Source organism: Serratia sp. BNK-12, from assembly GCF_047456085.1.
GTDB classification, from domain to species: domain Bacteria; phylum Pseudomonadota; class Gammaproteobacteria; order Enterobacterales; family Enterobacteriaceae; genus Serratia; species Serratia liquefaciens.
Genome location: NZ_CP179896.1, coordinates 2,525,660 through 3,438,472, shown reverse-complemented (window position 1 = coordinate 3,438,472; position 912,813 = coordinate 2,525,660). Strand labels below are relative to the sequence as shown.

Below are 912,813 nucleotides of genomic sequence, written 5' to 3'. Positions count from 1 at the left end.
CGTTGGAGTAAGACGACAGCGCACGCTTGAAGGCAAAGGGCAGCAGGATACGCAACGACTGGGCACGCGACATGCCAAGCGCTTCGCAAGATTGCCACTGACCGGCGGGGATCGCCCGCACCGCACCGTAAAACAGCTGGGTAGTGTAGGCCGCGCTGTTCAACGCCAATGCGATCATCGCACACAGCCACGGCTGCGACAGCAGATCCCACAACCACGGATATTCGCGGATCGCCGGGAACTGGCCGGGGCCGTAGTAGATCAGGAAGATCTGCACCAGCAGCGGCGTACCGGTGAACAGGGTGATATAGATTTTCACCAGCGGCGTCAGGATCGGCGTTTTCAGCGTCAGGATCACCGTCAGCACCAATGACAGCAGCAGTGCCACGATCAGCGCGGTAACGGTCAGCGTCAGACTGGTGTGCAGCCCTTTGATAATTTCCGGCAAGAACTCAAACATCAGGCTGGCCCCCGCTCAAAACGCGTGGTGCGCAGTTCAATGCGTTTGATGATGTACTGGCTGAACAGGGTCACCACCAAATAGATGGCCGCCGCGATCACATACCAGGTAAAAGGCTCCTGGGTGCGAGTGGCGATGCTCTTGGTCTGCAGCATCAGATCGTTAACGCTGATCAGCGACACCAGCGCGGTATCCTTCAGTAAAACCAGCCACTGGTTGCCCAGCCCTGGCAGGGCGTGGCGCCACATCTGCGGCATGATCAGGCGAAAGAAAATCGCTGCGGTACTCATCCCCAGTGCCTGGCCGGATTCCCATTGCCCCTGTGGCACCGCTTTGAGCGCCCCGCGCAATGTTTGTGACGCATAGGCGGAATAGAGCAGGGCGAGGGCAATTACGCCACACAGGAACGGGCTGACTTCAAAATTATCAATCGCCAGCTGGACGGGCAGCTGGAACAGGCCAAAGTTCAGGGTGAAGCCGTCGGACAGCATCAACAGCAGCTGCGATGAGCCGAAATAGATGAACAGCACCACCAGAATTTCCGGCAGGCCGCGCAACAGCGTAACCCAGGCGGTGCCTAGCCAGCTGACCACTTTCCAGCGCGATGACTCCCAGACGGCAAACAGCATCGCCAGGATCAACCCGAGGATAAGGGCACAAACGGCAAGGCCGACGGTCATCCCGGCGGCGCTTGCTAGAGGTTGAATTTCATTCATGGGGATAGATTACTGCTGGAACCATTTTTTGTAGATGGTTTCGTAAGTCCCATCCTGTTTGATCTTGTCGAGGGCGGCATTGAACTTGCCCTGCAGATCGGTATTTTTCTGGCGAACGGCAATGCCCAGCCCGGTACCGAAGTAGTCTTTGTCGGTCACCTTATCGCCTACCGCGGCCAGAGCGGCATTCTGTTTCAGCCATTCGTTGACCACTGCGGTGTCACCAAATACCGCGTCAACGCGACCATTCTTCAGATCCAAAATGGCGTTCTGATAGCTGTCGTAAGGCACGGTGGTGATTTCAGGGTGCTTATCGGTCAGGTATTTCTGGTGTGTCGTACCGTTCTGCACGCCCACTTTTTTGCCTTTCAGCGCCGCTACGTCGGCAACTTTGCCCTTCTGGGCGACAAACAGCGCGGAGTTGTCGTAATACGGTTTGGTAAACAGCACCTGTTTTTCACGTTCAGGCGTGATGTCCATACCGGCCATGACCGCGTCAAAACGCTTGAACTTCAGGCTTGGGATCAGGCTGTCAAAAGCCTGATTGGTGAAGCTGCACTCGGCCTGCATCTCTTTACACAGGGCATTGGCCAGATCGACGTCAAACCCCTGGATCTTGTTGCCGGCGTCAATAAATTCAAACGGAGGATAAGAAGCTTCGGTAGCGAAACGGATCGTTTCGGCTGCAGAGGCGGAAACGCTGATGCCAGCCAGAACGGCGGCGATTATTAGTTTTTTCATCGCAAACTCCCCAAATTACAGCAAGTAAAATTGTTAGTGTGATAAGTAATTGGCAAACTCGGTGGTCTGCGGCTGCGCAAAGTGGCTGGCATCGCCTTGTTCCACTACGTGGCCGTTTTCCATGTAGACCACGCGGCTGGCGGTTTTGCGCGCCACTTCCACTTCGTGGGTGACGATCACCTGGGTGATCCCGGTGCCGGCCAGCTCGCGAATGATGCTGACGATTTGGGCGGTGATTTCAGGATCCAGCGCGGCGGTCGGTTCGTCGAACAGCAGCACCTGCGGCTCCATCATCAGCGCACGGGCAATGGCCACGCGTTGCTGCTGGCCGCCGGAAAGGTGCAGCGGGAAACGGTCGGCAAAATCGGTCAGGCGCAAACGCTTCAGCAACTTGTCGGCACGCTCCATCGCCTGAGCCTTGGTCAGGCCAAGCACGCGACACGGCGCTTCGATCAGGTTTTGCACCACGGTAAGGTGAGGCCAGAGATTATATTGTTGGAATACCATGCCGACGTTCTGACGCAGCTCACGAATGGCTTTCTCGCCGGGGGCCTGCTTGAAGTCGAATTGATTGCCGGCGATCTGCAACTGACCCGAGCGCGGCATTTCCAGCAGGTTCAACACCCGCAGCAATGAACTTTTCCCCGCGCCGCTTGGACCCAGCAGCACTAAAGTTTCCCCTGCTGGGCAATCCAGCGTGATGTCAAACAGCGCCTGATGTGCGCCGTAATAGCAGTTGATACCGTTAAGTTGAATGCTCATGCGCCAGAATTGAATAGATATTGATGCCGCGAATGTTAACTTCCACAGAATACTTATGCAATCTTTGTGCGTTAAAATTTATTACTGCGCGGCAGGATAGTAAAAGAATAGCACAAGATACCGCGAGTCAGGTTCGAAGGGGGGATTTGTCGTGCACGCTGTGAGGTATGTAGCGAAAATTCTCAAAGTGAACGAATGTTGAGCGGAATCAAGGCATTTTTTTACCCACCGGCATCAAGCAGATGACGGTGGGGCGTGTGAGCTTACTGGTTTTCCAATACCTGACGCAGCGTCCCGCTGGCGGCATGCGGAGGCACGTTCAGATAGCGGATATCATCCACCACCCAACAGGTGCCTTCACGCACCATCAGCACCTCATCCTGCCAGTTGACCGCGCTGCCGCCGTCCTTCTGGTAGCTGAGCTGTACGCGCAATGGAATATTTTTTGCGTCGGTATTCGGGATGGTAGAAGCGCTGGCGACGGTGGCGCTGGTCGGTCCCTGCGCGTTGCCGGTAAACAGATCGCCAGTGACCTGATGTTTGCCCGGGTTCTGGTTGGCGGTCACCAGATCCTGATACAGCACTTTACTCAGGTAAGGTTGCAACTGCGCCAGACGGTTGCTGTCGGGCAGGGTGGTAGCGGCGCCCTGTTGCAGGCGCAGATCGTAAAATTTCTGTGCGACCGTATCCGGGCCGCCTTCCACACAACCGCCGGTACGGGAGCCGATATCCTTGAATGCCGGTTCGACGGTGGTGCAGGCACTCAGTAACAGCGCTAAGGGCAAAACAGCCGCAATCGTTTTTGTTTTCATCTCATTACCTTATGTGAAAGTCTCTACCATGAAGACCATTAGCCTACAGTATAAATGCGATTTCTGGCCTTGCATTCGTACTGCGTGCCATTTCAATACAGAACATAATGCCAAATCAATGGTCAGATAAGTGCGATGAATCAATCAAGCAAGGAGTTTTCATGCAGCTTTCCACTACCCCGACCCTGGAAGGGTTTACTATTACCGAGTACTGCGGCGTTGTCACCGGCGAGGCCATTTTGGGCGCGAATATTTTCCGCGATTTTTTTGCCGGCGTGCGCGACATCGTGGGCGGCCGTTCGGGCGCTTATGAGAAAGAGCTGCGTAAAGCGCGCCTGATTGCCTTCCGGGAGTTGGAGGAGCAGGCGAAAGAATTGGGCGCCAATGCGGTGGTAGGCATTGATATCGATTACGAAACCGTGGGTAAAGACAGCAGCATGTTAATGGTGACCGTCAGCGGTACCGCGGTGAAAGTCAGCCGCTAATCCTTTCTTTGCCCCCGGCCAAGGCCGGGGGCATTCGTTTATCCTACTTTGTGTTCTTCCACTTTTAGCGGGCGATGTTCCTGCGGTTTGGCCGCTGGGGCAGGGTGATGCTGTGCCTGTTGAATCTGTGGCTGATGGAACGGCGTTGGTGCGTTATGCGGCATCATGGCATTTGGCCGTGGTTGAACCGGCTGCGGGCGAAGAACGTTAGCCTTGGGCGCGACGTGTTCGACAGGTTTAACGGCCGGCAGCTGCGCCCTTTGCTGTACGCTGACAGGAGTCGGTAGATGTTGTTCACGCGTACGAGCCGGTCGGATCTCGGCCTGATGAACGGGGGCCGTGACTGTCGCTGGGTGCGGGCGCACGGCTGCCGGTGTTGAATGAGCGAAACTCGGCAGGGTCATTGGCTGCTGAACATGGGCGACCGGTGTCATCGCATGGGGCGCTGGCGTAGCTGCATGGGCAAAGTTCGGCGCCGTCATCGGCTGGCGTTCATTGGCTGCGACGGGCGGCGTAAAATGTGGCTGTTGCAGGTTGGCAACCTTAGGGGCTGCATAAGGCGTTGGTGCGGCAAAATGCGGCACCTGATTGACTGGCGCATTGTGATAGTTATTCACCGTGGTGCTGCGATTCACATTATTGTATTGGTTGATATTGGTGACACGGTTAATCACCGTGGTGGAGTGCGAGATATAAGGCGTATTGTTATAGACCACCGGTTGACGCCGATCATTCCAGCGCACGTCCCAGCTATGCCAGTTGTCATGATGCTGATTGATCAATGCCCCGACCGCGACACCCACGCCAAAACTGATCACGCCTGCCGCCAGCATATCGCCACTGCTATAGCCTGAGGCACTCTGATAGTGATAGCTCGGGTAGGCCGGGACAGGTTCGCCATAGGCCACCCAGGGATCGTAACGCGGCACGTAAACCACATCCGGTTGGCTGGGCTCGATGACAATGGTTTGCGCCGGCGCAACCACGACGCTTTGCGGATAGGGTTGCGGTTCAACGTAACGGGTTGCAGGCGTGATGACCACCCTTTGCTGCGGCGACGTTTTCAGCGTGCCTTTGGCGGCGGCACGTTGGCGCATGACCTGAATGGCGTTCATCACGTCGGTAGGGTCGTTGAGATAAGCGCTGCCCAGCGCGGTGGTCCAGGGAATATTTTTAGCCATCTGATCCAGCACGTCAGGAAATTGTACCAAACCGCGTACGCTGGGGTCCCAGGGTTGAGCGCCAGCGGCTGCGGTGAGCGCGGCCGGTTGCAGCCCCCGGTTTTGCGCCAGCCAGTTATCCGCCGCGCTGATTTGATCGGGATAACCCGCACCGGCCAGTACCTGCGCCAACAGTTTGTCAGGAAAAAGCGCCACCGGGCTGACCAGTTGATACAATTGATCGGCACTCAGTGGCGTATAGGTTGATGCTGCCGCGGGCGTGGCCACAGCAGGCGCGGTTCCCCCCATGGTATTGGCTACCGTTTTTTGGTCACAGCCGCTGAGCGGCAGCATGGCGATGCAGATCAGCCAGGCGACAGGGTTGAGCTTGAACATGAGCGACTCACTTTTATCAGCGCAGGTAATACTATGAAGCTATCATCTGCCATGGAGTCCGCCAGCGCGGCGCAACACTCACTTGCACATCTGGCCTCTCTGTCATCATTTATTGATTAACTTGATTATTGGATACAGATTAATCAATTTGAGTTACAAATTTGAGCCGCTCGACGGCAGGAGGGATTCGTGAAAATTTGGCCAGGGATATTTGTTGCCGCATTGCTTGCCGGCTGCCAAAGCGCACCGCAAAGCACCACCATAGACCGGGGCGACTATCAGTTGGAAACCCTGCATCAGGCGCAGGGAGCAGACCAGCGCATTCGTTTTCTGGTGATGCATTACACCGCAGAAGATTTCCATTCCTCGCTTAAAACCCTGACGGATGAACACGTCAGCGCGCACTATCTGCTGCCCGCGCACCCGCCATTGGTACAGGGCAAACCGGTGGCGTTTCAACTGGTGCCTGAAGCCCTGCGCGCATGGCATGCCGGGGCCAGCACCTGGCGCGGCAGAACCAACCTGAACGATACCTCGATAGGGATTGAAATAGTCAATCGCGGATTCAACCGCACCCTGCTGTTTACCCATTGGCAGCCCTTCACGCCACAGCAAATAGCCCTGTTGATCCCGCTGAGCCGCGATATCATTCAACGCTATGGCATTCAGCCGACGGACGTAGTGGGGCACAGCGACATCGCGCCCCAACGCAAGCAGGACCCGGGTCCGTTATTCCCCTGGCGGCAACTGGCGCAGGCCGGTATTGGCGCCTGGCCGGACGAGCAGCAGGTGCAGAGGCTACTGGCCGGCCGCGACAAGCAGGCGGCCGTGCCCCTGGCCCCCTTGATCGAAAAGCTGGCGCGTTACGGTTATGGTATTGACGCTCGGTGGGATGTCAGGCAGCAGAAGAACGTGCTGGCGGCGTTTCAGATGCATTTCCGGCCCAGCGATTATCGCGGTGAGCCGGATGCGGAGACGGAGGCGATCGTTGATGCCTTGCTGTTGAAGTACGGGGCAGCTCGCTAATTAAAGGCCGTGCAGTTTACCGTGTTCTTTTAGCCAGCGAGCGGTGCGGGAAATGCCTTCATCGAGCGAAACTATCGGCCGGTAATCCAACTCCTGCTGGGCACGAGTGGTGTCCAGCGTCAGATCAAAATTGAGCTTGGCGACCCCATAGTGGGTCAGTACCGGCTCTTTCTCGCTTTTGCTGCCGAGTTTCTCCATACCGCGCGCCATCATATCGAGCATGGGATAGGGCACAGAGCGGATCCGGCACTTCATCCCCAACTCGTCAATTAACTGCTGCACCACGCTGTGCAACTGACGTGGCTGCTGATTGGTGATGTTATAAGCGCGGCCGGATGGGGTATTTTCTTTCTGGGTGGCCAGCCACATGGCGTGCACCGCGTTTTCCAGATAGGTCATGTCCACCAGTGCCGCGCCGCCGCGTGGCAGCAGCAGGTTGCCGTAGCGTTTGATCATCTGCAACAGGCGCGGCAGCATCACTTTGTCATGCGGCCCGAACAACCCCTGAGGGCGCAGGATGGTGAAGTGGGTTTGCGGGTTGGACATCGCCAACTGCTGGATCACCTGTTCACCGGCGGCTTTGCTGCGCGCAAACTCGTTGGCATAGCGCGCGGGGCGGAAGTCTTCGGTAATGTTGCGATGGTGATGGTAATCGAAGTAGATCGCCGGCGAAGAGATATGGATAAACTGCGAAACGCCGTAGGCCGCTGCCCACTCGCCCAAGCGACGGGTAGCGCGCACGTTGGCCAGTTCGAAGGCTTCTTCGGTGCCCCATGGCGAGGTGAAGCTGGAACAGTGCCACAGCACGTCCACGTCGGCCAGCATGGCTTTGGCCTGCGATGAGATCAGGTTGGTGAGATCGGCATGAATGAATTCCGCGCCCATTTTTTCCAGCAGACTGCCCATGGCCTGGTTGCGGCCGGTGGCACGCACTTTAATGCCCTGGCGGCGGAGATATTCAACGGCGTTACGGCCTAACCCACTGGTTGCACCGGTGACCAATACCTTCATAACGAACTCTATTCTCACCAAAAATCAGAATGCTGACGGCCTTCAGCGGCGTTCCAGCAAATAAGATGCCATTCTTCCGTTATTTCGTGCGCTATGCAATCGGAAAGGCCCTAACCGCAGCAGTAAACTGTGCGGTTGATCGACAAATAAGCGATGGTCAGGACATATTGCGCGGGTTCTCTTCGGCCAGCCTGGCGATACGGCGCGCCATACCGCGAAAAATGAACAGGTGAGCGGGCATCATGGCGAACCAATACAGCAGTCCGCTAAAACCGGCAGGGTGCCACCAGGCACGCACATCCAGGGTGCGGTGGTCGCCATGATCTTTGATGGTGAACACCAGCCGGCCCAACCCCGGTGCTTTCATGCCGAACAGCAACGCCAACTGCCGCAGTGGTTTAATGGTGATGACCTTCCAGCCATCGACCAGGTCGCCAATGGCCAACGTCTCACGCTGGGGGCGGCCATAAACCACGCGATTGCCGATCATGTCGTCCATGCGGGCACGGATTTTCCACAGGATATTGGCGTAAAAATAGCCCTCTTTCCCGCCCAGTTGCTGCACCGTATGCCACAGCGCCTGGCTGGAGGCCTGGGTTTCCAGCGAACAGCCCGCCTGTTTCGGGTAGAAGCCATAGCCTGGTCGCCAGCGGGCTCGCGCTTCCGGATCGTAGCCCCAGTCGGCGGAGTCGACCACTTCTTCCTCGCGCCGCAGGGTAGCTGTCACCGCCTGATCGAAGGTTTGCAGCGTCTGCGGGATCAGAGCCTGTAGCGGTTTACCGTCGGCGGGAAGATCGTGGTTCAACCCCTGGATCAACGCATTGGCGATCGAGGTGGGCACCGAGGTGATCATGCTGATGAACCATACCGAGATAAACCGGGTGGGCAAGGGTATGGGGATCAGCCAGCGTTTTTTGCCGCTGATGGCAATGAAGCGTTCAAACATTGTTTGATAACTGATGTACTCCGGGCCGGCGACGTCAAAAATGCGGTTTTCTTCCGCCGGGTGCGCCAGCAGATCGGCCAGATACACCAGCAGATTTTCCAACGCGACCGGCGAAGATTTGGAACGCACCCAGCGCGGCGGGGTTAGCACCGGCAGGTTGTAGACCATATCGCGCATAATTTCGAAGGCCGCAGAACCGGGGCCGACAATGATGCTGGCGCGCAGTTCGGTGACCGGTACGCCGCTCTGGCGCAAGATCTCCCCGGTCAGCTTGCGTGCCACCAGGTGCGGTGAACTCTCGCCTTCCGGTTGCAGCGCACCGAGAAAAAAGACCTGTTTTACGCTGGCGTTGCGTAGCGCATCGCGCAGATTCTCCGCCGCCTGGCGTTCTTTTTCGATAAAGTCATCACCGTCGCCCATACCGTGGATCAGATAATAAACGGCGTCGATCTCCCACAGCGCGGCGGTCAGGGTTTCTGGTTGGTAGACATCCACGTACTGGCAGTTGACCTGCGGCCAATGCTGCTCCTGAAGCCATTCAAGGCGGCGCGCGGCGGCGGTAATGCTGTGTCCCTGTTCGATCAGGTGGGGGATCAGGTTCTGGCCAATATAGCCGCTGGCTCCAAGAACCAATACGCGTTGAGGTGTCATTAGCGCTGCCTTATGCAGTGGAAGTCGATGACAGCATGCCAAACTCAGGGTTTAAATGCACTTTTTGTGTGGTTATGCAGGCATTGCATCCACCTTAAGGCAGCGTCACACTACGCACCGTTTGTCTGTGCTAAGCCGAAAAAATATGAAACTCAATGCCGTTTGTTATGCCCTGTTAGGTCTGGCGCTGATCGCCAGTTTATTTTTCCTGCATCCGATTTGGATGTGGTGGCTGTTGGCTAACCTGCTGACGTTATTGGTGTACGGTGTCGATAAACTGGCCGCGCGCAAGGGTTGGCGTCGGGTGCCTGAAATCACGCTATGGGTGTTCGGGCTGGTGGGTGGCTGGATTGGGGCGATCGTTGCGCAGCAATTGTTCCGTCACAAAACCCAAAAACAGCCGTTCAAAAGTTGGTTTATCTTCAGCGTGGTGTTGAACGTCGTGGCAACGTTGGCGATCTGGTATTGGGTTTACGGCCGCTGGATCCTCTAAAACACGGGGCGTGTTAGCGCCCCGTTGAGGCATGCATCAGGCATGCTGCTTGAGGAATTGTTGCCACAAATCGACCACGTGCTGTAAATCCTGACGGCTGACGTCGAGGTGGGTCAAAATACGCGTCAGCGGACCGCTGCTGATCAGCACGCCGCGCTCGCGCATCCAGGGGCCCAGTTTTGCCGCCAATTCAGGGGACTGACGCAGGTACAGTACGTTGGTTTGCGCGCCCGGCTCGGCGATCTCCACGCCAATGTTTTGCAACTGCTGCTCCAGCCACTTGGCGTTATCGTGATCTTCCCGCAACCGTTCGACATTATGCTCCAGCGCATAGAGTCCCGCGGTGGCCAGAATACCGGCCTGACGCAGGCCGCCGCCGGTCATTTTGCGCCAGCGTATCGCCTGCTGAATAAAGGCTTCGCTGCCGCACAGCAACGAGCCTACCGGCGCGCCCAGCCCTTTCGACAGGCAAATGGTGAAGGTGTCGCAATACTGCACGATCTCTTTCAGCGGCACATTCAGCGCAACTGCGGCGTTGAAGATGCGCGCCCCGTCGATATGCAGTGCCAGCTTGTGTTCACGGCTGAATTGCCAGGCCTGTTGCAGGTACGCCAGCGGTAACACGCGGCCGCTGATGGTGTTTTCCAGGCTCAGCAGACGGGTTCTGGCAAAGTGGATATCATCGGGTTTAATTGCCGCCGCGACCTTGTCCAGCGGCAGGGTACCGTCCGGGTTGGCTTCAATCGGCTGCGGTTGGATGCTACCCAGTACCGCGGCACCGCCGGCTTCGTATTTATAGTTATGCGCCTGCTGGCCGACGATGTATTCGTCACCGCGCTGGCAATGGCTCAGCAGCGCTACCAGGTTTGCCTGGGTGCCGCTTGGCAAGAACAGCGCCGCCTCTTTACCGGACAGGCGAACCGCTTCCGCCTCCAGTGCGTTGACCGTAGGGTCATCGCCATAAACGTCATCACCGACTTCGGCCTGGGCCATGGCTTCACGCATAGCGGCGCTGGGGCGGGTTACTGTGTCGCTGCGTAGATCAATAAGCATAAAAATTCCTTATCCCCTTCATCTTTCAAGCCGCAGCGTTGTTGGTTGCAACTTGAAATCTATTGGGGATAGCTAATGTGAAAGAGAATGCGGTTTTCATCATAGCCAGATTTTCTGATGACAAAAGAGAAAAAATACCGGGAACAGCGATCGTTGTTCCCGGGGTGGGTCATTAACGCAACCAGTTGGTTTTTGCCAGTTCGACCACTTCGTCGCCGCGGCCGTTGATGATCGCCCGCAGCATATACAGGCTAAAGCCCTTGGCCTGCTCGAATTTGATCTGCGGCGGCATCGCCAGTTCCTGCTTGGCGGTGACGACATCGAGCAATGCCGGGCCGGGGTGCGCCAGCATTTCCTGCAGTGCGCCGTCCAGATCCGACGCTTTCTCCACGCGAATGCCCTTAATGCCGGCGGCATTGGCTATCGCCGCAAAGTCAGGGTTATGCAGGTCAGTGCCGTCAGTCAGGTAGCCCCCGGCCTTCATTTCCATGGCCACGAAGCCCAAAACGCTGTTGTTGAAGATCACAATCTTGACCGGCAGTTTTAGCTGGGCCAACGACAGGAAGTCGCCCATCAGCATAGTGAAACCGCCGTCGCCGCACATGGCTATCACCTGCTTGTTCGGTTCGGTTGCCTGTGCGCCAATCGCCTGCGGCATGGCGTTGGCCATCGAACCGTGGTTGAACGAACCGAGCAGGCGGCGCTTGCCGTTCATTTTCAGATAGCGGGCCGCCCATACCGTCGGCGTGCCGACGTCACAGGTGAAGATGGCGTCGTCGCTGGCGTACTGGCTGAGCTGTTGCGCCAGATACTGCGGGTGAATAGGCTGATCGTCATTGGCGGTGGCCAGGCCGTCCAGATCTTTGCGCGCGTTGCGGTAATGCTCCAGGGCCTTGTCGAGAAAGGCACTGTCGCTCTTGGGTTCCAACTGCGGCAGCAGGGCGGTCAGGGTGGTGTTGATGTCGCCCACCAGCGCCATATTGACCGGGCAGTGCGCCCCGATACTGCCTGGGTTGATGTCGATCTGAATGATATTGGCGTTGGTAGGATAGAAGGCGCGGTACGGGAACTGGGTACCGAGCAGCACCAGGGTATCGGCGTTCATCATGGCGTGATAGCCGGAAGAGAAACCGATCAGACCGGTCATGCCGACGCTATAGGGGTTGTCCCACTCGATATGCTCTTTACCGCGCAAAGCATGCACCACCGGTGCCTGCAACAGTTCGGCCAGCTTGACCACTTCATCATGAGAACCGGCACAGCCGCTGCCGCACATCAGCGTAATATTTTTTGCCTTGTTAAGGGTTGCGGCCAGCTTGTTCAACTCGCTCATGGGCGGCTGCACCAGCGGCAATGCCGGAGTGTGCCACACCATGCTGGCGTCTTCCGGTGCCATGCGCAGCGCCACGTCCCCCGGCAGCACAATCACCGACACCCCGCGATTGAGGATCGCTTTGCGCATGGCAATCTCCAGCACCCGCGGCAGCTGTTCCGGGTTGGAAACCAGCTCGCAGTAGTGGCTGCATTCGCGGAACAGTTCTTGTGGGTGAGTTTCCTGGAAATAACCGCTGCCAATCTCGCTGGAGGGAATATGGGCAGCAATGGCCAGTACCGGTACGTGGTTGCGGTGACAGTCGAACAGACCGTTGATCAGATGCAGGTTACCTGGCCCACAAGATCCGGCGCAGACCGCCAGTTGGCCGGTAAGCTGGGCTTCCGCACCGGCGGCAAAGGCAGCGACTTCTTCGTGGCGCGTACCCAGCCATTCGATGGTGCCCATACGGTGCAGGCTGTCGCTGAGGCCGTTAAGTGAATCGCCGGTGACGCCCCAAATGCGTTTCACACCGGCCTGTTCCAGAGTTTTGGCGATCAGCGTGGCTACGGTTTGCTTCATACTTCCCCCAAACATGATAGAAATACCCTTGATTTTCAATCGTCTGAATTCCTCGGGTATGGCTTATTGATTATTGAGCAGATGAACGTAATAAAAGCGCGCAACCGGGAAAGTGTAGAAGGGGAGTGCCAAGCCTGCTTGCCGATAAATGCCCCATCATTGGCGATGGGGCGGTAAGCGTCAGGCGAGGGTAACGTCGCCCTGCAGTTGGCAACTGCAGGCCAGCACATAGCCCTGGGCGATTTCAGCCGGTGTGAGCGTCATGCTGCTGGTGGTGGTGTAGTCGCCTTCGAGTATGCGCGTTTTGCACGAGCCGCATACCCCGGCGCGACAGGCCGCATTGACCGGCAATGCGTTGGCTTCCATCGCTGCCAGCAGCGTGCTGCCTACCGGGACGTGGTATTCACCCAACGGCCGGGCGGAGCGCAGCATTAAAGTTGCACCTTGCCCGCTATCGGTTTCCGCCGGGGTATGAAACTGTTCTTTGTGAAAGCGGGAAGCCGGCACGCCAAGCTGCAGGCACAGTTGCTCCGCCTGGGTCATATAAGGCGCAGGACCGCAGGTCATCACCCTGCGTTCGGTGATATCCGGCGCGACCTGGCGCAGCACTTCGGCACTGATCCGCCCGCTGAGATACCCTGGCTGGATATCTTGTTCGGCCACCAGCGTCAGCCGCAGTTGCGGATGAGCGGCACAAAGCTCGCGCCACTGCTCGGCGAAAATGGTATCGGCAGGGGTGCGTACGTTAAAGATTACGGCGACATCACAGGTCGGACGATTGGCCACCAGCCAGCGACACATGGAGATGATTGGCGTGACGCCACAGCCGGCAGCCAACATCAGGTAGCTGTCGGCCGGGTGTTGTTCACAGCTGAACTCGCCTTGGGCGTCAGACAGCCACAGGGTGTTGCCGGGTTTAACCTCACGCGTCAGCCAACGGGAGCCGATGCCGTCCGGCAGGCAACGTACGCTGATGCTGAGAAAACGGCTTTGGCCGGGGGAAGAAGACAAGGTATAGGCGCGCAGCGTCTCTTCGCTATTGCGAATGCTGACCAGCGCAAACTGGCCGGCTTGATAAGGGTAAAAAACGTCGCAGATCAGGTTTAACGTCCAGACGTCGGCGGTTTCCTGTCGGATCGAATGGACCTGCATACGGTTAGGACAAAGTGGGCTGGGTTGGGTCATAGGGCACCTCAAAAGCAAAGGGGCCGGCATCTGCGGCCCCAAAAAACGGGATCAACCAAGCAGGGCGTGCAGGTCCTGCTCAACGGTAGTAATCGGACGCATGCCGAACTTGTCGTTGAGGATCGCCATCAGGTTCTCGGTCAGGAAACCCGGTGCCGTCGGGCCGGTGACAATATTTTTCACCCCTAACGACAGCAGCGTCAGCAGGATGACGATCGCTTTCTGCTCAAACCAAGACAGGACCAGGCTGAGTGGCAGTTCGTTGACGGTACAACCGAGCGTATCGGCGAGTTTGACCGCCAGCATGATGGCAGAATAGGCGTCGTTGCACTGGCCGACATCCAGCAGGCGTGGCAAGCCTTCCAGGGTGCCGAAATCCAGCTTGTTGAAGCGGTATTTGCCGCAGGCCAACGTCATGATCAGGCAGTCTTGCGGGACGCTGCGGGCAAAATCGGTGAAATAGCTGCGTTCATCGCGGCTGCCGTCACAGCCACCCACCAGGAAGACGTGACGCAGTTTCTTTTGCGCCACCAAATCGATCACCGTATCGGCAGCGTTGAGCAGCGTCTGACGGCCAAAGCCGACGGTGATCATATGTTCGATTTCGGTATACTGGAACCCCTTCATGCCTTGTGCCTGGGCGATCACCTGGGTGAAGTCATCTCCTTCCAGATGGTTGACGCCCGGCCAGCCGACGATGCTGCGCGTCCAGATGCGATCGCCGTAGTTGCCGACGTTAGGATCGATAATGCAGTTGGAGGTCATCACGATAGGACCGGGGAATTTGGCAAACTCGGTCTGCTGGTTCTGCCAGCCGCTGCCGTAGTTCCCCACCAGATGTTTGAATTTTTTCAGCTCCGGGTAGCCGTGTGCCGGCAACATTTCGCCGTGGGTATAGACATTCACGTCCTGCCCTTCGGTTTGCTCGAGCAGCATGCGCAGATCTTTCAGATCGTGACCGGAGATCAAAATGGCTTTACCCGCCACCGGACGGACGTTAACCGCGCTGGGCAGCGGATCGCCATAGGCCTGTGTCTCGCCGTGATCGAGAATGGCCATCACGTTGAAGTTCATCTTGCCGATGCCCATCGCGTTGTTGAGCAGGGTATCCACATCACGCGGCTGGGTGCCGAGCCAGGCCATAAAGGCGTGATAGTCGGCGTAAATCTGGTCGTCATATTGACCCAATACGTGGGCGTGCTCCATATAGGCCGCCGCGCCTTTCAGGCCGTACAGGCAGAGCATGCGCAGGCCGTGCACGTCGTCGCCGACCTCGGCTTTATCGGTATTCAGAGCGAACTGAGCCGCCTGTTGCAGCAGTGTAGGCATATCGTCACCGGCCAACTGCAACGTAGCTAGTGGATGATCGACGCGTACGCCGGCATCCAGCAGGCGGCAACGTGCCGCCAGTGATTCGCGCAGGGTGATAGTTTCGCGTGCATAACCGATGATGCGGTCAGAATCGAAGTTGACGTTGGTCAGGGTGGAGAAGAAGGCGCGCGGGGCAAAACTGTCGATATCATGATCGACGATCCCGAGAGCCCGTGCCTGCAGCGCCCAGGCTGACAGCCCTTGTAATGCCGCTACCAGCAGATCCTGCAGGTCCGAAGTTTCCGCCGTTTTACCACACATGCCCTGGGCATAAGAGCAGCCGTTGCCTGCTGGGGTACGAATGGTTTGTTCACATTGCACACAGAACATAATCGCTTCCTTTTTTAAAGTTGCATTTTAAATGCTTGTTTAAGAGCATAGATCGGCAACCGAGGCTTAAAAAGGTTTTTATGGCGTAACCAAAGGGAAGTTTGATTTAGCGCAATTTCGCTGTGCGGATGGGAATTATTACGCTTTCCGGGGGCGGAGCCCCCGGAAAAGAGGTCAGGAGAACAGGGCGATCAGTACCGGTGCCAGCAGGCTTAGCAGGAAGCCATGCACAATCGCCGGTGGCACCATTTCCAACCCACCGCTGCGCTGCAACACCGGCAGGGTAAAGTCCATGGAGGTGGCACCGCACAGGCCCAGCGCAGAGGAACGGCTGCGTCGTACCAGGCTTGGGATCAGCATAATTGCCACCAGCTCGCGTGCCAGATCGTTAAAGAAGGCTGCGCTGCCCAATACCGGACCGTAGGCATCGGTGATCAGAATGCCGGAAAGCGAATACCAGCCAAAACCGGAGGCCATGGCCAGCCCGGCTTTGATCGGCAACCCCAGCAGCTGCGCTGCCAGCGCCCCGCCGGCCAGTGCACTGACCGTCACCACCACGGCCACCATCATGCCGCGTCGGTTAAGTACGATTTGGCGCAGGGTCATGCCGCTGTTGCGCAATTGGATGCCGACCAGCAACAGCAGGAAAATTAACGCGTATTCGCTGCCTTTATTGGCAAACTGCAACCATTGCCACTGGGTCAGGCCGAGCAGGAAGCCGCCGAGTACCACACCGCAGAGTTTGAGCGATTCCAGCGCCATATGCAGGCGCGAGGGCAGCTTTTCCTGTTTATGGCTGTTCCGCCACGGCATTTTATGTTCCAGCAGCGCCAGCATCAGCAGGCTGGCAGCGAGAATGCACAGGAAGAACACCGAGGCATACTGAAAAATCAGCACCAGATTACTGCTCAGATCTTCCAAAAACGCCAGGCTGATACCCATGAAAAACAGGATCACGTAAACCATCCAGCTCAGCAGACGGTTAATGGTTTGCAGTAACATTCTGCTGCGTAATGGAACCAGGTAACCGGCAATCAGCGGTAAGAGAATAATCAGCAGTCCTGAATACATGGTGAAGCTTACGTCCTTTGTTCGGCAGATGGCGCCAGGATGACCGGCGAGGCACCACACGCTAACCAAAACGGCGACCGGAGTAAAGCGGCAGATTTGACGTCGTCCTCTTGACCTGCAAGGGGTTTTTTGACCATGCTCAGAGAAGGTCACCCCATTAAGGACGGTGGCAGCGCGCACGGGAGGCGACAGATGTTCTTAGAGCGTATCGAGATTGCAGGTTTTCGCGGCATTAACCGGCTGTCGCTGATGTTGGACGACAACACGCTGCTGCTGGGTGAAAACGCCTGGGGTAAATCCAGCTTGTTGGACGCCTTGACCCTGCTGCTGGCGCCGGAGCAAAAGCTGTACCGTTTTGAAGGGCATGACTTTCATTTCCCTCCTGGCGAGGAAGAGGCCAAAGAACGGCATTTACAGGTGGTCTTTACCTTCTGTGAGAAAGACATCGGCCATGCTCATCTCCCCCGTTACCGCCACCTTTCGCCGCTGTGGGTCAAAGGCGAAGATAACCTCAACCGAATTTATTACCGCTGTGAAGGCGAACTGGCCGATGACGGCACGGTTTGTACCTGGCGCGGCTTCCTGAATGCCGACGGTAACGCGATGCAGTTGCATCATATTGAGCAACTGGCACATGCCATTATTCGCATCCATCCGGTATTGCGCCTGCGCGATGCGCGTTTCATCCGCCGTCTGCGGCCCAGCACGTTGAACGATGAAAACCCGGCTGACAATAAGGCCCTGTCCCAGCAGTTGGATCAGTTGACGCGAGAGTTGGTACGCAACCCGCAAAAGCTGACTAACGCCGAGCTGCGGCAGGGGTTGGCAGCAATGCAGCAACTGCTGGAGCATTACTTTGCCGAGCAGGGTTCGCAGGTCTCCCGGCCGCGTCGGCAACGGTTGGATCAAGATCAGGATCAGCAGGCATGGCGCTCCCTGGACAGCATCAACCGTATGGTGGCAGAACCTAACAGCCGTAGCATGCGGCTTATCTTGCTGGGAATGTTTTCTACGCTGCTGCAGGCCAAGGGCAGCATCAAGCTGGATCCGCACGCCCGGCCGCTGCTGCTGGTGGAAGACCCGGAAACCCGTCTGCATCCGATTATGCTGTCGGTGGCCTGGGGGCTGCTTAACCAGTTGCCGTTGCAACGGATCACCACCACCAACTCCAGTGAACTGGTGTCGCTGGTGCCGGTAGAGCATGTTTGTCGGTTGGTGCGTGAGTCCGGGCGCGTCGCCACTTACCGCCTGGGACCGCGTGGGCTGAGTCCGGAGGATGGGCGCCGCATTGCTTTTCATATTCGTTTTAATCGGCCATCTTCGCTGTTTGCCCGCTGCTGGTTGCTGGTGGAAGGCGAGACCGAGGTCTGGCTGTTGAGCGAGCTGGCGCGCCAGTGCGGATATCACTTTGAGGCAGAGGGCGTACGCGTGATCGAGTTCGCCCAATGCGGATTAAAACCTTTGCTGAAGTTCGCCCGTCGCATGGGCATTGAATGGCATGCTTTGGTGGACGGTGATGAAGCGGGGAAAAAGTACGCCAATACCGTACGCAGCATGTTGGATAACCACGACGATAACGAGCGTGACCGACTGACCGCTTTACCTGCACCGGATATGGAGCATTTTATGTTCCGCGAAGGCTTCAGCCCGGTCTACTACCGGGTGGCCTCGGTGCCGAAGAATACGCAGATGCCGGTGCGTAAGGTGATCCTCAAGGCGGTGCATCACTCCTCGAAACCCGATTTGGCGATCGAAGTAGCGATGCAAGCCGGCCAGTGGGGCACGGACTCGGTGCCGCCACTGCTGAAGAAAATGTTTTCGCGTGTGACCTGGCTGGCGCGTGGCCGCGCCGATTAGACCGAAGTAAAACGGGGCTGGGCACGAAAGTGCTCTGCCATTCCCAGTTCCAACTCGTCCAGCAGTTGATAGCGACGGCGGTATTCAGCGCGTTTCTTGCTGGCCACTTCTTCTATCGGTTTGCGGGTGATGCTCTTCGGCAATAAAAAATAGCCGCTTTCAAGCATCTGGCCGCCCATGGATACCCAAAACTGATCGTAGTCGGCATGCAGCTTGTCTTTCTTTTTACTGTGATAACGCCAGTTCTGGTAGATATGGGTGGCGTTGCCGACCGCCACGATTTGCTGAATGCCCAAATGGTGGGCCAGAGCGCAAATCCCTTCCAGTGCCAGGCGTTTGGGGAACAATCCGTGACACTCCTTGGTGGCCTGCTGGATTTCAGCATGCGGTACCTGATGATTAGCTCCCTGTAACCCGCCGATAAACAGCGTCGGTTTCTGCTGATAGTGCATCAGCGAAAAAGTGATTTCCGCCAACATAATACCGTTGGCGTTACGCAGCAGCAGGGTGGCTTCGCCTTCCTTGTTCAGGTTGTCGATGGCCGCCAGTTCGAGTGACACCGCGGCGCCACTCTTGCCTTCGGCGCTGGCGAGCACAAAAGGCTTTTTCAGATGACCGAGCAGCATTTTCATTGGCATGCGTTGGGTGCTGAGATCGTAATGGTCGCGCAGGGCAAATAAGCACTCGATTTTACTCATGTTGGCTGCCAGATACGGACGATGCAGTTTGCACGGCAGATTGGGTTGCGCGTTCAGGATCTCATCCAGCAGGGGATTGGACGCCAGCGTGCTGAGCAGGCCGCTGGTGGTGCGCCAGCAAAATAACGAACGGCCGATAAACTTCAAGCGGAATGACGTTTTTTTCCAGGCTTTACTCGGCGTCTTTTCGCCATTGATCAGCGCCGTCATCAGTTGCCAGCCGTTAAGCGGACGTGCAGATACGAGTGGGTAGCTGAGCTGTGACATGATGAAATCCTTGACTGTATTGAATGGTGCTATTTCATCAAGGCTTCACTAAACGAGAGGTCAATGCCCAACTGTAACCAAGCGTGTCTCCACATTGTGTTGAGCTAAGGTTTAGTTATTCCGCACCGTGCGTGATAATTTAGCCCCGCTGCCGCTATTGGCAGTATGAATTGCAACAGGCAGGAACCTATTTTGACGTGGTTTAAAGGACACAAACGACGCTGGATAATCGCGCTGATCGTAGCGGCGGTAATCGCTGTGCCGGCGGTCTGGCACTTTGGGCACCCGACGCCAACCCAGTTTAAAACGGTGAAGGTCACCCAGGGCAGTCTGCAGCAAAACGTACTGGCGACCGGTCAGCTCGACGCGGTTCGCAAGGTGGACGTGGGTGCACAGGTCAGCGGGCAGTTGGAAAGCCTGTACGTCGAAATTGGCGACCGGGTGAAGAAAGGTCAGTTGCTCGGGGTGATTGATCCGCAGCAGGCGAAAAACAGCATCCGCGAGGGCGAGGCGACGCTGCGCGAGCTGCATGCCCAGTTACAGCAGGCGCAAGCGGAACAACAGCTGGCGGCGGTTACGCTGCAGCGCAATCAGGCTTTGGCCAAACTGCAGGCCGTCTCGCGTCAGGATCTGGATCAGGCCGCCACACAGCTGGCAGTGAAGAAGGCGCAGGTAGGCACCATTCATGCGCAAATCGCCAAAAACCAGGCCAGCCTGGACACGGCAAAAATCAATCTGGCGTTTACCCGCATTGAAGCGCCGATGGATGGCGACGTGGTGCAAATCACCACGCTTCAAGGCCAGACGGTGATCGCGGCGCAACAGGCGCCGAATATTTTGACGCTGGCAGATCTCAGCACCATGTTGGTAAAAGCCCAGGTGTCGGAAGCGGACGTTATCAGCCTGAAGCCGGGGCAAAAAGCCTGGTTTACCGTACTGGGCGATCCTAATCGACGCTTTGATGGCGTGCTGAAAGATATCCAACCAACGCCGGAAAAGGTCAATAACGCTATCTTCTACTACGCGCGCTTTGAAGTGCCGAACCCCGAGGGGTTACTGCGTTTGCAAATGACGGCGCAGGTGCATATTCAACTGGCGGGGGTCAATCAGGCGCAAATTATCCCTTTGGCGGCCCTGGGCGATCAAATTGCGGATAACCGCTATCAGGTTTCGATCCTCAAGCAGGGCAAGGAGGAAAAGCGCGAAGTGGCGATTGGCCTGCGTAATAATATTGACGTGCAAATCCTCAGCGGACTGAATATCGGCGACGAAGTGATCGTCAGCCGCGGCGGCGCGGAGCCTCTCTGATGGCCGCATTGTTGGAACTGAGCGGCATCAGCCGTAGCTATCAGTCGGGCGATCAGACGGTGGCGGTGCTGAAGAACGTGAGCCTGAGCATCGAGGCCGGCGAAATGGTGGCCATTATGGGCGCCTCCGGCTCCGGTAAATCGACGCTGATGAATATTCTCGGCTGCCTGGATAAGCCCAGCGCCGGCGTGTATCGGGTGGCCGGGCAGGACGTGGCGACGCTCGATAGCGACGCATTGGCTCGGCTGCGGCGTGAACATTTCGGCTTTATTTTCCAGCGGTATCATTTGTTGCCGCATTTGAGCGCGGCGCATAACGTCGAAGTGCCTGCGGTATATGCCGGGCTGGGCAAGGCGGCACGACGTGAGCGTGCGGTGGCGCTGTTACAGCGCCTGGGGCTAAGCGAGCGCGTCAGTTACCGACCTAGCCAGCTTTCCGGCGGTCAGCAGCAGCGGGTCAGTATCGCTCGTGCGCTGATGAATGGCGGTCAGGTGATCCTGGCGGATGAACCGACAGGTGCCCTCGACAGCCATTCCGGTGAAGAGGTGATGACCATCCTCAAGCAGCTGCGCGAGCAGGGGCATACGGTGATTATCGTGACCCACGATCCGGCCGTGGCCAAGCAGGCTGAGCGGATCATTGAAATCCGCGACGGCGAAATCATTGCCGATTCACGCCCTGATGGGCAGAGCAACCCGAACGCCAAACCGCTGGAGATGGTTACGCCGGCGCCGTCCTGGCAGCAGACTATCGGACGTTTCCGCGAAGCCTTGGTGATGGCCTGGCGGGCAATGGCGGCAAGTAAAATGCGCACTGCGCTGACCATGCTCGGTATTATTATCGGCATCGCCTCGGTGGTTTCGATCCTGGTGATCGGCGATGCAGCCAAACAGATGGTGCTGGCAGATATCAAATCCATCGGCACCAATACGGTAGATATCTATCCCGGCAAGGACTTTGGTGACGACGATCCGACTTTCCGCCAGGCATTGAAGTACGACGATCTTGCCGCGTTGCGCGAGCAGCCTTACGTCAGCGCATTGTCGCCCAGCATCGCCAGCAGTATGCGGCTGCGGCTGGGTAACGTTGATGTTGCAGCCAACGTTAACGGCGTCAGCGAACAGTTTTTCCGCGTGTACGGCATGACCTTTACTGAGGGCGTCGGCATTGATCAACTGCAGGTGCAATCACAGTCGCAGACGGTGGTGATCGACGCCAATACCCAGCGCCGCCTGTTCCCGAATCAGAAAGAGGTGGTAGGCCGGGTGATCCTGGTGGGCAATATGCCGGCGACGGTAGTGGGGGTAGCGAAGGAAAAGCAATCTATGTTCGGCAGCAGCAAGACGCTGAACGTCTGGGTACCCTATAGCACCATGGCCAATCGGCTGATGGGGAACGCCTATTTTGATTCGATTACCGTGCGCATTCGTGATGGTTACAACAGCCAGGAGGCGGAGCAACAGCTGACGCGCTTGCTGACGCTGCTCCACGGCAAGAAAGACGTCTTCACCTATAACATGGACAGCCTGGTGCAGACCGCAGAGAAAACCACGCGTACGCTGCAGCTGTTTTTGACGCTGGTGGCGGTGATATCACTGGTGGTCGGCGGTATCGGCGTGATGAACATCATGTTGGTATCGGTGACGGAGCGCACGCGTGAGATAGGCATCCGCATGGCGGTGGGGGCACGCTCCGGCGACGTACTACAGCAGTTTCTGATTGAAGCGGTGCTGGTGTGTCTGGTCGGCGGTGCTTTGGGGATTACGCTGTCCTTTGCCATCGGCCTGTTGGTGCAGTTGGTGTTGCCGGGTTGGCAAATCAGCTTCCCTCCGGCGGCCCTGTTGAGTGCGTTTGTCTGTTCCACCGCTATCGGCGTGGTGTTCGGTTATCTTCCGGCCCGCAGCGCGGCGCGGCTTAACCCGATTGACGCGCTGGCACGCGAATAATCAGCGAATAAAAAATGCCAGTCACACGGCGGCTGGCATTTTTTAGCGGGGTGTTTCAAACTGACTCTGTAGAAGCGCGTTAGGCCAGGGCCTCGCTTTCCAGTGGCACAATAAGACTCGCATGGTTCCCTTTTGGCCCTTGGTGCACATCAAAACTGACCTGCTGGCCGGCTTTGAGTGTCCGGTACCCATCCATCTTAATCGTAGAATAATGGGCGAATATGTCTTCGCCGCCGCCTTCAGGACAGATAAACCCAAACCCTTTGGCGTTGTTGAACCATTTAACAGTACCCGTCTCCATGCTTTTACATCCCTCGCAACGCTATTTTTAGGTGAGATGAATAACTGAATTCGCACCCGCCAGAAGCAGGTAGCAGATGAGCCTGAAAGTGGTTAAAACACCACCAGCTCACGAATTTACACTCTAGAGCAAATGATCATCACGTCAAGGGATCGGCTTTTGTCGGCAGGGAGCAGTTCATCAAAGTTTGAAGCAGGTAACGATCTTGACATTGTTTGGTAACAATTCGTCAGAGATTTTTGCGCACGTTCCAGTGCGGCGGGATGATGGCGAAGATGATAAAATAGTAATGATACCCCACTTTGAATAACCGGAACCTGTCCCCATATTAAAGGACAGAGCAGAGAAGATGAGCAGCGATGGGCAATAACAACGGTTGGCTAAATTTCGAACATTTGGCCGAGGAAAAACAAATCGATGCGGTAAAACCGCCGTCTATGTATAAAGTTATACTTAACAACGACGATTACACACCGATGGAATTTGTGATTGACGTTCTGCAAAAGTTCTTTTCTTATGATATTGAACGCGCAACGCAACTGATGCTCACGGTCCACTATCAAGGCAAGGCGATCTGCGGTGTCTTTACCGCCGAGGTGGCGGAAACCAAGGTCGTCCATGTGAACCGTTATGCGAGGGAGAACGAGCATCCGTTGCTTTGTACGCTAGAAAAAGCCTAGATTTAGGCAACTATTGGGGAGGTGCTTATGCTCAATCAAGAACTGGAACTCAGTCTCAACATGGCTTTCGCCAGAGCGCGTGAGCACAGACACGAGTTTATGACCGTGGAGCACCTGTTGCTGGCGTTACTCAGCAACCCTGCCGCGCGAGAAGCGCTAGAGGCATGTACGGTGGATCTGGCCGCGTTACGCCAGGAGCTGGAAGCCTTTATTGAACAAACCACGCCGACGCTGCCCGCCAGCGAAGAAGAGCGCGACACTCAGCCGACGCTCAGCTTCCAGCGCGTACTGCAGCGTGCGGTATTCCATGTGCAATCTTCCGGCCGCAGCGAAGTCAGCGGCGCCAACGTGCTGGTGGCGATTTTCAGCGAGCAGGAGTCGCAGGCGGCTTACCTGCTGCGCAAACACGACGTCAGCCGTCTCGACGTAGTGAACTTCATTTCACATGGCACACGTAAAGACGAACCGGGCCAAGCGCCGAATGCGGAAAACCCGGTGAATGAAGAGCAGTCCGGAGGGGAAGACCGTATGGAAAACTTCACCACCAACCTCAACCAGTTGGCACGGGTAGGCGGCATCGATCCTTTGATTGGCCGTGACCCTGAACTGGAGCGTGCTATTCAGGTACTGTGCCGTCGTCGCAAAAACAACCCGCTGCTGGTGGGGGAATCCGGCGTCGGTAAAACGGCGATTGCCGAAGGCCTGGCCTGGCGCATTGTGCAGGGCGACGTTCCGGAAGTGATGGCGGACTGCACGCTGTATTCATTGGATATCGGTTCATTGCTGGCCGGTACCAAATACCGTGGCGACTTCGAAAAACGTTTTAAAGCGCTGCTGAAACAGTTGGAACAGGATAAGAACAGCATTCTGTTTATCGATGAGATCCACACCATCATCGGCGCCGGTGCGGCTTCCGGTGGGCAGGTGGATGCCGCCAACCTGATTAAACCGCTGCTCTCCAGCGGCAAGATCCGGGTTATCGGTTCCACTACTTACCAGGAATTCAGCAACATTTTTGAAAAAGACCGTGCGCTGGCCCGTCGCTTCCAGAAAATCGACATTACCGAGCCGACGCCGGAAGAGACCATTCAGATCATCAACGGCCTGAAGACCAAGTACGAAGCGCACCACGACGTGCGTTATACCGCCAAAGCGGTGCGTGCGGCGGTCGAGCTGTCGGTGAAATACATCAACGACCGTCATTTGCCGGACAAGGCTATCGACGTGATTGACGAGGCGGGCGCCCGCAGCCGGTTAATGCCGGTAAGCAAACGCAAGAAAACCGTCAACGTGGCCGACATCGAATCTGTGGTGGCGCGTATTGCGCGTATCCCGGAGAAAACCGTGTCGGCGAGCGATCGCGACGTACTGAGAAGTCTGGGCGATCGTCTGAAAATGCTGGTATTCGGGCAGGATCAGGCGATTGAAGCGCTGACTGAAGCGATCAAGATGAGCCGTGCTGGTTTGGGGCACGATCGCAAGCCGGTCGGTTCCTTCCTGTTTGCCGGGCCAACCGGCGTCGGGAAAACCGAAGTGACGGTGCAGTTGGCGAAGGCGATGGATATTCAGCTGCTGCGTTTTGATATGTCCGAGTATATGGAACGTCATACCGTCAGCCGTCTGATTGGCGCGCCTCCGGGCTACGTCGGTTACGATCAGGGCGGTCTGCTGACCGACGCGGTGCTCAAGCATCCGCACTCGGTGGTGCTGCTGGATGAAATCGAGAAGGCGCATCCGGACGTGTTCAACCTGTTGTTGCAGGTTATGGACAACGGTACCCTGACCGATAACAACGGCCGCAAAGCGGACTTCCGCAACGTGATCCTGGTGATGACTACTAACGCCGGGGTACGTGAAACCGAACGTAAATCGATTGGTCTGGTGCAGCAGGACAACAGCACCGATGCGATGGAAGAGATCAAGAAAGTGTTCACGCCGGAATTCCGTAACCGTCTGGACAACATTCTTTGGTTCAACCATCTGTCGACCGAGGTGATCCAGCAGGTTGTCGATAAGTTTATCGTCGAACTGCAGGCGCAGCTGGATGCGAAGGGCGTGTCGTTGGAAGTGAGCGATGAAGCGCGTGACTGGCTGTCGGTGAAAGGCTATGACCGTGCAATGGGCGCTCGTCCGATGGCGCGTGTGATGCAGGAAAACCTGAAGAAACCGCTGGCCAACGAATTGCTGTTTGGTTCACTGGTGGACGGCGGTTCGGTGAAAGTCGAGCTGGACAAGGACAATCAGAAACTGACTTACCACTTCCTCAGCGCCTCGATGCGTAAAGCGGATGAAGGTGCGGTGCACTAAGGCCGGGTCAGATAAAGAAAAAGCGATGCTTCGGCATCGCTTTTTTTATGGGTGAATTTCACCACAACAGAAATGATTGAGCCCTCTCAGTTTACCTGCGCTCTCGCAACTCGATGTTGAACGTTGCTACGGGGGTAAACGGAAAGGGCTCCGGAGGCATTACATCCTCGGTGCCGCCATCGGCTGGCGACGAGTGAGCCGATTAACGGCTACGGAAGACAATGCGGCCTTTGCTCAGGTCGTACGGGGTCAGCTCTACAGTGACTTTGTCGCCCGTCAGGATGCGGATGTAGTTCTTACGCATTTTACCGGAGATATGTGCGGTTACCACGTGCCCGTTTTCCAATTCAACGCGGAACATGGTGTTCGGCAGCGTATCAAGAACGGTGCCCTGCATTTCAATATTGTCTTCTTTGGCCATCGAATCCTCTAGGTCTAACTACCTTAGTTTTTAACCGGCAAGATAATGCCGAAAAACCCACATTATGTAAAGAAGTGTCGGCGAACATTGCACCGTTTCCGCAAAATTAGTTTGTTGGGGAGGGTGGTTCAACCTGCTGTGGGGGTAACACTTGCGGTGCCCAACACTCTGGCGCTAATGGCTTGCGCTGAAGTTGGCTGAGCTGCTGCAAAAATTGTCTTCGGGGGATCTCTTTCGCTCCCAGCGTGGCAGTGTGAGCGTTAAGCACCTGACAGTCAATCAATTCTCCGCCATAAGCGGCAAAATGACGGCAAAAAGCCATCAAAGCGCATTTGGACGCGTTGGGGGTACGGCTAAACATGGATTCGCCGCAGAACAGGGCGCCCTGGGCCACGCCGTACATGCCCCCCACCAGCTTGTCATCCTGCCACACCTCTATCGAATGAGCGAAACCGAGGCGGTGCAGGTGCAGATAAGCGCGCTGCACCTCCGGGCCAATCCAGGTGCCTTCCTCCGGCCGATCGGCACAGGCGGCGATCACCGCCGCAAAGTCGTGATTTAGCGTGACGCGGAAGGGGTTGCTGCGCAAAAAGCGTTTCAGACTGCGGCTGATATGGCGTTCGGCAGGAAACAGCACCGCCCGCGGATCGGGCGACCACCACAAAATGGCCTCCCCGGGGAAAACCAGGGAAAAATGCCGCGCTCATAGGCAGCCAATAGACGAGGCGCTGTCAAATCACCGCCGATAGCCAGCAAACCGTTAGGATCGCGCAGTGCGCCCTCAGGAGAGGGGAACACCAGCGACTGCGATGACAGCTTAACAATGCGCATATAAGGTCTCAGCGTCCTCTACAGGCCCTTTTACAGCGGTATACCGCTGATACGTTGACGGAACTGGGCATAACGCCCCTGCTGACGCATCAGGCTGAGGTGATCGCCTTGCTCAACGATGCGCCCACCGTCCATCACGCAAATTCGGTCAAGGTGTTCCAATCCATACAGGCGGTGGGTCACCAGGATCAGCGTTTTTCCCTGGCAATGTCGGCGCAGCAGCGCCAGGATCTGCTGTTCGGTTTCGGCATCCAGACCTTCGGTCGGCTCATCGAGCAACAACAGCGGCGCCTGATGCAGCAATGCGCGAGCAATGCCCAGACGGCGCTGCTCGCCGCCGGAAAGCTGTCGGCCACCGTCTCCCAGCCAGGCGTTGAGCCCCTCGTTTTCCAGCAGCTTGTCCAACCCGACCTGCTGCAACACTTCGCGCAATTGTTCATCGGTCGCCGTTGGGGCGGCGATGCGCAAGTTTTCGCGCAGCGTATCGCTAAAGATGTGTACTCGCTGACTGACGACGGTGGTCATCTGACGCAGCGTGGTTTCATCGTAAGCGGCCAAGGGATGGCCGTTGAGCAGCATCTGCCCGCTGTCGGCGTTCCAGGCGCGGGTGAGCAACTGCAGCAGGGTCGATTTACCGCACCCGGTGCGGCCGAGCAATGCAATATGTTCACCGGCGGTAATCTTCAGCGTGACGTCCTGCAACACCGGCTGCGGCTGGCCGGGATAGGTAAAGGTAACCTGTTGCAGACTTAGCATGGCGCCGTTTTCGGCAGTTGGACCATCGGCAGGGAAGGTCACTTCCGGTTGTCGATCGATGACCTGCTTCACCCGCGTGGCGGAAGCTATCACCTGTCCCAGGTGCTGGAAGGCGCCGGCTACCGGCATCAAGGCTTCAAACGAAGCCAGGGCGGCAAACACGAACAACGCAATCAGCGCGCCGGGTTGGCTGTCGCCACCGATACCGGCAGCGGTGAGCCACAACATCAACGTCACGGTCAGGCCGCTGGCCAGGATCATCAAAGCCTGTGCCATGCCGCCCAACGAAGCTTGCTGCCACTGACGGCGCTGCCACTGTTTTTCAGTGGCATCCAGAGCCGCGCGGAACTGATCCACGGCACCGAATACCACCAGCTCAGCCTGGCCCTGAAGCCAGGCAGTCAGATCGGTACGGTACTGGCCGCGCAGGGCGGTCAACTGGCCGCCAATCGGCTTGCCGGCACCGTAAAATACCGGCGGCACCAGCAGCAACAGCAACAGCAGGATGCCGCCCAGCGTCAGGGCCAGTGAAACGTCCAGCCAGCTCAGGCCGTAAGTCACCACGACAATCACCACGGCGGCGCTGACCAGCGGTGAAATTACCCGCAGATACAGATGATCCAGCGTATCGACATCCGCCACCAGTCGATTCAGCAAATCGGCCTGTCGGAAGCGGGCAATGCCTCCCGGCGACAGCGGCAGGATCTTTTTAAAGGTGAAGACCCGCAGATGAGACAGCACGCGGAAGGTGGCGTCGTGGCTGACGACCCGTTCGGCATAGCGCCCGGCGGTGCGGAAAATGGCGGCACCACGCACGCCGGCCGCCGGCAGCATGTAGTTGAAGGTAAACAGGCCCGCCAGCCCGGCCAGGGCGGAGGCGGCGAGGAACCAACCGGACAGAGCCAGCAGGCCGATACTGGCCAGCAGCGTGATGATGGCCAGCAGAATGCCCAGACAAATCAGCAGGCTGTGACGACGGTACAGCGCCAGGAACGGCAGCAAAACGCGCATGATTATAGATCCCCGCGGCGGTGAGCGATCAGGTTGGCAAACAGGCCCGGTTGGGCGCTCAGCGTGACGTAATCACCTTGCTGGACGATGTGTCCGCCTTCCATTACCAAAATCTGGTCGTAATCTTCGGTATCTTCCAACTGGTGAGTCACCAGCAGCGTGGTTTGTTGATGCGAAGCCGCATTCAGCGCCTGCATGACTTGCCGCTCGCTGTGGGCGTCGAGACTTGCGGTCGGTTCATCCAACAGCAACAAACGGCGCGGGCTGATTAACGCCCGGGCGACTGCCACACGTTGCGCTTGCCCGACGGACAGGCGCGCGGCGTTATCGCCGACTTCGGTATCCAGACCCAGCGGCAGATACGGCAGGATCTCGCCGACATAGGCGTCCTCCACGGCCTGTTGCAGTTGGGCTTCGCTGGCCTGCGGATTGCCCAACAGTATGTTGGCGCGCAGCGTTTGCGCCGGTAGGTGCGGATTTTGTCCTACCCAGCCGAGTTGCTGGCGCCAGCCTTCGGCGGCCAGTTCGCGCAGTTCGATACCATTAATCCGCAGAGAACCGCGATAGGGTAAAAACCCGAGCAGCAGGTTCAGCAACGAACTTTTCCCGGCACCACTTAACCCGACCAAGGCAATGCGCTGGTTGGCGGGCAGAGTGAAGCTCAGCGGCCCGGCCAGCAGCACGCCATTGGGCGACAGGATCTCCAGATCCTGCGCTTGCAGCTCAAGCGGCGCATCGGCATCCAGGATTTGTGTGCCATTGCCCATTTGTTCGCCCTCGGCGCTGAGAAAGGTTTCCAGCGCTTCGGCGGCACCCACGGCTTGCGCCTTGGCGTGGTAGAAAGTCCCCAGATCGCGCAACGGCTGGAAGAACTCCGGTGACAGGATCAGCACCAGGAAGCCGGCAAACAGCGTGACGCCGGTGCCATAACTGCCGAAATTAAGTTCGCCAAGGAACGAGAAGCCAAAATAGACCGCCACCACGGCGATAGAAATGGAGGCAAAGAACTCCAGCACCGCCGATGACAGGAAAGCCAGACGGAGCACCTCCATGGTGCGGCTACGGAAGTCTTCAGACGATTTGGCAATCTGCTCGGTTTCCGCCTGCGCCCGATTGAATAAGCGCAGCGTGTCTAACCCACGCAGGCGGTCGAGGAAGTTACCACTCAGGCGTGCCAGCGCCACGAAGTTGCGTCGGTTGGCATCGGCGGCACCCATGCCGACCAGCGCCATAAACATGGGGATCAGCGGCGCGGTGGTCAACAGAATCAGACCGGCGGCCCAGTTGATCGGGAATACGGTGATCAGGATCAGCAGCGGGATAAACACCGCCAGATACATCTGCGGTAAATAACGGGAATAGTAGTCCTGCATATCCTCGATCTGTTCGACGATGATGCTGGCCCAAGTGCCGGCCGGTTTTCCCTGGATCCAGGCGGGGCCGAGTTGTTGCAGTTTATCCAGCACCTGCTGACGCATGCGCTGGCGGATCACTTGTCCGCAGATAAAGCCGACGCGTTCACGCAGCCAACTCAGCACGGCCCGCAGTGCGAAGGTAGCTGCCAACCAGATAAACGACGCAATCAACTGTTCACGTGGCGCCTGTTCGATAATCAGGGCGTGGAGCAGGGCGGCCAACAGCCATGCCTGAGCGACAATAAGCATGCCGCTGATTAGCCCCAACAACATGGAAAGGCGCAACCAACGCTGCGCCAGGGTGCTCTGAGTTTTGAGCCAACGGGTTAATTGCTGCTGTCTGGTTTTTTTCATCAGATATGAGTCTGCGTCGCCGGTGCCTATTGTTACAGGCAAGGTTAACGTACTGTTAAAAAAAGTGTTTGCCCCAACCTGAAGCGAACAAGTGAAGGCCAATGTTACCTCTTCACCCGGCAGACTGAAAATAATAAAGCGGTCAAATATCGCTATAACAGACCGCGACAGCAGGATTAGGGCACCGCTTGACTGGCTGCTTCCGCCGCCAGGGCGGTTTGCACGGATCTGCGCTGGCTAATCAGCGACATATAACGGGTTATCGATGGCCAGTATTTTAGGTCGATGGAAAACTGATCCATCCAGCGCAGTACGGTAAACAGATAGGCATCCGCGACGCTGAAAGTTTCTCCCAATAGAAACGCCGGTTCGTCCAGCGTCTGAGCAACAAAATCGAGGCGGCGTCGCAGCTTGTCGCGAAACAGCATTTTGACCTCTTCCGGCAGGGTTGAGTTGAACAGCGGGCTGGATCCCGCGTGGATCTCGCAGGTAATGAAGTTCAGCCACTCCTGCAAGCGCACCCGTTCGAAGGTCGAGTTTGGTGGGGCCAGACCGGCTTCAGGGCGCAAATCCGCCAGATACTGCACGATGGCAGTGCCTTCGGTGATCACCTGTCCGTCGTCCAGCATCAGCGCGGCGACGTAACCTTTGGGATTAACCCGATAGAAGTCTCTGCCGTCGGCGCTGCGCTTGGTGCGGTTATTGACGCGGATCAGTTCGAACGGCAAATCCAATTCCCGCAGCACGATATGTGGCGAGAGGGAGCAGGTATCGGGCGCAAAATAGAGTTTCATCGACATATTCCTGAGGCAAAAAGCGACATCGCTTGGCCGTCAGAATGCCGTCGGCGCCGCCGGCAGAAAAATTAGAATCTCAGAAACCCGGTATCAGCTCAGCTACTGACGGGCAACGGCAAATGATCCTGTAGAAAGTGCAACAGAGTTTGCACTGGCGCGGAGCTTGCACCGGCGAATGAACAAACCAGGCCAAAATGGCGATAAAGTGGCGCGCTCAGCGGCAGGGTGCAAATGCCTGGCGTATCGGCCGGTATCACCGATGCGGGCACCAGCGATACGCCGATCCCTTCACGTACCAGCGTCAGCGCGGTGTTCCAGTCACTGACGGTGACGCGGACATCCGTCAGCGCCAAACCTGCCTGCTGCGCCAGCAACTGAGCATTGAGCTGGCAACCTCCGGTAGCCAAGACAAACGGCTGTTTGACCAGTTCATTGAAATCTATCGGCTGGCGGTTTCTGGCAAGCTTATGATCAGTGGCCGTCACGGCAAGCCATAGGTCTTTTCCCTGCGGGTGGCTTTGCCGTTCCGGTTTCGGATTCAACACTATGCCCACGTCGGCAGCTTCCAATGCCAGCCAGTTTTCGACCTCCAGATCGGTACCTTCCAACTGCACCAGTTCAATGGCGGGAAAGCGGCGGTGAAATTTGCGTAGCAACGGGGGTAACAACAGCGCAAATGCTGAAGGGAAACTGGCCAGGCGTATTTTGCCGGCGTGTGAACTTTGCGCCTGCTGCGCGCAGTGTTGGATTGCATTGAGTTCGGCCAGCATGGTGCGGGCATGGCTGACAATCTGTTCACCACTTTGCGTTAGCGTAACGCTGTGCGGTAGCCGAACCAACAACGAAGTGTTCAACGCCTCTTCCAACTGAGCGATAGCCTGACTGGCGCCAGATTGTGTCATGCCGCATTGACTTGCCGCCAGGGTGATCTTGCCGCTGTCGGCTACGGCAACCAACAGACGCCAGTGGAGAAGATTCTGCATCGAAGACCCGCCTGATGATGTTTGAGATACAAAAAAAGCGGCTAATAAATAGCCGCTTTTCAGGGTAACAGTCTGTGCCGTTACAGAACTTCTGCGTCGGCAATACCGTCCAGATAACGCTCTGCGTCCAGCGCAGCCATACAACCGGTCCCGGCGGAAGTGATCGCCTGGCGGTAGATGTGGTCCATCACGTCGCCGGCGGCGAATACGCCCGGAATGGTGGTTTGGGTGGCATTGCCGTGAATGCCGGACTGCACCTTGATATAGCCGTTTTCCAGCTCCAACTGGCCACCGAAAATGCTGGTGTTCGGGCTGTGGCCGATGGCGATAAACACGCCGGCCAGCGCCAGTTCACGCGTTTCATTTTCCGCTTTGGTGCTGCGAATGCGTACGCCGGTAACGCCCATTTCGTCACCCAGTACTTCGTCCAGGGTGTGGTCGGTATGCAGCACGATATTGCCGTTTTTCACTTTCTCCATCAGCCGGTTGATCAGGATCTTCTCTGAACGGAAGCTGTCGCGACGGTGGATCAGGTGAACTTCGGCCGCGATGTTGGACAGATACAGCGCTTCTTCTACCGCCGTATTGCCACCACCTACAACGGCGACTTTCTGATTACGGTAGAAGAAACCGTCGCAGGTAGCGCAGGCGGAAACGCCTTTGCCTTTGAAGGCTTCTTCTGTCGGCAGGCCAAGATAGCGGGCTGATGCACCGGTGGCGATAATCAGCGCATCACAGGTGTATTCGCCACTGTCGCCAAACAGACGGAATGGACGGTTCTGCAGATCAACGCTGGTGATATGGTCAAACACGATCTCGGTCTGGAATTTTTCTGCATGCTCACGCATACGCTCCATCAGCGCCGGACCGGTCAGGTCTTCGGCATCACCCGGCCAGTTCTCCACTTCGGTGGTGGTGGTCAGCTGACCCCCTTGTTCCATACCGGTAATCAGCACCGGGCTCAGGTTGGCGCGCGCTGCGTAAACCGCGGCGGTGTAGCCAGCCGGGCCGGAGCCCAGAATCAATAATTTGCTGTGTTTAGCCGTGCCCATGAATAACCTCTTTTCCCACAATGGCGGACAATGGATTCGATTGTAGGGAAAATGCGGCATTAAAAAAAGCGTCAGGGGATGTTGTTAACGATTTGTTTGATAGTCATTGCCTATTAATTATTGTTTTGCTGCTTAAGCGAGCGCAAAACGCAGCAATTTAACTTATGGAAGCCGCTTGCGGGCGTTTGGCACTCAAACGGCCGGAAACAGCACATTAAGCGGGTTTAAGTGCCTTGCCCACGGCGTTTTTAAGCCAGCGATTCATAACTAAAAACGGGGTGCTAACTTTTCATGACGGTACGTTCTTCTGATTTTGCTTCTTTTACTTTGACAATCCGCTGCGCATTTGCGAAAACATCATAGGAAGAAGAAATTATCCTCCCACCTGCAGTAAATCGTACGTATTTGCGGCGTTGGCGCAGGATTTTGCGCCGTTGCCGGATCTGCGTACGGCAGGGGAGGAACATCGCGCAAGCGAATGGCACCTTTCTTCTTGCTTAAAACACCTTGTGCAGAGTTTGACAGACAGGCTGCACAGCGGTGAATGATGGTAGTGAAGCATATGACAGGCATCGGGTCTTCGCTTGGAACGAGCCCTTACACATTGACGTTGGCTAGGGTGTGGCAAGTGCAGGGAAGAAAATAAGAGAGACAATAATAATGGCAGACAATAAGAAACGCCCGGGTAAAGATCTCGATCGTATCGACCGCAACATCCTCAACGAACTGCAAAAGGATGGGCGTATTTCGAACGTTGAACTTTCGAAGCGCGTGGGGTTATCCCCAACCCCATGTTTAGAACGCGTGCGCCGCCTCGAGCGCCAGGGTTTTATTCATGGTTATACCGCGTTGCTCAACCCGCATTATCTGGATGCGTCCCTGTTGGTCTTCGTGGAAATCACGCTGAACCGCGGTGCGCCGGATGTGTTTGAGCAATTCAACTCAGCAGTTCAGAAGCTTGAAGAAATTCAGGAGTGTCATCTGGTGTCCGGTGATTTCGACTATCTGTTGAAAACCCGCGTGCCGGATATGTCCGCTTACCGTAAGTTGCTTGGCGAAACCTTGCTGCGTCTGCCGGGGGTTAACGACACCCGCACGTACGTGGTAATGGAAGAAGTGAAACAGAGCAACCGTCTGGTTATCAAAACACGGTAGGGTGCAGGTGCAAAACCTGATTAAATTGGTTACACTCCTGTTTATCCATACAGTTTCAGCGCCGGGGAAGCTTCTCGGCGCTGTTGCTATGTCAGCTAACAGGAACCTGGAGAGCCTTTCTTGAGCCAGGAATATACAGAAGATAAAGAAGTTACCTTGAGAAAACTCAGCAGCGGTCGCCGTTTGCTCGAAGCTGTGTTGATTGTGGTAGCCATATTTGCCATTTACCTCATGGCTGCCTTGGTCAGTTTCAATCCCTCTGACCCAAGCTGGTCGCAGACCGCGTGGCATGAGCCTATTCATAATCTGGGCGGTGGCGTCGGGGCCTGGTTGGCCGACACGCTGTTCTTCACCTTCGGGGTACTCGCCTATGCGATACCGCCGATCATGCTGGTGTTGTGCTGGGCGGCTTATCGTCAGCGCGGCAGCGGCGAATACATCGATTACTTTGCGCTTTCACTGCGCCTGATCGGCACATTGGCGCTGGTGCTCACTTCGTGTGGCCTGGCGGCACTGAACGTCGACGATCTCTATTACTTTGCCTCCGGCGGCGTTATCGGCAGTTTGCTGAGCAACGCCATGCTCCCCTGGTTCAACGGCATTGGCGCAACCTTGGCGCTGCTTTGCGTTTGGGCGGCGGGCCTTACGCTGTTTACCGGCTGGTCATGGCTGGTGATTGCCGAGAGGATCGGTGGCGTGGTGCTGGGGACGGCCACCTTTATGACCAACCGTTCGCGCCGTGACGATCGTTATCACGACGATGACGACCGTTACGTCGAAGATCAGCCAGAATCGGCAGAGAAAGGAGCAGCGCTTGCTGCGGCCTCGACGGCGGCTGTGGCCAACGCGGCGGAAGACGACGTCTTGTTCTCAGCGCCTTCGGTGACGGAAACCGCCAAAATGGCGGCGGAAGAGGCTGAGGATCCGTTGCTCAGCGGCCTGCGGGCGAATGACGACGAAGATGCCGATGTCGCGCCTGTCGCGCCAGCGGTGGCTCGTGAACCTGTTACCGCAGCCCCGGTTGTGGCACAGGCGCCGTCGGTTACGGTAGCTCCAACGGCTCCGGCCTCGGTGAACCAGAGTCCGATGAGTACGCCAGCGGAAAACAGTGCTCCACCGCTGTATTCATTTGAAATTCCTGAAGAGACGCCGACGCCGAAGGTAACGCGTCCGGCCGATCCTTACCAGGATGATGACGAACCGCGTATGGGGAACTGGGACGCGCCAGCAGCATCACCGTCGCACGATCGTTCTCCGTTTGATTTCTCCGCCGCTCAACGCGATAGCGCTGACATCACTGCTCCGGCCGGTTTCAGTGCCGGTGAGCCTGCAGTGCCATCGTTCGGCAGCGTGAACCCTCAGGCGCAGGCTGCAGCAACGGCAGCTGCCGGCGCTGTTGCCGCCAATACCTTTATGCCGGCCTTTACGGCCACCAGCGACGCTAACTCGCAGGTCAAACAAGGCCTGGGGCCTGAGTTGCCGCGTCCGAATCCGGTGCGCATCCCAACCCGGCGTGAACTGGCTTCTTACGGCATCAAGCTGCCTTCGCAGCGCATGGCCGAACAGGAACAGCGTAACCGTGGGGACGACGAGCCATTGCCGAATGCCAATGCTCTTCCGTCAGATCAAGACGATGAAGCTTTGCAGGAAGCGGCGCTGCGTCAGGCGTTTGCCGAGCAGCAAAACCAACGTTATGGCGAGGAGTACGCGCAGGATAACCAGGATGATGAGGCTGCTCTGCAAGAGGCCGAACTGCGTCAGGCGTTTGCCGAACAGCAGAATCAGCGCTATGGGCAGCAAGAGGCTGCGCCTTCGGTACAGCCAACTACGCCAGTAGATACTCGTAATGCGTTCGGCTTCTCGCCGATGGATGATTTGGTTGACGATGGCCCGGTTGAGCCATTGTTCACCCTGTCGCCACAGCTTGAAGATCGCATTGAGCAACAAAGCGAACGCGAGGATGATGTGCCTTTCGGCCAGTTTGAGCCAGCCGCGCCGGCTTATGTGCCGCCAACGCAACCTCAGACTCCGCCGGCACAAGCATATCAGCCTGCTCAACCTGCTTATCAGCAACCGGCAGCGCAACAGCAACCACCGGCCTATCAGCAGCCTGTAGCGCAACCGGTGCCGACGGCCCCGCAGCAGCCGGCAATGGACAGCCTGATCCACCCGTTCCTGATGCGCAACGATATGCCGTTGCAAAAACCGACCACGCCTCTACCGACGCTTGATCTGCTGACCGAAGCGCCGAAAGAGGTTGAGCCGGTGGATTCCTTCGCGTTGGAACAGAAGGCGCGTTTGGTCGAAGCCAGCCTGGCCGATTATCGGGTGAAAGCCGATGTGGTAGACATTTTGCCAGGCCCGGTCATTACCCGTTTCGAACTGGATCTGGCGCCGGGCGTTAAAGCAGCGCGTATTTCCAACCTGTCGCGTGACCTGGCGCGTTCACTGTCAACTTCCGCGGTGCGTGTGGTTGAGGTGATCCCCGGCAAGCCCTACGTCGGCCTGGAGTTGCCTAACGTTAAACGTCAGACGGTCTATCTGCGAGAAGTGCTGGATTGCCCGGCATTCCGCGATAATCCATCGCCGTTGGCGATCGTTCTGGGTAAAGACATCTCCGGCGAGCCGGTGGTGGCCGACTTGGCGAAAATGCCACACCTGCTGGTGGCGGGGACCACCGGTTCCGGTAAATCGGTTGGGGTCAATGCCATGATCCTGAGCATTCTGTATAAGGCCACGCCGAAAGAAGTGCGCTTTATCATGATTGACCCGAAAATGCTGGAGCTGTCGGTCTATGAAGGTATTCCGCACCTGCTGACGGACGTGGTTACCGACATGAAAGACGCCGCCAATGCCTTGCGTTGGTGCGTCGCCGAGATGGAGCGTCGCTACAAGCTGATGTCTGCGCTCGGCGTGCGTAACCTGGCAGGTTACAACGAACGTGTCGATCAGGCCGAGGCGATGGGACGTCCAATCCCGGATCCGTTCTGGAAACCGACCGACAGCATGGACATCACGCCGCCGGTTCTGGAGAAAGAGCCTTACATCGTGGTGATGGTCGACGAGTTCGCTGACCTGATCATGACGGTTGGTAAAAAGGTTGAGGAGCTGATTGCTCGTCTGGCGCAGAAAGCGCGTGCGGCGGGTATCCACCTGGTGCTGGCAACACAGCGTCCTTCGGTGGATGTGATCACCGGCCTGATCAAGGCCAACATCCCGACCCGTATCGCCTTTACCGTGTCGAGCAAGATTGACTCGCGCACTATCCTCGATCAGGGCGGTGCTGAATCGCTGCTGGGGATGGGCGACATGTTGTATCTGGCCCCTAACTCCTCCATTCCGGTCCGTGTACATGGTGCATTTGTGCGCGATCAGGAAGTGCATGCGGTAGTTAAGGATTGGAAAGCGCGTGAGCGACCTCAATATAAAGAGGGTATCCTCAACGGTGGTGACGACGGTGAGGGTGGTGCTGGCGGCGGTCTGGAAGGTGATGAAGAGCTGGATCCGCTGTTTGACCAGGCGGTGGAGTTTGTGGTGGATAAACGCCGCGCCTCCATTTCCGGCGTACAGCGTCAGTTCCGTATCGGCTATAACCGTGCCGCGCGCATCATCGAACAGATGGAAGCGCAGGGCATTGTCAGCGAGCAGGGGCACAACGGCAACCGCGAGGTGCTGGCACCGCCACGGCATGACTGATGAATCTTTAGTCGTTGTTATTTAATAATAAAGGGCCGCTTAGCGGCCCTTTAGACTGATGACAAACACCCGAAAAACGTGGTTTTCGGATGTTTGGGATAAACCTGAAGACATAATCCTTTGTTTTATTAGTGCATAAAACCTAACTTTTGAGTACAGAGGACTTTGTCAGCACTCTGAAGGGCCGCTTGGCGGCCCTTGTGCAAAGAAGCGTAAACCCTCGGCTTCTCAGAACATTGGCCTATCTGCCTGCGGATAGCTTCGGGTAGAGTAAGGGTGTTAAGGGTTAATTTGACCCGCACGGCACCGCCTTGCGGTAAACGCATTTCATAAGGTATCTGGAATAATGAAAAAACTGTTAGTTGCCTGTTGTCTGCTTTCGGGATTCGCTTCCACCTCTGTGCTGGCCGACGCTGCGCAGGATTTGCAAAGTCGCCTGGCGAAAGTGAACAGTTTCCACGCCAGCTTCGCCCAGACCGTGACCAGCAGCGATGGTGCTGCGGTACAGCAGGGGGAAGGTGAACTCTGGGTGAAACGTCCGAACCTGTTTAATTGGCATATGACCTCGCCGGACGAGAGCGTGCTGGTGTCGGATGGCCAAACCTTATGGTTCTACAATCCTTTTGTTGAGCAAGTCACCGCGACCTGGTTGAAAAATGCGACCGGCAATACGCCATTTATGCTGATTACCCGCAATAACGCCAACGACTGGAAACAGTACAACGTTAAGCAGAAAGGCGATGATTTTGAGCTGACGCCAAAATCCAGCAGCGGCAACCTGAAGCAGTTCGCCATTACCGTGACCAACAGCGGCACCATCCGCAGTTTTGCTGCGGTTGAGCAGGATGGTCAGCGCAGTTCTTACGCGCTGAAAAGTCAGCAGAACGTTGCTGCTGATGCCAGCAAATTCAAATTTACCCCGCCGAAGGGGGTGACGCTGGACGACCAGCGCCAGTGAGGTCTGCGTGAGTAACATGTCGCTCGATTTTTCCCAGAATGAATTCCAGCCATTGGCCGCGCGGATGCGGCCAACCACGCTGTCGCAATACATCGGCCAGCAACACCTGCTGGCTGCCGGTAAGCCTTTGCCGCGCGCCATCGAGGCGGGGCAACTGCATTCGATGATTCTATGGGGGCCGCCGGGCACCGGGAAAACGACGCTGGCGGAGCTGATCGGCCGCTACGGCCAGGCGGACGTCGAGCGAATTTCCGCCGTGACATCGGGCATCAAAGAAATCCGTGAGGCGATTGAGCGGGCACGACAGAATCGTGACGCCGGTCGTCGCACCATTTTGTTTGTCGATGAGGTACACCGTTTCAACAAAAGCCAGCAGGATGCCTTTCTGCCGCACATTGAAGACGGCACCATTACCTTTATCGGCGCGACAACCGAAAACCCGTCCTTTGAGCTTAACTCGGCGCTGTTGTCCCGCGCCCGCGTGTATTTGCTGAAAGCGTTGACGGCAGAAGATATCAGCCAGGTGCTTGATCAGGCGATGCAGGACAACAGCCGGGGGTTTGGCGGCCAGAATATCGAGCTGCCGGAAGAGACCCGCCGCATGCTGTCGGAACTGGTGGGCGGCGATGCGCGCCGGGCGTTGAACAGCCTGGAGATGATGGCGGACATGGCGGAGATCGACGCCAAAGGCATTCGCGTGCTGACGCCGGAATTACTGAAAGAAGTCTCCGGCGAACGCAGCGCGCGCTTCGACAATAAAGGCGATCGTTTTTACGATCTTATTTCGGCGCTGCATAAATCGGTGCGAGGTTCCGCCCCGGATGCTGCGCTGTACTGGTATGCGCGTATTATTACCGCCGGAGGCGATCCGCTGTATGTGGCGCGCCGGCTGCTGGCCATTGCTTCGGAAGATGTCGGCAATGCCGATCCGCGCGGTATGCAGGTGGCGATCGCTGCCTGGGACTGCTTTACCCGCGTTGGTCCGGCCGAAGGTGAACGTGCGATTGCTCAAGCGATCGTTTACCTGGCCTGCGCGCCAAAAAGTAATGCCGTTTATACCGCCTTCAAAGCGGCGATGCGCGATGCTAAAGAGCGGGCGGATTATGATGTGCCCGAACATCTGCGCAATGCGCCAACCAAGCTGATGAAGGAAATGGGGCTGGGTGCAGAGTATCGTTACGCTCACGACGAACCCAATGCCTATGCCGCCGGCGAGGACTATTTCCCGGCCGAAATGGCCAAGACGCGTTACTATCATCCAACCTCACGCGGGCTGGAAGGTAAAATCGGCGAAAAGCTGGCATGGCTGGCTGAGCAGGATCAAAATAGCCAGACAAAACGCTACCGCTAGCGTTGCCGTTGCGGTAAGGTTAGCGGGTACCACTCTTCCTTTATGCGGCTTTTAAACAGCCGCATAAAACAACAAATTTTCTTTCAATAACAATAAGCACAGGATTAGCATGCTCGATCCCAATCTGCTGCGTAATGAGCTAGACGCAGTCGCCGTCAAACTGGCTCGCCGAGGCTTTAAACTCGATCTGGATCTGCTGCGTTCTCAAGAAGAGCGTCGCAAAGTTCTGCAGGTAGAAACTGAAATGCTGCAGGCAGAACGTAACTCCCGATCGAAATCCATCGGCGCGGCTAAAGCGCGCGGGGAAGACATTGAGCCGCTGCGTCGCGAAGTCAACGAGCTGGGTGACAAGCTGGATATTGCCAAGGCCGCTCTGGATCAGTTGCAGACTGAAATCCGCGATTATGCGTTGGCGATCCCGAACCTGCCGGATGATGCAGTGCCGGATGGCAAAGACGATAGCGATAACCAGGAAGTCAGCCGCTGGGGCGAGCCGCGCCAGTATGATTTTCAGGTACGCGATCATGTGGATCTGGGCGAAATGGCCGGTGGTCTGGACTTCGCCGCCGCCGTAAAACTGACCGGTTCACGCTTTGTGGTGATGAAAGGGCAAATCGCCCGCATGCACCGTGCGTTATCCCAGTTCATGCTGGATCTGCATACCGAACAGCACGGCTACCAGGAAACCTACGTGCCTTACCTGGTTAACCACGCCACGTTGTACGGTACCGGCCAGTTGCCGAAGTTTGGTGAAGATCTGTTCCACACCAAACCGCTGGAAGAGGAATCCGACAGCAGCAACTACGCGCTGATCCCAACTGCAGAAGTGCCGTTGACCAACCTGGTACGCGACGAGATCCTGGAAGAAGAATCACTGCCGCTGAAGATGACCGCGCATACGCCATGTTTCCGTGCCGAAGCCGGTTCTTATGGTCGCGATACCCGCGGTCTGATCCGCATGCACCAGTTCGACAAGGTCGAGATGGTGCAAATCGTCCGTCCGGAAGACTCCATGGCTACGCTGGAAGAGCTGACCGGTCATGCGGAGAAAGTGCTGCAGCTGCTGAACCTGCCGTACCGTAAAATGTTGCTGTGTACCGGCGACATGGGGGCAGGCTCATGCAAAACCTACGATCTTGAAGTGTGGCTGCCGGCGCAGAACACTTACCGTGAAATCTCATCTTGTTCCAACATGTGGGATTACCAGGCACGCCGCATGCAGGCTCGCTGCCGTAGCAAAACCGAGAAGAAGCCGCGCCTGGTGCATACGCTGAACGGTTCTGGTCTGGCAGTCGGTCGTACGCTGGTTGCCGTGCTGGAAAACTACCAGCTGGCCGATGGCCGTGTTCAGGTGCCGGAAGTATTACGTCCGTATATGGGCGGCCTGGAATATATCGGCTAACTTATTGCCAGTTCTATGAAAAGCGCCTGCGGGCGCTTTTTTTATAAGAAAATTATTATCCTTTTGTTCGAAAGGTCTTTTTCTTTCATCTCCTTCCCCCGCTTTATTGATAGCAGACAAAGTTCACTACCCACTTCTGAGTAATATCCCTTTATAGAGGAGGGTTTTTACTCAAGCTCATCAGCAGACATCAGTTCTGTCTCCTCTGCTCGCCGCCTTGAGTCAAAGGCATGACGTTTATCAATACCAGGGTAAAACGTGGAGTGAGTTATGTCGGAAAACAAAGAAAACAGCCAAGTGTCTGCAGGCGTTAGCCGTCGCACCTTGGTAAAGTCCGGCGGTATCGTCGGGCTGGCTATGGCCGTGGGGGGTATAGCCTTACCGTTTAGTCGCCGCGCATTGGCAGATTCAATCAGCGAAGGTGTGCAAAAAACCGCGCAGGATAAAGTGGTTTGGGGGGCTTGCTCGGTCAACTGCGGCAGCCGCTGCGCCTTGCGTTTGCACGTGCGTGATAACGAAGTCTATTGGGTCGAAACCGATAACACCGGACTGGACGTATATGGCGACCACCAGGTTCGGGCCTGTTTGCGTGGCCGTTCTATTCGCCGCCGCATGAATCATCCCGATCGTCTGAATTACCCGATGAAACGCGTTGGCAAGCGGGGTGAAGGCAAGTTCAAACGCATCAGTTGGGAAGAAGCTTTTGATAGCATTGCCGACAACCTAAAACGCATCGTCGAACAGTACGGTAACGAAGCAGTATATATCAATTACACCTCGGGAATCGTCGGCGGCAACATTACCCGTTCGTCACCGAATGCGTCGCTGGTCGCTCGGCTGATGAACTGCTATGGCGGTTACCTCAGCCAGTATGGCACCTACAGCACAGCGCAAATCGCCTGCGCCATGCCCTATACCTATGGCAGCAACGAAGGCAACAGCACGTCTGACATCGAAAACAGCAAGCTGGTGGTGATGTTCGGTAACAACCCGGCGGAAACGCGGATGAGCGGCGGCGGCATTACCTATTATCTGGAGCAGGCGCGTGAACGTTCTCATGCGCGCATGATCGTTATCGATCCGCGTTACACCGATACGGCCGCCGGACGTGAGGACGAATGGATCCCTATTCGTCCCGGCACGGATGCGGCATTGGTTGCCGGGCTGGCGCATGTATTGATCAGCGAACAGTTGGTCGACCAACCGTTTCTGGATCGGTATTGCATCGGCTATGACGAAAAAACCTTGCCAGCCGATGCGCCGGTAAATGGGCATTATAAGGCTTACATTCTTGGGCAAGGTGAAGACGGCGTTGAAAAAACGCCGCAGTGGGCGGCGAAAATTACCGGCATTCCGGCCGAACGTATTATCAAACTGGCGCGGGAAATAGGCACGGCGAAACCAGCCTACATCTGCCAGGGCTGGGGGCCACAGCGACAGGCCAATGGCGAACTGACCTCGCGTGCAATCGCCATGCTGCCTATCCTGACCGGCAATGTTGGTATCAATGGCGGCAACAGCGGGGCGCGTGAATCAACCTACACCATTACCATTGAGCGGATGCCGGTATTGGCAAACCCGGTCAAAGCGCAAATCTCCTGTTTTAGCTGGACCGATGCCATAGTGCGCGGTCCGGAGATGACCGCCAAACGCGACGGGGTACGTGGGCAGGACAAACTGAATGTGCCGATCAAGTTCATCTGGAACTATGCCGGTAACACCATCACCAACCAGCATTCCGACATCAACAAAACCCACGATATTTTGCAGGACGAATCCCAGTGCGAAATGATCGTGGTGCTCGAAAACTTTATGACCTCGTCGGCCAAATATGCCGACATTTTACTGCCGGATCTGATGACCGTCGAACAGGAAGACATTATTCCCAACGACTATGCCGGCAACATGGGGTACCTGATCTTTATCCAGCCTGCAACCCCCGCCAAATTTGAACGCAAGGGCATCTATGAGGTGCTGAGTGAAGTGGCGCGTCGGCTGGGGCCAGAGGTGCATCAGAAGTTCACCGAAGGGCGTACCCAGGCGCAATGGCTGCAACATTTGTACGCCAAAATGCAGGACAGGGATCCGCTGCTGCCGGGTTATGAAGAGTTGCGCAGTATGGGGATTTATAAGCGCAAAGATCCCAATGGGCATTTTGTCGCCTATAAAAAATTCCGCCAGGATCCCGAAGCGAATCCATTAAAAACGCCGTCCGGCAAGATAGAAATCTATTCCTCCAGGCTGGCTGAGATCGCCGACAGCTGGCAGTTGGAAAAAGATGAAACCATCAGCCCGTTGCCAATTTACGCCTCTACTTTTGAAGGTTGGGACGATCCTCTGCGCAACACTTACCCATTGCAAATGTTTGGCTTCCATTACAAGGCCCGTACCCACTCGACCTACGGCAACATCGATGTGTTGCAGGCGGCCTGTCGTCAGGAGGTGTGGATCAACCCACTGGACGCCCAGTCGCGCGGCATTATCGGCGGCGACAAGGTGCGGGTATTTAATGGGCGTGGCGAAGTGCGTGTCGAAGCCAAAGTGACGCCGCGGATCATGCCTGGCGTTGTCGCGATGGGGCAGGGAGCCTGGCATCAGGCCGATATGCGCGGTGACCGTGTCGACCATGGTGCCTGTATGAATACCCTGACCACCCACCGGCCTTCGCCGTTGGCCAAGGGTAATCCGCAGCATACCAACCTGATTCAAATCGAAAAGGTATAACCCTGCGTACTTGAAGCCGCATCTTTGTTGGCCGCCTGCGCTTACCCCAGTCACGTACTACCTGTACGCATCCTGGGGATGCGCTTAGTTGCCGCCGCGATGCAACTCCAACTACCTCGGGTGTAAGGGAGGACCAAATGACTCAGCAATATGGATTCTTTATCGATTCAAGTCGTTGCACTGGCTGCAAAACCTGCGAACTGGCCTGCAAAGACTATAAAAATTTGACGCCGGACGTCAGTTTCCGCCGCATCTATGAATATGCCGGAGGAGATTGGTTCCAGGATGGCGACGGCTGGCAACAAAATGTATTCGCTTATTATTTGTCGATTGCCTGCAACCACTGTGAAGATCCCGCCTGCACCAAAGTGTGTCCGACCGGCGCGATGCACAAGCGGGAAGACGGCTTTGTGGTGGTGAATGAAGAGGTGTGTATCGGCTGTCGCTACTGCCATATGGCCTGCCCATACGGCGCACCGCAGTACAATTCGACCAAGGGCCACATGACCAAGTGCGATGGCTGTTATAAACGGGTAGCCGAAGGCCATAAACCTATCTGCGTGGAATCTTGTCCACTGCGGGCCCTGGACTTTGGCCCGATTGAGCAACTGCGGCAGCAGCATGGTTCTCTGGCACAGGTGGCCCCCTTGCCGGCGGCGCATTTTACCCGACCGTGCCTGGTGGTAAAACCCAATGCCAACAGCCGCCCAAGTGGCGACACCACTGGCTATTTGGCCAATCCAAAGGAGGTTTGATATGGGCATGGGATGGCAAGAATGGCCGCTGATGTTGTTTACCGTATTGGGACAATGTGTGGTAGGGGGGGTTATCGTCATGGGGCTCGCCATAATTGGCGGTAACCTGAACGAACAGCAGCGCAGGGCAGTTCATCGCGCGATGTTCTTCCTGTGGTTGTTGATGGGCATCGCTTTCATGGCTTCCACGCTGCACCTCGGTTCGCCGTGGCGGGCGTTTAACTCGTTGAACCGCATTGGCGCTTCGGCATTGAGTAACGAAATAGCCGCTGGCGCCTTGTTCTTCGCCGTCGGCGGTTGTTATTGGCTGTTGGCGGTATTGGGCAAAATACCGCCGTTATTGGGGCGCGTGTGGTTGTGGGTGACCATGGCACTGGGCCTGGTCTTTGTTTACATGATGACGCGGGTATATCAAATCGATACGGTGCCAACCTGGCATAACGGTTACACTACGCTGAGCTTTTTCCTGACGGTACCGATCGGGGGGCCAATGCTGGGCGTTTTGTTGCTGCGTTTTGCGGGGCTGGATGTTACAACCCGGCATTCACTGGCTACTCTGAGCGTGGTGGCGCTGTTGGTCAGTCTGGGGACCGTTATGATGCAAGGCTACGAACTGGCCAGCATCAGCAGTTCGGTACAGCAGGCATCAGCGCTGATACCACAGTACGGCCAATTAATGGTTGGGCGTTTGGTGCTGGTGGTGCTGGGGTTGGGCTGCTGGATCTGCCCGCTGTTGCGCCGTGGTAACGCTAGCGTGATGGGAATGGCTTTAGGTTTGATTCTGGTTATCGCCGGTGAGCTGGTCGGGCGGGGCGTGTTCTACGGCCTGCATATGACCGTCGGCATGGCGGTGGCCGGTTAATATTGTAGTGAGGCGCAGTGATAAACTGCGCCCTTAAAAGGATCCTTGATTTATGACGCTTGAGAATATCGCTTTAACGGGGCGGGTGCTGGGTGTGTTGCTGTACGCGCCGCCAGAAAGTGAAGACGGCCAACAGCTCTTGGCAACCCTGTCTGAATCTGAGTGGGTCAAAGAGTGGCCGTACGGCGATGCTGATCGGTTACAGAAGGCGGCTGCGCTGATTGCGACCGGTATTGAAGATCAACAGGATGAATCCCTGGCGGAAGCTTATCAACGTCTGTTTGTGGGGCCTGATACCTTACCGGCGCCATTATGGGGTTCGGTGTATCTGGACAAAGAGAACGTGCTGTTTGGTCATTCGACCCTGCGGTTGCGCAAGTGGTTACGGGCCAACGGCATAGAAGCTCAGCACGATCGCAATGAGCCGGAAGATCATATTGGCACTTTGCTGATGATGGTGGCGTGGCTGGCCGAAGAACGTCAGGGCGGGTTGGTCGAGCAACTGCTGACGAAACATTTGTTGCCATGGGCACCACGCTATCTGGAACTGCTGGAAGCCAATGCGCAGCATCCTTTCTATCAGGGACTGGCCCAATTAGCGCAAATCACCCTGGGTGCCTGGGGTGCGGAATGCACGGCTGAAGTTGAATCTTTAGAACTGTATTTCTGATAAAAAATGAATGGCCGTCAGGTGCCTAAAATTGCAGGCGCCGGCGGCCACTCCGCCGTTAAATAGGCCGCGTAATACAAATTGTGCGGTATACATATAAGAGCTGATTGACTTTTTTATCGCCAGTGGCATGATGCGCGCACTCTCATTGCGCGTTCGGTTTCAATCTCACTATGTCCGCATACTCCCGCCCAGTGCTCCTGCTGCTCTGTGGCTTGTTGCTGCTCACGGTCTCTATCGCCGTATTGAATACGCTAGTCCCTCTTTGGTTGACTCATGCTCAGTTGTCAACCTGGCAGGTAGGAATGGTAAGTTCCTCTTACTTTACCGGCAATCTGGTCGGCACGCTGATTGCGGGCAAACTCATCCAGCGCATTGGTTTTACCCGCAGCTATCATCTTGCCTGTGTGGTATTCGCCGTGGCGACTGCCGGTATGGCATTGTCGCTCGATTTTTGGAGTTGGATGGGCTGGCGTTTCTTTGCTGGCATCGGCTGCGCCTGGATCTGGGTGATCGTCGAAAGCGCCTTGCTGCGGAGCGGTAATCTGTCTAACCGTGGGCAATTGCTGGCGGCTTATATGATGGTTTATTACCTGGGTACGGTTGTCGGCCAACTGCTGTTAAGTATGGTATCGACCGAACTGTTGAATGTGGTGCCATGGGTCACGGCCATCGTGCTCAGTGCCACGCTGCCGATGCTGTTTGCCCGGGTTAACAGTCGGCACGACGAACCCCAACAGGCTGCGGTTTGGCCAATGTTGAAGCGCCGTAGCGCGCGGTTGGGGATTAATGGCTGTGTCATTTCCGGCATTGTACTCGGCTCGCTATACGGCCTGATGCCGCTGTACCTGTCCCATCAGGGCATGAGTGATGCCAACGTGGGTTACTGGATGGCATTGCTGGTCAGCTCAGGCATTGTCGGGCAATGGCCGGTTGGGCGTCTGGCAGACCGCTATGGTCGTTTGCTGGTGCTGCGCATTCAGGTGTTTGTGGTGATCCTTGCCAGCATCGCCATGCTTGGTAACTATGCGATGGCACCGGCGTTGTTTATTCTCGGTTGTGCCGGGTTCACCTTATATCCGGTGGCGATGTCCTGGGCTTGTGAAAAGGCGTTGCCGCATGAGCTGGTGGCGATGAACCAGGCATTGTTGATGAGCTATACCATCGGCAGTCTGCTTGGCCCGTCGATGACGGCGCTGCTGATGCAAAATTATTCCGACCGCCTGTTGTTTGTGATGATTGCCGCCGTTGCCCTGGTCTATCTGATGATGCTGCTGAGAAAGCCGGATCGTCACCACACTCCGTTGGCTGCCGCCTGAGCATAAAAAACCCGGCCATCGTGTGCCGGGTTTTTTTGTTGTAGCTAACGGGCTCAGTAAATGACTTTGTGGCCGTAGCTTTCCAGAATGCTTTTCACGCGATCCATGGTTTCCGCTTTCGGCGGATGGACGCCGTCCAGCTTGTACTCTTCACCCATCGCCACCCATTTGTGCTTACCCAGTTCGTGATAGGGCAGCAGTTCGATTTTCTCGATGTTGGTCATGTCTTTGGTGAACTCACCCAGCATATGCGTCGACTTGTCATCGTCTGACCAGCCCGGCACTACCACATAACGGATCCAGGTGCGTTGATTACGTTTCGCCAGATAGCGGGCGAAATCCAGCGTGCGGTGGTTGGAAACGCCGACCAGGTTCTGGTGAATGTCGTCGTTCATCTGTTTGAGATCCAGCATCACCAAGTCGGTGGCATCCAGCAGCTCATCGATCACCGGATCGTAGCGGCGCACAAAACCGTTGGTGTCCAGACAGGTATTGATCCCTTCTTCATGGCAGGCGCGGAACCAATCGCGGACGAATTCTGCCTGCAGTATGGCTTCACCACCGGAGGCCGTTACGCCACCGCCGGAGGCATTCATAAAGTGACGATAAGAGACGGCATCTTTCATCAACTCTTCAACGGTCACTTCTTTCCCGCCGTGGGTATCCCAGGTGTCACGGTTATGGCAATACAGGCAGCGCATCAGGCAGCCCTGGAAGAAGACGATAAAGCGGATCCCCGGACCGTCTACGGTGCCACAGGATTCGAAGGAGTGGATGCGACCTTTCACTGACATTGCGGGGTTTTCTCCAATATTGACTGTCAAACGCAGTCTAAAAGTAGGCTCATAACCGCCAGCCAGGGATCAGCGATGCAGCAACCGGGCTAGGCCCGACGACTGGGGTGAAACGATGCCTGTTGGCCGGTTATTACGCCGGATAACTGTTTTGCCGGATATCCACCAATTCCATTCAGTATAGCTATCTGGCAAAACAGACTCTGAGTGAGTCAGGGTAGTGCATTTGCTAAAAAGGCCGGAAAGATCCGGCCCCGAATTTCAGCTTGACTACCGGGCGGGGTTTCCCGCCCGGATGGGGCAATTACATCGACTGAGTGAAAGTACGAGTAATGACGTCTTGCTGTTGTTCTTTGGTCAGCGAGTTGAAGCGAACAGCATAACCAGATACGCGGATGGTCAGCTGAGGGTATTTCTCAGGGTTTTCCATCGCGTCCAGCAGCATTTCACGGTTCATCACGTTAACGTTCAGGTGTTGACCACCTTCGATAGACGCTTCGTGGTGGAAGTAACCGTCCATCAGACCCGCCAGGTTGGCTTTACGCACGTCGTCGTCTTTACCCAGCGCGTTTGGCACGATGGAGAAGGTGTAGGAGATCCCGTCTTTCGCGTAAGCAAACGGCAGTTTGGCTACGGAGGTCAGGGAGGCTACAGCACCTTTCTGGTCGCGACCGTGCATTGGGTTAGCACCTGGACCGAATGGCGCGCCAGCGCGGCGACCGTCTGGAGTGTTACCGGTTTTCTTGCCGTAGACCACGTTAGAAGTGATGGTCAGTACGGACTGAGTCGGAACCGCATTACGGTAGGTACGCAGTTTCTGAATTTTCTTCATGAAACGTTCTACCAGGTCACAGGCGATGTCATCAACGCGAGCATCGTTGTTACCGAACTGCGGATATTCACCTTCGATTTTGAAGTCGATAGCCAGGCCGTCTTCGTCACGGATGGTGGACACTTTAGCGTACTTGATGGCGGACAGGGAGTCAGCCGCAACCGACAGACCGGCGATGCCGCAGGCCATGGTGCGATAAACGTCACGGTCGTGCAGTGCCATCAGCGCAGCTTCATAGCTGTACTTGTCGTGCATGTAGTGAATGATGTTCAGCGCGGTCACGTACTGTTTGGCCAGCCAATCCATAAAGTGGTCCATGCGTTCCATGACTTTGTCATAGTCCAGCACGGTGTCCATCATTGGCGCTTCTTTCGGGCCTACCTGCATTTTCAGTTTTTCATCAACGCCGCCGTTGATTGCGTACAACATGGTTTTCGCCAGGTTGGCACGGGCACCGAAGAACTGCATTTGTTTACCGACAATCATCGGGCTGACGCAACAGGCGATGGCATAGTCATCGTTGTTGAAGTCTGGGCGCATCAGGTCGTCATTTTCATACTGTACGGAAGAGGTGTCGATAGACACTTTCGCCGCGTATTTTTTGAAGTTCAGAGGCAGTTTTTCAGACCACAGGATGGTCATGTTCGGTTCCGGAGACGGCCCCATGGTGTACAGGGTGTTCAGGAAGCGGAAGCTGTTTTTGGTTACCAGAGTACGGCCGTCAACGCCCATACCTGCCAGGGACTCGGTCGCCCAGATTGGGTCACCGGAGAACAGCTCATCATACTCAGGGGTACGCAGGAAGCGCACCATACGCAGTTTCATTACCAGGTGGTCAATCAGTTCCTGCGCTTGTTCTTCAGTCAGTTTGCCTGCATCGATGTCGCGTTGAATGAACACGTCAAGGAAGGTAGACACGCGGCCGAAGGACATTGCTGCGCCGTTCTGAGATTTCACCGCGGCCAGGTAGCCGAAGTAAGTCCACTGTACAGCTTCTTGTGCGGTGGTAGCAGGACCAGAGATATCGCAGCCGTATTTGGCAGCCATTTCTTTGATCTGACCCAGAGCGCGATGCTGTTCAGCAATTTCTTCACGCAGCTGGATGGTCATTTCCAGATCTTCGCCGTTTTCCAGCTTGGTCTGCAGTGACTTGAACTGGTTCAGTTTGTCGGCCATCAGGAAATCGATGCCGTACAGGGCTACGCGGCGGTAGTCACCGATGATACGACCACGGCCGTATGCATCTGGCAGACCAGTCAGCACGCCGGATTTACGGCAGTTCAGGATGTCTTTGGTGTAAACATCGAATACGCCCTGGTTGTGGGTTTTGCGGTATTCGGTGAACACTTTTTTCAGCTGTGGATCCAGTTCGCGGCCATAGACCTTACAAGAACCTTCGACCATTTTGATGCCGCCGAATGGGATCAGCGCGCGTTTCAGAGGGGCGTCAGTCTGCAGACCTACGATGGTTTCCAGCTCTTTAGCGATGTAGCCAGCGTCATGGGAAGTGATGGTCGCGGCAACGTTGGTGTCGAAATCAACTGGCGCATGGGTGCGGTTTTCCAGTTTGATCCCTTCCATAACCTTTTCCCACAGGGTGGAGGTGGCCTGAGTTGCGCCAGCCAGGAAGGATTCATCACCCTCGTAAGGAGTGTAGTTTTTCTGGATGAAGTCACGAACGTTGACTTCGTTCTGCCAGTCACCTTTGCTGAAACCTTCCCAAGCTTTGGCTAACTTCTCGTTAAGTTCGGTCATTATACACCTACCTTTAATTGTGGAGTTCTAACTCGGCGCGCGATAACTAACAGCTTAGTGCTGTTGTTCACCACCGCGCAGATAAATTACCCAGTAAGTCAACCCAACCAGTAAACCGCCGCCAATGATGTTGCCAATGGTGACTGGGATCAGATTGTCGATGATAAAGTTGCTTACGGTCAGATGAGCAAACTGCTCGGGTGCTGCCCCTATGGCTTGCCAGAATTCCGGCGTGGCGAAGTTTTTAACCACGATACCCATAGGGATCATAAACATGTTGGCGATGCTGTGTTCGAAACCGCTGGCGACGAACATGCCGACCGGCAGGATCATGGCGAACATTTTGTCCATCAGGCTGCGGCCTGAGTAACTCATCCACACGGCCAGGCAAACCATCAGGTTAGCCAGGATGCCGAGGCAGACGGCCTCAACAAAGGTGTGATGCAGCTTGTGGTCAGCGGTTTGCAGGACGTTCAGTCCCCATTGGCCGTTGGCCACCATGTGTTCGCCGGAGAACCAGATGAGCGCGACGAAGAACAGGGCGCCGATCAGGTTGCCGATATAGACATTTAGCCAGTTGGCAGCCAACTGGTACCAGCTGATGCGGCCGCTGGCCTTGGCGATGACAATCAGCACGGTGGAAGTGAACAGGTCGGCGCCTGAAACCACGACCAGCATTAACCCCAGAGAGAAGCAGATGCCGCCGACCAGTTTTGCCAGGCCGAAAGGCACACCGGCAGTGCCGGTAGTCGCAGTGATATAAAATACGAATGCGATTGAAATAAAGACGCCGGCAGTGATCGCCAAATAAAACGTTTTCAGCGGGTGCTTGGTGGCTTTATACACACCTGCATCTTCAGCGATTTTCGCCGTTGCTGCAGGTAATATCAGATCGAAGGGGTTGTCAGCTTTCACACTAACTCTCGCTTTTAAGGGTTAAAACAACGCAATGAGATACTAGCAAAGCAGTATAGGGTAAAAATTGATTTGGATCATAAGGCGGGAAACTAAAACGGCCAAAAACCAGATAAATCGCAAGGTTTATTTGGTTAATTTATTGATTTTTAAATAAAAACAATTTTTTAATGTTTGCAAATAATTTTGAATTTGCGACCGTGTCAACCTTGAATAGGTTAAATTTTAGCGCATTTTGTCACTTTCAGAGCGGCAAGGTTTAATTATCGGTTAATTATTATTTTACCGGTCCGTAACAACTGCTGTTTTATTTATCTTGTTTACCGTTAAGTGCGTAATTAGGCAAAAAAATAAAACAAAAAAACGGCTATTTAACCGTCAAATAATTCTTTGTTATTTTTCTATCTTGGTGTTGCGCCGGCAGAAGGCCGCCGGCGCACAGATACTGAGATTATGCCTGCGCCCAATGGCGACGCTTGGCGGTCTGCAGTTTTTCATAGGCCGCTAGCAGCGCCTGATGTGCCGGTAAGGCTTTCAGATCGCTATCGACAGCGAACAGGCCGTTAAAGCGTTCTTCACCGCTGATGGCCGCAGAGGCGGCATCCACCGTTTCCTGGCCGTACATCTTCACGAAGGCGGAATAGTATTGCGCCGGATCGCGTTCAGGCTCCTGTGTCAGCAGCAGCAGGGTTTGCAAACAACGGTAGTAGTTGCTGCGCGCCGGGCTCAATACGGAAGAGTTGAAGTCCTGTGTCCATTCGGCCCAGATCAGCGCCTGATCCAGATCGCCGCCGGCCAGCGCCAGCATTGACTTCAACTCGCCTATACGCAGGGTAGACCAGGCGTTGTCTTTGCCGGAAGCAATCCCCAGCAGCTCGCGCACGCGGGTGAAGTCGTCCAGGCCTTCGTCGTCCAGGCGCTCTAACAGCGCCAGATACTCTTGCGGCTCCCACTCGCTGCCCGGCAGCGCCAGCAACGTATCGCGCAGGTGCGCCCCCATGCTGTTGTTGGCCAGCAGCAGGTCTTCCGCCGGGTAGATGTCGGACATGCCCGGTACGATGATGCGGCAGGCGTAGACATCCAAATGTTCATAGTCGGCGATATACACTTCAGCGCCTTCTTTGTCGAAGATGCTCATCAGCGTCGCGAATTCTTCCTGCGTGCTGCCGCTGAAGCTCCAGTCGACAAACGGGTAATCTGCGTCCTGTTTGAACATATCCCAGGAGATCAAACCGCTGGAGTCGATAAAGTGGGTTTCCAGGTTAGTGTGCTCCGCCACTTCTTCGTCGTCGAAGGTCGGTGCGGTGAACACGTCCAGATCTTTCAGGCTACGGCCCTGCAGCAGCTCAGTGACGGTACGCTCAAGCGCCACGCCGAAATCAGGATGGGCACCGAACGAGGCAAAACAGGTGCCGTTAGCCGGGTTAAACAGCACCACGCAGATCACCGGATAATTACCGCCCAGCGACGCGTCGTAAGACAGGATCGGGAAGCCTTCTTCTTCAAGCTTGGCGATGGCTTCTACCACGCCAGGATAGCGGTTCAGCACCTCGGCCGGGATCTCTGGCAGGCTGATGGATTCGGCGATGATGCGATTTTTCACATAACGCTCAAACACTTCGGACAGGCCTTGTACGCGCGCTTCGTTGGCGGTATTACCCGCGGACATGCCGTTGGAAACGTACAGGTTACCGATGATGTTCATCGGAATGTAAACGGTCTGCTGGTCAGACTGGCGAGAGAACGGCAGGGCGCAAATGCCGCGATCGCCATTACCGGACTGCAGATCGATCAGATCGCTTGCGTTGACTTCCTGATCCGGATTGTAGAAAGCATGCAGACGCTCATCGAGAATACCGGCCGGCAGCGAGTCATCGGCTGGGATCGGGAACCACTTCTCGTTCGGGTAATGCACGAAGTCACCTTCGGCAATCTGTTTCCCCAGATAGAAGTCGGCAAAGAAGTAGTTGGTGGAAAGGCGTTCGAAGTATTCGCCCAAAGCGGAGGCCAGAGCAGCTTTTTTGCTGGCGCCTTTGCCGTTGGTGAAGCACAGCGGGCAATCGCGATCGCGGATATGAACCGACCATACATGAGGTACCGGATTCAGCCAGGAGGCCTCTTCGATATTAAAACCCAGGTCGCTTAATTTCTGTTGGAAACGGGCGATAGAGTCTTCCAGCGCGGCGTCTTTGCCAGGGATAAAAGTTTGCGTCATTGTCTTCACTTTTTGAGCGTACTAAAAACGCGCAATGATACGGGGTTTTACGCTCAAGCTCCATGTATTCCTAAAGCGGTGGCAAAGTCACAGTTTTTTTAGGGATAAGGGCCATAATTCAGCGGGTTATCTATCATGGAGAAACGCAATGAAATCAGTGAAACTGAGCGCCGTGGCGCTACTGTTGGCGGGGGCGAGCGGTTCGGCGTTGGCTTTGCCTACCATTACCTTGTTGGCGACCGGCGGCACCATTGCCGGCGGTGGCGAATCGGCGACGAAATCCAACTATACGGCGGGGAAACTGGGCGTTGACGCTTTAGTGAGTGCTGTGCCTGAGCTAAAAAACCTCGCCAACGTGCAGGGCGAGCAGGTGGTGAACATCGGGTCGCAGGACATGAACGATGAGGTGTGGCTGAAGCTGGCGAAGAAAATCAACGCCGACTGCGCCAAAACTGACGGCTTTGTCGTTACCCACGGCACAGATACGCTGGAAGAGACCGCCTATTTTCTGGATCTCACGGTCAAATGTGACAAACCGGTGGTGATCGTCGGGGCAATGCGCCCGGCAACGGCGATGAGCGCTGATGGTCCGTTCAATCTGTATAACGCAGTGGTGACGGCGGCAGATCCGCAATCGGCGAAACGCGGGGTGTTGGTGGCGATGAACGACAGCGTGTTGGATGCACGCGATGTGACAAAAACCAATACTACGTCGGTGCAGACTTTCCAGTCGCCTAACTTCGGCCCGCTTGGTTACATCCACAACGGCAAGGTTGATTACCAGCGTGCGCCGCAGCGCAAGCACACCACCGAGACCCCGTTTGACGTGTCTAACCTGACAGCGTTGCCGAAGGTAGGCATTATCTACAATTACGCCAATGCTTCCGATGCCCCTGCGAAGGCTTTGATCGCCGAAGGGTATCAAGGCATCGTCAGTGCCGGGGTCGGTAACGGCAACCTGTATAAAACGGTGTTCGATACGCTGGCGACGGCCGCACATAACGGTGTCGCCGTGGTGCGTTCTTCCAGAGTGTCCACTGGCTCCACCACCGAAGACGCTGAAGTGGATGACGCGAAGTTCGGCTTTGTCGCCTCCGGTACGCTGAACCCGCAGAAGGCGCGGATCCTGCTTCAACTGGCGTTGACGCAGACCAAGGACGCCAAACAGATCCAGCAGATGTTCAATCAATACTGAGTGCATTTTCCTCATTCGGGGGCCCTGGAGCCCCCTAGCCATGTTGGCTGAATACAGCATAAAAAACCGCGTTAACCCACTGAATTGGCCACCTTCACAGCGTTTTATTGCAGAAAATACCGGTGATTTGGCAGAGCCTGTTATCGTCACGTTCAAGGCTTTCCCGGCATCGGGCGAATAACCATTGCAGGCGGGGGGCGTGAGTGATAAAACCGATGGGTTACTTCGGGCGTATTTCGGTAGGCCAGTATCATTGGCGAATAGTGAATGTGGTGAGGGGAAATGACTCAGGTTTATAATTTTAGCTCTGGCCCGGCAATGCTGCCGGTTGAAGTGTTGCGTCGTGCAGAACAGGAGCTGTGCAACTGGCACGGCCTCGGTACCTCGGTGATGGAAATTAGCCATCGCAGTAAAGAGTTCATCGAAGTTGCCCAGCAGTCCGAGCAGGATCTGCGCGATCTGCTGAAGATCCCCTCCAATTATAAAGTGCTGTTCTGCCACGGTGGCGCTCGCGCACAGTTTGCTGCGTTGCCGTTGAACCTGCTGGGTGACAAAACCACCGCGGACTATATCGACGGCGGTTATTGGGCGCACAGCGCCATCACCGAAGCGCAAAAATACTGTTCGCCAAACACCATTGACGTGAAAACCAACGTCGACGGCCTGCTCGGCATCAAACCGATGAAAGAGTGGCAGTTAAGCGATGACGCGGCCTATGTCCACTATTGCCCGAATGAAACCATCGACGGCGTAGCTATCGATGAGTTACCTGACTTTGGCGATAAAGTGGTGATTGGCGATTACTCCTCCACCATTCTGTCGGGTCCGCTGGACGTCAGCCGTTTCGGCGTAATTTACGCCGGTGCGCAGAAAAACATTGGGCCGGCCGGCCTGACCCTGGTGATCGTACGTGAAGATCTGCTGGGCAAAGCGCGTCGCGAAGTCCCGTCCATCCTCGATTACACCGTGCTGGCCGAAAACGATTCCATGTTCAACACACCGCCGACCTTTGCCTGGTACCTGTCCGGCCTGGTGTTCAAATGGCTGAAAGAGCAGGGCGGCCTGGTAGAGATGCACAAACGCAATCAGGCCAAGGCCGAATTGCTGTACGCGACCATCGACAGCTCTGACTTCTACCGTAGCCGGGTGGCGCATGCCAACCGCTCCTGGATGAACGTGCCGTTCCAACTGGCGGATTCTGCGCTGGATAAAGTCTTCCTCAGCGAAGCAGAAGCCATTGGCCTGCAGGCGTTAAAAGGTCACCGGGTGGTTGGCGGCATGCGTGCTTCTATTTACAATGCAATGCCGTTGGCCGGGGTGAAGACCTTAACCGACTTTATGGTCGACTTCGAACGTCGTCACGGTTAAGTCCGGCGCCTGCCGTGAGCAGGTAGCCTTCGCTGTTGTCCTTTTGCGTTAAAGCGGCTCCGGCATTATCCCGGGGCCGTTTCGTTTATCAGATTTTGGAGATTTTTGTTCACATGGTGGATTCCCTGACGTTACAACCGGTTGCCTTGGTCAATGGCACCGTCAACTTACCTGGCTCCAAGAGCGTGTCCAACCGTGCTCTGCTGCTGGCTGCGCTGGCGGAGGGGACGACGACGCTGACCAATCTGCTGGACAGCGATGACGTGCGCCATATGCTGAATGCGCTACAGGCATTAGGGGTGAGTTACCAACTGTCAGACGATCGTACCACCTGTACAGTCGAAGGTGTTGCCGGCCCGCTGGTGGCTAATCAACCGCTTGAGCTGTTCCTCGGCAATGCCGGCACCGCGATGCGCCCTTTGGCGGCTGCGCTGTGCCTGGGCAGCAATGATGTGGTGTTGACCGGCGAACCACGGATGAAAGAGCGCCCAATCGGTCATCTGGTGGATGCCCTGCGTCAGGGTGGCGCGCAGATTGATTATCTGGAGCAGACCGATTACCCGCCATTGCGCCTGCGCGGTGGCTTCCAGGGCGGTGATGTGACCGTGGACGGCAGCGTATCCAGTCAGTTTCTTACCGCATTGCTGATGACGGCACCGCTGGCCAAACAGGACACCCATATCCATATCAAGGGCGAGCTGGTTTCCAAGCCGTACATTGATATCACCCTGCATCTGATGCGCACTTTCGGCGTTGAAGTCAGCCACGACAACTATCGCGTGTTCCACATTAGCGGTGGCCAAACCTATCGCTCACCGGGTGATTATCTGGTGGAAGGGGATGCCTCTTCCGCGTCTTATTTCCTGGCGGCAGCGGCAATTAAAGGCGGTACTGTCCGCGTTACCGGCATTGGTAGAAAAAGCGTTCAGGGCGACACCAAGTTTGCCGACGTGCTGGAAAAAATGGGCGCACGTATTACCTGGGGCGATGACTATATTGAATGCAGCCGCGGTGAACTGCGCGGTATCGACATGGACATGAACCATATTCCTGATGCGGCAATGACCATCGCAACCGCAGCCCTGTTTGCCGAAGGCCCGACCACCATCCGCAATATCTACAACTGGCGGGTTAAAGAGACCGATCGCCTGGCGGCGATGGCGACGGAGCTGCGTAAAGTGGGGGCTGAGGTGGATGAAGGGGAAGACTACATTCACGTGGTGCCACCGGCCAAGCTGAAATTTGCCGATATCGGCACCTATAATGACCACCGCATGGCGATGTGCTTCTCGCTGGTGGCGTTATCGGACACCCCAGTGACCATTCTCGATCCGAAATGTACCGCGAAAACCTTCCCGGATTACTTCGAACAGCTGGCGCGCATCAGTCAATTGGCATAACTCCACAGTCAGATGCTTTTTTTTAAGGCCCTTAATTGGGCCTTTATCGTTTTTAACGCCCGCAGGCTGCGGGCGTCCACTATACTTTTGCGCGGACGTACGCTTATTTTCAACAACCAGACAGTTCCAGGGTAACAGTTAGTCGTTTGGCAGCGTATAATACGCCACCGTGACTGCCCCGACTGGGCAGGCTGCAGGGACGCTTTTAATTATGCTTTCGCATTGTGCTGACGGCAGGTTATGTCCCTGTGAGGTTTTCTACCTGAAGGAGAGAGAAATGACGGCTACAGCTCCGGTGATAACCGTTGATGGACCAAGTGGCGCAGGCAAAGGTACTTTGTGTAAGGCGCTGGCCGAATCCCTTGGTTGGCGTTTGCTGGATTCCGGTGCGATCTATCGCGTACTGGCACTGGCGGCACTGCATCATCAGGTTGATATCACTTCTGAGGAGGCGCTGGTTCCCCTGGCCGCACATCTCGATGTTCGCTTTGTTGCCGAAGGTGGCAAACTGCAGGTGATTTTGGAAGGTGAGGATGTCAGCAATGAGATCCGCACTGAAACCGTCGGCAATACCGCTTCGCAGGCAGCGGCTTTTCCGCGCGTGCGTGAAGCCTTGTTGCGGCGCCAGCGTGCATTCCGCGAGGCCCCGGGCCTGATTGCCGATGGACGCGACATGGGCACCGTGGTATTCCCCGATGCGCCGGTAAAAATTTTCCTGGATGCCAGTTCTGAAGAGCGTGCGCACCGCCGCATGCTACAGTTGCAGGAAAAGGGCTTTAATGTTAACTTTGAACGTCTTTTAGCCGAGATAAAGGAACGGGATGACCGTGACCGTAATCGGCCTATCGCGCCACTGGTGCCGGCCTCCGACGCCCTCGTGCTGGATTCAACCAGCATGTCGATCGACGAAGTCATCCAGCGTGCGCTGACATATGCACATGAAGTTTTAGCGTTGCCGCAGCAGTAAGCGCGGCGGCGTTATTGGCTTTTTGTCATATTTGTCATGGCAGTATCGAACTATATCGGGTAAAATTTTACCCCTGTAACCTAAACCCTGTCGGCATGGAGCCAATGGCGGGGTATGTGAAACAACCCCATTCGGCGGGATGCTAAATGGACGTTAAACTATAGAACCCTGAAGATTAAACATGACTGAATCTTTCGCTCAACTCTTTGAAGAATCCCTGAAAACAATCGAAACCCGTCCGGGTTCCATCGTTCGTGGCGTTGTAGTTGCTATCGACAAAGACGTAGTACTGGTTGACGCCGGTCTGAAATCTGAGTCTGCCATCCCGGCTGAGCAATTCAAAAACGCACAGGGCGAGCTGGAAATCCAGGTAGGCGACGAAGTTGATGTTGCGCTGGACGCTGTTGAAGATGGCTTCGGTGAAACTCTGCTGTCCCGTGAGAAAGCTAAGCGTCACGAAGCTTGGATCACGCTGGAAAAAGCTTACGAAGAAGCTGAAACTGTCGTCGGTGTTATCAACGGCAAAGTTAAGGGTGGCTTCACTGTAGAGCTGAACGGTATTCGTGCGTTCCTGCCAGGTTCCCTGGTTGACGTGCGTCCAGTACGTGACACTCTGCACCTGGAAGGCAAAGAGCTTGAGTTCAAAGTCATCAAGCTGGACCAGAAACGCAACAACGTTGTAGTTTCTCGCCGTGCGGTTATCGAATCAGAGAACAGCGCAGAACGTGATCAACTGCTGGAAAACCTGCAGGAAGGCATGGAAGTTAAAGGTATCGTTAAGAACCTCACTGACTACGGTGCATTCGTTGATCTGGGCGGCGTAGACGGCCTGCTGCACATCACTGATATGGCTTGGAAACGCGTTAAGCATCCGAGCGAAATCGTCAACGTTGGCGACGAAATCACTGTTAAAGTGCTGAAGTTCGACCGCGAGCGTACTCGTGTTTCCCTGGGCCTGAAGCAACTGGGCGAAGATCCATGGGTCGCTATCGCGAAACGTTACCCAGAAGGCACCAAGCTGACTGGTCGTGTAACCAACCTGACTGATTACGGCTGCTTCGTAGAAATCGAAGAAGGCGTTGAAGGCCTGGTACACGTTTCTGAAATGGATTGGACCAACAAAAACATCCATCCGTCCAAAGTTGTTAACGTGGGCGATGTAGTGGAAGTTATGGTTCTGGACATCGATGAAGAGCGTCGTCGTATCTCCCTGGGTCTGAAGCAGTGCAAAAACAACCCATGGCAGCAGTTTGCAGAAACCCACAACAAGGGCGACCGCGTTGAAGGTAAAATCAAGTCTATCACTGACTTCGGTATCTTCATCGGCCTGGACGGCGGCATCGACGGCCTGGTTCACCTGTCTGACATCTCCTGGAACGTTGCAGGTGAAGAAGCAGTTCGTGAATACAAGAAAGGCGACGAAATCGCAGCGGTTGTTCTGCAAGTTGATGCAGAGCGCGAGCGTATCTCCCTGGGCGTGAAGCAACTGGCTGAAGACCCGTTCAATAACTACCTGTCTATGAACAAGAAAGGTACTATTGTTACTGGTAAAGTCACTGCAGTTGACGCCAAAGGTGCTACAGTTGAATTAGCAGGCGGCGTAGAAGGTTACCTGCGTGCATCTGAAGCCTCTCGCGACCGCATTGAAGATGCAACTCTGGTTCTGAATGTGGGTGACGACGTTGAAGCTAAATTCACCGGCGTTGACCGTAAGAACCGCGTAGTAAGCCTGTCCGTACGTGCTAAGGACGAAGCTGACGAGAAAGACGCAATCGCTACTGTTAACAACAAACAGGAAGAGAGCAACTTCTCTAACGCTATGGCTGAAGCTTTCAAAGCGGCTAAAGGCGAGTAATGACGGGGGGCGGTTTTTTAATCGCCCCGATACGGTAGTTTAGCTGCAAAGCTTGGAGGAACTATGACCAAGTCTGAACTTATTGAAAGACTTGCTGGCCAGCAATCTCATGTACCGGCGAAAGCCGTTGAGGATGCAGTGAAAGAGATGCTAGAACATATGGCTGCTACGTTAGCCGATGGTGAACGCATTGAGATCCGCGGATTCGGCAGTTTTTCTCTTCACTACCGTGCTCCGCGTGTGGGTCGCAACCCGAAAACTGGTGATAAAGTTGAGTTGGACGGCAAGTACGTTCCTCACTTCAAGCCAGGCAAAGAGCTGCGTGACCGCGCCAATATCTATGGTTAGTCACTGACTTCCATAGAGTTGTTGCTTGTACTGAAATATAAAACGGCGCCCCCAGGGCGCCGTTTTTTTTGGCCTGAACGCTGAGATTGACCGGTTGATTCTGCACTTTTCTGCTTACCACGTCGCAACATGTTGCCCCTGAAGGTAACGGTCATTGTTATTGTGCGGCGCCTCGCGCACGTCTTTAGATTATGGCTGGTGGAACCTGGTCTTGATGTGAACAATCCCGTGATGTTGGCGGCTTGAATAGCTGCCCCAAACAGGGAGAAACCCTATCAAGACCTCGCTGGATTTGGCGATCATCGCGATTATCTGCGGCACTCTGCCCCTGCTTTTCATGCCGCATCTGCCTGACGCACGAATAATGCTATGCGTCACTCTGCCCATCTGTTGTTACCTGTGGCGCAGGGGCTCCCTATGCCGATTTATGGCATGGGGGGCGTTGGGTTTTCTGTGGGCGGTATTCACTGCCGGAAACCTGGTCGACCAAATCAACCGCCTGAGCCAGGGGCCTGTAGTGCATGCCGTGGTCAAGGTTAGCGGCATTGCGCTTGCGGCTACAGCACGCAAGCAGACGGTAATGCATATAGAACAGATTAATGGCAGGTGGTTGGTGCCATCCATTGCGTTTTCCACACTGTGGCAACCCAAAGAGCAACCTTTGTGCGCCGGACAGCGTTGGCAGATGCAACTGCGCCTGCGACCGATGCATGGCAATTTAAATGAAGGGGGCTTCGACAGCCAACGTTGGGCTATCTCGCAGCGTCAACCATTAACGGCGCAGGTAAAGAGCGCCACACTTTTGGATCCCGCCTGTAGCTGGCGACAGCGTATTATCCGCCATGCCGAAAACAATATTGGTACGGTTCGTTATCAGGCCGTTTTACTGGCTTTGGCATTTGGTGAACGCGGGGCACTAGAGCCTTCACTGCGTTCGCTAATGTTAAAAACCGGTATTGCTCACCTGATGGCCATTTCAGGGCTGCATGTGGCGATGGTGGCCATTCTGATTTGGTCTTTGCTGCGGGTAATCCAGTTTTGGTTACCTGCCCACCGAATCGGCTACCGTTTCCCTCTGATTGCCAGTTGGCTCGGGGCGCTAGGTTATATCTGGTTGGCTGGCGCGCACCCGCCGGCGGTAAGAACCGGCCTGGCGTTGACGCTCTGGATGCTGTTGCGCATACGGGGTATTCATTGTTCTTCTTGGCAAGTTTGGTTGTGGTGTATCGGCTTGATACTGATTTGCGATCCGCTGGCGGTGTTGTCCGACAGCTTTTGGCTCTCGGCGACGGCGGTGTTGTGCCTGATATTTTGGTTTGAATGGGTCCCCCTTAGTCCCCGTTTTCGCGTGGGATGGTATTGGGCACCGCTGCGTTGGCTGCATATCCAGTTTGGTATCACATTGTTGCTGGTGCCGATGCAAGCAGGTTTGTTTCTTGGCCTCAGTATGACCTCAATACCGGCCAATCTTTGGGCCGTACCCTTGGTTTCCCTGGTGACGGTTCCGCTGATCCTTCTCGCCGTGGTACTGGGGATTTTCCCTCCGTTGAGTACCGGGTTGTGGTGGGCAGCAGACCTCACGCTGGCGTGGGTCTTCACCCCATTACACTACCTGCAGAATGGGTGGCTTGACCTTGGCGCAGCATCGCTGGTTGTCAGTATTATGGGCTGGTTGATGGTGATTTTCTGGCGCTTTCATTGGTGGCTGCGCTATGTCTCGGTGCTGGTAACGCTGGCAGTGTGCTGCCTGCTGTGGCGGGAGAAAGCCCCGTCATATCGCTGGCGCGTAGATATGCTCGATATTGGTCATGGCTTGGCCATGGTGGTTGAAAAGAATGGCCGCGCGATATTGTACGATACTGGACCCCGTTGGGGGACGGGCAGCGCGGCCACGCGCAATATCGTCCCCTTTCTTAACTGGCGTGGGCTGCCGGTGGATCAAATCGTCATTAGCCACGATCATTTGGACCATATCGGTGGTCTTGAGGAATTGCAGCAGGCATTCCCGCTGGCGACGGTGAGAAGTCCGCGGCTTGGCGCTGGCCACTTACCCTGCGTCGCGGGGGAAAGTTGGCAATGGCAATCGCTGCAATTCCAGGTGCTGTGGCCACCGAAAGCAGTAAAGACCGCGGGAAATGACGACTCGTGCGTCATCCGTATCGATGATGGAAAATACAGCCTGTTGCTGACCGGTGATGCAGAGAAAAGGTCGGAAGCACAGCTGGTACGGCATCAGCGCCATTTGTTGCGCGCGACGATATTACAGGTTCCCCATCATGGCAGTAAAACGTCATCCACTCCGCCATTTTTACGTGCTGTAGCGCCGGAGGCGGCAATAGCTTCCGCATCGCGTTACAATAAATGGCGATTACCTGCGGTTAAAGTCGTCGCCAGATATCGGGAAAATGGCATCATATGGCGCGATACATCGTGCTCCGGTCAGTTATCCGTACTTTTTTTCGACAACGATTGGCAAATTAAAGGCTTTCGTGAACAAATAATGCCCCGTTGGTACCATCAGCGGTTTGGCGTAGAGGGTGATAATGAGTAAAATGGGCCGCTATTTCTTCCGATGCTGGTATTTGCATGATGAATGATAAAGATCTCTCCACCTGGCAGACTTTCCGTCGCCTCTGGCCGATGATCACACCTTTTAAGACCGGGCTGATCGTGGCCGCCATTGCGTTGGTAATGAACGCAGCCAGCGACGCCTTTATGCTGTCTTTGCTTAAACCTTTATTGGATGACGGTTTTGGGAAAACGGAAAGCACTATCCTGCTGTGGATGCCATTGGCCGTTATTGGCCTGATGGTGGTGCGCGGGGCGACGGGCTTTGTTTCCAGCTATTGCATTTCATGGGTTTCCGGCATGGTGGTGATGCACATGCGTCGTCGTCTGTTTGGCCACATGATGAGAATGCCGGTGTCCTTCTTCGACCAGCAATCTACCGGTACATTACTGTCTCGCATCACTTATGATTCCGAGCAGGTCGCTTCATCCTCGTCCAGTGCACTGGTGACCGTGGTGCGTGAAGGGGCGTCGATCATCGCGCTGTTCACCATGATGTTCTATTACAGCTGGCAGCTTTCGGTGATCCTGATCGTCCTGGCCCCGATTGTCTCTATTGCGATCCGCATCGTTTCCAAGCGCTTCCGTAATATCAGTAAAAACATGCAGAACACCATGGGGCAGGTGACTACCAGCGCCGAGCAGATGCTGAAAGGCCACAAGGAAGTTCTGATTTTCGGCGGCCAGCAGGTTGAAACCGATCGCTTCAATTCGGTCAGCAACCGCATGCGTCAACAGGGCATGAAGTTAGTTTCCGCTTCCTCTATCTCTGACCCTATCATTCAGTTGATCGCTTCACTGGCTCTGGCCTTTGTGCTGTATGCCGCCAGCTTCCCAAGCGTGATGGAAACCCTGACTGCCGGTACCATCACCGTGGTGTTCTCTTCGATGATCGCTCTGATGCGTCCGCTGAAGTCACTGACTAACGTCAACGCGCAGTTCCAGCGTGGGATGGCCGCGTGCCAGACCCTGTTCTCGATTCTGGACATGGAGCAGGAAAAAGACACCGGTACCCGCGAAGTGACTCGTGCGAAAGGCGACATCGAATTCCGCAATGTTACTTTCTACTATCCAGGCAAAGAAACCCCAGCGCTGCGTGATATCAATCTGAGCATTTCAGAAGGTAAAACGGTGGCGTTGGTGGGCCGTTCAGGATCGGGCAAGTCGACCATCGCCAATTTGCTGACCCGGTTCTATGACGTTCAGGAAGGCGAGATCCTGATGGATGGTCACGATCTGCGCGAATACACGCTTGCGTCGTTGCGCGATCAGGTAGCCCTGGTTTCGCAAAATGTGCATTTGTTCAATGACACCATCGCCAACAACATCGCTTACGCGCGTGAGGAACGCTATACCCGCGAAGAGATAGAGAAGGCCGCGCGCATGGCTTACGCCATGGATTTCATAGAGAAAATGGAAAATGGTCTGGATACGGTAATTGGCGAGAATGGCGTAATGCTTTCCGGTGGTCAGCGCCAGCGTATCGCCATCGCCCGTGCCTTGCTGCGCGATTGCCCGATTCTGATCCTCGATGAAGCCACCTCGGCACTGGACACCGAATCAGAGCGTGCTATTCAGGCCGCGTTGGATGAATTGCAGAAAAACCGTACTTCATTAGTGATTGCGCACCGTCTGTCGACGATTGAGAAAGCCGATGAAATCCTGGTGGTTGAGGATGGCCGTATCGTCGAGCGTGGCGAGCATGCCGTATTGATCGAAAAGCAGGGCGCCTATGCCCAGCTGCACCGTATGCAGTTTGGTCAATAATGATCGAACGCATCTGGTCAGGCAGTTCGCTGGTTTATTTGCTGTTGTTACCGCTGTCCTGGCTGTATGGCCTGGTCAGCGGACTGATTCGGCTCAGCTACCGTTGCGGCCTGCGTAAAAGCTGGCGTGCGCCGGTACCGGTAGTGGTGGTGGGAAATCTCACCGCTGGCGGCAATGGCAAAACCCCGATGGTGATCTGGCTGGTGGAGCAGTTGCAGCAGCGTGGTTACCGGGTGGGTGTCGTTTCGCGCGGTTATGGCGGTAAAGCAAAGGCGTATCCGCTGTTACTCAATGCGAGTACTACTACCCGGCAGGCCGGGGATGAGCCGGTTCTGATATATCAACGTACCGCCGCGCCAGTCGCCATCTCGCCGAACCGTGCGGAAGCGGTTCAGGCGCTGCTTAAGCAGCACCGACTTGATGTCGTGATTACCGATGACGGTTTGCAGCATTACGCCTTACAGCGCGATTTTGAATTGGTCGTGATTGATGGTGTACGCCGCTTCGGGAACGGTTGGTGGTTGCCTGCGGGCCCGATGCGCGAACGCGTTTCACGTTTGAACAGCGTTGATGCATTGATTACCAACGGTGGCGTGGCGCAACCGGGTGAAATTGCCATGCGATTGCAGGCGCGCGAAGCGGTGAATGTTGCCACTGGCGAACGCCGGCCCGCGGTTGAATTGCCGCATGTGGTGGCGATGGCCGGCATTGGCCATCCGCCGCGCTTCTTCGCCACGCTGGAAAAGCTGGGTGTGGATGTTGAAAGAGAAGTGGCGTTTGCCGATCATCAGGAATACCAACATGACCCGCTGGCGGCGCTGGTAACCTCAGGACAAACGCTGCTGATGACTGAAAAAGATGCGGTCAAATGCCGGGCTTTTGCCCAGTCTAACTGGTGGTATTTACCGGTTGATGCGGTACTTCCCTCCGAGCAGGCTGAGCAACTGCTGCAAAACATCGAAGCCCTGCTGAAGCAATAATTCAAACCGCTAGCGCGTGCAGCCCCAAGGCTTGCGCGCAGGCGTCTATCGAGCGTTGCTGTGTTTGCTGATACAGCGATAGCTCATCGATCACCTCGGCTCCCAAAGCCAGTTCAAACGCCGCTTTGCTGGACGTTGCGTTGTACTGCGCATGGCTGGTATCGCCGAGATTCGACTGGAAAATACCCGCGGCACTGACCGGCAAGAAATCTTCATACACTAATGGCTGGAAGCGGATATATTCCTTGGCAATCAACTGTTCCAGCGTGCTGTGCTGATCCAATGAGTCTTTGGCTGCCAGCCCGCATTCGGTCGGGAAATAGCGGAACCAGGCCAACTGCTGCTCTCGCAGGGTGGCATAATCATCCGGAAACGCCTGAAAATTTTGCGCCAGCAGTTGATTGTAGCGATCTGCGTTTTTCTCGTTGGGTGGTGCCTGCAGTGCATCGTTGGTAGCCTGCAGCAGACGATCGTAGAGTGCGCGGCCTTTCGTCGTCAACGCAACGCCGCGCTGTTCTATTTCACCGAAGCGGGCAGTATGGTGCCCGTGAACGGCGCTGCCGTCATGCTCAACGAAATCGACGTTTTCCTCCAGCGCTTTAAAGCTGGTTTGGCGCAGCAGGATAGGGCGGCGACGCGGCGGTGGCCCTTCAATCACCGCTTTGGGAGTGATGCCTCGGCCAGGCATTGCCTGTTGAACCAGGTCGATATTAAGGGTGCGCGGCGTCAGGTGGTTAATGTGCGGGCCTTTGAACGCGACCACGTCAGCAATCAAACGGTGTTGGTCGTGCAACTGCTGATATTCGGCTGCGCTGACCGTCGCCCGGCTGTGCCAACGGAAGGTTTCCAGCGCTTGCTCGACAAATTCGTCGGCCTGGTTCTCGTCCAACCCACCCTGGGCTTCCTGCAAGGCGATCAGCTCCAGTGCGCGCTCGGTAAATATTCTACGACGCGCCAACAGTTGTTGCGCCAGTTGACGTAGTTCCGGATTATCAATCAGCTCTAGTCGCAAGAGCGAAGTGAACACGCGAAAGGGGCTGATTTGCAGCGCGTCTTCATGCACCGCACGAAATGCGGTGGAGTGGACCGGAACGCCTGCCACGGCCAGATCGTAATAACCGACCGGGGACATGCCCATAACGTTAAACAGCCGCCGCAGGGTCGCCAGTTCTTGCTCAGTTCCCACCCGGATAGCGCCGTGACGCTCCATGGCCAGCCGTTCGATTTCGCCGGTAATTTGTAGTTGATGAGCCAATGCGGCATCTTCGCGCAGGACCTGTCTGTTAGTTTCCGCTACCAGTTCGAGCAAATCGCCGTACAGAGGTACCTCTTTTTGGTACATCTCTGACATGGCGTGGGAGAATCTGGCGCGGATTTCATTCGGTGAGACGAACTGCTGGGCGGTCATGCGCATAGCTCCTTGATTCAGTATAATCTGAAAAATTATATTTTTGACGGCATAAGTGCTGGCTGAAAGGCCATCTGCCTTGTTTTCACCTCAAGTTTAGCCATGTCGATTGGGTTTTGTTATAGCTTGGGCAAGCATATTAGATTTTTATGCGTTAGCTCTCATTTGAACAGCACAGGGCGGTAACATTGGCCGTCCAGAAGGCAATAACGCCAAGGTTTTTACATAAAAAAAGATAAATTAACTCATGCACAATCATAGACATAAAAACAAATTCGAAGTAATGATAAAAATAAGGCAATAAACCTCTTGTGCAAAGAATAGATTTATGAGTAAATGCAAGTCGGCCTGTGATACAGACCTATTTATGTTCGAGTATAGAGTTAAGTAGTTCCTCCAAAAACGTTATCATCTGATTCCGCTTCAAAGACGAACCTTCTAAGTACCTCCCATAAGTAATGTTTCTAAAAACGGCCTAAATTGCCTTATGGCAGGTTTTGTATATATATTTAAAAGGTAAATGTGTAATGTCTAAGAAGACTGGTCAGGTGAAGTGGTTCAACGAAAGCAAAGGTTTTGGTTTTATTGAACAGAACGACGGTGGAAAAGATGTATTCGTACATTTCTCTGCAATCGCGACCGACGGTTTCAAAACTCTGGCTGAAGGCCAGCGTGTTGAGTATACCATCCAGGACAGCCCGCGCGGGCCGGCTGCCGCCAACGTTGTTGCTCTGTAAGAAAACAGGGAATAGCGTAAAACGATCTTAATACAACCATGATGATGCGTTAATGCTGATTCATTGCGGAAGATATTAAGTTCAACAAGCCCGCCGTAGTGCGGGTTTTTTATTTTTTGCTCACGAGAGGTTTGTTACGAAAAACTTTAGGATGGGCTGGTAGCGTCCAACAATAATAAAAAAGACGTTGTTATGGATGCTCAAGTAAAAGGATATAAGTTATGTTTAAAAATACTGTGTTACAAATGGGCCGTGTGAAATGGTTTGATCAAGCCGCAGGCTATGGTTTTATTTCACCGGTAGACGGTAGCGACGAAATTTATGTAAGCCGTCGTTCTATCGCCAATACTAAAAATAAATCATTGAACGAAGGTCAGAACGTTGAGTTCTCGATCTATCGCAGCTCTCATGGGCTGTCAGCGGCAGACGTTATCGCGTTCTGACCCATCCCTTCCTCGCCAGTGCCGGTGCCGCCACCCCAAGCACTGGCGAAGATAAATTCCCCGATATCCACTATTATCAAGCGATTGCTCAATCACTTCGGATATCAGGATGAACACCCCCGTTATTTCTCTTACTGCCGCCCGTGCGCTCCACCTTGCCGCACAGGGGTTGTTAACCCCGATAAAACGTAAAGCCAAGCCCGACGATGTGGTTGCCGCCATTCAGCGTATGGGCCTCCTGCAAATCGATACCATCAGCGTTGTCGCTCGCAGCCCCTATTTGGTGCTGTTCAGCCGCTTGGGTGATTATCAGCCCGAATGGCTGGAACAGGCGCTGGCCGGTAGACAGTTGTTCGAGTACTGGGCACATGAAGCCTGCTTTTTACCCATTGAAGATTTTGGCCTGCTGCGACATCGTATGCTGCAGCCTCAGGAGATGGGCTGGAAGTATTCCGAAGAGTGGGTGCAGGAACACCGCACGGCCATTGACGCACTGCTGCAACATATAGAAGCCTGCGGGCCGGTACGTTCGGCTGATTTTAGCGCCGAGAAGAAAGGGAATAGCGGTTGGTGGGATTGGAAACCGGAAAAGCGGCATCTTGAGATCCTGTTTACCGCCGGCAAACTTATGGTGGCCGAGCGACGCAACTTCCACCGCGTTTATGATCTTACTGAAAGGTTAATGCCCCATTGGGATGATGACAGGCACGTATTGGCGGCCGATCATGCGCGGCATGAGATGCTGAAGCGTACCTGTCGCTTCCTTGGGATATTCAAGGCTGAATGGCTGGCAGATTACTACCGACTGAAGCGAGTGGCGCCGAAGGCACTCCTGGCCGGGTTACAGCAGCAGGGGGAAGTGCTGCCGGTGTTGATCGACGGATTGGACGGGGAATTTTACGTACACCATTCGCTGGCCGCAGAACTGCACCTGGCGGAGCAAGGAAAGCTGAAATCAAGCGTAACCACTCTGCTTTCTCCCTTCGATCCAGTGGTTTGGGATCGCCGCCGCGCCCTGGAGTTGTTCGATTTCGATTACCGGTTGGAGTGTTACACGCCAAAAGAAAAACGGCAGTATGGCTATTTCACCCTTCCCGTGTTGCAACGTGGAGAACTGATTGGTCGCATTGATGCAAAAATGCATCGTCGGCAGGGTATATTTGAAATCATCAGTTTCCATCCGCAGACCAAGGTTCGTTTTGGCAAACAGCGTATGCAGGATATTCGGCAAGCCATCACCCGCAGTGCAAAATGGCACGGTGCAAATCAGGTTATTTTGGGTGATATTCCGGCACCGCTGGCGACCGAATGGCGCGAGGGTTGGGAAGTGGAATAACGAACGGCGTTGTCGGCGTGGGTAAAACGAATTCCAGCGCCGCTCGTTACAAGGGGGTGGCCTCAGTTGCTGAAGTTGGCAAACATGGCGATGATCTTATGAATACGTTTGATCATGAGAAATATCTTTTTGTGATATGAATCACAAAATTCTACGCCTGCGCCATTGCCAGTTCAATCCCTGCAGCAGATTAAAACGCAACAGCAAGGCAGCCGGTGATTAACCTGACGTATAGCGTTGTGCTATCCTCATCCACTTTCCTTACGTAAGATCTCCACCCTGGAGGAAGCATGGACCACCGTTTACTCGAAATCGTTGCCTGTCCGGTCTGCAACGGCAAGCTCTATTTCAACAAAGAAAACCAGGAACTGGTGTGTAAAGTGGATGGCTTGGCCTACCCGCTGCGTGATGGCATTCCGGTTCTGCTGGAAAATGAGGCGCGGGCGCTGTCATTGGATGAGAAACACGCATGAGTTTCATCGCTATTATTCCAGCTCGTTATGCTTCAACCCGTTTGCCTGGGAAACCACTGGCCGATATTCACGGTAAGCCGATGGTGGTGCACGTCATGGAACGTGCGCGCGAGTCCGGTGCCAGCCGCGTTATTGTGGCGACCGACCACCCAGCCGTCGCCGAAGCGGTGAAAGCGGCCGGTGGTGAAGTTTGCATGACCCGGGCCGATCACAATTCGGGCACCGAACGTTTGGCTGAAGTGATCGAGCATTATGGCTTTAATGATGACGAAATCATCGTTAACGTTCAGGGTGACGAACCTCTTATCCCTCCGGTCATAGTACGGCAGGTGGCTGAAAACCTGGCGGGCAGCCAGGCTGGTATGGCTACCTTGGCAGTGCCGATCGACAGTGCGGAAGAAGCCTTCAACCCCAATGCAGTTAAGGTGGTTATGGATGCGAAGGGCTATGCGCTCTACTTTTCACGCGCCACCATTCCGTGGGATCGTGAACGTTTCGCCCAATCCAAAGAGAGCATCGGCGACAGCCTGTTGCGGCATATCGGCATTTACGCCTATCGCGCCGGCTTTGTGCGCCGTTATGTCACCTGGGCGCCAAGCCAACTGGAACAAATTGAGCTGCTGGAGCAGTTGCGGGTGCTGTGGTACGGCGAAAAAATCCACGTGGCGGTTGCCAAGGCAATGCCGAGTGTGGGGGTTGATACGCCGGAAGACTTGCAGCGTGTCCGTGACAGCATGAAAAGCTGATCATTGAACGCCGGTGCGCCACACGGCGCACCGGCGGCATTATCATTTCCCTTCTTATATCCCCATTTTGTTGATCTGCGTTGAAGAATTTATCTGCTTAGCGTTCGATGATAGCTGCGTCTCTTCCTATCTCTTGAGGCTATTTCCTTATGGAGCAGTTACGCGCTGAACTGAGTATTGTGCTGGGTGAGTCTATCAGCCGACTGGAACGCGTCAGCGAGCAGCCTTATGCACACATGTATTCACTGTACGACCAACAGGGGCACGCTATTCCGCTGATGGCGAAAAGCTTTGTCTGCCAAGGGATTGCCCAGCAGGAGGCCTATAAGCTGTCGATGCTGGCGCGCGAAGGCGATATTCGTTTGCCGACGGTGTATGGCGTGGTCTATACCCAGCAATCACCCTATAAAGAGATCTTGCTGATAGAACGTTTGCGGGGCGTATCCGCAGAAGCGCCGACGCGCACACCGGATCGCTGGAATTCGTTGATGGAACAGGTGGTCGACGGCATATTAGCCTGGCACCGCATCGACAGCCACGGCTGCGTCGGCACGGTCGACAGCACTCAGGAAAACGACTGGTTCTGCTGGTATCAACAGCGGGTGGAAGTGCTGTGGTCAACGGTCAGCAACCTTAATTCGCCGCAGCTGACGATGGCAGACCGTCGCTTGCTGTATCGCACACGTGAAGCATTGACCCATTTTTTTGTCGGATTCGACGATCCCTGCGTGCTGGTGCACGGCAACTTGTCGCTACGCAGTATGTTAAAAGACCCCAAAAGCGATCAATTACTGGCGATGTTGAACCCTGGAATGATGCTGTGGGCGCCACGGGAATATGAGCTTTTCAGGCTGTGTGAGGCAGGAATGCCCAGTCAGTTGCTGTTTTATTATTTGCAACGTGCGCCGGTGGCGGAATCTTTCCTGGTGCGGCGCTGGTTGTATGTGGTGTGGGAGGCGGTGGGGCGGTTGATTCATACCGGCAAGCTGGATAGGCAACCGTTTGATTATGCTTCCAAACAGCTGCTGCCCTGGCTTGCCGGTTAAGCTTGTTTAGTCGACAGAAACCTCATCGGCCCCTTTAAGCCATTGCCACAGGCTGCCGAGCGTTTCATACCAGGCGCGTTCGCTGTGGCCAAGGAACATAGCCGATGGCACCACGCGATCCCAGATATTCAAACGTGAGCTGATGGCCAATTGGTTGGCCGGTGCCGGGATAGGGTGCAGCCCCTTGGCTTCAAAGAAGCGCATCGCCCTTGGCAAATGGTTAGCCGAGGTCACCAGAATAAAGGGCTGTTGCCCGACCAGCTTCGACACCTGCAACGCCTCTTGCTCGGTATCCATCGGGCGATCCAACAGCACCATGTCGCTGCCTGGCACTCCCAGGCTTTCCGCTACCTTCGCCGCCGTCGCCGCGTTACTCAGAGTATTGGGCCCCCCGGCTCCGGTGAATACCATTTTTGCCCCGGGATGCGCGAGATACAGGCGCACGCCTTCCGTGACGCGTGGCAGGCTGTTACCGATCAGGTTGGAACTGGGGGCCCAATCGGGATTAAAGGTATAACCGCCTCCCAGCACCACGATATACTTTACCGGGTCAGTGCCGCGATAGGTGACATACTCCGATTCGATTGGGCGTAGCAGCCTGTCGGCCACCGGCTGCAGGCTGAAAAGCAGTAAAAACAGCCAGCTCAACGTCAAAATGACCCTGCCGCTTTTTTGCCAACGGGTGAACCACAGCAGCAACAGCGCCAGTCCCATCAACAGCAGCAGTGCAGGTAACGGCATTAAAATGGCGCCAATGAACTTTTTCAGGTTAAACAGCATCAAAAATCAGGTCCTTTTGGGCGAAAAAACGACATCCGGGCACATTCAGGCCGCAAGAAGATTCATTCTAAGCCAGTCTGTGCCAAAATAGCAGGTTTGAATGGGCTGGCGCTTTGCCCCCAACAGAATAAGATCAGCGGAGCCGTTGTCCATGCAGGATCGCAATTTTGACGATATTGCTGAAAAGTTTGCGCGTAATATTTACGGCACCACCAAAGGGAAAATCCGTCAGGCGGTAGTCTGGCAGGATCTGACCACGCTGTTGGCCCAGTTGCCGCAGCGGCCGCTGCGCATTCTGGATGCCGGCGGCGGCGAAGGCCATATGGCCTGCCAATTGGCAGAATTAGGACATCAGGTGTTGTTGTGCGATCTTTCTGGTGAGATGATCCAACGCGCCGCATTACTGGCTGAGCAGAAAGGTGTGAGCCAGAACATGCAATTCATACAAAGTTCAGCACAGGATATTGGCCAACATTTGGAACAGCCGGTTGATCTGGTATTGTTTCATGCTGTGCTTGAATGGATTGCCGAACCTGAAGCGGCACTGCGGGCGTTGTTCGACTGCCTGCTGCCAGGTGGCGCACTGTCATTGATGTTCTTTAATGCCAATGGCCTCTTGATGCGTAACGTGGTGTTGGGTAATTTCCAACTGGTGAACCCCGAGGTCAGAAGACGCAGAAAGCGTTCGTTGTCACCGCAAAATCCACATAGTCCGCCGCAGGTATACGGCTGGCTGGAACAATTGGGCATGCGCATCAGCGGGAAAACCGGCGTGCGGGTGTTCCACGATTACCTGCAAAGCAGGCAGTTACAGACGCAAAAATTTGAAGAGTTACTGGCGCTTGAACAGCACTATTGCCGGCAGGAGCCGTACGTGAGTTTGGGGCGCTATATTCACGTCATGGCGCATAAACCAAACCTGAAGGACGAACTATGAGTGAATTTTCCCAGACAGTACCCGAACTGGTCGCCTGGGCACGGAAAAATGATTTCTCTATTTCGCTCCCTACGGAGCGTCTCGCGTTTTTGCTTGCTATCGCCACATTGAACGGCGAGCGGCTGGACGGCGAGATGAGCGAAGGTGAGCTGGTTGATGCATTTCGCCATGTCAGCAAGGGTTTCGAACAGACGCATGAAACGGTGGCGGTCCGCGCCAACAATGCGATTAACGACATGGTGCGCCAGCGCCTGTTAAACCGCTTCACCAGCGAACTGGCGGACGGTAACGCAATTTACCGTTTGACGCCGCTGGGGATCGGCATTACCGATTACTATATTCGTCAGCGCGAATTCTCCACGCTGCGTCTGTCGATGCAGCTGTCGATCGTGGCGCAGGAGCTGAAACGCGCCGCCGACGCCGCCGAAGAGGGCGGTGACGATTTCCACTGGCACCGCAACGTGTTTGCCCCGCTGAAATATTCGGTAGCGGAAATCTTCGACAGCATCGACATGACCCAACGGGTGATGGATGAACAGCAGCAGGGCGTAAAAGATGATATCGCCGCGCTGCTGAACCAGGACTGGCGGGCGGCCATTTCCAGCTGTGAGATGCTGCTGTCCGAAACCTCAGGCACCCTGCGTGAACTGCAGGATACTCTGGAGGCGGCAGGCGACAAGCTGCAGGCCAACCTGCTGCGCATTCAGGATGCTACACTGGGTGGCGCGGAGCTGGGCTTCGTCGATAAGCTGGTGTTCGACTTGCAAAGCAAGCTCGACCGCATCATCAGTTGGGGCCAGCAGGCGATCGACCTGTGGATTGGCTACGACCGCCACGTGCACAAATTTATCCGTACCGCGATCGACATGGACAAGAACCGGGTGTTCGCCCAGCGTTTGCGCCAGTCGGTGCAGAACTATTTCGACAACCCATGGACACTGACCCATGCCAACGCCGATCGCCTGCTGGATATGCGTGACGAAGAGCTGGCCTTGCGCAGCGAGGAAGTGACCGGGGAATTGCCGCCGGATCTGGAATTCGAGGAGTTCAGCGAAATTCGCGAGCAGCTGGCGGCCATGATCGAACAGGCGTTGAAGATTTATCAGGAACAACAGATGCCGCTCAATTTAGGGGCGGTGATGCGCGATTATCTGGCGCAATATCCGCGTGCCCGTCATTTCGATGTGGCACGTATAGTGGTCGACCAGGCAGTGCGCCTTGGTGTGGCTGAAGCAGATTTTTCAGGGTTGCCGGCACAATGGCAGGCAATCAATGATTACGGAGCCAAGGTCCAGGCCCATGTCATCGACAAATATTGAACAAGTAATGCCAGTCAAGCTGGCCAAGGCATTGTCTAACGCGCTGTTTCCTGCGCTGGACAGCCATCTGCGCGCAGGTCGTCACATCGGTATCGATGAGCTGGACAACCACGCCTTCTTAATGGATTTCCAGGATGAACTGGAAGAGTTTTACGCCCGCTACAGCGTGGAGTTGATCCGCGCGCCGGAAGGGTTCTTCTATCTGCGTCCGCGCTCCACTACCCTGATCCCGCGTTCGGTTTTATCCGAGCTGGACATGATGGTGGGGAAAATCCTGTGCTATCTCTACCTCAGCCCGGAGCGTCTGGCGCATGAGGGGATCTTCAGCCACCAGGAGCTGTACGACGAGTTGTTGAGCCTGGCAGACGAAACCAAATTGCTGAAGTTCGTTAATCAGCGCTCTACCGGTTCGGATCTCGATCGCCAGAAGCTGCACGAAAAAGTGCGCACTTCACTGAACCGCCTGCGTCGTCTGGGCATGATCTACTTCATGGGCAATGACAGCAGCAAGTTCCGCATCACCGAAGCGGTGTTCCGCTTTGGCGCCGATGTGCGCAGCGGTGACGATCCGCGTGAAGCACAGTTACGTATGATCCGTGACGGCGAAGCGATGCCGGTTGAAAACAGCCTGTCGCTGACTGATGAAAGCGATGCTGAAGATTCGCAGCTTGATACCACACCGGAAAGTGCAGAGGATGAACAGGAATGATTGAACGCGGTAAATTTCGCTCGCTGACGCTGGTCAACTGGAACGGCTTCTTCGCCCGCACCTTTGATCTCGATGAGTTGGTGACCACGCTGTCCGGCGGTAACGGGGCAGGGAAATCCACCACCATGGCGGCTTTCGTCACTGCGCTTATCCCCGACTTGACGCTGTTGCACTTTCGTAACACCACAGAAGCCGGCGCCACCAGCGGCTCGCGCGACAAAGGTCTTCACGGTAAGCTGCGTGCCGGGGTGTGTTATTCCACTCTCGACGTGATCAACTCACGCCACCAGCGTGTGGTGGTGGGCGTGCGCCTGCAACAGGTGGCCGGCCGTGACCGTAAAGTGGACATCAAGCCATTCACCATTCAGGGCCTGCCAACGGCAGTACAGCCGACCGAACTTTTGACCCAAACGGTGGGCGAGCGCCAGGCGCGCGTGCTGACACTGCAGGAGTTGAAAGAGCGCGTTGAAGAGATGGAAGGCGTGCAGTTCAAGCAATTCAACTCCATCACCGACTACCACTCATTAATGTTCGATCTGGGCGTGATCCCGAAACGCTTGCGTTCATCGTCCGATCGCAGCAAGTTCTATCGCCTGATCGAAGCTTCACTGTACGGCGGTATTTCCAGCGCCATCACCCGCTCATTGCGCGACTATCTGTTGCCGGAAAACAGCGGCGTGCGCAAGGCCTTCCAGGACATGGAAGCGGCGCTGCGTGAAAACCGCATGACGCTGGAAGCGATCCGCGTGACCCAAAGCGATCGCGATCTGTTCAAGCACCTGATTTCAGAAGCCACCTCCTACGTGGCGGCGGACTATATGCGCCATGCCAATGAGCGGCGTATTCATCTGGACGGCGCGCTGGCATTGCGCAGCGATCTGTTGGGCAGCCGCAAACAGCTGGCTGCTGAGCAGTATCGCCATGTGGAAATGGCGCGCGAACTGGCGGAGCAGAGTGGCGCAGAATCCGATCTGGAAACGGATTATCAGGCCGCCAGCGATCACCTTAACCTGGTGCAGACGGCGATGCGTCAGCAGGAAAAGATCGAGCGCTATGAAGGCGATCTGGAAGAGCTGACCTACCGTCTGGAAGAACAGAACGAAGTGGTGGCGGAGGCCAGCGAACAGCAGGCCGAAAACGAAGCGCGCGCCGAGGCGGCCGAACTGGAAGTGGATGAGCTGAAAAGCCAACTCGCCGACTACCAGCAGGCGCTGGACGTGCAGCAGACCCGCGCCATTCAATATCAGCAAGCGTTGCAGGCGTTGGAACGTGCGCGAGCACTGTGCCAACTGCCGGAGCTGACCGCCGAAAATGCCGAACAGTGGCTGGATACCTTCCAGGCGCGCGAGCAAGAGGCGACGGAAGCCTTGCTGATGCTCGAGCAGAAACTGAGCGTGGCCGATGCCGCGCACGGTCAGTTTGAACAGGCTTATCAGCTGGTGGGGAAAATCGCCGGCCAGGTCAGCCGCAGCGAAGCCTGGCAGTGCGCGCGCGAATTGCTGCGCGACTGGCCATCGCAACAACACCTTGCCGAACGCGTACAGCCATTGCGCATGCGCCTGAGCGAGCTGGAACAACGTCTGCGCTCCCAGCAGGATGCCGAACGCCTGCTGCAGGAATTCTGCAAGCGCCATGGTCAGCAGTATCAGCCGGATGAACTCGATGCTCTGCAACAAGAGCTGGAAGAGCGTCTGGAGTCGCTGTCGCAAAGCGTCAGCGAGGCCGGCGAACGCCGGATGGAAATGCGCCAGGAACTGGAGCAAATTCAGCAACGCATTCGTGAGCTCACCACCCGCGCCCCTGTCTGGTTAGCGGCGCAGGATGCCCTGAGCCAGCTCAGCGAGCAGAGCGGCGAACCGCTGGAAAGCAGCCAGCAGGTGACTGAGTACATGCAGCAACTGCTGGAGCGCGAACGTGAAACCACCGTTGAGCGTGACGAAGTGGCTGCCAGCAAGCGTGCGGTTGAAGCGCAGATCGAACGTCTCAGCCAGCCGGGCGGGGCCGAAGACCAACGCCTGGTTACGCTGGCCGAACGTTTTGGCGGCGTGCTGCTCTCCGAAATTTACGACGATGTCACTATCGACGATGCGCCTTACTTCTCCGCATTGTATGGCCCGTCGCGTCACGCGATCGTGGTGCCGGATCTGTCGCTGGTTCGCGAAATGCTGGAAGGGTTGGAAGATTGCCCGGAAGATCTCTATCTGATCGAAGGGGATCCGCAGTCATTCGATGACAGCGTGTTCGCCGTTGAAGAGCAGGACCGCGCGGTGTTGGTGAAAACCGCCGATCGTCAATGGCGTTACTCCCGTTATCCGGAAGTGCCGCTGTTTGGTCGCGCTGCCCGCGAAAACCGCCTTGAAGTGCTGCACGCCGAGCGTGAAACGCTGGCCGAGCGTTACGCCACGCTGTCATTCGACGTGCAAAAGACCCAGCGTTCGCATCAGGCCTTCAGCCGCTTCATCGGCTCTCATCTGGCGGTGGCGTTTGACGCCGATCCGGAAGCGGAAATCCGCAGCCTCACATCCCGTCGCGGTGAAGTAGAGCGTGCGCTGAACAACCATGAAGCGCAGAACCAGCAGCAACGCCAGCAATATGAGCAGGCGAAAGAAGGCATCTCCGCGCTGAACCGCCTGATGCCGTTGGTCTCATTGTTAAACGATGAAACCCTGCAGGATCGCGTAGAAGAAATCCGTGAAGAGCTGGAAGAGGCGCAGGATGCCGCGCGTCATATTCAGCAGCACGGCGTTTCCCTGACCAAGCTGGAGCCGTTGCTGTCGGTGCTGCAGAGCGATCCGCAGCAACATGAGCAGTTACAGCAGGATTACATCCAGGCGCAAAGCGTACAGCGTCAGGCTAAACAGCAGGCGTTTGCCTTGATCGAAGTGGTGCAGCGCCGCGCGCACTTCGGTTATACCGACTCTGCCGGTATGCAAAACGCCAACAACGATTTGAACGACAAGCTGCGCCAACGTCTTGAACACGCGGAAGCGGAACGTACCCGTGCCCGCGAGCAGTTACGTCAGTACCAGACCCAGTTTACTCAGTACAGCCAAGTGTTGGCGTCGCTGAAAAGCTCCTATGACGCCAAGCGCGACATGCTGAAAGAACTGAGCCAGGAGCTGGTCGACATTGGCGTACAGGCGGATGCCAATGCTGAAGCCCGTGCCCGCGCACGTCGTGATGAACTGCACGCCGGCCTGAGCAACAACCGCGCGCGCCGCAACCAGTTGGAAAAACAGCTGACCTTCTGCGAAGCGGAAATGGACGGTCTGCAGAAGAAACTGCGTAAGCTTGAGCGTGATTACCATCAGTTGCGTGAGCAGGTGGTGACCGCCAAGGCGGGCTGGTGCGCAGTGATGCGCATGGTGAAAGACAACGGGGTTGAACGTCGTCTGCACCGTCGCGAATTGGCCTATATGGACGGCGACGAACTGCGCTCGATGTCGGATAAGGCGCTCGGTGCGCTGCGTCTGGCGGTATCGGATAACGAACATCTGCGCGACGTGCTGCGTCTGTCGGAAGATCCTAAGCGTCCTGAACGCAAGATCCAGTTCTATATCGCGGTGTACCAGCATTTGCGCGAGCGTATTCGTCAGGACATCATTCGTACTGATGACCCGGTTGAGGCTATCGAGCAGATGGAAATCGAGCTGGGCCGTCTGACCGAAGAACTGACCGCCCGTGAGCAGAAGTTGGCGATCAGTTCCAAGAGCGTGGCGAACATCATTCGCAAAACCATCCAGCGCGAACAGAACCGTATCCGCATGCTCAACCAGGGCTTGCAGGCGGTTTCCTTCGGTCAGGTGAAAAGCGTGCGATTGAACGTCAACGTGCGTGAAGCGCATGCGACCCTGTTGGACGTGCTCTCTGAGCAGCAGGAACAGCATCAGGATCTGTTTAACAGCAACCGCCTGACCTTCTCAGAAGCGCTGGCCAAGCTGTACCAGCGCCTGAATCCGCAGATTGATATGGGCCAGCGCACGCCGCAGACCATCGGTGAAGAGCTGCTGGATTACCGTAACTACCTCGAGCTGGAAGTAGAAGTATTCCGCGGCTCCGACGGCTGGTTGCGTGCCGAGAGCGGCGCGTTGTCTACCGGTGAAGCGATCGGTACCGGGATGTCGATTCTGGTGATGGTGGTACAGAGTTGGGAAGAGGAATCTCGCCGCCTGCGCGGTAAAGATATCTCCCCATGCCGTCTGCTGTTCCTCGATGAAGCGGCTCGACTGGATGCCAAATCCATCGCGACCCTGTTTGAGCTGTGCGACCGCCTGGAAATGCAGCTGATCATCGCCGCACCGGAAAACATCAGCCCGGAAAAAGGGACCACGTATAAGCTGGTGCGTAAGGTGTTCCAGAACCATGAACACGTACACGTTGTGGGGCTGCGCGGTTTCGCTAACGAACCGCCTGCGGCACTGGGTGTCACCGCGGCTGAAACGCCGTAAGCGCAAAAAAGCCCGCTAATAATCTGAAAATAGCCGCCCTGGGGTGGCTATTTTTTTGTACGCATGGATGATAGTCCTGCTTTTTTATCCGCTTTTAAACGGGTAGCTTAATGAATTACAGTTATTCATTAGTGCCAAAGGGCAAAATGGCTTTTCTGTTCGTATACTGAAACTAATAAGCTGTCTTGGTTGTATTTTTTGTGAGCATACAGGGGGCAATGGATGTTGCTTAGAAATGGAAACAAGGTACGACGTTTGGCGTTGAGTTGCGCAATGGCATGTGGTCTTGCGTCGTCGCTACCCGTATGGGCAACCGTTCCTGCATTCCCGGTGGCGTCTTCCGGCATGTCAGTTGCGCAAAGTCGTTCGGAATTGCTTGCGGCATTGCCTAAAGGTATCACACCGCATTATCTTTCAACGCTTGCTCCTTTGTACGCAGCGAACCGGATGCAACTGATGTGGCAGGATCGCGAATCGGTACAGCAATTTCAGCAGCAGTTGGCCGAGTTGGCGATGTCTGGCGTGCAGCCGCAGTTTACGCAATGGGTAAAATTGCTGACCAATCCAGCCATTACCGGTGTGGCCCGCGATATCGTACTGTCTGATGCGATGTTGGGGTATTTGCAGTTCGTTTCATCGATCGGCGCCAATGGCAACAGCTGGCTGTACAGCAACATTCCCTACAAGCTCGGTTTGCCGCCGAATACGGTGATTAACCAGTGGCAGTTAGCGGTGCGTCAGGGTAAAACGGTGCCGTATGTCAACTCGCTGGCACCGCAGCACCCGCAATACGCCAAGATGCATCAGGCATTACGCGACATGCTGGCTGATGGACGCCCATGGCCGCAGATGGCCAATGGCCCGAGTTTGCGCCCCGATCAACTGAGCGATGATATTCCTGCCTTGCGCGAGATCCTGGCGCGCAACGGTATGCTGACCACTTCTGCCGCGCCGGCAGAGGCGCAGGAGCCGCCTGCGGTATTGACCGGTTCGCGCAATGAGCCAGACGATGGTGGCTTATCGGTAGATGAAGAGAAAAATCGCGAGGCCCAGAGTGCGGTAGTCAGCCCGGCCGCCGCGCCGGTAAAAGACTTGGCGCCGTCACCGCAATCGCCGTTCAGTCAGCAGCAGGAGAGTCCGGTCACGGTCACGGACAATCGCTATACTGCCGATTTGGTTGAGGGCGTTAAACGCTTCCAGAAATGGCAAGGGTTGAGCGCTGATGGCGTGATTGGCGTACGCACCCGCGAATGGCTTAACGTAACGCCACAAATGCGAGCTTCGCTGCTGGCCCTGAACATCCAGCGTTTACGCATTCTTCCCGGCCGCGTTGACACCGGAATTATGGTCAACATTCCTAACTACTCGTTGACCTATTACCTGAACGGCAATGAGGTACTTTCGTCACGGGTGATCGTAGGGCGGCCCAGCCGCAAGACGCCGTTGATGAACAGTGCACTGAACAATGTGGTAGTTAACCCGCCGTGGAACGTGCCGACCACGCTGGTGCGCGAAGACATTGTGCCGAAGGCGATGCGTGACGGCAGCTACTTCCAAAAACACGGTTATACCGTGCTTTCCGGCTGGAGCAACGATGCTGAGGTGATCAACCCGGCAATGATCGACTGGAATATGGTGTCGGCCCGTAACTTCCCGTACCGGATCCGCCAGGCTCCGGGAGCGACCAACTCGCTGGGGCGTTTTAAATTCAACATGCCGAGTTCGGACGCCATCTATTTGCACGACACGCCGAACCATAACCTGTTCCAGAAAGACATTCGTGCCCTGAGCTCGGGTTGCGTGCGGGTCAACAAGGCTTCGGATTTGGCGAATATGCTGTTGCAGGATGCGGGCTGGAACAATACCCGTGTTTCCTCCACCCTAAAACAGGGAAATACCACCTACGTAAATATCCGCCAGCATATTCCGGTTAAATTGTATTATTTAACCGCCTGGGTCTCTGATGATGGAAAGCCACAATTCCGTACAGATATTTACAATTACGATGATACGGTGAGATCGGGTGCACAAATTTTGGCTCAGGCCGAAAAATTAATGCAATAAATGCAGTAATTATAAATAAATAACGGTCAGAATATCGGGCCATGGTGCAGGCACTCATTCCGTGAGTGCCTGCAAACCGCGGGATATCACGGGTTGACTCAATCAGTGCGGGCGGTTATGGTTCAGGCAGTGCGCTGTTTTGTGCATATATTTTGATATTCTTGCCGGGTTTAACAGAAACATGGACAAAATTGATCATCATCGCCGTAAGTGGCTGGCGTTAGGTAGCGCCGCTGTGGGCATAGCGCTGCTCCCTGGGCAAGCCTTTGCCAGTCTTTCTACTTCGCGCCCGCGTATTCTTGTCGTTAATAATATGCATACGGGCGAATCCTTGAAAGCCGAATTCTTCGACGGCAAGGGATATAATAAAGACGAATTAGTTCGTCTTAATCATCTCTTCCGTGATTATCGAGCCAATAAAGTCAAGTCGATCGATCCTCGTCTATTTGATCACCTCTATCGCCTGCAGGGTCTGTTGGGCACCAACAAACCGGTACAGTTGGTTTCAGGTTATCGTTCCCTGGATACCAACAATGAGCTGCGTGAGCGCAGCCGCGGTGTGGCCAAGCACAGCTATCATACCAAGGGCCAGGCGATGGACTTCCATATCGAAGGCATCCAGTTGAGCAATATCCGCAAAGCGGCGTTAAAAATGAGCGCCGGTGGTGTAGGATATTACCCACGTAGCAACTTTGTACACATCGATACCGGCCCGGTGCGGACCTGGTAATCGCTGTGCACCATAAGTGAGTAGCGCCAGCCCGTCAGGGTATGGCGCTGTTGTCGTTGGAGCCTTATGAAATACCAAATTATTCCCGTTACCGCTTTTAGTCAGAATTGCAGCCTGATCTGGTGTGAGAGTACCCAACAGGCGGCGTTGGTCGATCCCGGCGGCGAAGCGGAGAAATTAAAGGCCGAAATTGCCAGGCAGGGCGTGACGGTCACGCAGATCCTGCTGACGCACGGCCATCTCGATCACGTAGGGGCAGCGGCTGAGCTGGCGGAACACTATCAGGTACCGATCTACGGTCCGGACAAGGAAGATGCTTTCTGGTTGGATGGTTTGCCTGCACAGAGCCGGATGTTTGGTCTGGAAGAGTGTGCGCCTCTGACGCCAACTCGCTGGCTGGAAGAAGGGGACAGCGTGCAGGTGGGTGAAATGACGCTCAAGGTGCTGCATTGCCCGGGTCATACTCCTGGCCATATCGTGTTTATTAATGAGCAGGCGCGGTTGGCGCTGGTGGGTGACGTATTGTTTAACGGTGGCGTGGGTCGCAGCGACTTCCCACGCGGCGATCACCAGGCATTAATCAACTCGATCCGCACCAAGCTCCTGCCACAGGGGGATGACATGGCGTTTATCCCGGGGCACGGACCGATGTCTACCTTCGGTCAAGAGCGTGAAACCAATCCGTTCCTGCGAGAAGAACCGGCCATCTGGTAAGGTTATTTCCCGGCAGAAATAACTAAGGGGCGCATTGAGCGCCCCTTTTGCTTATTTGAAACCGTAACCTTTACAGCACGGCGACGATGGCTTCACACAGAGGCGCCATATTGTCTGGCGTCATGCCGGCGACGTTAACCCGGCCGGAGTTAACGGCGTAAACGCCAAATTCGTCACGCAGGCGCAGCACCTGTTCTTTGGTCAATCCGCTGAACGAGAACATGCCGTTCTGATTAATGATAAAGCTGAAGTCCTGCTCTGCGCCTTTCTCCTGCAGAGTATTCACGAACAGCTGACGCATGCGGTGAATGCGTTGACGCATATCGGTCAGCTCCTGCTCCCACAGGGCGCGCAGCGCATCATCACCCAGGATGGTCGCAACCACCGCAGCACCGTGAGACGGCGGGTTGGAGTAGTTGGCGCGAATGGCGGCTTTCACCTGGCTGAAGGCGCGGTCAGCGGTATCCGCATCTGCAGCCACCAGAGTACAGGCGCCGACGCGTTCGTTGTATAGGCCGAAATTCTTCGAGTACGAGCTGGCTACGATCAGTTCCTGATGCTTGGCGGCGAAAATACGCAGGCCCTGCGCATCTTCTTCCAGGCCTTTTGCGAAGCCCTGATAAGCAAAGTCGAACAGCGGCAGCCAGCCGTTAGCCACAGACAGCTCGGCTAACTGAGCCCACTGCTCAGGCGTAGGGTCAATGCCGGTTGGGTTATGGCAGCAACCATGGAACAGGACCACATCGCCTGCCTGAGCCTGTTTCAGGCTGTTCAGCAGGCCATCGAAGTCCAGCGCATGATTGGCCGCATCGTAGTAGGCATATTCCAGCACTTCCAGGCCGACGGCGCCAAACACATTTTTATGGTTCGGCCAGCTTGGGTTGCTGATCCAGATGCGTTTAGCGCTGGTCTGGTTGGCGATGAAGTCAGCTGCCACACGCAGGCCGCCGGTGCCACCAGGCGTTTGCGCGGTGCGCGCACGCTTGTCGGCAATGATTGGGCTTTGTTTGCCGAACAGCAGCTCTTGCGTGCAGTTGGCGAAAGCGGGGATGCCCTCAATGCCGAGATAGTTTTTGGTGGCTTCATTTTCCAGCAGATACTGCTCAGCTTTTTTCACGCTGGTCAGCACCGGCGTTTTGCCGGTTTCGTCTTTGTAGACGCCAATGCCCAAATTGATTTTGTTCGGGCGCGCGTCGGCACGGAAAATGTCGGTCAGACCCAGAATCGGATCGGCAGGTGCAGCAGTGATTTTTTCAAACATGTCAGGTGCTTCCATGGCTCGGAGTTAAGCAGACAGAAGCATCAGGGTAGCGCCAGTTATGCGCTTTGCCAACCGTTTGCGAGAAAAACACAGCGATCTTGTGAAGGGCGCAGATTCAGCATAAAAAATGAGGAAGAAGGGGACATTGGCAGGATAAAAATTTACGCGTAGCGCAAAAACAAAAACAGGGCCGAAGCCCTGTTTTTTAACTTAGCCGACGGTGAACCGCCGTTAAGTGAGACAACTTAGAACTGGTAAACCAGACCAACACCTACGATATCATCGGTAGCGGTGCCAGTGGCTTTAGTGAACTCGTTGTCGTCCAGCAGGTTGATTTTGTAATCAACGTAGGTAGACATGTTTTTGTTGAAGTAGTAAGTGGTACCAACAGAAACATATTTAACCAGGTCGGCATCGCCGCCGCTGAAGCTAGAACCGTGGTTGGTGTGGCCAGCCAGGTTTTTACCTTTAGACTGCAGGTAAGAAACTTCTGGACGCAGACCGAAGTCGAACTGGTATTGAGCAGTCACTTCGAAGTTCTGAGTTTTGTTAGCGATACCTGCATCGAAATCACCGTATGGAGTCATGTTACGGGTTTCAGAGTACATGGCTGCCAGGTAGACGTTGTTCGCGTCATATTTCGCACCAACGGTCCATGCGTCAGCTTTGTCGCCGCCAGCAGTGGAGTTGTTGGTTTGCTTGTCAGTACGGTCAGAAGATGCGTATGCAGCACCGAAGCTTACGCCTTCGCCGATGTCATAAGTAGAAGACAGGCCCCAACCGTCGCCATTCTGTTTCTTCAGAGCGCGACCGTCGTTTTCGTTCTTACCTTGGTACTGAACAGCGAAGTTCAGACCGTCAACCAGACCGAAGAAGTTGTTGTTACGGTAAGTCGCAACGCCGTTGGTACGGCCAGTCATGAAGTTGTCGGTGTAGGTATAAGTATCGCCACCGAACTCTGGCAGCATATCTGTCCAACCTTCTACGTCGTACAGTACGCCGTAGTTACGACCGTAGTCGAATGAACCGTAGTCAGCAAATTTCAGACCTGCGAAGCCCAGACGAGTCTTGGTGCCTTCAGTGCCTTGTGCTTCGTCGTGGTTAGCCTGAACGTTGTATTCCCACTGGCCGTAACCGGTCAGTTGGTCAGTAATCTGGGTTTCACCTTTGAAGCCGAAACGAACATAGGTCTGATCGCCATCATTACCTTTGTCGTCTGAGAAGTAGTGCAGACCGTCAACTTTACCGTACAGATCCAGTTTGTTGCCGTCTTTGTTGTAGATTTCAGCAGCGTTAGCTGCGCCAGCGGCTAACAGAGCTGGGATTACCACTGCAAGAATATTGCGCTTCATCATTATATTACCCTCATTGGTGTTATTCGGACACCTTTGCCACTGCCGCCAATAATTCTTTTGGAACTATTGTTGATAGATTGGTGTCGTCCTGTGTCTGCACGCAGTGTTCCATTCACGGGCAGGTTAATCTAGAACGAAAATGCTACCAATGTCCTAATGAGGTTTCAAAAAGAAAGTATTTGTAACCAAATGTAATATTCACGGAACTTTGTGACGCTCGTCAATATTAAAAAATGCGAAAGGCCAGCTAAGCTGGCCTTGGTTTTGTAACTAAATTAATTAGAAAATGTATTATCTGATTAATTAAAAGGTTGCATTACGTGGTGTGCGAGGGAACGGAATTACGTCGCGCACGTTTTGCACACCGGTGACATAGGCGATTAAACGCTCAAAACCTAAACCGAAGCCGGCGTGTGGCACGGTGCCGTAACGACGCAGGTCACGATACCACCAATAATCTTCTTTATTCAGGCCCATGGCATCCAGACGCTGATCCAGCACGTCCAGACGTTCTTCACGCTGAGCACCGCCGATGATCTCGCCGATGCCCGGAGCCAACACGTCCATCGCCGCAACGGTTTTGCCGTCGTCGTTCATACGCATATAGAAAGCTTTGATGTCTTTCGGGTAGTTTTTCACCACCACCGGCGCTTTGAAGTGTTTCTCGGCCAGATAACGCTCATGCTCGGAAGACAGATCGATACCCCAGGAAACCGGGTTCTCGAAAGTCTGGCCAGAGGCGATCAGAATTTCCACCGCTTCGGTGTAATCAACCTGAGCGAAGTCGGAAGAAACAAAACGCTTCAGGCGGTCAATCGCATCTTTGTCTACGCGTTCTGCGAAGAACTGCATGTCATCCATACGCTCGTTCAAGACGGCCTGGAACACATACTTCAGCATTTTCTCTGCCAGTTCCGCGATATCCTCGAGGTCAGCAAAGGCGACTTCCGGTTCGATCATCCAAAACTCGGCCAGGTGACGGCTGGTGTTGGAGTTTTCGGCGCGGAAAGTCGGGCCGAAGGTGTAAATTTTCGACAACGCACAGGCATAGGTTTCGCCGTTCAACTGGCCGGAAACGGTCAGGAACGCTTCTTTACCGAAAAAGTCCTGACTGAAATCGACAGCGCCTTTATCGGTGCGCGGCAGGTTTTCCAGATCCAGCGTGGAAACGCGGAACATTTCGCCGGCGCCTTCGGTATCGGAAGCGGTGATCAGCGGGGTGGAAACCCAGAAGAAACCATTCTCGTGATAGAAGCGGTGAATAGCCTGCGCCAGGGTATGGCGAACACGGGCAACGGCACCGATCAGGTTGGTACGTGGGCGCAGGTGCGCCACTTCGCGCAGGTATTCGATGCTGTGGCGTTTGGCCGCCATCGGGTACGTGTCCGGATCGTCAACCCAACCGACCACTTTAATCTCGGTCGCCTGCAGTTCGAAACTCTGACCTTCGCCTGGAGAGGCGACCACTTTGCCTGTCACTTCAATCGAGCAACCGGTGGTCAGATGCAGCACTTCATCCTGATAATTCGGCAGAGAATTATTAACGACGGCCTGTAACGGATCAAAGCAGGAACCGTCATAGACGGCCAGGAAGGAGATACCAGCTTTAGAATCTCTCCGGGTACGCACCCAACCGCGCACGGTGACTTCACTGTCAACCGCAGCACGGCCTTGCAGTACGTCGACTACAGGCACTACGCTCATAGATTTCTCTCTTAATAATTTGGTTTAGAAATAGCTTACAACCCAAGAATATGGGGATGTTGCTATGTTACTTGCCGCGGTGCAGAGCACAAGCAGAAATCGCCGGATTGGTGCAACATTTCTTGGCTCTGGGCGAAAAGGGAGCACGGCGAAGTCTCTTATAAAGAAGAAAAAAGCCGGCGTGAGGTCTTCAGCCGGCTTTTTCGCGTTGGCAGGGCGGTGTGGCTTAGCTGGCTTTCTTCACCAGCGGTAAATCGAAGGCCTTGCGTAACGCTTTCACAAAGGCCTGATCCTGGCATATGGTCTTGCCCGGGCTGTCGGACAGTTTAGCCACCGGCTTGCCTTTGCATTCGACCAGCTTGATCACGATATTCAGCGGTTTAACCCCCGGGATATCGCAGGTCAGACGCGTACCTATGCCGAACACCAGATTGACGCGTTGGTAGAAACGGCGATACAGCGCCATCGCCTTGTCCAGATCCAGATTGTCGGAGAACACCAGCGTTTTGCTCATCGGGTCGATGCCCAGCTTCTGATAATGCGCAATGGCTTTCTCGCCCCATTCGAACGGATCCCCCGAATCATGGCGCAGGCCCTGATAACGCTGGGCGAACTGCGGACCGAAATCACGCAGGAAGGCGTCCATGGTGATGCAGTCGGTCAGCGCGATGCCGAGCTGGTCCGGATATTCATCCAGCCAGGCTTGCAAAGCTGCACGTTGGCTGTTGGCCAACACCGGGCTGATTTGCTGGTGCGCCTGGAACCATTCATGAGCCTGAGTACCCACGGGCGCCAGAGCAAGCTGGTGGGCCAGATCGTAGTTGCTGGTGCCGACCAGATAAGGAAATTCGTCTTTCAAGGTGCTGACAATTGCCTGCTGCACACTCTGCGAGAAACGACGGCGGGTGCCAAAGTCCATCAGTTTGAAGCGAGAAATGTCCACGTCAGCGCTCATGGCTTTAAAATGCTCGAGTTTGCTGCGCAGATGAGCGACGGCCATCTCAGGCGTGACTTCCGGGGAGCGGTGACGGTGCACCACCTCACTGATCACTGCCAGCAGTGGGACTTCCCACATGATCACTTCACGCCAGGGACCGGCAATGCGAATGTGCAACTTGCCCGCATGATCTTCGATCTGGACCTGTTGCGGATCGTAACGAAACTCGCGCAGCCAGTTCAGGTAATCCTCGCGGAAGAAAGGCAGCCCGGAGAGATAGTTGAACTCAGCGTCTGTTAGCGCCAGTTGGCTCATCAGTGCGATCTGGGCACGGATCTCGTCGGCATATTCGCCAAGCAGCTCGTCACCGCGGCAGCGGAATTCCGCCGCCACGCTGATAGCAGGATAGCGATGGAACACTGCTTGCTGCATATGAAGCTTATAAGCATCAGTATCAAGCAGTGATGTCAAAATCGGGGAGGCGTATTGAGTCATATCGCGTTACTGCATCCTCGTCAGGCGCGTGTCCAAATCCGGATAATCATAAAAAAGTGGGGGGAGTATACCCGGATTATCCTGTTATTGAAGCTGCATCACACCACAATTCATCGGAGCCGGTCGAGGATTAAACGTGCCTTTATCTCTGCTTGCCATCAGGATACCGACAGAAAAGTCAGATAAGTCTGTAAGGTGAATGACTTAGCCTAATTAGTCATAAAAATTATAATGTTAATTATTTTAAACAACAATTCAGATAAAACCGTTCTGGGTGTGAATGCCTATCCGGTCTTTGCCGTTTTTCTTGCAAAAATAGAGCGCTTCATCCGCCTGTTTGATTGCTGCCGGCAACAAGCGGATATCGCGAACCTGGGCAATGCCGCAACTGGTGGTGAAGCGGACGTTTTGCCCATCGGTTAGTGTCAGGCTGAACTGGTGCGTACGCTCGCGTAGCTTGGACATCACTTCCTGCGCATTTTCCAGCGTACAGTTACCGAGGATCACGGCAAATTCTTCACCACCGTAGCGACAGAAAATGTCGCTGGAGCGGAAGGTGCTTTGCAGCAGCTTGCCAAATGCCACCAGCACCAGGTCGCCTACGTGATGGCCGTAGGTGTCATTGAGGCTTTTGAAATTATCAATGTCGATCAGACAAAAAGCGAGTGGGTAGCTGCCGGCAGCCAGCGATTCGCACTCCAGGAAGAATTTGCGCCGGTTATAGATATTGGTGAGAGGATCGAGATAGGAGGAGGCTTCCAACTCTTTAATCAGCAGGTGTTTCTCATTTTCCAGCGTTACCTTTTCCAACTGGTACTGTTTTAGCTGTTTGATAGCGTCGCTGATGGCTATCAACTCCTGGCCGTAGAACACTTCGTTGCGAGCGATATTCATATCGCCGTAAGACAAGCGCAAAATATTATTATGCGTTTTCGTCAGCCAGCGGCTGATATTTGAACAGTAAACCAGCGTAGGCAGGAAGATAAATAGCGCAATCAGACCCGCCAGCGAAATCATGCCGTCAATGGCGGTTTGGCTGTCATAAATCTTGCTCTGCGAGGCGGCGGTCTCCATTTCGAAACTGCGCTGATAGAGCCGTTGTGACAGCTCACTCAGGTTTTTAACATAGGGATAAATAGCGTCTGTAGGGTAGGCGGTATGCGTGTTTACGGCGGTATATAATCCCTCGGTAATGATCTTGATCTGCTGAGCTGACAGCTGCCCCAGGATCTCATTCACCAGTGCAGTAGTTTTCACGTCGTTATAGGTAAGTTTCATAAAAATCAGCCGAGTACTCAACGCATTCAATACGCCGGTGAGCTGAATTGCTTTCAGATAAGCGTCTTTGCGCGCCAGTCGATTGGTATTGACGTCAATAATCTGATCGATGAGTTCGGTCACCGACATGTTCAGCCGGTTATTTAATCGCACTGCCTCAAGAAACATAAATGAATCGCCATCGACCATGCGGTTATCGTAGCTATAGCGGTAGTAACTTTTACTGGCCTGGGAAATATAGTAAGCGCTATTGATATTGAACAGATTGGCATTGGCTTCGGTCACCTGCGAAAGCTGCAGGTTGTCATTATTGAGCAATTGTTCCATCAGACTGAGCATGGAAAGCGCGGCAATTTTTTGCCTGATGCCGAGCCGTTGCGAGATTTCGCTGTCGATGTGCGGTCGAAAGTGGGCGATTTTCTCCCGCGCTACGCGATCGGCGTCTTGCCACTGATGTGGAGTGATACGTGGGTCGATCAGGCTTAAACGTTTAAGGCGATGTGCCAATAGTGTGGCCTGAAAAGCCTCTGAAATCTCTTTGGCTCGGGTAATTTTGTATAGATTGAGTTGGTTGTCGCGATACTCGGTGTCAGCTTCCGACAACTCATCGGAAATAAACAGGGCAAATGAGGACATCAGGGCAAAGGTAAAAAAATAGATCAGATATTTTACTTTCATATGCACTACGCGTCCTTGAGCCCGATCCGCTAATTATATCACTGAGTCTCCCGGCCTGTCTTGGCTATACCCAATAAGGGAAGATTGCCTGCAAAGTGCCGTTGAGCCGGGAAGGCTGCCCCGTGAGATAGGGTAAGTTCGCACTTTTGACGCCGATGTTCTCATCTGGAAAACGTGCAGCCTCGCTGGGCATCTTTAGCATTTAATGCTGATTTTGATGCCGCATCAGGTGAAGGAGCCTGATGGCGTGGGCAATTCTTCGACAGGATTACGATCCACCTCCGATTTCTCCGCTCCTGTGTCCTGGTCTCTCTGGGTTTTTTTTGTAGCTGTGATACAGTTTATTTACAATCAGGCTCATCGAAATTTCTGCTCTTTTCCGACGGCGAAATAGGCGAATGATGAAAGCCTGGCACCTGTAACTCACTGAGACGTCAAAGGGTTTTTATGACACAACAGCCACAGGCGAAGTATCGCCACGATTATCGCGCGCCAGATTACACCATCACTGATATTGACCTGAATTTTGAGTTGGATGCAGAGAGCACTCGCGTCACTGCCGTCAGCAAAATCAAACGCCAGGGCGCTGCCAATGCGGCGCTGGTGCTGAACGGTGAAGACCTGACGCTGGTGAGTATTGAGATCGACGGTCAGCCGTGGACAGCCTATCAGTTGCAGGATAACAAACTGGTTATCGAGCAATTGCCAGCACAATTTACCATGACTATTGTCAATGATATCCACCCGGCCAAAAACACCGCGCTGGAAGGACTGTATCTGTCCGGCGAAGCGCTGTGTACCCAATGTGAAGCTGAAGGCTTCCGCCACATTACTTATTATCTCGACCGCCCGGACGTGCTGGCGCGGTTTACCACTCGCATCGTGGCCGACAAGGCGCGTTACCCGTTCCTGTTGTCAAACGGCAACCGCGTGGGGCAGGGCGAACTGGAAGATGGGCGTCACTGGGTGCAGTGGCAAGATCCTTTCCCAAAACCCTGTTATCTGTTTGCGCTGGTGGCGGGTGATTTCGACGTGCTGCGCGACAGCTTTACCACCCGTTCCGGTCGCGAAGTGGCGCTGGAGCTGTTCGTTGACCGCGGCAACCTGGATCGCGCCGATTGGGCAATGACCTCGCTGAAGAACTCGATGAAATGGGACGAAACCCGTTTTGGCCTGGAGTACGATCTCGACATTTATATGATCGTCGCGGTCGACTTCTTCAATATGGGCGCGATGGAGAACAAAGGGTTAAATATTTTTAACTCCAAATACGTGCTGGCGAAAGCCGAAACCGCCACCGACAAGGATTACCTGAATATCGAGGCGGTGATCGGCCACGAATATTTCCACAACTGGACCGGCAACCGCGTGACCTGTCGTGACTGGTTCCAGCTCAGCCTGAAGGAAGGGCTGACGGTATTCCGCGATCAGGAGTTCAGCTCCGATTTGGGCTCACGTCCGGTCAACCGTATCGATAACGTGCGCGTTATGCGCGGTGCGCAGTTCGCCGAAGATGCCAGCCCAATGGCGCATGCTATTCGTCCGGACAAAGTGATCGAAATGAACAACTTTTACACCCTGACGGTGTACGAGAAAGGTTCTGAAGTGATCCGCATGATGCATACGCTGCTGGGAGAAGAACAGTTCCAGAAGGGGATTCAGCTGTACTTCGAGCGTCATGACGGCAGTGCGGCGACCTGTGACGATTTCGTTCAGGCGATGGAAGATGCGTCCAACGTTGACCTGTCGCTGTTCCGCCGCTGGTACAGCCAGTCTGGTACGCCGTTACTGACGGTTCGTGATGAATACGACGCCGAGCACCACCAGTACCGTCTGCACGTCAGCCAGAAAACCGCGCCGACCGCCGATCAGCCGGAAAAACTGCCGCTGCACATCCCGCTGGATATTGAACTGTACGATGCACAAGGTAACGTGATTGCCCTGCAGAGAAACGGCTCGCCGATCAATAACGTGCTTAACGTCACCGAAGCGGAACAGACCTTCGTGTTTGATGGCGTGGCGCACAAGCCGGTACCGTCCCTGCTACGTGAGTTCTCTGCACCGGTTAAACTGGATTATCCGTACAGCGATCAGCAATTGACCTTCCTGATGCAGCATGCTCGCAATGAGTTTGCCCGTTGGGATGCGGCACAGAGCCTGCTGGCGACCTACATCAAACTGAACGTGGCCAAACATCAGCAACAACAGCCGTTGTCGCTGCCGCTGCACGTTGTTGATGCGTTCCGCGCCGTATTGTTGGACGAGAAGTTGGATCCGGCGTTGGCTGCACAGATCCTGACGTTGCCTTCAGAAAGTGAAATTGCCGAGCTGTTTGCCACTATCGATCCTGAAGCGATCGCCGTGGTGCACGAAGCGATCGTCCGCTGTCTGGCGAAGGAAATGGCCGATGAGTGGCTGGCGGTTTATCACGCTAACAAGACCGACGGCTACCGGGTTGAACATGCTGACATCGCGAAACGTGCGCTGCGCAACGTGTGCCTGGGTTACCTGGCCTTTGGCGATGAAGCGCTGGCCGACCGATTGGTGACGGAGCAGTATCGCCAGGCGGATAATATGACCGATTCGCTGGCGGCACTGGCCGCTGCGGTGGCGGCGCAATTGCCTTGCCGCGACGCGCTGCTGGCGGCCTTTGACGAACGCTGGCACCAGGATGGTCTGGTGATGGACAAGTGGTTTGTGCTGCAGGCGACCAGCCCGGCGGCGGACGTGCTGACCAAAGTGCGTGGGTTGCTGAAACACCGTTCATTCAGCCTGAGCAATCCAAACCGCACACGCTCATTGATTGGAGGCTTTGCTTCTGCCAACCCGGCGGCGTTCCATGCGGCGGACGGCAGTGGCTATCAGTTCCTGGTGGAAATCCTCAGCGATTTGAATCAGCGCAACCCGCAGATTGCTGCTCGCCTGATCGAACCTTTGATCCGCTTGAAACGCTACGATGCTTCACGTCAGGCATTAATGCGCAAAGCGCTTGAACAGTTGAAAGGACTGGAGAATTTGTCCGGCGACCTGTTCGAGAAAATCACCAAGGCGCTCGACGCGTAAGTCTAGGAAGGGACGGCATGCCGTCCCTTTTTTAATTTGCTGCGCGGCGTGTGGCCTGACTTAAGGGGGAGGGCGGAGACAATACTCTGTCCAGCACCTCGGCTTCCAGCTCTGCCAGTTTGACCGACCCTTTGCGCCGTGGGCGCGGCAGGTCGACGGTCAGATCCAAACCGATACGGCCTTCTTCAATCAAAATCACGCGATCCGCCAGCGCAATGGCTTCACTGACGTCATGCGTCACCAGCAATACGGTGAAACCGTGCTGTTGCCACAACCCTTCAATCAATCCCTGCATTTCAATCCGCGTCAAGGCGTCGAGCGCCCCCAAAGGTTCGTCCAACAGCAACAGGCGTGGACGGTGGATCAGCGCACGTGCCAGAGCCACTCGTTGTTTTTGTCCTCCGGACAAGGCCGCTGGCCACTCGTTGGCGCGGTCGGCCAGCCCGACGGCTTCCAGCGCTTGCAACGCATCGGCACGCCAGTTACCGCGCAGGCCAAGGCCCACATTGTCGATCACCTTTTTCCACGGTAGCAGGCGGGCGTCCTGAAACATTAAGCGGGTATCGTCTCTGGCGCTGGCAAGGGGCGCATTCCCGCTCAGCAAAGCGCCGCTGGTGGCTTTTTCCAGTCCTGCCATCAGACGCAGCAGCGTGCTTTTACCGCAGCCACTGCGGCCGACCACGGCGACAAACTGTCCCGCGCTGATGCGCAATTGAATATTGTCCAGCACGGTGCGGTTACCGTAGCGCTTGGCAATGGACTCGAGCGTGACCGGCGTCCCTTGGGGAATTCGAGCGGGAGTCGTCATAGCGCTTCTCCTTGTTTCAGTTGATAGGCCGGGTGCCAGCGCAACCAGACGCGTTCCAGCAACTGTGCGCTGACGTCCGCCAGCTTGCCGAGCAGGGCATAAAGCACAATCGCCACCACCACCACGTCGGTCTGCAAGAATTCACGTGCGTTCATCGCCAGATAACCGATACCCGAATTGGCGGAAATGGTTTCGGCCACGATCAGCGTCAGCCACATAAAGCCCAACGCGAAACGCACGCCGACCATAATCGACGGCAGAGCGCCCGGCAAAACCACCTGAGCAAAGAGCTGGAAACCGCTCAAGCCGTAGCTGCGCGCCATTTCAAGCAGGCCGTGATCGATATTCTTGATACCGTGATAGGTATTCAAATAAATGGGGAACAGCGTGCCTAACGCCACCAGAAAAATCTTGGCGGATTCATCGATGCCGAACCACAGGATCACCAGCGGGATCAGCGCCAGATGCGGCACGTTGCGGATCATCTGCACGGAGCTGTCCAACAGGCGCTCGCCCCAACGCGACAGACCGGTGATAAAGCCCAGCACCAGTCCAATGCTGCCGCCGATGCTAAAACCGATCAGTGCGCGCCAACTGCTGATCGTCAGGTGTTGCCACAATTCGCCGCTTTTGGTTAGCGTCCAGAAGGCGGTGACGACCGCGCTCGGCGCCGGCAGAATACGGTTCGACAGCCACCCCGCCTCGACGGAGATTTGCCAGATAACCACCAGCGATACCGGCAATGCCCAGGGGGCCAGCCGGTGCAATATGCGTTGTGTACCCTTCGCCATAAGGGGGCTCCTCAGCTTTGCGACGCTTTTTGCGGAATATAGATATTGGCCACCACTTCTCCCTGGGCCTTGACCGGTTTGCGCTGCGTGGGGATTTGGTTTTCCACCAGGTCAAGATGGGGGAACAGCAGTTCGCCGACGCGATAGGCCTCTTCCAGATGCGGGTAGCCGGACAGGATAAAGGTATCGATGCCCAGATCGGCATATTCCTGCATGCGCGCCGCCACCGTCGGGCCGTCGCCGACCAGGGCAGTACCGGCCCCGCCACGGACCAAGCCCACCCCGGCCCACAGATTGGGGCTGATCTCCAGATTGTCTTTTTTGCCGCCGTGCAGCGCTGCCATGCGTCGTTGCCCTACAGAGTCAAAGCGGGCAAATGCCTTTTGTGCATCGGCGATGGTTTTTTCATCCAGATTGGCAATCAGTCGGTCTGCTGCACGCCAGGCTTCTTCGGTAGTTTCACGCACGATCACGTGCAGGCGAATGCCGAAGCGCACCTTGCGACCTTTAGCCGCCGCTTTGGCGCGGACCTCGGCAATTTTTTCTTTCACCTGCGCCGGGGGTTCTCCCCAGGTGAGGTACATTTCAACCTGTTCGGCGGCCAGATCCTGCGCAGCGGCAGAGGATCCGCCGAAATACAGCGGCGGACGTGGTTGTTGCACCGGCGGGTACAGCAGCTTTGCCCCCTTTACCTGAATATGCTTGCCATCGAAATCGACGGTTTCCCCTTCCAGCACCTTTCGCCAAACGTGGGTGAACTCTGCCGAAGCCTCGTAACGTTCTTCGTGATTCAGATGCAGCCCTTCCGCCGCCAGCTCCTCGGGATCGCCGCCGGTAACCAGGTTGAACAACGCTCGACCATTGGAAAGACGATCCAGCGTCGCCGCCTGGCGAGCCGCCAGGGTGGGCGAAATTATGCCGGGGCGCAAAGCCACCAGGAACTTCAGCCGCTGAGTGACCGGGATCAGCGAGGCGGCCACGAGCCAGGAGTCTTCACAAGAACGGCCGGTGGGGATCAACACGCCGCCGAACCCCAGCCGATCGGCCGCTTGGGCAATTTGCTGCAAATAGCCGTAATCGACGCTGCGCGCGCCTTCGGTGCTGCCGAGATAGTGGCCGTCGCCATGGGTTGGTAAAAACCAGAATACGTTCAGGCTCATCGTCTATTCTCCAAAATTATTGTGCGCTCGGGCGCCAGATGCGTTGCGAGATATCGACCTTCACGGGCACCAGACGGTTGGCGTAAAACAGATCGGCGGTTTGCTGCTGGGCGGCAATGGTGCGTGCGTCCAGCGGTTTGATGGCGGTCGGTGGGCGGTGATCCAAATAAGACGAGATCACTTTTTCCGGCAGCCCCATGGCGTTCGCCAGCAGCGTGACGCTTTGCGCCCGGTCGCTTTGGGTCAGCGCATCCGCTTTGGTCAACTCATCGAGCACCTGTTGAATAAACGGCCCGTTAGCTTCGGTATAAGTGCGCACCGCCAGATAGAAGGAGCCGGTTTGATTCAAATCGGTGCCATCACCCAGCACCCGCACGCCGCCCTGCAACAAGGCTGCGGAATAGTACGGGTCCCAGATGGTCCAGGCATCGACGTTGCCCTGCTGGAATGCGGCGCGGGCATCTGCCGGCGTCAGGTAAACCGGTTGGATATCGGTGAATTTCAGTCCGGCTTTTTGCAGCGAACGCAGCAGCAGGTTGTGGGAACTGGAGCCTTTCTGGAAGGCGACTTTGTGGCCTTTCAAATCAGCGACGGTTTTGATCGGGCTATTTTCCGGCACCAGGATCACTTCCGCCTTGGGTTTAGGTGGCTCTACGCCGACATACAGCAGATCCGCCCCGGCGGCCTGGGCAAAGATCGGCGGAATATCGCCGGTGCTGCCCAGATCGATACTGCCGACGTTCAACGCCTCAAGCATCTGCGGGCCTGCAGGGAATTCGATCCAACTGATTTTGGTAGTGGGGAAACGCTGTTCCAGCAGGCGGTGGGATTTTGCCAATACCAGACTGACCGATCCTTTTTGATAACCGATACGAAACTGCGCCGGATCCTGTGCGCTGGCGGAATTGATCCACGCCAGTGAGATGATGCCGGCCAAAGCGCCAGTGCCAAGCCAACGGCCAAGTGATGAAAGTCGCGTCATTCTCTTTCCTTATATAGAGCGTGCTGTCAGGCAGTTTGACGTGCAAACAGAGACGGGGAGAGTTTTACCTGGGGCGGTTTACGGCGACCGAGTGCCAGGTAGAAGCTTTCCAGAGCTTCTTCCAACCGCGATGCCAGCCCGTCGGACAGCGTGATATCTTCACCGCTCAACACCACCTGGCTGTCGTCGGCGAACACCCCGTGCAGCACTTCCTGAGCTTTCAATGCCGCCAACACCGGTTTGAGGGCATAGTCCACTGCCAACATATGACCAATAGAACCGCCGGTAGCCAGGGGTAACACCACCTTATGGTCAAGCGCTCGCTCAGGCAGCAGATCCAGCAGGGTTTTCAGCGCACCGGAAAACGAGGCCTTATACACCGGCGTAGAGACCAACAGGCCGTCGGCCAAAGCCAGTTGCTCGGTAAAGGCTTTTATCGCCGGGCTATTGAAATTGGCGTACAGCAAGTCTTCTGCGTCAAAGTCGTGCAGGGTGTAGGAGATCACTTCTACGCCTTGCTGCTGCAACCAATTCTTACTCAAGGAAAGCAGGGCCGCTGAACGTGATGGGATGCGAGGGCTGCCGGACAGTGATATAACGCGCATTACCACTCCTTATAACTAAAAGTTAGGTTTAATTAAAAAATCGTCGAGAAGTGTTTTAAACCTATCAGCAAAGGGGCGGGTTACTTAAATCTCATTTTTTGATTTTGATATGCGTAAATGCGGATTGGCGGGGCATTGGCTCCCCGTCAGGGGAAACGATTGCGTTAAAAACGCTTTTTTTGCTTTTAATCAATTCCAATTGGCCAAGGGATACCGGATAATACGCCCCCGGTTTGCAACCGGGAAATCAGGAGAGTACATGTACTACCCCCTCATCAGAAAAGCGTTGTTCCAGCTCGATCCCGAGCGTGCGCATGAATTGACTTTTCATCAGCTCCGCCGCGTCACCGGCACCCCGTTAGAATTTGTTATTCGCCAGTCTGTGCCGACCAAGCCAGTAAGCTGCATGGGGCTCTCTTTTAAAAATCCTTTGGGTTTGGCCGCCGGCCTGGATAAAGACGGCGAGTGCATCGACGCATTTGGTGCCATGGGCTTTGGCTTTGTCGAAGTTGGCACCGTGACGCCACGCCCGCAGTCGGGCAATGATAAACCGCGTCTGTTCCGCATCGTGGAAGCGGAAGGCCTGATCAACCGAATGGGCTTTAATAACCAGGGCGTGGATAATCTGGTTGAAAACGTTAAGAAATCCCATTTCGGCGGTATTCTGGGGATTAATATCGGTAAGAATAAAGATACCCCGGTCGAGCAAGGAAAAGACGATTATCTGATCTGTATGGATAAAGTTTATCCGTATGCCGGTTATATCGCGATTAACATTTCGTCACCCAATACGCCGGGGTTACGATCCTTACAGTACGGCGAAGCGTTAGACGATCTTTTGGCCGCCATTAAAAATAAGCAGCAGGAATTGCATGCGCGCCATCACAAATATGTGCCGGTGGCGGTAAAGATCGCGCCGGATCTTTCAGAAGAAGAATTGATCCAAATAGCCGACAGTTTGGTGCGCCATAATATTGATGGTGTGATCGCGACCAATACCACGCTGGATCGTAAATTGATCCAGGGGCTGAATTATTGCGAGCAAATGGGGGGCCTGAGTGGTCGTCCGCTGCAGGCGAGCAGCACCGAAGTGATCCGTCGTTTGTCGCAAGAGCTGCAAGGGCGTTTACCGATTATCGGCGTTGGCGGAATTGATTCCCTGATGGCCGCACGTGAAAAAATGGCGGCCGGTGCTTCGCTGGTACAAATTTATTCCGGATTTATCTTCAAAGGTCCGCGCCTGATTAAAGATATCGTTAACTACATCTAATATTTTTCCTTTCATTTTCAGCCGGGGGTTTATTTCTTCCCCCGGCTCGTCTATATTTTGTCCACTAGCATAAATATCGTTCGCGGAATTATCCGATGTTTAAGCGACTTGAGTGGTGATAAAATCACCTTTTAGGGTAAATACGGCGTGGCATGGGCAGCGAGAAGGATAAGACATGAAGATAAAACCTGACGATAATTGGCGTTGGTATTTTGACGCCGAACACGATCGGCTAATGCTGGATTTAGCCAATGGGATGATCTTCCGCTCGCGTTTTCCTGCCAAAATGTTAACGCCGGATGCCTTTGATGAGTGTTCTTTCTGTGTGGATGACGCGGCGCTTTATTTTAATTATGAAGAGCAGTGCAAACAGATAAAGCTCAGCCATGAACAACGCGCCGAACTGGTATTAAATGCCCTGGTGGCCTATCGCTTCCTGAAACCGCTGATGCCGAAAAGCTGGCATTTCTCGCAGCAGCATTACCCGTTGCAGCCGAAAAATGGCGAATTAGCGGCGGTGAAGGTGATGGAGAGCGGCGTTGAAGCGCGTCTGCTGGTGGTGGAAGCCGGTGATAACGCCAGCCTGTGCCTGCTGGCGCAAAACCAACTCTCCGTCGCTGGTCGCACTATGGTTCTGGGTGACGCCATCAAAGTGATGCACGATCGCCTTAAACCCTGCACGCAAGATGAAACTTCCGCCCCGGCTTACGACAGGGCGGTATAACGGCGATTACGCCAGCGTCAAATCGCTTTTTGGAATACAGCTGCAGCAAAGGATGGTGCCATTGTTGGCTACCGCACTTTTCTTCAGCGGCGCCACTTCGCCACTGACCAAAGTGATGCGACAACTTCCACAAATTCCCGCACGGCATGAATAAGGCACGCGGAGCCCTTGCTGTTCCAACTGCTCCAGTAAGATCTGCTGATTATTGCCGGTAAACACCGTTCCCGCGTATTCGATAGTGACGCTATGTTCACTGTCCTGCGGTGCCTGCACGCTCTCAACCACTTTTCCTGCGCTATAAGGGCGTGGCGGCTTGGTGGATAACACTTCTACTCTATCGCCGACGCGGATAATACCGCTGCTGCGCGCCACCATATTCTGGCCAAAATCGATATCGCCGTTATCAGCCGTGCGGAATTTCTGCAGAGTGCTCAGCGGTTCGCCGCTTGGGTGCTTGCGCCCCCGCTCGGTGCTGACGGTGGTCAACACGCAGCGGCTACAGGGCTTGACCAGATCAAACATCACGTCACCGACGCGGATCACCTGCCAACCATCCTCGGCCCAGGCATTTGCGCCAGTGACCACCAGATTGGGGCGGAACTGCTCAAGCTTGATGCTGCCGGGGCAACGCTGCTGCAAATCGTTGAATGAGGCTTCGTTGATCAGCAAATAAGGATAGCCGTCGGCGAAAGAAAGGGGGATTTCCGGGTGTTTTTTCACGCGGCGGGTCAGCTCGGGGCCAAGCCAACGCAGCTGCACTTCACGCTGGAAATAACCGCTCAGCCAGCTGTTAATCGCTGCCGGCGCAATCAGGGCGGTGAAATGATTGCCCCAAACTTCGGTCGGTTGCGCCTCAGGGGCGAAATCGCTGTAGCGGATGGCCGCGCTTTCTCCGTCCGGCGCGGTCAGGAATAGCCCATCGGGCAGCAGAGCCGGGGTGAACATCACCATTTGCGGATATTGGCGCGCGGTAATAAAGGTGCCATCCGGTTCGGTGATCATAAAGGTACGGTCGAAAGCCAATCCACTGCTGGAAGCCTGCGCGTGCGAAAGCTGCAAACCACGAAGCGATTTCACCGGATGAACGTAAATTTTCGAAAGCGTAATCACCCTTATCCCCGTGCGATTATTAAATAGAAGGGAGCAACTTTATGACAAGCGGTCTGGATTAGCTATAATGCGCAACAATTTTCTTTTTGGTGATAAGTACGATATGAACTCTCTGTTTGCCAGCACGGCGCGTGGACTGGAAGAACTGTTAAAAAGCGAACTGGAAGCGCTGGGCGCTCACGCCTGTAAAGTAGTGCAGGGTGGGGTACATTTTCAGGGTGACGATCGTCTTCTGTACCAAAGCTTGCTGTGGAGCCGTCTGGCCTCACGTATTTTGCTGCCGCTGAATGAATTCCGCGTGCACAGCGATCTGGATCTGTATCTGGGCGTGCAGGCGATCGACTGGACCAACATTTTCGGCGTGGATAAAACCTTCGCCGTGCATTTCAGCGGCGTGAACGAAGAGATCCGCAACAGCCAATATGGTGCGCTGAAGGTTAAGGACGCCATCGTCGACAGCTTTACTCGCAAACTCGACCAGCGTCCGACGGTTGCGAAGCAGCAGCCGGATATTCGCGTCAATGTGTTCCTGCAGCGCGATATGGCCAGCGTAGCGCTCGATCTGAGCGGTGAAGGCCTGCATCAACGTGGTTACCGTGATCTGACCGGCCAGGCACCGCTGAAAGAGAGCCTGGCGGCGGCGATTGTGCAACGCTCCGGCTGGCAGCCGGGGACTCCGATGCTTGATCCTATGTGTGGCTCGGGGACGCTATTGATCGAGGCGGCGATGATAGCTTCCGATCGCGCTCCGGGTCTGCACCGTCAACATTGGGGCTTTACCGCCTGGAATGGCCATAACGTCGATCTGTGGCGCGAAGTGATCACCGAAGCGCAGGTGCGTGCACGCCGTGGCTTGCAAGAAACCACCTCACGCTTCTTCGGTTCTGATATCGATCGTCGGGTGATTGAAATGGCGCGCGGCAATGCCCGTCGTGCAGGCGTTGCCGAACTGATTACCTTTAACGTCAACGACGTCGCCAAACTGACCAATCCACTGCCGGAAGGCCCGACGGGCACCGTAGTGTGCAACCCGCCGTACGGCGAGCGTCTGGAAAGTGAACCGGCGCTGATCGCCTTGCACAATATGCTGGGCCGCATCATGAAGAGCGCATTCGGCGGTTGGCAGTTGTCATTGTTTAGCGCATCGCCGGAACTGCTGAGCTGCCTGCAGCTGCGTGCCGAACGCCAGTTCAAGGCCAAAAATGGCCCGTTGGACTGCGTGCAGAAAAATTACCAACTGGCGGAGAACCCACAGGGCTCCGGCGGCATTCAGGTCGCGGAAGATTTTGCCAACCGCCTGCGCAAGAACCTGAAGAAGCTCGACAAGTGGGCCAAACAGCAGGGCATTGAATGCTATCGCCTGTATGATGCTGACCTGCCGGAATACAACGTGGCGGTAGACCGCTACGGCAGCAAGGTGGTGGTACAAGAGTACGCGCCGCCGAAAACCATCGATGCGCAGAAAGCGCGTCAACGTCTGTTCGATGTGATCAATGCCACGCTGGCGGTGCTGGAATTGCCGTCCAATCAGCTGATCCTGAAAACCCGTGAGCGCCAGAAAGGCAAAAACCAGTATGAAAAACTGGCACAGAAGGGCGAGTTCCTGCTGGTGGAAGAGTTTAACGCCAAGCTGTGGGTTAACCTGACTGACTATCTCGATACCGGCCTGTTCCTCGACCACCGCATTGCTCGCCGTATGCTGGGTGAGATGAGCAAGGGCAAAGACTTCCTCAACCTGTTCGCCTATACCGGCACCGCCAGCGTACACGCCGGGTTGGGTGGCGCGCGCAGTACCACCACGGTGGATATGTCGCGTACCTATCTCGAATGGGCAGAGAAAAACCTGCGCGTTAACGGCCTGACCGGCAAACAGCACAGATTGATCCATGCGGATTGCCTGTCATGGCTGCAAAATGCCGACGAACAATTCGATGTGATCTTTATCGATCCGCCGACCTTCTCCAACTCCAAGCGGATGGAGAACACTTTTGACGTTCAGCGTGATCACCTGGTGCTGATGCAAGATTTGAAACGGTTGCTGCGTCGTAACGGGACCATCATGTTCTCGAACAACAAGCGCGGTTTCCAGATGGATATGGCCGGCCTGAGCGCCCTGGGTCTGGAGGCGAAAGAAATTACCGCCCAGACGCAGTCGCAGGACTTTGCCCGTAACCGTCAAATTCATAACTGCTGGCTGGTTACCCACGCCGGCGAAGGAAAATAATTACTATGTCGTTAATCAGCATGTCCGGTGCCTGGCTGTCCTTCAGCGATGCGCCGCTTTTAGATAACACCGAAATTCATATTGAAGACAACGAACGCGTTTGTCTGGTTGGGCGCAACGGCGCAGGTAAATCCACGCTGTTGAAGATCCTCGGTAAAGAAATTCCGCTGGACGATGGCCGGGTGATTTACGAGCAAGATCTGATCGTTGCGCGTCTGCAACAGGATCCCCCGCGCAATATCGGCGGGACAGTATTCGATTTCGTGGCCGAAGGCGTGGCCGAACAGGCGGAACACCTGAAGGCCTATCACGCGATTTCGCACCTGGTGGAAACCGATCCGAGCGAAAAAAACCTGACGCGTATGGCGCAGATTATGGAAATCCTCGATCACCAGGGGCTTTGGCAACTCGACAGCCGCATCAGCGAAGTGCTGTTGCAGCTGGGTCTGAACGGGGACGCGGAGCTTTCCTCGCTGTCCGGCGGTTGGCTGCGTAAAGCGGCGCTGGGGCGTGCGCTGGTCAGCTCTCCACGCGTATTGCTGCTGGACGAACCGACCAACCACCTGGACATTACCACCATCGACTGGCTGGAAGGCTTCCTGAAAGAGTTCCAGGGCAGCATCGTGTTCATTTCCCACGACCGTTCCTTTATCCGCAACATGGCGACGCGCATTGTCGATCTCGACCGTGGCAAGCTGGTGTCCTGGCCGGGCAATTATGATCTGTATCTGCTGAGCAAAGAAGAAGCGCTGCGGGTAGAAGAGCTGCAAAACGCCGAATTCGACCGCAAGCTGGCGCAGGAAGAAGTGTGGATCCGTCAGGGCATCAAGGCGCGTCGTACCCGTAACGAAGGCCGCGTACGTGCGCTGAAGGCGTTACGTAACGAGCGTTCAGAACGTCGTGAAGTGATGGGCACCGCCAAAATGCAGGTTGAAGAAGCGGTACGCTCCGGCAAGATCGTGTTCGAGATGGAAGACGTCAACTATCAGGTCGGCGGCAAAGTGCTGGTGCGCAATTTCTCCGCTCAGGTGCAGCGCGGCGACAAGATTGCCCTGGTCGGTCCGAACGGCTGTGGCAAGACGACCTTGCTGAAGCTGATGCTTGGCCAGTTGAAGGCCGACAGCGGTCGCGTACACTGCGGCACCAAGCTTGAAGTAGCCTATTTCGACCAGCACCGCGCCGAACTGGATCCGGAACGCACGGTGATGGACAACCTGGCAGAAGGCAAGCAGGAAGTGATGGTCAATGGCCGTTCCCGTCACGTACTGGGCTATCTGCAGGACTTCCTGTTCCATCCGAAACGCGCCATGACGCCGGTGAAAGCATTGTCAGGCGGCGAGCGCAACCGTCTGTTGCTGGCCAAGCTGTTCCTGAAGCCAAGTAACTTATTGATTCTCGATGAACCAACCAACGATCTTGACGTCGAAACGCTGGAGCTGCTGGAAGAGTTGATCGATGGCTATCAGGGCACCGTGCTGCTGGTGAGCCACGATCGTCAATTCGTCGACAACTCCGTGACCGAGTGCTGGATCTTTGAAGGCAACGGCGAGATCAGCACCTTTGTCGGCGGTTATTACGATGCGCACCACCAGCGCGCAACGGCAAAACCTATTCGCCAGGTCGCGGCTGAACAGAATAAACCGGCGGCGGAGAAAAAGGCTGAACAGCCCAAGAAACCGGCGGCTAAACTGAGCTATAACTTGTTACGCGAACTGGAACAGTTGCCGCAACGCCTTGAACAGCTGGAAGCGGAAATTGAAGCACTGCAGGCGCAAATGAGCGATGCTGATTTCTTCACGCGCCCTCACAGCGAAACACAACAGGTGTTGACGGCGCTGGCCGCCGCCGAAGGAGCGTTGGAAGAAGCCTTCGCCCGTTGGGAAGAGTTGGAAGCGATGAAAAACGGCTAACCGTTGAGAATACCGTCCGCGCGCTGCTGCGGACGGTATTGCCGTACCGGTGAGCGACGTTGTTAAGGAGGATTATGGTGTGTTCCCACGAGAATCACGAGCAGCACAGTCACGCAACACACGCAAAACAGCAACAGGACAATCTGATGCTGTGTCCACAATGCGACATGTTGGTGGCCTTGCCGCCGCTGGCATATGGTTCAAAAGCGGTATGCCCGCGTTGTAAAACGACCCTCAGCTCCCGCTGGCAGGAACCGCGCAAGCGGCCAATCGGCTATGCACTCAGCGCATTGTTCATGCTGCTGCTGGCGAATATTTTCCCGTTTATCAATATGCGCGTTGCCGGCCTCGGTAACGAAATCAAACTGATCCAGATCCCGCAGGTGATGGTGGCGGAAGACTACGCCAGCATGGCCACGTTGTTTATGGTGTTCGTACAGTTGATCCCTGCATTCTGCATGGTGGCGATCATTGTGCTGTGTGCCCGAGTGCGTATCCCCCTTGGCCTGAAAGAGTGGATGGCCAAGATGCTGTTCCAGTTTAAAACCTGGTGCATGGTGGAGATTTTCCTCGCAGGGGTGTTGGTCAGCTTCGTCAAGCTGATGGCCTATGGCGATATCGGTATCGGCAGCAGCTTTGTGCCTTATTGCCTGTTCTGCCTGCTGCAGGTGCGCGCCTTCCAATGTGTCGATCGCCGCTGGTTATGGAATGACATTGAACCTGCACCGCGGCTCGATCGTCCAATGCAGGTTGGGCACATCGGGTTGCGCCAGGGCCTGCGCTCTTGCCAATGCTGTACGGCGATTCTGCCGGCCGAGATGACCCGTTGCCCACGCTGCCACACCAAAGGTTATGTCCGTCGCCGCCACAGTTTGCAATGGACATTGGCACTGCTTGTCACCTCTATCATGCTGTATATTCCGGCTAATCTGCTGCCTATTATGGTTACCGAAGCCCTGGGCAACAAAATCACCTCTACCATCATGGCCGGGGTGATCCTGCTGTGGGGCGAGGGATCTTATCCGGTGGCGATGGTGATCTTCATCGCCAGCATCATGGTGCCGTCGTTGAAAATGTTGGCGATTGGCTGGTTGTGCTGGGATGCTAACGGCAGGCATAAACCCCGGGCTGATAGCGAACGGATGCACCTGATTTATGAAGTGGTTGAATTCGTTGGCCGCTGGTCAATGATCGACGTGTTTGTGATTGCCGTGCTTTCGGCATTGGTACGGATGGGACAATTGATGAGTATTTATCCTGCTACTGGTGCACTGCTGTTCGCCATGGTGGTGATCCTCACTATGTTTGCTGCCATGACGTTTGACCCCCGGCTGACCTGGGATCGCGTAAATGAAACAATAAAAAAGGAGCCGCAAGGTGACGGAAAATAATCATAGCGTCGCGGACGTTGAAAAGATCAAGCGCTGGTCGCCGGTGTGGATTATCCCCATCGTCACTGCGCTGATCGGCGCCTGGATCCTGTTTTACCATTTCAGCCACCAGGGGCCTCAGGTGACGCTGGTCACCACAACCGCTGAAGGTTTGGAGGCGGGTAAAACCAAAATCACCAGCCGTAGCGTTGACGTCGGTGTAGTGGAAACCGTGACCCTGAGCGATGACCTGAGCAAGGTGGTGGTGCAGGCTCGGTTAAACTCCGGCATGGAGAAATTGCTGCGCGAGGATACCGCCTTCTGGGTGGTGAAACCGCAGATTGGCCGTGAAGGCATTTCCGGTCTGGGTACGTTGCTGTCTGGTGCTTACATCGAGCTGCAGCCGGGCAAAAAAGGTAAAGAGAAAAACGATTACCAACTGCTGGATGCACCACCGTTGGCTTCTCCGGACGCCAAAGGTTTGCGCATCATACTGGACAGTGAGAAATCGGGTCAGTTGAATGCCGGCGATCCGGTATTGTTCCGTGGCTACCGCGTTGGCTCGGTAGAGACCAGCTATTTTGATCCGAAAATGCGCGCCATGCGCTATCAGCTGTTCGTCTCCGCTCCTTACGACCAACTGGTGACCAGCAACGTTCGCTTCTGGAAAGACAGCGGCGTGGCCTTCGACATGTCCGCGCAGGGGATGCGGGTAGAAATGGGATCCCTGGCTACGCTGTTCAGCGGTGGCGTCAGCTTTGACGTGCCGGACGGTTGGGATCGCGGTGAGCAGGTAAAAGAGAAAACCGAATATCAGCTGTTCGATAACCAACGCAGCATCCAGGATTCGTTGTATACCGTACACAAAGATTACCTGATGTTCTTCTCCGACTCGATCCGTGGCCTGCAGCCGGGTGCGCCAGTTGAGTTCCGCGGTATCCGTTTGGGGACCGTGGCGCAAGTACCATTCTATAAAGAAGGTATGATGCAGCGTCTGGATAACGATTACCGGATCCCGGTGCTGATCCGCATCGAACCCGATCGTTTCCAAAAACAGTTGGGCGGCAATTTCGATATTGAAGGCCATCTGAAAGATGCTGAATCTCGCGGCATGCGTGCTGCGCTCAAATCTGCCAACCTGCTAACCGGTTCACTGTACATCGATCTGGATTTCTATCCGCAGGAGAAACCGTGGAAAGGGCCGCGTGAGCTGTTTGGTTATCCGTTGATGCCGACCACCAGCGGCGGTTTGGCGCAGATCCAACAGAAACTGATGCAGACCTTGGATAAGATCAACGCGATGCCATTGAATCCGATGATCAACGAAGCGACCAAGACCCTGGCGGAAAGTCAGAAAACCATGAAGTCGACGCAACAGACCATGAAATCGTTGAACGACATCATCGCCAGTAAAGAGATGAAGGCACTGCCGCAGGATATGCAAAAAACGCTGCAGGAGCTGAATCGCAGCATGAAAGGCTTCCAGCCAGGTTCACCGGCCTACAACAAGATGGTCGGCGATATGCAACGTCTCGATCAGGTGCTGCGTGAGTTGCAGCCAGTGCTGCGCACCCTGAATGAAAAGAGCAACGCGCTGGTATTTGAAGCCGCGGGCAGTAACGATCCTCAGCCGAAGAAGGCCAATAAATGATGAAATGGATTCCTATAGCCCTGGCGCTGGTACTCAGCGCCTGTAGCAGCACACCACAGAAAACCTATTACCAACTGCCGGCGCTGGGTGTGCCGACACAGGTGAGCGGCGGTGAGACTTCTCGCCAACTGTGGTTGGAACACGTTACTGTGGCGGATTATCTGGCGCAGAACGGTGTGGTTTATCAAACCAATGATGTGCAGTACGTTATTGCTCAGAATAACCTGTGGGCCAGCCCGCTCGACCAGCAGCTGCAGCAAACGCTGGTCACTAACCTGAGCAGCGCATTGCCGGGCTGGGTGGTCTCCTCCCAGCCGATGAGCAGCGATCAGGATGTGTTGAACGTGACGGTCAGCGGTTTCCATGGTCGTTTTGATGGCAAGGCGATTATTCGTGGCGAATGGGTGCTGAGTCATCAAGGCAAGCTGACCAAACGGCCATTCAGCCTGGAGCTGAAACAGGGCGAGGATGGTTACGATGCGTTAGTCCGTACCCTGGCGCAAGGCTGGCAGCAAGAGGCGCAGTCCATCGCCTCGCAGGCCGGTCGTTTTTAGTCATAATTTGGACTAAAAAGGTCTAATCCCTTCCGATGAAAAATATTAAAACTTTTCGTCGGGAGGGATTTTTATTTTATTTCAATCAGTTAACCTCTTCCTCGGCATATCAGCCACTTAGCCAATTCTGCGTGTGTAGCTCACAAATATGACATTGGCGTGAATTTTGCGCATTGATCTTCCCTTCATTTAGCGCTATTGCTTATACGTGGCTGCACAAAAAGCAGCCATTGTTTTCTTTCCACCAGACCAAATATGAGGGAAACGAGGCATGAAGAGACAGAAACGCGATCGTCTGGAAAGGGCGCATTCACGAGGTTATCAGGCAGGTATCTTAGGGCGTTCTAGGGAATATTGTCCCTACCAATCATCTGTGGACGCCCGGTCTCAATGGCTGGGAGGTTGGCGAGAAGCCATGGAAGACAGGGCTGTGACCGCTTAAGCGGCTCCCTGTCAAAAAAAAGGAATAACCTCCGCTCCGGGCGGAGGTTTTTGTTTAAACCGTCTTATTCCTGCCAGCGTTTCAGCAAGATACTCGCATTCACGCCGCCAAAGCCAAAGCCGTTCGACAGCGCGTAGTTGATGGTCATTGGTTGCGCTTTATTGGCCACCAAATGCAATCCCTCGGCCGCCGGGTCTGGATTATCCAGATTCAGCGTGGCTGGTGCGATCTGATCGCGCAGTGCCAGCGCCGTAAATATGGTTTCCAGCCCGCCTGCAGCCCCGAGTAAATGTCCCGTAGCAGATTTGGTCGAAGTGATGGCTATGCTGCCCCCGGTACCGAACAGGTGTTTAATGGCGTTGATCTCACCCAAATCACCGACGGGTGTTGAGGTCGCGTGGGCATTCAGGTGCTGAATTTGCTCCGGTGTGACACCGGCCTGTTTCAGCGCAATTTTCATTGCGCGATAGGCGCCGTCACCGTCTTCAGCACCGGAGGTCATGTGGTAGGCATCGGCACTGGTACCGTAGCCGACAATTTCTGCCAGTGGTGTGGCACCACGCGCCAGCGCATGTTCCAGCGTTTCAATAACCAACATGCCGGCACCTTCCCCCATGACAAAACCGTTGCGGGCACTGTCGAATGGCCGGGAGGCTTTTTCTGCCTCTTCAGGTGACGTTGTGGACATGGCGCGCGCTGCGGCAAAGCCCCCGAGGCTGACGGTGTCGATTGCGGCTTCTGTACCGCCACACAGCGCGATATCGGCCTCATCGTTACGAATCATGCGTACCGCGTCACCAATAGCCTGTACGCCTGCTGCACAAGCGGTAACGGGGGCGCCGATCGGGCCCTTGAACTGGTGTTTAATCGACACATGACCGGCCGCCAGATTGACCAGGAACGAAGGAATGGTAAATGGCGAAAGGCGTTTGGCTCCCCGGCTGTCGGTGGTGCGCACCGCGTGAGCAATCGCCGGAAAGCCACCGATACCGGAGGCAATCACGGTTGCGGTGCGCTCCTGCTTATCTTCCGTATCTGCTGTCCAGCCTGCCTGACGAATGGCCTCATCGGCCGCCGCCATCGCCAGCAGAATAAAGCGGTCCATTTTCTTTTGGTCTTTTGGCGGTACGGAGCTGTCGGGGTCAAAACCTGCCTCGGGATCCTGCTCCAGTGAAGGCACCTGCCCGCCGATTTTAACCTGCAGGTCGGCAACGATCTCTTCCGGGAGCGGACGAATACCGGACTGGCCATTCAGCAGACGCTGCCAGATAGCCTCTACGCCGCATCCCAGTGGCGAAACGGCGCCCATGCCGGTAATGACTATACGACGACTGTTCATAGTGACTCCTTGGATGATTCGGGGGGGAATGCAGAAAGGTTCTGCTGCATCAGGGCCGCGCGTTGGCGCATACCGTCGGTCGCTGCCGGCCCTGGCGCTAAGGTAATATTATGCAGCGCGATAGGCTGCCGGGTAATGCTGTCGATCAGTTCTACGCGTATTGGCTGCCCGGTACGGCGGTCGACCAGTTCCGCGCTAATGCCGTCATCGGCCAGATGGGTATTTCCCCAATGGAACAGGGCCGCGAGCACTGGGAAGAAATCTTTACCGCGTTCGGTGAGCAGATACTCATACCGTACTGGCCGGGTTTGATATCGCTGCTTATGCAGGATACCGCTTTCCACCAGGTATCTCAGGCGGCGGGTCAATATGGTGGGCGAAAGCCCCAGGCTTTGCTGGAATTCATCAAACCGCGATAGGCCATGGAACGCATCGCGAAGTATCAGGATGCTCCACCATTCTCCCACGCGGTCCAGTGAGCGGGCTACTGGGCATGGCATGTTGTCAAAACGGGTTTTCTGCATGGCATACCTCCTGGTAACTACAATAATTGTAGTTACTATTTAGCCGCCATGAACCTGAGGTTTAAAGCACAGGGCATAATAGCGGCGGGGAAATAAAACGGCGACCGGGAAGGGCCGCCGTGACTGCGATTAGAACGCAGCAGTGTCCTTGAACAGGCCCACTTTAAGATCGCTGGCGGTGTAAATCACCTGGCCGTCGACCAGAACTTCACCATCAGCCACACCCATAATCAGCTTACGGATGATCACGCGTTTGAAGTTGATGCGGTAGGTGACTTTCTTCGCGGTCGGCAATACCTGGCCGGTGAATTTAACTTCACCCACGCCCAGCGCACGACCTTTGCCTTCGCCACCCAGCCAGCCGAGGTAGAAGCCTACCAACTGCCACATGGCATCCAGACCCAGGCAGCCTGGCATCACTGGATCGCCGATAAAGTGGCAACCGAAGAACCATAGGTCAGGATTGATATCCAGTTCCGCTTCCACATAGCCTTTGTTGTGGGTACCACCGTCTTCGGTCATTTTGACCACGCGGTCCATCATCAACATATTACCTGCCGGCAACGGCGGGCCGCCGGCGCCAAACAGCTCGCCACGGCCGGATGCTTCGAGGTCTTCTTTCGTATAGGAGTCGCGTTTTTCTACCATGTTCTCAGTAAACCTTATTTTAATGAAGGGCGCAGATTAGCTTACACGTGTACGCTGAACAAGTCCGATCAGCCGTGGTTGAACCAGTTGAGCCAACGAAGTGGCCACGGCCAGCGCCGGCGTTCCTGCGGATTCACCTGTGCAATCCGTTCCTGAATCGCAGCCAACAGATTAGGTTGCTGTTCATCAGAGTAAGGATAACCGGTGAGTAATGGCAAGGCCTCTGCGGCGCTGTCGACGGCCCACAGATGGAATTGCCCCTCGCGCACCGCATCGACTACGTCCTGGCGTAGACACAGGTGGCGCACGTTGGTAGCGGGCATGATGATGCCCTGTTTGCCTGTCAAACCGCGACGTTGGCAAACTTCGAAAAAGCCTTCGATCTTCTCGTTGACGCCGCCAATAGGCTGAACATTGCCGAATTGGTCGACGGAGCCGGTTACCGCAATCTGCTGGGTAATTGGCTGCGACGAGAGTGCACTGATAAGCGCACATAACTCGGCCAGTGAGGCGCTGTCGCCATCCACTTCGCCGTAAGATTGCTCAAACACGATTGAAGCCGAGAAGGGCAGCGGCTGGTCCAGTTCCAGTTCGGAAATCAGGAACGCCTGCATAATCATCATGCCTTTAGCATGCAGATTACCGCCAAGTTCGGCCTTGCGCTCGACGTCGGTAAATTCGCCATCGCCAAGATGCACCACACAGCTGATGCGAGATGGTTCGCCAAAGCTGCGTGGGTGGCCAGGATATTCCAACACCGACAGGCCGTTGATCTGGCCGACGACTTCCCCCTCGGTTTCAATCAGGATTTGGCCCAGCTCAATTTCATCCTGCATCCGCTCTGCGAGGTAGCTTTCACGCCATTCGCGGGCATTCAATGCGGCTTCGAATGCTTTGGCGGTGATGCTCTCTTCCTCGGCATACAGCGCCGCTTCAGAAAGTTGTTGGCTGATCCACAGCGGGGAGAGCGGCAGATTGCCCTGATCGCCGCTGTGACGCACGGCTTGAACCATTAACGGATACCAGGCATCGGCGGCCAGCGGTGGTAACTGCTTCTCGTCGATAAGGGCATTGACGTAGCCACACCATTGCACCATGTCATCGATTTCGGTGAGTTGCAGATCTTCTTCGTATTCGCCGTAGACCGCCTGCTCGCTCAGCTCCGGCTCGATATCATGGAAATCGGCCAGGCCGTGGCGATCGCCCACAACGATTAGCCGTAATTCCAACGGCATCGGGGGAATGGCAATCGGCAGCGGTCGCGTTTCATCCGGGGAAACCCAATGGAATTGGCGCTGGGTGATCATTTGCTTCAAGCGCAGCCACAGTAACGGCTGAGCCAGCAGGGAACGTGCCGACAGGATCAGCACGCCACCGTTGGCTTTATGCACCAGACCAGGTTGCAAGCTGATTTCATTGTTGTGGATCCTGACGCAGCCAAACAGCTGCTCCGGCTCAATCCACTCCTGAAACACACAGGCGCCACCGGCCGCAAAGGCTTCATCACCCTGGCTTGCGGGTTCAACGCTGACTTTGCTGCCCTGGATCACATAGTGACTGCCCTTAAACGCGGTATTCTGCGGTTGCAGTTGCTCAACTGCCTGGGCTATCAATGCCAGATACTCACGCGTTTCCTGCGCTTTCAACAGCATGAAACGCGGTGGCGACTGTGGATGGCAAAACAGCGTCAGTGCATTTTCCAGCCGAGGCTGAATGGAAGCAAAGGACACGGGCGCCAACTGCGCGGCGGTATCAAATATCGCTTGATAAGGCGTAACGTCCGGCAACAGTGATTGCCATTCAAGTCGGTTATTGGTCAAAGTGTTAGATGCAATCGTCAAAAAGGGAAAGGGCGATTATACAAGAATAACGACAGCTTGATACATGCAGAGTCGTAGTTGGTGTCAGGGAGTTTGACATCGCGCGATGACTGTGCAAAAAACAGTCTAAAAGAGGGGTAATTGCCGGGGAAATTCGGCGTAAAGCTGTTATGCTTAATTAAAGTTACGCGGTCACTGAAGAGCTCATGATGAAATATCAGCAACTGGAAAATCTGGAGAGCGGTTGGAAATGGAAGTACCTGGTGAAGAAGCATCGGGAAGGGGAAGCTATTACCCGCCACATTGAAAACAGCCTTGCTCAGGAAGCCATTGAAGAGCTGCTGAAGCTGGAAAATGAGCCGGTAAAAGTGCTGACGTGGATTAGCCACCATATGAATCCGGAACTGGATAACCGGATGAAGCAGACGATCCGCGCACGGCGTAAACGTCATTTTAACGCAGAACACCAACATACGCGTAAAAAATCTATCGATCTGGAGTTTTTGGTTTGGCAGCGTTTGGCCGGCCTGGCTCGTCGCCGCGGCGTGACTTTGTCAGAAACCGTGGTCCAGCTGATTGAAGATGCGGAACGTAAAGAGAAGTATGCCAGTCAGATGTCATCGCTGAAACAGGATTTAAAAGCCATTCTCGGTAAAGACGAACAGTAAGTCCCGTTCCGTGATTCCTTGAAAGGGGGCACGTAGCCAGTTCCGCTGATTTTGAGCGAAAAAAAACCCCGCATAGCGGGGTTTTTTACTAAGAGTGGTAGCTTAGCCTTGTGGCTGAGTTACAACGTCTTTGATACCTTTAACTTCGATCTCTACGCGACGATCTGGTGCCAGGCAATCGATCTGTGCTTTGGTAGCACGACCAGCTTTGTAGCCACAGGTGTTACCAGTGACGGAATCAGCTTCGCCCATACCACGTGCAGAGATTTTGTCTGAAGGAATACCTTTAGATACCAGGTAGTCAACAACGCTTTGAGCGCGTTTTTCAGACAGTTTCTGGTTGTACTGGTCAGAACCAACGGCGTCGGTGTAACCCAGAACTACAACAGAACCATCTTTAGGATCCATGGAGCTCAGCTGAGTGTACAGCTGGTCCAGAGCCTGTTGGCCTTCTGCTTTCAGAGTGGATTTGTTGAAGTTGAACAGCACGTCAGACTTCAGAGTGAAACGCTTGGTTTCAACAACTGGAGCTGGAGCCGGAGCTGGTGCTGGAGCAACAACATCATCCTGACCGAAACGGTAAGAAACACCCAGGCTCAGCATGGTGTTGTCTGGACGTGCGCCGACAGTACCTGCATCACCGATGTTGCTAACGAATTGGTAGTCCAGGCGAGTAGCCCAGTTTTTGGTCAGTGCGTACTCAACACCCACTGCAGCCAGCGGAGAAACGCCAGTGTCGTGGTCGCTCAGACGAGTGCCATTGCCGTAGTTAGCTTTGGAATCAGCACGCCATACCATACCACCCAGACGAGTGTAGATGTCCAGATCGTCGATGATTGGGTAGCTCAGTTTAGCTGCCAGTTGAACGCCCTGTGCTTTGAAAGCACCGTTGTTCACGCTGCCTTTGTAAGGCATACGGCCAAGCCAGTCATAGCCCAGCTCGAAGCCCAGGTATTGGTTCGCCTGGTAACCCAGGAACGCGCCAGCACCCAGTTGATCTTTATGGGTCGGACCATTGCCGATACCATTCTGGTAACCGTTGCCGTAGAAACCAGTGTCATGGTACTGGGACCAGCCCAGTTTAGCACCGGTGTACCAGGTATTATCTTTTGGGGCGGCTTGCGCTACGGTAGCGAAACCAGCCAGTGCCACTGCTAATGCGATAGCTGTCTTTTTCATTTTGCGCCTCGTTATCATCCAAATAGGCAATGAGCTTTAAAGCTGTTTTAAGCCCTTGGTTAAATTCCTTCGCCAAGGTTTGAGCCCTCGTTTGTTACTCGGCCAGTTTATCTGGCGTTATAGAGCAACCTTGGCGATGTAAAGTCTACAACGTGGCGCGAAAGTTACAAGTGTGATGTGATAAAGCTCTAAAAAAAAACGCGGAATCGTACATATTTACTAACATTAACCGGCAAAAAAACGAGCAATTCAGCCTTCGTTTTGGGCCGCGGAACCGCAGCCGCACTCGCTTTTCCCCTGATCCCATAAAGGTTCCCTTGAAGAACGATGAAAATGATGGGAAAAATCCTAAATTTACTTAATGATACAAAGAAGAGTGAATTTTTAGGGTGGAACACTGTCCGTGAATCGGGTTTATGTCACGTTGAGGACGCATAATGAACCCATAAGCGTTACCTAATTCTGCCGCGCGTCTTAATTTTAGACGATCTTCTTCCGTAAGATCGGGTAACCAGCCGAGTACGACACTGTAATTTCCCGTCAGTAACGCTTTTTCCATCGCTTCGACCGTGTCCAGCGGACTGATTTGGCTCAGCTGCACCACTTTCCCAACCGGCAGGCCGGACTGCTGTAGCCACCTTTTACTCAGCTTTTGCTGTGGAGTCAGCCATAACAACCAGCGCGACTGCATGCCCAACTGCTGTAGCAAAGGCAGCAACAATTGCGCCACTGCGGGCTGATGCTCGTTGTAAACAAGTTCACTGATAAGGCCATTTTTGTTGCCGGCATCTGTGTTTTCTGCAGCATTGTTCACCGCAAAAGAGGTGTGGCTGAAATGGGTTTTGTAGAGTGATTGAGTACGCATAAAGTATCCCGCCCGTAGTGTCACTGTATGTTTATACAGTACATCCAGTTGTCAGTAAGATCAACCCAAATCTTCGTAGCACCTCGCATAATTGCGATCATTTTTTATACGGCAGAGTTTTGTGATTGGCATGCCCATGGATAGTGCGTATTTTTCTAATTACTTGTTCACGTTAGTTTTATTTCATTGATACGGGAAATGATAGAACGCTAACCCACACCAGGAGGACGTTATGAAAGGGAAATCAACGGGAAGGATCGCACAGGCCAAGGCCTGTTTTTGCGCATTGGGCACTATCACTACTCGCTCGCAGTTCGGGGGCTACGGGGTACTGGCCGACGGCATCATGTTCGCGGTTATCGCTGAAGGAGAGCTTTATCTTCGCGCTACGGAGGGGCTGGAATCGGTCTTTCGCTCACGCGGTATGGTCAATATGGTTTACTCCAAACGCGGTGTGCCTATCACTATGCGCTATTACTGGGTAGATGAGACCTTGTGGCGTGATAGGGATGAACTGGTTGGGTTAGCCTGGCAGGCCATTCGCGAAGCGCGTCGGGAGCAAGAGATTAAAGCGGACAACCAGAGTCGGTTAAAAACCTTACCGAATATCGACATCAATATGGAACGTTTGCTGTGGCGAGCCGGTATTCGTAATGTTTATGATTTGCGGTTAAACGGGGCCAAGCGCAGTTATCTTCGGCTACTGCAGCAGCAAAAAAATTTGGGGTTGCGGGTGCTGCTTTCATTAGGCGGGGCCATCGCCGGCTATCATCACGCCGCTTTGCCTTCGGAATTACGCAGCGAGCTGACGCACTGGTTTGACCGCACCATGATGTTGCTTAGCCACGGCCATAACCCAAGAGTCCAGGGCCTTATGAAAGGCCCTGAATGATTATGCCGATTTACCTATTTGCGCATTCAGCATCGTGAGTTCCGGCAAGAGCTCAATCACCAGCCCAATCTGCTGCAACACCAATTGATCTTTGCTTTCCGGTTCCGGCGCCGCGTGTTGAATTCGTTCAGCCAGGCTTTCCAACGCCTGAGTGATGTGCCCACTGTCCTGCTCTTCTTGATGCAGGGCGCCATCGACATAACAGACAGCATCACTCAGCAGATCCAGGGTCGCAGGATTATTCAGGCGTTCACGGTGTGCCCCCAACGCCGAGATATAACTCAATAAGGTGTGGTTCAAACACAGCAGACGGAAGGCCGCATCCTGAACGTCTTTATTGGCTTTGGGATCGGCAGACATATTTGAAATCACCGATGCCAGCTCCGCGTCACTGTTGTGCGCATCCCGCCGAGCGATACGGTAGGACAGGCCGTTGTCTTTTCCCTGATGGTATTGCACCAAAATGGCATCCAGATAACGGCAGTTGGCGTTCAGCGTCTTACTGACCACCGTGGGTAATTGCCGGAACTTCCAGTCAGGCCAGATAAAGCTGACTGCGGCCCAAGCGATGGCGCAACCCAGCAGCGTGTCGTAAACGCGCGGCGCGGCGACTTCGAAACCTTCGCCCAGCAGGTTAAAGCACAGCAATACTAACAGGGTGATAAACATGGTGGCATGTGCGTACTGCACGGTGCGAAAAGCAAAAAACAAAACGCCGCTAATCACAATCAGCACGAGTTGGCCTTCCACCGAGGGCACAAAATAGAGGATTGGCAGCCCGACAAGAATACCGGCCAGTGTGCCGATTATCCTCAATGCCAGCCTGCGGCGAGTGGCGTTGTAGTTGGGTTGGCAGACAAACAGGCTGGTTAACAGGATCCAATAGCCATGCTGCATCCCAGTAAATTGAATAAAGGCATAACCAATACACAGCACCACAGACATGCGGATGGCATGGCGGAACAAGGCCGATTGCGGCGTCAGATGGCGGCTGATGCGCAAGCGAATATCGCTCCAGCCGGTGAGCCGGTCATCCGACAGGCTGTTCTCTTCCACCTGGCCGTTGGCCAATGCCTGTTCGGATTCAATATTTGCCAGCTGTGCGTCAATCGCGCGCAAATTTTTCAACAGGTGCGACAGCGCCTTGGTCAACTCGCGATTTTCCGGGGTAAGGGTAACGCGCGCTAAAGCTTCATCAATGCGGGCAAAGGCCGGTTCGAAGCGAACGTTATGCTGATACTTTTGCCGCATCAAAATCGACTGGGCCAACTGCTGGCAGGCACGAGCCTGCATGCTGAGCAAGCGCTGAAAGCGGAACAGGATATCGCTATGACGGAATTGTCGGCTTAGCGCTTGGTATTGAACGTGCGCGGAGCTGGCGCGTTCATGGATGTCCTGCGCAACGAAGTAGTAATGCAGTGTGCGGCGGGTGCCTCGTTGGCCGCGATCGCCTTTTAACCGCGTCAGCAATGAAGCCTTGGTTTGGTTGAGGATAGTCACCAGCGTGCTGTTGGCCATGGCAACGTCCATCCAGGGCAGGTCTGCATCCTGTTCGGCGTCGGGATCAAACAGGTTGGCTTTGGCGTCCAGATAATTCGCCAACTGGTCGTAACAACGCGCCAGATTTTCCTGTAGAGGACGGATAGGGAAGATCAGATGACCTATCAGCGTCAGCAGGTTGTACCACAGAGCACCAATGATCAGCAGCATAGGCTGTTGATACCAGGCGTCATACATCGAAGTGCCGAGCATGGTGTAAACCGCAATCAACAAGGCACCAAATGCAATGGTGGCGTAACGTTGCCCCAGAGCACCTAACAGAATAAAGCCGCAGGTGGAGGTCGTCAGGCCAAGCGCGAACAGCCAGGGGTAGGGAAACAGCAGTTCAATGGAGGCGGAGGCAACAAAGAAACACACCAGCGTAATCAGCAAGTTGCGTAGTCTGCCGGTCAGGCGGTCGTCCAAATCGGTCAACGCCGCCGCCACCACCCCCAGAGTCAGGGGAATAGTGAGTTTCGGAATACCGAGCCACCAGGGGACGGCGGCTGCGCCGGCCAGCGCAATAAAAATACGCAGGTCATAAAGCAGGTTGCTGTTGTAGGCATAACGGCGTATTGCTGGTGCAAAAGAGAGCACAAAAAACTCCTCGGGCGGAGAAAAAATTAACGCTGCTGATACTGACGACGGGCATTTTCAGTTCTGGCCTGTTGCGCCATTTCTACTGAGACCACGCGACGCCCAACCGGCCACAGGGCAATGGCGGCGATTTTGAAATTGGCAATGCCCACCGGAATGCCAATAATAGTTACGCACTGCACAATACCGGCGGCGATATGCGACAGGCAGAGCCACCAGCCGAACAGGATCAGCCAGACAATATTCAGCAGCGAGCCGCTGGCGGAAAGCAGCGCATTACTTTTTTCCGGATAAAGCTCATTAACGTGAATAGCTTCATTACCGAACGGCAGTAACGACAGCTTGGTGATCTCCCAGCAGGAGCGAGTCAGTGGCAGGGTGATGATCAACAGCACGCTAAATACCGTGGCGATCAGCCAGCCCAGGGTAGTGACAAAACCGCCCAACACAAAATTAAGAATATTCAGTACAGTACGCATAGTCGTCATTCTGCTCTAATGATGGCCAAACCGCGATGCGGTTGCGTTTGCTATCAAAACGCAAAATCTATTCTACCCTTTTTTTAGCGCTAGAGTGCCACTGCTTATCGCAGGTAAACTGGCAGATATCCGTTATTTAATCTCAACATAGTCATGGCGCGAAGATATGGAACTTAAAGCGACATCGCTGGGGAAACACCTGGCTCAGCATCCTTATAACCGCGTGCGGTTGCTGCACGCCGGGGTCGAGGTGAGCGGTGAAAAGCATGAATACCTTATTCCTTTCAATCAGTTGATTCAGGTTAGATGCAAGCGCGGCATCGTCTGGGGCGAGCTGGAGTTTGAGCTGCCGGATGAAAAAGTGGTGCGCCTGCACGGGACTGAATGGCAGGAAACTCAGCGTTTCTATCATTACCTCCAGCAGGCCTGGCAGCAGTGGAGCGCTGAGATGAGCGAGGTCAGCGCCGGCGTTTTGCAGCAACAGGTCGAACATATTCAGCGAATTGAGCAGCAGGATAAGTGGTTTAAGAAATCCGAACTGGGCAAGTTGCAGCAACAGATTCGCCAGTCTTTCGGTGCTTTGCCCATGCCGGTTGCACGGCTGGAGGAATTTGACAACTGTCGGGAAGATTATCAAATCTGCCGCCAATGGCTGCAGCACGGGTTGCACAGCGTGGAGCAGCGTAACCGGCAGTGGACCGAACGGATGCTGGAGACGCACCAGGATTTCTTCCAGAGCATAGAAAGCTCACCGCTGAACGACTCGCAAAGTCGCGCCGTAGTTAACGGTGAAGACTCGGTATTGGTATTGGCCGGAGCAGGCAGCGGAAAAACCTCGGTATTGGTGGCGCGCGCGGGCTGGCTATTGCGCCGTCAGGAGGCCGAACCCGGGCAAATACTGCTGCTGGCATTCGGTCGCCAGGCGGCGGAAGAGATGAACGAACGCATTCAGGAACGGCTGGGCGGCGTGGCTATCCAGGCCAAAACCTTCCATGCACTGGCACTACAGATTATCCAACAGGGCAACCGCAAGGTGCCGGCGATCAGTAAGCTGGAAACCGACAGCAAGGCTCGCCGGGCTTTGCTGATTACCCATTGGCAGCAGCAGTGCGCAGAGAAAAAAGCCCAGGCTAAAGGCTGGCGTCAATGGTTGATTGAAGAGTTGGAATGGGAAGTGCCCGAAGGCGATTTTTGGCAGGACAAGCGCCTGGCGGAGCGGTTGGCCGGCAGACTCGAACGCTGGTTGGGCCTGATGCGCATGCACGGCGGTAGCCAGGCAGAAATGATCGAACAGGCGGATGAAGAAATCCGTGACCTGTTCTCAAAACGCATTCGCTTAATGGCCCCTTTGCTCAAGGCCTGGAAAGGGGCGTTGAAAGAGGAAGGGGCGGTGGACTTCTCAGGCCTGATCCACCAGGCGGTCAATATCTTGGAGAAAGGTCGGTTCGTCAGCCCGTGGAAACACATCCTGGTGGACGAGTTCCAGGACATTTCACCCCAGCGTGCGCAATTACTGGCAGCGTTGCGTAAACAAAATAAACAAACCTGTCTGTTTGCGGTAGGTGACGACTGGCAGGCCATTTACCGCTTCAGCGGGGCCGAGTTGACGTTGACCACCGCCTTTGCCGAGAACTTTGGCGAAGGTGCCCAGTGTGCGCTCGATACCACTTACCGTTTCAATGATCGTATCGGCGAGATCGCGAACCGTTTTGTGCAACAGAACCCACATCAGTTGAAAAAACCGTTGAACAGCCTGAGCAAGGGCAATAAGAAATCGGTGATTTTATTACCGAATGAGCAGCTTGAAAATCTGTTGGACAAGCTGAGCGGTTATGCCAAGCCGGATGAGCGAATTCTGGTGCTGGCACGCTATCACCATTTGAAACCGCAGGCGCTGGCAAAAGCGGCGACCCGTTGGCCAAAACTGACCCTCGAGTTTATGACCATTCACGCCAGTAAAGGGCAGCAGGCGGAGTACGTGATCATCGCCGGTTTGCACCAAGGCAGCGACGGTTTTCCGGCGGTCGCGCGTGAGTCGGTATTGGAGGATGTTTTGTTGCCGCAGCCGGAAGATTTCCCGGATGCCGAAGAGCGGCGACTGCTGTATGTAGCGCTGACTCGCGCCAAGCATCAGGTCTGGTTACTGCAGGATCGTGAACGTCCGTCGGTCTTCGTTGAACAACTGCAGGATCTCGGCGTTCCTGCTCAGAAGAAGCCTTAAAATTAAGGCCTGGCGGAAACCAGGCCGCGAGCGTTACTTCAGGCGATCCTGCAAATAGCGTTGATAATCAGGAATGGCAATTTCCACTTCACGTTTGAAGAGTGAAGAATCGATCAGGAAATCCGCCGTTGAGCGGTTGGTGGCGACGGGAATGTTCCATACCGTCGCCAGACGCAGCAGCGCTTTCACATCCGGATCGTGGGGAACCGCATTGAGGGGATCCCAGAAGAAGATCAGCATATCTATTTTGCCTTCGGCAATCAGCGCGCCGACCTGCTGATCGCCTCCCATCGGGCCGCTTAACATGCTTTGCACCGGAATGCCGCTGGCACGCTGGATCAGGTTACCGGTAGTGCCGGTGGCGTACAGTTGATGATGCTCAAGGACGGATTTGTTTTCTTCAACCCAGGCAAGCAGGGCTTGTTTGCGGTGATCGTGTGCCACCAGCGCAATGTGTTTACGCGCGGCGATAGTGCGGGTAGTAAATTCCATCTCGATGTCCTTCGCTAATCAGGGGATGTGCGACAGATTACTGAAACTGTTTTTCACTGCCTAGCGTTTACACCTGAAAATGCGAAGAAAGCGCGCCTTTAAATAAAGGCGCCGGTAATCTTAACGCACGGGCTGTTTATTCGCCCAATGGAGGAAACGCTTTTGCGTCTCTTTGTCCGCCTGCTGGAACCAGTATTGCAGCATCTGTTCGGAAACGTTTTCACCCTTCAAAGTGACCGTGGGGGAGTTCAGCGCGGCACTGGCGAGCGGAGAGGAAGGCGTAGTCGCGCGCACCTGGGTGAAAGCCGGCACCGAGGCCGGGCGGTTTTGACTGTTGTAGTCCGCCATGACTTTTTCCAAATCGACGCTGAGCGTGGCGCCATCGGCATGCAGCACGTCGTGTTTCATCGCCAGCGCGTTACCGTTCTTATCAATCACTTGATAGTTGAGCGTTTTATCGAATCTTTGGCCATCACGTACATTTTCAATACGCGGCAGCTCAATGGCAACGGAGCTGACATTCTGCGTACTGAAGGTCGCGATCAGCGGAGGGGAGGTATAGGCAGTTTGTTCGTGCTGTCCTGAACGTACAGACTTGGCCACTTTAAACAGCAACTGATGTTGCCCGCCATCCAGCTCCAGGCTGTCGGCACCTTTTAACAACGCTCCTGTCATTTTCTTGCCGTCGACCACCAGCAGATCGATGTCCGGGGAGAGTTTCAGGGTCGTAGCCACGGCAGGCATGCTGATACTGATGCTGAGCAGCCCCGCAACCATCAGACCAAATTTCATGGTTATCTCCTTATAAGTGGCATCGCTATTAGTGTTGAACACGCCATAGATTGTGTCAAAGTTTTTCAGCATTACGGTTTGGTTTACAAATGTACACATTTATTTTCATTTGGACATTTATTTGAGCCGGATATGCTGGCAGTGACAGCATCAGACCGCAAAAGTGGCCGGGAGTTTCCGCATGGTTGCGTTTAGCCGATTTAAAGCCGATAGAGTACACTCGGAACAGGGAAATCGCCCGTTGATGATTGGAGCCGAAGATGCAAGACCACGAGATTGCCGACCTGCTCAAGCAGGTGAAAACCATTGCGCTGGTGGGTGCCAGTGATAATCCATCCCGGCCCAGCTTTGGTGTCATGGCTTATTTGCTGTCACAGGGATATCAGGTAACGCCGGTCAGCCCCAAGCTGTCAGGGCAAACGTTGCTTGGCCAGCAGGCCTATGCCACGCTGAAAGATATTCCGCACCCGGTGGACATGGTTGATGTGTTCCGTAATTCGGAGGCGGCGTATGGCGTAGCGCAAGAGGCGATTGCGATTGGTGCCAAAGCGTTATGGCTGCAAATTGGCGTTATTAATGAACAGGCCGAGGCGTTGGCGCGTGAGGCAGGATTGAAGGTGGTAATGGATCGTTGCCCTAAAATCGAGCTTCCTCGCCTGGGTCTGGAGCGCTGAAAGCCGGTAAAAGAAAAGGCCTGACAAATGCCAGGCCCTTATTGGGTGTTTCTCAGGCCTGGCTAATCAGTTGCGCAGGCGCGGGGCTTGGAGCTGGTGACGGATAGATTCCGCCAACTCGTCCAGTGAAGGTTGTTCAGGATGGGCATCCTGGGCTTCGCCATCCAGCTGTGCTTCCGCCAGATAGGTATGCACCGGTTGGCCTTCTTCGTCCTCCATCACCACGTGGTACCAAGGGGCGAAACGTAGATCGGTATTCGCCGCTATTTCATCAGCTTTAGGCTGTTCCATGGAGTATTCAGGGTCGATATCAATTACCACCCCCAAGTACCCCAGCAGCTTATGCCGAACCTGTTGTCCGATACCGAATTTGCTGACAATCATGATGACCTCCTGAGAAACAGTGCCTTGCTCTCTATATGAGGGCAAAACAGCGTATTTCAAGTTACATCACCCGACACGCAAACCCTTTCAAATACAGCCCTTCAGGGTAAGTCGCAATTACCGGGTGATCGGCAGCTTGACGATACTGCTCTATAAATTGTACATCACGCCCGGCATCTACAGCGGCATCGGCCAAAATTTTCTGGAACAAATCGGTAGGCATCAGACCGGAGCAGGAGAAGCTCAGCAAAATACCGCCTGGATTCAACAACTGAAGCGCTAACATGTTGATATCTTTATAGCCGCGGCAGGCACTGGCCAGCTGGTTTTTATTCTCGACGAACTTCGGCGGATCCATAATGATCAGATCGAATTTTTCACCCTGCGTGCGGTAGTTGCGCAGCAGTTGGAACACGTCATCGCGCACAAACTCGGCCTTGCTCAGATCCAACCGGTTCAGTTCAACATTCTGTTTGGCGATATCCAACGCCGCTTGCGATGTATCTACGCTGATCACCTGTGAGCAACCGCCCATCAATGCAGATACCGCGAATGCGCCGGTATAAGAGAAGCAGTTAAGCACGCGGCGGCCGGCGGAATAGTTACGGGCAGCCAGGCGGCTGTCGCGCTGGTCGAGGTAAAAACCGGTCTTATGGCCCTGCTGAATGTCCACCAGCAGCTTCATGCCATGCTCGGTGATTGGCAACAGAGCAGGGGGCAGGTCACCTAATACCGGTCCTTGCGCCAACGGCAGGCCTTCTTTCTTACGCACCGCGACGTCTGAGCGATCGTAAATGGCGCATTCCGGGTAGCAATGCTGCAAGGCGGTAATCAGCGCAGCACGCTGATACTCGGCGCCGGCAGACAGCAATTGCAACACCAGGAAATTCTGGAAGCGATCGATGGTGATGCCCGGCATGCCGTCGGATTCACCGGCGATCAGACGGTATCCGTCCAACCCGTCGCGCTTCGCAACCCAATCACGCCAGCTTTGTGCCTGCTGTAAACGGCGGATGAAGAATTCGATGTTAACGTCTTCATCCTGCTGGAAAGTCCAGACACGGGCACGGATTTGCGATTCAGGCGAGTAGGCGCCGCGCGCCAGCCATTTTCCCTGCGCGTCGTGAATATCGATGGTTTCGCCGGACAGGGCTTTACCTTCAATACGTTGAACGGCACCGGAGAAGACCCATGGGTGGCGACGGAGTAAGGACTTTTCACGTCCTTTGGCGAGAAACAGGCGTACGGTCATAATTAAGAATGCTGCCAGCTAGGTAAAAAGAGTGACATTGCCGTGCGTACGCACAGAAAATGCCATAAACGAAATTCGATAAGGGGCCGATTATGACACAAGTTTGTATTGCTGCGTATGTCTATGGCGTGGTGCAAGGGGTAGGGTTTCGCTACAACACCCAGCACCAGGCGACGGCGTTGGGGTTAAGCGGATATGCGCGCAATCTTGATGACGGCAGCGTTGAGGTGGTGGCCTGCGGCGAGCAACCGCAGGTGGATAAGCTGGTGGAATGGCTGAAAAGCGGCGGTCCGCGTAGCGCACGTGTCGATCGCGTGCTGGTGGAACCGCGCGGTACGGCAGATTATCAAGGCTTCAGCATTCGCTATTAGCGTCTCAGATGCATTTTACCGGCTTCGGCAAACCGGCGATTTTTGTTGCCTGTTTGGCCGGGCCTTTGGGGAACAGGCGATAGAGGTAGCGGCTGTTGCCTTTCTCCTCTCCGTACTTCTGCGCCATAGCTTTGACCAGCATGCGGATCGCCGGTGAGGTATTAAATTCCAGGTAAAAGCTGCGTACGAAACGCACCACTTCCCAATGCGCCTCGGTTAGCGTGATTTCTTCCTGCTCGGCCAGCAGCGGCGCCAGGGCCTCGTGCCAGTCGGCGCTGTTTTTCAGGTAACCCTGTGCGTCAGTTTCAATAACCTGACCTTGATACTCCAACATACTGCCTCGGTAACGGGTAATTCAGAACGGCCGCCAGTTTAGCAAACTTTTACCGCCGCAAAAAATAAAGCCCCGCCGGAGCGGGGCTTTGGGTATGACTCAGACGCCGAATCAGTTGCTGCGCGCGAAGCCCAGAATGCTCAACAGGCTGATGAACATGTTGTACAACGATACGTACAGGCTGACGGTGGCGCGAATGTAGTTAGTCTCGCCGCCGTGAATAATGTTGCTGGTTTCCCACAGGATGGCGCCGGCGGAGAACAGGATAAACAGTGCGCTAATCGCCAGGTGCAGGGCAGGGATCTGCAGGAACAGATTGGCGATCACCGCCACCAGCAGTACTACAAAACCGGCCATCATCATTCCGGACAGGAACGACATATCCTTGCGGGTGGTCAGTACGTAGGCTGAACAGCAGAAGAACACCACTGCGGTGCCTCCCAGCGCCAGCATGATCAGGTCGCCGGCTCCGGTATTAATAAATGAACTGAGGATGGGGCCCAGGGCATAACCCATAAAACCGGTCAGGGCGAATGCCGCCAGGATGCCCGCAGGGCTGTTAGCCAGCTTGTGGGTCAGGAACATCAGCCCGTAGAAGCCGACCAGCATCAGCAGCAGGCCCGGTGCCGGCAGCCCCAGCATGGTGCTGGCGGTTGCGGTGAGTGCCGAGAAAGCCAGCGTCAGTGAAAGCAGAAAATAGGTGTTACGCAGAACCTTATGCGTACTCAGCAAAGAGTCGCGCGAGGAGGATGAGACGACAATACGGTCCATAATGATCTCTCTTAGTCAGGTCATCACAAAATTAGTGACGATGATAGGCAGCGCAAGCGTTTGATTAAAGTTTGTTTACCAATCTTTACCCTTAGTTATCATTGCTGCAACCTTGAGCTGGAGTTGGCGGTTTCTTCAACGCTCAAGCGTGAGGTGCTGGTTTTTCGTTCGGTTGAACGGCCTTGGGCTTTACAAGCGGATCAGCTCTGTTTATAGTTCGCCTCGTTGCGGAGGGGTGGCCGAGTGGCTGAAGGCAACGGTCTTGAAAACCGTCGACGGGAAACCGTTCCAGAGTTCGAATCTCTGCTCCTCCGCCATAAATTATGACCCCGTGCTCTCTGAGCGCGGGGTTTTTTATTGGGTTTGAAAAATGGCAATCGCCGCCGTGGACCCATAAAAAAACCGCCCCGGCTGGGACGGTTTGTCTGGCAAAGCAACCGCTAACGCACCAAATGCAGGAAGTGCAGGTGCTTCTCGTACTGGTCGAGAATATCGTGAATGATCTGTTCTTGCGTCCAGCCCATCACATCGTAATCCTGGCCCCCTTCCTTCAGATGAACCTCACCGCGATAGTATTTATGTTCCTCGTCGCGTTCCTCATCTTTCAACCCCGCCAGAGCAAAGGCCGGTTGAATGTAAGCGCGCAGACGAACTTCATAGACAAAGTTCAGATCTTCCCCTAAATCGACTTCGAAACGGATGCGATCGTCTTGCGAATCGTCAATCGAGGAGGTGGTATTTTGCTTGGCCAGTTCGGCTTCCACCAGCGCCATCGCCGGTTGAACCACTTCACCGACAAAGCGTTTTACCTGAGAACGTTTCGGGAAATAGGCAATATTACGCAAACGCCGCTGCCATGAGATCGGGTTGCGCGCGGCGGTCGGCGCAATCGTGGTCATCATCTGGCTGTCGCGTTTGTAGGCGTCGATACGTAAGGCTTTTAACAACCCGTAGATTGAGACCAGCAGGATCATCGAAAACGGCAGGGCGCTGGCGATAGTCACGGTTTGCAATGCGCTTAAACCGCCGGCAATCAACAACGCAATCGCCACCAGACCCATCAGGGAAGCCCAAAAGATCCGCTGCCATATGGGGGTTTGATCCGAACCGCCCGAAGCCAGCGTATCAACCACCATCGCCCCAGAGTCTGCCGACGTGACGAAGAACACCACGACCATCGCCATGGCGATAAACGACAGAATATTAGAGAACGGGAAGTGCTCCAGGAAGTTGAACAACGCCAGGGCTACGTCGTTTTGCACCGTATTGGCCAGATCGCGCGCCCCTTCGTTCATGATCAAATTAATGGCGCTGTTGCCGAAAACCGTCATCCACAGCAGCGTAAAGCCCGCCGGAACGAACAACACGCCGGTAACGAATTCACGGATGGTACGTCCGCGTGAAACGCGGGCGATAAACATGCCGACGAACGGCGACCAGGATAGCCACCAGCCCCAATACAGCAGTGTCCAGCCCCCCAGCCAGTTGCTGGACTTCGGCTCGTAGGCATACAGGTTAAAGGTTTTATTGACGATATCGGAAAGATAGCCGCCGGTGTTTTCAACAAAGGATTTCAGCAACAGCACGGTCGGGCCGAGCGTACCCACCAGGACCAGCAGCAGCACCGCCAGGCCGAGGTTCAGTTCGGACAGAATGCGGATGCCCTTATCCAACCCGGAAACCACCGACAGCGTTGCCAGCCCGGTGATCACCACGATCAGCACCACCTGCACCGTTGCATTGATCGGCAAGCCGAACAGGTGATTAAGCCCGGCGTTAACCTGCAACACGCCGTAGCCCAGGGAAGTCGCGACGCCGAACACGGTACCTATTACCGCAAAAATATCGACTGCGTGGCCAATCGGCCCGTATATGCGATCGCCGATGATGGGATAAAGCGCGGAACGCAGCGTCAAGGGCAGGCCATGACGGTAGCTGAAGAACGCCAGGATCAGCGCCACGATGGCATAAATCGCCCAGGCATGCAGGCCCCAGTGGAAGAAGGTTAGGCGCATGGCCTGTTTAGCCGCTTCCACTGTTTCCGGTGTCCCGGTCGGGGGAGAAAGGTAGTGCATCACCGGTTCGGCAACGCCAAAGAACATCAGACCAATGCCCATACCGGCAGAAAACAGCATGGCAAACCAGGAAACATAGCTGAAGTCCGGCTGGGCGTGATCCGGCCCGAGCTTGATATTGCCGTAACGCGATAAACCCAGATAGGTCACGCTCAGCAGGATCAGGGCGACCGCCAGAATGTAAAACCAGCTGGCGTTAGTGAAAATACCCTGTTGCAGCGCCTTGAACTTACGATCGGCTAACTCAGGATAGAAGGCGGCAAAGGCCACCAGGACGATGATTAAAGCGGCAGATATAAAAAATACCGGAGGATTGATATGGCTACGACGTGCCACAATTTCAGTGTCGTTTTGGCTCATAGAATACCTTCTTGCTAGTCCGTTAGGGAATGGGATAGTCCGTTAAAACAACTCCATAAAAAGAGGGGCAAACAGGCTGCCCAAGAAATTAAACTCCGCGAGTATATAGAAAAATCGGGGCAATTTACATTTTTATGGTCAAAAAGGCTGTTTTAAGTGGTTTGGTTAGACGTTTTAGCTATATAAAAACATTGCGATGAGAAAGGGTAATTCACTCTTTTTGCAGGGAAAAACCGGTGCAGAGGATCTTGCATGGCTTTCACTATGACAAAATGCGGGCAAAAACAGGATCAGGCTGCGGGCAGGGTTTCTGAGGTAGTTCAAGGGGGTTTTAGCGGCAGGTAGAGCAGATCATGATAGAAATCCCTATAACAGTGGCCTGAACCCGGAGGGATCTGCCGTTTACTATTGATCCGATCAAGCCAAGGGTTAAAATAGATCCATTCGCTCGCGTTTAACGTTTTCATGGAGATAAAGATGAGCTGGTATCAAATAGCGTTATGGACCATGATCTTTCTGAAGTCCGGTGCCTTTCTGGTGTTCGTTTGGTGGTGGATGTTCAAACGCGCAACCAAGCCTTATGTCCGCCCGCAGGATGTTGTGATTGACGAAACGCCGGATGATGACAATCTGACCATGGAAGAAGTGATGAAGAAACACGGTATTACCCGTGTGGAAAATCAAACGCAATAACCCCCGTTCTTTTCAGATTCGGTCTGCGAACTATCCCTGTGGAAATGCGGCAATGCCTGCAAGCCGGGGATAGCTCCCCAGCCTGCAGTCATCAATTCAGCGCCGTTTTCTCCCCAACAGCCATGCCATAAAGATCAACGCCACCACAGCAATGCCGATTGCCGGGGCCATATAAGGCTGCAGCATCGCCAGCAGCGGCACCGGGCCACCCAGGCGCAATACGGTCACGTCCGCAGCGCTGACCTTCACTGCGGGATTGCCGTACTGCTGCAGCACATAATTGCTGATAGCGGCGATCTGCTGGTCGTTCAACGGATTGACGTACGACAGCGGGCCAAAGTTCGGCATCAGCACGTGCTGATCGCCCACCTTTCGCTCGACCCCGAACAGTATGGCCGAGATCAGGTTGGCCGGATTGCTTGAACCGGTGGCGGTATTATTGAACAGCGAAGGATAAGCCTGGTTTTTGCTGCCGCTGCCGTCCGGTTGGTGGCAACTGGCGCAGTTGCCGCTGAATAACGCTGCGCCGTCGGTAACGGTGTTGTTGGCATTGGCAGGCTGCAACCCGCGCAGCTGAGGCTCAACGTTCAACGGCTTGCCGTAACTGTCGGCCGGCTGGCTATCCTTGGCATCTCTGACAGGCGCGGTGCTTTTCAGGTAAACGGCAATAGCCGCCAGATCGTCATCGGAAAAATATTGCAGGCTGTTTTCGATGGCTTCCGCCATGCCACCGGCGGCCTGGTTTTTGCCGACCACCCGACCGGTTTTCAGGTACTGCACCAGTTGCTGGTTGCTCCAGCCGCCGATACCGCTGATCGGGTCTGACGTGATATTGGGAGCGTACCAGCTGCCGACCATGCCACCCGCAAGAGCCTGACTGCTGTCTTCAGCCATCAGCAGGTTGCGCGGGGTATGGCAGGTGTCGCAGTGCCCAGGCCCGTTAACCAGATAAGCCCCCCGGTTCCATTGCTCGCTTTTGGCCGCATCGGGTGCAAATCGGCCGTCTTTGAGAAACAGCAGATTCCAGGCGGCCATGCTAAAGCGCAGGTTGAACGGGAAGGGCAGGTCGGTCAGCGTATTTTTCTGATCGACCGGCTTCACGCCGTGCATAAAGTAGGCATACAGCGCCTTGATGTCCTCATCGCTCAACCTGGTATAAGAGGTATAGGGCATGGCGGGATAGAGGTGGGTACCATCGGCACGGATCCCGTCCCTGACGGCACGAGCAAACTGCTCTTCGCTATAACTGCCAATGCCCTCCGCGTTTGATGGGGTGATGTTGGTTGCGTAAATCACGCCCATGGGGGAACTGATACCATATCCGCCGGCAAAGGGAGTACCGCCTTCGGGTTTGGTATGGCAGGCCTGGCAGTCTGAGGAGATAGCAATCTGTTCGCCTTTTTTAATCAACGCCGCACCGCTTAACTCTCCGTTATCCGCCGCCTGCACGGCGCTGCCGCCGAGCAACAACAGGGATAATAGCGTCAATTTCGCCTGTTTTTTCATGGTTTCACCGCCAGTGCCCGCGCAATGTCATCGGCGGCCTTGATGCCCAGAGCCGCCATAGTCAAGGTGCTGTTCACCACGCTGGCGGAAGGAATTGCGCCGCCGCCCGGCAACCAAAGGTTGGCATGGTCATGGGTGCGGCAGTTGCCATCGACCACCGAGTCTGCTGGGTTATCGCCCATGATGGTGCCGCCCATGATGTGGTTATTGGCATTCAGACTGGTGGTGATGTTGAACTCTTCGGCGTCGAACAGTTGGCCGATATGTTCCAATTGCTTATGTGCGGCCTCTGCGCCTTTACGCACGTAATCGCCGACATCGTAGTGGATGTCCGGGCAAGGCAAACCGTGGGCATCCTTGCGGGTTTTACTCAGCGTCAGGCGGTTATTGGGGTCTGGTAACGGTTCCAGGCTGATGGATAAATCGACGCCGTAAGCGGCGCGGCGGCGTATTTCGGCATCCAATTCTTTACCGACCAAGCCTTGTTCCAGCGCCTTCTGGGTGGCAGGCACGACCCGGTTGATGTTGTTGAGGATCATCTTATTGGCCGAGTAGTCTTTGCGGAACTCACCGTCACGTGGGCCGACCAGGCAACTGCTCTGCGCCGGGCCACGCCCGAGCCACAGCGGCTCTTTCGCCAGGAAAGTACAGTGAAAACCGGAGTGATCCATCATGTTGCGACCGACCTGGTCGGAAGCGTTGGCGATGCCGTTCGGGTTGCGATCGTTGGCCGCCATCAGCAGCAGGCGCGGCGTTTCTATGCCGTTACAGGCCAGAGCGAAAGCCTTGGCCGTGGCCTGGTGAGACTGCTTTTTGTTGTCAAGCCAATGCACCGCAGTGACCCGATTTTGTTCATCGGTATCTATCTTGTAGACCACCGCTTCCGCCAGCACCACCGCACCTTTCATTTCAGCACGTTCAACATGATGAATGCCGTTGTACATGGCGCCGATGGGGCAAATGGGCTGGCAGTTGTTGTTGCCGCAGCAGGTTGGACGGCCCTTCCACGGGTGGGTACTGCGCCCCTGTGGGATCGGGACTGAACGGTAGCCGTGCGGGTTAACCACTTCGGCAAAACGAATATCGCCATGCGCCCAGGGCACCATATCCATCGGGTAGGGTTTGCTGCGTTCAACCGGCGACTGCTGCTGCGGATCGTTAGGGCCAGCCACGCCAATTTCCTCTTCGGCCCGGCAATAGTACGGCTCAAGTTCATCATAGGAAATCGGCCAGTCGCGGCCAACGCCGTACAGGGTTTTCATTTGGAAATCGCTGGGCAGGTGGCGCCAGCAGGACGCGGCCCAGTGCCAGGTGGTGCCGCCGACGGTACGCAGATACCCTTGCTTGAAGCTGCCTGCGCTCGGGCCGCTCAGGGCGACATAGTTGTTTTCAGGAAAATAGAGCGGAGCGGTGGCGAACTCGGATTGCGGGTACAACCCTTGATAATCGGAGCCGGCGCGGTTATCAAAAGGCATATTGCGCCAGTTTTCTACGGCCTGGGCGCGTTCAATACGCAGGCCTGCTTCCAGCACCAGCACAGAATAACCCTGGCTGACTAATTGATCGGCCATCATGCCGCCCACAATGCCGGAGCCCACGATCACGATATCGGCCGAGGCGTTGCCATCGGCAGTAAATTCAGGTTTTTTCATCAGAAGATTCTCAGATCACAGGGAAGCGTTGACCGCTGGAGGGGGAGCGGTCCACCACAACGGGCCATTGCCGCAGTAGGTGGGAACGATCAGTGCGTCGCTGGCGGGGCGGTACATCAACGCGTCTTTATAGGCAATCAGCTCAGCCGTTTGGCCGTGGCCGACGGTGCCGGTATACCAGGCGGTGATAATGGCGGTCACCAGGGCCTGCAAGCCGGCCTGAATGGCCAGTTGTTGCAGCTGTTTTGCGCTTTGACCCGACTGTAACAGCCCACCAAGCTGCTCAACCTGCGTGGCGAACTGATCATTCTGATTATGTAAGGCTGTAAAAATACGCGCCGACATTCCCTGATCGATGTCCTCATGTTCGCTCAATGTCTGGGATATTTTGAAGAAACGAGCAAACTGCAGCGGGTTGGCCGCCGCGGTATGTTGTTCTGCCAGGCTGAGGAACGGGTAACTGAGCAATGACGTTGCCAGCAGGGTTGAGGCCAGCCCCAGCAGCACTTCCCGTCGACTGAAACCGGTTCCATTTTTGGTCGGTAACTCACCATCGTCTGATAACAAATTTTCCATGTGTTTTTCTCACAAAACAGGTGTTATTGCCAAAGCAGGCAAAAGAGAAGGAGTAAAGAGAGATAAAAAATAATCAACAATGGGATAAATGCATTGTTTACGGTTCTGTATCTAATAATTTGGCGGGATATTAACTTGCCGATAACTTTTCGGCAATAAACTTGCTCAAACGCCCTGATAAAAAAGCACAGAAAGAATAAAAAAGACCGGAGGTGTGGCCGCTTGGCGGGAGAGTGAACGGTGCCGTGGCGGGTATTCAAAGATAATTAATGACGGTAAATAACATTATTTCCGCTATTAGGACGGGTTTAAAACGGGGTATTAATAAGTAATGTTTATATTTAAATCACAGACGCCGTCATTATATTGACCAATAAAAACCCGCCGTAGCGGGTTATTGGTCATTATTTTAGCTCTTGCAACCCATCAGTTCTGGCAGCACGCCCGGTTTGGCTTTCAGCGAAGCCTGTACGTCGTCGGGCAGACCAGCCCAAATAATCAGCCCGGTGCGTTTCTCGATTTCATTCACCGTGACGCGATATTGGCAGAAATCGGCATTTTTCGGGGTGTTTTGGTCAAACAGAAACGCCGCATAGTGGTTCACTTCCGGGCTGTTATTGATAAAGATGACCTTCCAGTAAGCGCTGGGAATGGTGTGCGCTTTCTGGGTGCCCGGCAATTTTCCCATATTGCGTTCGTACAGTGGGCCAGTCACGGTATACACCGAACTGATGTCCGCCCGGTCAATCAGCTTGCGTTCCTGATCTTCCAGCCGTGCCCAGGAGCCCTGGTTAAGATCGGCCATCTGCGGGGTGATATTGGAAAGGTAGTTCAGTGATTCCCAGTCAGAGACGCCCGCCAGTGAGGCCAGCGGCGCTTGATGCCCGCGGTCAACTTTCAGCGCCGCGTTGGCACCGGTGTAATCTGCCGGTACCAATGTATCTGCCGGGTTCAGTGCCGGATCGGTCTTCCAGTTACGGGTTTTCCCGCTGGCCGGCGTGTCTTTGGTGATGTGATAAGCCACCCAGTTGGCGAACTTGGTGGTGCTGTTGTTGTTCAGCGTATAAGCATGGCGGACGATGGACACGTTACTGCTGCCACCGGTGGGGCAACCGACCGCGCAGTTGTCGATAGATTCCAATGCCTCGGCGGAAGCCTGGGCGGTAAACAGGACGGTTACCAGAGCTAACATCTTGTTAAAACGCATATTCATATCCTCAATAAGTTATAATAATACTGTATGTATTTACAGTGCTTGTAACTTATCGCAGTGAAACGAATACAACAATGCAACACATTCATGTTACGAATGTGTCAGCATTGGTACAGCAAGGTGGATTAAAACAGCCTGTAAATGGCGGGCTACAAAGCCTTAAAAACGCCAAAAGGCACGCGAGCACAATATCAGCATGGGGTAGATCTCAAGGCGGCCGAGCAGCATCGCCGCGCACATCAACCATTTCGCCGCATCGCTGAGCGTGCCAAACCCCGCGGCAGTTTCGCCGAAGCCCAACCCCATGTTATTGATGCAGGCGGCCACGGTGGCGAAAGAGGTCACCAGATCATAGCCCATCAGGTTCAGCAGCCAGATGAAGAAGCAGCTGAAAAAAACGTACAGAAAGAAAAAGCTCCAGACCGACCGTAACACCCGATCGTGAATCGGCGCGTTGCCGACCTTGATGGTGTAAACGGCATTGGGATGCACCAACTGGTTGATCTCATGCCGGCTTTGTTTGTACATGATCAGAAAACGCAGCGCCTTGATGCCGCCGCAGGTGGAGCCCACGCAGCCACCGAAAAAGCTCGCCGCCAATAACAACATAATGGTGTGAGAAGGCATTTTGGCATAGTCGGCGGTGGCCAAGCCGTTATCGGTCATCATCGAACTGGTGAGAAAGAAGCCATGCACGAAGGAGTCCTTGGCGCCGTACATGCCGGAACGGTAAAGCTCGAGGCAAACAATCGCCACGATAATCGACAGCACCAGCAGGAAGAAGCGCAGCTCCGGGTTTTTATACAATGGTTTCAGGCTGCGGCGGCCTACGGCAACGAAATACAGGGTGAAGTTTACCGCCGCCAGAATGGAGAAAATACCGCCGACCATTTCGACCGCCGAGCTGTCGTAATAGCCCAGACTCTCGTTGCGAGTGGAAAATCCCCCGAGCGATACGGTGGAAATCCCATGGCAAAGGGCATCGAACCACGGCATGCCGGCAATGCGGAAAGCCACCGTACAGGCCAGCCCCAGACCGAGATAGATCAGCCACAGGTTTTTCGAGGTATCGGCCAGCCGTGGCGTCAGTCGTTCTTCTTTGAATGGTCCGGGCATTTCCGACTGATAAAGCTTGGCACCACCGATACCCAGCAGCGGCAGCACGGCCACGGCTAACACAATGACGCCGAGGCCGCCGATAAAGTTGAGCTGGGAACGGTAGTAGAGAAAGGATTTAGGTATGCCCGAGACATCGTTAAGTACCGAAGCGCCGGTGGTGGTGATGCCGGACACGCCTTCGAACATCGCGTCCGTCAGGCTGACGTTCAGCGTGTCATCGAGCCACAGCGGCAGGGCGCTGATCATCGAAAACAGCAGCCAGAACATGACGATAATCAGAAAACCGTCCTGGGTACGCAATTGTACTTTGGCCTGACGGGTGCTGAACCAGCCTAACCCACCGAGCGATCCGGCAATCACCAGGGTATAGAAAAAGGAGAAAACGCTTTTTTCTTTATAGAGCAGCGCCACCAGCAGAGGCGGGATCATTGACAGGCTGTAAAGGAAAACTAAAAAACTGCAAAGATGAATAACGACCAATATCTGCTTATTCTTGACCATAATACTTGCGCCCGAGTTGCCTGACGGCAATGAGTCAATTTATTCTTTAAGCCTGAAAGAATAAGGCAGGCGATATAAAAATAACGTAAAAATTCATATCGCCTGAAAGGGTTGGCACGTTTTTTAATCGCAATGGCGATTATTCCAACAGGGTGTTTACGGTGCGACGCACGTATTGCGTCATTTGCGCCAGATCCTCGGGGGACACCGGCCCACCGCCGGCACGTACCACCTGCTGTTCTATTTGAGCAATTTCCTGCTCGACCTTATTGGCAATCTGTACCTTGACGATCTTATCCACCGACGAGAGCAGCACCTTCAACACCACTTTCAGCGCCACATTCTCGCAGAACGAATCGTAGTGATGAACCGCAGGCGGTGCTGCGGGGGGCTCGGGTGCGCGCGGGGCCATAGCCTTGAAACTGTCTACATTTTCAATAATAAGATCCATGTCTCTTATTAGTTCATCAAAATCTTTAGACACTGACTTATTTCCCTTCGCTATGCGCAAAAACAGAACGCCCGTCATCAGGGCAAAGGCCGGTGATTGGCGGGCAGAACGAATTTCGACCGTGACGTTCAGGTAGTGAATGGCAGGCTGAGCGGCATTTTAACCTTGCCGGGGGTTGGCAACAAGATGGGGCCGCAGGAATCCGCGGCCCCATCGGGCAGGTGATAGCTTAACTTTTCAGCTTGGCGGTGATTTTCGCTACGTGTTCACCCTGGAAGCGGGCAATGGCCAGCTCTTCCGCACTGGGCTGGCGCGAACCGTCGCCACCGGCAATGGTGGTTGCTCCGTAAGGGGTGCCGCCGCGGGTTTGTGAAACGTCAAACAGCTCGGGTGTTCCGTAACCGATAGGCACAATAATGAAACCGTGGTGCGCCAGCGTGGTCCAGGTTGAGCTGATGGTGTGCTCCTGACCACCGCCGGTACCGGTGGAAGAGAATACGCTGCCTACCTTGCCGTACAGCGCGCCGGAAGCCCAGAGCCCGCCGGTTTGATCGAGGAAGGTCCGCATTTGGCCCGCCATGTTGCCAAAGCGGGTTGGGGTACCGAAGATGATGCCGTCGTAATCGGCCAGTTCCTGCGGGCTGGCGACAGGGGCCTGTTGATCTTGCTTGCCTCCGGCTTTGGCAAAGGCTTCTGCCGGCATGGTTTCCGGCACGCGTTTCAGGGTGACTTCTACGCCACTGACCTTGCGTGCGCCTTCCGCTACCGCGTTCGCCAGGGTTTCAATATGTCCGTACATTGAGTAATACAGTACCAAAATTTTCGCCATGTTCCGTTCTCCGCTGTGGTGGATGAAAGAGATGCTTCCTAAGCATAGGAGTGAATGCGGAACTTGGCCTTGTGGCCTTATCTCATCCCGGCTATCGCCAGCAGCGCACCGAAGGCAATCAGCAGGCCACCAAATACCCTGTCTATGCCTTTACGCAGGCGCAGCAGTCGCGCATTGATGCCCGGCGCGGAAAACAGCAGCGCAACGGCGCTGAACCACAGGATATGGGCCAGGGCGATAAACAAGCCGTAGCCGATTTGCACCGCCAGCGACGTCTGCGGATTAACCACCTGCATAAACAGGCTGACGACAAAAATGGTGGTTTTCGGGTTCAGCGCATTGGTTAAGAAGCCGGTTTTCAGCGCGGCGAAATCGCTGGCGGCGGTGGGGGTCGCACCGGCAGAAACCGTGGCAGCACCGGCATTACGCAGCATGCTGACACCCAGGTAAATCAGGTAGGCAGCGCCAATCATCTTCAACAGGGTGAATAGCCACAGCGATTGCTGGATCACCACGCCGACGCCGATCAGGGTGTAGCTCACGTGGATCAACACCCCGGCGCCAATGCCGCAAGCGGTCACCACGCCGGCACGACGGGAAAGCAACAGGCTGTTGCGCGACACCATGGCGAAATCAGGCCCTGGGCTAATAACGGCAAGTAAAGTGATGGTGACGACAGCGATGAGTTCGGTCATAGTAATCCTGTAGATGAATCAGAAGAGAGTGGCTGATTTATAAAGGGAATAGCCGACGGTGACAAACGATGAAAACTGACGATTTCGGTGAGAAAAACTCACGCAAAATAAGCCGGCCACTGTCATTGGGCGGATTGCGATGCTTTGAAGCGGCGGCCAGGCTGGAAAGTTTCACCCAGGCGGCGAACAGTTTAAACCTGACGCACGGGGCGGTGAGTCGTGCGGTCAGGGCGCTGGAGGATGAGCTGGGTATTGCGTTGTTTGAACGTCGTCATCGGCGGGTGTATCTGACGGCCGCCGGGCGGACGTTGTTTCAGGCGTCACAGCAGGCATTCGGCATCCTGGAGCAGACTGCGCAACAACTGCGGCAGCAGGCACAGGACGCACCGCTGGTATTGTCCTGTGAGCCGACGCTATTGATGCGTTGGCTGATACCCCGCCTGCCTGCGTTTCAGTTGGCGCACCCGGACATCCATCTGCAGTTGGTCGCGGGCGGCGGGCCATTTTCGTTTCACGACGGCATCAGTGCCGCCCTACGGCGCAACGATTTTGACTGGGGCGATAAGCTGCACAGCCAGTGGCTGTTCAACGAGCAAGTCGGGCCGGTATGCAAGCCTGAAATGCTGCCGCGTTTTATCGCTCTCCACGCGGGTCAGCCGCAGTTGAGCCGCGATGCGGTGCTGTTACATTCGGCCACCCGGCCTGATGCCTGGCGGCATTGGGCTCAGCAGCAGAGTGTGTCGCTGGAAGGCTGTCCAGAGCAGCGTTTCGATCACTTTTACTTCAGTTTGCAGGCGGCGGTGGCGGGGATAGGCGTCGCTATCGGCCCTTGGCAGCAGGTGCGGGATGATGTGGCCGGTGGGCTACTGAGCGCCCCCTTTGGTTTTACGTCGGACGGTAGCGGTTATTGTCTGCTGACGCCGCAAGAAATCAGGCCGGGCAGCGCGCTGGCCCGGCTGGCTGACTGGCTGAAACTCAGTGCAGGCGCTTGAGCTTTTGCTCCAGGCGCTGGCGTTGCCAACGGCTGAAGAAGTCGCGTAACAGCAGGGGGCGCGTCGCGCGCATAATCACCGCGATACTCATGCCGGCCATGGCCCAAAGCGACCACAGATATTGCGGATGAGTAAACCAGTTAATGGCGAACAACAGCACTGCGATAAATGCGAACCTCACTATCATGCGCAGCAGCCTGCCTTCTTCCTCCACCTGTCGGCGAATCGCCTGCTCGGCCTGGCTGCTGTCGCTGTTTTCCTGTTGCGGCGGCTGGTTGAGATCGCCAATCTGTAACTCCAGCGCCGCGGCTATCGCGGTCAGGGTTTCCAGACTGGCCTGCTCGCCATTTTCAAGGCGCTGAACGGTACGGGTGCTGAGCCCGGCAATGCTGGCCAATTGTTCCTGAGACCAGCCTTTTTCCAGCCGTAATTGCCGGATGCGGTAAGTTTGCATTGCACGCTCCAAAAATGAACCTTCATTGAGGCCAAGTGTAGGAGTTGAGGCCGTTGACCGCCACGACAGGCGCATGACATCTGTACGACAGCCAGGTGACAACCCGCTGAGTATGCGGGTTAGAAGGTGACGTTGCGGATAAAGCGCAGCGGAAAATCGGTGCGGTTGGCGTAGGCATAGTGCTGATCGCTGTTGAACACCTGGGTTTGGCCGGCGTCCAGCGTCAGGGTTTGCTGTTCCAGCACCAGCGTCAGGCTGCCGGTAATCACGTAGATTATTTCACTCCAGCCTTCGGCATCCGGCACAGAATCGTAGTGCTCGCCGGGCATCAGCGTCCACTCCCAAAGCTCAACCCGCTGACGAGCAGGCACGCTGGCGGCAAACAAAGCCTGACTTGCCGGCTGTACGCCTTGCCATGCCAATTCGCCGACCAAATGGCTGCCGCGCGCTTCGGGAGCCTGGATCAGATCGGTGAAGGCGATATTTAATGCTTCGGCCAATTTGTCCAACACCGCCAGGCTGACGTTGCGGTCACCGGCCTCGATGCCGGCCAGCATGCGGCGGCTGACGCCGGATTTTTCCGCCAGCATCACCTGGCTTAGCCCCGCCTGCTGGCGATAGCCACGCAGGTTGCTGCTCAGGTATTGCAACACCTTGGGCGCTTCATGTTTACCGCTGTTCACTGTATTGCTCATCCCAGGGCTTTACCTCATACTGGCAGGATCTGTGCATTATATTGCACCCAGCAGGAAGGGCAAGCCGGTGTCTGCAGTAAAAAAATCCTCTATTTTCACTTTCATTCCCACGATAAAGCGGCAGGAAGCGGTGCTGATTTTCATCACCATGATCTGGGGCGGAACCTTTCTGGCGGTCCATCTTGCCATGCAGGTCAGCGGGCCGTTCTTCTTCGTGGGTTTGCGCTTCGCTGCGGCTACGCTGGTGCTGACATTGTTCTCCCTGCGCAGCTTACGCGGATTGACCTGGTATGAGCTGAAAGCGGGCGTGTTTATCGGTATCGCCATCATGTTCGGTTACGGCCTGCAAACCGTGGGGCTGCAAACCATCAGCAGCAGTCAGTCGGCGTTCATCACCGCCATGTATGTGCCGATGGTGCCGTTATTGCAGTGGTTGGTGCTCGGGCGTTTCCCCGGCGTTATGGCCTGGGTCGGCGTGTTATTGGCCTTCAGTGGCCTGATGCTCTTGGCCGCGCCAAGCAGTGCCGATATGGCGCTTAGCATCGGCGAGATCCTGACGTTGATTGGCACGCTGGGCATGGCTGCCGAGATCATTTTGATTGGTGCCTATGCGGGCAAGGTTAACGTTAAGCGGGTGACGGTGGTGCAATTGGCAACGGCCTCGCTGGCGGCGTTTCTGATGATGGTACCGACCGGCGAGTCGGTACCGCCTTACAGCAATTACCTGCTCTACAGCGCAGTCGGTCTGGGGCTGGCCAGCGCCATCATTCAAGTGACGATGAACTGGGCGCAACGAAGCGTTTCGCCGACGCGTGCCACGGTCATTTATGCCGGCGAGCCGGTGTGGGCCGGGCTGGTGGGGCGCATTGCAGGCGAGCGTTTGCCGGGCGTAGCGCTATTGGGCTGTGCGCTGATCGTATTGGGCGTGCTGGTCAGCGAAATGCGTATTCGACGTAAAGCAAAGGCGGCGTTGGTTGAATAAGGCCCGGCAAGCCGGGCCGCGGTGCTAACGGGTAGCGCTGTCTGCCAGTGGCAAGATTTTACGGTTGCGCAATAGCGCATTGAGGATAATGGCACCGAAAGTGGCGGTGCCAATGCCCCCCATGGTGAAGTTGCCGAGGGTCAGGGCAAAGTCCCCTGCACCCAACACCAGCGTTACCGCTACCATAATCAGGTTGCCGTTATCCCCCAGATCTACCTTGTTCTGCACCCAGATGCGCGCGCCGGCGACGGCAATCAAGCCGAACACCACGATCGAAGCACCACCCAGCACCGGCCCGGGAATAGTGTGGATCAATGCACCGAACTTGGGTGAAAACCCCAGCACAATCGCTACCGCTGCGGCGGCGACAAACACTAGCGTAGAGTAGATTTTGGTGACCGCCATCACCCCGATATTTTCGGCATAGGTCGTCACTCCGGTGCCCCCGACCGAGCCGGAAAGCATTGTCGCCAACCCGTCGCCGACGAAGGCGCGACCGATATAAGGGTCAAGATCCCGGCCGGTCATGCCCGCTACCGCTTTCACATGCCCGAGGTTTTCCGCCACCAAAATGATCGCTACCGGGGCAATCAGCAGCATGGCATGCAGGTTAAATACCGGTGCGGTGAATTGCGGCAGACCGAACCAAGGGGCCAGGCTCAGTGCGCTGTAATCTACCGGTTTGCCGAGGCCGAAACCGTTGGTCGCCACGACGTAAATCAAATAGGCGGCGATCAGGCCAACCAGGATCAGCAACCGCTGCATCAGCCCGCGGGTAAAAACCGCCACCGAACCGATACACAAGATAGTGACCACCGCCATCCAACTGTCAAAATGGGAGGCTGAAACGCTGCGCACCGCAATGGGCGCCAGGTTGAGGCCGATAGCCATGACCACCGCCCCTGTCACTACCGGCGGCATCAGCCGCTCTATCCAACGGGTGCCAACGCTCATCACCACAAAACCGATCAGCAGATACACCAGTCCGCAGACGATGATGCCACCGAGGGCCAGGGCAATATTGGGATTGGCGCCCTGGCCGCTGTAACCGGTCAGGGTGATGACCAGCCCGACAAATGCTGCGCTCGAGCCGAGATAGCTCGGTACCCGACCGCCGACCACCAGAAAAAACAGCAGCGTGCCGATACCGGACATCAGAATGGCCAGATTGGCGTCAAAGCCCATCAGCAAAGGCATCAGCACCGTAGCACCAAACATCGCCACCGCATGCTGCAAACCCATCACCAACGTCTGGGTCACTGGCAGCCGTTCATCGGGCGCAACAACCGCACCGTCCAGATTGCCTTGCTTCATCCGCCATTGGGGAAACCAGGTATTCGCCATCGTCATCTCCAAAATATTGAGGTGCAGGTTAGGGTTACAGATGCGAGCGTTGCGGCTACGCGCCGATCATTGTTTCAACAGCGAGTGATAACGCCGGTCAAAATAGGCCAGGCCGTGGCTGTGGTCATTACGCGCCAATGCCACCGCCTGACAGAACAGAATGTCGTGGGTGCCGACGCTGACAATCTGGCTGATTTGGCAATCGAAAGAAGCCAGCGCGCCGTGCAAAATGGGGGCGCCGGTCACCAGCGTAGACCAGCGAGCGGCGGAGAATCGCATGTCCATCGGCGTTTTGCCGCCGAACAGATTCGACAGCGATTCGTGCTCTGCCGCCAGCGTATTGACGCACAGCGTTTGGTTTTGCTTGAACACCGCATACACCGACGCCGAGCGGTTCAGGCACACCAGCAACGTGGGGGGCGTGTCGGTGACGCTGCATACCGCAGAGGCGGTAAAACCGGCGCGGCCTGCGGGACCGTCGGTGGTAATGATATTCACCGCCGATCCCAGGCGGGCCATGGCATCGCGGAAGTCTTGTTTTTCTACGTACGCTGGTTGCAGCGGTGCATCGGCAAACCCTGTTTGGCTTTGCATAAGGTGTCTCCGGGCTAGAGGGCGAGGCTGCTGTTGGCGTTCGGCGTTTTCAATAGCCAGTCCAGCAGGGTGCGGTTGAAAGTTTCGCTGTCGGTCATGCTCATCGCGTGGCCGCCGTAGGTCATCTGCGCCAGCTCGCCGTTGGGCAGGCTTTCCGCCAACTGATGCGAACAGAGATAGGGCACCAGCAGATCGTCGCGAGCGCACAAGGCCAGGGTTGGTGTGGTGATGTCCGCCAGGTGAGGGCGGAAATCGGTATTGATCAACGCATTCAGGCGGCGCAGCAGGTTTTCTGTGCCCTGAAAATGCGCGGTTTGGTGCTGCAATTCTTCACCTAGCAAGGCTTCGTGCTGCGATAGCCAGTCGGCGGGGAACAGAAACAGCGGTTGGGCGCGCACATAGGCTTCAACGCCGCTGTTAAGCAGCAGATCCTGTCGGACGTGGAAGCAGCGCCGGGTCTGGCTGTCCAGCGCCGGCCAGCCGTTGACCACCACCAGTTTTTCCAGCAACTGCGGCTGGGTGAGCGCCAGTTGCAGGCCAATCATGCCGCCCAGCGCGTGGCCGACGAAATAACAGCGTTCGATACTGAACGAACGCAGGAGTTGCGCTACTTCATCCGCCATATCTGCCATGCTATAGCCGTCCGGTACCACGCCTTTGCTGCGGCCGGTGCCATAGTGATCGTAAATGACCACCCGGAAATGCCGGGTTAGCGCGTCAATCTGCGGTTGCCAGAAGCTACCCGAGCCACCGAGGCCTGCGGACAGCACCAGCGTCGGCGCCAGTGGCGTATCTTTTCCCAAAATCTCAAAGTACATGCTCGATCCTCAATGGCTCAGCGGCCGATATGGGCCACTGTGGCGATTTCAATCAATGCGTCCGGCTTCACCAGCCCGCACTGAATGCAGTAGCGGGCCGGTTTATCGCCAGGAAAATACTCGGCATACACCTGATTGATGGCGGCATAGTTTTGCCAGTCGGTGAGAAAGATCGAGTTAAAGGTCACGTCGTCCATGCTTCCACCGGCGGTTTCGATCACGCTTTTGATGGTCTCCAGCACGTGGCGTGTTTGTGCCGCGGCGTCACCGACGTGGACGACGTTATTATCTTTATCGAAGGCCAGCGTACCCGAGACGTACACCACGCCGTCGGCCAGGGTGCCCGGAACAAAGGGAGCCAGCGGTTTGCCTGTGCCCGGTGGAGTGATCACTGTTTTTGGCATTGTCGCGCTCCTGGTGAAGGTTGTTTTGGGTTTAAACAGGCAAAATTCATGCCGTCTGGCTAAGCGGAGCGGCGAGAACGTCACAGAAACTGTCGACGTCCGACACCCAGCCGAAAAAGGTTTCGATGTTGTACAGCGCCGCCTGTTGGGCGAACGCCGGGCCGGCCTGATGGGTGGCGTCGGCCAGCACAATGCCGAAATACTCGAGGAAAAAGCCGTCGCGCAGCGTGGATTCCACACAAACGTTGGTGGCGATGCCGGTAAACACCAGATGGTGAATGCCGTAAGAGCGCAGCAGGCTGTCGAGCTGGGTGTTGAAAAAGCCGCTGTAGCGCGGTTTCGGCAGCACGATATCGCCCGGCTGTGGTTGCAGTTCATCCACCAGGTCGTAGTCCCAATCGCCTTTGGCCAGCAGCTTGCCCATCAATTCCGGGCGCTGGCGCATGGTTTTCAGCGCGTTGGACTTGTGCCAGTTAGGTGAACCTTCACCGCCGGCTTCGACGTACTGGTTGTCCCAGCCGTTCTGGAAAAAAATCACCTTAATGCCCGCGGCGCGCGCGGCAGTGATGGCACGCTTGATGTTGGCGATCACCGGCGCGGTGGTCGAAACGTCGAACCCGGCCAGATCCAAATATCCCCCCTGCGAGGCGTAGGCATTTTGCATATCGACCACGATTAATGCGGTTTCCTGCGGCGCAAAGGCGATGGCCTCAGGACGGGCGGGCAGGGTGACCGTCGCTCCGCCTTGCGGTGACTGGCGGCGTACCACAGGTTGGGTTTCAACAATTTTCATCATGCCACCTCACGGCTTGCTGCAGTTTGTGGGCAAACGTCTGCCCGGCTTTTCATCAGGGGTTGAATGCGTTCGCCGAAGTCTTCTACGCCTTGCACGAAGTCGTCGAAAGTCAGCAGCACGCCTTCGGTGCCGGGCACGGTGGCGATTTCATCCATCATTCGCGCCACGTTGGCGTAGGAGCCGACCAGCGTGCCCATGTTGATGTTGACGGCGGAAGTGGGGTCGGCCATTTGGCGCACATTGGTGTCGGCGCCGGATTTAGTGTCTTTGCCGCTCTGCTCGGTGAGCCAGGCCAGGGCTTCGGTATCGGCCCCGGCTTTATAGCTTTCCCATTTGGCGCGGGCAGCCTCGTCGGTTTCATCCGCAATGATCATAAACAGCACGTAGCAGGCCACGCTGCGGCCTTCGGCGTCGGCGGCAGTTTTCAACCGGGCAGCCGTCGGTGCGAAAGCGGTGGGGGTGTTGACGCCTTTGCCGAAGCAGAAGTTGTAGTCGGCGTATTTGGCCGAGAAAGCCATGCCCGCATCGCTTTGACCAGCGCAAATCACCTTGATGTCCGCTTGGGGTTGCGGGCTGACGCGACAGTCGTCCATCTGGAAAAACTCGCCCTTGAAATCGGATTTTCCGGTGCCCCACAGATCGCGCAGCACCCTGACGTATTCCGCCAGATAGTCGTAGCGACGACCAAAGTACTCGTCACCCGGCCACATGCCCATCTGCTCGTACTCCGGTTTCTGCCAGCCGGTCACCACGTTCAGGCCAAAGCGCCCACCGGAAATAGAATCAATGGTGGAAGCCATACGCGCGACGATGGCCGGCGGCATGGTAAGGGTGGCGGCGGTGGCGTAGATCTTGATGCGTGAGGTTACGGCAGCGAGCCCGGCCATCAGGGTGAAGGACTCCAGGTTATGATCCCAGAATTTGGTTTTGCCGCCGAAGCCGCGCAGTTTGATCATCGACAGGGCGAAATCAAAGTTGTAGTGCTCGGCCTTCTGCACGATGGTTTTATTGAGTTCAAACGTTGGTTTGTACTGTGGGGCATTGCTGGAAATCAGCCAGCCGTTGTTGCCGATCGGAATAAATACGCCAATTTTCATTTGAATACCTCGGGTCAGTGAAGGGGACAATCACAGGCTGCTTGCCTGAACCAAAGCAAACCCGATGCCATGTTTTAAAATTGTTTATTTATCAAATTATTATGGTTTATTTGGCGCCCAGTTATTGAGTGGATGGTCCAAAACAGACCATTTGGTCAAAATTATCTGCACAAAAAACAGGCGCGCATGCTCATTAAAGGTGCAAAAGATCCCCCGGAAGGGGTAGGTAAAAGCGTGGGTTTCATACCAGGGCTTTGCTATGCTGGCCGGAGTCAGATTGTGCCAAGGAGCCGCAGTGAAGCCACAAGCCGTTAAACCGCCCACGCGCCGCTCGCGTGCGGTAGCTGCAAAACGCAGTACCATCATGGATGCGGCGCTGGAGTTCTTCTCGCTGTACGGTATTCACGGCACCAGTCTGGATCAGGTGGCGGAGCGCGCCGACGTTTCCAAAACCAACCTGTTGTACTACTTCCCCTCCAAAGAAGAACTCTACGTAGCGGTGCTGAAAGGCATTCTCGATGTCTGGCTGGCGCCGCTGAAAGCGCTGCGCGCCGATCAGGAGCCGTTGCAGGCCATTCGTGAATATATACGGCTGAAGCTTGAGGTCTCGCGCCATCATCCGCAGGCTTCAAGGCTGTTTTGCCTGGAGATGATCCAGGGTGCGCCGTTGCTGAAACAGGAGTTGCAGGGTGGGTTGAAGATGCTGGTGGACGAGAAGTCCGCCATGATCGAGCGTTGGATTGACGAAGGTCATATCGCGCCGACAGAGCCGCATCACCTGATTTTTATGCTGTGGGCGACCACTCAGCACTACGCCGATTTTTGGGTCCAGATAGAAGCGGTAACCGGTAAAACGTTAGAAGATGAGGCGTTTTTTCAGCAGACGGTAGAGAACGTGCAGAGGGTGATTATCGACGGAATACGGCCGCGCTAGGCGCCAAAAGAGGGGATATTCAGGGGGATAGCGAACTATCCCCCTGTGGCGTTAGGCGGCTTTCTTCTTACGCAGGAATACGTAAGACAGACCCAGGATCACAAACCATAACGGCGTGACGATCAGCGCCTGGCGGGTGTCATCGCGCAGCGTCAACAGCACCAACACAAACACGAAGAACGCCATACAGACCCAGCACATCAGTTTGCCGGCCGGCATCTTGTAAATCGATTTCTGGTGCAGTGCCGGACGCTTCTTGCGATAAACCAGGTACGAACACAGGATGATGGTCCAGACAAACATGAACAGGATCGCCGAGACGGTGGTCACCAGCGTGAACACGGTCATGACGTTCGGGATCAGGTAAATCAACACCACACCGCCCAGCAGGCAGATACAGGAGAAGGTCAGCCCGTTAGCCGGCACTGCCCGCTTGGACAGATTGGCGAACGACTTGGGCGCATCGCCCTCCTGCGCCAGACCGAACAGCATGCGGCTGGTGGAAAACACCCCGCTGTTGGCGGAAGAGGCGGCGGAGGTCAGCACCACAAAGTTAATCACGCTGGCTGCCGCCGGCAGGCCAATCAGCACGAACAGTTCCACGAACGGGCTCTTGTCGGCAACCACAGAACTCCATGGCGTGACCGACATGATAACGATCAGGGCGAACACGTAGAACATGATGATGCGGATCGGAATGGAGTTGATGGCGCGGGGCAGCACTTTTTCCGGATCTTTGGTTTCAGCCGCGGTGGTACCAACCAGTTCGATACCGACAAAGGCGAACACCGCAATCTGGAAACCGGCGAAGAAACCGCTGATGCCTTTCGGGAACATGCCACCGTCATTCCACAGGTGTGAGAACGACGCGACGGTACCGGTAGGCGACTGGAACTGCATGGCGATCATGACCAGCCCGGCGACGATCAGCCCGACAATGGCAACGATTTTGATCATCGCAAACCAGAACTCCATTTCGCCAAACATCTTCACCGTCGCCAGGTTAAGGCCCAGCAACAGCAAGACGCACAGCAACGAGGCGATCCATTGCGACAATCCCGGGAACCAGAACTGGGCATAGGCGGTGATCGCCACCACGTCGGCAATGCCTGTGACCACCCAGCAAAACCAGTAGGTCCAGCCGGTAAAGAAACCGGCCCAGGGGCCGAGCAGGTCGGCGGCGAAATCGCTGAAAGATTTGTATTCCAGATTGGAAAGCAGCAGCTCGCCCATCGCGCGCATCACGAAGAACAGCATAAAGCCGATGATCATGTACACGAAGATGATGGAGGGGCCGGCCAGACTGATGGTTTTGCCGGACCCCATAAACAGACCCGTACCGATAGCGCCACCGATGGCGATCAGTTGAATATGTCGGTTAGTTAGGTTTCGCCGTAGATGATCTTCTGACGCAGGCGCGGCGTCTGTGGCTATTTTAGAGTGATCTACCATCTGATGATGTCCTGTTTTACCTGTCATGAGTGAAATAGCGAGCTCTGAAGTGGCTCTTTTTTATACGATTATCCGGTTGGCCCGGCTTTAGTAAGGTAGTGCAATAACGCCACCTTTGTGCAACATGTTTACAACATTTATGCGAGGGATAAAAGTCGATTGTTCTTTACACCGAGGAGGCAAATCGGACGTCTTGGGGGCGGAAGATTACTCCTCGTCGTAGCAGATTAACAGCCCTGATCTGACTTATCTTGTTGATATAACAGGGTCTTGGAAATATCGCATGAGAAAAACTAATGGGTGTAAGCGTTTGATGTCGAGGGGGCAAGGGAGAATAATTTACGCCGTTGGGTGGTGAGCTCCGTCGGTAGAGCCGTTGACTCTTAAGCAATGGGGCACTGGTTCGAAGCCTGTACGACCTGCCAACAAATCATGCGGTTAGCGAGGATTTTTATTTTTCGGTTTTTCTCAAACGCGCAGATTTGAGACGCGCTTCGCAAAATACGTATCAATTTAGCGTGAATGTTCAGTTGAGTGATCTGGCGCAAACTGGGTCCGTCCCCGCCTATTTTTTTCCGCTTCATCCCGTCGATTTCCCGCAAAATTGATAATGGGACTCTTGTTTGAATTAATCCGCTGCCCATGTGTGTCAGTAGTCATAAAAACAGAAATTCTTAGTATAGACACTACCGTTTGTACCAATGATAACCGTAATAATCGTGATGGTAGGACCCTAGTCATAGTACGTATCGATGCTTGGAGGAAGATGACGGCGCCTCATATTTCGGGATGTTGCCCAGGAAGGAACGGAGGAATGGAGGTCGTCCCTGGCCTTTGCGGGATGACTCTACTGCCTGTGGCGAGTACGGCATCCAATGGATACATGGATAGCAAGTCTTAACAAGGAGTCGGCTAGATGATCAAGGTGGTGCCACAATCATTTCCTTTGACGCTCTTGGGCATTTTGCTACCCAGTGGCCGAATAGAGGTACCGGGGAAGCTCTGGGATCTCACCGTATGGAGTAGGAAAAGGGTCTGGTGATTTTCGCGAAGTTTTCATGATGTGTAAAAACTATATGTCTATTCCTAATAAAAAATTTGATAGTGGAATTTTCGATAATTTAATATGTGCGAATATATTTTTAATGTAAAAGGATAATTGTTTTTTTTGCTAAATATTTAATTTAAAGCTGAACGAATTCCTGATGAGATATTGGTGTTGAGGTGAGGGAAAAGGTAATTTACTACAAGAAAATAGGGTAATGAAAATGGCGACATTAGAAATAGTCGTATACCCATCGCCCTCTTGCTAATTACGCGCCCTAACTATGGGCGCGACAAAGGTTGATTTTTTACAAATTCGTTTTTATATCTGTTGCAATCAGATTATGCACATTGCCTTTATTCGGAAGGGTTATTTCCTCCAGGCTATCGATGGCAGTTTGTTTTTTTTCTAAAGTTCCATTTTCAAATTTATTAACTATATTTTTAACGTCGATAAAATCCTTGGCGATATGACTGCAATTAACAGCAATTATACCGATTTCATTAAATTCAGCGTGATTTTTGTTTTCCAGAAAAATAATTGGCTTATGGAAGAGTGGATACTCAACCAAGAATGATATGCCATCAGTTACCATAATATCAGACCATTTGAATGAGTCTATGTAATCATGATTGTAGTCAATGCTAGTATTGTCTAATGAATTCCAGCGAGCAATGAATTCTTCAACCTTGTTTTTTGTCTCTTCTGATTTTGCTTTCATATAGTCAAAAAGCGCGGGATGGGGCCTCAACATAATGTTTATTTTTGGGTTTTCTTCTGCAAATGTTAAAAAGTCAAAATAGTTAACATCGAACGTCCCAAAAGATAGCCATCCATCATCAATACTATGATGTGGGGCCCAAAGAATATTTACTTCTTTATGATTTGTTTTTTCTTTAGAGTATTCAATCATTTGTGTGTGAATGAAGTCTAGTTTTGGGTGACCGAAATATCTTGCGTTAATCCCTTTCAGGAGCGAGTTTCGGCACAGCTCTTGATACGCATACTCGGTATCACAATAAATTCTCCAACTGTTATTGTGAAGCGCTTGGTTTGATTGAAAATCAAAATCAGTACCTGACGACATGTTTTTTACTATATTTATAGCATAGTAAGGAATATAGCATATTTTTGCGAAATTTATTTTTTCGGCGCTAAATCCATCAGGGATATCATTATCCCATGGTGATTGTCTAAAGATAACGTCGGGGGCTAGCGTCGTTAGTATTGTAGCTATATCTTTGTCATTACTGGTGCTTACTCTCATGTGGTTAACGCCAATTTTCGCTAACGAATTACTTGTTTCGGTTTCTCCGGTATAGCCATCTACCCCAGGAAATGAACGAGGAATGCTGGCTATTATCACATTTAGATCTGGATCAGCAGACAAGGCATAGTATATGTTCGCTACAGAATACCATGTATTCATGTTGTGAATTAAAAATAAAACAGTTGGCGTTTTATTTCTATGATTTTGTTTTTTTGATATTATATTTAAAGTTTTATTAATGTGTAGTATTTTTTTGTTGATGTTATCTTTCATTTCAAGTAATGAATGATTATTCTCTGGGATCGCGCTTTCTAGTTTTTCTGATAACCCAATTAATAATTCATTTATTTTGTTTAAGTTATCTGCGGTGTTTTTTGACTCATTACTTGAATTTTTTGTTTCATCAAACAACTGTGAAAGCAGTTCTCTGTTTTTTTTGTTTTCGCTAAGTATATCATTTTTTAAAGTGTGAATTTTCTCATCTAAATCCACTATCATATCGTTGCTGTGATGGAGAGCCGCGTCAAACCTTTTAAAAAAAGGAGCCAGTAGATAGGTCGCTATTTTATTCATTATTCATCCTTTCCATAATATCACTATCCAAAAGCTTGCAAAATTAGCATAAATTCAGCAATAAAAATACGGAAAAAATGTAAATGTAAGCGTAAATATTAATGCATGTCCATAATCAATTATTAGTTTTAAAATATATCGTAGAAATATCTTCCTTATCTGCGGAGGAGCCCGCTGATAACTTAGGTGCGTCTCTTTTTAGCTTGGGCAGTGGAATACAAAGTGAGCCAATGACGTGGCATAAAGCAGCTTGTCGGCAGACAGTTCAGCATTACAGCAGATGCTGTCTTCATGATTACCTCGTGAAGGCAAGGGGTTGGCATTAGCGCCAGTAGTCAGGCCGATTTTGAGCCGTGTTTCTTAAAAAACGCCTCAATTTAGCGTGAATGTTCAGTTGAATAATGTAGTACACGTTTAGTTTTCCCTCATTTATTTACCTCGATCTCTTACCACCCATTCCCTGCAAAATCGATATTGATAGTGAAATTGTGACGGGTTGAACCCGCTTACGCAGGGGTCAGGGCGTATCAATCAAGTGAATGCGCTCACGGCTTTCATGGAATAACCGCCGACAAAGAATACGGTAACAGTCTCGATCGAACTCATCGGCCGGGAAACTGAGTTTTTCGGCTGCATCCAGCGACGGTGCCGTACCGAGGTAGAACCAGTTGCTGATGACATGAAAAGCTTTAAGTGGCCCTTGTCGTTCCTCAATGGCGATCCTGCCGGGGAATGGCCAGTGCCGCACCTGGGCCTGCTCCAGGGCACCAAGCAACCTGCTCTGGTGCGCTTGCGGGGGCTCTTTGCCGCAGCATACTCCCGCGCATTTGCCTAATTGATGGCGAAAGCAGGGTTGTCCGGGGCGTCCTTTTTCAATATCCAGGTACGTCAGACAGAGCTGCTCCCGATCGGCAATGTCGATCAGAAAATCGACGGCCGTCGCACGCCGCAGAAACAGGCCGTACAAGTTAGGCGTCCGGGAAAAGTCTAGCGCATCGCTGTATACGATTCGCGTTTGGGAGTCCTGTACCTGCAGCGCGCATAGCCGGCGGATTTTACGCAGCCGCTTGTTGTAGAGCGGGCTTTGCTGTTTCACCAGGGAGGATTCAAGCAGCAGCGCACCAATCTCCCCCACGGTTTCGATGCAGGTTATGCGGCGGGTGGCGGCAAGCAACCGAGCTTCGCGCGGATTGCGTAGATGAGACTGAACGCGGCGGCGGATGTTGACGCTCTTGCCTATGTAGAGGGGATAGGTGCCGTTGTCGCCGTGAAAAAAATAAACCCCGCATCTCTGCGGCAGGTTGGCGACCTCACCGGTCAGATGTTCAGGGTATTGATACATGGGCTATCAGAAACTCACTGCTTATAGGGAAGTGGGGCATCACGCCAATGATAATATTTTCTTATTATAATTCACAGCCGGCTTTCAGCTAACGCTAAGAGTTGAGATTTGTTATCATTTGCGAAAATTTTTTCTATAGGGAGATAGAGATGCGTAAAGCGCTAATAATGGCTCTGGGTGTGATGGTACTGTCAGGCTGTGCGGGGCAACAGGACGACGACGAGTCGCGTAACAAGGCCTCTGCAGACCAGGCCGGTGGCAAAGAGTGGAAAGCGTTCGTCGCGCCTTTATCCGTCAAAACACAATCGCCGGGCGAGCGAGAAATGAAGCGCGTAACCCGGCAGAACTGATTTACGATAAAGCCCACTTGCGTGGGCTTTTTGCATTCTGAACAGGCCCCCGTCAACAGCGGATAGGGCGGTTTTAAAAGGAAGGGAATCATGAGAAAAGTTAATTCAGGATCGGAAACTCGCCTGTCGGCAGTATTGCTCGTTATCGCAACGCTGTTGTTAGCGGGCTGCTCGGGGACGGGCACTGCGGCTAAACCTGTGGTGTCAGGAGGCGAAGTCGATGACCTTTTCGCTGGATTGGAAGGTAAAACGGCGCCAGCACTTGGGCAAGAGATCAACCGATATATCGCGCAGATCGCAGCGGCTATTCAAAGTCATTTTCAATATGACAGCGTCTACGCCGGCAAGGAATGCTCATTACGACTCAAGTTGGCTCCGGATGGCATGCTGTTAGATGTCCGGGCTGAAGGCGGTGATCCCGCACTTTGCCGTGCGGCTGTAGTGGCAACCGCAAATGCCAGCTTTCCCAAACCCCCGACACCGACGGTTTACGCTGTGGTTAAGAATGCCGCGTTGGAATTCCGTCCTCAATAATCGAGAGCGGCCATTAAAACAGCTGACCGACAGACATCAGAGCCACGGCCCACACCCCGGCAGACAGCGCACTGGCGCAATAGACCTGCTTGCGCGGCAGGGCAATCATGCCGGCAACCAATGGCACGGTATAGCGCATCACGGCCAGAAAGCGCGATACAAACAGCAACGGGATCCCGTTGTTCTGTAACGCGGATTGCGCCTTGTTCAATGCGCCACGGTATCTGACCGGCAGCCAGTTCCCGCTTTGGCGCTTTTGAAGCCATGCGCCGCAATGGAAAGACAAAACGGAGCCGAGCAGGGCACCCAGGGTTATCGCCGCCCAGACATGAGCATCGGCCAGCACCGGCTTGCCGGCGACAATGCCTAACATCAACGTCACCGATGCGGGCGGCAGAACCGAAGAAATGAAAATGACTGACTTGCCCAATGCAAACAGAAAAATAAGCAGCAACAGGAGACCGGGCTCCGGGCCGTATTTGGTGATAATAGCGGTTAATGTCTCCATGGATGACCCCCAGAAAATGTAGGGTCAGTGTCTCATTCACCGCTTCAATATAAGCTAAATCGAATGGGCTTCAGCCCAGGCTTACCCACTCACCTGAGCCTGACGCTCGGTGCTCTGCGTAGCCCACCCTTTGAGTGCAAAAATCAGCGCGGCGCACAGCAAAGAGAAAATTGCCAGTACGATCAGACCGGCATGCGGGCTATCGAAGCGCAGTTCTGCCTCGGTGCGGATTAGCGGCGCCAGGAAACTGAACAGTGCACCCAGCGTGGTGCAAAAACCGATGCCGGCCGCCAGCGCCGGGCCTGAAAGTATCTGTGCCGGTAAGGTCCAGAATATCGGCTGCACCGCCAGGAAGCTGACGGCGCAAAAGCACAACGCAATAATGGCAACAGTCGGCCCGGCATAGGACGAAACAACCAATCCCAGTGCGGCAATCACCATGCAGCCGATGGCGATGGGCAAGCGGCGGGAGGTTTTGCGGTCGGCATAACGCGGGATGTAATAGACCCCAAATGCAGAAACGGCCCAGGGAATTGCCGCTACCAGCGATGCCTTAAACCCGATATTAGTGCCCATCAGCGAGGCCACCTGCGAGGGCAGGAAAAACAACAGGCCATACACGCCGACCTGAATGGTGCCGTAAATAAAAGCCAGGTGCCAAACCTTGGAATTTTTCAACGCCTCTTTCACGCTGCTGGCCTCGGTATTTGTTTGCTCCAGGGCCAACTGTGCCACCAACGCCTGCTTCTCTTCCGGGTTAAGAAATCGCGCCTTGCCCGGGCTGTCGTCAAGATAGAAATAGGCGAAGATCCCCAACACGACGGCCGGTAAACCTTCCAGAACAAACATCCAGAACCAACCTGGCTGCCCCAGCACGCCGTGCATTTCGAGCAACGCGCCAGAAATGGGCGAGCCCAGGGTCAAGGCCGCGGGAACCCCGAGGACAAAGATACCTATCACGGAGGCTCGAACCTTATTGGGAAAATAAAGGGAAGCCAGCAACAGGATACCCGGGTAGAAGCCAGCCTCGGCCAACCCCAACAGGAAGCGCAAGGCGATAAATTGATATTCGTTGCTGACGAAACCGGTGCAGGCGGACAAGGCCCCCCACACTGCCGTGGTGGCGCTAAGCCAGACTTTTGCCCCTAGTTTGTTCATCATCAGGTTGGCTGGAATGCCGAAGATGGCGTAAGCCGCGAAGAAAATCCCTGCACCCAATGCGAAGGCGGATTGCGACAGGCCAATATCCACCGACATTGCCTCCTTGGCAAAGCCTACGTTTACCCGATCGATAAAGGCGACGAAATACAGAGAGAACATCAGGGGGATTAATCTGCGCCACGTTTTTTTAATCGCTGAATTGAGCGCGGAACTGGTGTTGGTCGTATTACTCACGGGGCTACCCTCTCAAACAGGTTGAATGACTGGGGCCGGCGGTGTAACGCCGGCAGCTTGCCTGCACCTATTGCCACTGCGGAACATTCACCGTCGGTTTTCAGTTTTCACCCAAAGGTCTAAAGGACTAATGGTCAGGCCTTTATGGGCAAAAAAAATCAGCAATGAACGCTATCCTGGCCTGTGCAGCCACGGAAAATCTGTTAATAGAAACCAAAAATTGACAATTGGTTAACCTGAAATTCACACATGGCCGGTCGTGATTCAAGCCTGCTGATGAATATCTGTGCGCGTAATCACTGAATGACAAGCTTTGAATTATCACCGCGATTAATGAAGGTAAAGTCTGGTCTTCGAGGGTAGAGTGGCCACCCATGACAGATAAACTGAAAGAGAAAAGACGCCATGCTAAAGGTGATTGCTGAAGATTTTATCAAGCACGACCGTATTGAAACGGTGTTGCCGCTGTATCGCGAATTGGTAGAGAAAACCCGTCAGGAGGCGCTGTGCCTCTCCTATGAGTTGTTGATTGACCATCAGGATCCGGGGCATTTTATTTTCGTCGAGGAGTGGCCCGATCGGGCAGCGTTGGACACGCATTGCCAAACCGAGCATTTCAAGCGCCTGGTGCCTTTAATCAATCAGCATCAGAGCAAGCCTTGTACCTTTTTGTTTATGCAGCCTTTTCCCTCAGACGAGGGTTAACCAGGCAAAAAAATCCCCGCAGAGCGGGGTCAATGGCTTCTCAATTGCGGTCTTGTAGTGATTAAAAATTAGACTGCGAATGATTGCCATTCCCTCAGAATGCTCTTAAAAGACTTTTGCTGCCAACCGCACCTGATCTACCCAGCTTTGTTGGTAATCAAAGCTGGGGGCCTCATGTTGCGTCATCCCATGACGAACGATGGCTTTTACCGCCTGGGTAGCCAGCGGGTGCTTCTGGGCGATTTGCCCGGCGATCAGCCGTGCCTCTTCCAGAGCGCTTCCCTCGCTGATCCGTGAAATAACACCGTGCCGCCAGGCTTCCACCACGCCTATAACGCGACCGGTCAGTAACCAGTCGAGGGCGATATAGGGGGAGATGCGCGCCGGCAGGCGCGAACATCCGCCTTGTGCCGCAATCAGCCCCAGCCCGGTCTCCGGGAAACTGAATTGCGCATCTCGCCCGGCGACGATCAGGTCACAGGCCAGCGCTATCTCAAACCCTCCGCCGAAGGCGATACCGTCCACGGCGGCGATAATCACCTTGGTGAGTCGCGCATGCACCAGGCCGGCAAAGCCATTCGGATCGACCACCGGAAGTTCGCCCTGCTGAAAGGCTTTGACGTCCATCCCGGCCGAGAACACCTGTGGCTGACCGGTCAACAGGATCACCCGAACCTTTTCATCCTGCTCGGCCTGTTGCAGGTAGCGTTGGATCAGGTGAGCCATCGCCAAATTGATGGCGTTCTTTTTTTCCGGTCGGTTCAGGGTAATCACGGCGATGCCGTCCTGTTGTTCATACAGCACCGGTGGTGGCAGGTCAGTCATGGCTTTTTTCTCCCTGGAAGAACAGCAGCGTCAGCAGCAGGGCGATGGCGCCCAACGGCAACGAAAACAGCGGCAGGTAATAAGCAGGCAAGGTATACAGCGTCAGGCCGCCGAGCATGCCGCCTGCCGCAATGCCGGCATACAGTACCGAGCTGTTCAGCGACACGGTCAGCGCGCCAAAACGTTTGGACAGCGACAGCAAGTGGTGCTGAATAGGCACCAGATACATCCAGCCGGTAATCCCCCATACCAGAAATATTGCCAGCACCCACCAGGGTGAGGTGACGTAAAAGGCCAGCAGGAACAATGAAAGGGTTTGAATCGACACGGAAAACAGCAGGACAAATTTACTGCCGAAGGTATCGGTCAATAAACCGGAAACGAAATTGCCGATGACGGCCCCGATGCCGAACACCAGTAACGCGATGGGCAAAATCGCCTCCGGGCCTAACTGAGTATTCTTCAGCAATACGCTCACATAGCTGTAAACAATGTGTTCGGAGCAGACGGCGAAGAAGGTGATCAGCAGCGTGGTCAGCACTGCCTTTTGTCGCAGTGGGGCCAACCGTTCTTTCAGCGAATGTTTCCCCGGCGCGGCGATGGCGTTCAGCGCCAGCGAAAGCCCCAGCAGCGCAACGGCACCTAACAGGGCGATCAGCAGGAAGATCTCCCGCCAGCCGATCAGCTTGGCCAGGAAGGTGCCAAAGGGAATGCCCAGCGCGATAGCCAGCGTCATGCCGCCATACACAATTGATATCGCCAGCCCGCGGCGTTTTTCCGCCACCAGCCCGACTGCGGCGGCGGCGGCCTGCGGCGTGTAGCAAGCCGCCCCCAGCGCCGCCAGTACGCGGCCCGCGGAGATTTGCAAAAAGCTGTCGGCATAGGCGCAAACCAGATTACCGGCGATAAACAACACCAGAGCCAGCTGCAAGATATGTTTGCGGTTGAGGTTGCCCAGCAGCCAGGCGGTCAGCGGAGCGAACACCATATAGGCCAGGGCGAAGACCGAGATTAACTGCCCCGCTTGCGCAGGGCTGACGGCAAAGGTGCCGGAAATCTCGTCAAGAATGCCGGCGACGATAAACGCATCGGTACCGATGGCAAAGGTGCCGGTCGCCATCAGACACAGCGTAAGAAAATGGCCGTTGTAGTCCGTCAACTTCATCCCGCTCTCCGTAACGCATTGGCGGCCCAGATTTTGCTCAGCGCCGCCAGGAAATATTCCACGTCCTCATGAGTATGGGCCGAGGTCGGCGTAACCCGCAAACGTTCGCTGCCGACCGGCACCGTCGGGGCATTGACCGGTTGCACGTAAATATCGTACTCATCGAGCAGTTGTTTGCTGATGTGCTTGTTGCGGTGTGGATCGCCGACCAGCACCGGCAGAATATGGCTGTCCTCCGAGACCAGAGGAATACCGGCGGCGCGCAGGCCGGATTTCAGGTGATCGATTATCGCCAGCAGATGTTTGCGTTGGTTGTCATGTTCCAGGTTGTATTTGAAGCTGGCCAGCGCCGCCGCCACCACCGGCGCGGGGGAGGAGGTGCTGAAGACGAACGCCGGTGCCCAGCTGCGTACGGCTTCTACCACCGCGCGCGGTGCGGCGATATAGCCACCGGCAGCGCCGTAGGACTTACCAAAGCCCCCCTGAATAATGGTGATCTTGTCCAGCAGGCCCAGTTGCTCGGCATAACCCAAGCCCCGCTGGCCGTAAACGCCGGCGGAGTGGATTTCGTCCAGATAGGTCAGCGCCTGATGTTTCTCCGCCAGCGCGACAATCTGTGCCAGCGGGGCAAAGTCGCCGTCCATCGAATAGAGCGACTCGAAGGCGATCAGCTTGGGACGCTGCGGATCGGCTTCCTGCAGCAGCTCGGCCAGGTGCGCAACGTCATTGTGGCGAAAGATTTTCTTCTCCGCCTTGCTGTAGCGAATGCCGTAAATCATCGAAGCATGGTTCAGCTCATCAGAAAAGACGATCAGATTGGGAATGGCGTCGCACAGCGTCGAGAGCGTGGCGTCATTTGCCCCAAAGCCGGTGGTGAACAACAGCGCGGACTCCTTGCCGTAGGCTTTGGCCAGCAAGCTTTCCAACTCGCTGTGGTAGATCGAAGTGCCGGAAATACTGCGTGCCCCGCAGGTACCCAGCCCGACACGGTTTACCGCCTCGGTGGTGGCCAGAATCACCTTGGGGTGATGGCTCATCGCCAGATAGTCATTGGAGCACCAGACGTTCAGACGGCGCTCACCCTGTTGCCCGTGGCTGGTGGCCCAGGGTTTATCCAGCACGCTGCGTTCCAGGTTGAGGAACTCGCGGAACCGGCCCTGTTTTTTGGTTTCGGCCAGTTTTTCTTCAAGAATGTTCAATACGCTCATACGGAATTCCTTACATTAGAGGGCTTTAATCACCAATGAAACACCCTGGCCGACACCGACACACATCGTCACCAGCGCATTGCTTAATTGCCGGGTATGCAGCTCCAGCGCGCTGGAAAGCACCAGACGCGCGCCGGACATGCCCAGCGGATGCCCGAGGGCGATGGCACCACCGTTCGGATTGACTCGCGTATCGTCGAAGTCGATGCGCCAATTTTGCAGCGTCGCCAACACCTGCGCGGCAAATGCCTCATTAATTTCAATGACGTCGAAATCATTCAGCGTAAAACCGGTACGTGCTAACAGACGCTCGGTCGCGGCGATCGGCCCAATGCCCATCAACGCGGGGGCAACGCCGGCGCTGGCGCTGTCGCCAATTTCCGCCAGCGGCTGGAGTGACTTGCGCTTGACATAGCGACCGCTGGCCAGCAACAGCACGGCGGCACCGTCATTGATACCTGAGGCATTCCCGGCGGTGACCGAGCCTTCGGGGCTGAAGGCCGGCTTCAGCGCCTGCAGTTTTTGCAGCGTGGTCTGGCGCGGGAACTCATCCTGCGCGAAGGATTGGCGGGTTTTGCGATCGACCTGAACATCCAGCGCGGTGATCTCCCTGGCCAAGCGGCCATTTTCGATAGCCCGCCAGGCCTTTTGCTGCGACGCCAGGGCAAAATTATCCTGATCCTCGCGGGATATGCGGTATTGCTGCGCGACGTTTTCGGCCGTGATGCCCAACGGATCGCTGCCATAGCGTTGCGCCAGCTGCGGGTTGACAAAGCGCCAGCCCAGCGTGGTGTCGAACAGTTTGATCCCCTTATCGAATGGCGTTTCGCCTTTGCTCATCACATAGGGCGCGCGGCTCATGCTTTCGACACCGCCGGCCAACACCAGATCGCTAAGGCCGCTTTTGATTTTTGCGCCGGCATAAATCACGGCGTCCAGCCCGGAGGCGCACAGCCGGTTAAGGGTAATCGCCGGTACTCCCTGATCCAGACTGGACAACAACGCCGCCATGCGCGCAACGTTACGGTTGTCTTCACCGGCCTGATTGGCACAGCCCAGCACCACCTCATCGACATCCGCCTCGCTTTCCGGGTGTCGTTGCAGCAACGCCCGAATAATCGAGGCCGCCATATCGTCCGGGCGGGTTAATGCCAGACTACCGCCGTAGGCGCCGATCGCCGTGCGCGTACCGTCGATCAGATAGACCCCATCGTCTTTAATCGTCATCATTTTTCCTTAGGGCGCGACGGCCAGCTCGGGCCTTGTGGTGTGCAGCAACGAGTAATGCGGGTAATAGCGGGCGGAATGCAGCAGTTGCGCCATATTATCCAGCGTCGATTTCACGTTTTTCTGCCCGAGCTGAGCCAGCCAGGCAAAAATGCCGTCGGCATAGTTGACGCCGGCCACGGCGGCGATATCGATGTCTTCTCGGCTACAAACCCCGCTCTCTACCATGATCACCGACTCATTGATCAGGCTGCTCAGAACCCGCGCGACGATCAGGCCTGGGGAATCTTTAACAAACTCCACCTGCGGGATCACCGCTTGCAGCAGCGTGAGGAACAGCGCTTTATTCGTCTCGCTAGCCTGTTGGCTGTGGGCCGCCACCAGAAAAGCGGTGTTGGCGTAGTTCAGTGCAACGTCGATCACGAAGGTATCGAGGCCCGCTAAGTCGGCAAGCTGATTGGCCGTTCGCCCATCGGTGATTTTGACTGCCAGACTGTCATTCACCTGGATAAACCGTCCCAGCACCGGGTGTTCCGGCTGACGTGTTATTGGGAGGGGCGCCCAGCTCGCGAGGGCATGCTGTTGCAGCAGATCGAACAGCGGATGTTCGCCAAAAAAATGCAGCGAGCTCAGCGTACCGCCGCCGGCAGCCGGTGGGGGGGCTGTGTCAGCCGAGGGAGAAAAAAAGGAGCGGCCGTTTTTCTTCCCCAACAGCCCGGCATCCACCAGCGAACGTTGCAAATGGCCGGGGGTGTAGCGGGGGTCATACTGCATGTCCTGCCAAATCTGGCTGCTGACCTGATAATTAATGTCCTGACCGATAAAATCAGTCAGTTCCAAAGGCCCCATGCGAAAGTGGCCTCCGGCCTTGAGCGCACGGTCGATTTGCGGTGCCAGCGCCACGTTTTCTTCCAGCAGGCGAAAACCTTCCAGATAAAAAGGCCGCGCCATGCGATTGACGATAAAACCCGGCGTGGCTTTGCAGACCACAAACTGTTTGCCTATCGCCGTGACCAACTGCTGGCAGCGTAAGGTTGTGACCCGGGCGGTAAAATAGGACGGGATAATTTCGATCAGCTTCATCAGCGGTGCCGGGTTGAAGAAATGCAGGCCGATAAAGCGCGAGTTATTTTCTATGCCCGCGGCCAGTTTATTCAGCGACAGCGAAGAGGTATTGGTGGCGATAATCGCCTCTTTTTTTACCGTGGCGGCAATGGCCGCGAGGATCTCATGCTTGGTGGGTTCATGTTCCGCAATGGTTTCAATCACCAGGTCACTGTCGGCGATAGCGTCGAAAACAGGCGAGAAAACCAGGTTGGCCAAGATCTCGCCTTTTTTCTGTTGGCTTATTTTTCCGTTATCGATTTTTTTATTCAGGTCACCGACAATATAATCACGTGCCTGATTCAAAGAATGAGCGCTGCGATTATAAAGCAGGGTTCGTATGCCGTTCAGTGCCAAAAGATAGGCAATACCTCTGCCCATGGTTCCGGCGCCAATCACGGCGACCGAATTTATTACCGTATTATTCTCTGCCATAAAAATCCCCGTGAGTATTCTTCTGCTTTGCAAAATTCGCAAATGCTTATATTTTATTTGAATTTAAAAAGCACCAGGTGCCTTTGGCGAAGGTAATTGGCAGCGGAGTGACTGTCTAACGGTAGAAGTGACAGGTTTACAATAAACAGGCTTTATGTTATTCGCGAAATTCTTAGCGCCGGTGCAATATAAAGTCGTTATTTATTAATAATGGCAGGGGAATAGCTGTTTTTGTTATAGCCATGGTATTTTTTATTATATGAAACGGCTGTTGTCGCCCTGAGCCCTCCACTATAGTTAACCTCACTTAATGATTGCGGCGCTGTGCTCTGGAGAACCCGTGTTATGGACACTCACTTTCAGCCTTTGATGGATGATCTGCTTGGCAGCCTGTCTGACCGCGACCTTTTTTTAAACCGTCTGGCACCTTGCGCTCAGGCGTTGGGCTTCGAGTACTTCTCTTATACGGTCTTTTCCTGCTACCCGGCCAGCCGGCCCAAGATGCTGATAGAGGGCAATTATCCTGCGCAATATCTTGAGGACTATCGCAAATTGCGGATCTACCTGCAGGATCCGATGATCGAGCAGGCCCATCACTCTACGCTGCAATTCTATTGGGACGAGCCGTTCTACCGGGATAAACCGGAGCTGTGGTGGCGCATGGCGCAGTACGGCATTCGTGAAGGCTGGTCGCAGTCCGTCAAGGATTGCTACGGCCGGTTGGGCATCCTCACTTTTGCCGGTAAGAGTATCCCCACTCAGTCCCCGCAGGCCGGGGCACGTAACGAAACTTTCTTTCTGTGGCTGGCGCAGACCGCCCACAAGACGCTGCGCGAAGCATTAATATCGGTAAACGACGAGGCAATAAAGGATGTGCTGACGCTGCGTGAGAAAGATATTTTACGCTGGTGCAGCGAAGGCAAAACCTCGGAAGAAACGGCACTGTTAATGGGCTTGAGTGAGCGCACCGTAAATTTCCACATCGGTAACTCGATTAAAAAACTGTCGGTGGCCAATAAAACCGCCGCTACCGCAAAAGCGGTGTATTTACAGCTGATTTAGCCGCCTTTGAAATAATTATTCGGCTAGCCGTTAGACGGATTGTGTTTATATTTTGTTAAATAAGGAAATATCCCACTCAGTATTTACCGCCGATCACAAAAGCGCGACAAAGCGGTTCACCCTTATCCTCCCCGGCAGTACCCTGTGGGCACCACGGTTACATAGAAGGGATGTGATATGTATAAGACCATATTAGTGCCGATAGATATTGAAGAGGATCTGTTGACCGAGCATGCGCTGGAGCATGTGGTGTACCTGGCGAAAATGTCCGGTGCCAAAGTGCACTTTTTCCATGCGCTGCCGGACGCGTCGGCATTCGTTACCGCTTACTCGTTCGGCATCAAAGAGTTTGAGAACAAGGCGGAAGTGAAGGCGGTGGATAAGCTTAAGCAGATCATGGCGGAAATCGACCTTCCGCTGGAGCGGCTGGATTACACCGTCAGCTTTGGTTCGCCACGCGATCAGGTACTGGAACTGGCGGAGGAAATCGAAGCCGATCTGATCATCATCGGCTCGCGCCGACCGAGCGTGAAAACCTATCTGCTGGGTTCCAATGCGGCGGCCATTGTTCGCCATGCCAATATTTCGGTGATGGTTGTCCGGTAATCCTTTCAAATCAGGCCCGCAGTTTAACGCTGTGGGCCTGCCTCATTATTAAACGTTAGCGACAGAGAGCCGCAATCTCCTCATACAACGCCTGCGGGATGGTGACGCCGTGCTGTTCGCTGTATTGCCGTTGTTGAAAGCGCCGTTCTCCCGGAATGCGCGCCCCTTGCTCGCTCATATCAGCAAACAAGGCTTCCGCCCTGGCCAAATGCGCCACTTTATCCGGCCCCAGAAAACGATCGGGATCCATGGCGATGATCAGCTCGCCGCCGTAAGGGGAGGAGCCGGTCTGCCGATCGTAGGCCAGCGATTCCTTACTGGTCATATCGCCAATCAACGGCCCGGCAAGCAGTTCAACCATCGCCGCCAGCGCCGAGCCTTTATGACCGCCAAAGGTCAGCATCGCACCTTGCAACACGCTTTGGGCATCGGTAGAGGGTTTCCCCTGTTGATCTATGCCCCAGCCTGGCGGCAACGGGGTACCGGCACGACGATGCAGTTCAATCTCGCCGCGTGCGGCGGCGCTGGTGGCCATATCAAAAATAAAGGGGGGCCGCTGCGGCCGCGGCCAGCCGAAGGCGATAGGGTTGGTACCGAACAACGGCCGGCTTCCCCCTGCTGGCGTGACCCAGGCATGGCTGGGCGTGCAGGCCAACGCCACCAGGCCTTGATCGGTTAAAGGTTCGATATCGGCCCATAGTGCCGAGTAATGCACACAGTGGTTAATGGCCAGCGCGGCAATGCCGTTGGTGCGTACCTTTTCGACAAAAACCGGCAGCGCCGTGCGATAGGCCAGCAGCGAAAAAGCATCGTGGGCGTCGACCCGCAAGATCCCCGGGGCCTGATCAAGCAGCGTCGGACGGGCATCGGCGGAAACTTTGCCCGCCAATAGCGAACGCACGCAGCCAAGCACTCGGTACAAACCGTGCGAAGCGCAGCCGTCGCGTTCACCGGCCGTCACATTTTGGGCGACGGCATCGGCGTGTTCGGCGCTGAATCCGTTACTGCGCAATGCCTTCAGCGCCAGCTCATAGGCTTGCTCCAACGTCAGCCTCTGGGTTTGCGTCATCAGATATCTCCTCTGGATTTACTCTTCTTCATCACCGGCAAAATTCGCCCGAGGTAAACAGGTATAGGCGCCCCAGTAGTAGATCGCCAGCGCAATGACTGCGACGGTGATGGTGTCCCATGGGTGACCGATAGCGTTGATGCCGCCAAAACTGCCGAGATAAGAAGCGATGATAATCAGCGCATAGAAGGCGATCAGCCACAGCGAGGACCAAATCTGCTGCTTGAGGCTGACGGCGTGGGTCGGCACCTTATTTTTGAACAGGATATAGACCACAAACATCAGGATTTGCAGGCCGAGCAGCCAGGAGACGGTATTCCAACCGGACCAGTAGACGATCAGCGCCGAGATGATAAATGACACCGGACCGAGCACGCAGAAGCCGCGCACGAAAAATGGTCGCGGCAGCTCAGGGGCATTGCGGCGCAGGCCGGCGGCGGTGACGGGCGCAATCGCGTAACTCAGGACCAGCGCGGCGGAAACCACGCCGATCAGCTTCTCCCATGAAGGGAAGGGCAGCGTCCAGAAAATCGACAAGGCGAAAGTCAGCCAGAGAGCAGGACGCGGAATGCCGGACTCGCCGTCGACGCGAGTGAATATTTTAAAGAAGGTGCCGGCGCGCGCCCAACCGTATACCACGCGTGGTGTGGCGTTCATATAAATGTTACCGGTGCCGCTCGGCGAGATAATCGCATCGCTCACCACCAGAAAAGCCAGCCAGCCCATGCCCAGGGTGATGGCGATATCACGGTAGGGCAGCGAAAATTGCTGGCTGATCCCGGCCCAGCCGCCGCTCAGCATCTCGCTGGGAATACTGCCGAGGAAAGCCACCTGCAGCAGCACGTAAATGAGCGTGGACAACACCACCGACAGGATCAGCGCGATAGGAATGGTGCGCTGCGGGTTTTGCACCTCGCTGGCAACCGAGATAATCGGCGTCAGGCCCAGGTAGGCGAAAATAATCCCCCCGGCGGATATGGCGGCTTCGACGCCGGCGGAGCCAAAGGGGGCAAACCCCTGGCTGTGCAGGTTTTCGGGTTTGAAGAAACTGAACAACACGACGATCACCAACAGCGGCACCACAAATTTAATCACGCTGATCAGGTTGTTGGATTTGGCAAAGGTCTTGACGCTGTAGTAGTTCAGCGCGAAGAAAAAACACAGCAGCAACAGTTGGACCAGCCAGCCGATCAGCGTTGGATCGCCGGAGCCCGGTTGGCTCAAAAAAGGAAACCAGGCGGCGGCGTACTGACGGGCGGCCACGATCTCAATGGAGATCAGGCTGGAGAACGCGATCAGGGTGATAAAGCCCAGCAGATAGCCCATCAGTTCACCGTGGGAAAACACCGGATAGCGGATAATACCGCCGGCGCGCGGCAGCGCTGCGCCCAGCTCACAATAGACAATGCCGAGCAGCAACACCGCCAGGCCGCCGATCAGCCAGGAGTAAATACCGGCCGGGCCGGCAATGGAAGAGACGTGGCTGGCGGCGAACAGCCAGCCGGAACCAAAGATTGCGCCCAGGCCGATAAACGTCAGATCGGTGAGCGTAAGCTGCTTCTTGAATTTGCCTTGGGTTGTCATGGAATGACCCTTTTGTTATTAGGTGGCAGACAGATGCGATTTGGTTAGTCGTTGGCTGGTGAGCGGAGAGATTCACGGGTGTAAATCCCGTTAACCAGCCGCAGCAGGCCCAGTGGATTGCTGTCTTGCAGCTGTGGGGGCAGCAACGCTGGGGGGTAATTCTGCAGGCAGACCGGGCGCAGAAAACGTTCAATAGCCAGCGTACCCACCGACGTACCGCGTGCGTCGCTGGTGGCCGGATAAGGCCCGCCGTGCACCATGGCATCACAGACTTCTACCCCGGTCGGATAACCGTTAAACAATACCCGCCCCGCTTTTTGGGCCAGCCGTTGGGCCAGCGGTTCTGCGTCGGCCAGATCCTCGTTTTCTGTCAGCAGCGTGGCGGTCAGTTGCCCCTGCAGGCTGTCCAGTGCGGCGGTCAGCTGTCGACGATCTTCCACTTCCACCAGAATGGCTGCCGGGCCAAACACTTCCTCTTGCAGCAGCGGGTTTCCGCTGAGCAGCAAATCGAAATCGGCCTGATAGAGCTGTGCCGTTGCTAAATGCGGGCGCTCTTCGCGATGACCAGCCAGGTGACGGATGCCGTTTTGCTCATCAAGAGCAGCCAATCCGCGGCGGTAATTGGCCAGCGTGCCGGCATTGAGCATGGCTTGCGCAGGCGCGGCGTTGACCTGTGCGGACAGTTCGCGCACAAATTCGCTGAATGCTTCGCCGCGTTGCCCGATGATCAGCCCAGGCTTGGTGCAGAACTGGCCGCAGCCGAGGGTGAAGGATGCGACCAGCTCGCGGGCGATCTGCTGCCCACGGCGAGCTAAAGCCTGCGGCATAACGATCAGCGGGTTGATGCTCGACATCTCGGCAAATACCGGGATCGGTTGGGCGCGCCGCTGTGCCAAATCGAACAAGGCCCGCCCGCCCCGAAGCGATCCGGTGAAACCCACCGCCTGAATGGCCGGATGCTGCACCAGTTCCGCGCCAATGTGGTCCCCGTAAATCATGTTGAAAACTCCGGCCGGGATCTGCTGTTGTTCTCTTGCCCGTTCGATGGCCAGCGCGGTCAGTTCTGCGGTGATCATATGGCCGCTGTGCGCCTTGAACACCACCGGACAGCCTGCGGCCAACGCGGCCGCGGTGTCTCCGCCTGCGGTGGAGAATGCCAATGGGAAATTGCTGGCACCAAACACCGCCACTGGCCCGAGGGCAGTGCGATACTGCCGCAGATCCGGGCGGGGCACCGGCGTTCGTTGAGGCAATGCGCTGTCTATGCGCACGCCATGCACATCCCCACGGCGCAGCAGGGTGGCAAACAGTCGCATTTGGCCGCTGGTTCTGGCCCGTTCGCCGCTCAGTCGGGCTAACGGCAGGGCGGTTTCCTGCATGGCGAAGCCGAAGAAATCCTCATCCAGAGCGTCTAATTGGTCGGCAATGGCCTCAAGAAAGTCGGCTCGACGCTCGGCGCTGAGCTGAGAATAGGCCGTGAATGCTTGTGCGGCGGCATCGGCGGCGGCGGCGGCTTCTTCGTGACTGGCCGAGAAAAAAACGTGGCCGGTCGGCAGGCCGTTGTCGGCGCGCAGGCTGACAAGCTGGGCCTCACCGCTGGCACGGCGTTGACCGCCGATAAACTGTTGGCCGCTGATGGTATGGGCGTTGGACATGGGTTCCCCCGTTGGGTCAGTGACAGAGCCCGGCAGGCCGCCGGGCGTGGGAGGCGATCAGAGGCCGACATCCGGCAGCGCAGGGCGGTTGGCCAGCGCTTTTTTGACCACTGCGGTGACCTCGGCCAGGGTATCGCCCTGCAATGCCAGACGTGGCGGACGGGTAATGGCGCTGCCGCGACCCACCAACTCTTCACATAGCTTGATGCACTGCACCAGATCGGGACGCGCATCCAAATGCAGCAGCGGCATAAACCAGCTGTACAGCGCCAGCGCTTCCTCGAAGCGTTTTTGCTTCGCCAGACGGAACAAGGTTTCGCCTTCACGCGGGAAGGCGTTGGACATGCCGGAGATCCAGCCTTCGGCGCCGACGGCGATGCTTTCCAGCACCACGTCATCCAACCCGGCGAACAGCACAAAGCGATCGCCCACTTCGTTGCGCAGATCGATAAAGCGACGGGTGTCGCCAGAGGAATCCTTGAAGCAGACGATATTTTCGCAATCGACCAGTGACGTCAGGATGTCCGGCGTCACGTCGTTTTTATAAATCGGCGGGTTGTTGTAGACCATGATCGGCAGATCGGTGGCGGTAGCGACGCTGCGAAAATGCGTTGCGGTTTCATGGGGTTTGGCTGAATAGACTAACGCCGGCATTACCATAATGCCGTCGACGCCGACCTTCTGGGCTTCGCGCGCCATATTGCGCGCAAAGGCGGTGGTGAACTCGGCGATACCGGCAATCACCGGGACCTGACCCTGAGCTGCGTCGCGTGCCACTTCAATCACCGACAGTTTTTCCTGAACGGTCAGCGAGGTGTTCTCACCCACGGTGCCGCACACCACCAGGCCCGAAACGCCGTCTTTGACCAGGTTTTTGATCACCGTGTGGGTGGCGTCGAGATCCAGAGAAAAATCGCTGCGGAACTGGGTGCTGACCGCCGGGAATACGCCGCTCCAGCTAATGGCTTTATGGCTCATAGTGTTTTTCCTGTCGTCCAAGTTTGTTAATCAATGGTGAATTATTGGTAAAATCCAATCACAGATTGACCTGTATTGTTCGCAGGGGCTTGACGGTTTTCGCCGAATGCCATGACGAAATTGGCACAGTGAGGCGGGGTTTCAGACGAGAAGGAACCTGATGCACAAGGCACCATAGCGATTTTTTTACTAATATAAATCAGTGTATTAAAGGGTTATGGTGGTGCGGAAGTCGCGCGGCGTTGAACCGGTCATGGCTTTGAATTGACGGCTGAATGCGCTGTGATCGGTGTAGCCGCACTGCAAGGCGATGTCGGTAATCGGCATATCGCCGGCCAGCAGTTCGGTGGCTTTTTCCAGCCGCACCTTATGGATCATCTGGCGCGGCGTGAGATGAAAAATGCGTTTGCAGTAACGTTCAATCTGCGCCACGGAAAGTGCAGTGAGCGTCGTCAGTTCCTCAAGTGCGATCGGCCGGGCGTAATGCTGGCGAATGTAGACATCGATGGCCGCCAGCCGCTGATAGGCTGGGTGATTGGCCTTGGCTTCCTGCAGATCGTGCGAAATGCCGGCCATGCCGATAATTTTGCCCTGCGCGTCGTACAGCGCCAGCTTTTGCGTCAGGCACCAACCGGTCTCGCGTCCGTTATACAAATGCATTTCCAGCTGATCCTGGATCAGCTCCCCGTGACGCAGCACGCGGAGATCCTGCTCGGTATACCCCGATCCGAGCTGGGCGGGGAAAACGTCCGCCGAGGTTTTGCCCAGCAGCGGCGCGACGGTTTTAAACCCACAGCGTTTGGCCAGCGTCAGATTGGCGAACAGATAACGGGCTTGCACGTCTTTGATGAAGAACACCACGTTGGGCATGGCATTGAACAGCGGGGCGATCAACGCCAGGGAATTAAGCAGGTCGCGCAGAGTATTCGGCCGTTGCTGTGCCAAGCCGTCGCACCAGCGGGACAGTTGCTCAACGGCGAAAACGTCATCTTCCTGTTCATCGAAAGCGGGCCTGGTGTCAGTGATAACCTGGTGGCGTTGAGTTAATCGCATGGCAATACCTTTTCCCGCTGGATGGCACAGAATCTGGAGTGGCCGGGCCGGCCATTTTGACGCGCCTCATCAATATTAACTTTCTTGTAACTTTTCAAGCGCAGCCGTCAATTATGCGGATCACCGCAAACTTTTTCCCTCCGTGACACATTCCACGCAGAAAAAAATCGCCTCTTTCGCACAAGTCTGGAAATAACATAAAAGTAAAGATTTGATAAATAACTCATTCTTATGGCTCATCGCTTTTCTCTGTTCGGCGTTAACCGGATATCCAATTAAGGATTGTGCTGATTTCTGCATGTGCCGAGCCGAAATGTATCAAGCCGCCGCTGACATATTCGGTCAGTCTAACGCCAACGGTAACATTTCATTAACTCAGGAGGCTCCGATGGCACTTTCTTCGCATTTCACCGCGCTGCGAGCGATCGATTCCCATACTGCCGGTGAACCTACCCGGTTGATCATCGAAGGGTTTCCCGATTTGGGTAGCGGCAGTATGGCGGAGCGCAAAGCCCGATTTGCCCAAGATTATGATGATTGGCGCAGCGCCATCATTCTGGAGCCGCGCGGCAATGATGTCCTGGTCGGGGCTTTGCTCTGCCAGCCCTGTTCGCCGCAGGCCGCTGCCGGGGTGATTTTCTTCAACAACGCCGGCTATTTGGGCATGTGCGGCCACGGCACCATTGGTCTGGTGGCCTCATTGGCCTATTTGGGGCGAATTGGCGTGGGAGATCACCTGATTGAAACGCCTGTCGGCACGGTAAATGCCAGGCTACATGAGGATGGCAGCGTGACGGTGGAAAACGTACCGGCCTATCGCTACCGCCGCCAGGTAAGGGTGGAGGTGAGCGGCTATGGCCCGGTGGTGGGTGACATTGCCTGGGGTGGGAATTGGTTTTTCCTTATCGGTGAACATCACCTGGCGATCGATACGCAAAACCTGGATGCGCTCACCGCTTTTTGTTGGGCGGTGCGGGTGGCACTGGAGTCTGCGGGGATTTATGGCGAAGACGGCGGGGTTATCGATCATATCGAACTGTTTGCCGCCGACCCGCAGGCGGACAGCCGTAACTTCGTGCTTTGCCCGGGTAAAGCCTATGACCGCTCACCCTGCGGGACCGGCACCAGCGCCAAACTGGCCTGTCTGGCGGCCGACGGCAAACTGCAACCGGGTGAGATCTGGCGCCAGGCGAGCGTGATCGGCAGCCAGTTCAGCGGGTATTACCAACGCAACGGCGATCGGGTAACGCCGTTTATCCGTGGGCAAGCCTATGTGTGCGCTGACAGCCAACTGCTGTTGGATGAGCGCGATCCTTTCGTTTGGGGTATCCGCTGATGGCTGCCGACAGGCGTGCTGAAGCGATCGTGGTGGGGGCCGGCATTATTGGTGCAGCCTGCGCCTGGCGCCTGGCGCAACAAGGGCTGCAGGTGCTGCTGGTGGATAATCAGCGCGCCGGTGCGACCGCCGCAGGCATGGGGCACCTGGTGTGTATGGACGACAACCCTGCCGAGCTGGCCTTAAGCGCCTACTCACTGCAGCTGTGGCGCAGCCTGGTGGAACGACTGCCGGAAAACTGCGCCTGGCGTGGCTGCGGTACGCTGTGGCTGGCAGAGCGGGACGATGAAATGGCGATTGCCGAAGCCAAGTGCCAACGTATGGCGGAGTATGGCGTGGCCAGCGAAATGCAAAGTGCCGCACAGGTGGCAGGCCTGGAACCTATGCTACGCCCCGGTTTGGCGGGCGGGCTGCGAGTGCCGGGCGATGGCATTGTTTATGCACCTAACGTGGCCCGCTGGCTTGTGAACGACGTCGGATCGGCAATCAGAGTCATTACCGGAGAGGCTTGCGCGTTGGAAGATCGGGCCATCGTGCTGGCGAGTGGTGAGCGTCTCACGGCACCGGTTGTGGTTCTGGCCTGCGGTCTGCAGGCCAACAGGCTGCTGGAACAGCCCATGCTGCGGGCCAAAAAAGGGCAGTTGGCGATTACCGATCGCTATCCGCACAGGATCCATCATCAGTTGGTTGAATTGGGGTATGGCGCCAGCGCCCATGCCAGCGACGGGACTTCGGTGGCGTTTAACGTTCAGGCGCGCCCAACGGGCCAGTTGTTGATCGGCTCATCGCGCCAGTTTGACGCCCCAGGCAGAGATATCGATTTGCCGTTGCTGGCCGCAATGTTGGCGCGCGCCAACGCTTTCCTGCCTACGCTGGCACAGATGAACGTCATTCGCTGTTGGACCGGCCAGCGTGCCGCCTCCGCCGACGGTTTGCCGCTGTTGGGCCCGCATCCGCAACACCGTTGGCTGTGGCTGGCGCTGGGGCACGAAGGGTTAGGCGTCACCACCGCTTTGGGCAGTGCTGAGCTGATTTCCGCCCAGATCCATCATCATCGCCCGGCGATTGACGACACGCCTTATCTGGCTGCGCGCATGTTCAGTACGGAGGTGTTAGCGATATGAGTCAAAAACAGAATCAACTGAATGTGATCCTTAACGGTGAAAGCCTCTGGGTTCCGGAAGGGGTTAGCGTGGCGGCGGCGCTCAGTCTGAGTGGCGAGGACAGTTGTCGCGTTTCGGTCAGCGGGCAAGCGCGCACGCCGTTTTGTGGCATGGGGGTCTGCCAGGAGTGCCGGGTCACCGTGAACGGCCTGCGGCGGCTGGCGTGTCAGACCCTCTGCCAGCCGGGAATGCAGATTGAGAGGACGGAGAATGAGTGACCTCGTGTGCGATGTGTTGGTTATCGGTGCGGGCCCGGCCGGGCTTGCGGCGGCCCGGGCGGCGGCAGAAAGTGACCAGTCGGTGCTGGTGCTTGATGATAACCTGCGCCCGGGCGGGCAGATCTGGCGTGACGGACCCAACGTGGCGCTACCGGCGCTGGCGCAGCAGTATCGGCGGGCGGTGGAAGCGCTGAGCAACGTGACCCTGCTGAACGGGGTGAAAATCATCGCTTGTTGTGGGCCGCAGAAAATCCTCTACGAAGCTGCGACTGGCAGCGGAGTGGTGGACTATCAAACATTGATCTTGTGCTGTGGCGCACGTGAGTTGCTATTGCCGTTTCCCGGTTGGACGTTGCCTGGCGTCACCGGTGCCGGTGGGTTGCAGGCGCAGATTAAACAGGGAATGCCGATCAAAGGGGAGCGGGTGGCGATTGCCGGCAGTGGCCCGTTACTGATGGCGGTGGCCGACAGCGTGATCAAAGCAGGGGGAGAAGTGGTGAGGGTGGCAGAACAGGCGTCAGCCATGCGCCTGACGGCATTTGCTGGCGGGTTGTGGCGTTGGCCAGTCAAATTACGCCAGTCATTTACCCTGTTCAACCGCCATTATCGTCCTGACAGCTTTGTGCTGGAGGCAATAGGTGAGCAACGGCTGACGGCGATACGGCTGCAGACGGGCACTCGCGTGACGACGCTGGCCTGCGAACGCTTGGCCTGCGGTTTTGGCCTGGTGGCGAACGTCGAATTGGCGATGCTGCTGGGCTGCCGCCTTCGTGATGACGCCGTTGCCGTGGACGAGAACCAGCAAACCAGCCAGCCGAAAATTTATGCCGCCGGTGAATGTACCGGAATAGGGGGCAGCGAACTGGCGCTGACGGAAGGAGCCATTGCCGGGTATGTCGCCACCGGCAATCAACAACGGGCGAAGGGATTGATGCGGCAACGTGATAAATGGAGGCGATTCGCCGATGCTGTGGCACAGACTTTTGCCTTGAATCCCGCGCTGAAAGCGTTGGCAGAACCGCAAACTTTGGTGTGCCGTTGTGAAGATGTTTCCTTAGGCCAGCTAAACGGCTTTCCTGACTGGACGGCGGCCAAGCTGAGCAGCCGCTGTGGCATGGGGGCTTGTCAGGGGAAGATTTGCGCGACGGCGGCGCGTCATTTGCTTGGCTGGCCGCTACCGGCACCGCGGATACCATTGACGCCGGTAAGGGTCGAAACCTTGGCCCGATTGAACGACATCGAGGCTGACGAATAAGCCTGCTACACTCAGGCAGATGACCGGACAAATCGGGCGGAAAACGGATGACGAATGCACTGATTACGCTGGGGCTGTGCCTGCTGTTAATACCGCTTTTGTTGTGGTTGATTAGCCGGGCGCTATCGGCCGCAAAAGATAAAAAGCCGCAAGGGGGTAAACCTAAACCCAGGACCGGCATGCCGCACGGTGATGATGAGTGATCCTTACGGGCGCGTGGGGCAGTGTGCCGACCGCGCCGTTGGTATTACCTTCACTGTGGCCAGTAATAGGTTTTCTCATGCCAGCCTTTACCATACATGCAGGCTTCTATGGTCGCTGAGCGAGCATCTTCGTTACGATCGTTCTGCACTGTCTTGAACGAGGGCTGTTTTTCGTAGCGGTAACCTGCCGGGCAGTCTTTTTTGTCTTTCTTACAGCTTTGGTATTGGTTTTCGTAGCTAAACTCAAAATCTCTCACCACATCGGGAGGGAAACGTTCGTAACCGCGAGCTTTGCATTCAGCATATTCCATGTCGCGGGTGGCATTGCCGGCACCGGGTTTCTCCCACTGGGTGCAGGCGGTTAATGTCATTAATGGCAAAATAATCAAAAAGCTAAACGTCTTCATGGTATCCCTAACTCTTCCTTTCTTCCTGTATTCACACGCTAAGAATCTTCCTAAGCGAGATAGGGCATGAGTGTAATAAACTGATGTTAAAATTGGAAATGATAATAGTTATTGTTTAGGCGAGGTTGATGTAATACCGACGGTGCAGGGCTAAGAACGTTATTCCCAATCATGAAATAGTCCCGCTTGTTATAATGTACCTGCTAACTTTCATTGGATATATATGGGAAGTGATTTTTTAAGATATTTACCTAAAGATTAATTCTTATTATTGGTTACACAAAGGTATTTGAAGAACCGTGAATTAGAATAGAGACTTTTTTATTGCTTTTTATAAATTATCGAAATTAAAACTATTATTAAATTTGCCGGTAATACGATTGCAATTCATGCGCAAATTTTTTAGATTCAGGATCGAGAAGTGATTGTCATGATGATGAAGACGTTAAAGGGAGTTTTATTTTGGCGAATAAATCTGAAGTACCTAAAGACAGTGCTGATTTACCTTCATTATCAGAAGATTGTGACAGGTTAAGAAACCTTTCCGATGTTGGGGATTCATTGGGTTACGGTCGTACTCGTTTTTATCAATGGTGCCGGGGACGCGGTTTTCTCACGCTGATGAATGCGCCTTCAGCAGAGATGATAAGCGCGGGTTACATGGTGACGACGTTATCAGATAATGGTTACTCACGCGTTTATGTGACTGAGGATGGTTTTAATTTTGTGGGTGACGCCTTTCGCGAAGACATTCAAAAACGTATGGTCAAGCTTTAAGGGAATTATAAAAATCTTATTCATTTCAATATACTAACTACGGAATTTTCTTATGCTATCGACCGCGTTGTCTAACAAACATCGCGGTTGGCGAGGACCGATCCGTTGTGCTCCCGATGTTCTTCAGATCACTGGAAATTATCTTATTTTTGTATTGATGTTACCCCAGCGCTACAGCCGCAGCCTATTCTGTTGCTACTATAAAGACTGGTTTTTCCCAGGAGCTCAGGATGAAGCATTACGCCGCGTTATTTGTTACTACCTTGCTGTTGTCTGGCTGCGCTACGCAGTCCGTTCCGCTGCAGCAGGCCGAATTACCGCCTCCTAGCCGACTGTTGCTTTATCAAAATATGCCGCAGACGCCTTATGCGACCCTGGTGGTAGTACGTGACAGCGGAATGTTGGCAGGCAGTTGCCGAACCGGGGTTTATATCAACGGGGAGTTTGCTGCGTCGCTGGCGGCGAAAGAAAAGGCTGAGTTCCGGGTTCCGGTCGGCAATAATGAAATCAGCATTGGGCAGGATATGATCGAAAACAGTCTGTGTATCTGGCGCGATACCAGCGGCCGGCTACCGATGACGTTGCGTGCCGGTGAAAGTCGCTATTTCCGCGTGGCAGGAGATATGCAACGCGGATTTGTTCTGCAGGCCGGCAGGCCGTAATTCTGGCGGGGCAGTCAACGCCCCTGCCACCATCCCCACAGGGTAATCAAAAGCCAGGCCGCCGCGATCCAACATAATACCGCAGCGGCCAGCGCCCAAGACAATCTCATGCTGTTGATAAAGAAATACAGCGAGATCAGATACACCAGATAGGGTAAAACGGCCCACATGCCGAATATCAGCGTGGTTCTCAACGCTTCGATTGAGCGTTCGCTGCCGACGATGTAATGGGCAATCAGTGCGAAGGTAGGGAACAACGGTACCAGACCGGCGATATAGTAGCTGCGACTTTTGGCAAGCAGGCCAATGAGTACCACCACCAGTGCGCCAATCAGTGCTTTTACCACGATGCCCATAGGTTTCTCTGACGTAAATAAAAACACATTGCCTGAAAGTGTCAGGGTGATCAATCACAGGGGCAGGGGGAAAACGGGCCCGCGGTTACGGCAGGCCGGAAGGGGATAGCTTATTGGCGGTAGGCGTGCTTAATCTGCTGAATGCTGTTTTTAAAGATCTCGGCCTGGGTGGGATCTTCAATCTGTGCGATAAAGCGTTCCATGTTGATAATGACTTTCCCGGCGTCGGCCTGGCCGATCGATTTCAGGATCAGCGTTAGCGTGGCTTTAAGGCAGGCGACTTCCGTTGCCAGCGTTTCCGGGTTTGCAGACGTAGTGAAGTCAACGTTGCTCATTTTCTCTCCTGATTTTTGAGGCCGAAGCCTGAAACAATGTGCTTTGTGGTGCACACCCGCACCGATTTCATTCAATCAGACGTGCAGATGCGTATTTAACTGGGCGCGGAGTATAGCATAGCATGCAGATATCCATCTGCACCGATAGCGCGATATCCGTGTCGGTGCGGCTAATGCGGCATCGATCGTGGTTTTATCAACTTCCACTTTATAGTGCATAGTCACTAGTGATTATTGAATGGAGTGTTGGTAGTTTGGTAGCGGAGCCGCCGGGGAATAATAGCCAAGTTATTTTTTTCGAGTTAATAAGTATTTGTCCGTCGGGTTATTGTTAACTTGTTAGGGTTATTTAAATCATCAACCCTGGCTGCGAGCTGACGTCTGGGGTGAGTAATTTCTTTACGCAATGACTCTTGCGAGGGAAGATAAAAAGCAATCTGTCATATTGTTTTATTTCAATGGATTACAATCTTGTTGCATTGGTGTTAATATTATCCGTGTTGCGATTTCTTACACTGATTTTACCTTCGCTTCTGGATTATCGCAGTATCATGGGGCCCGGTTCACTCAGGGTAATATTTACATCGACGGCTTTTTATCTGCAGACAAGGGTTTTATCGGGCAACCTGAGTGACTAAAATTCGAAAATCAGGCCCACTGCGCAAAGTTAATCGGAAGTAAGTATTAATCTGTGTTCATTCTTGGCTAAAAAACAAGTAATATCTCAGGCTATAACAGAGGCTGATTGCGTTACTCCCTTCTTTTTGGAGATTTTTCCTTGATTAGCGTTCTTCTTGTTGATGACCACGAACTGGTGCGCGCAGGGATACGACGCATTCTTGAAGATATCAAAGGTATAAAAGTTGTCGGGGAGGCCCAGTGCGGTGAAGACGCCGTGAAATGGTGCCGTGGCAATGCTGTAGATATCGTTCTTATGGATATGAACATGCCGGGTATTGGCGGGCTGGAAGCCACGCGCAAAATTGTACGCTATGCGCCCGACGTTAAAGTCATCATGCTGACTATTCACACTGAAAATCCCTTGCCGGCAAAAGTGATGCAGGCCGGAGCCGCGGGTTATCTGAGCAAAGGTGCGGCACCGCAGGATGTGGTGAATGCCATTCGTACGGTGCAGGCCGGGCAGCGTTATATCGCGTCCGATATCGCACAACAGATGGCATTGAGCCAGTTGGAGCCGCAGACGGAAACCCCGTTTAGCTGCCTGTCTGAGCGTGAGCTGCAGATTATGCTGATGATCACCAAAGGCAAAAAAGTTAATGAGATCTCGGAACAGTTGAGTCTCAGCCCGAAAACGGTGAACAGTTACCGTTACCGTATGTTCAGCAAGCTGAATATCAGCGGTGATGTCGAACTGACACACCTGGCTATCCGACACGGATTGTTCAATGCGGAGACGTTGTTAAGCAGTGAGTGACCGTTTTGATGCCAAAGCATTTCTCAGTACCGTAACCAGCCAGCCTGGCGTCTACCGTATGTATGACGCTACTGGCACGGTTATCTACGTCGGTAAAGCCAAAGACCTGAAAAAACGCCTCGCCAGTTACTTCCGCCAACAGGTTGGCAGCAGGAAAACGGAGACGTTGGTTAAAAATATCGCTCAAATAGACGTAACTGTTACTCATACCGAAACAGAAGCGCTACTACTGGAACATAACTACATAAAGTTATACCAACCGCGATATAATGTTCTTTTGCGAGACGATAAATCTTACCCGTTGATCTTCCTGAGCGCGGACAGCCACCCACGTCTGGCGGTTCATCGCGGCGCCAAACACGCCAAGGGGGAATATTTCGGGCCTTTCCCCAATTCTTATGCCGTGCGTGAAACGCTGGCGCTGCTGCAGAAATTGTTCCCGATACGCCAGTGCGAGAACAGCGTGTATCGCAACCGCTCGCGTCCCTGCCTGCAATATCAGATTGGGCGTTGCCTGGGGCCTTGCGTCGCCGGATTGGTGAGTGAGGAAGAGTACCGGCAGCAGGTGGATTACGTGCGCCTGTTCCTGTCCGGCAAAGATCAGCAGGTGCTACACCAGTTGATCGAAAGGATGGAAAACGCCAGCAAGTCATTGAACTTTGAAGAAGCGGCACGCATCCGCGACCAGATCCAGGCGGTACGCAGGGTGACCGAACGTCAGTTCGTTTCCGGCAACAGCGACGATCTGGATGTGATTGGCGTGGCTTTCGAATCCGGTATGGCTTGCCTGCACGTGCTGTTTATCCGTCAGGGTAAGGTATTGGGTAGCCGCAGTTACTTCCCGAAAGTACCGGGCGGCACCGACATGAGCGAAGTGGTGCAAACCTTTGTCGGCCAGTTTTATTTACAGGGCAGCCAGATGCGCACCTTGCCGGCGGAAATTCTATTGGACTTTACTCTGCCGGAGAAAGACCTGCTGGCCGAGTCGCTTTCAGAACTTGCCGGCCGGAAAATTCAGATTCAGAGCAAACCGCGAGGGGATCGCGCACGCTACCTTAAACTGGCTCGTACCAACGCGGCGACGGCGCTAACCACCAAACTTTCCCAGCAGTCGACTATCCATCAGAGGTTGGCCGAATTGGCGAAGGTGCTCAACCTTGCCGAAATTAACCGCATGGAATGTTTCGACATCAGCCACACCATGGGTGAGCAAACCGTGGCTTCCTGTGTGGTATTTGACTCGAATGGTCCGCTACGTTCGGAATATCGGCGCTATAATATCACCGGCATAACGCCAGGGGATGATTATGCCGCGATGGCGCAGGTGTTGAAGCGCCGCTATGGCAAAGCCCTGGAAGAGAAAAAAATCCCCGACGTTATTTTTATCGACGGCGGCAAGGGGCAGCTAGGTATGGCGATTGACGTATTCAATTCGCTCAACGTGACCTGGGATAAAAACAAACCCTTGCTGATTGGCATCGCCAAAGGAGCCGACCGCAAAGCCGGGTTGGAAACACTGTTTTTTGTGCCGGAAGGCGAGGGTATTGCCTTACCGTCGGATTCGCCAGCGCTGCATGTGATCCAGCATATCCGCGATGATTCGCATAACCATGCGATCACCGGGCATCGGCAGAGAAGGGCAAAAGTAAGAAACACCAGCGCGTTGGAATTGATCGACGGCGTTGGGCCAAAACGGCGACAGGTGCTGTTGAAGTATATGGGCGGACTTCAACCATTATTGAACGCCAGCGTTGAGGAAATTGCAAAAGTGCCGGGTATTTCACAAGCATTGGCAGAAAAGATCTACAATGCATTGAAACACTGAGGGCAATGTAGCAACATACTCTTAATTCCCACTCCAGCCAGATAGTTACCGTAGCATTATGCAATTGAATATACCGACTTGGCTTACTCTGTTTCGCGTAGTTCTGATCCCATTCTTTGTTCTGGCATTTTACCTGCCGTTCACTTGGGCTCCGATGGTTTGCGCCGTCATCTTTGTGTTTGCTGCCATAACCGACTGGTTTGACGGTTTCCTGGCCCGTCGCTGGAAGCAAACGACCCGTTTCGGGGCGTTCCTTGACCCGGTGGCGGACAAAGTGATGGTGGCGGTAGCGCTGGTGCTGGTGGCGGAACACTATCACACCTGGTGGATTACCCTGCCTGCGGCAACCATGATTGCCCGTGAAATTATCATCTCGTCGCTGCGTGAGTGGATGGCGGAGATCGGCAAGCGCAGCAGCGTGGCGGTGTCCTGGATTGGCAAAGTCAAAACCATGGCGCAAATGATGTCGCTGGTCGGGTTGCTGTGGCGTCCCGATCGCACCGTCGAGTATGTGTCTTTTGGTTTGCTGTACATCGCGGCGGTGCTGACTTTCTGGTCAATGTTCCAATATTTGAACGCTGCGCGGAAAGATTTGCTGGAACCCTGATCAAAGCGATGCAAAAATCGTCAAACGAACGTAATGAGACAACAATTTTATTGACTCATTACGTCAGGTAAGTAGAATGCATCGCATCAGACGGCAGCGGTGATTTGCCGAAAGATAGCAAAAAAATCAGTAAGTTCTGATTAATGCGGGAATAGCTCAGTTGGTAGAGCACGACCTTGCCAAGGTCGGGGTCGCGAGTTCGAGTCTCGTTTCCCGCTCCAAATTTGATGAAGCTGGTGTTTCACGAGCTTTAGCCTGATAAAGGCAAACAAGAATTTAGGCGCGTTAACAAAGCGGTTATGTAGCGGATTGCAAATCCGTCTAGTCCGGTTCGACTCCGGAACGCGCCTCCAATTTTCCCGAGCCCGGGTGGTGAAATCGGTAGACACAAGGGATTTAAAATCCCTCGGCTTATGGCTGTGCGGGTTCAAGTCCCGCCCCGGGTACCAGGAAAATAAATTCCAGAATAATCAAAGCAATAAGTAGTAATGTCGTGACCGCCGGAAGGCGGTTTTTTTGTGCCTGAAATTCCATTTCGTCATATCACATTATAATATTCTTCTGCTATCACTGTTATCTTGTTGTCGGGCAAGGACCATTTTTCAAGACGCTTGGTAAGAAGTGATCTATAACCAGAGAGTGCAATAGATAAGGAGTGTTGGATGAAAGGGGGATTATTTTTATTGGCGATTGTCATGCTATCTGGCTGTTCAGGGTCTTTTGGATCGATTCTGGGCGTGATCCCGCAAAGCTCCGATGTTTGCCCACAAGGGAAAAATGCGATTACCGGCGAATGCCGTTAGCTCGCATTATCGGCTTTTTGTCGGCCTAAACCCTGCGGCCAGCCTGAAACTATGGCTGGCAAGCTAATCAAGACATATCCGGCTGTTTGATCGCTGTGCCGATCGCCGGATACTGCCTGTTACGGGCGTTAGAACCTAGCCTCCACTTCCCAGTAGCGGAAGCCTATCCGCACTGCAGTTTGCCACCCACATCACGGCCACGACGACGGCGATGGAAATGATCGCGCATAGATCCGATTTGCGCATGTTTCTCCTTAGCGAGCGTTGATCCCAATAACCTCAATTGCTGCTCTGTGCAGTTTCTGACAGTACTCGTCGGGTTGTCTTTCGATTTCAGCGATGAGATAGGCGAGAATGTTTTGCTTGCTGATGGGTTTGTTCGCGGAAAGCACCTGAATAACGCCTTTGCCGAGCAGGCTGTATATTTGTTCACGGTATGTCTCAATATCTCTATCGTGGAGACCGTAAAGGGAGTAATCGATCATAGAATTTTACCGCTGGTGAAATTTAAAGTGCCAGCCGAAGCTGGCAGAGAAGCCATTAAAAAAATAAAGTCGTGCAAATTTCACTTAGGGTGATATCTAAGTGGAATGTTAACGATAACGTAGTAAGAATATTCCCATCAATAGGCAGTTGTAACCCAAACCGCTAATTAGGAAAAACCTCAGGCCAGCGCCGCAGCGGTGATATTTACCGTTGAAGGCCCGGCAAACGGCGCTGTGGCAGAGACTCAATCTTCTGTCTGTGACCCCAGGCTTTCGGGCAATAACTGCGCCAGCAGCAGGTCGAGAGTCAGCATCAGTCCATAGCGTGCCGTACTGCCGCCGCTGAGCGGCAACACCTTATCCGCCAGCCCGGCCAGCGTAGTGCCCGCAGGGGTTAGGGCGATGCGATAGGCACCGGTCGCGCCGGCCAGTTTGGCCGCGTTCAGCAAATCGCTGTTTTCCCCACTCATAGACAGCAGGATCACGCACTGTTGCGTGCTGAGCGTGGAGGCCGTCATGCGCATCAGCGCCGCGTCCTGGCAGATAAATGCAGGGTAACCCAGGCCCACCAGGCGCTGTTGCAGCTCATTGGCATAAAGCGCCATGCTGTTTACGCCAAAAATATGCACGCTCTTGGATTGGCTCAGCTGCTGGCAAGCATCGATCAGCGCTGCATGTTCTACTTGCTGCAGCTGTTGATGCAAGGTGGTTTCCACGTCGTTGACGCGCTGTAGCCACAGCCGCGGTGGGCCATTAGGCGTGGCTTGGGCGGTCAAATAGCGTGAGCCGCTCACGCTGGCCTGAGCCAGTTTCATGCGCAGATCGCGAATATCGTCGCAGCCAATGGTTTTGGCAAATCGGGTGATGGTGGCCGGGCTGACTCCCGCCTGGCTGGCCAGCAATTCGATGGTGGCGGAGGAGGCGAAGGCAATATCGTCCAAAATGGTCTGTGCGACTTTGGCCTCCTGCTGACTGAACTGATTTTGTCGTGCGCGGATCTGATAGACGATGTCGCCAATATCTTCACAACCGATGGATTTAGCAAAACGGCTGAGGGTGGTGGAGCTGACGCCAGGCAGTTTGCCGATGCCGGCCGCGGAGGCAAAGGCGATATCCATGCTGCCGAGCACGGGTTGGGCTACCTCAGTAGGAGGGGGGGTTGCCGTCGACGGGGAGCGCATTAGCGCGATAAAGTCGTTAAGATCCTGACAGCCAAGGGATTGGGCAAAATGAGCGACGATCTCAGTGCTGACACCTGCTCGCTCTGCCAATTGCTCAATGGTTGCTGTTGATGTAAACCCCGGGTTGTCCAGTATGGCTCGGGCAACTTTTGCTTCCTGGCGGCTGAACGGATCCTGGCGAAACTGAATGTGGTAAACGAGATCCATGACTGCAGTGTCCCTTCTGTAATGCCAACCGGCGATCTGTGCTTCAAATTAGCCTGTTTTTCACACGGCATAAAGCGATAACCAGAAGAATAAGCTAATGAAAATAATTTTCAATCAGGACAGATTTGAAACGAGATGCTCTTCGCATTGTTTATCGGTCAGTGATTTATCACTTTGTTTTTAAACGTTAAAGACAGGTTTTAAATTTTGTGGTTATGAAAAATCAGATCGCCGATCACAGTGTTGAAAAAAATTTTCACGACGAAAAATCTCTAATACATTGTTTTTAAAGGATTAGCCAAAAGTCATAATCAAATCGTATGGAATCAAGGTATTTACAAGCGTGTTACGGAACTGTTTTATATTTGCATCGCCAAGTGGCTAACAACCGGGATACTAAAAATGCAAACCATCGTCTTATGTTGCGCAGCAGGCATGTCGACCAGCATGCTGGTACAAAAAATGAAAGCCGAGGCGCAAAAACGGGCGCTGGATATCGTGATTGAAGCCGTGCCGGTGGCGGATTTCGAGCGCATCGTCGAGCGTGCGGACATTGTACTGCTGGGGCCGCAGGTGAAATATGAACACGCACGTCTTTGCGAACTTGCTGCGCCCTTGGGTAAAACTGTCGCTGTGATCGACATGATGGATTACGGCACTATGCGTGGAGACAAGGTGCTGGATAAGGCACTGGGCTTGTTAGCCTGATAACACCCTGAGGGGCTTGGCCCCATTTATCCTTTATTTATTCATCGACCGCGGGTTATTTCATGACTCTCGGCGGGATCGCTGCGCCTGAAATAAGGCCGGGGAGGTGATGGTGGATTTGGAAACTAGCGTTATGGAGTTGCTGGTTCATGCCGGCAGCGCTCGCAGTTCGCTGCTTTCGGCGCTGCAACTGGCACGTCGCGGTCAGTTCGCAGCCGCAGAGGTTAAGTTGGAAGAGGCGAAGGCCGGCATCGGGAGGGCGCACGGCATGCAGACGGAGCTGATTGGCATGGATGAGGGAGTTGGGAAAATACCGGTCAGTCTGATTCTGGTGCATGCGCAGGATCATTTGATGAATGCCATGCTGATTCAAGATCTGGCCACCGACATGATCGAGCTTTATCGCCGTTTACCGCAGGGGCAAAGCAATGACTAAGATAACCGTAATTGGCGGGGGCAGCAGCTACACGCCGGAGTTGGTCGAGGGGCTGATCGCCCACTATCAGGACGTTCCGTTAACCGAACTGGCGTTGGTAGATGTAGAGTCCGGCCGCGAGAAAGTGGGCATCATTGCCGAACTGACCAAAAGAATGCTCAAGCGTAACGGGCTGGAGCAGGTGGTGGTGTCGGTACATTTCGAGCTGGAACCGGCCATTCGCGGTGCCAGCTTTGTACTGACTCAACTGCGGGTCGGGCAACTGGCCGCCCGTGCTGCCGATGAACGCCTGGGTTTGAAATACCAGCGCCTGGGTCAAGAGACCACCGGTGTCGGTGGTTTCGCCAAGGCATTGCGCACCATTCCTGTCATGCTGGAAGTGGCGCGTACCGTAGAAGCGGTAGCGCCGGACGCCTGGATCATCAATTTTACCAATCCGGCTGGTATTGTCACCGAAGCGGTCTCCCGTTACAGCAAGGCGAAGATTATCGGCTTGTGCAACGTACCGATCACCATGCACCACATGATCGCCGACATGCTGAAGGCACCTCATGATCAGGTCGATCTCCGTTTTGCTGGACTGAACCATATGGTGTGGGTACATCAGGTAACGCAAAGCGGCAGGGATGTGACCGCCCAGGTGTTGGAGATGCTGAGCAATGGCGAAACGCTGTCGATGAACAACATCAAGGATCTGCCTTGGCCGCCGGCGTTTTTGCAGGCGCTGGGTGCGATCCCTTGCCCATATCATCGCTATTTCTACCAAACCGCCGGCATGCTGGAAGAAGAGCTTGAAGCCGCTGCGGCCCAGGGAACCCGTGCTGAACAGGTGATGAAGGTAGAGGCAGAGCTATTTGCACTGTACGCCGACCCAACGCTGGATAAAAAACCAGAGCAGTTGAGCTTCCGTGGCGGTGCTTTCTATTCAGAAGTGGCGGTCGAGCTGATCCGTGCCATTCACAATAACAGCGGCAAGGTGCTGGTGGTGAACACCCGCAATAATGGTGCGATTCAGGGCCTGCCGGATGACGCAGTGATTGAAACCAACTGCGTGATCGACGCACAGGGCGCTCACCCGCTGAGCTTCGGGCCGCTGCCGCTGGCCATGAACGGGCTGACTCAGCAGGTGAAAGATTTCGAGCGTTTGACCATTGAGGCTGCGGTGCATGGCGATCGTCACAGTGCGCTGTTGGCGCTGGTGGTGAATCCGCTGATTGGTGGCGTCGGTATCGCAGAACCTTTGCTGGATGAGGTGCTGAACCTTAACCAAGCCTATTTGCCGCAGTTCAACTAAGTCGATATTCCATAATAATAATCACGATGCCGGCTTGGCCGGGCAGGGGGAATGATGGCGGGTTTAAATAGCATTCTGGAACGTTACGTATTGCCGACGGCGTTAAAAATCGCCGGGCAAAAACACATTTTATCGGTACGAGACGGCATAATTCTCAATATGCCGTTTATGTTGATCGGGTCATTTTTCCTGATCTTCGCCTACTTGCCGATCCCGAGCTATGCCAACCTGATGGGGGAGGTATTCGGTGCGGCCTGGCGCGACAAGCTGTTGTATCCGGTCAAAGCGACCTACGACATCATGGCGATTATCTCCAGCTTTGGCATTGCCTACCGGCTGGCGGAAAAATACCGTGGTATGGACCCGCTCAGTACCGGTGCGGTTTCGTTAGTGGCGTTCATCATGACCATTCCTCAACACACCCTTTTTGCCCCGGTGAAAGGTGCCGCGGAGCAGATTGTCAAAGGCGTGCTGCCGATGAACTTTATCGGCAGCCAGGGATTGTTTGTGGCAATCGTGGTGGCGCTGTTGTCGACGGAAATCTACCGGTTCGTGCATAACCGCAATCTGGTGATCAATATGCCTGAAGGGGTGCCGCCAGCGGTGGCGAAATCCTTCCTGGCGTTGATTCCGGGATTTTGCGTACTGGCAGTGATCCTTCTGCTGCGCCTGATCGTCGAAGCCACGCCGTTTGGCGATATCAACACCATGATCGCTACGCTGATCGGTATCCCGATGCATCACGTGGGCGGAACGCTGCCGGGAATGATTTTCTCGGTGATCCTGATTGGCCTGTTGTGGACGTTGGGGCTGCACGGTGATGCCATCGTATTGGTGTTCATTCAGCCGGTGTGGTTGGCGAATATGTCGGAAAACCTGGTGGCGTTTCAGAACAACCAGCCTATTCCACACATTATTACCCAGCAATTTTACGATTTATGGATAGCGCCCGGCGGAACCGGTGCCCTGTTGGGGTTGGTGATCTTCATGCTGGTGCGCAGCCGTAGCGCGCAGATGAAGCAGTTGGGGAAAATCGCCGCGCCGGGTTGCCTGTTTAATATCAGTGAGCCCATGGTGTTTGGCATCCCGTTGGTGATGAACCCCTACTTCTTCCTGCCGTTTATCCTGACACCAGTGGTGCTGGTGATCGTGACCTACAGTGCGATGGCAACCGGTTTGGTGACGCCGCCGGTTGGTATAGCCTTACCGTTTACCACGCCGATTTTCATTAGCGGCTATCTGGCAACCGGAGGCCATATTTCGGGAACGGTGATCCAGGTGGTCAATCTGCTGATTTCAATGGCAATTTACTACCCGTTCTTCCGTGCCTGGGATAAGCAGAAGTACCGCGAAGAAAATCAGGCCGCGGCATCGGCACCTAGCGCTGCGGTTGGTGAACAATCCCTGACGCCATAGCGGGATAAACCATCTTCCTGCGGCAGCGCACCTAACCGCTACCGCAGGAAGGATAAAAGCCGTTTTGCACACGAATTGTTACATCATAACAACGTTATTTTTCTCCGCGCTGGCAACGCCCGCCTAAATTACCTGTCAGATAACCACCCAGTAGCAGGGGGAGAGAAACTCTCACAACAACCTGTATCTGGCAGATGGCTATGAACTCACTTTGGCAGGAATGGTATCAATAATGCAGAAGTTCCGACGTTGGACCCAGTTGCAGGTCTCCTTTTTTATCGCTTTCTATCTCGGTGTATTACTCAATATCCCTATTTTTTATCGTCGTTATCAACAGCTTCATAACGATAACCTGTTGTCGATTGGCATTGAAATTGTCGCGGCCTTTTGCCTCGTATGCTTTATCACGCTGCTTATCTCCTTTTTGGGGCGCCGGTTGTTTCGTGTTTTGGCCACGCTGCTGGTCCTGAGCTCGGTTGCTGCCAGCTATTACATGGTGTTGTTCCACGTCGATATCGGCTACGGCATTCTGGCGGCGGTGATGACCACCGACGTTGATTTATCCAAAGAGTCGGTAGGCTGGCATTTTGGCGTATGGATGGTGCTGGTGAGCCTGTTGCCGCTGCTGTTGATTTGGCTGGCCCCGATGCACGAAGCCGCATTCAAACGCGGCAATCAGCTGGCATTGGTCAAAAAAGGCGGGATTATGCTGGCCTCTGGCCTGTTCTGCTGGCTACCGCTTCAGTTGATGGGCCAGGTGCAGGATCAACACGACCGTGAAAATAATCAGATGATGGCCAGCTATGGCGGGGTCGTTGCCGGCAGCTATTCACCGTCTAACTGGCTTTCGGCCCTGGGGCTGCTGACTTACAGTTCCTACAGCCAGGCGGAGGACAGCCGGAATCTGTTTGATCCGGCGGCGCATTTCACCTACCAGCCGCCAAAAGACGTGAATGATCTTTATGTGGTATTCGTGATTGGTGAAAGTGCCAGACGCGATCATATGGGGGTTTACGGTTACCAGCGCGACAATACGCCGAATCTAGATAAGGAAGCCAACCTGGCGGTGCTGCAAGGCTATTCTTGCGATACGTCAACCAAGCTCTCTCTGCGTTGCATGTTCGTCAGAGAAGGCGGGGCATCGGAAGAGCCGCAGCGCACACTGAAGGAAATGAACGTCTTCTCGGTGCTGAAGAAGCAGGGGTTTTCCTCCGAGCTATTCTCTATGCAAAGCGAAGCCTGGTTTTATAATAAGACCCAGGCGGACAGCTATGCTCTTCGAGAAAGCATTCAGGCGGAAAAACGCAATGCCGGTAAACCCGTGGATGATATTGCGTTGATCGATGAACTGCAGGATTCGCTGGACCGCCATCCTCAGGGAAAACACTTGGTGATTTTGCATACCAAAGGCTCACACTATATGTACACCGAACGCTATCCGCGGGCTTTTGCTCGCTATCAGCCGGAATGCCAGGGTATTGACGATACGTGTTCAACGGAATCGATGATCAACTCTTACGACAACAGCCTGTTGTACACCGACTATGTTCTTGAGCAGGTGTTCAATCAGTTGCGCAACCGTAACGCTATCGTGTTTTACGCCTCTGATCACGGTGAGTCGATCTCGGAAAATATGCATTTCCACGGCACGCCGCGCGATCACGCGCCGAAAGAACAGCGTACCGTGCCAATTATGGTCTGGGCATCCGACAAGTTTCTCAGTCAGCCCGATCACCAGGCGGCATTTAATCAGTTAAAGGCGCTGCAAAAGGCAAAAACGCCGGTGTTTCATGAAAAGCTGTTCGACAGCGTGCTGGGGTGTATCGGCTATACCTCGCCGGACGGCGGGATTGTGAAGCAGCGTAACTGGTGCCAGGTCAACTGAGTTGCCAGCCGTATGACTAACCGCCGAAAGGCGGTTTTTTTATGCATTAAGCTGGCGGAAAGCTCCCTTAACGAAGACTCTCAATCCAGTGGAAGATCCGCGCCAGGGCGTGCGTGATATCGCCAATGTTAAATAACGCGCCTATCCATATCGCAATCATGATGGCTACGGCAATAACGATCGGCATATCCATTCTACTCATTGGCTATCTTCTTCAATGGGTTAACTTGATTTCAAGCCTAGCATCAAACCTCGCCGGGATAAAATATCAGGCTAATAGTGCCAAAATCCGGTTTGCCGAAATCGCACTGTGGCCGCTTATACCCCGATGATTACTGCCGGTGAAAAACGGCGGTCGCGCATGGGGCGCAGAAGGAAGGTTGTGCAAATTTACGTTCGGACGTTGACCGGATTACGGCAATAAAAAAGCCACCCGAAGGTGGCTTGTCGTTAGAACGCTGTTTAGTCCAGTTTTGGATGCTGGTCGATCAACGTCTGTTTTTTCTTTTCCAACTCGGCAATCTGCTCATTGATGTCTTCGACTTTCTGTTCGATGTTGTCGTAGTTTTCTTGCAGCAGCTCTTTGGCTTCCGAACGATCCGAAGCCGCCGGGGTGGCACCGCGCAGCGGTTTATTGGCGGTTTCTTTCATGTACAGGCCGGTGATCAGACCGATGACGGCGACGACCATCAGATAATAAGCCGGCATATACAGGTTCCCGGTCGCTTCGACCAGCCAGGCGGCAACCGTCGGCGTCGCACCGGCAACCAGTACCGAGATGTTGAATGAAATCGCCAATGCGCTGTAACGAATATGCGTCGGGAACATCGCCGGCAGGGTGGAGGCCATCACACCGGTGAAGGAGTTCAGCAGCACCGCCAGCACCAACAGACCGACGAAGATCAGACCAATCACGTTACTGTTGATCAGAATAAAGCAGGGGATAGACAGAGCCAACAGACCGACGCTGCCGCCGATAATAAACGGCTTACGGCCGATGCGGTCACTGGCCAGGCCTATGACCGGCTGCACGAACAACATACCGATCATGATGGCGATAATGATCAGTACGCCGTGATCTTCCGAGTAGTGCAGGTTATGCGACAGGTAGCTCGGCATGTAAGTCAGCAACATGTAATAGGTCACGTTGGTTGAAATCACGATACCGACGCAGACCAGCAGGCTTCTCCAGTGCTTGGCCGCGATCTCTTTGAAAGAGGTCTTCGGCGGGTTTTCGATGGCGTTGCGGTCGTCTTTCTCCATCTTTTCCACGTGCTGCTGGAAGGCCGGTGTTTCTTCCAGCGCATGGCGCAGGTACAAACCGATCAGACCCAATGGCGCTGCGATAAAGAACGGAATACGCCAGCCCCAGTCGAGGAAGTTGGTTTCACCGACGATGCTGGAGATCAGTACCACCACGCCAGCACCCAGCACGAAACCGGCAATGGAGCCAAAATCAAGCCAGCTGCCCATAAAGCCGCGTTTTCTGTCCGGTGAGTATTCGGCTACGAAGATAGCCGCGCCGGAGTATTCGCCACCTACCGAGAAGCCCTGTGCCAATTTGGCCAGCAACAGCAGAACCGGTGCCCAGATGCCGATAGAGGCATAGGAAGGGATCAGGCCGATACAGAAGGTACTGACCGCCATGATAATAATGGTGATGGAGAGTACTTTCTGGCGACCGAATTTATCGCCCATCGCGCCAAAGAAGATACCGCCTAATGGACGTACCAGGAAGGGAACGGAAAAGGTCGCCAGTGCGGCAATCATCTGTACGCCAGGGGTGGCGCCAGGGAAAAAGACTTGCCCAAGGGCGTAGGCCACAAAGCCATATACACCGAAGTCGAACCATTCCATTGCGTTACCTAATGCGGCCGCGGTAATGGCTTTTTTCAGCTTGCTGTCATCGATGATGGTGATGTCATTAATATGCATCGGTTTATGTCGTTTTTTTCTTAACTTCATATAATCATCCCTTAATCAATTTTAGTCGTACGTGAATTCGCAATCCTCGTTCACTTCTTCTGCCCAGTTATCAGCGTGGCTAATCTTATTGCGATGTTGCCAGATTCGCCACTGCCTTTTTTGTGTGATGCGAGTCACGTAATAAGTCAATTTTCACCGGGAATATGTCATTTAGGTGACTAATTATTTTGCATCTATAGCTTAGCGTTATATCTTGCGGCGATCAAATTTAGCAGTTTATCTTATCAATTTGCACCGATTTAGCGCATAAATAGATTAATTATTGTTCATAATGGTGGTTTTTTGTCTGGGAAGGGATGAAACAAGTATAGAAAGAACTGCAGTAAAAACGGGCAAAATTAATGCATTCCAGATGAAAAAGCCTGGCGCGATCGCCAGGCTCAGCCTTACTGCGCAGAACCACCAAACTCCAGATAGAGTTGCGCCAGGTTTTGGTATTGAGCGAACCGGTTTTCATCCACGGCTAGCTCCGCCAACCGACGGCGATTTTGCGCATCCAGCCAGAAATTGATCGGCACCGAGCCTTGCCGGTAGCGGCTTTCATTCAATCGTTCAGATTTACGCGCCAGCGCCAATGCCGCTTGCAGGTGTTTCTCCTGTGCCATCAGTTGCGTACGTAACGACAGGGCATCATCAATGTCGGCCATGGCTTTATACAGCGCCTGCTTGAATTCCAGCACCTGCAGTTCATAGTCGCTGCGGGCGATTTTGATATCGACGTCCATTTGCCGCCATTCGAGGAACGGCAGCGACAGTCCGGCACCTACCGTTGCCAGCGGATTACGCAAAAACTCCAGCAATGCGGTGCTGCTGGCACCTAATGAGCCCGTCAGGCTGAAGGCCGGGTAGTACTGGGTGCGTTTGATGTCCACGTTAGCCAGAGTTTCACGCAGTCGCCACTCTTTGGCACTGATATCCGGGCGATGGCGCAGCACGCTGGCCGGGATGCCGGCATTGATTTGCGGCAATGGACCGGTCGGCAGGCTCTCGGGCTCAACCAACGTGTTTCCCGGCGGCGCACCCAGCAGTACCGTCTGTTCGTTCAGCGCCTGTTGACGCTCACGCAGCAGTGTCAGATGGCTGCTTTGCTGATTAATCAGGTTCTGTTCGGCATCCACCACGTCCAATGAAGAGACGCTGCCCGCGCGGTAGCGTGCCTTGACCAGCCCCAGGGTTTGTTGGGAATAGTCGATGCTTTGCTGACTGACGCGGATTCGCTGATTGATAAAGCCGATACGCCAGTAATTCTTGCTGGCGCTGGCGAGCAAAGCCAGACGCGCACTTTGCAAATCCTGTTGCGTGGCCTGGCTGGCCCATTCCGCGGCGTCACGTTGCCGCGCCAGTTTGCCCCATAGATCGACCTCATAGCTGACGCCGAGATTGGCGCTGCTGCTTTTATTCCAGGCTGAGGAGCCTGAAAGGGCGGTATTGGCTCCGCTGCTGAGCGTTGCGTTCACACTTGGCGCGGTGCCGATATCAGCTCGCTGCGCCGCCAGTTGGGCACGGTAGACGCGCAGTGCGGCGGCGGCCAAATCGTTATTGGCCGCCATCACCTGCTGCAGCCATAGGTCCAACTGGGGATCGCGGAAATCACGCCAGTTGAATGGTTCTGACGTGTCGGCTTCGGCGTTTTGCTGCCAGTCGGCCGGATACTGCACCTTTGGAGACTGATACTCGCTTTTCAGCGCATTCCCGCAGCCGGTACTGAGCAAGGCCGTGAGGCATAACGCGAGAGGGGATAAGGTTTTCATAAGTTACTCGCTGGCCAGAGAAATGACCGGATCCATCCGCGCCGCTTTGCGGGCAGGGAGATAACCGAAGATCATGCCAATCAGGGTGGAGCAGCAGAAGGCCACGGCGGCGGCCTGCCAGGAATAGATGGCGGTGAGCATGCCCCCCGCCAGCAGGGTAAACAGCGAGCCGGCAGCGAACGAAAGTAAAATGCCCAATGCGCCACCGATCAGGCAAACCAGTACGGCCTCGATCATAAACTGCTGCATGATATCGCTGCGACGTGCGCCAACGGCCATGCGCACGCCGATTTCGTGCGTGCGTTCGGTCACTGACACCAGCATGATATTCATCACGCCCAGGCTGCCAATAATCAGGGAGATCGAGGCGACCATCAGGATCAGCAAGGTCAGCGTCATCGAGGTGTGTTCAATCGATTTTCGGTATTTGTCGAGATTGAACAGCATAAAATCCTTCACGCCATGACGTTGAGTCAGCAACTGTTTAATCGCGGCGACGGCGGCTTCGTTGGATACGTCCTCTTTCAACCGGACATTAATGCTGCTCAGCGTCGATTTGCCCACCATGCGATACATCACGGTGGAGTAGGGCATCCATACTCTGATGCGGTTGGGGGCCGAATCCTGGTTACTTTGGACTATGCCGACTACCCGGGCCGGTACCGCACCGAGGAACACGATCTGGCCCAGAGGCTCAACGCCGAAATCGCCGAACAAAGCCTGCCGCGCGTTTTCGTCAATGATCACTTCCTGCAGCGCATTGCGGTCATCGAGGAAGTTTCGACCCTGTATCAGCTTGAGGCCGCTAACGCGCAGGTTATCGCGGCCCACGCCGCTGATCGACGCGTTGGCCGATTTGCTGCGAAAGCGAATGCTCTCTGAGGCGCTGACTTCAGGGCTGACGCTGTCGACAAAGCTCTGGCTGGCCAGCGCGTCGGCATCCGCCGGTACCAGGGTGCGGATGCTGTCGATGCTGTCGTCAAAGAAATCACGCCCGGGATAAATGCTGACGACGTTAGTGCCCAGATCTTTAATGCTCTCCAGCGTGCGCTGTTTTGCGCCTTCGCCCAGGGCGACCACCGTAACCACGGCGGCGATGCCGAAAATGATGCCGGTCATAGTCAGCGCTGTGCGCAAGCGGTGGGCGTTCATCGCTTTCAGCGCCATCTGCAGTGACTCCCGGGTGCGGTCGAGCAAGCTTTGCCAATAGCCTTGTGCAACTGGCACGCTCTTTTTCACCACCGGGGGAGGCACCGGCGATTTACGGCCGCTGTCGGCGACGATCTCGCCATCCTGCAGTTCGATAATACGCTGCGCGTGCTGGGCCACTTTCATGTCGTGGGTGACGATCACCACCGTGTGACCACGCTGGTTCAGTTCGCTGAGAATCGCCAATACTTCCTGACCGGATTTAGAGTCCAACGCGCCGGTCGGTTCGTCCGCCAGGATGATTTCCCCGCCGTTGATTAACGAACGAGCAATGCTGACGCGTTGCTGTTGGCCGCCGGACAGTTGACCGGGCTTATGGTGCTCGCGGCCCTCCAACCCCAGGCGCGCCAACAATTGTGCCGCGCGCAGGCGACGTTGGTCGCGCTTGCTGTTGGCGTAAATCGCCGGGATTTCGACGTTGCCCAATGCGCTGATATCCGGCATCAGGTGATAGCGCTGGAAGATAAAACCAATGTGTTCCCGACGAAGCCTGGCCAATTCGTCCGGCGACAGGTGTGCGGCATTATGGCCGCTGATGAAATAGTCCCCCTGATCCGGCACGTCCAGACAACCGATGATGTTCATCAGCGTTGATTTGCCCGAGCCTGAGGCACCGATAATGGCAACCAACTCACCGGCGGCGATCTTGAGGTTGATGTTTTTCAGTACGGTGAGCGGCTCGCTGCTGTTGGTATAGGTGCGGCCAATCCCTTTCAGTTCAATAATGGTGTTCACAGTAACAGGCCTTCTTCGCCCGGCTTGGCGCTTTCTTGCACCAGCACTACGTGTTCACCCGCCTTTAATCCAGAGAGGATTTGTATATCGACGTTATTGGTAATACCGGTTGTCACCTCACGTATTTCCACCCGGTTATCCCCGGTCAGCACTTGTACCTGCTGTTTTTTGTCCGCGTTTTTATGCACTGCCTGAATCGGAACCAACAGCGTGTTTTTTGCCTCACCCAGTAGCAATGAAACCTGAGCCGTCATGGCAATGCGCAGCCGGTTTTGCGGATTGGGCACGTCGAGCAGCGCGTTGTAATACACCGAAGCGTTGGCGCTGCCGGAGCCTGAGGCGGAACCGCCGCCGCTGAGCGAATCGTCTTTCATGATGGACTCAGGCGCCAATTCGACGGTGCGCAGCGTGGCATCGTACTTTTTGTCCGGTTCGGAGAAAATGGTGAAGTAGGCTTTTTGCCCTTGGGTAACGCGGGTAATGTCGGCTTCGGAAATCTGCGCCTTGATGGTCATCACATCCAACTGCGCCAGTTTGACGATGGTAGGGGCGCTCTGATTGGCGTTTACCGTTTGGCCTTGCTGGGTAATGACGGCAATGACAATGCCGTCCATCGGTGCCAGGATGCGGGTGTAGCTCAGATCGACCTTCTTCTTGTCCACCTCAATTTGCGCCTGCACAATACGTGCATTCAGCGCAATCAGTTCGGCGCGGGTAGCGGCAAGCGTGGCCTCGGCCGCTTCAAAATCCTCGCGCGAGCCGGCTTCGTCTTTCAACATGCGTTTCTGGCGTTTAAAACGGGACTCCGCCTGCTTCAACAGCGCCTGTTTGGCCTGTAAATCCGCTTTTGCCACGTTCAGCGCCGCTTCGGCATTACGCAGATCGTTACGTTGTGGCAGGTCGTCGATGTCGGCAATCGGCTGGCCTTTGGTCACCCGGTCGCCAAGTTTGACCTTCAGGGACTTCACCTGGCCTGAAACTTGAGCGCCGACGTTGACCCGTTCGAAAGCATCCAGCTTACCGGTGGCCAATACCGCGTTTTCGATATCGCCAAGCCGAACCGGCGCCGTGACATAGGGGGCCGGTGAGGGGCTTCGCAGTGAGATCAGTGTAACGACGGCAGTAATGACCAGCAGGACGCCGACCAGAGTAAACGCCAAACGGCGCGGAGTGACTTTCATAATGTTATCCGTAACAGCAACGTTGATCCCAGAAGCCGCTATAGTGGCATCCAGCGCTTTAACTAACAATAAACATGCCGCAGACGGCGAGGGAAAAGTGCCACTGATTAACTATCGCGGAATGAAAGTAATTGGCGGCTGAGGGAGGAATAGGCGAAAAAAACAAGATTTCTCTTAAAATTCAGTTGTTCATAGTTACTTGTGTTGAATCCATAGCATTAATATGGATAATAACGCCCCGAAGCAAAGGAATGCGCTATTAACTCAGTTGGCAGAGTGGTTGGTTTTATGATGCTTTTTTGGCTACAAAATTGATAGACGCGGGTTCGAGTCCTGCATAGCGCGCCAGCTTCCTTTACGGACCCGTTATTATAAAGCGCACCCGGGTTGATTTGCACTATCGGCTCCTTGTTGGGATTTTCGGGTGTGCTTTACCCTAACCGGTTCTTTTCTTAATCTTCCTCTGTTGTAATCGATCTTTGCTAGACTCTAATCAGGCAGGTTCGCTGCCCGGCAACAGGAGATCGCCATGTCTGAGTCCGATCAACTGCAGGAGTTATTGCAACGTGTGGTGGCGCTCGAAGCCAGAGAGAAGTCGCTTACCGCCGCCTCCAACGCCTATCAGGCAATTATCACCACCATGCTGGGCAACCTGGCTCAACAGGAGCGCGACAAGATTATTGCGATGATCGATCAGGCGCATGAACTGGCTTATGCGCGCGCTATTCAGCGCTGTAACGAACCGCAAAAGCAAAAAATCAAACAGGCCGACGATATCGCCCAGCGGATGTTTATGTTTGCGCAAGGCAAAAACTCGCTGCAGCGCTAGCCGCAGAGGGTATAACAGTTACCGATATTAAATTGCATAACTGATCTACCTGGGCAAACTGTACCTGTGTTAGTTTGAGGAATGATTATTGATAGCAATAATGTCCCCCCAAGGCATAAGGTTGTAGCTATGGACGCGATTAAAAGCATCTTGGTAAAAGAAATCGAACGGATCAATCGACAGGAAGGACGTGACGGCAAGTTGCGCTTCAATAGCGAATTTGCGCGCGATCACCGCTATCTGTGTCTCGCCATGTTTGCCGGTTATTTTGCCGTGATCGCCGTGATGTATCAGGTTCCTTACATGGGCTTCATCGCGTTTTTGGCTTTCACCGCCTTCGTTCTGTTCATGTTCGCCATGCTGTTGATTGAAATCAAACCGGTCTATCGCTTTGAAGATATTGGCGTGCTGGATCTGCGCGTTTGTTATAACGGCGAGTGGTATTTCACCCGGGCGCTGTCGCCGCAGTCGGTGAAGGCATTGCTGGATGAACCGACGATCGGTGCCGCGACGAAAAATCGCATGCAGGAAATCATCGCCAATAAAGGCGAGATCGATTTCTACGACGTCTACGATCTGGCGTACTCAAAGAAGTCGCAGGATGAACAGCCGCAGGTGGCCGTGCTTAACTGAGGGTTTCCGCTCGCGCGGTTGTCGATTATACTCACGCATTGAAGTCAGATAAGCCTGAGGAAGTTACGATGAGTGATGATATTTTCGATTTTGATATCGATGCCGAATTGGCGCAAGCAGAAGAAAAAGCGGCGCAGAAAGTGAAAGAACTCCCCGAGATCCTTGAGGACGAGGCGGACTGCGAAGGCTGTAAAATCTGATCGCCATCGCCTTTAAAGAACCGCTTCGGCGGTTTTTTTATGCTCCAAATTTGGGGTTGCGGGCAAAAAAAAAGCCCGTTTCAGGCGGGCCAACACTTAAGTCGTATGAGGGATTATTTTTATAACTCTCTGCGTCTAGCTTACGCGCAATGGCCGGTAAGTGATTTCGGTGTTTTGTAACAAAACGGTAGTTGTAGTGTTGCTATGTTACTGCGCCTGGCTGGGGATTAATCCAGTACAAATCCCCATATCAGCAATACCGCCACAATAATCACGCAGAGTGCGGAGACGGTAACCAGTATCTTTCCCAGAATGTCTTTTTCTTGCTGCTGTGCCACGTTAACGTTATCCAATTAAGAGTCTATGGACCAAATCGGCGACGCCCAGGTCCAGCACTATAACAGTCAGTGCGAGCCCCAACATGGCCGATAGAAATCGAATTTTACTGTTCAAATCGATACCCATCACCGCGATGCGATGTTCCCAGAGTAAAGGTTAAAACGCCGGAGCTGAATGCCCGGTTTGGGTTATTCCAGAGGTTAAGAACCTTCCCAGGCTTATAAGTTCCGTCTGTTTGAAAGGTCCGCTGCGGGCATGGCCGCGCAGCAGACCGGTTATGCGGAGGGATCAGTCAGTAACAATTCTTACGCCGACTTTACTGATCGCATTGCCATCCATTTCGGCGATGGTCCAGGTCAGGCCATCCCATTCGATCTGATCGCCCACTACCGGTTCGCCGCCAATCAGTTGAATGACGAATTGGCCGAGCGTTTGCTGTTCATCCACGCCTTCGTGCAGATTCAGGCCATAAACCTGTGAAATATCGCTCAGGCGCGCGTCCGACTGCAGGATAAAATCACCGAAGAAGCGTTCATCCAGCGTAACCACCGGCGCCTGGCTAAATAACTTACCCAGTACCGGCAGGTCGTGCTCGTGACCGATAACGCACAGAATGTCATCTTCGCGTAGTCGTGTGCTGCCGCTGGGGTGCAACAGCTCTTTGCCTCGGAACAATGCCGCAATGCGCGTACCCGGTGGCATTTTCAGCTCACGCAGCGCGGCACCGACGCACCAGTTTTCGGACGACAGCTGATAAACAAACTGCTCCCACTGGTTTTCAGGATGAACATCCAGCCCAACCCGTGAAATCGGCGCCAGCGCCGGCGGAACGATCACCTTGGCTTTCTTCGCGGCGAACGACAGGGTAGTCCCCTGCAGCAACAGGGAAACCAACACCACAAAGAAAGCCACGTTGAAGAACAGCTGGGCATTGGGCAGGCCGGCCATCATTGGGAAGACGGCCAGAATCACCGGTACGGCCCCGCGCAGGCCGACCCAGGAGATAAAGCTGCGTTCGCGTAAGGTAAAACTGCGGAACGGCAACAGCCCGATAAATACCGACAGCGGTCGGGCAAACAGGATCATCCACAGCGAAAGCAGCAGGGCAGGGATGGCGATCGGCAGCAGCTCATGCGGATTCAGCAATAATCCCAGCACCAGGAACATGCCGATCTGGCTCAGCCATGCCAGGCCGTCGAAGGTTTGCACGATGCCGTGCCGGTTGCGGATCGGGCGATTACCCAGCATCAGGCCGCACAGGTATACCGCCAGAATGCCGCTGCCGTCCAGTGCGGTGGTCAGGGCAAAAATCAGAATGCCGCCGCTGACGGCCAGCAGTGGATACAGCCCTTCTGCCAGTTTAATGTGGTTGATTAACGTCAGCAGCAGCCAACCGCCGCCAAGACCAAAGACAACCCCCATGCCGAACTGCTGCAGCAGATGGAGAGGGAACATCCAGCTCAGCGTGGTTTCGCCTGCGGAGATCATCGCAATCAGCGTAATGGTAAGGAACACCGCCATGGGATCGTTGCTGCCGGATTCGATTTCCAGCGTGGCGCTGACGCGTTCGTTCAGTCCTTTGCCGCCTAATAACGAGAAGACTGCCGCGGCGTCGGTGGAGCCGATAATGGCGCCAATCAGCATGCCCTGCAGCAGATCGAGGTTGAACAGCCAGGCGGCGGCCAGCCCGGTCAGCCCGGCGGTGATCACCACGCCGATAGTTGCCAGCGAAAGTGCCGGCCATAGCGCGACGCGGAATGAGCTGACTCGGGTACGCATCCCGCCGTCCAGCAGGATCACCGCCAGCGCCAGGTTACTGACCAGATAGGCCACCGGATAGTTGCTGAAAACGATACCGCCCGGACCATCGACCCCCGCCAACATGCCAATGGCCAGGAAGATCACCAGAATAGGAATACCCAGGCGTGACGAAAATGAACTGAGAAGAATACTTGCTCCCACCAACACGGCACCGATGATGAACAAACTGTTAATGGTGCTGGCATCCAAAATGACGTTCTCCTGCAGGCTGGGGGGAAGGGCGTTGCGCGCTAGCGCAGATACTCCCTGATGATAGCCTGTTTTTCAGGTAAAACGCCAAGCCTGATTCATAAAACAGTTTGACCTTTATTGTCATTTAAGCGGAGAACCATATGGAAGCGGGGAGAAACCGGTGAACTTCTTTCTTTTATCTATATTTATCAGCTTGCTGTGATCGTGCTTAGGCAATAAATGGTGGGTGTTGCCGTGCCTGGAGAAGGAAAAACCATTAAACCCCCTCCAGGAGGCTTAATGGTTTGCAGGCGAGGCGTTATAAATGGTCGAGTGACTGCAGGGCCCGTCTGATCAGCTCGGCAGCCAGTTTTCTTTCTGACTCTGAAATACCGTCAAGGTTAAGGCTGGAAAGTTCGGCGACCAGAATGCTGCGATCCTTGCCGCTGATCGACGAATCCAGTGCGGAAAGCAACCGGCCAAGAATTTTCAGTAGGGTGGCGTTCTCTGGTACGGCTTCCTGAGCCGAAGTGTCTTTATCAGTCATTAAAAATCCTCTCTGTCGTGACGGAAGGGAGATGCTGCAAGCCTTGTCGCGATGGTGACAAGGCCGTCCCTTAGGGTTCATTGAGCCCAATCGCTACCGTAAGGCAGGGATGTGGATTTCCACTTATGCATTGCCGTTATAACAACTCGCGGCAATATGCTCCAGCATAACTTTGCCTTAACTTTCGCCATAGGGGTGAGCAATCTGTGCTCAGTGCTTGAATCACCAGGCGCGTTGCCGGTGCGAAGGTAAATGATAAAGGTACTGGTAGACGAAGCGATGACAGTGAGCTACCCGGCAAGCCGAAACGGCTGCCGGGCAGTAGGATTATTGCGGTTTACCAGAGAACAGAAAACGGAACAGCGGGATACGCTTGTGCAGTTCATATAACAGGAAGGCGCAAGAGAAGACAAACACCAATCCGGCCAGAAAACCCAGCAGGTTATTGTTGATATGTGGCGTCACAAAAGCGCCATATATCAGGGTTAGCGGATGGTGCACCAGATATATAAACAGCGATGCATTCACCAGATAAGTGATACGCGGTGAGTGATAGTTCAGCAGATTATGTCCGAATGAGAAAATCACGTTGGCCATCAGGATCCCCAACAGGGTTTTGATCAGCACTTCCAGCTCAAACATATAGCTGCTGTGAGCCAGAAACTTCTGATTCAGCATATAGGCAATGAACAGCAACAGCGAACCGAGCAGCGCGCCGAGGGACGGTTTGAGGAAAATCTCTTTCAGCCACACGTACTTAAAGGCATAGGCGCCCAGGATGAAGAACGGCAGGTAGAACATCGTCTCCATCACCACAAAATTGAACAGGCCATTGGAGAGTAAAGCTGGCGCAAAAATTAAAATAATACGGTGCGCGGCCGAATAGCATAAAGCATAAATAAGAAAGAGCAGTGAGATGTTTCCTAATCCGGTCATTTTATTTATCGGGTAGGGAACGGTATTATTTTTAAGTGCCTTGATTTTTTTGAACAGATAAAAACATAGGGTGGTCAGCAATGACAGAGTTAATAAAAACCACAGGTGAGAAACCAGTTCCCAAACTGTTACATTTATTTTCTGATAGAGCGAAAAATTTTCCCAACCGTTTAATTTGTCCGTGAAGTATTTCAGCATGAAAAACTGCGGCACCGTTATTAACGGAATCGAACTCAGCAGGGGGATCGCCACTCGCTCAAGCCTGACCTTCAGCCACTGGTGGCGCTCGTAGCGCTCATAGAGCATGTAAGAGAAGTAGCCGGAAATCACGAAGAACACCTGCATGCGGAAAGCATGGATGAAGTCGTTCAGCACCGTCAGCGAGAAGGAGGGGCTGGCGCTGTTTACCGCCCAGCTATGGCTGGAATAAATCAGAGAAAGATGAAAAGGGATGCCGAGCAACATCAAATAAGCCCGGATCGAATCGAGGAAAAACTCGCGTTGGTTGCTGCCTTTAGTCATAGGTTACCGCTGGTGATTTTATCGAGTGGTCATTAACACGCTTAATAAGTCGGCAATGGTTAAATCGAATCACAAACCCTACTATACCGTTTCACATTTTTCCATAGCGTCTTGATGCGCGGCTTGCTACGCTGGTGTTTAGTCAGCTGCTTAAACTATGAGCCATAAACATGAACCATCCATTTATCATGTTGTCGGAAAGCTGAATAATCCATTAATATGGATTTAAATGATTTGAGCACACGAATAGGGGGGGATGTGCTAGTTAATATATTATCCAAAAAACCACGCGCCGCGAGCGTACGTTGGTTAGGTGCGACCGTATTGTTCACGCTGTTTACTTCGCCGGCATGGGCTTTTTCTATAGATGATGTGGCCAAGCAGGCGCAGGATCTGGCAGGAAAAGGCTTCGAAGCCCCGAAGAGCAACCTTCCTTCTCAATTCCGTGAGATGAAATTCGCGGATTACCAACAGATTCAGTTCAATCACGATAAAGCCTATTGGAGCAAACTGAAAACCCCTTTCAAGCTTGAGTTTTATCATCAGGGGATGTACTTCGATACGCCGGTGAAAATCAATGAAGTCACCGCGACCAGCGTAAAACAGATCAAGTACAGCCCGGACTACTTTAACTTCGGTTCGGTAAAACACGATCCGGAGTCGGTAAAAAACCTCGGTTTTGCCGGTTTCAAGGTGATTTATCCGATCAACAGTGCGGATAAGAACGACGAAATTATGAGCCTGCTGGGCGCGAGCTACTTCCGCGTGGTAGGTAAAGGGCAGGTTTACGGGCTTTCCGCACGTGGCCTGGCGATTGATACTGCGTTGCCTTCCGGCGAAGAATTCCCGCGTTTCCGCGAATTCTGGGTTGAACGTCCGAAGCAGGGCGACAAGCATCTGGTAATTTACGCGCTGCTGGATTCACCGCGTGCTACCGGGGCTTACCGTTTTGTGGTTTATCCGGGCCGCGACACCACCGTGGACGTTGAGTCCAAAGTGTTCCTGCGCGACAAAGTCGGCAAACTGGGCATGGCACCGTTGACCAGTATGTACCTGTTCGGGCCGAGTCAGCCATCGCCAACCCTGAACTACCGTCCGGCGCTGCATGACTCCAACGGTCTGTCTATCCATGCCGGTAACGGCGAGTGGATCTGGCGTCCGTTGAATAATCCGAAGCATCTGTCCGTCAGCACTTACCAGGTCGAAAACCCGAAAGGTTTCGGTCTGCTGCAGCGCGGCCGTAACTTCAAGGATTACGAAGATCTGGACGATCGCTACGATCTGCGCCCAAGCGCCTGGATCGAGCCACGCGGCGACTGGGGCAAGGGCAAGGTTGAGCTGGTGGAGATCCCGACAGCGGATGAAACCAATGACAACATCGTTGCTTTCTGGACGCCAGACGTTCTGCCGGACGCCAAAACTCCGCTGGCGCTGAGCTATCGCCTGCATTTCACCCGTGACGAAGACAAACTGCATTCGCAGGACATTGCCTACGTCAGCCAGACCATGCGTTCAACCGGTGACGTGAAGCAGTCCAACCTGATCCGCGAGCCAGACGGCAGCGTGGCATTCCTGGTTGACTTCGTTGGCCCGGTACTGAAAGGCTTGGACGGCGCTACGCCGGTTGCCTCTCAGGTGAGCATCGGCGACAACGGTGAAATGGTAGAAAACAATGTCCGCTATAATCCAGTGACCAAAGGCTGGCGCCTGACGCTGCGTCTGAAAGTGAAAGACGACAAGAAGCCGGTAGAAATGCGCGCAGCGCTGGTCAATGGTGATAAGACCCTGTCGGAAACCTGGAGCTATCAGCTACCTGCCAATGAATAAGCCTACTCAACTTGCCCAGGATTATCTTGCGGCAATGCCTCTGACCGCTGAGCGGTCAGAGGCGCTTAAACCACAGCCGGGGGCGGATGACGCCCAGGCTTTTGAGGCGCTGCATCGCAAGATGGGCGCTGATGATGCCAACGTCAATACGCTGTCTGCCGATGACGTCACGCTGGCCTCGGTCAAAACACGAATCGAAGACGCCTGGCCGGATGCGGTTAGCGACAAAGATTTCGATACCGACGTGGAAGGGCGCAGCATTCTCAAGGCTACGCCGCCAATCAAACGCACCAGCATGTTCCCGGAAGCCTGGCGAACCAACCCGGTAGCGCGCTTCTGGGATTCTCTGCTGGGACGCACGCCACACAACCGTCACGCCTCCAAAGAGGAAGCCGCGGCGGAAAACCGCTGGCGCGTGGTCGGCTCGATGCGTCGTTATGTGCTGTTGGTGCTGATGCTGGTGCAGACCGGCATCGCCACCTGGTACATGAAAACGATTCTGCCGTATCAGGGCTGGGCGCTGATCGACCCGATGGCCATGTGGGATCAGGATCTGATGCAGTCGGTGCTGCAACTGCTGCCTTATGTGTTGCAAACCGGCATTTTGATCCTGTTCGCGATCCTGTTCTGTTGGGTCTCGGCCGGTTTCTGGACTGCGCTGATGGGCTTCCTGCAGTTGCTGATCGGCAAAGACAAATACAGTATTTCTTCCACCATCAAAGGCGATGAGCCGATCGACCCGACGCATCGCACCGCGTTGATCATGCCAATCTGTAACGAAGACGTCGAGCGCGTGTTCGCCGGCCTGCGCGCGACCTATGAGTCCGTCGCGGCCACCGGCCAGCTCGAGCATTTCGATATCTACGTGCTGAGCGACAGCTACGACCCGGATATCTGCATGGCGGAACAGAAAGCCTGGATGGAACTGTGCCGCGACGTAGATGGCCATGGCCGTATCTTCTATCGCCGTCGCCGTCGCCGCATGAAACGCAAAAGCGGCAACATCGACGACTTCTGCCGTCGCTGGGGTGGCGAATACAGCTACATGGTGATCCTGGATGCCGACAGCGTGATGAGCGGTGAGTGTCTCACCGGTCTGGTGCGCCTGATGGAAGCCAACCCGAACGCCGGTATCATTCAGTCTGCGCCGAAAGCATCAGGCATGGATACGCTGTATGCCCGCGTGCAGCAGTTTGCCACCCGGGTTTACGGGCCGCTGTTTACTGCCGGTCTGCATTTCTGGCAGTTGGGTGAATCGCACTATTGGGGCCATAACGCCATTATCCGCGTGAAGCCGTTTATCGAACACTGTGCGCTGGCACCACTGCCTGGCGAAGGCTCTTTTGCCGGCTCCATCTTGTCGCATGACTTTGTGGAAGCCGCGTTGATGCGCCGTGCCGGTTGGGGCGTGTGGATTGCTTACGATCTGCCGGGCAGCTATGAAGAACTGCCGCCGAACCTGCTGGATGAGTTGAAGCGTGACCGTCGCTGGTGCCACGGTAACCTGATGAACTTTCGCCTGTTCCTGGTCAAGGGCATGCACCCGGTACACCGTGCGGTGTTCCTGACCGGTGTGATGTCCTACCTGTCGGCACCGCTGTGGTTTATGTTCCTGGCGCTGTCTACCGCGCTGCAGGTGGTGCATACCCTGATGGAGCCGCAGTACTTCCTGCAACCGCGCCAGCTGTTCCCGGTGTGGCCGCAGTGGCGTCCTGAACTGGCGATAGCGCTGTTCTCTACCACGCTGGTGCTGCTGTTCTTGCCTAAACTGTTGAGCATTGTGCTGATCTGGGCGAAGGGTGCCAGGGAGTACGGCGGCGGTATACGCCTGTTCCTGTCGATGCTGATGGAAATGCTGTTCTCGGTGCTGCTGGCGCCGGTGCGCATGCTGTTCCACACGGTATTCGTGGTCAGTGCCTTCCTGGGTTGGGAAGTGGTATGGAACTCGCCACAGCGTGACGATGATGACACCCCTTGGGGCGAAGCCTTTAAACGCCACGGTTCACAGATGCTGCTCGGTCTGGTCTGGGCTGGCGGTATGGCCTGGCTGGATCTGCGCTTCCTGTGGTGGCTGTCGCCAATCGTCTTCTCGCTGATCCTGTCGCCGTTCGTTTCGGTCTTGTCGAGCCGTGCGACGTTAGGTATCAAGAGCAAGCGCGCCAAGCTGTTCCTGATCCCGGAAGAGTACTCTCCTCCTCGCGAACTGGTGGCAACGGAAGAATATCTGCAGCTTAACCGTGAACGCGCACTGAGCAATGGCTTTATGCACGCGGTGGTCAATCCGTCATTCAACGCATTGGCGACGGCGCTGGCTACTGCGCGTCACCATCTGCGCGGTGCCATCGAGCGTAATCGTGAAGAGCGAGTGAACGAGGCGTTGGAGCTGGGGCCGGAGAAGCTGGTGAAAGGCAAACGTCTTGAGCTGCTGAGCGATCCTGTCGCGCTGTCGCGTTTGCATCAGCGGGTTTGGCTACTGCCGCAGGGCGCCGCCTGGCGCGAGTTTTATCAGCAACTGCCGCACAATGAGCGGGCTCATCCGGTGGGTCAGCGTTAAAGGCTGATCGGGTGACCTGAACGGGGAATACGCATAGCGTGTTCCCCGTTTTTTTTGGTATTTGGCTTACGCAACGCCGACAAACTCACGTGAAAAACTGTGTTAAAATTCGCGCCGGGCGTTGTGGCCCCACAAAACAAACCCGGGGCAAAAATCATTTTGGTGAATCTCTCTTCTCTTCTTCGTCTGGTATTGCTGGTGGCAGGAGTCACGGCGTTAACCGGCTGCGGCAGTATTATCAGTCGCACAGTGCCGGGGGCCGGGCACGGCCATCAATATTATCCGGGCGTTCAGTGGGATCTGCGCGATAGCCCCTGGCGGTATATCACGGTCATTGATGTGCCGCTGTCGATGGTGGTAGATACCTTTATGCTGCCGTTTGACGCCCAACACGGCCCCTACGAATAAGCTAATCCCCGGTGGCAAATACCACCAGTTGGTAACCCTGATCACCACAGCGGAACGGAGCCAGCGCCGTCATCTGCAAGCCCTGTACATGGGCCGCCAACGAATGCGGGTTACTGTCGTCAATAAAGAGCGCGCCAACGTCGAACTCCTTGCGGGTACGCGCCTTGACGGCGGCGTAGAGCTGCTTCAGCACGCCTTTGCCACGCCAGGCGCTGTCAAGGCACACCGGACCATATAGAAACACCCGCTGCTCACTCAGTGGCCGTCCCTTGAATGATTGGCCGGCCAGCGTGTCCAGCATTGCATCCACCACCGGCGGGTGCGGTTGCGCATTCGTCGGCATCAGGCAGACAAACCCGGCCAGGGCTTCACCTTCGACCGCCACCAGAATGCCCAGCCCCTGGTTAATGCTTGTGAGCTGCGCTTCATTCATGCGCGAGACGATAAATCCCTGGCGCTTTTGGCTGTCGCTCAAGTTTGCCGGGGTGTTTTGTGTTTGCAGTTGCAAAATCGCGGGGAAATCTTCGGGACGCGCCTGGCGGATAATCATGCAGCCTCTCAGAAAATCATAGGGTGAAGGGCGGGGGATTGTCTGCTCCCGCCCGTGATCATTCAACGCTCATCCCACTCGTCGGCGGCTGTTTGGCCCTCTTCGGTATCCAACGGCGGATCGAGCTGGAAGTCTCCTTCTTCCCACTCGTGCAGCGTATTTTCCTCAATCCATTCGGCGCTGATTTCGACTTCGTCATAATCCCCGTCGAAAATAGCCTGAGCGGCAGCGCCGCTGCGTAACGTCAGGCATTCGACCGATTCGCCTTCTTGTTCAAAGAATTCGGCCTGCCACATGATATCACCATCCAGCATCACGTATTTTTGCAGATTGAACTGTTGCGGCACCGGCGGTTCGTCGTCGTTACCGCCTTCGGCAGACTCGATAAACTCCTCGCGCGCCGCTTCAACGGCTTCTTCCAGGGTTGCATACAGGCTCATATTTTTCTCCAGTCAGGGTAAGCATTGCTCAGGGCTGGGTGCGCCGAAGCGCCATGACAAACGTCAGAAGTAATTGTTGCCGCACTGGCGCAGGATGCAAATTTTTTTGTTGTCCGTTTCGCGACGATAGTTGTCCGCTAAGCGGGAGCAGGAGGGATCACGGCAGGAAATAATAGGGCATTGCTTATTACCGCCAGGAGAGTGCCATGTTAACCGACCCTTCAATCAAATACCGTCCGTTCCCGCCCGTGACCTTGCCGGATCGCCAGTGGCCGGGCCGCACTTTGCAGCAGGCACCGCGCTGGTGCTCCAGCGATCTGCGTGACGGCAATCAGGCGCTGGCGGAACCTATGGATAACGCCCGCAAACACCAGTTCTACCAGATGCTTCTGGCGTGCGGGTTCAAAGAGATTGAGGTGGCGTTTCCTTCTGCCTCGCAAACGGACTTCGATTTTGTCCGCTCGCTGATTGATGAGCAGTTGATCCCGGATGACGTCAGTATTCAGGTGCTGACCCAATCGCGAGACGATTTGATCGACCGTACCTTCGACGCGTTGCGTGGTGCACCACGCGCCATCGTGCACCTGTATAACGCTACCGCACCGATGTTTCGTGAAATCGTCTTCAAACAGGACAAGGCGGCAACGGTAGCGCTGGCGGTTAACGGCGCGCTGCGCATTCGGCAGCAGTGCGAGCAGCAGCCGGAAACGGCATGGACCTTCGAATATTCACCGGAGACTTTCTGCTTTACCGAGCTGGAGTTTGCGCTGGAAATCTGTGAGGCCGTTGCCGATGTCTGGCAGCCTGGGCCGGGGCGGCCGATGATCATCAACCTGCCGGCCACGGTGGAGGTCAGTACGCCGAACGTCTACGCCGACCAGATTGAGTGGTTCTGCCGGCGTTTCAGTCAGCGCAACCGGGTGACCATCAGCGTGCATCCGCATAACGATCGTGGCACCGGAGTGGCCTGCGCCGAGCTGGCAATGCTGGCCGGTGCCGATCGGGTCGAAGGTTGTCTGTTCGGCAACGGTGAACGCACCGGCAATGTCGATCTGGTGACGCTGGCGCTCAACCTGTATACCCAGGGCGTTGCGCCGGGGCTGGATTTCAGCCAACTGAAGCAGGTGGTGGAGGTGGTTGAGCAGTGTAACCAACTGCCGGTTCATCCGCGCCATCCTTACGCCGGTGAGTTGGTGTTCACCGCCTTTTCCGGCTCTCATCAGGATGCGATTAAAAAAGGCTTTGCCGCCCAACAGCAGAGGCAGGACGGTCTGTGGCAAGTGCCTTATTTACCGCTCGATCCGGCGGACGTCGGCTGTAGCTATGAGGCGGTGATCCGGGTTAACAGCCAGTCGGGCAAAAGCGGCGCTGCCTGGTTGTTGGAGCAGAACCATGGGCTGTCGTTGCCGCGTGGATTGCAAATTGATTTCAGCAAGGTGGTGCAGCAGGCGACAGACGGCAGCGGCAAAGAGATGACCACCGCCGAGCTGTGGCGGCTGTTTAGAATCAGCTATGGATTGGTGGAACAACCGCGGCTGCAGTTGCTGAGCTATCAGACCGAAAGCCACAGCATCGAGGCTTATAGTTTCAGTGCCAGGGTGTTGTTCGAAGGGCAACAGCAACGGCTGCTGGGGGTAGGGAACGGTTTGTTGTCCAGCGCGGTGGATGCGCTGCGTCAGCGCTTTGGCTTGAATTTGGCGATAGAGGATTATCACGAACACACGCTGGGGCATCAGAGCCAAAGCCGTGCCGTGGCCTATATTCGCTGTACGCTGGCGCACGGAGAGGCGGCTTACGGGGTCGGCATCGACGTCGATTCTGCCAGCGCTTCCCTGCAGGCGTTGTTCAACGTGGCTGCGCGTTATTTAGCAAAATAAGTGCTGGGTGCAACGCCCAGCTGGCGGCGGAACATGGCGCTGAAAGCACTGGGGCTGTCATAGCCCAAGTCCAGCGCCACTTCCAGCACCGAATGTCCGGCGGCCAGGGCATTCAATGCCGCCAGCAAACGGGCGCGGCGCACCCAGTCGCCAAAACGCAGCCCGGTTTCTCGTTGAAAACGTCGTGACAGCGTGCGGCCGCTGACGTTGATGTAACCAGCGGCCTGTTCTAACTCCCAGGGGTGTGCCAGCGATTGCTGAATATGCCGGCACAACCTTAATAGGGCATCGCTGCGCGGTTCGGGCAAATTCAGCGGCAGGATTGGCAGCACACGCAGTTCATCCAGGATCAGCTCCATAATTCGTTCTTCACGACCTCCCGCCGGATAATCCGCCGTAATGTCCATCGCACAGATAATCAGCTCACGCAGCAACGGGGATATTTGCACCACTTCGCAGCTTGCCGGCAGGTCGGCTCGTGCCAGCGGATCCACCAGCAGCGCTCTTGCCGCCACTTTACCGGTGATTTGCAGACTGTGTTCTACCCGCGCAGGCAGCCAAACGCCACGCCCTGGGGGGACCACCCAACTGCCCAGACGAGTATTCACCTGCACTACGCCGCTCAGGCTATGAATCAACTGTGCACAGTCGTGGTAATGGAGCGGTTCGAACTCGCCGTGCTGATAATCTTTGGCGACCGGCACAATCGAGCGGTTCGCGGGCACAGCGTCATGAAAAAGCAGCATTTCTTGGGGCATCCCCGGTCCACGGAAAATCATAATGGCAGCATGCCACGCCGATACCTTTCATACCAGCCTCTGGTACGGTGAGGCGTTATAGTCTATAAATAAACAATATATAATTTAGTAAATTGTTTGGAGGGAAGATGGATATCGACAGTATGCGGCAGGCGGCAACGCAGGCCGGGGCATTGCTGCGGGCGCTGGGCAATGAAGATCGTTTACTGCTGCTGTGCCAACTCAGCCAGGGCGAGATGTCGGTGGGGGAGCTGTCACAGGCGCTGGAGATCCGCCAGCCGACGCTTTCGCAACAGCTTGGGGTATTGCGTCAGGAAGGGCTGGTATCAACGCGGCGCGACGGTAAACAAATCTACTATGCCGTTTGCGATCGGAAGGCGCTGACGCTGCTTAATACTTTATATCAACTCTTTTGCCCGGCACGGGAGGAGAGGCCATGACCGTCGACTGGTTGCATTTTACCCCGCTGTCCGCGCTGGTCGGCGGGGGGATAATCGGCAGTGCGGTGGCGCTGTTGTTGCTGTTTAACGGCCGCGTCGCCGGCATCAGTGGCATTACCGGTGGCTTGCTGACGCCGCAGGGTAAAGAGAAAGGCTGGCGGGCCGCATTTCTTGTCGGGTTGCTGATTTCGCCCTGGCTGTATCGTATCGCCAGGCCTTTACCGGACATGCCGGTTAACGGCAGCAGTTTATGGCTGATCGCCGCCGGGATATTGGTCGGGCTGGGTACTCGCCTGGGCGGCGGCTGTACCAGCGGTCACGGTGTTTGCGGCGTGGCGAGATTGTCTCCGCGTTCATTAGTGGCCACGGCGGTATTTATGCTGTTGGGGTTTATTACGGTATGGGCCGTCCGCCAGTGGGGAGGGTTAACGTGATGTACCGATCCGTGTTTGCCTTACTGAGTGGCGCCATCTTTGGCCTTGGTCTGATCGTCGCCGGAATGGCCAATCCCGCCAAGGTGCTGGCTTTTCTCGATGTCACCGGCCACTGGGATCCGTCACTGGCCCTGGTGATGGTGGGAGCGATTGCGGTGGCGGCACCGGCGTTCTTTTGGGTTCGCCGCCGACCACGTACCTTGTTAGGTGAAACAGTACAACTCCCATCTTCCCGCCGCATCGACCGCCGCTTATTGGCAGGCAGCGCGCTGTTTGGCATCGGGTGGGGAATGGCGGGCATCTGTCCCGGCCCGGCCTGGGTGCTGGCCGGAGCGGGCTCGTCAGCCGGCTGGCAGTTCGTTGCGGCAATGCTGGCAGGAATGGCGTTGTATGAAGTTATTCTGTTTTGGAGAAAATAATGCCGATAGCTAACGCGGTGTTGCGCATTGCCCGCCCGACCGACAGGTTACAGGAGATTGCGACCCTGTACTGCCAGGGCTTGGGCTTCGAACGGCTGGGTGAGTTCCGCGATCATCAGGGTTTTGATGGCGTAATGGTCGGGCACCCACAACGGGGTTATCACCTTGAGTTTACTCATCATCGGGGAGTGGCGGTGGGGCAGGCGCCGACGCAGGATCATCTGCTGGTGTTTTATCTGCCGGATGAACAGGAGTGGGTTACAGGATGCCAACGCATGCTGACCGCCGGTTTTCGGCGCGTTGCGGCCTACAATCCCTACTGGGATGCCCATGGGCAGACATTTGAAGATCCGGACGGTTACCGGGTGGTGTTGCAACAGCAGGCGTGGGGGCAATAAAAAAGCCAGCGCACCGGGCGCTGGCTGAAAGGGTCAAGCGAAAAGGCTATCAGGCGTTGGTTGCCGGTTTCTGCGCGCTTTTACCCTGAGTATTTTCCATCATGCGACGGATAGGGACGATCAACAGGGTCAATACCGCGGCACAAATCAGCAGCGCAATCGAGCAGCGTGCGAACAGGTTAGGCAGCATTTCCAGTTGGTCGGCCTTAACATGGCCACCGATCAGGCCGGCAGCCAGGTTACCCAGCGCGCTGGCACAGAACCACAGGCCCATCATCTGGCCGCGCATTCTTTCCGGGGCCAGCAGAGTCATGGTCGCCAACCCGATTGGGCTAAGGCAGAGTTCGCCCAGCGTCAGCATCAGGATACTGCCCACCAGCCACATCGGCGACACACCGGCACCGCCGTTGCTCAGCACGTTCTGCGCGGCCAGCATCATCAGGCCAAAGCCTGCTGCGGCGAACAGAATGCCGATAACGAACTTGGTGATGCTGCTCAGGCGTACCTTGTTACGTGCCAGCGCAGGCCATGCCCAGCTAAATACCGGTGCCAGCAGGATAATAAACAGGGCGTTGATTGACTGGAACCATACCGCCGGGATCTCGAAATCGCCGATCATACGGTTGGTGTAGTCGTTGGCGAACAGGTTGAACGAGGTCGGTTTCTGTTCGAATGCGGACCAGAAGAAGGCGGCTGACACCAGCAGGATAAAGCAGACCAGCAGGCGGGCACGCTCTTTGCGGCTCAGGCCGGCAAACACGAACAGATAAATAAAGTACAGGGTCACCGAGGCGGCAATCACGTAAACCAGCATGCTGGCTACTGCTACCGGGTTAATCACGATGATGCCTTGGGCAATCAGGGTGATAACCACCGCGACACCGACGGCTAACGCCAGCAGCCAGCGACCGACGCCGTTTTTCTTGGCGACCGGGCTGTTCCAGGTGGAGTCCAGGCCGACTTCGCTGTCATAGCGTTTCATCGCCGGTACCGCAAAGACGCGGAAGATTACCAGCGCCACCAGCATCCCGATCCCGCCGATGCCGAAGCCCCAATGCCAGCCGTGGGAACGGATCAACCAACCGGAGATCAGCGGGGCGATGAACGAGCCCATGTTGATGCCCATATAAAACAGCGAGAAACCTCCGTCGCGGCGGTTGTCGCCTTTCTTATACAGCGTGCCGACCATCACCGAGATACAGGTCTTGAACAGGCCAGATCCCAGCACGATAAACATCAGGCCGATGAAGAACAGGTTATTGCCCATGACGGCAGACAGCGCGATCGACAGGTGGCCCAGCGCGATCAGAATCGAGCCGTACCACACCGCTTTTTGCTGGCCAAGCCAGTTATCCGCCAACCAGCCGCCCGGCAGGGCAGCCAGGTACATGCTGCCGGCGAAAATGCCGACAATCGCCGAGGCGTTTTCACGTGCCAACCCCATACCGCCGTCGTAAACGGTGGCGGCCATGAACAGGATCAGTAATGGGCGAATGCCGTAAAACGAGAACCGCTCCCACATTTCGGTAAAGAACAGGGATCCGAGCGGATAAGGATGGCCGAAGAAGGTCCGGCTTTCTTGTTTATTAACAGAGGATTGCATAACGTCTTCCCAATAAAATGCGCCGCAATGATGCAGCTTATACTGTGGTATGTATGTGTATTTAAGGAAGGTGATCCACCCAATGTGGATTACCCGACAAAACCGTTGCTGCAGCGCCCGTTAACCGTGGAAAGCGCGTTAGCCTTTTTTCACTTGGCCAATGATTTACAACTGGCGTGATATTATTTAACCATTTGATAACTGGATGATGGTTTTGTCTAGTCCCTGTATCCCATTTTTTAGATGAAAAGTCGACAAACATCTCCTTTCCTGGTTTTTATGTTGGTTAAGGCGGGATTGTTATTGACAGCTGGTTTATTGCGCTAAAAGTTAATTATCTGTTTAAAAACATGGAATTACATTGGGATTGTTCTTATGGGAATAGGGTGGAGAGGCGCAGAGGGTATCAATACTAAAAGTAAGGTAAACAGGGACTCGGCTCTGTTTGAGCACAGAACTGGTGATAAATACGGCTATTGCTCTTCTTGCAGGGTGTCTTCACGCATTCGCGTCGGGCGTCGTTGCAAACACCACCAGGAATAAATTGCATTGAACAGCACCACCATTGCGGTCACGCAGAACACCGCCCGGAAGCCGTAACTGGCAGAAACCGCTGCGCCCATCAGCGGGCCGCTGACGTTGCCTATATCCCGGAATGACTGGTTATAGCTAAAGATCCGGCCGGCCACCTGATTGGTGCAGTTATAAATCAACAGTGTTTGTACGGCCGGCAGCAGTGCGCCATCGGCGGCACCAAGCAGGAAGCGCAACACGCCGAGCTGCCATGGGGTTTGCACAAAGGCCATGGGGATCAGCAACAGCACCGATACGATCAGCATAAACACCAGAATGCGCTCCGGACCTATCCGGTCGCCCAGCTTGCCTAACCGCGGTGCGCTCATCAGTGCGGCGACGCCGGGGACAGAAGCGATCAGGCCGCTGACGAAGGCCAGGTTATGAATATTGCCGGCCAGGTCGCGCACGTAGAGGGTCAGAATCGGCGCAATGGATCCTGTGGCAACCTGAATAATCATAGTGGTCACAAACAGACTGAGGATAAGCTTGGGGCTTTTCAGTGCTGCGAAAACCTGGCGAGCATGCAGCATGTCTTTCTTCTGTACCGGGGTGAATTGTTCTTTAACGTACAGCAGCGTTAAAACAAAGCAGGCCAACAGCACGCCGGCGGTGATGTAGAACACCGGTCGCAGGCCGTACTGGTCGGCCAGTAAACCGCCGATCAACGGGCCAATCAATGCCCCGCTGACGCCGCCGGTGGACAGGGTGCCCAGCGCCCAGCCGCTGCGATTGCGCGGTACCTGGGTGGCAATCAGCGCGTTGGCGTTGGGAATAAAGCCACCGAGCAGGCCCAACACCGCGCGCAACGCCAAGAACTGCCAGATATTCTGCGCCATACCCATTAAAAGCATCACAATCGACATGCCCAGCGCCGATCGCAACAGCATCAACTTACGCCCGCGGCGGTCGGCCAGACCGCCCCAGAAAGGGGAAGCAATTGCTGAAAACAGGAAGGTGATGCTGAATACCAGACCGGACCACATGTTCAAGGCTTCGTGACCGGTAACACCGAGGGTTTCTACATAGAGTGGCAGGAAGGGCATGATCAGGCTGAACGCGGCACCGGTCAGGAAGCACCCCAGCCAGGTGACGAAAAGGTTGCGTTTCCAGTTGATGGGTTCTGGTGCCGAAGCCATAAATTCCTGCTGCAAAAGGAGGAGCGCTTTGCGCGTGTGCACAGGCAATGGGGCAAAGCAAAAAAGTTAGCCTGGTAAGTATGCGCTTAATTATAGGCGGCATCAATCGATGTGGCAGGGGATATTCTGAAAATGAAATAAAGTTTTAAAAATTGAATATAGACAGTATTCCGCGCTGTGCGCGCGGAAAAAAGCTTACTTAAAGCCCGGCGAGCAGTTCAAAACCGCTGGAGGTTGTCGAGAGGGCTACGTCGGTTATCTCATAGTGAGCCACGGCATTGAAGGGATCTTGCGCCACGATGGTATCCAGCTGTGAACGATCTATCCCTTTCACCAGGATCACACCGCCAGTGCGCGGGTTTTTGCGACCGGAGGCGATAAAGGTGCCGTCCTGGAAGTATTTTTTCAACCAGGCGATGTGCCCCTCGAGGTGGCTGTCGACTTCTTCTATCGGGCGATGGTAGGTCAGGCTAACGATGTACATAACGGCTCCAGGATGAACGACGAAGGCTTTACCATCCCACCGTTGCCGTCGTTTCTCAAGATCTGCGGCATAAAAAACTAACCCGCCAAACGGCGGGTCAGGATGTTGATAAAGTTCTGTGTACTTAAACGTTATGTTTTGTTTGCTGGTAAAAACGAAGGATTATGTCTTCAGCTTTACCCCAAACATCCGAAAACCACGTTTTTCGGGTGTTTGTCATTAAACTAACCCGCCAAACGGCGGGTCAGAAGTCAGTAGAGTGAAGGCTCGCCTTCTGGGCGGGTCTTGAAGCGACGGTGTAGCCACATGTATTGATCCGGTGCCATCAGGATCTCTTTTTCGACCACTTTATTCATAAACGCAGCGGCCTCGAGCTCATTATCCAGCGGGAAGTTTTCCACCGCCGGCTGCATAATCAGCTCATACCCTTTAGCGTCCGGCAAGCGGCGTGGGGTAAAGGGAATAATGGCCGGTTTGCCCATTCGTACCAGCACGTAGCTGCCGGTGGTGGTGGCGGCTTTTTCAACGGCGAACAACGGGGCGAACACGCTGCTGCGCGGGCCGTAGTCGTGGTCCGGAGCGTACCAGATAATATCACCCTGTTTCAGGGCCCGGATCATGCCTTTCACGTCTTTGCGGTCCAGCATGGATTTGTTGGAGCGCATGCGGCCCCAGGTTTGCAGCCAGTCCATCAGCTTGTTGTCGTGCGGCCGATAAACGCCGATGCCCGGATTATGAATGCCAAAGATGCGGGCGCCCAGTTCCAGCGTCAGAAAGTGCAGACCGATCAACAAAACGCCCTGATGGTTGTCACGTGCTTTTTGAATATGCTCCAGCCCGCTGACCTTGAACCACCGTTCGATACGCCAGTTCGGCCAAAACCACGCCATGCCGGTTTCAAACAGCCCCATGCCGACGGATTCAAAATTCTGTACCACCAGCGCATCGCGCTCGGCCTGTGGCATATCCGGGAAGCACAACACCAGGTTACGTTGGGCAATCGCCACGCGGCGCTTGAGAAAACGCATGGAAAAACGGCCAAGTCGAGTGCCAAGACGATAAATAATCGGGTAAGGCAGCAAGACCAATAAGTAGAGCAAACCGATACCGAACCAGGTAAGCCAATAACGCGGATGCAGTAAAGAACGATTAAAAGAGGGAACTTGAGTCATGTGTTCTCAGCTTAGAAGCAGTCATTTAATGATAATAACAGAGTGATAGTATGGCTGACATCCAGAAGAGATTTGGCCGTCTATCCATTTTCTGCCGTTTATAACCGAGTATTGTGGCACTTTTATCACGCAACGTGAAAAAACACCGCATTAAAACATAATTTTTAGTGATGAATGGACATGATTTGGCGATTAATTGGGCTGATGCGCTCAAAAGGATAAAGTTGGCAGTCGTGGGCGGCGTATAATTTTGCCCAAATTTTTAGGGGGATGTATGTTGGCTTCATGGTTAAGTGCGGGTTTATTAGTCTCAGGAGCACTGTTGGGCAGCGTTGGCGCACACCTGCAGTTAAATCCGTTACTGCTGGTGGCAGGTGTCGCATTGCTGGCAGGTATCGTGATTTCCGGTTTTACCGAATGTCGGGGCAGAGGCTGAGCATCTACCCCAGAATCATCAGTCGTTTTTGAACAACCCTTTCAATACGTGCGGTTCAGAACGCCAATATTGCGGTGGCGCGCTGACCTTCTCGCCCAATTTGGCGGCGGCGTGCCATGGCCAACGTGGGTTGTAAAGGATACCGCGCGCCAGCGCCACCATATCCGCCTGCCCGGTGGCGACAATCGCTTCCGCCTGTTCCGGCTCGGTGATTAACCCCACGGCAATGGTCGGCAGCCCACTTTCCCGCTTGATGGTCTCGGCGAACGGCACCTGGTAATTCGGCCCCACCGGGATTTTCTGCAATGGCGAAAGGCCACCGCTGGAAACATGGATGTAGTCGCAACCCAGCTCCTTCAGCGCTTTTGCCAAGGCTACCGACTGCTGTTCATCCCAGCCGCCCTCGACCCAGTCGCTAGCGGAAATACGCACGCCAAGCGCTTTTTGTGCCGGGAATACGGCGCGCACTTCATTATAAATCTCCAGCAGCAGACGCATGCGGTTTTGCAATGAACCGCCGTACTGGTCGTTACGTTGGTTAGACAGCGGTGACAGGAACTGGTGTAGCAGATAACCGTGTGCGCCATGCAGTTCAATCAGTTCAAAACCTAGCCGTTCGGCGCGTTTCGCCGCAGTAACGAACTGCGCTTTCAATTGTTCAATTTGTTCCAGGCTCATTGCTGCCGGAGAGGCATCATGCTGGGCGAAGGGGATATCCGAGGCGGACAGCGTCTGCCAGCCGCCGTCTGCTCTGTTCAGTTGGCCCCCACCGGCCCAGGGAACGGCACAGGATGCTTTGCGCCCGGCGTGGCCGAGCTGAATGCCCAGTGGCAAAGTGGCGTGTTTTCTTACCGCTTGTACCACTTCTGCAAGCGCCTGTTCCGTCGCGTCGTCCCACAGGCCGAGATCGTTGGGGGTGATGCGTCCTTCGGGGGCGACCGACGTGGCCTCGACAATCAACAGGCCTGCGCCGGACAATGCCAGATGACCGAGATGCATCGTATGCCATTCGGTGGCCTTGCCGTTATCGGCGGAGTATTGGCACATCGGTGCGATAACTATACGGTTGGGCAAACTCAGTTTCCCCAGCGTAATCGGGGTAAATAGCTGACTCATGACGTCCTCCAGGTCCGTGGTAAAAATGGGATAAGCTCCCTTAAGGCTTATCGAGATTTGTGAGCGACGTCAAGCTTCCAGCCTTTGTTATCACCGGTGCGTTAATGCTGTTTTGAGCTACATTTTCGGGTATTATGTGCGCCGCGCGTGGGCCGGCGGCCGGCGCGCATCAAAATCAGTCACCTCCGAAAGACAGGAAAGTACACCATGCCAGTGTTACATAACCGAATTTCTAACGAGGAACTGAAGGCGCGCATGCTGGCGGAAACCGAGCCGCGCACCACAGTTTCTTTTTATAAATACTTCACCCTCGACGATCCCAAAGCGTTTCGCGACAGCCTCTATGTTCAGTTCGACAAGCTGAAGGTGTTTGGCCGCATTTATGTGGCGAAAGAGGGCATCAACGCGCAAATCAGCGTACCGCAGAACAAGTTCGAAGCGTTTAAAGCCGCGTTGTTTGCCTCGCATCCGGCGTTGGATCAGGTGCGTCTGAATATCGCACTGGAAGACGACGGCAAATCCTTCTGGGTGCTGCGCCTGAAGGTGCGCGATCGCATCGTCGCAGATGGCATTGATGATGAAAGCTTCAACCCAGCGAATGTCGGTGAGTATTTACAGGCCGATCGCGTAAACCAGATGATTGACGATCCGGATACGCTGTTTGTCGATATGCGTAACCACTACGAATATGAAGTCGGCCACTTCGAGAACGCCATCGAAGTGCCTTCAGATACTTTCCGCGACCAGTTGCCGATGGCGGTCGAGATGCTGCAGGACAATAAAGACAAAAATATTGTCATGTATTGCACCGGCGGTATTCGCTGTGAAAAAGCCAGTGCGTATATGCTGCATAACGGCTTCAAAAACGTCTATCACGTGGAAGGCGGCATTATTGAGTACGCGCGCAAGGCGAAAGAGCAGGGGCTGCCGCTGAAGTTCGTCGGCAAAAACTTTGTGTTCGACGAGCGCATGGGCGAGCGGATTTCTGACGATGTGATCGCCAATTGTCACCAGTGCGGCGCACCTTGCGATACCCATACCAACTGCAAGAATGACGGCTGTCACCTGCTGTTTATTCAGTGCCCGAGCTGTGCCGCCAAGTTTGAAGGTTGCTGCAGCGAGATCTGCCGCGAAGAGCTGAAGCTGCCGCGTGAAGAGCAGCGTGCACGCCGCGCCGGCCGTGAGAATGGCATCAAGATTTTCAATAAGTCGAAAGGGTTATTGCAGACCACGATGCATATTCCGGCACCGGAAGAAGATAAAGGCTCAGCCAACTGAGCCTGAAATAAGCGCGGCGTTCTTGCCGCGCTTTTGCATTACTTCGCGCGAACGCCTTCCACGGAAATAATCAGTTCAACGTCTTGAGACGCCGGGCCGAGATCGGTAGTGATGCCGAAGTCTTTAAGCTTGATTTTACCGTTGGCTTCGAAGCCGGCACGGTAGCCGCCCCAAGGGTCATTGCCTTGACCGATCAGTTTAGCGTCCAGCGTTACCGGTTTGGTCACGCCGTTCAGCGTCAGGTTACCGACAACCGCATAACCTTCACCGTTCTTTTTCACTTCGGTAGATTCAAACTTGGCTTGTTTGTTCTTTTCGACGTTCAGGAATTCTGCGCTGCGCAGGTGTTTGTCGCGCTCAGCGTGGTTGGTGTCGACGCTGGCGGTGTTGATGGTGACGCTAACCTTGTCCTTGGACGGATCTTTTTCGTCGAAGGTGAAGCCGCCGTCAAAGTCCTTAAAGGTGCCGTACAGCCAGCTGTAGCCCAGGTGCTGGATGCGGAATTCGATAAAGGCGTGCTGGCCCTGTTTGTCAATTTTGTAGTCGGCAGCCAGCGCGGAACCAGCGCTCAGCAGCAGGGCACCTGCGGTCAAGCCCAGTACGGTTTTCTTCAACATAGCAATCTCCATAAGTCCAAAGGTTAATCGGCGCTGCTACCCAGCATCCGTTTCAAAGTAACATCACGATCAACGAAGTGATGTTTAAGCGCAGCCAGACCGTGCAGTACTGACAGCACCACGACGGCCCAAGCCAGGTAAAGATGAATGGTACCGGCGGTATCGGCCTGCTCCGCCATGCCTGTGGCGGTCGCAGGGATATCGAACCAGCCGAATACGCTGATTGGTTGACCGTCGGCGGTCGAAATCAGGTAGCCGCTAATCAGGATACTGAACAGCACCACATACAGCGCCAGATGGGCCAGAATCGCACTGACGCGCGTAAAACGACCGTAGCTGGCCAGCGGTTTGGGCGGCGGCGAAACAAAACGCCAGATCACCCGGACCACCATCACGATGAACAGCAGCGTGCCGATACTTTTATGAATTTCCGGTGCCTGGTGATACCAGACATCGTAATAGCCCAACGTGACCATCCATAGGCCCAGGGCGAACATGCCGTACACCGTCAGCGCAACCAACCAGTGGATCAACACTGAAATATGACCAAAGCGGTTGGCGGTATTTTTCCAAAGCATGGTGTTTCCCTACTTTCAACATTTTCTGGCTGCAATAATTAAACTTTAAGAAACATAAAATCAATAATAAATTTAACTATGTTACTTCTTTAAAATATTAATCAGTGAATTTGGCTGAGATAGCGTCAGGTTAATCAGTGAAATCGTTGAAGGTAATAATTGTGATTGTGTATTGTTGGATTGTTATTGATTGAAAAATAATGGTTTTATTTATTATTGTCAGCTTTTGTCATTTTACGTAAATAGCGTGGATTGTTCTGGCTAATAAATCGCTAGTCAAGTTTGTCGATTATTTCCAGTCAATGTTCTGCAAAAGTGGGACGTTTATTCATACAGCAATACCTCTGCGGCAGGACAACAGAGTTTGCTAACATAAGACATATCGGATGGCCCGCAGGGTCACACCATTAACACAAAGGAAATGTCATGGGCCGAACCCTGTTGACCGATCGAAGCCTGCGTCTGGCTATCTTGCTGGCAATGTTGGTCATTATTCTCGCCGGCGTCAAAGCGGCTGCGGATATCGTGGTGCCATTCTTACTGGCGGTGTTTCTCGCTATGGTACTGAATCCGCTGGTAACGCAGCTAGAACGCTGGCGTATACCGCGCGTGCTCGGTGTGACTTTACTGGTGGTGCTGGTCGTGGTGGCGTTGATGTTGTTCATCGGCATATTGGGCGCATCGCTGAACGAATTTGCCCGTTCGCTCCCCCAGTACCGCGGCATGATGATGGAAAAACTGAGTGAGCTGCAGCATTACGCCGATCGCCTCAACATCACCATATCCCCCGAAGCGATGCTGCAGTATGTTGACCCCAGCTCGGCGATGAATTTGATCACCCGCCTGTTAAGTCGTTTCTCGGGGGCCATGACCAATATTTTCCTGCTGCTGATGACCGTGGTATTTATGCTGTTTGAAGTGCAGCTGTTGCCTTACAAACTGCAGCAGGCGCTGGATAAACCTAGCGAAGGCATCGCCAATATTCGGCGTGCGTTAGACGGCGTCACGCGTTATCTGGTGATCAAAACGGCGATCAGTCTGGCAACCGGCGTCATCGTCTGGGGATTTTTGGCTGCGGTCGACGTGCGCTTTGCCTTTATTTGGGGGCTGCTGGCGTTTTTGCTGAATTATATTCCCAACATCGGCTCGGTGATCGCCGCGGTTCCGCCACTGATCCAGGCGTTGCTGTTTAACGGCTTTGGTGATGCGCTGGTGGTAGCCGCAGGTTTTATCGCGATCAATCTGGTGATTGGCAATATGCTGGAGCCGCGCGTCATGGGGCGAGGACTTGGGTTATCGACGCTGGTGGTTTTCCTGTCGTTGATCTTCTGGGGCTGGCTGATGGGGCCGGTAGGGATGTTACTGTCGGTGCCGCTGACCATTATTACCCGCATTGCCCTGGAGACCACCGAAGGGGGACATAAATTGGCGGTTATTCTCGGCGATGGTCAGCCAGGCAAACCGGTTACTCCGGAGTAAAGAAGACTTTCCCCTGGGTTTTGCTGTCGGCGGCGTGTTGCAGTGCCAGTTTATAATGCCGCAACGGATAAATAGCCGCCGGACTTTGCAACACCAATTGGCCGCGTCTCACCAGATTGAACAGCTGTTGGAATGCCGCCTGCCACTGCACCGCAGTTGCCTGTGTGTTCCATTTGCGCAGGTGAAACAGGGAAGTGCGAAGCCGGAGTTGGCGAGAAATATACTGCCAGTCCACCTGCCGGTTGCCGAGCAACCCCAGGGCGACAAAATCGCCGGTCACGCTGACCGAAAATGCCAGATGCAAGCCATCTTCACCGCCGACGCAGTCGATCGCGGCACGCGCCGCATGGCCCGTGAGCTGTTGCAAACGATATTGTTGCAGTAATTGTCCTTCTACAACCCGCCAGGCACCGGCATTCAGCAGCGCCTGGCGATGGGTGGGATTACGCACCACAACCACCAATCTGATACCGCGCAAAGCCGCCAACTGGCAAAACAGCAGGCCGATCGCCGAACCGCCGCCGTTAATCATCAGGATGTCCCCCGCGTTTAGCTGCAACCATTGTGTCAGTAATACCCAGCAGGTCAGTGGATTAATGTAGATTTGTGCCGCAGTGGCGTCGTCGATGTCGTCCGGTACCCAAATGGCTTTGGCGCTATCGATCGTGACAAAGCTTTGCCAACTGCCATTGCCCATGACGGTGAGCGCGCGCCTGTCGGTAGGTTGACCGCGAGGATCAACCGCGACCCCAACCCCTTCGTAGCCAGGAACCTGAGGCAGGGGAGTACGGTGTGCATACTGTCCATAGATGGGAATCAAATCGGATGGATTTATTGGTGCGTAGCGCATCTGCACTAGCAGTTGATTGGGCTGCAGTGCAGGAATGACGGCATCTTCAAGGGCAATCACCTGTTCCGGTGAACCGAATCGGCTAAAGCGCAAACGGGGAAAAGTCTGCGGCATGGGGTTAAGGCATAAAGAAGAAATAGACATCCAGCGCCAACAGCACTAGCCACAGGCAGATATACAGCACAAGATGTTCGCGGACGTTGTTGACGATCGCCGACAGTATTTTGTTTAGCATTCTCAGCAGCCAAAAGATAAGGACGGGCTGATTATAGTATTTTTGCAGCCAGCGTTAATACTGCCGAGAAGGTAAAGTCGGGTATCAGGGGGAATCTTCGTGTGAAAACAGCCTGCTTTGCAGCAGGCTTCGGTTATACCGCCATCAACGAAGGTGACATAGCGCTGACGGGAACGCTCGGCGGATAAAAATAGCGCAGCACGTTATACAGCGAATAAAATTCTAGCCGATTACGGGCGTTGATTTTCTCTGTGATGTGGCGTTTGTGCACATAAACGGTGTGCGAGCTGATTTGCAGCTTTTTTGCGATGCGGTAATTGGGCATTTCCGCCATCCAGTGTTTCATCACCGTCAGCTCCTGCGGGCTGAACAGAGAGTGTTCCACGCTGCAATCCATCAGTGAGACCGGCTTTTCCCGCATCATGCGCAGGGTGACGGGTAATGTGGCTTTGTTGAACAGGAAAGCGTGGTCAGCGATGCGCATCGGTGTTTCGCTGTATGGGTACGGCGTGTCCAGATAAATAAACAACAGCGCGGATGGGGTGGCCTCGATAAAAGCCTGCAATTGAGCATCATCCTCACTGTAACGACAGTGTTTGGTAAGGTTGACCAGGATATGGCTTGGGCGGTAGTGATCCAGCAGCGGAGTTGCTTGTTCCAGGCTGTGGCAACATTTTACCTGGCTGAAAACATTGTCCGTAAAATAGTTATCGATACCGACCCGGGTGAAGCAGCATTCGTCCACGACAAGCAGTTTCATGGTGACGTCCTTGTTGAGCGAGAAATTACCAGGGGCATATCAGCTGTAAAATAGAACTTACACCACGGGGGATCAATTCGGAAATCCGGATACTTGCGCCAGAAATTTCCGTTGAAATATTATTCCCACTATATTTCAAATTGATACGCTAAATTCAGTGTGTAACTGCGGGGCATAACCGCCTCCGAACGTGTTGACGGGGGCGGTTGTGTCCATTGAGGAGGGTTATTTAAAGCGTTTGAGCGTAAAGGCAGAGATATCTATCGGTAAGGTTTTGTCCTCGGCAAACAGGGCGGCAATCTCGCCTAGCACGCTGGCAAATTTGAAGCCGTGGCCGCTCAGGCCGCTGATAACCATCAAGCGATCGCAGTCCGGCAGGGTATCAATAATGAAATCTTCATCCGGACTCATATCATAGCTGCATGCTTCACCGTGTAAACATACCCCTACACCCGGCAAGAATTGACGAAGGAAGTGGAAAACCTCGGTTCCGTCACTGGTGAAACTGCCAAAGGGCTTGCGCTGATCCGGCGTTTCCATCGGTTGCCCGCCATCGTGCTTGCCGATTTTCAGCCCGTCGTTATCGGCAGGGAAGCCGTAATAATGGCTGCCGTCTTGCGCTTCGACGGTGAACGCCGGGAAACGGTTGTTTATGCTGTAGCGGCCGTCGGCCTGATGCCAGGAAAATACTTTGCGCAGCGGCGAAATCGGCAATTGCGGCAGCAAAGCCTTGACCCAGGTACCGGTGGTGACCACGGCCTTACGGCCCTGAAAGCGACCTTCGGAGGTGACCACTTCGACACCGCCCTCGACAGGTTGCACCCCCGTGACCGGACAATTGAACAGCTGGCTGCAACCGGCTTCTTTGGCAAGCTTGATCAGGCTGGCAACCGCCTTTTCAGAACGCAGGAACCCGGCATCAGGTTCAAACACGCCGACGTAACCTTCCGGTGCATTGAATTCCGGCCAGCGTTGGTTAATCTGTTCTGCGCTCAGAAATTGTGTGTTAAGGCGGAATTTCTTCGCGCTGTTTTGCGCATTGTGGATGAATTCAGACTGCTCTGGACCCATATTCAGCACGCCGCAGTCCTGAAACAGTTCTTCGCCGGTTTGTTTTATCAACGCATTCCATAAGGCCTGGGCGCGGAGAATGAGCGGGACATATTTTTCGCCTTCGCCATAGGCATGGCGGATGATGCGGGTGTCACCGTGGTGGCTGCCGTTACGGTGTGGAGGCATGGCGCTGTCTATCATTAACACTTTCAAGCCGGCTCGAGTCGCATAGTAGCCTGCCGCCGCACCTACCGAACCGCTGCCCACAACAATTAAGTCATATTCCACGTGCCGTAACCTCTCTGTTATACGTTTCTTATTTCGTTATGATAAAAGGTTGAGCGCCGCAATGCACCCGTTGCGCTGCCTGTCGGCAAAGAAAAAGGCGCCAGAGAAAATCGCTGGCGCCTTAGGTTTTTTGGTGCGGTGAATTAGTGTTTTCTACGATCAAGGTCCTGGTAATCCGTTGCTTCAATCTTGGCGATGCCGGCTTCTAAGATATTGATTAATTGACGTGCGACATCTGTGGTGAGCCAAAGCGTTCTGTCTACTTGGGCGTCTTCGGGCGTCTGGTCTAGTGAAGACAGGTAATGAAGGCGTATCATCATGGCGTCATAAACGTCGACAGTACTGATATCCCAACCAACAAGCGGGTGCGTCTGAATTACTTCATCATTTCTGTCCATAAAGACCCCTTATTGAGTAGTAACTACCGTGAGTGACTAACGAGGATCAATGCGGCCCATCATCATGTGGGCCTTTACAGTATACGCATCTGATTTCGCGGGTGGAGCTTTTCCCTGCTTATTTTGTAAAATAAATATTTATTTGAGTGATTATTCTGCAGCACGCCATGAGAATACATACAGCATGGGGACGTCGCCGTCATTCAACAGCAGGAGGGGGCGGGGCGGCATGTAACCGTTTTTCCAGTTCTGCGGCCAGATGGGCAAAGTGATTCTGCGTTTCCGCATCACGATTTTGATTCTGCGATTCCAGCTTCAGGCTGTGAATCAATAGTTGATTGGCTTTGTCATCCAAACCAAAGGCCAGGTAGGAAAATGCCACTTCAAGTACGCTCAGCCGGCGTTTTTGATCGGCAATCAGCGCCAGCAGTTCGCCAAAGGTCATCGTTTCTTCGGTTTTAACCTTGTCCGGGGCCATGTCAAAGATCTCCTGTTAAAGCATTCAGTACAGACCAGATAAGGCTTTTCTTCCAGCAGAAATTTAACCGCGCGTTGCCAGGCTTCAAATACAAAAAAGCCGGAGAGCGACCCCCGGCAAAAACTACCTTGCAGTATTATTCTGCGCTAAACCAATCGTCGGCACTTTCCCAGGTTTCCTGGAGAATTTCCTCGATCAGGTCTTTATCTGTTTTCAGGCCGCCCAGTACTGAGAGCCCGTTGGAACCGGCATAACGCACCTGAACCACGGCATCTGGAAATTGGCGGTTTACCCGTTTGCCCAGCTCGCCGGTCAGCGCTTCAATGGCGCCTGCCGGTAGCGGTTTGGTTTTATCTATAGTGACTTCAACACGCATAATTGCCCCCGAAGCGATTTACTGGATATTTATACAGTTAACCGCGCGTGGGGGCAATAGGCTGCGTTAAAAAAAGAAGATTATGCTTTCACTGACCACTTCAGCGTCTCTCCGGCAAGGAAGGGCACCACCGTTTCGCTGCCCATGGCGATCTCTTCTGCTTGAGTGGTTGGCACGCGCTGCAGTTCGATGAAGTCGGCATTCACCGGCAGACCATAGAAGCCTGGCCCGTTCAGGGAACAGAAAGCTTCCAGGTGCTCTAATGCGCCCAGTTCTTCGAACACGCTGGCATAGGCCGGAATAGCGTTAGGCGCGTTGAATACGCCTGCACAACCGCAGCTCGATTCCTTACGGTGTTTGGCATGAGGGGCGGAGTCGGTACCGAGGAAGAAACGCTCCGAACCGCTGGCAACGGCTTTGCGCAGCGCATCCTGGTGAATATTACGCTTGAGGATCGGCAGGCAGAACAGGTGCGGACGAATGCCCCCCACCAGCATGTGGTTACGGTTAAACATCAGATGCTGCGGGGTGATAGTCGCGCCAAGGAATCGATTGCCTTCTTGCACGTACTGCGCCGCTTCTTTAGTAGTGATGTGCTCGAAGACAATTTTCAACTCCGGGAACTGGCGACGAATCGGCTCCATAACCTGTTCAATAAAGCGAGCCTCGCGATCGAAAATATCGACGGCGGCATCGGTCACTTCACCGTGAATCAGCAGTGGCATGCCGATTTTTTGCATTTGCTCAAACAGCGGGTAGATGGCCTTCACATCGCTGACGCCATGGCTGGAGTTGGTCGTGGCATTGGCAGGGTAGAGCTTAGCCGCAGTGAAAACGCCTTGCTCAAACCCATTAACCAGTTCTGCCGCGGCCAGTGAATTGGTCAGGTAGCAGGTCATCAGTGGGGTAAAGTTGTGCCCCTGAGGGACGGCTGCCTGAATGCGATCGCGATACGCTCGGGCGGCCTCTACGGTAGTAATTGGCGGAGCCAGGTTGGGCATCACAATCGCCCGGCCAAATACCTGACTGGTATAGGGCAAAACCGTTTTCAGCATATCGTCGTCACGCAAATGGATATGCCAGTCGTCAGGGCGGCGGATTTTCAGGGCTTGAGGCTGTGCGGTCATGTTACAAGGCTCCGGCGGTTAGATTCGGGTCTAAGTAAAAGCGAATAATGGGGCTTATTCACGCCGGGGCATAAGGATAAGCGGAAAGTGCCTGCGATGCATCTGTTTGTTCACGGCAAGTTGAAATCAATTGGTTATCGGGTGCATAGTGACAAGGATTCTAATGATCCCCGAGCCAAAACTTTCGGGTTATCAACATTAATCACATTGGAATGGGAGAATAAAATGGAAGTGCGAGTTATTGCCACCCTGCAGGCTAAACCCGAGTTTGTTTCGGCCGTCAGCGATGCGGTGCATGAGATTATCGATCCAAGCCGCCAGGAATTGGGCAACCTGCAATATGACCTGCACCGCGATCTCGAGAAGCCAGGAACTTTCGTGTTCTTTGAACGCTGGGCAAGCGCGGAGGCGCTGGAGAAACACAACGCCACCGAGCATTTTAAGCGGTTTGTCGCCAGCATTGACGGCAAGCTGGATTTGCTGGATATCAAACAATTGAAAAAAATTGCCTGAGTTTATTTCGGCAATAAAAAACCCGCCTGATGGCGGGTTTTTTTATCGAAGCAGATTACCTTATTCGTTAACCGGCTGCGGTTTGGTTGCCGGTGCGGTAGCTTGATTTACCGCCGCATGGCCACCGGCTGAGCCTTTACCTTCGAAGGCGAAGGAAGGACGCTGCCAATCGCTGTGTTGCTGCTGCTCAGGCACATAGTCCGGAGCAGGGGCCTTGGTCATTGGCGCCGTAGCGATATGCTTGTACAGCGTACCAGCCTGTACCGGTGCGGGTTGCTGTTGCACTGCCGGCGCTTGTTTTTCAACAACGGCCGGAGCTACAGTTTCCTGAACCGGGGCAGTTTCAACGACAGGTGCAGCCGGCTCGGTGACGACTTCTGCCACGGTTGCCGTTTCTTCCACCACCAAGACTGGTGTTGCTTCTGCCACTGGGGTTTCTTCAACCTCAGGAGCAGTTTCAACCGCTGGTGCCGCTTCAACGGCTGGGGTTTCTTCGGCCACAACGGCTGCTTCAACCACTGCAGTTTCTTCAACTGCTGGTGTTTCAGCTGCTACCGGAGTGTCTTCAGCCTGAGCAGCGATGATTGGCTCGGCGGTTTCAACAACCGGTTGGGCTTCTTCAACAACTGTTTCAACCGTATCTGCCACAGCTTCCTGCTGGTTAACCGGTGCGGTTTCCTGCTCTGCGACCGCGGCAACCACCGGAGCGGCCACGCTGACGGCTTCTGGTGCCATGACGTTGTCGGCAGCGATTTGGCTAGCTTCAGCCTGAACTTCAGCTTCATCAACCACTTGCGTAGCTTGTGTGACAGGGTAACTCACCCAGACCTTGCCTGACGCCATTTCTGGTGAGGCAAAAGCCCCCGCCAGTGGCATTGGCGACTGAGTTGGGTAACGCTCGTCACGGTAACGACGACGACGCTGACCGCTAACGCGCAGGTGGCGCGGTGAACGACGTGAGCGGCGTGGCATGCCGTTTTCGCCATTAGCGCGGTTGTCACCCTGTGCATCGTCTTCGGCCTGCGCTTCAACGGTTTCCGGCAGCAGTTTAACGCTGTCTTCGGCCTGAGCAGGTTTCGCGTCCTGAGCTTTCGCTACCGGCGTTTTAGGTGCCAGCAGCTCTTCCGCTGCGCGATGCAGCTCTTCTTCCGCGGACAGCACACGAACCTTCTGCGACAGAGGACGACGTTGACGACGCTGCATGTTCTGCATCTGACGTTCTTCGTGATCTTCATCGCTGGCGGTGTTGGCAGTGGCAGCTTCTGTACTTTCCAGTGCGGCCACTTCTTGCTGAGCCTGACGCTTTTCTTCCTGACGACGGCGTTGGCGTTCGGCGCGCTGCTCACGGCGCTGTTGCTGCTCTTCGCGCTGTGCCTTGGCGGCTTCTTCAGACTGTGGCTCATCGGTAACCGTGGCAGTGGTTTGCTGCGCATTGCGACGGTTGCGGCGCTGCTCGTCACGCACTTCACGTGTTTCACGGCCTTCGCGGTTATCGCGCGGTTCGCGATTTTCACGCGGCTCACGATTATCACGATCGCGGTTATCACGGCTTTCACCGCGCTCTTTGCGTTCACCACGTTCTGGACGATCGCTACGTTCACCGCGCTCACCACGGTCTTTACGACCGGTACCCTGGCGACGTTGACCGCGACGATCCTGGCGACGGTTTTCACCGTTGCTTTCGGTCTTAGGCGCTTCAACCACAGGTTTGGCTTCGACAACCGGCTGTTCTTCACCGGCAAACAGCGCTTTCAGACCACCAAACAGACGGCCCAACAGACCAGATTTGGCAGCGGCTGGTGCAGCTTGTTTGGTTGCTGTTGCCGCAACGGCGGGCTGAGTAGCAACGGCTTCTTCAGCCGGTGGTGGTGCATCGGCGGCCAGAGAGAACGAGGCCAGAGCCGGCTGTTCCGGGCGTTTGCGCTCCATCGGCGCATCTTCCAACGGCTGAGCCATCTCTTCTTCGTGCAGTTTCGGCAACAGGTAGCTCAGGGTTGGTGTTTCTTCACCCTTACGTACGCGCAGCACAGAGTAGTGTGGGGTTTGCATCTGATCGTTCGGCACGATGATCGCTTTCACGCCACCCTGACGTTTCTCGATCGCGCTCACCGATTCACGTTTTTCGTTCAACAGGTAAGAAGCCACCTGAACTGGCACGATAGCGTGAACTTCTTTGGTGTTTTCTTTCAGCGCTTCTTCTTCGATCAAACGAAGAATGGACAGCGCCAGAGATTCGTTATCACGGATGGTGCCGGTGCCGTTACAGCGTGGGCAAACGTGATGGCTGGATTCACCCAGTGACGGGCTGAGGCGCTGACGCGACATCTCAAGCAGACCGAAACGGGAAATGCGGCCGATCTGGATACGCGCACGGTCTTGACGCACGGCATCGCGCAGGCGGTTTTCAACTTCACGTTGGTGGCGAACCGGGGTCATATCGATAAAGTCGATAACGATCAGACCGCCGAGGTCACGCAGGCGCAGCTGGCGAGCGATCTCGTCTGCCGCTTCCAGGTTGGTGTTGAACGCGGTTTCTTCGATATCGCCGCCGCGGGTTGCACGCGCGGAGTTGATGTCGATAGCGGTCAGCGCTTCGGTAGAGTCGATAACGATCGAACCGCCGGAAGGCAGGCGAACTTCACGCTGGAAGGCGGATTCGATTTGAGATTCGATTTGGTAGTGGCTGAACAGAGGGATTTCACCGCTGTACAGTTTGATTTTGCTGCTGAAATCCGGACGGCCCAGGGCAGCGATGTGCTCTTTGGCCAGATCGAGAACTTTTGGATTGTCGATCAGGATTTCGCCGATGTCCGGGCGCAGATAGTCGCGGAATGCACGTACGATGACGTTGCTTTCCTGATGGATCAGGAAGGGCGCAGCGCGGCCTTCAGCGGCTTTTTTAATCGCTTCCCAGTGCTTCAGGCGGAAAGAGAGATCCCACTGCAATGCATCGGCCGATTTGCCAACGCCTGCGGTACGAACAATCAGGCCCATGCCATCCGGGAGTTGCAGAGAAGAAAGCGCTTCTTTCAATTCAGTGCGGTCATCACCTTCGATGCGGCGTGAAATACCACCGGCACGTGGGTTGTTCGGCATCAGAACCAAATAACTGCCGGCCAGGCTGATGAAGGTGGTCAAGGCGGCGCCTTTGTTGCCACGTTCTTCTTTATCAACCTGAACGATCACTTCCTGGCCTTCGCGCAGCACATCTTTGATGTTCGGGCGACCATGGGAGGAGTAGTTACTTGGGAAGTATTCGCGAGCGATTTCTTTAAGAGGGAGGAAACCATGTCGTTCGGCGCCGTAATCTACGAACGCTGCTTCAAGACTTGGTTCTATACGAGTGATTTTGCCTTTGTAAATATTCGCTTTTTTCTGTTCATGACCCGGACTTTCAATATCCAAATCATACAGCCGCTGTCCATCTACGAGGGCAACACGCAACTCTTCCTGCTGAGTTGCGTTAATCAACATTCTTTTCATCTTAACTTACTCGTTATTTTTACATTATCGACAAAGCTGCGGGCAAAATAACCTCATGGCCGGATTAAAACCGAAAACCCCGTGTCTTCTCGCAAAGCCGTCAACCTCACGGTTGTCGCCTGCATAGGGGCGCATTATCTCGGTAAGCCTGTATTTCTTTGTGAAAAACAGCACTTTTACTAGGGGAATAGCCTCTGATTTACGTCGACAGATCTGATTCCATTTGCCGGCCAAGCTGCAACCCGCAGCCCGCTAATTGTTTGATTTCACATTACGTCTTACGCCATTGCTGCGTTTTTGCGCCATCAGACAAATTTTATAATTCCACCGTTTTCCCTGTTTAACGAGAATCAACGTGGAAAGTAAATGCATTATTCCACTGCTGATACTGTTATAGCAAGGTGACTTTTCCTTAACTGCGGAAGAAATCGCAAACGTTCAAACCGGCTTGCTGCCTTATTGTCCGTCAGGGTTTCTCCTGCAGTCAGAGAGACAGTTAAGCACAGAAAAAGAAGTGGCGCTATTTACGCGCTCTATTTAGAATCCCGCTCCATGAAAACGAACATTCCTGCAGTACAATTAATCACGATTTCTGACGACGAAGCCGGTCAACGAATCGACAACTTTCTGCTTGCTCGCCTGAAAGGCGTGCCGAAGAGCATGATTTACCGCATCGTACGCAAAGGCGAGGTACGGGTTAATAAAGGACGCATCAAGGCTGAATACAAGCTGGCGGCTGGTGACGTGGTGCGAGTACCGCCGGTCCGCGTTGCCGAACGTGAAGACGCGCCGGTTTCCGCCAAGCTGGACAAAGTGGCGGCACTGGCCGATTGCATTTTGTATGAAGACGATCATTTGCTGCTGCTGAACAAGCCTTCGGGTACCGCGGTGCACGGTGGCAGCGGCCTGAGCTTTGGCGTGATTGAGGGCCTGCGCGCGCTGCGCCCGGAAGCCCGTTTCCTGGAGCTGGTGCACCGGCTGGATCGCGATACTTCCGGCGTGTTGCTGGTGGCGAAAAAACGTTCTGCACTGCGTTCGCTGCATGAGCAATTGCGGCTGAAAGGCATGCAGAAGGATTATCTGGCGCTGGTGCGCGGCCAATGGCAGTCGCATTGTAAAGCCGTGCAGGCACCGTTGCTGAAAAACATTCTGCAAAGCGGCGAACGTATCGTGCGCGTCAATAGCGAAGGCAAACCGTCGGAAACCCGCTTCAAGGTAGAGGAACGTTTTGAGCATGCCACGCTGGTCAAGGCGAGCCCGATTACCGGGCGCACCCACCAGATCCGCGTTCACACCTTGCACGCAGGGCACCCGATAGCCTTCGATGACCGCTATGGCGATCGTGAATTCGATCGCCAGTTGGCCGGTACCGGGCTCAAACGACTGTTCTTGCATGCTGCGGCACTGCGGTTCGAACATCCGGGCACTGGCGAAACGATGCGTATCGAAGCGCCGATGGACCAGGAGTTGCGCCACTGCCTGCAGGTATTGCGCAAGCAGGCCAAAGGCCAGTAAGTAAAAGTATTTTATATCAGCGGGTTGATGCCTTCAGCCCGCAGCATCTCCAGCAGGGCTATCAGCGGCAGACCGATCAACCCATTCGGATCTCGCCCCTCCAGTTTATCGAACAACGCAATACCCAGACCTTCACTTTTAAAACTGCCCGCACAGTTGAGCGGCTGTTCAAGGCGCACATAAGCGCTGATTTCTGCGTCGCTCAGCACACGGAAATGCACATGGAAGGGCTCGCAAAGCGCCTGCAGGTGATGGCTGCGGCTGTTGTACAGCGCCAGACCGGTATAAAACGTCACCCTTTGGCCGCTGGCCTGGCGCAATTGCGCGCAGGCGTTCTCTTCGGTATGCGGTTTCCCGGTTATTTTACCGTCGATCACGCAGACCTGGTCGGAACCGATAATCAAATGGTCAGGATAGGCGATGGCCAATGCCTGGGCTTTCGCCGTCGCCAGCCGTAAGACCAGCGCTTCGGCGGTTTCCCCGGCCAATGGGGTTTCATCGACCTGCGGCGCGTCACAGGTAAAAGGCAGATGCAGTTTTTCCAACAGCATCTTGCGGTAGGTCGAGGTGGAGGCGAGGAGTAGTCTCTGCATAATTTTTTTCGTAAACCATAGCGTAAATGGAGAGGTCATTTTAAACTGTCCGCCGCTGAGGAAGCGAATATTGGTGAAAGGTGCCGTTTTACGGCCTTTTTCTTTGACTCTAAGTCGTTACAAAGTTAATATGCGCGCCCTATGCAAAAGGTAAAATTACCCTTGACCATTGATGCGGTACGTACCGCTCAGAAACGCCTGGACTATGTTGGTTCCTATGCGCCTGAGCAGGTTACACGTGTTGCTGCCTCTGTGGTCAGTGTGGACAGTGATGTTGAGGTCTCGTTATCTTTCGATATTGATAACCAGCGCCTCGCGGTGATAACAGGGCATGCGGACGTCCAGGTAATGCTGATGTGCCAACGCTGCGGAGTCCCGTTCGAACACCATGTTCACACAACATATTGTTTTAGCCCGGTCGTCAATGATGAGCAGGCTGAGGCATTACCGGGGGCGTACGAGCCGATCGAAGTCGATGAGTTTGGCGAAGTTGATCTGCTGGCAATGATTGAAGACGAAATTATTCTTTCACTGCCTGTCGTCCCGGTACATGAATCTGAACACTGTGAAGTGTCCGAAGCGGACATGGTCTTTGGCAAACTGCCTCCAGAGGCGGAGAAACCAAACCCATTTGCCGTATTAGCCAGTTTAAAGCGTAAGTAATTAAGGAGTAAGGTCCATGGCCGTACAACAAAATAAACCAACCCGTTCCAAACGTGGCATGCGTCGTTCACACGATGCTCTGACCACCACCACTTTGTCTGTTGATGCGACTTCTGGTGAAACTCATCGTCGTCACCACATCACTGCCGACGGTTTCTACCGCGGTCGCAAGGTTATCGGCTAAGTAGCGGTACCTTGACTCGTCTAACCCTGGCGTTAGATGCAATGGGCGGGGACTTCGGTCCCTGCGTCACAGTGCCTGCTTCATTGCAGGCACTGGCCTCTAATTTACAGCTTCATCTTCTGCTGGTCGGCAATCCCGACACCCTCTCTCCTTTACTTGCCAAAGCCGATCCGGTTCTTCTGGAACGTTTGCAAGTCGTGCCCGCTGAATCTGTGATTGCCGGCGACGCCAAACCCTCACAAGCGATTCGTGCCAGCCGTGGCACTTCCATGCGCATTGCGCTGGAACTGACCAAAAACGGTGATGCACAGGGCTGTGTCAGCGCGGGTAATACCGGTGCGCTGATGGGGTTGGCGAAGATGCTGATTAAGCCGTTGGACGGTATTGAACGTCCGGCGCTGATGACGGTGATCCCGAATCAGCTGGGCGGTAAAACCGTGGTGCTGGATCTGGGCGCCAACGTCGAATGCGACAGCACCATGCTGGTGCAGTTTGCGGTGATGGGCGCGGTGATGGCCGAAGAGGTGGTGGGGATTGCGCAACCACGCGTGGCGCTGCTGAATATTGGTGAAGAAGAAACCAAAGGTCTGGATAATATCCGCGAAGCGGCCGCCGTGCTAAAAAATACTCCGGCAATCAACTATATTGGTTACCTGGAAGGCAACGATCTTCTCACCGGGAAAACCGATGTGATGGTCTGCGACGGCTTTGTGGGTAACGTCACCCTGAAAACCATGGAAGGGGTGGTAAGAGTATTTTTATCGCTGCTGAAATCATCCGGAGACGGTGGCAAGCAGGCGTGGTGGTTAAAATTGTTGGGCCGTTGGTTGCAAAAACGGGTGGTAAAGCGGTTCGGCCACCTGAACCCCGACCAGTATAATGGCGCATGTCTGTTAGGATTGCGCAGCACCGTAATCAAGAGCCACGGCGCTGCGAACCCGCACGCGTTTGCAGTTGCAATCGAACAGGCTGTGCAGGCGGTGCAGCGGCAAGTCCCTGACAGGATTGCTGCGCGCCTTGAAGCTGTATTACCTAAGAGTGACTGATCGTACATGTATACAAAGATTCTCGGTACGGGGAGTTATTTACCCGTACAAGTGCGCACCAACGCTGACCTTGAAAAAATGGTGGATACCTCTGACGAGTGGATCGTCACTCGCACCGGTATCCGTGAACGCCGCATTGCCGCCGCTGATGAAACCGTGGCGACGATGGGCTTCCATGCTGCTGAAAAAGCGCTGGAAATGGCAGGTGTGGCTAAAGAAGATATCGGGCTGATCGTTGTGGCGACCACCACTTCGAGCCACGCATTCCCAAGTTCTGCCTGCCAAGTGCAGCAGATGCTCGGGATTAAAGATTGTGCGGCTTTCGATCTGGCTGCAGCCTGCGCCGGTTTCACCTACGCGTTGAGCGTTGCCGATCAGTACGTTAAGAACGGCGCGGTGAAGCGTGCACTGGTGATTGGTGCAGACGTGCTTTCTCGCACGCTGGATCCTGACGATCGCGGTACCATCATCCTGTTTGGTGATGGCGCTGGCGCAGTGGTGCTGGGCGCTTCTGAAGAGCCGGGCATTCTGTCGACTCACCTGCATGCGGACGGCACCTACGGCGGCCTGCTGACGTTGCCATTCAAGGATCGTCAGGATCAGGAAAAGCCAGCCTATGTCACCATGGCAGGCAATGAAGTCTTCAAGGTTGCGGTTACCGAACTGGCTCACATCGTTGACGAAACGCTGCAGGCCAATGATCTGGACCGCAGCCAGCTGGATTGGCTGGTGCCGCACCAGGCCAACCTGCGCATTATCAGCGCAACGGCAAAAAAACTGGGTATGGGGATGGATAAAGTGGTGGTGACGCTTGATCGTCACGGTAACACCTCTGCCGCCTCGGTCCCCGCAGCGCTCGATGAAGCGGTGCGCGATGGGCGGATCCAGCGCGGGCAACTGGTGCTGCTGGAAGCCTTCGGCGGCGGCTTTACCTGGGGCTCGGCGCTGGTTCGTTTCTGATTAACAGGAAGAAAAAATGACGCAATTTGCTTTTGTTTTCCCAGGCCAGGGCTCACAGTCCCTGGGCATGCTGGCCGATTTGGCCGCTCAATATCCGATCGTTGAAGCGACTTTCAGCGAAGCCTCTTCCGTTCTGGGTTACGACCTGTGGCAACTGGTGCAGCAAGGGCCGGCGGAAGAACTGAACAAAACCTGGCAAACGCAGCCGGCATTGCTGGCCGCCTCAGTGGCGATTTTCCGCGTTTGGCAGCAGCAGGGCGGCAAAATGCCAGCCATCATGGCCGGCCACAGCCTGGGTGAATACTCGGCGCTGGTTTGTGCGGGCGTGCTGGATTTCCAGGCGGCAATCCGCCTGGTTGAGCTGCGCGGCAAACTGATGCAGGAAGCGGTGCCGGAAGGTACTGGCGCGATGTCCGCCATCATTGGTCTGGACAACGCGGCTATCGCCAAGGCTTGTGAAGAGTCTGCCCAAGGGCAGGTTGTTTCGCCGGTGAACTTCAATTCCCCGGGCCAGGTGGTGATCGCCGGCAATAAAGAGGCGGTTGAACGTGCAGGCTCAGCCTGTAAAGCGGCTGGCGCCAAGCGTGCGCTGCCGTTGCCGGTGAGCGTGCCTTCGCACTGTGCACTGATGAAGCCGGCTGCAGACAAACTGGCCGTGGCGTTGCAGGACATCACCTTCAGCGCTCCGCAGGTGCCGGTGGTAAATAACGTCGACGTGCGTGCTGAAAGCGATCCAGAAGCGATCCGCAGCGCCCTGGTGCGTCAGTTGTACAGCCCGGTACGTTGGACCGAGAGCGTTGAGTTTATGGCAGCACAGGGCGTTACGTCGCTGCTAGAGGTTGGTCCGGGCAAGGTTCTGACCGGTCTGACTAAACGTATTGTTGATACCCTGACGGCGGCGGCGGTGAATGACGCTGCCAGCCTGACAGCGGCGCTTGAACAATAAAGAGGAAAACAATGAGCTTCGAAGGTAAAGTTGTTCTGGTCACCGGCGCGAGCCGGGGTATTGGCCGGGCTATTGCAGAAACGTTTGTGGCACGCGGCGCTAAAGTGATCGGCACCGCCACCAGTGAAAGCGGCGCTGAGGCTATCAGCAGCTACCTGGGCGCGAACGGCAAAGGGTTTGCATTGAACGTGGTCGATGCTCAATCTATCGACAGCGTTCTGGCATCTATTCGTGCTGAATTTGGCGAAATCGACATTTTAGTGAATAATGCCGGCATTACGCGTGATAACCTCCTGATGCGTATGAAGGACGACGAGTGGCAGGATATCCTGAACACCAATCTGACTTCCGTATTCCGTCTGTCAAAAGCGGTAATGCGAGCTATGATGAAAAAGCGGTTTGGCCGGATCATCACCATCGGTTCCGTTGTCGGTACCATGGGGAACGCAGGGCAGGCTAATTACGCGGCGGCTAAAGCCGGTCTGATTGGCTTTAGTAAGTCTTTGGCACGTGAAGTTGCTTCGCGTGGCATTACGGTCAACGTCGTGGCACCTGGCTTTATTGAGACGGACATGACACGGGCGTTGACAGATGATCAACGCGCAGGCATTTTGTCATCAGTTCCAGCCAATCGGCTGGGGGATGCTAAAGAAATCGCCAGCGCTGTTGCATTTTTAGCCTCTGATGAGGCTGGCTACATCACCGGTGAAACGTTACATGTCAATGGCGGCATGTACATGATTTAAAAAATGCGAAAACTATTTGCGTTATTTGGGGTAAAAACCGCAAAATAGCGTAAAATCGTGGTTTGACCAGCCGGGATTTAGTTGCATCTTTTTCAACATTTTATACACTACGAAAACCATCGCGAAAGCGAGTTTTGATAGGAAATTTAAGAGTATGAGCACTATCGAAGAACGCGTTAAGAAAATCATTGTTGAGCAGTTGGGTGTTAAACAGGAAGAAGTTTTAAATAACGCTTCTTTCGTTGAAGATCTGGGTGCTGATTCTCTTGACACCGTTGAGCTGGTAATGGCTCTGGAAGAAGAGTTCGACACCGAGATTCCAGACGAAGAAGCTGAGAAAATCACTACTGTTCAGGCAGCTATTGATTTCATCAACGCCAGCCAGCAGTAAGAGAACATATCTAGGCGGTCACTCGACCGCCTAAGTTTTTTCTATCCCTAGTGTCATATTTTTCCCTCCTTGGAGGACAAACGTGTCTAAGCGTCGAGTAGTTGTGACCGGACTGGGCATGTTGTCTCCTGTCGGCAATACGGTAGAGTCCACATGGAACGCTCTTCTTGCCGGTCAGAGTGGCATCAGCCTGATCGACCATTTCGATACCTCTGCCTATGCGACCAAGTTTGCAGGCCTGGTAAAGAATTTTAATTCAGAAGATTTCATCTCCCGCAAAGATGCGCGCAAGATGGACGCCTTCATCCAGTACGGTATCGCAGCCGGCATGCAAGCCATGCAGGACGCACAACTGGATATCACCGAGGCTAACGCCAGCCGCATTGGCGCCGCTATCGGCTCCGGTATTGGCGGCCTGGGTTTGATTGAAGAGAACCACAGTTCACTGGTTAACGGTGGCCCACGGAAAATCAGTCCGTTCTTTGTGCCGTCAACCATAGTAAACATGATTGCAGGCCACCTGACTATCATGTACGGCATGCGTGGCCCGAGCATTTCGATCGCCACCGCCTGTACCTCAGGTGTGCACAACATCGGCCACGCCGCGCGTATCATTGCTTACAATGATGCTGACGTCATGCTGGCCGGTGGGGCAGAAAAAGCCAGTACCCCGTTGGGCGTCGGCGGCTTTGGCGCAGCACGCGCGTTGTCGACCCGCAACGAAGATCCGCAGGCAGCCAGCCGCCCTTGGGACAAGGACCGTGATGGTTTTGTTCTGGGTGACGGTGCCGGCATGATGGTGCTGGAAGAGTACGAGCACGCCAAAAAACGCGGCGCCAAGATTTATGCTGAAGTTGTCGGCTTTGGGATGAGCAGTGATGCTTATCACATGACGTCACCACCGGAAAACGGTGCGGGCGCTGCGCTGGCGATGGAAAATGCGTTGCTAGATGCCGGTGTGACCACGTCACAAATCGGCTATATCAATGCGCACGGCACCTCAACGCCGGCCGGCGACAAAGCCGAAACGCAGGCGGTGAAGTCGGTATTTAGCAGCGATGCGCAGCGCGTGATGGTCAGCTCGACCAAATCGATGACCGGCCACCTGTTAGGTGCGGCGGGTGCGATTGAGTCGATCTTCACCGTACTGGCATTGCGTGACCAGGCCGTTCCGCCAACCATCAACCTGGATAATCCGGATGAAGGTTGTGATCTGGACTTCGTTCCGCACGAAGCACGCCAGGTAAGCGATATGCAGTACACGCTGTGTAACTCCTTCGGTTTCGGCGGCACCAACGGTTCTCTGATCTTCCGCAAGGTGTAATAACCTCTGCTGGCGGACGGTAAAAAGCCCGGTTTTTTAAACCGGGCTTTTTTTATGGCGCTGACCCGCCGGGGCCCGGCTAGGCGATGCTTTTGTCGAGCGGCCAACTGCTGCTAATGGCGTCGGCGCCTGTTATTCTGTAGTGGAAACCAAAGCGGTCAGGGGAAGTCTATGTACTGGATAAACGGGCAGCAACACGATGCGCTGGCGCCAAGCGATCGCGGCTTGCAGTTTGGCGACGGCTGTTTCACTACCGCACGAGTGGTTGAGGGCAAGATTGATCTGCTGCCCTGGCATATCGAACGTCTGCAGCAGTCGGCACAGCGGCTGATGCTGCCTGCCTGTGACTGGGATGCGTTGGAATATGAAATGGTGCGCGCGGCAGAATCTATCCCGCAGGGCGTGGTCAAAGCGATACTGACGCGCGGCAGCGGTGGGCGAGGTTACAGTCCAAAAGGATGTGAGCATCCCACGCGGATTGTTTCTCGCAGCGCCTACCCGATGCACTATTTGCAATGGCGCGAGCAGGGCATCAGCCTGGCGCTTAGCCCGGTAACGCTGGCTCGTCATCCGCTGCTGGCGGGGTTGAAACACCTGAATCGTTTGGAGCAGGTGTTGATCCGCGCGCATCTTGACCAGACGGCCGCCGACGAGGCGCTGGTGCTTGACACTGCCGGTATGCTGGTGGAATGCTGTGCGGCTAATTTGTTCTGGCGAAAGGGAAAAGCGGTCTTCACGCCGGATCTGAGCCAGGCGGGCGTGGCTGGACTGATGCGTCGCCGGGTGATTGAGCTGCTCGCGGGCAGCCAGTACTCATTACATTACGTCAGTGAGCCACTGGAGACGCTGGCCGACGCCGAAGAAGTGCTGGTGAGCAATGCGCTAATGCCATTGCTGCCGGTGAACATCGCGCAATCCTGGCATTACTCTTCGCGCCAACTCTATGATTTTTTGCGCCCACACTGTTAACGATGGCTGATTGATGAAGAAAAGAAAGCTGAAGTTCGTTTCTATTATTGTTGTTCTGGTATTGGGCCTGCTGTTGTGGGGATATCAGAAGGTTGAACGCTTCGCGGATACGCCTCTGGCGATCCAGCAGGAAGCCATTTTTAAACTGCCGGCGGGTACCGGACGGATAGCGCTGGAAGGGCTGCTGGTTCGTGACAAGCTGATCCGCAACGGCATGTGGTTCCCGTGGCTGCTGCGTGTGGAGCCGCAGCTGGCGGAGTTTAAGGCCGGTACCTACCGCTTTACACCTGGCATGACGGTGCGCGAGATGCTCAAACTGCTGGCCAGCGGCAAAGAAGCCCAGTTCAGCGCGCGCTTTATCGAAGGCTCTCGCCTGCGTGACTGGCTGGCGGTGCTGCAACAGTCCAAATACCTCAAACATACGCTGGCGGGCAAAAGCGAAACGGAAATTGCCGTGGCGTTGGGCTTGCCGGAGGGGACTAATCCTGAAGGACGCCTGTACCCCGATACCTACCTGTACACGGCGGGCATGAGCGACATTGCGTTGCTAAAGCGTGCTCATTTGCGAATGACCAAGGCGCTGGAAGATGCCTGGCAAGGTCGCGACACCAGCCTGCCATACAAAACGCCCGAAGAGCTGCTGACCATGGCCTCGATCATTGAGAAAGAGACCGCCGTGCCGGAAGAACGCACCAAGGTGGCTTCCGTCTTTATTAACCGCCTGCGCATTGGCATGCGTTTGCAGACCGACCCAACGGTGATTTACGGCATGGGCGATAGTTATAATGGCGATATCACCCGCAAAGATTTGGAAACGCCGACGGCGTACAACACCTATGTGATCAACGGCCTACCGCCAACGCCGATTGCCATGCCTGGCAAGGCTTCGCTGGCCGCCGCCGCCAATCCGGCGAAAACCCCTTATCTGTACTTTGTTGCCGACGGCAAAGGTGGGCATCAATTTACCACTAACCTGGCCAGCCATAATCAGGCGGTGCGCGCCTATCGCCAGGCGCTGAAGGAAAAGAATGAAAAGTAAATTTGTGGTTATCGAAGGGCTTGAGGGCGCGGGCAAAACTACCGCTCGCGATACCGTGGTCGACGTACTGCGCCAGCACGGCATCAACGATATTGTCTTTACCCGTGAACCTGGTGGTACGCCGTTGGCAGAAAAGCTGCGCGACCTGTTCAAGCGCGGCGTGGACGGTGAGCTGCCGACCATCAAAGCCGAGGTGCTGATGCTGTACGCAGCCCGCGTGCAATTGGTGGAAACGGTGATCAAACCGGCGTTGGCGCGTGGTGCCTGGGTGGTTGGCGATCGTCACGATTTGTCTTCGCAGGCCTATCAGGGCGGCGGTCGCGGAGTCGATCAGCAACTGATGGCCTCGCTGCGTGACACCGTGCTGGGCGATTTTCACCCGGACCTGACGCTGTATCTGGATTTGCCGCCGTTAGTGGGGTTGCAACGTGCCCGCGCACGCGGCGAATTGGATCGCATCGAACAAGAGGCGCTGCCGTTCTTTGAACGCACCCGCGCGCGCTACCTGGAACTGGCGGCGCAGGACGAGTCCATTGTCACCGTTGACGCGGCCCAATCGCTGGAGCAGGTGACGGCAGCGATTCGTCACAGCGTCAGCCAATGGCTGCAGCAGGAAGGCGCGTAATGAACTGGTACCCGTGGCTGAATACCCCTTACCGGCAGTTGGTCGGGCAATATGCTGCCGATCGCGGTCATCATGCCTTGCTGCTGCACGCAGCGGCGGGCAATGGCGAAGAAGCGCTGGCCTATGGGCTGAGCCGTTGGCTGATTTGCCAGCGCCGTAACGGAGAGAAAAGCTGCGGTGAATGCCATAGCTGCCGGTTAATGCTGGCGGGCAATCACCCGGATTATCATGTGCTGACGCCGGAAAAGGGCAAAAGCAGTCTGGGCGTGGAGCCCATTCGTCAGGTGATTGAGATCCTTTACTCCCATGCCCAGCAGGGCGGAGCCAAGGTGATTTGGTTGCCGCAGGCGGAGCTGCTGACCGAGGCGGCCGCCAATGCGTTGTTGAAAACATTGGAAGAGCCGCCGGAAAAAACCTATTTCCTGCTGAGCTGCCGTGAGCCTTCCCGCCTGTTGGCGACGTTGCGCAGCCGCTGTTTGTACTGGCACCTCGCCAGCCCGGACGAACAGCTCAGCCTGCAGTGGTTAAACCGACAGACGTCGGGTAATCAGGTCGATCTGCTGACCGCATTGCGTCTGCATGATGGCGCTCCTCTGGCCGCCGAGCAGTTGTTGCAGCCGGAACGTTGGCAGCAGCGTAGCGCGCTGTGTGCCGCCCTGAGCGCTGCTTTGCCGCAGCATGACATGCTGTCCTTGCTGCCGGTGTTGAATCACGAAGACGTCGCCGAGCGGCTACACTGGTTATGCGCATTGCTGGTCGACGCCATGAAATGGCAGCAGGGGGCGGCGAGTTTTGCCCTCAACCAGGATCAGCAACCCTTGGTGCACCAACTGGCCAGCCGTTTGAGCAGCAGCTCGCTGCAGCAAGTGGTGCAACAATGGCTTAATTGCCGCCACCAGTTGCTCAGCGTGGTCGGCGTTAACCGTGAACTGCTGCTGACAGAACAGTTACTTGGCTGGGAGCAGATGCTCGGCGCTACCGGCTATTCTCACCCTCATTCGCTGTAAAAGAGTTAAATATTATGTTGTTAGTAGATTCTCATTGCCACCTCGATGGCCTGGATTACCAAACCCTGCACCAAAACGTGGATGACGCACTGGCCAAAGCCAAGGCGCGCGATGTCGGTTACGTGCTGGCGGTCGCTACCACCTTGCCGGGCTATCAGGCCATGACGCAGTTGATTGGCCAACGCGACGACGTGGCTTTCTCCTGCGGTGTGCATCCGCTCAATCTGGAAGGCGGCTACGACTATGCCGAACTGCGCCGTTTAGCGGCGGCAGAGCAGGTGGTGGCACTGGGGGAAACCGGTCTGGATTATTTCTATCAAAAAGACAATCTTGAACTGCAGCAAGCCTCGTTTCGTGAGCATATCCGCATCGGTCGCGATCTGAACAAACCGGTGATCGTGCATACCCGTGATGCGCGTGAAGACACGCTGGCGATCCTGCGGGAAGAAAATGCCCAGGACTGTGGCGGCGTACTGCATTGCTTCACCGAAGATCGCGCCACGGCCGAAGCCCTGTTGGACTTGGGGTTCTACATTTCCTTTTCCGGCATCCTGACCTTCCGCAACGCCGAGCAGCTGCGTGATGTGGCGCGCTATGTGCCGCTGGACCGCATTCTGGTGGAAACCGACTCGCCGTATCTGGCTCCGGTGCCGCACCGCGGCAAAGAAAACCAACCTGCCTACGTGCGCGATGTAGCTGAATACATGGCAGTATTGAAGGGCGTGAGCCTGGAAACGCTGGCCGAAGCCACCACCGCCAACTTTTCACGCTTATTTCACATCGAACTCTGATCTTTGGCCTAGGCTATAGCTGTAGTCATCGATTCTGGAATTTTTTTTAAGCTCGTAATTAATCGCCGAAACGGGTAATGTTCCCACCCGTTTTAGGGCGAGGCGCGGGCATTTTTTCCTCTTTTTTGACAAAAAATAGGCGATTTAAGAAAAATACCCGGTTTTGTTCATTGAAACGTGACTGCCATCAAACATTGCGCAGCCTATTTATTTTACTCTGCGTAAAAATTCAAGGGGTGCTCAGACACCCTGAATTGCAGGGGTTTTTTCTCCCCCCTTGCAACGCGAAGAATCGCGGAAAGTAGCAAAGCACTATTACTCAGGAGCACACTCAACTATGTTCAAGAACGCATTTGCAAACCTGCAAAAAGTAGGTAAGTCGCTAATGCTGCCGGTGTCCGTATTGCCTATCGCAGGTATCCTGCTGGGCGTCGGTTCCGCCAACTTTAGCTGGCTACCTGCGGTAGTCTCCCACGTGATGGCGGAAGCCGGCGGTTCCGTTTTCGCCAACATGCCGCTGATCTTCGCCATCGGTGTTGCCCTGGGCTTCACCAATAACGACGGTGTCTCCGCGTTAGCCGCAGTAGTGGCTTACGGCATCATGGTGAAAACCATGGCAGTAGTAGCGCCTTTGGTGCTGCACCTGCCAGCTGAAGAGATCGCGGCCAAACACCTGGCGGATACCGGTGTGCTCGGGGGGATTATCTCCGGCTCCATCGCGGCCTATATGTTTAACCGCTTCTTCCGCATTCAATTGCCGGAATACCTGGGCTTCTTTGCCGGTAAGCGCTTTGTGCCGATTATCTCCGGCCTGGCGGCAATCGTTCTGGGCGTAGTGCTGTCCTTCATCTGGCCTCCTATCGGTACGGCTATCCAGACCTTCTCACAGTGGGCTGCGTATCAGAACCCGGTAGTGGCATTTGGTATCTACGGCGTGGTTGAACGTGCGCTGGTGCCGTTTGGTCTGCACCACATCTGGAACGTACCTTTCCAGATGCAGATTGGTGAATACACCAACGCGGCGGGCCAGGTATTTCACGGCGACATCCCACGTTATATGGCAGGTGACCCGACTGCGGGTAAACTGTCCGGTGGCTTCCTGTTCAAAATGTACGGTCTGCCTGCTGCTGCGATTGCCATCTGGCACTCGGCCAAGCCGGAAAACCGCGCAAAAGTCGGCGGTATCATGATCTCCGCTGCGCTGACCTCGTTCCTGACCGGTATCACCGAACCGATCGAGTTCTCCTTCATGTTCGTTGCGCCGATCCTGTACGCAATCCACGCCATTCTGGCTGGCCTGGCGTTCCCGATCTGTATCCTGTTGGGGATGCGTGACGGCACCAGCTTCTCGCACGGTCTGATCGACTTTATCGTACTGAGCGGTAACAGCAGCAAAATCTGGCTGTTCCCAGTGGTCGGTATCATCTACGGTCTGGTGTACTACACCATCTTCCGCGTGCTGATTGCCAAACTGGATCTGAAAACACCAGGTCGCGAAGACACGGCTTCTGAGCAGGTTGCCCAGGGCGGTTCTGAAATGTCTGCAGCACTGGTTCAGGCTTTCGGTGGTAAAGAGAACATCACCAACCTGGATGCCTGTATCACTCGACTGCGCGTTAGCGTGGCGGACGTGAGCAAGGTTGACCAGGCTGGCTTGAAAAAACTGGGTGCTGCTGGCGTTGTCGTCGCAGGCTCGGGTGTTCAGGCTATCTTTGGCACCAAATCTGACAACCTGAAAACGGATATGGACGAGTACATCCGTAACCATTAATTCAGGTCAGGCAGGGGAGTTTTAAGGGAGGCGAAAGCCTCCCTTTTTTGTTGGTTTTTTGTCGGCTTTTAAATAAATCTCTGAAGGCCACTTTCTACTAACGTGGTGCAACCCGTCGGCATGATTGCATGTGGCAGTGCCAACAAAGATAATGGTTTTACTTCAATGAGTAGGTGATCTGCCAGAAGGATTTTGGAGCGTGAAAAAGTATTCTTATCCTTTTCTCTTTTCTGCGACCATCGCTTTTTTAGGGTTGGTGTATGGAGTGATGTGGTGGCATAGAGAGGTTTACCGCATTACTTTTCTCAGTGTCTCGACAACGCGCTATATGATCGTTGCAGCGATGATACTGGCTTTGTTTATTTCAATTTACGTTATTGGCCGTGGCGCCGTAAAAAGCAATAAGCACATTGATTATCTCAAGTTTTATGGCGGGGCCTGCATTGTTTTGTTCTTTGTCTTTGCTATGGCATTAATCACCATGACCTACCTGCTGCCAGGGCCGGTCGTGACCTACACGGCGGCTTACTCTTATGCTGAAGGCAGCAGGAAAAGTTGTTCTGGCGCCGATGTTGACGATCCGGACCTGGGGACGAACATAAGAATATGTCATCCAGCGGGTAACTATGCGTTCGATAACGAGATCTTTGTAGAGAAGAGAAACAATGCCCTTGGTTCGGTAGTCATGTATGCAATGACTTCCCCTTAGCACTGCTGGTCAAATGTAGAAGTTGAGTATTCCAGCCTCTGCATTTCACCCAGCGTTTTCTCACTGGGTGAAAGACCTATTGTATCTCAAGCCGCCGGCGCAGCCAGGGTTCTTTAAGCCTGAAGAGGCAGCAACAACCGGGAGGCGCTATTTTTCCGCGTGTTTTTGCAGGAACTGTTCAAACACCGCCAGGGTGTCGCTGGAAATGTGGTGCTCGATCCCTTCGCTGTCCAACTCCGCCGTTTCGTTCGGTACCCCGAGACACACCAGCAGGTCGACCACTATCCGATGACGACGGCGTACCTTCTGCGCCAGTTGTTCACCTTCCTCCGTCAGGAAAACCCCTCGATAAGGCCGTGACTCCACCAGACCTGCACTCTTCAGCCGGGCAATGTTCTTGATCGCGGTCGGGTGCGACACACCGAAACGTTTGGCGATATCGGTGGTTCTTGCTTCGCGGGTGGTGACCAGCAGGTCGGCTATCAGCTCGACATAATCTTCAATCAGCGCATTGGACTGCGCCTCTCGAGCGCGGGTGAAGCGCAGGGCATGTTCAGCCTCGTCTGGCATTTCGGCCACGACGGGGCGGTCGGCGTCATCTGGTGCGCTTGTTGCCATATTCTGAGACGTCCTTTAAACGTAAATCCAGTGAGTTGCAGATTAATGCAGTTCCGCCATACGTTAGTCCAAAGGCGACGCATTATCAATTCGCCAGACGCATTGGGTGGAAATTAGAAATATTTGTACACAAAGGTAGAGTATCTTCCATTTTGCATAAAGTGTAGCCGATGCTACATTGCTGAGAGTGTTGGGTGAAAAATAACCAGAAAAAGATTGAGGGTAAACCATGCGTGATGCGGCAACCACCACATCGTTAACCGAACGAACCAATACGGCAATAGGTAACGCGCTTGCCGGGCGCAAGCGTGGCGCATTCACGCCGCTGCTGTTCGCCGGGCCTGCGGTGATTGCCTCCATTGCTTATATGGACCCCGGTAACTTCGCCACCAATATTCAGGCCGGCTCGAAATACGGCTATAGCCTGCTATGGGTGGTGGTGATGGCCAACCTGATCGCCATGCTGTTCCAGGCGCTGTCGGCCAAGTTGGGTATCGTCACTCAACGCAATCTGGCAGAGATGTGCCGCGATCAATTTTCGCGCCCGGTGGTGATCGGCATGTGGCTGCTCAGTGAAGTGGCGGCGATGGCAACCGATCTGGCGGAGTTCCTCGGCGGGGCTATAGCGCTTGCCTTGCTGTTCCATATGCCGCTGTTGCCGGGAATGGGGGTGACCGCGGTCATTACCTACGCTTTGCTGATGGTGGAGAAAAAGGGGTTCCGCCCGGTAGAGCTGATGATCGGCGGCTTGGTCGCGATTATTGCCCTGTGTTACCTGGTCGAGATGTTCATTGTACCGGTGGACTGGGCTGCGGCGGGCATGGGTATGGTTACGCCGCAGTTGCCGGATGCACAGGCGTTGACCATCGCGGTGGGGATTATCGGTGCTACGGTGATGCCGCACGCCATCTTCCTGCACTCAGGGCTGACTCAGCACCGTGCGCCGGCCAGTGACAGTGGTGAAAGGCGTAAACTGCTGCGCTTTTCCAATATTGAGGTGGTGATTGCCTTATCTGTCGCCGGGCTGGTGAATATTGCCATGGTGATTATGGCCTCCAGCGCGTTCCATGCCGGTAACAGCGACGTGGCGGAGATTGGCACCGCCTACCATACGCTGACGCCGCTGTTTGGCGCTGCGGCGGCGGGTATCTTCCTGATGTCGCTGATTGCTTCCGGCATTTCCAGCTCGGTAGTGGGGACGATGGCAGGCCAGATGATCATGCAGGGCTTTGTCGGTTTCCGTATCCCGGTATGGGTACGCCGCATGGTCACCATGGTGCCGGCGTTCATCGTGGTAGCTCTGGGGGTTAATGCCACCGACGCGCTGGTTTACAGCCAGGTCGTATTGAGCCTGGCGCTGCCGGCGCCGATGATTGCCCTGGTGATGTTCACGCGTCGCCGCGACATCATGGGCGAGTTCGTGAATAGCCGCCTGACCAGCCTGGTATCGATCATCGGTACGGTGATTATTATTCTGCTCAACATGGTGCTGCTGCTGCAAACCTTCGGTGTCGCCATTCCCGGTCTGGGCTGATACCAAGCCGTGCAACCCAGTGTCACGGCCTGGCAACGGCGAGCTCCCGTTAAGGCGTCGTTTTTGGCGTTGGGTTTTGTCCCTGGGTCAGAGCCTTCTCATCGTCGGAGATGCTGCCGGTATTTGCCGCCCATACGCCTTCCTGAGTCTTGGTGACCCGTTGGTGAGCGGCATTCAGGTTTTGGCCAACGGCAGCAATATGATTAGACTCCACACCGCCGGTATTTTCCGCCCAGGGAATGGTTTGATCGTTGGCCCGCGCGAGCCCGCTTAACAACAGAGGCAGGATGACCAGTGTGGCATGAGTAACGACTTTCATTTTCATGATCTCAATGTCCTTTAATGCGTATGGCATACGGTGGCTTGACCATAGCGTTATCAGTGATAAACAATTGAGGGGGAGGGATAGCCTTAAGTCAGTCTACTAACGGCTGGCGGTTTGGGATCCGCAATACGCCCTGTTCATACAGTCTAGGCCTGGCTTCCAGCGGCTGCGGTGGCGTTGATGTAAACGGAATCATTCATTTCTAAGCGGACATGTAAAACTGTTTCATGAGAAATAATTCGCATGTTTATAATGTTCAAGATCCTGCAAGCGGTTTTATGGCCTAACCTTTCATTTAAGGTAGAAAAGGCAGGGTTGGCGTAGTTATCCGCCTCATCTCATTGAGTTTTTTACCTCAGATTACGCCGATCCCTTTTCTTGCTTCCCGGAAAAAAGCGTGCTGATAAAGTCGACGAATACGCGTATTTTATGGCTGCGGTCGCGCAACCGTGGGTAAAGGATATTGACGGGGGCGCCAATGAGAGCCCATTCCTGTAAGACCGGCTCCAGTGTCCCCGCCAGCAGGTAACTTTCTAACGTGCAATCCAGCAAATAGACCAGTCCGAGATGGTTTTTGGCCACTTCGCATAAAGACTGCGAATGATTAAAACTCAGCAGTGGGCTGGGGGGCAGTTGATAGACTTGCTCGTTACGAATAAATTGCCACGGATCTGCCATTGTTTCACCTGAGCGGATAAAACCAAGCCGCACATGTTGTTGCAACTGTTGTGGGTGTTCCGGCCGGCCATAACGGTCAAAATAGACACTTGAACCGCAACACAGGTAGTGCGGTTGGAATAGTTTGCGGCTGACCATATCCGGGACATCGTTGGCGCCGATTCGAATAAACACGTCTGCACGATCCTCTACCGGATTGACCAGCCGATCGCTTACCGACACGCTGAGCTGTATTTCCGGATACTGTGCCAGAAATGACGGCAGTACAGGGGCGATATGCATACTGCTGAGCATCGAGGCAATCTCAACGCGCAAGGGGCCGCGGGGTTGTTCAAATTCATCCGACATATCGTTCTTCAGTCGATCAAACTGCTGCAATATCTCTTGCGCCGAACGATAGCAGCGCTCACCGGCTGCAGTCAGCGAAAAACGGCGGGTTGAGCGTTTAAAAAGCGGCTGTTGAAACTGCTTCTCGAGCTGGTTAATGCTGTAAGTGATGCTGGCGGGTGATAAACCCAGTTTAGTTGCAGCCTGGCTGAACCCTTCCATTTCCACTACCTGACAGAAAACGCGCAGGGCGTGCAATTCATTCATTTTGGCTACGTCCATTATTTAAATTTTTAAAAGAATATTTTTAAATTTGCCCACTGTCAATCAGGGGCGAAGTTGATTAAATTATTTTCATCATCAGTCGTTTAATGATGACGTAATTTACCGCATGGTTAAATATAATGTGTTAAGGATATTCAATGAAAAAAATAATCGCTGCTTTATTGCTGGTGGGGCCAGGTTTGCTCACTCAAGCCTACGCGGCTGAAAATAATCTGGCGCATCAAAGTTATAAGGTTTCCGCTGATGCTGGTATAGCGGCGGAACAAAAAGCCGTTTACGATACGATAAATCGCTACCAGACTGCGCTTAATGCGGGTGATACCAACACTATTTTATCGTTGTTCGCGAGTGAGAGTTACTCACAATGGAATGAAAAGCCAACCGCGGACACTAGCGAAAAACGCCGCCAACAATATGACGAATTATTTAAGAAAGAGAAGTTTGAAACAGAATTCGCCTATGACAGCGTTCGGGTTAATGGCAATATGGCTTATGTGCGTACTCATCATCACCGTGGGGCGACGGTTAGTCGAATTAGCGATGGCGCAACGCTAATTGATTTGAATCGGGAAGTCTTTATTTTAGAAAAACAGCAGGTGCATTGGAAATTTGTAGTTTATACATTTAATACCAACCCTATTCAGGGAGTGGGCTGAGTAATTATTAAATAAAGACCGCGTGAGCGGTCTTTATTTTCAGATTATCAACACGACTAAAGATTCCCTACGCCACCGTCGATCAGCAACTCACTGCCCACCATAAAGGCGGACTCATCCGATGCCAGGAAGACTGCCGCCTTTGCCAGCTCCCATGCCGTACCCATGCGGCCGATAGGCACCAGAGCGCGGATCTCGTCGCGCAGGGCCTGTTCATCGGCATCATTTAAACCCAGCTTGCCCAGCGCCGGGGTTTCTGTCGGGCCGGGGCTGAGGCCGTTAACCCGGATGCCGCGCGGATGCAGTTCGCCGGAAAGCGTTCGGGCCAGCGACAACAGCCCGGCCTTGCTGGCGGCGTAAACGTTGCTTAACGGCAGCCCGATATGTGCACTGACCGAGCCGCACAAAATAATCGATGCCGGATTAGCCAGCTGTGGCAGTAGCGCCTGTATCAGGAAGAACGGCCCCTTCAGGTTGATGTCCATCAGTCGCTGATAACTTTGTTCATCCCACTCCTGCAAAGGATGGTGCGTGACGTCACCGGCGTTGATATACAGCACGTCGAGGCGCGGCCAGTGGTTGGCCAACTGCTGCGCCAATGTGCGTTGTTCAGCGATATCTCCGGCGTCGCTGCGTAACAGCAACACGTTACCCAGTTCTTTTCCCGCTGCCGCGAGGCCGCTTTGGCTGCGGCCGGTGATCGCCACGGTGGCCCCCTCGGCGATAAACTGACGCGCCGTTTCCAAACCAATGCCGCTGGTGCCGCCGGTGATCAGCGCGTATTTGCCTTGTAGTCGTGACATAGCCCACTCCTGTTTATTGTCGATACGGCCATTATTTGCGCTATAGTATCCTTTGCATAGTAGGCACCTTTTGGATACTAACGGGCGAAGAGGGATGAAATGAGCAAAGCTGGGCTTTCTGCTACGGAAAAAAATTTAGCCGGGTTGCCGACAGCGGGCGAACCTTGTCCGATGGTGGACTTCGTGAATCTGGTTGCAGGGAAGTGGGCGATTCCCATCCTTTACCGATTGATCTTGATCGACAGCCCGGTGCGTTTCAGTGAACTGCAACGTGCGGTAGCGCCGATTGCTCAGAAAGAGTTGACGCGCCAACTGCGACAGTTTGAGCAGCGCGGTCTGGTCACGCGGCAGGTGTTTCCGGAGGTCCCGCCGCGTGTTGAATATCAAATTACGTCGCTGGGCAAAACGCTGCGCCCGACGCTCGACTCTTTGGCTAACTGGATGCGGACACACGCACCCCAGTTAATTGAGGATTAGTCGCCGATACCCGGCGGATTGATGGCTGAGCGCGGGACCTTTTCATCGTGCTCACCCCAGCGATCCAGCACCTGGGCGTATTCGCCGCTGACGATCACCCCATTGATGGCGGCGTTGATGGCCGCCACCAGGCCATTGTCTTTTTTAGTGGTGACCGCCACATAGGCCACGTTAGGGCCGATGCCAACCATTTTGGTTTTGCCGGTCAGCGCCGCCTTGTAGGCTCCGGTGGAATGGGGACCGAAGTAGGCGTCGACGCGCCCGGACTGAATGCTCAGGTTGGCGGCAGCGTCGTCGGTGACATAAATCGGTTGCACCGGCGGCAGGCCGTTGGCGCGGTTCTGCTTGTCCCAGCCGAGCAGGATGTTTTCCTGATTGGTGCCGGAACCGACAATGATTCGCAGCCCGGCAACGTCTGCGGGTTGATTGATTGAATTGATTTTACTGGTGGATTTTACGTAAAAGCCCAGCGTATCCACCCGATAGGTAGCGAAATCAAACTTGGTTTTGCGCAGTTTGGTCACGGCAATATTGAAAATTGCGGCGTCATACTTGCCGGAACTGATCCCGAGTGGCCAATCCTCCCAGGAAGTGGGCACCAGATTTAATTCCAGCCCCAAGCTGTCTGCCACCAGTTGTGCAATATCCGGGTCGCTGCCAATCAGCGTTTTATTGTCTTCGGCAAACAGCGCCAGCGGCGGGGAATTTTCAGACGCCACTGCGACGGTTAACTTGCCCGGCACGGCAAAAGGGTAATTGGCTGGGATCAAGGCGATGGCAGCCGGGTTCTTCGCCGCTCGCACATGTTGTTGGTTGGCTTGCAGATCGATAATGCTTTGGGGTTCAGCCACGGCATGGCCGCACAGCAACAGCGCCCCCAGCGCCAGTGTTTTGAATTGCATGTTATTTCTATCCGTTGCTAATCATAGGGTTACTATTGGCGGCGGCCGCGGCCAAGTAAAGCAACAATAGTGAATAACCAAAGTGAAAAAATCGGATATGCGCAGCCCGGAACGGCGTAATTATTCTGGCTGGTTGCCTGATTCTGCATCACTCAACGCGGAAAGTGCGCAATCAGGTTGAAAGCAGTAGAATTTGTCACTCATACTGCGTACAGCTTTTTTCCCTCTACAAGGAACGCCAGATGGCCGAAGAAACGATTTTCAGTAAAATTATCCGCCGCGAAATCCCTGCTGATGTGGTCTACCAGGATGAACTGGTCACCGCTTTTCGCGACATTTCACCTCAGGCTCCGACCCATATTTTGATCGTCCCGAATGTGCTGATCCCTACGATTAACGACGTGACTGTCGAGCACGAAGCGGCTCTCGGTCGCATGATCACCGCCGCGGCAAAAATTGCCGAGCAGGAAGGCATTGCCGAAGATGGCTACCGTCTGATAGTCAATTGCAATCGCCATGCCGGCCAAGAGGTCTATCATATTCATATGCATCTGGTCGGTGGCCGTTCATTGGGGCCGCTGCTGTCACGCTAACCGAGGTCAATCATGCGCTATAGCAAATCCCTGCGTTGTCTGATGGCGCTGGCGTTACCCGCCGTTATTTTAATGGGCTGCAGCAGCCCGAAAGGCATCGCGGTCAACGACCGACAGACGGTAGTGATGGATTCGCCGGTGCTGACCGCGGGCATTCTGGCCGACAATCCGTCGATTTCGGACGCTTCCGGGCGCGTGATGGCTACCTCGGAACTCAGTAACAGCCAATCCACACCGGTAACGGTACACTATCGTTTTTACTGGTATGACGATCAGGGGCTGGATATCCGGCCTTTTGAGGCGCCGCGCACCATCACTATTGCGCCAAATTCAGACGCCACTATTTACTCGCTTAACGGCAACCTCGATGCCAAACGCGTGCGTCTGTATCTATTCTTGTAAACTCTTGGTTCAGTGGGAGAGGGATTAATGAAAAAGTATCTATTTGTGGCGCTGGCCGCGTTGACGTTAACCGGCTGTTTATCGCGTCCGCCGGAACCGGAGCAACCGCAGCCGCCGGTGACGGTTGAGCCGGTAACGCCGCCGATCGAGCAGCCACAACCGCCGGTTAGCGAGCCGGTACCGCAACCGCCGAAAATTCAGCAGCTCGATTGGCTTGGCAGCGTACAGCCGCTGGTGAACCAGATGCTGAAAGCCGATGGCGTCAATCCAGGCAGCGTGCTGTTGCTCGACAGCGTGAAGAACAACACCAACGGCGCATTGCAGACGGCGAAAGCGACCTCGGCACTGCACAAGGCGTTGGCATCCAATCAAACCTTCTCCATCGTGCCGGAAGCGCAGTTGGTCAGCGCCAAACAGACGCTGGGCCTGTCGGCGGATGACAGCCTGGGTTCACGCAGCAAAGCCATTGGTCTGGCGCGGATCGTCAGTGCACAGTACGTGTTGTACAGCGACGTCAGTGGCGACGTGAAGTCCCCAACGTTGGATATGCAACTGATGCTGGTGCAAACTGGTGAAATCGTCTGGTCAGGCAATGGCACCGTTAAACACTGAAGCCACGTTGCGAGCACTGATTGAGAACGAACTGCCGGCGGTGAAAACCGCCGGTTGTCGTTTCAGCCCGGTGCAGGGCCTGACCGGCGAAAGTTGGCGTATTGAAGGCGAAGGCGTGCAACTGTTGGCGCGTCAGCAAAGCCCAGAGAAAAGTGCGCTGGGCGTCAGCCGTCGGCGCGAGGCGCGGGTGCTGCATCGCCGTGGGAAGGACATTGGGCCACAGGTTTTAGTGCAAAATAATCAGTGGATTATCCTGCAGTGGCTTGATGGTGACGTTGTCACAGGTGCGGGTTTTTCTCGCTTCAATGAGCAGGGCGATTTGGCGGCGTTGCTGGCCGGTTTGCATCGGCAACCTCCCAGCGGCTACCCGTTGAACCTGCCTTGGCAATTTGCCCGTTATTGGCAGCAATTGGATGGTCGGCGTTTGACGCCGGCCTGGCTGCGGTTGCATCAACACTTTCAGCACCGCCGCACACCAACGCCGTTGAAACTGGCGCCGCTGCATATGGATGTTCATCCGGGTAATCTGATCGTTCAGGGCGAAAATCTGCGGCTGATTGACTGGGAGTATGCGGCAGACGGCGATATTGCGTTAGACATCGCCGCGCTGTTTTGCAGTAACGCCTGGTCACCCGCGCGCCGACAGCAATTTTTGCAGCATTATGCTCGCATCGGTTACCTTGATTTGCCCTTGCTGCGCAGGCAGGTTCAGCGCTGGCTCCCGTGGGTGGATTACCTGATGCTGCTCTGGTTTGAAGTGCGCTGGCAACAGACCGGCGATCCTGAATTTTTGCGCTGGGGCGCAGTGTTGCACCGGCGTTTTTGTTTAACATCCCATGTTCTATACCTAAAATAATTGGAGTTGCATTGAGGCGGCCAGTCTGTAAGTCCCCAGGAGCATAGATAACTATGTGACTGGGGCGTGCAGGCGCAGCCAACAAAGAGGCAGATTCAAGTAGACAGGTATAAATGAATAATGAAGTGAGGTGGCCGTGGGCCCAGTAATGTTAGATGTCGCCAGCTATGAGCTGGACGCAGAAGAACGTGAGATCTTAAAACACCCGCTGGTGGGTGGCCTGATCCTCTTCACCCGCAATTTCCACGATGCACAGCAGCTGCGTGAGCTGGTGCGGCAGATCCGCGAGGCTTCCCACGATCGGCTGGTGGTGGCGGTGGATCAGGAAGGCGGCCGCGTTCAGCGTTTCCGCGAAGGTTTTACCCGCCTGCCGGCGGCACAGTCATTTGCCGCCCTGAATTCTGCCCATGAGGGCAAGCGTCTGGCGCAGGAGGCCGGTTGGCTGATGGCAGCGGAAATGATCGCGCAGGATATCGACATCAGCTTCGCGCCGGTGCTGGATATTGGCCATGTCAGCGCCGCGATTGGTGAACGCTCGTTCCACAGCGATCCAACGCAGGCGTTGGTGATGGCTGAGCAGTTCATTTTGGGCATGCACAGCGCCGGTATGAAAACCACCGGCAAGCATTTCCCGGGGCACGGTGCCGTCAGCGCTGATTCGCACAAAGAAACGCCGCGCGATCCACGTCCACTGGCGCAGATCCGCGAACATGATATGGCGATCTTCCGCGAATTGATTAACCGTCAACTGCTGGACGCCGTAATGCCGGCGCACGTCATCTATACTGAAGCAGACCCGCGTCCGGCCAGCGGCTCCCCTTATTGGTTAAAGCAGATCCTGCGTCAGGAGTTGGGCTTTGACGGCGTCATTTTCTCGGACGACCTGTCAATGGAAGGGGCGGCGATCATGGGCAGTTATGCCGAACGTGGCCAGGCGGCGCTGGATGCCGGCTGTGACATGATCCTGGTGTGCAATAACCGCGCAGGGGCGGTCAGCGTGCTGGATAACCTGTCCCCGGTCAAAGCAGACAGGGTGAAGCAGTTATATCATCGCGGTCAGTTCACCCGTCAGGCGCTGCGTGATTCTGCGCGCTGGCAGCAGGCGCATAAGGAACTGAATGCGCTCAGCGAACGCTGGGAGGAGCACAAACAGCGTAATGCGGGGTGAACCCAGGGCGTCGTAATACGGCGTAAACGATGAGGGCTGCGGCGCGGCCCTCAGCTTGTTGCGAGGATCCACATGATTATCTATCTACATGGCTTCGATTCAACCAGTCCCGGCAATCATGAAAAGGTGTTACAGCTCCAGTTTATCGATCCGGACGTGCGCTTTATCAGCTACAGCACCTTGCATCCACGCCATGACATGCAGCATTTGTTGAAAGAGGTGGACAAGGCGGTTCAGCAGGAAGGGGATAAACATCCGCTGATCTGTGGGGTGGGTTTGGGGGGCTTTTGGGCCGAACGTATCGGCTTTCTGTGCGGCATCCGACAGGTGATCTTCAACCCCAATCTGTATCCTGAAGAGCATATGCAGGGCAAAATCGACCGGCCGGAAGAGTACCGTGACATCGCCACCAAGTGTGTCGAAGACTTCCGCGAGAAAAATCGCGATCGCTGCCTGGCGGTGCTTTCCCGCCACGACGAGGTGTTGGACAGCCAGCGCAGTGCGGAACTGCTGCACAAATACTATGAAATCGTCTGGGATGAACAGCAGACGCACAAGTTCAAAAATATCTCGCCTCACCTGCAACGTATCAAGGCGTTCAAGACCCTGCTTTAACAGTTTTATAACGCGCGATGTCGCCGCAATGCTTGCTTTTTACAGGCAGACATTGCGGTATTTTGCGGTCAAAAAGCACCGTTTGGCCCGTTGGACGGTAAAATTTGAAACTGTGACCCAGCGCTAACTATTTGAATCACAATCCTCAAAATTTCCCTTCGTCCAGCCTTTAACCAAAAAAGTTTGATGTACATCAATTTTGGTATTACCAAATAACCCCCCATGCTATTCTGGCTTTAGATAGCAGGTTTAATTTACGCGAACCCTATGTATTCTAAGGATATTATTTCTTTACCCTTGGGCAACAATTGGTTCACATTTAGGGGGTTATTTTGACAACGCCAAAGAAAAAAATCGTCATCGTGGGTGGTGGCGCCGGTGGTCTGGAACTGGCGACCAGCCTGGGCCATAAACTCGGTCGTAAGCATAAAGCTGAAATCACGCTGGTGGACCGTAACCACAGCCATCTGTGGAAACCTTTGCTGCATGAAGTCGCAACCGGTTCCCTTGATGATGGCGTTGACGCGCTGAGCTACCTGGCGCATGCGCGCAATCACTCTTTCAGCTTCCAACTGGGTTCGCTGACCAACATCAATCGTGAAACCAAAACGCTGCACCTGGCGCAAATCTGCGACGAGCAGGGTGGCGAATTGGTGCCTGAGCGCGAGTTGTCTTACGACATTCTGGTGATGGCGCTGGGCAGTACCTCGAACGACTTTGGCACTCCTGGCGTAAAAGATCACTGTATCTTCCTGGATAACCCGCACCAGGCGCGACGTTTTCACAACGAGATGCTGAACCTGTTCCTCAAGTTCTCGGCGCAGCCGGGGCAAAAAGAGCGGGTGAATATCGCTATCGTTGGGGGCGGTGCCACTGGCGTTGAGCTGTCCGCCGAGCTGCATAATGCGGTGAAACAGCTGCACAGCTATGGTTTTGAAGGCTTGGACAACAGTGCGTTGAACGTGACGCTGGTCGAAGCGGGCGAGCGTATTCTGCCTGCGCTGCCGCCGCGTATTTCGGCTGCTGCCCATCAGGAACTGAACAAATTGGGCGTGCGCGTGCTGACCAACACTATGGTCACCAGCGCGGATGCCAACGGCCTGAATACCAAAGGTGGCGAATTTATTGATGCCGATCTGATGGTGTGGGCGGCCGGTATCAAGGCGCCGGACTTTATGAAGGACATCGGCGGGCTGGAAACCAACCGCATCAACCAGCTGGTGGTAGAGCCAACGTTGCAAACCACGCGCGATCCGAACATTTTCGCCATCGGCGACTGCGCTTCCTGCCCGAAAGAGGGCGGTGGTTTTGTGCCGCCGCGCGCCCAGTCGGCGCACCAGATGGCATCACGCTGCTTTACCAACATTCTGGCGCTGATGAACGGCCAGACGCTGAAGCCGTACGTGTATAAAGACCACGGTTCGTTGGTGTCTCTGTCCCGCTTCAGCACCGTGGGCAGCCTGATGGGCAACCTGATGCGCGGCTCGATGATGGTGGAAGGCCGCATTGCGCGCTTTGTTTACATCTCGCTGTACCGTATGCACCAGGTCGCTTTGCACGGCTACATCAAAACCGGCCTGATGATGCTGGTTGGCGGCATTAACCGGGTGATCCGCCCGCGTTTGAAAATGCACTAACCGCCCCGTTATCGACCACCCACGCCGGTTCGCCCGCGTGGGTTTTTTTATGCCTACAGCCGCAAGAACGGGGAGGCAGCAGCTGATTATTCAGCACAATGTCCCGTCGTTATGGGTAAAAGTCTTAAGAATCCTCCTAAACACTGGGGGTAAGTGGGATTTCCGGCATTTTTGGTCACATTGTCTTATTGCGAGGTTCTGGAACATTGTGCAGACTTTCTCTCGTTTACAGACGGCGCGTCGCGCACGCCGTAAACCGGAATACCACGTGCCGCCAATGCGCAAAATAATAAGCGCGGTGCAATGTCGGTAAAGTCCCCGGTACAAATGCGTGGTAACACTTTCAGGAGGATTTCCTGTGAACAAGTCAATGTTAGCCGGTGTGGGTATTGGTATTGCAGCCGCTCTGGGTATTGCTGCGGTTGCCAGTCTTGACGTTTTCTCTTCCGGTCCGCAATACGCGCAGGTACTCGCTGCCACGCCGATCAAAGAAACCATCAAGACCCCGCGTCAGGAATGTCGCAATGTGACCGTCACTCACCGTGCGCCAGTACAGGACGAGAATCGTCTTGCCGGCTCCGTGCTGGGTGCGGTCGCCGGTGGCGTCATCGGTCATCAGTTCGGTGGGGGTCGTGGACGTGACGTCGCGACGGTCGTCGGCGCATTGGGCGGCGGCTATGCCGGTAACCAGGTGCAGGGGGCGATGCAAAATAACGACACCACCACCAGCACGCAGCAGCGTTGTAAAACGGTCTACGACAAATCACAGAAAATGCTGGGTTACGACGTGACCTACAAGATTGGCAATCAGCAGGGCAAGATCCGCATGGATCACGATCCCGGCACCCAGATCCCGCTGGATAAAAGCGGCCAGCTGGTGCTGAACAAAGCCTGATCGCCCGATAAGAATTAAACCCGCGAACAGTGTTAGTTCTGATCGTTTAACTCAGTTAAGCGAGCGGCATTAATATTGGCGCGGGTTTCTGTCTATTTACTCCCCGCCGTTTTGCCGTCAGGCCAGTACTGACGCTATTTCCCGCACTAATGTATCCGTGCGATTTATCCGGGCATAACTTCAATAGTGCAACAGTGTTTGTTATATTATTGTGCAATTGAGCGGGTGTTGTGGCGTGATGCCACCCCGGCCAAACCTGAGAATTGGGTCTCCCGGAGACAGAGATAAAAACATGTTAGATTTTCGCTTTCCGACAGCGTTGCAAATGGTACTTAGCGTAGCCGTGGCTGAAAAGCTGGGCGTGCGTTCGACCAGCGCGGTCCTTGCCGCCGGTCTGGAAGCCAATCCCAGTTTTATCCGCAAGCTGATGGTGCCCTTGACCAAAAATGGCATCATCGTTTCTACCCTCGGCCGTAATGGTTCGATTCACCTGGGGCGCCCGGTGGAGCAGATCACCCTGCGAGATATTTACCTGTCCGTGATTGACGATAAGCGCATCTGGGCCGCCCGGCCGGAAGTGCCGGCCCGCTGCCTGGTCAGCGCCAATGCCTGTTGGTATTTCAAGTCGGTGGTAAACGAAGCGGAAGAAGCGTCGCTGGAAGTACTGGCGCGCCATACGGTAGCCGACGCGTTGGCCGAGCTGGAGCGGGGCGACAAGCGTGCCTGTGCGGAATATATGGCGCGTGCCGGTCAGGATGCAGAGACAGCGGAAAAATAAATCACGCTAAACGCTAAAACAAAGAAAAAGCCCGGTGTTTAAACCGGGCTTTTTTATGGCTGACAAAGTCCTTTGCCGTTAAAAAATCTGCTCTTGGGACGAATAAAAACAAAGAATTATGTCTTCTGAACTACCTCAAACATCCGAAAATCCCATTTTTCGGGTGTTTGTCATCAGACTAAGCCCGGTGTTTAAACCGGGCTTTTTTATGGCTGATACAAACGGAAGATTAGGCCGTTTGCTGACGTGCCTTACGTGTGACCATACGACGCAGGGTCACGTAGAACACCGGGGTCAGGAACAACCCGAACAGCGTGACGCCCAGCATGCCGGCAAACACCGTAATACCGGTGACGCCGCGCACTTCGGCCCCGGCACCGTGCCCCAGGATCAGGGGAATGGTTCCGGCGATAAAGGCGATAGAGGTCATCACGATCGGCCGCAGTCGCAGACGGCAGGCTTCCAGCGCCGCTTCCATGATGCTTCTGCCCTGTAGCTCAAGTTCGCGGGCGAACTCGACAATCAAAATGGCGTTTTTACAGGCCAGCCCCATCAATACCACTAACCCTACCTGGACGAACACGTTGTTGTCGCCGCCGGTCAGCCAGACGCCGAACAGCGCCGACAGCATGGTCATCGGCACGATCAGGATCACCGCCAGCGGCAGCGTCCAGCTTTCGTACAGCGCCGCCAATGCCAGGAAGGCCAGCAGTACCGCCACCGGGAACACAATAATCGCCGCATTGCCCTGGGTTGACTGTTGGTAGCTCAGGTCGGTCCATTGGATGTTCATACCGTTCGGTAACAGCTTATTGGCCATGCTGGTCAGTTCACTCATTGCCTGTGACGATGACAACACCCGTGGATCGGCATCGCCAATCAGGTCCGCCGCCGGGAAACCGTTGTAGCGGATCACCGGGTCCGGGCCGTAGGTGGTGCTGATGCTGACCATGCTGCCAATCGGCACCATTTCACCCTTATCGTTACGGGTGCGCAGGTTGGCGATATCCTCCACGCTGTCGCGGAACTGACCATCAGCTTGGGCCATCACTTTCCAGGTGCGGCCGTAGCGGTTGAAGTCATTGATGTATGACGAACCAAGGTAAGTCTGCAGCGTGCTGAACAATGCGTTAAGCGGTACGCCTTGCGCCTTGGCCTTGTCACGGTCAATTTTTGCGTCCAACTGCGGCACGTTGGCCTGATAAGACGAAATAGGGAAGCCCATGCCCGGCGTTTGCATGATGGCACCCGACATCGTATTGATCGCAGTCTGCAGCGCGCCATACCCCAGACCGGCACGATCCTGAATATACAGTGAATACCCGGAGCCCTGACCGATGCCGAGAATGGGCGGTGGCATGATCGAGAAGGCGAAGCCTTCCTGGATCTGTGAAATCTTGGCGTTAATTTCGGCGTTAATCTGCGCCGCACTGCGGGTGCGGGTGCTTAACGATTCAAGCGCAAAGAACACGGTGCCGGTGTTGGGCGTATTGGTGAACTGCAACGCATTCAAACCGGGGAAGGAGACTGCATCGGTTACGCCGTCGACGCTCAGGCCGATAGCGCTCATCTTGCGGATCACCGCATCGGTACGCTCCAGTGACGAACCTTCCGGCATTTTCACCCCGCCAATCAGGTAAAGTTTGTCTTGAGTCGGGATAAATCCGCCCGGCACGGTTTTAAACATCACCCCGGCGGCACACAGCAACAGCACGTACACCACAAATACCGCGCCACGCTTGCCTAACGCACGTGAAACCCCACGCTGATAACGTTGCGAACTGTTGGCAAAGAAGCGGTTGAACGGGCGGAACAGCCAACCGAATAACCGATCAATCAGGCGTGACGGCATGTCCTTCGGCGCACCGTGCGGTTTGAGCAACAGCGCTGCCAATGCCGGTGACAGGGTCAGCGAGTTGATGGCGGAAATCACGGTCGAAATGGCGATAGTGACGGCAAACTGCTTATAAAACTGGCCGGTAACGCCGGAAAGAAACGCCATCGGGACGAACACGGCGCACAGCACCACGGCGATGGCAATAATCGGGCCGGAGACTTCGCGCATTGCCTGATGCGCTGCCGCCAGCGGCGACAGACCTTCTTCAATATTACGCTCGACGTTTTCCACCACCACTATGGCATCGTCGACCACGATACCGATGGCCAGCACCAGCCCGAACAAACTCAACGTATTGAGCGAGAAACCCAACAGATAGAGCGCAGCAAAGGTGCCGACAATGGAGATCGGAACCGCCAGCAGCGGGATGATCGACGCGCGCCAGGTCTGCAGGAACAGGATGACCACCAGAACCACCAGCAGCACCGCTTCAAGCAGGGTATCTATTACCGAGCGGATAGAATCGCGCACGAACACCGTAGGGTCGTACGGCGATTCCCAGCTCATGCCGTCCGGAAAGCGGGTCGACAGCTCGGCCATTTTGGCCCGCACCGCATTGGACAGTTCGATGGCATTGGCACCCGGTGCCTGGAAGATACCAATCCCGACCGCGTCTTTATTATTGAGCTGGGCACGCAACGCATAGCTGCCGGAACCCATTTCAATACGCGCCACGTCACGCAGGCGGACGATCTCGCCGTTGTCGCCGCTTTTAAGAATGATATTACCGAACTCTTCCTCAGTCTGCAGGCGGCCCTGCGCGTTGATCGACAGCAGGTAATCGCTGCGGGTCGGCATAGGTTCCGCCCCCAACTGGCCGGCGGAAACCTGCACGTTTTGCTCCTGCATGGCGGTAACCACGTCAGAGGCCGTCAGCCCGCGTGAAGCGACCTTGTTCGGATCCAACCAGATGCGCATCGCATATTCGCCCGCACCGAAGATCTGTACCTGACCGATCCCCGGCAGACGGGCCAGTTCATCCTTGACCTTCAGGGTGGCGTAATTGCGCAGGTACAGTGAATCGTATTTGCCGGAAGGGGAGACCAGATGCACCACCAGCGTCAGGGCCGGCGATTGCTTCTGGGTGGTTACCCCCTGGCGACGCACATCCTCCGGCAGGCGCGCTTCGGCCTGCGCCACGCGGTTTTGTACCTGCACCTGTGCCTGGTCAGGATCGGTTCCCGGGCGGAAGGTGACGGTGGTTACCAGGACACCGTCGGAACCGGCTACCGATTTCATGTACATCATATTTTCGACGCCGTTGATCGCTTCTTCCAGCGGCGTTGCTACCGTTTCGGCAATCTCTTTCGGGTTGGCGCCCGGGTATTCTGCGCGCACCTGCACGCTGGGCGGCACGACGTCAGGGTACTCGCTGATCGGCAACAGCGGGATGGCAATCACGCCGCCGACAAAAATCAGGATCGACAGCACCGCGGCAAAAATCGGTCGGTCGATGAAAAAACGGGAAAAGTCCATGGCTCAGAATTCCTGCTGGGGCTTAGTTAAGCGCGGAAGCATCGGCGTTGATCGCCACGGTTTTTGCTGCAACCGGCATGCCCGGCATAAACACTTTTTGCATACCGTCGACGATCACCCGATCGCCCGCAGACAGGCCTTTGCGGACAATGCGCAGTCCGTCAGCCACGCGGCCGACCTCGATGTCTCGGCGCTGCGCCTTGCCGTCTTTATCGACGATATAAACAAACTTGCGGTCCTGATCGGTCATTACCGACTTGTCGTCAATCAGCATGGCGTTGAACACGGCGCTGCCGGGCATCTGCACCCGTGCAAACAGCCCTGGCGTAAAGCGGCGCTCGGCGTTTTCCAGCAGGGCGCGCATACGAATGGTGCCGGTGCCGGCGTTCAGTTGGTTATCGGTGAAATCCACCACGCCCTGATGCGGATAGCCGTCTTCGCCCACCAGCCCGACCTTCACCGGCAGTTTTGCCGTGCGTCGGCCATCGTTTTGGTACCGCAGGAAGGTGGCTTCATCGACGTCGAAATAGACATACACCTTATCGAGCGAGACCAGCGTGGTGAGCACGCTGGCGCTGTCGCCGGCGGTGACCAGATTACCGGCAGTGATCATGGCGCGGCTGGCGCGACCGTCGATCGGGGCGATCACTCGGGTAAAGTCGAGATTTAGCTGTGCCATGTCGAGCTGGGCCTGGGCCGCTAAAACGTTGCTCTGTGCCTGTGCGGCGGAGGAGCGACGTTGTTCCCATACCTCGGTCGAAATCGCCTGGCTGCCAATCAGCTTCTCGGTACGGCTGGATTCGCTGCGCGCCAGCGCGGCCTGGTTGCGCGCCCGCACCAGTTCGGCCTGAGCCTGTTCGCGCGCGGCGCGGTAGGTACGATCGTCTATGGTAAACAGCACCTGACCTTTCTTGACTTCATCGCCTTCGGTGTAATTCACCTTGTCGATATAGCCGGAAACTCGCGGACGCAACTGCACGCTTTGCACCGCTTCGATTCGGCCATTAAAGGTATCCCATTGGCTGATGGGTTTGATTACCACGTCGGCGGCGCTGACGGCAGGCGGCGGGGGGGCCGCATTCTTGGCGGCGCTGTTATCACACCCGGCCAGCAACGTGACCAGCAGCGCAATCGCCGAGAGGCGTGCGCCGAAACCGATGGCGTTATGACGGCCTGGAGAGGGGAACAATGAGTTTGGCTGGCTTGGCATTCTTTTTATTTCCAGTGGGTAAGCACGATCAGGCCATACACCCGGCCCTGTTATCCGGGTAACGACTCTGGCCTGGGGCCGACGGCAGTGCGGTTGCACCGTCATCGGCGCAACGGTTAGGTTTTGAAACACATTGTTGTCACATTAATGTATCAATATCGGTTACATTAATTGGGTGGATTATAGAAGTGCCCCTCCGTTAAATGCAATAATAAAAATTGCATTTAGTGCGAAACTGCTGCAACGTAATGACATCGGGCAGCGGATTTACCTGCCAACGTCATGGGAGCGTCAGCATGAATAGCACGGGCTTTATTACTGATTTGATTGAGTGGATTGACAACAATCTGGAAGAGAAGCTGGATATCAACACCGTGGCGGGGCGCGCGGGGTATTCCAAATGGCATCTGCAGCGTATGTTCAAGCGCCAGACCGGCTACGCGCTGGGGGAGTATATCCGTATGCAGAAGCTGAGGCTTTCAGCCGAGCGCCTGGCCAACAGCGGCGAGCCGATCGTCAGCGTGGCGATCTCACTCGGCTTCGATTCGCAACAGTCCTTCAATCGCAGTTTTAAACGCCATTACGGCCAAACCCCGGGTGACTGGCGCCGAGGTGGAATGCAGCCGCACATGACGGCCAACCGACCGCACTGAGGCGGATTGCAGACAGCAAAAAAGCCTGAACTCGCGTTCAGGCTTTCTCGTCAAATAGGGCGGTGAGGGAGGGTTTGATTCGCTGCGTTCAGCCTCCCGGTCGGTATGAGATGCAAAAAAAAAGTCTGGAGGTTAATCCAGACTTTCTCTTTAAAATATGGCGGTGAGGGAGGGGTTCGAACCCTCGATACACTTTCGCGTATACACACTTTCCAGGCGTGCTCCTTCAGCCACTCAGACACCTCACCGTATTTTGTTGTTGCGTACTCACTGGTGCAACGGGGCGCTACTATAGGGAGAGAGGGCGATCCGGTCAAGCAGAATTTCTTGGTTTCGACGCGTCCGGTTAACCTGTGTTCGCTTTGCTGAAAACTACGGCGAACCGCACGCACAGGCAGTTTCGCCAGGGCGTTTCCTGCGCCGCAGGCAACAAAAAAGCCTGAACTTGCGTTCAGGCTTTCTCTTTAAAAGATGGCGGTGAGAGAGGGCTTGATTCGCTGCGCTCACCCTGCGGGCCGCCTTTGGCGGTCCAAAACACGTAGCGTTTTGTCAAACCCTGTCGAGGGTTCTTACCCTCTCGGATCCTGCTTTATAAAAGCAAAAAAGCCTGGACGCGAATCCAGGCTTTCTCTTTAAAATATGGCGGTGAGAGAGGGGTTCGAACCCTCGATACACTTTCGCGTATACACACTTTCCAGGCGTGCTCCTTCAGCCACTCAGACACCTCACCGTTTTACTTCATCGCCAACGCGTTGCGCTGTCGACGGGCGCTAATGTAGGAGAATCTGATCCCAGCGTCAACCCTCTTGTGACATAACCATGACTGTTTAGCTAAACTTGCAGCAATTTGCTGATTTCCCGAGCAATCGACCACCGCGGAACACACATCCGCTGGACCCTCATGGGGCTAAATTACCTTGCAGGCTAATATTTGTACATTTTGGTGTTGGTTAGCTCAATATATCAGCAGTGGGATTATCTATGGTGCAGTTATATGCATTAATACTGGATTATTAGTCATATGTGTCGCTAAATAGATTGGTGCAGGCACGGCGGTTTTGGCAAGGAATATCACACCGCCGCGCAGGTTGCCGGGCAAGACGCCGGCGATAACGCAGACAGGGACTGACCTATTAAATAATAATGCAGTAGAGGTTCATTTTGACTCCATCGGACTCCACAACGGCAGCGCCGCAGCGCCATGCCATCCCCCCGGGCGCCGGGGCACTGTTCTTTATCCAAATCTTTGCCACCCTGGGTTTTGCCGTGCTGTATTCCACGCTGGTGCTCTACGCCACCAAGCGCCTGGGCTTCAGCGAAGGCAGCGCCAACGCCATGATGGGCGTATTTGGTGCGTTCAACTACGGTTTGCATATGTTTGGCGGTTACCTGGGCGGGCGCTTCCTCAGCAACCGCAACCTGTTCGTGCTGGGCATGGTGCTGCAGGTGATCGGTTGTGCATTGATCGCCGTTGCGGGCGTTTGGGGGCTTTATTGGGGGCTGGCGATGTTCCTGACCGGCAGCGGGCTGAACGTCACCTGCATTAATATGATGCTGACCCAGCGCTTTAAACCGGATGACGATCGGCGTGAATCGGCCTTTTTGTGGAACTACGCCGGGATGAACCTGGGGTTCTTTGTCGGATTCACCGTGGCCGGCTATTTCCAACTGACCGAAAACTACCGCGCTCTGTTCCTGTTCGCCACGTTGGGCAATGCCGCGGCGATCATCGTCGCCGTCAGCCGCTGGCGCATTCTGGCCGATCTCAACACCCCGCTGCACGATGCCAGCCGTTCGCAATACCGCTGGCGCATGCTGGTCGGGCTGGCAGTGTTGGTGGCGCTGGTGCCCATTATCCGCGTGATGCTGACCCATGCCGAATTCAGCGGCCACTTCGTGATTGGCCTCGGAGTACTGATTTTCCTGATGTTATGCGTGGTGACGTTGCGCCACCACCCACGTGACGAACGTCGCCGGATGACGGCTTACCTGATCCTGGCATTAGGCTCTCTGGTGTTTTGGGCGCTGTATCAGCTGGCCCCAATGGGGCTGATGCTGTTCTCCGAGCACAATATCAATCTGAACGTTTATGGCATTCAGGTGGCGCCGCAGTGGATCCAGAACATCAATACGCTGGTGATCGTGGTGGGTGGCCCGCTGATGGCCTGGTGGTTCAATCACCTGCGCGCTCGCGGCTGCAATATCGATATTCCGATGCAGTTCTCTGGTTCGCTGTTTTGCATCGGGTTGGGCATGCTGGTGTTGCCGTTGGGCATTAGCCTGGCCGGCGGCGACGGGCTGGTGGCGTTCAAATGGATCGCGATCAGTTACGTGTTGCAGAGCATCGGCGAACTGATGATTTCCCCTATCGGTTACGCGATGATCGGCAAACTGGCGCCACCGCGTTATCAGGGCGTCATGATGGGCTGCTGGATGATGGTCACCGGCGTTGCTTCGGTGCTGGCAGGCTATGTCTCCGGCCTGATGCCGGAAAACAGCGGCAGTACCCCGTTGCAAACTAACCCTGGCTACAGCGAGGTGTTCAGCGTACTGGGCTGGGGCGCTGCGGGCGTTGGCGTGGTGATGCTGATTTTGATCCCGCTGTTGCGCAGGCTTATCCGGCATGACGCTCCTGCCGCAGCCTGAGATCCCACGGTCTAAAAACAGCCCCACTGGTCGGGGCTGTTTTCATTTTGAGCTTTAGCGCTTGCATCTGTTGGCGAATCGCGGAAGTCTGGATGCAAATGCATAAAAACAGACGGGAGCCGCACAGATGAACATCATTTTTTATCACCCTTTCTTTAACGCCCAGGACTGGCTGACAGGCCTGTCGCAGCGTCTGCCACAGGCGACGGTACGTGCCTGGCAACCTGGCGACGATCGTCCGGCGGATTATGCGCTGGTGTGGCGGCCGCCCTATGAGATGCTGGCGAATCGCGGCAAATTAAAAGGGGTTTTTGCCCTCGGTGCGGGCGTTGATGCCATCCTGGAACAAGAGCGCCAGCATCCCGGCACTCTGCCGGCAGGCGTTCCGCTGGTGCGCCTTGAGGACACCGGCATGGCGCAACAGATGCAGGAATATGCGCTTAGCTATGTGCTGCGTTATTTCCGCCGTTTTGATGAATATCAGTTGCTGCAACAGCAGCAGAAGTGGCAACCGCTCGATCCCCATCAGCAGGAGAATTTCACCATTGGCATTTTGGGGGCGGGGGTGTTGGGGAAAAGCGTGGCGCTGAAACTGGCGGAGTTTGGTTTCAACGTGCGTTGCTGGAGCCGCAGCCCTAAACAGATTGCCGGCGTGCAGAGTTTTGCCGATGTAGAGCAACGCGCCGCGTTTCTCGATGGCGTGCAATTGCTGATCAACCTGCTGCCCAATACGCCGGAAACCGCCGGGATCCTCAATCAGCAACTGTTTGCGCACCTGGCGCCTGGCGCTTACCTGATCAATCTGGCGCGTGGCGCGCATCTGGTTGAGGACGATTTACTGCAGGCGCTGGAGCAGGGGCAAATCGCCGCCGCTACGCTGGATGTGTTCGTTGAGGAACCGCTGCCACAGGCGCATCCGTTCTGGCGTCATCCGCGTGTCACCATTACCCCGCATATTGCTGCCATCACCTTGCCGGAAGCGGCGATGGATCAGATAGCGGCAAACATCCGTGCGCTTGAATCCGGCCAAACACCGGCCGGCGTGGTGGATGTGCAACTGGGTTACTGATCTTTCGGTGATGCACCTGCTAAGCTAATTGAATAATAAACCGCGCCTGCCGCCGTATTTACGGCAGGCCGCCAAGAAGGAGAAGTAATGTACCCCGTTGATTTACATATGCACACCGTCGCCAGCACCCACGCCTACAGTACGCTGCATGACTACATCGTCGAAGCCCGGCAAAAGGGCATCAAACTGTTCGCCATCACCGACCATGGCCCGGATATGGCCGATGCGCCGCATTATTGGCACTTTATGAACATGCACGTGTGGCCACGTCTGGTGGACGGCGTGGGCATATTGCGCGGCATCGAGGCCAACATCAAAAACCTGCAGGGCGATATCGACTGCACCGGCCCGATGCTGGATAAAATCGACGTAATTATTGCCGGTTTCCACGAGCCGGTATTTGCACCGCAGGATAAAGCGGCCAATACCGAAGCGATGATCGCCGCGATGGCGCAAGGTGACGTGCACATAATCAGCCACCCTGGCAACCCAAGATATCCGATCGATATTGCGGCGGTTGCTGCCGCCGCGGCCAAATACGACGTGGCATTGGAACTGAACAATTCGTCGTTCACCCATTCGCGCAAGGGCAGCGAGGATAACTGCCGGGCCATCGCCGCCGCGGTGCGTGATGCCGGTGGCTGGTTAGCGCTGGGCTCGGATTCACACATTGCTTTCTCGCTCGGCGGTTTCGAGCACTGCGAACGCATCATTGCCGAGGTGGAGTTCCCGCAGGAGCGTATTCTCAACGTGAGCCCACGACGCCTGCTCGATTTTCTCGAGCGTCGCGGCAAGCCGGCGATTGCGGAATTGGCCGATTTGTGACATCGTCCCGGCAAATTTTTCCGTATTGTATAAGGCATTATCATGAATGAGTTTTCCGTTGTTTGCCGCGTGCTGGGTACGCTGTTTTATCGCCAGCCGCAGGATCCGTTGCTGGTGCCGCTGTTTACGCTGATCAAAGAAGGCAAGCTGCAACAGCACTGGCCGCTGGAACAGGACGAACTCTTGGTACGCCTGCAGCAGGGTTGTGATGTGAACCTGCTGTCCAGCGACTTCAACGCCATGTTCGTCGGCAGCGAATGCAGCGTGTCACCTTTCCGTTCGGCCTATGTTGAAGGGGCAACCGAAGCGGAAGTGCGTACTTTCCTGCAGCAGCGCGGCATGCCGCTCGGAGAAGCGCCGGCCGATCATTTCGGTTCTTTGTTGCTGGCGGCCTCCTGGCTGGAAGACCAGTCTCAGGAAGACGAAGCGCAGGCGCAAATCACGCTGTTTGACGACTATCTGCTGCCATGGTGCGGCCGTTTTCTAGGCAAAGTAGAAGCTCACGCCACCACCGGTTTTTACCGCACTTTGGCGCTGTTGGCTCGCGAGTCGATTCAGGCAATGCGTGACGAACTGGCGGAATACGAACAGGAAGAAGACCAGCCGGGCGAAGAGGGCGAACAGCCTTAATCCGCGAGTGGCCGGCTGGCGCCTGATGGCGAAGTCGGCCTTTTCCCGCCATCAATGTTCCCCGCTACACAGGTTTTCATCCCCCATACGTAAACTGACAAAAAATCCCCTAATCTGACGCTTTACCGGCGGCCTGGCCTTTTTGTGCCTGCACGCCTTGTTTCCTCACGCAAAGGGTAAAGCATGAAAAATAACTGGATGCAGCAGATCCAATCGATGATTGGGCAAAAGGCCGGTTCAATCGGCGGTTCGGAAGGTATCGGCAAGCTGCTGGCCCCGACTGCGCTGGGTGGCCTGGTGGGCGTTTTGCTGGCGAATAAGTCTTCGCGCAAGCTGGTCGGCAAATTCGGTAAGAATGCGTTGATTATCGGCGGCAGCGCAGCGGTTGGTGCAGTGCTGTGGAATAAGTACAAACAACGGGTGAAAGAAACCCACCAGAACGAACCGCAGTTTGGCCTGCAGACCACGCCGGTGGACTTGCGTGCCAAACGTCTGGTGCAGGCGCTGGTGTTTGCCGCCAAAAGCGACGGGCATATCGATGCGGAAGAAAAGCTTGCCATCGACCACAGCCTGGAACAGCTGCAGGTGGGTGAAGAAGCGCAAAAATGGGTGCAAGAGGCGATCGACCAGCCGCTTAACCCGGATTTGATCGCCCAGAGCGTCAAGAATGAAGACGAAGCGCTGGAGGTATATTACCTGAGCTGCATGGTGATCGACGTGGATCACTTTATGGAGCGTGGCTATCTTGATGCTCTGGCGCAGTCGTTGAAGATCCCGGCGGACGTCAAGCAGGGCATAGAAAACGACGTGAACGAGAAAAAACGCGAGCTGGCATAGCGCCGCTTGGCAAGCCGGGGGGAATCGTGTCACTCTTGCCTTAATCAAGGTAAGCGGATGATTTAACAATGATGACCCCCCCTAAGGCAGAAAAACGTCCTTATCCCATTACGGTTCACGGCGACACGCGTGTGGACGACTACTATTGGCTGCGCGACGACGATCGCGCAGACCCGCAGGTATTGGACTACCTGCAGGCGGAAAACGCCTTCACCGATGCGGCGCTGAAACCGCAGCAGGCCCTGCGCGAAACGCTGTATGAAGAAATGGTAGCGCGCATTCCTCAGCAGGAACATTCAGTCCCCTATGTCAGAAACGGCTACCGCTATCAGACGCGCTTCGAACCGGGTAATGAATACGCGATTTATGTGCGTCAGCCGCAGGCGGAAAGCGAACATTGGGACACCCTGATCGACGGAAACCAGCGCGCCGAGCAGCGAGAGTTTTATACCCTTGGCGGGCTGGAAGTCAGCCCCGACAACCAGCGGCTGGCGGTAGCGGAGGATTTCCTCTCCCGTCGCCAATACGACATTCGTTTCAAAAACCTCAGCGACGACAGCTGGACCGACGAAGTGCTGGAAAACACCTCCGGCAACTTCGAGTGGGCCAATGATTCAGCCACCGTGTATTACGTGCGTAAACACGCTAAAACGCTGTTACCGTATCAGGTCTATCGCCATGTGGTAGGTACCGATCCGCAGCTTGATGAATTGATCTACGAAGAGCTGGATGACACCTTCTACGTCGGGTTGGAAAAAACCACCTCCGAACGTTTCATTCTGATCCACCTGAGCAGCACCACCACCTCGGAAATTCTGCTGCTGGACGCCGATCGCGCCGACAGCACGCCGCAGATGTTTGTGCCGCGCCGCAAGGATCATGAATACGGTATCGATCACTATCACCAGCACTTCTACATCCGTTCCAACAAGGACGGCAAAAACTTCGGCCTGTATCAGAGCGAGCAGGCAGACGAAGCGCAGTGGCAGACGTTGATTGCTCCCCGGGTGGAAGTGATGCTGGAAGGCTTTAGCCTGTTCCGCGACTGGCTGGTGGTAGAGGAGCGCAGCGAGGGGTTGACCCAGCTGCGACAAATCCACTGGCAGAGCGGCGAAGTGAAGCGTATCGCCTTTGACGATCCGACCTATACCACCTGGCTGGCATACAATCCGGAGCCGGAAACCGAGCTGCTGCGCTATGGTTACTCCTCGATGACCACACCCACTACGCTGTATGAGTTGAATCTCGACAGCGGCGAACGTGTGATGCTTAAACAGCAGGAAGTGAAAAACTTTACCCCGGAAAATTACCGCAGCGAGCGAGTCTGGGTGAAGGCGCGCGACGGTGTCGAGGTCCCGGTTTCGCTGGTTTATCGCCCGGATAGCTTCGTGCACGGCAGCAACCCGCTGATGGTGTATGGCTACGGCTCTTACGGCAGCAGCATGGATCCGGCCTTTAGCGCCAGCCGCTTGAGCCTGTTGGATCGTGGTTTTGTCTTTGCGCTGGCGCACATTCGCGGCGGCGGCGAATTGGGGCAGCTGTGGTACGAAGACGGCAAGCTGTTCAACAAGCAAAATACCTTCAACGACTTTATCGACGTGACGGAAACCTTGATTGATCAAGGCTACGGCGATGCCAAACGGGTATTCGCCATGGGTGGCAGCGCCGGCGGCTTGCTGATGGGTGCGGTGATTAACCAGGCACCACAGCTGTTCAACGGCATCGTGGCGCAAGTGCCGTTTGTCGACGTTGTCACCACCATGCTTGACGAGTCCATTCCACTGACCACCGGTGAATATGACGAGTGGGGCAACCCGAACGAACGAGCTTATTACGACTACATTTTGCAGTACAGCCCGTACGATCAGGTCAAGGCTCAGGATTACCCGCATATGCTGGTCACCACCGGCCTGCACGACTCGCAGGTACAGTATTGGGAACCGGCCAAGTGGGTAGCAAAATTGCGTGAGTTGAAAACTGACGACCGCCAACTGCTGCTGTATACCGATATGGATTCCGGCCACGGCGGCAAGTCCGGGCGTTTCAAAGCTTATGAAGATATCGCGCTGGAGTACGCCTTTATTCTGGCGCTGGCGAAGTAACCTTCAGGCGGGCGGCTGGCGCTGCCCGCTTTTTCAACCAATCAGATAGTATTTCAGCGTGTGCTTCATGTCCGGACTGAGGTCTTCGATAGATTTCAGCATCCAGCGCAAATAGCCGGGATCTTCCTGCGCTACGCGATCAATTTCCTGTCCACGGTATTTTCCGAACTTAAACTTCTTCAACAGCACCGGCTGCTCGGTGATTTGCGCCATTTGCTCCGGCGTCCAGCCTGAATCCTTGATGATGCGTTGCAGCAGCGCGGCGGTCACGTAGCAGTCATACAATGCGCGGTGCGGATACAGCGTCGTGTCCTGCGGCAATTGCACATCCAGATTGAGCGCGTAGCGCAGATATTGGTTGCCGTATTTGATGTCCGGGTACAGGTTACGGGCCAGCTTCATGGTGCAGATCCAGGCGCCGTTCATTTCAGGCAGTACGCCGCGATCGAAAGCCGCATTGTGAGCGACATAGTAGGGGCTGCCGAGATAACGCCCGATCGCCACCGCGATCCGCGGTTTCCCTTCGACCATCTGCTCGGTAATGTGGTGAATAGCCATGGCTTCAATGCCAATTGGCCGGTCGGGGCTGATTAAGTCGCTCATGGGATTGGTGATTTGCCCGTCAATCAGATCGACAGAGGCCACTTCGACCACGCCGCCTTCCAGCCCGCAGGTTTCAGTGTCTATTACGCGTAAATTCATGGTTTCCTCAGGATGGCTGTACAGGTTTAGCTTAACGGGCCGTTACGCCAATGCCAACCGTTGAAAGCGGGGACGTTATTTCAGGCAACAAAAAACCCGCCTTGGCGGGTTTAACTCTACGGTTAGAAGTTCGCTTACTCGCCGGACGTTTGCCCTTTCTTGGCGCGTTTGCCTGCGCGTTTTTCAGCAGGGGTTTTCAACGGCTTCTTCTTCGCATTTTTTTTGCTATCCATTCCCTTACTCATGATGGCCTCTCAGTTACCTATGGTTGGGTGGGTTGCTCAGCCATTAACCCCCTTACGCCTGTCGGATGCAAGCATGAAAGCAGGTGTTTTAGTTAATCGATTGTTTATAGGTTGAATTTTGTTTTTCAGGAAAGGCTGCTGAAAATATTTGATATGTTATAATATAACAATTAAATCCTAACCGGAGAGCGCCATGACAGTCGTTTCCATGTTAAACCAGCAACAGCTCCTGGCCATGCCGGAGTCTGACTACATGAACCCGGCGCAGCGGGCTTTTTTTCGCCAGCGCTTGCTGGAAGAGCAGCAAAAACTGCTGCAGCACATCGATGCGTTGAAGCGGGATATCGACAGCGGTGAAGTTTCAGGTGACGAAGCGGACAAGGCCGCGCGTGAAGAAGACTTGCGGTTGCTGTTTCGCCAGTTGGATCGCGAAAGCCGTTTGCTGCCGAAAATCAGCGCGGCGCTGACGCGTTTGTATAACGGCGACTATGGTTATTGCCGTGAAAGCGGAGAGCCTATTGGCCTGGCGCGCTTGCTGTTGCGGCCAACGGCGGAACTGAGCATTGAGGCCAAAACCGCGCAGGAAATGCGCGAACCGCATCTGCGTAAGCGGGGTTGATTCTACGGCTGGCTCCCAACGGCCAGCCGGTATTTTGCCGGCAAGTCGTATTCATTTTAAGCAAACGAACCTTAACTTGTTGGGGAGCGTAGGAGTTTTCAGGATTTACCGTTGACCAAATGAGTGGCTTCGGCTTTGATGAGGGTATGACCCACAGAGAGACGGAAGCGCCATGGAACAATTACGAGGTTTGTACCCGCCGTTAGCAGCATATGACAGCGGTTGGCTGGACACCGGGGATGGCCACCGGATCTACTGGGAACTGAGCGGTAACCCGAACGGTAAACCGGCAGTCTTTATTCACGGTGGGCCGGGGGGCGGTATTTCCCCTTACCACCGCCAACTGTTCGATCCGCAGCGTTACAAGGTATTGCTGTTCGATCAGCGTGGCTGTGGCCGTTCCAAGCCGCATGCCAGCCTGGACAACAACACCACCTGGCACCTGGTGCAGGACATCGAACGGCTGCGCGAAATGGCCGGTGTCGATCAGTGGCTGGTGTTTGGCGGCTCCTGGGGCTCAACGTTGGCGTTGGCCTACGCACAGACTCATCCGCAGCGCGTCAGTGAAATGGTGCTGCGCGGCATCTTTACCCTGCGCAAGCAGGAGCTGCATTGGTACTATCAGGACGGCGCTTCGCGCTTCTTCCCGGAGAAGTGGGAACGTGTGCTGTCGATTCTTTCAGAGGAAGAACGCAAGGACGTGATTGCTTCTTACCGCCAGCGCCTGACCTCAACGGATCCGCAGGTGCAGCTGGAAGCGGCCAAACTGTGGAGCGTGTGGGAAGGGGAGACGGTGACCTTGCTGCCCAGCAGCGAGTCGGCTTCTTTTGGCGAGGACGATTTCGCGCTGGCGTTCGCCCGTATCGAAAACCACTACTTTACTCATCTGGGCTTCCTGGACAGCGACGATCAACTGCTGCGCAACGTTCCGCTGATCCGTCATATTCCGGCGGTGATCATCCATGGCCGTTACGATATGGCTTGCCAGGTACAAAACGCCTGGGATCTGGCGAAGGCTTGGCCGGAGGCGGAGCTGCATATTGTCGAGGGGGCCGGACACTCATTCGATGAGCCCGGCATCCTGCACCAGTTAATGCTGGCGACCGACAAATTTGCCGGCAAATGACACCGAGCCCGCCACTACGGCGGGCTTTTATTATTTGGATTTCGGTTCGTACGGCAGGCGCGAATACTTGTGCGATTCGGCACGGTAGTGCGCCACGCGTTCGCGGAAATAATCACGCAGGTGTTCGGGCTGTTCACGCTCAACCATTTCGGGGATCACCGGCATGTTGTAGCGCTCTTTGAACGCCACGCCGGAAGCTGCGAGATCAACGTTCACTTTGTCCATCTCTTCTTTGGAAAGCTCTGCCAAATTGTAACCCACCGTATTCTCCTTACTGTTACCGCATTGGATCAGCGCAGAAGGTAATCCACCCGGCGGCGCTTGGCAAGCCTGAAGCGCGCAGGGGGGGACGGTCACCAATAATCGGTAACGGAAAAGGTTATTTATTATTCGTTCAGCAATGCAATTCATTTATTATTTTAAATAAGAATGATTCGCTTTTTGATTAAATTTACAGATGGAAATAGTTATCATAATTATTTAAATGAATAATTGGTGTTTTTTATAACTATTTGATTTTGTTTTAATTTAAAATTAAATCATCGATGATGTAAATCAGGTGTGTTTATTTTGTTTTCGTCAGGGCATAATGCGGAAAAATTAAGTTGATACCTGCAAAATAAAGGAATGATTATGCTGACGCCTGAAATGACCAAAAAGCTGAATGAGCAACTGAACCTGGAGTTCTACTCTGCCAACCTGTATCTGCAAATGAGTGCCTGGTGCAGCGATAAAGGCTTTGAAGGTGCCGCGGCATTCCTTAAAGAACACTCTCAGGAAGAGATGCAGCACATGCAGCGCCTGTTCGAATACCTCAGTGATACCGGTGCACTGCCGCTGCTGGGCACCATCGCCGCGCCGCCGGTTGAGTTTGGTTCCCTGGCAGAGGTGTTCCAACAGACGTACGAACATGAGCAACTGATCACCCGCCAGATTAATGAACTGGCGCACGCGGCAATGACCGCTCATGACTATTCAACCTTCAACTTCCTGCAGTGGTATGTTGCCGAGCAGCACGAAGAAGAGAAGCTGTTCAAATCCGTACTGGATAAACTGGCGCTGGTGGGCAACAGCGGCAATGCCCTGTTCTTCATTGATAAAGATCTGAAGAAAATGGGTGCGGCCGGCGAAAACGGTAACGGCCAGGCCTAATCCTTTTGTAGAAAACCGCGTGTCGGCGTTGGCCGGTGCGCGGTTTTTTTATGCCCTGCATTTATCGCGGTTTTACAGCGATATGTGCTACTGGATCGCAAAATGCCAGCGTTCTGCTCGACTTGCATAATGACACTCGTTATCATTTGACGCGATACGCTACAGGGAAGGTTGAGAGTCAAAACAGGGGGTTACTCCCATAATTCTGTTTACCCGTGGCGCAATCATCTGCGGTGGGTTGGGCTGCTGATACATCGCTCTGGCGGTTAGCCTGGCTCCTTATCACCCTCGATTATTGCTTTAAGGGATATCACTGTGATCGGTAAAATTCGGACTTCTTATCGCCTGCTTTCCACCATTTTCGTGCTGTTTGTCGGGCTGTCCTCACAGCAGGCACTGGCGCATGCCCATTTAAAAGTTGAAACGCCGGCGGCAGATGCCAGCGTGAGCCCGGCACCCAAGGTGCTGACGCTCAATTTCTCCGAGGGCATTGAGCCCAACTTCAGCGGCATTAAAATCACCGGCCCAGACAACGCCGAAGTGAAAACCGGCAAGCTGCAGCTCGATGCGAACAACAATACCCAGGTCAATCTGCCTATCGAAGGCGATCTGGCGGCAGGCAAATATAACGTCAGCTGGCATGTGGTGTCGGTCGACGGTCATAAAACCAAGGGCCAATACAGCTTCACCGTAAACTGACCCATGAGTCTGGCGACCCTGTTTGTCCTGTGTCGCTTTGTGCACTTTGCGGCGGTGATGCTGATGTTTGGCTCCAGCTTATTCACCGCCTTATTGTCGCCGCAGCGCCTTTCTCCGTATCTCACCCGTGATGTGCGTCCTTTGTTGGTCTCTTGCACCTGGCTTGCCGGGCTTTCCGCTATTGCGTTGCTGGCTATTCAGGCCGGGCAGATGGGGGACGGCTGGGCAGATACCTGGCGGCTGGACGTGTGGTGGGCGGTACTGGGCACCACCTTTGGCGAGGTTTGGCGCTGGCACCTGGGCATTTCAATGCTGGCGTTGCTGAGCCTGTGGCTCGCCGAGCCACGTCGTACACAACTGCTGGCGCTGCTTTCCACATTGCTGTTGGTCAGCATGGCGTTTATCGGCCATGCGGCGATGCATGGTGGGGGGCTTGGCGCACTGCATCGTTTCAATCATGCGCTGCACCTGCTGGCGGCCGGGTACTGGTTTGGCAGCCTGTTGCCGCTGCTGGTCTGTTTGCGCTATCTGACCCAACCGCAGTGGCGCAGCGACGCGGTGACCACATTGATACGCTTCTCGCGCTGGGGACACCTGGCTGTGGCGCTGGTGCTGCTGACCGGCGTAATCAACAGTTTGATCATTCTCGGCAGTTGGCCGTTGGACGTAGATTCTCCGTACCAACGCCTGCTGCTGTTTAAAACCGCGCTGGTGGCGCTGATGGTTATGGTGGCATTAGCCAACCGCTACGCCGTCGTCCCGGCGATGAGCAGCATGCCAAGGCTGGCGCAGCGCGGGCTGGTGCTTGCCTGCTGGGCGGAGTTGGGGTTAGGGGCGGTGGTGCTGCTGTTGGTCAGTTTATTTGCAACCTATGCGCCGGTATAACATTCCGGCTTGCCGGATGCCCCCAAACTGCGGGAAAATTGAATCAAATAGCAACCCTAAGGCCATAACATGAAATCGGTATTACTTGGCATGACGCTGCTGGCAACCGCGACCGGTGCTTTGGCAGCAGACCAACTGGTGAACATCACCAAGCTGGAATACGGCAAGCAGTGGGCGTTCACCAAAGAAGAAGTGACGCTGCAGTGCCGCAGCGGCGGTGCGTTGTTCGTGCTCAACAACAGCACGCTGATGCAGTACCCGCTTAACGCGGCCGCAGAAGCGCAGGTGAAAGCAGGGCAGCAACGCGCTCAACCGCTGGACGTGATCCTGCTCGATGACGCCGCCAATCCGGGCCATAAGATGAGTGTTGAGCCGTACCGCGAACGCGCCGAGAAGCTCTGCGCGAACTAATCGCTTATCCCCCAATGGCTTAGTGCGAGGTTAACCGGTGATGAATAATTGCACGAAATTAATTCCGTAATGAAACTATCACCGGCCGTGCGGCTGGCTGGCAAAAATAGCGCGGTAAGCTACTCTTAAAGTGCACGGCTGAACAAGCCTTGCACAAAATGCCAACTTTTAGCGCACGGCTCTCTCCCAAGAGCCATTTCCCTAGACCGAATATAGGAATCGTATTCGGTCTTTTTTTGTTTATCATTTATAAACAGTTACTTACAAGTAAAACAATCACTTGTCACGTCTCCTGTTCTACCGTATTGCATCCTTTTTCTACCTCTGTCGCCACTTTGCCGCCATTGAAATCAGCCGCGATTGTCTGCTGCAACCACATCGTTGATGTGCTTTAACAGTTTTTCTCCCTAGAAATGGTTTTTAATACGTTAAAATTGCATTGTTGTCATGATTTCTATAGCATCTGTAAAATTATTTACTGTTTTAATTACTAATTTTCTTGGAGGGGAAGGTGAGACAGGCATGGCGTTCATTGTATCCAACGAATTATATATTTTTAATATTCAGCGTAATTGTAGTATTGCTATCATTTGGTTGGGGATATTATAATAATAATCATTATCCTTATAGCTCTAACTCTTTTTATAATTTTGGTTTTTTTCAATACCTTTTAATAAATCTTAATTCTTCAATTGTAGATTTCTTAGTGTTAGGTGTTATTGTCATCTTTTTTGAAAGAAGAAGAGAACACACTAGTAAGCAAAATGCTCTGATTGACGACTTAAAAGATTATGCATCCTACTCTTCAGATGAGATTAATTTAAAAAAAGCAGGCTTGCTTAAAAGATTAAGTCAAGCTAAGGTGAGAGATCTTAGAATTCAAAGAATCATAATAACAAATATATCTATCAAGGAAATAAATTTTAGTTCTGGAGATATTTCCGGATTGAGTTTTGAAAAAACAAAAATGAGAAAGGTTTACTTAAATAATATGATGTTGAAATCGGTAAATTTCAACGGGGCGAACTTGGATGGGTGTCATTTTAAAAACTGTAATATGTACAATTTGAAAATGAAAGAAGCTAATGCTAGCGGGATACAGCTTAATGATTCTAGTTTGGTTAATGCTCAGTTTTATAACTCAGAATTGAATGGTTGTGATCTTAGAAATTGTGATTTGACAAATGTAAACTTCGAAGGGGCTAACCTTAATCGTGCAAATCTATTAGGTGCGAAAAATCTAAATATAGACGATCTGGTAAAGGCTAGAAGTCTTAATTACATTTCTGCAGATGAAAATATATTAGAACAGATAAAAAAGAGAAGGCCGGATAGTATTCACCAAAAGAAACGGCATTAGGGAATCGAACCCTATGGCTAAGGAACTTAATCCTCAGTTGACCCGCATCGTGCCCATCGATATGGAAAAAAATACAACGCTTTTACTGTAAAGTCAAGATCAGAAACAAATTAAAGGCGTATCATTATGAGAGATGGAATGCTGCTAGCGGATTTAATCTTAGAGTTTCCTCTAAATGGTCTGGCGCGAAATGGGCGTAGCGCATCGTTACCCTGATATCTGAGTGCCCAAGGATGCGCTGCAAGACTATGATATTCCCCCCACCCATCATGAAGTGGCTAGCAAAGGTATGGCGGAGCACATGCGTCATTTGTCCTTCTGGCAAGGTTATATTCGCCAGTCGCAGAACTCGATAAAATTGCTTGTAGCAAGGATCAAACTCCTTTTCATCCAGTATTGTGAGCTCGTCATATAATTCTTTCGAGATGGGGACCGTTCTGTTTTTCTTCCCTTTGGTGTTGGTATACGTGATTTTATATTTTGATATCTGCGATGGCCTTAGTTTTGCGGCCTCATTCCATCTGGCGCCAGTTGATAGGCATATCTTTACGATGAGTGTTAGCTCTGGGTTGCCATGAGTATGGCAGGCGTTTATCAGTGCTTTTATTTTCTCATTGTTCAGCCATGCCATTTCCTTTTCTGGCTGATCGAACTCCCTGATATTTTCCAGGGGGTTTGGCAAAGACCATTCCCCCAATCTTTTTAATTCGTTGAATACAGCCCGCAAAAAAGCTTGTTCACAGTTAACCGTTCCCGTGCTGACCTTCCTTGTTTCAAGACTGGTGCTATAGCCGTTATCGATTTCTCCGCGCAACCGCTGATCGCGATAATGGGCCCAGTCCTTTGGGGTGATCTCTGATGCTACTGGGTTCCCCATGCCGTTACAGATAATGATCAATTTGCCAAGTCGGCCTTTTTTGTCATTTAGCGAGCAGCCATGCAGCCTGTACCACAGATCGATCAACTCGCTAAGTTTTCGCTTGTCTTCCTTATCGCCCAGCCAAGGCTTGGCCTTTGCCTGGTCGAGCTGATAGCTCTCGAAGGCGAGCGCCTCCCCCTTGGTGGCGAATTGCTTACGGGTACGCTTGCCGCCCCTCCCGTTGTGATAGAACTCGCATAGCCACTTGCCGGTGCTCAATTTTCTTACGGTCATACTCGTAGATCCAGTGAACCAAATTACGTATTGAATACTGTATATAATAACAGTATTCAATGTTTGTGTGCGGCTGGTTTAAACATGGATCAAAAAACCCGCCGGCGGCGGGTTTGTGGTTAGAAGTGCAGGGCGGTTTGGCCAGACTTTGATGGGTGCGGTGGCGCAGGGTCAACCTGACCAGGTTTAACAATGGAGCGAACAAAAGTTTCCATCGTGATAAAGACATGACTGCAATTCACGTTTGTGCATTGGTTGTAACGCTCTTTTGTCGTTGCTGTCACTTCGTTACTACTGCGGGTGTGCGCCGCATGGCCACACAAAGGGCATCGCATCATGATATTAGCCTCTACTGTATCGATATACATACAATAGCACGATGTTTGAAAAAGCGAATATTAAACTTGCAAATCACTCCATATCGAGATCGGTTATCTTCACTTCAAGTTCCAACGCCGTGGTAAACCCGCCATCTGCCACTGTGTGCGTTACCGTGGTTATCGTCCAGTCTGCAGCGTCGATCTGGCGCTTGAAACCCTTTACTGATACCGGCACTTCCGGGTAAAGCTCTGCCCGGCCCTTGGCCAGTGTAATTGAGAATTGCGCGGCGCCGCGCTGTATTCGTTCCCAGTTTGCCTTTGCGGCCCGGCGAGCGTTGGACGCATTTGCGTAGGTCCGACTCAATACATAAACGTTATCGTCGGTGCCTACCAGGTATTCTCCCTGTTTATCCTGGGCTGGCACTTTTGCGGTGGTCGTCTTACGCTTGCGCTTCCTCTTTACCTTTACCGTTTGTGGTTTTGCCGTTTTTGTGTCGAGCCAGCTGGCAGAAACGCCGGTATAGGCATCTCTGTCGGCCAGGGTGAATTGGTGCTCATCACCGTCAGCGCGCACAATTGTCATTGCCGGTAGCGGCTTGCCGCTGGCGTTCACGCCTTGGCCCTGTTTGATGAATAGCAACCTCCCGTATTTTACTGCAGCAATCGCACCTACGCGGCGCGCCAGGCGCATCAGGAAGCTGCCATCTGATTCATTCGTTTGGTCGATGTGGTCGATAGTCATGGCGGCCATTTGCGGACTGATGGCCTGCTCCAGTCTATGGCGGGCTGCAAATTGTTTAACGATCTCGCCGATGGTGGTTTTTGAATATGACTTTTCACGCTTGATATTAAGCGTGTTCCTGAAGTCGGCGCTTCTGCCGCGCAGTGTCACCTTGTCAGGCGCGCCGGAATGGCCAATCTCGTCAATGGTGAATGCGCCTTTATTGATCATTGGTTCGCCTTTCCAGCCCAATTGCAGCTCCAATTGGACACCACGCGAAGGCAGATCAACAGCGCCATCGGCATCGTCAAGTTCGATATCAAGCTGATCCGCCTCGAATCCGCGGTTGTCTGTCAACGTGAGGGATATCAGCCGGCTTTCCAGTCTTGTGGTTATATCCTTGCCATTAAGAGTGATCTTGAACGCGGGCGTGCTATCCCGGCCGCTTAACCAGTCTGGCGTGTTCATGAAAGAAGCCCTCCAATAGCTGTTGCCGCCTGATCTTTCATGATGCTCAGTTGCTCCTGCAGGTCGCCGAGCATGGTGCCCAGGTCATCATCTACGCGCTTTAACTTAAGCGTGAACTCAATGCGCCTGGCGCCGCCATCTTTGAAGAATACGGACTTGTTAAGATCTAGCCCTTCAATGACAAACATCCCGTAAATGGTCCCACTGCCATCCAGCAAAGACCATGCCTTGCCGAGATCGGCGATTGTTTGCAGGGCTAGCAATGACAGTCGGCCGCCGGTGATTTCCGGTAGCAACACCCCGCTGAGTGTAATGGTGTCGTTTTCTGGACCAACATATTGCGCTGAAGGGCGCTTCCCAACGCGGTTGTTGGTTGGGTAGCGCCATGCCATTTGATGCTGCAGCTCCTGATAGGGGACTGTTTCAAGCATAAAGACGTATAACCCGAGTGCCATCATCATAATTCCCACCCCAGATCTCGATCAGAAAAATTACTGCGCGCTTTTGCCGCGTCTTTTTGCATGTGCTCCCGGAGCGCTTTCACCGCATCTGTCGCTACAGCTTTACCGTTCTGGTTATTCCTGGCGTCAACACTGAGATCGATCTTCGGCTGATAGTAGAAGTTACCGCCGCTTGGTGCCTTAACGGGTTTCATGCTGGAGCCGGTGAAACGAATGGCCATATCATTGGCCGTGTAACCTGTTGGCGCCGGCTCGCCCACGGAACCATATTTCTGGGCTATGGGGTTATTTTTTAGCAGCTCATTCGTCTGGGCTAATGCCTCGTTTTTTTGCGGCAACAGGTCCAGCTTTTCAAGCAGCCATTTAAAGCCATCCATGACTGCGCGCAGCGGGGCGGTGATAACGTCCAGCCCTCGCTTCAGACCAATGCCAATTTTTTCAGCAGCGCTACTAGCCGCCCGTTTTATTTCTTCCCAGGTTTCGCTGGCTTTAACGCTTATGCTGCTCCAGACGCCAGAAATGTAATCCTTGATGGCTTGCCATTTCTCGCTGGTATATGCACTGATGCTGTCCCACAGCCTTTTAAATTTCGGCCCCAAGGTGTCCCAATTCATCCAGATATAGATTGCGGCGGCGGCGATGGCGGCGACTACTGCAAGGATGGGGTTTGCGAGCATCATTCTGCCCATCCAAAGAATTGCTTTGCCTGCAACTCTGAAAGACTTGGCAAGCAACCCCAGTACTGATGGGCCTTTGATTCCGAGCATGCCCAACGATAGCCGTAGCAACGCGAATGGCCCTAGGATTGCCGCAACACCCAGCATAAGCCCACCTAACGCCACAGTGATCGCGGTAACTGCAGCGGCCGTTTTGATTAAAACTGCTGCCATTCTTGGGTGCGATTCAATAAAGCGTCGAGTCCAGCCGATAATGTTTTTAAACCAACCCATGATGTCCATTAACGCTGGGCGTAACTTTTCACCCATATCGCTAAACATATTCACGGCGCCAGTTTTTAAAAGAAGGAATTGGGATGATAGGGAATCTTTATCGATATTTGATTCCCTTTGCATCGATCCCTTTGCATTTCCGCCCTGTGTCAAATTTAGCTGCCTAATAAATTCATCAACCTGCAACCCAAGTTTCTGGGCATCATCACCAAATTCCTTACCGAACAACATTGTCATAACGCTGAGTTGGCGCTCTTTCGAGAGTCCCTTAATTCGGCCAAGCACATCTTTGATCGTATCTACAGCGTTATAAGCAATGCCTTTCTCAAGTTTGTTTGCGTTCAAGCCAAGAATTTTCATGCCCTGCAGGAATCTTTTACCCTGCATTGAAGCTATACCCAATTCACGGACCATAGCTTTACTTGCTGACGCTGCAATCTCTGGCTGGGCACCCAATGAAAGGAATGTAGATCCAAGGGCTGCAGCTTGTTTGTAATTCAACTTGTCTGCAGTATCCCCCATCCTTTGCAGCACATTTATAATGTCTGCTCCCTTTGCCTGAGTATTGTCATCCAGATAATTAAGCGTGTCTCCGAGCTCTTCTATTTTCTTAGTCGGCACACCATAAAGGAATGCTATTTTTCCCAGATCGTCAGCCAACTGGTCGGCAGGCAACTCAAATGCTTTCGCAGCTTTCGCTGCAGTCATTGCGAACCCAAGGAGATCAGCTTTCTGTTTTACCCAAGGATCTTTATCGCTGGCGACACCCATTCTGGCGCCACCCTCAACCAAAGCAGCAAAATCTAAGGCCCCATTTTCCATTGGTTGTAGTTCTGCCGCTGCCTTAATAGCCTTCTGGATTTCGTAATATTTTGCTGTTCTATTCCCCTTGTCATCCAGCAGGGGATTTACCTGCTTGGCTACACCCTTCATTGCATCTTCCAGGTTGCTGTAGCTTCTGATTGCCGCCACAACTGGTAATCCACCCGATACTCCAGCGGCCATTGTTGCTGCGCCAGCACCGGCTACACTATTTCTCAGCTCTCTGGTTTTGTCATATTGCGCTTTTGCGGTGTTCATTCTGCGCTGTTGCTCGCCAGCGCGCCTCAACTGGCGCTCCTGCTCCTGCAGCAGTCGATTATAGCGGGCGGTTTCGCTGGCAATTCTGTTTGTAGCGCCAGCGCCATCGGTCGCAGATACCCCCATGCGGTAAAGTTCGGATCGCACCCGGCCCATCTGCGCGACTTCGCTCTTTTGCCTTTGCTCCAGTCGGTCTACCGCGCGCCACTGATCTTCCAGGGCTTTGGTTTGTTTTTTGGTGGGATTTTCAAGCGCGCCCATTTCGCGCGTCATCATTTGGGCTTTAAGCTTGGCGCCAGCCAGCTCGTCAGCTGTTTTCTTAATGGACGCCTGCAGCGAATTGAAGGTGTTCACCTGGTCGCCGGCGGCGCTCAGTCGCTTCAGTTCATCACGGGAGTTTTTGACGGCAGCGGCCAGCGCTTTATTGCTGGCCTGCATGGTCTTAAAGGGGCGGGTGATTTTGTCCACCGCGTTCAGGATAACCTGCAGTCTTAGATTGCGGTCACTCATCACTTTCTCCGCTTCGAATCAGTGCCCGGTGCCGCCAGTCCCAAAGTTCGGTTAAGGTGAACGGGTACATTTCCGACGGCGGCCAGTGGAAGATGGCGGCGATATCCGCCATCAGGTCTTCAACGGTTAAACCGGCCGGGATTCCAGCGCCGATTTCGGCAACAAAAAACTGACGATGCCGCCGGCCAGTTGCGTAAAGTCAGCCGGATCCATTTCGCTGATTTCCTGCGGCGTCAGTGACGGTGTGGAAACGCGCGGCAAGACGGTTGCCACCGCGGAATAATCCATTTCCAGCAGGTCGGCAAGCTTCACACCGCGCAGCGCCCCAGACTGTGGCTTGGTTAGGGTGATCTCGGTGATTTCGGTCTTGCCGCGCTGGATTGGGGTGTCCAATGTTACTTTGGTCGGTTCGGTCATTTGGTTGTGCTCCACGATTTTCAGAAAGAAGAGGGCGCCGGCGTTCCGGCGCCGCAGGAATTACAGGCCGATGGCCCGGCGGTGTTCGGCCAGGCGGTCTACACCACCGAAGCTTTCAATCATGTTCACCGTGTCGATCTCGCAAATTTCTTCGCCTGCGATGGTCAACTTGAAGTAGGTCACCGCGGTAGAAATTTTGGTGGTCGAGTTTTCGCCCTGCTTGTGCTCGCCAAAATCCAACTCTTTATGGCGGCCGCGGATCACCGCTTCGACCGCCTGCACTTCGCCGGTGTCGTCGCGCTGAATTGAACCGGTATAACGCAGCATGACGCCGTCCAGTTTTGCGACGCCCATTTGCTTAATCGGCAAGGCTTCGATGCCGCCAATTGTCCATTCAATATCAAGCGCGTCGTCATCTAACCCCAGATCGACTTTGGCGCTACCGCTCATGCCGCCGCCGCGGTAGTTCTCAAGCTTGCGCGTCAGCTTTGGCAGCGTCAGTGATTCAACGATCCCCTGCCAGTTGTTCCCCTCATTGAAGAGGTTCAGGTATTTCAATTTGCGTGGTAATGCCATTGCGTGCCCCTTAGCTGTTCACGTTCTGGGTGAAGTTGACCAGGTACTGATCAGTGATGCGCTGGCGTAACAGCAGGTTTTCCAGCGGTGGGACCGGCGTATAGTCGTAATCAATGACCAGTTTCCCGGCTTTCAGCGTGTCCTTGTCGTTGGCTGCATCATCGATCCAGGCATTACCGTCAATGATGTAGCCGGCAGATTTCAGCTCACGGAATTTGGCCTTGATACCTTCCAGGATATCTTTGGCCAGTGACGGGTGCAGTGGCATGTCAACGGCCCACATGTGCGCCTCTGCCATTGTGTCCGCCAACACCTGCGCAGTGCGGGTGTAGTTTTCAAACTGGAACAATGGATCATCGGAACAGGTGCGGGAGCCCCAAAACTTAAAGCCATCTTTGCGGATTAGCGTGGTGACGTCGTTCTTGTTCAGCAGGTTGGCATCGGTTGCGCTGTCCTGCAGGTCCCAAAACACATCCGCACTGATGCCGGTCACGCCATTAACGCCGACGTTTGACAGCGTTTTGTGCCAACCGGTCTGCTGGTCAATTTTGGCGCGCAGGCCCAATGCGCGGGCGGTAGCGAAAGCCTTCGCGTCTGCATTGGTCACAGTGTCCCAACTCAGAAAATCTGGCCAGATCAGCATGGCCTCGCGCTGACTGAAGTTCTCGCGATACGCGATAGCTTCGGAAACCGTCTTGCAGCCATAGGCGCTCAGATAGGCGAAGGCGCGCAGGTTCTGCGCCACTGACAGCAATTCAGTGGCGACGGCCTTACTGTCGTGACCAGGTACACCCAAAATGCGCGGCTTCACACCTAACAGACTTTGCGCAGCCAGCAGGGCTTTCATGCCTGTTTTCTTGCCGGTGGTGGCGTCGACGCCGCCGATGATGTTGGTTGTGGTTTCCGCCTCGGTGTCGCCCTGTTCAACACGGACAACAACGGTAACTGGTTTTGCCTGGTCGGCGATGGCGTCCAGAGAGCGGGCGAGGGTGCCGGTTTCGCCGGCCTTGCCGCTGGCGGCCAGGACGTCGGTCAGCAATACGGGGGTGTTGAGTGGGAAAGCCGCAGCGTCGGCATCGTCGGCGGTGCAGACCATCCCCACAATTGCTGTGCTTACGGTTGTGATTGTGCGGGTGCCCTCGTTAATTTCGAGGACACGAACGCCATGATGATAATCTTCAGCCATCGGGCGGATCTCCGGTTCCGGTTAAGGTTTCTCCGCTATGGTGTTCGCTGATGGCGTTGAGTGCATGCGCTGGGCATTGTGTGATGGCTGGCACAATGGCCAGGCGTCTTGCTGTGGGGTTATGTTTGCCGGTATGGCCAACATAGTCAATGATGGCTGTGCTGCAGGAAAAAATGAAGCCCCGGAGTGGGGCTTATGCTACACGGTGCCACAACATTTGCAGCTTGTGGCGCTCGACAACGCTGATCTCCTGGCCCTGGCCAAGCGCATCAGTTTTCCCTGCAACGGGGTGGCTGTGTTGGCCTAATTCCATTTCGTGATCGTGTTCGCCGGCTTCGTCCGTGTCGCCTTCCTGATAAGGGTCGAAGAATACCCGATTGTTGCCGCCCAGCTCATAATCACTGTTGCGTTTAGGTACGCCATGATGAACGTGCTTTCCGCTAAGCTTGGTACGCTTAGTCCCAAGATCGGTATCTTGTGCCGTTCCTGATACGCTGATTTCTTCCGCTGGCAGGTTGGCGCGTGCAATTGTTACCGTGTCGCTACCACCAAGAGCGCCAACATCGGAGCCGTCTGCTTTCGCCGTTCTGATCGTCAGGTGTTCGCCGGCATATTCCCACGTTGACCACGGCCAACGCTCATTGGGATTTACGTTCTGGTTGAACAGACGAGAAGATCCGACCGGGTTATCCAACTCCCATGCCTGGCTCACCGCCGCGGCGACTGCGACTTTGATTGCCGCTTTGATTGCTGCTGGCGTTGCGGCTAAGTCTTCGCTATCACTGTCGGTGTCATTGCTCAACTGGGTAAAGCCTCTGGCTTTCAGCGTTGCGTCCGGGTGATTGCGCGATTGCTCATGGCTTGACAGTTGCTCATCGGTATAGTCTTTGACCTTTTCTTCCAGAGAATTGACGTCTTCGACCGTTGCCAAAATAACAGACGGATCAGCAATCAGTTCCACCGCCGCTGTGCTGGTGACTTTCAACTGCATCCTGATGATTTGGAAGCGCCCCGATCCCTCGGATAACAGAGGCTTGTAGGATTCTGGCATGTTGCCGACGGCGACGCATTCGCCATCGTCGGCATAAAGCGCCAACTCACGCAGCCAGAACCCTCCGATTTGAGGTGGCATAATCATTTCTGCTTCGATGATGCTGGCGTCACTATCAGCTATCACTAATTTATTCAGCTCACCGCGATACTGCTCACCGATCAGCCCGGCGTTTGCTGCGCTGGGCTGGGGTAAACGCCCGCCACCGTCGCCGACGGCCATTTCCTTGATGGCTACCGGCGTGCCAGTAACAGCGGCATTTGCCAGCTTTTCTGCGCCGGCAACTGTTATCATTGCGCTGTATTTTTTCTCACTCACGCTCAGCCCCCCTCATTCATGTTTCCCCAGGCTCATTAAATGGAGGCCCCGCGGCGGCTGTAATAGCCTTGGAAATACAAGTAAACCTGCATCAACTCGTCATCACTCAGCACGCGATCAAAGATTAAAGCGGCGTACTGGCGATGTTTGGCGCTACCCTCAACGCGGCTTTGTCCAATGAGATACGTCAGAGCTGGATTTACAAACGATGTGACCGGTGCGCCAGGTGAAACACTCTTCGCCTGGTTGTTGGTGAGATCGCCAATTTTTAATCCATTCCCCAGATCTCGCCCATGAAAGAACGCGGGGCTATGGTCAGTGCTCCGCGTATTCATCCCCAGGCTGTAAGCGCCGTTGTACGGGTTTCCATCTGCACCAGTACCTTTGTAATGCGAATACATGTAAAGGGCTGACGGCGTAGGTCCCTGTGTACATAGCGATTTACCGGCATCAGCGCTGCCTTTGTAACTGGAAATTAAAAAGCAGCGGCTAGCCTGGGTTGAATCCGTATTGTTTGCGATTGAAATTAACGTTGCTTCCTCGCTAGTCGGCACTCGCGTATCTAAGTAATTCCCCGTCGAAAACTCGAACGCTTCACCGTTTTTCGTTGGGTTACCGTAGGCCACCGCTGACGCGCCACCGGGGGCCAGGTTAGCCGTGAGGTTACCTCGACCGAAGATATTGGCGTATTGCAATCCTTCGGTACTGAAAGGGGGGTTCCAGCCGTCAGGCTTGGAAATAGATGCGCCGGCAACATTCGACTTAATGACCATGACCATAATAATTATTCTCCGCTCTCGATCGGTACACAGAATTGCACTGATGGGTTATTTAATGGGTAAGGTTTGCCGACCAGCTCAGCAATATTTTCATCCGCAGCCTGGTTCGAATCTGCGTGATATTCGTAGTTCGCCAGCGACGCGAAGCTGTCACTGTCAAAGACATTCCCATTGCCGTTATGGGTAGTTTTATCGCCATACCAGAGCTTCGCCGAGCCTACAGGCACCGTCGCCAAAGTGATTTTGATAATGGTATCAGCGGCTATTTCAACCGACTCGATAGGCACGGTTCCAACGCTGTCTTTGACAAGGAATCCCTTGTCTGCGTACATCGTCGGCACGCGCCCCACATAGGACGGGCGGAATTGCAGTGGAGGGCTGGGGACGTGATACAGCACATAGACCACCCGGCCAATACGAATGATGCGGATGGGGCCGAGCGCCTCCCAGCCTTGCCCCTCGTTCAGCACGCGGTGCATCACTTTGGCAAATTGCATATCCATCCAGCGGTAGCCGTTGGACGTCAAATGCCCGCCTTTATCCGGGAACGGGTACGCCGGGGTGACCAGGTACGCGTTTGGCGTCTCTTTGCAGAACTCCCACTGTGCCATCCCGATACCCAACTCGTAGGTATCAACGGTATACCCGCCACCGGTCTGGTACATAAAGATTGCTGGAGGTGATTTTTGACCGGCAATACCATAAGCCATGTCGTCGGTCATGTTCTTCGATAACAGCGCGTCCAGATATTTTCGATATCCCTCACGTGTCTGCACGCCGCCGCGTGTGCCGTTATAGTTCCACTCGCCCTGGATGAAGATGAAGGCTGCAATGGCATAGCTGACACCCATTTGGTCAGCTATGGCCTTGACCTGCCGCACTGCCTGGAGAGGGCGTTGGTACAACTCAGGATTTCTTCCCTTAGACAGTTCCTCGATGGTGCGACCATTCACGCCAGTGCTTGACACAACGAAGCGACGCGCAGGATCCCGCTCCAGGCAGTTCCTTTGCAGCCACAACTTGCGCAGGAAATTACCCAATGCGGCACCACCTTCACCTTCATTGCTCGCATTAAATGGCAATACGTTACTTTCTGCGGCTGTTAGAACTGCACTTCCATCCCCCGACTGCACCACAGCCTTCAGCGGCTTCAGTGTGGCGGCGCCGACCGGCACGAACTCGGCGGCGGTGCGACTTTTCGGGCGCACACTGTCACCCAGCATCAGATTATCGTAACCGTCGATAGGTTCATTACTGAGTGATGGGTGGCCTTCCTGTTGCGTGCCAAGGCTTTGGCTGTAGATCAGCAGGTGATTCAGTGCGGAAACCAGGCGCTGAATATCGGCGTTGTAGCGGTCACGCACAGATTGGGAATACGCCTTGTTCTGCGCATCGTGTGCCACTAAATCAAACTCGCTTACGCCACCACTGGAGCCGATAGGGTTGCCGTCGATATCGATGTAATCTCTGAAGAAACCGTCAGCGTCTTCAAGTCTCAGCCAGGCATCCGATGTGGTCAGAGTTGAGAATGCGCCGTGCCCCTGCAGGGCTTTTGGTGCCACGTCCCCCGAAGGGCTGACTAGCTCAACAATAAAATCATCGGCGTCTTGGAAAATAATGCCGGCACGTTCCCCTACGTGAGTTATTTTCAGGTCATCAAGAAAAATTCCTTGCGGTGAAAGCAGGCTTTTAATCGTGCCGAAAGCCCCATTATCAAATAGCCTCCATACCGAGAAATAATCATCATCAACCATATCAATCAGTAAATTGCTAATGGCTTCGCTGACGTGAAAATAATCTGTGACTTTTTTAACCAACTCGCCAGTTGGTAAAGTTCGGCCCGTTGGTGTGGCGACACCATCGATATTTTTAAATTCAGCAACCCATGCGTCGGCGTTCTCGATACGTACAGAAAAACGTGAGTTTAATGGAAGGCTGCCATCATTAATTCTTGCCTGCGCTTTCTCCCTGTTATCAAAAGGCTGCTCGCCAATGGAGTAACCCTCGATTGCCTGTTTTAAATATTGAGTACGGTTAGCCAGTTGCTGCGGCTGAATATTTGCAACGCCATCGCGTCCCCCGCGCACTTTGTCACCGCGTTGGATTTGATAAACGCTATCTTCCCAGCGTCCGCTTTCGGTAATTTTCGTCATATTATTTCCCGGAATAGTGATAATCGCCGCTGAAACCTACAGCGCCGTTATATTTGATGCTGTCGTCTGGTTCGTAATCGGCGGGATAAATAGTGACAATATTGCCGTCATGCATGATGGCGGCGGAATACACCAGCCCCCGTGTTCTGGCGCTCAAATTTAACTGCCAGATATGGCGGCTTACTGGCTTTGCGTCGCCAATTAGCCGCTCCAACTCGTTTACAATTTCTTCGGTGATCCCGATTTCCATCACGTCAATTGTTAAACGAAACGTGCCGGCAGGGTCGGCAACCTCCCACCATTCCTCGATCGTCATGGTGTACCCCATGTTCTCGATCACGCGATTAATTGCCGCAACCGTCCCTTTCCGTCGGTGAATGTAAAAGGCATCTTTAACGGCCTTGCGCTTTTCTGCTGCCAGCCATTTTTCATCCCACCGATCGACCGAAAACGCCCAGGCAAGGTAGGGCAGAAAAACAACCGGGCATTTGTCCGGGTTCCATAGGTCGCGTAGAGGCACATTCAGATCGCTAACCGCAGCGCATGCCTCCGCCGCTCTGCGCTCAAGCGCAGATGAGCCTGGCGGCAGGAGGCTATTCATCCGATCCACCGATTGCAATGCGGGCATCTGTGCAGTTAGCGGCCTGCGTTTTGTCCAACACCACATCGGCAGGCGGATTGCGTAGCTCTACACGCTGTACGCCCTGAGTGTGCAGCGCTGCATAGATTGCTGTTAGGCGGATATCGCGCCCAAGGCGCCGCTGCTCGTTGATATATGCATTCAGGCGCTTTTGTGCGTCGGCAAGGATTGGTTCTTGCGCTGGCCCCGGATAGACATAAAGCACGGCGTCAATCCAATAGTTGATGATGCTGGCAGATTGAACCGTGAGGCGATCAGCTACGGGCCGTACTGACTGATCGTTAAGTGCAGCGTCAACTTTCGCCAGCAATTCGGGGGAGGCCGTTCCATCCCCTTCGCGGGAAAGAATCGTGACAGTGACCAGTGCCGGCGCCGGGCTGATCGCCGATGCATCTGCAACTTTTCCATCTGCGCTTAGTGCGTGGAATTCATAGGCGCCGGTTGGTCCGGCGACGCTCATTCCCTCGAATGCTGCCGGGATGCGCTGGCGAAAATCTGCATCAGACTCCATCACAGCCTCAACTGGCGGGATGGCTTCGCTGTCTTCGGGGATAATTGTCAGGCGTGGCGTGTTGTTGTTAGCGCCAAGCTGGTCGAGGTCGCTACCGATGGCATACGCCACCATCACGGCTTGTGCAGCCTCGTTGATGCGCTGGCGTAACAGAATTTCCCGATAGGCATTTTCCTGCAGCAGCATCACGATCGGCTCAGATTCCAGCTCCAGAGTGCGTGCTATGGCCTCGCGCTGCTCTTCAGGATAGAGCTCAAGCAGGCGCGCCTTTCTTTCCTCAAGCAGGCCTTCAAAGCTCAGGGTTTCCACTACCTGGGGCGGCGGCAACTGCGAAAGGTCGATTACGCTCATGATGCGCTCCCGTACGGAATTGAAATATTGATGCTCGCCGTGGTGTCGTTCCTGCTGCCGGATACATCCACAATCATTTGGCCGTCAATCTGCGTGGTCACAGTGACGGCCGTCAGTGACACGCGCGGTTCCCAGCGATTGATAGCGCTGTATGCTGCGGCCATCAGCTGCAATCGGGTTGTGTCGTTTTGAGGCTGGTCGATCAGCTCGGACATCAGCGAGCCGAACGGGCGCCGGGTGATCCTGCTGCCGATTGGAGTCAGCAAAATTTTGCTGATTGATTGACGAATGTGATCGATATCTTCGACGGCGCGGCCGCTACTGGTGCTCATGCCCTGGTACATCATTTCACCGGCCCTCCCGATATTCCGCCGCCTGTCTCTACGCCATCGTGCGCATGCTCATCAACGACGACGCCATTAGATGTGAGGCGGCCTCCGCTGTGGGTGATGTTGCCTGTCATCGTCCCGCCATCAGTGACTGATAGTTGAGCCGTTTCCAGCAACTGAGTGCATGTGACTTTTGGTGTTTCCAACCTGATCCCTGTCTCCGCCTTAAACAGCGCTGTTTTCACACCCTCTATGGTCAGTGCGCCAGCTTCGGGGTCATAACTGAACCTGGCACCGTCGGGAAACTCCGCAACCAAGGCACTCTCTGAATCTGAAGGCGCTGGGTGGGCGTCAGAAAAAATGGCTGGCAGGACAAAAGCGGTTGTCAGCTCACCGGCCATGCTTAAGATCAGCACCTGCTCACCGAATGACGGCGCCCACCATGTGCGCGCGCTGCCTGCGCGCATGGTCAACCATTTGAGCGGCGCGGTTTCAAGTCCGCCGGTTTGCACGCGGCATAGGCCGTTCTCTGTATCGACCTCGGAAATGGTTCCGATTCGGATCAGATTGGTCAGCAGGCGCAGGAGTTCAGAAAGTTGTGTATTCATTGGCACAGCCTGCCATGCGCGCGGCGCGGGCTGCATGTCACGGGCATTGTGTGGTGTCTGGCACAAGTGGCCGATATCGAGTAAAGCGGTTCGTGTCTATGTTTGCCGGCATGGCCAGCACAGCCGAAAGCGACTGTGCTGCAGGTTATTTGCTGAGGTGGTCAATCAGGATGTCGCCGACGGCGGTGATGGCTGGATCATTCAGTCCAAATAATTGGCGGGCGTCGTATTTCACGGTTGGACCCCGTTTACTCACTTTGTCGCGCAGGCCGTAATGGTGCACGCGTGCAATGCGCATAACACTGCCGGCAAAGTAAACGGCGGCCTCGTCTGCTGTTGTTGCTGTTTTCATAAAGCGAGTGGTCTGCAACTTGCTGAACATTTTCCGGCGTATCCGCCCCTTTTTGTTTCGGCCTTGCGGCTTTCGCTCGGCATACGGGGTTCCGTCCGGGTTGCGCTGCTGGCTGATTTGCAGTCTCTGGCGGCGGCGCAATTCATTAGCCCACTGGCGAGTTAGCTTTTTCCTCGCTACTGGGCTTAGCTGTGAAGCGAGGGCGGCCAGCCAGTCTTCAATCTGAATAAAGTCACTCATTAGGCGCCCACTGATCGGCGTAAGGTGGTTCCGGCTCAGGGATGGCTTCTACAACCATTTGGCCGTTTGCCTCTTTCACGATCACGCGCTCTGTTAGCTTCAGGTTTATGCTGATGTCGCAGGTGGTGTTATTCAGAATATCCACCTCAAACGTGAAGCCCTTATCTCTGCTGTCTGGGTTCGCCATGATGTCCGGCTGGTTGCGGCGAAGCCAATACAAAATCACTGCGTTCAGCAGGTTTTGGTCTGCTGAAAAGTCGGTTATCACCAGGTTGAGGGTGTACTGGTATTCGAATGAAATGGTTGGCGCCAGGCTGGAAACAACAGCGCCCTCATCAACAAAGATGTGCAGTTTGTCTGGATTTTTCCCCAGATATTCGATCCCGTCAGAGAGGGCTTTTCTCAGTGATTCCGGCTTGTTCATCGCTCTTTTCCTGGCATTGAATGATGGTATCGACCTGATCGGCACATATAGCCCAGGCCGCCTCTACACGATTCTTTTGCTGCTCCAGATCCCCGTTGGTGAGCGGGTTACTGGCCGGCAGTTGGCAGGCGATCAACCTCGGACAGCCAGGCGCGATAAGCTGCACCTCCGGTAACTGCCGGGCGGGCGTGCAGGCGCACAACATCAGGAGGCAAGCGGCCGTCAGCCCAGGCTTTAAGCTCTGCATTTTCACGGTATAACCTCGCAATCAGATTTTCACGTTGTGACAGAAGGGCGGCCGTGTTGGTCATCTGCTGACGCAACTCGGCCTGTGCCCGGTTGTTATTACTGGCGATCAAGCCCAGGGTTATCAGCTCGGCATTTTTAGCTGATAGCTGCGTTTCCATTCCCTCAATGGTTTTTCCCTGCGCCTTGATGGTTGCTTGCTGGTCGCTGACGGCTTTTTCATAGGTGTTTAATCGCCAAGTTTTCCACCCTAACGCCGCGGCGAGAGCCAGGATGATGGCGGCCATGATCAACCAGCTGCGTGGAATGACGGCGGTCATGCCAGCACTCCACCATAACTGACGTATTTTTTCAGAAGGGTTTCAAGCTTGTGCTCAGGCTGGCCATATCCGGCACCCGGCAGGCTCGCCCAGATATTGCGGCACTTTTTCAAAGCCAACTCTATCCGGCCGGCGTTGATGTCAGCCAGGGCGCCGCGTTCGCGTATTAGCTGGATAGCCCACTTATCCTGTGATACCGGCCCAAAGTCTGGCAGTTTCAGTGCGGTGCGGTAATGCCCCCAATCCTTGATCAAAAACTGGTAGCCGCCTGATGCCGTGCTGCGCTGCCCGCGACTGTTAAACACCTTGCCGGGACGACCTCCAGCGAACGGATGATCTTGGTAGCTGGAAAAGGTTTCAGCCTTGCCGTCGATGCCGGTTACGATCACGTTGTAGCCGTCGTCCGATCTGGCCAAAAGCGTGGCGCCAATTTCACTGAATCGCAGCGTGTCCAGATAGGCGTTAAGGTTAGGAGTGGTGACGATGCGGGCCATTTTTCCCCCTGGTTTTTTGCTTGGTTGGCGCCCGCTCTTTTGTCGCGGGCGGGGACGGGATGATTGCCATGATGTTCCCGCGGGAACGGGTGACTGCCATCAGGATCATGAAACTGAAAAGGGCGGTCAGCGCCCCCGATTGTGGGAGGCGACCGAACGCGGAAAAAATTGGCACGGCGGCGCAAATCATGATCACGACGTAGGCGACACCGCTGGCCCACGGCTTATGTTTTGCTCCCCTGCGCTGGTAAGCCAACAGGCGGCCGGCAATGAGCAAGCAAATGATCGACGTTATCCAATGCATGGTTATTTCCCCCTGAATATGCGGAAAATCGGGCTATCCCCGTCCAGCTTCTGCAAGGCAACCAATAAGATTTTGATGGCCACACCTGCGGCGACAAACGCGCCGGCGCCCATCTTGACCTCAACATCCAGCCCGGTGGCTTTCTTCAGCAGTGCGGCCGCTATCGGGGCAAACAGGCAACCGGCAATAAAGCTGCTTATCCATAGCGCGCCGCGTCGCTTCAGCGTCAGCTCCTGCGACGCCAACACAAACAATGAGGCGCCACCAAAGGCACCGAGGACAATTGGCGCGGCGTCGCCAGACAAGACGGAAAGAAGCGTGATCCCGCCAAACGCGAATAAAGTGGTGCCGCTTGTTACTGGTTCGCCCATGACATCAATCCCAAAGTTGAATAATTTGCTGAGTGGGTGTTGGCGCAATATCCGGCATTTCTACCGGCGTGCCGTGCGGAATAAATGGCCCGATTTCTGCCAGGCCTGGATTGGCCAATAAGACGACTTCGGATAGCCCCGCGGTGCGGCCATAGTGGCGCCAGCACAGCTCATCAACGGTGTCGTTTTGGTGGGCTATCACTTTCATCAGATCAGCTCTACAGTCATGTGATTTTCACCCTGGATCAGCCGCATGGCCCAGCGAGCATCCCGCCAGAGCTCATCAATGGATTCGTCCATTTCGTCGGCTCGCTTCCCGCCGGCCCCGGTGGCATCAAAATCGCGATACCGTTCGTTTAAATTGGCCTTGGTGATGCAGTACACCGCGCGGCTGTAGTGCTGAAGCAAAACGCTTTCGCCGTCCAACTCCTCTGCCGGCACATTTTCCAGAGCGGTAAAGCCTGCGGCCTGCTGCGCCTGTCGCCATAGGGTCAATTCGCCATTCACTTCCGCAATGGCATTCAGCGCCGCATGGCGCAGACGTTGCGGGGTGATTGTTCCATCTGTCCTGATAGATTCCTGCAAATCGGACAGATCGACATCTGGCCAAAATTGCGTGTTTTTGATTACCTGCTTTTCCTCGCCGGGCTGGCCTGGCGCCACAAATTTCATGATCAAGGCTCTCAATGGGTGGGCGGTGGACGGGCGTATTGATGCGGTATAAAACCTGTCGCAACGCCCGTGCCGCCCCGCGCGTGGGCACGTTCGGTTTAGCCGTTTTCGGCCTTCTTCAACTCGCGTTCGAGTCGTTCAATGTCTTTTTTCACACCAACCCGCTCATGCAGCTGGAAGGCGCGGTTTAACTGGTTGAGCGCTAACTCAGGCTGTTCGTTATCCCGTAACCCGTAGCCCATGACTTTGTGCAACTTGGCGCGCACTTCGTCCGGCATATCGTGGTCTTCGATCAGGCTCATGAGGCGCGTCAGGATGGAGAGATTTACCGGCTGCTTGGCGTCGTAGGCCTTCAGGGCGCTATCCGCGATCTCTTCAGCTACTGCGCAGGCGGTTTGGCGTGCATATCGGCTTGGCATGACCAGGCCATGCTTGAGCGCGTACTCGGCGATGTCGATGGCGCCGTTGTAATCGCCGGCGTCGATGCGCCAGACCATCACATGCATGATTACGTCATCTTGCGCACCCATGCCGGTCTGCAGCACTCCGGCAACCCACGGGGAGTAATGGGGGAGAACTTCGCGCTTAACTTCGGCTTTTTTCTCCTGAGATTGAACCCGCTTCAGTCGTCGGCTGTCCTCTTCAATCTTCAGGAGCATCATTTCATAGCCATTGGCATGGCGGCTTAGAGCGCCGCCCTGACGGGCGGCCTCTTTTGCTTGCACATAGACCATATGGCGCTGCGCTGGGCTCAGGGCCATCAGTTAGCCCCTTATTCGCCCGCCGGCGCTTCCGGCGCTGGCGCCGCAAACTTGCCGAGTTTGATGTTTTCAATCAGGCAACCACAGCCGTAATCCTCAACCACATAGGCCTCGTTGACCGATTCGAAGTTTTCGATGCGGTCGCGTTTCGGGTTGTCGATGATAGTGCGGCGGCGCGTTTCTTCCTGCCAGTAGATGGACAGGTTATCCAGGCGGGTAATAAGCATGGCATTAGCCGGGAAGAAGGGCGCGCGAACAGCCTGCAGGCCGCCCATGCGTTTCTGGCTGATAATCAGATCAGCGGCCAGCGCTTCGGTGTTTGGCTGCGACTGGTTCACCAACGGGAAGTATTTATCTGCCAGCAGGCCGCGGCCGCAAATTACTACCAGATCTGTATCGTCCTGGAACCACGGATCGATCAGGTTGTCCACGGCGTCCATCACCACTGCATCCAAGTTGGCGAAGTCGCCGTTCTCACCCACACGGATCACAGGCGAAACCACGGCCCCTTCGTCATCCACGATTTTATCCATCACGCGAGCCGGGGCGTCAGTACGGTATTTCTGCAGCCAGCCGATGTTAACGTCTTGCAGCAATGGGTTAGCGGTTCGGTTCGATGTCTTTTCGCGCTTCATGCCGTTAAATCCGATCATGACACGGTCCAGTGCCTGGCGTAATACGATGGCGTTACGGATGCGCAGCTGGAAATCCTGGAACTTGGCCCACAGGTCCAATTTGTTATAGGCGATCGAGGTGTCGAAGTTGGTTTGTTCGCACTTGTACTCGATGGAGTCCAGGCCACTCGGATCCGTCGTCTCGCGTTCTTTGGTGGAAGTGTCCGTGGTACCGGCGATAGTGGAGCCGACGCTAAGGCCCAGACGCTGCCCGGATTGTTCGGTGACCGGGACGATATTGATATGCTGCAGGAATGCTGCGCTCTCCTGGATCTTGTCTTCCAGCTTTTGTGCTACGGACGGCTCTACCGCAAACTTGGTGCTGAGCTCGACGGCTACACCGTTCAGCTCGGCAAGCGTGGTCAGGTAGGCGTTAAATTTAAATCGCGTTTCATTGCGCATAATCGGTAACTCTCCGTAATCAGTTTTCTATGCCCTATGGGGTATGCCGTGGCACTGCGTTTAGCAGTCGGTTTTTTCTCCGTTGCTTTCACCGCCGCCGCCAGGTGTTAACGGGCGAAACTTCGGATTGCGGTCCTGCTTACTCAGGTTGGTCTGCAGGTCGTTAAGTTGCTTACTGAGTGCGGTGATCTGGGTCTCCAGCGCTGGCACTTTTTCAGCAGTGGTGTTGAGCTTGGCGACGCTATCGACGAGGTTTTGTACTTCTCCAGCGACCAGCTCCACAGCCTGATTCACGTCAGAAAAGCGGGCGTCGTCATTGGCGTTACGCTTGGCGAACATCGCAGTAATACGGGTCAGCAGGCCAGGCTTTTGGTCTTCCTGTTCCACAAATTCGATCAGGGCTTCTTCTGCTGCAGTAAAGAGGTTGTCTTTATGCTGCTTGCGGTTAGCCAGTGGGTTTGCTGATGCGGACGCGCTGAAGGCGAGGTATTCGGTCCCCAGGCTGGCCGGGTCGTCGGTTACAGCCAGTCCGATCAGGTAGGCCTCGCCGGTATCGGCAAATTTGGGGTTTACCTCGATCGAGGTGTAAACCTTTTGCGCTTGCTTAACCATTTCGACCAGGTCCGCGGTTGGTGCGATGTCGCCATAAAGCGCCATCTTCCCGGCCAGTGGACCTTCGGTAATTTCCTCCGCTGTCAGGCCGGTTACATCACCGAAACGACGGAAGGAGCTATCGGGGTGATATCCCTTGATGTGTTCCAGATTTACCCGCGCGCCATAAACGGATGGGTTGTAGTTCTTGGCCATCTGCGTCAGCCATTCGCGGCTAATGTTGCGGCCGTCGGTTGTCGCACCCTCTACGGCAATACGAAAACGCTTTGATTTAAGTGTCATTAGTCTGTTCCGGTCAGTGTCGGTAATCGGTCAGGCTTATGGTTGCGGCGAACAGGGAGGGGAGACAACGAAAGGGCATTGTGTGGTGTTTGGCACAATGGCCGGGAAGGGATGGCGACGCGGCCGGTCGGTAGTCTGGCGCCATGACAACGACGACGCTCAACACCGATCTCGATCCCCGCAGACAGGCGATGTTCCTGTACTTTCAGGGGTTACGTATATCCCGCATTGCTGAAATGCTGGGAGAGAAGGCCGCAACAGTACACAGCTGGAAGAAGCGCGACAAGTGGGGGAGCATTGGCCCGCTTGAGCAAATGCAACTTACCACAACAGCGCGCTATTGCCAGCTGGTGATGAAGGAGCACAAAGAAGGGAAAGACTTCAAGGAAATCGACCTGATCGCCCGCCAGGGTGAGCGACTTGCTCGGATCGGGAAATTCAATAGCGGCGGCAATGAGGCTGACTTAAACCCGAACGTGGCTAACCGCAACAGCGGCCCGCGCAAGGCGCCTGAGAAGAATGTTTTCAGCGACGAACAGACGGAAAAACTGACCGAAATTTTCCATGATTCCCTGTTCAAATATCAACGCAACTGGTTTGAAGCCGGCGCCAAACACCGCATTCGTAATCTGCTTAAGTCCCGCCAAATAGGCGCGACTTTCTACTTTGCACGAGAAGCCCTGATAGACGCCATCACTACAGGCCGAAACCAAATCTTCCTGTCAGCGAGTAAGGCTCAGGCGCACGTTTTCAAGCAGTACATCATCGAGTTTGCCCGCGAGGTGGATGTTGAGCTGAAGGGCGACCCGATGACCCTCGGCAACGGTGCGTGCCTCTATTTCCTCGGCACAAATGCTCGCACCGCGCAGAGTTATCACGGCAACCTATACCTGGATGAGTATTTTTGGATCCCTCGTTTCCAGGAACTGCGTAAAGTTGCCTCCGGCATGGCGCTGCATAAGAAATGGCGCCAGACGTACTTTTCAACACCGTCGAGCCTTACCCATAGCGCCTACCCATTCTGGTCCGGCACCCTATACAACAAGGGGCGCGCCAAGGCCGATCGGGTTGATATCGATCTCACCCATACAAACCTGGCGCGCGGCGTTCTCTGCCCTGATGGTCAATATCGCCAAATCATTACTGTAGAAGATGCAGTTAACGGCGGATGCAACCTGTTTGACTTGGATCAGCTGCGGCTTGAATACGGCCCAGAGGATTATCAGAACCTGCTGATGTGTGAGTTTATCGACGATATGGCGTCGGTGTTCCCGCTCACTGAAATGCAGGGGTGCATGGTTGATAGCTGGGAACAGTGGGACGATTTCGAAGCGCTGGCCATCAGGCCTTTCGGGTATCGGCCGGTGTGGATCGGTTATGACCCGGCCAAAGGCTCTGCGTCAGGTGACAGTGCCGGCTGTGTTGTTGTGGCTCCGCCAATGGTGCCGGGCGGAAAATTCCGCATTTTGGAGCGCCACCAGTGGCGCGGCATGGACTTTGCCGCCCAGGCGAAAAGCATCAAGCTTTTGACCGAGTGCTACAACGTTCAGTACATCGGCATCGACTCCACCGGCGTTGGCCACGGCGTTTACCAACTGGTGAAGCAGTTCTTCCCGGCGGTGCGGGAATTTGTCTATCGCCCGGAGGTGAAAAACGCCCTGGTGCTGAAAGCCAAAGACATCATCACACACCGGCGCCTGGAGTATGACGCCGGACACACCGACATCACCCAATCCTTTATGGCTATCCGCAAGGCGATGACCGCCAGCGGTAGCCGGCCAACGTATGAAGCCAGCCGCAGCGAAGAAGCCAGCCATGCAGATCTGGCGTGGGCAACTATGCATGCACTGTTCAATGAGCCGCTCGAAGGCGTCACGGCGGGCAACAGCAACATTGTGGAGATTTTTTAAATGAGCAAGCGTCATAACAAACGCGCATTTCCGCCAGTTAACACCAACAAACAAGCTGCTGGCGCTGCAGGGGTTGAAGCCTTTACCTTTGGCGATCCCGTTCCGGTGCTCGACCGTCGGGAGCTGCTTGATTACGTCGAGTGTGTGCGCATGGATAAATGGTATGAGCCGCCGATCAGTTTCGATGGTTTGGCCAGGACGTTCCGCGCGACGGTTCACCATAGCTCACCGCTGTATGTGAAGCGTAATATCTTGACCAGCACATTTAAGCCGCATCGTCTACTGAGTCAGCAAGCCTTCAGCCGTTTCGTGCAGGATTACTTGGTGTTTGGCAACGCCTATCTGGAACTTCGGACCAACCGCCTTGGTGGCCCGATGGAACTTAAGCCCTCGCTTGCGAAATACACGCGCCGCGGCGTAGATCTGGATACCTACTGGTTTGTGCAGTATGGCCTGGGCGTTGACCCTTACCAATTCGACGCCGATAGCGTGTTTCACCTGCTGGAGCCTGATATCAATCAGGAGATCTACGGCTTGCCAGAATATCTGTCGGCGCTTAACTCGGCATGGCTCAATGAATCGGCCACTCTGTTCCGCCGCAAGTATTACCAGAACGGCAGTCACGCTGGCTTCATCATGTACATGAGCGACGCTGCCGCTAGCCAGACTGATGTGGATAATATCCGCAACGCTATGAAAGGTGCGCGCGGACCTGGCAACTTCCGCAACCTGTTCATGTACTCGCCGAACGGGAAAAAGGATGGCATTCAGGTCATCCCGCTGAGTGAGGTGGCAGCGAAGGATGAGTTCTGGAATATCAAAAATGTCACCCGCGATGACCAGCTGCACGCGCATCGCGTGCCTCCTCAGTTGATGTGCATCGTACCAGAGAACACCGGAGGATTCGGCAACGTGAAGGAGGCGAGCGAGGTGTTTGTTCGTAATGAGCTAATACCGCTGCAGCGGAGGATGCAGGAGTTAAACAACTGGATAGGGGAAGAGGTGATTACCTTTGACCCCTATATTCTGAGTCGTGAGGGTTAATCACCAGGAATAAAGACCGCCGTCACCGGCGGTTTACAAGGTCACAATGGTGCTGCCGGAGCAAGGAAGTCGCCAGTTGAATCATCCTGCAGACTAATATATTCCACCCTCCATTGATCGAGCCGCCGAATATCCGCCAATGTTAATGCTGTGTCCGGTATTGCATCGCAGTACTGAAGATCGATATCAACGGCGTTTTGACCTTGCCCAAATAGATGGTGCACCAAAGTCTTTATTCCTTCCGCAACTTGTTCTGCGGCCTCTCGTGCTACTATTGCACCAATTTCTGAGTCGTAAATGACATGTATAGATAATTCGTAGGGCTCACCATCGGGGAGATCTACGCTTCGGTTATTATGTAGATCAAAGAAAATGCCTACTACATGCTCAACGCTTGGACTGACAATCTTAGATATCTCTTTTTCAAAGGTGAATCTTTTACTGTTGTGTTTTCTTATTCTTGTTTCAAATTCGTCCGGAAAAGCAGGGCGACCGTATCTTGCTGCAAGCCATTGTTTTAGAGCGCCTTTTTGCTCTTTTTCAAGTTTGTAGTCTCTATCGATGATAGCTAATTCACTAAAAGACTGATATGCGACAGCCTTCTTCTGATTATGTTCAAAGAGAAACGCCTCCTCGAGACCAGAGGTATTATTGTAAAACTTTAGATGGATTTTTCTTGGGTTTTTTGCGTTGCACAAATTCCCGTCCAACCTATCTACTGTTTCTCCAGCTATAACTTCAATATAAGGTTCAGTATTATTAGGTATATCGCAATCATGAGTTATGACGATGATCTTAGCCCTGGTCCCCAATATGGGGACCAGTCCTAATGCTAAAGCTGACTCATCAGTTAGTAAATGACCTTGTCTCCACTCAGTAGACCTTCCAAGCATGTCCTAACTCTCTTTCATTTCTCTGTTGAACCAGGTATTGACTCGGAAGAAAGCCAGTCGTCATTTTTTGCAGTTTTAGACTCTGCAATTTTAGACTTTGCATAAGCTTCACTCATTGCCTGATCTTCAGAAATAAGAACTTCAACAGCGGTTTCCCAGTTACCTTTCTGTCGAATGATGTCAATCAACGAGTTGCCCTCAAATGCTCTCATCTTGATCAACGAGCCTGGTTTAGCAACCCCTGAATCACTTAATTTGTCAGCAACCAAACTTAAATTTCTGATTAATGACATTTTATCCTGATCATCAGGTGTAGACTCCTCAGACAGCCATTTGTAGACAGCTTGTCTTGAGACACCAAAAATCACAGCTAACTCTGACATGGTTGGAGAAAGCACATTTCTGATGTTGGTCAGATGTACTGCAACCGAACGAACATCTGCTTTTGGTCCTGTTTGAGTTGGCTCATCAATAATCAAGGAAATCTTGGGTTTTACATACCCGAGCCAGTGCGCCATGTTTCCAGTACTAAAGTTACCACCCGTACTGGATAAAAAAAGAGTTGCCCCTAAGACAGCAACAGTTTTGAGCTCTGAAGCGTATGAGCTTGGTTTTCGGGTTGGTGCGAATGCTGTGTCATACATAAGCAGCCTCCATAAAATTTATTGCCACGTTTTTTCTGCGTGGTCTGTAACCATAGCATGGAATGTCTTTTTTATTTCTCCATGCAAGCTTTCCAATTGTTGAGAAATAGCTTCCATGTTGATATTTATATGACCATCCACATAATGATCTGTATCAATAATTGCATGTTGAACAGGTTTTTCTGTTCTAAAACACTCTTTCATAACAAGACCGGATGCTGATAAATCTGGAGGAAAACCAAGCTCAGCAAAGATCTTATGTATTCTAGTTACTAACACTCCCTGCATGATGACTGGGATCACAGCAGTTTCATACACTGATTCGTTCACTGTTTGTAGATGTTTCTTACCCAAGCTTACACCATGCAACTGATCAACAAGGTAATCGTTTGGTGTCTCATCTCCGACAGGTAAGACAGCATCTAAGTATCTTAAACCTAGTCGACTTAAATGCTCAAGTGTAACTACTTCGTGTACGACCTCAATGCCCTCGAGCAACCCTTTAAGAAACTCATGGTGTGTTAGGTAATGAGTTGTATGGAATGCTATCGACGTGTCATTCAGTATATACCCACATGTTCTATCTGACTTTATTATTTGCCAGTTAACAATATTGGCTATCCTAGGCTTTGGATTCTCCTCTCCTGGCAGCAAGTCAAAATATAATTGTGTCCCTTCATGCATTTCGAAAATCGTGAAGCCTTTTTTTCTAAAAACATCTTGTATATCATTTATATACTTTGCAATGGCTGCAATGGGATTGAATTTGGCCTGAGCCAACGCATAATAAACGGGTGCATTGGACATCACTGCATTGCTCACTTCACCCTCCTTCTCGTATTGATAGTTCACGATAAACTCCTCATGTCTAAGTCTAGTTTACATCTTAGTTGACACTCTTAACAATAGGTAGTTCACCTCGTAGTGCCTGGCATGGCACTACATGGCACAAAAGGATGGCCCACGCTGGCGCGCAATCGTAGCCCCGCCACGCCTGCCCGCTTTTTGTATGGGTTTTCATGCAGGCGCCCGAATAGCAGAAGGGCGCGCCATTACTGGTGCGCCCGGCTGTTTTAGATCCTTTTTTGATCGTGCGGATTCATGCAGCATAGACATGCACAAGCCCTGGCAGGTGAATCACTGGTTCATATAGTATTTGTAGTAGGTGTTAAGCCCATAATCGCCTTCAACCTGGAGGCGCCAGGTAGGCTGATAAAACTTGATGTATTCGTTCGCCTGGCTCGGTGACCAATCAAAGCCGACCCCTTGCAACTCCCTCAAAAAATCTGCAACCGTAATAATCCATCTGCCGGTTGGTTCTCTTTTTCTGGCCAGTTCAAAAGCCCAAGCCTCGTCGCCACGCCGCGCCATAATTTACCCCTCGTCTGCGTTGTAAAAAATTCCATCGTAGTTGTGATCCGGCAGTGCATCGCTGGTCAAATCGATAATCATCCCAAGCGCCAACTTAAGATCTGATGTGTGACGCGGAGCAATGAGGGCAAGCTCCGCAATGAATTTAACTCGAGTTAAAGTTTGTTTTTGTTTTTCAAGTGCTTCCATCACTGTCTCCAGATGATACTGTATGCATGTACAGTATTATATTGTTCTCTTTTGGTTGTATCGTCAAGCACACATCTCAATGAATATATTTCATTTGCATGTTTTTCAGTTAGTTGGCTATTTGTTGCCCTGAACTACTAATTTCAAAGAAACCGCCCGTAGGCGGCCTCAATTACTATGCGGGACGCAACTCAAGGGAGCGCACAAGGCATAACTTTTCGTTCGATCTGCAGTCGCAATCATTTTGTTTCGAGCATCCGAAGTCACGTGAGATAAAAGAACTCTCCCCAATGCCAATCATTCTATGGATTTGCATGGTAATAATTACCTTGCTATCAGTTGTACTGCAAAAATGTGAAAAAGTTTTCATAAAGCCTCCTTTTAAAGAGGTTCAATATTCCCATCACGACGCCCGATTGTGTGAATGTCGCAGTCATTTTTTACGTCGACCATACAACCTGCCGTCCGCTCCAGCCCGGAAATAGAACGCGCCGATCTTCACCGTTCCGCCAAGCAAAAGACGGTCAATCTCTTCAATGGCTGGCGTCTGTCTGCCAGCTGCACTCAGTTCCTGTGCTATTTTTTCTCGCTGCTTATTGCCTTCTTTTTCCATCCGCTTCAGTAGCTGTTCGCGCTCGTCATTTTGGCCGGTAACTTTTTGGCGCAATCTATTGAAACGTTGCATCAGGGCGCCTGCCGGAACTGGGACGCGTGCCGTAAATACATCACCGCTGGTATTGCCGTAGTAATGATTGCCGGCAATTTTCATCGTCATGCCTTTGGCCAGTAGTTGGCATTCAGAACCACTAATCTGAATACCGGCAATTTCTTCTACCCGGCCCCGGATTTTCTCCATAGCGCCAGCTGCGCCGGTTGGAACATTGGCGGCCTGTGGTCTGCTTATTCTTGTTTTTGGGTTTCCGTCCCTAATTCTTGCCAGCACCCTCCGCCGTTCCTTGGTAGATAACTCGCCAAAATCGACATCACAGTTGGCATAGTCGGCTTCGCCTATATCCGGTGGGGCCATACTCCCACCAGGATCCCCCGTACAGTTATTGACAGAACTCCGAGAGGGCGCAGGTGCGCCCTGAAGGTCAACACCCAAAACCGGTGCTTTCTTCGGCACAATTTTCCATTGGATTACACGGGTGATGATTGGCACGTCCTGGCCAACTGGCGGGGAGAAAACACCACGCACGCGGATCACGTCTTCGCCATATCCGTTGGTTTCCTCCGCGGCCTCGTAATAGGTACGGACAACCAGATCATCGCGCTTAACAAACGGCCCGCCTTGGGCGTTGATATATTCCGCCCAATTGCCGACGTCGGCGGCGTCGTGGACTGCGGCAAACTCTACGCTAAGGCCAATTGCGGCCTCATGGTCGGCCATCCGGCGCAACTCGCGGTATACGGTTACCGGAGCGCCACCAATGAATTGAAACTGACGAACACGCCAGCGAGCGGCCCAGGCAGACACTGCGGCGGCGGTTTCCTTGAGCGGCTTCCCGCTTTCGTCGTCCAGTTCACCATCCAACTGATAGCCGTCGATATTTTTCGAAATGTATTTCGCAACATACCCGGTGGCGCTGCCCTGGTCAGGATCGATCTCTTCAGCATGGAAGCGTGCCTTGCGTGCCTTAGCAGAACTCAATTCCCGAGCATCTTCCTGCGTTGCGTAATCGCGCATGATTTCACGTATCTGGCCAACATCTTCAGGCTGCATAAACATCAGCATGTGCCAGTGTGGCGTGCCGTCATGGTGAGGCTCGGCAACCCTGATCCCGAAAATGCGTAAATCTTCGCGGTGGAGTTTCGCGCGAATCTTTGACCATACCGACCTCAGATAACCCTGTGTCTCGGCCGGGCTGGCGCCGTTCCATTTCCGATTACGATGGCCGTGTTTGTTGGTGGCATGAAATTTTGATGGAGCTGTTATGGTGTAGAACTCGCCGATGTAACCCAGATCGTTACAGATATTCTCGAAGCCGCGGATGCGCACCATCAATTCACTGCGGCGGATCGCGGGATTCGCAACGCTGCCATCATATTTATCGATCAGGCTTATACGGTTGCCGGCTTCGTCTTCGAGCTCCATCCCCTTTAAAAACTCACGGGTGCGTCGCTTCTGCTCGCGCCACTCGGTGATCGCAGTCTTGCTGGCGTATGGGTTGGTTTTTTTACTGACGTTGGCCAGCGCAATATTCAAGTGCTCGCGCCATTCTGCAGAGGTGCGACGCAGACGGTTGAGCCACCATTGCGGCGACAACATCCGGGATACGGCGGGGCCGGCATCTTCTTCGCTGAAAAAGCGTTTATTCAGTTTTTCCCACAGCGGCGGCAGTTGGCGAAAGTCGCGAGTGATGATCCCGGCACGGCGGTATAGCAACCACATTGCTTTCAAATCACTGCAGGCGGAACATTGCTCTGCGACAAGTCCCAACTCCTGCGCGATAAACGCGGCGATACCCTCGGCCAGCGTCTCAACATCACTGCGGGACATATCCGCAAGGTGATTAAACCGCGCCATATACCTAGCGTTGTCCGCCGTCATTTTTGATATCCGGTACTGCTTATTGACCAGTTCCAGGCGTGGTAATGCGCGCTTAACAAAATTCAGCGTCAAGTACGCATGTGCTCGCTGGATCCCCTGAGATTGCTCAAGTTTGAAGAAGTGGGAGTTAACCTGTCGTTTTACCAGGCCAGGTTGGCTGTTCAGGTGTTCAAAGGCAGCGGCGAGATCGGCATTGATGCGATCCCGCTTTTTTTGTTCTTCCGCACTGACGAATGGCGAGCCGACACCTTTGCGCGGTGCGTTCCATGAGTATGCCCATTCAAAAGCGGGCTCGCCGCTACCCGGATAGGGCGGCGGCGGAGTGGGGGCTTGGCGGCCGCGGTGGCTATTGCTCATGCCTGCGACTTGAGAGCGCTGATTATTTGATACATCGCCTCTGGCGGAACTGCATTCCCCGCCATATGAACAGTCAACTTGTGTGACGGCGGTGTGATGTAGTCGGCAGGGAATGACATGGCCAGCATGTTTTCTTCCTTGGTCAGAATGCGCATGCGGTCGCCGTCAACTACTGCCCAGCGGTCACGCGTCGTGATAGTGCCGATCGGACGCTGCAGGGAGCGGCCTGATTTGGTGTTGCCGTAGTAGGACATCAGGAACCGGTCACCAAATTGGGCTCGTCCATTTGCAACCCTGCCGAGTGTTGCTGCCGCGCGACCTGGCTTATTGACCAGTGACCAGCGGCCAGAATCGAAATCAATGAATGACTCGGCAGAGACATGAGGCAGTTTGGGCAATTTCAGCACCAGCGGATTTTTGCTGCGGGTGCAGACGATGAACATGCGCTTCCGGTTCTGAGGTACGCCAAGGTCGGCGCAGTCAACGATGTGGGATGCCAGTGAATAACCCAGCCCCTGCATTGCATGCGCCCAGGCAGGGAACAGCAACCACTGCAGGAATTCCGGTACGTTCTCAACGATGATTTGCTCAGGCTTGAGCACCTCAGCCGCCGCCGTAACCGCCCAGGCAGTTGAGCGGCTCGCATCGTGCTGTGGGTTGCCGTTGGCTTTCCCGCGTGCCTTGCTATGGCCCTGACAGCACGGTGAGGCTAATAACAGATCGAGATTTGGAACCAAATCCCGTACTTCTCCCCAATCAGCTTGGTGTAAGTCTTGGCATGCGTGAACAGTGTTAGGGTGGTTCATCGTGTGTGCGCTAACAGCGGCTTGCCAGTGATTGGCCGCCCAAACGATGTCCAAACCCGCTTTGCGCGCGCCCGTTGATGAGCCGCCGAGTCCTGCGAACAAGTCAATTCCTTTCATCGACTTTACTCCCAGTGATGTGGCTATAAACCAGAATTGCCAGCCCGTAGACGAATCCACCGAGAACCAGCGCGGCGGTGACAGGCCAAATGACTGACAGGATTAGGACGCCGGCGGCCGTTGTGACGCGGTAGATGTGCCCGCTTTTAATGCCGAGGCAAAGCAGGCAGAAAGTGATACAGAAGCCGACAAGCCAGCAAAGAAAACCGATCAGCATGCGGCGGCCCCCATCGTTGCGATGATTTCGCCGACACGCCCGCGCCCATCACTTTTGCAACTCACAGAACGCGGGGCTGTGATGTGGTGGATCTCAAACTCGCCATAACACTGCAGCGCTTCGGCGACATCGCTGTTTGAGGCCACAACGTGACAACCGCGCGCGGCGGCGGCACGTAGCGAGTACATCAGGTTGTACTGATGCAGTTCGCCGAAGCCTTCCGTGTGGTAATCGGTAAAGCCGGTTGTTTTCGTCTTAGGCATGTATGGCGGATCGCAGTAAATGACATCGCCGGGCGCCGCCATTTCAATGCTTTCGGTGAAGTCACAGCACAGAAAAACGGCGGTTTTCGCTTTCTCTGCGAAGGCGCGGATCTCTTTCTCTGGGAAGTAAGGTGCATCCACCTTGCCGAATGGAATATTGAATTCCCCGCGGCGGTTGTAACGGCACATGCCGTTGTAGCCGTGGCGATTCAGATAGAGGAACTTCGCCGCGCGCATGATATTGCTGACTTCAATGCGGAGATTGAAACTGGCACGGACTGCTAAATAGCCCTCTTGGCCTTTGTGATTGGCAAACATCAATTGGCCAAGTCCAATCAATTCTTCCGGGTGCTCTTTGGCCACATTGTGGAAGTTGATCAGGTCGCCATTGATGTCGGCCAACAGGTAGGAATCGAAGTCGGTGTTCAGGAAAACGGTAGCGGAACCCACAAACGGCTCCACCAGGCGGCGGCCTGGTGCGGTTGGTAGGTGTTTGCGCAGGGTGTCCATTATGCGGCGCTTGCCGCCCACCCATTTCAACGCGGAATTCAGCATAACTACCCCCGGTAGTGGCGTGATTTTGTTTCGTGAAGTTCCTGGCAACTGGCGCAGCGGGCTGTACCCGGAACGGCAAGGCGGCGCGCCTCTGGGATCTGCGCGTCGCACTCTTCACAGAGAAAGGCGGAAGGGGCGACCGGTTTCCGGCGCGCCTGTTCGATTTGAGCGTCCAGGATCAGCTGCTGGCGTTCCTGTTCGATGTCCATTGCGTCGGCCATTAGTGCAGCTCCATCGCCTGGTTTTGGATGAATTCGGCCTCGTGGCGCAGCAGCTCCACGGCATCGCGCAGACTCAGATCTTTGGCGATGATGGAGTTGGCCAGATTCTCCAGCTTGGTGGATATCACCGCGGCCTGGTTCTTGCGCTCATCCATGCGGGCGCGCTTCAGCATTTCTTCCAACTGGTAGGCGGTCTGGTGCACAACAGAAACATCGTTCCCAGCGGCTGGTTCGATCCCGATGGTGATTGGCAGTTTTTGCATATTTCTCATGGTGATTTTCCTTTCTTCAGGTAATAAAAAGCCCGGCGGGTTTACGCCAATTAATTTCTGGTCAGGTTAAAAAGTTATTTCTTTCGGCATGCTTAAATGCTTCGGGAATAAACTCACGACTGCGCGGAATTTATTCATTGCATCGACCAATGCTTTTTTCTCCTCACTCGTCAGTTCATTGAAATCCAGCCCGTGGCGCTCTTTCTTAATACCAGCTAAAAAGAAAATGGCGCTCAGAGCCCGGATGTTGCCTTTGTTTCGTGGATCGCTTTCGTCGCGCACGTCTGCCAAAAATCGATTTATTTCAGCGGTGCTGTCGCACTTGAAAACATCCCGGCGCAATTCGGCGACGTGCTGTAAACCGTCGGCCCGCTGGCCTGGTGTCAGCGGCACAGTACGCGTAGTTTCAGTAAAAGCCATTTTGCCGCCTTACTGCCGATTGACTCCCGCGGGGCGGTGGTCAGTTGAGCCAGCAGTTCTTTCTGGTCTTGCGCCGGGCACCAACGCCGGCCGTTCTGCAGTTGGATCCAACCGTGGCCAAAGTGGCGAGATTGGCTTTGCTGCTTGAGCAGGGGAGCAATTGAAATTGGCATCATGTTCACCTCAGCTCATGCCCAGTGAGGCGCCAACGGCGGTGATGGCATCAACGGTGGAGGCCATTGTCGGGTTGGCATGGATGCGGGATTGAATCGCGAGGCCAGCCAGCGTCATGTAACGAATGCCGGCATTAACGCTTTCGCGTATCGCACCGCGGCGCGCAGCGGTCATGGCGCCATCTGCAACTGCTTCGGCAGCGACCTTGCCGATTTCTGAGGTGGCATTCAGCACATACGCCGCGACTTTGCCGCTGGAGAGCTCATTGATCGGCACGCACGGCTGGCAGTGCAGCTGCGCTAGCATCCCATCAACCAGCGTCGGATCTTCGGTGAGGTCGGTCAGCGACAGCAATTCCTCAACCGTCAGGCGGTGAGGCTGGTCTGGATTCAACTTGTTACGCAGTACCTGCGCCGACATGCCAGCATCAGCGCTCAACTGCTTGATGTTGTGCTTTGTCGCGAATCGGCGGCAGGCTTCTTCGTAGTGCGCCTGTTTAGAGACTTGATAATCAAACATGGTTTAGCCCTTCAAAATTCGAATAATCGAATTAACCGCGGATGTAGCGGCATTTGATCGCAACCTGGCGGTTTTTCTCGCGCCACGCTTCGAGGTTGATCAGGGCGTTACCGTGCTTGGTCATCGTGACCTCTTCGATCTCGCCGGTCTTCCGGTTCTTTCGGTTTTGCTTCACGGTGGTTGTAGGGGTTGGCGCCAGCAGCACAACGCCGTTAGCGATCCACTTCTCCAGCACGGATGCGCTGATGCCGTTAACGGCAATGAAGTCCTCTTTGGACATGGTCGGGGAGGTGTGCATAGCAACTGCGCGCTGCACTGCTTCCAGAATGGCGCCGCTCAGACCAGGCAGAAGCATGTTTGCAATCTGCGTAGGTGAAAAAGGCGTAGCGGGTGCGGCCTGAGGGTTTGCAATATCATGAGACATAACGCAATATCTCCGGTTAGTGGTTTGTGTTCTACGGTGTTACATGTGGTGTGTATCTATCGTAGATCCGTTTTTTGTATCTGTAAATACGAAAATCGAATTTAAGGTTGTCTTGATGCGTATAGAAAACGCTGTGGCGTCAGAGGTTTTAGAAAGAATCCTTTCTTCTTATGGGTTTACTATGCAGAAGGAGCTTGCTGAAAAACTGGAAATTTCCAGCAGTAACGTGGGCGGATGGCTATTGCGAGGGCAAGTTCCAGGCACGGTGATAGTGCGGTGCGCTCTGGATACAGGCGCGGATGTTACTTGGTTAGTAACCGGTAAATTTGCAAATTCGAATTTTGAAGTTGGCAAATCCACACTTCACGGTAAGGCCCTGTATGAAAAAATCCAAGCTGCAGGGGGTAAGCCTGTACTGCGAAGGATGTTAGATGCGTACGGGTTCCGAACTCAAAAAGAACTCGGAGACTTTTTGGACATTTCCACCGCAACAATCAGCACTTGGGTCAGACGTGAATATTTCCCCGGCGATGCGGTTGTGGCGTGTGCTTTAGATACTGGAGTATCGCTACTATGGCTGGCCACTGGGCAAGGTAATCCTGGTAATCTAGATGCTGTATCCTATGAGCTGACCTATACTTCAATTCCCCGAATGTCTATTGCCTCTGGTTTGTTAGTAGAAATCGGTTCTTGGGTATGTGATCCGTCCTTTATCCCTGAGAGTGCTAACACGATGCGGTTGGTTGAACGTTCGAACGAATCTTGGCTGGTTGATTTTGAAAAAAACACCATAGGTAACGGCAGCTGGCTACTTAATATTGATGGGGTGCATGATATTTACTTGGTTTCTCGTATACCCGGTAATAAGATAAAGGTTACAGGTATATCATCAAATTTTGAATGTTCCGTTGATGACGTTAAATGTATTGGTGAAGTGAGAAAAACCATTATATCAAGTTAACATTATTCTGGAGGAAACATGGGAAATAATAACTTCTATAACTATTCTAGAAACAGAGAAAAGTTACTGATAAATTTGATTAATATAATTGAAGGGCTTACTTGCGATAGCAAGATTGATGAGCGAGAATTGATCTATTTAGATACGTGGCTTTTGGAGTCTGAGGAAATTAAAGATAATTACTTCTCTCAATTGATTAGGGAAAAAATAGCACATATTCTATATGATGGAATAATAGAGAAGTCCGAACTTGATAATTTCAAAAGCGACTTAATTGAAATTCAAACAAAAATGCTAGATATTCCAGATATTAATCTATACTCAATAGAGTCTGATAAACACCTTCTCGAGGGATTGTGTAAAGGCGTTGTTGCTAATCAGTCATTAAATGATGCAGAAATAGGCTATCTTAATTGGTTCCTTACCTCTAATGGTGCATTGAAAAGTAATTACCCTGGAAAGGACTTATACAAACTGGTCAAAAATATACTAGAGGATGGAGTAATCACTGAAGAAGAACGATTGCAACTTATGCAGGCTTTATCTTCTTTTGCAGGTGTTGAAATGAATTCTGGTATTGTTGATGGTAATGCGACGCGGTTACCTGTTCAAGATCTTGATTCTTTAGATTTAAACGGCGCAACGGTATGTCTTACGGGGAAATTTCTTTGTGGTACTAGAGAAAAGTGCAGGGCTGGTATCGAGAGTGCAGGGGGAGTTGTTGTAGATCGAGTGACACAAAAACTTGATTATTTAATAATTGGCGCACTTAGCTCAAAAGATTGGCGCTTTCAAAGTTATGGCCGAAAAATAGAATTAGCGGTTGAATATCGGGATGAAAAAAAATCATCATTAAAGATAATCAGCGAAGAGTTATGGCGTTATTATTACCCAAGTTTATTTTAAACTACATACGAATCGAGATGGATATTGTTCATCATTCGATAAACCTATTTTATTATTTTTGGAGGTTTGATTTATGTCTGATAATTTCGAGTTGGAATTCACTGAATATGAGAATCAGAAAGAGAATGATGAAGATTTGAATATCACAAAAACTCAAGATTTCTCGTCAGCTATTGTTAGTGGGAGTGATTGGACAACAGAAACAATTATTAGTCAAATTAATAAGAATAATATAGAGCTTGACCCTAAATTTCAGAGAAGAGATGCATGGGATAAGAAAAGAAAAAGTAAATTTATAGAATCTTTAATTCTAGGATTCCCTATTCCACAGATCGTTTTAGCTGAAAAAAAAGATAAAAAAGGTTCTTTTATTGTACTTGATGGTAAACAGCGGCTTTTGTCCATCCGGCAGTTTGCCGCAAATAAAGATGATCAAGTATATAATCAATTGAAACTATCAGCTCTTGAAATTAGAAATGATTTAAATGGCAACACACTTAATTCTTTACAAAGCAATCCGTTACTCGATGAGGAGCTTTCCTCGTTTGAGAACCAAACAATAAGAACGATTGTTATACGCAATTGGCCAAGTGAAGATTTTTTATATCATGTTTTTCTTCGGTTGAATACTGGTAGTGTACCTCTTTCACCGCAAGAATTACGGCAAGCACTACATCCTGGTGATTTTATTAATTATCTTGATGATAAGTCCGCTGAAAGTGTTGCGCTGCAGAATATATTGAATTTGCAAAAGCCAGATTTCCGTATGCGAGACAATGAATTATTACTTCGATTTGTCGCTTATAGCAATTTCTTTGAAACTTATTCCGGCAATCTCAAGTTATTTCTTGATAACTGTTGTCAAACGATGAACCAAGAGTGGTCATCTCGAGTGCATGATGTGGATAAGCAAATTTCTAATTTTGAAATTGCACATAAACGTTTAAAAGAGATATTCCTTAAGAATGTTTATCGGAAATGGACTAGAGCTGGATACGAAACTCGTTTTAATAGGGCTATATTTGATATAATGATTCATTCTTTTTGTTTTGAGGAAGTTCGAGAGGCAACAAAGGGACGTGATGATATTGTCGAAAATGCGTTTAAAGATCTCTGCATTCAAAACCCAAGGTTTTTAGAGTCTTTAGAAACTACAACTAAAAGTTTAGGTTCTGTTGTAACTAGATTTACAACTTGGAATGAAAAGCTTAATGAAGTCTTTGGCACTAAAATACCGGAATATATATTGGAAGAAAATAAAATAATTAGAGTGAGGTGATCTATGCAACATTCTCAATTATTCAAAGATCTTCATTTACGGGTTCTTGAATTGAAAAAGAATATGTTGCCAGAGAACTTTTCACCAACTGGGACATATGATGAAAAACAGCTTGATCTAGCTAAGGGTTATATACTATTAGCGCATGCTGAGTTTGAATCTTATATTGAGGAAGTGTCTAAGGATATTATTATAAAAACAGTAAAAAAATGGAAGAGAAGTAATAAACCCTCGCATACATTACTTTCATTTTTATGTTGTTATCATAGTAGTTGGTCATTAAACGATGAAATGGCTAATGAAGAGATAGTTAAAATTTCTAAGAGCAGAGTTAATGTTAAAGAGTCAACTAATGAAATTATTGATATAGCCTTGAAACAGTATATACAGAAGGTTAAGGATAATCATGGAATAAAAGAAAATAACTTTAAATCACTTGTTCTTCCGATAGGAATTAATATCGACGACTTGGATGCATCTCTTATTGTTGCAATGGATACATTTGGTAGTGATCGGGGGGAGGTTGCACATCTGTCCAAAAAAAGAGTCAAGACATTGATCAACCCTGAGGATGAATATAATAAAGTCAATGCCATATTGGCGGGATTGAAGGATTTTGACCTAAAGATTCAGGAACTAATATCACCACATTATTATGGTGGTTTCCCAGTGGCATATGCGGGGCATTTTCATACTGATAAGCAGACCTGATTTGCTTTGTAAAATCTACGTAGCCAACATGTCGCCAAATTATAGTGTAACTTCTTGATTTTAAAGACCGAAAATAGTATTCGGTCTTTTTTTGTGTTTGATTTATCAGTTAATTTTCTGCAATTTGAAAAAATAAGCTGCAACCCCTGCTTTCCCCAGACTCAAATTCCGGTAACAAAACGCGCTACAGAGGAAGATCGTTTTTTTGCATGATTGCTACGAGGGGGACGTGAGGTGTTGGGGGGATAACGTGGTGATCTGTCAGCTTAACAGTGCAACAGATACATCAAGCCCTATTGGCTGAAATAGGGCTTGCGCGGGTGGCTAAACTTTCCTGTTAATGACTCAAAACCATCAGCGGTTTGCAGCTCCCGCCCGGAAGGGATAAGCGGCAAACAGCGCGGCTACCGCCTGTTGAAGCTGCGCCTGGCTGGCAGGTTGCGCGTCGGAGTTGAGCGTGTCGCTGGCGGTTCCGCGCCAGACCAGCTGTTTCTTCTTGCTGTCCACCAGATCCACCGTCAGAGTGCCTTCGGTGTAGGTCCACAGCGTTTGATTGTATCCGCCCCAGCCGGCGTAGCCCCAGCGGCCAATCGGCGCGGGGGAGTCATTCACCTGCACTTTGTTTTGTTTCATTGCGCTGCTGTAAACCAACAGGTCTGGGGATGCGCTCAGCTTATAGCCGCGCTGCTCCATCTGTTGCGCTATGGCGCTATGAATATATTTACCCGTCAGCGTTAAGTACTGCCCCTCGGCCTCTGTAGCAAAGCCGTAGGTATGGTATTGGCCAAAATTGGTGCTGTGGTCATAGTCGCTGGTCACCTGCGGCTGGTTGGCGCAGCCCGACAATAAAGCCAAGGAACTTGCGAGCAAAAGGCAAGAAAGCGAACGCATAGAAAACCCCTGTAGGATTATTAGTTTCATAAACTTAGCCCCAGACGGTGAGCTTGGCAAATCTGGTTGGCAGGGGCGGGTTGTGTGTACCGTATGAACTAGAAAAACCCGTAGTGGCTGCACCAGAAATAGCGGGCGTATTTTTGCTCTGTAGGGATGTGCCATCAGGCGATTCAGGTCGCGGATACCCAAACCCGTAGCGATACGCCGGAGTTTCGGCTCGTTCACTGAAAATTAAGAACATGCTGCTGGCCGCGGTGGCAGTGGCTTTGTTACTATCGGCTCACCTAAAGTCTCAATGGTGCATTACGTTGAAAATCAAAGCGTTGTTATTTATCGCCTTAGTCGGCCTCGCCGGCTGCAGCCAGGAGGGAGCGAAAGTGAGCCAACCCGTGAATAAAGACGGAGATCATACGGAAGTGTTGCTGGTTAACAGCGCGCTGGTAGATTGCATGGGCGTTGCCCCAATGAAATGCATGCAGGTTCGCCACTCTGTACAGGGGCAGTGGGAAATGTTTTACAGCCAGATCGAAGGTTTTACCTTCGAGCCCGGTTACCGCTACCGCCTGAAGGTTAAAGTGACCGAACTGGAAAACGTCCCGGCTGACGCTTCTTCACTGCGCTATACGCTGGTTGAGCAGTTGGAAAAGAACAAGGTCTGATAGCCGTATGCAGGTCAGGGCTGAATGTCCTGACCTGATAACCTCAAAGCGATAACCCAACGTCCGCCGCTACCTGCTCAATCTGATAGCGTGAAGTCCGCGCAAGCGCAGGCTCTTTTTCAACGTAATACGCATACGCAATCACGCCAATCGACAATGCCCAGGCCCGGCCACGCAGCCAGGTGGCTTTATCGGTATCCACGGCGCGTTTAAAATCCTCGCGGTTGTCCTGACTCAATAAATTCCACGCGACAATCAAATCCACCGCCGGATCGCCAATCGCCATACCGCCCCAGTCGATCACCGCTGCTAACTTACCTTCGTTAACCAGCAGGTTGCCCGGTTGGATATCGGTGTGGATCCAGCATGGGGCAGCGCTGTTCTCCTGTATCTGGCTAACGGTTTCCCATACGTGCAGCAGAATGTCCGTATCGAGATAGTCACCACATTGCGCTATCGCGTTGCGGGTGAGGGCGTCTCTGGCGCCAAGCGGGCCGCCACGATAGGAGGTCAGGCTCTTTTGCAACTCAGGCTCGGTAACAGGGATGGTATGCAGTGCGTGGACAAATTCCCCCAGCTGTTGCGCCAGCCCATGGCTGCCTTCGCCGCAAACCGGCATGTGCCCCTGGATCCAACGGCCTACGCACCAGTTGAAAGGGTAGCCTGCTTGCGGCTGACCTTGCGCCAGCGGAACGGGAACCGGGACCGGCAGATAACGGGATAGCAACGCCGGGTAACGGTTTTCCCGCTCAAGCGCCGCCGCTGCAGACGGCGTGCGCGGCAGACGAATATAGAGATCGTCGCCCAGCCGCAGCATCACGTTATCGGTACCGGCAATAGCGACCGGCGCTATCGCAAGCGTCGCCCACTGCGGAAACTGGTCGGCGAGCATGGAAGTCACCAGGTTGAGATCAATATCCACTTCGTCGGCGTGTAATTTGGCGATAAAACTCACGTGCGCACTTCCTTCAAGGTTGAGATTTAACGAGTGAGACTGGTCTGCTCACTGGGCTTGTTGCAAATCTGCCATGCACCCAGCTTAAGTATATTGATAAAATCAGGTATATTGTCCTTCGGTTTTTAGCTACCAAGAAAAAATTACTATGATTATCAAACCTAAAATTCGTGGTTTTATCTGCACTACCGCTCACCCGGCAGGTTGTGAAGCCAATGTCCGTGAGCAAATCGCCTATGTTAAATCACGTGGCGAACTGAAAAACGGGCCGAAAAAAGTGCTGGTGATCGGTGCTTCCACCGGTTACGGCCTGGCGTCACGTATCAATGCCGCCTTCGGCAGCGGTGCGGCCACTATCGGCGTATTTTTTGAAAAGCCGGGCAGCGAAGGCAAAACCGGTTCTGCCGGTTGGTATAACTCTGCCGGTTTTGACAAGGCAGCTAAAGAAGAAGGCCTGTACGCGAAAAGCGTTAACGGCGATGCGTTCTCCAACGAATGCCGCCAAACGGTCATTGACCTGATCAAACAGGATCTGGGCCAGATCGACATGGTGGTTTACTCACTGGCTTCGCCGGTGCGTAAAATGCCGGAAACCGGTGAAGTGGTGCGCTCTGCGCTGAAACCTATCGGCGAACCGTACAAATCCGTGGCGCTCGACACCAATAAAGACGTGCTGGTTGAAGCCGTGGTTGAACCGGCCAACGAGCAGGAAATTGCCGATACCGTCAAAGTGATGGGCGGCCAGGATTGGCAGCTGTGGATGGACGCACTGGAAGAAGCCGGCGTGCTGGCAGACAACGTGCAGGCAGTCGCTTACTCCTACATTGGTACCGATCTGACCTGGCCAATCTACTGGCACGGTACGCTGGGCAAAGCCAAAGAAGACCTGGATCGCGCGGCGCAGGCCATCGATCAGAAACTGAAGGCCAAAGGCGGCGCGGCTTACGTTGCCGTACTGAAGTCGGTAGTGACTCAGGCTTCCTCCGCTATCCCGGTCATGCCACTGTATATCTCTATCGTTTTCAAAATCATGAAAGCGCAGGGGATCCACGAAGGCTGTATCGAGCAGATCCAACGTCTGTTCGCCACCAAGCTGTACAGCGGCACCGCACCGGATACCGATGAGAAGCACCGTCTGCGTCTGGACGACTGGGAACTGCGCGACGACGTGCAGAATACCTGTCGTGAAATCTGGGCACAAATCGACGACAGCAACATCAACGAACTGACCGATTACCTGGGCTACAAGGCCGAGTTCCTGCGTCTGTTCGGTTTTGGTCTGCAAGGCGTTGATTACGAAGCCGACCTCAGCGGTGAAGTTAAGTTTGATGTGATTGAGCTGGTCTAAATCCATCGAGCATTGAGAAAAGGCCGGGTTTCCGGCCTTTTTTACGCCTGTCACCCAGCCGCTCATCAGTCCAGTTGATCGTTGACAGCAATAAGTTATCGTTTTACGATAACTTATTGCTGTTTTTAAGGATGAAATCGCTATGGGCGCTGCGCCACGGATCCACCTTCCGCTTTATGTACGTTGCTTGTGTTTGTTGATCATGACGATGCTGATTGTCAGCACCGGCGTGGAGATGTTTATGATTGTTCAGGGTTGGGTGCAGGGCGAGGCGTTCGACAGTATCGTGGCGTCCTACCGTGACTATTACCCAGAACTGAACGCCTATGCCGTTCCGCAGCAACGCTGGGCTTTAGTGGCCACCCTGTTGTTGGACATGTTCGCCTACGTGCCTTATTACAGCGCATTACTGTGCGGCGCCGGGTTGTTTTACCAGTTCTATCGCGGCAACGTTTGGCACCGCAACAATATGCTGCTGTTACAGATCATCGGTATCCTGCTGATTGTCGATGTGCTTTTCCCCTCGCTGGCCGGGATGTTGCAGGTGATGATACTGACGGCCAATGAAAAAATGCTGCTAATAATTTATTATGGTATCAACAGCGAATCGGTACGCTCGCTGATCGTAGGCTGCGCAATCCTGGTGTTTAGCCGGGTGTTCCTGGAAGCGTTGCGGCTGAATGAAGAACAGCTTTCTTTCGTGTGAGAATAGAGTGGCGATAATAGTAAGTCTTGATGTCATGTTGGCCAAAAGGAAGATGCGTTCAAAGGAACTGGCGGAACAGGTGGGGATCACCGAACAAAATCTGTCCCTGCTGAAGAACGGCAAGGTGAAGGGCGTCAGGCTGGAGACGTTAGATAAAATCTGCCGGATCCTCGATTGCCAGCCTGGCGATCTTCTGGCCTGGCAACCGGATAACCAAGGCTAGCGCGGTGGCGTGCTTTGCGCGCCATATCGTCAATATATTGATTAATTATTATCGTCGGTACTGTAAGCCTTTTTATTGTCAATTAAATCATTAGTCACCTTATTTAAAATTAATAAGGTCGTTTTGACGTTGCTCGCGTTTGAAGGGGGGTTATTAAACTAAAAAAAGTCATTTTTTATTTACCGTTGCTAATGATAGCGTTTATTTTAAAGGAGGATATATGAAATTTTACCAAGGGATCCCGGTATTGTTAATCATGCTAAGCGGTTGCAGCAATATTCAACCCGGTTTTTCGTCTTCAAGCCCTGGCTGGGAACAGCCAAAGCCGGCGACACGTGAGCAACGGCAGCGCATCAGCGCAGGAGAGTCGGCTTCTGCGGTGCTTAACGAGAGAGGGCCGAGTATCGGTGGAACCATCGATTGGTCAACATTGTGGGATCGCTAATTCACTAAATATATTTATCCTGCGAATTATAAACCCAATGGCACTCATTTAATTAAGGTTTACGCTTTGCCAGGTAATATGTTGTTCTTCTCGCGTTGTTTATCTTAACAGTAATAAGTGCTTTTCATTATTTAATGGGAATGAGCGCCATTATGGGCCTTATTACAGGAGTTTATTGTGGAAAAAGGCATCCCCGTTATTTTCATATGTCTATTGTTGCCCTGGTGCCAGCAGGCTGCCGCCGCGCGTTATGAGCGGGAGCATGAAGGCGTCTCTTCGGTGCTGTTTCGCAAGAAACTCAAAGAGGTGGCTCATGACTTCTGGGACGAGATGGGCAACGAGAAACAGCGACCTCTGATATCGACGCAAAGTGAAGACAATACGCTGGCTCAGCGTAAAGCCTGCAAAGGGCAGAGGGGCAAGGCTGCCGCCGCGAGTGAACCGCATCCATCAGCATTGCCGCGCGAAGAACAACTGCTGCTTATCAACGGTTGCTAGCCTCATGCACTAATGGAGTTTTTGCTTTTGAAATTGACCTCTTTGATGACAGCGGCACTCGCCCTGTTGGCGTCTTCTTGTTGCTATTCGTTTGTCGACAAGCACGCTCAGCGCGTCGGTTTCGAGACGGGGGAAAGCAGTGTGGATTACCGATTACGGTTTAACGGGCTGTTGCAACATCTGTGGTACGTAGAGCAAATACGTTCGGAACAGGCGCGTCTTGCCGTGATACGCCTTGAGCGCAAAACGCTGGAGTCCGCGATGTTGCCGCGTGTATGTCGGGCAACGCCTGTACCGCTGTTTTTAGTCGGGAAGAGCGCCATAGCCAGAAGATAGTTTTGTGAGTCAACAGGTGAATTTAATATCGGGAGTCTATCAGTGAAACGGATTTTTCTTGCCTGCGTGGCGCAGTGGTCTTGCTTCTCATTGCAGGCGTCGGTTGACTGGCAATACCATGCCGCACAGCCGCTGGATAACAAAATCTCTGAGGAGTACCAGCAAAAGCGCAGCGGGTTAAAACATAAAGTATGGAGTGCCGAGGGCGTGGCGTTGGCCAATGAGAAGGCGCTTGAATTGGAACGGCAACGCGCCGCCGCCGAGCAGGCGAACCGGCAGCAGCTTAAAACGCTGTATGGCGAGTACCACTACCCTTGTGGCAGGCGGAAACAAGAATACCGCAAATTGTGCAACCTGCCGCGCGGGATGACGGATTTTCCCGGGCACAAACGCCACCCTTAGTTCCCTGGCAACTGGCTTGGCATCTGCGCCAGCAGGATGTCGATCGCCGCCCGCGTTTTGGCCGGTAAATAACGGCTGTGAGGCCAGACGGCGTGGATTTCACTGGCAGCAGGCGAATTGCTGGTGTTACCGGTGGTGCATCTGTCCAACGTGGCGCGCCAAGAGGATTTTGTCGCCGCGCTGCGCACCTTTCTGCAAAGGTAGTGAGATTAAAAGAGTGGCCCCTGGACGCAATGATGCGTGATGAGCCCCCAGGGGGCATCGTCTAGCGGCAATACTCTTTCAGCATGGCGACCGCGTCCGGCTTTAACTGGTAAAGATAGACCGGTCTGCCGGTGGTGCCGTACAGGATGCGGGTGCCCAGAATGCCACTTTCCGCCAGATAGATAAGGTATTTACGGCAGGATACGCGCGAAATGCCGATAGCGTTGGCCAGGTTGTCGGTCGAAAACTCCCCATCGTGCTGCTGTTCGATCCATTCGCATACCGTACTCAGCGTAATGCTGGTTAACCCTTTCGGCAGTTTCTTGCCTTCGCTGCTGTTGGGCTGACGCCGCAGCAGGCTGTCGACATCGGCCTGTGAGAATTCGCGCTGTGCCAGGATCTGTGACTGCTGCTGGTAGTTGCTCAGCGCCTCTTTGAAACGGCCGAACTGGAAGGGTTTAATCAGATAATCCACCACGCCGTAGTGCAAGGCGCGTTGCACCGTGTCCACGTCGCTGGCGGAGGAAATGATAATGACGTCGGTTTTTTCACCCAATTCGCGCAGGCCAGGCAGCAGATCCAGACCATTCTCCTGCTGCATATAGATATCGAGCAGGACCAGATCGATACTGACATCGGTATCGGCCAGCAACTCGCGTGCCTGCGCCAGCGTAGCGACGGTGGCCTGACAGTGAAAGCCGCTTACCTGGCTGAGGTAGTATTTGTTCAACTCCGCTACCATCGGGTCGTCATCAATAATCAATACGTTAATCATGGGTCAGCCCTTGGCCTGATAGGGAATATGGACAAAGAACTGGGTCAGTACACCCGGTTCAGATTCAAAATCAATGCTGCCGCCCAGTTTTTCCAGGCTGCTGCGGATCAACGCCAGGCCGATACCGCGCCCCGGCCCTTTGGTGGACACACCCTGCTCAAAGATACGGGCGCCGAGAGCCGGATCGATGCCGGGGCCGTCGTCGCTGATTATACAGTGTAAGTGATTCTCATTGTGATGAAAGCTCAGGTTGATCTCGTGTCCCTCAACGCCGTCGATGGCGTCAATGGCGTTTTCAATCAGGTTGCCCAGCACGCTGATCAGCACATGGGTGGTTTCCGCGTCGTCGGTTTCCGGCAGCAGGCTGGTCTCATCGATGGTCAGCTCAATGCCGGCCTCATGGGCGCGGCTGATTTTGCCGATAAAGAAGCCGGCGACCTCTGGCGACTGTATTTTGCGTAGCAGCGCGCCGATCTCTTCCTGGTAGTTACTGGCAGTGTTGATGATGTAGTTTTCCAACTGCTGGTAAGCCTTCATATGCAGCATGCCGAGGATTACGTGCAGTTTGTTCATAAACTCGTGCGACTGTACGCGCAATGCGTCGGCGTAGTGGGCCATACCGCTCAGGCGCTGCACCAACTGGCTGATTTCGGTTTTATCGCGGAAGGTGGCGATGGCGCCAATCACCTGGCCCTTGACGATCACCGGCACGGTATTGGTCAAAAGCTCGCTGCCGTTAAAACTGATCTGCTGGTCGCGTAACGGTTTGCCGCTGGCCAAAACTTCCGCCAGATGCAGTTGGGCCGGCCAGTACTTACTGGCGGACTCCAGCAGCAGATTTTCGAAGGGGCCACTTTGGCGCAGCAGGCGTTTCGCCTCGTCGTTAACAATGGTGATACGTGACTGGTTATCGACCGCGATGACGCCTTCTTTAATCGATTGCAGCATGGCGTTGCGCTGTTCAAACAGGTTGGAGATTTCGTAGGGTTCAAAACCGAGCATGATGCGCTTAAGCGCTTTCACCAGGAAGAAGGTACCCAGCGTGCCGACCAGCGCGGCGAACGCGAGGGTTAAATAGATAATCCAGCGGCTTTCGGCCACCACCCGGTGGACGGTATCGAGAGCGATGCCCAGCGCCACTACCCCTATCTGTCGGCGCTCGCTGTCGTAGACCGGTGCAAAGACGCGCAGTGAAGGCGCCAGCGCGCCACGGTTGATGGCGCTGTTGGTTTTCCCGTGCAGGGCCGGTTCTAAATCGTCGCCGATAAAATGCTTGCCGATCAGCCAGGGTTTAGGGTGCGAGTAGCGGATGCCTTTCATGTCCACCACGGTGACGAACAGCAGCTCGTTTTGATGTCTCACCTGCTCGGCGAAGCGCTGGATCGCACCACTGTGATCTTCCCGCTGCAGGCCGTCAACGACGTTACCGGAAAGCGCCACCGTTTCGGCAATTGCCATCGCCTTCTGACGCTGCTGATCTTGCCCCTCGTGACTCATCTGCACAAAAAACAGCGCGTACACCACCAGCAGCACCGAAGCAATAATGGCAGACACCATCAGCGTGAGGGTGGTGCTGAGTTTCAGCGGTATCCGTTGTTTGGGCATGGCGGTTCTCCGAATGGGCGTATCAGGATTTTAGCGGGGAATGGGGCGCGGGGCAGCGACCGGCAGCAGGTTATAACATGCTGCCGCCGGGGGAGGGATTATTTTAATTACAAAAGCCGGGATCAGGGTTGATGATAGATTTCCAGCCCTTGTTGGCCGCTGGCTCCCTGATGGATGATCGCCATCAGCGCGCGCACCACTTTTGACGGATTATCGTGTTGATACACATTGCGGCCATACACCATGCCGGATGCGCCCTGTGCCATCAGCGCCGCAGATTTCTCCAGCACCGCGCCCAGTTCACCTTTACCGCCGCCGCGGACCAGCGTTGGGCAACGCGCCGCTTCAACAATGCGATGGAAGTCTTCCACCCGTTCGGTAGGGTCGGCTTTGATGATGTCGGCGCCCAGCTCACGCGCCAATCGCACCAGCGGCACCATTTTTTCGACGTCGCCCAATGAGCCGTAAGCCGACCCTTGACCGGCCGGCGCCATAACCAGCGGTTCGACCATCAGCGGCATGCCATAGCGATCGCAGGCATGGCGCAGGCGACCGATGTTTTCCACGCACTGGCGGAAAATGCCCGGTTCATCGGGGATCAGGTACAGATTCACCACCACGGCCGCGGCATCCATCTGCAGCGCGGCGAGGATCGGCGCTTCCGGATTATGCAACACCGCCCACATTTCACGGTGACGCGCGGCGTTATAAGCGTTGCCGACGTCGGTACGCATCACCAGGGCCGGTTTATCGCGTTGCGTCGAGCATTGCAGCAAATCCGCCTGGCCGTAGTTCACCTGAATGGCGTCGGGGCGGGCGACGATCAGGCTATTCATGACCCGTTCAATATCTTCCAGACCGATTAAAAAATCCGGTTCATTGGCAATGCCGTGATCAATCGCCACGTCGAGGCACTTGCCGTTATTGAATAGCCGGTTCATCCGTACCTTACTGCTGAGCTGCATGTCAGATCCTCCTGAAAACACATGTCCATTCAGTATTGTCGAGTAAACCGCGGGATGAAACCGTGGATCCACAAACTGCGCGCTCGCTCGCATATTTACTCAGAGAACCCCTCGCGTTTTTTCATCGCGGCAGATCGTTTCTCGTCGCTGAACGCACTAAAGGAACGCGTACGCTGATGGCTTTTGCGCCATTTGTTAGATCCGTGTCATGTTTTTGTTACTTGGTTATTCCAAAACGCATGTTTCGCTTGTTTGGGTTAAAAAGTTTCAATAATCTCAATTTTGAAATAAACATTTGAAAGTTACGATATGACGTAACGAGTTAGGCAAGAGTTTTATTTCAATTGATTGTTTTTAATCTGTTTTGAGACATTGATCAAAATTTCACACACTGCCAGAAGATGGAAGAAAAGCGGTAAATCTGCCGTATCAAAGGGATATCACCGACCGGATTGTTGTTTGAATGTAAAAAATATTTTTCATTAGCTGTCAAATCAACAGGCCTCTTCACTCTAACGATTAAAGGGTACAGAACATGAAGCTGAAGAAACTGATCGTCACCTCGGTATTGATGTGCATGCTGCCGGCCAGCGTATTGGCAAAAGACATCAAAATCGGCGTTTCAATGGCTTATTTCGATGACAATTTCCTCACCATCCTACGCCAGTCCATGCAGAGCAAAATGAAACAGGACGGCAACGTCAGCGGTCAATTTGAAGATGCCAAAGGGGACATCGCCCAGCAGATCCAACAGATTGAGAACTTCGTCAGCCAGGGCGTCGACGCCATTATCCTCAACCCGGTCGATACCCAGGGCGTGAAGCCGATGATCAAACTGGCGGAAAGCGCCAAGATCCCGCTGGTGTTCGTTAACCGCCGTCCGGAAGTGACGCTGCCTGCGGGCATGGCCTACGTAGGCTCAGATTCCAAACTGGCCGGTAAGCTGCAGATGGAAGAGTTGGCCAAGCTGATGAACGGCAAGGGCAACGTGATGATCCTGATGGGCGAACTGTCCAATGAAGCGACCCGCGACCGCACCCGCGGCGTGGAAGAGGTGGCGGCCAAGTATCCCGGCATCAAAATTCTCGACAAGCAAACTGCCAAGTGGGGCCGTAAAGAAGCCGTCGACATTACCACCGACTGGGTGCTGACCGGTCAGCAGATTGATGCCATCGCCTCCAACAATGACGAAATGGCCATTGGTGCGATCCTGGCGCTGAAACAGGCGAAGAAGAGCGGCGTGCTGGTGGCCGGCGTGGATGGGACTCCGGACGCGCTGGAATTCATCAAGAAGGGCGATCTGGCATTGAGCGTATTCCAGGATGCTAAAGGCCAGGGCGAAGGCGCGGTGCAAACTGCCATTCAGCTGGTTAAAGGCGAGAAGGTGGAAAGCAACGTCCTGATCCCTTATCAGCTGATCACCAAGGCCAATTATCAGGAATTTGCCGACAAGAACAGAAAATAAGCGTTAAAGCAGCGCGGTTATATCCATTGCCGTATTTATCCGACACTCGACGGTAAATACGGCAGGGATGCATTGACGAACGGCGGAGGTTATCAGTATGTATCCTTATGTTCTTGAGGCTGAAGGCATCAGTAAGCAGTTTCCCGGCGTGAAGGCGCTGGATAAGGTCTCAATTAAAATCAAACCAGGCAGCGTGCACGCTTTAATGGGCGAAAACGGCGCGGGAAAATCCACGCTGATGAAATGTTTAATCGGTATTTATCACCCCGATGAAGGCACCATTAAAATAAAAGGCCAACCGGTGACCTTCAGCGACACGTTGCAGGCGCTGCATTCGGGCATTTCCATGATTCACCAGGAACTCAACCTGGTGCCTTATATGACGGTGGCGGAAAATATCTGGCTGGGGCGTGAGCCGGCGAAGCTGGGCTTCGTAAACCATGACCAACTGAACAAGAAAACCCGCGAGCTGCTGGCGCGGCTGAACATCAAACTCAAGCCGGAAACGCTGGTGGGTGAACTGAGTATCGCCAGCCAACAAATGGTGGAGATCGCCAAGGCGGTGTCCTACAACGCGGACGTCCTGATCATGGACGAACCCACCTCGGCCCTGACCGAAGGCGAGGTGGTGCATCTGTTTGCCATCATTCGTGAGCTGCGTGAGCAGGGCAAAGGCATTATCTATATCAGCCACAAGATGGACGAGATTTTTGCCATCACCGACGAGGTGAGCATCTTCCGCGACGGCACCTTTATTGCCAGCGATAAAACCGAAAACCTGACCAAACAGTCGCTGATCACCATGATGGTAGGGCGCGAACTGACCCAGATGTTCCCTAAATTCAACAACAATATCGGCGAGGAAGTGCTGCGGGTGGAAGGACTGCGGCGTTCGGACTGGTTCCACGATGTCTCGTTCAGCGTGAAACGGGGCGAGATCCTCGGCGTCGCCGGGCTGGTGGGGGCCGGCCGCAGCGAAGTAATGGAAAGCCTGTTCGGCATGCACCCGGCGGACGGTGGCAGCATTTTTATCGAGGGCAAAGCGGCAAAGGTCGATTCACCCTCAAAAGCTATTGAACTCGGCCTGGCGTTCCTCACCGAAGATCGCAAAAAATCCGGGCTGTTTTTGGTGCTGTCGGTGGTTGAGAACATGAGCATCGTCAACCTGTCGGAGTACATCGGCAAGAACGGGTTTGTCAGCCATGTGCAAATGGCCAAAGACTGCATGGAGCAGATCAAAAAGCTCAACATCAAAACCCCGACCATGGACCAAATCATCAATAACCTCAGCGGCGGTAATCAGCAGAAGGTGCTTATTGCCCGCTGGCTGCTGGCCCAGCCCAAAATATTGATCCTCGATGAGCCAACGCGTGGCATCGACGTCGGGGCCAAGGCGGAGATCTATCGCCTGATCAGCGAGCTGGCGAACCGCGGCGTCGCCATTATTTTGGTGTCATCGGAATTACCGGAAATTCTCGGCATGAGCGACCGGGTGATGGTGATGCACGGCGGCCGTATTACCGGCATTTTGGATAAAGAAGAAGCGGATCAGGAAAAAATCCTGGCGCTGGCCTCTGAATAACGCAAAGGTGAACCACCATGAGTAATGTAAAAATTGAGAAGCCGCTTGCGGGTAAAGCGCCCCTGTTCTCTGGCCTGAGCGGCAAAATGCCGAAAGATACCGGCATCTTTATCGTGATGATCGGCATCGCGCTGGTCTTTGAAATCCTCGGCTGGTACATCCGCGATCAGTCATTCCTGATGAACCCTAACCGGCTGCTGCTGATCGTGTTGCAGGTAGCGATTATCGGCATCATCGCGGTGGGCGTGACCCAGGTCATTATCACCACCGGTATCGATCTCTCTTCCGGCTCGCTGATTGCGTTGACGGCGGTGGTGGCGGCCAGCCTGGCGCAAACTTCAGACAGCATTTCGCCGATGTATCCAGCGCTCCTCGATCTGCCGGCGGCGATCCCGATCGGCGCAGGGATCGGGGTAGGTATTGTTTGTGGGTTTATCAACGGCTTCCTGATCACCCGTACCGGCATTCCACCGTTTATCGCCACTCTGGGCATGATGGTGTCGGCACGTGGCCTGGCGCAGTATTACACCCAGGGTAACCCGGTCAGCTTCTTGTCCGACGGCTTCACCTCAATCGGCCAGGGCGCGATGCCGGTGATCATCTTCCTGGTGATTGCGGTGATCTTCCACATCGCGTTGAAGCATACCCGCTACGGCAAATACATCTACGCCATCGGCGGCAACATGACCTCCGCCAGAGTTTCCGGTATCAACGTCAATAAATACCTGGTGACGGTCTATACCATCGCCGGCGGTCTGGCCGGACTGGCGGGCGTGGTCCTGGCGGCGCGCGTCAGCAGCGGCCAGTCGAGCATGGGGATGTCCTACGAGCTGGATGCGATTGCTGCCGCGGTCATTGGTGGTAGCAGCCTGATGGGGGGCGTTGGGCGCATTACCGGCACGCTGATCGGTGCGGTGATCCTCGGGCTGATTAAAAGCGGATTCACCTTTATCGGCGTGGACTCCTATATTCAGGACATTATCAAAGGCGTGATTATCGTCGCCGCGGTGTCTATCGACATGCACCGTAACCGCAAAAAACACTGATTGCCGTAAATCTCCGCCGGTGCGACTTGCCCGGCGGTTTTTTTTACCTCAGGGGAATCACCATGAAATACCTAAAAAGAATCGTGCTGGTGGCGGCGCTTAGCTGTTCCACCTCGGTACTGGCGGAAACTATCGGCGTGTCGATGGCCTATTTTGACCAGAATTTCCTCACCATCATCCGCCATTCGATCGACAAAGAGGCCAAGGCGCGCGGTATTACCGTGCAGTTCGAAGATGCCCGTGGTGACGTTGGTCGCCAGACCGATCAGGTGCAGAGCTTTATCAGCGCCGGGGTGGACGCGATTATCGTCGACCCGGTCAACTCGGCGGGCACGCCTGCGATCACCAAGTTGGTGACCAGGGCGGGTATTCCGCTGGTGTATGTGAATCGTACGCCGGGCGACAGCACGCTGCCGTCCGGCGTGGTGTTTGTCGGCTCCGACGAGAAGCAGTCCGGCACCTTGCAGATGGAAGAGCTGGCGCGCCTGGCGAATTACCAGGGCAACGTAGCCATCATGATCGGTAACCTGACCGATGCCGGTGCACTGCAACGCACCAAAGACGTGGAGCAGGTGGTGGCGAAGTACCCGAAAATGAAAGTGGTGCAGAAGCAAAGTGCCAACTACTCACGCAGCGAGGGTATGGATCTGATGCTGAACTGGGTAACCAACGGCGAGTCCATTGATATCGTCGCGGCCAACAACGACGAGATGGCGATTGGCGCGATCATGGCATTGCAACAGGCCGGTAAAAAGGACAACAAAGTGCTAATCGGCGGAATCGACGCCACCCCGGACGGCCTGAAAGCATTATCTTCCGGCAAGATGCAGGTCACGGTCTTCCAGGACGCCGTCGGCCAGGGCAAGGCCTCGGTCGACGTGGCTCAGCGGATGATCAAGGGCGAAAAGCTGGAACCCTATTATTGGATCCCATTTGAACTGGTGACGCCGGCCAATATGCAAAAATACGCGGCAAAGTAACAGACTGTACCCACATTGAAAGGACACTGCTTAGGCAGTGTTTTTTTTGCAGTTCGGTTGTGTCAGCGCTTGGCAGATTTTGCAATTAACTGGATTTATATACAGTTAATTGGCGGCAATCATGCCGTCACCTGGAGATGTACCATGACTGACACCTGCATAGATATCGTTGCTCTGGCCCAAAAAACGGCACCGACTGGCACCTTGATGGAGGTTGCTGCCTTCGATGCCGCGCGATTGAATAAACAAATCCGTAGTACCCTCGGGGGCGGCATATTTGTTTCGATCCCGGCCAGTGGAATTACCCTTGATGGCTGTATCTACGTTACTCAACCTGCAAGTTCACCCTATTGTTGGATGCGGAAGCTTGACGCAGATTCAGTATTAAATCCGGAAATGTTCGGCGCAGTGGGAGATGGAACCAACAATGATTACCTGGCGGTAAAACGCATGTTCAGTTACGCCGCTAGCGTTGCCAGCGCGCAGACGCCGCAAAAAATGATCCTCGAGGGGCGTTACCGTTTGGCTGATGTCGATGCTAATACCCCCTTTGTGACACTAGATGCTCCGGGTTTTAGCACTATTGTCGGCGGTGGGCAGCTTTATCTGGATAGTGATAAAACCAACTTAACCATGGTGCAGTTTGTTAATAAGAGCGATTTCGTAATCAACGGTCTGACGTTAACCCGTAAAGGAAGTGATCCGACTCGCCTGTGGTCAAAACAGGCCACTGCGTTATTTATTGATGGTGGCCAGCGTTTCCGATTGTCCGAACTCGATCTGTTTATGCACACCGATGCCATCAGCATCAGGCAGTCGGAAAGTTTTGAGGTTTATCGCAATAAGTGCCATGAACTGGGTGAGGAAGGCATTGCGGTGCGTGGCAGTCGTCGCTGGGTATTGAGAGATAACGAAATTTATCACCATAACGGCGATGGCATTTTGCTGAAGACCTCTTCGACCCCGAGCTTTGACGGCAAGATCCTCAATAATCGGCTGTACGACGCTATTGGTGCGCCAGATACTGCCCAAGGGCACCGTGGCGGTGGGATTACCCTCAATGATGAGAATGGCGGTTCAACGACTTTCTTCCAGAATTTGCTGGTTCAGGGCAATTCGCTTACCAACCTCTCATACGGTATCGCATTCACAAATATTGAAGATTGGGAGGTGGCGGATAACTTTGTCGATGTTATCGATCGTTTCGGCATTATCGTCGACAGTGAGCTCAGTAATAACCCGCAAAAGAACCCGATCCAACGCAGTAAATGTATTGGAAACACGGTGCGAAACACGGTTCAGAATGGCATCAGCTTCACTACGCTGAATGACATTAAAGTTCAGTATGCGCTTATCGCCAACAATCAGGTGGACACTTGTGGCACCAGTCCAACGGCCGAGTTTCCTGGTATTTCCGCGACCAACGCTACAATTAGCGGTAATCGAGTACTCAACTGCAAGGTGGGGCTTTCTGCCAATGGGTGCGTGACCAGCGGTAACATCTTTGAAGGATCGACGTTCACCAATGCCGGTTCTGGCAGCAATTACATTAAATTAGGGTCGGGTGGTAGTTTTGTTGGAAACCGGGTAACCGACACCAACCAGGGGCACATCCGCCTGTCTAATCCTGGCTGCTTCGTGTTTGCGGATAATATTGTGCAACTTAACTCTTCTTTTGCCGGGTTGTATTTCATGGGGACTGATTTTGGACCCAACACCCTGATCGGTAAAAACGTGTTTGATACCGCTTTTGTTCCGGTAACCAAATTCGAAATTGGTGCCGCCAGCATTCGTCGTATTCAGATGGACTCATCGGCTTATGGACGTCGCGAATTTCGTTATGATGGTCAAACCCCGACGGATATTGACGCTCGAGCTGGAGACGAAGTGTATAACTTTAGAGCCGTGCCGGGACTGGCGCGTAAATACAGTTACGTTACGGTGGGGGAGAGTTCGGCTTGGGTAGCGGGGGATTTTGTCGATATTGTTGTCTCGTCGACGTCTCAGGATGTGACATTGGCACCGGGGGCGAGCATGGATATTGATGCGCAACTGGCGGCGGTACTGCCAACCTTTGTCGCTAATGGCGTGAAGTTCAACCAGAATCCAAAACGAGTGAAAAGTACGGTATGTGTCAGTGAGGCAGGTACGGTGACTTTTACGTTGATCAATCCGACGGCTACTGTGGTAACCCTCCCGGGCTTGATATTGACTACACGCTGCAATAACGCAGTCTAAACCTTTAGGCGCTGTTTGCCGCGTCATCATATAGCCAGCAGCGTATGAGTTGCTGCTGGCTATATTCGTCTGTCGCAAGGGGTTTGGTCTATCAAAGCGCAGCAAGATGTTGTCGCACGATCTCGCGGCCGATCTCCAGTGAGGCGGTCGCCGCCGGGGAGGGCGCATTGCAGACGTGCAGCGAGCGGCGGCCCTTCACAAAATGAAAATCATCCACCAGTTTGCCGTCGGCGGTCAGCGCCTGGGCACGAACCCCGGCCGGGCCGGGCCGGATATCTTCCGGTTGCAGCTCGGGGATAAGCTGGCGTGCGTTTTCGGTAAACAGTTTGCGTGACAGGGAGCGTCGAACTTCTGCCAGCCCTTCGCCAAGATAATTGCCGGCGATTTTCCAGAATCCTCGATAGCCAAGTACCTCGCTCAGATCCTGCAGGCTGAAATCGCATTTGCGGTAACCTTCACGTTTGAATGCCAGCACCGCATTGGGGCCAACGTCGCGCTTGCCGTTGTACATACGGGTAAAATGCACGCCGAGGAAAGGGAAATCCGGGTTCGGTACCGGGTAAATCAGGTGGTTCACCAGATAGTTTTTTTCGTCGTTCAGCACAAAGTATTCACCCCGGAACGGCACTATTTTCATCCCGGTCTGATAGCCGGCCAGGGCGGCGATGCGGTCACTGAACAGGCCGGCGCAGTTAACCAGCCACTTGCCCTGATATTCTGCGCGAGGGGTGTGCACGCTGACGCCGTCACTGCTTTCAATGATGCCCTCAACCTGTTGTCCATAGTGGATCTCGCCGCCGCGTTGCTGGATCACTTCCGCCAGCTTTGCCGCCACCTGGCTGTAGTTGACGATACCGGCATCGGGCACCAGCAGTGCCTCAATACCGTTGACGTGCGGCTCACGCTCCTTTAACTGTGCCTGCGACAATCGGCTGACCGCCAGCCCGTTCTGTCGCCCGCGCTGGTAGATATTCTCCAGTAAAGCCAGCTCCTTCAATTGGGTGGCCACAATCACTTTGCCGCATTGATCCTGATAGAGGTCATGCTCGCGGCAGAAGGCGAACATGCTTTGGTTGCCCAGTTTTGCCAGCCGCGCCTTCAGGCTGCCGGGTGTGTAGTAAATGCCGGAATGCACTACGTTGCTGTTATGGCCACTTTGGTGGGCCGCCGGGCCATTTTCTTTTTCCAGGATCAGGATGCGCAGCATGGGGTTCGTTTCCTGCAGCGCGTTGGCGACGCCCAACCCCACCAGACCTGCGCCGATAATGATCACGTCATGCATGGTTATCCTAACTCCTCATGGTCCAGGCGGCGCAATTTGCCGCGTACGTTGCTGAGATGGTTTTGCATCGCGGCAGTGGCTGCCGCCGGATCGCGAGCCTTGATTGCCATAAATACCCGTTGGTGCTCGTCGATCACCCGTTGGCGTTCGGCCTGACGGCCCAGGTTCTTGCTGAGTGAATACACCAGCACGCCGAGATACAATTCGTGCATGTTATCCAGGATCTGCACGAAAAACGGGTTGTGCGAGGCCTGCATAATGGCGCGGTGGAACAGGTAATCCTCTCGATGACCAATCAAACCTTCGTCGAGGGTGCAGTGTTTAAAGTGGTTAAGGGCCAATTCAATCGCCCGCAGTTCCTGCTCGGTATGGCGTTCGGCGGCCATACTCGCCGCCTGTTGCTCAATCACCTCACGCATTTCCAGCAGTGCTTCCACTTCACCCGGATCGGCTATTTCCAACACCAGCGGCTGGTATTTGCTCAGCAGGGAATGTTGTTCCACCCGATGGCCGCCCCCCTGCCGCGAGGAGATGATGCCGCTGACCTCCAGAATGCCGAGCGCCTCACGCACGGGCACCCGGCTGACGCCAAAGGCCTCCGCCAGCAGGTTCTCTGACGGCAGTTTTTCCCCGACGGGGAAGGTGCCGTTACTGATGCCTTCCTTCAACTGCGCCAGGACCTGATGAGAAGCTTTCTGGCGCGTAACCTTATTGATCATTTACAGCCCTCTGCGGATGACTCCGCCTGAAACGCAACAGATGCATGGACGCCGCAGTAACAATCAGCGCCGCGCCGCCCAAGTCGGTCAGCAGCCCCGGTTTAATCAGCAGGATAGCCGCAAAGGTAAACAATATCCGCTCCAGCCAGTGGGTTTTCATCATCCAGAAATTGGCGCTGGCGATCGACAGCGCATAAATCCCCACCAATGCGCTGATCACCATATGGATCACCGACAGCGCATTAAGGTCGTCGCCCTGCATCAGCAGCATCGGGTTATAGACCAGAATGAATGGGATGATAAAGCCCGGCAACGCCAGGCGTACGGCATCCCATGAGGTCTGCATCGGGTCGGCGCGAGCGATGCTGGCGGCGGTGTAACTGGCCAGCGCCACCGGCGGCGTGATGTTGGACAAGGCGCCAAACCAGAACACAAAGAAGTGCGCCGCCAGCGGCATCACGCCGGCTTTGATCAGGATCGGCGAAACGGTGACCGCCACCACGATGTACAGCGCGGTAGAGGGCAGGCCCATACTCAGTACGATACACACCAGCATCACCACCAGCAGGATCATCCACAGGGTATTGTTGGTCATCGCGACGATATTAAACGCCAGCGTGGAGCCGATACCGGTCATGGTGACCACGCAGATGATTACCCCGATGGCGGCGCAGGCTATCGTCACCTGAATAGAACCGCGAGCCGCTTCGTTCAGTGCTTCAGCGATTTTTTTCGGCGTCATGCGTACGGTGGTATCGGGGGTGAGCCAACTGGCGAGGATGATCGAAAGAATGCCGAGGAACCCGGCATAGATCGGCGTTTTGCCCAACAACAGGGTGCCGATAACGATGATCAACGGCAGCAGCAGCAGGCCGCGCGCCTTCAGCACCGCTTTCACTTTGGGAATATTTTCTTTGCTGATGCCTTTCAGACCCTGCTTTTTAGCCTCCAGATCGATGGCAATAATCAGCGCCGCGTAATAGAGCAATGCGGGAATAATGGCGGCGATCACGATGGTGGTATACGAAATGCCGAGGAAGCCGGCCATGATAAAGGCGGCGGCGCCCATGATCGGCGGCATGATCATTCCGCCGGTGGAGGCGGTGGCTTCAACCGCACCGGCAAAGCGGGACGACAGGCCGATGCTTTTCATCAGCGGGATGGTGAAGGTGCCGGTGGTGGCGACGTTAGCCACCGCGCTGCCGCTCAGGGAGCCGGTCAGCGCCGAGGAGATCACCGCGACCTGCGCCGGGCCGCCGCGACGCCGACCGGCCATCGCCAGCGCCAAATCGTTGAACAATGCCGTGGCCCCGCTGACGCTGAGGAACGCGCCAAACAGGATAAATACCACGATAGCGGTGGAGGCGGTGGACAGGGTGATGCCGAAGATCCCTTCGCTGGTCATAAACAGCCGGTACAGCAGGCGTTCGAACGAGAAGCCGCCGTGGCCGAAAATGCCCATAAAGTACTGGCCGAACAGTGCATAGACGATAGCGAAGGTCGCCAGCCCGGGAATGAAATACCCCGTGGTGCGGCGTGCGGCTTCAAACAGCACGCCGATGCCGATCACCGCCATCACGTAGTCGGTGGTATTGGGAATGCTTTTGCGCACCACGTGCAAGTCCAGATAGCTGGCGTAGAAATAGCCGTAGCTGACCAGCGTCAGGATAATGAACAGGTAGTCCCAGCGGTTGAATTTGCTGGTGGCGTGGCGGCGTGATACCGGAAACAGTATGAAGCCCAGGATTAAGATGCCGCTGAGAAACGTGGTATTGCGGTAAAACTCCTGGGTATTCGACAGCGCATTGGCATAAATGGCGTAAGCGGAAATCGCAATGGCCAGCACCGTGGCCAACTGCAAATAGATACCGCTTAGCGGGCGACTACCAGCCCCGGCTTCTTTATCCAGATCGACGGCATTTTGCGGCGACAGGTTGTTAGTGCTCATACGACCTCCTTATCGATTGACGGCAAGCGCTGCCGCTTCCGGTGGGATCAGATAGTCGGGCACGCTGACCCCGGCCTCGAGATAATATTTATAAGCGCCCATATGCAGCGGCACAGAGACGCCTTTCAGCGCATTCTCCAGCGAAATGTATTTGGCGGCGCTGTGGACCTGATGCACTTCCGGCAGGTTTTCAAACAGGGTTTTGGTCAGGTCATACACCAGCTTTTCATCAAGGCCATTGAGCGCGACCAAAATATTGGGCTGGGCGATAGTGGAAACCGCCTTACTCTGCCGTGGGTAGGTATCGGCTTTAATATCAAAACGGAACCAGGAATTGGCGATGGCGTTGATGTTGGCCAACTGTTCATCGGTGACGTTGAGGATGCGTGAGGGCACGCCGCTGGCGAACATGTCGGTTACCGCTGCCGCCGGTACCCCGGCAGGCAGGGCACCGCCGTCGAGTCGCCCGTCGCGCATGGCTGAAACGGTGTCGCCGTAACCCAGGTATTCCGGCGTCAGCGATTTCTTGCTCAGGTTAACCCCTTGCAAAATGATCAGCGTGGACTGCTCGGTGCCGCTGGCCTGTGGGCCAACTGAGAAACGGCTGCCGGCGATGTCATTCAAGGTGCCGTCCTTGACTTTGTTTTCCAGCATCACAAAGTGTTCTACGTTCGGCCACAGCATCGAGATGGAACGCAGATGGCCGTAGGCGCGGCCTTCAAAATTGCGTACGCCCTGGTAGGCTTCGACGGCGATCAGGCTTTGCAGGATCGCCAGCTGCGCCTCGTTTTTCTGCAGCAGATCGATATTCTCTATCGATCCCGCAGAGGATTGCCCGCTGACCTGGATGCCGTTCTGCTTCAGGCGGTTGCTCCAGACATTGGCCAGCCCGACGCCCATCGGGTAATAGGTACCGCCGGTGGAGGCGGTGGCTACGGAAAGAAAGGTCTTGTCGGCATTCTCCACCTTGCCGGCGACCGCCAGCGCCGCGACGGCAGCCAGAGCACCCGCAGCCAGCAACAGCTTGATTTTTCTATTTTTCATTATTTTCACCCGAGGTTTTTGAAACAAATAGAAAACATTTACGCAAACTTGTATACAACATTGCAGCTTTTATCACCTAACAAGCATTGTTTGATTTGTGATCAAGGTGGGTGAAAAGCGTTCAAAAAATGGCGGGAAATGTGAGGAAGGATGGGATAACCCCGTGACGGTTGCCACGGGGGAAATGCAGATTACCAACCTTTAACGGCATCGCCCTTGTAGATTTCGGCGGCGCTGGCGGCAACTTCATCGGTCTGATAGGCCTTGATCAGATCCTTCACGTTTTCGTTGTTTTGGTTATCCACCCGAGTGGCGAAAACATTGACGTAAGGCGAATCTTTGTCTTCGACAAACAGCCCGTTCTTGGCGGGCGACAGACCAATTTGGCTGGAGTAGTTGGTGTTGATGATCGCCAGGGCGATCTGTTTGTCGTCTAACGCACGCGGCAACTGAGGCGCTTCAATCTCGACGATTTTCAATTTCTTCGGATTACTGACGATATCCAATGAGGTAGGCAGCAGCCCGACGCCCTCTTTCAGCACAATCAGCCCCTGTTTTTGCAACAGCAGCAGCGAACGGCCGAGGTTGGTCGGGTCATTGGGCACCGCAACCTGGGCACCGTCAGGCAGTTGGCTGAGCGACGTGATTTTTTTGGAATAACCGGCGATGGGATAAACGAAAGTATTGCCTACCGCCACCAGTTTGTAGCCGCGCTCCTGGATCTGTTTTTCCAGATAAGGCTTGTGCTGGAAGGAGTTGATGTCGAGATCGCCATTATTCAGCGCTTCGTTGGGCAACACGTAATCATTGAAGGTCACCACTTCCACATCCAGATCGTATTTCTGTTTGGCGATTTTCTGTACGGTTGCCCACATAGCCTGATCGATGCCGGAGCTGATGCCGACTTTGATGTGGTGGTTGTCTTGTTCGGTCGGTCCACAGGCAGTCAGCAGCAGGCTGCTTGTTACCGCCAGCGCCGCGGCGAGTTTTTTCAGCGTAAATGTCATTTCCCAGAGTCCTTGTCAAAATAGCCTGCTGGTTATTGCAGGCTGAAGAGTGGCACTGACTCTAGATAATCGGCTGGCTAAAATAAAATACTGATTCTCTATGATTAATAGCGATTTGCTATGAGGGATTTCAGGCTCCGCGGCTGCGCCAAAACAGCGCAAACAGTTCGGACTGCGTGTTGATGCCCAGTTTCGAATACAGGTGCTTTTTATGCGCTCGTACCGTCTCGATAGAAATCTGCAGGCGGCGGGCGATCTCCTTGGTAGAACAGCCCGCCAGCATCAGTTGGCTGACCTGGTTTTCCCGTTCCGTCAATTGCGCGCCGCCGGGCAACGACGACAGTGAGAAGTTGCTGTCGCCATCATCGCTGGCGTTTTCGAAACGCATCCGCTGACGCATCAATGGCAGTAGCCAACTTTCGACCAGAGCCAGAATGCCGAGGTGACGATCGCTGTAGCGCCTCGAGGCGCCCAACGACAGGCAAAGCATGCGCTGCGGCTCCACCAGCAGGTTGAAATGCACCTCATCGCCGCCGACGTTATGGTTGAAATAGTGTTGATAGTATTCCGTCGCCGCAAAATTGGCGGGTGCGACGTCATCCAGGCGCAACAGCCCGGTGCGTTGGCGCGCCCAGGCGTCCAGGTAGAAAGGATCGAGCAGATAGAGGCCTTTCTGGTAATCGTGAAACAGCGCTTCGTCACTGCCGTCGCTTTCGTCGCTGGCAGCCAGGATCTGTGGTGGATGCTGGGGAGAAAACAGCAGCGCCACCCAGTTTTCCAACGGGATATGCCCCTTCAACAGGCGCGCACAACTCTGCCAGAAATCCGCCTCGTCGAGGTTATCGACCAGTTGGCCGAATGCCCGATGCCAGGCCAGCGTCTCGGGAGAAATAAGGCTGCTGTTACCCACTGATGTTACCCCTGTTATGGAATAGCCAGAACGGCTGTTTCGGGCATACTACCATTATTATTACTGTGTTCCGCGTGGAGGATAAAATGGAAATAACCCTGGCCCAATTGTCCTGTCGTGAAGGCTGCGTTGCCGACAACCTGGCGCAGGCCCTGGCATTCATTGAGCGTTACGCCAAGGGCGGCAACCTTATCCTGTTCCCGGAAACCCAGCTCACCGGTTTCGCTGCGGCGCAGGGTGACACCGATTATGCCCTGCAAAGCGACGGCGCGGAGTTGTTGCAACTGGTTCAGGCCAGCCGCCAATACGATGTCGCGCTGGTGATTGGCTTTCTTGAACGCACCGATAAGGGGGTGTTCAACAGTACGGTGCTGATCACGCCGGAGCAGGGGATTTATCTGCACTATCGCAAGACCCATTTGTGGCCGGATGAGCGTAATACCGTTCTTCGCGGCGATACGTTAGTGTGCGGCGTTTGGCGCGGAACGCGTATCGGGCTGCTGATTTGCTACGATCTTGAGTTCGCGGAAAATGCCCGGGCGTTAGCCGTTATGGGCTGCCAATTGCTGCTGGTGACGAATGGCAATATGGATCCCTATGGCCCGGTGCACCGCAATGCCGCGCTGGCCCGCGCGCAGGATAACCAGATGTTTGTCGCCATGACCAACCGCTGCGGTGAGGGTGATGGATTGCAGTTTGCCGGCGAAAGCCTGATTGTCGATCCGCTGGGGCGCGAAGTCGCCGGATTGGGCCGCGAAGCAGGGGCGCTGTCGGCCACATTGGATTTTACCCTGCTAGAGCAGGCTCGCCGCCACTACCGTTATCTGGACGATCGGCGCTTACCGTTAGCGCGAGAAGCGCAGTGGGTTGAAGGGGAAGAGGGGCGCCGGGGGTGGCCACTGGGGTAATCGGCCTGGCGTATCCTGTTTGTGCCCTGGTATACAGTTTGTTTTGACGGGGGATCCGCCTGCTTATTATGATGACGGAAAGCCCAACCGGGGCGCGAATAGCCAAAGGAAAAGACAATGCGATTTAACATGTGGCGCAAGGCGTTGCTGCCATTGGTGGTTTTGACTTGCGTATCAGCGGCTCAGGTTCAGGCGGCGGAGAGCGTGGCGGAACCGATCCCGAAAACGTTATTGGGCAACTGGCATATCAGCAAGATCCTGCCGACCCAAACCGTGGGTTGCTGGGATGAACAGCAGGCGAAAGGCCTGATCGGCGGCAAGATCGGTTATAAAGCAGGGAGTTTCACCTGGAACGGTACCGAGTTGAAAAGCGAGGGGGCAACCCTCAGCACGGTGGAAGCACAGGAGTTTGTTGAGGACAACTCCGGCAGCAGTTCTTATATCGACTTCCCGATGCTGGGCATCAGCACGCCAGCGGTTGAACGGGTGATGATCCAGCATGCCGATACCACAATCAAAGGCATTACCGATCAGGGTACCGACGGCGTACCGGGGGATAACGTGCTGGTAAAAGATGCCAACACGCTGATCCTGTCGGTGTGCAACGTGTGGTTCGAAGCCCAGCGCGTGCGGTGACCCCTGCCATCGGCTTATCTTGTCCTGCCCTCATTGCGTCAGCGCGATGCGACCGAAGAGGGCATGACTCCCTTGCGGGGTAATGGCCGAAAGCTGATCCAGGCGGCAAACCCGTTGATTATCGAAATAAATAAACTCTCCCTCATTCTCCAGCGTCTGGGTGGTTAACGCCGTTGCCTGGAAACACTGCCCGTTAACCAATTCAACGTTCAGCCGGTAACCGTAGAGGCAGGCAATTTCCAAATAATCATGCAATTCGCAGTCTATCGGCCGGTAAGCTGTCATGACATCCCCTGGCAACCCTGCATTTTAAAAATGTAATAGCCCGTTTGGCCAATAGCCTGCTCCACCTCAGGGCTGGAGGACTCGCTGTGGCAGAATGCACAGCTGCTTTGGCTGATATTGTCCTCCTCAATGTTGTTCTGTTTGAGGAACTGTTGCGCATAGTGTCTTGCCTGAGCCAGATCGTTGCTGTCGGTGAACACGTCGAAATGCAGATAGCGACCATCCCTGGTATGTACATGAGTGTCAAAAACATTGATATACATAGTTATTTATCCTTTTGCTTGTTTATCTGAATGTGATATTGGTATCGATTCGATACCATAATCCTCGCATTTGATGAAAATCCTGTCAACGGCGCTTTTAACCAAAATGACCGGTTGAGAGCAGAGCACAAGGAAAGGGGCATAAACCCTAAAGAAGCGTTTCAATATGAAAATGAGCGGGCAGAGCCGGTGATTTATTTCTGGCGTCACGTTTACCGAATTAATTTTTTATAAAATCAAAGCACTATCCGGGTTTGGAAAATAAAGGGGCGTTTGAAATCCTGGGGATATTTCAATGCCGGGATGCTTCAAGAAATTAGCCGCCGATTTTATATCGGCACGCTGATAGGCAAACACTATTACAGCTATAGGCGCAGGCTGGGTTATTCATTGATTGTTATCAATTATGCAGCGCATCTTCCTCTCTACTATTACCGGGCGACTGTCTATTGGATGGGCAATACCTTATAAGGATTGAAAATGAAAAAGGTCACCCGTATTGCGGCGATGTCCCTTACCGGCATTGTCTTATGTTATCTGGGGCTTTCGGGCTATGTTTGGTATCACGATACTCAGCGTACGGTGTACAGTCAGGCACCGCGATCTGCGCTGGAGAAGAATAACCAGATTCTCGGATTGCTGAGAGAAAAGGGCTGCGATTATTGCCATACACCTTCTGCCGATCTTCCCTTCTATGCCTCATTTCCCATTGCCAAACAGCTGATGGAATACGATATCCGCCTCGGGTATCAGTCTTTTAACCTGGAACCTGTACGTGCCAGCCTGATCGAAGATAAAGCGGTATCACAAAGCGATCTGAACAAGATTGAATGGGTAATGCAGCATAAGACCATGCCGCCGACACGGTATGTCGCCTTGCACTGGGCGGGGCAGGTGGATGAGCAAGAGCGCGAGACCTTGCTTGGCTGGATAGCGCAGCAGCGCGCGCGTTACTACGCCAGTAACGAGGCTGCCGCGGAACACCGTAATGAGCCGATTCAGCCGATCCCCAAGGCATTGCCTGTCGACGCACAGAAAGTGGCGCTGGGTTTCCGACTGTATCACGACCCGCGCCTTTCCGGAGACAGCACTCTCTCTTGTGCCCACTGCCATTCGCTCAATACCGGAGGCGTAGACGGCAGAAAAACGTCGATTGGCGTTGGCGGCGCGGTAGGGCCGATAAATGCGCCAACGGTATTCAACTCCGTGTTCAACAGCGAGCAGTTCTGGGATGGCCGTGCGCCAACGCTGCAGGTACAGGCCGGTGGACCGCCGCTCAACCCTATCGAAATGGCTTCCAAATCCTGGGAGGAGATCATCGGCAAGCTGGACAAGGATCCGGTACTAACCCGTGATTTTGTCGCCGCCTACCCGCAGGGCCTCAGCGGCGAGACCATTACGGATGCCATCGCCGAATTTGAAAAAACCTTAATCACGCCGGACTCACCTTTCGATAACTGGCTGCGCGGCGATGACAATGCCATGACGATGCAGCAGAAACACGGTTATCAACTGTTTAAGGACAACAAATGCGCCACTTGCCACGGGGGAACCATTCTTGGTGGGCGTTCCTTCGAGCCTTTGGGGCTGAAACGCGACTTCAATTTTGGGGAAATTACCGCCGCGGATATCGGGCGGATGAACGTCACCAGCGAAGCGCGCGACAGGCTACGGCAGAAGGTGCCCGGCCTGCGCAATGTGGCACTGACGGCGCCTTACTTCCATCGCGGGGATGTCGCCACGCTGGATGAGGCGGTCAAACTGATGCTGCGCTATCAGGTGGGTACCGAACTGCCGCAGCAGGATGTCGATGATATTGTTACCTTCCTCGAGAGCCTGACGGGCGTATATACCCCTTACCCCCAAAGCCAGAAATAACGCGCTGACGGCCCGCGTCATCATGGTATCTCCAGCCCCGGTAACGGGGCTGTTCCAACGGCAAGATGCCCGTTCGTCCCTCCGGTTTCTGAACTAAAATTATCCATAACGAGACAACAGAAATGTTGCCGTGCAAACCGGGGTCTCTATGAATCAATGACAGGAGGCGCTATGTGCTATCAACATATTATGATTGCCACCGACCTGAGTGATGACGGAAAACGGCTGGTGGAAAAAAGCGCGAGATTGGCCGCGGCGCTGCAGGCCAGGCTCTCTCTGATCTACGTGGATATCCACTACGATACCTACCATGCGGCGATTGGTTTTTCTGAGCGAAGCTACGACGGCGTACCTTTTGAAGAGAAGATCAAGAAAGAGCTGGAGCCGCTGACCCAGAATGTGAATTACCCGATCAATGAGGTGATCATCGGACACGGTGATTTTATCGAAGAGTTGAAGAATGCCGTGGTGGATAAAAGTGTCGACCTGGTGGTTTTTGGCCATCACCATGACCTGTGGAACAAGCTGTTTTCCTCAACCCAACATGCCATCAACCAATTGAATGTCGACGTACTGGTCATCCCGATCAAACAGTAGCCAGTTGATTAACCCTGCCAGTATTCACTCTGGCAGGGTGACGGACAGATTAGCGGGTGAAAAAGTCGTTATACAACATGTAAAGGTGCGCCGCGCTCCAGGAGAAATTCGGCGCGCCCTGTTGCATGCCGGTCAGCGGGTTGTAGTTCTCGCGGATGGGACCGTCGGTCATCAGCCCGTCGGCATGGTTGAAGAAAGCCTGGGCCATGGCGACAGCGTCGGCGCGATAGCCGTAGCTCTCCATGCCTTTAAGCCCGAAATACAACTGATCTACCCAGACCCGCCCCCGCCAGTAAATATCGGCACCGAACGCCGGATTGGTCAGCGCTGCCGTACCGAGAGGGACGTAGGTGTTGAATTCACGCGGATCCTTCATCACTTTAACCACTGCGTCGGCATGTTGTTGGCTGGCGGCGCCATTAAATAGTGGAGACCAACCTTCAGGCCCTTTACCTCGCTCTACGATGGGGTAACCGGCGCAGCCATTGGGCAGCGGTTTATCCTCGATGCGGATGTCGTAGAAGAAACCGCTGGTGCTATCGAACATGCAGTTATTAATGTAATTCGCCAGTTTATCGGCCTTGCTGCGGAAGGTAGCGGCCTCGGCATTGTGGCCCAGAATATCGGCCATCTCGGCCAGGTATCTGTTGTCGCTGTACATGTAGCTGGCCTGATCGACAGATTCCTGCAGCAACGAATAGCCGAGCAGAGTACCGTCCGCCGCACGATTTTCAGCAAACTTCACCTGCCAGTCCTGCCGTTTACCGCCCTGCGCCAGGTAACGGGCCAACTGATCCGGGTCGATAAAGCCAAAGGCGGCGGCGTCGTCACGGCCCGACTCCCAGGACGCGGCGACCTGAGCCGGGATTTCAATACTGTCGAAACGCCCGGAACGTACCACCCGATTATAGTTGTTCAACCCGGCAAGCTTTTGCTGATGCTGCCCGCGTTTAACGGTAAACAGCATCTGACCGTCCGGCGTGTTGTGTGCCTTGTCGCGCGTGGCGCCATACTCTGGCACCCCGTTGCCGTTATGGTCCCGGTTGCGCAACCACCAGTCGTGATAGGCGACCAGCTTCGGATACATCTCGGCCAGCCACTGTTTATCGCCGGTGGTGTTGTACACCTCCATCACCGCCCAGGCCGCCAGGCTGGGTTTGGTATTGCGTTCATTCCAGTTGCTGCCATCGCCGCCGCGTTCCGGGCTGGGGTTATAGGCGATCAAATCGGGAATAAAGCCGGCATCCCACGGGCGCAGCGGGTCGTCTGGCTGGATCTGGAAAGCGAACACCGCACGGATATTATCCTTGGCGACGTTAGGATTAAAATGCGCCATTGCGTACGCCTGCTTCCAGGTATCCCAGGGCCAGGTCTGGTTGCCGGAAAACCAACGCCCGGTGACAGAAGGCGTCACCGAATCAAATTTCATCGCACCGGCGGCCCCGCGCCAGTTGGCGTTTAAGGTTTCTATCGCTTTAACCGCCACGCGTTCCTGCGCCTGGGTGGCATGCGGATTCGACAGTCCCTGGTCGAGATAATTTTCCCAACGCTGCGCCGATGCGCTCATGTAGCGCTGGGGATCGGCGAGGATCGAAGCAATCTTGCTTTGTTCCTGCTGGACTTCGGCGGCGGTGAGCAGGTGAGAGTAGGTGGTATAGAAGGTGGTGGAGCCGGAAATCGTGGCTTTGGCGATAAACCTATGGCCATTGACCGTCGTTTGCTGCGGCAGCGATTTATGAATTTGGTATTCGGACTCGCCGGAGGTCATCAGTTGTGAAGCCGCGCGCACCCTGCCGAAGGTAACCCGCAGGCCGTCCCTGGTCGGCAACAGCTGCCGCGTATAGTCGGGGAATGCCTGCTCGATGGTTGGCGGGGACTGTGGTTTTTGTTGTTTGGCATAGTATTTTTCCAACAGTTCGCCATCCCACACCAGTTCCAGCGGCATATCGCTAGTGATTTGGGTTTCGAGCAGTGAAGTGCGGGCAGTAGCGAATCGCAGCGTCAGTTTAACCGTGATCCCTGGGGCGGTAAGCCGCTGGATCAGCGCGCCGGGGATGCTGTAGGCGGTCATGCTGAAGCGGACTTTCTCCCCGTTTTTATACAGGCTGAGCCGGTCGAAGTTATTGGCCATAAAGTTAATGTATTCTTCGGTGAGCAACGCCGGACCCGGGAAGCCGCCCATGCCTTCCGGGCCGTTTGGCAGTAAATGACCATGCCAGGCGCCAAGATCAAAAAACGGATTAAAGCGTTGGTGTTCATCGAAATCGTAATCGAGCATATAGTATGGGGCACCGCTGCGATTAATCACGTTTTTATAGGCTTCCGCCCGCAGGGGGCTTTCGTTACCCGGGTGAGAGATGCAGCCTGGTATCGTCAGGGCCGCGGAGATAACCAGGGCCAGAGACGGCAGTTTATTAATCATCTTCATTATGTTTGCCTTTATGCGTTACCAATAAAAATACTGCATCAGAAACACCGAGTTGCTGGCGTCGGTGCTGTCGTTGGTCATATAAAATTTGCTGTCCAACGCGGTGGCCAGCCTGCCGCCGGCATATTCGTACCAGATACCGGCCTGCGCGTAAGAGGTCGCGGTGTCCGGCGCATTGTCCAGCCGGTGGCGGGCGTAGCTGTAGGCCGTCGAGAAATACAGTCCCTTGGCGGCCTCAACCATGGCGCTCAGCATCAGGCCCGACTCCGAGCCCGGGTGATTGCCGTCCCCCTTGCCGGTGTGCTGCCAGACCCGGCCAGCCAAATTTTTCCCTTTCAGCCCCAGCAAATAGAGTTGCCCCATGCCGTCGGTGATTTCCAGACCGTTTAACAACGTCAGACCTTCCTGCAGATCGTATTGCGTATAGCCGTTGACCATAGCCCGGTAGCGGTACTTATCCGAATAGCGGTCATATTTGCCAAAGTGCAACAGTGCCTTGCTCTCGTCGATGCGGCTTTCTGGCGCGGCAGTCAGGCTGTAGCGGAATTTACCGGTCAGGTTCTGCAGCTTGGCTGCATAGGTGAGATCGCGGGTATTGGGGATCACATAACCGTATTCCGGGGTAAAGTCTGCCCACCATTGCAAATCGTCCAGCGAAGAATCATTACGCAGGCTAAGCATCATTTCGGTACCGTCATCGGTGCGGTATCCAGCGTAAAAGCGGTTGATGCCGCCCTCAAACCCGCCCCAACTGTGGTCCGGCGTCCAGGCATTACCCTGATGGTCGGCCTGTACCGTCCAGCCTTCGCCGTAGAGCAGGCCGAACCAGTGGCCGTGCTTGATCTCCAGTCCGCCTTCGATATAGGTGCCATCGCTGTATTTGTGTTGGTGCTCCCCGTTTAAATAGACGCTGCCGCCGATACCCAACTCGCCGTAAAAGCGCAGGGCGGTCGGGCCGATATTTGTCATTTCGGGGGGCGGCCGAACGTTATGTTCCGCCGGCACCACGGATTCCTGAGCTAACAGCGGCAGCGGCAATATCAGCAGTAACGTGGGCAATATTTTATTATTGGATTTAATTTTCATCTGGACACGCATTGGGTTTGGGTCAATGGCGAGCCTGCGGGGGGACCCGCCAACTCGAACCGTTAACGCCATGTGGGCCGGCCCCATTCCCTGGGAGGAGATAAAAATACCGTCGCATAGCGGCGGTAAACGGAGAATATATTAGTAAATGTTTTAGTAAAAAGTATCGCAAAATCAGTAAATCGTTAACTTGATCACAAAGGGTGAAATGGGTATCTTCGCTACGGGCGTTGCGAACCGCAGAGCTACGCATAGCACCAGCTACCGCCGCGCTGGAGGTAAAAGGACGTTTCTGGCGGTTTAAAGGGGGGAGAGTATCGAGGCGTATACCTCGTTGAGCTGTCCCGGTAAGCTAGCGTTTTTGTCTATTCGTTGAGACTCTATGGCCACACTGAAAGAAATCGCAGAAGCTGCAAACGTGTCTGTCGCTACCGTTTCGCGGGTGCTGAATGACGACCCCACGCTGAGCGTGAAGGCGCAAACCCGGCAAAAAATCCTGGAAGCGGCGGAGCGTCTCGAATACAAAGTCCAGCCCTCAAAACGTCACAGCGGGCATCGGCTGACTTTCGCCGCGCTTTTCACCTATAAACAAGCCATAGAGATTAACGATCCCTACTATTTGGCGATGCGCTATGGCATTGAAACTCAATGCGAAAAGTTGGATGTTTCGCTGGTGGCCTGCTACGACTTCAACGGTGAAAAACCCTTGCCTGCGGCTGACGCGCTGCTGGTCATTGGCCGGCCGCAGCCTGCGCTTTACGAACAGCTAAGCCAGCAGCGAGTGCCGGTGGTGTTCGTGGACGGTGTCATCGACGATCCGCAGTTCGACTGTGTCAATGTCGATCTGACCAAGATCAGCCAGAAGGTGATCGACTATTTCCTCGAATGCGGTTACTCGCGCATTGGGTTTATCGGCGGACGTGACGATCCGGCGCTGGCCGATCAGCGTGAGCAAGCCTTTGTGGAATACGGCCGCTTGAAAAACGTGGTGCGGCCGCAGGATATTTACACCGGCGACTTCAGCAGCCAGGCGGGCTACCAGTGTGCCAGGCAAATGCTGGAGAAGAAGGGCGGTTATCCGCCAGCTCTGTTGGTCGCGACCGACTCTATCGCCATCGGGGTACTGCGTGCCTTGCACGAGCATTCGGTTCAGGTTCCTGGCCAGATTGCGCTGATCAGCGTGAACGATATCCCCACAGCACGCTTTATTTTCCCCGCATTATCAACCGTTCGCATACCCTCCGAAACCATGGGCGCTCAGGCCGTTAATCTGTTGACTGAGCGTATTCGTGACGAACGGACCATTCCATTATCGATCTTTGTTCCCAGTTCGCTTCAGTTACGCGATACCACCGTTGCCTGAAAAGGTCCCCTGTGCCCTATGCCGATTGCGGCAGCACAGGGAGGCCGAACGGCCAAAAATTAACGTCATGATTAAAAAAGACATTTCATATTTATTGTGATCCCGTCGTCATTAGGTAAATATGATCTGTAGTTTTTACTAAATATTTACTATCGTTCTCCCATTGAAAGTTGTCGGGAGACGTGACGTGAATAATTGGGAAAACATAGAAAAACAGTCAGAGAATCGCTTACCGCCGCGAGCGAGCTTCTTCAGCTATCGTAATGCCACGCAGGCATTAAGCTTCGATCGCAACGCCAGTGCGGCATTTCAACTGCTGAGCGGCCGTTGGCAGTTTCGTTACTTCGAACACCCTGATCGGGTGCCGGCGGCGTTCTATAGCCAACTGATGGCGGACTGGGGCGACATCACCGTGCCGGGCATGTGGCAGATGGAAGGTCACGGCCAATTGCAGTATACCGATGAGGGCTATCCCTTCCCGATCGACGTGCCTTACGTGCCGACCAACAATCCGACCGGTGCCTATCAACGCCAGTTTACGCTGGACGGCGACTGGGAAAACCAGCAGGTCATCATCAAGTTTGACGGCGTGGAAACCTACTTTGAGGTGTATCTCAACGGCCGCTACGTCGGTTTCAGCAAAGGCAGCCGTTTGTCCGCCGAGTTTGATCTTAGCAACTATGTGAAAGCGGGCGAAAACCTGCTGTCCGTTCGCGTCATGCAGTGGGCTGACTCGACGTATATTGAAGATCAGGACATGTGGTGGATGGCCGGCATCTTCCGCGACGTTTACCTGATCGGTCAACAACGCACCCATATTCATGATCTCACGCTGGTCACGCGTTTCGATGAACAGTATTGCGACGCAGTGCTGGCACTGGATGTCGAGCTTGGCAACCTGAACCCGTCCGTGGCAAGCGGTTATCGCCTGCAGGCTCAGCTTTTTGACGGTGAAGCCTGCGTCGCCGAACGCTGGGAAAATGAGCTCAGTATCGGGGCCAGTGCCCGCTGCCGATTCGAGATCCCGGTCAGCCAGCCGCAGCAGTGGAATGCAGAAAACCCTTATCTGTATCAATTGCTGCTTAGCCTGTATGACCACGCCGGTAATCTGGTGTCGGTGGTGCCGCAGCGCGTCGGGTTCCGTGAGATCGGCGTGCGTGAGGGGCTATTTTATGTCAACGGACGCTATTTAAAGCTGCATGGCGTGAACCGCCACGATCACGATCATCGCAAAGGGCGCGCGGTGGACATGGCGCGGGTTGAGCGCGACATCGTGTTGATGAAGCAACACAACATCAACTCGGTGCGAACCGCCCACTACCCGAACGATCCGCGCTTTTACGAATTGTGTGATATCTACGGCCTGTTTGTGATGGCGGAAACCGACCTGGAAAGCCACGGTTTCGCTAACGTTGGCGATATTAGCCGCATCACCGACGATCCTCGCTGGGAAAATGCCTACGTCGAGCGCATTGAGCGCCATGTGATGGCGCAGAAAAATCATCCCTCAATCATTATCTGGTCCCTGGGCAACGAGTCCGGTTATGGCTGCAACATCCGCGCCATGGCTAAACGCTGCAAGGCGCTGGATCCCACTCGCCTGGTGCATTACGAAGAAGACCGCGATGCGGAAGTGGTCGATGTGATCAGCACCATGTATTCGCGCGTGGCGATGATGAATGCCTTTGGCGAGTATCCCCATGCCAAGCCGCGAATTTTGTGTGAATACGCCCATGCCATGGGCAATGGGCCGGGAGGCCTGTTCGAATATCAGTCGGTGTTTAACCGCCATGCCAGCCTTCAGGGGCATTACATCTGGGAGTGGTGCGATCACGGTTTGCTCAGCCATGACGCGCAGGGACGCGAACGCTATCAGTACGGCGGTGATTACGGCGATTACCCGAATAACTATAACTTCTGCATGGATGGTCTGATCTACCCGGATCAGCGCCCCGGTCCTGGCCTGCGTGAATATAAGCAGGTGCTGTGTCCGGTAGAGGTCAGCGGCGCAGGCGAGAGGACGCCGGTGCTGCGAGTTAAAAACCGCTATTGGTTCAGTTCGCTGGCCGATATTACGCTGGTCGTCAGCGTGAAGGCCGGGGGGCGTCAACTGGCCAGCTATGACATCAAACTGCCGCACCTGCAGCCGGGCGAGTCTGAAGAACTGCATTTTCCTGAGTTGGCGCTGGGCACGCAAGAAACCTTTATTGATGTTGCCGTGTATAAGGACAGCGCCACCCGTTACAGCGAAAGTGGTGATTTGCTTGGGCAGTATCAGCATCTGTTGCAACCCGCTGCGCCGCTACTCATTGCGCCGCCGGGAGATAAACGCGCTTCGTCGCTGCAATGCCATGAAGAAAACCACCGGTTGGTGGTCAGCGGCGACAATTTCAGCCTGGCCTTCTCACGTCTGAGCGGTGAACTGATCTCTTGGCAGGTGGCGGGGGACGAAGTGGTGGGGCGTGCGCCACACCTTTCCTTCTTCAAACCGGTGATCGACAACCATAAGCAAGAGTACGAAGGGATTTGGCATCCGCATCACCTGCAGATTATGCAGCATCACTTCCGCAGTCTGCACTGGGAGCGTCAGGGCGACGACCTGGTGATTGAGGTTTGCACCCTGATTGCACCGCCGGTGTTCGATTTCGGCATGCGCTGCCGTTACCGCTGGCAGATATCGCCGCAGGGGCATATCAGCCTGGATCTGTCGGGTGCACCTTATGGCGACTTCCAACAGGTCATTCCGAAGATTGGGCTGGATTTCGGCCTCAGCCGCCGCTTTGAACAGGTGGAATACTATGGCCGTGGGCCGGGTGAAAACTATCAGGACAGCTGCCAGGCCAACCTGATCGGCCATTATCAGCAGCGGGTGGGCGAGCTGTTTGAACACTACCCGTTCCCGCAGGATAACGGCAACCGCCAAGAAGTCCGTTGGCTGAGCCTGCAGGATGGCGAAGGCAAAGGGATATTTATTCAGCCGCGACGGCCGATCAACTTCAGCCTGTGGCCTTATAGCGCCGACATGCTGCATCAGGCTCAGCACATTAACGAGCTGCAAGAAAGTGATTACCTGACGTTAAACCTTGACGATCAAATTCTGGGCCTTGGTTCCAACTCCTGGGGATCGGAGGTGCTGGATTCTTATCGGGTTTATCTGTCGCCGTTCAGCTACGGCTTTACGCTGGTGCCTTTCAATCGGCAGGAAACCCAGGCAGAGAAGCTGGCCGAGTTTAATTACGCGCCGGTCAATAATAACGCTCAGTCAGAAAAGGCGAACTCATGATTATTGTCGAATCATTAGCGGAGTTTCAGCGCATTTACCGCTCAGGGAAAAAATGGCTACGCTGCATGGAGGCCATCAATAATATTAATAATATCGAGCCGAATGTCTTTCATTCTGTCGGCGACTCGCTGGTCTACCGACTGGCGTCCGGCCCTGGGCAGCAGCATGGTGGATTGGAGGGGAATCGCCGCTATTTTGATCTGCACTATTACCTGGCCGGCCAGGAGAACATTGAGGTTGCTGATAAAAGCGAACTGACTTCGGTAGTGGCCTATCAGGATGAAACCGACCGCGAAATTTTCAACGGGCAGGGGGAAATACACCGCGTAGGCGAGGGCAACGTGGTTATTTTTGAGAACCATCAGGCGCACCGATTCAAAGAGAGTCACCAGGTAAAAAAAGTCATTTTAAAAGTGACCGTCGAAGACAGCTATTTTATGAATAAATAGCGGCAATCTCTTATTCCAATATATACCCCAAATAATTCGAGTTGCTTGTAGGCGGCAACTGAGCGAAGCCCCAGGAGCTTACTCAAGATCGATCCTGGGGTGAGTGGCAAATCTGCCGGGAGCAGATTTGAACGTTGCTTGCAGCGGCCCCGTAAGGGGTGAGGCCCAAGGATGGGCCGAATAGTGCAGCCAACACCCAAGTAGCTTGAAGTATGACGGGTATAAGTACCCTACAAATTTCGGAGAGTGTCTATGGCTGTGTCGAATAGAAATACTATCGGCAAGTTTGGCCTGCTGGCGATGACGTTCGCGGCAGTGTTCAGCTTCAATAATGTGATAAATAATAATATCCAGCTTGGCATCGCATCCGCCCCGGTATTTTTGGTGGCGACCATTATCTATTTTATTCCTTTCTGCCTGATCATTGCCGAGTTCGTCTCGTTGAATAAAAACTCCGAGGCGGGCGTATACGCTTGGGTAAAAAGCGCGTTAGGCGGACGCTGGGCATTTATGACCGCCTATACCTACTGGTTCGTGAATTTATTCTTCTTCACCGCGCTGCTGCCGAGGGTCATCGCTTACGCCTCCTACGCGTTTTTGGGGTATGACTACGTCTTTACGCCATTAACTACCGCGATCATCAGTATTTTCCTGTTCGCATTTTCGACCTATATCTCAAACAGCGGTGCCAAACTGCTGGGCCCGATGACCTCTGTGACCTCATCGTTGATGCTGTTGCTGACGTTTTCCTACATCATTCTGGCCGGTGCAGCGGTAATTGGCGGTATAGAGCCGGCTAACCCGATTACCGTAGAAGCCATGACCCCAAGCTTTAGCTGGGCCTTCCTCGGCATTACCGCCTGGATTTTTCAGGCCGCGGGCGGGGCAGAGTCGGTTGCGGTGTACGTCAACGACGTCAAGGGCGGCAGCCGCTCTTTTGTTAAGGTGATTGTCATTTCCGGGCTGGTGATTGGCGTGCTGTATTCGGTAGCGTCCTTGCTGCTTAACGTGTTCGTTAGCCGTGCCGATTTGCACTTTACCGGTGGCACGGTGCAGGTATTCGAAGGCCTGTCGGCGCACTTTGGCCTGCCTGCGGTGCTGATGAACCGTTTCGTGGGGTTGGTTTCCTTTACCGCGATGTTTGGCTCATTGCTGATGTGGACCGCCGCACCGGTCAAAATCTTCTTCACCGAGATCCCCAAGGGCATCTTTGGCGAGAAGACCATTCGGTTGAATAAGCATGGCGTGCCAACCCGCGCCGCCTGGCTGCAGTTCTTTATCGTGATCCCGCTGATGCTGATCCCGACGTTGGGTTCGGACAGCGTGCAGGAGTTAATGAATACGCTGATAAACATGACCGCCGCCGCTTCGATGTTGCCGCCGTTGTTCATCATGCTGGCCTATCTGAACCTGCGTTTGAAGTACGACCGCGTGGAGCGTGATTTTAAAATGGGCTCCCGGCTGCAGGGGATTGCGATTGTCAGCACGCTGATTGTCATTTTCACCGTAGGCTTTATCGCGTCAACCTTCCCGACCGGCGCCAGTATCATGACCATTGTGTTTTATAATGTAGGGGGGCTGGTGGTGTTCCTCGGCTATGCCTGGTGGAAATACAATCGCTATTCGAAGAGCCTGGGCGCCCAAGCCCGCTATGATGAGGACACGCCATTAGCAAGGATTGCGCTGGAGTCGCAGGAGGGTAAAAAGGCCGCAAGTGGCGATCTGGGCTGTACCACTTTGTAAGCGCATTAGTGATTTATCCACGTCCCCTCGGCATCCGCTGAGGGGCACCAAGTTTCCAGAACGCGACTTCATTTCAATACAAATGTGAAAGGTATCTCTTTTCGGGGACAACACGGCTTGCCCAAGCTCCATCAGAAAAGGGTAAGGTTCGGTAAACCCAACAAATGTTAGGTTGCGTCACGGAAAACTCTATCCGGTTGTTTTGTTGAGATTATTATAAGAATAAAATGCTGTGTCTCGGCTAATGATTATTTTTGACTCTTTTTGAAGGATAAAACCGACTTTATTATTTGATGGGTATCACAGAATTAACGCTGAAACCCGGTTCATTCATCTTACGATCCTCTTCCCAAATCTTCGCTAAAGCCTTTAATCCCACTTTACTGTTTTTCATGCCCGATATAAAACAAACGTATGTTTAAAAACAAACAAGTGTCCAATATGACCAGCAGAGAAAAACAGATATTGCATCTTCTGAGACGTGATCCTTTGATCCCACAGCAGGAAATTGCCGATGTTTTAGGTATTAGCCGCTCTGGTGTCGCCGGGCACATTATGAATTTAATGAATAAAGGATATATAAAGGGTAAGGGTTATATATTGTCGGAGCACAGCTATGTGGTAACCGTAGGTTCTACCAATATGGATGTCTGCGGTTATGCTTCCTCTAAATTAGTGTATGAAGATTCCAACCCGGGAAAAATAAAATGCACGCCAGGTGGGGTCGGCAGAAATATTGCGCAGAATGTCGCCTTGTTAGGCCGGGAGTGTCACCTTATTTCCGTCGTCGGTGACGACTTCTATGGCGAAACCTTATTCGAACAGGCAAAGCTGGCGGGGGTACATGTCGACAGCTTCCATAAATTGCACGGTGAAAATACTTCGACCTATGTCTCCTTACTCGATAACAACGGCGAAATGCTGGTGGCGATTAACGACATGCGCATTCTCGAGAAACTCACACCGGCGTTATTGGCCACGTCTAAAGAGTTGATCCTGCATGCGGGCGTGCTGGTGGTTGACTGCAACCTGACCGAGGACGCACTGGCCTGGCTATTCGGGCACTCCGGCAGCGTGCCGGTGTTTGTTGACACCGTATCGGCATTTAAAGCGCCCAAAATCCGCCGTTGGCTCTCGCATATCCATACTCTCAAGCCCAATCGCCTCGAAGCCGAGATCCTCAGCGGCATGGCGATCCACGGGCCGCAGGATGCGCCAGCGGTGGCCCGCTGGTTCCATCAACAAGGGGTACAACGCCTGGCGCTCAGCATGGGGCCAGCCGGGGTTTATTACAGCGAAATTGATGGGCAAAACGGCTGGTCGCAGCCACTGGTCGTCGACATCGTCAATGTGACCGGGGCCGGCGACGCCATGATGGCGGGCCTGGCCCATTGCTGGCTGGAAGATATGACGCTGGCGGACAGCATTCGTTTTGCGCAGGGTTGCTCGGCATTGACGCTGGCATCCGAATTTACCAATAACCCGAACCTGTCGAATGGCAGCGTACAAAAACTGTTGGAGCTACAAGCATGAAAAATAACATGATTTCCCATGACTATCTGGACATTTCGCCGGAGGTTGCCGAGGCTTTGGCCCACAAACGCCCGGTTGTGGCTCTGGAATCCACCATCATTTCTCACGGCATGCCGTACCCACAGAACGCGCAGACGGCGCTGGAAGTGGAACAAAAAATCCGCGATCACGGCGCGGTGCCCGCGACCATCGCCATCATCAACGGCCGCATGAAGGCGGGATTGAGCCGTGAGGAAATAGAGCTGCTGGGTAAAGAGGGCCATAAGGTGGCGAAAGTGAGCCGTCGCGATCTGCCGTTCATCGTCGCCGCCGGTAAACACGGGGCGACCACCGTGGCCTCAACCATGATTATTGCCGAGATGGCGGGCATTCACGTCTTTGCCACCGGTGGCATCGGCGGTGTGCACCGCGGCGCAGAACACACGTTTGATATTTCGGCGGATCTGCAGGAGCTGGCACGCACCAATGTCGCGGTGATCTGCGCCGGTGCCAAGTCTATTTTGGATTTGGGGCTGACCACCGAATACCTCGAAACCCACGGCGTACCACTGATCGGCTACCAGACCCAAACGCTGCCGGCATTCTTTTGCCGTACCAGCCCCTTCAGGGTCAGCATTCAGTTGGATGCCCCGGCGGAGATCGCACGCGCCATGGCCACCAAGTGGCAGACCGGTCTGGAGGGCGGCATGGTGATTGCCAACCCGATCCCGGCGCAGTATGCGGTGCCGGAGGAAAAAATTAATGCCGCCATTGAGCGTGCCGTGCGGGAATCGGTTGAACAAGGCGTTCAGGGCAAGGACAGCACGCCATTTTTGCTGGCCAGAGTGGCTGAATTGACCGGGGGCGACAGCCTGACCGCCAATATTCAATTGGTGTTCAACAACGCCAAGCTGGCCGCGCAAATTGCCTGTTGTTATCAGGAGGCCGCCGCCTAAGACGACGCGTTATTCCTTAAGTTTTACCCTATAAACAACATTAAATAAAAACGCCAGCCTGAAAGGTGGAGGGGAGTGCTTTGCCCTTTTCACCTTTCAGGACAGGTACATTTACATACCCAATGACTTTTTCGCTACGGCTGAAATACGACGGGTATTAAGGGACGGATTTATGGACTTACTACGCAGCCTGTCAGGTATCTGTATTCTTCTCCTTATTGCTTTTATTTTTTCCAACAACCGTAAACGAATCAGCCTGAGAACAGTTTTCAGCGCATTAATACTGCAAGTGCTGTTGGGCGCAATTATGTTATATGTGCCCGCCGGTAAATGGGTGGTTAATGCCATTGCCGGTGGCGTCAATAAAGTCATTTCGTACAGCGATGCCGGTAGCTCATTTATTTTTGGCGGACTGGTCGGCCCTAAAATGAATGTCTTGTTTGACGGCGCAGGTTTTGTTTTCGCTTTTCATGTTCTGCCGGCCATTATTTTTATTACCGCACTGATTTCGATTCTCTATTACCTCGGCGTGATGGGGTGGGTGATTAATCTGTTGGGCTACGTATTCCAAAAGATGCTGAGCATCAGCAAGGTTGAGGCTTTTGCCGCGGTGACCACCATCTTTTTAGGGCAAAACGAGCTGCCCGCGGTGCTTAAGCCTTTTATTAACAAGATGAGCCGCAATGAGCTGTTTACCGTCATTTGCAGCGGAATGGCGTCGATCGCCGGCTCGATGTTGGTGGGGTATGCCGGCCTTGGCGTACCGATTGAATATCTGCTGGCGGCATCGTTGATGGCGATCCCCGGCGGTATTCTGTTCGCACGTATGCTGAGCCCGGCAACCGAGGCGTCGCAGGTCGAGTTCAGCCAGATGGCGTTCAGTGAAAAACGCCCTGCGAGCATTATCGAAGCCGCGGCCAGCGGTGCGATGCTCGGGCTGAAAATTGCCGTGGGCGTCGCTACCGTGGTAATGGCCTTTGTGGCATTAATTGCGCTGATTAATGGCCTGATTGGCGGCGTCGGCAGCCTGTTTGGCTGGCAACAGCTTAGCCTAGAAAGGTTGTTCGGTTATGTGTTCTCGCCTTTGGCTTATATCATGGGGGTTAGCTGGGATAACGCTGGGGTAGTAGGTGGGCTGATTGGCCAGAAGCTGGCGATAAACGAATTTGTCGCATACGTGAATTTTTCAGCCTATCTCAAAGACAGCGTCGCGGTGCTCGATCCTAAAACCATCGCCGTCATCTCTTTCGCACTGTGCGGGTTCGCCAACTTCGGCTCGATAGCCGTGGTGGTGGGGGCGTTCAGCGCGGTAGCACCGGAACGCGCTTCGGATATTGCCAGTCTGGGCTTGCGCGCGCTGCTGGCCGCTACCTTGTCTAATCTGATGAGCGCCACCATCGCCGGGCTGTTTATCGGTCTCGGTGCTTTGAGCGTGGCATTATGATCACGCCCTTTCTTTGGCGTGAGCGTGATTATTTTCCGCGCTAAACTTGCGCATTAGATAAGTGACTACTAATGTGTAGTCATGAATGAAAATGACCTCTTCAAAGCGCTGGCGGATCCCACCCGGCGCAGCATCTTCGAAAAACTGGCCGCTGGCGGCATGAATGCCAGCGCACTGCGTGAAGGCATGACGATCAGCCAATCTGCGATGTCTCAACACCTGGCCGTGTTGCGGCAGGCGGGGCTGGTGTGCGAGGCGCGCCAGGGCCGTTTCGTCAATTATCAGGTTGACCCGCAAGGGTTGGCGGTCATCGCGCAATGGCTGGACAAATACCGTGCCTTCTGGCCGGCACGCATCGACAGGCTGAACGTTTTGCTAAAGGACATGGATCAATGACCCCAACCGACGCCACGCAACCGCCGCTGGTGCTGGAGTATCAACTCGATGCGCCGCCAGAGAAAGTCTGGCGGGCTATCGGGATCCCGGCATTGCGCGAACAATGGTTACCGAATGCCGAACTGGCCGATACCGAACCGGTAGTGATAACGCCGGGCGAAGCAATCAGCTACCGGATGCGTGATGATCGACCGCCGTACCTCGAAAGTACCGTGACCTTGCAAATTCTGCCCGCCGCCGACGGCGGAAGCCTGTTACGCGTCATTCACCGACTCGACGACGATAGGTTGACGGCAGCGAACGACGGTGGATTGCAGCTGATGCGCGCTGCCTGACGCTCAACTCATTATTCCAATCTGAAAACAGGAGTTCACCGATGCGTGAATCGATGCTGCTCGTCCCGACGGTGGTAGAACAGACCAGCCAGGGAGAACGTTCGTTCGATATTTATTCGCGGCTGCTGCGCGACCGCATCGTTTTCCTGAACGGCGAGGTCAACGATCAGGTGGCAGAAATGCTCTGTGCTCAACTGCTGTTTCTCGAAGCGGAGAACCCGGAGAAACCCATAAATTTATATATCAATTCACCGGGCGGGGTGATCACCAGTGGCTTTGCCATCTACGACACTATGCAGTACATCAACGCACCGGTGCATACGCTGTGTATGGGCACAGCTCGCTCGATGGGGTCATTCCTGCTGATGGCGGGTGAGGCAGGCCACCGGATGGCGCTGCCCAATGCCAGCCTGCACGTGCACCAGCCACTGGGCGGTTTTCAGGGGCAAGCGTCAGATATCCTTATCCACGCCGAAGAGATGAAACGCACCAAGCACACCGTGATCCGCCTGTACGCCGAACACTGCGGTCGTAGCTACGAAGAGGTTGAGCGCGCACTCGATCGCGACCGCTTTATGAGCGCCGACCAAGCGGTAGAGTGGGGGCTGGTGGATAAGGTGCTACGGGCGCGATGATACGCTGCTCAGCAGACGATCAAGGGCCTGTAGATACTGTTCTTGCAGGCTCTGCGCCCGTAGAGAGTCTCCCCGCACCGCGACAAGGGCCAAACCGCTGCCATGGGCATGATCAACCAAAATATCGCGCCACTGTAGGGGCTCTGTCGTCATCTCAGCCAGTAAGGCCGTAAGGCGATCGGTAATCTGCCGGGTGACCCCGGCAAAGGCCTCAGGCGTGGCAAAGATTGCCAGCGTGAGCTGGGGGTGATAGCCGACTGCGCGATGATAGCGCGTGAGCAATGTTCGAATTTCTGTCCGCGGATCAGCCAATCCGTTCAATCCCTCCATGGCTTCGGCATAGACGCGATCGGATAAAGCGCGCAACAGTCCGGCCAGATCACCAATATGGTGATACAGGCTCATCGGCGTGACGCCCAGCCGAGTGGCGAGGGTGCGCATCGTCAGCCCTTGTCCGCCACTTTCATCCAGCAGGCCAAGAGCGGAATCCAGAATGTGATCCCGCGTTACTCCTTTTCCGTTGGTTGGACGCCCGCGTGGACGAGTCATTGGGGCAATACCTGATAGTGAGATTGCACCAGGCCCGAAGGGAAGCTCCGGCTCGACAGTAATTTTAAATCAATGTCCTGTTGCAGCGAGCCGAACAGAGGCCTGCCCGAACCAAGCAGTACGGGAACCTTGGTGATCACCATGTCGCTAACCAACCCCTCGCGCAGAAAGGACTGTATTAATTGCCCGCCATCCACATAGACACGGTGCACATTCTGCGCGGCCAACTGCTCAAGCGCATACTTTGGCGTGAGGTTGGCGAACCGAACTTTACCTGTCAGGGCAGGAGGGACCGGCTCATTGGCCAGTTGTTTGGACAGTACGAGTACCGGGAGGTCATAAGGCCAGATATCGAAGGTGAGTACCTTTTCATAAGTCCCTCTCCCCATCAGGATCATGTCTTTGTCAGCGATAAAGGTATCGAAGCCATGATCTTCGGCCGAGGCGTCGCGTTGCAATAACCAGTCGATGTCGCCATCTTGCCGAGCGATAAAACCATCCAGGCTGGTGGCGATGAAAACGTGTGTAGTGACCATTGAATGCTCCATATTTATACGCTGTATATTATTGCGTCGGTATGGCCCAAAATCAACGTCACCGGTTAAAACAAAAAATCCACGCCGGGGCGTGGATTTTGGAATTTGCTGCAGAGGCGGGAGTTAGACGTTAAACAAGAAGTTCATCACGTCGCCGTCTTTAACGATGTAGTCTTTACCTTCTGAACGCATCTTGCCGGCTTCTTTGGCACCTTGCTCACCCTTGTAGGTGATGAAGTCTTCAAAAGCGATGGTCTGGGCGCGGATAAAGCCTTTTTCGAAGTCGGTGTGGATCTTGCCGGCTGCCTGCGGGGCGGTAGCGCCGACCGGGATGGTCCAGGCGCGGACTTCTTTCACACCGGCGGTGAAGTAGGTCTGCAGGTTCAGCAACTCGTAACCGGCGCGGATCACGCGGTTCAGACCCGGCTCTTCCAGGCCCAGTTCCGCCATGAATTCTTCGCGGTCTTCGTCTTCCAGCTCGGCGATGTCGGATTCTACTGCGGCGCACACGGCAACCACAACCGAGCCTTCGCCCGCAGCGATTTCACGCACTTTGTCCAGGTACGGGTTGTTTTCGAAACCGTCTTCGTTGACGTTGGCGATGTACATGGTTGGTTTCAGCGTCAGGAAGCTCAGGTAGCGGATGGCCGCCTTGTCTTCTTCGGACAGATCCAGCGCACGCAGCATGCCGGCGTTTTCCAGCTGTGGCAGGCATTTTTCCAGGGCTGCCAGTTCCGCTTTCGCGTCTTTGTCGCCGCCTTTGGCTTTCTTCTGCACGCGGTGGATCGCGCGTTCGCAGGTGTCGAGATCCGACAAGGCCAGTTCGGTGTTGATGACGTCGATGTCGTCAGCCGGGTCAACTTTGTTGTTAACGTGGATGATGTTGTCGTTTTCGAAGCAGCGAACCACGTGGCCAATCGCTTCGGTTTCGCGGATGTTGGTCAGGAATTGGTTACCCAGGCCTTCACCTTTGGACGCGCCCTTAACCAGGCCGGCGATGTCGACGAATTCCATGGTGGTCGGCAGGATACGCTGTGGCTTGACGATCTCGGCCAGCTGGTCCAGACGCGGATCGGGCATCGGCACCACACCGGTGTTAGGTTCAATGGTGCAGAACGGGAAGTTGGCTGCTTCGATACCCGCTTTGGTCAACGCGTTGAACAGGGTGGATTTGCCTACGTTAGGCAGGCCGACGATACCGCATTTGAATCCCATGTTGTTATCACCTTAAATATCTTAACTATCAGCCGGTTAGGTTTAACCCACTGCATAAAGGACGAAATAATGGCGCCATTATACACGTAATGGCCGTTTTTCTCGATCTGGCTGTGTGTGATGGGTAAATGCCGAGGCAGTGCCGGTTTTTGATTGAGATTTGGATCACATTTACACATACTGACACTTCTGATTAACCTACAGGAAACGTGCCGGATGTCCTTCTTGCCCAGTCCACCCTAAGCTCTTTCCCTCCTGAGGTTTGCCGCGCCCTGCGGCCTTGGTTCCCGTGCTGCGGGAATGTGTTTTATCTGTCAGAAGTGAATAATCCATGTTTAACCTGAACAATTTCAGGCTGTCGGCCGTCAAGAACGAGGTGCTGGCGGGCTTTGTGGTGGCGGTTTCAATGATCCCGGAAGCGGTCGGCTTTTCGCTGGTCGCCGGGCTTTCTCCGATCGTCGGGTTGCACACCGCCTTTATTATCGGGCTGGTCACCGCGCTGTTTGGCGGCAAGCCGGGCATGGTCTCGGGTGCAGCCGGTTCAATCGTGGTGGTGCTGATGAGCCTGGCGGCGCAGTACGGCATGGGGTACGTACTGTGGGCGACGATTTTTGCCGGGGTTATCCAAATCCTGATCGGCATTTTCCGCCTGGGTAAGTTTATCCGGCTGGTGCCGCTGCCCGCGGTTCACGGCTTCGTGAACGGGCTGGCGATTGTCATTATGCTGGCGCAACTGCATATGATTGCCGGGCAGGGGCTGCTGATGTATGGGCTGGTGGCTCTGGCGATCCTGGTGGTGGTGTTCTTCCCACGGTTGACGCGCGTCATCCCCGCGTCACTGGCGGCGCTTATCGTGGTTTCTGCTCTGGCAATCGGGTTTAACCTGCAAACGCTGCGGGTCGGCGATTTGGCGGACATTTCCGGTGCATTACCGCACTTCAGCCTGCCGATGGCGCCTTTTACCCTCGAGATGCTGAAAGTGGTGTTGCCGTACGCAGTGGTAATCGCGCTGGTGGGGCTGATCGAATCGCTGCTTACCATGACGGTGCTGGATGAAATGGGCGGCAAGAAAGGCAACGGCAACCGCGAGAGCATCGCCCAGGGGGCAGGCAACGCGGTTTGTGGCCTGTTTGGTTGTTTCGCCGGTTGCGCAATGATTGGCCAGTCGATCATCAACTTCACTTCAGGCGGGCGTGGGCGCATCTCCGGCGTGGTTGGCGCGATACTGCTGATTCTGTTTGTGGTCAGCCTGTCGGGCTATATCGGCCTGTTGCCGGTGGCGGCGCTGGCCGGGGTAATGCTGGTGGTGTGTTACAACACCTTTGAGTGGAGCTCGCTGCGCCGTCTGCGCCGGATGCCGAAGGCGGATGCGCTGGTGATGCTGCTGGTGACCCTGATTACTATCTTTACCGATCTGGCGATGGCGGTGATCAGCGGGGTGATCATCTCGGCGCTGGTATTTGCCTGGCAGCAGGCACGTATTCGCGTGCGTCAGCATCGGGTGGAAGGCGAGGTGGCGGTGTATCAGCTGGACGGGCCGCTGTTCTTCGGCTCCACCACGGCCTTTGCCGAACTGTTCGAACCGAAAAACGATCCGCAAAATGTGGTGCTGGATTTTGCCGGTACCCGGGTGATGGATTCCAGCGGCGTGGAGGCGATTGATAAGCTGACGGCACGCTATCTGTCGGCGGGGAAAACCATTCGGCTACGTCATCTGAGCGGTGACTGTGTACGCCTGTTGAAACAGGCCGGCCCGTTTTGCAGCCATGAACTGGACGATCCGCAATATTACGTGGCGGAAGAGGGTTACCAAACCGATAATGCTAACGTCGGCGAAGAAACCTTTAAACTGCGCACCTAAGGCAGATTGCAGCGGGCGCGATGCCCGCTGCAACGATGATCAGGCCTGTGCCTTGAAGCTGTGCAGGCGACGAACGGTTTTTTCCAACCCGTCAGTCAGCAGCACTTCCGTACAGCGTGCGGCTTCATCGATCGCTTCATCAATCATTTTTTGTTCGCTGGCCGGCGGCTTGCCGAGCACGAAACCTACCACTTTGTTTTTATCGCCCGGGTGGCCGATGCCGATGCGCAAGCGATAGAAATTCGGGTTATTGCCAAATTTGTTCTGAATATCCTTCAGCCCGTTGTGGCCACCGTTGCCGCCGCCCAGTTTGATCTTGGCAACGCCGGGGGGAATATCCAGCTCGTCATGCGCCACCAGGATTTCGTCCGGCTCGATGCGGTAGAAATTGGCCATTGCCAATACCGCTTTGCCGCTGAGATTCATAAAGGTGGTAGGCACCAACAGCCGCACGTCGTTGCCGGCCAGGTTCAGCCGGGCGGTGTAGCCGAAGAACTTGCTCTCTTCTTTGAGCTGCTGGTTATGGCGCTGGGCCAGTAAATCGACGTACCAGGCGCCGGCGTTGTGCCGCGTCTGCGCGTATTCAGCGCCCGGATTCGCCAGGCCGACTATCAATTTAATACTGCTCACTGGGAGATTCGCTATGATCGATATAATGGAAAGGGCAATAGTCTACCTGTCGACGCCACGAATGACAAAATCCTGATATGCCCGGTCGCGCATTGACGAAACTATAGTCAGAAAAGAGAATAATTCATTAGCGGAATCATTCAATTTGATCGCTAATAGACTCATTCCGGTAAAGTTTTGTCATGTTTTCTTTACCATTTGTGATCCTCTCCGCAATCACCTTGTCCAACCAGGGTCTATACTTAACTTATCAAAGTGGGTTAACCAGTTAGAGAGTTATCCCGGTTGGCACATGGCACTATGGAGGTGGCATATGAAACGTAGAAACGCGGACAGAATGGGCAACTTTTTTATGGGGCTGGGCCTGGTCGTGATGATCGGCGGTGTCGGATACTCCATTGTTGCTGAAGTTTCGCAATTCAACCTGCCGCAGTTTTTCGCCCATGGCGCAATCATGAGTATCTTCGTGGGTGCGTTGTTGTGGCTGGTAGGTGCGCGTATTGGCGGTCGTGAGCAGGTAGCGGATCGTTACTGGTGGGTAAAACACTTTGATAAACGTTGCCGCAACGATCATCATCGTTCGTCACATTGATTAGAAAGAGAGAAGGGAACAGGCGTTACGGCAAAGGAAATCTGCCGCGCATTAAGGCTTAAGGTCATGTTTGACTACCCGTAGAAAACCCGTTGCTGCTATGCACCAACGGGTTTTTCTTTTTCTGCTTTCGGGCCATCAATCCCTTCGGTACGGCAGGGCGCCGCACCGAAAAGAGAACTGATTAATGCTCGAACATCGCAGAAATTGACTCTTCGTTGCTGATACGGCGGATGGCTTCAGCCAGCATGCCAGACAGCGTCAGAGTGCGTACGTTTTTCAGGGCCTTGATTTCTGGAGACAGCGGAATGGTGTCGCAGACAATCACTTCATCAATTACCGAGTTGCGGATGTTTTCCACGGCGTTACCGGAGAAGATCGGGTGCGTCGCGTAGGCAAATACGCGCTTGGCACCGCGTTCTTTCAACGCTTCAGCCGCTTTACATAAGGTACCGCCGGTATCGATCATATCGTCAACCAGTACACAGTCACGGCCTGCTACGTCACCAATGATGTGCATCACCTGAGAAACGTTCGCGCGCGGGCGGCGTTTATCGATGATAGCCATATCGGTGTCGTTCAGCAGTTTGGCGATTGCGCGGGCGCGCACTACGCCGCCGATGTCTGGGGAAACCACGATTGGGTTCTCCAGATTCTGTTGCAGCATGTCTTCCAGCAGGATCGGGCTACCGAACACGTTATCTACAGGAACATCGAAGAAGCCTTGGATCTGTTCAGCGTGCAGATCCACCGTCAAAACGCGGTCAACCCCTACACTGGAGAGGAAATCGGCTACAACTTTGGCCGTGATTGGCACACGAGCAGAACGCACGCGGCGATCCTGGCGGGCATAACCGAAGTAAGGGATAACAGCAGTAATACGACCTGCGGAGGCGCGACGCAGGGCATCTACCATAACGACCAGTTCCATCAGGTTGTCGTTGGTAGGGGCACAGGTGGACTGGATGATGAAAATATCACCGCCGCGTACATTTTCGTTGATTTGCACGCTCACTTCGCCGTCGCTAAAACGACCTACTGCGGCGTCACCAAGGCTGGTGTACAAACGGTTGGCAATACGTTGTGCTAGTTCCGGGGTGGCGTTACCAGCAAAAAGCTTCATATCAGGCACGAGAAGAACCTCAGGCATGCGTCCAGAGAAGATATTGTCATTCGGCCTTCGCTAAGGGCAGTTAGCGACGCCGGCGCAATATCATACGGGTGTGTAAAAAAACAACGTGAAACCGAAGCGGCGCAGGGATTACAGGGCCAGGTGTGAATGACCCTGCGCAGCGAAACGAGAACTACGGTTTCATCTGCCCGGAACGGATGCGATGTAGTGGAGAGACGTTAACGCCACGCGCTACAAAACCACGTATCCACTCCGGGGCTTGATTTAACACCTGACGGGCGGCGGTTTCTGTGTCGAATTCAGCAAACACACAAGCACCTGTGCCAGTCAGGCGTGACGGCGCGTATTCTAACAGCCAAGAAACAAGCTGTTCAACCTCGCGAAAACGTTTTCTTGCTATAGGTTCGCAATCATTTGCGTAAGTTGCCTGTAACAGCACACTTAACGGACGAACCGGGGTGTCTCTTTTTAATTCCGCATCGCCAAAAATTGCCGGGGTAGGGATGCTGACCCCCGGATGCGCCACCAGATACCATTTTTCCTGCGGGTTGGCCGGCTGCAAACGCTCACCGATGCCTTCGGCGAACGCTGCATGGCCACGCACGAAGACAGGGACGTCGGCACCGAGCGCCAGCCCCAGTTCTGCAAGCTGGTCGTCGCTCAAACCGCAGCGCCACAGTTCATTCAGCGCAACCAGCACCGTAGCGGCGTTGGAGGAGCCACCGCCAAGCCCGCCGCCCATCGGCAGCCGCTTTTCGATGCTGATGTCGGCACCCCGTGGCGCGGTATCCAGCTCATGGCGATCGCAATACTGTTGCAGCAGACGTGCGGCGCGGACAATCAGGTTTTCTTCATCCGGCACGCCCGCCACCGGGGTCAGCAGGTGAATACGGTCATCCTGTCGCACATCAATGGTCAGCGTGTCGCCGTAATCCAGAAACTGAAACAGCGTCTGCAACAGGTGATAGCCGTCTTCACGTTGGCCGGTAATGTATAAAAACAAATTAAGTTTTGCTGGCGATGGCCACTGACGGATCATTTGAGCGTCCAATTATCCATTTTCAGTTTGATGCGCTGGTCACCCTGTTTCAGCTCAAGTCGGCTTGGCAACTGCGGTTGCAGGCTGTTGTTGTAGTCCTGGTAGTCGACGGTCCAGGTCTGTTTGCCTTGCTGGTAGGTCAGCGAGTTCAGGCGATACTGGTCATCCAGCTTGAAGTCGTTGGCTTCACCCGGCAGGCCGAGCATCCATTGGCGCAGGTTATCCAGCGGGATTGCCATACCGGTCAGTTTGCGGATCATCTCTTCGGCATTGTCGCTGACATAGCGCTTGCCCTGATTGTCGGTCAATTGCACCACATTTTTCTGCACGTTGAGATCAAGCTCGGTGCTGCCAAGTGGGTTGGTCAACAGCAGGCGGTAACGATCAGACGAATACTGCTGCCAGAAGAAGCGCGCGTAGACTTTTTTCTGATCGGACAGGTAGGCGAAAGAGCCCCGGGTCTGATACTGCTCAAGCTGTTGCACCGCTTGCTCATGGGCGCGCCATTGCGGTGATGTCGGGCTGGTGGCCGGGCCGCTGGGTTTGGTGGTGGTACAGGCAGCCAGCACCAGGCTGGCCAGCGGGATCAGGCGTAGCAAACTAACTTTGCGGATTGGCATAACTTTCTCTTGTCCTTTTGTCCTTACGGGCACGCACAGCGAGACCTTGGTATTAGCGTTTACGCTAGCGGGGCAGCGCCGGCGCGTCAATTTTTTGCTGCATCGCTTTGAATCTGCCCGGCTTTGTCACCGCGGTTAGCCTCGGGGGTATGCGCTGCGTTTGCACATAAGATTAACACAATCGCCCAACCCTGCCGCTGTGGGCACAAGAATATCCCTCTGGTCGGGCGGAGGCCGTTGGCGTTTAGTTGAGGTTGCTAGCGGTATGCTGCAATAGTTTATCGCCGGAGGAGAATACAAGGTCATGAAGCTGTCAGTACGCATTGTTATTTCGCTGTTATGCTTCGCGGGCGCGGCATTTTTTTATCTTCAGGCAAAGCATGTTTTTTGCCAACAGGTCTCTTTTCTTTTGGATCCCACCTTTCGTTGCGGCACTTTAGGTTGGTAAACGCCGGATATTTGATCGCCGCCTGGCGGCTTAGGGGCTATCGTTATTGCTGAATACTGTGCGGAATATCGCATACTGCACTAAAATTCAGTATGTTATGTCGTCGAATTAATAGTCATCCCGCTGTATTTATTAGCGATTTATCGATTGATGCTGACTATTTCAGCGATTGAACGGAAGATGCGGTTGTTACTTTTATTGAGCCCGCGCATCAAGTAGAATGCCGTTCAACGAGAACCCGTACCAAAAGAAGTATTACTCGAAGCAATGACCCTGCTGGCGTTAGGTATAAATCACAAAACCGCTCCGGTTTCTCTGCGTGAAAGGGTGACCTTCTCCCCAGAGTCTATCGAACAGGCGCTAACCAGCTTGCTCCAACAACCGTTGGTGCAGGGCGGTGTCGTGTTGTCTACCTGTAACCGCACCGAACTTTATCTTAGCGTGGAACAACAGGAACATATTCATGAACAGCTGGTTGCCTGGCTGTGTGAATACCACCATCTGCGCCCGGAAGAAGTGAGCAAAAGCCTGTACTGGCACCACGGCAACGACGCCGTCAGCCATCTTATGCGCGTAGCCAGCGGGCTGGATTCGCTGGTGTTGGGTGAACCGCAGATCCTCGGCCAGGTGAAAAAAGCCTTTGCCGAATCGCAACGCGGCCAGTCGCTTTCCGGCGAGCTTGAACGGCTGTTCCAAAAATCCTTCTCTGTCGCCAAACGCGTACGTACCGAAACCGAAATCGGTGCCAGCGCGGTGTCCGTGGCCTTTGCAGCCTGTACGTTGGCGCGCCAAATCTTCGAATCACTTGCCGAATTGAACGTGCTGCTAGTGGGCGCCGGTGAAACCATTGAACTGGTGGCGCGCCATCTGCGCGAGCACAAGGTACGGCATATGATTATTGCCAACCGTACCCGCGAACGAGCGCAACTGCTGGCGGACGAAGTTGGCGCGGAAGTGATCACATTACCGGAAATCGACGAACGCCTGGCGGACGCCGATATCATCATCAGTTCTACCGCCAGCCCGCTGCCGATCATCGGTAAAGGGATGGTGGAGCGCGCGTTGAAAGCGCGTCGCAACCAGCCGATGCTGCTGGTGGATATCGCCGTACCGCGTGATATCGAACCGGAAGTAGGCAAGCTGGCCAACGCCTATCTGTACAGCGTGGACGATCTGCACGCCATCATTCAAAGCAACCTGGCGCAGCGCAAAGCCGCGGCGGTGCAGGCGGAATCGATCGTTCAGCAGGAAAGCACCAACTTTATGGCCTGGCTGCGCTCACAGGGCGCGGTGGAAACCATCCGCGACTACCGCTCGCAGGCCGATCAGATCCGTGCGGAAATGGAAGCCAAAGCCCTGGCCGCGATTGCGCAGGGCGCCGACGTGGAGCAGGTTATCCACGAGCTGGCCCATCGGCTGACCAATCGTCTTATTCATGCCCCTACCAAATCCCTCCAGCAGGCCGCCGGCGATGGCGACGTGGAGCGGTTGCAATTATTACGCGACAGCCTCGGGCTGGATCAGCATTAGTTTTCTCTTTTAACAGGGTTTAATACCACGCATGAAGCCTTCTATTGTTGCCAAACTGGAAGCGTTACAAGAGCGCCATGAAGAAGTGCAGGCGCTGCTCGGCGATGCCGGCGTTATTGCCGAGCAGGATCGGTTCCGTGCGCTGTCGCGCGAATATGCACAGTTGACCGATGTCAGCCGCTGTTTCCTGGAATGGCGTCAGGTGCAGGACGATCTGGCTACGGCGGAAATGATGCTGGACGATCCGGAAATGCGTGAAATGGCGCAGGAAGAGTTGAAACAGGCCAAGGCCGCGACGGAAGAGCTGGAACAGCAGCTGCAACTGCTGCTGTTGCCGAAAGATCCGGATGACGAGCGCGGTTGTTTCCTGGAAGTGCGCGCCGGGACCGGCGGCGACGAAGCGGCGATTTTCGCCGGCGACCTGTTCCGCATGTACAGCCGCTATGCCGAAATGCGCCGCTGGCGCGTCGAGATCATGAGCGCCAACGAAGGCGAGCATGGCGGTTATAAAGAAGTGATTGCCAAGGTTTCTGGCGACGGTGTTTACGGCCAGCTCAAATTTGAATCCGGCGGTCATCGCGTACAGCGCGTGCCGGAAACCGAGTCGCAGGGGCGTATTCATACCTCCGCGTGCACCGTGGCAGTGATGCCGGAAATACCGGAGGCTGAACTGCCGGAGATCAACGCGGGCGATCTGAAAATTGACACCTTCCGTTCCTCAGGCGCAGGTGGTCAGCACGTTAACACCACCGACTCGGCGATCCGTATTACCCACTTGCCGACCGGCATTGTGGTGGAGTGTCAGGACGAGCGCTCACAGCACAAGAACAAAGCCAAAGCGATGGCGGTGTTGGGGGCGCGTATCCGTGCAGCAGAAATGGCCAAGCGCCAGCAGGCGGAAGCTTCAACCCGTCGTAACCTGCTGGGCAGTGGCGATCGTTCAGACCGCAACCGCACCTATAACTTCCCGCAGGGGCGTGTCACTGACCACCGTATCAACCTGACGCTGTACCGTCTGGACGAGGTGATGGAAGGCAAGCTCGACATGCTGATCCAGCCGATTGTGCAGGAATACCAGGCCGACCAGCTTGCAGCGCTGTCCGCCGAGCAGGAGTAATGGACTATCAATCCTGGCTGAAGGCGGCGGTTGCCCACCTGACGCAGAGTGAAAGCGCCCGACGCGATGCGGAAATCCTGCTGGGTTTCGTGACCGGCCGGGCCAGAACTTTCCTGATGGCGTTTGGCGAAACCGTGCTGACGCCGCAAGAGCAAGATCAGTTGGAGAGATTGTTGGCGCGCCGTGAACGCGGTGAGCCGGTAGCTTATCTGATTGGCGAGCGCGAATTTTGGTCGTTGCCGCTGTCGGTATCGCCCGCCACCCTGATCCCGCGTCCGGACACTGAATGCCTGGTGGAGTTGGCGCTGGAGCTTTTGCCCTCATCCCCTTGCGCCATTCTCGATCTCGGTACCGGTACCGGCGCCATCGCCCTGGCGTTAGCCAGCGAACGCCCAGACTGCAAAGTGACCGGCGTGGATTTACAGCCGGATGCGGTGGCGTTGGCCCGGCACAATGCGCAGAAGCTGTCGATCGGCAACGCGCAGTTCCTTCAGGGCAGTTGGTTTGCCCCACTGGCTGGCGAAACTTTTGCTCTGATCGCCAGCAACCCTCCTTATATCGACGCCGCCGACCCGCATTTGGCACAGGGCGACGTTCGTTTTGAGCCCAGTAGCGCGCTGGTGGCGCCACAGCAGGGGCTGGCGGATTTGTCCGCTATCGTGCAGCAGGCGCCACACCACCTGCAATCACAGGGCTGGCTGCTGCTTGAACATGGCTGGCAGCAGGGAGAAAGCGTACGCGCACTGCTGCAGGCCGCCGGTTTTATTTCGATCGATACCCGACGCGATTATGGCGGTAACGATCGCGTCACCTTTGGCCAATGGCCGCAGCAATCACTGAAAATCAACAATAACGAAGCACACAGCGATTAAATAAGGAAGCGATATGGCAGTCTACTCGGCGTTAAAACATCTGCATTTGTTGACGGTCACCATCAGTATTGTCTTGTTTGTATTGCGTTTCTTCTGGAAATGGCGCAATTCGGCTATGATGAACAAACGTTGGGTGAAGATAACCCCGCATATAAATGATACGGTGTTGTTCGTCAGCGGCATCGCGCTGGTGGTGATGTTCAAGTTATATCCGCTGTTGGGTATGGACTCGTGGCTGACCGAGAAGCTGTTTGGCGTTATTATCTATATCCTGCTTGGCTACGTCGCATTGGGCAAGAAGACCAAAAACCAGAACCTGCGCACACTGGCGTTTGTGCTGGCATTGGGCTGTTTGTACCTGATAATTAAACTTGCCACGACGAAAATACCCTTTCTGATGGGATACTTATGAGTAGTATTGCTGATTTTGAATTTAACACCTCGCTGCTGAGCGAGGGCGTGATCCTGGTATCGCAGTCCGTGCGGCGTGATTTCCCCGCCGCTGAGGTCGAACGCAAGCTGCAACAGCTGGTCGACGAAGCGCGTGCGGCCGTGCCGCAGGATCTCAGCCAGGAACAGCAACTGGACGCACTCATTGAATTGTTCTTCAAAACCTGGGGTTTTGGCGGCGCCAGCGGCGTGTATCGCCTGTCCGACGCTATTTGGCTCGACAAGGTGCTGGAAGGTCGTCAGGGCACGCCGGTTTCGCTCGGCACCATTTTCCTTCATATCGCCGCTCATCTGGATTTACCGCTGCTGCCGGTTATTTTCCCCACTCAACTGATCCTGCGAGCAGACTGGCTGGATGAAGAGATGTGGTTGATCAATCCATTGAACGGCGAGACGCTGAACGAACACCAGTTGGAAGTGTGGATCAAGGGCAACCTGGGTCTGGGCGCCGAACTGGAAGACGACGATCTCGATGAGTCAGAAAACGTCATGGTGGTGCGTAAGATGTTGGATACGCTCAAAGCCGCCCTGATGGAAGAAAAACAGATGGAAATGGCGCTGCGCGCCAGCGAAACGGTGTTGTGCTTCGATCCGGAAGACCCTTACGAAATCCGTGACCGCGGGCTGATTTACGCCCAGTTGGAATGCAACCATATCGCGATTTCCGATCTTAACTATTTTGTCGAACAGTGTCCTGAAGACCCAGTCAGCGAAGTGATCAAGGTACAGATCCACTCGATTGAACCGAAACAGGTTACGCTGCATTAATTCATTTACTATGCCCTGAACGCGACAGGCCAAGGCTTGCGGCACGACGGGTAACTTCAATAAAGGCGAAAGCATGAAACAGAAAGTGGTTAGCATTGGTGACATCGACGTAGCGAACGATCTGCCGTTTGTGCTGTTTGGCGGTATGAACGTGCTGGAATCGCGCGATCTGGCGATGCGCATCTGTGAACACTACGTCACCGTGACGCAAAAACTGGGCATCCCTTACGTTTTCAAAGCCTCTTTTGATAAAGCCAACCGTTCTTCTATCCACTCCTACCGCGGCCCAGGCCTGGAAGAGGGGATGAAGATCTTCGAAGAAATCAAAAAAACCTTCGGCGTGAAAATCATTACCGACGTTCACGAAGCGTCACAGGCTCAGCCGGTGTCCGAAGTGGTTGACGTGATCCAACTGCCAGCATTCCTGGCGCGTCAGACCGATCTGGTGGAAGCGATGGCGAAAACCGGTGCGGTGATCAACGTCAAGAAGCCACAGTTCGTCAGCCCGGGCCAAATGGGCAATATCGTCGACAAATTCAAGGAAGGCGGTAACGATCAGGTGATCCTGTGCGATCGCGGCAGTAACTTTGGTTACGATAACCTGGTGGTCGACATGCTTGGCATCAACGTTATGAAAAACGTGACGGGTGGCCATCCGGTGATCTTTGACGTGACCCATGCTCTGCAGACTCGCGATCCCTTCGGCGCAGCTTCTGGCGGCCGTCGGGCGCAGGTTGCCGAACTGGCGCGTGCCGGTATGGCGGTTGGCCTGGCAGGTCTGTTCATCGAAGCACACCCAGAGCCAAACAGCGCCAAATGCGACGGCCCGTCCGCGCTGCCGCTGGACAAGCTGGAGCCGTTCCTGGTGCAGATGAAAGCCATCGACGACCTGGTGAAGAGCTTCCCAGAGCTGGACACCAGCAACTAAACATTTTCACAGCTGTTATTTGTAGGGGCGCAGTATACTGCGCCCGCTATGGTTTAAAGCCCGATTCGTCGGGCTTTTTGTTTTTCAGGCATCGAGCGCTGCAAGCGCTTCAGGCAGCGTCGCGTAGAAATGCAGTTTCCCCTCAATCGGCTGTATCCGTGCCCTTGCCAGCGTTTTCAACGGCTGGAAAGGCATGTCGGTGATTGCCAACTGTTTGCCGGCCGGCAGGGCTTCGATAAAGCGTTGCAAGGCATCCAGTCCCCCGGCATCCAATACCGGCACCGCATCCCACTGCAAGACGATCACGTCATAACTTTCGCTGCGCACCAGTAGCTCGTTAAAAATACGCTCGGCGGCGGCGAAGAACAGCGGGCCATTCACCCGCAGCACCAATCGGCCATTGTCGGCACTCAGTTCGCTCAGGCGCGTCATGCGCGCAATGCGGCGCATAAACAGCAGCGAGGCCAGCACAATGCCTACGGTAATGGCGATCACCATATCGAACAGCACCGTCAGCGACATGCACAGCAGCATCACCAGAATGTCGTCTTTCGGCGCTCGCCGCAGCAGATAAACCACCTTGTGCGCCTCGCTCATATTCCAGGCCACCATTAGCAACAGCGACGCCATTGCAGCCAGCGGCAGCCAGGACAACCACGGCGCCAGCACCAGTAACGCCAGCAGTACCAACAACGCATGGATGATGGCCGATACCGGGGAGGTGGCACCGGCGCGTACGTTGGCGGCAGAGCGCGCAATGGCCGCGGTGGCGGTAATGCCGCCGAAGAAAGGCGCAATGATGTTGCCCGCACCCTGGCCGATAAGTTCGGTATTGGAGTTGTGCTTCTTGCCGGTCATCCCGTCCAGCACTACCGCGCACAGCAGGGATTCTATGGCCCCGAGCATCGCCATGGAGAAGGCAGCCGGCAGCAGGGCGGAGAGTGTTTGCCAGCTCAGCGCCATCGGCTTGCCGTCACCGGCCGGTAAATCCCACGGCAGCATCAGCTGCGGCAGAATGGGCGGTATGCCCTGGCCGTGGGTGCCGTCGGCCAGCAGATAGCTGAATCGCGAGCCGATGGTCGCAACCGGGTGGTCAAACAGCGCCAGAATACCCATAACCGCGGTACCCGCCAGCAGTGCGGGTAAATGGCCCGGTACCCGCAGGCCGAGCTTGGGCCAGAAGATAAGGATCAATAGGGTCACTGCGCCGATCAGGGTGTCGCCGACGTCCAGCGTCGGCAGCGCCTGCAGCAGCGCGTAAACCTTACCCACATAGTGTTCCGGCACCACCGCCATTTGCAGGCCAAAGAAATCCTTCACCTGCATGGTAGCAATGGTGATGGCGATACCGGAGGTAAAGCCCAGCGTCACCGACAGGGGAATGTACTCAATCAGGCGGCCGAAACGCGCCAGTCCCATGATGACCAGAAACAGTCCGGAAAGCAGGGTGGCGATCAGCAGGCCCGAGAGGCCGAACTGCTGCGACACCGGATAGAGGATCACCACAAACGCGGCGGTAGGCCCGGAGACGCTGTAGCGCGAGCCGCCGCTGATGGCAATGACAATCCCGGCAACCGCCGACGTATAGAGTCCATATTGGGGGAACGCCGCTGGCAATTGCCAGTGCCATTGCCAACGGGATGGCGATAATACCGACGGTGACGCCGGCGATGGCATCTTTTAGCAGGCGTTGCAGGGAATAAGGATCTCGCCAACAGGCATCAATCAGCGCGCTGAACGGCCTGATGCCGTTAATTTCATGCGTTTTCATCTGAGGTGTAAACCAAGTCTATAAAAGAGAACGGAATGGCGGGCCGGATGCGGTCCGTCTCGAATAGCTGATAGACACCATACGCCTGTTGTGACGGCGATTCCTAGATATACATCAATGCACTTCGGAAAATCAGACTTATACTCTTTCAGGGACGGGATAAATGACAAGTTACAGACAGGCCGCGGGTCAGGCGGCCTGCGCAGAAAGAATAGGCCAGGTTATACCGCTTAGTGAACCGCCGGTAGGGATAATCCGAGAAAATGTGCCAGGGTGCCGACCAACAGATTGTGATCTTCCAACTGGGGTGAGCCGGAAATGCTGATGGTGCCGATGCAGCCCACGCCACCAAGATTGATCGGGAAGGCGCCACCGTGTGCCGAGTAATCGCTGACGCTCAGGCCATAGCGTTCTTCCAGGGTCGATTGTCGTTGCTGCAGGCGCAGGCCAATCGCGTAAGAGCTCTTGTGGAAGTGCTTCACCACATTGCGTTTGCGCCGTACCCAATCGGCGATATCGGGGGTAGTGCCGGGCATGGCGTAATAAAACAGCGTTTGCCCCGCGAGCTGGATCTCAATGGCGATCGACAGGCGGCGCTGTTCGGCCGCTGATTTCAATGCAGAGCCCAGCTCCCAGGCGGTGTTATGGTCAAAATGGCTGAAGGTCAACGCGGTTTCTTGTTCGCTAAGCACATGCAAGTCATCATCGATATTCATGGTCGCCCCCTTTATTGGTTGCCAACAGATTATCCTGAACAGAATTTATGGGATAGATACCTTGGAAATAACATAGAACTGCTAATCTATTATTAACCTGAGTAATAATATGTACGATGCCGAAATGGATGAGACAGGGAATACTCAAAATTCGTCGCTAAATCCCCCTGTCGATTCCGTGGAGCCTATCGAATATTTATGACTTACGTCGCGTCAATTCCCACCCTGTATAGTGACGCCTGCATTACCTATGCCACGCTGTCCGTCAGCTATTTTGCCCTCAGTAAAAATGCGCCTTTTTCTTATCAGTCCGAAGGATGGAGGCGTATAGTCTTTGGCCTGCTTGCCGGACTGGCGGTGCTGTTTCTCAATCAGGACCGGCTGGAGTTGAGCGGTAACCTGCATTTCAGCTTTGCCATGATCCCGATGATACTGGTGACCTTTTATGGCGGGGCGGTCAGTGGACTGGTCTGCTACCTGATGTCGCTGGCATTTACGGGAGGCTTGACCGTCGATAATCTGTTTATCGGCTCGATCATCATTCCATTGCTGTTGTCGCGTGTGTGGTTGAGAAAGTCGAATCGGGTGTTTTATCTCACCATTGGCATCATTGCGCTGTACCGTATCGGAGTGGTCTGGTTATTGGCAGATATACGCGCGCTATGGGGAGATGTGTTGTTGTATCAGGCGGTCTCGGCCCTGTGTCTGGCAATATGCTTCCACGGGCTGAATTTCAAAGAGCGCCATATCCACGCTTATTTCTCTATGCGTGATAAAGCCACCACCGACAGCCTCACCCATATCAATAATCGCGCTAGTGTAGACTATCGACTCATCCAGCAGCAGGCGGAGCGCAGCCCCTGCGGGTTGATGATCCTCGATCTGGATAATTTCAAACGAATCAACGACACCTACGGCCATTTGGCCGGCGACCTGCTGCTGGCTCGCGTCGGACAACTGTTGCAAAGCAGCGTGCGCAGTGAGGATTTCGTCGGTCGTTATGGCGGTGAGGAATTTATCGTGATCACTGCCAGTTATGATCCGACGGTGATTGGCGGTGTGGCGGAGCGCATACGACGCAGCGTGGAAACGACGTTATTTTTGCTGGATGAAGACGTCGAGGCACGTATCACGGTTTCTATCGGTGCGTCGTTATACCTGCCCGGCATGGCGTTGGACAAGGCAATAGAGGTCACGGATGAGGCGCTGTATGACGCCAAGCGGCAGGGGAAAAATCGGGTGGTCTGCAGCAGGCTGATGCAGCTTGCCCCGCTGGGTGCCGGTTTTCGGCAGGAATAACCCCTCCTGAAGGTTCAGGAGGGGGATAGGTCAGGCCGCCAGAGTATGTTCGCGGAATGCGGTCAGCAGTTCCTCGGTAAACTTAAGGCGTTTCTGGCGGTCGGTCAGGTCCAGCATAAACTTCAGCTTGGTCGGCCCATCCAGGCGATAGATCTGCGGGTTGCTTTGCAACAGGCCAATCAAATAGCCCGGATCGACCCGATTCTTCTCACCAAACTCGATAAAACCACCGCGCTCATTACCTTCGATGCGCTTGATCCCCAGCTTTTGTGCATGTTGACGCAGCGCCGCACTTTGCAGCAGGTTGCGCGCCGCATCAGGCAGCAGGCCGAAACGGTCGATCAACTCCACTTTCAACTCTTCCAGCTCGGCGTCGTTTTTCGCGCTGGCGATGCGTTTGTAGAACGACAGGCGCGTGTTGACGTCTGGGATATAGTCATCTGGCAGCAGGGCCGGCATGCGCAGCTCCACCTCGGTCTGGTTGCTGGTAAGATCTTCCAGCGAAGGTTCGCGCCCGTGTTTGAGTGCATCCACCGCGCTTTCCAACAGTTCCATGTACAGCGAAAAGCCGACGGTGGTCATCTGGCCGCTCTGATCTTCACCCAGCAATTCGCCCGCGCCGCGGATCTCCAGATCGTGGGTAGCCAGGGCAAAACCGGCGCCCAGGTCTTCCAGCGACGCGATGGCCTCCAGCCGCTTATGCGCGTCGGTGCTCATGGCTTTCGGATTTGGCGTCAGCAAATAAGCATAGGCCTGATGGTGAGAACGTCCGACACGACCGCGTAACTGATGCAGTTGCGCCAGCCCGAAACGATCGGCGCGTTCGATGATAATGGTATTGGCGCTGGGAATATCGATACCGGTTTCGATAATGGTGGTACAGACCAGTACGTTAAAGCGCTGGTGGTGGAAATCGTTCATCACCCGTTCCAAATCGCGTTCGCGCATCTGGCCGTGGCCAATTGCTATACGCGCTTCTGGCACCAGCTCAGCCAGTTTTTCCGCCGCCTTCTCGATATTTTCCACGTCGTTATACAGATAATAAACCTGACCGCCGCGCAGCACTTCACGCAGGATAGCCTCGCGCACCACCAGGCTGTCGTATTCGCGCACGAAGGTTTTCACCGCCAAACGACGCGCCGGTGGGGTAGCGATAATCGACAGGTCACGCATGCCGCTCATCGCCATATTCAACGTACGCGGGATTGGCGTCGCGGTGAGCGTCAGAATATCTACATCGGCACGCATCGCCTTGATGCGCTCTTTGTGACGAACGCCGAAGCGGTGTTCTTCATCGACGATCAGCAGCCCCAAATCTTTCCAGCGCAGATCGCTCTGCAGCAGTTTGTGGGTACCGATGATGATGTCTACCTTACCGTCGACGGCATCGTCCATCACCTGTTGCTGCTCTTTGGCGCTACGGAAACGCGACATCATCTCGATGCGGATCGGCCAGGTGGCGAAGCGGTCGCGGAAGTTGTCAAAATGCTGCTGCGCCAGCAGGGTGGTTGGCACCAACACCGCCACCTGCTTGCCGTTTTCTACCGCCAGGAAGGCGGCACGCATCGCCACTTCGGTTTTGCCGAAGCCGACGTCGCCACAGACCAGACGATCCATGGCCAGGGGTTGGCACATGTCGCTCAGCACGGCGTTGATTGCCTGCTCCTGATCTGGGGTGGTTTCAAACGGGAAACTTTGGCAGAACAGCTGATACTGCTCACGGTTATGTTTAAAGGCGAAGCCGGTTTTGGCCGCGCGCTGTGCGTAAATATCCAGCAGTTCCGCCGCAACGTCCCGCACCCGTTCGGCGGCTTTTTGCCGTGCGCGCGTCCAGGCGTCTCCACCCAACTTGTGCAGCGGGGCGTTTTCGTCCGCACCGCCGGCGTAGCGGCTGATCAGATGCAATGAAGAGACCGGCACGTAGAGTTTGTCTTCGCCGGCGTAGGCCAGGATCAGGTATTCGGCCTTGATGCCGCCGGCTTCCAGCGTGGTCAGGCCAACGTAACGCCCGACGCCGTGCTCCAGGTGCACCACAGGCTGGCCAGGGTGCAGCTCCGCCAGGTTGCGGATCAGCACATCGGTATTAATGGTGCGACGGTTGTCCTGGCGACGGCGGCTAACGCGCTCGCCGAGCAGATCGCTTTCGCAGATCAGCGCCCGGTTGCGCATGCCGTCGAGGAAGCCGCGTTCGGAGGCGCCGACCATCATGTAGCGACCAGCCGGCTCGGCCTGATCGAGATGCTGGATCAAGGCGGTGCTGAGCTTGATGCGGCCGAGCAAATCCTGCAGCGTTTCACGGCGGCCTTCGCTTTCCACCGAGAAAATGATGCTGCCGTCGAAGCTTTCGGTAAAACGACGCAGGTTGTCCAGCGGCGCTTTCTGTTGGGCTTGCACCGCCAGATCAGGCAGGGTGCGATAATCCAGATTGGTGTTGCCGGCTTTGGCGGGCAGCTCTTCGGTTTTCAGCGCCATACGTGGCCAGGCTTTCAATTCGCTAAACAGCTCGTCAACCCGCAGCCATAGGCTTGGCGGCGCCAGCAGTGGGCGCATAGGATCGACCCGGCGGCTCTCGTAGCGTTGGTTAACGTCCAGCCAGAAACGATCGGCTGCGTTTTCCAGATTGCCGGTATTGACGATCAGCGTGTTCTCCGGCAGGTAGCTGAACAGTGACGGCAGCGGTTGGCTGAAGAACAGCGGTTGCCAGTATTCGATACCGGCCGGCCAGGTGCCTTTGCTGACCTGCTGATAAATATGTTCGGCGTCGCGGCGCACCTCAAACTGCTCGCGCCACTGGCTGCGGAACAGTTCGATGGCGTTTTTGTCGGTAGGGAATTCATGGGCCGGCAGCAGATTGATGGCCTCGACTTCGTTCAGCGTACGCTGGTTGTCGACATCAAAGGTGCGCAGGCTGTCGATTTCATCGTCGAAGAAATCGATGCGGTAAGGTTCTTCGCTGCCCATGGGGAACAGGTCGAGCAGCGCGCCGCGGGTGGCAAACTCACCGTGCTCCATTACCTGATCGACGCTGCGGTAGCCGGCCTGTTCCAGTTGGGCGCGCAGTTTGTCGCGAGACAGACGCTGGCCTTTTTTCATCACCAGCGCGTGGCCGTGCAGAAATTCGTGCGGGCAAACGCGCTGCATTAAGGTATTGACCGGCAGAATAATTACGCCACGGGCCATGGTCGGCAGATGGTACAGGCTCGACAGACGGGCAGAGATGATTTCCTGATGCGGCGAGAAGCTGTCGTAAGGCAGGGTTTCCCAGTCGGACAGGGTGGTTACCATCTGGTCGGTAAACTGCTGAATTTCATCGCGCAGCCGCAGGGCATTTTGCATGTCCGGGGCGATCAGCATCACCGGCCCGTTATGACGTTCGACGATCTCGGCGCACTCCACGGCGCAGGCCGAGCCGGTCAGCTGCCCCAACTGGCGCAAATCGCCCGCGCGTTCAGGCAGGGAATAACGGGAGGATGACGATGAAGAACGGTTAGGGTTATCGGAGGTGCTCATTAAGGTATCTTTAATCAATGTGTTAAATTTCGCCCGGCACAGATTACAACGCGCCTTTACCCGGTAATACTAGCCCACTGAGCCATAAACTGACATAGGTAAAAGCGCGAAACCCGTCGCCTTTCAAGCGGCGACTTTCAAATGTACTGCAGGCAGATTAGTCGCTCCAGTAACGTTAGCGGGCGAATAAATTCGCCCCGATGACTCAGCCATAGACCAGAGATTGAAGGTTGTGGTGCCCGTAATGTGGCGTTATTCCTGCGCGCCCATGGCAAGATAGTCGGCGATTTTATCAACGTCGACGTTGCCGCCGCTGACGATCACCCCGACCTTTTTGCCCCGCAGGTCGAGCAGTGAATTCATCGCCGCCGCCGCGGCCAGGCAGCCTGTGGGCTCGACCACCATTTTCATCCGCTCCATAAAGAAACGCATCTGTCGGCACAGCTGCTGGTCGCTGACCGTTAAAATATCTTCTACATACTGTTGAATGATCGGGAACGTCAACGTGCCCACCTGCTGCGTTTGCGCACCGTCGGCGATGGTTTTTGGCACCGGGATCTGGACCGGCTGGCCGCTACGGAACGCCAGCTGAACGTCGTTACCGGCCTGTGGTTCAACGCCGAAAACGCGGCACCCGGGCGACCAGTGGTGTGCCGCCACCGCGCTGCCCGCCAGCAAACCACCGCCGCCGGTGCACACCAACAAAACGTCCAGCGGCCCGACTTCCTCAATCAACTCTTTGGTAGCGGTGCCTTGGCCGGCGATGACCTGCGGGTAATCATAAGGCGGCACTATCGTCAGCCCCTGTTCTGCTGCCAGCCGTTGAGTTATGGCAGCACGGTCTTCACTGTGACGCTGATAAATCACGACGTTGGCGCCGTAGCCGCGCGTTGCTGCCAGCTTGGTTGCCGGTGCGTCGTGCGGCATCACGATGGTCACCTTGACCCCCAGTTCCCGTGCCGCCAATGCCATTGCCTGCGCATGGTTGCCGGAAGAGAAGGCAATCACGCCAGCCTGGCGCTGCGCCGGGCTCAATTGAGCAATAGAATTGTACGCGCCACGAAACTTGAAGGCGCCTACACGCTGGAAGTTTTCGCACTTGAAGAACAGCTGCGCCCCGGCGATGTTGTCGGCCTGCTGCGAGGTCATGACCGGTGTGCGCAGGGCATGTCCTGCCAGGATTTCGGCGGCGGTAGAGATATCGGCGGCGGTGATGCAGTGGGGCGTTGAACTCATGGCGACCTCGTCTGGTGAAAGGTTGATTGATTACCCGATTATTTTAATTTACTCTTTGTAAAGTTATTGTCAAACGGTTAAGTTTATGAGCGATCTCAGGCAGGAAAATGCGCTGCTGTTGCGCGAAGCGGAAAAAATTGTTCAGGCACTGGGCGCGATGTTTGCGCCCAGCTGTGAAGTGGTATTGCACGATCTGACGCAACCGAATCATGCCATCGTCAGCATCGCCAATAACCTGTCGAACCGCAGTATCGGCGATGCCGCCAGTGAAATGGGGCTTGAGCGTATTGCCTCGCCGGATTTTCCGGACGTGGTGCAAAACTATGCCAATGCGTTCCCGGATGGGCGTCCGGCCAAGAGCACCTCCATTGGTCTGCGCAACAGCCAGGGGGTCTACGTGGCGGCAATCTGCCTTAACCTGGACGTTTCAATCTTCAACAGCGTCAACGCCATCCTGCAACAACTGACCGCGGTGGTACAGAGCACGCCGCAGGCGGCGGATGAAGGGGCTCGCTCACTGTCCGACATTGCTTCAGTGATCAACAACTTTGCCGCTTCGCATGCCACTGCACCGCGCGCGCTTACGTCTGAGCAGCGTGTTCAGGTGATCCAGCAACTAAAGCAGCAGGGCTATCTGCAACTGCGGGGGGCAGCCACCATGGCGGCGGAGGCGCTGGGGATTTCCCGGGTCTCGGTTTACAACCTGTTAAAGCGCGATGCCGGGTGACGTGCTGCCGCTGGCGCGATCGACGGAATAAAAGGCGTCAGGGTGGTTCCCTAAACGGGGTATAGCCTTTATTATCCTTGATTACTTTGCTTAAGCTACGGCAACAAAACGGATTTCATGTATCAACCTGTCGCGTTATTCATTGGCCTGCGCTACATGCGCGGGCGGGCATCAGACCGCTTCGGACGGTTTGTTTCCTGGCTTTCCACCATCGGCATTACGCTGGGGGTGATGGCGTTGGTCACCGTCTTGTCGGTGATGAACGGTTTTGAAAAGGATCTGGAAAACAACATACTCGGTCTGATGCCGCAGGCGTTGATCACCAGCCCACAGGGCTCGATCAACCCTCAGCAGATCCCGGCATCGGCGGTACAAAGCCTGCAGGGCGTTAGCCGCGTAGCGCCACTGACCACCGGTGACGTAGTGCTGCAAAGCGCTCGCAGCGTGGCGGTCGGCGTGATGTTGGGGGTCAATCCGGACGAAGCCGATCCTTTGACGCCGTTCCTGGTCAACGTCAAGCAGCAGCTGTTGCAGCCGGGCCAGTACAACATCATTATCGGCGAGCAGTTGGCCGGGCAACTTGGCGTTAAACGCGGCGATCCGCTGCGGGTGATGGTGCCCAGCGCCAGCCAGTTCACGCCGATGGGCCGCATCCCTATTCAACGCCTGTTTACCGTGGTCGGCACCTTCCATGCCAACAGCGAAGTGGACGGCACCCAGATGCTGGTCAATCAGCAGGATGCCTCACGTCTGCTACGCTACCCGGCGGGCAATATCACCGGATGGCGCCTGTTCCTGCAGCAGCCGCTGACGGTCGATACTCTCAGCCAACAGAAATTGCCGCAGGGCACCGAGTGGAAAGACTGGCGCGAGCGCAAGGGCGAGCTGTTCCAGGCAGTGCGTATGGAGAAAAACATGATGGGGCTGTTGCTTAGCCTGATCGTGGCCGTCGCGGCCTTTAACATCATCACTTCACTCGGCCTGCTGGTGATGGAGAAGCAGGGCGAAGTTGCCATTCTGCAGACCCAGGGCCTGACGCGTCGACAGATCATGTCGGTATTTATGGTGCAAGGCGCCAGCGCCGGCATTATCGGCTCGCTGCTCGGTACGCTGTTGGGCGTGTTGCTGGCCAGCAACCTGAATAACCTGATGCCGATCCTCGGCGCTTTGATTGACGGCGCATCGCTGCCGGTGGCGGTGGATCCGCTACAGGTGACGATTATCGCCGTAGCGGCGATGGCGGTGTCTCTGTTGTCCACGCTTTACCCTTCATGGCGCGCTGCCGCCGTACAACCCGCTGAGGCTTTACGTTATGAGTAACCATCTTTTGTTGCAGTGCGACAACCTGTGCAAGACCTATCAGGAAGGCAACCTGCATACCGACGTACTGCGCAATGTCAGCTTTGCCATGCAGCCGGGCGAGATGATGGCGATTGTCGGCAGCTCGGGTTCCGGTAAAAGTACCTTGCTGCATCTGCTGGGTGGGCTGGACTCACCAACCTCCGGCGAGGTGATTTACAAAGGGCAGTCTCTGAATACCCTGTCATCGGCCGCCAAGGCGGAGCTGCGTAACCGCCAGTTGGGCTTTATCTACCAGTTCCATCATCTGTTGCCTGACTTTACCGCGCTGGAAAACGCCGCGATGCCTTTGCTGATCGGCGGGATGAAACCGGCGCAGGCGCAGGAAAAGGCGCTGGAAATGCTGACGGCGGTCGGGCTGGCAAAGCGCAGCAAGCACCGGCCGTCAGAACTCTCCGGCGGTGAGCGTCAGCGCGTGGCGATTGCCCGTGCGCTGGTCAATAACCCGTCGCTGGTATTGGCGGACGAACCTACCGGTAACCTCGATAAACGCACTGCCGACAGCATTTTCGATCTGCTCGGCGAATTGAACGTGCGCCAGGGCACGGCGTTTCTGGTGGTCACTCATGACTTGCAGTTGGCCAAGCGCCTCAGCCGCCAGCTGGAAATGGCCGATGGCCATCTGCAGGCCCAGTTGACGCTGTTGGGGGCTGAGTAATGGCGGGAGCGTCACTTTCGTTTCTGACGGCCCTGCGCTTCAGCCGTGGGCGCAAGCGCGGCGGCATGGTGTCGCTGATCTCGGTGATTTCCACCATAGGTATCGCGCTGGGCGTGGCGGTGCTGATCGTCGGCCTGAGCGCCATGAACGGTTTTGAGCGCGAGCTGAAAAATCGCATTTTGGCGGTGGTGCCGCACGGTGAAATAGAGCCGGTTAAGCAGCCGTTCAAAGACTGGCCGTCAATTTTGCAACGGGTGGAGAAAGTACCCGGCATTTTGGCCGCCGCTCCCTATATCAACTTTACCGGCCTGATGGAAAACGGCGCACAGCTGCGGGCGGTCGGGGTGAAAGGGGTGGATCCTCAGCAGGAAAACCAGCTTAGCGCGCTGCCGAAATATGTGCAGGGCGACGCCTGGGCCAATTTCAAAAGCGGTGAGCAACAGGTGATCCTCGGCAAGGGCGTCGCCGACGCTTTGGGCGTCAAGCAGGGCAGCTATGTGACGGTGATGATCCCCAACAGCGACCCGCAGATGAAGCTGTTGCAACCGAAGCGCATTCGTTTACACGTCACCGGAATTTTGCAGCTCAGCGGTCAGCTCGATCACAGTTTGGCAATGGTGCCACTGGCCGATGCCCAACAGTATCTGGACATGGGTGACAGCGTCACAGGTATTGCCATCAAGGTTAACGACGTGTTTGCTGCCAACAAGCTGGTGCGCGACGCCGGTGAAGTCACCAATTCCTACGTGTATATCAAGAGTTGGATCGGCACCTACGGCTATATGTACCGCGATATCCAGATGATCCGCGCGATTATGTATTTGGCGATGGTGCTGGTGATCGGCGTGGCCTGTTTTAACATTGTCTCCACGCTGGTGATGGCGGTGAAGGACAAGAGTGGTGATATCGCCGTACTGCGCACCTTGGGGGCCAAAGACGGTTTTATCCGCGCCATATTTATCTGGTACGGCCTGCTGGCCGGGCTGGTGGGTAGCCTCAGCGGCGTGGTGGTCGGGGTTATCGCCTCACTGCAGCTGACCAATATCATCAAAGGATTGGAAAAGCTGATGGGGCATTCGTTCCTGTCGGGAGATATCTACTTCATCGACTTCCTGCCTTCTGAGCTGCACTGGCTGGACGTGGTGATTGTACTGGTGACCGCGCTAGTGCTCAGCCTGTTGGCCAGCTGGTATCCGGCCAGGCGCGCCAGCCGTATCGATCCGGCGCGAGTGTTGAGCGGACAATAATGAAAATCAGGGGAGGCAGAGATGCCGCCCCTTTTTTTAGCCTGAGGGTGGGTTATGTACTACGGTTTCGATATGGGCGGCACCAAGATTGAGCTGGGCGTGTTCGATGCAGATCTGCAGCGTATCTGGCAAAAAAGGGTGCCGACGCCACGTGAGGATTATCGACAACTGCTGACGACGCTGCGCGATCTGACGTTTGAAGCGGATGCGTTTTGTGGCCAGAAAGGCATGGTAGGTATCGGTATTCCCGGCCTGCCCAATGACGATGACGGTACGGTTTTCACCGCCAACGTCCCGGCGGCGATGGGCCAGCGCTTGCCGCATGACCTGGCCGAGTTGATTGGCCGTGACGTACGCATCGATAACGACGCCAACTGCTTTGCGCTGTCGGAGGCCTGGGACGAGGAGTTTCGTCGCTATCCGACGGTGCTGGGCATTATCCTCGGTACCGGGGTAGGCGGCGGGCTAATCGTCGACGGTAAGGTGCTCTCCGGGCGTAACTATATCGCCGGTGAATTTGGTCATTTCCGTCTGCCGGTGGATGCGCTGGAGGTGTTGGGACGTGATATACCTCGCGTTCCTTGCGGGTGCGGTCATCAGGGTTGCATCGAAAATTACATTTCTGGCCGCGGTTTTGAGTGGATGTACGGCCACTTTTACCAGCAGCACTTGCCTGCGCAGCAGATCATTGCGCATTATCAGGCAGGTGAGCCGCAGGCGGTGGCTCATGTCGAACGTTTCATGGACGTCCTGGCGATATGCCTGGGCAATCTGCTGACTATCATCGATCCGCATCTGGTGGTGATTGGCGGTGGCTTGTCGAATTTTGACGCTATTTACCAGGCGTTACCGCAGCGTTTGCCGGCGCATGTGTTGCGCGTGGCCAAGCTGCCACGAATTGAAAAAGCCCGTTACGGGGACGCCGGTGGCGTACGCGGGGCGGCGTTCCTCAATTTGGTTAACAGGGAAAAGTAAGGAGAGAGTTAATGCACACTCGTCATCGGCTGTGTCAGTTTCGCAAGAGTAAGCATGTGCTGCATCAGCGCTTTCGTTCGCGGATTTTTCATCGCGATACCATGGCGGCGGCCGAGCTGAAAAAGCCGTTTGTCGTGGTGTTGACCGGCGCCGGGATCTCGGCTGAGTCGGGTATTCGTACCTTCCGGGCGGCGGACGGGTTGTGGGAAGAGCATAGCGTGGAGGATGTTGCTACGCCGGAAGGTTATCAGCGCGATCCACAGCTGGTACAGGCGTTTTACAATGAACGCCGTCGTCAGCTGCAATCGTCGGACATTGCGCCTAACGCTGCGCATCGTGCCCTGGCGGATCTGGAAGCCTGGTTGGGGGATAACTTCCTGCTGGTAACGCAAAATATCGATAACCTGCATGAGCGCGCAGGCAGCTCACGGGTGTTGCATATGCACGGTGAGCTGTTGAAAGTACGCTGCACCAGCTCCGGGCAGGTCTTTGACTGGCCCGAAGACCTTAGCGTGGACGACCGCTGCCATTGTTGCCAATTCCCGGCCCCGTTGCGCCCACACGTGGTGTGGTTCGGCGAAATGCCGCTGGGCATGGATGAAATTTATCAGGCGCTGGCCAAGGCCGACTTCTTTGTCGCTATCGGCACCTCGGGCCACGTTTATCCGGCGGCGGGCTTTGTGCATGAAGCGCGGCTGGGTGGGGCGCATACCATGGAGCTCAACCTGGAGCCCAGCCAGGTGGAAAGTCAGTTTGATGAAAAACACTACGGCCAGGCCAGCGCGGTGGTACCACGTTTTGTGCACAAATTCCTGGTAGGGAAAGTTGAAAGGGCTGATAGGCCTTAAGCCCAGGTCAATGCGCTGTCTGACTCGGGTAACTGGCCGGCCGTTTGACGCCGGCCTTTCTTTGGTTAAATGAGCAGGGGCGACGGTGAATTTCAAGCAGGTATTCAGCAGGGCGGATCTGAGCAAAACGGATCTCACCATCCTCAACGCTATCTTCGACAACCCGGACGCCTGCATTGACGAGGGTATCCGTGCGGTTTCCGTTCGTTGCCACAGTTCACCCTCGACCCTGGTGCGGTTGGCGAAAAAGCTGGGCTTTCGCGGCTATCTGGAACTGGTGTATTTCATCAAGTTCAACCTGGTGATGGCACCGGCTTTTCAGGAGCAGCCGCAGCCGACGGCACCGGCCAGCTTAAAACAACAGACCCAATTCCTTGATCTGCTCGACAGCGGCAAAATCCTGATCCACGGCAGCGGTTTCTCGCAGCTGGTGGCGCAGTACATGTACAACAAATTTATGACGCTGGGCATCGACAGCTACCTGTCGCTGTGGCCGGATTTCGAGATCCTCGATCGAGAGATGCGTTTCCGGTTTGATATGGTGATTGTGATTTCAAAATCGGGCAACAGCAGCTCGGCGCTGAGTTGGAGCGACGCGGTGAAACGCAATAATATCCGGCTGGCGGCGTTTTGTGGCGACGGAAACAGCCCGCTGGCGCAGCAGGCCGATATGACCTTTATTTATGAGGATCGGCAAAAGTACGACCACGATATTTACTATCCCAACCCGTTTTTCGGCCACTGCCTGCTGGGGTTTGAGAACCTGATCAAAGCCTGGTTTGAACGGCGTAGCCGTTGAGGCCTGCGCCGTTTCAGCCCTGCTTAATGCCAATGCTTGGCATACTGGTGGTGAGCCTGCAGATATTCTTCAACCAGCGTTTTTGCCAGCGAGTAAGAGTTGACCAGCGGATGCACCATCAGCGCCTTAATGGCCTTCTGACGGTCCCCTTCCAGAATGGCGGCAACCGCCAGGCGTTCGTACTCTTTGACCTGGGAGATCAGGTTTTTCTGGGTGTCGGGAATATCATTCATTTTTACCGGGTGAATGCCCGCGTTGCTGAGTTCGCAGCTGATTTCAATCACGTCTTCCGGGTGCAGGAAGTCGAGCGTCCCGTTGTTCTGCATCGACACCACCACGCGTTTTTGCTGGCCGTTATTTACCGCTTCCAAAATGTCTATCGCCACCCCGGCATAACCGCCGCTGTCAGGCTGTTCGATAAACTGCTGGAGCGTCAGCATCTCACGCTCTTTGACTTTACCCTGGCTGGATTCGCGCTGCATGTAGGAGTTTTCCCGCGTCAGATAGTGAGCGAAATAGACGCTGAAAGCCTGATCCAGCTGCGTGGCAATATCCAGCCTGGCAAGGTCGGCCAGCATTTGCTGGTTTATCAGCGCAATCTGTTCGCCACGGGTTTCTCCGGCATCGACGATGGCGGCGATCGCCTGTTCCCGGTAATAGTAGTAATACAGATACTCATTGAGCATCAGGTTATCGGACAGCGCGACCAGCTCTGGCGAGAAATATTTCATGCAGGTATCACGGTATAGGCGTGGATCGGCCAGCAGTTGCTCGCTCACCTCCAGACCGTTGACCCGCACATTGCGGAACCATGACAGGTGATTTAGCCCAAAGCAGTCGACGCTAAGCTCGGACTCACGACAGCCCAGCAGTTCCGCCAACTCACGGATAAACTCGCTGGGGGCGTCGCATATACCGTACACCTTGCGTTTGAAGCCGGATTTGATGATGGCTTCGGTCACCATGCCGGAAGGGTTGGTAAAGTTGAACAGTACCGCGTCCGGTGATGACACCTGCTCTATGAGCCGACAATATTCCACTATGGCCGGAATAGAACGCATCGCCATGGCAAAACCGCCGGCACCGGTGGTTTCTTGCCCCAGGACCTGATGATTGAGTGCGATACGTTCGTCATGAATGCGGCCTTCTTCACCGCCGATACGCAGGGTGGTGATGATATAATCGGCTCCGCTCAGCGCCTGATGGGCGTCGCTGCTCAGGCTGAACCTGATGTCGCTGCGGATACGCTCGAAGACACCCTGTGCGATGGCGCCGTAGACCGCCAATTTCTCCCGATCGGTATCCATAAACACCACTTCGGTGACGCCGATGCGGTGGGCGTTATAGGCAATGGACTTGGCCAGGAACGGTGAGCGTACGCCACCGCCGCCCAGAACGGTTAATTTCATGAATTTTCTCCCAATAAATAAAGTTATAATGCTGCTAAATATTTTTCGACCTGACTCTTCACTTTTCCGACGGTGACACCATAAATCACCTGGACTTCACGCCGGCTTTTCACCACGCCTTTTGCTCCGGTACTTTTTAATGCGGCCTCATCAATTAATTGCATGTCTTTTAGTTCGACGCGTAATCGGGTGAAGCAGTTGTCGACGGAAATAATGTTTTCTTTGCCACCCAGGGCATGAATAATAATCCCGCTTAACTCATTGGGTGTATTTTTGCTGTTCTGATAATCCTGTTTGGAATAGAGCTTGACTGCGTCGTCATCCTCACGGCCCGGCGTTTTTAAATTAAGCTTCAGCACCAGGGTTTTGAACACCAGGTAATACACCGCGAACTGCACCAGACCAATCACCACGTACAGCGGCCAGCGGGTGAGGGCGACCGGTAACGGCAGGTTGTAAACCAGGAATTCGATCAGGCCGCTGGCACCCCAGGGTCGAACGTCGAACAGGTTACACGCAACTTGCGAAAGCGCGGTCAGCACTGCGTGTATCACCCACAGCAACGGTGAGATAAACAGGAAGGTGAACTCTATCGGTTCGGTTATGCCTACCAGAATGGAAGTGGTGATGGCCGGGATCAATATCGCCTTGGCCAGCACTTTTTTCTCCGGTTTGGCGGTGTGATAGAACGCCAACGCAGCGCCTGACAGGCCGAAAATGGTCACCATGCCCTGTTGCGAAAAGCGCAGTGCCTCGTTCATCAGCGGGGAGATGCTCGGGTCGCGCATATAAGCGAGGAAAATGGCCTGCGAGCCCGACACCGTATGGCCGTCTTGTACAATTGAACCGCCGATGCTGGTCAACTGAAACGGCGACCAGATAAAATGATGCAGACCGGTGGGGATCAGGAATTTTTCGAAAAAGCCATAGACGAAGACCCCGAGCGAGCCTGAGCTTTTCATAAAGCCGGTCAGGGAAATCAGCCCGTGTGAAATGGCCGGCCAAAGGTAGCTGAAACCGACGGCATACAGCATGATCACCGGCGTCATGGCGATTAGCACCAGCTTGGAACCGCCATAGACGGAAAGTACGCCGTTCAGCTCCACGTTACACAATCTGTTGTGCACCCAGGCGATAGTGACACCGAGGATCAGGCCGAGGAAAATGCCCATATCCACCACGGTAAAGCCCAGCAGTTCGGTTTGTCCGGTGCCGTAATATTCCCCATTGATTTTCTGCGCTATGTGACCGCTTAATTGCAGATAGGATGAGTTGGCGCCCAGGAACATAATAAAGCACATCACGGCAACCAGCGCCGCTTCGCTTTTTTTATCCTTCGCCAGGCCGTAGGTAATACCGATGCAAAAAATCAGCCCGAGATTACCAAACAGCGGCCAAAAGGTATCACCGATCATTTTGCCGATATGAAATACGCCGGAGTTTTCATTCACCAGCGTGGCATTGGTGAGAATAGAACTTAATGCCAGAATCAGACCAATTACCGGCAGAAAGAATATTGGCCCCATCATGGCTTTGGAGAAAATCTGCAGCTTGCTTAAGATATTATCAATAATATCTTTCATGGCAGTTCCTTTTTTATATTTTAGTGGATAACGACGTTGCTGGTAATACTCCCTGGTATGGCGAAATAAAAATGATTTTGAATGCGGCAACCCCTGCCTTAAACCAGTTATAGGTGGAATGATTTAGCGATGCAATCAGCCGCCGGAAAAAGGTACCGGTGGTCAATGACTGACAACCGGTACCAGGCGTGAAGAGGATCACATAAGGGGGGTAGTGAAAGGTAAGATGGACGGTACACCAAGGGAGGAGGCGACATATCAAACACCACAAGAATTAATGATTTCCGTTAAATCTGGTTAAAAATGACCTGTCTCAATATTTGATCTCGATCGGTTCCGCATAATGAAACGCGAAATTCTGAGGGCGGATACCATGGATAAACTACTTGATCGCTTTTTTAACTACGTCTCATTCGACACGCAATCTAAAGCGAACGTCAAACATGTGCCGAGCACCGACGGGCAATTGAAGCTGGCGCGTGCGTTGCAGCAGGAAATGATTGAACTGGGGTTTGAACGGGTGTCGCTCAGTGAGCATGGCTGTGTGATGGGCACCTTGCCGGGGAACGTTACCTGGCCCGTGCCGGCGATAGGCTTTATTGCCCACCTGGATACTTCACCGGATTTTACCGGTAAGCACGTCAACCCGCAGATCGTCGAAAATTACCGCGGCGGCGATATTGCCTTGGGCATTGGTGATGAAGTGCTGTCGCCAGTGATGTTCCCGATCCTGCACCAGATGTTGGGGCAGACGCTGATCACCACCGACGGTAAAACGCTGCTCGGTGCCGATGACAAGGCGGGCATCGCCGAAATCCTGACCGCCATGGTGCGACTGCAGCAGCGCAACATTCCACACGGCGATATCCGCGTAGCCTTTACACCGGATGAAGAGGTGGGGAAAGGGGCGCGGTTGTTTGACGTGGCGCAGTTCGATGCCGAATGGGCCTATACCGTGGACGGTGGCGGCGTGGGTGAGTTGGAGTGCGAAAACTTCAACGCAGCATCGGTGACGGTGAAAATTGTCGGTAACAATGTCCACCCGGGCAGCGCCAAAGGGGTGATGGTGAATGCCTTGTCGTTGGCGACGCGTATTCAGCAGGCGTTACCGGCGGATGAAACCCCGGAAACCACCAGCGGCTATCAGGGGTTCTACCACCTCAGCAGCTTTAAGGGGAGCGTTGAACGCGCCGAGATGCAGTACATCCTGCGTGATTTTGAGCGTGAGGGTTTTGAGGCACGTAAACGCCGGATGATAGAGGTCGCTCAACAGGTGGGCAAAGGTCTGCCGCGCGATTGTTATATTGAAGTTACGATTGAAGACAGCTATTACAACATGCGGGAACAGGTGGCAGAGCATCCGCATGTGATTGCATTGGCACAGCAGGCAATGCGCGATTGTGATATCGAACCGATCATGAAACCGATTCGCGGCGGTACCGATGGCGCTCAGCTGTCGTTTCGCGGCTTGCCTTGCCCAAATCTGTTCACCGGCGGATATAACTACCACTGCAAGCATGAGTTTGTGTCGCTGGAAGGGATGGAACAGGCGGTTTCGGTTATTATGCGCATCGCCGCGCTGACCGCCGAACGCGCCAAATAACCTCGATGAGATTGAGTATAATTGCTTGCCGTAACAATGATTTGCTCCTAGTGTAGGATATATTTCCAGCACAAGGAGCCGTATCATGAGCAGTACCGAGCACCGTATCGATCGCCAGTGTCTTGAGCAGTTTGTGCAGGCTATTTGGCGCCACGCCGGCAGTACCGAGCAGGAGGCCGCGCGGGTGGCGGATCACCTGGTTCAGGCGAATCTGGCCGGGCACGATTCCCACGGCGTAGGCATGATCCCCAGCTATATGTCGTCATTGGCACAGGGGCATTTGCAGCTTAACGTTCATGCCAAAGTGGTACGCGATGCCGGAGCGGTGCTGACGGTGGACGGCGGACAGGGTTTTGGCCAGGTCGTCGCCTGTGAGGCGATGGAAAAAGGCATAGAGCGCGCCCGGCAGTTGGGGCTGGCTGCGGTGGCGTTGCACAACTCACATCACATTGGCCGCATTGGCCACTGGGCCGAGCAGTGTGCGCGAGCCGGTTTTATCTCTATCCATTTCGTCAATGTGGTGGGCGATCCTATGGTGGCACCATTCGGCGGCAGTGACCGTCGTTTCGGCACCAACCCCTTCTGCGTTATTTTTCCCCGTAAGGATAAAAAACCGTTGCTGCTGGATTTTGCCACCAGCGGTATCGCGTTTGGTAAAACCCGCGTGGCCTACAACAAAGGTTTGAGCGTCGCGCCGGGTTATCTGATCGACCAACACGGCCAGCCAACGACGGAACCCAAGGTGATGCACGAACATCCGTATGGCTCGTTGCTGCCTTTCGGTGCCCATAAGGGTTATGCGTTAGCCACGTTATGCGAAATCCTCGGCGGTGCGCTGTCCGGTGGCCGCACTACTCATGCGGCGACGGTGAAATCCAACAGCGATGCTATTTTCAACTGCATGACCACCATCATCCTCAATCCGGAAGCCTTCGACGCGCCAGAGATGCAAACCGAGGCCGAGGCCTTTATCGATTGGGTGAAGGCTTCACCGCCAAGTGACGGCCAACCGATTGAAGTGCCGGGTGAGTGGGAAGATGCCAACCGTGAAGCGCGGTTGCGGCAGGGGATCCCGATAGACGACAACACCTGGCGGCAGATCTGTGCTGCGGCAATCCAGGCAGGCATGTCGGACGCCGAATTGGACGGTTATCAGACCAGGGCGTTGCGGGCATAAAAAAGCCACCCGCCGAAACGCGGGTGGCTCTGGTCGCTAAAGGCCATGCCTCAGTCTTTGAAGTACCAGTAACCGCTGTTGACCAACGAGGTCAGCAGTGCCAGGAACGAAGGATCTTCGATCGCGTCGCCCAGCTTGGCGGCATCCACGCTGAAATTCTGGCACATCGCATCGGCAGCCTGCTGATGCTCGGTATCCATCAGTTCACCGTTAGCAAAGCACTGGTCGCCAATGCGCAGTACGCGCAGGCCACCCAGGCGCTGCAAAGGCTCGCCCTGTTGCAGCAGTTCGTAGATTTCACCGGCCTGATAAGGCGGCTCCGGCGGCGCAGCATCCAGCTCATGACGGGTCTGGGAGATAAACTCGCCGAACCACTGCTGGAAGTGTTCAGGTTGCTGAACCAAATCCACCATCATCTGGCGCAGCGCATCGACTTCCTGCGGCAGCACTTCTGCCGGATGCTCACGCAACTGAATATCCGGATCGCTGTAGCGCTTACTGCCCAGTTCGCGGGCCAGCACGTAGTCGGCAAAGCCACTGACCAACTCGCGGCCGTTCGGGGCGCGGAAACCTACCGAGTAATTCAGCGCATTTTCCAGCGCGTAGCCTTCATGCGGGAAGCCCGGTGGGATATACAGAATATCGCCCGGTTCCATTTCTTCATCGATGATGGCGTCGAAAGGCTCAACTTGCAGCAGGTCCGGGTGCGGGCAGTGCTGTTTCATCGGCACTTTTTCACCCACGCGCCAGCGACGGCGGCCGGTACCCTGAATGATAAAGACGTCATACTGATCGAGGTGCGGGCCAACGCCGCCACCCGGGACCGAGAACGAGATCATCAGATCGTCCATCCGCCAGTCCGGCAGCTTACGGAACGGGAGCATCAGCGCACTGGAAGGTTCATGCCAGTGATTCACAGCCTGCACCAGCAGCGACCAGTTGTTTTCGCTCAGGTGATCAAAGCTCTCGAAAGGGCCGTGCGCAACCTGCCAGCGACCGTCCTGGTGGCTGACCAGACGGCTGTCCACTTCGTTCTCCATCGCCAGCCCGGCCAGCTCATCCGGGGAGATCGGATCGATAAAGTTTTTGAAGCCGCGCTTCAGAATAACCGGACGCTTTTGCCAATAGCGCTGCAAAAAGTCGTTCCAGTCCAGATCTAATTGATAATCCATGTTCTATTCCAGGATAGAGGAGTGAGCCTGAGTGCGATTATAACGGAAGTTTGGCCCCGTGGATCGGGGCCAGAGCGACAGAATTTACTCGTGATGATGGGAATCGTGCTGACGGGCGAAAGTGACCTGCATGCGAGCGCCGCCAAGCGGGCTGTCGCTGATGGTAATGGAACCGTCGTACTGTTCGATAATCTCCGCCGCCACCGACAATCCCAATCCTTGACCAGGGCGCAGCGTATCTACCCGCTGGCCGCGCTGGAAGATCAATTCACGCTTGCTTTCCGGAATGCCTGGCCCGTCGTCATCGATGACGATAGTAAGGTATTTGTCGGAGTGCAGGGAGGTGATCTCAACGAACTCCAGGCAGTATTTACAGGCATTTTCCAACACGTTGCCCATCACTTCCATAAAGTCGTTTTTCTCCCCCATAAAGGTCACTTCCGGCGAAATATCCAGCGTGATCACCACACCTTTGCGCTGATACACCTTGTTCAGTGCTACGTTCAGGCTGTCGAGCAGCGCCGGGACCGAGTGGATCTCGCGCGTCAGCACCGTTTGCCCCGAATTGATGCTGGCCCGGTGCAGGTAGTAACCGATTTGCTGAGAAATACGGCTGATCTGGTCCAACATGATCGGCTCGACTTCCTCGATGGTGGTCTGCTTACCGGTACGTAATGAACGCAGCGTCGTTTGCAACACCGCCAACGGCGTCTTCAGGCTGTGGGTCAGATCGGAAAGCGTGGTGCGGTATTTGGTGTAACGCTGGCGCTCGTTGCGCACCAGAATATTCAGGTTACGTACCAGCCCACGCAGCTCGCTGGGGGGATTTTCGTCGAGTTGTTCTCGCTCGCCGTTTTCCAACTCACCAACCTGATTCACCAGCGCCTTGATGGGACGCAAGCTCCAGTAGGCCGCCAGCCACAGCAAGGGGACTACCAACAGCAGGTTGGCCAGCAACACGTAGCTGAACCATTCCCATACCACGTCGGAGCGTTGTAATTCCTGCGGAATGGTATCGACAACCACGATGCTCAAAGCCGGCAGCCGCGCGGTGGCTGCGTAGGTGTTGACCGCGACGGAGTGGGTCAGGGCATTCTGATCGTTGTCGTCATAGTCTTTAAGCTGATCCTGCGCCTTGGGGTTGTTGCCCAACACTTCACTACTGATACGGGTATCGGTATCGATTTCGTAGAAGCCGGACTCTTCCAGCCACTCTTTATTGATGCGTTTTTCCAGCTCGGGTACTTTGCGCTGGCTCCACAGCAGATTGCCTTTATCGTCGTAAATAAACACCAGGGTAGGGAAGTTGAGATCGATATCGGGCGGAATGGCAATGGTGAGTTTGTTATCTTTCCACTGGGCCAGACTGAAAAACAGATTACTTTCACCGCGCAGTAGGCGGAAGGCAGTTTTGTCGAAGCTGACAATATAACCGACTACCGCCACCAGACCATAGGACAGCGAGAGCGCCAGGATCACCCCAGCGGTGGCCATCAAAAAGCGTGCGCGCAGTGAGAAAGGTTTTTTACCCTTGTTGAACATGGCGATCATTTCGCATCAAAACGATAGCCCTGACCACGAACCGTGGTGATCACTTCCTGAGGGTATTCGGCCTGCAATTTTTTGCGTAAACGGCCCATCAGTACGTCGATGGTATGGCTCTCGCGCAGTTCGGCATCCGGGTACAGCTGCAACATCAGCGAGTCTTTGCTGACCACCTTGCCGGCGTTGCGGATTAAGGTTTCGATGATGGTGTATTCGAACGCAGTCAGTTTGATCTGCTGTTCGTTAACGCTCAGTTCGCGACGCGAAAGGTCGATTTGGAACGGGGGCAATACGATCACCTGAGAGGCCAAACCGCTGTTACGGCGCATCAGCGCCTGCATACGGGCAATCACTTCTTCCAGATGGAACGGCTTGGTCACATAGTCGTCGGCACCGGCTTCCAGCACCGCCACTTTGTCCTGCCAGCTTTCACGCGCGGTCAGCACCAGGATTGGCAGCTTCATCTGGTGGGCGCGCCAGCGGCGGATCAGGCTCAGGCCGTCTTCACCCGGCAGGCCGAGATCGACAATGGCGATGTCAGGCGCATGCTCTTGCAGGAAATAATCGGCTTCCTTGGCATCCTCTGCCGCATCAACCTGATGGCCCATTTCACGCATCTGGACGGAGAGGTGGTGGCGTAATAAACCGTTATCTTCAACAACCAGTACTCGCATGGCGAACTCCTGTGGATCGGCGGGTGAACATCCTGTCACCCACGCAGTAAAGGTAACACGCTCAGCAGCGTGTGAGGGATAGCGTGCGACAACCTAAGCCATCCGATCGTGATCTTGACGTTATGGTAGGTATAACCGGCTCTTACCGCAAGGGACGCAGAACCTTGGCAGGAAATAAGCGCTATCGATATTTAGTTCGCTGTCATTATCGACAAGGTCAAATAAACGTTGGATAAACAATGGCGAGGGAAAGTTAAACCAAACTTAAACGGAAGAGGCTGCGATGAGAGAACCGGACCCGGATGCCGGGCCCGCAAATGTTAAGGATGGGTCGGTTTGCTGACGCTGTTTTTACGGATCTCCTGCACTTCGGCGGCGGTAACTGGCGGCGCATGGTTGCCCCAACTGCTGCGTACAAAGGTCGCGAGTTCGGCAATTTGCTGGTCGTTCAACCGCCAGCCAAAGTCCGGCATGGTCAACCCGGTAGGGGTACCAACGGTTATGGGGGTACGGGAACCATTGATAACAATGCTGATCAGTGAGGAAGGATCATCGCTTAACAGCGCCGGATTGTGTGCCAACTGCGGGAAGGTATCACGGTAGCCCTGCCCGTCGCTGCGATGGCAGGCGGCGCAATTATCCAGATAGGCTTGAGCGCCCGGGCGACTGACATCCCCTTTTGCCAGCAGAGCAGCCGTGCTGCCGTCTTGCGGCAATGGCTTCTCCTGATTATCTGCCTGTAATGATTGCAGATAGCCGGCGATAGCGCGTAGGTCCTCATCACTCAAGTATTGCGTGCTGTCCTGAACCACGTCAACCATCGAGCCAAAAGCGGCAAATCGGTTGTTGTGGCCGGTTTTCAGAAAGCGGGTGATATCTTCCGCGTTCCAACCGCCCAAACCGCTTACCGCGTCCGCCCGCAGGTTGGCGGCATGCCAGCCTTCCAGCGTACCGCCGCTCAGATAGGCGCTGTCGCTTTGGTTGAGCGCTTTCTCCTGGAAGCCAATACCGCGTGGCGTATGACAACTTCCGCAGTGGCCCAGCCCCTGCACCAGATAGGCTCCACGATTCCATTCGGCGCTTTGGGTGGCATCCGGCTGATAAGTTCCGTCCTCTCGGAACACCAGATCCCACATTGCCAGAGGCCAACGCATATTCAGTGGCCAGGGAATATCGCTGTCTTTATTCTGTTGCGCCACGGGGTGAACCTGATGGGTGAAATACAGGTACAGATCGCGCACATCCTCATCGCTGATTTTGGCAAAAGAGGGATAGGGCATCGCCGGGTAGAGTCGGGTGCCGTCGCGGGCGACACCTTTGCGCAATGCGTCGCTGAACTCCTGCAGGCTGTATTCGCCGATACCAGTCTGTTTGTCCGGGGTGATGTTAGTGGAGTAGATGGCCCCCACCGGCGTGGTCATTTTCAGGCCGCCGGCAAAGAGTGCACCGCCAGGGGCAGTATGGCAGGCGGCGCAGTCACCGGCACGCGCCAGATATTCGCCGTGCAGGAGCCGGGCGGCCAATTGCGGGTCATCAACCGCCTGTACCGTCGCGGTGCCCAGCATCAACAGCGCCAGCAGCGAGGGAGTAAATCCTTTCATATGAAGCTCCTTATGCTTTCAGACCTGAACCAGCGGACCGGGGTTTTTTAAATACTGCGTGCGGATCGCCTCGGCCGAATAATAGGCCAGCGCCCCGACGATGCCGGTGGGGTTGTAGGCCAGATTCTGCGGAAAGGCGCAGGCGCCGGTGACGAATACATTAGGTACATCCCAACACTGCAGGTATTTATTCACCACGCTGGTGGCAGGGTTGTCACCGGTAATGGCTCCGCCGGTGGTGTGAGTCGACTGGTAGGGGCGCACATCGTAATGATCGCCGGTTTTTTTCACCGAAACCGCTATCTGTTTGGGCTTCATGGCATTGGCGATATTCACCATTTTGCTGGTGATGTGCTGTGTCATTTTGATTTCATTGTCTTTCCAGTCAAACGTCATGCGTAACAGCGGCAGGCCGTAGCCGTCCTTATAGGTTGGGTCGAGATCCAGATAGCAGTCGCGGTAGGGCATCACCGAGCCTTCGGAGCCGATGCTCATTGAGTGTGGGTAGTTATCCTTGATGCCCTGTTTCCAGCCGCCGCCCCAGGCAGGCGTACCCGGTGGCAGCATCATTTGCTGGATAGGTCGGCCACCGGTGCGGGTGGCAGAGATGTAGGCACCGCCGATAAAACCCAAATCGGCATGATCGAAGTTCTCGCCGTTCAGATCGTCGATCACTGTGCCGGCCGCGCCTGCGCCGATAAACGGATTGAAGTGGGTATTCTGGTCGTAAAACAGCGATACACCGCTGTTCATCTGATAGGCGTAGTTCTTGCCGACCACGCCTTCACCGGTCACCGGATCGTAAGGTTTGCCAATGCCGGACAACAGCAGCAGGCGAACGTTATGCAGTTGGAAAGCACTGAGGATCACCAGATCGGCCGGTTGTTCCACCTCTTGCCCCTGGGCGTTGATGTAGGTGACGCCGGTGGCTTTCTTGCCGGTGCTGTCCAGATTCACTTTGATTACCTGCGACTGGGTGCGCAGCTCAAAGTTTTTGCGCTGGGTCAGTACCGGCAAAATGGTGGTTTGCGGCGAAGCCTTGGAGTACATAAAGCAGCCGAAGCGCTCGCAGTAGCCGCAAAAATTACAGGGACCTAGCTGCACGCCGTAGGGATTGGTATAGGGCTCGGAGCAGTTGGCGGCGGGGATGGCGAACGGGTGATAGCCCAGTGATTCCGCGGCCTTGCCGAACAGCGAGCCGGAATAGAGCTGTTTCAGCGCCGGCGTCGGGTATTCGCTGGCTCGTGGCCCTTCAAACGGATTGCCTCCCTTGATGATATTTCCCTGCAGATTGCCGGCTCGACCGGAAGTGCCGCACACTTTTTCGAACTTGTCGAAGTAAGGCTCCAGTTCCTGATAACTCAGCGGATAATCCTGTAGCGTCATGCCCTCCGGGATCCATTTGGCCCCGTACTTTTCATTGAGGGTGGTGTGCAGCTTTAAGTCGGAAGGCAAGGCACGCCAGTGCATGCCGTTCCAGTGCACGCCGGCACCGCCGACGCCGTTACCGGGCAGAAAAGACCCGAGCTGGCGGTAGGGCACGGCAAAATCTGCCGGGGTGTGGCGCACCGTGACCGTCTCATGCGCCATTTCCTGTGCCAGTTTCAGGCGAATGCCGTAGGTCAGTTCGTCGGCAATGCGCGGATAGGCAAAGTCCGGGTAGGTTTCTCGCTGCTCACCGCGTTCCAGCGCCAGCACGCTCAGGCCGCTTTCGGTCAATTCCATCCCCATTATGGCGCCGGTCCAGCCAAACCCGACGATAACCACGTCTACCGGTGGTTTTTTAATTGTGCTCATTTAGGCATTCCTTTTGCTTGAAATACTGACCGGGCCGAGGGGATAAGGCTGATTGGGGCGATTGACCCAATCGGTGTAATCCGCGCGCGCGCCGGGGAAACCAATCAGTTTCCAGGACGCTAACGTCTGGTTACCGCCATGCACCGGATCGGCCAGATAGCCTTCTTTGGTATTGGTCAGCAACTGGTCGAAAAACGCCTTGCCGGGCAGGGCTTCCGAGTCCAATTGGCCATGTTCCAGCGCCGTCAGCAGCTGTTCCTGCTCGGCGTGGCCCAGTTCGGCAAACACCTTTTGAAACTGCCGACGGCAGTGCGCATTCACTTCACGGATACCGATACGGTAAGTCTCGCGCGGCGTCAGCTTGGACTGATAACCCAGTTCCGGCGGAGAGGGAACGAAGGGCGGATGCATGTACCACAGTCCGCCGTGGCCGTAAGGCGTTTCCATTTGTCGGTCGATAAATATCGGTACGCCCTGATCCACCGCGCCGGGGCCGTTAGCGTCCGTCGGGATCAGCCGGTCGCAGGCGGCCAGCAGAAAACGCCATTCGTCACCGTTGAAATAGACCGGGACATAGTGGCTCGATACGCCGGGGGCGGGTGCCGCCTTGGCTTCCAGTGCCATAATGCTGCTGCCTGCGGCGGCGAGCGGGATTAACGCCAGTGTCTTTTTTAGAAAGTTACGCCTGGGCGGCGTAGCGTCGTGCTGTTGTGACATAATTCCACCTTGAACATGCTTCACAATTAATGCCTGCGCAGGCAATAGCGGCCTACGCCGCGGCTCTCCAGCAGCGGTAAACAGGCGGGGATGGGTAAACGAATAGTAAACAACCATATAAGTAGCAGGCTACTGGTATGGTTGTTTCAGTGTAGGACTGGCGAACTGAATGAAACAATCGATGATCTGTTTCAAAACATTTTGTTCACAACTAAGTTGATTCAGATCAACTTATCAACATACATACCGCAGGTTTGTCTTCGGCAGGCCTTCGACCCGGAGCAGCATGAAGCACAGCAGCAGTGACAGCCGGCCGGATATCATCCTGGCCACCTTTAGTCGGCATCTACGTCAAGGCATGACGCGCAAAGCCGCGCTGCATCTGACCATCAAGCAACTGGTGACGGCGGGGGAGCTGGACTATCTGGCAAAACTGCCGCCCAGCCGCGTACTGGCTGCGCGGCTGGTGGTTTCGCGCGATACGGTTGAACTGACTTATGCTCAACTGGAGGCCGAAGGCTATATTGCCCGCGCGGTGGGGCGCGGCAGTTTTGTCAGCTACCAGCAAAATACCCTGATTGGCCGCGAGCTGCTGACTGAAAACCCCGCCGAAAGCGCTCAACTGGCGGAGTCGGAACTGAGTGTGCATGGCCGCTCCTTGCTGCTGGCAGCCCACACTCCGCACACCAGTCGAAGCGACTCGCTGACCCCTTCCGTGCCCGATTTGCGGCTGTTTCCCATCGATAGCTGGTTGCAGCTGGAAAGGCTGGCGGTGCGACAAGGTGCCGAGCGCCTGCTGGGGTATGCCGATCCTCAGGGGCTGGTGGAACTGCGGGAGGAGATCATTGACTATTTGCGGCGCGAAAGGGGCGTGAAGGCCAGCGCGGAGCAGGTGATCGTGGTGACCAGTTCACAGCAGGCGCTATCGCTGTGTACGCAGGTGTTGTTTAATCCTGGCGACCGGGTGTTCGTGGAAGAGCCGGGCTACCAGGGGGCCAAAAAATTGGTTCAGTCGGCAGGGATACTCGCCCAACCGATTGGGGTAGATCAATCCGGTTTGGATATCGATGCATTGATACGGGCAGACGGGGGCGGGCGGGGCGTTTACATCACGCCCTCACATCATTATCCGTTGGGGCATTCGCTCAGCATCGACCGGAGGTTAAAGCTGTTGGCCTGGGCGCAACGTGAAAAAGCCTGGATTATTGAAGACGATTACGATTCCGAGTTCAATTACGACGGCCTGACCAGGGCATCGCTGCAGGGGCTGGATCAGTACCAGCGAACCTTGTATATCGGCACCTTTAGCAAGACGTTATTCCCGGGGTTACGCATCGGTTTTATTATCGTTCCGCCGCAGCTGATTAAACCCATGGTCGCCGCCAAGCAATTCCAGGATGGTTATACTTCCGCATTGCCACAAATGACGTTATTCAAATTTATCCATGAAGATTTCCATACCGAACATTTAAGGAACATGCGCAAAACCTATCAGGCGCGGCTGGAGATTTTGCATGCAGCGGTTCATCAGCATCTTGGCGCCTGGACTCAGCCACGTTTGCCGCAGGGCGGGTTGCAACTGGTTTGTCCGTTGGCGGACGCGGCAACTGAACGGCGCCTGATTCAGGCCGCCGCCGCGCAGGGGATAAAGGTCTATGGCCTGATAGATTTTTATACCGGGCAACCCACGGAAGGGGCGCTGGTATTGGGTTTTGCCGCTTATTCCCCAGACGAGATTGTAAGATTCATCAAAAAGTTAGCTGCTATTTTCAGCGAGTTGCCGGCTGAGATCTGACTGCGGTTGCACATCAAAATTGGTCTGTTCACTGTTATTAATTGGTCTGTATTCAGTTCGCGATGGCGCAGGTATCCTACTGGTATTACGTTATTTTTTCTCAGAAAAGCCCCGATGATGCTTTGATCGCCATCCCCCTTAGGGTGGCTTAAAGGTTGCGGGATCACTTACTTAATACCAGAGAGGCACCATGCTCCCAATAATTCATGAAGCAGCAGTACGTAAAATACAAAACGCCGATAAGCCGCAGTGGTTGGAACTGTGGCAGGGGTACCTCCATTTTTACCGTGCGGACGTCTCGGCGCAGGTTACCGATCATACCTTCGAGCGTTTATGCGAAGATCAACAGGTCTACGGCCTGGTGGCGGAAGATAGAAACGGCAACCTGCTGGGGTTCATGCATCTCATTTTCCATCCTTCAACCTGGAGCTCGGCTGGCTATTGTTATATTGAAGATCTTTACGTTTCACCGGCGGGCCGCGGCAAGAAAGTGTCCGAAAAACTCTTCGAACAGGCCTATCAGTTGGCGGATGAGAAAGGCAGCGACAGAGTTTATTGGATGACGCAGGAATATAACGCCCCGGCGCGGTCGCTGTACGACAAGATAGGCAAGAGAAGTTCGTTTATCGTCTATACCCGTTAACGACAGGCTGCGAGGAAGTGTATGGTGATCAATCAGTTTGGGCAGCCGGTGGGCGAGCCATTATCCGATTGGCGGGCGGCGAAGCGCCCTGGTGGCGAGACGCTTAACGGCCGTTTTTGCTGTCTGAAGCAACTCGATCCGCAGCGGGATTATGCGGCGTTGTTCAGCGCTTTCCAGCAGGCGGTTGATGGCCGGGACTGGACTTATTTATCGATAGAACGACCGGAGAGCCCTGCGGCGATGTTGCAACACCTGACCACCTTGCAGGCGAACGCTACGCTGGTGAATCTGACGGTGTTCGACGGTGCCAGCCAGGCACCGGTCGGGACGGTAGCTTATATGCGCATCGACGAAGGTAATGGCGTGGCTGAGATTGGACATGTCAGCTGGTCACCGGCGATGAAACAGCGCTCCAGTGCCACCGAGGCGATTTATCTGATGCTGCGGCACCTGTTTGAGGATTTGGGCTATCGCCGTTGCGAATGGAAGTGCGACAGTCACAACGCGCCCTCCAAACAGGCGGCGGCGAGATTTGGTTTTCTGCATGAGGGGACTTTCCGCTTTGCGGTGGTCACCAAGGGCCGCACTCGGGATACCGACTGGTTTGCCATAACCGCTGACCGTTGGCCGGCAATCAAGGCGGGATTCGAGCAGTGGTTGAGTCCCGATAATTTCAATGCGCAAGGGCAGCAGATAAAACGCCTGCAGGATTTTATGCCACGGAAATAAAAGAGGCGGCCAAAAGGCCGCCTCTTTGCTATCGGAACAAAACGCTTACTTCAGCTCATCGACCATGGTCGCCGCGCGGCCAATGTAGTTCGCCGGGGTCATGGCTTTCAGGCGGGTTTTTTCTTCTTCCGGCAGCGCCAGACCATCGATAAATGCCTGCATACCGGCGGCATCCACGCGTTTGCCGCGGGTCAGCTCTTTCAGCTTTTCATACGGCTTTTCGATGCCGTAACGACGCATCACGGTCTGGATCGGCTCGGCCAAAACTTCCCAGTTGTGATCCAGCTCGTCCAGCAGATGTGCCTGATTGACTTCGAGCTTGCTGATGCCTTTCATGGTCGCCTGATAGGCGATCAACGCATAGCCCAGACCCACGCCCAGGTTACGCAGCACGGTGGAGTCGGTCAGGTCGCGCTGCCAGCGAGACACCGGCAGTTTGCTGGCCAGGTGGCCCAGTACCGCGTTAGACAGGCCCAGGTTGCCTTCGGAGTTCTCGAAGTCGATCGGGTTGACCTTGTGCGGCATGGTGGAAGAGCCGATCTCACCGGCGATGGTCTTCTGCTTAAAGTGATTCAGGGCGATATAACCCCAGATATCACGGTCGAAGTCGATCAGAATGGTGTTGAAACGCGCCACGCAGTCAAACAGCTCGGCAATGTAGTCGTGCGGTTCGATTTGGGTGGTGTACGGGTTCCAGGTAATGCCCAGTGAAGTCACGAAGTCTTCGCTGAACGCATGCCAGTCCACTTCCGGGTAAGCCACGATGTGGGCGTTATAGTTGCCGACCGCACCGTTGATTTTACCCATGATCTCCACGCGCTCCAGCTGACGGAACTGACGTTCCATACGGTAGGCCACGTTGGCGAATTCTTTACCGACGGTTGACGGGGTTGCCGGCTGACCGTGGGTACGGGACAGCAGCGGAATATCGCGGTATTCCAGCGCCAGGCCCTTGATTGAATCGATGATTTTGCGCCAGTACGGCAGCACCACGTCCTGACGCGCAGTTTGCAGCATCAGTGCATGTGACAGGTTGTTGATGTCTTCTGAGGTACAGGCAAAGTGGATAAACTCGGACACCGCCTGCAGCGCAGGGATCGCGTCCACTTTTTCTTTCAGGAAATACTCAACCGCTTTGACGTCGTGGTTGGTGGTGCGTTCGATGGTCTTGATGCGCTGCGCGTCTTCTTCGCTGAATTCCGCGACGATCTTGTCGAGGAAAGCGTTTGCGTCGGCGTCAAAAGCCGGAACTTCTTTGATTTCTGCACAGGTGGCCAGTTTTTGCAGCCAACGTACTTCAACCTGCACGCGGAATTTCAGCAGACCGTATTCGCTGAAAATGGCGCGCAGTGCGCTGACTTTATCACCGTAGCGTCCATCAACGGGTGAGACGGCGGTCAGTGAGGATAATTCCATCGGTAGCAACTCCTGGGATCGATTAACAATGAGCAACGATATTTTGCGCCTGTTTAAACAGACGATTACGGGAAAACATTAACTGCAGGCGGCTGCCGCCAACCTGTTGCCACAGTACGGCGGCACGGATGCCGGCCAGCAGCGTGGCACGAACCTTGGCCTGCACCTGCGGATTCTGCAGAATGGCCGGCGAGCCGGTCACCTGGATGCGCGGCCCGAGCGGGCTGACCACGTCGACATAAATGCCGGCCAGCGCGCTGATAATAGTGTCTGATTCCAGATCAAAATGCGCCAGTTGGCGCTCAAGCTGGCCGAGACGTTCGCCAAGCTGGTTCATCGCCTGCTTATTGGCGTTGAGCTTGCGCTCCAGCACCATCAGGCTGATGGTGTAGCGGGTGAGTTCGGCACCCAACCCTTTATTGTTGGCGTTGAGCACGCTCATCAGCGTCTCGAGGCCGACTTTCAAATTGCGCTCTTCCCCGCCGAACACCGCCAGCGTGGAAGAGGGGTCCATCTGCAGCAGGCTGTTCAGCGAAGTATGGAAAGCTTCACGGTCGCATTGGCCTTCGTGCGCCAACTGCTGAACCATAAGCGCCGCCTGGCTGATTCCAGCCATGGCCAGCGTAATGTCATAATAATTCTTCGCCACGATTACTCCTGTAAACGCTGTTCGATAATGCCGCCACCGAGGCAGATTTCATCCTGATAGAACACGGCAGACTGGCCTGGGGTCACGGCAGCGACCGGCTCGTCGAAACGCACTTCAATACGCTCCTCGTCAAGCGGGGTAACGGTGCACGGAATGTCCTGCTGGCGATAACGGGTTTTCACCGTACAGCGGAAGGGACCGGTCAGCGGCAGGCGATCGACCCAATGCAACTGCTGCGCTACCAGACCGACGGACATCAGGCGCGGATGCTCATGCCCCTGGGCAACCACCAGCACGTTGTTGGCGACGTCTTTGTCCACCACGTACCACGGATCTTCACTACTGTCCTTCATACCACCGATGCCGAGCCCTTTACGCTGGCCCAGGGTGTGGTACATCAGGCCCTGATGTTCACCGACGGTCTGGCCGTCAACGCTGACAATCGGGCCCGGCTGTGCAGGCAGGTAGCGGCCAAGGAAGTCGCGGAACTTGCGTTCGCCGATAAAGCAGATGCCAGTGGAGTCTTTTTTCTTGGCGGTGACCAGATCCAGCTGTTCGGCGATGCGGCGCACCTCCGGTTTTTCCAGTTCACCGACCGGGAACAGGCTTTGCGCAACCTGCTCGTGGCTCAGGGTGTAGAGGAAATAGCTTTGGTCTTTATTGCCGTCGACGCCGCGCAGCAGGCGACTTTTGCCGTCAACGTCCTGGCGGCGCACGTAGTGGCCTGTGGCGATAAAATCGGCCCCCAGATCTTCGGCGGCGAATTCCAGGAAGGCTTTGAATTTGATTTCTTTATTGCACAGGATGTCCGGGTTCGGCGTACGGCCGGCCTTGTACTCTTCCAGGAACAGTTCAAAGACGTTGTCCCAGTACTCTGCCGCGAAGTTCACCGTGTGCAGTTCGATGCCGAGTTTGTCGCATACCGCCTGTGCATCGGCCAAATCGGTCGCTGCAGAGCAGTACTCTTCATCATCGTCTTCTTCCCAGTTCTTCATAAACAGCCCAGCGACCTGATAGCCCTGTTGCTGTAACAGATAGGCAGTAACGGAAGAGTCGACGCCGCCGGACATACCGACGATTACTTTTTTCTGGCTGTTGTCTGACATGGGGATCTCACGAACTTGAACACGAACCGTGCTGATAAAAAACAAGCGCAGGATTTTACCACGTTGCCTGCGCCGGCGCACGGCACTTATTCATCTCAGAACGGCCAGTTATAGCTGCTGACCAGCGATAGCGGGTAACGTTCCGGCTGTTGGTAACAACGAAGGCTTTCCGCGACCAGTGCGGATCGCAGGTTAGGGGCCTGCAAAATCTCGTCGGCGCTCAGCCACAGACAGCGGTCGATATCGCTGTCGTGCGGTTCGGTCGGCAACTGCTGTTCGAGCTCGATGACAAAGCAGAAGCGCAGAAACGGCGTATTGTCCGGTGCGATCCACTGGTGCAGCTTGAGGAATGACTGTGGCGTGGCGCGGATGCCGGTTTCTTCCCACAGCTCGCGCTCGGCGGCCTGCACCAGCGTTTCGTCGGCTTCAAGGTGCCCGGCCGGCTGATTCCAGAGCGCCTTGTTATTAATCGTCTCTTCGACGATCAAAAACTTGCCGGCGGCGTGAACCACGCAGGCAACGGTAACGTGCGGTTTAAACATAAAGGTCCCTTACAGCGGCTTATTGATATGCTGATAGATGTCATCCAGTTCGGTAATACGGGCCTGATAGCTGCCTGAGAGACAACTGACGTCGCTGCCGCACAATTTCCGCTGCGCCAGCCAGCGCTGTTGCTGGTCTTGCATCTCACCGCGCACTCCCATGGCGAACAGGCCATGTAAAAACTGGTACTTGGTCGCCATTTCGACGTCTTTGTCACTCAGCGTACGGCTGGCGCAGATGGCCTTTTCGTCGGCGCTGACGGCTTTGGCGCAATCAAAACTGGCGGCCTGAACGGCAGGAACCGAAAGCAGGGTGGTGAACAGTAGCGCGGTTAATGTTTTCATCGTTGCTGCTCCTCGGGCTGGTTACAGTGAGTCCAGGGTTTTCCATTCACCGGGCTGCAATTCGCCCAATGAAAGATTACCCATACTGTAGCGAATCAGCCGCAGGGTAGGAAAGCCGATGTGTGCAGTCATGCGACGCACCTGGCGATTTCGGCCTTCATAAAGGGTGACTTTCAGCCAGGCGGTGGGGATTGATTTGCGTTCGCGAATGGGCGGATTGCGCGGCCACAGCCATTGCGGTTCTGCGACCAGCTCAACGCCTGCCGGCAACGTTGGGCCGTCTTTGAGCGTGACGCCATTGCGCAAGGGGGCCAGATCGCTTTCCTGCGGGGCGCCTTCGACCTGCACGTAATAGACTTTTCCGGTACGTTTGCCCGGCTGGGTGAGTTGCGCCTGCAGCTTGCCGTCATTGGTTAGCACCAATAAACCTTCGCTGTCGCGATCCAAACGCCCAGCGGCGTAAACATCGGGAAATGGAATGAATTCTTTCAGGGTGGTGCGGCCGGCTTCATCGGTAAATTGCGGCAGCACATCGAACGGCTTATTGAATAACACCACGCGACGCGGCCCCTGTGCGACTGCGGGTTTGGCGGGGGCAGGCTTGCTGAATCGTTTAACTTTGTGATTTTTAACAGAGAATTTTTTCATAACAGTTGAGATTACGGATGATAGGCGCATTATAACCGAATCCGTTTCGGATTGGCGCGGACTGAAAATTCCAGTAGTATCTACACGCATCTTACAAAGCATTAACAAAAATTGCGCTTGAAGGAGAGGTTGATGGAAAGCAAAGTAGTTGTTCCGGCAGAAGGTAAAAAGATTACGGTCGATGCCCAGGGTAAACTGGTTGTTCCGAATAACCCGATCATTCCGTTTATCGAAGGCGACGGCATTGGCGTTGACGTTACCCCTGCTATGATTCACGTGGTTGATGCAGCAGTGAAAAAGGCCTACCACGGCGAACGTAAAATCTCCTGGATGGAAATCTATACCGGCGAAAAATCCACTCACGTTTACGGGAAAGACGTGTGGCTGCCGGAAGAAACCCTGGATCTGATCCGTGACTACCGCGTTGCCATCAAAGGCCCGCTGACTACCCCAGTCGGTGGCGGTATTCGCTCCCTGAACGTGGCCCTGCGCCAGCAACTGGACCTGTACGTGTGTCTGCGTCCGGTGCGTTACTACCAGGGCACTCCAAGCCCGGTTAAACAGCCAGAGCTGACCGACATGGTGATCTTCCGCGAAAACGCCGAAGACATCTACGCAGGTATCGAGTGGAAAGCCGGTTCTGCAGAAGCAGACAAAGTGATCAAGTTCCTGCGCGACGAAATGGGCGTGAAAAAAATCCGCTTCCCAGAGCAATGTGGTATCGGCGTGAAGCCATGTTCTGAAGAAGGGACTAAACGTCTGGTACGTGCGGCGATCGAATACGCGATCACCAACGACCGCGACTCTGTGACCCTGGTTCACAAAGGCAACATCATGAAGTTCACCGAAGGTGCCTTCAAGGATTGGGGCTACGAACTGGCGCGCGAAGAGTTTGGTGGCGAACTGATCGACGGCGGTCCATGGCTGAAAATCAAGAACCCGAACACCGGTAAAGAGATCGTGGTTAAAGACGTGATCGCCGACGCCTTCCTGCAGCAAATCCTGCTGCGTCCGGCTGAATACGACGTGATCGCCTGTATGAACCTGAACGGTGACTACATCTCCGACGCCCTGGCCGCGCAGGTTGGCGGTATCGGTATCGCACCTGGTGCCAACATCGGTTCCGATTGCGCGCTGTTCGAAGCCACCCACGGTACTGCACCTAAGTATGCCGGCCAGGACAAAGTGAACCCAGGTTCCATCATCCTGTCTGCAGAAATGATGCTGCGTCACATGGGCTGGTTCGAAGCGGCTGACCTGATCGTTAAGGGCATGGAAGGCGCAATCGCCGCCAAGACCGTTACCTATGACTTCGAACGCCTGATGGAAGGCGCTAAGCTGCTGAAATGTTCAGAGTTTGGCGACGCTATCGTTAAACACATGTAAGCGTATTTAAGCGTTAAATGATAACGGGAGCCTGATGGTTCCCGTTTTTTATTATTCAAACCGCAACGGTTATCAAAACGTTATCAAAATAAGTTATCAAAACTCGGCCATTTTGGCATTTTTGAGTGCATCAATCTAAAGAGTGAGTTCAGTCCAAACCATAGGAATGGGGTAGTCCCGTTCGCAAATTACTTGTTTGCTTTAAACAAAACCAGTAACTGCACAAGTCAAATCTGACGAGCATTTTAGCAAGTAACGGGCGCTAACCGGCCGACCATGTAAAGTCTATCAGTCATAATTAGGTTCTTCATAACCGCAGCGTATTAGTGTTTATTCTTGTCGCACATGACGTTAAGATTAGAAAAATCATTATATTATAGGGCTACAACGTGATTTGGGTTGTGTACATATCTGATAAACCGCATTCAAGAATTAACTTCCCCATTGGTATGAATCAAGGCATTTGGGGAGTTAAAGAGACGAAGAAAGCAACTGTTCAAGAGATAAGGAAAGATGATCTGATTGCCTTTGTTTACTCTATTTCTTGGCTAAAGGCTGAGGGAGCAGCTCCTCCAGGATTCTCGCGTGTGGGGAAAGAGCAGCTACAAAATTTCCGAGGGCTGGTGCAAAAAATCATAATTGGTCAAGTAACCGAGGGATTCTATACATCTTCCACTAAAGTTTGGCCTGATGATGAGATTTATCCGCATCGTTTTAACTTCAAAATTGTTCAGGATTTCGGTGAAAATATTTATTTTGGTACAGAGTTCTTCAATGAAGCATTCGTTGAGGCGGTGCGCTATTCGGCTTGTACCCAAGGTTCTATTACCCTAGCCAGTTCGATAGATTTACTGGAAGACATTACATATAACGCCAATGATCAGGCTGACGAAGAGTCATCTGTTGTCGAACTTGGTTATGAAGGTAAACCTATTATGAGGTTGCACCAGTCCCGGGAAAGAGATCCCAAAATTGTTAAACAGAAGAAAGATCTGATATTTAACGAGGCCGGAAAACTTGAGTGCGAAATCTGTTCAATGAATTTTGAGGAAATATACGGTGAGTTGGGCCGAGGTTTTGCTGAGTGTCACCACAAAGAGCCCTTAAGTCTACGGGATAAAAACGAAGAAACGTCTCTTCACGATCTTGCTATTGTCTGTGCAAATTGTCATCGGATGCTTCATAGGAAACGTCCATGGTTATCACTTGATGAATTGAAGAAAATTTATGAAAAACAAAAGTCTTGAAGACCTACAGAAGATAGTTGCTGACTTTGCTAAAGCCAGAGGCTGGGATAAATTCCATTCTCCAAAGAATCTATCGATAGCACTGTCTGTCGAAGCTAGCGAGTTAATAGAAATATTCCAATGGTTAACGGAGGAAGAGAGTAAGGACCTCAGTTCGGAACAATTAATTCAGGTTGAGGAAGAGATGTCTGACGTTCTGTTATACCTTCTTCAGCTTTCGGGGAAATTGAATATCAATATCCTGGAGGCTGCTTATAGAAAACTTGAAGTGAACAATAAGAAATATCCTGTTGAAGCCTGCTTTGGTTCTGCAAAAAAGTACACAGCGCTTTAATCTAAGGCAGCCCGAAAAGAAGCTCTGATGACAGGAGCTTCCTAGTATGACTCTGGCCTGTTATATTACCCGTTTACCATCGTATCTTTTCTGTGAGAATTAAACGAAAAACCACTATAACACCTTGAGCTGGATTCCATTAATTGGCATCACACCAACGGCATGAGGTCATATAAATGACTAGCCCTTTATCCTGAAAAATATAATTTTCCGTTTCTGGCACAAAAAATTTATCAGTAGCATCGGTATACTATGGGCGAAAAGTAGGAGTAATTAATTATCCTATTTTAGCTGAGGGAATTTATTTTATACAAAACCCATATGCAACATTAGCGATTACTTAATTGTTTAATGGTAAGGGTGTTTCTTATTTTATTTCCCATCACTGCCTTCCCATATCCCAAGAGGTTTCGTTGTCTGCTCATCTAAACAGAATGCACAAATGTAGCTATTTCGCTTTCGGTTGTACTGAACTGTTTCTAATACGTCATCTAGGTGCTTGCTATCAAAATTCCAGCCTCTCTCCATTACTGAAACACACTTTTTGCAATAAAAACTTTTCTTTTGGTTATTACCTTCTAAATCATTTTTAGTATAATCAAATAATTCCTTTACTGACTTTTTTGAGCATGCTGATATTACGGCTGAAAACTCATAATGTGTCTGAAGCATGGCCCAAACTACGCCTGAAAAACTTTCATCTTCTTCAATACCTACGTTAACACCACCAGAAGCATGGGCAGCTCTATATTGATATCTATGCCATATCCAGTGTACTGATCCAATATTGAGGTGTTTGTGGGCAAAGACTATTGAGGTAAATATCAGCTCGGGCATAATGTCAGTCTTTTTATCAACGGTATGCATAAACTTATTTCTCAGAGTACGCATTTTCTTAAACCAGTTGGAAAAGACTTCAGGTAATGGTATAGGTGAAAATGTGTCATGTACTTTAATTAAATCTTGAGCGTCTAGAGTGTGAAATTCTGAAAATGATATATTTCCTTCTCTGTCAGGCTTTGGTGGATTACGAGTTGCATTAGTGATAAGAAGGTAAGGGGATATTTCAACGATACACCCTTTTAATTTGAATTCTACTGATTGAAGTATCAATGTAAAAGCTGTGATTAATTTTGGGCGGGCAAACATCCAGTAATGCTCTAAACTTCTAAAATCTGATTCTGAAAAATGTTCAGAGTCTTTGTAAAAACCATTCCATATGTCTACATTATTATGTTCATAAGCTAAGTCAGCAATTTTTTCCCAAGCTTCGTTAACCATATGATCAGCCATTGTATAAAAATCAATTTTCGTAGGGATATCTGTTATCATTATAATTGAACCTCTGTTCTTTTAGCTAATTGTCTATAATGACATAATTTTAAAGTTAAAGTGTCACCATGATTCATCTTCATCAGGTTGGCTTTGCCAATCAGGTTCCACCTCACCAAAGTATGCACTAGTAAGGCTTTCAAGGATCTCAATGTTAACTATTTCAATCTTATCAAAGTCTTGCGAAAAATCACCACTAAGCGTTAGTAATATATCTGTATGAAAGCTCTCCGTAGTTGTGCAAGTATTCCCTCCCATCTGTACATAGTCATTGTCTATCGAGTCCCTTATTGAAAAGTCAAAGCTAGCTTCAACCTCCACCTCTACAGTGGCTCCGAGTTTGAGAACGATAGATTCATCTTCAATTCTTACAACACGAATTTTAACTAAATCATCTTTATCGCTATCTAATTCGTGAGAAATGTAAGTGGCCGACACGTCATCCCATTCAAATGACATCGAAGAGTCAGCCTCTACATAAATATCTGCTCCATCAAGTTGGTTAATGATGGCATTCTCTATTTCTTCAAGGATATGATTGTCTGCATCGAAGACAGAATCCTCTCTTATGTGAGCAATAATACTTGCTACTTTATTATGAGGTTGGAATTTCTCTAACGCTTCAGCCAGAGAGTTTACAACTGTAATTCTATCTGTTTGTTCCGAAAAGTCTTTCCAACCGTTATCTTGACTAACTGCAATTATATTTAAATCGTTTTCCTCAGCCCAAGCCTCTATCGATAATAACGCTATCGCATCTGGAAATTCACTTTTTTTATCTTTTCCTGTTTCAAAGGGGGCTAAAGTTGAGAAATACATATCCATTAATGTTGTTAAATCCGCATATTCCCCGGATTTTATTATATTCGCCCCGATATATTCATAATATTTAGTTAGCCTTTCGTATGCTATATCTTTCTCTGCCCCCTCTATGGAAAGGATTTTTTCAGCTTTTTCAATATCATTACTTTTTATTTTCAATTGCTTGTTTGCAGCTCTTAATGCTTGATTAATTGATGCTCTTGCCTTTGATATCTCTTGAGCAATATGCTTTATGGCTTCATTGTGGACTATATCTGTTTGTATTACTTGGACAGGGCTTTCTTTGAATTGCCTCATCTGTGCTAGTAGGCCTTCGTAGAATTTATACCCTTCTGACTTAAAAGTAGAGTTATCGATTGTGATGGCGCCAAAATCTAATTCAATCCCGCTCATTTTGATGATGAATCCTGTTCTCGTAATGTAATTTAAATGACTGAACAATAGTTATTAACACACTAAATGAATAGCTTTGTCCAGCTTTGGACGAGAAAATAGATTGAAAATCTTAAACTGCTTACTAGGTGTTAGTTGATTGTGATACTAACGACGTTCTCTTCTGGAACTGAGCTGGCGGTCAGAACTGATTGTGCCTAGAATGCAAAGGATATCAAATCAAGAAAGCAAAAAACCAATAAAAACATATAATTAAACTTCCATGTCAAGCTAATAACTCACTTTTATCCACTCCTTCCCTCTGTCATCGTGATAACGGTCAGTCTGAGACTGCGTTTTGTGTCCCAGAAGTATCTGTGTATTTACTCCCTGGGACTTATATAGTCTTTCAGCAAGTGAACGTTGTTCATGAAACGTTGCCGGTGCGCCGTTCCCCCAATCAATATCAGTTTTATTCCTAGCTTTGCTAAAGTTGGTTGTCAACGTATTTCCTGGCACTTTGGCACCACGTTGGGCCATTGATGTTGAACGGAAGTAATGTACAAGATGCTGGCTCACAGCATAATCCCGGCAGCGCGAGATGACCTCACGTAAGCTCGTGTTTAAAGCATCGCAACGAAGGGAAAGAGGTAATGCCAATTTTGCACCAGTTTTCTCCTGCACAACATGTAAGTGGTCATCCCAGATATCGCTGAATTTCATTGCTGAAATATCACCCAAACGCTGTCCTGTAACTACGGCCAATAGCATCGCATTGCCCATGTATCGATGCTTTTTATCAGCAATGTCGAAGATCTTCTGCCATTCCTCTAAATTCAAACGCTGCCTGGTAACCTTCCTGCGCGGTTGCTTTGTTGCGAGCGCGGGATTGTAGCCCGGAGGAACTTCACCAACATGCTGAGCCTCTTTGAATACATCGATCAGCACTGAGCGAACAACCTGGCCCATACGTGGCTGTCCGGCGTCGGTGTACTCATCCAACAACGAAGCGATATCTCTGGCATCAACCTCGGGCAAGGATTTCATTGCAAATTTTTGGCGTAGAAGGTTCACAGGCTTACGTTTTTGTTTAAACGTGTTGGGCTTGATATCACCGGTGCTCAGTCGTTCTTCCTGTATTTTCCAATACCGGTCGAGCCAAGTACTGACAGTTATATCTTTACCCTTAATTTGAGCAACTCGATCGCTTAGTGCCAGGATCTGCCGGCTACGTTGCTCCGCTAGTCGGCTATTGGCTTCGATCGCAATCTCACGAGCTTCCTGCTCATTGTCACCAAGAGCATGGTACTTCCCTGTAACCGGATGCCGGTATCGCCAGTAGACCTTATTGGCCTTACGACTAAATAGCGGATACAGGTTAGGAATATCAACATTGTTCTTACGTGGTCTAGCTGCCATCGTTCAATATCCTTCGGAGCTTCGGATTGTCATTGTGCTTAATGACCGGAGTAGTGAGTGGGCCAACTAGCTCAGCATCTTCTCGCACGCGCCATAACTTACCTTCCTTGCGTGCGGGCGGGGCGAAGTGGCCCTCTTTAGCGCAACGCCGCAAGGTATTTAGAGAGGGTGGTTTGCTGCGGTATCGCTCCGCAGCCCATTCTTCAAGCGTCAACATCTGTAGCATCAAGTACCTCCACACATCACCCGCCGCATACGGGCATTAATTCAATCGTGACATGTCACACACTGTTAATTTGGTTTCATGCCACCCGTAGGTTTGCCAGCACTCAGAATCACCAAGGAAATAACAACCTGCTGGGTCACCTGGTAGTTTGTCTTTGCACTTACCGCAGCACCGTTTATTCCGTGCCGCCAGCTGCTTTTTTAATTCGGCGTTATCCTTCCTGATCAGCATGGTGATGTATTCATCTAGGTCGTATGGCTCGCGTTGTGGCCGGCGAGCTGCACAATTCTCTCGTAACATCTCAGCCTCTTGCTGATCTAGCTTGATTTCGACAGGGACAATACCCGCCAGTCGCTGGCGCTCGCGTTGGGCTGCTTTACGCTCTGCATTAGTCTTCGCCATGGATGATCTCCATATATGCATTTATGAAGGTTTGCGCAGCTTCCGCATTGATAGCATTGCCGTAGGCGCGCAGTCGTCCCACTCTTGCGGTAGCCCCATTAACCAACGGGAATGAGCCGGGTCTAACTGGCCGCCACTTTCCATCCCTGCAGAAGAGCCAGTCAGCATCTCGCCAGAAACCATTAGTCTGGCTTGGGTTTCTGCTCCGGAGGCAGTCCTTGTTGCCTTTTCCCCATCTAATGCCTTCGCTGGCCATGCTGCCAACCACGCCACTCGTCCCAGCAATGAGTTCAGTGGAACATTCAGACATTCTTTTCCGTCCTTCCAGTCCCTCGTGGTGGGGGTTGGCCACCCAGTATGCGCGGTCACGGATGTGCGGAGAGCCGATGCCCGCAGACGGGAACGGGACAATCCCGAAGGCGTAACCCATAGCTTCCAGGTCAGCTTGTACAAGGTCGAACCAAGCATTTGCGTTGCCGCTTGCAACTTGCTCGCCAAAGACGTGCTCAGGGCGGCACTCGCTGATGAGCCAATGGAAATGTGGCCATAGGTGCCGCTCGTCATCAAATCCATCGCCTTTGCCCGCCGTGCTGAAAGGCTGGCACGGACAAGAACCTGTCCAGACTGGTTTATCGTCAGGCCATCCGGCGTTACGCAAGGCATATGACCAGACTCCGATTCCGGCGAAGAAATGGCATTGAGTGTAGTTTCGTAAGTCATCGGGTTTCACATCCTCGATTGAACGCTCATCAACATCCCCTGGCGCGATATGACCAGCATCTATCAAATTACGGAGCCACTGAGCGGCGTATGGATCAATTTCGTTGTAATACGCAGAAGCCACTACGATTTCCTCAGTTCGGCATCCATTTGGAAGCTATTTTGTTGATAGGCAATGGCCATTTGCTCGGCATCGTTCATCGCATCATGGAGCGAGTTATGCTTAACCACCGCAAAGCAGGGCTGGTGGGTTTTAGGTAGATAGCCACGGTTTCCCTTTGTCATTGCGTCGATATAAGTGCGTACGTCACGCTTGCCACCCCAATGCCAAGGGCATTCGATCCCGTTAGTTTTATAGGCATGCTCCAGGATAGAACCATCGAAGTCAGTGCCACGGAAGAATATCCGGGCATCTGGATGGGCTTTTATCCAATGAGAGAGCAGGGCGAGGCCTTGGCCAATTGGCTCTCGGTCTCCCGCAAGAGCTTCATGTGCATCTTCAGATTGTTCACGCCACCAAGCCTGAGTCTTGACGCTTACATTGCGGCCCTGCATTAACTGACCGAAAGTATCTACCAGACAGTAGAAGGCCGTATTTGAGTAATCAGCCAGCTCTGCATCACGGGCTACCTGGATAATGCTTTGCTGTGTCTGACGAATGTCAGAAATATCGAATGCAAACGCCCCAATGGAAAGGATTACTGCACTTGGCTTGGTATCCATCGTTTCGGTATCGATCGTAATGGTATTGATCATGTTAATTACTCCACACTGATTTTCGGCAAAGCGAAGCCCTGCCAGAATTGGCAACTTTTCGCAGAGAGAAAAATCGGGTTTTAAGAAGGGAGGCCAGACGCCCGCATAGCGCTGGCTCCCGGTTAATTACTCACACATCAGGTGGCGCACCGCGCCGGGGCTTTATACTGTGTAAAGGAATAAGGGAACCCAGAACAGTACGCCACCTGATATGCGAAAAAAATGCGGCTGACACCAACCCAAATCAGAGCAGCCGCAAAGACTTCACTACACACAGCAAAATTCTTGCCGGATATCTGCGCTTGCTTTCGCTGCAGTGCCGCCGGCGCGGCGCATTAGGTGTGGCGGCTGGTAAACAACGCCCCCGAAGTTTCCAGCCTTAAACCACATTGGGCTGCTCACTCATGAGTTTCAGGATTCTCCACCGCCCCCAGACTTAAGGAATCGGGCGAGTGAGCATTCCGATGTGCGCCGGTCACCCGGCGACTGCCACCACTACAACAAAACCAACAACCAACCAAAACGGGGCACAGAACACAACGCTATAGATCAATGCCTTCCAACCTTGTGAGCTCATGATTGCCTCGATGCGCCCCGTAGAGCGCTTGGTTAGTTCAACCGAACGCGACGACTGAGTAACACCCATATTTCATGTCGTTCGGTGACAGGGCGCTCGGGGTGTAGCGTTTAGCGCAGGTGATGTCGGTACTTGATAACCGGCGACCGATATGGAAGCGGCCATAACATCCAGCCTTATTGGTTGCGCCAGAAACTACCTTGCCGAAGATTGTTTTTGCCATCGTGTAACCCTCTGCTGTGAACCTGGTAAGCGAATCATCCCGATCTTCGTGTGCCTCGGGCGGCTACTTCGTGGGCGTCCTGCCTGTTCGCTGTTGATGGAGCTATAGTCACAAAATGTGTGTAAATAGTCAATCACTAAATGTGATTGGTTGGTCGTGTTTATTTTTGTGTTTGATTTTGAAATAAAAAAAGCCGCATGAGCGGCCTTTGTTTTAGGGGAATGGAGTTATTGGAAGGTTTCTTCTGGCCACTGAGCAGTTATAACTTTACCTATAAGCTTGCAGTTTTCATCAAATGGGATGATGTCATAGCGCTGGTTTAGCGGCTCAAGTTGTGGTTTACCACCATAAATCGAGAATTGCTTAAAAGTTACTTCGTCATTGTTCAGACCAGCTACGCAGAAATCCCCAGACTTGATATTTAGAACTTCGCTTGGGTCAACCAAGATTAACATGCCCTCAGGGAAACTTGGCTTTGCACCTTGAGGGGCTGTCATTGAGTGTCCATCGACGATTAGCCAGAAAGCGTCATCACTTGCTTTAACAGTTGTGGGAATGAGGCGAACTGAATCTCTTTCTGTATAGCTTCCAACGTCATTAAACCCGCCAGCAGAGATTTTTGCATATAGAGGGTATTGGAACTGAGATGCCAATTGGTGTGCTGAGTCACCAAACAACAACTCTGCAGGGCTAACGCCCAATGATGAAGCTAATATAATTGCATCATCCGCACTGATCTTACGAGCACCTAGCTCGTAATTTCCAATCCTGGAAGCAGAAGACCAACCGATAAGCTTCGCTAGATCGGCCTGGCTCAACTTCTTAGCTTCGCGCAGCGCCTTCAGGCGTTCGCCAATGATTTCAGACAATGTTTTCATCCATCCTTTTTACCACATACCGTGGTCACAATCCGCTCACGTATTGTCATTGACTGTTAATCACATATTGTGTCTAATGGGGCTTCGTAATTACAAAGGAGCTTACATGAACAATATCGCTGAACAGCGGAATAAGCTCGGCATAACTCAATCCCAACTTGCGGAAGCTTGCCGGATGGGTAAGTCCCGAATCGCCAATTATGAAATTGGCATTAGGACCCCTGGACTTAAGGACTGCCGAATCATCATTTCCGCACTGAACAACTTAGGGGCCGAGTGTTTTCTCGATGATGTATTTCCCCCCGAGAAAAATATTACCGCCCCAGCGGCATAACCAAAACCACAGAAGCGGAGAAGTCTCGTGGACAACAAAGACTTTCCTACCCAGGACGACATCAGCGAAGCGATACACAAGCTGATCACTCAGTTCCCAGGCAAGTACAGCACGATGGCGAAGGAGTTGGATCCGGTAGCCGGCACTGAAAACGCACTGCGTAACCGCGTCCGCCAAGTATCAGGGCAGGTGGTGCCTTTGGGTATGGCAGTAGAAATGGAATCAATCTCAGGCCGTAGCGATATCACCGAGGCGATGTGTAAGCACGCTGGTGGCGTATTCGTGAAGCTGCCGGAAATCGAACAGGTGGACAATGAAGAGTTGCTTATCAAGTTCAACGAACTGATGTCAGCGCTGGGTCTGTTCGCCAAGGCACATAACGAGTTCACAGCCGATGGAGTTCTCGACAACCACGAGAGTAAAAAGCTTAAAGCGAAGGGTTACCGGATCCAATCGCTGGTGGCGGAAATCTACGCCGTGACAGTGATGATGTTTGGAGAGGGTGACGCCCAGGATATGCGGTCCCGGGCGTCGAGTGCATCAATTAAACGTGTGGAGTAATTAACGCATGAACAGATTAACAGAATCTCGTTTGCGTGGGCAATTTCGTTGTGTGGCTTCAAGCTGCGCCAAACCGCTAATGCCGCTGCGTTATGTGATGAGAATACCGGGCGGTTGGTTACCTGTCACCCACAGCGCGCTACAGGAAGTTGTGGCCCGCTGCAAATATTTGGCACTGCCGGCGCCAGGAGCTGCCCTATGAGCGTGAAAGTCTCAAGTTACGTCTGGGACGGTTGCGCTGCACACGGTGTAAAGGGTACCAAACTGCTCGTAATGCTTCGTCTGGCTGATTTCTCGAACGATGAGGGGATCTGCTATCCGGGGATTGAGAAAATTGCCCGAGAGATCGGTGCTGGCCGGAGTACGGTCACCACTGCGATCGGCGAACTTGAAAGTGATGGATGGCTGACACGCAAGGAACGCCGCAGAGGGCAGCGCAACGACAGCAATATTTACACCCTGAATGTGCCAAAGCTGAAAGCAGCGGCTTTAAGCGTCGAGTCTCACCGTCCAGTTTCTGACACGTCAGAATCTGACCATTCAAAATCTGACATGTCAGAATCTGAACGTTCAGAATCCGACCGTTCAGAAAACACGAAAAAAGGCAGTTCTCACCCGCCAGAATCTGGGGGGATCCGTCAGTAAATTCAAAACAAGATCCATCAGTAATAAAACCTGTTGGTCAACCGGCTACGCCAGCCGACCCGCAACCCGCCGATTCGTTGAAAATCGATTATCAGGTTGTTCTCGAAGCATTCCACACCACGCTGCCGGAATTGCCCAAGGTTATCAAAATCACTGATAGCCGCCGTAAGGTGCTGCGCAAACTCTGGAAAGAATACGACCTGACCGAAGAGAAATGGGGCGCTTACCTCCGCTACATCGCTAAAAAATGCCGTTGGATGCTGGAAGACCGAGCAGACACCAACACAGGCAAGACCTGGCGCAAAAAGGACTTCGACTACCTGATCACCGAGGCGTGCTACCTGAGCGTGAAAGAGGAGCGGGCTAACGACCTGCCAAAAGTTCAGAAGTTTGACAACGCTGCGCGAGACAACGCTTACACCCGCCTGATCTCTCAGCGTCGTAAGCCACAAAACGAGGTAGAGCGCCTGGCGAAAGAAATGGCCGGGTCATTGGGCCGCATGAGTGATTACGACGCACGTCGGGCATTCGTAGGTATTTGGGCTCAAGCGGTCACCAAGGCAAGCGAGAACGACTTAGCGAGGTTGGCATCATGAAAAAATTAACGATTCCAGTGGACGTGTTCGAAAGCGATCGCGTTAACAGCGGCATCCGCCGATTAATCCTCGCAGGCATGCTGAAGGACAACCCAGAAAACCAGATGGGGCGAGTTATTCAGGCCGCGGCCGGCGCCAAGTGGATGACGTTACGCGATTTGGAAAGAACCGTTTTCATGATGTTTTTCGTAGCTGACACCCAGGCGGCGATTAGTGCCCGGCTGCGTGAAGTTGACCCCAAACTGCATGGGCTGGTGAAGGAAAAATGCACGTTGAAGGATCCGGACACGGGCAAGCTGGTTTATTTCTACCGCCTGGTAGCCGTAGAGGAGCAGCCAGAATGAAATTAACGTTGCCATTCCCACCAAGCGTCAACGGTTACTGGCGTTCACCGAACAAGGGATCATCCCGTGGACGTACTTTGGTCAGTGAGCGCGGCAGGGCATTTCAGGCAGAAGCGATCGCCCAGGTGATGGAACAACTGCGCCGCCGGCCGAAGCCAATCAGCGCTGAAATATCCGTAGTGGTGGTGTTCTACCCGCCAACAAATGCCCGTCGGGATTTGGATAACTTCTTCAAGGCATTGTTTGACGCTATGACGCAGGCTGGTGTGTGGCTCGATGACAGCCAAATTAAACATATCGATGCCAAGTGGGGGCCGGTAATCAAGGGCGGCAAGGTAGAAATACGGATCAGCGAGGTGCTGGCATGAGAGGGATACTGAAGCCGATCGTTGTCCGCGAACTGGGGCAGGTCATCTTAAAGCCAGGCAATGACTTGATGACGATGTTCGGCGATAGGGTGATGGTGGCCACGGTACCGGCTGAGTTTCGTGAAATGCCGTCAGGTGCGCTGCCGGCGGTTAAGCAGCAGTTAGCCAGTGATCCGCGTTTCCGCCCATTCTTTCAGCATGAGCATGTTCTTGCTGCCGCTGGTGGCATTAACAGCCTGGAGAGTTGGCTTGATCGCCGTAACGAATGCCAGTGGAAGTGTGCCGAGGACGATTATCACGACAAGAACATGGAGACCATGCGTTATGGCGCCGGTGCTATTCGTCTGTGCTGGCACCATTCGCATATGTACCGTGATAAGACTATGGATGAGCTATCAGCCATAGCAGAGCAAAATATTGCTGACTTCGTGGTGTACCGGGCCAGAATTCACTTCATGTTTGATGAGAGCCACCAACTGACCTTGCCGGAACTGTGCTGGTGGGCTTGGGTGAATGGGGTCATTGATCTGATCCCGGATGATGTAGCAGCCGCCTCGTTACGCATTAAGCCGCGCACCATCCCAACCGGGCACCGAAGAGAGGCTGACATTACCCCCAGTTTGTCACCTACCCAACAGATAGCGGAGATAGCCAAGAAGGCTGCAAAGGTGTTGGTAATCGATCCGGAGCCGCCAAAGGCATTATTCAAGGTCCCTAAGCGTGAACGATGGACGAGCGAAAAGTTTACTCGCTGGGTTAAGTCTCAGCCGTGCGCGTGCTGTGGCAACCCGTCCGACGACCCACACCACATCATCGGCCACGGGCAAGGCGGCATGGCCACCAAGGCACATGATTTTTTTACCATCCCACTATGCCGGAAGCATCACGATGAATTGCATCGTGACATGTCACGGTGGGAAGAAGAGTACGGCACTCAGATAGAGGTGTGGTTCAGGTTCATTGACCATTCGTTATCGATCGGTGCCATTTCATAAGTGTGGAGTATAGGCGAGCTGGCATGCGGGCCAGACGCCTGGAGATTAAAACATGAGAGACATTCAGGCAGTTTTAGAGCGGTGGGGCGGTTGGGCGTCAGGTGATAACAGCGGAGTGGATTACTCTCCAATCGCTGCAGGGTTTAAGGGGCTTATCCCGCAAACAGGTAAATCACGCCTGTCATGCTGCGATGATGACGGACTTGTCATTGAGGGTTGCATGGCTCAGTTAAAGCGCCGGCGGCCTGATGAGTATCAGCTGGTCGTGCTGCACTACATCTTCAACATACAGAAACGAGCGATAGCCAGGTCATTTAAGAAGGACGAGAAGCTGATCCGGATAGGGCTGCAGATGGGGGAAAACTTCATTGAAGGTTGCCTGTCCATGCTGGACATACGGCTTGAGATGGACCCGGAAACCGAGCGTGAAAATATTTATGAAAAACATCTAACGCGGTCCGCAAATTGTGTTTTAGTCTGATAAGAGTGGTTACGCAGTCACGTAGCTTATCAACTTTAATAAACCTCGTGTTTGCGAGGTTTTATTGAGTGATGAAAGTTTGAAAAAGTGTAAAATGACACCATATTACTAATATTGAAGATCACGGAACACAGCATGCTTTCTTTGGATGAGATCGGCCAATCGGTAAGGAACAATCTTCAACTGATTATCGATTCACAACAGTTGAAGTTAGCTGTTGGGCCGATTTCAGATCAAGACTACCGGATCCTAGCTGGTGGTTTTGGTGAGTTAGAGTGGGATGTTGGTTTGTGTGATTACGGAAACGACCCAAACCACTTTGAGTTCTGCATCAAGTTGGTTAAAGATGTGGTCGAAGCTGTTCCATCTGGTGTCGGTTTGTGTGTTTATGGAATAAACGATAAAATTTTCCGTATTCACATGATAGAAAGCTTTGTTCGGGATGATAATGGCCACCCGTTAAAAGGCCGGATGGTACTTTTGACATTAATGGCAGCATACCTGTTCTGTATGGCCGTCGAAGCTGAAGGGGTTCAGATTGTTGAACCAGTACGTGAACTTGTCGATTACTACAATAGCTTTGGTTTCACGATGACAGAATGTGGCTATGTCATGATTGCTGAAGTCGGTACGTTGGAGGGTGCTTTTGAAAAACTCACCGAAGGTGCTTAAATTTTTTAGCACGAAAACAGTAGACGCAAATTGTCAAAATGATAGGATGAGCCTCCCGACAGTAGAGCACTACTGAAAAACGCAGCGGTAGACGATTTTACGAAACTGCAAAGTTGGGGGTTTTTAGCAGAGATGCTAGAATGTTTCTTAATGAGAACCATGTTGGGACTCATAAGGGGTTTATATGAAAGAGCAAAAAGTAGCCAAAACTGAAGTTAAGTTCGACACAAAAAGCGCATTTGCGAGAATGGGCGCTGCTGTTGAAATTCTAATGAAGGCTGCCCCAAACGCTTTTGAGCACAAAGCTCAATGTAGCGAGCAACAGGGCCGTCCTCGTAGCAGAAAAGCAGTAGCTTAAGCTTTTCGCAGGCACTTTTTGTAACCCGCCATTCGGCGGGTTTCTTTTTTAATGAACGCCACAAATTTTCAGACACCGAAGCCCTGACTTAACCGTCGGGGCTTTTTCATTTCAGCCCCAGCCAACATCCGACACACACCTGGCACACCCCGTATCGCCGACTCGTTTACGGCTGGTGGCTGAACCACATAAAGCAAAAAGGCCCAGAAGGGCCTCTTGTTATGGTAATAGCGGACTGATTGTTGTAGGTGGGCCAATAAGAAGATTAAACAACAAGACGCTCCCTATGGCGATTGCTGCCGCCAAGTCATTGTTCATGGTCCGTTCCCCGATACAAAATTTGGTGTAAATGCGAACTCTATTGGTTCGATTTTCCTTGATAGCGCAGAATGACTTTTCGATTAAAAAGCCCGCGAGTGCGGGCATGAGAAGCCATTCCGGTGTTTTAAGTGTTACAAGGAGGTCATGAGGGATTGCTTACCCTTAATGACAATTTCAAATTAGGATTATTCTTGATTTGAGGCAAGTTTAAAAGAGACCTCTCATGCCACTTTGAGATAAACCTCATAAAAAAACCCGCACAGCGGCGGGTTGAAAGGATGATAGCTACAGGATTTTTATGTAGACGATGAGGTGCCGTGTGTGTCGTCTTTTGGCGACACTACAACAATGTTTTTAAGCGGGCAAACCAATTTCCCAAAAAGTAAGAAAATTCTGTAATTCGGCGTTATACCGAGTAGACAACGTAATTCCAGTGTGTTTTTAGTCAATCTTACGGGTGTTCATATGCACTAGTATGTGATTGAATAGAGTAATAATGTTGTCATATTTCTTATGAATGCTACTCATCAGACGGAGGTACTCATCTGATACTCGTTATCTAATCCCCCCGGATTATGAGAGTACCTCCCTCGATGAGACGCTGCACAAAACGGAGCGCAACGGAAAGAGTGCTTGAGTTCTTCAACGGGCCATTGGCATAGCAATAGTGCTCTTTTCGTTGTGGTGAATTGCAGTCCTCCGAGACAAGCCGAAGACAAGCACCGGCCGCCACAACCCCCAAAAAGCCCTGGCTAATCACCAGGGTTTTTACATTCCAACCCCAGTTAACATCGACACACACTTGGCATACCCATATTGCCTACGAGTTTACGGCTGATGGCTGAAACTTGTTTTCTATAATTACTATTCTGAGTTGTGCGACCTTTGAGACAACGGACACCATGTGATGCTTAGCTTCTAAATTGATAATGTTCATGTGCTGTATATGGATACAGTATCAATAACAAGGAGCCTCACATGGCACATCTGATTATTAGCGAAAACAACGACATTACTTTGACCCCAGAGCAAGCTAAGGCTCTTACTAAGGTTGAAGTCGCTGGCCAGTTTGAAAATGCTGTCCTGCTGAACAAATACCTTGGCCGCATGTCTGTGCCAATGGAACCAGGTACCGAATTCGATGAGGTACTGAACACCGTACCTGCATACTCGCTGGCAATCTCTGTCGAGGGGCGTTGTTTTTCTGGTGTAGGTGCTCCGACGGTATCAGCAGCAGGAGACTCGTGGGAATTCAAGTATCCATTTTACTTGCTAGAAAGTTACGCCGACCAAGTAATTACTCAACATATTCCGGTTTCGCAACCGGCATAACCAAAATAAATCAATCCCGGCTTATGTCGGGATTTTTTTCATCACCCGGTACCGGGACAGAACCCCGGAAGGGGGAGGTATGAAAATGCCCCACAATGACAATGCCCTCCTTAGTTGGTTGGCAAACCTCTATTCGAACAATGCCAACTGGATAAACGGCATGGTGATTACATCAGCCTTGGCATTTGGTCGCGTCCTTTTCTACGGCGGCAAAATCCGCACAGCCTTGGTGGATGCATTACTAACCGGCTTAATTGCAGTAACTACGGTCCCAGTCCTATCCCCGCTATTGGTTCGGTCCATTGAGATGTTACCGGGCATGGGTGACGTGCTATCCAAAACCGAGACGATGAAAATCGAACTGTTTGTGTTCTCAGTGCTGGGAGTTATCGGTGCCAGGGTAATCCGAGAGGCGGCTATTTCACTATTGCAGCGCATCAGCGGCTTGAATAGGAAGGGAGTTAGTGATGCAGATAAGTAAAACAGGTATTGAGCTGATTAAGCGCTTCGAGGGTTTAGAGCTGAAAGCTTATCAAGACTCGGTTGGTGTCTGGACAATTGGCTATGGCTGGACTCAGCCGGTAGATGGAAAGAAGATTGGTCCCGACATGGTGATTGACCAAGCAACTGCAAATCGGTTGTTGAAATGCGGCGTTGTTCAGTATGAGCAGGGCGTTAATCAATTAGTGAAGGTGAAAATCACTCAGGGCCAGTTCGATGCGCTGGTGAGCTTTGCTTATAACCTCGGATTACGTTCGTTGAGCACCTCGACGCTGCTTAGAAAACTAAATGCAAGTGACAAGCAGGGCGCTTCTAATGAGTTTGGTAAGTGGGTAAATGCCGGAGGCATACGGTTGAATGGTCTGGTTGAGCGTCGGGAAGCAGAGCGTGTGCTTTTCCTGTCATGAAGTGGCCACTACCACAATGGCAGATGGCTGTAATGTTGCTTGTGCTCGGCCTAATGGCTTATTTCGCATATGCAAACCAAGGGTTGCGCCATGAACGAGCCACCCTGCAATCAGCTAACAGCCAACTAACTCAAAGCCTCCGTATTCAATCCGACTTACAAATCCGCGCTAGTGCTATCGACACTCATCACACCAAGGAATTAGCAGATGCCAAAAGTAAAATTGTTGCTCTGCAGCATGATGTTGCCCATCGTACTAAGTGGCTGCAACTCAAAGCAATCTGTAAACCGGCCGACTCTTCCACCTCCGGCAGCATGGTTGATGCAACCTGGCCCAGACTTGCTGACTCCGCTGAACGGGATTATTTCACTCTCAGAGAGAGAATCGAAACCGCACGCAGCCAAATAGCCGGGCTACAGGACTACATCAACAACATCTGCGTGAAGTGACAAGTAAACCTACTGAATGCTATATTAAGCAGCTATATTTTAGTTATTCAGGTCTATGTTGTGTTTAAATTTATTAAGCGCGGTAAGGCTGCTGCTCAAGTGAGGCAGTACACTGCCCACTGGTGTGCTGCTATGAACACCTCCTTTAGGGCTGTAACGAAAGATTTTGACGTGAATGAAAAGCCTCTACAGCTAATGAGTTGTAGCATCATTATTGCATCTCTTCTTCATGCAGGGTTAAGTGGGCCTAGGTTGTTATCTGCAATAACAGATCAGGTTTCCAATTCATATGGGTTCACCGCAAAAGACTTCCAAACTAGCGCATTAATGGCGAAGGCTATACTCCATGGATTCGAAGGTGAGGAAGTATATGATTCTCAATTGTTTATTTTGAAAGAGGTTTGCCCAGAATATCCATTTACCATTATGGATACGGATTGGTTCAAGGAAAATATCAATATAATTATTGATGTCATGGATACGGCTTTGCGTGATTCGATAGCTATTTTAAGGTGCTGAACGCCACTTCAAACATTTATCGCAAGTGCAAAGAGAACCCCCGCTTCTGTGGTTTTTTTGCCCATCATACAGTTGCTTTCCGATTCTGTTTAGTGATGGTGTGTTATCCTCCTCGATGAGAGGATCTCATGTCACACAACCTACCGTGATGTGAGCAAAAGGCTACCTACCAGATCCGCGCCGGTATATCTGCAAATGGCTGAAACCAACGGTAAGAAGTAGATTTGAAATAGTTGTAATTCATATTGTTATTATTAGTGATTATTTAAATGATTCTTAAAAAATTTTCCAAGTATGTCATCCCTTCGTTCACTATGCTGCTCATAGCAAATACCAGTTTTGCGTCAAGTGATGATCCGGTTAATTACACAGAAAAGAGACGACTACACTGCAAGCTTCTTGAGAGAAATATCAACTTCTCAGATAGCAAACCAATCGGAAGCCTAAATTCAGGTTGGCTTCGCAAGATAGATGGCACATTTGCTTCTATCGAGATAGATGGTTGGAATGTGCAGCGTTATGGTAAAGAGGGGTTTACCGATAGAGGTGGAAAGATCTTTATCCATGAGGACTGGGGGGCGGAAGTCATAGCTGACCGTGACACTGGCTATGTATCAATGCAATTACCCACAAGAAGTGGCGAAATGTTGTATATGAAGTGGTTTTGCAGTGTTGGACCTAATTTATCAAAATAACAGAACCCGCTACGGCGGGTTTTTTATTGCCTATCACAGAGTGCCTAAACGGACGCTGCGTAATGCACGTTAACCAAGGCCATCATCCCCATTCCGGGAGCGATGGATTGAAAAGTGATAATGATTCCTATCATTGTGGGTCCTTCCTGGCGTTCAAAACACCGAGGGGCGGGAGACGCGCGAAAAGTCGCTATTTATGAGCTTTTTGGACGCGGATCCTACTTCCTTCTCACTTAACACCTAACGCATTGTTTTTACTTAATTCACCTATAGCCAGAGCGGGAAGTGATCCTATCGAGATCCTCTCGATTTTCGGGAAATCACTTCCCGGTTAAAGAAGTGTTAATAAAAAGGGGCGGGGGGGGATTTATGAATGTAACAAAGGCGCAACTGGCGGATCTCTTCGAAGTTTCAACGCGCACGATCACCACATGGCAATCGCAAGGAATGCCGGTAGTGGCCGGCGAGGGGAACGGCGGTAAAGGCGGGGAAAATACCTATTCGACAAAGGACGTTATTACCTGGTACGCCGACCGCGAGGCCTCGCTAGAAAACGAGATATTGCGTAAAGAGCTGGACGCCCTGCAGCAAAGCGGGGATGAGGCCTTGCAGCCCGGCACTATCGATTATGAGCGCTACCGTTTAACCCGCGCTCAGGCCGACGGCCAAGAATTAAAGAATGCTAAAGACTCCGCCGAGGTAGTGGAAACCGGCTTCTGCATGTTTGTCCTGTCAAAGGTTGCGGGGGAGATTGCCGGCATTCTTGACGGCATTCCTCTCTCAATGCAGCGGCGCTTTCCTGAACTGGAAAATCGGCATATCGAATTTTTAAAGCGGGATGTGGTGAAAGCCATGAATAAAGCGGCTGCGCTGGATGAAATTCTTCCGGGGTTGCTGAATGAGTATATCGAACAAACGGATTGATCGGCTGCGTTATTGGGTTGCCGCCGGGCTGCGTTCGCTATTCCGCCCCGTTCCTATGACGGCGGTCGAATGGGCTAACGAATTTTATTACCTCCCCAAAGAATCCTCCTATCAAGAGGGGCGCTGGGAAACGATGCCGTTTCAGGTTGCGATCATGAACGCAATGGGGAGCGATGACATCCGGGAGGTAAACCTGATTAAGTCGGCGCGCGTCGGCTATTCAAAAATGTTGCTGGCCGTCGTGGCGTATTTTATTCAGCACAAACAGCGAAACGGGTTGTTGTGGCAGCCGACGGATGGCGACGCTGAAAATTTTATGAAGTCGCACGTCGAACCGACGATCCGCGACGTTCCCAGTCTCTTAGCAATGGCGCCCTGGTACGGAAAAAAACACCGCGATAACACGCTCTCGATGAAGCGTTTTTCGAACGGTCGGGGTTTCTGGTGCCTGGGAGGTAAAGCGGCAAAAAACTACCGTGAAAAATCGGTCGATTATGTTGGCTATGACGAACTGGCCGCCTTTGATGAGGATGTGGAGAAAGAGGGTTCGCCGACGTTCCTGGGCGATAAGCGCATAGAAGGCTCAGTGTGGCCAAAGTCGATACGCGGATCTACACCGAAAATCCGGGGCATATGCCAGATAGAACGCGCTGCCAGTGAATCCGGGCATTTGATGCGTTTTCATGTGAAATGCCCACATTGCGGCGAGGAACAGTTTTTAAAGTTCGGCGATCGTGAAACGCCATACGGTTTTAAGTGGGAATCAGGGAAGCCGAAGACGGTTTTTTATCTCTGTGAGCATAACGCCTGCGTGATACGCCAGCAGGAACTTAATTTTAGTGATGCGCGTTATATCTGTGAAAACACGGGCCTTTACACGTCTGATGGCCTCCGCTGGTTCGAATCGACGGGGCAGGAGGTTGATCCACCTGAATCAGTATCCTTTCACATCTGGACCGCTTACAGCTCGTTTACCACCTGGGCGCAAATCGTTAAGGACTTTAGAAAGACGAAGGGCGACCCGGGCAAGCTGAAAACGTTCACCAACACGACGCTTGGCGAAACCTGGGCCGAGGAAGTGGGGGAGCGGCCGTTACCTGAATCCCTGCTCGAGCTGGCCGAACACTACCGGGCAGAAGTGCCTGAACGTGTGGTTTACCTCACTGCCGGCATTGACTCCCAGCTCGACCGTTACGAAATGCGTGTTTGGGGCTGGGCGCCGGAAGAAGAAGCCTTCCTGATCGACCGCGTGATTATCATGGGTCGGCACGATGAAGAGGAAACGTTGCTGCGTGTTGATGAGGCCATCAACAAACAGTATCAGCTGGCCGACGGCACGATCATGACCATTGGCCGCGTTTGCTGGGACTCTGGCGGTATCGATCCGGCGATTGTTTATAACCGTTCGAAAAAGCTGGGCCTCTTCCGGGTAATACCGATCAAGGGCGCCAGCGTTTATGGGAAGCCTGTGGCCAACATGCCGCGAAAGAAAAACAGTCATGGCGTTTTTCTGACAGAAATCGGCACAGACGTTGCCAAAGAAGTCATTTACAGCCGCTACAAACTAGAACGTTCCGCTGATGGCTCCCCCGTTCCTGGGCTTATCCACTACCCGAATAATCCGGCGGTTTTCTACCTGGCCGAAGCCGAGCAGATGACGGCAGAGGAACTCATAGAAAAATATGAGAAAGGGAAAATTAAATTGCTCTGGGACGCCAAAAAACGCCGAAACGAGGCCCTCGACTGTTTTGTTTATGCCCTGGCGGCTTTGCGTATCAGCGTTTCGCGCTGGCAGCTGGATTTGGATGTGTTACTGGCCAGCCGCCAACAATCACCGTCCGGCCAGCAGGCCAGAAATAATAATGACTTGGCCGCCCTGGCGGCTCAATTGGGAGGATAACGTGGCGACACTGGCACAATTGGAAGAAGCCCGAAAAGCCTTACACGAACTGCTAACGGGTAAACGTGTGGCATCGATTCAAAAAGACGGGCGCGCCGTGACATTCACCTCCGCCACGTTAAACGAGCTGCGCGCCTATATCGCTGATTTAGAGATTCAACTGGGGTTAGCCAGTCGTCGCCGAGGTCCGGCGGGGTTCGGGGTATGAATAAAAATCAAACTTTACTTGGCCCGGATGGCGCGACGCCGCTGCGTGAATACGCCGGTTATACCGGTGGCGGTGTGGGCTTTGGTGGCCAAATTGCCGGCTGGCAACCGTCTTCACAAAGCGTAGACGCCGCATTACTGCCGCAATTTGAACGGGGGAACGCCCGGGCGGATGACCTGGTACGAAATAACGGCTACGCAGCCAATGGTGTGCAGTTGCACCAGGATCATATCGTCGGTTCATTCTTTCGCCTTAGCTATCGGCCAAACTGGCGATATCTCGGCATCGCGGAGGAAGAATCCCGGGCGTTTTCTGACGAGATAGAGGCGGCCTGGCGAGAGTACGCAGAGGACCCTGATTGTTGCCTGGACGTGGAGCGCAAACGAACCTTTACGATGATGATCCGTGAAGGCGTGGCCATGCACGCTTTTAACGGGGAAGTCTTTACCCAGCCTTGCTGGGATCGTGCTCCGCATCGGCTGTTTCGCACACAGTTTAAAATGGTCAGCCCCAAACGTATCCGAAATGCGCCCGGAGTGCTCGACAGCAAAACGCAGCGCGCCGGTGTTTCGCTGGACAAATATGGTGCCGCCATTGGTTACAACGTGGTGGATGACAGCTATCCGAGCTGGGGCACCCGCCGCGTTTCCTACGTGCCCCGTGAGCTGGCAAATGGTCGGCCGGCGATGATCCACATTTTTGAACCCCTGGAGGATGGCCAGACGCGTGGGGCCAACCGGTTCTACAGCGTGATGGAGCAAATGAAGATGCTCGATACGCTGCAGAATACGCAGCTGCAGAGTGCGATTGTTAAGGCGATGTATGCCGCAACCATTGAATCTGAGCTGGATACAGAAAAGGCGTTTGATTACATCCTGGGGGCAGGGAACGTGAAAGGCCAGGAACCCCCGATGAATAAATTCCTGGAGCAATACCTGATTTATTACCAGGCCGCGCAAGTGAAGTTTGGCGGCGCGAAAGTCCCGCACCTGTTCCCAGGGGACAAACTGGAACTGAAAACCGCGCAGAACGCGGATAACGGCTATTCAGTCTTTGAACAGTCGTTACTGAGATACATCGCTGCCGGCCTGGGCGTGTCCTACGAGCAGCTTTCTCGTGATTATTCGCAGGTGAGTTATTCCAGTGCCCGGGCATCGGCTAACGAATCCTGGCGTTACTTCCTTGGTCGCCGCAAGTTTATTGCGTCACGCCAGGCGAGCATGATGTTTTCCTGCTGGTTGGAGGAAGCATTGATCCGTGGGGTGGTAAAAATGCCATCCCGCGCACGTTTCTCATTCAGTGAGGCGCGATGTGCCTGGAGTAATTCAGAATGGATCGGCGCCGGCCGCATGGCCATTGATGGCCTGAAAGAGGTGCAGGAGTCGGTCATGCTGATTGAGGCGGGGTTAAGTACCTTTGAAAAAGAATGCGGCAAGCTGGGCGAAGACTATCAGGAGATTTTCCGCCAGCAGGTGCGGGAGGCAGAAGAACGCAAGGCAGCTGGCTTAACACAGCCTGCGTGGGTGGCTGCAGCTTTTCAGGCTCAGCTGCAGAACTCAACACAAAACGAGGGAGGTCAGCGTGGATCAAGCGCGTAACTTACCCCATATCGCTAGCATGGCACTCAATGAGCCGCTTTTATTAGAACCCGCCTACGCGCGGGTTTTCTTTTGCGCGTTGGGTAACGAGCTGGGCGTGGGGCGCCTGATTGATGGCACAACAAACACGGTCTTATCACCGCCGCAAATGACCGAATTAGCCGCGTCCTATGGTCCCGAACGCGTGACTATCTCGGATAACGGCTATGACATCCAGGGTCGGATCGCCATTGTCCCGATATCGGGGACGTTGGTCAGTAAGTCCGCCGCTTTGCGTCCGTATTCTGGCATGACCGGCTACAACGGGATTGTTTCCAGGGTAACAGCGGCAATTAACGATCCCGACGTTGACGGGATTTTGCTCGATATGGACACCCCGGGAGGGATGGTCGCCGGCGGATTTGATGCGGCCGATATTATCGCCCGTCTGCGTAGTCAAAAGCCGATCTGGTCATTGGCCAACGATATGAACTGCAGCGCCGGCCAGTTGCTGGCCAGCGCGTGCTCTCGGCGCCTGGTCACGCAAACGGCCAAAGCCGGCTCTATCGGGGTGCTGATGGCCCACAGTAATTACGCCGGCAATCTGGAACAAGCCGGCGTCGATATCACCCTGATTTTTGCTGGTGCTCACAAGGTGGACGGGAACCCCTGGGAAGCCTTGCCAAAGGAGGTCCGGGCAACATTTCAGGCAAAAATGAACGCGATCCGACAATCCTTTGCGGAAAAAGTATCGGGCTATACCGGTATTTCCGTTCAGGCGGTGCTCGATACCGAAGCGGCCGTGTATACCGGCCAGGAATCGATAGACGCAGGTCTGTCTGATGAGTTGGTTATCAACACCGATGCGTTAGCGGTCATGCGTGAGGCTATCAGTCACTCAAAAGTAACCCGGTCTATAGGAGGCCAAATGTCAGTAAATCAAACCCAAACCGTAGCGGATACGCCAACCGGGTCGGAAGTGGCCACAGCACAAACGGCAGCGGATCCGGCAGCGGCTCAGCCCGCAGGAAGTGTAACAGCGGCCGTTAATGATGCCATTCAGGCCGAAAATGCCCGCATCATGGGGATTTTAGATTGTGATGAGGCCAAAGGCCGGGGCGTCTCTGCGCGTGCCCTGGCAGCTACGCCAGGCATGACGGTAGAAAATGCCCAGCGCATTCTTGCCAGTATGCCGGAAAGCGCTCAGGCCCGGACTGAAACGGGACTTGATCGCCTGATGGCTGATTCTCCCGAAGCGCTGGGCCAGGGGAGCGGTGAAAACAAGGCGCAAGACGGGGTATCGCGTTTAGCGTCATTCTTAACGCAAGGGGAAAATGCATGACCGTAGAACAGCGTAATGATCATCGAGTTTTTGCCGGCAGCGATACGGCACACACCGCAAAGGCCAGCAGTGGGCTGACCAAGGCAACTCTGGCACTGACGCCTCTGATGCTTGCGGCCGAAGGCGGTTTACTGGTGGCCTGGGATGGCGCAGCGGCAGGAACGGCTGTCGCCGTGTTGGCGCTAGCACATGATGGTATCGCACCCTTGCTGACCTATTACAAGTCGGGGACGTTTGCTATTGAGGCTATCGCCTGGCCTGACGGTGTGACCGAACAGTTAAAACAAAATGCGTTTATCGGTACCGCCATCAGCGTTGCTTAAGACGGTTTCCCCCTCATAACTAAAGGCTGCCAATTGGCGGCCTTTTTATTACCAGAAGGAGGGCCTATGGGCCTGTTTACCACGCGTCAACTGATTGGCGTAACCCAGGACAAACTCAAGTTTAATGCGTTGTTCCTGAATCTGTTTTTTAAGCGTGAAATCACTTTCGATACCAAAGAGGTGATGCTGGACAAAATTACCGGTCGGGCGCCGATAGCCATGTACGTTTCTCCTCAGGTAGAGGGCAAGGTTTTACGTAATTTGGGGGGGATGACACGCACGCTAAAGCCCGGGTATGTCAAACCGAAACACCAGGTTACACCGGATATGGTCGTTGACCGTTTGCCGGGCGAGGACCCTGCAATGTTGGCGGATCCGGCGTACAGGCGTGAACGTGTTATTGCGCAGAATCTGAAACAGGAAGAGGAATCCATTGTTCAGGTTGAAGAAATGCAGGCTGTTCAGGCGGTATTAAAGGGTAAATATCTGATGGAGGGGGAGCAATTCGAGAAAGTTGAAGTCGATTTTGGTCGGAACCCTGCAAACAACATTATTCAGAGCGGCGCGGCGGCCTGGTCAAAACAGGACCAGGACACCTTTGACCCAACGTTTGATCTGGATATGTACGCTGACCAAAGTAACGGGGCCATCAATATTGCCGTGATGGACGGGTTGTCCTGGCGCGTCTTGAACGGGTTCAAGTTGTTCCGTGAAAAGATGGATACCCGTCGCGGGTCTAATTCTCAGCTGGAAACGGCGTTGAAAGACCTGGGGGCGATTGTCTCCTTCAAAGGCTATTACGGCGACCTGGCTATTGTTGTGACAAAAGGCCAATACGCGAAAGAGGACGGCAAAACAGCGCGCTATATGCCGGATAACACCATTGTGCTGGGGAATACGTTGGCTGATGGTATCCGCTGTTACGGCATGATCCATGATGCGGAATTTGTCGCAGAAGGGATCACCGTCGCTAAACGTTATCCGAAAAACTGGATCACAAAAGGCGACGTGAGCAGCGAATACACGATGACTCAATCCGCCCCGCTCATGGTGCTGCCAGAGCCTGACAATTTCGTTGTCATCACAATCGCATAACGCCGATTAATCAGGCAGGGGCTACGGCCCCTTTTCCCCTGTTTTAGAGAGAGCACACAATGGCTAATAAAGACGAGTTGATCACCAAGTTGGACGAGCTGGGTAAGGTGCTGGGCCGTGAGCTGAGCACAGAAGGGACTATCGCAGATCTGCAACTGCGGATCCGTGAAGCCGAAGAGGAAATCGAGGCTCTGGAGGAAGACGGCGACGGTACAGACGGTGGCACCGGTGGGGCGTCTGGTTCCGGTCCGTTGCTGCAGACGACCACCGAACAACGCCAGCCAATGGCGCCAAAATCAGAAGGCGAAATCGAGTGGGTACCGGTTCGCGTGCTGACGACGTTGCATATCAATGCATTGCATGAAACGCGAAATCAACCGGTGAAAATGGCGTATGCCGGCGATACGGTCCGCGTTCTGGCCTCGGACGTGGACGAGCTGGAAGACGCTGGCCACGCGACAGAGCTTTAAGGGGGCGGCATGGATGGGTTCGATAACCTTTTTGATGAGGCCATTTTCGATGCTGACAGCCGAATTATTGAGGTGATGGGGCGGGAAATGGTGGTGTCTATCAATGGTGCGCCGACGCCTGTCCGTGCCGTTTTCGATGAGCCTGCCGCTGATACTTCCCTGCCTTATGGCGCCGCAACGGTTCAGGACGTCGCCCCTCGGCTATTTGTTAAAACGGCGCTGATTGCAGGCCTGAAACCGAAAGATCGGGTGGAGATTGGCGCAGAGTCCTTTTGGGTGGTGAAGGTCGGCCCGGACGACACAGGAACCTGTGTTGTTACATTGGCGCGCGGAGTGCCAGGGAAGCCCGCGCCGGCGATCGACAAATGGAGTAAATGATATGGCCCGAGCAAGCAGGTTAAGGCGAGATTTACCCTTTGATATCGATCTGCAGGTACTACAGCGGATCGCTATTTCTGCCGGCGCCAACCATACGCAATACATGCGCGCGTATAGCAGGGCCTTAAATCGCACCATGACAACGCTAAAAAAACGCGTTGTTGGGGATATGAAAGCCGGTATAGCGCCCCGTAACTTATCCCTTATTCGTAAGCGTCTGTTGTCGTTTCGCTTAACCCGTGGCGCGCAGCTGGACGAGGGGAAATTGTGGTTTGGTCTGAATGCAATCAAGGTTAAGGATCTCAAAGGCCGTGTTAAGGGCCGGCTCCGTCCCCACCATGACCGCAGGGACCCCCAGACAGGGCGATTTATTGCCGCCAGGCGTAGGGCATCGGCGGAAGTCGGTTTTGAGCCTAAAGGTGAATTGCTGACGGCCAAAAACTTCCCTGATGGCGAGGTGGGCCGAACGCGCGCCGGTCGGCGAACGATATTAATTCGGGATCCGCAGACCCGCCGCGCGAAAGAGGCCGAGGTCGATATTTACGCCCCGATGCTGGACTACATCGAGGACAACGCCTTTTCAGATGTTTCGCGAATTTTCTTCCATCACTTTGAAACGGATTTAAAAGGCCGCGTGAAGATGCGGATCAACGTGTGAGGGACGTATGCCAACACCGATTTTAATGGCCAGCTATCACGATGCGATATTGTCTGCGCTGCGCGAAATTGCGTGGGTGATCAATGCTGACGATTACCCGGAAGTGGTCACGCAGTTGGAAACGCCGGCGGTGTATTTGTCTATCGCCGGCTGGGAGAATTCTCCCGGCTCTGATGGTCAGTTGCGCGTTGAATTTGAGCACGATCTCTTTGTTGTTGTGGACCGCTCAGCGACGGCCGACATTTCAAAACCTCAGATTTATATTCGCACGGCTGCAGCTGACCTTAGCCAATGGATAGAGGGTAAAACGTTTGGGCTTGAAGGGCTGGAGCCGGCGGAGTTTGTCAGAGCCGGGCCCGATGATTTTGATGTGGCGATGGATGATTACATCGTCTGGCGGATCACCTTCACCCAGGTGGCCGCGATGGGTGAAGATCCGTTTGAATCGAAAGCTGGCCCACTGAAAAAGGTATTTTTGGGCAAGGCTCCGAATATCGGCAGCGCGCACATTGACGGCTATCGGCTGATCTACGAGAAAAAAGAGGGCCCCGGCGATGAGTGATGACGCGTTATCAGACCTGCAGCGCCGGGTTGCCAATATGGTCCGCCGAGGGGTTATTCATTCGGTAAAGCATGGCAAGCAGCCGTTTTGCCGGGTGGATATAGGCGATAACATCACAACCTGGCTCCCGATGTGCCAGGGTTTCGCTGGCGCCCATCGCAGCGACTCCAACCCCTGCGCAGTTGGGGACCCTGTGACCGTGTTATCTGAGGCTGGCGAACTGAATAACGGCCGGGTTTTCCCTGGCTGGAATACGGGCGCCATGCCGGCGCCAGAAGGCAGCGAGGCGGAGCACATCACCCGATACAGCGACGGCGCCGAGCTTCGCTACAACCGCGAAGACCACGCCTTTACGCTGGCACTGCCGGAGGGCGGCACCTATGAAATTATCGGTAAAGGGACGTTGCGCGGGCCGGTAGAGATAACGGACACGTTGACGGTTAAAGGAAAAACGGAGCTGCAGGCGGATACTGCAGTCACCGGGGACCTGTCCGCCACGGGAGAAATTTCCGACGGCAAAAGCACGCTGGCCCGGATCCGGGAAATTTTCAACGACCACACACATCCCGATCCGCATGGCGGGGACACCGACAAACCGAACAACGAAATGTAACCCGCTCCGGCGGGTTTTTTTATGGGGGCACTATGCAGGGAGTTAATGCAGCCACCGGTAAACGCTTGGCGGGAACCGCTCACTTGCGCCAGTCCGTCTTTGACATCCTGACCACGCCGATCGGTAGCCGCGTTCTGGTCCGGGATTACGGCAGCGATTTACTGGACCTGGTGGACAATCCTCAGGACGAAAGCACGCGGGTGCATATCATCGCCGCCACGGCCAGCGCCCTGGCGAAGTGGGAGCCGCGTCTGCAGGTGAAAACGGTGGCGGTACAGTTTGACGGTGCCGGGCAATTTGATTTGACGATTTACGGCATTAACACAGAAACGGGCTACCCGATCACTTTGGAGGAGTTAACGATAAATGGCGACCAATTCCGCGACGATTAACCTTTCAGAATTGCCCGTTCCTGACGCGGTGAAAGTCCCTGACCCCGCGCTGATTTTTGCCGGCTGGCTGGCGCGACTCCGCGAGCTGGACCCGGATTATGATGCCTTGCTGGAGTCTGACCCGGTGTTTAAACAAGGGGAGGTCCTGGCGTATCACTCAACACTGATCCGCCAGGGCATGAATGACTCTATTCGTGCGGTGCTGTTGGCCAGCGCCCAAGGGAACGACCTGGATCAGTTGGGCGCTAATTTTGATGTGTTGCGCTTGCTGATAACACCGGGCGACCCGAACGCCGTCCCGCCAGTGGCACCAGTCTATGAAGACGACGAGGCGTTTAGAACCCGGATACAACTGGCTTGGTCCCGGTTAAGTACCGCCGGCGCCGAAAACACCTACACCTTTTTTGCCGCGTCTGCAGACCCTGACGTTTTAGATGTTCGGGCATACGGCCCCGAAGATCATCAACGGCTTGGAGAGGTGTATCTCTATGTGCTGTCCCGGACCAATGGGGGGATCCCGTCGGCGGAGGTGCTGAAAAAGGTTGCCGAAGCGGTCAATAAAAAAGAGGTCCGGCCGCTGACCGATTTTGTCACGGTGAAGCCGGCGGAAATGGTGGATTTTGAAGTCACCGCAGATATCCAGATCCCCTACGGCCCGGACACTGACACGGTGATGAAAGCGGCAGAGGATGAGCTGGTCAAGTACCTGGCCATTGTTAACCGTCTCGGCCGGCTGGTGTCGCGCTCGGCCATTGACCGCGCATTGCATCAAGCCGGAATAGTGACGGTAAAACTCACTTCACCCGCTGCAGATATCAGCATGGCAATGGGGCAAGCGCCGCGATGTTCAAAAGTCACGCTGCGTAAGGTGATCATTAATGCCGAATAAATTTAAAACCCTCCTCCCGCCCAATGCCATCCCGCCAGAGCGCGCCCTGGAACAGGCGACAATTGAGGAGGTGCTCTCTATCCCTGACCTGATCCGGATAGTGAAAAATCCGGCGTTGTGCCCTGTTGAGCTGCTGCCGTGGCTGGCGTGGGAGTACAGCGTGGACACCTGGAACACGGATTGGACAGAGGCGGAGAAACGGGCGGCAATCGCCCGGGCGGCGTATATCCATCGACACAGGGGGACCCGGGCGGCGATCGAAATGTCGTTATCCTCTTCACCGTTCGCCAGTGATGTAGTCGAGTGGTTCGAAAAAACGCCCCGGGGAGAGCCTTACACGTTCTCTCTCGATGTGACCCAGGACGACCGGCCGATCACCTTAACGGACGTGCAGGACCTGAAAAGCGCGGTAATGAAAGGTAAAAACCTGCGCTCCTGGTTCGATGTGTCGTTTAAAGGCAGCCTGGACGGTAAGGCGATTTTAGCCGGCTACATGATTGCATCTGAGTCATTCTCAATCATCCCTGTGTTTGAGTTTATCGGCGTACATATCAACGGCTGGATGACGTCGGAGTTTGCGCCTACGTCGTCGTTTGATGGGGCTGTTTACACGCTGGTAACGCAAGGCAACTTTGGCGCGATCACCTGGCACGTAACAGGCCCGGCGACGGTGGCCAGTGACGGAACGGTAACAATCACCGGTCCCGGGGCAGTCGCTATCACGGGGACAGATGCTCGTAACCGCTCGATCAGCCACGCAATCAACCCTGTTCGTTACCTTGTTCCCACGCCGGCAGATATTCAGCTTAGCCAGTCTGAGATGCCCGCGTTTATTGAAAAACAGGGCGGCAGAATGTGCCTGGTTGAGGATTTAATTCGCTGGCCGCAAGCCGGCGGAACAAAGGTCCGCGAAATGGGGCATCTGTGGGGGGAGTGGGGAAACATGGTTGCCTACGGTTGGCGCAAGTTTTGGATGGGTTCAACCTCGGAGGAAGCTCGCTGGGTCACTGCCTCCCCGGGGAGTCCCTCAAATTTCAGCCGGTTTGTGCGGTTAACCTCTGCGACAACCGGCAGCGTTTCGCCGTGGGACCCTAACGATTATTCGACGGCTGCAGTGATTGAAGTGGAGAAAAAATAATGGCCTCAGGATTAATTTTAACCGCTGTCGGCGCCGAGGCGATAGAGACGGCTTATCAGGCCGGCGAGGTGGTCACTATCCCGATCGTCGCATTCGGTGATGGTGGTGGGGTATCTGTGACCCCTGACCCTGCAGTAACCAAACTGGTCAATAAATTTGGGGATGTGCCCTTTACGCAGGGGGAATCGGGTAGCGGCATGATTGCCGGCCAGGCAGTTATAAACGCCCGCGATTATCCAGGGAAAGTGGTCCGGGAGTTTGGGCTGATGAGTAGCGCCGGCGTTCTGATTGCCTATGGCGCCTATCCCGATACCTATCTACCGGAGCAGAACGACTCAATAGTAAAAGAGCTGGTGGTGAGCTTTGCTATGCCGTTGGTACACGCGGAAAGCGTGGTACTGGAGATTGATCCGAATGTATCGGTGCTGACGATTGAAGAAGCGGACGCCCGTTATCTTTTCAGGAAGGGCGACACGGCGACGGGCGATCTGGGCGCGCCAATGTTCCAGGCAAATGGCACAAGCGGCGTGCCGGAAGGTTCTGGCATGTATAAGGACCAGTTAAACAACCACGCCCCATTTTATTCGCCTGATTATCAATGGCCCGTTAATTCTGGGGGGGCGTATGTTCCCCTGGTGAAGGGGCGCGGAACAAGAAAGGCTAAGGGATGGCCAACGGCCGTTAGCTTTGGCTATCTCATGCCCGGCGTTGATATGCACGCCCATCCGGTTATCCATGCAATTGGCGACAGTGGCCAGGAATGCATATGGGAGTTTGATACCCAAACCGGAGGCCTAAGAAGTAAAGCCGGGACGTTTGCGATAGAAGAACAGCAACCGATTGTGCCTCTGCCGTTTTCGGGTGATTCCCCGCCGCCTGGCCATGCCTTAATGCTGGGACAGGCCTTTGATAAAAACGCCTATCCGCGCACGGCGCAGGCGTTCCCGTCGGGTGTTTTTCCCGACATGCGAGGCCGGACCATTTTGGGGAAACCGGATGATCGCGGCCCGTTATCGTTGGCTGATGGTGAGGTTAAAAGCCACGGGCATGGCGGTGAGGTGGTCGGAACGGACCTGGGTTCACCAGAAACAACAGAGAGCGGAGGATATAGCCCGAAACTGCGCTCTTACCCTTCCAATACCTCATTGGATGGTGGGACAAGTAGCCGTCACACCATTGACCAGGATCGCGGGTTTACTGATTACGGGCTGATTGAAGGTGTTCCCCCGCATAAACACAACCTCCCGTTAGGGTGGCACGGTCACGGTTTACGTATTGATGCCTTTGGCGCCGCGAAAAACACCGTTGATAACATAGCATTTAACTACATTGTGAGGCTGGCATGACAGAGAGCTTTGAATTTTCGGATATTCCCCGTTGGGTATGGGTTTATCGCTTTGATGATGCCGGCATTTTTACCGGCTCCCTCAATTTTTACGTGGCACCACACACGGGATTGCCGGCGAATTGCACCCCGTTGAAGTGCAATCCGAAGGCAGGCCAGGCGGGGGTATGGGACGGCTCGAACTGGGCGTATATTCCCGATGTGCGCGGATCCACCTATTGGGATCAGCGTGGAAATCAGTTTGTCATGATGGAGCTGGCCGCGCTGCCTGAATGGGCTGTGACCGTCGCGCCGCCGGCTGCAGAACCTGGCCATGCTGTTTTGTATACGGGCGACGCCTGGCAGCAAATTGAAGACCGGACCGGGCAGACTTATTACACCGCCGACGGTCGCCCTCAGGCTGTGCCCGACGCCTATTTTATCTTGCCCCCTGACTGTACCTTTACGCCGCCGGTAACGCCCTGGGACCAGTGGGACGGTGAGCAGTGGGTAACAGATACCGCCGCCAAACAGCTGGCCGCTGTAGAGCAAGCCGCGCAAACCCGGCAGCAGTTGCGGCAGCAGGCAGATCAGCAGATTGAATTGCTTAACGACGCTGCAGAGACAGGAATGAGCGAAGAGGGCGACGATCAACGCCTGGCCAACTGGAAAAAATACCGCGTGCTGTTAAGCCGTGTTGATATCGGCCAGGCCCCTGATATCCCCTGGCCCGCGTTGCCAGCCTGATAAAACAATCCCCTGACCGCCGCCGGCGGTTTTTTTATGCCTGGAGATAACAATGGCAGATTTACATGGTGTGGAAACAATAGAGCTGAATATCGGCTCGGTAGCCGTGACAACCATTCAGACCGCGATTATCGGGCTGGTGGGTACGGCGCCAAACGCGTCTAAAGGGACGGTAGCAAGCCGGACCACGGGCACCCCGTTGCTGGATAATGAACTGACGTTTAACGCCTCAGAGCCGGGGCGCCTGGGCAATCAGTACAGTGTTAAGGCAGTCGCCGGCGCTGCAGGGGCGAAAACCTCGGCCAGCTATGCAGCCGGGGTGCTGTCGATCATCCTGGGCTCAGATACTGAGGGCGTGATAACAGCGACAGCGGCCGAGGTGACTGCAGCGGTGAAAGCCGTGGCCGATAGCAAAATCATTGCCGTTGAAACCACGTCACCGGGGATTGTGGCGCCATTCACGGCCCTGTTAGCCGGCGGGACCGATGAGCCGTTTCCGCTGAATACGCCGGTGGCCGTGATTGGCGGCACCCAATTAAGCGCCCTCGGCGCCGTTGGCACCCTGGGTGAGGCGATCACGGACATCACCGACCAAACGAACGCGCTGATCATCGTCGTGCGTGCGGCGGATAAAGCGGAAGGTAAAGCCGCTGCCGTACTCAGTACGGAGAAGGGGGTGAAGTTAACGACCGAAGGGGGGGCGAAGTTGCTCACAGAGCAGACGTTTTCGGTGGAGCCAGACGTGCGGGCCAGTCTTATCGCCGCTATGGCTGCCTGGTCATTAAGCGAATCGATCACCGGTTACCGGCCGCGCATTTTGATTGCCCCGGGTTTCAGTGAAGACGACGCGATCGGGAAGGCGCTGGAAACGGCCGCAAACAAATTGCGCGCGGTGACTTATGTTGATTGTGAATCGATGGCCACGGCTCAGGAGGTTGTGACCCGCCGCCAAATGTATGGCGCCCGGGTGGAGCTGTTACGCCCGCGAGTCTCGAAAGTGAAAGCCAACGGTGAAATCACCTTTCGCCCTTACTCCGCGTCGGCTGCGGGCCTGCGCGCGCGGATTGATTTAGAAAAGGGCTGGTGGTGGAGCAAGTCCAATCAGGCGATCGCGAACATCCTCGGCGTTGAACAAGTGGACGAGTTTATCCTCGGCGATCGTAACTGCCAGGCCAACTTATTGAACATGGAAAACGTCACAACCATTATTCGCCGTGATGGTTTCCGGCATTGGGGCAACCGCCTGTGTATCCAGGATCCGCAATGGCAGTTTGAATCGGTGCGCCGTACTGCAGACGTTATCGAGGACAGCATTCAGGAGACGGCCTTGCTGTACGTCGATCGGCCGCTCGACCTAGAGAATGTCGATGACATTCTGGGCACGATTAACTCCTATATGCGCACGCTGACCAAGCTCAAAGCCATCTTTGGCGGCCGGGCCTGGCTGGATGAGGAGCTGAACACCGCCGAAACCTTGGCGGCCGGTGAGGTCTATATCGATTATGACTTTGGGCCAAAATCACCGACAGAACGGATCACGATGCGGGTTCGCATTAACAACCAATATGCAGTAGAGGAGCTGGGGACGGTATGAGCGATAAAGCAACGGTAAGAGCCTGGACATTTTTCGCCGGCGGTTTTCGTATCCAGGGCGCACATGAGTACACGCCGCCGGAGCTGTCGATCGTCAAAACAGACCTGCGCACCGGCGCGCAGGATGCCCCCACGCCGATGGATGACGGGATGGAGGCGCTAACCTGTCAGATCAAGTTTTACGGCATCGATACGGACATACTGACCCGCTTTGGTTTTGTGACGGGTAATCGCAATCGCTTTGCGGCCTACGAGGGCTATCTCAGTAACGGCCGTGCCCTGGGGGCGATTGACGAGATAGAGGGATTTGTTTCGAAAATTACGCCTGACGCCCGGGATAACCAGGCGCTGTCAGAAAAGGCCACCACGGTCGAAATCGCGATCAATTACTACAAACAAACGTTTGAAGGCCGCGAGCTGTTCGAAATCGACACGGAGCGCTTTATTCGCCGTGTGAATGGTGTGGATCAGTTGCGCGGTATCGCCGCCAAAATCCGCCTTTAATCCTTAATCATCCTCGTTATCAAGCGGCCCCCGGGCCGCTTTTTTATTGGAGTTATTTATGAGTTACCCCGCGAACAAAAAAGAGATCACTTTCTATTCCCCGTTGACCCTCGAAGACGGCAGCGCGCTTACCCGTGTTTTCATGCGGGAGCCGCTGGTGCGGGACCGTATCGAGTTCTCCCGGATGAAAGGGAATGACCTGGAGAACGAGGTGGCCATGATCGCCAACCTTTGCGATATGAACGTAAGAGACGTAGAGAACCTAACCTCGGCGGACTTCTCCCAGTTGGAGGATATGTTTAACGATTTTTTGCTACCGCCCGAAAAGCGGGAGAAATCGACATCCAGCGAGGCCTAAGGCTGCTAGGGCGCCGGCTGCATTACACGCTGGGCGACTGGCTGAACATGCCTTTCAGCGTGTTTAGTGATTTTCTGGTGCTTGAAGTGGAGATAATCAATCGTGGCCGGACTTAGCCAAAAATTAAAGGCCGTTATCAGTTTCGGCGGCAATATCGACTCCTCCTGGGGCCGGTCTACGGACGGTCTGAAAAAGGGGCTGAGTTCTGTTGAAAAACAGTCTGAGAAGCTGACCAAACAACAGAAGGCCCTGGCTTTAGAGATGAAGCAGGCCAAATTAGCCGGCAAGGATATTGCCGGCTTAAAACGAGATTATGCCGGCGTCACGCGTGAGATAAAAAAAGCGGATGCTGCTCAGGTGGCCTTAAATCGTGACCTGCAACGATCCGAACGTCTGCGCCGATTTGGCGCCGGAGCTAAAACGGCGGTTGGCCGAACGTTGAAAGCGGGGATCGGGATGACCCTCGGCGGTGGGGCGCTGGCGGCAGCGGCCGGCGCCATACTTTCCCCCGTGAACATGAACGCCCAGACCGCTGAATCCGTCGGCAAGGCGAGAACCTACGGCGTGGGCATCGAGACGTATAACGCCTGGGACAGTTTCGGGAAACAGATGGGGCTGAATGGGGAGAACTTTGGGGATCTCCTGGAGGAGCTGAAAAACAAGGTCGGCGAATACAAGGCGACCGGGGAGCAATCCTCGCTTAACGATGCTTTCAAGATGCTGAAATTTGGCGCAGGCGATTTTGCCGGCCTGACCAATGAGCAGCAGTTTGAAAAAATCATGGAGCGCGCCCTAACGCACAAAGACGAGCAGGAGGCGGCGTCCGCGGTCGATATGCTGATGGGGGGCGAGGCCAATAAAATCCTGACGTACATGCGCCTGACCGGCAAAAGCTACAAGGAGATGATGGATCAGCAGAAGCGTTACAACCTGGTCACGAAGGAGGGCGCTGATGGCGCCATTCGCGGCAATATTGCTTTTAGTAATCTGCGCAGCGTGTGGGGATCGGCCGTGGAGGAAATCGCCGGCAAACTGGGCGGCTCGTTGGCGCCGAAAGTGACGCAGCTAGCGGATGAGCTTTCCGCTTGGTTCAAAAATGGCGGCATTGACATTATTTCCACCACGATAAGGAACAAATGGATCCCGAACCTGGTGGAGTTCGCCAACGGCATCATGACTGTCACAAAGCTGTTTCTGGCCATCGCCAGAAAATTAGCCTGGCTGTTGCCCGATGAGCAGAGCGACAAAAAAGCCATTGTGCGCTCTCTCGGCAAAGGGGACGTCGAGGGCGCGCGTGATTTTGCCCAAACGCGGGGCCAGTCTGCCTGGCTGGAATCCCTTTTGAAGGACCCGGAGAAGCAGAAGGCACTGCAGGGCATTTACAGCGATGCGCAATATTCATTGTCCAGCGAGCGGATTATGAGTCCTGGTGCGTATTGGGATAAGGCCGACGATCGGATGCTGGCCGCTATCGGGGAAACTGACAAAGGTGATGATCCGTTAGAAGGGGCCTTTTCTTTCCTGTCTTCACTGACCAATCAAGGCGCCGCTGGCGACAAGCCTGCGATGACAGATAATCGCCGGCAAGAGGTCAATATGACGGTGATCGCTCAACCTGGCCAGGATGCGCAAGCGGTGGCGGATAGCGCGGTGTCGTCAATGAAAAATATGGATGTATTCAACGGCAACAATGCGATGCATGACCCAGCGGAGGCCTGGTAATGGTGGACATTATTGGCACGATCACGGGCGCCTATGATGCACGGCGGCCGGCGGACAGCGCCAGCATTATGATGATGATCGGCACCTTTGAATTTTCTATCGACACGACGACCTATAACCAGTTGACGCGGGAAGCCCGTTGGCGCTGGAGTGAGCAGGAGCGGATCGGCAAACAGGACTTGCTGCAGTACACAGGGAAATCCGCCCGGACGGTCAAAATGGACGGGGAGGCGCATTCCCAGTTTCGAAACGGTGTGGCCAGCATTGATACGCTTTATGACCTGGCTGACAAGGCCGAACCTCAACAACTGGTGAGCAGCGCCGGCGATGTGTTGGGCTGGTGGGTTATTACCGATTTTACCGACACGACGCCGGCGTTTTTGCCTGGCGGCGCTCCTCGCAAGAAAACCTACTCGATCACGATAAAACACTATGCCGACGAATTATCTAACCCGTGAGGGTGACGTACTGGATGCCGTCTGTGCGGCCCACTACGGCACAGAGAACCTTTCGCAGACCGTTGTAACGGTTTTAGACGCTAATCGCGAACTGGCGGCGCTGGGGGCTGTTTATCCGGCAGGGTTAATCATTACCCTGCCGGACATAGAGACACCAACGCCCGAATCACCGATCCAGCTATGGGATTAACCGATGCAACAAAAACAGCCGGCCGAATTCCGGCCAGAATTCCGCATTATTGCGGAGGGGCAGGATATAACCGCGATCATTCGTGAAAACCTGGTGGATATCAGCTTAACGGACAACGGCGGCGCCACGGGCAAAACTGACGAGCTGCAAATTACCCTCCTGTCGGAAACGCTAAAACTCCCGCCCAAAGGCGCCCGCCTGAGTGTTGCCCTGGGCTTTAATGGTCAATTGGTCGATAAGGGCTGGTTTGTGGTGTCTGGCCGCGCCAGTAGCGGGCCACCGCGCAAGATCCAGCTTTACGCCACATCGGCCCCAATGAACGCGCAAAAACAGCCTGGCGATGTGCAGAGCCAGAAAAGCCGCAGCTGGGACGGCGTGACGCTGGGGGACATTGTGAAAACGGTGGCAACTGATAATGGCCTCATCCCCAAAATAGCCACGCAGTTGGCCAGCATCGCGATAGAACACATTGACCAGGTGAGAGAGTCCGACGCGGCGCTGATGACCCGCCTGGCACGTGCGCATAACGCGGTGAGCAAGGCCGCCGGCGGTTATTGGTTGTTTCTGGAGCAGGGGGAAGCAACTACCGCCAGCGGTGGCGCCCTCAGTAACGTAAAGATAACCCGGGAGGCGCTTTCCTCCTGGAGCTATTCAGATGGCCAGCGCGGGGCCACAACGGGAAAGCCGGCGAAGACGGCAGACGGTAAAGGCAAAAAGGGCAAAGTGAGCGTGTCCTATTTCGATCCCGCTGATGGTCGAACGAAAACTCAATCGCTGGAGCATGACGGACCCGACCAGGCCAACCCCTTCACGCAGTCGAGCAAAGCCCAGGCGGACAGCAGCGCCAAGTCAAAAATGACGCAGGCCAACCGGAACGAAAGGAGAATGACGCTAAGCGGGCCGGGCCGGCCGCAGTATGTGCCGTTGACTGCCGAAAGTCGGATAACAACGGCGGGATTTGGTGAGGAGGAGGATCGCACCTGGTTAATCGAGTCCCTAGCGTTTTCTTTGAGCAGCTCAGGCCTGGCGATGGCGTTTAACCTGGTCACTGATATTAAACCGCCTGCAGAGAGCAAAGCGAAAGCTGCGAAGAAAGAAAAGAAATCCGATGGCATTGGCTATTTCGATTAACGCTATTCAAGTAAGGTAAAATGATGGAAAAGTTAAGGCTTGTCCGTACTGCCCAACAATTAAAATCAGGTGGCCAAAACATTCAAGATAATGAATTATCATTGTCAATATCCAAGCTGCCACCTACTGATAAATTAAACCTCACTGCTTTAGTTCCCGTTGTTAATGAAGGAGTGACTGAGGCGGCGACAATACAAGATATCGTTGACTTACTCGATGGGGGATCGCCTGGTGATATCAAGTTAGACCCCAGCGCAAATAATCTGCTAAGTAAGAGTGACGCGGGACTTCTGTTAGACCGTTACAAGACCCCTTGCGTGGGTATTACCGGCACGTATGTGAGTACCAGTGCGGGGCCTGACTTCACTAAGGATAACGCTTTTAGTGAAACGGGCGGCATTTGGAGAGTGAAAAATACCCTTATGCTTAGCCGAGTACCAAGTACGGCTAATGGTGCGGTCATTGTTGATATCACGCTGGGGAAAATACCCTGTGATAGCTCGGGGATCCCTTTGCAGTATACGTTAAGTGTCGGGACGACAAGTAAAAAGGTCGGTGGAGTCTGGCGTCAGCATTCTGTCATGATATTGGCCATTGTTGGCGCCCCCATTAAATTAATGGATGTTGTTTCCGGAGTTTTAGAAGATTACAAAGAGGGAGTAGCGTGGGGGGTAAGCGTTAAATATACGTTTGGGGATATGGCCCCATCGGTACCATAATTACATTGAAGTTTATAAAGAAAAAGAGGCAGATAATCTGCCTCTTTTAGTATCCCTGGTGCTGGTGGATTTTTTATCTTTTAATCATACCAATAAATATCGTTCGGATAATGTTTCCGAATCTTGTCGCAGCACGTCTTAAAATTGATGGTGGCTTGCACTTCTCACAGTAGCTCGGTTCGCCGTTTGCCCAACCGGTGGTTTCAGCTATCCATAACCCGCACGTTCTGCAAAACGTCATGTTGTGTGCAGACATGATACACCTCCATATGAAAATCATTATTAATGGTGCGTGTATTATCTTGGAGTTGCAAATGGGTATTGCCGATCAATTAGTTGCAGATTGATCGTTGAAAACGATCGCTTACGATTAGCCAAGTGACTACCAGGCTTGTCTGTACATTGAAATGTCTCGGTAGGGGCTACAGAACTGCAGTTGTGTTGGGGGAACGTATAATGGCTTAAGTTTTTATCGTGCTTGTGTACTTATTCACGTAGGCCAGATACTGGTAGAACTTCATCTTCATTCATCAGAACTATCTTTCTTTACCGATCAATATCCTACCTTTCTGAGAGATTTCCGAACTTTCCCCCGCTAAAAACTTGCGCTTATACTGTATAAAAAAACAGTATCAGGGCAACATTATGACTTTCTTTTATCCAACACCAAACCCCACCAAACTAGAGATCCCGCTGTTTTCCGATAAAGTACCAGCGGGCTTTCCCAGTCCTGCGGCTGATTACGTCAGTTCACGTATCGACTTGAACGAATACTGCATCAGCCACCCTAACGCGACCTATTTCCTCTATGCGACCGGCGACTCGATGCTGGAGGCGGGCATCACGGAGGGCTCTATGCTCGTTGTCGATCGCAGTATCAACCCAGCTCATGGTGATATAGTTATTGCCAGCATCGCCGGCGAGTTCACTGTGAAACGTCTCTGCTTGCATCCGCGCGCGCAGCTGGAGCCAATGAATCCAAAGTATGAGCCGATCCTACTCCATGACAGCGGTGACGATTTGGAGGTGATAGGCGTCGTGGTGTCATCGATAACGAGGCTTAAGTAATGTATGCGCTTGCTGATGTGAATAGCTTTTATGCGAGCTGCGAAACTTTGTGGCGTCCAGACCTGCGCGGCCGGCCCATTGTCGTTCTTTCGAATAATGATGGGTGCGTGGTTGCCAGGAGCAAAGAGGCGAAGGCTCTGGGCCTGAAAATGGGCGAACCCTACTTCAAAGTTAAGCGCGAATTTGAGAGCGTCGGGGGCATAGCGTTCAGCAGTAATTACGAGCTTTATGCTGACATGTCACAGCGAGTGATGGCCGTTTTAGAAGAGATGGCACCGCGCGTAGAAATTTACTCCATCGATGAGAGTTTCATGGATCTGACCGGCGTGCGTAACTGTATCGACCTTGAAACCTTTGGCCGCCAGGTGAGGGCTAAAGTGTTACGCAATACCGGCCTAACAGTCGGGGTTGGCATTGCCCAAACCAAGACACTGGCGAAGCTGGCCAACTTTGCGGCGAAGACGTGGGACAAGACTGGCGGGGTTGTGGACCTGTCCAACGAAGGGCGCCAGCGCAAACTTATGGACTTACTGCCGGTGAATGAGGTCTGGGGTATCGGCCGACGGATATCGAAAAGACTCAACATGATGGGTATCGAAACCGCGCTGCAGTTGGCCGATGCCAGCACGACGATGATCCGCAAACACTTTAGCGTTGTGATAGAGCGGACTGTGCGTGAACTACGTGGTCAACCATGCCTTGAGCTTGAAGAATTCGCGCCGACGAAGCAGCAGATCATTTGCAGCCGCAGCTTTGGAGATCGCATCACTGAATATGACCAGATGCATCAGGCAATCTGCATGTATGCGACACGTGCAGCGGAGAAATTACGAGAAGAACGTCAGTATTGCCGGCATGTTAGTGCCTGGCTTAAAACCAGTCCATTCTCTATCAATGAGGAATACTACGGCAATACGGCCAGTATAAAACTGAGCACGCCGACGCAGGATACGCGGGACATTATCGCCGCCGCGATGCGCTGCCTTGACGCGATTTGGCAACCTGGTCATCGGTATCAGAAAGGCGGGGTGATGCTGCAGGATTTCTTCAGCCAGGGCGTTGCCCAATTGGGTTTGTTCGATGAGCACCAACCGAGGCATAACAGCGAAAAGCTGATGGGGGTACTAGACCACATCAATAACTCCGGTAAGGGGAAGCTGTTTTTTGCCGGACAAGGAGCACAACAGATGTGGTCGATGAAGCGTGAGCTACTATCACCAGCTTATACAACTCGCATAACTGATCTCCCTATGGCTAAAGTATATTGAGAAAATAATTTATAACTGTATCATTATCATTTATTTTGAAGATTTCAAAATGGACATCGGTGATGAATTTTATGGATATAATGAACAATATTAAATCGTATTTAAATGGTTTAACCTCAAGGGGTTTAGTGAAAATCCGGGGTTTAAGGATATGGCAACTAGTTATCCTTTTTTCCGCCATGTTGCTAATTATTAATACTTTGAACTTGTCATTTTTAAAAGTCGATGTCATATCAGTATTCTTATTGCTAGTGATTCTGTCATCTCCATATGTGAAAGAAATAAAAAAAATAAAATATGGTGATTTTGAAGTTGAAAAAATAGATAGTCAAGAAATTGATGAATTAGTATTTAAAGTGGAGGAGTCGTTGCCTCAAGAAAGGAATCCAAACGAAAGAATATATAAGCTAGAGAAAGATATTGAGATAATAAATGAGTTGAAGGGGCGTGATCCAACATTAGCTTTCGCGAAGCTTAGAATTGAGATTGAAAAAAGAATTTATATGTATGTAAAATACCTGGGTGAATCTGATGGCATTAAAATTCCACCACTAAAACAATCAATCATGTCTTTGATTGAAAAAGGTGTTATAGCCGAAAGTTTGGGGTGGCCATTACTCGATGTTATATCAATATCAAATAGAGCAATCCATGGTGCTGACATAGATGAAGAGGACCAAGAACGGGTTATTAGCTCAGGAATGATTTTGCTTGAAGAGTTGAGTTATGACATTGAGTTTAATTATGCTAGTGGAGAAATAATAAGTGAGTGCGAGATTTCAAATGAAGAATGTGAAAATGAGTCTTATAATAGGCAGTATCTTTTAACAACAATAACACCATTGGTTAATGGGCCAAGAAAAACCGTAAGAAAAGTTACTCAAGAACAATTAAATAACTATTTTGAGTACTATAACGAATTCGCTGAGTTTATTGTTGAGTTAAAACCAGTGGATTAGCATTGGTAAAAAGGTAGTTCTATAAGGTAATCGGTTCGAGTCTGTATCGTCGCAAAGCGACGACACATGTTTAGCTACCTTGGCTATAGGTTAGAAGAGGGTAATGTACGCTGGAATTCGGGAAAAACAAGTTATCAAAACCTAACATTAAGGTTTTCAATTCAATAAGTTACGATAATGACAAGACAACCGATAATGGCAAGTTTTTTGTTTTATTCTCTATAATAATCAATATATTGCTAATATACTATCAATCTAATGCTGCGCCACATGGGCTGGTTCGAAGCGGCTGACCTGATTGTTAAAGGCATGGAAGGCGCTATCGCTGCCAAGACCGTGACCTATGACTTCGAACGCCTGATGGAAGGCGCTAAACTGCTGAAATGTTCAGAGTTTGGCGACGCTATCGTTAAACATATGTAAGTGTGTTTTAGCGTTAAATGATAACGGGAGCCTGATGGTTCCCGTTTTTTATGGATGGTAATTTAAAGGGATAACACCCGGCCAAGCGGATCCTGATAACACCAACGGTCTTTATAACCCGCGGTCGGTTTGCCAAACGAGTAACGCATGGTTTTTCCCACGGCTTCGCACAGCTCATAAGCGGATTTGACATTTAGCCAGGTGACGATGGTCCCTGGGCAAAATGAGTCATGACGCTGGTCATATCCGCCATTAACATAATCAAAATTAATCCATTTAGGGCTTTCTGCTTTGGTTATGAGCTGAAATGCGCACGGCTCTCCGGCTAGAAATAAAATATGGCCAAAGAGAAATTGCCGCAAGGATGTAAACATATCTACGGTTTCTAGAAAATGGCTCGGCCGGTGCCCCCAGCGTTTTTCAAACAGATCGAAGTATATTGTGATGAGCTCCTGTGGGGGAAAATGACTTTGGTCGAAAATTTCACCACCGGCCTTGATAAATTTGTTTAGCTCTCTTTTTCTGCTGTTTTTCGTCGATGAAGAGAATCCGTCTTTACCACAACCTTTTGCCAGGCAAACAGCGCGATGACTGTTTAGCTTGAAGCTTGAGTTTAGAACATTTCTTCTATTTAAAGAGGAGAGTATTTTCGTTTTAAAGGGCAATGCAATTCTGAGCTTAGGATGAAATGGGAGCGTTATTTCATCTTTGTTGAACTGATAATGCCCGAGCTTTATCGCTTTCGCCGTCTTGCCATCACAGGCAAAGTTGCTGTTTCGCCAAGAGCAAAATGCACCCAGTAAAGTACCATTGCTATTTCTCTTGATAGAGTAGTGCGGGCGGCAATCGAGCCTGCTATGCAGGAAGGCCAATACTTCGGGGTGAGTGATAAAATTCCCGCCATATAAATCAAAACATTTCTTGTAGTCGGCTGCCGTGCCTGGCTTCCACCCAGAAGCTAAATTTGTTAATTTTTTTATCATAATGTTGTGAATTTTTATTTTTCAGGAAATAGAGTATAAATGAATTACCCACTCAAAATGAAGGGTTAATGCATTGGTTGCTGGGTATGAATATTTAATCGCAGGCAACGGCCTAACGGATTCTGTAAATGACAGAATAGAAAGTTGCATCGTTTATGACTTATTAATTAATGCTAAGGTAAACGGAGCGATCGCCCAGGGAAGGGATATGAAGAGATAAAAAACGGGAACCCCATGGTTCCCGTTTTGCGTTGCAGTTTCTAATGCCCTTTAACAGAGAATACTTTTTCACTCCGCCTTGGTGGCGTCTGGGTGATTCTTGCCTTCCTCGATAAAATCTTCGTCGATCTCATCGGTGGTTTCTGCACTGTCGCGGCCGGAAAGAATATTCCAGCAGGCGATGAACAGGGCGGCGATCAATGGGCCGATAACGAAGCCGTTGATACCGTAAATCTCCATGCCGCCCAGGGTTGAAATCAGGATCAGGTAGTCCGGCATTTTGGTGTCTTTGCCGACCAACAGCGGGCGAAGAATATTGTCGACCAATCCGATGATCACCACGAAGAAACCGACCAGGAACAGGCCTTTCCACAGCATGCCGGTGGCGAAGAAATAGATGGCTGCCGGTACCCAGATAATGGCGGAACCCACCGCAGGGATGATGGACAGGAATGCCATCAACGCGCCCCACAGCAGGCTGCCGTCGATCCCGGTGAAGTAAAATGCCAGACCGCCAAGCGCACCTTGCACCACGGCCACGACCACCGTGCCTTTCACCGTCGCGCGCGACACGGCAGCGAATTTCACAAACAAATGGTGTTTAACGTGCTGGGATAACGGCAGGGCTTCGAGCGTCAGATTGACCAGGTATGGGCCGTCTTTGAGCAGGAAGAACAGCAGATACAGCATGACGCCAAAACCCACGGCGAAGTTGAAGGTGCCTTTACCAATCAAAAAGACGCTGCCGGCCAGGTATTGGCCGCCCTTGAGTGCCACTTCGGAAAGCTGTTTCTGTATTTCCGCGGCGCTATCCAGATTATGTTCCGCCAGAAAATGCCGTGCCCATCCGGGGAGCAATTTCAGGGTGTCGGCAACAATAACCGGGAACTGCGTGTTATTGGTCTGCAGCTTGGTGTAAACGACGTTCAGTTCAATCGCCAATGAAGAAGCGATGATCGCCAACGGCGTAAAGACGATCAAACAGATCACCGCGAGCGTTATCAAAGAAACCAGGCCGTTTCGGTCGCCCAGATACTGTTTAAGTTTTTGTTTCACAGGGTGGAAAATCACCGCCAGGATGATAGCCCACAGCACAGATGAGTAGTAGGGACCCAAGACGTCCATAAAAGCAGCGGTAACGATAAAAAGGATCAGAAGAAAGAATCCCTTTGAAATACCTTTAGACATCATACCCGTCCCTCAGATGATAGATTTTGCCGGTGGATCTCGGTATTCACCGGCATTGACACTTCTTGAAGAATAAACCCTATCATCACAAACGGTTAACAGGTAGCGGATTTTATCGGTGAACAGTTAATAGAATTTACTAATAGTGCCTCATGTTATGAGGACATTAAGCTGATGAGGTGGTGGCAGGGCATGCATTGCCTAGGCTCTGGTTTTCGATGCGAGCGCCAGTGCCAGGATACTGCCCAACAGCGCGGCGGCCAGCACCATACCCGCGGGAGCGGACCAACCGGCATAGGCGACAAGCGCACTCAGTACGATGGGGCCGATCACCTGACCGAGATAAATGCCTTGCATCACCAGCCCCAGGCTCAACGGGATCAAACCCGGTTCTGGCGCCGCCGCCGGAGTGGCGGCCAGAATGGTGGCGGGCATCATGCCGCCAATGGCGCTAAACACTAAGCACAGTGGGATCAGTAAAGCGTTTGGTGTAACGGACAGGAAAACGCCGGTACCGGCAAGCCCCATCAGCAGGCTGACAACGGCCAGCAGATTTCGAGCCCGCAGGCCGCGCGAAAGCAGTACCCCAGCGGCAAGATTGCCGAGGATATTGACGGCTATCACCGCCGCGCTGATCCCACCGGCGACAGCCAGCGTCAGCCCTATACGCTGCATCAGGAAAATCGGCAGAAAGGCCATCACGGCGAAGAACTGCAGGTTATAGGTAGTAAATATCAAGGCCAGCAGCAGGGGCTGCCGTGCGCGCAGGATGCTGACCAACGCCTGACGCAGTTTCAAGGCAACAGCGGAAGACGTGGTGACAGCGGCTCGCGGAGTGGTGAATGGCAGCAGCAGCGCGGCCAGCAGGGTGAGGATACCGCCGGCGATCCAGCTTTGTTGCCAGTTGCTAAAATGCGGGCCGAAAAACAGCGAAATGGCCATGCCCGCCGGCATAAAGGTGCTCCAAATACTGAAGACCAGATTACGTTTTTGCGCTGAAACCACGCGTGTGAGCACGGTTGGCGCTGAGACCACGACGATAACGAAGCCTATCCCTTCAATCGCGCGGGTGACGATCAAACCGATGAAGTTGTGTTGAGCCGCGCCAACGAAGCTGGCTATGCTGACGATCACCAATCCCAGCCCCAACAAACGCCGGTCGCCCCAACGGCGCACCAGCAGGCCGGCGGCGATGCCACCAAACACGCCGATAAAGGGAAAGGCCGAAATGATCCAGCTCAGCGACTCCAGCGAACGGCCGAATTCGCGTTGCAGCTCAGGTAAGGCAATAGTCGCTTTACCCACGTGCAGGGCAACGGCAATACCGGCGAGCACCACATTGGCGATAGCCGGCCAGTGAGTGGTCGGGGTATCGAGGGTTGCGTTCAGCGTTTCAGGTTTGATGGCGGACATGGCGGTCTCCAGCGACGACAAAGACCAGACTATGCGCCTGGGCGCGACTAGTAGCAGTTCAATTATTGCTCTGTTTTTTGGCGCAACCGCATATTTCGAGCTTAATTGCGCAATCGCACTGGAAACGTTGGTACACCATCGCAGAGCCGCTGTTTATCGGGGCACGTCTTTAAGCCGGGGAATGGCCTTGGCTTAGGTACTGCGTATAAGAAGATGCCGATAGTATTTCCGCATCAGATGGATTGATATCTGGCTCCATATAAAGACGGGGATCGTGACTGTGACCAGGATCTGCAGCAAACGCCCCATTTCGCCCTCGACATGTGGGTAAATAAAATGGGATACGTGAAGAAATAGCCAAATCAACGCGATGTAGATCATCAAACCAGCCCAGCCCTCCCAATGGCGAAAAGTTCTAAAATAGGCATCGCGGTAATTACGATTGCGTATCCTGCGGGGTAGTGTCTGCAGCTCTGGGATTTGGCGTCGCGACCAATATATTTTCATGGCAACCTCCTGTTGCTAAGATGCATATGATATTCATTCGCAACAATGTCTGCAATCTGCCTGGCTACGACTTGGCCGCTCGGGAAGTAGCTTGCCAATGATCAATATCATTGAAGGCGATTGCGCGTCTGAATAACACTGGAGCCCCTATTCAAGGAGAAAAAGATGTACAGCGACAACGAGAAAAAGTTCTATATCATCCTGAACCGCAACCACGAACCGGCCACCTTATTTAACGCTTCCTGCCATTTAACCGCTGGCATTGCCGATCTGATCGAACAGCGTGAATTCGACCATTATCCCAGCGCTATTGAAGGCGTAAGCGCCAATATGAGTCATTATCCGATCGTGATCCTGCAGGCGAAAAACAGCAGCCAGCTCAGCAATCTGATGCTCAAATGCAAGGAGGAAGGGGTGTTAGCCAACTTCTTTACCACCACCATGCTGTCCCATTCCGCAGAGCAACAAATTGCCGATACCGCCAATACCGAGTATGACAAGCTGGAGTTCGTTGGGGTGGCGCTGTACGGGGATAGCGAACAACTTAAGCCGCTGACGAAGAAATTCTCCGTTTACCGTTGAGGCTTCCCTCCGCGCTGGGTGATTAACGCGCCCGATCACACAAATCCCGCATCGGCTTTCTTTTAACCTGCCTGCCATGATAGTTTCTATCAAAACAGTGATGGGAATGATTATGGCGGGCAAAAAAACGACGCTGGCAGCTATCGCCAGAGAGGCGCACGTCGGTGTCGCTACGGTCGATCGAGTGATCAACCAACGCGCGCCGGTGCGGCCGGAAACCGAGCGTAAAGTCATAGCCGCGGCACAAAAGCTGGGGTTTGCGCTGGAGAAATCCCACCGGCTGTTTGAAGCCGCCAGACAGCCTGCCGTGCGCCTCAAAATGGGTTTTATCCTGCTGAAAAAGGAGCATTCATTCTACTCGCAGCTGGCGGAAAGCTTGCTGGAGCAGGCTATGCCTTATCACGATCGCGAGAGTCCGCCGCAATTTATTTTTCATGATATTAGCGCGGTCAGCGACACCGCCGCCGCCATTACGCAGTTAAGCCAGAGCGTGGATGTTATCGGGGTGTTGGCGCTGGATAATCCGATGATCCGCTATGCGGTTGAAGAAGCCACTCGCCAGGGCGTGAAGGTGTTCACGCTGCTGTCCGATCTGTCGGTACACTGCCGCGCCGGTTATATCGGGCTGGATAATCAGCAGGCCGGCCGTACGGCCGCCTGGGCAGTGGAGCGCCTGTGCCGGCGGCAGGGCGAAGTGGGGGTGATCATCGGTGACAACCGCTTTCAGTGTCAGGAAACCTGTGAAAGCAGCTTCCGTTCTTATCTGCGTGAGCATTTAAGTACGCAGCGGGTGCTTGAGCCGGTCCGCAGTCATGAACAGGCCGAAAGTGCCAGGCAAGTGACTCATACTCTGCTGGAGCAGCATCCGAACCTGGTCGCTCTGTATGCCCCCTGCGGCGGCGTGGAGGGAATCATTGCCGCATTGCGCGAGAGCGGCAGGCAGCATGAGGTCATGCTGATTTGCCATGGCCCGGTTGAGGGGGGCGAGATGGCGTTGATTGACGGCACTTTGGACCTGATGTTGAGGCACAGGATCCAGGAATTCGCCGCCTCGATCGTCAACACCTTTATTTCTGCCGCCAGCGGCGACGCTTCCGGGTTTACCCACTGCATCAACCGTTTTGATCTGATCACCAAAGAAAATATCTGATTATCGGCTCCCGGCATGGGAGCCAATTCCCTCGCTAAAAATACCGTGCTCCCGTGAAGTCACGGCCTGTCTATGTTTGATAGAAAAACATCATTTGATCTATCAAAAATAACGCGATCGCCATCAAAAAATGAAAATTCCATCATTGTCCGTTTCGAAATTTTCGTTTGATACTGGCGCTACACAACACCAAGAGACGGACTGAAAAATGACTTTGCCTATTGCCAACGCTCCCTGCAGCTGGGGAGTGGATGATCCTAAAAATCCTGACCTACCGCCTTATAGCAAAGTGCTGCAGGAAGCGAGCGCAGCAGGTTATCACAGCATTGAATTGGGGCCCTGGAGCTATCTGCCCACCGATGCCGCAACTCTGACCGCAGAGTTGCAACGGCATTCGTTGTCGCTGGTGGGGGGCACCATTTTTGATGATTTGGTCAGCGAGCATAACTTCGAGCACATACTGGCACTGACCCACAACATATGCCGCAACCTCTCGCAGGCGCCCCAGGCGCAACCCATTTGCGAGGGCCATTTTTCACCGCCGTATCTGGTGATTATCGACTTCGGCAATCCGCAACGGGCCAGGTTTGCCGGGCAATCAATGCAGGCACCGCGGCTGGATACAGCCGATTGGAACAGGATGATCGGCCACATTATTGCCGTTAGCGAGATTGCCTGGCAGGAATATGGGGTACGACCGGTGGTACACCCGCACGCCGGAGGTTGTATTGAGTTCGCTGATGAAATCGAACTGCTGGCCGCGCAGATCCCGCACCACACTGCGGGGTTGTGTCTGGATACCGGACATCTGTACTACTCCGGCATGGATCCGCTCACCTGGCTCGAGCGCTACTTCTCCCGGATTGATTATCTGCATTTCAAAGACGTTAACCCGCAGGTGTTCCGCAATGTGTTGGCGCGTGGTTTGGATTTCTTTACCGCCTGCGCGCAAGGGGTTATGTGCCCGCTGGGGAAGGGAGCGATTGATTACCCTGCCGTGCGCGACTTATTGTCTGCGCGCGGCTATCAGGGGTGGATCACCATTGAGCAGGAACGGGATCCGCGTCAGGCGCAAGGCAGCCTGCGCGACGTAACGGATAGCCTTACTTATTTACGCAGCGTCGGTTTTTAATCAGGAGCAACGAGATGATTAACGGTATTAAACCTCTGGAAAGATCTCTGCGGTGGGGCATGGTCGGCGGCGGGGGTACCAGTCAGATCGGTTATATCCATCGTTCTGCGGCATTGCGCGACGGCACTTTCACCCTACTGGCCGGCGCGTTTGACATTGACGCATCGCGCGGGCGCAGCTTTGGGCAAAGCCTGGGCGTGGCAGCGGAGCGCTGTTATCCGGATTACGCCACGTTATTCCGTGAAGAAGCCGCCAGGGCGGACGGCATAGAGGCGGTTTCCATCGCTACGCCAAACAATACCCATTTCGCTATTTGCCAGGCAGCGCTGGAAGCCGGCCTGCACGTGGTGTGCGAAAAACCCCTGTGTTTCACCACGCAGGAGGCGCAAGCACTGGTGGAACTGAGCCAAAGGCAGCATAAAATTATCGGTGTTACCTACGGCTATGCCGGGCATCAACTGATCCTTCAGGCGCGTCAGATGATTGCCGATGGCCAACTGGGTGAGATCCGTATCATCAACATGCAGTTCTCTCACGGGTTCCATGCCGCGCCGGTGGAACTGGACAATCCCAGCACGCGTTGGCGGGTGGACCCGCGTTTTGTCGGCCCCAGCTATGTATTGGGTGATTTAGCCACCCACCCGTTATTCCTGGCGGAAACCATGGTGCCGCAGTTGAAGATCAAACGGTTGATGTGCAGCCGCCAGAGCTTTGTCAAAACTCGTGCGCCGCTGGAAGACAATGCCTATGTACTGATGGAGTACGATAATGGCGCTGTCGGTTCAATGTGGTGTTCGGCAGTTAACAGCGGTTCTATGCATGGCCAAAAGGTGCGTATTGTGGGGGAAAAGGCCAGCCTGGAATGGTGGGACGAACAGCCTAACCAACTGCGCTTTGAAGTGCAGGGCGAGCCGGTGCGTATTCTGGAGCGTGGTATGTCCTACCTCGATCCTATGGCATTGGCGGAGGATCGCATCGGCGGCGGTCATTCCGAAGGGCTGTTCGAAGCCTGGTCGAATCTTTACCGGCGCTTTGCGTTGGCGATGGACGCCACCGACCGGCGAGACGAGGCGTTTCTGGCTGGTTTTTGGTACCCCGACGTGCATGCCGGCGCGATGGGGGTACGCTGGGTGGAAAACTGCGTGCGCTCCGCAGATGCCGATGCCAGTTGGGTGGCGTTCCGCTAATCATCTCGACTGGCGTATTTTTCTGCCATATCGATGTACCGGCAACTTATCCTCAGCGGCAATGGGGGATTCTGTGGTTCGCTTCATTAGATAAAACTTTAAATTCTGTTAAGTTACTTGTTAGCGTAATCACAAGGAGAGAACGATGTTAGAGCAATATTACCCGGCCACCATGAGTTCCAAACCTATCACGGACGAACAGCATAAAAGGCTGGTGGCAGTGCAAGCGGCACTGGAGTTGATCAAGGCGACGCTGTCTGACACTAACGACGGCAACGGTGTAGACTTCCAGCTTAAGGCCGCTGAAAAGCACGTTGGCCCGTTGGCCGATGCCATTCAGGAAGCGCTGAAGTAAATCTTCATGCTTATCATCAACCGCCCAAGGGCGGTTTTTTTATGTCGCTTAAACGCAAAAAATCAGATTATTTGCCTGGTGATGCAGGGGGAAAGGGGGCAAAATTCAGCCCAGGATTGACTTAAGCAATAGCGAAGGAGAAGCATTGATGAAGGATGTGCATATCGCACTGTCGGGTGGCTGCGTGCGGTTGGCCTACCCGGGAGAAAACGTACTGGATTTTGCCGATAGCCTATCGTTTGGGCCGCTGTATGGGCTGGATGATGATCTGGCCCTGCAAGCCCGATGCCGCTGGTTGCGCGATCTGCACCAATCTGTTCATGCTCCCGAGTGGGATACCTCTGAAGCGCTGCCGCTGGCGATGACCACGTTAAAAACGCAACTCGCTGCTGTAAGCGGGCAAGTGACGTTGTGGGCTGGTGCTAATCCCGACGAGCAACTGATGCTGCGCGCACTGTTGCCGTTGCTGGGGGAACGTCGCGTTTTCGTGGTTAACGTAACCGAACACACCGGGCGGGTTGCCACCAACTGGTGCCCGGCAGAAATGCTGGAACCACTGTGGATCTTGCGGCGCGAGCTGTCTCCGAAAGATAAAGCCAGGCTGATTGCCGATTGGCATCGCCTGTTGGCGGAAAACTCACTGGTACGGATTTTTGCGGAAAACCGCGTGCAGGGGCAAGCGCTCGATTTCCATGACCGTCCGTTGTTAGATGCTTGCCCGAATGACTATACCCAGGGTTCCCGGGTGGTCGGTGATGCGATGGTAAATTCACCTTATCCGGTGGGGGATACCTTTTTGAATTTCCGATTGTATGCCCTGATTGAACAAGGAGTGGTGCAGGCGCAGAACGCCGGTTTGAATATGAACCGGATCCAGGTCAAACAGGCTTAAAACTCACCTATTCCACGGATTATTTTTTCGTGCTCAGAGGCAGATAAACCCCGTTAAAGCGGTTTAATCTGTCATGTAAATAGGATTATACTGCGCCATTGACTGTACGAATAAACAGGTGAATGGAATGGTGCTGGCTCTGAAGGGTGAAAAGATTGCTCGTAACCGGTTTACCGGTGAGAAAGTCGAAAATGGCAGCTTTATTCACTGCGATTTCTCTGGCGCCGACCTGACCGGCACCGAATTTATCGACTGCCAGTTTTACGACCGCGAGAGTCAACAGGGCGGTAACTTCAGCCGCGCCGTGCTCAAGGACGCCAGCTTCAAGAATTGCGATCTGTCGATGGCTGATTTTAGACATGCCAATGCTTTAGGCATCGAAATTCGTGAGTGCCGGGCTCAGGGCGCAGACTTCCGCGGTGCCAGCTTTATGAACATGATTACCTCGCGCACCTGGTTTTGCAGTGCCTACATCACCAAAAGCAACCTGAGTTACGCCAACTTTTCCAAAGTGGTGCTGGAAAAGTGTGAGCTGTGGGAAAATCGCTGGAACAGCGCGCAAATTCTCGGTGCGACCTTTAGCGGTTCAGATCTGTCCGGCGGCGAGTTTTCCTCCTTCGACTGGCGTGCTGCCAACTTTACCCATTGTGATCTGACCAACTCTGAACTGGGTGAGTTGGATCTGCGCGGAACCGATCTGCAGGGCGTGAAGTTGGACAGTTACCAGGTGTTCCAGCTAATGGAACGCCTGGGCATTGCCATTATCGGCTAAGGCGACGATCCCGCAAAGGGCAATCAGGCCTTGCTGGGCGGGGGTGGGGCTGCAGAATCTGGGAAATAATAAGCAGGGCGTATAAATATAATGTTAAATATTCCTTGCTTAAATAATCTAGCTATGTGTAAATAGCGTCATCGGTTTGTAGTACAGACCTTATGAAAGCAGTTTTAGTAAAGCAGTTCTCAGTATTAGTGATATCCCATAGATAGCTCTTCTCCCGCGAATTTCCTTCTCTAGTGCCCAATAAGTTTCCAATAAAAACAGACCTCTATCGCCTTATGGCGTCTCAAAAATATAAAGGAAATATCTATGTCTAATAAAATGACTGGTTTGGTAAAATGGTTTGATGCAGGTAAAGGTTTTGGTTTTATCTCTCCGGAAGACGGTAGCAAAGACGTGTTCGTACACTTCTCCGCTATCCAAAGCAATGATTTCAAAACGCTTGATGAAGGTCAGCGCGTTGAGTTCACTGTCGAAAACGGTATGAAAGGCCCGTCTGCAGGCAACGTAGTCGTTTTATAATTTCAAGGTAGTGCTTTATTTCTTGCGATAGCGATGATGGTTTAAGCCGGAGCAGATGAGAAATAAAATAATTGCCTGAATAAACTCCGGGATTACCCGGAGTTTATCTAAAATAATTAGCTTCACCATTTTCAATAACCGAAGTTATTGGCAACAGAAAAGAAGATTGGCCCATAAAGTTATAAGTCCGATCCAGTCTATTTTTCTGTTGTGAAAAAGTTGTGCTTAGGCTGCGTAAGGTTGGAGTGTTCGATGGACGCTTACGCCATAACATGACGGTCGGGAAAGTAACCGACAAACATTGATGACCTGGCCGAAAGCCGGGTTTTTTTATGCCTGTTGCCCCGGTAAACAGGCTGGCCCAGAATGAAGCAGGCCAGCCTGACGTGACCGTTAGCTGCGCTGGGAATCCAGCACTTCGTTATTCTTCACCACGTCCTGAGCTTTAACATAGCTTTCAATCAGCAACTGATATGCCGGGAAGATTTTGGTGTAAACCTCAGCCCATTGCTGTGCATCCTCGCGGTTCCAACTGCCCTGCAGTTCAGAGGCCACGCCAGCGGTATCGATCGGTACCACTCCGGCCTGCACCACTCGCGCCATAGTAATCTCCTGCGCCATTTTAGAGTAGGTGCCGGAGGCGTCGATAACGGCAAAGACCTTATAACCCTCTGCCACGGCGCTGATCGACGGGAAGGCCATGCAAACGCTGGTGATGGTTCCGGCGATAATCAGGGTTTTACGCCCGGTCGCTTTTACGGCCGCAACAAAATCTGGATTATCCCAGGCGTTGATTTCGCCTTTGCGCGCCACATATTGCGCATGCGGTGCATTTTGGTGGATTTCTGGGATCAAGGGGCCGTTAGGACCCTGTGGAACGGAAGCCGTGGTAATGACCGGCAATTTGCTTAGCGTAGCGATACTGGCCAGTGCGCCAGCGCGAGCGCGCAGTTCAGTCATCGGCATATCGCCGACGGTTTGGAACAGGCCGCTCTGGTGGTCAATCAACAACATCACCGCGTCATTGGCATCAATAACAGGACGCTGGCCATTAAAGTTTGCTGGAGAGCTCATCTTTCTTTCCTCTGTGGTCGGGACGTAGACAACAATTAACTTTGTTTAACCAAGGGTTAATCTCAGTGCTTGTTAACAGTGTAGGGCCAGAGGAAAATTCCACTAGAGGGCTAACTCAGGATGCATCGTTCTATAAAAAGAACAATAAGGCCAGGGGCAGGCGATTATTTCAGCGCTGAACTAAACTTAAACAGCATAACAAACATGCGGAAAGGCCCTGGCAGGGAGCGCCACTTTGTTCACCAGCGCAATGCGGAGGGCTGTAATCATGGCTTATCATCATATCGTTGTGGCAACCGATCTCAGCGAAGACGCTGAATTTTTGCTCGGCAAAGGCGCCAAGTTAGCAAGCGCACTGAATGCCAGGCTATCCCTGATTTATATCGATATCCACCGTGGCGGCTATTACGCTGAGCTGGGCGTGGGTGAATACAACTACACCGACAGAACTTTTTCGGAGCGTGTCAAAAACATGCTGAATGCGATCAAGGATCAGTCGTCTTACCCGGTTGAAGAGGTGATTATCAGCCGCGGCGAACTGACGGAAGAATTGAACCGGGCGGCGAAAGAGAAAGGCATTGATCTGATTATCTTTGGCCATCATCACGATATCTGGAGCAGATGGATATCTTCGGCCCGGCAGGCGATCAATAACCTTAACGTTGACCTGTTGGTGATCCCCATTGCGAAGTAATGAACCTCGCCAACTGCACTAACGCGACGGTACGGGACTTATTGATAGGTGATAATGCGCGTTGGCAATAGTCACTGATATGAATTTTATTAACCCTATCAAATGCTTGGCTTAATTCCGATAATGCCTGACCTAGCGCATTGAATTCGCACTGAATACCTCTTTGTGATTAATAAACCGCACATTTTGACTGTCACTCGTCGTCCATGAGTTTTATCCTCGAACCATTAGGATTTGTATGATTTATAGAAATACATTCACATGGAGGAGGTCTCATGCGTTTTGACAATAAAGTGGTAGTGATCACCGGTGCAGGCAATGGGATGGGAGAGGCGGCAGCGCGTCGTTTTTCTGCCGAAGGGGCTACCGTGGTATTGGCTGACTGGGCGAAGGAGGCGGTGGACAAAGTTGCCGCTTCGCTGCCTAAAGGCAAGGCACTGGCGGTACATATTGACGTTTCCGACCACGTTGCGGTTGAAAGAATGATGAATGAGGTGGCCGAAAAATTAGGCCGCATCGACGTGCTGCTCAATAACGCAGGCGTGCACGTGGCCGGCAGCGTATTGGAAACCAGCGTTGCCGACTGGCGACGCATTGCCGGGGTGGATATCGATGGCGTGGTGTTCTGTTCCAAATTCGCCATGCCGTATCTGCTGAAAACCAAAGGCTGCATCGTTAACACCGCGTCGGTTTCCGGGCTGGGTGGTGACTGGGGCGCGGCGTACTACTGCGCGGCGAAAGGGGCGGTGGTTAACCTGACGCGTGCCATGGCGTTGGATCATGGCGGTGACGGTGTGCGGGTCAACTCGGTATGTCCGAGCCTGGTGAAAACCAATATGACCAACGGCTGGCCACAGGAGATCCGCGACAAGTTTAACGAGCGTATTGCGTTAGGCCGAGCGGCGGAGCCGGAAGAGGTGGCGGCAGTAATGGCGTTCCTGGCCAGTGACGACGCCAGTTTTATCAATGGTGCCAACATCCCGGTAGACGGCGGGGCGACCGCCTCTGACGGCCAGCCGAAGATTGTTTAAGCGGTAATTTCGGGCCCGGTGGTATACCGGGCCCGATAGCGTTACACCCCAATCCGATCCCGCAGCTGGTAGTAAGCTGCACCAATCGCGGTGAAAGGAATTTGCAGGTTGCGACCGCCGAAGAACGGCAGGTGCGGCAGCTTGGCAAACGCATCGAACCTTTCCGCATCGCCGCGCATCAGCTCGGCAATCAGTTTGCCCGCCAAATGAGTACAGGTCACCCCGTGGCCGCTGTAGCCCTGCATGTAATACACGTTATTTTCCAGCCGACCAAACTGCGGCATGCGCGACAGCGTCAGCAGGAAATTACCGGTCCAGCGATAGTCGAGACGCACGCCTTTGAGCTGCGGGAAGGTTTTCAGCAGTTTTGGCCGGATCAGATTGTCGATATCGTCCGGATCGCGGGCGCCATACACTACGCCGCCGCCGTACAACAGGCGGTTATCGCCGGTGATACGGTAATAATCGAGCAGGTAGTTACAGTCTTCGACGCAGTAATTTTGTGGGATCAGCGATCGCGCCACTTCCGGCGCCAGTGGTTCGGTAGCCACCACCTGGGTGCCGCACGGCATGCTACGTTTCGCCAGCCGCGGTTCCAGCTTATCACCCAGATAAGCGTTGCCGGCGACAATCACATAACGTGCTGTCACCTGGCCGTTGGCGGTGCTGACGATTGCCGGTTCGCCATGACGGATGTGGGTGACTGCAGACTGTTCGAAGATCCGTCCACCCTGCAGGCGAATGGCTTCGGCTTCACCGAGCGCCAGATTCAGTGGGTGAATATGGCCGCCGCTGTGATCCAGCAGCGCGCCGACGTAGCGCTCGCTATCGACCTCCTGGCGGATACGCTCGGCGTCCAGCAATTCAAGCTGGGTATTGCCGTAGCGCTCCCAGTGCTGTTTTTGTTCGATCAACGCATGATATTGCCGGTTGTTCAGCGCGGCGAAGATGCCGCCAGGGCGATAGTCACATTCGATGGCGTACCTTTGGATACGGCTGCGAATGATCTCTGCGCCTTCAAACATCATGCTGCCGAGCAGACGGGCGCTTTCGGCGCCATAACGCTGTTCAATGACGTCGATATCGCGGCTGTAGGAGTTCACCAATTGCCCGCCGTTACGTCCGCTGGCACCGAAACCGATGCGGGCAGACTCCAGCACCACCACGTTGTACCCCGCCTCTACCAGAAACAGCGCCGATGACAAACCGGTGTAGCCGCCGCCGACGATACAGACGTCGCATTCAATGGATTCATTCAGCTGCGGGTAGGGCGCGTGGTTGTTGGCCGAAGCCGCATAATAGCTTTTTACGTGTTCAGTCATGATCTCTGCCCTTATTCCAATGAAATCCAGGTGGTTTTCAGCTCGGTGAATTTGTCCAGTGCGTGCAGCGACTTGTCGCGGCCGTTACCGCTTTGTTTGTAACCACCGAAAGGAACGGTCATGTCCCCGTCGTTGTAGTTATTGACGAACACCGTGCCGGCTTTTAGCTGACGCGCCAAACGATGGGCACGGGACAGGTCGCGGGTCCAGATTGCAGCCCCCAGGCCGTAGTCGCTGTCGTTAGCCAACTGCATGGCCTGCTGCTCGCCGCTAAACGAAGTGACCGCCAATACCGGGCCGAAGATTTCGTCGCGCGCCACGCTCATGGCGTTGTCTACCTGGGTGAGAATGGTTGGGCCGAGATAACCGCCGTGTTCGCCTTGCGGATGATCGCGACCGTCGAGGAACAGCGCAGCGCCCTGAGTCAAACCCTGTTCGATATAGTCGGCCACTTTCTCGCAGTGGCCCTGATCAATCAGCGTGCCCATCACCGTTGCCGGATCGAGCGGATTGCCTGGTGCAAAGGCTGCTGCATGGCGGCGCAACGCCTGTAAAAATTCTTGCTGTATGCTCTCTTCCACCAACAGCCGAGTACCGGCGATGCACACTTGCCCCTGGTTATAAAAAATCCCGGCGGCGGCGCTTTGTGCGGCCTTATCCAGATCCGGGCAGTCGGCAAAGATGATATTGGCGCTTTTGCCGCCGGCTTCCAGCCAGACCCGTTTCATATTGGATTGGCCGGCATAGATCATCAGTTGTTTGGCAACCTCGGTTGAACCGGTGAAGGTCAGCGCGTCGACGTCGTTATGCAGCGCCAGCGCTTTACCGGCATCGTGACCATAACCGGGAACGATATTCAGCACGCCGTCCGGCAGCCCGGCCTGCTGCGCCAGTTGCCCCAGATAGATCGCGCTCAGTGGCGATTTCTCTGAAGGTTTGAGGATCACGCTGTTGCCGGTGGCCAGCGCCGGGCCGAGCTTCCAGCAGGCGAGCAATAACGGGAAATTCCACGGCACGATGGCGCCAACCACGCCAATGGGTTCGCGTTCGATTAACGCCAGCGCATCGCTGCCGGTAGGGGCGATTTCGCCATAAACCTTATCGATCGCTTCGGCATACCAACGCAGGCAACGAATAGCGCCAGGCACATCATCGCGCAGGCTATGACGAATCGGTTTGCCGGTGTCCAGCGTTTCCAGCAGCGCCAGCTCTTCGTGGTGTTGTTCCATCAATGTCGCCAGCTTGAGCAGCGTCGCCTTGCGTTGCGCCGGAGCCGCGCGCGACCAGTCGCCCCGCTCAAACACCTCGCGGGCGGCGCTGACCGCCAGGTCAATATCTACGCTGCTTCCCCGGGCCACCTGAGTCAGCTCTCGCTGACCGGCAGGATCCTCCACGGCAAAGGTTTCGCCTTCGGCCGCCTGCTGATAGCGGCCATTGATAAACAGTCGGTTCTCAATATTCAGGGCTTGCGCCCGGTGTTGCCAATACTGCAAGTGGTGGAAGTCCATACCTTGCTCCGTTGATCAGAATGTCGTCGGCGTATGGGCGCTGATAATCCGGCAAATCCGCGCCGACGTGTTGCTGAAACTGTGGGGAATGCCGGTGTTGATGGCGTAGCTCTGGCCGGCCAGCAGGGGATAAGCCTGCCCGTTGACCTGCAGCACGACTTCGCCTTCCAGCAGGGTGCCAATCTCTTCCCCCTGATGCTTGATGCGTTCACCGGTGGTGGTACCCGGCTCATAGGTTTCGATCATCATCGCCAGGGTGCGATTAGGATCGCCGTTGTGGATCAGTTTCATAGAAACCCCCTGGCTGCCAATCTCGATCAGATCCTGGTAGTCGATAACAATCCGTGGCTCGGCCGGCTTCTCCGGTTCGGCGAAAAATGCCGACAGGGACAGCCCGTACACCGTCAGCAGCTTTTGTAAGGTGCTGATGGCCGGACTGACCTTGTCCTGTTCGATGGTGCTGATGGCGCTGTGAGTTAACCCAGACAGTTCGGCCGCGCGGCGCTGCGATAATCCCAATTGCTGGCGGATTTGCGACAGACGTTTGCCCGGTGCCAAGCTGACATCGCTCATGGGCGTTTTTCCTTTTGATAGTTCCGGCAGGCGCTAATGAAACCTTCAAACAGCAGGCGTGACAGGGCATATTCCTCGCTGTTCCATTCCGGGTGCCATTGCACGCCCAGCGCAAAGGGCTGATCGCGCAGGCTGATGGCTTCTACCAACCCGTCGGCGGCGTGTGCTTCGATACGTACGCTGGATCCCAGCGTCTTCGCGCCCTGGCCATGCAGTGAGTTCACCCAGAATCTGTTGCAATCCGGTATCAGTTGCGAGAGTAGGCCCCCTTCCTGAACGATGACTTCGTGGGCAGGGGCATATTGCTGTTCGAGCGGCAGGTCGTGATCTTCACGGTGTTCCAGCAGTTCGGGCAGTTCATACAGCCGGCGGTGCAGGGCACCCTGGGTGGCGACCACCATTTCCTGCATGCCACGGCAAATGGCGAAAAGGGGAATGCGCCTGTCGAGCGAGTGGCGGATCAGCGCCAGGCTCAATTCGTCTCGCCCGGGATCGGCGTCAGGCTCATCGCCGTTTTCACCATAAAGGTGCGGCTGCACATTACTGGGGCTACCTGGCAAAAGAATGCCGTCGAGTTGCGGCAGTAACTCTTCGAGCAGTTTCGGTTCTGCCAGCGCGTGTGGCAGTGCTATCGGCAACCCGCCCGCAGCGATAACGGCATTTAGGTACTTTTCTTGCAAGGTCTGAGTGAGGTGCCCGTTTAACCTATACCTGCACATCACTACGCCGACCACTGGTCTGTTAAATATATTGCCCATACTGTCCCCTTGGTATGTTCGAAATTATGAACGATAAGCTTCTCCACTGCCGTTTCCGTTCAATATTTTATAAATCTAGCAGTGAGATGGGCAATATTCAAACTAAAAGTAACACTTGCAAAACAATTTTGTTGCATCTATGTTTCATTGGTGGACATTATATTGAGCAAGATGGTCAAAAAACATCGACGGCAATAAGTGTGAGAACCACAGACAAAAACATACATGGCGGGTGAATCATGCAGACCAACATAGTAGAAGTGGAAAACTTTGTTCAGCACCACGAAGAAAAGCGAAGTAGCGCGTTCCAACGTGAAGTGAAGAAGTATCTGGAACGTTATCCATTAACTCAGCACGTTGACGTTCTGTTGACCGACCTTAACGGCAGCTTCCGCGGCAAACGGATACCGGTTGGCGGGCTGAGCAAACTGGAGAAGGGCTGTTACTTCCCGGCGTCGGTGTTTGCGATGGATATTCTTGGTAACGTGGTTGAAGAGGCCGGATTGGGGCAAGAGCTCGGTGAGCCGGACCACATCTGTGTACCGGTATTGGGCACGCTGACGCCGTCGGCGGCGGATCCACAATATATCGGCCAGGTACTGCTCACCATGCTGGATGAAGATGGTACTCCCTTTGACGTTGAACCGCGCAATGTGCTGAACCGAGTGTGGCAGCGTTTGCGTCAGCGCGGGCTATCCCCCGTAGTAGCGGTAGAGTTGGAGTTCTATCTCATCGATCGTCAGCGTGATTCGGAAGGGTATCTGCAGCCGCCGTGTGCGCCGGGTACGCAGGAGCGTAACACCCAAAGCCAGGTCTATTCGGTAGACAACCTTAACAACTTTGCCGACGTGTTAAGTGAGATCGACGAACTGGCACGCCTGCAGGGGCTGCCGGCAGACGGTGCGGTGGCCGAAGCCTCGCCCGGTCAGTTTGAAGTCAATCTGCACCATACCGACAACGTGCTGCAGGCCTGCGACCATGCGCTGGCGTTGAAACGCCTGATCCGCATGGTGGCAGAAAAACACAACATGCAGGCCACCTTCATGGCCAAGCCGTATGAAGAGCACGCCGGCAGTGGCATGCACGTGTATATCAGCATGCTGGACCGCCAGGGCAACAACGTTCTGGCCGATGATGACGGCGAAGACTCTGCATTGTTGAAACAGGCTCTGGCGGGAATGATCGCCCTGATGCCTTCTTCTATTGCGCTGTTGGCGCCGAACGTTAACGCCTACCGCCGCTTCCAACCGGGCATGTACGTGCCGACTCAGGCATCCTGGGGCCATAACAACCGCACAGTGGCACTGCGTATCCCTTGCGGCGACCGCGATAGCCACCGCGTGGAATACCGTGTGGCCGGTGCCGATGCCAACCCTTATCTGGTGATGGCGACCATCCTGGCGGGCATCGTCTACGGGCTGGAAACACCGCTGCCGCTGCAAGAGCCGGTAACCGGCAACGGGCTGGAGCAGGACGGACTGCCATTCCCTATCCGCCAGAGCGATGCGCTGTATGAATTCGAGCATCAGCCGGTGTTGAATGCGCTGCTGGGTGAAAGGTTCAGCCATGTTTATCTGGCCTGTAAAACGGATGAGCTGGTGCAGTTTGAGCGCCTGATCACCGATACCGAAATCGAGTGGATGCTGAAAAACGCCTGAACCCGCTCATCCTCGATGATACCGCGCGCGTCTGGCGCATTCCGCCGGCTATCCTGTGGCCTGCGAAGCTGCGCGCAGCGGTAAAGCATTTCTTCTACTTGGCGTACAGGACGCCGGCGAGGAAAGAACCATGACAGCCATAACTGTTCCATCAACCTGCGCGGGCGTTTGCCTGTGCCGCAGTAAATATGGGCCTTCCGCTGGCCGCGTTTTTTTGTCTTTGCATCGTCCCTTCCGCCGCCTGAGCAGCAGTTTCCCCGCGGCCTCTCTGAATGACGTTAAACGGTTACCAGCAGAGGACAAAGGGGGGAAACGCCATGGCGATTAATGCGATCGAGGTTAATGAGGCGGCCAAGCCGCAACTGCGTAAAAGCCTGAAGCTGTGGCAAGTGGTGATGATGGGGTTGGCTTACCTGACGCCCATGACGGTGTTTGACACCTTCGGCATTGTCTCCGGCCTGACCGACGGCCACGTCCCGGCCGCTTATCTGTTGGCGCTGGCCGGCGTGTTGTTTACCGCCATCAGCTACGGCAAGTTGGTTCGCAAGTTTCCGACCGCCGGTTCCGCCTATACCTATGCGCAAAAGGCCATTAACCCGCACGTCGGTTTTTTGGTGGGGTGGTCCTCGCTGCTCGACTACCTGTTCCTGCCGATGATCAACACCCTGTTGGCAAAGATTTATTTGACCGCGCTGTTCCCCGAGGTGCCGCCGTGGGTGTGGGTGGTAGGCTTTGTGATCATCATTACCGCCATCAACCTGAAAAGCGTCAATTTGGTGGCTAACTTTAACACCCTGTTTGTTTTGGCCCAGATAGCGATCATCGTGGTGTTTATCTTCCTGGTCGTGCGCGGCCTGCATAACGGTGAAGGACTGGGGACGGTGTGGAGTCTGCAACCCTTCATCAATGAGAATGCGCATTTGCTGCCGATCATCACCGGCGCCACTATTTTGTGCTTTTCGTTTCTCGGCTTTGACGCGGTCACCACCCTGTGCGAGGAAACGCCCGATGCCGCCAAGGTGATCCCGAAGGCCATCTTCCTGACTGCGCTGTACGGTGGGGTAATCTTCATCAGCGTTTCCTTCTTTATTCAGCTGTTTTTCCCATCTATTCAGCGCTTCCATCAACCGGACGCGGCGCTGCCGGAAATCGCGCTGTACGTGGGCGGCAAGCTGTTCCAGTCAATTTTCCTCTGTATTACCTTTATCAATACCCTGGCGTCAGGTCTGGCCTCGCACGCCAGCGTTTCGCGACTGCTGTACGTGATGGGGCGCGACAACGTGTTTCCGGAAAAGTATTTCGGCTATATCCACCCGAAATGGCGCACCCCCTCATTGAACGTGTTGCTGGTTGGGCTGGTGGCGCTGTCCGCGCTGTCTTTCGATCTGGTCACCGCGACCGCGCTGATCAACTTCGGTGCGCTGGTGGCCTTCACCTTCGTTAACCTGTCGGTGATCAGCCATTTCTACATTCGCGAGGGGCGCAACAAAAGCTGGAAGGACCGATTTAACTACCTGTTCCTGCCGTTGGTGGGGGCGTTAACGGTTGGCGTGCTGTGGCTGAACCTGGAAAAAAGCTCGCTGACCATGGGGCTGATCTGGGCCGGGCTGGGTTTTGCCTACCTGGTATATCTCACCCGGCGTTTCCGTCAGCCGCCGCCGCAGTTTGAACGGCAGCCGCAGCAATAAGGCCAAGGCTGTTGATGAACCCATCCAGGGGTAAATCGGTGGGGGGCAGCCATCTTCGCCCCGATTCAACTCATTGATTATGCAATAGGGCGCAGCATGCAGCGCCCCCACCAGGAAACGATAGGCACTCCGAGGCGGGCTTTCCCGCCTTTCTTTTTTTATCACCGGGCAGTAGAGTGAAAATCCTGATAAAAAATAACTGATTGGAACGCTTTCATGTCTTCTCTGCCCGCCCAATATAAAGCCACCTTGCTCGGTCTGTTGGCGATCCTGCTGTGGAGCAGCGTGGTTGGCCTGATACGCAGCGTCAGCGAAGGACTGGGGCCGATTGGCGGGGCAGCAATGATCTACAGCGTCAGCGCGGTATTTTTGCTGTTGGCGCTGCGCATGCCGAATTTACGCCTGTTCCCACGCCCCTACCTGCTCCTCGGCAGCCTGCTGTTTGTCAGCTATGAAATCTGCCTGTCGTTGTCTTTGGGCTATGCCAATACCCGTCTGCAAGCGATTGAAGTGGGAATGATCAACTACCTGTGGCCCTGTTTCACCGTGCTGATGGCCCTGGTGTTTAATGGGCAAAAAGCCAAGTGGTGGCTGCTGCCGGGGCTGTTGCTGTCCTTGTTCGGCATTGGCTGGATCATGAGCGGCGAGGGCGGCTGGTCGCCGGCGCAAATGCTGGAAAACGTGCGCAGCAATCCGCTGAGTTATTTGTTGGCTTTTGGCGGTGCAGTTATTTGGGCGCTGTATTGCAATCTGACCAAGAAAATTGCCCAGGGTCATAACGGCGTGGTGTTGTTCATTACGCTGACCGCCCTGGCACTGTGGTTGAAATATGCATTCAGCAGCGAAAACGGTATGCAATTCACGTTGCCGGTAACCCTGACGTTGCTGTGCGCGGGCATGGCAATGGGAGCAGGCTATGCGGCGTGGAACGTGGGTATATTGCGCGGCAATATGACGCTATTGGCGACGGCGTCTTACTTTACGCCGGTGCTGTCGGCGGTGTTTGCCGCGCTGGTGCTGAATACTGCACTGACCGCCAATTTTTGGCAGGGTGTGGTGATGGTCACGGCAGGTTCGTTGATCTGTTGGCGGGCAACCCGAGGAAATTAACGGAAATTATCTGCCTGTCGCCCAATGTTGAACTAGAATTTAACTAGCGATTCTGCCTGAAGGAACATAAAAAATGAGAGACGATATTCAATTCATTCAGCAGCCAGTGATTGACGACGAACGTTTTATGCGCGGTGATACCGTGCGCCTGACCACCGCAAATTTACGTCACGAATACCAGCTTGATGTCAGTATTTTACGCCGGGAAGGCAAACTGATTTTTGGCTCGGTCATCGCCGCTGCACCGAAAGTGGATATCCCGCCCAAAGAGTGGGAGATAGCTCCGGGGCAGGAGGTGGTTTTCCGCCAGGAAAATATTGCCAAAGCACTGCCTTCGGTGAGTTGAGCTCCCCCATGTGAGGTGTTTTCACGTCCATTGACCGCAGTAGATTTCCAAGAAATGCCGGCGTCTTTTAGCGCCGGCATTTTCATTTCAGCGACAGAGACGGTTACTTTATTTATTGATTACAATTGGCACAAAAAATGCTTTAAAAATCACCGGGCATGACAAAAATCACAGCGATCGTGAATTTGCATGAAACATAATTTGACAAATGTGAACGCAATCGATTACCTATTCGCGAAATGCATAACTGGATCACAGATTCTTACACCCAGTGATTTCTATAATGCGCGCGTCGCCCGAGAGTTTGTAAGCGGAGGCAACGCCAGGTGTCGTCAGACTGATTGTCATCTTTTCTAACGGGCAGGAAATGGCCCTTTAAGCATGTGGTAATAAAATGAAAAAAATAGCTCTCGCAGCAGGTGTACTGCTCGCAGCGTCTTACAGTGCATCTTCAATGGCTGATAGCAAAGACAGCCAATACGTCTCGGATTGGTGGCACCAAAGCGTTAACGTGGTGGGCAGTTACCACACCCGTTTCGGACCTCAGTTGAACAACGATCTGTACCTGGAATATGAAGCTTTCGCCAAAAAAGATTGGTTCGACTTCTATGGCTACATCGACGTGCCTAAATTCTTCGGCGTGGGCAACACCCCTGACCGTGGTATCTGGGACAAAGGTTCTCCGATGTTTATGGAAATTGAACCTCGCTTCTCCATCGACAAACTGACCGGCACCGATCTGAGCTTTGGCCCGTTCAAAGAATGGTACTTCGCCAACAACTACATCTATGACCTGGGCCACAACGCCGACGGTCGCCAGAACACCTGGTATATGGGTCTGGGTACCGACATCGACACCGGTTTGCCAATGAGCCTGTCGATGAACATCTATGCCAAATACCAGTGGGAAAACTACCAGGCTGCCAACGAAAACAGCTGGGACGGTTACCGCTTCAAAGTGAAATACTTTGTGCCGTTGACCCAGGTGTGGGGCGGCAATCTGAGCTACATCGGTTTCACCAACTTTGACTTTGGTTCCGATCTGGGCAAAGACGACTTCACCGTGAACGGTCGTCAGGCGCGTACCAGCAACTCTATCGCTTCCAGCCATATTCTGGCGTTGAACTACGATCACTGGCACTACTCGTTCGTGGCTCGTTATTTCCATAACGGCGGCCAGTGGCAGGACGGCGTGGATATTGGCACCCCACAGGGCCCAATCAAATCCACTGGCTGGGGTTACTACATCGTGGCCGGTTATAACTTCTGATTTTCCGTGGTATCAGAAACAGAAAACCCCGCTTTGGCGGGGTTTTTTTTCGTCATCACTGCGCTTGTTCACCGGGCAGATGCCGCACCGGCATAAATAATCGTCCTTTGATTACGTGGCATTCATTATCGATCCAATTGATGATTTGTTCACGGCTAACGCCTTCGGATTGTGCGTAGCGGTGAAGATCGCCATTAAAGTGCTGTGTGATGTATTCCATGAGGGTCATTTGCATGTCTTTTGCTCCTGAACGCCCACCCGTTGCCAACTGGCCACCGCGGGAGGTTAAGGTTTCTCAGACGCCGAATTTAAAGTATTGGCAACCAAATCTCAACAAAAAGCACCGCGGTGGTGCATCGAATGTCGATTCAGCTGCAAAAAAGAATCCCGCACGGAGAGGCGGGAAGGGTTCAGTATTATCACTTTGGGTGATAAAAAGATGATTTGAGGTGCGACGAAAAAGAGCGGGCTAACTCTTTTTTGTGACAATTCCAAACTACTGCATGGCTTATTTCGCTGCAAGAAAAATCTTAGGCCGGAATTCGGTTTTTTCGAATAGTTTTGCGCTGGGATAATCTTCTGTCATTTGGCCTGATGCAGATTTCTATATGGCATCTAACTCTCAGAGTTTTCCTCATGCTTTGTGCGGAGAATTGCGCCTATAGTGAAGGTAATAACCCATGCAGGAAGTAACAAAATGAGCAAACGTCGTACTACTTTCACCGTATTGGCGCTGATTGTTTCTCTGGGGCTGTCATCCGCACCGGCGCTGGCCGATAAAGGCGGCAACGGTAACGGCGGGGGTAACGGCCATGGTAACAGCGGCAATCACGGTAATAACGGCAACAATGGCAAGCATGGCAATAAAGCCAAAGATAACGATGGCGACCGTGGGCTGGTTTCCGTCAGTTTTTCCCATGAGCGGGCACGTTCTCTGGCCTTGAACTACGGTCTGACCGGCTACCGTTCTTTGCCACCGGGGATCGCCAAAAATCTGGCGCGCGGCAAGCCTCTCCCTCCGGGCATCGCCAAAAAAATGGTGCCATCCTCCATGCTGCACGATCTGCCTTATTATCCAGGCTATGAGTGGCGCATTGCCGGTAACGATCTGGTGCTGGTGGCGTTGAGTACCGCACTGGTTGCCTCGGTGATCAACGGCGTGTTTGATTGATTCCCGCTGACTCTGCTTTAAGGCCCCGCTTCGGTGGGGTTTTTTATTTGCCTGCAACGGGGGATCGTGGTGAACTCTTTTCCTGTAATTTTGGTGCATAAGGAAATTGTGATGTTCAGGATGTTATTGATTGCCTGCTGCCTGGTCAGTTTTTCCGCTTTGGCCAACGGAGGGACGGCACTGGGTGAACTGGTCAATCAGCGTCTGGGTTATATGAAAGACGTTGCTGGCTATAAGGCGCAGCAGCATTTGCCGATCGAGGATTTGGCGCAGGAGGCGAAGGTACTGGCAAGCACGCAGGCAGAGGCGGGGCGCTTAGGGCTGGATCCGCTTTCGGTTCGACCGTTTATCATCGCGCAAATGGACGCCGCCAAGGCGATTCAATACCGTTACCGCGCGGACTGGCTGGCGCAGCCGGAAAGCGGCTGGCAGCCACGGCCGTTGGAACAGGTGCGGCCGCAAATTGCCGAGCTCAGCAGCCGAATTTTGCAGCGACTGGCTCAGGAATTAAAAGCCGGAGCGCTGACGGAGAGTGCGCGCAGTCATTTTATTCAGGCTATTGATCAGAACAACCTCAGTGAGGCCGACAAGCAGCGGCTGTTCACCGCCTTATTGGCCGTCAGGGCCGCCAAGGCGGGATGATCCCGGCGTCCGCTAATCGCGGTCGACGCTGCTGCGCTGGAAGGTCAGCACCCGGCTGCGATTGGCAATCAAATCTACGCTGTAGCCGCGGAAATAGAGGCAAAAGCGTTTCAACCACGGGCCGTCGCTGCTTTCGACCAGCATGCGGCCCTGGCCCAGCGAACTGATCTTCCCGGTTTGCGATGATGGGCCCACGCCAATGTGAACCCGATCGCCGCAGATCTCGAAGGCGGTGCGGTACTGCGGGTGGTACCACAAGCCCTGCACGTGCTTCAGACAATCGCGGTTTGGCGTGACGGGCAGAAAGCTGCGCGGCACGTGGCACACTTCACCTTCTACCGCTTCACCGGTCCATTTCAGCCGCATCGGCATATGAGCGGAAAGCGACACCGCATAGCCGTCATCGGCCTGATACAGCGCCTCTTCACTGCCCAGATAAGCGACGTTGCCGTCTTTCACTTCCAGCCAGTAAGGATCTGCCACCGTGGTGTAAATGCCATCAGGAATGGCGGTGCTGCGTTTCGGCAGGGCTTCACCCAGCAAGGCGGCCATCACCTGCAGTGCCATGTCGAAACTGTCGCAGTCCTCCCGGTTAGCCACCACAACGACACCGGCCTGCCGGTCGGGTGCCAGCAGGAAATAAGTTTTGTAGCCAGCATGCGAACCGCCGTGGCCCAGCAGACGGTGTTCGCCGAGCGGCGTTTGCGCCAGCCCCAGCCCGTAAGCGCTGACCTGCCCTTGGTTGAGATGGCGTGGGGCACTCAGTTGCGCCAGTACGCCACGGCCAGGGCCTTGATTGGCCAGCAGCGTTTGCAGCCAGCGAGTGAGGGCATTGGCGCTGCCGGTCAGGCTGCCGGAGGCGGAAAGGTGCAGACCGGCGCAGGCCAACTGCCAGCCCTGTTCGGAACGCCAGTAACCGGGGGCAAGCCCAGGCACCACGTCATACCAGCTTTCCGGTGCCCGCAGTTGCACCTGCAGCGGCTGGGCAATGTGCTGCTGAACCAGTTGGTCGAAGTCATAGCCTTTGGCCTGTAGGGCCGCTTCAACCAACCGGTAGCCAGTATTGGTATAGGTGATTTCGCTGCCGGCCGGGTAGTTCAGCCCCTCTAGTCCCTGCAGAAACTGCATGACTGGTTGCGCTTCGCTGCGGGTATGCACCGAAATACCGAGCAGCCCCAGTGTTTCACGTACGTCAGGCAGCCCGCTGGTCATATCCAGCGCCTGGCCGACGGTCACATTTGCCAGCGGCTTTCGCAGCTCAGGCAGCAAGTCACCCAGGCGGTCGTTCAGGCTCAGGGCCTGATCCGTAGCGTTGAGCGCCAATGTGGCGAAAATATGTTTGGTGACGGAAGCGTAGCGCACCACGGTGTCTGCGTTAAAAGGGGTATTTTGCGCCATATCGGCTCGCCCGGCATAGGCAGTTGCGCGTACTTGTGCGGCATCGAACAGGGTAATAGCGCCACCGGGTTGGTTGTCGGACTGCCAATCAGCCAGCAGTCTATTGGCGACGGCCTGCGCGGCGCGCCAGTTCAGCGGGATTTCGGACATAGAGGGCCTCCAGAGTATTTTTTATTTATTTGTGCCTTGATGGGCTTTTCGCCAGATTGTGGCGTACCGCGCAAACGGCGGGCCGCTGTTTTGTGCGCTGTTCCGACCAGATTCACTGATTTTCAGTCAAAATTGCGATGCAGTACGCAAATTGAAACGGAAGCAACAAGGAGGCAAATTGTGTGCCGCAACGTCAGGGCACTAAAGCGGGAGAGTGCTTGCTTTAAGGCTTGATTATCGCAGGGCAATTAGCGTTGCCCTACGACAGGAGGAGAAAAGGATCAACGCAGTTGACCGCCACCGGAAAGCAGGCTGTCGATCATCTGTTTTAGCAGGCGTTGCAGAGAGGCGGCACGCTCGGGCTCAAACGCATAGGGATACTGTTCGGACATGTAGTTCACCTGCGCCAGCTCCAGTTGAATGGCATGCTGCTGCTCTTGCGGACGGCCATAAGCCCGAGTGATGTAACCGCCTTTGAAGCGGCCATTAAGTACATGCGTGAACTGCTGTTGCTGTTCGCAGCAGGCGACCAGACGATCGCTCAGCGCCGGGGCGCAGCTTTCGCCCCCGTTGGTGCCCAGGTTGAGGTCTGGCAGCTTACCGTCGAACAGACGTGGGATAACGGAGGCAATGGAATGGGCGTCGAACAGCAGCGCGTAACCGTGCTTGGCTTTCAGGCGCGTCAGTTCGTCTTGCAACTGTTGGTGGTAAGGTTGCCAGATCTGTTCCAGATAGCCGGTGCGCTCCTGGTCAGAGGGGGCTTTACCCGGCAGGAAGCTCGGTCGGCCGTCAAACAATACGTCAGGATACAGACCGGTGGTGGCGGTAGTATAAAGCGGTTTGTCGTCGGCTGGACGGTTCAAGTCGATAACAAAGCGCGAATAATTGCCGACCAATATGCTGGCACCCATGGCTCGAGCGAAATCGTACAGCTGTGGGATATGCCAGTCGGTATCGGGCAGTGGCCGTGCATCGTCGGTCAAGCCGGCTTCGACGGCCGGTGTCAATCGGGTACCGGCATGGGGAATACTGATCAGCAGCGGCAGGCTGCCGGGGTGGAACTCTAAAGCATCGCGAATGGTCATTGACGTACTTCTCCTCGGAAAATCACCGTACAGGGCAGTTGACCGCCCAACCAGTAAGCCAGTTCAGCCGGACGGGACAGCGGCCAGTGCACAAAATCCGCCAGCTTGCCGGTTTCCAGCGTCCCCTGATTTGCCTGCAGGCCCAGCGCCTTGGCCGCATGCACCGTGACGCCCGCCAACGCCTCTTCCGGCGTCAGGCGGAACAGCGTGCAGGCCATGTTGATCATCAAACGCAAGGACAACGCCGGTGAGGTGCCCGGGTTCGCATCGCTGGCGATCGCCATGGCGACGCCGTGTTTGCGGAACAGCTCTACCGGTGGGCATTGGGTTTCACGCAGCAGGTAATAAGCGCCCGGCAGCAGCACCGCAACGGTGCCCGCATCGCCCATTGCGCGCGCATCCTGTTCGGTAGCATATTCAAGATGGTCGGCGGAAAGGGCATGGTGCTGCGCTGCCAATTCACTTCCGCCGAGGGCAGAAAGTTGTTCCGCGTGCAGCTTAACGGGCAGACCGGCTTTTTCCGCTGCGGCGAACACTCGCGCCACCTGCGCCGGTGAGAACGCCAGATGCTCGCAAAAGGCGTCAACCGCATCGGCCAATCCGGCAGCGGCAGCCTGAGGAATAATGGTGTTGCACACCAGATCGATATAGTCGTCGGCGCGATGAGCATATTCCGGTGGCAGCGCGTGCGCCGCCAGGCAGGTGGTTTTCACTTCAACCGGCAACAGTTCGCCCAGCTTGCGCGCCACGCGCAGCATTTTCAGCTCGCTTTCCGGCGTCAGCCCGTAGCCGGATTTGATCTCCACGCAGGTCACGCCTTCCGCCAGCAGCGGTCGCAGCCGGAACAGCGCCTGCTCCAGCAGCAGTTCTTCGTCGGCGTCACGGGTGGCCTTGACGGTGGAAATGATGCCACCGCCCTGGGCGGCGATATCGGCGTAGCTTACGCCGTTGAGGCGCTGCTCGAATTCGCCGCTACGGTTGCCACCGAACACCAGATGGGTATGGCAGTCGACAAAGCCCGGCGTGATGATACCGCCGTCGAATTTCACGGTTTCATCCGCTATCAAGTTTGCCGGTAACGCCGCATGTTCACCCAGCCAGACAATCTTGCCGTCACGCACGGCGATCGCGCCGTTGGTGATGGTGTGATATTTACCGTCGCGCATGGTGACGACGTCGGCCCCGTGCCACAGGCTGTCGCAGTGAATCTCAGAGGTCATGGCTTTTCTCCGCCGGAGCCGTGGCTCCCACATGGTTGTATATACAATTAAAAACAACCTAGCGCATTCATCGGGTTGTCACAAGGGGCGGGATAAAAATTTGTTATCGGGATGTGATCGTTGTGGAAGAGCGGGTACCAAAACGGCACCCGCAGGGGATCATACTTCGCTGGTGAAACGGCCGAACAGTTGATAACGGCTGCCCGGGTACAGCAGGCGTGCCGACGTGACCACGGTTTTACCGGACCAGGTGCGGCGGTGGATCAACAGGCCGGGTTCGTGGTCTTCCAACTGCAGCAGTTCGCGCTCCTGGCGGGTCGGCACTACCGCTTCGACAATGTGTTCGCCTGCGGTCAGCGGCGCGGCCTGCGTCAGATAGATATAGGGCGTAACGCGGTCGAAATCCTGTTTCATGTAGTCGGGGGCGATCAGGGGATTCACGCAGCGGTCTTCCACCTGTACCGGCAGATCGTTTTCGTAATGCACAATCTGCGAATAGAAAAGTTGCTGGCCCGGTTGAATGCCCAGCGCCAGTGCCTCTTCTTCGCTGGCCGGTCGCGCTTTCAACTGCAGGATTTTGCTGCTGTGGCGATGACCCCGGGCGGCGATTTCGTCAGCGATGTTATGCACTTCCAGCAGCGCGGTGTGCGCTTTAGCTTCGGCGACGAAGGTGCCGACACCCTGCATGCGGATTAAATAACCTTCGGTGGTCAGTTCGCGCAAGGCGCGATTAATGGTCATCCGGCTGACGCCCAATTCGGCGACCAGCTCACTTTCCGAGGGGACGCGTTGGTGCGGCAACCAATGACCTGCACGGATTTGGTTCACGATCGCCTGCTTGACCCGTTGATATATTGGGGCGGGGGTATCGCTCATTGCAGCAGCCAGTTGCAGCACGGTCTGTTGATCAACCACGACGTTAACCTCGTCAAATAAAAAAATAATAACATCAGTTTACTGTTGATGTCGGCGTATGTATATGTATATACAACTAAGGGCCGGTCCGCCACAGCAATGCGCTGGGCCCGTGTATTTTCGGATGCGCGATTATCGCGCGTTATTAGCCGTTACACTAACAGTGGAATACTGCCATGCCTGCATATTTTGCCTCACGCGCTCTGCTTCCTGAAGGTTGGGCGCATAACGTCCGGTTGGACGTGGATGCGCAAGGTTACCTGACTCAGGTGACTGCCGACGCCGATCCCGAAGGTTGCACCCGTCTGCACGGCGATGCGGTGCCGGGCATGCCAAACCTTCACTCCCACGCCTTCCAGCGTGCGATGGCCGGGCTGGCGGAGGTGGCGGGCAATCCGCAGGACAGTTTCTGGACCTGGCGCGATCTGATGTACCGCCTGGTACAGCGCTTAACGCCGGAGCAGGTGGAGGTGATCGCCCGCCAACTCTATATCGAAATGCTGAAAGGGGGCTATACCCAGGTCGCCGAGTTCCACTATCTGCATCACGGCGCCGACGGTCTCCCTTATGCCGATCGCGGCGAAATGACCGGCCGACTCAGTCAGGCGGCGGCCCAGGCGGGGATCGGCATGACCCTGCTCCCGGTGCTGTATAGCTATGCGGGATTTGGCGGCCAGCCCGCTCAGCCGGGGCAAAAGCGTTTTATTCAGAATGCGGACAGTTATCTGGAGCAACAGCAGACGATCGCGCGTCAGTTGGCAGAGCAACCGTTGCAGAATCAGGGCCTGTGCTTCCACTCGCTGCGTGCGGTGGAACTGGGCCAGATGCAGCAGATCCTGGCGGCGTCGGACAGTTCGCTGCCGGTACATATTCATATTGCCGAGCAGCAGAAAGAGGTCAACGACTGTCTGACCTGGAGCGGACGTCGCCCGGTAGCCTGGCTGTACGAGCATCTGCCGGTGGATCAGCGCTGGTGTCTGGTACACGCCACCCACCTCGATCGTGACGAGCTAGAGCAGCTGGCACGCAGCCAAGCGGTAGCTGGCCTTTGCCTGACTACCGAGGCTAACCTGGGCGACGGCATCTTCCCCGGCGACGCCTATCTGCAACATCAGGGGCGTTGGGGCATTGGTTCTGACAGCCACGTATCGCTCAATGTGGTGGAGGAGCTGCGCTGGTTCGAATACGGTCAACGCCTGCGCGATCAGCGCCGTAACCGGCTGACCACGCCGGAGCAACCGGCCGTGGCTGACGTCCTTTACCAACAGGCGTTGCAGGGTGGGGCACAGGCCTGCGGTGCACCGATCGGTCGGCTGCAAAGCGGCTACCGTGCCGACTGGCTGGTGCTGGACGGCGACGATCCGTACCTGGCAGCGGCGCCGGACGCCTCCATCCTCAACCGCTGGCTGTTCGCCGGGGGTAAAGAGCAGATCCGCGATGTGTTCGTCGGTGGACGACAGGTGATCGAGCAAGGGCGTCATGCACTGCAGCAACGCAGCAGTGCCGAGTTCTTGCAGGTGTTGAAAACCTTCCAGCAGGAGGCGTGATGAACCTGACGCGTTTTGATTTTGCTTCACTGTCGGTCACGCCGTGGCGCAACGGTGGTGGGGAAACCCGAGAGATCGCCAGTTGGCCTGTGGGCACCCAGGATTTCGACTGGCGTGCCAGTATCGCCACCATCGCGCAAGACGGCCCGTTCTCGGCCTTCAACGGCATAGATCGTTCGATCACGCTGTTGGAAGGCGATGGCGTGCATTTGTTCAGCGCCGGGCACGTTGACCATCATTTATCGCAGGTTGGCGAACCGTTCTCCTTCTCCGGCGATGTGGCGTTGGGCGCGACCTTGTTGGGCGGCAGTAGCCTGGACTTCAATATCATGACCCGTCGCGGCCGTTGGGCAGCCGACGTGCAGCGAGTGACGAAGGCAATCGAGCTGCCGACACCGCATGCCGGTGTGCTGTACGTGCTGCAGGGACGCTGGTTGCTGGCGGATGGCGTTACCCTGACAGCACGCCAGGGCGGTTGGTGGCCGGCGGGCGAGTTTAGCGGGACGCTGGCCCCTCTGGAGGAAGATAGCGTCATTCTGTGGGCCGACATCACAGCCTGCTAAACCGGGCTAGAGTCCAGCGCTAAGTTGTGGGATGATCTGCACTTCTATCCCACACTTATCCCAGATTGAGAAGGGCGCATGGCCTCGCTGAAAGACGTTGCAAAACTTGCCGGGGTATCCTTGATGACGGTATCCCGCGCCATCAACGAGCCCGATAAGCTGCGGCCGGAAACCTACCAACGCGTCAAACTGGCGATCGACCAACTGGAATACGTGCCCGATCTTGCGGCGCGACGCATTCGCGGCGACAGCAGTCGGGTTCAGACCCTCGGCGTGCTGGCGCTGGATACCGCGACAACCCCCTTCTCGGTAGAGATGATCCTGTCGATTGAAAAAACGGCGCGTGAACACGGTTGGAACAGCTTCGTGGTCAACCTGTTTGCCGACGACAGCGCGGAACATACCGTAGATTTGCTGCTGGCACACCGGCCGGACGGGGTGATATTCACTACCATGGGGCTACGCCAGGTAGATATACCGGCCAAGTTACTGGATAAAAAACTGGTGCTGGCCAACTGCATCAGCCCGGAACACCCGGTAGCCAGTTACATTCCCGATGACGAGCAGGGCCAGTATGACGCCATGCGCGCGTTGATCGCCAAAGGCTATCGCGCACCGCTGTGTATTCATCTGCCGGAAACGACCCTGGCGGCCGGTTTGCGCCGTCGCGGGCTGGAACGTGCCTGGCGTGAAGCGGGCGGAGACGTCGATCAATTACGGCAATATCATCTCGATCTGACCGAGGGCGACGAGCATTACCGCGACAGCGTGGCATTGCTGGAACGGCACTTCTCGCCGGGGCGGCGCGACTGCGATGTGGTGGTGTGCGGCAACGATCGGGTGGCGTTTTTGGTGTATCAGGTGTTGCTGGCGCAGGGCTGGGAAATCCCGCAACAGGTCGGGGTGCTGGGCTACGACAATATGGTTGGTATTGGCCAGCTGTTCCTTCCGCCGCTGACCACGGTGCAGTTACCGCATTATGAGCTGGGCCGACAGGCGGCACTGCATCTGATTAATCAATTGGATCACAGCGACAGGGTGAAGGTGGCCTGCCCGTTATTACTGCGTGGGTCGCTGTAACCTAACAGGGCGCAGTTTATTCACCGCCGCGCCCTGCACATTGAGTTGGTCTCAGATCACTCCCAGATGCTTTCCAGTTCCCAGGCCTGTGCCGCGCCAAACTGCGCCAGTCCGCCTTCGGCGAACAGGGTGACGCTGCGTTGCCCGTCGGTCGGGTAGATACGGCTGGTCAGGCAGGCCTCGCCATGATTAACGAACACTTCCAGCGATGAGCGGTCGATAAAGACGCGCAGCGACAAAATGTCCGCCTCAGGCAACGGCACGCTGCGGCAGCCGCACAGGCCCGGATCTTCACTGAAACGTTCCAATACCAGTCGATGCGTTTGATTATCGACGTACAGCCGTGCGGCGGTGCCTATAACGATGCCGTAGCGCTCTGCATCGCTGGCGGCGACGTTTAGCGTCAATGCCAGTTCTTGCACCCCGTCAGTCAACACCTGCCGCTGGTTACGTACAGACACGGCGTCAAATGACTGTTGCTCGCCGCGCAACGCTGTCAGCTCGCGCGCCGGATTCATCAGTACGTTGCCTTCACATGACAGCGTCAATTCACGGGGCAGGGTGAGTGCACCGGCCCAACCGTGGGGTTTGCTCGGCATAGGCGATTCCCACATGTCCATCCAGGCGAACAGCATGCGGCGGCCGTCGGCGGCGGTGAAGGTTTGCGGTGCGTAGAAATCGTGCCCGCCATCCAGCTCGCAGAATGACTGGGTGACGCTGAAATCCTCATCGGGCCGCCAGTGGCCGAGCAGGTAGCCGCTCTGGAAGCGGTTACGATTGCGATAACCCTGCGCTGTCAGTCCCTGCGGCGAGAACAGCAGAACCTGCTTTTCACCGAGCGGGAAGAAATCCGGACATTCCCACATATAGCCCTGGTGCGGCGATTGAGCACCCGCCAGGACGCGATCGAACTGCCAGTCGCGCAGGTCATTCGAACGGTAAAGTCGAGCCTGGCCTAACCCGTTTTCTTTGGCGCCGACCACCATCCACCAGCGGTCAGCTGCACGCCAGACTTTCGGATCGCGAAAGTGCTGAATGCCTTCCGGCGGCAGCAACACCGGCCCGTGTTTGACGAAATTTACGCCATCTTCGCTGGTGGCCAGGCACTGCACTTCGCGTACCTGGTCGTCATCGCCTTCTTTGCCCAGCCAGACGTGGCCGGTGTAGAGCAGCGTCAATACGCCGTTGTCATTCACCGCACAGCCGGAAAAACAGCCGTCTTTGTCGTAGCTTTCGCCGGGAGCCAGGGCGATCGGCTGATGCTGCCAATGCGCCAGATCCCGGCTGGTGGCGTGGCCCCAATGCATGGGGCCCCAGTTTTGGTCATAGGGATGATGTTGATAGAACGCATGGTAGACGCCGTTAATGTACACCAGACCGTTGGGATCGTTGATCCAACCGGCGGCCGCCGCCAGATGAAATTGCGGATAGTAATCGTCCTGACGTTGCGCGCGCAGCGCTTCGACCGCGTGATCGGCTTGAGCTAAAGCATTTTTCATTGGGTTGGCTCACTTGATTTTATCGTTGATTGAAATTGGGGCGTGCGGGCGACGGTTTCGCCGCGCAGCAGGAAGCAGGAAATCAGCGTGGTACCTGCTACTGCGCAGCCCATCAGCAAATAGGTGTCGGCAAAGCCGATACGGTCGTAGCCGTAACCGGCGAGCGGCGCCAGGATGCCGGCGACGATCTGGCTGATAAACTGGAAGCCCACCAGATACAGCGTCGAGGACAGGCGGCTGTCAAAGCGGGTGGTGATGTATTTGAACATTGCCACCAGCAGGATAGGCAACTCCACGGCGTGCAGCAGTTTCATGGCGGAAATCATCAATGCGCCGCTGGCAAAGCCGGAACCGAACATGCGCAGTGCCATCACGCTGCTGGCCAGCAGCAAGCTCTGTTTGATGCCGATGCGATTGACCAGCAGGGGGGCCAGGAACATGCCGCCAGCCTCCAGAAACACCTGCAGCGAATTGAGGAAACCGTACATGCGGTTGCCTTCTTCGTGCGTTGCGAACTGCGAAGCAAAATACACCGGGAATTGCTGGTCAAATACGCCGTAGATGCTGGTACCGAGCACGAACACCACCAGTGCCCAGAAACCCGGCAGGCGCAGCAGCGCCAGCGCGTCCTGCAGCTTCAGATTTTCCGGTTTACCGTATTCCAGACCGGCCATGGCGTTGGGTTTCAGTTCGCGCACCTGCCACAGCAACAGCAGAAATACCGCCGCCGAGGCCGAGGCGATCCAGAAGTTGATATTGGGATTGATGTTGTAGATGAAGCCGGCGAAGAAGGTCGCGCTGGCCCAGCCCAGTGAACCCCACATGCGAGCCCGGCCAAATTCAAAACCGACGATCCGGCTGACCCTTTCGGTATAGGACTCCAGCGCGCCAATGCCGGCATTGAACGCCAGGCTGACGAACACGCCGCCCACCAGCGCACCGGCCACCAGGTTGGTTTGCAGCAGCGGGGCGTAGACGTAGATAAAGAACGGGCCGGTCAGCAGCAGCAGCACGCCGACAAACAGCAGCAGATGCTTACGCAGCCCGAGCTTGTCCTGAATAAAACCGTACAGGGGCTGTGCGCACAGCGCCATGATTGACATCGCCGAGAAGATCAGGCCGGTTTCCGTGCCTTTCAGGCCGATCTTTTGGTTCAGCCAGATGGAGATCAGAGAAAAACTGGATGACCAGGTGAAGAAGAAGAAAAACAACAGGCCGCTGAGAAGCACATAATATTTTTTTGTTTCGCGGTTCATGGGGAATGCCCTGATGGATGAAATTGGCTCTATTGTTAACGTTAACTTTAAATCAAATAAAGCCACGATGGCCAGGGATTGCGATGTTAATCACAAAAGTTAACGTTAACATTTTGCTGGTGTGATCCAAATCACCTGTCAATAAAACAGGGGCGCAGTGCGCCCCGCAGGGTTAACGTTCGTTGAGTGAACGGAGATGGTCGTCGCGCCGCAGGGTCATCAGCGCGAACAGGCTGACTACCGAGGTGGCGACCACATAGTAAGCCGGGATATCGAGGTTGCCGGTCTGTTTGATCAGGCCGGTGATGATTAGCCCGGCAGAGCCGGAAAACACCGCGTTGGAAAGCGAATAGGCCAGTCCCAGACCGGTATAACGCACCTGGGTCGGGAACATCTCCGCCAACATTGCCGGACCGGGGCCGGCCAGTAAACCGACGACAGCACCGGCGATCATCACCGCGATGCCTTTGGCCAGCAGCGAACTTTGAGAGTCCTGCAGCAGGTGCAGCAGTGGGAAGGTGAACAGGATCACCGCCACTACCGCCGTCAGCATCACCGTTTTGCGCCCCAGCTTATCGCTGAGGATGCCGGCGGGCAGAATGGTCAGGGCGAAACCGACGTTAGCCAGTACCGTCGCCACCAGCGCCTGCTGGAAGGTGGCGTGCAGCGAGGTTTGCAGGTAAGACGGCATCACCACCAGAAAGGTGTAACCGGCAGCGGACCAGCCCATCATGCGCCCAATGCCAATCGCGATGGTTTTCACCACGCCGCTTAACTTCAGCTCGGGGGCATGCACCTTGGTGCCGAGGTTTTGTTGCGCCTGGGTAAAGGTCGGCGTCTCTTGCAGTTTTAAGCGTAGCCACAGTGCTACCGCGCCCATTGGCAACGCCAGTAGGAAGGGGATACGCCAGCCCCAGTCATGTAACTGCTCAGGGGTTAAAAGCGCAGCCAACAGCGCTACCAGTCCGGCCCCGGCCAACAGCCCGAAGGCCACGGTCAGCGACTGCCAGGCCCCGAACAGGCCACGTTTTCCCTTCGGTGCGAACTCGGTCATCAGCGAAACCGCACCGCCGAATTCGCCGCCGGCGAACAGCCCCTGGAACATGCGCAACAGGGTCAGCAACAGCGGGGCGGCAACGCCGATGGAGGCATAGGTCGGCATCACGCCGATCAGGGCGGTGGCCACCGTCATCAGCAACAAGACTGCGATCAGCGTCGGTCGGCGGCCAATGCGATCGCCGATGCGGCCGAAAATCACGGCACCTATCGGGCGACAGAAAAAGGCCAGCGCGAAGGCGGCATAGGTGAGGATCAGGCTGGTAATTTCACTTTCACCCTGCAGGGTGAAAAAATTGGCGGCGATCACGGTAGCGAGAAAACCGTAAACGCCGAATTCGTACCATTCGATAAAGTTGCCGACCGATCCGGCCAGCAAGGCCTGACGCGACTGGCGTGCGTCGATAACCGTGGTTTGTGTGTCCATCCCCATTCCCGTGCGTTTGAATTATTGTCATTCAGTTCTAAATTCTTATGACAAAACAATCAATTATTTTAGGCGGGAAGTGTGAAGGCCTCAGACGATGTCGTCGATTTTCCACCAGTCGGGGCAGCCATCGGAAAAGGAATGCGCAGTGGGGCGCAGCGCCGCTAGCTCACCGCGATCAAAACTGCCGGTGACCAACGCGACGGTCGGTTCGTCATCGACAGCGCCCAGAGTACTGCCGCAACGTGGGCAAAAAGCGCGGCTGGAATAGTCGGAAGAACGGTACAGGGCAGGCATGCCGCCGGTACCGATCCAACTGACGGCTTCACGCGGAAACTCAACCCAGCACAACGTCGGCGCGCCGGAGTGGCGCTGACAGAACTCGCATGAGCAACTGTGGGGATTACCGGGCTGCCCAACGGCCTGAAAACGGATATGCCCGCAAAGACAGCCACCTGAATATCGCCGTTTTTCCATCGCTTCACCTGTCGTTTATCGTTGTAGCCTGTAGGTTGAGCTTACTATAACGGCCCCGGTGAAAAATAAAACGCCGGGGCGAATGATTACCAGGGTAAGGGGGCAGCCTCATGGCCGTTTTCGGCGTAGTACAGCGAAGGCAGGAATTGCGCCAGATAGCTGAATTCATTGTAGCAATGGCGCATCAGATTAAAGCCAACCTCGTCCGGCAGTTCTTCATGTGCGTTGGCACAGGATTTCCCCAACAGAAAACGGCTGCGTAGCACGCAACCATAGGAGGTGTCGCGTGCCAGATGCAGCATTTCACCGTCGAGTGGATCGCCGTTATCGTCCAGCGCCACCTGTTCACCAAAGCCGATCCGTGCGCATACGGCGGCGGATAACGCCTGACCGTCTCGCGCCTGTTGCAAAGGTTGTGGGGCAAAAAAGTCTTCTGCCGCGTGGAATTTGAGGCGGGCCGGAACCGGTGGCAATTCGGCTAACCATTCCACCGCGTTGATGCTGGCACCCACGTAGCTTTGGCCTTTTCTCCAGTGCTGGTCCCAGCCGCGGTGTTCGACATGATCGTGCGGATGCCACCAACGGATGTGCTGGGTGGTTTCGAAAAAGGTAAACCACCAATCCAGCATGCGGCCCTTGCAGCCGTGCAGATCGGTACGGATTGCCACGGTCAACCACCCGTCGCTATTGCGCGTCAGCCCCATCTCCAGCCGCAGCGGTTCAGGTTTGAGCAACTCGTTGATATCATTTACGCCCCAGGGCAGCATCAGTGATTGATGTGTCATCACGCTCATCCTTTTTTATTTGGAAACGATATTTGTTTCCTAAATAAGGCTATGCCGGTATGATGACTCTGTCAACAATTTCGAGGAACTGTGATGGCAAATAAAGTGGAAGCCGAACCGCGTTCGCGTGGAAGGCCCTCGGCTCCGGAAGGGGAGTTACGCGCGGCGGCAGTGGAGGCCACACTGGCGTTGTTGCTGACGCAGGGCTATGCCGCCACCACCGTGGACGCGGTGGCGAAGCGGGCGGGCATGGCGAAGAAAACCCTGTATCGCTTTGCCGAGAACCGCGATGCGCTGGTGACGCAGGCGATCGCTAGCTGGACCGACGCTTTTGCGCCGGTGTTTGAACAGGACGCCCAGCGGGCGACAGAGTTGCCGACGCTGTTGTCGCAGGGCTTGCAGGCCATTGCGCGACAGGTGCTGAGCGAGCAGGCGGTAGGGATGTTTCGCCTGCTGCAGAGTGAATTTCCGGGGCGTGAAGATTTGCTGGCGGCTTATCAGCGCAACGGCATTGAACGGGGCAGGACGATTGTGGCTGACTGGCTGCAGCGCCAGCAACGGCGTGGTTGGCTGCGTGAACTGGATTGCGCGCAAACCAGCGATCTGCTGCTGGCGATGGTGATAGCAGAACCCTTACGCCAGATGGCGCTTGGCCTGTTGCCGCCGGGCAGCGATATCGACACTCGCATAGCGGCGGCGTTGGCACTGGTGTTGCCGGGGTTGATCAGGGCGCCGTCGTCCGCGCCCTGAGGCTGAGCGTGGTCAAGTCACTCTTTACCGTACTGGCGCAGCACCTGTTCTGCCGCGGCGAAGTCTGGCGCCAGCGGGCGGTCAACCTCGATAAACGGCACCTGCTTGCGCACCGCGGTATAGAGTGCTGCGGTAGGGGCGGATAGCGTAAAGCCGTTGTGTCGCTGCTGGCGCAAATCCACTGCCTGAGCGTCGTGCACCAACAAGATCCCCAGCAATTGATAGCCGTTGTCCACCTGCTGCTGAACGCGAGCCACCACCGATGGTGCATTGGTGGCGATGTCTTCAATATCGCCGGCGACCGGGAAATAATCGAGCGACACCGGCATGGCGAGTTCTTTGCTCCGCATCGCCAGCATCATGACCGGCTTTTCCATCGCGCCAAAGGCGTGCACGGTGTGGTCGGTGCCGAGAAAACGACTCAGGCCGGTAAACGCCGGGTTATTCAGTTTGATCACCTGTTGAGCGCTGGCCAGCGAATTATGCGCCAGCGCCAATCCCAATTGCTCAAAGGCCAGTACCCAGGGCAGCGGTTCAAAGTTGGCGCTTGGCAGCACGGCACCTTGCAGGCTGCCTTTGCTGACGTAGCCTACCGCCTCCTGCGGCCGCTGCGACGGTGCCGTAACGTCGAGTGCCACTCCTGGGTTGTCGTCGGAGCTGTTTAACTGCACCAGCAACTGGTAGTAAGCCTGCTGATAGCTGCGCTGGAGCTCCGCCAGCAGATAGACGCCGGAGCGAAAACTCAGCGGATCCTGCAAGGGACGGCTGTCATCGTGCTGCCACAGGCTGGAGCCGATCAGCAACTCGCGCAGGTTTTTCCCCATGGCCGCCACTTCCGGGTAAGGGCGTAGCGCCAGAGTATTGGCGAGAAACGGAGAAAGGTTACCGTTCAGCGCCTGCAGGCTGAGCGCATAGGTCAAGGTATTAACCTGCATCAGGTGGGACAGCGAATCCAGAGCCAGAGCACCGCTAGCTGCGGAATAGGCATTGGAACTGAGGATCGCCAGCGCGTCTTTGGCATAAGGGGCAATGGCCGGTGTCTGACTGCTTTGCAGCACCGCTTTGGCCGCCACTTTTTTACCTTGATAATAAACTTCACCTTCGCCGAGCATCGCCAGCCCAATGTGGCTGATCACCGTGATATCTCCTTCGCCCACCGAACCGTCCGCCGGGATCACCGGGGTGATGCCTTTGTTGAGAAAAGCGACATAGGCGTCGACAATCGCCGGTTGGACACCGCCGCCACCGCTCAACAGGGCATTGAGACGGGTGACCATGGTGGCCCGCGCGACGCGGACGCTCATGGCTTCGCCAATGCCGCCAGAGTGGGCATGCAGCAGGCCGACGTTGAATTTTTTCGATGCGTCGATCACCTCCTGCGTCAGCTTTCCGTGGACGTCGACCATCGGCCGGTCCTTGTTTAATCCGACGCCCACCGTCAGCCCATAGATTTTCAGCCCGCTCTGCGCAGCTTCGATCAGCACCTGATGTGACCGTGTCACGCGCTCCATGGCGACGGGCGTGACGCTCACCGTTTCACCGTCGGCGACCTGAGCAATCAGGTGCGGGGTAATAGAGTGTCCATCGAGCGTGACGGTGGCCAAGCCAAACGGGTTGTAACCGAGCGTCAGCGCGGCCAACAGCGATAAAGCGAATTTTCCTGGCATGATAAGTAAACCCTTATTATTGATTTTTATGTTGTTGTAGCGTTATTCGTTTCAGGGCTGCTGCGCCGGACGGCGGGCGATAAAATACAGGGTGATCAGCGCCAGTAAGCTGGCGATCATCACGTACCAGGCCGGCGCAAAGCGGGTGCCGGTATTCTGGGTCAACCAGGTCAGGATCGCCGGCGCAAAGCCGCCGAACACCGTCACCGCCAGGTTATAGGACACCGACATTCCGCTGGCCCGTACCTGGGTGGGAAACAGATCGGACAGTGCCGCAGGGGCCACGCCGACGAACAGCGACACCAGCACGCAAAACAGTGTCTGTACCAGGATCAGCATTGCGGTGGTGTGGTAAGCGTCAAGCAGCAATAACAAGGGGTAGCTGGCAACCAGTAAAAAGGCGGCACCGGCCTGCAGGATTTTCAGGGTACCGATGCGATCGGACCAGGCACCTGCCGCTACGCAGCAAACCACCATAAAGCAGTTACCGATCAGTGCCGCCAAAAACGCCTGATGGCTCTCGAAATGCAGCACGCGTTGAACGTAAATCGGCATATAGATAACCAGCGCGTAGACGCTGACCGCCCACAGAATAGACAACCCGGTGCCCAGCAGCAGGGCCTGACGATGGGTACGGAACAGCTGTCTCAGTGGCTTTTCCGGAGCGCATTGCTCCCGCTGACGCCGGGCCTGCTCTTCGGCAAACAGCGGCGTTTCCTCCAGGGTTTTACGCATCCACAGGCCAATCGGGGCGATCGACAAGCCGATGATGAACGGAATACGCCATCCCCAGTCACCTACCTGTTCGTGACTGAGCGTCAGGGTGACCGCGGTGGCGACCAATGCGCCCAGGATATTGGAGATCCCCATGCTGGCCTGCAGCCAGGAAGCGTATTGGCCTTTCTGGTGTGCGGGGGCGTGCTCGATTAAAAATGCGGCCGCGCCGCCCACCTCTCCCCCGGCGGAAAATCCTTGCAGCACCCGGCCACACAGGATCAATAAAGGTGCGCCTATGCCAATAGCGCTGTACGGCGGTGCAAAGGCAATGATTGCCGTGCCGACGGCCATGGTCATGATGGTCAGCGTCAGGGCGGCCTTGCGGCCAACCCTATCACCATAAGCGCCGATCACCAGGGCGCCGAGTGGGCGAATGACGAAACCGAGACCGAAGGCCAGAAAGGCCTCAAACAGTTGGGTGCCGGGATCGTTGGGGTGGAAGAAGTTCTGCGCGATGTACACGGCGAAAAAGGCGTACACCGAGAAGTCATACCATTCCAGCGCATTGCCGATGGATGCGGCAGCAATCGCTTTACGCCCACGGCTTTTGCGCGGCGTATCGGCGGCGTTGGCAACCAACAGGGGGGAGATGGTCGGAACCGTGCTTTTATTCATCGTTGTTCTCCGCGAGGCAGTGAGATATAGGGCAGGGATTTTTCAGCTATCTCGTCGAGCGACTCCTGATAACCGGCGTCGGCGTATCGCATCACGCCGGTACTGGTGTCGTTGGTCATCGACAATTGCAGGCGTTGCTCCGCAGCGGCGCTGCCATCGGCGATGGTGGTGACGCCTGAACTGGTCATATAGCCGCTGTAACCGCCGCCGCCGGAGTGGATTGCCACCAAATCCGCCATGGAGGCGCAGTTGACCAACGCATTGAGCAGCGGCCAGTCGGCGATGGCATCGGAGCCGTCCTTCATCTTTTCGGTCATGATATTCGGGTGAGCCATTGCCCCGGCGTCGAGATGATCGCGGGTGAAGGCGATAGGACCGGAAAGACGGCCGGCCGCTACCATGCGGTTCACTTCCAGCGCCAGCTCGGTGCGTTCCCCGTGACCGAGCCAGGCGATGCGTGCCGGCAGGCCTTCAAAGGGCACATGTTGGCGCGCCAGGGTGATCCAGTTGCTGACGATGCGGTTATCGGCAAAGCGCTCCAGCAGGTAGTCGTCGATCACCCGAATATCGTTGCTGTCGTTGGACAGCGCAATCCAGCGGAACGGACCGATGGCGCGACAAAACAGCGGCCGCAGGAAGGCCTCGGTGAATATGGGGATCTCGAATGCGCGTGCAACGCCGCCCTGGTGGGCGTGGGTGCGGATAAGATTCCCGTTATCGAACACCACCGCGCCGCGGTCCATAAAGCCGATCATGGCTTCTACGTGTTGCACGATAGAGCGGCGGCTGGCATCCATCAGCGCATTGATATCCGCTTCGCGTTGCGCCGCCACTTGCTCAAGGCTGTAACCGGCGGGGACGTAGCCGTACACCAGGTCGTGCGCTGCCGTTTGGTCGGTAACGATGTCCGGAACTACGCCGCGGGACAAAATCGCCGGGTAGACTTCGGCGGCATTGCCCAGCAGCGCAACTGACAAGGCCTCTTTGCGTTGCTGAGCAGCGGCGATCATCGCCAGTGCCTGATTGAGATCTTTCGCCTGGTGCTGTAAAAAGCCGTTTTTCAGCCGTTTGTCGATACTGGCCTGATTGACCTCGACGGTCAGAATCGCAGCGTTGGCCAGGGTGCCCGCCAGCGGTTGCGCACCGCCCATGCCGCCCAGCCCGGCGGTGAGGATAAAGCGGCCGCGTAGATCGTTAGCGAAATGCCGTTCGGCGATACGCGAGAAGATTTCATAAGTCCCCTGGATCACCCCCTGCGAACCGATATATTGCCAGTCGCCGGCGGTCAGTCCGCCCCAGCAGATCAGGTTTTCTTTTTCCCAGCGGTAGAAGTTTTCCGCCTTCGCCCATTGGCCGACCATATTGCAGTTGGCCATGATCACCAGCGGGGCATTAGCGTGGGTCTGCAGCACGCCGATTGGCTTGCCGGATTGCACCAGCAGGGTTTGGTCTTCACGCATGGTTTTTAACGCATGAACAATGGCATCGTGTGACGGCCAGTCGCGCGCCGCACGTCCCAATGCCGCATATACCACCAGTTCGTCGGGATTTTCGCCAACGGCCAGCACATTTTCCAATAGACGCAACAGCGCTTCTTGCCGCCAGCCCAGGCAGCGCAGCTCGGTGCCCGAGGTCACTTTAAAGGCTCTTTTCATGCGGCATCTCCCGTTGGCAGGTAGCTGCGTAAGTCAATCCCGAGGGTTTTCTCTACCGGCGGATAAACCGCCGGATCGGTGACCGATGTGGAAAGCGGGAACTGAGAATGATGCATATGGAAAATTACCACTTCCATGCCTGGTTTTAACTGCCCGGCGCTTACCGGGTTGCCGGCCTTGTCGAGGGTAGTGATCACGTCTGGATAACTGGCGAGACGCTCACCGTGGGCGTCTTCCACCGCCATATGTTCATTCATGATATGGATACGGCGCAGGTCCTTGCCCTGGCCGACAGTCACGATGCCGACGTCGAACGCCTCTTCGGTATAACGCAGGCTGTTGGCGGCAACCTTGCCGCTGCCGATAATATTGCCGCCGGTGTGGCGACAGATGGTCTCGACGATGCCGTTGCCGTTTGCCGCCAGAATGCTTTCGCCCAAGGCAATCGCCTGGCTGATGCCCCCCAGCGCAGCGTGTTGGCGCACGTAGCCGGCTGGTATCGGGTTGCGGCAGCTGGCGATAAAGCCGCCGGACATGTCTGCCGCTTTGCGCAGCACCGGCGACACCTTGGCCGTGGCGCCTTTCACCACCAGTTCGATATAGGCGTTATTGGCCCGATTGCCGCCGACGGCAGCCTGGATCATCGGTTCAGGGCTGGAGGCCAGGCCGATGGAGCCCATGTCGCCAGTCGGGTGGGCACGCAGATCGCCGACCGCATCGACGACCTTGCAACCGAGGATCGCGGCAGGCAACCAGCCGTTGAGGGTGCTGGACATGCCGTTCTGCCCAACCATCAATCCGGCGATAGGGGCGCCCAGTGCCTGCTGCACCAACTGCACGGCCTTAACGTAGTCGACGCCGAGCATTTGCCAGTCGGTCAGGCCGCCGGGGGCGCCAATCGCTGCCGCGGTAGCAATCCAGTCGTTATCGTTCAATTCCTCAAGGCTGACCAGTTCCGGTCGGCCAATGGTCACCGCCAGTCGCCCAAGCTCCAGGCCGTGGGCAACCCAACCGCCACCGCCGCAGGCAAATACCGAACCGCCTTTTACCGCGGCCTCCACATCGTTAAGTGTTAAAACACGCCCCATGGTCTGTGCTCCTGAAAGTATCGGTGAGATTGCGCTTGAGTGAATAATCTGTGAATAGTTGCGCTACCGGAATTCGATACTAGGGGGCGGTTAACCAAAATGTCGCATTACTTTTTATCACCTGCGTATAACACAATGTTAACCCATGCTTCAGGCGCAATAATGAGCCGCCATCACCCAGGGGAGTGGTGATGAAATGCGTTAGCGCGACCAGTGGATCTGCACTGATTCGAGGGTGGCAATAAACGCCTGAGCCAGTCGTGAAAGGGGCTCGTACATGCCGTGTACGATGCTGATGGGGGTTTTGGCAGTGGGTTCGATGGGCCGGAAAACCACCTTGGTCCACACCGGGCCATTGGCGGTAATTTCATCGATCAGCGCAATGCCAACCCCGGCTTGCACCAGTGCGCAGGCGACGTGGATCTGCTGCACTTCGACGGTAGGGCGCAGAATGATATCAGCATCACTTAACAGTTTGCGCACCAGTTGGCCGATCGGGATCTCGGCGCCATAGCCAATAAAAGGCTGGTCGATCAGATCCTCGATACCTATCACATTTTTGGCGGTTAATGGGTGTGAGGCAGGCAACGCCACCACCAGCCGGTTTTCATACAGCTGGCGCGAATACACGTTGGGATGACCTTCGTGCAGAAAAGCGACCCCCAGTTCAACCTGTTGCGTCAGCACCGCCTGCAGCAGCACGTCCGGGATCATGGTGTGCAAAATCACCCGCGCTTCGGGCAATTGCGCGTGGAATTTTGCGATGGCGCTGGGGATCAAGCCTTGCCCCAGACTTGGGCTGCAGGCGATACGCAGGTGGCCCATACGGTTTTGGATCAGGTCCTCAGCCACTTCGTTAACCCGCTGGACGCCCTGATAGACCGAATTGACCTCGACAAACAGGTGACGAGCCTCCGGGGTCGGGTACAGTCGCCCCTTGATGCGTTCAAACAGCGTCAGACCCAACCGCTGTTCGGTGTAGCCGATCAGCCGTGAGACCGCCGGTTGTGAAACGTGCAGCAGCTTGGCGGCACCGCTGATCGAGCCGGTCAGCATGATGGCGCGGAACACTTCGATTTGCTTGAGGTTTAAACGCACAGCCCCTCCACTATGGTTAACATTTTGTTATGCATGAGTGATAAACAAGCATAAGACAGAATAGACAGCCTCACCCTACACTGGCCTGACTATCGGCACAATCGACCGATTGATAACCTGAGATATATGCATTTTTATGCATTTATTGTATGCAATGGAATTAGGGGAGGGGCGCTATGAATCTGAGTCAACGGCCAGAGCTGGTGGTCAAGGGCAATCTGGTGGATGCCGAGCGGGTGACTCCGGACGGCTGGCTGGCCATCGCAGGCGGTAAAATCATCGGCAGCGGCAGCGGTCAGGCACCGGAGGCCCCACAGGTGATCGACGCTGGCGGCAAGTGGATCCTGCCGGGGGTGATTGACGGTCAGGTGCATTCCGGCAGTCAGGCGAATCAGGAAGGATTGGGCTGGGCGTCGCGGGCGGCGGCGGCGGGGGGGATCACCGTGATGGTCGATATGCCTTATGACGATCCGCAGCCGGTGGCGTGCCGCGCTCTGCTGGAAGCAAAAATTGCCGAGGTGGAGCGTGACTGTCATGTCGACGTGGCGTTGTTTGGTACCCTGAACGCAACCTACGGGTTCGATGCCGCTGCCGGACTGATCGAAGGTGGGGTATGTGCCTTTAAATTTTCCACCTTTGAAGCTACGCCGGGCCGGTTTCCTCGGGTGGACGAAGACGACCTGATGCATGCTTTTGAGCTTATTGCGCCGACCGGGCTGGCCTGTGCGGTACACAACCAGATGCAGGAGCTGACGCGTAAAAATATCCAGCGAATGGTCGAGGCCGGCGACACTGGCTGGGATGCATTTATGCGTGCTCACACGCCGCTGATTGAAAATCTGGCTACGGCGCTAATTTATGAAATGGGGGCGGAAAGCGGGGCTCGCGCCCATGCGGTGCATGTTTCCACTTCACGCGGTTTCGAACTTTATCGGATGTATCGGCAGGCTGGCTACCCGGTCAGCATTGAAACCTGCGTACAGTATTTGATGCTCAACCATGAACAACATACGCGCCAGTTTGGTGCCAGGACCAAACACTACCCGCCGATCCGTCCTAAAGCGGAAACCGAACTGTTGTGGAGCCATATTGCGCAGGGCGACTGCACCTTCGTTTCTTCCGATCACGTCAGTTGGGGTCTGGAGCGTAAAGGGGACGACAACGTGTTCAAAAACGCCTCCGGTGGCCCCGGGCTGGAGACGCTGTTACCGGCGTTGTGGACCGGCTGCGAGCAGCACGGCATTGCGCCGACCACCGTCGCGCAGCTGCTGTGTCGCAATCCCGCGCGGCATTTTCTGCTCGACGATCGCAAAGGGGGGTTTGACACAGGTATGGACGCCGACTTTGTGGTATTGCGGCCCGAGCGCTACCGATTCGATCCCGCGAACAGTTTGTCGGCGGTGAAATGGAGCGCCTTCGAAGGCATGGAGTTCAGCGTACGGGTGGAAGCCACCTATTGTCGCGGCCAGGCAGTCTTTGCCGAGGGCCGTATTCTTAATTCGCCGGGGTCGGGACAGTTTCTGCGCCCGCGCGTTGCCAACGGAGCAGGCCAATGATCGCGTTAATCAACAGTGAACGTTTGTGGGCGCGGGTCAATCATCTGGCACAAATGACGTTGCCGGATGTGCCCTGGACACGACGGGCCTTTACGCCATTGTTCAGCGAGGCACGAGCCTGGCTGGCGGAACAAATGAAGCGGGCTGGGCTAACGGTAACGCTGGACGAAGGCGGCAATCTGATCGGTCGGCGCGCCGGGGTGCGCAACGATCTGACGCCGATAGTGATCGGTTCGCATTGCGATACCGTGGTGGGCGGCGGCCGCTATGACGGGATTATCGGCGTGCTGGCGGGGATTGAAATCGCCCATTGTCTGCATCAACAGGGGATAGTTTTGCAGCATCCGTTTGAGGTTATCGACTTTCTGTCCGAAGAACCCAGCGATTACGGTATTTCCTGCGTGGGCAGCCGGGCGATGAGCGGTGAATTGGACGGCGGTATGCTGGCTTCCCGGAACGCGCAAGGCGAAACGCTGGCGGAGGCGATGACGCGTATTGGCGCTCAGCCGGAAAAACTGAACCGGCCGCTGCGCCTGCCGGGCGGTACCGCCGCTTACGTTGAGCTGCACATTGAACAGGGGCCAGTACTGGAGCGCCAGCACCTGCCGATTGGCGTGGTGACGCACATCGTCGGCATCCGCCGGGTGTTGGTGACGGTGCTTGGGCAGCCGGATCACTCCGGTACCACGCCGATGGATATTCGTCGCGATGCTTTGGTCGGGGCAGCGCATGTGATTGAGCAGGCGCACGCGATGGCGTTACAGCAAAGCGGCAATCCACATTATGTGGTGGCGACCGTAGGGCGCATCGCCATGACGCCAAATGTCCCCAATGCGGTGCCAGGGCAGGTAGAACTGATGCTGGAGGTGCGCAGTGACAGTCAGGCGCTGTTGGAGACTTTCCCGGAAGCGCTGTTGGAAAACTGTCGGCCACGTTTGCAGAGTCTGGATTTACAGACGCAATTGCAGCATGTCAGCCGTGCACGGCCCACCGCCTGCGCGGAAACGGTGATGCAGGCGATCGAGGGGGCAGCTCATTCGCTGGGGTTGGCCGGACGCCGGCTGCCGAGCGGTGCCGGGCATGATGCGGTTTATATGGCGTCGACCGGGCCGGTGGGGATGGTGTTTATTCCCTGTCTGAATGGGCGCAGCCATTGTCCCGAGGAGTCGATTACCGAGCAACAGTTGGCGGACGGGGCCAGGGTGCTGGCGCAGGCGTTGATCAATCTGGATAAGCAATTGGCATAAAAAAGGGGCCTGCTGGCCCCTGTAAGGATGATAACGCGCGCTGTGGCTTAAAGTTTAGGCCCGGCGCTCACCAGTTTTTCCCCTGCGGGGGTGACGGTGTATTTGGCAAAGTTATCGATAAAGCGCTGGGCCAGATCCTGGGCTTTTTCCTGCCACAGAGATTCGTCGGCGTAGGTTTTACGCGGATCGAGGATCGAAGGGTCTACCCCCGGCAATGCCTTCGGTACCGCCAAGCCAAAGATTGGCAGGTTGAAGGTGTCGGCGTGCTCGATCTCCCCGTTTAAAATGGCGTCGATGATGCCGCGGGTGTCCTTAATGGAAATACGCTTGCCGCTGCCGTTCCAGCCGGTATTCACCAGATAGGCCTGTGCACCGGCCGCTTCCATGCGTTTTACCAGCACTTCTGCGTACTGCGTCGGGTGCAGCGTCAGGAACGCCGCGCCGAAACAAGCGGAGAAGGTCGGGGTTGGGGTGGTAATGCCGCGCTCAGTGCCGGCCAGCTTGGCAGTGAAGCCGGACAGGAAGTGATATTGGGTTTGTTCCGGTGTCAGGCGTGATACCGGCGGCAATACGCCGAAGGCATCCGCCGTCAGGAAGATTATTTTCTTGGCATGTCCCGCCTTGGACACGGGTTTGACGATGTTTTCGATGTGGTTGATCGGGTAAGAGACTCGGGTATTTTCGGTCTTGCCGGCGTCATCGAAATCGATGCTGCCGTCGGCCAGCACCTGCACGTTTTCCAACAGCGCGTCCCGGCGGATAGCCTGATAAATCTCTGGCTCAGCCTGAGGAGACAACTTGATGGTCTTGGCATAACAGCCGCCTTCGAAGTTGAATACGCCGTCGTCGTCCCAGCCGTGCTCGTCATCGCCGATCAGTTGGCGTTTAGGATCGGTGGAGAGGGTAGTTTTGCCGGTGCCGGACAGGCCGAAGAAGACCGCCACGTCACCCTGTTCGCCCACGTTGGCTGAGCAGTGCATCGAGGCAATACCCTGCAGCGGCAGCAGGTAGTTCATGATCGAGAACAGGCCCTTTTTCATTTCGCCGCCGTACCAGGTCCCGCCGATCAGCTGTATGCGTTCGGTCAGGTTAAAGGCGACGAAGTTTTCCGAATGCAGCCCCTGCTGTTTCCAGTCAGGATTGGTGCATTTGGCACCGTTCATCACCACAAAGTCCGGCTCGAAATTCTGCAGCTCTTCATCCGACGGGCGGATAAACATGTTTTTGACAAAGTGCGCCTGCCAGGCCACCTCGGTGATGAAACGCACTTTCAGGCGGGTGTCTGCGTTGGCGCCACAGAAGGCATCCACCACAAACAGACGCTTGCCGGAAAGTTGGTTACCCACCAGCGTTTTCAGATGTTGCCACACTTCCGGCGACAGCGGCTGGTTGTCGTTTTTGCCTGTGCCGCTGTCGGACCACCAAACGGTATCGCGCGTGGTGTCGTCACGCACGATGTATTTGTCTTTCGGAGAACGGCCAGTGAATTCGCCGGTATCGACGTTGACCGCGCCCAACGTCGTTAACGTACCGCGCTCCAGCGCCGGCAGGTCGGCGCGGGTTTCCTCGATAAACAGTTGTTCATAGCTGGGATTATGGACGATCTCGGTAGCCTGGTGGATACCGTAGCGGGCCAGCGTTTGTGGGGTAATCGCGATTGAAGACATATCCTACTTCCTTATTAGTTCTATGCCCTTCGCCTTTCTGACCACGGCCTTTGAAAGCGATAGGGCATATATTATGTGCCTGCTTTCCGCACGGTGCCGCGTGCAGAGCAAGGCTCGGGTACAAGCTGACCGGATTCAGCTATTTACCGCTCCGGTTCTCATTAATAAACGCACGGATTTTTACTTCCATCTATAGCATAGCAGTGAATTAGCGCCTGATTAATTTAATTACAAAACGCTGACGATAATTAATTAAAGCCAACATTGGCGGGGGCTCACAATATTGAGTTAATAAGAGGTAATTTGGTTTTGTATTTTTATTTTTTATCATATTGTCAGTGCTGTCCACTATTTTATTTATTATAAATAAGCCCATTCCGAAACGTACCTTTTAAAGCTTATAAATTATTTTATATGCCATTAGTCGATCCGCTCCACACTGAACGCTTGTCAGCAGGGTGAATAATGAAACAGATAAATGCAGAAATGACCTGTGAGAAAGAAATACCGCAACCTGATTCATCAGGATTGATTAACCACCTGCGGAAAATGGATATCGGTGCCGTACCGGTTGCGCTGTTTATCACTATTTGCGCGATTGTCGCCGTATCGGCCTACGCCAACTTCCTGCCAAAGAATATGATCGGCGGCCTGGCGGTGATCATGACGCTGGGCTTTGCGCTGGCGCATTTAGGTAAAAGCATTCCGGTACTGCGTGATATTGGCGGCCCGGCCATTCTGTGCCTGATGGTGCCTTCGGTGCTGGTGTACTTTAATTTTTTCCAGCCGAACGTGATGGGTACCGTCCATCTGCTGATGAAAGACGCCAATCTGCTGTACTTTGTGATCGCCAGCCTGGTGGTCGGCAGTATTCTTGGCATGAACCGGGTGATTCTGATCCAGGGCATGATCCGTATGTTCGTCCCGCTGGTGGTGGGCACGGTGACGGCGGTGGCAACCGGATTGCTGGTGGGTAAGCTGTTTGGTTTTACCTTCTATCACACCTTTTTCTTTATCATCGTGCCGATCATCGGTGGCGGTATCGGCGAGGGCATTTTGCCGCTGTCGCTGGCGTATTCCGCCATTCTGGGGTCGACACCCGACGTGTATGTGGCGCAACTGGCGCCGGCGGCGGTGCTGGGCAATATCTTTGCCATTGTCGCGGCCGGAGTGTTGGCGCGACTGGGCATGAAACGCAAGGCGTTGAGCGGTGACGGCATGCTGATCCGTTCGGCGGAGGAAAACGCGGTATTCGATATCAAGGAAACCAGCGGCAACGTCGATTTCCAGCTGATGGGCGGTGGCCTGCTGGTGATTTGTGCCTTCTTTATCGTCGGTGGCCTGTTCGAACATATCGTGCATATTCCCGGTCCGGTGCTGATGATTCTGTTTGCGGTGCTGTGCAAATATTGCCGGGTGATCCCAACCTCAATGGAAACCGGTGCGCACAGTTTTTATAAGTTCGTCTCCACCGCGCTGGTGTGGCCGCTGATGATTGGCCTCGGCATGCTGTATGTTCCGCTGGAAAGTGTCGTGGCGGTGTTCTCGGTCGGTTATGTGGTGGTATGCGGTTCGGTGGTGTTGTCGATGGGGCTGGTGAGTTTCCTGATTGCGCCTTACCTGAAAATGTTCCCGGTTGAAGCGGCGATTGTTACCTGCTGCCACAGTGGCTTAGGCGGTACCGGCGATGTCGCCATTCTCTCCGCATCTAACCGGATGGGGCTGATGCCGTTCGCGCAAATCGCCACGCGCATCGGCGGTGCCTCTACCGTTATCGGCGCCACGCTGTTATTGGGTTGGTTAATTTGAATCCGGGCTAAATTAAGGATTGCCGGGGTGGATTGCCCCGGTTTTTTTATTTTCGCCTGCCGCTAATAATAAGCACTCAAACGGAGTCGGAGTTGAAGGTAATATTTTAATCAGATAGTTCTGTATTTTAATAAAAAGTGTCTATCCTGTTCTTTAAGGGATTATCGTTCTCATTAAGAGTGCTCATGGAGGGCGCCAACCGCATTAGCGAGATCCCCGTATTTATTCAGCACCGGAACACGGCCATTAAGGCCATCCGACAGTGATCGTAGCGACTCACTGAAATGACGAATATGGAGATACTCTAATGTCATCAAGCAATCAACGCGTTAACCCATCGGCAGAAGCTACAAGCGTATTGGCCCTTCAAGGAGCCTATAAGGCTGACAGCGATCCTGAATTGAACGTCATTCACCCTTCGAAAAGTTTTGAAGATGCCGGGTTGGCATTGATCCGCGGCGACCGCAGTTGGCACGACAAAGGTGTGACCGATACCGCGGTTAACCTGAGTTACAGCTTCTGGGAACAGGCGCCAGGCAACATGTCTAGCATGGGGATCGGCGGCTTCAGCAGTTTCAATGAACAGCAGCGCGAACAGGCGAAACTTTCGCTGCAATCCTGGTCGGATGTGGCCAATATCACGTTTACCGAAACCAGCGATACCCAAAGTGCCAATATCAAATTTGGCCTGTTCGATGTCAGTTCACGCGGCTCCTATGCCTTCGCCTATAACCCCGATACCTCCCCATCGGTGGCTGGGCAAACCTGGTACAACGCCACAAGCAATGTGTTCGCCAATAACCTGATCCATGAAAACGAATATGGCCGTCAGACGTTGACGCATGAAATTGGCCATGCGCTGGGGCTCCAGCACCCTGGGGATTACAACGCTGCCCCGGGTGTGAGCATCACTTACAACAATGACGCGACCTATTTTGAAGACAGCCGCGCCCACAGTGTGATGAGCTACTTTGGTGAAAGCAGCACCGGCCAAGATTTCAAAGGCGCTTACTCTTCGGCTCCGCTGTTAAATGACATTACGGCGATCCAGCAGTTCTATGGCGCCAATATGTCTACCCGCAGCGGCGACACGGTTTACGGCTTTAATTCCAATACCGATCGTGATTTTCTCACCGCCACCCACGCGCAGGATAAAATCGTGTTCAGCGCCTGGGATGCAGGCGGTACGGACACCTTTGATTTCTCCGGTTTTAGCCAGAATCAACGTATTAACCTCAACGAGAAGTCCTTCTCCGACGTGGGCGGCCTGGAAGGTAACGTGTCTATTGCCGCCGGCGTGACCATCGAAAATGCGTTTGGGGGATCCGGCAACGATGTGATCATCGGCAACGCCACCAATAACATTTTAATCGGCGGCGCGGGGGACGACATTCTGTACGGCGGCGGTGAATCGGATCATCTGTTTGGTAATGAGGGTAAGGACACCTTCGTTTATTTCGCCGCCAACGAATCACGTGCTGATGCGCCGGATTGGATCGTGGATTTTGTCAGCGGTGAAGACAAAATCGATCTGACGCTGTTCAACACCGGCAGCAGCAATGGCATCGAGTTCGTTAGTCAGTTCAGCGGTAAGGCCGGTGAAGCCTTGTTAACTTACGATGAGCTCAATCACGTCAACGATGTGGCAATCAATCTGGGAGGTGGGTTCGACAGCAGTGACTTCCTGGTGAAAGTGATTGGCCAGCCGCTGGTGGAGAGCGATTTCGTGCTGGTTTGACGGTTGCAGGCAACAAAAATAGTGCTTTATTGGGAAAAACACGACAATTCCTATTAATTTCGTCATGTTAGCCTGACATAGTAGCGCACAGAAGGCCGGGCTTGCATACCTCGGGCTTCTGCCGAATCGCCAACCAATCCGGTTGGCGATTCATTTTCCATCTTTCAGCATGTTGATCGCCGCGCTTATCAGGATCCGGCGTTCAATGTCGTTGCTTTCGGCCAGTTGCTGCGCCAGGTGTTTTGCCAGCGTTTCGACCGATAAAACCTCGCCGCGATGACGCAACTGCATCACGCTGTCGCCGATCAAACGCGCCACTTCATCCCACACGGTTTTTATCTCCTGCTCCGAGAACATCATGGGTTACCTCGGCTGGGTGATTTTTGGTCAATGTAGCAGTTGAGGTCAGGGGGCGCCACCGTACCGATCGCACAATGCCAAAACCGGATGCATAAAAAACAAGCCATCAGTATTTCTTCTGGTTTTTTCGTCCAATACTAACAGTGTCGAATATCTGGAGGGTGAATGATGAGACTGGTCGATAAACTGGCTGAGTACCATCGCCGGAGCCGGCGGGCTGAAGCGCAACATTGGCTGTACCGTTTATGGCTGCCGCAAGGGGAGGCGAGAATTACCTATTTACGCGAGTTGTTGGAGCCTGAGGCTAAGCAACCCGCGAAGCGGGAACACTGAAAGAAGGCGTGTCAGTATCCGGCCGGACTGCGTTACTCGAGAATATCTTCGATCTCTTCAAGCACCTGGTGACCCAGGTCGGTGGTGATCATCAAAATACCGCAGACCAAAATAACCAGCGCCAGCAGCAGTAAGGCGATTTGTACGCCGTTGCCATTTCGTTTTGCCATGGGGCCTGCTCCTTGCCGTTAGCCGAAAACTATTGCCGCCCAGCGCAATAACAGTAGGGCGAGACAGATCAGCAATAATATTAAAAACATCTTCCAGTGCTTGCTGCGCATGCGTTTGGTGGCCAATGTGACCTCCTGTTTTAGTGATCAGCTGAAATACCAGCCGCCGATAACAAAGATAACAATCACGGCGACCGCCAGAACTTTTAACAGGTCGCTGAAGGTGTCATCGGGGTCTTTGTCGTCATTCTTCATTTTACCGCCTGGCCGAGAGCCATTGAGTGAATTGCGTTCACAGTATGCCTGTTGTCCCGGCATAGGCACAGGGGTTTACCCCAAACAGCCGTTAAAAGAGCCCAATAAGGCGGCTGCGGGCTGAATTCGGCAGTGCAGGCAGCGCTGGATACGTTGTACTATTCTGTCTGCACAATGATTTATTTAAAAAGGTATGGCAATGGCGAGCGAAATTCCGAAGAAATATGAAAACACCGAGCGTTGGGCGTTCGGCAAGACCGAGCAGCAGGCCGACGACGTGGCCAAGCTGATCCTGGACGGCACCAAGACGGCAACCTGCTCCAATCTGGACGGCGAAGGCATCCCGCTGGCCGGTGACGTATTTGTGGTGGTGGATGGTAAAGGTCAGCCGGTTTGCGCGGTGGAACTGACGTCGGTAGAGATGAAAACCTACGATCAGGTTGATGAGGCCCATGCTTTTGCCGAAGGGGAAGGTGACCGTTCGTTGGCCTATTGGCGTAAAGAGCTGCAGAGCTTCTTTGAAGAATATGAGCTGTTCTCACCGGACATGACGCTGGTGCTGATGAATTTCAAAGTCACAGAGACTTTCTGATTTGACGTCCCCCGTGCCTTACGTCTGCCAATGGGCGACGCCTGAGCTGGCGGCCGACCTGATTGCCGGGCGCGTGACGCTGGCGGATGACGCTAACTGGGCGCTCAGCGGCGCGCGCGACCGGGCTGAATATATCGAATGGGCGAATCACGTTTGCGGTATGGCCTGCCTGAAAATGGTGTTGAGCCACCGCGACGGCGATGCGCCGCCGCTGTTGGAGCTGGCGCGCCGCAGTTTGCCTTATGGGGCTTACGTGCGTGAGGGGGAGCGCATCAAGGGGCTGATTTATGCGCCCTTTGTCGACTTTGTGCGTGAGCAGTTCGCCCTGGAGGCGGAGGTTCAGGTGGGTATTGAGGCGCAAGCGCTGCCACAGCTGTTGGCGCAGCGACGCTATTTTATGGCCTCGGTGCACCCTGGCATCCGCTGGCCCGAACAGACACCGCCACAGCGGGGCGGCCATCTGGTGTTGATTACCGCCGCTGAGGCACAGAGCGTGACATTCCACAATCCGTCTGGCGATCGGCCGCAATCGCGCCAACAGGTCACCTTACCGTTGGGCAGCTTTGCCCGCTTTTTCGCCGGGCGCGGTATCGCAATAGCATAAAAAAACGCGCGTTGTTCCCAGCGAAACAGCGCGCGTTCTCAGATATTCCATCATTCAATCCAACCGCATTACCCAGGCATCGGTCTGGCGATCGTAATGCTGCTTATACAGCAGCGATTGCTTGCCATCGAGTATTGCCGGGATGCTGGTGTGCTCATCCCAACCGTCTAACTGCATGCACAAATCGGGATCCGACTTGCAAGGGATCGCCAGTGTACTGACCTGCTCGGGCGAGGAGGACAAATGTGCGTCATCAACCTCGAAACTGCCTATTTTCACCACGGTTTTGCCCATTGGAACTCCTTGCTTGCTGCGCTGGTATGAGGTGTGACCAGTTGGGTCATCTTAATCAGCATAGCTAAATGAGCAAAAAATGCCACATAAAAAATACAAACTGGCAACATGAGCATTCAGCGGCTAGCGCAGGGGCTTAATACTCCACGACAAAACTCAGGTTGTCCTGGTAGGTGCCCACCGGCACTTCGGTTTGCGCCTGGTTGATTTGCGCCAGGTAGGGAATGCTTTGCGCCAGCCCTGTGCCAGAGCCTGCTTGCTTGTTAGCGCTGTTCCACACCGTGGTGGTGTTGGGCAGGTAAATTTGATACTGCAGATAGTTGCTGGTGCCACTTTTCATTCGCCGCCATCCGGTGACAGGGTTATTACCATCGGTAAAGTAGGTATTGTACCCCTCGGTTTTAGTGCAGGTGAGGGTGATGCTTTGGTTCACCGCATTAAACTGACCCACCAATGCCATGCTGCCGAAATTGACGTTTTGTGCAGTACCCAGCAAACAATCTTTAGTGATCGTCAGGCTGATGTTAACGGTGCTGGGCTTATTGGTGCCGTCCCACCAGATGCAAAGCCCAATCAGACCCAGGCCGCAGATATGGTAATTCCACACCAGGTTGACGGTATCGGTATAGGTACCTGCGCGCACGTTAGCCCCGGCGGTAGTTTTGATATACAGCGGGAAATTGACGTTGGGCGAGATCAGGATCAGCGTTAACAGGTTCAATGAACTGTAATCAATGGTTTGTCCGACGCTGTAGGGATATTGGTAATTCGCATCGGGGTAAATCAAATAAGGAATCTGATCGCCGGAACCGTCGGTATTAGCCAGCGCCATATTGTGGGTGGTCGAGTTGATTTTAACCGTCACGGTGTTTTGCGTCAGCAGCGACAGGCCAAGGCCGCTGCAGTTGAGCCCGGCGGTACCTTGAGCGCTGAGCGAACCGTTGTAGACGGCAAAAGAGCTGCTGCCGGGCAGCGTCACGGCACCGTTGGTGGTGGTACAGTCGGCGAGCGCCTGGCGGGCTGTGAGCAAGAGCAGCGCCAGCAATAACGCCTTGGTTCCACGGATCATATTTGTCTCCATAATGAGTTACTGGCAAACGATCGGCCCGATACTTTGGATACCCTGGGTTTTGGTCAGGTTGAATTGCGCCTGGCAAGGGGCACTGCCGTCTGCCGGGATAACGCTCAGCCGGTTTTGCAATTGCACCGGATCCACATAGACCATGCCATCCCAACCGACGTAGCTTTGCTGTTTGCTGCCGATAACGGCCACTTCACTGCCATTAGCCAGTGGTTTGCCCTGGGCGTCGACCAGTTTGACGTCGGCGGCGGAAATGTGCTGGATGGGAAAATCGACCAGAAAACCGCTGTGATCGCGGATTGCCACGGTTTTCTCTACGGTGGGAACCGCCACGTCTGCAGGCAGGTTGAGCGGATCGATTTGGAATTTGGCGTGGTAGTAGGAAGTGACGGTTGGCACCAGCAAATAGCCTTTGGCGTTGGTCACCCCGATTAACTGATTTTCATAGCGGACCGGGATGTCCGGGTAGCCCTCGGTAGAGATCAGGGCGAAGGCGTCATTGATGGTGTTAGTGGCATACAGATCGCCTTTCATTGCCACCAGCGAGCCGCTCACTTCGCCCCAGCGGGTATAATCATTGCTGTTGCCGTACATCCCGCCGCGGGCTTCGAGCAGGCGGGTACGCCAGGTGATATCGGCCTGGCTATAGCTGTCGCTGCTCTGTCCGTCCGCATAGGCCAGGTTCCAGCCCAAACCACCGTCGGTCGGCGCGGCACGGCTGTAGCTGACGCGTTGGTTCCAGCGATTGTTGTTGTCACGAGAGGCGCTGACGCTGGCGGTACCCCAACTGTCGAAGGGAATGGACAGTTGCAGTTGGGCGCTATAGCCGCTGCTGCCGATTTCACGGTTCACTGACGCATACAGACTGGTATTGCGCCACAGCGAGATGCTGTAGGAGAAGTTGGCCAGACGAGTGCGTTGGCCAATGGCGTCACGGACATCGAAATAGCCGGCGCCAATGCTACCGAATCGGTTCAGACCGATACTGCCGGTCAGTTGATCGGTACGGCGGCTCAGACGATAGTCACTTTTATACACCGAAATATCACCGAAGCCGGCGCTGCGCAGGATGCGCTGAGCATTCAGACTGTAATAGCGGTTGCTGTAGGTGTAGCCGATGCTGCTTTGATCGCCATGATTGGAGCTGTATTGATAGACCGGCTGCGGATCGGGCTGCGGGATAGGTTGACCGGTCAGGGGATCGTAGTAGTTGGGTTGTTGCGAAGGTTGATAATCGTTAAAGGCATTATCGCTGGCCTGGCTGTAGCTGTACGAGGCATTGAAAACGCCCCATTGACCAAGGCGAATATTCGCACCTGCGCCACCCACCGCCAATTCCGCTGCGCCTTCGGCGCGGCCTTCCAGAGTCAACCAGTCAGTGACGCCGTAACGTCCGCTGCCGCTGGTCACCCACTGGCCATAATCGGCAGAGCTCATGCCATAATTGCGTCGCAGGGCACCGGCGGACAGGCTGAAATCGCTCATGCCGGTCTGCAACAGGTTACTGGCGACATAAAACGGCACCACGGTACTGACTTGTCGGCCTAGTGCATCGGTGGTGACCACGGTGGCTTGGCCCGCGCCGTTAATGTAGGGCACGGTATCCAGGGTGAAAGGACCGGGGTTAACGCTGGTACTGCTGTTTTTATAGCTGTTGATATACAGATCGACGCTGCTGGGCAGAGCCGCCTGGCCCGAGAACTGCGGTAGCGGATAGGTGATCAGGTCTGGCCGGGAAGCAAAATTACGCGCCAGCTGGACGCCGCCGATACGCACCGAACTGCTCCAGGTCAGGGCGCCGGTGGTGAGATCGCCGGCGGTATAGCTAAGCAGGCGGTCATCATCATTGTAGCGCCACTGACTGTCGTAGCGGATATAACGGTTGTCCTGCTCACTGTTGGCGGAGGTGTTAAAGCTGCCGCGGAAAATACCGGTGTTCGACACCACGCCAAAGCCATCGAACAGCCGTTGTTCTGTCCAGGCAGAAAGAGAGCCCGGCTGGCCGTTGGCGCTGCTTTGGCTGGCGTACAAATCGTAATTGAACAGCAGGCCGAGACTGCTCTGCGCCGGCAGGCGATCCAGTGGGTTCTGAGCGTTGAATTTTTGATTGGGTAGCCAGTCGTTGGGGACGTTGATCATCAACTGTTGGGTTTCACCGCTGTAGGTGACGTCCACTTTCTCTAATTGGTCGACGGCAATTTCTTTCGCCTGTTTATCCGCTACCGGCAGGCCGGCGTCGAGCAACTGCTGTGGTGTGAGGTAATAGTGGCCGCCGCGATAGGTCACTGGCACCACTTTCCCGGTCTGACGACCATTGACCACCGGCTCCAGATACAGGGTGGTATCCGGCATGCTGATGGCGCTGGGCGGCGGCGGCAAATCGTCGGCGCAAGCGTACGGTAGCCACGGCGTGGCCACTGCGCACAGTACGGCGAATGCTAACGGCTTCAGCCCGAACCCGTTACGCCTGGGGGACGGTATCCTGGTTAACGGCACATCAAGCTCAATAAGCGGTTAAGGTTATCGGCTGTTTGTTATCGTTGACCGTGGCTTGCAACTGACCGCTGCTGAAACTGCCCGATGCCGGCAGGGCAAAGCGCATCTGCGAACCGGGCAACACATACCCCATCAGACCGGCATTAAGCGTTTTTCCCTGCATCGTCACTTTGGAGATACGCGCATGTACGATGCCCTGGTTGCGCACCTCCAGCCAACGTTGGCTACTCTGTTGCAACAGACGGTAGCTGAGCTGCGGCTGGTTGGCGGTGGCGTAATCGCGCGGTTTTTCTGAGTCTTGCTTGGTCCAGACCCCTTTACCGCTGACAAACAACGGGACTGAATAGCGCATCTGGAATTTCAGCCCCATCTGCGCCCCTTCTGGCGCGGATTGACTGCCTGAATCTTTTACCGGGACTTCATCAATCAGAATACGGTAGGCGCGCTCCTGCCCGGCGGGCGGCGGGGTTTGTTTAACCAGCCGGATCAGTTGGCGTTTTCCTGGTGCAATTGAGGCAACCGGCGGGCTGGCGATGACTTCGCTTTGGTTGCTGTAGTCGTCTTTACCGGCGGTCTGTTTCCAGCCGAGCACCCGCACTTGCATATAGACCGGCTTGCTGTCCCGATTTTCCAACCATAGCGCCGTCGCGGGTTGTTGATCTTCAATCACTGGATCGATGGGCCAAATCAGGATTGACGCGGCGGCCAGAGCCTGTTGTTGGCCGACAATCAGCAGCGCTGCCGTCAGTGGCAGTCGGAAGGGTATGCGCATGGCTAAATCCTTATTCAAAATACTAATAAGTGACCGTCAGTAAGACCGTATCGCTGTATGTGCCACTGGTGGGCAGGGTACTGGTCGAGAACAAACGGGCATAAACTTTTATTTCCTGGGTGCTACCGGTCGCGGCGACGACCTCTGTGGTGCCGCCGTTACTGCCATCGCCCCAAATGGTGGAATAATTACTGTCCTGGTAAAGCTGATAAATCAGGGTCTCGGGGGTCAGGGTATTTTTCAATTTGCGTCCGGCGGAGATAGAACCGGTGACATTGTTGCCGATGCCAAGCGCCAGCGTGACGCTCAGACCTGGGTTGCAGCGAAACAGCACGGAACCGGCCCCCGAACTGGAAACTATGCTGATATTGCTGGCTAACGAGGAGATCTGTCCAAAGTTGAGGTTGCCGAAGGTGGTGACATCGCTGCTGCCGCTGCCCAAAATACAGCCTTTCACTACCGTCGCGTTGACGGTAAGCGCCTGGGTTTTTTGCTGATCGTTGACACCCGTGTCGCCCAGTACCGGCGGCGTTATCATCCAGAGCAGTAAACCACCGCTTAAAATACGCATTACCCTTACCAATTGATGGTGACCTGCACGGTGTCGGTGTAGCTGCCGATCGGAGGAGTGGATTGCACCGGGATCATGCCATACACCGGTAACCAGTTATCCTGACCGTTGGCGGTTTGCGATACTCCGGTCAAATTATCCCAAATGGTGCTGTGGGCGCTGGTGGTATACAGGTTGTAGTTCACCTGTTGGCCAGCGGCATTTTTCAGGTAACGGGCCGCGGTGTTACCGCTTTGCCCGCCGCCCAGCAGCACGTTGTAACTGGTGCCGTTGTTGCATTTGACACGAATGGCGCCCGCGTTTTGTTGCCCGGCAATACTGACGTTGGTAGTGAGGAAATAGACCGTACCAAAGTCCAGCGAACCAAAGCTGACATTGCCGCCCGAGTTGCTGCCTGCTTCACAGGCCTTCAACAAGGTGGCACTGACGCCGATGGTGGCGGTTTTGCTATCCGCGTTCACCGCCAGGCTCAGCGTCAGCAACCCAAAAACAAAAAGGGCTTGCCGCACTGTTACCAGGTTACCGTCATCGTCACGGTATCGTTGTAGGTATCAGGATCTGGCGTAGTGGCCGCCGCCGGGACACGACCATAGACAATTAATGGAACCGCTGAGCCGGTACCGGTGCCGGTCAGGGCATTGGCGCCGCTAGACCAGGCGGTAGCACGTGCCGAATCCTGATAGAGGTTGTATTTGATTAACGCGCCGGCCGTACTGGCCATTTGGCGTTGGTTACCGGCACCCACGTGCAGACCGTTATTCAACGCCACGGTATAGGCGGTGCCTGTGGTACAGGTCAGCGACAGGGTACCTGCACCGCCGGAACCGGTTGCGCTGGCGTCAATAATGTTGGACAGGGAAGAGTAAGTCCCGAAGCTAATGGCGCCAAAGTCGTTGGCGCTACCCGCGCTGTTTCCACCGCCGACCACGCAACCCGCGCCGATGGTTAAGGTTACGCCCAGGTTGCCCTGAATAGTGCCTGCTGCGTTAGCTGCGCCGTTTGCGCACAGCAGGGTGGCTACCGAGGTCAATGCCATCAGAGTTTTTTTCATATTAGTTTCCTTGCTGTGTAAGGGAGAACCCCACAAAAGCGCCGCCCGGAACCGGGTTAAACGCATTAATTTATTTACAGTTTAATTAATAGAATAAGAATGCTGAATTGTCTTGGTCAGGAGCCAAAAATTATCTTTATTTTTGAAAGGCGTCGGTATATTTGGCAAGTCGGGAGGATAATGCCGAAAAGGGTAAATGATTAGAATAATAATATTCCCCTATCGGAATATTATTAGCGCCATTAACTGGCCGGCATTTTCCGGCCAGTTTCAGCGCATCTACTGATGAAAATCCAACGCACCGTCGCGAACCAGTTCGCGGGGCAGATTGTTTTTTATCCGGCTGCCGATGCGTTTGGCGATCCCCAGCGGCTGTTGCTGATAGGTCACGATGCATTCATCGGTCAGCGGCGGTGAGTCCGGGTACAGGTCGCGGCCGTGATACCACTCCTGCGCCAGTGTTGCATCCAGCTCAAAGCGCTGCTTACCGTCAGCCGCCGCCAGCGCGATCACCGCTTCGTGCTGCCAGCGATAGCCCTTGGTGAAGCGTTCGGCCAGTTTCAGCCCAATGCGGGAAAAACGTACTTTGTTGACGAACGTTTCCAGCTCGGCGGGGAACAGCCAAATCTCTTTATCGCGCGCCCACAGGCGGCTGGTTTCATCCCAGACCAACCCGGAAGCAGCGGCGGCCTGGGCGATTTCAGCAGAGTCCTTGGCGGAAAGCGGCGCGAACGGGAATTTGCCCAGCTTATAGCTTGGTTTCGCCAACGCGGGCACGGAGTGATGTTTGCGCAGGCGGGCCACGAAAAAGCCTTCGCTGTCGTAGATCTGCGGGAACACGTGGAGGAAGCCTTCAGCGGTCAGGGCCTGTTTGGCGCCTGGGAACAGTTCGCCCAATGGCTCGACGCTGACCGCGTCGCCATAGGTCGCCAGCAACCCGTTGACGATCTGCTGATTTTCCTGCGCGTTGAGCGTGCAGGTGGAGTAGACCATGACGCCACCCGGTGCCAGGGCATGGAAGGCGCTGTCGATTAACTCGCGCTGAGTCTCGGCGATGGAGGCAACGCTTTCCGGCGACCAGTTGCTCATAGCGTCCGGATCTTTGCGTACTACGCCTTCACCGGAGCAGGGTGCATCCAGCAGAATGGCGTCGAAGCTTTCCGGTAGTGCGGCGCCGAATACCCGCCCGTCAAAGTGGGTGAGCGCCGTGTTTTTAACCCCGCAGCGGCTGATGTTGGCATGCAGCACCTTGACCCGGCTGGCGGAATATTCGTTCGCCACAATGCCACCCTGGTTGTTCATCAAGGCCGCAATCTGAGTGGTTTTGGAACCCGGCGCGGCGGCGACGTCCAGCACCCGACGTGGCGTTTCCCCTGCGGCGAACAGTGCACTGACCGGCAGCATCGAGCTGGCTTCCTGAATGTAAAACAGGCCGCTCAAGTGCTCCGCCGCGCTACCCAGCCGCAGTTCCTCGTCTTTGCGTTCGATCCAAAAGCCTTCCGTACACCAGGGGATTGGCTCCAACTGCCAGTCGTAATCCTGCACCAGCGTCAAAAAGTCGGCAACGCTGATCTTCAGCGTATTCACTCGCAGGCTGCGGCGCAGCGGGCGTTGGCAGGCGGCAATAAAATCGTCCATCGACAGGTCGGCGGGCATGATGGCACGCGTCGCGTCGAGAAAGGCGGGCGGCAAATAAACGGAGGCAGGTTTGGCCACGGGGTGAGCTCTCTGGCAGCTGTCAAAATAAGGGCGGAAGTTTACCACAAAGCTGGAAACAGTAGGGGCCCAGCATTGCTGAGCCCCTGAGAAGGTGACTTATTTACTCTTTAGGGATGGCGGTGCCCCAGTCTCTCCAGTCCTTAGGTTCCTCCGCATTCAGCATAAAGTGCTTGTGCGGCGTGGCCTTAGGCGCCAGCGGAATACTTGGCGGGGTGGCGAAAGCAATGCCGCCGCGAATGAACTGCTGGAAGGTGCCGCTCTTGATCACGCCGCCGGTCAGGCCAAACTGCAGGTTATAGCCGGAGGCTTGCCAGAACACGCTGTTGTTGCGAACCAGATATTGGTATTTCTTGCTGATGCGCAGCGCCACGTGGATGCGATCGGACATGGCCCCCAGATAGAAACCGGTGACGGTGCCCACTTCCACGCCGCGGAACAGCACCGGGGTCCCAATCTGCAGCGAGCCGGTTTCGGCTGCGTCAAGGATCACGCTCAGACCGTCCAGATAGCGCGAGTCGGTGATGCTGGCTTCCTGCAGCTCAAAGCTGCGCAGCTCGCGCCCGCGACCCGGTTCCACGTTGATATAAGGTTGCAGCAGGGTATCGAGGTTGCTGACTCCGGCGGCGGAAATCTCCGGCGAGACAATCGAGAATCGGCTGCCCAGGCGTGCGAAGGTCTGGACGTATTCCGGATACAGCACCGCCTTGGCCAACACTTCATTTCGCTCTGGCGCCAGCTTCAACGAATCCACCTGGCCGATATCGATGCCGAGATAGCGCAGCGGCATACCCGGCGACAGTTTGCTGGCGTCGTAGGTTTTCAGGATGATCTGGCTACCCACCGCGCGGGCTGCGGTTTCCGTGGCGTACAGTACGCGTTTGGCGCCTTTGTCCAGCGTCACGCCCTGCAGGTTGTCGAAACTTATGGCGCCTTTCAACGCGCGGTTAAGCGGGGATGCCTGTACCGTCAGACCGTTGCCGTTCAACTGCACCTTGGCACCGCCCTCGGCCCAGAAGATGCTTTCACTGGTCAGCAGCTTGCGGTATTCCGGGCTGATATAAACATCGACTTCAAACTCGTTGGCCTTGGGGCGCACGTTAACAATTTCGCCCACCTGGAATTTGCGGTACAGCACCACCGAACCGGCCTGAACGTCAGGCAGGCTGACGGCGTTCAGCGTCAGGGTCGGCGTTGGGCTGTTACCGACGATGCCGGCTTCGGCCTTTTCGCTGTTGCCGTACAGAGGATACTGGCCGACTGGATCGCCTTTGCTGCCGGGGATGATGCGCACGCCGCCGTCCAGCCATTCCTGCGCGCTGGCACCCAGCACTTCCATGCCATCGAGCCCCAGCTTGACGTCGACGCGGCTGTTGACCACGAACTTGCTGTCTTTATGCAGCAGGCGGCGATATTGGGCTTCCACGGCGGCGGTGAATACCACGCCGCTGTCGGTTAGCGCGCGGCTCATTATTTGGCCGACCTTGACGCCATGAACCACTAGCGGCTGGCCAACGTCGATGCCATAGCTTTGCGGCGCGTTAAGCGTTACGGTCAGCACGCCCGGCTGTTGCAGTAGGGTTTCGCTGCTGTCCAGCACGTTGAAGTGCTGCTGCGGCTCGCCTTCGCCCGGCACCAGCTCCAGCGTATTGCCGGTCAGCAGCTGGCTGAGTTTAGCGTCGTTAAGGCTCAAGCGCGGGCTGCGCATGACGATCCGCGTACCGCTGCGCATTAAATCCACCACCGACGGATCGATGGTCAGCTCGCCGGTGACCTTACTGTCTTGTTCCAGCGTCAGTTTGGTCAAAGTACCTACCTGCAGCCCCTGATAAATCAGCGGCGTGTGATTTTCACTCAGGCTGTTACCGCTGGGCAAATCAAGCGTAATGTTAACGCCACGCTGGCTGTGCGCCAGATCCGGGTAGAGGGTGTAACTTTGATCGGCCTTGGCCTGTTGACCGTCGAGCGGTGAATCAAAAGCGATGGCGCCGTTAACCAGCGCGGCCAGGCTTTCCATCTGCACCGAGGCGCCCGACAGGCTGAAATCGCCCTTAAAGCCGGAAACGTTCCAAAAACGGCTGTTGCCCTTCACCAGATTGGCAAAGCGGCGATCGATCAGCACATCGATAGTGACGCCTTTATTCCCTTCGGAGATGGTGTAGTCATACACCTTGCCGACCGGAATTTTGCGGTAATAGACCAGCGAGCCGGTATTGAGCGACCCCAGATCGTCGGCATGCAGGTGAATCATCAGCTCGCCGGTGTTCAGCCGGTATTTGGGCTGAGTATCGAGGGCGGTGAAGTGGGTTTGCGGCTGCCCGCTGCCCGGCATCATGCCAATGTAGTTGCCGCCGACCAGCGCATCCAGGCCTGACACACCCGCCAATGAGGCTTTTGGCGTAACCAGCCAAAATTGGGTGCCGTCGCGCAACGAGTCTTCCAGATCGCTCTTGATGCTGGCTTCGACCACGATGCTGCGCAGATCCTTGCTTAGGCTGATGCTCTGTACGGTGCCGACTTCTACCCCTTGATAGCGCACCGGGGTACGGCCAGCGACGATGCCTGCCGCAGACTGAAAATCAATGGTCACCGTGGTGCCGCGTTCCTGGAAATTGCTGTAGACCAGCCACCCCGCAATCAGCAGGGCAATAAACGGCAGTAACCAGAATGGCGAAATGCGGCGCTTGTTTTTGACCCGCGCTTCAGTCGGTGTATTCGGCGTTTCCTGTTGCATGTGCATCCCAAATCAATCGGCTATCCAGCCACTCTACGGCAAGAATAGTTAAAATAACCGCAGACCCAAAGTAAAAGGCTGCCGGTCCCATAGTAAAAGATAACAACTGGTCGCGGTTCACCAGCGACATCATCAGTGCAATAACGAATAAATCGAGCATTGACCAGCGGCCGATCCAGGTCACCAGCCGCAGCAAGCGAATGCGCGTTTTCAGGCTGTGCGAGGTTTTGAAATGAATACTGAACAATATCGTGATCAGCACAATGACCTTGGTAAAGGGCACCAGCACGCTGGCGATGAAGACGATGGCGGCGATCGGCACATTGCCGGAGCTTGCCAGTGACACCACCCCGGAGAATATAGTGTCTTCCATCCGGGCGCCATTGGCGTAAATGATAGATATCGGCAACAGGTTGGCCGGGATCAGTAAAATCATTGCCGCAATCAGCGCCGCCCAGGTTTTTTGCAGGCTGTAGGGCTGACGGTGACACATGGGCACATGGCAGCGCGGGCAGCGTCCGCGCTCATCGGGATAACCGGTGAAATGGCACGACAGACAAATATGCAGTGCCGTCGGCGGGCCCTCTGGTTGCTCTTGCGGGTAGTAGCGTTCCCACAGCTGTTCCAGATTGACGTGGATCAGCGTCAGAATACTGAGCAGGGTGAGTGACAGGTAGGCGATCAGGGCGCTGCCGGCCTGGATATCGGCATACTCTTTGACCTTGATGGTTGCCACGGCCATACCAATCAAATAAATATCGAGCATCACCCACTCTTTTAACCGTTCCAGCATCAGCAGCACCGGGCGCAGGTTCATGCCCAGCGCATGGCCGAAACGCAGGTACAGAAGTGACAGCGCCAACGTCAGTGGAGCACCTATGGTGCAGAACGCCACCATGCTGGCGGTGATAGGATCACCCTGGCGGCTCATCTGCCAGATGCCTTCCAGCAGGCTGGCGTCGATACGTACGCCCAGCAAGCGGATGCTGATCAGCGGTTCGCTGAAGGCGAAGGGCATCAGCAGCAACATGGTGACCGCCATGGCGGTCAGTCGGGTCATCGACCAGTCGCGTCCGCTGACCACCTTCGCATCACAACGCGGGCAGTAGGCTGCCTGTTTGCCGCTGAGCGGCGGCAACACAAACAGCAGGTCGCATTCGCAACAGCGCTGGTGGCGTGCTTTGGAAAGTGGGCCGGTGATAGCGTGTATTTTCATCATGAGAAAAGCTGCCCTAAAGCTCGCCGCAACAGTTAGCGTAGCTGAAAAATAAATCTGTCCGTGCTCATCGGTTCAAGCGCCGGGCGGCAAAACAGGGTTTCAGACCGGCAAACATACCTTGCCCGGTAGGGTTTTGTGAAGCAACAGATGATTAACCTTGTGGCTATAGGCATTTAATGCTTATTTTATAGGGCTTAAGACTTGGGCTTCTGGCCATCTTCACGGTATTAATGGTTAACACATGACAAAAGAACAATTCTACGCGGAATTAAAACGTGATTTGTGCGCGCTGCTTGACGGGGAAACCAACTTTATCGCCGCGTTGTCCAACGCCAGTGCGTTGATCAACGAGCGCCTTGATGACGTCAATTGGGCCGGTTTTTATCTGATGGACGGTGCGCAATTGGTGCTCGGTCCGTTCCAGGGGAAGATCGCCTGCGTACGTATTCCGGTAGGCAAGGGCGTGTGCGGGACTGCCGTGGCGGAAAACCGCGTGCAACGTGTTGGTGATGTCCATGCGTTCCCAGGCCATATCGCCTGTGACGCAGCCAGTAATGCAGAAATTGTGCTGCCGCTGAATGTTAGCGGTCAGATTATCGGCGTTCTCGATATCGACAGCACAGTTTATCAACGTTTCGACGAACAGGACGAAAGGGGCCTGGAAGCAGTGGTGGCGGGGCTTTGTGCGCAGCTGGAACAGTGTGATAGTGCGAAATATGTCACTGTGGCAGCAAGTTGATCTACGGTTAACGTGGCATTTACCGATGGCGTCATTATAATGACGCCTGTTCATGCCTGCGCTGGTTGGCAAACCCGTTGTAATCAGGAAATTTCATGGAAAATCAACCTAAGTTGAACTCTAGTAAAGAAGTCATTGCTTTTCTTGCCGAGCGTTTTCCGCTCTGCTTTAGCGCCGAGGGCGAAGCTCGCCCGTTGAAAATCGGTATTTTTCAGGATCTGGTCGAGCGTGTTCAAGGGGAAGAGAACCTCAGCAAAACGCAATTGCGTTCTGCCCTGCGCCTGTACACCTCTAGCTGGCGTTACCTGTACGGCGTCAAAGTTGGCGCGCAGCGCGTCGATTTAGACGGCAACCCGTGCGGTGAACTCGAACAGCAGCATGTCGATCATGCCCGCCAACAGCTTGAAGAAGCGAAAGCGCGCGTTCAGGCACAGCGTGCCGAACAAAACGCCAAAAAACGTGAAGCTGCCGGCGAATCAGCCGATGCGCAACCGCGTCGTCCACGTCCAGCCGGTAAAAAACCTGCTGCACGTCGCGAAGGCGGAGCCGCACCGGAGAACCGCAAGCCACGCCCACAAACTCGCCCACAGCCCGCTCGTCAACCTCGTGAAGTCAAAGAGGAAAGCCAGCAGCGCCATGTGCCAGTCACGGATATCTCTAAACTGCAAATTGGCCAAGAAATCAAAGTCAGAGCAGGCAAGAGCGCGATGGATGCTACCGTACTCGAAATCGCTAAAGATGGCGTACGTGTGCAGCTCTCTTCCGGTCTGGCGATGATTGTGCGCGCAGAACACTTGCAGTTCTGATACGGAGGCCAACCAAGGCATGAACAAATTTGTCAGATTAACAGCAGTCGCGGGTCTGTTGTGGGCGGGCGTCAGTTACGGAGCGGACACAGCCAACATCCGCATCGATCAACTGCCCCAGCTTAAGCAGGAACCGCAACATGCAACGGTGAGTGAGCGCGTAACCTCGCGCTTCACTCGCTCTCATTACCGCCAGTTTGCCCTCGATGCGGACTTTTCAGGCAAGATCTTCGATCGTTACCTGAATATGCTGGACTACAACCATAACGTGTTGCTGGCCTCCGACGTGGCGCAATTCGCCGACAAGCGCAACCAGCTTGGCGAAGAGCTGAAAAGCGGTAAGCTGGATACGCCATACGCGCTGTACAATCTGGCCCAAAAACGCCGTTTTGAGCGTTACACCTATGCCTTGTCGCTGCTGGAAAAGCCAATGAGCTTCACCGGCAACGACACTATCGATCTCGACCGCAGCAAAGCGCCGTGGCCGAAAGACAAGGCCGAACTGGACAGCCTGTGGGATGCCAAAGTCAAATATGACGAGCTGAACCTCAAACTGACCGGCAAGACCGACAAGGAAATTCGCGAAACGCTGACCAAACGCTATCAGTTCGCTATTAAGCGCCTGACGCAAAGCAACAGCGAAGACGTATTCCAACTGGCGATGAATGCCTTCGCGCATGAAATCGACCCGCATACCAATTATCTGTCCCCGCGCAATACCGAACAGTTCAACACCGAAATGAGCCTGTCATTGGAAGGCATCGGTGCAGTGCTGCAGATGGATGACGACTACACCCTGATCAATTCCATGGTACCGGGTGGCCCAGCGGCGAAGAGCAAGGCGATCACCGTGGGTGACCGTATTGTCGGCGTTGGCCAGGCGGGTAAACCTATGGTTGATGTTATCGGCTGGCGTCTGGACGATGTGGTTTCGCTGATCAAAGGGCCAAAGGGCAGCAAAGTGCGCCTGGATATTCTGCCTGCGGGCAAAGGCACCAAAACCCGTGTGGTCACACTGACCCGCGAGCGTATTCGTCTGGAAGATCGCGCGGTGAAGATGACCATCAAGACCGTCGGCAAAGAGAAAGTCGCGGTGATGGACATCCCAGGCTTCTACGTTGGCCTGACCGATGATGTGAAAGTTCAGTTGCAGAAGATGGCCAAGCAGAACGTCAAGAGCCTGATCATCGATCTGCGCACCAACGGCGGCGGCGCGCTGACCGAAGCGGTATCACTGTCCGGTCTGTTCATTCCGAGCGGACCGGTGGTGCAGGTACGTGACAACAACGGCAAGGTGCGTGAAGACGCGGACACCGACGGCGTGACCTACTACAAAGGGCCGCTGGTGGTGCTGGTTGACCGCTTCAGCGCCTCGGCTTCCGAGATCTTTGCTGCGGCGATGCAGGACTACGGCCGCGCGCTGATCGTCGGTGAACCGACCTTCGGTAAAGGCACCGTCCAGCAGTACCGTTCGCTGAACCGCATTTACGACCAGATGCTGCGTCCGGAATGGCCGGCGTTGGGCTCGGTGCAATACACCATTCAGAAGTTCTACCGCGTGAATGGCGGCAGTACCCAGCGTAAAGGCGTAACCCCGGATATCCTGATGCCGAGCGGCATTGATCCGGCGGAAACCGGTGAAGCCTTTGAAGACAATGCGATGCCGTGGGACAGTATTAATGCGGCGACCTACACCAAAACTGGCGATCTGAAGCCTTTCGATCCTGAATTGCTGAAAGATCACGAGCAGCGTATCGCCAAGGATCCTGAGTTCCAGTACATCGCGCAGGATATCGCGCATTACAAGGCGCTGAAGGACAAGCGCAACATCGTTTCACTCAATCTTGCCCAGCGTGAGAAAGAGAACCACGATGATGACGCTACCCGTCTGCAGCGCATTAATGACCGCCTGCAGCGCGCCGGTAAAAAGCCGTTGAAGAAGCTGGAGGATCTGCCGAAGGATTACCAGGAGCCCGACCCATACCTGGATGAAACCGTGCATATCGCTCTGGATCTGGCGCACCTTGAACAGGCGCAGCCAGCGGCGACGAAGTAACGCAGCCAAGCACCAAAAAGAAAAACGCACCTTCGGGTGCGTTTTTTAATGGGCGCGGTCAGGGCCCCGAGTCGAAATTAAACGTTTTGTGAGGTCACGATGAGCGACTTAAGCCCGTCAATGCGCGCTGTACTCCGTTTTGAAGCCGTGCTGGTGTTGATACTGTCCGTGGTGATATACCACGGACAACACTACCGTTGGGGATTGTTTGCCGCCTGTTTCCTGATCCCCGACATCTCTTTTCTGGCCTATGTATTGGGTAAAAAAGCGGGGGCCATCGGCTATAACCTTGCCCACTCTTATATTGGACCGGCGTTGTGCGGCCTGGTATTTGCGGGAACCCAACAGCCACACTGGTTGATGGCGGCGTTGATTTGGGGCGCGCATATCGGTTTTGATCGAGCCTTGGGTTATGGGCTGAAATACGCTAGCGGCTTTGCAGATACCCATCTGGGCGGGCTGGGACGTAAACCACAGCGTTAAAATACCGCCCCTCGAAGTGCGAGGCCGGTGTGCAGCCCGCTTTCTTGCGGTTGCGTAAGCCCAGTTGCCGCCGGCGAGGAAATAGATCAGGGAGCGACGGTAAGGGTAGCGCTTTGTGACGTAAATCTTACCGGCTGGGGCTGGCGGACACTTTGCTTCCTGTGCAGGGGACGGAATTTTGTTCGGTTGATCGGATTGGGTCGCAGATAAAATTCCCATAAAAACTCGCCGCTTTACGCAACAATCGTTTACAATTTGGGGAGTATTGCTGAAGCGCCGTTTTTGTAAAGTTTCGTATTTTTAGTAGGTTAATGGCGTACAACTCTTGAAACTGTGATGAATGCCCATACGATCTAGGGTATCCAAGGCAGCGTTTTGTTAACATTTATGAGGAAGTAAACATTTTATGATGCGTATAGCTCTGTTCCTGCTCACCAACCTGGCGGTGATGTTGGTTTTCGGGCTGGTGCTCAGCCTGACAGGAATCCAATCCAGTAGCGTTCAGGGCCTGATGATCATGGCCGGTCTGTTCGGCTTCGGCGGTTCTTTTGTCTCACTGCTGATGTCCAAATGGATGGCGCTGCGCTCCGTTGGCGGGGAAGTGATTGAACAGCCGCGTAACGAAACCGAAAACTGGCTGCTGGAAACGGTACGTCGTCAGTCGCAGCAGGCGGGCATTGCCATGCCGCAGGTCGCTATTTATCACGCACCGGACATTAACGCCTTCGCCACCGGCGCGCGTCGCAACGCTTCGTTGGTCGCCGTCAGTACCGGTCTGCTGCAGAGCATGAGCCGTGACGAAGCGGAGGCGGTTATCGCCCATGAAATCAGTCACGTCGCTAACGGTGACATGGTGACCATGACGCTGATTCAGGGTATCGTGAACACCTTCGTGATCTTTATCTCGCGCCTGATTGCGCAGGTGGCCGCCGGCTTCCTGGGTAACCGTGACGGTGAAGGGGAAGGTAACGGCAACCCGATGATCTATTTTGCCGTGTCGATGGTGTTGGAACTGGTGTTCGGTATCCTGGCCAGCATCATCACCATGTGGTTCTCGCGTCACCGTGAGTTCTACGCCGACGCAGGCTCCGCCAAACTGGTGGGCCGCGAGAAGATGATCGCGGCGCTGCAACGGCTGAAAACCAGCTATGAACCGCAGGAAGCAGGCAGCATGATGGCGTTTTGCATTAACGGCAAATCCAAGTCGTTCAGCGAACTCTTCATGTCTCACCCGCCGCTCGATAAACGTATCGAAGCGCTGCGTTCAGGCCAGTACCTGAAGTAACCCAAAGAACGTAAAAAACCCCGGCTTGCCGGGGTTTTTTATTTCAGGCGTCGCCGGGCTGATGGAGAAGCTTTCATACAAGCAGACAGAGGCGAACGCCTGCGCAGGCCACGCTGTTCATTGGGTAAGATTGATTCGATCTCCCTCGAGCCGATCGTGAACCATCAGGACTTAAAAAGCTCCGCGCTCATGAAGTCGATGAACGCGCGCAGCTTCGGCGCCAGGTGCTTGCTCGACGGCCAGAGCATGCGGAAGGTGCCCTGGTGCTGGTTGAAGTCGTCCAACACCGTCACCAGCTCGCCCGCCATGATCGCGTCGCACACCATGAAGTCCGGCAGGCAGGCGATCCCGAGGCCATCGCGGGCGACGTGAACCAGGGCCTCGGTGGTATTGCACACCATCGAGGCCGGGAGGACAGGTTCCGCTTCGCCCTCCCGCATGCGCAAGGGCCACGGCTCGAACTTTCCGGTGCTCGGGAACTTGTGTTGCAGGCAGGAATGGCCCGTGAGGTCGGACGGCACACTTGGCGTGCCGCGTGCGGCGAAGTACCGGGGCGCACCGATCAGCAGCAGCTTAAAGGTGCCCAGTGGACGCGACATCAGCCGGGAGTCCGCTGGCTCCCCGGTGCGAATGACGGCATCGAATCCATCCTCGATCACATCGACCATCCGATCCGAGAAATCCACATCCAGCTCGATGGCCGGGTAGCGGTGCATGAAGGCCGTCAGCGCCGGCATGACCAGGCCGCTGACCAACGGCAGGCTCACGCGCAGCTTGCCTCGGGGCGCCTGCCGGGTTTCCGACAGTTCCAGCTCCGCGGCTTCGACTTCGGAGAGGATACGCCGGCAACGCTCAAGGAACAAAGCGCCTTCGGCCGTTAGTGTGATGCTGCGCGTGCTGCGATGGAACAGGCGCACACCCAGCCGTTCTTCAAGCCGCGCTACGCTCTTGCCTACGGCGGAAGACGAGATGCCGAGCACTCGCCCAGCCTCAGAAAAGCTGCGGGCTTCGGCCGCCTGCACGAAGAACTCGATGCCGTTGAGGAAATCCATTGCGTCGCCCATCTAGGAATATTTGTCCGATATGTTCGGAACCTTAGCCTATTTTTCTTAACCGTGCGAACGCATACGCTGACGGCTGCACAGGTTGGATGCGGCTGTCTTGTCTTTCGAGCTATGGCTTTGGTGTCTGCCTGTCCCTTCACGGATTCTTTAGCGGAGTTTTTCCATGACACACGCCTCGGCCGCCATTGGCGGTACTAACGGCCGCGACTGGCTGCAACTGCTGGCCGCTTGCCTCACCGGCATCCTGATCCCGTTGTGCTTCACCGGGCCAGCCGTCGTGCTGCCGTCCATCAGTCAGGAGCTGGGCGGGACGGCAGTGCAATTGAACTGGGTGGTTAATGGCTACATCCTGACCTACGGCAGCGCCATGATGGCGGCCGGAAGTCTGACCGATACCTATGGCCGCAAGCGCGTGTGGCTGGTTGGGCTGGCGCTGTTCGTGCTGGTGACGTTCGCCATTCCGCTGGCACCCTCGGTCGGCTGGATCGACGGCCTGCGCCTGGCTCAAGGCCTGGGTGGCGCAGCCGCCTTCGCCGGCGCCATGTCTTCGCTGGCGCAGACCTTCCATGGCTCGATCCGCACACGGGTATTCAGCCTGCTTGGCACCACGTTCGGCATCGGTTTGGCCTTCGGGCCGCTGGCGGCGGGCGGGTTGGTGGAAATTGCCGGCTGGCGCTGGGTGTTCCTGGCGACGGCACTGATCGGTGTGGCCGGCTTCGGGCTGGTTTGGGCCAGCGCCACGGAGTCCCGTGACCCGCAGGCCAAGGGCCTGGACTGGCCGGGCGCTATCAGCTTCACCGCCGCACTAACTTTGTTCACCTACGGCATCCTGCTGGCGCCGGAGGACGGCTGGCGCAGCGCCGCGGTCATCGGCTCGCTGCTGGCGGCGGTCGTGCTGTTCGTGGCCTTCGTGCGGATCGAGCGTCGTGTCGCCCGCCCTATGCTCGACCTATCGTTGTTCAGCCGTGCGCGTTTCGTCGGCGTGCAGATGCTGGGCGCGTCGCCGGCCTTCTTTTTCGTCACGCTGATCGTGATGCTGCCAGGCCGTTTCATCGGTATCGACGGGCTGGGCGCGCTCGAAGCGGGGCAAATGATGATTGCCCTGGCTGCGCCGCTGCTGGTGGTGCCGTTCCTTGCCGCGCTACTGTCGCGCTGGTTTACCTCCGGCATATTGTCCGGCGTCGGGCTGCTGCTGGTGGCGGTCGGGCTGATCTGGCTGGGCCAGGTGCTGGCGGGAGGGGCTGGTGCCGCGTTGGTGGTGCCGCTGGCGCTTATCGGTATCGGTATTGGCCTGCCGTGGGGGTTGATGGATGGCATGGCCGTGAGCGTAGTGGAGAAAGAACGCGCGGGCATGGCGACAGGGATCTTCAACTGCGTGCGCGTCTCGGCTGACGGTATTGCCATTGCAGTGGCGGGTGCGCTGTTGTCGTTCCTGCTCCAGGCTGGATTGCTCGGCGCCTTGGACGCGGCTGCTCCAGCCGTTGTGATCGAGGCCGCCAACCGTGCGGCGCTGGGCGATCTGGCGCAGGCGTCCGCGCTGGTGCCCGGTGAACGCGCCTTGCTGTTGGCAACCTACGACCACGCATTCCGCTGGGTCTTGTACGTCCTGGCCGCGTCGTCGGCACTGACGGCATTGCTGGTGTTTGCCTTGCTCGGCCGTTCGCGTGCCCATGAAGATGTGGGAGCGGCGGTATGAGCCAGGCCGGGACAGGTTCCTTACCGAGCGACCTTACCCAGCATCGGGCCTATGCGCGGGTCTCCCTTTGGATGCGGCAACAGGCGCAAGGGGTGGCCCTCGTCGCGTTGAATCTGAAACCGATGCGGCGTACCACCGCCGAAGTTTTGGCGGAATACGCGCTGTCGGAGTTTCCCATCGGGGTGGTCGACGCAGCGATGCAGAACGCCGGAGAGGCTCATCCATGACCGGCCGCCCATCGACGGTGTCCATGTGGGGTGCGGCATGGCTGGTGACGGCCGTGTTCATGCTGTCCAACTCGCCGACGCCGCTGTACGTCTACTGGCAGCAGGAAATCGGATTCTCCACCGGCATGCTGACGGTTATCTTCGCCCTCTACATCGCCGGGTTGCTGGGCACCTTGCTGGTCGCCGGGCAGTTGTCCGACCGCTATGGCCGCAGGCCGATCCTGCTGCCGGGCCTGCTGGCCGCGCTGACGGCCTGCCTGCTGTTCGCCGGTGCACAGTCAGTGCTGGCTTTGGGCATTGCCCGGCTGCTGACGGGCATCGCCGTGGGCGTCATGGTATCGGCTGGTATGGCGGCCGTCGGCGACCTGGGCGGCAGCGATCGCAGGCGCCAGGCGGCGTTGCTGGCTTCGGTGTCGATGGTGTTCGGAGCCGGACTGGGCCCGCTGCTCGCGGGGGGCTTGGCGCAAACGCGGGCGCATCCGATCCTGTCGGTGTTCGCCATCGAACTGGCCGTCCTCGGCAGTGCGCTGGCCGTTGCCTGCTTGTTGCCTTTGTGCCGTCCGGCTCGATCCGGCGGCGAACCATTGCGCCTTCGGCTACCCACGGTGCCCGTCGCCAATCGGCGGCATTTGGCCTGCGGCATCGCCACTTTCGGGCCGGGCATCACTGCAACCTCGTTCGTGTTGGCGTTGGGGCCATCGCTGCTGTCCCGGCTGCTCGACGTGCGCAGCCCCATGATCGCCGGCGGCATGGCCTGCGCCATGTTCCTGACCGCCACAGGCGTGCAGTTCGCGGTGCGCCACTGGCCGATACGCTCGATCTTCCTGGCCAGCACCACGGCCACGGTATTGGCGATGGCGAGTCTGGGCATCGCCGTGCATGCCTCGCTCGCATCGATGCTGGTGGTTGCGGCGCTGCTGGCGGGGGCCGGGCAGGGCCTGGGTCAGTTGGGTGGCCTGACCCTGATTGGTCTGCATGTGCCCGACGGACGGCGCGCCGAGGCGAATGCAGTGTTCAACATCGGCGGCTATATCCCGGCGGGGCTGCTGCCGGTTGCGGCCGGCTATCTGATCGACAGGCTTGGGCTGGCGGGCGGCGCCACGCTGTTCGCCATCGCGCTGGCCCTGGTCGCAGGCGTGGGCGGATTGTTCGTGCTCAAGGCGTTGGCGGTTCTTGGCGAACCTCGCACAATGCAACCTTCCAAGAGGGAATGACGATGGCGCTGCGGCATTTCCGTTGCTTGCCGTAGTCTAAGAACTGGGCATGGTGCGTTCGCACGAACCACGCCCGGCACACGCCTGAACCGCGCGTCTGTTTCGACAGCGTGCCCGCGTTGCTGATTCTCAAGGAAGCGTGGCTATTCCTTGATGAGCCGTCTTTCACGGCCCGCATCCGGCAACGGCTCAAGACCTCAGGAAAAAACGTCAACGTCATCTTCGCTACGCAATGACTGGCCGATAACATTTTTATGCCTGCTATTTGGCTTGCTCACTGTTTTCTACCGCTTGCGCACGCGGTTGGGTAATGCGCAGGCTGCTGACTGCCGCCGCCAGCGTGGCAAAGGTACCGGCCAGAATCAACGAAGCGTGGGTACCGGAAGTGGGGAACAAATTGAACATCAGCGCCACCAGTGCGGCACCGGAAGTCTGCCCCAATAGGCGGGCGGTACCCAACATGCCGCTGGCACCGCCGCTGCGGTTGCGCGGGGCGGCGGAAATAATGGTGTGGTTATTGGGCGATTGAAACAGCCCGAAGCCGGCGCCGCACAGCACCATGCGCCAAATGATATCCAGATCGGAAGGGTTATGCGGCAGCAATGCCAGCAAGAATAACCCCAATGCAAACACCGCCAGGCCGATGCAACCCAATAATCCGGCGTGGATCCGCTCCACCAGCCGCCCGGCCAATGGTGCCATGACGATAATCGCCAGCGGCCAGGGGGTCAGCAACAGCCCGGTGGCGACCTCATCGCGGCCCAGCGTCCCTTGCAGAAAGAATGGTAACGAGACCATCGCCAGCATTTGTGCGGTAAAGGAACAGATTGAGGTGCCCATCGACAGGGCGAAAATCGGGATACGCAGCAGGTCTACCGGCAGCAGCGGAAATTCCTGGCGCAGCTGGCGGCGGACAAAGAAGAAGCCAATGACCAGCAGCGCGGCGATTTCACTGAAAATCAACGTCAGGCTCTGGCCCTGGGCAAAACCGCTGATGGCGGTGATCAGCAGCCCGAAAGTCAGGGCGTTCATCACCGCACTGGTTGGGTCGAAACGCTGATTGGTGCTCTTCTGACTATTGGCGGGAAGATATTTCATCCCCAGCAGCAACGCCACAATGCCGATCGGCAAGTTGATGGCAAACAGCCATTGCCACGAGGCAACCGAGAGGATTGCCGCCGCCACCGTGGGCCCGGCAGCCGAAGAAAAGGCGACAATCAGCGAGTTGATGCCCATGCCGCGTCCGAGAAAACGTTGCGGATAGATAATGCGGATCAGTGCGGTGTTGACGCTCATGATGGCGGCGGCGCCAAACCCCTGAAGCACGCGAGCAATAGTCAGTGTCGTCAGCGAGTCGGACAGTGCGCAAAACAGTGAGGTCACGCTGAAGACCAGCAAACCGGCCTGATAGATGCGGCGATAGCCAATCAGATCGCCGAGCGAGGCCAGCGACAGCAGGGAAATGGTGATGGCTAACTGATAGGCGTTCACCACCCAGATGGAGCTGGCTGGGCTGGCGTTCAGGTCGCGAGCGATAGTCGGCAGCGCCACGTTGGCGATTGCGCCGTCGAGCACGGAAACGGTAATGCCGAGGGCAATGGCGAGGATTGCCCCATAGCGCTGCGGGACGGGGAGGCCGTCGGTACAAGAACGCATGTTGATCTCGAAGGTATTAATCCGGGGGAGTATTACCATGCTAATCATGTTCGTCTGCGATTGCATCCACACTTTTCCGTTCAATTGTAATAACCGATGAGATCCCAGCCTGCATTCAGCCCAGCCCGATTGCGTGGCTTCTGCGGTACCGCGTATACTGAAACCCTTGTTCAAATTTCTTAAAACACAAAAGCTGGGTAGGATTTTGACTATGGTGAACGCAGATCCAGACAAACAACCGGATGCGGTTTCCTCCGTGCTGAAGGTATTCGGTATCTTGCAGGCGCTGGGCGAGGAGCGTGAGATTGGCATTACAGAGCTTTCCCAGCGGGTGATGATGTCCAAAAGTACCGTATACCGTTTTCTTCAGACCATGAAGTCGTTGGGCTATGTGTCGCAGGAAGGGGAAACGGAAAAATATGCCCTGACGCTCAAACTGTTTGAACTGGGTGCCAAGTCGTTGCAGAACGTCGATCTGATCCGTATTGCAGATGTTCAAATGCGTGAACTGTCGAATCACACTCGGGAAGCCATTCACCTTGGGGCGCTGGACGAAGACAGCATTGTTTATATCCATAAAATCGACGCGCAATATAACCTGCGCATGTATTCACGCATCGGTCGGCGTAACCCGTTGCACAGTACCGCGATCGGTAAAGTGTTGTTGGCGTGGCGCGATAGGGCGGAAGTGGCGCAAATTCTGTCGCAGATTGAATTTACCCGCAGCACGCCGAATACCCTGACCGATGCCGGGGCGCTGCTGTCGCTGTTGGATCAAGTGCGTGAGCAAGGTGTGGGTGAGGACATCGAAGAGCAAGAAGCAGGGCTGCGCTGTATTGCGGTGCCGGTATTTGACCGCTTTGGCGTAGTGACCGCCGGCCTGAGCATTTCGTTCCCGTCGATTCGTTACTCTGAAGATGCCAGGGCAGATTACGTCAAACGTCTGCACACCGCCGCGCGCAACATTTCCGAGCAAATGGGCTATCACGACTACCCGTACTGATCCCGTCAGTTGACCAAATCAAGGGCGCAGCCATTCACCGGCGGCGCCCTTTTTTGTTTGGCACAGGGCAGAGATCACAGCGTATCGACCTCAATGCGCAGGCTGTCATGTCGCCAGTATTCGATATCAAAATCGAGAATTCGCCCGTGCTGGTCGTAGTTTAACCGGCGCAGCAGCAGTGCGGGCAGGCCAACCATCGCGCCCAACGCAGTGGCGGCGGCGTATGGCAGGGCGGTAGGGTAAAACGACAGGTGCATCCGGTGGTAAATCAAATTGTACCGTTGCTGATAAATCTCGGTCAGGCTGCCGTTAAGATCCTGGTTGAGCAATTCAGGCACCCGCTGCGGCAGGCAGTGGTTCTCGCAATAGCAAATAGCCCGGCCGTCGGCATAGCGTACGCGGCGCAGCAGATAAATTGGGTCATTCGGCTCCAGCGCTAATGGTCGCATTACGTCGAGTGGCACCGCGGTTTTTTCGGCGGACAACAGCTCAGTGCGCGGCGTGCGCCCCTGCTCCTGGCATAACCGGTGGAAGTTGGTGTTCTGCGTCGGATCCAACCACAACCTTTCCGGCGTAACGAACCAACCCCTGCGGTCGGCGCGGTAGATGGCACCGGTGGCTTCCAACTGCGCCAGGCTTTCCCGTACGGTGACACGAGTAGTAGAGAAAATGGCGCACAGCTCGCGTTCGGAAGGCAGCTTATCGCCCGCCTGCAGCGCGCCGCGAGTGATACGCGCCTGTAGCTGTTCCTTGATTTGCAGGTAGTGGGGCAACTCACCCAGATGTTCTTTCATTTCATCTCGCTATGGCATTACGGCACGCGCTCATTATATACCCGTCATACTTCAAGTGGCTTGGGTGTTAGCTGCCTTCACTCACCCCAGTCACTTACTTGAGTAAGCTCCTGGGGATTCACTCAGTTGCCGCCTACAAGCAACTCGAATTATTTGGGGTATACATGCCCAGATGAATTTTTTGTTTCACCTGCGGTTGGCGTTTGACCCGAAGGCCAGGTTGCGGTCAGTATAATACTCATCTGGTATAGACCAATTGGGTGAATGAAATGTCTGAGCACGATTATTTGCTGTTAACCCCTGGCCCGTTGACCACCTCAAAAACGGTGAAGGAAGCGATGCTGTTCGATAGCTGTACCTGGGATGAAGATTACAACCTGGGCGTGGTGCAGAACATTCGTCAGAAGCTCGAGGCGCTGGCGACTCGGTCAACGGGCTACACCTCAGTGTTGTTGCAAGGCAGCGGCAGTTTTGCGGTTGAAGCGGTATTGGGCACGGTAATGGGGCCGCAGGACAAATTGCTGATCGTCAATAACGGCGCTTATGGTGCGCGGATGATCGAAATGGCCCGGTTGATGGACATCAATCACCATGCGTTCAACTGTGGTGAAGTGAATGAGCCGGATGTTGAGGCGATGGAGGCGGTATTGAAAGGCGATGCAGGCATCAGCCATATCGCCATGGTGCATTGTGAAACCACCACGGGAATGCTGAATCCGCTGCAGCGCGTCTCAGGCCTGGCGGCGCGAAATGGCAAAACCCTGATCGTGGATGCGATGAGCAGTTTCGGCGGTATCCCGCTGGATGTCGATGCGCTGGGCATTGATTATCTGATCAGCTCGGCAAATAAATGCATTCAGGGCGTGCCGGGTTTCGCCTTTGTGATTGCCCGCCGCAATGAACTGGATAAGTGCGCGGGGCGCTCGCGTTCGCTGTCGTTGGATCTGTATGCCCAGTGGCGCTGTATGGAAGATAACGCCGGCAAATGGCGCTTTACCTCGCCGACGCATACGGTGCTGGCTTTTGCTCAGGCGCTGCGCGAGCTGGAGCAAGAAGGGGGGATCGATGCCCGCCACGCTCGTTACCGGGCAAACCAGCAGCGGCTGGTGGCTGGGATGCGCGCGCTGGGGTTCGAAACCTTGTTGGAGGATGATTTGCACTCGCCGATCATCACCGCGTTCTATTCCCCGAAGGCCGACACTTACCGTTTTACCGAGTTCTATCAGCGCCTGAAACAGCAGGGCTTTGTCATCTATCCGGGCAAGGTATCGCAGAGCGACTGCTTCCGCATTGGCAATATCGGCGAAGTTTACCCGCAGGATATCGAACGTTTGCTGGCCGCGGTCGGGCAGGCAATGTACTGGGAGCAATGAGGATGAGCATGAGTCAGATTAACGCAGTGATACTCGACTGGGCCGGCACCACGGTAGATTTCGGCTCCTTTGCGCCAACGCAGATTTTTGTTGAAGCCTTTAAGCAGACCTTTGATATCGACATCAGCCTGGCGGAGGCGCGCATTCCGATGGGGTTGGGCAAATGGCAGCACATTGAGGCTTTGGGCAAATTGCCCGAGGTGGATGCGCGTTGGCGGCAGCAGTTGGGCCGCTCCATGAGTCATCAGGACATTGACGCGCTGTATCAGGCTTTTATGCCGTTGCAAATCGCCAAGGTGGTCGACTTTGCCGATCCGATTGAGGGTGTGCCACAGGTGATTGCTGCATTGCGTGAGCAGGGCATCAAGATAGGTTCCTGTTCGGGTTATCCGCGGGCGGTGATGGAGGTGCTGGCGCCGGCAGCGGCGCTGCGAGGTTACGCGCCGGATCACTGGGTTGCGACTGACGATTTGGCCGCTGGTGGGCGTCCAGGCCCGTGGATGGCGCTGCAAAACGTGATTACGCTGGGTATCGATTCGGTGGCGCACTGTGTGAAAGTGGATGATGCAGTGCCGGGTATCAGCGAAGGATTGAATGCAGGCATGTGGAGCATCGGGCTGGCGCTGTCGGGTAACGAGTTTGGGGCTACCTGGCAGGAATACCAACAAATGAGTGAGTCGGAAGTTAACAAGCGGCGCGCTTTGGCAACCGATAAACTGTATTCCGCCGGTGCGCACTACGTGATTGATACATTGGCACAACTGCCGGATGTGATTGCTGAAATCAATCAGCGACTGGCGGCGGGCGAACGGCCCTGAGTGGATTGCAGATATAAAAAAACCGGGGCTGCGAACAAGCCCCGGTTCTTTATTGCCGACGAGATTTACTGGTGAGCCAGTTCCACTTCGTCTTCACTGTCCATAATGGACTTGTCTGTTTGCTTCATCAGTTGGCTGGTGATGGTACCTGCCGCCATAGAGCCGTTGACGTTCAGTGCGGTACGGCCCATGTCGATCAGCGGTTCAACGGAGATCAGCAGGGCAACCAGCGTCACTGGCAGACCCATTGCCGGCAGCACGATCAGCGCAGCGAAAGTCGCGCCGCCACCCACGCCGGCTACACCGGCGGAGCTGATGGTGACGATACCGACCAGGGTCGCGATCCACACCGGGTCCAGCGGGTTAATCCCGACGGTTGGGGCCACCATCACCGCCAGCATCGCTGGGTACAAGCCTGCACAGCCGTTCTGGCCAATGGTGGCGCCGAACGAGGCCGAGAAGCTGGCAATGGATTCTGGTACGCCCAGGCGGCGGGTTTGCGCTTCCACGTTCAGCGGAATGCTGGCGGCGCTGGAGCGGCTGGTAAAGGCGAAAGTGATGACCGGCCATACCTTGCGGAAGAACTTCAGCGGATTAACGCCGGTGAAGGCCAGCAGGGCAGCGTGCACCGCAAACATGATCGCCAGACCCAGATAAGAGGCCACGACGAAGCTACCCAGTTTGATGATGTCGTGAACGTTAGAGCCGGCAACCACTTTGGTCATCAGCGCCAGAACGCCATACGGAGTCAGTTTCATCACCAGACGCACCAGCTTCATCACCCAGGCCTGCAGGGTGTCGATAGCGACCAGCACGCGCTCACCTTTCGGCTTGTCGTCTTTCAGCAGCTGCAGCGACGCCACACCCAGGAAGGTCGCGAAGATTACCACGCTGATGATCGAGGTAGGGCTGGCACCGGTCAAATCGGCGAACGGGTTTTTAGGAATGAAGGACAGCACCATCTGCGGTACGGTCAGGTCGGCCAGTTTGCCCACATAGTTGCTTTGGATTGCGGACAGACGCGCACTTTCCTGCGCCCCCTGCACCAAGCCTTCAGCGGTCAGACCGAACAGGTTAGTTACCAGCACGCCCACCAGCGCCGAAATCAGCGTGGTGAACAACAGGGTGCCGATAGTCAGGAAGCTGATTTTCCCCAGGGAAGAGGCGTTATGCAGCTTGGCGACCGCGCTCAGAATCGAGGCGAAGACCAGCGGCATGACAATCATTTGCAGCAGTTGCACATAGCCGTTACCGACGATGTTGAACCAGCTGATGGATTCTTTCAGTACCGGATTGTCCGAACCGTACACTAGCTGCAGTGCCAAACCGAACACCACACCCATGACCAGGCCGACCAGTACCTTTTTCGCCAGGCTCCATTGCTTATGGCGGCTTTGCGCCAACAGCAAAAGGAGGGCGACAAAAATCACCACGTTAATAACCAGCGGAAAATTCATCCCCAATGTCTCCAAAATTTTTTCTTATATGAAAATGGCTATGCACCATGGCGTAGCGATACTAAATATCGTAACAGTTTGCTTAACGGCTCACTTATATCCAAATGGAATTTGATATAACTCATTGCGCAAATTTGTTTAATTTATGCACTTGGTGGTTATTAAATGTCCGTTTTTATGTGATCACAGTCTGATATTTTTTATTTGCTCAAAATAAGACTGCACTGGGATGGTGCATCCGCCCTGCCAATAGATAGCGAAAGCCACCAGACACAGGCACAGGGCGCGCTCAAGCTGATTGCCTTTCTGAGAATTTAGCAGCGGCAGACGAAAGCGCCAGCGGCATGGCCAGAGTAGGGGGACGCCGGCGGGAGTGAGCATATCCGCCAGCAGATGGCTGAAGTAACCGATGATCATGGCATGCAGGACGTCGGCCGGAATCGGCCAACTGCGCGGCACGTCAAGCTGGAACAACGCCATGCCGCCGGCGATCGCCAGCAGGCTATGGGTAAAACCGCGGTGGCCGAAGGCGCGCGATATCGGAATGGCAATCCAGCGCAACCGTTGGCCCAGTACCGACTTGGGGTGATCGATATCGGGCAGCAGTGAGGTCAACAGCGCGGCAGGGATGATGTGCCACCAGTCGCCCGTTGCCAGCTCTGGGGTCACCTCGGCCTTCTTGGCGAAAATCGCGCAAGCGACAGAAAAAATAAGATGTCCTTCCGCGGTCATACTGCTGTTCCGGCTGATAAACTGTTAATTTATCCAGTATATGGGAAAATTCCCAGTAGTGGAAGCAGTTACCCTGTAACCAATTGTTTATTTTTCCCGGTTTTACAACGGCTTGTTACTTAAATGTCCAAGTGCTGTACGCTTTTGCTGCGGTAAGGGGATGGGCGTAGGAGAAAGCGCCGGACGACAGGGTAAGGCTGCGTGGCAGTGACAGCCTGTGCCTAACGTCCGGCGACTTTCTTGAACTGCAGCATAATGAGGCCGCTACAGTAACTCAATAAAAATGAAATAATGTTTTATTTATTTTATGACGTGCAGCCAAATTTTTAACTTAAGCAACGAAAAAGCGGGAGAAGTCAGGTTAGCGGCACCGGCAGTAAGCCGATGCCGTGAAAATCAGGCCAGATGATCGGAGGTCAGTTGCTCAAGGGAATCGAGCTTGTGGTCGGCCAGCGCCCAACGGCCATCATGACGATACTCATGCGCAGGGATCACGATAGAACGCATCCTCGCGGCCTTGGTGGCAATCATGCCGTTGAACGAGTCTTCCAGCGTTATGCAGCGTAGGGGATCGCTGCCCAGGCGCTCGGCGGCGATCAGGTACACTTCCGGGTGCGGCTTGCTGTAAGGCAAGTACTCGGCGGAGACAAGTTGATCAAAGTAGCCTTCGAGGTCAAACATCTGCAGCACCTGTTGTTGCATGTGCAGCGGTGAGGCGGAGGCCAGGCCAATATTCAGATCCAGGCTGCGGCACAGCTCCAGCGCCTGTTGTACGCCAGGCAGCAGGGGGCGTTTTTCACGCACCAGCTCGATGGCGCGCTCGATAATACGTGCAGAGACTTCTTCTTGCGACACCCCTTGCCACGGCATGGCCTGGTACCACATCTTCACCACCAGATCGATGCGCAGACCCAGGGTATCCGGCAGTTTGTGGCGGTCTGACAAATCCAGCCCCAGTGCGCCAAAGATATCCAGTTCTGCCTGTAGCCACAGCGGTTCTGAATCGATCAATAAACCGTCCATATCAAAAATAGCGGTTTCAATGCGTTGCGAATAGGCCATTATCGGTTAACTCCTGCCGGTGAATGTGCCCGACACTTTATCATCGCCGGCGTTGAGACTAAAATTTTTACCTGCGTGGCTGAGCCTTGCCAAAACGCAGGATGCGCCACATCTCCTGCACTTTTAGCCACCAGCGCTGATGCTGGCGTTCGGTGACCTGTTGCAGCATGCGGGCATAATCAAGCACCAACCCCGGTGTCCAGGTCATGCTTTCGCCACGGCTACGCAGCACCGCCAACATCCACAGGTTGGGATCGAGTATCAGCAACAGGAAACGCCGCCACAGATGTTTATCGCCAAGTACGCCTTCCAGCGCGCTATCGAGCGCCTGAATAACCGTGGTGGAGCAGTTGCGACGAGTCAGATTGTAAGTGGCATCCTGACGATAACGCTGCCAGAAGACTCGTAATGCCGTCGGGTTGTAACGGCGAAACTGTATTCTTTTGTCCGGGGGGCACCAGGCTGCCACTTCCTGTTGCAAATCGGGCAGAAAGCGTCCGTCGACGTTGTTTTGTTCGCCGGAGTGCAATAGCCGGCGGAAATCTTGTGCAGACTGGCTGATTTCGTTAAGCGGATAGTGGCTGATATACATGTCCGGTGCCAACGCCAGGGCGGCATGGCCAGTGGATATATTGCCGCTGCCGTCCACCGCCGCGATGTAGCGATCGACGATGTAACGCCTGCGGGCATCTTTTGCCGATCCCGTCGGTGTCCAGACATACACCCTGAGCGGATTAGCGTCATTGGTTTGCGGCTGAGTGGCTAACTGCGGGTTCTGATTTAGCGAGAAGCTTTCCAACCTGCGGGCAATGCGTAGCAGTGCCCAGCCGGAAAGCAGGATCATCACGCCGATACAAAAAGGAACCGTCATCCGATGCGGCACCGGCCAGCCAATAAAAATCATCAGCGAAAGCAAGATTTCGCCGCTGCCCGCCAGCGCGACCGGTTTCCAGCGGCTGTGCTGGATCACCGTAGAAGAAGCAATGCGAACCGCACCGTCAAGCAGTAGCGCGCTGCCAAACACCAGCGTGGCGACGATGTTGTCGTCGGCGGGCACGTCCCAAACTAAAAAGGCCAGAAACAAAAAGCCCAATCCCTTCAGCATCACTGGGCGACTGGCGGATGAGCCGATCACCAGTGCGGCGGAAATCGCCACTAATCCCTCCAGCGCCAGCAGTACTGCCAGCGCATCCAACGCCAGCACGGAACGCCCGTCCTGAAGTACATCGAACAGCATCAGCGCGCCTACGGTGATCCACGCCCAGCCGAACAGCATTAGCAGGCGGCGTTGCCCCCGCAGCGCTTGCGCGCCCAGCAATAAGATAATCAGCCGAATCATGAAGGCCCCTGTTTAAACGGTTTGATTTAACTATATAACTATTTACTGGCAACGCGCGCTCGCCGTTAAGCTGTTGATTTCGGATAATCCCGGCTACGCTTGTAGCACAGCAGTGCTGAAGAAAACGGTGGGCGAGTTTCAATAACTACAGGTAGACTTAGCCCATTACGGTTACGTCGCTTACAAGGGGAACACATGACGTATCAACAGGCTGGGCGCATTGCCATTTTAAAACGTATTCTTGGCTGGGTGGTTTTCATCCCTGCGTTACTGTCAACGCTGATCTCGCTGCTGATGTTTGTGTATCAACACAGCGAAAAGACCAAAGGCATCAACGCAGTAATGCTGGATTTCGTTCACGTAATGGTAGATATGGTGCGCTTTAACACCCCGTTCCTGAATATCTTCTGGTATAACTCGCCGGTACCGGACGTAGAAAAAAGCCTGTTCAGCGGCGCGAACCTGATGTTTATCATCATTTATATTCTGATTTTTGTCGGGCTGGCGCTGCAGGCCTCTGGCGCACGTATGTCACGTCAGGTGAAGTTTATCCGCGAAGGCCTGGAAGATCAGATGATCCTCGAACAGGCTAAAGGCAGCGAAGGGCATACGCGTGCGCAGTTGGAAGAGCGCATTACGCTGCCGCACCACACCATCTTGCTGCAATACTTCCCGCTGTACATTTTGCCGGTGGTGATTGCGGTGATTGGCTGGTTTGTGATCAAGCTGCTCGGCCAACTGGCCGGGGCGGCCTGATAACGGCTGCTCATTAAAAAGGCGCTGACTTCAGCGCCTTTATTTTATCGGGACTCGGGATGCAGCAACGCTTCCACCGCGCGTTGGGCCCGAACCAGATGCTGCCCGCCGAACAGGTTACTGCGGTTGAGCAGGTAATACAGTTGATACAGCGGCTGACGTTCGATAAAGCCGCTCTCTAACGGCCAGACGCTCTGGTAGCCGTCGTAAATCTGCGGCGGCAGTTCCGGATACAGCGGCAGCATGGCCAAATCACACTCTCTGTCGCCCCAATAGCAGGCCGGATCGAACAGCAGTGGGCCGTCGGCGGTCATTGCGCAGTTGGCCGGCCACAAATCCCCGTGCAGAAGAGAAGGTTGCGGCTGATGATGCTGCAAACGCAGATACACGATGTCGACAATCTCATCGATATCCCCAAAGGTCATGCCTTTCTCTGCCGCCATCTGCAGTTGCCAGCCAATGCGCTGTTCGGCAAAAAACTCTGACCAGCGGCGCTGCCAGGCGTTGGGCTGTGGGGTGGTGGACAGGTCGTTGTCGAAGTCGAGGCCAAACTGCGGCTGTTCGCTCCACTTGTGTAAATGGGCCAGCTGTTGTCCGAGACAGTGAGCGCCATGGGCGTCTAAAGGTTTCAGGGTTTGGTATTCCAGCAGCAAGAAGCTGTAATCGCGATCGCTGCCTACGCCGTACACCTGCGGAACCCGCACGGTTTTACTGCGCGCCAGCAAGGCCAGCTGGTCGGCTTCGGCGGTGAAGATGGGCAACAGTTCGCGAGCGTCGCATTTGACAAACACCTGATTGTCACCGTAACTCACGCGCCACGCCGGATGGATTTCTCCCCCGGGCAGTTCGGTCCTTTCGCGGATTTCTGCGCTGCCAAGATGTTCACTTAACAGACGGCTAACGGCTTGCCACATGGTACACCCCCTCTGTGTTGCCTGCGAATTCATTAGGTTAGCGTCTTTAGCCCTGTGAAAACACGACCTGGCGCACAGCTGGCACCAACAACCGGCGATTTTATCGCCATCGCATTTGCTCAAAGTATATACGCTATTGATTAATTTAAGTACGACGTCTGTTGCAACTTGGCGGCGTGAGAGCGATGTTTATAAGGTCGTCAGCTATTACGGCAAGGGCAGGATTCAGATAACTATCATTATCAATGAGATGAACAACAATGGAGCAAAACCGGCAGTGGCAGCGAGGGGAATACCGGATCAACTGCGATACAAGTGAACTGAACCTCTCCTTTACTCACGCATTTTTGACCACTTCAAGCTGGGCGAGCGGCATTTCGTTGCCGACGGTGCAGTTGTCTATCGACAATAGCCTGTGCTTTGGCCTGTACCATCAACACCAGCAGATTGGTTTTGCGCGTCTGGTGACGGATTACGCCACTTTTGGCTATCTGTGCGATGTGTTTGTCTCCCCGGACTACCAGGGACAAGGGTTAGCGCGTTGGTTGATGGATTGCACGCTGGAACACCCGGTGTTGCAGCGGCTGCGGCGGATTATGCTGGTGACCGGTACTGCGCCGTGGTTGTATCAAAAGGTGGGTTATGAAGCGATAAACCGCGAGGATTTTGTCTGGCATATTGTCCGACCGGATATCTATCAGCAGCCGTAATGAGCAGCGGCGGGGCCATTAGGCACCGCCGCCTGTTTCAAGGTTTTGCGTCGAGCATTCCATTTTCGTGACGTTGTAACGGTTTAAATTTACTGTAGAGCAGGGCGAACACGAACAGAATGGCCTGGACTATCACAATGCAGGGGCCGGTGGCACCGTCAATGTGGAAGCTGATCAAGGTGCCGAGTACGCAGGAGAACACAGACACCACCGTGGCGACTATCAGCATGCGGTCGAAGCTGCGGCACAGCATGAAGGCAATGATGCCTGGAGCAATCAACATCGCAATCACCAGAATGACCCCGACGGCCTGCAATGAGGCGACAATCGTCAGCGCCAGCAGGCACAGCAGCCCGTAGTGCAACAGTTTCACCGGCAGGCCAATCACCCTGGCATGGTTGGGATCAAAACAGTAGAGCATCAAATCTTTGCGTTTCAGCAACACCACCAGCAGCGTAATGCCAGCCATCAGCAACGTCTGCTTCAGCTCTGCATCGGTAATGCCCAGCATATTGCCGAACAGAATGTGGCTGAGGTGCTGATCGGTATCGATACGGGAAAACAGCACCAGGCCAAAGGCAAACATGCCGGAGAAAACGATCCCCATTACCGTGTCCTCTTTCACCCGGCTGTTTTCTTTCAGGTAACCGGTGGCCACCGCACAGAAAATACCGGAGAAGAAGGCACCTATCACCACCGGAATGCCGAGCACGAACGCCACCACGATACCGGGCAGCACCGCATGCGAGATGGCGTCACCCATCAGCGACCAGCCTTTGAGCACCAGATAGCAAGAGAGCACCGCACACACCACGCCGGTCACGATGGCGGCCAGGATTGCCCGCTGCATAAAGGGATAGGCGAAGGGCTCGCTGAGCAGTTGATACAGGGTTTCCATCAGTGGCCTCCGGTCTGTTCACGTGCCACGCGGCGTTTGGACGCCAGTAGCCCATGTTTGGGGGCGAAGAAAAAGGCTGCCAGGAATACCAGCGTTTGCAGAGTCACGATCACCCCGCCGGTAGCCCCGTCGAGGAAGAAGCTGAGGTAAGCGCCCAGGCCGCTGGTCAGTGCGCCAATCACGATGGCGATAATCACCAACCGGCTGAAGCGGTCTGTCAGCAGGTAGGCGGTAGCCCCCGGCGTGATCACCATGGCGATCACCAAAATGGCGCCAACGGTTTGCAATGCCGCTACGGTGCAGGCGCTGAGCAAGGTGAAGAACAGGATCTTTAACCGCAGCGGCGACAGGCCGATAGACACGGCGTGGTTTTCGTCAAAAAACACTGCCAGTAAGTCTTTCCACACCAGACACAAGATCAGTAGCGAAACGCCGATGATAATCTCGACCTGCAATACGTCTTCATCTGCGATGCCGAGGATATTGCCGAAGATAATCGACTGGACGTTAACCGAGGTCGGGTTTAGCGACACAATCAACAGGCCTACGGCGAAGAAGGTGGAAAAGATAAAGCCGATAATGGCGTCTTCGCGCAGGCGAGTCACGTGGCGCACCAGCGTCATTGCCAGCGCGGCCAGCATGCCGGTGAAGAAGGCTCCGGCGGCGTAGGGCAGGCCTAGCGCATAGGCCCCGGCAACGCCGGGTACCACCGAGTGCGACAGTGCGTCCCCCATCAGCGACCAGCCCTTTAGCATCAGGTAGGCCGAAAGGAACGCGCAGGCGGCGCCGACGATGGCGCTGACCCAAATGGCTTTGACCATGTAGTTGTAACTGAAGGGTTGCAGCAGAAGTTCCAGCATCAGGGTTGTTTCTCCTTCGGCTGGCTTTGCGCCGGCGGATCGCTCTTGGTATGGCCGTAGAACACCGCTGGCCGCTCGTCATCGGTCAATACCGTGACCGTGCGCGGATCGTTGTCGTCGTGCAGATCCGGGCCTGACAGATTGATATGGCGCAGTACGCCGCCAAACGCCTGTTCCAGGTTGCTTTGGGTAAAGGTGGTTTCTGTTGGGCCGGCAGCCAGCACCGTGCGGTTAATCAGGATCACCCGATCGCAAAATTCCGGTACGCTCCCCAGGTTATGGGTTGAAACCAGGATCAGGTGGCCTTCATCACGCAGTGCGCGCAGCAGATCGATAATGGCGTTCTCGGTTTTGACGTCGACCCCGGTGAAAGGCTCGTCCAGCAGCAGAACGCTGCCTTGTTGCGCCAGCGCCCGCGCCAGAAAGACGCGTTTTTTCTGCCCGCCGGAAAGCTCGCCGATCTGGCGGGTGCGTAACTCACTCAGCCCAACGCGCTCCAGCGCCTTGTCCACCCGCAGCCGGTCTTCCTTTGAAGGAATACGCAGGAAGTTCATCTTGCCGTAACGGCCCATCATGACGACATCTTCCACCAGCACCGGGAAATTCCAGTCAACGTCCTCGGTTTGCGGCACGTAAGCGATAACATTTTTCTTCAATGCCTGCGCGACCGGCTGCTCGTTGAGCTGTACGCGGCCCGTGGTGGGCCGCACCAGACCCATAATGCTTTTGAACAAGGTCGATTTACCGCTGCCGTTGACGCCAACCAGCGCGCAGATGGCACCGCCGCTCAGGGTAAAGCTGGCGTTGTGGATCGCGGTATGGCCGTTGTTGTAGGTCACGGTAACGTCGTCCACGCTCAACTCAGGACGGACAAAAACCTCACTTGTCATTGATCAAATCCTTTGGCAATGGTTTGTACGGTGACGTTGAGCAGGTCGATATAGGTCGGTACCGGGCCATCCTGGGTGGACAGGGAGTCGACATAGAGCACGCCGCCGTATTTTGCGCCGGTTTCTTTCGCGACCTGCTTGGCCGGTTTGTCTGAAATAGTGCTTTCGCTGAACACCACCGGGATGTGGTTGGCACGCACGGCGTCAATCACCCGGCGAACCTGCTGCGGTGAACCTTGTTCATCGGCGTTGATCGGCCACAGATAGACTTCTTTCAACTGATAGTCTTTGGCCAGATAGCTGAAGGCGCCCTCGCTGGTCACCAGCCAACGCTGGGCTTCCGGAATGCGAGACAGGCGTTCGCGCAGCGGGGCATCCAGCGCGGCAATTTTGGCGGCGTAGGCTTTAGCATTGCGATTGTAGGTTTCTGCATTGGCCGGGTCGTACTGCACCAGCGCTTTGCGGATATTTTCGATGTACACCTGCGCATTGCTGGCAGACATCCAGGCATGTGGATTCGGGTTGCCGTTATAAGGCCCTTCGCGGATCGGCAGCGGGGTGATGCCTTCGGTGACCACGGCCGCAGGCACCTGTTTAATGTTCTCGAAGAAGCGTTGGAACCAGCGTTCCAGATTCATACCGTTCCACAGGATCAGGTCGGCGTGCTGCGCTTTGACGATGTCGCGTGGTGTAGCCTGGTAATCATGGATCTCTGCACCCGGTTTGGTGATCGACTCCACTACGGCGGCGTCACCGGCTACGTTCTGGGCAATGTCCTGAATAATGGTGAAAGTGGTCACCACGCGCAGCTTCTTTTCCGCCAACGCGGCATGGCTGGCAAGGCTGGCGGTCAACAACAGACACAGCAGGGTGAAAGGGCGGAAGTAAGTCCTGTTCTTAACGAGGGATAGGCGGGGAAAAGCGCGTTGTTTCAAAAACATGGTGACATCTCCTGGCTCAAATGAAAATGATTATCAATATCAATTAGAGCAAAGTCAAGCGTCACCTGCAGGCCAACTGCCGGTTATTTCCACAGCGAAGCGAAATAATACCCAGCAGTGAGTTATAGCATTTTATGTATCAGTATGTAACCGCTTTACGTAGTCCTCATAGGTGACGATGTCGACCTCCGGCGCCTTGCCCAAGGCCACCTGACCAAGCTTCTGGGCCAATTGCCGTACATCCTCTTGATCCAGTGGGGTTATTAACGCAAAACTGTTGCTGCCCAGCTCGTGCGGAACGCCATTTTCGTCGGCCACCGACGTGACAAATCCTTGCAGGGTTAATTGTCCTGTCAGCTTGGCTAAATCAGCTAATCCTTCTTCCTGATAGCGAAAAGTGACCACAAAACACGTCGTTGCAGATTGACTCATAAATCACCTCTTGGTATACGAGTAGCTTGAGAATAGACCAAAAAAACCGTACAGGCGTCCTTACAAGTTGTATATGCTACGCAACTCATTGAAAGGAGTGAGGGATTCTGTGAAAACAAAAATAGGTTGCCTGACGGCAATTTTGCTTTTGTCGGGGTGCGCCAAAGACCCGCAAACAGCAACTAATAATTCAGGCAGTGGCACATCGCGTGGCGGTTGGCTAAAGACCCCCCCGCAGGCACCGGTTAACCGCACGGGGACACCGATAGCCTATAACGATTACATTCGTCAGGCAGCCAGCAGCTATGGCGTTGACGAAACGCTGATTAAAGCGATTATTCAGGTGGAGTCCGGGTTTAACCCGAATGCAGTCAGCACCTCGAACGCAGTGGGATTAATGCAGCTGAAGCCTTCAACCGCCGGGCGTGATGCCTATCGTTTAAAAGGAAGAAGCGGGCAGCCAAGCTCGCGTGAGTTGAAGGATCCGGCGGTCAATATTGATCTGGGAACGGCCTATATCAATATTCTTCAAAGCCAGCAGCTAGCCGGGATCAACAATCCACAGACGTTGCGTTACGCCACCATCGTTTCCTACGTGAATGGGGCGGGCGCTATGCTTCGCACTTTCTCATCGGACAAGCGCGTGGCGGTGAACCGCATCAACCAAATGAGCCCGGATGAGTTTTATCAACACATCCAGAAAAAGCATCCTGCCCCGCAGGCACCACGCTATCTCTGGAAAGTGACCACCGCCTACCAGGCGATGTCACCCTAGCCAAGATTTTTTCGTAAAACCGGCCGCGTCAGCAGCCGGTTTTTTTTTGGCTTGCGCTAAATTCGCGACACGTCTCTCATTTTTCGTTATTTCCCATCCTGTTACCTAAAAAACCGCACGAATCGTTAACTTTACATTACCCATCAAATCTTTACGTTTATTCAATAAGTTACCGGTAACATTTTGGCTTTTGTTCACATTTTGGTCTTCAATAAATATACAAATAAGTAACAATTTGTGTTTAAAACCCGCATCGACCGCAAGGTTGAGGTTAAATAGTTGTGATTATCTTTGGATGGAATGTGATATGTCGGACGATAAAACTAACAATTCACGGCGCGATTTCCTGTTGAAATCGATGACTTTAATTCCCGCAGCAGTGATTGGCGGCAGTGGCGTGAGTGCGCTGACAGCTCCAATCCCGGCGGTTGCGGCAACAGACACCTCAAAACAGCCAGATTACCAACCGACTTTCTTTACGCCGGAAGAGTGGGCCTTCGTTAAAGCCGCTGTGGCGCGACTGATCCCGGCGGATGAACGCGGCCCCGGTGCGCTGGAGGCCGGCGTGCCGGAGTTTATCGATCGTCAAATGAATACCCCGTACGCCACCGGTTCTATTTGGTACATGCAGGGACCGTTTAACCCGGATGCACCGAAAGAAATGGGTTATCAACTGCCGTTGGTACCAAAGCAGATCTATAACCTGGGCATCGCAGATGCTGATGCCTACTGCAAGAAAACCGCCGGTAAACCCTTTGCTGAACTTGACGCTGCACAGCAGGATGCGCTGTTGCAGAAGTTTGAGTCCGGAGAGGCGGAATTCTCGCAGTTGCCGGCAAAATTGTTCTTCTCCTACCTGTTGCAAAACACCCGCGAAGGTTTCTTCAGCGACCCGATCCATGGCGGCAATAAAGACATGGTTGGCTGGAAGCTGATTAATTTTCCGGGCGCGCGCGCCGACTTTATGGACTGGGTTGAGCGAGGGGAACGTTATCCCTTACCTCCGGTCTCGATTCGTGGGGAGAGGGGGTAACAATGGCAACGGTAATGAAAAAAGTAGACGCGGTGATCGTCGGTTTCGGTTGGGTGGGCGCGATTATGGCCAAAGAGCTGACCGAAGCGGGCCTGAACGTGGTGGCGCTGGAGCGTGGCCCGATGCGCGATACCTATCCGGACGGTTCCTATCCGCAGGTGATCGACGAACTGACCTATAACATCCGCCGCAAGCTGTTCCAGGATCTGTCGAAAAGCACCGTGACCATTCGTCACAATACCAGCCAGACTGCGGTGCCTTACCGCCAGTTGGCGGCGTTCCTGCCGGGTACCGGCGTGGGCGGCGCGGGCCTGCACTGGTCCGGCGTCCATTTCCGGGTCGATCCTATTGAATTGCGTATGCGCAGCCATTACGAAGAGCGCTACGGCAAGAGCTTTATCCCGAAAGACATGACCATCCAGGATTTCGGCGTGAGCTACGCCGAGCTGGAGCCATTCTTCGACAAGGCCGAGAAAGTATTCGGCACTTCGGGCACCGCCTGGACCATCAAAGGCCAGAAAGTGGGTCAAAAGGGCGGCAACCCGTTCGCCGGTGACCGTTCGGACGACTTCCCGCTGCCGGCGCAGAAAAATACCTTCTCTGCCCAGCTGTTCGAGAAAGCGGCGCTGGAAGTAGGTTATCACCCGTATAACCTGCCTTCCGCCAACACCTCCGATTCCTATACCAACCCGTACGGTGCGCAGATGGGGCCGTGCAACTTCTGCGGTTTCTGCAGCGGTTATGCCTGCTACATGTATTCCAAGGCTTCGCCGAACGTCAACATTCTGCCGGCGCTGCGCATGGAAAAACGCTTTGAGCTGCGCACTAACGCTAACGTGTTGAAAGTGAATCTGACCGCCGATAAATCCCGTGCGACCGGGGTGAATTACATTGACGCGCAGGGTCGTGAAGTCGAGCAGCCGGCGGAGTTGGTGATTCTGGGGGCGTTCCAGTTCCACAACGTGCATCTGATGCTGCTGTCCGGCATCGGTAAACCTTACGATCCGGTGACCGGCGAAGGTGTGGTAGGGCGTAACTTCGCCTATCAGAACATGACCACCATCAAGGCGTTCTTCGACAAGGACGTATACACCAACCCGTTCATCGGCGCCGGCGGTAACGGTGTCGGCGTTGACGACTTCAACGCCGATAACTTTGATCATGCCAAAGAAGGCTTCGTCGGCGGTTCGCCGTTCTGGGTCAACCAGGCAGGGACCAAGCCTATTTCCGGCTTGCCAACGCCGCCAGGAACGCCAGCCTGGGGCAGCAAGTGGAAAGCGGCAGTGGCCGATGCTTATACCCACCATGTGTCGATGGATGCGCACGGTGCGCATCAGTCGTACCGCAGCAACTATCTGGACCTCGATCCCAACTACAAGAACGTCTTCGGCCAGCCCTTGCTGCGCATGACGTTCGACTGGCAGGAAAATGACGTCAAGATGTCGCAGTTCATGTACGACAAAATGGCACCTATCGCCAAGGCCATGAACCCTAAACTGATCGCCGGCAGCCCGAAAAACGCCAATAGCCACTTTGATACCACCAGCTACCAGACCACCCATATGAACGGCGGGGCGGTGATGGGGGAAGATCCGAAAACCAGCGCGGTGAACCGCTATCTGCAAAGCTGGGACGTGCATAACGTATTCTCGATCGGCGCGTCGGCCTTCCCTCAGGGGCTGGGTTACAACCCGACCGGCACCGTGGCCGCGTTGGCTTACTGGTCTGCCCGTGCCATTCGCGAGCAGTATCTGAAAAACCCAGGCCCTTTGGTGCAGGCATAAGGACGGCGACTGATGAAAGCATTTGTTCCCGCACTGGTTCTCAGTGCACTGAGTTTTTCCGTATGGGCGCAGGACGCCACCGTCAGCAGCGAGCTGATCAAACGCGGCGAGTATTTGGCGCGCGCCGGTGACTGCGTGGCCTGCCACACCAACGGCAAAAGCGGTAAAGAGTTTGCAGGCGGTCTGGCGATGGAAACGCCGATCGGCACCATCTACTCCACCAATATTTCGCCGGACAAGAAAACCGGTATCGGTGATTACAGCTTCGAAGACTTTGACAATGCGGTACGCAAAGGCGTCGCCAAAAACGGCAGCACCCTGTACCCGGCGATGCCGTATCCGTCGTTTGCCCTGGTGAAAGAGGATGACATGCGCGCCATGTACGCCTATTTCATGCACGGTGTGCAACCGGTGGAGCAGGCCAACAAGGATTCCGACATTCCTTGGCCGTTGTCGATGCGTTGGCCGTTGAGCATCTGGCGCGGCATGTTTGCGCCTTCACCGGCCGACTTTGTGGCTGACACCAAAGCGGATCCGGTGATTGAACGCGGTCGCTATCTGGTGGAAGGGCTGGGTCACTGTGGCGCCTGCCATACGCCACGTAGCCTTACCATGCAGGAAAAAGCGCTGAGCAATAACGACGGCGACACCTATCTGTCCGGCAGCAATGCGCCGATCGACGGTTGGGTGGCTTCCAGCCTGCGCGGTGACAACAAGGATGGGTTGGGGACCTGGAGCGAAGCCGAACTGACGGAGTTCCTGAAAACCGGACGCAACGACAAGTCTATCGTGTTTGGTGGCATGAGCGACGTGGTAGAGCACAGCCTGCAGTATCTCAGCGATGAGGATCTGACGGCGATCTCGCGCTATCTGAAAACGCTGCCGCCGAAAGACGGCAAGCAGCAGGCGGCACCGGTCGAAGACAGCGTCGCCAAGGATCTGTGGCGCGGTAACGACAGCAAGCCCGGAGCGGCGCTGTACGTCGATAACTGCGCGGCCTGCCACCGCACCGATGGCGTAGGCTATAAACGCGCCTTCCCGGCGCTTAAGGGCAATCCGGTGGTACAGACCGAAGACGCGACTTCGCTGATTCATATCGTGCTGACAGGTAACACCACGCCGGCGGTGAAAGGGGCGGTTTCCAACATCACCATGCCGCCGTTCGGCTGGCGTCTGAACGACCAGCAGGTAGCGGATGTGGTGAACTTCATCCGTTCAAGCTGGGGCAACAGCGCCAAGCCAATCGACGCCTCAGACGTGGCCAGCGTGCGTAAAGACCGCTCGATGATCCGCGATGAGAAGGAGATGGGCAGCGCCGCCGTACCGGAACATCCGGACGCCAACAAGTAAATCCGAAAGGGCCTCGTTCGAGGCCCTTTTCTTTTGGCCGGGCGTGCTGATTTTGGCAGCATTTTCTGCTCGTAAATCACTCTGTCAGCCGATAAAACATAGACCCGAGCCGCATTTTTCATTATCCTTTGCCGTCCTTTTAGCAGGAACAAGAGTGAAATACTGCGTTAATCCACTGATTAATATTAAAAATTCGCGGAGAAGGATATCCCGTTGAGCGCAATCGTTGTCGCTGAAGAGTAAGGTAAGCTTTCTTATGAGTACGATTTCTCCCGATTCAGGCACGCTGGCAACCGCCCAGGCTGCCAAATGGAATAAAACCGATACCGTGTGGATGTTTGGGCTCTATGCCACCGCTGTCGGCGCAGGAACCCTGTTCCTGCCGATCAATGCAGGTCTGAATGGCCCGCTGGTCCTGTTGTTGATGGCGTTGTTCGCTTTCCCGCTGACTTATTTACCGCACCGCGCATTGAGCCGCTTTGTGCTGTCCGGTTCCAGCCGTGACGGCAATATCCATGATGTGGTGGTGGAGCACTTTGGCGTGCTGGCCGGCAAAATCATCATGGTGCTGTACCTGATGGCGTTCTTCCCGATCGTGCTGGTGTACAGCATCTCGATCACCAATGCGCTGGACAGCTTCCTGATCCATCAGTTTCACCTGGCGCCGCTACCGCGTGTCTGGCTGAGCCTGGCGGTGGTGGTGGTTCTGAACCTGGTGTTGCTGCGCGGCAAAGACGCTATCGTTTCGGCGATGGGCATGTTGGTGTTCCCGCTGCTGGTGTTTTTGATGGGTATCTCGCTGTATCTGGTACCCACCTGGCAAACGGCAAACTTTGTCAGCGGCCTGGCCAACACCCAGTTCAGCAGCCCGGACCTGTGGCATTCACTGTGGCTGGCGGTGCCGGTGATGGTGTTTTCTTTCAGCCATGCGCCGATTATTTCGTCCTTCGCCTCCACGCAAAAGAGCCTGTACGGTGAGAAGGCCGAACGCCGCTGCGCGCGTATCATGCGCTACAGCTATGTGCTGATCTGCGTCACCGTCTTGTTCTTTGTCTTTAGCTGCGTACTGAGCCTGTCACATGAGGATATGCAGCAGGCGAAAGATCAAAACATCACCGTGCTGACCACGCTGGCGAACAAATTCTCCAACCCGCTGATCGCCTACCTTGGCCCAATGATGGCGATGCTGGCGATGGCCAAGTCTTATCTCGGTACTTCCCTGGGCGTGACCGAAGGGGCAACCAGCCTGATCGACGGCCTGACGCGAGCGGTTGGTAAACCCTTGAGCTCGCGAATTACGCACCGAATTTCTGCGATATCGCTGTTCCTGCTGACCTGGGCGGCGACGGTGTGGAACCCAAGTGCGCTGCACATTATCGAAACCATCAGCGGTCCGCTGATTGCAGCGATCCTGTTTATCCTGCCGATGTACGCTGTGCGTGCAGTGCCCGCGATGCGCCGCTATCGTGCGCTGAGTAACGTCTTTGTCCTGGTGATGGGCCTGATAGCGCTGTCGGCGCTGATTTACGGCCTGATTTGACCTCAGTAGCGCATCGGATTCGGTGCGCTGCTTTTTCCCTGTTCACATCCCTTTTCAATTAAGCGAAAACGCACCCGGGGTTCTCTTTGATAATGGGAGCGGTTCTCATTATTATTTCCGCACTGATTTCCTACGCTAAGGAGTTTTACGTGCACCGTCGAATCACCCTGTTGGCTTTGGCCTGCGCCTGCGGTTTATCCGCTCAGGCGATGGCGACCACTTATCCGTTAACCCTGACAGATACCTCCGGCCAGAGTCTGACCATCAAGCAAGAGCCGAAGCGCATTGTGGTGCAGGACGGGCGCGATATTCTGACGCTGGCCTTGCTCGACCGCGCCGATCCTTTCGCCCGGCTGGTGGCCTGGAATAACCTGCTCAAGAAAAGCGACGGTGAAACCTGGAAGATCCTGCGTAACAAGTGGCCGGAAGCCAACGGCATTATCGATATGGGCTTTAGCGATAAGGGCGAGGTCAACCTGGAAAGCGTGATCGCCAAACAGCCTGATCTGATGGTGGCTCAACTGCGTTCCAAGCCTTCACTGAGCCAGACTGGCGTGTTGGATAAGCTGAAAGCGCTCAACATTCCGGTGCTGTTTATCGACACCATGCTCAAGCCGGTGGAAAACACCCCGAAAAGCATCACGCTGCTGGGTGAGACCCTCAACCGCGAAAGCGAAGCGAAACAGTACACCGACTTCTATCAGCAGCATTATCAGAACATCCTGGATAAAACCAAAGCCGTCGAGCCAAAGCCGTTGGTATTTATCGAGGCAAAAGCCGGTCTTAACGGGCTTGAGTCCTGTTGTTTCACTCATTCTCACGTCGGTTGGGGGGGGATGATCGAGGCGGTGGGCGCACGTAACCTGGGCTCCGCACTGTTGCCTGGCGCAACCGGCGACGTCTCCCTGGAAAAAGTGATCAGCATGAAACCTGACGCCTATATCGTGTCCGGCTCTCAATGGGCGACCAAAACCAATGCCGCCGTGCCCTTTGGTTACGGCGTGACGCAGCAGCAGGTTGATGACGCTTTTAACCGGATGAAGCAACGCCCGGGTTTCGCCCAGGTCACGGCGGTGAAGGAGGGGCGCTTCTACGGCATTTACCATAACTTCTATAACCACCCGTACAACATCGTCGGGCTGGAATATCTGGCGAAGTTTATCTATCCGAATCAGTTCAAGGAATTGGATCCGGCGAAAACCTACAGCGAAATCCTCAGCCGCTTTACCGAAGTGCCGGAAGGTAAGGGGATATTGGGTGCGCAGGCACCGGCAGGAAAGTAAACAGTGTGAAGGGCGCGGCTGATACCGCGCCCTTATTGTCAGGCCGCAGGCACGTAGGTGGAGATGATTTCCAGCACGCCGTTGATAATAAACTGCACGCCCATACACACCAGCAAGAACCCCATCAGACGCGAAATGGCTTCGATGCCGCTTTTGCCCACCAGGCGCATAATGGCGCCGGAACTGCGCAGGCAAACCCACAGGATAAAGGCAACCGAGAAGAAAATCGCCACCGGGGCCACCAGCAGCACCCAATGGGCGAAACCCAGCGTATTTTCGTGAATGCTCGATGCGGAGCTGATGATCATGGCGATAGTCCCGGGGCCAGCGGTGCTTGGCATTGCCAGGGGGACAAAGGCGATATTGGCCGAGGTTTTCTTACGCAGTTCGTTTGACTTGGTTTCCACTTCTGGCGCGTCTTCTGCGCTTTGCTGCGGGAACAACATGCGGAAACCGATAAATGCCACAATCAACCCACCGGCAATACGCAGACCGGGAATGGAAATGCCGAAGGTGTTCATCACCACTTGGCCGGCGTAGAACGCCACCGTCATGATAAAGAACACATAAATGGATGCCATCAGCGACTGCTGATTGCGTTCTTCGCGCGTCATATTGCCCGACAGGCCAAGCAACAGCGCGACGGTGGTCAGCGGGTTGGCCAGTGGCAACAGCAGCACCAAACCCAGTCCGATGGCCTGGAATAACTGCAGAATACTTGTCATAAAGCGAACTCCCTGTTTTCAGTTAAAACACGACAGCGCAACCTGATCGCCTGCCATGAAATGCGAATTGCTTCCGCAATAAGTGACTTAAAATACAATGAATTAATAAAAGGTTCTCACACCGTTAACCTGGACTGCCAGGGGGGAGCAATTCAAGAACGGCGTCGGTATTAGCGTCATCGTCGTTCACGCAATCATTGGCAATCTCCGGTGTATCCTCACATTCCATCGGCGGTTCATTCACCGCGATGGCCCGTGGATGACGGTCTGCTCCCAGATGGAGCAGGACAAAAAGAGCCGTCAGCACCAGGCAGGCGCCAACGAGTAATTTCAATAACCGGTTCATGATGCGGGGTGCTTCTCAACTCTGCCGTTAATGGCATCAGGATAGCGGGAGCCAGAGATGTTCGCCATCGCTGATTTGCGCAATGTGCAGGGAGCAACACGCCGGCTAAACACGGACAAAGAGTACATGTATCATTAGTTAATTTTATATTTTTGATCATTAAGCCACCCCTTTTTTTATTGGATTCTATACTGATAGGGCTTTCGGGCAGTTTCACTTAATCGAAAAGCTTAAAAGGAGTTTTACTATGCAAGTGGCAAACGAATTGGCAACGGTTAAAAAAATATCGTGGGGCAGCGTAATTGGCGGGGTTATCACCGTTTTGGCGGTGTCGCTGCTGCTGTCTACTCTGGGGACCAGTCTGGGGTTTTCCATCGTCGATCCGACCTCTGACGATCCGGTCAACGGGGCCGGTACGACTGTGGTGGTTTGGTCTGCAATTTCGATCATCCTGAGCCTGGCTGCCGGTGCCTTTATTGCCGGTCGTCTGGCAGCGAATGATGGGTTAATCCACGGTTTCCTGGTTTGGGCCACCTCGCTGATTGTAGCGGCCGTGTTGGGCGCTTTGTTGGTGGGGTCTGCAGTCAAAGCTACCGGGAACGCGCTGGGGGCTATTGCCTCAACTTCCGGTAGCCTGCTTTCCGGTGCCGGGTCAGCCATTGGTAAAGGCGCTTCGGGTCTCGCGGATGCCGGCGGCAAAGTGTTTGATAAGTTGGGTATCGACACCAAGTTGGAACCCGAAAAGTTACAAGACAATGTCGTGGCGGCACTGAAAAAAAGCGATATCCCTTCATTGCAGCCGGAGTTTATGCAGCAACAGTTGGACGCGGCCAAGAGTGAAGTGGGGGACGCGGTAAAAGCGTTGGCGCTGCAGCCTGACAATAGCGATGCAATTATTCAGGATCTGGTTGCCAAATTGAAAAAACACGGTGAGGCCATTTCGCAGGACGTCGATGAGGATTCGCTCAAGAAAGCGCTGTCGGAGAATACCGATATGACACCGCAGGAAGTTGACCAGACCGTCAAAAATCTGGTGGATGCGAAAAACAAAACGGCGCAGTTGGTGAATCAGCGCTTGAACGACGTGGAAGTAAAAATTAATCAGGCTAAGCAGGAATATACAGAGCTGAAGCAAAAAGCGCGCGAGCAGGCAGCGGAAGCGGCTAAGGCCTTGTCTCATGCGGCCCTGTGGTCATTCTTCGCATTGCTGATTGGCGCAGTCATCAGCGCGTTGGCCGGCCTGTGGGGCGTTAAGACCCACAGCCGTATCGTGGTGGTGAGAGAATAACGGCGATAAGGAGTTAGCCGGGTCTTACTTGCGCGTCTCAGTATCGGGATGAGAGGCCCGGATCTTCACGACGGTGAAGTGACAGCCAGGAAAGACTGGCATCCTCCCTGGCAATTTGCCGGGGATTTTTGTTTTTTATGGCCCTTTAGTGGCAAATCAGACACGAAGTAAGCCTATTCCGCATCAATTGCTACGATCCCCTTGCGCAGGTGAATACCATAGTCGCGCTTTAAATAATAACGAGTATGACTATGAAACATGATCTGCAAATTTTACTGGGAAAAATAGGCTCTTTTCTGCTTTACAGCGCATTTTTGGCTGCGCTGATGGGCTTAATGTTCATTGATGTGCACTGGTTGCATAATTTTGTCTACGAAACCTCCTTAACCGAATCGGCGCAGGAAGTGATGCTGGCCGCCATCTCAGGCTTGTTCTTGGTGGCTGCACGCCGGCAAGTTGCCTACCGGCCCGCATGGGTGTTGGCGGGAGGTTTCTTCCTTTGCATGCTGATCCGCGAGATGGATTTTGCCTTCGATATGCTGTGGCACGGTTCCTGGTTGTGGTTCGCCTTGGCGGTGACGCTTGGATGCCTGTGGTATGCGTCACGCCACATTGAGGCCACGGTGCAGGGATTGGCGCATTTCGTGACGCATCCGAGCTACGGCATGATGTGCGCAGGCCTGCTGTGCATTCTGGTATTTTCACGCTTGTTCGGCATGAATTCTCTGTGGCAAATGCTGATGCTGGATGGTTATAACCGGGTGGTGAAGAACATGGTGGAAGAGGGCTGCGAGCTGTTGGGTTACGCCTTCTGCCTGATTGCCGCGTTGGGTTACCTGAAGGATCGCCGGGCTTCCCGTTAAAGCCGGGCCTGTGCCGCAGTTTATTTATCCGGAACAATTTTAGTGATACTATCCGCTTAGCCAATATGGCTGTGAAGGTATGCTTTCCATTCTGTGTACCAAGTTAGGTTTCAATCTGGCAATTGTGGGCGAGATCTGAAACCTGGCTGACTAAACCCAAACTCAATTTTCGTACTGCATGTGATCTGTCGTGTGGGTCACCACTGTAGATAAGGAATTATTAATGCCTGTTATTACTCTTCCTGACGGAAGTCAGCGTCATTTCGATCACCCTGTTTCCCCTTTGGATGTTGCCCGCGATATCGGCCCTGGCCTGGCGAAAGCCTGTATTGCCGGCCGTGTGAACGGTGAACTGGTTGATGCCGGCGATCTGATCGAATCAGACGCGCAGTTGGCTATCATCACCATCAAGGATGCCGAAGGCCTGGAAATCATGCGCCACTCCTGTGCGCACCTGTTGGGTCATGCCATCAAGCAGCTGTGGCCAGACACCAAAATGGCTATCGGCCCAGTGATCGACAACGGTTTCTATTATGACGTTGATATCGACCGTACCCTGACGCAGGAAGACCTGGATCTGCTGGAAAAGCGGATGCATGAGTTGGCCGACAAAGATTATGACGTCATCAAGAAGAAGGTTAGCTGGCAAGAAGCCCGTGACACCTTTGCCGCGCGTGGTGAAAACTACAAAGTGGCGATTCTGGATGAGAACATCAGCCATGACGACCGTCCTGGCCTGTATCACCACGAAGAATATGTCGACATGTGCCGCGGTCCGCACGTGCCGAACATGCGTTTCTGCCATCACTTCAAACTGCAGAAAACGTCTGGCGCCTACTGGCGTGGTGACAGCAAAAATAAAATGCTGCAGCGTATCTACGGCACCGCATGGGCAGACAAGAAACAGCTGAATGCCTATCTGCACCGTCTGGAGGAAGCCGCCAAGCGTGACCACCGCAAGATCGGCAAGCAGCTCGACCTGTACCATATGCAGGAAGAAGCGCCGGGTATGGTGTTCTGGCACAACGATGGCTGGACAATTTTCCGCGAGCTGGAAGCCTTTGTGCGCATGAAGCTCAAAGAGTACCAGTACCAGGAAGTGAAAGGGCCATTTATGATGGACCGTGTGCTGTGGGAAAAAACCGGCCACTGGGAAAACTATAAAGACGCCATGTTCACCACCTCGTCGGAAAACCGCGAGTATTGCATCAAGCCGATGAACTGCCCGGGTCACGTGCAGATCTTCAACCAGGGCCTGAAATCCTACCGTGATTTGCCGCTGCGTATGGGTGAGTTCGGCAGCTGCCATCGTAACGAGCCTTCGGGTTCTCTGCATGGCCTGATGCGCGTACGCGGGTTCACCCAGGATGACGCCCATATCTTCTGTACTGAAGAGCAGGTGCGTGCCGAGGTGAACGAATGTATCCGTATGGTCTATGATGTTTACGGTACCTTTGGCTTCGACAAGATTGCGGTAAAACTTTCTACTCGCCCTGAAAAGCGTATCGGGACTGACGATATGTGGACCCGTGCGGAAGAGGATCTGGCTGCGGCGCTGACTGAAAACGGGATTCCGTTTGAATATCAGCCGGGTGAGGGTGCCTTCTACGGACCAAAAATTGAATTTACTCTGCATGATTGTTTGGATCGTGCATGGCAATGTGGTACCGTGCAGCTCGATTTCTTCTTACCTGGCCGTTTAGGCGCATCGTATGTTGGCGAAAACAACGATCGCGTGGTCCCGGTAATGATTCACCGCGCTATTTTGGGCTCCATGGAGCGTTTCATCGGTATTCTTACCGAAGAGTACGCAGGGTTCTACCCAACCTGGATTGCTCCGGTGCAGGTGGTGGTGATGAATATCACCGACAGCCAGTCTGATTATGTCCAGCAATTGACCAAAAAACTGCAGGACGCAGGGATTCGCGTTAAAGCGGACTTGAGAAATGAGAAGATTGGCTTTAAAATTCGCGAACATACTTTACGACGGGTTCCTTACATGTTGGTCTGCGGTGATAAAGAGGTCGAATCAGGCAAAGTTGCCGTTCGTACCCGCCGTGGCAAAGACCTGGGAAGCCTGGACGTAAACGAAGTCGTAGACAAGCTGCAAAAAGAGATTCGCAGCCGTAGTCTTCATCAACTGGAGGAATAAAGTATTAAAGGCGGAAAACGAGTTCAACCGGCGCGTCCTAATCGCATTAACAGAGAAATTCGCGCGCAAGAAGTTCGCCTAACCGGCGTCGATGGCGAGCAGATTGGTATTGTCAGTCTGAATGAAGCTCTTGAAAAAGCTGAGGAAGCGGGCGTTGATTTAGTAGAAATCAGCCCAAATGCCGAACCGCCAGTTTGCCGAATCATGGATTACGGCAAATTCCTCTACGAGAAGAGCAAGTCGACAAAAGAACAGAAGAAGAAGCAAAAAGTTATTCAGGTCAAGGAAATCAAATTCCGTCCTGGTACCGATGATGGCGACTATCAGGTCAAACTACGCAACCTGATTCGCTTTCTGGAAGATGGCGATAAAGCCAAAATCACCCTGCGTTTCCGTGGGCGTGAGATGGCGCACCAACAGATCGGTATGGAAGTGCTTAACCGCGTCCGTAAAGACCTGTGTGAAGATTCTGATTTGGCCATTGTCGAATCCTTCCCTACGAGGATCGAAGGCCGTCAGATGATCATGGTGCTCGCACCGAAGAAGAGACAGTAAGGCTTCCAAGTAATCGAACCCGCGCAGCGCTTGCGTTGTGTGGGTTTTATTCGCCTCACTGATTCGTTGTTTAACAATGCGAAGTGGATTTAATTAAAATGCCAAAGATTAAAACTGTACGTGGTGCAGCCAAACGCTTCAAAAAAACCGGCAGCGGTGGTTTTAAGCGTAAACATGCTAACCTGCGTCATATTCTGACCAAAAAAGCAACCAAGCGTAAACGTCACCTGCGTCCGAAAGGCATGGTGTCTAAAAACGATCTGGTCCTGGTTACCGCGTGCCTGCCGTACGCTTAAGCCATTTTTTTTGAATCTAGAATAAGACTTTAGGAGAGAGCATATGGCTCGCGTAAAACGTGGTGTAATTGCACGCGCACGTCACAAGAAAATTTTAAAACAAGCGAAAGGTTACTACGGTGCCCGTTCGCGCGTTTATCGTGTTGCCTTCCAGGCAGTAATCAAAGCAGGTCAGTACGCTTACCGTGACCGTCGTCAACGTAAGCGTCAGTTCCGTCAGCTGTGGATTGCACGTATCAACGCAGCTGCACGTCAGAACGACATGTCTTACAGCAAATTCATTAACGGCTTGAAAAAAGCTTCTATTGAAATTGACCGTAAGATCTTGGCTGACATCGCGGTCTTCGACAAAGTGGCATTCTCTGCACTGGTTGAGAAAGCGAAAGCAGCACTGGCGTAAGTCAGTTGAAGAGGGAGCTTGCTCCCTCTTTTAATCTTTAGCTTTCAGAGACAATATTGACTTTTATTGCCCGCCGCTTTATCACTGGTGGACAATCATCGACAAGGTAACGTAATCATGCACGCTGCTATTTTTCGTTTCTTCTTTTACTTTAGCGCCTGATCTCAGGAGGCTTTGCGCGTAAGAAAAGAAACGAAAAGTAGCGCCTAAGCCTCCCCTGTGGAGGCTTTTTTGTTTTTGGCCGTCTTCTGAGCCGGGTTAAAGCGTTAAATGCTTTGAAGATGTGCTAAAGGCGTGTTCGAATAATAGATAACAATTACTTAGAGCCATATCGGCCAGAGGAAGAGGAAAGCAATGCCACATCTCGCAGAGCTGGTTGCCAATGCCAAGGCAGCCGTAGAAGATGCCCAGGATGTTGCCGCGTTGGATTTGGTGCGCGTCGAATATTTAGGCAAGAAAGGCCATTTTACCTTGCAGATGCAATCGCTGCGTGACGTGCCGGCAGAAGATCGCCCGGCAGCAGGCGCGGTAATCAACCAGGCAAAACAGGCAGTGCAGGATGCGCTGAACGCGCGTAAAAATACGCTGGAATCGGCTGCGCTGAACGAGCGACTGGCAGCAGAAACCATCGACGTTTCCCTGCCGGGCCGTCGTATGGAAAACGGTGGGCTGCATCCGGTCACCCGTACCATCGACCGTATCGAAGCTTTCTTCGGCGAACTGGGTTTCTCCGTTGAGACCGGACCTGAGATTGAAGACGACTATCATAACTTCGACGCGTTGAACATTCCGGGTCACCACCCGGCGCGTGCCGATCACGATACCTTCTGGTTCGACGCCACGCGCTTGCTGCGCACCCAAACTTCCGGCGTGCAAATCCGCACCATGAAGAACCAGCAGCCGCCAATCCGCATTATTGCGCCGGGCCGCGTTTATCGTAATGACTACGACCAAACGCACACCCCGATGTTCCATCAGATGGAAGGGCTGATTGTCGATAAAGACATCAGCTTCACCAATCTGAAGGGCACACTGCATGATTTCCTGAACAACTTCTTTGAAGAAGATTTGCAGGTTCGTTTCCGTCCGTCTTACTTCCCGTTTACCGAACCTTCTGCTGAGGTGGATGTGATGGGTAAAAACGGCAAGTGGCTGGAAGTTCTGGGTTGCGGCATGGTGCACCCGAACGTTCTGCGCAATGTGGGCATCGATCCGGAAATCTATTCCGGCTTCGCTTTCGGTATGGGTATGGAGCGTCTGACGATGCTGCGTTACGGCGTCACCGACCTGCGTGCGTTCTTCGAAAACGATCTGCGTTTCCTCAAACAGTTTAAGTAAGGCGGGAATATCACATGAAATTCAGTGAACTCTGGTTGCGCGAGTGGGTAAACCCGGCCATCAGCAGCGAAGCATTATCCGATCAAATTACCATGGCCGGTCTGGAAGTAGACGGCGTGGAGCCGGTTGCCGGCGCCTTTAACGGCGTGGTAGTAGGCCATGTGGTTGAGTGCGGTCAGCACCCGAACGCAGACAAATTGCGCGTGACCAAGGTCAACGTGGGTGGCGATCGCCTGCTGGACATCGTCTGTGGCGCACCAAATTGCCGTACCGGCCTGAAGGTGGCGGTTGCCACCGTAGGCGCAGTACTGCCGGGTGACTTCAAGATCAAAGCCGCCAAACTGCGCGGCGAGCCTTCCGAAGGCATGCTGTGTTCGTTCTCCGAGCTGGGCATTACCGACGATCACGACGGTATCATTGAGCTGCCGGAAGACGCGCCGATTGGCACCGATATCCGTGAATACCTGTCGCTTGACGACAACACCATCGAAATCAGCGTAACGCCAAACCGTGCCGACTGCCTGGGCATTATCGGTGTAGCGCGTGACGTTGGGGTGCTGAACCAGGTTGCCCTGACCGAGCCGGATATGAGCCCGGTAGCCGCCACTATTGCGGATACGCTGCCAATTCGCGTTGACGCGCCGCAGGCGTGCCCGCGTTACCTGGGCCGCGTAGTAAAAGGCATCGATGTCAAAGCGGCAAGCCCGCTGTGGATGCGCGAGAAGCTGCGTCGTTGCGGCATCCGCTCCATTGATGCGGTGGTTGACGTGACCAACTACGTACTGTTGGAACTGGGTCAGCCAATGCACGCCTTCGATCTGAGCCGTATTGAAGGCGGTATCGTGGTGCGTATGGCGAGCGAAGGCGAAACCCTGACGCTGCTGGACGGCAACGAAGCCAAACTGAATGCCGATACCTTAGTGATCGCCGATCACCAGAAAGCGCTGGCCATGGGCGGCATCTTCGGTGGTGAACACTCCGGCGTGAATGAAACTACTCAGGACGTACTGCTGGAATGCGCGTTCTTCAGCCCGCTGTCCATTACCGGTCGTGCACGCCGTAATGGTTTGCACACTGACGCTTCACATCGCTACGAGCGTGGCGTTGATCCTGCATTGCAGTACAAAGCGATGGAGCGTGCGACCCGCCTGCTGATTGATATCTGTGGCGGCCAGGCTGGCCCGGTCATCGATGTGACAGCTGAAGCCGAATTGCCGAAGCGTGCCACCATCACCCTGCGTCGCGAAAAGCTGGACCGTCTGATCGGCCACGTGGTACCGAGCGAGCAGGTGAGCGATATTCTGCGTCGTTTGGGTTGCCAGGTGACCGAGCAAGGCGACAACTGGCTGGCGGTCGCGCCGAGCTGGCGTTTCGATATGGAAATCGAAGAGGACCTGGTAGAAGAAGTCGCACGCGTTTACGGCTACAACAATATTCCTGACGTGCCGGTACGTGCTGACCTGATCATGACCAAGCATCGCGAAGCGGATCTAACGCTCAAGCGTGTGAAAACCATGCTGGTCGATCACGGCTTCCAGGAAGCGATCACTTACAGCTTCGTCGATCCTAAGGTTCAGGCCTTGCTGCACCCGGGCGAAGAAATGCTGATCCTGCCAAGCCCAATCTCGGTAGAGATGTCCGCTATGCGCCTGTCGCTGTGGACCGGCTTGCTGTCTGCGGTGGTGTATAACCAGAATCGTCAGCAGACTCGTCTGCGCCTGTTTGAAAGCGGCCTGCGCTTTGTGCCTGATACTGCGGCAAATCTGGGTATCCGTCAGGATGTCATGCTGGCAGGGGTGATTGCCGGCCATACGCATGAAGAACATTGGGATCTGGCGCGTAAGCCGGTCGACTTCTATGATTTGAAAGGGGATCTGGAGTCTGTCCTGGAGCTGACCGGTAAATTATCCGAAATTCAGTTCAAGGCAGAGACCAATCCAGCCCTGCATCCAGGGCAAAGCGCCGCTATTTATTTCCAGGGCGAACGTGTCGGTTTCATCGGTGTGGTTCATCCGGAACTTGAACGTAAACTGGATCTTAACGGCCGTACCGTGGTGTTTGAACTGGAGTGGAACAAGGTCGCAACCCGCGCCGTGCCTCAGGCGCGGGAGATTTCTCGCTTCCCGGCAAACCGTCGAGATATCGCCGTTGTGGTGGCTGAAAACGTCCCCGCAGAAGATATTTTGGCAGAGTGTAAGAAAGTTGGCGCAAATCAGGTAGTTGGCGTAAACTTGTTTGATGTGTACCGTGGCAAGGGCGTGGCAGAGGGTTATAAGAGCCTGGCTATCAGTCTGGTATTGCAGGATACCGCTCGTACACTGGAAGAAGAGGAGATAGCCGTTACCGTTGCAAAATGTGTAGAGGCTCTAAAACAGCGATTCCAAGCATCCTTGAGGGATTGAACCTATGGCGCTTACTAAAGCTGAAATGTCAGAACACCTGTTTGAAAAGCTTGGGCTTAGCAAACGGGATGCCAAAGACCTGGTAGAACTGTTTTTCGAAGAGGTACGTCGTGCTCTTGAGAACGGTGAGCAGGTGAAACTGTCAGGTTTTGGCAATTTTGATTTGCGTGACAAGAACCAACGTCCGGGGCGTAACCCGAAGACCGGCGAGGACATTCCGATTACGGCGCGCCGCGTGGTCACTTTCCGTCCAGGGCAAAAACTGAAAAGTCGGGTAGAGAACGCAAGCCCGAAAGAGTAAGTTGCGTGAAACCAAAAAAGGCCGCTTTTGCGGCCTTTTTCTTTTTTTGAAGAAAAATTCGGTTTATTCCTAAATTATGGCCGTAAGAGCCTATGCGATTAAATAAAGTAGGTTGGTGTTTAATTTTAAGACATCCAGATTTTTGCGGATTTTTCTTATGGATATTAATTTTCTTGCTTTACCTGAAATAAAACCAGGAGCCTCGGCTCCTGGTTTTTAATAATGGTTGTAATAGTGGCCCGGGCCACCACCGCCACGATGACCGCCTCCGTGGGGGCCGAAGCAGCAGGCGCTGAGCGCGGTGGTCAGCACGGCGACCGTGAACAACATTCCAATGCGTTTAATCATAATAATATCTCTTTGATAAGTGTCAGCGTCATTATAAATAGCGGCATGGCATCCGGTATGTCAGCTATTCGTTAAACGTTGTTAGCAGCTGTTTTATTTAATCTGAAAAATGAGAGTGTATGGATTATGTAAGCGAGGTGAAAACGATCTGAAAATAGGCATTGCGGCGATAGGCGTAAAATAATCGCGCTGATATAACCAGCTCAGCAAAAAATAAAGTGAGAGTGCCAAAATGAAAAAGATCCTGTTGCTGTTGTGTTTACCGCTGTTGCTGCCGCTCGTTGCCCAGGCAGATGTCTCCATTGATATCAACGTGCCGGGCGTCTCGGTCCATCTGGGGGATCAGGATCGGCGAGGTTACTACTGGGACGGCTATGACTGGCGTCCGCCACAGTGGTGGCATGCCCATCAGGGACGCGGCGTGGGTGAGCGTAATAGCCGTGGTCTGTACTGGGACGGTGGTCGCTGGCAACCCTCACCGCCGCGCGGCAACGATCACCGGAGTCCAGAGCGGGGCGGCAATCCGTTCCACGGTGAACGCGATAACCGTAACGATGGCAACCGTCATGATAATGACCACGGTAAGGGCCGCGGCAACGACAATGACCACGGTAAACCCTACCCACAAAACGGAAATGATCCGCGACGCTAATTGAGTGTACGACGTCTGGTGTTGCCCCTCAGTGGAGGGGGGCAGCATCAGCCGTTGTTTTCCTGCCATAATCCTTAAGCAAGGCTTTCCCTTCTGGCGCTAACCCCCTAATATTTGACCCAGACGTCAATTATTCGACCGCCGCTCGCGGCCCGCAGGGAATCGCCACACCTATGCCAACCAGCCAGACCTTTACTTTATTACTGTACAAACAGCGTCATCGCGATAAACGCCATTTATGGCTGTTGGCGCTGGGCGTTGCCGTGGCTTTTGTTTTTAGCCTCAGCGCGGGTGATGTCTGGCTTTGGCCCTCACAGTGGTCAAGTGATGCGGCGCAACTGTTTGTCTGGCAATTACGCCTGCCGCGTGCGCTAGCGGTGATGTTGGTCGGAGCCAGCCTGGCCATTGCCGGTGCGGTAATGCAGGCCTTGTTTGAGAACCCGTTGGCGGAGCCTGGCTTATTGGGAGTGGCTAACGGTGCCGGGGTTGCACTGGTGCTAATGGTATTACTGGGCAACGGCCTGCTGCCGGTGGCGTTTATGAGCCTGAGCGCCATTGCGGGTGCGTTAATCATGACCTTTATGCTGCTGAGCTTTGCTCGTCGCAAGCGTCTGACCAACGCGCGATTATTGTTGGTCGGCGTTGCCTTGGGCATTGTGTGCAGTGCAGTGATGACCTGGGCAGTGTACTTCAGTTCCAGCCTGGATCTGCGCCAGCTAATGTACTGGATGATGGGCGGCTTTGGCGGCGTAGACTGGCGCCAAAAATGGCTGGTGCTGGCCCTGGTGCCGGTGGTGCTGTGGCTATGTTGCCAGGGCAAGGCGCTGAACTTTATGGCGCTGGGCGAGGTACAGGCCCGCCAGCTCGGGCTTTCACTGCATTTGTGGCGCAATCTGCTGGTGCTGGCAATCGGCTGGCTGGTAGGCGTTAGTGTGGCGTTGGCGGGGGTGATCGGATTTGTCGGGCTGGTGATACCGCATATGCTGCGCCTTAGCGGTTTGACCAATCAGCGTTATTTACTGCCGGGTTGCGCACTGGCCGGTGCCGGCGTCTTGCTGGCGGCCGACGTGGTGGCGCGTATTACGCTGCTGTCGGCTGAATTGCCCATCGGGGTGGTGACAGCCACCCTGGGGGCACCTCTGTTTATCTGGTTGCTCACTCGGGTAAAAAGCGTAAGGTAGTTTCTCTGTTCACCTGCAAGTAAAACAAGAGGATAAGCTCCATGACTCAAGCTATTTATGACATTCCGCTGAACACCATCGAAAATCAATCTACCACGCTGGCACAATATAAAGGCCGTGTGTTGCTGGTGGTGAATGTGGCGTCGGAATGCGGCCTGACCAAGCAATATGAAGGGCTGGAAGCCCTGTACGAAACCTACCGGGATCAAGGTTTTGAGGTGCTGGGATTCCCCTCCAACGAATTTCTGGGGCAGGAGCCGGGCAGCAACGAAGAGATCCTGGCGTTTTGCCGGGGTACCTTTGGCGTTCAGTTCCCGATGTTTGCCAAACTGGAAGTGAACGGCGAAAACCGCCATCCATTGTATCAGGCGTTGACCGCGGCCAAACCGCACGCCGTTGCGCCACAGGGCAGTGAGTTCCTGGCGCGTATGAGCAGCAAGGGGCGGGCACCAAAGCAAACTGGCGATATCCTGTGGAACTTCGAGAAATTCCTGATTGGCCGCGATGGCAAGGTCATCGAACGCTTTTCCCCGGATACGACGCCGGAAGCTCCTGTGTTGCTGGCCGCCGTCAAACAGGCGCTTGCCGACTAAAGAAGGAGCGGTAATACATCATGCTGCAACTCAGGCAGGTTGGGGTAGAAGGGGGCTTGGCCCCGTTTTCAGCACAGGTTGATGCTGGGTTGCAGTTTCACCTTATTGGCCCGAATGGTGCCGGTAAAAGCACGCTGTTGGCCTGCCTGGCGGGTATCTTGCCCGGTATCGGGGAGATCCTGCTGGACGGTCATCCGCTGAAAAGTTTTCAGGGCAATGAGCTGGCACTGCGTCGTGGTTATTTAAGCCAACAGCAGCCCCCGGTGGCGTTGATGCCGGTATTCCAGTATCTGGCATTGCATCAACCGGCGGGAGCTTCGGAAGAGGCGCTGGAAAGTACCATTCTTTATCTGTGCCAGCGTTTAAAGCTGATGGACAAGCTGCCGCGCATGTTGACTCAGCTATCCGGCGGGGAATGGCAGCGAGTACGTCTGGCCGCGGTGCTGCTGCAAGTCTGGCCGACGGTTAACCCGTACAGCCAATTGCTGCTGTTGGATGAACCGACCAACAGCCTGGACGTGGCGCAGAAGGTGGCATTGGACCGACTATTAAGAGAGTTTTGCCAGAGTGGGCGCAGTGCCTTGGTTTGCGCGCACGATCTCAACCACACCTTACAGCAGGCCGATCGGGTCTGGCTGCTGCATGCGGGGCGTTTAGTTGCTCAGGGCAGCACGCGGGAGGTGATGGAGCCGGTTCTGCTGTCACAAATTTATGACGTCGATTTTCATTTGCAGGCAGTGGGCGATCAACGCTGGATTATGACCAAAACCGCCTAGTGCGTTAGCGTATTGAAAATGCGGCCTAAACGAAAATTAAACGGACTCGATATAAATAGCCGAGTAAGCATCGGCTTTATTTCACTCTTCGCTAAAAATCACCTCATAAATCTTGAAAACCGTCGCTGACGTGCTACGCTGATTTAGTTCGAATAAAATAAGTAAATAATTATTAATAACTATAACTAATTGATTTTTAAATCAATATAAAATGATGATGATGGCCCTCGCAAATCAGATAGTCCGCTGATAATTAATCTCGCCTTAAGGTTTAGTTAAGCTTGCGGCCGTACATTGGCAGTTAATCCACCGGGAACGATTCTCTCTGGCGTTTAATATTCGTTAAATAAAAGAGATCTACAGTGTCATTAAAAGAAATTTGATACGTTTGGGGTTAACTATGGATCAATTTTTACCTTTCTCACGCCCGGCGATCGGCGATGAAGAAATCGCGGCGGTAGAAAAGGTATTGCGTTCAGGGTGGATCACCACCGGACCGCAAAATCAGCAGTTGGAAAGTGAGTTTTGCGCCACCTTCGGCTGCAAACATGCGATTGCCGTTTGTTCCGCTACTGCAGGTATGCATATCACCCTGATGGCTCTGGGCATTGGTCCCGGCGATGAAGTCATCACTCCCTCACAAACTTGGGTTTCAACCCTCAACATGATTGAGTTGCTCGGCGCCACGCCGGTAATGATCGACGTTGACCGCGATACGTTGATGGTCAATGCCAGGGATGTTGAAGCCGCCATTACGACCAAAACCAAAGCCATTGTCCCAGTGCATTATGCTGGTGCGCCACTGCAAATGGATGCATTGCGAGACGTGGCCAAACGCCATAATCTGCCGCTGATTGAAGACGCCGCTCATGCGGTGGGTTCCCGTTACAACGGTGAATGGGTTGGCGCACAAGGAACGGCCATCTTCTCGTTCCACGCGATTAAAAACCTGACCTGTGCCGAAGGTGGCCTGATTGCCACCGACGACGATGTACTGGCGGATCGTCTGCGCTGTCTGAAGTTTCACGGTCTGGCCGTTGACGCTTTCGACCGTCAGCAACTGGGCCGCAAGCCGCAGGCCGAAGTGGTGGAACCGGGCTACAAATACAACCTTTCGGATATCCACGCGGCCATCGCCGTCGTACAGCTGGCGCGCCTGCCGCAGTTGAACGCCCGTCGTAAAGAGCTGGCACAGCGTTATCTCACCGCGCTGGAAGGTTCACCTTTCCTGCCGCTGGGGTTGCCTGATTATCCGCATGACCACGCCTGGCACCTGTTTATGGTGCGCGTTGACGCCGAGCGTTGCGGTATCGATCGCGACCAACTGATGGAACGCCTGAAAGAGGTGGGCATTGGTACCGGTCTGCATTTCCGTGCCGCGCATACCCAGAAGTTTTATCGCGACCGCTATCCGCAATTGTCCTTACCCAATACCGAATGGAACTCGGCGCGTTTGTGCACCTTGCCGCTATTCCCTGATATGACCGACGCTGATGTTGATCGCGTGGTCAAAGCCTTGTCTTCTGTTGTGGAGTCGTTACGTGTCTCGCGTTGAACCGATTAAAAAAGTTTCGGTGGTGATCCCGGTGTACAACGAGCTGGAAAGTCTACCTGCCTTGCTTGAACGTACCACCGCCGCCTGTAAACAGCTGGCCCAGCCCTATGAAATTATCCTGGTCGATGACGGCAGCAGCGACAATTCTGCCGATATGCTGACCGCTGCCGCCGAACAGCCCGGCAGTTGCGTCATTGCCGTATTGCTGAACCGCAACTATGGGCAGCACTCGGCAATCATGGCCGGTTTCAATCAGGTGAGCGGCGATCTGGTGATCACGCTGGATGCTGACTTGCAAAACCCGCCGGAAGAGATCCCGCGGTTGGTGCGGGTGGCGGAAGAGGGTTACGACGTGGTCGGCACTGTGCGCGCCAACCGTCAGGACTCCTGGTTCCGTAAAAGCGCCTCCCGCATCATCAATATGATGATCCAGCGCGCTACCGGTAAATCGATGGGCGACTATGGCTGCATGTTGCGCGCCTATCGCCGCCACATTATCGAAGCGATGCTGAACTGCCACGAGCGCAGCACCTTTATCCCGATCCTGGCGAATACCTTCGCCCGTCGTACTACTGAAATTGACGTGCTGCACGCTGAACGCGAGTTTGGCGACTCTAAATACAGCCTGATGAAGCTGATTAATCTGATGTACGACCTGATCACCTGTTTGACCACCACGCCGCTGCGTTTGCTGAGCGTAGTGGGCAGCGTGATTGCGCTTTCGGGTTTCGTGCTGGCGGTATTGCTGATCGCCCTGCGTTTGATCATGGGCCCTGAATGGGCGGGCGGCGGGGTGTTCACCCTGTTTGCCGTGCTGTTTTCCTTTATTGGCGCCCAATTTGTCGGCATGGGTCTGTTGGGAGAGTACATCGGTCGTATTTATACCGACGTGCGTGCTCGTCCTCGTTATTTTGTTCAGAAAGTGGTCGGTGAACAGCCGAACCACAATACTCAGGAAGAAGAATGATGAAAGCTATTGTATTTGCTTACCATGATATTGGCTGCGCAGGTCTGAAAGCGCTGACTGACGCAGGCTATGACGTTCAAGCAGTATTCACGCATACCGACGATCCTGGTGAGAACAACTTCTTCTCCTCCGTTGCCCGTGTGGGTGCAGAATTGGAGTTACCGGTCTATGCGCCGGAGGACGTTAACCACCCGCTGTGGATCGAACGCATTCGCCAGATGCAGCCGGACATTATTTTCTCCTTCTATTACCGTAATCTGCTGAGCGACGAGCTGCTGTCGCTGGCGCCGCTTGGCGGTTTCAACCTCCATGGTTCACTGCTGCCTCGCTACCGTGGCCGCGCACCGGTGAACTGGGCGCTGGTGAACGGCGAAACAGAAACCGGCGCTACGCTGCATAAAATGGTCAAGCGTCCGGACGCTGGCGATATCGTTGGTCAGCGCAAAGTGGCAATCGCCGCTGACGACACGGCGCTGACGCTGCACAAAAAAGTGCTGGAAGCCGCACAGTCATTGCTGAAGGACGAACTGCCGAAGCTGAAAAACGGCACGGCGACATTCAGTGCGCAAAACGAAGCCGAAGCCAGCTACTTTGGTCGCCGGACTGCGGCAGACGGTGAGATCCTGTGGCATAAATCGGCGCAGGAAATCAACAACCTGATCCGCGCAGTGACCGAACCTTATCCTGGCGCCTTCAGCTATCTCGGTCAGCGTAAATTGATTGTCTGGCGTGCTCGCGTGCTGGATGCGCAGCATGACAAGCAGCCTGGCACCGTGCTCAGTACTTCTCCGCTGGTCATTGCCTGCGGCGAAGGCGCACTGGAAATCGTTGCCGGTCAAAACGATGCCGGCCTGTACGTACAGGGTAGCCGTCTGGCGCAGGAAATGGGCATCGTCACCGACGTACGTCTGGCTGCCAAGCCCAACGCAGTGATGAAGCGCAGAACCCGCGTACTGATCCTCGGCGTTAACGGCTTTATCGGTAACCACCTGACCGAACGTCTGCTGCGTGACGATCGTTACGACATTTACGGTTTGGATATCGGTTCTGATGCCATCAGCCGTTTCCTGGATAACCCGCGCTTCCACTTTGTGGAAGGGGATATCAGCATCCATTCCGAGTGGATCGAGTATCACATCAAGAAATGTGATGTCGTTCTGCCGCTGGTGGCCATCGCCACGCCGATCGAGTACACCCGCAATCCACTGCGCGTGTTCGAGTTGGATTTTGAAGAAAACCTGAAAATCGTTCGTGACTGCGTAAAATACAACAAGCGCATCATCTTCCCGTCCACCTCCGAAGTGTACGGTATGTGCGACGACAAAGAGTTCGACGAAGATCATTCCCGCCTGATCGTCGGGCCAATCAACAAACAACGCTGGATTTACTCGGTGTCCAAGCAGCTGCTGGACCGAGTCATCTGGGCCTATGGTGCCAAAGAAGGGCTGAAGTTTACGCTGTTCCGTCCGTTTAACTGGATGGGGCCGCGCCTGGATAACCTGGATGCAGCGCGTATCGGTTCTTCCCGTGCCATCACCCAGTTGATCCTCAATCTGGTGGAAGGGTCGCCGATCAAACTGATGGACGGCGGGGCGCAAAAACGCTGCTTTACCGATATCAACGACGGTATTGAAGCGCTGTTCCGCATCATCGAAAACCGCGACGGCTTGTGCGATGGCCAAATCGTCAACATTGGTAATCCGACCAACGAGGCCAGCATCCGCGAACTGGCGGAAATGCTGCTCGAAAGCTTCAATAATCACCCGTTGCGCGACCGCTTCCCGCCGTTTGCCGGCTTTAAGGATGTCGAAAGCAGCAGCTATTACGGCAAGGGTTATCAGGACGTTGAGCACCGTACGCCAAGCATCAAAAATGCCCGTCGCCTGCTGGATTGGCAGCCGACCATCGCGATGCAGCAAACCGTTGCCGATACCTTGGACTACTTCTTGCGCACCACCGTTCAGGAAGGTGACGGTGCATGAAGAAAGTCGGTCTGCGAGTTGATGTAGATACTTTCAGCGGTACCCGTGAAGGGGTACCGCAGTTGCTGGAGTTGTTCGACAAGTACAACATTCAGGCCAGTTTCTTCTTCAGCGTAGGGCCGGACAATATGGGGCGCCATCTGTGGCGCCTTTTACGTCCGAAATTCCTGTGGAAAATGCTGCGATCGAACGCCGCGTCGCTGTACGGCTGGGATATTCTGCTGGCCGGCACCGCCTGGCCGGGGCGTAATATCGCCCGTGCCCTGGGGCCATTGATGAAACTCACCGCCCAGGCCGGGCATGAAGTGGGCCTGCACGCCTGGGATCATCAGGGCTGGCAGGCCAAGGTCGGCCGTTGGTCTGAGGCGCAGTTGACGCAACAGGTGCAGTTGGGTGTGGATGCGCTGACTGCCAGTACCGGGCTGCCGGTCAAATGCTCGGCCGTTGCCGGTTGGCGCGCGGACACACGGGTGCTGGAAGTGAAGCAGCGCTTCGGTTTTCACTACAACAGCGATTGTCGTGGTACCCATCCGTTCCGTCCGCTGTTAAGCGATGGCCGTGTGGGAACCGTGCAGATCCCGGTGACGTTACCGACCTTTGATGAGGTGATTGGCAGTGAAGTCAGCATGGCTGACTTCAACGATTACATTTTACGGGCGATTGAAAACGATCGCGGCGTGCCGGTTTATACCATTCATACCGAAGTTGAAGGTATGTCTCAGGCCGCCATGTTTGAGCAGTTACTGCAACGGGCGCAACGGCAGGGCATAGAATTCTGCCCGTTAAGCACCTTGTTGCCACAAGATTTGGCGTCATTGCCATTGGGCCGCGTCGAGCGTGCTCCTTTCCCTGGCCGCGAAGGTTGGCTGGGTTGTCAAACCGATGTGAAGGACGATTCATGAAGGCGCTAAAAGGATCCTGGGCCATTGTGTTGGCCATTTTTTTTGCTCTGGTTTACCTGATCCCCCTCAATGGTCGCCTGCTGTGGCAACCGGATGAAACTCGTTACGCCGAGATCAGCCGTGAAATGCTGCAACGCGGCGACTGGGTAGTGCCGCATCTGCTTGGGCTGCGTTATTTTGAAAAACCGGTTGCCGGATATTGGTTCAACAACATCAGCCAGTGGTTGTTTGGCGATACCAACTTCGCGGTGCGTTTTGGCTCGGTATTCAGCACCGGCATGACCGCCGTGCTGGTGTTCGCGCTGGCAATGCTGATGTGGCGCAACGCGCGCCGCGCCAGCCTGGCGACGTTGATTTTCCTGTCGATGGTGCTGGTGTTCAGCATCGGCACGTACAGCGTGCTGGATCCGATGATTTCCCTGTGGCTGGTGGCGGCCATGGTCAGTTATTACCTGACGCTGAAAGCCACCACGGTCAAGGGTAAAGTCGGCGGTTACGTGTTGCTGGGGCTGGCCTGCGGCATGGGCTTTATGACCAAGGGGTTCCTGGCGCTGGCGGTGCCGGTGATTGCGGTGATCCCGATAGTCATTCAGCAGCGGCGGATCAAGGATCTCTTGATCTACGGCCCGTTGGCGATCCTGACCGCGGTATTGCTTAGCCTGCCTTGGGCGCTGGCTATTGCTCAACGTGAGCCGGACTTCTGGAACTACTTCTTCTGGGTGGAGCATATTCAGCGTTTTGCCGAGGATAACGCCCAGCACAAAGCGCCGTTCTGGTATTACATCCCGATTTTGATGGCGGCGGTATTACCGTGGCTGGCGTTGTTGCCGGGATCTTTGCTTAAGGGTTGGCGTGAACGCGTCCAACGGCCGGAGCTGTTCTTCCTGCTGAGTTGGGTGATGATGCCGCTGATCTTTTTCAGCATCGCCAAAGGCAAACTGCCGACCTATATTTTGCCGTGCATGGCGCCGTTGGCGCTGTTGATGGCCGCTTACGCTGAGGATTATGCGGCAAGCCTACGCAGCAAAACTTTCAAGATCAACGCATTGCTGAACGGCTTATTTGGTCTGATTTGCGTGGTGGCGCTGCTGGTGCTGGGTTCAGGATTGCTGCCGAAGGTGAAGCTGTTTGGGGCACAAGAGTGGCCGAAGATCGTCATCGGCATTATTATGTTCGGCGGTTGGCTGTTCTTTGCCATAGTGTCGGCGCGTAATAACGCGCAACGCTGGCGCTGGGCAGCGGCTTGTCCGCTACTGCTGTGCTTGCTGGTGGGTTACGCCATTCCGCAGCAGGTCACTGACTCCAAGCTGCCGCAAAACTTTATCAGCGTAAATATGGCGCAGTTGGGCCATAGCCGTTACGTATTGACCGACAGCGCAGGGGTAGCGGCAGGGCTGGCCTGGGAGTTGAAGCGCAGCGATGTGCTGATGTTCAGCGAGAAAGGTGAGGTGGCTTATGGCCTGGCCTACCCGGATTCCCGCAGCCATTTCATCAGCGATGCCGATTTCCCGCAGTGGTTGGCCCAGGCGCGAAAACAGGGTGACGTCTCATTGGTATTGCAACTGTCGAGAGGGGATCACGTGCCGCAAACCTTACCGGCAGCGGATAAAGTGGTTGAGATGAACCGCTTAGCGCTGCTTTGGTATCAACAGCAGCCATGATAGTCGGGTACTTGTTGGTGCTGGTGGTCAGCCTGCTCACCTGCGGTGGGCAGCTGTGCCAGAAACAAGCGGCCCAGAGTTGGCAATTGCCCCCCGACGTCAGACGGGGGGTGACGCTGCGCTGGCTGCTTCTGGCGGTGTTTTTGCTGGGGTTGGGCATGGCGGTCTGGCTCAACGTGCTGCAGCGCTTGCCGCTCAGCCTGGCTTATCCGACGCTCAGCCTGAATTTTGTGTTGGTGACATTAGCTGCCCGGTGGTTGTTTAACGAACCCACCACCGCACGTCATTGGTACGGCGTGGCGTCGATCATGTTGGGGATCCTGCTGATGAGTATCAATCCATGAGGGGCTACGCCTGGGGCGCGGCCAGCGTACTCTTGGTCACGCTGGCGCAGCTACTGATGAAGTGGGGTATGGCGCAGATCCCATTGATGTCGTTTGCCGACGTGACGTTAGGCCTGTTTGCTCAGTATTGGGTGCCGCTACTGGCGGTCAGCGGTGGTATCTTCGGTTATGCGTTGTCCATGCTGTGCTGGTTCTTCGCGCTGCACCATCTGCCACTAAACCGCGCTTACCCACTGCTGAGCGTGAGCTATGCGCTGGTGTACCTGGCCGCGGTGATCCTGCCGTGGTTTAACGAATCCGCCACCCTGTTGAAAACGTTGGGAACGCTGTTTATCCTGTTTGGCGTGTGGCTGATTAACAGCCAGGCCAAGGTAAAAACGCCTTAATAGCGCAAAAAGTGGCGCCAATGCGATTATCTCCTTCACCGTGCTTGCCTTTTTCCCCTGCAGGGGGATAAATTAGCCCCAAATAGCGCTTTCCTTACGTGGTGCCGGCTTTGCCTCGCAGGCGGTATGCTTTTACCGGACGGCATGATGCGGCAACGTGTTCAATGAAGGGATATTATGCGGATGCGTATTTGGTTTTTATTAGCCAGTTTAATTCTTGCCGGTTGTAGCAGTCATGCACCGCCGCCGAGCGGTCGGCTGGCGGACTCTATCGTGGTGGTGGCTCAGTTGAATGAGCAACTGCGTCAATGGTACGGCGCACCTTATCGTTATGGTGGGGTGGATCGCGGCGGCGTTGACTGTTCCGGTTTCGTTTATCGCACCTTCCGCGACCGTTTCGATATGCAACTACCTCGTTCGACGGTGGAACAAACCTCGCTGGGAACCAAAGTCTCGCGTGATGAGCTGATGCCGGGCGATCTGGTGTTTTTCAAAACTGGCGGCGGTGAGAACGGTTTGCACGTTGGCATTTATGATACCAACGATCAGTTTATTCATGCCTCCACCAGCCGTGGCGTGATGCGATCCTCGCTGGACAATGTGTATTGGAAAAAAGCCTACTGGCAGGCGCGGCGAATTTAATCTTAAGCTGTTGATTTGGTGTATTATGGCGGCATCACGTGCTTAGCGGGGACCGCCATGAATAACTTACGCTTACTGATTTCCGATTCTTACGACCCCTGGTTCAATCTGGCCGTGGAAGAGTGCATCTTCCGCGAAATGACCACGCAGAAAATCCTGTTCTTATGGCGCAATGCCGAAACGGTGGTCATAGGCCAGTCACAAAACCCATGGAAAGAGTGCAACACCCGGCGAATGGAGCAGGACGGCATTCGCCTGGCGCGTCGTAGCAGCGGCGGTGGAGCGGTATTCCACGATCTGGGCAACACCTGTTTTACCTTTATGGCGGGCAAACCGGGTTACGACAAAACTCTTTCCACCGGTATCATTCTGCAGGCGTTGGCCCAGTTGGGTATTTCTGCCACGGCATCGGGCCGCAATGATCTGGTGATCGAAACGCCGGAAGGCGTGCGTAAAATCTCCGGCTCGGCCTATCGGGAAACCCAGGATCGCGGGTTCCACCATGGCACCTTATTACTGAATGCCGATCTTAACCGTCTGGCGGATTATCTTAATCCGGATCCCAAAAAGCTGCAGGCCAAGGGCATCACCTCGGTACGCTCCCGGGTGGCCAACCTGGTGGAATTTAAACCTGACATCAGCCACCAGCAGGTCTGCGATGCGGTGACTCAGGCATTCTTTGACTACTATGGCGAGACCGCTACGGCGGAAATCATCTCACCGGATGTCTATCCCGACCTGCCGGATTTCGCCGCGCAGTTTGCCAAACAGAGCAGTTGGGAATGGAATTTCGGCAAGGCGCCGGCATTTAGCCATTTACTGAACGAACGCTTTGTCTGGGGTGGGGTGGATATCTTCTTTGACGTAGAAAAGGGGCAGATCTGCCGGGCGCAGATTTTTACCGACAGCCTGAGTCCGGCACCGCTGCAGCGTTTGGCAGAGATGCTGGTGGGTTGCGCTTACCGCAGTGAAGCCTTGGCTGAGTGCTGCGACAAACTGATTGCTCAGTTCCCGGAGCAGGCTACCGAGTTAGCCGAGCTGCGGCAATGGCTGGTCGAAACGATCAAATAACAACCACGCTTTAAATATCAAGGGATGACGGTGTCATCCTTTTTTTATGCCGCAAGTTTGCGCCGCTTTATTGTTTTTATCGGCTTTCTGCTGCCGAAAGCCACCTCAATAGTGGGTAGCATGAATTTCCAATAAAGCAAGGTGGGCATTTTTTTGCTGTTTCAATGCAAAGAATAACGTACGGAATTGATGCGTTATTAAATTTAATCAGTTTGCGGCGCGCTTGCGCTTGTGCAGATTTCATGCTTAATTGATATTTAGATATGTTTAAGAATTTCTTTAATGAAAACAATAGCGATAAGCCAAATTTTCAGTGTGACTATATTACTTAACCTAAATATGGCTTAAATTTAGTGGGGTTTCGCCAACTCTGTCTTAAGCCAAATTGTTTTTGATACCGTGCCAAGTGGACGCAACATAGCTTTAATCTATCAATTAAATGATAAGTTATCACTAATTGCATTGATATTTCCGATTAATCTCAGAGGGATTGATCGATAAAATATATTGATATACGATGAGATGCTCGCCATTCAGCCTGTGGCATTGAAATGAAAATACAATTCGAAGCTGACTTTATTAGTAGCTATGTTTTTCAACCTGTTTACTCAATGGAGGGCAGGCTGTTAGCGGTAGAAATTTTGAACCGCTTTAATAGTCTGGACGGTGATTTGGCTATGCCGGCTGACATTGGGATTAATTTACTGACCGCTGAGCAAAAGATTGAGTTATTTAATGAGCAATTGAAACTGGCAGAACAGAATGCCGCCTGGTTTGTCGAAAACGACGTTTTGTTGACGCTTAATATTGAAGAAACCCTGGTCGATTTGATTCTCGCTGACGGCCAACTCTGTGACCGTATCAGGCAATGGCCATTTATTGCTTTCGAAATCAGTGAGGGTTTTCCGAATCTTTCGGCCGGCAAAAACAATCCAAAGATCCTCCGGCTGAGCGAATTGTTTTCGCTGTGGTTGGATGATTTCGGCTCCGGCCAGGCGACCCTGACCGCCTTGTATGATGGGTTGTTCGACTACGTCAAGATCGACAAGCGTTTTTACTGGCAGTTGTTTACCCATCAGGGATATGACGTGGTCATTGACTCGCTATTAAAAAATATCAATTTGCTGTGCAAAGGTGTGATCGTAGGAGGAATAGAGAAAAGGGAATATTTTAATAAGCTCAGACACGCCGGGGTTTTTGGCCTGCAAGGTTTTTTATGGCCCAGCGTTGGTGTGGACAATCTGGCAGCGTTACGGGTAACACCCGATGAGTTCAATAACAATAATTGAGAGTACAACACACAACGGAGCCAATAATGGACTGGATGATGTCAGATGTGATTCCGGCGCTGTTATTCATTATGATTTTCTCGCCGATCGGGTATTTTCCCGCTCAGCGTAAAAAGGCATTCAAACCGTATCGGCATAAACGCTGATCCCCGCATCTGCCCAGGTATCAGGCAGATGCGTTCTCCCTGCATTTCCTCTGTGTTAATCGCCCCGTTCAAGCTCTACACTAGGTGCAACGGAGGGCCTATGCCGCAGTTTGAAAACGCTTACCAACATCAGTTAGCCGGTTTTTATACCGAATTGAATCCCACTCCGCTGAAAGGCGCTCGTTTGCTGTATCACAGCGAACCGCTGGCACGCGAACTGGGGCTGGACGAAAGCTGGTTTACCCAGGACAAAACCCCGATTTGGGCGGGTGAGAAACTGTTGCCGGGCATGCGACCGCTGGCGCAGGTTTACAGTGGCCATCAGTTCGGCGTTTGGGCCGGGCAGTTGGGGGATGGCCGGGGCATTTTGCTGGGTGAACAACGCCTGGCGGATGGCCGCAGCATGGACTGGCACCTGAAAGGGGCGGGATTGACGCCTTATTCACGCATGGGCGACGGGCGTGCGGTACTGCGTTCGGCGATCCGTGAGTTCCTCGCCTCCGAGGCACTGCACCATCTGGGCATTCCAACCACCCGTGCGCTGACCATTGTGACCAGTGAAGAGCCGGTTTATCGTGAGCAACCTGAGCGTGGAGCGATGTTGCTACGCGTAGCGGAAAGCCACGTGCGTTTCGGCCACTTTGAGCATTTTTATTACCGCAAGCAGCCGGAACAGGTGCAGCAGCTGGCCGATTTTGTCATTGCCCGTCACTGGCCGCAGTTGCAAGATCAGGCGGAGGGTTACTTACTGTGGTTTACCGACGTGGTTGAGCGCACTGCGCGGCTCATCGCCCATTGGCAGACCGTCGGTTTCGCTCACGGCGTAATGAACACCGATAACATGTCGATTCTGGGTCTTACCATCGACTATGGCCCTTATGGCTTCCTCGACGACTACAAGCCCGACTATATTTGCAACCACTCTGATCATCAGGGGCGCTATGCCTTCGATAATCAACCGGCGGTGGCGCTGTGGAACCTCCATCGGCTGGCACAGACCCTGTCCGGGCTGATGAGTACGGAACAGCTGCAGCAGGCGCTGGCAGCCTATGAACCGGCCCTGATGCGCGCTTACGGGGAACAGATGCGCGCCAAGCTCGGCTTCTTCACCCAATCGCAGCAGGATAACGATTTGCTCACCGGGTTGCTGAGCCTGATGGCGCAAGAAGGCCGGGACTATAGCCGAACTTTCCGCTTGTTAAGTCATACCGAACAGCAACAGGCGCAGTCGCCGCTGCGTGATGAATTTATCGATCGCGCTGCGTTCGACGGTTGGTACCAACAATACCGCCAGCGCTTGCAGCAAGAACAGGTGAGCGACGCTGAGCGTCAACAGGCGATGAAGGCGGTGAATCCGAAGCTGATCCTGCGCAACTATCTGGCGCAGCAGGCGATTGAAAGTGCCGAACGGGATGATGTCAGCAAACTGGCGCGCCTGCATCAGGCCTTGTTGACGCCGTTTGCTGACGCGCCGGAATATGACGATCTCGCCGCATTGCCGCCGGATTGGGGCAAGCATCTGGAGATATCCTGCTCGAGTTAACTGCACTGAAATGAAAGGATGACGGGCGCGGCGGGTACCGCGCCCGGTACTGCCACTACTGGCGTAAATACACCTGCGGTAACGCCACTTCCGGGTGATGTACTACCCCCAAATCTGCCTGATACCAGCGGGTGAGTATTTCCGCCTGCAACACCTCCTGCGGCGTACCCGAGGCGACCAATTGCCCCTGATGCAGCAATAAAATGCGGTCGGCATACAGCGCGGCCAGGTTGAGGTCATGCAGCACGCAGCACACCGCGATCGGCTGTTGGCGCGTAAGCGTGCGCAGCAACCTCAGCGTATGTTGCTGGTGGTAGAGATCCAGTGCCGAAGTCGGTTCGTCAAGGAACAGCCAGGACGGGGTGGGCTGTGGCTGCCAAAGTTGTGCCAGCACGCGGGCCAACTGTACCCGTTGCTGCTCGCCGCCGGAAAGCTGGCGATAATCGCGTTGGGCCAGTTCAAGGCAGTCGGTTTGCGCCATCACCTGTTGCACCGCGTGCCGTGCATCGCGTTTGCCGTGCGGTGCCCGTCCCATGCTGACCACTTCCTCCACGGTAAAAGGAAAGGCCAAATCACTGTGTTGGCGCATCACCGCGCGTACCTTCGCCAACTGCTGCGGTTGCCACTGTTCTAACGGTCGTCCCAGTAGCTGACATTCGCCGCAACCCGGAGCCAGATAGCCGGTTAACAAGCGCAACAACGTAGACTTACCTGCGCCGTTTGGCCCGATTATTGCCACCATTTCGCCGCTGGCGATACTGAGCGAAACGTCGTTTATCAGCCGACGTGAACCCAGGCTGTAACGTAATTGCTGCGCCGTCAGGCTTGAGGAGTTATCCACCCACACGCTCCCGCTGGCGCATCACCAGCCATAAGAAGTAAGGCCCGCCGATCAGGCTGGTCATCAACCCGACCGGCATTTCCGCCGGTGCTACCAGGGTGCGTGCCAGCGTATCGCTGACCAACAGCAGGCAGGCACCGCCCAACGCGGAGCAGGGCAACAGCCAGCGGTGGTCGCCGCCGAGGCGCATGCGTACCAGGTGCGGCACCACCAGACCGATAAAGCCAATCACGCCGCTCATCGCCACCGAGGCGCCAATCAACAAGGCGCTAAGCAACAGCAGTTGCAGCTTGGCGCGCTGGACGTTGACCCCGAGGTAATGTGCTTCTTCGTCCCCCAGTTGCAACAGATTCAAGCGACGCGCCTGTAATAGGGTCAGTAAGGTGGTCGGCAGGATCAGGGAAGCGCACACCACCAGCGTCGGCCATTGCGACTGGCTAAGGCTGCCCATCATCCACAGCGAGAACTGACGCAGCTGTTGGTCGTTGCTGAGGTAAGACAGCACGCCAATCGCCGCCATGCACAGGGCGTTGATGGCAATCCCCGCCAGCAGCAGGCGCGACAGGCTGCCGTGGCCGCTGCGGCTGATACCGTAGATCAACAGCGACACCAGCATGCTGCCGAGGAACGCCGCCAGCATATGGCCATACAGGGCAATCACCGGAGGCAACGCCAGAGGCATCACGATAATCAGCGCGACAAACAGCGCGCCGCCGCTGCTGATGCCCAGCAGGCTCGGGTCAGCCAGCGGGTTGCGAAACAACCCTTGCATCACGGCACCAGATACCGCTAATGCACAGCCGATCACCACCGCCAGCAGTACGCGCGGCAGACGGATATTTAGCCAGATATGCCAGGCGGTGTCGCTGAACGGCTGTTGCCACAGAGTGCGAAACGACAGGGGCAATGCCCCCATATTGGCGGCACCCAGCGCCAGCAGCGCCAGTAACACCAGCAGGCCGGCAATCGCCACGCGTGGGGAAGTGCGACTGCGCATTACTTTTGCTCCGCCGCGTGGCGTAGTTTGGCCAACGCCGCCGGCGTTTCCAGCCCAAAGCCCAGCAGCGCCATATCGTCAACCACCAGCACGCGGTGGTTTTTCCCCGCTGGCGTGAGCGCGACGCCCGGCAAGTTCCACAATTGTTGTTGGCCACCGAGCGTTTTTATGCCGTCAGTGGTGACCAACAGCAGATCGGGCGCGCTGGCGATCACGCCTTCCTGCGACAGGGGACGATAGCGACTGAATCCCTGCATCGCATTCTTCAAACCGGCTGCCGTGATGACCGCGTCGGCGGCGGTGTGTTGCCCGGCGGCCATCGGTGTAATCCCCCCGTGGCTCATGACGAACAGGACCTTGACCGGCAGAGCATCGGTTTTCACCGCCGCCAGCTGTTGCTGATACCGTTCGCTCAGCTTTTTGCCTTGCTCGGTACGCTGCAACGCATTGGCGATTACCTCGATTTTCTCCGGCACGCTTTGCAACGTGGTATCGCCCGGAATGCGTACGACCTTAACGCCGCTTTCTTCCAGCTGTTTGAGCACCAGCGCCGGTTCGGCCAGTTCGGTCGTCAGCACCAGCGAAGGTTTCAACGCCAGAATACCTTCGGCATTAAGCTGACGCATGTAGCCGACATCCGGCAGCTTTTTGACGGCTTCAGGTTGCAGACTGGTACTGTCGCGCGCAATCACTTCATCGCCCGCGCCGAGTGCGAATGCAATTTCGGTGACGTCACCGCCTATCGAGACAATACGTTCCGCCGCCGCAGCGGAGAAGGGTAACGCCAGCGCAATGCACAACGCCAGGCGACGGGTCAATGAGGGTTTCATGCGGCAATGTCCTTGGGTTCAAGCGCGGCAACCTGCTCACGCCACTGGGTTTGTTCCGGCTGGCCTTCGGTACGCTGGCCGTAAAGCTGGGCGATTTGCGTGCCGTCCGCGGCAAACAGCTCCAGGCTGGTGACAAACCCGTCTTTGGTTGGCTTGCGGGTGATCCAGCTTTCGGCAATTGCGTCTTCGATCAGGTGCAGGGTGAAACGACGGTTAAACACGTTAATCCAGCCTTCCTGCGGCATCAGACGCTCGATCTGACCGGTGAAGATCTGCACGCAGCCACGGTTGCCGACAAAAATCATGATTTCGTTTTGCAGGCCCAGCGCTGCGTTGAGCAACTGGGACAGGGCGCTGTTATCCACCCGGTAGGCCAAATCGTTGCCGACGGCCTTGAAGGCCTGCTGACGCGTCAGCTTATTGCGACTTAACAACTGGAAGAACTGGTGAACGTCGGTCATTTCACGCCATTCGCGGTCGATCTTTTCGTTGTCCGGTGCGGCGTTACTGACGGTGGCGTCCGGGGCTTTCAGTGCCAACGCCGGGTTTTCTGCACTCAGGTGGCGTTCCACCAGCGCCATCCAGGCGGCCAGGTCGGTTTCGTCGGTGGTGTACACCTTATGCAACGCATCACCCTGATGATCGAAGAACTGAATGCTGTGACGCACACCGCGCTTGTTGGTTTCGCTCATGGCGAAGGCGCTGGCCCATTGGTTGAGGAACAGCCGCAAATCCAATTCGCGTGGGTTGAGGATCAGACCCGCGTGGCCGTTCAGATGCTGGTTGAGGTAGCGCCCCATCTGCTCGTGCACCGCGTAGCTGTTACGGGTGATGGATTTGGTGACGCCAACCTGCTCCAGCTCGGTCAGCAGGGTGCGGGCATCGGCCTGCAGACGACGAGTATCCTGACCGACGCGAGCATGGGTCAGTTCTGCTTCGCTGACGCCAAGCAGCTCGGCCAGATCGCGTGCGTATTTGCCTGGGTTATCAATTTTTGCCTGCTGGTAGCGTTGGTAGAGGGTATTGCTCATTGATAGTTCTCCTGTGAGAGGTGCAATCGGCGGGCATTCGGGTTGCCCGCCGGATTCAAAACGTTACCACTGGTAGCTGACCAACAGTTTGGCGTTGCGGCCATCCTGCGGAATGCCCTGCGGCGAGTAGTATTCTTTGTCGAAGGCGTTGCCCAGCACCACGGTGGTGGTAACGCCCTGCAGACGATCGCGGCCTTTATAGCTCAGGTAGAAATCATTGACGCCGTAGCCGCCTTGCTCCGGTGTGCCGGTTTCTACACGGCTGGCGCGTTGGGCCAACGTCGCAACCCACCCGGTAGAGAGACCGGTTTCACCCAGCGGGATATCCAGCGTGCTGGTAACGGTGTCTGGATTGATGCTGTTTAACCATTCGCCGCTGGTTTCATTTTTTCCACGTGTTCGGTTGTATGCCAAATCCCAGCCAAAAATTGGCGTTTTATAGCTCAACATGGCATCCCAACCCCAGATCTTCGCACGATCGATATTGGTCGAGAAAGTGGTGCAACTGATGCAATAAGGGCCACGGGGACCACGTCCCAACTCCATGGTGACGTCGGTAGTGATGTAGTCTCGGGCTTTGGTGTCGAAGTAACTGGCTTTGAATTGCAGACTATCGTCAGCTAAGAGCAGATCGTCAAAGCGCAGCCCGAAACCATACTCTTGGGTGGCATTAGTTTCCGGTTTCAGATTCGGATTGGGTACCCAATTGTTGGTGATGGTGGTAGGTCCCATGGGAATAGAGAAATGTTTAGAGTCGTTATACATTTCACCCATGGTCGGCGCACGAAATGCCTGCGAGTAAGAACCGAACAACATCAGCCAATCGGTTGGCGTAATGCTGATAGCGCCACGAGATGACCACTTGTCAGCATCCACATCCGCATAGCCGTCGCTGGAGCCTTTGTAGTTATCGTAACGAGTCCCGGCAAGCAGGGTCACCGGCAGGTCTCGCAGGGTAATTTCATCTTGTAACCAACCGGAGGCAAAGTTGATTTTCGCTTGGGGGAAGCTCTCTGTTGCACCGCCCGGCGTTTGTTCCTGCTTGTAAGCTTCACTGCCATAGGTAAACAGATGAGAAGCGAAGGTGTCAGCAAACAGGCGGGTGCGGTTTTCCAGTTTCGCGCCACGGGTAGTTTGTTTACGCGCCTCGTCTTCGTTGCCATGAGTGTGGGCGTTGATCTCCACTTCGGAATAATAGACTTTGGCTACGGCGTCGAGCCAATCCTGACCCACCGGCTTAAGTTTGTAGCTGAGTTGACCGTCACGCTGGATGCTTGAACGATCGGTCATCAGGTTACCGCTGCTGCTAGCGGACTCCTGCGGGTTTTTCGGTTCCTGCGCCCGATTGTTGTAGTAGCGCAGGTCACCACTTAATGATTGATTTTCATCAATCTTCCAGGTGCCTTTGGCCAGCACATTGCTGATGGTCTCGTCGTTGGGCGCGTCAAAACCGTTGCCCTGACGCAAATCCCCAACGTCGCGAGTGCCGAATGACAGCAGGCCGTCGAGGTTGTCGGTCTTGCCATAGGCGCTGGCGCCCATACCCAGGCTGTGATCGCCACTGCCCGCGGTGCCGTAAACCCGGAACCCGGTGTCATGACCTGGCAGCAGCAGATCGGCGGCATCCACGGTTTCATAAGCAATTACGCCGCCCAGTGCGCCACTGCCGTAAAGCAGGGCCGAAGGGCCGCGTACCACTTCAATGCGTTTTACCAGTGCCGGATCCAGGAAGGTGGCGCCAAGATGACCGGTATCGGTGCCCTGACGGATACCGTCTACCAGCGTCAGTACGCCGTTTTTACCGTAGCCGCGCATGAAAACATCTTGGCCATTGGTACGGCCGGTGCCATTGACGGTTATGCCCGGCACGCGGCGCAGCATGTCGGCGGCGCTGGTGGCGGTCTGGCTTTCAGGGCTATTGCCTTCGATCACGGTGACCATCATCGGCGCTTCAAAACTGCTGCGTGCATTGCCGGTGGCGGCAACGGTCAGGGTTTCATCGCTGGCTTTACTCGTTTTAGCCGACACATCGCTGGAAGAAGAAGCCGTGTGGTTGGTTTGTGCAAAAGTCACCGTCGGCAGAGCGCAGGCAATCGCCAGACTCAATGCGGATAAACGCAGCCGGGTGTAAGGGATCAGAGGCATGTCGCAACTCTCCGTATGTTTTTAACATATCAATAGATTTGCTGGCTGCCTGGATCAATATCGATCGGGGTGGCTGGCGTTGAGGGATGGGTGTTATTTGGTCAGGATCAATTTCCCGGCTTTGGTCTGCCGCAGCTGGTAGCGCTGGCCCTGATGGATGATGATCGCCACGCCCTCGGCGTCGAGCAGCTGAGCGCTGTCGTAGCAGGGAGGCGAGGTCAGGCCACTCACCGCGGGGCTTACGGTTTTGGCAGGTAAGTCGTGATTGTGATTATCCATCGTCATGTGTTTATAAAACAGACCGTTAAATAGTAATTAATATCAAAGTGAGAATCATTATCATGTGAACGAAAGGTTACATCAAGGAAAATTTTCTTACCGATGGAACCTTTTTGTAGGAAGGGAAGGTGACAGGGGCTGAAGGGGCTCAGCCCGTCTAAAACAAGGTTATTTCAGCAGGGTTTCAATGCGGTCGAACAGGCGCTCGGGTTTGGTGATCGGTGCGAAGCGTTTCACCCGTTGACCGTCGGCGGTCAGCAGGAATTTGGTGAAGTTCCATTTGATTCGCTGGCTGCCCAATACGCCCGGAGCAAGGCGTTTCAATTCATTGAACAGCGGATGCGCCCCAGGACCGTTGACCTCAATCTTGCTGAACAGCGGGAAGCTGACGCCGTAGTTCAGAGTGCAGAAGTTGGCGATCTCCAGGGGATTACCGGGCTCTTGCGAACCGAACTGATTGCAGGGAAAGCCCAGCACCATCAGCCCCCGTTCGCGGTAATACTGCCACAGGTTTTCCAGCCCACGGTATTGCGGCGTAAAACCGCATTTACTGGCGGTGTTAACCACCAGATAGGCTCGGGCGGGGAAATCCCCCAGCGTTTTATGTTCCCCTTGCAGGGTGACGCAGGGGATGGATAACAGTGAGTGGATCATGTCGAGGTTCCAAATCCTTTACAGGGAGACTGCGAGAATTGCTAACAGTATAGATGAGCGGATGACAGGAGAAAAAGCCGGGACGGGCGCCCCGGCTTTGGCATCAGAAGCGGGTATCTACCGCATCGGCCAGCATGGCCAGCAGCTGTTCGCTGTCGGCCCAGCTCAGGCAAGGATCGGTAATTGACTGACCGTAGGTGAGCGGTTGACCGGCCACGATTTTCTGGGTGCCTTCCACCAGGAAGCTTTCCGCCATCACGCCGGTCACGGCAGCAGAACCGGCACGGATTTGCTGGCAAACATTTTCTGCTACTTCCAACTGGCGGCGATGCAGTTTCTGGCAGTTGCCGTGGCTGAAGTCGATCACCAGGTGTTCCGGCAGGTCGAATTCACGCAGGCTGTCGCAAGCGGCAACGATATCGGTAGCATGGTAGTTCGGGGTTTTGCCACCGCGCATGATGATATGACCATAAGGATTGCCGCTGGTCTGATAGATAGTCATCTGGCCGTGTTTGTCCGGGGACAGGAACATGTGCCCGGCGCGCGCCGCACGAATGGCGTCAATGGCGATGCGAGTATTGCCGTCGGTACCGTTTTTGAAGCCCACCGGGCAGGAGAGCGCCGAGGCCATCTCACGGTGGATCTGGCTTTCGGTGGTCCGTGCGCCAATCGCGCCCCAACTGATCAGGTCGGCGATGTATTGACCGACCACCATATCGAGGAATTCGGTAGCGGTAGGCAGGCCGAGCTGGTTCACTTCCAGCAGCAGCCGACGCGCCATTTCGATCCCACGATTCACCTGGAAGCTGCCATCCAGCGCCGGATCGGAGATCAGGCCTTTCCAGCCCACCACGGTACGCGGTTTTTCAAAATAGGTGCGCATCACGATTTCCAGGCGATCCTGGTAACGTATGCGCAGTTGGTTCAGGCGGCCGGCATAGTCTACGGCGGCGTCGAGATCGTGTATCGAGCATGGGCCGATAACCACCAGCAGGCGGCGATCTTCACCGGTCAGGATTTTTTCAATGCGTTGCCGGGAGGCCGTCACGTTATCCGCGATTTCCGCCGAGATCGGCAACTTCTCCGCCAGTTCTTGCGGCGTGACAAGGCTGTCGATGCGCGCGGTCCGCAGTTCATCTGTTTTGTGCATGATTTTCTCTAAAGACTTTTCTTCGCTGCGGCAGGAGTGCCGGGAAGTGATGGCGATCACAATAACGTAAAAACCGATGAATTCAACCGGAGAAACTGTGTTCTGTTGATCAGAATCGCTAAAAAAAGCACAAAAAACGTCGCCAATGAAGAAATAAGCAGCACGCGGTAGGGGACCGGCCCACCGCGTGAAAACTAGAACATGCGGCGGCTCATGCCCAGAATGTCCAGAATTTTGGTCGAGATCTCCTCTACCGAATAATTGGTGGTATTGAGATAACGGATCTGATTTTTACGGAACAGCGCTTCCACCTCGGCAAGTTCCATTCGACACTGGCGAATAGAGGCATAACGGCTGTTTTCGCGCCGTTCTTCACGGATAGCGGCTAAACGCTCCGGATCGATAGTCAGGCCGAAAAGCTTGTGCTGAAACGGCTTCAGCGCGGCGGGAAGGTGTAAATTGTCCATATCATCGGCGGTAAACGGGTAGTTGGCGGCGCGGATACCGAACTGCATCGCCAGGTACAGGCTGGTGGGGGTTTTGCCACAGCGTGAAACCCCGAGCAAAATCACCTGGGCCTGGTCGAGATTGCGCAGCGAAATGCCGTCATCATGGGCTAACGTGTAGTCAATAGCCGCGATACGGGCATCATATTTACCGAGGTTGCTGGCCGTCAGGCCGTGGGTACGATTAGGGACCGGGGTGGGCTCCACCTCTAACTCGCCCTGCAGCGGGCCGACCAGTGCTTGCACAATATCCTGACAAAACCCTTCGCTCTGGGTGATGACTTTGCGCACTTCCGGCGAAATGATCGAGTAAAACACCAGGGGCCGCACGCCGGTATCTCGATAGATATCGTTAATCTGCTGGCAGACTCCACGGGCGCGCGCCTCGGTTTCGACAAAGGGCAGCGTAAAGGTTGTGGCCTTCACCGGAAATTGAGACAGCACGGCGTGGCCCAAAACCTCGGCGGTGATCGCCGTGCCATCCGAAATATAAAAAACGCTTCTTTCCACCCGAGGCTCCTTACCTGAAACGGTGATGCAGTTATCGCATCTGCTTGCTCTTATCATGGGCTTGAGATGATCGAGCGGTAAAGGGGCGGGCAAAAAAAATGTGATAGTGAGGGCAGAGTCGTCGATTAATTTCGCCGATCAAGGAATAAGCTTTCGTCGGAGCGTTATTGATTGAAATGCTATTTTAAATTTTATGAAAAGCAGGGATTTCTTTTTCTTGAGGAATGGTTACACAGAACGATGTTATTTTCACCAAAGTCATTATTGATAATATGGTTTTTAAAAATCAAGTTTAAAAATTACTTAATTTGTTGAGATTTAAGCTATTAGTGCGACAGGGAACGATTCCATCCTCATTTTTCATTTCAGGAAGTTTTCCTAAAATCCATTTTCTTCGCCGGGTTGATCGATTCACCTTTCCATTTCCTATGGATCATTGTGCTAGTCTGATTCGGCACCGTTTTAGCGGCGCTGATAAAGCAAGCGAATTAAATCCGTCTATACCCTACTGATAGCAATAAGGATTGTCTCGATGTCCAACAATGGCCCAGACTTGCGTAATGTGCTTTGGTACAACCAGCTCGGCATGCACGACGTTGACCGTGTCGGCGGCAAAAATGCCTCCCTCGGTGAAATGATCACCAATCTTTCCGATTTGGGCGTAGCCGTGCCAAACGGTTTTGCCACCACCGCGCAGGCGTTTAACGATTTCCTCGAGCAAAGCGGTGTTAACCAGCGCATCTATCAGTTACTGGATCAAACTGACGTTGACGACATTGCCCAACTGACCAAGGCCGGCGCGCAAATCCGTCAATGGATCATCGACACGCCGTTCCATGCAGAGTTCGAGCGCGAAATAAACCTGGCTTACCAGCAACTGGCCGACGGCGAGCCGGAAGCCTCTTTTGCCGTGCGTTCTTCCGCCACCGCAGAAGACATGCCGGACGCTTCCTTTGCCGGGCAGCAGGAAACCTTCCTCAACGTGCAGGGCATCGACGCCGTAATGGTGGCGATCAAGCACGTATATGCCTCATTGTTTAACGACCGTGCCATCTCTTACCGCGTGCATCAGGGTTACGATCACCGCGGCGTGGCTTTGTCGGCCGGCGTGCAGCGCATGGTACGTTCTGACCTGGCGTCTTCCGGCGTGATGTTCACCATCGATACCGAATCCGGTTTTGACCAGGTGGTGTTTATCACTTCCGCCTTCGGCCTGGGTGAAATGGTAGTGCAGGGCGCGGTAAACCCTGACGAGTTCTACGTACATAAACCGACGCTGCTGAAAGGCAAGCCGGCTATCGTGCGTCGTAACCTCGGGTCGAAGAAAATCCGCATGGTGTACGCACCTTCGCAGGATCACGGCAAACAGGTACAAATTGAAGACGTGCCAGAGCAGCAACGTAATCGTTTCTCTCTGACCGACGAAGAAGTACAGGGCCTGGCGCATCAGGCACTGCTGATCGAAAAACACTACGGCCGTCCGATGGATATCGAGTGGGCCAAAGACGGTCATACCGGCAAGCTGCTGATTGTTCAGGCCCGTCCGGAAACCGTGCGTTCCAACGAACAGACGATGGAGCGTTACCAGCTTAACGGCAGCAGCCCGGTGCTGGTGGAAGGGCGCGCCATCGGCCACCGCATTGGCGCGGGCCCGGTAAAAGTCATCCATAATATCAGCGAAATGGACCTGATCGAGCCAGGCGACGTGCTGGTGACGGACATGACCGACCCGGACTGGGAACCGATCATGAAAAAGGCCGCGGCAATCGTCACCAACCGTGGCGGCCGTACCTGCCACGCGGCGATCATCGCGCGCGAGCTCGGCATTCCTGCCGTGGTCGGTTGCGGTAACGCTACCGATCTGCTGAAGGCAGGCCAGAAGGTCACCGTCTCTTGTGCGGAAGGCGATACCGGCTTTGTGTACAGCGATATGCTCGACTTCAGCGTGCAGAGTTCCGAAGTGACCGAGCTGCCGTCACTGCCGCTGAAAATCATGATGAACGTCGGTAACCCCGACCGCGCCTTTGACTTTGCGCGCTTGCCGAACGAAGGCGTGGGCCTGGCCCGGCTGGAATTTATCATCAACCGCATGATTGGCGTGCATCCGAGGGCATTGCTGGAGTTTGATCAACAGACTCCAGAACTGCAGCAGGAAATCAAGGCGCTGATGCAAGGCTACGACCACCCGGTCGAGTTCTATGTGGGCCGCCTGACGGAAGGGATTGCTACGCTGGGGGCGGCATTCTGGCCGAAGCGAGTGATTGTGCGCCTGTCTGACTTCAAATCCAATGAATATGCCAACCTGGTGGGCGGTGAGAAATACGAGCCGCATGAAGAGAACCCGATGTTGGGCTTCCGTGGCGCTGGCCGTTACGTCGCCGACAGCTTCCGCGATTGCTTCGCGATGGAATGCGACGCGGTAAAACGCGTGCGTAATGAAATGGGCCTGACCAACGTCGAAATCATGGTGCCTTTCGTGCGTACCGTAGCGCAGGCGGAAGCGGTGGTCGCCGAATTGGCGCGCCAGGGTCTGAAGCGTGGCGAAAACGGCCTGAAAGTGATCATGATGTGCGAAATTCCGTCCAATGCCCTGTTGGCGGATCAGTTCCTGGAACACTTCGATGGCTTCTCTATCGGCTCCAACGACATGACCCAGCTGACGCTGGGGCTGGATCGCGATTCGGGCGTGGTGTCTGAACTGTTTGACGAGCGTAACGAGGCGGTTAAAGCGCTGCTGTCGATGGCGATTCAAGCGGCTAAACGCCATGGCAAATACGTCGGTATTTGCGGGCAGGGCCCTTCCGATCATGAGGACTTCGCCGAGTGGTTGATGGAGCAGGGCATTGACAGCCTGTCGCTCAACCCGGATACCGTGGTGCAAACCTGGGTCAATCTGTCGAAGAAAAAGTAATTCTTCGACATAAGATTCCGCATTAACTCTAAAGCCGTAGCTCAGGTTACGGCTTTATTATTTCTGAATGTAAATAGAATGGATATCGGCATTAATCTTGGCCAAAAAAAGAATAAAAAAAAGCCCATCATAGGAGACGGGCAAAGACTACACACAGCAATTCACATGTATGGCATTACATTGTTAGGAAATCTTGCTTTAAATCAGATGTTTGAAGCAATAGATGGCAATAATACTAGATATTTAAACGAAATTAGTCATTAAGAATCATCCTAATCAAGATCCAGGTTCCCATTTATTTTAAACCTTGCTCAATTCTATCTTCAGGCTAAAAAGATGTATTCATGCGGTATGTTTAATTAATGCCCGTTAGCCCGGCATTCAGAGGGACTTTATTAATTATCGCCGCGACGGATTGAAGTAAATGAGAATGGATATGGATAAAGAAAGGATTCTGCCCGGGGAGCCGGGCAGAGATCCGGATTACATCTGTTCCAGGTCTTTGGCGACTTCTTCCAGATCGGTCGTCGGTTCCGGTGCTTCGTTCATCCAGGCGGTGAGCAAGCGATAAGACACCGCCAGCACCACGGGGCCGATAAACAGGCCAATCATGCCGAAAGCCAATAGGCCGCCGATAACACCGGACAAGATCAGCAGCATCGGCAGATCGGCACCCATGCGGATCAGCACCGGCCTCAATACGTTATCCAGCGTAGCCACCACGCAGCTCCAGACCAGCAGCACGGTGCCCCAGGTGGTATCACCGCTCCAGTACAGCCAGATAATAGCCGGCACCAGCACCAACAGCGGCCCCAATTGCGCGACACAGCAGATAAAGATCAGCACCGTCAGCAGGGTGGCGGCTGGAATGCCAGTCACCGCCAGGCCAATACCGCCCAATACCGATTGTACCAGCGCCGTCACCACCACGCCCAAAGCCACCGCACGGATTGCCTGACCACCCAGCACGACGGCAGCATCGCCTCGTTCGGCGCCAAGACGCGTTGCGAAGTGGCGAATGCCCAGGGCAACCTGCTCACCACGGGCATAGAGCAATACGCTAAACAAAAGCATCAGCGTGCAATGTAACAACAGGCGACCAATATGCGCCGCCTGCGCCACAAACCAGGTGGCGGTTTGGCCGAAGTAGGGTTGCACTTTCGCCACCAGGGCGGTGCCGCCGGCACTCACCAGCGTATGGTAGCTGTTATAAATCTTATCGCCGATCATCGGGATCGATTGCAGCCACGCCAGATCGGGAATATGCAGCTTGCCGGGGGTACTGGCCCAGGCAACCACGGGCGCGCTGTTGTCGACCACGCTGCTGACCAGCAGAGAAATCGGCAGGATGAACAGCAGGATCAACAGCAACGTCATGACCAACACGGCCAGCGAGCGGCGGCCCCAAAGTATTTTTTGCAGCTTGATCAGCAGCGGCCAGGTGGCGATAACCACCATGCCGGCCCAGGCGAAGCCGAGAATGAACGGTTGAATGACCCAAAAACAGGCGACGATCATAATGGCGATAAACAGCACGCCAAAAATAATCCGTGGCAAATCGTATCGGGACTGGGGGATTGTCATGAATGGGTTCTCATCCTGGTAAGTTAATTCCTTTGTTTAGATTAAGCATGGTGCATTTTCGTCACTTTTCATCATGCGCCGCACCTTTTATCGCGCGTCGTCTGACGACCTAATAATGTGCATGCCTTCACTAAACGAGTATGTTAGTTTTTATGCCTAATAAAAAGTAGGGTGGGTCTGAATAAAGGCCTGATTCAGCGTGCATAAGCGCATAAAAAATAGACAGACAGGGTCAAAAAGCGAATGATCCCACAGATTTCTCAGGCACCCGGCCTCGTTCAACGGGTGCTCGACTTTTTGGAAGCCTTAAAGCAAAACGGATTCAATGGCGATATCGCCACCAGCTACGCCGACCGGCTGACGATGGCGACCGACAACAGTATCTATCAGTTGCTGCCCGACGCGGTAGTGTTTCCCCGCTCCACCGCAGACGTGGCGCTGATTGCACGCCTGGCGGCTGAAGAGCGTTTCAACGCGCTGACCTTTAGCCCCCGCGGCGGCGGAACCGGCACCAACGGACAGTCGCTTAACAGCGGCATCGTGGTGGACATGTCGCGCCACATGAACCGTATTCTGGACATCAACGTCGAGCAGGGGTGGGTCAAGGTGGAGGCTGGGGTGATCAAAGACCAGCTTAACCAGTACCTGCGGCCCTTGGGTTATTTTTTCTCGCCGGAGCTTTCCACCAGTAACCGCGCCACGCTGGGCGGCATGATCAATACCGACGCTTCCGGCCAGGGGTCGCTGGTGTACGGTAAAACCTCCGATCACGTACTGGGCCTGCGGGCGGTTTTGCTGGGCGGCGACATGATCGACACTCGCGCCATCCCGACGCCACTGGCGGAAACGATTGCCTGTGAGGAAACCCTTGAGGGGCAGATTTACCGAACGGTACTCAACAGTTGCCGTGACCAACGCGCGCTGATCCAGGAGAAATTCCCCAAGCTAAACCGCTTCCTGACCGGCTACGATCTGCGACACGTGTTTAGCGACGATCTGCAAACCTTCGATTTGACGCGTATTCTGACCGGTGCCGAGGGGACGTTGGCCTTTATTACCGAAGCGCGGTTGGACATTACGCCGCTGCCGAAGGTTCGTCGTCTGGTGAACGTTAAATACGACTCCTTTGATTCCGCGCTGCGTAATGCGCCCTTTATGGTTGAAGCTAAGGCGTTGTCGGTAGAAACCATCGATTCCAAGGTGTTGAACCTGGCGCGTGAGGATATCGTCTGGCATTCGGTGAGCGAACTGATCACCAACGTGCCGGATAAAGAGATGCTGGGCCTGAACATCGTCGAATTTGCCGGTGACGACCAGGTCCTGATCGACCAGCAGATGGAGAGTCTGTGCCTGCGATTGGACGAGTTGATCTCCGAGAGGCAGGGCGGCGTGATTGGCTATCAGATCTGTGGTGATTTGGTGGGCATCGAGCGCATTTATAACATGCGCAAAAAGGCGGTCGGGTTATTGGGTAACGCCAAAGGGCGGGCCAAACCGATTCCCTTTGCCGAAGACACCTGCGTGCCGCCTCAGCATCTGGCCGATTACATCGTCGAATTCCGTCAGTTGCTGGACAGCCACAACCTCAGCTACGGCATGTTCGGTCACGTCGATGCCGGCGTGCTGCATGTGCGTCCCGCGCTAGACATGTGCGATCCCCAGCAGGAAGTGCTGATGAAACAGCTCTCCGATCGGGTGGTGGCACTGACCGCCAAATACGGCGGCTTGCTGTGGGGTGAACACGGTAAAGGCTTCCGCGCCGAATACAGCCCGGAGTTTTTCGGCGAGCAGCTGTATCTGGAACTGCGTCGCATCAAAGCCGCATTCGATCCGAACAACCGCCTCAACCCTGGCAAAATTTGCTCGCCGCTGGGCGTCGATGCGCCAATGATGAAAGTGGACGCCGTCAAGCGCGGTACCCTCGATCGCCGCATTCCTGTCGAGGTACGTACTTCGTTCCGGGGGGCGATGGAATGTAACGGCAACGGTCTGTGCTTCAACTTTGACGTGCGTAGCCCGATGTGCCCGTCGATGAAAATCACCGGCAATCGTATCCATTCGCCAAAAGGCCGGGCCGCGCTGGTGCGTGAATGGCTGCGTCTGCTGTCCGAGCAGGGCGTCGATCCCGTGGCGTTGGAAAAACAGCTGCCACAGCAGCGGCTCAGTTTCCGAACGCTGATCGAGAAAACCCGTAACAGCTGGTACGCCGGCAAAGGCGAATATGACTTCTCGCACGAGGTGAAAGAGGCGATGTCCGGCTGTCTGGCCTGCAAAGCCTGTTCTACCCAATGCCCGATCAAGATTGACGTGCCGGGCTTCCGTTCGCGTTTCCTGCAGCTTTACCACACGCGTTATCTGCGGCCGGCGCGTGACTATATGGTCGCCGGGGTAGAGAGCTATACGCCGCTGATGGCGAAAGCGCCCAAGGTGTTCAACTTCTTCTTCCGTCAGCCCTGGGTGCGTGAGCTAAGCCGCAATACTGTCGGCATGGTTGATTTGCCGATGCTCTCCAGCCCGACGCTGCGTCAACAGCTTTCCGGCCATGGTGCCACGACCATGACGCTGGAACAGCTTGAAGCGCTGAATGCTGAACAACGCGAGCAGCACGTTTTGATCGTGCAGGATCCCTTCACCAGCTATTACGATGCCAAAGTGGTGGCGGACTTTGTACGGCTGGTGGAAAAGCTCGGCTACCGGCCGGTGCTGCTGCCGTTTTCTCCGAATGGCAAGGCGCAACATATCAAAGGATTCCTGACGCGCTTTGCTCGTACTGCGCGCAAAACCGCCGATTTCCTCAATCGGGTGGCAAAACTCGGTATGCCGCTGGTGGGGGTCGATCCGGCGCTGGTGCTGTGTTATCGCGATGAATATAACGAGATCCTGGGGGAAACCCGCGGGGACTTCCAGGTGCAACTGGTGCACGAATGGTTGCAGCAACTGCTGGCCGAGCGGGCTGAACAGCCTGCGACCGGTGAGGCCTGGTATCTGTTCGGTCACTGTACTGAAACCACCGCCTTACCAGCCAGCGGTCAGCACTGGACGTCGATCTTTGCTCGCTTCGGCGCCAGGCTGGAAAATGTCAGCGTAGGCTGCTGCGGCATGGCGGGTACTTACGGGCATGAAGTGAAGAACCTGCAGAATTCGCTCGGCATTTATGAGCTATCATGGCACCAGGCATTGCAACGTTTGCCGCGGCAACGTTGTCTGGCGACCGGTTACTCCTGTCGCAGCCAGGTCAAACGTATTGAGGGTAACGGTGTACGGCACCCATTACAGGCACTTCTGGAGATGATTGAGTGAAACTGTGGAAACGAGAAACGACGCTGGAACAATTAAACCAGGCCGGTGAAGGCTGCATGGTCAGCCATGTGGGGATCCAGTTTACCCGAATGGAAGAGGATTACCTTGAGGCTACCATGCCTGTGGACCACCGTACGCGGCAGCCGTTTGGTTTGTTGCACGGTGGGGCCTCGGTGGTGCTGGCGGAGTCGATGGGATCGATGGCTGGTTACCTGTGCAGCGAGGGCGATCAGAAAGTAGTAGGGCTGGAGATCAATGCCAACCACCTGCGAGCGGTGTTTGAAGGCCAGGTTCGCGGGGTTTGTCGCGCACTGCATGTTGGCCGTCGGCATCAGGTGTGGCAGATTGAAATCTTCGATTCGCGCGACCGCCTTTGCTGCACTTCGCGTTTAACCACCGCAGTGATCGATTAAGTTTCCTTCCCCCGCAGGCATTCCGGCCTGCGGGTTTCTTGTCAGTCGGCGGGGTTACAGCTGAAACGGCACCCGCTTGACGAAGTCCTTCTGGAAGGCGTTGGCTTTCTCCCAGGTGCCTTCCATCGCGTATTTCTGGCAGATCAGGGTCAGGGTATGGCGGGCAAAATGGTAGCTCTGAACCCGAAACAGCTGGCAGCGCTGCGGATTGTTGATTTCCACGATCAGCCGATTATGCAGCTTGCTCAACGCGTGCAGATAGCTTTCATCATCGCCGTTTTCCAGGCACAGATTGGCCATGTTGAGGCTGACATTGTTGTAGCGTTTCAGGTGGTTGATATTGCACTCCGGCCGCCTGAGCGACGCTTCCGCCATGTAGAAATCTACCGTGGCGTCACGCACGCTGAACTTATAGTCATCAATTTTGCCCAGCAGCCACGCATTCATCGAGATATTCATTTGCCCGCGCTCAATTTGTAATTGAATGATAATCATTATCATATTTACTGGCGCGTTTACGATCAATCATTCTGTTGAAATTTTTATCGCGGCAGGGGGATGCATTGAGCGCGTGGCGACCCAATATGGTCAGTAACGACTAAACTTTAGTCATAGAGCGTGCGAATTGTCTGCCTGCAGTGAAGCGCGAAAGAGTGGGAAAAGTCCCTTATTGTCGATAAACGCATTTTTAAGACAGACAAAATTCAGAAATAGGTATTTTCTATGAATGTTTAAAGCAAAATAAAAATCCGGATCTGTAAAGCGTTCGAGCCAATAGGCAAGCGCGAAGGTAGTACAGGATGTGCTGAAAATTCATAGGGATAAATTGATCCACTTGCCGACCTGCAGCGATTGTGTCGCTGACTGTCCCGCGCGCTTGCCGCATGCCGAAACGAAAATCCGGGTTTTTGGCGGATACCCCCGCAAAACAAACGGTTGAAGTGATAATTGTTATCACTAACATAGTAGCAACCCAGATTGGCTGTGGAAAAACACGAGTGTGAGGTAGGCCATATGCAAACGGAAAATGTCGGCACCTTTTCTCTGGACGAAAATGTCTGGCAAGGCATTTTGCTCAGTGATAATGCCGTACAACAAATTACTAAATTAATGCAGCAGGATCCGCAGGTGAAGGGGCTGCAGCTCGGAGTGAAGCAGTCAGGCTGCGCCGGGTTTGCCTATGTGCTGGATCTCACCCGTGAACCCGCTGACGACGACCTGCTGTTTGAGCGCGATGGCGCCAAACTGTATGTGCCGTTAAAAGCCATGCCGTTTATCGATGGCACCACGGTGGATTTTGTCCGTGAAGGGCTGAATCAGATATTCAAATTTAATAACCCTAAAGCTCAGCATGCCTGCGGGTGCGGCGAGAGTTTTGGCGTTTGAGCGATGCAATCAACATGACACGAAGCAATGTAGAAATGCCTAATGAAGTGCAGGCTTGGGTCAGCGAAGGTCGCTATAAAGAAGGCTTTTTTACCCAACTGGCTACCGACGAGTTAGCGAAAGGCATCAACGAAGACGTGGTGCGCGCCATCTCGGCCAAGCGTAACGAACCTGAGTGGATGCTGGAGTTCCGCCTGGAGGCTTACCGTGCCTGGCTGCAAATGGAAGAGCCGCACTGGCTGAAAGCCAACTATGACCGGCTGAATTACCAGGACTACAGCTATTATTCGGCGCCGTCCTGCGGAAGTTGTGATGATGCCTGCGGCTCGCAGCCCGGCGCAGAACAGCAGCCCGGCGCGGTCACGGACAACAATTACCTGACCAGCGAGGTTGAACTGGCGTTTAACCAGCTCGGCGTGCCGGTGCGAGAAGGCAGTGAAGTGGCGGTGGACGCGATCTTTGACTCCGTCTCGGTCTCCACCACCTATCGCGAGAAGTTGGCCGAGAGCGGGGTGATTTTCTGTTCGTTCGGCGAGGCGATCCACGAATACCCGGATTTGGTACGCAAATACCTCGGCCGCGTCGTACCCTCAAACGACAACTTCTTCGCCGCGCTGAACGCCGCGGTGGCCTCTGACGGGACCTTCGTCTATGTGCCGAAGGGCGTACGCTGCCCCATGGAACTGTCGACCTATTTCCGTATTAACGCCGCTAAAACCGGGCAGTTCGAACGCACCATCCTGATCGCCGACGAAGGCAGTTATGTCAGCTACATCGAAGGCTGCTCTGCTCCGGTACGCGACAGCTATCAGCTGCATGCGGCGGTGGTGGAAGTGATCCTGCACAAAGACGCCGAAGTGAAATACTCGACCGTACAGAACTGGTTCTCCGGCGGTGACAGCAAGGGCGGGATCCTGAACTTTGTCACCAAGCGCGCACTGTGCGAAGGCGCCGGGTCGAAAATGTCCTGGACCCAGTCGGAAACCGGCTCGGCCATCACCTGGAAGTACCCGAGCGTGATCCTGCAGGGCGACAACTCTATCGGTGAATTCTTCTCTGTGGCGCTGACCAGCGGCCATCAGCAGGCGGACACCGGCACCAAGATGATCCACATCGGCAAGAACACCCGTTCGACCATCATCGCCAAAGGTATCTCTGCCGGGCACAGCGAAAACACCTATCGCGGCCTGGTGAAGATCCTGCCGGGGGCGGAAAACGCCCGTAACTTTACCCAGTGCGACTCGATGCTGATCGGGCCGGACAGTGGCGCCCATACGTTCCCTTATGTTGAGGCGCGTAACAACAGCGCGCAGCTGGAGCATGAAGCCACCACCTCAAAAATTGGCGATGACCAACTGTTCTACTGCCTGCAACGCGGCATCAGTGAAGACAATGCCATTTCAATGATCGTCAACGGATTCTGTAAGGACGTGTTCTCTGAGCTGCCGCTGGAGTTCGCCGTCGAGGCGCAGAAGTTATTGGCCATCAGCCTGGAACACAGCGTGGGCTAATCGCCGGATTTACAGCGCGAAAGCGCGACCTAAGGACACTGCATGTTAAGTATCAAGAATTTAAAAGTCAGCGCGGAAGGCAACGAGATCCTCAAGGGTCTGGACCTGGAGATCAAACCCGGTGAAGTGCATGCCATCATGGGGCCGAACGGCTCGGGCAAAAGCACGCTTTCGGCGACCCTCGCAGGGCGCGAAGAGTATGAAGTCACTGAGGGCGAGGTGACCTTTAAAGGTAAAGACCTGCTCGAGTTGGATCCGGAAGACCGTGCCGGCGAAGGCGTGTTTCTGGCGTTCCAGTACCCGGTGGAAATTCCCGGCGTCAGCAACCATTTCTTCCTGCAGACGTCCGTGAATGCGGTGCGAAAATACCGCCAGCAGGAGGCGCTCGATCGCTTCGATTTCGCTGATTTTATCGAAGAGAAGATTGAACTGCTGAACATGCCGCCCGATCTGCTGACCCGTTCGGTCAACGTCGGTTTCTCCGGTGGGGAGAAAAAGCGTAATGATATTCTGCAGATGGCGGCGTTGGAGCCGGAACTGTGCATTCTGGATGAAACCGACTCCGGTTTGGATATCGATGCGCTGAAGATCGTCGCCAACGGCGTTAACTCGCTGCGCGACGGCAAGCGCTCGTTCATTATTGTCACGCACTACCAGCGTATTCTGGATTACATCAAACCGGATTACGTTCATGTTCTTTCCCAGGGGCGCATCGTCAAATCCGGCGATTTCTCCCTGGTGAAACAGTTGGAGGAGCAGGGCTATGGCTGGCTTACCGACGAACAATAACTCACGCGCGCTGCAGCAGCTTTACAGCCTGTTCGAAGAGCGCGGCGGCGAGCATTCCGCGCATGCGCTGGCGCACTGGCAGCAGGCTTTACGCCTGGGCTGGCCGACCCGCAAGCATGAGAACTGGAAATACACGCCGCTGGAAGGCCTGCTGGAGCAGCAGTTCCTGGAGCCGCCTGTAGAGCAGGTGACCACGGCTCAGGTGGATGCACTGGCGTTGGCTATCGATGCATATCGGTTAGTGTTTATCGACGGCCGTTTCAGTGCGGCGCTGAGCGATGGCGAACTGGGCGATTATCAGTTTGATGTGGCCTCCTACGGCACGCCGCAGGCGCTGCCTGAGCCCATTCAGCCTGAAATTTTTCTGCACCTGACCGAAAGCCTGGCGCAGGAAACCAGCATTATCCGCGTGGCGGCCGGTAAAAGCGCGTCACGCCCTTTGTACCTGTTGCATATCAGCAGCGGACGCGGTGCCGCAGGCGAAGTGAACACCGTGCATCACCGTCATCATCTTGAGATTGGGCGCAGCGCCCAGGCCGAAGTGATTGAGCATTACGTCAGTTTGAACGATGCCGCACATTTCACCGGCGCACGCCTGACCGCCAATGTGGCTGACAATGCCCAACTGCATCACTGCAAACTGGCGTTTGAAAGCCAGCCAAGTTACCACTTTGCCCATAACGATTTGGTGATTGGTCGCGACGCGCAGGTGAAGAGTGACAGCTTCCTGCTAGGCGCGGGCCTGACGCGCCACAACACCAGCGCGCAGCTTAACGGTGAAGGATCTAATTTGGTGATCAACAGCCTGGTGCTGCCGGTCGGCAAAGAGGTGTGCGATACCCGAACTTATCTGGAACACAACAAGGGTTACTGCGAAAGCCGCCAATTGCACAAAGTGGTGGTTAGCGACCGCGCCAAGGCCGTGTTCAATGGCATGATCAAAGTGGCCAAGCACGCGATAAAAACCGATGGGCAGATGACCAACCACAATCTGCTGTTGGGCAAAGTGGCTGAGGTCGATACCAAACCGCAGCTGGAAATCTATGCCGATGACGTGAAGTGTAGCCATGGCGCCACCGTCGGGCGTATCGATGAAGAGCAGCTGTTCTATCTGCAATCACGGGGCATCGACAAGCACGCTGCGCAGCAGATGATTATTTTTGCCTTTGCCGCTGAGCTGACTGAGGGGATCGGTAACGAAACCATTCGTGAATCGGTGCTGGCGCGCATTGCACGGCGCTTGCCGGAGCCGGGGGAGGCCGCATGAGTTTTCCCATCGAACGGGTGCGCGGCGATTTCCCGATCCTGTCGCGTGAGGTCAACGGCCAGCCTCTGGCTTACCTCGACAGCGCGGCCAGTGCGCAAAAGCCGCAGGCAGTAATCGATCGCGAGCTGGATTTTTATCGTCACGGTTATGCGGCGGTGCATCGCGGCATCCACACCATGAGCGCCGAGGCGACTCAGGAAATGGAAGCGGTGCGTGAAAAGGTGGCGGCGTTTATCAATGCAGGCTCGGCGGAAGAGATCGTATTCGTTAAAGGCACCACCGAAGGCATCAATCTGGTGGCCAACAGCTTCGGTCGCCACTTCCTGCAGCCCGGTGACAGCATCATCATCACCGAGATGGAGCACCATGCCAACATCGTGCCCTGGCAGATGCTGGCGCAAGAGCGTGGGCTGAACCTGCGCGTCTGGCCGCTACAGCAAGATGGTACGTTGGATGTGGCGCAGTTGCCTGGATTGATCGATGCCACCACCAAACTGCTGGCGTTGACTCAGGTTTCCAACGTGTTGGGCACGGTCAATCCGGTGCAGGAAATTACGGCGCAGGCCAAAGCTGCCGGTCTGAAGGTGCTGATTGACGGTGCGCAGGCGGTCATGCACCAACGGGTTGATGTGCAAGCGCTGGATTGTGATTTCTACGTATTTTCCGGTCACAAGCTGTATGGGCCTTCCGGTATCGGCGTTCTCTACGGTCGTCAGGCGCTGTTGCAGCAAATGCCACCGTGGGAAGGCGGCGGCTCAATGATTCAGCAGGTGAGCCTGACTCTCGGCACCACCTATGCCGAGCCACCGTGGCGTTTTGAAGCCGGTTCCCCCAATACTGCAGGCATGATGGGACTGGGGGCGGCGATTGACTACGTGAACGCGCTGGGGCTGGAGGCGATTGCTGATTATGAGCATTCGCTGATGCATTATGCGATTGAAGCGCTGCAGCAGGTACCGACGCTGAAGATCTATGGTCCGGCGGATCGCGCTGGGGTGATCGCCTTTAATCTGGGCGAACACCATGCCTATGACGTCGGCAGCTTCCTGGATCAGTACGGCATCGCTATTCGCACCGGGCATCATTGCGCGATGCCGCTGATGGCGTTCTATAATGTGCCGAGCATGTGCCGCGCCTCGTTGGCGTTGTACAACACCCGCGAAGAAGTTGACCGGCTGGTGGCCGGGTTGCAGCGAATTCAAAAACTGCTGGGATAGGGTAGACTGTCGGGCTTGGCGCTATTGGCTGAGCGCCGGTAGCCAGTGACATGGGGTCGGCATGCCGGCCCCTGAATTATTGAAAGGAACCTCATGGCGAACTTGCCGGATAAAGAAAAGTTGGTGCGTAATTTTTCCCGTTGCCTGAACTGGGAAGACAAGTACCTGTATGTCATCGAACTGGGCGCGAAGCTGCCGGCGCTTGACGATAGCGAACGTCAGGCGGGCAATCTGATTTCCGGTTGTCAGAGCCAGGTGTGGATTGTGATGCGGCTCGATGAACAAGGGCAGGTCGAGTTTCACGGGGATAGCGACGCGGCTATCGTCAAAGGGCTGCTGGCGGTGGTGTTTATTCTTTATCACCAAATGACGCCGCAGCAGATTGTCGAGCTGGACGTGCGGCCGTTTTTCGCCGAACTGGCGTTGAGTCAGCACCTGACGCCTTCCCGTTCTCAGGGGCTGGAAGCCATGATCCGCGCAATCCGCAGTCAGGCCGCCAAACTCTGATATTCCTAAGGCTCATTGATAAGGCGCTTATATTTGCTATGTCAATGAGTCTTTACAAAACTCGCCCAACCCTGCCATTCACCCCGCAAATCAGTGACATATCAGCAGCTTATCCCTTGACGTTATACTGACAATTGGAGAAAGCGATTACGTTATAACATGTTGATTTTTAGAGGACTTATTGCCTTTGACGTCAGCATTGCTAGTATTAATCAGGTCTTGTCTGATTTACCGGTCACCAAGTGCCAGATAGCCTTGTGGCCGAACCGTAATAAGCATATAGGGATGATAATGAAACGTGCGTTGAGTTTAATGGGCATGCTATTTGCCACCGTACTGACCGGCACGCAAGCCGCCAGCGCGAGCGAATACCCGCTGCCGCCGCCGGACAGCCGTCTGATTGGCGAGAACACCACCTATACCGTACCGAACGATGGGCGTCCGCTGGAGGCGATCGCTGCCGACTATAAAATTGGTCTGCTGGGCATGCTTGAGGCCAACCCGGGCACCGATCCCTTCCTGCCCAAGCCGGGTTCGGTGTTGACCATCCCGACCCAAATGCTGTTGCCGGACACCAAGCGTGAGGGGATTGTCGTCAACCTGGCCGAACTGCGTCTGTATTACTACCCGAAAGGCGAGAACAAGGTCATCGTTTATCCTATCGGTATCGGCCAGACCGGGATGCACACTCCGCTGCAGGTGACCTCCGTAAGCCAAAAAATCCCGAACCCGACCTGGACGCCAACCGCCAATATCCGCAAGCGCTATCTGGAGAAAGGCGTGAAGCTGCCGGGCGTGGTGCCGGCCGGTCCTGAAAACCCAATGGGCCTGTTCGCTATGCGTCTGGCTATGGGGCACGGTGAGTATCTGATCCACGGCACCAACGCCAACTTCGGTATCGGCATGCGCGTCAGCTCTGGCTGTATCCGTCTGCGCCCAACCGATATCGAGGCGTTGTTCAACATGGTACCGCGCGGTACCCGTGTTCAGGTCATTAACGATCCGGTGAAAATTTCGGTTGAACCGGACGGTAAACGTTACGTAGAAGTGCATCAGCCGCTGTCGAGAGTTGAAAGCGACGATCCGCAGACCATGCCGATTACGTTGTCCAAAGCCGAGAAGGCTTTTGTCGGCGATGCACAGACCGATAAGGCCGTGTTCGATAGCGCGGTTGTACGCCGCTCTGGCATGCCGGTGCTGGTTAACGTGGGGCAGAACCCCTCTGACGTCAGTTTAACGCCTGTAGCCTCGCAGGAAGCGAATAAGGGCCCGTTCAAGGGTGCACCTATCAGTTCGGTGAATTAAAAAGTAGCCGTAGCGGTCAATACCGATGGGTTCAGCGTGCTGAGCCCTTTTTTTTCGCCTAAAGACGGAAGGGGGAAATGCGGAAATGACAGGCAAAAAAAACGGCGCACAATGTGCGCCGTTTTCAATAACCGAAGCTATCTTACTTTTTGTAAGCGTGAGCTTGGTTGTCCAGGCGCTGGTTAGCACGTGCTGCGTCGTCTTTAGCTGCTTGAACGTCAGAACGGATTGCGTTCACGTCGTTGCTCAGCTGGTCAACTTTAGCGTTCAGAGTCTGAACGTCAGAAGACAGTTGATCGATTTTAGCATTGCTAGAGCAGCCTGCCAGCAGAGTGGAACCCAGGATTACCGCGCCCAGTACCAGTTTAGTACGATTCATTATAACACCCTCTAGATTGAGTTAATCTCCATGTAGCGTTACAAGTATTACACAAACTTTTTTCGAAAGAGAATAATTTTTTTGTATTGGAGTGCTTTATTTTGATCGTTCGCTCAAACTTACAGCTTCTTTTGAAAAATAGTTAAAAAATGTAGGGAAAACAGCTGGATTCCATGGGACAACTCCGATTTATAATTAGCTAAATAATGAGCAATCCACGGTTGCGTTTTTGAGAAAACAGTTTACCAGTGCTAAAAAAAACGCCGCTAAGCGGCGTTTTCATCAAAATAATTATGTCACGTTTTATATTAAAGCACGTGAACCGAGGCAGTATTGGTTGTGCCGCTCGGAACCAGAGCACCGGAAACCATCACCACAACGTCGCCTTTTTGTGCCAGACCGCTGGCCAGCGCCGCTTCTTTACCGATGCGATAGAAGTCGTCGGTAGAGGCAATTTCCTTGACCATCTGTGGGATCACGCCTTTGCTCAGAATCAGCTGATGCGCGGTGACTTCATTGGTGGTCAGCGCCAGGATCACGGCGTTAGGGAAATATTTACGCACGGATTTGGCTGATTTGCCGCCGCTGGTGGCAACCACGATCAGTGGCGCATCCAGTTTCTCTGCGGTTTCAACGGCGCCGCGGCATACGGCTTCGGTGATGCGGAGCTTGCGGTTGTCATTCAGGCTGTCGATACGGCTTGGCATCACGCGGTCAGTGCGCTCACAGATGGTCGCCATGATGGTAACGGCTTCAAGCGGGTACTTACCCTTGGCGCTTTCGCCTGACAGCATCACTGCGTCGGTACCGTCCAGAATGGCGTTGGCAACGTCGCCGGCTTCTGCGCGGGTAGGGCGTGGGTTCTTGATCATGGAATCGAGCATTTGGGTGGCGGTGATCACCACTTTACGTGCGCGGTTACATTTTTCGATCATCATCTTCTGCGCGAAGATCACTTCTTCTACCGGGATTTCTACGCCCAGATCGCCACGAGCGACCATGATGCCGTCAGAAGCTTCGAGGATTTCGTCGAAGTTGTTCAGGCCTTCCTGGTTTTCGATTTTGGAGATGATCTGGATCTGCTCGCCGCCGTGGGCTTTCAGGTGCTCACGAATTTCCAGCACGTCGGAACGCTTACGGATAAAGGAAGCGGCAACAAAGTCCACACCCTGTTCGCAGCCGAAGATCAGGTCGCGCTTGTCTTTTTCAGCCAATGCCGGCAACTGGATGGAAACGCCCGGCAGGTTAACGCCTTTGTTTTCGCCCAGGTCACCGCTGTTAAGCACCTTACAGACCACTTCGTTTTCGGTCACGTTGGTGACTTCCATGCCGATCAGGCCGTCGTCCACCAGTACGGTGTTGCCGATTTTCAGATCTGCGCTAAAACCGGCGTAGGTTACTGCAACGCGTTCGTTGTTGCCGATAACGCTCTGATCGGTGGTGAAAGTAAAGGTCTGGCCGGCAACCAGAGAGGCATCTTTGCCGCCTTCCAGTTTCATGGTGCGGATTTCCGGGCCTTTGGTATCCAACAGGATACCGGCGTTCTGACCGGTTTTCGCCATCACGGCGCGCATGTTCTTGATGCGGTTGCCGTGCTCTTCGTAATCGCCGTGGGAGAAGTTAAGGCGCATTACGTTCATGCCAGCGTTCAGCAGGTTGGTCAGCATTTCTTCCGATTCGGTTTTTGGACCGATGGTACAAACAATTTTGGTCTTTTTCATGACGGAGTTTTCTACAAGTTGTGATGGATAATAAAACGAATAAAACCAGCGGTCAGGCCACTGATAAGGGATTTGAGTCGAGCCTGGTGGTGCAAAACATAGTTAAGGATAGGTGACCGGAGTCGAAATGGGGCGGAAAAATTCAGCCCGCGCCGGGATGCGGGGATGCTGCGCAACGTGATGAGATGAAAATGTGTTGTTATTGCGTTTTCGCAGATCAAGGGCTGAAACCATTCAACTGAAAGACGTTGCGCATTATAAAGGCTAAGCGGCGGGAAACAAAATAAAAAACCGGTGCTAACGCTCGGATCCGGCAAATCAGCAGCAAATGTGGCGCAAATGCAAACTGACAGCTGCGGTTTGTTGCGCAAATAACCTTAGTGTAAACATGCCATTGACGGATTTCAGCCGGATACGATAATTTCCAGCAGCGTACCGGCCGACAGGCAGAAGCAGCCGCTGGCAATGTTAGCGGGGATGGCGATAGTTTCACCGGCCACGATCACCTGGGTATCATTGCCGACGGTGAATTCAAACTCACCGGAAACCACCCGCGTCTGCAGAGCGTAAGCCCGCTTTTGCAGTTGGCCGAAGGTTCCTGCGTCGAACTTCACTTCCGTGGCGCTGGTGCCGTCGCTCATTACCCCTTGCCTGCGGGTAAGGCCGGTGTCCAGTTTTTCAAACGCAGTCTCTGCGGTAAATTTCAGCATGGGATCTGTCCTGATAGGGTATTGACCTTGATGATACCTGATGTGGTTTGCGGTAGCAGGAGCAAAGTTTTTAAAGCTTGAGGAACTGTCGGGTCGATAGGGTGGAGCTGCGGATATTATGATTTGGTGCGTCCGAGTGGACTCGAACCACCGACCCCCACCATGTCAAGGTGGTGCTCTAACCAACTGAGCTACGGACGCACTGCACTGCTTTAGAATTTTGGTGCGTCCGAGTGGACTCGAACCACCGACCCCCACCATGTCAAGGTGGTGCTCTAACCAACTGAGCTACGGACGCACTGTACTGCTTTAGGAATTTGGTGCGTCCGAGTGGACTCGAACCACCGACCCCCACCATGTCAAGGTGGTGCTCTAACCAACTGAGCTACGGACGCATCTTTTCCTGTCTGTCATGGCTGACAGCGGGGACGAATATTAACGAGCTACCCGCGCGCTGGCAAGGAGAAAAACGTAATTTTATCCGGTATTTCACGCGATTGCTGCGCTTGTGTGCAGTGCGGCGGTTTTTTCTGCAATCCATGCTGCTGAAGCCACCGGTCGGCGTAACCGACCGGTGGTGATAGTTAGCGGGTAGAGCGCTGCAGGATCAGTGCCGCAGGCTGTTTTTGCAGCCAACGCATACGCAAGGCCATCATGATGGCGGCGAAGGTCAGCCCGATAATAAACCCAATCCAGAAGCCGCTAGGCCCCATCGCCGGGACGACAATGTCGGTCAACGCCAACATATACCCGCTCGGCAGACCCAGCACCCAATAGGCGATAAAGGTGATGAAGAAGATTGAGCGGGTATCTTTATAGCCACGCAGAACGCCGCTGCCAATCACCTGAATAGAATCGGAGATCTGGTAAATGGCTGCCAACAGCATCAGCTGTGATGCCATGGCCACTACCGCCGGGCTGTCATTGTACAGCAGGGCGATTTGCTCGCGGAAGGTGGCGGTAAACAGCGCGGTGCAGCAGGCCATCAGGATACCGACGCCGATAGCCGAATAAGCGGCAATCCGCGCGCCTTCGACCGATCCTTCACCCAATCGATAGCCAACGCGAATAGTCGCGCTGACGCCCAACGACATAGGCAACACGAACATCAGCGCGCTGAAGTTCAGGGCAATCTGATGCCCGGCCACCGAAACGATGCCCAATGGAGAGACCAGCAGAGCGACGACGGCGAACAGTGTGACTTCGAAGAACAGCGCCAGCGCGACCGGCAGACCGATGCCGAACAGGCGTCTTATTGCCGGCCAGTCGGGCCGCGGGCTGCTGCCTTCGTGTGGCAAAATATCGCGCTGCGACGGGGCGCGCTTCACATACCAACGCATCGCCAGGAACATAAACCAGTAAACGCTGCCGGTCGCCACGCCGCAACCTACGCCACCCAATTCCGGCATGCCGAATTTACCGTAGATAAAGATGTAGTTGATCGGGATATTCACCAGCAGGCCGAGGAAGCCAATCACCATGCCCGGCTTGGTTTTCGATAGCCCTTCGCACTGGCCGCGCAGTACCTGGAAGAACAGATAGCCCGGCGCGCCCCACATGATGGCGTGCAGATAGCCCACGGCTTTATCCGCCAATTGCGGGTCGATATTGTGCATCAAGTCGATGACGAACTTGCTGTTATACAGCACGATAATCACCAGCAACGAGACCGCCCCCGCCAGCCAAAAGCCCTGGCGCACCTGATGAGCAATGCGATCTCGTCGGCCCGCGCCGTTAAGCTGGGCGATGACCGGTGTCAACGCCAACAACAGGCCGTGCCCGAACAAAATGGCCGGCAGCCAAATAGAGGTACCGACGGCAACCGCCGCCATATCTGTGGCGCTGTACGCACCGGCCATAATGGTGTCTACCACACCCATTGCGGTTTGTGATATTTGCGCGATGATTACCGGGATTGCGAGGGCCAATAAACTACGCGCTTCAATGAAGTACTTCTGCACGCATACACCTTTTCTATTTATTTATGATGGAGGGGAGGGTCGTCGCGAAAGGACAACAATTAAAAATAGCGGAATTTTGTCAAAAAGATTGTACCCGCTCGGCGAGGTTAAGCAAATGCTGTGATGAAATAGTTATTAAATGCGCAGGCACAGACTTTTTGTCGCCGCGGGTTTGGTTTTCCTCGCCAACTGGGGCAAACTGCCCCAAGCGCTTTAAACATTTTCAGAAAGAAGAGGCTCACATGTTCACCGGTATCGTACAAGGCACCGCGCCGCTGGTCGCCATTGATGAAAAATCCAACTTCCGTACCCACGTCATAGAAATGCCTACCGAGCTGCTGCCTGGATTGGAGCTCGGTGCGTCTGTGGCGCATAACGGCTGCTGCCTGACCGTCACCGCGGTAGAGGGTAACCGCGTCAGTTTTGATTTGATCAAAGAAACGCTGCGCCTGACCAACCTTGGTGAACTGGCGTTGGGCGATGTGGTTAACATCGAAAGGGCGGCCAAGTTTAATGATGAGATTGGCGGTCACCTGATGTCCGGCCATATTATCTGCACGGCGGAAGTTGCCAAGATTTATACCTCCGAGAATAATCGTCAGGTATGGTTACGTATGCCGAATGCGGAACTGATGAAATATGTTCTGCACAAAGGTTTTATTGGTATTGACGGAATTAGCCTGACCATCGGTGAAGTGGTGAATAACCGTTTTTGCGTGCATCTGATCCCGGAAACGCTGGAACGTACCACGCTGGGCAAAAAACGCCTGGGTGATAAGGTGAATATTGAGATCGACCCGCAAACGCAGGCGGTGGTAGACACCGTTGAACGGGTGTTGGCAAGCCGCGAAGCGGCAATGGCGGCGGCGAGTGCGCTGGCGCAGAAGATCTGACAAACGACCCACCAGAGAGGAGCAATCGCGTGAAGTTTTATGGGAAAACGTTGATGTTAACGGCGCTGCTGGCGCTGAGTGCTTGTAGCAGTTCGCCGGACCAGGGCGCGGCCAACCCTACAGTGGATGCCGATAGCGACACCTGTGGTGCGGCGCAATACCAGAATTATGTCGGTAAACCGATGTCTTCGCTGGAAGGCGTACGAATTGAGTCGCAGGTACGTGCGATTCCGTATAATTCTGCGGTCACGATGGACTTCAACCTGCGCCGCCTGAATTTCCTGGGCGACAGCGAGGATAAGATCATTCGCGTGTATTGCGGCTGATGCTTTTGCAGGTCATGTATAAGAATAACCCCGGTTAATTGGCCGGGGTTTTTTATTGTGCATATTTAGCGCGTCACGCGGATACCGCCTTCTACGCCTTTCGGGCTGAAGACGACCTGCCAGAGTTGAATGTCACGGGCGCGAAATGCTCCAGCGCAGGCGTTCAGGTAATAACTGAACATGCGTTCGAAACGATCCGAATAACGTTGGGCCAACTGCGGCCATGCCTGTTTGAATCTTTCGTACCACGCCATCAAGGTGCGATCGTAGTCAGCGCCAATATTGTGCCAATCTTCCATCACAAAATGCCCTTCGCTGGCCTGGGCAATATGGGTAACCGACGGCAGGCAGCCATTCGGGAAGATATATTTGTTGATCCACGGGTCAACATTCATATCTGTCCGATTCGAACCAATGGTATGCAGCAGGAATAGGCCGTCCGGTTTTAAATTACGTTCCACCACGTTGAAGTAGGTGCGGTAATTTTTCGGACCGACGTGCTCAAACATACCGACGGAAACAATACGGTCAAATTGCAGATGCAAATCACGGTAATCCTGCAGCAGGATCTCGACATCCAGCCCGGCACAGCGCTCCTGTGCCAGCTTTTGCTGCTCGGCAGAAATGGTTACGCCCACCACCGAAACGCCATAGTTTTTCGCCGCATAGGCAGAAAGCCCGCCCCAGCCACAGCCAATATCCAGCAAATTCATACCCGGCTGCAGCTGCAGCTTTTCGCAAATCATCCGTAATTTGGCTTCCTGCGCTTCTTCCAGCGTGGTCGCCTCTTTCCAGTAGGCGCAGGAATATTGCATATAAGGGTCCAGCATCAGGGTAAAGAGATCGTTCCCCAGATCGTAATGTTCTTTGCCGACTATCCAGGCGCGTTTCTTCGATTGCAGATTGGTTAATCGCGCGGCGGCAATTCGCAGGGTATCTTTGAGGTGGCGGGGCAGTTTCTTTTCCAGACCGGCGCGGACCACGTGATGAAAGAATATATCCAGCCGTTCGCATTCCCACCAGCCGTCCATATAGCTTTCGCCCAGGCCGAGAGAACCCTCCTGCAGCACGCGTTTAAAAAAATTAGGATTTTTAACCTGAATATCGAAAGGGCGCGAGCCGTTTATTTCAATACCGGCCATGCTGAGCATTTCATGAGCGATACGGTACCATTGGTTGTCCTGGATGCTCACATCTTCTATACACGATGAACTCATAGCTTCTCCATCACCTTCTTCTGACTTATGACCCGTCAAAAAATAGCTTAGACAAATTCTGCGGGTGCATACGTTTACCTACGGTAAGAATCCCGTGGCGTCTGATATCCGACTATGAACAGAGGAAAATTTTAAGAAGGTTCCAGCGCAAGAAACGCGGGAAAGACAATCCTTAAAAAACTGTGACGCCATACGCGTACACAACAGTTGCTAGTGATAAAGAAATTATAAAAGTGTTATTTTTAAAGGTCGTTTTTGAGTATAGGCTTGCCGAGGCGCTTACTCAACTGTAAATCGCACTCGGCAAAAATATTCTTTAAGTGATTATTAATACTGGCAATTATGACGCGGAGTTAGCATGTTCCTGACGTGTCGCCTGTTGATCGTCCATTACCTTTCTCCGTTGCATCAGATAGCCCAACGCGGCCAATACCACCGTCGACACCATTACCGTGACCGTTGCCAACAGAGGCTGGGCGATAAAGGCCGAAACCAGCATGCTGGCGACAAAACACAGGCCTAATTGCAGGGTGTTTTGCAAGGCGGCAGCTTTACCGGTTCCTTCCGGGAACGGGGTCAACGCATTGGCTACCACGATAGGGTAAATGGCTCCGTTGACCAACGCCATCACGCAGAACGGAATTAACAACGTAGTGAGCGTGGGCTGAGTCAGGGTGGCAACCAGATATAATGCAACCATACTGACTCCATAAACTACCAGCAGCCAAGGCAACAAGGTGTTGCCATTCATGCGGTTCAATGCGGTACGACAGCCATAGCCCCCTAATAAGAACGCCAGAGTCTGCGGCACATAGCTCAGACCGATGTCGTTCGGGCTATACCCCATATCACCAAGAATAAACGGTGAACCGGTCAGCCAGGCGAAGAAGCCGGCAGAACAGGCGGCAAAAATCATAACGTTGCCACTGAAGATGCGTGACTTTAATAGTTGGAAGAAACTGAGCGCGCTTTTCTTATTGTCGTCGGAAGGCACGGTTTTGGCGCTTTCTTTCAGCAGCAGCGTCGGCAATAGCAGAAGCACGGTAATGCCCAGCAACACGGCGAAAATGGCGCGCCAGCCCATGTGATTCAGCAACCAGGCACCTACCAACGGCGCCAGCGCCGGTGAAAGGGCTACCAGCGGCATAATGGTCGCGAACACGCGGTTAGCCTTGCCTTCGCGATAGCGGTCAATCACCAAGGCCTGCCAGGTAACGGCAGCGGAGCAAACCCCAATCGCCTGGATAAAGCGCAGCGACCAAAGTTGCACGGCATTTTGCACCCACAGCATGCCAAGGCAGCCGAGGGCAAACAGCGCCAGACCGATCAGCAACACCGGTTTACGGCCGAGGCGATCGGAAAGCGGGCCCCACAGCAGTTGTGCAAAGGCAAACCCGGCCAGGAAGATGCTCAGGCTGGCGCTGATTGCCCCGGCGGAAATCTGCAGATCTTGCTGCATCATGCCGAAGGCGGGCAGGTACATATCGGTGGCCAGGTATCCCAGCATGCTCAGGCCGGCAAGGTAGAACATAAAACCAAAGGAATTTCGCATGGTATTTCTCGTTAATATTTTATTGTCGCAGGTTTTTAGCGCCGGCAAGTGTATCCGGCTGGATCTCTGCTTGTGAAACGGTAATATTTGCGAGGTGCTGTTAAAAAAATTGAAGGCAAAGCTATGTGGTCTGAATATTCCCTGGATGTCGTCGATGCGGTGGCCCGCACCGGCAGTTTCAGCGCCGCGGCGCACGAGCTGCATCGGGTACCGTCGGCGGTAAGTTATACGGTGAGGCAGTTGGAGCAATGGCTGGCGGTACCGCTGTTTGAGCGCCGTCATCGCGACGTGGAACTGACACCGGCGGGCGTGCTGTTTATTCAGGAAGCGCGTGGTGTCATCAAAAAAATGCTCGACACGCGCCGACAGTGCCAACAGGTCGCTAACGGCTGGCGGGGCCAATTGAAAATAGCGGTGGATATCATCGTTAAACCCCAACGCAGTCGCCAATTGGTGCTGGATTTTTACCGCCATTTCCCCGACGTCGAATTGCTGGTTCAGCCGGAGGTGTTTAATGGCGTATGGGATGCGCTGGTGGACGGTCGTGCCGATATGGCGATCGGCGCCACAAGGGCGGTGCCGGTGGGCGGCGGTTTCGCCTTTCGCGATATGGGAGATATGCGTTGGTTGTGCGTGGCCAGTCCGCATCACCCGCTGGCCGCGATAGAGGGGCTGTTGAACGACGATCAACTACGGCCCTTTCCGTCGCTGTGCCTGGAAGATACCTCGCGCAACCTGCCCAAACGCGTGACCTGGACGTTGGACAACCAGCGCCGCCTGGTGGTGCCGGACTGGGCTTCTGCGGTGGACTGCCTGTGTGCCGGGTTGTGCGTTGGTATGATGCCTGCGCATCAGGTATTGCCTTTGGTGCAGCGCGGGGAGCTGGTGGCGCTACAGTTGCAACAGCCATTTCCCGCCAGTCCTTGTTGCCTGACCTGGCAGCAAAATACGCCGTCACCGGCTATGGCCTGGTTGCTGGATTATCTGGGAGACAGTGAAACCTTGAATCAGGAGTGGCTAAGCGAAGAATGAAGAATAACGCCGGAAACCGTGAGAGTTTCCGGCGTAGATAATTAGCGGCGATAATCGATGAACGGACCGTCAGCGACCGAACGGCGCTCAACCAGCTTGGGATGAACCTCAATCACCTGCGACTCTTCACGCTTGCTGATGATGCGATCCAGCAGCATGGTGAAGGCCATCTCGCCCAAACGCTCTTTGGGCTGATGAATGGTGGTCAGTGCCGGGGTGAAGTAGCGGGCGTTTCGCACGTTATCGTAGCCAATCACCGATATGTCTTGTGGTACGCGCAGGCCAAGTTCATCGGCGGCGCAGATCGCCCCCATGGCCATGATATCGCCACCGCAGAAGACTGCGGTAGGACGTTGCTTCTGCGACAGTATCTGATGCATGGCCTTGTAACCGGATTCCGGCTCAAAGTCGCCCTGAACAATCCACTCTTCACGCACGTCGATATTGGCTTCTTCCATGGCTTTTAAAAAGCCCTGATGGCGGCCGCCGCCGGTATTACGCGCCAGTTGGCCCGGAATGGCCCCGATATCGCGGTGGCCGCGTTCAATCAGGTAGCGCCCGGCCAGATAGCCGCCTTCAAAGGCGTTATCGATAATGGTGTCGGTAAAGTCACCGCGTGCGGCGCCCCAATCCATGACGACCATCGGGATATTGCGATAATCTTCCAGCATGCCGAGCAGTTGGTCCGGGTATTCCGAACACATGACTAACAGGCCATCGACGCGCTTTTGCGCCAACATCGCCAGATAGGCGCGTTGTTTGTCCAGATTGTTATGTGAGTTGCACAGGATCAGCGTATAGCCTTTGCTGTAGCAGCTGTTTTCCACCGCCTCGATCACTTCGGCAAAGTAGGGTGCTTCGCTCGATGTGGCCAGCAGACCAATAGATTTGGTGTGATTGACCTTAAGGCTGCGCGCCACGGCGCTGGGTGAATAGTGCAGCTCTTTGATCGCGGCGCCAACGGCCGCTTTTGTTTCTTCGGCGACGAAACGAGTCTTATTGATGACGTGCGAAACGGTGGTGGTGGAAACGCCAGCGCGTTTGGCCACATCTTTAATCGTTGCCATGTAAAGAATGACTCCTGAACTCACATGTTGCAGTATGTAAGTGTGATGTTAATCGTTTGCCTGCGTAGATCCTTCTCCAAAGAAGCGAAAACTGAGTTTTTAGTGTGTTGAAGTCGTCAGCGCTTGGTCAGGAGGGGCATTTTGCCGGTACACAGTTGTGAACTGCGAATTTTGTCCCATATTGAGCAAAAGGGGAAGAGGTAATCGGTATTATAAACTGGGAAATGATAACAAGATTTTATCGGCCAACTGTGGGAAAATGGTTTAACACATTAATTGTGTGCCTTTTACCCTTGGGAAACCCAATCTGAAAAGGAGTTGTAATGGATACCGATTTGAAAATGTCACTGTTCACCACCCTGGGTGCGCTGGCTGTGATTATCGCTTTTAGCTTCACCGCAGCATTGAACTGATACTCTTCAGTCAACCAGGCGCAGTTCGCTACGCCTGGTTGTATTTTCCCCGCGTTACGCCAGATTTTCCTCCACAAATGCCCAGTTAACCAGCGCCCAGAAGTTTTCCAGGTAGGCCGGTCGTGCGTTGCGATAATCGATGTAGTAGGCGTGTTCCCAAACGTCGACGGTCAGCAACGGTTTGTCTTCACCAGTCAACGGCGTGGCCGCATTCGACGTATTAACAATCGCCAGCGAGCCATCCGGCTTTTTCACTAACCAGGTCCAGCCTGCGCCAAAGTTTTTCACCGCGGCGTCGCTGAATTGTTCCCGGAAGGCGGTAAAAGAACCAAAAGCCTGGTTGATCGCGGCAGCCAATTTGCCCTGAGGTTCCCCACCGCCCTGAGGTGACAGGCAGTGCCAATAGAAGGTGTGATTCCATACCTGAGCTGCATTGTTGAAGATGCCGCCGCTGGAAGCCTTGATGATTGCTTCAAGGGATAATCCTTCAAACTCGCTGCCTTTCAGCAAATTGTTCAGGTTGACCACATAGGCGTTGTGATGCTTGCCGTAGTGGTATTCCAGGGTTTCTGCCGAAATGTGCGGTTCGAGGGCATTTTTTTCATAAGGTAGTGCGGGCAGTTCAAACGACATTGCTTCCTCCTTGTACAGTGTCAACTCGCCGCTAAAGCAACGGACCTTAAATTGACCTGTTTTTATTGTGGGTATTTAGCTTAGCAATTTTCGCGATGAAATACAGTGGGGGCGGGCTAAAGGATTGGGTGCTTTAGGGACAGCAGGAAAATCAGTCGGGGGAGAGCGGCTGGGCAAGCCAGCCGCCAAAGAAATTATCGAATGGTTTTCGGTGTTACTACACGGCGGGCGCCGATGTAATGGTTTTGCCAGTAGTCATTGTCGAGCTGGCTGATCCGAATTTCTTCACCGGTACGCGGTGACTGAATAAATTTGCCGTTGCCCAGATAAACGCCCACATGGTCTGCCACGCCGCGGTTATTAATGCGGAAGAACACCAGGTCACCGCTTTCCAGTTCGCTTCTCTTGATCGGCGCGGCGTCTCGCAGGTGATACATTTCGTTGGCGGTGCGCGGCATTTTGATTTTCACCACGTCTTTATACGCGTAGTAAATCAGGCCGCTGCAGTCGAAACCGGTTCTTGGTGAAGTACCGCCCCAGCGGTAAGGCTTGCCCATTTGGTCCATCAGCTTGGCCATCGCGGTTTGCTTGGCGTGCTGATAGCGTTTTTTGTGCGCTGGAGTCAGCTTCAACGGTTTATCATCACGCACCAGTTTCGCGGTGGCCATCCCGGCTTCGCGGTGGCGACCATAACCTTTTTTGTAACCCTTTTTCGGCGGGGTAACTTTGATTTTGGCTATTTTCTGAGTTTTGCCTTTCGATTTGGCGCTGACGATCTTTTTAGCGGTTTTTTCCGTTTTGGCTTTGGAAACCTTGGCGGTTTTCTGCGGGGTGGTGGTTTTTGCTTTTTTGCTGGCTTTTACCGCTTTCTTTTTCTTGCGGTCATCTGGTCGGGCTTCGTTGACATGGCTTTTGCGTTGCTCGGCGGCAATACGCGCCTGTGGCGCAGCATGCGCCAGATTGAAGAATAGCTGTGTAAACAACAGCACAAAAAGCGTAAGAATTAAACGCATGTCGACGTTACCAACCTTGGCCCCGGAACAGATATCGAAAGAAGGACAGTATTCCCGAATTTCGCCATATAAAACAGCGAAGAACTCATAAATGATAATCCATATTGTGAGAAAACGTTAATGGCATTTTTTTTGCTGAAAAATCAATCCGTTGATGTATAAAAAAGCGACAATCACCGTCGGCGGGATTATTTAACGGCGCATTTTGATGGCAAAATATATTAGTGAAATGGCCAGATTAAAAATGTTATTCTGCGCATATGTTTTGACCGGAAAGGCTTTGCCGGTAAGACGCGACTGACTACGGGGAAATGCCCTTGCAAAAGATGGCGTTTTCTTGCGACTGTTCCAGCCGCTACAATGGCCGGTGTGATGCATGTTGTAGCCATAAGACTTGGCTTGAGGAAGCAATACAATGACGACGACGATTGAAAAAATTCAGCACCAGATCGCTGAGAACCCGATTCTGCTGTACATGAAAGGTTCACCGAAATTGCCAAACTGCGGTTTCTCTGCGCAAGCCGTGCAGGCGCTGTCTGCCTGTGGCGAACGCTTTGCCTACGTTGATATTCTGCAGAACCCGGACATCCGTGCCGAGTTGCCGAAATATGCCAACTGGCCGACTTTCCCACAGCTGTGGGTCGACGGTGAGCTGGTAGGCGGCTGCGATATCATCATCGAAATGTATCAGCGCGGCGAACTGCAGCAGCTGATCAAAGAAACGGCAGAGAAGTACAAACAGCAGGAAGACCAGCAGCCATAATCGGCTCGGTTTTATTGTTGGGATCCATCGGGCGGCACCAGTGAAGACTGGGCCGCCCGATTTTTTTGTCTTAGTCGGTGTTTTCGACCGCCAGTGGCCAGCCACCCAAGCGTTTCCAACGGTTGACCAGTTCACAGAACAGCAACGCGGTTTGCTCGGTGTCATACAGGGCAGAATGTGCCTGGGAACTGTCGAACGGGATATTGGCGGCGATGCAGGCTTTGGCCAACACCGTCTGCCCCAGTACCAGCCCACTCAGCGCCGCAGTATCAAAGGTGGCGAATGGATGGAAGGGGTTACGTTTCAGGCTGGCGCGCTCTGCGGCGGCCATCAGGAAGCTGTGATCAAAATTGGCATTGTGCGCCACAATGATTGCCCGGTTGCAGCCACGATCCTTAATGCCCTTGCGCACGGCTTTAAAAATAGCGTGCAACGCATCGTGCTCACTGACCGCACCGCGCAATGGGTTACTTGGGTCTATGCCGTTAAAGGCCAGCGCTTCAGGCTGCAGGTTGGCACCTTCAAAAGGCTCCACGTGGAAGTGCAGGGTCTCGTCCTGCTGCAACCAGCCGTTTTCATCCATTTTTAACGTAACGGCGGCAATTTCCAGCAGCGCGTCGGTTTTGGCATTAAATCCGGCAGTTTCTATGTCTATGACTACGGGGTAAAACCCACGAAAACGGCCACTCAGGGCGTTAAGATCACTTTTTTCGGCCATCAGTTTCTTATCTTCATCGAATGCAGCGCGCATTATGGCAAATTTTGCGCCCGGTTGCAGGCGGTTATCACGCAGATAAAAATAAGGGCGCAGGAAGCGCCCTTAATCGACCTCAGTGGCCCAGACCATGCCCAGCATGTTTGTTCTCGATCAGTTCGATCTTGTAACCGTCCGGGTCTTCAACGAAGGCAATCACCGTGGTGCCACCTTTAACCGGGCCGGCTTCGCGAGTAACCTTGCCGCCGGCGTTACGGATGCTGTCACAGGTTGCAGCGACATCGTCGACGCCCAGCGCCAAATGGCCAAACGCGCTGCCCATTTCGTAGCTGTCGGTGCCCCAGTTATAGGTCAGTTCAATCACCGCACCTTCGCTTTCATCGGTATAGCCTACAAACGCCAGCGAGTATTTGTATTCCGGGTTCTCGCTGGTACGCAGCAAGCGCATGCCTAATACCTTGGTATAAAAGTCGATGGAACGTTGCAGGTCACCGACGCGGATCATGGTATGGAGTAAGCGCATAATTCCTCTGATTGGATGTGCCGTTGCCAATGGCGGATGGATTGAAGCGAAATTCAGTATAGCGTTGCCGCATAAGGGATTTCAATGTATGCCGGGGCGGGAGTGGCAGAGTTTCGGTGACATTGTCACCTTATCAATGGCAATCGCACAGTATGTGCCCTATGGTTGATGGAAATAGGTACTATACCCCTCGCAAGGAACAGCAGGGTCGGATAGCGATCCAGACTCAGGGTGAATGGCCTCAATTTATACATTTGGATCTGGTTAATATGCTTTTTTGTTTTTACCCGTGTGGAATGATGGCTACTGCCGAAGGAGATCATTAATGGACGAAATGCTGATTCTGGTGGACGCCGAAGATAATTCCGTGGGGTCGCAAACCAAAACGCTGGTGCACCAGCAGGGATTACTGCACCGGGCGTTTTCAATTTTTATATTTAATAGCCAGGGCAGACTGCTGCTGCAACAGCGGGCTTACGGTAAATACCATTCTGCCGGGTTATGGACCAACACGTGCTGTGGTCACCCGCGCTGGGGAGAGGCAACGCAGGCAGCAGCACAGCGGCGGTTGCAGGAAGAGATGGGCTTTTGCACTGAGCTACTGCAAGTATCGAGTTTTACCTACCGCGCGGAAGTGCCAGGCGATTTAATTGAGCACGAATTCGATCATATTTACGTGGGCTTGTTTGACGGTGAACCGCAAGAGGATCCCGAAGAGGCCCACAGCTGGTTGTGGGTCGATATTCGGCAATTAGCCCAGGAGATAAAAAACGATCCTGGTAAATTTACCGTTTGGTTTCGCACCATAATGAACAATATCGACGCCGCTGAGATCGAACGTTGGGGAAAGCTGGGTCTTCGTTAAATTGCCCCTGAACCGAAAAATGACAAAAGCCCGCCGGCATTCGCATACCGACGGGCTTTCTTATCTGGTATTCCGCGTTATTACAGCGTCGGGTAGTCAGTATAACCCTCTGCACCGCCGCCATAGAAGGTGGCAGGCTGCGGCTCGTTCAACGCAGCATTCTGCTTGAAGCGCTCTACCAGATCCGGGTTGGCGATATAGCTGCGGCCGAAGGCCACCGCATCGATAAAGCCTTTATTGATCAGCTCTTCTGCTTTCTCGGCGGTATAAGCACCGGCACCGACGATGACGCCTTTAAAGTGGGCGCGTACCGAGTCACGGAAGGCGTCGGAGTAAGGCTTGCCGCCGGCCCAGTCGGGTTCGGAAATGTGCAGATAAGCGATATTGCGCTTGTTCAGCTCTTCCACCAGATACAGCGCCGCTTCTTCCTGATCTTCCCCGTTATCCAGGCCGTTGAACGGACCCAGCGGTGAAATACGGATGCCAATGTGTTCTGAACCCCATTCGGCGATGCTCGCGTCAACCACTTCCAACGTCAGGCGAGTGCGGTTTTCGATGCTGCCGCCGTATTGGTCGGTACGTTGGTTAGACGCTGGCGACATAAACTGGTGCAGCAGATAGCCGTGCGCAGCGTGCAGCTCGATAAAATCAAAGCCGGCTTCACGCGCGTTGGCGGTGGCCTGACGGAAATCGTTGATGATCCCCGGGATCTCTTCGGTTTCCAGCGCTCGTGGGGTAGAGGTCGGCACTCGTACCCAGGCGCCGGTTTCGTCACGCACGGTGGTGCGGGTGTCGGCATTGATCGCAGAAGGGGCCACCGGTGCCTGCTGGCCCGGTTGCAGACTGTTGTGGGAAATACGGCCCACGTGCCACAGTTGAACGGCGATATGGCCATTCTTATCGTGTACAGCCTGGGTGATTTTTTTCCACGCGGCGATCTGCTCAGGAGTGTGCAGCCCCGGAGCGCCAGCATAGCCTTTCGCCTGGAAAGAAATCTGAGTGGCTTCAGTGACGATCAGGCCGGCACTGGCGCGTTGAGCATAATATTCGCCCATTAACGGAGTAGGGATATCGCCGGGCTCAATGCTGCGCAGCCGCGTCAGTGGGGCCATAAACACGCGGTTTGGCAGGGTGATAGCGCCAACCTTCAACGGGGAGAACAACTTTTCAATCTTCATAGTGCATCCTATATTAATAGACCGGTCGACTAGTAATGTAATAAAACTGCCCCACAGGGCAGGTTTCGATAAAGCCAGGGTGTTTCGTTTAAGGTTGCGGCGGACGCAACAGCAATTCAATACTTTCCAGCGCGCTGGTCAACGGCGCGACCGATCGGCGGATTTTGGCACGCAGCGAAGCGCCAAGCCACAGTGAATACAGCGTTTCTGCCGTTGCTGCCGGGCTCATGGCAATCGACAAGGCGCCTTCGCGGATACCGCGTTCAATCGCGTCCTGCAGGTGAGCAATCACCCGGGCGGTTCCCGTTTCCAATGCATGACGCATCGGTTCTGACAGATCACTCACTTCGGCGGAAAGCTTCACCGCCAGACAGGCATTGTGGCATTCGCTGCGGCAGTGATAGCTGATTGCCTGGGCGTAATAGCTCAGCAACTGGTGGCGCGCATCGCTTTTATCGTCGGCAAACAGCTGTTTCATTTGCCCATCATAATGCTCGAAATAACGTTGCAGCATCGCTTCACCAAAGGCTTCTTTCGAACGGAAGTAGTGGTAGAACGAGCCTTTCGGCACCCCGGCCGTATTCAGCAGTTCACTCAGCCCCATGCCGGTAAAACCAAGGCGCAGGCTTAGCGTCTCGCCGGTAGCGAGCAAATGTTCACGGGTGTCTGTCGGGCAATGCGCATGTTTAGTCATAATGGCTGTCAGCATAATAGACCAATCGGTCTAGGTCAATAGCAATAAAAAACCGGCGTAAGAACGCCGGTTGCGATGAGCGGTATTTTGCCCGAGCGGGATGAAGATGTTAAGCGGTTATGAACCGCTGCGGCAGCGTTGCAGAATATCCAACTGCGATTGATACTCGCGAGTTTGCACGTTCATCATGCCGAGCAGGGTATGGAACAGGTTGTCTTGCGAGACTTCGTCCTTTTCCGCCATATTGTTCAGACACTGGCGATCGATCTTGAAGTTGCGCTCATAGTCTGCAGACATCCACATCAGGAAGGGAACGTGGGTCTGCTGGCTTGGAGCGAAGACATAGGGCGTACCGTGCAGGTACATGCCGTTTTCACCCAATGATTCACCGTGGTCGGAAAGGTACACCAGCGCCGTGTTGAATTTCCCGCTGTACTGCTGCAGCAGTTTGATGGTGTCGTCCAGCATGGCGTCGGTATAAAGCAGCGAATTGTCATAGGTATTGACCAACTGCTCGTGGGTGCAATCCTGGATCTGATTGCTGTCGCAGGTCGGTGAGAACTTCTGGAACTCTGACGTACTGCGGCGGTAATAGGCCGGCCCGTGGCTGCCCATCTGATGCAGTACGATCACACCGTCGTCTTTCAGGCTGTTGATGTAGTCGTTCAGCTTGTACAGCAATACATTATCCATGCACACATCGCCGTCGCAATCCTGCGGCAATTTCAGCTTGGTCATGTCTACGTGCGGTACGCGATCGCAGGCGCCTTTGCAGCCGCCGTCATTTTCACGCCACAGCACGTTAACACCGGCATGAGCCAGTACGTCTAGTACACCTTCCTGATGCGTAGCCAGAGTCGCATCGTAATCCTTGCGCGGCATGTTGGAGAACATGCAGGGGACGGATATGGCGGTTTCAGTGCCACACGAGCTGGCGTTTTTAAAATAGGTCACATTGTCTTGTTTCAGGCGCGGGTTGGTTTCGCGGTCGTAGCCCCCGAGCGAGAAATTCTCGGCGCGCGCCGTTTCGCCCACCACCAGGATCACCAGGGTTTTCTTTTGCTGTGAGGCTATCAGCGGCCCTTTGCGCGCATCTTCACCAATTTTCACCAGCGGCAGGTTACGGGTGAAGTAGCGTTGCTGGGTAAACTTGATGGTGCCGGCGACGAAGTTGGAAGGCGTCAGCATTTTCACTACGCTTTTGTTATTGCGGATCAGCGAAGCGTAGTCCTTATAAAACAGCGCGGCAATAATCAGGATCACCACCACGGAAAGCATCACGTTGGCGGCTCGCAGCCCGGCCATGTACCACCAGGGGCGAGTTTTTCGGATATCGGTAAAGCAGACCGCCACCGCCGGAAGAATACCGAGCAACACCAGCCACAGCCCCATGCGGGGTGTCAGCAGGGCCGTGGCCTCCTGCGGGTTGGTCTCGAAGGCGTTCTGCATCATATTGCCGTCGATGACCACGCCATAGCTGAACATAAAGTAGTTGGCGGCCGCGCTGCCGAGCAGGAAGAAAATCATCAGCGGTTTACGCAGGAAGGGCACGGTCAGCACGCTGAAGATGATATTCAACGCGCAAAAAATCACTACCGGCATGGTGGCGGCGAAAATAACGCTGTGGACGTTATCGAAGCTGATATACGACCAGGCCTTATGAAGGAATAACGCATTCTGGAACAGAGTGAAGAACAAGGCGCTGGCGAGGATAAAACCCAGGCTGTTGCACTGTAAGCGTTGACGTAACCACATTGCCAAATCTAAGTCCTGCTATTAAGTAATGCGCTGAAATTTACAGGATGAAACTTAAGAAAACCTTAGAGATTCAGAATGGTGGCGAAGTCGTTTAGTTTTGGTTTAGAAAAAAGGTCGCCAGACCGGGGGATGGTCTGGCGATGCGATATCAGTAAGCGGCGGTAAATTGCGCTTTGATAAACTGCGGTTTTTCAATTTCGTCGATGATGGCGACCGACAGATCTTCCACCGAGATACCGGCTGGCGCCTGGCCATTCATCAACAGTTTGGTGGTGCCAAGGCGGAACTGGCCGGTGCGTTTGCCAGGTTCCAACAGGGCAGCTGGCGACAAATAGGTCCAGTCGAGCGAAGTCTCGTTACGCAGTTTGTTGCGTAAATCGCGTACCGCTTGTGCGCCTGGACGGATATTTTCCGGGAATTCCGGCGTGTCCACCAATTCAACGCCCGGCGCGACTTCCAGACTGCCGGCACCGCCCACCACCAGCAGGCGTTTAACGCCGGCTTTTTTAACCGCGTCCAGGATCTGCTGTGCGCCGCGGCTGGTTTTTTCGTAAAGGTTGTCTTCCGCCCAGCCTGGGTTATAGGCGCTGATCACCGCATCCTGACCGGCCAGCTGTTTCGCCAGCCATTCGGTGTCGGCGACGTCGCCCAGCGCTATGCTCAGGTTGGCGTTTTCCGGCAGGTCTTTTTGCTGACGGGCAATCGCCGTGACTTGCAGTCCACGTGCCAGAGCTTCATCCAGCACGCGGCGGCCTACAAAACCTGTTGCTCCAATAATGGCTACTTTCATCTTTATGCTCCTGTCAGTAAAGGGGTCAGTATTAACTTTCTGCTCAGATTGACCCGAGCGGGTATAGATAATGTAGTACTTAACAATGATGTTGATTAGTGCCATATTCATGCTTTCTTGATTAAGTAAAACTTCATAATCATGGATAAACTGAATCGAATGGCGGTATTCGCCACCGTGGTGGCCGAAGGATCGCTAGCCGGAGCCGCCCGGCGACTGGGAATGACGCCGTCAGCGGTCAGCCAGCACCTGCGCTCACTGGAAAAAACGCTTGGCGTGCCCTTGTTGCACCGTTCTACACGCCGCCTGGCGCTCACCGAAGCGGGGGCGGCGTTCTATCCCGGTTGTGAGGCGATGTTGTTTCAGGCGCAGCAGGCCGAACAGCGTCTGGCGGAACTGCGCGATACCCTGGTGGGAGAGTTGCGCATCGCGACGACCATCGGTATCGGTGGTCGCCCGTTAGCGGAGGCGATGGCGCCGTTGTTGCAGGCGCATCCCAAGCTGACGCTGAAGGTGCTGGCTGACGACCGGATTGTCGATATGATTGATCAACGTATCGATATTGCGCTGCGAGTTAATCGTCAACTGGCGGACGCCAATATGATTGCCCACCCGCTGGCCGAATGGCCGATGGTGCTGTGTGCCGCTCCTCGCTATCTCAGCCAGCATGGCGTGCCGGAGACGCCACAAGACCTGGTGCTACACCGATGGATCACCGGGGCTTTCAGCGGTGCGCATCTCGATTTGCATCACCAGAGCGGCCAGCAGCTTAAATTGCGTCTGGCGGAAGGGCAGATTGTCAGCGACAGCATGACCGTCATGCGCGCCTTCACCCGCAATGGTTTGGGGATCTCGATTCAACCCCTGTATGAAATAGAAGATGAGCTGCAACGCGGTGAGTTAATCCAACTGATGCCTGAATGGCGGCCGACACCGTTACGGCTGCATGCGATGACGCTCGAGCGGGCGATGCCGGAGAAAAATCGCCAGGCGCTGCGTTACTTGCGCGACTATTTTCGCCGCCACACCGAAAAGTCACTTGCCAGCGGCGCCGATGGCGTCTTCAATTAGCAAGAGATAACAGGAGGACGCGTGCCGCAGCAGCTTGAGTTTTTTGACATCCCCAGCCCGTGCCGAGGTATCTGCCAGGCCGATGACCGAGGCTTTTGCCGTGGCTGCCTGCGCAGCCGCGAAGAACGCTTTGGCTGGATGCAAATGAGCGATGCGCAAAAAAGGGATGTGCTGCGCCTGTGTCACCAACGCTTCCTGCGCCTTCAGCGAGCCAATAAACAGCCCGATGAGCCGCTACCCGAACAGCCGTCGCTATTTTGACCGGTACCCGATCCGCCGCACGTTAGCGCGGCTTTCCCCTTTCCACGTCGTTACCCGCTTGTGTATGCTGGCATCAAACACTGTCATGAGGTTTCAATAATGGAAAACCGTATTCAACTCGCGCCGCAGGGGCCTGAATTTTCCCGCATGATTTGCGGATACTGGCGTTTGATGGAGTGGGGCATGTCGCCGCAACAGCTGTTGGCGTTCATTGAGCAGCATATCGAGCTGGGCGTGACCACTGCCGATCACGCGGATATTTACGGTGGCTATGCCTGCGAACAGGCTTTTGGCGAAGCGATGCGGCTGAAGCCGTCATTGCGCCAGTCGATGGAGTTGGTGTCCAAATGCGGTATCGCCACTACGGCCAAACCGGGCAACGCCATCGGCCATTACATCACCGACCGCGAGCATATTGTTTACAGCGCGGAACGTTCGTTGGCGCATCTGCATACCGACTATCTTGACCTGTTGCTGATCCACCGTCCGGATCCGCTGATGGATGCCGATGAGGTCGCCGAGGCCTTTGTGTCTCTGCACCAAAGTGGCAAAGTGCGTCACTTCGGCGTTTCCAACTTCACACCGGCGCAATTTACGTTGCTGCAATCGCGGCTGCCATTCTCGCTGGTGACCAATCAACTGGAGATTTCACCGATTCATCAGCCGAGTATCCTGGATGGATCGCTGGATCAGTGCCAGCAATTACGCATCAAGCCGATGGCCTGGTCTTGTCTGGGGGGCGGCCGCCTGTTCAGCGACGCCGAGTTCCAGCCGCTGCGTGATGAGTTGCAGGCGGTGGCGCAGGAAATAGGGGCCGAGACTATCGAGCAGGTGGTGTACGCCTGGGTGATGCGTCTGCCGTCGGCACCGTTGCCGATTATCGGCTCAGGCAAGATTGAACGCGTGCGTTCGGCATTGAAGGCGCAGCAATTGACGCTGGATCGTCAACAGTGGTTCCGCATCCGCAAAGCGGCGCTGGGTTACGACGTACCTTAACCGGCCCAATAAAACGGGCAGCCTCGGCCGCCCGTTTTTAACGTTAATGTCCCGGTGTTCAGGCCAGTACCACCTGGCCGTCCGACAGGCTATCGAATCCGATCCCGACTAAAGTGACCGTATTGCCGCCAAAATTAAACACCAGATTGTCGTTCACCTCGGAAGCAAAATCACGGAAATTACCGCCCGTACTGCTGCCGTCGGTACCGATAAATACCAGCTTGTCTCGGGCCTGATAGCCGTAAATCAGATCCTGACCGAAGTCGCCGCTGAACAGGAAGGTATTGTTGCCGCCCTGGCTGTGCATAACGTCGTTACCCGCGCCTCCGACGAACACGTCATTGCCTTTGCCGCCAAACAGCTGGTCATTTCCCTCCAGACCGAATAGCCAGGAGCCGGAATCCTTGGCGGTCAGAACGTCATCGGCCGCGGTGCCGTTCGCCGAACTGGCGTAGGCGGTCAACCCCTTGGTGGAAAGTAATCCGTTGTCGGTCACCTGATGATCAACCTCTTTGGTGAAAATCAGCAGTGACGACTCTTTGCTTTTCAGCGTGCCAATCGAGTTAGCCAGAGTGATGCCACCGTCAGCATCGCGCAAATAGAGCGTATTGCCGTCGTACGCGACCTCGGTATTTTTCAATGCATGTTGCAAATCCAGGGTGTTATGGCCTTCACCGCCGGAAATAATATTAAAACCGCCATCGTCACGGAAGGTGTCATTGCCGGCTCGGCCCTCGAGATAATCATTTCCCGCGCCGCCCTTGATAAGGTCATTGCCGTCACTGCCGACAATAAAGGTTGGGCCGCTGTGTTGCTCGGCGTTACGGTTGAGGTCTTCCACCCAGGTATTGCCGCGGGTAACGTCAGAAAGATTGGAGACAATCACCGTCGAATCTTCGCTGGTCAGCGAGTAGAACTCTGAATTCAATACCCGCATCAATCCGTCCTGATAAAAGAACGGCAGGTGAGATAACCAGGTTGGCACATTGAGGATAGAGAAGGGCAGAATATTCCAGGCGGTGGAGGCATAGTGGTCGTTGAAATTAACGATGTTATTGGTAGCGGACTCTTGTGGTGCGTCATGCACGCCCAGCGTTGCTGAAGTGCGCGTCGTGCCATCCAACGCGCGGAATACCGGATCGTTTTCGTAGCCGATATTAATGACTTTATCGCCGGTTTCGTATTGGGTAGGAGAAGCGAAGGCGACATAGTTTGACTGCGCGTAGAAGCCACCCCAATTGCCGTCGCTGAGCGCCGCCATGCTGTTCACGGCCAGGCCGCCGAGGCTGTGACCACTGATGGTAATGTCATCCCCGCTCAGTCCGTGAGACTGGGCGAACTTGGCCACATCCCCCAGCAAGGTGCCGAAGGCTTTCAGGCTGTAATTATCGGCATAACCACTGGGGCCGAAACCGGCCAGCAGGTCATTGACCAGATCGCCGATGGTATCGGTGATTAACGATTCACGCGGGCCGCTGGTGCCGCGAAAAGCAATGCCGATGCCGGTGAGATTACCCTCGCTGTCGTATTTTCCCAGTACTTCGGCCTGTGCAGTGGTATAGCCCAGAGTTTCACCGTAATAGGTGCCACGCGCGTCCGTTTTGCCCTGATAGCCTAATTGATCTGCGCTAATCAATGACCAGCCGGCGTTATTTACCGCCGCCAGCGCCGCCTTTTCCGAGTCAGGATTCCAGGGGATTCCGGGTAATCCCCCCTGTGATTGAGTGCTGCCTATCAACGCGGTGACCAGGGTTAAGGGCAGGCCCAGCCCGAAGCCGGTATTATGATAGCCTTCATCAAAACCATTATCGATATTGTGATAGGCGTAGGTGGAAATTGCCATGGCATCGGTAAATAACGCTTTGGACTTCGCCTCATCGAGGCCTTGATAATTAAAGATTCCCATATCAGTTCCTTATGAATTAGCTGCGTTGCCGGGTTAATCTTTGAATAGCTATTGCAGCGAGTCGCAATGAAATGAGTATGCCGCACGGCGCCTGGTCAGAGGACCGACATCGGTAGAATTATTATTAGTAGTAATTATTAAGAATGCGAATTTGATCGCCAAAATTGTGCGTGTTTTGTGCGGTGACGCGGCAGCTTCCCCTATACTGAACACTCACAGAGACTTCAAGGAGATTGATTGATGAAACACTATTGGTATGCGGCCTTTGGTTTGATGGCCTGCGGCGTTGCTCAGGCGGCGACGGTGGATGTTGACATGAATCTGGTGACCGGACAGGGAATTGGTCAGGATATTGGCAAGGTGACGATCAGCGAAACGCCTTATGGTTTGTTATTTACGCCACAGCTCAAAGCCTTGCCGGCCGGTGTGCACGGTTTTCACGTTCATGAGAAGGGCAGTTGCGAACCGGGAATGAAGGACGGCAAGGCCGTCGCGGCGTTGGCGGCCGGCGGACATCTTGATCCACAAAAAACCGGTAAGCACCTTGGGCCGTACGCCGACGGTCATTTGGGGGATTTGCCGGCCATTTACGTGACCGACGACGGCATGGCCAGCTACCCGGTGCTGGCGCCTCGGCTGACAAAAATCAGCGAAATCAGCGGCAAGGCACTGATGGTGCACGCCGGTGGTGATAATCACTCCGATCATCCCAAACCGCTGGGTGGCGGAGGCGAACGCTTCGCCTGCGGCGTGATTAAGTCATAGCAACGGTTAGCGGGCGGTGGATGTTGCCGCTGCGCTATCAACAGGGACAATCGCCTGCTGTAGCTGCTGCAACGAACAATAAAGCCGCCAAATCAAGCCTGCCAGATCGCGCGCCGCCTGTTCCGGGTGGTGCGCCAGCGCAGTACTCATGCGCTGCAGTTCTTGCAGGCTGGCGTCCAGCGAACTGTGCTGCACGCCTTTCTCCGTCATGATGCCCCGCAGGCAATGAATACAGACGTCGCGAACCGCCGAGAGCGGATCGGAACGGGTTTGCCAGTCACGCAGTTGCCAGACGATATGGCTGCAGTTGAGCAACACCACGCCCCAGCGCAATAACCAGCTGCGCGCGTCTTGATCCTGACTTTGATTCAGTTGGCTGATGCGATGATAGATTCGCGATTCAAACTGGCTCTCGCTTTGCTGCGGTTTTTTGCTTAACTGATCGATAAAGTCCCGCCGCAGGGCGCGGATAATGCGCCGACTTTTGCGTTTGTCCGAGCTGGGTCGCAATATTTGGAAGGCTAAACCGGCCAGCAATACCCCGACAATCTTCCCGATGCTGTCATTGATAAACGACTGATAGTCGTAGCTTGGTGGATTGGTGACGGAAAGAAAAGAGCCCATGAATACGATCAGTTGCCCCCAGAGTGCGGCGTAGGAGGGGTGCTGCAGCTTGATCATCTGCATCGTTACCAGCACCGGGAACAGAAAGGCACAGAACAGCCAAAAATCATCAATCTGAATCATCAGGCCAAATTTCACCACAAAGCAGACAATCGACAGCAGCAGCACCGCCTTTAGCAGGGTAGTGATGCTGTTGATGGGGGACGGCGTGGAAGAGTAGAGCACGCAGCTGATGGCAATCAGCGTCAGGGCCGAACTGCCTGCGTCCCATTGGGTGTTAATCCAGTAAGCGCAACCAATGACAATGCACAAAAAGGTGCGCAGGCCGTTATATGCCGCTTCGTAGCTGTCGGTGTGACGGGCCAAAGAGGTGACGCGCGGTGGCTGAATATCGCTGACCGGCGTGGCGCTCTCCAGACGCTGCAACCAGCGGCTGGCGCTCAGATACAGCCAGCAGAAATGGCGCAGACGCAGCCAGAAGGCGCGATGACGATAGTCGGCGGGATCTTGCGGCGCAATCTGTTGCAGTATGCGCGCCAAACGGTACTTGTCAGTCTCGGGGTTACGCAGCTCGGTCAGCAGTTGTTCCAGCACGCTGGCCAGGTTGTCCGGGCGATCCGGCCAGTTCAGCAGCATGCGGCGCAGGCTGGAGATCACGCTGGTAATACGTAACTGCTGGTGCAGCATATAGTTGAGCAGATTATTCTGTCGGCGTAGCCGGTAGTGGCTCCAGAAAGCCTGAATACGCAGCAAGTTCATGGTCAGTATTTGGCCGATAACCCCTTCGTGCGAGGTACGCATCTGCACGGTGATTTCCGGCTGCCACAGCATCGCGGCATGTTCCAATAATCGCAGATGCATGCGCCGCAACGAGGTTAACAAGGTTTCGCCGTCAGAGGTGCTGGGCAGGATCATCATCATCAGACCGCCGCACAGAATACCGGTGATAACCTCACAAACGCGCGCTTGGGCAATATCAAAGATCTGCTGAGTGTCCGTCACGTTGACGGTGCTGAAGGCGATGATGGCGGCGGTGTAGCCCGCCAGCGCGAAGGCGTAGGAAACGTTGTTCTGATAGTGGTTTGAAATATAAGTGCACAGGCCGATCCAGGCGGCGATAAACAGCGTGAACAGCCAGGGGTCATTCAGGCAATGGCCGGCGATGGCCACGGATGCGGCAGCGCCGACCAGGCTGCCGAAAACCCGGCCGATGCTTTTACTGATCACACCGCCGACGGTGGGGAAGCTGACTACCGCTGCCGATGTGAGCGCCCAGTAAGGTTCGTCAAGATTGAGAACGAACGCGACCCACAGTGACAGGCACATCGCCAGTGAATTGCGCAGTGCATAACGCCATTGTCCAGCGGTGGCTTTTCCCCAAGGGGTACGGTTCCATTCCAAAAAAGGCAGGTTCACACGTTAGCCTTACTGATGAATCGAGATGGTGCAGGTGGTGCCCGCGACCAGCGGCAAATCTGCCGGAACATTTAGCAATTTTATCCGTACCGGTACGCGTTGCGCCAAACGAACCCAGGGCACGTTGGGTTTCACGTCCATTAATAAATCGCTGCTGCTTTCGACGCTTTGATCGTAAATGGCGCGGCCGATACTCTCAACTTCACCCTGAAGCGGAGTGTTGCCGTTATATAAAACGATGTCCGCTTTATTGCCTTCTTTTATATGTTTTAGCTTGGTTTCTTCAAAATAACCGAGCACATAAAACGAGTGCACATCAACCAGCGCAACCAGCGGTGAGCCGACGCTGGCATAGTTACCCACGCGGGTTTGCAAATTGGTGATATAGCCATCGGTAGGGGCATAAATTTTAGTTTTACTTAAATTCCATTTTGCCTGTTCCAGATTAGCTTGCGCGGCTTTATACGCGGCTTTCATTGCCTGTGCCGCTAAATTCGATTCGTCCATATCTTCCGCAGAAATAACATTTCGCGGCAGACCGCGGCGTCGAGCCGCCTCATGATCGGCCTTGGCCAGGTCAGACTGCGCTTTTGCCAACGCGGCCTCAGCATTGTCGAGTGCAATCTGGTATGGCACGGGGTCGATCGTAAAAATCAGACTTCCCGCAGGTATGAACTGATTGTCATGAACGGTTATTTTCTCTAATCTTCCAGAAACTTCTGGTGTGATATTGACGAGTTCGGCGCGCACCTTTCCATCGCGCGTCCAGGGGGATTGCATATAGTAATTCCATAACCACCAACCGGCACAGATGGCAATGGCACAGACGATTACCGTAGAAAAATATTTTAATGTTTTATACGTCATGAGTTACCAACTCGCTAAAAGCCACAGGGAGCCGCTGACGGCGATGACGAAAATAGACAAATCCATCAGCATAGGGTGCCAAATTTCGCCGGAATAAATCCAGTCTCGCAACAGGTGGTGTACCAGTAGCCATAAAATCAGGCCGAGCAAAACAGCCTTAAATAGGGGCGGAAAATAAAGCGAGGCGCCCAGCACCAAATCGGGTAGCGGGGACGAGGCATGAAGCCATGAAGTATTCACATTAACAATCCCAGTGAGTGAATATGTTGAGCGGTTGCATAGAGAATAAACAATAACTGATCAAAATGGTGGCTATTTCCACAATATACATTATATACATTTGTGTTTTTAATGTGAGTTACTCAAAATAGTCTAAGCTCTGGGAGGGTATGTTAGCATGCTAATTATAAGGAGGGGTAAGTGGAGTCAACATTAGGTTCAGATTTAGCACGATTAGTTCGTGTATGGCGCGCGCTCATCGATCATCGGCTCAAGCCGCTGGCGCTCACGCAAACGCATTGGGTTACTTTGCACAGTATCAATCGTTTGCCGCCGGAGCAGTCACAGATCCAGCTGGCTAAAGCGATCGGCATTGAGCAACCGTCATTGGTTCGTACTCTGGACCAACTGGAAGAGAAGGGGTTGATTACTCGCCACACCTGCGCCAATGACCGGCGTGCAAAGCGTATCAAACTGACTGAAGCGGCCGATCCCATCATCCGGGAAGTGGACAGCGTCATCAGCTCTACGCGGGGCGAGATTCTGAGCGGCATTACTACTGATGAAGTACAACTGTTGGTTGGTTTGATTGGCAAGCTTGAGCAAAACATCACTGAACTACAAAATAAACAATAAGAATTTCTTTTTATTCGATTAGATTTCACAGCATCGGAAATGAAACCGGAGGCCTAAAGCCTCCGGTTTTACCCATCTGTATCGCTTACAGCGGAGATACGGTAATAGTGTCGCCAGTACGAGCCATACGAACACGCTGGCCTGGGCTGAACTTGGTCGCGCCCGCCTTCTGAACCACCACGATGTTCTCTTTCTGGTCAGTTTTGATTTCCAGCTCGTAGCCTGAGGTACGGCCTGCGGCTTCACCGATGCTGTTACCCGCCACGCCACCGGCGACTGCGCCGGCTGCGGTTGCCAGGCTGCGACCGGTACCGCCACCGACGGTGTTACCGAGGAAACCACCCAATACGGCACCACCGATTGCGCCAATGGTATTCGACGTTTCACCACCCTGGATCTTGACTGGGCGCACCGAAACCAGCGTGCCATAAGTCACGGTTTGAACCTGTTTGGCCTGCGAAGCGGAATAAACGTCGCCGGACATGGATTCATTGGCGCACCCTGCCAGCGTAACTGCGGCGATAGCAACGACGAGAAGACGCTTGATCATATAAAACTCCTGTTGGTAGTAGTCCATAACCTGGGGAACCTTTCCAGGCCAGATTCAATGAAAATGATAGACAAAGTATGGCTCAAACGCACGCACATCACCATGACCCGCTACTGCATGCAGCTTAACGTTGCGCTGTTCAACCAATAATAAACGGTGGTTTAGCTTTATAACAGCGCCGCAGGAAATTCCGTTGCGCGTTGAGCCATCGTTTAGCGCTGGTTATCAACCGGGGAAGTGAGCAGAAAAACAGGCGCATTGCTCACAGAGGTGAAAAAAGACAACAGAATTCATGGCGTTAATGTTTTAATTCTGGTTTATTTATCAGGTCAAAATTTTGTTTCCCCGCACAGGGTAAAGGATGTTGCTATGAAGTCAGGCCGCTATATAGGTGTTATGTCCGGCACCAGTCTGGATGGCGTCGACGTGGTGCTTGCTGCGATCGACGGACGAATGGTGGCGCAGCAGGCCAGTTACAGCCATCCGATGCCGATTCAGCTCAAGCAGGATATTCTCGGTATGTGCCAGGGGCAACAGACCACGCTTGCTGCAGTGGGGCGACTGGATGCGCAGCTCGGCACCTTGTTTGGTGAGGCGGTGCTTGGCCTGCTGAAACAAACCGGCGTTGCCGCCCAGGACATCACCGCTATCGGTTGCCATGGCCAAACGGTATGGCACGAGCCCGAAGGTGACGCGCGCTTCTCTATGCAATTGGGCGATAACAATCGCATTGCCGCGCTGACCAATATCACCACCGTGGGGGATTTTCGGCGGCGTGATATGGCCTACGGGGGCCAGGGCGCGCCACTGGTGCCGGCCTTCCATCAGGCGTTGTTGGCGCATCCGGTGGAACGCCGCATGGTGCTGAACATCGGTGGTATCGCCAATCTTTCGATGTTGTTGCCGGGGGCGCCGGTGCGCGGTTTCGATACCGGGCCGGGCAATATGCTGATGGACGCTTGGGTATGGCGCCATCGCTCGCAGCCTTACGATAAAGACGGCGCATGGGCGATGGAAGGCCGTGTCTGCCTGCCTCTGTTGCAGCAGATGCTGGCCGATCCTTACTTTGCGCTGCCGGCGCCGAAAAGTACCGGCCGTGAATATTTCAATGCGGCCTGGCTGGAACGTCAGCTTACGGGACTGCCGGCGGTCAAGCCGGTTGACGTACAAACTACGTTGGCGGAACTGACGGCGATCACTATCTGCGAGCAGGTCCAGTTGGCTGGCGGGTGCGAACGCCTGTTGGTCTGCGGTGGTGGGGCGCGTAACCCATTGCTGATGGCGCGGATGTCGGCGCTACTGCCCGGCACCGAAGTGTGCCTGACTGACGATTTCGGCATCAGCGGCGATGATATGGAGGCTTTGGCCTTCGCCTGGCTGGCGTTTCGTACCTTGTCTGGCCAGCCCGGTAATCTGCCTTCGGTCACCGGCGCCAGCCGTGAAACCCTGCTGGGTGGGATTTATCCGGTTTTACCTTTAGGGGGCCGTTAGCTCTGTTAGGATAGAAATCGACAGATTTTCCTAAGGAGCAACAGCATGAAAAAAATCATTATTGCCGCCGGTGCGCTGGCGTTGGCCGGTTGCAGCTATGTTCTGCCGCAAAGCAGCCAGACCCTGCACTATCAGTGTGGCACCACGCCGCTGACGGTGGCGCTGGACGGCAAGGAGAGCACCGTCAGCCTGCTGATGGACGGCGAGCAGTTGAAACTCAAGCAGGTGCTGGCCATGACCGGCGCAAAATACAGTGACGGTAAATACACCTTCTGGTCCAAGGGCCAAAACGCCTACCTTGAGCGTAATGGCAAAGTGATCATGAGCGACTGCACGCTGGCGAATTGATCCGGCGGTTGCGGCGTCAGATCGATTGAGATCCTGACGCCGCTGGCGCAGAATAGAATCACCATTTTTCAGTTGGTTGATAACCCAATGATTGAAAATAATGAATTTGATGTTGCGGACCTGCGCCGTGAATACACCCGGGGTGGCCTGCGTCGCAACGATCTGACCGCCAATCCGCTGGAGCTGTTCGAAAAGTGGCTTAAACAGGCCTGCGACGCTCGTTTGGCCGATCCGACTGCCATGTGTGTGGCCACCGTGGATGAAAATGGTCAACCCTATCAGCGTATTGTTTTGCTTAAGCATGTGGATGAAAAAGGGTTGGTGTTCTACACCAACCTGGGCAGCCGCAAAGCACAGCAATTGGCGAATAACCCGCATATCAGCCTGCTGTTCCCGTGGCACATGCTTGACCGCCAGGTGATTTTCCTCGGTAAGGCGGAGCGGCTTTCCACTTTAGAAGTAATGAAGTACTTCGCCAGTCGCCCGAAAGACAGCCAGATCGGCGCTTGGGTGTCGCAGCAGTCATCGCGCATTTCCGCGCGCGGGGTGCTGGAAAGCAAATTCCTCGAGCTGAAGCAAAAATTCCAACAGGGCGAAGTCCCGCTGCCGAGTTTCTGGGGCGGATTCCGGGTCAATTTCGACTCCGTCGAGTTTTGGCAGGGCGGTGCCAACCGCTTGCACGACCGTTTCCTGTACCAACGGGACGGGAATGACTGGAAAATTGACCGACTGGCGCCCTGAAGACCGAAAATCCCCCTTAAGCGCTGGCACTGATGTCGCCGGCGCTTTATTCTATGCGGTATTCTGAATTTTATATTTCGCCAGTGGGCGAAAGGTCGTGTACCGACAAAGGTGCATTCGTTTATACATGGAGTCATTGATGGCAAGCAGCAACTTGATTAAACAACTGCAAGAGCGGGGCCTCGTTGCCCAGGTTACGGATGAGGAAGCGTTAGCAGAGCGACTGGCGCAAGGGCCAATTGCACTGTATTGCGGTTTCGATCCGACCGCTGACAGCTTGCATTTGGGCCATCTGGTTCCTCTGTTGTGCCTGAAGCGTTTCCAGCTTGCCGGCCACAAACCGGTCGCGCTGGTGGGGGGTGCCACGGGACTTATCGGCGATCCGAGCTTCAAAGCGGCTGAACGTAAGCTGAACACCACCGATACTGTGAACGAGTGGGTAGAAAAAATCCGCAAACAGGTTTCTCCGTTCCTGGATTTCGACTGTGGCAACAACAGCGCGGTAGCCGCCAACAACTACGACTGGTTCGGCGGCATGAACGTGCTGACCTTCCTGCGTGATATCGGCAAACACTTCTCCGTCAACCAGATGATCAACAAGGAAGCGGTGAAGCAGCGTTTGAACCGTGACGATTCCGGTATCTCGTTCACCGAGTTCTCCTACAATCTGCTGCAGGGCTTCGACTTCGCCGAGCTCTACAACCGTCATCAGGTTGAGCTGCAGATCGGCGGCTCCGACCAGTGGGGCAACATCACCTCAGGTATCGATCTGACCCGCCGCATGCATCAGCAGCAGGTGTTCGGCCTGACCGTGCCGTTGATCACCAAAGCCGATGGCACCAAATTCGGCAAGACCGAAGGTGGCGCAGTCTGGTTGGCACCTGAAAAAACCAGCCCGTACAAGTTCTACCAGTTCTGGATCAACACCGCCGACGCCGACGTGTACCGCTTCCTGAAGTTCTTCACCTTTATGGATCTGGCCGAAATCAACGCGCTGGAAGAAGAAGACAAGAACAGCGGCAAGGCACCGCGTGCCCAGTATGTGTTGGCAGAAGAAGTGACCGGCATGGTGCATGGTGCGGAAGGTTTGGCTGCGGCCAAGCGCATCACCCAGAGCCTGTTCTCCGGTGCGCTGCACGACATGACTGAAGCTGACTTCGCTCAGTTGGCGCAGGACGGTATGCCGACCATCAAGCTCGATGGCGACGCCGATCTGCAACAGGCGCTGGTGAATGCCGAGCTGGTACCTTCACGCGGCCAGGCTCGCACCATGATTGGCTCCAATGCAGTGACCATCAACGGTGAGAAGCAGTCTAACGCCGAATACACCTTCAGCGACGCCGATCGCCTGTTCGGTCGTTACACGCTGCTGCGTCGCGGCAAAAAACATTACTGCCTGGTAGATTGGCAGTAATCTCGTTGGATCGAAAAAAGCCCGGGGATAACCTCCGGGCTTTTTATTTTGGGCAGATACTGAGTTTGATTAGCTAATGGTTATGCTATTGCCTCTGTCAGGAGACTCTCAGTCGCAGAGCCATTAACGGTGATAGCCGGTGCTTTATAGTGTAATGCACTGGCGACAAAGTAGGGGTCCTGATTGCCGACCGAAAACACAATATCGTCTGCATCAAACATCTGGTTATGGTTTTGATCAACAATAACATATACCGATTTATCCAGTTTCATTACTCCGACCTCTGACAAATTATGGTCGCTGGCCCCATTGGTTATTTTTGCCAAAACCTGGGAGAAGAGGTTTTGTGCACTGTCGCTAGCGGTTAAACCGGTGAATAATGTATTAAGTTCGGTAGATGACGTCGCATTGCCATATAACACGGCATTTTTTGGCCCGTCGAAGGAAAATGTCCATTGAGAGCCGCTGTTGCCAACGTTAATGATGGCTTGCGAGTAGTTGCTCTCCAGAGTCACCATATTATCAATTTTGCTGTCGGCAAAATTAAGGGTTTGTGCGTAACCTAACGTGGTGTTGCCCATAACGGTAGCGGAGTGAACAATAAGGCCACCATCACTTGCTGAAACTGTCAATTGATCACCCGCTAAACTGTCGATGACAGGGCTGAACTCTGCACTGTTATCCAACGTTTTTAATGTGCTATAGAAGCTCCCACCGCCGGTGCCTTGTTTCTCGGATATCAAGTTGAGGTGCATAATAGAAGATATGCGGCCTTCGTTGTAGTCTCCACCCTTAATGGTTTTCAGATTATCACTGAAGTTGGATTCTATTTTGAGATTCAGCAGCATTAATTGATCGGTAATATATTGATGACCGTTTAACTGTAGGGTGGAAATATGATTATCCCCTCCGGTAAGTGTTAATAAACGTTCTTGCTGATGATCGGGGGAACTGCTCATATACACTTCCAACATGTTCTTGTGTGCGGAAGTAAAACTGAATGTTCCCATATCTAGAGTGCGTAAGCTGCTGGCCACATCGGTGAAGCCGATAGTGAATGTGTTATCGCTTTGCAGCGTATCATAAATATTAATATGGCTTTGCTTAGTTAAATCACCATTGATTCTAAATAATGAATTGCTGACATTTAGTAGGGTGAGTTCGCCAGAATATGCGGAAATGATTGCACCTTGGGAACCTGTATAGTCCCCATGCTGGTCTTTGGCTTTATCAGTCTGCTGCAAATGGGTGACATTGTTGTAGGCAGAGTTGAAAATTGTAGCTCGCTGGTCAATTAAACCAAAGTCAAACGTGTTTCTTCCCTCGGTAGCGACTAATACGCCATTCATGTAGATGCTACCGGTACCCCGATAGTGAGTAAGATCAATAGTGGAAAAGTACAAAAATTGATTGAGGCTGCTGGCAATCTCGGCTTGGACAGAACCGTTCTCGTCGCTAGTAAGAAAAATATCTTTGCTGATCAGATTTGCGGAAATGATTCCTTTGTCAAAGGGGCTCATCGAGGCGGCAGAACCATGAATATTAAGTGCCGTAAAGTCTTTGCCTACGATGTTAGCTCCACCATTGATGCTATTGCCAACCCAGGAAAGAAAGCCATTATCGTCCAGCCGGATTTCAATTTTGGCCGTATTAAGCTGGGCCTTACTGTCGATGATTACGCTGGCATTTCGTTGCTGCATACTCCCGTTTGCGGTAGCAATATTAGAATCATTAAGCATTAGCGTCATGTGCTGCTGGCCGCTAAATCCTGAGCGAACCAAATCACTGGTGGCGTATTCTCCAGTTAATAAAATTTCTTTTATAGAGTTTAGATTAATAAAGCTTAGATCGATGCTGTGATTGCTGTTGGCATTTATCTTGAGGTCAGTCAATATTAACAGTGAGGCTATTTCGGCATTAGTCAGTTCGTGAGAGTGCTGCGTATTTATTTCTGCAGTCAACTTACCATTATTCGAAATTCCAAATTCACCATTGTATGACTTCTGATAATTCAAAGAAATACCGATATTTTTTTCGAAATCTAGCAGTAAGGAGTGCGATGGAGGGGTTGGATGGTTATCTAGTGGGTACTTTCCATTGCGAAAAGCATCGATAATTAACACGGTGGCTTGCAGTTTATCGTAATTAGCCTTTAACAGAATGGCCTGAGATTCTGATGTAGTAAGATTGTTGCCATACAAGTACTGATAGATAGCACCATAATCCGTTGCGGCATTGAATTGCGTCGAGGCGGACAGAGTTTTTAATAATTGGACCTCGGTCGTTCCGGCCGCCAGCATTTTGCTGTACGTATCTAATGCATCGGCCGGCACACTACTTTTGGCGATGACCAGGTAGAAGGAGGCTACAACTTCTTGGTATTTAAAATCTGGCATCTCACCAGAAAGATAGACTTTGGTCGCTTTATTGAAATTCACATTGGCTTGAGAGTTGCTATCGTCATTGCGTATGTCATTAATCATTCTCACAACAACATCCCCTCGAGTTTCTGTACTGTTGTTTAAACCGGTGAGATAGTTTGATATGTCCTGTGATGACGGCTCTTTATTAAAGGTGTTTTTGAATATTGTCTTTATAAAATCCTCATTATTTAAATTATCTAATGAGGGTCTGGTACTGATGAAGTTCTGGGCGATTTTATTAAGTTTATCTGGGTTGTTAATCAAGTCATTAGCCCAAAAATTAATTCCACTTGATACCATTGCGCCACCGATGACATAGTAAATGGCTTGAATATCAGATGCATAGGAGGTGTATTCGCTAGTTTTGTCGAATGAAGGGTAAAGGGTTGTGATAATGGCGTTTTCCAGATGCATTTTCTGCTGCAGTAGATTCTGGTCTGTACCGCTGTAATTCTCTGTTCTATTTATAATGCTAATGGCTATAGAACCCAGTGTTGTCCCATTTTCGGCCTCTAAAACTAGCGCTGCTAATGTAGTGCTGTCAGGTTTCGTTCCGGTGATATTTTTAAATATAAAACTGATTTTTTCGCTATTGTTCAGACCATCGTAACGATTTTGCCCATCATGCGAGTTAATTAATGCGTTAGCGAGTAGGGCGGGGTTGGTTTTATTACTTTCTAACTTCCTTCCAAAGTAATCAAGCGTGGGGGTGTCCGCCTTTTTACCTAATGTGGCCAGGTAAATGGCGGAGAAAATATGTTGTTCTTGCAGTAAGCTCATAAAGTCTCCGCATCAAAAAGTTTATTTTAAACCTATGGTTTTAGCAAATAAACATAGCATTATAACGTTTCACTTAGTATGGGGTATTCCGCCGTCAACTGTACCGGTGGTGATTTATAATGCAGGCTAACTGCGGTCTGGTAGGGATCTCTGTCTCCCAAAGAGAATACAATATCATTATCATCAAATGCTTGGTTGTGGTTTTTATCGATGATCACATACAGTGCTTTATCAATTTTCAAAATGCCGACCTCAGAGAGTTGGCCTTGGCTTCTTCCTTCAGTTACATTATCCATTATTGCGCTAAACATGTTCTGCGCAGAATCAGATTGACTGGAGTCCAGGGAGTGGAAAAGTGTATTCAGGGCATTACTCCCAACAACGCTGCCATAAATGGCCATTTCTTTATAGCCCCCGGTACCAAATATCCACTGTTGATTTTCTTCGCCAACAAGTATTTTGTCTCGATTCTCCGGAGTCAAGCAGGTAACCAGGTTGTCGATGCTACTGTCGGTAAAACGATAAATATCTGCAGCATTATTAGCCGTGTCATCGATAATGGTTGTATTCCCCATCACCTGAAGGTTATCTCCCGAATTACCGCCAGAAACGAGCAACTGCTCGCCAGCTAATGCATCAATAACAGTCTGAAAAGGAGAATTATCATTGAGGGAAACTAATGTCTGATAAAATGACCCACCACCAGAACCTCCTTTTTCCATGTGCAAATTGATAATATAGTCTTGGTAGCGGTCTGCTGTCGGTGTCGTTCCAACGTAAGTCAATGAATCACTAAAGTCTGCTGCAATAGTCAGGTTTAAGGTATGAGTATCTATTGCTGCGCCATTTATATTGATATTTGTAATGCTATTGTCACCACCGGCAAGCCTCAGCGTGCCACTTTCGCCCTGTAACTCGATGTTCAGCGACCTATCATTAACCGTTCCCTGATAGTGAGTTGTCAGACTAAGGGTGCCTGCGTTGATGTGGTCGTTTTCATCCTCTCCCAGGCGTATGGTTAGAGCGATATCCGTAGCGATACTTTGTGTAATAGGGGCCATTTCGATATGCAGTGAACTGGCCTCGCCAGCGTCCTCCCGGTAGCGCAGAACATTGCTATTATCATTGCCATATCCGTAGCCCTTATGGAAATTAATAACATGAATATCGTTTACAGGACCTGAAACGGTCAGTCCATCCCAGCCATTTACTGTGCCGAGCTGCGTAGCCAGGCCGAAATCAAAGACTTTATTGTCCTGAGTTCCTGTTAATAATCCGTCGTGATAAATATTTGTTTTTCCGATGTAGTTGGTCAGGTCAAAGGCGGAAAAATAGTTGAAGTTACCACTATTTCCACGTACTTCCGTGGAGGTGGCCCCGTTTGGGTCTGTAGTGGTGTAAATGTCCTTGGTAAAAAAGTTTGCTGAAATTAGATAGTCACTGTAGATCGAGTAGAAATGGTCTGATTTTGCGTGGAAGGCTTTGCTTACCATGTTTCCAGTGGTGCTTGTAGCATTGCCGTTCCAAAATAGCTGGCTATTTCCCTGCGCGCCGAAAATAAGGTTTAATGTGGCGTTGGCAATGTCGGTGTCATCTTTTACAAATACCTTCTTATCGACAATAAAACTTGCCAGATCAATTTGACCTCCTGAATTCTCGATATTTTTATCGTCAAGAATGAGCGTTGGTGAAATCCATGCGGCGGAAATTGAACTTAGAAGTAGTTTATTGCTGGCATAATCCCCGCTGATGATGATTTTGTTTATCCCATTTAAATCTGAAAGGTCGAGTTTTTTTTGGAGATCGGTGTTGGCATTTATTGTGATTTCCTTTAGAGATGCTATCTCTGCAGCAGATAATGCATGTAATTTGTCTGAGTTAATTGTTCCCGTTAGGACACCACCGTTACTATCTAGCGTTAATATGGCTTTTTCTTTATAACCTAGCGCTTCACCAATGCTTGCGTTGAATTTTTTGATCAACGAAGGGCTCGGGCTCTGACCATTATCTAATGGGTATTTCCCATTGCGCAGAGAGTCAATAATAAGCAGCGTTGCTTTTAATGGGTCATTCCCGCTTTTAAGGAGAATGGCCTGGTAAACCTGTTCTGGAACAGAGCCGTTAAAGTTATAAAGATCATTATATATCTTTTTAAAATTACTGGCCTCGCTAAACTGAGGTGATTTGGCAAGTATCTTCAACAAGGCTAATTCAGAGTTACCGCTAGCCAAAAACTTACTATAAGTGTCAATAGTTGATGCTGATGCGTCACTTTTCGCGATGCTCAGGTATAACGCGGCGACAGTTTCTTTGTATTGGGCTGTTGGAAGCTGGCCGGCAGCATAGACATGGGTTGCACTAAGGAAGGCTTCTTTGGCTTGAGGGTGTGTCGTATCATTTCGAATATCTTCTATCATTCTGGTGACGACTTCGCCGCGGCTCTCGGTGTGAGCATCAAGACCAGCAAAATATTTGGCTAACTCCGCATCGTTGGGGGGCGTTTTAAAGGTCAGGTTGAATATTTTTTTAACGAAATCTTTGTCGCTTAAGCCCGCAGTTTTAGGTCTGGTTTCTATGAAGTGCTGAGCAATTCGGCTTAGCGTACTTTGGCCACTGTATAATGCCTGAGCCCAAAAATTGATGCCCTCAGCGACCATGCTCCCGCCAATCACATAGTAGATCGCTTGGATGTCGGCTGCGGCGGCGTAAACGTCGGGTCCTTGGTCGAAAGCGGGGTAAAGTGACGCGTTGATGGTATTTTCCAGCTGAGCGGCACCCTCTGTAAGCTCTGGATTACTCCCGTTATAATCCCGAAATTCGCGCACAAGATTTTGAACCATATAACCAGTTGAGTGGCCCTGACTCAGTTCATTTGACCAATGAGCTACCACGTTTTCAGGTGCAGGGGCGCCAGTTATATTTTGGTAAACATAACTGACCTTTTCCTCATTGTTGAGATTTTGATAGCGTGATTGACCATCCAATGCGGCAATGAACTTATTGACCAGGAAGGTTTGATCAACTTTTCCGTCAGATAAAATATTGGCATAAAAAGTCAACGTGGCGGAGTCTGCTTTTTTCCCCAGACAGGCATAATAAAGAGCGGCAACGTCTTTTTGATATTTAATTTTACTCATGGATCCCCCAGATTTGAGTTGTGAAGTGCATTCGATAGATGGCTACGCGCCAAACTTTACTAGTGATAAAGTGAAATAAGTTGACCTATTATGGTTACCTATATAATTAATTATGCTATTAGCGTACTAAGCGTTTAACTTGATGATATGTTAATAACGAAAAACCAAGCCGATTCATTCAAAGTTGAAATTAAACTTAGTTGCAATAGAGAGTTAGTTCAAGTCGATACAATGCAAGTATTCCCTACCTTACTGATAACAATGTGTTCTATGGGTTTTGAGGTTGATTTTTTAGGAAAAGTACCATGATTATTGCTACGGATTATATGCGCGTTCACATTAAATATTTGCATTGTTAACAATCTAACTTGTTATTTTTAAAGTTTTTATTGTACTTTATGATTTTAAAATTTGACGTTTGGAGTATGATGTGTCTAGAGAACGATCGCGCATACCTGTAGCGTTTGTTTCGTTTAATTTTCCATGGTCAGGCTTTGGTAAGGTTGTAACCTAATTAAAATGAAAAACATTCTTTCTATACAGTCTCATGTGGTGTTTGGCCACGCGGGCAACAGTGCGGCAGAATTTCCGATGCGCCGCATGGGTGTTAACGTCTGGTCGTTGAACACCGTCCAGTTCTCCAATCACACCCAGTACGGCAAGTGGACCGGTTGCGTGATGCCGGCCAGCCACCTGACGGAAATTGCCCAGGGTATTGCGGATATCGATCAACTCAAGCATTGCGATGCCGTGCTGAGCGGTTATATCGGTTCGCCGGAGCAGGGTAGCCATATTCTTGAGATCGTGCGTCAGGTCAAACAGGCCAATCCGCACGCCTGGTATTTTTGCGATCCGGTCATGGGTCACCCTGAAAAAGGCTGCATCGTGGCACCGGGCGTGGCGGAGTTTCATTGTCAGCAGGCATTGCCGTGCAGCGACATGATTGCGCCAAACCTGCTGGAGCTGGAGTTGTTGAGTCAGCGCACCGTCGTGAATGTTGATCAAGCGGTAAGCGCTGCGCGTGAGCTAATTACCAAGGGGCCGAAAGTGGTGCTGGTCAAGCACCTGAGCCGCGCCGGCTACCATCCGGACTGTTTCGAAATGCTGTTGGTTACGGCGGATGAAGCCTGGCACATCAGCCGTCCGCTGGTGGATTTTGGCAGCCGCCAACCGGTAGGCGTGGGCGATCTGACCAGCGGCCTGTTGCTGGTTAATCTGCTTAAGGGCGAGGCGCTTGATAAGGCGCTGGAGCACGTGACGGCGGCGGTTTATGAAGTGATGCTGACAACTCAGGCAATGGGACAGTACGAACTACAGGTGGTGGCGGCTCAGGATCGTATCGTGCAGCCAGATTGTGATTTTAAAGCGGTAAAGCTGTAATTAAGCTGACGCTGTGCCCCGGCGGATTACCGCGCCGGGGCCAGGAAATTATTTCAATCCTTCCGCGTTCAAGGTGGCATCTACTGCCGGCCGTGCGGCCACGCGATCAAAATAGGCCGATAAGTTGGCGTGCTTTTTGGGATCAAACTGCATGGCGATAGCCCAGCGCAGAACGGTAAACAAATAGGCATCTGCCACGCTAAACCGGTTCCCCAGTAAGAAATGCTGCTTCGCCAGCACTGAATCCAGATAGCTGAACTGTTTCTCCAGTTTTTCCCGCGTGAAGGCTTTGTATTCTTCAGGCGTTTTCGGGTTAAACAGCGGGCTGAAACCCTTGTGCAGTTCGGTGGCAATATAGTTAAGCCACTCAATCGCATGGTAGCGCGACAGCGTGCCCGCTGCGGGGATCAGAGCGCGATCCGGCACGCGATCGGCCAGGTATTGCACAATCGCGACGCCTTCGGTCAGCAGACTGCCGTCATCCAACAGCAGCGCAGGCACTTGTCCTTTCGGGTTGATGGTCAGATAGTCGGCACCGCTTTCCGTTTTCTTCAGCGCCAGATCGACCTTTTCCGCCGTGAAATCCAGGCCCGCCTCACGCAGTACAATGTGTGGAGACAGAGAACAGGCACCGGCTTTATAGAACAGTTTCATCGAAAGCTCCTTGATAATGATGAGTGACAGGCATGCTTAACTTCTGATCCTAGCTCTATAACGCCAAAATTACAGCGGGTTAAACGACAAATTTAACTTATCAACGCGGCTTCGGGCTGCAACTGCGCCAGGGTGACGGCAATTTGCTGCTGCAATGCCTGCGGCGCGATTTGCATGGGCGAACGCAGCTCGTTACGTATCAGACCCTGCTGCGCCAATGCGGCTTTGACCGGGGCTGGGTTCGGGAAGCTGAACATTTGCTGGATCATCGGCAGCAGGCCATAGAAGTTAGCGCGGGCGGCAACCAAATCGCCGTCGGCGACCTGCTGCACCAATTGCACAAAACGCTGCGGCTGAATATGCGCGGAAGCAGAAATCGCCCCGGTGCCGCCCAGGCACAGCGTCGTCAGGATCAGGTTATCTTCCCCGGTCAGTACGTCGATTTCACCGTCGTTAATCAGCGCCATGGTGGTGTCCGGATTACCACCGCAGTCCTTGATGGCTTTCACCTGCGGATGGCGTGCAATCTGGCGCAGGGTTGCCAGCTCCATCACCACGCCGGTGCGTTGCGGAATGTTGTACAGGATCACCGGCACGCTTGAGGCATCGGCCAACTGGGTGAAATAGTCCACCAGACCGCATTGCGACGGGCGAATGTAGTAGGGCGCGGGGATCAGCACGCCTGCGACGTCGCGCAGCTGGATCGCCTGTTGCATTTGCAATGTGTCGATCAGGTTATTGCCGGCCAGCCCCATCACCACCTGATGGGCTGGCGTCACGGCCAGCACGGCATCGAGCACCGCCAGCTGTTCTTCCTTGCTTAACGCGGCAGCCTCACCGGTGGTACCGCAAACCACCAACCCATCGACGCCAGAGGCGATCAGGTGTTGGGCCAGCCGTTGGGTGGCGGGCAGGTCAACGGCGTTGTGATTAAATGGGGTCACCAGCGCAACCCAGATACCGGAAAATGAGGCCATAGTAATTTCCTTCAATGCGAACAATAAGAAGCCAGATGAGATAACAAGAGGGGAAACGAGTCGTACACCGCCCAGTCAGCTCATCTGACGGGACAGCGCGCCCCGATCAAATGAGCGTCTGTTTCTTCGAGTAAACTGCCACCAAACCTTCAAGCGGCAATGCCGATATTTGCGCAGCGTCATTGTGGTTGAGGTGAGTCATGGCGGTCTCTTGAAAAGGGGTAATGCGTTGATAATGAATATTCTGCATGATGCTGTCAATTTGCAACAGGTTGATAACACGGTTATTCATGATTAAACCGCGCTGATGAGTTTGGCTAATAAGCCGGGAAAAGGAAAACCCCGCCTTGGCGGGGCGAAATTGATTAGCGGGGACGGCGTGCGCCGTTGATCGAAGCCGACCAACTGAACGTTTCCCCGGTGGGTTGAACGCGATTGGCTTTGCGTTCGGCCCGGGTGGCTTTTTCAATTTTCTCGCGGGCGGCAGTGATGCGAGCCACCACCTCATCCTTGATCTTGTTATTCTCGCCATTGGTCAAGGCGCGCCCGAGGCTTTTACGTGCCTTGTCCAACTCGGTTTTTACTTCACGTTGCTCGCTTTCCGTCATGTCTTTCAGCGTCAGTTTTTTCATTTTTGCAGCCTGGTCAGTGAAGTTGGCATCCAGTGTACAGCAATTAGCGGTGTGAAGATGCTGCTGCCGTAACGGAAATGCCAGTTTGCAGGGCGCTGGCGCGTTACATCTCTTCCAGCAGTTCGCTGAGGAAACGCCGCATGCGTTCGGTACGTTCCAGCGCCATTTTCTTGCCGGTGGCGGTTTGGAAACCTTCCTGCAGTTTGAATAACTTGGTTTCGAAGTGATCCAGGGAAAAACGCTTGTCGTCATATTGGCGCTGTTCCGCCAGCGGATCGGCGGCATCGTACAGCGCGCTGCGCATGCGTCCACCAATATAGAAACACCGCGCTACGCCAATCATGCCGATAGCGTCCAGACGGTCTGCGTCCTGAATGATTTTTGCCTCCAGGCTCTCCGGGGTAATGGCTGCGGAGAAGCTGTGGGCCTCGATGGCATGGGCGGTTTCGGCAATGTCCTGCGGCTCCCAGCCCAGCTGTTTGAGCATCAGGGCGCCTTTCTCTGCCGCCATGCGCGAAGCCAGATGGCGCTGTGGCGAGTTTTTTTCCACTGCCACACAGTCATGCAACAGCACAGCCGCACACAGGATGCGACGGTTGCCGCCTTCTTGTTGGCTGATTTTGCGGGTGTTTTTCCACACGCGATGCAGATGTGCCACGTCATGAGAGCCATCATCGGAATCGAGCGTCAGCGGCAACAACGCCTGAGCCAGTTCCTGATGGGGGGCGAAAGGCTGCAGCAAGGCTTGCGCCAGAGGTGAAGAATGCACGTGTTTTGTTCCTTGTGGTCGGAAAACCTCAATCATAACCCCCTTTGATGCGGCGGTAATGACAGCGCAATGTTCTAATTGTTTACTACAATGCAACAGACTATTGCCGCAATCGCGGTTTTTATACCGGAATAAGCAACTTACAATGACGCCATTCCGGTCATCTCCGCTTGGTGTAAACCTGTGTCTGCGGGGGATGGCCGGAATATCCTGCAGACGCCACCGGAGAAAGATCATGCCTACGAATCTTGAAATTGTACGCGCCACCTATGAGGGCGGCAGTGCCGAAGAGAATGGCCGCAACCTGCTGGCAGCGCTGGCGCCAGATGCCGAGTGGACCGAAGCGGCGGGGTTTCCTTATGCCGGCACCTATATCGGCCCGCAGGCGATATTCAAAAATGTTCACCAGCGTTTGGGGACGGAATGGCAGGGCTATCGCGCCGATGTCGACCACTTCTATGATGCCGGCGAAACCGTGATTGCGCAGGGTTTCTACCATGGTACCTACGGGGCCACCGGAAAGTCCTTCACCGCATCCTTTGCGCATATTTACCAGCTGCGCGCGGGAAAAATCGTTAAGTTCGTGCAAATCGTCGACAGTGCAAAAGTGCTGGAAGCAATGAAGGACTAAAGGCCGCTGTGCTTGCCAAATTTGCGATCGTACTCCCGCCGATAACCGCGCGCTTTGTTGCGATCGCGGATCCACAAATATCCGCACACCAGCGCAACGGCGCCTGAAAAGGTAATGTTGCGCATATCCCGGTCATAAAAAAATACCAGTATGGCGTCCAGCGCCGCGATAAAGGCAATCCACTTATACATGTGGGATTGCCGACGCGTGGCGGCGTTGAGGCGCTTTAATTGTCTGGCTTCGTGCATAACCGGCTTTTGCTGCATTAACGTCTCGGCGGTAATAAAGTTCCTAGCTGTAAATTAGCAGAATAGTCCCAATGGCGGCAAAGGGTAACGCACGCGATGCCTACGGGCACCTTACGTTCACAGCGCCAGAACGGCTTCGATCTCAACGCTGACCTGTGGCGAGAACAAGGCGCTGACCGCGACCAGTGAGCAGGCCGGAAGTGCGCCGTCGCAATAGTCAAACAGCACCGGCCGGATGGCCGGTAAATCGCCGATATCGGTTAGAAACACGGTTATTTTAATCAGCGCTTTGAGATTCGTACCCTCTGTGGCGGCGATGGTTGCCAGTTGCTCCAGAACCGCCTGTGTCTGTTGCTGGGTCGTTTGCCCTTGAGCCTCGGTGGCAAATGCCGTCAGGCCGGAAACATACAGCGTATCCCCGTGGCGTACGGCATGGACATAGGGCCCCCCTGGCGTAGGCAGATGCGGATAATTAATGCGCTTTAATGATGTCATGGTAAAAACCCCGAGAGATTAATTAAAAAAGTAAACAAACTTGGTTAGGATAGTGCGATGAACATCGGAAGTACGCTGAGATGTATTGATTTTTAATAATATCACTACCATTCATTTATAACTGTGAAGGACGTTTCAGGGTAATGAATTCGGCCTTAATTCCTTACATGCAACGCTGGCAGCTACAGCCCGACGGCCAGGCGTTTGAAACTCACAGCAGCCTGCTGATGCCCGTTCGCTATCGGGGGGCCGCCGCCATGTTGAAAATAGCCCGCGAACAGGAAGAAAAGTTCGGCGGTTTATTGATGTGCTGGTGGCAGGGCGAAGGTGCTGCGCGGGTGCTGGCCTGGCATGAGGATGGGATCTTGCTGGAGCGTGCGCAAGGCAGCCGCTCGTTGCCGCAAATGGTGCGCGATGGCGACGATCGTCAGGCGACGGAAATTCTTTGCCAGGTTGTTGCCCGCCTGCATGCACCACGTGCCGAACCCTTACCGGAACTCATTCCTTTGCACCAATGGTTTAACTCACTGTGGCCGGCGGCGCAGGCACACGGTGGCATGCTGCGCCTCAGCGCCAGGGTGGCCGCAGAATTGCTGACCAGCCCGCGTGAACAGACCGTGTTGCACGGAGATATACATCATGACAACGTGCTGGATTTCGGTGAGCGTGGCTGGCTGGTGATCGACCCTAAACGCCTTTATGGCGAACGCGCCTTCGACTACGCCAACATCTTCTGCAACCCCAACTACGGTATTGCTACTGACCCAGACATTTTTCAGCGGCGAGTCGTGCAGATCTGTCAACTGGCCGGGCTGGAGCGCCAGCGTCTGCTGCAGTGGATCCTTGCCTGGGCAGGGCTGTCCGCCGCCTGGTTCATGGAGGACGGCGAAGCGGCGGATATCGATTTCCGTGTCGCCGAGCAGGCGGCGCTCGCACTGGGCCTGTCGTTACCGGAAGGGGATTCAGGGTTCATCCTGCCAATAATCGAGCGACGCTGAAGGGCGCTGTAAATAGCGTACCGTTTCACCATTTTGGTCCACGGCCATCGCCTGAAATTTGCCTGAGTCAGGATATTCCACCAGTTCGGGCTGCTCGCGGGTGCTGACAGACAGATATTTCAGCGGCGCATCCGACGTGTTGATGATCTGATGCGGGTATTCCGGGCCCGGCGGAATGAAAATAACGTCCCCGCTTTTGATCGGCAGCCGCTCCCCGGCAACCCGTAAGGTGCCGGTCCCCTCCAGCACGATGAACATCTCCTCCTGCGCATAGTGGAAGTGATAAGGGCATGAACGCATGCCCGGGGCTACCACGTCGATAGAAGCCCCCAGTTTTTTGGCTGCGGTACCGGTGCCCAAACGGGCGCCGATGCTGTCATACAGCGGTGGACGGCTGTCGTGTGATTTATCAACCTGGTCGAAATTACGGATCAGACGCTGGGCTAACAGCGTGGCATGCTCATTCATAAACATCCTCGTGACAATGTCACTTAGTGATTGACGATGGCAATAGTAAAACCGTCCATGGTTCCCCATCAGTTAAGCAGAAGATCGCTAAAGGGGGAACATTAACGGAGGGACTAAAGCACCTTTCAACCTGCGGACTTAATTCTCGCTGCGGTTCGCGCGGTGTGGCAGTGAAAGGATGATATGAGCGATGGCCCCCCCAATAATCCCCCAAAATGCCGAGCCGACGCCGAGCAGCGTCACGCCGGACGCGGTGATCAGGAAAGCGATCAGCGCGGCATCACGTTGCTTTTCATCTTGCAATGCGCGTTGCAGACTCCCGGCAATGGTGCCCAGCAGCGCCAGTCCGGCAATGGTGTGGATCAAGGCGGCGGGCAATGCGCTGAACAACATGCCGATAACGCCGCCGAAGGCACCGGCCAGCAGGTAAAATACCCCGGCGGCAGCGGCGGCCATATAGCGGCGCTGCGGATTCGGATGCACGTCAGGCCCCATGCAGATCGCGGCGGTTATAGCGGCGATACAAACCGAAAACCCGCCGAACGGCGCCAGCAACAGTGCAGTCAGCGCCGTCCAGCTAATCAACGGCGAGGTGGGAACGCTGTAGCCGGCGGCCTTGAGGGTGGCGATGCCGGGGGCATTTTGTGACGCCATAGTGACCACGAAGAAAGGCACGCCAATCCCTAACAGCGTAGACGCACTAAAGTGTGGCGCAATAAACTCCGGCATGGCGAACGCCAACGGTTGCTGCGCAAGATGGATGTTACCCTGCAGCGCCGCAATCGCCAGGCCGGTCAACAATGTCAGGACGATCGCGTAGCGGGCCAGATAACGGCGAGTTATCAAGTACACCAGCCCCATCCCGGCACTGAGTACGAAATTCACCTGTAGCGAAGCGAAGGCATCCAGGCCAAAGCGCAGCAGGATCCCCGCCAGCATCGCCGCCGAAATTGCCTGAGGGATGTAATCCATCAACCGGGCAAACAGCCCGGTCACGCCGCACAGCAGGATCAGCCCGGAGGCAAAGATGAAAACGCCAATCGCTTCGTGGAGTGGGGTTCCTGGCAGACTGGTGACCAGCAGCGCGGCGCCGGGCGTCGACCAGGCGGTCAGGATCGGCGTGCGGTAATACAGGGACAGTCCCAGGGAGGTGATGCCCATCCCCAGCCCCAACATGGTCAGCCAGCCGCCAATCTGCATTGGTGTCGCACCGGCGGCCGCGGCCGCCTGAAAGATAATGGCGGCAGAACTGGTGTAACCGACCAATACCGCAACGAACCCGGCCATCACGGCGGGCAGGGACAGATGACGCAAAGAGAGGGCTGGGCGCATGGCTGACTCCGGCAACGGTCGTGCGTTATAACGCACAGTGAAGCGGCAGCATAGCACCGTGCGTTATAGCGCACAAGTGGCTATAATCAGCCGAAAAGCAAGGGAGAAAAACATGCAGGAATTGTCCGGTCATCTGGCACAAACGCTTCGTTCTTTGCGCGTGCAGCGCGGTTGGAGCCTGAATCAGGCGGCGGAAAATACCGGCGTCAGCAAGGCCATGCTGGGGCAGATCGAACGCGGAGAATCCAGCCCAACGGTGGCAACGCTGTGGAAAATTGCTACCGGGTTTAACGTGGCGTTCTCTGCGTTTCTCGAGATCTCACCGCTGCAACAGCAGGCCACGCTGCACCGCTATGGCGATGCGCCAGTGTTTAATCAATACAACGCCGATATGCGTGTCGTCCCGTTGTTTCCCTTTGATCGCCAACTGGGGTTCGACATGTTTGTCATCGATCTGGCTCCAGGGGCGCTCAGCGAGTCTTCTGCACATGAGCCGGGGGTGATCGAGCATGTGATTGTCATCAGCGGCGAGCTGGAGCTGGCCGTCGACGGGCAGTGGTATCACCTGAGCAGCGGCGAGGCGATGCGCTTTCAGGCCGATCGGCCACATGCTTACCGCAATGCCAGCCAACAGACGGTACGCATTCACGATCTGATCCATTACCCTAAATTTTGATTCAACGGCGTGGGCGCAGGCTTTGACTCTGCGCCGCCAAACGCCTACCTTGTTGAAAATGAGTCTTATTAACTTTCAAAGGGAGATTGAACTTGCCAGTCACCAACCGACGCCAGTTTATTAAACTCAGCGCACAAACCGCAGGAGCCGTATTCGCGATGACTTCATTACCCAACAGTATCCGCCTGGCGATGGCGGCAGAAGGGGGCACCAGCGCCGCCGACCAATTCTTGTGGCTGGAAGAGCTGCAGGGCAAAGCCGCACAGGCATGGATCAAGCAGGAAAACCAACGCACCACCGCGCGTTTTGCCCAGGGCGAAGGTTTTCGTCAGGTGGAAAAGCAGGTGCTGGCCATTCTGAATAAAGAGAGCCAAATTCCGTGGGTCACCAAGCGGGGTGAGTACTATTACAACTTTTGGCAGGACCAAGCCAATCCACGCGGCCTGTGGCGACGGACCACCTTGCAGGAATATCGCAAGGATCAACCGAACTGGGAAACGGTGCTGGATATTGGCGCGTTGGGCAAGGCCGAAGGCAAAGATTGGGTGTTCCATGGCTCGCAGTCGCTGGCTCCCGAATACCGCTATTGCCTGCTGGAGCTGTCGCCGGACGGCGGTGACGCCACCGAAATCCGTGAATTCGATCTGGTGACCAAGCAGTTTGTTAAAGACGGCTTTGCGCTGCCGGTGGCGAAAAGTCAGGCCTCGTGGATTGATAAGGATACGCTGTTTGTCGCCACGGATTTTGGCGCGGGATCCATGACTCAATCAGGTTATGCGCGCATTGCCAAACGCTGGCGGCGCGGCACGCCGTTGAGCGCGGCTCAAACGCTGTATGAAGCGCAACCGCAGGATATGGTGGTGTATGCCTATCATGACCATACGCCAGGCTTTGAGCGAAACTACGTGGGCCGCAGCCTGGATTTCTATCGCCGCGAAACCTATCTGCTGACCGCACAAGATCAGAAAATCAAAATTGATATTCCCGCCGACGCCGAGTTCAGCACCCACCGCGAGTGGCTGTTGGTTAAGCCGAGCAGCGACTGGCAGGTGGGGGAGACGCGCTATCCTTCCGGTGCATTATTGGCGACCCACTTTGACGATTATCTGGCCGGCAAGCGTGAATTTACGGTGTTATTCACCCCGACCGCGCAGGTGGCGTTAAGTGGCTACAGCGCCACGCGCGATCACCTGATCCTCAGCATTATGGACAACGTGGTAAACCGGTTGGAAGTGCTGACGCCGCAAGAGAATGGCTGGCAGCGCAAGCCGCTGGGCAAACCGGGGGCAATCAGCACTCTGTCCGCCGGCGGCATTGATGAAGAGACCAACGATTACTTCCTGACTCTCAGCGGCTTCCTGCAGCCGACCTCTTTGTACATGGGCAATCTGGACGGCGGGGAGCCGGAACTGCTTAAGCAAGGGCCGCAGGATTTTGACGCCAGTGGTTATCAGGTCAGCCAGCATTTTGCTACGTCAAAAGACGGGACGCGGGTGCCGTATTTCCAAATATCGGCCAAGGACATCAAGCTGGACGGCAGCAACCCTACGCTGCTGTACGGTTATGGCGGGTTTGAGGTGTCGCTCACGCCGGGTTACATGGGAGCCAAGGCGCCGGCCTGGCTGGAGCGTGGCGGGGTGTACGTCGTGGCCAATATTCGCGGCGGTGGTGAGTATGGTCCAGCCTGGCACCAGGCGGCGCTTAAGCAAAACCGTCATCGTGCCTATGAGGACTTTGCCGCAGTGGCGGAGGATCTGATTGCGCGAAAAGTGACATCGTCACAACATCTGGGAGCCCGCGGCGGCAGTAACGGCGGCTTACTGGTAGGCAACATGCTGACGCTGTACCCGCAGCTGTTCGGTTGCATCGTCTGTGAAGTGCCGTTGCTGGATATGCAACGTTATACCCAGCTTTCCGCCGGGGCTTCATGGATTGCCGAATACGGCGACCCGAGCAAAGCGGAAGAGTGGGCGTACATCAAGACGTTCTCGCCGTATCACAACATCAAAGCCGATGTACCTTATCCGCCGGTGCTGTTTTACACCGCCACCAGTGATGACCGGGTCAACCCGTCGCACGCGCGTAAAATGGCGGCGCGGATGCAGCAGATGGGCTACCAGCAGGCCTATTTCTATGAGAATACCGAGGGTGGGCACAGTGCGGCGGCAGACAAGCAACAGGCCGCTTTCCACGGTGCGTTGGTCAGCGAGTTCATGTGGACTAACCTGAGCGCTAAACCGAAGGTCTGAATCTCGCAGGACGAGAGATAAAAAAAGCCGAGACAAATGATTGCCCCGGCTTTTTATTGCGATGAAAACCTCGCCGGCGATCAGTTGGCCGCGGCGGCCGCCTGTGCTTTCTTGTTGGTATCTTCAGCGGTGTCCAGCGTCATGCGGTACAGCTTCGGCGCGGTCAGCATCATCAGGATGGCGATCACGGCAGTAGCGATACCGATTTGCATAAACACGTGGCTGTAGATAGCCAGCGAAGCGTGCGCGTCGTTAACATTGCTAGGCACGGCGGTCAGACCGGCGACCTTACCGGCAATCAGCGCGGCAGCGGCGGTGGTCAGGAACCAGGAACCCATGATAAAGCCCATCAGGCGTTGTGGTACCAGTTGCGCCACCATAGCCAGGCCCAAACCGGAGATCATCAGCTCGCCGATACTCTGCAGCGCGTAGCTCAGGATCAGCCAGTTAACCGAAACGATACCCTGTTCGTTGGCAAAGCTGGCACCCCACGGCAGCACCAGGAAGGCACCGGAACACAGGATCATACCGAAAGCGAACTTGTGCGGCATCGGCAGACGGTCACCCATCTTGTTATACAGCGCCGCCAGAATAGGGCTGGCCAGCATGATCCAGAACGGGTTCAGCGCCTGATATTGCTCGGGTTCGAAACCAATACCGAGGATGCTGTGTTCCACGTTGTGGATAGCGAAGAAGTTCAGCGAGGTCGGCATCTGGCTGTAGAGCACAAAGAAGACAACCGCTTCCAGCATCAACAGGAAGGCGACGATCATCTTGCGGCGCGCGGCACCGTGCAGCGCAAAGGTTTCTTTGGCGAACACAATCACGATACCGATGGAGATGATCGCCAGTGCCCAGCGGGCAATCACCTGGTTGTGCAGCAACCAGCTGGAAATGGCTACCAGAGCGACTACGCCAACCAGGACCATCAGCAGCTTTTTCACCTGCAGGGGTTTGAAGTCAGGCTTGGAACCGTGCTGTTTAACCCACTTGTGGCACACCATAAAGTTGACCAGGGTGATCAGCATGCCCACCACGCTCAGTGAGAACGCGACGCTCCAACCGTATTTCGCCGCCAGCCACGGTGTGGCCAACATGGAAAGGAAAGAACCGATATTGACGGACATATAGTACATGGTGAATGCACCGTCCAAACGCGGATCGTCTTTCTCATAGCAGGTTGACAGCAGGGAGGATGGGTTAGCCTTGAACAGGCCGCTACCCACGGCGATGGTCGCCATACCCAGGTACACCCAGAAGATTTCATGGCCGGAGTAGGCCACCATGGCGTAGCCGACGGCCAGCACCAGCGCGCCCAGCACGATCACGCGCTTGGAGCCCAGCACTTTATCTCCGAGCCAGCCACCGATGGCGACAAAGCCGTACACCAGTGCGCTGAAGGAAGAGAACAGGGTAATCGAGTCGGCTTCGCTCAGGCCAAGCATTTTGACCAGATAAACCGCCATGATGCCTTGCAGGCCGTAATAGCCAAAACGTTCCCACAGCTCGATAGAGAAGATCAGGTAAAACGCCTTGGGTTGTTTGAAGGCGTTAAGACTCACGCTTTCAGGTTGTTCGCTGTTGTTGTTTGCTGTTGACACTGGTACCTCTGATTTTTCACTGCCCCGTCCCAGAGAGACGAGAAATTGCAAAAGGTGATGCAGGACTGCATCCTTCTGCGTTGTTATAGGATGGGATGACGGCGGTTAATGTTCACTATCTTTGTCAACGAGGCAAGGCGTTTGTCATATCCTGTTACATATAACGCTCGCGGAGTGAAACAACCATGTTGCAAATGTTATGCAGCATTAACGTTCGTCTTTATTTGCTTTGCCGAGTTTTTGTTTTGATTAAAAGCTATACGGAATTTAAGCAGTGATATATTCTGCTGAATGGAGTTTTATTAGTCCATATCAATAGGTGGGGTGATTAATCCATTGGATTGTTGTGCATATGACGCATTTTGTAAAATTATAGAAATTTAAGAAAACGGGACTGGCGCTTGTGACGGTAATGTGATCTTTAAAACGTGAGGTTTACCGCAATTTTTAACTAATTTTTCGCTTGAAAATAAGCGGGAATTGGGTTTTCTACTGAAATCCGCGAGAACACCAAGGTTACTGCTGCTTGATATCACATTTCCGATAAAAAATAGCTCAATGGGATATGAGGAAGAGACGGGCGCGCGTTGCGCCCGGTGGCAGTGATCAGGCGTCGGGATAAACCTTCTCGTTAAACTCGCAAAGATCTTCAATGATGCAGGAACCGCAGCGCGGTTTACGTGCGATGCAGGTATAACGGCCGTGCAGGATAAACCAGTGGTGGCAATCGACCTTGAACTCGGCCGGCACCACCTTGAGCAGCTTCTCTTCAACCAGATCGACATTTTTGCCCGGAGCGAAACGGGTGCGATTGCAAACGCGGAAGATGTGGGTATCTACGGCAATGGTCGGCCAGCCAAAGGCGGTATTGAGCACCACGTTGGCGGTCTTGCGACCGACGCCAGGCAGGGCCTCCAGCGCGGCACGATCTTCCGGTACCTCGCCGCCGTGCAGTTCTAACAGCATGCGACAGGTTTTGATCACGTTCTCGGCTTTGCTGTTAAACAGACCGATAGTCTTGATGTAGGCTTTGACGCCGTCGACGCCCAGGGCCAGCAGGGCGGCCGGGGTGTTGGCCACCGGATAAAGCTTGGCGGTGGCCTTATTGACGCTGACGTCGGTCGCCTGCGCGGAGAGCAGTACGGAGATCAGCAGTTCAAACGGCGTGCTGTACACCAGTTCCGTGGTCGGCTGCGGGTTGTTGTCGCGCAGCCGGGTAAGAATTTCCAGCCGTTTTTGCTTATTCATCAGGCTTTCTCTGTCTGTCCTTGTCCCAGCGTCGGTTCAGCCAGCAAGGCTTTGGCCGTACGCGCTTTCATCCGTTCATCAATCAGGTATTTCAACGCCAACAGCAGGCCCAGGCCGATAAAGGCCCCCGGTGGCAGCATGGCCAGCAGGAACGGGCTGTCAAAGTGAACCACTTCGATGCGCAATACTTTGGCCCAGCTGCCCAGCAGCATATCGGCGCCGTCGAACAGGGTGCCGTTACCCAGCAACTCGCGCATCGCGCCAAGCGTCACCATTACGCCGGTAGCGCCCAGGCCTATTGCCAGGCCGTCCAGCGCCGACAAACCGATGGGTTTTTTAGAGGCTACCGCTTCGGCGCGGCCCACCACGATACAGTTGGTAACGATCAGGGGAATAAAGATCCCCAGCGATTGATACAGGCCAAAGGCATAGGCATTGATCAACATCTGCACGATGCTGACCGCCGCCGCGATGATCATGACGTAAATGGGAATACGCACTTCATTCGGCACCCAGCGGCGCACCGCGGAAATGGATCCGTTGGTCAGCGTCAATACCAGGGTGGTCGCCAGCCCAAGCCCGAGGGCGTTGGTCACGGTGGACGTCACTGCCAGCAGCGGGCACATCCCCAGCAGCTGTACCAGTGCGGAGTTGTTCTTCCACAACCCCTGGACAATCAGATCTTTGGCTTCACTCATTCGCTGGCTCCACACACAGGTAAGCTATCAAGTTTAGGCGGCAGCGTTTCCATATACAATGCCGTGCGCCGAACGGCGTTGACCACCGCGCGCGGTGTGATGGTGGCGCCGGTGAATTGATCGAACATACCGCCGTCTTTCTTCACCGCCCAGCGTTTATCGTCCGGGCCTTCAATTTTCTTGCCGCTGAAGAACGAAATCCAGTTCGAGATACGCAGCTCAATTTTATCGCCCAATCCAGGCGTTTCATGGTGTTCGACCACGCGGGTACCCAGCACGGTGCCGCTGAAATCAGCGCCGACCAGCAGCTGAATGGCGCCGGAATAGCCGTCCGGTGCGGTGGTTTCTACCGCTGCTGCCGTAGGTTGACCGTTTTTACGCGCCAGATACAGGCGGTGAGGGGCACCGTTGCCCAGCGCCGGATCGCTTACCAGGAAGCACTCGGTCTGCATGTCGTTGTCGTAGTGTTCCGGGGGCACCACTTGATCAAGCAGGGCTTTTTGCTGCAATGCCGCCTGGTGGGCGATGGTTTTTTGCGTCAGGCTATGCACCACCGCGGTCAGACCGGTAGTCACTGCGGCAAACACCGCCAGCGTGGTGCCATGCTTTCTCATTGAATTCAGCATCATGGCTCCTTAGCGATGGCCGTACACGCGTGGCTGCGTGTAGTGGTCGATGAGCGGTACGGTAATATTGGCCAGCAGAACGGCGAAGGCAACGCCGTCGGGGTAGCCGCCATAAACACGGATAAGCCACACCAGCACGCCAATCAATGCGCCATAAATCAGGCGGCCTTTTGGCGTGGTAGAAGCGCTGACCGGGTCGGTAGCAATAAAGAACGCCCCCAACATGCTGGCCCCGGAGAACAGGTGGATCAGCGGCGATGCCTGCTGCAGCGGGTCAAGCCACCAGGCCAGCCCGGAGCACACGGCGATAGCTGCCAGCATGCTGAACGGGATCTGCCAGTGGATCAGGCGGCGAGCCAGCATAAACAGTCCGCCGGCCAGGAAACCGAGGTTGACCCATTGCCAACCGATACCGGCCAGAGCGCCACCAAACAGCGGCTGTTGCAACACTTGTTCGACGCTATGGCCACTGCGCAACCCGGTTTTGAAACCGTCCAGCGGGGTGGCCTGGCTGATACCGTCAATCCCCATCTGCAATTCGTGAATGGTGGCACCCTGCGCGGTATGGCCGCTGAAGATCGCCAGCAGGGTATCCTGGAATGAAAGCGCGGTGGCTCGCAGTTCATCCGGCGGCAGCCAACTGGTCATTTGTACCGGGAAGGCGATCAGCAGCACCACATAGCCGACCATCGCCGGGTTGAACGGGTTTTGCCCGAGGCCGCCGTACAGCTGCTTGGCGATGACGATGGCAAAGAAAGTGCCGATGACAATCATCCACCAGGGGGCCAGTGGCGGTAGGCTGATGCCCAACAGCAAGGCGGTCAGCAGGGCAGAATTATCTGCCAGACGCGTGCGAACCGGCAGCTTGCGCAAGGCGAGGATAGCGCCTTCCGCCAGCAGGGCGACCAACATCGCCAGGGCGGTTTGAATCAGAGTACCGTAGCCAAAGAACCACACCTGCGCCGCGACACCGGGAATACAAGCCAGCATGACCCACAGCATAATACGGCTGGTGCTTTGCTGGTTATGGGTGAAAGGAGAACTGGCGATGTGCAAGCCTTTGGCGGCTGTTTGTTGTACCGGCCTGAACTTCATAGAATAACTACACCTATCTTTGCCGTGCATCGGCAGGTTCAACGCGCCTCTCAGAGGAGCCGCAGGAAAAATTATAGCGCTGCATTCTACCTGAATCACTGCGAGGGTAATACGTCTTAATTGTGCGGGTATTCGGCTTTTAGCACGGGGTGTACGCGAGGGGGAAATTTCTAATGGCGCGATTAGATTTTTTTTGCCGAGAAAAGCGGGGTAGTTTGGTCAGTCAAAACAAAAATCGTCGGCATCACTGGCCGACAACAGGCGATAACCACTGGATTTGCAGGGTATTTTAGGGCCTTTTTTTCGCACAAAATAACAACTTTTGCATAATCTATGTGGGTTATTATCCCGTGTATTATTAAGTTAGTGAATGTACATTAATGACAAATGAAGATGTATTTTTTATTGAAGAACTGATTGAGTGGGTTGAGATACATCTGGAGAAACGGCCTAATCTGGACGAAGTCGCGCGTATTTCCGGCTATTCCAAGTGGCATCTGCAACGCAAGTTTAAACGCATCACCGGCATTCAGCTCGCCACCTATATCCGTTCACGTATTCTGACGCGTGCAGCGGTGGCGTTACGTATCACCCACCGTTCTATCATCGATATTTCAGACGAACTGGGCTTTGATTCCCAACAAACCTTTACCCGCATGTTCAAACAGCGTTTCGACACCACGCCCAATCGTTATCGTTCGATGGACACCTGGGATGTGAAAAACCTGATGCCGCGCTTTAGTTTCGATGCCAATTTCGCAGCCGATTATTACCCAGAAGTGAAACGCCTGACGTTGCCGGATATGCAGCTGGTGGGTTTTTCGCGCCAGTTGGATTTTGCCTCGGAAGCGGAGATCGAACATTCGTCTTGTATGGCGATGAAGGACGAAATCTTCACCGATTTCTTCCGTGGGCTGAGTGTGGATTGTCATCGGGTCTACAGCATTCATTCCGTGCGAAATCGAGATGATGACGCGTATTCGGCTACCCACATCATGGCAGTGGATCCTGAGAACAAACAGGATATTTTGTCGGGCTACCAGATCGACACTATCCCGATCGCCGGGCGTGAATATATTTCTATTAACCATCTGGGCTCGGCGAAAGAGTGTTCGCAGTTCTTTGCCTATCTGATCACCCACGTGATGCCGGGGCTGCGTAATGAAGTGAAAGGGAGCGTCGAGATGGAAATAATTCAAACCAAGGAGAGGAATCAGGATTCGAAGATGCGCCAGATTGACGTTGATTATACCTATCTGATTTCTATTGATTAGGGCGTGACTCCAAGGGCTGGGACCATTGGAACGCGCCCTGTATTACGAACCGCCTGTTTGGTCCACCAACCTTCACATCTCACGCCTTGCTGCGTGCTCAAGTGGTCGCCAGCGGCGCTCACGCATTATTGAGTGAAACAGCCAGGGCCGCCTTGCGTTTTGCAAGGCGCCGCTTCCGCTACTCTTTATCGTTTTCCGCCGTCGCCAGGTTTTGCTCGGCCTTTTTAGCTTTGACGCGTGCGATGGCCGCCGCAACCGCCGCCTTGCGCGGATCTTCTTCCTGCGCGGCAGCTACCGGCTCTGCCGGCGATTCAACGGTTTCGGCCTGCTGCGCGGCTTTCTTGGCTTTAGCACGTGCAATAGCCGCCGCAACCGCCGCCTTGCGTGGATCTTCTTCCTGCACGGCAGCTGCTGGTTCCGTCGGCGATTCAACGGTTTCGGCCTGCTGCGCGGCTTTCTTGGCTTTAGCGCGAGCGATGGCCGCAGCAACCGCCGCCTTGCGAGGATCTTCTTCCTGCGCGGCAGCTGCTGGTTCCGTCGGCGATTCAACCGTTTCGGCCTGCTGCGCGGCTTTCTTGGCTTTAGCGCGTGCAATGGCCGCCGCAACCGCTGCCTTGCGTGGATCTTCTTCCTGCACGGCAGCTGCTGGTTCCGTCGACGATTGAACGGTTTCGGCCTGCTGCGCGGCTTTCTTGGCTTTGACCCGTGCCAATGCAGCGGCCACAGCTGCCTTGCGCGGATCTTCTTCCTGCGCCACAGCTACCGGCTCAGCAGGGGTTCCAACTGCGTCGGCTTGCTGAGCTTCTTTCTTGGCTTTAACCCGGGCTAACGCAGCAGCAACTGCAGCCTTACGCGGATCTTCGCCCTCGACAGCAGGAGACGTCGCTGGGGTGGCAGCCGCATCTTGCTGAGCACGACGTTCACGCGCCTGCGCTTTGCGGGCTTCGCGGGCGGCGATCATCTCGCTATTGTCCGGTGCCTCGCCGCTGATGGTGCCGGTTGCCGGCGCGGCATTTTTACTGCGCACGCGGGCCAGGGCGGCTTGTACCGCATCCTGATCGCCGTCGGTCATTTTGACGGCCGCTTTCTTGTGACGTTCTTCGCGCGCCAGTTTTTCACGTTCCAGACGGGCCAATTTGGCTTCGTAACGGGCCTTGGCTTCGGCGGTGCGCGCGGCTTCCTGATCGATGGCTTTGATTTCGGCCTTTTCCTGGCGGTAGTACTGCACCAGCGGAATATTGCTGGGGCATACAAAGGCGCAGGCACCGCACTCAATGCAGTCGAACAGGTTATGCTTGCGGGCTTTTTCGTGTTCTTCGCCACGGCTGAACCAGTAAAGCTGCTGTGGCAACAGGCCCGCCGGGCAGGCATCAACGCATAAACCGCAGCGAATACAGGACTGTTCAGGTTCTTGCGGCGCCATTTCACTGACGGAAGGGGCCAGAATGCAGTTGCTGATCTTAACGATCGGCACGTTCAGCGCGGGCAGAGTGAAGCCCATCAGCGGGCCGCCCATGACCACCATTTGTTGGGCCTGCGGCTGGAAACCGGCAAAGTTCAGCAGGTGCTGCACCGGGGTGCCGATGCGCGCCCACAGATTACCCGGTTGGCTGAGCGCTTCACCGGTAAGGGTGACCACGCGTTCGATCAAGGGTTCGCCGTCGACAATGGCGCGCTTAATGGCAAAGGCAGTCCCGACGTTTTGCATCAGCACGCCGATAGCGGAGGAGTGTTTGCCGTGCGGCACTTCCTTGCCGATCAGGATCTTGGTGAGCTGCTTGGCGCCGCCGGAAGGATATTTGGTTGGGATCACCCGCAGCGAGATGCCCGGTTGATCGCGCAACGCCAGTTTTAACGCTTCGATCGCTTCGGGTTTATTGTCCTCGATGCCGATCAGCGTCACTTTCGGCTGCAGCAGGTGGCGCAGGATCTGCGTGCCTTCGATCACTTGGTCGGCATGCTCCTGCATCAAACGGTCATCGGCGGTGATATAAGGCTCGCATTCCGCGGCATTGAGGATCAGCGTTTCTACCCCGTTCATGCCACCCTGCAGCTTGCTGGCGGTAGGGAAACCTGCGCCACCCAACCCGGCGATGCCGGCCTGATGAATCCGCTGGATCAGTTCGCCGGTAGGCAGTTGACGGTAATCCGCCACCGGTGCGCGTTCGCACCAACGGTCTTCGCCATCCGGCTGAATAATTACGCACAGCTCTGCCAGCCCTGAAGGGTGAGCGGTGATATGCGGTTTGATGGCGCTGATGGTGCCGGAGGTCGGCGCATGCACCGGTACGGTACGGCCACGGCCGACGGTCAGCGGCTGGCCTTTCAGCACGTGCTCGCCGACGTTGACGCACAATTCGCCTTCCGGTCCCAAATGCTGTTGCAAGGGGATGACAAAGGTGTCGGGCAGCGGGGCGGTACGCAGCGGTACGCCGCTGGACTGGGTTTTCATTTCCGGGGGATGGATCCCGCCGTCGAAATCCCAAATCCGGTCTTTTTTGAAGGCGGCGAACAAATTAAGCATGTTGCTCCACGTGGATCACTTGCACCGGGATCGTCTTCATATCCCACTTCCAGTTGGCGGTAGTGGTGGCGACCGGTTTCATTTCAATACAATCGGTAGGGCACGGCGCGACGCACAGGTCGCAGCCGGTACAAAGATCGGTAATCACGGTGTGCATGGCGCGCGTGGCACCCACTATTGCGTCCACGGGACAGGCCTGAATGCACTTGGTGCAGCCGATGCAGTTGGCTTCATCGATATAAGCGACCTGACGCACCGGCTCGGCGGCGGCTTCGCTGCCCAGCGGCTGCGGCTCGACGTTAAGCAGTTCGGCCAATTTCAGCATCACTTGCTCGCCGCCGGGGGCGCATTTGTTGATCATCTCACCGTTGGCCACCGCCTCGGCGTAAGGGCGGCAACCGGGGTAACCGCACTGGCCGCATTGGCTCTGCGGCAGGATCTCATCGACCTGCTCGGCCACCGGATCTTCTTCCACTTCAAAGCGGCGCGCGGCGAAGCCCAGCACCAGCCCGAACAACAGGCCGAGGGCGCTGAGCGCAGCAATCGCAATCCATAACGCGGTCATTAGAATTTCACCAGCCCGGTAAAGCCCATAAAGGCCAGAGACATCAACCCGGCAGTGATCAACGCGATGGAAGAACCACGAAATGGCGCAGGCACGTCGGCAACCGCCAGACGCTCACGGATCGCGGCGAACAGCACCATCACCAGCGAGAAGCCGGCGGCGGCGCTGAAGCCATAAACCGCAGACTGCAGGAAGTTGTAGCCGAGGTTAACGTTAAGCAACGCAACGCCAAGCACCGCGCAGTTGGTGGTGATCAGCGGCAGGAAGATGCCGAGCAAGCGATACAGTGCCGGGCTGGTTTTGCGTACCACCATCTCGGTAAATTGCACCACGACGGCGATCACCAAAATAAATGACAGGGTGCGCAGATACACCAGATCCAACGGAACCAGGATAAAGGTGTTGATCACCCAGGCGCTGACGGAGGCCAGCGTCATGACAAAGGTAGTAGCCATGCCCATGCCGATGGCGCTTTCCAGTTTCTTGGAAACGCCGAGGAACGGGCACAGGCCGAGGAACTTCACCAGGACGAAGTTGTTCACCAGTACGGTGCCGACAAACAGGAGCAGGTATTCGGTCATTGCGATGCCTAAAAAAATAAAAGCCGCCTATTATCGGGAATTGGCGGCCTGACCACAACACAGTGATAGCAAGGTTATTGCTATTTTCGCCCTTTTTTGGCGAAAATTTACACAATCATACGCACAAAACGTGCCACAACGCGCCTAGCGCTCGGTAAAGGTCCCTTTGACCCGCTTGGAACGTTTCATATAAGGCACTAACAATGCCGCCATCAGCAGGGGCCAACCCAGGCTGCGTACGGCCAGCTCATCCGGCACCGGCGCAAAGGCAAAGGCTTTCACTGCCAGCAGCACGGTAATCAGCAACCACAGCAGGAAAAACTTGGGGAAGCGTTGCGAACGATGGCAGAACAGCCACAGCAGCCACAGCGTAAAGCACCACATTGCCATCGTGGTCAGCACTGAAAAATACCACTGTAGGCTAAACGCCTGAGCGTTGGTCAGCAGGTATTCGCGCGATTCCGGCATGAAAATCGCCATGGCATACAGAAGCAGCATCAGGCTGGCGCTAAGCAGGGTGACGATCAGATAGGACATCGGGGCCAGCAACCAACCGCCAATACGGTTGTAATCAGCTTGAGACATAAACGGCTTCCTGGGTAAGACATGATTCAATGTGACAGCCGCATAGCTTAGCGGGTAATGCGGGCTTCGTCATCAATATCAAGCGGATGGTCGGCGCCAGGAGGCCGGTGCAGCACGTTTGGCTACCGACGGCATGATAAGCCGCCGGTAGCAGGCCGATTAACGGCGATTAAGCTGATAGTAGGCTTCGTTCCAGCGCAGCTCATTTTTGAACGCCGGCAGGCTGGTGCTGTGGTCGATCGTCACAAACTCGATGTTATGCATCTCGGCGTAAAGTCGCAGCAGGTCGGCATCCAACGCCTGTGAGAACACGGTATGGTGTGCACCACCCGCCAGGATCCAGGCTTCGGCGGCGGTAGCAAGCGTTGGCTGAGCCCGCCAGATGGCGCGCGCCACCGGCAGTTTGGGCAACGGATGCGGTTGTTCCACGGTGTCCACCTGATTGACCAGCAGGCGGAATCGGTCGCCCAGGTCGATCAGGCTGGCATTGATCGCCGCACCGGCCGGGGTGGAGAAAATCAGCCGTGCCGGATCCGCCTTGCCGCCGATACCCAGCGGTTGTATATCCAACAGCGGTTTTTGTTCTTTGGCGATCGATGGGCAAACCTCCAGCATGTGCGAACCGACCACCAAATCGTTGCCCGATTGGAAATGGTAGGTGTAATCCTCCATGAATGAGGTACCGCCTTCCAGTCCCTGCGCCATCACTTTCAGGATGCGCAACAGCGCGGCGGTTTTCCAGTCGCCTTCGCCACCGAAGCCGTAACCCTGCTGCATCAGGCGTTGTACCGCCAGCCCCGGTAACTGCTTCATGCCGTGCAAGTCTTCAAAATTGGTGGTGAAGGCCTGGAAGTTACCCTGTTCGAGGAAGCGCTTCATGCCTAATTCGATTCGCGCCGCGTCGAGCAGGTTTTCACGCTTTTCCCCGTTGATTTGCGCCGCATCGCTCAAGACGTAGCGGGTTTCGTATTCTTCAATCAGCGTATCCACATCGCCACGGCTGACCTCATTGATCACGCTGACCAAATCACCGATGCCATAGGCATTCACCGAATAGCCGAATTGGATCTGCGCCCCGACTTTGTCACCTTCGGTCACGGCGACCTCACGCATGTTGTCGCCGAAGCGGGCCACCTTCAACTGCTGGCTGGCCTGTTTGGCGTTGGCTGCACGCATCCACTGCGCAATGCGCCGGTGCGCTTCCGGGTCTTGCCAATGGCCGGCTATCACGCTGTGCTGCTGACGCATACGTGCGCCAATAAAGCCAAATTCGCGGCCACCGTGTGCGGTCTGATTGAGGTTCATAAAGTCCATGTCCATGCTGTCCCACGGGATCTGAGCGTTGAACTGGGTATGGAATTGCAACAGCGGCTTGTGGAGGATCGACAGTCCGGCGATCCACATTTTGGCCGGCGAAAAGGTGTGCAGCCAGGCCATGATGCCGATGCACTGTGGCTGATAGTTGGCGTCGCGGCACAGGGCGGTGATTTCATCCGGCGTGGTCACCAGCGGTTTCAGCACCAGTTTTACCGGCAATCCGGCCTCACGGTTGAGATTTTCCACCACCTGCTCGGCGTGTGCCTTGACCTGTTGCAGGGTGTGCGGGCCGTACAGGTGCTGGCTGCCGATGGCGAACCAGACTTCGCGCTGCTTGAATGCGTCCATGGAGACTCCTGAATTGTCATGTCGAAATGGGGGTTCAGCAGGCTGAACCGGCGTTAGGGGCATAGCGCGGCGCGGCGGCCTGGCACCATTGCTGATAGCGTTGATAAAGCTGTTGGTAGCGGGCGACGCGCTGCGGATCCGGCTGGAGAGTGCGTTCGATGCCGCAGGCCATGTGGCGTTGTGCTTCGGGCACGCTGCGGAAATGACCGGCCGCCACCGCGGCGAAGATAGCCGCGCCCAGCGCGCAACATTGGTCTGAAGCCACGATCTGCAGCGGTCGGTTCATCACGTCGGCGCAGACCTGCATGATCGCCGGTGATTTACGCGCAATCCCCCCCAGCGCCAGTACGTTGTCCACCGGAATAGACTGCTGCTCAAAACACTCCATGATGGCGCGGGCACCGAAGGCGGTAGCGGCGATAAAGCCACCGAACAGCGTCGGCGCATCGGTGCCGAGGTTCAGATCGGCGATCACGCCTTTAAGACGTTGATTGGCATAGGGCGTGCGGCGGCCGTTAAACCAGTCCAGCACCACCGGCAGATGATCCAGTGACGGTTTATCGGCCCAGGCCTCGGTCAGCGCGGCCAGCATGCCGGCTTCTATCTGTTGCAATTGCGGCTGCAGCTGCGGTTGGCTTTTTGCCGCTTCGCGCAGCGGCCAGCTCAGCAGGCGACCGAACCAGGCGTACATATCGCCAAAGGCGGACTGTCCTGCTTCCATACCGATTAACCCCGGCACCACGCTGCCGTCAACCTGGCCGCAAATGCCCTCGATGGCGCGCCCGTCCACCCGCTGGCGATCGGCGATCAGGATGTCGCAGGTAGAAGTGCCAATCACCTTCACCAGGGTATAAGGCTGGGCTCCGGCCCCCACTGCGCCCATATGGCAGTCGAAGGCGCCGCCTGACAGCACCACCGTAGTTGGCAATCCGAGGCGTGCGGCCCATTCGGCACTCAGTGTGCCGACCGGCAGCTCGGCGGTGTGGCAGTCGTCAAACAGCGGGTAGGGCAAATGCTCAACCAGTAAGGGATCGAGTGCGGCAAAAAAGGGTTTTGGCGGCAGGCCGCCCCAGTCGGGGTGCCACAAGGTTTTGTGGCCTACGCTACAACGTCCGCGTTTCAACTGCTGTGGGGCGGTGGTCCCGGACAGTAACGCCGGCACCCAATCGCACAGCTCTACCCAGGAAGCCGCCGCCTGACGTACCTCGGCGTCCCGTCGCGTGACGTGCAGAATTTTGGCCCAGAACCATTCGGAAGAGTACACGCCGCCGATGTAGCGGGAATAATCGGGGAATTCGCCGCTGCGGCAGAGCCGATTGATGGCATCCGCTTCTTCAAGAGCCGTGTGATCTTTCCACAGCACAAACATGGCGTTTGGGTTGTCGGCAAATTCTGGCCGCAGCGCCAACACCTGGCCCTGCTGGTCGATCGGCGCAGGGGTGGAGCCGGTTGAGTCGACGCCGATACCCACGACCTGCAGCCGTTGCGCCGGGGTCATGCGCTGCACCAGACTGACCATCGCCTGTTCCATGGCTTCAATATAGTCGAGCGGATGATGACGAAAGCGATTCTCCGACGCATTGCAAAACTCACCGCGCAGCCAGCGAGGGTAATAAACCACTTCGGTATCCAGCTCCGCACCGTTTTGGCAGTCGACCGCCAACGCCCGCACCGAGTCGCTGCCGAAGTCCAATCCCAGGGCAATAGCACCTGCCGTCATGATGTTGACTCCTGATGTGTTAATACGCTGTGACAACCATAGGAGCCGAAGCGCTGTGCGGGTGAGGAGCCATTGGCTGGAAGTATGCACTTTTCTGCTTCCCACAGTGGTTTTGTGACGGCTGTCATAAGTTAACGCTTGGCGAAATTCGCTAAATATATGCACATATCTGCTGTATTCCACGGATGTGATAGCGCTCTACATTTCAGCAACAAATACCCGCTAAAACTTAAGCCGTCTTACCCCGGCTGTAAGGCAATGCCGCGAGATAAGCGCTACACCTACAGCCATTACTCTAATGATAACGTTTTCACCGCGAGCGGGTTTCGTCGCCACAGAGAACAAAATAGCGGAGAGCATCATGCATAAATTCACTAAGGCGCTGGCGACACTGGGGCTGGCGGCCGTTATGTCACATTCGGCTATCGCCGAGACCATGAAGCTGGGTTTTTTGGTCAAGCAGCCGGAAGAACCCTGGTTCCAGACCGAATGGAAATTTGCCGATAAGGCCGGTAAGGATCTCGGTTTTGAGGTGATTAAAATCGCGGTGCCGGACGGCGAGAAGACCCTGAACGCCATCGACAGCCTGGCGGCCAGCGGGGCCAAAGGGTTTGTCATCTGCACGCCGGATCCGAAATTGGGCTCGGCGATCGTCGCCAAGGCGCGCAGTTACAATCTGAAAGTGATCGCGGTGGACGACCAGTTCGTTACCGCCAAAGGCAAGCCTATGGACAGCGTGCCGCTGGTGATGATGGCCGCCACCAAAATCGGCGAACGCCAGGGGGAAGAGCTGTGGAAAGAGCTGAACAAGCGCGGCTGGAAGCTGCCGGATACCGCGGTGATGGCCATTACCGCCGATGAACTGGACACGGCCCGTCGCCGCACCGGCGGTTCTATTGCCGCGTTGAAAGCCGCCGGTTTCCCGGAAAAGCAGATTTACCGGGTACCGACCAAATCCAACGATATCCCAGGAGCGTTCGACGCCGCCAACTCAATGCTGGTGCAGCATCCTGAAGTGAAAAACTGGCTGATTGTCGGCATGAACGACAACACCGTGCTCGGCGGCGTGCGCGCTACCGAAGGCCAGGGGTTTAAGGCGCCGAACGTGATTGGCATCGGGATCAACGGGGTGGATGCGGTCAGTGAGCTGTCCAAGGCGCAGGCCACCGGCTTCTACGGTTCGCTGCTGCCGAGCCCGGACATTCACGGTTACAAGAGCATCCAGATGCTGCATGACTGGGTCGAAAAAGGGGTAGAACCGCAAAAATTCACCGAAGTGACCGACGTGGTGCTGATCACGCGCGACAACTTTAAAACCGAACTGCAGAAGAAAGGCCTGATGTAATTACCGGGCCGCCCACAGCATGCTGTCGGGCGGCATTTTTAACTGCAGGAGGAAAACACTATGACTACCGCGCTGCCGTATCTGGCGTTTAAAGGCATAGGTAAAACTTTCCCAGGGGTGAAGGCGCTGGATGACATCAGTTTCAGCTGTCAGGCCGGGCAGATCCACGCGCTGATGGGAGAAAACGGCGCCGGGAAATCCACGCTGCTGAAAATCCTCAGCGGCAACTATTCGCCTACTCAGGGAGAAATTCAGCTGCAGGGGCGTTCGGTCACCTTCACCAACACTACCGACGCGCTGGATGCCGGGGTGGCAATCATCTACCAGGAGCTGCATCTGGTGCCGGAAATGACCGTGGCGGAGAACATTTATCTCGGTCAACTGCCGACCAGGCGCGGGCTGGTGGATCGCAAACTGCTGCGTTACGAGTCCCGGCTTCAACTGGAGCATCTCGGGCTGGATATCGATCCGGATACGCCATTGAAATACCTGTCGATCGGCCAGTGGCAAATGGTGGAAATCGCCAAAGCGCTGGCGCGCAACGCCAAGGTAATCGCGTTTGACGAGCCCACCAGTTCGCTGTCCGCCCGGGAGATCGAACAGCTGTTCCGGGTGATCCGCGAATTGCGCGCTGAAGGGCGTGTGATCCTGTATGTCTCACACCGCATGGAGGAGATTTTTGCCCTCAGCGACGCCATCACGGTGTTCAAAGATGGCCGCTATGTGCGCACCTTTGACGATATGCGTCAGGTTGATAATGCCCAGTTGGTGCAGGCGATGGTGGGGCGCGATCTCGGTGACGTCTACGGCTATCAACCGCGTGAACTGGGGCCGGTGCGTTTGGCGCTCCAGGGGTTGCAAGCGCCCGGCGTGAAAACGCCGATCGATCTGAGCGTGCGTGCCGGGGAGATCGTCGGGTTGTTCGGCCTGGTCGGCGCCGGCCGCAGCGAGCTGATGAAGGGGATCTTTGGCGCCACGCGGGTCAGTGCCGGGCAACTGATGCTGGATGGGCAGGTGCTCGCCATTCGCTCGCCAATAGACGCTATTCGTGCCGGCATCATGCTGTGTCCGGAAGACCGCAAGGCGGACGGTATTATCCCGGTGCATTCGGTACGCGACAATATCAACATCAGCGCGCGGCGGAACAGTGTCCGCGCGGGTTGTCTGATCGACAACGGTTGGGAGGCCAGCAACGCTGAGCATCATATACGTGCGTTGAATATCAAAACCCCAAGCGCCGAGCAGCTAATTATGAATCTTTCCGGCGGCAACCAGCAGAAGGCGATTCTGGGGCGTTGGTTGTCGGAAGACATGAAGGTGATCCTGCTGGATGAACCGACACGCGGCATCGACGTTGGCGCTAAACACGAGATTTATAACGTCATTTACCAACTGGCGCAGCGCGGCATCGCGGTGCTGTTCGCTTCCAGCGATCTGCCCGAAGTCCTGGGGCTGGCGGACCGTATCCTGGTGATGCGGGAAGGGGCCCTGTCCGGTGAGTTACTCCATGATGACGCCAGCGAGGAAAAAGCCCTCAGCCTGGCGATGCTGCGCACCCCCGAGATTGCCCCCGATACCGCTGCGGCGGTGGCCTGAAAGTGAAGGAGAAAGAGATGTCGACCATAACGACCGATTCTGTGAAAAACCGCAGCGGCCAGGGGCTGGCGCGGATTTGGGACAGCTACGGCATGCTGGTGGTGTTCGCGGTACTGTTTATCGCCTGCGTGCTGTTTGTGCCTAATTTTGGCTCATTTATCAATATGAAAGGGCTGGGGTTGGCGATATCCATGTCCGGCATGGTGGCCTGCGGCATGCTGTTTTGTCTGGCCTCCGGCGACTTTGATCTGTCAGTCGCGTCGGTGATCGCCTGCGCCGGGGTCACTACCGCGGTGGTGATCAATATGACCGAAAGCCTGTGGATCGGCGTGGGCGCCGGTTTGCTGCTGGGAATGGTCTCCGGGTTGATCAACGGTTTTGTTATCGCCCGGCTGAAAATCAACGCGCTGATCACCACCCTGGCCACCATGCAGATATTCCGCGGGTTGGCGTACATCATTTCCGACGGGAAAGCGGTAGGCATTGAAGACGAGCGCTTCTTTACGTTGGGTTATGCCAACTGGCTGGGGTTGCCTGCGCCCATTTGGATCACCGTAGCCTGTCTGATCCTGTTCGGCTTCGTGCTCAATAAAACCACCTTTGGCCGCAATACGCTGGCGATTGGCGGTAACGAGGAGGCGGCCAGACTGGCCGGGGTGCCGGTGGTACGCACCAAGATTGTGATCTTTATGCTGTCCGGGCTGGTTTCCGCCGCTGCCGGCATCATTCTGGCTTCGCGTATGACCAGCGGCCAGCCAATGACCTCGATTGGCTATGAGCTGATCGTGATCTCCGCCTGCGTACTGGGTGGGGTTTCGTTGAAAGGTGGTATCGGTAAAATCTCCTACGTCATCGCCGGCATCTTGATCCTCGGCACGGTGGAAAACGCCATGAACCTGCTGAACATCTCACCGTTCTCGCAGTATGTGGTGCGCGGCGTGATCTTGCTGGCGGCGGTGATTTTTGACCGTTACAAGCAGCAGGCCAAACGTCGGATTTAGAAAATCGACAACCGCGTTCACAGTTCTGTTATCGGCTCAGGCAGTTCTCTGCCGGGCCGATACACTTGTTCAGGATAGTTCTATCAGCCGTTCCGGGAGGACAGATGTACCATCGCATGGCACAGGAACCGCAGCCGAACCCGCTGTTGCCGGGTTACACCTTTAACGCCTATCTGGTGGCGGGATTAACGCCCATCATGGCGGACGGCCCGCTGGATTTCTTTATCGACCGCCCCGGCGGCATGAAGGGCTATATTCTCAACCTGACCATCAAGGGCCAGGGCAAGGTGTTCGACGGCGAAGACACCCTCTACTGCAATCCTGGCGATCTGCTGCTGTTTCCCCCCAAGGCGGCGCACTACTATGGGCGTTCGCCGGACAGCGACTGCTGGTATCACCGCTGGGTGTATTTCCGACCGCGAGCCTACTGGGCCGACTGGCTGGAATGGCACAGCAAAACCCATGAGGTCGGGCGTTTAACTTTACCGAACAATAATTTACTGCTGGAGTTCGATCGGCTGTTCGCCAATATCGAGCAAACGCAGCGTTCCGGCCGGCGTTTCGCCGAAGAGTTGGGGATGAACCTGCTGGAGCGCTTGCTGCTGCGCGCGATGGAAGAAGATCCGCTCAGCCCACAGAAAATCATGGATCCCCGGGTGATAGAGGCCTGCCAGTTTATTACCGGTAATCTGGCCGGTGAGTTGCGCATCGACGAAGTGGCGCGCCACGTCTGCCTGTCGCCTTCGCGGCTGGCGCATCTGTTCCGTGAGCAGGTGGGTATCAATATTCTGCGCTGGCGCGAAGATCAGCGGGTGATCCGCGCCAAGCTGCTGCTGCAGACCACCCAGGAGTCGATTGCCACCATCGGCCGGGTGGTGGGTTATGACGATCAGCTCTATTTTTCCCGCGTATTCCGCAAACGGGTCGGGGTCAGCCCGAGCGATTTTCGCCGCCGTAGCCTGGAGATAAACTATCCGGCCAGGAATCAGCGTGAGACGCCTTATGCTGTGGCTACAAATTAACATTACATTTACTTCTTGTTCCCGCCTGCGTCATGGTGTCAAATCTGACTGGTCTATTGCGAGCCAGTAAGAGGAAACACCATGGCAGAAAAAATTCGGGTTGGGCTGGTCGGTTACGGCTATGCCAGCAAAACCTTTCATGCGCCGCTGATTGTCGGCACCCCAGGCGTAGAGCTGGCTGCGGTTTCCAGCAGCGATGCCGGCAAAGTGCACGCAGACTGGCCATCGATGACGGTAGTCAGCGATCCGCAGGCGCTGTTTAACGACCCCTCTATCGATCTGATCGTCATTCCTACACCCAACGATACCCATTTCCCTCTGGCGCAGCAGGCAATGGCGGCCGGCAAGCACGTGGTGGTGGACAAGCCATTTACCGTGACGTTGTCACAGGCTCAGCAGCTGGAGCAGCAAGCGCAGCAGAGCGGCAAGCTGCTGTCGGTGTTCCACAATCGCCGCTGGGACAGCGATTTTCTGACGCTCAAGGCATTGTTGAAAGAAGGCGCGCTTGGTGAGGTGGTTTATTTCGAGTCTCATTTCGATCGTTTCCGCCCGGAAGTGCGTCAGCGCTGGCGTGAGCTGGGCGGTGCCGGTAGCGGCATCTGGTACGATTTGGGGCCGCATCTGATCGATCAGGCACTGCAACTGTTCGGCAAACCGGAAACGCTGTTTGTCGATCTGGGTGAACTGCGTCCGGGTGCACAATCGGTGGACTATTTCCACGCAATATTGAACTACGGCAAACGCCGGGTCGTTCTGCATGGTACCGTGCTGGCCGCGGCGGAAACCGCACGTTATATCGTGCACGGGACTCAGGGTAGCTTTATCAAGTTTGGGCTGGATCCGCAGGAAGACCGCCTCAAAGCGGGCGAGCGTCTGCCGCAGGCCGATTGGGGTTACGACATGCGTGATGGTGTGGTGACATTGTCACGTGATGGGGTGCTGGCTGAAAAACCTTTGCTCAGCATTCCTGGCAATTACCCAGCCTATTACGCGGCTGTCCGCGATGCGATTAACGGTGAGGGTGAAAATCCGGTCACGGCTGCTGACGCCATCAAGGTGATGGAAATGATCGAGCTGGGGATTGAATCTGCGAAACAACAAAAGGCGTTGCCGGTAGTCTGACCGCGGCGTTTTATTCTCAGGGTTCGGCGTGCCGAACCCGTCTTACTCCTCGAGGGATCCTGACCCATGTCCTGGTTGCAGCGTCTGCGCATTGATAAATTTTTGCTGGTATTGATTCTGGTGGTGATTGTCGCTTCGGTTTTCCCCTGCGAAGGCAGATGGGCAACCTTTTTTGAGCATCTGACCACCGCGGCTATCGCGCTGCTGTTCTTTATGCACGGTGCCAAGCTGTCTCGTGAGGCGATCATCGCCGGCATGGGGCACTGGAAGCTGCATTTGGTGGTGTTTCTCAGCACCTTTGCGCTGTTCCCGCTGCTGGGGCTGGCGATGAACCTGATGGTGCCGGGTTTGATGACACCGACGGTTTATCTGGGCTTCCTGTACCTGTGCGCACTGCCGGCGACCGTTCAGTCGGCGATTGCCTTTACTTCGGCGGCGGGTGGTAACGTGGCGGCCGCGGTGTGCAGTGCTTCGGCATCCAGCATTCTCGGTGTTTTCCTCTCGCCGCTGCTGGTCGGGGCGCTGATGCATACTCAGGGCGGTAATACCGATGTGTTGCACGCCATAGGTTCGATCATTTTGAAACTGATGGTGCCCTTTGTGGTTGGGCATTTGGCCCGGCCGTTAATCGGCAAATGGGTCGATCGTCATCGCAAGCTGATCAATCTCACTGACCGTTCATCGATTCTGCTGGTGGTGTATACCGCTTTTAGCGCTGCGGTGGTGGAAGGGATTTGGCACAAGATTGACGGCTGGTCGCTGTTGACCATTTTAGTGATGTCGCTGGTGTTGCTGACGGTGGTGCTGATTATCAACACCTATGCCGCGCGCTGGCTGGGGTTCAATACTGCCGACGAGATCACCATCGTGTTCTGTGGTTCGAAAAAGAGCCTGGCGAACGGCATCCCGATGGCCAACGTGCTGTTCCCGGCGGCGGCGGTGGGTGCCATGGTGCTGCCGTTGATGATTTTCCATCAGGTGCAGTTAATGGTTTGTGCCGTACTGGCTCAGCGTTACGCGCGTAAAACGGCCAAGCAGCGCGCAGAAGCAGGCGCGTTGACCACGAAATGAAATAAATAAAAAGGGCGCTTGGCGCGCCCATTTTCGCTTAGCGCTGCACTTTATCGCGCAGCGCCTGTTTTTCCTGTTCGCTGAGGAACGCCATTTTCAGGCCGTTTTCCTGGGCGGTGCGGATTTCAGCTGGCGTCAGGCCGGCTTGCGGTGCCGCCACGCGGTATTCGTGTTCAATTTCAATGCCCTGTACGGCCGGGTCATCGGTATTGATCGACGCCATAACGCCGTGGCGCAGGAACTTCGCCAGCGGATGCTGCGCCAGAGAAGGCACGGTGCTGGTCTGAATGTTGGACGTCAGACAAGATTCGATACCGATGCCATGTTCGGCCAGGAAGTCCATCAGTGCCGGATCCTCAATCGCTTTCACGCCATGGCCAATACGTTCGGCACCCAGTTCGCGGATCGCCTGCCAGATGCTTTCCGGACCCGCGGCTTCACCTGCGTGTACGGTGATGCGCAGGCCAGCGTCGCGGGCGCGGTTGAAGTGGTTGAGGAACAGGCTGCCAGGGAAGCCGAGTTCGTCGCCGGCCAGATCCAGTGCGGTAATACCGTCGCGGTGCGCCAGCAGGCCTTCCAACTCTTGTAAACAGGCCGCTTCGCCGAAGGTACGGCTCATGATGCCGATCAGGCGTACGTCGATACCCAAATCGCGCGAACCGGAACGAATGCCGTCAATCACGGCTTCCACCACCCCAGCCACCGGCAACTGATGTTTCATCGCCATGTAATACGGCGAGAAGCGCAGTTCGGCATAGTGCAGACCGGCATTGGCCGCATCCTCGACGTTTTCGTAGGCGACCCGGCGGCAGGCGTCCAGATCGCCCAGCACCGCTACGCCCCAGTCCAGCTTCTGCAGAAAGCTGACCAGATCCGGTTCGGCGTGAGTGATTTGCACGTGCGGGCGCAGCGCCTCCAGTTCGTTGGCGGGCAGGGCAAGGTTAAACTGACGGCCCAGGTCAAGAATGGTTTGCGCACGGATATTGCCGTCAAGATGACGGTGGATGTCGGTCAAGGGGAGGCGTGGGTCAATCATGATGTGCACTCGTTATTTTGTTGTAGGTAAAGTGCAGATCAGTATAAAAACAAAATGATGAAAATTGCCATTGTGTTGCATAAAAAAGTGACGACAATCACATTAATGTTGCTGGTTGCCGCATTTATGCGCTAAAGCGGGAGCGTGCCACTCCCGCATTGATGTTGGTAACAGAGCCTATCCGACCCTCAGTTTTGCGATGTTTTTTTCCTGGTTATCGCCGACGCCGTGCTGCACCAGCCAGTGGTTAACCCTGTCGATGTCCAGCGGTTGTGCCTGCTCGATACGCAGCACCGGGCCCAGGGCCATCGGCATGGCGCGATCGGCCAGCGCCCGCAGTTCGGGCAAGTACTCCGCGCCGGGGTGGCCTTTGGGACGCTGGCCGGTACGGGCGGCGTAGCGTTCTGCGGCCAGTTCACCGGATATTTGGTTCCACACCTCCAAAACTTGCGTCACGCCCGCCTCGCGCAGGTACTGGCGTAGCTGTTCTCTGGACTGAAAGCCAAACCAGGCGTCGATGACATAGATGCAGCGCAGGGGCGCCTGCGCCACCATTGACCAGATAGCCTGGTATGCGGCATAACCCAACTGACGGTTCAGTTCGCGGTTTATGTTATCCAGGCGTGCCATAAAAGGTTCTTTGATACCGTCGAGGGAGAGATAAGGCAGATCAAAATGGTGCGCCAGCGCGCGGGCAACGGTGCTTTTACCGGAAGCCGGAACGCCATTGACCAAAATAACGGTTTTACCGTCGCTATCTGTCGAAGTCATAATATTTCCACCACCTCTTGCCAGAGTTTTGCGGCGCGTAACCGCTCGAGCCGCGGCTTGTTATCCAGCAAATCCACAATCGCGCGGATGCCTTCCTCAATGTGGCTGTTACTGTCGGTCGCCCCGAACAGGATCACGATGTCGGCCTCTTCACTGTCTTCGAAGGCGATCGGCTGCTCCAGCAGCACCATGCTGAAACAGTTTTTGATCACGCCGCATTCCGGGCGCGCATGGGGAATGGCAATGCCTTCGTCGAACACGTAATAAGCCCCATGGGCCAGCGTGTTGCTGATCACCGCCTGATAATAGGATGCGTGAATATAACCGTTTTCGACCAGGGGCCGGGCTGCCAGCTCAATCACCTTCTTCCAGTCGGTTTCCTGCACGCCGACCTGTATCGCACCGGCTTCTATCAGCAGTTGTTTAATCGTCATCATATTCCCTCACAGAGACTTCCTGATAATATTGCGCAGCTCATCCATTTTAATAAAAATTCCATCGATCTGCTGACGATAGCTTTTATTTTTGGCATAAATCTTTAATGCGCGATTATAAGCCAGCATTAAAGCCTTATGAATTTCGCCATCCGCCGGCGCTGTGGCCAACTGCTGTTCTAATACATTAATTTCGGCTGATATTTCATTGGCTTCGGCATTCTGTAGGCCGTGATCAAGTTCTTTGTTTCGCGGGCTTTTCATAAAATTAAACATGACCTTCTCCACAAATTAAGCGTGAACTTTCCAGCCCCGACGGGCGCCGGGGCACCAGGGTTGTGGGTTTTATAAAAAAGAAAATAGGGCAGTGATTATTTAAACAGGCCGATCTTTTCCGTTAATACCTGGGTAACGGCATTGTTGGCGGGGATCAGGAATTTGCGCACGCTGTCATTGACCTTGCCCTTTTCAAAGGTTTGTTTGCATCGGTCTACCCATTGCACGTTCATCTCGGTGCCCACGTTCACTTTTTCGATGCCACCGGCTACCGCGAGCCGCATATCTTCATCGCTGACGCCGGTACCGCCATGCAGCACCAGCGGGGTACCTGTGGCGGCGGTGATTTCCGCCAGACGCTGGTGCTGGATATGCGCCTTGCCGGTATAGAGCCCGTGGACGGTGCCTACCGAGACCGCCAGCATATCGACCCCGGTTTCATCGACAAAGCGTTTGGCATCTTCCACCGTGGTAAAGCAGATATCCTCTTCCGCCACCGCCTTACCGTCTTCGGAGCCGCCGATGGCACCCAATTCTGCTTCTACCGACACGTTATGTTGACGAGCAATGTCGATCACTCGACGGGTATTGGCGATGTTCTCATCCATTTCCAGGTGCGAACCGTCATACATTACCGAACTGAAGCCTGCGTCAATCGCCGTCTCGATGGAGGCAATGTCAGAGCAGTGATCCAAATGCAGGCAGGTGGGAACATCCTCGCTTTGGGCCAGAGAACGCACCGAATCAACCAGCAGCCTGTAACCCAAATATTCGGCAGTACCGGTCGAAATCTGGATCATCAACGGGCTGTGCATACTTTTGGCCGCTTTGAAAAAGGCCGGTAACATTTCCAGACAGTGGAGATTGAATGAACCTATCGCCTTGAAATCTCGGGCTTTGGCCACTGACAACAGCTCGTTGAAATTATAGAGTTTCATGGACTTTTTCCTCATGGTGCTTGGTTGATTTACCGTTAACAAACCACGCAATCAGCGTGACGAAGGCGATGAACAGGGCGATGAACAGCCAGTTGCCCTGGAAAGCATGTCCCATCACCAGCCCACTGCTGATGACGTCGGAGTCGCTGAAGGTCACCCCGACAAAGCCGTAACTTTCCAGCATCGGTACCAGAATGGCCGGCAGGAAGGTGATAAACAGGCCATGAACCACCCCACCAATCATGGCGCCGCGACGGCCACCGAGCGCATTACCGAAGATGCCTGCGGTGCCGCCGGCGAAGAAGTTGGTCAGCAGACCGGGCAGGATCATCGCCAGACCGAACATTGGGAAAACGATCATGCCGATGATTGAGCCAAGGGTGGTGGCGAGGAAGCCGACGATCACCGCGTTGGGGGCGTAAGGGAACAGCACCGGGCAGTCCAGCGCCGGTTTGGCATCCGGCACGACGCGCAGGGCGATACCGCGGAAGGCGGGTACCAGCTCATTGAGCAGCAGGCGTACGCCGCTGTAGAGGATAAATACGCCGGCGACAAACTGGATGGCCTGCATAAAGGAATACATCAGGTAGTTCATGCCGCCGGCATACTGGGCGATGTACTGCGGACCGGCAGCCAGCGCCGGGATCAGATACATCGGGATCATCACCACCGCCATCGACAGGTAGGTGTCCTGCAGGAACTTGAAGTTATCGGGCAGCTCCAGGTCTTCGGTGGAGCGGGAGCCCTTACCGACCACCTTGGCGACGGCAGCCTGTACCAGATAACCGATGGTGCAGAAGTGCCCCAGGGCCACATCGTCCGAACCGGTAATTTTGCGCACCACCGGCTGGGCCAGCGCAGGCATCAAGACCGCCATCACGCCGCCGAATATGCCGCCGGTCAGAATCAGCGGCATGCCGGTCAGCCCGGCCTTATAGCCGATCACCGCCCCTATGGTGGCCATCCACAGCAATGCCTGGCCGGTCAGGAAGATGTATTTGAACGGAGTAATGCGCGCAATGATGATATTCACCGCGAAAATTACCATCAGGGTCAGCGCCACTTCTGAACCCAACTCGCGGTTGGCCAGGCCGGCGATGGCGGCGACGTCGGTGATATAACCGGTCATGCCGAACCCTTGGGTGAATATACTGTTCAGATAGGTCAAGGCACCGACAATAATGTTGATGCCCGCCATCATGATCAGGAAACCCAGCAGGGTTTTGAAGGTGCCTTCGGCCACTTTGCCGATCGATTTCTTCTGTAGCAATAGCCCCAGCATGGCGATAAAAGCGACCAGAATGGAAGCCTGGCCCAACAGATCTTTGACGATAAAGTCAATCAGGCTATTCATGGCGGGTTTCCTTCATGTCACGTTCTTTCAGGAAGGCCACGATCTTTTGCTCAATTTCCACTTTATCGGTAAGCCGATGCAGAATAATGACCCGCTTCTTTTCCTCTTCGCTGGCGTCGGCATTTAAAATATCGGCGAAGGTTTTCTGGGTAAGAATAATATCTGATTTAAAGGCGCTGGCCTCAGAGATAGTAGTGTGATCAATATCTGCCTCAATCTCTAATTTCTTCAGCACCGCTCTTGCGCTCATTTCGATGGCAAAGCTGGAGCCGAGGCCACAGCCACATACGCACAGTATTTTAAGCATGGGTATCTCCTCAGATTATATTTAATTGCCTGGCGAGTTTGTAATGGTGTCCTTCGGTATCAACCAAACGTTTCTGCATGCTGATTAAATCGATGGGAATAGGTTGGTTGCCGGCATTAATAATGATTGCCTTGTTCTTCATTCCTGAATAAATACAGCGAACCACTTCGCTGGCCATAATGGTCCCCTGATAAATCTCTTCGCCGGTCGGTTCACCATTGCGCAGACCGTAGCCCATAATCGTTTTACGAATTCGCACGCCAATTTTTGGCTCCAATTGTTTTATCATGGTGTCGATAGCGCCTTGAAAACCGGGCGAGTATTCTTTGGTATAACCCTCTGAGCACAAAATAATCACGCTATTTTGCTGCTCAAGTCGTTGAGTTATTTTCTCTGCCAGCTGATTCAAGGCATATTGGCATTCCGGGATCAGGGCAAAATCCGCATTGGATTTGATGGCCGATTGCAGCGTCAACTCCCCGCAGTAACCGCCCAGCAGCTCAATCATGAACACGCGTCCGGGCAGGGCGCGTCCGGTGTTTCTCAGTTTTGAAACTTCTTTTATCACCTGTTCGCAGGCGGTGGAAAAGCCAATGCTGTAATGACTGCCGAAAACGTCATTGTCGATAGTCATCCCCACGCCAAAACAGTTAATACCGAATTCACTGAGCGTATTTAAAAACTGCAGCGACCCGTCACCACCGGCCATAATAAGCACGTCTATGTGCAAGGCCTTAAGCTGTTTGCTGATGGTTTCATATTCTCCGGCCGTCAATTTCTTGGCCGTGCGACCGGAAGAGATTATCGGCATTGATGAAATGGAGAAATCAACCAAATCGCGTTGGGCAATAGGATGGTGCTGATTAGCCAATAATCCGGGGATGCCGCCGTTAAACAGAATGATATCTGCCTGCGCCAACCTGGCGACCTGGAAAATAAAGTTATTGATCCCGGTGACATCGCCGCCGCTTATTACTACGCCAATCTTCATATACCTGTCTCCAGCCAATTCCGTGGAGCTCATTGTCATTTTTGGCATCGGTAAAATTTGCAGGCGACATCACAAAACTATCACAAATATTTTTATAGATGACCTTGACAGGCTTGCCGGCAGGATTAATTTTGCGAAGGAGATCTCATTTTATTTTTGGCGGCTTCGAGATTTTTAGATGATGATTATTAATAATCAACGAGTTGCGTTTACGTCGCGTTAAGGCCGGTTTTACCGCCATCAATGAGGATGAGCATAGAAATAAGTTTAATGAAGTGTGATAACTCTCGCATTTTTATTCGATACGCTGAGTGTGACGTTAATAAATACGCGGATAAAAGAAATAGCCACGTATTTATTAAGTTATTTAATGATTGAGGTTATTCAGGCTCTAACCACGGTCAAACCGGCCTGTTCCAGCGGGCCCGTCAGTGCAGCATCGGTGGAGCGCTCGACGATAATACTCTGCGCCATGGAAATATCGCCAATGGCATATTGCGAGGCGGCATTGAGCTTGGCGGCCGAGGCCAATACCACGGTTTCTGCCGCCCGTGCGGCCAGTGCCCGCTTGATGTAAGCCTCTTCGAGATCGCCGGTGCTCAGGCCGGCGGTAGGGTGCACGCCAGTCACGCCCATAAAATAAATATCGGCGCGAATATGAGACATGGCTTCCACTGCGGCTGCGCCAACGCTGACGATCGAATGTTTATATAAACGCCCGCCGATCAGGATCACTTCGACTTTCGGGTGGTCTACCAGACCGACAGCCACGCTGGGGCTGTGGGTGACGACGGTGGCTTCCAGCGTGGGCGGGAGCTGCCTGACCAATTCGGCAGAAGTCGTGCCGCCATCCAGAATTACCACTTGCCCAGGGGTAATCATTGCCGCCGCGGCTTTGGCAATCGCACGTTTGGCGGCTGATTCCTGCCCGTTTCTTTCGGCAAAGGTGGCAATGGCCGGGGAAACCGGCAGCGCACCGCCGTGCACTCGTTGCAATAGGCCTTCACTGTCCAATTCGCGCAGATCGCGCCGCAGGGTATCTTCGGACAACCCGAACATCTCGCTGAGCTGTTTGGCCAGAACCTGTCCGTCCTGAGCCAGTTTTTCCAGAATGATTTTTTTACGTTGGCTGGTGAGCATGGCGTTTTCCCGTTAAATTTGCACTGCACGAAATATCTTGATCATACACGAAAATGCACGATAGTATCAATTTCCTTTCCTGCTTGTGGAGTTGAGCACCATGATCGCTACCCAAGATCGGGTTCGCATTGTCGAAACCCGGGTATTGTCTGATGACTGGTATTTGCTGAAAAAAACCACCTTTGATTTTTTGCGTCGCGATGGCGTATGGCAGCGACAAAGCCGTGAAACCTACGACCGCGGCGATGGAGCCACCATTTTGCTGTTTAACCGGCAAAGGCAAAAGGTAGTGCTGACGCGTCAGTTCCGCTTCCCGGCGTTCGTCAATGGGCACGACGGCATGCTGATAGAGGCTGCCGCCGGGTTGCTGGACAATGCGTCGCCGGAAGAACGCATCCGGGCCGAAGCGGAAGAAGAAACCGGCTATATCGTGCAAAATGTGCAAAAGGTGTTTGAAGCTTACATGAGCCCCGGTTCGGTGACGGAGAAACTGCACTTTTTTGTCGGAGAATATCAGGCCGATGAGCGGGTCAGCAATGGCGGTGGGGTGGAAGCGGAAGGTGAAGATCTCGAAGTGCTGGAACTGCCGTTGGCAGACGCACTGCGCGCTGTCAGCCAGGGCACCATTGTCGATGCCAAAACCATCATGCTGCTGCAGTTTGTTGCCCTAAACCACACTCTGGAGAAGCGTTTATGAGCGCCCAACTGATCCTGATTGCCGGCCCGTACCGTAGCGGCACCGATGGCGATGCACAATGCATTGCCGACAACTTGCACCGGTTGGAGCAGGCCGCGCTGGCGGTCTATCAGCGTGGGCATGTGCCGGTGATCGGCGAATGGTTGGCGCTGCCCCTGGCGGCGGCGGCCGGTTCGACCCAGTTGGGGGATGCGGTGAGTGAAGCGTTTCTCTATCCGGTGGCCCACCGACTGATAGCCCAGTGCCAGGCTATTTATCGCATCGAAGGGGCGTCGGCCGGCGCGGATAACGACGTGCGCTTGGCTAATGAGTGGGGAATACCGGTGTATTATCGTCTGGATGATATCCCACAGTTGACACCGTAAGAATGAAAAAAGGCAGGCTTTCGCCTGCCTTCCAGCCCCTCAGTTCAAACCTCGTCCAACACAAACTTCAACCCATTTATCAGCTTGTCCATGCCCGCCTCAAGCTTGCTGCGCGGGCAACCTACGTTCAGCCGCAGGAAGCCACGGCCTTCTTCGCCGTAGGTGAAACCGGGCATAATCGCTACCTTTTCGCGTTCGATCAGAACCTGCTGTAGCTGGCGATCGTCTATGCCCAGTGGGCGCAGATCGATCCAGGCCAGATAGGTAGACTGCGGCGGCTGCCAGGCCAGGGCGGGAAAGGCCTGATTCAGCCGCTCGGCAACGTACGTCAGGTTGTCCTGCAGGTAATCACGCAGCGCATCCAACCAGGGTTCGCCATGGCGATAAGCGGCAATATGCGCCGCCACCGCCAGCACCGCCGGGGAAGATAAGCCGTCGCGCGCTTTCAACTGCTGGAAATAAGCCTCGCGGCTGGCATCGTCACTGATAAAACCGTAGGCGCCGGTCAACGCCGGGATATTGAAGGTTTTCGAACCTGAAGTCAGCAATGCCCAGGGCGTGGTGGCGACTTGGCTCCACGGCGTGTGGCGGTTTTCCCCCCAGACCATATCCATGTGGATCTCATCGCTGATCACCCGTACGTCGTGGCGTTCGCACAGCTCAGCCATCTGCTGTAATTCTTCCGCGCGCCATACCTTGCCGGTCGGGTTCTGCGGGCTGCACAGCAGCAGAATTTTGGTCTGTGGCCGTGCCAGCAAGGCTTCCAGGTGCGCCATATCGCACAGCCAGTCGTTACCCTGCTTATGCAGCGGGCAGGCCAACAGTTGGCGCTGATTACCGAGGATCACCTTATAAAAGGCGTCATAGGCCGGGGTATGGGTGACCACGTATTCACCCGGTGCCGACCACTGGCGAATCAGTTGCGCCACCATATAAATTACCGACGGGCCATATACGGCCATGTTGGTGTCGACGGCGGTCGCAAACCGCTGTTGATACCAGTGGCGTACCGCTCCGAGAAAATCTTCATGCTGCCAGCGGCTGTAACCCAGTACGCCATGCTGCAGGCGCTGTTGCAGCGCCTCGATAATGCAGGGTGCGGTGGCGAAATCCATATCGGAGATGGTAAAAGGCAATAAATCGTCATGGCCAAAGCGATCGGCAATGTAATCCCACTGCGTGCACCAGGTACCGTGCCGATCGACCGGGGTAGAAAAATCAAACATGAGACGCTCCCTGCAGGGCCGCAGCAGGTTGCGCGGCGGCTATCAGTGAGTCTAATTCATCTTTCACCGATTGCACCTGCGGGCCGATCACCACCTGCAGGTTATGCTCGTTAAGATGCACCACGCCAATCGCGCGGTTGGCTTTCAGCGCGGCATCGTCCACTTTGCTCATATCATCAACGGACAAACGTAAACGGGTGATGCAGTTATCCAATGAGACGATGTTCTCGCTACCGCCCAGCGCCGCCAGTATTGCCGGCACGTTATAACCGGATTTGCCTACCGCACCGACAGGGGCGCTTTGGCTGCCGGCAGTCTCGCTTTCACGGCCCGGCGTTTTGATATTAAAGCGCTGAATGGAGAAGCGGAAAATAGCGTAGTAGGCCGCGAACCAGATGGCGGCAACGATCGGCACCAGATACCACTTGGTGGCGGTGCCGTGCAGGATGCCGAACACCACGAAGTCGATGATGTTGCCGTCGGTGTTGCCGATGGTCACACCCAGCAGCGCCATCACGGTGAAGCCCAGCCCGGTCAGGATGGCATGAATGAAGTACAGGAAAGGCGCGACGAACAGGAACAGGAACTCGATCGGTTCGGTAGTCCCGCCGACCACGCAGGCCACGACGCCGGAGATCAGCAGGCCCTTAATCTTATGGCGGTTTTCCGGTTTGGCGCAGTGATACATTGCCAACGCCGCTCCCGGCAGACCGCCGAGGAATGCCGGCATTTTACCCTGTGACAGGAAGCGGGTGGCGCTTTCGGCAAAGCCGGTGGTGGTCGGGCAGGAGAGTTGAGCCTGGAAGATGGTCAGTGCGCCGCTGACGCTATGGCCGCATACGTCCAGCGTGCCGCCCGCCTCGGTAAAGCGAATTAGCGCCACCAGAATATGGTGCAGGCCGAACGGCAACAGCAGGCGTTCGCCGGTACCGAAAATCATCGGCCCAAAGGCACCGGCACCATTAATCACCCAGCCCAGGCCGTTGATGCCGGCGGCAAACCACGGCCAGATCAGAGGAATCACCAGCCCACACAGGCCCAGTACCAGGGTAGTGACGATCGGCACGAAGCGGGTGCCGCCAAAGAACGCCAGCGCATCCGGCAGTCGAATGGTATTAAAACGCTCATGCAGCAGGTAAACGATAATGCCGACGATCACCGCCCCCAGAATGCCGGTATCGATCGACTGAATGCCGAGGATGTTCTGGATGTTATTGGCTTTCAGCACCAGCGGATCGGTGGTGGGCAAAATGCCGGCGGTGGTCAGATAGAAGTTGGTGGCCAGGTTCAGCACCGCAAAACCGACAAAGCCCGAGAACGCGGCGACACCTTTGTTTTCACGCGCCATGCCCAGCGGAATGGCGATGGCAAACATCACCGGCAGGAAGCTGAAGGCGAATGAGCCAATCTTGCTCATCCAGGTGAACAACAACTGGAAGGCAGGGTGGCCGATAAACGGCATCAGGGTGATGACGTCGCGGCTGCTTAGCGAACTGCCGATCCCCAGCATGATGCCGCAGAACGACAGCAGGGCGACGGGCAGCATGAATGTTTTGCCCAGGCTCTGGAAAAACTCCCAGAGCGTAATTTTTTGTTTTTTAGGTGCTGGCATAACCGGCGGCTCCTGGCGAAAAAGCGTGCAAAAGTGGTGTGTACCCCTGTTAGGTAAAAATAAGATAAAACGTTTTACCTAGCAAAAATGCGCCGCTAATCACAATTTCAAAGCCTGCTTTGCGGTGAGAATGGATGAGCCAGTAAAACGTTTTACTGATCAAACAGATTCGGTATACCATTTGCTCCAAGAGACATCCCTCTGGCTTGCTACCCTTGAGTGGCCAGGGGACAGAATGCCCAGGATCGGGCTCGCCGAGGTCATGACCATCAAAAAGATCACCATCACTGATGTTGCGCAGCAGGCCGGCGTCTCCGTCACCACGGTTTCGCTGGTGCTGAGTGGCAAAGGGCGCATTTCATCGACCACCGTAACGCGGGTGAATCAGGCGATTGAAAGCCTGGGCTACGTGCGTAACCGTCAGGCGGCGACGCTGCGTGGCGGAGAGTCGGGCGTGATTGGGCTGATCCTGCGTGATATTTGCGAACCGTTTTATGCGGAAATGACCGCCGGGCTGAGTGAAGTGCTGGAGGAACACGGCAAAGTGCTGTTCCTGACCCAAAGCGGTCGCGATGGCAAAGGGCTGATGCGTTGTTTTGATACCCTGCTGGAGCACGGCGTCGACGGCATGGTGCTGGCGGGCGGCGTGCGTATGGCCGAGGGGCTGAAGGAAAAAGCCGCAGAGCAGGGGGTTCCGTTAGTCTGTGCGGCACGTTCCAACGGTTTGGACGGGGTAGACGTGGTGCGGCCGGACAATATGCAGGCCGCCAAACTGGCCACTGAATTTCTGATCAAACGCGGTCACAGCCAAATCGCCTATCTCGGCGGGCAAAGCAGCTCGTTGACCCGCGCCGAGCGCCTGGGGGGCTTTTGCGCCACGTTGGTACAGTACGGCCTGCCTTTTCGCACCGAATGGATTGTCGAGTGCGACTGTCAGCAACGGGCGGCGGCGGAAGCGGCAGAAAATCTGCTGCGCCAGTATCCGAACATCAGCGCACTGGTGTGCCACAAGGCGTCGGTGGCGCTGGGGGCTTATTTTGGCATCGTACGTAGCGGACGCAGTATTGGCTCGGAAGGCGTGGATACCTATTACGGTCAGCAGGTGGCCCTGATCGGTTTTGGCGACGTTCCGGAAGCCGAACTGACCGAGCCGCCCTTGACGCTGGTTTCCAGTTCTGCGCGTGAAGTGGGCCGCAGCGCGGCCTCACGCTTGCTACAGCGGATTGCTGATACCGGGTTGCCGCCGCAAAACGTTATCCTGCCACCAATGTTGATTAAACGCGGTTCTGCCTGAATTTACGCCGACTCTTCATTGGCCTGTTGCTGTATCCACCCGACAAACACCTTCATCGCGGGTGTCATATCGCGTGATTTCAGGTGGGTGAGCCAGTAAGCACCAAGATTGGCTTCGGCGGCAAAGGGGCGCTGCAATACCCCCTCGCGTAATTCGCGAGCAAACATGCGGGCCGGTGCCAGGGCGACGCCGCCGCTGTGAATGGCACCTTCCACCATCAGCCGCGAAGAGTCGAATACCGGGCCATTTATCCGCCATGGCGTGACCTGTGCCGCGGTGAACCAACGCTCCCATTCGTCTTTGCGATAGCTGCGCATCAGAAGTTCGTGTTGCAGATCCTGCGGCGTGCGAAGGCGTTGGGCGATTTCCGGCGGGCACAGCACCGTCAGCGGGGCGTCAAACAATTTAAGGTTGTGGGTAGCGGGCCAGCGTCCTTCGCCGAAGCGGATAGCAAAATCCATTCCGTCGGCGGACAGGTTAACCAGGTTATTGTTGGTCAAAACACGCAGATCGATAAACGGATGCGATGCTCTGAAGGCCGCCAGACGCGGCATTAGCCACCCAACGGCAAAGGTACCAACCACCGCCACCGTCAGCACCTCATGGAAATGCCCGCCTTCGAACTGCTGCAGCACCGATTCAATGCGGTCGAAGGCGTCGGTCAATATTGGCAGCAACGCCTGTCCTTCTTCGGTAAGATCCAGACCACGCGGCAGCCGCCGGAACAGTTGAATACCCAACTGTTGTTCTAGCGTTCGCACCTGTTGGCTGACGGCGGCCTGGGTAACGCTCAGTTCCAATCCGGCGCGGGTAAAATTCAGGTGGCGGGCGGAGGATTCAAACGCCCGCAGAGCATTCAGAGGAAGTCGATTGCGCATAAGCTAAGCCATAAGTTTTTCTTTATGCTGGCTGAAATTATTATCGCTTGTCAATCTATGTCTAAACCCCGATATTTTGCGCAGCTGGTGCGGATATCACGCAGTCAGAAAAGGAATACCTTCATCAACCAGGGATGTCTTTGTGTCGAATGACAACAAAATCTTTTAGCCTCGGCCGATACCCTAAAACTCAAGAGCTTCATTATGACGAAAATAAATCGCTTGGCGGCCGCGTTGTTCGCCGCACTGATCCTGCCGGCAGGCCATGCCGCCGACAAAGCCGACATTGACGCCATTATTCAGCCGCTGATGCAGAAATATGCCGTTCCAGGCATGGCAATTGCGGTTTCGGTAGAGGGGAAACAGCAGTTTTATCACTATGGCGTGGCGTCCAGGCAGACCGGCAAACCAATCACCAACCAGACGCTGTTTGAAATTGGTTCATTGAGCAAAACCTTCACTGCGACCTTGGCGACCTACGCGGTCAGTGAAGGCAAAATGTCGTTTGCCGATCCGGCCAGTCGATATTTGCCGGCGTTGCGCGGCAGTGCCTTTGACCATGTCACCTTGTTGAATTTGGCGACCCACACCTCCGGTTTGCCGCTGTTTGTCCCGGATGACGTGACCAACGATGCGCAGTTGATGGCCTATTACCAACAATGGCAGCCGCCGCATGCGGTGGGCAGCTACCGCGTTTATTCCAACCTGGGCATCGGTATGCTGGGGATGATTACCGCCAAGAGCCTGAACCAGCCCTTTACCCAGGCGATGGAAAAACAGCTGCTGCCGGCTCTGGGGATGAATCACACTTATATTAAGGTGCCGGCCGAAGAAATGGCGAATTACGCCCAGGGTTACAATAAAAAAGACCAACCGGTGCGCGTCACGCCGGGGCCATTGGATGCCGAAGCCTACGGCATCAAATCCAACGCCCAGGATCTGATCCGCTACCTCGACGCCAACATGCAGGTGGTCAAGGTCGGGGATCCGTGGCGCAAGGCGCTGGCGGCCACCCATACCGGTTATTACCGCACCGGGGTGTTTACTCAGGATCTGATGTGGGAAAGCTATGCGTATCCAGAGAAGTTGGCGACGCTGACGGAAGGCAACAATGCCGGGATGATCATGAACGGGGCGCCGGCCACGGCGATAACGCCGCCGAAACAGGATCAGGGCGCGGCCTGGTACAACAAAACCGGTTCGACCGGCGGCTTCTCCACTTATGCGGTATTTATCCCTTCGCAAAAAATTGCGGTGGTGATGCTGGCCAATAAATGGTTCCCGAACGATGACCGGGTTGCAGCCACTTACCGTATTGTTCAGGCGCTGGACAAACGCTGATACCAATAGGGGCGCTGCGGCGCCCCTGACTTCACTCGTTATAAATTAACGCCAGCCCTGCTGACCGCGACGCAAATAGGGTAAAATTGACAACAGCGCCAATACTGCCAATGCCATCCCGATCCACAACGCCGAACGCAAGCCATAACCGAAGGCGATCGCCATTCCCCCCAAATAAGAACCGCCACCTAAACCAATATTAATCACTGAGGTATGAACCGCATTAACCATAGGCCCTGGATGCGCCACGCTAACAATTCTCGCCATCATGGCAGGGTTCATTGGCACACCGGATAGGCCAATCAGTATTACCGCGCAAATGGCGATTAACGGGTATTCGGCAAATAACGCCATGCCGAACAACGACAGGCTGAGAATAGACAGCCCCACCACCATAATCGCCAGACTGTGGCGATAGGCCAAGCGCCCGGTGATCATGTTACCGACAATATTGGCCAGGCCGTAAAGCATCAAAATAAACGGCACGGCCTGCATGCTAAAGCCGCTGACGTCGACCAAAACGGGAACGAAATAGCTGAAGGCTGCGAAACTGGCACCCAGAATTAAGCAGCTGGTGGTGCAGGCTTTCCAATAGGCCTTGTTTTTAAACGCCTTGATTTCCTCTGCCATTTTGAGCGTCCTGCCTGCGGCGATTGCGGGTAACAGGCGCACCAGCGCAAGCAAACAGATAAAGACCAACACGGCGACCAGACCGAAGGTGATGCGCCAGCCCCAGTGTTGATCGATGATAGTCGCAAGAGGGACGCCGAATACGTTAGAGACCATGAAACCGCCGATGACTATTGAAGCGGCGCGCGGGCGGTGTTGTATCGGAACCAGCGCCATGCTGGTCGCCAGCGAAAGGCTCAAACACCCAGCGCATAAAATGCCCGTCACAATTCGGATAGCAACCAGAATAGAATAGTCGGAAATAAAGGCACTCAAACCTTGTACCACCACATACAGAGCTAATAGCCACAATAAGGTGGTTCGGTAGGGGGCTTTAAATTTTAAGAAAAAATAGGTTAATACCGGGCCACCCAACATTACGCCAAAGGCATAATAAGAAATTAAATGGCCAACTTCCCCGACGGTGATGCTAAAGGCTTCGGACAAAGTAGACATCATGCCCGCCACCATTAATTCTGCTGTGCCAATTGAAAAAATGGCCAACCCCAATATATACACTGCTAACGGCATAGCTTTACTGCTCTCCTGGATTTTGAATGATCGTTACAAAAATATTTAATACTCTGCGTGAGATTTTTTCTTTGTTTTATAAGTTGATTAACAGACCTGCGACGACGTCTTCGAGGGTGTTTCTATCTGAAATGTTTTTATTCAGCACGCGCAAACCGTAATAACCGGCTAAAAAGCCTCTGGCCATTTCCATCGCGGATGCTTTGCTACCGAGTTCTCCTGTTTGTTGGCCTTCGGTAAACACCGCGACCAGGGTTTGTTCTAAACGTTGCCGATATTCCTGATTCAGACTGGCGACCGCCTGGTCTTTGCTGCCTCGCTCCAGTGCCGAGAACAAGACCATGGCGTCATGTTGCTCGGGTTGCGAGAGATCTTCGGCAATTCCCCACAGCAGCAGGGTACGTAGTCGCTCCTTCACCAGGCCAGGCTGGGTGAGAATGGCTAATTGCGCCGACATGGTGTGTTCATGGCTGCGCAACAACGCTTGCTCGTACAGAGCTTGCTTGCTACCAAAGGCATTATATAGGCTTCCTCTCCCCAACCCGGTACCGTTGCATAAATCTTGCGCAGAGGTGCCTGCATAGCCATTGACGCTAAAAACGGCCACGGCGGCATCAATGACATCCTCATCTTCGAACTGTCTCGGACGACCTGGATAGATAGGTTTTTCAGCACTCATGGCGGATTGGGGGGCTTTAAATGAGTTGAGGCCGTATAATATTGATTGTGGAACGATCAGTCAAATAATTTCCCCTCGGTTATTTATCGAATGGCCTAATAAAATATATTTATATTTATCAGTTAATTACGATATTTCCGGTCACGGTGCAGCCAAAAAGACTCAGGGCGTGCTAAGGCTGTTTTCGAAAGGAGACTGTTGCGCTCGTTTTTCGCGCATAAAATCAATAAACACGCGCAGCTTGAGCGGCATATGTCGACTGGCGGGAAAATAGAGGAAAAACCCGGGAGCATCGCTGCCGTAATCGGCCAGAACTTCCACCAGTTGCCCACTGCTCAGTTCACGGTGTACCGTGCCGCTAAACCGCTGGGTGATGCCCAATCCCGCCAGCGCGGCATCTTTAATCAGTCTGTCTTCGTTAAATATCAGGCTGCCGCCGACCTCCAGCGTCAGCTGCGCACCATCCTGCTTGAAGTACCAGGGTTCGAATTTACCGCTGCCGGGAAAACGGTAGCGCAGACAGTCGTGATCGCTCAGCGCTTGCGGTGTTTGCGGCGTACCGTGCTGCGCCAAATAGCCGGGGGCGGCGATCACCACCCGTTTCTGACCGTTGTCGATGGGAACCGCAATCATGTCTTTTTGCAGCATGGCGTGCATACGGATACCGGCATCAAAGCTGTCCAACACCAGATCGGAGAAATGGTCGTCAGTAAACAGTTCAAGTTGGATCTCGGGGTAACGCGCCTGAAACTCGGCCAAATGCGGGATAACCAGCAGCGAAGCCGCCAGCTGTGGCAGAGTGATGCGTAACAGCCCGGAAGGGCGGCCGCGCAAAGTTCGCAGATCTTCGACTGCCACGTCAATCTGACCCATAGCCGGAGCCACCCGTTGATAAAACAAGCGGCCTTCATCGCTTAGCCGCACGGAGCGGCTGGTGCGGTTGAACAACCGTACGCCCAGGCGGGTTTCCAACGCCTGAATGTTTTGCGAGACAGCCGGAGGCGTGACGCCCAATTGATTGGCTGCCTGAGTAAAACTGCCCAATCGGGCGACGGCCTCGAAAAACGGCAGCAGCTGCAACAGTGAGCTCATCTATCAGTAATTCCTGCTTAATGATCCGTTAAGAAATGCGGCATTTAATTTTATAATAATCGCTTTAGACTGATTTCATCATCCTCAGAGAGCAACAAAACATGTCGATAGCGGATCAGTCATTAGCAAAAAGAGTGCAGGGCGTTAGCCAACGGGCGATTGATGAAGGGCGTATCGTTGGCAGCGTGGTGCTGGTCGCTCGGCACGGTCGCGTGGTTTACGCCAATGCCAGCGGCTATGCCGATCGTGAACAGAAGAAGCCTATGAGGCGTGAGACCCAATTTCGGCTGTCGTCGGTGTCCAAGCCTTACATTACGCTGGCGGCCATGCGCATGGTCGAACAGCAAAAGCTGGGGCTGGATGATACCGTCAGCCGTTGGTTGCCGTGGTTTACTCCGGCGCTGGCCGATGGGGTTCGCCCGCCAATTAAAATCCGTCATTTGCTGAGCCATACTGCCGGGCTGGATTATGGTCTGAGTCAGCCTGCGGAAGGACCGTATCATCGACTCGGCATTAAAGACGGTATGGAACTGTCGTCGTTAACGCTGGAGCAGAATCTGCGCCTGTTGGCGCAGGCGGATCTGTTGGCCGAGCCGGGCAGCGAGTTTCGCTATTCACTGGCAATCGATGTGCTGGGGGCGGTGCTGGAACAGGTGGCGGGCGAGCCCTTGCCGCAGGTGTTCAACCACTGGGTTGCCCAACCTTTGGGGTTGCGTAATACCGGTTTTTACACCGCCGATGCCGATAATCTGGCAACGGCGTATCACGACACTGCCGCGCAGCCGGAACCTATACGAGATGGCATGTTGCTCACCCTGCCGGAAGGGTTCGGCTTCGAGATTGAAATGGCACCCTCGCGTGCGCTGGACGCTCAGGCCTATCCTTCTGGCGGCGCTGGCATGGTCGGCGATGCAGACGATGTGTTGCAGTTGGTGGAAACCTTGCGCACTGGCAAGGAAGGCATTTTACAGCCGGCCACCGCAGCGCTGATGCGTCAAGCGCATGTCGGGTCGCACGCCGAGACTCAGGGGCCTGGCTGGGGGTTTGGTTTCGGCGGGGCGGTACTGGAGGACGCGCAGTTGGCGGCAACGCCTCAGCATAACGGCACTTTGCAGTGGGGCGGTGTCTATGGCCACAGTTGGTTTTACGATCCGCAAGCGGCGATCAGCGTGGTAGCCTTGACCAATACGGCCTTTGAAGGCATGAGCGGACTTTACCCGCAACAAATCCGCGATGCCGTCTACGGGACAAACGCACCCACTCGCTAAGCATCTCCTGCTTAAGCCGATGAAGGAAGGTTGCGGCTTTGGCGCGATCGACCAGCGCTGAGCGTGTATAAAACGATATGGCCTGACCATGATGACGATTAACGCCAGGCAGGAAAGAAAGGCAAAGCAGGAAATAGCGGGCGGGGGATAAAAAAGAGGCCCGAACGTCGGGCCTCTTGAGCGTGAATTAGCTTTTACTGTGCAGGGGCGGGTACCGCGTCCTGTGCCGGTGCGCTGTCTTCGGCCGGGGCGCCCAACAGGCCAAACATGCCGATGAATTCCTGCAGCGACATTTTGTTGCCGTTCAGATCAACCTGGTTATCAGCGTAGTGGAAGCTACTGCCGATCACACCCTCTTTCAGGGTGGTCAGTTTGAACATCTGGCCCATGGCTGCTAACCCTTGCACCTGTTGTTCCGCCAGTTTTTGCGACTCTTCGGCACTGTAGCCTTGCAGTAAGGCCGTTTGCGAAGTGGTTTCCGTCGCCATCGCCACCGGAATACTCAGGTTGGCGTCGATCTTTTTCACCGAGCGAGCAATCAACTGGTCCGGAGATTCTGCCGGGGAGCCGGCCTGCGCTGGATCGGTCAGATCCAGATTCAGCGTAAAGGTGCTTTCACCCTTGCTGTTTTTCCAGCTCAGTGGCGCGATGCTGATGGACGGATTGCCCTTCAACAACAGCGGCAGGTTCTGCAGCAGGATGTCGGTGGTCTGCTGTTGGTAAGCCACCGGATCCATAGTTTGCGCCTGTTGCAGCATGGCCATCGCCTGCTGGTTGTACCGGTCGGCGAACTCTTTCAGTGATTTGGCATCCAGTTTGTCGATTTTCAGCAACAGCTTGCCGGAGCCGAAGTCGCTGTTCTGCACCTTCAGCGAATCGATGGTGTAATCAATTTGACCGTTCAGGTTGCTGTCTTTTTCGCCAAATTGGCTCGCCAGCTTAAAGCCGTCCAACAACAGGGTGTCTTTACCGTCAACGGCAACCTTAATCTGTTTCAACACCAGGTTCTGATTACCCAGGCTGAGATCGAACTGCCCGGCATGGGTCTGGCTCTTCAGTGATACACCCAGCAACTGAACCTGCTCGGTCTGACCAAACTGGTTCGGGCCGCTGATCACCGCGCTGTCGCTGTTGGCGTCCAGGGTGATGGCTTTCATGTCGCGTGACACATCGGCATTGATGGTCGCACCGCTAAACTTCAGCGCCGACTTGTCCTTTTGGTAATCCAGCGGGATCACGTCAATGGCGGAGGAGGTGTCGCCACTGTAGGAAATACGCGATTCCGCGGTAAACAGAGACTTGCCCTTGGTGATATCAAACAGGCCTTTGGTCGCTGCGGTGTTTTCGAGCTCGGTGTGCACCGATGCCATGCTTGGCAGCAGGTTGAATTTCTTCAACTGGGCAAACGGGAACGGACCATGGTCGATGGTTTCCTGGAACGCCACTTCGTCACCCGGCTTCAGCGGAGCGTCGTCGGTAGTGACGCTGCCGTCGGCGCGCAGCACATAGCGAATTTTACTGCTGAAAATACCGCGTTGGTAATTCTCATAACCCAGTTTAACGCCGGCTTTCGGCAGGTAGGCTTTCAGCTGGCTGTTGGCGTTCTCAACCACTTCACCCATCCGTTGTTCGATCAGTTTGCCGGTGTACCAGGAAGCCCCGGTCCATGCCGCGCCAAGAACCACAATGACGCTAACAGCGACTAACGATTTTTTCATAGTTCTGTTCATCCTTATTGAGCCATCTGTCTCTCGCAGATGGATGGGCAAATTTGGGCCAACAAAAAAACGCCCGCAGGCGTTTAATTGTGAAGGTAAGCTACTCTTTCAGCAACTAATTTGCGGAAATTTACCGAGTGTTTACGCCAACAGATTATAAACACGCGCGATTCGACCGGTACCGCTAACGCTGACCGGCGATTCGAAAGCGCCGATAAAGCAGGATTCACCGGGCTTAAGCACCAGTTGCTGATCCTGTTTACTCAGTACTGCTTCACCCTCAACGCAGAAAACAATGGCCGCGCTATCTTGCGCCAATGCTTGTGGAGCGGCGGAAAGATCGTGCAGCGAGAAGGCGAAGTCCTCTACCGGGATCGGGAAGAACAGTTCGTCACCGCGCTTTTGCGGCTGGGTCAGCAGCCCTGAGGCCGGTTGCGGGCGGAACTGCAGGTTGGCCAGCAGTTCTGGGATATCGATGAATTTTGGCGTCAGACCGGCGCGCAGCACGTTGTCCGAGTTGGCCATCACTTCCAGCGCCACCCCTTTCAGGTAAGCGTGTGGTGTTTCGGCATACAGGAACATCGCTTCGCCAGGTTGCAACTGCACCACGTTCAGCAGCAGCGGCGAGAACAGGCCGCTGTCATCCGGATAGAAACCGGCAATGAAGCGCACCGTGTCCCAGGTTTCCCCCTGTTGGTTATTCAGCGCGGCTTTCAACACCCCCAGCGCCAGCGATTTCTGCTCGCCGCTCATCGCCAGCAGGCTGGCAAACAGAGCGGACAGATGGCTGACATCCGGTTGCTGCAGGAAGGCGGCGATATCGTGGTGTGCACCGGCGATCGGCTGCAGCAGGGAAACAATGTCGGACAGTTCGCGGAAGCCATTCATCGCCAGGAAAGGCGTCAGGGCAAATACAAGTTCCGGCTTATGATTGGGATCCTTGTAATTACGCTCGGCAGCATCCAACGGAATGCCGGCCGCGTTCTCTTTGGCGAAGCCCGCTACGGCGGCGGATTTGCTTGGATGCACCTGAATCGACAACGGCTGATCGGCGCACAGCACTTTGAACAAGAACGGCAGCTCGCCGAAACGACGTGCGACTTCGGCACCCAGCTGCTTAGGCTGATCTTCATCAATAACATCGCGCAGCGAGCGCAAATTACCGTCGGTACCGGCTACGCGAGAGCTGCTCTTCGGGTGAGCCCCCATCCACAGTTCCGCCATCGGCAGTCCTTGTGGGTTGGCAATGCCATACAGCTGGGTTAACGCGTCGTGGCTGCCCCATGCATAGTTTTGCACTGCGTTGGTCATTTTTTGCATTTTGATAAACGTCCTTTGCATTCGCCGCCAGGTGACGGTAATTGGCTGACTGTAAAACAAACAAATTTGGTGCGTCTTATCCTACACCCGAAAGAGGGTGACAAAATGGTGCGCGATCAAACAAGTGGCGCAGTGGTCGGCGGTATAAGGTATTCGCGCCGGGCCGCAGCTCAGGGTGGGTAAAGTATAACGAGATAACGACCTCTGTCACCCTCCAGATATCATTGAACATTGGCCTGAACGGGTTAAAAAACGCCATTTTCGTTTGTGGGCAAGTTGACGGTGGCAATAACAAAATTTCAGACGGCGTGAGCGCAAAAATAAATGTTATTTTTGGCTTTATTTGTTCGTTATATTTCAAGCTGTGTTTTTTGACGCAAATTATTACCTGCTGAATATCTCTATCACCATAATGACTCCGTTTAAATTGCCAACCACACAAATGGCTTAAATTAACCTGTAGCACCGCTATACAGTGCAGGCCAATAAAATGATTCTCCGATTATTCCTAACGCCGAGGCGCTAATGAAAAAAATTTTGCTGGTTCTGCTGATGTGTACTTCCGGTGCCAATGCGGCCGTGGTGGTGACCCATGCTTACGGCTACGGTGTCCGCCCGGTTGTCGTCGCACCTCGCCCGGTGGTAGTCGTACCGCGCCCGGTGGTTGTTGCGCCGGCTCCGGTGGTGGTGACAACGGCGCCCGTAGTAACTACAGCACCGGTCGCCCACCCAGTTGCCGCCGCGGCCGGTGCTGTGGGGGTGGGCGTTTACCGCCATAATGAACGCCAGGATGCCTACGATGAAATCAACCATCTGCAGGACCAAAGAATTAATGCTTATAATCAACATCACCATTAATTCCCTCGTCAGAAATTAATAAAGAGAGCGCCAGACGGCGCTTTTTCTATTGTCGATATTCAATTGGCCGATGAAAACGGCAAGGACGTGTTGCCAGAAAATAAAACCCGCACAATAACCATGACAATGGAGGAAAAATGCTGTGAGGCAACTCTCTTAATGCGAATAGTTATTATGTCACTATACTGGATGGGTGTGCCGGCGGCCTCGCGCGCGCTGGCGTAATCGTACATTTTTAGGAATTGTACTAAGGAGATAGTGATGGCAGCCGTTCGTATTGAAAAAGACTCTATGGGACCCATCGAAGTGCCGGCCGACCGGCTATGGGGCGCACAAACGCAGCGTTCCCTGGAGCACTTCCGCATTTCTTCCGAAAAGATGCCGACCGCGTTGATTCATGCGCTGGCATTGACCAAACGCGCCGCTGCCAGCGTGAACATGGACCTGGGGCTGCTGCCTGCGGAGCGGGCCAACGCCATTATCAGCGCCGCCGATGAAGTGCTGGCGGACCAGCATACGAACGAGTTCCCGCTGTCTATCTGGCAAACCGGCTCCGGCACCCAGACCAACATGAATATGAATGAAGTGCTGGCCAACCGCGCCAGTGAACTGTTGGGTGGCGTGCGTGGGGAAGAGCGCCGAGTCCATCCGAACGACGACGTTAACAAGAGCCAAAGCTCCAACGACGTGTTTCCGACGGCGATGCACGTGGCGGCGGTGATCGCCGTGCGTGAACACCTGATTCCCGAACTGAAAGTGCTGCATAAAACGCTGAGCGACAAAGCGGAAGCCTATCGCGATATCGTCAAAATTGGCCGCACCCATTTACAGGATGCCACGCCGCTGACCCTGGGGCAGGAGATTTCCGGCTGGGCGGCGATGTTGGCGCACAACCTGCAGCATATTGAAGCCAGCATTCCACATATTTGCGAACTGGCGCTGGGCGGCACCGCTGTGGGCACCGGCTTGAATACTCATCCGGAATACGCGGTTCGCGTAGCCAAGGCCCTGGCTGATCTGACCCGGCAGCCGTTTGTCACCGCCCCTAACAAATTTGAAGCGCTGGCTACCTGCGATGCACTGGTGCACGGCCACGGCGCGTTGAAAGGGCTGGCGGCTTCGCTGATGAAAATTGCCAATGACGTGCGCTGGCTATCTTCCGGCCCACGTTGCGGCATTGGCGAGATCGCGATCCCCGAAAACGAGCCGGGCAGCTCCATTATGCCGGGCAAGGTCAACCCGACCCAGTGTGAAGCGATGACCATGCTGTGTGCTCAGGTGCTGGGTAATGATGTGGCGGTCAATATTGGCGGCGCCTCCGGTAACTTTGAGCTAAACGTGTTCCGGCCTATGGTGATCCACAACTATCTGCAGTCGATCCGCCTGCTGGCTGACGGCATGCAGGGCTTTAATGAGCATTGTGCTGTGGGCATTGAACCTAATCGCGATCGCATCAGCCAGTTGCTGAATGAGTCGCTGATGCTGGTTACCGCGCTGAACACGCATATCGGCTATGACAAGGCGGCCGAAATTGCCAAGAAAGCGCATAAGGAAGGCCTGACGCTGAAAGCCTCCGCGCTGAAGCTGGGCTACCTGACCGAAGAGCAGTTCGACCTGTGGGTAAGTCCGGAAGACATGGTTGGCAGTATGAAGAAGTAATTGATTGCTTGGCTTGTAAAAGGCTTACTGAGGTAAGCCTTTTTTATGGAGAAAATGCATGTCACGCACCGAGCGTCTACTCGAGTTGATGCAAATCTTGCGACGGCATCGCTACCCGGTTGCCGGCCACGCGTTGGCGCAGGAAATGAATATCAGCATGCGCACGCTGTATCGCGATATTGCCACCTTGCAGCAGCAGGGAGCCGAAATTGTTGGGGAGGCGGGCGTGGGATATGTGCTGCGGCCGGGGTTTATGCTGCCGCCGATGATGTTTTCACAGCAGGAAATTGAAGCACTGGTGTTGGGCATGCGCTGGGTAGGCCGCCGGGGCGACAGTCAGTTAGCCGAAGCGGCCAATAATGCCCTGGTAAAAATTGCCGACGTGCTGCCTGCAGCATTACGCGACGAGCTAGAGGCCAGCACGTTGTTGATTGGCCCCTTGGATTTGATCAAGGTGGCGGACGAAACCCTGGTGTTGATCCGCGAAGTCATTCGCCAGGAACGCAAGCTCGAGGTGCATTACTGCGATAACAACGGCAATGAAAGCGAGCGTATCCTCTGGCCTTTTGCCCTCGGTTACTTTGAGCAGGCGAGGATGCTGGTGGCCTGGTGCGAACTGCGTCAGTCATTCCGCCATTTTCGTCTCGATCGTATCCGGCTGGCTACGCCGCTGGCGCAACGCTATCCACGAGGACGCCGCCTGCTGATGAAAGAGTGGCATCAATCGCAGGGCATCCCTACGCAGTAATCCCACACTGCTGCCAAAAACTGTCAGTAGGGGCGCTTAGTCTTAAGGTCTCGGGAGCCAGCCGGTTCCCTCACCCAAAGGTTAATGCGATGACAACCCCAAATATGACCCTTCTCTATGTCGATAACCCAGAAAAAAGCGCCATCTTCTACCGTCAGTTACTGGGGCAGGAGCCGGTGGAGCTTTCGCCCACTTTTGCGCTGTTTGTGTTGAGTAACGGCCTCAAATTGGCGATGTGGTCGAAGCATACCGTGCAACCTGGCGCGACGGTGACCGGTGGCGGCGGAGAACTCGGTTTTCTGTGCGAATTGCCGCAGCAGGTGGATGCGCTTTATCAGCAGTGGCGCGATCGGGGGCTGAATATCATTCAGCCGCCGGTGACGCTGGACTTCGGTCATAGCTTCGTCGCCACCGATCCTGACGGCCACCGTCTGCGGGTTTACAGCCTCAGCGAGTAGGAGCGTCGGTATACAGGTGGAGCCGTTTGATCAGCAACCTCAACGGCTTGGCGTCCGGCTTATATTTATGTTTGACCGTCGCCGCGTCGTAATTGAGCAACTCGCCAATCTTCGGCACCTGGGCGCCATGTTCCACCTGGCATAGCGCAATCAGCGGCAGCGGGCAGGGGTGCTGCACCTGTTTTTGCTGCGGCTGATACCATACCCGGGCAATGGGTTGTACTTTCACTGGCCGCTTGATTTTTAGCGCCGCCTGCTGGGGCAGGCGACTGACATCATCGATTTCACGGCTGACCAGTTCTGCCCACTGTTCACGGTTATGTGGCGGTACCGCTCGGCCGGCTTTCAGGCTCTTTTCCAGTTGCGCCAGAATATCGTCGCGCTTTACGTTCTTGATAATATGCTTGTTGGCCCAACCGAAACGCACCGAGTCCGGATCCGTCACAACGGTCAAACTACGGTAGGCGCTAAGAGTAATCAGGCCGTGCAGATGAGTATGAACGAAGTCAAAGCGTTGCTCCGGCGCCAGGCCGGAATCGACGGTAATAATCTGTTCCAGCTCGGCTTTCAGCCGGTTTATCAGACCAATTTGCGTCTGGATCTGCAGATATTCCGGCTGCTCTACCGCCAGGCAAATAACGCCGGGCAGGCGTACCGCCGCCTTGCTGCTGACGTTGTGTTTATTGTGATGGATAAATAACCGCTGATAATGCTCCAGCGCCAGGTCGCGTGCGGCCTGGCCGACATGCTGCTCGACGGCAATCTGTTCTACCGTCGCATGCTCTTTGCCTTTCTCGATTTCCGGCAGGCTGAACACCCTGCCGGCTAACAAACGTAACGGTAATACCTGCTGGTGGAGGGCTGTCAGCGCCTGTTCCAGTTGGTTAAAACAACCATTCATCCTGCCAATTAAATCGTATTTATCCATCTGGCACCTCTCATTTTAGTTACAACATACATTAAGGGGACGACAAACGGAAGGGCAGCTTCGGCTAAGGTGAGGAATGAGACACCGAGTGGTCCAAGCTAACCAGAGGGGTTTAGGCCCCTGCACCCGTGGGTACAGGGGGGAGGGTTAAACGCGAGCTGCTTCCGGCAGTTTTTTCAGGTAATGCACGACTAGCAGGGCGAGTAGCAACATCACGCTGATAAATGCCACGACGCCATTCCAACCGAAGCTGTGCCAGAAAACACCGCCGAGGGTCCCGGCGACGCTGGAGCCAACGTAATAGCAGAATAAATACAGCGAGGATGCTTGTCCTTTGGCGCGGCGGGCGCGACGTCCGATCCAACTGCTGGCAACCGAATGGGCGGCAAAGAAACCGGCGGTGAACAGCATCATGCCGATAAAAATCACCGCGACCGGGGCCAGGGCAGTAATCAGTATCCCGATCAGCATAATCAGGGTCGAAGCCAATAACACTGGCCCGCGGCCGAAGCGGGACGTCATGGCACCGGCCTTCGGCGAACTGTATGAACCGGTCAGATAGACCACCGACAACAGGCCGACAATCGCCTGGCTCAGGTGGTAAGGATCAGCCAGCAGGCGGTAACCAATATAGTTGAACATGGTGACAAAGCTGCCCATCAGCAGAAAACCTTCGGCAAACAGCAGCGGCAGGCCTTTATCGTGCCAGTGCAGACGGAAGTTGATCAGCAGGGTACGTGGGCGCAACGAACTGGCGCGAAAATGTTTTGAAGCGGGCAAAATACGCCAGAACATGCAGGCGGCGGCCAGAGCGAATAGCCCGATCACCGCCAGTGACACACGCCAGGAGAAGAAGTCGGTCAGCACCCCGGTCACCAATCGGCCGCTCATGCCGCCGATGGAGTTCCCGCTGATATACAGCCCCATGGAAAAAGCGACAAAACTGGGGTGGATCTCTTCGCTCAAATAGGTCATGCCAACGGCGGCGACTCCGCTCAGGGAAAGCCCGATCAGCGCACGCATTAGCAGAATGCCTTGCCAACTGGTCATAAAGGCGCAAATCAGGGTACAAATTGCCGCCAGCAGCAGCGCCACAACCATCACCGGTTTACGGCCGATGGCATCAGACAGCGGGCCGGTAAACATCAGGCCCAGGGCCAGCAATCCGGTAGACACCGACAGCGACAGGCTGCTTTCCGCCGGGGATATGCCAAAGTCTTGCGACAAAACCGGCAGAATCGGTTGCACGCAATACAGCAAGGCGAAGGTAGCCAGTCCGGCGGAAAACAGCGCCAGGGTCACGCGCATAAACTGCGGCGTACCGCGCTCGATGTAGGGAAGTTTGTTAAGGGTGGAACGTTGGGTTTTTGGCGCAGCAGCCGCGTCGTCGTTAGCGGCCAGCGTCGACGGCATACCGGCCGCAGAACGCACAGGGGTTGTCACAGTCTTTCCTTACACAGCACTTGATGAGTTAACAAAATGATAGGGAGAGGTCAGTTTTTTGTCTAATATATTAATAATTAAAATTAAGACGTTTAAAGTATGAATATTGAGTTGAGGCATCTGCGTTATTTTATCGCCGTGGCGGAAGAGTTGCATTTTGGCCGTGCAGCGGAGCGGCTGCGTATTTCACAACCGCCGCTCAGCCAACAAATCCAGGCGCTGGAGGAAATGGTTGGCGCTCGCCTTTTGGCGCGGAATAACCGCAATGTCAGCCTGACTCAGGCGGGGGAGATGTTCCTGAAAGAAGCCTATCAGGTGCTCGATCAGGTCAGTCGTGCGGCGGAAAAGGCAGCGCGATTGGAACGCGGCGAACTTGGCGAACTGACCATTGGTTTCACCTCTTCGGCACCCTTTATCAGCGTAGTGTCGCGCAGTCTGCGGGCTTTCCGTCAGCAACACCCGCAGGTGCACATCAAGATGCGAGAAGTGAACACCAAGCAGCAGATCGAACCCTTGCTCAATGGCGAGCTCGATCTGGGCGTGATGCGTAACACGCGCTTACCGGACGTGTTGAAACATCAACTTCTGCTGTGCGAGCCCCTGGTGGCGGTGGTGCCGGAAGGGCATCCGCTAACCCAGGTGGCTTCCGGTACCTTGCGTTTCCAACATTTGGCGGAAGAACCCTTTGTGTTTTTCTCGCGTGAGGTGGGAACCGCGTTGCATGACGAAATTTTGTCGCTGCTGGCCAAGGCGGGGATCACGCCCTATATCACTCAGGAAGTTGGCGAGGCGATGACCATTATTGGCCTGGTGTCTTCTGGCCTGGGTATCTCTATACTTCCGGCGTCTTTCGCCCGGGTTAAAATCGATGGAGTACAATATTTGCCGCTGGCGGAGCCGGAGGCGATGACTGAAGTTTGGCTGGTGCACCATCGTCAACGGCCGTTGACGGCGGCGGCAAAATCCTTGATGGCGTTACTGTTGGCCTGACGGACCAACTGGGTAAATAAAACACAATCCGTAGCGAAAGCAGGGTGAATTTGTGCAGCAAATCACATAACGAATCAAATAGTTGACGCTGTATTCCAAAAGCCCCACCATAGCCGATAGTCTTTATTTAGAAGCGCGAAAAATAGTAGGAGCAGGTTTGTGATTGCTGTTGGGCAGCCTGGGCATATTGATCAAATCAAGCAAACAAATGCAGGGGCAGTTTATCGGTTAATCGATCAACTGGGCCCAATTTCGCGCATCGAACTGTCAAAGCGAGCACAGCTGGCGCCCGCCAGCATCACCAAAATCGTGCGGGAGCTGTTGGAAGCCCATCTGGTTAAAGAAACCGAATATCAGGAAGTGGGCAGCCGCGGCCGCCCGGCGGTGGGCCTGGTGCTGGACACCGAAGCCTGGCATTACCTTTCCGCCCGCATCAGCCGTGGCACCATCACGCTGGCGCTGCGTGATATCAGCAGCAAGCTGGTAGTTGAGGAAATCCTCCCCCTGGCCGCCGAACACCCCGATCCGCTGCTGAAACGCATTCTGACCGAAGTCGATCAGTTCTTTATCCGCCATCAAAGCAAACTGGAGCGGTTGACGGCCATTGCCATTACCTTACCGGGGATGGTGGATGCGATTTCCGGCGTGGTGCATCGCATGCCGTTTTACGACGTGGAAGATATGCCCTTGGGGCCGGCGTTGGAAACGCGCACCGGTCTGCCGGTGTATCTGCAGCACGACATCAGCGCCTGGACCATGGCCGAAGCCTTATACGGCGCTTCACGCGGCAGTCAAAACGTCATTCAGGTGGTGATCGATCATAACGTCGGCGCCGGCGTCATCACCGGTGGTCGGGTGCTGCATGCCGGTAGCCGCAGCGTGGTAGAGATTGGTCATACCCAGGTCGACCCTTACGGCAAACGCTGTTACTGCGGCAACCACGGCTGCCTGGAAACCGTAGCCAGTATCGAGAATATGTTGGAAATCGCCCGCACGCGGCTCGGGACCTCGATGAGTTCCAGCCTGCACGGCATGCCGCTGACGGTCGAATCGCTGTGTGATGCAGCGCTGGCAGGCGACCAACTGGCCAAAGATATCATCCTTGGCGTGGGCCACAGCGTAGGCCGTATCCTGGCTATCATGGTCAACCTGTTCAATCCGGAAAAAATCCTGGTCGGCTCCCCGCTAAACCGCGCGGCGGAAATTCTGCACCCGGCCATTGCCTCCTGCATTCGTCAGCAATCTCTGCCGGCTTACAGCGAGCATATTAAGGTGGAGTCCACCCAGTTCTTCAACAAAGGCACCATGCCTGGTGCGGCTTTGGTGAAAGAAGCGTTATACAACGGTTCACTATTGGTTCAGTTGCTGCAAGGCTAACACCAATCAGTAATACTTATCGTTTAACGCCAAAATGTTGCGCTACCTCAAGCTCGTGCCTGTCGGCATCCTCTAGACTTTTCCCCGTTCTACTCTTTCGCCGTAAACCCGGCGATATTTTGGTTAACGGTGTATCTCGGGGCAATTAAGTCATGTTAACGCGTTTATTTGTAACAGGAACGGATACCGATGTCGGTAAAACCGTGGTTTCTCGCGCTTTGTTGCAGGCCTTTGCCGCACAGGGCCGCTCAGTGGCTGGCTACAAGCCGGTTGCTACACGCTGTCAGGAAACCAGTGAAGGCCTTCGCAATAAAGACGCTTTGGTTCTGCAGGCCTCTTCAACTCTGCCGCTGTCATATCAGGAAATTAATCCCATCACCTGTCTGGAAGAAGTGTTTCACGCGCAACCTACCGACGATATCAACTATGGTGTGATGAGCAGCGGACTGCAGCATCTATCCGCCAAGGCCGATACCGTGGTGGTCGAGGGCAGTGGCGGCTGGCGCGTGCTGATGAACGACATGCGGCCTTATGCCGAATGGGTGGTGCAGGAGCAGCTGCCGGTAGTTTTAGTGGTGGGGATTAAATTGGGCTGTGTCAGCCATGCGTTGTTAACGGCTCAGTCGATCATTAATGACGGCTTACCTTTGCTGGGCTGGGTGGCTAACCGCATTAACCCGGGGCTGGCGCACTATGCCGAAACCATCGACGCGTTGCAGCAGCGCATTCCTGCGCCGTTGCTGGGTGAAATTCCTTATCTGCCGCGGGCTGAGCAGCGTGAATTGGCGCATTACCTGGATATCTCACCGCTGCTGAACCGCTAGGCGTTGTGATAGACCGACACCGAGCGCAAACCCCGTGAAACGGTAGTGGCGATCACGCAGGCCAGCAAAATGCCCGGCAGCAGGGTGTATTCACCGGTCATTTCGAACACCATCAACGCAGCCATGATCGGCGCGTGGGTGGTTGCGGCCAGCAGCGTGGCCATACCGGTCAGCGCCATCAGCAGCGGCACCGCGCTGCCCAGTTCCGGCCAGGTAGCGCACAGTTGCCCAACCACCGAACCCAGGGCGGCCCCGACAAACAACGTTGGCGTGAATACGCCGCCGGGCGCTCCGGAACCGCTGCTGGCGAGCACCGCCAACAGTTTACAAATCAGAATGGCACCAACCAGCAATACGCCGGGCGGCGCACTGAGCAGTGACTGCACCACGCTGTAGCCATTGCCCCACACCTCAGGAAACAGCAGCGAAAGCAACCCCACGATCAACCCGCCGAGCGCCAATTGCAAAGGGGGCTTCAGGCGCAGCGAACGGAAAGCATGGCCGGTGGCCTGCATCGCCCATAAAAATAGCGGGCCGCAAATGCCGGCCAATACGCCCAGTAGCGCCATCAGCAGATATTGCACCGGCCAGGGGGCGGGCAGAGGCTCAACCAGGTACAGCGGCGCCTGGCCACCGTTAAGCAAGTTGGTCATCAGCAGTGCGCAAACGGCGGCAATCACCACCGGGCCCAGCGAGGCCAGCATCAGCGTGCCAAACAGGATTTCCGCAATAAACAGGCTGCCTGCCAACGGGGCGTGGTAAGCGCTGGCCATCCCGGCAGCCGCGGCGCAGGCGACCCACAGTTTCCATTCTTTCTCGTGGGTGAAGCGTTGAGCAAACACTGAACCTACCAGCGCGGCCAACAGGATCATCGCACCTTCGCGACCGATGGCGCTGCCGCTGGAGACCACCAGCAGCGAAGCCAGGCATTTCACCAGGCTGGCACTGACGTCCAGCCGCCCGTCGCCGGTTTCGATCGCTTCCATATAATCGGTTGGCGCTATCTGTCGTTGATGTTGATAGCGCTGGTAAACCCACAGCAGCGTGCCCGCCGCCAGGCCGCCTAACGCCGGGGTCAGCGCCCTTCGCCAGGCCGGCAACGCGGAGGCGGCAGCGACAAGGCTGCCGCTCTCATGGTCGAGCAACAGCCATTCCAGGCCCAGCATCGCACGGTGAAACAGCCAAACCACCAACGCGGCGGCGATACCAAGAAAGATGGCAATAAACAGGCGGCGCAGCAGGGCGCGATAGTGGTGCAGGTGGACCCATCGTTTCATGCGTCAGTAAAATCAGGAGAAAAATGAAAGGTTCAGCGGAGTATTGTGCTTGGCGTGTCAGCCGAAGGCCAGTGAATCTTTGCAGAATTGGCGGAGGGTTCATGGTTTAGCGGGATGGCAGGGATTTACCCTGATTTTTGTGACAATGTCACTTGAAGTTCAAATGGTGCGTTTTTCGCCAGCGAAAACAGCTAACTAGACAGCGGTAACGGCAGCGACTCGTCGGGCTGATATAATGGGATGAAAATGAGAATCCAAGGTTTGTAATCACGCTATGACCAATAACGAAGCCCCAGCGCCACTCCCTCATCGTCCGTTGATCCTGATTGCCTGCATGTTGGCGATGTTTATGTCAGCCATTGAGGCGACGATTGTCGCCACGGCGATGCCCACAATTATCGGCGATCTGGGCGGGTTTTCTCTGCTGGGCTGGGTGTTTGCAGTGTATTTATTGGCGCAGGCCATTACCATTCCGATTTATGGCCGGCTGGCGGACTTCCTCGGGCGCAAGCGGGTATTTTTCTTTGGCGCCACGCTGTTTTTGCTGGGCTCGGTACTGTGCGGTTTCTCACCCAATATGTACTGGCTGATCGGTTTTCGGCTGCTGCAGGGCCTGGGGGCCGGGGCTATTATGCCGATAGCCACCACCATCATCGGGGATGTTTACAGCGCCACCGAACGGCCGAAGGTAATGGGTTATCTGTCCAGCGTCTGGGGTGTTTCGGCGATCGTTGGCCCGCTGCTGGGCGCGTTTATCGTCCAGCATCTGCCTTGGGCGTTGGTGTTCTGGGTTAATTTACCCATTGGCCTGTTGGCGATGTTTTTCCTTGGCCGCTATTTGCCTTCTCACCAACAGCTACGTAAGCATGCGTTGGATCTGGCGGGCACGGCTTGGCTGACGCTGTTTGTTTCGGCGCTGTTGTTGTCGCTGCTGCAGGCCGAAAACCTTGGGTGGTGGGTGCTGCCCCTGTTGGGCTTGGCGGCCGTTGCGCTGATGTTGTTGGTTCGACAGGAGCGCCGTGCACCGGAGCCATTGTTCCCGCTGGCGCTGTGGCAAAGCCGGGTGATTGTGGCCGGCAATATTGGCGGTCTGGTGATTGGTGCGGCGATGATGGGGATCAGCGCTTTCCTGCCGACCTTTATTCAGGGCGTGATGGGCGGGCCACCGCTGGAAGCCGGTACCACGCTGGCGCTGATGTCGATTGGTTGGCCGCTGGCCAGCACCTTCAGCGGACGGCTGATGCTGATGACGTCCTACCGTACGACGGCGCTGCTGGGCGCGCTGTTGCTGGTGGCCGGTGGGCTGATCTTATTGCTGATGCAACCGAGCGGCGGTTTGCTGTGGGGCAGAGTGGCCGCCTTTATGATCGGCGCCGGTATGGGGCTGTGCAACACCACGTTTTTGGTTTCGGTGCAGAACGCCGCGCACCACAGCATCCGTGGCATCGCCACTGCCTGCACGGTGTTTACCCGTATGATGGGCTCGGCGATCGGTACCGCGATCTTGGGGGCCACGCTGAACATTAACCTTCAGGTGCGTCTGCCGCAAACGACCGATCCGGTCCAACAGTTGATGGAGCCGGCTACGCGTGGCGCAATGGGGTCGGAAATGCTGGCAGAGATGACGCAGCAGGTTGCCGCCTCACTGCATTGGGTATTTTTGGTCTCCGCCATCATCTCACTGTTGGCATTGGCGGCTGCGATGTTGATCCCCGCCCGGCATCGGCCGCAGGGTGAGGGAGAAGAGGCGGAACAAGCCTAAAGGAAAGGGCGCTGATAGCGCCCTAGATCAGAATTACTGTGCGGTTTTGGTATCTTGACTGGTGCCGGTCTGGGCCGCATCACCGCTGTCGTCGCCGTTGCTCAGGCGAGTATATACAATCTTTTGGGTGTCGTTCTCGCAGTGGCCAACCACCAGCCCGCCGGCCTGTTGGGCCTGATCGTTAGGCACGATATCCAGCTTGAAGCCGGATTCCGGCACGCCGTTGTTGATAATTTTCTGCGAAATGTCCGCCTTCACGCTCTCGCACGAGGCCAGGGCGGCCAGGGGGGCTGCGGCCATCAGCACTGCACCCAAGATAAGCGCTTTTTTCATCAATTCGTCCTTTTTGAGAATGGGCTTCCTTAGTCAGAATAGCAGCAACGGCGGCGGAGAGTAACGGCCGCCGCGTGCTGCCGCAAGATTAAGGATTAATCTGACGACCGGTCTGACGATCCAGACACTTGCGAGTATTGGGTTCCCAATATGCATTAACGTTCAGGCTGTCGTTGCAGCGGTCTTCGTTATCAATCGCCTTGTCTACCTTGTCGAACTCTTTCTCCACGCGGGTGTTGACCTTATGGCGCAGGGATTTGGTGTCGTTGAACTGTTCTTTGCTCTGACGAGCCGCTTCGGTACTCATGGCGCCGCTGTTACTGCCGTCGACGGTCACGCAGGTGCTGCCCTGAGTGCAACTGGCGGCCAGTGCCGGTGCCTGCCAGGCACCCATCAGCATCAGCATGGCGACCGGCAGCATCCCGCGCAGCAGTCGTTGAGTAGAAAGTGTTTTCATCGTTTCATCCTTATGAGTTAGTGTTGCCTGATAGCGGCAGCACTGGCTTTAACGCGCCCTCGGGCGTGCTGATAAATATACCATCCTGCTCTTGGAGTGCACCAATTAAGCGCCGCATCGTTTACTTTACAGAGAGAAAGCTTTCCCCATGTTAAAGACCACCCTGTTATTTTTCGCCACTGCGCTGGCTGAGATCGTCGGCTGTTTCTTACCTTATCTGTGGTTGAAAAAGGGCGCCAGCGCCTGGCTGCTGCTGCCGGCGGCGGCCAGCCTAATGCTGTTTGTTTGGTTATTGACGCTGCATCCTGCAGCCAGCGGGCGCGTATATGCGGCGTATGGCGGAGTCTACGTTGCGACGGCACTGTTGTGGCTGCGGGTGGTTGATGGGGTGAAACTGTCGGCGTTGGACTGGCTGGGCGCCGGGGTGGCGTTGGCGGGGATGCTGATTATTGTTTCGGGCTGGCGAGCGGCCTGACAAGCGGCGGCAGGGGCTGGCCCTGCCGCATAAAATCACGCTTCGCGGTGGATATTCAATCCGGCAAAGGATTGGCTGACCGGCATGATCTCCAGCGAGTTGATGTTAACGTGGGGCGGCAGAGTCGCCACCCAGAACACCGACTCGGCAATATCTTCCGGCGTCAACGCATTGGCGCCGTCGTAGACCTTATCCACCTTGCCGTCATCGCCTTTGAAGCGCACGTTAGAGAATTCCGTGCCGCCCACCAGGCCTGGCTCAATGTCGGTTACGCGGATGCGGGTGCCGTGCAGGTCGGCGCGCAGGCCGAGGCTGAATTGCTTGACGAAGGCCTTGGTCGCGCCGTAGACGTTGCCGCCGGCATAGGGCCAGTTGGCAGCAACGGAGCCGATATTGATCACATGGCCGACGTTGCGTTCAACCATTGCCGGCAGCAGGGCGCGGGTCATGTTCACCAGGCCTTTGGCATTGGTGTCGATCATGGTTTCCCAATCATCGGCGTTGGCCTTGTGTGCAGGCTCCAAACCTAACGCCAGACCGGCGTTGTTCACCAGCACGTCAATCTGGCGCAGTGCCGCAGGCAGCTCATCAATCACCTGCTGAATTGCCGCGCGATTACGTACGTCCAGACGGACGATATGCAGCGCCTCGCCCAATTCGTCTTTCAACTCTTCCAGACGTTCAATACGGCGGCCGGAGGCGATCACCTGATGGCCTTCGCGGATAAAACGTCGTGTGATGGACTCACCAAACCCTGAGGTGGCGCCCGTGACAAAAATGATCATGCTACTGTTCCTCAACTGTTTTTAACCACATGCTAATAGCATTAGCATAATCCCGGTTTAAGTGGCAGTGGTTATCGGCGTCGACATAAAAAAACCGCCATCGCTGCTGCCAGACGGGCGGTTTTTTGGTCAGAGGGTTATGCAAGCCGGGCTGAAAGTGCCCGTTCTGCAATGCAGCTACAGCTGAGGCGGTACGTGGTACACCACGCAGTCATACTTGGTATTTTCGCGTCGGCCTGCCACTACGCCGCCCAGAGATTCGGCGATGCGTCGGCTGGGGGTGTTTTGTTCTGCCACCGGATAGATAAAGTGACGCGGCCGGTAGCGCTCGCTGGCCCACACCGCCATGGCATGAACGATTTCGCGGCCGTAGCCGTTACCGTGCAGGCTCTCTTTTACCCAGATACCCAGCTCCGGGGTGGTGTTGTGCAAGTCATGCAGGCCGCCCATGCCGACAAACTCTTTGCTGTCGCGCAGGCGAGCGACGAAAATCAGCTCCTCACCTTCACGGATCAGCGGCAGCCAGGTTTGCCAAACGTTGGCGAAGGCCTCCGGCGACTCTTCAGGCTCAAAATTCATAAAGCGCGTCAGTGTAGGGGTAATCGCCTGGTAAACATCGTCGGCATCTGCTGCGGTAAAAGGGGCAATCAACAACCGGTCGGTGTTCACGCGGCACTGAGAAAGGTCACTGTGGATCATTATTATTACCTCGCTTTTCAGGCCAAAACGGCAAAAAATCCGCACCGGTGAAACGGGGCGGATCATCGATATTACGTTGATTGGCGACAGATGCGACTTATTTCTGCAATCGCTGAGGCGAGAGCGGCAAAGGTTCGGCCGCCGGTTTTCGCTGGCGTACCTCACTGCCGGCGTTCGGATCCAGGGTAAAGCTGTCAATCACCGCCAGCAGCGCGATAACGCCGATGACCACAAACGCCAGTTGGAAATCGACCAATGGAATGCGCGCTGTGGACTGCGGCATCAGCATTTCCGCCAGGCGCAGTGCCAACGCGCCGATGGCGATACCCAGCCCGCTGCCCATTTGCTGCGATACATTAAACAACGTATTGGCGCCGTTCATTTGCGGCTGCGGCACTTCGGAAAATGCTAACGTGTTGAGCGCAGTGAACTGCATGGAGCGCGTCAGTCCACTGACGAACAGTAGCCCCAAAATCAGCCAGGTCGGCGTCTGCGGCGTCAACAACGCGCAGGCGAAAATGGTAGCGGCATTGAGCAAACCGTTCACCACCAGCGTAGTACGGAAGCGAAAACGGTACAGCACCGCCGAGGTAAAGGGCTTCATCACCAGGTTGCCGGCGAACACCGCCAGCACCAACAGCCCGGCATCGAAGGCGTTAAGGCCAAACCCAATCTGGAACAATAGCGGCAGCAAGAAGGGCACGGCGCCGATGGCGATACGGAACAGCGTACCGCCCCAAATCGTGACGGCGTAACTTTTTATCCGCATCGCCCACAGGTTGATTAAAGGATGTGCCGTTCGCTTGGCATGGCGAACCGCCAGCGCACCCAGTGCCAGGCTGCCAAAAATGCACAACGCGGGTACCAGCCAGGACAATTGCGGATGGTTGATCAGATCCAAACCGAACATCAGGCCGAAACAGGCAATGCCGGTCAGCACGAAGCCGAGTGCGTCAAAGGGAACGCCTTTCTGCGGCGCTTCCTGAGGGATCAGTCGCCAGGCCAGCCACAGTGCGGCGATGCCCAGCGGCACGTTCAGAATAAAAATCCAGTGCCACGAGGCGTAAGTGGTAATAAATCCCCCGACCGGCGGGCCGAGGATCGGGGCCACCAGGCCCGGCCAGGTAATGGTGGCGATGGCTTTGATCAAATCGGATTTGGCGGTATTGCGCAGCACCACCAGGCGCCCGACCGGCACCATCAACGCTCCGCCGAAGCCCTGCAGAATTCGGGCAGCAGTAAACGTCGGCAGGTTAACGCTGGCGGCACAGAGCACCGATGCCAGGGTAAAAATCAGCACTGCCGCCGCGAAGATATTGCGCGCGCCAAAGCGGTTGGCAATCCAGCCGCTGGCAGGAATAAATACCGTCAGCGTCAGAATATAGGCCGAAATACCGATGTTCATGTCCACCGGTCGCACGCCGAAAGCCGCCGCCATCTGCGGCATGGCGGTGACGATCACTGTCCCGTCGAGGTTTTCCATAAAAAAGGCACCCGCCACCAGCAGTGGCAGCGCACTGGCGCGTGAAAAGAAACTCATGGCAAAGCACGCCGGGCGAAGCGCGGACAGGATGCGGACATGGCAGAAACCCCGTTTCAAAAATGTTAACGCCGGAAGAGTTTTTGAGGATAGCGCATTGCGCCGAGGTTAAAAAGAGGTTGAGCGGGTGATAATTAGCGGGCGCAGCGCTTGCGCCCGCACAGGGAAATCAGAACTTCACCGAACCTTGCAAATACAGGGTTCGTGGCTGACCGATGTATAGCCCCTTGTTGTTGTCGTCGTAAGCGCGGGTGAAATATTCATGGTTAAACAGGTTTTTAACCCCGACGCCCAGATTCAGTCCGGCCATTTCCGGTCCAAAATCATAGGCGGCGCGCAGGCCCCACAGCATATAGCCAGGAATGCGGCCGGTACTGCCGTCGGCACTTTCCGCCACGGTGTTGGCATTGTCGGCGAACTGGCTGGACTGGAATTCACTGTTGAGGTTGAACGTCCAACTGCCCGGCGTGTAATCCAGCCCCAGCGTACCTTTATGCTTCGGTGAGAACGGCACCTGGTTGCCTTTGTAGGCGCCTTCCTCACGGATGGTGGCGTTGACATAGGCATAGCTGGCGTAAACCGTCACGTCGTCCAGTTTGGGAGTCAACTGCGACAGATCGTAACGCAGGTTGCCCTCCAGCCCGGCGTGTCGAGTTTTGCCACGTGCGGTGACGCTGTCGGTGACCTGGTTCGAATCATACTGATTATTGAAGTTGATCAGGAACAGGCCAATCTCACCTTGCAGCGCATCGCCTTCATAGCGGGTGCCCAGTTCCCAGGTTCGCGCTTTTTCCGGTTCGATATTGCCGCTGTCGACCGCTTTACCCATCTGGCTGTATTGCACCGTGCCGAACGAGCCTTCGGTATTGGCGTACAGGTTCCAATATTCGTTCAGATGATACATGACATTCAGCGCCGGCAGCGGGGCGTTGTAGCTGACGTCGAGGCGATTATTCTTGATGTAATTATTCTGATAGGAAGAGATATGCTCATAGCGCATGCCCGGCGTGATGGTCCAATCGCCGATATCTATGCGGTCATCAATGTAAAAGGCGTGGGCGTCAGTGCCGGACTGAGTATCGCGATCGTAAGGGCTGCTGGTTGAAGGTAATACGCCGCTGCTGGCCTTGCTGTAGTAGCGTAGCTCATGGGTCGATTCACTGACGTAGCGATAACCTACGCCGACTTCATGCGCCGACTGGCCCCAACGGAAGCTTTGGCTGTAGCGTGGCTCCACGCCGCGTACCCAATATTCGCGCGGCGAAAGCGTCAGGTTCTTGCCCTGATCGAGATAGCCGCTGCGCAGGGTATAGGTATAGAAACTCTGCACGTCGAATTTGTGTTGCTGATCCGGCTGATATTGATAGCCGAAGTTGGCCAACTGGCGACGGCCCCAGAATTTGTCATAAGGACGCGTAGACTGGAATGGATTGGCGTTGTAATCCGCCCGGCTTAATCCACCCGGCATATCGGCCTGGCCTTCGTAATATTGCAATAAGCTATTAAAGGTGTGCACCTCGTTTGGCGCATAGCGGCTTTTCAACATCACGTCGTCGATTTTGGTCGAACTGTGTTCGCGCCAGTCGCTGCCGCGGGTGCCGGAATAAAGCAACGCGCTGCCAAAGCCGTTGTCGGCGGTACCACCGATCATCAGGTTGCCGGTGCCTTTGGGGTGATCCTGACGGGAGGTCGGGCTAAGTTGGCCCTGCATGCCGGCTTCCATGCCGAAGGTTTTCGGGATGGCCTTGGTGACAAAGTTCACTACGCCACCGACGCTTTGCGGCCCGTAACGTACGGCACCGCCGCCGCGGACCACGTCTACCGCATCCATATTGCCGAGGGATACCGGCGCCAGCGACAGCTGCGGCTGGCCATAAGGGGCAAAGGGCACCGGAATGCCATCCATCAGCACGGTCGAACGGCTGGCCAGGCGTGGGTTTAAACCACGAATGCCGAAATTGAGTGCCATATCGTGGCTGCCGGTGCCGTTATTTTCCGGAGCAACCACGCCCGGCACGCGATTCAGCGCTTCTCGCAAGGTGGTGGCGCCGGTTTTGGCAAACTCTTCTCGGCGCACCACGTCACGCGCGCCGGCGTGTTCGAATACGTCAATCTGACGGCCTTCAGCCAGCCAGTCACCGACCACGGTGATGTCTTGTTCTTGCTGCACCGTCGGCTGTTTGACCAGCGTAAAGCCATTAGCCCCCAACGCCTTGGCCTGCAAGCCGCTGCCTGCCAGCAGTGCGTTCAGCCCCTGATTAACGTCGTAGTTGCCTTTCAACCCTGGTGAACGCTTGCCGGCGGTCAAACTTCCGTCAACGGACAGCGCAATGCCGGCATGGGCGGCAAAGGCATTTAACGCGCCATCCAGATCGCCTGCGGGGATCTGATAAGCGGTGGCGGCAACCGGTGCTGTCTGCGCTGCCAGCAAGGGTGAAGCGAATGCCAGACCCACGGCGACCGCCAGTGGTTGAAGCGGTTTTCCCCAAAAATTGTTCATACCTTCTCCTGATTATTCTATTTTTTGCTGCAGTGTTTTAACTGGAGTCGGATGAAAACGAAAAAGGGACAATCAAGAATGCGATTTTTTATCATTTTCATTTAAATAAATCAGGCGGGGACCACTTTTAACCAATAACGGGTAAAGCTTTGCAGCCGGATCGGCAGCGTTTGGCTGAGCAGCAGGAGTGCGCGATCGGGCTCCTTCAGTGGGAAACTGCCGCTCACGCGTAGGCCGGCAATGGCCGGATCGCAATCCAAACGGCCGTGACGGTAACGCGCCAGTTCGGCAAGCACCTGATCCAGCCGCCATTGACTGACACTCAGCACGCCGCGGGTCCAGCTTTCGCCGTTGCCGGCTGCCTGTTGTTGGCCGAATGCCACAGCGCTGAAGCTGATTTGTTCCCCGGCGTTAATCCGTCGTTTTTCCTGTGGGAAATCTGCCAGTTGGGCTTCTACGGCGTGTTCAAGCACCGTCAGTTGCGTTTGATCGTCGTTTTCTCGCACCAGGAAATGGGTGCCGAGTGCGCGCATGGCACCTTGCCGGCTTTCGACCCAAAACGGCCGGTCGTCGCGGCCGGTAATCAAACTGATTTCTCCGCTGTGCAGCAGGATCAGCCGTTTTTCAGCGCTGTAGCGAACATCGACAGCGCTGGCGGTATTGAGTACCAACTGGCTGCCGTCGCTGAGGACGATGGGTTTAATTTCACCGGTAGCGGTGCGGTAGTCGGCGCGCAGCTCGCGGCCCAACGGGGACTGAAAGCCCAACCAACTGCCACCGACGCCCAGCAACAGACTTTTCAGCAGGGTGCGGCGATCCAGCGTGGACTGGCGGCCGGCCTGGTCGAGCGTGCGATAGCTGAATTTTCCAGGTACGCCCTGCAACTGACTTTGCAGTGCTTCAACGCGTTGCCAGGCCCAGCGGTGATCTTCGTTTTGTTGGTGCCAGGCCTGCCACTGTTGCCGTTGGTGCTCGGTGACGTTTTCGTCGCATAACAGGGCAAACCATTGGGCGGCCATTTTCAGCGCCTGGCGCTGCTCGGGGGTGAGGGTGTGGCTCATTACGGGTATTCTGTTTCCAGGCTGAACAGCAGGCAGTGCTCGGCGGCTTTGGCCATGTATTTTTTTACTGAACTGACCGAAACGCCGAGGCGTTGTGCAATCTCGGCATAGCCCAGTCCTTCGAGCTGCGACAGCAAAAAGGCCTGTTTGATCTTCGGCCCCAGCCCGTCGAGCATGCTGTCGATGTGTTGCAGACTTTCAAGCAGGCTGTGGCGCTGTTCGGGTGAGGGCGCCTGCGCCTCCGGCATCAGCGCCAGCATATCCAGATAAGCGCGCTCCAGCGTTTTGCGGCGGAAGAAATCGACCATCACCCGCTTGGCGAGGGTAACCAAAAAATCTTTGGGTTCGCGAATAGCGGCGGCGGAGTCGTTTTTCAGGACCCGCATGAAGGTGTCCTGTGCCAGGTCGTCGGCGTCAAAAGCGCAACCGAGTCGACGTTGCAGCCAGCCCCGCAGCCAACCGTGATGGGTTGCGTAGAGGCGTGTAAGCGCATCTGAGGAAGTAGGGGCTGTGGCTGACATGGGTTCCGCGCTGCCGGTCAAAAAAGATGCGCGGATGATAATTGAGAATGGTTATCGTTTCAAGTTTGACGCCATCCCTGGCCACGCGAACTTTCAACTTTCACTCAAGCGCAGTCCCGTCGCGGCATCGAACAGGTGGATCGCGTCACGGTTGGGCGCTAACCACAGCGGCTGGTCGCTTTGTGCGTTAATTCGTCCGTTGAACTGTACGTGCAGGCGATAACCGCCCCAGTTGATATGCAGCAGGCTGACATCGCCGGTGATCTCCATCAGTCGCAGTTGGGCGGCAGGTTGCTCGCTGGTGTCGACCAGGTGGAAGTCATGGGGACGCAGCCCGAGGATCACCTTGCTGCCTGCCACAACATGCCGCCATTTCGCGGGCAATGGCAGCCAGAGTTCGCCACAGGCGACGCCAGGCCAGTCGTCGCGCGGCGTGACGACGCCGTCCAACAGGTTCATTGGCGGTGAGCCGATAAAGCGCGCCACAAAGGTATCGGCGGGAGCGTCGTAGATCTCCAACGGTTTGCCTTGCTGCACGATATTGCCGTCTTTCATCACCACGATTTGGTCCGCCAGCGTCATGGCTTCAATCTGATCGTGGGTGACATACACCGTGGTGGTTTTGAACTGCTGATGCAGGGCCTTGATCTCGGCACGCAGCTCCATACGCAGTTGGGCATCGAGATTGGACAGCGGTTCGTCGAATAAAAATACCTTGGGATTACGCACCATGGCGCGGCCCATCGCTACCCGCTGCCGTTGGCCGCCGGAGAGTTCTTTTGGATAGCGCTGCAAAAGATGATCGATCGCCAAAATGCGCGCTGCTTGCTGAACCTTGGCCTGCTGCTCGGCCTTGGCTACCTTCATCACCTGCATGTGAAAAGCCATGTTTTCCGCCACCGTCAGGTGCGGATAGAGCGCATAGCTCTGGAACACCATGGCGATGTCGCGGTCGGCAGGATCCAGATCGTTGATCTTCTTTTTATCCAGCAGGATCGTGCCTTCCGTCAGGCTGTCCAGCCCGGCCAACAGGCGCAGCAGCGTGGACTTGCCGCAGCCTGACGGGCCGACCAGCACGGTAAAACTGCCGTCGGGGATCACCAGATCCAGGGGGTTCAATACCCGTTGTTTGCCGTAGTATTTGGCCACTTTAACCAGTTCTACACTTGCCATCAGACCATTTCTCCGGCGCAGGTTTTCAGGGTATTCCAGTCCAGGTATTGGCGCGGCGAGCTGCTGATAGCGTGGCTGGCAGCACGAATACCCCAGCGCAGCGCCACTGCTGACGAGTGGCCATGCAGGCAGGCGGTCAGGAAACCGGCATTGAAACTGTCGCCGGCACCAATGGTGTCGACCACCTTGATCGGATGTGCCGCCGCCTGCAATAAGCGTTCGCCGCACCACATGCGCGCACCGTCCGGACCACATTTCACCACGCAGGCGGCGTCGGCAGGCTGTTGACGATTCAGGGTACGAGCGGCGGTGTACAGATCCTCACTGCCCGCCATGCCACAGGTTTCCACTTCATTGAGCAGCAAAACATCACAGAATGGCAACCAGTCGGCGATTTGCGTGCGTAACGATTCGCTCCAGCCCTGTGGGGGCCAACCGGTATCAACCGCAATGCGATAGCCGCGCTGGCGCAGGGTCTTCAGCAACGCCGGGTAGTCCGCCAACAAGGTGGTGCACAGGAAGGTGCCGCACAACAAAACGGTGTCGCCGCTGCCGGCCAACACCGGGATCTGATGCAGCACATCGTCCTGGCTGAGGCGGGTAATATGCCCCTGATTGCTAAAAAACGTGCGTTCATTGTCGGGGTGGGTGACGCCGAAAGTCAGCGAAGTTTCGCAGCTGTAGATCGGCCAATACGGCGAACTGTCCGGAAACAGCTGCGCCAGCCAGGGGCTGAAATAGTCATTGCCCTGATTGGCCACCAGCCGGTAAGGGGTTTCCAGCGCTGCCAGCGCCAGTGCGCAGTTGCCTGCTGAGCCGCCGGGGCGCAGCTCACTATGATCGAGCATCGCTTCAGTTCCTTTCTGCGGCCATTGCTGCAAGGTGCTCATGATCACATCGACGTTGATATTGCCCACCACGTACAGCGTGGGTTTGGTGTTGGTCTTCATCATGTCTATTTTCTCCCTGAATAAATTAGCCCTTGCTGCCGCCGCTGGTTAAGCCGCTAACCAGGGTTTTTTGCAGCCAGAGGGCAATGAACAGCGGTGGAATGGCAGCCAGAATGCCGACGGCGGCGATCAGCCCGTCATCGGTGGCCCGCCCGGCGGTGAAACCGGCTATAGTCACCGGCAAGGTCTGCGCCTGAATATTGCTGGTAAACAGCAGCGCGTAGAAAAATTCGTCCCAGGCCAGCAACCAGCCGAACAGCGCCGAGGCACCCAATGCCGGTTTGGCCAGCGGCAGGGTAATGCGCAACAGCACTTGCCACTGGCGTAACCCGTCCAGCCGGGCGGCCTGCTCGATGTCGATCGGCAGGGCATCAAACTGGTTTTTCAGCATCCAGGTGAGAAACGGCAGGATCAGCGAGCAGTAGACCAGCACCAGACCGATATGGGTGTTCAACAGCGCCAACTGTTGCAGGATAAAGTACAGCGGCAGCACGAAAGCCACCGGCGGCACCATGTAGATCGCCAGGCTGGCAAACAGCCAGCCGTCGCGGCCGGGGTAGCGGGAAAAGCTGAACGCCGCAGGAATGGCCAGCAATAACGAAATCAGCGTCGCGCCGCAGGCAACCAGCAGGCTGTTGAACAACGCATGCAGAAACAACGCACCGGGTTGGCCGGGTTGCAACGACAGCAGGCTGACGTAACGCGAAAAATCCCAGTGACGCGGCAGCCATTCCAGCGGCACGCGGGTCAGATCGGCCGAAGAGCTGACGCTCATCAGAAACAGCCATAGCATCGGTGCGAGGATCGACACTGCCAGCAGCAGCGCGGCGCCGTAGCGCAAGAGCAGGCGGAGTTTAGGCTTCATCGGCGAGGCTCCTTCTGCGCTGGCGGAACAGCATCAGCATGTACAGCGCAATCAGCACGCCGCACAGCAAGGTCATCAGCACGGCGTAGGCGGCACCGCTGCCGGCGCGCAGATAGCTGAACGATTCCTGATAGACAAAGAAACTCAGGGTTTTGGTGCTGTCCATTGGCCCGCCGCGCGTCATCACGTAAATGATGTCGAACACTTTGAACGCGTCGATGGTACGCAGCACCAACGCCACGGCCAGCGGCGCCAGAATGGCGGGCAGGGTAATGGCGCGGAATCGTTGCCAGGCAGAGGCGCCGTCCAGTCGAGCCGCCTCGTACAAATCGTCCGGGATGGTTTGCAATGCCGCCAGCGTCAGCAGGGTGATCAGCGGATAGTTTTTCCAAATGTCCGCCAACATTACCGCGTTGAGTGCCGAAGCCGGTTCTCCCAGCCAACTGCGATAGTGGTCGATCACGCCGAGCTGAGTCAGCAGCGCGTTGATGCTGCCGTAATCCGGGTTGAAATTCAGTCGCCACATCGTGGCATTGACGATGGTCGGTAGCGCCCAGGGCAAAATCACCAACACCCGCAGCAGATTGCGACCGTGGAATTTTTGATTGAGCAACAGCGCCACCAGCACGCCAATCACCCCTTCAAACGCCACCGAAACCAGGGTGAAATACAGCGTACGCCCCAGAGCCGCCTGAAAATCCGGGTCGGTCAGGGCATAAAGAAAGTTATCCGCACCGACCCAGGCCGGCGCTACGCCGTCGCCGACCAGCGCCGCATCGGTAAAACTCAGCCACAGGGTACGACCCAGCGGCCAGGCGGTGAGCAGCAGCATCATCAGCAGCATGGGTGCCAGCAGCACCCATGCCTGACGACGCTCACGTTGGGGCAGAGTGAGCATCGTCATCGCTTAACGCAACCGTGCCGCGCTTTGGGTCGCGGCATCCAGCCCGGCCTGCGGCGTGACTTTACCCTGCAGGATTTGCTGCAGGTCCTGCTGCAATCCGTTGGACAGCCGTGAGTAATCCGCGGTTTCGGGGCGCGAAAGCATCACGTTCAACGACTGTTTGGCGGCGGCGATCAGCGGTTCCTGACCTTTCTGCACCGCGGGATCCTCATAGGAGGATTTCCAGATCGGCAGACTAAGCTTGGCGTACTTGTCCTGCACCGGCTGCGAGGTCATGTAACTGATGTACTGCCAGGCCTGATCGGGGTGGGCGCTGGCCTTGGCAATGCCGAGACCCATGGAGCCATTCACCGCAGAAACCTGACCGGCCTCGGAGCCCGGTGCCGGCACGATACCGACGTCGCCGGCCACCTTGCTTTGCTTCGGATCGTTGGCCATGTTGTACATATAGGTCCAGTTCAGTGCGAAGGCTGCATCCCCGTTGGAGAAGGCCTTGCGCACGTCCTCCTCAAGATACTCGCGAGAATTCGGGTTGGTGAGCCCCTTATCCAGTGACGCTTTCATGTAGCTGGCGGCCTGCAGCGAACCCGGGCTGGAGAAGGTGATTTTGCCCTGCTGGATGAACTGGCCCTTGAAGGCCGACACCAGCGTGGTGTAGTCGCAAACCAGCGCTTCGGCCTGTGACCAGCTCCACACCAGCGGGTACTTGACCACGTTTTTCTGCTTCAGAATTTCCGCCTGCTGTTCCAGCTCCTGCCAGTTTTTCGGCGGGGCGGCAATCCCGGCCTTGGCCAGCATGGCCTTGTTGTAATACAGGTATTTGGTGTCGAGGATCCACGGCATGCCCCAGCGCTTGTCTTTGTAGGTGACGGTGGTCATGGCGCCGGCAAAGATTTTGGCGCTGTCGTCGGCGCTGATGCGCGCGGTGACGTCTTGCAGCAGGCCGAACTTGGTGAATTCCGCCGGCCAGATGGCGTCGAACAGCACCACGTCGTAACCATTGCTGCCGGCACCGCGCGCCGCGACGATTTTATCGTGCAGCGCCTCGTAAGGGACAAACTCCAGATTAACGGTGATATCCGGGTGTTGTTTGCTGAAGTCCGCGGTCATGGCGCGGATATCGTTTTCACTGTAGGCCGCCTGGGTCATAAACAACGCGCTAATTTGCGTGGGGGCGGCATAGGCGGATGAGAGACTGAGCGCCAGGGCAGACAAAGTACAGACTGCCGTAGCGGCAAGGGTATGGCTTTTCATTGTGCGTTCTCCGGTGTTAAAAAGATTTTTAAATCAATTTGATTGCTTTATTGGAGGGCACCATACTGCAAAGACGATTTCCCTTTCTGCATAGGCAGTTATGACGACTTCCGGCACTAACCTTGAACATGCTCGCGCACACAACCGGCGCGTAGTGATAGAGGCTATCCGTCTGCACGGAGAACTGACCCGTGCCGAAATTGCCCGGCTGACCTCACTGACGCCGCAAACCGTTTCAAACATCGCAACCGAGCTGGAACAGGCCGGCATTCTCTCCTCGCACCTGCCGCGTCGTGCCGGCGGGCGAGGTCAGCCGGCCACGCCGTTGACCCTTAACCCAGACAGTGCTTACTCCATCGGCATCCATCTGGATCACCAGTCCCTGCTGATGATCGTGGTTGATCTGTCAGGCAGCGTACGTTTCCACCGGCTGATTATGGTGCAAAAGCCGCAACCTGCTGCGACCTTGAAACTGATTTGTGATGTACTGCAAGAAATGCGCCAGCAGCCGGATCTGGCCTGGGGGAAAATGCTGGGGATCGGCGTAGTAATGCCGGGGCCGTTTGGCGTGGAAGGGATTTCGTCGGTGGGGCCGACCACGCTCAACGGTTGGGAAAATATCGATGTGGTGGCTGAACTTAACGCACAAAGCGGCCTGCCGGTGACGCTGGAGAACGATGCCACCGTCGCCGCCATCGGCGAGCGTTTGCACGGCGTAGCCAGACAGCTGAATTCGTTTATTTATTTGTATCTCGGTACCGGGCTTGGCGCGGGGATTTTCACCGATGGCCGAATTTATACCGGCCATGCGCACAATGCTGGTGAAGTCGGCCACATGATTGTGCAACCGGGCGGGCGCGCCTGCTACTGCGGTAACCAGGGCTGCCTGGAGCGTTATGTCTCTCTGCAGGCGGCCTACGAGAGCTGCGGGCTGGATCCGATGAGCGCCAGACCACAAGACTTGCTGGCATTACCGCAGTCGCAGATTGACACCTGGCTGGATTCGGCGGTGCCTGCGTTACGTCAGGCGATCAACATCGTCGAATGCATGTTTGACGCTGAAGCCGTGATTATCGGCGGCCTGATGCCGGAAAGCCTCGTGGCGCAACTGATCAAACGGTTGGTGCCGCTGCATCGCTCGGTGCGCAGCAAATACCTCGACGGCCTACGGGTGCGGCTGGGCACCACCGGTGCGGATACCGCCGCATTGGGGGCGGCGGCTCTGCCGCTGTTTGATGAATTCAATCCCCGTTATGAAGTGTTATTGAAGTCATAAAACCCATCCTCCGATTTATATTCTTGCCCAATAATGGTGCAGGCTAATCATTAATCCAATATAGCAAACGGTTGCTATTTAAGGGCAACCGTTTGCTTATATTCTGCTTATTTTTCGTTGGCTCGGAATATTGTTCGGTGAATTTTATCCTTCTGTTTTTAAACATAAATAGCCAATAAAAAACCGACTGGCACGCGGCTTGCTATTCTTAAATCAACATCTGCGATCGATAAAAAGACCGCCATCGCTCTCCAGGCTGAATTGACTCAGCCGGGTGCTGTGCGCTGGTCGGTAGAGAAGGAAAGCAAAATGAACATGCCATTCACCACGGCGATCCGTGGCAATTTTTTCGACATCGCGGCCTGCGTGGATCATCCGCAGCAATTAGGTCAGCAGCTGCGACATATTCCTGACGGGTTAATGCTGCTCCATGAAGGCGCGATTGCCTGGTTCGGCAGCTGGCAGCAGGGCGAATCGCTGTTGCCGCCGGGGTTTGAGGTCGCTCATTATCCGGACAAACTGATCGTGCCGGGTTTTATCGACACCCATATTCACTACCCGCAAACCGAAATGATCGGCGCCTATGGCGAGCAACTGCTGACCTGGCTGAAAAACTATACCTTCCCGACAGAAAGCCAATTTTGCTGCGAACGGCACTCAGACAAAATGTCGGCATTCTTTCTGCAGCAGCTGTTAAGCAACGGCACCACTACGGCGCTGGTATTTGGCACCGTGCATCCTCAGTCGGTTGAAGCGCTGTTCCGCCAGGCGGCGGCGCTGAACATGCGCTTGATTGCCGGTAAGGTGATGATGGATCGCCATGCGCCGGAAGCCTTGCTGGAAAGCCCGGAACAGAGCTACCGCCAAACGCGAGCGCTGATTGAGCGCTGGCACGGCAAACAGCGGCTGAGTTACGCCATTACGCCACGCTTTGCGCCCACCAGCACCCCGGCGCTGCTTGAGCAGGTGCAGCGGCTGCGCCAGGAATTTCCGGACGCCTACCTGCACACCCATCTGAGCGAAAATCTTGATGAAGTGGCCTGGGTGAAAGAGTTGTTCCCCGACAGCCGCAGCTATCTGGACGTGTACCAACAGTACGGGCTGACCGGAGAGAAAAGCGTGTTCGCCCACTGTTTGCATCTGGAAGAACAAGAGTGGGATTGCCTGTGCCAAACCCGTTCGGCGATCGCCTTTTGCCCAACCTCCAATCTGTTTCTGGGCAGCGGTTTGTTCAACCTGCAAAAGGCCTGGCAGAAGCAGGTCAGGCTGGGTATCGGCACCGACGTCGGGGCCGGGACCACCTTTAACATGCTGGAAACGCTGGGTGAGGCTTACAAGGTCGCTCAGCTGCAGCGCTATCAGCTTTCCGCCTGTGAAGCCTTCTACCACGCGACGCTGGGCGGAGCTCGAGCCCTGTCGCTCGACGACAAAATCGGCAACTTCGACGTGGGCAAAGAGGCGGATTTTGTGGTGCTGGATCCGGCCGTGTCACCGCTGCAAAAGTTGCGACATGAAAACAGCCGCGAACTGGCGGAGCAACTGTTTGTGTTGATGACCCTGGGTGACGATCGCAATGTTTATCGTACTTACGTCGACGGCAAAGTGGTGTTCCGAGCGGCCAAGTGCCAGGAGGCGGCATGATCCAGTTTCTGCTTAATCAAACCCTGAAAACAGAAACCGCACTCGATCCCAACACCACGGTGCTGAACTACCTGCGGCGTGACCTTGGCCGCTGCGGCACCAAAGAGGGCTGTGCCTCCGGCGATTGTGGCGCTTGTACCGTGGTGTTGGCCGAGCCGGAAGGCGATCGGCTGCGTTATCGCAGCGTTAATGCCTGTCTGACCTTCGTCAGCGCGTTGCACGGCAAACAGTTAATCACCGTAGAGGATCTGAAACAGCAGGGGGAATTGCACGGTGTGCAGCAGGCTATGGTCGACTGCCACGGCTCACAGTGCGGTTTTTGTACACCGGGTTTCGTGATGTCGATGTTCTGCCTGCAAAAAAACACAGCGTCCTATCAACGCGAACAGGCGCAGCAGGCACTGGCCGGCAACCTGTGCCGCTGTACCGGCTATCGCCCGATTTTGGCGGCGGCGCAGCAGGCGTGCGATAACCCTCAGCCAGACAGCTTCGACCACCACCAGCCACAAACGCTGCAACGGCTGCAGGCCATCCGTGCCGCAACGCCGCTGGAGGCTGACGGCAAGCGCTGTTTGCTGCCGCAGAGCCTCGATGAGCTGGCGCGGCTCTATCAACAGCACCCGCAGGCCAAGCTGCTGGCCGGCGGGACCGATCTGGCGCTGGAAATCACCCAGCGGCATCAGGATATCCCGCTGATCATCGCTATTGGCCAAATTGAGGCGCTCAGGCAGGTAAGCTGGCAGGGCGATCGTCTGGTGATTGGCGCCGGCGCCGCCTTGAGTGATTTGTATCCGATGTTGGCCAACTATCATCCGGCCTTTGGTGAACTGCTGGCGCGTTTTGCTTCCCAGCAGATCCGCAATCAGGGCACGTTGGGGGGCAATATTGCCAATGCTTCACCGATTGGCGACGGTGCGCCCTTATTGCTGGCGCTGGACGCGCTGCTGATCCTGCGCTGTGGTGCTACCCAGCGTGAACTGCCGTTGAACGACTTCTTCCTTGGCTACCGCCAAACCGCACTGCAGCCGGGGGAATTTATTGAAAGTATCGTACTGCCTGCCAGCGCACCGGCGGACTTTCGTGCCTGGAAAGTCTCCAAACGCCTGGAAGACGACATTTCGGCCGTGTGCGGCGCTTTCAATTTGACCTTTGATCAAGGCGTTATCCGCAGCGCCCGCGTGGCGTTCGGCGGCATGGCGGCGACCCCGAAACGCGCCGAACTCTGTGAGCAGCAACTGGTTGGGCAGCCCTGGCGGCGAGAAACCCTTGAGCAAGCGGCACAGGCGTTGGCGCAGGACTTTACGCCGCTGAGCGATTTCCGCGCCAGCAGCGCTTACCGTTTGCTGGTGGCACAAAACCTGCTGCGTCGCTACTTCATTGCGCTGACAGCGCCGCAGCTGGCAATAGAGGTGACCGCTCATGAGTAATCGCAAAGGGACCGAACACACCCAGGAACACCTGGCAGAACGTTTCCGCCAGTCGTTAACCAGCGGCGTAGGCCGCAGCCGCAAGCACGAGAGTGCCGACAAGCACGTCAGCGGTGAAGCGCAATACATCGACGACAGGCTTGAGTTTCCGAACCAATTGCATCTGGCGGCCAGGCTGAGCGAACGGGCACATGCGCAGATCGAAAAGCTGGACCTGTCAGCATGTTACGACTTTCCCGGCGTGGTAAGGGTGATCAGCTGGCAGGACGTACCGGGCGAACTGGATATCGCCCCTTTAACGCACGGCGATCCGCTGCTGGCGAAAGATAAGGTGGAATACGTCGGACAGGTCATTGCGGTAGTGGCGGCGGAAGATCCGGAAATTGCCTGGCGTGCCGCTCAGGCGATTAAAGTGACCTATCAGGATTTACCGGCACGGTTGGACGTCACTCAATCTTTACGGGAAGGCTTCTTGGTACAGGAAGCACATCGTCATCAACGGGGTGACGCCGACCGCGCGTTGGCGCAGGCGAAACACCGCATTCAGGGGGAGCTGCATGTCGGCGGTCAGGAACACTTTTATCTGGAAACCCAGATTGCGTCGGTGATGCCGGCCGAGGACGGCGGCATGCTGGTGTATTCCTCGACTCAGAACCCGACCGAGATCCAAAAGCTGGTGGCCTCGGTGCTCAACCTGCCAATGCACAGAGTGACAATCGATACGCGGCGCATGGGCGGTGGTTTTGGCGGTAAGGAAACGCAGGCTGCCGGTCCTGCGTGTTTGTGCGCCGTGATGGCGCATCTCACCGGGCGACCGGTCAAAATGCGCCTTAACCGCCGCGATGACATGTTGATCACCGGCAAGCGCCACCCGTTTTATATTCAATATGACGTAGGTTTCGACGACAGCGGGCTGCTGCACGGGGTGAAAATCAGCCTGGCAGGCAACTGTGGTTATTCGCTCGACCTTTCGGGTTCTATCGTCGATCGCGCCATGTTCCACGCTGATAATGCCTATTTTCTGGAAGATGTGCTGATTACCGGCCACCGCTGTAAGACGCATACCGCTTCCAATACTGCTTACCGGGGCTTTGGCGGGCCGCAGGGCATGATGGCGATTGAGCAGGTTATGGATCATATTGCACGCTATCTGGCGCTCGATCCGCTGGCGGTGCGAAAAACCAACTATTACGGCAAGGATCAACGCAACGTTACGCATTATCACCAGCCGGTGGAGCAGAACCTGCTGCAGGAAATCACCGCAGAGCTGGAGCAAAGTGCCGATTATCAGGCCCGCCGTCAGGCGATCCGGCAGTTCAACATGCAAAATCCAATCCTGAAAAAAGGGCTGGCGCTGACGCCGGTGAAGTTTGGTATTTCCTTCACCGCCGGCTTCCTTAACCAGGCAGGTGCGTTGGTGCTGGTGTACACCGATGGCAGCATTCAACTTAACCACGGCGGCACCGAAATGGGCCAGGGGCTAAACACCAAGGTGGCGCAGATTGTCGCCGAAGTGTTCCAGGTGGACATCGAACGTATTCAAATTACCGCTACCGATACCGGCAAGGTGCCGAATACCTCGCCGACGGCGGCGTCATCCGGCACGGATCTCAACGGCAAGGCGGCGGAGAATGCCGCGCTGATCATTAAACAGCGGCTGATCGAGATGCTGAGCAAACAGCATCAGGTCAGTGCGGAGCAGATTATTTTCAATAACGGCCAGGTCAAAGTGGCCGAGCGTTATTTCAGCTTCGAGCAGGTGGTTGAGCAGGCGTATTTCAATCAGGTTTCGCTCGCCAGCACCGGCTATTACCGCACGCCGAAAATTTTCTACGATCGCGACCAGGCCCGCGGTCACCCGTTCTATTACTTTGCCTACGGCGCGGCCTGCGCGGAGGTGGTGATCGACACCCTGACCGGCGAGTACAAACTGCTGCGCGCCGACATCCTGCACGACGTGGGCGACTCGCTGAACCCGGCAATCGACGTCGGTCAGGTCGAGGGGGGCTTTGTGCAGGGCATGGGCTGGCTGACCAGCGAAGAGCTGGTGTGGGACGAACAAGGGAAGTTGCTGACGAACGGGCCTGCCAGCTACAAAATCCCGGCTATCGGCAATGTGCCTGCCGATTTGCGCGTCAGGCTGCTGGAAAACCGCAAAAACCCCGAGGATACGGTATTTCATTCCAAAGCGGTGGGCGAGCCGCCGTTTATGCTGGGCATTTCGGTATGGTGCGCAATCAAAGACGCGGTCGCCAGCCTGGCGGATTACCGCCTGCAACCCAACATTGACGCACCGGCCACGCCGGAACGGGTGCTGTGGGGCGTGCAGCAGATGCTGGCAAGTGACATTGTCACTGAATTGACGCGGGAGAACGGCGATGGATGAATGGATTGAAGTACTGGCCGATCTGCGGCGACGCGGTGAACCTTGCGTATTGGTGACGCTGGTGGACGAACTGGGCTCCACGCCGCGCAACCGGGGTAGCAAAATGCTGGTAACCGCCGAACGTGCGGTGAATACCATTGGCGGCGGCCATCTGGAGTTTCAGGCATTGGCGATTGCCCGCGAAATGCTGCAACAGGCTGCGCCCCAGTTACGGCTGGAACGTTTCCCGCTGGCGGCGCGACTGGGCCAGTGCTGCGGCGGCACCACCAGCGTGCTGTTTGAGCCGATGATATCGCCGCGCCCGCAGATCGCTCTGTTTGGTGCCGGCCACGTCGGGCGCGCGCTGGTGAATATCCTCGCCACGCTGCCGTGCCGGGTGCGCTGGGTGGACGGCCGCGCGGCGGAATTCCCGCGGGTTATTCCCGCCGGGGTGCAGCAAGAAATCAGCGATGAGCCACTGGAGATCGTCGACGCCATGCCGCCGGGCAGTTTCTTTATCGTGATGACCCACGATCACGCGCTGGACCTGGCGCTGGCGGAGCGTATTTTGCGCCGTGGCGACGCAGGGTACTTCGGCCTGATCGGATCGCTGACCAAACGCAAACGCTTCGAATACAAGCTCGGCCAACGCGGCATCAGCGAAGCGGCGATCGCCGCCATGCGCTGCCCCCTGGGCCTGCCGGACGTGAAGGGCAAACTGCCGGCGGAGATCGCGGTGGCGGTGGCCGGAGAGGTTATTGCCTGCTACGGGCAAGGTTTACGCTGAAAAGGTTTTCATTAAACCGAAGGCCAAAAGCCTGATGCTTAGGCCAACTCAACATTCTAATCACTTGTTTTTGCTCAAACTGCCAACTGCGCCTAAGCTAGGATGTGGCCTGGGAACTGGGGTTCCCGCGCAATTTATTCTGTGAACATGGAGGAGTTTCGATTTGATGCGTTTATCTACATTGGTGTTGGCGATCGGCATGGCGCTGAGCTCGCAGGCACAGGCAGCAGAAACTAACCCGCACGCTGACCACACCGCGTTGCCGAGTGGTCAGGCGAAGGAGGCTAACGTGACCGGTGAAGCCAACCAGCACAACAATAAAAAGAACCAGAACCCGTTCTTCTACCAAAGTCGCCTGCCGTTCCAGGCGCCGCCGTTCAATTTGATTAAAGAGAGCGACTACGCCCCGGCAATTGATGCCGGTATCAAGCAAAAGCTGGAGGAAGTGGAGAAGATTGCCAACAACCCGGCCAAGCCTGATTTTAAAAATACCTTCGTGGCGCTGGAACAGTCTGGGGCGTTGCTGTCGCGCGTGATGAACGTGTTTAGTGCCATGACCTCGGCCAACACCAGCGACGCGCTGCAAAAGTTGGATGAAGAAAGCTCACCGAAGCTGGCGGCGCTGGACGATGCCATCATGCTCAACAGCAAGCTGTTCGCGCGTATCAAGACGATTTATCAGCAGCGTGATGCGCTGAAGCTGGATGCGGAATCTCGCCGCCTGGTGGAAGTCACTTACAAAAACTTCGAGCTGGCGGGGGCCAATCTCTCCGACGCCGATAAAACCAAGCTGAAGGCGCTGAACCAGGAAGCGGCGACGCTGAGTACCCAGTTCTCCAACAAGCTGCTGGCGGCGACCAAAGACGGTGCGCTGGCTATCGCCGACAAGGGTAAGTTGGACGGATTGTCTGAGAGCGAACTGGCCGCTGCCGCTCAGGCCGCCGGTGAGCGTAAGCTGGACAAGCAGTGGTTACTGGTATTGCAAAACACCACCCAGCAGCCGGATTTGCAAAGCCTGAAAAATCGAGACACCCGCAAGGCGCTGTTTGACGCTTCGTGGAACCGGGCAGAAAAGGGTGACGGCAACGACACTCGCCAGACGATTGCCCGCCTGGCCAAAGTCCGCGCCGAGCAGGCCAAGCTGCTGGGCTTCCCGAACTATGCCGCCTGGAAACTGCAAAACCAGATGGCCAAAACGCCGGATGCGGCGCTGAGCTTCATGCGTAATATCGTCCCGGCAGCCACTGCGCGTGCCGAACGTGAAGCCAAAGACATTCAGGCGGCTTCCGACCAGCAGAAAGGCGATTTCAAGGTTGCCGCCTGGGATTGGCAGTTCTATGCCGAACAGGTGCGCAAGGCGAAGTACGATCTGGATGAATCGCAGATCAAACCTTACTTCGAATTGGATAACGTGCTGAACAACGGCGTATTCTATGCCGCCAACCTGCTGTATGGCATCAGCTTCAAAGAACGTAAGGATATCCCGGTTTACCAGCCGGACGTGCGCGTGTATGAGGTGTTCGATAAAGACGGCAAATCGATGGCGCTGTTCTATACCGACTTCTTTAAACGCGACAACAAAGGCGGCGGCGCCTGGATGAGCAACTTCGTCGAACAGTCGAAGTTGAAAGGCACCAAACCGGTGATTTACAACGTCGCCAACTTCACCAAACCGGCACCGGGTCAGCCTGCATTGCTGTCGTACGATGACGTGATCACCATGTTCCACGAGTTTGGTCATGCGTTGCACGGTATGTTCGCCGATCAGGAGTACCCAAGCCTTTCAGGTACCAATACCGCACGTGATTTTGTCGAATTCCCCTCGCAGTTCAACGAGCACTGGGCCAGCGATCCTAAAGTCTTTGCGCATTACGCCAAACACTACAAAACCGGTGAGGCCATGCCGCAGGAACTGGTCGATAAAATCAAAAAAGCCGACAAGTTCAACAAGGGCTACGACATGACCGAGCTGCTGTCTGCGGCACTGTTGGATATGCACTGGCATATGCTGAGCGCCGATCAGCCGCAGCAGGACGTGGATAAATTCGAAGCCGAATCGCTGATGAAAGACAAGATCGATCTCAGCTACGTGCCGCCACGCTATCGCTCAAGCTACTTCAAACACATCTGGGGTAACGGCTATGCCGCCGGTTATTACGCCTATCTGTGGACTGAAATGCTGGCGGATGACGCCTTCCAGTGGTTCAGCGAGCACGGTGGGCTGACGGCGGAGAACGGCCAGCGTTTCCGCGATATGGTGCTGTCACGCGGCAATAGCCAGGATCTGGAGAAGTTGTACGTCGAGTGGCGCGGTAAAGAACCGAGCATCGAGCCGATGTTGATCAACCGCGGTCTTAAAGACGAATAACAGTTCGCGGCATAACCCAAAACTCCCAGAAGGGCGCAAGTTTCTTGCGTCCTTTTTTTCGTCGGGACATAGCTGAAACGAGGCTCTATCATGCGCCGGATATTTTGGCCCGTGAGCAATCAAGCACAAAAATGGCAGACCGATCCTGTGGTTGCCAATAAGTCAGGCCCCGCGAGCGGGGCCCAACGTCCTCAGCGGTTAACCACCTTGGCAGGCAATGCAACTACCAGCAATGAACTGATCAGCAGACACCCGGCGAATGCCCACAGAGCGCCGCCGCTTTTACCGGTCAGGTCCAATGCCAGCCCCATCAGCGAGTTACTCACTAACCCGGCAATGTTTGCCAGCGAACAGGCCAGCGCGAAGCCGGTTGCCGCTGCTGTGCCGCGCAGAAAGGTGGCCGGCAGGCTGAAAAACACCGGTACCGCACCGATGATTGCGGCCTGCGCAACAGAGAACAGCAACACCGTGGCGATCACGTTATGGGTGAAGAACGTGCTGCCGGCCATCGCCATCGCGCCGACAATAAAGGGCACGATGATGTGCCAGCGACGCTCACGCATGCGGTCGGAACTGGTACCGATCAGCAACATCCCCAGCAGGGCAGCTACGCTCGGTAATGCAGTCAGCAGGCCGATGGTAGTGATGTTGGTCACGCCGGCAGTCTTGATAAAGGTTGGCATCCAAAAGCCCATGGCATAGGCGCTAAGCAGGATCGAGAAGTCAATGCCACCCAACATCCACACTTTGAGGTTAAAGAAACCGTCGCGAAAACTGTGCTTGCTGTGGCTGGCTTCGGCGTCGTCCTGGGCCAGATCGTCTGCAATGCGTTGTTTTTCGTCCTCGGACAGCCATTTGGCCTGTCGATAGTTGTTCGGCAGCACCCAGAACGTGAGTACGCCCAACAATACGCTGGGAATGCCTTCCAGCAGAAACAGCCATTGCCAGCCGTGCAGCCCGTGGCGCATATCAAAATGTCCCATGATCCAGCCAGACAGCGGGCCGCCAAGCACGCTAGACAGGGGCAGGCCGATCATGAACAGCGCAATGATGCGGCCGCGACGGTAAGTCGGGAACCACAGCGTCAGATAATACAGTACTCCTGGCAGGAAGCCGGCTTCCGCTACGCCAAGTAAAAAGCGGATGATGTAAAACTGGTTGGGGGTGGTGACAAACATCGTACAGGCGGAAAGCAGGCCCCAGGTGATCATGATGCGGGCAATCCACACCTTGGCGCCGACGCGCTGCAGGATCAGGTTACTCGGCACTTCAAAAAGGATATAGCCGACAAAGAACAGCCCGGCGCCCAGCCCGAAGGCGGCCTCGCTAAGTTGCAATTGGTCGGCCATCTGCAACTTGGCCAAACCGACGTTGATGCGGTCGAGATAGGCGGCCAGATAGCACAAACAGAGGAACGGGATCAGCTTCCAGGTGATTTTGCGGTACAGAAGCGATTCTGCTCCCGCTTTCCCGGTTAACGGGGTTTCAACAATGGCCATGATGATGTCTCCAGGTGGTGCATGGTGGCCTCCGGAGGAGGAGCGTTGTGTGTTTGCTTTTGAGGCGCTTTCCGCGCCTTCTTTATTGTTCAGCTCTCCGTGCAGGTGAAGCTCTGGGTTACAGCCGGTTCAGATAATCGAGGGCCTCCTTTTTAGTCACGACGTCACCGTATTTACTGTCGATGTCGAACAGATTGGCCTCATGCGGCCCGGGGTGACGATCGCCTACGCATTCCCGCACGACGATGGTGCGGAACCCGTGCTGTACCGCGTCCACTGCGCTGGCACGGATACAGCCGCTAGTGGAGCAACCGGCCAACAGCAGGGTATCGACGCCCAGCGCCACCAACATCGGGGCCAAAGAGGTGCCGAAAAAGGCGCTGGCATACTGTTTGCTTAATACCACTTCTGCGGCCAGAGGAGTTACCTGCGTGCAAAAAGCCGCCAGCGGGTTGCCTTCCACCATGTCCTTCATAACCGGAGCTTTTTTCACCCAAATGCCGCCATCGGCAAAATGCCCCGCATGATAGCGGATATTGGTGTGAATCACCGGAATTCCCGTTTGGCGAGCGGTGGCCAACAGCGCCACGCTCTCGTCGACCGCGCTGACCACGCCGGGAGCGAACAGCGGTGCACCCTCGGTTGTGTAGCCCTGCATAAAGTCGATCATCAGCAGGGCCGGATGTCGGCCGAAGCCGATGCGGTTGCCCCAGACGCCGCTGTAATTATCGGTGAGTGAGTTATCGGCTGCGGATGCCATAGTTGCTCCTTAATAGGCGCCGGACAGCAGGGCACCTGCGCCGGGAACGATCGGCTCCAGCTCCAGTGCGGTCAGCATGGCGTAAGTGGTTGCGATGGCGGCGGTCAATACCGGTTTGCCGGTTTGTGCTTCAACGGTAGCCACCGCCGGTAAGGACGGCATTTGCACGCAGGCGGACAGCACGATGGCGTCAACGTCGTTCAGATCCATCTCGGCGACAATGCCCGGCAGTTTGGCCGGGTCATGGCGTCCCACGGCCAGATTGTCGGCAATCTCCAGTGCCCGCCATACCTTGACCTCAATACCCTCGTGCTCGATATAGTCCACCACCATTTGGGTCAGGGGTTTCATGTAGGGGGCGACTAACGCAATGCGTTTGGCCCCCAGCACTTTCAGACCGTTGACCAGCGCTCCGGCGCTGCTGATGACCGGAGCGCCGGCGTTATTATCTTGCGTCACCTGTGCCAGTCGAGCCTGTGACTCACGGTGATAGCCCAGCCCCATCGACATGATTGCCACCAGGCAGGCATAACCGAGCACGTCGACTTGTGCGTCGGAAAGTTCCAGAGCACAACGGTCGGATTCGGCGTCCATCGCCGCCAACTCCGCCTTGCTGACGTGTTTCATGCGCATGCGGCTGGAGTGAAAGGTGAAACGCTCCGGGCGGATTAGCTGACGAGCGTTCAGCATCGCCGGAATTTCGGTTTCCATCGTGGTGTTGGAGCTGGGGACGATTTGGCCGATACGGTAATTTTTAGTCATGACACCACTCCTTAATTAATCCAGAAAATTGCCCAGAGCACGGAAGAAACCGTCAAAGTCGTCCCACGGGATCATATGTCCGGCATTTTCAACGTGCGCGAGAGTTATCTCTGGCTGCAATGCGCGGATCTCCGCCTCGTCTTCCTGCTGGATCACGCCGCCAAGGCCCGCGACCATCAGTAATGTCGGCATGCTCAACGCGGGATAATCGCGATGACTATCGACCTGATGGAAATCTTCATAGGCGCGTTGGATGGCCGGTTCATAGCAGGTGTGCAGCCATTCGGCACGCAGTTGGCGCTGCGATTCGCTCCAGTTGGGGCAGTAAGTGCGCATCTGTTCGGCGTTCATACCCAACAGTGACTGACGGATCGAATCGACATACCAGGGCCACTTGCCCGGATATTCACGACGACCGGGACCGGAAACTGGCGGGTCGATCAGCACCAGCCGTCGCACCCCTGCCGGATGGAGCGCGGCAGCGCGTAAGGCAAAGCGCGCCCCCATTGAATGACCGAGCAGGGCGTAGTTTTCCAATTGCAAAGCGCAAGCGAAAGAGGTTATGTCCTGGGCACAGGTTTCGGCGTCATAAGCCAGGTCCGGTCCGCTGGCGGATAGACCGCGCCCACGCACGTCCAGCACGTAGGTGTCGTACTTTTCAGCCAGTCGTTCGGCGACGAAGCCCCAGGTGATCGCCGGGCTGGTGATGCCGGGGATCAGGATCACCACCGGGCCTTGCCCGCCGTAGCGCAGATAGTGCTGGCGAATGCCGTTGGCCTGCACGTTGGCGCCATACAGAAAGTGGCTCATGCGGCGTTCTCCGATTTCAGCGTTTGCGCGTACAGGTCATAGCCGTAAACCCAGGCGGGATCTTCCTGCGTGCGCAGGAAGGTATTGGCATTGGATACCGCCTGCACGCGAGAAGCCCGCTCTTTGCGGTTGGCTTCATACAGTTGGAAAGCGGTGCGATAGTCGGTCAGGCCGGTTTCCTGCAGACAACGCGCCAGCATGGCGGCGTCTTCGATCGCCATGGCTGCGCCCTGAGCCATGTGCGGCTTCATCGGGTGGCAGGCATCGCCAAGCAGTACCATGCGGCCTTCGCTCCACAACGGCAGCGGTTTACGGTTCAGCAACGGCCATTTGGTGACCTGTTCGCTGGACTCGATCAATGCCTGCACAATCGGGTGATAACCAGCGAAGGTTTCGTACATTTCCTCGCGGCTGCTGTCGATAAAGCTGCCCTGGAAATCCCATGCCGGGTGCGGCACGCCGCTGACGTAGTAGTATTCGTCGCGCTTTTGGGTGGTGTAATAGACCATCAAGTGACGATCCGCCGACCACCATTTAACGCAGTCTTCAAAACTCAGGTTGTATTTGGCCAGTTTATCGCCGCGGATCAACGCCCGGTGCGCCACCCAACCACTGTAGGTAGGGGCTTCAGTGCCCAGCAGGTGTTCGCGAATGCGGGAATTGATGCCGTCGGCGCCAATCACGATGTCTGCACTGGCCTGAGTACCGTCGGCAAAATTCAGCACCACATGGTTTTCGCGCTCTTCAATCTTGCTCAGGTGCTTGCCAAAATGCACGCTGCCCGGTTGCAGTGCCGCCATCTGCAAGGCCTGCAGATCGCCGCGGTGTACCGTCACGTAAGCGGCACCGTACTCTTTGCGGGCAAATGCCCCCAGTTCGATGCGAGATAGATAATCACCCGTTTCGGCGTCGCGGCTGAACCAGAAGTCCGGGTGAGACGCCATTTGCTCCAAGGGTTGTTCAATGCCGAGACGGCGGAAAATCTTCAATACGTTTGGCCCCATATGGATACCGGCACCCAATCGTGAAAACACCGGACTCTGTTCGTACAGGTCGACGGTAAAGCCCGCTTTTTGCAGCAGACCGGCGGCGGCGGCGCCACCCAAACCGGCGCCGACTACGGCAATGCGTTGTTGTTTGCTCATCATTTTTCCCCTGACTGTTGGTTTTTTTACCTGCCATCCGCTGCGATAACGGATAATCGATTTATAGTGTATACGCTAAATAACGCAAAGTTGCACAAGTGTTAATTTTGACTTGGCTCACGCTAATCGGTCGCCATTTTCTGTTAATCTTATGTTAATCACAGGATGGTAAGGGCTTAAAATAGGATTTGCTTATAGGTGTCTCGGGCTTCTTGCTTCCGGTGGGTTTTTAGTCTTAGATAATTAAAAGAGTGTATTCACTGTAATTTGTACAAAATAACCTCGTTGGCGCCGGGCGCGTCGACCCCTTTAGGCAAAACAGGAGATACCGCATGGCGGTCAATGATAGTCAGTTGGTTCAGCTGTTCGAGCAGGTGCTTACGCTGTCAAAGGTTGATGCTTCGCAAAGCGTGGCGATCCTGAAAAGTCACTATTCCGATGTGCGCACGGTACGCGCAGCTACCGATGCTGCACTGCGATTGGGCGCTAAGGTTTATGCGGTGGAGTTGCCCTCGTTTAACCATCCGCGCGCCATGGGCAACGACATGACTGCTTATTGCGGTGATACGGCATTGACCGGCAACCATGCGGCTCAGCGCGCGTTGGAGGCCGCCGATCTGGTGGTCGACACCATGATGTTGCTGCACTCGCCGGAGCAGGAGCAAATCCTTAAGACCGGCACGCGTATTTTGCTGGCGGTCGAGCCGCCGGAGGTGTTGGCACGGATGTTGCCTAATGCGGAAGACAAAGCGCGAGTGTTGGCGGCGGCTGCCGTGCTGGAACAGGCAAAATTAATGCAGGTGAAATCTGTCGCCGGCAGCGATTTTCGCGCCCCGCTGGGGCAATACCCCACGGTAACCGAATACGGTTACGCCGACGAACCGGGACGTTGGGATCACTGGCCAAGCGGCTTCCTGTTCACCTGGCCGAATGAGGAACAGGCCGAAGGGGTACTGGTGCTGGATGTGGGCGATATCCTGCTGCCGTTCAAGTGCTATGCGCGGGAACGGATCACGCTGGAGATAGACAAGGGCTTTGTGACGCGTATTCACGGGGGGTTTGAGGCGGAATATCTTCGGGAGTACATGAAATATTTCAACGATCCGGAAGTGTACGGCATCTCGCACATCGGCTGGGGCTTACAGCCACGTGCACAGTGGACGGCGATGGGGCTGCACGACAAAAACGACGGGATGTGTATGGATGCACGTGCTTTCTACGGCAACTTCCTTTTTTCCACCGGGCCGAATACCGAAGTCGGTGGTACGCGTAAAACGCCGTGCCACATGGATATCGCGCTGCGCCATTGCGACATTAGCCTGGACGGCACGACGGTAGTCGCGGATGGCGAAGTGGTGGCTCCTGCGGCGTCCCGAGTAAGCCAGGGCTAACCTTGCTGCTAAACGCGGGGGTTTGTACTATTCTCGGTGGTTTCCATAGATGGTGAGAGTAACGCAATGACGCCCCCCGAATACCCGGCTGCAGAAAACGGCAAGACCGAAAATTATCATTTTACTGAACAAGTCGGGCACCTGCTTCGTAAGGTTTACCAGCGCCATGTGGCTATCTTTCAGCAGAACGTTGGCGATTCGCAGCTGACCGCGGTGCAGTTTATTACCCTGTGCGCGGTGCGTGACATGGGCCCGAGTTCGCTAACTGAGCTGGTGCAGGTGACGGCGGTCGATCAGGCCACCATTCGCGGCATTGTCGAGCGCCTCAAAGCGCGTGAACTGATCACCGTTATGCCGGATCCTGTCGACCGGCGCAAAGTGGTGGTCGGGCTGACTGATACCGGTGCCGATCTGTTGAGGGAAACGGTGCCGCATGCGGCGAAGATCACAGAATTAACCTTCGGCGCGCTCAATCCGGCCGAACGTATAGCACTGATGTTCCTGCTCAATAAAATGCTGGAAGACCAGCCACCCGGCTGATTCGCCCCGCGCAACTGCTGTTGTCTGGTGAGTGCGGTGGCGGCGAGGTCACGGCCCACAATTCATACCCTATAGCTTTCAAGTTGCAGCCAGGCTGGCAGCTTGCCCACTCTCAAGTCAGTAACTGGGATGAGCAAGTGCGGCAACGACGCAGCGACGTGAAAGATGACGGGTATCACCAGAGCGCAGGCGGAGACGCGAGAATGGCGATATCTGAAGTGCAATCGCCCAGGGAAGGCGCGGTAAAAACGCTGACGGAGCATCCATTGATGCTGTCGGTAAATGGCGAAAATATTCATACCTGGGTGATGGCGGATACGCCTCTGTTATTGGTGTTACGCAACGATTTGGCGCTCAATGGCCCAAAGTACGGCTGCGGCCTCGGAGAGTGCGGCGCATGCACCGTATTGGTTGACGGCATTGCCGCACGCTCCTGCGTGATCCCGGCTCTGGGTGTGACCGGCCGTGAGGTCACCACGCTGGAAGGACTGGGCGATCGCCAACATCTGCATCCGGTGCAGCGCGCTTTTATTGAGGAACAGGCGGCGCAGTGCGGTTATTGCCTGAACGGCATGATCATGACCACCAAAGCCCTGTTGGATCGAAATCCCTCGCCCAGCGACACAGAAATCCGTCAGGCACTGTCCGGCAATCTGTGTCGTTGCGGCACCCATATCGAAATCCTGCGTGCGGTTCAGCGCGCTATCACTCTGTATCGCAACGAGGAAACCTCGTCCCATGACTGATACCCATTCCTCATTGCCGAGTCAGGCGGAGCTATTGCAGCGCCAGGGCACATTGCTGATTGTCGATCAGATCCAACCGCCGCCAGGGCTGGTACCGAAAGGTCAGACGCCGAGCCTGAAACCCAAAGAACAAGGGTTGTTTATTGCCATTTGCGACAGCGGTGAGGTTTATGCCTTCAACGGCCATGTCGATCTGGGCACTGGCGTGCGCACCGCATTAGGTCAGATTGTCGCCGAAGAGCTTTACCTGCGCATGGATCAGGTGCGCATGGTGCTGGGCGACACTGAAAGCACGCCGAATCAGGGGGCGACTATCGCCAGTGCCACCCTGCAGATTTCGGCGGTACCCCTGCGTAATGCCGCCGCCGAAGCGCGCCGCTGGTTGCTGCAGCAGGCGGCACAACGTTTTGACTTCAGAGTAGAGCAACTGACGCTGGACGACGGCATCGTTGTTAGCCCTGACGGGCAAAGGCTGAGCTATGGCGAACTGGTGGCTGGTGTACATATTGCATTAACGATAAGCGGTGATGCGCCGCTTAAGCCGCAGGCCGAGTACCGTTTGGTGGGTACCAGCACCGCACGTGTCGATATCCCGGCCAAGGCCACAGGCGAATCCACCTATGTGCACGATATGCGGCTGCCGAACATGTTACACGGGCGGGTGGTGCGACCGCCGTATGCGGGCTACGACAGCGGTGAGTTTGTCGGCACCAGCCTGCTGGCGGTGGACGAACGATCGATTGCCCATATTCCCGGCATCGTCAAGCTGGTGGTGATAGAAGACTTTATCGGCATTGTTGCCGAGCGCGAGGAGCAGGCGATCAAGGCGGCACAGGCGCTGCAGGTGAGCTGGAAAGACTGGCGGCGTAACCTGCCGCAGATGACCGATGTGGCTCAGGCGCTGCGCGATAATCCCCATTCGACGCGGGTGGTGCATGATACCGGCAACGTGGATACAGCGTTGGCTGCCGCCGACCGACGCTTTACCCGCAGTTATCTTTGGCCATATCAACTGCATGCGTCTATTGGCCCGTCCTGCGCATTGGCAGATTACCAACCACAGCAACTGCGGGTGTGGTCGGGCAGCCAGAACCCGCACTTGTTGCGCGCCGATCTTGCCTGGCTGCTGGAGTACCCGGAAAATCAGATTGAAATCATCCGCATGGAGGCCGCCGGCTGTTATGGTCGTAACTGCGCCGATGATGTCTGTGCGGATGCGGCGCTGCTGTCGCGAGCGGTAGGCCGTCCGGTACGGGTGCAGCTAACCCGTGAGCAGGAACACCTGTGGGAACCGAAGGGCACTGCGCAACTGATGGAGGTTGACGGTGGGTTGGACGCCGCCGGTGATCCGGTCGCCTATGATTTTCGCACCTATTATCCTTCCAACGGTGCACCTACCCTGGCGCTGTTGCTGACCGGAAGGGTGGAGCCGGTGCCGGTGGCTTATGAGATGGGGGATCGCACTTCGGTACCGCCCTATGAATATCCGGCGTTGCGCGTCAGCATTGAGGATATGGCACCGATTGTCCGCGCTTCCTGGATGCGGGGCGTATCGGCACTGCCGAATACCTTCGCGCACGAGTCCTATATTGACGAACTGGCTATCGCCGCCGGCGTCGATCCGCTTGAATATCGGCTGCGTTATATCAAGGATCAGCGTGCCACCGAACTGATGCGCAGTACCGCCGAACGTGCTGGCTGGACGCCGCATACCGAACCTATGCAAACCCCGGCGGAAGACGGCGTACTGCGTGGACGAGGCTTTGCCTATGCGCGTTATATTCACAGTAAGTTTCCCGGTTTCGGTGCCGCGTGGGCCGCCTGGGTCGCCGACGTTGCTATCGACAAAGTCAGCGGCGAAGTGGCGGTCACGCGGATTGTGGTCGGGCACGACGCCGGCATGATGGTCAATCCGGACGGCGTACGTCACCAGATCCACGGCAACGTTATCCAGTCGACCAGCCGGGTGCTAAAAGAGCGAGTGACCTTCGAAGAATCCACGATCTCCAGCAAAGAATGGGGGGCTTACCCGATCCTGACTTTCCCGGAGGTGCCGGAGGTGGATGTCGTGATGATGCCACGCCCTTACGATCCGCCATTGGGGGCCGGTGAGTCTGCCTCGGTGCCCAGCGCGGCAGCCATCGCCAATGCGGTGTTTGACGCCACCGGTATTCGGTTTCGCGAGTTGCCGATCACCTCTGATCGACTGCGCGAGGCGTTGAACGGTCCGGATAGTCAGCGGCAGCCGTCAACGCAGCCAGTCAAAACCAAACGCAGTAAATGGTGGTTTGGTGGCGTGGCCGGGATTTTAGGGGCCGCGCTGGGTGTTGCGACGACGGCACTGCCATGGCGTGCCGAAATTGCGCCGGTGGCTACCCCTGGCTCAGGTACCTGGTCTACCGCGACCCTGGAAAGGGGGCGTCAGTTGGCCGCTGCCGGGGATTGCGCGGTATGCCATACCGCCTCGGAAGGGCTAACCAATGCCGGGGGGCGGGCGATGGAAACTCCGTTTGGAACCCTGTACAGCACCAATATCACCCCAGATGTGGAAACCGGTATTGGCAACTGGTCGTTTACCGCGTTCGACCGGGCGATGCGTCAGGGCATCAGCCGCGATGGCAGGCATTTGTATCCGGCATTTCCCTATACGGCGTTCAGTAAGATGACCGAGGGTGACATGCAAGCGCTGTATGCCTATATGATGTCGCAACCGGCGGTGGTGCAAAGTACCCCGGCTAATCAGATGCGTTTTCCGTTCAATATGCGTCCGTTAATGGCCGGCTGGAATGCGCTGTTTCTCCGCCAGGGCGAATTTCAGTCAAATCCGACGCAAAGCGCGCAGTGGAACCGTGGCGCTTACCTGGTTAACGGGTTGGGCCATTGTGCCGCCTGCCATTCCCCGCGCAATCTAATGGGCGCTGAAAAGGGCGGCAGCAACTTTTTGGCGGGGGCGATGGTGGATGGCTGGGAAGCGCCGGCATTAAACCAATTGGCCAATGCGGACAAATCCTGGACCGAAGAGCAGCTATTCCAGTATTTGCGTAGCGGTCATTCTGCCGAGCACGGCGTCGCGGCCGGCCCGATGGGGCCGGTGGTCGGCGAACTGGCCACACTGCCGGAAACCGACGTTCGAGCGATGGCCAATTACCTGATTTCATTGAGCAACCCGACCGGATTGAACCTGGAACCGCAGGCTAAACCGGCTGCCACTCTTTCTACCGCCGTAGGGCAATTGGGCGGAGAACGTCTGTTTCAGGGCGCTTGCCAAGCCTGTCACAGCGCCGCCAGCGGCGGGCCGCAGCTGTTTGGCGTCAGCCCGGACTTGGCGAACAACACCAATATATTCAGCGAGCGGCCGGATAACCTGATTAACGTGATTTTGCAGGGGATTTCCAAACCGGCTACCGCTGATTTGGGCTTTATGCCTGGATTCAAAGACAGTTTTTCCGATCGTCAAGTGGCTGATCTGGTGAATTATCTACGGCAGCATTATGCCGGGGACAAACCGGCATGGCGCGATGTCGAAACGCAGGTTGCCAGGCTACGTGCCAATCCGGGCAGCCATTAACTGTGGTTAAAAAACGGCGCTATTGCGGCTGCAGGAAAGCGATAAGCCGCTGCGCCGGTAGCGGTAACTGGGCCAACTGACGCACGACAATCGACAGCTGGCGTGTGGCCCAGGTATCGTCCAGCGCAAGAATTCTGACTTGCATGCCCGGCCATTGCCGGGCGATCTCCTCCGGTACCACGGCGATACCGGCACCACGCGTCACCATCCGACACACCACTTCAAAGCTTCCTGCACGGGCGCGTAAACGCATTGGGCCGCCGTTGCGTAGGGCGTGTTGCGCCAAATGTTGCTGCAGCGCGCTGTCGTCGCTTAAGCCAATAAAGTCATATGCCAGCGTTTCGCTAAAACTGACGCTGGCGCGGCCGGCTAACGGATGATCGACCGGTAGCGCCAGCACCAGGCGATCCTGGCGGAACGGGTAGCTTTCCAGCCCGCGCAGGTCGGCGTGGTTGGCGACAATGCCGATATCCGCAGTCTGATCGAGGATCGACTGGCTGATCGCCGTGCTGGGCAACTCTTCCAACGCAATGTCCGTCTGTGGGTTAAGCAGCAGATAGTCGGCCAGCAGCTCCGGGAGAAAAGCGCTGGCGGCGACGGTATTGGCCAGAATACGCGAATGGCAGGCGTTGCCCGGGGAAAACTCTGCCATATCCCCCCGTAGCCGTTCGCTTTGCTGTAACAACAGACGAGCATGGCCCAACAGGCGTTCACCGGCCTGAGTGGTTTGTACTCCCCGCGCGCCGCGGGCCAAAAGCTGAATACCAGCCTGTTGCTCCAGTCCGCGAATGCGGGCACTGGCCGATGCCAGCGACAGGCAGGCACGATCGGCCCCGGCGGTGATGCTGCCCGCCTCTGCCACGGCGATAAACAGCCGCAGGTCGGTAAAATCGAAATGCATCGGCTTCTCCTACGTATTTGCCTCAGGCTGGCTCAGTGATTGCCGCATTGTGCGGCAGGCAAGGGCTGCGGACAATCCATGCACCAAGGGATAATGAGGAAGGATAGACCTATGACGTTGACGCTACCTGAAATTTTAGTCCTGCTGGGCATCTTTATGCTGGCGGGCACGGTAAAGGGAGTGATTGGCCTGGGGCTGCCGACGGTGTCTATGGGGTTACTCAGCCTGCTGATGTCTCCGGCACAGGCTGCGGCGCTGTTGCTGGTGCCGTCGCTGGTGACCAACTTCTGGCAGCTGTTCACCGGGCCGGACGTCCGTGCACTTTGCCGCAGGTTGTGGCCGATGATGGTCTGTGTCGCGATGGGCACAATGCTGACCACGGGCACCTTGACCACCGGTCAAAACCGGTTGGCACCGATAGCGTTGGGGGTCTGTTTGGTCGTTTACGCGCTGTTGGGTTTTAGCCGTTTTCAGTGGCGGCTTTCACCCAGGGCTGAGCGTAGGTTGGGCCCTCTATGCGGTGTACTTACCGGGCTGATTACCGGTGCTACCGGGGTATTCGTGATCCCGGCGGTTCCTTATTTAAATGCATTGGGATTGGCGCGTGACGATCTGGTGCAGGCGTTGGGGCTGTCATTCACCGTTTCGACGTTGGCATTAGCCGCCGGCCTGGCGTGGCAACATGCATTGCCGGGCGCGTTGCTAGGCACCTCATTATTGGCATTGCTTCCTGCGCTGGTGGGGATGTGGTTGGGGAGTGTGCTGCGCCGGCATTGTCGCCCTGCGGTATTTCGTCGCTGTTTTTTTATCGGTCTGTTAGTTTTGGGGATTGAAATAGTGTGGAATGGCATTAATTAAATGCGAGTAAATAATGTTTCACCCAGTTGCGAAGTAATTGGTTTGTATTAGCGGTTAAATTAAATATTCCGTATAATTCATTCTATTTAGTTCACTTGGTTATATTGGTGGAAATGGTTTTATATATTGACATGGCGGCGGCGCATGTTTATATCTATGGGTGCAGATCAAGAATGGATTTTAAATGTGAATATTATAAAAATAAGGAAATATTATGAAGACCCTAACGAAAACTGAAATTATGATGATTGGCGGGTGGCCTCATTGCTCGAGGGGCTAGAGCTGTTTTTGGCAGTGTGGTCGGTTCATCGATTGGTTCGTTGAGTGCTTGTTTTGGTAGTGGGAATGGTTCAAAAAATGCTTCAAGAAGCAACTCTGGCTCTTATAATGGCGGCACCTGTAACTGGTAGTAATATATATTACCCAGTGTGATGTGACTGTGCCAGATATTGGCATGGTCGCATGCTGATGTTGAACTGGTAACTTTTATGAAGACGTTTTTGTCGGCTTTTATTATGGTCGCTCTTTCTGTCGGGCTATCTCGTAATTTGCTTTTTACTGTGGGGCTTAGCCAATATAGCGGTATATTTAGATTTAACATCCCTTGTGAAATGGCTAAATGGATGATTTATTTCCTTGTGCTGCTAGGGACAATGACTTTTATGAGGTTAATATATACCTCGGCACGAAAATTTGTCCGCAAATGGAAGCGTCGCGGTCAGTAAGATAATTATCGACCCAAGATCCCGATAAAGGTGTAACCCCCATGTCAGAACGTTCTCCCCAGATTTATCGTGAGGGTTATTTCGCTGCGCAGGTCAATAAAGCGGAGGGTGAGGTAATTATTCCTGCCAGCCTCAGTCTGACCGCCTATGCCTGGGCCAGCATCTTGCTGGTGCTGGCTATCGGGCTATTTCTGATCCTGGGTGAATATACCCGTAAAGCGCGTTTGGACGGTGTGGTGATGCCATCCAGCGGCTTGATCAAGGTAGTTGCCCGCAGCGCCGGACAGGTTACAGAACGTTTAGTGACGGAGGGGGCGACCGTCAAAGCCGGCCAGGCACTTTATCGGCTCAGCGGCGAATATTTCAATGGTCAGGGTATCGCGACGCTGGCGTCGGTTTCCGATTCGTTAAAACGGCAATATCACATGCTGGAGCGCCAACGCGCTCAAGAACTGGCCACTCGAATTTTACAGCAAACCGGTGTGCGCCAGCGCATGACGCAACTTCAGGATGAACTGACCAGCGCAGAGGCGGCAATGGTGGAGGTAAAGCAACAGGCGGAATTATCGCATTCGCTGATGGCGCGCTACCGTAAGCTGATCGGCAAAGGTTACGTTTCCGAACTTGAGTTTCAGCAGCAGAAAATGACGTTGTCGACGGCGCGGGAAAAAGTAGAAATGCAGCGTCAGGCGCAGTTGCGGTTAAAGCGTGAGCTTGCCGCGGCGGCCTCGGAACTGCGGACGCTGGCGCAACAGCAACAAGGGCGTGACGCCGAACTTGAACGCCAGTTGCAGGGCATCAGGCAACAGGAAATAGAACTGGTTGCCCAGCGTGACCATACGCTCACTGCGCCGGTGAACGGCCACATCGCGGTGGTGTTGGCCCGGGCGGGGCAGACGGTCAAGCAAAACGATCCTTTGCTGATGATGGTCGCTGACGGTGCCGAGCTGCAGGTTGAACTCTTTGCCCCCAGCAAAGCGGTGGGCTTTATCAAACCTCACCAACGGGTCGGGTTGCGCTTTGCCTCCTTCCCCTATGAAAAGTTTGGCGTGCAGTATGGCGCCACCCGCGCCATCACCGATGCCAGCCTGAGCGCCAATGACGTCATGCAGCAAAATCCGATGACCTGGAAGGAAAACGAAGGACATTACCGCGTCATCGTTGCGCTGGAGAAAACCACCATTACCGCCTATGGGCGCCAGGAACCATTGCGCGTCGGGATGACCGTTTCCGCAGACGTGGAGTTGGATCGCCGCCGCCTGTACGAGTGGCTGCTGGAGCCGTTATGGAGTCTGCAAGGAAGGATATAAACATGGACGTTACAGAAGGGCTCAACTGGGGCTGGCGAAAGCGCCTGCCGTTGATACGCCAAACGGAGTCCGCAGAATGCGGCGTGGCGTGCCTGGCGATGATTGCCGGTTGGTATGGCCATCGCGTAGATCTGCCTACGCTGCGTGCGCAGTTTAAAGTTTCGCAGCTCGGCATGACCTTCTCGCAGCTGATTGCCTGCGCCGAACGGCTGCACCTGAGCGGCCGAGCGGTGCAGCTGGAGCTTGAAGAGCTGCACCTGTTGTCGCTGCCCTGTATTTTGTACTGGGACATGAATCATTTTACCGTGCTCAAGCGGGTGCGAGGGCAAACTCTGGAGCTGCATGATCCTGCGCGGGGCCTGGTTAAAATGAGTCTGCAGGAGGCAAATCGTCACTTTACCGGCGTGGCGATGGAATTGACGCCAACCCATCAGTTTGTCGTCAAAGATCGGCGAAAAAAGATCCGCCTGCGGGAGCTGATCGGTAAAACCCAGGGGCTGAAGGCGGCATTGGCCCGGATCTTCTGTTTCGCGCTGGCGCTGGAAGTGTTTGCGTTGATCGGCCCATTAATCAACCAACTGGTGATTGATGAGGTGCTGGTGGCGTTGGACGCCAGCTTATTGACGTTGATCGTCATTGCCATGCTGCTGATGGCCGCCACCCAGACGCTGCTGGAGCTGGCCCGCCAGTGGGCGACGCTCACCATGGCGGTCAACTTCAATATGCAGTGGACGGCGAATGTTTTTCACCACCTGTTGCGGCTGCCTATCAACTGGTTCGAATCGCGCAACATGGGCGATATCAGCGCGAAATTTGATGCCGTCGACACCATTCAGGACACCCTCACCACCACGTTGCTTGAAGCCTTTTTGGATGTGCTTTTGGTCCTTGGTACCTTGACCATGATGTTTTTCTACAGCGTGAAGTTAACCCTGGTCGCTTTGGCCGCCGCGATGGTGTATGGGCTGCTGCGCCTGTTTTGGTTCAGTACGTTGCGTAAAGCGGCGGATGACTCCTGGGTTGCCGGCACCCAGGAATCCAGTCATTTTCTTGAAAGCCTGCGCGGCGTGCTGAGCCTGCGGGTCAACGGGGCGCTTACGCCGCGGGAAACGGTTTGGCGTAACCTCAATGTCGCACGGCGCAATGCTGAACTGCGCGAAAGCAAGCTGATGATGGTTTACGGCATTATGCAAACCGTCATTGGCAGCCTGGTAGGGGCGGCGGTGCTGTGGCTGGGAGCCGGGACGGTGTTGGCCGGGCAGTTTTCAGTCGGCATGCTGGTGGCCTACATGTCTTTTCAGGGCCGGTTTTCCGCCAGTATCAGCGGCCTGATCGACAAGGCCGTTGCCTACAAAATGCTGGATGTTTACAACCAACGGCTGGCGGATATCGTGCTGACGGCGCGTGAAGACGCAGCGGCGCAGGCGGCGGGCAACTCAACGCTGTTATTGTCCGCCAGCGCCTGGCCCCAAGATCGGCCGGCGCTGAGTTTGGAGCAGGTCAGTTTTCACTATGCCGGCACCGAATCTGAAATCCTGTCGCAGGTCTCGCTGGACATTATGCCCGGTGAGGTAGTGGCGCTGGTGGGGGCGTCCGGCAGCGGCAAAACCACATTGGCTAAACTGGTATTGGGGCTGTATTCGCCCACGGCCGGCGTGATACGTACGCTGGGCATTGAGCATCGACAGGGGGATTATTCGCAGGTACGTCAGCATATCGGCGTAGTCTTGCAGGAGGATCAGCTGTTTCGCGGTTCTATCGCCGAGAATCTGTCATTTTTCACGCCACGGGTTGATCAGGACAAGCTCGTTGAATGCGCGCGACTGGCGCAGTTGGACCAGGATATCGATAACCTGCCGATGGGTTACCAGACGTTAATCGGTGAAATGGGAGGCACCCTGTCTGCCGGGCAAAAACAGCGCTTGTTGTTGGCGCGGGCGCTTTACAAAAAACCACGGCTGTTGATCCTGGATGAGGCGACCAGCCATTTGGACGTGAATAATGAAATGTTGATTAGCCATACCCTGCGCCAGCTTGGCCTGCCGATTTTACTGATTGCCCATCGCCCGGAAACCATCGCCTCGGCGGATCGGGTCGTCGAACTGGCGGACGGGCGTCTTCACCGGCGCAAAGGGTGAATCAACCCTCTTCGACTCGAAGAGGGTGCGGATCAGGCCAGCGGCCCACCCAGAATCGTTTCTTTCATGCCTGAAAGAATGCGTTCACCGGTTTCGGTTTTCAGCTCCTCGTACCAACTGCGGGTGACGTCCATCTCTTTGCCGTGTGTGACATCACAGCGCTTACGTGCCTTCAGCACCAAATCTTTCACCCGATAGCTGCGTTTTTCCTGATAGCGCAGCAGCGCATCTTCAATACCCAGTGAATTGGTCTGCAAGGCAATCGCCAGCACCACCGCGTCCTCCATTGCCGCGCAGCCGCCCTGACCGATGTCCGGAGTGGTGCTGTGCCCGGCATCGCCCAGTAAGGCTATGCGGCCCCGCACCAATTGCTCGAAAGGTTCGATATCGTGGATCTCAATGCGGTTGACGCTTTCCGCATCAATTGCGGCAATCAGTTTCTGTACCGGTTCGGCCCAGCCGGTAAAGTAACGTTGCAGGTCGGCTCGCGCGGTGCTGCGGTCTTCCGCCAGCCCGATCGGCAAGGGAACGTCGAAGAAAAAGTAGAAGCGGTTGCCGGAGACCGGCATCAGCGACACGCGCTTACCTTCGCCGACGAAGGTGGTCCACTGGTCGGCCGGCGCGATGGACTCATCAATGGTGACCAGCCCGTTCCAGTTGACGTATCCGGCATAGCGCCGATCCACGCCATGGCCCAGCACATAAGGGCGAATAGCGGAATGGGTGCCGTCGGCGGCGATCAGAAAATCCCCGCTGGCCTGGCTGCCGTCTTCAAACCAGGCGGTAACGCCCTGCGGGGTTTCTTCAATACCGCTAACCCGTTTGCCGAAGCGCACCTGGTCGCGGCCGTAGGTGTCCAGCAACATGGCCTGCAGCTCGGCGCGCGCTACCGGGTAAGGGCGTTCGCCGACGCTGGTGATTAACGGATCCAGACTAAAACGCGTCAGCGTTTGTCCGTGCAGGTATTCCTGATAGGCCATGAAATGCATCGGCCCCCCGAGCGCCCGCAGTTGTTCTTTCATCCCCAGATAGTTGAGGCATTTGACGCCGTTAGGCCAGATGGAGATTGCCGCGCCAACCGGTTTGATCGCCTTGACCGCTTCAAAAACCTCGGTTTCGATACCGCAACGCTGCAATGCGATGGCGCTACACAGCCCACCAATACCGCCGCCAATGATGATTGCTTTCATGTTTTTCTCCTCCATAGCCACGATGGGGAGAAGCAATTTCCGTACCAGCCTGCGTATGCTCAGCGGGCAACGCGGTCAGAGCGCTATCAGGAGCGTTATGATGCAATTTGGTGCAATCACTGGTCTGCGACGGGGCATATTTTCACGACTAGATCCTGTCTCAGGCACGATCGCGATTAGCCAACTGGATGGCCAGACTTTCGATGCGTTCAGCCATTTGTTTCGTCAAGTTGGTTAATTCGGTGTTCTGCTTCAGTAGTTCCAGTAACTGTTCAGATTGCTGCGCGGCGAGGGTTTGGCGTTGGGCCATGGCTTCATCCAAATCTTCGCGGTGCTGAGCGTCGGTCAAGGCATGTGCCTGATCGCGTTCGGCCTGGCGAGTTTGGGCCAGCAGAATCAGCGGGGCGGCATAAGCAGCCTGCAGGCTGAACGCCAAATTCAGCAGTATAAAGGGATAGGGGTCAAATTTGGCGAAACCCGCCAGGTTAAGGTAGATCCAGACGGCGACCACCACCGTTTGGCCGACCAGAAAGGTTGGCGTGCCGAAAAAACGGGCGAAGGCTTCGGCTTTTAGCGCAAACCATTCGTCACCAAAGGTGTGGGTGAAGCTTTTCAACGGACGGTAGAAACGGAACTTTTTATGGGGCTGCGGCATGGCTTTTACACTCATTAGTGTCATGAAACAAAGGTCTAATTTATAGCATAGAGGTTGCAATAGCGGCTCAATGCACAGCACGAATCCGTAACGGAAAATCCTGATGAAATGTTAAACAGACAAAATAATAGACTACGCTAACTATTAGCCCGTCGCGTCAGTGCAGGCAGACGGCGCAGATAAAAAGAACGATGTCGCCGCATTGATTAAGGTTGATCGGCATTTTGGAGCGATGAGCAATGAAACTACCTCAAGTCCCGCTTACCCGGCGGCGGTTTATCGTTGGCGCCAGTGCATTGGTGATCGGCGCCTATCTGCCGTCAACCGGCGCACTGGCGCGTACAACGACGACCACGGCGCCAGAAAACACCGCTTATGAAGCCAATGCTTTCGTGCAGATCGACGAAAATGGCATTGTCACCGTCCTCAGTAAACACACCGAAGTGGGCCAGGGCGTTTATACCGGCATGGCAACGCTGGTCGCTGAAGAGCTGGATGCCGACTGGTCGCAGGTGCGGGTGGTTGCCGCTCCGGTGGATACCAATGTCTATAAGAATCTGGCGTTCGGTTTTCAGGGCACCGGCGGCTCCAGCTCGGTGGCCAACGCCTACGAGCAGATGCGTCGCATGGGCGCGATGGCGCGCGCCATGCTGGTTCAGGCCGCTGCCCAAAGTTGGAAAACCTCAGCGGAAGAAATCACCGTGCAGGCGGGCAAGATCCGCCATGCCGCAAGCGGCCGCGAAGCAGGGTTCGGTGAGTTTGCGGCGCTGGCCAGCCAACTGCCGCCGCCTGACCCCGCCAGCCTGACCCTGAAGGATCCGAGCCATTTCACCCTGATCGGTAAGGTCAGTGGCTTGCACCGCGTAGACTCGTTGGCGAAGACCAACGGGTCGGCGCAGTTCACTCAGGATATTCATGAGCCGGATATGCTGACCGTTACCATTAAAAAACCGCCGCGTTTTGGCGGCAAGGTGGCCTCGTTCGACGCCAGCCGGGCGCTGAAGGTGCCGGGCGTGGTGGATGTGAAACAGACCGATACCGGCGTGGCGGTATATGCCAAAAATACCTGGGCGGCGATCCAGGGCCGTGAAAAATTACAGGTGGAGTGGGACGACTCGCAGGCAGAGCGGCGCGACACCGAGCAGATATTTGCCGAATTCCGTCAGGTGGCGCAAAAGCCCGGCGTAGTGGCGAAAAGCCAGGGCAAGCCGGGCGAGATTTTCGATAAGGCGGATAAGGTGATCGAAGCGGAATACACCTTCCCCTATGTGGCCCATGCGCCGATGGAGCCGTTGGATGGCTATCTGTTTTGGGATGGCGAGAGCGTTAAGGCACGCTATGGCTGCCAAATCCAAACCCTCGACCATAAACAGCTGTGCGATCTGTTCCAGCTACCGCCGGAAAAAGTGCAAATCGACACCATTTTGGCCGGCGGCAGCTTTGGCCGCCGCATCGATCTGGGCAACCCGAAGCTCGGGCCTGACCTGGCGGCGGACATGGCCGCGGCGGCCAAAGCTATTGGTCCTGGTCACGGGGTCAAAGTGGTGTGGACGCGAGAGGATGATATTCGCAACGGCTGGTATCGTCCGATGATCCTCCACCGGATGAGAGGGGCGATCCGCGACGGTAAAGTCGTGGGCTGGAGCGATACCGTCGTTGGTCATTCCTGGACGCTTAACAGCGCGATGACGGCGCTGGTGGTTAACGGTCTCGACCAGATGATGGTCGAAGGTGCCAGCGAAGTGCCGTACACCTTCGAAAACTTCCTCTGCGACGCGCATATCGTCGCGGGTAAAGTGCCGACCACCTCATTAAGATCGGTCGCCAGTACTCATACCGGTCACGCCGTCGAAAGTTTTATTGACCAGCTGTTGCAGGAGACCGGGCAGGATCCGGTCGAGGGGCGTCTGGCATTGATGGGTGATGCACCGCGTGAGGCCGGCGTGCTGCGGGCGGTGGCCAAAGCCGCCAACTGGCAGGGCGCGAAGGTGGTGGATGGACGAGCACGCGGCGTAGGCGTCGCCAAGGCGTTTAATACTCGGGTGGCGCAGATAGCCGAGGTGTCAATCGGCGAAGGTGGCATTCCGCGCGTGCACAAGGTGTGGTGCGCGGTGGATTGTGGTGTGGCGGTCAATCCGGATGTGATCCGCGCGCAGATTGAGGGCGGCATAGGTTATGGCCTGAGTATTGCGCTGTACGGCAACATTACGCTGAAAGACGGGGTGGTTGAGCAGTCCAACTTCAATAATTTCCGTCCGCTGCGCATCGACGAAATGCCGGAGATAGAGGTGATTATCGTACCTTCAAGCGAAGCGCCTACCGGCGTTGGCGAGTTGGGGGTGCCGACCATCGCTCCGGCCGTCGGCAATGCACTGGCACTGCTCGGGAGACCTCGCAGTTCACTTAGCCTGCCTTTACACCGTCCCAACCGTGACGCCAGCGTCTGAGCAAGGAGAACAGCATGATAACTTTAACTGTAAACGACCAACCGCTGACGTTTGATGGCGATCCCCATATGCCGCTGCTGTGGTTCTTGCGTGATGAGGCCGGATTGACCGGCACCAAATTCGGCTGCGGCATCGCGATGTGCGGGGCCTGTACCGTCCACCTGGATGGGGTGCCGGTGCGTTCTTGCATGACGCCGGTCTCTGCCGCCGAAGGCAAGAAAATCACCACCATTGAAGCGATCGGCGAAACGCCGGCGGGCAAAGCGGTGCAGGCGGCCTGGGTCAATCTGGACGTAGTGCAATGCGGCTACTGCCAGTCCGGTCAGATCATGAGTGCCAGTGCACTGCTGGCCCAGAGTAAAAATCCGAGCGATGCGGATATCGATGCGGCAATGAGCGGCAACGTCTGTCGCTGCGCCACCTATGTGCGCATTCGCGCTGCCATCCACCAGGCCGCCAAGGCGTTGGATTAAGGGAGAAACTCATGAGCAACGCCCTGAGATGGCTATTTTGGTTGATCGTGGCAATCGTGGTGCTGGCCGGCGGTTATGCGATCTATACGCTGCTGCGGCCGGTCGGCCCGGAACCTGCTGCGCCGATCGCCGGTGCCCCTGCCGGGATCAGCGATAAATTGGCGCGTGGCGAATATCTGGCGCGGGCTGCGGACTGCGTGGCCTGCCACACTGCGCCCGGCGGTAAACCTTTCGCCGGCGGTTTTGCCTTTAAACTGCCTTTCGGCACCATTTACGGCACCAATATAACCGCCGATCCCGACACCGGTATCGGTAATTGGAGTGACGATCAGTTTGTGCGCGCGGTGCGTGAAGGCGTTGGGCCGCAGGGTAATCTTTACCCGGCAATGCCGTACACCTCATACACGGCCATGAGCCGTGACGACGTGTTGGCGATCAAAGAGTATCTGTTCAGCCTGCCGCCGGTGAAGCAGGCCAATCCGGAAAATGGGCTGTCGTTCCCGTTTAACCAGCGCTGGGGCATGAAGTTTTGGAACCTGGCGTTCTTCAACGAAAAACGCTTCGAGCCGAACCTGAATCAGGATGAGCAATGGAACCGAGGCGCATATCTGGCCACCGCGCTGGGACACTGCAGCGAATGCCACACGCCGCGCAATTTGGGGTTTGGCATTAATCAGAGTAAAAACCTCAGCGGTGAGGTGATCCAGGGGTGGTTTGCAGCCAACATTACTCCCGATCCGCAGACCGGTATCGGTGCCTGGAGCGAACAACAGCTGTCGCAGTATCTGGCGACCGGCCACGCGGAAGGGCGCAGCAGCGCAGCCGGTCCGATGGCAGAGGCGGTGGAAAACAGCCTGCAGTATCTGACGCCGGAGGATAATCAGGCGCTGGTGAAATACCTGCGCAATATCGAGCCTATCGCCACGGACAGTGCCAGCGCGGTCAATCTGCAGCCGAAGGGGGCAACGTCGTCCAGCGCGATATTGCCGGGCGGGCAGGAAGACTCGTTGGGACGGCGACTGTTCGCCGGAGACTGCAGCGGTTGCCACCAGTGGAACGGAACGGGACGCCAGAGCAAATATGCTTCCTTGGTCGGCAGCACGGCGGTTAACGATCCGCAGGGCCGCAGCGTGGTGCAGGCGATCCTGAAGGGGACGCGCATCAGCATCGGCGAACAGCATGAATTCATGCCGGACTTCGGTGCTCAATACTCGGACGAGGAAGTGGCGGCGGTTGCCAATTATGTTGTCGGCCAATTTGGCGAAAAACAGGGCAAGGTAACGGCCAAACAAGTCGCTGAACAACGCAAACAGTAAGAGGCGGCGAGGGGGGCTGCCCCCCTCGCTACCTGTCATTTTCTGCGCCGGGACATTACCAGTTTGTCTTTGGGGCGATCCAGCCAATCGGCAACCTCGTTATTGAAGTTATCCGCTAACAGGTAGGCTGGAGTTTTCGCCAACCAGTCAGACAGCGAAATGTCCTGATAGATGCCATTATCCAACACGATTAATACCTTAAGATCGTCATCCCCCATATTTTCGATATAGTGACCAAAACCCTGTGGAACATAGCCAACGTCGGTAGGAGAATATTCTTCAGTCTGCACATGGCCGTGCGAACTGAACACCGTCATGCGCCCCTTGCCGGAAATATAGTATTGCCACTCATTGGCATTGGGATGCCAGTGTAATTCCCGCACCGCCCCAGGCTTAACGATTTCTATAATGCCGGTCATGGTAGTGGAAATAGGGAATTCTTTTGAAGAGACCAAGTGCACGCTGCCGGCATCATTTTCGAAGAAAGGCTTTTGTTTCATTAATTCATAGCGATGAGCCAAAGGTGCATTATTTAAACCGCCATCGTGGGCTGGTAAGGGCAGTGCGGGCGGAATGGCGCCGCCGACAATATAAGCCTCACCTTGTTTTGCCTTGGAAAATACCGCCGCCGGCATATTCACGCTTTTTTCCAACACTTCTTTGGGCATATGGGTTACCCAGTCGGTAATGCTGAAGGTGCCGAACTCGGAAAAGTGACCATTATCAAAGGTCAGAACAAAATGTGCGCCGTCTGCCAACGCCTGAATCGAGTGGCCGTAACCCTTGGGGAAATACCAGACGTCGCCGGGGCCGAAATCTGCCACCTCACATTTGCCTTCAGGATCAATGATGGTAATGCGGGCATGCCCCTCCAGCATAAATGCCCATTCGGCAGCGATGGCGTGCCAGTGCAGTTCACGTACGCCACCCGGCTCCAGCGTCATATCCACCCCGGCAACCCCCTCGGAAATCGGGAATTGTTCAACGGTAGCCTCCCTGGCCCAGCCGTTGGGTAAACTGCGTTTCTTACTGTGGCTAAAGACGTATTTATACAGATTTTTTGCATCGGCAGCGGGTTGGAAATTGCTGGGGGGAACTATATTTCGATGTTCATCGGCGCTGGCGGATTTAATCATGCCGCCCATAACACCGGCGGCTGCGGCGCTGACTGCGGAAACTTTCAATATATCTCGACGCGATAACATAGGGCTTTCTCCAAATAAAAGTGGCCCACAGCGAATACGGCTGACTGGGTTTATTCTTTTGTTTTATTGTGTGCAGGGGGTTTATTGCTGAAATGGAAGCATTCGGCAACGGTTAAAGCATAGTGGGTTAAAAACAGGATGCCGCGAATAATATATTAATTTATGTTACTAATTGAGTGCGGCTGTGATTTTTAAATCCGCTTTAAAATAGTTATCTACCGGTATCAAATAAATGTATTCCATTATTAAATAAAAGGTAAACAAAGTGAGTTTAATTAAAGTGGATAATGTGTTTCAGGTGCTATTTTATGCGGTTGAGTAAATGGGTATCAGTAAAAAAGGCATGGCAGGGTACGGCGGGCAACGTTGAAGTGCGTTTTCGGTAAAGAGTGATGTGAATCACAAAGCGTAACTAAGACTATTGCCGAAAAATGGCAACTATGACGATACTTTCGCCGCGATCTTAGCGATCGCCAGACATTTTTATTACGGCGTGTTACTGCTCAGGCAGGCAAGACCAAAATAGGAATGCACCTCTCCTTGTGATGAGGCGCATTTTGATTTTGGTCTTTTTTTTTGCTTTTTTACCGGGGATATTCGATGGATTACAAACAGTTGGGCCTGGAAATTTTGCTGCAGGTCGGGGGCAAGGACAACGTCAGCAAACTGACGCACTGTGCCACCCGTCTGCGGATGGAGTTTAACGATGATAGCAAGGTACAAGCGAAAGCGATCGAGTCCTTGCCTGGGGTGATCAGCGTGGTGGAACGTGGTGGCCAGTTTCAGATCGTGGTCGGCAACAACGTGCAGCAAACCTTCCGCGCGATGCAAAAAGAAATCGGCGATCTCAGTGGCCGTCAGAGTGAGAAAAATTCCCAGGCGCGGGGCGGGGTGATTTCACAGATTATCAGCGTTATTTCAACCACTTTCACACCGGTGATCCCTGCTATCACCGGTGCGGGGATGATTAAGGCGCTGCTGGCGATCCTCAAACTGACCGGAGTGATAGATGCCGCCAGCCCGACCTACCATCTGCTGGACACCATCGCCGATGCGGCCTTTTTCTTCCTGCCGGTGCTGCTGGCTTATGGCGCGGCAATCAAATTCGAATGTAACCCGATCCTGGCAATGACCATTGCCGGCGCGTTGCTGCACCCCAACTTGGCACAAATGCTGGCGGCGGGCACGGTGATTGATTTCGTCGGCATACCGGTGCGCCTGGCGGATTACGCCGGTTCGGTGTTGCCGATCATTTTCACCGTCTGGTTAATGTCCTATATCGAACGGTTTGCCGAGAAAGTGTCGCCGACGATGATCAAGTTCTTCACCAAACCTATGATTATCCTGTTGGTGACCGCCCCGTTGGCGTTGGTGGTGGTAGGGCCGTTCGGTATTTTCCTCAACGATCTGGTGGCCGCCGGTGCCGCTATCGTCGACGGTAAAGCCAGTTGGCTGATCCCGATGCTGATGGGCGGCCTCCAGCCGTTTCTGGTGATCACCGGTACGGCCTGGGCAATGACGCCGATTGCTACCGGTCAACTGAGTAAAAATGGTTTCGAAATGATTAACGGCCCAGGCATGTTGGCTTCCAACATTGCACAGGGGGCTGCGACGCTGTGCGTGGCTTTTCGCACCAAAAACAAAAATCTGCGCCAGCTGGCGTCCTCTGCGGGTTTCACTGCGCTGCTGGGTATCACCGAGCCTTCGTTGTACGGCGTGACGCTCAAACTGCGTAAACCGCTGATTGCAGCGATGATCGGCGGCGGCTGTGCCGGTATTTATGCCGGGCTGAGCGGGCTGGTGCGCTATGCCTTCGTTTCTCCCGGATTAGCGGCGCTGCCGGCGTTTATCGGCGAAAACCCAATGAACATTGTCCATGCGCTGATCACCTGCGCCATTGCCATTGTGGTGACTTTTGCACTGACCTGGATGCTGGGGTTCGACGATCCGGTTGAAGAAACGGGATCTGGGGGCTCGGAGGCCGTCAGTGGCGCCGAACAGCAAATTTTCAGTCCGCTCAACGGTCAACTGGTGGCATTGGCGCAGGTTAACGACGACGTGTTCTCGCAGGGGCTATTGGGTCAGGGTGTCGCAATACGGCCGCAGGAAGGCGTGTTGCGCGCGCCGCTGACGGGGGAAGTAGTGACGTTCCTGCCATCCATGCATGCGGTCGGTATCAAAGGTGACAACGACGTCGAGCTGCTGGTGCATATCGGCATTGATACGGTCAATCTGGCGGGACAGCATTTCACTTCCGAGCTTAAAGTGGGCGATCGCGTCCAGGTGGGAGATGAACTGGTGCGCTTTGATCTGGCGGCGATCGTCGGGCTGGGTTACGACATCACCACACCGGTGCTGGTGGTTAACAGCGAAGCTTTTCCTGAGTTGAATTGCCGCCAACCGGGGGCAGTGGATTTTGGGCAGCCCATCATCACCCTTAATAATGCGCAGCAGGAGCAGGCATGATTTACCAACGACTGAACGATTTCCCCGCAGATTTTCTGTGGGGGGCTTCCACCTCTGCCTATCAGGTGGAGGGGGCCTGGAACGAAGACGGCAAAAGTCCATCGATTGTGGATATGCTTGATCACCCGGCAGAAACCGCTGATTTTAAGGTCGCCAGCGATCACTATCACCGCTTCCGAGAGGATGTGCAGCTGTTTGCCGAACTGGGGTTAAAGGCCTACCGTTTCTCGATTGCCTGGACGCGAGTGCTACCGCAGGGGACCGGTGAGGTCAACGCCGCAGGGCTGGATTTTTATCGCCAGTTGATTGATGAACTGCTGAGCCATGGCATAGAACCTGTGGTAACGCTCTATCACTTCGATCTGCCTTATGTGCTTGAGCAACAGGGCGGTTGGTCGAACCGCGCCACCATCGATGCCTTTGTCGATTATGCCGAAGTGTTGTTTGACGCATTCGGTGACCGGGTAAAGTATTGGCTGACCATCAACGAGCAGAACACCATGATCCTGCATCCGGGCGCCATTGGCACGCCGAAGGGCGGTGAGCTGCCATCCAGGCGAGTACTGTATCAGCAAAGCCACCATATGTTGGTGGCTCAGGCCAGGGTGATGGCGTTGTATCATCAGCGCTGCCCGGCCGGGAAGATCGGCCCGGCGATAAATACCACCTCGATGTATCAGGAAACCTGCAATCCGCTGGATGCCATCGCCGCCCATAACTGGGAAACGCTGCGTTGCTGGAGCTTCCTCGACGTGGCCGTGCAGGGTCGTTATAACCCGCTGGCCTGGCGTTACCTGCTGGATCGTCAATTGGCGCCACGGATGGAACCCGGTGATGCGGCGCTGTTGCTGCAGGGCAAACCGGACTTCGTGGCGATAAATTATTACTCGACCGCCACCATTGCCGCCAGCCGAGGCGATGCGTCGGACATCAGCGCGCGAGCCGGCGATCAGCAAATCATGCTGGGGGAACCGGGCGTGTATCGCGCGGCGGAGAACCCGTTCGTCGGTAAAACCCGCTATGGTTGGGTGATCGATCCTGTCGGATTGCGGCTGACGCTACGTAAAACCGCGGAACGTTACCATTTACCGATATTAATTACTGAAAACGGCATTGGCGCCCCGGACCAGCTACAGGCCGATGATACAATCAACGACGATTACCGCATCGAGTTTATGCGACAACACGTCGAACAGATGCAGTTGGCCATCAACGACGGCGTCGAACTGATCGGCTATTGCCCCTGGGCGGCAATAGACGTGGTCAGCACCCATCAGGGCTATGCCAAGCGCTACGGGTTTATCTATGTAAACCGGGGTGAGCAGGATCTGAAGGATCTGCGGCGGATCAAAAAGCGCAGTTTTGATTGGTACCAACGGCTGATTGTCTCCAATGGCCGGCAACGATAATAAAAACAGAGGGTGTGGCCGCGACGATGAAAGTCATTAAGGTACTCAATAATAGCCTGGTGCTATCGGCGGATGACGATAACAATGAAGCTATCGTGATGGGCAAGGGTATTGGCTTTAACAGCAAAGTGGGTGACGTTCTCGACCCGGCCGCGATAGAGAAAGTGTATGTGGTGCAGAACAGTCAAAAGGGCCGCGATTACCTGCGGCTGATTGAAACCACGCCGGAAGAGCACATCGAGATTGTGCAGATGATCCTGGCGGAGGCTAACCGGCAGCTTAACGGGCGAATTAACGAGCAGATTTTCTTCACCCTGGCGGACCACATCAGTTTCGCCATTGAGCGCTATCACAAGGGTATCGCAATCCAAAATCGCCTGTTGTTCGAGGTGAAGCGCTTTTACCCGCAGGAGTTCGCAGTGGCGACCCAGGCACTGGCGCACATCAACCGGCGGTTGAACATTGCGCTGCCGGAAGAAGAGGCGGGCAATATCGCTTTTCATCTGGTTAATGGTCAAACCGACGTGCAGAACATGGAGCACACGCTGCTATCGGTGAAGATGCTGAAAGACATTTTCAATATCATCAAATACCATTTTCGCATCACGATCGACACTGACTCGCTCAACTACTCGCGTTTTTTGGTGCATATGCAGTTTTTCATACAGCGAATGGTCGAGGGGCAGCAAATGGCGTCGAAAGACGACTTTATCTTCGCGCAGGTGACCAGGGAGTATCCGCATGCCTATCGCGGCGCACTGTTGATCCGCGACTACGTGAAGAATCTGCTGCAGATGGAGATGTCGAACGATGAACTGCTGTATCTGGTGATCCATCTGACGCGTATCGCCGACCGGTCTGATTAGCCGGGCGACTGCTCGCTGACGGCTTCGGCCACCAGATCGCGAAAGCGTTGGATGATGGCCGACGTCCGGTTGCTGCGCAGCGCCAGATAAAGCGGTGCGCTGAGCTGGGCCTGTTCGGCAATGGTTCGGTAAACGATGCCGTCCCCGCCCAACCGCCGCATGGAGGCCGGTACGATCGACAACCCCAGACCGGCACCTACCAGGCTAAGGGTTGCGGGCAGGCGCGGGGCTTCCTGAATAACGCGCGGGCTGAACCCGGCACCGTGGCAGGCCGCCAGAATGGCATCATACAAGCCCTGGCCCGCCGGGCGACGGTAAAGAATAAAGGCCTCCTGGGTTAACGCAGTCAGCGGTAGCGGTTGGTCGTCATGGGTGGCCAGCGGGTGACCGATGGGCAGGGCGATCAGCATCGGTTCGCGCAGCACCGGCTCAATTGTCAAACCGGGAATACCGCCCACCGGCGAGCGGACAAAGGCCACGTCGAGCCGCTCATCCACCAAGGCATCCAACAGTTCGCCGCTGCCTGCCTCTTCCAACTGAGTGGTAATGCCAGGCAGGATCTCACGGTAGCGGCGCAGCAGATTGGGCACGAAGGGATGCAATGCGGCGGAGCTGGTGAAGCCGATAGCGATATGCCCTTGTTCACCCCGCGCGGCGCGGTGTACCGCTTCGGTCAGATGCTCTGCCCGCGTCAGTAGCGCCCGCGCTTCATTGAACAACACGCTGCCGGCTTCGGTAACGCGTACGCCACGGGGCAGGCGTTGCAGCAGTTTTACCCCCAATTCCTCTTCCAGCCCCTGTAACAGGCGGGTCAACGGCGGTTGTTGTATAAACAGTCGTTCGGCGGCGCGGGTGATGTTGCCTTCTTCCACCACGGTAACGAAAGCCCGCAGGCGGCGAAGTTCGATCATTGACATACCTTGAAGGTATCCTTGTTGCTTATGAAATGCATTAGACATCATGGCATGGCGACGCGCATCATACCAGCCATCAAAATAAGCGATGTGGAACGGACAATGTCGGAATCTGATGCGGTAAAAAATGACCCGCAGGCAGCACCGCCGGGCAACGGCGAGTTGTTTTTGGGCTTTCTGATGCTCGGGCTGATTGGCTTTGGCGGCGTACTGCCGTTGGCGCGCAATATGCTGGTGGAAGATCGCCGCTGGCTCAGTGGTCAGCAGTTTACCGAGCTGCTGGGGCTGTGCCAGTTTTTGCCGGGTGGCAACGTGATTAACCTTTCGGTAGCGGTTGGCATGGAGTTTCGCGGCCTGCGCGGGGCTTTTTGCGCCCTGCTGGGGCTGATCAGCGCACCGACGGCCATCGTAGTCGGTTTGGGTATGGTTTATGCCCGCTTCCAAAATGACGCGCATGTACAACACGTGTTTGCCGGTCTGGCTGCCGCGGCGGCCGGTTTGTTGCTGTCTACCGGGGTGAAGATGCTGCTGCCGCTGCGCGGTAAATGGCTGGCACTGGGCATTGTGGCGCTGTGTCTGATCGCCATCGCCTGGCTACGCTTGCCCTTACTGCCGACCATGCTGACATTGGCGCCGTTGAGCATCCTGCTGATGTGGTGGAGGGATCGCTCATGATGGCAGTATTGATCTCACTGGCGATCATATTCACCGAGCTGTCACTGCTGGCCTTTGGCGGCGGAATGACCATTCTGCCGGAAATGCAGCGTCAGGTGGTGGAGGTTCACCAATGGATGAGCGCGCAGGAGTTCAGTGCGCTGTTCGCCATGGCGCAGGCCGCGCCGGGGCCGAATATGATGATTGTGCCGCTGGTGGGGTGGCACGTGGCCGGGTGGGCCGGGCTGTTGGTGTCCTCCATCGCCAAGTTCGGCCCGTCGTCGATTGTTACCCTGCTGGTAATGGGCGTCTGGCGACGCTTCAAGGACAAGCCCTGGCGGCGTCGGGTGCAAAGTGGATTGGTGCCGGTGACCGTTGGTTTGGTGGCGGCCAGTGGCGTGCTGATTGCCGAAGCTTCCGCGCCGAATTGGCCGTTGGCGATGATTATCCTGCTGGCAACGGTGCTGAGCATGAGCAAACGTATCCACCCATTATGGGTGTTGGCGGGCGGGGCAATACTGGGGCTGTTGGTGGCGTAATCGATATTGGCGGCAGGGGCTGCTGCCGCCAGAGTGATTTACTGGCGCGGCGTCAGCGAAAAGCGGGGCTTGCCGTTATGGTTCATCACTTCATAGCGTTTGGGGGCCGTCAGCGCCAGAAACGCTACCATGCTGCCGTCGGCATTGGTCAGCGTCATGCCGTCCGGCGTCGGGCGCCAGGCCACCGGCAGTTCGGTGAGCGACAAGGGTTGCAGACACTGCTCTGAAGCGGTGAAACGGTAGGCGTTAGTCCCTTCGATCAGTTCATCGCTTAATTCAACGTTGCAGGCTGGGGCTTTGCCTTCGGCATCGTTCAACTGCCAGTGCCCCTTCAGCGCAGAGGGGGCCAGCAGGGGCAGTGAACTGGCAAAGGTAGTGCTGCTTAACATAAGGCTCATAACAACTCCTGTCAGGGCAACGCGCCTGAGTGCGCGCAAAGAGAGAAATCTCGACATCGGCCACTCCTTACTGAAATCCGTTAATACCATAGCACGATCCTTGTTGCTGGGTGATCCAAGGATAAGTGATTTTAATACTCGTTTATTCTGAATCAATGAATAGCCCGCAGTATAAATGACGAGCAATTAAAGCCAGTAGTCTTCTTGTTATTGTGGTCTATATTTTTCAATTATTTGTTTTTAATTGCTTTAATGATTTTATTTGATTTGAAATGCCTGCTTATTATTCCACTGTTGTATGGTTGCGCCGTCAGACTAATTCCCTATGCTGGATTGCGGAACTGGAATGTTCCCATTAGTTATTTTGATTGAATGCCTCACCAATTGACTGAATTCCTATTGTGTAAAGGAGAATGCGATGAACCGCAATCACAATGAAATTTTGCAAGATGACGAAGCGTTTACCGGCCTGGCGGCCACATCCCCCCACGATCCCAACTATCAATTCTACTATCACCAAACCGGCAGCATCTACAATGGACTGGGCTATGGCGCTTATCTGACGTTGGATAATGCCAATCTCTACAGCAACCAGCGAGGTACCGGCCCGCTGACTACCTGGGGTAAGACCCGCGAAAACTACAGCTCCGAGCGCGCTGCCGATCAGCTGACTCGCAGCGGGTATACGCACAACGGCGACAACGTTTTCCATCAACCGGCAGATCTGACCTTTTCCTTCCTGACCCAGGAAGCGCTGGATGTTATCGGCAGAACCGGAACGGGTAACAACGCCAATAAAGGGCTGGAGCCGTTGACCGAAGCGGCTAAAAGCCAGGCGTTAAAATCGATGCAGGCCTGGGCAGACGTGGCAAATGTCACCTTTACCGAAGCGCAGTCCACGGATCTGAACCACCGGGCAGACATCACCTTCGCTTATTACACCCAGAAAGCCGATGGCAGCGCTGCGGATGACAATGCCTTTGGTTACTATCCCGCCACCTCTGATCCTGCGGATGATAACAGCTACGCCGGTACGGTCTGGTTTAATAAAGGTTTTCTTACTCATCAAGCGCCGGTGCCAGGGGATTTCAGCAGCCAGACCTTCACCCATGAAATTGGCCATGCATTGGGCTTGATGCACCCTGGCGATTATGATGCTTCCGACGACAAGGACCCCACTTATATCGATGACGCCGTGTATTATCAGGATTCGGTACAATATTCGATAATGAGCTACTTCAGCGGCAATAACACCGGCTCCGATACCAAAGGGGTCAACGGTTATGGCCCGATGATTGACGACATCGCCGCGATGCAGAAACTGTACGGTGCCAATATGGAAACGCGCACCGGGGATTCGGTGTACGGGTTTAATTCCAATACCGGGCGTGACTTCCTGACCGCAACGGCGGATAACGGCAAGCCGGTGAACTTTGCGGTGTGGGACGCGGGCGGCAACGACACGCTGGATTTTTCCGGCTACAGCCAGCAGCAACTGATTAATCTCAATGACGGCGCCTTTTCCAGCGTCGGCGGCGGCACGCAGAACGTATCGATCGCCAATAATGCGGTGATCGAGAATGCCATTGGTGGCAGTGGTCGTGATGTGCTCATCGGCAACGAACAGGACAATTTACTGGCCGGCAATGCCGGTTCGGACATGTTGTATGGCGGGTTGGGGGCGGATCATCTGTGGGGCGGCAAAGACGCCAACAACTTCGCCGATTATTTCGTTTACCTCAATGCTAATGAGTCCACCACGACGGCGTTCGATGTGATTGAGGATTTCGAGCACGGCGTCGACAAGATCGACCTTTCCGGGCTGCGTTTCAACAACAGCCTGAGTGAACTGCGGTTGATCGACAGTGCCGACAGCTTCAGCGGACAGAAAGGCGAGTTCAAACTTAACTTCGATACCTTTAACGGCACGACCGATTTATTGCTGAATACCCATAACGACAGCTATGCGGCGGATTTCAAAATCCAGGTCGTAGGCCAGGTGGAGCAAAGCGATATTCTGTTTGCCTGAGTGCCGCGCTTGATAAGGGCCCGAGGGCCCTTTTTCTCAAGCTGCCATCTCCGGTCTTTAAGGGCGCAGAGCCCTGATCAGCGCCTGATTGAACCGTTCGGGCTCTTCCATTTGCGGCGCATGCCCCAGGCCAGGGAATTCGATCAGGTTGGCGTGCGGGATCATTTTCGCCACCTGTTTCCCCAGCAGATTATAGTGCCCGAGCTGAGCCTTGACGGCGGGGGGAGCGATATCGCTGCCGATGGCGGTGGTGTCGGCGGTGCCAATCATCAAGGTGGTCGGCGTTTGCAGATCCTTGAACTCGTAGAACACCGGCTGGGTGAAAATCATGTCGTAAATCAGCGCCGAGTTCCAGGCCACCAGGCGATGGCCAGGCCCATTGTTCAGCCCGGCCAGCATATCGACCCAGCGGTCATATTCTGGCTTCCAGCGGCCAACATAATAGGTCTGCAGTTCGTACTGTCGAATACCGGCAGCGGAGGTTTTCAATTCACGCTCGAACCACCGATCGACGCTGCGCCACGGCACGCCTTTGGCTTTCCAGTCTTCCAGCCCAATCGGATTGACCATCACCAGCCGTTCCACCGCCTGCGGGTACATCAGGCTATAGCGGGTTGCCAGCATGCCGCCGGTAGAATGGCCGACGATCACCGCTTTAGCGATTTTCAGGTTATTCAATAGCGCGTGGGTATTGTTCGCCAACTGCTGAAAGCTGTATTGGTAGTGCTGCGGTTTGGTGGAGCTGCAAAAGCCGATTTGATCGGGTGCGATCACCCGATAACCGACCTTGCTTAGCGCTTTGATGGTGTCTTGCCAGGTGGCGGCGCAGAAGTTTTTGCCGTGCATCAGCACCACAGTGTGGCCGTTGGCATCGCCCTCTGGCGGCACGTCCATATAGCCCATGCTTAACTGCTGCCCCTGAGAGCTGAAGCTGAATTGTTGCAGCGGGTAAGGGTAGTGAAAGCCCTGTAGCTCCTGACCGTATTTGGGCGTTTCGGCAGCCACGCTGGCAGAAAAGGCGGCCAGCGCAGCGGCTAGCGCGACTCGACGGGTCAATCTCAGCATCCTGATGTCCTTATGAAAATCGGCAAGAGTCTGAGTATAGCCGTAAAGACCATGCCTCCCTGATGAAAAGGAGGCATGAAACGCTAGGCGCTGCGCAACTGTTGTTGGCGCTCAAGCTGCTGGTTGAAATGCGTGGGGGCCCAATTCGCCTGCAGTGCCTGCATCAGCAACTGCTGCTGGGTCTGCGGAGCCAGGCCGGCCAGCGGCGGATCGCTGTCCAGATTGGTGGGGAAAGAGTAGCCGTCTGCCGCCGCCGCGACGGTTGCCGCCAACTCCGCACCCAGCAGTTCTCCTGCTTGATAGCGCCGCAGCAACGCCGGATAGATCTGCTGCAGCAGGCGCAAGCGGTTCACGGTTTCCATCGGCTTGCCGAATGCCGATGAGACCTGCAACAGATTGGCGATGCGCACATGGTCGTGGGTGACATTGTTGCCCGCAGCATGGAACAGCGCCGGGTTAAAGAACAGCGTGTCTCCCAGCTCCAGCGGCAGCTGTACGGCATGTTGCTGGAAATAGTCGATAAACTCCGGACGTCGCCAGGCCAGGTAGCCGCCGGGATACTGGTGTGAGAACGGCAGTAATTGAGTTGGGCCGGACTCCAGCGGCATCGCGGAATGCGCCACCGCACCTTGCAGCGTCAGATACTGGGACAGCAGTTGCAACGGCAACGGAAAACGTTGTACGTCCTGATTTTCCTGAAAGCCCAGATGGTAGTCACGGTGCGGTTGCTGTGCTTTGCCCCCAGGGCGCACTACGTTGACCTGCGCCGTCATTTGATACCAGGGCCCGAGCCAGGCTTCGCTGACCAACGCCAGCACAGGGTTGGCGTAGTAATCAATAAAAGCATCGGGATCGTGCTGGGCGGCCTTTTGCAGCGAATTCCAGATGCGGCCGTTATTGCCGGCGGCAGAGAAGTGATCGCCCGCGTTCCCTCTGGCAGCTTCTTCCTGGAAAATGGCTTCGAAAACCCGGTTATGGCGCTCTATGATGCTCTTGTCGGGATAGGTGTTTTTAATCACCAGCACGCCGGGGCCGGTGGAAAGTGCCCGGTGCAGCTCACTCAATACCGAGGTTTTATCGGTTTGCGCACACTCAATCAGCGTGGCGGCGTGATAAATCAGCACGTTTTTTTGCGCGTCGACCGACAGTGGATAGTCACTCAATGTGAGCGACTGCTCACATGTCTGGCCAAAGTCATCAACCGAAAGCCGGTCAGGCTGTAAAAAAAGAGTTTCACTCATGATGTGCTCCCGAGTTCAGGCTCAGCGGGTGGTCCGGTTTAGGTGAGCCGCCATCGCCGCAGCCAATCACCCCCTGATCGAAGTCGACAACCGCGCCGGTCATCATTCCGGACTCCTCAGACAGCAAGAACGCCACCGCACGTGCCACTTCCCGTGGTTTCAACAAGCGCCCAAACGGCTGTTGCCGTTCCGCCTGCGCTAACCAATTCTCATCGGCGTCGTGATACTGGCGCTGAATTTCATGCTCATGTGGCGTGTCCATCCAGCCGATATTCAGGCCGTTTACCCGGATGCGGTTGCGCATGGCGCTGAAGGCGACGTTTTTGGTCAGGGTGATCAGTGCGCCTTTTGACGCGGCATAAGGCGCGAGAAACGACTGACCCCCGTGCGCAGTAATGGTAATGATGTTAACGATGGAACCCGCGACCTGATGCTTGATCATCACTTTGATAGCTTCCTGCATCAGGAAGAAGGGCGCGCGAATATTGACGGCGAAAATGGCGTCAAACAGCTCTGGCGTGGTGTCGATTATGGTACCGCGGTCGGACATGCCGGCGCAGTTAACCAACCCATGCAGGGTACCGAAAGCGTTTTCCGCTTCGGCAATGACGTTGCGGCAGGCTGCCGGATCGGCAATGTCAGCGGTGACGAATCGGGCATCGCAGCCGGTAGCGCGTAACTTCTCTGCCTGGGCGGCCCCCGCTTTCTGATTGCGGCCGCAAAGCATCAGCCCGGCGGCTCCGCGCTCGGCCAGCAGTTGTGCCACCGCAGCGCCCAGCCCCTGGGTTGCTCCCGTCACCACGTAATAGTTTCCGGAAAACATAGTGTTTACATTCTCGTGCATTGCGTCAGCCTCAGATAATTTTTGATATTGAAAATCAATCGGTTGTTTTTATCTTCATCTTGCTATTGTTAACCCTAGCATCTACATTTTGTTAACAAAACCTCACTGAAACCTCAAAAAGACCTCAATTTGGTGGCGTCATGAAATTCTCTATCAAGCAAATTGCCGCGCAGGCGGGCGTCAGCAAGGCAACGGTCGATCGCGCGCTGCATCAGCGGGGCAAGGTGCATCAACAAACCTTGCGGCGTATTGAGCAGGCGTTGCAGGATTTGGAAAATCAGCAGCGCAGCGGCCTGGCCAGCGGCCGTACGCTGCCGATTGACGTGGTGATGCACACGCCGCTGCGTTTCAGTCAGTTGGTTACGGATGCACTGTGTAGCCAGTTGAGTGCTTTTGTGCCGTTTCGCATTACGCTGCGCTTTCATATTTTCGAACAGATCGGTACCGCTGAATTGCAGCAGGTGCTCGAGCGCTGCCGTAGCCAGGGCTCCTACGGGGTGATCCTGAAGGTGAGCGATGAGCAATTGCTCAATGACAGCGTCGGTTTGTTGCAGCAGCAGGGCATACCGGTGGTGACCATAGTGACCGATCTGCCACAAAGTCGGCGCATCAGCTATATCGGCATGGATAACCGAGCCGCCGGTCGTACAGCGGCTTATCTGATGGCACGCTGGTTACCGCCCCTGCCGCAGCGGGTGGCAGTGGTGATCAGCAGCCAGGGTTTTCGCGGCGAAGAAGAAAGAGAGAGTGGATTCCGTCAATGGCTGCGGGAAAGGGCACCGTACCTGAGCGTGGTGGACATTAGCGGCGGCCTGGGGGTGTATGCACCGACTCTGGCACGAGTGACAGAAACGTTGCGCTGTCATCCGGATATTCACGCGGTTTACAGCGTCGGTGGCGGGAACTCCGCGATTGTTGAGGCGTTCAGCCGGCAACAGCGGCCGCTGGCGGCGTTTATCGGCCACGATTTGGATCAGGAGAATCGCCAACTGCTGGCACAAGAGCGGATTGATGCGGTGATCGACCACGATTTACAACGGGACGCGCGCAATGCCTTCCTGGCCATTTTGCAACACCACGGCTTTGTTCCCGGCAATGTCATCACGCATGCCTTTTCAAGGGTTAGCGTAGTGACGCCGTTTAATCTTTCAATGGTCGACGAACCCTCTGCCGGTGTTTAACGCCGAAGGTTTTTGCCACCGGCGAACCGGTGGCGAAGGGGGGAAATCAGCCTGGTGACGGGCTCTTTTTAACGGCAATAGGTTATTAAATCTCTTTATTGATGATATCGGCAACGCGCAGGGCAATGGCATAGCCGGTTAAGGTTGGATTCACCACGGTAGAGCTGGGGTGGACGCTGGTGCTGGTGATAAAGAGATTGGCATGATCGAAGGAGCGGCATTCGTGGTTGACCACCGAGTCCCGTGGATCACTGCCCATAATAGTGGTGCCCATGATATGGGAACTGGGTACCCATGCCTGGATGTCATTTAGCACTTCAGTGGCGCCAAATAACGCCTTGAACTGCTCATAGTCTTGATAAAGTTGGCCCATGGCGTTCAGGGTGTATTCATGCGCGATGTCGTAATTGATACGCGGCGTCGGCAAATTAAGCGCATCGCGCTTATTGCTCAAAGTGACGCGGTTCGCGGGATCGGGTAATACCTCGACGTAGGACGCAATTTTCAGGTAGCGTGCGCTATTGTGACGAATAAGACGATCCAGCTCAGGGCCGACGATACCCTGGTCCAGCAAACGCTTGGTGATCAACTCGTTAGGGACGGTATTATCGAGAAAGTGGCGGATTGCCGCATGCTGGTGTCGCAGCGGCGTGTCGCGCCAGGTGTTGATGCTTCCCTGCTGCGTCGGACCACGACCTGCCCAAACGGGATCTTTCGCCAGCATGGCGATAGCCCGCCCAGTATGCCCCATCATGTTACGTCCGACCTGATCCGACGAGTTGCCTATGTCCGACATCAGCATCAATTTCGGTGTTTCTACCCCATGGGCAGCCAGCACGAAATAGCGGGCCGTGAGGCGCGTACTTTCCCCCTGCGGATTCTTATAGTGCACGGCGACGATTTTGTTGTCCGGGCCTTTTTCGATACGGTAAACCACCGCATTCACCCGCAGCTTTGCCCCCCGATGCTCTGCCCAAACGACCGGCTTATCGCCAGAGAACTGCGCACCGATCGGGCAGATAGGGGCACAGTTGTTGTTACCCGCGCATATTGGTCGCCCTTGATAGGGGCGGGTCGCACGTGCATTGGGTTCATCGACGAAGTGGTGATGGGCACTGGAGACTTTTTCCGCTACCTGCTGGGTCAGATAGGTCCAGGGTTGCATCGCCATGGGATAAGGTTTGGAGCGTGGGGGATAGGGTTCTTCACCATGGCCACGCTGGTCATCGGTATCGGAGCCGCTCACGCCAATCTCTTCTTCGGCCAATTGGTACCAGGGTTCCAGCGTGTCGTAGTCAATAGGCCAGTCACGACCGTGCCCATAGAGCGTTTTTAATTTGAAGTCTGCAGGCAGATTACGCCAGGTTGCCCCGCCCCAGTGCCAGGTGGTTCCCCCAACCAGACGCAAGAAGGAAGGCTTTTGGGTAATATTGCCCACGCTCTCAATATAGTCGTCAGAATACTTGCCGGTCGCGGATTTGGGCGCCCAGGGCAGGTCTGGGTAAGGGCCGTTATAATCTGATTTATTCCCATATTGGCGAAATGCTTCAAGGATTTCCGCACGCTTAACGCGGGGGCCCGCTTCTAAAATGATGACGGATCTTCCTTGCCTGGCAAGGCTGTTCGCAATAGCACCGCCTAAAATACCGGCACCCACGACGATAATGTCGCAATCATATTCAATGGCCATATTTGCTCACTAATGATCTTCAATTTTCTAAATTTGGCGTGGCTATCCAGTAATTGGGTCGCGCGCGAATATAGGTAGGGATCACGGTCACATCACTCGTTGCCTGGAACATCAAGGCTTTCTCGTAATTCACTACCACGGCCTGGCGGCCACGCCCTACATTACCGGTATAAAAGCTCTCTATAATTAGCAGTGCTAATTTCCGATTTTCATCCTCTGCGGGCAGGGCAGAAATAAAGGATTGAACATCGGGTGCACCACTATCGCTTATCCTTTTTTCCAACATGCCGAGCCTGTCGCCAAACTTCTCGGTATGGGACGCCATGGTTGAATACATGGCAGCGGTAAATGCCGGATCGAGGTTCTGTCGGAGGGTCAGCCACTGAGCCAACTGATTAAAAAGCACCTCTGTGTGTTTGTCATCGAGCCGTTTTAGCGGGGTTGAAACGGCATTGACCGACAGAAAGGCAGCCCCCGCGATGAGGGTGCTTTTCAGCAGATGGCGACGAGAAAAGCCGTAGCTCGCTTTACTTTTGCTCTCTTTTTTCATTGCACGACGTCCTCATTGCTGGAACCACGCAGTTTTTCAACCTGATCGGGGGTGACGTTGAGTGCATGTCCGCCGAAGCTTTCCACCAGATATTCAGCCAGTTGAGCGATTTGTTGATTGCTCAACTGATCTGAGAACGCGGGCATAAAGTAGTGGTCCTTACCGTTGTTCACGTTGGCGCCGTGTAGAATGACCTGAATCAGGTTGTTGGCGTCGTTCGCGCCGATCACGCTGTTGCCGAGCATTGAAGGGTAATAACCGTCCGTTGTGCCGGCACCTTCTCTGCCATGGCAGCTTGCACAATTGTTCAGATAAATGTTGGCGCCCGGCATTTCGTCGTTCGGCCTCGGCTGCACCTGAGATGAGCGCGGTCGGGTCTGTTCATCACCTACGGCCTGTATGTCTTTCAAATACCCTGCAATGGCGTTCAGGTCCGCATCATTCATTTTGCTGAAGCTGTGGGTAATGGCTTCCGCCATGGAACCGGCTGCCTGAGCTTTAAAGGGGACATTGCCTGTTTTCAGATATTGAACGATCTCTTGCTGTGTCCAGCTACCGATACCTGATGCTTTGTCGCTGGTGATGTTAAACGCCTCCCAGCCGCCAATCTTGGCGCCGGCCAGGAAGCCTTTCTGGCTTTCGTCATAGGCTTTTTCTTGCATGCCCAATCCGCGGGGGGTGTGGCAAGAGCCGCAGTGTGCGGCGCCTTGCACCAAATAAGCGCCACGGTTCCACTCTGGGCTGCGGTCTGATTTGTATTGATAAGCCCCTTTCTCCAGAAATAGAGTATTCCAGGCCATCAGCGGCCAGCGCAGGGTAAGGGGCCAAGAGAAGTCAGGCTTTTTATTCGGTTGGTTAACAGGCTCAACGCCATGCATAAAATAGGCATACAGGTTGGCAATGTCTTCGTCCGTTAACTTGGTGTAAGAGGGGAATGGCATTGCCGGATAAAGATTTGAACCATCACGTCTAATCCCTTCCCGTAATACCTTCTTAAAATCTTCCAATGTATATTCGCCAATGCCGTAGGTTTTATCTGGCGTGATGTTGGTGGAGTAAATATTGCCCATGGGCAATGGCATAGCCAACCCCCCGCTAAAAGGCTTGCCACCCGACGCGGTATGGCAGGCCACACAGTCTGAAGCAATGGCTAAATAACGGCCTTTGTGCTGCGCAAAATCACTCTCTGCGTCAGCAGGTTGCGCGTAACTCAATGAAGAATATAAAGGCATCACGACGACCAGGAAACGGGTGAGCCTCTTTATACTCCAATGAGTTTTTTTATTACTCATCTTTGTTTTCCAAACCAAAATGGTGATATATGCGTTAAGATACAAAAAATACTGTAACGGTTTAGTATTCAATGTATTGATCTGCAGCCGCTAATGTCAACGGTTATGTCTGTCGTTCAGCATTAATTGTTAATTTTTAGTGGGATGTAAATGGCGGAGTCAGGTTGGGGAGTTTTGGGATAAAGCGCCTTGGGATCAGGCGCTTTTGACGTATGTTTATGCCACCGGGCGCCGCCATAACCCAGCAAACCGGCCCGGTTTGGCAAACATCACCAGATTGCCAAGCAGGATCAGGCACAGGCCTATCACCGCATTGGTGTGCCACTGATAGCCTTCATACAGGGTTGAAATCGTCAGTGCCACCAGAGGAAACAGCAGGGTGCTGTAGGCAGCCGCCCCGGCGCCGATCCGCCCCAGCAGGCTGAAATAGGCCGCAAAGGCAATCACCGAGCCGAAAATCGCCAGATACAGCAACGAGCCGATGTAACGGGTGCTGAACTCAATCTGGAATGAGGCGCCCTGGGCCAACGCAATCAGCGCCATGAGGATTGCGCCGTAGCTCATGGCATAGGTATTGGTGGAAAGAATGTCCAACCCATGCCGCTGGTGGCGGGAGCTGATCATATTCCCCAAAGAGAAGCCGTAGGTGCCAAGAGCGCTCAGCCCGATGCCTTTCAACAGGTCCGGCGCCATTTGCGTTGCCACCAGATCTTGCCAGAACAGGGCGACGATCCCGGTCAGGCCCAGCACCGCAGCCGGTAACAGATTGGGGCTAGGGCGCTGGCGAAAGAAAATAATGCCGTTAACGGCATTGAACAGCACTGCCATCGAGAAAATCACCGATTCCAGCCCGCTGCTGATGTAGGCTGCGGCATGGTAAAAACAGTAGAAGTTAAAACCGAAAACGCAGCAGCCTTGCAGGACGCAAAACAGATGGTCGCGCAGGGCGATACGGCGCAGACGTCGTGCCAATAAAAGAATGACGAGCATCACTACTGCGGAAACCACAAAACGGTAACTGATGGAAACGGGAATGGCCACCGGGCCTTCCTGCTGCAGGGTAATGGCAATCCAGGTGGTGCCCCAAATCAGCACCACGGCAAGGTACAACAGCACGTTCATAATTAACTCCGGCAAAATGGATAGGCTCAGTATCCGCCGCTGCACGGCGCCGCGCTTTCAGCGCTTTGCGAGCAATTGCATATTCTTGCGCTTTTTTTGGCAAAAGCGCGTGCTGATGGCTGGTATGGCATCGCGCCACTCTCTAAACTGGAAAGATTGAGCAAAGCGGGGTCGGTAATGTCCAGATACAAGGCGTTTGAAACGCTGCGGGAACATAAAGCGCAGTTGCACGACAGTGTGCGATTAAGCTGCGGCGTAGAGCTGGCCGCCTGGTCCAACTGTGACGACCGTATTACCCAGGAAAGCGCAGAGCACCATACTCTGAGCCTGTACGTCGCCGACGGTTACGAGTGCTATCAAAAAGTGCCTGGAGGGTGGAGAAACGGCGGCGGACCTGACCGTTTCTGCATTATGCCGCGCCAGTATGAGTCCACCTGGGACGTGCGCAGCGATCTGTCTTTCGTCCACCTTTACTGTACCGATAAGCACCTGCGTCAGGTGGCGGAACAAATCTGGGATCGCAGCCCGGCGTCGATAAATCTGGTGCCCAACGCGTTTGCCGAAGACCCGCAAATCACCTTGCTGTATCGCCAGTTTCTACTCAGTTGCAACTGGCAGGAACGGGCCAATCAGCTGTCCCTCAGCAGTGCCACAACGCTGCTGATGACCTGTCTGGTTCAGCGCTACAGTGAACTGCAATGGACGCTGCCGCAGGTCCGTGGCGGTCTGGCCCCGGCCGTTGCCAAACGGGTGAAAGAGTATATCGAGCAGCATCTGGATCTGCCGCTGGTATTGGCCGATTTGGCCGCGCAGGCGGGGCTGAGCGAGTTCCACTTCGCCCGTATGTTCAAACATGACACCGGTCTGGCGCCGCATCAGTTTGTCATGCGCGCACGGCTACAGCAGGCAGAGCAGTTGCTTTGCCACAGTCAGTTGCCGCTGACGCAGATAGCGCTGGAGTGCGGTTTCAGCTCCGCCAGTCATTTCAGCAATCGCTTCAAAGTGGCCTATGGATGTTCCCCAACGCAGCGGCGTCAGGGGCGTTAACCTCAACAGGAGAGAACATGGAACAGCAGTTCGCAGGACTGGGCGTGTTGTTTGTCGCCGGATTTGGGCCTATTACCCAACAAACAGAGCACAGCAAGGCATTTTACGTCGATGCCCTTGGGCTGCCGTTGAAGCCGATGGAAGGCAATGCCGATTATCTGCTGAGCGAGCACGGCGTGCTGGAAGGCGTGAAGCACTTTGCTCTCTGGCCGCTGGCGCAGGCCGCGCAGGCGTGTTTTGGCAGCGATCAATGGCCGATGGACCTGCCGGTGCCGCAAGCCTGGATGGAATTTGACGTCGCTGATATGGCGCTGGCAACTCAGGGGTTGGTTGACCGTGGCTACCGTCTGCTGGTTGCCAATCGCGAAGAGCCTTGGGGCCAGAGTGTCACACGGTTGCTCAGCCCTGAAGGGCTATTGATTGGCGTTACCTTTACCCCTTGGTTGCGTGATTGATTTTCACTGGTCTAATTCCCTCGCCGCTGGTGGGGGATATATCGTTTTTTAGAAAAATTGATTATTAGCTTATTCAAAACCCCAACTGATAAACCTATTGTTCTCGAGCTCTTCATTTGATTGGTGATAGTTATTCCTGTCAGTTAGATAAAAACATCATCCATAGATCGTTATTTCCTTTCTTTAGAAGCCAAAATAAAATTAGGGTGCTCATAATTACACGCTAAGGAAAATTAAATAGAGATAATTCTTATATTCCACACCCATCGCTAAAATAATAATGATTCTCGTTTCAACCAAGGAAAGGAAGAGGGAACTATGGGCAAATTAGCAAGGGTAGGGATGACAGCATTAATATCCCTGGGAATGACGATGATATTACCTACGGCAATGGCGGAGAATATCAATATGCCAAATAAGGATGTTACGGCCCAGCAAACGCAGCCGTCGTTTATCGCGGCCGGAAAAGTTGTGCAGGTTACTTTCGGCGATTTTGCCTTCAAACTGGATTTCACCGACGACAAAACCATGACTTTTACGGGGGTTGGCGCGGCCTCTCAGGGCGTTACCGACACCGTTCAGTATACGGCGGTTGAGATACGTCCCAAGGTCTACATGGTTTACTGGAGCGAACCCAAGTCCGGCGATAATGTCACTCATGTCGAGGATTTTCAGCGGGGTGAGGTCTACACCAATATCGCCAGCAAGGATGGGACTTTCACCCATCTGAAAGGGCAATTGAAAATCATAGGTCACTCAGGAAAATAAAGGAGCTACAATGAAAAAGGTATTTATCCCTTTGGTTATCGTCGGCAGTATGCTGGCCAATTACCCTGCATTGGCGGTTAAAAACAGCGAGCCTCATAAAGTCGCTGGAAATAAAAACATTCAGGATCAAAAGAAATTAAAGGTAGTGGAAGATCTGTACGCCGGTTTCTTTAATAAGCATGATATCAGCGTGGCGCAGCGGCTGATTGTGGAAAACTACAAGCAACATAATCCGTTTGTTGGCGATGGCATTAAACCGTTCCTGGATTTCTTCAGCCAGAATTTTAAAGATAATCCACAGTTCAGCGCGAAAATATACCGCAGTGCAGTGAGCGGCGACCTGGTGTATGTCCACGTATTGTATAAAAACAATCCACAAGACCGCGGTACCGCCAGCGTGGATATTTATCGGGTGAACAATCAGGGTAAAATCACCGAACACTGGGACGTCAATCAGGAAGTGCCGGCGAAATCGGCCAACGACAACACCATGTTCTAACGCTACAGGGCCGCTCTGGCGGCCCTGTTACTCATCTGCGCCCATTCTCGACCTGTTTGAACTGCCTGCGTACCTGTAAGCAATTGAGCAGCACCAACACCGCCGTGACGGCAAACACCCAGCGGAACCCCATCAGCGCCGAAACCCCAGAACCAATCAACGGACCGACCACGTTGCCAAGATACATAAACGACTGGTTGTAGCCGAAGATACGGCCGGTGACCTGATCGGAAGAGTACTTCAACAACAGCGTCTGTACCGCTGGCATCAGGGCACCGTCGGCAAAGCCCAGCAGAAAACGCAGGATCCCCAACTGGAGCGGTGTTTCCACCCAGGCCATGATGGCGAACAGCAGGGTGGTTAGCCCCAGTGCCGCCAGCAGAATGCGTGCGGTGCCAATACGATCGCCCAGCCGGCCGAGGCGTGGTGCGGAAATCAACGCCGCCACCCCAGGCACGGCGGCAATCATGCCGCTAATAAAGGCGATATTACCGCTATCACCTGACAACTCTTTAATAAACAGCGTCAGTATCGGGCTGATGGAGGAGTTGGCAAGTTGGATCATCAGGGTGCTGATAAACAGCGTTACAATCAGCGCAGGATAGGGCAGCGACTGGAAAACGGCCTTGCCGCTCAATCGGTCGGCTTTTTTTACCTCGATACGCCGCTCTTTTATCAGGAACAAGGTAATCAAAAAGCTGACGAACATCAGCCCAGCGGTAACGAAAAACACCACGCGCAACCCCAAGTGGTCCGCCATCAGTCCGCCGAGCAGCGGGCCGGCGATCACTCCGGAAATTTGACCGGTGGACAAGGTGCCCAGCGCCCAACCGCTTTTATCGCGCGGCACCTGCGAGGCAACCAGCGCCATTGCATTGGGGATATAGCCGGAGGTCAGGCCCATCAACGCACGCAGCGCAAACAGCTGATAAACGTTAGTGACCATGCCCTGCAGTGCAATGACAATAGCCATGCCCAGCGAGGCGCGCAACAGCATCAGCTTGCGGCCTTTGCGGTCCGCCAGGCTGCCCCACAGCGGTGACACCAGTGCAGACACCAAAAAAGTGCCGCTGAACACCAGGCCCGACCAAATGCTGAGCGACTGGTGACCGCTGACGCCGAGCTGTTCGACGTACAGCGGCAGAAAAGGGAGGATTTGGCTCATTGCCAGCCCGGTGAAGAAACAGCCGAGCCAGACCGAAATCAGATTGAGTTTCCACGCTTCCATCAGCTTGTCGTACCACTTTGAATTAGGAGGGAATTATTGAGCAAGATAATAATAACACCGGTTACCAGGGCATGCCGGATGAAATAAGTGAACAAAAGTAAAACCTGCCGGTTGGCGGATGGCTGTAAAGGCGGTATCCCGCGCTATGGCGTCGTAATGCTACTGTTAAATGCTCACCGGTAACGCAAGATTGCCGGTTGCCATCGGCGGTGCCGTCATGGTGCTATAGCAATAAATCAGCATTGTTCAGGAGACGCGGGAAATGACGTTTACGCTGCGAGAGATGGGGGCGGCCGATGTAGCGCCCGCGCATGTGCTGTCGCAAAAAATACAGTGGCCGCATCGGCTGGAAGATTGGCAGCAAGCGTGGTCATTGGGTGGCGGGGTGATCGCTGAAGTCGAGGGAGACGTGGTTGGCTGCGCCCTGCGCTGGCTATGGGGCGACCAACGGGCCACGCTAGGGTTGGTGATAGTTGCAGAGCAATGTCGTGGGCAAGGTATCGCCAGAGCCATGTTGCAGCAGATGATAGCGCCTTTGCCCGACTATCAGCTTCATCTGGTAGCGACCGATCAAGGCAAACCGCTGTACCAAAAATTGGGGTTTATCGATCAGGGATTACTGGCGCAGCACCAATGCCGGGAGATGCCGGCAGGCCATACCGCACCTTTGCCAAAGGGGGCAAGGCTACGGCCGGCCTTGCCGCAGGATCTTGCCACCCTGGTTGAGCTGGATTTGGCCGCCAGCGGCCTCAGCCGCCAACCCCTGTTGGCCGCAATGTTGGCAAGCGCCGAACAGGCTTTGGTGCTGGAGCAGCAGGGGATTGCCGTCGGATTTGCCTTCCGCCGTCGTTTTGGTCACGGCAACATGATCGGCCCGGTGGTTGCGCCTGAGCTAACGGGGGCCATTGCCATGGTTGACGCCTTATGCCTGCCTTGTCAGGGCGAGTTTGTGCGGGTGGATACTCCCCTGGCCAGCGGCCTCAGCCCTTGGCTGGCCGAGCGCGGTTTACCCTGCGTCGATACGCCGACCATTATGGTGCGTGGCGTGCCCCATAGACCGGATTGCGACGTTGCACTGACATTTTCACTGGTTTCGCAAGCCTGGTCATAAAATTAAAATTAAGGGTTCAGGGTGGTGCATCGCCCGATGCATTGCCCAAATGTTGTGCAATAGTTATCAACTGATGACTATGTTGTAACCGCAGGTTTTTGTCGTTCCTGCGCCGCCGTACGCCGTCGCGCGTGAAATTTCCCCTGCAATCCGCAATTGGCACAGGCCATGCATTGTCATCATCTCGCTTTGTTATCTGAGTAACAGAGTGGGGTTTGGTGACAACTCAACAACAGCGGGCGAACTATGGCAGAGCATCCAGATGTGATGGCACAAATAGAAGCGTCATTTGCGGTGCAAACCCCCACCGGGAAACGCATTGCCGGATATCTGTTGGCCAATTTGCCGCAGGTGCCGTTTGAGACCGCCGACAGTATTGCTCGTAGCACCGCCACCAGCGGTATTTCGGTCGGGCGCTACCTGCGCAGCCTGGGTTACCGCAACCTTGAGGACTTAAAGCGCACCTTGCGAGAGCAGGGTACGGCTTTGCATCAACCCTGGGGCGTGACCGATCGCCTGGGGGCTTATCGCCGTCGGCGCGAACAGCCGCAACCCCAAAAATTACGTCAGTCATTAACGCTGGAGCTGGAAGCGATCGAACACGTTTACCAATTGGCCGGCGGCGAAGCCTTTGCGCAGGTCAGCCGTCAGTTGGCGCAGGCGGAAGCGGTGTTTGTCGTGGGCATTCAGTCTACGCGCGGCATTGCCAATGCCTTTTACAGCCATCTGGAATATCTGCGGCCCAAGGTCTATTACGCGGACGGGTTATCCGGCACCTATGTGGAGTCGCTAAATTCGGAATTCAGTGCGCCATATCTGGTGCTGACGGACACGCGCGCGTATTCGACCATCGCACAAAAATACTGCCAGGCGGCCTGTGCGCGTGGGCTGCGGCTGGCACTGATTACCGATATTTACTGCCCCTGGGCTCGGGATTACCCGATCGACCTGCTGCAGGTAAAAACCGACACCGGTCAGTTTTGGGATTCGCTGGCCCCGCTCAGCTGCCTGTTCAACCTGCTGCTGTCTTCGGTGCTGGAACAGGGCGGTACAGCGGTCGAGCAACGGCTGGCAAGCAACCGAATGCTGCAAAAAGAGCTGGGGCAATTTGAATCTTAACCGTATGGGAAAACGCAATGAGTGACAATGTAACATTAACCGATCTGGCCGAGGCCTTCCCTGGTCTGCCGATTGAGTTGAAATATGCCGGCGCCGACAACCTGACGGGCCGGGCGATTTATCGCGAGAGCCGCTGCCTGCTGCATCCTGATGCGGTGCAGGGGCTGACGCGTTGCCTGCTGGCGGCGCGGCTGGCCGGTTTCTCCCTGCTGGTGTTTGACGCTTATCGACCGCAGCAGGCGCAGGCGTTGCTGTGGCAAGCCTGTCCGGATCCGCAATATGTCACCAGCACCTTGACCGGATCGCATCATAGCCGGGGTGTCGCGATCGACGTGACGCTGTTGGACGCCGAGGGTATCGCTCTGGATATGGGCACCGGCTTTGATGAAATGAGCGAAAAATCACACCCGTTTTATCCCGATTTCCCTCCGGAGGTGCAGCGCAACCGGCTGCTGCTGAATGCGGTGATGGCCGCCGGAGGTTTTCGCGGGATCGCCAGCGAATGGTGGCACTTCGAGCTGCCCAACGCCGGGGATTATCCGCTGCTGGCCGATCGCTTCGGCTGTTTTTCTTACGACTAAAACAACACACATTCAACGCATCAGGAGCTTTGTTTATGAATCAGATCAAATACGCCGCTCTGGCGGCTGCAGTGACGTTGGGCCTGACGGTAGCCGGGCCGGTACAGGCGGCGGTGCCCAAAGACATGCTGGTGATTGGCAAAGCGGCCGATCCGCAAACGCTGGATCCGGCGGTGACTATCGATAACAACGACTGGACGGTGACCTACCCGGCCTATCAGCGACTGGTGCAGTACAAGACCGAAGGCGGAAAAGGTTCGACCCAGGTGGAGGGTGAGCTGGCCGACAGCTGGACCAGTTCAGACGACCAACTGGTCTGGACCTTTAAGCTAAAACCCGGCAACAAGTTTGATGACGGTTCGGACGTGAACGCCGAGGCGGTCAAATGGTCGTTCGAGCGTCTGATGAAGATTGGTCAGGGGCCGTCAGAGGCCTTCCCGAAAGACCTGCAGGTCACGGTGGTGGATCCGCTGACGGTGCGTTTCACTCTGAAAACGCCGTTTGCGCCGTTCCTGTACACCTTGGCCAATGACGGTGCCGGCATCGTTAACCCGGCGATTGCCAAGGCGAATCCGGCGGACGAGGGCAAGGCCTGGCTGGCGAACCATAGCGCCGGATCTGGGGCGTACAAACTGGATCGCTGGCAGAAGGGCCAGCAGTTGGTGCTGGTGCCTAACCCGCATTACAGCGGTGCCAAACCGGCGTTTAAACGCGTCACGGTGAAAATCATCGGCGAAAGCGCCACCCGCCGTCTGCAACTGACCCGAGGCGACCTGGATATTGCCGAATCGCTGCCGATTGACCAGCTCACGGCGCTGAAAAGTGAAAACAAGGTTGCGGTCAACGAGTACCCGTCGCTACGGGTGACCTATTTGTACCTTAACAACGGCAAAGCCCCGCTTAACCAGGTGGATCTGCGTCGCGCCATCTCTTACGCCGTGGATTATCAGGGCATGGTGAAGGGCATTCTCGGGGGGAACGGCAAACAGATGCGCGGCCCGATCCCGGAGGGCATGTGGGGTTATGACGCCAATGCCCAGCAGTACAGTCAGGATGCGGACAAGGCCAAGGCAGCACTGGCGGCGGTGAAAGACAAACCCGCTTCGCTGAACTTCCTGTATTCGATCAGTGACCCTAACTGGGAGGCGATTGCGCTGTCGGTGCAGGCCAGCCTGGCGACGGTCGGCCTCAACGTCAAACTGGAGAAGCTGGCCAACGCCACCATGCGGGATCGCATCGGTCAGGGCAATTACGATATCGCCATCGGCAACTGGAGCCCGGATTTCGCCGACCCCTATATGTTCATGAACTACTGGTTTGAATCCGACAAGAAAGGGCTGCCGGGCAACCGGTCGTTCTACAGCGATCCGCAGGTGGATGCCCTGTTGAAGAAAGCGGTATCGGTGTCCGATCAGCAGGTTCGCACCGCGGATTATCAGGCGGCGCAGAAAATCGTCATCGACCAGGCGGCCTACGTCTATCTGTTCCAGAAAAATTATCAGGTGGCGATGAACAAAGAGGTGAAGGGCTTTGTGTATAACCCGATGCTGGAGCAGGTGTTCAACGTTGGGCAGATGAGCAAGTAATTTTTTTCGGGCAGCCGTTTGGCTGCCCCTGCACCATGGGAAACCGCTATGAACGTTTGGAGCCTTATCCGTCAGCGCTGCTGGGGGTTGGTGCTGGTGATGTTCGGGGTGTGCGTGATCACCTTTACCATCTCGCATCTGATCCCCGGCGATCCGGCGCGCTTGCTGGCCGGTGACCGCGCCAGCGAGGAAATCGTCCAGCATATTCGCCAACAGCTGGGGCTGGACCAGCCGCTGTATGTGCAATTTGGCCGCTACGTGCTGGATTTGCTGCATGGCGATTTGGGGACTTCCATTCGCACCGGACGGCCGGTGCTGGACGATCTGCGCGCCTTCTTTCCCGCCACGCTGGAGCTGGCTTTTTGCGCTTTACTGTTGGCGATCGCGTTTGGCGTCCCGCTTGGGGTGGTGTCGGCAGTGTATCGTAATAAATGGCCCGATCATCTGGTGCGGCTGTTGTCGGTGACCGGCATCTCCACCCCGGCGTTCTGGCTGGGGTTGGGGGTGATTATCCTGTTCTACGGGCAACTGAATCTATTGCCCGGCGGCGGCAGACTGGACGACTGGCTGGATCCTCCCACCCACATCACCGGGTTTTACCTGCTGGACTCCTTGCTGACCGGCAACGGCGAGGCGTTCTGGAACAGCCTGCAACACCTGATCCTGCCGGCGCTGACGTTAGCCTTTGTTCATCTTGGGGTAGTGGCGCGCCAAATCCGCTCGGCGATGCTTGAACAATTGGGGGAAGACTATATCCGCACGGCCCGTGCCAACGGCCTTTCGCACTGGCGAGTGGTGCTTGGGCATGCGTTGCCCAACGCGTTGATCCCCTCGGTGACGGTGTTGGGGCTGGCTTTGGGGGACTTACTCTATGGCGCGGTGCTGACCGAAACGGTCTTCGCCTGGCCGGGCATGGGCGCTTACGTGGTGGATTCCATTCAGGCGCTGGACTTTCCGGCGGTGATGGGGTTTGCCGTGGTGGTCTCTTTTGCCTACGTGATGGTTAATTTGATCGTCGATCTGCTCTACCTGTGGATCGACCCAAGAATGGGGCGCGAGGGATAATGACAATGACTCAAATCGAACAACCGCCGATCGCGGAACCCGTATTGCGCTATCTCAGCCTGCGCCGCGCCTGGTACCGGGTCCGGCGGAGTCCGCTGACGCTGCTGGGTGCCGCCATCATGATAGCCGTGCTGTTCCTGATGCTGTTCTCGCCGTGGCTGGTGCCGCATAACCCGGACGCCATTGACCTAACCGCCCGCTTACTGCCGCCTTCGCCCGAGCACTGGTTCGGTACCGACGAAGTGGGCAGGGACCTGTTCAGCCGAGTCCTGGTTGGCAGCCGTCAATCGGTGGCCGCCGGGCTGGCGGTGGTGGTCTTGGCGGGGAGCATTGGCTCGCTGCTCGGCTGTTTCTCCGGCGTGATGGGCGGTACGGTTGATGCGTTAATTATGCGCTGCATGGATATCATGCTGTCGGTGCCGTCGCTGGTGCTGACCATGGCGCTGGCGGCGGCGTTGGGCCCCAGTTTGTTCAACGCCATGTTGGCGATTGCCGTGGTACGCATTCCTTTCTACGTGCGGCTGGCGCGCGGCCAAACGTTAACGCTGCGTCATCAGGCGTATATGCAAGCGGCGCGCACCTTTGGCGCTTCGCGCTGGCATCTGATTGGCTGGCACGTGCTGCGCAATGTGATGCCGCCGTTGGTGGTGCAGGCGTCGCTGGATATCGGTACCGCGATCCTGATGGCGGCTACGCTGGGCTTCATCGGTCTGGGTGCCCAGCAACCGACCGCCGAATGGGGCGCTATGGTGGCGAATGGCCGCAACTATGTGCTCGACCAATGGTGGTATTCGGCCTTTCCCGGCACGGCGATCCTGATCACCGCCACCGGTTTCAACCTGTTCGGCGACGGTCTGCGCGACCTGCTGGATCCTAAAACCCGGGGGCGCTGATGAGTGAAACCACCGTTTTATCAATCGATGAATTACAGCTGGAGTTTCCGGTTTACGGCGGCAGCGTCAAGGCGCTCAATCGCGTTTCGTTGCAGGTCAAGGCGGGTGAAATCGTCGGCGTGGTGGGCGAGTCCGGCTCCGGCAAGTCGGTCACTGCGATGATGACGTTACGGCTGCTGGCGGAAGAGGGTTACCGCGTGACCGGCGGTTCGCTGGAGATGCTGGGCACCGACGTGCTTAACGCCAGCGAGCGGCAAATGCGCCAGTTGCGCGGTGCGCGGGTGTCGATGATTTTTCAGGAGCCCATGAGCGCGCTTAATCCAACGCGCAAGATCGGCCGCCAGATGTGCGAGGTGATCCGCCTGCACCAGCGACTTTCCGCCTCGGCGGCTCGCGACAAGGCGATTCAGCTGTTACAGGAAATGCAGATTGCCGATGCACAGCGGGTGATGGAGCGTTATCCGTTTGAGCTGTCCGGCGGTATGCGCCAACGGGTGCTGATTGCCATGGCGTTTTCCTGTGAACCGGAACTGATCATCGCCGACGAACCCACCACTGCGCTGGACGTCACGGTCCAGCGTCAGGTGTTGCGTTTGCTACAGCAGAAGGCGCGAGCCAGCGGCACGGCGGTGCTATTTATCACTCACGATATGGCCGTGGTGTCGCAACTTTGCGACCGGGTGTATGTAATGTACGCAGGACACGTGATTGAGAGTGGCGCAACCGCCAAGGTGATTGAGCATCCCAGTCATCCGTATTCCATTGGGTTATTGCTGGCGGCGCCGGAGCGCGCCGAACCGCGCAGCCTGCTGCAGGCTATCCCCGGTACGGTGCCCAACCTGAGTGCGTTACCGCCAGGCTGCGCTTTTAGCAACCGTTGCCGCCATGCTGACGCTCAGTGTCGGCATACGCCAAGACTTACGCCATTGGTGGCAGAGCCGAGCCAAAGGGTAGCCTGTTGGCATCCGCAGTCTGTCGATTTGGAGGTGCAAAATGAACGTTGAGGCACTGCTGGAACTGCGCGACGTGCGATTACGTTTCCCCGCCAGCTATAACTGGCGCGGCAAGCCGCGAGAGTATGTTCATGCGCTCAATGGGTTGGATCTGAACATTATGCGCGGCGAAACCTTGGGCATCGTTGGCGAGTCCGGCTGCGGCAAAAGCACCCTGGCGCAGTTGCTGATGGGGTTGTTGAAGCCCAGCAGCGGCGAGCTGCTGCGGGCGCGCAATGCCGGCTCCTGGTTTGGTAGCAGCATGCAAATGGTGTTTCAGGATCCGCAGTCATCGCTCGATCCGCGCCTGCCGGTATGGCGAATTATCACCGAGCCGGTGTACGTGCAGCAACACAACAGCGTGGCGGAACGACGGGCTCAGGCGGCGGAGTTGGCTCAGCAGGTGGGACTGCGGCCGGAGGCGATTGACCGGTTGCCGCACGAGTTTTCCGGCGGACAGCGACAGCGTATTTCCATTGCACGCGCACTGTCGTCACAGCCAGACATCATCGTGCTGGACGAACCTACTTCGGCGCTGGATATTTCGGTGCAGGCGCAGATCCTCAATTTACTGGTGGAACTGCAACGCCAGCGCAACCTGACTTATGTGCTGATCTCGCATAACGTCTCGGTGATCCAGCACATGAGCGATCGGGTAGCGGTGATGTATCTGGGGCAGATTGTCGAATTGGGGCCGACCGCACAGGTGTTGCGCCAGCCTCAGCACCCTTACACCCGGTTGCTGCTGGATTCGGTGCCCCGTACCGGCCGTTCACTGAGCGACAGCGCAATTGAAGACCGCAAAGGGGAATTACCGGGCAACCGTCAGTTGCCGCAGGGCTGCTTTTTTCGCGAACGTTGCCCTTACGCCGGCGAGGGGTGCCAGCGACCGCAAAGTTTGAGAGTCAACTTGGGCGGCACGGCGGTGCGTTGCCATAAGGTAGGATGACGGCGATACGCTCAGCGGATAATGCCGCGCGTCGAGCGTGTGAAGAAGTCGAGGAACAGGCGTAGCAATGGGTATTCCACGCTCAGGTGGATAACCTCTTGCCGTACATCCTCCAACGCCATCGACCGGTGATACAGCATGTCGTAGAGAGCGTGAATAACTCGCTGTTGTTGCGGATCGGCGGCCAGAAAAGCCGGCGCTGCCAGATGCAGGCCGTCAGGTTTGGCGCGATGGCCGCCGGCCTGAACAAAGGGCGGCAGATCCTGCACCAGCAGGGCACCGTCGGCAACTTTTGCATGGGCACCGATAATGCAAAATTGGTGTACCGCGCACCGGGCGCCGACCCATGCAGCATCGCCCATCTCAACATGCCCGGCCAGGCCGCTATGCTCGCCGACGTAAGCACCGTTCCCGATGACGCAGTCGTGGGCAACATGCACATTATCCCGCAGGTGATTGTCGTTACCGATGACGGTGCGCTGGCGCCCCTGTACCGTGCCGCGATGTAGGGTGGCGTAATGGCCTATACGGTTACGATCGCCAATGATTAACGAGGTCGGTTCATCGGCATACTTCAAATCCTGGCCGGCTTCGCCGATCGAAGAAAACGAGCCGAAAACGTTGTCGCGGCCGATACGGGTCAGGCCGTTAATTACCGAGTGCGAGGCAACAGTGGTGCCTTCGCCTATCTCAACCCCGGCGGAGATGACGCAAAAAGGCCCGATACGCACGTGCGCACCGATCATCGCGCCGGGCGCGATCAGGCTGTTGTCTGCAATAAGGGCAGAGGGAGAAATCATCACGTTTCCTGATGGCGGCGCGTGGCTATCCATCAGCCAGGCCAGTCATCGGTTAATTATTAAGCCGGATTCTGGATTAATTGGGGGAAACAGGAACGCGTGGGCAGGAAGTTTGCCTTCCGGTCGGGGGGACAAGGTTTGTCTGCGGCCAGCATAAGCCGGTATTTGCCTCAGACCGCTACCTTATATTTTATTTATTTTGTGAACCTTTGGGTAATAACGGGATGTTACCACCGGCGATTTCAACCCTTTGCTCTGCAGGGCTGAAAATGGTCAGGCTGACAACGGTCAATTCCGTCGCCAGCGAATGCCATAACTCAGGGCAGTGGCCAATCGGTAGGGGTGTTACTGACGACCTCGACATACATGTCCCAGGCGTGGGACCAGAATTGCGTAAAGCCTTCCTGACTGAAGCTAATGCCCATCAGGCCCATCACGAACCAGCAGGTGGTGAACAACCCGAGGCTGCTGAACATAAATGCCATGCCGTTGCGGCTGGTCTTACGGCAAACGACGTTTAGCTGGCTGGCCATAAACATCATAACGGCGCTAAGTAACTCCCAGCGCATCATAATAAAACCTGTGGCAATGGCACTCATCGAACGGGATCCTTGGTGATAAAGCTGCTCCCGGCGAGCGGCCGGAAGGTCAGGGCAATGGGCGAAATAGTGTGATCTGCGTCACATTGTAGCACTGGGGGAAATCGCTGCTCAATCCCTGAGCGGGAGAAAAATCGGCATTTGGTAACATTCCAACATGCTGAAACATTTATGCCATTTCATTAGCAACCTTTTAATGGGGAGCGCAAACCAATAACGCTATGCTTGCCGACTTTTCACTGCCCTGATTTATCTTGGGAAAATGTGACGTCTGACAGGTAACTCGCCACGTATGGCCCTATTAAAAGATAAAATTCGCGACCATTCCGCCGAAGAAATGTTGTTTATACGCCGCGCCGGCGTGGCAATGGTGTTGGTTGTCGCCTGTTTTGGCGTGTTGATCCTCAACCTGTACCGCCTGCAGGTAAAACAGCATGCGTTCTACCAGACGCGATCCAATCAAAACGACATCAAGATGGTGCCGATTGCCCCCAGTCGCGGGCTGATTTTCGACCGCAACGGCATTCCGCTGGTGCGTAACATTACGCTGTATCAGATCCAGATTATCCCCAGCAAAATCGACAATATGACCGCGCTGCTGCAGGCGCTGACGCCGATTGTCGATCTGACCTCCGAAGACATCGCCGCTTTTCGCGATGACATGCACCACAATGGCCGCTATAAGCCGGTCACCTTGAAAAGCGGACTGACGGAAACCGAGGTGGCGCGCTTCGCGGTCAATCAATACCGTTTTGACGGGGTGACGATTGACACCTATCAGCAGCGGGAATATCCCTACGGTGCCGAACTGGCCCACGTGGTGGGTTACGTGTCGAAAATCAACGATGGCGATTTGAAGCGGCTGGACAAGGCGGGCCTCAGCGAGAACTATGCCGCCGACCACAATATCGGCAAGCAGGGCATCGAGGCTTATTATGAGTCAGAGTTGCATGGCACCACCGGTTATCAGGAAGTCGAAGTGGATAACCACGGTCGCGTGATACGCCTGCTGAAAGAACAACCGCCACAGGCGGGCAAAAACATTTACCTGACCCTCGATCTGCCGCTGCAGCAATATATCGAATCGGTGCTTAAAGGGCAGCGGGCGGCAGTGGTGGTGGAAGACCCGCGCGACGGTGGCATTTTGGCCATGGTCTCCAGCCCCAGTTACGATCCCAACCCTTTTGTGAAGGGCATCAGCTACCCCGCGTATAAAGCTCTGCTGAGCAACCCCGATTTGCCGCTGATTAACCGCGTCACGCAAGGGCTCTACCCACCGGCATCCACGGTTAAGCCTTACATGGCCACGTCCGCGCTGTTTGCCGGAGTGATCACCCCCAACACCACCTTCTTTGGCGCGCCGACCTGGACCTTACCGGGCACCCAGCGCCGTTATCGTGACTGGCTTAAAACCGGGCATGGCATGCTGAACGTGACCAAGGCGATAGAGGAGTCCGCCGATACCTTCTTTTATCAGGTGGCGTTTGAAATGGGCATTGACCGTATTCACAGCTGGCTAAGCCAGTTTGGTTATGGTCAGGCGACCGGGATTGACCTTAACGAAGAGTATCGCGGCGTGCTGCCAAGCCGCGAATGGAAACAGCGGGTGCATAAAAAAGCCTGGTATCAGGGGGACACCATCTCGGTAGGCATCGGCCAGGGATATTGGGTGGCTACGCCGATCCAGATGGTGAAGGCGTTAACGACGCTGATCAACAACGGCAAGGTGAAAACGCCCCATTTGTTGTATTCCATGCGGCAGGGCAACCTGGTGAGTCGCTACCAGCCACCGGTAGAGAGTGCACAGATTGGTGATGCCAAATCGCCGTACTGGGGCATCGTTCGCAATGGCATGTACGGCATGGCCAATCTGCCAAACGGCACCGGTTATAAGCTGTTCCATACTGCGCCGTATCAGATTGCCGCCAAGTCCGGGACTTCACAGGTGTTTGGTCTGAAAGAGAATCAGACTTATAACGCCAAAATGATCCCGGTACGGCTGCGTGACCATATTTTCTATACGTTGTTCGCGCCTTATAAAAATCCGCGGGTGGCGATGGCATTAATTCTGGAAAACGGCGGTGGTGACGGTGTGGTCGCGGGGCCGACGGCCCGGGCGATCCTCGACCATATTTTTGACCCGGCCAACGCCCCGCAGCCTGAGGATAACCAGAAAGTTAAACCGGAGTTAAACGACAGCGCGGATGTGCAACAGTAAACGCGTTTGTTTTTACTTTCTTACAAACTGCAATCTTCTAACTATTTCTGTCAGGGTAGACTGAAATAATCACATAACTTTAATAAAAACGCAGGGTTAACAGTGGCGCCATTAACAAAAAAAAGCGGTAAAAATTATTCGACCCTTCGCTTTGGCTGGATTTGCGGCGGGATCCTGGTTTGCTTTTTCCTGCTGGCCTTTCGGGTCGGCTATTTGCAGTTGCTGGAGCATCAGCAGTTGGCGGATCAGGCGGATCAGCGTTCGATTCGCACCCAGGTGCTGCCCACCAACCGGGGGATGATCACCGACCGTAACGGCGAGGCCTTGGCCGTCAGCGTGTCATCGAAAGATATTGTGTTGGATCCCAAGCATATTCTCGACACCCATACCGATATCGGCAATGAACGCTGGCAGAGCCTGGCCAACGTGCTGAAAATGCCGCTAACCGAGGTGCAAAGGCTGATCCAGGCTAATGCCCACAAGCGTTTTGTCTATCTGGCGCGCAAAGTCGAAGATGATAATGCCGATTACATCAGCAAGCTGCGTTTGACCGGCGTCAGTACCCTGCAGGACTTCAGCCGTTTCTACCCGATGAGCCAGGATGCCGCCGGGCTGATCGGCATTGTCGGGCAGGACAATCAGGGTCTTGAAGGTATCGAGCTGGGCTTTAACCACCTGCTGCAAGGCAAGAACGGCCTGCGGGTTTACCAGAAGGATGGCAGCGGGGCGGTGATTGGCGTGATCAAGAACGTCGATCCCGTGCCGCCGCCGAATGTCACGCTGAGTATTGATAAATTCATCCAGTACGTGCTGTACGCGCAAATTCGCGACGGCGTGGTGGCAAACCAGGCCGATTCCGGCTGTGCGGTGCTGGTAAAAGTGAATACCGGTGAAGTGCTGGGGATGGCCAGCTACCCGTCATTCAACCCGAACAACTACGCCAATACCCCAGCCAAAGATATCCGCAACGTGTGCAGCAGCGACAGTTTCGAACCGGGTTCTACCGTGAAGCCGGTGGTGGTGATGGTCGGGCTGGAACACCGGTTGATTAAACCGGATACCGTACTGGACACCACGCCTTACCGGGTCAATGGTCATTTGATCAAGGACGTAGGCCACTGGTCGAAATTGACCATTACCGGCGTGCTGCAAAAATCCAGCGACATTGCCGTTTCACATATTGCGCTGGCGCTGCCCGCCACCGTACTGCCTGCGGTTTACAAGAGCTTTGGCTTGGGCAGACCGACCGACCTGGGCATCGGCAACGAAAGCAGCGGTTATTTGCCGCAGCACCGCGAACGCTGGGCTGATATCGAACGCGCAACCTTCTCGTTTGGTTATGGTTTGCGTGTGACCCCGTTACAGATGGCGCGTGAATACGCGGCTATCGGCTCCTATGGCGTTTATCGGCCATTGTCGATCACCCGAGTGACGCCACCGGTGATGGGGCAGCGCATTCTGCCGGAAGATACGGTAAAAACCGTGGTGCATATGATGGAAAGCGATGCCTTACCGGGGGGCAGCGGGGTCAGCGCGGCGGTACCGGGTTACCGTTTGGCGATTAAAACCGGTACCGCAGAGAAGATGGGCACCAACGGCAAATACGACGGCGGTTACATTAACTACACCGCCGGCGTGGCGCCGGCCAGCGATCCGCAGGTGGCGCTGGTGGTGATGGTCAACAACCCTAAAGCCGGCAAGCACTTCGGTGGTTCGGTGGCTGGCCCGGTGTTCGGCAAGATCATGGCGCAGGTATTGGAACATATGAATATCTTGCCTGATGCCCAGCCGTTGAACGTCGTTTCGCAGGTTAAAGGCTAACCTGATGTTCCCCCTCTGTGGAGGGGGAACCAGTCACTTTTTCAACGTCGCAAGGTGGGCCTGTGCCCATTCGACATCACGAGTGAAGTTAAGATAAATCTGGCGGTTTTATTAAAAAGGGGAATATTTTTTAAGCGTCGATACTTTGTATGGGCGGGAATATTTATAGATAAGACAATCTGATTAATTCTATAAAATAAAAAGAATCTGATGCACCAATGCGTGGCGATTAAAATAAATTCGGCCGGGTATTTTCAATTGAAAACAACCCGGCCTAAAAATATTAACGGCTGGTTTGGTGGCCGATGATACCGCCCAGCGCTGCGCCGCCCAAGGTACCCAGCGTACTGCCGTCGGTCAATACTGCGCCACCCAGGGCGCCAACGCCGGCACCGATAGCGGTGTTGCGATCGCGGTGAGACATATTCCCACATGCGGTGACAGAAAGTGTTGCCATGATGATAACCATCACGCCTGCGGCACGTTTAAGGTTCATAAGAGTTTCCTGATAAATTGCCTAATTAACAGACAAAGAAAGCACTGATTAATCGGCCGGTAGAAGTTGAGATGAATGTATTCTGCCGAAAGAAAATAGAACAGGTAAATATTCTTAATTTTGTGCCATCGGATTTTATTTAATCGCCATTTTACTTTGGGGTGATGATTAAATCGCCAGCCTGTTATCTCTTGGGGCAGGTTGGATAATCCTTAAAACGCGTTAAAAATCCTAAGGCCCAGGGTTATTGGCTATGACGCGTTCCGGCCTGCATTGGCGTACGGATACCGCTGGATGTTGACGCCACTGCTTCTGGTGCGGGTTGTCCCTGACAGAGAGCATTTTTTTGCATTGCGGTAATGCAACTGTGTAAGTTACATTAGCGACACTGAGTTGTGATCTGCATCACAGATTGAAATCAAGCAAAAATAACCTTAAGAAATTCCAGGGAAATTTTCCTTTCTGGGCAGGCTTTTTGCTGCTTAAAAACCAGGAGACAACGATGTTAGAAATACTAGAGAGTTTGGCCACCGTGGTGATCATGGTGCCGGTAATGATTGCCTTGTTGCTTGGCTCGATTTATGGCTTGGGTGAGCTGTTTAATCTGTTTTCTGCCGTTGGCGGGAAAAAGAGCTGACGCTGAAATAATGTTCGAGGGGCGCAATGCCCCCCGATGCAGGTTTAAAGTACCGTTGCCAGGAAATCACGCGTTCTTTGATGTACCGGCTCATCCAGCACCTGTTTTGCCGTCCCCGTTTCTACCACTTTCCCTTGATCCATAAAGATGATTTGGTCCGCCACTTCGCGGGCAAAACCGATTTCATGCGTCACCACCACCATAGTCATGCCAGAGTGCGCCAGGCCTTTCATCACCTGCAGCACTTCGCCAACCAATTCGGGATCGAGCGCAGAAGTGGGCTCATCGAACAGTAGCACCTCTGGGGTCATCGCCAGGGCGCGGGCGATCGCCACTCGCTGTTGCTGTCCACCAGAAAGCTCGCGTGGCCAGGCGTGAATGCGATGTTCCAGCCCGACGCGGGCCAGCAGCGCTTTTGCCCGTTCCACCACCAGACTTTTCTTTTCCTTTTTGACCAGCAGCGGAGCTTCAGTGACGTTCTCCAGCACTGTGCGGTGCGGGAATAAATTGAACTGTTGGAACACCATACCGATGCTTTTACGCTGTTCGGCCACTTCGCGTTCCTTCAGTTCATACAGCTGGTTGCCTTTTTGACGGTAACCGATGAGTTGCTCGCCCACCCGAATGGTTCCACCGTCGAGTTTTTCCAGGTGATTGATGCAGCGCAGCAAGGTCGACTTCCCCGAACCGGAAGGGCCGAGGATCACCGTTACCGAGCCTGCCGGGATCTGCAGGCTGATATTTTTCAACACTTCGGTGCCGGAAAATGACTTGCGCACCTGGTTGATCTGAATGGCGGCGCTCATGATTGTGCCTCCTGTGACGGACTGGATGCGGCTTTGCGGGGACGGAACAGCCAGTTGCTGCGCACCGCCTGGCTACCTCGACCAAAATAGCGCTCAACATAGTACTGGCCGATCGACAAAATCGAGGTCATCACCAGATACCACAACGTGGCAACCAACAGCAGCGGGATCACCTCATAGGTGCGCTGATAGATGATCTGCGCCGAATAGAGCACGTCCTGCAGGGCGATCACCGACACCACCGCGGTGGTTTTAAGCTGCCCGATCACCTCATTGCCGGCAGGGGGCAAAATGGTGCGCATGGCCTGCGGCAAAACTACGCGCCACAGGATTTGTCCACGGCGATACCCCAAGGCCTTGGCGGCCTCCAGCTGGCCACTGCCGACGCTTTGGATACCGGCGCGTACAATCTCCGCCGCATAAGCCGACTGATGCATCACCAGGGCGATCACCGCCGCGCTGAAGGTACTGATGATGGTGTTGGTCGGAGCGCTGGCCACTTCACCCAGGAAGGGGATCCACAGACTGATGCGCGGGTAAAGCGCGGCGATGTTGTACCACAGGAAAAGCTGCACCAGCATCGGCACCGCGCGGAAGAACCAGGTATAAAACCAGCTCACCGCCACCAGCACCGGGTTGGCCGACAGACGCATCAACGCCAGCAGCACGCCCCCGGCGAAGCCGAAGATCACCGAAATCACGGTGAGCTTCAGCGTCATGATCACGCCATTGATAATCGACGCTTCGGTAAAGTTTTCAGCCACCACCGCCCATTCGAAGCGCGGGTTATGCAGCATCGAATTGGCGATAATGCCGACGATCAGCAGCACCAACAGGGCGCTGAACCAGCGCCCATAATGCCGATGACCGACGATGCGCAGTTCGGCATCACCGGTCGCTTGTGGCCCATTCATTTTGCAATCTCTTCATTGATGCCAGCGGTTTTCACCGCGCCGAAGCCGATATCCCAACCGTCGAGGATTTTCTGGTAGCTGCCGTCTGCAATCAGCGAGTTAAGCGCCGCCTGCACCGGTTTCACCAGGTCGGAACCTTTCGGCAAGGCGATGGCGACCGTGGTGCCTTCAATGTTGATGTCGCCTGCCAGCGCCAGCGGTTTAACGTGGGTAGCCTGATAACGCAGGCCTTCATACGGACCAAAGAACATCGGCACGCGTCCGCTGATTACGGCCTGAACACCGGCCGGACGGTCGGGGAAAATCGGAATGGTGATCGCCGGTTTTCCGCCGCTGACGCAGCTGTCGCTGGCCTGCTGCAAGCGGGTAATTTGTGAAGTGCCCGCCCCGGCGCCGACGGTTTGTCCACAAAGCTGCGCCAGCTCGGTGTAAGGGCCGAGGGCGGCATCTTTACGGGCGATCAGCGCCAGCTTGGATGCGTTGTAATAGCCGACAAAATCGACCTGTTGGAAGCGCTTCTTGTTTGCGTCGATATTGGCCAGGGCAACGTCATAACGGCCGGATTTCAGGCCGGGGATGATATTGTCGAAGCCGCCGGTATCCTTCCAGTGGATTGCCACGCCGAGGCGATCGGCGATGGCGCTCATCACGTCGATTTCACGCCCGGCCAGCGTTTTGTTGTCCGCTTCATAGAAGGTGGTCGGGGGCGTATTGGGGTTGGTGCCCGCCACGATGTAACCGGCTTTTTTTATTGCTTCCGGCAGGCTGTCGTGCAGTGCGGGATCGGCGTTGGCTTTTACCGCGGCGCGGAAGGGCACATCGCCTTCAGCGGCATAACCGACGGCCAGCGGAGCCAAGGTAGCGCCAGCCAGCAGCAGGGAGAGTACGGTGCGTTTGAGGTTGGTTTTCATCATGTTCCCCTGCGAATTAAGCCGATTTTACGTTAGCGAAGTTGATTGCCGGTTGCGGCAGGCCCAGGTTTTCACGCAGGGTTGAATACTGATATTCCTCGCGGAACAGGCCGCGACGGCGTAGCTCCGGGATCACCAGTTCGACGAACAGTTCCAACTGATTCGGCAATACCGCAGGCATGATGTTAAAGCCGTCGGCACCTTGCTGTTCCAGCCAAAGCTGGAAGTCATCGGCGATCTCTTCGGCGGTTCCCACCACCACGCGATGCCCGCGCGAACCGGCAGCAACCGCCGCCAGTTCACGCAGCGTCAGGTTTTCGCGTGCCGCAAGATCGGTCAGCAGCTTCACCCGGCTTTGGCCGCCTTCGGTCGCGCCGACGTCCGGTACCGGGCCATCGAGCGGGAAGCCGCTAAGATCGAAGCCGAAGCGGGCGGAAAGCTGTTCGATGCCGTTATCGATATCCACCAGTTGATTGAGCTGATACCAGGTTTCCTGCGCCTCGGCTTTGGTGCGTCCCACGATCGGCATCACGCCCGGCAGGATCAGCAGGTGATCCGGGTTGCGGCCGGCATCGGCGACAAATTTCTTCTGGCTGCGATAGAAGGCCTGGCCTTCTTCCAGCGTGGCGGCGGCGGTAAACACCACCTCGGCGGTTTCTGCGGCCAGCTGTTGTCCGGCCGGCGAAGAACCGGCTTCGATGATCACCGGGCGCCCCTGTGGCGAACGGGCAATGTTCAGTGGGCCTTGCACCGAGAAGTGCTTGCCTTGATGGTTGGCCGCGTGGATTTTCTCGTCAATGGCATACACGCCACTTTGCTTGTCACGTACGATAGCCCCTTCCTCCCAGCCGTCCCACAGCTTGTAGCTGGCTTCGAGAAACTCTCGTGCCACTTCATAACGCTCGGCGTGCGAAGGCAGATCGTCACGGCTGAAGTTACGTGCCGCGTCACTGGAGAATGACGTCACCACGTTCCAGGCGGCGCGGCCGTGGCTGATGTGATCGATAGAGGCCATGGCGCGCGCCAGGTGGAAAGGCTGGTCGAAGGTGGTGGAGGCGGTGGCCGCCAGGCCGATGTGTCGAGTTCTGACCGCCAGCGCCGCCAGCAGCGTCAGCGGCTCCAGGCGGGACAGGGTGGAAGGCAGACGGTGCACGCTGGTCGCCAGCGCATCGCCGACGAAGAACATATCAAAGGTGCCTTCTTCGGCCTTTTGGGCGATCCAGGTGAACCAGTCAATGTCCGTAGGCGAGCCGCTGGCCCCTTCGGCACGCCAGCCGCCGACGTGATGGCCCAGAGCCTGAACAAACAGGCCGAGACGTAATTGACGCGATGGTGTTGAAGGTGAAGTACTCATAATTATTCCTATATTTATTATTGGTTTAATAATTCGATTAAACGGCTCAGCGCGGCGGGCTGCGTTAGCGCGCAGTCCTCGATCACGCGGTCACCGTTCAAATGCGGCAGCAATAGCAGGATGCTGCGCAGTTTCGCACCGACGTCGGTCTGTCGGGCGGCGGTTTGCTTTCTTGTGACGATGTCACTTAATTGACGGCCGTCGTGCAGCGTTAGCGTGACGCGGTGGAAGCGTAACTCCGCATCCAGCTCGTCTGGCGGTGCCGTCAGGTCGGCATGGCGTTCAACCCGTGCCGCCAGGGCTGAAATATTTGGGTCAACGGGGGCCTCACCGTAGTGCATTAGCGGCACGCTGCCGCTGTACAACGCATCGGCGATGACGTATTCCAGGCTAAAACGCGCCTCAACGCCGTTTGACGGGCGGCGAATATAGGGAGCGGTATCGGCACCGGGTGGAAAACTGACCTGGATCTTGGCGATGGCAGCGGGAATATCCTCGACGGTAATGCCTTGTTCGAGCAGGCGTTCGCGCAGGATAAATGCGGCCTCCGCAGCGCTGTGGGTACCGCCGCAGGTGGGATAGCGTTTAAATTCCAGCCCCGGTTGCAGGATACGCCACGGCGCCCCCCAATCGGCCGTCAACAATTCGGGCCGCTGCCGTCCGTCGCCATGCGAGCTCAACAGGCTGTCTATCACGCCTTCCGGCTGCCCGGCAAAACCCAGTTGCGCCAGCAGCACGGCATTGACTGCCGCCCGAGCGGCGATCCCTGCGTGCAACGGCTTGGCGGCTGACCCGAACTGACTGCGCAGCCCAGCGGCCTGGGTGGCCGCCAGCCCAAGGGCGATCTGCGTTTGGTGCAGCGTGAGGTGGAAATAGCGTGCCGCCGCCGCAGTGGCGGCTACGGCGCCAAGGGTGGCAGTGCTGTGAAATCCCAACTGATAGTGCTGAGTACCGGCAGCCAGCCCCAGTCGGCCGGCTGCCTCTACGCCAATGACATAGGCGGCCAGTAGCGCGTCAACGTCTGGGTTATCGTCGGTCAATGCCAACAGCGCAGAGAGCACCACCGTGCTGGGGTGCCCGCGCAGCGCGGGGTGATAATCGTCAAAATCCAGCGAATGGCTGATATAGCCGAAATAGAGCGCACGGTTCTCGGCACTGGCAGGCGGGAACACTTTTTTTACCGCTGCCAGGCCGCTGTCGGTGAGTACGCCCTGGGCGATCGGCAACGCGCAGGCAAAATAATCTATCAGCCCCAGGCGGGCGGCCGACAGGGCTGATGCTTCGGGCCGGCTATCCAGCACCAAATGGGCAAATTGAGCGGTTATGAGCGATGACAAGATATAAAACCTGATTTTTTATGCGGTTATGCGCCGGCCTGCGATTCAGATTTCATTGTGTGGCGATTTCATTAGCCCCGAAAGAACGAACGGAAATTTCATATTTCAAAATGGAATATGGTAGATGCCGATCCCGGCAATAAAGCTGGCTCAATACCGCGGGGCATCTGGCTTAGTCATTTTAAGGCAAAGCAAAGTCGCCATTTGGCTTAAGAAAAAAGGGCGCTAAAGCGGGAAAAGTTGTTCACTCAGCAGATCGATAAACACCCGCAGTCGGGGCGTCAGGTGCTTGCTGGAGGGCCAGAGAATTTTAAAGCTGCCAGTGTGCCGGCAATGCGCACCGAGCAGTTGCTGAAGACGTTGCTCAGCCAGCGACTGCTTTACCGCAAAGTCAGGCAGGCAGGCAATGCCCTGGCCCTGTTCTGCCAAATAGATCAGCGTATCGACGCTGTTGCACACTGCGCTTGCATGCAGACCGTCGCCGAGCATTTTATCCCAGTCCATTACCGGCCAGGCTTCGACTTTGCCGGTGGTGGGGAATTTGTACAGCAAGCAGGCGTGCTGACGCAGATCGTCCGGGCATTGTGGTGTGCCGGCCTGACGCAAATAGGCGGGCGAAGCGACCAGTTGCAGATGAAAACTGCCCAGTTGGCGGCTCATTAATCTTGAGTCTTCCGTTTCCCCAACGCGGATCACCGCGTCGAATCCTTCCTCGATTACCTCAACACGACGGTCGGAAAAGTCCAGTTCAAGTTCAATTTCGGGATATCGACGAATAAACGTCGCCAGCACCGGGTTGAGCAGTCCGCCGACCAGGGGCAAGCTGACGCGAAGTTTGCCACGCGGGGCGCTGCGAGTGTCGCTGAGTTCCTGTTCCGCCGCCGCCATTTCTCCGAGGATCCGCTGGCAACGCTGCAAGAAAAGCCGACCTTCGGCCGTCAAAGTCATGCTGCGGGTACTGCGATGGAACAATCGCACGCCCAGACGGGCCTCCAAACGGGCAACGCTTTTACCGATTGCCGAAGCGGATACGCCCAACAGGCGTCCGGCCTCGACAAAACTGAGCGCTTCTGCCGCCTGAACGAAGGCGGAGACCCCGGCCAGATTATCCATTCGCGCCCCCTATTGCGGACGTTAATGTCCGTTATGAAGGGAAATCTAGCCTGTTTTTCTTCTTTTCGCCACAACCTATCCTCGGGGTTGACAGAATTCGCTGTCAACCTGAGGTATGACCAATGAATAAATACAAACTTGATGCCAAGGCTATTGATAAGGCCATCGATCTGGCGCTGGAACAAAAACGGCTGGTGGGTGCAGTGGTGTTGGTGGCGTTGGGCGGCGAGCAGGTCTATCGTCGTGCGGCCGGTATGGCGGATCGAGAGGCGGGCAAACCGATGCGCATCGATGCGCTGTTTCGCTTGGCTTCGGTCTCCAAACCGATCCTGTCCACGGCGGCGCTGGTGCTGATGGCTCAAGGGCGTTTACGGCTTGAAGACCCGGTGGTGCGCTGGCTGCCGTCGTTCCGGCCGCGTACGCCGGACGGCCAGCAACCCATAGTGACCGTACGTCATCTGATGACCCATACCGCTGGGCTGAGTTACCGCTTTTTCCAACCTGAGCATGGATCCTATGCGCAGGCGGGAGTTTCCGACGGTATGGATGACGATCCGCTCAGCCTGGCGGAAAATGTGCGTCGTATTGCCTCGGCTCCTCTGCAAGCAGCACCAGGAACCGAATGGCGCTACTCGATTGCCACCGATGTGCTGGGTGCGGTGATTGAACAAGCCAGTGGTTTGCCGTTGGCACAAGCGGTGGCACATCTGGTGACCGGACCGATAGCGATGCGAGATACCGGGTTCAGTACCCACGATGCGCAGCGGCTGACAGTGGCTTACGCTAACCATTACCCCGAGCCCCGGCCTCTGCAACAACCGGATCGCATCGAGTTTATTGACGGCACCGACGGTTTTAAGCTTTCACCTGCCAGGGCGCTGGATGCCAGCGCCTATGCGTCAGGCGGGGCCGGCATGGTAGGTTCAGCTGAAGATTTTCTGCGTTTGCTGGAAACCCTGCGTCGGGGCGGCGCACCATTGCTGCCCGAAGAGTGGGTAACGGCCATGACCAGCAACCAGATCGGCGATTTGCCGATGCCATTCTGGCCGGGGCGCGGTTTTGGGCTGGGGATCACCGTATTGAAAGATCCGCGGGCGGCCCAGACGCCGGAATCGGTAGGTACCTGGCGTATGGGCGGGACGTACGGCCATTCCTGGTTTGTCGATCCGGCCCGGCAGCTCAGCGTAGTGGCTTTTACCAATACCGCGCTGGAAGGGATGGCGGGAGCATTTGTCGGGGAACTCTGCCAGGCGGTATATGACGGATTACCGCTTCTCGCAGGAGACCAATGATGATGAAAATCCTGTCTCCGATTTTTTTCATTGCCCTGGGGCTGTTCGGTGTGTACTGCATCGAATTTGGCGTGGTGGGCATATTACCGCTGATCATGGAACGTTACGCAATTTCAGCCTCGCAGGCAGGGTGGCTGGTGGGGGTTTTCGCGATAACGATTGCTTTGCTGGGGCCACTGTTGGTGCTGTTGGCCTCACGGTTAAACCGTAAGCGCATGCTGCTGATTTCACTGGCCGTATTTGTCGTGACCAGTGTGCTCTCGGCTTATGCGGCCAGTTTCGGCTCTCTGCTGCTGTTGCGCATTTTGCCAGCGCTGTTCCACCCGATATATTTCGCGCTGGCGATGGTGGCGGCGGCTTCGTTGTATCCCCAACAGCAGGTGACGCGGGCGACGGCTTATGCTTTTGTCGGCACCAGTATGGGCATGGTGTTGGGGATCCCCTTGACGCATTGGATCGCCAGGCAGTTCAGCTATGAGGCCTCTTTCCTGTTTTGTGCCCTGGTTAACCTGCTGGCGGGTATCGGCTTATTTTTCTGCCTGCCTGATAGTGCCCCCCAGCGAATGGGATATGGCAAGCAGTTGGCAATATTGCGCAGCGGTGCGCTGTGGCTGAATATTCTTGCCTGTGTGCTGATCTTCGCTGCGATGTTTTCCGTTTATGCCTATGCCACCGAATACCTGAGTGGTGAAATCGGCATCAGTGGACCAAGGGTTGGCTTGCTACTGGTGATTTTTGGCTTGGGCGGCGTGTCCGGCAATCTGCTGGCGGGGAAATTGCTGAACCGTCACCGGTTCACGGCCACCTTATTGCACCCAGTGGTGCTGGCACTGGCTTATGGGTTGCTGTATCTGTACGGCAGCACCCATCTGGGCACGATGATCGTTCTTTGCCTGTTTTGGGGGGCGGCGCATACCAGCGGTTTGATAGTGACACAAATGTGGCTGACGGCCGAAGCGCCGCAGGCACCGGAATTCGCCACCGGGCTGTATATTGCCTTTATCAATCTGGGGGTGGCGTTGGGTTCGGTGGTCAGCGGCGGCTTTATTGATGCCGTGGGGCTGCAGGGCATCATGCTCTCCGGTGGGGGGTTCGCGGCGCTGGCGACGGTGACGATCGCGTTTAAAATCAGGCTCTACCCTCGAATCGGCGCCGCAGTGACTCACGGCGTCACTCAATCATTGCCATAACGCGTTGGAACAGGATGCTGTCGGGGTTGGCCAACTCGTTAACCAGCGTGAAATGGTTGTTGTGCCGATCTTCCAGCAGCGCCACATTCAGCCCTTTTTCTCGGCAGGCGGCGAAGTAAGCCAGCGTCTGGTTTCTGAACCCCTGGGTTTCTTTGGCGCCGACGTCGAGCAGGATCTGCGGCGCATGCGCCTTTTCCGGCAGCATAAACAGCGGGCTGAGGGTTGCCGCCTGCTCAGGCGTCAGGCGCATCCAGTCATTGATGTAGATATCGCACAGCGGTCGTATGTCGTACAGGCCGCTCAGCGCCAGCGCCCCTTTGATCACGTTGACGGGCACCTGATACAGGTGCTGCCAGTCATCGGCAATCAGCATGCCACACAGGTGGCCGCCGGCCGAGCTGCCGCTGACGAAGATGCGTTCTGGGTCGATGCCGTACTGGCCGGCGTGGTGGTAAAGCCAGGCTATTGCGCTACGAACCTCGCGGACGATCTCTGCCAGCGTGGCTTCAGGTTGCAAGGTGTATTCCAACGTAGCGACCGCTACGCCATGCTGGGTGAAATTTGCCGCCATCGAACAGGCTTCTTCCTTACGCTGGGAGTGCCAATAACCGCCGTGAATAAACACCAACAGCGGGGAAGGCTGGCGGGCTGCAGGGAACAAGTCCAGGCGCTCGGCGACGCCCATCCCGTAGTGGATATCGTAAATCCCCGGCGTCTGCGCTTTGGCCTGCGCGGCCAGTTGTTCATATTGCGCCATACAGGCGTCAAAATCCTCTACCGAGGCACGGGCGTTGTACTGCACGGCGCGCATCGACAGATCGTCAAACAGCAGGTCGATTTTCATTATCTATCTCTCCTTGAGGGGGTGCCCTCATCATCTACCTGAAGCCGTTTAGACGTTTGCTTCTTAATGCGGGTACAGGTCCGCCGTGACATGGCGCCTGGTGCACTAATAAACTGCATTTGCTGCGCCTTCCGCCTGTTCTCTGGACGGCATAGGCTACTGACAGGTTCTTTCAGGAGTCAGCAACATGAAGTCAATAACCCAACACGCCAGCCCGCCAGTCAATTTGCGTGGGATCCTTGCCAGCCTTTGTTTATCGATGCTGGTTTCCTCGCTGGGCGCCAGCATTGCCAACGTGGGCTTGCCGACGCTGGCGCAGGCGTTCAACAGCTCTTTTCAGGCGGTACAATGGGTCGTTATCGTCTACCTGCTGGCCGTTACCACGTCGATTATTGCCATGGGCCGCTTGGGGGACAGGATGGGGCGCCGCCGCCTGTTGCTGACGGGGATTGCTCTGTTCACCCTGGCGTCCGGATTGTGTGCTATTGCGCCGGACATCTGGCTATTGTTGGCGGCGCGCGTTGCTCAAGGTTTGGGAGCGGCCGTCATGATGGCAATGACCATGGCTCTGGTTGGTGAGACGGTGGGTAAAGAAAATACCGGCCGTGCCATGGGATTGCTGGGCAGCATGTCGGCCATTGGCACGGCGCTTGGCCCTTCGCTGGGGGGCGCACTGATATTGGGTTTCGGCTGGCGGGCGATATTTCTGGTCAACATACCGGTGGGCGTAGTGGCTTTTCTGCTGGTTTATTGCTCCCTGCCGCAGGAACAGCGGCAACGGCAAAAAGAACGCGGTCGGTTTGACTGGGCAGGGACCTTACTGCTTGGGGTGACGCTGGCCTGCTATGCGCTGTCGATGACGTTGGGACGCGGTGACTTTGGCGTCGTTAACCTGACGTTGTTGTTGGGCGCGGCGCTGGGGATGGGGTTATTTGTCCGGTTGCAAAAGCGCACGGCGCTTCCCCTGATCCAGTTGGCGTTGTTCCGCCAACCGGGTCTGAGCGTCGGGTTGGCGATGAGTGCGCTGGTCATGACCATCATGATGACGACGCTGGTGGTAGGGCCATTTTATCTGACGCATGGGCTGGGTTTGGCGGTTGGGCAAGCGGGACTGGCGATGTCGGCGGGGCCGATAGTGGCCGCGTTGCTCGGGGTACCGGCCGGTCGGTGGGTGGATCGCTTCGGGGCGCAAAGGATCACTTTGATGGGGCTGACGACCATGGCTGTTGGGGCAGGCATCATGTCGATGATGTCGCTGAATCAGGGCGTGTTCGGCTACGTGGCACCGCTGTGCCTGATGACGCTGGGTTATGCGCTCTTTCAGGTCGCCAACAATACGGCCTTGATGAAGCATGCCGCCCCCGAGCAGCGTGGGGTGATCTCGGGCATGATCAACCTCTCGCGCAACCTTGGGTTGATCACCGGCGCTTCGGCCATGGGGGCGTTATTTATGCTGGCAACCCACACCGGCGATATCAAGTTGGCTTCGTCGCACGCCGTTGCAAATGGCATGCAGATAACCTACCTGGTCGCCGGTGCGCTGGCGGCGTTTGCGCTGGTGATGGCTGCCAGAAACGGTGGCGTCCGCCCGCACGAGGATGATTACAGCAGGTCGCCCCGGTAGGCGATATGAATTTTGTTGCCGTCCGGATCGCGTAGATAAGCGCCAAAATATCCCTTGCCGTAATGGGTCCGCTCGCCGGCTTCACCTTCCGATGTGCCGCCCGCAGCCAGCCCGGCGGCATAAGCTTGCCGAACCTGTTGTTCATTCTGGGCGGTGAACGCCACCATACTGCCGTTACCGGCACTGGCCGGCTGTCGGTTATAAGGTTGGTAGGCGTAAAAACGCGGCAATGTCCGGTCAGGCAATACCCAGCAACGAGCCCCGGGGCCGCCATCGGGCGTGACCGGGCGTTGCTTGAGTCCCAGTGGCAGCAAAATCGCATCGTAAAATGCAGCGGCTTTGTCCAGATCGCTGACGCCTACGGTGATATGACTAAACATAGTTTCCCTTATTTGTCCCTGCTTACACGTTGCCTCACTTTAGGCCTGATAGCCCAAAAAATAAACAACGCGGCGCTGGATTTTCAGCCCAGATATTCAATGATCGACAAACCGCCGTTGTAATCCGTGCTGTAAATGATCCCCTGAGCGTCGACAAATACGTCGCACGACTGAATAACCTGCGGACGATCGGGGCGTGTGTCCATCATCCTCTGCGGCGCAGCGGGAACCAAAGCGCCGGTTTCCTTCGGTTGATAAGGGTTGCTGATGTCGTAAGCGCGTACGCCGGCATTTTGGTAAGTGGCGAAAATCAGCGTCGAACTGATAAAGCTGCCCGGACGGTTCTCATGCAGATTATGGGGGCCGAAGTGTGCGCCTTTGCTGACGTAATCGCGTTCATCCGGCTGTGGGAAGGTCGCGATGCTCACCGGGTTGGTCGGTTGGCGAATATCAAACAGCCAGATCAACTTTTCGCCGTCCTGCTGGTTGTCGAGCACCGCCTCATCCAACACTACCAGCAGGTCCCGATCAGGTAGCGGCAGTGCGGTGTGGGTGCCGCCGCCAAACGGCGGGCTCCAGTTGCGATGGGCAATTAACTGCGGTTGACTGCGGTCCTTGATATCCAACAGGGTTAGCCCCCCGTCGCGCCAACTGGCATAGGCGGTATCGCCGCTGATGATCGCATGGTGCAAAGCGTAGCGCTTGCCCTCCGGCCAGTTGGGCGTTTCACCCCCGGCGCTGTGCATACCCGGTAGCCACCAACGCCCGGCGATTTGCGGATGACAAGGGTCGGCCAGATCGACGGTCAAAAAAATGTAGTCGCTGTAGCCGTCGATCAGCGCCGAAACGTAAGCCCAGCGCCCGCCCACGTACCAGATGCGGTGTACGCCGATCCCTTCCAGCGCCAGAAAACCAATCTCCCGTGGCCGGTCCGGGGCGGAAATATCGAAAATACGCATCCCGGCGCTCCAGCCGCGGAGATCGCTGCTCGATACCGTCTGGCTGATGGCGCGGGTGTAATAGACTTTTTCATCGGCAAAGCGGACGTCGGCAAATAAATCCCGGGCGTTAATCACCAGCAGCAAATCGTCATGCGCCTGTAAATGCACATTCCAGGTGCCGGGTGGCGCAGGGACAAAGCCGGCGGGTTTCGGATCCTTCGCATCGCGTACGTCGACGATGGAAAAGCCCTGCGAAACCATGTGGCCGATATAGGCATAGCCCCGATGAACCATCACCTGTACGCCGTCCGGCCTGCCGCCCTGATCGCTGTGACCGATCAGCCGCATATTGCGGCTGTATTCGGGCTGCACAAGGGGTTGCGTTGCCATCATCGCTCCTTATTTCTTAGCCTGTTGCGCTTCAAGCGTGGCGAACCAAGGAGCGATGAAATCGTCTGATTTACCCCAGTTCGGGATCACTTTCGCCAGCGAGGCGACGTTGGTGGCCGCCGGATGGCTGAGCAGCAGGGCCTGCGGGATTGCCGCAGCTTTAAATTCATAGGTTGCAGGGGTTTTCTCGCCGCCAATTTTATTGGCCACCAGGCGCAGGTTAACGGCGCCGATCAGCTTGGGATCCACCGCCACGCTGAGCTTCCAGGCGCTGTCTTTAGCGCGCATCAGCGCCAGATCCTGGTTGGAGATATCGATACTGTAGAGTTTGATTTCGGTACGGCCATTCTCCTGCAAGGCCTTGTAGGCCCCCTGGCTAAACGCATCCCAGGTACCCCAAATGGCATCGATTTTGCCTTTTGGGTATTTGGCCAGGATCGCGCCAATTTTGTTGGCCGTATCGCCCTGAACGTCGGAGGACACCGCACCGATGGATTCCAGCTCTTTGATGCCGGGCTGTTGTTTAAGCAGTTTCTGGTACTGCGCCTGACGTCGCTCCATGGGCGGGAACCCCGCGACCCATAGCTTGATGATATTCGCCTGACCGTTGAAATCTTTTACCAGTTGGCCAAACGAAAGATCGGTCAACGAAGCGTCGTCCTGCTGGGTAATGGTCACGCCCGGAATTTCGCCCTGCACGGCGGTATCAAAGGCGGCCACCGCGATGCCGCTGTCGGCGATGCGTTTGAGCAGGGCGGTTGAGTAAGGATCGCGCCCCTGAGACAGAATAATGCCGTCGTACTTTTGGCTAATGGCCTGATTGACGAAGTCCTGGAATTTGGCGTCGTCGCCGTTGGTCAGGAAGGTATTGACCTGAAAGCCGAGTTTGCGGCCTTCCTGCACCGCCCCGGATACGAACTGCGTGGTATTGTCGTCAGAACCCAAATTGCGGATCACCGCAATGCGGATCGGCCCCTGATGATTCGCTATCGCTGCCGGGATTGGGGCGGCAGTGGGGGCGGATAGTGCCGGAAACACGGCGAACAGGCTGAGCGCCAGAAGTGAGGTGTTGAACAATTTCATTGAGTTTTACCCTGCATGGTTAAGCATCATTAAAAAGCGAGAGGACAATTCATCGTCACCATTGGGATGGCTTTTTATTGAAAGGATGAATTGAGGCAGCCAGTTTCCATGGCCGACCGGCGGATGACAATGAACGAAAAAACATAAGCTAATGCAAAAGAGTATTAGTGATTGGCGTCCTCACCCCTATGATGGCAATAGCTGATAAAATAAGGACTTGAGCATGAGTGATAACTCCATCCGCGTGGTCGTCGGCCCCGCCAACTATTTTGCATTCCCCGGAGCCATTGACCAACTGGCGCAGTTTTATTCCCCGCAACAGCTGAGCAAGGCGCTCTGGGTGTACGGTGAGCGCGCATTGGCGGCGGCAAAACCCTGGTTACCGGCGGTATTCGACGACGCCGATGCTCGTCGGGTGCTGTTTAACAGCCACTGCAGTGAGAGCACCGTGCAGGATATCGTGCGCCAGGCCGGCGCGGATCGGCAGGTGGTGATCGGCGTTGGCGGCGGTGCAGTATTGGACACGGCCAAAGTGGTGGCCCGTCGCTTAGGGCTGCCGCTGGTGGCGATCCCGACCATTGCCGCCACCTGTGCCGCCTGGACGCCGCTCTCGGTGTGGTACAACGACCAGGGGCAAGCATTGCGCTATGAGATTTTCAATGATGCCAACCATCTGGTGTTGGTCGAGCCGGAAATTATCCTGCGTGCTCCAAAGGAGTACTTGCTGGCTGGGATCGGCGACACCCTGGCGAAATGGTATGAAGCGGTGGTGCTGAGCCCGCAGCCGGAACGTTTGCCGCTAACCGTACAACTGGGCCTCAATACCGCACTGACGCTGCGCGACGTATTGCTCAACCAAAGCGAGGCGGCGTTGCAGGCACAGGCGCAAGGACAATTGAGTCAGGACTTCCTTAATGTGCTGGAGGCGATTATCGCCGGTGGTGGTTTGGTGGGGGGACTGGGCGATCGCTATACCCGCATCGCCGCTGCGCATTCGGTGCATAACGGGTTGACCGCGCTACCGCAAACCGATGCCTTCTTGCATGGCACCAAGGTGGCGTACGGCATTCTGGTGCAGAGCGCACTGCTGGGGCAACCGGAAACCGTGGCGCAACTGATTGCGCTTTACCGGCGATTGGATTTACCGGTCAGTCTGGCAGCGCTGCAGGTGGATATCCACGATGAAGCGCAAATTAAACGGCTGATCGAACGCACCCTGCAGCAGGGCGAGTCGATTCACCTGCTGCCGATCACGATCAACGATTCCAGCTTGCGCGCTGCGCTTAGCTTTGTGGAGTCACAGCATCGTTGAGGGGTACGGATGGCGCTGGGTGTGCGTCATCTGACGTCAGGCGTTGTCCACCCGAGGATTGGAGTGGGTCGGCTGGCTGGGATACTCCACCTGGTGCTTGTGCAGATAGTCACGTATCAACTGACGGATCACCTGAGAGGGGGTCACGTCCTGTTGCAGACAGAGTTCTTCCAGGGCTTTTTTCTTGTCTGGGTCGATGAGGACGGTCAGACGCGCCGTTTTCTTTTCCATGGTGATTGCTCCAGAGGATGATAATCAAATGATAATAGCAGGGCGGCAATACCGCCTCAGCTAAAGTGCAGCCGTTCAATTTTGCGTGACAGGTAGCGAAGATCGCAGCTAAAGCTTGGCCCGACCTCAGCGGAAAGGCGGCGCAGCAGGCTGAGTGGCGTTTCGGTATTGGCAAGCGCAGCGTAGATAATCACGTTGCCGCTGGGTGCCACGCAGTACAGAACCGTGTTAAACACCCGGTGTAAGCTGTGATACAGCAGTGAGCCCTCATCCGGCACTTCATGGTAGTTCAGTACTAACCAGCCCGGATCCGAAAGCCGCTCGGCGCACTGCGCCAAAAAGGCCTGTGTGCCCTGTTGCGGATCCATGGTAAAGGCGCTGTAGAGGTCGGAAAAAATCAGGTCATAGCGCCGCTGGGCGGGGGCTTGCAAGAAATCCGCGGCATCGGCGATGTGCATCGTGATGTTATGTACGGCAGGTAAAGTGAAGTATCGGCGGGCGACGGATACCACCGCCTGGCGCAATTCCACCACTTCCAACAGCATATTGGCATCATAGGCGTGCAGCGCCCGCACCAGGCCACCGCCGCCCAGCCCCAGGATCAGTGCCGAGGCGGGGGGCTGCCAGGCGACTGCCATCAGCATGGTTTTGATGTAGTTATGAACCGGCACCTGCGGCGCGCTGATACACATTTTGCTCTGTTCGCAGATACCGTCAAAACGCAGGGTGCGGTAACCCTTGTGATCGGAGACGATAATTTCGCCGCAGTGATCCAACTCCCGTGCAATCACCTGACCGCGAGGGGAGAAATCCAGGCTATTTAGCAGCTTATCAACCAATGACATAGTAGTTTCGTCGAGCCTCCATCCTAAAAAGGCAGCCTTACTTACGGGCGCACATAAATTCTGCGGTACAGATCCTGCGGCCATTGACCGACGCACGGCCAGAGAATCGGGCAATGCCGGAGCGCTGTCGGACAAATGTCACTTCCATACAGAGTTGGTCACCGGGCCGTGCCGAACGATAGAAACGGGCGCGATGGATGGCCGCAAAATAGTAATGCTCGCCTGGCAGCAACGGGCTGAGAAAATAATGTGCCAACAGACCGGTGGTCTGCGCCAACGCTTCCACCATCAATACGCCGGGAAACACCGTCATCTGATGATGGCCGGTCCAGAATGTCGGTTCGTTGGCGGTGATATTTTTGATGGCGCTAAGGCGGCCTTCGGCAATGCAAGTGCCGGCAGGCAGGATGCGGTCAACCAGCAGACAGGGAAAACGGTGTGGCAGGATAGATTGAACATCCTGGTACTGCAGTGGATTACCATTTAGCGGCATGTGTGTTTCGGATCCTGTCAGCGGGCAAAGCTCAGCTTGCGTGGGCCTCTGTGCCGGTCGAAGTGTAATGACATTATAATGTTATTATCATCAGATGCACCAAATGAAAGCCTTCTGGGTTGAAAAACAGCGAATAACGTCAGCCGATTTGAGCGCCAGTAATTACAACTTGTTGAAGATATTGCGTGTTTCGAGGGGGAGGAAGTTAGCCGCCAGCAGGAGAGCGGCGGCTAAGGGGGATCAGTTTTTGTAGCGCGTCAGCTTATCGAGGTAGCCCATCACAAAAGCCGAAAGGACAAAGGTCAGGTGGATGATCACATACCACATCAGCTTGTTGTCCGGCACGTTTTTGGCGTCCATAAACACCCGCAGCAGGTGAATGGAGGAAATGGCGACAATTGAAGCGGCCACCTTGTTCTTTAGAGAGGTGGCATCCATCTTGCCCAGCCAGCTCAGTTTCTCTTTGTTTTCGCTGATATCCAGCTGCGAAACAAAATTTTCATAGCCCGAGAACATCACCATCACCAGCAGGCCGCCAACCAGCGCCATATCGACCAGCGAGAGCAGCGTCAGAACCAGATCCGCTTCGGCTATGGAGAAAATGTTCGGCAGAACATGGAATATCTCCTGGAAAAATTTAATCGACAGCGCCAGCAAGGCCAGGGACAGGCCGAAGTAAACCGGGGCAAGTAGCCAACGGGAGGCATACATGGCATTTTCTAGAAAGCGTTCCATAGTCATCTGAGTTCGTTACAAAAAGTGGGATACAGTATAACGCAAGAGGCCCGTCAAAAGGCAAGAGAGCCCGCGAGGATTGAAAGGGGATTTCGCCGGGATGAGGGAATGCCATGCGAAAGAAATAAGCCCCTTTAATCACTGCGTGTTTTTAAGCTATTTACTCCGCAAAAAAATATTTTATCAATATATATTGAGCTATCCGAAAATCAGACTAGCCTTTAAATGCTGCATGATGACATTGCAGTGGGTTTTTATATCGCGAGCGAATTATATATAACGGAAATGAATTAACCTAATGGAGATGGATATGGATAATTCCCTAAATGGAAAAACCAACGGTTGGGATAGTGTTAATGATTTGCTGAATTACCATAATAGAGGCAATGGTTTAACCATTAATAATAAGCCTTCTTTTGATATAGCAGCGGCAGGCAAGCAAATAGCGCGCAGTGAACAAACCTGGAATGGAACTCACGTCATCGGCCAAGGCGCCACCGTCACTTACTCCTTCCCGGATTGGGATTATAATCAGAGCAATTTAAATGGTCGCTTTGCCAGCCAAGACACCGGCCTTAGCGCCTTTACCGCCGATCAAAAAGCACAGGCCAAGCTTTCCCTGCAGTCTTGGGCCGATGTGGCGAACCTTAATTTCGTCGAGGTAGCCCCAGGGCAAAAGTCCAACATTACCTTTGGTAATTATGAGGGCGACGGTCAGGCTTATGCGATTAAACCTTTTACCGGCGCAGGTACGGATTATCGCGGGCATAATACCGACGGTCAAAGCTGGTTCAATATTAATTACGACTATGCAGATCCCCGTGATGGTGTTTATGCCAATTTACATCCTGAATTGGGCAACTATGGCCGCCTGAGCATCACCCATGAATTGGGGCACACTTTGGGGTTGGATCACCCAGGGGTTTACAATGCCGGACAAAGCCCGAGTTATGCCAAGGCTACCTACGCCGAAGATACTCGCCAGTTCAGCGTGATGAGCTATTGGGATGAATCTGTCACCGGCGGCGATCACGGCGGTTATTATTCCGCGGCTCCGCTGGTCGATGATATTGCTGCCATTCAGTATTTATATGGTGCCAATACCACCACGCGCACCGGTGACACGGTATATGGATTCAACTCTAATTCCGGCAGAGATTTCTACACCGCGACGGACAGCAGCCAGAAACTGATTTTCTCCGTCTGGGACGCGGGCGGTAACGACACCCTTGATTTCTCAGGGTACTCGCAAGACCAGCGTATTAATCTGACCGAAGGCTCGTTCTCTGACGTTGGCGGGTTGAAGGGCAATATTTCCATCGCCGTAGGCGCTGTCATCGAAAACGCCATTGGCGGTTCGGGGAATGATGTCATTGTCGGCAACGACGCCGCCAATATTCTTCAGGGCGGCGCGGGGAACGACGTTATTTACGGTGGCGGTGGGCAGGATCAGTTATCCGGTGGCAGCGGCAGTGATATTTTTGTTTTCTCCGCCGTGAGCGATTCACCGTTCAAATCGCCGGATAAGATCCTAGACTTTGAAACCGGTATCGACAAGATTGACCTCTCTTTCTTTAATCAGGGCGATAACGGTACCGACTTTATTCATTTCGTTGACAGCTTCAGCGGTCAGGCAGGTGAGGCCACGTTGACGTATAATTCACAAAGTGATTTTAGTGAATTGGCATTGAATATAAGTGGTCATGCGACACCGGACTTCCTGGTGAATATCGTAGGCCAGGCAAATACCGCCACTGATTTTATTGTTTAATTCTGTCACGGTGGGCTATGCCCACCGTTTTATTACGGTTTTATTCCCCTGCGCCCCACAATGTCTCTTCGCCACGTCGGCTGCCGTCGCCGCTTTGTAAGGATTTCGTAAGCGGTTTGGAAGTATCTCATCAATGTATTTAATAAGGTTATAACGACGTTGCTTATGGTAAGCATTGTCATTATTATCAATTTACTGAGTCTGCGAAGAAAGACCTTTATTTTAGCATTATTAATTTCCTTTAATCTCTTTAACTCGGTTAAACCCGATTGGCGAAGCAACTGCGAGCGAATACTAATAATTAATGCAGGGCTAACACATGTGCAGAACTTTTAATTGCCGGGGAATTATCGGGCATTCCGCCTTATGGGGTGCGTTAATCGCCAGTGCCTTTAACGCCAATGCGGAAGTTAAGAAAACATCATTAGAAAAGACCACGCAAAGTGAAGAAGAAATAACGGTAGTGGCGCCGGTTATTGAAAACAAATCGGGGACAATCACCACTATTACCGCGCAAGACATGCAGAAAAAAGGGGGCAATGATTTCGGCTCGATTATGCGCTACGAACCCTTGATCAGTGCCACCGGTGTCAGCGGGGGCTCATCATCGGGGAAAAGCGGTTTCGATCGCAGCGGGTATACAGGTTATAACATCCGTGGCCTGGAGAGCAATCGCGTCGGATTGGACGTCGACGGCATTCCACAGCCTGATGCCACCGGACGCAGCTACGTCAGCCGCGCCGGGCTCAATACCTTTGGCATCGGCAGGGACTATATCGACCCTTACATGTACGGCCAGGTGGAGATCGAATCGGGCGCAACCTCGATTGAACGCAGTAATACCTCTATTGGCGGTGCCGTTTCGTTTTTACCGAAATCAGCCGATCAGTACCTTTCCCCCACCAAACAGACCTACTTTGGTTACCAGAGCGATTACGATTCATCCAATCGCAGCTGGCACAATGGCATTACCGCCGCTGCGGGCGATGAACAACTGCGCGGGGTGTTTGTTTACAGTCGCCGTGACGGCCAGGAAACGCGCAATAACAGCGGCACCCACCAGGCCTATCCGGCCAACTGGCACACCAATGCGCTGATGGCCTCCGGTATCTGGCAACCGAACGACGAACACAAACTCACGGGCACGGTGGATTACTATGACAAAACCAACCACACCCATTACGACAGTTGGAACTCGGCCGGCAGCGCCATTCTGGGGACCGCCCAACAGCAAAGCAATACGCGCCGTTGGGGAGTGAGCCTGAAAGATGAATGGACACCGTACAACGATTTTGTCGATACCCTGACCTCAAAAGTCTATTACCAACAGACTCAGGCGCATGACAACACCTATATGCCCACCAGCACTGGCAGCATGGAACGGGTTTATTCCGACTACAACGTCAACACCTATGGTTTTGAAACCCAGATAGCCAAAACATGGGGACGGCACACGCTGAGCGGGGGACTCAATGCAAGGTTGACCGATACCGAGCGACCGTTCCGTGAAGAGCCTGCACCCAGTGCATTTACCGCCATCATGCAGCCGGAGTCCGACAGTCGCAGCTATGTGCTGGGCGGTTATGTGCAGGACAGGATCCAGTTTGATCTCGACGGGCACGGCTTTGCGGTGGTGCCGGGCGTGCGCGTGGCTCACCAAAGCACCAAGCCGCAGAATCTGAGCAGCCTGACTACCGGCAGCACGGTGCTGACGGAGTCCGAGTTGGAAACGCTGTACGGCAAAAGCAACACCGATACCCAGGTCCTGCCGTCACTCAGCTTCCAGTACAATCTGACGCCGACGTTGATGACTTATCTCCAGTACAAACGCGGTGCGCAGTTCCCGAACGCCAGCCAACTTTATGGCTCATGGAACCTCGGCTCCAGCTACGCAGGCACCGCGCAGTATGCGTTGATCGGTAACGCCGATCTGAATACCGAGACCAGCAATAACCTGGAATGGGGCGTGAAGGGAGAGGTTGTCGAAGGTGTGACCCTGCGCACCTCGCTGTTCTACAACACCTATAAAAACTTCATTGCCTATACCCGCTACCAGCGCGCCAGCAGTCCGGACAAGTTTGCTAACGTGCCGTCCAATATCTACACCATTTATCAGGCAGAAAACCGCGACAAGGCCTACATCTACGGGGGTGAAATCAGCACCCGGCTGAATTTTGGCACCTGGTTTGAGCAGGTTAACGGCCTGAGCGCCAACTTTGCCCTGGGGTATAACCAGGGCAAGTCCAAGTCCAGTTACTCCGGCGATAAATATGTCGATATCGACAGCGTTGGGCCAATGAAGGCCATTGTCGGCGTGGCGTGGGACGATCCGGCAAAACGCTACGGCGCTGCGGTGACGGCGACCTTCGTTAAAGGCAAGCAGGCAACGGCCACCAACCGTGAAAGCTACAACAACGCCAGCGGCAGTACGCTCACTGACGCAACCACGGAATATTTGCGCGTGCCGGGTTATGGCCTGGTGGATATGTCCGCGTACTGGCAGGTGGCCCGCAATGTGAAGCTGAGTGGCGGTGTGTATAACATCACCGACAGAAAATACCGTGACTACCTGAGCAGCCGCGAACTCACGGACTCGACTCAACAGGATGCTTACGATAATGCGTTGGCCGTTATGCCGGGAAGAACTTTCCAGTTAGGCGTAAACGTGGATTTCTAAGCTCATCCGGTGGATGAACCCATAACGTTCCTTATGCCGCCCTTCGCCAGTGAAAGGCGGCTTGGTCATCCATCGCCCGTTGAAGGAGACACCCCATGAAACTGTGGATTATCGGTTTGCTGGCACTGCCGTTTTCGCTCTGCGCCACCGAACGCGTGATCTCGATTGGCGGAGACGTCACGGAGATTGTTTATGCGCTTGGCGCCCAGCAAGCGTTGGTCGCACGCGACAGCACCAGCCTGCAACCGCCGCAAGCCACGGAGCTGCCCAATGTCGGTTATATGCGACAGCTCAATGCCGAAGGGATGCTGGCGATGAAACCCACGCTGGTGATCGCCAGCATGCTGTCACAACCCTCGTTGGCGTTGCAGCAGGTCGAACAGGCCGGGGTAAAAGTCGTCACCGTGACAGGCAAACCCGAACTGAACGCGATCGACGAAAAAATAACCGCGATCGCCGCTATCCTGGGCCGCGAAAAAGAAGGGAAAGCCCTGCAGGCAGCGTTGGATCGCCAGCTCGCCGCGGTGCCGACGAACCCTCTGCCGGTCAGGGTGCTGTTTATCATGGCGCACACTGGGATCACGGCCATGGGGGCCGGCAGCGACACCGCCGCCGATGGCGCCATTCGCAGCGCCGGGCTGCAAAATGCCATGGGCGGCGTAGCACGTTATCAATCGTTAACCCAGGAGGGCCTGGTGGCCGCTGCGCCCCAACTGCTGGTGATAGGCAAAGGCAGTTTGCGACGGATGGGCGGTGAGGCGAATATCTGGGCGCTGCCGGGATTGGCTTTTACCCCGGCGGGTCAACAACGGCGCCTGTTGGTGATTGATGATAATGCGCTGCTGAGTTTTGGCCTGGCCATGCCGGCGGCCATTGGCCAACTGCGTCAGGCGGCTCAAGCCGTAACCCCTTAAGCTTTCGTGCCTTTATTGTCTACGTGCCCTAATGAGCGCTCGGGGAAACAACGATCGCGCAAGCGCTGTTTCAATGCCGCCGCATCCGGAAAGCCGCCCTCGATTTTACGATCCCAAAGTACCACGCCGTCGACGGTGATTTCATAAATGCCGCCGGTACCGGGTACCAGGGTGACGGCGGCTAAATCGGTGCTGAAGGTGTGGAGCAACTCTTGCGCCATCCACGCCGCACGCAGCAGCCAGTTGCATTGCGAACAATAGTGAATGGTGACGGCAGGGGATGTTTTCATGGGCAGAACCATAGCGGCGAGAGAGAGCCTGCATCATCGAACGCCGCCGTCGTGCTGTCAAGCCGACTTCCTCAGGGACGCAGCAAGGTCAAATCAATCTGCCACCTGTTGATTTTATTGTACAAGGTGGTGCGTGAAAGCCCGAGCAGACGAGCCGCCTGTCGCAGATTACCGTTACTGGATTCAATGATCTGAATGATATGGGCGCGTTCATTGTCCTCCAGACGGCTTGAGGGGACGGCTTCCTGTTCAGGAAAAGCCTGGGCGATCTCCCTGGGCAAATCATCCACGTCGATCAGCAACCCTTCGCACAGGTTCACCATCCGCTCCACCAGGTTTTCCAATTCGCGCACGTTGCCGGGCCAGTGCCAGGCGTTAAGGCAAACCATGGCCTGCGGTGAGACCTGGGGCGGGATCTTCTTCATCCGCGTACTCAGCTTGTGAATAAAGCCGTTGACCAGTCCGGCGATATCTTCCCGACGTTCACGCAGGGGCGGAACGGGGAGGGAAAGGACGTTCAGGCGGTAATAAAGGTCACGACGAAACGCGCCGTTCTCCACGGCCTGCAGCAAATCGCAATGGGTAGCCGCAATGATTCGCACATTCACTTTGGCCGGATGCGCCGCGCCAATCCGCAACACTTCGCCTTCCTGCAATACGCGCAGCAGGCTGGTTTGTGCATCCAACGGCATTTCACCGATTTCGTCGAGCAACAGCGTGCCGCCGTCCGCCAGTTCGAATTTGCCTGCCGAACCGCCGCGACGCGATCCGGTAAAGGCGCCATCGACGTAGCCAAACAGCTCGCTTTGCACCAGATCGCGCGGCAGGGCGCCGCAGTTGACCGCGACAAAGGGTTCGTTGCAGCGCTCACCGCCGTTGTGGATTGCCTGAGCGAACAGCTCCTTGCCGGTGCCGCTTTCCCCCGTCAGCAAGACCGTGCTGTCACTGCGGCTGCAGGTGCGCGCCTGCATGATCGCCTCCCGCATGCGGCTGGAATGACCGAAAATCATCTCGAAGGTGTAGCTGGCGCTCACGCCCATGACTCGTCGGGTGATGGCACGGATGCGCTGATTTTCGCGCAGGGAGAGCACCCGGCCATTATCCGGCGCAGGCATCAGCGAAATCACGCAGGAGAGGGCTGGCTTGCCGACGGGCATAAACACCATTTCACGATCGTTGCAAAACGGCATGGTTAACAACGATCCGGATTGGGGGCACAACAGCTCATCGATCGGCGTATCACCGGGTTCCAGCCCGCCAAAAATTTGGCGAGCATAGCGGTTGACCGTTTTCAGCCGGCCGTGCCTATCGCAGACCATCACGCCTTCATTCAGGGTTTCCAAAATGGACTGCTGCTCGGCCAACAGCCGGTGCAGCTTGAGCTGTTGACCGATTGCCTCCGCAGCCGCCTGCACGGTACCCAGAGTGTGGGCATTGAAATTGTCCGGCGTGGCGGTGAGCGTCAGCACGCCAATCATGACGCCTTCGGCGTTGCGCACCGGCGCGGCGGCGCATTGGCGATGCCGTTGCCGCAGGCCCATCTTCCAGTTTTCACCGCTCAGCACATACACCAGCCGCTGTTCAAGCAGGCAGCGTGCGGTGCAGTTGGTGCCCTGAACCTCTTCACGCAAGATGCTGCCGATCGGCGTCATGTCCGCGCCACAGTAGTGAAGGGTGACGCCATGGGCATCGGTCAGGTTGATGTGACCGTCGGGATTATAGGCCAGCAAATTTTCCATGATGCTGCGCGCCACGGCAATCAGCTCGGAATTGTGTGCCAGAATCGCCAGCAGTTGGTCAGGCGGTGGCGCGTGATAGACAAACTCATCGGGATCGATGCCGTATTCACGCGAGCGTCGCCAGGATTGCAGGATCGACTTGCGTATCCAACCGGGCTGGCCGCCTTCATTAAACGCCTGCCACCCTTGCCAAAACAGGCTGTCCCATTCACCGGATTCCGCCCCTTCAGGCAGGCTGAAGATCGGATCGCTCTCGTCTTTGATCGGCATCAGGCCGGCGGCTGTCTGCATGGTGCGCCCCGCTGTTTGGAATGTAATGTTCATTTTATTGACATGTGAAATTGACATGTCAATTTAGTTGTCACTTTGTTATGCCTATCTGTGCAACGTCTCACAAATTCCGCGTGTTTTGAGCTGGCATCCCCTTTGCAATACCCAGGGTGAACTCCGTTGCCCAATAGGGCGTTACCTCACATAAGGAATCACTATGAGTCATTCATCCCAACCCCTGCGTGTTGGTCTGATCGGTGCTGGCAGAATGGGCACTTTCCATGCGGAGTCGTTGGCACGGCGCGTGCCGGGTGCGGTGCTGGCGGCGGTGGCCGATCCTCTGCCGGGTACGGCGCAACGGCTGGCGGAACGTTTGGACGTTGAAGCCTACAGCGATTTGCAGGCGATGCTGGACAACCCGGCTATTGATGCGGTGGTAATAGCATCTCCGGCCCGCACCCATGCGGAGTGGGTGATTGCAGCGGCACAGGCCGGTAAGCATGTGTTCTGCGAAAAGCCGATGGCTATCACGCTGGATGAGGCAGACAGCGCAATTGCCGCCGCAAAACGGGCGGGCGTGGTTCTGCAGGTCGGATTTAATCGCCGTTTTGTCAGCGGATTTGCCGCCGCTATCGCCGCCGTAAAGGCGGGTGAGAATGGCACTACGCAGTTATCCCGTTCGGTGACGCGCGATCCCTTGCTACGGGATCCGGCGCCCATCCCGGCGTGGACCATCTTTCTTGAAACCTTGATTCATGATTTCGACACCTTGCTGCATTTCAACCCTGGCGCCAGGCCGGTAGAGGTTTATGCGTTGGCGGACGCCCTGGTGCGGCCGGACTTCAAAGACAAAGGGCTGTTGGACACCGCCGTGGTCACCATTCGCTTTGACAACGGGGCTATCGCCACCGCCGAAGCCAATTTCCAGGCGGTGTACGGTTACGACGTGCGCGGTGAGGTGTTTGGCAGCAAAGGCATGTTGCAGGCGGGCAATATCAACCTGAACAACTGCGTGCGTTATCACGCCGGAGGCATCGCCATAGAAACCTCGCGGCAGGACACCGATCTGCTGCGTGACGCTTACGTGGCGGAGTTGACCGAATTCGCCCAGAGCATCCGGCAGGGTTGCAGCCCGCGTGCTACCGGACAAGATGCGCGCAATGCGCTGGCGATAGCCTTGGCCTGTATCGAGTCGGTGCAGCAGGGCAAACCGGTCAAATTAGGGGGGCAATAATGGCCAGTTATCAGCTCTCTGTATGCGCAGAAATGGTATTTCTCGATCTGCCGTTTATCGAACGCGTGGCGCGTATCAATGCGCTGGGTTTTGGCGTTGAAATGTGGAACTGGGCCAATAAAGACCTTGATGCTTTGGCCGCCAGCGGGGCGCGCTTTACATCAATGACCGGCTATCTGACCGGCAACCTGACCGACGACAAAGACATTGCCCAACTGTTGCACAGCGCGGAGCAGTCATTGGCCGTTGCCCAACGCTTGAACTGCCCGAGCCTGAATCTTCACGGTACCGGGTTGGATCCTCAGGGATTACCGGTGAAACCGGTGGCGGTGGTAACCGGTGCGATGTGGCTCAAGGCGGCCGATACGCTAAGCCGGCTGGCGCACATGGCGGAGCGGGCCGGAAAAGTCTTCACGCTGGAAAACCTCAATTTGCCACGCGACCACCCTGGCACACCCTTTGCCAAAGCCTGCGACACACTGGCTCTGGTGGAGGCGGTAAACCGTCCGGGCCTGAAGATGAATCTCGATCTTTACCATGCGCAGATTGGCGAAGGGGATCTTATCGAACTGATCCGTCGCTGTGGCACGGCAATAGGGGAAATCCAGGTGGCGGACGTGCCGGGGCGGCAACAGCCTGGTACCGGTGAAATCAATTACCGCGCCATCGCACGCACGTTAGAAGACATCGATTATCAGGGCGTGGTGGCGATGGAAGGGTGGGCATCCGGTGACAGCACCGAGGCGCTGTTACAGTTCCGCGACCATTTTACCCGATAGCCTGAACACATCCGGGCAGGGCCGCTGCCCGGCATTCAAAATGATGCGTTGATTTTAATAATAAATAAACCTCAACCTACAGGATGTCATCATGAAAACCAAAAGATTGCTACTGATACTGCTGAGCATCGTCATGAGCTTCAGCGCCCAGGCGAAAACCTACAAGGTCGGCGTGGCGCTGGCCAATTTCGACCTTAACTTTGTCTCTATTTTGCGTTCACAGATGGTGAGCGAACTTAAGCAGTTGGGGATGGACGGCCAGTTTGTCGATGCCAAAGGGGACGTGGCGTTGCAGGTGCAGCAGGTGGACGATTTTATCAACCTCGGGGTGGACGCCATTATCCTCAACCCGGTTGACACTCAGGGGGTGAAACCGATGATGGACGCCGCCGAACGCGCCAATATTCCGTTGATTTTCGTCAACCGCAAACCGGAGGTGAAACTGGGCAAGGACATGGCCTACGTAGGCTCTGACTCTGCGGTGGGTGGTGAAATGCAGATGGAAGCCTTGGCGAAAAAGATGAACTACCGTGGGAACGTGGCGATCCTGATGGGGGCGTTGTCCAATGAAGAAGCACGCGAGCGCACCCGCGCCGTGGAAGCGGTGATCGCCAAATACAAAGACATGAAGGTGCTGGAGAAGCAGACCGCCAAATGGCAGCGCAATGAGGCAGTGGATGTGGTGTCCGGTTGGCTGCTGAACGGCCGGCCGATTGACGCGATTGCCGCTAACAACGATGAAATGGCGATTGGTGCCATCATGGCGCTGAATCAGGCCAAAAACAAAACCATTCTGGTGGCGGGCATCGACGGCACGCCGGACGGTCAGCAGTTCATTAAAAACGGCGGCATGACGTTGACCATTTTCCAGGATGCCAAAGGGCAGGCCATCGGGGCGGTGCAGGTAACCAAGGCGCTGTTGGAAAAACAAAAGGTCGAGCCTTATAACTGGGTACCCTACAAAACCATCACACAGCAGAATTTGGCAGAATTCCAGGCGGTTAATCAGAAGTAGATATAGTGCCCTTGGTGGCCGTGAGGCGATGGCATCATAGCCGCAGTCATGCACGAAGACCGTTGGATCTCGGTGCAGAAAACGATGCGGAGGCGACAAGGGATTAAAAGGAATAGCCGCCGTGACTGCGGCTATCGTTGATGTACTTTTCAGGCCGTCACGCGCGGGGCGGTTTTTCCGAACAACCTCATTGCCAGACCACCAGCAGCCGTCAGCGTGGCCAATGTCACTACGCCAGGCCAGCCGGCAGCTTCCAGGATCTTGCTGCCCAGCGCGGCCCCGCCTGCCATGCCGATAAACACCAGCGTAAACATGATGGCGTTGAGGCGGCTGCGGGCGGCCGGATTGATAGCGTAAATAATGGTTTGATGGGCGACCAGCGTGGCCTGAATGCCGAGATCAAAACCTACCGCGCTCAGGGCAATCAACGCCAGTTGGGCGGGGAGCGACAGCAACGGCAGCAGGAACATCAGGGCAAAAGAAACCACCACCATGGCAGCGCCAATCTTAGTGACATAGTCCGGCCCGTGACGATCGGCCAGCATGCCTGCCAAGGGGGCAGCCAATGCGCCTGCCGCACCGGCCAAACCAAAAGCCCCGGCGACGGCGCTACCCAACTGATACCGTTCCGCCAACATCACTGCCAGCGTAGACCAGAAAGCGCTGAACGCGATCGACAGCAAGCCTTGCGCCAGCGCTGCACGCCGCAGCTCCGGGTAAGCGGCCCACAATTGGCCCAATGAACGCAACAACGCCGGGTAGCTGAGGGAAGTATTGGGTTTTAAACGGGGCAATACGGCCCCGATGGCGAAACTGATCGCCAACACCGCCGCGGCCGCCAGCAGGTAAACGCTGCGCCAGCCGAAATATTCTGCCACCACGCCGCTGAACACCCGTGAAAGCAAAATCCCCGCCAGTAGCCCGGTCATCACGGTTCCCACCGTTTTGCCCCGATTGGCGTCGGTTGCCAGCGTTGCAGCCGCCGGGATAATGTCCTGCGCCACCGTAGCGGCCAGGCCGATCGCCAGGCTGCTGAGCAGCAACAGCGGGAATGAGGATGAAAAACCACAGAACAACAGGGTTACAGCCAGCAGCAAGCATTTTATACGGATGATCTGGCGACGATCGTGACGATCGCCAAGCGGGGCCAACAGCAGGATCCCAAGCGCGTAGCCTGCCTGGGTGAGCGTAGGGACCCAGCCGGCGTCACTTACTCCGGCATGGAACGCATCCGCCATAATCCCCAGCATCGGCTGGCTATAGTAAATGGACGCCACGCTAAGACCGGCACCGGTCGCCAGCAGAAAGACAACTTTGGCGGAAAGCGCATGGGCCGGTGTGGTGCCGGTATGATTGGCTGGTGAAATCAGGGTCATGGTAATTATCCCGTAGAGGTAAAGTGCGCTTATTTTTGCCAGTATTTGCCGCAAACTGTAGCCCCCGAACGGGTAGAACTGTTATACGTAATACGTATGAATAAAAACTCATTTCCCAATGGCGATCGCATAGCCATGATGCAAACGCTGGTGCGCATCGTAGACAGCGGCAGTCTTTCTGCCGCTGCGGCGCAAATGCAGACCTCACAACCCACCGTTAGCCGGCGCCTGCAGGTGCTGGAACAACTGCTGGGCGTTAAATTAATCCAGCGTACCACCCACAGTATGAAGCTGACGGATGACGGAGAGCGCTGTTATCAGCATGCGCGCAAGCTGATAGAGCAGTGGCAAATCATGGAGGATGAGCTGCGCGGCGTGCGCGATGAGCCGGTCGGCGTATTACGGGTACGAGCGCCGCATGCCTTCGGTCAGGATCAGCTAATCGGGCCTCTGGGTGACTATTTGCAACGCTATCGCCAGACCAGCGTGGAATGGACGCTTAACGACCACTCTCCGGATTTTATCCCCGAAGGCGTGGACTGCGCGATCCACGTGGGGGCCGTAACCGATCCTTCGGTGGTGGCGGTATTGCTGGCGGAAGTGCCGCGCATTGTGGTGGCAGCACCGAGCTTATTAGCAGGTCATGATCCTCTGAAGCAGATCGGTGATTTAGCGCAGTTGCCCTGGCTGGCGTTGAATAGCTTTTACCGTAACGAAGTCACCCTGACTCACAGGGATAGCGGTGAAGCCTATCGTTTTGACATTGCTCCCAGATTAAGCACCGACAGTCTTTATGCGGTGCGTAAAGCCGCGTTGAACGGCGTGGGGGTGGCGATGTTGTCCTCCTGGGTGGTCAAACAGGATTTGGAGCAGGGCGCTCTGATTCCTTTAATGCCAACCTGGCGTGCCGCGCCCTTGCCGATTTATCTGCTTTATCCGTACGCCAGCTATTATCCCGCCCGGCTGCGTAAATTCCTCGAGCTGATGAAAGAGGTGATGCCGCGTATCACCGGCGCAAATGCGCCAACGACCTAAAAACGCGTACAGCGGAATTTGTCGTTAGCGGAGCGATATACAGCGCAAATCTAGAGTGTCGGCGCGCGGATTCAACCTGATTGGCGGCGGTATCTGTTTGATAATCGAAGCAACAGTGACCGTCCCTTTCAATCGAGAGAATCGCCATGCACTTTACTCAAGCCATTGCCAGACTCCCTGCCGACAGCTGCGGCAGCGGACAAACTACCGCCCAATTGGGCGCGCCCGATATCGCGGCCACCGGCCGTCAGTTTTTGGCCTATGTGGACACCTTGCTCCGTCTGGGGCTAAAAGTGACCGTGTTACCGGCAGCACCCGCATTCCCGGATGCACACTTTGTTGAAGACACGGCGGTGGTGATGCCTGAGCTGGCGGTGATCAGCCATCCCGGCGCACCCAGCCGTCAGGGCGAGGTGGCCACCATTGCGCCATTGTTTGAAGGCGAACGGCCAGTGGTGCGTATGAGCGAGCGCGGTCATCTGGACGGGGGGGATGTGCTGCTGGTCGATCGCCAGTTTTTCGTCGGCCTGACGGCCCGTACCGATGAGGCTGGTATTGGCGAGTTCGCCGCGGCGGTGGAACCCTATGGCTATCGGGTGACGGCGATTGAAGTCAGCGCCGGTCTGCACCTGAAGTCCATTGTTAATTATGTTGGCCGCAATACCTTGTTGCTGACCGAAGACTATCAGCACCATCCTGCCTTTAGCGGTTTCAGTTCGATCGTCATTCCCGAAGCGGAGTCCTACGCCGGCAATACGCTGTGGATCAACGATACGCTGATTACGCCGCAGGGTTATCCGTACACGCTTGCGCAAATCGAAAAGCTGGGCATGCCCATCGTTCAGCTCGACACCAGTGAATTTAAAAAAATGGACGGCGGCCTGACCTGCCTGTCACTTCGTTTCTAATCTTTTCTTTTACCGGGGATCTCAGCGATGAAAAAAACATTAGCGGTTTTACTGACCAGCCTGGCGTTGGGCGGTCCTGCGGCGGCTCAGGCCTTCGACACCATCAGTTTTGGCGTTGACGGTGGCTATCCGCCGTTTGACGTGCTCGCGCCCAACGGTGAGATCACCGGTTTTGATATCGATATCGCCAATGCGCTGTGTACGCAGCTGCATGCCAAATGCGTGTTCGTCAAACAACCCTTCGAAAGCATGATTGCCGCGCTCAATGCCCATAAGTTCGACGCCATTATCGCTTCGCTGACCATTACCGATGAGCGCCAAAAGGAAGTGGATTTCACCGATCGCTATTACCGCAGTTCCGCCCAGTTGGTGGCGCGTAAAGGCAGCGCTTTACTGCCCGACGTTGCCAGCCTGAAAGGCAAAACCGTCGGCGTGCAGACCGGCTCGATACATGAAGCCTACGCGAAACAACATTGGGGCGGAAAAGGGGTGAAAATTGTTTCTTACGCCAACCAGGATAATGTCTATCTGGATCTGATGTCCGGCCGCATTAATGCGTCGTTGCAGGACAATACTCAGGCCGCCAGCAGCTTTATCGATACCCCGCGCGGGCAGAAATTTGCCTTTGCTGGCCCGGTGATTGAAGACAGCAGCATTTCCTCCGACGTCGGCATCGCGGTAGGCAAAGACAACCCGGCGCTGCGCGATGCGCTAAACGGTGCGATCAAGGCCATTCGTGCCGACGGCACTTACGAAGCCATCCAGAAAAAATATTTCAGCTTCGATATTTACGGTAACTAAACCGGCGCGCTAATGCCGGCTGGCCCGGCAATCTGTCAAGTATGGGAGGCCGGGTATGGTTACAGAGTATTTACCGTTGCTGGCGCAGGGGGCGGCGCTGTCGCTGTGCGTCATGCTGGTGTCACTGGCGGTGGCGCTGGCGCTTGGACTGGTCAATGCGCTGATCAAACTCTTTGGTCCGCGCTGGCTGCGCTGGGTTTCAACCGGCTACACCACGCTGGTGCGCGGTATCCCCGAACTGGTGATTATGCTGCTGTTGTTCTTTGGCGGTGAGATGCTGGTTAACGGAGCCTTGGGTCTGCTGGGGCTGGGGCCGCTTCGGTTCAACACCTTTATCTCTGGGGTGTTGGCGATTGGCTTCGTGTTTGGCGCTTACTATACCGAAACCTTCCGTGGCGCGTTTCTTACCGTGGAGCGTGGCCAGCTGGAGGCCGCGATGGCCTATGGGATGAGCCCTGGCCAGGTATTTCGCCGTGTTTTGTTACCCCAAATGCTGAGCTTTGCCATCCCCGGCATCAACAACAACTGGCTTGGGCTGATGAAGGCCTCGGCGCTGGTGTCGATCCTCGGGCTGGAGGATATGGTCTGGCTGGCCGAGCAGGCCGGGCGGGCAACGCAAAAGCCTTTCCTGTTTTATTTCCTGGTGGCGCTGATCTATATGGCGATCACGGCGATTTCCAGTTGGGGCTTTAGCCGGTTGTCGCGGCGATACGCCTTGGCTTCCTCAAATGCAGGAGCCCGCTGATGAACCTGCAAAATATGCTGGAAGCCGCACCGAGTTTTCTGTGGAGTGACGGGTCCGACGTCACCGGGCTAGCGATGACTGCCAAACTGTTTTTGTTGTCGGTCGTCCCCGGTTTAGTGCTGGCGATGCTGATGGCGATCGGTCAGGTTTACGGCCCGCGTCCGCTGTCTTATCTGATCCGCAGCGTGACCTACTTTTTCCGCAGTACGCCGCTGTACCTGCAATTGATGCTGATTTATTACGGCCTGTCGCAGTTTGACGTGGTGCAGTTGGGTTGGCAGAACGACCAACCTTTCTGGCTGCTGTTTCGCGACGCGACCTTCTGCGCCACGCTGGCGCTGGTGCTCAATACCAGTGCCTACGTCGCGCAGTTGCTGGCCGGCATGATGGAGACCTTCCCGCGCCAGGAGTGGATTGCCGGTGAAGCCTATGGCATGAGCCAGCGGCAGATCATTCGCCGGCTGGTGCTGCCGGCCACGCTACGACGCGGCATTCCAGCACTCAACAACGAGATGGTGTTTTTGCTGCATGCCACTTCGCTGGCCAGCACGGTAACGCTATTGGATATCACCGGCGTGGCACGGGCACTTTATGCCGCCACCTATTCGCCATTTATCCCGTTTTTGATGGCTGCGGCGCTCTACCTGCTGTGTACCTTCCTGCTGATATTCCTGTTTTCGCGGGCAGAGCGACGCTGGTTGGGCTTTATACGTCGTGATTGAGACCGTTCAGGAACGTTTGATGGATTGCAGTTCGGTCAGGGTGACGATTTTATCCACCCGGAATTTCTTGCTGGTCAGCCAGCTGTCGGCCAGCAACCGGTAGTTTTCCATGCTGCGACAGCCAATGCGCACCAGAAAATCGAAGTTGCCGCTGACCAGCCAGCAATCCAGCACCTCCGGGGTATTACGCATCTCCTGCTCAAACGCCGGTTGAGAATGACCGTGGTCGGCCAGCGCAATCTGAGCCTGGATCACGAACGCATGCTCCGGCTCCGGCAGCTCGATGATGGCACTGTAGCCGCGGATGATGCCGTCGCGCTCCAGCCCACGTACCCGCTCCAGACAGGGGCGTGCGGTCAGATTGACCTGCTCGGACAGCTTTTGATAGGAAATGCGGCCATCCCGGCACAGTATTTCAAGGATTTTTTTGTCGATGCGATCAAGCCGGGCTTTCTTTTCCACAGATAGGGCGTCCAATGAAAAGTAAACATCATAAGTTACCTGAACATGCCCTGGGGGGGCAGCGCCAATTCACCAGTTTTCATTTCGGCCAGCCGGGCAAAGGCGAAAAAATTTACCTGCAGGCCGGTCTGCATGCCGACGAACTGCCCGGCATGCTGGTGCTGCATTATCTTAAAAGATTACTCAGCCAGGCGGAACGGCGTGGTGAGCTGCAAAGCGAAATAATTCTGGTGCCGCTGGCTAATCCTCCAGGGCTGGCGCAGGTACTGCTCAACGGCGGCGTAGGGCGCTTCGACCTGGTTAGCGGTCGCAACTTCAACCGCGATTTTCCCGACCTGGCGCGTCTGCTGCAAAACCACGATTTTACCGCCTCGGAACCTCTTCAGCCGCAAGTCCGGGCCGCCATGCGTACCGTTTTGCAAGCCATGACCGAGGGCAGTGAAGTCACGGCGCTGCGGCGGCAATTGCTGCTACTGGCCTGTGATGCCGATGTAGTGCTGGATCTGCACTGTGACGATCGGGCGATCTTGCATATGTACGCCGATCCGGCCTGGGAACGGCAGGCCGAAATTCTGGCGCGCTTTATGAACATAGCGGCGGTACTGCTTTCGCAAGACAGCGGTGGCGGCTCATTTGATGAAGCCTGCGGTTTGCCCTGGCTTCGGCTGGCGCAACAGCATCCTGACCTAAGCCAGCTCAAACCGGGCTGCATGGCGGTTACGCTGGAGTTACGCGGACAGCGGGATGTCAGCCATGAATTGGCCAGCGGTGACGCAGAACGCTTGTACCGTTATTTACAGCACCGAGGCGCCGTTGCCGGACCCTCTCCGGCGATACCGCAATGTGAAGTGGCGATGCTGCCGTTCGCCGCCGGGGAGATCGTTACCGCATCCGCCAGCGGTATTCTGCTGTTGTTGCGCCAGCCGGGGGAATGGGTGGAAGCCGACGAGGCGGTGGCCGAAATTATCGACCCGATCACCGATACGGTAAAAGCGGTGCGTGCCAAGGCCGGCGGGCTGATTTATGCCTGTCGACAAGCGCCTTTTGTCACACTGGGGGCCGAAGTGATGAAGATTGCCGGTAAGACTGCCTACGCGGGCGGTGGTGAATTGGCGTCCTGAGTCGATTTATTCGTGAATTGGTATCGTCGCCAGCGGCGACTTTGTGACGTTAAAAAACAATAATGCCTATATTCAATCGATTCTGCGGCAAGAGGCGTTAAAGCAAGCCAGCTGAGGCAGAGCACGAGCAAGTCCGCAGCCGCCGGTCTCAGGCAGTGAGCATGCTGGCGGGAAAGATGGCTTGCGGACCGCGGTCCATGTTAAATTTGTGCCAGGTAACTCTGTATCCCTGATGACAAAGAGAATTTAACATGAAGATCGGCCATTTTTATCCCATCACGAAGGATGTTGCCCCCAAGGCCTGCAACGTGACTCTGCGACTGCGGGCCATTGAATATCAGCGATAACCGATCCGCCCCGAAGAAGTCAGACGCTATGCGCACCACCAAACCACGCCGCCCGCATGGCCGATGGGTCTACTACATTCTGCATGAAGATATTCTGTGGCCCTGCCCGGTAAAATGGGAGTGGGAAAGCAGTTACCATGCCTGGTTGCCTTTTTACTATTCGCCAACGCTGGAGTTCGTTGCCGGTAACCCCGCCAAAGCGACAAAAATCACTAAAACCAAGCGTTAATCATTATTTTCGTTTCACGACCGTAATCGTGCTGGTTGATATTAAATATTTGTTTTTAAACAAAACCCCACATTTCTTGCCCTCAGGGTTATGAGTAACTACATTAACAACTGTACTTCAACTCACCTGAGGAGAGATATCCTATGAAAGCAGCCGTAGTGACTAAAGACCACAGTGTCGATATTCAGGATAAACAGCTTCGTCCACTGAAACACGGTGAGGCCGCGCTGAAAATGGAGTGTTGTGGCGTTTGCCATACCGATCTTCACGTCAAGAATGGCGATTTTGGCGAAGTGCCCGGCATCACCCTGGGGCACGAAGGGATTGGGGTAGTCACCGCCGTAGGTGAAGGTGTCACTTCGTTGAAAGTCGGGGATCGCACCAGCGTCGCCTGGTTCTATCAGGGATGTGGCCATTGCGAATATTGCGTTAATGGTAACGAAACGCTGTGCCGCTCGGTGAAAAATGCCGGTTACAGTGTCGACGGCGGTATGGCGGAAGAGTGCATCGTAGTGGCGGACTATGCGGTCAAGGTGCCGGATGGCCTGGACTCCTTTGCAGCCAGCAGCATTACCTGTGCCGGCGTCACCACCTATAAGGCGGTGAAAATTTCCGACATCAAACCGGGGCAGTGGATCGCGATTTACGGCCTGGGCGGCTTGGGCAACCTGGCATTGCAGTATGCCAAGAACGTGTTCAACGCCAAAGTGATCGCCATTGACGTCAACCAGGGGCAGTTGGATTTCGCCAAAGAAATCGGCGCCGATCTGGTCATCAACTCCAAAACTGAAAACGCCGAAGAAATCATTCAGCAAAAAGTCGGGGGCGCGCATGCTGCCGTAGTCACCGCGGTGGCGCGTTCAGCCTTTAATTCTGCGGTCAATGCGGTTCGCGCAGGGGGCAAAGTGGTCGCCGTGGGGCTACCGCCAGAGAGTATGGATCTGAGCATTCCACGCTTGGTATTGGACGGTATTCAGGTTGTGGGCTCGTTGGTGGGAACCCGTGAAGACCTTAAAGAAGCTTTCCAGTTTGCCGCCGAGGGCAAAGTGACGCCGAAAGTGACAAAGCGTCCGTTGGGCGACATCAACGCGATCTTCGAAGAGATGAAGTCGGGCACTATCCGTGGCCGCATGGTTATCGATCTCTCCGCATCATAATCCCGCGCAAATAACTAAGGCCACCGAGGTGGCCTTAGTTTGCAGTAACGCTAAAAATCAAAACAGCCCGAGCGGTTTACTGTCGTAACTGACCAACAGGTTTTTGACCTGCTGGTAATGCGACAGCGCTACCTTGTGGGTCTCGCGGCCGACGCCGGAGTTTTTGTAGCCGCCGAAGGCAGCATGCGCCGGATACAGGTGATAACAGTTGGTCCACACGCGTCCGGCCTTGATGGCGCGCCCCATGCGATAGGCGCGATTTACGTCGCGAGTCCACAAACCGGCACCCAGCCCGAACTCACTGTCGTTGGCCAATGCCAGTGCTTCGGCTTCATCTTTGAAGGTGGTCACGCCGATCACCGGTCCGAAGATCTCTTCACGAAAGAAACGCATGCTGTTATTGCCGGTGATTAAGGTGGGCTGCAGATAAAAACCGCTTTGCAAAGTTTGCTCATGGCTGGCGCGCTCGCCGCCGGCAATGATTTTGCCGCCTTCGTTTTTAGCGATCTCGATGTAAGACAGGATCTTGTCGAACTGCTGTTGGGACGCCTGAGCACCGATCATGGTGTCGGTGTCAAAGGGGTCACCCTGACGAATGGTGGTGATGCGCGCCAGCACTTTTTCCATAAATTGCGGGTAAATCGATTCCTGAATCAGGGCGCGCGAAGGGCAGGTACAGACTTCACCCTGGTTGAAGAAGCCAAGAATCAGCCCCTCAACCGCCTTGTCGATGAATTCGGGTTCCGCCTGCATGATGTCTTCAAAGAAGATGTTAGGCGATTTACCGCCCAGCTCCACGGTGCTGGGAATGATATTTTCCGCCGCACAGGCCAGAATATGGCGGCCTACCGGGGTTGAACCGGTAAAGGCGATTTTGTCGATACGCTTGCTGGTTGCCAATGCCTCACCGGCTTCTTTACCGAAACCGTGAACCACATTGAGCACGCCCGGCGGCAGCAAGTCACCAATCATTTCCAGCAGCACGCAGATGCTGAGCGGGGTTTGCTCCGCCGGTTTAAGCACCACGCAGTTGCCGGCGGCCAGCGCCGGGGCTAGTTTCCATGCGGCCATCAACAGCGGGAAGTTCCAGGGAATAATCTGCCCAACCACGCCCAGTGGCTCATAGATATGGTAGGCCACGGTGTTTTGATCGATCTCAGCGGCGGTGCCTTCCTGCGCACGCAAACAGCCGGCGAAATAGCGGAAGTGGTCGATCGCCAGCGGAATGTCCGCGTTCAGCGTTTCGCGGATCGGTTTGCCGTTATCCCAGCTTTCGGTCAGTGCCAGCAATTCGAGCTTTGACTCCATACGATCTGCGATCGCCAGCAGCACATTAGACCTTTCCTGAACGCTGGCTTTCCCCCAGGTTTCGGCTGCCGCATGCGCCGCATCCAGCGCTTGTTCGATATCTTTCGCGTCGGAGCGCGGGAATTCGGCGACAGTCTGACCTGTCATCGGGGAGGTGTCGGTGAAGTAGTTGCCTGAAACGGGTTCGACAAATTTGCCGCCAATGTAGTTGCCGTAGCGCTGTTTGAAAGAAACCAACGAACCAGGCAAACCGGGATGAACGTATTTCATGTAACACCTCTCATGGGAACGGAGACTGTAAGGGTGGTGCCTGATTGCCGGCACTCTACAGACACTTAAGCATTGCCCATGCCACATTGATGGAAAGCCGTGCCACATAAATAAATAATATAAAAATATCAACTAATTAAAAAAGAATAATAGCTATCAATGCCAATAAAGCCCCTGGCTTACTATTCATTTCTATTGTTTTTTGTGTTCCATGTCGCAACGCATGAGACACATTCATGATACAAAAATGCAACACTTTAATTGGCGGGAGTTGGGTATGCTGCATAAAGACCAGACCACCCAGACCGGGTGTATCTCTGACGACGATCGCCTGTCACTCTCCGGCCCACTTTCCGAATCCTGGTTACGCAGCCGGCACTATGGCCTCAATCGAAGCGACGACCATGTTCCTTTTATCCGGCCGACCCTGTTGAAAGAAGTGCGGGGGCAAAACGGTTGGGTTGCGCAGCTCGCGCGGCCGCTGATCGAGCGCTTGGGTGGTGAGATCAACCGACAACCCTCCATTGTGGTGGTGTCCGACGCCGGTGGACTGGTGCTGGAAACCTGTGGCAACACGCACTTTTTGTGTAAGGCATCGCGGGTTTCTCTGGCTCCGGGCAATCTGTGGGGCGAGCAGGAGCGTGGCACCAATGCCATCGGTACCGCTTTGGCAATGGGGGCGCTGTGCGAAGTCAATGGCGACGAGCACTTTCTCAATCAGAATGCCGGGCTTTACTGCTCCGCAGCGCCGATTTATCGCCCCGACGGCCTGATCGCCGGCGTATTGGATATCTCGACGCCGGCCCAACATCCTTACAGCGAAGCAGGTTCGTTGATTCTGCAGGCTGTCCGGCACATTGAACATCAATGGGTGAAAAGCTGTGTCACCGACCGACATTGGACACTGCGCCTGCACAGCGATGCGCGGGTTCTCGGCAGCGCCCATGAGATGATATTGGTGTTTCGCGATGAGATCCTCACCGCGGCCAACCGATTAGCGATGCAAGAATTCAATCTCAGCGCGGCGGCCTTTGGGTCGATGGACTTTGCCACGCTGTTTCCGGAAATGTCCCTCCAGACAATGAATGCGCCGCGACAGACTCTGGCGGTGAATAATCGTCACTATTATTCACTGTTGCAGATGCCGGAACGCCCATCGCAGTGCGTCAGGCCGCAGCTGCAGCCTTATGATCGTGACGGAGCAGACCGACAGAAGGCCCTGCGTATTCTTAATGCCGGGCTGGCGCTATGCATTAGCGGGGAAACCGGCTGCGGTAAAGAGTATTTCAGCCAGCGTTTGTTCAAGGAATGCCACCGGCGACAGGGCAATTTTGTGGCTATCAACTGTGCAGCCCTGCCGGAAAGTCTGATCGAGTCCGAACTTTTTGGCTATGCGCCAGGGGCGTTTACCGGCGCCAGCACCAAAGGGTACGTCGGCAAGATCAGAGAGGCCGACGGCGGGGTGCTGTTCCTTGATGAGATTGGCGATATGCCATTGAGTTTGCAGACCCGGTTATTGCGGGTGCTGCAGGAAAAGACAGTCACGCCGCTCGGCAGCCGCGTCAGCTATGCGGTCGATTTCTCGCTTATCTGTGCCACCCATCAGGATCTGGAACAGCGGGTCGCGACAGGGGCATTCCGCGAAGATTTGCTGTATCGCATTCAGGAATTCAGCCTGCGCATCTTGCCGCTGCGGCAGCGCGCACACGTTGATCGTTTTATCCTCAATCTCTGGAGCGAATTGGGGGGGGATGCGCGGGGCATAAGACTGGCGCCGGACGCTATCACCGCCTTGGCCGGTTATTCCTGGCCCGGTAATGTGCGGCAGTTGTTGAGCACCTTGAAAGTGCTGCTGGCGTTGGCTGATGACGGTAACCTGATCAGGCTTGAGGATCTGCCGGAGCAGTTTCATCTGCTTGCTCGCCCCGTAGCGCCGCAGAGCGTATCGGTAGACATGTTGACGGCTATTCGAAACGCCAAGGGCAATATCAGCCTGGCGGCAAAACGATTAGGGATCTCGCGCAGCACGCTTTACCGCAAGATGGAGAAACATCGCGCCGAGAGCTGACAAAACGAGGGCCCATTCAGGGCCCCGCGTGGTTATTATTTATCGCCCAATCCCTGTGGGTTGATGTCGGATCGTTCGATTTTCTCGTCGCTTTCCGCCCAGCGATCCAACACTTTCAGATAACTGCCGTTGGCAATAGCGCTATTGAGCGACGCCTGCACCGCTTCCACCAAACCATTGCCTTTCTTCAGCGTAACGGCAATGTTGGCGCTGCGCGGCCAGCCGCCCGGCACGATGCCGACCAACCGGGTTTTACCGGTCAATTTTGCCTGATAAGCGCCGGACACGTTCGGCCCGAAGGTCGCATCCGCACGGCCGGACTGGATCGCCAGCGTCGACGCCGCCTTGTCAGTGACATAAATCGGCTGAAGGGCCGGTAACCCCTTGGCCTGGTTCTCTTTATCCCAGGCCAGCAGCACGGCTTCCTGATTGGTGCCGGAGTCTACGATGATCTTTTTGCCGGCAATGTCCGGCGCCGATTTGATCGAGGTGATCTTACTGTCGGATTTCACGTAGAAGCCCAACGTATCCTGGCGATAGGTGGCGAAGTCGAATTTGGTTTTACGTTCCTGAGTGACGGTAATGTTGTAAACCGCGGCGTCGTATTTACCCGAGGTGACGCCTAACGGCCAGTCTTCCCATGAGGTCGGAACCAGTTTCAGTTTCAACCCCAGGCCGTCGGCAACCAGCCTGGCAATATCCGACTCGCTGCCAATCACCGTTTTATTGTCGCGCGCGTACAGACCGAATGGTGGGCCGCTGCCCAAGATCGCGACGGCTACGGTCAGCGTCCCCGGTTCAACGAATTTGAACCCGGCGGGGATTTTGGCCGCAGCCTCGGGATCCTTCTGGGTATGAATAGGGGTTTCGTTGGCGATCAGGTCCAGCCCCGGTGCGGCATGGGCCAGGGCGGAAAGGCTCAGAAGAGCCGCCGCTGCGGTGAGTTTTGCGCGATATATCATTATTATTACCTGCATTATTATGTTGTTGAGGCGGTCAACTCACTATCCTTCAAGCCGCTAAATCTGTGAACGAACAAAATTGGCTAACTAATTTTACAAACGGTCAGGTTGCAAAGAAGGGGGAGCGCTCGGTGAGCGTGAGGGGCTTAAACGTCGAGATTTTTACGCATGAAAGCATTTTGCAGCACGATGCCGCGCAGGACCGGACTTTTCCGCTCAACGACCTGAAATCCCTGGCGCATAAAGAAGGGTTCTGCGGTTTTACTGACGTCTGAGGTCAGCTCTTTAAGCCCTAACAGTCTGGCCTCTTCATGGATTCGATTCATCAATAAGGTCCCAATGCCTTGTCGGGGACAGGCGCCGGATACATAGAAATGGTCGATATAGCCGTCAGGCTGGAGATCGGCATAGCCGACAATCTGTTTATCAATCTCAACGACAAAGGGATGCAAATCTCTTATGCGAGCCGCCCAAAGCTGGGGATCAGTATCGGCGGGAGCCCAGGCATTGACCTGCTCAGTGGTGTAGTCGCGTGATGCGACCTCATGCACCGCAGAGAAAAAAACGCGAAACAGCGCAATTTCATCGCCTTTGATGAACTGTCGAATCATCATGCCTTTCCTTAAGAAGTCCCGGAAAGTATTGTACCGGTTCAGGTGTTTGAAGGGACGTTTTCTCGTAGCATATTGATGACTTGGGTCGCTTCAACGGCCTGGCTGAACAGAAACCCTTGCCCCAGGTGATAGCCGGAATCACGCAGCGTTTGCCGCTGTAGCTCGGTTTCAATGCCTTCCGCAATAATATCAATGGATAATTTCTGCCCCAAAATCCCCATGCTTTCCACGATGCCCAAAATCGCCGGTTCATTATTCATGCGGCGGATGAAATCCCGATCCAACTTGATGCAGTCCAGAGGGTAGTCCATCAGGTGCGTAAAGGAGGAATGGCCGGTGCCAAAGTCATCAAGCGCGATCCTGATCCCCATTTCCTTAAGCATTTGCAAGGCTCGCAGCACATACTTCGACCCGTGTTTGTTGAAGGCATGTTCAGTGACCTCCAGCTCGATAAGATGGTGGGGGATGCGAAACATTTGCAGACGCCGCAGGAAAGTTTCGGCGTAGTTATCACGTAAAAATTCGATAGGTGCGGCGTTCAAAGACACCGGCAACACCTCCACGCCAGACGCGATCCAAGTGGCGATATCGGCAAAAACCTTCATCTGCATGGTTTCGCTGATCTTGGTTGCCAATTCGTAATCGTTGAATGCTTCGACGACGGTATCTGGCATCTTCATACCATGATGCGGACAATACCAGCGCAGCAGCGCCTCAAAGCCCACAATGGCACCGGTTGCCAGGCTGACCTTGGGTTGGTAGCTGGGGCGGATTTGATTATCGCGAACTATCTGCCGTGCGTGATTAAGCTGCGCCGCACGCTCTTTGGCCTTATCCATCATCTGTGGATTAAACATGTACACGCCGCCCCGGCCGCCGTCCTTGAGTTCGTATAACGCGGTATCGGCGCATTTCATCAATTCCGAGGCGTCGCGGGCATCCTGAGGATAGAGGGCGCAGCCGATACTCATGCCGCAATGCAACGCCTTGCCGCCATGGGTAATGGGTGACTCAAGCTGCAACAGAAAGGTATTGGCGATTTTGTAAATATCCTGCTCGTTTTCGACGTCGCCGATCACAATCGCAAACTCATCGCCGCCCAGGCGGGAAACGAACGAGTTCGGATTTAAATAAGCCGTCAGCCGGCGGGACAACACGCGCAGCAGATGATCGCCGGCAGCGTGCCCTAGGGTGTCGTTAACCAGCTTAAAATGGTCCAGGTCCAGCAAAATCAACCCGAGCGATTTATTGCTGCTCAGGGCTCGCTTCATTTCCTGCTTTAATCTTTTCTTGAATAAGCGTCTGTTGGGCAAACCGGTCAGTTCGTCATACTGACTGGCGATCAGCAAACGTTTTTCAGCTATTCGCTGAGAGCTAACGTCGCGCGAGACGCACAATATATTTTCTATTCGATCCTCGTTATCGAAGACCGGACTGAGAATATTGTCCCAGTGCTGCAGCTTGCCGTCAGGCGTGGCGCTAAGGCCGGCGAAGCGGGCGTTTTTACCGGTTAGCACTTTACGCAGCGCTTTTTTGCCGCGCGAGCGCACTTCGGGTTGCAGCAGATTCAGCCAGGGCATGCCAAATTGTGGTTGGTGCTCATCGATGCCCAGCGCGACGCTGCCGGCTCTGTTGATGTGCAGCAGCGTCCCGTCATTATTGATGACCTTGATGCAGTCGACGCTGGCATCAAGCATGTTTTTCTGCGCGGCCAGCGTGGTGGTAATTCGCTGTTTTTCCAATACGGAATCATGGATATCGGTGCCGCTCAGATACCAATCTGTTTCCTCGCTATCAGGCTTTTTCTTCGCGCCGAAAGACACTAAAAACCAGCGGTATTCGCCGTTGTACTGTCGCAGGCGAACTTCATTAACGAAAGAGGTCGCCGTGCCAATCGCCTGCTGCCATAGCGGTTCGATAAGAGGATATTCGGCAGGGTGCAGGGCTTTCAACCAGCAAGCGCCTGGGTTATCAAATGAGGAGAGGCCGGTATATTCACACCAAAGCTTATTGAAATGTCCCCCGAGGCTATTACCCATGCCAATGAGATTAGGTAAACCATTAAAAATTTCATTAGCCATATCCACAGGCGGTTTTTCATCACTGCGCTCGGGTAGAACACTCATTCGTCATTTCCTCTGAAAACCACCTGTCTTTTATGCTAGCCAATAAAAAGCCTGCGGGTGGAAATATTCAATAGCCGTTTCTGCGCAATAAAAAGCCGCCAGAGAGAATGAGATATAAAGTCGGTTAACACATTAGGAATACTCTCGTATTTCCGCCTTTTAATGGGCCAGATTAATGAAGTCTCGGCTATTAGACCGTTGCCTGGGAATATAAAAAAGCCCCCGCGGTGAGGCGGGGGCTGCGATCATAACCTGTGGTTAGATTTATTTATCAAGTGCATAGGCAATGACGTAATCGCCACGGTCCGGCGACTGACGAGCGCCACCGGCGGAAATCACGATGTACTGTTTGCCGGTTGTCGGTGAAACATAACTCATTGGCGTGCCGCCGCTGCCGACAGGCAAGCGCGCTTTCCACACTTCTTTACCGGTGGAGGAGTCAAAGGCCCGCAGGTAGTAATCCTGAGTACCGGCAATGAATACCAGGCCGCCCTGCGTCGCCAGCGTGCCGCCGAGCGTCGGCATGCCCACCGGCATTGGTGCACGCATTTTGATACCGAAAGGCCCGGTATCCTGAACCGTACCGGCCGGCACTTGCCACACCACTTTCTGCGTTTTCAGGTCGATCGCCGACAGGGTACCAAACGGTGGTTTCTGGCAAGGAATGCCCAGAGGTGACATGAAACGATTTTTGTTAACGCCGTAAGGCGTGCCTTTTAACGGCACCGCACCCATACCGGCATTGACCGATTCACCGCCATTGCTGGCCGGGGTATTGGCATCGGATTTTTGCGGGATCATCTGTACCCACAGGCCCAAACGCATGTCGTTGGCGAAGATGTAATGGTTGTTCGGATCGGTCGACAGGCCACCCCAGTTCATGCCGCCCAGAGAGCCAGGGAAACTGAGTGAAATATCGGTGTCCGGTGCGGTAAACAGGCCGTCATAGCGCATGGATTTAAAGCTGATGCGACACATCAACTGATCAAACGGCGTAGCGCCCCACATGTCGGACTCAGTCAGTTTTTCAGCGCCAATTTGTGGCATGCCGACAGAGAAAGGTTGAGTGGCGGAGTATTGCTCACCGGGGATGGTGCGGGTTTTCACCGGCAGCTCTTTCACTTCGGTCAAAGGCTTCCCAGTATGGCGATCCAACACGAAGATCTGACCGGTTTTGGCACCAATGACCAGGGCCGGTTTGGTGGTACCGTCCTTCATTGGGAAATCGATCAGGCTAGGCTGCATCGGCAGGTCGAAATCCCACAGGTCGTTATGAACGGTCTGATAAACCCATTTCTCTTTACCGGTGGTGGCGTCCAACGCCAGGATGGAAGCGCCGTATTTGTGATCCAATGCGTTACGGTTAGCGCCCCACAGATCTACCGAGGAGCTGCCCATTGGCAGGAACACGGTGTTCATCGCCGGGTCATAGGACATCGGTGCCCAGGAATTTGGGGTGCTGCGTACAAAGGTCTGGCCGGGTTTTAAGGCCGAGTTTGGATCCTGATTACCCGGGTCGAACGCCCAGCGCATCGCGCCGGTGATCACGTCGAAACCGCGCAGTACGCCGCCAGGCATATCCGTTTGTACGTTATCGGCTACGCGGCCGCCGACGACAACGGTGGTGCCCGCCAGGGTGGGTGCGGAAGTCAGCTGATATTTCGGATCGGCCGCATCGCCCAGACCGACTTTCAGATCAACCACGCCCTGGTTGCCAAAGTTCTGACAGAATTCACCGTTATCGGCGTTGATTGCCACCAGGCGCGCATCGATGGTATTCATCAGAATACGGCGCTGGCAACTGTCGCCCGCAGCCAGGGTGACCGGTGTCGCGGGCGTAGAGCCGGGTACGGTCGGTTGTTGCAGGGGCTTGGCAACATCAAAGTAGGCCAGGCCGCGGCAACGGTTCCAGACCTGGGATTTCGCGTTGATTTCACGTTTCCAGATCTCTTTACCGCTGTCGGCATCGACGGCAATCACGTTGTTATGCGGCGTACACAGGAAGATACGGTTGCCGATTTGCAACGGCGTTTGCTGATCTTCAGCGCCGTTGCCATCCGGACTCAACGGAGTATCGCCGGTGTGGAAGGTCCAGGCGACCTTAAGGTCCTTCACGTTGTCGCGGGTGATTTGGTCCAGCGCCACGAAGCGGCTGCCACCCGGGGTATTGCCGTAGTTATCCCAATCTTTTTGTTGTTTGCTTTTGTCCACCGGGATCAGCGGCAACGGCTCACCGCTGAAAGCCACGGTAGGGTGTGGCTGGAACATCTGCACAAAGGTACCGACCATGCCAACGGCCAATACCGCACTTAGCAGGTAAGACAATTTTGCCAACGGCGTTTTGCCTTCTGGCTTACGCAGTGCCGGCCAGCTCAGCAAGGCCAACAGCATCAAACCGGCAGGGACCATCAGCCGCGAAACCAATGGCCAGAAATCGAAACCGGCATCAACCACCGACCAAACCAGCGTGCCGACAAACACCAGCAGGAATAGCGGCACGGCCGAAGATTTACGACGGAAGAATTGCACGGCAGAAAGCAGGGTAACGGTACCGGCAATCAGAAAGTAGCTGCTGCCCCCCAGCGAAACCAGCTTACCGCCGGCAATGGCGAAGAATAGGCCGACAGCGGTAAGGATTATCCCTAATAAACAACACCATAGTTTAAGTTTTATACCCGGACGGGCATTTGATTCAGGCATGTCTGAAAGACTCCAAGATAATGTTTTTCTTCATGTTTACCTCGAATGATCGCGTCCATGCCGTTCCCTGATGGAGTGAAAGCAGAGCGTAAATCAAACGATGGAATGTCGATATTGTACCATTTGATTCATTATAAAGTTAAGGATATGTTGCCTGCTAACTAAATTCTTAGCCCGAATTGCAACAACTGCAGGGCAGCGTGCTCCATTCTGGAGAGAACGCGGCTTAGGCGTCCAGCAACTCCCCAAGCCCGCAAGGTACCCCCGCGCAAAATTTGTGATGCCTGGTTATTTAAAGGAAGGTAGCAGCCACATACGCCAGCCGTATCTGCTGAACTGCCGCAGTTATTATTTATTGCGTGAAGATAGGATGAGGCACCGCCTTACACAGAAGCAATGGCGAAAGCATTTAATAGTCCCTGCATCATTGTTGAATGGGGTGGGGCATACGCTCGCGTTTTCTGGATTAAAGCTGTGCGTTAATGATGCGGTTATTGACTAATTTATAAACCCTGAGGCGTTTGCTGGAAGTAAAAAGGACGAGTGTTATACAGAGAGATATAACCCAGTCGCTTTTATATTTTTGCTCTGGCAACGAGAAAGGATTATCAGGTTACTTTTCAGTTTCTTTAGTTACATAAGGTTATAGAAATTAACTCATTACGTTAACATTAGTATTCCACTATGCAGTGCTTCGATTGATTGGGCGTCATCGTTTTACTGTACTGCATAGTGGGCACTATTAAAGCATTATTAATCTTAAAGCGGAAAATCCCAAAAAACGCCGTCCTCTGCTAAATTTCCCGCTATCAATCACCTGTGAATTTTATCGTCCCATCTCGCCGTTATCTGGCTTATTCAACATTCGCACTCAGGTAGGTTTTCAGCTGTTCCTGACAGAAATCGAGATACGCCCGCACCAGTCGCGAGGGATGCCGTTGTGATGGATAGAGCAAGCTAAGCGTTTGTTCTGGCAACGGGTGAGAAGGTAAGACTGCGCACAAACGGCCGGCGGCGATCTCCTTGTTCGCCATAAAGGGCGGTAACTCAGTGACCGCCTGACCCGCGACGGCTCTGCTGCGTAAAAGTGCGTAATCGTTCGCCACCAGTACCGCCTTCGGCTCAAACACCTGATGGCCCAGCCGCCAGAGGCCACGGGCGCTGGAGTCCGCCGCCCAGCTCGCGCAAGGGTAGCGATGCAAATCCTCCACGCTGGCAGGTTGGCCAAACTGCGCCAGTAATGACGGCGCAGCGACCAGCAGATGCCGATACTTCAGCATTTGTCGTGCCACCATAGACTCATGCACGATGGTGCCGACGCGGAGCGAAACGTCAATGCCATCCTGTACCAGATCGATCCGCCGTTCCGTTGAAAATACGCTAACGCTGATTTCGGGAAACCGTTGTTGGAAAGCCCCCAGCAAGTCCCACCAGGGATCAAAGTTGGGGGGCATCGACAGACGCAGGCGGCCTTTAAGCCGGGTTTCATCGTTCATCACGGCCTGCTGAGCTTCATTCAGAGCTTCCACCCCGCGGCTGGCATGTTCATATAAACGGCTGCCGGCTTCAGTCAGCTTGATACCGCGCGGCGAACGCTCCAGCAACTGCACGTCAAGTTCGCGCTCCAGCTCACGTATGCGCCGGCTCAGGGTAGGGAGCGGCACATGGGTCTTGTCGGCGGCGGCCGAAAGACTGCCTGCTTGTACTACTGAGACAAACATTTTGGTTGCGTTAAAGTCCATACGACACCCCTCTCATTTATGAGACTTATGTTACCATTTTCGTGTATTCCCCATCAATATTGGAATCTATACAGTTCAACTTATCGGCGAGATAGCTCGTTGATTAACTCACTGTTGAACTGGAGAACGGTTATGAAAGCTTATGTGATTGAACAAGTTGGCGGCCCGGACGTTTTGCAACTGCGCGATATTCCTTCTGTCGCGCCAAAGGCGGATGAAGTTCGTATTCGGGTACGGGCGTTTGGTCTTAACCGCGCCGAAATTTACCGCCGTGCCGGTAAAATGGGCCCGATCGCCGGACAGGTTGTGCCTGGGATTGAAGCCGTAGGCGAAGTGATTGAGGATGCTTCAGGCCTGTTTCGCACCGGGCAGCATGTGGCCACTGCCATGGGGGGATTGCAGTTCACCCGCAACGGCAGCTACGCCGAGGAGGTCACGGTGTTACGCAGCAACGTCATTGATTTGGACGGCATCAACCTTTCATGGGAAGAACTTGCCGCATTGCCGGAGAGCTATCTTACCGTATGGGGGGCTCTGGGCCGCTTAATTGACAACGTACCGGGGCAGACGGTGCTGGTGCGCGGCGCGACCTCTTCGGTGGGGCAGGCTGCCGTGGCCTATGCCAAGGCGCGTGGACAGCGGGTTATCGCCACCACCCGATCGGCCAGTAACGCAGCCCGGCTGACCGCTATTGGCGCTGATGCGGTGGTGATTGATACCGATGAAATTGCAGAACAAATACGGGGTGTAGCGCCGGAAGGCGTAGATGTGGCCCTTGAGGTGGTTGGCGCCGCCACGGTGCGCGATAGCCTCAATGCGCTCAAACCTTTTGGTACCGCAGTGGTAATAGGCCTGCTGGGCGGGGCACCGGTGTTGGATAATCTGCATCTGATGAACGATCTTCCCAATGCAACACGCTTGGCCTTCTTTGGCAGCGGGTTGCTTGGCACCCCAGCGCTGCCTTTGGCCGACTCGCCGCTGAAGTGGATTGCTCAACAGGTAGCGGACCAGACCATGCCGTCGCTGCGGGTGAAAACCTTCGACTTTGACGATGTCGCCAACGCTCACCGCATGATCGAGAATGACCGTGCGCAAGGCAAACTGGTGGTTCGCGTCTGAGGCCAGCAAGGACCATGATGGGTAAAAAACAGTGAGGAAGCCTGTGACTGGCTTCCTCATTGGCCTTACTGTTCTGAAAGCTCAAGCTCGGCAATAACCGGCAGGTGATCACTTGCCGTTGACCAGGTAAATTCAGGCGAATTATGTGGGATATCCAGATTCTTCACGTTCCACTTTTGCCCCTTAAATGTGAAGATATGGTCTATATCAATAGCGGGATTAACCGCTGGCCAACTGCGAGTATCGGCTCCATCTTTCGCAACTTCATTGAAAAAATAGCGTATTTCTTTCAATGGCTGTTCATCTTGAGTCGAGTTGAAATCGCCGGCGAGGATCTTGATCGAGGAAGCCATATCTTTGAAATCAGATGCGGCATCGCCAATACTCAAATCCAACAGGTAGCGTGCTTGTTCAGTGCGTATTGCCGGATCTTTTTGCCAGTCGAGATGGGTGACCATGATGATTGGCGCTGAATCAAATCCGGGAACCTCAACTTGCGCCAGTAATGTGACGCGCTGTTCGGCATCACCCGAGGGTAATTTCACCACCTGTGAATGTAGAATTTTATATTTGGAAAGCAGTCCTACCCCATACTCGCCGCCATCGAAATCAAGCGCTTTGCCAAAGGCATAATGCATTTTATTGGCATCAGCGATTTTTTTAAGCTGATCGAGTTTTTGACTGCGCTGGGTCTTATTGTCCACTTCCTGGATGGCGATGATATCCGCATCTATTCTTTTAATGGCCGAATTAAGTGCAGTGAAATCGGAGACGGCAGAGGAGGCTTCATTTTTACCGATGTTATAGGTGGCTATCTTCAAATGCGGTTTATCCTGCGTGAAAACCTTGTCTGGCACACCGCCTTTTTGAACGGCAAGTATTTCATTACCAGCTAGTTTGTCGCTCGCCTGCGCGTTGGCGATAAGGCTGCCCAGCGCCATCATGGTGAATATAACTGTTTTTTTCATGTCACCTAATCTCCCGATAAAATAGATTCCTTATCAAAGAATACAGAAGAAAAGGGGTGGTTATCGTGATACCTGACTCAAACTTCCGACGCGATGAAAATTAAGGCTCGAATATCTGCCGGCACAGTGCTTTCAGGTATTTAGCGTGGCAAAGCGTTGTTGAACCACCTTCAACACCCATTGCCGCAGCCAACGATGGGCAGCATCGGCCTCCAAACGCGGGTGCCACATCTGCGAAACGGTGATGCTTTGGGTTTTTACCGGCAGTTCAAACATATAAAGCGCAGTGCCCAGCGGTTGATTGATCAGGAAAGAAGCAGGGACCAATGCCACCAGATCGGACGCCTGAGCCACCGCCAGCGCGGCGGGAAAACTCGGCACTACGGCGGCTATTTTTCGCTCCAACCCCAATTCAGCCAATCCCTGATCTACCGGGCCGCTGACCAGCCCACGGCGTGATGCGACCACATGGCCACAGTCAGCATAGGCTCGCGCGGTAATGTCGGCTTTCTGCTCCAACGGATGGCCCTTTCTGACCACCGCGACAAATCGGTCGCGGAACAGCGCCTGCAAGCGAATCTCCGGCCCCATATCCCCCAAAACGCCGATTTCCAAATCAACCCGTCCCTCACGCAAATGGCGGGAGCTTTTTTCCGGTTTGGGCGCAAAACAGAGTCTCACCAACGGGGCTGCCGTTGCCACGGCGGAGATCAGTGCGGCGCCGAATGCTTCGACAAAGCCCTCGTTGGCGCGCAGGGTAAATGTGCGTTCCAACGTTGATAAACTCAGTTCTGAAACCGAGGGGCGCAGTATCGAACGCGCCTCAAATACGGTGTTTTGCGTACGTTCACGAATCTCTTCGGCATAGGGAGTGAGCACCATATTGCGGCCGGCCCTTACCAGTAACGGATCTCCGGTGACTGCCCGCAAGCGGCCAAGCGTGCGGCTCATGGCCGAAGCGCTGAGGTTTAGGCGGCGTGCAGCTTCGGCCACGCTGCCGAGCGTAAGCAACGCATCGAGCGCAATCAGTAAATTGAGATCGGGTTCTGACATGTCGGGGATCCTGGTTTATTGATAGGAGAGGCGTCCGATGCAGGTGATTAGTACAAATGCTGCGTCTTCCGTAATCTATTTAGCATAGTTATATTTTTTACCGCACATGACAACGGAAACACAGAGGAATACTTTCATGCATGCAAACACCGCCAAAACAGCAACAGACCGTCCTGCTCATTGGCGCATACCAGGGATTGGGTGTTGCGATGACTCACGCATCTTGCCGCTAATTGGCTGGACATTTCGGGCTAAAATGATTGCGTAGATCGCGCGTTGTCATTAGTTTTATCTGCCATTACTCAATGCGTTAAGGAAATACCTCATGCTGAAAGAAAACTTCAATGAGCTGCAAATTTTCCTGGTGGTTGCCAGAGAGAAAAGCTTTACCAAAGCGGCGGCTAAGCTGGGGGTTTCTCAGTCGGCATTGAGCCATGCGGTGAAGGCATTAGAACAACGTTTAAATACGCGTCTTCTGACCCGAACCACCCGCAGCGTCGCCCCAACGGAGGTTGGGGAGAAGTTAATCGCCTGTCTCGAGCCACGGCTTGCCGATCTTGAGCATGAACTTGAAATCCTGCTCCAACCAAATGGCACCGCTTCGGGCAACATCAGACTTTCCGCCGGGGAGCATGCAGCGCGGTGCCTGCTGTGGCCGAAGCTAAAACCTTTTCTCCGGGAATACCCTGAAATCAATATCGAACTGGTGGTGGATAATGGCTTCGTTGACATCGTGGAAGGGCGTTTCGATGCAGGTATTCGCCTTGGGGAAAGCGTAGATAAGGACATGATTGCTGTAAAAATCGGACCGGACATGCGAATGGTGGTTGTGGGGGCGCCGAGTTACTTTGCAGAGCACGGGATCCCGCAGACGCCCCACGAGTTGCAGCAGCATCGTTGCATCAACATGCGGCTTCCTACCGCCGGCGGTCTATACCACTGGGAGTTTGAGAAAGACGGTAAGCCGTTGCGCGTGAAAGTGGAAGGGCAGCTGACATTTAATCTGTTGGCAGAGAGGATCGACGCTGCGTCGTCAGGGTTTGGTATCGCCTGCGTACCCGAAGATATGATCCAAAACGAAGTCAAATCAGGGGAGCTTATCCAGATCCTGGATGAATGGTGTCCGACATTTCCCGGTTACTACCTCTATTATCCCAGCCGGAGGCAACATCCCCCGGCGTTTGCCTTGTTGATCGATGCGCTGCGCCATTAACGGGGTTTGGCCGGACACCCTTAGTGCTGCGCCGATGACAGATTGCTGAAGATGCTTTTCCTGCGGACGATGGTAATGCTGCTTCTGCCAACAAAAAAGCCGATAACAAGCTAATGTTATCGGCTTTTGGCTGCCGGTTAGGGCAGAGCGGGCGGATTAGGCGGCAGGCAACTGCTGCGCGGTTTCTTCCACCAGCGCCAGCAGGACTTTGATATCGTCCAGGCTGACCGTCGGGTTCAACAACGTCATTTTCAGGCAGGTCACGCCGTTAAACTCGGTGACCCCGACGTTGGCGCGGCCAGACTCCAGCAACGCATCGCCGATCCGTTGGTTCAGCAGTGCCACGGCGGCATCGCCGGCGGCGGCTAACTGCTGCGGACGGTAGCGGAACAGCACGCTGGCCAGCTGCGGCTGCATGACCAGTTCCAGCGCCGGCCGATCGCCGATGTAGTGAGCCACCTGTTGCGCCAGCGTTACGCCATGATCGATGATCGCCGCATATTGCTCCTGCCCCAAAGCTTCCAGGCCCATCCACAGTTTCAACGCATCAAAACGGCGGGTGGTTTGCAAGGATTTGGACACCAGATTAGGAACGCCCTGAGCTTCGTCGAACTCGGAGTTCAGGTAGGCCGCCTGATAACGCATCAGTTCATAGTGACGGGCTTCTTTCAGCAAGAAAGCACCGCAGCTGATGGTCTGGAAGAATTGTTTGTGGAAGTCCAGGGTGACGGAGTCCACCAATTCAATGCCATCCAGATAGTCGCGGTACTTCTTGGAAAGCAGCAAGGCGCCGCCCCAGGCCGCATCGACATGCACCCAGATCTGATGTTCCGCCGCCAATTGCGCAATGCCGCGCAGCGGGTCGATAGCCCCGGCATCCGTGGTACCTGCGGTGGCGACGATCGCCAGGATCTGCTCGCCATTGGCCTTGGCCTGCGCCAGTTTTTCGGCCAAATCGTTCAGATCCATACGTGCGAATTGATCGGTTTTCACCAGCGTCACGGATTGGTAACCCAGGCCGAGTAAAGCCATGTTCTTTTGCACCGAGAAGTGGGCATTTTCAGAACATAACACTTTAATCTTTCTCAGATTACCAATCAGGCCATCTTGCTGCACAGAGTGGCCCTGTTTGGCGAAGAAGGCGTCGCGCGCCAACATCAGCCCCATCAGGTTGCTCTGGGTACCGCCACTGGTGAACACCCCGGCGTCGCCAGGCTGGTAACCAACCTGGGTACGCAACCATTCAATCAGCTTCATCTCGATGAGGGTCGCTGACGGGCTTTGATCCCAAGAGTCCATGCTCTGGTTAGTGGCGTTGATCAACACTTCGGCAGCCTGGCTGATCACCAGGCTAGGGCAATGCAAATGTGCGACGCACTGCGGATGATGCACCGACAGGCTGTCTTTTAAAAAATACTCAATGGCGCGTTCGATAGCGACCTGGTTGCCCAGGCCCTGAGGGGTAAAATCAAGCTTGATGCGTTCACGCAGCTCGGCAACGGTTTTCCCCTGATACATCTCGGGTTGTTGCAGCCACTGCACCACGGCCTGACTGCTCTGTTCGATCGCTTGCTGGTAGGCCTCTGTGCTTTGCGCAGAAGCGGCCAGAATCGGGTTTAACCGGGACATCGACTTCACTCCACATCCACCGGCTTGATGCCGGCAGCTAACAGGGCCTGTTCAAATTTATCCAGGAAGATAGCCAGTTCGTCGTTAGTGATCAGCAGGGAAGGCAGCAGACGTAGCACGCAGCCGTTACGGCCGCCGCGCTCCAGGATCAGACCGGCTTCGAAGCATTTCTTCTGCAGCAGGGCAGAGAGCTGGCCGTCAGCCGGGTAGCAGCCCATGTGATCCTGCGCTTCGTTCGGTTTCACAATTTCCAAACCGATCATCAGACCCAGACCACGCACGTGACCAATCACCGGATAACGTTTTTGCAGCTCGGCCAGCTTGGCTTTCAGCCATTCGCCTTGCGCGGCAACCTTTTCGGCCACCTGGTTATCTTTGAGGTGTTGCAGGGTGGTCAGGCCGGTAGCCATCGCCAGTTGGTTGCCGCGGAAAGTGCCGGTATGGTGGCCAGGCTCCCAGGCGTCGAACTGTTTCTTGATACCCAATACTGCCAGAGGCAAACCGCCGCCAACCGCTTTGGACATCACGATGATATCCGGCTCAATACCGGCGTGTTCAAAGGCGAACAGTTTGCCGGTACGGGCAAAACCAGCCTGAACTTCGTCGATGATCAGCAAAATGCCGTGTTCCTGCGTGACTTTGCGAATACGCTGCAGCCACTCGACCGGGGCCGGGTTAACGCCGCCTTCGCCCTGAACGGCTTCCAGAATGACCGCCGCAGGTTTGCGCACGCCGCTTTCGACGTCATTGATCAGGTTTTCGAAATAGTAAGTCAGCGCCTTGACCCCGGCTTCGCCACCGATGCCGAGCGGGCAGCGGTATTCGTGCGGGTAAGGCATAAACTGGACTTCCGGCATCATGCCGTTAATGGCTTCTTTCGGCGACAGGTTGCCCGTGACCGCCAGTGCGCCATGGGTCATGCCGTGGTAACCGCCGGAGAAGCTGATCACGCCGGTACGGCCGGTATGCTTTTTCGCCAGTTTCAGTGCGGCTTCTACCGCATCTGCGCCCGAAGGGCCACAGAACTGCAGGCAGTATTCCTGGCCTTGACCTGGTAATAAAGAGAGTAAATAGGCAGAAAACTCATCTTTCAACGGTGTTGTAAGATCGAGGGTATGTAACGGCAAGCCGCTGGTAATGACATTTTGGATGCTTTGGAGGACGTCAGGATGGTTATGACCCAGAGCCAGCGTACCCGCACCAGCCAGGCAATCAAGATATTGATTATTCTCAACATCAGTGATCCAAACGCCTTGGGCTTTCGCAATTGCCAACGGCAATTTACGGGGGTAACTCCTGACATTCGATTCAAATTCAGCTTGTCGCGCCAAATATGTTTCGTTATTTACATTTTCTAAATTCACACCGAAATTATCAATACGGACTTTATCCGTCATCATATCTCTCCTACAACTGGGGGTAACAATGACGCCCTAGTTGAATTATTGAATTGAACAATTAACTACCGTGAGAAAAACGGGCCCAATATATGGCTTTTTACCCCCCGGCTCAATAGTTATTTGGCCGGGGGAGATTTATGGTTTTTTTAATAAAAATCAATAAATTGCTTGTTTTGTGGCCAATAATGGCACGATTTAAGGGCGATTGCGGGCTTGACACGGCACAAAAAACCTCCTCAAGAAAAGTAAGGGTACCGGCCCAATACGTTTATTTTGAAGGTAATTTTCAAACAAAGGTCAGCAACATGCGGAAGGAATTTTGAAACAATGTCTTAATATAAATAAGGCATTGCTTAGACATTAACGGACTTTAGCGGAAAAGGGTGCCATTGGCGCATTACCAGGGAATTTCGCCATAACGATCAAAAAATCCTCCCGTTGGGCCATCGTTTGCGATGGAGGCCAGGGCCACGATCGCATCAGTACCCTCGGTTATCGTCTGGCAACCCAGAGGGTTGAGATCGGTTTGGGTAAAGCCCGGGTTAACGGCGTTAATCTTGATTTTCGGCAACGCCTTGGCGTATTGCGTTACCAGCATGTTGAGCGCCGCTTTTGAAGAGGGATAGGCCAGTTGCAATATTCTGGACTCGAAGGTGCCGCTTTTGCCGGTCATGGTATGAAACGAGCCCAGCGAGCTGGACACCATCACCACTCTGGGGTTGGCGGCGGCTTGCAGCAGGGGGAGAAAGGCCTGCATCATGCGAACTACGCCAAAAACCTGGGTTTGGTAGATTTCCGTCAGGGCTACGGCGCAGGTTTCTCTTGGGTGTCCCCAGGGGCCAGAAACGCCGGCGTTATTGATCAGAACATCAAGGCGATCGTGCACCTTGCTGAAATCCGCCGCCGCCTGACGCACTGACTCCTCGGAAATCACATCGATGATCAGCAATTCTGCATGCAGGCCCTGCTGCGCCAGCTCTTGAATGGCCTGTTCGCCGCGCAGGGGATCCCGCGCGCCGAGGACTACGTGCCACCCGCACCCGGCAAGACGCCGGGCGGTTTCATGACCCAGGCCCCTGTTGGCACCCGTAATCAATACGGTGGTTGTCATGGTTATGCCTTGCTCGACAAAATCATGTCTGCGGCTTTTTCACCGATCATAATGCTGGGAGCATTGGTGTTGCCGGTAGGAATAACCGGCATCACCGAGGCGTCGACCACGCGCAGACCAGACAGACCGTGCACGCGCAATTGCGGATCAACCACTGCCATGTTGTCGGTCCCCATGCGCGCCGTACCGACCTGATGGTGGTAGGAAGCCGTCATTCGGCGAATGTAATCGCGCATTTTATCGCGGTTATTCACACCCTCCATGCCCATCTCTTTGCCGCGCCACGGTGCCAATGCGGTTTGCTTCATCACTTCGCGCAACAGCAGGGCCTTGTCGGTCATGACCTCAAGATCTTCGTTTTCAGAATAGACTCGCGGATCCATCAGTGGGGCTTGCAGCGGGTCACGTGAGTTGAGCCAGAGACGGCCACGACTTTTCGGTGCGACCAGACCGGGAGTGACAGTGTAACCCTGGGTGACACCCGGCATGAACGGCATGGTGAACAACAGAGACTGGGTGTCCGGCGCGGAAAGCTCCGGGGCTGACTTATGGAAAATCTGCGCTTCGATGCCGGAGGCCAGACCGACAGCCACCGGCTGCGGCGAAGACCAAACCATAGGACACACCAGATGATCGTGCAGGTTTTCACCCACGCCTGGCAGGTTGACCAGGGTCTTAATGCCCATTTTCTCCAGTTGCTCGGCCGGGCCGATACCGGAGTGCAGCAGAATGGAAGGGCTCATCAGTGAACCGGCGCACAGCAGCACCTCATGGCGGGCCTCGATGCGATAATCGGTGCCACGATGCACAAAGTGCACGCCGGTAATGTGATCGCCCTGGTTAAGCAGCTTCAATACCCGAGCTTCGGTGATCACCGACAGGTTATCCGCTCCGCGAATGGCATCGCCGTAACAGACCCAGGCGCTGGCCCGTTTGCCGTCTGGCGTCATGGTGTACTGCGGGAAACTGACGCCGGTGGAATCCTGGCCGTTGTTGTAATCCTGCACCAGCCGCAATCCGGCCTGTTGTCCGGCCTCGACAAAGGCGTGGGCCAATGGCGTCATGGCGGGACGAGATACCTGCAGCAGCCCTCCGGTAGCATGCAGGTTAGACAAGCCATCGATATTGCAGTTTTCCGCTTTGCGGAAATAAGGCAGCACGTCCTTCCAGCTCCAGCCGGTGGCCCCCATCGCCGCCCAGTTGTCGTAATCGGAGGGCAGGCCACGAACGTACATCATGCCGTTAATAGCGCTGGAACCGCCCAGGGTCTTGCCGCGTGGCCAGTAAATATCCTGTTTGCCGGCGTAAATCTGCGGTTGAGTCGAAAAACCCCAGTCAACGGCGGAATGCCACAGCGCCATGGCTTCCGGCGGGTTATGAATGGCCGGCATATCGTCGCGTGGCCCGGCTTCCAGCAGCAGGACCTTTAATCCGGCATCAACCAGCCGGCGGGTCACCACCGAGCCGGCCGAACCGGCGCCGATAATAATGTAGTCGTATTTTTTGTCGTCGCTTCCGGTCCCGGTGCTGCGAGGGGCCGGCTGGCGGGCATAGCCGGAGAAAGGCAGTGCGGCTGCAGCGCTCATTGCCAGACTGGCGGCAATGAACCGACGGCGGCCGGCGTCGGTCTGTAGTTTATCTTGTTTCATGACGATCCCTTTTTATTGGTTTGGACGCGCGGGCTTAGTGAGCGTCGACGTCTTTCAGAGCAATCCAGGTGGCTTTCATTTCGCCGTATTGCCGCATCGCATGTAACGACAGGTCGCGGCCGATGCCTGACTGTTTGAAACCGCCGAAAGGCGAGAGAATATCGCGGGTCAGGAAGTGATTGACCCAGACGGTTCCCGCCTCCAGTTGGCGGGCAACGCGGTGAACTTTGGCGATATCCGGCGTCCAGAAGCCGGCGGTTAAGCCGTATTCGCTGTCATTTGCCAACCGGATGGCGTCTGCTTCGTCTTCAAACGCGATGACCGAAGCGACCGGGCCGAAGATTTCGTTTTGCGAGGCGGTCATGGTCGGGGTGGCGTTGTCGATAACCGTTGGCCAGAAGAAATGCCCGCCCGGTACGATGCTGTCGTCCGCATGGCCACCACAGACGATGCTAGCGCCTTCATCACGCGCGGAGTCGACATAACGCAGGACATTGGCCTGATGCCTGGCATCAATCAGTGGCCCCATCATGGTTGCGGGATCGAGTGGATGCCCCGGCTGCCAGCGGTTCACTTCTTCAATCAGCAGCGCGACAAACTGCTCCTTGATGGATGACTGCACCAGCAGGCGAGTCCCAGAGGCACAGACCGCCCCCTGATTGGCGCAAAAGCCCAAGGCGGCAAAACGTGCTGCGCGTGCCAAATCTGGCGTGTCGGCAAAAATGATATGCGCGTTCTTACCGCCGCCTTCGAGGTAGGTGCGTTTCATGTTGGACTGGCCGGCATAAATCAGCAGCTGTTTGGCCACCTGGGTGGAGCCGGTAAAGGCCATCACCCGCACGGTGGGGTGCAGCGCCAGTGCCTGTCCGACCTGAGCGCCGCCGGTCACCACGTTGAATACGCCATCGGGAATACCGGCCTGTTGCGCCAGCTGCGCCAGGCGGATACCGGTTAACGGCGCTTTTTCAGAAGGTTTGAACACCACCGAGTTACCCATCGCCAGCGCCGGCGCAATCTTCCAGCAGGCAATCATCAGCGGGTTGTTCCACGGCGTCATCACCGCTACCACACCCAAGGCCTGGTAGGTGATCATGCCGTGGAAGCTGTCGCTGGTAGGGGCGATTTCGCCGGCAATCTTGTCGATCGCCTCGGCGTAATAACGCAGTGCGATCTGCACGTCCTGCATATCCATATCCAGCGACTCATGGATGGTTTTGCCGGTGTCCAGGCTTTCCAGCAGCGCCAGTTCCTCTTGATGCTGACCGACCAAATCGGCCAGGCGCAGCAGGGCGTTTTTGCGCTGTACCGGCGATTGGTCGCGCCAAATTCCGGATGCAAATGTTCGGGCCGCCGCCGCAACGGCTCGATCCACGGTGGCGGCGTCGCAGTCGGCAACCGCCGCTAGCAGCCGACCGTCGATCGGGCTGATATCGGCAAAAGTGGCACCGTCGGCAGAGTCCTGATACTGACCGTCGATATAGGCACGCCCTTCGATCTGCAGTGCGTTTGCCTGCTGCTGCCATTGTTTAAAGGTTTTCGTCTGGCTACTCATAGGGAGTCCTTGTTTCAGTCTGTGGGGATCCTCTTTCGAGGGATAAAGCTAAACTAGCTGTGGTCAGGCTGAACAACCAGAGGGCTTGCCGTATCACACTGGTGCCGAACAGGCACCAATGGATGACGTATATTGTGCTAATGACGAGCGTGCTGAAGGGACGTGAATGTGGACATGATGAATGCATTACGCATATTCAATGCGGTGGTAAAAGGCGGCAATTTTACGGCGGCTTCAGAGGCGCTTGACCTTTCCCGACCGCGCGTGAGCAAGAGTATTGCCGAGTTGGAACAGCATTTTGGCGTGCGCTTGCTGCACCGTACCACGCGGTCGATGACGCTGACGGAGGCCGGGCGGGAATGTTACGAATACAGCCAGCGCATTGCCGGCGAATGCCAGGCGTTGGAAGCCTATATGGGCAACCAGGGGCAGCCCGCAGGCACCTTGCGTATCAGTGCGCCACACCCCTATTGTCGGGCTGAACTGGCAACCATAGTGGCCGGTTATCAGCGTCGTTATCCGCGGGTGTCGGTGGAGTTCTGCCTCAGCGACCAGTTGATCAACCTGATCGACCAGGGGATTGATGTGGCGATCCGCGTGGCCAATCTGTCGGATTCGTCTCTGGTGGCGCGCAAGCTGTGTGAAATACCCCGAATACTATGTGCGTCTCCCGATTATTTAAAGCACCACGGGACCCCGGACAACCCACAGGCGTTGCGGGAGCACAATTGCCTGGTCTACTCACTGTTGCCCCGTGCGGAACAATGGGAATATCTGGATGAGGAGGGGCGTCTGATCGAGGTGCCGGTATGCGGATCGCTGCGAGCCAACAGTGGCGATGCCTTGTTGGCCAGCGCGCTGGAGGGCAGAGGCATTATTCTTGAGCCGGAGTTCGTGGTGAGAGAGGCGTTGGCCAGCGGCGCGTTGATCAGGTTAATGAGGGATTACACCTGGAGCCATCGATCGCTGTACGTGGTCTATGTTAACCGGCGTTATCTGCCGGTTAACATTCGCAGTTTTGTCGATTTTGTCGCGGAGTATTATCGGCAATCCAGATTACCGCCGGGGCAGAAACTCACGGACACCCCGCCGGCGGCCTGAACGCAGGGCTACTCTGCGTCGAACTTAAAGCGCGCGGCTTCGACTATCAGCTCCCGCGCCAGCGTTTCATTCGCCAACGCGTCCAGCAACAGCAGGTTAAGCCGAGTCAAAAATAGCGCCAGAGGTTCGCCGGTAAACGGCTCGGCGGCCAGATAGAACTGGCTGTACAGCTCATCGAGCTGCTGTTCGGTCAATTTAGCCTGCATCTTTTGCTCCTTGGTTATCGTTCTGCCAGCCGCTGGCCCGCAAGATGGCCTGTTCGATTGCAGCAGAGTCCGCATTATCGCTCTGCGTCCAGCGCCAGCAGACGTGCCCGTCCGGTCGGATCAGATAGAGCGCGCCGGCGGGCCCGCTGTAGGCCGCGTGCACCTGCCCATCAGGATCTTCCACCCACCCGGCAGCACCGGCCTGCGGTTGTCCAGGCCGCCCCAGAGTGACCACGCGCAGCAACGGATGGTCGCTGATTTCCACAGCGCTGGTAGCGTCCTGCGCCGGGAAGCGCAGCAGGGTGAAGAGTCGCGCATCCAGCAATCGGGTCAGGTGGGTTGGCTCACCATTCAGTAACAGGGGGAATTCCGGCAATACCGCGCCGAGTTTGGGCCCTACAGCCGCGGGGGCCGTCACCGTCGGGGTATTCAAAGGCGAATCCGCGTAACAAATGCTGTGGGTCTGACGGGGATTGATCAGCGCGGAAAACTGCGGGTGGCGAGCCGCCAGCGACAGCACCGCATTACGCAGCGTGCTGCCGGCCGGGGTCGCCGGGCACATAAACTCGGCGCTGCGGCTGGCTTGTCCGGCATTTTCACGCCAGGCCTTCTGACGTTCGCTGGAATAACTGGCCAATAGCGACGGCGGCGCCAACCCTTTCAGCACGTAGGCCAGCTTCCAGCCGAGGTTATAGGCATCGTCCAGCCCGCCGTTAAGCCCACGTACGCCGAAAATTGGCACTACGTGCGCCGCATCGCCGACGAACAGCACCCGGTCGTGATGATAGTTGTCCAGCGACAGGGCTTTGGCGTTGTACATGCTGATCCAAATCGGGCGCCATTTCCCTTTTTCACCGACCATATCGAGAAAACTCTCGACGACCGGCAGCACGTTTTCCGGCTTCAGTCCTTCTTCGTCGCTGACGCCGTCTTCCAGCAGGTAATCAATGCGCCAGATGTTGTCCGGTTGGCGATGCATCCACATTGGGCCAGGGCGCAGGGCGGTTTCGAACCACACGCGCCGTTCTGCCGGGGTCTCGCTTTCCAATTCAATATCTATGATGGCGAAGCGTCCATGATGCACATCCCCCTGCAGATGCAGACCCATTTGTTCCCGCACCCGGCTGCGGCCACCGTCGCAGGCAATCACCCAGTCGGCTTCTAACTGGTAATCGACCCCTACAGCATTCAGTGACAATGTCACGCCTTCGTCATGATGCACCAGGCTCTGGAGCTCGGTACCCCAACGCAGTTCGATCAAATCCTCATGGCGCAGCACCTCGTCCAGCAAAAATTGCTCGATATAATACTGCTGCAGGTTGATCATCGCCGGAAACTGCTGGTTATCATCCACCAGCATGTCGAACTGCATCACCATCTCGCCCTGATAAAAGCTGCGTCCACGGGTCCAGGCGAGCCCCTTACCGACAAAGGTGTCTGCCAGCCCCAGTTTGTCGAGGATCTCCAGGCTGCGGCGGGAGATGCACGCCGCCCGGCTGCCGGTGCATACCTGGGTATCATTCTCCACCACCAATGAAGCGATGCCTTGTTTCGCCAATGCCAGCGCCAGCGATAAGCCCACCGGTCCACCGCCGACAATCACCACCCGATGCCGACGCTGTTCACGGTTATCGTGCAGCGACGGTAGCTTGACCGCATATTGTTGATAGCGGAATTCACCAATCACGTTTTCTTGTTGCATAAAGATTCTCCTTGTCGTTGCCGGTTACTCCGCCACAGGGGCGATCAACTCAGAAAAGGGGTGCCGGATCTGGCCCGCCTGCATCGGCATTACCCAATCGGGAAGTTGCTGCGTGATTTCCACGTCCATCAACACCGCTTTTTCAATAAAATGCGCCAGATGCTCCATCGCTTCGGGCCGGGCATCGTGCAACACCATCACCGTCCAGGGCTGATTGGCGATATCTTCCAGCGCACGCGCCACCCAGGCGTCGGTCGGCAGTTCCCAATCCCGCGGTACCGAGTTCCACAACACCAGACTGAATCCTTGCTGTTGCAGCACCTCAACCGCCTCTTGATTCAACACGTGCGGTCCGAGGATCCCTTTACCGGCATAGGGGCGAAACAGCGGCGGCGACTCGGCGTATTGACCCAGTCGGGCCTGGCCTTCGGTAATTTCGTGACGGGCAAAACCCGGAGCCCCCAGCCCCAGCGGCAGAGAGTGGGTCAGGGTATGAATGCCGACCCGGTGACCGGCGTCTTTCACCGATTTAACCAGAGCTTCACCGCCAGGCGCGGAGATCTTCTCGCCGATAGGGAAGAAGTTGGCCAGAATGCGGAACTCCTGCAGCGTCTTCAGCACCAGCGGGGTTCCCTGGGGATGGGGACCGTTATCAAAGGTCAAAGTGAGTTTTTTATGCATGTTCCTGCTCCTGAGAAGTGGCCAGCATCAAATCAACTGCGCGCTCTGCCACCATGATAGTCGGTGCATTGGTATTGCCTGCCGGGATGCGCGGGAAAATCGACGCATCAGCGATGCGCACTCCCGCCAGGCCACGCAGGCGAAGTTCCAGATCCACCACGGAAGTCGCGGGATCTGCCCCCATGCGGCAGGTACCGGTAGGGTGATACTCCGTTTTGCCATGCTCGCGCACGAACGACGCCAACTGTTCATCGCTGTTCAAATTTGGCGCGGGCAACAGAACCTGATCAATCAGTGACGCCAACGCCGGGGCCTGGAACAGCTGCAAGCCCAGACGTACCGCTCTGACCTGCGCAGCGACATCTTCCGGCGTCCCCATATAGTTGAGACTGATGCGCGGTAACGAACGTGGATTGCCGTCGCGCAACCGGACTTCACCCCTGGCCTGTGGCCGCAGGTGCGCCAGCTTGAGGGATAGGGCATGTTGGTTTTGCGCCTGTTTTCCCTTGTCGTCGACGTTATCCGACGCCGCCAGCCCCATCAGTTGCACATCTGGCCGATCGTCGTCGCCGGTGGCGAAAAAACCGCCGCACTCCAGCAGGTTGGAGGCGCAGATACCGCGTTTGAACAGCAGCCATTCCAGACCGTTCGCCAACGCCTTCAGGCCTTTGTCTTGCCCGAGCAGGCTAATCGGCTTTCGCAGGCTGGCAATCAGCGAAAAATGCAGATGATCCTGCAGGCGTTGGCCGACCAGAGGGCTGTCGACCAGGAGTTTGATGCCGACTTCGCGCAGATGCTCCGCTGGACCGATGCCGGACAGCATCAACAGTTTTGGGGTTCCGATGGCGCCGGCGCATAACACCACTTCCCGGCTGGCCAGCGCCTGTTGGCGTTTCCCCTCGGCGTCAGTAAATACCACGCCGGTAGCACGATCCTGCTCCAGCAACAGGCGCTCAACCAGCACGCCGGTCATCACCTGGAGATTCGCGTGTTGGCGCACCGGTGCCAGATAGGCCACCGAGGTGCTGCAACGGTGCCCCTGATAGGTGGTAGTTTGATAGAAGCCTATGCCTTGCTGGCTGGCGCCGTTAAAGTCATTGAGATAGGGATAACCCAGCTCCTGACCGGCTTTGACGATGGCGTAGCTGAGCGGATGGCGATAACCGGAGTCGCTGACTTTCAGGTGGCCGCTATCGCCGTGATAGTCGTCGTGCAGGCTTTGGTTGCATTCCGACCGGATAAAATAGGGCAGCACATCGCGATAGCCCCAGCCGGTACAGCCGTCCTGGGTTTCCCAATCGTCATAATCCCTGGCATTGCCACGCACGTAGAGCTGTCCATTCACCGAGCTGCCACCGCCCAGCACACGGCCCTGCGGTACGCTCATCGATCGATTGGCCATGTGGGGTTCGGCATCGCTTTGATAGGGCCAGACCAGCTTGCCGACAATTTCCGGAAATCCGGCCGGCATGCGGATGAAGATCCCTTTGTCTTCTGGCCCGGCCTCCAGCAGCAAAATGCGCGCCGAGGTTCTTTCCGCCAACAAACCGGCAACCACGCAACCGGCAGAACCACCGCCGACCACAATGTAGTCGTACCTTTCATTCTCTTTCATGCTCTCTCCGTGCAGATGAGGGTGGAAAATTTGCGATGGAAGAAAAAATATATTTTTTAATATAAAGAATATTTTTTGTTGATGTCACTATTTTTTGTCGATAGCATGACATTTATGCAACATCGCACGGCTCAGTCATGAGCTGCCTCGCTAGAAGGAGAGAACGGTTATGGATGTGAGACTGGCTGATAAACGCGCCCTGGTATGCGCTTCCAGCAGTGGTTTGGGTTATGCCTGTGCTGCAGCCCTGCTTAGAGAAGGGGTCAGCGTCTGGATTAATGGCCGCGACGAAGAGCGCCTGCTGGCCGCGCAGCAGCGGCTTAAGGCTGAGACCGGCGGGCGCGTTTTTACTGTCGCCGGTGACATAACCACCCTACAAGGGCGCGAAGCCTTACTGGCTGCCTGCCCGGATGCCGATATTCTGGTCAATAATAACGCCGGGCCACCGCCGGGGAATTTCTTTGAGTTTGACGAGCAGACCTGGCTGTCGGCGCTGCAAGGGAATTTGCTGGCACCGCTGATGTTGATCCGCGCCTTGATACCGGGGATGCGCGAGCGGAAGTTTGGCCGCATCATCAATATCACCTCGGCGATGGTCAGTACGCCGCGTGCGCACATGACGCTTTCCGCTGCGTCGCGCGCCGGTCTGACGGCCGCCTGTAAAGGGTTGTCCCGCGAATGCATTGTCGATAACGTCACCATTAACAATTTGCTGCCGGAACGTTTTGATACGCCTCGCCAGCAGCAGATGGCGCAGGTGGCGATGAAACAGAGCGGCATTACCTTCGAACAGGCGCGCCAACGACAGATTGACTCGATCCCCGCCGGTCGCATGGGCCAGCCTGCCGAATTCGGCGCGGCCTGTGTTTACCTTTGCAGCGACCTGAGCGGCTTTATTACCGGGCAAAACATGCACCTGGACGGCGGCGCCTATCCAGCGTTGTTATAACCGTACAGCGAGATAAAACAGCGAATGAACAGCAAACAAACAGAAAACCTGCAATTGCAGAACGGGACTTTCAAAAGCCTGAGCGGCGCCGCCGTGGCGCTGATCCGCCGTCGGATTATCAACGGTGAATACTCGCCGGGCAGCAAACTGGTGATCGGCAATATCGCCGGTGAATTGGACATCAGCCCAGGACTGGTGCGTGAGGCGCTGTCGCGGTTGGTGACGGAAGGGCTGGTTACCGCCCACGAGCAACGCGGTTTTCGTGCCAGTGAGGTATCACTCAGCGAACTGAAAGACATTACCGCCAATCGACAACTGATCGAAACCCATGCTTTACGGTTAGCGATTGCCAATGGTGATGCCGAATGGGAAGCGGGGATTATCGCCGCCTTTCACCGACTGACGCGCTGCCCGCGCATGGATGACGAAGATCACTCGGCAAACTGGAGCCAGCTCCATTACAGCTTTCATCGCAGCCTGCTGATGGCCTGCAATTCACCGTGGATGCTGCGCTTTTCCGACTTGCTGTTCGATCAGTCGGAGCGCTATCGCCGCCTGCGGTTCGGTTATGAGCTGGAAGGGATGGATTCACCGCGCGATGTCGACGGTGAGCATCAGGCCATCATGGATGCGGTGCTGGCGCGCGATGCCGACCGCGCCGTCGAGCTGCTTAGTCAGCATTATCAAAGCACCGTGCAGCGGATTATCAAGCAGGCCGACAGCACCATATTCAACGGCGCGGCTGCGTCCCCGGAGGCCAAATGAAGATCGTCAGTTTTATTAGCCAGGGGCGTGCAGGTTATGGCCTGCTGCGCGGAGTCGACGAGATTGTCGACTGCAGCCAGTCATTGCCCTATCCGGACGTGCGTAGCGCCTTAGCCGCCGGCAGTTTTAACGTGTTCCTGCCGTTTGTGAATGCGCCTGCCACCCTGAAAGCCAGCGAGGTCAGTTGGTTGCCGCCGGTGCCCAACCCGGACAAAATTATTTGCGTGGGGCTGAATTACCGCCCGCACCTGCTGGAAACCGGCCGGGAGGAACCCGATCGGCCAACGCTGTTTTTGCGGCTGCCTTCTTCGCAGGTCGGACATCAGCAGCCGCTGCTGGCACCGCCGGAGTCGTCTCAATTTGACTATGAAGGCGAGCTGGCCGTGGTGATTGGTAAAGGGGGGCGCCGCATTGCCCAGCGCGATGCCATGCAGCATATCGCCGGTTACGCTTGCTACAACGACGGCAGCGTGCGCGACTGGCAGCGACACAGCTCGCAATTCACTCCCGGTAAAAACTTCCGCCACACCGCGGCATTTGGTCCCTGGCTGGTCAGTGCCGACGACATTCCCGACCCGCGTGCGCTAACGCTGGTAACCCGTCTGAACGGACAGGTGATGCAACAGGCCTCTGTCGATGACCTGATTTTCTCGATCCCGGCGCTGATCGAGTATTGTTCGGCATTTACCGATCTGCTGCCCGGCGATGTGCTGGTGACCGGTACGCCCGGTGGCGTTGGCGCATTCCGACAGCCACCGGTCTGGATGAAAGCGGGGGATCGGGTGGAGGTTGAGATTGCCGGTATCGGTACCCTGAGTAACCCAGTGATTGACGACGCCTTAGGGCGTTAAAGGACTCTTTTCCGACAAACGAGGTGGATTACGATGGCTGATATCAAAGTGCTTCCACAGGTTTCCGCCTTTCTGGCGCAGGAACATGGGCAGTTTATCGATGGACAACTGATCCCGGCGGCGGGCGGACAACGCTTGCCGGTAGTCAATCCGGCCAATGGCCAGACGATCGCCAACGTGGCTGGTGCCACCGCCGACGAAGTGGAGCAGGCGATGCAATCGGCTGACCGGGCGCTGAAGGGCGAATGGGGAAAAAGCCTGCCGGCCCAGCGTCAGCAGATACTGTTACGCTTTGCCGATCTGCTGGAGGCTCACAGAGAGGAGATTGCCCAGTTGGAAACCCTGACCAACGGTAAGCTGATCGGTTCCTCCAGGCTGTTCGAGGTTGACCATACCTGCGTTTTCATCCGGTATTACGCCGGTTGGGCCACCAAACTGCATGGTGAAACCCTCGCGCCGTCCATCCCTTCGTTTAACGGCGAGCGATATACCGCGATGACTTACCGCGAGCCGGTGGGCGTGGTGGCGGCCATTATTCCCTGGAATTTCCCGGTGATGATCGCCATTTGGAAAATTGCAGCCGCCTTGTGCACCGGGTGTTGCATCGTGGTCAAACCCAGTGAGTTTGCACCTTTGACCCTGCTGCGTCTGGCGCAGTTGGCCCATCAGGCCGGAGTGCCTGCGGGCGTGTTCAACGTGGTCAATGGCGAACGCCAGGTGGGGCAGTGGCTGATCGAGCATCCACGGGTCAATAAAGTCAGTTTCACCGGTTCGGTTCCGGCCGGTATCGCGATCGGCCAGGCGGCGATAAAAGCCGATTTGACCCGCATCACCCTGGAGTTGGGTGGAAAAAACCCGGCGGCGTTTCTTGCCGACGTCGATACCCAGCGGGCGGTGGACGGCATTATGCTCGCCGGGCTGGTGCATCAGGGGCAGGTTTGTTCCTCTGCCGAGCGGTTTTATATTCATGCGTCGCGCTTCGACGAGATTGTCGAGCAGGTTATCGCCCGGGTCGAGGCGCTGAAAATAGGTTCGCCGATGGACGAAGCCACGCAATACGGTCCGTTGGCTAACTAGGCGCATTTTAACCGCATCAAGGCGATGTTTGATCAGGCGCACAGCCATGACCAGGTACTGAGTGGGGGTACGGTGCTGGACGGAGAGGGGTTCTATGTGACCCCGACGGTGATCCGTGCCACCGGTCAGGACGATCCGCTGATGCGTGAAGAAGCCTTCGCCGGGGTGCTGAGCTTTATGCCGTTTGAGGATGAAGAGCAACTCTTGCATTTGATGAATGATTCGTCCTATGGCCTGTCCGCCAGTATCTGGACCAATGACTTCAGCAAGGCGATGGATTTGATGCGGCGGATTGAGGCCGGGATGGTATGGGTAAATTCGCACACCATTATGGATCCGGCGGTGCCGTTCGGCGGGATGAAAGCCTCCGGTATTGGCCGCGAGTTCGGCAGCACGTTTATCGAGTCCTATACCGAACTTAAATCCGTCATCATGTGCTACTGAATCCCACGGAAACGGGGCCACGGCCCCGGTAAGGAATCACAATGACCACATTGCCCCTCACCGAATACGATCCGCCATTTTCCATTACCCGCGCCAGCCATCTGGTGCTGACCTCGCGTGATCTGGCCGCCAGTGAGCTGTTTTACACCCAGGTGATCGGCATGGTGCTGACCCATCGGGAAGAGGACCGGCTCTATTTGCGCGGGCTGGAAGAGGCTTGCCACCACAGTCTGGTTATCAAGCTCAGCAAGGCGGAGCCCCAGTGCGAACGCGTTGGCCTGCGTGTTTTTCGTGAAAAAGATCTGGAGTTGGCCAAGCTGTTTTTGGACCAGCAAGGGTTGGAAAATTGTTGGGCCGAAGTGCCGTTTCAGGGGCGTACTCTGCATTTCACCGATCCGACAGGTACGCTGATCGAACTGTGCGCCTCAATGCCCGTGGTGCCGCGTTTGCACCATCAGGTGCATCTGTACCGTGGCGGCAGCGCCCAGCGGCTGGATCACTTCCAGTTGCACACTCCCCACGTACAGCGGGCAGCCGAATTTTACATGACGAAGCTGGGATTCCGTGCGACAGACATCTATTTCAATGAGGGTGGAATGGGGGCCGCATTCTTACAACGCAAAGGCAATACGCAGGATCTGGTGTACTTGCATGGCCCCGGCCCGCGTCTGCATCACTTCGGTTATACCATCCCCGATTCGCAAGAGATCCTGCGCGCCTGCGACACTGCCGGCAATCTGGGCTTTGGCAGCAGCATTGAACGCGGGCCGGGCAGGCACGGTATGGGCCATGTCCTCTATGTTTATCTGCGGGATCCGGACGGGCATCGTATCGAGCTGCACAACACCCCTTATCAGATAATCGACATTGAGCTGGAAACCAATATTCTTGCACCCGATCAGCGCCAGCAGTTACTGCCCTGGGGGCTGCCGCCGCAGCGCAAATGGGTTACCGAAGCCAGTGCCTTTGCCAACACGCCGGTAGAACCGACCACCGAGGGCTATCCGCTGGTGCTGGAAGAGTACTTATCCCGCCAATAGGGCTTGATGCCCGAACCATGCCAGGGCAACCCTTGGATAACCTTGTGCCCGGAAACTCTCCGGGCAATAACATCGGCCTTTACTTCCGTTTTTTTTCAACCAATATGGTCCGGCTGAAATGACAGTCGGAGCCGCCATGGCTCCGTTTATCCACAACGTCGTGGTTGTGGCAAAGGCATCGATACGGATATCCCGCCACGATGCCGAATGACGAACTGGAGAGGTTATGGCTAATCCCTATCGCGAACTTCTGACCACGCCCGGCGTCGGGGGGTTAGTGATTGCGAGCTCGGTTGCCCGTTTGCCGCAGGCGATGATCGGCATCGGTATTATTACCATGTTGGTACAGCAGAGCGGTCACTATTGGTTGGCTGGTGCGGTAGCCGGTATATTTACGCTGGCGAACGCGCTCATGGGTCCGCAGGTATCGAAGCTGGTTGATCGGCTAGGCCAGAACAGGGTGCTTCCATGGGTCACCGCGTTTAGCATTACCATGCTGCTGGCGTTGATAACCGCTGCGCATATGCGTGCCCCAGTCCCGTTGCTGTGTATTCTCGCCATGCTGGCCGGCACTATGCCAAGCATGCCGGCAATGATAAGAGCGAGATGGACACAGCTTTTCCGGGGCAAGCCGCAACTCCACACCGCCTTCTCGCTGGATACGGTGCTGACAGAGCTGACCTTCGTGATTGGCCCCCCTTTATCTATTGGCTTGAGCACCGGTATTGCCGCCGAAGCCGGGCCCCTCGCCGCGATAGTGTTGCTGGTGATTGGCGTCACGGCTTTTCTTCTGCAACGACAGACGGCGCCCAAAGTCATCAAAAACACGACTGAACACCGCGGCTCGACCCTGCGTATCCCGGGCCTCGGCACCATCGTGCTGGCACTTTTAGCCATGGGGGTGATTGGCGGATCTATCGATGTGGCGGTAGTCGCTTTCGCCAACGCACAAGGGTGGCCGACGGCCGCCAGTTTGATTCTTGCTGCCTACGCGCTCGGTTCCATGGTTGCCGGTCTGGCTTTTGGCGCGATCAGGGTTAGCTTGCCGATAGAGCGTCAGTTCTTTATTGGGGTGCTGCTAACGGCGGCAACGTCGGTGTTGCCGCTCCTGTCTGCGGACGTTTACATTCTGATGGCGACCATTTTCGTGGCCGGTATGTCCTTTGCACCCACCATGGTTGTCGTGATGAACCTTGGCACTATCCTGGTACCGCCGTCCAGGCTCACCGAAGGGCTGACATGGATGACCACCGGCATCAGCATTGGCGTGGCGCTGGGTGCCGCGCTGGCGGGGCTGGTCATCGACGCTTATGGCGCACGCGCAGGCTTCGGCATCGCCATTGCTGCAGGCGTTGTGATGACGATTATCGTGCTTCTCGGTCGACGCACGCTCCACGCTGCCTCGATGCCCCAGGGGGGAGCAACCTGCTCTTAATGCGGCGGCAGCCAGGGATGACCGGGCTGCCGTAAGCGGACTAGACGCTTAACGAGTCATAATTTTTGCGGCGGTAATTGAGCGCGGACAGGATCCACAGCACCACAAACAGCACGATAGCGGCGTATCCGACGCTGCCCAGGTTGTCATTGAGCACCTCAACACCCCGCCACAGCCCGCCCTGTAGCCCCAGCTTATCGGCCAGCAGCCCCAGGCCTTCCAGCCCGCCGATCACCACAGCGATAACCACGCTGGTGGCGGTGATGGTCATGTTGTAATACAGCTTGCGAATCGGTTTATTGAACGCCCAACCGTAAGCGCCAACCATCACAAAATTATCCAGTGAGTCAATCAACGCCATGCCGCTGGCAAACAGCAGCGGGAACACCATGATTGACCAGACCGACATGCCGGATGTAGCACCGGTCGCGGAGATCCCGAGCAGGCCCACTTCGGTAGCCGTATCAAAGCCCAAGCCAAATAAAAAGCCGACTAAATACATATGCCAGCTTTTATTCACCAGATTAAAAGCAAAGCGGTACAGCCGCGTCATTACGCCGCCGCTGCCGCTCACCAGCAGGGCTACGTCCTGTTCGACCAGGGTTTCACCGCGCTTCACCCGACGGAAAATGCGGTAAACGTCGCGGAAGATCAGCCAGTTCAACAACGCCATCACCAGTAAGAACAGCGAGGAGATCAGCGTGCCCAAAGTGGCGCCATACTGATGCAACCAGCCGATGCGATCGCCAAATGCCAATGAGGTGGCGGCAATCGCGATGCAGGCCAGTACCACAATGCTGGAATGCCCCAGGGAGAAGAAGGCCCCGACGGAAACCGGGCGTTGGCCTTGTTGCATCAATTTGCGGGTGACGTTATCGATGGCGGCGATGTGGTCGGCATCCACCGCATGGCGCAGTCCGTAACCGTAAGCCAGCAGCGCGGCGGCAATCAGTGCCGGGTGATGATGAAAGGCAGCAAAGGCCGCCCCCCATGCCAGCAGGTTTAGCGCCACTAACGTCAACAACAGCCAAAAGGCGCGGGTATGGGTATGGAAAAACTCGCGGTTTAACATGTTACATCCTGTTGGGTTTTGAACGGGAGACGAGTCAAGGGGATACGCTGCGCGCAGGCGACCAATGCCTGACCGAATGCCAACCCTCCATCGCCCGCCGGCAGCCGTTGTGGCAGCAGCACGTGCAGCGGGGCCAGATGATGCTGCAGCCGTTGGCGTAACAGGCGGTTGTGCAGTACGCCACCGCTTAACGCCACGTGCCGGAGGTTATGCTCTGCGGCAAAATGTTTGGCCAGGCCGGCAAATCCCTGCGCCAGAGCATCATGAAACGCCCAGGCCCGTTGAGCGGCTGGCGCTTGCCAGGCCAGCCACTGCCGCCACAACACGCCCAAATCGAGCTGCTCTGCGCAACGTGGCAACGTCACCGGGTGAGAGCAAGGGCCACTTTGGTGGGCCAGCGCCTCAAAAATACTGGCGGCTTCGCCTTCCCAACTTTGCCGTTCGGGCGCACATCCCAACGCGGCGGCGGCCGCGTCAAACAGACGGCCACAGGAGGAGGCGAGCGGCGCATTGATGCCGGCGTTAATGGCTTGGAGCAGGGGGCGCCAGGCGCGCGTCAATAGCCGTTCGGCCTGTGGGCTGTTTTGCCAGTCAGGCACGAAGCGTGCAAAATGCGCCAACTGATTGCGCCAGGGTTGTTGCGCGGCCAGATCGCCGCCGGGCAGTGCCACCGCAGGCAATCCCCCCAGATGACGACAGCGGCGGTAATCGACCCACAGGCATTCGCCGCCCCACAGCGCGCCGTCCTGTCCGTACCCCAGCCCATCCAGCGCCAGGCCGATAACCGCTCCGCCTTCCAGTGGCCAATGGTGTTCGGCCAGGCACGCGGCCAAATGCGCATGATGGTGCAGCACCGGGGTCACCGGCAGCCTCTGTCGGGCGGCCCATTGGTGGCTGACGTAACCCGGATGAGCGTCGCTGGCTAAGCGCTGTGGCTGGCAATGGTACAACGCCATAAAATGCGCCATGGCCTGCTGCCACTGTTGCTGAATATCCTCCTGTTGCAGGTCGCCAAAATGTGAACTGAGTACGGCTTTATTTCCCTGCAGCAGGCAAAAGGTATTTTTGCGATCCCCGCCCACGGCCAATAGCGGAGGCTGTGAAGGGAAGCCCGGAGGCAATGGCAGGGCATCCGGAACAAATCCGCGCGCCCGACGTAGCATTTCATGGCCTTCAGGCAGCAGACGCACCAGCGAATCATCGGCGCGCTGCAAGATTTCGCGATCGTGCAGCAACCACAGGTCGGCAATGCCGGCCAAATCAGCCAAAGCCTGGCTATTGGTTAATGCCGGAGCTCGGCCGGTGGCATTGCCGGAGGTCATCACCAGGGGCCGTTGTATCTCCTGCATCAGTAAATGGTGAAGGGGATTGGCGGGTAACATCAGGCCCACTTCGTTCAACTGCGGGGCGATAGCCCCAGACAGCGGCGAATGGGGCGAGTGGGGCACCAGCACGATAGGCGCGGCAGCGGACGCCAGCAAAGCCTGTGTGTGCGACAGATCAATGCCACGGGTGCAGCGCGTCAGCCAGTCGATATTCGGCAGCATCACCGCCAGAGGTTTGCCGGGACGCCGTTTGCGAAGCCGCAGGCGTTGTACGGCCTCCGTCTGGGTAGCATCGCAAGCCAGGTGAAAACCGCCCAGCCCTTTGATGGCCACAATCTGCCCGGCAGCTAATGCGGCTACCGCCTGCTGCAGAGCTTCTTCCCCCTGATGCTGCGGTTGTCCCTCAACGGTGAAACTGAACAACCGAGGGCCGCAGTCGCTACAGGCGACCGGTTGGGCATGAAAGCGCCGATCGTGCGCCGAACGGTACTCTTGGGCGCAGGGCGAACAGAGCGGGAACGGTGCCATGCTGGTTGCCGGGCGATCGTAAGGCATGGCACGAATAATGGTGAAGCGTGGGCCGCAGTGCGTGCAGTTGATAAAAGGGTAGCGGTAACGCCGATCCTGCGGATCGTTCATTTCCTGCAGGCATTTTGGGCAGGTCGCGGCATCGGGAACAATCTGGGTCGTCATAGCACCGCGTTGGCTGGCGCGGATGCGAAAATCATCGGGCTTTTTCAGCCAGGTAAAGGGCCGTTGCTGAATGTTGTCGATCTGCGCCAACGGTGGGGCCTGCTGGCACAACAGATGCAGCAACAGCTCAAGGTCGACGGGATTCACCAGCCGAATCTCCACCCCGGCGCTGTCGTTCCAGACTTCGCCACGTAGATTGAGCTGGTTGGCCAGTTGCCAGACAAAAGGCCGAAAGCCGACGCCCTGTACTTTGCCGCTGATACGCAGCAGCAGCCCCGGATAGGACATGGTTTATTATCCTCTTTGGGTTTTTATAAATTATCAGGAGGCACAACCCTGCGTAGCCTCCTGTCAATTTATTCCCTGGTATTCCCTAAATAATTGGAGTTGCATCAAGGCGGCAAGAGCGGGGATCCCCAGTCACTTACTTAAGTAAGTGACTGGGGTGAGCGCTTGCAGCCAACACAGATGCAGCTTCAAGTATGACGGGATTACATCACGTCTTCTGCAGCGCGGCGCAGGCGAGCTTTCATATCGCTGTAGCTTTGCTGTGCATAGTTCTCCGCCCAGTGCTGGTCGGTAATCGCCGCCAGTTTTACCGCACAGTATTTGGTTTCCGGCGTTTTGGAGATCGGATCCAGGTTTTCCTGCGTCAGTTCGTTACAGGCGCCAATCCACCACTGGTAGGTCATATACACCGCACCCAGGTTAATACGCTCGTTATAGTTGGCTCGGCTGATCACTTTGCCGCGACGAGAGGCAACCCACACCAGTTGCTGGTCGGCAATGCCCAACGCGGCGGCATCCTGAGGGTTGATTTGCACGAAGCCGGGCTCATCCGCCAGCGTTTGCAAGGCGGCACAGTTGCCGGTCATCGAACGGCAGGAGTAATGCCCAACCTCACGCACGGTACAGAGCACCAGTGGGTAATCTGCATCCGGGATCTCGGCCGGCGCACGCCAGGTGGTGGCGAACAGTTGCCCTTTACCGGACGGCGTTGTGAACTGGTTACCCTGATACAGGTACGGCGTCCCCTGGCTTTCCAGCGAAGTGCATGGCCATTGCACGTGACCGAGCTCGCCCATTTTTTCGTAAGTGGCGCCGTAAAACAGCGGGCAGAGTTCGCGCATTTCGTCCCAGATCTGCTGGTTATCCTCATAGTGCATCGGATAGCCCATTTCGCTGGCCAACAGGCTGATGATTTCCCAGTCGCGCTTGACGTTGTACTGCGGCTCAATGGCTTTTTCGAAACGCTGGAACCCGCGATCGGCGCAGGAGAAGACGCCGCCATGTTCGCCCCAGGAGGTGGCAGGCAAGATCACATCCGCCTGTTCGGCGGTTTTGGTCATAAAGATGTCTTGCACCACCACAAATTCCAGCGCTTCGAACGCGCTGCGCACCAGGCTCAGATCGGCCTCGGTCTGCAAGGGATCTTCCCCCATGATGTAGTAGGCCTTCACTTTGCCTTCATGCACCAGGTGCGGGATTTCGGTGATGCGATAGCCGACGTTGGGATCCATTTTTGTGGCGTCGATTCCCCAGGCTGCGGCGAATTTGGCACGCACGGCCGCATCGGTAACCGCTTGATAGCCAGGGAATTCATTGGGCAGCACGCCCATATCGCAGGCACCCTGTACGTTGTTCTGCCCACGTACCGGGCCGACACCCACGTTGGCGCGGCCCAAATTGCCGGTGAGCAGCGCCAAACTGGCGAGGCCTTTGACCACGTCAACCGCCTGGCCGAATTGGGTCACGCCCATGCCCCACATGATGGTGGCCGAAGGGGCGCTGGCATAGGTGCGCATGGCCTGGCGGATCTGCTGTGCGGTAACGCCGGTCAGGTGTTCCACCGCTTCTGGCGCATAATCCGCCAGTTGCTGCCGGTAGGCCTCGAATCCTTCGGTGTATTTGGCCACGTAATCGCGGTCATAAAGATTCTCTTCAATCAGCACGTAGGCGAACGCATTCACCAGCGCCATGTTGCAGCCGTTCTTGATCTGCAGATGCTGGTCGGCAATACGTGCAGTTTCTATCCGGCGCGGGTCGCACACGACGATCTGCGCGCCTTTCTCTTTAGCCTTCAGCACCCGGCGCGCCACGATGGGGTGCGAGTCAGCACAGTTGTAACCGATGATCAGCAGACACTTGGAGTTTTCGATATCGCCAATCGAGTTACTCATGGCACCGTTACCGAGTGTGGCCTGCAAACCCGCGACCGAAGGCCCGTGGCAGACGCGGGCGCAGCAGTCGACGTTATTGGTGCCGATCACCGCGCGGGCGAACTTCTGCATCACATAGTTGGTTTCATTGCCGGTCCCGCGAGAGGAACCGGTGTGCATGATGGCGCTGGCACCGTGCTGCTCCTTAATCTGCTGCAGCCGCTGAGCGGTATAGCTGATCGCTTCATCCCAACTGACGGCCTCAAACTTGCCGCCTTTCTGCCGCCGAATCAGCGGCTGGCTCAGGCGCGGGGTCAGCAGTTTGGTATCGTTCAGGAAGTCCCAGCCGTAATAGCCTTTCAGACACAGTTCACCCTGATTGGTCACGCCGTCAGCCGCCTCGGCGCGAATGATTTTGCCGTTATCGACCACCAGTTTCATTTTGCAGCCTGCACCGCAGTAAGGGCAGACGGTTGTGATTTTTTTCATCGGTTCAGTTCCTAAAACAGTGACGACATTGTGTCGAGCGCGGCGCGGCGGCGCTTCTCGGCGTTCATTTCCTGCAGCATGTTGCGATCGACGCAGTGCAACGCATTGGTTGGGCAGGTTTCCATGCAGGCCGGGCCGCTGTCGCGACCGATGCACAGGTCACATTTATGGGCTTCGGCTTTCTCGGAGGTGGCGCTCATCATGGCGCCGTTCTGGCGGACCACCGGACGGGTGATCACTTCCATGGCGCCGTAGGGACAGGCCACGACGCAGGTTTTGCAGCCGATGCAGCGTTCCTGCATCACCAGGACCATGCCGTTGGCGCGGCTGATGGCACCGTTAGGACAGACGTTGGCGCAGGGGGCGTCCTCGCACTGGCGGCAAAGCACGGCGGTGCTGACGTTGACGCCTTTAATCACATGCAGGCGCGGGGCAAAGCTGGTGGCGTTCAACGCCGAAATATCCTGGCTTTCGCTGTGCGCCATCACGCAGGCAATTTCACAGGTACGGCAGCCGATGCATTTTTTGGGATCGGCGATGATAAACCGGTTCATCAATAACTCCTGGGTTACCCTTCATCCGGGTATGGCAAAAGAGAGGTCGTGGCTCTGGTTAGGCATAAAACATGCCAATATTGAAAATGCTTAAAAAGCAGAGGGTTATCTTTTTATGGCCCCGGGGTCGACAGCAGGTCGACAGAAATGACGATGCCGCGTCAGACATTCGTCACCTCCAGCTGCGGATAACCGCCATTGTCTGCCCAGTGAAACAAGCGTTGATGGAGCACCGTCACCGCCTGTTTCACCGCCGCGCTGATCGGGTAATAAAACGCCACCACTTCGGGTTGAATGCCGATAAAGGTAATTTCCGCTATGTCTTCGCGCAGTTGGTCGATCAGAAAGTTAAGCGGCAGGTTATGCGTCGTCATGATGAACATGGCGGCAATGTCTTTTTCGTCGATCACCCGTGTTTCACCCGGCGCGAGCCCCATGTCGGTGGCGTCGACGATCACCAGGCGATCAGGGCGTAGCTCGCGGATATGCCCGATGTCATTTTCCGGTGCCGCGCCGCCATCAATCACCTGCCAACCCGCGGGGGAATGACCGGCACAGAATTCAGCCAGCAGCGGCCCGGCACCGTCATCTCCCATCATGCAGTTGCCCACACACAATAAAACGTCAGTCATCATGCCTCCGGACCATCAGGTAAATGGCGGGTTCGTTTTCAATCGATTGAAGCAGGGCGATCAGCTGTTGGCTCCAGCTTTGCTGTTCAGTGTTCATACGCGGCGCCGCGTGGCTCAACGCCGTGGCCAACAGGTGGGTATGGCTGTTGTCGATACAGATTTCGCCAAACCGATCGATCCCTTCCAGTTTGCGCCGTGCGGTGCTGCCCGCAGGCAACTGCGCTATCCAGGCGCGAAACCCCGCCAGCGGGCAGCTGAGTTTGGCTTCCAGGCAGTCGATCACCCCCAGATGATGGCCGATCGCCAGGCTGTAATAGATCACCTCCTGGGCCTTCGGCGGGGCCTTTTTCTCCTGCACAAACTTGCGGCTAAGGGAGTAAAACACCACCTGTCCTTGGGAATCGGTCATAGCCGCAGCTCCCCACGCAGCACCCGTTGATAAATGCCCTGCAGGTTGCCGACAATTTCATTCAGGCGCAGGTCATCTTGCTGGTGCAGATAAGCGGCGATGCGCTGTTCGACCGGTTCTGGTGTCTCTGCTGCCAGCAGTTGCATGAACTGGTCGGCGATTTGGCGACCGTAGCGGTAACCGGCCATACGCCGGGCTTCGCGATCCAGCAGCACTCGCAGCGGCTGTGGCAGTTGCGGGTGCAACAAGCGCGTAGCTTCACCGTCGGTTTCATCATGCTGGTGGCCTTTGATTTTCTGATCCAGCAGGCCCAGCGCCATGGCGAAACCGTAAATGGTCGCCGCCGGCGTCGGCGGGCAGCCGGGAATATAGACATCGACCGGAACGATGCGATCGGTACCGCCCCACACGCAGTAAAGATCGTGGAAGATACCGCCGCTGTTGCCACAGGCACCGTAGGAGATGCTGATTTTAGGATCGGGTGAGGCCTGCCAGGCGCGGATCGCCGGAATGCGCATGGCACGGGTCACTGCACCGGTGAACAACAAAATATCGGCATGTCTGGGGGAAGGAACCACTTTGATGCCGAAACGTTCCGCGTCGAACAGCGGTGAAATGGCAGCGAAAATCTCAATTTCGCAGCCATTACAGCCGCCGCAGTCCACCCGATAGACATAGGCCGAGCGGCGGATATCCTGCAGCAGGGTGGTTTTCAGCTTGGCGATGCTGTCATCGAGGGTGATTGGCACCGGCAGGCCATTTTCATCACGTGGTCCAATCAATGGCGAATTCATGAGATGACCTCCCGGGTCAAATGGCGGCCGATATCAATGCGATCGGCCTGGGCCAGGTTCTGCTGCTGTTTGCAGGCCGGGCAGGTTTCAAACTGCGCACGGCGGGTTGCCGCCTCCGAGCTGCTCAACCCGAGCAACGCCATCGCATAATCAATTTCCTTTTGCGCCGCATAGGGTTTGCCGCACTGTCGGCAATGACAAATGGCGAAGTCGGCTTGTTCGTACAGATCCTCTTTACGCCACACTGCCAGTTCGAACTGCTGCGAAAGCCGAATGGCGGCGGTTGGGCACACTTCCTCGCAGCGGGCGCAAAAGATGCAGCGGCCAAGAAACAGCTGCCAGCGCAAGGTGCCGCTTTTGAGATCGGGGGTCATGCTTAACGCGTTGGACGGACAGGCGTTGGCACAGGCACCGCAGGCTATGCACTGCTGTGGACTGTATTCGGGCTTGCCGCGAAAGTTCGGATCAATGGCCAGCGGCTGGGCCGGATAGGCGACAGTGGCCGGGCCGGTCTTCAGCACTTTTTTAATCAGTTTCAGCATGATGGGCTCCGGTTAGAACGGCTTGTTTTTCCGCTCGATGCCGTAACGTTCGATCTCTTTGTACGGCACGATGATGGACTGGCGCTTGCGTACGTCGACGATGGTCATGCGATCGGTGCAGGAGTAGCAGGGATCGAGACTGCCGATAATCAGCGGGGCGTCGGATACCGTATTGCCGCGCAGCATGTAACGCAGGGTGGGCCAATTGGCATAGGTGGCAGCACGGCAGCGCCAACGGAACAGTTTCTGGTTGTCGCCGGTCATGCTCCAGTGGATATCATCGCCGCGCGGCGCTTCGGCAAAGCCCAGGGCGAAGCGGTGCGGTATATAGGTGAAGCCGTCCACCGCCAGCGGTCCGCCCGGCAAGCTTTGCAAACCGAACTCGATGATGCCGAGCGAGTTGAACACTTCGTGAATGCGCACCTTGAGGCGGGAATAGACGTCGCAGCCGCTTTCCACGCATAACTCCACCGGCAGTTTGGCGTAGCCGGCAAACGGATGGTCGATGCGGGTATCGCGACGGTGGCCGCTGCCGCGGATCATCGGCCCCACGTTGCTGTAATCGCGGGCCACCTGGGGATCGAGACGCCCAACCCCGACGCTGCGTTGTTCGGTGTTGGGCGTACTGAGCAAGATATCGACCAGGTCCACCAGTTCGCTGCGCATTTGCGCGGCCAGCTTCAGGGTTTGCAGCATGTCCTCTTTCAAAATATCTCGGCGGATGCCGCCAATCAGGTTCAAACCATAGGTTTTGCGCGCGCCGGTCAGTATTTCTGCCATCTTCATCGACTGCTCGCGTACGCGGAAGAACTGCATAAAACCGGAATCGAAGCCGACGAAATGGCAGGCCAGACCAAGATTCAACAGGTGGCTGTGCAGGCGCTCCACCTCCAGCAGGATCGAGCGGATCATCTGGGCGCGTTCCGGCACCTGAATGCCCATCGCATTTTCGACCGAGCTGGTGTAGGCCACGCTGTGGGTAAAGCCGCAAATGCCGCACACCCGGTCCGACAGAAAGGTGACTTCGTTATAGCCCATACGGGTTTCGGCCAGTTTTTCCATCCCGCGGTGCACGTAGAACAAGCGGTAGTCGGCGTCGATGATGTCTTCTCCATCGACAAACAGGCGAAAGTGCCCGGGTTCGTCCGAGGTGATGTGCAACGGGCCAATCGGCACCACATTGGCTTTGGCTCCGGCCAGGCTCTCGAACGGATAGGTTTCCACATCGGTGGTGGGTGCGGGGCGTTGACGATAGTCCATCGCGTCTTTGCGTAGCGGGTAAAGATCGTCCGGCCAGTCGTCAGGTAGCACCAGCCGCCGCTCATCCGGCAATCCCACCGGGCGCAGACCGTACATGTCACGCACTTCGCGTTCACCCCAAACGGCGGCGGGCACGCGCGGCGTGACGGAAGGGAACTCCAGCGTTTGGGCATCCACTTCGGCGCGCACCGTGATCCAGCATTTGGTGCCTTGCTCCATCGACAGAACGTAATACAGCGCGTAATGGCCGCACAGCGTGCGCTCGTCGTTGCCAAACAGCACCGACAACCAACCGCCTTGCTGGTAATACAGCCATTCCACCACGTCCGGCAGCGAATTGAGCTTAACGGTGACCGTCAACTGATCGGCGGTTTGCCATTCGGCTGCCAGCATGGCCGCAGGGAATTGTTGCTGCAACGCCGCCAGATAGTGCTGGCCTTGATGTTCGTTAGTCATTATTGATTGCCTTTGTCATTATTCAGCCGACGACCAGCCAGGAAACCAGCGCCAGAAAAGCCAGTCCAAAACCGGCCCAGGTGGTACGGGCCGTTTTCAGGAAGCGCAAACGTGCCACGCTATTTTCGATAATCGCGATCAGCGTCAGCGCGCACAGCAGCTTGAGCAGCGCCAGGACCAGCGCCGCCGACAGGTGAAGGACGGTGAATTGTGCCGCTTGCCCCCAGGGCAGAAACACGCCGAGGAACAGCTGCAGCACCACCAATTGTTTGAGGCTGATGCCCCATTTCAAAATGCCGAGCTCGGCACCGGAATATTCCGTCAGTGGCCCTTCCTGCAGCTCTTGCTCGGCCTCCGCCAGGTCAAAAGGCAGTTTGCCCATCTCGATATAGGTGGCGAACGCACAGGCCAGGGCGGCCAACAGCAGCGGCAACCAAGCGGGGTGTGGCAACGTCAGCAGGCTCTGCACCATGGCGCTCAACTGAGTGGATCCGGCCACCAGGGCGGTCACCCACAGCCCCAACAGCAGGATGGGTTCGACCAGAATGCCCAACACCGCTTCGCGGCTGGCGCCGATGGCGGTAAGGGACTGCCGGTGTCCAGACCGGCAATGGCGAAAACAAAGCGCACCACGGCGAACAGATAGATCAGGGTGATCACATCACCGATGGCAGGCAGCGGCGAGGCGACAGTCAACATGGGTAACGCACAGGCGATGGCCAGCAGGGTGCCGGTCAGCAAGTACGGCATAGCATGAAAAGCCAGACCGGAAGCCGCCGGTGCCACGTTCTGACGTTTCAACAATTTGGCGATATCGCGATATTCCTGCAGCACTCCGGGGCCGCGACGGTTATGCATCCGCGCGCGCAGCACACGGCTGATACCGGCAAACAATGGGGCGACGGCCAGTAACAGCAAGGCCTGCGCCAGACCGAGTAACACATTGGGATAGGTCATTGTCATCTCCTCAGGCAAAAGCCACCACCAACAGCACCGCAAGCTCCACTGCGGCCAGGCCGCGGCAGAAGGCAACGAAGGCGTTACAATGTAACGGGTTGATCAAGGATCCCGGCAGCCAGCGGCGCAGTTGATAGAGCGGGGCGAACATCACCCGAAGCGGTTGGGCAAAACCGGTGGCGGTGATCACCATCGCCTCCTCATGACCATATCCGCAGGTCCAGGCGCTACCCTGTACCCGGCGAGGTTGACGACGGGTCTGATAACGTGCAGCAATCAATAGCGGCAGCAGCGGCATTGCCAGCAACAAAATGGCGATCAACGGGGTAGAAACCAAAGTGTCGGACACGGAGAGGGATTGTTCGGCCGTCATGCCGATCAGCCGGGCAAACAGCGGGATGATCCAGGGCGCACCCAGGCCGCAAACCAGACACAGCAACGCGGGCAGCGCATGGCTCAGCGTCAGGCACAGGTTAGCCTGCACGGCCTGGGCCGCAGCAGCGCAGCGCGGGGCTCCCAAACAGGCGACGCCAAACACCTTGCTGACGCACATCACTGCCAGCGCACCGGTCAGGGCCAGCGCCACCGCCAGCAACGGCCCGAACAGATGGCCAATAAAGCCAGGGGCCGCACTGAAATGGAACAGTCCCTGATAGATCAGCCATTCACTGGCGAAACCGTTCAATGGCGGCAGTGCGGCCATGGCCACCAGGCCGATCAGCAGAGAAATGGCGGTCCAGGGCATCAGCCGTGCCAGCCCGCCCATTTTCTCCATGTCCTTCAGCCCGGTTTGTTGTTCGATGGTACCCGCCGCCAACAGCAATGCGCTTTTGAACAGGCTGTGATTCAACAAATGGAACAGGCCGCCGATCAGGGCGAACGCCGTCAGTAATGGTTGTTGCAGCGCCATACCGACCATGGCACCGCCAATGCCCAGCAGGATGATGCCGATATTCTCCAGCGTGTGGTAAGCCAGCAAGCGCCGCAGATCGTGCTCCATCAGCGCATACAACCCGCCCAAAAATGCGGTGCCGGCGGCCAGCAGCAGGACCAGCAATCCCCACCACAGCGGGGGCGTACCCAGCAGATCCAGTCCTATCTTCAGGATCCCCAGCAGGCCGACCTTCATCAGTGCGCCGGAAAACAACGTGGCGGCCGAGGCCGGCGCGCTGCTGTGGGACTGAGGCACCCAGGCATGCAGCGGCATCACCCCGGCAAAAATGCCAAACCCGGCCAACGCCAGCAGGAAGACGCCGTTACGCAGTGCATCCGGTAATGGCGTAGCGCGGATCACGCTGAATTGCAGGCTGTGGCTGTGGGTATAAATCAGTGCGAAAGCGATAACCAACAGCAGGGTGCCCAGGCGCATCAGCAAAAACTGGCTGTGCCCGGCCCGCAGACCTTTCGCGTTCGGGGCGTGGACAATCAAGAAATAGCCGCACAGCGCCGCCAGTTCTAACAGCAACAGCAAGGCCAGTGCATTATCGGCGATCGCGGCGGCGCTGAGCGCTGCCAGCATCAGATTGATCAGCCCGCCCAACCGGCCACCTGCACTGGCGTTCAGCTTCGCGACGCTTCCGATGTGATACAGCGCGGCGCAGATCCCACACAAAGCCATCACCAGCAATAACAACGCATTAATGCCGCTGATTTCCACCGCATAACGCAACCAGGGCAAACGGGCGCTGTGCAGCGGTGCGAACAGCAGTTGTCCGGCGGCCAACAAGGTGGCGATGGCACACAGCAAGGTGCCACCACCCAGCAAGGCATTGACACGCGGCCAGGGGGCCAGCAGCCAGCTCAGCAACGCGAACAGGAGATACCCGACGAATGCCAGAGTCAGCAACGACAATGGGTCGGGCGCAATGGGGTAAAACATCAATTCGGCTCCTTGCGGGATTCTGGGGCGGTAGCGAACGGCAGCTCGGCGCTGAGCGCCTGCATGGCGTTGCGCCTTTTCTGTTCGCTGGCGTTACGCACGTCGTGGTCGCTGACCAAGCGAATGGCCTGGGTAGGACAGGTGCGGATACAGGCCGGGCCTAAGGGGGTGAAAGCGCAAAGGTCGCACTTGACCGCCACGGCGCGGACACCGGGCACGCAATCCAGGAAGGCGCCAATCGGCCGCGGCACTTTGGCGGCAGGCAGGGCCAGCGGTGTGTTGCAGTCTGAGGGGATCGCTAACGGGGTGCTGCCGCCGAAGCCTATGGCGCCGAACGGGCAAGCAATACCGCAGAGTTTGCAACTGACGCACAGGCTCTCGTTCAGGACGATGGCGTCATCCTGATGGCGAATGGCGTTTACCGGACAGACCTGCGCGCAGGGCGCATCCTCACATTGATGGCACATCACCGGTGCCGAATCGCGGGCGTTACGAATCACCTGCAAGCGGGGTAATGCCTGCAAACCCCGTTGCCGATGTTCCGCAGAACAACTGGCCATGCAGGTATTGCAGCCAATACACAATTTGGGGTCCGCAATAATAAAGCGGTTCATGCACACTCCTTGCTTCGTCATTTATGACGAAATCGTCAGTAAAAAATGACGTTTCGACAGTTTTCTGTCAGTGAGTAACGCCGACAGTCAGACGGACAGGGTTATTTTTTTCAGTGCGTCATGAATGGCGTGGCCGTCATGCAGCGAATCAAACAGGCATTGGTAAATAACGGCGATCTTATCCAGATAATGTTCAAATACCGCCGGCATATCGCGATTGTTTATTACACCGTCAATATTACCGTCTTCATCCAGCGAGGCATGGGCGAAGGGGGCGAAATTCTCCGCTTCATGCGGCGATGCCAAATTAATGCGATAGCAGATATCACGGCTGTAAAACCCCTCACTTAATTGAATGCTCACCGTGAAGTGGTTGAACAGTACAAAACGCAGATCGTCGTCCTGACCGTAAGTAAACTGATGATTAATCTTCTTTTTAGTGGTGGTAACCGCTTTGATTAAGGTGCTGTGGTAGGTTTGCCACTGCGCCATCAGGCGGTTGCTTTTGTTGGCGATATAATCGGCCTGGCTGGTTACTTCACTGATAGTACTCATTGTCGTCACTCAAAATTGATGGTCATTGTCGAATCGCTTCGGGTGAACGACTTAAAGCATAAAGCGTGCCAGTCTCTGGTGATTTTCATTATTTCCTTTTAATTCAATCATCAGGGTTGGAATTAATCTTTAAATTTGATTGGGGGGCGCCAGCTAATTACTGTCGACGTCATGACACTCGACAAATATGCCAAATGGGTTTTGGCACCATATTTGCAACGCAAGGTGACGAAACGTTTTATCACCCTGAGTGGAGGCCGGATGCACGAAATAACCTTGTGCCAACATGCGATGGAAATAATGCAGCAACAGGCTCGTCAACATCGTGCGAAACGCATTACCGCGGTGTGGTTCGAAATTGGCGCATTTTCCTGCGTGGAGGCGGAATCGCTGCGGTTCTGTTTTGACATGGTATGTCGCGACACCCTGGCCGAAGGCTGTGAGCTGCATCTGACTGAACAACGCGCCTTGTCCTGGTGTTATGACTGCCAGGCTGACGTCGAGCTGTTGATCCCGCAGGTATTGGTCTGCCCGCACTGCGCCGGAAGAAACCTGCGGGTGCAGGCCGATGATGGGTTGCAAATAAAACGTCTGGAAATTGAATAACTGAAAGGAGAAAGAACATGTGCAGCACTTGCGGTTGTGCCCATGGGGAAATGACGATTGAAGGGCAAGCAAAGGTACCGTTTCGCCCGCAGCGGCCTCTGCAGGGGGACCTGCATTATGGACTGGGATTGGCGGGCACCCATGCGCCGGGCATCAGCCAGCGGCGAATGCTCGAAATAGAAACCCGGGTGTTGGATAAAAACGATCGTCTGGCCGAACGCAATCGCCAGTATTTTGCCGAGCAACACATCCTGGCGTTGAATCTGGTTTCCAGCCCCGGTTCTGGCAAAACCACCTTGCTGACCGAAACCCTGCTGCGGCTGCGCGGGATGCGTGAGTGCGCGGTGGTGGAAGGAGACCAGCAAACCACCAACGATGCCGAACGTATCCGCGCCACCAGCGTGCCGGCGATCCAGGTCAATACCGGCAAAGGCTGTCATCTGGATGCGCAAATGGTTCACGAAGCCGCCCAGCGTCTGGAGCTCAAGCCCAGCAGCCTGCTGTTTATCGAAAATGTCGGCAACCTGGTTTGCCCAGCCAGCTTCGATCTGGGGGAGCGGCACAAGGTGGCGGTGCTGTCGGTCACCGAAGGGGAAGACAAGCCCCTCAAGTACCCGCATATGTTCGCCGCCGCACGTCTGATGCTGCTGAACAAGGTCGATCTGCTGCCGTACTTGAAGTTTGATCTGGCCGCATGTATCGCCAATGCCCGTCAGGTTAATCCCGACATCGAGATAATTACCCTTTCTGCGACTCAGGGGGAAGGAATGGATCAGTGGTTGGCCTGGCTGGAGCGGCAGCTATGTGCATAGGGATCCCCGGGCAGATCGTGGCGTTGGATCAACACCAGCCTCAGCACGCCTGGGCCGACGTCTGCGGCGTGCAGCGCGAAGTGAATATCGCATTGGTTTGCCGGGAGGGTGAACCCAAAGAAGCGATGCTGGGGTGTTGGGTATTGATTCACGTGGGCTTTGCGATGAGCCGCCTCGATCAACAAGAGGCCGAGGATATGCTGGCAGCACTGCAGGCGATGGGGGAAGTGGAACAGGACGTGGCGCTGTTTTTGGCGGGGGAGGATAACCATGGATTACGTAGATGAATTTCGCGATCCGCAGCGGGTGAAGAAACTGCTGCAACATATCTGGCACCGCGCCGCACAGTTGCCGTTTACCGCCGAACGACCGCTGCAAATCATGGAGGTGTGTGGTGGCCATACCCATGCGATATTCCGCTTTGGCCTCGACAAGCTGCTGCCGGCGCAAATCGAATTCATTCATGGCCCCGGCTGCCCGGTTTGCGTTTTACCTATGGGGCGCATCGACGCCTGCTGCGAAATCGCCGAGCACCCCGAAGTGATTTTTTGCACCTTCGGCGATGCGCTGCGGGTGCCAGGACAGCAGGGGTCTTTACTGCAGGCGCGCGAGCGCGGGGCCGACGTGCGCGTGGTCTACTCACCGCTGGATGCCCTGATGCTGGCGCGGCAAAATCCGCAACGGCAGGTGGTGTTCTTCGCGTTGGGTTTTGAAACCACCATGCCGGTCACGGCGATCACCCTGCAACAGGCCCGGCAGGAAGGCCTGGGCAACTTCAGCGTATTTTGTCAGCACATCAGCCTGATCCCCACCTTACGCAGCCTGCTGCAACAGCCGGATGTACGCATTGACGGTTTTCTGGCACCCGGCCACGTCAGCATGGTGATAGGCACCGAGCCCTATCATTTTATCAGCAGGCAATACCACAAACCCCTGGTAGTGACCGGCTTTGAGCCACTGGATATCTTGCAAGGGGTGCTGATGCTGGTCGAGCAGTTTCTTGGCCGACAAAGCCAAACCGAAAACCAATACCGGCGGGTGGTACCGGAACAGGGCAACCGGCTGGCACAGCAGGCGATGAGCGAAGTTTTTGTCCTGGGAGGCGGCAGCGAATGGCGCGGGCTGGGCACCATTGCCAACTCAGGCATTGCCCTCACGCCAGGCTACCAGGTTTTTGATGCCGAACGTCGTTTCCGTCCGCAGCGGCGGCAAGTGGCTGACGATCCGCGATCCCGCTGCGGAGACGTGCTCACCGGGCGATGCAAACCGCGCGACTGTCCGCTGTTTGGTCGCGGTTGTACGCCGCAAAACGCGTTTGGCGCGCTGATGGTCTCGTCCGAAGGGGCCTGCGCCGCCTGGTACCAATATCGCCGTGAAACAGAGGAGACGCCGGCATGAATAACGTGATTACTATGGCTCATGGCAGCGGTGGTGCTGCCATGCAGCAATTGCTGGACGATCTTTTCCTGCCGGCCTTTGCCAACCCGCAGTTGGATCAGCGTGAAGATCAGGCACGGTTGGATTTGGCCGAGTTAACGCAGCAGGGCGATCGGCTGGCGTTTACCACCGACAGCTACGTGATTGACCCGATTTTCTTTCCGGGCGGTGACATAGGCAAGCTGGCCATCTGCGGTACGGCCAACGATCTGGCGGTGAGCGGCGCGTTGCCGCGCTATCTTTCCTGCGGCTTTATTCTCGAAGAAGGCTTGCCGCTGCCCGAGTTACAACGCGTGGTCGTCTCGATGGCCGCCACCGCGCAGCAGGCCGGTATTCGCATTGCCACCGGGGATACCAAGGTAGTGCAGCGTGGCGCAGCCGACAAAGTATTTATCAATACCGCCGGTATCGGGGTGATCCCGTCCGGTCTGAACTGGGCGGCGCAAAATATCCGCGTCGGCGATGCCGTGATTGTCAGCGGCACCCTCGGGGATCACGGGGCAACTATTCTCAACCTGCGCGAAAAGTTGGGTATGTCTCTGGACGTGATCAGCGACTGTGCGGTGTTAACGCCGTTAATTGAGCCATTGCGTGCCATTGACGGTGTGCGGGCGATGCGTGATGCGACCCGTGGCGGGGTGAATGCCATTTTGCATGAGTTCTCCCGTGCGGCCGGCGTGGGCATCGAGGTGCAAGAAAGCCTGTTGCCGATCGCCCCGGCAGTGCGTGGCATTTGTGAATTGCTGGGGTTGGACGCCATTAATTTTGCCAACGAGGGAAAACTGGTGGTCGTGGCCGCACCGCAAGCCGCACAGAACGTGCTCAGTGCCTTGCGTGCTCACCCATTGGGCGCGGATGCGGCGCTGATTGGTACAGTGACGGAGGGGCGACAGGTAAGGCTGCAGGGTGCTTATGGCATCAGCCGCCTGTTGGATTTGCCGCATGCCGAGCCTTTGCCGCGGATTTGTTGATCCCGTCGGGGGAGAACGTCGCGGCCCAGCGTTACACTTTGCGATGTGACTCACAAATCTTCATCGCGACTCAGGCAAGTGATAAACAATGTCGAATGCACAATTAGAAAAACAAGAACTACTGGAAATTACCCGCACGCTGCTGAGCCAGCGCAGTTTCACCGATCTGTTGCTGCAACTGCGTCAGATACTGCAACGCCTGCAATTGGCGGATCAGGTCACGCTGGTACTGTTTGACCCCGACAGCGAACGGGTCAGCTTTTATGGCCTGGATGCACATCGACAGCCGGTGAGCTATCAGGATGAGACCCTGCTGGCAAATGGCCCGGTAAGTCGGCTGCGACAAAGCCCGCTGCCACAGCGCTGGCAGAGCGATGATCTGCACGCGCGCTATCCGCAAATCGGGGCTCTGGCGCTGTATTTACCCTTTAATCAGTATTGCCTGATGCCGCTGCATGCAGGCGGTACCCTGATTGGCGGTTGTGAAGTGTTACGTTGTCACCCGACGCCGTTCGCCGACGCCAGCCTGGTGCAGTTGCAGACACTGATGGAGTTGGTGGCATTGGCGGCAGAGCAGCTCCAGCTGCGGGAGGAGGCGGAACTCCGTCAACGGCAATTGCGCCATGAACGAGATGATTATCGTATTTTGGTCGACGTGACCAACGCGGTGCTGTCGAAACTCGATTTGGATGATTTGATCGGTGAGATCTCAAAGGAAATTCACCGTTTCTTCAAAATCGACGCGATCAGCATTGTACTTTGCGTCGATAAAACCGAACAGGTCACCATTTATTCCACCCACTATTTGCAAGATGACGTGGTTGAGCGTCAGCAGTACAGCGTAGCGCTGGCGGGCACCTTGTCGGAACAGGTGATGCAAAGCGGTGAAATGCTGCTGTTGAATCTGAAGCATTCCGACCGGCTGGCGGCCTATGAGCGCCAGCTGTTCGATCTCTGGCATGAGCAAATTCAAACGCTGTGCGTACTGCCGTTAGTTTTCGGCAACAAAACCCTGGGCGTACTCAAGCTGGCGCAATGTCAGCCGGACAACTTCAACGCTGCCAACCTGCGGGTGTTGCAGCAGATCGCCGAGCGTATCGCGATTGCGGTGGATAACGCGCTGGCCTATCAGGAAATTAACCGGCTCAAAGAGAGCCTGGTGCATGAGAACCTGTATCTGACCGAGCAGATTAACGGCAATAACCCGGACTTCGGCGAGATTGTCGGCCGCAGCGTGGTGATGTCCGCCGTGCTCAAACAGGTGGAAATGGTAGCGAAAAGTGACTGTTCGGTGCTGATCCTCGGCGAAACCGGCACCGGTAAAGAGCTGATAGCCCGTGCCATCCACAACCTCAGCGAACGACGCGATCAGCGCATGGTGAAAATGAACTGCGCAGTCATGCCGGCCGGGTTGCTGGAAAGCGATCTGTTTGGCCATGAAAAAGGGGCATTTACCGGGGCGACCAATCAACGAATGGGGCGTTTTGAACTGGCGGACAAGGGAACGCTGTTTCTGGATGAGGTAGGTGAAATTCCCGTAGAGCTGCAACCGAAACTGCTACGGGTACTGCAGGAGAGGGAGTTCGAGCGCGTTGGCGGTAACAAGGTGATTTCGGTGGACGTGCGCCTGATTGCCGCGACCAACCGGGATCTGCAACAGATGGTGGCCGACCGCGAGTTTCGCAGCGATCTCTTCTATCGGCTTAACGTCTTCCCGATCGTTATTCCGCCATTGCGTGAGAGGCCGGAAGACATCCCGCAGTTAGTGAAGTTTCTGACCTACAAAATTGCGCGCCGCATGAAACGTACCATCGACAGTATCCCGGCGGAAACCTTGCGCCTGCTGAGCCAAATGCCCTGGCCGGGAAACGTGCGCGAGCTTGAGAACGTCATCGAACGTGCGGTACTGCTGACGCGTGGTACGGTGCTTAACCTGCAACTGCCTGAGTTGCAATATCCGGTCCCTTCGATGGCGCTCCCGGTTCCAAAAGCGGAGCCCAGTCAGCCAAGGGAAGATGAGCGCCAGCAGATTATCAGGGTGCTGAAGGAAACCAACGGCGTGGTTGCCGGCCCACGCGGCGCCGCTCAGCGCCTGGGACTGAAACGCACCACGCTGCTTTCACGCATGAAGAAATGGGGGATTTTGGTTAAGTGAAGCGCCGCGTGGGTTAGGGGCAGCTAATGAGGAATATCCCTCATTGCGGCTTTAGGCTGAGTTACCTAAGCTAAAGCTGCAATGCAAATCGCACATAAGGAGATCATCATGACTAACTTACCATCCGAAGATCGTAATCCTGCCCCTGATGCCGCTGAAGAAAATGCGTTCTTTCCGTCACCTTACTCTTTGAGTAAATACACGTCGGCAAAGACGGATTTTGACGGCGCCCACTATCCTGCGCCTTATAAAGGCGGCAAGTGGAAGGTGTTGATGATTGCGTCTCAGGAACGCTATCTGATGATGCAAAACGGAAAATTTTTCTCTACCGGGAACCACCCGGTGGAGATGTTATTGCCCATGCACCACATGGATCTTGCCGGATTCGAAATCGACGTTGCAACGCCATCCGGCGACCCGGTAAAGCTTGAGATGTGGGCATTCCCTGGTGAGGATGCGGCGGTCAAGGCCACCTATGAGAAATATCGCCGTCAGCTCAAGCAACCGAAAAAGCTGACTGAGGTAGTGAAGGACTTGGATGCGGGTAATTATATCGGTGTCTTTATCCCGGGCGGTCATGGGGTGCTTAACGACATTCCCTTCAGCGAAGACGTGAAAAAAGCGCTGTTCTGGGCGCATGACAACGACCGTTACGTGATTTCACTGTGCCACGGGCCTGCCGGATTGTTGGCGGCGGGTTTGGGTGAGGACAAGGAAAACTTCTTGTATCGCGGTTACGAGATCTGTGTGTTCCCCGACTCGCTAGATACCGGCGCCAATATCGATATCGGTTATATTCCGGGCCCAATGCCCTGGCTGGTCGGTGAACGCCTTCGCGAACTGGGCGTCAAGATCCTCAACAGCGACATCACCGGGAAAGTCCACAAAGACCGTCGTTTGTTGACCGGCGACAGCCCGTTGGCCTCCAACAATCTGGGTAAGTTGGCCGCAGAGACGTTGCTTGCCGACGTTGCGGCTCGATGAACGGCGTCAGTGACGCGACATAGGTTTAAGAACGGCGTTCTGTTTTGCCCTGGCATCTGCAAGGGTGAAATAAATCTGACGACGAAAAAACGATATTATTCAGAGGGGGAGTGATTAAGGCTCAACCCACGCCAGCAGGCGCGGGTTGAGCGGATTCAACAAGATTTATGACGTTGCGTCACCGATATCCATCGGCTTTTGTTTACGAAGCAGGTGCAGCAGCAATGATACGCGGCGCTCTGTCCGTTCCGGCGTGTCCGGTGGCAAGTTATAGCGCAGAGTGTAACGCTCGTTTTTTTCATTGAAGAAATCGATGACCAGTACGGGGACCGAAGCACCCACCACTTTTCGATAGTTCAATGAGATACCTGACAACCTTCTATTCATTGAAACATCCATTATTCATCACCCTACAGCCAGGGGACGACGGGTTGACATGGCGATGCGGCCGATGCCAAAACTGAGCGCCGCGCCCAACAGCAGGATCAGCAATGAACCCCATGCCGCGCGTGATACCTGTTTGGCCGCCACTTCTGCGGCTTCGCGGGCTTTTTGCTCGGCCTGCGCCTTCAGCTGGTCGACCTTTTGTACCGCCTGCTGATAAGCCTGGGCATAGTTGTCTACGATCTGGGTCGCTTCTGCACGGCTCTTGCCTGTACGGGCTGCGACGATATTCACCAGCGCATCCTTATCTGCCGCATTCAGGGTAGGCTCACCGGATTGCTTGACGCGTTCAAACCATTGCTTGAGCTCTGCAGCCGCCTGGGTTGGGTCAGTGGCTGCATCAGTAGCGGTTTGCTTACCATCCGCAGCGACGCTATCGCTCTTTTGTTCCAACTTGGACGGGTCCAGCTCAGCCTTGCCGCTTTGCTTGAGGGTGGTGGTTAACTGGTTTTCCAAACTGCTCCAGTCCAGGCTGATGCCATTCTTGTCTAACTGCTGTTTGACGTTTTCGCCAATGCCCGGCGCTGCGGCGGCAATACCGTTGCCGGCCAAAGAGAGCCCCTTGCCGACGGCGCTACCGGCCAGACCGACCACGCCGCTCGCCACAGAAATCACCAGCCAGGTCGTCAGTAATGTGGTCACTGCCCAGCTCAACAGACCGTGCAAACCGCCGCGGTTTGGCGAAGTTCTGCCTGCGACAAATGCACCAGCCGCCAGCGAGACCAGGGTAGTGACAAACAACCAGATCCCGGTGCCCGTGCCAAAGCCACTCAGAGGGTTGCCCTCATGCAACGGATCCACGGCCGAAGCGCCGATGGCCGTGCCCAGCACGCTCAGTATCAGATAGGTCACCAACGCCATGGCACTCCCGGCCAATACCGAACCCCATGAAACGTGAAACGCAAAGCGATTGGATTCATAGACAGTGGTCATTGTTATTCCTTATATTGACTAAACAAGTGGTTGTACGCACAGCACAGGGCCGCGCCGACAGAATCAGTCTGCCGCTTGGCACCACTGACCGTCCCGGTTCATTTGCACCGACAAAGCTAGTGCATTCACACCCCGCGAATGCACCTGTTACGCACTATGCTGTTGGGAACAGCGCCACTATCAGGCACTTCGATCGCCGTCAGGCGGCCAAGCCACTTCGTCTTTTGGAGAAAACATGAGTCAGTCCATCCTTGCCAACGAAACTAACCGTAGCCAGCTACAGCAGATCATCTCAGGGTTGTCGGAAGGGGTGATCCTGGCCGAGGTCGACCAGACCATTCTGTGGGCTAACGAGGCAGCGCTGAGCATGCATGGGTTGAGCAAGTTAAGTGAGCTGGGTGCCAATGGCGGTGAATATGCTGAGCGCTTTGCCTTGCGTTATCGCAACAATCACCCTTTGACGCCGGAACAGTATCCGATTAACCGGGCTGCCAACGGCGAGACCTTCAGCGACGTACTGGTCGAAGTTCGGCCCGCCAGCGAATCGGAGTACCTGTGGGTTCACCGTTTACGTAGCCTGGTGATCACCGACAGTAAAGGGCAAGCCGAATTGCTGGTTTTGATCCTGAGTGATGCCACCGAGTGGGCCAGTGCCGAGCAACGTTTTGAAAAGACGTTCAACGCCAACCCGGCACCGGCAGTGATCTGCAGCCTGAGCGACCTGCGCTACATAAAGGTCAACCAGGGGTTCCTCGATATGACGGGCTATACACGCGATCAGGTGATGGGCACTTCGGTGTATGCGCTGGACGTGCTGGAACAGGCGGAACGCAAGGAACAAGCGGTGCAATTGCTGAGCGAAGGGGCGACCATTCCACAGATGCAGGCCGAGCTGAAGCTGCCGGCCGGCGGAACCAAGCTGGTGATCGTCGCCGGCCAGCCGCTGGACATCAATGAAGAAGATTGCATGCTGTTTACCTTTACCGACCTCGAACCCCGTCGCAAGGCGGAGTCGGCGCTGCGCGAGAGTGAAGAGCGGTTTGCGAAGTCCTTTCGTTTAAGTCCGGTGCCCACGCTGGTGTGCACGGCGGACAAGCAGCGGGTGCTGGACATCAATGAGGCCTTTATAAAAACCACCGGATACGCCGCCGAGGAGTTAATCGGCAAGACGGTCGAAGAGATCAATGTTATCGATGGGCAAGGGGAATGCCGGCGGTTATTTGCCACGTTGGAAAAAAGCGGTAACGTCGAGAATCAAGACCTTAAAATACGCAAAAAGAGCAATGAAACCATCGACTGCGTGGTTTCAGCGGATGCCGTGAGCATTCAGGATGCCCGTTGTTATCTCCTGGTACTGATGGACATTACCGAACGCAAACGCTCTGAGCTTGATCTGGTGGCTGCCATCGAGGAAGTCATGCAAGACGCTTCCTGGTTTAGCCAGACATTGCTCGAAAAACTGGCCAATGTGAAAAGTATCAATAAGCCTAACCTGGCGGGGTTTTCCTTCACCGATCTTACCGCCCGCGAGCGCGACGTATTGGGGTTAATTTGCGAAGGGTTGCCGGACAAAAAGATCGCCGCACGCCTTAATCTTGCCCCGAATACGGTGCGTAATCATGTGGCGACGGTCTATTCCAAACTCGACGTCCATAGCCGCGCCGAAGCCATCGTCTGGGCCAGAGAGCGGGGGCTGTTTGCCGGTGAACGGTCATCTAAAAATGGAAAGTAGGGTGCAAATGCACTGGCCATTCCCCTGCAAATTGACCTTATGAGCGGTTCATCAACGGCTTACTATCGTGAGACAAGGCAGGCATTTGCACTATGCAAACGTCGAAACAAACCTCACTCAGGAGTGCAGAATGAACAGCGATAAAATCAACGGCGTGATGGATAAAGTGGTAGGCAAGGCGCAGGAAGTGGCCGGTGATGTTACCGGCGATGAGCGTTTGCAGGCTGAGGGATCTACCCGCTACGTTGCCGGCGCACTACAAGAAAAATATGGCGATGCTGTTAGCTGCGTCAGCGATCTGGTCAAGAAGAAACCTCTCACTACGGTAGCGATTTTTGCCGGCGTGAGCCTGTTGGCAGGCCTGCTGCTACGTCGCCGCTGAGGCTGTGGATTGACTGATTACCGCAAATAAACCCCAGCCTGACTCGCCCGCATCCTGCGGGCGAATGCTTTCCCCGCGCCACTGCACATTGTATTTTGTGACAAAAAAGCCTCTTTTACTCCCCCTCGTTTTTTGCGTCTGAGCCATAGGTTCTATATATTTATTAACAGGCTCTGAATAAAGATGCGAATATCAGCCCGCATTGTGCATCAGTGGCCAGTATAATCAGTTTGCAAAGATGTTGACGGAACATGTGCTTTCGGGAGCAGAGTAAAGGTCAGTGAGGAACCTATTGCCTCTTGATGTTGCAACCGAGCAGACAACGACTCACAGGTTACGAGGAACTATCATGCATAAAAGAACACTGGCGTCATTGCACTACGATAAAATGCCTTACGATGGGGTGTATTACCATATTTTGAAACGCGAGGCACATGGGCACACGGCGCTGTTGAAACTTGATGCTGGCAGTCACCAGTCAGCCCGCCTGCATCCGGGCTGGGTCAAACTGATGGTCCTGTCCGGTGAGCTTAAGATCAGCGACCAAACCCTGCAGTCCCATGAAATGTTTATGATCCCGGCCAATACCGCCTATACCGTGGATGCTCTCACAGAGGTTTACTGTCTCGCGATTTCCGAACTGGATGGCGTGGAGTTGGCGCGCTAATTCTTGTTCTGCCAGCCTGCCGAACACTGAGCGCAGGCGACAATCCCACTCTATTTTTCAGACCTGTCTATCACGGGCCAACCTTGTTGGCCTGTCAGGCAGTGCCAATAAGGAGGGCGCTTTGAGCCATTCCACAGCGTTGTTAACCAAAATCCAGTCTCTGGAAACGATGTTGCATCAGCCACTGCTGCGAAACGATTCGGTTACGGTGGAAAAACTGTTGCATGATGATTTTGAAGAGATCGGCCGTTCGGGACAGCGCTACAACAAAAGGCATACCATTGCGGCATTGCAGGAAGAAACTGGCCAGGCGCCTATTTATGCCGAAAATTTCAAGCTGTCCACTATTGCCGAAGGAGTGGTGTTACTAACCTACAGAAGTTTTCAACGCAGTGCCGACGGCAACGTGACCCGCAGTACTTTGCGCTCTTCGATCTGGCTGCGATCGTCGAGCGAGAACGATGACCATTGGCAGATGCGGTTCCATCAGGGAACGCCAACGGCAGAGTGAATCCATGTAGTTACGGATCCTCCATCAGGCCTATCAACCGTTGCATATTGTCCCCACAGGAAATACCCTCCGGCCGATTTTTGAGGTTGGCGATCATAGCCAATATTGCTTTTTTGCTCTCCTTAAGTTGTTGTTGTAGTTGCTCAATCTCGGCTACGCGGGTATTGAGGGAATGGATCAGCCCTTCGTGATCCCAGCCCGCTTGATTGTGCGGCAGGAACTGACGTATTTGTTCAAGCGAAAAGCCTGCCTGCTGGGCGTTATCGATGATCTTCAGTACACCTGCAACTTCGGGTGCGTAGTTTCGGTAGCCATTGCCTTGACGTGGAGGAGGGCTGATTAAGCCTTCTGCCTCGTAGAAACGAATCCGGGAGGGAGAGAGCCCCGTTGCCTTTGCCAAATCCCCAATCTTCATACCGTTCGAAAAACCCCTATTGACCTTAAAGCTAACTTTAAACCTATACTCTCTAAACGGTCAACGCAGGACCGAAGGCAAATCCGCTTTCGGGTGCAAGGTCCGGAACCGGCCTTTCCTGCGCGTGGCCGAGAAAAGCATTACCCTTTGACTAATTGCTGAATGGGAGAATTGATATGGGTTACGTAACCACTAGCGATGGCGTTGACATTTTCTACAAGGACTGGGGACCAAAAGATGGAAAAGTCATCTTTTTCCATCATGGCTGGCCGCTGTCTAGCGATGATTGGGATGCCCAGATGCTGTTCTTCGTAAACCAAGGATTCCGCGTTGTTGCGCACGATCGACGTGGCCATGGTCGTTCCAGTCAAGTATCGGAAGGGCATGATATGGATCACTATGCGGACGACGTTGCTGCGGTAGTGAAACATTTGAGCGTGCAAGGTGCCATGCATGTGGGTCACTCAACGGGCGGGGGCGAGGTGGTGCGTTACATCACGCGTCATGGTGAGGATAAGGTATCGAAAGCCGTACTGATCAGTGCTGTGCCGCCGTTGATGGTGAAAACCGACAGTAATCCGCAAGGGACACCCAAATCAGTATTTGATGATTTCCAGGCGCAACTGGCCGCCAATCGGGCGCAGTTCTATTACGATGTTCCCGCGGGACCTTTCTACGGCTACAACCGGCCCGGCGCCAAGCCGTTGGATGCGGTCATCTGGAACTGGTGGCAGCAAGGCATGATGGGCGGCGCCAAGGCTCATTATGACGGCGTCGTCGCGTTCTCACAGACTGATTTCACCGACGATCTCAAGCGTATTTCCATCCCGGTTTTGGTGATCCACGGCGATGACGATCAAGTGGTTCCATACCAAGATTCAGGCGTGCTCTCGGCCAAGTTGGTCAAAAACGGTAAGCTTATTACCTACAAAGGTGCGCCGCACGGCATACCTACGACCCATGCTGATCGGGTCAACAGCGATCTACTGGCCTTTGTAAATAGCTGATGCGGGAAACACGGTTCTCGTGAAAAAAACAGGCTCCTTCTGGAGGGGCCTGTCGCCCGATATCCCTTTGGCAGCGCCTACGAGTGACAGGGGAAAAAGGTTGGATTGTAGTGACAATGTCACAATTATTGCGTTATGTTAAATAGGGGTTGAGTTCAAATGATTTGTGCTTTAATGCTGCCCAACTCAGGGTGAATATGCAGATATATTGGTCGATCTAATGCCAGTTAAACAGTGCATTTTGGCGAAATCTGCAAGGGAAATGCTGCCAAGCTTTCTCAGATTTCGCGTAGCGCGATCAAAATAAAACAGGGAAAAGGATGATGTTTAAGAAAGGCAGACCGAAAATGCTTTTTCGCAGGGAGAACACTACTGCAAGGGGAGCAATCCGCCATGGTGGTGAGTACCGCTGGCAGCGCCATAAGAAACACGCGATTGATGAGAACTTACCGATGCGAGAAGGCATGCACGGCAGAATGCAACAAGGTATTGATTACACGCCGTTGTTCAAATTTTTGCTGCGTAACGTTGGGCAACCGTGGATTGATGTGCATCGTGAAGCAATAAGTCGACTGGATAAGGAAGAGCCGATTTTTTATTTGGTTGCATTACAGCGTAAAAATTGGAGCAGCTACGTACGTTATGGCGAATCGAGTTACTACAGCGGGCTTTGCATCGATGAGCAAGGATTGCTGCAGAAGGTTAATCCTGAATTCACTGCAGAAGACGTCCCGGTTCGATGCCGTTGTTGTACGTATACCTTTAATGGTGAACGAGTACCTGTAACTGAAAAGAACTGGCTAAAACCTTACGAAAAGGAAAACTGGGAATGATGATGAAAGAACAGGTTCTACAGAAAGAAAACCCTTGGGGGCGGGTAGTCAGGTTAAGGCTCAGCTATCTCAATATGCAATTTAACATAATATACATTATGCGCACCAAGGTAACTCTACGTAGAATCTGAGCTTTTGGGCTTTACCATGGCCTTTTATTCATATCCCGTTTTCCCGATGCTTTACGCTTAATGCCATGCTGATTCAAACACTCAATGTTTCATCCGGAATCTCTCCGCTATGAAAACCAAATTCACACTGAGTTCTTCTCACCAGTTTTGTCACAGTGCATTAAAGCATTTCCCTTAAGCCGATGTTTTCCAGAACAGATAACCTTCTTCAAGCACAGGATTATGGCAGTTCTCATCTTGGTGATCGTACATCGCAAATTGTGGCCTAATGACATCCATGGCCGGTGCACTAATATGAAACAGGATCAGCGTTTGAACTCATACTGCGTAAACAGCAATTCTGGGATAGAAACATCAACTCGCACCTCACTCACCGTGACATTGTCACCTTAACCAAACTGCTTTTATCTGGGCATATGCCCTGTAATCCCGATTCATTCAGCTTGCGCTTGGTGTCCTGCAGCGTTTCCCGCTGTTTACTCAGCGTCGCCATCATGCGATCAATCTCCTCAAGCCGCGCATCAAGCTTCTGCATAAGGCTGTCCTGGTACGCCATTCCTTCCAGCGACAGCACGCCGCGGATCGTATCCAGCGCAAAACCCAGATTTTGTCCGATCTGGATAAGATGCAAACGCTCCAGCGAGGTCTCGCTATAAACACGATATCCGTTGGCGCTGCGCGATGCCTTAGGCAGTAATCCCTGTTGCTCATAGTAACGTATGGCCGATGCGGCGAGACCCGAACGCTCTGCCAATTCCCCTATTTTCATTTCGCTTGACCTTAAAGTTAACTTTAATCTTAGTATACACGGGTTCTCTTGTTGATTAAGGATCCGCCATGATGTTCACCCCGCTTACCCTGCCTAACGGCAGTGTCCTTCCCAACCGCCTGGCAAAAGCCGCGATGGAAGAAAATATGGCCGACGTCGGCCAAGTGCCTGGCCCGGCATTGTATCGTTTATACCAGAGTTGGGCGCAAGGTGGTGTTGGCCTGATCATTACCGGTAATGTCATGATCGACGGTCGTGCAATGACGGGGCCCGGTGGCGTGGCTCTTGAGGCCAATACCCCGCTTGCCCCCTTTACGGCTTGGGCCAAATCCGCACGCCAGAACGGTGCGCAAGTTTGGATGCAGATTAACCATCCTGGCCGCCAGGTCATGGCAAGTATGGGGGGCGAAGCCTGGGCGCCGTCGGCCGTTCCCGTGGAAATGGGTAAGCACAGCAAGTTATTCGCACAACCGACGGCCATGAGCCAGGCGCAGATCGATGAGGTGATCGAACGTTTTGCTACCACCGCTTATGCTGCCGAACAGGCAGGATTTACTGGCGTACAAATCCACGCAGCACACGGCTATCTGCTCTCGCAGTTTTTGTCGCCCTTGACCAATAGACGTCACGATCAATGGGGTGGCAGCCTGGCTAATCGTGCTCGCTTACTGTTAGAGGTCGTGCGAGCCGTGCGTGAACGTGTCTCGCCAAGCTTTTGCGTTTCGATCAAGCTGAACTCGGCTGATTTTCAGCGCGGTGGCTTCTCTGAAGAAGATGCGCAACAAGTGATTTTGTTGCTGAATGAATTGCCTATCGACCTGATTGAACTGTCAGGAGGCAGCTACGAAAGCCCAGCGATGCAGGGTAACGCCGCGGATGGACGCACATTGGCGCGCG

865 protein-coding genes, 10 tRNA genes, 1 other RNA gene, 7 pseudogenes and 1 other annotated feature (2 of these 884 only partly in view) are annotated in these 912,813 nt (G+C 55.0%); of the genes and pseudogenes, 444 read left to right on the top strand and 439 right to left on the bottom strand.

Annotated elements, in window-relative coordinates; all coding sequences use genetic code 11:
- From artM to ACMGG1_RS15980, 5 genes are all read right to left on the bottom strand, one after another.
- Window positions 1–460 carry the 5' portion of an arginine ABC transporter permease ArtM gene (gene artM, locus ACMGG1_RS16000; protein WP_129940212.1) on the bottom strand. 209 nt of this gene lie to the left of the window's left edge, so only the first 460 of its 669 coding nucleotides appear in the window; it begins with the start codon at window positions 458–460; its stop codon lies off the left edge, out of view.
- Window positions 460–1,176 (bottom strand): arginine ABC transporter permease ArtQ, encoded by a 717-nt coding sequence (artQ, locus tag ACMGG1_RS15995; protein WP_041414381.1) that lies wholly within the window; start codon window positions 1,174–1,176, stop codon window positions 460–462. The genes artM and artQ overlap by 1 nt, the downstream gene beginning before the upstream one ends.
- A gap of 9 nt (window positions 1,177–1,185) precedes the next feature.
- Window positions 1,186–1,917 carry an arginine ABC transporter substrate-binding protein gene (gene artJ / locus ACMGG1_RS15990; protein ID WP_020826087.1) on the bottom strand — a complete coding sequence of 244 codons (732 nt, stop codon included), beginning with the start codon at window positions 1,915–1,917 and terminating at the stop codon, window positions 1,186–1,188.
- A gap of 33 nt (window positions 1,918–1,950) precedes the next feature.
- Window positions 1,951–2,679 carry an arginine ABC transporter ATP-binding protein ArtP gene (gene artP / locus ACMGG1_RS15985; RefSeq protein ID WP_020826088.1) on the bottom strand — a complete coding sequence of 243 codons (729 nt, stop codon included), beginning with the start codon at window positions 2,677–2,679 and terminating at the stop codon, window positions 1,951–1,953.
- A gap of 263 nt (window positions 2,680–2,942) precedes the next feature.
- Window positions 2,943–3,491, bottom strand: coding sequence for a lipoprotein (locus ACMGG1_RS15980; RefSeq protein ID WP_020826089.1), 549 nt, complete (start codon window positions 3,489–3,491; stop codon window positions 2,943–2,945).
- Between the two features lie 161 nt (window positions 3,492–3,652).
- Between ACMGG1_RS15980 and ACMGG1_RS15975 the strand changes: the two genes are divergently transcribed.
- Entirely contained in the window at window positions 3,653–3,976 is a 324-nt protein-coding gene (locus ACMGG1_RS15975; protein WP_020826090.1) for a heavy metal-binding domain-containing protein, read from the top strand.
- 38 nt (window positions 3,977–4,014) lie between these two features.
- Here ACMGG1_RS15975 and ACMGG1_RS15970 read toward each other — a convergent pair whose 3' ends face one another.
- Complete coding sequence (locus ACMGG1_RS15970) at window positions 4,015–5,532, bottom strand: DUF3300 domain-containing protein (RefSeq protein ID WP_414160855.1); 1,518 nt, start codon at window positions 5,530–5,532, stop codon at window positions 4,015–4,017.
- A gap of 189 nt (window positions 5,533–5,721) precedes the next feature.
- Between ACMGG1_RS15970 and ACMGG1_RS15965 the strand changes: the two genes are divergently transcribed.
- Entirely contained in the window at window positions 5,722–6,558 is an 837-nt protein-coding gene (locus ACMGG1_RS15965; RefSeq protein ID WP_262244460.1) for an N-acetylmuramoyl-L-alanine amidase, read from the top strand.
- Here ACMGG1_RS15965 and ACMGG1_RS15960 read toward each other — a convergent pair whose 3' ends face one another.
- Both ACMGG1_RS15960 and ACMGG1_RS15955 read right to left on the bottom strand, forming a co-directional pair.
- Window positions 6,559–7,569, bottom strand: coding sequence for an NAD-dependent epimerase/dehydratase family protein (locus ACMGG1_RS15960; protein ID WP_020826093.1), 1,011 nt, complete (start codon window positions 7,567–7,569; stop codon window positions 6,559–6,561).
- 157 nt (window positions 7,570–7,726) lie between these two features.
- Window positions 7,727–9,166, bottom strand: a complete 1,440-nt coding sequence (locus ACMGG1_RS15955) for a DUF2867 domain-containing protein (RefSeq protein WP_142815564.1) — start codon at window positions 9,164–9,166, stop codon at window positions 7,727–7,729.
- Window positions 9,167–9,311: 145 nt separating this feature from the next.
- Here ACMGG1_RS15955 and ACMGG1_RS15950 point away from each other — a divergent pair, with 145 nt between their 5' ends.
- Window positions 9,312–9,659 carry a DUF1294 domain-containing protein gene (locus ACMGG1_RS15950; protein ID WP_048761815.1) on the top strand — a complete coding sequence of 116 codons (348 nt, stop codon included), beginning with the start codon at window positions 9,312–9,314 and terminating at the stop codon, window positions 9,657–9,659.
- A gap of 36 nt (window positions 9,660–9,695) precedes the next feature.
- Here the strand turns inward: ACMGG1_RS15950 and ltaE are convergent, their stop codons facing one another.
- From ltaE to ACMGG1_RS15925, 5 genes are all read right to left on the bottom strand, one after another.
- On the bottom strand, window positions 9,696–10,712 hold the full coding sequence (gene ltaE / locus ACMGG1_RS15945; RefSeq protein WP_414160854.1) for a low-specificity L-threonine aldolase: 1,017 nt from the start codon (window positions 10,710–10,712) through the stop codon (window positions 9,696–9,698).
- A gap of 172 nt (window positions 10,713–10,884) precedes the next feature.
- Entirely contained in the window at window positions 10,885–12,606 is a 1,722-nt protein-coding gene (gene poxB / locus ACMGG1_RS15940; protein ID WP_020826097.1) for a ubiquinone-dependent pyruvate dehydrogenase, read from the bottom strand.
- A gap of 180 nt (window positions 12,607–12,786) precedes the next feature.
- Window positions 12,787–13,791, bottom strand: a complete 1,005-nt coding sequence (gene hcr / locus ACMGG1_RS15935; protein WP_262244458.1) for an NADH oxidoreductase — start codon at window positions 13,789–13,791, stop codon at window positions 12,787–12,789.
- A 51-nt stretch (window positions 13,792–13,842) separates the two neighbouring features.
- Complete coding sequence (gene hcp / locus ACMGG1_RS15930; protein ID WP_414160853.1) at window positions 13,843–15,492, bottom strand: hydroxylamine reductase; 1,650 nt, start codon at window positions 15,490–15,492, stop codon at window positions 13,843–13,845.
- Window positions 15,493–15,666: 174 nt separating this feature from the next.
- Window positions 15,667–16,563 carry a lysine exporter LysO family protein gene (locus ACMGG1_RS15925; protein WP_414160852.1) on the bottom strand — a complete coding sequence of 299 codons (897 nt, stop codon included), beginning with the start codon at window positions 16,561–16,563 and terminating at the stop codon, window positions 15,667–15,669.
- Between the two features lie 192 nt (window positions 16,564–16,755).
- Between ACMGG1_RS15925 and ACMGG1_RS15920 the strand changes: the two genes are divergently transcribed.
- The gene (locus tag ACMGG1_RS15920; protein WP_414160851.1) at window positions 16,756–18,420 is read left to right on the top strand and encodes an ATP-dependent endonuclease; all 1,665 of its coding nucleotides are present in this window, start codon (window positions 16,756–16,758) and stop codon (window positions 18,418–18,420) included.
- Here the strand turns inward: ACMGG1_RS15920 and ACMGG1_RS15915 are convergent.
- Window positions 18,417–19,385 (bottom strand): VirK/YbjX family protein, encoded by a 969-nt coding sequence (locus ACMGG1_RS15915; protein WP_258089924.1) that lies wholly within the window; start codon window positions 19,383–19,385, stop codon window positions 18,417–18,419. The genes ACMGG1_RS15920 and ACMGG1_RS15915 overlap by 4 nt on opposite strands.
- A gap of 192 nt (window positions 19,386–19,577) precedes the next feature.
- On the opposite strand from ACMGG1_RS15915, the gene macA reads away from it, so the two are divergent.
- Complete coding sequence (macA, locus tag ACMGG1_RS15910) at window positions 19,578–20,693, top strand: macrolide transporter subunit MacA (RefSeq protein WP_261108009.1); 1,116 nt, start codon at window positions 19,578–19,580, stop codon at window positions 20,691–20,693.
- A complete protein-coding gene (gene macB, locus ACMGG1_RS15905) occupies window positions 20,693–22,639 on the top strand; it encodes a macrolide ABC transporter ATP-binding protein/permease MacB (RefSeq protein WP_122078097.1) in 1,947 nt (648 codons plus the stop codon). The genes macA and macB overlap by 1 nt, the downstream gene beginning before the upstream one ends.
- 79 nt (window positions 22,640–22,718) lie before the next feature.
- Here the strand turns inward: macB and cspD are convergent, their stop codons facing one another.
- Complete coding sequence (cspD, locus tag ACMGG1_RS15900) at window positions 22,719–22,940, bottom strand: cold shock-like protein CspD (protein ID WP_004942590.1); 222 nt, start codon at window positions 22,938–22,940, stop codon at window positions 22,719–22,721.
- 359 nt (window positions 22,941–23,299) lie between these two features.
- Between cspD and clpS the strand changes: the two genes are divergently transcribed.
- Together clpS and clpA are read left to right on the top strand one after the other, a co-directional pair.
- Entirely contained in the window at window positions 23,300–23,620 is a 321-nt protein-coding gene (gene clpS, locus ACMGG1_RS15895; protein WP_020826105.1) for an ATP-dependent Clp protease adapter ClpS, read from the top strand.
- 27 nt (window positions 23,621–23,647) lie between these two features.
- Window positions 23,648–25,927, top strand: a complete 2,280-nt coding sequence (clpA, locus tag ACMGG1_RS15890; RefSeq protein ID WP_020826106.1) for an ATP-dependent Clp protease ATP-binding subunit ClpA — start codon at window positions 23,648–23,650, stop codon at window positions 25,925–25,927.
- Between the two features lie 202 nt (window positions 25,928–26,129).
- On the opposite strand, the gene infA is transcribed toward clpA, so the two are convergent.
- The 7 genes and pseudogenes from infA to trxB form a co-directional block, all read right to left on the bottom strand.
- Entirely contained in the window at window positions 26,130–26,348 is a 219-nt protein-coding gene (gene infA / locus ACMGG1_RS15885; RefSeq protein ID WP_002211347.1) for a translation initiation factor IF-1, read from the bottom strand.
- 106 nt (window positions 26,349–26,454) lie between these two features.
- A pseudogene (aat, locus tag ACMGG1_RS15880) lies at window positions 26,455–27,179 on the bottom strand (leucyl/phenylalanyl-tRNA--protein transferase).
- A gap of 30 nt (window positions 27,180–27,209) precedes the next feature.
- Entirely contained in the window at window positions 27,210–28,946 is a 1,737-nt protein-coding gene (gene cydC / locus ACMGG1_RS15875; protein WP_414160850.1) for a heme ABC transporter ATP-binding protein/permease CydC, read from the bottom strand.
- A gap of 2 nt (window positions 28,947–28,948) precedes the next feature.
- Window positions 28,949–30,715 carry a heme ABC transporter permease/ATP-binding protein CydD gene (gene cydD, locus ACMGG1_RS15870; RefSeq protein ID WP_414160849.1) on the bottom strand — a complete coding sequence of 589 codons (1,767 nt, stop codon included), beginning with the start codon at window positions 30,713–30,715 and terminating at the stop codon, window positions 28,949–28,951.
- 176 nt (window positions 30,716–30,891) lie between these two features.
- Entirely contained in the window at window positions 30,892–31,509 is a 618-nt protein-coding gene (gstA, locus tag ACMGG1_RS15865; protein ID WP_261286499.1) for a glutathione transferase GstA, read from the bottom strand.
- Between the two features lie 98 nt (window positions 31,510–31,607).
- Complete coding sequence (locus ACMGG1_RS15860; RefSeq protein ID WP_414160848.1) at window positions 31,608–32,495, bottom strand: LysR family transcriptional regulator; 888 nt, start codon at window positions 32,493–32,495, stop codon at window positions 31,608–31,610.
- Window positions 32,496–32,575: 80 nt separating this feature from the next.
- Entirely contained in the window at window positions 32,576–33,547 is a 972-nt protein-coding gene (gene trxB, locus ACMGG1_RS15855; RefSeq protein ID WP_020826112.1) for a thioredoxin-disulfide reductase, read from the bottom strand.
- 660 nt (window positions 33,548–34,207) lie between these two features.
- On the opposite strand from trxB, the gene lrp reads away from it, so the two are divergent.
- The 10 genes from lrp to ACMGG1_RS15805 all read left to right on the top strand — a co-directional run bounded on the left by lrp (window position 34,208) and on the right by ACMGG1_RS15805 (window position 48,439).
- Window positions 34,208–34,702, top strand: coding sequence for a leucine-responsive transcriptional regulator Lrp (gene lrp / locus ACMGG1_RS15850; protein ID WP_004928318.1), 495 nt, complete (start codon window positions 34,208–34,210; stop codon window positions 34,700–34,702).
- 120 nt (window positions 34,703–34,822) lie between these two features.
- Window positions 34,823–38,398 (top strand): DNA translocase FtsK 4TM domain-containing protein, encoded by a 3,576-nt coding sequence (locus tag ACMGG1_RS15845; RefSeq protein ID WP_414160847.1) that lies wholly within the window; start codon window positions 34,823–34,825, stop codon window positions 38,396–38,398.
- Between the two features lie 346 nt (window positions 38,399–38,744).
- Window positions 38,745–39,356 carry an outer membrane lipoprotein chaperone LolA gene (lolA, locus tag ACMGG1_RS15840; RefSeq protein ID WP_020826114.1) on the top strand — a complete coding sequence of 204 codons (612 nt, stop codon included), beginning with the start codon at window positions 38,745–38,747 and terminating at the stop codon, window positions 39,354–39,356.
- A gap of 7 nt (window positions 39,357–39,363) precedes the next feature.
- On the top strand, window positions 39,364–40,707 hold the full coding sequence (locus tag ACMGG1_RS15835; protein WP_414160846.1) for a replication-associated recombination protein A: 1,344 nt from the start codon (window positions 39,364–39,366) through the stop codon (window positions 40,705–40,707).
- Between the two features lie 109 nt (window positions 40,708–40,816).
- Window positions 40,817–42,109 carry a serine--tRNA ligase gene (gene serS / locus ACMGG1_RS15830; protein WP_020826116.1) on the top strand — a complete coding sequence of 431 codons (1,293 nt, stop codon included), beginning with the start codon at window positions 40,817–40,819 and terminating at the stop codon, window positions 42,107–42,109.
- A 270-nt stretch (window positions 42,110–42,379) separates the two neighbouring features.
- Window positions 42,380–44,833, top strand: a complete 2,454-nt coding sequence (gene ynfE / locus ACMGG1_RS15825; RefSeq protein WP_414160845.1) for a selenate/tellurate reductase subunit YnfE — start codon at window positions 42,380–42,382, stop codon at window positions 44,831–44,833.
- 137 nt (window positions 44,834–44,970) lie between these two features.
- On the top strand, window positions 44,971–45,588 hold the full coding sequence (locus ACMGG1_RS15820; RefSeq protein WP_046374000.1) for a DMSO/selenate family reductase complex B subunit: 618 nt from the start codon (window positions 44,971–44,973) through the stop codon (window positions 45,586–45,588).
- A gap of 1 nt (window position 45,589) precedes the next feature.
- Window positions 45,590–46,450 carry a dimethyl sulfoxide reductase anchor subunit family protein gene (locus ACMGG1_RS15815; protein ID WP_130015487.1) on the top strand — a complete coding sequence of 287 codons (861 nt, stop codon included), beginning with the start codon at window positions 45,590–45,592 and terminating at the stop codon, window positions 46,448–46,450.
- A 52-nt stretch (window positions 46,451–46,502) separates the two neighbouring features.
- Window positions 46,503–47,120, top strand: coding sequence for a Tat proofreading chaperone DmsD (gene dmsD, locus ACMGG1_RS15810; protein WP_020826119.1), 618 nt, complete (start codon window positions 46,503–46,505; stop codon window positions 47,118–47,120).
- A gap of 173 nt (window positions 47,121–47,293) precedes the next feature.
- On the top strand, window positions 47,294–48,439 hold the full coding sequence (locus tag ACMGG1_RS15805; protein WP_122078121.1) for an MFS transporter: 1,146 nt from the start codon (window positions 47,294–47,296) through the stop codon (window positions 48,437–48,439).
- A gap of 53 nt (window positions 48,440–48,492) precedes the next feature.
- Here the strand turns inward: ACMGG1_RS15805 and pflA are convergent, their stop codons facing one another.
- The 4 genes from pflA to ycaO all read right to left on the bottom strand — a co-directional run bounded on the left by pflA (window position 48,493) and on the right by ycaO (window position 54,950).
- A complete protein-coding gene (gene pflA, locus ACMGG1_RS15800; protein ID WP_020826121.1) occupies window positions 48,493–49,233 on the bottom strand; it encodes a pyruvate formate lyase 1-activating protein in 741 nt (246 codons plus the stop codon).
- A 304-nt stretch (window positions 49,234–49,537) separates the two neighbouring features.
- Window positions 49,538–51,820: a formate C-acetyltransferase gene (pflB, locus tag ACMGG1_RS15795; protein ID WP_020826122.1), complete on the bottom strand. Its 2,283-nt coding sequence runs from the start codon at window positions 51,818–51,820 to the stop codon at window positions 49,538–49,540.
- 54 nt (window positions 51,821–51,874) lie between these two features.
- Complete coding sequence (gene focA, locus ACMGG1_RS15790; protein WP_020826123.1) at window positions 51,875–52,735, bottom strand: formate transporter FocA; 861 nt, start codon at window positions 52,733–52,735, stop codon at window positions 51,875–51,877.
- Window positions 52,736–53,186: 451 nt separating this feature from the next.
- Window positions 53,187–54,950 carry a 30S ribosomal protein S12 methylthiotransferase accessory factor YcaO gene (gene ycaO / locus ACMGG1_RS15785; protein WP_128864115.1) on the bottom strand — a complete coding sequence of 588 codons (1,764 nt, stop codon included), beginning with the start codon at window positions 54,948–54,950 and terminating at the stop codon, window positions 53,187–53,189.
- Between the two features lie 148 nt (window positions 54,951–55,098).
- Between ycaO and ansB the strand changes: the two genes are divergently transcribed.
- From ansB to lpxK, 9 genes are all read left to right on the top strand, one after another.
- On the top strand, window positions 55,099–56,145 hold the full coding sequence (gene ansB, locus ACMGG1_RS15780) for an L-asparaginase 2 (RefSeq protein WP_308530099.1): 1,047 nt from the start codon (window positions 55,099–55,101) through the stop codon (window positions 56,143–56,145).
- A 282-nt stretch (window positions 56,146–56,427) separates the two neighbouring features.
- Window positions 56,428–57,513, top strand: coding sequence for a 3-phosphoserine/phosphohydroxythreonine transaminase (gene serC / locus ACMGG1_RS15775; RefSeq protein ID WP_020826127.1), 1,086 nt, complete (start codon window positions 56,428–56,430; stop codon window positions 57,511–57,513).
- 113 nt (window positions 57,514–57,626) lie between these two features.
- Entirely contained in the window at window positions 57,627–58,913 is a 1,287-nt protein-coding gene (gene aroA, locus ACMGG1_RS15770) for a 3-phosphoshikimate 1-carboxyvinyltransferase (RefSeq protein ID WP_128864116.1), read from the top strand.
- A gap of 277 nt (window positions 58,914–59,190) precedes the next feature.
- Entirely contained in the window at window positions 59,191–59,880 is a 690-nt protein-coding gene (cmk, locus tag ACMGG1_RS15765; RefSeq protein WP_020826129.1) for a (d)CMP kinase, read from the top strand.
- A 181-nt stretch (window positions 59,881–60,061) separates the two neighbouring features.
- A complete protein-coding gene (gene rpsA / locus ACMGG1_RS15760; protein ID WP_020826130.1) occupies window positions 60,062–61,735 on the top strand; it encodes a 30S ribosomal protein S1 in 1,674 nt (557 codons plus the stop codon).
- Window positions 61,736–61,798: 63 nt separating this feature from the next.
- The gene (gene ihfB, locus ACMGG1_RS15755) at window positions 61,799–62,083 is read left to right on the top strand and encodes an integration host factor subunit beta (protein WP_004942652.1); all 285 of its coding nucleotides are present in this window, start codon (window positions 61,799–61,801) and stop codon (window positions 62,081–62,083) included.
- Window positions 62,084–62,333: 250 nt separating this feature from the next.
- Window positions 62,334–64,634, top strand: a complete 2,301-nt coding sequence (locus ACMGG1_RS15750) for a ComEC family protein (protein ID WP_414161454.1) — start codon at window positions 62,334–62,336, stop codon at window positions 64,632–64,634.
- 35 nt (window positions 64,635–64,669) lie between these two features.
- On the top strand, window positions 64,670–66,418 hold the full coding sequence (gene msbA / locus ACMGG1_RS15745; RefSeq protein ID WP_128864118.1) for a lipid A ABC transporter ATP-binding protein/permease MsbA: 1,749 nt from the start codon (window positions 64,670–64,672) through the stop codon (window positions 66,416–66,418).
- A complete protein-coding gene (gene lpxK / locus ACMGG1_RS15740) occupies window positions 66,418–67,398 on the top strand; it encodes a tetraacyldisaccharide 4'-kinase (protein WP_414160844.1) in 981 nt (326 codons plus the stop codon). The genes msbA and lpxK overlap by 1 nt, the downstream gene beginning before the upstream one ends.
- 1 nt (window position 67,399) lies before the next feature.
- Here the strand turns inward: lpxK and ACMGG1_RS15735 are convergent, their stop codons facing one another.
- A complete protein-coding gene (locus tag ACMGG1_RS15735) occupies window positions 67,400–68,806 on the bottom strand; it encodes a VOC family protein (protein ID WP_020826135.1) in 1,407 nt (468 codons plus the stop codon).
- Between the two features lie 527 nt (window positions 68,807–69,333).
- On the opposite strand from ACMGG1_RS15735, the gene ACMGG1_RS15730 reads away from it, so the two are divergent.
- The 6 genes from ACMGG1_RS15730 (at window position 69,334) to ACMGG1_RS15705 (ending at window position 73,587) form a co-directional block, all read left to right on the top strand.
- The gene (locus ACMGG1_RS15730) at window positions 69,334–69,543 is read left to right on the top strand and encodes a cold-shock protein (protein WP_020826136.1); all 210 of its coding nucleotides are present in this window, start codon (window positions 69,334–69,336) and stop codon (window positions 69,541–69,543) included.
- Window positions 69,544–69,764: 221 nt separating this feature from the next.
- Complete coding sequence (locus ACMGG1_RS15725) at window positions 69,765–69,986, top strand: cold-shock protein (RefSeq protein WP_006320799.1); 222 nt, start codon at window positions 69,765–69,767, stop codon at window positions 69,984–69,986.
- Between the two features lie 109 nt (window positions 69,987–70,095).
- A complete protein-coding gene (locus ACMGG1_RS15720; protein WP_130015491.1) occupies window positions 70,096–71,322 on the top strand; it encodes a winged helix-turn-helix domain-containing protein in 1,227 nt (408 codons plus the stop codon).
- 290 nt (window positions 71,323–71,612) lie between these two features.
- Window positions 71,613–71,795, top strand: coding sequence for a Trm112 family protein (locus ACMGG1_RS15715; RefSeq protein ID WP_006320791.1), 183 nt, complete (start codon window positions 71,613–71,615; stop codon window positions 71,793–71,795).
- Window positions 71,792–72,541: a 3-deoxy-manno-octulosonate cytidylyltransferase gene (gene kdsB, locus ACMGG1_RS15710; protein WP_129983605.1), complete on the top strand. Its 750-nt coding sequence runs from the start codon at window positions 71,792–71,794 to the stop codon at window positions 72,539–72,541. Before ACMGG1_RS15715 ends, kdsB begins: the two co-directional genes overlap by 4 nt.
- Window positions 72,542–72,690: 149 nt before the next feature.
- The gene (locus tag ACMGG1_RS15705; RefSeq protein WP_128864121.1) at window positions 72,691–73,587 is read left to right on the top strand and encodes a YcbJ family phosphotransferase; all 897 of its coding nucleotides are present in this window, start codon (window positions 72,691–72,693) and stop codon (window positions 73,585–73,587) included.
- 6 nt (window positions 73,588–73,593) lie between these two features.
- On the opposite strand, the gene elyC is transcribed toward ACMGG1_RS15705, so the two are convergent.
- The gene (gene elyC, locus ACMGG1_RS15700; protein ID WP_046373991.1) at window positions 73,594–74,367 is read right to left on the bottom strand and encodes an envelope biogenesis factor ElyC; all 774 of its coding nucleotides are present in this window, start codon (window positions 74,365–74,367) and stop codon (window positions 73,594–73,596) included.
- Between the two features lie 151 nt (window positions 74,368–74,518).
- Between elyC and cmoM the strand changes: the two genes are divergently transcribed.
- From cmoM to ACMGG1_RS15665, 7 genes are all read left to right on the top strand, one after another.
- Entirely contained in the window at window positions 74,519–75,304 is a 786-nt protein-coding gene (gene cmoM, locus ACMGG1_RS15695) for a tRNA uridine 5-oxyacetic acid(34) methyltransferase CmoM (RefSeq protein WP_414160843.1), read from the top strand.
- Window positions 75,301–76,623 (top strand): chromosome partition protein MukF, encoded by a 1,323-nt coding sequence (gene mukF / locus ACMGG1_RS15690; protein ID WP_020826143.1) that lies wholly within the window; start codon window positions 75,301–75,303, stop codon window positions 76,621–76,623. Before cmoM ends, mukF begins: the two co-directional genes overlap by 4 nt.
- On the top strand, window positions 76,604–77,332 hold the full coding sequence (mukE, locus tag ACMGG1_RS15685) for a chromosome partition protein MukE (protein ID WP_414160842.1): 729 nt from the start codon (window positions 76,604–76,606) through the stop codon (window positions 77,330–77,332). Before mukF ends, mukE begins: the two co-directional genes overlap by 20 nt.
- A complete protein-coding gene (mukB, locus tag ACMGG1_RS15680; protein ID WP_020826145.1) occupies window positions 77,329–81,780 on the top strand; it encodes a chromosome partition protein MukB in 4,452 nt (1,483 codons plus the stop codon). Before mukE ends, mukB begins: the two co-directional genes overlap by 4 nt.
- A 222-nt stretch (window positions 81,781–82,002) precedes the next feature.
- Window positions 82,003–83,844, top strand: coding sequence for a L,D-transpeptidase (ldtD, locus tag ACMGG1_RS15675; RefSeq protein ID WP_414160841.1), 1,842 nt, complete (start codon window positions 82,003–82,005; stop codon window positions 83,842–83,844).
- 181 nt (window positions 83,845–84,025) lie between these two features.
- Window positions 84,026–84,574 (top strand): YcbK family protein, encoded by a 549-nt coding sequence (locus ACMGG1_RS15670; protein WP_020826147.1) that lies wholly within the window; start codon window positions 84,026–84,028, stop codon window positions 84,572–84,574.
- A gap of 66 nt (window positions 84,575–84,640) precedes the next feature.
- Complete coding sequence (locus ACMGG1_RS15665) at window positions 84,641–85,288, top strand: MBL fold metallo-hydrolase (protein WP_048761915.1); 648 nt, start codon at window positions 84,641–84,643, stop codon at window positions 85,286–85,288.
- 70 nt (window positions 85,289–85,358) lie between these two features.
- Here ACMGG1_RS15665 and ACMGG1_RS15660 read toward each other — a convergent pair whose 3' ends face one another.
- The 5 genes from ACMGG1_RS15660 to ACMGG1_RS15640 all read right to left on the bottom strand — a co-directional run bounded on the left by ACMGG1_RS15660 (window position 85,359) and on the right by ACMGG1_RS15640 (window position 92,996).
- Window positions 85,359–86,549, bottom strand: a complete 1,191-nt coding sequence (locus ACMGG1_RS15660; RefSeq protein WP_044549564.1) for an amino acid aminotransferase — start codon at window positions 86,547–86,549, stop codon at window positions 85,359–85,361.
- A 245-nt stretch (window positions 86,550–86,794) separates the two neighbouring features.
- A complete protein-coding gene (gene ompC / locus ACMGG1_RS15655) occupies window positions 86,795–87,904 on the bottom strand; it encodes a porin OmpC (protein WP_269476097.1) in 1,110 nt (369 codons plus the stop codon).
- Between the two features lie 303 nt (window positions 87,905–88,207).
- Window positions 88,208–89,608, bottom strand: a complete 1,401-nt coding sequence (gene asnS, locus ACMGG1_RS15650; protein ID WP_020826151.1) for an asparagine--tRNA ligase — start codon at window positions 89,606–89,608, stop codon at window positions 88,208–88,210.
- 226 nt (window positions 89,609–89,834) lie between these two features.
- Window positions 89,835–91,040 (bottom strand): nicotinate phosphoribosyltransferase, encoded by a 1,206-nt coding sequence (pncB, locus tag ACMGG1_RS15645; RefSeq protein WP_020826152.1) that lies wholly within the window; start codon window positions 91,038–91,040, stop codon window positions 89,835–89,837.
- Between the two features lie 255 nt (window positions 91,041–91,295).
- Window positions 91,296–92,996, bottom strand: a complete 1,701-nt coding sequence (locus ACMGG1_RS15640) for a GGDEF domain-containing protein (RefSeq protein ID WP_414160840.1) — start codon at window positions 92,994–92,996, stop codon at window positions 91,296–91,298.
- A gap of 447 nt (window positions 92,997–93,443) precedes the next feature.
- Here ACMGG1_RS15640 and pepN point away from each other — a divergent pair, with 447 nt between their 5' ends.
- Window positions 93,444–96,059 carry an aminopeptidase N gene (gene pepN, locus ACMGG1_RS15635; protein WP_115059250.1) on the top strand — a complete coding sequence of 872 codons (2,616 nt, stop codon included), beginning with the start codon at window positions 93,444–93,446 and terminating at the stop codon, window positions 96,057–96,059.
- A 31-nt stretch (window positions 96,060–96,090) separates the two neighbouring features.
- Here pepN and ssuB read toward each other — a convergent pair whose 3' ends face one another.
- From ssuB to ssuE, 5 genes are read right to left on the bottom strand one after another with little or no spacing between them, the layout of a single operon-like run.
- The gene (gene ssuB / locus ACMGG1_RS15630) at window positions 96,091–96,867 is read right to left on the bottom strand and encodes an aliphatic sulfonates ABC transporter ATP-binding protein (RefSeq protein ID WP_020826155.1); all 777 of its coding nucleotides are present in this window, start codon (window positions 96,865–96,867) and stop codon (window positions 96,091–96,093) included.
- Window positions 96,864–97,658 carry an aliphatic sulfonate ABC transporter permease SsuC gene (gene ssuC / locus ACMGG1_RS15625; protein ID WP_128864125.1) on the bottom strand — a complete coding sequence of 265 codons (795 nt, stop codon included), beginning with the start codon at window positions 97,656–97,658 and terminating at the stop codon, window positions 96,864–96,866. The genes ssuB and ssuC overlap by 4 nt, the downstream gene beginning before the upstream one ends.
- Window positions 97,659–97,669: 11 nt before the next feature.
- Window positions 97,670–98,818: an FMNH2-dependent alkanesulfonate monooxygenase gene (ssuD, locus tag ACMGG1_RS15620; protein WP_020826157.1), complete on the bottom strand. Its 1,149-nt coding sequence runs from the start codon at window positions 98,816–98,818 to the stop codon at window positions 97,670–97,672.
- A 16-nt stretch (window positions 98,819–98,834) separates the two neighbouring features.
- Window positions 98,835–99,800: a sulfonate ABC transporter substrate-binding protein gene (locus ACMGG1_RS15615; protein ID WP_020826158.1), complete on the bottom strand. Its 966-nt coding sequence runs from the start codon at window positions 99,798–99,800 to the stop codon at window positions 98,835–98,837.
- Window positions 99,801–99,826: 26 nt separating this feature from the next.
- Window positions 99,827–100,405 carry an NADPH-dependent FMN reductase gene (ssuE, locus tag ACMGG1_RS15610; protein WP_128864126.1) on the bottom strand — a complete coding sequence of 193 codons (579 nt, stop codon included), beginning with the start codon at window positions 100,403–100,405 and terminating at the stop codon, window positions 99,827–99,829.
- 259 nt (window positions 100,406–100,664) lie between these two features.
- On the opposite strand from ssuE, the gene pyrD reads away from it, so the two are divergent.
- Window positions 100,665–101,675 carry a quinone-dependent dihydroorotate dehydrogenase gene (pyrD, locus tag ACMGG1_RS15605; RefSeq protein ID WP_130015822.1) on the top strand — a complete coding sequence of 337 codons (1,011 nt, stop codon included), beginning with the start codon at window positions 100,665–100,667 and terminating at the stop codon, window positions 101,673–101,675.
- A gap of 175 nt (window positions 101,676–101,850) precedes the next feature.
- Entirely contained in the window at window positions 101,851–102,399 is a 549-nt protein-coding gene (locus tag ACMGG1_RS15600; protein WP_129983610.1) for a cell division protein ZapC, read from the top strand.
- Between the two features lie 6 nt (window positions 102,400–102,405).
- Here ACMGG1_RS15600 and ACMGG1_RS15595 read toward each other — a convergent pair whose 3' ends face one another.
- Window positions 102,406–103,509: a YcbX family protein gene (locus ACMGG1_RS15595; RefSeq protein ID WP_142815545.1), complete on the bottom strand. Its 1,104-nt coding sequence runs from the start codon at window positions 103,507–103,509 to the stop codon at window positions 102,406–102,408.
- Between the two features lie 103 nt (window positions 103,510–103,612).
- On the opposite strand from ACMGG1_RS15595, the gene rlmKL reads away from it, so the two are divergent.
- From rlmKL to rmf, 6 genes are all read left to right on the top strand, one after another.
- A complete protein-coding gene (gene rlmKL, locus ACMGG1_RS15590; protein WP_104410963.1) occupies window positions 103,613–105,733 on the top strand; it encodes a bifunctional 23S rRNA (guanine(2069)-N(7))-methyltransferase RlmK/23S rRNA (guanine(2445)-N(2))-methyltransferase RlmL in 2,121 nt (706 codons plus the stop codon).
- A 5-nt stretch (window positions 105,734–105,738) separates the two neighbouring features.
- On the top strand, window positions 105,739–107,643 hold the full coding sequence (locus ACMGG1_RS15585; RefSeq protein ID WP_046373980.1) for an ABC transporter ATP-binding protein: 1,905 nt from the start codon (window positions 105,739–105,741) through the stop codon (window positions 107,641–107,643).
- Window positions 107,644–107,717: 74 nt separating this feature from the next.
- Entirely contained in the window at window positions 107,718–109,034 is a 1,317-nt protein-coding gene (gene pqiA / locus ACMGG1_RS15580; protein WP_020826165.1) for a membrane integrity-associated transporter subunit PqiA, read from the top strand.
- Window positions 109,021–110,664 (top strand): intermembrane transport protein PqiB, encoded by a 1,644-nt coding sequence (gene pqiB / locus ACMGG1_RS15575; protein ID WP_020826166.1) that lies wholly within the window; start codon window positions 109,021–109,023, stop codon window positions 110,662–110,664. The genes pqiA and pqiB overlap by 14 nt, the downstream gene beginning before the upstream one ends.
- Entirely contained in the window at window positions 110,661–111,218 is a 558-nt protein-coding gene (pqiC, locus tag ACMGG1_RS15570; RefSeq protein ID WP_262244447.1) for a membrane integrity-associated transporter subunit PqiC, read from the top strand. The genes pqiB and pqiC overlap by 4 nt, the downstream gene beginning before the upstream one ends.
- 271 nt (window positions 111,219–111,489) lie before the next feature.
- Window positions 111,490–111,660, top strand: coding sequence for a ribosome modulation factor (gene rmf, locus ACMGG1_RS15565; RefSeq protein WP_071827009.1), 171 nt, complete (start codon window positions 111,490–111,492; stop codon window positions 111,658–111,660).
- Window positions 111,661–111,724: 64 nt separating this feature from the next.
- On the opposite strand, the gene fabF (ACMGG1_RS15560) is transcribed toward rmf, so the two are convergent.
- The 4 genes from fabF (ACMGG1_RS15560) to ACMGG1_RS15545 form a co-directional block, all read right to left on the bottom strand.
- Entirely contained in the window at window positions 111,725–112,999 is a 1,275-nt protein-coding gene (gene fabF, locus ACMGG1_RS15560) for a beta-ketoacyl-ACP synthase II (RefSeq protein WP_414160839.1), read from the bottom strand.
- Window positions 112,996–113,523, bottom strand: a complete 528-nt coding sequence (locus ACMGG1_RS15555) for a winged helix-turn-helix transcriptional regulator (RefSeq protein WP_048761943.1) — start codon at window positions 113,521–113,523, stop codon at window positions 112,996–112,998. The genes fabF (ACMGG1_RS15560) and ACMGG1_RS15555 overlap by 4 nt, the downstream gene beginning before the upstream one ends.
- A gap of 129 nt (window positions 113,524–113,652) precedes the next feature.
- Window positions 113,653–114,171: a bifunctional 3-hydroxydecanoyl-ACP dehydratase/trans-2-decenoyl-ACP isomerase gene (fabA, locus tag ACMGG1_RS15550; RefSeq protein ID WP_012006178.1), complete on the bottom strand. Its 519-nt coding sequence runs from the start codon at window positions 114,169–114,171 to the stop codon at window positions 113,653–113,655.
- A gap of 68 nt (window positions 114,172–114,239) precedes the next feature.
- On the bottom strand, window positions 114,240–115,991 hold the full coding sequence (locus ACMGG1_RS15545) for an AAA family ATPase (RefSeq protein WP_170868509.1): 1,752 nt from the start codon (window positions 115,989–115,991) through the stop codon (window positions 114,240–114,242).
- A gap of 209 nt (window positions 115,992–116,200) precedes the next feature.
- On the opposite strand from ACMGG1_RS15545, the gene matP reads away from it, so the two are divergent.
- Entirely contained in the window at window positions 116,201–116,659 is a 459-nt protein-coding gene (gene matP, locus ACMGG1_RS15540) for a macrodomain Ter protein MatP (RefSeq protein ID WP_122080598.1), read from the top strand.
- 102 nt (window positions 116,660–116,761) lie between these two features.
- Here matP and ompA read toward each other — a convergent pair whose 3' ends face one another.
- Window positions 116,762–117,838, bottom strand: coding sequence for a porin OmpA (gene ompA, locus ACMGG1_RS15535; protein ID WP_020826172.1), 1,077 nt, complete (start codon window positions 117,836–117,838; stop codon window positions 116,762–116,764).
- A 358-nt stretch (window positions 117,839–118,196) separates the two neighbouring features.
- Window positions 118,197–118,703, bottom strand: a complete 507-nt coding sequence (gene sulA / locus ACMGG1_RS15530; RefSeq protein WP_044549608.1) for an SOS-induced cell division inhibitor SulA — start codon at window positions 118,701–118,703, stop codon at window positions 118,197–118,199.
- A gap of 232 nt (window positions 118,704–118,935) precedes the next feature.
- Between sulA and ACMGG1_RS15525 the strand changes: the two genes are divergently transcribed.
- Window positions 118,936–119,595, top strand: a complete 660-nt coding sequence (locus ACMGG1_RS15525) for a TfoX/Sxy family DNA transformation protein (RefSeq protein ID WP_122078274.1) — start codon at window positions 118,936–118,938, stop codon at window positions 119,593–119,595.
- Here ACMGG1_RS15525 and yccS read toward each other — a convergent pair whose 3' ends face one another.
- Together yccS and ACMGG1_RS15515 are read right to left on the bottom strand one after the other, a co-directional pair.
- Window positions 119,596–121,731: a YccS family putative transporter gene (yccS, locus tag ACMGG1_RS15520; RefSeq protein WP_414160838.1), complete on the bottom strand. Its 2,136-nt coding sequence runs from the start codon at window positions 121,729–121,731 to the stop codon at window positions 119,596–119,598. It lies immediately after the preceding gene.
- 26 nt (window positions 121,732–121,757) lie between these two features.
- A complete protein-coding gene (locus ACMGG1_RS15515) occupies window positions 121,758–122,210 on the bottom strand; it encodes a YccF domain-containing protein (RefSeq protein WP_020826176.1) in 453 nt (150 codons plus the stop codon).
- Between the two features lie 166 nt (window positions 122,211–122,376).
- Between ACMGG1_RS15515 and helD the strand changes: the two genes are divergently transcribed.
- Window positions 122,377–124,431, top strand: coding sequence for a DNA helicase IV (helD, locus tag ACMGG1_RS15510; RefSeq protein ID WP_259216766.1), 2,055 nt, complete (start codon window positions 122,377–122,379; stop codon window positions 124,429–124,431).
- Between the two features lie 33 nt (window positions 124,432–124,464).
- Here the strand turns inward: helD and ACMGG1_RS15505 are convergent, their stop codons facing one another.
- Both ACMGG1_RS15505 and ACMGG1_RS15500 read right to left on the bottom strand, forming a co-directional pair.
- Entirely contained in the window at window positions 124,465–124,923 is a 459-nt protein-coding gene (locus ACMGG1_RS15505) for a methylglyoxal synthase (protein ID WP_020826178.1), read from the bottom strand.
- 120 nt (window positions 124,924–125,043) lie between these two features.
- Window positions 125,044–125,715 (bottom strand): DUF2057 family protein, encoded by a 672-nt coding sequence (locus ACMGG1_RS15500; RefSeq protein WP_122078283.1) that lies wholly within the window; start codon window positions 125,713–125,715, stop codon window positions 125,044–125,046.
- Window positions 125,716–125,975: 260 nt separating this feature from the next.
- Between ACMGG1_RS15500 and ACMGG1_RS15495 the strand changes: the two genes are divergently transcribed.
- Complete coding sequence (locus ACMGG1_RS15495; protein ID WP_046373973.1) at window positions 125,976–126,389, top strand: CoA-binding protein; 414 nt, start codon at window positions 125,976–125,978, stop codon at window positions 126,387–126,389.
- 66 nt (window positions 126,390–126,455) lie between these two features.
- On the opposite strand, the gene hspQ is transcribed toward ACMGG1_RS15495, so the two are convergent.
- Together hspQ and rlmI are read right to left on the bottom strand one after the other, a co-directional pair.
- Window positions 126,456–126,773 carry a heat shock protein HspQ gene (hspQ, locus tag ACMGG1_RS15490; RefSeq protein WP_414160837.1) on the bottom strand — a complete coding sequence of 106 codons (318 nt, stop codon included), beginning with the start codon at window positions 126,771–126,773 and terminating at the stop codon, window positions 126,456–126,458.
- A 61-nt stretch (window positions 126,774–126,834) separates the two neighbouring features.
- A complete protein-coding gene (gene rlmI, locus ACMGG1_RS15485; protein WP_044549619.1) occupies window positions 126,835–128,025 on the bottom strand; it encodes a 23S rRNA (cytosine(1962)-C(5))-methyltransferase RlmI in 1,191 nt (396 codons plus the stop codon).
- 92 nt (window positions 128,026–128,117) lie between these two features.
- Between rlmI and yccX the strand changes: the two genes are divergently transcribed.
- Complete coding sequence (yccX, locus tag ACMGG1_RS15480) at window positions 128,118–128,396, top strand: acylphosphatase (protein ID WP_020826183.1); 279 nt, start codon at window positions 128,118–128,120, stop codon at window positions 128,394–128,396.
- Window positions 128,397–128,400: 4 nt separating this feature from the next.
- Here yccX and tusE read toward each other — a convergent pair whose 3' ends face one another.
- Window positions 128,401–128,730 (bottom strand): sulfurtransferase TusE, encoded by a 330-nt coding sequence (tusE, locus tag ACMGG1_RS15475; protein ID WP_044549620.1) that lies wholly within the window; start codon window positions 128,728–128,730, stop codon window positions 128,401–128,403.
- Window positions 128,731–128,841: 111 nt separating this feature from the next.
- Window positions 128,842–129,501: an FtsH protease modulator YccA gene (gene yccA, locus ACMGG1_RS15470; RefSeq protein WP_004942825.1), complete on the bottom strand. Its 660-nt coding sequence runs from the start codon at window positions 129,499–129,501 to the stop codon at window positions 128,842–128,844.
- Between the two features lie 229 nt (window positions 129,502–129,730).
- Here yccA and ACMGG1_RS15465 point away from each other — a divergent pair.
- A tRNA-Ser gene (locus ACMGG1_RS15465) sits at window positions 129,731–129,818 on the top strand.
- Between the two features lie 123 nt (window positions 129,819–129,941).
- Here ACMGG1_RS15465 and ACMGG1_RS15460 read toward each other — a convergent pair.
- Complete coding sequence (locus ACMGG1_RS15460) at window positions 129,942–131,936, bottom strand: BCCT family transporter (protein ID WP_020826185.1); 1,995 nt, start codon at window positions 131,934–131,936, stop codon at window positions 129,942–129,944.
- A gap of 477 nt (window positions 131,937–132,413) precedes the next feature.
- Between ACMGG1_RS15460 and ACMGG1_RS15455 the strand changes: the two genes are divergently transcribed.
- A complete protein-coding gene (locus tag ACMGG1_RS15455; protein ID WP_020826186.1) occupies window positions 132,414–132,629 on the top strand; it encodes a hypothetical protein in 216 nt (71 codons plus the stop codon).
- Window positions 132,630–132,725: 96 nt separating this feature from the next.
- On the opposite strand, the gene ACMGG1_RS15450 is transcribed toward ACMGG1_RS15455, so the two are convergent.
- From ACMGG1_RS15450 to ACMGG1_RS15415, 8 genes are all read right to left on the bottom strand, one after another.
- On the bottom strand, window positions 132,726–134,135 hold the full coding sequence (locus ACMGG1_RS15450; RefSeq protein ID WP_259216769.1) for a c-type cytochrome: 1,410 nt from the start codon (window positions 134,133–134,135) through the stop codon (window positions 132,726–132,728).
- Window positions 134,132–135,787, bottom strand: coding sequence for a GMC family oxidoreductase (locus ACMGG1_RS15445; RefSeq protein WP_046373969.1), 1,656 nt, complete (start codon window positions 135,785–135,787; stop codon window positions 134,132–134,134). Before ACMGG1_RS15445 ends, ACMGG1_RS15450 begins: the two co-directional genes overlap by 4 nt.
- A gap of 15 nt (window positions 135,788–135,802) precedes the next feature.
- Complete coding sequence (locus ACMGG1_RS15440) at window positions 135,803–136,363, bottom strand: sorbitol dehydrogenase family protein (protein ID WP_048761961.1); 561 nt, start codon at window positions 136,361–136,363, stop codon at window positions 135,803–135,805.
- 409 nt (window positions 136,364–136,772) lie between these two features.
- Window positions 136,773–137,570 carry a DNA/RNA non-specific endonuclease gene (locus ACMGG1_RS15435; RefSeq protein ID WP_020826190.1) on the bottom strand — a complete coding sequence of 266 codons (798 nt, stop codon included), beginning with the start codon at window positions 137,568–137,570 and terminating at the stop codon, window positions 136,773–136,775.
- A 165-nt stretch (window positions 137,571–137,735) separates the two neighbouring features.
- On the bottom strand, window positions 137,736–139,196 hold the full coding sequence (locus ACMGG1_RS15430; RefSeq protein WP_020826191.1) for a TrkH family potassium uptake protein: 1,461 nt from the start codon (window positions 139,194–139,196) through the stop codon (window positions 137,736–137,738).
- A 139-nt stretch (window positions 139,197–139,335) separates the two neighbouring features.
- Window positions 139,336–139,647: a hypothetical protein gene (locus ACMGG1_RS15425; protein ID WP_020826192.1), complete on the bottom strand. Its 312-nt coding sequence runs from the start codon at window positions 139,645–139,647 to the stop codon at window positions 139,336–139,338.
- A 229-nt stretch (window positions 139,648–139,876) separates the two neighbouring features.
- Complete coding sequence (gene wrbA, locus ACMGG1_RS15420; protein WP_046373966.1) at window positions 139,877–140,476, bottom strand: NAD(P)H:quinone oxidoreductase; 600 nt, start codon at window positions 140,474–140,476, stop codon at window positions 139,877–139,879.
- Window positions 140,477–140,553: 77 nt separating this feature from the next.
- Window positions 140,554–141,171 carry a LysE family transporter gene (locus tag ACMGG1_RS15415; RefSeq protein WP_261107933.1) on the bottom strand — a complete coding sequence of 206 codons (618 nt, stop codon included), beginning with the start codon at window positions 141,169–141,171 and terminating at the stop codon, window positions 140,554–140,556.
- 68 nt (window positions 141,172–141,239) lie between these two features.
- Between ACMGG1_RS15415 and ACMGG1_RS15410 the strand changes: the two genes are divergently transcribed.
- Entirely contained in the window at window positions 141,240–142,163 is a 924-nt protein-coding gene (locus ACMGG1_RS15410; RefSeq protein ID WP_187962624.1) for a LysR family transcriptional regulator, read from the top strand.
- Here the strand turns inward: ACMGG1_RS15410 and ACMGG1_RS15405 are convergent.
- Both ACMGG1_RS15405 and ACMGG1_RS15400 read right to left on the bottom strand, forming a co-directional pair.
- A complete protein-coding gene (locus ACMGG1_RS15405) occupies window positions 142,147–142,617 on the bottom strand; it encodes a helix-turn-helix domain-containing protein (RefSeq protein ID WP_414160836.1) in 471 nt (156 codons plus the stop codon). The genes ACMGG1_RS15410 and ACMGG1_RS15405 overlap by 17 nt on opposite strands.
- A gap of 119 nt (window positions 142,618–142,736) precedes the next feature.
- Complete coding sequence (locus tag ACMGG1_RS15400) at window positions 142,737–143,312, bottom strand: helix-turn-helix domain-containing protein (RefSeq protein ID WP_020826197.1); 576 nt, start codon at window positions 143,310–143,312, stop codon at window positions 142,737–142,739.
- 67 nt (window positions 143,313–143,379) lie between these two features.
- Between ACMGG1_RS15400 and ACMGG1_RS15395 the strand changes: the two genes are divergently transcribed.
- Window positions 143,380–144,294: a DMT family transporter gene (locus ACMGG1_RS15395; protein ID WP_046373961.1), complete on the top strand. Its 915-nt coding sequence runs from the start codon at window positions 143,380–143,382 to the stop codon at window positions 144,292–144,294.
- A 24-nt stretch (window positions 144,295–144,318) separates the two neighbouring features.
- Here ACMGG1_RS15395 and rutG read toward each other — a convergent pair whose 3' ends face one another.
- The 6 genes from rutG to rutA all read right to left on the bottom strand — a co-directional run bounded on the left by rutG (window position 144,319) and on the right by rutA (window position 149,347).
- The gene (gene rutG, locus ACMGG1_RS15390; RefSeq protein WP_262244437.1) at window positions 144,319–145,638 is read right to left on the bottom strand and encodes a pyrimidine utilization transport protein G; all 1,320 of its coding nucleotides are present in this window, start codon (window positions 145,636–145,638) and stop codon (window positions 144,319–144,321) included.
- 66 nt (window positions 145,639–145,704) lie between these two features.
- Window positions 145,705–146,232, bottom strand: a complete 528-nt coding sequence (gene rutF / locus ACMGG1_RS15385; protein ID WP_020826200.1) for an NADH-dependent FMN reductase RutF — start codon at window positions 146,230–146,232, stop codon at window positions 145,705–145,707.
- Window positions 146,233–146,246: 14 nt separating this feature from the next.
- Window positions 146,247–147,050 carry a pyrimidine utilization protein D gene (gene rutD, locus ACMGG1_RS15380; protein ID WP_048761985.1) on the bottom strand — a complete coding sequence of 268 codons (804 nt, stop codon included), beginning with the start codon at window positions 147,048–147,050 and terminating at the stop codon, window positions 146,247–146,249.
- A 17-nt stretch (window positions 147,051–147,067) separates the two neighbouring features.
- Complete coding sequence (gene rutC / locus ACMGG1_RS15375; RefSeq protein WP_115059214.1) at window positions 147,068–147,454, bottom strand: pyrimidine utilization protein C; 387 nt, start codon at window positions 147,452–147,454, stop codon at window positions 147,068–147,070.
- A 46-nt stretch (window positions 147,455–147,500) separates the two neighbouring features.
- Window positions 147,501–148,247, bottom strand: coding sequence for a pyrimidine utilization protein B (gene rutB / locus ACMGG1_RS15370; RefSeq protein ID WP_020826203.1), 747 nt, complete (start codon window positions 148,245–148,247; stop codon window positions 147,501–147,503).
- Window positions 148,247–149,347 carry a pyrimidine utilization protein A gene (rutA, locus tag ACMGG1_RS15365; RefSeq protein WP_414160835.1) on the bottom strand — a complete coding sequence of 367 codons (1,101 nt, stop codon included), beginning with the start codon at window positions 149,345–149,347 and terminating at the stop codon, window positions 148,247–148,249. Before rutA ends, rutB begins: the two co-directional genes overlap by 1 nt.
- 259 nt (window positions 149,348–149,606) lie before the next feature.
- Here rutA and rutR point away from each other — a divergent pair, with 259 nt between their 5' ends.
- Window positions 149,607–150,281, top strand: coding sequence for an HTH-type transcriptional regulator RutR (rutR, locus tag ACMGG1_RS15360; RefSeq protein WP_122078385.1), 675 nt, complete (start codon window positions 149,607–149,609; stop codon window positions 150,279–150,281).
- Between the two features lie 51 nt (window positions 150,282–150,332).
- On the opposite strand, the gene cycA is transcribed toward rutR, so the two are convergent.
- From cycA to ACMGG1_RS15345, 3 genes are all read right to left on the bottom strand, one after another.
- On the bottom strand, window positions 150,333–151,733 hold the full coding sequence (cycA, locus tag ACMGG1_RS15355) for a D-serine/D-alanine/glycine transporter (protein ID WP_020826206.1): 1,401 nt from the start codon (window positions 151,731–151,733) through the stop codon (window positions 150,333–150,335).
- A 1,352-nt stretch (window positions 151,734–153,085) separates the two neighbouring features.
- On the bottom strand, window positions 153,086–154,621 hold the full coding sequence (locus ACMGG1_RS15350; protein WP_414160834.1) for a CDP-glycerol glycerophosphotransferase family protein: 1,536 nt from the start codon (window positions 154,619–154,621) through the stop codon (window positions 153,086–153,088).
- 517 nt (window positions 154,622–155,138) lie between these two features.
- Window positions 155,139–155,963: an endonuclease gene (locus ACMGG1_RS15345; RefSeq protein ID WP_414160833.1), complete on the bottom strand. Its 825-nt coding sequence runs from the start codon at window positions 155,961–155,963 to the stop codon at window positions 155,139–155,141.
- A gap of 149 nt (window positions 155,964–156,112) precedes the next feature.
- Here ACMGG1_RS15345 and ACMGG1_RS15340 point away from each other — a divergent pair, with 149 nt between their 5' ends.
- Complete coding sequence (locus ACMGG1_RS15340; protein ID WP_122078393.1) at window positions 156,113–156,313, top strand: hypothetical protein; 201 nt, start codon at window positions 156,113–156,115, stop codon at window positions 156,311–156,313.
- A gap of 90 nt (window positions 156,314–156,403) precedes the next feature.
- Entirely contained in the window at window positions 156,404–156,847 is a 444-nt protein-coding gene (gene tolA, locus ACMGG1_RS15335; protein WP_414160832.1) for a cell envelope integrity protein TolA, read from the top strand.
- A gap of 13 nt (window positions 156,848–156,860) precedes the next feature.
- On the opposite strand, the gene ACMGG1_RS15330 is transcribed toward tolA, so the two are convergent.
- Window positions 156,861–157,355 (bottom strand): DedA family protein, encoded by a 495-nt coding sequence (locus ACMGG1_RS15330; RefSeq protein ID WP_122078397.1) that lies wholly within the window; start codon window positions 157,353–157,355, stop codon window positions 156,861–156,863.
- An 81-nt stretch (window positions 157,356–157,436) separates the two neighbouring features.
- A complete protein-coding gene (locus ACMGG1_RS15325) occupies window positions 157,437–158,675 on the bottom strand; it encodes an MFS transporter (RefSeq protein WP_198639846.1) in 1,239 nt (412 codons plus the stop codon).
- 480 nt (window positions 158,676–159,155) lie between these two features.
- On the opposite strand from ACMGG1_RS15325, the gene ACMGG1_RS15320 reads away from it, so the two are divergent.
- Window positions 159,156–159,455 (top strand): putative quinol monooxygenase, encoded by a 300-nt coding sequence (locus ACMGG1_RS15320; protein ID WP_046373950.1) that lies wholly within the window; start codon window positions 159,156–159,158, stop codon window positions 159,453–159,455.
- Between the two features lie 105 nt (window positions 159,456–159,560).
- On the opposite strand, the gene ACMGG1_RS15315 is transcribed toward ACMGG1_RS15320, so the two are convergent.
- The 5 genes from ACMGG1_RS15315 to ACMGG1_RS15295 are packed head-to-tail and all read right to left on the bottom strand — an operon-like array spanning window position 159,561 to window position 165,419.
- The gene (locus tag ACMGG1_RS15315; RefSeq protein WP_130015514.1) at window positions 159,561–160,280 is read right to left on the bottom strand and encodes an enoyl-CoA hydratase-related protein; all 720 of its coding nucleotides are present in this window, start codon (window positions 160,278–160,280) and stop codon (window positions 159,561–159,563) included.
- Window positions 160,273–161,445 (bottom strand): MFS transporter, encoded by a 1,173-nt coding sequence (locus ACMGG1_RS15310; protein ID WP_048762016.1) that lies wholly within the window; start codon window positions 161,443–161,445, stop codon window positions 160,273–160,275. The genes ACMGG1_RS15315 and ACMGG1_RS15310 overlap by 8 nt, the downstream gene beginning before the upstream one ends.
- Window positions 161,442–162,653 carry a 5-aminolevulinate synthase gene (gene hemA, locus ACMGG1_RS15305; protein ID WP_122078401.1) on the bottom strand — a complete coding sequence of 404 codons (1,212 nt, stop codon included), beginning with the start codon at window positions 162,651–162,653 and terminating at the stop codon, window positions 161,442–161,444. Before hemA (ACMGG1_RS15305) ends, ACMGG1_RS15310 begins: the two co-directional genes overlap by 4 nt.
- 15 nt (window positions 162,654–162,668) lie before the next feature.
- Window positions 162,669–163,880, bottom strand: a complete 1,212-nt coding sequence (locus ACMGG1_RS15300; protein ID WP_414161453.1) for an acetyl-CoA C-acyltransferase — start codon at window positions 163,878–163,880, stop codon at window positions 162,669–162,671.
- A 9-nt stretch (window positions 163,881–163,889) separates the two neighbouring features.
- Window positions 163,890–165,419: a 3-hydroxyacyl-CoA dehydrogenase NAD-binding domain-containing protein gene (locus ACMGG1_RS15295; protein WP_130015515.1), complete on the bottom strand. Its 1,530-nt coding sequence runs from the start codon at window positions 165,417–165,419 to the stop codon at window positions 163,890–163,892.
- 345 nt (window positions 165,420–165,764) lie between these two features.
- On the opposite strand from ACMGG1_RS15295, the gene ACMGG1_RS15290 reads away from it, so the two are divergent.
- Both ACMGG1_RS15290 and ACMGG1_RS15285 read left to right on the top strand, forming a co-directional pair.
- Window positions 165,765–166,481: an autoinducer binding domain-containing protein gene (locus ACMGG1_RS15290; RefSeq protein ID WP_020826218.1), complete on the top strand. Its 717-nt coding sequence runs from the start codon at window positions 165,765–165,767 to the stop codon at window positions 166,479–166,481.
- A 177-nt stretch (window positions 166,482–166,658) separates the two neighbouring features.
- The gene (locus tag ACMGG1_RS15285) at window positions 166,659–167,087 is read left to right on the top strand and encodes a universal stress protein (protein WP_020826219.1); all 429 of its coding nucleotides are present in this window, start codon (window positions 166,659–166,661) and stop codon (window positions 167,085–167,087) included.
- A 55-nt stretch (window positions 167,088–167,142) separates the two neighbouring features.
- Here ACMGG1_RS15285 and ACMGG1_RS15280 read toward each other — a convergent pair whose 3' ends face one another.
- The 5 genes from ACMGG1_RS15280 to ACMGG1_RS15260 all read right to left on the bottom strand — a co-directional run bounded on the left by ACMGG1_RS15280 (window position 167,143) and on the right by ACMGG1_RS15260 (window position 173,426).
- Entirely contained in the window at window positions 167,143–168,156 is a 1,014-nt protein-coding gene (locus ACMGG1_RS15280; RefSeq protein WP_128864188.1) for an Ldh family oxidoreductase, read from the bottom strand.
- An 18-nt stretch (window positions 168,157–168,174) separates the two neighbouring features.
- Window positions 168,175–169,740 (bottom strand): APC family permease, encoded by a 1,566-nt coding sequence (locus tag ACMGG1_RS15275; protein WP_122078409.1) that lies wholly within the window; start codon window positions 169,738–169,740, stop codon window positions 168,175–168,177.
- Window positions 169,741–169,784: 44 nt separating this feature from the next.
- Window positions 169,785–171,395 carry an aldehyde dehydrogenase (NADP(+)) gene (locus ACMGG1_RS15270; RefSeq protein ID WP_149573025.1) on the bottom strand — a complete coding sequence of 537 codons (1,611 nt, stop codon included), beginning with the start codon at window positions 171,393–171,395 and terminating at the stop codon, window positions 169,785–169,787.
- Window positions 171,396–171,452: 57 nt separating this feature from the next.
- Window positions 171,453–172,373: a dihydrodipicolinate synthase family protein gene (locus ACMGG1_RS15265; RefSeq protein WP_020826223.1), complete on the bottom strand. Its 921-nt coding sequence runs from the start codon at window positions 172,371–172,373 to the stop codon at window positions 171,453–171,455.
- Between the two features lie 207 nt (window positions 172,374–172,580).
- Window positions 172,581–173,426, bottom strand: coding sequence for an AraC family transcriptional regulator (locus tag ACMGG1_RS15260; RefSeq protein ID WP_020826224.1), 846 nt, complete (start codon window positions 173,424–173,426; stop codon window positions 172,581–172,583).
- Between the two features lie 388 nt (window positions 173,427–173,814).
- Between ACMGG1_RS15260 and ACMGG1_RS15255 the strand changes: the two genes are divergently transcribed.
- From ACMGG1_RS15255 to ACMGG1_RS15240, 4 genes are read left to right on the top strand one after another with little or no spacing between them, the layout of a single operon-like run.
- Window positions 173,815–174,762 (top strand): 4-hydroxyproline epimerase, encoded by a 948-nt coding sequence (locus tag ACMGG1_RS15255; protein WP_115061057.1) that lies wholly within the window; start codon window positions 173,815–173,817, stop codon window positions 174,760–174,762.
- Window positions 174,762–175,886 (top strand): NAD(P)/FAD-dependent oxidoreductase, encoded by a 1,125-nt coding sequence (locus ACMGG1_RS15250; RefSeq protein WP_201895460.1) that lies wholly within the window; start codon window positions 174,762–174,764, stop codon window positions 175,884–175,886. Before ACMGG1_RS15255 ends, ACMGG1_RS15250 begins: the two co-directional genes overlap by 1 nt.
- Window positions 175,883–176,143 (top strand): (2Fe-2S)-binding protein, encoded by a 261-nt coding sequence (locus tag ACMGG1_RS15245; protein ID WP_130015518.1) that lies wholly within the window; start codon window positions 175,883–175,885, stop codon window positions 176,141–176,143. The genes ACMGG1_RS15250 and ACMGG1_RS15245 overlap by 4 nt, the downstream gene beginning before the upstream one ends.
- Window positions 176,136–177,398 carry an FAD/NAD(P)-binding oxidoreductase gene (locus tag ACMGG1_RS15240; protein WP_142815527.1) on the top strand — a complete coding sequence of 421 codons (1,263 nt, stop codon included), beginning with the start codon at window positions 176,136–176,138 and terminating at the stop codon, window positions 177,396–177,398. The genes ACMGG1_RS15245 and ACMGG1_RS15240 overlap by 8 nt, the downstream gene beginning before the upstream one ends.
- Window positions 177,399–177,651: 253 nt before the next feature.
- On the opposite strand, the gene ACMGG1_RS15235 is transcribed toward ACMGG1_RS15240, so the two are convergent.
- Window positions 177,652–178,008: a hypothetical protein gene (locus ACMGG1_RS15235; protein WP_020826230.1), complete on the bottom strand. Its 357-nt coding sequence runs from the start codon at window positions 178,006–178,008 to the stop codon at window positions 177,652–177,654.
- Window positions 178,009–178,470: 462 nt separating this feature from the next.
- Between ACMGG1_RS15235 and ACMGG1_RS15230 the strand changes: the two genes are divergently transcribed.
- Together ACMGG1_RS15230 and ACMGG1_RS15225 are read left to right on the top strand one after the other, a co-directional pair.
- Entirely contained in the window at window positions 178,471–178,785 is a 315-nt protein-coding gene (locus ACMGG1_RS15230) for a hypothetical protein (protein WP_071844565.1), read from the top strand.
- Window positions 178,786–179,015: 230 nt separating this feature from the next.
- Window positions 179,016–179,447: a hypothetical protein gene (locus tag ACMGG1_RS15225; protein WP_046373938.1), complete on the top strand. Its 432-nt coding sequence runs from the start codon at window positions 179,016–179,018 to the stop codon at window positions 179,445–179,447.
- A gap of 14 nt (window positions 179,448–179,461) precedes the next feature.
- On the opposite strand, the gene ACMGG1_RS15220 is transcribed toward ACMGG1_RS15225, so the two are convergent.
- Together ACMGG1_RS15220 and ACMGG1_RS15215 are read right to left on the bottom strand one after the other, a co-directional pair.
- Complete coding sequence (locus ACMGG1_RS15220; protein ID WP_044549716.1) at window positions 179,462–179,803, bottom strand: GlpM family protein; 342 nt, start codon at window positions 179,801–179,803, stop codon at window positions 179,462–179,464.
- A 110-nt stretch (window positions 179,804–179,913) separates the two neighbouring features.
- Window positions 179,914–180,138 (bottom strand): DUF2594 family protein, encoded by a 225-nt coding sequence (locus tag ACMGG1_RS15215; protein ID WP_020826235.1) that lies wholly within the window; start codon window positions 180,136–180,138, stop codon window positions 179,914–179,916.
- A 778-nt stretch (window positions 180,139–180,916) separates the two neighbouring features.
- On the opposite strand from ACMGG1_RS15215, the gene uvrY reads away from it, so the two are divergent.
- The 6 genes from uvrY (at window position 180,917) to ACMGG1_RS15185 (ending at window position 184,454) form a co-directional block, all read left to right on the top strand.
- Window positions 180,917–181,573, top strand: a complete 657-nt coding sequence (gene uvrY / locus ACMGG1_RS15210; protein WP_041414407.1) for a UvrY/SirA/GacA family response regulator transcription factor — start codon at window positions 180,917–180,919, stop codon at window positions 181,571–181,573.
- Window positions 181,566–183,398: an excinuclease ABC subunit UvrC gene (gene uvrC, locus ACMGG1_RS15205; RefSeq protein WP_142815526.1), complete on the top strand. Its 1,833-nt coding sequence runs from the start codon at window positions 181,566–181,568 to the stop codon at window positions 183,396–183,398. The genes uvrY and uvrC overlap by 8 nt, the downstream gene beginning before the upstream one ends.
- Window positions 183,399–183,456: 58 nt before the next feature.
- Window positions 183,457–184,005 carry a CDP-diacylglycerol--glycerol-3-phosphate 3-phosphatidyltransferase gene (gene pgsA, locus ACMGG1_RS15200; RefSeq protein WP_020826238.1) on the top strand — a complete coding sequence of 183 codons (549 nt, stop codon included), beginning with the start codon at window positions 183,457–183,459 and terminating at the stop codon, window positions 184,003–184,005.
- A gap of 145 nt (window positions 184,006–184,150) precedes the next feature.
- A tRNA-Gly gene (locus ACMGG1_RS15195) sits at window positions 184,151–184,226 on the top strand.
- A gap of 58 nt (window positions 184,227–184,284) precedes the next feature.
- Window positions 184,285–184,358: transfer RNA gene (locus ACMGG1_RS15190), tRNA-Cys, on the top strand.
- A 10-nt stretch (window positions 184,359–184,368) separates the two neighbouring features.
- Window positions 184,369–184,454 (top strand) — tRNA-Leu (locus ACMGG1_RS15185).
- Window positions 184,455–185,062: 608 nt separating this feature from the next.
- On the opposite strand, the gene ACMGG1_RS15180 is transcribed toward ACMGG1_RS15185, so the two are convergent.
- On the bottom strand, window positions 185,063–185,293 hold the full coding sequence (locus ACMGG1_RS15180; protein ID WP_020826240.1) for a biofilm development regulator YmgB/AriR family protein: 231 nt from the start codon (window positions 185,291–185,293) through the stop codon (window positions 185,063–185,065).
- A 245-nt stretch (window positions 185,294–185,538) separates the two neighbouring features.
- Entirely contained in the window at window positions 185,539–186,681 is a 1,143-nt protein-coding gene (locus ACMGG1_RS15175) for a MurR/RpiR family transcriptional regulator (RefSeq protein WP_128864194.1), read from the bottom strand.
- 402 nt (window positions 186,682–187,083) lie between these two features.
- Between ACMGG1_RS15175 and ACMGG1_RS15170 the strand changes: the two genes are divergently transcribed.
- From ACMGG1_RS15170 to eptB, 5 genes are all read left to right on the top strand, one after another.
- Window positions 187,084–187,389, top strand: coding sequence for a PTS sugar transporter subunit IIB (locus tag ACMGG1_RS15170; RefSeq protein WP_122078544.1), 306 nt, complete (start codon window positions 187,084–187,086; stop codon window positions 187,387–187,389).
- A gap of 109 nt (window positions 187,390–187,498) precedes the next feature.
- Window positions 187,499–187,825, top strand: a complete 327-nt coding sequence (locus tag ACMGG1_RS15165; protein WP_115059177.1) for a PTS lactose/cellobiose transporter subunit IIA — start codon at window positions 187,499–187,501, stop codon at window positions 187,823–187,825.
- Window positions 187,818–189,119 carry a 6-phospho-beta-glucosidase gene (locus tag ACMGG1_RS15160; RefSeq protein ID WP_130015522.1) on the top strand — a complete coding sequence of 434 codons (1,302 nt, stop codon included), beginning with the start codon at window positions 187,818–187,820 and terminating at the stop codon, window positions 189,117–189,119. Before ACMGG1_RS15165 ends, ACMGG1_RS15160 begins: the two co-directional genes overlap by 8 nt.
- Window positions 189,120–189,173: 54 nt before the next feature.
- Window positions 189,174–190,535: a PTS cellobiose transporter subunit IIC gene (gene celB / locus ACMGG1_RS15155; RefSeq protein WP_122078548.1), complete on the top strand. Its 1,362-nt coding sequence runs from the start codon at window positions 189,174–189,176 to the stop codon at window positions 190,533–190,535.
- Window positions 190,536–190,767: 232 nt separating this feature from the next.
- On the top strand, window positions 190,768–192,420 hold the full coding sequence (gene eptB, locus ACMGG1_RS15150; protein WP_262244418.1) for a kdo(2)-lipid A phosphoethanolamine 7''-transferase: 1,653 nt from the start codon (window positions 190,768–190,770) through the stop codon (window positions 192,418–192,420).
- Between the two features lie 67 nt (window positions 192,421–192,487).
- On the opposite strand, the gene ACMGG1_RS15145 is transcribed toward eptB, so the two are convergent.
- The 5 genes from ACMGG1_RS15145 to ACMGG1_RS15125 all read right to left on the bottom strand — a co-directional run bounded on the left by ACMGG1_RS15145 (window position 192,488) and on the right by ACMGG1_RS15125 (window position 199,282).
- Window positions 192,488–192,622, bottom strand: a complete 135-nt coding sequence (locus ACMGG1_RS15145; RefSeq protein ID WP_020826247.1) for a hypothetical protein — start codon at window positions 192,620–192,622, stop codon at window positions 192,488–192,490.
- Window positions 192,623–192,882: 260 nt separating this feature from the next.
- A complete protein-coding gene (gene proP, locus ACMGG1_RS15140; protein WP_020826248.1) occupies window positions 192,883–194,385 on the bottom strand; it encodes a glycine betaine/L-proline transporter ProP in 1,503 nt (500 codons plus the stop codon).
- A gap of 407 nt (window positions 194,386–194,792) precedes the next feature.
- Window positions 194,793–196,157 (bottom strand): TolC family protein, encoded by a 1,365-nt coding sequence (locus ACMGG1_RS15135; protein WP_414160831.1) that lies wholly within the window; start codon window positions 196,155–196,157, stop codon window positions 194,793–194,795.
- 3 nt (window positions 196,158–196,160) lie between these two features.
- The gene (locus tag ACMGG1_RS15130; protein ID WP_414160830.1) at window positions 196,161–198,101 is read right to left on the bottom strand and encodes a MacB family efflux pump subunit; all 1,941 of its coding nucleotides are present in this window, start codon (window positions 198,099–198,101) and stop codon (window positions 196,161–196,163) included.
- Window positions 198,098–199,282, bottom strand: a complete 1,185-nt coding sequence (locus tag ACMGG1_RS15125; RefSeq protein ID WP_130015527.1) for an efflux RND transporter periplasmic adaptor subunit — start codon at window positions 199,280–199,282, stop codon at window positions 198,098–198,100. The genes ACMGG1_RS15130 and ACMGG1_RS15125 overlap by 4 nt, the downstream gene beginning before the upstream one ends.
- A gap of 253 nt (window positions 199,283–199,535) precedes the next feature.
- On the opposite strand from ACMGG1_RS15125, the gene ACMGG1_RS15120 reads away from it, so the two are divergent.
- From ACMGG1_RS15120 to ACMGG1_RS15105, 4 genes are all read left to right on the top strand, one after another.
- A tRNA-OTHER gene (locus tag ACMGG1_RS15120) sits at window positions 199,536–199,630 on the top strand.
- A gap of 181 nt (window positions 199,631–199,811) precedes the next feature.
- The gene (locus tag ACMGG1_RS15115) at window positions 199,812–200,111 is read left to right on the top strand and encodes a hypothetical protein (RefSeq protein ID WP_128864201.1); all 300 of its coding nucleotides are present in this window, start codon (window positions 199,812–199,814) and stop codon (window positions 200,109–200,111) included.
- Between the two features lie 129 nt (window positions 200,112–200,240).
- Entirely contained in the window at window positions 200,241–200,744 is a 504-nt protein-coding gene (locus ACMGG1_RS15110; protein ID WP_142815520.1) for a YlaC family protein, read from the top strand.
- Between the two features lie 68 nt (window positions 200,745–200,812).
- The gene (locus tag ACMGG1_RS15105) at window positions 200,813–200,944 is read left to right on the top strand and encodes a hypothetical protein (protein WP_012006291.1); all 132 of its coding nucleotides are present in this window, start codon (window positions 200,813–200,815) and stop codon (window positions 200,942–200,944) included.
- Between the two features lie 227 nt (window positions 200,945–201,171).
- Here the strand turns inward: ACMGG1_RS15105 and ACMGG1_RS15100 are convergent, their stop codons facing one another.
- The 4 genes from ACMGG1_RS15100 to mdoC form a co-directional block, all read right to left on the bottom strand.
- The gene (locus ACMGG1_RS15100) at window positions 201,172–201,297 is read right to left on the bottom strand and encodes a hypothetical protein (RefSeq protein ID WP_255417459.1); all 126 of its coding nucleotides are present in this window, start codon (window positions 201,295–201,297) and stop codon (window positions 201,172–201,174) included.
- 274 nt (window positions 201,298–201,571) lie between these two features.
- Window positions 201,572–203,293: a potassium/proton antiporter gene (locus ACMGG1_RS15095; protein WP_128864202.1), complete on the bottom strand. Its 1,722-nt coding sequence runs from the start codon at window positions 203,291–203,293 to the stop codon at window positions 201,572–201,574.
- A 301-nt stretch (window positions 203,294–203,594) separates the two neighbouring features.
- Complete coding sequence (locus ACMGG1_RS15090) at window positions 203,595–203,822, bottom strand: hypothetical protein (protein ID WP_020826300.1); 228 nt, start codon at window positions 203,820–203,822, stop codon at window positions 203,595–203,597.
- Window positions 203,823–204,149: 327 nt separating this feature from the next.
- The gene (mdoC, locus tag ACMGG1_RS15085; RefSeq protein WP_187962689.1) at window positions 204,150–205,280 is read right to left on the bottom strand and encodes a glucans biosynthesis protein MdoC; all 1,131 of its coding nucleotides are present in this window, start codon (window positions 205,278–205,280) and stop codon (window positions 204,150–204,152) included.
- A gap of 258 nt (window positions 205,281–205,538) precedes the next feature.
- On the opposite strand from mdoC, the gene ACMGG1_RS15080 reads away from it, so the two are divergent.
- The 3 genes from ACMGG1_RS15080 to ACMGG1_RS15070 all read left to right on the top strand — a co-directional run bounded on the left by ACMGG1_RS15080 (window position 205,539) and on the right by ACMGG1_RS15070 (window position 210,069).
- The gene (locus ACMGG1_RS15080) at window positions 205,539–207,107 is read left to right on the top strand and encodes a glucan biosynthesis protein G (protein WP_020826302.1); all 1,569 of its coding nucleotides are present in this window, start codon (window positions 205,539–205,541) and stop codon (window positions 207,105–207,107) included.
- Window positions 207,100–209,661 (top strand): glucans biosynthesis glucosyltransferase MdoH, encoded by a 2,562-nt coding sequence (mdoH, locus tag ACMGG1_RS15075; RefSeq protein ID WP_414160829.1) that lies wholly within the window; start codon window positions 207,100–207,102, stop codon window positions 209,659–209,661. Before ACMGG1_RS15080 ends, mdoH begins: the two co-directional genes overlap by 8 nt.
- Before the next feature lie 162 nt (window positions 209,662–209,823).
- Window positions 209,824–210,069 carry a YceK/YidQ family lipoprotein gene (locus tag ACMGG1_RS15070; RefSeq protein WP_104410961.1) on the top strand — a complete coding sequence of 82 codons (246 nt, stop codon included), beginning with the start codon at window positions 209,824–209,826 and terminating at the stop codon, window positions 210,067–210,069.
- Between the two features lies 1 nt (window position 210,070).
- On the opposite strand, the gene ACMGG1_RS15065 is transcribed toward ACMGG1_RS15070, so the two are convergent.
- Together ACMGG1_RS15065 and ACMGG1_RS15060 are read right to left on the bottom strand one after the other, a co-directional pair.
- The gene (locus ACMGG1_RS15065; RefSeq protein ID WP_115059163.1) at window positions 210,071–210,619 is read right to left on the bottom strand and encodes a GNAT family N-acetyltransferase; all 549 of its coding nucleotides are present in this window, start codon (window positions 210,617–210,619) and stop codon (window positions 210,071–210,073) included.
- Between the two features lie 62 nt (window positions 210,620–210,681).
- On the bottom strand, window positions 210,682–211,059 hold the full coding sequence (locus ACMGG1_RS15060; protein ID WP_020826306.1) for a MysB family protein: 378 nt from the start codon (window positions 211,057–211,059) through the stop codon (window positions 210,682–210,684).
- Between the two features lie 206 nt (window positions 211,060–211,265).
- Here ACMGG1_RS15060 and leuA point away from each other — a divergent pair, with 206 nt between their 5' ends.
- On the top strand, window positions 211,266–212,936 hold the full coding sequence (leuA, locus tag ACMGG1_RS15055) for a 2-isopropylmalate synthase (RefSeq protein ID WP_048762066.1): 1,671 nt from the start codon (window positions 211,266–211,268) through the stop codon (window positions 212,934–212,936).
- Here the strand turns inward: leuA and ACMGG1_RS15050 are convergent.
- Window positions 212,921–213,682, bottom strand: coding sequence for an AraC family transcriptional regulator (locus ACMGG1_RS15050; RefSeq protein ID WP_046373925.1), 762 nt, complete (start codon window positions 213,680–213,682; stop codon window positions 212,921–212,923). The two genes, leuA and ACMGG1_RS15050, sit on opposite strands and share 16 nt — an antisense overlap.
- Before the next feature lie 140 nt (window positions 213,683–213,822).
- Between ACMGG1_RS15050 and ACMGG1_RS15045 the strand changes: the two genes are divergently transcribed.
- Genes ACMGG1_RS15045 through ACMGG1_RS15030 form a run of 4 tightly spaced genes read left to right on the top strand, consistent with a single transcriptional unit; the run spans window position 213,823 to window position 215,385 of the window.
- Window positions 213,823–214,134: an ArsR/SmtB family transcription factor gene (locus ACMGG1_RS15045; protein WP_046373924.1), complete on the top strand. Its 312-nt coding sequence runs from the start codon at window positions 213,823–213,825 to the stop codon at window positions 214,132–214,134.
- On the top strand, window positions 214,131–214,568 hold the full coding sequence (locus tag ACMGG1_RS15040) for a YeeE/YedE family protein (RefSeq protein ID WP_261103214.1): 438 nt from the start codon (window positions 214,131–214,133) through the stop codon (window positions 214,566–214,568). Before ACMGG1_RS15045 ends, ACMGG1_RS15040 begins: the two co-directional genes overlap by 4 nt.
- The gene (locus tag ACMGG1_RS15035) at window positions 214,568–214,987 is read left to right on the top strand and encodes a YeeE/YedE family protein (protein WP_020826311.1); all 420 of its coding nucleotides are present in this window, start codon (window positions 214,568–214,570) and stop codon (window positions 214,985–214,987) included. Before ACMGG1_RS15040 ends, ACMGG1_RS15035 begins: the two co-directional genes overlap by 1 nt.
- Entirely contained in the window at window positions 214,987–215,385 is a 399-nt protein-coding gene (locus ACMGG1_RS15030; protein WP_020826312.1) for a VOC family protein, read from the top strand. The genes ACMGG1_RS15035 and ACMGG1_RS15030 overlap by 1 nt, the downstream gene beginning before the upstream one ends.
- Before the next feature lie 49 nt (window positions 215,386–215,434).
- Here the strand turns inward: ACMGG1_RS15030 and ACMGG1_RS15025 are convergent, their stop codons facing one another.
- The 4 genes from ACMGG1_RS15025 to ACMGG1_RS15010 form a co-directional block, all read right to left on the bottom strand.
- Entirely contained in the window at window positions 215,435–216,988 is a 1,554-nt protein-coding gene (locus tag ACMGG1_RS15025) for a peptide MFS transporter (protein WP_020826313.1), read from the bottom strand.
- A 473-nt stretch (window positions 216,989–217,461) separates the two neighbouring features.
- The gene (mdtG, locus tag ACMGG1_RS15020; protein WP_048762076.1) at window positions 217,462–218,700 is read right to left on the bottom strand and encodes a multidrug efflux MFS transporter MdtG; all 1,239 of its coding nucleotides are present in this window, start codon (window positions 218,698–218,700) and stop codon (window positions 217,462–217,464) included.
- A 199-nt stretch (window positions 218,701–218,899) separates the two neighbouring features.
- Entirely contained in the window at window positions 218,900–219,184 is a 285-nt protein-coding gene (locus ACMGG1_RS15015) for a YciI family protein (protein WP_020826315.1), read from the bottom strand.
- 251 nt (window positions 219,185–219,435) lie between these two features.
- Complete coding sequence (locus tag ACMGG1_RS15010; RefSeq protein WP_044549768.1) at window positions 219,436–220,356, bottom strand: Kdo(2)-lipid IV(A) acyltransferase; 921 nt, start codon at window positions 220,354–220,356, stop codon at window positions 219,436–219,438.
- Window positions 220,357–220,630: 274 nt separating this feature from the next.
- Here ACMGG1_RS15010 and ACMGG1_RS15005 point away from each other — a divergent pair, with 274 nt between their 5' ends.
- Window positions 220,631–220,792 carry a histidine kinase gene (locus ACMGG1_RS15005; RefSeq protein ID WP_122078576.1) on the top strand — a complete coding sequence of 54 codons (162 nt, stop codon included), beginning with the start codon at window positions 220,631–220,633 and terminating at the stop codon, window positions 220,790–220,792.
- An 18-nt stretch (window positions 220,793–220,810) separates the two neighbouring features.
- On the opposite strand, the gene ACMGG1_RS15000 is transcribed toward ACMGG1_RS15005, so the two are convergent.
- Window positions 220,811–221,908 (bottom strand): NADH:flavin oxidoreductase/NADH oxidase, encoded by a 1,098-nt coding sequence (locus ACMGG1_RS15000; protein ID WP_414160828.1) that lies wholly within the window; start codon window positions 221,906–221,908, stop codon window positions 220,811–220,813.
- A 207-nt stretch (window positions 221,909–222,115) separates the two neighbouring features.
- Here ACMGG1_RS15000 and ACMGG1_RS14995 point away from each other — a divergent pair, with 207 nt between their 5' ends.
- A complete protein-coding gene (locus ACMGG1_RS14995; RefSeq protein ID WP_020826319.1) occupies window positions 222,116–223,186 on the top strand; it encodes a rhodanese-related sulfurtransferase in 1,071 nt (356 codons plus the stop codon).
- Between the two features lie 38 nt (window positions 223,187–223,224).
- Here the strand turns inward: ACMGG1_RS14995 and ACMGG1_RS14990 are convergent, their stop codons facing one another.
- Complete coding sequence (locus ACMGG1_RS14990) at window positions 223,225–223,803, bottom strand: YceI family protein (protein ID WP_020826320.1); 579 nt, start codon at window positions 223,801–223,803, stop codon at window positions 223,225–223,227.
- Between the two features lie 23 nt (window positions 223,804–223,826).
- The gene (locus tag ACMGG1_RS14985; protein ID WP_130015532.1) at window positions 223,827–224,381 is read right to left on the bottom strand and encodes a cytochrome b; all 555 of its coding nucleotides are present in this window, start codon (window positions 224,379–224,381) and stop codon (window positions 223,827–223,829) included.
- Between the two features lie 426 nt (window positions 224,382–224,807).
- Between ACMGG1_RS14985 and ACMGG1_RS14980 the strand changes: the two genes are divergently transcribed.
- Entirely contained in the window at window positions 224,808–225,860 is a 1,053-nt protein-coding gene (locus tag ACMGG1_RS14980) for an AI-2E family transporter (RefSeq protein ID WP_020826322.1), read from the top strand.
- Here ACMGG1_RS14980 and ACMGG1_RS14975 read toward each other — a convergent pair.
- The 8 genes from ACMGG1_RS14975 to pyrC form a co-directional block, all read right to left on the bottom strand.
- Complete coding sequence (locus tag ACMGG1_RS14975) at window positions 225,847–226,854, bottom strand: zinc-dependent alcohol dehydrogenase family protein (protein WP_414160827.1); 1,008 nt, start codon at window positions 226,852–226,854, stop codon at window positions 225,847–225,849. The two genes, ACMGG1_RS14980 and ACMGG1_RS14975, sit on opposite strands and share 14 nt — an antisense overlap.
- Window positions 226,829–226,945, bottom strand: a complete 117-nt coding sequence (locus ACMGG1_RS14970; protein WP_012006315.1) for a DUF2770 family protein — start codon at window positions 226,943–226,945, stop codon at window positions 226,829–226,831. The genes ACMGG1_RS14975 and ACMGG1_RS14970 overlap by 26 nt, the downstream gene beginning before the upstream one ends.
- 133 nt (window positions 226,946–227,078) lie before the next feature.
- Window positions 227,079–227,705, bottom strand: a complete 627-nt coding sequence (locus tag ACMGG1_RS14965) for a LuxR C-terminal-related transcriptional regulator (protein ID WP_020826324.1) — start codon at window positions 227,703–227,705, stop codon at window positions 227,079–227,081.
- A gap of 225 nt (window positions 227,706–227,930) precedes the next feature.
- The gene (gene solA / locus ACMGG1_RS14960) at window positions 227,931–229,046 is read right to left on the bottom strand and encodes an N-methyl-L-tryptophan oxidase (protein WP_122078584.1); all 1,116 of its coding nucleotides are present in this window, start codon (window positions 229,044–229,046) and stop codon (window positions 227,931–227,933) included.
- A gap of 143 nt (window positions 229,047–229,189) precedes the next feature.
- Window positions 229,190–229,444 carry a biofilm formation regulator BssS gene (gene bssS / locus ACMGG1_RS14955; protein ID WP_020826326.1) on the bottom strand — a complete coding sequence of 85 codons (255 nt, stop codon included), beginning with the start codon at window positions 229,442–229,444 and terminating at the stop codon, window positions 229,190–229,192.
- A 199-nt stretch (window positions 229,445–229,643) separates the two neighbouring features.
- On the bottom strand, window positions 229,644–229,922 hold the full coding sequence (locus ACMGG1_RS14950; protein WP_020826327.1) for a hypothetical protein: 279 nt from the start codon (window positions 229,920–229,922) through the stop codon (window positions 229,644–229,646).
- 136 nt (window positions 229,923–230,058) lie between these two features.
- Window positions 230,059–230,298 (bottom strand): DNA damage-inducible protein I, encoded by a 240-nt coding sequence (dinI, locus tag ACMGG1_RS14945; protein WP_020826328.1) that lies wholly within the window; start codon window positions 230,296–230,298, stop codon window positions 230,059–230,061.
- Between the two features lie 80 nt (window positions 230,299–230,378).
- Window positions 230,379–231,425 carry a dihydroorotase gene (gene pyrC / locus ACMGG1_RS14940; RefSeq protein WP_122078586.1) on the bottom strand — a complete coding sequence of 349 codons (1,047 nt, stop codon included), beginning with the start codon at window positions 231,423–231,425 and terminating at the stop codon, window positions 230,379–230,381.
- 225 nt (window positions 231,426–231,650) lie between these two features.
- On the opposite strand from pyrC, the gene ACMGG1_RS14935 reads away from it, so the two are divergent.
- Entirely contained in the window at window positions 231,651–231,938 is a 288-nt protein-coding gene (locus tag ACMGG1_RS14935; protein WP_020826330.1) for a putative quinol monooxygenase, read from the top strand.
- 60 nt (window positions 231,939–231,998) lie between these two features.
- On the opposite strand, the gene rne is transcribed toward ACMGG1_RS14935, so the two are convergent.
- A complete protein-coding gene (gene rne, locus ACMGG1_RS14930; RefSeq protein ID WP_414160826.1) occupies window positions 231,999–235,421 on the bottom strand; it encodes a ribonuclease E in 3,423 nt (1,140 codons plus the stop codon).
- A gap of 552 nt (window positions 235,422–235,973) precedes the next feature.
- Here rne and rluC point away from each other — a divergent pair.
- Entirely contained in the window at window positions 235,974–236,936 is a 963-nt protein-coding gene (gene rluC / locus ACMGG1_RS14925; protein WP_020826332.1) for a 23S rRNA pseudouridine(955/2504/2580) synthase RluC, read from the top strand.
- A gap of 11 nt (window positions 236,937–236,947) precedes the next feature.
- Here the strand turns inward: rluC and ACMGG1_RS14920 are convergent, their stop codons facing one another.
- The gene (locus ACMGG1_RS14920) at window positions 236,948–237,529 is read right to left on the bottom strand and encodes a Maf family protein (protein WP_129940274.1); all 582 of its coding nucleotides are present in this window, start codon (window positions 237,527–237,529) and stop codon (window positions 236,948–236,950) included.
- A gap of 141 nt (window positions 237,530–237,670) precedes the next feature.
- On the opposite strand from ACMGG1_RS14920, the gene yceD reads away from it, so the two are divergent.
- The 15 genes from yceD to ACMGG1_RS14845 all read left to right on the top strand — a co-directional run bounded on the left by yceD (window position 237,671) and on the right by ACMGG1_RS14845 (window position 250,700).
- The gene (gene yceD / locus ACMGG1_RS14915) at window positions 237,671–238,192 is read left to right on the top strand and encodes a 23S rRNA accumulation protein YceD (protein WP_020826334.1); all 522 of its coding nucleotides are present in this window, start codon (window positions 237,671–237,673) and stop codon (window positions 238,190–238,192) included.
- Window positions 238,193–238,208: 16 nt separating this feature from the next.
- Window positions 238,209–238,376: a 50S ribosomal protein L32 gene (rpmF, locus tag ACMGG1_RS14910; protein ID WP_004943042.1), complete on the top strand. Its 168-nt coding sequence runs from the start codon at window positions 238,209–238,211 to the stop codon at window positions 238,374–238,376.
- A gap of 11 nt (window positions 238,377–238,387) precedes the next feature.
- Window positions 238,388–239,422, top strand: coding sequence for a phosphate acyltransferase PlsX (gene plsX, locus ACMGG1_RS14905; protein ID WP_071827011.1), 1,035 nt, complete (start codon window positions 238,388–238,390; stop codon window positions 239,420–239,422).
- Between the two features lie 6 nt (window positions 239,423–239,428).
- Window positions 239,429–240,382, top strand: coding sequence for a beta-ketoacyl-ACP synthase III (locus ACMGG1_RS14900; protein WP_041414443.1), 954 nt, complete (start codon window positions 239,429–239,431; stop codon window positions 240,380–240,382).
- Window positions 240,383–240,398: 16 nt separating this feature from the next.
- Window positions 240,399–241,328: an ACP S-malonyltransferase gene (gene fabD / locus ACMGG1_RS14895; protein ID WP_187962702.1), complete on the top strand. Its 930-nt coding sequence runs from the start codon at window positions 240,399–240,401 to the stop codon at window positions 241,326–241,328.
- 11 nt (window positions 241,329–241,339) lie between these two features.
- Window positions 241,340–242,074: a 3-oxoacyl-ACP reductase FabG gene (gene fabG, locus ACMGG1_RS14890; protein WP_020826338.1), complete on the top strand. Its 735-nt coding sequence runs from the start codon at window positions 241,340–241,342 to the stop codon at window positions 242,072–242,074.
- 154 nt (window positions 242,075–242,228) lie between these two features.
- Window positions 242,229–242,465, top strand: coding sequence for an acyl carrier protein (gene acpP, locus ACMGG1_RS14885; protein WP_004719003.1), 237 nt, complete (start codon window positions 242,229–242,231; stop codon window positions 242,463–242,465).
- 82 nt (window positions 242,466–242,547) lie between these two features.
- The gene (fabF, locus tag ACMGG1_RS14880; RefSeq protein WP_414160825.1) at window positions 242,548–243,789 is read left to right on the top strand and encodes a beta-ketoacyl-ACP synthase II; all 1,242 of its coding nucleotides are present in this window, start codon (window positions 242,548–242,550) and stop codon (window positions 243,787–243,789) included.
- A 171-nt stretch (window positions 243,790–243,960) separates the two neighbouring features.
- Window positions 243,961–244,758, top strand: coding sequence for an aminodeoxychorismate lyase (gene pabC / locus ACMGG1_RS14875; protein WP_261138347.1), 798 nt, complete (start codon window positions 243,961–243,963; stop codon window positions 244,756–244,758).
- Between the two features lie 13 nt (window positions 244,759–244,771).
- Window positions 244,772–245,797, top strand: a complete 1,026-nt coding sequence (mltG, locus tag ACMGG1_RS14870) for an endolytic transglycosylase MltG (RefSeq protein ID WP_414160824.1) — start codon at window positions 244,772–244,774, stop codon at window positions 245,795–245,797.
- A complete protein-coding gene (gene tmk / locus ACMGG1_RS14865; protein ID WP_020826342.1) occupies window positions 245,787–246,422 on the top strand; it encodes a dTMP kinase in 636 nt (211 codons plus the stop codon). Before mltG ends, tmk begins: the two co-directional genes overlap by 11 nt.
- Window positions 246,422–247,429, top strand: coding sequence for a DNA polymerase III subunit delta' (holB, locus tag ACMGG1_RS14860; RefSeq protein WP_414160823.1), 1,008 nt, complete (start codon window positions 246,422–246,424; stop codon window positions 247,427–247,429). Before tmk ends, holB begins: the two co-directional genes overlap by 1 nt.
- A gap of 14 nt (window positions 247,430–247,443) precedes the next feature.
- Complete coding sequence (locus ACMGG1_RS14855; protein ID WP_020826344.1) at window positions 247,444–248,220, top strand: metal-dependent hydrolase; 777 nt, start codon at window positions 247,444–247,446, stop codon at window positions 248,218–248,220.
- 337 nt (window positions 248,221–248,557) lie between these two features.
- Window positions 248,558–249,991, top strand: a complete 1,434-nt coding sequence (gene ptsG / locus ACMGG1_RS14850; protein WP_020826345.1) for a PTS glucose transporter subunit IIBC — start codon at window positions 248,558–248,560, stop codon at window positions 249,989–249,991.
- 199 nt (window positions 249,992–250,190) lie between these two features.
- Window positions 250,191–250,700 carry a hypothetical protein gene (locus ACMGG1_RS14845; RefSeq protein WP_142815469.1) on the top strand — a complete coding sequence of 170 codons (510 nt, stop codon included), beginning with the start codon at window positions 250,191–250,193 and terminating at the stop codon, window positions 250,698–250,700.
- 147 nt (window positions 250,701–250,847) lie between these two features.
- Here ACMGG1_RS14845 and mntR read toward each other — a convergent pair whose 3' ends face one another.
- Window positions 250,848–251,318 carry a manganese-binding transcriptional regulator MntR gene (mntR, locus tag ACMGG1_RS14840; protein WP_020826347.1) on the bottom strand — a complete coding sequence of 157 codons (471 nt, stop codon included), beginning with the start codon at window positions 251,316–251,318 and terminating at the stop codon, window positions 250,848–250,850.
- Window positions 251,319–251,547: 229 nt separating this feature from the next.
- On the opposite strand from mntR, the gene ACMGG1_RS14835 reads away from it, so the two are divergent.
- On the top strand, window positions 251,548–252,852 hold the full coding sequence (locus ACMGG1_RS14835; protein ID WP_020826348.1) for an Nramp family divalent metal transporter: 1,305 nt from the start codon (window positions 251,548–251,550) through the stop codon (window positions 252,850–252,852).
- 49 nt (window positions 252,853–252,901) lie between these two features.
- Here ACMGG1_RS14835 and ACMGG1_RS14830 read toward each other — a convergent pair whose 3' ends face one another.
- The gene (locus ACMGG1_RS14830) at window positions 252,902–253,177 is read right to left on the bottom strand and encodes a hypothetical protein (RefSeq protein WP_414160822.1); all 276 of its coding nucleotides are present in this window, start codon (window positions 253,175–253,177) and stop codon (window positions 252,902–252,904) included.
- Between the two features lie 360 nt (window positions 253,178–253,537).
- Window positions 253,538–254,449, bottom strand: coding sequence for a LysR family transcriptional regulator (locus tag ACMGG1_RS14825; protein WP_414160821.1), 912 nt, complete (start codon window positions 254,447–254,449; stop codon window positions 253,538–253,540).
- Window positions 254,450–254,604: 155 nt separating this feature from the next.
- Here ACMGG1_RS14825 and ACMGG1_RS14820 point away from each other — a divergent pair, with 155 nt between their 5' ends.
- Window positions 254,605–255,123, top strand: a complete 519-nt coding sequence (locus ACMGG1_RS14820) for a YybH family protein (protein ID WP_414160820.1) — start codon at window positions 254,605–254,607, stop codon at window positions 255,121–255,123.
- Window positions 255,124–255,179: 56 nt separating this feature from the next.
- Here the strand turns inward: ACMGG1_RS14820 and ACMGG1_RS14815 are convergent, their stop codons facing one another.
- Window positions 255,180–255,926, bottom strand: a complete 747-nt coding sequence (locus ACMGG1_RS14815) for an SDR family oxidoreductase (RefSeq protein WP_414160819.1) — start codon at window positions 255,924–255,926, stop codon at window positions 255,180–255,182.
- A 99-nt stretch (window positions 255,927–256,025) separates the two neighbouring features.
- Here ACMGG1_RS14815 and ACMGG1_RS14810 point away from each other — a divergent pair, with 99 nt between their 5' ends.
- Window positions 256,026–256,403 (top strand): winged helix-turn-helix transcriptional regulator, encoded by a 378-nt coding sequence (locus tag ACMGG1_RS14810; RefSeq protein ID WP_075207786.1) that lies wholly within the window; start codon window positions 256,026–256,028, stop codon window positions 256,401–256,403.
- Here the strand turns inward: ACMGG1_RS14810 and ACMGG1_RS14805 are convergent.
- Window positions 256,400–257,305 (bottom strand): ABC transporter substrate-binding protein, encoded by a 906-nt coding sequence (locus ACMGG1_RS14805; protein ID WP_020826354.1) that lies wholly within the window; start codon window positions 257,303–257,305, stop codon window positions 256,400–256,402. The genes ACMGG1_RS14810 and ACMGG1_RS14805 overlap by 4 nt on opposite strands.
- A 242-nt stretch (window positions 257,306–257,547) precedes the next feature.
- On the opposite strand from ACMGG1_RS14805, the gene hinT reads away from it, so the two are divergent.
- The 9 genes from hinT to ACMGG1_RS14760 all read left to right on the top strand — a co-directional run bounded on the left by hinT (window position 257,548) and on the right by ACMGG1_RS14760 (window position 264,861).
- Window positions 257,548–257,898: a purine nucleoside phosphoramidase gene (gene hinT, locus ACMGG1_RS14800; protein ID WP_020826355.1), complete on the top strand. Its 351-nt coding sequence runs from the start codon at window positions 257,548–257,550 to the stop codon at window positions 257,896–257,898.
- A gap of 12 nt (window positions 257,899–257,910) precedes the next feature.
- Window positions 257,911–258,300: a YcfL family protein gene (locus ACMGG1_RS14795; RefSeq protein ID WP_020826356.1), complete on the top strand. Its 390-nt coding sequence runs from the start codon at window positions 257,911–257,913 to the stop codon at window positions 258,298–258,300.
- Window positions 258,301–258,327: 27 nt separating this feature from the next.
- Window positions 258,328–258,912, top strand: coding sequence for a penicillin-binding protein activator LpoB (gene lpoB / locus ACMGG1_RS14790; protein ID WP_020826357.1), 585 nt, complete (start codon window positions 258,328–258,330; stop codon window positions 258,910–258,912).
- Window positions 258,893–259,768 (top strand): thiamine kinase, encoded by an 876-nt coding sequence (gene thiK / locus ACMGG1_RS14785; RefSeq protein ID WP_414160818.1) that lies wholly within the window; start codon window positions 258,893–258,895, stop codon window positions 259,766–259,768. The genes lpoB and thiK overlap by 20 nt, the downstream gene beginning before the upstream one ends.
- A 148-nt stretch (window positions 259,769–259,916) precedes the next feature.
- The gene (gene nagZ / locus ACMGG1_RS14780) at window positions 259,917–260,936 is read left to right on the top strand and encodes a beta-N-acetylhexosaminidase (RefSeq protein ID WP_046373903.1); all 1,020 of its coding nucleotides are present in this window, start codon (window positions 259,917–259,919) and stop codon (window positions 260,934–260,936) included.
- 72 nt (window positions 260,937–261,008) lie between these two features.
- The gene (gene ycfP / locus ACMGG1_RS14775) at window positions 261,009–261,551 is read left to right on the top strand and encodes an alpha/beta hydrolase YcfP (protein WP_020826360.1); all 543 of its coding nucleotides are present in this window, start codon (window positions 261,009–261,011) and stop codon (window positions 261,549–261,551) included.
- A gap of 332 nt (window positions 261,552–261,883) precedes the next feature.
- Window positions 261,884–263,188 carry an NAD(P)/FAD-dependent oxidoreductase gene (locus ACMGG1_RS14770; protein WP_020826361.1) on the top strand — a complete coding sequence of 435 codons (1,305 nt, stop codon included), beginning with the start codon at window positions 261,884–261,886 and terminating at the stop codon, window positions 263,186–263,188.
- Between the two features lie 358 nt (window positions 263,189–263,546).
- Complete coding sequence (locus ACMGG1_RS14765) at window positions 263,547–264,083, top strand: glycine zipper 2TM domain-containing protein (RefSeq protein WP_169534192.1); 537 nt, start codon at window positions 263,547–263,549, stop codon at window positions 264,081–264,083.
- Between the two features lie 292 nt (window positions 264,084–264,375).
- Window positions 264,376–264,861: an RrF2 family transcriptional regulator gene (locus ACMGG1_RS14760; RefSeq protein WP_020826363.1), complete on the top strand. Its 486-nt coding sequence runs from the start codon at window positions 264,376–264,378 to the stop codon at window positions 264,859–264,861.
- Window positions 264,862–265,090: 229 nt separating this feature from the next.
- On the opposite strand, the gene sdeB is transcribed toward ACMGG1_RS14760, so the two are convergent.
- Together sdeB and ACMGG1_RS14750 are read right to left on the bottom strand one after the other, a co-directional pair.
- Entirely contained in the window at window positions 265,091–268,234 is a 3,144-nt protein-coding gene (sdeB, locus tag ACMGG1_RS14755) for a multidrug efflux RND transporter permease subunit SdeB (RefSeq protein WP_116690743.1), read from the bottom strand.
- 22 nt (window positions 268,235–268,256) lie between these two features.
- Complete coding sequence (locus ACMGG1_RS14750; RefSeq protein ID WP_414160817.1) at window positions 268,257–269,444, bottom strand: efflux RND transporter periplasmic adaptor subunit; 1,188 nt, start codon at window positions 269,442–269,444, stop codon at window positions 268,257–268,259.
- A gap of 296 nt (window positions 269,445–269,740) precedes the next feature.
- Between ACMGG1_RS14750 and ACMGG1_RS14745 the strand changes: the two genes are divergently transcribed.
- Window positions 269,741–270,097: a helix-turn-helix domain-containing protein gene (locus ACMGG1_RS14745; protein ID WP_122078607.1), complete on the top strand. Its 357-nt coding sequence runs from the start codon at window positions 269,741–269,743 to the stop codon at window positions 270,095–270,097.
- Window positions 270,098–270,255: 158 nt separating this feature from the next.
- Here the strand turns inward: ACMGG1_RS14745 and ACMGG1_RS14740 are convergent.
- Both ACMGG1_RS14740 and ACMGG1_RS14735 read right to left on the bottom strand, forming a co-directional pair.
- Window positions 270,256–270,345: transfer RNA gene (locus ACMGG1_RS14740), tRNA-Ser, on the bottom strand.
- Between the two features lie 392 nt (window positions 270,346–270,737).
- Window positions 270,738–270,827: transfer RNA gene (locus ACMGG1_RS14735), tRNA-Ser, on the bottom strand.
- Between the two features lie 431 nt (window positions 270,828–271,258).
- Here ACMGG1_RS14735 and ACMGG1_RS14730 point away from each other — a divergent pair.
- The 6 genes from ACMGG1_RS14730 to ACMGG1_RS14705 all read left to right on the top strand — a co-directional run bounded on the left by ACMGG1_RS14730 (window position 271,259) and on the right by ACMGG1_RS14705 (window position 278,206).
- A complete protein-coding gene (locus ACMGG1_RS14730; RefSeq protein WP_414160816.1) occupies window positions 271,259–272,743 on the top strand; it encodes a peptide MFS transporter in 1,485 nt (494 codons plus the stop codon).
- 127 nt (window positions 272,744–272,870) lie between these two features.
- On the top strand, window positions 272,871–273,812 hold the full coding sequence (gene ghrA, locus ACMGG1_RS14725; RefSeq protein ID WP_259216861.1) for a glyoxylate/hydroxypyruvate reductase GhrA: 942 nt from the start codon (window positions 272,871–272,873) through the stop codon (window positions 273,810–273,812).
- A gap of 87 nt (window positions 273,813–273,899) precedes the next feature.
- Entirely contained in the window at window positions 273,900–274,637 is a 738-nt protein-coding gene (locus ACMGG1_RS14720) for a phosphatase (RefSeq protein WP_122078614.1), read from the top strand.
- 42 nt (window positions 274,638–274,679) lie between these two features.
- Complete coding sequence (locus ACMGG1_RS14715; RefSeq protein WP_020826370.1) at window positions 274,680–275,267, top strand: molecular chaperone; 588 nt, start codon at window positions 274,680–274,682, stop codon at window positions 275,265–275,267.
- A gap of 183 nt (window positions 275,268–275,450) precedes the next feature.
- On the top strand, window positions 275,451–276,104 hold the full coding sequence (locus tag ACMGG1_RS14710) for a tellurite resistance TerB family protein (protein WP_020826371.1): 654 nt from the start codon (window positions 275,451–275,453) through the stop codon (window positions 276,102–276,104).
- A gap of 68 nt (window positions 276,105–276,172) precedes the next feature.
- Entirely contained in the window at window positions 276,173–278,206 is a 2,034-nt protein-coding gene (locus tag ACMGG1_RS14705; protein WP_414160815.1) for a S9 family peptidase, read from the top strand.
- 33 nt (window positions 278,207–278,239) lie between these two features.
- Here the strand turns inward: ACMGG1_RS14705 and exoX are convergent, their stop codons facing one another.
- Window positions 278,240–278,908, bottom strand: a complete 669-nt coding sequence (gene exoX / locus ACMGG1_RS14700; protein ID WP_414160814.1) for an exodeoxyribonuclease X — start codon at window positions 278,906–278,908, stop codon at window positions 278,240–278,242.
- Between the two features lie 438 nt (window positions 278,909–279,346).
- Between exoX and dksA the strand changes: the two genes are divergently transcribed.
- Both dksA and pip read left to right on the top strand, forming a co-directional pair.
- The gene (gene dksA, locus ACMGG1_RS14695; RefSeq protein WP_020826374.1) at window positions 279,347–279,772 is read left to right on the top strand and encodes an RNA polymerase-binding protein DksA; all 426 of its coding nucleotides are present in this window, start codon (window positions 279,347–279,349) and stop codon (window positions 279,770–279,772) included.
- Between the two features lie 172 nt (window positions 279,773–279,944).
- On the top strand, window positions 279,945–280,898 hold the full coding sequence (gene pip, locus ACMGG1_RS14690) for a prolyl aminopeptidase (protein ID WP_020826375.1): 954 nt from the start codon (window positions 279,945–279,947) through the stop codon (window positions 280,896–280,898).
- Between the two features lie 30 nt (window positions 280,899–280,928).
- Here the strand turns inward: pip and ACMGG1_RS14685 are convergent, their stop codons facing one another.
- Window positions 280,929–281,159: a DNA polymerase III subunit theta gene (locus ACMGG1_RS14685; RefSeq protein WP_020826376.1), complete on the bottom strand. Its 231-nt coding sequence runs from the start codon at window positions 281,157–281,159 to the stop codon at window positions 280,929–280,931.
- 372 nt (window positions 281,160–281,531) lie between these two features.
- Between ACMGG1_RS14685 and ftnA the strand changes: the two genes are divergently transcribed.
- The 5 genes from ftnA (at window position 281,532) to ACMGG1_RS14660 (ending at window position 285,405) form a co-directional block, all read left to right on the top strand.
- On the top strand, window positions 281,532–282,050 hold the full coding sequence (gene ftnA / locus ACMGG1_RS14680) for a non-heme ferritin (RefSeq protein ID WP_020826377.1): 519 nt from the start codon (window positions 281,532–281,534) through the stop codon (window positions 282,048–282,050).
- A gap of 315 nt (window positions 282,051–282,365) precedes the next feature.
- Window positions 282,366–282,749 (top strand): CopC domain-containing protein YobA, encoded by a 384-nt coding sequence (gene yobA / locus ACMGG1_RS14675; protein WP_020826378.1) that lies wholly within the window; start codon window positions 282,366–282,368, stop codon window positions 282,747–282,749.
- A 3-nt stretch (window positions 282,750–282,752) separates the two neighbouring features.
- A complete protein-coding gene (copD, locus tag ACMGG1_RS14670; protein ID WP_234529577.1) occupies window positions 282,753–283,634 on the top strand; it encodes a copper homeostasis membrane protein CopD in 882 nt (293 codons plus the stop codon).
- A 69-nt stretch (window positions 283,635–283,703) separates the two neighbouring features.
- Complete coding sequence (locus tag ACMGG1_RS14665; RefSeq protein WP_020826380.1) at window positions 283,704–284,045, top strand: YebY family protein; 342 nt, start codon at window positions 283,704–283,706, stop codon at window positions 284,043–284,045.
- Window positions 284,046–284,556: 511 nt separating this feature from the next.
- Window positions 284,557–285,405 carry a pentapeptide repeat-containing protein gene (locus ACMGG1_RS14660; RefSeq protein ID WP_414160813.1) on the top strand — a complete coding sequence of 283 codons (849 nt, stop codon included), beginning with the start codon at window positions 284,557–284,559 and terminating at the stop codon, window positions 285,403–285,405.
- Window positions 285,406–285,529: 124 nt separating this feature from the next.
- On the opposite strand, the gene ACMGG1_RS14655 is transcribed toward ACMGG1_RS14660, so the two are convergent.
- The 28 genes and pseudogenes from ACMGG1_RS14655 to ACMGG1_RS14520 all read right to left on the bottom strand — a co-directional run bounded on the left by ACMGG1_RS14655 (window position 285,530) and on the right by ACMGG1_RS14520 (window position 306,141).
- Window positions 285,530–286,558 (bottom strand): tyrosine-type recombinase/integrase, encoded by a 1,029-nt coding sequence (locus ACMGG1_RS14655; protein ID WP_414160812.1) that lies wholly within the window; start codon window positions 286,556–286,558, stop codon window positions 285,530–285,532.
- A 119-nt stretch (window positions 286,559–286,677) separates the two neighbouring features.
- Entirely contained in the window at window positions 286,678–286,896 is a 219-nt protein-coding gene (locus tag ACMGG1_RS14650) for an ogr/Delta-like zinc finger family protein (protein WP_071844562.1), read from the bottom strand.
- Between the two features lie 73 nt (window positions 286,897–286,969).
- The gene (locus tag ACMGG1_RS14645; protein WP_414160811.1) at window positions 286,970–288,067 is read right to left on the bottom strand and encodes a phage late control D family protein; all 1,098 of its coding nucleotides are present in this window, start codon (window positions 288,065–288,067) and stop codon (window positions 286,970–286,972) included.
- Entirely contained in the window at window positions 288,064–288,528 is a 465-nt protein-coding gene (locus ACMGG1_RS14640; protein ID WP_046373895.1) for a phage tail protein, read from the bottom strand. Before ACMGG1_RS14640 ends, ACMGG1_RS14645 begins: the two co-directional genes overlap by 4 nt.
- An 851-nt stretch (window positions 288,529–289,379) precedes the next feature.
- Window positions 289,380–291,068 (bottom strand): annotated as a pseudogene (locus ACMGG1_RS14635) (phage tail tape measure protein); the annotation flags it as partial.
- Complete coding sequence (locus tag ACMGG1_RS14630; protein WP_071844561.1) at window positions 291,061–291,180, bottom strand: GpE family phage tail protein; 120 nt, start codon at window positions 291,178–291,180, stop codon at window positions 291,061–291,063. The pseudogene ACMGG1_RS14635 and the gene ACMGG1_RS14630, both read right to left, overlap by 8 nt.
- 14 nt (window positions 291,181–291,194) lie before the next feature.
- Window positions 291,195–291,485 carry a phage tail assembly protein gene (locus tag ACMGG1_RS14625; RefSeq protein WP_060429951.1) on the bottom strand — a complete coding sequence of 97 codons (291 nt, stop codon included), beginning with the start codon at window positions 291,483–291,485 and terminating at the stop codon, window positions 291,195–291,197.
- Between the two features lie 60 nt (window positions 291,486–291,545).
- Complete coding sequence (locus tag ACMGG1_RS14620) at window positions 291,546–292,061, bottom strand: phage major tail tube protein (RefSeq protein WP_414160810.1); 516 nt, start codon at window positions 292,059–292,061, stop codon at window positions 291,546–291,548.
- A 10-nt stretch (window positions 292,062–292,071) separates the two neighbouring features.
- Window positions 292,072–293,247: a phage tail sheath protein gene (locus ACMGG1_RS14615; RefSeq protein WP_414160809.1), complete on the bottom strand. Its 1,176-nt coding sequence runs from the start codon at window positions 293,245–293,247 to the stop codon at window positions 292,072–292,074.
- 193 nt (window positions 293,248–293,440) lie between these two features.
- Window positions 293,441–294,616 (bottom strand): phage tail protein, encoded by a 1,176-nt coding sequence (locus ACMGG1_RS14610; protein ID WP_414160808.1) that lies wholly within the window; start codon window positions 294,614–294,616, stop codon window positions 293,441–293,443.
- A gap of 35 nt (window positions 294,617–294,651) precedes the next feature.
- Entirely contained in the window at window positions 294,652–295,395 is a 744-nt protein-coding gene (locus ACMGG1_RS14605) for a hypothetical protein (protein ID WP_414160807.1), read from the bottom strand.
- 5 nt (window positions 295,396–295,400) lie between these two features.
- Window positions 295,401–297,548 carry a hypothetical protein gene (locus ACMGG1_RS14600; RefSeq protein WP_414160806.1) on the bottom strand — a complete coding sequence of 716 codons (2,148 nt, stop codon included), beginning with the start codon at window positions 297,546–297,548 and terminating at the stop codon, window positions 295,401–295,403.
- Window position 297,549: 1 nt separating this feature from the next.
- Window positions 297,550–298,149 (bottom strand): phage tail protein I, encoded by a 600-nt coding sequence (locus tag ACMGG1_RS14595; RefSeq protein WP_414160805.1) that lies wholly within the window; start codon window positions 298,147–298,149, stop codon window positions 297,550–297,552.
- Entirely contained in the window at window positions 298,142–299,050 is a 909-nt protein-coding gene (locus tag ACMGG1_RS14590) for a baseplate J/gp47 family protein (RefSeq protein WP_414160804.1), read from the bottom strand. Before ACMGG1_RS14590 ends, ACMGG1_RS14595 begins: the two co-directional genes overlap by 8 nt.
- Complete coding sequence (locus ACMGG1_RS14585; RefSeq protein ID WP_414160803.1) at window positions 299,047–299,397, bottom strand: GPW/gp25 family protein; 351 nt, start codon at window positions 299,395–299,397, stop codon at window positions 299,047–299,049. The genes ACMGG1_RS14590 and ACMGG1_RS14585 overlap by 4 nt, the downstream gene beginning before the upstream one ends.
- On the bottom strand, window positions 299,394–299,987 hold the full coding sequence (locus ACMGG1_RS14580) for a phage baseplate assembly protein V (protein ID WP_414160802.1): 594 nt from the start codon (window positions 299,985–299,987) through the stop codon (window positions 299,394–299,396). The genes ACMGG1_RS14585 and ACMGG1_RS14580 overlap by 4 nt, the downstream gene beginning before the upstream one ends.
- Window positions 299,988–300,132: 145 nt before the next feature.
- Window positions 300,133–300,579 carry a phage virion morphogenesis protein gene (locus ACMGG1_RS14575; protein ID WP_414160801.1) on the bottom strand — a complete coding sequence of 149 codons (447 nt, stop codon included), beginning with the start codon at window positions 300,577–300,579 and terminating at the stop codon, window positions 300,133–300,135.
- Window positions 300,572–301,003: a phage tail protein gene (locus ACMGG1_RS14570; RefSeq protein WP_414160800.1), complete on the bottom strand. Its 432-nt coding sequence runs from the start codon at window positions 301,001–301,003 to the stop codon at window positions 300,572–300,574. Before ACMGG1_RS14570 ends, ACMGG1_RS14575 begins: the two co-directional genes overlap by 8 nt.
- Entirely contained in the window at window positions 300,966–301,208 is a 243-nt protein-coding gene (gene lysC / locus ACMGG1_RS14565) for an Rz1-like lysis system protein LysC (protein ID WP_142815444.1), read from the bottom strand. Before lysC ends, ACMGG1_RS14570 begins: the two co-directional genes overlap by 38 nt.
- Complete coding sequence (gene lysB, locus ACMGG1_RS14560) at window positions 301,111–301,569, bottom strand: Rz-like lysis system protein LysB (protein WP_414160799.1); 459 nt, start codon at window positions 301,567–301,569, stop codon at window positions 301,111–301,113. The genes lysC and lysB overlap by 98 nt, the downstream gene beginning before the upstream one ends.
- A complete protein-coding gene (locus ACMGG1_RS14555) occupies window positions 301,566–302,063 on the bottom strand; it encodes a glycoside hydrolase family 104 protein (protein WP_414160798.1) in 498 nt (165 codons plus the stop codon). The genes lysB and ACMGG1_RS14555 overlap by 4 nt, the downstream gene beginning before the upstream one ends.
- The gene (locus ACMGG1_RS14550; RefSeq protein WP_197640619.1) at window positions 302,038–302,367 is read right to left on the bottom strand and encodes a phage holin family protein; all 330 of its coding nucleotides are present in this window, start codon (window positions 302,365–302,367) and stop codon (window positions 302,038–302,040) included. The genes ACMGG1_RS14555 and ACMGG1_RS14550 overlap by 26 nt, the downstream gene beginning before the upstream one ends.
- A 2-nt stretch (window positions 302,368–302,369) precedes the next feature.
- On the bottom strand, window positions 302,370–302,738 hold the full coding sequence (locus ACMGG1_RS14545; protein WP_142815440.1) for a putative holin: 369 nt from the start codon (window positions 302,736–302,738) through the stop codon (window positions 302,370–302,372).
- A gap of 4 nt (window positions 302,739–302,742) precedes the next feature.
- The gene (locus tag ACMGG1_RS14540; protein WP_046373880.1) at window positions 302,743–302,946 is read right to left on the bottom strand and encodes a tail protein X; all 204 of its coding nucleotides are present in this window, start codon (window positions 302,944–302,946) and stop codon (window positions 302,743–302,745) included.
- Entirely contained in the window at window positions 302,946–303,410 is a 465-nt protein-coding gene (locus tag ACMGG1_RS14535) for a head completion/stabilization protein (protein WP_414160797.1), read from the bottom strand. Before ACMGG1_RS14535 ends, ACMGG1_RS14540 begins: the two co-directional genes overlap by 1 nt.
- Before the next feature lie 98 nt (window positions 303,411–303,508).
- Entirely contained in the window at window positions 303,509–304,171 is a 663-nt protein-coding gene (locus ACMGG1_RS14530; protein WP_046373878.1) for a terminase endonuclease subunit, read from the bottom strand.
- 11 nt (window positions 304,172–304,182) lie between these two features.
- Window positions 304,183–305,247: a phage major capsid protein, P2 family gene (locus ACMGG1_RS14525; RefSeq protein ID WP_414160796.1), complete on the bottom strand. Its 1,065-nt coding sequence runs from the start codon at window positions 305,245–305,247 to the stop codon at window positions 304,183–304,185.
- A 60-nt stretch (window positions 305,248–305,307) separates the two neighbouring features.
- Window positions 305,308–306,141: a GPO family capsid scaffolding protein gene (locus ACMGG1_RS14520; protein ID WP_414160795.1), complete on the bottom strand. Its 834-nt coding sequence runs from the start codon at window positions 306,139–306,141 to the stop codon at window positions 305,308–305,310.
- A 143-nt stretch (window positions 306,142–306,284) separates the two neighbouring features.
- On the opposite strand from ACMGG1_RS14520, the gene ACMGG1_RS14515 reads away from it, so the two are divergent.
- Complete coding sequence (locus ACMGG1_RS14515) at window positions 306,285–308,051, top strand: terminase ATPase subunit family protein (RefSeq protein ID WP_414160794.1); 1,767 nt, start codon at window positions 306,285–306,287, stop codon at window positions 308,049–308,051.
- Window positions 308,052–309,095, top strand: coding sequence for a phage portal protein (locus ACMGG1_RS14510; protein WP_414160793.1), 1,044 nt, complete (start codon window positions 308,052–308,054; stop codon window positions 309,093–309,095).
- Between the two features lie 41 nt (window positions 309,096–309,136).
- Here ACMGG1_RS14510 and ACMGG1_RS14505 read toward each other — a convergent pair whose 3' ends face one another.
- The 15 genes from ACMGG1_RS14505 to ACMGG1_RS14435 all read right to left on the bottom strand — a co-directional run bounded on the left by ACMGG1_RS14505 (window position 309,137) and on the right by ACMGG1_RS14435 (window position 319,019).
- Window positions 309,137–309,988: a hypothetical protein gene (locus ACMGG1_RS14505; RefSeq protein ID WP_414160792.1), complete on the bottom strand. Its 852-nt coding sequence runs from the start codon at window positions 309,986–309,988 to the stop codon at window positions 309,137–309,139.
- A 14-nt stretch (window positions 309,989–310,002) separates the two neighbouring features.
- A complete protein-coding gene (locus ACMGG1_RS14500; protein WP_414160791.1) occupies window positions 310,003–310,632 on the bottom strand; it encodes an XRE family transcriptional regulator in 630 nt (209 codons plus the stop codon).
- Between the two features lie 18 nt (window positions 310,633–310,650).
- Window positions 310,651–311,484 (bottom strand): TIGR04255 family protein, encoded by an 834-nt coding sequence (locus ACMGG1_RS14495; RefSeq protein WP_414160790.1) that lies wholly within the window; start codon window positions 311,482–311,484, stop codon window positions 310,651–310,653.
- Between the two features lie 285 nt (window positions 311,485–311,769).
- Window positions 311,770–312,003, bottom strand: coding sequence for a DNA polymerase V (locus ACMGG1_RS14490; protein ID WP_414160789.1), 234 nt, complete (start codon window positions 312,001–312,003; stop codon window positions 311,770–311,772).
- 3 nt (window positions 312,004–312,006) lie between these two features.
- Window positions 312,007–312,192, bottom strand: a complete 186-nt coding sequence (locus ACMGG1_RS14485) for a hypothetical protein (protein WP_414160788.1) — start codon at window positions 312,190–312,192, stop codon at window positions 312,007–312,009.
- Between the two features lie 433 nt (window positions 312,193–312,625).
- Window positions 312,626–315,100: a replication endonuclease gene (locus ACMGG1_RS14480; protein WP_414160787.1), complete on the bottom strand. Its 2,475-nt coding sequence runs from the start codon at window positions 315,098–315,100 to the stop codon at window positions 312,626–312,628.
- Window positions 315,097–316,023, bottom strand: coding sequence for a DNA cytosine methyltransferase (locus tag ACMGG1_RS14475; protein ID WP_262215144.1), 927 nt, complete (start codon window positions 316,021–316,023; stop codon window positions 315,097–315,099). Before ACMGG1_RS14475 ends, ACMGG1_RS14480 begins: the two co-directional genes overlap by 4 nt.
- Window positions 316,010–316,240: a hypothetical protein gene (locus tag ACMGG1_RS14470; protein ID WP_414160786.1), complete on the bottom strand. Its 231-nt coding sequence runs from the start codon at window positions 316,238–316,240 to the stop codon at window positions 316,010–316,012. Before ACMGG1_RS14470 ends, ACMGG1_RS14475 begins: the two co-directional genes overlap by 14 nt.
- On the bottom strand, window positions 316,234–317,058 hold the full coding sequence (locus tag ACMGG1_RS14465; RefSeq protein WP_414160785.1) for a DNA adenine methylase: 825 nt from the start codon (window positions 317,056–317,058) through the stop codon (window positions 316,234–316,236). The genes ACMGG1_RS14470 and ACMGG1_RS14465 overlap by 7 nt, the downstream gene beginning before the upstream one ends.
- Window positions 317,059–317,060: 2 nt before the next feature.
- A complete protein-coding gene (locus ACMGG1_RS14460) occupies window positions 317,061–317,279 on the bottom strand; it encodes a TraR/DksA family transcriptional regulator (RefSeq protein WP_414160784.1) in 219 nt (72 codons plus the stop codon).
- Window positions 317,279–317,551: a DUF2732 family protein gene (locus ACMGG1_RS14455; protein WP_414160783.1), complete on the bottom strand. Its 273-nt coding sequence runs from the start codon at window positions 317,549–317,551 to the stop codon at window positions 317,279–317,281. Before ACMGG1_RS14455 ends, ACMGG1_RS14460 begins: the two co-directional genes overlap by 1 nt.
- Window positions 317,552–317,617: 66 nt before the next feature.
- On the bottom strand, window positions 317,618–317,971 hold the full coding sequence (locus ACMGG1_RS14450; RefSeq protein ID WP_414160782.1) for a DUF5347 family protein: 354 nt from the start codon (window positions 317,969–317,971) through the stop codon (window positions 317,618–317,620).
- On the bottom strand, window positions 317,935–318,144 hold the full coding sequence (locus tag ACMGG1_RS14445) for a phage filamentation protein Fil family protein (protein ID WP_072269748.1): 210 nt from the start codon (window positions 318,142–318,144) through the stop codon (window positions 317,935–317,937). Before ACMGG1_RS14445 ends, ACMGG1_RS14450 begins: the two co-directional genes overlap by 37 nt.
- A 10-nt stretch (window positions 318,145–318,154) precedes the next feature.
- Window positions 318,155–318,664: a phage regulatory CII family protein gene (locus ACMGG1_RS14440; RefSeq protein ID WP_208904986.1), complete on the bottom strand. Its 510-nt coding sequence runs from the start codon at window positions 318,662–318,664 to the stop codon at window positions 318,155–318,157.
- Window positions 318,665–318,695: 31 nt separating this feature from the next.
- Complete coding sequence (locus tag ACMGG1_RS14435) at window positions 318,696–319,019, bottom strand: hypothetical protein (protein ID WP_260679855.1); 324 nt, start codon at window positions 319,017–319,019, stop codon at window positions 318,696–318,698.
- 184 nt (window positions 319,020–319,203) lie between these two features.
- Here ACMGG1_RS14435 and ACMGG1_RS14430 point away from each other — a divergent pair, with 184 nt between their 5' ends.
- The 4 genes from ACMGG1_RS14430 to ACMGG1_RS14415 all read left to right on the top strand — a co-directional run bounded on the left by ACMGG1_RS14430 (window position 319,204) and on the right by ACMGG1_RS14415 (window position 322,945).
- Window positions 319,204–320,049, top strand: a complete 846-nt coding sequence (locus ACMGG1_RS14430; protein WP_414160781.1) for a phage repressor protein CI — start codon at window positions 319,204–319,206, stop codon at window positions 320,047–320,049.
- Window positions 320,050–320,067: 18 nt separating this feature from the next.
- Entirely contained in the window at window positions 320,068–320,955 is an 888-nt protein-coding gene (locus tag ACMGG1_RS14425; RefSeq protein ID WP_414160780.1) for a BRCT domain-containing protein, read from the top strand.
- Between the two features lie 73 nt (window positions 320,956–321,028).
- Window positions 321,029–322,234: a DUF262 domain-containing protein gene (locus ACMGG1_RS14420; RefSeq protein WP_414160779.1), complete on the top strand. Its 1,206-nt coding sequence runs from the start codon at window positions 321,029–321,031 to the stop codon at window positions 322,232–322,234.
- Between the two features lie 3 nt (window positions 322,235–322,237).
- Window positions 322,238–322,945, top strand: a complete 708-nt coding sequence (locus ACMGG1_RS14415) for a HEPN domain-containing protein (protein ID WP_414160778.1) — start codon at window positions 322,238–322,240, stop codon at window positions 322,943–322,945.
- A 354-nt stretch (window positions 322,946–323,299) separates the two neighbouring features.
- Here the strand turns inward: ACMGG1_RS14415 and ACMGG1_RS14410 are convergent, their stop codons facing one another.
- Window positions 323,300–323,836, bottom strand: coding sequence for a DUF4136 domain-containing protein (locus ACMGG1_RS14410; protein WP_230090231.1), 537 nt, complete (start codon window positions 323,834–323,836; stop codon window positions 323,300–323,302).
- A 311-nt stretch (window positions 323,837–324,147) separates the two neighbouring features.
- On the opposite strand from ACMGG1_RS14410, the gene ACMGG1_RS14405 reads away from it, so the two are divergent.
- Window positions 324,148–324,498, top strand: a complete 351-nt coding sequence (locus ACMGG1_RS14405) for a DUF4377 domain-containing protein (protein WP_041415315.1) — start codon at window positions 324,148–324,150, stop codon at window positions 324,496–324,498.
- Window positions 324,499–324,541: 43 nt separating this feature from the next.
- Here the strand turns inward: ACMGG1_RS14405 and ACMGG1_RS14400 are convergent, their stop codons facing one another.
- Window positions 324,542–325,453, bottom strand: a complete 912-nt coding sequence (locus ACMGG1_RS14400; RefSeq protein WP_262244346.1) for an aminoglycoside phosphotransferase family protein — start codon at window positions 325,451–325,453, stop codon at window positions 324,542–324,544.
- Between the two features lie 148 nt (window positions 325,454–325,601).
- On the opposite strand from ACMGG1_RS14400, the gene fabV reads away from it, so the two are divergent.
- From fabV to ACMGG1_RS14365, 7 genes are all read left to right on the top strand, one after another.
- Window positions 325,602–326,801, top strand: a complete 1,200-nt coding sequence (gene fabV / locus ACMGG1_RS14395) for an enoyl-ACP reductase FabV (RefSeq protein WP_020826387.1) — start codon at window positions 325,602–325,604, stop codon at window positions 326,799–326,801.
- 142 nt (window positions 326,802–326,943) lie between these two features.
- A complete protein-coding gene (locus ACMGG1_RS14390; RefSeq protein ID WP_046373855.1) occupies window positions 326,944–327,507 on the top strand; it encodes a DUF2975 domain-containing protein in 564 nt (187 codons plus the stop codon).
- 7 nt (window positions 327,508–327,514) lie between these two features.
- Entirely contained in the window at window positions 327,515–327,730 is a 216-nt protein-coding gene (locus ACMGG1_RS14385) for a helix-turn-helix domain-containing protein (protein WP_128864264.1), read from the top strand.
- Window positions 327,731–327,950: 220 nt separating this feature from the next.
- The gene (locus ACMGG1_RS14380) at window positions 327,951–328,175 is read left to right on the top strand and encodes a hypothetical protein (protein ID WP_122078620.1); all 225 of its coding nucleotides are present in this window, start codon (window positions 327,951–327,953) and stop codon (window positions 328,173–328,175) included.
- A gap of 177 nt (window positions 328,176–328,352) precedes the next feature.
- Window positions 328,353–328,673 (top strand): hypothetical protein, encoded by a 321-nt coding sequence (locus tag ACMGG1_RS14375; protein ID WP_122078622.1) that lies wholly within the window; start codon window positions 328,353–328,355, stop codon window positions 328,671–328,673.
- A 27-nt stretch (window positions 328,674–328,700) separates the two neighbouring features.
- Window positions 328,701–329,009, top strand: a complete 309-nt coding sequence (locus ACMGG1_RS14370; RefSeq protein WP_414160777.1) for a hypothetical protein — start codon at window positions 328,701–328,703, stop codon at window positions 329,007–329,009.
- A gap of 42 nt (window positions 329,010–329,051) precedes the next feature.
- Window positions 329,052–329,411, top strand: a complete 360-nt coding sequence (locus tag ACMGG1_RS14365) for a hypothetical protein (RefSeq protein WP_142815420.1) — start codon at window positions 329,052–329,054, stop codon at window positions 329,409–329,411.
- Here ACMGG1_RS14365 and ACMGG1_RS14360 read toward each other — a convergent pair.
- The 4 genes from ACMGG1_RS14360 to ACMGG1_RS14345 all read right to left on the bottom strand — a co-directional run bounded on the left by ACMGG1_RS14360 (window position 329,408) and on the right by ACMGG1_RS14345 (window position 332,960).
- A complete protein-coding gene (locus ACMGG1_RS14360) occupies window positions 329,408–329,560 on the bottom strand; it encodes a hypothetical protein (RefSeq protein ID WP_236591356.1) in 153 nt (50 codons plus the stop codon). The two genes, ACMGG1_RS14365 and ACMGG1_RS14360, sit on opposite strands and share 4 nt — an antisense overlap.
- A gap of 116 nt (window positions 329,561–329,676) precedes the next feature.
- Window positions 329,677–330,390 carry a two-component system response regulator DcuR gene (gene dcuR / locus ACMGG1_RS14355; RefSeq protein ID WP_048760591.1) on the bottom strand — a complete coding sequence of 238 codons (714 nt, stop codon included), beginning with the start codon at window positions 330,388–330,390 and terminating at the stop codon, window positions 329,677–329,679.
- 3 nt (window positions 330,391–330,393) lie between these two features.
- Window positions 330,394–331,995, bottom strand: a complete 1,602-nt coding sequence (locus ACMGG1_RS14350; protein ID WP_130015556.1) for a sensor histidine kinase — start codon at window positions 331,993–331,995, stop codon at window positions 330,394–330,396.
- A 122-nt stretch (window positions 331,996–332,117) separates the two neighbouring features.
- Window positions 332,118–332,960, bottom strand: a complete 843-nt coding sequence (locus tag ACMGG1_RS14345; protein ID WP_020826396.1) for a class I fructose-bisphosphate aldolase — start codon at window positions 332,958–332,960, stop codon at window positions 332,118–332,120.
- Window positions 332,961–333,495: 535 nt separating this feature from the next.
- Here ACMGG1_RS14345 and ACMGG1_RS14340 point away from each other — a divergent pair.
- The 5 genes from ACMGG1_RS14340 to ACMGG1_RS14320 all read left to right on the top strand — a co-directional run bounded on the left by ACMGG1_RS14340 (window position 333,496) and on the right by ACMGG1_RS14320 (window position 340,271).
- Window positions 333,496–334,425, top strand: a complete 930-nt coding sequence (locus ACMGG1_RS14340) for a sugar ABC transporter substrate-binding protein (RefSeq protein WP_020826397.1) — start codon at window positions 333,496–333,498, stop codon at window positions 334,423–334,425.
- A gap of 97 nt (window positions 334,426–334,522) precedes the next feature.
- Complete coding sequence (locus tag ACMGG1_RS14335; RefSeq protein WP_020826398.1) at window positions 334,523–336,007, top strand: sugar ABC transporter ATP-binding protein; 1,485 nt, start codon at window positions 334,523–334,525, stop codon at window positions 336,005–336,007.
- 17 nt (window positions 336,008–336,024) lie between these two features.
- Window positions 336,025–337,053, top strand: a complete 1,029-nt coding sequence (locus tag ACMGG1_RS14330; protein WP_020826399.1) for an ABC transporter permease — start codon at window positions 336,025–336,027, stop codon at window positions 337,051–337,053.
- A 62-nt stretch (window positions 337,054–337,115) separates the two neighbouring features.
- Window positions 337,116–338,033 carry a sugar ABC transporter substrate-binding protein gene (locus ACMGG1_RS14325; RefSeq protein WP_020826400.1) on the top strand — a complete coding sequence of 306 codons (918 nt, stop codon included), beginning with the start codon at window positions 337,116–337,118 and terminating at the stop codon, window positions 338,031–338,033.
- Between the two features lie 144 nt (window positions 338,034–338,177).
- Window positions 338,178–340,271: a right-handed parallel beta-helix repeat-containing protein gene (locus ACMGG1_RS14320; protein ID WP_217331085.1), complete on the top strand. Its 2,094-nt coding sequence runs from the start codon at window positions 338,178–338,180 to the stop codon at window positions 340,269–340,271.
- A 91-nt stretch (window positions 340,272–340,362) separates the two neighbouring features.
- Here the strand turns inward: ACMGG1_RS14320 and lhgO are convergent, their stop codons facing one another.
- The 6 genes from lhgO to ACMGG1_RS14290 all read right to left on the bottom strand — a co-directional run bounded on the left by lhgO (window position 340,363) and on the right by ACMGG1_RS14290 (window position 347,181).
- Complete coding sequence (gene lhgO / locus ACMGG1_RS14315; protein WP_404780305.1) at window positions 340,363–341,553, bottom strand: L-2-hydroxyglutarate oxidase; 1,191 nt, start codon at window positions 341,551–341,553, stop codon at window positions 340,363–340,365.
- A 2-nt stretch (window positions 341,554–341,555) separates the two neighbouring features.
- Window positions 341,556–342,272: a FadR/GntR family transcriptional regulator gene (locus ACMGG1_RS14310; RefSeq protein ID WP_414160776.1), complete on the bottom strand. Its 717-nt coding sequence runs from the start codon at window positions 342,270–342,272 to the stop codon at window positions 341,556–341,558.
- The gene (locus ACMGG1_RS14305) at window positions 342,262–344,220 is read right to left on the bottom strand and encodes a TRAP transporter permease (protein ID WP_409325092.1); all 1,959 of its coding nucleotides are present in this window, start codon (window positions 344,218–344,220) and stop codon (window positions 342,262–342,264) included. The genes ACMGG1_RS14310 and ACMGG1_RS14305 overlap by 11 nt, the downstream gene beginning before the upstream one ends.
- Before the next feature lie 9 nt (window positions 344,221–344,229).
- A complete protein-coding gene (locus tag ACMGG1_RS14300; RefSeq protein ID WP_116690726.1) occupies window positions 344,230–345,264 on the bottom strand; it encodes a TAXI family TRAP transporter solute-binding subunit in 1,035 nt (344 codons plus the stop codon).
- A 191-nt stretch (window positions 345,265–345,455) separates the two neighbouring features.
- Window positions 345,456–346,271 (bottom strand): methionine ABC transporter substrate-binding lipoprotein MetQ, encoded by an 816-nt coding sequence (gene metQ, locus ACMGG1_RS14295; RefSeq protein WP_046373843.1) that lies wholly within the window; start codon window positions 346,269–346,271, stop codon window positions 345,456–345,458.
- A 130-nt stretch (window positions 346,272–346,401) separates the two neighbouring features.
- Complete coding sequence (locus ACMGG1_RS14290) at window positions 346,402–347,181, bottom strand: response regulator transcription factor (protein ID WP_414160775.1); 780 nt, start codon at window positions 347,179–347,181, stop codon at window positions 346,402–346,404.
- Window positions 347,182–347,267: 86 nt separating this feature from the next.
- Between ACMGG1_RS14290 and ACMGG1_RS14285 the strand changes: the two genes are divergently transcribed.
- Complete coding sequence (locus ACMGG1_RS14285; protein WP_414160774.1) at window positions 347,268–348,089, top strand: carbon-nitrogen hydrolase family protein; 822 nt, start codon at window positions 347,268–347,270, stop codon at window positions 348,087–348,089.
- 117 nt (window positions 348,090–348,206) lie between these two features.
- Window positions 348,207–348,725 carry a hypothetical protein gene (locus ACMGG1_RS14280; protein ID WP_116690723.1) on the top strand — a complete coding sequence of 173 codons (519 nt, stop codon included), beginning with the start codon at window positions 348,207–348,209 and terminating at the stop codon, window positions 348,723–348,725.
- Between the two features lie 30 nt (window positions 348,726–348,755).
- On the opposite strand, the gene ACMGG1_RS14275 is transcribed toward ACMGG1_RS14280, so the two are convergent.
- Window positions 348,756–349,010 (bottom strand): Rho-binding antiterminator, encoded by a 255-nt coding sequence (locus ACMGG1_RS14275; RefSeq protein WP_020826409.1) that lies wholly within the window; start codon window positions 349,008–349,010, stop codon window positions 348,756–348,758.
- Entirely contained in the window at window positions 349,007–349,273 is a 267-nt protein-coding gene (locus tag ACMGG1_RS14270) for a DUF2024 family protein (RefSeq protein ID WP_020826410.1), read from the bottom strand. Before ACMGG1_RS14270 ends, ACMGG1_RS14275 begins: the two co-directional genes overlap by 4 nt.
- Window positions 349,274–349,753: 480 nt before the next feature.
- Between ACMGG1_RS14270 and ACMGG1_RS14265 the strand changes: the two genes are divergently transcribed.
- Together ACMGG1_RS14265 and ACMGG1_RS14260 are read left to right on the top strand one after the other, a co-directional pair.
- Window positions 349,754–351,151 carry a cytochrome-c peroxidase gene (locus tag ACMGG1_RS14265; protein WP_400825543.1) on the top strand — a complete coding sequence of 466 codons (1,398 nt, stop codon included), beginning with the start codon at window positions 349,754–349,756 and terminating at the stop codon, window positions 351,149–351,151.
- A 171-nt stretch (window positions 351,152–351,322) separates the two neighbouring features.
- Window positions 351,323–351,748, top strand: a complete 426-nt coding sequence (locus ACMGG1_RS14260) for a universal stress protein (protein ID WP_046373839.1) — start codon at window positions 351,323–351,325, stop codon at window positions 351,746–351,748.
- Between the two features lie 49 nt (window positions 351,749–351,797).
- Here the strand turns inward: ACMGG1_RS14260 and ygjK are convergent, their stop codons facing one another.
- Window positions 351,798–354,176, bottom strand: a complete 2,379-nt coding sequence (gene ygjK / locus ACMGG1_RS14255; protein ID WP_414160773.1) for an alpha-glucosidase — start codon at window positions 354,174–354,176, stop codon at window positions 351,798–351,800.
- 18 nt (window positions 354,177–354,194) lie between these two features.
- Complete coding sequence (gene ygjJ / locus ACMGG1_RS14250) at window positions 354,195–355,262, bottom strand: protein YgjJ (RefSeq protein WP_414160772.1); 1,068 nt, start codon at window positions 355,260–355,262, stop codon at window positions 354,195–354,197.
- Window positions 355,263–355,644: 382 nt separating this feature from the next.
- On the opposite strand from ygjJ, the gene ebgR reads away from it, so the two are divergent.
- From ebgR to ACMGG1_RS14200, 10 genes are all read left to right on the top strand, one after another.
- Window positions 355,645–356,625 carry a transcriptional regulator EbgR gene (gene ebgR / locus ACMGG1_RS14245; protein ID WP_142815408.1) on the top strand — a complete coding sequence of 327 codons (981 nt, stop codon included), beginning with the start codon at window positions 355,645–355,647 and terminating at the stop codon, window positions 356,623–356,625.
- Between the two features lie 187 nt (window positions 356,626–356,812).
- Window positions 356,813–359,908 (top strand): beta-galactosidase subunit alpha, encoded by a 3,096-nt coding sequence (gene ebgA, locus ACMGG1_RS14240; protein ID WP_414160771.1) that lies wholly within the window; start codon window positions 356,813–356,815, stop codon window positions 359,906–359,908.
- Window positions 359,905–360,357 carry a beta-galactosidase subunit beta gene (locus tag ACMGG1_RS14235; protein ID WP_116690717.1) on the top strand — a complete coding sequence of 151 codons (453 nt, stop codon included), beginning with the start codon at window positions 359,905–359,907 and terminating at the stop codon, window positions 360,355–360,357. The genes ebgA and ACMGG1_RS14235 overlap by 4 nt, the downstream gene beginning before the upstream one ends.
- Before the next feature lie 252 nt (window positions 360,358–360,609).
- The gene (locus tag ACMGG1_RS14230; protein ID WP_128864275.1) at window positions 360,610–362,100 is read left to right on the top strand and encodes an amino acid permease; all 1,491 of its coding nucleotides are present in this window, start codon (window positions 360,610–360,612) and stop codon (window positions 362,098–362,100) included.
- Window positions 362,101–362,514: 414 nt separating this feature from the next.
- A complete protein-coding gene (locus tag ACMGG1_RS14225; RefSeq protein WP_020826413.1) occupies window positions 362,515–363,633 on the top strand; it encodes a PfkB family carbohydrate kinase in 1,119 nt (372 codons plus the stop codon).
- Window positions 363,630–364,568: a pseudouridine-5'-phosphate glycosidase gene (locus tag ACMGG1_RS14220; protein WP_046373838.1), complete on the top strand. Its 939-nt coding sequence runs from the start codon at window positions 363,630–363,632 to the stop codon at window positions 364,566–364,568. The genes ACMGG1_RS14225 and ACMGG1_RS14220 overlap by 4 nt, the downstream gene beginning before the upstream one ends.
- A 172-nt stretch (window positions 364,569–364,740) precedes the next feature.
- Entirely contained in the window at window positions 364,741–366,012 is a 1,272-nt protein-coding gene (locus ACMGG1_RS14215; protein WP_128864276.1) for a NupC/NupG family nucleoside CNT transporter, read from the top strand.
- Window positions 366,013–366,093: 81 nt separating this feature from the next.
- Window positions 366,094–366,408 carry an ArsR/SmtB family transcription factor gene (locus ACMGG1_RS14210; protein ID WP_046373836.1) on the top strand — a complete coding sequence of 105 codons (315 nt, stop codon included), beginning with the start codon at window positions 366,094–366,096 and terminating at the stop codon, window positions 366,406–366,408.
- Window positions 366,405–366,743, top strand: a complete 339-nt coding sequence (locus tag ACMGG1_RS14205; RefSeq protein WP_130015565.1) for an SRPBCC family protein — start codon at window positions 366,405–366,407, stop codon at window positions 366,741–366,743. The genes ACMGG1_RS14210 and ACMGG1_RS14205 overlap by 4 nt, the downstream gene beginning before the upstream one ends.
- Before the next feature lie 41 nt (window positions 366,744–366,784).
- The gene (locus ACMGG1_RS14200; protein WP_046373834.1) at window positions 366,785–367,378 is read left to right on the top strand and encodes an ATP-dependent Clp protease proteolytic subunit; all 594 of its coding nucleotides are present in this window, start codon (window positions 366,785–366,787) and stop codon (window positions 367,376–367,378) included.
- Here the strand turns inward: ACMGG1_RS14200 and ACMGG1_RS14195 are convergent.
- The 3 genes from ACMGG1_RS14195 to ychF form a co-directional block, all read right to left on the bottom strand.
- A complete protein-coding gene (locus tag ACMGG1_RS14195) occupies window positions 367,364–367,927 on the bottom strand; it encodes a TetR/AcrR family transcriptional regulator (RefSeq protein ID WP_410529343.1) in 564 nt (187 codons plus the stop codon). The two genes, ACMGG1_RS14200 and ACMGG1_RS14195, sit on opposite strands and share 15 nt — an antisense overlap.
- Complete coding sequence (locus tag ACMGG1_RS14190; protein WP_201895368.1) at window positions 367,924–368,463, bottom strand: dihydrofolate reductase family protein; 540 nt, start codon at window positions 368,461–368,463, stop codon at window positions 367,924–367,926. The genes ACMGG1_RS14195 and ACMGG1_RS14190 overlap by 4 nt, the downstream gene beginning before the upstream one ends.
- Window positions 368,464–368,586: 123 nt before the next feature.
- Entirely contained in the window at window positions 368,587–369,678 is a 1,092-nt protein-coding gene (ychF, locus tag ACMGG1_RS14185; protein WP_020826439.1) for a redox-regulated ATPase YchF, read from the bottom strand.
- A 331-nt stretch (window positions 369,679–370,009) separates the two neighbouring features.
- Here ychF and ACMGG1_RS14180 point away from each other — a divergent pair, with 331 nt between their 5' ends.
- Complete coding sequence (locus ACMGG1_RS14180; protein WP_410529349.1) at window positions 370,010–371,539, top strand: SulP family inorganic anion transporter; 1,530 nt, start codon at window positions 370,010–370,012, stop codon at window positions 371,537–371,539.
- 39 nt (window positions 371,540–371,578) lie between these two features.
- Here the strand turns inward: ACMGG1_RS14180 and pth are convergent, their stop codons facing one another.
- Window positions 371,579–372,169: an aminoacyl-tRNA hydrolase gene (gene pth, locus ACMGG1_RS14175; RefSeq protein WP_020826441.1), complete on the bottom strand. Its 591-nt coding sequence runs from the start codon at window positions 372,167–372,169 to the stop codon at window positions 371,579–371,581.
- A 313-nt stretch (window positions 372,170–372,482) separates the two neighbouring features.
- Between pth and ychH the strand changes: the two genes are divergently transcribed.
- The gene (gene ychH, locus ACMGG1_RS14170) at window positions 372,483–372,761 is read left to right on the top strand and encodes a stress-induced protein YchH (RefSeq protein WP_041414467.1); all 279 of its coding nucleotides are present in this window, start codon (window positions 372,483–372,485) and stop codon (window positions 372,759–372,761) included.
- 184 nt (window positions 372,762–372,945) lie between these two features.
- Here ychH and prs read toward each other — a convergent pair whose 3' ends face one another.
- The 3 genes from prs to lolB form a co-directional block, all read right to left on the bottom strand.
- A complete protein-coding gene (prs, locus tag ACMGG1_RS14165) occupies window positions 372,946–373,893 on the bottom strand; it encodes a ribose-phosphate diphosphokinase (protein WP_041414469.1) in 948 nt (315 codons plus the stop codon).
- Window positions 373,894–374,065: 172 nt separating this feature from the next.
- Window positions 374,066–374,932, bottom strand: a complete 867-nt coding sequence (gene ispE, locus ACMGG1_RS14160) for a 4-(cytidine 5'-diphospho)-2-C-methyl-D-erythritol kinase (RefSeq protein WP_414160770.1) — start codon at window positions 374,930–374,932, stop codon at window positions 374,066–374,068.
- A complete protein-coding gene (gene lolB / locus ACMGG1_RS14155; RefSeq protein ID WP_130015573.1) occupies window positions 374,929–375,552 on the bottom strand; it encodes a lipoprotein insertase outer membrane protein LolB in 624 nt (207 codons plus the stop codon). The genes ispE and lolB overlap by 4 nt, the downstream gene beginning before the upstream one ends.
- Window positions 375,553–376,267: 715 nt before the next feature.
- Between lolB and hemA (ACMGG1_RS14150) the strand changes: the two genes are divergently transcribed.
- From hemA (ACMGG1_RS14150) to kdsA, 6 genes are all read left to right on the top strand, one after another.
- Window positions 376,268–377,530, top strand: coding sequence for a glutamyl-tRNA reductase (gene hemA / locus ACMGG1_RS14150; RefSeq protein WP_037420462.1), 1,263 nt, complete (start codon window positions 376,268–376,270; stop codon window positions 377,528–377,530).
- A 31-nt stretch (window positions 377,531–377,561) separates the two neighbouring features.
- The gene (gene prfA, locus ACMGG1_RS14145) at window positions 377,562–378,647 is read left to right on the top strand and encodes a peptide chain release factor 1 (RefSeq protein ID WP_020826446.1); all 1,086 of its coding nucleotides are present in this window, start codon (window positions 377,562–377,564) and stop codon (window positions 378,645–378,647) included.
- Window positions 378,647–379,519, top strand: coding sequence for a peptide chain release factor N(5)-glutamine methyltransferase (gene prmC, locus ACMGG1_RS14140; RefSeq protein WP_414160769.1), 873 nt, complete (start codon window positions 378,647–378,649; stop codon window positions 379,517–379,519). Before prfA ends, prmC begins: the two co-directional genes overlap by 1 nt.
- A gap of 13 nt (window positions 379,520–379,532) precedes the next feature.
- Window positions 379,533–379,931, top strand: a complete 399-nt coding sequence (locus ACMGG1_RS14135; protein WP_046373829.1) for a SirB2 family protein — start codon at window positions 379,533–379,535, stop codon at window positions 379,929–379,931.
- Window positions 379,928–380,737, top strand: coding sequence for an invasion regulator SirB1 (gene sirB1 / locus ACMGG1_RS14130; protein WP_020826449.1), 810 nt, complete (start codon window positions 379,928–379,930; stop codon window positions 380,735–380,737). The genes ACMGG1_RS14135 and sirB1 overlap by 4 nt, the downstream gene beginning before the upstream one ends.
- A gap of 73 nt (window positions 380,738–380,810) precedes the next feature.
- On the top strand, window positions 380,811–381,665 hold the full coding sequence (gene kdsA, locus ACMGG1_RS14125) for a 3-deoxy-8-phosphooctulonate synthase (RefSeq protein WP_020826450.1): 855 nt from the start codon (window positions 380,811–380,813) through the stop codon (window positions 381,663–381,665).
- An 84-nt stretch (window positions 381,666–381,749) separates the two neighbouring features.
- Here kdsA and dauA read toward each other — a convergent pair.
- Both dauA and ACMGG1_RS14115 read right to left on the bottom strand, forming a co-directional pair.
- Window positions 381,750–383,436: pseudogene (gene dauA / locus ACMGG1_RS14120) on the bottom strand (C4-dicarboxylic acid transporter DauA).
- A 230-nt stretch (window positions 383,437–383,666) separates the two neighbouring features.
- A complete protein-coding gene (locus ACMGG1_RS14115; protein ID WP_116690702.1) occupies window positions 383,667–384,152 on the bottom strand; it encodes a heme-degrading domain-containing protein in 486 nt (161 codons plus the stop codon).
- A 198-nt stretch (window positions 384,153–384,350) separates the two neighbouring features.
- Here ACMGG1_RS14115 and ACMGG1_RS14110 point away from each other — a divergent pair, with 198 nt between their 5' ends.
- Window positions 384,351–385,451: a GGDEF domain-containing protein gene (locus tag ACMGG1_RS14110; RefSeq protein WP_122078684.1), complete on the top strand. Its 1,101-nt coding sequence runs from the start codon at window positions 384,351–384,353 to the stop codon at window positions 385,449–385,451.
- A gap of 30 nt (window positions 385,452–385,481) precedes the next feature.
- On the opposite strand, the gene mfd is transcribed toward ACMGG1_RS14110, so the two are convergent.
- Together mfd and ACMGG1_RS14100 are read right to left on the bottom strand one after the other, a co-directional pair.
- Window positions 385,482–388,961 carry a transcription-repair coupling factor gene (gene mfd / locus ACMGG1_RS14105; RefSeq protein ID WP_046373825.1) on the bottom strand — a complete coding sequence of 1,160 codons (3,480 nt, stop codon included), beginning with the start codon at window positions 388,959–388,961 and terminating at the stop codon, window positions 385,482–385,484.
- A 252-nt stretch (window positions 388,962–389,213) separates the two neighbouring features.
- Window positions 389,214–390,197, bottom strand: a complete 984-nt coding sequence (locus ACMGG1_RS14100) for a threo-3-hydroxy-L-aspartate ammonia-lyase (protein ID WP_116690699.1) — start codon at window positions 390,195–390,197, stop codon at window positions 389,214–389,216.
- An 85-nt stretch (window positions 390,198–390,282) separates the two neighbouring features.
- On the opposite strand from ACMGG1_RS14100, the gene ACMGG1_RS14095 reads away from it, so the two are divergent.
- The 7 genes from ACMGG1_RS14095 to ACMGG1_RS14065 all read left to right on the top strand — a co-directional run bounded on the left by ACMGG1_RS14095 (window position 390,283) and on the right by ACMGG1_RS14065 (window position 396,810).
- Window positions 390,283–390,924, top strand: coding sequence for a transcriptional regulator (locus ACMGG1_RS14095; protein ID WP_048760668.1), 642 nt, complete (start codon window positions 390,283–390,285; stop codon window positions 390,922–390,924).
- 117 nt (window positions 390,925–391,041) lie between these two features.
- Window positions 391,042–392,244, top strand: coding sequence for a lipoprotein-releasing ABC transporter permease subunit LolC (gene lolC, locus ACMGG1_RS14090; RefSeq protein ID WP_044549980.1), 1,203 nt, complete (start codon window positions 391,042–391,044; stop codon window positions 392,242–392,244).
- Complete coding sequence (lolD, locus tag ACMGG1_RS14085; protein WP_020826458.1) at window positions 392,237–392,941, top strand: lipoprotein-releasing ABC transporter ATP-binding protein LolD; 705 nt, start codon at window positions 392,237–392,239, stop codon at window positions 392,939–392,941. Before lolC ends, lolD begins: the two co-directional genes overlap by 8 nt.
- Window positions 392,941–394,188, top strand: a complete 1,248-nt coding sequence (lolE, locus tag ACMGG1_RS14080; RefSeq protein ID WP_130015578.1) for a lipoprotein-releasing ABC transporter permease subunit LolE — start codon at window positions 392,941–392,943, stop codon at window positions 394,186–394,188. The genes lolD and lolE overlap by 1 nt, the downstream gene beginning before the upstream one ends.
- Window positions 394,189–394,242: 54 nt before the next feature.
- Window positions 394,243–395,163: an N-acetylglucosamine kinase gene (gene nagK, locus ACMGG1_RS14075; RefSeq protein ID WP_020826460.1), complete on the top strand. Its 921-nt coding sequence runs from the start codon at window positions 394,243–394,245 to the stop codon at window positions 395,161–395,163.
- Window positions 395,164–395,174: 11 nt separating this feature from the next.
- Window positions 395,175–396,011 carry a Sir2 family NAD+-dependent deacetylase gene (gene cobB, locus ACMGG1_RS14070; protein ID WP_048760671.1) on the top strand — a complete coding sequence of 279 codons (837 nt, stop codon included), beginning with the start codon at window positions 395,175–395,177 and terminating at the stop codon, window positions 396,009–396,011.
- An 85-nt stretch (window positions 396,012–396,096) separates the two neighbouring features.
- Complete coding sequence (locus ACMGG1_RS14065) at window positions 396,097–396,810, top strand: MurR/RpiR family transcriptional regulator (RefSeq protein WP_201895364.1); 714 nt, start codon at window positions 396,097–396,099, stop codon at window positions 396,808–396,810.
- Window positions 396,811–396,833: 23 nt separating this feature from the next.
- Here the strand turns inward: ACMGG1_RS14065 and ACMGG1_RS14060 are convergent, their stop codons facing one another.
- Both ACMGG1_RS14060 and ACMGG1_RS14055 read right to left on the bottom strand, forming a co-directional pair.
- Complete coding sequence (locus tag ACMGG1_RS14060; RefSeq protein ID WP_115059066.1) at window positions 396,834–398,219, bottom strand: glycoside hydrolase; 1,386 nt, start codon at window positions 398,217–398,219, stop codon at window positions 396,834–396,836.
- Window positions 398,220–398,242: 23 nt separating this feature from the next.
- A complete protein-coding gene (locus ACMGG1_RS14055; protein ID WP_201895363.1) occupies window positions 398,243–399,802 on the bottom strand; it encodes a PTS transporter subunit EIIC in 1,560 nt (519 codons plus the stop codon).
- A 373-nt stretch (window positions 399,803–400,175) separates the two neighbouring features.
- On the opposite strand from ACMGG1_RS14055, the gene pepT reads away from it, so the two are divergent.
- Together pepT and ACMGG1_RS14045 are read left to right on the top strand one after the other, a co-directional pair.
- Window positions 400,176–401,405 (top strand): peptidase T, encoded by a 1,230-nt coding sequence (pepT, locus tag ACMGG1_RS14050; RefSeq protein ID WP_046375051.1) that lies wholly within the window; start codon window positions 400,176–400,178, stop codon window positions 401,403–401,405.
- A gap of 85 nt (window positions 401,406–401,490) precedes the next feature.
- Complete coding sequence (locus tag ACMGG1_RS14045; protein WP_198639746.1) at window positions 401,491–402,582, top strand: malate/lactate/ureidoglycolate dehydrogenase; 1,092 nt, start codon at window positions 401,491–401,493, stop codon at window positions 402,580–402,582.
- Between the two features lie 50 nt (window positions 402,583–402,632).
- Here the strand turns inward: ACMGG1_RS14045 and ACMGG1_RS14040 are convergent, their stop codons facing one another.
- The 6 genes from ACMGG1_RS14040 to ACMGG1_RS14015 form a co-directional block, all read right to left on the bottom strand.
- The gene (locus ACMGG1_RS14040; protein WP_217331103.1) at window positions 402,633–403,754 is read right to left on the bottom strand and encodes a cupin domain-containing protein; all 1,122 of its coding nucleotides are present in this window, start codon (window positions 403,752–403,754) and stop codon (window positions 402,633–402,635) included.
- An 84-nt stretch (window positions 403,755–403,838) separates the two neighbouring features.
- Window positions 403,839–405,296 (bottom strand): two-component system sensor histidine kinase PhoQ, encoded by a 1,458-nt coding sequence (phoQ, locus tag ACMGG1_RS14035; protein ID WP_130015584.1) that lies wholly within the window; start codon window positions 405,294–405,296, stop codon window positions 403,839–403,841.
- Window positions 405,297–405,301: 5 nt separating this feature from the next.
- Window positions 405,302–405,973, bottom strand: coding sequence for a two-component system response regulator PhoP (phoP, locus tag ACMGG1_RS14030; RefSeq protein ID WP_020826469.1), 672 nt, complete (start codon window positions 405,971–405,973; stop codon window positions 405,302–405,304).
- Window positions 405,974–406,293: 320 nt separating this feature from the next.
- On the bottom strand, window positions 406,294–407,574 hold the full coding sequence (locus ACMGG1_RS14025; protein WP_198639745.1) for a c-type cytochrome: 1,281 nt from the start codon (window positions 407,572–407,574) through the stop codon (window positions 406,294–406,296).
- An 18-nt stretch (window positions 407,575–407,592) separates the two neighbouring features.
- Window positions 407,593–409,371: a GMC family oxidoreductase gene (locus ACMGG1_RS14020; RefSeq protein WP_414160768.1), complete on the bottom strand. Its 1,779-nt coding sequence runs from the start codon at window positions 409,369–409,371 to the stop codon at window positions 407,593–407,595.
- Window positions 409,372–410,088, bottom strand: a complete 717-nt coding sequence (locus ACMGG1_RS14015; protein WP_128864292.1) for a gluconate 2-dehydrogenase subunit 3 family protein — start codon at window positions 410,086–410,088, stop codon at window positions 409,372–409,374.
- Window positions 410,089–410,374: 286 nt separating this feature from the next.
- Here ACMGG1_RS14015 and ACMGG1_RS14010 point away from each other — a divergent pair, with 286 nt between their 5' ends.
- From ACMGG1_RS14010 to ACMGG1_RS14000, 3 genes are all read left to right on the top strand, one after another.
- Window positions 410,375–411,883 carry a PLP-dependent aminotransferase family protein gene (locus ACMGG1_RS14010; RefSeq protein WP_142815393.1) on the top strand — a complete coding sequence of 503 codons (1,509 nt, stop codon included), beginning with the start codon at window positions 410,375–410,377 and terminating at the stop codon, window positions 411,881–411,883.
- A 190-nt stretch (window positions 411,884–412,073) separates the two neighbouring features.
- Complete coding sequence (locus ACMGG1_RS14005) at window positions 412,074–412,526, top strand: GNAT family N-acetyltransferase (protein ID WP_130015588.1); 453 nt, start codon at window positions 412,074–412,076, stop codon at window positions 412,524–412,526.
- Between the two features lie 21 nt (window positions 412,527–412,547).
- Window positions 412,548–413,255, top strand: a complete 708-nt coding sequence (locus tag ACMGG1_RS14000) for a GNAT family N-acetyltransferase (RefSeq protein ID WP_201895358.1) — start codon at window positions 412,548–412,550, stop codon at window positions 413,253–413,255.
- A 45-nt stretch (window positions 413,256–413,300) separates the two neighbouring features.
- Here the strand turns inward: ACMGG1_RS14000 and purB are convergent, their stop codons facing one another.
- From purB to rluE, 6 genes are all read right to left on the bottom strand, one after another.
- Entirely contained in the window at window positions 413,301–414,671 is a 1,371-nt protein-coding gene (purB, locus tag ACMGG1_RS13995; RefSeq protein WP_020826476.1) for an adenylosuccinate lyase, read from the bottom strand.
- A gap of 22 nt (window positions 414,672–414,693) precedes the next feature.
- Window positions 414,694–415,320 carry a high frequency lysogenization protein HflD gene (hflD, locus tag ACMGG1_RS13990; RefSeq protein ID WP_020826477.1) on the bottom strand — a complete coding sequence of 209 codons (627 nt, stop codon included), beginning with the start codon at window positions 415,318–415,320 and terminating at the stop codon, window positions 414,694–414,696.
- 2 nt (window positions 415,321–415,322) lie between these two features.
- The gene (gene mnmA, locus ACMGG1_RS13985) at window positions 415,323–416,426 is read right to left on the bottom strand and encodes a tRNA 2-thiouridine(34) synthase MnmA (RefSeq protein ID WP_116691160.1); all 1,104 of its coding nucleotides are present in this window, start codon (window positions 416,424–416,426) and stop codon (window positions 415,323–415,325) included.
- 95 nt (window positions 416,427–416,521) lie between these two features.
- Entirely contained in the window at window positions 416,522–416,968 is a 447-nt protein-coding gene (locus ACMGG1_RS13980; RefSeq protein ID WP_048760698.1) for an NUDIX hydrolase, read from the bottom strand.
- Between the two features lie 9 nt (window positions 416,969–416,977).
- Window positions 416,978–417,313: a lysozyme inhibitor LprI family protein gene (locus tag ACMGG1_RS13975; RefSeq protein WP_128864296.1), complete on the bottom strand. Its 336-nt coding sequence runs from the start codon at window positions 417,311–417,313 to the stop codon at window positions 416,978–416,980.
- Window positions 417,314–417,334: 21 nt separating this feature from the next.
- Window positions 417,335–417,961 carry a 23S rRNA pseudouridine(2457) synthase RluE gene (gene rluE / locus ACMGG1_RS13970; protein WP_122078727.1) on the bottom strand — a complete coding sequence of 209 codons (627 nt, stop codon included), beginning with the start codon at window positions 417,959–417,961 and terminating at the stop codon, window positions 417,335–417,337.
- Between the two features lie 132 nt (window positions 417,962–418,093).
- On the opposite strand from rluE, the gene icd reads away from it, so the two are divergent.
- The 3 genes from icd (at window position 418,094) to ACMGG1_RS13955 (ending at window position 420,928) form a co-directional block, all read left to right on the top strand.
- Window positions 418,094–419,347, top strand: coding sequence for an NADP-dependent isocitrate dehydrogenase (gene icd / locus ACMGG1_RS13965; RefSeq protein ID WP_012006449.1), 1,254 nt, complete (start codon window positions 418,094–418,096; stop codon window positions 419,345–419,347).
- Between the two features lie 389 nt (window positions 419,348–419,736).
- Window positions 419,737–420,594, top strand: a complete 858-nt coding sequence (locus ACMGG1_RS13960; RefSeq protein WP_414160767.1) for an HNH endonuclease — start codon at window positions 419,737–419,739, stop codon at window positions 420,592–420,594.
- The gene (locus ACMGG1_RS13955) at window positions 420,575–420,928 is read left to right on the top strand and encodes a nucleotide pyrophosphohydrolase (RefSeq protein WP_414160766.1); all 354 of its coding nucleotides are present in this window, start codon (window positions 420,575–420,577) and stop codon (window positions 420,926–420,928) included. Before ACMGG1_RS13960 ends, ACMGG1_RS13955 begins: the two co-directional genes overlap by 20 nt.
- 372 nt (window positions 420,929–421,300) lie before the next feature.
- Here the strand turns inward: ACMGG1_RS13955 and ACMGG1_RS13950 are convergent, their stop codons facing one another.
- From ACMGG1_RS13950 to ACMGG1_RS13915, 8 genes are all read right to left on the bottom strand, one after another.
- Window positions 421,301–422,260, bottom strand: coding sequence for a hypothetical protein (locus tag ACMGG1_RS13950; RefSeq protein WP_414160765.1), 960 nt, complete (start codon window positions 422,258–422,260; stop codon window positions 421,301–421,303).
- A gap of 63 nt (window positions 422,261–422,323) precedes the next feature.
- Window positions 422,324–423,475, bottom strand: coding sequence for a PIN domain-containing protein (locus tag ACMGG1_RS13945; RefSeq protein ID WP_414160764.1), 1,152 nt, complete (start codon window positions 423,473–423,475; stop codon window positions 422,324–422,326).
- A 270-nt stretch (window positions 423,476–423,745) separates the two neighbouring features.
- Window positions 423,746–424,873, bottom strand: coding sequence for a site-specific integrase (locus ACMGG1_RS13940; RefSeq protein WP_414160763.1), 1,128 nt, complete (start codon window positions 424,871–424,873; stop codon window positions 423,746–423,748).
- A complete protein-coding gene (locus ACMGG1_RS13935; RefSeq protein ID WP_414160762.1) occupies window positions 424,863–425,099 on the bottom strand; it encodes an excisionase in 237 nt (78 codons plus the stop codon). Before ACMGG1_RS13935 ends, ACMGG1_RS13940 begins: the two co-directional genes overlap by 11 nt.
- A gap of 36 nt (window positions 425,100–425,135) precedes the next feature.
- Window positions 425,136–425,501 (bottom strand): hypothetical protein, encoded by a 366-nt coding sequence (locus ACMGG1_RS13930; RefSeq protein WP_060659625.1) that lies wholly within the window; start codon window positions 425,499–425,501, stop codon window positions 425,136–425,138.
- Window positions 425,488–426,351, bottom strand: coding sequence for a DNA cytosine methyltransferase (locus tag ACMGG1_RS13925; RefSeq protein ID WP_414161452.1), 864 nt, complete (start codon window positions 426,349–426,351; stop codon window positions 425,488–425,490). The genes ACMGG1_RS13930 and ACMGG1_RS13925 overlap by 14 nt, the downstream gene beginning before the upstream one ends.
- A complete protein-coding gene (locus ACMGG1_RS13920) occupies window positions 426,345–426,977 on the bottom strand; it encodes a 3'-5' exonuclease (protein WP_414160761.1) in 633 nt (210 codons plus the stop codon). Before ACMGG1_RS13920 ends, ACMGG1_RS13925 begins: the two co-directional genes overlap by 7 nt.
- Window positions 426,978–428,004: 1,027 nt before the next feature.
- Window positions 428,005–428,655, bottom strand: a complete 651-nt coding sequence (locus tag ACMGG1_RS13915; protein WP_259188810.1) for a LexA family protein — start codon at window positions 428,653–428,655, stop codon at window positions 428,005–428,007.
- A 106-nt stretch (window positions 428,656–428,761) separates the two neighbouring features.
- Here ACMGG1_RS13915 and ACMGG1_RS13910 point away from each other — a divergent pair, with 106 nt between their 5' ends.
- The 45 genes and pseudogenes from ACMGG1_RS13910 to ACMGG1_RS13690 all read left to right on the top strand — a co-directional run.
- The gene (locus ACMGG1_RS13910; protein ID WP_259188812.1) at window positions 428,762–428,989 is read left to right on the top strand and encodes a helix-turn-helix domain-containing protein; all 228 of its coding nucleotides are present in this window, start codon (window positions 428,762–428,764) and stop codon (window positions 428,987–428,989) included.
- 27 nt (window positions 428,990–429,016) lie between these two features.
- On the top strand, window positions 429,017–429,550 hold the full coding sequence (locus ACMGG1_RS13905) for a YmfL family putative regulatory protein (RefSeq protein ID WP_414160760.1): 534 nt from the start codon (window positions 429,017–429,019) through the stop codon (window positions 429,548–429,550).
- Window positions 429,551–429,748: 198 nt separating this feature from the next.
- Window positions 429,749–430,260, top strand: a pseudogene (locus ACMGG1_RS13900) (helix-turn-helix domain-containing protein); the annotation flags it as partial.
- A gap of 12 nt (window positions 430,261–430,272) precedes the next feature.
- On the top strand, window positions 430,273–430,791 hold the full coding sequence (locus ACMGG1_RS13895) for a hypothetical protein (RefSeq protein ID WP_414161466.1): 519 nt from the start codon (window positions 430,273–430,275) through the stop codon (window positions 430,789–430,791).
- Window positions 430,788–431,135 carry a hypothetical protein gene (locus ACMGG1_RS13890; protein WP_414160759.1) on the top strand — a complete coding sequence of 116 codons (348 nt, stop codon included), beginning with the start codon at window positions 430,788–430,790 and terminating at the stop codon, window positions 431,133–431,135. The genes ACMGG1_RS13895 and ACMGG1_RS13890 overlap by 4 nt, the downstream gene beginning before the upstream one ends.
- On the top strand, window positions 431,132–431,503 hold the full coding sequence (locus tag ACMGG1_RS13885; RefSeq protein ID WP_414160758.1) for a RusA family crossover junction endodeoxyribonuclease: 372 nt from the start codon (window positions 431,132–431,134) through the stop codon (window positions 431,501–431,503). The genes ACMGG1_RS13890 and ACMGG1_RS13885 overlap by 4 nt, the downstream gene beginning before the upstream one ends.
- Window positions 431,500–432,498, top strand: coding sequence for a DUF968 domain-containing protein (locus tag ACMGG1_RS13880; RefSeq protein ID WP_414160757.1), 999 nt, complete (start codon window positions 431,500–431,502; stop codon window positions 432,496–432,498). Before ACMGG1_RS13885 ends, ACMGG1_RS13880 begins: the two co-directional genes overlap by 4 nt.
- 52 nt (window positions 432,499–432,550) lie before the next feature.
- A complete protein-coding gene (locus tag ACMGG1_RS13875; RefSeq protein ID WP_234529367.1) occupies window positions 432,551–432,979 on the top strand; it encodes an antiterminator Q family protein in 429 nt (142 codons plus the stop codon).
- Window positions 432,980–433,114: 135 nt separating this feature from the next.
- A complete protein-coding gene (locus ACMGG1_RS13870) occupies window positions 433,115–433,651 on the top strand; it encodes a hypothetical protein (protein WP_414160756.1) in 537 nt (178 codons plus the stop codon).
- A 184-nt stretch (window positions 433,652–433,835) separates the two neighbouring features.
- On the top strand, window positions 433,836–434,009 hold the full coding sequence (locus ACMGG1_RS13865; protein WP_162838024.1) for a hypothetical protein: 174 nt from the start codon (window positions 433,836–433,838) through the stop codon (window positions 434,007–434,009).
- Between the two features lie 1,299 nt (window positions 434,010–435,308).
- A complete protein-coding gene (locus ACMGG1_RS13860) occupies window positions 435,309–435,662 on the top strand; it encodes a hypothetical protein (protein WP_414160755.1) in 354 nt (117 codons plus the stop codon).
- Window positions 435,663–435,741: 79 nt separating this feature from the next.
- Window positions 435,742–436,143, top strand: coding sequence for a phage holin family protein (locus ACMGG1_RS13855; protein WP_414160754.1), 402 nt, complete (start codon window positions 435,742–435,744; stop codon window positions 436,141–436,143).
- Window positions 436,130–436,570: a lysozyme gene (locus ACMGG1_RS13850; protein WP_414160753.1), complete on the top strand. Its 441-nt coding sequence runs from the start codon at window positions 436,130–436,132 to the stop codon at window positions 436,568–436,570. Before ACMGG1_RS13855 ends, ACMGG1_RS13850 begins: the two co-directional genes overlap by 14 nt.
- 32 nt (window positions 436,571–436,602) lie before the next feature.
- Window positions 436,603–437,019 (top strand): lysis protein, encoded by a 417-nt coding sequence (locus tag ACMGG1_RS13845; RefSeq protein ID WP_231478957.1) that lies wholly within the window; start codon window positions 436,603–436,605, stop codon window positions 437,017–437,019.
- A 60-nt stretch (window positions 437,020–437,079) separates the two neighbouring features.
- Complete coding sequence (locus tag ACMGG1_RS13840; protein ID WP_156033804.1) at window positions 437,080–437,538, top strand: hypothetical protein; 459 nt, start codon at window positions 437,080–437,082, stop codon at window positions 437,536–437,538.
- A 269-nt stretch (window positions 437,539–437,807) separates the two neighbouring features.
- The gene (locus tag ACMGG1_RS13835) at window positions 437,808–438,233 is read left to right on the top strand and encodes a hypothetical protein (RefSeq protein WP_414160752.1); all 426 of its coding nucleotides are present in this window, start codon (window positions 437,808–437,810) and stop codon (window positions 438,231–438,233) included.
- Window positions 438,234–438,602: 369 nt separating this feature from the next.
- On the top strand, window positions 438,603–439,157 hold the full coding sequence (locus ACMGG1_RS13830) for a terminase small subunit (protein WP_122078345.1): 555 nt from the start codon (window positions 438,603–438,605) through the stop codon (window positions 439,155–439,157).
- Entirely contained in the window at window positions 439,132–441,057 is a 1,926-nt protein-coding gene (locus ACMGG1_RS13825) for a phage terminase large subunit family protein (RefSeq protein ID WP_414160751.1), read from the top strand. Before ACMGG1_RS13830 ends, ACMGG1_RS13825 begins: the two co-directional genes overlap by 26 nt.
- 1 nt (window position 441,058) lies before the next feature.
- The gene (locus ACMGG1_RS13820) at window positions 441,059–441,265 is read left to right on the top strand and encodes a phage head-tail joining protein (protein WP_414160750.1); all 207 of its coding nucleotides are present in this window, start codon (window positions 441,059–441,061) and stop codon (window positions 441,263–441,265) included.
- Window positions 441,262–442,863 (top strand): phage portal protein, encoded by a 1,602-nt coding sequence (locus ACMGG1_RS13815; RefSeq protein WP_017892532.1) that lies wholly within the window; start codon window positions 441,262–441,264, stop codon window positions 442,861–442,863. The genes ACMGG1_RS13820 and ACMGG1_RS13815 overlap by 4 nt, the downstream gene beginning before the upstream one ends.
- Window positions 442,864–442,882: 19 nt before the next feature.
- Complete coding sequence (locus tag ACMGG1_RS13810; protein WP_238387447.1) at window positions 442,883–444,184, top strand: S49 family peptidase; 1,302 nt, start codon at window positions 442,883–442,885, stop codon at window positions 444,182–444,184.
- Window positions 444,181–444,507 (top strand): head decoration protein, encoded by a 327-nt coding sequence (locus ACMGG1_RS13805; RefSeq protein ID WP_122078790.1) that lies wholly within the window; start codon window positions 444,181–444,183, stop codon window positions 444,505–444,507. Before ACMGG1_RS13810 ends, ACMGG1_RS13805 begins: the two co-directional genes overlap by 4 nt.
- A 66-nt stretch (window positions 444,508–444,573) precedes the next feature.
- A complete protein-coding gene (locus ACMGG1_RS13800) occupies window positions 444,574–445,602 on the top strand; it encodes a major capsid protein (RefSeq protein WP_122078792.1) in 1,029 nt (342 codons plus the stop codon).
- Between the two features lie 59 nt (window positions 445,603–445,661).
- Window positions 445,662–446,072, top strand: a complete 411-nt coding sequence (gene gpFI / locus ACMGG1_RS13795) for a DNA-packaging protein FI (protein ID WP_122078196.1) — start codon at window positions 445,662–445,664, stop codon at window positions 446,070–446,072.
- Window positions 446,073–446,081: 9 nt separating this feature from the next.
- Window positions 446,082–446,450: a head-tail joining protein gene (locus ACMGG1_RS13790; RefSeq protein ID WP_414160749.1), complete on the top strand. Its 369-nt coding sequence runs from the start codon at window positions 446,082–446,084 to the stop codon at window positions 446,448–446,450.
- 1 nt (window position 446,451) lies between these two features.
- Entirely contained in the window at window positions 446,452–447,108 is a 657-nt protein-coding gene (locus ACMGG1_RS13785; protein WP_414160748.1) for a hypothetical protein, read from the top strand.
- Between the two features lie 7 nt (window positions 447,109–447,115).
- The gene (locus ACMGG1_RS13780) at window positions 447,116–447,670 is read left to right on the top strand and encodes a hypothetical protein (RefSeq protein WP_414160747.1); all 555 of its coding nucleotides are present in this window, start codon (window positions 447,116–447,118) and stop codon (window positions 447,668–447,670) included.
- Window positions 447,663–448,283 (top strand): phage baseplate assembly protein V, encoded by a 621-nt coding sequence (locus ACMGG1_RS13775; protein WP_414160746.1) that lies wholly within the window; start codon window positions 447,663–447,665, stop codon window positions 448,281–448,283. Before ACMGG1_RS13780 ends, ACMGG1_RS13775 begins: the two co-directional genes overlap by 8 nt.
- A gap of 32 nt (window positions 448,284–448,315) precedes the next feature.
- Window positions 448,316–448,675, top strand: coding sequence for a GPW/gp25 family protein (locus tag ACMGG1_RS13770; protein WP_122078803.1), 360 nt, complete (start codon window positions 448,316–448,318; stop codon window positions 448,673–448,675).
- Complete coding sequence (locus tag ACMGG1_RS13765) at window positions 448,650–449,564, top strand: baseplate J/gp47 family protein (RefSeq protein ID WP_414160745.1); 915 nt, start codon at window positions 448,650–448,652, stop codon at window positions 449,562–449,564. Before ACMGG1_RS13770 ends, ACMGG1_RS13765 begins: the two co-directional genes overlap by 26 nt.
- On the top strand, window positions 449,554–450,702 hold the full coding sequence (locus ACMGG1_RS13760) for a phage tail protein I (RefSeq protein ID WP_414160744.1): 1,149 nt from the start codon (window positions 449,554–449,556) through the stop codon (window positions 450,700–450,702). The genes ACMGG1_RS13765 and ACMGG1_RS13760 overlap by 11 nt, the downstream gene beginning before the upstream one ends.
- Complete coding sequence (locus ACMGG1_RS13755) at window positions 450,702–452,048, top strand: phage tail protein (protein WP_017892545.1); 1,347 nt, start codon at window positions 450,702–450,704, stop codon at window positions 452,046–452,048. The genes ACMGG1_RS13760 and ACMGG1_RS13755 overlap by 1 nt, the downstream gene beginning before the upstream one ends.
- Window positions 452,045–452,773 (top strand): tail fiber assembly protein, encoded by a 729-nt coding sequence (locus tag ACMGG1_RS13750; RefSeq protein WP_122078812.1) that lies wholly within the window; start codon window positions 452,045–452,047, stop codon window positions 452,771–452,773. Before ACMGG1_RS13755 ends, ACMGG1_RS13750 begins: the two co-directional genes overlap by 4 nt.
- 52 nt (window positions 452,774–452,825) lie before the next feature.
- Window positions 452,826–454,367, top strand: coding sequence for a phage tail sheath family protein (locus tag ACMGG1_RS13745; RefSeq protein ID WP_261255555.1), 1,542 nt, complete (start codon window positions 452,826–452,828; stop codon window positions 454,365–454,367).
- Complete coding sequence (locus tag ACMGG1_RS13740; RefSeq protein ID WP_261255553.1) at window positions 454,364–454,870, top strand: phage major tail tube protein; 507 nt, start codon at window positions 454,364–454,366, stop codon at window positions 454,868–454,870. Before ACMGG1_RS13745 ends, ACMGG1_RS13740 begins: the two co-directional genes overlap by 4 nt.
- Before the next feature lie 58 nt (window positions 454,871–454,928).
- The gene (locus tag ACMGG1_RS13735) at window positions 454,929–455,228 is read left to right on the top strand and encodes a phage tail assembly protein (protein ID WP_259188865.1); all 300 of its coding nucleotides are present in this window, start codon (window positions 454,929–454,931) and stop codon (window positions 455,226–455,228) included.
- A gap of 102 nt (window positions 455,229–455,330) precedes the next feature.
- Entirely contained in the window at window positions 455,331–456,950 is a 1,620-nt protein-coding gene (locus ACMGG1_RS13730) for a hypothetical protein (RefSeq protein WP_414160743.1), read from the top strand.
- Window positions 456,950–457,408 carry a phage tail protein gene (locus ACMGG1_RS13725; RefSeq protein WP_414160742.1) on the top strand — a complete coding sequence of 153 codons (459 nt, stop codon included), beginning with the start codon at window positions 456,950–456,952 and terminating at the stop codon, window positions 457,406–457,408. The genes ACMGG1_RS13730 and ACMGG1_RS13725 overlap by 1 nt, the downstream gene beginning before the upstream one ends.
- Complete coding sequence (locus ACMGG1_RS13720) at window positions 457,383–457,598, top strand: tail protein X (RefSeq protein WP_122080606.1); 216 nt, start codon at window positions 457,383–457,385, stop codon at window positions 457,596–457,598. Before ACMGG1_RS13725 ends, ACMGG1_RS13720 begins: the two co-directional genes overlap by 26 nt.
- 3 nt (window positions 457,599–457,601) lie before the next feature.
- On the top strand, window positions 457,602–458,729 hold the full coding sequence (locus ACMGG1_RS13715; RefSeq protein ID WP_414160741.1) for a contractile injection system protein, VgrG/Pvc8 family: 1,128 nt from the start codon (window positions 457,602–457,604) through the stop codon (window positions 458,727–458,729).
- Between the two features lie 20 nt (window positions 458,730–458,749).
- Window positions 458,750–459,448, top strand: a complete 699-nt coding sequence (locus ACMGG1_RS13710; RefSeq protein ID WP_414160740.1) for a hypothetical protein — start codon at window positions 458,750–458,752, stop codon at window positions 459,446–459,448.
- A 645-nt stretch (window positions 459,449–460,093) separates the two neighbouring features.
- Complete coding sequence (gene umuD, locus ACMGG1_RS13705) at window positions 460,094–460,516, top strand: translesion error-prone DNA polymerase V autoproteolytic subunit (protein WP_017892557.1); 423 nt, start codon at window positions 460,094–460,096, stop codon at window positions 460,514–460,516.
- The gene (gene umuC, locus ACMGG1_RS13700; protein ID WP_414160739.1) at window positions 460,516–461,784 is read left to right on the top strand and encodes a translesion error-prone DNA polymerase V subunit UmuC; all 1,269 of its coding nucleotides are present in this window, start codon (window positions 460,516–460,518) and stop codon (window positions 461,782–461,784) included. Before umuD ends, umuC begins: the two co-directional genes overlap by 1 nt.
- Window positions 461,785–461,864: 80 nt before the next feature.
- Window positions 461,865–462,743 (top strand): hypothetical protein, encoded by an 879-nt coding sequence (locus ACMGG1_RS13695; RefSeq protein ID WP_253275387.1) that lies wholly within the window; start codon window positions 461,865–461,867, stop codon window positions 462,741–462,743.
- A 255-nt stretch (window positions 462,744–462,998) separates the two neighbouring features.
- Window positions 462,999–463,166, top strand: a pseudogene (locus ACMGG1_RS13690) (isocitrate/isopropylmalate family dehydrogenase); the annotation flags it as partial.
- Between the two features lie 62 nt (window positions 463,167–463,228).
- On the opposite strand, the gene ACMGG1_RS13685 reads toward ACMGG1_RS13690, so the two are convergent.
- From ACMGG1_RS13685 to ACMGG1_RS13675, 3 genes are all read right to left on the bottom strand, one after another.
- Entirely contained in the window at window positions 463,229–464,149 is a 921-nt protein-coding gene (locus ACMGG1_RS13685) for a GNAT family N-acetyltransferase (RefSeq protein ID WP_122078833.1), read from the bottom strand.
- A gap of 288 nt (window positions 464,150–464,437) precedes the next feature.
- Window positions 464,438–465,559 (bottom strand): AI-2E family transporter, encoded by a 1,122-nt coding sequence (locus tag ACMGG1_RS13680; RefSeq protein WP_020826483.1) that lies wholly within the window; start codon window positions 465,557–465,559, stop codon window positions 464,438–464,440.
- Window positions 465,560–465,757: 198 nt separating this feature from the next.
- Complete coding sequence (locus ACMGG1_RS13675) at window positions 465,758–466,969, bottom strand: CynX/NimT family MFS transporter (protein ID WP_122078836.1); 1,212 nt, start codon at window positions 466,967–466,969, stop codon at window positions 465,758–465,760.
- Window positions 466,970–467,641: 672 nt separating this feature from the next.
- Between ACMGG1_RS13675 and ACMGG1_RS13670 the strand changes: the two genes are divergently transcribed.
- The 8 genes from ACMGG1_RS13670 (at window position 467,642) to cspA (ending at window position 474,074) form a co-directional block, all read left to right on the top strand.
- The gene (locus ACMGG1_RS13670; RefSeq protein WP_130015598.1) at window positions 467,642–468,058 is read left to right on the top strand and encodes a DUF2000 domain-containing protein; all 417 of its coding nucleotides are present in this window, start codon (window positions 467,642–467,644) and stop codon (window positions 468,056–468,058) included.
- A 112-nt stretch (window positions 468,059–468,170) separates the two neighbouring features.
- Window positions 468,171–469,208, top strand: coding sequence for a LacI family DNA-binding transcriptional regulator (locus ACMGG1_RS13665; protein WP_128864298.1), 1,038 nt, complete (start codon window positions 468,171–468,173; stop codon window positions 469,206–469,208).
- A 208-nt stretch (window positions 469,209–469,416) separates the two neighbouring features.
- Entirely contained in the window at window positions 469,417–470,340 is a 924-nt protein-coding gene (locus ACMGG1_RS13660) for a TIM barrel protein (RefSeq protein WP_128864299.1), read from the top strand.
- 14 nt (window positions 470,341–470,354) lie between these two features.
- Window positions 470,355–471,527 (top strand): Gfo/Idh/MocA family protein, encoded by a 1,173-nt coding sequence (locus ACMGG1_RS13655; RefSeq protein ID WP_116690683.1) that lies wholly within the window; start codon window positions 470,355–470,357, stop codon window positions 471,525–471,527.
- Between the two features lie 145 nt (window positions 471,528–471,672).
- On the top strand, window positions 471,673–471,882 hold the full coding sequence (locus ACMGG1_RS13650; protein ID WP_020826491.1) for a hypothetical protein: 210 nt from the start codon (window positions 471,673–471,675) through the stop codon (window positions 471,880–471,882).
- A gap of 148 nt (window positions 471,883–472,030) precedes the next feature.
- Entirely contained in the window at window positions 472,031–472,774 is a 744-nt protein-coding gene (locus ACMGG1_RS13645; RefSeq protein ID WP_414160738.1) for a DUF3658 domain-containing protein, read from the top strand.
- Between the two features lie 127 nt (window positions 472,775–472,901).
- Window positions 472,902–473,546 (top strand): Qnr family pentapeptide repeat protein, encoded by a 645-nt coding sequence (locus ACMGG1_RS13640; protein WP_142815386.1) that lies wholly within the window; start codon window positions 472,902–472,904, stop codon window positions 473,544–473,546.
- A 315-nt stretch (window positions 473,547–473,861) separates the two neighbouring features.
- The gene (cspA, locus tag ACMGG1_RS13635) at window positions 473,862–474,074 is read left to right on the top strand and encodes an RNA chaperone/antiterminator CspA (protein ID WP_020826494.1); all 213 of its coding nucleotides are present in this window, start codon (window positions 473,862–473,864) and stop codon (window positions 474,072–474,074) included.
- A gap of 393 nt (window positions 474,075–474,467) precedes the next feature.
- Here the strand turns inward: cspA and ACMGG1_RS13630 are convergent, their stop codons facing one another.
- The gene (locus tag ACMGG1_RS13630; RefSeq protein ID WP_259217028.1) at window positions 474,468–475,148 is read right to left on the bottom strand and encodes a hydrolase; all 681 of its coding nucleotides are present in this window, start codon (window positions 475,146–475,148) and stop codon (window positions 474,468–474,470) included.
- A gap of 268 nt (window positions 475,149–475,416) precedes the next feature.
- Between ACMGG1_RS13630 and ACMGG1_RS13625 the strand changes: the two genes are divergently transcribed.
- Both ACMGG1_RS13625 and ACMGG1_RS13620 read left to right on the top strand, forming a co-directional pair.
- Window positions 475,417–475,842: a universal stress protein gene (locus tag ACMGG1_RS13625; RefSeq protein WP_020826496.1), complete on the top strand. Its 426-nt coding sequence runs from the start codon at window positions 475,417–475,419 to the stop codon at window positions 475,840–475,842.
- 275 nt (window positions 475,843–476,117) lie between these two features.
- Window positions 476,118–476,873: an SDR family NAD(P)-dependent oxidoreductase gene (locus ACMGG1_RS13620; protein ID WP_128864304.1), complete on the top strand. Its 756-nt coding sequence runs from the start codon at window positions 476,118–476,120 to the stop codon at window positions 476,871–476,873.
- Window positions 476,874–476,914: 41 nt separating this feature from the next.
- Here the strand turns inward: ACMGG1_RS13620 and ACMGG1_RS13615 are convergent, their stop codons facing one another.
- The 4 genes from ACMGG1_RS13615 to puuD are packed head-to-tail and all read right to left on the bottom strand — an operon-like array spanning window position 476,915 to window position 481,034.
- Window positions 476,915–478,195, bottom strand: coding sequence for an NAD(P)/FAD-dependent oxidoreductase (locus ACMGG1_RS13615; RefSeq protein ID WP_020826498.1), 1,281 nt, complete (start codon window positions 478,193–478,195; stop codon window positions 476,915–476,917).
- Between the two features lie 11 nt (window positions 478,196–478,206).
- Window positions 478,207–479,703, bottom strand: a complete 1,497-nt coding sequence (gene puuC / locus ACMGG1_RS13610) for an aldehyde dehydrogenase PuuC (protein ID WP_414160737.1) — start codon at window positions 479,701–479,703, stop codon at window positions 478,207–478,209.
- A gap of 15 nt (window positions 479,704–479,718) precedes the next feature.
- Window positions 479,719–480,276 carry an HTH-type transcriptional regulator PuuR gene (gene puuR / locus ACMGG1_RS13605; RefSeq protein WP_020826500.1) on the bottom strand — a complete coding sequence of 186 codons (558 nt, stop codon included), beginning with the start codon at window positions 480,274–480,276 and terminating at the stop codon, window positions 479,719–479,721.
- Entirely contained in the window at window positions 480,273–481,034 is a 762-nt protein-coding gene (puuD, locus tag ACMGG1_RS13600; protein ID WP_129982983.1) for a gamma-glutamyl-gamma-aminobutyrate hydrolase, read from the bottom strand. The genes puuR and puuD overlap by 4 nt, the downstream gene beginning before the upstream one ends.
- A gap of 239 nt (window positions 481,035–481,273) precedes the next feature.
- Between puuD and ACMGG1_RS13595 the strand changes: the two genes are divergently transcribed.
- From ACMGG1_RS13595 to ACMGG1_RS13575, 5 genes are all read left to right on the top strand, one after another.
- Complete coding sequence (locus ACMGG1_RS13595; RefSeq protein WP_414160736.1) at window positions 481,274–482,692, top strand: glutamine synthetase family protein; 1,419 nt, start codon at window positions 481,274–481,276, stop codon at window positions 482,690–482,692.
- Between the two features lie 317 nt (window positions 482,693–483,009).
- Window positions 483,010–484,380 (top strand): APC family permease, encoded by a 1,371-nt coding sequence (locus ACMGG1_RS13590; RefSeq protein WP_020826503.1) that lies wholly within the window; start codon window positions 483,010–483,012, stop codon window positions 484,378–484,380.
- A 216-nt stretch (window positions 484,381–484,596) separates the two neighbouring features.
- Window positions 484,597–485,490 (top strand): aromatic amino acid DMT transporter YddG, encoded by an 894-nt coding sequence (yddG, locus tag ACMGG1_RS13585; protein WP_262244326.1) that lies wholly within the window; start codon window positions 484,597–484,599, stop codon window positions 485,488–485,490.
- Window positions 485,491–485,563: 73 nt separating this feature from the next.
- Window positions 485,564–485,836 (top strand): hypothetical protein, encoded by a 273-nt coding sequence (locus tag ACMGG1_RS13580; protein WP_020826505.1) that lies wholly within the window; start codon window positions 485,564–485,566, stop codon window positions 485,834–485,836.
- 394 nt (window positions 485,837–486,230) lie between these two features.
- Window positions 486,231–487,106 carry a nucleoside-specific channel-forming protein Tsx gene (locus ACMGG1_RS13575; protein WP_041414482.1) on the top strand — a complete coding sequence of 292 codons (876 nt, stop codon included), beginning with the start codon at window positions 486,231–486,233 and terminating at the stop codon, window positions 487,104–487,106.
- Between the two features lie 55 nt (window positions 487,107–487,161).
- On the opposite strand, the gene ACMGG1_RS13570 is transcribed toward ACMGG1_RS13575, so the two are convergent.
- Window positions 487,162–487,341, bottom strand: coding sequence for a hypothetical protein (locus ACMGG1_RS13570; RefSeq protein ID WP_020826507.1), 180 nt, complete (start codon window positions 487,339–487,341; stop codon window positions 487,162–487,164).
- Window positions 487,342–487,803: 462 nt separating this feature from the next.
- Here ACMGG1_RS13570 and ACMGG1_RS13565 point away from each other — a divergent pair, with 462 nt between their 5' ends.
- Complete coding sequence (locus tag ACMGG1_RS13565; protein WP_130015606.1) at window positions 487,804–488,277, top strand: anti-virulence regulator CigR family protein; 474 nt, start codon at window positions 487,804–487,806, stop codon at window positions 488,275–488,277.
- 111 nt (window positions 488,278–488,388) lie between these two features.
- Complete coding sequence (locus ACMGG1_RS13560; RefSeq protein ID WP_046373789.1) at window positions 488,389–488,919, top strand: chorismate mutase; 531 nt, start codon at window positions 488,389–488,391, stop codon at window positions 488,917–488,919.
- A 12-nt stretch (window positions 488,920–488,931) separates the two neighbouring features.
- Here ACMGG1_RS13560 and ACMGG1_RS13555 read toward each other — a convergent pair whose 3' ends face one another.
- The 4 genes from ACMGG1_RS13555 to hutC form a co-directional block, all read right to left on the bottom strand.
- Window positions 488,932–490,467, bottom strand: a complete 1,536-nt coding sequence (locus tag ACMGG1_RS13555; protein ID WP_410529362.1) for a serine hydrolase domain-containing protein — start codon at window positions 490,465–490,467, stop codon at window positions 488,932–488,934.
- Between the two features lie 281 nt (window positions 490,468–490,748).
- Entirely contained in the window at window positions 490,749–491,552 is an 804-nt protein-coding gene (gene hutG / locus ACMGG1_RS13550) for an N-formylglutamate deformylase (protein WP_217331154.1), read from the bottom strand.
- Entirely contained in the window at window positions 491,549–492,772 is a 1,224-nt protein-coding gene (hutI, locus tag ACMGG1_RS13545; RefSeq protein ID WP_262215090.1) for an imidazolonepropionase, read from the bottom strand. The genes hutG and hutI overlap by 4 nt, the downstream gene beginning before the upstream one ends.
- Window positions 492,773–492,931: 159 nt before the next feature.
- Window positions 492,932–493,687: a histidine utilization repressor gene (gene hutC / locus ACMGG1_RS13540; RefSeq protein ID WP_020826513.1), complete on the bottom strand. Its 756-nt coding sequence runs from the start codon at window positions 493,685–493,687 to the stop codon at window positions 492,932–492,934.
- 176 nt (window positions 493,688–493,863) lie between these two features.
- On the opposite strand from hutC, the gene ACMGG1_RS13535 reads away from it, so the two are divergent.
- The 3 genes from ACMGG1_RS13535 (at window position 493,864) to ACMGG1_RS13525 (ending at window position 496,877) form a co-directional block, all read left to right on the top strand.
- Complete coding sequence (locus ACMGG1_RS13535; RefSeq protein WP_414160735.1) at window positions 493,864–495,234, top strand: formimidoylglutamate deiminase; 1,371 nt, start codon at window positions 493,864–493,866, stop codon at window positions 495,232–495,234.
- On the top strand, window positions 495,234–495,797 hold the full coding sequence (locus ACMGG1_RS13530; protein ID WP_414160734.1) for a HutD family protein: 564 nt from the start codon (window positions 495,234–495,236) through the stop codon (window positions 495,795–495,797). The genes ACMGG1_RS13535 and ACMGG1_RS13530 overlap by 1 nt, the downstream gene beginning before the upstream one ends.
- A gap of 78 nt (window positions 495,798–495,875) precedes the next feature.
- On the top strand, window positions 495,876–496,877 hold the full coding sequence (locus ACMGG1_RS13525) for a LacI family DNA-binding transcriptional regulator (RefSeq protein WP_122078969.1): 1,002 nt from the start codon (window positions 495,876–495,878) through the stop codon (window positions 496,875–496,877).
- 56 nt (window positions 496,878–496,933) lie between these two features.
- Here the strand turns inward: ACMGG1_RS13525 and ACMGG1_RS13520 are convergent, their stop codons facing one another.
- The 5 genes from ACMGG1_RS13520 to ACMGG1_RS13500 all read right to left on the bottom strand — a co-directional run bounded on the left by ACMGG1_RS13520 (window position 496,934) and on the right by ACMGG1_RS13500 (window position 502,377).
- Window positions 496,934–498,376 (bottom strand): glycoside hydrolase family 32 protein, encoded by a 1,443-nt coding sequence (locus ACMGG1_RS13520; protein WP_414160733.1) that lies wholly within the window; start codon window positions 498,374–498,376, stop codon window positions 496,934–496,936.
- The gene (locus ACMGG1_RS13515) at window positions 498,373–499,632 is read right to left on the bottom strand and encodes an MFS transporter (RefSeq protein WP_048762648.1); all 1,260 of its coding nucleotides are present in this window, start codon (window positions 499,630–499,632) and stop codon (window positions 498,373–498,375) included. The genes ACMGG1_RS13520 and ACMGG1_RS13515 overlap by 4 nt, the downstream gene beginning before the upstream one ends.
- A gap of 172 nt (window positions 499,633–499,804) precedes the next feature.
- Window positions 499,805–501,115 carry an MFS transporter gene (locus ACMGG1_RS13510; RefSeq protein WP_142815376.1) on the bottom strand — a complete coding sequence of 437 codons (1,311 nt, stop codon included), beginning with the start codon at window positions 501,113–501,115 and terminating at the stop codon, window positions 499,805–499,807.
- 90 nt (window positions 501,116–501,205) lie between these two features.
- Entirely contained in the window at window positions 501,206–501,592 is a 387-nt protein-coding gene (locus tag ACMGG1_RS13505; RefSeq protein ID WP_046373780.1) for a GFA family protein, read from the bottom strand.
- Between the two features lie 86 nt (window positions 501,593–501,678).
- The gene (locus tag ACMGG1_RS13500) at window positions 501,679–502,377 is read right to left on the bottom strand and encodes a DAPG hydrolase family protein (RefSeq protein ID WP_046373779.1); all 699 of its coding nucleotides are present in this window, start codon (window positions 502,375–502,377) and stop codon (window positions 501,679–501,681) included.
- A gap of 93 nt (window positions 502,378–502,470) precedes the next feature.
- Here ACMGG1_RS13500 and ACMGG1_RS13495 point away from each other — a divergent pair, with 93 nt between their 5' ends.
- Window positions 502,471–503,127 (top strand): TetR/AcrR family transcriptional regulator, encoded by a 657-nt coding sequence (locus tag ACMGG1_RS13495; RefSeq protein ID WP_201895345.1) that lies wholly within the window; start codon window positions 502,471–502,473, stop codon window positions 503,125–503,127.
- 17 nt (window positions 503,128–503,144) lie between these two features.
- Here the strand turns inward: ACMGG1_RS13495 and ACMGG1_RS13490 are convergent, their stop codons facing one another.
- The 5 genes from ACMGG1_RS13490 to ACMGG1_RS13470 form a co-directional block, all read right to left on the bottom strand.
- On the bottom strand, window positions 503,145–504,794 hold the full coding sequence (locus ACMGG1_RS13490; protein ID WP_414160732.1) for an HAL/PAL/TAL family ammonia-lyase: 1,650 nt from the start codon (window positions 504,792–504,794) through the stop codon (window positions 503,145–503,147).
- A gap of 51 nt (window positions 504,795–504,845) precedes the next feature.
- Complete coding sequence (locus ACMGG1_RS13485) at window positions 504,846–506,186, bottom strand: MFS transporter (protein ID WP_414160731.1); 1,341 nt, start codon at window positions 506,184–506,186, stop codon at window positions 504,846–504,848.
- The gene (locus tag ACMGG1_RS13480; RefSeq protein ID WP_414160730.1) at window positions 506,183–507,841 is read right to left on the bottom strand and encodes a urocanate hydratase; all 1,659 of its coding nucleotides are present in this window, start codon (window positions 507,839–507,841) and stop codon (window positions 506,183–506,185) included. The genes ACMGG1_RS13485 and ACMGG1_RS13480 overlap by 4 nt, the downstream gene beginning before the upstream one ends.
- Window positions 507,838–508,929 (bottom strand): DUF917 domain-containing protein, encoded by a 1,092-nt coding sequence (locus tag ACMGG1_RS13475; RefSeq protein WP_414160729.1) that lies wholly within the window; start codon window positions 508,927–508,929, stop codon window positions 507,838–507,840. The genes ACMGG1_RS13480 and ACMGG1_RS13475 overlap by 4 nt, the downstream gene beginning before the upstream one ends.
- 201 nt (window positions 508,930–509,130) lie before the next feature.
- Window positions 509,131–510,027 carry a LysR family transcriptional regulator gene (locus tag ACMGG1_RS13470; RefSeq protein ID WP_130015617.1) on the bottom strand — a complete coding sequence of 299 codons (897 nt, stop codon included), beginning with the start codon at window positions 510,025–510,027 and terminating at the stop codon, window positions 509,131–509,133.
- Window positions 510,028–510,203: 176 nt separating this feature from the next.
- Between ACMGG1_RS13470 and ACMGG1_RS13465 the strand changes: the two genes are divergently transcribed.
- Both ACMGG1_RS13465 and ACMGG1_RS13460 read left to right on the top strand, forming a co-directional pair.
- Entirely contained in the window at window positions 510,204–511,583 is a 1,380-nt protein-coding gene (locus ACMGG1_RS13465) for a dihydroorotase (RefSeq protein ID WP_142815372.1), read from the top strand.
- Window positions 511,580–512,830 (top strand): Zn-dependent hydrolase, encoded by a 1,251-nt coding sequence (locus tag ACMGG1_RS13460; RefSeq protein ID WP_414160728.1) that lies wholly within the window; start codon window positions 511,580–511,582, stop codon window positions 512,828–512,830. The genes ACMGG1_RS13465 and ACMGG1_RS13460 overlap by 4 nt, the downstream gene beginning before the upstream one ends.
- Before the next feature lie 47 nt (window positions 512,831–512,877).
- Here ACMGG1_RS13460 and pckA read toward each other — a convergent pair whose 3' ends face one another.
- A complete protein-coding gene (gene pckA / locus ACMGG1_RS13455) occupies window positions 512,878–514,497 on the bottom strand; it encodes a phosphoenolpyruvate carboxykinase (ATP) (RefSeq protein WP_122078997.1) in 1,620 nt (539 codons plus the stop codon).
- Window positions 514,498–514,962: 465 nt separating this feature from the next.
- On the opposite strand from pckA, the gene ACMGG1_RS13450 reads away from it, so the two are divergent.
- On the top strand, window positions 514,963–516,306 hold the full coding sequence (locus ACMGG1_RS13450; RefSeq protein ID WP_020826531.1) for a 2-hydroxycarboxylate transporter family protein: 1,344 nt from the start codon (window positions 514,963–514,965) through the stop codon (window positions 516,304–516,306).
- Window positions 516,307–516,613: 307 nt separating this feature from the next.
- Window positions 516,614–518,044 (top strand): serralysin family metalloprotease, encoded by a 1,431-nt coding sequence (locus ACMGG1_RS13445; RefSeq protein WP_259217058.1) that lies wholly within the window; start codon window positions 516,614–516,616, stop codon window positions 518,042–518,044.
- Between the two features lie 150 nt (window positions 518,045–518,194).
- On the opposite strand, the gene ACMGG1_RS13440 is transcribed toward ACMGG1_RS13445, so the two are convergent.
- The 3 genes from ACMGG1_RS13440 to yniD form a co-directional block, all read right to left on the bottom strand.
- Window positions 518,195–518,404, bottom strand: a complete 210-nt coding sequence (locus ACMGG1_RS13440) for a hypothetical protein (protein ID WP_041414492.1) — start codon at window positions 518,402–518,404, stop codon at window positions 518,195–518,197.
- A gap of 365 nt (window positions 518,405–518,769) precedes the next feature.
- Window positions 518,770–518,907 carry a hypothetical protein gene (locus ACMGG1_RS13435; protein ID WP_153263172.1) on the bottom strand — a complete coding sequence of 46 codons (138 nt, stop codon included), beginning with the start codon at window positions 518,905–518,907 and terminating at the stop codon, window positions 518,770–518,772.
- Between the two features lie 18 nt (window positions 518,908–518,925).
- Window positions 518,926–519,018, bottom strand: a complete 93-nt coding sequence (gene yniD / locus ACMGG1_RS13430; RefSeq protein WP_369982358.1) for a small membrane protein YniD — start codon at window positions 519,016–519,018, stop codon at window positions 518,926–518,928.
- Window positions 519,019–519,361: 343 nt separating this feature from the next.
- On the opposite strand from yniD, the gene ACMGG1_RS13425 reads away from it, so the two are divergent.
- Both ACMGG1_RS13425 and ACMGG1_RS13420 read left to right on the top strand, forming a co-directional pair.
- On the top strand, window positions 519,362–519,754 hold the full coding sequence (locus tag ACMGG1_RS13425) for an ASCH domain-containing protein (protein ID WP_020826536.1): 393 nt from the start codon (window positions 519,362–519,364) through the stop codon (window positions 519,752–519,754).
- 1 nt (window position 519,755) lies between these two features.
- Window positions 519,756–520,358 (top strand): hypothetical protein, encoded by a 603-nt coding sequence (locus ACMGG1_RS13420; protein WP_201895340.1) that lies wholly within the window; start codon window positions 519,756–519,758, stop codon window positions 520,356–520,358.
- 54 nt (window positions 520,359–520,412) lie between these two features.
- Here the strand turns inward: ACMGG1_RS13420 and ACMGG1_RS13415 are convergent, their stop codons facing one another.
- The 3 genes from ACMGG1_RS13415 to ACMGG1_RS13405 form a co-directional block, all read right to left on the bottom strand.
- A complete protein-coding gene (locus tag ACMGG1_RS13415) occupies window positions 520,413–520,652 on the bottom strand; it encodes a DUF1480 family protein (RefSeq protein ID WP_044550237.1) in 240 nt (79 codons plus the stop codon).
- A 136-nt stretch (window positions 520,653–520,788) separates the two neighbouring features.
- The gene (locus ACMGG1_RS13410) at window positions 520,789–521,721 is read right to left on the bottom strand and encodes a spore coat protein U domain-containing protein (RefSeq protein WP_258089784.1); all 933 of its coding nucleotides are present in this window, start codon (window positions 521,719–521,721) and stop codon (window positions 520,789–520,791) included.
- An 18-nt stretch (window positions 521,722–521,739) separates the two neighbouring features.
- Window positions 521,740–524,085: a fimbria/pilus outer membrane usher protein gene (locus ACMGG1_RS13405; protein ID WP_048762658.1), complete on the bottom strand. Its 2,346-nt coding sequence runs from the start codon at window positions 524,083–524,085 to the stop codon at window positions 521,740–521,742.
- On the opposite strand from ACMGG1_RS13405, the gene ACMGG1_RS13400 reads away from it, so the two are divergent.
- A complete protein-coding gene (locus tag ACMGG1_RS13400; RefSeq protein ID WP_020826541.1) occupies window positions 524,084–524,251 on the top strand; it encodes a hypothetical protein in 168 nt (55 codons plus the stop codon). The two genes, ACMGG1_RS13405 and ACMGG1_RS13400, sit on opposite strands and share 2 nt — an antisense overlap.
- On the opposite strand, the gene ACMGG1_RS13395 is transcribed toward ACMGG1_RS13400, so the two are convergent.
- From ACMGG1_RS13395 to yebS, 7 genes are all read right to left on the bottom strand, one after another.
- Window positions 524,237–525,001 carry a molecular chaperone gene (locus ACMGG1_RS13395; RefSeq protein WP_020826542.1) on the bottom strand — a complete coding sequence of 255 codons (765 nt, stop codon included), beginning with the start codon at window positions 524,999–525,001 and terminating at the stop codon, window positions 524,237–524,239. The two genes, ACMGG1_RS13400 and ACMGG1_RS13395, sit on opposite strands and share 15 nt — an antisense overlap.
- A 22-nt stretch (window positions 525,002–525,023) precedes the next feature.
- Window positions 525,024–525,572, bottom strand: a complete 549-nt coding sequence (locus ACMGG1_RS13390) for a spore coat U domain-containing protein (protein WP_020826543.1) — start codon at window positions 525,570–525,572, stop codon at window positions 525,024–525,026.
- 5 nt (window positions 525,573–525,577) lie between these two features.
- Complete coding sequence (locus ACMGG1_RS13385) at window positions 525,578–526,081, bottom strand: spore coat U domain-containing protein (RefSeq protein WP_414160727.1); 504 nt, start codon at window positions 526,079–526,081, stop codon at window positions 525,578–525,580.
- A gap of 2 nt (window positions 526,082–526,083) precedes the next feature.
- Window positions 526,084–526,623, bottom strand: coding sequence for a spore coat U domain-containing protein (locus tag ACMGG1_RS13380; protein WP_122079008.1), 540 nt, complete (start codon window positions 526,621–526,623; stop codon window positions 526,084–526,086).
- Window positions 526,624–526,902: 279 nt separating this feature from the next.
- Window positions 526,903–528,339, bottom strand: coding sequence for a 16S rRNA (cytosine(1407)-C(5))-methyltransferase RsmF (rsmF, locus tag ACMGG1_RS13375; protein ID WP_129940401.1), 1,437 nt, complete (start codon window positions 528,337–528,339; stop codon window positions 526,903–526,905).
- Window positions 528,340–528,442: 103 nt separating this feature from the next.
- Window positions 528,443–531,073 (bottom strand): PqiB family protein, encoded by a 2,631-nt coding sequence (locus tag ACMGG1_RS13370; RefSeq protein ID WP_020826547.1) that lies wholly within the window; start codon window positions 531,071–531,073, stop codon window positions 528,443–528,445.
- Window positions 531,042–532,289, bottom strand: a complete 1,248-nt coding sequence (gene yebS / locus ACMGG1_RS13365; RefSeq protein WP_048762701.1) for a membrane integrity lipid transport subunit YebS — start codon at window positions 532,287–532,289, stop codon at window positions 531,042–531,044. Before yebS ends, ACMGG1_RS13370 begins: the two co-directional genes overlap by 32 nt.
- Window positions 532,290–532,533: 244 nt before the next feature.
- On the opposite strand from yebS, the gene ACMGG1_RS13360 reads away from it, so the two are divergent.
- The 5 genes from ACMGG1_RS13360 to htpX all read left to right on the top strand — a co-directional run bounded on the left by ACMGG1_RS13360 (window position 532,534) and on the right by htpX (window position 537,661).
- Window positions 532,534–533,031: a GAF domain-containing protein gene (locus ACMGG1_RS13360; protein WP_020826549.1), complete on the top strand. Its 498-nt coding sequence runs from the start codon at window positions 532,534–532,536 to the stop codon at window positions 533,029–533,031.
- A gap of 95 nt (window positions 533,032–533,126) precedes the next feature.
- Entirely contained in the window at window positions 533,127–533,837 is a 711-nt protein-coding gene (gene proQ / locus ACMGG1_RS13355) for an RNA chaperone ProQ (RefSeq protein WP_020826550.1), read from the top strand.
- A gap of 19 nt (window positions 533,838–533,856) precedes the next feature.
- Window positions 533,857–535,893, top strand: coding sequence for a carboxy terminal-processing peptidase (prc, locus tag ACMGG1_RS13350; RefSeq protein ID WP_128864327.1), 2,037 nt, complete (start codon window positions 533,857–533,859; stop codon window positions 535,891–535,893).
- Between the two features lie 99 nt (window positions 535,894–535,992).
- Window positions 535,993–536,376: a DUF4260 domain-containing protein gene (locus tag ACMGG1_RS13345; RefSeq protein ID WP_414160726.1), complete on the top strand. Its 384-nt coding sequence runs from the start codon at window positions 535,993–535,995 to the stop codon at window positions 536,374–536,376.
- A 406-nt stretch (window positions 536,377–536,782) separates the two neighbouring features.
- Window positions 536,783–537,661 (top strand): protease HtpX, encoded by an 879-nt coding sequence (gene htpX / locus ACMGG1_RS13340; RefSeq protein WP_020826553.1) that lies wholly within the window; start codon window positions 536,783–536,785, stop codon window positions 537,659–537,661.
- Between the two features lie 164 nt (window positions 537,662–537,825).
- Here htpX and ACMGG1_RS13335 read toward each other — a convergent pair whose 3' ends face one another.
- The gene (locus ACMGG1_RS13335) at window positions 537,826–538,713 is read right to left on the bottom strand and encodes a LysR family transcriptional regulator (protein ID WP_046373767.1); all 888 of its coding nucleotides are present in this window, start codon (window positions 538,711–538,713) and stop codon (window positions 537,826–537,828) included.
- A 175-nt stretch (window positions 538,714–538,888) separates the two neighbouring features.
- Between ACMGG1_RS13335 and ACMGG1_RS13330 the strand changes: the two genes are divergently transcribed.
- The 3 genes from ACMGG1_RS13330 to ACMGG1_RS13320 are packed head-to-tail and all read left to right on the top strand — an operon-like array spanning window position 538,889 to window position 541,862.
- Window positions 538,889–540,421, top strand: a complete 1,533-nt coding sequence (locus ACMGG1_RS13330) for an MFS transporter (RefSeq protein WP_262215066.1) — start codon at window positions 538,889–538,891, stop codon at window positions 540,419–540,421.
- The gene (locus ACMGG1_RS13325; RefSeq protein WP_122079021.1) at window positions 540,418–540,648 is read left to right on the top strand and encodes a hypothetical protein; all 231 of its coding nucleotides are present in this window, start codon (window positions 540,418–540,420) and stop codon (window positions 540,646–540,648) included. Before ACMGG1_RS13330 ends, ACMGG1_RS13325 begins: the two co-directional genes overlap by 4 nt.
- Entirely contained in the window at window positions 540,645–541,862 is a 1,218-nt protein-coding gene (locus ACMGG1_RS13320) for an MFS transporter (protein WP_414160725.1), read from the top strand. Before ACMGG1_RS13325 ends, ACMGG1_RS13320 begins: the two co-directional genes overlap by 4 nt.
- 261 nt (window positions 541,863–542,123) lie before the next feature.
- On the opposite strand, the gene ACMGG1_RS13315 is transcribed toward ACMGG1_RS13320, so the two are convergent.
- Complete coding sequence (locus tag ACMGG1_RS13315; RefSeq protein WP_130015827.1) at window positions 542,124–543,518, bottom strand: MFS transporter; 1,395 nt, start codon at window positions 543,516–543,518, stop codon at window positions 542,124–542,126.
- A gap of 211 nt (window positions 543,519–543,729) precedes the next feature.
- Between ACMGG1_RS13315 and kdgR the strand changes: the two genes are divergently transcribed.
- Window positions 543,730–544,521, top strand: coding sequence for a DNA-binding transcriptional regulator KdgR (kdgR, locus tag ACMGG1_RS13310; RefSeq protein WP_122079028.1), 792 nt, complete (start codon window positions 543,730–543,732; stop codon window positions 544,519–544,521).
- Between the two features lie 74 nt (window positions 544,522–544,595).
- Here the strand turns inward: kdgR and phnR are convergent, their stop codons facing one another.
- Window positions 544,596–545,315 (bottom strand): phosphonate utilization transcriptional regulator PhnR, encoded by a 720-nt coding sequence (phnR, locus tag ACMGG1_RS13305; protein ID WP_122079031.1) that lies wholly within the window; start codon window positions 545,313–545,315, stop codon window positions 544,596–544,598.
- 269 nt (window positions 545,316–545,584) lie between these two features.
- On the opposite strand from phnR, the gene phnW reads away from it, so the two are divergent.
- On the top strand, window positions 545,585–546,688 hold the full coding sequence (gene phnW / locus ACMGG1_RS13300) for a 2-aminoethylphosphonate--pyruvate transaminase (protein ID WP_414160724.1): 1,104 nt from the start codon (window positions 545,585–545,587) through the stop codon (window positions 546,686–546,688).
- An 8-nt stretch (window positions 546,689–546,696) separates the two neighbouring features.
- The gene (gene phnX / locus ACMGG1_RS13295; protein WP_020826558.1) at window positions 546,697–547,506 is read left to right on the top strand and encodes a phosphonoacetaldehyde hydrolase; all 810 of its coding nucleotides are present in this window, start codon (window positions 546,697–546,699) and stop codon (window positions 547,504–547,506) included.
- A gap of 65 nt (window positions 547,507–547,571) precedes the next feature.
- Here phnX and ACMGG1_RS13290 read toward each other — a convergent pair whose 3' ends face one another.
- The 4 genes from ACMGG1_RS13290 to ACMGG1_RS13275 all read right to left on the bottom strand — a co-directional run bounded on the left by ACMGG1_RS13290 (window position 547,572) and on the right by ACMGG1_RS13275 (window position 552,096).
- Window positions 547,572–548,963: an L-cystine transporter gene (locus ACMGG1_RS13290; RefSeq protein WP_020826559.1), complete on the bottom strand. Its 1,392-nt coding sequence runs from the start codon at window positions 548,961–548,963 to the stop codon at window positions 547,572–547,574.
- Window positions 548,964–549,146: 183 nt separating this feature from the next.
- The gene (locus ACMGG1_RS13285) at window positions 549,147–549,695 is read right to left on the bottom strand and encodes a metal-dependent hydrolase (protein WP_020826560.1); all 549 of its coding nucleotides are present in this window, start codon (window positions 549,693–549,695) and stop codon (window positions 549,147–549,149) included.
- 396 nt (window positions 549,696–550,091) lie between these two features.
- Window positions 550,092–550,757, bottom strand: coding sequence for a hexitol phosphatase HxpB (gene hxpB, locus ACMGG1_RS13280; RefSeq protein ID WP_020826561.1), 666 nt, complete (start codon window positions 550,755–550,757; stop codon window positions 550,092–550,094).
- A 67-nt stretch (window positions 550,758–550,824) separates the two neighbouring features.
- Window positions 550,825–552,096 (bottom strand): HdeD family acid-resistance protein, encoded by a 1,272-nt coding sequence (locus tag ACMGG1_RS13275; protein WP_262255359.1) that lies wholly within the window; start codon window positions 552,094–552,096, stop codon window positions 550,825–550,827.
- Window positions 552,097–552,291: 195 nt separating this feature from the next.
- On the opposite strand from ACMGG1_RS13275, the gene ACMGG1_RS13270 reads away from it, so the two are divergent.
- Window positions 552,292–552,852, top strand: coding sequence for a YniB family protein (locus ACMGG1_RS13270; RefSeq protein WP_020826563.1), 561 nt, complete (start codon window positions 552,292–552,294; stop codon window positions 552,850–552,852).
- A 44-nt stretch (window positions 552,853–552,896) separates the two neighbouring features.
- Here ACMGG1_RS13270 and ACMGG1_RS13265 read toward each other — a convergent pair whose 3' ends face one another.
- Entirely contained in the window at window positions 552,897–553,766 is an 870-nt protein-coding gene (locus ACMGG1_RS13265) for a fructosamine kinase family protein (RefSeq protein WP_020826564.1), read from the bottom strand.
- A gap of 260 nt (window positions 553,767–554,026) precedes the next feature.
- Between ACMGG1_RS13265 and ACMGG1_RS13260 the strand changes: the two genes are divergently transcribed.
- On the top strand, window positions 554,027–554,476 hold the full coding sequence (locus tag ACMGG1_RS13260; protein ID WP_176983977.1) for a GNAT family N-acetyltransferase: 450 nt from the start codon (window positions 554,027–554,029) through the stop codon (window positions 554,474–554,476).
- A 37-nt stretch (window positions 554,477–554,513) separates the two neighbouring features.
- On the opposite strand, the gene ACMGG1_RS13255 is transcribed toward ACMGG1_RS13260, so the two are convergent.
- From ACMGG1_RS13255 to ghoS, 5 genes are all read right to left on the bottom strand, one after another.
- On the bottom strand, window positions 554,514–555,374 hold the full coding sequence (locus ACMGG1_RS13255) for a metal ABC transporter permease (RefSeq protein WP_020826566.1): 861 nt from the start codon (window positions 555,372–555,374) through the stop codon (window positions 554,514–554,516).
- Entirely contained in the window at window positions 555,374–556,234 is an 861-nt protein-coding gene (yfeC, locus tag ACMGG1_RS13250; RefSeq protein ID WP_046373759.1) for an iron/manganese ABC transporter permease subunit YfeC, read from the bottom strand. Before yfeC ends, ACMGG1_RS13255 begins: the two co-directional genes overlap by 1 nt.
- Window positions 556,234–557,124 (bottom strand): manganese/iron ABC transporter ATP-binding protein, encoded by an 891-nt coding sequence (locus ACMGG1_RS13245; protein ID WP_020826568.1) that lies wholly within the window; start codon window positions 557,122–557,124, stop codon window positions 556,234–556,236. The genes yfeC and ACMGG1_RS13245 overlap by 1 nt, the downstream gene beginning before the upstream one ends.
- Window positions 557,121–558,065, bottom strand: a complete 945-nt coding sequence (locus ACMGG1_RS13240; RefSeq protein WP_414160723.1) for a metal ABC transporter substrate-binding protein — start codon at window positions 558,063–558,065, stop codon at window positions 557,121–557,123. The genes ACMGG1_RS13245 and ACMGG1_RS13240 overlap by 4 nt, the downstream gene beginning before the upstream one ends.
- A gap of 132 nt (window positions 558,066–558,197) precedes the next feature.
- A complete protein-coding gene (gene ghoS / locus ACMGG1_RS13235) occupies window positions 558,198–558,497 on the bottom strand; it encodes a type V toxin-antitoxin system endoribonuclease antitoxin GhoS (RefSeq protein WP_020826570.1) in 300 nt (99 codons plus the stop codon).
- A gap of 109 nt (window positions 558,498–558,606) precedes the next feature.
- Between ghoS and ACMGG1_RS13230 the strand changes: the two genes are divergently transcribed.
- The 6 genes from ACMGG1_RS13230 to ACMGG1_RS13205 all read left to right on the top strand — a co-directional run bounded on the left by ACMGG1_RS13230 (window position 558,607) and on the right by ACMGG1_RS13205 (window position 566,262).
- The gene (locus ACMGG1_RS13230) at window positions 558,607–559,272 is read left to right on the top strand and encodes a transglycosylase SLT domain-containing protein (RefSeq protein ID WP_020826571.1); all 666 of its coding nucleotides are present in this window, start codon (window positions 558,607–558,609) and stop codon (window positions 559,270–559,272) included.
- Window positions 559,273–559,579: 307 nt separating this feature from the next.
- Window positions 559,580–560,305, top strand: a complete 726-nt coding sequence (locus ACMGG1_RS13225) for a gluconate 2-dehydrogenase subunit 3 family protein (RefSeq protein WP_128865382.1) — start codon at window positions 559,580–559,582, stop codon at window positions 560,303–560,305.
- A 2-nt stretch (window positions 560,306–560,307) separates the two neighbouring features.
- Entirely contained in the window at window positions 560,308–562,089 is a 1,782-nt protein-coding gene (locus tag ACMGG1_RS13220; RefSeq protein WP_041414502.1) for a GMC family oxidoreductase, read from the top strand.
- Between the two features lie 12 nt (window positions 562,090–562,101).
- Window positions 562,102–563,439, top strand: a complete 1,338-nt coding sequence (locus ACMGG1_RS13215; protein ID WP_048762668.1) for a c-type cytochrome — start codon at window positions 562,102–562,104, stop codon at window positions 563,437–563,439.
- 256 nt (window positions 563,440–563,695) lie between these two features.
- Window positions 563,696–564,979 (top strand): septum site-determining protein, encoded by a 1,284-nt coding sequence (locus tag ACMGG1_RS13210; RefSeq protein ID WP_020826575.1) that lies wholly within the window; start codon window positions 563,696–563,698, stop codon window positions 564,977–564,979.
- Window positions 564,980–565,128: 149 nt separating this feature from the next.
- Window positions 565,129–566,262, top strand: coding sequence for an ABC transporter substrate-binding protein (locus ACMGG1_RS13205; RefSeq protein ID WP_046375047.1), 1,134 nt, complete (start codon window positions 565,129–565,131; stop codon window positions 566,260–566,262).
- 38 nt (window positions 566,263–566,300) lie between these two features.
- Here ACMGG1_RS13205 and ACMGG1_RS13200 read toward each other — a convergent pair whose 3' ends face one another.
- Entirely contained in the window at window positions 566,301–566,987 is a 687-nt protein-coding gene (locus tag ACMGG1_RS13200) for a MarC family NAAT transporter (protein ID WP_020826577.1), read from the bottom strand.
- Window positions 566,988–567,111: 124 nt separating this feature from the next.
- Window positions 567,112–567,333: a hypothetical protein gene (locus ACMGG1_RS13195; RefSeq protein WP_020826578.1), complete on the bottom strand. Its 222-nt coding sequence runs from the start codon at window positions 567,331–567,333 to the stop codon at window positions 567,112–567,114.
- Between the two features lie 247 nt (window positions 567,334–567,580).
- Here ACMGG1_RS13195 and ACMGG1_RS13190 point away from each other — a divergent pair, with 247 nt between their 5' ends.
- The 10 genes from ACMGG1_RS13190 (at window position 567,581) to ihfA (ending at window position 576,928) form a co-directional block, all read left to right on the top strand.
- Window positions 567,581–568,621 (top strand): PspA/IM30 family protein, encoded by a 1,041-nt coding sequence (locus ACMGG1_RS13190; RefSeq protein ID WP_414160722.1) that lies wholly within the window; start codon window positions 567,581–567,583, stop codon window positions 568,619–568,621.
- Between the two features lie 251 nt (window positions 568,622–568,872).
- Window positions 568,873–569,484 carry a hypothetical protein gene (locus ACMGG1_RS13185; protein ID WP_142815356.1) on the top strand — a complete coding sequence of 204 codons (612 nt, stop codon included), beginning with the start codon at window positions 568,873–568,875 and terminating at the stop codon, window positions 569,482–569,484.
- 223 nt (window positions 569,485–569,707) lie between these two features.
- Window positions 569,708–571,636, top strand: a complete 1,929-nt coding sequence (gene thrS, locus ACMGG1_RS13180; RefSeq protein WP_414160721.1) for a threonine--tRNA ligase — start codon at window positions 569,708–569,710, stop codon at window positions 571,634–571,636.
- 3 nt (window positions 571,637–571,639) lie between these two features.
- Window positions 571,640–572,191 carry a translation initiation factor IF-3 gene (gene infC, locus ACMGG1_RS13175; protein WP_013812633.1) on the top strand — a complete coding sequence of 184 codons (552 nt, stop codon included), beginning with the start codon at window positions 571,640–571,642 and terminating at the stop codon, window positions 572,189–572,191.
- A gap of 98 nt (window positions 572,192–572,289) precedes the next feature.
- Window positions 572,290–572,487, top strand: coding sequence for a 50S ribosomal protein L35 (gene rpmI / locus ACMGG1_RS13170; protein ID WP_004931418.1), 198 nt, complete (start codon window positions 572,290–572,292; stop codon window positions 572,485–572,487).
- Between the two features lie 43 nt (window positions 572,488–572,530).
- Window positions 572,531–572,887: a 50S ribosomal protein L20 gene (rplT, locus tag ACMGG1_RS13165; RefSeq protein ID WP_020826620.1), complete on the top strand. Its 357-nt coding sequence runs from the start codon at window positions 572,531–572,533 to the stop codon at window positions 572,885–572,887.
- A 113-nt stretch (window positions 572,888–573,000) separates the two neighbouring features.
- Window positions 573,001–573,123 (top strand) — a sequence feature (Phe leader region).
- Window positions 573,005–573,049: a pheST operon leader peptide PheM gene (gene pheM, locus ACMGG1_RS13160; RefSeq protein WP_121626058.1), complete on the top strand. Its 45-nt coding sequence runs from the start codon at window positions 573,005–573,007 to the stop codon at window positions 573,047–573,049. Its footprint overlaps the feature before it by 45 nt.
- Window positions 573,124–573,241: 118 nt before the next feature.
- A complete protein-coding gene (pheS, locus tag ACMGG1_RS13155; protein WP_020826621.1) occupies window positions 573,242–574,225 on the top strand; it encodes a phenylalanine--tRNA ligase subunit alpha in 984 nt (327 codons plus the stop codon).
- Between the two features lie 14 nt (window positions 574,226–574,239).
- Window positions 574,240–576,627, top strand: coding sequence for a phenylalanine--tRNA ligase subunit beta (pheT, locus tag ACMGG1_RS13150; protein ID WP_201895330.1), 2,388 nt, complete (start codon window positions 574,240–574,242; stop codon window positions 576,625–576,627).
- 4 nt (window positions 576,628–576,631) lie between these two features.
- Window positions 576,632–576,928, top strand: coding sequence for an integration host factor subunit alpha (ihfA, locus tag ACMGG1_RS13145; RefSeq protein ID WP_004943604.1), 297 nt, complete (start codon window positions 576,632–576,634; stop codon window positions 576,926–576,928).
- Between the two features lie 216 nt (window positions 576,929–577,144).
- Here the strand turns inward: ihfA and ACMGG1_RS13140 are convergent, their stop codons facing one another.
- Complete coding sequence (locus ACMGG1_RS13140) at window positions 577,145–577,276, bottom strand: hypothetical protein (protein WP_020826623.1); 132 nt, start codon at window positions 577,274–577,276, stop codon at window positions 577,145–577,147.
- Window positions 577,277–577,508: 232 nt separating this feature from the next.
- Between ACMGG1_RS13140 and ACMGG1_RS13135 the strand changes: the two genes are divergently transcribed.
- The 15 genes from ACMGG1_RS13135 (at window position 577,509) to ACMGG1_RS13065 (ending at window position 592,966) form a co-directional block, all read left to right on the top strand.
- Complete coding sequence (locus ACMGG1_RS13135) at window positions 577,509–577,928, top strand: DUF2502 domain-containing protein (RefSeq protein WP_142815298.1); 420 nt, start codon at window positions 577,509–577,511, stop codon at window positions 577,926–577,928.
- 173 nt (window positions 577,929–578,101) lie between these two features.
- Entirely contained in the window at window positions 578,102–579,109 is a 1,008-nt protein-coding gene (gene btuC / locus ACMGG1_RS13130; protein WP_261107639.1) for a vitamin B12 ABC transporter permease BtuC, read from the top strand.
- 41 nt (window positions 579,110–579,150) lie between these two features.
- Window positions 579,151–579,702: a glutathione peroxidase gene (locus ACMGG1_RS13125; RefSeq protein ID WP_414160720.1), complete on the top strand. Its 552-nt coding sequence runs from the start codon at window positions 579,151–579,153 to the stop codon at window positions 579,700–579,702.
- Window positions 579,703–579,722: 20 nt separating this feature from the next.
- On the top strand, window positions 579,723–580,478 hold the full coding sequence (gene btuD, locus ACMGG1_RS13120; protein ID WP_414160719.1) for a vitamin B12 ABC transporter ATP-binding protein BtuD: 756 nt from the start codon (window positions 579,723–579,725) through the stop codon (window positions 580,476–580,478).
- A 400-nt stretch (window positions 580,479–580,878) separates the two neighbouring features.
- The gene (gene arnB / locus ACMGG1_RS13115; protein WP_128865391.1) at window positions 580,879–582,033 is read left to right on the top strand and encodes a UDP-4-amino-4-deoxy-L-arabinose aminotransferase; all 1,155 of its coding nucleotides are present in this window, start codon (window positions 580,879–580,881) and stop codon (window positions 582,031–582,033) included.
- On the top strand, window positions 582,020–583,000 hold the full coding sequence (gene arnC, locus ACMGG1_RS13110; protein ID WP_414160718.1) for an undecaprenyl-phosphate 4-deoxy-4-formamido-L-arabinose transferase: 981 nt from the start codon (window positions 582,020–582,022) through the stop codon (window positions 582,998–583,000). Before arnB ends, arnC begins: the two co-directional genes overlap by 14 nt.
- Window positions 583,000–584,982 carry a bifunctional UDP-4-amino-4-deoxy-L-arabinose formyltransferase/UDP-glucuronic acid oxidase ArnA gene (arnA, locus tag ACMGG1_RS13105; protein WP_046375045.1) on the top strand — a complete coding sequence of 661 codons (1,983 nt, stop codon included), beginning with the start codon at window positions 583,000–583,002 and terminating at the stop codon, window positions 584,980–584,982. The genes arnC and arnA overlap by 1 nt, the downstream gene beginning before the upstream one ends.
- A complete protein-coding gene (arnD, locus tag ACMGG1_RS13100; protein WP_020826631.1) occupies window positions 584,979–585,884 on the top strand; it encodes a 4-deoxy-4-formamido-L-arabinose-phosphoundecaprenol deformylase in 906 nt (301 codons plus the stop codon). Before arnA ends, arnD begins: the two co-directional genes overlap by 4 nt.
- Window positions 585,881–587,545 carry a lipid IV(A) 4-amino-4-deoxy-L-arabinosyltransferase gene (gene arnT / locus ACMGG1_RS13095; protein ID WP_128865392.1) on the top strand — a complete coding sequence of 555 codons (1,665 nt, stop codon included), beginning with the start codon at window positions 585,881–585,883 and terminating at the stop codon, window positions 587,543–587,545. Before arnD ends, arnT begins: the two co-directional genes overlap by 4 nt.
- Entirely contained in the window at window positions 587,542–587,889 is a 348-nt protein-coding gene (gene arnE / locus ACMGG1_RS13090; RefSeq protein WP_020826633.1) for a 4-amino-4-deoxy-L-arabinose-phosphoundecaprenol flippase subunit ArnE, read from the top strand. The genes arnT and arnE overlap by 4 nt, the downstream gene beginning before the upstream one ends.
- On the top strand, window positions 587,886–588,275 hold the full coding sequence (gene arnF / locus ACMGG1_RS13085; RefSeq protein ID WP_414160717.1) for a 4-amino-4-deoxy-L-arabinose-phosphoundecaprenol flippase subunit ArnF: 390 nt from the start codon (window positions 587,886–587,888) through the stop codon (window positions 588,273–588,275). The genes arnE and arnF overlap by 4 nt, the downstream gene beginning before the upstream one ends.
- Window positions 588,276–588,452: 177 nt before the next feature.
- Complete coding sequence (locus tag ACMGG1_RS13080) at window positions 588,453–588,917, top strand: NlpC/P60 family protein (protein ID WP_041414519.1); 465 nt, start codon at window positions 588,453–588,455, stop codon at window positions 588,915–588,917.
- A gap of 57 nt (window positions 588,918–588,974) precedes the next feature.
- Window positions 588,975–589,988: a lipoate--protein ligase A gene (locus ACMGG1_RS13075; RefSeq protein ID WP_122079077.1), complete on the top strand. Its 1,014-nt coding sequence runs from the start codon at window positions 588,975–588,977 to the stop codon at window positions 589,986–589,988.
- A gap of 551 nt (window positions 589,989–590,539) precedes the next feature.
- Window positions 590,540–591,277, top strand: coding sequence for an EAL domain-containing protein (locus tag ACMGG1_RS13070; protein WP_122079080.1), 738 nt, complete (start codon window positions 590,540–590,542; stop codon window positions 591,275–591,277).
- A 246-nt stretch (window positions 591,278–591,523) separates the two neighbouring features.
- Window positions 591,524–592,966, top strand: coding sequence for a protein adenylyltransferase SelO (locus ACMGG1_RS13065; RefSeq protein ID WP_046373708.1), 1,443 nt, complete (start codon window positions 591,524–591,526; stop codon window positions 592,964–592,966).
- A gap of 55 nt (window positions 592,967–593,021) precedes the next feature.
- On the opposite strand, the gene ACMGG1_RS13060 is transcribed toward ACMGG1_RS13065, so the two are convergent.
- From ACMGG1_RS13060 to ACMGG1_RS13020, 9 genes are all read right to left on the bottom strand, one after another.
- Entirely contained in the window at window positions 593,022–593,807 is a 786-nt protein-coding gene (locus tag ACMGG1_RS13060) for a heme ABC transporter ATP-binding protein (RefSeq protein WP_020826640.1), read from the bottom strand.
- Window positions 593,800–594,804, bottom strand: a complete 1,005-nt coding sequence (locus tag ACMGG1_RS13055; protein ID WP_122079087.1) for a FecCD family ABC transporter permease — start codon at window positions 594,802–594,804, stop codon at window positions 593,800–593,802. Before ACMGG1_RS13055 ends, ACMGG1_RS13060 begins: the two co-directional genes overlap by 8 nt.
- Window positions 594,804–595,634: a heme/hemin ABC transporter substrate-binding protein gene (locus ACMGG1_RS13050; protein WP_020826642.1), complete on the bottom strand. Its 831-nt coding sequence runs from the start codon at window positions 595,632–595,634 to the stop codon at window positions 594,804–594,806. Before ACMGG1_RS13050 ends, ACMGG1_RS13055 begins: the two co-directional genes overlap by 1 nt.
- The gene (locus ACMGG1_RS13045; protein ID WP_020826643.1) at window positions 595,631–596,665 is read right to left on the bottom strand and encodes a hemin-degrading factor; all 1,035 of its coding nucleotides are present in this window, start codon (window positions 596,663–596,665) and stop codon (window positions 595,631–595,633) included. The genes ACMGG1_RS13050 and ACMGG1_RS13045 overlap by 4 nt, the downstream gene beginning before the upstream one ends.
- Window positions 596,666–596,728: 63 nt before the next feature.
- Window positions 596,729–598,810 carry a TonB-dependent hemoglobin/transferrin/lactoferrin family receptor gene (locus ACMGG1_RS13040; RefSeq protein WP_122079093.1) on the bottom strand — a complete coding sequence of 694 codons (2,082 nt, stop codon included), beginning with the start codon at window positions 598,808–598,810 and terminating at the stop codon, window positions 596,729–596,731.
- A gap of 93 nt (window positions 598,811–598,903) precedes the next feature.
- Window positions 598,904–599,095 carry a hemin uptake protein HemP gene (gene hemP / locus ACMGG1_RS13035; protein ID WP_170868563.1) on the bottom strand — a complete coding sequence of 64 codons (192 nt, stop codon included), beginning with the start codon at window positions 599,093–599,095 and terminating at the stop codon, window positions 598,904–598,906.
- Between the two features lie 162 nt (window positions 599,096–599,257).
- Entirely contained in the window at window positions 599,258–599,743 is a 486-nt protein-coding gene (locus tag ACMGG1_RS13030; RefSeq protein WP_122079096.1) for a glutathione peroxidase, read from the bottom strand.
- Between the two features lie 103 nt (window positions 599,744–599,846).
- A complete protein-coding gene (locus ACMGG1_RS13025) occupies window positions 599,847–600,893 on the bottom strand; it encodes a 3-deoxy-7-phosphoheptulonate synthase (RefSeq protein ID WP_046373703.1) in 1,047 nt (348 codons plus the stop codon).
- 194 nt (window positions 600,894–601,087) lie between these two features.
- A complete protein-coding gene (locus tag ACMGG1_RS13020) occupies window positions 601,088–601,909 on the bottom strand; it encodes a pyruvate, water dikinase regulatory protein (protein WP_017892646.1) in 822 nt (273 codons plus the stop codon).
- Between the two features lie 532 nt (window positions 601,910–602,441).
- Between ACMGG1_RS13020 and ppsA the strand changes: the two genes are divergently transcribed.
- Complete coding sequence (ppsA, locus tag ACMGG1_RS13015; RefSeq protein WP_020826648.1) at window positions 602,442–604,820, top strand: phosphoenolpyruvate synthase; 2,379 nt, start codon at window positions 602,442–602,444, stop codon at window positions 604,818–604,820.
- Between the two features lie 112 nt (window positions 604,821–604,932).
- Here ppsA and rprA read toward each other — a convergent pair.
- Both rprA and ydiK read right to left on the bottom strand, forming a co-directional pair.
- An RNA gene (gene rprA / locus ACMGG1_RS13010) (antisense sRNA RprA) lies at window positions 604,933–605,043 on the bottom strand.
- 260 nt (window positions 605,044–605,303) lie between these two features.
- Complete coding sequence (ydiK, locus tag ACMGG1_RS13005) at window positions 605,304–606,404, bottom strand: AI-2E family transporter YdiK (RefSeq protein WP_020826650.1); 1,101 nt, start codon at window positions 606,402–606,404, stop codon at window positions 605,304–605,306.
- 243 nt (window positions 606,405–606,647) lie between these two features.
- Between ydiK and ACMGG1_RS13000 the strand changes: the two genes are divergently transcribed.
- On the top strand, window positions 606,648–609,704 hold the full coding sequence (locus ACMGG1_RS13000; RefSeq protein ID WP_414160716.1) for an FAD-binding and (Fe-S)-binding domain-containing protein: 3,057 nt from the start codon (window positions 606,648–606,650) through the stop codon (window positions 609,702–609,704).
- A complete protein-coding gene (gene menI / locus ACMGG1_RS12995; protein ID WP_020826652.1) occupies window positions 609,701–610,117 on the top strand; it encodes a 1,4-dihydroxy-2-naphthoyl-CoA hydrolase in 417 nt (138 codons plus the stop codon). The genes ACMGG1_RS13000 and menI overlap by 4 nt, the downstream gene beginning before the upstream one ends.
- A 54-nt stretch (window positions 610,118–610,171) precedes the next feature.
- On the opposite strand, the gene ACMGG1_RS12990 is transcribed toward menI, so the two are convergent.
- Entirely contained in the window at window positions 610,172–610,576 is a 405-nt protein-coding gene (locus ACMGG1_RS12990) for a hypothetical protein (RefSeq protein ID WP_004943694.1), read from the bottom strand.
- Window positions 610,577–611,131: 555 nt separating this feature from the next.
- On the opposite strand from ACMGG1_RS12990, the gene sufA reads away from it, so the two are divergent.
- The 7 genes from sufA (at window position 611,132) to ACMGG1_RS12955 (ending at window position 618,099) form a co-directional block, all read left to right on the top strand.
- The gene (sufA, locus tag ACMGG1_RS12985) at window positions 611,132–611,503 is read left to right on the top strand and encodes a Fe-S cluster assembly scaffold SufA (RefSeq protein ID WP_020826654.1); all 372 of its coding nucleotides are present in this window, start codon (window positions 611,132–611,134) and stop codon (window positions 611,501–611,503) included.
- A 14-nt stretch (window positions 611,504–611,517) separates the two neighbouring features.
- Window positions 611,518–613,014 carry a Fe-S cluster assembly protein SufB gene (gene sufB, locus ACMGG1_RS12980; RefSeq protein ID WP_041414521.1) on the top strand — a complete coding sequence of 499 codons (1,497 nt, stop codon included), beginning with the start codon at window positions 611,518–611,520 and terminating at the stop codon, window positions 613,012–613,014.
- A 42-nt stretch (window positions 613,015–613,056) separates the two neighbouring features.
- Entirely contained in the window at window positions 613,057–613,803 is a 747-nt protein-coding gene (gene sufC / locus ACMGG1_RS12975; RefSeq protein ID WP_262244243.1) for a Fe-S cluster assembly ATPase SufC, read from the top strand.
- Window positions 613,778–615,070: a Fe-S cluster assembly protein SufD gene (gene sufD, locus ACMGG1_RS12970; protein WP_115058947.1), complete on the top strand. Its 1,293-nt coding sequence runs from the start codon at window positions 613,778–613,780 to the stop codon at window positions 615,068–615,070. Before sufC ends, sufD begins: the two co-directional genes overlap by 26 nt.
- Window positions 615,067–616,287 (top strand): cysteine desulfurase SufS, encoded by a 1,221-nt coding sequence (gene sufS / locus ACMGG1_RS12965; RefSeq protein WP_262244242.1) that lies wholly within the window; start codon window positions 615,067–615,069, stop codon window positions 616,285–616,287. The genes sufD and sufS overlap by 4 nt, the downstream gene beginning before the upstream one ends.
- A 93-nt stretch (window positions 616,288–616,380) precedes the next feature.
- Window positions 616,381–616,794 (top strand): cysteine desulfuration protein SufE, encoded by a 414-nt coding sequence (sufE, locus tag ACMGG1_RS12960; protein ID WP_020826659.1) that lies wholly within the window; start codon window positions 616,381–616,383, stop codon window positions 616,792–616,794.
- 291 nt (window positions 616,795–617,085) lie between these two features.
- Window positions 617,086–618,099 (top strand): L,D-transpeptidase family protein, encoded by a 1,014-nt coding sequence (locus ACMGG1_RS12955; protein ID WP_020826660.1) that lies wholly within the window; start codon window positions 617,086–617,088, stop codon window positions 618,097–618,099.
- Between the two features lie 142 nt (window positions 618,100–618,241).
- On the opposite strand, the gene ACMGG1_RS12950 is transcribed toward ACMGG1_RS12955, so the two are convergent.
- The 7 genes from ACMGG1_RS12950 to ACMGG1_RS12920 form a co-directional block, all read right to left on the bottom strand.
- The gene (locus ACMGG1_RS12950; RefSeq protein ID WP_004943717.1) at window positions 618,242–618,478 is read right to left on the bottom strand and encodes a major outer membrane lipoprotein; all 237 of its coding nucleotides are present in this window, start codon (window positions 618,476–618,478) and stop codon (window positions 618,242–618,244) included.
- A gap of 308 nt (window positions 618,479–618,786) precedes the next feature.
- Window positions 618,787–620,199, bottom strand: a complete 1,413-nt coding sequence (gene pykF / locus ACMGG1_RS12945) for a pyruvate kinase PykF (protein WP_020826661.1) — start codon at window positions 620,197–620,199, stop codon at window positions 618,787–618,789.
- Between the two features lie 404 nt (window positions 620,200–620,603).
- On the bottom strand, window positions 620,604–620,909 hold the full coding sequence (locus tag ACMGG1_RS12940; protein ID WP_020826662.1) for a cupin: 306 nt from the start codon (window positions 620,907–620,909) through the stop codon (window positions 620,604–620,606).
- Window positions 620,910–621,033: 124 nt separating this feature from the next.
- Window positions 621,034–621,110 (bottom strand) — tRNA-Val (locus ACMGG1_RS12935).
- A gap of 20 nt (window positions 621,111–621,130) precedes the next feature.
- A tRNA-Val gene (locus ACMGG1_RS12930) sits at window positions 621,131–621,207 on the bottom strand.
- 20 nt (window positions 621,208–621,227) lie between these two features.
- Window positions 621,228–621,304, bottom strand: a tRNA-Val gene (locus tag ACMGG1_RS12925).
- Window positions 621,305–621,493: 189 nt separating this feature from the next.
- The gene (locus ACMGG1_RS12920) at window positions 621,494–622,870 is read right to left on the bottom strand and encodes an MATE family efflux transporter (RefSeq protein ID WP_262244240.1); all 1,377 of its coding nucleotides are present in this window, start codon (window positions 622,868–622,870) and stop codon (window positions 621,494–621,496) included.
- A gap of 242 nt (window positions 622,871–623,112) precedes the next feature.
- Between ACMGG1_RS12920 and ACMGG1_RS12915 the strand changes: the two genes are divergently transcribed.
- Complete coding sequence (locus tag ACMGG1_RS12915; protein ID WP_020826664.1) at window positions 623,113–623,763, top strand: riboflavin synthase; 651 nt, start codon at window positions 623,113–623,115, stop codon at window positions 623,761–623,763.
- Between the two features lie 29 nt (window positions 623,764–623,792).
- Complete coding sequence (locus ACMGG1_RS12910; protein ID WP_020826665.1) at window positions 623,793–624,089, top strand: I78 family peptidase inhibitor; 297 nt, start codon at window positions 623,793–623,795, stop codon at window positions 624,087–624,089.
- 65 nt (window positions 624,090–624,154) lie between these two features.
- On the opposite strand, the gene cfa is transcribed toward ACMGG1_RS12910, so the two are convergent.
- Window positions 624,155–625,306 carry a cyclopropane fatty acyl phospholipid synthase gene (gene cfa, locus ACMGG1_RS12905; protein ID WP_046373697.1) on the bottom strand — a complete coding sequence of 384 codons (1,152 nt, stop codon included), beginning with the start codon at window positions 625,304–625,306 and terminating at the stop codon, window positions 624,155–624,157.
- A 340-nt stretch (window positions 625,307–625,646) separates the two neighbouring features.
- On the bottom strand, window positions 625,647–626,858 hold the full coding sequence (punC, locus tag ACMGG1_RS12900) for a purine nucleoside transporter PunC (RefSeq protein ID WP_129940460.1): 1,212 nt from the start codon (window positions 626,856–626,858) through the stop codon (window positions 625,647–625,649).
- A gap of 123 nt (window positions 626,859–626,981) precedes the next feature.
- Between punC and punR the strand changes: the two genes are divergently transcribed.
- Window positions 626,982–627,890, top strand: a complete 909-nt coding sequence (punR, locus tag ACMGG1_RS12895; protein ID WP_020826668.1) for a DNA-binding transcriptional activator PunR — start codon at window positions 626,982–626,984, stop codon at window positions 627,888–627,890.
- Between the two features lie 41 nt (window positions 627,891–627,931).
- Here punR and purR read toward each other — a convergent pair whose 3' ends face one another.
- A complete protein-coding gene (purR, locus tag ACMGG1_RS12890; protein WP_020826669.1) occupies window positions 627,932–628,957 on the bottom strand; it encodes an HTH-type transcriptional repressor PurR in 1,026 nt (341 codons plus the stop codon).
- 323 nt (window positions 628,958–629,280) lie between these two features.
- On the opposite strand from purR, the gene ACMGG1_RS12885 reads away from it, so the two are divergent.
- A complete protein-coding gene (locus ACMGG1_RS12885) occupies window positions 629,281–629,370 on the top strand; it encodes a YnhF family membrane protein (protein WP_020826670.1) in 90 nt (29 codons plus the stop codon).
- Window positions 629,371–629,424: 54 nt separating this feature from the next.
- Here ACMGG1_RS12885 and sodB read toward each other — a convergent pair whose 3' ends face one another.
- Entirely contained in the window at window positions 629,425–630,003 is a 579-nt protein-coding gene (sodB, locus tag ACMGG1_RS12880; protein WP_020826671.1) for a superoxide dismutase [Fe], read from the bottom strand.
- A 194-nt stretch (window positions 630,004–630,197) separates the two neighbouring features.
- Window positions 630,198–631,016, bottom strand: coding sequence for a C40 family peptidase (locus ACMGG1_RS12875; protein ID WP_020826672.1), 819 nt, complete (start codon window positions 631,014–631,016; stop codon window positions 630,198–630,200).
- Between the two features lie 415 nt (window positions 631,017–631,431).
- Between ACMGG1_RS12875 and ACMGG1_RS12870 the strand changes: the two genes are divergently transcribed.
- Window positions 631,432–631,779, top strand: a complete 348-nt coding sequence (locus ACMGG1_RS12870) for a Grx4 family monothiol glutaredoxin (protein ID WP_020826673.1) — start codon at window positions 631,432–631,434, stop codon at window positions 631,777–631,779.
- 70 nt (window positions 631,780–631,849) lie between these two features.
- Here ACMGG1_RS12870 and rnt read toward each other — a convergent pair whose 3' ends face one another.
- Together rnt and gloA are read right to left on the bottom strand one after the other, a co-directional pair.
- Complete coding sequence (gene rnt, locus ACMGG1_RS12865) at window positions 631,850–632,530, bottom strand: ribonuclease T (protein WP_020826674.1); 681 nt, start codon at window positions 632,528–632,530, stop codon at window positions 631,850–631,852.
- Window positions 632,531–632,609: 79 nt separating this feature from the next.
- Window positions 632,610–633,017 (bottom strand): lactoylglutathione lyase, encoded by a 408-nt coding sequence (gene gloA, locus ACMGG1_RS12860; RefSeq protein WP_041414525.1) that lies wholly within the window; start codon window positions 633,015–633,017, stop codon window positions 632,610–632,612.
- A 325-nt stretch (window positions 633,018–633,342) separates the two neighbouring features.
- On the opposite strand from gloA, the gene idi reads away from it, so the two are divergent.
- Window positions 633,343–633,882, top strand: coding sequence for an isopentenyl-diphosphate Delta-isomerase (gene idi, locus ACMGG1_RS12855; protein ID WP_414160715.1), 540 nt, complete (start codon window positions 633,343–633,345; stop codon window positions 633,880–633,882).
- A gap of 80 nt (window positions 633,883–633,962) precedes the next feature.
- Here idi and ACMGG1_RS12850 read toward each other — a convergent pair whose 3' ends face one another.
- The 4 genes from ACMGG1_RS12850 to ACMGG1_RS12835 all read right to left on the bottom strand — a co-directional run bounded on the left by ACMGG1_RS12850 (window position 633,963) and on the right by ACMGG1_RS12835 (window position 638,302).
- On the bottom strand, window positions 633,963–635,060 hold the full coding sequence (locus ACMGG1_RS12850; protein WP_128865403.1) for an alkene reductase: 1,098 nt from the start codon (window positions 635,058–635,060) through the stop codon (window positions 633,963–633,965).
- Between the two features lie 88 nt (window positions 635,061–635,148).
- Window positions 635,149–635,769: a TetR/AcrR family transcriptional regulator gene (locus ACMGG1_RS12845; RefSeq protein ID WP_020826678.1), complete on the bottom strand. Its 621-nt coding sequence runs from the start codon at window positions 635,767–635,769 to the stop codon at window positions 635,149–635,151.
- Window positions 635,770–635,871: 102 nt separating this feature from the next.
- Complete coding sequence (gene eptA / locus ACMGG1_RS12840) at window positions 635,872–637,509, bottom strand: phosphoethanolamine transferase EptA (protein ID WP_128865404.1); 1,638 nt, start codon at window positions 637,507–637,509, stop codon at window positions 635,872–635,874.
- A 151-nt stretch (window positions 637,510–637,660) separates the two neighbouring features.
- Window positions 637,661–638,302, bottom strand: coding sequence for an NAD(P)-dependent oxidoreductase (locus ACMGG1_RS12835; protein WP_020826680.1), 642 nt, complete (start codon window positions 638,300–638,302; stop codon window positions 637,661–637,663).
- 141 nt (window positions 638,303–638,443) lie between these two features.
- Here ACMGG1_RS12835 and ACMGG1_RS12830 point away from each other — a divergent pair, with 141 nt between their 5' ends.
- The 3 genes from ACMGG1_RS12830 to ACMGG1_RS12820 all read left to right on the top strand — a co-directional run bounded on the left by ACMGG1_RS12830 (window position 638,444) and on the right by ACMGG1_RS12820 (window position 640,630).
- Window positions 638,444–639,373, top strand: coding sequence for a LysR substrate-binding domain-containing protein (locus tag ACMGG1_RS12830; protein ID WP_414160714.1), 930 nt, complete (start codon window positions 638,444–638,446; stop codon window positions 639,371–639,373).
- 21 nt (window positions 639,374–639,394) lie between these two features.
- The gene (locus ACMGG1_RS12825) at window positions 639,395–639,634 is read left to right on the top strand and encodes a DUF1289 domain-containing protein (RefSeq protein ID WP_115058942.1); all 240 of its coding nucleotides are present in this window, start codon (window positions 639,395–639,397) and stop codon (window positions 639,632–639,634) included.
- A gap of 99 nt (window positions 639,635–639,733) precedes the next feature.
- Entirely contained in the window at window positions 639,734–640,630 is an 897-nt protein-coding gene (locus ACMGG1_RS12820) for an aldo/keto reductase (protein ID WP_020826683.1), read from the top strand.
- A 58-nt stretch (window positions 640,631–640,688) separates the two neighbouring features.
- Here ACMGG1_RS12820 and ACMGG1_RS12815 read toward each other — a convergent pair whose 3' ends face one another.
- Window positions 640,689–642,536 (bottom strand): polyurethanase, encoded by a 1,848-nt coding sequence (locus ACMGG1_RS12815; RefSeq protein ID WP_414160713.1) that lies wholly within the window; start codon window positions 642,534–642,536, stop codon window positions 640,689–640,691.
- Window positions 642,537–642,776: 240 nt separating this feature from the next.
- On the opposite strand from ACMGG1_RS12815, the gene sodC reads away from it, so the two are divergent.
- Window positions 642,777–643,301 (top strand): superoxide dismutase [Cu-Zn] SodC, encoded by a 525-nt coding sequence (gene sodC, locus ACMGG1_RS12810; RefSeq protein WP_414160712.1) that lies wholly within the window; start codon window positions 642,777–642,779, stop codon window positions 643,299–643,301.
- Window positions 643,302–643,307: 6 nt separating this feature from the next.
- On the opposite strand, the gene ACMGG1_RS12805 is transcribed toward sodC, so the two are convergent.
- From ACMGG1_RS12805 to ACMGG1_RS12795, 3 genes are read right to left on the bottom strand one after another with little or no spacing between them, the layout of a single operon-like run.
- Complete coding sequence (locus tag ACMGG1_RS12805; protein ID WP_414160711.1) at window positions 643,308–645,341, bottom strand: FUSC family protein; 2,034 nt, start codon at window positions 645,339–645,341, stop codon at window positions 643,308–643,310.
- 9 nt (window positions 645,342–645,350) lie between these two features.
- On the bottom strand, window positions 645,351–646,208 hold the full coding sequence (locus ACMGG1_RS12800) for an HlyD family secretion protein (RefSeq protein ID WP_122079134.1): 858 nt from the start codon (window positions 646,206–646,208) through the stop codon (window positions 645,351–645,353).
- A 3-nt stretch (window positions 646,209–646,211) separates the two neighbouring features.
- Window positions 646,212–646,448 carry a DUF1656 domain-containing protein gene (locus ACMGG1_RS12795; RefSeq protein ID WP_104410897.1) on the bottom strand — a complete coding sequence of 79 codons (237 nt, stop codon included), beginning with the start codon at window positions 646,446–646,448 and terminating at the stop codon, window positions 646,212–646,214.
- A 180-nt stretch (window positions 646,449–646,628) separates the two neighbouring features.
- Between ACMGG1_RS12795 and slyA the strand changes: the two genes are divergently transcribed.
- On the top strand, window positions 646,629–647,063 hold the full coding sequence (gene slyA / locus ACMGG1_RS12790) for a transcriptional regulator SlyA (protein ID WP_012144945.1): 435 nt from the start codon (window positions 646,629–646,631) through the stop codon (window positions 647,061–647,063).
- Between the two features lie 85 nt (window positions 647,064–647,148).
- Here slyA and ACMGG1_RS12785 read toward each other — a convergent pair whose 3' ends face one another.
- The gene (locus ACMGG1_RS12785) at window positions 647,149–647,613 is read right to left on the bottom strand and encodes a glycine zipper 2TM domain-containing protein (protein ID WP_041415361.1); all 465 of its coding nucleotides are present in this window, start codon (window positions 647,611–647,613) and stop codon (window positions 647,149–647,151) included.
- Between the two features lie 369 nt (window positions 647,614–647,982).
- Here ACMGG1_RS12785 and anmK point away from each other — a divergent pair, with 369 nt between their 5' ends.
- The 4 genes from anmK (at window position 647,983) to tyrS (ending at window position 651,607) form a co-directional block, all read left to right on the top strand.
- A complete protein-coding gene (gene anmK, locus ACMGG1_RS12780) occupies window positions 647,983–649,104 on the top strand; it encodes an anhydro-N-acetylmuramic acid kinase (protein ID WP_259217167.1) in 1,122 nt (373 codons plus the stop codon).
- A gap of 45 nt (window positions 649,105–649,149) precedes the next feature.
- Complete coding sequence (locus tag ACMGG1_RS12775; protein WP_122079141.1) at window positions 649,150–649,452, top strand: MliC family protein; 303 nt, start codon at window positions 649,150–649,152, stop codon at window positions 649,450–649,452.
- Window positions 649,453–649,539: 87 nt separating this feature from the next.
- Window positions 649,540–650,193, top strand: a complete 654-nt coding sequence (pdxH, locus tag ACMGG1_RS12770) for a pyridoxamine 5'-phosphate oxidase (protein ID WP_046373687.1) — start codon at window positions 649,540–649,542, stop codon at window positions 650,191–650,193.
- A 139-nt stretch (window positions 650,194–650,332) separates the two neighbouring features.
- Entirely contained in the window at window positions 650,333–651,607 is a 1,275-nt protein-coding gene (tyrS, locus tag ACMGG1_RS12765; protein WP_020826694.1) for a tyrosine--tRNA ligase, read from the top strand.
- A gap of 80 nt (window positions 651,608–651,687) precedes the next feature.
- Here tyrS and ACMGG1_RS12760 read toward each other — a convergent pair whose 3' ends face one another.
- Both ACMGG1_RS12760 and ACMGG1_RS12755 read right to left on the bottom strand, forming a co-directional pair.
- Window positions 651,688–654,810: a DUF4214 domain-containing protein gene (locus tag ACMGG1_RS12760; protein WP_273854605.1), complete on the bottom strand. Its 3,123-nt coding sequence runs from the start codon at window positions 654,808–654,810 to the stop codon at window positions 651,688–651,690.
- Window positions 654,811–654,869: 59 nt separating this feature from the next.
- Window positions 654,870–657,947, bottom strand: a complete 3,078-nt coding sequence (locus ACMGG1_RS12755) for a hypothetical protein (protein ID WP_414160710.1) — start codon at window positions 657,945–657,947, stop codon at window positions 654,870–654,872.
- A 519-nt stretch (window positions 657,948–658,466) separates the two neighbouring features.
- Between ACMGG1_RS12755 and pdxY the strand changes: the two genes are divergently transcribed.
- The gene (gene pdxY / locus ACMGG1_RS12750; protein ID WP_217331191.1) at window positions 658,467–659,327 is read left to right on the top strand and encodes a pyridoxal kinase PdxY; all 861 of its coding nucleotides are present in this window, start codon (window positions 658,467–658,469) and stop codon (window positions 659,325–659,327) included.
- A 48-nt stretch (window positions 659,328–659,375) separates the two neighbouring features.
- Here pdxY and gstA (ACMGG1_RS12745) read toward each other — a convergent pair whose 3' ends face one another.
- The 5 genes from gstA (ACMGG1_RS12745) to ACMGG1_RS12725 form a co-directional block, all read right to left on the bottom strand.
- Window positions 659,376–659,981: a glutathione transferase GstA gene (gene gstA / locus ACMGG1_RS12745; protein ID WP_414160709.1), complete on the bottom strand. Its 606-nt coding sequence runs from the start codon at window positions 659,979–659,981 to the stop codon at window positions 659,376–659,378.
- A gap of 92 nt (window positions 659,982–660,073) precedes the next feature.
- The gene (dapA, locus tag ACMGG1_RS12740; RefSeq protein ID WP_122079149.1) at window positions 660,074–660,958 is read right to left on the bottom strand and encodes a 4-hydroxy-tetrahydrodipicolinate synthase; all 885 of its coding nucleotides are present in this window, start codon (window positions 660,956–660,958) and stop codon (window positions 660,074–660,076) included.
- Window positions 660,959–661,064: 106 nt separating this feature from the next.
- Window positions 661,065–661,250: a hypothetical protein gene (locus ACMGG1_RS12735; protein ID WP_116690574.1), complete on the bottom strand. Its 186-nt coding sequence runs from the start codon at window positions 661,248–661,250 to the stop codon at window positions 661,065–661,067.
- A 73-nt stretch (window positions 661,251–661,323) separates the two neighbouring features.
- The gene (locus ACMGG1_RS12730) at window positions 661,324–661,590 is read right to left on the bottom strand and encodes a DUF3811 domain-containing protein (protein WP_020826699.1); all 267 of its coding nucleotides are present in this window, start codon (window positions 661,588–661,590) and stop codon (window positions 661,324–661,326) included.
- A 103-nt stretch (window positions 661,591–661,693) separates the two neighbouring features.
- The gene (locus ACMGG1_RS12725; protein WP_261107579.1) at window positions 661,694–662,395 is read right to left on the bottom strand and encodes an HD domain-containing protein; all 702 of its coding nucleotides are present in this window, start codon (window positions 662,393–662,395) and stop codon (window positions 661,694–661,696) included.
- Between the two features lie 199 nt (window positions 662,396–662,594).
- Here ACMGG1_RS12725 and ACMGG1_RS12720 point away from each other — a divergent pair, with 199 nt between their 5' ends.
- Window positions 662,595–662,990 carry a nuclear transport factor 2 family protein gene (locus tag ACMGG1_RS12720; RefSeq protein WP_128865411.1) on the top strand — a complete coding sequence of 132 codons (396 nt, stop codon included), beginning with the start codon at window positions 662,595–662,597 and terminating at the stop codon, window positions 662,988–662,990.
- Here ACMGG1_RS12720 and ACMGG1_RS12715 read toward each other — a convergent pair.
- Window positions 662,987–663,256, bottom strand: a complete 270-nt coding sequence (locus ACMGG1_RS12715; RefSeq protein WP_044550680.1) for a hypothetical protein — start codon at window positions 663,254–663,256, stop codon at window positions 662,987–662,989. The genes ACMGG1_RS12720 and ACMGG1_RS12715 overlap by 4 nt on opposite strands.
- Before the next feature lie 99 nt (window positions 663,257–663,355).
- On the bottom strand, window positions 663,356–663,733 hold the full coding sequence (locus tag ACMGG1_RS12710; protein WP_046373680.1) for a RidA family protein: 378 nt from the start codon (window positions 663,731–663,733) through the stop codon (window positions 663,356–663,358).
- 143 nt (window positions 663,734–663,876) lie between these two features.
- Here ACMGG1_RS12710 and ACMGG1_RS12705 point away from each other — a divergent pair, with 143 nt between their 5' ends.
- Window positions 663,877–664,731, top strand: a complete 855-nt coding sequence (locus ACMGG1_RS12705; RefSeq protein ID WP_115058930.1) for an aminoglycoside phosphotransferase family protein — start codon at window positions 663,877–663,879, stop codon at window positions 664,729–664,731.
- Here ACMGG1_RS12705 and ACMGG1_RS12700 read toward each other — a convergent pair.
- Window positions 664,696–665,199, bottom strand: coding sequence for a cupin domain-containing protein (locus ACMGG1_RS12700; RefSeq protein ID WP_201895319.1), 504 nt, complete (start codon window positions 665,197–665,199; stop codon window positions 664,696–664,698). The two genes, ACMGG1_RS12705 and ACMGG1_RS12700, sit on opposite strands and share 36 nt — an antisense overlap.
- 138 nt (window positions 665,200–665,337) lie before the next feature.
- A complete protein-coding gene (locus ACMGG1_RS12695) occupies window positions 665,338–666,531 on the bottom strand; it encodes a benzoate/H(+) symporter BenE family transporter (RefSeq protein WP_414160708.1) in 1,194 nt (397 codons plus the stop codon).
- 112 nt (window positions 666,532–666,643) lie between these two features.
- Between ACMGG1_RS12695 and ACMGG1_RS12690 the strand changes: the two genes are divergently transcribed.
- Both ACMGG1_RS12690 and ACMGG1_RS12685 read left to right on the top strand, forming a co-directional pair.
- Window positions 666,644–667,207 carry a helix-turn-helix domain-containing protein gene (locus ACMGG1_RS12690; protein WP_020826707.1) on the top strand — a complete coding sequence of 188 codons (564 nt, stop codon included), beginning with the start codon at window positions 666,644–666,646 and terminating at the stop codon, window positions 667,205–667,207.
- A 158-nt stretch (window positions 667,208–667,365) separates the two neighbouring features.
- A complete protein-coding gene (locus ACMGG1_RS12685) occupies window positions 667,366–669,456 on the top strand; it encodes a prolyl oligopeptidase family serine peptidase (RefSeq protein ID WP_414160707.1) in 2,091 nt (696 codons plus the stop codon).
- Window positions 669,457–669,536: 80 nt separating this feature from the next.
- Here the strand turns inward: ACMGG1_RS12685 and dtpA are convergent, their stop codons facing one another.
- From dtpA to rsxD, 5 genes are all read right to left on the bottom strand, one after another.
- Window positions 669,537–671,057 (bottom strand): dipeptide/tripeptide permease DtpA, encoded by a 1,521-nt coding sequence (dtpA, locus tag ACMGG1_RS12680; protein ID WP_046373676.1) that lies wholly within the window; start codon window positions 671,055–671,057, stop codon window positions 669,537–669,539.
- A 606-nt stretch (window positions 671,058–671,663) separates the two neighbouring features.
- Entirely contained in the window at window positions 671,664–672,305 is a 642-nt protein-coding gene (gene nth / locus ACMGG1_RS12675) for an endonuclease III (RefSeq protein WP_149573350.1), read from the bottom strand.
- Window positions 672,305–673,003 (bottom strand): electron transport complex subunit E, encoded by a 699-nt coding sequence (locus ACMGG1_RS12670; RefSeq protein WP_020826711.1) that lies wholly within the window; start codon window positions 673,001–673,003, stop codon window positions 672,305–672,307. The genes nth and ACMGG1_RS12670 overlap by 1 nt, the downstream gene beginning before the upstream one ends.
- Window positions 673,000–673,629, bottom strand: coding sequence for an electron transport complex subunit RsxG (rsxG, locus tag ACMGG1_RS12665; RefSeq protein ID WP_020826712.1), 630 nt, complete (start codon window positions 673,627–673,629; stop codon window positions 673,000–673,002). The genes ACMGG1_RS12670 and rsxG overlap by 4 nt, the downstream gene beginning before the upstream one ends.
- Window positions 673,630–673,638: 9 nt before the next feature.
- Entirely contained in the window at window positions 673,639–674,724 is a 1,086-nt protein-coding gene (gene rsxD, locus ACMGG1_RS12660) for an electron transport complex subunit RsxD (RefSeq protein WP_020826713.1), read from the bottom strand.
- Window positions 674,725–675,104: 380 nt separating this feature from the next.
- Between rsxD and ACMGG1_RS12655 the strand changes: the two genes are divergently transcribed.
- Window positions 675,105–675,998 (top strand): helix-turn-helix domain-containing protein, encoded by an 894-nt coding sequence (locus tag ACMGG1_RS12655; protein ID WP_020826714.1) that lies wholly within the window; start codon window positions 675,105–675,107, stop codon window positions 675,996–675,998.
- A 178-nt stretch (window positions 675,999–676,176) separates the two neighbouring features.
- Here the strand turns inward: ACMGG1_RS12655 and rsxC are convergent, their stop codons facing one another.
- From rsxC to ACMGG1_RS12625, 6 genes are all read right to left on the bottom strand, one after another.
- Complete coding sequence (gene rsxC, locus ACMGG1_RS12650; protein ID WP_262215013.1) at window positions 676,177–678,522, bottom strand: electron transport complex subunit RsxC; 2,346 nt, start codon at window positions 678,520–678,522, stop codon at window positions 676,177–676,179.
- The gene (gene rsxB / locus ACMGG1_RS12645) at window positions 678,515–679,087 is read right to left on the bottom strand and encodes an electron transport complex subunit RsxB (RefSeq protein ID WP_004943888.1); all 573 of its coding nucleotides are present in this window, start codon (window positions 679,085–679,087) and stop codon (window positions 678,515–678,517) included. Before rsxB ends, rsxC begins: the two co-directional genes overlap by 8 nt.
- A complete protein-coding gene (gene rsxA / locus ACMGG1_RS12640; RefSeq protein WP_004938443.1) occupies window positions 679,087–679,668 on the bottom strand; it encodes an electron transport complex subunit RsxA in 582 nt (193 codons plus the stop codon). The genes rsxB and rsxA overlap by 1 nt, the downstream gene beginning before the upstream one ends.
- Window positions 679,669–679,812: 144 nt before the next feature.
- Window positions 679,813–680,253 (bottom strand): DUF2569 domain-containing protein, encoded by a 441-nt coding sequence (locus tag ACMGG1_RS12635; RefSeq protein WP_020826716.1) that lies wholly within the window; start codon window positions 680,251–680,253, stop codon window positions 679,813–679,815.
- A 159-nt stretch (window positions 680,254–680,412) separates the two neighbouring features.
- The gene (araA, locus tag ACMGG1_RS12630; RefSeq protein WP_149573347.1) at window positions 680,413–681,918 is read right to left on the bottom strand and encodes an L-arabinose isomerase; all 1,506 of its coding nucleotides are present in this window, start codon (window positions 681,916–681,918) and stop codon (window positions 680,413–680,415) included.
- Window positions 681,919–681,952: 34 nt separating this feature from the next.
- Window positions 681,953–683,638, bottom strand: a complete 1,686-nt coding sequence (locus ACMGG1_RS12625; RefSeq protein WP_198639585.1) for a ribulokinase — start codon at window positions 683,636–683,638, stop codon at window positions 681,953–681,955.
- A gap of 361 nt (window positions 683,639–683,999) precedes the next feature.
- On the opposite strand from ACMGG1_RS12625, the gene ACMGG1_RS12620 reads away from it, so the two are divergent.
- The 6 genes from ACMGG1_RS12620 (at window position 684,000) to ACMGG1_RS12595 (ending at window position 690,795) form a co-directional block, all read left to right on the top strand.
- A complete protein-coding gene (locus ACMGG1_RS12620) occupies window positions 684,000–684,983 on the top strand; it encodes an arabinose ABC transporter substrate-binding protein (protein WP_020826719.1) in 984 nt (327 codons plus the stop codon).
- Between the two features lie 60 nt (window positions 684,984–685,043).
- Window positions 685,044–686,579, top strand: a complete 1,536-nt coding sequence (gene araG, locus ACMGG1_RS12615) for an L-arabinose ABC transporter ATP-binding protein AraG (protein ID WP_142815273.1) — start codon at window positions 685,044–685,046, stop codon at window positions 686,577–686,579.
- 17 nt (window positions 686,580–686,596) lie between these two features.
- Window positions 686,597–687,580, top strand: coding sequence for an L-arabinose ABC transporter permease AraH (gene araH, locus ACMGG1_RS12610; RefSeq protein ID WP_142815272.1), 984 nt, complete (start codon window positions 686,597–686,599; stop codon window positions 687,578–687,580).
- 104 nt (window positions 687,581–687,684) lie between these two features.
- A complete protein-coding gene (gene araC, locus ACMGG1_RS12605; protein ID WP_020826722.1) occupies window positions 687,685–688,602 on the top strand; it encodes an arabinose operon transcriptional regulator AraC in 918 nt (305 codons plus the stop codon).
- Between the two features lie 81 nt (window positions 688,603–688,683).
- The gene (locus ACMGG1_RS12600; RefSeq protein ID WP_048760903.1) at window positions 688,684–689,724 is read left to right on the top strand and encodes an oxidoreductase; all 1,041 of its coding nucleotides are present in this window, start codon (window positions 688,684–688,686) and stop codon (window positions 689,722–689,724) included.
- Window positions 689,725–689,790: 66 nt separating this feature from the next.
- A complete protein-coding gene (locus ACMGG1_RS12595; protein WP_128864969.1) occupies window positions 689,791–690,795 on the top strand; it encodes a bile acid:sodium symporter family protein in 1,005 nt (334 codons plus the stop codon).
- Window positions 690,796–690,832: 37 nt separating this feature from the next.
- Here ACMGG1_RS12595 and add read toward each other — a convergent pair whose 3' ends face one another.
- From add to ACMGG1_RS12550, 9 genes are all read right to left on the bottom strand, one after another.
- Window positions 690,833–691,831, bottom strand: coding sequence for an adenosine deaminase (gene add / locus ACMGG1_RS12590; RefSeq protein WP_128864968.1), 999 nt, complete (start codon window positions 691,829–691,831; stop codon window positions 690,833–690,835).
- A gap of 177 nt (window positions 691,832–692,008) precedes the next feature.
- On the bottom strand, window positions 692,009–692,602 hold the full coding sequence (locus ACMGG1_RS12585) for an AAA family ATPase (protein ID WP_128864967.1): 594 nt from the start codon (window positions 692,600–692,602) through the stop codon (window positions 692,009–692,011).
- Window positions 692,599–693,036 (bottom strand): PTS sugar transporter subunit IIA, encoded by a 438-nt coding sequence (locus tag ACMGG1_RS12580; protein WP_041415363.1) that lies wholly within the window; start codon window positions 693,034–693,036, stop codon window positions 692,599–692,601. Before ACMGG1_RS12580 ends, ACMGG1_RS12585 begins: the two co-directional genes overlap by 4 nt.
- 9 nt (window positions 693,037–693,045) lie before the next feature.
- A complete protein-coding gene (locus ACMGG1_RS12575; RefSeq protein WP_048760911.1) occupies window positions 693,046–693,312 on the bottom strand; it encodes a hypothetical protein in 267 nt (88 codons plus the stop codon).
- Between the two features lie 95 nt (window positions 693,313–693,407).
- Window positions 693,408–694,250, bottom strand: a complete 843-nt coding sequence (locus ACMGG1_RS12570) for a class II fructose-bisphosphate aldolase (protein ID WP_048760913.1) — start codon at window positions 694,248–694,250, stop codon at window positions 693,408–693,410.
- The gene (locus tag ACMGG1_RS12565; protein ID WP_020826730.1) at window positions 694,237–695,604 is read right to left on the bottom strand and encodes a PTS sugar transporter subunit IIC; all 1,368 of its coding nucleotides are present in this window, start codon (window positions 695,602–695,604) and stop codon (window positions 694,237–694,239) included. The genes ACMGG1_RS12570 and ACMGG1_RS12565 overlap by 14 nt, the downstream gene beginning before the upstream one ends.
- The gene (locus ACMGG1_RS12560; RefSeq protein ID WP_020826731.1) at window positions 695,597–695,911 is read right to left on the bottom strand and encodes a PTS sugar transporter subunit IIB; all 315 of its coding nucleotides are present in this window, start codon (window positions 695,909–695,911) and stop codon (window positions 695,597–695,599) included. The genes ACMGG1_RS12565 and ACMGG1_RS12560 overlap by 8 nt, the downstream gene beginning before the upstream one ends.
- A gap of 10 nt (window positions 695,912–695,921) precedes the next feature.
- Complete coding sequence (locus tag ACMGG1_RS12555; protein ID WP_048760914.1) at window positions 695,922–696,902, bottom strand: 6-phosphofructokinase; 981 nt, start codon at window positions 696,900–696,902, stop codon at window positions 695,922–695,924.
- A gap of 384 nt (window positions 696,903–697,286) precedes the next feature.
- Window positions 697,287–698,042, bottom strand: a complete 756-nt coding sequence (locus ACMGG1_RS12550) for a DeoR/GlpR family DNA-binding transcription regulator (RefSeq protein ID WP_044550769.1) — start codon at window positions 698,040–698,042, stop codon at window positions 697,287–697,289.
- Window positions 698,043–698,142: 100 nt separating this feature from the next.
- Between ACMGG1_RS12550 and ACMGG1_RS12545 the strand changes: the two genes are divergently transcribed.
- Both ACMGG1_RS12545 and ACMGG1_RS12540 read left to right on the top strand, forming a co-directional pair.
- Window positions 698,143–698,739: an NUDIX domain-containing protein gene (locus tag ACMGG1_RS12545; protein WP_130015671.1), complete on the top strand. Its 597-nt coding sequence runs from the start codon at window positions 698,143–698,145 to the stop codon at window positions 698,737–698,739.
- Window positions 698,736–699,104: an NUDIX hydrolase gene (locus tag ACMGG1_RS12540; RefSeq protein ID WP_130015672.1), complete on the top strand. Its 369-nt coding sequence runs from the start codon at window positions 698,736–698,738 to the stop codon at window positions 699,102–699,104. The genes ACMGG1_RS12545 and ACMGG1_RS12540 overlap by 4 nt, the downstream gene beginning before the upstream one ends.
- 44 nt (window positions 699,105–699,148) lie before the next feature.
- Here ACMGG1_RS12540 and ACMGG1_RS12535 read toward each other — a convergent pair whose 3' ends face one another.
- Complete coding sequence (locus ACMGG1_RS12535) at window positions 699,149–700,330, bottom strand: MalY/PatB family protein (RefSeq protein ID WP_261135297.1); 1,182 nt, start codon at window positions 700,328–700,330, stop codon at window positions 699,149–699,151.
- Window positions 700,323–701,942, bottom strand: coding sequence for a maltose/glucose-specific PTS transporter subunit IIBC (gene malX, locus ACMGG1_RS12530; RefSeq protein WP_048760927.1), 1,620 nt, complete (start codon window positions 701,940–701,942; stop codon window positions 700,323–700,325). The genes ACMGG1_RS12535 and malX overlap by 8 nt, the downstream gene beginning before the upstream one ends.
- Before the next feature lie 262 nt (window positions 701,943–702,204).
- Here malX and ACMGG1_RS12525 point away from each other — a divergent pair, with 262 nt between their 5' ends.
- Window positions 702,205–703,236, top strand: coding sequence for a Mal regulon transcriptional regulator MalI (locus ACMGG1_RS12525; RefSeq protein ID WP_046373658.1), 1,032 nt, complete (start codon window positions 702,205–702,207; stop codon window positions 703,234–703,236).
- A gap of 2 nt (window positions 703,237–703,238) precedes the next feature.
- Here ACMGG1_RS12525 and ACMGG1_RS12520 read toward each other — a convergent pair whose 3' ends face one another.
- Entirely contained in the window at window positions 703,239–704,114 is an 876-nt protein-coding gene (locus tag ACMGG1_RS12520) for a LysR family transcriptional regulator (protein ID WP_020826740.1), read from the bottom strand.
- 204 nt (window positions 704,115–704,318) lie between these two features.
- Here ACMGG1_RS12520 and ampC point away from each other — a divergent pair, with 204 nt between their 5' ends.
- The gene (ampC, locus tag ACMGG1_RS12515) at window positions 704,319–705,455 is read left to right on the top strand and encodes a cephalosporin-hydrolyzing class C beta-lactamase (RefSeq protein ID WP_130015675.1); all 1,137 of its coding nucleotides are present in this window, start codon (window positions 704,319–704,321) and stop codon (window positions 705,453–705,455) included.
- Window positions 705,456–705,500: 45 nt separating this feature from the next.
- On the opposite strand, the gene ACMGG1_RS12510 is transcribed toward ampC, so the two are convergent.
- From ACMGG1_RS12510 to ACMGG1_RS12500, 3 genes are all read right to left on the bottom strand, one after another.
- The gene (locus ACMGG1_RS12510; RefSeq protein ID WP_130015676.1) at window positions 705,501–706,655 is read right to left on the bottom strand and encodes an MFS transporter; all 1,155 of its coding nucleotides are present in this window, start codon (window positions 706,653–706,655) and stop codon (window positions 705,501–705,503) included.
- 76 nt (window positions 706,656–706,731) lie between these two features.
- Window positions 706,732–707,334 carry a TetR/AcrR family transcriptional regulator gene (locus ACMGG1_RS12505; protein ID WP_122079193.1) on the bottom strand — a complete coding sequence of 201 codons (603 nt, stop codon included), beginning with the start codon at window positions 707,332–707,334 and terminating at the stop codon, window positions 706,732–706,734.
- Between the two features lie 162 nt (window positions 707,335–707,496).
- Window positions 707,497–708,426 (bottom strand): LysR substrate-binding domain-containing protein, encoded by a 930-nt coding sequence (locus ACMGG1_RS12500; protein ID WP_414160706.1) that lies wholly within the window; start codon window positions 708,424–708,426, stop codon window positions 707,497–707,499.
- Between the two features lie 101 nt (window positions 708,427–708,527).
- Here ACMGG1_RS12500 and ACMGG1_RS12495 point away from each other — a divergent pair, with 101 nt between their 5' ends.
- Entirely contained in the window at window positions 708,528–709,694 is a 1,167-nt protein-coding gene (locus tag ACMGG1_RS12495) for a serine hydrolase domain-containing protein (protein ID WP_410529388.1), read from the top strand.
- Window positions 709,695–709,888: 194 nt separating this feature from the next.
- Here ACMGG1_RS12495 and ACMGG1_RS12490 read toward each other — a convergent pair whose 3' ends face one another.
- Window positions 709,889–711,412, bottom strand: coding sequence for a YdgA family protein (locus tag ACMGG1_RS12490; RefSeq protein WP_122079201.1), 1,524 nt, complete (start codon window positions 711,410–711,412; stop codon window positions 709,889–709,891).
- A 141-nt stretch (window positions 711,413–711,553) separates the two neighbouring features.
- Window positions 711,554–712,732 carry a mannose-6-phosphate isomerase gene (manA, locus tag ACMGG1_RS12485; protein WP_128864961.1) on the bottom strand — a complete coding sequence of 393 codons (1,179 nt, stop codon included), beginning with the start codon at window positions 712,730–712,732 and terminating at the stop codon, window positions 711,554–711,556.
- A gap of 525 nt (window positions 712,733–713,257) precedes the next feature.
- Here manA and ACMGG1_RS12480 point away from each other — a divergent pair.
- From ACMGG1_RS12480 to ACMGG1_RS12465, 4 genes are all read left to right on the top strand, one after another.
- Window positions 713,258–713,590 (top strand): hypothetical protein, encoded by a 333-nt coding sequence (locus ACMGG1_RS12480; protein ID WP_122079206.1) that lies wholly within the window; start codon window positions 713,258–713,260, stop codon window positions 713,588–713,590.
- A gap of 261 nt (window positions 713,591–713,851) precedes the next feature.
- On the top strand, window positions 713,852–715,249 hold the full coding sequence (gene fumC, locus ACMGG1_RS12475; RefSeq protein ID WP_414160705.1) for a class II fumarate hydratase: 1,398 nt from the start codon (window positions 713,852–713,854) through the stop codon (window positions 715,247–715,249).
- 58 nt (window positions 715,250–715,307) lie between these two features.
- Window positions 715,308–715,997 (top strand): helix-turn-helix transcriptional regulator, encoded by a 690-nt coding sequence (locus tag ACMGG1_RS12470; RefSeq protein ID WP_201895304.1) that lies wholly within the window; start codon window positions 715,308–715,310, stop codon window positions 715,995–715,997.
- Between the two features lie 89 nt (window positions 715,998–716,086).
- Window positions 716,087–716,455, top strand: coding sequence for a VOC family protein (locus tag ACMGG1_RS12465; RefSeq protein ID WP_130015679.1), 369 nt, complete (start codon window positions 716,087–716,089; stop codon window positions 716,453–716,455).
- Here ACMGG1_RS12465 and tus read toward each other — a convergent pair.
- Together tus and ACMGG1_RS12455 are read right to left on the bottom strand one after the other, a co-directional pair.
- Window positions 716,445–717,383, bottom strand: coding sequence for a DNA replication terminus site-binding protein (gene tus / locus ACMGG1_RS12460; RefSeq protein WP_122079212.1), 939 nt, complete (start codon window positions 717,381–717,383; stop codon window positions 716,445–716,447). The two genes, ACMGG1_RS12465 and tus, sit on opposite strands and share 11 nt — an antisense overlap.
- Window positions 717,384–717,530: 147 nt before the next feature.
- Window positions 717,531–718,796: an MFS transporter gene (locus tag ACMGG1_RS12455; protein ID WP_170868547.1), complete on the bottom strand. Its 1,266-nt coding sequence runs from the start codon at window positions 718,794–718,796 to the stop codon at window positions 717,531–717,533.
- A 129-nt stretch (window positions 718,797–718,925) separates the two neighbouring features.
- On the opposite strand from ACMGG1_RS12455, the gene ACMGG1_RS12450 reads away from it, so the two are divergent.
- From ACMGG1_RS12450 to bioD, 3 genes are all read left to right on the top strand, one after another.
- A complete protein-coding gene (locus tag ACMGG1_RS12450; RefSeq protein ID WP_122079214.1) occupies window positions 718,926–719,816 on the top strand; it encodes a LysR family transcriptional regulator in 891 nt (296 codons plus the stop codon).
- A gap of 159 nt (window positions 719,817–719,975) precedes the next feature.
- Window positions 719,976–721,193, top strand: coding sequence for an ROK family transcriptional regulator (locus tag ACMGG1_RS12445; protein WP_020826757.1), 1,218 nt, complete (start codon window positions 719,976–719,978; stop codon window positions 721,191–721,193).
- Between the two features lie 152 nt (window positions 721,194–721,345).
- Window positions 721,346–722,017, top strand: coding sequence for a dethiobiotin synthase (bioD, locus tag ACMGG1_RS12440; RefSeq protein WP_414160704.1), 672 nt, complete (start codon window positions 721,346–721,348; stop codon window positions 722,015–722,017).
- Here bioD and clcB read toward each other — a convergent pair.
- On the bottom strand, window positions 722,014–723,294 hold the full coding sequence (clcB, locus tag ACMGG1_RS12435) for a voltage-gated ClC-type chloride channel ClcB (RefSeq protein WP_046373643.1): 1,281 nt from the start codon (window positions 723,292–723,294) through the stop codon (window positions 722,014–722,016). The genes bioD and clcB overlap by 4 nt on opposite strands.
- Window positions 723,295–723,568: 274 nt before the next feature.
- Between clcB and ACMGG1_RS12430 the strand changes: the two genes are divergently transcribed.
- Window positions 723,569–725,056, top strand: coding sequence for an MDR family MFS transporter (locus ACMGG1_RS12430; protein WP_414160703.1), 1,488 nt, complete (start codon window positions 723,569–723,571; stop codon window positions 725,054–725,056).
- 33 nt (window positions 725,057–725,089) lie between these two features.
- Here ACMGG1_RS12430 and ACMGG1_RS12425 read toward each other — a convergent pair whose 3' ends face one another.
- Both ACMGG1_RS12425 and ACMGG1_RS12420 read right to left on the bottom strand, forming a co-directional pair.
- Entirely contained in the window at window positions 725,090–725,389 is a 300-nt protein-coding gene (locus ACMGG1_RS12425; protein ID WP_020826761.1) for a DUF1161 domain-containing protein, read from the bottom strand.
- An 88-nt stretch (window positions 725,390–725,477) separates the two neighbouring features.
- A complete protein-coding gene (locus ACMGG1_RS12420; protein ID WP_020826762.1) occupies window positions 725,478–725,846 on the bottom strand; it encodes a DUF1283 family protein in 369 nt (122 codons plus the stop codon).
- A gap of 148 nt (window positions 725,847–725,994) precedes the next feature.
- Here ACMGG1_RS12420 and ACMGG1_RS12415 point away from each other — a divergent pair, with 148 nt between their 5' ends.
- Window positions 725,995–726,321 (top strand): YnfA family protein, encoded by a 327-nt coding sequence (locus ACMGG1_RS12415; RefSeq protein ID WP_020826763.1) that lies wholly within the window; start codon window positions 725,995–725,997, stop codon window positions 726,319–726,321.
- A 35-nt stretch (window positions 726,322–726,356) separates the two neighbouring features.
- On the opposite strand, the gene ydfG is transcribed toward ACMGG1_RS12415, so the two are convergent.
- The 11 genes from ydfG to ACMGG1_RS12360 form a co-directional block, all read right to left on the bottom strand.
- Complete coding sequence (gene ydfG, locus ACMGG1_RS12410; RefSeq protein ID WP_115058896.1) at window positions 726,357–727,106, bottom strand: bifunctional NADP-dependent 3-hydroxy acid dehydrogenase/3-hydroxypropionate dehydrogenase YdfG; 750 nt, start codon at window positions 727,104–727,106, stop codon at window positions 726,357–726,359.
- Between the two features lie 177 nt (window positions 727,107–727,283).
- Window positions 727,284–727,805 carry a GNAT family N-acetyltransferase gene (locus ACMGG1_RS12405; RefSeq protein WP_041414537.1) on the bottom strand — a complete coding sequence of 174 codons (522 nt, stop codon included), beginning with the start codon at window positions 727,803–727,805 and terminating at the stop codon, window positions 727,284–727,286.
- A gap of 97 nt (window positions 727,806–727,902) precedes the next feature.
- Window positions 727,903–729,345 (bottom strand): MFS transporter, encoded by a 1,443-nt coding sequence (locus ACMGG1_RS12400; protein ID WP_262244214.1) that lies wholly within the window; start codon window positions 729,343–729,345, stop codon window positions 727,903–727,905.
- Window positions 729,346–729,514: 169 nt separating this feature from the next.
- Window positions 729,515–731,845, bottom strand: a complete 2,331-nt coding sequence (gene fecA / locus ACMGG1_RS12395; protein WP_128864955.1) for a TonB-dependent Fe(3+) dicitrate receptor FecA — start codon at window positions 731,843–731,845, stop codon at window positions 729,515–729,517.
- A gap of 110 nt (window positions 731,846–731,955) precedes the next feature.
- Window positions 731,956–732,906 (bottom strand): ferric citrate uptake sigma factor regulator FecR, encoded by a 951-nt coding sequence (gene fecR, locus ACMGG1_RS12390; protein ID WP_414160702.1) that lies wholly within the window; start codon window positions 732,904–732,906, stop codon window positions 731,956–731,958.
- The gene (fecI, locus tag ACMGG1_RS12385) at window positions 732,906–733,427 is read right to left on the bottom strand and encodes a ferric citrate uptake sigma factor FecI (protein WP_128864953.1); all 522 of its coding nucleotides are present in this window, start codon (window positions 733,425–733,427) and stop codon (window positions 732,906–732,908) included. Before fecI ends, fecR begins: the two co-directional genes overlap by 1 nt.
- A gap of 93 nt (window positions 733,428–733,520) precedes the next feature.
- On the bottom strand, window positions 733,521–734,600 hold the full coding sequence (locus ACMGG1_RS12380) for an ABC transporter ATP-binding protein (protein ID WP_414160701.1): 1,080 nt from the start codon (window positions 734,598–734,600) through the stop codon (window positions 733,521–733,523).
- Entirely contained in the window at window positions 734,600–735,553 is a 954-nt protein-coding gene (locus ACMGG1_RS12375) for a carbohydrate kinase family protein (RefSeq protein WP_082144825.1), read from the bottom strand. Before ACMGG1_RS12375 ends, ACMGG1_RS12380 begins: the two co-directional genes overlap by 1 nt.
- Window positions 735,554–735,575: 22 nt before the next feature.
- Window positions 735,576–736,415: a carbohydrate ABC transporter permease gene (locus tag ACMGG1_RS12370; protein ID WP_046373635.1), complete on the bottom strand. Its 840-nt coding sequence runs from the start codon at window positions 736,413–736,415 to the stop codon at window positions 735,576–735,578.
- Window positions 736,405–737,313 (bottom strand): carbohydrate ABC transporter permease, encoded by a 909-nt coding sequence (locus tag ACMGG1_RS12365; protein WP_262244211.1) that lies wholly within the window; start codon window positions 737,311–737,313, stop codon window positions 736,405–736,407. Before ACMGG1_RS12365 ends, ACMGG1_RS12370 begins: the two co-directional genes overlap by 11 nt.
- A gap of 9 nt (window positions 737,314–737,322) precedes the next feature.
- Complete coding sequence (locus ACMGG1_RS12360; RefSeq protein ID WP_414160700.1) at window positions 737,323–738,573, bottom strand: extracellular solute-binding protein; 1,251 nt, start codon at window positions 738,571–738,573, stop codon at window positions 737,323–737,325.
- Between the two features lie 100 nt (window positions 738,574–738,673).
- On the opposite strand from ACMGG1_RS12360, the gene ACMGG1_RS12355 reads away from it, so the two are divergent.
- The 6 genes from ACMGG1_RS12355 (at window position 738,674) to dcp (ending at window position 748,437) form a co-directional block, all read left to right on the top strand.
- Window positions 738,674–739,849, top strand: coding sequence for an ROK family transcriptional regulator (locus ACMGG1_RS12355; protein ID WP_020826775.1), 1,176 nt, complete (start codon window positions 738,674–738,676; stop codon window positions 739,847–739,849).
- 309 nt (window positions 739,850–740,158) lie between these two features.
- Window positions 740,159–741,490 (top strand): guanine deaminase, encoded by a 1,332-nt coding sequence (gene guaD, locus ACMGG1_RS12350; RefSeq protein ID WP_262244209.1) that lies wholly within the window; start codon window positions 740,159–740,161, stop codon window positions 741,488–741,490.
- Entirely contained in the window at window positions 741,487–742,917 is a 1,431-nt protein-coding gene (gene xdhA, locus ACMGG1_RS12345; protein WP_217331217.1) for a xanthine dehydrogenase small subunit, read from the top strand. Before guaD ends, xdhA begins: the two co-directional genes overlap by 4 nt.
- Window positions 742,910–745,303, top strand: a complete 2,394-nt coding sequence (gene xdhB / locus ACMGG1_RS12340) for a xanthine dehydrogenase molybdopterin binding subunit (RefSeq protein WP_262244208.1) — start codon at window positions 742,910–742,912, stop codon at window positions 745,301–745,303. Before xdhA ends, xdhB begins: the two co-directional genes overlap by 8 nt.
- Window positions 745,296–746,069, top strand: coding sequence for a xanthine dehydrogenase accessory protein XdhC (xdhC, locus tag ACMGG1_RS12335; protein ID WP_262244207.1), 774 nt, complete (start codon window positions 745,296–745,298; stop codon window positions 746,067–746,069). Before xdhB ends, xdhC begins: the two co-directional genes overlap by 8 nt.
- 166 nt (window positions 746,070–746,235) lie before the next feature.
- Entirely contained in the window at window positions 746,236–748,437 is a 2,202-nt protein-coding gene (dcp, locus tag ACMGG1_RS12330; protein ID WP_130015691.1) for a peptidyl-dipeptidase Dcp, read from the top strand.
- Window positions 748,438–748,628: 191 nt separating this feature from the next.
- On the opposite strand, the gene ACMGG1_RS12325 is transcribed toward dcp, so the two are convergent.
- From ACMGG1_RS12325 to ACMGG1_RS12305, 5 genes are all read right to left on the bottom strand, one after another.
- Window positions 748,629–749,936, bottom strand: coding sequence for an MFS transporter (locus ACMGG1_RS12325; protein ID WP_130015692.1), 1,308 nt, complete (start codon window positions 749,934–749,936; stop codon window positions 748,629–748,631).
- Window positions 749,937–750,054: 118 nt separating this feature from the next.
- On the bottom strand, window positions 750,055–750,696 hold the full coding sequence (locus ACMGG1_RS12320; protein WP_414160699.1) for an N-carbamoylsarcosine amidohydrolase: 642 nt from the start codon (window positions 750,694–750,696) through the stop codon (window positions 750,055–750,057).
- Window positions 750,697–750,705: 9 nt separating this feature from the next.
- Window positions 750,706–751,458, bottom strand: coding sequence for an Asp/Glu racemase (locus ACMGG1_RS12315; RefSeq protein WP_414160698.1), 753 nt, complete (start codon window positions 751,456–751,458; stop codon window positions 750,706–750,708).
- Between the two features lie 15 nt (window positions 751,459–751,473).
- Entirely contained in the window at window positions 751,474–752,268 is a 795-nt protein-coding gene (locus ACMGG1_RS12310; protein ID WP_116690531.1) for an alpha/beta fold hydrolase, read from the bottom strand.
- Window positions 752,265–753,416 carry an FAD-dependent monooxygenase gene (locus ACMGG1_RS12305; RefSeq protein WP_314725504.1) on the bottom strand — a complete coding sequence of 384 codons (1,152 nt, stop codon included), beginning with the start codon at window positions 753,414–753,416 and terminating at the stop codon, window positions 752,265–752,267. The genes ACMGG1_RS12310 and ACMGG1_RS12305 overlap by 4 nt, the downstream gene beginning before the upstream one ends.
- A 329-nt stretch (window positions 753,417–753,745) precedes the next feature.
- Between ACMGG1_RS12305 and ACMGG1_RS12300 the strand changes: the two genes are divergently transcribed.
- The 4 genes from ACMGG1_RS12300 to ACMGG1_RS12285 all read left to right on the top strand — a co-directional run bounded on the left by ACMGG1_RS12300 (window position 753,746) and on the right by ACMGG1_RS12285 (window position 759,658).
- Window positions 753,746–754,804 carry a 2,5-dihydroxypyridine 5,6-dioxygenase gene (locus ACMGG1_RS12300; RefSeq protein ID WP_414160697.1) on the top strand — a complete coding sequence of 353 codons (1,059 nt, stop codon included), beginning with the start codon at window positions 753,746–753,748 and terminating at the stop codon, window positions 754,802–754,804.
- Between the two features lie 66 nt (window positions 754,805–754,870).
- The gene (locus ACMGG1_RS12295; protein WP_142815246.1) at window positions 754,871–755,344 is read left to right on the top strand and encodes a MarR family winged helix-turn-helix transcriptional regulator; all 474 of its coding nucleotides are present in this window, start codon (window positions 754,871–754,873) and stop codon (window positions 755,342–755,344) included.
- Between the two features lie 203 nt (window positions 755,345–755,547).
- The gene (locus ACMGG1_RS12290; RefSeq protein WP_020826788.1) at window positions 755,548–756,090 is read left to right on the top strand and encodes a (2Fe-2S)-binding protein; all 543 of its coding nucleotides are present in this window, start codon (window positions 755,548–755,550) and stop codon (window positions 756,088–756,090) included.
- Window positions 756,083–759,658, top strand: a complete 3,576-nt coding sequence (locus tag ACMGG1_RS12285) for a molybdopterin cofactor-binding domain-containing protein (protein WP_414160696.1) — start codon at window positions 756,083–756,085, stop codon at window positions 759,656–759,658. The genes ACMGG1_RS12290 and ACMGG1_RS12285 overlap by 8 nt, the downstream gene beginning before the upstream one ends.
- Before the next feature lie 19 nt (window positions 759,659–759,677).
- Here the strand turns inward: ACMGG1_RS12285 and ACMGG1_RS12280 are convergent, their stop codons facing one another.
- The gene (locus ACMGG1_RS12280) at window positions 759,678–760,559 is read right to left on the bottom strand and encodes a LysR substrate-binding domain-containing protein (RefSeq protein WP_414160695.1); all 882 of its coding nucleotides are present in this window, start codon (window positions 760,557–760,559) and stop codon (window positions 759,678–759,680) included.
- A gap of 111 nt (window positions 760,560–760,670) precedes the next feature.
- Between ACMGG1_RS12280 and ACMGG1_RS12275 the strand changes: the two genes are divergently transcribed.
- The 3 genes from ACMGG1_RS12275 to ACMGG1_RS12265 all read left to right on the top strand — a co-directional run bounded on the left by ACMGG1_RS12275 (window position 760,671) and on the right by ACMGG1_RS12265 (window position 765,590).
- On the top strand, window positions 760,671–761,417 hold the full coding sequence (locus ACMGG1_RS12275) for a sulfite exporter TauE/SafE family protein (protein WP_414160694.1): 747 nt from the start codon (window positions 760,671–760,673) through the stop codon (window positions 761,415–761,417).
- Between the two features lie 766 nt (window positions 761,418–762,183).
- Window positions 762,184–763,452 (top strand): HlyD family secretion protein, encoded by a 1,269-nt coding sequence (locus ACMGG1_RS12270; protein ID WP_414160693.1) that lies wholly within the window; start codon window positions 762,184–762,186, stop codon window positions 763,450–763,452.
- 2 nt (window positions 763,453–763,454) lie between these two features.
- Window positions 763,455–765,590: a peptidase domain-containing ABC transporter gene (locus ACMGG1_RS12265; RefSeq protein ID WP_198639610.1), complete on the top strand. Its 2,136-nt coding sequence runs from the start codon at window positions 763,455–763,457 to the stop codon at window positions 765,588–765,590.
- Window positions 765,591–765,622: 32 nt separating this feature from the next.
- Here ACMGG1_RS12265 and hpxO read toward each other — a convergent pair whose 3' ends face one another.
- Together hpxO and ACMGG1_RS12255 are read right to left on the bottom strand one after the other, a co-directional pair.
- Window positions 765,623–766,780 (bottom strand): FAD-dependent urate hydroxylase HpxO, encoded by a 1,158-nt coding sequence (gene hpxO, locus ACMGG1_RS12260; RefSeq protein WP_414160692.1) that lies wholly within the window; start codon window positions 766,778–766,780, stop codon window positions 765,623–765,625.
- Window positions 766,781–766,940: 160 nt separating this feature from the next.
- Complete coding sequence (locus tag ACMGG1_RS12255; RefSeq protein WP_142815241.1) at window positions 766,941–767,450, bottom strand: DUF1003 domain-containing protein; 510 nt, start codon at window positions 767,448–767,450, stop codon at window positions 766,941–766,943.
- Between the two features lie 224 nt (window positions 767,451–767,674).
- Here ACMGG1_RS12255 and ACMGG1_RS12250 point away from each other — a divergent pair, with 224 nt between their 5' ends.
- The 3 genes from ACMGG1_RS12250 to ACMGG1_RS12240 are packed head-to-tail and all read left to right on the top strand — an operon-like array spanning window position 767,675 to window position 771,671.
- Entirely contained in the window at window positions 767,675–769,882 is a 2,208-nt protein-coding gene (locus ACMGG1_RS12250; protein WP_046373616.1) for a xanthine dehydrogenase family protein molybdopterin-binding subunit, read from the top strand.
- A 14-nt stretch (window positions 769,883–769,896) separates the two neighbouring features.
- Window positions 769,897–770,355 (top strand): (2Fe-2S)-binding protein, encoded by a 459-nt coding sequence (locus tag ACMGG1_RS12245; protein ID WP_020826797.1) that lies wholly within the window; start codon window positions 769,897–769,899, stop codon window positions 770,353–770,355.
- A gap of 11 nt (window positions 770,356–770,366) precedes the next feature.
- Window positions 770,367–771,671, top strand: a complete 1,305-nt coding sequence (locus tag ACMGG1_RS12240) for a c-type cytochrome (protein ID WP_048759055.1) — start codon at window positions 770,367–770,369, stop codon at window positions 771,669–771,671.
- Between the two features lie 35 nt (window positions 771,672–771,706).
- Here ACMGG1_RS12240 and ACMGG1_RS12235 read toward each other — a convergent pair whose 3' ends face one another.
- Window positions 771,707–772,876: a cupin domain-containing protein gene (locus ACMGG1_RS12235; RefSeq protein ID WP_261138171.1), complete on the bottom strand. Its 1,170-nt coding sequence runs from the start codon at window positions 772,874–772,876 to the stop codon at window positions 771,707–771,709.
- Window positions 772,877–773,476: 600 nt separating this feature from the next.
- Between ACMGG1_RS12235 and ACMGG1_RS12230 the strand changes: the two genes are divergently transcribed.
- Genes ACMGG1_RS12230 through licT form a run of 3 tightly spaced genes read left to right on the top strand, consistent with a single transcriptional unit; the run spans window position 773,477 to window position 777,617 of the window.
- Window positions 773,477–775,342 carry a beta-glucoside-specific PTS transporter subunit IIABC gene (locus ACMGG1_RS12230; RefSeq protein ID WP_262244199.1) on the top strand — a complete coding sequence of 622 codons (1,866 nt, stop codon included), beginning with the start codon at window positions 773,477–773,479 and terminating at the stop codon, window positions 775,340–775,342.
- Entirely contained in the window at window positions 775,339–776,751 is a 1,413-nt protein-coding gene (locus tag ACMGG1_RS12225) for a glycoside hydrolase family 1 protein (protein WP_122079269.1), read from the top strand. Before ACMGG1_RS12230 ends, ACMGG1_RS12225 begins: the two co-directional genes overlap by 4 nt.
- 26 nt (window positions 776,752–776,777) lie before the next feature.
- The gene (gene licT / locus ACMGG1_RS12220; RefSeq protein ID WP_128864936.1) at window positions 776,778–777,617 is read left to right on the top strand and encodes a BglG family transcription antiterminator LicT; all 840 of its coding nucleotides are present in this window, start codon (window positions 776,778–776,780) and stop codon (window positions 777,615–777,617) included.
- Here licT and ACMGG1_RS12215 read toward each other — a convergent pair.
- Window positions 777,614–778,534 carry a LysR family transcriptional regulator gene (locus tag ACMGG1_RS12215; protein WP_046373611.1) on the bottom strand — a complete coding sequence of 307 codons (921 nt, stop codon included), beginning with the start codon at window positions 778,532–778,534 and terminating at the stop codon, window positions 777,614–777,616. The two genes, licT and ACMGG1_RS12215, sit on opposite strands and share 4 nt — an antisense overlap.
- 99 nt (window positions 778,535–778,633) lie before the next feature.
- Between ACMGG1_RS12215 and ACMGG1_RS12210 the strand changes: the two genes are divergently transcribed.
- Window positions 778,634–779,206 (top strand): chromate transporter, encoded by a 573-nt coding sequence (locus ACMGG1_RS12210; RefSeq protein WP_020826804.1) that lies wholly within the window; start codon window positions 778,634–778,636, stop codon window positions 779,204–779,206.
- Window positions 779,203–779,724, top strand: coding sequence for a chromate transporter (locus ACMGG1_RS12205; protein ID WP_020826805.1), 522 nt, complete (start codon window positions 779,203–779,205; stop codon window positions 779,722–779,724). The genes ACMGG1_RS12210 and ACMGG1_RS12205 overlap by 4 nt, the downstream gene beginning before the upstream one ends.
- A 38-nt stretch (window positions 779,725–779,762) precedes the next feature.
- Here ACMGG1_RS12205 and ACMGG1_RS12200 read toward each other — a convergent pair whose 3' ends face one another.
- Window positions 779,763–780,122 carry an AprI/Inh family metalloprotease inhibitor gene (locus ACMGG1_RS12200; protein ID WP_048759042.1) on the bottom strand — a complete coding sequence of 120 codons (360 nt, stop codon included), beginning with the start codon at window positions 780,120–780,122 and terminating at the stop codon, window positions 779,763–779,765.
- Window positions 780,123–780,540: 418 nt separating this feature from the next.
- Here ACMGG1_RS12200 and ACMGG1_RS12195 point away from each other — a divergent pair, with 418 nt between their 5' ends.
- A complete protein-coding gene (locus ACMGG1_RS12195) occupies window positions 780,541–782,151 on the top strand; it encodes a serralysin family metalloprotease (RefSeq protein WP_128864934.1) in 1,611 nt (536 codons plus the stop codon).
- A gap of 57 nt (window positions 782,152–782,208) precedes the next feature.
- On the opposite strand, the gene ACMGG1_RS12190 is transcribed toward ACMGG1_RS12195, so the two are convergent.
- The 3 genes from ACMGG1_RS12190 to ACMGG1_RS12180 all read right to left on the bottom strand — a co-directional run bounded on the left by ACMGG1_RS12190 (window position 782,209) and on the right by ACMGG1_RS12180 (window position 785,280).
- Window positions 782,209–783,216: an alpha/beta fold hydrolase gene (locus ACMGG1_RS12190; protein ID WP_048759037.1), complete on the bottom strand. Its 1,008-nt coding sequence runs from the start codon at window positions 783,214–783,216 to the stop codon at window positions 782,209–782,211.
- Window positions 783,217–783,299: 83 nt separating this feature from the next.
- Window positions 783,300–784,457: a phytanoyl-CoA dioxygenase family protein gene (locus ACMGG1_RS12185; protein ID WP_414161439.1), complete on the bottom strand. Its 1,158-nt coding sequence runs from the start codon at window positions 784,455–784,457 to the stop codon at window positions 783,300–783,302.
- Window positions 784,450–785,280 (bottom strand): SDR family oxidoreductase, encoded by an 831-nt coding sequence (locus ACMGG1_RS12180; protein WP_261107468.1) that lies wholly within the window; start codon window positions 785,278–785,280, stop codon window positions 784,450–784,452. Before ACMGG1_RS12180 ends, ACMGG1_RS12185 begins: the two co-directional genes overlap by 8 nt.
- 161 nt (window positions 785,281–785,441) lie before the next feature.
- On the opposite strand from ACMGG1_RS12180, the gene ACMGG1_RS12175 reads away from it, so the two are divergent.
- The gene (locus ACMGG1_RS12175) at window positions 785,442–786,482 is read left to right on the top strand and encodes a LacI family DNA-binding transcriptional regulator (protein ID WP_414161438.1); all 1,041 of its coding nucleotides are present in this window, start codon (window positions 785,442–785,444) and stop codon (window positions 786,480–786,482) included.
- 85 nt (window positions 786,483–786,567) lie between these two features.
- On the opposite strand, the gene ACMGG1_RS12170 is transcribed toward ACMGG1_RS12175, so the two are convergent.
- From ACMGG1_RS12170 to ACMGG1_RS12155, 4 genes are all read right to left on the bottom strand, one after another.
- Complete coding sequence (locus tag ACMGG1_RS12170) at window positions 786,568–788,172, bottom strand: GMC family oxidoreductase (RefSeq protein WP_174574187.1); 1,605 nt, start codon at window positions 788,170–788,172, stop codon at window positions 786,568–786,570.
- Between the two features lie 19 nt (window positions 788,173–788,191).
- Window positions 788,192–788,722 (bottom strand): sugar dehydrogenase complex small subunit, encoded by a 531-nt coding sequence (locus tag ACMGG1_RS12165; protein ID WP_174574188.1) that lies wholly within the window; start codon window positions 788,720–788,722, stop codon window positions 788,192–788,194.
- Window positions 788,719–790,014: a cytochrome c gene (locus ACMGG1_RS12160; protein ID WP_104410895.1), complete on the bottom strand. Its 1,296-nt coding sequence runs from the start codon at window positions 790,012–790,014 to the stop codon at window positions 788,719–788,721. The genes ACMGG1_RS12165 and ACMGG1_RS12160 overlap by 4 nt, the downstream gene beginning before the upstream one ends.
- 216 nt (window positions 790,015–790,230) lie before the next feature.
- The gene (locus ACMGG1_RS12155; protein ID WP_020826815.1) at window positions 790,231–791,136 is read right to left on the bottom strand and encodes a DMT family transporter; all 906 of its coding nucleotides are present in this window, start codon (window positions 791,134–791,136) and stop codon (window positions 790,231–790,233) included.
- A 177-nt stretch (window positions 791,137–791,313) separates the two neighbouring features.
- On the opposite strand from ACMGG1_RS12155, the gene ACMGG1_RS12150 reads away from it, so the two are divergent.
- From ACMGG1_RS12150 to ACMGG1_RS12135, 4 genes are all read left to right on the top strand, one after another.
- Window positions 791,314–792,183 (top strand): helix-turn-helix domain-containing protein, encoded by an 870-nt coding sequence (locus tag ACMGG1_RS12150; RefSeq protein WP_020826816.1) that lies wholly within the window; start codon window positions 791,314–791,316, stop codon window positions 792,181–792,183.
- A gap of 17 nt (window positions 792,184–792,200) precedes the next feature.
- Complete coding sequence (locus tag ACMGG1_RS12145; protein WP_414161437.1) at window positions 792,201–792,638, top strand: glyoxalase; 438 nt, start codon at window positions 792,201–792,203, stop codon at window positions 792,636–792,638.
- 318 nt (window positions 792,639–792,956) lie between these two features.
- Window positions 792,957–793,406: a MoaF-related domain-containing protein gene (locus tag ACMGG1_RS12140; RefSeq protein WP_046373600.1), complete on the top strand. Its 450-nt coding sequence runs from the start codon at window positions 792,957–792,959 to the stop codon at window positions 793,404–793,406.
- A 10-nt stretch (window positions 793,407–793,416) separates the two neighbouring features.
- Complete coding sequence (locus ACMGG1_RS12135; RefSeq protein WP_128864928.1) at window positions 793,417–793,905, top strand: ester cyclase; 489 nt, start codon at window positions 793,417–793,419, stop codon at window positions 793,903–793,905.
- A gap of 31 nt (window positions 793,906–793,936) precedes the next feature.
- Here ACMGG1_RS12135 and ACMGG1_RS12130 read toward each other — a convergent pair whose 3' ends face one another.
- Window positions 793,937–795,133 carry a multidrug efflux MFS transporter gene (locus ACMGG1_RS12130; protein WP_142815229.1) on the bottom strand — a complete coding sequence of 399 codons (1,197 nt, stop codon included), beginning with the start codon at window positions 795,131–795,133 and terminating at the stop codon, window positions 793,937–793,939.
- Between the two features lie 262 nt (window positions 795,134–795,395).
- Here ACMGG1_RS12130 and ACMGG1_RS12125 point away from each other — a divergent pair, with 262 nt between their 5' ends.
- The 8 genes from ACMGG1_RS12125 to ACMGG1_RS12090 all read left to right on the top strand — a co-directional run bounded on the left by ACMGG1_RS12125 (window position 795,396) and on the right by ACMGG1_RS12090 (window position 803,429).
- Entirely contained in the window at window positions 795,396–796,244 is an 849-nt protein-coding gene (locus ACMGG1_RS12125) for a GNAT family N-acetyltransferase (protein WP_187962850.1), read from the top strand.
- A 246-nt stretch (window positions 796,245–796,490) separates the two neighbouring features.
- Window positions 796,491–797,363, top strand: coding sequence for a MurR/RpiR family transcriptional regulator (locus tag ACMGG1_RS12120; RefSeq protein ID WP_020826822.1), 873 nt, complete (start codon window positions 796,491–796,493; stop codon window positions 797,361–797,363).
- Between the two features lie 17 nt (window positions 797,364–797,380).
- Window positions 797,381–797,944, top strand: a complete 564-nt coding sequence (ddpX, locus tag ACMGG1_RS12115) for a D-alanyl-D-alanine dipeptidase (RefSeq protein WP_046373595.1) — start codon at window positions 797,381–797,383, stop codon at window positions 797,942–797,944.
- Between the two features lie 35 nt (window positions 797,945–797,979).
- Window positions 797,980–799,530, top strand: a complete 1,551-nt coding sequence (locus ACMGG1_RS12110) for an ABC transporter substrate-binding protein (protein ID WP_115058858.1) — start codon at window positions 797,980–797,982, stop codon at window positions 799,528–799,530.
- A gap of 48 nt (window positions 799,531–799,578) precedes the next feature.
- Window positions 799,579–800,595: an ABC transporter permease gene (locus tag ACMGG1_RS12105; protein WP_020826825.1), complete on the top strand. Its 1,017-nt coding sequence runs from the start codon at window positions 799,579–799,581 to the stop codon at window positions 800,593–800,595.
- A gap of 5 nt (window positions 800,596–800,600) precedes the next feature.
- A complete protein-coding gene (gene ddpC / locus ACMGG1_RS12100) occupies window positions 800,601–801,488 on the top strand; it encodes a D,D-dipeptide ABC transporter permease (protein ID WP_020826826.1) in 888 nt (295 codons plus the stop codon).
- Window positions 801,488–802,492 (top strand): ABC transporter ATP-binding protein, encoded by a 1,005-nt coding sequence (locus tag ACMGG1_RS12095; protein WP_128864924.1) that lies wholly within the window; start codon window positions 801,488–801,490, stop codon window positions 802,490–802,492. The genes ddpC and ACMGG1_RS12095 overlap by 1 nt, the downstream gene beginning before the upstream one ends.
- Window positions 802,482–803,429 carry an oligopeptide/dipeptide ABC transporter ATP-binding protein gene (locus tag ACMGG1_RS12090; RefSeq protein ID WP_414161436.1) on the top strand — a complete coding sequence of 316 codons (948 nt, stop codon included), beginning with the start codon at window positions 802,482–802,484 and terminating at the stop codon, window positions 803,427–803,429. Before ACMGG1_RS12095 ends, ACMGG1_RS12090 begins: the two co-directional genes overlap by 11 nt.
- Window positions 803,430–803,440: 11 nt before the next feature.
- Here the strand turns inward: ACMGG1_RS12090 and lpxA are convergent, their stop codons facing one another.
- A complete protein-coding gene (gene lpxA, locus ACMGG1_RS12085; RefSeq protein WP_128864923.1) occupies window positions 803,441–804,229 on the bottom strand; it encodes an acyl-ACP--UDP-N-acetylglucosamine O-acyltransferase in 789 nt (262 codons plus the stop codon).
- Between the two features lie 317 nt (window positions 804,230–804,546).
- A complete protein-coding gene (locus ACMGG1_RS12080; RefSeq protein WP_020826830.1) occupies window positions 804,547–804,828 on the bottom strand; it encodes a YjcB family protein in 282 nt (93 codons plus the stop codon).
- Window positions 804,829–805,120: 292 nt separating this feature from the next.
- Here ACMGG1_RS12080 and mrdA point away from each other — a divergent pair, with 292 nt between their 5' ends.
- Window positions 805,121–807,046, top strand: coding sequence for a penicillin-binding protein 2 (mrdA, locus tag ACMGG1_RS12075; protein ID WP_259218765.1), 1,926 nt, complete (start codon window positions 805,121–805,123; stop codon window positions 807,044–807,046).
- A gap of 102 nt (window positions 807,047–807,148) precedes the next feature.
- A complete protein-coding gene (locus ACMGG1_RS12070) occupies window positions 807,149–808,867 on the top strand; it encodes a penicillin-binding transpeptidase domain-containing protein (protein ID WP_129940580.1) in 1,719 nt (572 codons plus the stop codon).
- Window positions 808,868–809,150: 283 nt separating this feature from the next.
- Here ACMGG1_RS12070 and osmB read toward each other — a convergent pair whose 3' ends face one another.
- Window positions 809,151–809,363 (bottom strand): osmotically-inducible lipoprotein OsmB, encoded by a 213-nt coding sequence (osmB, locus tag ACMGG1_RS12065; protein ID WP_020826833.1) that lies wholly within the window; start codon window positions 809,361–809,363, stop codon window positions 809,151–809,153.
- Window positions 809,364–809,865: 502 nt separating this feature from the next.
- On the opposite strand from osmB, the gene ACMGG1_RS12060 reads away from it, so the two are divergent.
- Window positions 809,866–810,000 carry an AcrZ family multidrug efflux pump-associated protein gene (locus ACMGG1_RS12060; protein ID WP_020826834.1) on the top strand — a complete coding sequence of 45 codons (135 nt, stop codon included), beginning with the start codon at window positions 809,866–809,868 and terminating at the stop codon, window positions 809,998–810,000.
- Window positions 810,001–810,044: 44 nt separating this feature from the next.
- Here ACMGG1_RS12060 and ACMGG1_RS12055 read toward each other — a convergent pair whose 3' ends face one another.
- From ACMGG1_RS12055 to ACMGG1_RS12030, 6 genes are all read right to left on the bottom strand, one after another.
- The gene (locus tag ACMGG1_RS12055) at window positions 810,045–810,806 is read right to left on the bottom strand and encodes an amino acid ABC transporter ATP-binding protein (RefSeq protein ID WP_020826835.1); all 762 of its coding nucleotides are present in this window, start codon (window positions 810,804–810,806) and stop codon (window positions 810,045–810,047) included.
- A complete protein-coding gene (locus ACMGG1_RS12050) occupies window positions 810,803–811,720 on the bottom strand; it encodes an amino acid ABC transporter permease (RefSeq protein WP_020826836.1) in 918 nt (305 codons plus the stop codon). The genes ACMGG1_RS12055 and ACMGG1_RS12050 overlap by 4 nt, the downstream gene beginning before the upstream one ends.
- Entirely contained in the window at window positions 811,717–812,631 is a 915-nt protein-coding gene (locus tag ACMGG1_RS12045) for an ABC transporter substrate-binding protein (RefSeq protein ID WP_020826837.1), read from the bottom strand. The genes ACMGG1_RS12050 and ACMGG1_RS12045 overlap by 4 nt, the downstream gene beginning before the upstream one ends.
- Before the next feature lie 16 nt (window positions 812,632–812,647).
- Complete coding sequence (locus tag ACMGG1_RS12040; RefSeq protein WP_116690503.1) at window positions 812,648–813,985, bottom strand: LLM class flavin-dependent oxidoreductase; 1,338 nt, start codon at window positions 813,983–813,985, stop codon at window positions 812,648–812,650.
- A 17-nt stretch (window positions 813,986–814,002) separates the two neighbouring features.
- Entirely contained in the window at window positions 814,003–815,322 is a 1,320-nt protein-coding gene (locus ACMGG1_RS12035; protein WP_414161435.1) for an MmgE/PrpD family protein, read from the bottom strand.
- A gap of 225 nt (window positions 815,323–815,547) precedes the next feature.
- Complete coding sequence (locus tag ACMGG1_RS12030) at window positions 815,548–816,435, bottom strand: LysR family transcriptional regulator (protein WP_128864921.1); 888 nt, start codon at window positions 816,433–816,435, stop codon at window positions 815,548–815,550.
- A 122-nt stretch (window positions 816,436–816,557) separates the two neighbouring features.
- Here ACMGG1_RS12030 and ACMGG1_RS12025 point away from each other — a divergent pair, with 122 nt between their 5' ends.
- Window positions 816,558–817,727: a serine hydrolase domain-containing protein gene (locus tag ACMGG1_RS12025; RefSeq protein ID WP_201896414.1), complete on the top strand. Its 1,170-nt coding sequence runs from the start codon at window positions 816,558–816,560 to the stop codon at window positions 817,725–817,727.
- 2 nt (window positions 817,728–817,729) lie between these two features.
- On the top strand, window positions 817,730–818,917 hold the full coding sequence (locus ACMGG1_RS12020; protein ID WP_201896464.1) for an MFS transporter: 1,188 nt from the start codon (window positions 817,730–817,732) through the stop codon (window positions 818,915–818,917).
- Here the strand turns inward: ACMGG1_RS12020 and ACMGG1_RS12015 are convergent.
- Window positions 818,898–819,761, bottom strand: a complete 864-nt coding sequence (locus ACMGG1_RS12015; RefSeq protein WP_400826483.1) for an alpha/beta hydrolase — start codon at window positions 819,759–819,761, stop codon at window positions 818,898–818,900. The two genes, ACMGG1_RS12020 and ACMGG1_RS12015, sit on opposite strands and share 20 nt — an antisense overlap.
- A gap of 187 nt (window positions 819,762–819,948) precedes the next feature.
- On the opposite strand from ACMGG1_RS12015, the gene ACMGG1_RS12010 reads away from it, so the two are divergent.
- Window positions 819,949–821,385, top strand: a complete 1,437-nt coding sequence (locus ACMGG1_RS12010; protein WP_201896412.1) for an MFS transporter — start codon at window positions 819,949–819,951, stop codon at window positions 821,383–821,385.
- Here ACMGG1_RS12010 and ACMGG1_RS12005 read toward each other — a convergent pair.
- From ACMGG1_RS12005 to ACMGG1_RS11995, 3 genes are all read right to left on the bottom strand, one after another.
- Window positions 821,364–821,765: a VOC family protein gene (locus ACMGG1_RS12005; RefSeq protein ID WP_020826842.1), complete on the bottom strand. Its 402-nt coding sequence runs from the start codon at window positions 821,763–821,765 to the stop codon at window positions 821,364–821,366. The two genes, ACMGG1_RS12010 and ACMGG1_RS12005, sit on opposite strands and share 22 nt — an antisense overlap.
- A gap of 83 nt (window positions 821,766–821,848) precedes the next feature.
- Entirely contained in the window at window positions 821,849–823,096 is a 1,248-nt protein-coding gene (locus tag ACMGG1_RS12000) for an LVIVD repeat-containing protein (protein WP_020826843.1), read from the bottom strand.
- Between the two features lie 9 nt (window positions 823,097–823,105).
- Entirely contained in the window at window positions 823,106–824,179 is a 1,074-nt protein-coding gene (locus tag ACMGG1_RS11995; RefSeq protein WP_020826844.1) for a sugar ABC transporter substrate-binding protein, read from the bottom strand.
- A 223-nt stretch (window positions 824,180–824,402) separates the two neighbouring features.
- Between ACMGG1_RS11995 and ACMGG1_RS11990 the strand changes: the two genes are divergently transcribed.
- Window positions 824,403–825,491: an oxidoreductase gene (locus ACMGG1_RS11990; protein WP_262244186.1), complete on the top strand. Its 1,089-nt coding sequence runs from the start codon at window positions 824,403–824,405 to the stop codon at window positions 825,489–825,491.
- Between the two features lie 36 nt (window positions 825,492–825,527).
- Here ACMGG1_RS11990 and ACMGG1_RS11985 read toward each other — a convergent pair whose 3' ends face one another.
- The 4 genes from ACMGG1_RS11985 to ACMGG1_RS11970 all read right to left on the bottom strand — a co-directional run bounded on the left by ACMGG1_RS11985 (window position 825,528) and on the right by ACMGG1_RS11970 (window position 827,795).
- Window positions 825,528–825,722, bottom strand: coding sequence for a ribbon-helix-helix protein, CopG family (locus ACMGG1_RS11985; protein ID WP_012145111.1), 195 nt, complete (start codon window positions 825,720–825,722; stop codon window positions 825,528–825,530).
- Between the two features lie 56 nt (window positions 825,723–825,778).
- Window positions 825,779–826,567 (bottom strand): spermidine synthase, encoded by a 789-nt coding sequence (locus tag ACMGG1_RS11980; protein WP_020826846.1) that lies wholly within the window; start codon window positions 826,565–826,567, stop codon window positions 825,779–825,781.
- A 37-nt stretch (window positions 826,568–826,604) separates the two neighbouring features.
- On the bottom strand, window positions 826,605–827,060 hold the full coding sequence (gene fabZ / locus ACMGG1_RS11975) for a 3-hydroxyacyl-ACP dehydratase FabZ (RefSeq protein ID WP_020826847.1): 456 nt from the start codon (window positions 827,058–827,060) through the stop codon (window positions 826,605–826,607).
- Window positions 827,061–827,300: 240 nt separating this feature from the next.
- On the bottom strand, window positions 827,301–827,795 hold the full coding sequence (locus ACMGG1_RS11970) for a TIGR00645 family protein (RefSeq protein WP_041414553.1): 495 nt from the start codon (window positions 827,793–827,795) through the stop codon (window positions 827,301–827,303).
- Window positions 827,796–828,105: 310 nt separating this feature from the next.
- Here ACMGG1_RS11970 and ACMGG1_RS11965 point away from each other — a divergent pair, with 310 nt between their 5' ends.
- The 3 genes from ACMGG1_RS11965 to ACMGG1_RS11955 all read left to right on the top strand — a co-directional run bounded on the left by ACMGG1_RS11965 (window position 828,106) and on the right by ACMGG1_RS11955 (window position 833,157).
- Entirely contained in the window at window positions 828,106–829,566 is a 1,461-nt protein-coding gene (locus ACMGG1_RS11965) for a serralysin family metalloprotease (RefSeq protein ID WP_061069158.1), read from the top strand.
- 319 nt (window positions 829,567–829,885) lie between these two features.
- Entirely contained in the window at window positions 829,886–832,243 is a 2,358-nt protein-coding gene (locus tag ACMGG1_RS11960) for a TonB-dependent receptor domain-containing protein (RefSeq protein ID WP_414161434.1), read from the top strand.
- 95 nt (window positions 832,244–832,338) lie between these two features.
- The gene (locus ACMGG1_RS11955; protein WP_128864913.1) at window positions 832,339–833,157 is read left to right on the top strand and encodes a heme/hemin ABC transporter substrate-binding protein; all 819 of its coding nucleotides are present in this window, start codon (window positions 832,339–832,341) and stop codon (window positions 833,155–833,157) included.
- Here the strand turns inward: ACMGG1_RS11955 and ACMGG1_RS11950 are convergent.
- Together ACMGG1_RS11950 and ACMGG1_RS11945 are read right to left on the bottom strand one after the other, a co-directional pair.
- Window positions 833,154–833,447 carry a SelT/SelW/SelH family protein gene (locus ACMGG1_RS11950; RefSeq protein WP_048758976.1) on the bottom strand — a complete coding sequence of 98 codons (294 nt, stop codon included), beginning with the start codon at window positions 833,445–833,447 and terminating at the stop codon, window positions 833,154–833,156. The two genes, ACMGG1_RS11955 and ACMGG1_RS11950, sit on opposite strands and share 4 nt — an antisense overlap.
- Before the next feature lie 71 nt (window positions 833,448–833,518).
- The gene (locus ACMGG1_RS11945) at window positions 833,519–835,477 is read right to left on the bottom strand and encodes a sigma-54-dependent Fis family transcriptional regulator (RefSeq protein ID WP_414161433.1); all 1,959 of its coding nucleotides are present in this window, start codon (window positions 835,475–835,477) and stop codon (window positions 833,519–833,521) included.
- 196 nt (window positions 835,478–835,673) lie between these two features.
- Here ACMGG1_RS11945 and ACMGG1_RS11940 point away from each other — a divergent pair, with 196 nt between their 5' ends.
- The 3 genes from ACMGG1_RS11940 to ACMGG1_RS11930 all read left to right on the top strand — a co-directional run bounded on the left by ACMGG1_RS11940 (window position 835,674) and on the right by ACMGG1_RS11930 (window position 838,484).
- On the top strand, window positions 835,674–836,690 hold the full coding sequence (locus tag ACMGG1_RS11940) for a Gfo/Idh/MocA family oxidoreductase (protein WP_259218748.1): 1,017 nt from the start codon (window positions 835,674–835,676) through the stop codon (window positions 836,688–836,690).
- Window positions 836,690–837,469, top strand: a complete 780-nt coding sequence (locus tag ACMGG1_RS11935; protein WP_414161432.1) for a TIM barrel protein — start codon at window positions 836,690–836,692, stop codon at window positions 837,467–837,469. The genes ACMGG1_RS11940 and ACMGG1_RS11935 overlap by 1 nt, the downstream gene beginning before the upstream one ends.
- Window positions 837,470–837,560: 91 nt before the next feature.
- On the top strand, window positions 837,561–838,484 hold the full coding sequence (locus ACMGG1_RS11930) for a substrate-binding domain-containing protein (protein ID WP_414161431.1): 924 nt from the start codon (window positions 837,561–837,563) through the stop codon (window positions 838,482–838,484).
- 149 nt (window positions 838,485–838,633) lie between these two features.
- On the opposite strand, the gene ACMGG1_RS11925 is transcribed toward ACMGG1_RS11930, so the two are convergent.
- On the bottom strand, window positions 838,634–839,860 hold the full coding sequence (locus tag ACMGG1_RS11925; RefSeq protein WP_414161430.1) for an MFS transporter: 1,227 nt from the start codon (window positions 839,858–839,860) through the stop codon (window positions 838,634–838,636).
- A gap of 96 nt (window positions 839,861–839,956) precedes the next feature.
- On the opposite strand from ACMGG1_RS11925, the gene ACMGG1_RS11920 reads away from it, so the two are divergent.
- The 5 genes from ACMGG1_RS11920 (at window position 839,957) to ACMGG1_RS11900 (ending at window position 844,071) form a co-directional block, all read left to right on the top strand.
- Window positions 839,957–840,895 carry a LysR family transcriptional regulator gene (locus ACMGG1_RS11920; protein ID WP_041414557.1) on the top strand — a complete coding sequence of 313 codons (939 nt, stop codon included), beginning with the start codon at window positions 839,957–839,959 and terminating at the stop codon, window positions 840,893–840,895.
- Between the two features lie 146 nt (window positions 840,896–841,041).
- Window positions 841,042–841,803 (top strand): dimethylarginine dimethylaminohydrolase family protein, encoded by a 762-nt coding sequence (locus ACMGG1_RS11915; RefSeq protein ID WP_020826859.1) that lies wholly within the window; start codon window positions 841,042–841,044, stop codon window positions 841,801–841,803.
- 27 nt (window positions 841,804–841,830) lie between these two features.
- A complete protein-coding gene (locus tag ACMGG1_RS11910) occupies window positions 841,831–842,604 on the top strand; it encodes an ABC transporter substrate-binding protein (RefSeq protein WP_414161429.1) in 774 nt (257 codons plus the stop codon).
- A 55-nt stretch (window positions 842,605–842,659) separates the two neighbouring features.
- Window positions 842,660–843,349 carry an ABC transporter permease gene (locus ACMGG1_RS11905; RefSeq protein ID WP_020826861.1) on the top strand — a complete coding sequence of 230 codons (690 nt, stop codon included), beginning with the start codon at window positions 842,660–842,662 and terminating at the stop codon, window positions 843,347–843,349.
- A complete protein-coding gene (locus tag ACMGG1_RS11900; RefSeq protein WP_046373569.1) occupies window positions 843,349–844,071 on the top strand; it encodes an ABC transporter permease in 723 nt (240 codons plus the stop codon). Before ACMGG1_RS11905 ends, ACMGG1_RS11900 begins: the two co-directional genes overlap by 1 nt.
- A gap of 6 nt (window positions 844,072–844,077) precedes the next feature.
- Here the strand turns inward: ACMGG1_RS11900 and ACMGG1_RS11895 are convergent, their stop codons facing one another.
- Window positions 844,078–844,533: an Lrp/AsnC family transcriptional regulator gene (locus ACMGG1_RS11895; protein ID WP_020826863.1), complete on the bottom strand. Its 456-nt coding sequence runs from the start codon at window positions 844,531–844,533 to the stop codon at window positions 844,078–844,080.
- 14 nt (window positions 844,534–844,547) lie between these two features.
- On the opposite strand from ACMGG1_RS11895, the gene ACMGG1_RS11890 reads away from it, so the two are divergent.
- The 3 genes from ACMGG1_RS11890 to adhP all read left to right on the top strand — a co-directional run bounded on the left by ACMGG1_RS11890 (window position 844,548) and on the right by adhP (window position 847,387).
- Entirely contained in the window at window positions 844,548–845,654 is a 1,107-nt protein-coding gene (locus ACMGG1_RS11890; protein WP_122079311.1) for a succinylglutamate desuccinylase/aspartoacylase family protein, read from the top strand.
- 375 nt (window positions 845,655–846,029) lie between these two features.
- Window positions 846,030–846,230, top strand: a complete 201-nt coding sequence (locus ACMGG1_RS11885; protein ID WP_020826868.1) for a hypothetical protein — start codon at window positions 846,030–846,032, stop codon at window positions 846,228–846,230.
- Between the two features lie 143 nt (window positions 846,231–846,373).
- Window positions 846,374–847,387: an alcohol dehydrogenase AdhP gene (gene adhP / locus ACMGG1_RS11880; protein ID WP_020826869.1), complete on the top strand. Its 1,014-nt coding sequence runs from the start codon at window positions 846,374–846,376 to the stop codon at window positions 847,385–847,387.
- 57 nt (window positions 847,388–847,444) lie between these two features.
- On the opposite strand, the gene ACMGG1_RS11875 is transcribed toward adhP, so the two are convergent.
- The gene (locus ACMGG1_RS11875) at window positions 847,445–848,965 is read right to left on the bottom strand and encodes an aldehyde dehydrogenase family protein (RefSeq protein WP_020826870.1); all 1,521 of its coding nucleotides are present in this window, start codon (window positions 848,963–848,965) and stop codon (window positions 847,445–847,447) included.
- Between the two features lie 277 nt (window positions 848,966–849,242).
- On the opposite strand from ACMGG1_RS11875, the gene ACMGG1_RS11870 reads away from it, so the two are divergent.
- The gene (locus ACMGG1_RS11870; protein WP_414161428.1) at window positions 849,243–851,033 is read left to right on the top strand and encodes a sigma-54-dependent Fis family transcriptional regulator; all 1,791 of its coding nucleotides are present in this window, start codon (window positions 849,243–849,245) and stop codon (window positions 851,031–851,033) included.
- Window positions 851,034–851,068: 35 nt separating this feature from the next.
- Here ACMGG1_RS11870 and ACMGG1_RS11865 read toward each other — a convergent pair whose 3' ends face one another.
- From ACMGG1_RS11865 to ACMGG1_RS11845, 5 genes are all read right to left on the bottom strand, one after another.
- Window positions 851,069–851,995 carry an ABC transporter substrate-binding protein gene (locus ACMGG1_RS11865; RefSeq protein ID WP_128864903.1) on the bottom strand — a complete coding sequence of 309 codons (927 nt, stop codon included), beginning with the start codon at window positions 851,993–851,995 and terminating at the stop codon, window positions 851,069–851,071.
- A gap of 146 nt (window positions 851,996–852,141) precedes the next feature.
- Window positions 852,142–852,609, bottom strand: coding sequence for a GNAT family N-acetyltransferase (locus ACMGG1_RS11860; RefSeq protein ID WP_414161427.1), 468 nt, complete (start codon window positions 852,607–852,609; stop codon window positions 852,142–852,144).
- Between the two features lie 38 nt (window positions 852,610–852,647).
- On the bottom strand, window positions 852,648–854,735 hold the full coding sequence (locus tag ACMGG1_RS11855; protein WP_414161426.1) for an EAL domain-containing protein: 2,088 nt from the start codon (window positions 854,733–854,735) through the stop codon (window positions 852,648–852,650).
- A 264-nt stretch (window positions 854,736–854,999) separates the two neighbouring features.
- Complete coding sequence (locus tag ACMGG1_RS11850; RefSeq protein ID WP_414161425.1) at window positions 855,000–857,435, bottom strand: glucose/quinate/shikimate family membrane-bound PQQ-dependent dehydrogenase; 2,436 nt, start codon at window positions 857,433–857,435, stop codon at window positions 855,000–855,002.
- An 854-nt stretch (window positions 857,436–858,289) separates the two neighbouring features.
- Window positions 858,290–859,177 (bottom strand): LysR family transcriptional regulator, encoded by an 888-nt coding sequence (locus ACMGG1_RS11845; protein ID WP_187962884.1) that lies wholly within the window; start codon window positions 859,175–859,177, stop codon window positions 858,290–858,292.
- A 132-nt stretch (window positions 859,178–859,309) separates the two neighbouring features.
- On the opposite strand from ACMGG1_RS11845, the gene ACMGG1_RS11840 reads away from it, so the two are divergent.
- Window positions 859,310–860,296 carry a zinc-binding dehydrogenase gene (locus ACMGG1_RS11840; protein ID WP_414161424.1) on the top strand — a complete coding sequence of 329 codons (987 nt, stop codon included), beginning with the start codon at window positions 859,310–859,312 and terminating at the stop codon, window positions 860,294–860,296.
- A 65-nt stretch (window positions 860,297–860,361) separates the two neighbouring features.
- Here the strand turns inward: ACMGG1_RS11840 and ACMGG1_RS11835 are convergent, their stop codons facing one another.
- Both ACMGG1_RS11835 and ACMGG1_RS11830 read right to left on the bottom strand, forming a co-directional pair.
- Entirely contained in the window at window positions 860,362–861,264 is a 903-nt protein-coding gene (locus ACMGG1_RS11835) for an endonuclease/exonuclease/phosphatase family protein (RefSeq protein ID WP_048758948.1), read from the bottom strand.
- A 132-nt stretch (window positions 861,265–861,396) separates the two neighbouring features.
- Window positions 861,397–862,317 (bottom strand): LysR family transcriptional regulator, encoded by a 921-nt coding sequence (locus ACMGG1_RS11830; RefSeq protein WP_262255447.1) that lies wholly within the window; start codon window positions 862,315–862,317, stop codon window positions 861,397–861,399.
- 325 nt (window positions 862,318–862,642) lie between these two features.
- On the opposite strand from ACMGG1_RS11830, the gene ACMGG1_RS11825 reads away from it, so the two are divergent.
- On the top strand, window positions 862,643–863,530 hold the full coding sequence (locus tag ACMGG1_RS11825; RefSeq protein WP_129940603.1) for a LysR family transcriptional regulator: 888 nt from the start codon (window positions 862,643–862,645) through the stop codon (window positions 863,528–863,530).
- A gap of 156 nt (window positions 863,531–863,686) precedes the next feature.
- On the opposite strand, the gene ACMGG1_RS11820 is transcribed toward ACMGG1_RS11825, so the two are convergent.
- The 5 genes from ACMGG1_RS11820 to ACMGG1_RS11800 form a co-directional block, all read right to left on the bottom strand.
- Window positions 863,687–865,159: a pyridoxal phosphate-dependent decarboxylase family protein gene (locus ACMGG1_RS11820; protein ID WP_414161423.1), complete on the bottom strand. Its 1,473-nt coding sequence runs from the start codon at window positions 865,157–865,159 to the stop codon at window positions 863,687–863,689.
- Window positions 865,160–865,164: 5 nt separating this feature from the next.
- On the bottom strand, window positions 865,165–866,556 hold the full coding sequence (locus ACMGG1_RS11815) for a diaminobutyrate--2-oxoglutarate transaminase (RefSeq protein WP_020826882.1): 1,392 nt from the start codon (window positions 866,554–866,556) through the stop codon (window positions 865,165–865,167).
- Window positions 866,557–866,956: 400 nt separating this feature from the next.
- On the bottom strand, window positions 866,957–867,670 hold the full coding sequence (locus ACMGG1_RS11810; protein ID WP_142815213.1) for an SDR family NAD(P)-dependent oxidoreductase: 714 nt from the start codon (window positions 867,668–867,670) through the stop codon (window positions 866,957–866,959).
- 2 nt (window positions 867,671–867,672) lie between these two features.
- On the bottom strand, window positions 867,673–869,319 hold the full coding sequence (locus ACMGG1_RS11805; RefSeq protein ID WP_130015736.1) for a GMC family oxidoreductase: 1,647 nt from the start codon (window positions 869,317–869,319) through the stop codon (window positions 867,673–867,675).
- Between the two features lie 34 nt (window positions 869,320–869,353).
- Window positions 869,354–870,871 carry an aldehyde dehydrogenase family protein gene (locus ACMGG1_RS11800; protein ID WP_414161422.1) on the bottom strand — a complete coding sequence of 506 codons (1,518 nt, stop codon included), beginning with the start codon at window positions 870,869–870,871 and terminating at the stop codon, window positions 869,354–869,356.
- A gap of 174 nt (window positions 870,872–871,045) precedes the next feature.
- Here ACMGG1_RS11800 and ACMGG1_RS11795 point away from each other — a divergent pair, with 174 nt between their 5' ends.
- Window positions 871,046–871,972 (top strand): LysR family transcriptional regulator, encoded by a 927-nt coding sequence (locus ACMGG1_RS11795; RefSeq protein ID WP_020826887.1) that lies wholly within the window; start codon window positions 871,046–871,048, stop codon window positions 871,970–871,972.
- Between the two features lie 8 nt (window positions 871,973–871,980).
- On the opposite strand, the gene ACMGG1_RS11790 is transcribed toward ACMGG1_RS11795, so the two are convergent.
- From ACMGG1_RS11790 to ACMGG1_RS11775, 4 genes are read right to left on the bottom strand one after another with little or no spacing between them, the layout of a single operon-like run.
- Complete coding sequence (locus ACMGG1_RS11790; protein ID WP_122079329.1) at window positions 871,981–872,178, bottom strand: hypothetical protein; 198 nt, start codon at window positions 872,176–872,178, stop codon at window positions 871,981–871,983.
- Window positions 872,168–873,880, bottom strand: coding sequence for an FAD-dependent monooxygenase (locus ACMGG1_RS11785; RefSeq protein WP_414161421.1), 1,713 nt, complete (start codon window positions 873,878–873,880; stop codon window positions 872,168–872,170). The genes ACMGG1_RS11790 and ACMGG1_RS11785 overlap by 11 nt, the downstream gene beginning before the upstream one ends.
- A gap of 24 nt (window positions 873,881–873,904) precedes the next feature.
- Entirely contained in the window at window positions 873,905–874,561 is a 657-nt protein-coding gene (locus ACMGG1_RS11780; RefSeq protein ID WP_020826890.1) for a polysaccharide deacetylase family protein, read from the bottom strand.
- Window positions 874,554–876,176: a GMC family oxidoreductase gene (locus ACMGG1_RS11775; protein WP_414161420.1), complete on the bottom strand. Its 1,623-nt coding sequence runs from the start codon at window positions 876,174–876,176 to the stop codon at window positions 874,554–874,556. The genes ACMGG1_RS11780 and ACMGG1_RS11775 overlap by 8 nt, the downstream gene beginning before the upstream one ends.
- A gap of 169 nt (window positions 876,177–876,345) precedes the next feature.
- Here ACMGG1_RS11775 and ACMGG1_RS11770 point away from each other — a divergent pair, with 169 nt between their 5' ends.
- From ACMGG1_RS11770 to ACMGG1_RS11745, 6 genes and pseudogenes are all read left to right on the top strand, one after another.
- Complete coding sequence (locus tag ACMGG1_RS11770; RefSeq protein ID WP_020826892.1) at window positions 876,346–877,125, top strand: SDR family oxidoreductase; 780 nt, start codon at window positions 876,346–876,348, stop codon at window positions 877,123–877,125.
- A 24-nt stretch (window positions 877,126–877,149) separates the two neighbouring features.
- Window positions 877,150–877,890 carry a GntR family transcriptional regulator gene (locus ACMGG1_RS11765; RefSeq protein WP_261138079.1) on the top strand — a complete coding sequence of 247 codons (741 nt, stop codon included), beginning with the start codon at window positions 877,150–877,152 and terminating at the stop codon, window positions 877,888–877,890.
- Window positions 877,887–878,741, top strand: a complete 855-nt coding sequence (locus tag ACMGG1_RS11760) for a fumarylacetoacetate hydrolase family protein (RefSeq protein WP_414161419.1) — start codon at window positions 877,887–877,889, stop codon at window positions 878,739–878,741. The genes ACMGG1_RS11765 and ACMGG1_RS11760 overlap by 4 nt, the downstream gene beginning before the upstream one ends.
- Window positions 878,742–878,774: 33 nt before the next feature.
- A pseudogene (locus ACMGG1_RS11755) lies at window positions 878,775–880,262 on the top strand (aldehyde dehydrogenase family protein).
- Between the two features lie 41 nt (window positions 880,263–880,303).
- A complete protein-coding gene (locus tag ACMGG1_RS11750; RefSeq protein WP_142815206.1) occupies window positions 880,304–881,302 on the top strand; it encodes a VOC family protein in 999 nt (332 codons plus the stop codon).
- A gap of 226 nt (window positions 881,303–881,528) precedes the next feature.
- A complete protein-coding gene (locus ACMGG1_RS11745) occupies window positions 881,529–882,737 on the top strand; it encodes an MFS transporter (RefSeq protein WP_256813735.1) in 1,209 nt (402 codons plus the stop codon).
- Window positions 882,738–882,777: 40 nt separating this feature from the next.
- Here ACMGG1_RS11745 and ACMGG1_RS11740 read toward each other — a convergent pair whose 3' ends face one another.
- The 13 genes and pseudogenes from ACMGG1_RS11740 to hycA form a co-directional block, all read right to left on the bottom strand.
- The gene (locus ACMGG1_RS11740; protein WP_176984083.1) at window positions 882,778–883,809 is read right to left on the bottom strand and encodes a HoxN/HupN/NixA family nickel/cobalt transporter; all 1,032 of its coding nucleotides are present in this window, start codon (window positions 883,807–883,809) and stop codon (window positions 882,778–882,780) included.
- Complete coding sequence (hypF, locus tag ACMGG1_RS11735; RefSeq protein ID WP_262244169.1) at window positions 883,803–886,115, bottom strand: carbamoyltransferase HypF; 2,313 nt, start codon at window positions 886,113–886,115, stop codon at window positions 883,803–883,805. Before hypF ends, ACMGG1_RS11740 begins: the two co-directional genes overlap by 7 nt.
- 203 nt (window positions 886,116–886,318) lie before the next feature.
- A complete protein-coding gene (fdhF, locus tag ACMGG1_RS11730; protein WP_128864891.1) occupies window positions 886,319–888,475 on the bottom strand; it encodes a formate dehydrogenase subunit alpha in 2,157 nt (718 codons plus the stop codon).
- Between the two features lie 11 nt (window positions 888,476–888,486).
- A complete protein-coding gene (hydN, locus tag ACMGG1_RS11725) occupies window positions 888,487–889,029 on the bottom strand; it encodes an electron transport protein HydN (RefSeq protein WP_129982848.1) in 543 nt (180 codons plus the stop codon).
- 161 nt (window positions 889,030–889,190) lie between these two features.
- Window positions 889,191–889,661 carry a hydrogenase maturation peptidase HycI gene (hycI, locus tag ACMGG1_RS11720; protein WP_129982847.1) on the bottom strand — a complete coding sequence of 157 codons (471 nt, stop codon included), beginning with the start codon at window positions 889,659–889,661 and terminating at the stop codon, window positions 889,191–889,193.
- On the bottom strand, window positions 889,654–890,070 hold the full coding sequence (locus tag ACMGG1_RS11715; RefSeq protein WP_129982846.1) for a formate hydrogenlyase maturation HycH family protein: 417 nt from the start codon (window positions 890,068–890,070) through the stop codon (window positions 889,654–889,656). Before ACMGG1_RS11715 ends, hycI begins: the two co-directional genes overlap by 8 nt.
- A complete protein-coding gene (locus tag ACMGG1_RS11710; protein ID WP_020826904.1) occupies window positions 890,067–890,864 on the bottom strand; it encodes an NADH-quinone oxidoreductase subunit B family protein in 798 nt (265 codons plus the stop codon). Before ACMGG1_RS11710 ends, ACMGG1_RS11715 begins: the two co-directional genes overlap by 4 nt.
- Window positions 890,861–891,406, bottom strand: a complete 546-nt coding sequence (locus tag ACMGG1_RS11705; RefSeq protein WP_129982845.1) for a formate hydrogenlyase complex iron-sulfur subunit — start codon at window positions 891,404–891,406, stop codon at window positions 890,861–890,863. The genes ACMGG1_RS11710 and ACMGG1_RS11705 overlap by 4 nt, the downstream gene beginning before the upstream one ends.
- Window positions 891,407–891,418: 12 nt before the next feature.
- Entirely contained in the window at window positions 891,419–893,122 is a 1,704-nt protein-coding gene (locus tag ACMGG1_RS11700; protein ID WP_046373544.1) for an NADH-quinone oxidoreductase subunit C, read from the bottom strand.
- Window positions 893,123–893,144: 22 nt separating this feature from the next.
- Window positions 893,145–894,079: pseudogene (locus ACMGG1_RS11695) on the bottom strand (respiratory chain complex I subunit 1 family protein).
- Between the two features lie 10 nt (window positions 894,080–894,089).
- Window positions 894,090–895,958 carry a proton-conducting transporter membrane subunit gene (locus tag ACMGG1_RS11690; RefSeq protein WP_262244168.1) on the bottom strand — a complete coding sequence of 623 codons (1,869 nt, stop codon included), beginning with the start codon at window positions 895,956–895,958 and terminating at the stop codon, window positions 894,090–894,092.
- Window positions 895,958–896,572, bottom strand: a complete 615-nt coding sequence (locus ACMGG1_RS11685) for a 4Fe-4S dicluster domain-containing protein (RefSeq protein WP_414161418.1) — start codon at window positions 896,570–896,572, stop codon at window positions 895,958–895,960. The genes ACMGG1_RS11690 and ACMGG1_RS11685 overlap by 1 nt, the downstream gene beginning before the upstream one ends.
- Window positions 896,573–896,659: 87 nt before the next feature.
- The gene (gene hycA / locus ACMGG1_RS11680; RefSeq protein ID WP_020826910.1) at window positions 896,660–897,127 is read right to left on the bottom strand and encodes a formate hydrogenlyase regulator HycA; all 468 of its coding nucleotides are present in this window, start codon (window positions 897,125–897,127) and stop codon (window positions 896,660–896,662) included.
- A 261-nt stretch (window positions 897,128–897,388) separates the two neighbouring features.
- Here hycA and hypA point away from each other — a divergent pair, with 261 nt between their 5' ends.
- The 7 genes from hypA (at window position 897,389) to hchA (ending at window position 904,092) form a co-directional block, all read left to right on the top strand.
- A complete protein-coding gene (gene hypA, locus ACMGG1_RS11675; protein WP_046373540.1) occupies window positions 897,389–897,733 on the top strand; it encodes a hydrogenase maturation nickel metallochaperone HypA in 345 nt (114 codons plus the stop codon).
- A gap of 17 nt (window positions 897,734–897,750) precedes the next feature.
- The gene (hypB, locus tag ACMGG1_RS11670; RefSeq protein ID WP_414161417.1) at window positions 897,751–898,545 is read left to right on the top strand and encodes a hydrogenase nickel incorporation protein HypB; all 795 of its coding nucleotides are present in this window, start codon (window positions 897,751–897,753) and stop codon (window positions 898,543–898,545) included.
- The gene (hypC, locus tag ACMGG1_RS11665; protein WP_020826913.1) at window positions 898,536–898,832 is read left to right on the top strand and encodes a HypC/HybG/HupF family hydrogenase formation chaperone; all 297 of its coding nucleotides are present in this window, start codon (window positions 898,536–898,538) and stop codon (window positions 898,830–898,832) included. The genes hypB and hypC overlap by 10 nt, the downstream gene beginning before the upstream one ends.
- Window positions 898,816–899,943, top strand: a complete 1,128-nt coding sequence (hypD, locus tag ACMGG1_RS11660; RefSeq protein WP_262244166.1) for a hydrogenase formation protein HypD — start codon at window positions 898,816–898,818, stop codon at window positions 899,941–899,943. The genes hypC and hypD overlap by 17 nt, the downstream gene beginning before the upstream one ends.
- Window positions 899,940–900,953: a hydrogenase expression/formation protein HypE gene (hypE, locus tag ACMGG1_RS11655; RefSeq protein WP_142815199.1), complete on the top strand. Its 1,014-nt coding sequence runs from the start codon at window positions 899,940–899,942 to the stop codon at window positions 900,951–900,953. The genes hypD and hypE overlap by 4 nt, the downstream gene beginning before the upstream one ends.
- Before the next feature lie 88 nt (window positions 900,954–901,041).
- Window positions 901,042–903,108, top strand: a complete 2,067-nt coding sequence (flhA, locus tag ACMGG1_RS11650; protein ID WP_262244165.1) for a formate hydrogenlyase transcriptional activator FlhA — start codon at window positions 901,042–901,044, stop codon at window positions 903,106–903,108.
- 108 nt (window positions 903,109–903,216) lie between these two features.
- Window positions 903,217–904,092 carry a glyoxalase III HchA gene (gene hchA / locus ACMGG1_RS11645; RefSeq protein ID WP_046373535.1) on the top strand — a complete coding sequence of 292 codons (876 nt, stop codon included), beginning with the start codon at window positions 903,217–903,219 and terminating at the stop codon, window positions 904,090–904,092.
- A gap of 165 nt (window positions 904,093–904,257) precedes the next feature.
- Here the strand turns inward: hchA and ACMGG1_RS11640 are convergent, their stop codons facing one another.
- On the bottom strand, window positions 904,258–904,479 hold the full coding sequence (locus tag ACMGG1_RS11640) for a hypothetical protein (RefSeq protein WP_041414564.1): 222 nt from the start codon (window positions 904,477–904,479) through the stop codon (window positions 904,258–904,260).
- 18 nt (window positions 904,480–904,497) lie between these two features.
- On the bottom strand, window positions 904,498–905,469 hold the full coding sequence (locus ACMGG1_RS11635; RefSeq protein ID WP_020826919.1) for a hypothetical protein: 972 nt from the start codon (window positions 905,467–905,469) through the stop codon (window positions 904,498–904,500).
- 235 nt (window positions 905,470–905,704) lie between these two features.
- Between ACMGG1_RS11635 and ACMGG1_RS11630 the strand changes: the two genes are divergently transcribed.
- The 4 genes from ACMGG1_RS11630 (at window position 905,705) to ACMGG1_RS11615 (ending at window position 908,761) form a co-directional block, all read left to right on the top strand.
- Window positions 905,705–907,201: a helix-turn-helix transcriptional regulator gene (locus ACMGG1_RS11630; protein ID WP_142815196.1), complete on the top strand. Its 1,497-nt coding sequence runs from the start codon at window positions 905,705–905,707 to the stop codon at window positions 907,199–907,201.
- 130 nt (window positions 907,202–907,331) lie between these two features.
- Window positions 907,332–907,583 (top strand): CsbD family protein, encoded by a 252-nt coding sequence (locus ACMGG1_RS11625; RefSeq protein ID WP_020826921.1) that lies wholly within the window; start codon window positions 907,332–907,334, stop codon window positions 907,581–907,583.
- Between the two features lie 349 nt (window positions 907,584–907,932).
- Window positions 907,933–908,250: a hypothetical protein gene (locus ACMGG1_RS11620; RefSeq protein WP_262244164.1), complete on the top strand. Its 318-nt coding sequence runs from the start codon at window positions 907,933–907,935 to the stop codon at window positions 908,248–908,250.
- A 121-nt stretch (window positions 908,251–908,371) separates the two neighbouring features.
- Complete coding sequence (locus ACMGG1_RS11615) at window positions 908,372–908,761, top strand: nuclear transport factor 2 family protein (protein ID WP_262214970.1); 390 nt, start codon at window positions 908,372–908,374, stop codon at window positions 908,759–908,761.
- A 10-nt stretch (window positions 908,762–908,771) separates the two neighbouring features.
- On the opposite strand, the gene ACMGG1_RS11610 is transcribed toward ACMGG1_RS11615, so the two are convergent.
- Window positions 908,772–909,176, bottom strand: a complete 405-nt coding sequence (locus tag ACMGG1_RS11610) for a MerR family transcriptional regulator (protein WP_128864881.1) — start codon at window positions 909,174–909,176, stop codon at window positions 908,772–908,774.
- Window positions 909,177–909,352: 176 nt separating this feature from the next.
- Here ACMGG1_RS11610 and ACMGG1_RS11605 point away from each other — a divergent pair, with 176 nt between their 5' ends.
- Window positions 909,353–910,183, top strand: coding sequence for an alpha/beta fold hydrolase (locus tag ACMGG1_RS11605; RefSeq protein ID WP_414161416.1), 831 nt, complete (start codon window positions 909,353–909,355; stop codon window positions 910,181–910,183).
- 320 nt (window positions 910,184–910,503) lie between these two features.
- Complete coding sequence (locus ACMGG1_RS11600; protein WP_116690454.1) at window positions 910,504–911,016, top strand: hypothetical protein; 513 nt, start codon at window positions 910,504–910,506, stop codon at window positions 911,014–911,016.
- Window positions 911,017–911,517: 501 nt separating this feature from the next.
- On the opposite strand, the gene ACMGG1_RS11595 is transcribed toward ACMGG1_RS11600, so the two are convergent.
- On the bottom strand, window positions 911,518–911,916 hold the full coding sequence (locus ACMGG1_RS11595; protein WP_122079367.1) for a MerR family transcriptional regulator: 399 nt from the start codon (window positions 911,914–911,916) through the stop codon (window positions 911,518–911,520).
- 68 nt (window positions 911,917–911,984) lie between these two features.
- Here ACMGG1_RS11595 and ACMGG1_RS11590 point away from each other — a divergent pair, with 68 nt between their 5' ends.
- Window positions 911,985–912,813: the 5' portion of an NADH:flavin oxidoreductase/NADH oxidase family protein gene (locus ACMGG1_RS11590; protein ID WP_414161415.1), read on the top strand. Its footprint extends 398 nt past the window's final position; 829 of the gene's 1,227 nt are visible here — the first part of the coding sequence; the start codon lies at window positions 911,985–911,987; its stop codon lies off the right edge, out of view.

Excerpts from the sequence above, each read along its gene's own strand:
- artQ (WP_041414381.1), bottom strand. The coding sequence starts at position 1,176 with ATGAATGAAATTCAACCTCTAGCAAGCGCCGCCGGGATGACCGTCGGC.
- artJ (WP_020826087.1), bottom strand. The coding sequence starts at position 1,917 with ATGAAAAAACTAATAATCGCCGCCGTTCTGGCTGGCATCAGCGTTTCC.
- artP (WP_020826088.1), bottom strand. The coding sequence starts at position 2,679 with ATGAGCATTCAACTTAACGGTATCAACTGCTATTACGGCGCACATCAG.
- ACMGG1_RS15980 (WP_020826089.1), bottom strand. The coding sequence starts at position 3,491 with ATGAAAACAAAAACGATTGCGGCTGTTTTGCCCTTAGCGCTGTTACTG.
- ACMGG1_RS15975 (WP_020826090.1), top strand. The coding sequence starts at position 3,653 with ATGCAGCTTTCCACTACCCCGACCCTGGAAGGGTTTACTATTACCGAG.
- ACMGG1_RS15970 (WP_414160855.1), bottom strand. The coding sequence starts at position 5,532 with ATGTTCAAGCTCAACCCTGTCGCCTGGCTGATCTGCATCGCCATGCTG.
- ACMGG1_RS15960 (WP_020826093.1), bottom strand. The coding sequence starts at position 7,569 with ATGAAGGTATTGGTCACCGGTGCAACCAGTGGGTTAGGCCGTAACGCC.
- ACMGG1_RS15955 (WP_142815564.1), bottom strand. The coding sequence starts at position 9,166 with ATGACACCTCAACGCGTATTGGTTCTTGGAGCCAGCGGCTATATTGGC.
- ACMGG1_RS15950 (WP_048761815.1), top strand. The coding sequence starts at position 9,312 with ATGAAACTCAATGCCGTTTGTTATGCCCTGTTAGGTCTGGCGCTGATC.
- ltaE (WP_414160854.1), bottom strand. The coding sequence starts at position 10,712 with ATGCTTATTGATCTACGCAGCGACACAGTAACCCGCCCCAGCGCCGCT.
- poxB (WP_020826097.1), bottom strand. The coding sequence starts at position 12,606 with ATGAAGCAAACCGTAGCCACGCTGATCGCCAAAACTCTGGAACAGGCC.
- hcr (WP_262244458.1), bottom strand. The coding sequence starts at position 13,791 with ATGACCCAACCCAGCCCACTTTGTCCTAACCGTATGCAGGTCCATTCG.
- hcp (WP_414160853.1), bottom strand. The coding sequence starts at position 15,492 with ATGTTCTGTGTGCAATGTGAACAAACCATTCGTACCCCAGCAGGCAAC.
- ACMGG1_RS15925 (WP_414160852.1), bottom strand. The coding sequence starts at position 16,563 with ATGTATTCAGGACTGCTGATTATTCTCTTACCGCTGATTGCCGGTTAC.
- ACMGG1_RS15920 (WP_414160851.1), top strand. The coding sequence starts at position 16,756 with ATGTTCTTAGAGCGTATCGAGATTGCAGGTTTTCGCGGCATTAACCGG.
- ACMGG1_RS15915 (WP_258089924.1), bottom strand. The coding sequence starts at position 19,385 with ATGTCACAGCTCAGCTACCCACTCGTATCTGCACGTCCGCTTAACGGC.
- macB (WP_122078097.1), top strand. The coding sequence starts at position 20,693 with ATGGCCGCATTGTTGGAACTGAGCGGCATCAGCCGTAGCTATCAGTCG.
- cspD (WP_004942590.1), bottom strand. The coding sequence starts at position 22,940 with ATGGAGACGGGTACTGTTAAATGGTTCAACAACGCCAAAGGGTTTGGG.
- clpS (WP_020826105.1), top strand. The coding sequence starts at position 23,300 with ATGGGCAATAACAACGGTTGGCTAAATTTCGAACATTTGGCCGAGGAA.
- clpA (WP_020826106.1), top strand. The coding sequence starts at position 23,648 with ATGCTCAATCAAGAACTGGAACTCAGTCTCAACATGGCTTTCGCCAGA.
- infA (WP_002211347.1), bottom strand. The coding sequence starts at position 26,348 with ATGGCCAAAGAAGACAATATTGAAATGCAGGGCACCGTTCTTGATACG.
- cydC (WP_414160850.1), bottom strand. The coding sequence starts at position 28,946 with ATGCGCGTTTTGCTGCCGTTCCTGGCGCTGTACCGTCGTCACAGCCTG.
- cydD (WP_414160849.1), bottom strand. The coding sequence starts at position 30,715 with ATGAAAAAAACCAGACAGCAGCAATTAACCCGTTGGCTCAAAACTCAG.
- gstA (WP_261286499.1), bottom strand. The coding sequence starts at position 31,509 with ATGAAACTCTATTTTGCGCCCGATACCTGCTCCCTCTCGCCACATATC.
- ACMGG1_RS15860 (WP_414160848.1), bottom strand. The coding sequence starts at position 32,495 with ATGCAGAATCTTCTCCACTGGCGTCTGTTGGTTGCCGTAGCCGACAGC.
- trxB (WP_020826112.1), bottom strand. The coding sequence starts at position 33,547 with ATGGGCACGGCTAAACACAGCAAATTATTGATTCTGGGCTCCGGCCCG.
- lrp (WP_004928318.1), top strand. The coding sequence starts at position 34,208 with ATGGCAGACAATAAGAAACGCCCGGGTAAAGATCTCGATCGTATCGAC.
- lolA (WP_020826114.1), top strand. The coding sequence starts at position 38,745 with ATGAAAAAACTGTTAGTTGCCTGTTGTCTGCTTTCGGGATTCGCTTCC.
- serS (WP_020826116.1), top strand. The coding sequence starts at position 40,817 with ATGCTCGATCCCAATCTGCTGCGTAATGAGCTAGACGCAGTCGCCGTC.
- ynfE (WP_414160845.1), top strand. The coding sequence starts at position 42,380 with ATGTCGGAAAACAAAGAAAACAGCCAAGTGTCTGCAGGCGTTAGCCGT.
- ACMGG1_RS15820 (WP_046374000.1), top strand. The coding sequence starts at position 44,971 with ATGACTCAGCAATATGGATTCTTTATCGATTCAAGTCGTTGCACTGGC.
- ACMGG1_RS15815 (WP_130015487.1), top strand. The coding sequence starts at position 45,590 with ATGGGCATGGGATGGCAAGAATGGCCGCTGATGTTGTTTACCGTATTG.
- dmsD (WP_020826119.1), top strand. The coding sequence starts at position 46,503 with ATGACGCTTGAGAATATCGCTTTAACGGGGCGGGTGCTGGGTGTGTTG.
- ACMGG1_RS15805 (WP_122078121.1), top strand. The coding sequence starts at position 47,294 with ATGTCCGCATACTCCCGCCCAGTGCTCCTGCTGCTCTGTGGCTTGTTG.
- pflA (WP_020826121.1), bottom strand. The coding sequence starts at position 49,233 with ATGTCAGTGAAAGGTCGCATCCACTCCTTCGAATCCTGTGGCACCGTA.
- pflB (WP_020826122.1), bottom strand. The coding sequence starts at position 51,820 with ATGACCGAACTTAACGAGAAGTTAGCCAAAGCTTGGGAAGGTTTCAGC.
- ycaO (WP_128864115.1), bottom strand. The coding sequence starts at position 54,950 with ATGACGCAAACTTTTATCCCTGGCAAAGACGCCGCGCTGGAAGACTCT.
- ansB (WP_308530099.1), top strand. The coding sequence starts at position 55,099 with ATGAAATCAGTGAAACTGAGCGCCGTGGCGCTACTGTTGGCGGGGGCG.
- serC (WP_020826127.1), top strand. The coding sequence starts at position 56,428 with ATGACTCAGGTTTATAATTTTAGCTCTGGCCCGGCAATGCTGCCGGTT.
- aroA (WP_128864116.1), top strand. The coding sequence starts at position 57,627 with ATGGTGGATTCCCTGACGTTACAACCGGTTGCCTTGGTCAATGGCACC.
- cmk (WP_020826129.1), top strand. The coding sequence starts at position 59,191 with ATGACGGCTACAGCTCCGGTGATAACCGTTGATGGACCAAGTGGCGCA.
- rpsA (WP_020826130.1), top strand. The coding sequence starts at position 60,062 with ATGACTGAATCTTTCGCTCAACTCTTTGAAGAATCCCTGAAAACAATC.
- ihfB (WP_004942652.1), top strand. The coding sequence starts at position 61,799 with ATGACCAAGTCTGAACTTATTGAAAGACTTGCTGGCCAGCAATCTCAT.
- msbA (WP_128864118.1), top strand. The coding sequence starts at position 64,670 with ATGATGAATGATAAAGATCTCTCCACCTGGCAGACTTTCCGTCGCCTC.
- lpxK (WP_414160844.1), top strand. The coding sequence starts at position 66,418 with ATGATCGAACGCATCTGGTCAGGCAGTTCGCTGGTTTATTTGCTGTTG.
- ACMGG1_RS15735 (WP_020826135.1), bottom strand. The coding sequence starts at position 68,806 with ATGACCGCCCAGCAGTTCGTCTCACCGAATGAAATCCGCGCCAGATTC.
- ACMGG1_RS15730 (WP_020826136.1), top strand. The coding sequence starts at position 69,334 with ATGTCTAAGAAGACTGGTCAGGTGAAGTGGTTCAACGAAAGCAAAGGT.
- ACMGG1_RS15725 (WP_006320799.1), top strand. The coding sequence starts at position 69,765 with ATGTTTAAAAATACTGTGTTACAAATGGGCCGTGTGAAATGGTTTGAT.
- ACMGG1_RS15720 (WP_130015491.1), top strand. The coding sequence starts at position 70,096 with ATGAACACCCCCGTTATTTCTCTTACTGCCGCCCGTGCGCTCCACCTT.
- ACMGG1_RS15715 (WP_006320791.1), top strand. The coding sequence starts at position 71,613 with ATGGACCACCGTTTACTCGAAATCGTTGCCTGTCCGGTCTGCAACGGC.
- kdsB (WP_129983605.1), top strand. The coding sequence starts at position 71,792 with ATGAGTTTCATCGCTATTATTCCAGCTCGTTATGCTTCAACCCGTTTG.
- ACMGG1_RS15705 (WP_128864121.1), top strand. The coding sequence starts at position 72,691 with ATGGAGCAGTTACGCGCTGAACTGAGTATTGTGCTGGGTGAGTCTATC.
- elyC (WP_046373991.1), bottom strand. The coding sequence starts at position 74,367 with ATGCTGTTTAACCTGAAAAAGTTCATTGGCGCCATTTTAATGCCGTTA.
- cmoM (WP_414160843.1), top strand. The coding sequence starts at position 74,519 with ATGCAGGATCGCAATTTTGACGATATTGCTGAAAAGTTTGCGCGTAAT.
- mukF (WP_020826143.1), top strand. The coding sequence starts at position 75,301 with ATGAGTGAATTTTCCCAGACAGTACCCGAACTGGTCGCCTGGGCACGG.
- mukE (WP_414160842.1), top strand. The coding sequence starts at position 76,604 with ATGTCATCGACAAATATTGAACAAGTAATGCCAGTCAAGCTGGCCAAG.
- mukB (WP_020826145.1), top strand. The coding sequence starts at position 77,329 with ATGATTGAACGCGGTAAATTTCGCTCGCTGACGCTGGTCAACTGGAAC.
- ldtD (WP_414160841.1), top strand. The coding sequence starts at position 82,003 with ATGTTGCTTAGAAATGGAAACAAGGTACGACGTTTGGCGTTGAGTTGC.
- ACMGG1_RS15670 (WP_020826147.1), top strand. The coding sequence starts at position 84,026 with ATGGACAAAATTGATCATCATCGCCGTAAGTGGCTGGCGTTAGGTAGC.
- ACMGG1_RS15665 (WP_048761915.1), top strand. The coding sequence starts at position 84,641 with ATGAAATACCAAATTATTCCCGTTACCGCTTTTAGTCAGAATTGCAGC.
- ACMGG1_RS15660 (WP_044549564.1), bottom strand. The coding sequence starts at position 86,549 with ATGTTTGAAAAAATCACTGCTGCACCTGCCGATCCGATTCTGGGTCTG.
- ompC (WP_269476097.1), bottom strand. The coding sequence starts at position 87,904 with ATGATGAAGCGCAATATTCTTGCAGTGGTAATCCCAGCTCTGTTAGCC.
- asnS (WP_020826151.1), bottom strand. The coding sequence starts at position 89,608 with ATGAGCGTAGTGCCTGTAGTCGACGTACTGCAAGGCCGTGCTGCGGTT.
- pncB (WP_020826152.1), bottom strand. The coding sequence starts at position 91,040 with ATGACTCAATACGCCTCCCCGATTTTGACATCACTGCTTGATACTGAT.
- ACMGG1_RS15640 (WP_414160840.1), bottom strand. The coding sequence starts at position 92,996 with ATGAAAGTAAAATATCTGATCTATTTTTTTACCTTTGCCCTGATGTCC.
- pepN (WP_115059250.1), top strand. The coding sequence starts at position 93,444 with ATGACACAACAGCCACAGGCGAAGTATCGCCACGATTATCGCGCGCCA.
- ssuB (WP_020826155.1), bottom strand. The coding sequence starts at position 96,867 with ATGACGACTCCCGCTCGAATTCCCCAAGGGACGCCGGTCACGCTCGAG.
- ssuC (WP_128864125.1), bottom strand. The coding sequence starts at position 97,658 with ATGGCGAAGGGTACACAACGCATATTGCACCGGCTGGCCCCCTGGGCA.
- ssuD (WP_020826157.1), bottom strand. The coding sequence starts at position 98,818 with ATGAGCCTGAACGTATTCTGGTTTTTACCAACCCATGGCGACGGCCAC.
- ACMGG1_RS15615 (WP_020826158.1), bottom strand. The coding sequence starts at position 99,800 with ATGACGCGACTTTCATCACTTGGCCGTTGGCTTGGCACTGGCGCTTTG.
- ssuE (WP_128864126.1), bottom strand. The coding sequence starts at position 100,405 with ATGCGCGTTATATCACTGTCCGGCAGCCCTCGCATCCCATCACGTTCA.
- pyrD (WP_130015822.1), top strand. The coding sequence starts at position 100,665 with ATGTACTACCCCCTCATCAGAAAAGCGTTGTTCCAGCTCGATCCCGAG.
- ACMGG1_RS15600 (WP_129983610.1), top strand. The coding sequence starts at position 101,851 with ATGAAGATAAAACCTGACGATAATTGGCGTTGGTATTTTGACGCCGAA.
- rlmKL (WP_104410963.1), top strand. The coding sequence starts at position 103,613 with ATGAACTCTCTGTTTGCCAGCACGGCGCGTGGACTGGAAGAACTGTTA.
- ACMGG1_RS15585 (WP_046373980.1), top strand. The coding sequence starts at position 105,739 with ATGTCGTTAATCAGCATGTCCGGTGCCTGGCTGTCCTTCAGCGATGCG.
- pqiA (WP_020826165.1), top strand. The coding sequence starts at position 107,718 with ATGGTGTGTTCCCACGAGAATCACGAGCAGCACAGTCACGCAACACAC.
- pqiC (WP_262244447.1), top strand. The coding sequence starts at position 110,661 with ATGATGAAATGGATTCCTATAGCCCTGGCGCTGGTACTCAGCGCCTGT.
- rmf (WP_071827009.1), top strand. The coding sequence starts at position 111,490 with ATGAAGAGACAGAAACGCGATCGTCTGGAAAGGGCGCATTCACGAGGT.
- fabF (WP_414160839.1), bottom strand. The coding sequence starts at position 112,999 with ATGAACAGTCGTCGTATAGTCATTACCGGCATGGGCGCCGTTTCGCCA.
- ACMGG1_RS15555 (WP_048761943.1), bottom strand. The coding sequence starts at position 113,523 with ATGCAGAAAACCCGTTTTGACAACATGCCATGCCCAGTAGCCCGCTCA.
- fabA (WP_012006178.1), bottom strand. The coding sequence starts at position 114,171 with ATGGTAGAAAAACGCGACTCCTATACGAAAGAAGACCTCGAAGCATCC.
- matP (WP_122080598.1), top strand. The coding sequence starts at position 116,201 with ATGAAATATCAGCAACTGGAAAATCTGGAGAGCGGTTGGAAATGGAAG.
- ompA (WP_020826172.1), bottom strand. The coding sequence starts at position 117,838 with ATGAAAAAGACAGCTATCGCATTAGCAGTGGCACTGGCTGGTTTCGCT.
- sulA (WP_044549608.1), bottom strand. The coding sequence starts at position 118,703 with ATGCGTACTCAATCACTCTACAAAACCCATTTCAGCCACACCTCTTTT.
- ACMGG1_RS15525 (WP_122078274.1), top strand. The coding sequence starts at position 118,936 with ATGAAAGGGAAATCAACGGGAAGGATCGCACAGGCCAAGGCCTGTTTT.
- ACMGG1_RS15515 (WP_020826176.1), bottom strand. The coding sequence starts at position 122,210 with ATGCGTACTGTACTGAATATTCTTAATTTTGTGTTGGGCGGTTTTGTC.
- helD (WP_259216766.1), top strand. The coding sequence starts at position 122,377 with ATGGAACTTAAAGCGACATCGCTGGGGAAACACCTGGCTCAGCATCCT.
- ACMGG1_RS15505 (WP_020826178.1), bottom strand. The coding sequence starts at position 124,923 with ATGGAATTTACTACCCGCACTATCGCCGCGCGTAAACACATTGCGCTG.
- ACMGG1_RS15500 (WP_122078283.1), bottom strand. The coding sequence starts at position 125,715 with ATGAAATTTGGTCTGATGGTTGCGGGGCTGCTCAGCATCAGTATCAGC.
- ACMGG1_RS15495 (WP_046373973.1), top strand. The coding sequence starts at position 125,976 with ATGCAAGACCACGAGATTGCCGACCTGCTCAAGCAGGTGAAAACCATT.
- hspQ (WP_414160837.1), bottom strand. The coding sequence starts at position 126,773 with ATGATTGTCAGCAAATTCGGTATCGGACAACAGGTTCGGCATAAGCTG.
- rlmI (WP_044549619.1), bottom strand. The coding sequence starts at position 128,025 with ATGACCGTACGCCTGTTTCTCGCCAAAGGACGTGAAAAGTCCTTACTC.
- yccX (WP_020826183.1), top strand. The coding sequence starts at position 128,118 with ATGACACAAGTTTGTATTGCTGCGTATGTCTATGGCGTGGTGCAAGGG.
- tusE (WP_044549620.1), bottom strand. The coding sequence starts at position 128,730 with ATGTTGGAGTATCAAGGTCAGGTTATTGAAACTGACGCACAGGGTTAC.
- yccA (WP_004942825.1), bottom strand. The coding sequence starts at position 129,501 with ATGGACCGTATTGTCGTCTCATCCTCCTCGCGCGACTCTTTGCTGAGT.
- ACMGG1_RS15460 (WP_020826185.1), bottom strand. The coding sequence starts at position 131,936 with ATGAGCCAAAACGACACTGAAATTGTGGCACGTCGTAGCCATATCAAT.
- ACMGG1_RS15455 (WP_020826186.1), top strand. The coding sequence starts at position 132,414 with ATGAGCTGGTATCAAATAGCGTTATGGACCATGATCTTTCTGAAGTCC.
- ACMGG1_RS15450 (WP_259216769.1), bottom strand. The coding sequence starts at position 134,135 with ATGAAAAAACAGGCGAAATTGACGCTATTATCCCTGTTGTTGCTCGGC.
- ACMGG1_RS15445 (WP_046373969.1), bottom strand. The coding sequence starts at position 135,787 with ATGAAAAAACCTGAATTTACTGCCGATGGCAACGCCTCGGCCGATATC.
- ACMGG1_RS15440 (WP_048761961.1), bottom strand. The coding sequence starts at position 136,363 with ATGGAAAATTTGTTATCAGACGATGGTGAGTTACCGACCAAAAATGGA.
- ACMGG1_RS15435 (WP_020826190.1), bottom strand. The coding sequence starts at position 137,570 with ATGCGTTTTAACAAGATGTTAGCTCTGGTAACCGTCCTGTTTACCGCC.
- ACMGG1_RS15430 (WP_020826191.1), bottom strand. The coding sequence starts at position 139,196 with ATGGTCAAGAATAAGCAGATATTGGTCGTTATTCATCTTTGCAGTTTT.
- ACMGG1_RS15425 (WP_020826192.1), bottom strand. The coding sequence starts at position 139,647 with ATGGATCTTATTATTGAAAATGTAGACAGTTTCAAGGCTATGGCCCCG.
- wrbA (WP_046373966.1), bottom strand. The coding sequence starts at position 140,476 with ATGGCGAAAATTTTGGTACTGTATTACTCAATGTACGGACATATTGAA.
- ACMGG1_RS15415 (WP_261107933.1), bottom strand. The coding sequence starts at position 141,171 with ATGACCGAACTCATCGCTGTCGTCACCATCACTTTACTTGCCGTTATT.
- ACMGG1_RS15410 (WP_187962624.1), top strand. The coding sequence starts at position 141,240 with ATGAAAACTGACGATTTCGGTGAGAAAAACTCACGCAAAATAAGCCGG.
- ACMGG1_RS15405 (WP_414160836.1), bottom strand. The coding sequence starts at position 142,617 with ATGCAAACTTACCGCATCCGGCAATTACGGCTGGAAAAAGGCTGGTCT.
- ACMGG1_RS15400 (WP_020826197.1), bottom strand. The coding sequence starts at position 143,312 with ATGAGCAATACAGTGAACAGCGGTAAACATGAAGCGCCCAAGGTGTTG.
- rutG (WP_262244437.1), bottom strand. The coding sequence starts at position 145,638 with ATGGCGAATACCTGGTTTCCCCAATGGCGGATGAAGCAAGGCAATCTG.
- rutF (WP_020826200.1), bottom strand. The coding sequence starts at position 146,232 with ATGCAAAGCCAAACAGGGTTTGCCGATGCACCGCTGCAACCAGCGTAC.
- rutD (WP_048761985.1), bottom strand. The coding sequence starts at position 147,050 with ATGTACTTTGAGATTTTGGGAAAAGATACGCCACTGGCGCCGACGCTG.
- rutC (WP_115059214.1), bottom strand. The coding sequence starts at position 147,454 with ATGCCAAAAACAGTGATCACTCCACCGGGCACAGGCAAACCGCTGGCT.
- rutB (WP_020826203.1), bottom strand. The coding sequence starts at position 148,247 with ATGAAAATTGTTGAAACCCAACCTGTGGTACGCCGCCAGTCACCGCAA.
- rutA (WP_414160835.1), bottom strand. The coding sequence starts at position 149,347 with ATGAAAATTGGCGTATTTATTCCGATCGGCAACAACGGCTGGCTGATT.
- rutR (WP_122078385.1), top strand. The coding sequence starts at position 149,607 with ATGCTGGCCGGAGTCAGATTGTGCCAAGGAGCCGCAGTGAAGCCACAA.
- cycA (WP_020826206.1), bottom strand. The coding sequence starts at position 151,733 with ATGGTAGATCACTCTAAAATAGCCACAGACGCCGCGCCTGCGTCAGAA.
- ACMGG1_RS15350 (WP_414160834.1), bottom strand. The coding sequence starts at position 154,621 with ATGAATAAAATAGCGACCTATCTACTGGCTCCTTTTTTTAAAAGGTTT.
- ACMGG1_RS15345 (WP_414160833.1), bottom strand. The coding sequence starts at position 155,963 with ATGTATCAATACCCTGAACATCTGACCGGTGAGGTCGCCAACCTGCCG.
- ACMGG1_RS15340 (WP_122078393.1), top strand. The coding sequence starts at position 156,113 with ATGCGTAAAGCGCTAATAATGGCTCTGGGTGTGATGGTACTGTCAGGC.
- tolA (WP_414160832.1), top strand. The coding sequence starts at position 156,404 with ATGAGAAAAGTTAATTCAGGATCGGAAACTCGCCTGTCGGCAGTATTG.
- ACMGG1_RS15330 (WP_122078397.1), bottom strand. The coding sequence starts at position 157,355 with ATGGAGACATTAACCGCTATTATCACCAAATACGGCCCGGAGCCCGGT.
- ACMGG1_RS15325 (WP_198639846.1), bottom strand. The coding sequence starts at position 158,675 with ATGTTCTCTCTGTATTTCGTCGCCTTTATCGATCGGGTAAACGTAGGC.
- ACMGG1_RS15320 (WP_046373950.1), top strand. The coding sequence starts at position 159,156 with ATGCTAAAGGTGATTGCTGAAGATTTTATCAAGCACGACCGTATTGAA.
- ACMGG1_RS15315 (WP_130015514.1), bottom strand. The coding sequence starts at position 160,280 with ATGACTGACCTGCCACCACCGGTGCTGTATGAACAACAGGACGGCATC.
- ACMGG1_RS15310 (WP_048762016.1), bottom strand. The coding sequence starts at position 161,445 with ATGAAGTTGACGGACTACAACGGCCATTTTCTTACGCTGTGTCTGATG.
- hemA (WP_122078401.1), bottom strand. The coding sequence starts at position 162,653 with ATGAGCGTATTGAACATTCTTGAAGAAAAACTGGCCGAAACCAAAAAA.
- ACMGG1_RS15300 (WP_414161453.1), bottom strand. The coding sequence starts at position 163,880 with ATGACGATTAAAGACGATGGGGTCTATCTGATCGACGGTACGCGCACG.
- ACMGG1_RS15295 (WP_130015515.1), bottom strand. The coding sequence starts at position 165,419 with ATGGCAGAGAATAATACGGTAATAAATTCGGTCGCCGTGATTGGCGCC.
- ACMGG1_RS15290 (WP_020826218.1), top strand. The coding sequence starts at position 165,765 with ATGGACACTCACTTTCAGCCTTTGATGGATGATCTGCTTGGCAGCCTG.
- ACMGG1_RS15285 (WP_020826219.1), top strand. The coding sequence starts at position 166,659 with ATGTATAAGACCATATTAGTGCCGATAGATATTGAAGAGGATCTGTTG.
- ACMGG1_RS15280 (WP_128864188.1), bottom strand. The coding sequence starts at position 168,156 with ATGACGCAAACCCAGAGGCTGACGTTGGAGCAAGCCTATGAGCTGGCG.
- ACMGG1_RS15275 (WP_122078409.1), bottom strand. The coding sequence starts at position 169,740 with ATGACAACCCAAGGCAAATTCAAGAAGCAGCTTACGCTCACCGATCTG.
- ACMGG1_RS15270 (WP_149573025.1), bottom strand. The coding sequence starts at position 171,395 with ATGTCCAACGCCCATACCATCAGCGGCCAACAGTTTATCGGCGGTCAA.
- ACMGG1_RS15265 (WP_020826223.1), bottom strand. The coding sequence starts at position 172,373 with ATGAGCCATAAAGCCATTAGCTGGAGCGGCGTATTCCCGGCGGTCAGC.
- ACMGG1_RS15260 (WP_020826224.1), bottom strand. The coding sequence starts at position 173,426 with ATGCGATTAACTCAACGCCACCAGGTTATCACTGACACCAGGCCCGCT.
- ACMGG1_RS15255 (WP_115061057.1), top strand. The coding sequence starts at position 173,815 with ATGGCACTTTCTTCGCATTTCACCGCGCTGCGAGCGATCGATTCCCAT.
- ACMGG1_RS15250 (WP_201895460.1), top strand. The coding sequence starts at position 174,762 with ATGGCTGCCGACAGGCGTGCTGAAGCGATCGTGGTGGGGGCCGGCATT.
- ACMGG1_RS15245 (WP_130015518.1), top strand. The coding sequence starts at position 175,883 with ATGAGTCAAAAACAGAATCAACTGAATGTGATCCTTAACGGTGAAAGC.
- ACMGG1_RS15240 (WP_142815527.1), top strand. The coding sequence starts at position 176,136 with ATGAGTGACCTCGTGTGCGATGTGTTGGTTATCGGTGCGGGCCCGGCC.
- ACMGG1_RS15235 (WP_020826230.1), bottom strand. The coding sequence starts at position 178,008 with ATGAAGACGTTTAGCTTTTTGATTATTTTGCCATTAATGACATTAACC.
- ACMGG1_RS15225 (WP_046373938.1), top strand. The coding sequence starts at position 179,016 with ATGAAGCATTACGCCGCGTTATTTGTTACTACCTTGCTGTTGTCTGGC.
- ACMGG1_RS15220 (WP_044549716.1), bottom strand. The coding sequence starts at position 179,803 with ATGGGCATCGTGGTAAAAGCACTGATTGGCGCACTGGTGGTGGTACTC.
- ACMGG1_RS15215 (WP_020826235.1), bottom strand. The coding sequence starts at position 180,138 with ATGAGCAACGTTGACTTCACTACGTCTGCAAACCCGGAAACGCTGGCA.
- pgsA (WP_020826238.1), top strand. The coding sequence starts at position 183,457 with ATGCAATTGAATATACCGACTTGGCTTACTCTGTTTCGCGTAGTTCTG.
- ACMGG1_RS15180 (WP_020826240.1), bottom strand. The coding sequence starts at position 185,293 with ATGATCGATTACTCCCTTTACGGTCTCCACGATAGAGATATTGAGACA.
- ACMGG1_RS15175 (WP_128864194.1), bottom strand. The coding sequence starts at position 186,681 with ATGGATCTCGTTTACCACATTCAGTTTCGCCAGGATCCGTTCAGCCGC.
- ACMGG1_RS15170 (WP_122078544.1), top strand. The coding sequence starts at position 187,084 with ATGCAAACCATCGTCTTATGTTGCGCAGCAGGCATGTCGACCAGCATG.
- ACMGG1_RS15165 (WP_115059177.1), top strand. The coding sequence starts at position 187,499 with ATGGTGGATTTGGAAACTAGCGTTATGGAGTTGCTGGTTCATGCCGGC.
- ACMGG1_RS15160 (WP_130015522.1), top strand. The coding sequence starts at position 187,818 with ATGACTAAGATAACCGTAATTGGCGGGGGCAGCAGCTACACGCCGGAG.
- celB (WP_122078548.1), top strand. The coding sequence starts at position 189,174 with ATGGCGGGTTTAAATAGCATTCTGGAACGTTACGTATTGCCGACGGCG.
- eptB (WP_262244418.1), top strand. The coding sequence starts at position 190,768 with ATGCAGAAGTTCCGACGTTGGACCCAGTTGCAGGTCTCCTTTTTTATC.
- ACMGG1_RS15145 (WP_020826247.1), bottom strand. The coding sequence starts at position 192,622 with ATGAGTAGAATGGATATGCCGATCGTTATTGCCGTAGCCATCATGATT.
- proP (WP_020826248.1), bottom strand. The coding sequence starts at position 194,385 with ATGAAGTTAAGAAAAAAACGACATAAACCGATGCATATTAATGACATC.
- ACMGG1_RS15135 (WP_414160831.1), bottom strand. The coding sequence starts at position 196,157 with ATGAAAACCTTATCCCCTCTCGCGTTATGCCTCACGGCCTTGCTCAGT.
- ACMGG1_RS15125 (WP_130015527.1), bottom strand. The coding sequence starts at position 199,282 with ATGAAAGTCACTCCGCGCCGTTTGGCGTTTACTCTGGTCGGCGTCCTG.
- ACMGG1_RS15115 (WP_128864201.1), top strand. The coding sequence starts at position 199,812 with ATGTCTGAGTCCGATCAACTGCAGGAGTTATTGCAACGTGTGGTGGCG.
- ACMGG1_RS15110 (WP_142815520.1), top strand. The coding sequence starts at position 200,241 with ATGGACGCGATTAAAAGCATCTTGGTAAAAGAAATCGAACGGATCAAT.
- ACMGG1_RS15105 (WP_012006291.1), top strand. The coding sequence starts at position 200,813 with ATGAGTGATGATATTTTCGATTTTGATATCGATGCCGAATTGGCGCAA.
- ACMGG1_RS15090 (WP_020826300.1), bottom strand. The coding sequence starts at position 203,822 with ATGACTGATAAAGACACTTCGGCTCAGGAAGCCGTACCAGAGAACGCC.
- mdoC (WP_187962689.1), bottom strand. The coding sequence starts at position 205,280 with ATGACTAAAGGCAGCAACCAACGCGAGTTTTTCCTCGATTCGATCCGG.
- mdoH (WP_414160829.1), top strand. The coding sequence starts at position 207,100 with ATGAATAAGCCTACTCAACTTGCCCAGGATTATCTTGCGGCAATGCCT.
- ACMGG1_RS15065 (WP_115059163.1), bottom strand. The coding sequence starts at position 210,619 with ATGATTATCCGCCAGGCGCGTCCCGAAGATTTCCCCGCGATTTTGCAA.
- ACMGG1_RS15060 (WP_020826306.1), bottom strand. The coding sequence starts at position 211,059 with ATGAGCCTGTATGCAACCCTGGAAGAAGCCGTTGAAGCGGCGCGCGAG.
- leuA (WP_048762066.1), top strand. The coding sequence starts at position 211,266 with ATGTTAACCGACCCTTCAATCAAATACCGTCCGTTCCCGCCCGTGACC.
- ACMGG1_RS15050 (WP_046373925.1), bottom strand. The coding sequence starts at position 213,682 with ATGCTGCTTTTTCATGACGCTGTGCCCGCGAACCGCTCGATTGTGCCG.
- ACMGG1_RS15045 (WP_046373924.1), top strand. The coding sequence starts at position 213,823 with ATGGATATCGACAGTATGCGGCAGGCGGCAACGCAGGCCGGGGCATTG.
- ACMGG1_RS15040 (WP_261103214.1), top strand. The coding sequence starts at position 214,131 with ATGACCGTCGACTGGTTGCATTTTACCCCGCTGTCCGCGCTGGTCGGC.
- ACMGG1_RS15035 (WP_020826311.1), top strand. The coding sequence starts at position 214,568 with ATGTACCGATCCGTGTTTGCCTTACTGAGTGGCGCCATCTTTGGCCTT.
- ACMGG1_RS15030 (WP_020826312.1), top strand. The coding sequence starts at position 214,987 with ATGCCGATAGCTAACGCGGTGTTGCGCATTGCCCGCCCGACCGACAGG.
- ACMGG1_RS15025 (WP_020826313.1), bottom strand. The coding sequence starts at position 216,988 with ATGCAATCCTCTGTTAATAAACAAGAAAGCCGGACCTTCTTCGGCCAT.
- mdtG (WP_048762076.1), bottom strand. The coding sequence starts at position 218,700 with ATGGCTTCGGCACCAGAACCCATCAACTGGAAACGCAACCTTTTCGTC.
- ACMGG1_RS15015 (WP_020826315.1), bottom strand. The coding sequence starts at position 219,184 with ATGTACATCGTTAGCCTGACCTACCATCGCCCGATAGAAGAAGTCGAC.
- ACMGG1_RS15010 (WP_044549768.1), bottom strand. The coding sequence starts at position 220,356 with ATGACTCAAGTTCCCTCTTTTAATCGTTCTTTACTGCATCCGCGTTAT.
- ACMGG1_RS15005 (WP_122078576.1), top strand. The coding sequence starts at position 220,631 with ATGTTGGCTTCATGGTTAAGTGCGGGTTTATTAGTCTCAGGAGCACTG.
- ACMGG1_RS15000 (WP_414160828.1), bottom strand. The coding sequence starts at position 221,908 with ATGAGTCAGCTATTTACCCCGATTACGCTGGGGAAACTGAGTTTGCCC.
- ACMGG1_RS14995 (WP_020826319.1), top strand. The coding sequence starts at position 222,116 with ATGCCAGTGTTACATAACCGAATTTCTAACGAGGAACTGAAGGCGCGC.
- ACMGG1_RS14990 (WP_020826320.1), bottom strand. The coding sequence starts at position 223,803 with ATGTTGAAGAAAACCGTACTGGGCTTGACCGCAGGTGCCCTGCTGCTG.
- ACMGG1_RS14985 (WP_130015532.1), bottom strand. The coding sequence starts at position 224,381 with ATGCTTTGGAAAAATACCGCCAACCGCTTTGGTCATATTTCAGTGTTG.
- ACMGG1_RS14980 (WP_020826322.1), top strand. The coding sequence starts at position 224,808 with ATGGGCCGAACCCTGTTGACCGATCGAAGCCTGCGTCTGGCTATCTTG.
- ACMGG1_RS14975 (WP_414160827.1), bottom strand. The coding sequence starts at position 226,854 with ATGTCTATTTCTTCTTTATGCCTTAACCCCATGCCGCAGACTTTTCCC.
- ACMGG1_RS14970 (WP_012006315.1), bottom strand. The coding sequence starts at position 226,945 with ATGCTAAACAAAATACTGTCGGCGATCGTCAACAACGTCCGCGAACAT.
- ACMGG1_RS14965 (WP_020826324.1), bottom strand. The coding sequence starts at position 227,705 with ATGAAACTGCTTGTCGTGGACGAATGCTGCTTCACCCGGGTCGGTATC.
- bssS (WP_020826326.1), bottom strand. The coding sequence starts at position 229,444 with ATGGACAGAAATGATGAAGTAATTCAGACGCACCCGCTTGTTGGTTGG.
- ACMGG1_RS14950 (WP_020826327.1), bottom strand. The coding sequence starts at position 229,922 with ATGGCCCCGGACAAGGTTAAAACCGAAGAAACGATGACCTTTGGCGAA.
- dinI (WP_020826328.1), bottom strand. The coding sequence starts at position 230,298 with ATGCGTGTTGAAGTCACTATAGATAAAACCAAACCGCTACCGGCAGGC.
- pyrC (WP_122078586.1), bottom strand. The coding sequence starts at position 231,425 with ATGACCGCACAGCCTCAAGCCCTGAAAATCCGCCGCCCTGACGACTGG.
- ACMGG1_RS14935 (WP_020826330.1), top strand. The coding sequence starts at position 231,651 with ATGGAAGTGCGAGTTATTGCCACCCTGCAGGCTAAACCCGAGTTTGTT.
- rne (WP_414160826.1), bottom strand. The coding sequence starts at position 235,421 with ATGAAAAGAATGTTGATTAACGCAACTCAGCAGGAAGAGTTGCGTGTT.
- rluC (WP_020826332.1), top strand. The coding sequence starts at position 235,974 with ATGAAAACGAACATTCCTGCAGTACAATTAATCACGATTTCTGACGAC.
- ACMGG1_RS14920 (WP_129940274.1), bottom strand. The coding sequence starts at position 237,529 with ATGCAGAGACTACTCCTCGCCTCCACCTCGACCTACCGCAAGATGCTG.
- yceD (WP_020826334.1), top strand. The coding sequence starts at position 237,671 with ATGCAAAAGGTAAAATTACCCTTGACCATTGATGCGGTACGTACCGCT.
- rpmF (WP_004943042.1), top strand. The coding sequence starts at position 238,209 with ATGGCCGTACAACAAAATAAACCAACCCGTTCCAAACGTGGCATGCGT.
- ACMGG1_RS14900 (WP_041414443.1), top strand. The coding sequence starts at position 239,429 with ATGTATACAAAGATTCTCGGTACGGGGAGTTATTTACCCGTACAAGTG.
- fabD (WP_187962702.1), top strand. The coding sequence starts at position 240,399 with ATGACGCAATTTGCTTTTGTTTTCCCAGGCCAGGGCTCACAGTCCCTG.
- fabG (WP_020826338.1), top strand. The coding sequence starts at position 241,340 with ATGAGCTTCGAAGGTAAAGTTGTTCTGGTCACCGGCGCGAGCCGGGGT.
- acpP (WP_004719003.1), top strand. The coding sequence starts at position 242,229 with ATGAGCACTATCGAAGAACGCGTTAAGAAAATCATTGTTGAGCAGTTG.
- pabC (WP_261138347.1), top strand. The coding sequence starts at position 243,961 with ATGTACTGGATAAACGGGCAGCAACACGATGCGCTGGCGCCAAGCGAT.
- mltG (WP_414160824.1), top strand. The coding sequence starts at position 244,772 with ATGAAGAAAAGAAAGCTGAAGTTCGTTTCTATTATTGTTGTTCTGGTA.
- tmk (WP_020826342.1), top strand. The coding sequence starts at position 245,787 with ATGAAAAGTAAATTTGTGGTTATCGAAGGGCTTGAGGGCGCGGGCAAA.
- holB (WP_414160823.1), top strand. The coding sequence starts at position 246,422 with ATGAACTGGTACCCGTGGCTGAATACCCCTTACCGGCAGTTGGTCGGG.
- ACMGG1_RS14855 (WP_020826344.1), top strand. The coding sequence starts at position 247,444 with ATGTTGTTAGTAGATTCTCATTGCCACCTCGATGGCCTGGATTACCAA.
- ptsG (WP_020826345.1), top strand. The coding sequence starts at position 248,558 with ATGTTCAAGAACGCATTTGCAAACCTGCAAAAAGTAGGTAAGTCGCTA.
- mntR (WP_020826347.1), bottom strand. The coding sequence starts at position 251,318 with ATGGCAACAAGCGCACCAGATGACGCCGACCGCCCCGTCGTGGCCGAA.
- ACMGG1_RS14835 (WP_020826348.1), top strand. The coding sequence starts at position 251,548 with ATGCGTGATGCGGCAACCACCACATCGTTAACCGAACGAACCAATACG.
- ACMGG1_RS14830 (WP_414160822.1), bottom strand. The coding sequence starts at position 253,177 with ATGAAAATGAAAGTCGTTACTCATGCCACACTGGTCATCCTGCCTCTG.
- ACMGG1_RS14825 (WP_414160821.1), bottom strand. The coding sequence starts at position 254,449 with ATGAATGAATTGCACGCCCTGCGCGTTTTCTGTCAGGTAGTGGAAATG.
- ACMGG1_RS14820 (WP_414160820.1), top strand. The coding sequence starts at position 254,605 with ATGAAAAAAATAATCGCTGCTTTATTGCTGGTGGGGCCAGGTTTGCTC.
- ACMGG1_RS14815 (WP_414160819.1), bottom strand. The coding sequence starts at position 255,926 with ATGTCACGACTACAAGGCAAATACGCGCTGATCACCGGCGGCACCAGC.
- ACMGG1_RS14810 (WP_075207786.1), top strand. The coding sequence starts at position 256,026 with ATGAGCAAAGCTGGGCTTTCTGCTACGGAAAAAAATTTAGCCGGGTTG.
- ACMGG1_RS14805 (WP_020826354.1), bottom strand. The coding sequence starts at position 257,305 with ATGCAATTCAAAACACTGGCGCTGGGGGCGCTGTTGCTGTGCGGCCAT.
- hinT (WP_020826355.1), top strand. The coding sequence starts at position 257,548 with ATGGCCGAAGAAACGATTTTCAGTAAAATTATCCGCCGCGAAATCCCT.
- ACMGG1_RS14795 (WP_020826356.1), top strand. The coding sequence starts at position 257,911 with ATGCGCTATAGCAAATCCCTGCGTTGTCTGATGGCGCTGGCGTTACCC.
- lpoB (WP_020826357.1), top strand. The coding sequence starts at position 258,328 with ATGAAAAAGTATCTATTTGTGGCGCTGGCCGCGTTGACGTTAACCGGC.
- thiK (WP_414160818.1), top strand. The coding sequence starts at position 258,893 with ATGGCACCGTTAAACACTGAAGCCACGTTGCGAGCACTGATTGAGAAC.
- nagZ (WP_046373903.1), top strand. The coding sequence starts at position 259,917 with ATGTTAGATGTCGCCAGCTATGAGCTGGACGCAGAAGAACGTGAGATC.
- ycfP (WP_020826360.1), top strand. The coding sequence starts at position 261,009 with ATGATTATCTATCTACATGGCTTCGATTCAACCAGTCCCGGCAATCAT.
- ACMGG1_RS14760 (WP_020826363.1), top strand. The coding sequence starts at position 264,376 with ATGTTAGATTTTCGCTTTCCGACAGCGTTGCAAATGGTACTTAGCGTA.
- sdeB (WP_116690743.1), bottom strand. The coding sequence starts at position 268,234 with ATGGACTTTTCCCGTTTTTTCATCGACCGACCGATTTTTGCCGCGGTG.
- ACMGG1_RS14750 (WP_414160817.1), bottom strand. The coding sequence starts at position 269,444 with ATGCCAAGCCAGCCAAACTCATTGTTCCCCTCTCCAGGCCGTCATAAC.
- ACMGG1_RS14745 (WP_122078607.1), top strand. The coding sequence starts at position 269,741 with ATGAATAGCACGGGCTTTATTACTGATTTGATTGAGTGGATTGACAAC.
- ghrA (WP_259216861.1), top strand. The coding sequence starts at position 272,871 with ATGAACATCATTTTTTATCACCCTTTCTTTAACGCCCAGGACTGGCTG.
- ACMGG1_RS14720 (WP_122078614.1), top strand. The coding sequence starts at position 273,900 with ATGTACCCCGTTGATTTACATATGCACACCGTCGCCAGCACCCACGCC.
- ACMGG1_RS14715 (WP_020826370.1), top strand. The coding sequence starts at position 274,680 with ATGAATGAGTTTTCCGTTGTTTGCCGCGTGCTGGGTACGCTGTTTTAT.
- ACMGG1_RS14710 (WP_020826371.1), top strand. The coding sequence starts at position 275,451 with ATGAAAAATAACTGGATGCAGCAGATCCAATCGATGATTGGGCAAAAG.
- ACMGG1_RS14705 (WP_414160815.1), top strand. The coding sequence starts at position 276,173 with ATGATGACCCCCCCTAAGGCAGAAAAACGTCCTTATCCCATTACGGTT.
- exoX (WP_414160814.1), bottom strand. The coding sequence starts at position 278,908 with ATGAATTTACGCGTAATAGACACTGAAACCTGCGGGCTGGAAGGCGGC.
- dksA (WP_020826374.1), top strand. The coding sequence starts at position 279,347 with ATGACAGTCGTTTCCATGTTAAACCAGCAACAGCTCCTGGCCATGCCG.
- pip (WP_020826375.1), top strand. The coding sequence starts at position 279,945 with ATGGAACAATTACGAGGTTTGTACCCGCCGTTAGCAGCATATGACAGC.
- ftnA (WP_020826377.1), top strand. The coding sequence starts at position 281,532 with ATGCTGACGCCTGAAATGACCAAAAAGCTGAATGAGCAACTGAACCTG.
- copD (WP_234529577.1), top strand. The coding sequence starts at position 282,753 with ATGAGTCTGGCGACCCTGTTTGTCCTGTGTCGCTTTGTGCACTTTGCG.
- ACMGG1_RS14665 (WP_020826380.1), top strand. The coding sequence starts at position 283,704 with ATGAAATCGGTATTACTTGGCATGACGCTGCTGGCAACCGCGACCGGT.
- ACMGG1_RS14655 (WP_414160812.1), bottom strand. The coding sequence starts at position 286,558 with ATGACCGTAAGAAAATTGAGCACCGGCAAGTGGCTATGCGAGTTCTAT.
- ACMGG1_RS14650 (WP_071844562.1), bottom strand. The coding sequence starts at position 286,896 with ATGATGCGATGCCCTTTGTGTGGCCATGCGGCGCACACCCGCAGTAGT.
- ACMGG1_RS14645 (WP_414160811.1), bottom strand. The coding sequence starts at position 288,067 with ATGAACACGCCAGACTGGTTAAGCGGCCGGGATAGCACGCCCGCGTTC.
- ACMGG1_RS14640 (WP_046373895.1), bottom strand. The coding sequence starts at position 288,528 with ATGATGATGGCACTCGGGTTATACGTCTTTATGCTTGAAACAGTCCCC.
- ACMGG1_RS14630 (WP_071844561.1), bottom strand. The coding sequence starts at position 291,180 with ATGGCGGATATCGCCGCCATCTTCCACTGGCCGCCGTCGGAAATGTAC.
- ACMGG1_RS14625 (WP_060429951.1), bottom strand. The coding sequence starts at position 291,485 with ATGACCGAACCGACCAAAGTAACATTGGACACCCCAATCCAGCGCGGC.
- ACMGG1_RS14620 (WP_414160810.1), bottom strand. The coding sequence starts at position 292,061 with ATGGCATTACCACGCAAATTGAAATACCTGAACCTCTTCAATGAGGGG.
- ACMGG1_RS14615 (WP_414160809.1), bottom strand. The coding sequence starts at position 293,247 with ATGGCTGAAGATTATCATCATGGCGTTCGTGTCCTCGAAATTAACGAG.
- ACMGG1_RS14605 (WP_414160807.1), bottom strand. The coding sequence starts at position 295,395 with ATGGTCATGGTCATTAAGTCGAATGTTGCCGGCGCATCTATTTCCAAG.
- ACMGG1_RS14600 (WP_414160806.1), bottom strand. The coding sequence starts at position 297,548 with ATGACGAAAATTACCGAAAGCGGACGCTGGGAAGATAGCGTTTATCAA.
- ACMGG1_RS14595 (WP_414160805.1), bottom strand. The coding sequence starts at position 298,149 with ATGAATAGCCTCCTGCCGCCAGGCTCATCTGCGCTTGAGCGCAGAGCG.
- ACMGG1_RS14590 (WP_414160804.1), bottom strand. The coding sequence starts at position 299,050 with ATGAGCGTAATCGACCTTTCGCAGTTGCCGCCGCCCCAGGTAGTGGAA.
- ACMGG1_RS14585 (WP_414160803.1), bottom strand. The coding sequence starts at position 299,397 with ATGATGTACCAGGGCATGAGCACCAGTAGCGGCCGCGCCGTCGAAGAT.
- ACMGG1_RS14580 (WP_414160802.1), bottom strand. The coding sequence starts at position 299,987 with ATGAATACACAACTTTCTGAACTCCTGCGCCTGCTGACCAATCTGATC.
- ACMGG1_RS14575 (WP_414160801.1), bottom strand. The coding sequence starts at position 300,579 with ATGAGTGACTTTATTCAGATTGAAGACTGGCTGGCCGCCCTCGCTTCA.
- ACMGG1_RS14570 (WP_414160800.1), bottom strand. The coding sequence starts at position 301,003 with ATGAACAAGCCGGAATCACTGAGAAAAGCCCTCTCTGACGGGATCGAA.
- lysC (WP_142815444.1), bottom strand. The coding sequence starts at position 301,208 with ATGTTGTGCGCCTGCACGCCCGCCCGGCAGTTACCGGAGGTGCAGCTT.
- lysB (WP_414160799.1), bottom strand. The coding sequence starts at position 301,569 with ATGACCGCCGTCATTCCACGCAGCTGGTTGATCATGGCCGCCATCATC.
- ACMGG1_RS14555 (WP_414160798.1), bottom strand. The coding sequence starts at position 302,063 with ATGGCCCGCATCGTCACCACTCCTAACCTTAACGCCTATCTGGACACG.
- ACMGG1_RS14550 (WP_197640619.1), bottom strand. The coding sequence starts at position 302,367 with ATGCATTGGATAACGTCGATCATTTGCTTGCTCATTGCCGGCCGCCTG.
- ACMGG1_RS14545 (WP_142815440.1), bottom strand. The coding sequence starts at position 302,738 with ATGGGCGAACCAGTAACAAGCGGCACCACTTTATTCGCGTTTGGCGGG.
- ACMGG1_RS14540 (WP_046373880.1), bottom strand. The coding sequence starts at position 302,946 with ATGAAAGTGATAGCCCACCAAAACGACACCGTTGATGAGCTGTGCTGG.
- ACMGG1_RS14535 (WP_414160797.1), bottom strand. The coding sequence starts at position 303,410 with ATGAAATTTGTGGCGCCAGGCCAGCCCGGCGAGGAAAAGCAGGTAATC.
- ACMGG1_RS14530 (WP_046373878.1), bottom strand. The coding sequence starts at position 304,171 with ATGGCCCTGAGCCCAGCGCAGCGCCATATGGTCTATGTGCAAGCAAAA.
- ACMGG1_RS14525 (WP_414160796.1), bottom strand. The coding sequence starts at position 305,247 with ATGCGCAATGAAACGCGATTTAAATTTAACGCCTACCTGACCACGCTT.
- ACMGG1_RS14520 (WP_414160795.1), bottom strand. The coding sequence starts at position 306,141 with ATGACACTTAAATCAAAGCGTTTTCGTATTGCCGTAGAGGGTGCGACA.
- ACMGG1_RS14515 (WP_414160794.1), top strand. The coding sequence starts at position 306,285 with ATGACAACGACGACGCTCAACACCGATCTCGATCCCCGCAGACAGGCG.
- ACMGG1_RS14510 (WP_414160793.1), top strand. The coding sequence starts at position 308,052 with ATGAGCAAGCGTCATAACAAACGCGCATTTCCGCCAGTTAACACCAAC.
- ACMGG1_RS14505 (WP_414160792.1), bottom strand. The coding sequence starts at position 309,988 with ATGCTTGGAAGGTCTACTGAGTGGAGACAAGGTCATTTACTAACTGAT.
- ACMGG1_RS14500 (WP_414160791.1), bottom strand. The coding sequence starts at position 310,632 with ATGTATGACACAGCATTCGCACCAACCCGAAAACCAAGCTCATACGCT.
- ACMGG1_RS14490 (WP_414160789.1), bottom strand. The coding sequence starts at position 312,003 with ATGGCGCGGCGTGGCGACGAGGCTTGGGCTTTTGAACTGGCCAGAAAA.
- ACMGG1_RS14485 (WP_414160788.1), bottom strand. The coding sequence starts at position 312,192 with ATGGAAGCACTTGAAAAACAAAAACAAACTTTAACTCGAGTTAAATTC.
- ACMGG1_RS14480 (WP_414160787.1), bottom strand. The coding sequence starts at position 315,100 with ATGAGCAATAGCCACCGCGGCCGCCAAGCCCCCACTCCGCCGCCGCCC.
- ACMGG1_RS14475 (WP_262215144.1), bottom strand. The coding sequence starts at position 316,023 with ATGAAAGGAATTGACTTGTTCGCAGGACTCGGCGGCTCATCAACGGGC.
- ACMGG1_RS14470 (WP_414160786.1), bottom strand. The coding sequence starts at position 316,240 with ATGCTGATCGGTTTTCTTTGCTGGCTTGTCGGCTTCTGTATCACTTTC.
- ACMGG1_RS14465 (WP_414160785.1), bottom strand. The coding sequence starts at position 317,058 with ATGCTGAATTCCGCGTTGAAATGGGTGGGCGGCAAGCGCCGCATAATG.
- ACMGG1_RS14460 (WP_414160784.1), bottom strand. The coding sequence starts at position 317,279 with ATGGCCGACGCAATGGACATCGAACAGGAACGCCAGCAGCTGATCCTG.
- ACMGG1_RS14455 (WP_414160783.1), bottom strand. The coding sequence starts at position 317,551 with ATGAGAAATATGCAAAAACTGCCAATCACCATCGGGATCGAACCAGCC.
- ACMGG1_RS14450 (WP_414160782.1), bottom strand. The coding sequence starts at position 317,971 with ATGGCTTTTACTGAAACTACGCGTACTGTGCCGCTGACACCAGGCCAG.
- ACMGG1_RS14445 (WP_072269748.1), bottom strand. The coding sequence starts at position 318,144 with ATGCCAATTTCAATTGCTCCCCTGCTCAAGCAGCAAAGCCAATCTCGC.
- ACMGG1_RS14440 (WP_208904986.1), bottom strand. The coding sequence starts at position 318,664 with ATGTTTGATTATCAAGTCTCTAAACAGGCGCACTACGAAGAAGCCTGC.
- ACMGG1_RS14435 (WP_260679855.1), bottom strand. The coding sequence starts at position 319,019 with ATGCTTCTGCCTGGTCTGAGCGGCGCCATTCTGGAAGCAGTGCAGCGC.
- ACMGG1_RS14430 (WP_414160781.1), top strand. The coding sequence starts at position 319,204 with ATGCGTATAGAAAACGCTGTGGCGTCAGAGGTTTTAGAAAGAATCCTT.
- ACMGG1_RS14425 (WP_414160780.1), top strand. The coding sequence starts at position 320,068 with ATGGGAAATAATAACTTCTATAACTATTCTAGAAACAGAGAAAAGTTA.
- ACMGG1_RS14420 (WP_414160779.1), top strand. The coding sequence starts at position 321,029 with ATGTCTGATAATTTCGAGTTGGAATTCACTGAATATGAGAATCAGAAA.
- ACMGG1_RS14415 (WP_414160778.1), top strand. The coding sequence starts at position 322,238 with ATGCAACATTCTCAATTATTCAAAGATCTTCATTTACGGGTTCTTGAA.
- ACMGG1_RS14410 (WP_230090231.1), bottom strand. The coding sequence starts at position 323,836 with ATGCGTTCGCTTTCTTGCCTTTTGCTCGCAAGTTCCTTGGCTTTATTG.
- fabV (WP_020826387.1), top strand. The coding sequence starts at position 325,602 with ATGATTATCAAACCTAAAATTCGTGGTTTTATCTGCACTACCGCTCAC.
- ACMGG1_RS14390 (WP_046373855.1), top strand. The coding sequence starts at position 326,944 with ATGGGCGCTGCGCCACGGATCCACCTTCCGCTTTATGTACGTTGCTTG.
- ACMGG1_RS14380 (WP_122078620.1), top strand. The coding sequence starts at position 327,951 with ATGAAATTTTACCAAGGGATCCCGGTATTGTTAATCATGCTAAGCGGT.
- dcuR (WP_048760591.1), bottom strand. The coding sequence starts at position 330,390 with ATGATTAACGTATTGATTATTGATGACGACCCGATGGTAGCGGAGTTG.
- ACMGG1_RS14350 (WP_130015556.1), bottom strand. The coding sequence starts at position 331,995 with ATGCCCAAACAACGGATACCGCTGAAACTCAGCACCACCCTCACGCTG.
- ACMGG1_RS14345 (WP_020826396.1), bottom strand. The coding sequence starts at position 332,960 with ATGCAGCTCAGCAGTAAGGTACGGATGAACCGGCTATTCAATAACGGC.
- ACMGG1_RS14340 (WP_020826397.1), top strand. The coding sequence starts at position 333,496 with ATGAAGCTGAAGAAACTGATCGTCACCTCGGTATTGATGTGCATGCTG.
- ACMGG1_RS14335 (WP_020826398.1), top strand. The coding sequence starts at position 334,523 with ATGTATCCTTATGTTCTTGAGGCTGAAGGCATCAGTAAGCAGTTTCCC.
- ACMGG1_RS14330 (WP_020826399.1), top strand. The coding sequence starts at position 336,025 with ATGAGTAATGTAAAAATTGAGAAGCCGCTTGCGGGTAAAGCGCCCCTG.
- ACMGG1_RS14325 (WP_020826400.1), top strand. The coding sequence starts at position 337,116 with ATGAAATACCTAAAAAGAATCGTGCTGGTGGCGGCGCTTAGCTGTTCC.
- ACMGG1_RS14320 (WP_217331085.1), top strand. The coding sequence starts at position 338,178 with ATGACTGACACCTGCATAGATATCGTTGCTCTGGCCCAAAAAACGGCA.
- lhgO (WP_404780305.1), bottom strand. The coding sequence starts at position 341,553 with ATGCATGACGTGATCATTATCGGCGCAGGTCTGGTGGGGTTGGGCGTC.
- ACMGG1_RS14310 (WP_414160776.1), bottom strand. The coding sequence starts at position 342,272 with ATGATCAATAAGGTTACGCGCCAGAAAGCTTCTCATCAGGTCCTGGCG.
- ACMGG1_RS14305 (WP_409325092.1), bottom strand. The coding sequence starts at position 344,220 with ATGAGCACTAACAACCTGTCGCCGCAAAATGCCGTCGATCTGGATAAA.
- ACMGG1_RS14300 (WP_116690726.1), bottom strand. The coding sequence starts at position 345,264 with ATGAAAAATAGAAAAATCAAGCTGTTGCTGGCTGCGGGTGCTCTGGCT.
- metQ (WP_046373843.1), bottom strand. The coding sequence starts at position 346,271 with ATGACATTTACGCTGAAAAAACTCGCCGCGGCGCTGGCGGTAACAAGC.
- ACMGG1_RS14285 (WP_414160774.1), top strand. The coding sequence starts at position 347,268 with ATGGAAATAACCCTGGCCCAATTGTCCTGTCGTGAAGGCTGCGTTGCC.
- ACMGG1_RS14280 (WP_116690723.1), top strand. The coding sequence starts at position 348,207 with ATGCGATTTAACATGTGGCGCAAGGCGTTGCTGCCATTGGTGGTTTTG.
- ACMGG1_RS14275 (WP_020826409.1), bottom strand. The coding sequence starts at position 349,010 with ATGACAGCTTACCGGCCGATAGACTGCGAATTGCATGATTATTTGGAA.
- ACMGG1_RS14270 (WP_020826410.1), bottom strand. The coding sequence starts at position 349,273 with ATGTATATCAATGTTTTTGACACTCATGTACATACCAGGGATGGTCGC.
- ACMGG1_RS14265 (WP_400825543.1), top strand. The coding sequence starts at position 349,754 with ATGAAAAAGGTCACCCGTATTGCGGCGATGTCCCTTACCGGCATTGTC.
- ACMGG1_RS14260 (WP_046373839.1), top strand. The coding sequence starts at position 351,323 with ATGTGCTATCAACATATTATGATTGCCACCGACCTGAGTGATGACGGA.
- ygjK (WP_414160773.1), bottom strand. The coding sequence starts at position 354,176 with ATGAAGATGATTAATAAACTGCCGTCTCTGGCCCTGGTTATCTCCGCG.
- ygjJ (WP_414160772.1), bottom strand. The coding sequence starts at position 355,262 with ATGAAAATTAAATCCAATAATAAAATATTGCCCACGTTACTGCTGATA.
- ebgR (WP_142815408.1), top strand. The coding sequence starts at position 355,645 with ATGGCCACACTGAAAGAAATCGCAGAAGCTGCAAACGTGTCTGTCGCT.
- ACMGG1_RS14235 (WP_116690717.1), top strand. The coding sequence starts at position 359,905 with ATGATTATTGTCGAATCATTAGCGGAGTTTCAGCGCATTTACCGCTCA.
- ACMGG1_RS14230 (WP_128864275.1), top strand. The coding sequence starts at position 360,610 with ATGGCTGTGTCGAATAGAAATACTATCGGCAAGTTTGGCCTGCTGGCG.
- ACMGG1_RS14225 (WP_020826413.1), top strand. The coding sequence starts at position 362,515 with ATGTTTAAAAACAAACAAGTGTCCAATATGACCAGCAGAGAAAAACAG.
- ACMGG1_RS14220 (WP_046373838.1), top strand. The coding sequence starts at position 363,630 with ATGAAAAATAACATGATTTCCCATGACTATCTGGACATTTCGCCGGAG.
- ACMGG1_RS14215 (WP_128864276.1), top strand. The coding sequence starts at position 364,741 with ATGGACTTACTACGCAGCCTGTCAGGTATCTGTATTCTTCTCCTTATT.
- ACMGG1_RS14210 (WP_046373836.1), top strand. The coding sequence starts at position 366,094 with ATGAATGAAAATGACCTCTTCAAAGCGCTGGCGGATCCCACCCGGCGC.
- ACMGG1_RS14205 (WP_130015565.1), top strand. The coding sequence starts at position 366,405 with ATGACCCCAACCGACGCCACGCAACCGCCGCTGGTGCTGGAGTATCAA.
- ACMGG1_RS14200 (WP_046373834.1), top strand. The coding sequence starts at position 366,785 with ATGCGTGAATCGATGCTGCTCGTCCCGACGGTGGTAGAACAGACCAGC.
- ACMGG1_RS14195 (WP_410529343.1), bottom strand. The coding sequence starts at position 367,927 with ATGACTCGTCCACGCGGGCGTCCAACCAACGGAAAAGGAGTAACGCGG.
- ACMGG1_RS14190 (WP_201895368.1), bottom strand. The coding sequence starts at position 368,463 with ATGGTCACTACACACGTTTTCATCGCCACCAGCCTGGATGGTTTTATC.
- ychF (WP_020826439.1), bottom strand. The coding sequence starts at position 369,678 with ATGGGATTCAAATGCGGTATCGTCGGCCTGCCTAACGTAGGCAAATCC.
- ACMGG1_RS14180 (WP_410529349.1), top strand. The coding sequence starts at position 370,010 with ATGTTTAACCTGAACAATTTCAGGCTGTCGGCCGTCAAGAACGAGGTG.
- ychH (WP_041414467.1), top strand. The coding sequence starts at position 372,483 with ATGAAACGTAGAAACGCGGACAGAATGGGCAACTTTTTTATGGGGCTG.
- ispE (WP_414160770.1), bottom strand. The coding sequence starts at position 374,932 with ATGATCCGTCAGTGGCCATCGCCAGCAAAACTTAATTTGTTTTTATAC.
- lolB (WP_130015573.1), bottom strand. The coding sequence starts at position 375,552 with ATGCCAATCCGCAAAGTTAGTTTGCTACGCCTGATCCCGCTGGCCAGC.
- hemA (WP_037420462.1), top strand. The coding sequence starts at position 376,268 with ATGACCCTGCTGGCGTTAGGTATAAATCACAAAACCGCTCCGGTTTCT.
- prfA (WP_020826446.1), top strand. The coding sequence starts at position 377,562 with ATGAAGCCTTCTATTGTTGCCAAACTGGAAGCGTTACAAGAGCGCCAT.
- prmC (WP_414160769.1), top strand. The coding sequence starts at position 378,647 with ATGGACTATCAATCCTGGCTGAAGGCGGCGGTTGCCCACCTGACGCAG.
- ACMGG1_RS14135 (WP_046373829.1), top strand. The coding sequence starts at position 379,533 with ATGGCAGTCTACTCGGCGTTAAAACATCTGCATTTGTTGACGGTCACC.
- sirB1 (WP_020826449.1), top strand. The coding sequence starts at position 379,928 with ATGAGTAGTATTGCTGATTTTGAATTTAACACCTCGCTGCTGAGCGAG.
- kdsA (WP_020826450.1), top strand. The coding sequence starts at position 380,811 with ATGAAACAGAAAGTGGTTAGCATTGGTGACATCGACGTAGCGAACGAT.
- ACMGG1_RS14115 (WP_116690702.1), bottom strand. The coding sequence starts at position 384,152 with ATGAATATCGATGATGACTTGCATGTGCTTAGCGAACAAGAAACCGCG.
- ACMGG1_RS14110 (WP_122078684.1), top strand. The coding sequence starts at position 384,351 with ATGACTTACGTCGCGTCAATTCCCACCCTGTATAGTGACGCCTGCATT.
- mfd (WP_046373825.1), bottom strand. The coding sequence starts at position 388,961 with ATGAGCACCTCCGATAACCCTAACCGTTCTTCATCGTCATCCTCCCGT.
- ACMGG1_RS14100 (WP_116690699.1), bottom strand. The coding sequence starts at position 390,197 with ATGAGTTCAACGCCCCACTGCATCACCGCCGCCGATATCTCTACCGCC.
- ACMGG1_RS14095 (WP_048760668.1), top strand. The coding sequence starts at position 390,283 with ATGAGCGATCTCAGGCAGGAAAATGCGCTGCTGTTGCGCGAAGCGGAA.
- lolC (WP_044549980.1), top strand. The coding sequence starts at position 391,042 with ATGTATCAACCTGTCGCGTTATTCATTGGCCTGCGCTACATGCGCGGG.
- lolD (WP_020826458.1), top strand. The coding sequence starts at position 392,237 with ATGAGTAACCATCTTTTGTTGCAGTGCGACAACCTGTGCAAGACCTAT.
- lolE (WP_130015578.1), top strand. The coding sequence starts at position 392,941 with ATGGCGGGAGCGTCACTTTCGTTTCTGACGGCCCTGCGCTTCAGCCGT.
- nagK (WP_020826460.1), top strand. The coding sequence starts at position 394,243 with ATGTACTACGGTTTCGATATGGGCGGCACCAAGATTGAGCTGGGCGTG.
- cobB (WP_048760671.1), top strand. The coding sequence starts at position 395,175 with ATGCACACTCGTCATCGGCTGTGTCAGTTTCGCAAGAGTAAGCATGTG.
- ACMGG1_RS14060 (WP_115059066.1), bottom strand. The coding sequence starts at position 398,219 with ATGAAATTAACCGTTCTGGGCGGCGGTGGCGTACGCTCACCGTTCCTG.
- ACMGG1_RS14055 (WP_201895363.1), bottom strand. The coding sequence starts at position 399,802 with ATGAAAGATATTATTGATAATATCTTAAGCAAGCTGCAGATTTTCTCC.
- pepT (WP_046375051.1), top strand. The coding sequence starts at position 400,176 with ATGGATAAACTACTTGATCGCTTTTTTAACTACGTCTCATTCGACACG.
- ACMGG1_RS14045 (WP_198639746.1), top strand. The coding sequence starts at position 401,491 with ATGAGCAGTACCGAGCACCGTATCGATCGCCAGTGTCTTGAGCAGTTT.
- ACMGG1_RS14040 (WP_217331103.1), bottom strand. The coding sequence starts at position 403,754 with ATGGATTATCAATTAGATCTGGACTGGAACGACTTTTTGCAGCGCTAT.
- phoQ (WP_130015584.1), bottom strand. The coding sequence starts at position 405,296 with ATGTTCAACAAGGGTAAAAAACCTTTCTCACTGCGCGCACGCTTTTTG.
- phoP (WP_020826469.1), bottom strand. The coding sequence starts at position 405,973 with ATGCGAGTACTGGTTGTTGAAGATAACGGTTTATTACGCCACCACCTC.
- ACMGG1_RS14025 (WP_198639745.1), bottom strand. The coding sequence starts at position 407,574 with ATGAAAGGATTTACTCCCTCGCTGCTGGCGCTGTTGATGCTGGGCACC.
- ACMGG1_RS14020 (WP_414160768.1), bottom strand. The coding sequence starts at position 409,371 with ATGAGCACAATTAAAAAACCACCGGTAGACGTGGTTATCGTCGGGTTT.
- ACMGG1_RS14015 (WP_128864292.1), bottom strand. The coding sequence starts at position 410,088 with ATGTCACAACAGCACGACGCTACGCCGCCCAGGCGTAACTTTCTAAAA.
- ACMGG1_RS14010 (WP_142815393.1), top strand. The coding sequence starts at position 410,375 with ATGAAGCACAGCAGCAGTGACAGCCGGCCGGATATCATCCTGGCCACC.
- ACMGG1_RS14005 (WP_130015588.1), top strand. The coding sequence starts at position 412,074 with ATGCTCCCAATAATTCATGAAGCAGCAGTACGTAAAATACAAAACGCC.
- ACMGG1_RS14000 (WP_201895358.1), top strand. The coding sequence starts at position 412,548 with ATGGTGATCAATCAGTTTGGGCAGCCGGTGGGCGAGCCATTATCCGAT.
- purB (WP_020826476.1), bottom strand. The coding sequence starts at position 414,671 with ATGGAATTATCCTCACTGACCGCCGTCTCACCCGTTGATGGACGCTAC.
- mnmA (WP_116691160.1), bottom strand. The coding sequence starts at position 416,426 with ATGTCAGACAACAGCCAGAAAAAAGTAATCGTCGGTATGTCCGGCGGC.
- ACMGG1_RS13980 (WP_048760698.1), bottom strand. The coding sequence starts at position 416,968 with ATGTTTAAACCGCACGTTACCGTTGCCTGCGTGGTTCACGCCGCCGGC.
- ACMGG1_RS13975 (WP_128864296.1), bottom strand. The coding sequence starts at position 417,313 with ATGAAAACATTAACCGCGCTACTGTTCACCACCCTGCTTTCGGTTCCT.
- rluE (WP_122078727.1), bottom strand. The coding sequence starts at position 417,961 with ATGAAAAAATTCTCTGTTAAAAATCACAAAGTTAAACGATTCAGCAAG.
- icd (WP_012006449.1), top strand. The coding sequence starts at position 418,094 with ATGGAAAGCAAAGTAGTTGTTCCGGCAGAAGGTAAAAAGATTACGGTC.
- ACMGG1_RS13955 (WP_414160766.1), top strand. The coding sequence starts at position 420,575 with ATGAAAAACAAAAGTCTTGAAGACCTACAGAAGATAGTTGCTGACTTT.
- ACMGG1_RS13950 (WP_414160765.1), bottom strand. The coding sequence starts at position 422,260 with ATGATAACAGATATCCCTACGAAAATTGATTTTTATACAATGGCTGAT.
- ACMGG1_RS13945 (WP_414160764.1), bottom strand. The coding sequence starts at position 423,475 with ATGAGCGGGATTGAATTAGATTTTGGCGCCATCACAATCGATAACTCT.
- ACMGG1_RS13940 (WP_414160763.1), bottom strand. The coding sequence starts at position 424,873 with ATGGCAGCTAGACCACGTAAGAACAATGTTGATATTCCTAACCTGTAT.
- ACMGG1_RS13935 (WP_414160762.1), bottom strand. The coding sequence starts at position 425,099 with ATGCTACAGATGTTGACGCTTGAAGAATGGGCTGCGGAGCGATACCGC.
- ACMGG1_RS13930 (WP_060659625.1), bottom strand. The coding sequence starts at position 425,501 with ATGGCGAAGACTAATGCAGAGCGTAAAGCAGCCCAACGCGAGCGCCAG.
- ACMGG1_RS13920 (WP_414160761.1), bottom strand. The coding sequence starts at position 426,977 with ATGATCAATACCATTACGATCGATACCGAAACGATGGATACCAAGCCA.
- ACMGG1_RS13915 (WP_259188810.1), bottom strand. The coding sequence starts at position 428,655 with ATGAAAACATTGTCTGAAATCATTGGCGAACGCCTGAAGGCGCTGCGC.
- ACMGG1_RS13910 (WP_259188812.1), top strand. The coding sequence starts at position 428,762 with ATGAACAATATCGCTGAACAGCGGAATAAGCTCGGCATAACTCAATCC.
- ACMGG1_RS13890 (WP_414160759.1), top strand. The coding sequence starts at position 430,788 with ATGAAAAAATTAACGATTCCAGTGGACGTGTTCGAAAGCGATCGCGTT.
- ACMGG1_RS13885 (WP_414160758.1), top strand. The coding sequence starts at position 431,132 with ATGAAATTAACGTTGCCATTCCCACCAAGCGTCAACGGTTACTGGCGT.
- ACMGG1_RS13880 (WP_414160757.1), top strand. The coding sequence starts at position 431,500 with ATGAGAGGGATACTGAAGCCGATCGTTGTCCGCGAACTGGGGCAGGTC.
- ACMGG1_RS13875 (WP_234529367.1), top strand. The coding sequence starts at position 432,551 with ATGAGAGACATTCAGGCAGTTTTAGAGCGGTGGGGCGGTTGGGCGTCA.
- ACMGG1_RS13870 (WP_414160756.1), top strand. The coding sequence starts at position 433,115 with ATGCTTTCTTTGGATGAGATCGGCCAATCGGTAAGGAACAATCTTCAA.
- ACMGG1_RS13865 (WP_162838024.1), top strand. The coding sequence starts at position 433,836 with ATGAAAGAGCAAAAAGTAGCCAAAACTGAAGTTAAGTTCGACACAAAA.
- ACMGG1_RS13860 (WP_414160755.1), top strand. The coding sequence starts at position 435,309 with ATGGCACATCTGATTATTAGCGAAAACAACGACATTACTTTGACCCCA.
- ACMGG1_RS13855 (WP_414160754.1), top strand. The coding sequence starts at position 435,742 with ATGAAAATGCCCCACAATGACAATGCCCTCCTTAGTTGGTTGGCAAAC.
- ACMGG1_RS13850 (WP_414160753.1), top strand. The coding sequence starts at position 436,130 with ATGCAGATAAGTAAAACAGGTATTGAGCTGATTAAGCGCTTCGAGGGT.
- ACMGG1_RS13845 (WP_231478957.1), top strand. The coding sequence starts at position 436,603 with ATGTTGCTTGTGCTCGGCCTAATGGCTTATTTCGCATATGCAAACCAA.
- ACMGG1_RS13835 (WP_414160752.1), top strand. The coding sequence starts at position 437,808 with ATGATTCTTAAAAAATTTTCCAAGTATGTCATCCCTTCGTTCACTATG.
- ACMGG1_RS13830 (WP_122078345.1), top strand. The coding sequence starts at position 438,603 with ATGAATGTAACAAAGGCGCAACTGGCGGATCTCTTCGAAGTTTCAACG.
- ACMGG1_RS13825 (WP_414160751.1), top strand. The coding sequence starts at position 439,132 with ATGAGTATATCGAACAAACGGATTGATCGGCTGCGTTATTGGGTTGCC.
- ACMGG1_RS13815 (WP_017892532.1), top strand. The coding sequence starts at position 441,262 with ATGAATAAAAATCAAACTTTACTTGGCCCGGATGGCGCGACGCCGCTG.
- ACMGG1_RS13810 (WP_238387447.1), top strand. The coding sequence starts at position 442,883 with ATGGCACTCAATGAGCCGCTTTTATTAGAACCCGCCTACGCGCGGGTT.
- ACMGG1_RS13805 (WP_122078790.1), top strand. The coding sequence starts at position 444,181 with ATGACCGTAGAACAGCGTAATGATCATCGAGTTTTTGCCGGCAGCGAT.
- ACMGG1_RS13800 (WP_122078792.1), top strand. The coding sequence starts at position 444,574 with ATGGGCCTGTTTACCACGCGTCAACTGATTGGCGTAACCCAGGACAAA.
- gpFI (WP_122078196.1), top strand. The coding sequence starts at position 445,662 with ATGGCTAATAAAGACGAGTTGATCACCAAGTTGGACGAGCTGGGTAAG.
- ACMGG1_RS13790 (WP_414160749.1), top strand. The coding sequence starts at position 446,082 with ATGGATGGGTTCGATAACCTTTTTGATGAGGCCATTTTCGATGCTGAC.
- ACMGG1_RS13785 (WP_414160748.1), top strand. The coding sequence starts at position 446,452 with ATGGCCCGAGCAAGCAGGTTAAGGCGAGATTTACCCTTTGATATCGAT.
- ACMGG1_RS13780 (WP_414160747.1), top strand. The coding sequence starts at position 447,116 with ATGCCAACACCGATTTTAATGGCCAGCTATCACGATGCGATATTGTCT.
- ACMGG1_RS13775 (WP_414160746.1), top strand. The coding sequence starts at position 447,663 with ATGAGTGATGACGCGTTATCAGACCTGCAGCGCCGGGTTGCCAATATG.
- ACMGG1_RS13770 (WP_122078803.1), top strand. The coding sequence starts at position 448,316 with ATGCAGGGAGTTAATGCAGCCACCGGTAAACGCTTGGCGGGAACCGCT.
- ACMGG1_RS13765 (WP_414160745.1), top strand. The coding sequence starts at position 448,650 with ATGGCGACCAATTCCGCGACGATTAACCTTTCAGAATTGCCCGTTCCT.
- ACMGG1_RS13760 (WP_414160744.1), top strand. The coding sequence starts at position 449,554 with ATGCCGAATAAATTTAAAACCCTCCTCCCGCCCAATGCCATCCCGCCA.
- ACMGG1_RS13755 (WP_017892545.1), top strand. The coding sequence starts at position 450,702 with ATGGCCTCAGGATTAATTTTAACCGCTGTCGGCGCCGAGGCGATAGAG.
- ACMGG1_RS13750 (WP_122078812.1), top strand. The coding sequence starts at position 452,045 with ATGACAGAGAGCTTTGAATTTTCGGATATTCCCCGTTGGGTATGGGTT.
- ACMGG1_RS13745 (WP_261255555.1), top strand. The coding sequence starts at position 452,826 with ATGGCAGATTTACATGGTGTGGAAACAATAGAGCTGAATATCGGCTCG.
- ACMGG1_RS13740 (WP_261255553.1), top strand. The coding sequence starts at position 454,364 with ATGAGCGATAAAGCAACGGTAAGAGCCTGGACATTTTTCGCCGGCGGT.
- ACMGG1_RS13735 (WP_259188865.1), top strand. The coding sequence starts at position 454,929 with ATGAGTTACCCCGCGAACAAAAAAGAGATCACTTTCTATTCCCCGTTG.
- ACMGG1_RS13725 (WP_414160742.1), top strand. The coding sequence starts at position 456,950 with ATGGTGGACATTATTGGCACGATCACGGGCGCCTATGATGCACGGCGG.
- ACMGG1_RS13720 (WP_122080606.1), top strand. The coding sequence starts at position 457,383 with ATGCCGACGAATTATCTAACCCGTGAGGGTGACGTACTGGATGCCGTC.
- ACMGG1_RS13715 (WP_414160741.1), top strand. The coding sequence starts at position 457,602 with ATGCAACAAAAACAGCCGGCCGAATTCCGGCCAGAATTCCGCATTATT.
- ACMGG1_RS13710 (WP_414160740.1), top strand. The coding sequence starts at position 458,750 with ATGATGGAAAAGTTAAGGCTTGTCCGTACTGCCCAACAATTAAAATCA.
- umuD (WP_017892557.1), top strand. The coding sequence starts at position 460,094 with ATGACTTTCTTTTATCCAACACCAAACCCCACCAAACTAGAGATCCCG.
- umuC (WP_414160739.1), top strand. The coding sequence starts at position 460,516 with ATGTATGCGCTTGCTGATGTGAATAGCTTTTATGCGAGCTGCGAAACT.
- ACMGG1_RS13695 (WP_253275387.1), top strand. The coding sequence starts at position 461,865 with ATGAACAATATTAAATCGTATTTAAATGGTTTAACCTCAAGGGGTTTA.
- ACMGG1_RS13685 (WP_122078833.1), bottom strand. The coding sequence starts at position 464,149 with ATGATAAAAAAATTAACAAATTTAGCTTCTGGGTGGAAGCCAGGCACG.
- ACMGG1_RS13680 (WP_020826483.1), bottom strand. The coding sequence starts at position 465,559 with ATGATGTCTAAAGGTATTTCAAAGGGATTCTTTCTTCTGATCCTTTTT.
- ACMGG1_RS13675 (WP_122078836.1), bottom strand. The coding sequence starts at position 466,969 with ATGTCCGCCATCAAACCTGAAACGCTGAACGCAACCCTCGATACCCCG.
- ACMGG1_RS13670 (WP_130015598.1), top strand. The coding sequence starts at position 467,642 with ATGTACAGCGACAACGAGAAAAAGTTCTATATCATCCTGAACCGCAAC.
- ACMGG1_RS13665 (WP_128864298.1), top strand. The coding sequence starts at position 468,171 with ATGGCGGGCAAAAAAACGACGCTGGCAGCTATCGCCAGAGAGGCGCAC.
- ACMGG1_RS13660 (WP_128864299.1), top strand. The coding sequence starts at position 469,417 with ATGACTTTGCCTATTGCCAACGCTCCCTGCAGCTGGGGAGTGGATGAT.
- ACMGG1_RS13655 (WP_116690683.1), top strand. The coding sequence starts at position 470,355 with ATGATTAACGGTATTAAACCTCTGGAAAGATCTCTGCGGTGGGGCATG.
- ACMGG1_RS13650 (WP_020826491.1), top strand. The coding sequence starts at position 471,673 with ATGTTAGAGCAATATTACCCGGCCACCATGAGTTCCAAACCTATCACG.
- ACMGG1_RS13645 (WP_414160738.1), top strand. The coding sequence starts at position 472,031 with ATGAAGGATGTGCATATCGCACTGTCGGGTGGCTGCGTGCGGTTGGCC.
- ACMGG1_RS13640 (WP_142815386.1), top strand. The coding sequence starts at position 472,902 with ATGGTGCTGGCTCTGAAGGGTGAAAAGATTGCTCGTAACCGGTTTACC.
- cspA (WP_020826494.1), top strand. The coding sequence starts at position 473,862 with ATGTCTAATAAAATGACTGGTTTGGTAAAATGGTTTGATGCAGGTAAA.
- ACMGG1_RS13630 (WP_259217028.1), bottom strand. The coding sequence starts at position 475,148 with ATGAGCTCTCCAGCAAACTTTAATGGCCAGCGTCCTGTTATTGATGCC.
- ACMGG1_RS13625 (WP_020826496.1), top strand. The coding sequence starts at position 475,417 with ATGGCTTATCATCATATCGTTGTGGCAACCGATCTCAGCGAAGACGCT.
- ACMGG1_RS13620 (WP_128864304.1), top strand. The coding sequence starts at position 476,118 with ATGCGTTTTGACAATAAAGTGGTAGTGATCACCGGTGCAGGCAATGGG.
- ACMGG1_RS13615 (WP_020826498.1), bottom strand. The coding sequence starts at position 478,195 with ATGACTGAACACGTAAAAAGCTATTATGCGGCTTCGGCCAACAACCAC.
- puuC (WP_414160737.1), bottom strand. The coding sequence starts at position 479,703 with ATGGACTTCCACCACTTGCAGTATTGGCAACACCGGGCGCAAGCCCTG.
- puuR (WP_020826500.1), bottom strand. The coding sequence starts at position 480,276 with ATGAGCGATGTCAGCTTGGCACCGGGCAAACGTCTGTCGCAAATCCGC.
- puuD (WP_129982983.1), bottom strand. The coding sequence starts at position 481,034 with ATGGGCAATATATTTAACAGACCAGTGGTCGGCGTAGTGATGTGCAGG.
- ACMGG1_RS13595 (WP_414160736.1), top strand. The coding sequence starts at position 481,274 with ATGCAGACCAACATAGTAGAAGTGGAAAACTTTGTTCAGCACCACGAA.
- ACMGG1_RS13590 (WP_020826503.1), top strand. The coding sequence starts at position 483,010 with ATGGCGATTAATGCGATCGAGGTTAATGAGGCGGCCAAGCCGCAACTG.
- yddG (WP_262244326.1), top strand. The coding sequence starts at position 484,597 with ATGTCTTCTCTGCCCGCCCAATATAAAGCCACCTTGCTCGGTCTGTTG.
- ACMGG1_RS13580 (WP_020826505.1), top strand. The coding sequence starts at position 485,564 with ATGAGAGACGATATTCAATTCATTCAGCAGCCAGTGATTGACGACGAA.
- ACMGG1_RS13575 (WP_041414482.1), top strand. The coding sequence starts at position 486,231 with ATGAAAAAAATAGCTCTCGCAGCAGGTGTACTGCTCGCAGCGTCTTAC.
- ACMGG1_RS13570 (WP_020826507.1), bottom strand. The coding sequence starts at position 487,341 with ATGCAAATGACCCTCATGGAATACATCACACAGCACTTTAATGGCGAT.
- ACMGG1_RS13565 (WP_130015606.1), top strand. The coding sequence starts at position 487,804 with ATGAGCAAACGTCGTACTACTTTCACCGTATTGGCGCTGATTGTTTCT.
- ACMGG1_RS13560 (WP_046373789.1), top strand. The coding sequence starts at position 488,389 with ATGTTCAGGATGTTATTGATTGCCTGCTGCCTGGTCAGTTTTTCCGCT.
- ACMGG1_RS13555 (WP_410529362.1), bottom strand. The coding sequence starts at position 490,467 with ATGTCCGAAATCCCGCTGAACTGGCGCGCCGCGCAGGCCGTCGCCAAT.
- hutG (WP_217331154.1), bottom strand. The coding sequence starts at position 491,552 with ATGACCATTCGCGATGCTTTAGAGTTCCACCCCGGCAGCCTGCCGCTG.
- hutI (WP_262215090.1), bottom strand. The coding sequence starts at position 492,772 with ATGACCTCTGAGATTCACTGCGACAGCCTGTGGCACGGGGCCGACGTC.
- ACMGG1_RS13535 (WP_414160735.1), top strand. The coding sequence starts at position 493,864 with ATGCCTGCATATTTTGCCTCACGCGCTCTGCTTCCTGAAGGTTGGGCG.
- ACMGG1_RS13530 (WP_414160734.1), top strand. The coding sequence starts at position 495,234 with ATGAACCTGACGCGTTTTGATTTTGCTTCACTGTCGGTCACGCCGTGG.
- ACMGG1_RS13525 (WP_122078969.1), top strand. The coding sequence starts at position 495,876 with ATGGCCTCGCTGAAAGACGTTGCAAAACTTGCCGGGGTATCCTTGATG.
- ACMGG1_RS13520 (WP_414160733.1), bottom strand. The coding sequence starts at position 498,376 with ATGAAAAATGCTTTAGCTCAAGCCGATCACGCGGTCGAAGCGCTGCGC.
- ACMGG1_RS13515 (WP_048762648.1), bottom strand. The coding sequence starts at position 499,632 with ATGAACCGCGAAACAAAAAAATATTATGTGCTTCTCAGCGGCCTGTTG.
- ACMGG1_RS13510 (WP_142815376.1), bottom strand. The coding sequence starts at position 501,115 with ATGGACACACAAACCACGGTTATCGACGCACGCCAGTCGCGTCAGGCC.
- ACMGG1_RS13505 (WP_046373780.1), bottom strand. The coding sequence starts at position 501,592 with ATGGAAAAACGGCGATATTCAGGTGGCTGTCTTTGCGGGCATATCCGT.
- ACMGG1_RS13500 (WP_046373779.1), bottom strand. The coding sequence starts at position 502,377 with ATGACACATCAATCACTGATGCTGCCCTGGGGCGTAAATGATATCAAC.
- ACMGG1_RS13495 (WP_201895345.1), top strand. The coding sequence starts at position 502,471 with ATGGCAAATAAAGTGGAAGCCGAACCGCGTTCGCGTGGAAGGCCCTCG.
- ACMGG1_RS13490 (WP_414160732.1), bottom strand. The coding sequence starts at position 504,794 with ATGCCAGGAAAATTCGCTTTATCGCTGTTGGCCGCGCTGACGCTCGGT.
- ACMGG1_RS13485 (WP_414160731.1), bottom strand. The coding sequence starts at position 506,186 with ATGAATAAAAGCACGGTTCCGACCATCTCCCCCCTGTTGGTTGCCAAC.
- ACMGG1_RS13480 (WP_414160730.1), bottom strand. The coding sequence starts at position 507,841 with ATGAAAAGAGCCTTTAAAGTGACCTCGGGCACCGAGCTGCGCTGCCTG.
- ACMGG1_RS13475 (WP_414160729.1), bottom strand. The coding sequence starts at position 508,929 with ATGGGGCGTGTTTTAACACTTAACGATGTGGAGGCCGCGGTAAAAGGC.
- ACMGG1_RS13465 (WP_142815372.1), top strand. The coding sequence starts at position 510,204 with ATGAATCTGAGTCAACGGCCAGAGCTGGTGGTCAAGGGCAATCTGGTG.
- ACMGG1_RS13460 (WP_414160728.1), top strand. The coding sequence starts at position 511,580 with ATGATCGCGTTAATCAACAGTGAACGTTTGTGGGCGCGGGTCAATCAT.
- pckA (WP_122078997.1), bottom strand. The coding sequence starts at position 514,497 with ATGTCTTCAATCGCGATTACCCCACAAACGCTGGCCCGCTACGGTATC.
- ACMGG1_RS13450 (WP_020826531.1), top strand. The coding sequence starts at position 514,963 with ATGAAACAGATAAATGCAGAAATGACCTGTGAGAAAGAAATACCGCAA.
- ACMGG1_RS13445 (WP_259217058.1), top strand. The coding sequence starts at position 516,614 with ATGTCATCAAGCAATCAACGCGTTAACCCATCGGCAGAAGCTACAAGC.
- ACMGG1_RS13440 (WP_041414492.1), bottom strand. The coding sequence starts at position 518,404 with ATGATGTTCTCGGAGCAGGAGATAAAAACCGTGTGGGATGAAGTGGCG.
- ACMGG1_RS13435 (WP_153263172.1), bottom strand. The coding sequence starts at position 518,907 with ATGGCAAAACGAAATGGCAACGGCGTACAAATCGCCTTACTGCTGCTG.
- yniD (WP_369982358.1), bottom strand. The coding sequence starts at position 519,018 with ATGCGCAGCAAGCACTGGAAGATGTTTTTAATATTATTGCTGATCTGT.
- ACMGG1_RS13425 (WP_020826536.1), top strand. The coding sequence starts at position 519,362 with ATGGCGAGCGAAATTCCGAAGAAATATGAAAACACCGAGCGTTGGGCG.
- ACMGG1_RS13415 (WP_044550237.1), bottom strand. The coding sequence starts at position 520,652 with ATGGGCAAAACCGTGGTGAAAATAGGCAGTTTCGAGGTTGATGACGCA.
- ACMGG1_RS13410 (WP_258089784.1), bottom strand. The coding sequence starts at position 521,721 with ATGATCCGTGGAACCAAGGCGTTATTGCTGGCGCTGCTCTTGCTCACA.
- ACMGG1_RS13400 (WP_020826541.1), top strand. The coding sequence starts at position 524,084 with ATGCTGATGGCGCTGGGCGGCGGCGGCAAATCGTCGGCGCAAGCGTAC.
- ACMGG1_RS13405 (WP_048762658.1), bottom strand. The coding sequence starts at position 524,085 with ATGCCGGATACCACCCTGTATCTGGAGCCGGTGGTCAATGGTCGTCAG.
- ACMGG1_RS13395 (WP_020826542.1), bottom strand. The coding sequence starts at position 525,001 with ATGCGCATACCCTTCCGACTGCCACTGACGGCAGCGCTGCTGATTGTC.
- ACMGG1_RS13390 (WP_020826543.1), bottom strand. The coding sequence starts at position 525,572 with ATGCGTATTTTAAGCGGTGGTTTACTGCTCTGGATGATAACGCCGCCG.
- ACMGG1_RS13380 (WP_122079008.1), bottom strand. The coding sequence starts at position 526,623 with ATGAAAAAAACTCTGATGGCATTGACCTCGGTAGCCACCCTGCTGTGC.
- ACMGG1_RS13370 (WP_020826547.1), bottom strand. The coding sequence starts at position 531,073 with ATGCAACAGGAAACGCCGAATACACCGACTGAAGCGCGGGTCAAAAAC.
- yebS (WP_048762701.1), bottom strand. The coding sequence starts at position 532,289 with ATGAAAATACACGCTATCACCGGCCCACTTTCCAAAGCACGCCACCAG.
- ACMGG1_RS13360 (WP_020826549.1), top strand. The coding sequence starts at position 532,534 with ATGACAAAAGAACAATTCTACGCGGAATTAAAACGTGATTTGTGCGCG.
- proQ (WP_020826550.1), top strand. The coding sequence starts at position 533,127 with ATGGAAAATCAACCTAAGTTGAACTCTAGTAAAGAAGTCATTGCTTTT.
- prc (WP_128864327.1), top strand. The coding sequence starts at position 533,857 with ATGAACAAATTTGTCAGATTAACAGCAGTCGCGGGTCTGTTGTGGGCG.
- ACMGG1_RS13345 (WP_414160726.1), top strand. The coding sequence starts at position 535,993 with ATGAGCGACTTAAGCCCGTCAATGCGCGCTGTACTCCGTTTTGAAGCC.
- htpX (WP_020826553.1), top strand. The coding sequence starts at position 536,783 with ATGATGCGTATAGCTCTGTTCCTGCTCACCAACCTGGCGGTGATGTTG.
- ACMGG1_RS13335 (WP_046373767.1), bottom strand. The coding sequence starts at position 538,713 with ATGGATTTCCTCAACGGCATCGAGTTCTTCGTGCAGGCGGCCGAAGCC.
- ACMGG1_RS13330 (WP_262215066.1), top strand. The coding sequence starts at position 538,889 with ATGACACACGCCTCGGCCGCCATTGGCGGTACTAACGGCCGCGACTGG.
- ACMGG1_RS13325 (WP_122079021.1), top strand. The coding sequence starts at position 540,418 with ATGAGCCAGGCCGGGACAGGTTCCTTACCGAGCGACCTTACCCAGCAT.
- ACMGG1_RS13320 (WP_414160725.1), top strand. The coding sequence starts at position 540,645 with ATGACCGGCCGCCCATCGACGGTGTCCATGTGGGGTGCGGCATGGCTG.
- ACMGG1_RS13315 (WP_130015827.1), bottom strand. The coding sequence starts at position 543,518 with ATGCGTTCTTGTACCGACGGCCTCCCCGTCCCGCAGCGCTATGGGGCA.
- kdgR (WP_122079028.1), top strand. The coding sequence starts at position 543,730 with ATGGTGAACGCAGATCCAGACAAACAACCGGATGCGGTTTCCTCCGTG.
- phnR (WP_122079031.1), bottom strand. The coding sequence starts at position 545,315 with ATGAAAGAACATCTGGGTGAGTTGCCCCACTACCTGCAAATCAAGGAA.
- phnW (WP_414160724.1), top strand. The coding sequence starts at position 545,585 with ATGTCTGAGCACGATTATTTGCTGTTAACCCCTGGCCCGTTGACCACC.
- phnX (WP_020826558.1), top strand. The coding sequence starts at position 546,697 with ATGAGTCAGATTAACGCAGTGATACTCGACTGGGCCGGCACCACGGTA.
- ACMGG1_RS13290 (WP_020826559.1), bottom strand. The coding sequence starts at position 548,963 with ATGAATTTTCCGCTGGTTATTAACGTGGTGATTTTTGTCGCCCTCCTT.
- ACMGG1_RS13285 (WP_020826560.1), bottom strand. The coding sequence starts at position 549,695 with ATGACCGCGGAAGGACATCTTATTTTTTCTGTCGCTTGCGCGATTTTC.
- hxpB (WP_020826561.1), bottom strand. The coding sequence starts at position 550,757 with ATGGCCTATTCGCAACGCATTGAAACCGCTATTTTTGATATGGACGGT.
- ACMGG1_RS13275 (WP_262255359.1), bottom strand. The coding sequence starts at position 552,096 with ATGATTCGGCTGATTATCTTATTGCTGGGCGCGCAAGCGCTGCGGGGG.
- ACMGG1_RS13270 (WP_020826563.1), top strand. The coding sequence starts at position 552,292 with ATGACGTATCAACAGGCTGGGCGCATTGCCATTTTAAAACGTATTCTT.
- ACMGG1_RS13265 (WP_020826564.1), bottom strand. The coding sequence starts at position 553,766 with ATGTGGCAAGCCGTTAGCCGTCTGTTAAGTGAACATCTTGGCAGCGCA.
- ACMGG1_RS13260 (WP_176983977.1), top strand. The coding sequence starts at position 554,027 with ATGGAGCAAAACCGGCAGTGGCAGCGAGGGGAATACCGGATCAACTGC.
- ACMGG1_RS13255 (WP_020826566.1), bottom strand. The coding sequence starts at position 555,374 with ATGGAAACCCTGTATCAACTGCTCAGCGAGCCCTTCGCCTATCCCTTT.
- yfeC (WP_046373759.1), bottom strand. The coding sequence starts at position 556,234 with ATGCTGGAACTTCTGCTGCAACCCTTCAGTTACAACTACATGGTCAAA.
- ACMGG1_RS13245 (WP_020826568.1), bottom strand. The coding sequence starts at position 557,124 with ATGACAAGTGAGGTTTTTGTCCGTCCTGAGTTGAGCGTGGACGACGTT.
- ACMGG1_RS13240 (WP_414160723.1), bottom strand. The coding sequence starts at position 558,065 with ATGTTTTTGAAACAACGCGCTTTTCCCCGCCTATCCCTCGTTAAGAAC.
- ghoS (WP_020826570.1), bottom strand. The coding sequence starts at position 558,497 with ATGAGTCAATCTGCAACGACGTGTTTTGTGGTCACTTTTCGCTATCAG.
- ACMGG1_RS13225 (WP_128865382.1), top strand. The coding sequence starts at position 559,580 with ATGTCGGACGATAAAACTAACAATTCACGGCGCGATTTCCTGTTGAAA.
- ACMGG1_RS13220 (WP_041414502.1), top strand. The coding sequence starts at position 560,308 with ATGGCAACGGTAATGAAAAAAGTAGACGCGGTGATCGTCGGTTTCGGT.
- ACMGG1_RS13215 (WP_048762668.1), top strand. The coding sequence starts at position 562,102 with ATGAAAGCATTTGTTCCCGCACTGGTTCTCAGTGCACTGAGTTTTTCC.
- ACMGG1_RS13210 (WP_020826575.1), top strand. The coding sequence starts at position 563,696 with ATGAGTACGATTTCTCCCGATTCAGGCACGCTGGCAACCGCCCAGGCT.
- ACMGG1_RS13200 (WP_020826577.1), bottom strand. The coding sequence starts at position 566,987 with ATGACAAGTATTCTGCAGTTATTCCAGGCCATCGGACTGGGTTTGGTG.
- ACMGG1_RS13195 (WP_020826578.1), bottom strand. The coding sequence starts at position 567,333 with ATGAACCGGTTATTGAAATTACTCGTTGGCGCCTGCCTGGTGCTGACG.
- ACMGG1_RS13190 (WP_414160722.1), top strand. The coding sequence starts at position 567,581 with ATGCAAGTGGCAAACGAATTGGCAACGGTTAAAAAAATATCGTGGGGC.
- ACMGG1_RS13185 (WP_142815356.1), top strand. The coding sequence starts at position 568,873 with ATGAAACATGATCTGCAAATTTTACTGGGAAAAATAGGCTCTTTTCTG.
- thrS (WP_414160721.1), top strand. The coding sequence starts at position 569,708 with ATGCCTGTTATTACTCTTCCTGACGGAAGTCAGCGTCATTTCGATCAC.
- rpmI (WP_004931418.1), top strand. The coding sequence starts at position 572,290 with ATGCCAAAGATTAAAACTGTACGTGGTGCAGCCAAACGCTTCAAAAAA.
- rplT (WP_020826620.1), top strand. The coding sequence starts at position 572,531 with ATGGCTCGCGTAAAACGTGGTGTAATTGCACGCGCACGTCACAAGAAA.
- pheS (WP_020826621.1), top strand. The coding sequence starts at position 573,242 with ATGCCACATCTCGCAGAGCTGGTTGCCAATGCCAAGGCAGCCGTAGAA.
- pheT (WP_201895330.1), top strand. The coding sequence starts at position 574,240 with ATGAAATTCAGTGAACTCTGGTTGCGCGAGTGGGTAAACCCGGCCATC.
- ihfA (WP_004943604.1), top strand. The coding sequence starts at position 576,632 with ATGGCGCTTACTAAAGCTGAAATGTCAGAACACCTGTTTGAAAAGCTT.
- ACMGG1_RS13140 (WP_020826623.1), bottom strand. The coding sequence starts at position 577,276 with ATGATTAAACGCATTGGAATGTTGTTCACGGTCGCCGTGCTGACCACC.
- ACMGG1_RS13135 (WP_142815298.1), top strand. The coding sequence starts at position 577,509 with ATGAAAAAGATCCTGTTGCTGTTGTGTTTACCGCTGTTGCTGCCGCTC.
- btuC (WP_261107639.1), top strand. The coding sequence starts at position 578,102 with ATGCCAACCAGCCAGACCTTTACTTTATTACTGTACAAACAGCGTCAT.
- ACMGG1_RS13125 (WP_414160720.1), top strand. The coding sequence starts at position 579,151 with ATGACTCAAGCTATTTATGACATTCCGCTGAACACCATCGAAAATCAA.
- btuD (WP_414160719.1), top strand. The coding sequence starts at position 579,723 with ATGCTGCAACTCAGGCAGGTTGGGGTAGAAGGGGGCTTGGCCCCGTTT.
- arnB (WP_128865391.1), top strand. The coding sequence starts at position 580,879 with ATGGATCAATTTTTACCTTTCTCACGCCCGGCGATCGGCGATGAAGAA.
- arnA (WP_046375045.1), top strand. The coding sequence starts at position 583,000 with ATGAAAGCTATTGTATTTGCTTACCATGATATTGGCTGCGCAGGTCTG.
- arnD (WP_020826631.1), top strand. The coding sequence starts at position 584,979 with ATGAAGAAAGTCGGTCTGCGAGTTGATGTAGATACTTTCAGCGGTACC.
- arnT (WP_128865392.1), top strand. The coding sequence starts at position 585,881 with ATGAAGGCGCTAAAAGGATCCTGGGCCATTGTGTTGGCCATTTTTTTT.
- arnE (WP_020826633.1), top strand. The coding sequence starts at position 587,542 with ATGATAGTCGGGTACTTGTTGGTGCTGGTGGTCAGCCTGCTCACCTGC.
- arnF (WP_414160717.1), top strand. The coding sequence starts at position 587,886 with ATGAGGGGCTACGCCTGGGGCGCGGCCAGCGTACTCTTGGTCACGCTG.
- ACMGG1_RS13080 (WP_041414519.1), top strand. The coding sequence starts at position 588,453 with ATGCGGATGCGTATTTGGTTTTTATTAGCCAGTTTAATTCTTGCCGGT.
- ACMGG1_RS13075 (WP_122079077.1), top strand. The coding sequence starts at position 588,975 with ATGAATAACTTACGCTTACTGATTTCCGATTCTTACGACCCCTGGTTC.
- ACMGG1_RS13070 (WP_122079080.1), top strand. The coding sequence starts at position 590,540 with ATGAAAATACAATTCGAAGCTGACTTTATTAGTAGCTATGTTTTTCAA.
- ACMGG1_RS13065 (WP_046373708.1), top strand. The coding sequence starts at position 591,524 with ATGCCGCAGTTTGAAAACGCTTACCAACATCAGTTAGCCGGTTTTTAT.
- ACMGG1_RS13055 (WP_122079087.1), bottom strand. The coding sequence starts at position 594,804 with ATGCGCAGTCGCACTTCCCCACGCGTGGCGATTGCCGGCCTGCTGGTG.
- ACMGG1_RS13050 (WP_020826642.1), bottom strand. The coding sequence starts at position 595,634 with ATGAAACCCTCATTGACCCGTCGCCTGGCGTTGTGCATTGCGCTGGCG.
- ACMGG1_RS13045 (WP_020826643.1), bottom strand. The coding sequence starts at position 596,665 with ATGAGCAATACCCTCTACCAACGCTACCAGCAGGCAAAAATTGATAAC.
- ACMGG1_RS13040 (WP_122079093.1), bottom strand. The coding sequence starts at position 598,810 with ATGCCTCTGATCCCTTACACCCGGCTGCGTTTATCCGCATTGAGTCTG.
- hemP (WP_170868563.1), bottom strand. The coding sequence starts at position 599,095 with ATGACGATGGATAATCACAATCACGACTTACCTGCCAAAACCGTAAGC.
- ACMGG1_RS13030 (WP_122079096.1), bottom strand. The coding sequence starts at position 599,743 with ATGATCCACTCACTGTTATCCATCCCCTGCGTCACCCTGCAAGGGGAA.
- ACMGG1_RS13025 (WP_046373703.1), bottom strand. The coding sequence starts at position 600,893 with ATGCACAAAACAGATGAACTGCGGACCGCGCGCATCGACAGCCTTGTC.
- ppsA (WP_020826648.1), top strand. The coding sequence starts at position 602,442 with ATGTCCAACAATGGCCCAGACTTGCGTAATGTGCTTTGGTACAACCAG.
- ydiK (WP_020826650.1), bottom strand. The coding sequence starts at position 606,404 with ATGACAATCCCCCAGTCCCGATACGATTTGCCACGGATTATTTTTGGC.
- ACMGG1_RS13000 (WP_414160716.1), top strand. The coding sequence starts at position 606,648 with ATGATCCCACAGATTTCTCAGGCACCCGGCCTCGTTCAACGGGTGCTC.
- ACMGG1_RS12990 (WP_004943694.1), bottom strand. The coding sequence starts at position 610,576 with ATGAATATCTCGATGAATGCGTGGCTGCTGGGCAAAATTGATGACTAT.
- sufA (WP_020826654.1), top strand. The coding sequence starts at position 611,132 with ATGCAAACGGAAAATGTCGGCACCTTTTCTCTGGACGAAAATGTCTGG.
- sufB (WP_041414521.1), top strand. The coding sequence starts at position 611,518 with ATGACACGAAGCAATGTAGAAATGCCTAATGAAGTGCAGGCTTGGGTC.
- sufC (WP_262244243.1), top strand. The coding sequence starts at position 613,057 with ATGTTAAGTATCAAGAATTTAAAAGTCAGCGCGGAAGGCAACGAGATC.
- sufD (WP_115058947.1), top strand. The coding sequence starts at position 613,778 with ATGGCTGGCTTACCGACGAACAATAACTCACGCGCGCTGCAGCAGCTT.
- sufS (WP_262244242.1), top strand. The coding sequence starts at position 615,067 with ATGAGTTTTCCCATCGAACGGGTGCGCGGCGATTTCCCGATCCTGTCG.
- sufE (WP_020826659.1), top strand. The coding sequence starts at position 616,381 with ATGGCGAACTTGCCGGATAAAGAAAAGTTGGTGCGTAATTTTTCCCGT.
- ACMGG1_RS12955 (WP_020826660.1), top strand. The coding sequence starts at position 617,086 with ATGAAACGTGCGTTGAGTTTAATGGGCATGCTATTTGCCACCGTACTG.
- ACMGG1_RS12950 (WP_004943717.1), bottom strand. The coding sequence starts at position 618,478 with ATGAATCGTACTAAACTGGTACTGGGCGCGGTAATCCTGGGTTCCACT.
- pykF (WP_020826661.1), bottom strand. The coding sequence starts at position 620,199 with ATGAAAAAGACCAAAATTGTTTGTACCATCGGTCCAAAAACCGAATCG.
- ACMGG1_RS12940 (WP_020826662.1), bottom strand. The coding sequence starts at position 620,909 with ATGCTGAAATTTACCGCAGAGACTGCGTTTGAAAAACTGGACACCGGC.
- ACMGG1_RS12915 (WP_020826664.1), top strand. The coding sequence starts at position 623,113 with ATGTTCACCGGTATCGTACAAGGCACCGCGCCGCTGGTCGCCATTGAT.
- cfa (WP_046373697.1), bottom strand. The coding sequence starts at position 625,306 with ATGAGTTCATCGTGTATAGAAGATGTGAGCATCCAGGACAACCAATGG.
- punC (WP_129940460.1), bottom strand. The coding sequence starts at position 626,858 with ATGCGAAATTCCTTTGGTTTTATGTTCTACCTTGCCGGCCTGAGCATG.
- punR (WP_020826668.1), top strand. The coding sequence starts at position 626,982 with ATGTGGTCTGAATATTCCCTGGATGTCGTCGATGCGGTGGCCCGCACC.
- purR (WP_020826669.1), bottom strand. The coding sequence starts at position 628,957 with ATGGCAACGATTAAAGATGTGGCCAAACGCGCTGGCGTTTCCACCACC.
- ACMGG1_RS12885 (WP_020826670.1), top strand. The coding sequence starts at position 629,281 with ATGGATACCGATTTGAAAATGTCACTGTTCACCACCCTGGGTGCGCTG.
- sodB (WP_020826671.1), bottom strand. The coding sequence starts at position 630,003 with ATGTCGTTTGAACTGCCCGCACTACCTTATGAAAAAAATGCCCTCGAA.
- ACMGG1_RS12875 (WP_020826672.1), bottom strand. The coding sequence starts at position 631,016 with ATGCGTTTAATTCTTACGCTTTTTGTGCTGTTGTTTACACAGCTATTC.
- ACMGG1_RS12870 (WP_020826673.1), top strand. The coding sequence starts at position 631,432 with ATGACGACGACGATTGAAAAAATTCAGCACCAGATCGCTGAGAACCCG.
- rnt (WP_020826674.1), bottom strand. The coding sequence starts at position 632,530 with ATGCGCGCTGCATTCGATGAAGATAAGAAACTGATGGCCGAAAAAAGT.
- gloA (WP_041414525.1), bottom strand. The coding sequence starts at position 633,017 with ATGCGCTTACTCCATACCATGATCCGCGTCGGTGACCTGCAACGTTCC.
- idi (WP_414160715.1), top strand. The coding sequence starts at position 633,343 with ATGGACGAAATGCTGATTCTGGTGGACGCCGAAGATAATTCCGTGGGG.
- ACMGG1_RS12850 (WP_128865403.1), bottom strand. The coding sequence starts at position 635,060 with ATGAAGATTGAAAAGTTGTTCTCCCCGTTGAAGGTTGGCGCTATCACC.
- ACMGG1_RS12845 (WP_020826678.1), bottom strand. The coding sequence starts at position 635,769 with ATGCTGACAGCCATTATGACTAAACATGCGCATTGCCCGACAGACACC.
- eptA (WP_128865404.1), bottom strand. The coding sequence starts at position 637,509 with ATGTGGTTACGTCAACGCTTACAGTGCAACAGCCTGGGTTTTATCCTC.
- ACMGG1_RS12835 (WP_020826680.1), bottom strand. The coding sequence starts at position 638,302 with ATGAAAGTAGCCATTATTGGAGCAACAGGTTTTGTAGGCCGCCGCGTG.
- ACMGG1_RS12830 (WP_414160714.1), top strand. The coding sequence starts at position 638,444 with ATGGATAAACTGAATCGAATGGCGGTATTCGCCACCGTGGTGGCCGAA.
- ACMGG1_RS12820 (WP_020826683.1), top strand. The coding sequence starts at position 639,734 with ATGGAAAACCGTATTCAACTCGCGCCGCAGGGGCCTGAATTTTCCCGC.
- ACMGG1_RS12815 (WP_414160713.1), bottom strand. The coding sequence starts at position 642,536 with ATGGGAATCTTTAATTATCAAGGCCTCGATGAGGCGAAGTCCAAAGCG.
- sodC (WP_414160712.1), top strand. The coding sequence starts at position 642,777 with ATGAAACACTATTGGTATGCGGCCTTTGGTTTGATGGCCTGCGGCGTT.
- ACMGG1_RS12800 (WP_122079134.1), bottom strand. The coding sequence starts at position 646,208 with ATGACGTATAAAACATTAAAATATTTTTCTACGGTAATCGTCTGTGCC.
- ACMGG1_RS12785 (WP_041415361.1), bottom strand. The coding sequence starts at position 647,613 with ATGATCAAGCGTCTTCTCGTCGTTGCTATCGCCGCAGTTACGCTGGCA.
- anmK (WP_259217167.1), top strand. The coding sequence starts at position 647,983 with ATGAAGTCAGGCCGCTATATAGGTGTTATGTCCGGCACCAGTCTGGAT.
- ACMGG1_RS12775 (WP_122079141.1), top strand. The coding sequence starts at position 649,150 with ATGAAAAAAATCATTATTGCCGCCGGTGCGCTGGCGTTGGCCGGTTGC.
- pdxH (WP_046373687.1), top strand. The coding sequence starts at position 649,540 with ATGATTGAAAATAATGAATTTGATGTTGCGGACCTGCGCCGTGAATAC.
- tyrS (WP_020826694.1), top strand. The coding sequence starts at position 650,333 with ATGGCAAGCAGCAACTTGATTAAACAACTGCAAGAGCGGGGCCTCGTT.
- ACMGG1_RS12760 (WP_273854605.1), bottom strand. The coding sequence starts at position 654,810 with ATGAGCTTACTGCAAGAACAACATATTTTCTCCGCCATTTACCTGGCC.
- ACMGG1_RS12755 (WP_414160710.1), bottom strand. The coding sequence starts at position 657,947 with ATGAGTAAAATTAAATATCAAAAAGACGTTGCCGCTCTTTATTATGCC.
- pdxY (WP_217331191.1), top strand. The coding sequence starts at position 658,467 with ATGAAAAACATTCTTTCTATACAGTCTCATGTGGTGTTTGGCCACGCG.
- gstA (WP_414160709.1), bottom strand. The coding sequence starts at position 659,981 with ATGAAACTGTTCTATAAAGCCGGTGCCTGTTCTCTGTCTCCACACATT.
- dapA (WP_122079149.1), bottom strand. The coding sequence starts at position 660,958 with ATGGCCTCATTTTCCGGTATCTGGGTTGCGCTGGTGACCCCATTTAAT.
- ACMGG1_RS12735 (WP_116690574.1), bottom strand. The coding sequence starts at position 661,250 with ATGAATAACCGTGTTATCAACCTGTTGCAAATTGACAGCATCATGCAG.
- ACMGG1_RS12730 (WP_020826699.1), bottom strand. The coding sequence starts at position 661,590 with ATGAAAAAACTGACGCTGAAAGACATGACGGAAAGCGAGCAACGTGAA.
- ACMGG1_RS12725 (WP_261107579.1), bottom strand. The coding sequence starts at position 662,395 with ATGATTGAGGTTTTCCGACCACAAGGAACAAAACACGTGCATTCTTCA.
- ACMGG1_RS12720 (WP_128865411.1), top strand. The coding sequence starts at position 662,595 with ATGCCTACGAATCTTGAAATTGTACGCGCCACCTATGAGGGCGGCAGT.
- ACMGG1_RS12715 (WP_044550680.1), bottom strand. The coding sequence starts at position 663,256 with ATGCAGCAAAAGCCGGTTATGCACGAAGCCAGACAATTAAAGCGCCTC.
- ACMGG1_RS12710 (WP_046373680.1), bottom strand. The coding sequence starts at position 663,733 with ATGACATCATTAAAGCGCATTAATTATCCGCATCTGCCTACGCCAGGG.
- ACMGG1_RS12705 (WP_115058930.1), top strand. The coding sequence starts at position 663,877 with ATGAATTCGGCCTTAATTCCTTACATGCAACGCTGGCAGCTACAGCCC.
- ACMGG1_RS12700 (WP_201895319.1), bottom strand. The coding sequence starts at position 665,199 with ATGAATGAGCATGCCACGCTGTTAGCCCAGCGTCTGATCCGTAATTTC.
- ACMGG1_RS12695 (WP_414160708.1), bottom strand. The coding sequence starts at position 666,531 with ATGCGCCCAGCCCTCTCTTTGCGTCATCTGTCCCTGCCCGCCGTGATG.
- ACMGG1_RS12690 (WP_020826707.1), top strand. The coding sequence starts at position 666,644 with ATGCAGGAATTGTCCGGTCATCTGGCACAAACGCTTCGTTCTTTGCGC.
- ACMGG1_RS12685 (WP_414160707.1), top strand. The coding sequence starts at position 667,366 with ATGACTTCATTACCCAACAGTATCCGCCTGGCGATGGCGGCAGAAGGG.
- nth (WP_149573350.1), bottom strand. The coding sequence starts at position 672,305 with ATGAATAAGCAAAAACGGCTGGAAATTCTTACCCGGCTGCGCGACAAC.
- ACMGG1_RS12670 (WP_020826711.1), bottom strand. The coding sequence starts at position 673,003 with ATGAGTGAAGCCAAAGATCTGATTGTCCAGGGGTTGTGGAAGAACAAC.
- rsxG (WP_020826712.1), bottom strand. The coding sequence starts at position 673,629 with ATGCTGAATTCAATGAGAAAGCATGGCACCACGCTGGCGGTGTTTGCC.
- rsxD (WP_020826713.1), bottom strand. The coding sequence starts at position 674,724 with ATGAAGTTCAGGCCGGTACAACAAACAGCCGCCAAAGGCTTGCACATC.
- ACMGG1_RS12655 (WP_020826714.1), top strand. The coding sequence starts at position 675,105 with ATGACAAATGAAGATGTATTTTTTATTGAAGAACTGATTGAGTGGGTT.
- rsxC (WP_262215013.1), bottom strand. The coding sequence starts at position 678,522 with ATGCTTAATTTGTTCGCCGCCTTCAAAAAAGACCGGATTTGGGATTTC.
- rsxB (WP_004943888.1), bottom strand. The coding sequence starts at position 679,087 with ATGACCGCGTTATGGATTGCGATTGCTGCGCTCAGCGCCCTCGGCCTG.
- rsxA (WP_004938443.1), bottom strand. The coding sequence starts at position 679,668 with ATGACCGAATACCTGCTCCTGTTTGTCGGCACCGTACTGGTGAACAAC.
- ACMGG1_RS12635 (WP_020826716.1), bottom strand. The coding sequence starts at position 680,253 with ATGTCTCAAGCTGATTACAACCGTATTGGCGGTTGGTTGCTGGCCCCG.
- araA (WP_149573347.1), bottom strand. The coding sequence starts at position 681,918 with ATGGACGCATTCAAGCAGCGCGAAGTCTGGTTCGCCATCGGCAGCCAG.
- ACMGG1_RS12625 (WP_198639585.1), bottom strand. The coding sequence starts at position 683,638 with ATGACGGCAGGTGCTATTGCCCTGGGATTGGACTTCGGCAGCGACTCG.
- ACMGG1_RS12620 (WP_020826719.1), top strand. The coding sequence starts at position 684,000 with ATGCATAAATTCACTAAGGCGCTGGCGACACTGGGGCTGGCGGCCGTT.
- araG (WP_142815273.1), top strand. The coding sequence starts at position 685,044 with ATGACTACCGCGCTGCCGTATCTGGCGTTTAAAGGCATAGGTAAAACT.
- araH (WP_142815272.1), top strand. The coding sequence starts at position 686,597 with ATGTCGACCATAACGACCGATTCTGTGAAAAACCGCAGCGGCCAGGGG.
- araC (WP_020826722.1), top strand. The coding sequence starts at position 687,685 with ATGTACCATCGCATGGCACAGGAACCGCAGCCGAACCCGCTGTTGCCG.
- ACMGG1_RS12600 (WP_048760903.1), top strand. The coding sequence starts at position 688,684 with ATGGCAGAAAAAATTCGGGTTGGGCTGGTCGGTTACGGCTATGCCAGC.
- ACMGG1_RS12595 (WP_128864969.1), top strand. The coding sequence starts at position 689,791 with ATGTCCTGGTTGCAGCGTCTGCGCATTGATAAATTTTTGCTGGTATTG.
- add (WP_128864968.1), bottom strand. The coding sequence starts at position 691,831 with ATGATTGACCCACGCCTCCCCTTGACCGACATCCACCGTCATCTTGAC.
- ACMGG1_RS12585 (WP_128864967.1), bottom strand. The coding sequence starts at position 692,602 with ATGACTTCGACAGATAGCGACGGTAAAACCGTTATTTTGGTCAATGGC.
- ACMGG1_RS12580 (WP_041415363.1), bottom strand. The coding sequence starts at position 693,036 with ATGACGATTAAACAACTGCTGATAGAAGCCGGTGCGATACAGGTCGGC.
- ACMGG1_RS12575 (WP_048760911.1), bottom strand. The coding sequence starts at position 693,312 with ATGTTTAATTTTATGAAAAGCCCGCGAAACAAAGAACTTGATCACGGC.
- ACMGG1_RS12570 (WP_048760913.1), bottom strand. The coding sequence starts at position 694,250 with ATGAAACTCTATAATTTCAACGAGCTGTTGTCAGTGGCCAAAGCCCGA.
- ACMGG1_RS12565 (WP_020826730.1), bottom strand. The coding sequence starts at position 695,604 with ATGAATAGCCTGATTGACTTTATCGTCAAAGATCTGTTGGGCCAGGCT.
- ACMGG1_RS12560 (WP_020826731.1), bottom strand. The coding sequence starts at position 695,911 with ATGCTTAAAATACTGTGCGTATGTGGCTGTGGCCTCGGCTCCAGCTTT.
- ACMGG1_RS12555 (WP_048760914.1), bottom strand. The coding sequence starts at position 696,902 with ATGAAGATTGGCGTAGTAATAAGCGGCGGCGATGTCACCGGGATCAAT.
- ACMGG1_RS12550 (WP_044550769.1), bottom strand. The coding sequence starts at position 698,042 with ATGCTCACCAGCCAACGTAAAAAAATCATTCTGGAAAAACTGGCTCAG.
- ACMGG1_RS12545 (WP_130015671.1), top strand. The coding sequence starts at position 698,143 with ATGATCGCTACCCAAGATCGGGTTCGCATTGTCGAAACCCGGGTATTG.
- ACMGG1_RS12540 (WP_130015672.1), top strand. The coding sequence starts at position 698,736 with ATGAGCGCCCAACTGATCCTGATTGCCGGCCCGTACCGTAGCGGCACC.
- ACMGG1_RS12535 (WP_261135297.1), bottom strand. The coding sequence starts at position 700,330 with ATGTTTGATTTTTCTACCCCGGTCGATCGGCACGGTACCTGGTGCACG.
- malX (WP_048760927.1), bottom strand. The coding sequence starts at position 701,942 with ATGCCAGCACCTAAAAAACAAAAAATTACGCTCTGGGAGTTTTTCCAG.
- ACMGG1_RS12525 (WP_046373658.1), top strand. The coding sequence starts at position 702,205 with ATGACCATCAAAAAGATCACCATCACTGATGTTGCGCAGCAGGCCGGC.
- ACMGG1_RS12520 (WP_020826740.1), bottom strand. The coding sequence starts at position 704,114 with ATGCGCAATCGACTTCCTCTGAATGCTCTGCGGGCGTTTGAATCCTCC.
- ampC (WP_130015675.1), top strand. The coding sequence starts at position 704,319 with ATGACGAAAATAAATCGCTTGGCGGCCGCGTTGTTCGCCGCACTGATC.
- ACMGG1_RS12510 (WP_130015676.1), bottom strand. The coding sequence starts at position 706,655 with ATGCCGTTAGCAGTGTATATATTGGGGTTGGCCATTTTTTCAATTGGC.
- ACMGG1_RS12505 (WP_122079193.1), bottom strand. The coding sequence starts at position 707,334 with ATGAGTGCTGAAAAACCTATCTATCCAGGTCGTCCGAGACAGTTCGAA.
- ACMGG1_RS12500 (WP_414160706.1), bottom strand. The coding sequence starts at position 708,426 with ATGAGCTCACTGTTGCAGCTGCTGCCGTTTTTCGAGGCCGTCGCCCGA.
- ACMGG1_RS12495 (WP_410529388.1), top strand. The coding sequence starts at position 708,528 with ATGTCGATAGCGGATCAGTCATTAGCAAAAAGAGTGCAGGGCGTTAGC.
- ACMGG1_RS12490 (WP_122079201.1), bottom strand. The coding sequence starts at position 711,412 with ATGAAAAAATCGTTAGTCGCTGTTAGCGTCATTGTGGTTCTTGGCGCG.
- manA (WP_128864961.1), bottom strand. The coding sequence starts at position 712,732 with ATGCAAAAAATGACCAACGCAGTGCAAAACTATGCATGGGGCAGCCAC.
- ACMGG1_RS12480 (WP_122079206.1), top strand. The coding sequence starts at position 713,258 with ATGAAAAAAATTTTGCTGGTTCTGCTGATGTGTACTTCCGGTGCCAAT.
- fumC (WP_414160705.1), top strand. The coding sequence starts at position 713,852 with ATGGCAGCCGTTCGTATTGAAAAAGACTCTATGGGACCCATCGAAGTG.
- ACMGG1_RS12470 (WP_201895304.1), top strand. The coding sequence starts at position 715,308 with ATGTCACGCACCGAGCGTCTACTCGAGTTGATGCAAATCTTGCGACGG.
- ACMGG1_RS12465 (WP_130015679.1), top strand. The coding sequence starts at position 716,087 with ATGACAACCCCAAATATGACCCTTCTCTATGTCGATAACCCAGAAAAA.
- tus (WP_122079212.1), bottom strand. The coding sequence starts at position 717,383 with ATGGATAAATACGATTTAATTGGCAGGATGAATGGTTGTTTTAACCAA.
- ACMGG1_RS12455 (WP_170868547.1), bottom strand. The coding sequence starts at position 718,796 with ATGCCGTCGACGCTGGCCGCTAACGACGACGCGGCTGCTGCGCCAAAA.
- ACMGG1_RS12450 (WP_122079214.1), top strand. The coding sequence starts at position 718,926 with ATGAATATTGAGTTGAGGCATCTGCGTTATTTTATCGCCGTGGCGGAA.
- bioD (WP_414160704.1), top strand. The coding sequence starts at position 721,346 with ATGTTAACGCGTTTATTTGTAACAGGAACGGATACCGATGTCGGTAAA.
- clcB (WP_046373643.1), bottom strand. The coding sequence starts at position 723,294 with ATGAAACGATGGGTCCACCTGCACCACTATCGCGCCCTGCTGCGCCGC.
- ACMGG1_RS12430 (WP_414160703.1), top strand. The coding sequence starts at position 723,569 with ATGACCAATAACGAAGCCCCAGCGCCACTCCCTCATCGTCCGTTGATC.
- ACMGG1_RS12425 (WP_020826761.1), bottom strand. The coding sequence starts at position 725,389 with ATGAAAAAAGCGCTTATCTTGGGTGCAGTGCTGATGGCCGCAGCCCCC.
- ACMGG1_RS12420 (WP_020826762.1), bottom strand. The coding sequence starts at position 725,846 with ATGAAAACACTTTCTACTCAACGACTGCTGCGCGGGATGCTGCCGGTC.
- ACMGG1_RS12415 (WP_020826763.1), top strand. The coding sequence starts at position 725,995 with ATGTTAAAGACCACCCTGTTATTTTTCGCCACTGCGCTGGCTGAGATC.
- ydfG (WP_115058896.1), bottom strand. The coding sequence starts at position 727,106 with ATGATCATTTTTGTCACGGGCGCCACCTCAGGGTTTGGTGAGTCCATC.
- ACMGG1_RS12405 (WP_041414537.1), bottom strand. The coding sequence starts at position 727,805 with ATGATCCACAGTGACCTTTCTCAGTGCCGCGTGAACACCGACCGGTTG.
- ACMGG1_RS12400 (WP_262244214.1), bottom strand. The coding sequence starts at position 729,345 with ATGAGTTTCTTTTCACGCGCCAGTGCGCTGCCACTGCTGGTGGCGGGT.
- fecA (WP_128864955.1), bottom strand. The coding sequence starts at position 731,845 with ATGAACAATTTTTGGGGAAAACCGCTTCAACCACTGGCGGTCGCCGTG.
- fecR (WP_414160702.1), bottom strand. The coding sequence starts at position 732,906 with ATGAGCCACACCCTCACCCCCGAGCAGCGCCAGGCGCTGAAAATGGCC.
- fecI (WP_128864953.1), bottom strand. The coding sequence starts at position 733,427 with ATGTCAGCCACAGCCCCTACTTCCTCAGATGCGCTTACACGCCTCTAC.
- ACMGG1_RS12380 (WP_414160701.1), bottom strand. The coding sequence starts at position 734,600 with ATGGCAAGTGTAGAACTGGTTAAAGTGGCCAAATACTACGGCAAACAA.
- ACMGG1_RS12375 (WP_082144825.1), bottom strand. The coding sequence starts at position 735,553 with ATGATGAAGACCAACACCAAACCCACGCTGTACGTGGTGGGCAATATC.
- ACMGG1_RS12370 (WP_046373635.1), bottom strand. The coding sequence starts at position 736,415 with ATGAAGCCTAAACTCCGCCTGCTCTTGCGCTACGGCGCCGCGCTGCTG.
- ACMGG1_RS12365 (WP_262244211.1), bottom strand. The coding sequence starts at position 737,313 with ATGCTCACTCTGCCCCAACGTGAGCGTCGTCAGGCATGGGTGCTGCTG.
- ACMGG1_RS12360 (WP_414160700.1), bottom strand. The coding sequence starts at position 738,573 with ATGAAAAGCCATACCCTTGCCGCTACGGCAGTCTGTACTTTGTCTGCC.
- ACMGG1_RS12355 (WP_020826775.1), top strand. The coding sequence starts at position 738,674 with ATGACGACTTCCGGCACTAACCTTGAACATGCTCGCGCACACAACCGG.
- guaD (WP_262244209.1), top strand. The coding sequence starts at position 740,159 with ATGAACATGCCATTCACCACGGCGATCCGTGGCAATTTTTTCGACATC.
- xdhA (WP_217331217.1), top strand. The coding sequence starts at position 741,487 with ATGATCCAGTTTCTGCTTAATCAAACCCTGAAAACAGAAACCGCACTC.
- xdhB (WP_262244208.1), top strand. The coding sequence starts at position 742,910 with ATGAGTAATCGCAAAGGGACCGAACACACCCAGGAACACCTGGCAGAA.
- xdhC (WP_262244207.1), top strand. The coding sequence starts at position 745,296 with ATGGATGAATGGATTGAAGTACTGGCCGATCTGCGGCGACGCGGTGAA.
- dcp (WP_130015691.1), top strand. The coding sequence starts at position 746,236 with ATGCGTTTATCTACATTGGTGTTGGCGATCGGCATGGCGCTGAGCTCG.
- ACMGG1_RS12325 (WP_130015692.1), bottom strand. The coding sequence starts at position 749,936 with ATGGCCATTGTTGAAACCCCGTTAACCGGGAAAGCGGGAGCAGAATCG.
- ACMGG1_RS12320 (WP_414160699.1), bottom strand. The coding sequence starts at position 750,696 with ATGGCATCCGCAGCCGATAACTCACTCACCGATAATTACAGCGGCGTC.
- ACMGG1_RS12315 (WP_414160698.1), bottom strand. The coding sequence starts at position 751,458 with ATGACTAAAAATTACCGTATCGGCCAAATCGTCCCCAGCTCCAACACC.
- ACMGG1_RS12310 (WP_116690531.1), bottom strand. The coding sequence starts at position 752,268 with ATGAGCCACTTTCTGTATGGCGCCAACGTGCAGGCCAACGGCATTCGC.
- ACMGG1_RS12305 (WP_314725504.1), bottom strand. The coding sequence starts at position 753,416 with ATGATGAGCAAACAACAACGCATTGCCGTAGTCGGCGCCGGTTTGGGT.
- ACMGG1_RS12300 (WP_414160697.1), top strand. The coding sequence starts at position 753,746 with ATGGCGGTCAATGATAGTCAGTTGGTTCAGCTGTTCGAGCAGGTGCTT.
- ACMGG1_RS12295 (WP_142815246.1), top strand. The coding sequence starts at position 754,871 with ATGACGCCCCCCGAATACCCGGCTGCAGAAAACGGCAAGACCGAAAAT.
- ACMGG1_RS12290 (WP_020826788.1), top strand. The coding sequence starts at position 755,548 with ATGGCGATATCTGAAGTGCAATCGCCCAGGGAAGGCGCGGTAAAAACG.
- ACMGG1_RS12285 (WP_414160696.1), top strand. The coding sequence starts at position 756,083 with ATGACTGATACCCATTCCTCATTGCCGAGTCAGGCGGAGCTATTGCAG.
- ACMGG1_RS12280 (WP_414160695.1), bottom strand. The coding sequence starts at position 760,559 with ATGCATTTCGATTTTACCGACCTGCGGCTGTTTATCGCCGTGGCAGAG.
- ACMGG1_RS12275 (WP_414160694.1), top strand. The coding sequence starts at position 760,671 with ATGACGTTGACGCTACCTGAAATTTTAGTCCTGCTGGGCATCTTTATG.
- ACMGG1_RS12270 (WP_414160693.1), top strand. The coding sequence starts at position 762,184 with ATGTCAGAACGTTCTCCCCAGATTTATCGTGAGGGTTATTTCGCTGCG.
- ACMGG1_RS12265 (WP_198639610.1), top strand. The coding sequence starts at position 763,455 with ATGGACGTTACAGAAGGGCTCAACTGGGGCTGGCGAAAGCGCCTGCCG.
- hpxO (WP_414160692.1), bottom strand. The coding sequence starts at position 766,780 with ATGAAAGCAATCATCATTGGCGGCGGTATTGGTGGGCTGTGTAGCGCC.
- ACMGG1_RS12255 (WP_142815241.1), bottom strand. The coding sequence starts at position 767,450 with ATGAGTGTAAAAGCCATGCCGCAGCCCCATAAAAAGTTCCGTTTCTAC.
- ACMGG1_RS12250 (WP_046373616.1), top strand. The coding sequence starts at position 767,675 with ATGAAACTACCTCAAGTCCCGCTTACCCGGCGGCGGTTTATCGTTGGC.
- ACMGG1_RS12245 (WP_020826797.1), top strand. The coding sequence starts at position 769,897 with ATGATAACTTTAACTGTAAACGACCAACCGCTGACGTTTGATGGCGAT.
- ACMGG1_RS12240 (WP_048759055.1), top strand. The coding sequence starts at position 770,367 with ATGAGCAACGCCCTGAGATGGCTATTTTGGTTGATCGTGGCAATCGTG.
- ACMGG1_RS12235 (WP_261138171.1), bottom strand. The coding sequence starts at position 772,876 with ATGTTATCGCGTCGAGATATATTGAAAGTTTCCGCAGTCAGCGCCGCA.
- ACMGG1_RS12230 (WP_262244199.1), top strand. The coding sequence starts at position 773,477 with ATGGATTACAAACAGTTGGGCCTGGAAATTTTGCTGCAGGTCGGGGGC.
- ACMGG1_RS12225 (WP_122079269.1), top strand. The coding sequence starts at position 775,339 with ATGATTTACCAACGACTGAACGATTTCCCCGCAGATTTTCTGTGGGGG.
- licT (WP_128864936.1), top strand. The coding sequence starts at position 776,778 with ATGAAAGTCATTAAGGTACTCAATAATAGCCTGGTGCTATCGGCGGAT.
- ACMGG1_RS12215 (WP_046373611.1), bottom strand. The coding sequence starts at position 778,534 with ATGTCAATGATCGAACTTCGCCGCCTGCGGGCTTTCGTTACCGTGGTG.
- ACMGG1_RS12210 (WP_020826804.1), top strand. The coding sequence starts at position 778,634 with ATGTCGGAATCTGATGCGGTAAAAAATGACCCGCAGGCAGCACCGCCG.
- ACMGG1_RS12205 (WP_020826805.1), top strand. The coding sequence starts at position 779,203 with ATGATGGCAGTATTGATCTCACTGGCGATCATATTCACCGAGCTGTCA.
- ACMGG1_RS12200 (WP_048759042.1), bottom strand. The coding sequence starts at position 780,122 with ATGAGCCTTATGTTAAGCAGCACTACCTTTGCCAGTTCACTGCCCCTG.
- ACMGG1_RS12195 (WP_128864934.1), top strand. The coding sequence starts at position 780,541 with ATGAACCGCAATCACAATGAAATTTTGCAAGATGACGAAGCGTTTACC.
- ACMGG1_RS12190 (WP_048759037.1), bottom strand. The coding sequence starts at position 783,216 with ATGCTGAGATTGACCCGTCGAGTCGCGCTAGCCGCTGCGCTGGCCGCC.
- ACMGG1_RS12185 (WP_414161439.1), bottom strand. The coding sequence starts at position 784,457 with ATGAGTGAAACTCTTTTTTTACAGCCTGACCGGCTTTCGGTTGATGAC.
- ACMGG1_RS12180 (WP_261107468.1), bottom strand. The coding sequence starts at position 785,280 with ATGTTTTCCGGAAACTATTACGTGGTGACGGGAGCAACCCAGGGGCTG.
- ACMGG1_RS12175 (WP_414161438.1), top strand. The coding sequence starts at position 785,442 with ATGAAATTCTCTATCAAGCAAATTGCCGCGCAGGCGGGCGTCAGCAAG.
- ACMGG1_RS12170 (WP_174574187.1), bottom strand. The coding sequence starts at position 788,172 with ATGGCCATTGAATATGATTGCGACATTATCGTCGTGGGTGCCGGTATT.
- ACMGG1_RS12165 (WP_174574188.1), bottom strand. The coding sequence starts at position 788,722 with ATGAAAAAAGAGAGCAAAAGTAAAGCGAGCTACGGCTTTTCTCGTCGC.
- ACMGG1_RS12160 (WP_104410895.1), bottom strand. The coding sequence starts at position 790,014 with ATGAGTAATAAAAAAACTCATTGGAGTATAAAGAGGCTCACCCGTTTC.
- ACMGG1_RS12155 (WP_020826815.1), bottom strand. The coding sequence starts at position 791,136 with ATGAACGTGCTGTTGTACCTTGCCGTGGTGCTGATTTGGGGCACCACC.
- ACMGG1_RS12150 (WP_020826816.1), top strand. The coding sequence starts at position 791,314 with ATGTCCAGATACAAGGCGTTTGAAACGCTGCGGGAACATAAAGCGCAG.
- ACMGG1_RS12145 (WP_414161437.1), top strand. The coding sequence starts at position 792,201 with ATGGAACAGCAGTTCGCAGGACTGGGCGTGTTGTTTGTCGCCGGATTT.
- ACMGG1_RS12140 (WP_046373600.1), top strand. The coding sequence starts at position 792,957 with ATGGGCAAATTAGCAAGGGTAGGGATGACAGCATTAATATCCCTGGGA.
- ACMGG1_RS12135 (WP_128864928.1), top strand. The coding sequence starts at position 793,417 with ATGAAAAAGGTATTTATCCCTTTGGTTATCGTCGGCAGTATGCTGGCC.
- ACMGG1_RS12130 (WP_142815229.1), bottom strand. The coding sequence starts at position 795,133 with ATGGAAGCGTGGAAACTCAATCTGATTTCGGTCTGGCTCGGCTGTTTC.
- ACMGG1_RS12125 (WP_187962850.1), top strand. The coding sequence starts at position 795,396 with ATGACGTTTACGCTGCGAGAGATGGGGGCGGCCGATGTAGCGCCCGCG.
- ACMGG1_RS12120 (WP_020826822.1), top strand. The coding sequence starts at position 796,491 with ATGGCAGAGCATCCAGATGTGATGGCACAAATAGAAGCGTCATTTGCG.
- ddpX (WP_046373595.1), top strand. The coding sequence starts at position 797,381 with ATGAGTGACAATGTAACATTAACCGATCTGGCCGAGGCCTTCCCTGGT.
- ACMGG1_RS12110 (WP_115058858.1), top strand. The coding sequence starts at position 797,980 with ATGAATCAGATCAAATACGCCGCTCTGGCGGCTGCAGTGACGTTGGGC.
- ACMGG1_RS12105 (WP_020826825.1), top strand. The coding sequence starts at position 799,579 with ATGAACGTTTGGAGCCTTATCCGTCAGCGCTGCTGGGGGTTGGTGCTG.
- ddpC (WP_020826826.1), top strand. The coding sequence starts at position 800,601 with ATGACTCAAATCGAACAACCGCCGATCGCGGAACCCGTATTGCGCTAT.
- ACMGG1_RS12095 (WP_128864924.1), top strand. The coding sequence starts at position 801,488 with ATGAGTGAAACCACCGTTTTATCAATCGATGAATTACAGCTGGAGTTT.
- ACMGG1_RS12090 (WP_414161436.1), top strand. The coding sequence starts at position 802,482 with ATGAACGTTGAGGCACTGCTGGAACTGCGCGACGTGCGATTACGTTTC.
- lpxA (WP_128864923.1), bottom strand. The coding sequence starts at position 804,229 with ATGATTTCTCCCTCTGCCCTTATTGCAGACAACAGCCTGATCGCGCCC.
- ACMGG1_RS12080 (WP_020826830.1), bottom strand. The coding sequence starts at position 804,828 with ATGAGTGCCATTGCCACAGGTTTTATTATGATGCGCTGGGAGTTACTT.
- mrdA (WP_259218765.1), top strand. The coding sequence starts at position 805,121 with ATGGCCCTATTAAAAGATAAAATTCGCGACCATTCCGCCGAAGAAATG.
- osmB (WP_020826833.1), bottom strand. The coding sequence starts at position 809,363 with ATGAACCTTAAACGTGCCGCAGGCGTGATGGTTATCATCATGGCAACA.
- ACMGG1_RS12060 (WP_020826834.1), top strand. The coding sequence starts at position 809,866 with ATGTTAGAAATACTAGAGAGTTTGGCCACCGTGGTGATCATGGTGCCG.
- ACMGG1_RS12055 (WP_020826835.1), bottom strand. The coding sequence starts at position 810,806 with ATGAGCGCCGCCATTCAGATCAACCAGGTGCGCAAGTCATTTTCCGGC.
- ACMGG1_RS12050 (WP_020826836.1), bottom strand. The coding sequence starts at position 811,720 with ATGAATGGGCCACAAGCGACCGGTGATGCCGAACTGCGCATCGTCGGT.
- ACMGG1_RS12045 (WP_020826837.1), bottom strand. The coding sequence starts at position 812,631 with ATGAAAACCAACCTCAAACGCACCGTACTCTCCCTGCTGCTGGCTGGC.
- ACMGG1_RS12040 (WP_116690503.1), bottom strand. The coding sequence starts at position 813,985 with ATGAGTACTTCACCTTCAACACCATCGCGTCAATTACGTCTCGGCCTG.
- ACMGG1_RS12030 (WP_128864921.1), bottom strand. The coding sequence starts at position 816,435 with ATGGATAATCTGGCCGGGGTCTCCGCCTTCGTTCAGGCGGCAGAAGCG.
- ACMGG1_RS12025 (WP_201896414.1), top strand. The coding sequence starts at position 816,558 with ATGAATAAATACAAACTTGATGCCAAGGCTATTGATAAGGCCATCGAT.
- ACMGG1_RS12020 (WP_201896464.1), top strand. The coding sequence starts at position 817,730 with ATGAAAATCCTGTCTCCGATTTTTTTCATTGCCCTGGGGCTGTTCGGT.
- ACMGG1_RS12015 (WP_400826483.1), bottom strand. The coding sequence starts at position 819,761 with ATGAAAATCGACCTGCTGTTTGACGATCTGTCGATGCGCGCCGTGCAG.
- ACMGG1_RS12010 (WP_201896412.1), top strand. The coding sequence starts at position 819,949 with ATGAAGTCAATAACCCAACACGCCAGCCCGCCAGTCAATTTGCGTGGG.
- ACMGG1_RS12005 (WP_020826842.1), bottom strand. The coding sequence starts at position 821,765 with ATGTTTAGTCATATCACCGTAGGCGTCAGCGATCTGGACAAAGCCGCT.
- ACMGG1_RS12000 (WP_020826843.1), bottom strand. The coding sequence starts at position 823,096 with ATGGCAACGCAACCCCTTGTGCAGCCCGAATACAGCCGCAATATGCGG.
- ACMGG1_RS11995 (WP_020826844.1), bottom strand. The coding sequence starts at position 824,179 with ATGAAATTGTTCAACACCTCACTTCTGGCGCTCAGCCTGTTCGCCGTG.
- ACMGG1_RS11990 (WP_262244186.1), top strand. The coding sequence starts at position 824,403 with ATGAGTGATAACTCCATCCGCGTGGTCGTCGGCCCCGCCAACTATTTT.
- ACMGG1_RS11985 (WP_012145111.1), bottom strand. The coding sequence starts at position 825,722 with ATGGAAAAGAAAACGGCGCGTCTGACCGTCCTCATCGACCCAGACAAG.
- ACMGG1_RS11980 (WP_020826846.1), bottom strand. The coding sequence starts at position 826,567 with ATGTCATTGGTTGATAAGCTGCTAAATAGCCTGGATTTCTCCCCTCGC.
- fabZ (WP_020826847.1), bottom strand. The coding sequence starts at position 827,060 with ATGCCGCTAAATGGTAATCCACTGCAGTACCAGGATGTTCAATCTATC.
- ACMGG1_RS11970 (WP_041414553.1), bottom strand. The coding sequence starts at position 827,795 with ATGGAACGCTTTCTAGAAAATGCCATGTATGCCTCCCGTTGGCTACTT.
- ACMGG1_RS11965 (WP_061069158.1), top strand. The coding sequence starts at position 828,106 with ATGGATAATTCCCTAAATGGAAAAACCAACGGTTGGGATAGTGTTAAT.
- ACMGG1_RS11960 (WP_414161434.1), top strand. The coding sequence starts at position 829,886 with ATGTGCAGAACTTTTAATTGCCGGGGAATTATCGGGCATTCCGCCTTA.
- ACMGG1_RS11955 (WP_128864913.1), top strand. The coding sequence starts at position 832,339 with ATGAAACTGTGGATTATCGGTTTGCTGGCACTGCCGTTTTCGCTCTGC.
- ACMGG1_RS11950 (WP_048758976.1), bottom strand. The coding sequence starts at position 833,447 with ATGAAAACATCCCCTGCCGTCACCATTCACTATTGTTCGCAATGCAAC.
- ACMGG1_RS11945 (WP_414161433.1), bottom strand. The coding sequence starts at position 835,477 with ATGCAGACAGCCGCCGGCCTGATGCCGATCAAAGACGAGAGCGATCCG.
- ACMGG1_RS11940 (WP_259218748.1), top strand. The coding sequence starts at position 835,674 with ATGAGTCATTCATCCCAACCCCTGCGTGTTGGTCTGATCGGTGCTGGC.
- ACMGG1_RS11935 (WP_414161432.1), top strand. The coding sequence starts at position 836,690 with ATGGCCAGTTATCAGCTCTCTGTATGCGCAGAAATGGTATTTCTCGAT.
- ACMGG1_RS11930 (WP_414161431.1), top strand. The coding sequence starts at position 837,561 with ATGAAAACCAAAAGATTGCTACTGATACTGCTGAGCATCGTCATGAGC.
- ACMGG1_RS11925 (WP_414161430.1), bottom strand. The coding sequence starts at position 839,860 with ATGACCCTGATTTCACCAGCCAATCATACCGGCACCACACCGGCCCAT.
- ACMGG1_RS11920 (WP_041414557.1), top strand. The coding sequence starts at position 839,957 with ATGAATAAAAACTCATTTCCCAATGGCGATCGCATAGCCATGATGCAA.
- ACMGG1_RS11915 (WP_020826859.1), top strand. The coding sequence starts at position 841,042 with ATGCACTTTACTCAAGCCATTGCCAGACTCCCTGCCGACAGCTGCGGC.
- ACMGG1_RS11910 (WP_414161429.1), top strand. The coding sequence starts at position 841,831 with ATGAAAAAAACATTAGCGGTTTTACTGACCAGCCTGGCGTTGGGCGGT.
- ACMGG1_RS11905 (WP_020826861.1), top strand. The coding sequence starts at position 842,660 with ATGGTTACAGAGTATTTACCGTTGCTGGCGCAGGGGGCGGCGCTGTCG.
- ACMGG1_RS11900 (WP_046373569.1), top strand. The coding sequence starts at position 843,349 with ATGAACCTGCAAAATATGCTGGAAGCCGCACCGAGTTTTCTGTGGAGT.
- ACMGG1_RS11890 (WP_122079311.1), top strand. The coding sequence starts at position 844,548 with ATGAAAAGTAAACATCATAAGTTACCTGAACATGCCCTGGGGGGGCAG.
- ACMGG1_RS11885 (WP_020826868.1), top strand. The coding sequence starts at position 846,030 with ATGCGCACCACCAAACCACGCCGCCCGCATGGCCGATGGGTCTACTAC.
- adhP (WP_020826869.1), top strand. The coding sequence starts at position 846,374 with ATGAAAGCAGCCGTAGTGACTAAAGACCACAGTGTCGATATTCAGGAT.
- ACMGG1_RS11875 (WP_020826870.1), bottom strand. The coding sequence starts at position 848,965 with ATGAAATACGTTCATCCCGGTTTGCCTGGTTCGTTGGTTTCTTTCAAA.
- ACMGG1_RS11870 (WP_414161428.1), top strand. The coding sequence starts at position 849,243 with ATGCTGCATAAAGACCAGACCACCCAGACCGGGTGTATCTCTGACGAC.
- ACMGG1_RS11865 (WP_128864903.1), bottom strand. The coding sequence starts at position 851,995 with ATGATATATCGCGCAAAACTCACCGCAGCGGCGGCTCTTCTGAGCCTT.
- ACMGG1_RS11860 (WP_414161427.1), bottom strand. The coding sequence starts at position 852,609 with ATGATGATTCGACAGTTCATCAAAGGCGATGAAATTGCGCTGTTTCGC.
- ACMGG1_RS11855 (WP_414161426.1), bottom strand. The coding sequence starts at position 854,735 with ATGAGTGTTCTACCCGAGCGCAGTGATGAAAAACCGCCTGTGGATATG.
- ACMGG1_RS11850 (WP_414161425.1), bottom strand. The coding sequence starts at position 857,435 with ATGCCTGAATCAAATGCCCGTCCGGGTATAAAACTTAAACTATGGTGT.
- ACMGG1_RS11845 (WP_187962884.1), bottom strand. The coding sequence starts at position 859,177 with ATGGACTTTAACGCAACCAAAATGTTTGTCTCAGTAGTACAAGCAGGC.
- ACMGG1_RS11840 (WP_414161424.1), top strand. The coding sequence starts at position 859,310 with ATGAAAGCTTATGTGATTGAACAAGTTGGCGGCCCGGACGTTTTGCAA.
- ACMGG1_RS11835 (WP_048758948.1), bottom strand. The coding sequence starts at position 861,264 with ATGAAAAAAACAGTTATATTCACCATGATGGCGCTGGGCAGCCTTATC.
- ACMGG1_RS11830 (WP_262255447.1), bottom strand. The coding sequence starts at position 862,317 with ATGTCAGAACCCGATCTCAATTTACTGATTGCGCTCGATGCGTTGCTT.
- ACMGG1_RS11825 (WP_129940603.1), top strand. The coding sequence starts at position 862,643 with ATGCTGAAAGAAAACTTCAATGAGCTGCAAATTTTCCTGGTGGTTGCC.
- ACMGG1_RS11820 (WP_414161423.1), bottom strand. The coding sequence starts at position 865,159 with ATGTCCCGGTTAAACCCGATTCTGGCCGCTTCTGCGCAAAGCACAGAG.
- ACMGG1_RS11815 (WP_020826882.1), bottom strand. The coding sequence starts at position 866,556 with ATGACGGATAAAGTCCGTATTGATAATTTCGGTGTGAATTTAGAAAAT.
- ACMGG1_RS11810 (WP_142815213.1), bottom strand. The coding sequence starts at position 867,670 with ATGACAACCACCGTATTGATTACGGGTGCCAACAGGGGCCTGGGTCAT.
- ACMGG1_RS11805 (WP_130015736.1), bottom strand. The coding sequence starts at position 869,319 with ATGAAACAAGATAAACTACAGACCGACGCCGGCCGCCGTCGGTTCATT.
- ACMGG1_RS11800 (WP_414161422.1), bottom strand. The coding sequence starts at position 870,871 with ATGAGTAGCCAGACGAAAACCTTTAAACAATGGCAGCAGCAGGCAAAC.
- ACMGG1_RS11795 (WP_020826887.1), top strand. The coding sequence starts at position 871,046 with ATGATGAATGCATTACGCATATTCAATGCGGTGGTAAAAGGCGGCAAT.
- ACMGG1_RS11790 (WP_122079329.1), bottom strand. The coding sequence starts at position 872,178 with ATGCAGGCTAAATTGACCGAACAGCAGCTCGATGAGCTGTACAGCCAG.
- ACMGG1_RS11785 (WP_414161421.1), bottom strand. The coding sequence starts at position 873,880 with ATGCAACAAGAAAACGTGATTGGTGAATTCCGCTATCAACAATATGCG.
- ACMGG1_RS11780 (WP_020826890.1), bottom strand. The coding sequence starts at position 874,561 with ATGCATAAAAAACTCACTTTGACCTTTGATAACGGTCCCCATCCCCAG.
- ACMGG1_RS11775 (WP_414161420.1), bottom strand. The coding sequence starts at position 876,176 with ATGAAAGAGAATGAAAGGTACGACTACATTGTGGTCGGCGGTGGTTCT.
- ACMGG1_RS11770 (WP_020826892.1), top strand. The coding sequence starts at position 876,346 with ATGGATGTGAGACTGGCTGATAAACGCGCCCTGGTATGCGCTTCCAGC.
- ACMGG1_RS11765 (WP_261138079.1), top strand. The coding sequence starts at position 877,150 with ATGAACAGCAAACAAACAGAAAACCTGCAATTGCAGAACGGGACTTTC.
- ACMGG1_RS11760 (WP_414161419.1), top strand. The coding sequence starts at position 877,887 with ATGAAGATCGTCAGTTTTATTAGCCAGGGGCGTGCAGGTTATGGCCTG.
- ACMGG1_RS11750 (WP_142815206.1), top strand. The coding sequence starts at position 880,304 with ATGACCACATTGCCCCTCACCGAATACGATCCGCCATTTTCCATTACC.
- ACMGG1_RS11745 (WP_256813735.1), top strand. The coding sequence starts at position 881,529 with ATGGCTAATCCCTATCGCGAACTTCTGACCACGCCCGGCGTCGGGGGG.
- ACMGG1_RS11740 (WP_176984083.1), bottom strand. The coding sequence starts at position 883,809 with ATGTTAAACCGCGAGTTTTTCCATACCCATACCCGCGCCTTTTGGCTG.
- hypF (WP_262244169.1), bottom strand. The coding sequence starts at position 886,115 with ATGTCCTATCCGGGGCTGCTGCTGCGTATCAGCGGCAAAGTACAGGGC.
- fdhF (WP_128864891.1), bottom strand. The coding sequence starts at position 888,475 with ATGAAAAAAATCACAACCGTCTGCCCTTACTGCGGTGCAGGCTGCAAA.
- hydN (WP_129982848.1), bottom strand. The coding sequence starts at position 889,029 with ATGAACCGGTTTATCATCGCCGATCCCAAAAAATGCATCGGCTGCCGT.
- hycI (WP_129982847.1), bottom strand. The coding sequence starts at position 889,661 with ATGACTGACGTTTTATTGTGTGTGGGCAACTGCATGATGGGAGATGAC.
- ACMGG1_RS11715 (WP_129982846.1), bottom strand. The coding sequence starts at position 890,070 with ATGACCGATTCCCAAGGACAGGTGGTGTTTTACTCCCTTAGCCGCAAG.
- ACMGG1_RS11710 (WP_020826904.1), bottom strand. The coding sequence starts at position 890,864 with ATGAATTCGCCATTGATTGGACCACGTGATGAAAATGGCCTGCCGGTG.
- ACMGG1_RS11705 (WP_129982845.1), bottom strand. The coding sequence starts at position 891,406 with ATGCTGAAACTGATTAAAAAAGTGCTGAAGACCGGCCCGGCCACTGTC.
- ACMGG1_RS11700 (WP_046373544.1), bottom strand. The coding sequence starts at position 893,122 with ATGACTAACGAACATCAAGGCCAGCACTATCTGGCGGCGTTGCAGCAA.
- ACMGG1_RS11690 (WP_262244168.1), bottom strand. The coding sequence starts at position 895,958 with ATGTTTTACCCCATTGCGCCCGACCCATTGTCGTTGCTGACTCTGGCA.
- ACMGG1_RS11685 (WP_414161418.1), bottom strand. The coding sequence starts at position 896,572 with ATGAACCGCTTTATTATTGCGGACCCCAAATTGTGTATTGGCTGCAAT.
- hycA (WP_020826910.1), bottom strand. The coding sequence starts at position 897,127 with ATGAGTACTATCAGTGAAGTAACCAGCCAGGCCGATTATATCGCCAAC.
- hypA (WP_046373540.1), top strand. The coding sequence starts at position 897,389 with ATGCACGAAATAACCTTGTGCCAACATGCGATGGAAATAATGCAGCAA.
- hypB (WP_414161417.1), top strand. The coding sequence starts at position 897,751 with ATGTGCAGCACTTGCGGTTGTGCCCATGGGGAAATGACGATTGAAGGG.
- hypC (WP_020826913.1), top strand. The coding sequence starts at position 898,536 with ATGTGCATAGGGATCCCCGGGCAGATCGTGGCGTTGGATCAACACCAG.
- hypD (WP_262244166.1), top strand. The coding sequence starts at position 898,816 with ATGGATTACGTAGATGAATTTCGCGATCCGCAGCGGGTGAAGAAACTG.
- hypE (WP_142815199.1), top strand. The coding sequence starts at position 899,940 with ATGAATAACGTGATTACTATGGCTCATGGCAGCGGTGGTGCTGCCATG.
- flhA (WP_262244165.1), top strand. The coding sequence starts at position 901,042 with ATGTCGAATGCACAATTAGAAAAACAAGAACTACTGGAAATTACCCGC.
- hchA (WP_046373535.1), top strand. The coding sequence starts at position 903,217 with ATGACTAACTTACCATCCGAAGATCGTAATCCTGCCCCTGATGCCGCT.
- ACMGG1_RS11640 (WP_041414564.1), bottom strand. The coding sequence starts at position 904,479 with ATGAATAGAAGGTTGTCAGGTATCTCATTGAACTATCGAAAAGTGGTG.
- ACMGG1_RS11635 (WP_020826919.1), bottom strand. The coding sequence starts at position 905,469 with ATGACCACTGTCTATGAATCCAATCGCTTTGCGTTTCACGTTTCATGG.
- ACMGG1_RS11630 (WP_142815196.1), top strand. The coding sequence starts at position 905,705 with ATGAGTCAGTCCATCCTTGCCAACGAAACTAACCGTAGCCAGCTACAG.
- ACMGG1_RS11625 (WP_020826921.1), top strand. The coding sequence starts at position 907,332 with ATGAACAGCGATAAAATCAACGGCGTGATGGATAAAGTGGTAGGCAAG.
- ACMGG1_RS11620 (WP_262244164.1), top strand. The coding sequence starts at position 907,933 with ATGCATAAAAGAACACTGGCGTCATTGCACTACGATAAAATGCCTTAC.
- ACMGG1_RS11610 (WP_128864881.1), bottom strand. The coding sequence starts at position 909,176 with ATGAAGATTGGGGATTTGGCAAAGGCAACGGGGCTCTCTCCCTCCCGG.
- ACMGG1_RS11605 (WP_414161416.1), top strand. The coding sequence starts at position 909,353 with ATGGGTTACGTAACCACTAGCGATGGCGTTGACATTTTCTACAAGGAC.
- ACMGG1_RS11600 (WP_116690454.1), top strand. The coding sequence starts at position 910,504 with ATGATGTTTAAGAAAGGCAGACCGAAAATGCTTTTTCGCAGGGAGAAC.
- ACMGG1_RS11595 (WP_122079367.1), bottom strand. The coding sequence starts at position 911,916 with ATGAAAATAGGGGAATTGGCAGAGCGTTCGGGTCTCGCCGCATCGGCC.